The 922,746-nt window shown below is 49.7% G+C and carries 725 protein-coding genes, 1 tRNA gene, 8 pseudogenes and 3 riboswitches (2 of these 737 cut by a window edge); of the genes and pseudogenes, 390 read left to right on the forward strand and 344 right to left on the reverse strand.

What is annotated here, in order from left to right:
* Both LX98_RS02455 and LX98_RS02460 read left to right on the forward strand, forming a co-directional pair.
* Window positions 1-544: the 3' portion of an oxygen-binding di-iron domain-containing protein gene (locus tag LX98_RS02455; RefSeq protein WP_496427386.1), read on the forward strand. Its footprint begins 185 nt before the window's first position; 544 of the gene's 729 nt are visible here — the last part of the coding sequence; its start codon lies beyond the left edge, outside the window; the stop codon is at window positions 542-544.
* Window positions 545-612: 68 nt separating this feature from the next.
* Window positions 613-1,311, forward strand: coding sequence for an HNH endonuclease (locus LX98_RS02460; RefSeq protein WP_312644056.1), 699 nt, complete (start codon window positions 613-615; stop codon window positions 1,309-1,311).
* Window positions 1,312-1,576: 265 nt separating this feature from the next.
* On the opposite strand, the gene LX98_RS02465 is transcribed toward LX98_RS02460, so the two are convergent.
* Window positions 1,577-1,939: a hypothetical protein gene (locus tag LX98_RS02465; protein WP_447963178.1), complete on the reverse strand. Its 363-nt coding sequence runs from the start codon at window positions 1,937-1,939 to the stop codon at window positions 1,577-1,579.
* Between the two features lie 321 nt (window positions 1,940-2,260).
* Between LX98_RS02465 and LX98_RS02470 the strand changes: the two genes are divergently transcribed.
* Together LX98_RS02470 and LX98_RS02475 are read left to right on the forward strand one after the other, a co-directional pair.
* Window positions 2,261-2,599, forward strand: a complete 339-nt coding sequence (locus LX98_RS02470; RefSeq protein WP_496427387.1) for a tRNA-binding protein — start codon at window positions 2,261-2,263, stop codon at window positions 2,597-2,599.
* Between the two features lie 303 nt (window positions 2,600-2,902).
* Complete coding sequence (locus tag LX98_RS02475; RefSeq protein ID WP_496427388.1) at window positions 2,903-3,454, forward strand: DUF4890 domain-containing protein; 552 nt, start codon at window positions 2,903-2,905, stop codon at window positions 3,452-3,454.
* A 213-nt stretch (window positions 3,455-3,667) separates the two neighbouring features.
* Here LX98_RS02475 and LX98_RS02480 read toward each other — a convergent pair whose 3' ends face one another.
* Window positions 3,668-4,090: a DUF6335 family protein gene (locus LX98_RS02480; RefSeq protein WP_496427389.1), complete on the reverse strand. Its 423-nt coding sequence runs from the start codon at window positions 4,088-4,090 to the stop codon at window positions 3,668-3,670.
* Between the two features lie 511 nt (window positions 4,091-4,601).
* On the opposite strand from LX98_RS02480, the gene LX98_RS02485 reads away from it, so the two are divergent.
* The gene (locus LX98_RS02485; protein WP_496427390.1) at window positions 4,602-5,156 is read left to right on the forward strand and encodes a Slp family lipoprotein; all 555 of its coding nucleotides are present in this window, start codon (window positions 4,602-4,604) and stop codon (window positions 5,154-5,156) included.
* A 156-nt stretch (window positions 5,157-5,312) separates the two neighbouring features.
* Here LX98_RS02485 and LX98_RS02490 read toward each other — a convergent pair whose 3' ends face one another.
* The 6 genes from LX98_RS02490 to LX98_RS02515 form a co-directional block, all read right to left on the reverse strand.
* On the reverse strand, window positions 5,313-5,846 hold the full coding sequence (locus LX98_RS02490; RefSeq protein WP_496427391.1) for a L,D-transpeptidase family protein: 534 nt from the start codon (window positions 5,844-5,846) through the stop codon (window positions 5,313-5,315).
* 285 nt (window positions 5,847-6,131) lie between these two features.
* Window positions 6,132-6,626 carry a hypothetical protein gene (locus tag LX98_RS02495; RefSeq protein ID WP_496427392.1) on the reverse strand — a complete coding sequence of 165 codons (495 nt, stop codon included), beginning with the start codon at window positions 6,624-6,626 and terminating at the stop codon, window positions 6,132-6,134.
* 203 nt (window positions 6,627-6,829) lie between these two features.
* Window positions 6,830-9,643 carry an excinuclease ABC subunit UvrA gene (gene uvrA / locus LX98_RS02500; protein WP_496427393.1) on the reverse strand — a complete coding sequence of 938 codons (2,814 nt, stop codon included), beginning with the start codon at window positions 9,641-9,643 and terminating at the stop codon, window positions 6,830-6,832.
* 147 nt (window positions 9,644-9,790) lie between these two features.
* Complete coding sequence (gene crcB / locus LX98_RS02505) at window positions 9,791-10,180, reverse strand: fluoride efflux transporter CrcB (RefSeq protein WP_312644037.1); 390 nt, start codon at window positions 10,178-10,180, stop codon at window positions 9,791-9,793.
* Between the two features lie 95 nt (window positions 10,181-10,275).
* Window positions 10,276-11,109 (reverse strand): ROK family protein, encoded by an 834-nt coding sequence (locus LX98_RS02510; RefSeq protein ID WP_496427394.1) that lies wholly within the window; start codon window positions 11,107-11,109, stop codon window positions 10,276-10,278.
* 44 nt (window positions 11,110-11,153) lie between these two features.
* On the reverse strand, window positions 11,154-11,750 hold the full coding sequence (locus LX98_RS02515) for a nucleoside deaminase (protein ID WP_496427395.1): 597 nt from the start codon (window positions 11,748-11,750) through the stop codon (window positions 11,154-11,156).
* Between the two features lie 547 nt (window positions 11,751-12,297).
* Here LX98_RS02515 and LX98_RS02520 point away from each other — a divergent pair.
* Window positions 12,298-13,107, forward strand: a complete 810-nt coding sequence (locus tag LX98_RS02520; RefSeq protein WP_496427396.1) for an SDR family oxidoreductase — start codon at window positions 12,298-12,300, stop codon at window positions 13,105-13,107.
* Window positions 13,108-13,127: 20 nt separating this feature from the next.
* On the opposite strand, the gene LX98_RS02525 is transcribed toward LX98_RS02520, so the two are convergent.
* From LX98_RS02525 to LX98_RS02565, 9 genes are all read right to left on the reverse strand, one after another.
* Window positions 13,128-14,063: a TraB/GumN family protein gene (locus LX98_RS02525; protein WP_496427397.1), complete on the reverse strand. Its 936-nt coding sequence runs from the start codon at window positions 14,061-14,063 to the stop codon at window positions 13,128-13,130.
* 351 nt (window positions 14,064-14,414) lie between these two features.
* Window positions 14,415-14,834 carry a DUF6941 family protein gene (locus tag LX98_RS02530; protein ID WP_496427398.1) on the reverse strand — a complete coding sequence of 140 codons (420 nt, stop codon included), beginning with the start codon at window positions 14,832-14,834 and terminating at the stop codon, window positions 14,415-14,417.
* A 79-nt stretch (window positions 14,835-14,913) separates the two neighbouring features.
* Window positions 14,914-15,252 carry a DUF3147 domain-containing protein gene (locus LX98_RS02535; protein ID WP_496427399.1) on the reverse strand — a complete coding sequence of 113 codons (339 nt, stop codon included), beginning with the start codon at window positions 15,250-15,252 and terminating at the stop codon, window positions 14,914-14,916.
* Between the two features lie 24 nt (window positions 15,253-15,276).
* Entirely contained in the window at window positions 15,277-16,287 is a 1,011-nt protein-coding gene (locus tag LX98_RS02540; RefSeq protein ID WP_496427400.1) for a ribonuclease Z, read from the reverse strand.
* Window positions 16,284-16,979: a hypothetical protein gene (locus LX98_RS02545; protein ID WP_496427401.1), complete on the reverse strand. Its 696-nt coding sequence runs from the start codon at window positions 16,977-16,979 to the stop codon at window positions 16,284-16,286. The genes LX98_RS02540 and LX98_RS02545 overlap by 4 nt, the downstream gene beginning before the upstream one ends.
* Before the next feature lie 64 nt (window positions 16,980-17,043).
* Window positions 17,044-18,264, reverse strand: coding sequence for an ABC transporter permease (locus LX98_RS02550; RefSeq protein WP_496427402.1), 1,221 nt, complete (start codon window positions 18,262-18,264; stop codon window positions 17,044-17,046).
* A gap of 4 nt (window positions 18,265-18,268) precedes the next feature.
* Window positions 18,269-18,970, reverse strand: coding sequence for an ATP-binding cassette domain-containing protein (locus tag LX98_RS02555; protein ID WP_496427403.1), 702 nt, complete (start codon window positions 18,968-18,970; stop codon window positions 18,269-18,271).
* 20 nt (window positions 18,971-18,990) lie between these two features.
* Window positions 18,991-20,130, reverse strand: coding sequence for a permuted SH3 domain-containing protein (locus LX98_RS02560; RefSeq protein ID WP_496427404.1), 1,140 nt, complete (start codon window positions 20,128-20,130; stop codon window positions 18,991-18,993).
* 300 nt (window positions 20,131-20,430) lie between these two features.
* Window positions 20,431-22,026: a TolC family protein gene (locus LX98_RS02565; protein ID WP_496427405.1), complete on the reverse strand. Its 1,596-nt coding sequence runs from the start codon at window positions 22,024-22,026 to the stop codon at window positions 20,431-20,433.
* Between the two features lie 425 nt (window positions 22,027-22,451).
* On the opposite strand from LX98_RS02565, the gene LX98_RS02570 reads away from it, so the two are divergent.
* The gene (locus LX98_RS02570; protein ID WP_496427406.1) at window positions 22,452-23,219 is read left to right on the forward strand and encodes a hypothetical protein; all 768 of its coding nucleotides are present in this window, start codon (window positions 22,452-22,454) and stop codon (window positions 23,217-23,219) included.
* Window positions 23,220-23,230: 11 nt separating this feature from the next.
* On the opposite strand, the gene LX98_RS02575 is transcribed toward LX98_RS02570, so the two are convergent.
* The 10 genes from LX98_RS02575 to thiS form a co-directional block, all read right to left on the reverse strand.
* Window positions 23,231-23,788: a TIGR00730 family Rossman fold protein gene (locus LX98_RS02575; protein WP_496427407.1), complete on the reverse strand. Its 558-nt coding sequence runs from the start codon at window positions 23,786-23,788 to the stop codon at window positions 23,231-23,233.
* 117 nt (window positions 23,789-23,905) lie between these two features.
* On the reverse strand, window positions 23,906-24,817 hold the full coding sequence (locus LX98_RS02580) for a peptidoglycan DD-metalloendopeptidase family protein (RefSeq protein ID WP_496427408.1): 912 nt from the start codon (window positions 24,815-24,817) through the stop codon (window positions 23,906-23,908).
* Window positions 24,814-26,190, reverse strand: coding sequence for a proteasome accessory factor PafA2 family protein (locus LX98_RS02585; protein ID WP_496427409.1), 1,377 nt, complete (start codon window positions 26,188-26,190; stop codon window positions 24,814-24,816). Before LX98_RS02585 ends, LX98_RS02580 begins: the two co-directional genes overlap by 4 nt.
* A 281-nt stretch (window positions 26,191-26,471) precedes the next feature.
* Window positions 26,472-27,155 carry a proteasome subunit alpha gene (gene prcA / locus LX98_RS02590; RefSeq protein ID WP_496427410.1) on the reverse strand — a complete coding sequence of 228 codons (684 nt, stop codon included), beginning with the start codon at window positions 27,153-27,155 and terminating at the stop codon, window positions 26,472-26,474.
* Window positions 27,156-27,158: 3 nt separating this feature from the next.
* Window positions 27,159-27,851 carry a proteasome subunit beta gene (gene prcB / locus LX98_RS02595; protein ID WP_496427411.1) on the reverse strand — a complete coding sequence of 231 codons (693 nt, stop codon included), beginning with the start codon at window positions 27,849-27,851 and terminating at the stop codon, window positions 27,159-27,161.
* 192 nt (window positions 27,852-28,043) lie between these two features.
* On the reverse strand, window positions 28,044-29,522 hold the full coding sequence (dop, locus tag LX98_RS02600; RefSeq protein ID WP_496427412.1) for a depupylase/deamidase Dop: 1,479 nt from the start codon (window positions 29,520-29,522) through the stop codon (window positions 28,044-28,046).
* A gap of 30 nt (window positions 29,523-29,552) precedes the next feature.
* On the reverse strand, window positions 29,553-31,235 hold the full coding sequence (gene arc, locus LX98_RS02605; protein WP_496427413.1) for a proteasome ATPase: 1,683 nt from the start codon (window positions 31,233-31,235) through the stop codon (window positions 29,553-29,555).
* A gap of 196 nt (window positions 31,236-31,431) precedes the next feature.
* A complete protein-coding gene (gene thiE, locus LX98_RS02610; RefSeq protein WP_496427414.1) occupies window positions 31,432-32,058 on the reverse strand; it encodes a thiamine phosphate synthase in 627 nt (208 codons plus the stop codon).
* 12 nt (window positions 32,059-32,070) lie between these two features.
* On the reverse strand, window positions 32,071-32,844 hold the full coding sequence (locus LX98_RS02615; protein ID WP_496427415.1) for a thiazole synthase: 774 nt from the start codon (window positions 32,842-32,844) through the stop codon (window positions 32,071-32,073).
* 19 nt (window positions 32,845-32,863) lie between these two features.
* Window positions 32,864-33,073, reverse strand: coding sequence for a sulfur carrier protein ThiS (gene thiS, locus LX98_RS02620; protein ID WP_496427416.1), 210 nt, complete (start codon window positions 33,071-33,073; stop codon window positions 32,864-32,866).
* Between the two features lie 209 nt (window positions 33,074-33,282).
* On the opposite strand from thiS, the gene LX98_RS02625 reads away from it, so the two are divergent.
* Window positions 33,283-33,795, forward strand: a complete 513-nt coding sequence (locus LX98_RS02625; RefSeq protein WP_496427417.1) for a histidinol-phosphatase — start codon at window positions 33,283-33,285, stop codon at window positions 33,793-33,795.
* Between the two features lie 120 nt (window positions 33,796-33,915).
* Window positions 33,916-34,152, forward strand: coding sequence for an Lrp/AsnC family transcriptional regulator (locus LX98_RS02630; protein ID WP_312643985.1), 237 nt, complete (start codon window positions 33,916-33,918; stop codon window positions 34,150-34,152).
* A 24-nt stretch (window positions 34,153-34,176) separates the two neighbouring features.
* Here LX98_RS02630 and LX98_RS02635 read toward each other — a convergent pair whose 3' ends face one another.
* From LX98_RS02635 to ffh, 11 genes are all read right to left on the reverse strand, one after another.
* The gene (locus LX98_RS02635) at window positions 34,177-35,490 is read right to left on the reverse strand and encodes a S41 family peptidase (RefSeq protein ID WP_496427418.1); all 1,314 of its coding nucleotides are present in this window, start codon (window positions 35,488-35,490) and stop codon (window positions 34,177-34,179) included.
* A 27-nt stretch (window positions 35,491-35,517) separates the two neighbouring features.
* The gene (locus LX98_RS02640) at window positions 35,518-36,714 is read right to left on the reverse strand and encodes a peptidoglycan DD-metalloendopeptidase family protein (RefSeq protein ID WP_496427419.1); all 1,197 of its coding nucleotides are present in this window, start codon (window positions 36,712-36,714) and stop codon (window positions 35,518-35,520) included.
* A complete protein-coding gene (locus tag LX98_RS02645; protein WP_496427420.1) occupies window positions 36,711-37,610 on the reverse strand; it encodes a permease-like cell division protein FtsX in 900 nt (299 codons plus the stop codon). Before LX98_RS02645 ends, LX98_RS02640 begins: the two co-directional genes overlap by 4 nt.
* Window positions 37,607-38,275 (reverse strand): cell division ATP-binding protein FtsE, encoded by a 669-nt coding sequence (gene ftsE, locus LX98_RS02650; RefSeq protein WP_312643977.1) that lies wholly within the window; start codon window positions 38,273-38,275, stop codon window positions 37,607-37,609. Before ftsE ends, LX98_RS02645 begins: the two co-directional genes overlap by 4 nt.
* A gap of 141 nt (window positions 38,276-38,416) precedes the next feature.
* Window positions 38,417-38,803, reverse strand: coding sequence for a YraN family protein (locus LX98_RS02655; protein ID WP_496427421.1), 387 nt, complete (start codon window positions 38,801-38,803; stop codon window positions 38,417-38,419).
* Window positions 38,800-39,453: a ribonuclease HII gene (gene rnhB / locus LX98_RS02660; RefSeq protein WP_496427422.1), complete on the reverse strand. Its 654-nt coding sequence runs from the start codon at window positions 39,451-39,453 to the stop codon at window positions 38,800-38,802. The genes LX98_RS02655 and rnhB overlap by 4 nt, the downstream gene beginning before the upstream one ends.
* 25 nt (window positions 39,454-39,478) lie before the next feature.
* Window positions 39,479-39,937 (reverse strand): 50S ribosomal protein L19, encoded by a 459-nt coding sequence (gene rplS, locus LX98_RS02665; RefSeq protein WP_496427423.1) that lies wholly within the window; start codon window positions 39,935-39,937, stop codon window positions 39,479-39,481.
* A gap of 15 nt (window positions 39,938-39,952) precedes the next feature.
* Window positions 39,953-40,717, reverse strand: coding sequence for a tRNA (guanosine(37)-N1)-methyltransferase TrmD (trmD, locus tag LX98_RS02670; RefSeq protein WP_496427424.1), 765 nt, complete (start codon window positions 40,715-40,717; stop codon window positions 39,953-39,955).
* Entirely contained in the window at window positions 40,707-41,249 is a 543-nt protein-coding gene (gene rimM / locus LX98_RS02675) for a ribosome maturation factor RimM (RefSeq protein ID WP_496427425.1), read from the reverse strand. The genes trmD and rimM overlap by 11 nt, the downstream gene beginning before the upstream one ends.
* A gap of 80 nt (window positions 41,250-41,329) precedes the next feature.
* Window positions 41,330-41,608 carry a 30S ribosomal protein S16 gene (gene rpsP, locus LX98_RS02680; RefSeq protein WP_496427426.1) on the reverse strand — a complete coding sequence of 93 codons (279 nt, stop codon included), beginning with the start codon at window positions 41,606-41,608 and terminating at the stop codon, window positions 41,330-41,332.
* A gap of 59 nt (window positions 41,609-41,667) precedes the next feature.
* Window positions 41,668-43,056: a signal recognition particle protein gene (ffh, locus tag LX98_RS02685; RefSeq protein WP_496427427.1), complete on the reverse strand. Its 1,389-nt coding sequence runs from the start codon at window positions 43,054-43,056 to the stop codon at window positions 41,668-41,670.
* A 162-nt stretch (window positions 43,057-43,218) separates the two neighbouring features.
* Here ffh and LX98_RS02690 point away from each other — a divergent pair, with 162 nt between their 5' ends.
* Entirely contained in the window at window positions 43,219-43,455 is a 237-nt protein-coding gene (locus tag LX98_RS02690; protein WP_496427428.1) for a hypothetical protein, read from the forward strand.
* A 113-nt stretch (window positions 43,456-43,568) separates the two neighbouring features.
* On the opposite strand, the gene LX98_RS02695 is transcribed toward LX98_RS02690, so the two are convergent.
* From LX98_RS02695 to LX98_RS02710, 4 genes are all read right to left on the reverse strand, one after another.
* A complete protein-coding gene (locus LX98_RS02695; RefSeq protein WP_496427429.1) occupies window positions 43,569-44,501 on the reverse strand; it encodes a hypothetical protein in 933 nt (310 codons plus the stop codon).
* Window positions 44,502-44,517: 16 nt separating this feature from the next.
* Complete coding sequence (locus LX98_RS02700) at window positions 44,518-47,079, reverse strand: tetratricopeptide repeat protein (protein WP_496427430.1); 2,562 nt, start codon at window positions 47,077-47,079, stop codon at window positions 44,518-44,520.
* Between the two features lie 133 nt (window positions 47,080-47,212).
* Entirely contained in the window at window positions 47,213-49,810 is a 2,598-nt protein-coding gene (locus LX98_RS02705) for a tetratricopeptide repeat protein (RefSeq protein ID WP_496427431.1), read from the reverse strand.
* A 127-nt stretch (window positions 49,811-49,937) separates the two neighbouring features.
* Window positions 49,938-52,724, reverse strand: coding sequence for a tetratricopeptide repeat protein (locus tag LX98_RS02710; RefSeq protein ID WP_496427432.1), 2,787 nt, complete (start codon window positions 52,722-52,724; stop codon window positions 49,938-49,940).
* Between the two features lie 157 nt (window positions 52,725-52,881).
* On the opposite strand from LX98_RS02710, the gene LX98_RS02715 reads away from it, so the two are divergent.
* From LX98_RS02715 to LX98_RS02730, 4 genes are all read left to right on the forward strand, one after another.
* Window positions 52,882-55,845, forward strand: coding sequence for a DUF748 domain-containing protein (locus LX98_RS02715; RefSeq protein WP_496427433.1), 2,964 nt, complete (start codon window positions 52,882-52,884; stop codon window positions 55,843-55,845).
* Between the two features lie 78 nt (window positions 55,846-55,923).
* The gene (locus LX98_RS02720) at window positions 55,924-56,715 is read left to right on the forward strand and encodes a DUF1295 domain-containing protein (RefSeq protein WP_496427434.1); all 792 of its coding nucleotides are present in this window, start codon (window positions 55,924-55,926) and stop codon (window positions 56,713-56,715) included.
* A 22-nt stretch (window positions 56,716-56,737) separates the two neighbouring features.
* Window positions 56,738-57,157, forward strand: a complete 420-nt coding sequence (locus tag LX98_RS02725) for a hypothetical protein (protein WP_496427435.1) — start codon at window positions 56,738-56,740, stop codon at window positions 57,155-57,157.
* Window positions 57,158-57,163: 6 nt separating this feature from the next.
* Window positions 57,164-57,583 (forward strand): hypothetical protein, encoded by a 420-nt coding sequence (locus LX98_RS02730; RefSeq protein ID WP_496427436.1) that lies wholly within the window; start codon window positions 57,164-57,166, stop codon window positions 57,581-57,583.
* Between the two features lie 112 nt (window positions 57,584-57,695).
* Here LX98_RS02730 and LX98_RS02735 read toward each other — a convergent pair whose 3' ends face one another.
* From LX98_RS02735 to LX98_RS02745, 3 genes are all read right to left on the reverse strand, one after another.
* Complete coding sequence (locus LX98_RS02735; protein WP_496427437.1) at window positions 57,696-58,970, reverse strand: AmpG family muropeptide MFS transporter; 1,275 nt, start codon at window positions 58,968-58,970, stop codon at window positions 57,696-57,698.
* An 86-nt stretch (window positions 58,971-59,056) separates the two neighbouring features.
* Window positions 59,057-59,617, reverse strand: a complete 561-nt coding sequence (locus tag LX98_RS02740; protein WP_312643951.1) for a YqgE/AlgH family protein — start codon at window positions 59,615-59,617, stop codon at window positions 59,057-59,059.
* A 229-nt stretch (window positions 59,618-59,846) separates the two neighbouring features.
* The gene (locus LX98_RS02745) at window positions 59,847-60,119 is read right to left on the reverse strand and encodes a Fe(2+)-trafficking protein (RefSeq protein ID WP_312643949.1); all 273 of its coding nucleotides are present in this window, start codon (window positions 60,117-60,119) and stop codon (window positions 59,847-59,849) included.
* Between the two features lie 246 nt (window positions 60,120-60,365).
* On the opposite strand from LX98_RS02745, the gene LX98_RS02750 reads away from it, so the two are divergent.
* Entirely contained in the window at window positions 60,366-61,301 is a 936-nt protein-coding gene (locus LX98_RS02750; RefSeq protein WP_496427438.1) for a Ppx/GppA phosphatase family protein, read from the forward strand.
* Between the two features lie 17 nt (window positions 61,302-61,318).
* Here the strand turns inward: LX98_RS02750 and LX98_RS02755 are convergent, their stop codons facing one another.
* Together LX98_RS02755 and LX98_RS02760 are read right to left on the reverse strand one after the other, a co-directional pair.
* On the reverse strand, window positions 61,319-62,836 hold the full coding sequence (locus LX98_RS02755) for a methyltransferase domain-containing protein (RefSeq protein WP_496427439.1): 1,518 nt from the start codon (window positions 62,834-62,836) through the stop codon (window positions 61,319-61,321).
* 590 nt (window positions 62,837-63,426) lie between these two features.
* A complete protein-coding gene (locus LX98_RS02760) occupies window positions 63,427-64,113 on the reverse strand; it encodes a methyltransferase domain-containing protein (protein WP_496427440.1) in 687 nt (228 codons plus the stop codon).
* Window positions 64,114-64,258: 145 nt separating this feature from the next.
* On the opposite strand from LX98_RS02760, the gene LX98_RS02765 reads away from it, so the two are divergent.
* The 6 genes from LX98_RS02765 to LX98_RS02790 all read left to right on the forward strand — a co-directional run bounded on the left by LX98_RS02765 (window position 64,259) and on the right by LX98_RS02790 (window position 72,076).
* Window positions 64,259-64,738 (forward strand): hypothetical protein, encoded by a 480-nt coding sequence (locus tag LX98_RS02765; RefSeq protein WP_496427441.1) that lies wholly within the window; start codon window positions 64,259-64,261, stop codon window positions 64,736-64,738.
* 198 nt (window positions 64,739-64,936) lie between these two features.
* Complete coding sequence (locus LX98_RS02770; RefSeq protein ID WP_496427442.1) at window positions 64,937-65,773, forward strand: endonuclease/exonuclease/phosphatase family protein; 837 nt, start codon at window positions 64,937-64,939, stop codon at window positions 65,771-65,773.
* 226 nt (window positions 65,774-65,999) lie between these two features.
* Window positions 66,000-66,578: a sigma-70 family RNA polymerase sigma factor gene (locus LX98_RS02775; RefSeq protein WP_496427443.1), complete on the forward strand. Its 579-nt coding sequence runs from the start codon at window positions 66,000-66,002 to the stop codon at window positions 66,576-66,578.
* Entirely contained in the window at window positions 66,578-67,981 is a 1,404-nt protein-coding gene (locus tag LX98_RS02780; RefSeq protein WP_496427444.1) for a hypothetical protein, read from the forward strand. The genes LX98_RS02775 and LX98_RS02780 overlap by 1 nt, the downstream gene beginning before the upstream one ends.
* Window positions 67,982-68,386: 405 nt before the next feature.
* Window positions 68,387-70,867: a VIT domain-containing protein gene (locus tag LX98_RS02785; RefSeq protein WP_496427445.1), complete on the forward strand. Its 2,481-nt coding sequence runs from the start codon at window positions 68,387-68,389 to the stop codon at window positions 70,865-70,867.
* Window positions 70,868-71,278: 411 nt separating this feature from the next.
* Window positions 71,279-72,076, forward strand: a complete 798-nt coding sequence (locus LX98_RS02790; RefSeq protein ID WP_496427446.1) for a hypothetical protein — start codon at window positions 71,279-71,281, stop codon at window positions 72,074-72,076.
* A gap of 53 nt (window positions 72,077-72,129) precedes the next feature.
* Here LX98_RS02790 and LX98_RS02795 read toward each other — a convergent pair whose 3' ends face one another.
* The 8 genes from LX98_RS02795 to ccmC all read right to left on the reverse strand — a co-directional run bounded on the left by LX98_RS02795 (window position 72,130) and on the right by ccmC (window position 77,953).
* The gene (locus LX98_RS02795; protein WP_496427447.1) at window positions 72,130-72,285 is read right to left on the reverse strand and encodes a hypothetical protein; all 156 of its coding nucleotides are present in this window, start codon (window positions 72,283-72,285) and stop codon (window positions 72,130-72,132) included.
* 62 nt (window positions 72,286-72,347) lie between these two features.
* Entirely contained in the window at window positions 72,348-73,271 is a 924-nt protein-coding gene (locus LX98_RS02800; protein ID WP_496427448.1) for a tetratricopeptide repeat protein, read from the reverse strand.
* Between the two features lie 16 nt (window positions 73,272-73,287).
* Window positions 73,288-73,752 carry a cytochrome c-type biogenesis protein gene (locus LX98_RS02805; protein WP_312643892.1) on the reverse strand — a complete coding sequence of 155 codons (465 nt, stop codon included), beginning with the start codon at window positions 73,750-73,752 and terminating at the stop codon, window positions 73,288-73,290.
* The gene (locus tag LX98_RS02810; RefSeq protein WP_496427449.1) at window positions 73,752-74,315 is read right to left on the reverse strand and encodes a redoxin domain-containing protein; all 564 of its coding nucleotides are present in this window, start codon (window positions 74,313-74,315) and stop codon (window positions 73,752-73,754) included. The genes LX98_RS02805 and LX98_RS02810 overlap by 1 nt, the downstream gene beginning before the upstream one ends.
* Entirely contained in the window at window positions 74,312-76,261 is a 1,950-nt protein-coding gene (locus LX98_RS02815) for a heme lyase CcmF/NrfE family subunit (RefSeq protein ID WP_496427450.1), read from the reverse strand. The genes LX98_RS02810 and LX98_RS02815 overlap by 4 nt, the downstream gene beginning before the upstream one ends.
* Window positions 76,262-76,279: 18 nt before the next feature.
* Complete coding sequence (ccmE, locus tag LX98_RS02820) at window positions 76,280-76,735, reverse strand: cytochrome c maturation protein CcmE (RefSeq protein WP_312741128.1); 456 nt, start codon at window positions 76,733-76,735, stop codon at window positions 76,280-76,282.
* Window positions 76,719-77,231, reverse strand: a complete 513-nt coding sequence (locus tag LX98_RS02825) for a cytochrome c maturation protein CcmE domain-containing protein (protein WP_496427451.1) — start codon at window positions 77,229-77,231, stop codon at window positions 76,719-76,721. Before LX98_RS02825 ends, ccmE begins: the two co-directional genes overlap by 17 nt.
* Window positions 77,228-77,953: a heme ABC transporter permease CcmC gene (ccmC, locus tag LX98_RS02830; protein WP_496427452.1), complete on the reverse strand. Its 726-nt coding sequence runs from the start codon at window positions 77,951-77,953 to the stop codon at window positions 77,228-77,230. The genes LX98_RS02825 and ccmC overlap by 4 nt, the downstream gene beginning before the upstream one ends.
* Window positions 77,954-78,647: 694 nt before the next feature.
* Between ccmC and LX98_RS02835 the strand changes: the two genes are divergently transcribed.
* On the forward strand, window positions 78,648-80,132 hold the full coding sequence (locus LX98_RS02835) for a hypothetical protein (protein ID WP_496427453.1): 1,485 nt from the start codon (window positions 78,648-78,650) through the stop codon (window positions 80,130-80,132).
* Between the two features lie 560 nt (window positions 80,133-80,692).
* Here LX98_RS02835 and LX98_RS02840 read toward each other — a convergent pair.
* The gene (locus LX98_RS02840; protein ID WP_496427454.1) at window positions 80,693-81,370 is read right to left on the reverse strand and encodes a heme exporter protein CcmB; all 678 of its coding nucleotides are present in this window, start codon (window positions 81,368-81,370) and stop codon (window positions 80,693-80,695) included.
* On the reverse strand, window positions 81,357-82,031 hold the full coding sequence (gene ccmA / locus LX98_RS02845) for a heme ABC exporter ATP-binding protein CcmA (RefSeq protein ID WP_496427455.1): 675 nt from the start codon (window positions 82,029-82,031) through the stop codon (window positions 81,357-81,359). The genes LX98_RS02840 and ccmA overlap by 14 nt, the downstream gene beginning before the upstream one ends.
* 423 nt (window positions 82,032-82,454) lie before the next feature.
* Here ccmA and LX98_RS02850 point away from each other — a divergent pair, with 423 nt between their 5' ends.
* The 3 genes from LX98_RS02850 to galE all read left to right on the forward strand — a co-directional run bounded on the left by LX98_RS02850 (window position 82,455) and on the right by galE (window position 85,315).
* Window positions 82,455-83,075, forward strand: coding sequence for a redoxin domain-containing protein (locus tag LX98_RS02850; protein WP_496427456.1), 621 nt, complete (start codon window positions 82,455-82,457; stop codon window positions 83,073-83,075).
* Window positions 83,076-83,082: 7 nt separating this feature from the next.
* Window positions 83,083-83,832, forward strand: a complete 750-nt coding sequence (locus LX98_RS02855) for a cytochrome c biogenesis CcdA family protein (RefSeq protein ID WP_312643863.1) — start codon at window positions 83,083-83,085, stop codon at window positions 83,830-83,832.
* A 463-nt stretch (window positions 83,833-84,295) separates the two neighbouring features.
* A complete protein-coding gene (gene galE, locus LX98_RS02860; RefSeq protein WP_496427457.1) occupies window positions 84,296-85,315 on the forward strand; it encodes a UDP-glucose 4-epimerase GalE in 1,020 nt (339 codons plus the stop codon).
* Between the two features lie 387 nt (window positions 85,316-85,702).
* Here the strand turns inward: galE and LX98_RS02865 are convergent, their stop codons facing one another.
* Window positions 85,703-86,641, reverse strand: coding sequence for an outer membrane protein assembly factor BamD (locus LX98_RS02865; RefSeq protein ID WP_496427458.1), 939 nt, complete (start codon window positions 86,639-86,641; stop codon window positions 85,703-85,705).
* Window positions 86,642-87,002: 361 nt separating this feature from the next.
* Here LX98_RS02865 and LX98_RS02870 point away from each other — a divergent pair, with 361 nt between their 5' ends.
* From LX98_RS02870 to smc, 3 genes are all read left to right on the forward strand, one after another.
* A complete protein-coding gene (locus tag LX98_RS02870; protein WP_496427459.1) occupies window positions 87,003-87,995 on the forward strand; it encodes a beta-ketoacyl-ACP synthase 3 in 993 nt (330 codons plus the stop codon).
* Between the two features lie 148 nt (window positions 87,996-88,143).
* Window positions 88,144-89,082 carry a 4-hydroxy-3-methylbut-2-enyl diphosphate reductase gene (ispH, locus tag LX98_RS02875; RefSeq protein WP_312643855.1) on the forward strand — a complete coding sequence of 313 codons (939 nt, stop codon included), beginning with the start codon at window positions 88,144-88,146 and terminating at the stop codon, window positions 89,080-89,082.
* A 322-nt stretch (window positions 89,083-89,404) separates the two neighbouring features.
* Complete coding sequence (smc, locus tag LX98_RS02880) at window positions 89,405-93,091, forward strand: chromosome segregation protein SMC (RefSeq protein WP_496427460.1); 3,687 nt, start codon at window positions 89,405-89,407, stop codon at window positions 93,089-93,091.
* Window positions 93,092-93,194: 103 nt separating this feature from the next.
* On the opposite strand, the gene LX98_RS02885 is transcribed toward smc, so the two are convergent.
* A complete protein-coding gene (locus LX98_RS02885) occupies window positions 93,195-93,542 on the reverse strand; it encodes a 4Fe-4S dicluster domain-containing protein (RefSeq protein WP_312643850.1) in 348 nt (115 codons plus the stop codon).
* Between the two features lie 525 nt (window positions 93,543-94,067).
* Between LX98_RS02885 and LX98_RS02890 the strand changes: the two genes are divergently transcribed.
* The 3 genes from LX98_RS02890 (at window position 94,068) to LX98_RS02900 (ending at window position 96,506) form a co-directional block, all read left to right on the forward strand.
* Complete coding sequence (locus LX98_RS02890; protein ID WP_496427461.1) at window positions 94,068-94,991, forward strand: EamA family transporter; 924 nt, start codon at window positions 94,068-94,070, stop codon at window positions 94,989-94,991.
* 37 nt (window positions 94,992-95,028) lie between these two features.
* The gene (locus LX98_RS02895) at window positions 95,029-95,421 is read left to right on the forward strand and encodes a nuclear transport factor 2 family protein (protein WP_496427462.1); all 393 of its coding nucleotides are present in this window, start codon (window positions 95,029-95,031) and stop codon (window positions 95,419-95,421) included.
* Between the two features lie 608 nt (window positions 95,422-96,029).
* Window positions 96,030-96,506 carry a hypothetical protein gene (locus tag LX98_RS02900; RefSeq protein ID WP_496427463.1) on the forward strand — a complete coding sequence of 159 codons (477 nt, stop codon included), beginning with the start codon at window positions 96,030-96,032 and terminating at the stop codon, window positions 96,504-96,506.
* 47 nt (window positions 96,507-96,553) lie between these two features.
* Here LX98_RS02900 and ygfZ read toward each other — a convergent pair whose 3' ends face one another.
* The 8 genes from ygfZ to rffA all read right to left on the reverse strand — a co-directional run bounded on the left by ygfZ (window position 96,554) and on the right by rffA (window position 105,112).
* Window positions 96,554-97,648 (reverse strand): CAF17-like 4Fe-4S cluster assembly/insertion protein YgfZ, encoded by a 1,095-nt coding sequence (ygfZ, locus tag LX98_RS02905; RefSeq protein WP_496427464.1) that lies wholly within the window; start codon window positions 97,646-97,648, stop codon window positions 96,554-96,556.
* A complete protein-coding gene (locus LX98_RS02910) occupies window positions 97,645-98,028 on the reverse strand; it encodes a histidine kinase (RefSeq protein ID WP_312643837.1) in 384 nt (127 codons plus the stop codon). The genes ygfZ and LX98_RS02910 overlap by 4 nt, the downstream gene beginning before the upstream one ends.
* A 22-nt stretch (window positions 98,029-98,050) precedes the next feature.
* The gene (locus LX98_RS02915) at window positions 98,051-98,566 is read right to left on the reverse strand and encodes a tetratricopeptide repeat protein (protein WP_312643834.1); all 516 of its coding nucleotides are present in this window, start codon (window positions 98,564-98,566) and stop codon (window positions 98,051-98,053) included.
* Between the two features lie 52 nt (window positions 98,567-98,618).
* Window positions 98,619-99,419 (reverse strand): sulfide-dependent adenosine diphosphate thiazole synthase, encoded by an 801-nt coding sequence (locus LX98_RS02920; RefSeq protein WP_312643832.1) that lies wholly within the window; start codon window positions 99,417-99,419, stop codon window positions 98,619-98,621.
* 122 nt (window positions 99,420-99,541) lie between these two features.
* Window positions 99,542-101,476: a phosphomethylpyrimidine synthase ThiC gene (thiC, locus tag LX98_RS02925; protein ID WP_496427465.1), complete on the reverse strand. Its 1,935-nt coding sequence runs from the start codon at window positions 101,474-101,476 to the stop codon at window positions 99,542-99,544.
* 104 nt (window positions 101,477-101,580) lie between these two features.
* Window positions 101,581-101,683, reverse strand: a riboswitch (TPP riboswitch).
* A gap of 105 nt (window positions 101,684-101,788) precedes the next feature.
* A complete protein-coding gene (locus tag LX98_RS02930; protein WP_496427466.1) occupies window positions 101,789-103,003 on the reverse strand; it encodes a glycosyltransferase in 1,215 nt (404 codons plus the stop codon).
* 98 nt (window positions 103,004-103,101) lie between these two features.
* Window positions 103,102-103,839: a GNAT family N-acetyltransferase gene (locus tag LX98_RS02935; protein WP_496427467.1), complete on the reverse strand. Its 738-nt coding sequence runs from the start codon at window positions 103,837-103,839 to the stop codon at window positions 103,102-103,104.
* 76 nt (window positions 103,840-103,915) lie between these two features.
* Window positions 103,916-105,112, reverse strand: a complete 1,197-nt coding sequence (rffA, locus tag LX98_RS02940) for a dTDP-4-amino-4,6-dideoxygalactose transaminase (protein WP_496427468.1) — start codon at window positions 105,110-105,112, stop codon at window positions 103,916-103,918.
* 1,538 nt (window positions 105,113-106,650) lie between these two features.
* Between rffA and nadA the strand changes: the two genes are divergently transcribed.
* From nadA to LX98_RS02960, 4 genes are all read left to right on the forward strand, one after another.
* Window positions 106,651-107,748, forward strand: coding sequence for a quinolinate synthase NadA (nadA, locus tag LX98_RS02945; RefSeq protein ID WP_496427469.1), 1,098 nt, complete (start codon window positions 106,651-106,653; stop codon window positions 107,746-107,748).
* A gap of 175 nt (window positions 107,749-107,923) precedes the next feature.
* Complete coding sequence (gene ileS / locus LX98_RS02950) at window positions 107,924-110,782, forward strand: isoleucine--tRNA ligase (RefSeq protein WP_496427470.1); 2,859 nt, start codon at window positions 107,924-107,926, stop codon at window positions 110,780-110,782.
* Window positions 110,779-111,300, forward strand: coding sequence for a signal peptidase II (gene lspA / locus LX98_RS02955; RefSeq protein ID WP_496427471.1), 522 nt, complete (start codon window positions 110,779-110,781; stop codon window positions 111,298-111,300). The genes ileS and lspA overlap by 4 nt, the downstream gene beginning before the upstream one ends.
* Before the next feature lie 92 nt (window positions 111,301-111,392).
* The gene (locus LX98_RS02960; protein ID WP_496427472.1) at window positions 111,393-111,893 is read left to right on the forward strand and encodes a DUF2141 domain-containing protein; all 501 of its coding nucleotides are present in this window, start codon (window positions 111,393-111,395) and stop codon (window positions 111,891-111,893) included.
* 406 nt (window positions 111,894-112,299) lie between these two features.
* Here LX98_RS02960 and LX98_RS02965 read toward each other — a convergent pair whose 3' ends face one another.
* A complete protein-coding gene (locus tag LX98_RS02965) occupies window positions 112,300-113,520 on the reverse strand; it encodes a glycosyltransferase (RefSeq protein WP_496430556.1) in 1,221 nt (406 codons plus the stop codon).
* A gap of 91 nt (window positions 113,521-113,611) precedes the next feature.
* Window positions 113,612-114,616 carry a glycosyltransferase gene (locus LX98_RS02970; protein ID WP_496427473.1) on the reverse strand — a complete coding sequence of 335 codons (1,005 nt, stop codon included), beginning with the start codon at window positions 114,614-114,616 and terminating at the stop codon, window positions 113,612-113,614.
* Between the two features lie 389 nt (window positions 114,617-115,005).
* Between LX98_RS02970 and LX98_RS02975 the strand changes: the two genes are divergently transcribed.
* Window positions 115,006-115,707 carry a hypothetical protein gene (locus LX98_RS02975; protein ID WP_496427474.1) on the forward strand — a complete coding sequence of 234 codons (702 nt, stop codon included), beginning with the start codon at window positions 115,006-115,008 and terminating at the stop codon, window positions 115,705-115,707.
* 37 nt (window positions 115,708-115,744) lie between these two features.
* Here LX98_RS02975 and LX98_RS02980 read toward each other — a convergent pair whose 3' ends face one another.
* A complete protein-coding gene (locus tag LX98_RS02980) occupies window positions 115,745-116,458 on the reverse strand; it encodes a 2OG-Fe(II) oxygenase (RefSeq protein WP_496427475.1) in 714 nt (237 codons plus the stop codon).
* A 28-nt stretch (window positions 116,459-116,486) separates the two neighbouring features.
* Window positions 116,487-117,302 carry a 2,3-bisphosphoglycerate-dependent phosphoglycerate mutase gene (locus tag LX98_RS02985; protein ID WP_496427476.1) on the reverse strand — a complete coding sequence of 272 codons (816 nt, stop codon included), beginning with the start codon at window positions 117,300-117,302 and terminating at the stop codon, window positions 116,487-116,489.
* A gap of 253 nt (window positions 117,303-117,555) precedes the next feature.
* On the opposite strand from LX98_RS02985, the gene LX98_RS02990 reads away from it, so the two are divergent.
* Both LX98_RS02990 and LX98_RS02995 read left to right on the forward strand, forming a co-directional pair.
* Window positions 117,556-118,494, forward strand: coding sequence for a phytanoyl-CoA dioxygenase family protein (locus LX98_RS02990; RefSeq protein WP_496427477.1), 939 nt, complete (start codon window positions 117,556-117,558; stop codon window positions 118,492-118,494).
* 400 nt (window positions 118,495-118,894) lie between these two features.
* A complete protein-coding gene (locus LX98_RS02995) occupies window positions 118,895-119,512 on the forward strand; it encodes a methyltransferase domain-containing protein (RefSeq protein WP_496427478.1) in 618 nt (205 codons plus the stop codon).
* A gap of 86 nt (window positions 119,513-119,598) precedes the next feature.
* Here the strand turns inward: LX98_RS02995 and LX98_RS03000 are convergent, their stop codons facing one another.
* The 12 genes from LX98_RS03000 to LX98_RS03055 all read right to left on the reverse strand — a co-directional run bounded on the left by LX98_RS03000 (window position 119,599) and on the right by LX98_RS03055 (window position 133,971).
* Complete coding sequence (locus LX98_RS03000) at window positions 119,599-120,621, reverse strand: methyltransferase domain-containing protein (protein WP_496427479.1); 1,023 nt, start codon at window positions 120,619-120,621, stop codon at window positions 119,599-119,601.
* 167 nt (window positions 120,622-120,788) lie between these two features.
* On the reverse strand, window positions 120,789-121,496 hold the full coding sequence (locus LX98_RS03005) for a cytidylyltransferase domain-containing protein (protein WP_496427480.1): 708 nt from the start codon (window positions 121,494-121,496) through the stop codon (window positions 120,789-120,791).
* A 113-nt stretch (window positions 121,497-121,609) separates the two neighbouring features.
* Window positions 121,610-122,302, reverse strand: coding sequence for an HAD hydrolase-like protein (locus LX98_RS03010; RefSeq protein ID WP_496427481.1), 693 nt, complete (start codon window positions 122,300-122,302; stop codon window positions 121,610-121,612).
* Window positions 122,299-123,882, reverse strand: a complete 1,584-nt coding sequence (locus LX98_RS03015) for a D-lyxose/D-mannose family sugar isomerase (protein ID WP_496427482.1) — start codon at window positions 123,880-123,882, stop codon at window positions 122,299-122,301. The genes LX98_RS03010 and LX98_RS03015 overlap by 4 nt, the downstream gene beginning before the upstream one ends.
* Window positions 123,883-123,906: 24 nt before the next feature.
* The gene (locus tag LX98_RS03020; RefSeq protein ID WP_496427483.1) at window positions 123,907-124,998 is read right to left on the reverse strand and encodes a Gfo/Idh/MocA family oxidoreductase; all 1,092 of its coding nucleotides are present in this window, start codon (window positions 124,996-124,998) and stop codon (window positions 123,907-123,909) included.
* A 94-nt stretch (window positions 124,999-125,092) separates the two neighbouring features.
* A complete protein-coding gene (locus LX98_RS03025; protein ID WP_496427484.1) occupies window positions 125,093-126,484 on the reverse strand; it encodes a surface carbohydrate biosynthesis protein in 1,392 nt (463 codons plus the stop codon).
* A gap of 63 nt (window positions 126,485-126,547) precedes the next feature.
* A complete protein-coding gene (locus LX98_RS03030; RefSeq protein WP_496427485.1) occupies window positions 126,548-128,926 on the reverse strand; it encodes an ELM1/GtrOC1 family putative glycosyltransferase in 2,379 nt (792 codons plus the stop codon).
* Window positions 128,927-129,045: 119 nt separating this feature from the next.
* On the reverse strand, window positions 129,046-130,275 hold the full coding sequence (gene spt / locus LX98_RS03035) for a serine palmitoyltransferase (RefSeq protein WP_496427486.1): 1,230 nt from the start codon (window positions 130,273-130,275) through the stop codon (window positions 129,046-129,048).
* Window positions 130,276-130,277: 2 nt separating this feature from the next.
* On the reverse strand, window positions 130,278-130,523 hold the full coding sequence (locus LX98_RS03040; RefSeq protein ID WP_496427487.1) for a phosphopantetheine-binding protein: 246 nt from the start codon (window positions 130,521-130,523) through the stop codon (window positions 130,278-130,280).
* Between the two features lie 39 nt (window positions 130,524-130,562).
* Window positions 130,563-131,507 carry an NAD-dependent epimerase/dehydratase family protein gene (locus LX98_RS03045; RefSeq protein ID WP_496427488.1) on the reverse strand — a complete coding sequence of 315 codons (945 nt, stop codon included), beginning with the start codon at window positions 131,505-131,507 and terminating at the stop codon, window positions 130,563-130,565.
* A 36-nt stretch (window positions 131,508-131,543) separates the two neighbouring features.
* On the reverse strand, window positions 131,544-133,310 hold the full coding sequence (locus tag LX98_RS03050) for a fatty acyl-AMP ligase (RefSeq protein ID WP_496427489.1): 1,767 nt from the start codon (window positions 133,308-133,310) through the stop codon (window positions 131,544-131,546).
* Between the two features lie 217 nt (window positions 133,311-133,527).
* A complete protein-coding gene (locus tag LX98_RS03055; protein ID WP_496427490.1) occupies window positions 133,528-133,971 on the reverse strand; it encodes an HIT domain-containing protein in 444 nt (147 codons plus the stop codon).
* A 392-nt stretch (window positions 133,972-134,363) separates the two neighbouring features.
* On the opposite strand from LX98_RS03055, the gene LX98_RS03060 reads away from it, so the two are divergent.
* The 3 genes from LX98_RS03060 to LX98_RS03070 all read left to right on the forward strand — a co-directional run bounded on the left by LX98_RS03060 (window position 134,364) and on the right by LX98_RS03070 (window position 137,159).
* The gene (locus tag LX98_RS03060; protein WP_496427491.1) at window positions 134,364-135,098 is read left to right on the forward strand and encodes a sterol desaturase family protein; all 735 of its coding nucleotides are present in this window, start codon (window positions 134,364-134,366) and stop codon (window positions 135,096-135,098) included.
* Window positions 135,099-135,197: 99 nt separating this feature from the next.
* Window positions 135,198-136,322, forward strand: a complete 1,125-nt coding sequence (locus tag LX98_RS03065) for a GNAT family N-acetyltransferase (RefSeq protein WP_496427492.1) — start codon at window positions 135,198-135,200, stop codon at window positions 136,320-136,322.
* Between the two features lie 27 nt (window positions 136,323-136,349).
* Complete coding sequence (locus LX98_RS03070; RefSeq protein WP_496427493.1) at window positions 136,350-137,159, forward strand: NTP transferase domain-containing protein; 810 nt, start codon at window positions 136,350-136,352, stop codon at window positions 137,157-137,159.
* A gap of 98 nt (window positions 137,160-137,257) precedes the next feature.
* Here LX98_RS03070 and LX98_RS03075 read toward each other — a convergent pair whose 3' ends face one another.
* A complete protein-coding gene (locus tag LX98_RS03075; protein WP_496427494.1) occupies window positions 137,258-137,977 on the reverse strand; it encodes an NTP transferase domain-containing protein in 720 nt (239 codons plus the stop codon).
* Window positions 137,978-138,010: 33 nt separating this feature from the next.
* Between LX98_RS03075 and lptF the strand changes: the two genes are divergently transcribed.
* The 6 genes from lptF (at window position 138,011) to LX98_RS03105 (ending at window position 144,620) form a co-directional block, all read left to right on the forward strand.
* Window positions 138,011-139,096, forward strand: coding sequence for an LPS export ABC transporter permease LptF (gene lptF / locus LX98_RS03080; protein WP_496427495.1), 1,086 nt, complete (start codon window positions 138,011-138,013; stop codon window positions 139,094-139,096).
* A gap of 96 nt (window positions 139,097-139,192) precedes the next feature.
* Window positions 139,193-140,263, forward strand: a complete 1,071-nt coding sequence (gene lptG, locus LX98_RS03085) for an LPS export ABC transporter permease LptG (protein WP_496427496.1) — start codon at window positions 139,193-139,195, stop codon at window positions 140,261-140,263.
* A gap of 290 nt (window positions 140,264-140,553) precedes the next feature.
* The gene (locus LX98_RS03090; protein ID WP_496427497.1) at window positions 140,554-141,759 is read left to right on the forward strand and encodes a CDP-alcohol phosphatidyltransferase family protein; all 1,206 of its coding nucleotides are present in this window, start codon (window positions 140,554-140,556) and stop codon (window positions 141,757-141,759) included.
* 107 nt (window positions 141,760-141,866) lie between these two features.
* A complete protein-coding gene (locus LX98_RS03095) occupies window positions 141,867-142,832 on the forward strand; it encodes a diacylglycerol kinase family protein (RefSeq protein WP_496427498.1) in 966 nt (321 codons plus the stop codon).
* A 5-nt stretch (window positions 142,833-142,837) separates the two neighbouring features.
* The gene (locus LX98_RS03100) at window positions 142,838-143,791 is read left to right on the forward strand and encodes a hypothetical protein (RefSeq protein ID WP_496427499.1); all 954 of its coding nucleotides are present in this window, start codon (window positions 142,838-142,840) and stop codon (window positions 143,789-143,791) included.
* A gap of 244 nt (window positions 143,792-144,035) precedes the next feature.
* On the forward strand, window positions 144,036-144,620 hold the full coding sequence (locus LX98_RS03105; protein ID WP_496427500.1) for a hypothetical protein: 585 nt from the start codon (window positions 144,036-144,038) through the stop codon (window positions 144,618-144,620).
* A gap of 534 nt (window positions 144,621-145,154) precedes the next feature.
* On the opposite strand, the gene LX98_RS03110 is transcribed toward LX98_RS03105, so the two are convergent.
* On the reverse strand, window positions 145,155-146,159 hold the full coding sequence (locus tag LX98_RS03110) for a polyprenyl synthetase family protein (protein ID WP_312643727.1): 1,005 nt from the start codon (window positions 146,157-146,159) through the stop codon (window positions 145,155-145,157).
* Window positions 146,160-146,470: 311 nt separating this feature from the next.
* Between LX98_RS03110 and gltB the strand changes: the two genes are divergently transcribed.
* The 3 genes from gltB (at window position 146,471) to LX98_RS03125 (ending at window position 154,236) form a co-directional block, all read left to right on the forward strand.
* Window positions 146,471-151,042 (forward strand): glutamate synthase large subunit, encoded by a 4,572-nt coding sequence (gltB, locus tag LX98_RS03115; protein WP_496427501.1) that lies wholly within the window; start codon window positions 146,471-146,473, stop codon window positions 151,040-151,042.
* Window positions 151,035-152,465, forward strand: coding sequence for a glutamate synthase small subunit (locus LX98_RS03120; protein ID WP_496427502.1), 1,431 nt, complete (start codon window positions 151,035-151,037; stop codon window positions 152,463-152,465). Before gltB ends, LX98_RS03120 begins: the two co-directional genes overlap by 8 nt.
* A gap of 271 nt (window positions 152,466-152,736) precedes the next feature.
* A complete protein-coding gene (locus LX98_RS03125) occupies window positions 152,737-154,236 on the forward strand; it encodes a multinuclear nonheme iron-dependent oxidase (RefSeq protein ID WP_496427503.1) in 1,500 nt (499 codons plus the stop codon).
* Window positions 154,237-154,339: 103 nt separating this feature from the next.
* On the opposite strand, the gene LX98_RS03130 is transcribed toward LX98_RS03125, so the two are convergent.
* Complete coding sequence (locus LX98_RS03130) at window positions 154,340-154,981, reverse strand: hypothetical protein (protein ID WP_496427504.1); 642 nt, start codon at window positions 154,979-154,981, stop codon at window positions 154,340-154,342.
* A 24-nt stretch (window positions 154,982-155,005) separates the two neighbouring features.
* Here LX98_RS03130 and LX98_RS03135 point away from each other — a divergent pair, with 24 nt between their 5' ends.
* From LX98_RS03135 to LX98_RS03145, 3 genes are all read left to right on the forward strand, one after another.
* The gene (locus tag LX98_RS03135; protein ID WP_496427505.1) at window positions 155,006-155,227 is read left to right on the forward strand and encodes a hypothetical protein; all 222 of its coding nucleotides are present in this window, start codon (window positions 155,006-155,008) and stop codon (window positions 155,225-155,227) included.
* Window positions 155,228-155,440: 213 nt separating this feature from the next.
* Window positions 155,441-156,079, forward strand: a complete 639-nt coding sequence (locus LX98_RS03140; protein WP_496427506.1) for an MBL fold metallo-hydrolase — start codon at window positions 155,441-155,443, stop codon at window positions 156,077-156,079.
* Between the two features lie 639 nt (window positions 156,080-156,718).
* Entirely contained in the window at window positions 156,719-157,216 is a 498-nt protein-coding gene (locus LX98_RS03145) for a hypothetical protein (protein WP_312643714.1), read from the forward strand.
* Between the two features lie 84 nt (window positions 157,217-157,300).
* Here the strand turns inward: LX98_RS03145 and LX98_RS03150 are convergent, their stop codons facing one another.
* Window positions 157,301-157,633 carry a hypothetical protein gene (locus tag LX98_RS03150; RefSeq protein ID WP_496427507.1) on the reverse strand — a complete coding sequence of 111 codons (333 nt, stop codon included), beginning with the start codon at window positions 157,631-157,633 and terminating at the stop codon, window positions 157,301-157,303.
* A gap of 215 nt (window positions 157,634-157,848) precedes the next feature.
* Here LX98_RS03150 and LX98_RS03155 point away from each other — a divergent pair, with 215 nt between their 5' ends.
* The 34 genes from LX98_RS03155 (at window position 157,849) to LX98_RS03320 (ending at window position 202,107) form a co-directional block, all read left to right on the forward strand.
* Window positions 157,849-158,346: a DUF192 domain-containing protein gene (locus LX98_RS03155; RefSeq protein ID WP_496427508.1), complete on the forward strand. Its 498-nt coding sequence runs from the start codon at window positions 157,849-157,851 to the stop codon at window positions 158,344-158,346.
* Between the two features lie 13 nt (window positions 158,347-158,359).
* On the forward strand, window positions 158,360-158,752 hold the full coding sequence (locus LX98_RS03160) for a Rieske 2Fe-2S domain-containing protein (RefSeq protein ID WP_496427509.1): 393 nt from the start codon (window positions 158,360-158,362) through the stop codon (window positions 158,750-158,752).
* A gap of 48 nt (window positions 158,753-158,800) precedes the next feature.
* Window positions 158,801-159,115 carry a protease inhibitor I42 family protein gene (locus LX98_RS03165; protein ID WP_496427510.1) on the forward strand — a complete coding sequence of 105 codons (315 nt, stop codon included), beginning with the start codon at window positions 158,801-158,803 and terminating at the stop codon, window positions 159,113-159,115.
* A 13-nt stretch (window positions 159,116-159,128) separates the two neighbouring features.
* Window positions 159,129-159,983, forward strand: a complete 855-nt coding sequence (dat, locus tag LX98_RS03170) for a D-amino-acid transaminase (RefSeq protein ID WP_496427511.1) — start codon at window positions 159,129-159,131, stop codon at window positions 159,981-159,983.
* 276 nt (window positions 159,984-160,259) lie between these two features.
* Window positions 160,260-165,137: a hypothetical protein gene (locus tag LX98_RS03175; protein ID WP_496427512.1), complete on the forward strand. Its 4,878-nt coding sequence runs from the start codon at window positions 160,260-160,262 to the stop codon at window positions 165,135-165,137.
* A 492-nt stretch (window positions 165,138-165,629) separates the two neighbouring features.
* Window positions 165,630-166,571, forward strand: coding sequence for an SUMF1/EgtB/PvdO family nonheme iron enzyme (locus LX98_RS03180; RefSeq protein ID WP_496427513.1), 942 nt, complete (start codon window positions 165,630-165,632; stop codon window positions 166,569-166,571).
* A 355-nt stretch (window positions 166,572-166,926) separates the two neighbouring features.
* Entirely contained in the window at window positions 166,927-167,844 is a 918-nt protein-coding gene (locus tag LX98_RS03185; RefSeq protein ID WP_496427514.1) for a carboxypeptidase regulatory-like domain-containing protein, read from the forward strand.
* A gap of 15 nt (window positions 167,845-167,859) precedes the next feature.
* Window positions 167,860-168,780, forward strand: coding sequence for a carboxypeptidase regulatory-like domain-containing protein (locus LX98_RS03190; protein ID WP_496427515.1), 921 nt, complete (start codon window positions 167,860-167,862; stop codon window positions 168,778-168,780).
* 167 nt (window positions 168,781-168,947) lie between these two features.
* The gene (locus LX98_RS03195; protein WP_496427516.1) at window positions 168,948-169,451 is read left to right on the forward strand and encodes a hypothetical protein; all 504 of its coding nucleotides are present in this window, start codon (window positions 168,948-168,950) and stop codon (window positions 169,449-169,451) included.
* 49 nt (window positions 169,452-169,500) lie between these two features.
* Complete coding sequence (locus LX98_RS03200) at window positions 169,501-170,835, forward strand: HEAT repeat domain-containing protein (RefSeq protein WP_496427517.1); 1,335 nt, start codon at window positions 169,501-169,503, stop codon at window positions 170,833-170,835.
* Window positions 170,836-170,906: 71 nt separating this feature from the next.
* The gene (locus LX98_RS03205) at window positions 170,907-172,916 is read left to right on the forward strand and encodes a DUF255 domain-containing protein (RefSeq protein ID WP_496427518.1); all 2,010 of its coding nucleotides are present in this window, start codon (window positions 170,907-170,909) and stop codon (window positions 172,914-172,916) included.
* Between the two features lie 294 nt (window positions 172,917-173,210).
* Window positions 173,211-174,005: a carboxypeptidase-like regulatory domain-containing protein gene (locus LX98_RS03210; protein ID WP_496427519.1), complete on the forward strand. Its 795-nt coding sequence runs from the start codon at window positions 173,211-173,213 to the stop codon at window positions 174,003-174,005.
* 186 nt (window positions 174,006-174,191) lie between these two features.
* Window positions 174,192-175,169 (forward strand): methyltransferase, encoded by a 978-nt coding sequence (locus LX98_RS03215; RefSeq protein WP_496427520.1) that lies wholly within the window; start codon window positions 174,192-174,194, stop codon window positions 175,167-175,169.
* Between the two features lie 22 nt (window positions 175,170-175,191).
* Window positions 175,192-175,917, forward strand: coding sequence for a DUF420 domain-containing protein (locus LX98_RS03220; protein ID WP_496427521.1), 726 nt, complete (start codon window positions 175,192-175,194; stop codon window positions 175,915-175,917).
* A gap of 7 nt (window positions 175,918-175,924) precedes the next feature.
* Window positions 175,925-176,404: a PCP reductase family protein gene (locus LX98_RS03225; RefSeq protein ID WP_496427522.1), complete on the forward strand. Its 480-nt coding sequence runs from the start codon at window positions 175,925-175,927 to the stop codon at window positions 176,402-176,404.
* A gap of 66 nt (window positions 176,405-176,470) precedes the next feature.
* On the forward strand, window positions 176,471-177,544 hold the full coding sequence (locus LX98_RS03230) for a hypothetical protein (protein ID WP_496427523.1): 1,074 nt from the start codon (window positions 176,471-176,473) through the stop codon (window positions 177,542-177,544).
* 1 nt (window position 177,545) lies between these two features.
* The gene (locus LX98_RS03235; RefSeq protein WP_496427524.1) at window positions 177,546-179,417 is read left to right on the forward strand and encodes a cytochrome ubiquinol oxidase subunit I; all 1,872 of its coding nucleotides are present in this window, start codon (window positions 177,546-177,548) and stop codon (window positions 179,415-179,417) included.
* Window positions 179,417-180,151: a DUF3047 domain-containing protein gene (locus LX98_RS03240; RefSeq protein WP_496427525.1), complete on the forward strand. Its 735-nt coding sequence runs from the start codon at window positions 179,417-179,419 to the stop codon at window positions 180,149-180,151. The genes LX98_RS03235 and LX98_RS03240 overlap by 1 nt, the downstream gene beginning before the upstream one ends.
* Window positions 180,152-180,160: 9 nt before the next feature.
* Window positions 180,161-180,532 carry a hypothetical protein gene (locus LX98_RS03245; RefSeq protein WP_496427526.1) on the forward strand — a complete coding sequence of 124 codons (372 nt, stop codon included), beginning with the start codon at window positions 180,161-180,163 and terminating at the stop codon, window positions 180,530-180,532.
* Between the two features lie 48 nt (window positions 180,533-180,580).
* Window positions 180,581-181,498, forward strand: a complete 918-nt coding sequence (locus tag LX98_RS03250) for an SUMF1/EgtB/PvdO family nonheme iron enzyme (RefSeq protein WP_496427527.1) — start codon at window positions 180,581-180,583, stop codon at window positions 181,496-181,498.
* Window positions 181,499-181,583: 85 nt separating this feature from the next.
* Window positions 181,584-182,468: an SUMF1/EgtB/PvdO family nonheme iron enzyme gene (locus LX98_RS03255; protein ID WP_496427528.1), complete on the forward strand. Its 885-nt coding sequence runs from the start codon at window positions 181,584-181,586 to the stop codon at window positions 182,466-182,468.
* Between the two features lie 723 nt (window positions 182,469-183,191).
* On the forward strand, window positions 183,192-185,162 hold the full coding sequence (locus tag LX98_RS03260) for a cytochrome ubiquinol oxidase subunit I (protein WP_496427529.1): 1,971 nt from the start codon (window positions 183,192-183,194) through the stop codon (window positions 185,160-185,162).
* Window positions 185,163-185,229: 67 nt separating this feature from the next.
* Window positions 185,230-186,543, forward strand: coding sequence for a nitric oxide reductase (locus LX98_RS03265; protein WP_496427530.1), 1,314 nt, complete (start codon window positions 185,230-185,232; stop codon window positions 186,541-186,543).
* Between the two features lie 45 nt (window positions 186,544-186,588).
* Complete coding sequence (locus LX98_RS03270; protein WP_496427531.1) at window positions 186,589-187,557, forward strand: c-type cytochrome; 969 nt, start codon at window positions 186,589-186,591, stop codon at window positions 187,555-187,557.
* Window positions 187,558-187,618: 61 nt separating this feature from the next.
* A complete protein-coding gene (locus tag LX98_RS03275) occupies window positions 187,619-189,442 on the forward strand; it encodes a c-type cytochrome (protein ID WP_496427532.1) in 1,824 nt (607 codons plus the stop codon).
* A 66-nt stretch (window positions 189,443-189,508) separates the two neighbouring features.
* Window positions 189,509-190,129: an NTP transferase domain-containing protein gene (gene mobA / locus LX98_RS03280; protein WP_496427533.1), complete on the forward strand. Its 621-nt coding sequence runs from the start codon at window positions 189,509-189,511 to the stop codon at window positions 190,127-190,129.
* 4 nt (window positions 190,130-190,133) lie between these two features.
* On the forward strand, window positions 190,134-191,213 hold the full coding sequence (locus LX98_RS03285) for a glycosyltransferase family 9 protein (protein WP_496427534.1): 1,080 nt from the start codon (window positions 190,134-190,136) through the stop codon (window positions 191,211-191,213).
* A gap of 68 nt (window positions 191,214-191,281) precedes the next feature.
* Window positions 191,282-193,063, forward strand: a complete 1,782-nt coding sequence (gene argS, locus LX98_RS03290; protein WP_496427535.1) for an arginine--tRNA ligase — start codon at window positions 191,282-191,284, stop codon at window positions 193,061-193,063.
* Window positions 193,064-193,094: 31 nt separating this feature from the next.
* Window positions 193,095-194,270: a tRNA guanosine(34) transglycosylase Tgt gene (tgt, locus tag LX98_RS03295; protein ID WP_496427536.1), complete on the forward strand. Its 1,176-nt coding sequence runs from the start codon at window positions 193,095-193,097 to the stop codon at window positions 194,268-194,270.
* Between the two features lie 41 nt (window positions 194,271-194,311).
* The gene (gene yajC / locus LX98_RS03300) at window positions 194,312-194,635 is read left to right on the forward strand and encodes a preprotein translocase subunit YajC (protein ID WP_312643635.1); all 324 of its coding nucleotides are present in this window, start codon (window positions 194,312-194,314) and stop codon (window positions 194,633-194,635) included.
* A 19-nt stretch (window positions 194,636-194,654) separates the two neighbouring features.
* The gene (gene secD / locus LX98_RS03305; RefSeq protein ID WP_496427537.1) at window positions 194,655-196,289 is read left to right on the forward strand and encodes a protein translocase subunit SecD; all 1,635 of its coding nucleotides are present in this window, start codon (window positions 194,655-194,657) and stop codon (window positions 196,287-196,289) included.
* A gap of 152 nt (window positions 196,290-196,441) precedes the next feature.
* On the forward strand, window positions 196,442-197,362 hold the full coding sequence (gene secF, locus LX98_RS03310; protein ID WP_496427538.1) for a protein translocase subunit SecF: 921 nt from the start codon (window positions 196,442-196,444) through the stop codon (window positions 197,360-197,362).
* Between the two features lie 102 nt (window positions 197,363-197,464).
* The gene (locus LX98_RS03315; RefSeq protein WP_496427539.1) at window positions 197,465-200,650 is read left to right on the forward strand and encodes a PAS domain S-box protein; all 3,186 of its coding nucleotides are present in this window, start codon (window positions 197,465-197,467) and stop codon (window positions 200,648-200,650) included.
* Window positions 200,647-202,107, forward strand: a complete 1,461-nt coding sequence (locus LX98_RS03320; RefSeq protein WP_496427540.1) for a sigma 54-interacting transcriptional regulator — start codon at window positions 200,647-200,649, stop codon at window positions 202,105-202,107. Before LX98_RS03315 ends, LX98_RS03320 begins: the two co-directional genes overlap by 4 nt.
* Window positions 202,108-202,179: 72 nt before the next feature.
* Here the strand turns inward: LX98_RS03320 and LX98_RS03325 are convergent, their stop codons facing one another.
* Window positions 202,180-203,274 carry a WD40 repeat domain-containing protein gene (locus LX98_RS03325; RefSeq protein ID WP_496427541.1) on the reverse strand — a complete coding sequence of 365 codons (1,095 nt, stop codon included), beginning with the start codon at window positions 203,272-203,274 and terminating at the stop codon, window positions 202,180-202,182.
* 254 nt (window positions 203,275-203,528) lie between these two features.
* Between LX98_RS03325 and LX98_RS03330 the strand changes: the two genes are divergently transcribed.
* The 14 genes and pseudogenes from LX98_RS03330 (at window position 203,529) to LX98_RS03395 (ending at window position 217,700) form a co-directional block, all read left to right on the forward strand.
* A complete protein-coding gene (locus LX98_RS03330; RefSeq protein WP_496427542.1) occupies window positions 203,529-204,527 on the forward strand; it encodes a hypothetical protein in 999 nt (332 codons plus the stop codon).
* A gap of 124 nt (window positions 204,528-204,651) precedes the next feature.
* On the forward strand, window positions 204,652-205,206 hold the full coding sequence (locus LX98_RS03335) for a 4Fe-4S binding protein (protein ID WP_496430557.1): 555 nt from the start codon (window positions 204,652-204,654) through the stop codon (window positions 205,204-205,206).
* Window positions 205,207-205,542: 336 nt separating this feature from the next.
* Window positions 205,543-206,514, forward strand: coding sequence for a molecular chaperone TorD family protein (locus LX98_RS03340; protein WP_496427543.1), 972 nt, complete (start codon window positions 205,543-205,545; stop codon window positions 206,512-206,514).
* A 117-nt stretch (window positions 206,515-206,631) separates the two neighbouring features.
* Window positions 206,632-207,588 (forward strand): ethylbenzene dehydrogenase-related protein, encoded by a 957-nt coding sequence (locus tag LX98_RS03345; protein ID WP_312643612.1) that lies wholly within the window; start codon window positions 206,632-206,634, stop codon window positions 207,586-207,588.
* A 247-nt stretch (window positions 207,589-207,835) separates the two neighbouring features.
* Window positions 207,836-209,608 carry a radical SAM protein gene (locus LX98_RS03350; protein WP_496427544.1) on the forward strand — a complete coding sequence of 591 codons (1,773 nt, stop codon included), beginning with the start codon at window positions 207,836-207,838 and terminating at the stop codon, window positions 209,606-209,608.
* 73 nt (window positions 209,609-209,681) lie between these two features.
* Window positions 209,682-210,794, forward strand: a complete 1,113-nt coding sequence (locus tag LX98_RS03355) for a hypothetical protein (protein WP_496427545.1) — start codon at window positions 209,682-209,684, stop codon at window positions 210,792-210,794.
* 14 nt (window positions 210,795-210,808) lie between these two features.
* Window positions 210,809-211,624 (forward strand): tetratricopeptide repeat protein, encoded by an 816-nt coding sequence (locus LX98_RS03360; RefSeq protein WP_496427546.1) that lies wholly within the window; start codon window positions 210,809-210,811, stop codon window positions 211,622-211,624.
* 22 nt (window positions 211,625-211,646) lie between these two features.
* Window positions 211,647-211,970 (forward strand): twin-arginine translocase TatA/TatE family subunit, encoded by a 324-nt coding sequence (gene tatA / locus LX98_RS03365; protein WP_496427547.1) that lies wholly within the window; start codon window positions 211,647-211,649, stop codon window positions 211,968-211,970.
* An 89-nt stretch (window positions 211,971-212,059) separates the two neighbouring features.
* Window positions 212,060-213,313 (forward strand): NHL repeat-containing protein, encoded by a 1,254-nt coding sequence (locus tag LX98_RS03370; RefSeq protein WP_496427548.1) that lies wholly within the window; start codon window positions 212,060-212,062, stop codon window positions 213,311-213,313.
* Window positions 213,314-213,694: 381 nt separating this feature from the next.
* The gene (locus LX98_RS03375) at window positions 213,695-214,573 is read left to right on the forward strand and encodes an ethylbenzene dehydrogenase-related protein (protein WP_496427549.1); all 879 of its coding nucleotides are present in this window, start codon (window positions 213,695-213,697) and stop codon (window positions 214,571-214,573) included.
* 77 nt (window positions 214,574-214,650) lie between these two features.
* The gene (locus LX98_RS03380) at window positions 214,651-215,043 is read left to right on the forward strand and encodes a hypothetical protein (RefSeq protein WP_496427550.1); all 393 of its coding nucleotides are present in this window, start codon (window positions 214,651-214,653) and stop codon (window positions 215,041-215,043) included.
* A gap of 57 nt (window positions 215,044-215,100) precedes the next feature.
* Window positions 215,101-216,390 (forward strand): multiheme c-type cytochrome, encoded by a 1,290-nt coding sequence (locus LX98_RS03385; protein WP_496427551.1) that lies wholly within the window; start codon window positions 215,101-215,103, stop codon window positions 216,388-216,390.
* Between the two features lie 50 nt (window positions 216,391-216,440).
* A pseudogene (locus LX98_RS03390) lies at window positions 216,441-216,848 on the forward strand (multiheme c-type cytochrome); the annotation flags it as partial.
* A 30-nt stretch (window positions 216,849-216,878) separates the two neighbouring features.
* Window positions 216,879-217,700, forward strand: coding sequence for a hypothetical protein (locus LX98_RS03395; RefSeq protein ID WP_496430640.1), 822 nt, complete (start codon window positions 216,879-216,881; stop codon window positions 217,698-217,700).
* A gap of 25 nt (window positions 217,701-217,725) precedes the next feature.
* Here LX98_RS03395 and ilvD read toward each other — a convergent pair whose 3' ends face one another.
* Together ilvD and LX98_RS03405 are read right to left on the reverse strand one after the other, a co-directional pair.
* Entirely contained in the window at window positions 217,726-219,399 is a 1,674-nt protein-coding gene (gene ilvD / locus LX98_RS03400; protein WP_496427552.1) for a dihydroxy-acid dehydratase, read from the reverse strand.
* 582 nt (window positions 219,400-219,981) lie between these two features.
* Window positions 219,982-220,587 carry a methyltransferase gene (locus LX98_RS03405; RefSeq protein WP_496427553.1) on the reverse strand — a complete coding sequence of 202 codons (606 nt, stop codon included), beginning with the start codon at window positions 220,585-220,587 and terminating at the stop codon, window positions 219,982-219,984.
* A 407-nt stretch (window positions 220,588-220,994) separates the two neighbouring features.
* Between LX98_RS03405 and LX98_RS03410 the strand changes: the two genes are divergently transcribed.
* Window positions 220,995-221,615, forward strand: coding sequence for a hypothetical protein (locus tag LX98_RS03410; RefSeq protein WP_496427554.1), 621 nt, complete (start codon window positions 220,995-220,997; stop codon window positions 221,613-221,615).
* Between the two features lie 11 nt (window positions 221,616-221,626).
* Here the strand turns inward: LX98_RS03410 and LX98_RS03415 are convergent, their stop codons facing one another.
* The 3 genes from LX98_RS03415 to LX98_RS03425 are packed head-to-tail and all read right to left on the reverse strand — an operon-like array spanning window position 221,627 to window position 223,347.
* Entirely contained in the window at window positions 221,627-222,238 is a 612-nt protein-coding gene (locus tag LX98_RS03415) for a Gfo/Idh/MocA family oxidoreductase (RefSeq protein ID WP_496427555.1), read from the reverse strand.
* The gene (locus LX98_RS03420) at window positions 222,235-222,594 is read right to left on the reverse strand and encodes a Gfo/Idh/MocA family oxidoreductase (protein ID WP_496427556.1); all 360 of its coding nucleotides are present in this window, start codon (window positions 222,592-222,594) and stop codon (window positions 222,235-222,237) included. Before LX98_RS03420 ends, LX98_RS03415 begins: the two co-directional genes overlap by 4 nt.
* Before the next feature lie 57 nt (window positions 222,595-222,651).
* On the reverse strand, window positions 222,652-223,347 hold the full coding sequence (locus LX98_RS03425; RefSeq protein ID WP_496427557.1) for a hypothetical protein: 696 nt from the start codon (window positions 223,345-223,347) through the stop codon (window positions 222,652-222,654).
* Window positions 223,348-223,889: 542 nt separating this feature from the next.
* Here LX98_RS03425 and LX98_RS03430 point away from each other — a divergent pair.
* From LX98_RS03430 to LX98_RS03455, 6 genes are all read left to right on the forward strand, one after another.
* On the forward strand, window positions 223,890-224,753 hold the full coding sequence (locus LX98_RS03430) for a KpsF/GutQ family sugar-phosphate isomerase (protein ID WP_496430558.1): 864 nt from the start codon (window positions 223,890-223,892) through the stop codon (window positions 224,751-224,753).
* A gap of 235 nt (window positions 224,754-224,988) precedes the next feature.
* Window positions 224,989-226,290 carry an O-antigen ligase family protein gene (locus LX98_RS03435; RefSeq protein WP_496427558.1) on the forward strand — a complete coding sequence of 434 codons (1,302 nt, stop codon included), beginning with the start codon at window positions 224,989-224,991 and terminating at the stop codon, window positions 226,288-226,290.
* Between the two features lie 533 nt (window positions 226,291-226,823).
* A complete protein-coding gene (locus LX98_RS03440) occupies window positions 226,824-227,495 on the forward strand; it encodes a transposase family protein (protein WP_496427559.1) in 672 nt (223 codons plus the stop codon).
* A complete protein-coding gene (locus LX98_RS03445) occupies window positions 227,492-227,953 on the forward strand; it encodes a hypothetical protein (RefSeq protein WP_496427560.1) in 462 nt (153 codons plus the stop codon). Before LX98_RS03440 ends, LX98_RS03445 begins: the two co-directional genes overlap by 4 nt.
* A 910-nt stretch (window positions 227,954-228,863) precedes the next feature.
* The gene (locus LX98_RS03450) at window positions 228,864-230,513 is read left to right on the forward strand and encodes an FG-GAP-like repeat-containing protein (RefSeq protein WP_496427561.1); all 1,650 of its coding nucleotides are present in this window, start codon (window positions 228,864-228,866) and stop codon (window positions 230,511-230,513) included.
* A gap of 1,341 nt (window positions 230,514-231,854) precedes the next feature.
* The gene (locus tag LX98_RS03455) at window positions 231,855-234,113 is read left to right on the forward strand and encodes an FG-GAP-like repeat-containing protein (protein ID WP_496427562.1); all 2,259 of its coding nucleotides are present in this window, start codon (window positions 231,855-231,857) and stop codon (window positions 234,111-234,113) included.
* A 327-nt stretch (window positions 234,114-234,440) separates the two neighbouring features.
* Here LX98_RS03455 and LX98_RS03460 read toward each other — a convergent pair.
* The 3 genes from LX98_RS03460 to LX98_RS03470 form a co-directional block, all read right to left on the reverse strand.
* Window positions 234,441-235,557 (reverse strand): IS3 family transposase gene (locus tag LX98_RS03460; protein WP_496427563.1). Its coding sequence is split into 2 segments (ribosomal slippage): window positions 234,441-235,229 and window positions 235,231-235,557, totalling 1,116 coding nucleotides; the frame shifts between segments, so codons are not numbered across the junction.
* 169 nt (window positions 235,558-235,726) lie between these two features.
* A complete protein-coding gene (locus tag LX98_RS03465; RefSeq protein ID WP_496427564.1) occupies window positions 235,727-239,965 on the reverse strand; it encodes a PKD domain-containing protein in 4,239 nt (1,412 codons plus the stop codon).
* 70 nt (window positions 239,966-240,035) lie between these two features.
* Window positions 240,036-241,040, reverse strand: coding sequence for a tetratricopeptide repeat protein (locus tag LX98_RS03470; protein ID WP_496427565.1), 1,005 nt, complete (start codon window positions 241,038-241,040; stop codon window positions 240,036-240,038).
* A gap of 1,403 nt (window positions 241,041-242,443) precedes the next feature.
* Between LX98_RS03470 and LX98_RS03475 the strand changes: the two genes are divergently transcribed.
* The 40 genes and pseudogenes from LX98_RS03475 (at window position 242,444) to LX98_RS03670 (ending at window position 299,652) form a co-directional block, all read left to right on the forward strand.
* Window positions 242,444-242,944, forward strand: a complete 501-nt coding sequence (locus LX98_RS03475) for a transcription termination/antitermination NusG family protein (protein ID WP_496427566.1) — start codon at window positions 242,444-242,446, stop codon at window positions 242,942-242,944.
* A gap of 749 nt (window positions 242,945-243,693) precedes the next feature.
* Window positions 243,694-244,899: an L-2-hydroxyglutarate dehydrogenase gene (gene lhgD / locus LX98_RS03480; protein ID WP_496427567.1), complete on the forward strand. Its 1,206-nt coding sequence runs from the start codon at window positions 243,694-243,696 to the stop codon at window positions 244,897-244,899.
* Window positions 244,900-245,124: 225 nt separating this feature from the next.
* Window positions 245,125-245,901 carry a glucose-1-phosphate cytidylyltransferase gene (gene rfbF, locus LX98_RS03485; RefSeq protein WP_496427568.1) on the forward strand — a complete coding sequence of 259 codons (777 nt, stop codon included), beginning with the start codon at window positions 245,125-245,127 and terminating at the stop codon, window positions 245,899-245,901.
* 144 nt (window positions 245,902-246,045) lie between these two features.
* Window positions 246,046-247,113, forward strand: coding sequence for an NAD-dependent epimerase/dehydratase family protein (locus LX98_RS03490; protein WP_496427569.1), 1,068 nt, complete (start codon window positions 246,046-246,048; stop codon window positions 247,111-247,113).
* A gap of 131 nt (window positions 247,114-247,244) precedes the next feature.
* On the forward strand, window positions 247,245-248,480 hold the full coding sequence (locus LX98_RS03495) for a methyltransferase domain-containing protein (RefSeq protein ID WP_496427570.1): 1,236 nt from the start codon (window positions 247,245-247,247) through the stop codon (window positions 248,478-248,480).
* A complete protein-coding gene (gene rfbC, locus LX98_RS03500; protein WP_496427571.1) occupies window positions 248,477-249,016 on the forward strand; it encodes a dTDP-4-dehydrorhamnose 3,5-epimerase in 540 nt (179 codons plus the stop codon). The genes LX98_RS03495 and rfbC overlap by 4 nt, the downstream gene beginning before the upstream one ends.
* Before the next feature lie 23 nt (window positions 249,017-249,039).
* A complete protein-coding gene (locus tag LX98_RS03505) occupies window positions 249,040-250,338 on the forward strand; it encodes a DUF4910 domain-containing protein (RefSeq protein WP_496427572.1) in 1,299 nt (432 codons plus the stop codon).
* 23 nt (window positions 250,339-250,361) lie between these two features.
* The gene (locus LX98_RS03510) at window positions 250,362-251,207 is read left to right on the forward strand and encodes a sugar phosphate nucleotidyltransferase (protein WP_496427573.1); all 846 of its coding nucleotides are present in this window, start codon (window positions 250,362-250,364) and stop codon (window positions 251,205-251,207) included.
* 364 nt (window positions 251,208-251,571) lie between these two features.
* A complete protein-coding gene (locus LX98_RS03515; protein WP_496427574.1) occupies window positions 251,572-252,519 on the forward strand; it encodes an NAD-dependent epimerase/dehydratase family protein in 948 nt (315 codons plus the stop codon).
* 109 nt (window positions 252,520-252,628) lie between these two features.
* The gene (locus tag LX98_RS03520; RefSeq protein ID WP_496427575.1) at window positions 252,629-253,804 is read left to right on the forward strand and encodes a glycosyltransferase family protein; all 1,176 of its coding nucleotides are present in this window, start codon (window positions 252,629-252,631) and stop codon (window positions 253,802-253,804) included.
* 1,201 nt (window positions 253,805-255,005) lie between these two features.
* On the forward strand, window positions 255,006-255,599 hold the full coding sequence (locus tag LX98_RS03525) for a methyltransferase domain-containing protein (RefSeq protein WP_496427576.1): 594 nt from the start codon (window positions 255,006-255,008) through the stop codon (window positions 255,597-255,599).
* Window positions 255,600-255,946: 347 nt separating this feature from the next.
* Window positions 255,947-256,822: a glucosamine inositolphosphorylceramide transferase family protein gene (locus tag LX98_RS03530; protein WP_496427577.1), complete on the forward strand. Its 876-nt coding sequence runs from the start codon at window positions 255,947-255,949 to the stop codon at window positions 256,820-256,822.
* A 121-nt stretch (window positions 256,823-256,943) separates the two neighbouring features.
* Entirely contained in the window at window positions 256,944-257,804 is an 861-nt protein-coding gene (locus LX98_RS03535) for an ABC transporter permease (protein WP_496427578.1), read from the forward strand.
* Between the two features lie 29 nt (window positions 257,805-257,833).
* A complete protein-coding gene (locus LX98_RS03540) occupies window positions 257,834-259,183 on the forward strand; it encodes an ABC transporter ATP-binding protein (RefSeq protein ID WP_312643521.1) in 1,350 nt (449 codons plus the stop codon).
* 157 nt (window positions 259,184-259,340) lie between these two features.
* Window positions 259,341-260,564 (forward strand): phosphotransferase, encoded by a 1,224-nt coding sequence (locus tag LX98_RS03545; RefSeq protein ID WP_496427579.1) that lies wholly within the window; start codon window positions 259,341-259,343, stop codon window positions 260,562-260,564.
* A gap of 86 nt (window positions 260,565-260,650) precedes the next feature.
* Complete coding sequence (locus LX98_RS03550) at window positions 260,651-261,277, forward strand: asparagine synthetase B family protein (RefSeq protein ID WP_496427580.1); 627 nt, start codon at window positions 260,651-260,653, stop codon at window positions 261,275-261,277.
* Window positions 261,278-261,376: 99 nt separating this feature from the next.
* On the forward strand, window positions 261,377-262,492 hold the full coding sequence (locus LX98_RS03555; RefSeq protein WP_496427581.1) for an asparagine synthase-related protein: 1,116 nt from the start codon (window positions 261,377-261,379) through the stop codon (window positions 262,490-262,492).
* Window positions 262,493-262,786: 294 nt separating this feature from the next.
* A complete protein-coding gene (locus tag LX98_RS03560; protein WP_496427582.1) occupies window positions 262,787-263,785 on the forward strand; it encodes a glycosyltransferase in 999 nt (332 codons plus the stop codon).
* Between the two features lie 31 nt (window positions 263,786-263,816).
* Entirely contained in the window at window positions 263,817-265,496 is a 1,680-nt protein-coding gene (locus LX98_RS03565; protein WP_496427583.1) for a hypothetical protein, read from the forward strand.
* Window positions 265,497-265,810: 314 nt separating this feature from the next.
* Window positions 265,811-267,040: a glycosyltransferase gene (locus tag LX98_RS03570; protein WP_496427584.1), complete on the forward strand. Its 1,230-nt coding sequence runs from the start codon at window positions 265,811-265,813 to the stop codon at window positions 267,038-267,040.
* A gap of 30 nt (window positions 267,041-267,070) precedes the next feature.
* Window positions 267,071-268,339 (forward strand): glycosyltransferase, encoded by a 1,269-nt coding sequence (locus LX98_RS03575; protein WP_496427585.1) that lies wholly within the window; start codon window positions 267,071-267,073, stop codon window positions 268,337-268,339.
* Between the two features lie 381 nt (window positions 268,340-268,720).
* Window positions 268,721-270,625 carry an asparagine synthase (glutamine-hydrolyzing) gene (asnB, locus tag LX98_RS03580; protein WP_496427586.1) on the forward strand — a complete coding sequence of 635 codons (1,905 nt, stop codon included), beginning with the start codon at window positions 268,721-268,723 and terminating at the stop codon, window positions 270,623-270,625.
* A gap of 487 nt (window positions 270,626-271,112) precedes the next feature.
* Entirely contained in the window at window positions 271,113-272,606 is a 1,494-nt protein-coding gene (locus tag LX98_RS03585) for an O-antigen ligase family protein (protein ID WP_496427587.1), read from the forward strand.
* 907 nt (window positions 272,607-273,513) lie between these two features.
* Window positions 273,514-274,710, forward strand: a complete 1,197-nt coding sequence (locus tag LX98_RS03590) for a glycosyltransferase (protein WP_496427588.1) — start codon at window positions 273,514-273,516, stop codon at window positions 274,708-274,710.
* Between the two features lie 1,238 nt (window positions 274,711-275,948).
* Window positions 275,949-277,079: a glycosyltransferase gene (locus LX98_RS03595; protein WP_496427589.1), complete on the forward strand. Its 1,131-nt coding sequence runs from the start codon at window positions 275,949-275,951 to the stop codon at window positions 277,077-277,079.
* A gap of 582 nt (window positions 277,080-277,661) precedes the next feature.
* Window positions 277,662-279,899: a right-handed parallel beta-helix repeat-containing protein gene (locus LX98_RS03600; RefSeq protein ID WP_496427590.1), complete on the forward strand. Its 2,238-nt coding sequence runs from the start codon at window positions 277,662-277,664 to the stop codon at window positions 279,897-279,899.
* A 916-nt stretch (window positions 279,900-280,815) separates the two neighbouring features.
* Complete coding sequence (locus LX98_RS03605) at window positions 280,816-281,757, forward strand: methyltransferase domain-containing protein (protein ID WP_496427591.1); 942 nt, start codon at window positions 280,816-280,818, stop codon at window positions 281,755-281,757.
* Window positions 281,758-282,696: 939 nt separating this feature from the next.
* On the forward strand, window positions 282,697-283,992 hold the full coding sequence (locus LX98_RS03610; protein WP_496427592.1) for a right-handed parallel beta-helix repeat-containing protein: 1,296 nt from the start codon (window positions 282,697-282,699) through the stop codon (window positions 283,990-283,992).
* A 155-nt stretch (window positions 283,993-284,147) separates the two neighbouring features.
* Window positions 284,148-284,309: a transposase gene (locus LX98_RS03615; RefSeq protein ID WP_496430559.1), complete on the forward strand. Its 162-nt coding sequence runs from the start codon at window positions 284,148-284,150 to the stop codon at window positions 284,307-284,309.
* Window positions 284,310-285,001: 692 nt separating this feature from the next.
* Window positions 285,002-286,015: a glycosyltransferase gene (locus LX98_RS03620; protein ID WP_496427593.1), complete on the forward strand. Its 1,014-nt coding sequence runs from the start codon at window positions 285,002-285,004 to the stop codon at window positions 286,013-286,015.
* Between the two features lie 55 nt (window positions 286,016-286,070).
* A complete protein-coding gene (locus LX98_RS03625) occupies window positions 286,071-287,282 on the forward strand; it encodes a glycosyltransferase (RefSeq protein ID WP_496427594.1) in 1,212 nt (403 codons plus the stop codon).
* A 37-nt stretch (window positions 287,283-287,319) separates the two neighbouring features.
* Window positions 287,320-288,358: pseudogene (gene wecB, locus LX98_RS03630) on the forward strand (non-hydrolyzing UDP-N-acetylglucosamine 2-epimerase).
* Window positions 288,359-288,870: 512 nt separating this feature from the next.
* Complete coding sequence (locus LX98_RS03635; protein WP_496427595.1) at window positions 288,871-289,581, forward strand: methyltransferase domain-containing protein; 711 nt, start codon at window positions 288,871-288,873, stop codon at window positions 289,579-289,581.
* Window positions 289,582-289,734: 153 nt separating this feature from the next.
* Window positions 289,735-290,892, forward strand: a complete 1,158-nt coding sequence (locus tag LX98_RS03640; protein WP_496427596.1) for an aminotransferase class I/II-fold pyridoxal phosphate-dependent enzyme — start codon at window positions 289,735-289,737, stop codon at window positions 290,890-290,892.
* Between the two features lie 169 nt (window positions 290,893-291,061).
* Complete coding sequence (locus LX98_RS03645) at window positions 291,062-293,596, forward strand: polysaccharide biosynthesis protein (protein ID WP_496427597.1); 2,535 nt, start codon at window positions 291,062-291,064, stop codon at window positions 293,594-293,596.
* A 486-nt stretch (window positions 293,597-294,082) separates the two neighbouring features.
* Complete coding sequence (locus LX98_RS03650; protein ID WP_496427598.1) at window positions 294,083-294,715, forward strand: polysaccharide biosynthesis/export family protein; 633 nt, start codon at window positions 294,083-294,085, stop codon at window positions 294,713-294,715.
* A 340-nt stretch (window positions 294,716-295,055) separates the two neighbouring features.
* Window positions 295,056-296,003 (forward strand): polysaccharide biosynthesis/export family protein, encoded by a 948-nt coding sequence (locus LX98_RS03655; protein ID WP_496427599.1) that lies wholly within the window; start codon window positions 295,056-295,058, stop codon window positions 296,001-296,003.
* 3 nt (window positions 296,004-296,006) lie between these two features.
* On the forward strand, window positions 296,007-297,485 hold the full coding sequence (locus tag LX98_RS03660; protein WP_496427600.1) for a Wzz/FepE/Etk N-terminal domain-containing protein: 1,479 nt from the start codon (window positions 296,007-296,009) through the stop codon (window positions 297,483-297,485).
* 16 nt (window positions 297,486-297,501) lie between these two features.
* Window positions 297,502-298,866, forward strand: coding sequence for an AAA family ATPase (locus LX98_RS03665; RefSeq protein ID WP_496427601.1), 1,365 nt, complete (start codon window positions 297,502-297,504; stop codon window positions 298,864-298,866).
* A gap of 9 nt (window positions 298,867-298,875) precedes the next feature.
* Window positions 298,876-299,652 carry a P-loop NTPase family protein gene (locus LX98_RS03670; protein WP_496427602.1) on the forward strand — a complete coding sequence of 259 codons (777 nt, stop codon included), beginning with the start codon at window positions 298,876-298,878 and terminating at the stop codon, window positions 299,650-299,652.
* 744 nt (window positions 299,653-300,396) lie between these two features.
* Here the strand turns inward: LX98_RS03670 and LX98_RS03675 are convergent.
* The 5 genes from LX98_RS03675 to LX98_RS03695 all read right to left on the reverse strand — a co-directional run bounded on the left by LX98_RS03675 (window position 300,397) and on the right by LX98_RS03695 (window position 307,022).
* Window positions 300,397-301,071: a glutathione peroxidase gene (locus LX98_RS03675; RefSeq protein WP_496427603.1), complete on the reverse strand. Its 675-nt coding sequence runs from the start codon at window positions 301,069-301,071 to the stop codon at window positions 300,397-300,399.
* A gap of 701 nt (window positions 301,072-301,772) precedes the next feature.
* Window positions 301,773-302,108 carry a thioredoxin domain-containing protein gene (locus tag LX98_RS03680; protein WP_496427604.1) on the reverse strand — a complete coding sequence of 112 codons (336 nt, stop codon included), beginning with the start codon at window positions 302,106-302,108 and terminating at the stop codon, window positions 301,773-301,775.
* Between the two features lie 290 nt (window positions 302,109-302,398).
* Window positions 302,399-304,030: an ATP-binding cassette domain-containing protein gene (locus tag LX98_RS03685; protein ID WP_496427605.1), complete on the reverse strand. Its 1,632-nt coding sequence runs from the start codon at window positions 304,028-304,030 to the stop codon at window positions 302,399-302,401.
* Between the two features lie 51 nt (window positions 304,031-304,081).
* Window positions 304,082-305,524, reverse strand: coding sequence for a TolC family protein (locus tag LX98_RS03690; RefSeq protein WP_496427606.1), 1,443 nt, complete (start codon window positions 305,522-305,524; stop codon window positions 304,082-304,084).
* Between the two features lie 58 nt (window positions 305,525-305,582).
* A complete protein-coding gene (locus LX98_RS03695; protein WP_496427607.1) occupies window positions 305,583-307,022 on the reverse strand; it encodes an HlyD family secretion protein in 1,440 nt (479 codons plus the stop codon).
* 244 nt (window positions 307,023-307,266) lie between these two features.
* On the opposite strand from LX98_RS03695, the gene nhaR reads away from it, so the two are divergent.
* Window positions 307,267-308,181, forward strand: coding sequence for a transcriptional activator NhaR (nhaR, locus tag LX98_RS03700; protein WP_496427608.1), 915 nt, complete (start codon window positions 307,267-307,269; stop codon window positions 308,179-308,181).
* Between the two features lie 115 nt (window positions 308,182-308,296).
* Here the strand turns inward: nhaR and LX98_RS03705 are convergent, their stop codons facing one another.
* The 15 genes from LX98_RS03705 to LX98_RS03775 form a co-directional block, all read right to left on the reverse strand.
* Window positions 308,297-308,719, reverse strand: a complete 423-nt coding sequence (locus tag LX98_RS03705) for a hypothetical protein (RefSeq protein WP_312643448.1) — start codon at window positions 308,717-308,719, stop codon at window positions 308,297-308,299.
* 168 nt (window positions 308,720-308,887) lie between these two features.
* On the reverse strand, window positions 308,888-309,766 hold the full coding sequence (locus LX98_RS03710; RefSeq protein ID WP_496427609.1) for a hypothetical protein: 879 nt from the start codon (window positions 309,764-309,766) through the stop codon (window positions 308,888-308,890).
* 144 nt (window positions 309,767-309,910) lie between these two features.
* Window positions 309,911-310,381 (reverse strand): hypothetical protein, encoded by a 471-nt coding sequence (locus tag LX98_RS03715; protein ID WP_496427610.1) that lies wholly within the window; start codon window positions 310,379-310,381, stop codon window positions 309,911-309,913.
* A gap of 256 nt (window positions 310,382-310,637) precedes the next feature.
* Window positions 310,638-312,329: a cryptochrome/photolyase family protein gene (locus tag LX98_RS03720; RefSeq protein WP_496427611.1), complete on the reverse strand. Its 1,692-nt coding sequence runs from the start codon at window positions 312,327-312,329 to the stop codon at window positions 310,638-310,640.
* Between the two features lie 102 nt (window positions 312,330-312,431).
* Window positions 312,432-312,866 (reverse strand): DCC1-like thiol-disulfide oxidoreductase family protein, encoded by a 435-nt coding sequence (locus LX98_RS03725; RefSeq protein ID WP_496427612.1) that lies wholly within the window; start codon window positions 312,864-312,866, stop codon window positions 312,432-312,434.
* The gene (locus LX98_RS03730; protein WP_496427613.1) at window positions 312,859-313,881 is read right to left on the reverse strand and encodes a cytochrome d ubiquinol oxidase subunit II; all 1,023 of its coding nucleotides are present in this window, start codon (window positions 313,879-313,881) and stop codon (window positions 312,859-312,861) included. Before LX98_RS03730 ends, LX98_RS03725 begins: the two co-directional genes overlap by 8 nt.
* On the reverse strand, window positions 313,881-315,218 hold the full coding sequence (locus LX98_RS03735; protein ID WP_496427614.1) for a cytochrome ubiquinol oxidase subunit I: 1,338 nt from the start codon (window positions 315,216-315,218) through the stop codon (window positions 313,881-313,883). Before LX98_RS03735 ends, LX98_RS03730 begins: the two co-directional genes overlap by 1 nt.
* A 190-nt stretch (window positions 315,219-315,408) precedes the next feature.
* On the reverse strand, window positions 315,409-316,698 hold the full coding sequence (locus LX98_RS03740; RefSeq protein WP_496427615.1) for a class I SAM-dependent methyltransferase: 1,290 nt from the start codon (window positions 316,696-316,698) through the stop codon (window positions 315,409-315,411).
* Window positions 316,695-317,492, reverse strand: coding sequence for a DUF1365 family protein (locus tag LX98_RS03745; RefSeq protein WP_496430560.1), 798 nt, complete (start codon window positions 317,490-317,492; stop codon window positions 316,695-316,697). The genes LX98_RS03740 and LX98_RS03745 overlap by 4 nt, the downstream gene beginning before the upstream one ends.
* Window positions 317,443-318,735 carry an FAD-dependent oxidoreductase gene (locus tag LX98_RS03750; protein WP_496427616.1) on the reverse strand — a complete coding sequence of 431 codons (1,293 nt, stop codon included), beginning with the start codon at window positions 318,733-318,735 and terminating at the stop codon, window positions 317,443-317,445. The genes LX98_RS03745 and LX98_RS03750 overlap by 50 nt, the downstream gene beginning before the upstream one ends.
* Window positions 318,736-318,906: 171 nt before the next feature.
* Window positions 318,907-319,443, reverse strand: a complete 537-nt coding sequence (locus tag LX98_RS03755) for a lipocalin family protein (protein ID WP_496427617.1) — start codon at window positions 319,441-319,443, stop codon at window positions 318,907-318,909.
* A gap of 11 nt (window positions 319,444-319,454) precedes the next feature.
* The gene (locus LX98_RS03760) at window positions 319,455-320,126 is read right to left on the reverse strand and encodes a DUF6134 family protein (RefSeq protein WP_496427618.1); all 672 of its coding nucleotides are present in this window, start codon (window positions 320,124-320,126) and stop codon (window positions 319,455-319,457) included.
* Window positions 320,126-320,929 carry a DUF1295 domain-containing protein gene (locus LX98_RS03765; protein ID WP_496427619.1) on the reverse strand — a complete coding sequence of 268 codons (804 nt, stop codon included), beginning with the start codon at window positions 320,927-320,929 and terminating at the stop codon, window positions 320,126-320,128. Before LX98_RS03765 ends, LX98_RS03760 begins: the two co-directional genes overlap by 1 nt.
* Entirely contained in the window at window positions 320,926-321,465 is a 540-nt protein-coding gene (locus tag LX98_RS03770; RefSeq protein ID WP_496427620.1) for a DUF2878 family protein, read from the reverse strand. Before LX98_RS03770 ends, LX98_RS03765 begins: the two co-directional genes overlap by 4 nt.
* A gap of 8 nt (window positions 321,466-321,473) precedes the next feature.
* Window positions 321,474-322,532: a class I SAM-dependent methyltransferase gene (locus LX98_RS03775; protein ID WP_496427621.1), complete on the reverse strand. Its 1,059-nt coding sequence runs from the start codon at window positions 322,530-322,532 to the stop codon at window positions 321,474-321,476.
* A 1,015-nt stretch (window positions 322,533-323,547) separates the two neighbouring features.
* On the opposite strand from LX98_RS03775, the gene LX98_RS03780 reads away from it, so the two are divergent.
* Both LX98_RS03780 and LX98_RS03785 read left to right on the forward strand, forming a co-directional pair.
* Window positions 323,548-326,406, forward strand: a complete 2,859-nt coding sequence (locus LX98_RS03780; RefSeq protein WP_496427622.1) for a cbb3-type cytochrome c oxidase subunit I — start codon at window positions 323,548-323,550, stop codon at window positions 326,404-326,406.
* Between the two features lie 415 nt (window positions 326,407-326,821).
* Window positions 326,822-327,178, forward strand: coding sequence for a c-type cytochrome (locus LX98_RS03785; RefSeq protein ID WP_496427623.1), 357 nt, complete (start codon window positions 326,822-326,824; stop codon window positions 327,176-327,178).
* 1,576 nt (window positions 327,179-328,754) lie between these two features.
* Here LX98_RS03785 and LX98_RS03790 read toward each other — a convergent pair.
* The 5 genes from LX98_RS03790 to LX98_RS03810 form a co-directional block, all read right to left on the reverse strand.
* Window positions 328,755-330,185 carry an FAD-binding domain-containing protein gene (locus LX98_RS03790; RefSeq protein ID WP_496427624.1) on the reverse strand — a complete coding sequence of 477 codons (1,431 nt, stop codon included), beginning with the start codon at window positions 330,183-330,185 and terminating at the stop codon, window positions 328,755-328,757.
* Between the two features lie 167 nt (window positions 330,186-330,352).
* On the reverse strand, window positions 330,353-331,045 hold the full coding sequence (locus LX98_RS03795; RefSeq protein ID WP_496427625.1) for a hypothetical protein: 693 nt from the start codon (window positions 331,043-331,045) through the stop codon (window positions 330,353-330,355).
* 55 nt (window positions 331,046-331,100) lie between these two features.
* Window positions 331,101-331,241, reverse strand: a complete 141-nt coding sequence (locus tag LX98_RS03800; RefSeq protein ID WP_496427626.1) for a hypothetical protein — start codon at window positions 331,239-331,241, stop codon at window positions 331,101-331,103.
* A gap of 35 nt (window positions 331,242-331,276) precedes the next feature.
* Window positions 331,277-332,551, reverse strand: a complete 1,275-nt coding sequence (locus tag LX98_RS03805; protein ID WP_496427627.1) for a multiheme c-type cytochrome — start codon at window positions 332,549-332,551, stop codon at window positions 331,277-331,279.
* The gene (locus LX98_RS03810) at window positions 332,548-333,855 is read right to left on the reverse strand and encodes a multiheme c-type cytochrome (RefSeq protein WP_496427628.1); all 1,308 of its coding nucleotides are present in this window, start codon (window positions 333,853-333,855) and stop codon (window positions 332,548-332,550) included. The genes LX98_RS03805 and LX98_RS03810 overlap by 4 nt, the downstream gene beginning before the upstream one ends.
* Window positions 333,856-334,441: 586 nt before the next feature.
* On the opposite strand from LX98_RS03810, the gene LX98_RS03815 reads away from it, so the two are divergent.
* The gene (locus LX98_RS03815) at window positions 334,442-334,912 is read left to right on the forward strand and encodes a c-type cytochrome (protein ID WP_496427629.1); all 471 of its coding nucleotides are present in this window, start codon (window positions 334,442-334,444) and stop codon (window positions 334,910-334,912) included.
* A gap of 496 nt (window positions 334,913-335,408) precedes the next feature.
* Here the strand turns inward: LX98_RS03815 and LX98_RS03820 are convergent, their stop codons facing one another.
* From LX98_RS03820 to LX98_RS03915, 20 genes are all read right to left on the reverse strand, one after another.
* A complete protein-coding gene (locus tag LX98_RS03820; protein ID WP_496427630.1) occupies window positions 335,409-335,924 on the reverse strand; it encodes a DUF427 domain-containing protein in 516 nt (171 codons plus the stop codon).
* Between the two features lie 593 nt (window positions 335,925-336,517).
* On the reverse strand, window positions 336,518-337,405 hold the full coding sequence (locus LX98_RS03825; protein WP_496427631.1) for a phosphate-starvation-inducible PsiE family protein: 888 nt from the start codon (window positions 337,403-337,405) through the stop codon (window positions 336,518-336,520).
* 269 nt (window positions 337,406-337,674) lie between these two features.
* Entirely contained in the window at window positions 337,675-338,559 is an 885-nt protein-coding gene (locus LX98_RS03830) for a phosphate-starvation-inducible PsiE family protein (protein WP_496427632.1), read from the reverse strand.
* 176 nt (window positions 338,560-338,735) lie between these two features.
* Window positions 338,736-341,024 carry a PEP/pyruvate-binding domain-containing protein gene (locus LX98_RS03835; protein WP_496427633.1) on the reverse strand — a complete coding sequence of 763 codons (2,289 nt, stop codon included), beginning with the start codon at window positions 341,022-341,024 and terminating at the stop codon, window positions 338,736-338,738.
* Complete coding sequence (locus LX98_RS03840; RefSeq protein ID WP_496427634.1) at window positions 340,997-341,515, reverse strand: pyridoxamine 5'-phosphate oxidase family protein; 519 nt, start codon at window positions 341,513-341,515, stop codon at window positions 340,997-340,999. Before LX98_RS03840 ends, LX98_RS03835 begins: the two co-directional genes overlap by 28 nt.
* 632 nt (window positions 341,516-342,147) lie before the next feature.
* Entirely contained in the window at window positions 342,148-343,104 is a 957-nt protein-coding gene (locus LX98_RS03845) for an ethylbenzene dehydrogenase-related protein (protein WP_496427635.1), read from the reverse strand.
* 89 nt (window positions 343,105-343,193) lie between these two features.
* A complete protein-coding gene (locus LX98_RS03850; protein WP_496427636.1) occupies window positions 343,194-343,832 on the reverse strand; it encodes a globin in 639 nt (212 codons plus the stop codon).
* A 225-nt stretch (window positions 343,833-344,057) separates the two neighbouring features.
* Window positions 344,058-345,305, reverse strand: coding sequence for an FAD-dependent oxidoreductase (locus LX98_RS03855; RefSeq protein WP_496427637.1), 1,248 nt, complete (start codon window positions 345,303-345,305; stop codon window positions 344,058-344,060).
* Between the two features lie 68 nt (window positions 345,306-345,373).
* Window positions 345,374-345,649, reverse strand: a complete 276-nt coding sequence (locus tag LX98_RS03860) for a VOC family protein (RefSeq protein WP_496427638.1) — start codon at window positions 345,647-345,649, stop codon at window positions 345,374-345,376.
* A 135-nt stretch (window positions 345,650-345,784) separates the two neighbouring features.
* On the reverse strand, window positions 345,785-346,294 hold the full coding sequence (locus LX98_RS03865; protein WP_496427639.1) for a CbiX/SirB N-terminal domain-containing protein: 510 nt from the start codon (window positions 346,292-346,294) through the stop codon (window positions 345,785-345,787).
* Window positions 346,295-346,306: 12 nt separating this feature from the next.
* Window positions 346,307-347,278, reverse strand: a complete 972-nt coding sequence (locus LX98_RS03870) for a MerR family transcriptional regulator (protein ID WP_496427640.1) — start codon at window positions 347,276-347,278, stop codon at window positions 346,307-346,309.
* Window positions 347,271-348,305: a DUF1722 domain-containing protein gene (locus LX98_RS03875; RefSeq protein WP_496427641.1), complete on the reverse strand. Its 1,035-nt coding sequence runs from the start codon at window positions 348,303-348,305 to the stop codon at window positions 347,271-347,273. Before LX98_RS03875 ends, LX98_RS03870 begins: the two co-directional genes overlap by 8 nt.
* A 199-nt stretch (window positions 348,306-348,504) precedes the next feature.
* Window positions 348,505-348,993, reverse strand: a complete 489-nt coding sequence (locus tag LX98_RS03880; protein ID WP_496427642.1) for a PDZ domain-containing protein — start codon at window positions 348,991-348,993, stop codon at window positions 348,505-348,507.
* Window positions 348,994-349,004: 11 nt separating this feature from the next.
* Complete coding sequence (locus tag LX98_RS03885; protein WP_496427643.1) at window positions 349,005-349,490, reverse strand: DUF4149 domain-containing protein; 486 nt, start codon at window positions 349,488-349,490, stop codon at window positions 349,005-349,007.
* An 11-nt stretch (window positions 349,491-349,501) separates the two neighbouring features.
* Window positions 349,502-350,083, reverse strand: coding sequence for a redoxin family protein (locus tag LX98_RS03890; protein ID WP_496427644.1), 582 nt, complete (start codon window positions 350,081-350,083; stop codon window positions 349,502-349,504).
* Between the two features lie 45 nt (window positions 350,084-350,128).
* The gene (locus tag LX98_RS03895) at window positions 350,129-351,046 is read right to left on the reverse strand and encodes a TIGR01777 family oxidoreductase (protein WP_496427645.1); all 918 of its coding nucleotides are present in this window, start codon (window positions 351,044-351,046) and stop codon (window positions 350,129-350,131) included.
* Between the two features lie 335 nt (window positions 351,047-351,381).
* Entirely contained in the window at window positions 351,382-352,185 is an 804-nt protein-coding gene (locus LX98_RS03900) for an SUMF1/EgtB/PvdO family nonheme iron enzyme (RefSeq protein WP_496427646.1), read from the reverse strand.
* Complete coding sequence (locus LX98_RS03905; RefSeq protein ID WP_496427647.1) at window positions 352,185-352,544, reverse strand: hypothetical protein; 360 nt, start codon at window positions 352,542-352,544, stop codon at window positions 352,185-352,187. The genes LX98_RS03900 and LX98_RS03905 overlap by 1 nt, the downstream gene beginning before the upstream one ends.
* Before the next feature lie 310 nt (window positions 352,545-352,854).
* Entirely contained in the window at window positions 352,855-353,910 is a 1,056-nt protein-coding gene (locus LX98_RS03910) for an SUMF1/EgtB/PvdO family nonheme iron enzyme (protein WP_496427648.1), read from the reverse strand.
* A 154-nt stretch (window positions 353,911-354,064) separates the two neighbouring features.
* Entirely contained in the window at window positions 354,065-354,613 is a 549-nt protein-coding gene (locus LX98_RS03915; protein WP_496427649.1) for a c-type cytochrome, read from the reverse strand.
* Window positions 354,614-355,191: 578 nt separating this feature from the next.
* Here LX98_RS03915 and LX98_RS03920 point away from each other — a divergent pair.
* The 6 genes from LX98_RS03920 to LX98_RS03945 all read left to right on the forward strand — a co-directional run bounded on the left by LX98_RS03920 (window position 355,192) and on the right by LX98_RS03945 (window position 362,408).
* Window positions 355,192-356,091: a MerR family transcriptional regulator gene (locus LX98_RS03920; protein ID WP_496427650.1), complete on the forward strand. Its 900-nt coding sequence runs from the start codon at window positions 355,192-355,194 to the stop codon at window positions 356,089-356,091.
* A gap of 374 nt (window positions 356,092-356,465) precedes the next feature.
* On the forward strand, window positions 356,466-356,945 hold the full coding sequence (locus tag LX98_RS03925) for a cupredoxin domain-containing protein (protein ID WP_496427651.1): 480 nt from the start codon (window positions 356,466-356,468) through the stop codon (window positions 356,943-356,945).
* Between the two features lie 493 nt (window positions 356,946-357,438).
* A complete protein-coding gene (locus LX98_RS03930) occupies window positions 357,439-358,329 on the forward strand; it encodes a formate/nitrite transporter family protein (protein WP_496427652.1) in 891 nt (296 codons plus the stop codon).
* A gap of 52 nt (window positions 358,330-358,381) precedes the next feature.
* The gene (locus LX98_RS03935; protein WP_496427653.1) at window positions 358,382-359,998 is read left to right on the forward strand and encodes a ferredoxin-like domain-containing protein; all 1,617 of its coding nucleotides are present in this window, start codon (window positions 358,382-358,384) and stop codon (window positions 359,996-359,998) included.
* 101 nt (window positions 359,999-360,099) lie between these two features.
* Complete coding sequence (locus LX98_RS03940) at window positions 360,100-360,618, forward strand: TIGR03546 family protein (RefSeq protein ID WP_496427654.1); 519 nt, start codon at window positions 360,100-360,102, stop codon at window positions 360,616-360,618.
* On the forward strand, window positions 360,618-362,408 hold the full coding sequence (locus LX98_RS03945; RefSeq protein WP_496427655.1) for a TIGR03545 family protein: 1,791 nt from the start codon (window positions 360,618-360,620) through the stop codon (window positions 362,406-362,408). The genes LX98_RS03940 and LX98_RS03945 overlap by 1 nt, the downstream gene beginning before the upstream one ends.
* 30 nt (window positions 362,409-362,438) lie before the next feature.
* Here the strand turns inward: LX98_RS03945 and sthA are convergent, their stop codons facing one another.
* Together sthA and LX98_RS03955 are read right to left on the reverse strand one after the other, a co-directional pair.
* The gene (gene sthA, locus LX98_RS03950; RefSeq protein ID WP_496427656.1) at window positions 362,439-363,857 is read right to left on the reverse strand and encodes a Si-specific NAD(P)(+) transhydrogenase; all 1,419 of its coding nucleotides are present in this window, start codon (window positions 363,855-363,857) and stop codon (window positions 362,439-362,441) included.
* A gap of 290 nt (window positions 363,858-364,147) precedes the next feature.
* Entirely contained in the window at window positions 364,148-365,113 is a 966-nt protein-coding gene (locus tag LX98_RS03955) for a metallophosphoesterase (RefSeq protein WP_496427657.1), read from the reverse strand.
* Between the two features lie 41 nt (window positions 365,114-365,154).
* Between LX98_RS03955 and LX98_RS03960 the strand changes: the two genes are divergently transcribed.
* Entirely contained in the window at window positions 365,155-365,556 is a 402-nt protein-coding gene (locus LX98_RS03960; RefSeq protein WP_496427658.1) for a hypothetical protein, read from the forward strand.
* 270 nt (window positions 365,557-365,826) lie between these two features.
* Here the strand turns inward: LX98_RS03960 and LX98_RS03965 are convergent, their stop codons facing one another.
* Both LX98_RS03965 and dnaE read right to left on the reverse strand, forming a co-directional pair.
* A complete protein-coding gene (locus LX98_RS03965) occupies window positions 365,827-366,822 on the reverse strand; it encodes an acetyl-CoA carboxylase carboxyltransferase subunit alpha (protein WP_496427659.1) in 996 nt (331 codons plus the stop codon).
* A gap of 19 nt (window positions 366,823-366,841) precedes the next feature.
* The gene (gene dnaE, locus LX98_RS03970; RefSeq protein ID WP_496427660.1) at window positions 366,842-370,306 is read right to left on the reverse strand and encodes a DNA polymerase III subunit alpha; all 3,465 of its coding nucleotides are present in this window, start codon (window positions 370,304-370,306) and stop codon (window positions 366,842-366,844) included.
* 495 nt (window positions 370,307-370,801) lie between these two features.
* Between dnaE and LX98_RS03975 the strand changes: the two genes are divergently transcribed.
* Window positions 370,802-371,122 carry a heavy metal-binding domain-containing protein gene (locus LX98_RS03975; RefSeq protein WP_312643349.1) on the forward strand — a complete coding sequence of 107 codons (321 nt, stop codon included), beginning with the start codon at window positions 370,802-370,804 and terminating at the stop codon, window positions 371,120-371,122.
* A 223-nt stretch (window positions 371,123-371,345) separates the two neighbouring features.
* Window positions 371,346-371,819, forward strand: a complete 474-nt coding sequence (gene bfr, locus LX98_RS03980) for a bacterioferritin (protein WP_496427661.1) — start codon at window positions 371,346-371,348, stop codon at window positions 371,817-371,819.
* Window positions 371,820-371,977: 158 nt separating this feature from the next.
* Here the strand turns inward: bfr and LX98_RS03985 are convergent, their stop codons facing one another.
* The 7 genes from LX98_RS03985 to LX98_RS04015 all read right to left on the reverse strand — a co-directional run bounded on the left by LX98_RS03985 (window position 371,978) and on the right by LX98_RS04015 (window position 380,048).
* The gene (locus tag LX98_RS03985) at window positions 371,978-374,044 is read right to left on the reverse strand and encodes a TonB-dependent receptor domain-containing protein (RefSeq protein WP_496427662.1); all 2,067 of its coding nucleotides are present in this window, start codon (window positions 374,042-374,044) and stop codon (window positions 371,978-371,980) included.
* A 195-nt stretch (window positions 374,045-374,239) separates the two neighbouring features.
* Complete coding sequence (gene nikR, locus LX98_RS03990) at window positions 374,240-374,656, reverse strand: nickel-responsive transcriptional regulator NikR (protein WP_312740652.1); 417 nt, start codon at window positions 374,654-374,656, stop codon at window positions 374,240-374,242.
* A gap of 188 nt (window positions 374,657-374,844) precedes the next feature.
* Complete coding sequence (locus LX98_RS03995; protein ID WP_496427663.1) at window positions 374,845-375,594, reverse strand: sulfite exporter TauE/SafE family protein; 750 nt, start codon at window positions 375,592-375,594, stop codon at window positions 374,845-374,847.
* Window positions 375,595-375,872: 278 nt separating this feature from the next.
* The gene (locus tag LX98_RS04000) at window positions 375,873-376,400 is read right to left on the reverse strand and encodes a hydrogenase maturation protease (RefSeq protein ID WP_496427664.1); all 528 of its coding nucleotides are present in this window, start codon (window positions 376,398-376,400) and stop codon (window positions 375,873-375,875) included.
* Window positions 376,401-376,493: 93 nt separating this feature from the next.
* On the reverse strand, window positions 376,494-378,323 hold the full coding sequence (locus LX98_RS04005) for a glycoside hydrolase family 15 protein (protein WP_496427665.1): 1,830 nt from the start codon (window positions 378,321-378,323) through the stop codon (window positions 376,494-376,496).
* 135 nt (window positions 378,324-378,458) lie between these two features.
* Window positions 378,459-378,932, reverse strand: a complete 474-nt coding sequence (locus LX98_RS04010; protein WP_496427666.1) for a YHS domain-containing (seleno)protein — start codon at window positions 378,930-378,932, stop codon at window positions 378,459-378,461.
* A 12-nt stretch (window positions 378,933-378,944) separates the two neighbouring features.
* Window positions 378,945-380,048, reverse strand: coding sequence for an alcohol dehydrogenase catalytic domain-containing protein (locus LX98_RS04015; RefSeq protein WP_496427667.1), 1,104 nt, complete (start codon window positions 380,046-380,048; stop codon window positions 378,945-378,947).
* A 179-nt stretch (window positions 380,049-380,227) separates the two neighbouring features.
* Here LX98_RS04015 and LX98_RS04020 point away from each other — a divergent pair, with 179 nt between their 5' ends.
* Entirely contained in the window at window positions 380,228-381,055 is an 828-nt protein-coding gene (locus tag LX98_RS04020; RefSeq protein ID WP_496427668.1) for a protein kinase family protein, read from the forward strand.
* 118 nt (window positions 381,056-381,173) lie between these two features.
* Here LX98_RS04020 and LX98_RS04025 read toward each other — a convergent pair whose 3' ends face one another.
* Window positions 381,174-381,695 carry a gluconokinase, GntK/IdnK-type gene (locus tag LX98_RS04025; protein WP_496427669.1) on the reverse strand — a complete coding sequence of 174 codons (522 nt, stop codon included), beginning with the start codon at window positions 381,693-381,695 and terminating at the stop codon, window positions 381,174-381,176.
* Window positions 381,696-381,704: 9 nt separating this feature from the next.
* On the reverse strand, window positions 381,705-382,244 hold the full coding sequence (locus LX98_RS04030; RefSeq protein ID WP_496427670.1) for a ferritin-like domain-containing protein: 540 nt from the start codon (window positions 382,242-382,244) through the stop codon (window positions 381,705-381,707).
* Window positions 382,245-382,656: 412 nt separating this feature from the next.
* Here LX98_RS04030 and LX98_RS04035 point away from each other — a divergent pair, with 412 nt between their 5' ends.
* Window positions 382,657-383,796 carry an alcohol dehydrogenase catalytic domain-containing protein gene (locus LX98_RS04035; protein WP_496427671.1) on the forward strand — a complete coding sequence of 380 codons (1,140 nt, stop codon included), beginning with the start codon at window positions 382,657-382,659 and terminating at the stop codon, window positions 383,794-383,796.
* Between the two features lie 179 nt (window positions 383,797-383,975).
* Here LX98_RS04035 and LX98_RS04040 read toward each other — a convergent pair whose 3' ends face one another.
* The 19 genes from LX98_RS04040 to LX98_RS04130 all read right to left on the reverse strand — a co-directional run bounded on the left by LX98_RS04040 (window position 383,976) and on the right by LX98_RS04130 (window position 412,364).
* Window positions 383,976-384,527, reverse strand: coding sequence for an inorganic diphosphatase (locus tag LX98_RS04040; RefSeq protein ID WP_312643327.1), 552 nt, complete (start codon window positions 384,525-384,527; stop codon window positions 383,976-383,978).
* 570 nt (window positions 384,528-385,097) lie between these two features.
* Window positions 385,098-385,586 (reverse strand): pyridoxamine 5'-phosphate oxidase family protein, encoded by a 489-nt coding sequence (locus LX98_RS04045; protein ID WP_496427672.1) that lies wholly within the window; start codon window positions 385,584-385,586, stop codon window positions 385,098-385,100.
* Window positions 385,587-385,935: 349 nt separating this feature from the next.
* Complete coding sequence (locus tag LX98_RS04050; RefSeq protein ID WP_496427673.1) at window positions 385,936-386,340, reverse strand: hypothetical protein; 405 nt, start codon at window positions 386,338-386,340, stop codon at window positions 385,936-385,938.
* A gap of 134 nt (window positions 386,341-386,474) precedes the next feature.
* A complete protein-coding gene (locus LX98_RS04055; protein ID WP_496427674.1) occupies window positions 386,475-389,681 on the reverse strand; it encodes a PAS domain S-box protein in 3,207 nt (1,068 codons plus the stop codon).
* A 289-nt stretch (window positions 389,682-389,970) separates the two neighbouring features.
* Window positions 389,971-391,668, reverse strand: a complete 1,698-nt coding sequence (locus tag LX98_RS04060; RefSeq protein ID WP_496427675.1) for a PAS domain S-box protein — start codon at window positions 391,666-391,668, stop codon at window positions 389,971-389,973.
* A gap of 758 nt (window positions 391,669-392,426) precedes the next feature.
* Window positions 392,427-394,943 carry an ATP-binding protein gene (locus LX98_RS04065; protein ID WP_496427676.1) on the reverse strand — a complete coding sequence of 839 codons (2,517 nt, stop codon included), beginning with the start codon at window positions 394,941-394,943 and terminating at the stop codon, window positions 392,427-392,429.
* A gap of 717 nt (window positions 394,944-395,660) precedes the next feature.
* Entirely contained in the window at window positions 395,661-397,742 is a 2,082-nt protein-coding gene (locus LX98_RS04070; RefSeq protein ID WP_496427677.1) for an amylo-alpha-1,6-glucosidase, read from the reverse strand.
* 3 nt (window positions 397,743-397,745) lie between these two features.
* Window positions 397,746-400,415 (reverse strand): MGH1-like glycoside hydrolase domain-containing protein, encoded by a 2,670-nt coding sequence (locus tag LX98_RS04075; RefSeq protein ID WP_496427678.1) that lies wholly within the window; start codon window positions 400,413-400,415, stop codon window positions 397,746-397,748.
* A gap of 33 nt (window positions 400,416-400,448) precedes the next feature.
* The gene (locus tag LX98_RS04080; RefSeq protein ID WP_496427679.1) at window positions 400,449-401,477 is read right to left on the reverse strand and encodes a VOC family protein; all 1,029 of its coding nucleotides are present in this window, start codon (window positions 401,475-401,477) and stop codon (window positions 400,449-400,451) included.
* Window positions 401,474-403,024: a GMC oxidoreductase gene (locus LX98_RS04085; protein WP_496427680.1), complete on the reverse strand. Its 1,551-nt coding sequence runs from the start codon at window positions 403,022-403,024 to the stop codon at window positions 401,474-401,476. The genes LX98_RS04080 and LX98_RS04085 overlap by 4 nt, the downstream gene beginning before the upstream one ends.
* A 24-nt stretch (window positions 403,025-403,048) precedes the next feature.
* Window positions 403,049-403,846, reverse strand: a complete 798-nt coding sequence (locus LX98_RS04090) for a VTT domain-containing protein (RefSeq protein ID WP_496427681.1) — start codon at window positions 403,844-403,846, stop codon at window positions 403,049-403,051.
* A gap of 895 nt (window positions 403,847-404,741) precedes the next feature.
* Window positions 404,742-405,248: a DUF417 family protein gene (locus LX98_RS04095; RefSeq protein ID WP_496427682.1), complete on the reverse strand. Its 507-nt coding sequence runs from the start codon at window positions 405,246-405,248 to the stop codon at window positions 404,742-404,744.
* 230 nt (window positions 405,249-405,478) lie between these two features.
* Complete coding sequence (locus LX98_RS04100; RefSeq protein WP_496427683.1) at window positions 405,479-406,540, reverse strand: SMP-30/gluconolactonase/LRE family protein; 1,062 nt, start codon at window positions 406,538-406,540, stop codon at window positions 405,479-405,481.
* Window positions 406,541-406,558: 18 nt separating this feature from the next.
* Entirely contained in the window at window positions 406,559-408,196 is a 1,638-nt protein-coding gene (locus LX98_RS04105; protein WP_496427684.1) for an SMP-30/gluconolactonase/LRE family protein, read from the reverse strand.
* A gap of 33 nt (window positions 408,197-408,229) precedes the next feature.
* Window positions 408,230-409,135 (reverse strand): heme-binding protein, encoded by a 906-nt coding sequence (locus LX98_RS04110; protein ID WP_496427685.1) that lies wholly within the window; start codon window positions 409,133-409,135, stop codon window positions 408,230-408,232.
* Between the two features lie 104 nt (window positions 409,136-409,239).
* Window positions 409,240-409,716 (reverse strand): heme-binding protein, encoded by a 477-nt coding sequence (locus tag LX98_RS04115; RefSeq protein ID WP_496427686.1) that lies wholly within the window; start codon window positions 409,714-409,716, stop codon window positions 409,240-409,242.
* 31 nt (window positions 409,717-409,747) lie between these two features.
* The gene (locus tag LX98_RS04120; protein WP_496427687.1) at window positions 409,748-410,188 is read right to left on the reverse strand and encodes a hypothetical protein; all 441 of its coding nucleotides are present in this window, start codon (window positions 410,186-410,188) and stop codon (window positions 409,748-409,750) included.
* A gap of 284 nt (window positions 410,189-410,472) precedes the next feature.
* Window positions 410,473-411,666, reverse strand: a complete 1,194-nt coding sequence (locus LX98_RS04125) for a hypothetical protein (protein ID WP_496427688.1) — start codon at window positions 411,664-411,666, stop codon at window positions 410,473-410,475.
* 41 nt (window positions 411,667-411,707) lie between these two features.
* Window positions 411,708-412,364: an alternative oxidase gene (locus tag LX98_RS04130; protein ID WP_496427689.1), complete on the reverse strand. Its 657-nt coding sequence runs from the start codon at window positions 412,362-412,364 to the stop codon at window positions 411,708-411,710.
* A gap of 303 nt (window positions 412,365-412,667) precedes the next feature.
* Here LX98_RS04130 and LX98_RS04135 point away from each other — a divergent pair, with 303 nt between their 5' ends.
* The 3 genes from LX98_RS04135 (at window position 412,668) to LX98_RS04145 (ending at window position 416,843) form a co-directional block, all read left to right on the forward strand.
* Window positions 412,668-415,541 carry a sigma 54-interacting transcriptional regulator gene (locus tag LX98_RS04135; RefSeq protein ID WP_496427690.1) on the forward strand — a complete coding sequence of 958 codons (2,874 nt, stop codon included), beginning with the start codon at window positions 412,668-412,670 and terminating at the stop codon, window positions 415,539-415,541.
* Window positions 415,542-415,752: 211 nt separating this feature from the next.
* Window positions 415,753-416,016, forward strand: coding sequence for a hypothetical protein (locus tag LX98_RS04140; protein ID WP_496427691.1), 264 nt, complete (start codon window positions 415,753-415,755; stop codon window positions 416,014-416,016).
* 17 nt (window positions 416,017-416,033) lie between these two features.
* Window positions 416,034-416,843 (forward strand): sigma-70 family RNA polymerase sigma factor, encoded by an 810-nt coding sequence (locus tag LX98_RS04145; protein WP_496427692.1) that lies wholly within the window; start codon window positions 416,034-416,036, stop codon window positions 416,841-416,843.
* 160 nt (window positions 416,844-417,003) lie between these two features.
* Here the strand turns inward: LX98_RS04145 and LX98_RS04150 are convergent, their stop codons facing one another.
* Window positions 417,004-418,341, reverse strand: a complete 1,338-nt coding sequence (locus tag LX98_RS04150) for a M20/M25/M40 family metallo-hydrolase (RefSeq protein WP_496427693.1) — start codon at window positions 418,339-418,341, stop codon at window positions 417,004-417,006.
* A 496-nt stretch (window positions 418,342-418,837) separates the two neighbouring features.
* Here LX98_RS04150 and LX98_RS04155 point away from each other — a divergent pair, with 496 nt between their 5' ends.
* From LX98_RS04155 to LX98_RS04165, 3 genes are all read left to right on the forward strand, one after another.
* Complete coding sequence (locus tag LX98_RS04155; RefSeq protein WP_496427694.1) at window positions 418,838-419,194, forward strand: hypothetical protein; 357 nt, start codon at window positions 418,838-418,840, stop codon at window positions 419,192-419,194.
* 77 nt (window positions 419,195-419,271) lie between these two features.
* Window positions 419,272-420,582: a BamA/TamA family outer membrane protein gene (locus tag LX98_RS04160; protein WP_496427695.1), complete on the forward strand. Its 1,311-nt coding sequence runs from the start codon at window positions 419,272-419,274 to the stop codon at window positions 420,580-420,582.
* A gap of 389 nt (window positions 420,583-420,971) precedes the next feature.
* A complete protein-coding gene (locus tag LX98_RS04165) occupies window positions 420,972-422,186 on the forward strand; it encodes a hypothetical protein (RefSeq protein ID WP_496427696.1) in 1,215 nt (404 codons plus the stop codon).
* 195 nt (window positions 422,187-422,381) lie between these two features.
* Here LX98_RS04165 and LX98_RS04170 read toward each other — a convergent pair whose 3' ends face one another.
* The 3 genes from LX98_RS04170 to LX98_RS04180 are packed head-to-tail and all read right to left on the reverse strand — an operon-like array spanning window position 422,382 to window position 423,751.
* The gene (locus LX98_RS04170) at window positions 422,382-422,615 is read right to left on the reverse strand and encodes a hypothetical protein (RefSeq protein WP_496427697.1); all 234 of its coding nucleotides are present in this window, start codon (window positions 422,613-422,615) and stop codon (window positions 422,382-422,384) included.
* Between the two features lie 43 nt (window positions 422,616-422,658).
* Window positions 422,659-422,889 (reverse strand): hypothetical protein, encoded by a 231-nt coding sequence (locus tag LX98_RS04175; protein ID WP_496427698.1) that lies wholly within the window; start codon window positions 422,887-422,889, stop codon window positions 422,659-422,661.
* A gap of 40 nt (window positions 422,890-422,929) precedes the next feature.
* On the reverse strand, window positions 422,930-423,751 hold the full coding sequence (locus tag LX98_RS04180; RefSeq protein WP_496427699.1) for an aquaporin: 822 nt from the start codon (window positions 423,749-423,751) through the stop codon (window positions 422,930-422,932).
* A gap of 220 nt (window positions 423,752-423,971) precedes the next feature.
* Here LX98_RS04180 and LX98_RS04185 point away from each other — a divergent pair, with 220 nt between their 5' ends.
* Window positions 423,972-424,874, forward strand: a complete 903-nt coding sequence (locus LX98_RS04185; RefSeq protein ID WP_496427700.1) for an NAD(P)-binding domain-containing protein — start codon at window positions 423,972-423,974, stop codon at window positions 424,872-424,874.
* 366 nt (window positions 424,875-425,240) lie between these two features.
* Here LX98_RS04185 and LX98_RS04190 read toward each other — a convergent pair whose 3' ends face one another.
* Window positions 425,241-425,684 carry a hypothetical protein gene (locus LX98_RS04190; protein WP_496427701.1) on the reverse strand — a complete coding sequence of 148 codons (444 nt, stop codon included), beginning with the start codon at window positions 425,682-425,684 and terminating at the stop codon, window positions 425,241-425,243.
* A gap of 275 nt (window positions 425,685-425,959) precedes the next feature.
* On the opposite strand from LX98_RS04190, the gene LX98_RS04195 reads away from it, so the two are divergent.
* The 10 genes from LX98_RS04195 to LX98_RS04240 all read left to right on the forward strand — a co-directional run bounded on the left by LX98_RS04195 (window position 425,960) and on the right by LX98_RS04240 (window position 435,722).
* Window positions 425,960-426,559 carry a Slp family lipoprotein gene (locus LX98_RS04195; RefSeq protein WP_496427702.1) on the forward strand — a complete coding sequence of 200 codons (600 nt, stop codon included), beginning with the start codon at window positions 425,960-425,962 and terminating at the stop codon, window positions 426,557-426,559.
* Between the two features lie 199 nt (window positions 426,560-426,758).
* Complete coding sequence (locus tag LX98_RS04200) at window positions 426,759-427,085, forward strand: hypothetical protein (protein ID WP_496427703.1); 327 nt, start codon at window positions 426,759-426,761, stop codon at window positions 427,083-427,085.
* A 553-nt stretch (window positions 427,086-427,638) separates the two neighbouring features.
* Complete coding sequence (locus tag LX98_RS04205) at window positions 427,639-428,403, forward strand: chlorite dismutase family protein (protein WP_496427704.1); 765 nt, start codon at window positions 427,639-427,641, stop codon at window positions 428,401-428,403.
* 147 nt (window positions 428,404-428,550) lie between these two features.
* On the forward strand, window positions 428,551-428,853 hold the full coding sequence (locus LX98_RS04210) for a hypothetical protein (protein WP_496427705.1): 303 nt from the start codon (window positions 428,551-428,553) through the stop codon (window positions 428,851-428,853).
* A 393-nt stretch (window positions 428,854-429,246) separates the two neighbouring features.
* The gene (locus LX98_RS04215; protein ID WP_496427706.1) at window positions 429,247-430,407 is read left to right on the forward strand and encodes a DUF1207 domain-containing protein; all 1,161 of its coding nucleotides are present in this window, start codon (window positions 429,247-429,249) and stop codon (window positions 430,405-430,407) included.
* A gap of 323 nt (window positions 430,408-430,730) precedes the next feature.
* Window positions 430,731-431,723, forward strand: coding sequence for a pyruvate dehydrogenase (acetyl-transferring) E1 component subunit alpha (pdhA, locus tag LX98_RS04220; RefSeq protein ID WP_496427707.1), 993 nt, complete (start codon window positions 430,731-430,733; stop codon window positions 431,721-431,723).
* Between the two features lie 98 nt (window positions 431,724-431,821).
* Window positions 431,822-432,790, forward strand: a complete 969-nt coding sequence (locus LX98_RS04225; RefSeq protein WP_496427708.1) for a pyruvate dehydrogenase complex E1 component subunit beta — start codon at window positions 431,822-431,824, stop codon at window positions 432,788-432,790.
* 90 nt (window positions 432,791-432,880) lie between these two features.
* Window positions 432,881-434,182, forward strand: coding sequence for a 2-oxo acid dehydrogenase subunit E2 (locus LX98_RS04230; protein WP_496427709.1), 1,302 nt, complete (start codon window positions 432,881-432,883; stop codon window positions 434,180-434,182).
* 206 nt (window positions 434,183-434,388) lie between these two features.
* On the forward strand, window positions 434,389-435,078 hold the full coding sequence (locus tag LX98_RS04235) for an ankyrin repeat domain-containing protein (protein ID WP_496427710.1): 690 nt from the start codon (window positions 434,389-434,391) through the stop codon (window positions 435,076-435,078).
* Window positions 435,079-435,227: 149 nt separating this feature from the next.
* Window positions 435,228-435,722, forward strand: coding sequence for a heme-binding protein (locus LX98_RS04240; protein ID WP_496430561.1), 495 nt, complete (start codon window positions 435,228-435,230; stop codon window positions 435,720-435,722).
* Between the two features lie 30 nt (window positions 435,723-435,752).
* On the opposite strand, the gene LX98_RS04245 is transcribed toward LX98_RS04240, so the two are convergent.
* Together LX98_RS04245 and LX98_RS04250 are read right to left on the reverse strand one after the other, a co-directional pair.
* Window positions 435,753-440,567: a response regulator gene (locus LX98_RS04245; protein WP_496427711.1), complete on the reverse strand. Its 4,815-nt coding sequence runs from the start codon at window positions 440,565-440,567 to the stop codon at window positions 435,753-435,755.
* A 1,228-nt stretch (window positions 440,568-441,795) separates the two neighbouring features.
* Window positions 441,796-442,806: a TIGR04086 family membrane protein gene (locus LX98_RS04250; protein ID WP_496427712.1), complete on the reverse strand. Its 1,011-nt coding sequence runs from the start codon at window positions 442,804-442,806 to the stop codon at window positions 441,796-441,798.
* Between the two features lie 378 nt (window positions 442,807-443,184).
* On the opposite strand from LX98_RS04250, the gene LX98_RS04255 reads away from it, so the two are divergent.
* From LX98_RS04255 to wecB (LX98_RS04330), 16 genes are all read left to right on the forward strand, one after another.
* The gene (locus LX98_RS04255; protein WP_496430562.1) at window positions 443,185-443,631 is read left to right on the forward strand and encodes a VOC family protein; all 447 of its coding nucleotides are present in this window, start codon (window positions 443,185-443,187) and stop codon (window positions 443,629-443,631) included.
* Between the two features lie 441 nt (window positions 443,632-444,072).
* Window positions 444,073-445,095, forward strand: coding sequence for a methyltransferase (locus LX98_RS04260; RefSeq protein WP_496427713.1), 1,023 nt, complete (start codon window positions 444,073-444,075; stop codon window positions 445,093-445,095).
* A 57-nt stretch (window positions 445,096-445,152) separates the two neighbouring features.
* On the forward strand, window positions 445,153-445,575 hold the full coding sequence (locus LX98_RS04265; RefSeq protein ID WP_496427714.1) for a VOC family protein: 423 nt from the start codon (window positions 445,153-445,155) through the stop codon (window positions 445,573-445,575).
* A 66-nt stretch (window positions 445,576-445,641) separates the two neighbouring features.
* Window positions 445,642-447,693 (forward strand): sigma 54-interacting transcriptional regulator, encoded by a 2,052-nt coding sequence (locus LX98_RS04270; RefSeq protein WP_496427715.1) that lies wholly within the window; start codon window positions 445,642-445,644, stop codon window positions 447,691-447,693.
* A gap of 29 nt (window positions 447,694-447,722) precedes the next feature.
* Complete coding sequence (locus LX98_RS04275) at window positions 447,723-448,163, forward strand: VOC family protein (RefSeq protein ID WP_496427716.1); 441 nt, start codon at window positions 447,723-447,725, stop codon at window positions 448,161-448,163.
* A gap of 350 nt (window positions 448,164-448,513) precedes the next feature.
* Window positions 448,514-449,086 carry a DsrE family protein gene (locus tag LX98_RS04280; RefSeq protein WP_496427717.1) on the forward strand — a complete coding sequence of 191 codons (573 nt, stop codon included), beginning with the start codon at window positions 448,514-448,516 and terminating at the stop codon, window positions 449,084-449,086.
* A 392-nt stretch (window positions 449,087-449,478) separates the two neighbouring features.
* Window positions 449,479-449,973 carry a DoxX family membrane protein gene (locus LX98_RS04285; protein WP_496427718.1) on the forward strand — a complete coding sequence of 165 codons (495 nt, stop codon included), beginning with the start codon at window positions 449,479-449,481 and terminating at the stop codon, window positions 449,971-449,973.
* Window positions 449,974-450,099: 126 nt separating this feature from the next.
* Window positions 450,100-450,645 carry a hypothetical protein gene (locus tag LX98_RS04290; protein ID WP_496427719.1) on the forward strand — a complete coding sequence of 182 codons (546 nt, stop codon included), beginning with the start codon at window positions 450,100-450,102 and terminating at the stop codon, window positions 450,643-450,645.
* Between the two features lie 119 nt (window positions 450,646-450,764).
* Window positions 450,765-451,448 (forward strand): SDR family NAD(P)-dependent oxidoreductase, encoded by a 684-nt coding sequence (locus tag LX98_RS04295; protein ID WP_496427720.1) that lies wholly within the window; start codon window positions 450,765-450,767, stop codon window positions 451,446-451,448.
* Between the two features lie 84 nt (window positions 451,449-451,532).
* A complete protein-coding gene (locus tag LX98_RS04300) occupies window positions 451,533-451,880 on the forward strand; it encodes a SnoaL-like domain-containing protein (protein ID WP_496427721.1) in 348 nt (115 codons plus the stop codon).
* 202 nt (window positions 451,881-452,082) lie between these two features.
* Entirely contained in the window at window positions 452,083-452,382 is a 300-nt protein-coding gene (locus tag LX98_RS04305) for a hypothetical protein (protein WP_496427722.1), read from the forward strand.
* A gap of 24 nt (window positions 452,383-452,406) precedes the next feature.
* Window positions 452,407-453,270 carry a pirin family protein gene (locus LX98_RS04310; protein WP_496430563.1) on the forward strand — a complete coding sequence of 288 codons (864 nt, stop codon included), beginning with the start codon at window positions 452,407-452,409 and terminating at the stop codon, window positions 453,268-453,270.
* 228 nt (window positions 453,271-453,498) lie between these two features.
* The gene (locus tag LX98_RS04315; RefSeq protein WP_496427723.1) at window positions 453,499-454,755 is read left to right on the forward strand and encodes an efflux RND transporter periplasmic adaptor subunit; all 1,257 of its coding nucleotides are present in this window, start codon (window positions 453,499-453,501) and stop codon (window positions 454,753-454,755) included.
* Window positions 454,752-457,922, forward strand: a complete 3,171-nt coding sequence (locus tag LX98_RS04320; protein ID WP_496427724.1) for a multidrug efflux RND transporter permease subunit — start codon at window positions 454,752-454,754, stop codon at window positions 457,920-457,922. Before LX98_RS04315 ends, LX98_RS04320 begins: the two co-directional genes overlap by 4 nt.
* A 1-nt stretch (window position 457,923) precedes the next feature.
* Window positions 457,924-459,354: an efflux transporter outer membrane subunit gene (locus LX98_RS04325; RefSeq protein ID WP_496427725.1), complete on the forward strand. Its 1,431-nt coding sequence runs from the start codon at window positions 457,924-457,926 to the stop codon at window positions 459,352-459,354.
* 374 nt (window positions 459,355-459,728) lie between these two features.
* Complete coding sequence (gene wecB, locus LX98_RS04330; protein ID WP_496430564.1) at window positions 459,729-460,829, forward strand: non-hydrolyzing UDP-N-acetylglucosamine 2-epimerase; 1,101 nt, start codon at window positions 459,729-459,731, stop codon at window positions 460,827-460,829.
* 555 nt (window positions 460,830-461,384) lie between these two features.
* On the opposite strand, the gene LX98_RS04335 is transcribed toward wecB (LX98_RS04330), so the two are convergent.
* Entirely contained in the window at window positions 461,385-461,714 is a 330-nt protein-coding gene (locus tag LX98_RS04335) for a type II toxin-antitoxin system PemK/MazF family toxin (protein WP_496427726.1), read from the reverse strand.
* Window positions 461,711-461,929 carry an antitoxin MazE-like protein gene (locus LX98_RS04340; RefSeq protein ID WP_496427727.1) on the reverse strand — a complete coding sequence of 73 codons (219 nt, stop codon included), beginning with the start codon at window positions 461,927-461,929 and terminating at the stop codon, window positions 461,711-461,713. Before LX98_RS04340 ends, LX98_RS04335 begins: the two co-directional genes overlap by 4 nt.
* 1,395 nt (window positions 461,930-463,324) lie before the next feature.
* On the opposite strand from LX98_RS04340, the gene LX98_RS04345 reads away from it, so the two are divergent.
* From LX98_RS04345 to LX98_RS04390, 10 genes are all read left to right on the forward strand, one after another.
* The gene (locus LX98_RS04345) at window positions 463,325-464,959 is read left to right on the forward strand and encodes a glycosyltransferase family 4 protein (RefSeq protein WP_496427728.1); all 1,635 of its coding nucleotides are present in this window, start codon (window positions 463,325-463,327) and stop codon (window positions 464,957-464,959) included.
* A gap of 579 nt (window positions 464,960-465,538) precedes the next feature.
* The gene (gene wecB / locus LX98_RS04350; RefSeq protein WP_496427729.1) at window positions 465,539-466,630 is read left to right on the forward strand and encodes a non-hydrolyzing UDP-N-acetylglucosamine 2-epimerase; all 1,092 of its coding nucleotides are present in this window, start codon (window positions 465,539-465,541) and stop codon (window positions 466,628-466,630) included.
* A gap of 273 nt (window positions 466,631-466,903) precedes the next feature.
* Entirely contained in the window at window positions 466,904-468,355 is a 1,452-nt protein-coding gene (locus tag LX98_RS04355; RefSeq protein WP_496427730.1) for an oligosaccharide flippase family protein, read from the forward strand.
* A 13-nt stretch (window positions 468,356-468,368) separates the two neighbouring features.
* On the forward strand, window positions 468,369-469,409 hold the full coding sequence (locus LX98_RS04360) for a glycosyltransferase (protein WP_496427731.1): 1,041 nt from the start codon (window positions 468,369-468,371) through the stop codon (window positions 469,407-469,409).
* A 156-nt stretch (window positions 469,410-469,565) separates the two neighbouring features.
* A complete protein-coding gene (locus tag LX98_RS04365; protein ID WP_496427732.1) occupies window positions 469,566-471,020 on the forward strand; it encodes an O-antigen ligase family protein in 1,455 nt (484 codons plus the stop codon).
* A gap of 39 nt (window positions 471,021-471,059) precedes the next feature.
* Window positions 471,060-472,277 carry a glycosyltransferase gene (locus tag LX98_RS04370; RefSeq protein ID WP_496427733.1) on the forward strand — a complete coding sequence of 406 codons (1,218 nt, stop codon included), beginning with the start codon at window positions 471,060-471,062 and terminating at the stop codon, window positions 472,275-472,277.
* A gap of 91 nt (window positions 472,278-472,368) precedes the next feature.
* The gene (locus tag LX98_RS04375) at window positions 472,369-473,412 is read left to right on the forward strand and encodes a glycosyltransferase (protein WP_496427734.1); all 1,044 of its coding nucleotides are present in this window, start codon (window positions 472,369-472,371) and stop codon (window positions 473,410-473,412) included.
* Window positions 473,413-473,416: 4 nt separating this feature from the next.
* Window positions 473,417-475,660, forward strand: coding sequence for a glycoside hydrolase domain-containing protein (locus LX98_RS04380; protein ID WP_496427735.1), 2,244 nt, complete (start codon window positions 473,417-473,419; stop codon window positions 475,658-475,660).
* A gap of 107 nt (window positions 475,661-475,767) precedes the next feature.
* A complete protein-coding gene (locus LX98_RS04385) occupies window positions 475,768-477,501 on the forward strand; it encodes a heparinase II/III domain-containing protein (RefSeq protein ID WP_496427736.1) in 1,734 nt (577 codons plus the stop codon).
* 9 nt (window positions 477,502-477,510) lie between these two features.
* Window positions 477,511-478,731 (forward strand): glycosyltransferase, encoded by a 1,221-nt coding sequence (locus tag LX98_RS04390; RefSeq protein WP_496427737.1) that lies wholly within the window; start codon window positions 477,511-477,513, stop codon window positions 478,729-478,731.
* 59 nt (window positions 478,732-478,790) lie between these two features.
* Here LX98_RS04390 and LX98_RS04395 read toward each other — a convergent pair whose 3' ends face one another.
* From LX98_RS04395 to LX98_RS04405, 3 genes are all read right to left on the reverse strand, one after another.
* Entirely contained in the window at window positions 478,791-479,504 is a 714-nt protein-coding gene (locus LX98_RS04395) for a hypothetical protein (protein ID WP_496427738.1), read from the reverse strand.
* A gap of 8 nt (window positions 479,505-479,512) precedes the next feature.
* On the reverse strand, window positions 479,513-480,100 hold the full coding sequence (locus LX98_RS04400) for a phosphoribosyltransferase family protein (protein WP_496427739.1): 588 nt from the start codon (window positions 480,098-480,100) through the stop codon (window positions 479,513-479,515).
* Window positions 480,101-480,332: 232 nt separating this feature from the next.
* On the reverse strand, window positions 480,333-480,494 hold the full coding sequence (locus LX98_RS04405) for a hypothetical protein (RefSeq protein WP_496427740.1): 162 nt from the start codon (window positions 480,492-480,494) through the stop codon (window positions 480,333-480,335).
* 430 nt (window positions 480,495-480,924) lie between these two features.
* On the opposite strand from LX98_RS04405, the gene LX98_RS04410 reads away from it, so the two are divergent.
* Both LX98_RS04410 and LX98_RS04415 read left to right on the forward strand, forming a co-directional pair.
* Window positions 480,925-481,434 (forward strand): hypothetical protein, encoded by a 510-nt coding sequence (locus tag LX98_RS04410; protein ID WP_496427741.1) that lies wholly within the window; start codon window positions 480,925-480,927, stop codon window positions 481,432-481,434.
* Window positions 481,435-481,717: 283 nt separating this feature from the next.
* A complete protein-coding gene (locus LX98_RS04415; RefSeq protein ID WP_496427742.1) occupies window positions 481,718-484,096 on the forward strand; it encodes a tetratricopeptide repeat protein in 2,379 nt (792 codons plus the stop codon).
* 112 nt (window positions 484,097-484,208) lie between these two features.
* Here LX98_RS04415 and LX98_RS04420 read toward each other — a convergent pair whose 3' ends face one another.
* From LX98_RS04420 to LX98_RS04430, 3 genes are all read right to left on the reverse strand, one after another.
* Entirely contained in the window at window positions 484,209-485,690 is a 1,482-nt protein-coding gene (locus tag LX98_RS04420) for a GNVR domain-containing protein (protein WP_496427743.1), read from the reverse strand.
* An 82-nt stretch (window positions 485,691-485,772) separates the two neighbouring features.
* Complete coding sequence (locus LX98_RS04425) at window positions 485,773-486,519, reverse strand: CpsD/CapB family tyrosine-protein kinase (protein ID WP_496427744.1); 747 nt, start codon at window positions 486,517-486,519, stop codon at window positions 485,773-485,775.
* Window positions 486,520-486,580: 61 nt separating this feature from the next.
* A complete protein-coding gene (locus LX98_RS04430; RefSeq protein WP_496427745.1) occupies window positions 486,581-488,848 on the reverse strand; it encodes an AAA family ATPase in 2,268 nt (755 codons plus the stop codon).
* 1,049 nt (window positions 488,849-489,897) lie between these two features.
* On the opposite strand from LX98_RS04430, the gene LX98_RS04435 reads away from it, so the two are divergent.
* Window positions 489,898-493,407: a PAS domain S-box protein gene (locus tag LX98_RS04435; protein ID WP_496427746.1), complete on the forward strand. Its 3,510-nt coding sequence runs from the start codon at window positions 489,898-489,900 to the stop codon at window positions 493,405-493,407.
* Between the two features lie 79 nt (window positions 493,408-493,486).
* Entirely contained in the window at window positions 493,487-494,281 is a 795-nt protein-coding gene (locus LX98_RS04440; RefSeq protein WP_496427747.1) for a transporter, read from the forward strand.
* Between the two features lie 76 nt (window positions 494,282-494,357).
* Here LX98_RS04440 and LX98_RS04445 read toward each other — a convergent pair whose 3' ends face one another.
* Window positions 494,358-495,119 carry a tetratricopeptide repeat protein gene (locus LX98_RS04445; protein WP_496427748.1) on the reverse strand — a complete coding sequence of 254 codons (762 nt, stop codon included), beginning with the start codon at window positions 495,117-495,119 and terminating at the stop codon, window positions 494,358-494,360.
* A 362-nt stretch (window positions 495,120-495,481) separates the two neighbouring features.
* Here LX98_RS04445 and kaiC point away from each other — a divergent pair, with 362 nt between their 5' ends.
* The 4 genes from kaiC (at window position 495,482) to LX98_RS04465 (ending at window position 499,928) form a co-directional block, all read left to right on the forward strand.
* Complete coding sequence (kaiC, locus tag LX98_RS04450) at window positions 495,482-496,930, forward strand: circadian clock protein KaiC (RefSeq protein ID WP_496427749.1); 1,449 nt, start codon at window positions 495,482-495,484, stop codon at window positions 496,928-496,930.
* A gap of 153 nt (window positions 496,931-497,083) precedes the next feature.
* The gene (locus LX98_RS04455) at window positions 497,084-497,452 is read left to right on the forward strand and encodes a circadian clock KaiB family protein (RefSeq protein WP_496427750.1); all 369 of its coding nucleotides are present in this window, start codon (window positions 497,084-497,086) and stop codon (window positions 497,450-497,452) included.
* Complete coding sequence (locus LX98_RS04460) at window positions 497,449-497,793, forward strand: circadian clock KaiB family protein (protein WP_496427751.1); 345 nt, start codon at window positions 497,449-497,451, stop codon at window positions 497,791-497,793. Before LX98_RS04455 ends, LX98_RS04460 begins: the two co-directional genes overlap by 4 nt.
* 23 nt (window positions 497,794-497,816) lie before the next feature.
* Window positions 497,817-499,928 carry a response regulator gene (locus tag LX98_RS04465; protein ID WP_496427752.1) on the forward strand — a complete coding sequence of 704 codons (2,112 nt, stop codon included), beginning with the start codon at window positions 497,817-497,819 and terminating at the stop codon, window positions 499,926-499,928.
* Here the strand turns inward: LX98_RS04465 and LX98_RS04470 are convergent.
* Window positions 499,925-500,218, reverse strand: a pseudogene (locus LX98_RS04470) (glutaminase); the annotation flags it as partial. The gene LX98_RS04465 and the pseudogene LX98_RS04470 sit on opposite strands and share 4 nt — an antisense overlap.
* Before the next feature lie 330 nt (window positions 500,219-500,548).
* Window positions 500,549-500,965 carry a DUF5069 domain-containing protein gene (locus tag LX98_RS04475; RefSeq protein ID WP_496427753.1) on the reverse strand — a complete coding sequence of 139 codons (417 nt, stop codon included), beginning with the start codon at window positions 500,963-500,965 and terminating at the stop codon, window positions 500,549-500,551.
* Between the two features lie 443 nt (window positions 500,966-501,408).
* Between LX98_RS04475 and LX98_RS04480 the strand changes: the two genes are divergently transcribed.
* Entirely contained in the window at window positions 501,409-501,549 is a 141-nt protein-coding gene (locus LX98_RS04480; protein WP_496427754.1) for a hypothetical protein, read from the forward strand.
* 73 nt (window positions 501,550-501,622) lie between these two features.
* Window positions 501,623-502,066, forward strand: a complete 444-nt coding sequence (locus LX98_RS04485; protein WP_496427755.1) for a CBS domain-containing protein — start codon at window positions 501,623-501,625, stop codon at window positions 502,064-502,066.
* Window positions 502,067-502,088: 22 nt separating this feature from the next.
* On the opposite strand, the gene LX98_RS04490 is transcribed toward LX98_RS04485, so the two are convergent.
* The 5 genes and pseudogenes from LX98_RS04490 to LX98_RS04510 form a co-directional block, all read right to left on the reverse strand.
* Complete coding sequence (locus tag LX98_RS04490) at window positions 502,089-505,151, reverse strand: PAS domain S-box protein (RefSeq protein ID WP_496427756.1); 3,063 nt, start codon at window positions 505,149-505,151, stop codon at window positions 502,089-502,091.
* A 15-nt stretch (window positions 505,152-505,166) separates the two neighbouring features.
* Complete coding sequence (locus LX98_RS04495; protein WP_496427757.1) at window positions 505,167-505,628, reverse strand: response regulator; 462 nt, start codon at window positions 505,626-505,628, stop codon at window positions 505,167-505,169.
* A complete protein-coding gene (locus LX98_RS04500) occupies window positions 505,615-507,195 on the reverse strand; it encodes an ATP-binding protein (RefSeq protein WP_496427758.1) in 1,581 nt (526 codons plus the stop codon). The genes LX98_RS04495 and LX98_RS04500 overlap by 14 nt, the downstream gene beginning before the upstream one ends.
* Before the next feature lie 870 nt (window positions 507,196-508,065).
* Window positions 508,066-508,413 carry a DUF488 family protein, N3 subclade gene (locus tag LX98_RS04505; protein WP_496430565.1) on the reverse strand — a complete coding sequence of 116 codons (348 nt, stop codon included), beginning with the start codon at window positions 508,411-508,413 and terminating at the stop codon, window positions 508,066-508,068.
* Between the two features lie 69 nt (window positions 508,414-508,482).
* Window positions 508,483-509,061: pseudogene (locus LX98_RS04510) on the reverse strand (DNA-3-methyladenine glycosylase I); the annotation flags it as partial.
* Window positions 509,062-509,286: 225 nt separating this feature from the next.
* On the opposite strand from LX98_RS04510, the gene LX98_RS04515 reads away from it, so the two are divergent.
* On the forward strand, window positions 509,287-509,799 hold the full coding sequence (locus LX98_RS04515; RefSeq protein ID WP_496427759.1) for a hypothetical protein: 513 nt from the start codon (window positions 509,287-509,289) through the stop codon (window positions 509,797-509,799).
* A gap of 244 nt (window positions 509,800-510,043) precedes the next feature.
* On the opposite strand, the gene LX98_RS04520 is transcribed toward LX98_RS04515, so the two are convergent.
* The 3 genes from LX98_RS04520 to LX98_RS04530 all read right to left on the reverse strand — a co-directional run bounded on the left by LX98_RS04520 (window position 510,044) and on the right by LX98_RS04530 (window position 514,497).
* Window positions 510,044-510,409, reverse strand: coding sequence for a cupin domain-containing protein (locus LX98_RS04520; protein ID WP_312643102.1), 366 nt, complete (start codon window positions 510,407-510,409; stop codon window positions 510,044-510,046).
* A gap of 801 nt (window positions 510,410-511,210) precedes the next feature.
* Entirely contained in the window at window positions 511,211-513,808 is a 2,598-nt protein-coding gene (locus tag LX98_RS04525; RefSeq protein WP_496427760.1) for an Ig-like domain-containing protein, read from the reverse strand.
* Window positions 513,809-513,875: 67 nt separating this feature from the next.
* Window positions 513,876-513,957, reverse strand: a riboswitch (cyclic di-GMP riboswitch).
* A 390-nt stretch (window positions 513,958-514,347) separates the two neighbouring features.
* On the reverse strand, window positions 514,348-514,497 hold the full coding sequence (locus LX98_RS04530) for a hypothetical protein (RefSeq protein WP_496427761.1): 150 nt from the start codon (window positions 514,495-514,497) through the stop codon (window positions 514,348-514,350).
* Between the two features lie 268 nt (window positions 514,498-514,765).
* On the opposite strand from LX98_RS04530, the gene LX98_RS04535 reads away from it, so the two are divergent.
* From LX98_RS04535 to LX98_RS04545, 3 genes are all read left to right on the forward strand, one after another.
* Window positions 514,766-514,939, forward strand: coding sequence for a hypothetical protein (locus LX98_RS04535; RefSeq protein WP_496427762.1), 174 nt, complete (start codon window positions 514,766-514,768; stop codon window positions 514,937-514,939).
* Between the two features lie 33 nt (window positions 514,940-514,972).
* Entirely contained in the window at window positions 514,973-515,077 is a 105-nt protein-coding gene (locus tag LX98_RS04540; RefSeq protein ID WP_496430566.1) for an IS3 family transposase, read from the forward strand.
* Between the two features lie 168 nt (window positions 515,078-515,245).
* On the forward strand, window positions 515,246-515,602 hold the full coding sequence (locus LX98_RS04545) for an integrase core domain-containing protein (RefSeq protein WP_496430567.1): 357 nt from the start codon (window positions 515,246-515,248) through the stop codon (window positions 515,600-515,602).
* 164 nt (window positions 515,603-515,766) lie between these two features.
* Here the strand turns inward: LX98_RS04545 and LX98_RS04550 are convergent, their stop codons facing one another.
* Together LX98_RS04550 and LX98_RS04555 are read right to left on the reverse strand one after the other, a co-directional pair.
* Window positions 515,767-517,008, reverse strand: coding sequence for an FG-GAP-like repeat-containing protein (locus LX98_RS04550; protein WP_496427763.1), 1,242 nt, complete (start codon window positions 517,006-517,008; stop codon window positions 515,767-515,769).
* A gap of 362 nt (window positions 517,009-517,370) precedes the next feature.
* Window positions 517,371-517,517: a hypothetical protein gene (locus LX98_RS04555; protein WP_496427764.1), complete on the reverse strand. Its 147-nt coding sequence runs from the start codon at window positions 517,515-517,517 to the stop codon at window positions 517,371-517,373.
* A gap of 502 nt (window positions 517,518-518,019) precedes the next feature.
* On the opposite strand from LX98_RS04555, the gene LX98_RS04560 reads away from it, so the two are divergent.
* Genes LX98_RS04560 through LX98_RS04570 form a run of 3 tightly spaced genes read left to right on the forward strand, consistent with a single transcriptional unit; the run spans window position 518,020 to window position 521,295 of the window.
* Complete coding sequence (locus LX98_RS04560; protein ID WP_496427765.1) at window positions 518,020-519,126, forward strand: saccharopine dehydrogenase C-terminal domain-containing protein; 1,107 nt, start codon at window positions 518,020-518,022, stop codon at window positions 519,124-519,126.
* A 36-nt stretch (window positions 519,127-519,162) separates the two neighbouring features.
* Window positions 519,163-520,683, forward strand: coding sequence for an L-piperidine-6-carboxylate dehydrogenase (gene amaB, locus LX98_RS04565; protein WP_496430568.1), 1,521 nt, complete (start codon window positions 519,163-519,165; stop codon window positions 520,681-520,683).
* A gap of 15 nt (window positions 520,684-520,698) precedes the next feature.
* On the forward strand, window positions 520,699-521,295 hold the full coding sequence (locus LX98_RS04570) for a VOC family protein (RefSeq protein WP_496427766.1): 597 nt from the start codon (window positions 520,699-520,701) through the stop codon (window positions 521,293-521,295).
* A gap of 34 nt (window positions 521,296-521,329) precedes the next feature.
* Here the strand turns inward: LX98_RS04570 and LX98_RS04575 are convergent, their stop codons facing one another.
* The 5 genes from LX98_RS04575 to LX98_RS04595 all read right to left on the reverse strand — a co-directional run bounded on the left by LX98_RS04575 (window position 521,330) and on the right by LX98_RS04595 (window position 526,227).
* Complete coding sequence (locus LX98_RS04575) at window positions 521,330-521,719, reverse strand: hypothetical protein (RefSeq protein WP_496427767.1); 390 nt, start codon at window positions 521,717-521,719, stop codon at window positions 521,330-521,332.
* Between the two features lie 12 nt (window positions 521,720-521,731).
* A complete protein-coding gene (locus LX98_RS04580) occupies window positions 521,732-522,589 on the reverse strand; it encodes a hypothetical protein (protein WP_496427768.1) in 858 nt (285 codons plus the stop codon).
* Window positions 522,590-523,065: 476 nt separating this feature from the next.
* Window positions 523,066-524,298: a tetratricopeptide repeat protein gene (locus LX98_RS04585; RefSeq protein ID WP_496427769.1), complete on the reverse strand. Its 1,233-nt coding sequence runs from the start codon at window positions 524,296-524,298 to the stop codon at window positions 523,066-523,068.
* Between the two features lie 318 nt (window positions 524,299-524,616).
* On the reverse strand, window positions 524,617-525,636 hold the full coding sequence (locus tag LX98_RS04590) for a PA0069 family radical SAM protein (RefSeq protein ID WP_496427770.1): 1,020 nt from the start codon (window positions 525,634-525,636) through the stop codon (window positions 524,617-524,619).
* A 423-nt stretch (window positions 525,637-526,059) separates the two neighbouring features.
* Complete coding sequence (locus LX98_RS04595) at window positions 526,060-526,227, reverse strand: integrase core domain-containing protein (protein WP_496427771.1); 168 nt, start codon at window positions 526,225-526,227, stop codon at window positions 526,060-526,062.
* Window positions 526,228-527,497: 1,270 nt separating this feature from the next.
* Between LX98_RS04595 and xrtA the strand changes: the two genes are divergently transcribed.
* Window positions 527,498-529,114: an exosortase A gene (xrtA, locus tag LX98_RS04600; protein ID WP_496427772.1), complete on the forward strand. Its 1,617-nt coding sequence runs from the start codon at window positions 527,498-527,500 to the stop codon at window positions 529,112-529,114.
* A gap of 427 nt (window positions 529,115-529,541) precedes the next feature.
* On the opposite strand, the gene LX98_RS04605 is transcribed toward xrtA, so the two are convergent.
* Complete coding sequence (locus tag LX98_RS04605) at window positions 529,542-530,117, reverse strand: PEP-CTERM sorting domain-containing protein (protein ID WP_496427773.1); 576 nt, start codon at window positions 530,115-530,117, stop codon at window positions 529,542-529,544.
* 451 nt (window positions 530,118-530,568) lie between these two features.
* Between LX98_RS04605 and LX98_RS04610 the strand changes: the two genes are divergently transcribed.
* From LX98_RS04610 to LX98_RS04665, 12 genes and pseudogenes are all read left to right on the forward strand, one after another.
* Window positions 530,569-530,715, forward strand: a complete 147-nt coding sequence (locus LX98_RS04610) for a hypothetical protein (protein WP_496427774.1) — start codon at window positions 530,569-530,571, stop codon at window positions 530,713-530,715.
* A gap of 141 nt (window positions 530,716-530,856) precedes the next feature.
* Window positions 530,857-531,252 carry a hypothetical protein gene (locus LX98_RS04615; RefSeq protein WP_496427775.1) on the forward strand — a complete coding sequence of 132 codons (396 nt, stop codon included), beginning with the start codon at window positions 530,857-530,859 and terminating at the stop codon, window positions 531,250-531,252.
* A gap of 807 nt (window positions 531,253-532,059) precedes the next feature.
* The gene (locus LX98_RS04620) at window positions 532,060-534,354 is read left to right on the forward strand and encodes a tetratricopeptide repeat protein (protein WP_496427776.1); all 2,295 of its coding nucleotides are present in this window, start codon (window positions 532,060-532,062) and stop codon (window positions 534,352-534,354) included.
* Between the two features lie 1,097 nt (window positions 534,355-535,451).
* Window positions 535,452-535,528: transfer RNA gene (locus tag LX98_RS04625), tRNA-Arg, on the forward strand.
* A gap of 694 nt (window positions 535,529-536,222) precedes the next feature.
* Complete coding sequence (locus LX98_RS04630) at window positions 536,223-536,930, forward strand: polysaccharide biosynthesis/export family protein (RefSeq protein ID WP_496427777.1); 708 nt, start codon at window positions 536,223-536,225, stop codon at window positions 536,928-536,930.
* A 147-nt stretch (window positions 536,931-537,077) separates the two neighbouring features.
* A complete protein-coding gene (locus LX98_RS04635) occupies window positions 537,078-537,686 on the forward strand; it encodes a polysaccharide biosynthesis/export family protein (protein WP_496427778.1) in 609 nt (202 codons plus the stop codon).
* 85 nt (window positions 537,687-537,771) lie between these two features.
* Entirely contained in the window at window positions 537,772-540,174 is a 2,403-nt protein-coding gene (locus LX98_RS04640; protein WP_496427779.1) for an AAA family ATPase, read from the forward strand.
* Between the two features lie 328 nt (window positions 540,175-540,502).
* Complete coding sequence (locus LX98_RS04645) at window positions 540,503-541,525, forward strand: TIGR03013 family XrtA/PEP-CTERM system glycosyltransferase (RefSeq protein WP_496427780.1); 1,023 nt, start codon at window positions 540,503-540,505, stop codon at window positions 541,523-541,525.
* 42 nt (window positions 541,526-541,567) lie between these two features.
* Window positions 541,568-542,392, forward strand: a complete 825-nt coding sequence (locus tag LX98_RS04650; RefSeq protein ID WP_496427781.1) for an XrtA system polysaccharide deacetylase — start codon at window positions 541,568-541,570, stop codon at window positions 542,390-542,392.
* Window positions 542,393-543,103: 711 nt separating this feature from the next.
* Window positions 543,104-544,429, forward strand: a complete 1,326-nt coding sequence (locus tag LX98_RS04655) for a hypothetical protein (RefSeq protein ID WP_496427782.1) — start codon at window positions 543,104-543,106, stop codon at window positions 544,427-544,429.
* Between the two features lie 189 nt (window positions 544,430-544,618).
* Window positions 544,619-544,765: pseudogene (locus LX98_RS04660) on the forward strand (hypothetical protein); the annotation flags it as partial.
* Between the two features lie 781 nt (window positions 544,766-545,546).
* Window positions 545,547-549,251: a LamG-like jellyroll fold domain-containing protein gene (locus tag LX98_RS04665; protein WP_496427783.1), complete on the forward strand. Its 3,705-nt coding sequence runs from the start codon at window positions 545,547-545,549 to the stop codon at window positions 549,249-549,251.
* A gap of 396 nt (window positions 549,252-549,647) precedes the next feature.
* On the opposite strand, the gene LX98_RS04670 is transcribed toward LX98_RS04665, so the two are convergent.
* Window positions 549,648-549,878 carry a hypothetical protein gene (locus LX98_RS04670; protein WP_496427784.1) on the reverse strand — a complete coding sequence of 77 codons (231 nt, stop codon included), beginning with the start codon at window positions 549,876-549,878 and terminating at the stop codon, window positions 549,648-549,650.
* A gap of 368 nt (window positions 549,879-550,246) precedes the next feature.
* Between LX98_RS04670 and LX98_RS04675 the strand changes: the two genes are divergently transcribed.
* Both LX98_RS04675 and LX98_RS04680 read left to right on the forward strand, forming a co-directional pair.
* A complete protein-coding gene (locus LX98_RS04675; RefSeq protein ID WP_496427785.1) occupies window positions 550,247-550,423 on the forward strand; it encodes a hypothetical protein in 177 nt (58 codons plus the stop codon).
* A gap of 737 nt (window positions 550,424-551,160) precedes the next feature.
* On the forward strand, window positions 551,161-556,878 hold the full coding sequence (locus LX98_RS04680) for a golvesin C-terminal-like domain-containing protein (protein WP_496427786.1): 5,718 nt from the start codon (window positions 551,161-551,163) through the stop codon (window positions 556,876-556,878).
* Between the two features lie 406 nt (window positions 556,879-557,284).
* Here the strand turns inward: LX98_RS04680 and LX98_RS04685 are convergent, their stop codons facing one another.
* Window positions 557,285-558,643 carry a VanZ family protein gene (locus tag LX98_RS04685; RefSeq protein ID WP_496427787.1) on the reverse strand — a complete coding sequence of 453 codons (1,359 nt, stop codon included), beginning with the start codon at window positions 558,641-558,643 and terminating at the stop codon, window positions 557,285-557,287.
* Window positions 558,644-559,003: 360 nt separating this feature from the next.
* Window positions 559,004-559,207 carry a hypothetical protein gene (locus LX98_RS04690; RefSeq protein ID WP_496427788.1) on the reverse strand — a complete coding sequence of 68 codons (204 nt, stop codon included), beginning with the start codon at window positions 559,205-559,207 and terminating at the stop codon, window positions 559,004-559,006.
* Window positions 559,208-560,492: 1,285 nt separating this feature from the next.
* Here LX98_RS04690 and LX98_RS04695 point away from each other — a divergent pair.
* From LX98_RS04695 to LX98_RS04740, 10 genes are all read left to right on the forward strand, one after another.
* Entirely contained in the window at window positions 560,493-562,061 is a 1,569-nt protein-coding gene (locus tag LX98_RS04695; protein WP_496427789.1) for an oligosaccharide flippase family protein, read from the forward strand.
* Between the two features lie 118 nt (window positions 562,062-562,179).
* Window positions 562,180-562,932, forward strand: a complete 753-nt coding sequence (locus LX98_RS04700) for a methyltransferase domain-containing protein (protein WP_496427790.1) — start codon at window positions 562,180-562,182, stop codon at window positions 562,930-562,932.
* Window positions 562,933-562,946: 14 nt separating this feature from the next.
* Complete coding sequence (locus tag LX98_RS04705; protein ID WP_496427791.1) at window positions 562,947-564,347, forward strand: polysaccharide pyruvyl transferase family protein; 1,401 nt, start codon at window positions 562,947-562,949, stop codon at window positions 564,345-564,347.
* A gap of 1,049 nt (window positions 564,348-565,396) precedes the next feature.
* Complete coding sequence (locus LX98_RS04710) at window positions 565,397-565,756, forward strand: hypothetical protein (RefSeq protein WP_496427792.1); 360 nt, start codon at window positions 565,397-565,399, stop codon at window positions 565,754-565,756.
* Between the two features lie 27 nt (window positions 565,757-565,783).
* Window positions 565,784-566,563 (forward strand): sugar phosphate nucleotidyltransferase, encoded by a 780-nt coding sequence (locus tag LX98_RS04715; RefSeq protein WP_496427793.1) that lies wholly within the window; start codon window positions 565,784-565,786, stop codon window positions 566,561-566,563.
* A 40-nt stretch (window positions 566,564-566,603) separates the two neighbouring features.
* Window positions 566,604-567,257 (forward strand): PIG-L family deacetylase, encoded by a 654-nt coding sequence (locus tag LX98_RS04720; protein ID WP_496430569.1) that lies wholly within the window; start codon window positions 566,604-566,606, stop codon window positions 567,255-567,257.
* Window positions 567,258-567,321: 64 nt separating this feature from the next.
* Window positions 567,322-568,356 carry an NAD-dependent epimerase/dehydratase family protein gene (locus tag LX98_RS04725; RefSeq protein WP_496427794.1) on the forward strand — a complete coding sequence of 345 codons (1,035 nt, stop codon included), beginning with the start codon at window positions 567,322-567,324 and terminating at the stop codon, window positions 568,354-568,356.
* Window positions 568,357-568,543: 187 nt separating this feature from the next.
* On the forward strand, window positions 568,544-569,881 hold the full coding sequence (locus LX98_RS04730) for a DUF4910 domain-containing protein (RefSeq protein ID WP_496427795.1): 1,338 nt from the start codon (window positions 568,544-568,546) through the stop codon (window positions 569,879-569,881).
* A 106-nt stretch (window positions 569,882-569,987) separates the two neighbouring features.
* Window positions 569,988-571,295 carry a methyltransferase domain-containing protein gene (locus tag LX98_RS04735; RefSeq protein ID WP_496427796.1) on the forward strand — a complete coding sequence of 436 codons (1,308 nt, stop codon included), beginning with the start codon at window positions 569,988-569,990 and terminating at the stop codon, window positions 571,293-571,295.
* Window positions 571,296-571,838: 543 nt separating this feature from the next.
* A complete protein-coding gene (locus tag LX98_RS04740) occupies window positions 571,839-572,762 on the forward strand; it encodes a glycosyltransferase (RefSeq protein WP_496427797.1) in 924 nt (307 codons plus the stop codon).
* Window positions 572,763-572,908: 146 nt separating this feature from the next.
* Here the strand turns inward: LX98_RS04740 and LX98_RS04745 are convergent, their stop codons facing one another.
* Window positions 572,909-573,919, reverse strand: a complete 1,011-nt coding sequence (locus tag LX98_RS04745) for a methyltransferase domain-containing protein (RefSeq protein ID WP_496427798.1) — start codon at window positions 573,917-573,919, stop codon at window positions 572,909-572,911.
* A 730-nt stretch (window positions 573,920-574,649) separates the two neighbouring features.
* Between LX98_RS04745 and LX98_RS04750 the strand changes: the two are divergent.
* Window positions 574,650-574,909, forward strand: a pseudogene (locus tag LX98_RS04750) (transposase); the annotation flags it as partial.
* A 343-nt stretch (window positions 574,910-575,252) separates the two neighbouring features.
* Here LX98_RS04750 and LX98_RS04755 read toward each other — a convergent pair.
* Complete coding sequence (locus LX98_RS04755) at window positions 575,253-576,605, reverse strand: hypothetical protein (protein ID WP_496427799.1); 1,353 nt, start codon at window positions 576,603-576,605, stop codon at window positions 575,253-575,255.
* Between the two features lie 20 nt (window positions 576,606-576,625).
* Complete coding sequence (locus LX98_RS04760) at window positions 576,626-577,573, reverse strand: hypothetical protein (protein WP_496427800.1); 948 nt, start codon at window positions 577,571-577,573, stop codon at window positions 576,626-576,628.
* Between the two features lie 1,327 nt (window positions 577,574-578,900).
* On the opposite strand from LX98_RS04760, the gene LX98_RS04765 reads away from it, so the two are divergent.
* The gene (locus LX98_RS04765) at window positions 578,901-580,115 is read left to right on the forward strand and encodes a right-handed parallel beta-helix repeat-containing protein (protein ID WP_496427801.1); all 1,215 of its coding nucleotides are present in this window, start codon (window positions 578,901-578,903) and stop codon (window positions 580,113-580,115) included.
* Window positions 580,116-580,444: 329 nt separating this feature from the next.
* On the opposite strand, the gene LX98_RS04770 is transcribed toward LX98_RS04765, so the two are convergent.
* Together LX98_RS04770 and LX98_RS04775 are read right to left on the reverse strand one after the other, a co-directional pair.
* Window positions 580,445-580,762, reverse strand: coding sequence for a hypothetical protein (locus LX98_RS04770; RefSeq protein ID WP_496427802.1), 318 nt, complete (start codon window positions 580,760-580,762; stop codon window positions 580,445-580,447).
* A gap of 385 nt (window positions 580,763-581,147) precedes the next feature.
* Window positions 581,148-581,405, reverse strand: a complete 258-nt coding sequence (locus LX98_RS04775; protein WP_496427803.1) for a hypothetical protein — start codon at window positions 581,403-581,405, stop codon at window positions 581,148-581,150.
* A 695-nt stretch (window positions 581,406-582,100) separates the two neighbouring features.
* On the opposite strand from LX98_RS04775, the gene LX98_RS04780 reads away from it, so the two are divergent.
* From LX98_RS04780 to LX98_RS04860, 17 genes are all read left to right on the forward strand, one after another.
* Window positions 582,101-583,129, forward strand: a complete 1,029-nt coding sequence (locus LX98_RS04780; RefSeq protein ID WP_496427804.1) for a FemAB family XrtA/PEP-CTERM system-associated protein — start codon at window positions 582,101-582,103, stop codon at window positions 583,127-583,129.
* A 107-nt stretch (window positions 583,130-583,236) separates the two neighbouring features.
* Entirely contained in the window at window positions 583,237-584,427 is a 1,191-nt protein-coding gene (locus LX98_RS04785; RefSeq protein WP_496427805.1) for a TIGR03087 family PEP-CTERM/XrtA system glycosyltransferase, read from the forward strand.
* Between the two features lie 78 nt (window positions 584,428-584,505).
* A complete protein-coding gene (locus LX98_RS04790; RefSeq protein ID WP_496427806.1) occupies window positions 584,506-585,696 on the forward strand; it encodes a TIGR03088 family PEP-CTERM/XrtA system glycosyltransferase in 1,191 nt (396 codons plus the stop codon).
* A 142-nt stretch (window positions 585,697-585,838) separates the two neighbouring features.
* On the forward strand, window positions 585,839-587,734 hold the full coding sequence (asnB, locus tag LX98_RS04795) for an asparagine synthase (glutamine-hydrolyzing) (RefSeq protein ID WP_496427807.1): 1,896 nt from the start codon (window positions 585,839-585,841) through the stop codon (window positions 587,732-587,734).
* A 3-nt stretch (window positions 587,735-587,737) separates the two neighbouring features.
* The gene (locus LX98_RS04800) at window positions 587,738-588,952 is read left to right on the forward strand and encodes a glycosyltransferase (RefSeq protein ID WP_496427808.1); all 1,215 of its coding nucleotides are present in this window, start codon (window positions 587,738-587,740) and stop codon (window positions 588,950-588,952) included.
* 200 nt (window positions 588,953-589,152) lie between these two features.
* On the forward strand, window positions 589,153-589,344 hold the full coding sequence (locus tag LX98_RS04805; RefSeq protein WP_496430570.1) for a transposase: 192 nt from the start codon (window positions 589,153-589,155) through the stop codon (window positions 589,342-589,344).
* A gap of 391 nt (window positions 589,345-589,735) precedes the next feature.
* Window positions 589,736-590,902, forward strand: coding sequence for a glycosyltransferase (locus tag LX98_RS04810; protein ID WP_496427809.1), 1,167 nt, complete (start codon window positions 589,736-589,738; stop codon window positions 590,900-590,902).
* Window positions 590,903-591,890: 988 nt separating this feature from the next.
* Window positions 591,891-593,774, forward strand: coding sequence for an asparagine synthase-related protein (locus LX98_RS04815; protein WP_496427810.1), 1,884 nt, complete (start codon window positions 591,891-591,893; stop codon window positions 593,772-593,774).
* Between the two features lie 123 nt (window positions 593,775-593,897).
* Window positions 593,898-594,938 carry a polysaccharide deacetylase family protein gene (locus LX98_RS04820; RefSeq protein ID WP_496427811.1) on the forward strand — a complete coding sequence of 347 codons (1,041 nt, stop codon included), beginning with the start codon at window positions 593,898-593,900 and terminating at the stop codon, window positions 594,936-594,938.
* Between the two features lie 33 nt (window positions 594,939-594,971).
* Window positions 594,972-595,994 carry a GNAT family N-acetyltransferase gene (locus LX98_RS04825; protein ID WP_496427812.1) on the forward strand — a complete coding sequence of 341 codons (1,023 nt, stop codon included), beginning with the start codon at window positions 594,972-594,974 and terminating at the stop codon, window positions 595,992-595,994.
* A gap of 15 nt (window positions 595,995-596,009) precedes the next feature.
* Complete coding sequence (locus LX98_RS04830; protein ID WP_496427813.1) at window positions 596,010-597,059, forward strand: hypothetical protein; 1,050 nt, start codon at window positions 596,010-596,012, stop codon at window positions 597,057-597,059.
* Window positions 597,060-597,094: 35 nt separating this feature from the next.
* Complete coding sequence (locus LX98_RS04835) at window positions 597,095-597,376, forward strand: phosphopantetheine-binding protein (protein WP_496427814.1); 282 nt, start codon at window positions 597,095-597,097, stop codon at window positions 597,374-597,376.
* Between the two features lie 273 nt (window positions 597,377-597,649).
* A complete protein-coding gene (locus tag LX98_RS04840; protein WP_496427815.1) occupies window positions 597,650-599,233 on the forward strand; it encodes an acyl-CoA ligase (AMP-forming), exosortase A system-associated in 1,584 nt (527 codons plus the stop codon).
* Window positions 599,226-600,530, forward strand: a complete 1,305-nt coding sequence (locus LX98_RS04845) for a type III PLP-dependent enzyme (RefSeq protein ID WP_496427816.1) — start codon at window positions 599,226-599,228, stop codon at window positions 600,528-600,530. The genes LX98_RS04840 and LX98_RS04845 overlap by 8 nt, the downstream gene beginning before the upstream one ends.
* Before the next feature lie 53 nt (window positions 600,531-600,583).
* Complete coding sequence (locus LX98_RS04850; protein WP_496427817.1) at window positions 600,584-601,201, forward strand: tetratricopeptide repeat protein; 618 nt, start codon at window positions 600,584-600,586, stop codon at window positions 601,199-601,201.
* 376 nt (window positions 601,202-601,577) lie between these two features.
* Complete coding sequence (locus tag LX98_RS04855; RefSeq protein ID WP_496427818.1) at window positions 601,578-602,411, forward strand: hypothetical protein; 834 nt, start codon at window positions 601,578-601,580, stop codon at window positions 602,409-602,411.
* 631 nt (window positions 602,412-603,042) lie between these two features.
* Window positions 603,043-604,104 carry a GNAT family N-acetyltransferase gene (locus LX98_RS04860; RefSeq protein WP_496427819.1) on the forward strand — a complete coding sequence of 354 codons (1,062 nt, stop codon included), beginning with the start codon at window positions 603,043-603,045 and terminating at the stop codon, window positions 604,102-604,104.
* A gap of 446 nt (window positions 604,105-604,550) precedes the next feature.
* Here the strand turns inward: LX98_RS04860 and LX98_RS04865 are convergent, their stop codons facing one another.
* Window positions 604,551-604,940, reverse strand: a complete 390-nt coding sequence (locus LX98_RS04865) for a hypothetical protein (protein WP_496427820.1) — start codon at window positions 604,938-604,940, stop codon at window positions 604,551-604,553.
* An 823-nt stretch (window positions 604,941-605,763) separates the two neighbouring features.
* On the opposite strand from LX98_RS04865, the gene LX98_RS04870 reads away from it, so the two are divergent.
* The 7 genes and pseudogenes from LX98_RS04870 to LX98_RS04900 all read left to right on the forward strand — a co-directional run bounded on the left by LX98_RS04870 (window position 605,764) and on the right by LX98_RS04900 (window position 612,011).
* The gene (locus tag LX98_RS04870) at window positions 605,764-605,952 is read left to right on the forward strand and encodes a hypothetical protein (protein ID WP_496427821.1); all 189 of its coding nucleotides are present in this window, start codon (window positions 605,764-605,766) and stop codon (window positions 605,950-605,952) included.
* Between the two features lie 142 nt (window positions 605,953-606,094).
* Window positions 606,095-607,258, forward strand: coding sequence for a DegT/DnrJ/EryC1/StrS family aminotransferase (locus tag LX98_RS04875; protein ID WP_496427822.1), 1,164 nt, complete (start codon window positions 606,095-606,097; stop codon window positions 607,256-607,258).
* A 245-nt stretch (window positions 607,259-607,503) separates the two neighbouring features.
* A complete protein-coding gene (locus LX98_RS04880; RefSeq protein WP_496427823.1) occupies window positions 607,504-608,832 on the forward strand; it encodes a putative O-glycosylation ligase, exosortase A system-associated in 1,329 nt (442 codons plus the stop codon).
* Between the two features lie 104 nt (window positions 608,833-608,936).
* Window positions 608,937-610,178: a glycosyltransferase gene (locus tag LX98_RS04885; RefSeq protein ID WP_496427824.1), complete on the forward strand. Its 1,242-nt coding sequence runs from the start codon at window positions 608,937-608,939 to the stop codon at window positions 610,176-610,178.
* A gap of 73 nt (window positions 610,179-610,251) precedes the next feature.
* On the forward strand, window positions 610,252-610,602 hold the full coding sequence (locus LX98_RS04890; RefSeq protein ID WP_496427825.1) for a hypothetical protein: 351 nt from the start codon (window positions 610,252-610,254) through the stop codon (window positions 610,600-610,602).
* A gap of 24 nt (window positions 610,603-610,626) precedes the next feature.
* Window positions 610,627-610,878 (forward strand): hypothetical protein, encoded by a 252-nt coding sequence (locus LX98_RS04895; protein WP_496427826.1) that lies wholly within the window; start codon window positions 610,627-610,629, stop codon window positions 610,876-610,878.
* A 327-nt stretch (window positions 610,879-611,205) separates the two neighbouring features.
* Window positions 611,206-612,011 (forward strand): annotated as a pseudogene (locus LX98_RS04900) (integrase core domain-containing protein).
* A 208-nt stretch (window positions 612,012-612,219) separates the two neighbouring features.
* On the opposite strand, the gene LX98_RS04905 reads toward LX98_RS04900, so the two are convergent.
* Both LX98_RS04905 and LX98_RS04910 read right to left on the reverse strand, forming a co-directional pair.
* Entirely contained in the window at window positions 612,220-613,323 is a 1,104-nt protein-coding gene (locus LX98_RS04905; RefSeq protein ID WP_496427827.1) for a hypothetical protein, read from the reverse strand.
* An 824-nt stretch (window positions 613,324-614,147) separates the two neighbouring features.
* The gene (locus LX98_RS04910; RefSeq protein ID WP_496427828.1) at window positions 614,148-617,168 is read right to left on the reverse strand and encodes an Ig-like domain-containing protein; all 3,021 of its coding nucleotides are present in this window, start codon (window positions 617,166-617,168) and stop codon (window positions 614,148-614,150) included.
* 831 nt (window positions 617,169-617,999) lie between these two features.
* On the opposite strand from LX98_RS04910, the gene LX98_RS04915 reads away from it, so the two are divergent.
* The 5 genes from LX98_RS04915 to prsR all read left to right on the forward strand — a co-directional run bounded on the left by LX98_RS04915 (window position 618,000) and on the right by prsR (window position 626,058).
* Complete coding sequence (locus LX98_RS04915) at window positions 618,000-619,484, forward strand: ATP-binding protein (RefSeq protein WP_496427829.1); 1,485 nt, start codon at window positions 618,000-618,002, stop codon at window positions 619,482-619,484.
* Window positions 619,481-620,308, forward strand: a complete 828-nt coding sequence (locus LX98_RS04920; protein ID WP_496427830.1) for a hypothetical protein — start codon at window positions 619,481-619,483, stop codon at window positions 620,306-620,308. Before LX98_RS04915 ends, LX98_RS04920 begins: the two co-directional genes overlap by 4 nt.
* A 10-nt stretch (window positions 620,309-620,318) precedes the next feature.
* On the forward strand, window positions 620,319-621,719 hold the full coding sequence (locus LX98_RS04925; protein WP_442430331.1) for a sigma-54-dependent transcriptional regulator: 1,401 nt from the start codon (window positions 620,319-620,321) through the stop codon (window positions 621,717-621,719).
* A gap of 767 nt (window positions 621,720-622,486) precedes the next feature.
* Window positions 622,487-624,676 (forward strand): ATP-binding protein, encoded by a 2,190-nt coding sequence (locus LX98_RS04930; RefSeq protein WP_496427831.1) that lies wholly within the window; start codon window positions 622,487-622,489, stop codon window positions 624,674-624,676.
* A 2-nt stretch (window positions 624,677-624,678) separates the two neighbouring features.
* Window positions 624,679-626,058, forward strand: a complete 1,380-nt coding sequence (gene prsR, locus LX98_RS04935) for a PEP-CTERM-box response regulator transcription factor (protein ID WP_496427832.1) — start codon at window positions 624,679-624,681, stop codon at window positions 626,056-626,058.
* Between the two features lie 53 nt (window positions 626,059-626,111).
* Here the strand turns inward: prsR and argJ are convergent, their stop codons facing one another.
* The 11 genes from argJ to uppS all read right to left on the reverse strand — a co-directional run bounded on the left by argJ (window position 626,112) and on the right by uppS (window position 636,871).
* Complete coding sequence (gene argJ, locus LX98_RS04940) at window positions 626,112-627,320, reverse strand: bifunctional glutamate N-acetyltransferase/amino-acid acetyltransferase ArgJ (protein WP_496427833.1); 1,209 nt, start codon at window positions 627,318-627,320, stop codon at window positions 626,112-626,114.
* A 43-nt stretch (window positions 627,321-627,363) separates the two neighbouring features.
* Window positions 627,364-628,440, reverse strand: coding sequence for an N-acetyl-gamma-glutamyl-phosphate reductase (gene argC / locus LX98_RS04945; RefSeq protein WP_496427834.1), 1,077 nt, complete (start codon window positions 628,438-628,440; stop codon window positions 627,364-627,366).
* 200 nt (window positions 628,441-628,640) lie between these two features.
* The gene (gene rpsI / locus LX98_RS04950) at window positions 628,641-629,033 is read right to left on the reverse strand and encodes a 30S ribosomal protein S9 (protein ID WP_312642975.1); all 393 of its coding nucleotides are present in this window, start codon (window positions 629,031-629,033) and stop codon (window positions 628,641-628,643) included.
* Between the two features lie 45 nt (window positions 629,034-629,078).
* Window positions 629,079-629,507: a 50S ribosomal protein L13 gene (gene rplM, locus LX98_RS04955; protein WP_496427835.1), complete on the reverse strand. Its 429-nt coding sequence runs from the start codon at window positions 629,505-629,507 to the stop codon at window positions 629,079-629,081.
* Window positions 629,508-629,544: 37 nt separating this feature from the next.
* Window positions 629,545-630,015 carry a bifunctional nuclease family protein gene (locus tag LX98_RS04960; protein ID WP_312642971.1) on the reverse strand — a complete coding sequence of 157 codons (471 nt, stop codon included), beginning with the start codon at window positions 630,013-630,015 and terminating at the stop codon, window positions 629,545-629,547.
* A gap of 55 nt (window positions 630,016-630,070) precedes the next feature.
* Window positions 630,071-630,526 (reverse strand): bifunctional nuclease domain-containing protein, encoded by a 456-nt coding sequence (locus LX98_RS04965; protein ID WP_496427836.1) that lies wholly within the window; start codon window positions 630,524-630,526, stop codon window positions 630,071-630,073.
* Window positions 630,527-630,766: 240 nt separating this feature from the next.
* Window positions 630,767-632,488 carry a proline--tRNA ligase gene (locus LX98_RS04970; RefSeq protein ID WP_496427837.1) on the reverse strand — a complete coding sequence of 574 codons (1,722 nt, stop codon included), beginning with the start codon at window positions 632,486-632,488 and terminating at the stop codon, window positions 630,767-630,769.
* A 95-nt stretch (window positions 632,489-632,583) separates the two neighbouring features.
* A complete protein-coding gene (gene rseP, locus LX98_RS04975) occupies window positions 632,584-633,975 on the reverse strand; it encodes an RIP metalloprotease RseP (protein WP_496427838.1) in 1,392 nt (463 codons plus the stop codon).
* Window positions 633,976-633,992: 17 nt separating this feature from the next.
* On the reverse strand, window positions 633,993-635,162 hold the full coding sequence (locus tag LX98_RS04980) for a 1-deoxy-D-xylulose-5-phosphate reductoisomerase (RefSeq protein ID WP_496427839.1): 1,170 nt from the start codon (window positions 635,160-635,162) through the stop codon (window positions 633,993-633,995).
* 36 nt (window positions 635,163-635,198) lie between these two features.
* Complete coding sequence (locus LX98_RS04985; protein WP_496427840.1) at window positions 635,199-636,005, reverse strand: phosphatidate cytidylyltransferase; 807 nt, start codon at window positions 636,003-636,005, stop codon at window positions 635,199-635,201.
* An 80-nt stretch (window positions 636,006-636,085) separates the two neighbouring features.
* Window positions 636,086-636,871, reverse strand: a complete 786-nt coding sequence (gene uppS / locus LX98_RS04990) for an undecaprenyl pyrophosphate synthase (protein ID WP_496427841.1) — start codon at window positions 636,869-636,871, stop codon at window positions 636,086-636,088.
* A 227-nt stretch (window positions 636,872-637,098) separates the two neighbouring features.
* On the opposite strand from uppS, the gene tldD reads away from it, so the two are divergent.
* The 4 genes from tldD (at window position 637,099) to LX98_RS05010 (ending at window position 641,289) form a co-directional block, all read left to right on the forward strand.
* Window positions 637,099-638,526: a metalloprotease TldD gene (gene tldD, locus LX98_RS04995; protein ID WP_496427842.1), complete on the forward strand. Its 1,428-nt coding sequence runs from the start codon at window positions 637,099-637,101 to the stop codon at window positions 638,524-638,526.
* A gap of 37 nt (window positions 638,527-638,563) precedes the next feature.
* Window positions 638,564-639,934 (forward strand): metallopeptidase TldD-related protein, encoded by a 1,371-nt coding sequence (locus tag LX98_RS05000; RefSeq protein ID WP_496427843.1) that lies wholly within the window; start codon window positions 638,564-638,566, stop codon window positions 639,932-639,934.
* A 92-nt stretch (window positions 639,935-640,026) separates the two neighbouring features.
* Complete coding sequence (locus tag LX98_RS05005) at window positions 640,027-640,527, forward strand: hypothetical protein (RefSeq protein WP_496427844.1); 501 nt, start codon at window positions 640,027-640,029, stop codon at window positions 640,525-640,527.
* Between the two features lie 33 nt (window positions 640,528-640,560).
* On the forward strand, window positions 640,561-641,289 hold the full coding sequence (locus LX98_RS05010; RefSeq protein ID WP_496427845.1) for a 1-acyl-sn-glycerol-3-phosphate acyltransferase: 729 nt from the start codon (window positions 640,561-640,563) through the stop codon (window positions 641,287-641,289).
* A gap of 828 nt (window positions 641,290-642,117) precedes the next feature.
* Here the strand turns inward: LX98_RS05010 and LX98_RS05015 are convergent.
* From LX98_RS05015 to LX98_RS05045, 7 genes are all read right to left on the reverse strand, one after another.
* Entirely contained in the window at window positions 642,118-642,750 is a 633-nt protein-coding gene (locus LX98_RS05015; protein WP_496427846.1) for a hypothetical protein, read from the reverse strand.
* A 260-nt stretch (window positions 642,751-643,010) separates the two neighbouring features.
* A complete protein-coding gene (locus tag LX98_RS05020) occupies window positions 643,011-643,490 on the reverse strand; it encodes a hypothetical protein (RefSeq protein ID WP_496427847.1) in 480 nt (159 codons plus the stop codon).
* A gap of 275 nt (window positions 643,491-643,765) precedes the next feature.
* Window positions 643,766-644,254 (reverse strand): hypothetical protein, encoded by a 489-nt coding sequence (locus tag LX98_RS05025; RefSeq protein ID WP_496427848.1) that lies wholly within the window; start codon window positions 644,252-644,254, stop codon window positions 643,766-643,768.
* A 665-nt stretch (window positions 644,255-644,919) separates the two neighbouring features.
* On the reverse strand, window positions 644,920-645,579 hold the full coding sequence (locus tag LX98_RS05030; RefSeq protein ID WP_496427849.1) for a uracil-DNA glycosylase family protein: 660 nt from the start codon (window positions 645,577-645,579) through the stop codon (window positions 644,920-644,922).
* Between the two features lie 34 nt (window positions 645,580-645,613).
* The gene (locus LX98_RS05035; protein ID WP_496427850.1) at window positions 645,614-646,954 is read right to left on the reverse strand and encodes an FAD-dependent oxidoreductase; all 1,341 of its coding nucleotides are present in this window, start codon (window positions 646,952-646,954) and stop codon (window positions 645,614-645,616) included.
* Between the two features lie 44 nt (window positions 646,955-646,998).
* Window positions 646,999-647,889 (reverse strand): presqualene diphosphate synthase HpnD, encoded by an 891-nt coding sequence (gene hpnD, locus LX98_RS05040; RefSeq protein ID WP_496427851.1) that lies wholly within the window; start codon window positions 647,887-647,889, stop codon window positions 646,999-647,001.
* 440 nt (window positions 647,890-648,329) lie between these two features.
* A complete protein-coding gene (locus LX98_RS05045; RefSeq protein WP_496427852.1) occupies window positions 648,330-648,872 on the reverse strand; it encodes an SH3 domain-containing protein in 543 nt (180 codons plus the stop codon).
* 344 nt (window positions 648,873-649,216) lie between these two features.
* Between LX98_RS05045 and LX98_RS05050 the strand changes: the two genes are divergently transcribed.
* Both LX98_RS05050 and LX98_RS05055 read left to right on the forward strand, forming a co-directional pair.
* Entirely contained in the window at window positions 649,217-649,630 is a 414-nt protein-coding gene (locus LX98_RS05050) for a secondary thiamine-phosphate synthase enzyme YjbQ (RefSeq protein WP_496427853.1), read from the forward strand.
* Window positions 649,631-649,731: 101 nt separating this feature from the next.
* Complete coding sequence (locus LX98_RS05055; RefSeq protein ID WP_496427854.1) at window positions 649,732-650,754, forward strand: hypothetical protein; 1,023 nt, start codon at window positions 649,732-649,734, stop codon at window positions 650,752-650,754.
* Here the strand turns inward: LX98_RS05055 and LX98_RS05060 are convergent.
* Window positions 650,751-651,647 (reverse strand): PHP domain-containing protein, encoded by an 897-nt coding sequence (locus tag LX98_RS05060; protein WP_496427855.1) that lies wholly within the window; start codon window positions 651,645-651,647, stop codon window positions 650,751-650,753. The genes LX98_RS05055 and LX98_RS05060 overlap by 4 nt on opposite strands.
* Before the next feature lie 12 nt (window positions 651,648-651,659).
* Window positions 651,660-652,571, reverse strand: coding sequence for a dihydroneopterin aldolase (gene folB / locus LX98_RS05065; RefSeq protein WP_496427856.1), 912 nt, complete (start codon window positions 652,569-652,571; stop codon window positions 651,660-651,662).
* Between the two features lie 118 nt (window positions 652,572-652,689).
* Between folB and LX98_RS05070 the strand changes: the two genes are divergently transcribed.
* Complete coding sequence (locus LX98_RS05070; RefSeq protein WP_496427857.1) at window positions 652,690-653,148, forward strand: cupredoxin domain-containing protein; 459 nt, start codon at window positions 652,690-652,692, stop codon at window positions 653,146-653,148.
* A gap of 178 nt (window positions 653,149-653,326) precedes the next feature.
* Here the strand turns inward: LX98_RS05070 and LX98_RS05075 are convergent, their stop codons facing one another.
* A complete protein-coding gene (locus LX98_RS05075) occupies window positions 653,327-653,647 on the reverse strand; it encodes a hypothetical protein (protein ID WP_496427858.1) in 321 nt (106 codons plus the stop codon).
* Window positions 653,648-653,908: 261 nt separating this feature from the next.
* On the opposite strand from LX98_RS05075, the gene LX98_RS05080 reads away from it, so the two are divergent.
* From LX98_RS05080 to LX98_RS05110, 7 genes are all read left to right on the forward strand, one after another.
* Window positions 653,909-654,826, forward strand: coding sequence for a glycine--tRNA ligase subunit alpha (locus LX98_RS05080; RefSeq protein ID WP_496427859.1), 918 nt, complete (start codon window positions 653,909-653,911; stop codon window positions 654,824-654,826).
* A 37-nt stretch (window positions 654,827-654,863) separates the two neighbouring features.
* The gene (gene glyS, locus LX98_RS05085) at window positions 654,864-657,053 is read left to right on the forward strand and encodes a glycine--tRNA ligase subunit beta (protein ID WP_496427860.1); all 2,190 of its coding nucleotides are present in this window, start codon (window positions 654,864-654,866) and stop codon (window positions 657,051-657,053) included.
* Window positions 657,054-657,122: 69 nt separating this feature from the next.
* On the forward strand, window positions 657,123-657,608 hold the full coding sequence (locus LX98_RS05090; RefSeq protein WP_496427861.1) for a hypothetical protein: 486 nt from the start codon (window positions 657,123-657,125) through the stop codon (window positions 657,606-657,608).
* 221 nt (window positions 657,609-657,829) lie between these two features.
* Window positions 657,830-660,931 carry a pyruvate, phosphate dikinase gene (gene ppdK, locus LX98_RS05095; RefSeq protein ID WP_496427862.1) on the forward strand — a complete coding sequence of 1,034 codons (3,102 nt, stop codon included), beginning with the start codon at window positions 657,830-657,832 and terminating at the stop codon, window positions 660,929-660,931.
* A 26-nt stretch (window positions 660,932-660,957) separates the two neighbouring features.
* Window positions 660,958-662,058, forward strand: a complete 1,101-nt coding sequence (ribD, locus tag LX98_RS05100; protein WP_496427863.1) for a bifunctional diaminohydroxyphosphoribosylaminopyrimidine deaminase/5-amino-6-(5-phosphoribosylamino)uracil reductase RibD — start codon at window positions 660,958-660,960, stop codon at window positions 662,056-662,058.
* Between the two features lie 107 nt (window positions 662,059-662,165).
* Window positions 662,166-662,960, forward strand: a complete 795-nt coding sequence (locus LX98_RS05105) for an EcsC family protein (protein WP_496427864.1) — start codon at window positions 662,166-662,168, stop codon at window positions 662,958-662,960.
* 597 nt (window positions 662,961-663,557) lie between these two features.
* On the forward strand, window positions 663,558-664,883 hold the full coding sequence (locus LX98_RS05110) for a carboxylesterase family protein (protein WP_496427865.1): 1,326 nt from the start codon (window positions 663,558-663,560) through the stop codon (window positions 664,881-664,883).
* Between the two features lie 42 nt (window positions 664,884-664,925).
* On the opposite strand, the gene LX98_RS05115 is transcribed toward LX98_RS05110, so the two are convergent.
* From LX98_RS05115 to LX98_RS05125, 3 genes are all read right to left on the reverse strand, one after another.
* Window positions 664,926-665,852 (reverse strand): hypothetical protein, encoded by a 927-nt coding sequence (locus LX98_RS05115; protein WP_496427866.1) that lies wholly within the window; start codon window positions 665,850-665,852, stop codon window positions 664,926-664,928.
* Between the two features lie 596 nt (window positions 665,853-666,448).
* Window positions 666,449-669,877, reverse strand: a complete 3,429-nt coding sequence (locus LX98_RS05120) for a TM0106 family RecB-like putative nuclease (RefSeq protein WP_496427867.1) — start codon at window positions 669,875-669,877, stop codon at window positions 666,449-666,451.
* Between the two features lie 411 nt (window positions 669,878-670,288).
* Window positions 670,289-670,831 carry a hypothetical protein gene (locus LX98_RS05125; RefSeq protein ID WP_496427868.1) on the reverse strand — a complete coding sequence of 181 codons (543 nt, stop codon included), beginning with the start codon at window positions 670,829-670,831 and terminating at the stop codon, window positions 670,289-670,291.
* Window positions 670,832-671,162: 331 nt separating this feature from the next.
* Between LX98_RS05125 and LX98_RS05130 the strand changes: the two genes are divergently transcribed.
* A complete protein-coding gene (locus tag LX98_RS05130; RefSeq protein ID WP_496427869.1) occupies window positions 671,163-671,462 on the forward strand; it encodes a hypothetical protein in 300 nt (99 codons plus the stop codon).
* Window positions 671,463-671,762: 300 nt separating this feature from the next.
* Here LX98_RS05130 and LX98_RS05135 read toward each other — a convergent pair whose 3' ends face one another.
* The gene (locus LX98_RS05135; protein ID WP_496427870.1) at window positions 671,763-672,638 is read right to left on the reverse strand and encodes a M48 family metalloprotease; all 876 of its coding nucleotides are present in this window, start codon (window positions 672,636-672,638) and stop codon (window positions 671,763-671,765) included.
* A gap of 396 nt (window positions 672,639-673,034) precedes the next feature.
* Window positions 673,035-673,721: a class I SAM-dependent methyltransferase gene (locus tag LX98_RS05140; RefSeq protein WP_496427871.1), complete on the reverse strand. Its 687-nt coding sequence runs from the start codon at window positions 673,719-673,721 to the stop codon at window positions 673,035-673,037.
* Between the two features lie 364 nt (window positions 673,722-674,085).
* Between LX98_RS05140 and LX98_RS05145 the strand changes: the two genes are divergently transcribed.
* Complete coding sequence (locus tag LX98_RS05145) at window positions 674,086-674,781, forward strand: arginine N-succinyltransferase (RefSeq protein ID WP_496427872.1); 696 nt, start codon at window positions 674,086-674,088, stop codon at window positions 674,779-674,781.
* Window positions 674,782-675,172: 391 nt separating this feature from the next.
* On the opposite strand, the gene LX98_RS05150 is transcribed toward LX98_RS05145, so the two are convergent.
* The 5 genes from LX98_RS05150 to LX98_RS05170 all read right to left on the reverse strand — a co-directional run bounded on the left by LX98_RS05150 (window position 675,173) and on the right by LX98_RS05170 (window position 679,845).
* Window positions 675,173-675,772 carry a hypothetical protein gene (locus LX98_RS05150; RefSeq protein WP_496427873.1) on the reverse strand — a complete coding sequence of 200 codons (600 nt, stop codon included), beginning with the start codon at window positions 675,770-675,772 and terminating at the stop codon, window positions 675,173-675,175.
* A gap of 74 nt (window positions 675,773-675,846) precedes the next feature.
* Window positions 675,847-676,473 carry a L,D-transpeptidase family protein gene (locus LX98_RS05155; protein WP_496427874.1) on the reverse strand — a complete coding sequence of 209 codons (627 nt, stop codon included), beginning with the start codon at window positions 676,471-676,473 and terminating at the stop codon, window positions 675,847-675,849.
* Window positions 676,474-676,486: 13 nt separating this feature from the next.
* Window positions 676,487-677,698: a L,D-transpeptidase family protein gene (locus LX98_RS05160; RefSeq protein WP_496427875.1), complete on the reverse strand. Its 1,212-nt coding sequence runs from the start codon at window positions 677,696-677,698 to the stop codon at window positions 676,487-676,489.
* Between the two features lie 14 nt (window positions 677,699-677,712).
* On the reverse strand, window positions 677,713-678,378 hold the full coding sequence (locus LX98_RS05165; RefSeq protein WP_496427876.1) for a hypothetical protein: 666 nt from the start codon (window positions 678,376-678,378) through the stop codon (window positions 677,713-677,715).
* Between the two features lie 687 nt (window positions 678,379-679,065).
* On the reverse strand, window positions 679,066-679,845 hold the full coding sequence (locus LX98_RS05170) for a YkgJ family cysteine cluster protein (protein WP_496427877.1): 780 nt from the start codon (window positions 679,843-679,845) through the stop codon (window positions 679,066-679,068).
* Window positions 679,846-680,292: 447 nt separating this feature from the next.
* On the opposite strand from LX98_RS05170, the gene LX98_RS05175 reads away from it, so the two are divergent.
* Complete coding sequence (locus LX98_RS05175) at window positions 680,293-681,744, forward strand: amino acid permease (RefSeq protein WP_496427878.1); 1,452 nt, start codon at window positions 680,293-680,295, stop codon at window positions 681,742-681,744.
* A 3-nt stretch (window positions 681,745-681,747) separates the two neighbouring features.
* Here LX98_RS05175 and LX98_RS05180 read toward each other — a convergent pair whose 3' ends face one another.
* A complete protein-coding gene (locus LX98_RS05180) occupies window positions 681,748-682,314 on the reverse strand; it encodes a TIGR00645 family protein (RefSeq protein WP_312642872.1) in 567 nt (188 codons plus the stop codon).
* A gap of 455 nt (window positions 682,315-682,769) precedes the next feature.
* Complete coding sequence (locus LX98_RS05185; RefSeq protein ID WP_496427879.1) at window positions 682,770-684,737, reverse strand: S8 family serine peptidase; 1,968 nt, start codon at window positions 684,735-684,737, stop codon at window positions 682,770-682,772.
* Between LX98_RS05185 and LX98_RS05190 the strand changes: the two genes are divergently transcribed.
* Window positions 684,736-685,344, forward strand: coding sequence for a hypothetical protein (locus LX98_RS05190; RefSeq protein WP_496427880.1), 609 nt, complete (start codon window positions 684,736-684,738; stop codon window positions 685,342-685,344). The genes LX98_RS05185 and LX98_RS05190 overlap by 2 nt on opposite strands.
* On the opposite strand, the gene LX98_RS05195 is transcribed toward LX98_RS05190, so the two are convergent.
* The 4 genes from LX98_RS05195 to LX98_RS05210 form a co-directional block, all read right to left on the reverse strand.
* Complete coding sequence (locus LX98_RS05195; protein ID WP_496427881.1) at window positions 685,341-686,573, reverse strand: L,D-transpeptidase family protein; 1,233 nt, start codon at window positions 686,571-686,573, stop codon at window positions 685,341-685,343. The genes LX98_RS05190 and LX98_RS05195 overlap by 4 nt on opposite strands.
* Before the next feature lie 3 nt (window positions 686,574-686,576).
* Window positions 686,577-687,194 carry a hypothetical protein gene (locus tag LX98_RS05200; RefSeq protein WP_496427882.1) on the reverse strand — a complete coding sequence of 206 codons (618 nt, stop codon included), beginning with the start codon at window positions 687,192-687,194 and terminating at the stop codon, window positions 686,577-686,579.
* A gap of 656 nt (window positions 687,195-687,850) precedes the next feature.
* Window positions 687,851-691,051, reverse strand: coding sequence for a transglycosylase domain-containing protein (locus tag LX98_RS05205; RefSeq protein ID WP_496427883.1), 3,201 nt, complete (start codon window positions 691,049-691,051; stop codon window positions 687,851-687,853).
* Window positions 691,052-691,679: 628 nt separating this feature from the next.
* Window positions 691,680-691,991: a hypothetical protein gene (locus LX98_RS05210; RefSeq protein ID WP_496427884.1), complete on the reverse strand. Its 312-nt coding sequence runs from the start codon at window positions 691,989-691,991 to the stop codon at window positions 691,680-691,682.
* Between the two features lie 791 nt (window positions 691,992-692,782).
* On the opposite strand from LX98_RS05210, the gene LX98_RS05215 reads away from it, so the two are divergent.
* Complete coding sequence (locus LX98_RS05215) at window positions 692,783-693,550, forward strand: iron-containing redox enzyme family protein (protein ID WP_496427885.1); 768 nt, start codon at window positions 692,783-692,785, stop codon at window positions 693,548-693,550.
* A 124-nt stretch (window positions 693,551-693,674) separates the two neighbouring features.
* Window positions 693,675-694,088, forward strand: a complete 414-nt coding sequence (locus LX98_RS05220) for a CBS domain-containing protein (RefSeq protein ID WP_496427886.1) — start codon at window positions 693,675-693,677, stop codon at window positions 694,086-694,088.
* A gap of 73 nt (window positions 694,089-694,161) precedes the next feature.
* On the opposite strand, the gene LX98_RS05225 is transcribed toward LX98_RS05220, so the two are convergent.
* The 6 genes from LX98_RS05225 to LX98_RS05250 form a co-directional block, all read right to left on the reverse strand.
* Complete coding sequence (locus tag LX98_RS05225; RefSeq protein WP_496427887.1) at window positions 694,162-695,238, reverse strand: mechanosensitive ion channel domain-containing protein; 1,077 nt, start codon at window positions 695,236-695,238, stop codon at window positions 694,162-694,164.
* A 180-nt stretch (window positions 695,239-695,418) separates the two neighbouring features.
* The gene (locus LX98_RS05230) at window positions 695,419-695,877 is read right to left on the reverse strand and encodes a response regulator (protein WP_496427888.1); all 459 of its coding nucleotides are present in this window, start codon (window positions 695,875-695,877) and stop codon (window positions 695,419-695,421) included.
* Between the two features lie 365 nt (window positions 695,878-696,242).
* A complete protein-coding gene (locus tag LX98_RS05235) occupies window positions 696,243-697,028 on the reverse strand; it encodes a methyltransferase domain-containing protein (protein WP_496427889.1) in 786 nt (261 codons plus the stop codon).
* Window positions 697,025-698,302 (reverse strand): aminoacetone oxidase family FAD-binding enzyme, encoded by a 1,278-nt coding sequence (locus tag LX98_RS05240; protein WP_496427890.1) that lies wholly within the window; start codon window positions 698,300-698,302, stop codon window positions 697,025-697,027. The genes LX98_RS05235 and LX98_RS05240 overlap by 4 nt, the downstream gene beginning before the upstream one ends.
* A 26-nt stretch (window positions 698,303-698,328) precedes the next feature.
* A complete protein-coding gene (locus LX98_RS05245) occupies window positions 698,329-699,063 on the reverse strand; it encodes a methyltransferase domain-containing protein (RefSeq protein WP_496427891.1) in 735 nt (244 codons plus the stop codon).
* A 91-nt stretch (window positions 699,064-699,154) separates the two neighbouring features.
* Window positions 699,155-699,508, reverse strand: coding sequence for a TraR/DksA C4-type zinc finger protein (locus tag LX98_RS05250; RefSeq protein WP_496427892.1), 354 nt, complete (start codon window positions 699,506-699,508; stop codon window positions 699,155-699,157).
* Window positions 699,509-699,607: 99 nt separating this feature from the next.
* On the opposite strand from LX98_RS05250, the pseudogene LX98_RS05255 reads away from it, so the two are divergent.
* Window positions 699,608-700,321 (forward strand): annotated as a pseudogene (locus LX98_RS05255) (carbonic anhydrase).
* A 270-nt stretch (window positions 700,322-700,591) separates the two neighbouring features.
* Here LX98_RS05255 and LX98_RS05260 read toward each other — a convergent pair.
* From LX98_RS05260 to LX98_RS05270, 3 genes are all read right to left on the reverse strand, one after another.
* On the reverse strand, window positions 700,592-701,023 hold the full coding sequence (locus LX98_RS05260; protein WP_496427893.1) for a hypothetical protein: 432 nt from the start codon (window positions 701,021-701,023) through the stop codon (window positions 700,592-700,594).
* A 398-nt stretch (window positions 701,024-701,421) separates the two neighbouring features.
* Window positions 701,422-701,625 carry a hypothetical protein gene (locus tag LX98_RS05265; RefSeq protein ID WP_496427894.1) on the reverse strand — a complete coding sequence of 68 codons (204 nt, stop codon included), beginning with the start codon at window positions 701,623-701,625 and terminating at the stop codon, window positions 701,422-701,424.
* Window positions 701,626-701,687: 62 nt separating this feature from the next.
* Entirely contained in the window at window positions 701,688-702,380 is a 693-nt protein-coding gene (locus LX98_RS05270) for an SDR family NAD(P)-dependent oxidoreductase (RefSeq protein ID WP_496427895.1), read from the reverse strand.
* A gap of 154 nt (window positions 702,381-702,534) precedes the next feature.
* On the opposite strand from LX98_RS05270, the gene LX98_RS05275 reads away from it, so the two are divergent.
* From LX98_RS05275 to LX98_RS05305, 7 genes are all read left to right on the forward strand, one after another.
* The gene (locus tag LX98_RS05275) at window positions 702,535-703,023 is read left to right on the forward strand and encodes a TIR domain-containing protein (protein WP_496427896.1); all 489 of its coding nucleotides are present in this window, start codon (window positions 702,535-702,537) and stop codon (window positions 703,021-703,023) included.
* Window positions 703,024-703,097: 74 nt separating this feature from the next.
* Window positions 703,098-704,384, forward strand: a complete 1,287-nt coding sequence (locus LX98_RS05280) for a DUF2130 domain-containing protein (protein ID WP_496427897.1) — start codon at window positions 703,098-703,100, stop codon at window positions 704,382-704,384.
* A 507-nt stretch (window positions 704,385-704,891) separates the two neighbouring features.
* The gene (locus LX98_RS05285) at window positions 704,892-705,356 is read left to right on the forward strand and encodes a c-type cytochrome (RefSeq protein WP_496427898.1); all 465 of its coding nucleotides are present in this window, start codon (window positions 704,892-704,894) and stop codon (window positions 705,354-705,356) included.
* Window positions 705,357-705,446: 90 nt separating this feature from the next.
* Window positions 705,447-706,043, forward strand: a complete 597-nt coding sequence (locus LX98_RS05290) for a superoxide dismutase family protein (protein WP_496427899.1) — start codon at window positions 705,447-705,449, stop codon at window positions 706,041-706,043.
* A 102-nt stretch (window positions 706,044-706,145) separates the two neighbouring features.
* Complete coding sequence (locus tag LX98_RS05295; protein ID WP_496427900.1) at window positions 706,146-706,664, forward strand: c-type cytochrome; 519 nt, start codon at window positions 706,146-706,148, stop codon at window positions 706,662-706,664.
* Between the two features lie 92 nt (window positions 706,665-706,756).
* Entirely contained in the window at window positions 706,757-706,915 is a 159-nt protein-coding gene (locus LX98_RS05300) for a hypothetical protein (protein WP_496427901.1), read from the forward strand.
* 146 nt (window positions 706,916-707,061) lie between these two features.
* A complete protein-coding gene (locus LX98_RS05305; protein ID WP_496427902.1) occupies window positions 707,062-707,790 on the forward strand; it encodes a ZIP family metal transporter in 729 nt (242 codons plus the stop codon).
* A gap of 253 nt (window positions 707,791-708,043) precedes the next feature.
* On the opposite strand, the gene LX98_RS05310 is transcribed toward LX98_RS05305, so the two are convergent.
* Both LX98_RS05310 and LX98_RS05315 read right to left on the reverse strand, forming a co-directional pair.
* On the reverse strand, window positions 708,044-708,451 hold the full coding sequence (locus tag LX98_RS05310; RefSeq protein WP_496427903.1) for a cupredoxin domain-containing protein: 408 nt from the start codon (window positions 708,449-708,451) through the stop codon (window positions 708,044-708,046).
* A gap of 203 nt (window positions 708,452-708,654) precedes the next feature.
* Window positions 708,655-710,388, reverse strand: a complete 1,734-nt coding sequence (locus tag LX98_RS05315; RefSeq protein WP_496427904.1) for a hypothetical protein — start codon at window positions 710,386-710,388, stop codon at window positions 708,655-708,657.
* Window positions 710,389-710,593: 205 nt separating this feature from the next.
* Window positions 710,594-710,683, reverse strand: a riboswitch (cyclic di-GMP riboswitch).
* A 502-nt stretch (window positions 710,684-711,185) separates the two neighbouring features.
* Between LX98_RS05315 and LX98_RS05320 the strand changes: the two genes are divergently transcribed.
* A complete protein-coding gene (locus tag LX98_RS05320; protein ID WP_496427905.1) occupies window positions 711,186-711,851 on the forward strand; it encodes a glycerophosphodiester phosphodiesterase family protein in 666 nt (221 codons plus the stop codon).
* Between the two features lie 44 nt (window positions 711,852-711,895).
* Here LX98_RS05320 and LX98_RS05325 read toward each other — a convergent pair whose 3' ends face one another.
* Complete coding sequence (locus LX98_RS05325) at window positions 711,896-712,705, reverse strand: dioxygenase family protein (RefSeq protein ID WP_496427906.1); 810 nt, start codon at window positions 712,703-712,705, stop codon at window positions 711,896-711,898.
* A 305-nt stretch (window positions 712,706-713,010) separates the two neighbouring features.
* Here LX98_RS05325 and LX98_RS05330 point away from each other — a divergent pair, with 305 nt between their 5' ends.
* Window positions 713,011-713,451 (forward strand): HIT domain-containing protein, encoded by a 441-nt coding sequence (locus LX98_RS05330; protein WP_496427907.1) that lies wholly within the window; start codon window positions 713,011-713,013, stop codon window positions 713,449-713,451.
* Between the two features lie 56 nt (window positions 713,452-713,507).
* Here LX98_RS05330 and LX98_RS05335 read toward each other — a convergent pair whose 3' ends face one another.
* The 7 genes from LX98_RS05335 to LX98_RS05365 all read right to left on the reverse strand — a co-directional run bounded on the left by LX98_RS05335 (window position 713,508) and on the right by LX98_RS05365 (window position 721,390).
* Window positions 713,508-713,879 carry a hypothetical protein gene (locus tag LX98_RS05335; protein ID WP_496427908.1) on the reverse strand — a complete coding sequence of 124 codons (372 nt, stop codon included), beginning with the start codon at window positions 713,877-713,879 and terminating at the stop codon, window positions 713,508-713,510.
* Window positions 713,880-714,291: 412 nt separating this feature from the next.
* Complete coding sequence (locus LX98_RS05340) at window positions 714,292-714,738, reverse strand: Spy/CpxP family protein refolding chaperone (protein ID WP_496427909.1); 447 nt, start codon at window positions 714,736-714,738, stop codon at window positions 714,292-714,294.
* A gap of 105 nt (window positions 714,739-714,843) precedes the next feature.
* On the reverse strand, window positions 714,844-715,371 hold the full coding sequence (locus LX98_RS05345; protein WP_496427910.1) for an ankyrin repeat domain-containing protein: 528 nt from the start codon (window positions 715,369-715,371) through the stop codon (window positions 714,844-714,846).
* Window positions 715,372-715,431: 60 nt separating this feature from the next.
* Window positions 715,432-716,802 (reverse strand): BamA/TamA family outer membrane protein, encoded by a 1,371-nt coding sequence (locus LX98_RS05350; RefSeq protein ID WP_496427911.1) that lies wholly within the window; start codon window positions 716,800-716,802, stop codon window positions 715,432-715,434.
* A 33-nt stretch (window positions 716,803-716,835) separates the two neighbouring features.
* Window positions 716,836-719,109, reverse strand: coding sequence for a sulfatase-like hydrolase/transferase (locus LX98_RS05355; protein ID WP_496427912.1), 2,274 nt, complete (start codon window positions 719,107-719,109; stop codon window positions 716,836-716,838).
* 1,186 nt (window positions 719,110-720,295) lie between these two features.
* Window positions 720,296-720,682 (reverse strand): SET domain-containing protein-lysine N-methyltransferase, encoded by a 387-nt coding sequence (locus LX98_RS05360; RefSeq protein ID WP_496427913.1) that lies wholly within the window; start codon window positions 720,680-720,682, stop codon window positions 720,296-720,298.
* A 273-nt stretch (window positions 720,683-720,955) separates the two neighbouring features.
* A complete protein-coding gene (locus tag LX98_RS05365) occupies window positions 720,956-721,390 on the reverse strand; it encodes a hypothetical protein (RefSeq protein WP_496427914.1) in 435 nt (144 codons plus the stop codon).
* 179 nt (window positions 721,391-721,569) lie between these two features.
* Here LX98_RS05365 and LX98_RS05370 point away from each other — a divergent pair, with 179 nt between their 5' ends.
* Window positions 721,570-722,541, forward strand: a complete 972-nt coding sequence (locus LX98_RS05370) for a DUF2891 family protein (protein WP_496427915.1) — start codon at window positions 721,570-721,572, stop codon at window positions 722,539-722,541.
* Between the two features lie 36 nt (window positions 722,542-722,577).
* On the opposite strand, the gene LX98_RS05375 is transcribed toward LX98_RS05370, so the two are convergent.
* The 4 genes from LX98_RS05375 to LX98_RS05390 all read right to left on the reverse strand — a co-directional run bounded on the left by LX98_RS05375 (window position 722,578) and on the right by LX98_RS05390 (window position 727,537).
* Window positions 722,578-723,462 (reverse strand): heterodisulfide reductase-related iron-sulfur binding cluster, encoded by an 885-nt coding sequence (locus LX98_RS05375; protein WP_496427916.1) that lies wholly within the window; start codon window positions 723,460-723,462, stop codon window positions 722,578-722,580.
* Window positions 723,463-723,544: 82 nt separating this feature from the next.
* Complete coding sequence (locus LX98_RS05380; protein ID WP_496427917.1) at window positions 723,545-724,504, reverse strand: succinate dehydrogenase iron-sulfur subunit; 960 nt, start codon at window positions 724,502-724,504, stop codon at window positions 723,545-723,547.
* 115 nt (window positions 724,505-724,619) lie between these two features.
* Complete coding sequence (locus LX98_RS05385; RefSeq protein ID WP_496427918.1) at window positions 724,620-726,335, reverse strand: FAD-binding protein; 1,716 nt, start codon at window positions 726,333-726,335, stop codon at window positions 724,620-724,622.
* Between the two features lie 62 nt (window positions 726,336-726,397).
* Window positions 726,398-727,537, reverse strand: coding sequence for a citrate synthase (locus LX98_RS05390; protein ID WP_496427919.1), 1,140 nt, complete (start codon window positions 727,535-727,537; stop codon window positions 726,398-726,400).
* Between the two features lie 208 nt (window positions 727,538-727,745).
* Between LX98_RS05390 and LX98_RS05395 the strand changes: the two genes are divergently transcribed.
* The 3 genes from LX98_RS05395 (at window position 727,746) to LX98_RS05405 (ending at window position 729,449) form a co-directional block, all read left to right on the forward strand.
* The gene (locus LX98_RS05395; protein WP_496427920.1) at window positions 727,746-728,237 is read left to right on the forward strand and encodes a DUF4890 domain-containing protein; all 492 of its coding nucleotides are present in this window, start codon (window positions 727,746-727,748) and stop codon (window positions 728,235-728,237) included.
* A gap of 462 nt (window positions 728,238-728,699) precedes the next feature.
* On the forward strand, window positions 728,700-729,044 hold the full coding sequence (locus tag LX98_RS05400; protein WP_496427921.1) for a hypothetical protein: 345 nt from the start codon (window positions 728,700-728,702) through the stop codon (window positions 729,042-729,044).
* 237 nt (window positions 729,045-729,281) lie between these two features.
* The gene (locus LX98_RS05405; RefSeq protein WP_496427922.1) at window positions 729,282-729,449 is read left to right on the forward strand and encodes a hypothetical protein; all 168 of its coding nucleotides are present in this window, start codon (window positions 729,282-729,284) and stop codon (window positions 729,447-729,449) included.
* A gap of 57 nt (window positions 729,450-729,506) precedes the next feature.
* Here LX98_RS05405 and lipA read toward each other — a convergent pair whose 3' ends face one another.
* The 6 genes from lipA to LX98_RS05435 all read right to left on the reverse strand — a co-directional run bounded on the left by lipA (window position 729,507) and on the right by LX98_RS05435 (window position 752,000).
* Window positions 729,507-730,421, reverse strand: a complete 915-nt coding sequence (gene lipA / locus LX98_RS05410; protein WP_496427923.1) for a lipoyl synthase — start codon at window positions 730,419-730,421, stop codon at window positions 729,507-729,509.
* A gap of 215 nt (window positions 730,422-730,636) precedes the next feature.
* Window positions 730,637-731,869, reverse strand: a complete 1,233-nt coding sequence (locus LX98_RS05415) for an HDOD domain-containing protein (protein WP_496427924.1) — start codon at window positions 731,867-731,869, stop codon at window positions 730,637-730,639.
* 526 nt (window positions 731,870-732,395) lie between these two features.
* Window positions 732,396-734,207: an EAL domain-containing protein gene (locus LX98_RS05420; RefSeq protein WP_496427925.1), complete on the reverse strand. Its 1,812-nt coding sequence runs from the start codon at window positions 734,205-734,207 to the stop codon at window positions 732,396-732,398.
* Window positions 734,208-734,439: 232 nt separating this feature from the next.
* Window positions 734,440-736,980: an ATP-binding protein gene (locus LX98_RS05425; protein ID WP_496427926.1), complete on the reverse strand. Its 2,541-nt coding sequence runs from the start codon at window positions 736,978-736,980 to the stop codon at window positions 734,440-734,442.
* Window positions 736,977-743,348, reverse strand: a complete 6,372-nt coding sequence (locus tag LX98_RS05430; protein WP_496427927.1) for a DUF4347 domain-containing protein — start codon at window positions 743,346-743,348, stop codon at window positions 736,977-736,979. The genes LX98_RS05425 and LX98_RS05430 overlap by 4 nt, the downstream gene beginning before the upstream one ends.
* A 582-nt stretch (window positions 743,349-743,930) precedes the next feature.
* Window positions 743,931-752,000, reverse strand: coding sequence for a DUF2341 domain-containing protein (locus LX98_RS05435; protein WP_496427928.1), 8,070 nt, complete (start codon window positions 751,998-752,000; stop codon window positions 743,931-743,933).
* A gap of 779 nt (window positions 752,001-752,779) precedes the next feature.
* Here LX98_RS05435 and LX98_RS05440 point away from each other — a divergent pair.
* The 4 genes from LX98_RS05440 to LX98_RS05455 are packed head-to-tail and all read left to right on the forward strand — an operon-like array spanning window position 752,780 to window position 759,117.
* Window positions 752,780-754,639 (forward strand): TolC family protein, encoded by a 1,860-nt coding sequence (locus LX98_RS05440; protein ID WP_496427929.1) that lies wholly within the window; start codon window positions 752,780-752,782, stop codon window positions 754,637-754,639.
* On the forward strand, window positions 754,636-755,493 hold the full coding sequence (locus LX98_RS05445; RefSeq protein WP_496427930.1) for an efflux RND transporter periplasmic adaptor subunit: 858 nt from the start codon (window positions 754,636-754,638) through the stop codon (window positions 755,491-755,493). The genes LX98_RS05440 and LX98_RS05445 overlap by 4 nt, the downstream gene beginning before the upstream one ends.
* Window positions 755,494-755,541: 48 nt before the next feature.
* A complete protein-coding gene (locus LX98_RS05450) occupies window positions 755,542-756,987 on the forward strand; it encodes an efflux RND transporter periplasmic adaptor subunit (RefSeq protein WP_496427931.1) in 1,446 nt (481 codons plus the stop codon).
* Complete coding sequence (locus tag LX98_RS05455; protein WP_496427932.1) at window positions 756,988-759,117, forward strand: site-2 protease family protein; 2,130 nt, start codon at window positions 756,988-756,990, stop codon at window positions 759,115-759,117.
* A 60-nt stretch (window positions 759,118-759,177) separates the two neighbouring features.
* Here the strand turns inward: LX98_RS05455 and LX98_RS05460 are convergent, their stop codons facing one another.
* Together LX98_RS05460 and LX98_RS05465 are read right to left on the reverse strand one after the other, a co-directional pair.
* Window positions 759,178-759,576 (reverse strand): PIN domain-containing protein, encoded by a 399-nt coding sequence (locus LX98_RS05460; protein ID WP_496427933.1) that lies wholly within the window; start codon window positions 759,574-759,576, stop codon window positions 759,178-759,180.
* Window positions 759,573-759,812, reverse strand: a complete 240-nt coding sequence (locus tag LX98_RS05465; protein ID WP_496427934.1) for an AbrB/MazE/SpoVT family DNA-binding domain-containing protein — start codon at window positions 759,810-759,812, stop codon at window positions 759,573-759,575. Before LX98_RS05465 ends, LX98_RS05460 begins: the two co-directional genes overlap by 4 nt.
* A gap of 325 nt (window positions 759,813-760,137) precedes the next feature.
* Here LX98_RS05465 and LX98_RS05470 point away from each other — a divergent pair, with 325 nt between their 5' ends.
* A complete protein-coding gene (locus tag LX98_RS05470; protein WP_496427935.1) occupies window positions 760,138-764,841 on the forward strand; it encodes a DUF4347 domain-containing protein in 4,704 nt (1,567 codons plus the stop codon).
* Between the two features lie 148 nt (window positions 764,842-764,989).
* On the opposite strand, the gene LX98_RS05475 is transcribed toward LX98_RS05470, so the two are convergent.
* Window positions 764,990-765,904, reverse strand: coding sequence for an AAA family ATPase (locus tag LX98_RS05475; protein WP_496427936.1), 915 nt, complete (start codon window positions 765,902-765,904; stop codon window positions 764,990-764,992).
* 516 nt (window positions 765,905-766,420) lie between these two features.
* Between LX98_RS05475 and LX98_RS05480 the strand changes: the two genes are divergently transcribed.
* From LX98_RS05480 to LX98_RS05490, 3 genes are all read left to right on the forward strand, one after another.
* Entirely contained in the window at window positions 766,421-777,469 is an 11,049-nt protein-coding gene (locus tag LX98_RS05480) for a DUF4347 domain-containing protein (protein ID WP_496427937.1), read from the forward strand.
* Between the two features lie 986 nt (window positions 777,470-778,455).
* Window positions 778,456-779,790 carry a cadherin domain-containing protein gene (locus tag LX98_RS05485; RefSeq protein ID WP_496430571.1) on the forward strand — a complete coding sequence of 445 codons (1,335 nt, stop codon included), beginning with the start codon at window positions 778,456-778,458 and terminating at the stop codon, window positions 779,788-779,790.
* On the forward strand, window positions 779,787-781,301 hold the full coding sequence (locus LX98_RS05490) for a diguanylate cyclase (protein ID WP_496427938.1): 1,515 nt from the start codon (window positions 779,787-779,789) through the stop codon (window positions 781,299-781,301). The genes LX98_RS05485 and LX98_RS05490 overlap by 4 nt, the downstream gene beginning before the upstream one ends.
* A gap of 247 nt (window positions 781,302-781,548) precedes the next feature.
* Here the strand turns inward: LX98_RS05490 and LX98_RS05495 are convergent, their stop codons facing one another.
* From LX98_RS05495 to LX98_RS05510, 4 genes are all read right to left on the reverse strand, one after another.
* On the reverse strand, window positions 781,549-782,268 hold the full coding sequence (locus LX98_RS05495; RefSeq protein WP_496427939.1) for a TIGR04255 family protein: 720 nt from the start codon (window positions 782,266-782,268) through the stop codon (window positions 781,549-781,551).
* An 85-nt stretch (window positions 782,269-782,353) separates the two neighbouring features.
* Entirely contained in the window at window positions 782,354-783,220 is an 867-nt protein-coding gene (locus LX98_RS05500; protein WP_496427940.1) for an HDOD domain-containing protein, read from the reverse strand.
* A gap of 238 nt (window positions 783,221-783,458) precedes the next feature.
* Window positions 783,459-784,856: a DUF3422 family protein gene (locus tag LX98_RS05505; RefSeq protein WP_496427941.1), complete on the reverse strand. Its 1,398-nt coding sequence runs from the start codon at window positions 784,854-784,856 to the stop codon at window positions 783,459-783,461.
* A gap of 177 nt (window positions 784,857-785,033) precedes the next feature.
* Window positions 785,034-785,972 carry an alpha/beta fold hydrolase gene (locus LX98_RS05510; RefSeq protein ID WP_496427942.1) on the reverse strand — a complete coding sequence of 313 codons (939 nt, stop codon included), beginning with the start codon at window positions 785,970-785,972 and terminating at the stop codon, window positions 785,034-785,036.
* Window positions 785,973-786,065: 93 nt separating this feature from the next.
* Here LX98_RS05510 and LX98_RS05515 point away from each other — a divergent pair, with 93 nt between their 5' ends.
* Both LX98_RS05515 and LX98_RS05520 read left to right on the forward strand, forming a co-directional pair.
* Window positions 786,066-786,191, forward strand: a complete 126-nt coding sequence (locus tag LX98_RS05515; RefSeq protein ID WP_496427943.1) for a hypothetical protein — start codon at window positions 786,066-786,068, stop codon at window positions 786,189-786,191.
* Between the two features lie 115 nt (window positions 786,192-786,306).
* Entirely contained in the window at window positions 786,307-786,849 is a 543-nt protein-coding gene (locus LX98_RS05520) for a c-type cytochrome (protein ID WP_496427944.1), read from the forward strand.
* Between the two features lie 148 nt (window positions 786,850-786,997).
* On the opposite strand, the gene LX98_RS05525 is transcribed toward LX98_RS05520, so the two are convergent.
* Both LX98_RS05525 and LX98_RS05530 read right to left on the reverse strand, forming a co-directional pair.
* Entirely contained in the window at window positions 786,998-787,528 is a 531-nt protein-coding gene (locus tag LX98_RS05525) for an outer membrane beta-barrel protein (RefSeq protein ID WP_312642718.1), read from the reverse strand.
* A 290-nt stretch (window positions 787,529-787,818) separates the two neighbouring features.
* A complete protein-coding gene (locus LX98_RS05530; protein WP_496427945.1) occupies window positions 787,819-788,085 on the reverse strand; it encodes a hypothetical protein in 267 nt (88 codons plus the stop codon).
* A 446-nt stretch (window positions 788,086-788,531) separates the two neighbouring features.
* Here LX98_RS05530 and LX98_RS05535 point away from each other — a divergent pair, with 446 nt between their 5' ends.
* Complete coding sequence (locus LX98_RS05535; protein ID WP_496427946.1) at window positions 788,532-789,209, forward strand: hypothetical protein; 678 nt, start codon at window positions 788,532-788,534, stop codon at window positions 789,207-789,209.
* A gap of 738 nt (window positions 789,210-789,947) precedes the next feature.
* Entirely contained in the window at window positions 789,948-791,636 is a 1,689-nt protein-coding gene (locus tag LX98_RS05540; RefSeq protein ID WP_496427947.1) for a glutamine--tRNA ligase/YqeY domain fusion protein, read from the forward strand.
* Window positions 791,637-791,655: 19 nt separating this feature from the next.
* Here the strand turns inward: LX98_RS05540 and LX98_RS05545 are convergent, their stop codons facing one another.
* On the reverse strand, window positions 791,656-792,282 hold the full coding sequence (locus tag LX98_RS05545) for a pseudouridine synthase (RefSeq protein WP_496427948.1): 627 nt from the start codon (window positions 792,280-792,282) through the stop codon (window positions 791,656-791,658).
* Window positions 792,283-793,181: 899 nt separating this feature from the next.
* On the opposite strand from LX98_RS05545, the gene LX98_RS05550 reads away from it, so the two are divergent.
* The 4 genes from LX98_RS05550 (at window position 793,182) to LX98_RS05565 (ending at window position 798,875) form a co-directional block, all read left to right on the forward strand.
* On the forward strand, window positions 793,182-793,922 hold the full coding sequence (locus LX98_RS05550) for a hypothetical protein (protein WP_496427949.1): 741 nt from the start codon (window positions 793,182-793,184) through the stop codon (window positions 793,920-793,922).
* A gap of 110 nt (window positions 793,923-794,032) precedes the next feature.
* Window positions 794,033-796,615: a BREX system ATP-binding domain-containing protein gene (locus tag LX98_RS05555; protein ID WP_496427950.1), complete on the forward strand. Its 2,583-nt coding sequence runs from the start codon at window positions 794,033-794,035 to the stop codon at window positions 796,613-796,615.
* Window positions 796,616-796,897: 282 nt separating this feature from the next.
* Entirely contained in the window at window positions 796,898-798,157 is a 1,260-nt protein-coding gene (locus LX98_RS05560; RefSeq protein WP_496427951.1) for a hypothetical protein, read from the forward strand.
* 313 nt (window positions 798,158-798,470) lie between these two features.
* The gene (locus LX98_RS05565) at window positions 798,471-798,875 is read left to right on the forward strand and encodes a response regulator (protein WP_496427952.1); all 405 of its coding nucleotides are present in this window, start codon (window positions 798,471-798,473) and stop codon (window positions 798,873-798,875) included.
* 55 nt (window positions 798,876-798,930) lie between these two features.
* Here LX98_RS05565 and LX98_RS05570 read toward each other — a convergent pair whose 3' ends face one another.
* On the reverse strand, window positions 798,931-799,398 hold the full coding sequence (locus tag LX98_RS05570) for a helix-turn-helix domain-containing protein (RefSeq protein WP_496427953.1): 468 nt from the start codon (window positions 799,396-799,398) through the stop codon (window positions 798,931-798,933).
* A gap of 96 nt (window positions 799,399-799,494) precedes the next feature.
* Here LX98_RS05570 and LX98_RS05575 point away from each other — a divergent pair, with 96 nt between their 5' ends.
* Window positions 799,495-800,010 (forward strand): methylated-DNA--[protein]-cysteine S-methyltransferase, encoded by a 516-nt coding sequence (locus LX98_RS05575; protein ID WP_496427954.1) that lies wholly within the window; start codon window positions 799,495-799,497, stop codon window positions 800,008-800,010.
* A 244-nt stretch (window positions 800,011-800,254) separates the two neighbouring features.
* On the opposite strand, the gene LX98_RS05580 is transcribed toward LX98_RS05575, so the two are convergent.
* A complete protein-coding gene (locus LX98_RS05580; protein WP_496427955.1) occupies window positions 800,255-800,824 on the reverse strand; it encodes an NUDIX domain-containing protein in 570 nt (189 codons plus the stop codon).
* A gap of 315 nt (window positions 800,825-801,139) precedes the next feature.
* Here LX98_RS05580 and ettA point away from each other — a divergent pair, with 315 nt between their 5' ends.
* The 4 genes from ettA to LX98_RS05600 all read left to right on the forward strand — a co-directional run bounded on the left by ettA (window position 801,140) and on the right by LX98_RS05600 (window position 803,984).
* The gene (gene ettA / locus LX98_RS05585) at window positions 801,140-802,825 is read left to right on the forward strand and encodes an energy-dependent translational throttle protein EttA (protein ID WP_496427956.1); all 1,686 of its coding nucleotides are present in this window, start codon (window positions 801,140-801,142) and stop codon (window positions 802,823-802,825) included.
* Window positions 802,826-802,835: 10 nt separating this feature from the next.
* Window positions 802,836-803,108 (forward strand): hypothetical protein, encoded by a 273-nt coding sequence (locus LX98_RS05590; protein WP_496427957.1) that lies wholly within the window; start codon window positions 802,836-802,838, stop codon window positions 803,106-803,108.
* Window positions 803,101-803,553, forward strand: coding sequence for a hypothetical protein (locus LX98_RS05595; protein ID WP_496427958.1), 453 nt, complete (start codon window positions 803,101-803,103; stop codon window positions 803,551-803,553). The genes LX98_RS05590 and LX98_RS05595 overlap by 8 nt, the downstream gene beginning before the upstream one ends.
* Window positions 803,554-803,639: 86 nt before the next feature.
* Window positions 803,640-803,984 (forward strand): hypothetical protein, encoded by a 345-nt coding sequence (locus LX98_RS05600; protein ID WP_496427959.1) that lies wholly within the window; start codon window positions 803,640-803,642, stop codon window positions 803,982-803,984.
* Window positions 803,985-804,370: 386 nt separating this feature from the next.
* Here the strand turns inward: LX98_RS05600 and LX98_RS05605 are convergent, their stop codons facing one another.
* The gene (locus LX98_RS05605; protein WP_496427960.1) at window positions 804,371-805,006 is read right to left on the reverse strand and encodes a redoxin domain-containing protein; all 636 of its coding nucleotides are present in this window, start codon (window positions 805,004-805,006) and stop codon (window positions 804,371-804,373) included.
* Between the two features lie 251 nt (window positions 805,007-805,257).
* On the opposite strand from LX98_RS05605, the gene purE reads away from it, so the two are divergent.
* Window positions 805,258-805,746 carry a 5-(carboxyamino)imidazole ribonucleotide mutase gene (gene purE, locus LX98_RS05610; RefSeq protein ID WP_496427961.1) on the forward strand — a complete coding sequence of 163 codons (489 nt, stop codon included), beginning with the start codon at window positions 805,258-805,260 and terminating at the stop codon, window positions 805,744-805,746.
* A gap of 178 nt (window positions 805,747-805,924) precedes the next feature.
* Here purE and LX98_RS05615 read toward each other — a convergent pair whose 3' ends face one another.
* Both LX98_RS05615 and LX98_RS05620 read right to left on the reverse strand, forming a co-directional pair.
* Window positions 805,925-806,170: a DUF1653 domain-containing protein gene (locus LX98_RS05615; protein WP_496427962.1), complete on the reverse strand. Its 246-nt coding sequence runs from the start codon at window positions 806,168-806,170 to the stop codon at window positions 805,925-805,927.
* A gap of 119 nt (window positions 806,171-806,289) precedes the next feature.
* Window positions 806,290-806,910 carry a TrmH family RNA methyltransferase gene (locus LX98_RS05620; protein WP_496427963.1) on the reverse strand — a complete coding sequence of 207 codons (621 nt, stop codon included), beginning with the start codon at window positions 806,908-806,910 and terminating at the stop codon, window positions 806,290-806,292.
* A 371-nt stretch (window positions 806,911-807,281) separates the two neighbouring features.
* On the opposite strand from LX98_RS05620, the gene LX98_RS05625 reads away from it, so the two are divergent.
* Entirely contained in the window at window positions 807,282-808,430 is a 1,149-nt protein-coding gene (locus LX98_RS05625; RefSeq protein ID WP_496427964.1) for a diguanylate cyclase, read from the forward strand.
* 35 nt (window positions 808,431-808,465) lie between these two features.
* Here LX98_RS05625 and LX98_RS05630 read toward each other — a convergent pair whose 3' ends face one another.
* Together LX98_RS05630 and LX98_RS05635 are read right to left on the reverse strand one after the other, a co-directional pair.
* Window positions 808,466-809,452, reverse strand: a complete 987-nt coding sequence (locus LX98_RS05630; RefSeq protein WP_496427965.1) for an HDOD domain-containing protein — start codon at window positions 809,450-809,452, stop codon at window positions 808,466-808,468.
* A 187-nt stretch (window positions 809,453-809,639) separates the two neighbouring features.
* Window positions 809,640-811,598: a TonB-dependent receptor domain-containing protein gene (locus LX98_RS05635; protein WP_496427966.1), complete on the reverse strand. Its 1,959-nt coding sequence runs from the start codon at window positions 811,596-811,598 to the stop codon at window positions 809,640-809,642.
* 122 nt (window positions 811,599-811,720) lie between these two features.
* Between LX98_RS05635 and LX98_RS05640 the strand changes: the two genes are divergently transcribed.
* A complete protein-coding gene (locus tag LX98_RS05640) occupies window positions 811,721-813,067 on the forward strand; it encodes a POT-type proton-dependent oligopeptide transporter (RefSeq protein ID WP_496427967.1) in 1,347 nt (448 codons plus the stop codon).
* Between the two features lie 236 nt (window positions 813,068-813,303).
* On the opposite strand, the gene LX98_RS05645 is transcribed toward LX98_RS05640, so the two are convergent.
* The 5 genes from LX98_RS05645 to LX98_RS05665 form a co-directional block, all read right to left on the reverse strand.
* On the reverse strand, window positions 813,304-814,077 hold the full coding sequence (locus tag LX98_RS05645; RefSeq protein ID WP_496427968.1) for a DUF6445 family protein: 774 nt from the start codon (window positions 814,075-814,077) through the stop codon (window positions 813,304-813,306).
* Window positions 814,078-815,075: 998 nt separating this feature from the next.
* Entirely contained in the window at window positions 815,076-815,420 is a 345-nt protein-coding gene (locus LX98_RS05650; RefSeq protein ID WP_496427969.1) for a hypothetical protein, read from the reverse strand.
* A gap of 331 nt (window positions 815,421-815,751) precedes the next feature.
* Window positions 815,752-816,699, reverse strand: coding sequence for a UDP-3-O-acyl-N-acetylglucosamine deacetylase (gene lpxC, locus LX98_RS05655; RefSeq protein WP_496427970.1), 948 nt, complete (start codon window positions 816,697-816,699; stop codon window positions 815,752-815,754).
* 715 nt (window positions 816,700-817,414) lie between these two features.
* Complete coding sequence (locus LX98_RS05660) at window positions 817,415-818,560, reverse strand: sigma-70 family RNA polymerase sigma factor (RefSeq protein ID WP_496427971.1); 1,146 nt, start codon at window positions 818,558-818,560, stop codon at window positions 817,415-817,417.
* 407 nt (window positions 818,561-818,967) lie between these two features.
* Entirely contained in the window at window positions 818,968-819,657 is a 690-nt protein-coding gene (locus LX98_RS05665; RefSeq protein ID WP_312748546.1) for a potassium channel family protein, read from the reverse strand.
* A 361-nt stretch (window positions 819,658-820,018) separates the two neighbouring features.
* On the opposite strand from LX98_RS05665, the gene LX98_RS05670 reads away from it, so the two are divergent.
* The 3 genes from LX98_RS05670 to LX98_RS05680 are packed head-to-tail and all read left to right on the forward strand — an operon-like array spanning window position 820,019 to window position 822,205.
* The gene (locus LX98_RS05670) at window positions 820,019-820,918 is read left to right on the forward strand and encodes a tRNA (adenine-N1)-methyltransferase (protein ID WP_496427972.1); all 900 of its coding nucleotides are present in this window, start codon (window positions 820,019-820,021) and stop codon (window positions 820,916-820,918) included.
* Window positions 820,919-820,952: 34 nt separating this feature from the next.
* A complete protein-coding gene (locus LX98_RS05675) occupies window positions 820,953-821,327 on the forward strand; it encodes a response regulator (protein WP_496427973.1) in 375 nt (124 codons plus the stop codon).
* Window positions 821,327-822,205 carry an HD domain-containing phosphohydrolase gene (locus tag LX98_RS05680; protein ID WP_496427974.1) on the forward strand — a complete coding sequence of 293 codons (879 nt, stop codon included), beginning with the start codon at window positions 821,327-821,329 and terminating at the stop codon, window positions 822,203-822,205. Before LX98_RS05675 ends, LX98_RS05680 begins: the two co-directional genes overlap by 1 nt.
* 26 nt (window positions 822,206-822,231) lie before the next feature.
* Here the strand turns inward: LX98_RS05680 and LX98_RS05685 are convergent, their stop codons facing one another.
* On the reverse strand, window positions 822,232-822,651 hold the full coding sequence (locus LX98_RS05685; RefSeq protein WP_496427975.1) for a rhodanese-like domain-containing protein: 420 nt from the start codon (window positions 822,649-822,651) through the stop codon (window positions 822,232-822,234).
* 305 nt (window positions 822,652-822,956) lie between these two features.
* Window positions 822,957-823,532 (reverse strand): orotate phosphoribosyltransferase, encoded by a 576-nt coding sequence (gene pyrE, locus LX98_RS05690; protein WP_496427976.1) that lies wholly within the window; start codon window positions 823,530-823,532, stop codon window positions 822,957-822,959.
* A 216-nt stretch (window positions 823,533-823,748) separates the two neighbouring features.
* On the opposite strand from pyrE, the gene LX98_RS05695 reads away from it, so the two are divergent.
* Window positions 823,749-824,606 carry a hypothetical protein gene (locus LX98_RS05695; protein WP_496427977.1) on the forward strand — a complete coding sequence of 286 codons (858 nt, stop codon included), beginning with the start codon at window positions 823,749-823,751 and terminating at the stop codon, window positions 824,604-824,606.
* A gap of 117 nt (window positions 824,607-824,723) precedes the next feature.
* On the opposite strand, the gene LX98_RS05700 is transcribed toward LX98_RS05695, so the two are convergent.
* Both LX98_RS05700 and LX98_RS05705 read right to left on the reverse strand, forming a co-directional pair.
* Window positions 824,724-825,155, reverse strand: a complete 432-nt coding sequence (locus LX98_RS05700; RefSeq protein ID WP_496427978.1) for a YMGG-like glycine zipper-containing protein — start codon at window positions 825,153-825,155, stop codon at window positions 824,724-824,726.
* 32 nt (window positions 825,156-825,187) lie between these two features.
* Window positions 825,188-825,982, reverse strand: a complete 795-nt coding sequence (locus LX98_RS05705; protein ID WP_496427979.1) for an SDR family NAD(P)-dependent oxidoreductase — start codon at window positions 825,980-825,982, stop codon at window positions 825,188-825,190.
* 246 nt (window positions 825,983-826,228) lie between these two features.
* On the opposite strand from LX98_RS05705, the gene LX98_RS05710 reads away from it, so the two are divergent.
* From LX98_RS05710 to LX98_RS05735, 6 genes are all read left to right on the forward strand, one after another.
* Complete coding sequence (locus LX98_RS05710) at window positions 826,229-827,122, forward strand: hypothetical protein (protein ID WP_496427980.1); 894 nt, start codon at window positions 826,229-826,231, stop codon at window positions 827,120-827,122.
* Window positions 827,123-827,202: 80 nt separating this feature from the next.
* A complete protein-coding gene (locus LX98_RS05715) occupies window positions 827,203-829,479 on the forward strand; it encodes a BREX system ATP-binding domain-containing protein (protein ID WP_496427981.1) in 2,277 nt (758 codons plus the stop codon).
* A gap of 179 nt (window positions 829,480-829,658) precedes the next feature.
* On the forward strand, window positions 829,659-831,983 hold the full coding sequence (locus LX98_RS05720) for a BREX system ATP-binding domain-containing protein (RefSeq protein WP_496427982.1): 2,325 nt from the start codon (window positions 829,659-829,661) through the stop codon (window positions 831,981-831,983).
* A 365-nt stretch (window positions 831,984-832,348) separates the two neighbouring features.
* Window positions 832,349-834,091, forward strand: a complete 1,743-nt coding sequence (locus LX98_RS05725) for an ATP-binding protein (protein WP_496427983.1) — start codon at window positions 832,349-832,351, stop codon at window positions 834,089-834,091.
* A 20-nt stretch (window positions 834,092-834,111) separates the two neighbouring features.
* The gene (locus LX98_RS05730; RefSeq protein WP_312642615.1) at window positions 834,112-834,558 is read left to right on the forward strand and encodes a response regulator; all 447 of its coding nucleotides are present in this window, start codon (window positions 834,112-834,114) and stop codon (window positions 834,556-834,558) included.
* A gap of 379 nt (window positions 834,559-834,937) precedes the next feature.
* The gene (locus LX98_RS05735) at window positions 834,938-835,330 is read left to right on the forward strand and encodes a hypothetical protein (RefSeq protein ID WP_496427984.1); all 393 of its coding nucleotides are present in this window, start codon (window positions 834,938-834,940) and stop codon (window positions 835,328-835,330) included.
* Window positions 835,331-835,413: 83 nt separating this feature from the next.
* On the opposite strand, the gene LX98_RS05740 is transcribed toward LX98_RS05735, so the two are convergent.
* From LX98_RS05740 to LX98_RS05750, 3 genes are all read right to left on the reverse strand, one after another.
* Window positions 835,414-835,977: a hypothetical protein gene (locus tag LX98_RS05740; protein WP_496427985.1), complete on the reverse strand. Its 564-nt coding sequence runs from the start codon at window positions 835,975-835,977 to the stop codon at window positions 835,414-835,416.
* A 482-nt stretch (window positions 835,978-836,459) separates the two neighbouring features.
* Window positions 836,460-837,443, reverse strand: a complete 984-nt coding sequence (locus LX98_RS05745) for a hypothetical protein (protein ID WP_496427986.1) — start codon at window positions 837,441-837,443, stop codon at window positions 836,460-836,462.
* Window positions 837,444-837,469: 26 nt separating this feature from the next.
* Complete coding sequence (locus LX98_RS05750) at window positions 837,470-838,276, reverse strand: hypothetical protein (RefSeq protein ID WP_496427987.1); 807 nt, start codon at window positions 838,274-838,276, stop codon at window positions 837,470-837,472.
* A 915-nt stretch (window positions 838,277-839,191) separates the two neighbouring features.
* On the opposite strand from LX98_RS05750, the gene LX98_RS05755 reads away from it, so the two are divergent.
* Complete coding sequence (locus LX98_RS05755) at window positions 839,192-840,253, forward strand: hypothetical protein (protein ID WP_496427988.1); 1,062 nt, start codon at window positions 839,192-839,194, stop codon at window positions 840,251-840,253.
* 257 nt (window positions 840,254-840,510) lie between these two features.
* Here the strand turns inward: LX98_RS05755 and hrpB are convergent, their stop codons facing one another.
* Complete coding sequence (gene hrpB, locus LX98_RS05760; protein ID WP_496427989.1) at window positions 840,511-843,033, reverse strand: ATP-dependent helicase HrpB; 2,523 nt, start codon at window positions 843,031-843,033, stop codon at window positions 840,511-840,513.
* Between the two features lie 220 nt (window positions 843,034-843,253).
* Here hrpB and LX98_RS05765 point away from each other — a divergent pair, with 220 nt between their 5' ends.
* Complete coding sequence (locus LX98_RS05765; protein WP_496427990.1) at window positions 843,254-844,324, forward strand: cytochrome c peroxidase; 1,071 nt, start codon at window positions 843,254-843,256, stop codon at window positions 844,322-844,324.
* Window positions 844,325-844,350: 26 nt separating this feature from the next.
* Complete coding sequence (locus tag LX98_RS05770) at window positions 844,351-844,584, forward strand: hypothetical protein (RefSeq protein ID WP_496427991.1); 234 nt, start codon at window positions 844,351-844,353, stop codon at window positions 844,582-844,584.
* Between the two features lie 185 nt (window positions 844,585-844,769).
* Here the strand turns inward: LX98_RS05770 and dapF are convergent, their stop codons facing one another.
* Both dapF and typA read right to left on the reverse strand, forming a co-directional pair.
* The gene (gene dapF / locus LX98_RS05775) at window positions 844,770-845,639 is read right to left on the reverse strand and encodes a diaminopimelate epimerase (RefSeq protein WP_496427992.1); all 870 of its coding nucleotides are present in this window, start codon (window positions 845,637-845,639) and stop codon (window positions 844,770-844,772) included.
* Between the two features lie 454 nt (window positions 845,640-846,093).
* Window positions 846,094-847,932, reverse strand: a complete 1,839-nt coding sequence (typA, locus tag LX98_RS05780) for a translational GTPase TypA (protein WP_496427993.1) — start codon at window positions 847,930-847,932, stop codon at window positions 846,094-846,096.
* Between the two features lie 301 nt (window positions 847,933-848,233).
* Between typA and LX98_RS05785 the strand changes: the two genes are divergently transcribed.
* Entirely contained in the window at window positions 848,234-849,823 is a 1,590-nt protein-coding gene (locus LX98_RS05785; RefSeq protein WP_496427994.1) for a radical SAM protein, read from the forward strand.
* 302 nt (window positions 849,824-850,125) lie between these two features.
* Here the strand turns inward: LX98_RS05785 and LX98_RS05790 are convergent, their stop codons facing one another.
* The 5 genes from LX98_RS05790 to LX98_RS05810 all read right to left on the reverse strand — a co-directional run bounded on the left by LX98_RS05790 (window position 850,126) and on the right by LX98_RS05810 (window position 855,144).
* A complete protein-coding gene (locus LX98_RS05790) occupies window positions 850,126-850,722 on the reverse strand; it encodes a class GN sortase (protein ID WP_496427995.1) in 597 nt (198 codons plus the stop codon).
* Window positions 850,692-852,809 (reverse strand): marine proteobacterial sortase target protein, encoded by a 2,118-nt coding sequence (locus LX98_RS05795; RefSeq protein WP_496427996.1) that lies wholly within the window; start codon window positions 852,807-852,809, stop codon window positions 850,692-850,694. Before LX98_RS05795 ends, LX98_RS05790 begins: the two co-directional genes overlap by 31 nt.
* 100 nt (window positions 852,810-852,909) lie before the next feature.
* On the reverse strand, window positions 852,910-853,779 hold the full coding sequence (locus LX98_RS05800) for an OmpA family protein (protein ID WP_496427997.1): 870 nt from the start codon (window positions 853,777-853,779) through the stop codon (window positions 852,910-852,912).
* A gap of 395 nt (window positions 853,780-854,174) precedes the next feature.
* Entirely contained in the window at window positions 854,175-854,372 is a 198-nt protein-coding gene (locus LX98_RS05805) for a hypothetical protein (RefSeq protein ID WP_496427998.1), read from the reverse strand.
* Window positions 854,373-854,880: 508 nt separating this feature from the next.
* Window positions 854,881-855,144 carry a CopG family antitoxin gene (locus tag LX98_RS05810; RefSeq protein ID WP_496427999.1) on the reverse strand — a complete coding sequence of 88 codons (264 nt, stop codon included), beginning with the start codon at window positions 855,142-855,144 and terminating at the stop codon, window positions 854,881-854,883.
* Between the two features lie 286 nt (window positions 855,145-855,430).
* On the opposite strand from LX98_RS05810, the gene LX98_RS05815 reads away from it, so the two are divergent.
* The 6 genes from LX98_RS05815 (at window position 855,431) to LX98_RS05840 (ending at window position 862,165) form a co-directional block, all read left to right on the forward strand.
* The gene (locus LX98_RS05815; RefSeq protein ID WP_496428000.1) at window positions 855,431-855,712 is read left to right on the forward strand and encodes a type II toxin-antitoxin system Phd/YefM family antitoxin; all 282 of its coding nucleotides are present in this window, start codon (window positions 855,431-855,433) and stop codon (window positions 855,710-855,712) included.
* Window positions 855,713-856,012, forward strand: coding sequence for a type II toxin-antitoxin system RelE/ParE family toxin (locus tag LX98_RS05820; protein ID WP_496428001.1), 300 nt, complete (start codon window positions 855,713-855,715; stop codon window positions 856,010-856,012).
* A gap of 488 nt (window positions 856,013-856,500) precedes the next feature.
* The gene (locus LX98_RS05825) at window positions 856,501-858,366 is read left to right on the forward strand and encodes a tetratricopeptide repeat protein (protein ID WP_496428002.1); all 1,866 of its coding nucleotides are present in this window, start codon (window positions 856,501-856,503) and stop codon (window positions 858,364-858,366) included.
* Between the two features lie 378 nt (window positions 858,367-858,744).
* Window positions 858,745-859,290, forward strand: a complete 546-nt coding sequence (locus tag LX98_RS05830) for a pyridoxamine 5'-phosphate oxidase family protein (protein WP_496428003.1) — start codon at window positions 858,745-858,747, stop codon at window positions 859,288-859,290.
* Between the two features lie 57 nt (window positions 859,291-859,347).
* Complete coding sequence (locus LX98_RS05835) at window positions 859,348-859,863, forward strand: gamma-glutamylcyclotransferase (RefSeq protein ID WP_496428004.1); 516 nt, start codon at window positions 859,348-859,350, stop codon at window positions 859,861-859,863.
* A 1,168-nt stretch (window positions 859,864-861,031) separates the two neighbouring features.
* On the forward strand, window positions 861,032-862,165 hold the full coding sequence (locus LX98_RS05840) for an alcohol dehydrogenase catalytic domain-containing protein (RefSeq protein ID WP_496428005.1): 1,134 nt from the start codon (window positions 861,032-861,034) through the stop codon (window positions 862,163-862,165).
* A 152-nt stretch (window positions 862,166-862,317) separates the two neighbouring features.
* On the opposite strand, the gene LX98_RS05845 is transcribed toward LX98_RS05840, so the two are convergent.
* Both LX98_RS05845 and LX98_RS05850 read right to left on the reverse strand, forming a co-directional pair.
* Window positions 862,318-862,539: a hypothetical protein gene (locus LX98_RS05845; RefSeq protein WP_496428006.1), complete on the reverse strand. Its 222-nt coding sequence runs from the start codon at window positions 862,537-862,539 to the stop codon at window positions 862,318-862,320.
* Window positions 862,540-863,028: 489 nt separating this feature from the next.
* Window positions 863,029-865,530: a vitamin K epoxide reductase family protein gene (locus LX98_RS05850; RefSeq protein ID WP_496428007.1), complete on the reverse strand. Its 2,502-nt coding sequence runs from the start codon at window positions 865,528-865,530 to the stop codon at window positions 863,029-863,031.
* Window positions 865,531-866,036: 506 nt separating this feature from the next.
* On the opposite strand from LX98_RS05850, the gene LX98_RS05855 reads away from it, so the two are divergent.
* From LX98_RS05855 to LX98_RS05895, 9 genes are all read left to right on the forward strand, one after another.
* A complete protein-coding gene (locus LX98_RS05855) occupies window positions 866,037-866,993 on the forward strand; it encodes an aspartate racemase/maleate isomerase family protein (protein ID WP_496428008.1) in 957 nt (318 codons plus the stop codon).
* A gap of 603 nt (window positions 866,994-867,596) precedes the next feature.
* Complete coding sequence (locus LX98_RS05860) at window positions 867,597-868,880, forward strand: FAD-binding protein (protein WP_496430572.1); 1,284 nt, start codon at window positions 867,597-867,599, stop codon at window positions 868,878-868,880.
* Window positions 868,881-868,950: 70 nt separating this feature from the next.
* On the forward strand, window positions 868,951-869,301 hold the full coding sequence (locus LX98_RS05865) for a TfoX/Sxy family protein (protein ID WP_496428009.1): 351 nt from the start codon (window positions 868,951-868,953) through the stop codon (window positions 869,299-869,301).
* Window positions 869,302-869,308: 7 nt separating this feature from the next.
* Complete coding sequence (locus LX98_RS05870; protein ID WP_496428010.1) at window positions 869,309-869,908, forward strand: dihydrofolate reductase family protein; 600 nt, start codon at window positions 869,309-869,311, stop codon at window positions 869,906-869,908.
* Between the two features lie 96 nt (window positions 869,909-870,004).
* Window positions 870,005-870,223, forward strand: coding sequence for a tautomerase family protein (locus LX98_RS05875; RefSeq protein WP_312642546.1), 219 nt, complete (start codon window positions 870,005-870,007; stop codon window positions 870,221-870,223).
* A 29-nt stretch (window positions 870,224-870,252) separates the two neighbouring features.
* Window positions 870,253-871,110: a GNAT family N-acetyltransferase gene (locus LX98_RS05880; protein ID WP_496428011.1), complete on the forward strand. Its 858-nt coding sequence runs from the start codon at window positions 870,253-870,255 to the stop codon at window positions 871,108-871,110.
* Window positions 871,111-871,394: 284 nt separating this feature from the next.
* Window positions 871,395-872,360: a VTT domain-containing protein gene (locus LX98_RS05885; protein ID WP_496428012.1), complete on the forward strand. Its 966-nt coding sequence runs from the start codon at window positions 871,395-871,397 to the stop codon at window positions 872,358-872,360.
* A gap of 276 nt (window positions 872,361-872,636) precedes the next feature.
* Window positions 872,637-873,116 carry a YpsA SLOG family protein gene (locus LX98_RS05890; RefSeq protein ID WP_496428013.1) on the forward strand — a complete coding sequence of 160 codons (480 nt, stop codon included), beginning with the start codon at window positions 872,637-872,639 and terminating at the stop codon, window positions 873,114-873,116.
* Window positions 873,117-873,583: 467 nt separating this feature from the next.
* Window positions 873,584-874,018, forward strand: coding sequence for a YMGG-like glycine zipper-containing protein (locus tag LX98_RS05895; RefSeq protein WP_496428014.1), 435 nt, complete (start codon window positions 873,584-873,586; stop codon window positions 874,016-874,018).
* 251 nt (window positions 874,019-874,269) lie between these two features.
* Here LX98_RS05895 and LX98_RS05900 read toward each other — a convergent pair whose 3' ends face one another.
* The 5 genes from LX98_RS05900 to LX98_RS05920 form a co-directional block, all read right to left on the reverse strand.
* A complete protein-coding gene (locus tag LX98_RS05900; protein ID WP_496428015.1) occupies window positions 874,270-874,887 on the reverse strand; it encodes a hypothetical protein in 618 nt (205 codons plus the stop codon).
* Window positions 874,888-874,905: 18 nt separating this feature from the next.
* Window positions 874,906-875,343, reverse strand: coding sequence for a hypothetical protein (locus LX98_RS05905; RefSeq protein WP_496428016.1), 438 nt, complete (start codon window positions 875,341-875,343; stop codon window positions 874,906-874,908).
* Between the two features lie 10 nt (window positions 875,344-875,353).
* On the reverse strand, window positions 875,354-875,935 hold the full coding sequence (locus LX98_RS05910; RefSeq protein ID WP_496428017.1) for a hypothetical protein: 582 nt from the start codon (window positions 875,933-875,935) through the stop codon (window positions 875,354-875,356).
* Window positions 875,936-875,945: 10 nt separating this feature from the next.
* Entirely contained in the window at window positions 875,946-876,338 is a 393-nt protein-coding gene (gene bamE, locus LX98_RS05915) for an outer membrane protein assembly factor BamE domain-containing protein (protein WP_496428018.1), read from the reverse strand.
* Between the two features lie 170 nt (window positions 876,339-876,508).
* Window positions 876,509-878,170 (reverse strand): FumA C-terminus/TtdB family hydratase beta subunit, encoded by a 1,662-nt coding sequence (locus LX98_RS05920; protein WP_496428019.1) that lies wholly within the window; start codon window positions 878,168-878,170, stop codon window positions 876,509-876,511.
* A gap of 358 nt (window positions 878,171-878,528) precedes the next feature.
* Here LX98_RS05920 and glgA point away from each other — a divergent pair, with 358 nt between their 5' ends.
* On the forward strand, window positions 878,529-879,737 hold the full coding sequence (gene glgA, locus LX98_RS05925; protein WP_496428020.1) for a glycogen synthase: 1,209 nt from the start codon (window positions 878,529-878,531) through the stop codon (window positions 879,735-879,737).
* Between the two features lie 129 nt (window positions 879,738-879,866).
* On the opposite strand, the gene LX98_RS05930 is transcribed toward glgA, so the two are convergent.
* Window positions 879,867-880,100, reverse strand: a complete 234-nt coding sequence (locus LX98_RS05930) for a hypothetical protein (protein WP_496428021.1) — start codon at window positions 880,098-880,100, stop codon at window positions 879,867-879,869.
* Between the two features lie 130 nt (window positions 880,101-880,230).
* On the opposite strand from LX98_RS05930, the gene LX98_RS05935 reads away from it, so the two are divergent.
* Complete coding sequence (locus LX98_RS05935; protein ID WP_496428022.1) at window positions 880,231-880,491, forward strand: hypothetical protein; 261 nt, start codon at window positions 880,231-880,233, stop codon at window positions 880,489-880,491.
* A 14-nt stretch (window positions 880,492-880,505) separates the two neighbouring features.
* On the opposite strand, the gene LX98_RS05940 is transcribed toward LX98_RS05935, so the two are convergent.
* From LX98_RS05940 to LX98_RS05960, 5 genes are all read right to left on the reverse strand, one after another.
* The gene (locus LX98_RS05940) at window positions 880,506-880,769 is read right to left on the reverse strand and encodes a hypothetical protein (RefSeq protein ID WP_496428023.1); all 264 of its coding nucleotides are present in this window, start codon (window positions 880,767-880,769) and stop codon (window positions 880,506-880,508) included.
* A 229-nt stretch (window positions 880,770-880,998) separates the two neighbouring features.
* On the reverse strand, window positions 880,999-881,694 hold the full coding sequence (locus tag LX98_RS05945; protein ID WP_496428024.1) for a TIGR04283 family arsenosugar biosynthesis glycosyltransferase: 696 nt from the start codon (window positions 881,692-881,694) through the stop codon (window positions 880,999-881,001).
* A 22-nt stretch (window positions 881,695-881,716) separates the two neighbouring features.
* Complete coding sequence (locus LX98_RS05950; RefSeq protein WP_496428025.1) at window positions 881,717-882,400, reverse strand: hypothetical protein; 684 nt, start codon at window positions 882,398-882,400, stop codon at window positions 881,717-881,719.
* A 201-nt stretch (window positions 882,401-882,601) separates the two neighbouring features.
* Window positions 882,602-883,417, reverse strand: a complete 816-nt coding sequence (locus LX98_RS05955; protein ID WP_496428026.1) for a DUF547 domain-containing protein — start codon at window positions 883,415-883,417, stop codon at window positions 882,602-882,604.
* Between the two features lie 21 nt (window positions 883,418-883,438).
* A complete protein-coding gene (locus LX98_RS05960) occupies window positions 883,439-884,389 on the reverse strand; it encodes a molybdopterin-dependent oxidoreductase (protein WP_496428027.1) in 951 nt (316 codons plus the stop codon).
* Window positions 884,390-884,719: 330 nt separating this feature from the next.
* Between LX98_RS05960 and corA the strand changes: the two genes are divergently transcribed.
* Window positions 884,720-885,784, forward strand: a complete 1,065-nt coding sequence (gene corA / locus LX98_RS05965; RefSeq protein ID WP_496428028.1) for a magnesium/cobalt transporter CorA — start codon at window positions 884,720-884,722, stop codon at window positions 885,782-885,784.
* An 18-nt stretch (window positions 885,785-885,802) separates the two neighbouring features.
* Here the strand turns inward: corA and LX98_RS05970 are convergent, their stop codons facing one another.
* Entirely contained in the window at window positions 885,803-886,132 is a 330-nt protein-coding gene (locus tag LX98_RS05970) for a DMT family transporter (protein WP_312642494.1), read from the reverse strand.
* A gap of 261 nt (window positions 886,133-886,393) precedes the next feature.
* On the opposite strand from LX98_RS05970, the gene LX98_RS05975 reads away from it, so the two are divergent.
* The 5 genes from LX98_RS05975 to LX98_RS05995 all read left to right on the forward strand — a co-directional run bounded on the left by LX98_RS05975 (window position 886,394) and on the right by LX98_RS05995 (window position 891,102).
* Window positions 886,394-888,055 carry a tetratricopeptide repeat protein gene (locus LX98_RS05975; protein WP_496428029.1) on the forward strand — a complete coding sequence of 554 codons (1,662 nt, stop codon included), beginning with the start codon at window positions 886,394-886,396 and terminating at the stop codon, window positions 888,053-888,055.
* A 466-nt stretch (window positions 888,056-888,521) separates the two neighbouring features.
* The gene (locus LX98_RS05980; protein ID WP_496428030.1) at window positions 888,522-889,163 is read left to right on the forward strand and encodes a LuxR C-terminal-related transcriptional regulator; all 642 of its coding nucleotides are present in this window, start codon (window positions 888,522-888,524) and stop codon (window positions 889,161-889,163) included.
* A gap of 303 nt (window positions 889,164-889,466) precedes the next feature.
* A complete protein-coding gene (locus LX98_RS05985) occupies window positions 889,467-890,081 on the forward strand; it encodes a sigma-70 family RNA polymerase sigma factor (protein WP_496428031.1) in 615 nt (204 codons plus the stop codon).
* Between the two features lie 17 nt (window positions 890,082-890,098).
* On the forward strand, window positions 890,099-890,398 hold the full coding sequence (locus LX98_RS05990; protein ID WP_496428032.1) for an anti-sigma factor family protein: 300 nt from the start codon (window positions 890,099-890,101) through the stop codon (window positions 890,396-890,398).
* A 128-nt stretch (window positions 890,399-890,526) separates the two neighbouring features.
* On the forward strand, window positions 890,527-891,102 hold the full coding sequence (locus LX98_RS05995) for a redoxin domain-containing protein (RefSeq protein WP_496428033.1): 576 nt from the start codon (window positions 890,527-890,529) through the stop codon (window positions 891,100-891,102).
* A gap of 116 nt (window positions 891,103-891,218) precedes the next feature.
* Here LX98_RS05995 and LX98_RS06000 read toward each other — a convergent pair whose 3' ends face one another.
* The 6 genes from LX98_RS06000 to LX98_RS06025 form a co-directional block, all read right to left on the reverse strand.
* Window positions 891,219-891,992, reverse strand: coding sequence for a DUF3047 domain-containing protein (locus LX98_RS06000; protein WP_496428034.1), 774 nt, complete (start codon window positions 891,990-891,992; stop codon window positions 891,219-891,221).
* 116 nt (window positions 891,993-892,108) lie between these two features.
* Entirely contained in the window at window positions 892,109-893,659 is a 1,551-nt protein-coding gene (locus tag LX98_RS06005; RefSeq protein WP_496428035.1) for an FAD-containing oxidoreductase, read from the reverse strand.
* Window positions 893,660-893,700: 41 nt separating this feature from the next.
* Entirely contained in the window at window positions 893,701-894,456 is a 756-nt protein-coding gene (locus tag LX98_RS06010) for a VTT domain-containing protein (RefSeq protein WP_496428036.1), read from the reverse strand.
* Window positions 894,457-894,647: 191 nt separating this feature from the next.
* The gene (locus tag LX98_RS06015) at window positions 894,648-896,033 is read right to left on the reverse strand and encodes an FAD-dependent oxidoreductase (protein WP_496428037.1); all 1,386 of its coding nucleotides are present in this window, start codon (window positions 896,031-896,033) and stop codon (window positions 894,648-894,650) included.
* Between the two features lie 544 nt (window positions 896,034-896,577).
* Window positions 896,578-898,527, reverse strand: coding sequence for a response regulator (locus LX98_RS06020; protein ID WP_496428038.1), 1,950 nt, complete (start codon window positions 898,525-898,527; stop codon window positions 896,578-896,580).
* Between the two features lie 686 nt (window positions 898,528-899,213).
* The gene (locus LX98_RS06025) at window positions 899,214-900,896 is read right to left on the reverse strand and encodes an EAL domain-containing protein (RefSeq protein ID WP_496428039.1); all 1,683 of its coding nucleotides are present in this window, start codon (window positions 900,894-900,896) and stop codon (window positions 899,214-899,216) included.
* Window positions 900,897-901,511: 615 nt separating this feature from the next.
* On the opposite strand from LX98_RS06025, the gene rpoD reads away from it, so the two are divergent.
* The 15 genes from rpoD (at window position 901,512) to thiE (LX98_RS06100) (ending at window position 918,085) form a co-directional block, all read left to right on the forward strand.
* Window positions 901,512-903,335: an RNA polymerase sigma factor RpoD gene (gene rpoD / locus LX98_RS06030; protein ID WP_496428040.1), complete on the forward strand. Its 1,824-nt coding sequence runs from the start codon at window positions 901,512-901,514 to the stop codon at window positions 903,333-903,335.
* Window positions 903,336-903,474: 139 nt separating this feature from the next.
* The gene (locus LX98_RS06035) at window positions 903,475-904,149 is read left to right on the forward strand and encodes a response regulator transcription factor (protein WP_312642465.1); all 675 of its coding nucleotides are present in this window, start codon (window positions 903,475-903,477) and stop codon (window positions 904,147-904,149) included.
* Window positions 904,146-905,600, forward strand: coding sequence for a heavy metal sensor histidine kinase (locus tag LX98_RS06040; RefSeq protein WP_496428041.1), 1,455 nt, complete (start codon window positions 904,146-904,148; stop codon window positions 905,598-905,600). Before LX98_RS06035 ends, LX98_RS06040 begins: the two co-directional genes overlap by 4 nt.
* 249 nt (window positions 905,601-905,849) lie before the next feature.
* Entirely contained in the window at window positions 905,850-907,100 is a 1,251-nt protein-coding gene (locus LX98_RS06045; protein WP_496428042.1) for a sigma-70 family RNA polymerase sigma factor, read from the forward strand.
* Window positions 907,101-907,267: 167 nt separating this feature from the next.
* Window positions 907,268-907,459 carry a hypothetical protein gene (locus tag LX98_RS06050; protein ID WP_496428043.1) on the forward strand — a complete coding sequence of 64 codons (192 nt, stop codon included), beginning with the start codon at window positions 907,268-907,270 and terminating at the stop codon, window positions 907,457-907,459.
* Window positions 907,422-907,853 (forward strand): alternative ribosome rescue aminoacyl-tRNA hydrolase ArfB, encoded by a 432-nt coding sequence (gene arfB, locus LX98_RS06055; RefSeq protein WP_496428044.1) that lies wholly within the window; start codon window positions 907,422-907,424, stop codon window positions 907,851-907,853. The genes LX98_RS06050 and arfB overlap by 38 nt, the downstream gene beginning before the upstream one ends.
* Window positions 907,854-907,885: 32 nt before the next feature.
* Complete coding sequence (locus tag LX98_RS06060) at window positions 907,886-909,967, forward strand: prolyl oligopeptidase family serine peptidase (RefSeq protein ID WP_496428045.1); 2,082 nt, start codon at window positions 907,886-907,888, stop codon at window positions 909,965-909,967.
* A 184-nt stretch (window positions 909,968-910,151) separates the two neighbouring features.
* The gene (locus LX98_RS06065) at window positions 910,152-910,868 is read left to right on the forward strand and encodes an FAD-binding oxidoreductase (RefSeq protein ID WP_496428046.1); all 717 of its coding nucleotides are present in this window, start codon (window positions 910,152-910,154) and stop codon (window positions 910,866-910,868) included.
* Window positions 910,869-911,017: 149 nt separating this feature from the next.
* On the forward strand, window positions 911,018-912,190 hold the full coding sequence (hemW, locus tag LX98_RS06070; protein ID WP_496428047.1) for a radical SAM family heme chaperone HemW: 1,173 nt from the start codon (window positions 911,018-911,020) through the stop codon (window positions 912,188-912,190).
* A 607-nt stretch (window positions 912,191-912,797) separates the two neighbouring features.
* A complete protein-coding gene (locus tag LX98_RS06075) occupies window positions 912,798-914,285 on the forward strand; it encodes a DUF2779 domain-containing protein (protein WP_496428048.1) in 1,488 nt (495 codons plus the stop codon).
* A 149-nt stretch (window positions 914,286-914,434) separates the two neighbouring features.
* Entirely contained in the window at window positions 914,435-914,887 is a 453-nt protein-coding gene (gene aroQ / locus LX98_RS06080; protein WP_496428049.1) for a type II 3-dehydroquinate dehydratase, read from the forward strand.
* Window positions 914,888-914,926: 39 nt separating this feature from the next.
* Window positions 914,927-915,487 carry an elongation factor P gene (efp, locus tag LX98_RS06085; protein ID WP_496428050.1) on the forward strand — a complete coding sequence of 187 codons (561 nt, stop codon included), beginning with the start codon at window positions 914,927-914,929 and terminating at the stop codon, window positions 915,485-915,487.
* A gap of 42 nt (window positions 915,488-915,529) precedes the next feature.
* Complete coding sequence (gene accB / locus LX98_RS06090; protein ID WP_496428051.1) at window positions 915,530-915,994, forward strand: acetyl-CoA carboxylase biotin carboxyl carrier protein; 465 nt, start codon at window positions 915,530-915,532, stop codon at window positions 915,992-915,994.
* A 91-nt stretch (window positions 915,995-916,085) separates the two neighbouring features.
* Entirely contained in the window at window positions 916,086-917,435 is a 1,350-nt protein-coding gene (gene accC / locus LX98_RS06095) for an acetyl-CoA carboxylase biotin carboxylase subunit (protein WP_496428052.1), read from the forward strand.
* The gene (thiE, locus tag LX98_RS06100) at window positions 917,432-918,085 is read left to right on the forward strand and encodes a thiamine phosphate synthase (RefSeq protein WP_496428053.1); all 654 of its coding nucleotides are present in this window, start codon (window positions 917,432-917,434) and stop codon (window positions 918,083-918,085) included. The genes accC and thiE (LX98_RS06100) overlap by 4 nt, the downstream gene beginning before the upstream one ends.
* Here thiE (LX98_RS06100) and bioD read toward each other — a convergent pair.
* Together bioD and LX98_RS06110 are read right to left on the reverse strand one after the other, a co-directional pair.
* Window positions 918,072-918,812 carry a dethiobiotin synthase gene (bioD, locus tag LX98_RS06105; protein WP_496428054.1) on the reverse strand — a complete coding sequence of 247 codons (741 nt, stop codon included), beginning with the start codon at window positions 918,810-918,812 and terminating at the stop codon, window positions 918,072-918,074. The two genes, thiE (LX98_RS06100) and bioD, sit on opposite strands and share 14 nt — an antisense overlap.
* A 30-nt stretch (window positions 918,813-918,842) precedes the next feature.
* Window positions 918,843-919,604 (reverse strand): SDR family NAD(P)-dependent oxidoreductase, encoded by a 762-nt coding sequence (locus LX98_RS06110; protein ID WP_496428055.1) that lies wholly within the window; start codon window positions 919,602-919,604, stop codon window positions 918,843-918,845.
* A gap of 282 nt (window positions 919,605-919,886) precedes the next feature.
* On the opposite strand from LX98_RS06110, the gene LX98_RS06115 reads away from it, so the two are divergent.
* The gene (locus LX98_RS06115; RefSeq protein ID WP_496428056.1) at window positions 919,887-920,801 is read left to right on the forward strand and encodes a hypothetical protein; all 915 of its coding nucleotides are present in this window, start codon (window positions 919,887-919,889) and stop codon (window positions 920,799-920,801) included.
* On the opposite strand, the gene LX98_RS06120 is transcribed toward LX98_RS06115, so the two are convergent.
* Window positions 920,694-922,746, reverse strand: the 3' portion of a protein-coding gene (locus tag LX98_RS06120; RefSeq protein WP_496428057.1) for a proline dehydrogenase family protein. It continues 938 nt past the right edge of the window; 2,053 of the gene's 2,991 nt are visible here — the last part of the coding sequence; the start codon falls outside the window, past its right edge; its stop codon occupies window positions 920,694-920,696. The two genes, LX98_RS06115 and LX98_RS06120, sit on opposite strands and share 108 nt — an antisense overlap.

Consider the following 922,746-nt stretch of genomic DNA (forward strand, 5'->3'; position numbering starts at 1 on the left):
AGCGGTGGCGAGCGTGTTGCCGGTTGGAAAGCTTCGATATATCTCGTTTTCCCATGTGGAAGCCGACGAATGTGGGTCACTCAACGAATGGCTGGCCGCTGCCCCCCAGGCTGTGCCGTTGTGCGGGACAGTTGCGGCCATGGTCTCGATTAATGATCTTGCCGATCGGGCGCCTCGCGCTCTAGCGGATGGAGAGCGGCTCACTTTGGGCAAACACTCCGTGCGTTGGTTCGACACCCCGCATTTGCCTCATGCCTGGGAATGCGGCTTACTGATGGAAGAGCGGACGTCAACGTTGTTCTGCGGCGATCTGTTCACGCAGGGAGGAGCTGACCATTCTCCTGTTACGGAGTCGGACATTCTGGGGCCCAGCGAATCCTTTCGTCTCGAAATGGATTATTTCTCCCATACAAAGAACGATGGTGTGCTCCTGGAGAAGCTTGCCTCGACCAATCCAACCACACTCGCGTGCATGCACGGGAGTGCATGGCGTGGGGACGGGGCACACCTACTTCGCGCGCTGGGCGATGCGCTATCGGCCTGAATAATGCCATACCGGGCAGGACTTTCAGGTTCACGATAATACATTGTTATGCATAAGAAGGGACCAGGGTGAGAGGAAACATCATCGCCTATATTGAAATGTGCCAGAAGGAAGGCATCAGTTTACAGAAGGGGATGAATTTTCGATTAAAGGGAAAGCATTCAGTAATTCTCATGTCGGTTCGTCCCAATGCTCCGTATAGGGATGTCGTGTTGGAGGATGGGGCTGTACTGGTCTATGAAGGGCATGATGAGCCAAAGAAAAACGGCGGTGTCGATCCAAAGAACCTGGACCAACCAGAGCGAAGGCAAAATAACTCCCTGACTGAAAATGGGAAATTTCACAAAGCTGCGCAAGCTTTTAAGCTAGGGGAGAAAGGCCCTGACATTGTTCGCGTGTACGAGAAAATTAAGGCGGGAATTTGGTCAGATAATGGCTATTTTCACCTTGTGGATTCGTGGATCGAGCACGATGGAAAAAGAAATGTGTTTAAGTTCAAGTTGGTCGCGATCGAAGACATTGAAGATGAATCGTTGGCGGAGGATCCGGTCACGAGACTTGTAGAGCGTAGTCGTATTATTCCAACAAGCGTGAAGTTGGAGGTATGGGCACGTGATAGCGGCCGTTGCGTATCCTGCGGAGCGACTGATGAACTTCATTTCGATCATATTGTTCCGTATTCTAAGGGCGGTACTTCCTTAAAAGTCGAGAATATCCAACTTTTATGTGCACGCCACAATATTGAGAAGAGGGCGAAGATTCAATGAATACACCCTGCAATTCTTAAGAGGTAGGCTGCTTAGCCTTCTCTGCTTTGCTCCAGGGCCATACGTTGTGAATTTAATTTTAACGTTTGGCGGCGGGAGTAGGGCTGCCGAAGCGCAGAGTCGGCCTAAGCCGAGGTGTGCAGACTCATGACTCAATGGCCCTTTAACAGTATTATCATCGAATGAGATTGAGGGAAAGCAAGGGCCAATCCGACATGGAAGCCGCCCGGCCTGTTTACCTTAGAATCAAGGTCCATTCAGTACTCTACTTAAATTTGATGGCGGTTCCTCTGACCGTAGTACAGGTAAAAGTATAGACGTTGTATATGGGAATGAAACCATACAGGCTGCTTTCTGCTGAGACGTTGAGCAAGGCATCCCCGCCTGTGGCTTCTAAGGCCTTATCCACCGCTTTAGCCATGTCCGATTGGCCAAATGGAATAATGGCCAAAATGAAATGACGGCAAGCTTGCCCTTCAGTTGGTCCTAACTCCTCATAGCCCTGGCTGTTTTTCAAAAGCGAGGCTGGGTCGGCTGAGCTTTTGGTCACAATTCCCAAATTCCCCGTGGTACTGCACCCCACCAACATACATGTTAGTAACAGAACCAAACGCCAGATTTTGGACATGTTATTCTCCTTAAGCTATGGTTAGGTTAAATCACATTGCTGAAAGTCGGCATAAGCTCTTGCAATCTTAAGCCAAATATTTGAACTTTCCTTGGGGAAATGAACCGGCCTTGGATATAGATGCTTTTGAGAAGATGGTCTAACCTCCACCTTGGAAATCATAGCTGAGGACCAATCAGGGTAAGAGGATTTGGAGAGAAGATGTTTTATATTATCTCCAGGAGGTAAGGGAAAGGTAGAAAATAAAAGTGAGAAAGGGCTTCGGGAGAAGGGTGCTATTCTTATGAGAAAAACTGAGATGAGTTAATTTAGGGGGCTGAGGTGCAGACTATTTCATGGAATGATTTCATAAAAGTCGAACTCCGTGTCGGGCGCATTGTCAGTGCGGTGCGGTTCCCGGAAGCCAAAAAGCCTGCCTACATTTTGCAAGTTGATTTCGGGAAAAACATCGGCATGAAGAAGTCGAGTGCTCAGATCACGGATCTTTACAAGCCGGAAGAATTAGTGGGAAAGCTGGTTGTCGCTGTTGTGAATTTTCCAGGCAAGCAAATCGGTCCGTTGATGTCGGAATGCCTGGTCACCGGATTTCATACTGAGAACGGGGAGGTGGCGTTGTGTGTTCCGGACAAATCGGTTCCTCTAGGCACAAAGTTGTTGTAGTTTTTCTGCTGCTGAATTATTTGCTAATAGAACCATGCCTTACAACACGTTTCACCTACTTCGGAATATTTAAAATATCGTGAGGTCTCCGTGGGATGGGTGGGAAGGTGGTTGGAGATGATGAAATACATGCTGACACCAAAATCATTCAGTCTGTTGGTTACATTGACCCGGCCTGTTTCACTTTTAGTCACTGAGATCCCCAAAATCCAGGGTTCTTGCCAGGTGTGAGAGGTATACTGCTCTTTGATAATGGACACAAACAAATGAAATGGCCAACCGCTTTAACCAAAGGAGACGACTATGGCGTTCATACCTACATTAAACAATCTATTTCGGCATGATCCTGGAAGAAAAGGTCTCCTTATTCTCCTTTCTATGGTTTTTGCATTAAGCGGCTGTGCGCATGATGGAAAAAGTTCTACCGAGGGAAAACGTTCTCATGAATCCTATACGCACGAATCCGAATCTCCGCATGCAACTCAAAATTATATGGATCATCATCATTTTTCCAGCTCAATGGAAGAAGAATTAAAGCTGAGCGAGGAACAAAAAGAGGCCTTTCACCGGCTTCAACTTGATTACGATAAAATGGTCGTCAAAAAAACCGCTGATGTTCGAACGGCGGAAGTCGATCTTGCGACCCTGCTCGGGAAGGATGAGCCAGACCGTCAGGCGATTGAAGAGCAGGTCAAAACCATTGGAGCCATTAAAGAAGATATGATGATGGCGCGCATTGACTCCCTGCTGGAATTGAGAGGAGTATTGACTAAGGATCAATACGGAAAATTTAGAGAGATCCTTCATCAACGCATGAGTCAAGTTGAGGGACATTCCCCCCATGGTGGTATGTAGCACGCACGTCTGGATTAATTAGGAAGTGTTTTGAAATTGTGGAATGAGATGAAAGCCCCGCCGTGAATGTTTGACCTGAAGGCTTTTCACCTGGGGCTATGATAGGGATGGGTGAGGATGGTCAATCTCACCCACCCATCACGAACCCACTGATGTCCGGGTTGTTTAAGGCTCCTTTCTACTGAACCTTACTACTGGCTGAGCTGAAGAAGGTTATTGATATCTTTTGATGCGTTCCGAATAATCTTCAGAGGATGCAGGATCGAGTTCCCATCGGTGGGTATCCCGTTCATACACTTTTTCTCCTGCAAGTTCCTCAGAATTTTCAAAGGTAAGACCCACCGCCTCGCCCAATTCATCCACGGTATCTTGATCCGGAGTAGGATTGGAGCCCCCTACGGTTTCATCGCCGGAACTCCCCGCGTCCATGGTTGCGTCAAAATCTTCACCGAAAATTCTGGCCTGTTTTAGACGGCTGTTTCCACGAGTAAGGAATACCTCCGATTCCTGCTGAGCCCCTGTCTCGATAAAGTCCTCTTGGATAGCCTCTTCAGCAGAATCCTGATCTTCAATATACCGCCGAATCATCGTATCCGCATCCCGCCGTGATGAATTCGTATTTTTCTTCTTAGCCATGGATCCTCCTCATCTTGGATAAGCAGCAAATAGATATGAAATTTAAAAAAGGTTGAGATTTTTACTGTATCCCATGGCTCATGAGTTTCAAACTGGAGAAAACCCTGGGGAATGTTCAGGCGGGGGAAGACTGTTAAGAGTTCCATTGATGATAGGTTTATAGCCTAGCCTGGGGGGATTGTTTGAAAAGGGGTAATGGGCGAGTTCACTTTCGATATGCCTTTGTTCGATTTCTTCATCGGGCCGATTATTCGGCGACCATCCAATCCACTGTATTCACAATACAATTTTGGAGAATGCCCAAAATTTTTGAAACTGATGACTAATTTCCCAAACACTTTCCGTTCCGTAATTGACCCCCTTACCCAAGGGTTTTTGGCAGGATTCAAAACCGAGCGATTACGTTAATATTAAGAAATATCCAGATTGTATTAAAAATCACACGAAAGTTTGGCCCTCATTTTTTTCGACCTTGTTCTCGTATTAATTTCGCGAAGGAGAAACCGCTGTCATGAAAAAGTCAACCATCCCATCCATACTGTTTCTTTCGCTTATGTTTGCTGGATGTTCTCAATACCAGGTGATCCCCGAGAGCTTGGAAAATCAAGTCAACCACACCCTCGACTTTAAGCAGATACGAGAGAACCCTGATAATCATAAAGGAGAGTTAATGGTTGTCGGAGGAGAAGTGCTTTCGGTCAATCGGAAGCAGGATGCGACCAGAATTGAAATTCTTCAGCTCCCACTGAACGATGATTATACGCCAGCGAATCAACGCACCAAAACTCAAGGTCGATTCATCGCATTATCAAAGGGGAAGGATCCATTAGATCCAGCGGTGCTTGAAAAAGGCAGAGCCATATCCATTGTCGGTGAGATTATAGGCCGTGAAACCATCCAAGTTGGTGAAGATACAAGAGAGGTTCCCATCTTTGGCATCAAAGATTTGACCATATGGGACGAGGCACTTTATTGGGGTCGCGGATATTCCGGATTTGGTTGGGGCCGGGGTTATCCTACGGATTTTTATACCGGATATCGTCCGCTCGCATATCCGTATTACTGATTGTTCATCGGGCGTAAGACTGCAAACTACAATAAAAGGAGGGGGTCATGGAGATTTGCCCGTTTTCATTTCACTCTTGAGCAGGTCTTCATTTGTTGGATCAAATCTTAAGTTGTAAACGACACCGAGCGGAAGAGAATCGAACACTGGAATTATTCAAATAATGATGATCGGGGTGCCCAATTGGACTGCTTTAAACACAATTTGAAGATCGTCAGAATGCAGTTGAATGCATCCGTGGGTGACATCCTGGCCTAATAAGTTCGAGTACAAGGCTCCATGAATGAAATATCCATTGCCAAAACCCAACGCATATTGCCCGAGCACTCCCGGCTGTAATCGATCAGCCATCTCTTCAGGGACGGGATCGCCTTGTTCGATAAAGGCCCAATCCGGACGAATCCACACCGGTTTTTCTAATTTGCTCTGAATGCTAAATGTCCCCTTGGGAGTTTCGAACGTCCACGTTCTTTCTGGATTTCTGGGATCCGCTAACGTGTTCCCGCTGCCGGTTGAGGCCAGGGCCTCATGCACAATCCGATCGCCTTCTTTTACCAAAAGCCGATGTCGGGAAATATCCACAAGGATGGATATTTTCGCTTGGGTGGATGCGGGCTTTTGATTCGGTGAGCGGTTGGAGTGTGTTTGGGAGGGTGGGGATTCAACTTCTTGAAAAAGGGTCTGGGGCATGTGTGCCGGCTTATCGTAGGGAGGACCTTCTTGGGAAGGACTCTGAGAAGTCTGGAGGAAGGGTATGGATAACGGGATGGATTGGACAGAATTCAGGAAAGGTGACGCGAGGACAACGAGCAAGGGAAGCATCAAGACTCCCGAAGCTACCGCCGCGCAGAAAACTATAGCCCCGGTTGTTTTGAGAGTTTCAAAAGTCTTGCGGGGACAATGAAGATCTCGGTTGTCGGGAGCCATGATCGGACAACACCACCAGAGACCAAATTAAACATAAAAGCCGTCAAGCTATCGTGAATTTTCGTTAACCGTACTGATGGCCTGCTCAATGTGCTCATACACGGCCGAAGCTTTTTCCTTGGCTTGTTGGGCCTGAGTTTGGGCCATTTCGAAATTCTGTTCATCAAAATGAGTTTGACCGGTTCGAAGAAGGGTTCGAGCTGAATCCAGGTCCCGCTCCAAAGCGGATAATGCCAGGTCCGATTCCTTGCCCATGGGAGCTCGACGAAGGAGTTGTTCAGCTTTTCCTATGGCAAAGTTCGCGTGGTCCAATTCTTCCTGGGCTGGTTGGCGGAAAGGTTCCGGTGTTGTGGCAGGCAGAGAAACATTTCCTTGCTCGCTCGTGGTTGATGGAGCCTGCGCATCTATTGGCGCAATTGCTGATGTTGCCGGTGCCGGCTTGTCCTGGGTAGTCGGTGAGGCTTTTTCGTCGGAATCAGAGCATCCTTGGATGCTGACGACTATGAAAACAAAGAGACAGAAAACGAGAGCTTTCTTTCTCACGGAGGACGATTCTTGAAAAGAAAGAAGCATAAGAGTAAGCGCGCGTTGAATCAAACATTTATCTATTCTAATACTATAAAGGAAATACTAGTTTGGAGAAAGCTGGTAAAAACCCTGGCCTAACTTATCCAAGAAAACCCGGATGATTGAAACAAGGACGTGAAGCTGCCTTTTGAAATATTATCTTCATAAGGTGCTAAGTTTTAAAGCAGAGTCTTCAGATATTTTCCCGTGATGGAGTTGGGGTTAGCTGCGATGTCTTCCGGCGGACCTTGGGCGACAATGTGGCCACCGGAATCGCCTCCGCCGGGGCCGAGGTCCATGACCCAATCCGCGCATTTGATGACGTCCAGGTGATGCTCGACTATCAGGACCGTATTGCCTTCCTCCACCAGTTGATTCAAGACGGTTAACAGGCGCGTGATATCTTCAAGGTGCAGTCCTCTGGTGGGTTCGTCCAGGATGTAGAGGGCACCTTTGTATTCTGAGTTCGCGGCTGATCGTTTCGGGGTGTTGGTCAATTCCCTGGCGATTTTCAGCCGTTGGGTTTCCCCTCCGGATAGAGTCGTGGCCGGTTGTCCCAGTGTGAGATAGCCAAGTCCAAGCTGTTGAAGTACGCGCAATCCTTTGAGGACTTTGGGACATGAGGTGGCGAAGAAGGCTACCGCTTGATCGACGGTGAGGTTCAACACATCATGAATGGAATGCCCTTTGACTTGGACTTGTAGGATCTTGTCTTTGAACCGTTTGCCTTCACAGTCTGCGCAGGGCACGTAGAGGTCCGCCAGAAAATACATTTCCAGCTTTTCGTACCCGTTTCCCTGGCAACGAGCGCATCGGCCCTTGCCGGTGTTAAATGAGAAATGCGCGGGGGTGAGCCTGTGTGCCCGCGCTTCAGGGGACTGCGCGAATAAGGCCCGGATTTCATCATAGGCTTTAATGTAGGTAATGGGATTAGAACGCGGGGTTTTGCCGATGGGTTCCTGGTCAATAAGGCAGATGGTTCGAAGGTGTTCCGGCCCTATCATGCTGGCTAGCTCGGGTTGCGGAGGAGTGTCTACCTTGAAAAAGCGTGCCAGGGCTGCATAGATAGTGGCTTCTACCAGTGTGCTTTTTCCCGATCCGGAAGGACCCGTGATACAGACCAGCGTGCCGAGGGGAATGTTCACCGTGAGATTTTTCAGATTTTGTTCGTTCACTCCTGTGAACTGAAGCGCTTTTCCATTTCCTGTTCGGCGTTTGGATGGTAAAGGAATGGTTCGTTCCCCACGCAAATATTGTGCGGTGAGCGATTGGGGATGCTTAAGAAAGGATTGGTAAGGGGCCGCGCAGATGACCTCTCCGCCTTGATTGCCTGAGTGAGGTCCCAGTTCGACGATGTAATCGGCCTGTTGAATAATCTGCGGATCATGTTCCACCACAATGACCGTGTTTCCCCGCTCCGCCAACTCCCGCAAAATCATGCCCATGGCCTCGGTGTCCCGTGCATGGAGGCCGATCGTCGGTTCATCCAAGACATATTGTGTTCCCATGAGCTGACTGCCCAGCTGTGTCGCCAGATGAATACGCTGAGCTTCGCCTCCGGATAACGTCCGCATTTCCCTGTTGAGTGTGAGATAGTCCAAACCCACGCGGAGAAGAAATGACAGTTTCGTTTGCAAGGCCATCAACAGATCCTTGGCGATCGCCTCCTCAAATTTTCTTAGCGGCAAGGTTTGAAGCCATCGTTGAAGATCCGAGAGGGGCCATCCGCATACCTCGTGAATGTGGCATTCATAGACCTTGACCATGAGGGATTCCGGTCGTAAGCGGGTTCCCTGACAGGTTGTGCAAGGCGAGGGACTGCGATACCGGCTTAAGAAGACCCGGACATGCATTTTGTAGCGTTTGCCTTCTAGATATGTAAAGAAATCATCGATGCCCTCGAGCTTTCCTTCTCCCTTCCAAATCAGGTCCTGTTCTGCTTGGGTGAGCTGGTTGTAGGGTGTGGTCGGGTTGAGGTTTTTCTTCTTGAAGGCTTTGAGCATTTCTTTCTGCCACCACACATTTGATGGTTTGGTCCATGGTTCGATCGCGCCGTCCTGTAAGGATTTGTCGGGGTCGGGAATCAGTAACCGTTCGTCGTAGCGCAAGATGTTGCCGAACCCTTTGCATTCGGGACAGGCGCCAAGTGGATGATTAAACGAAAAGGACACGGGGCGTGGCGTCGGGAACGTCCTGCCGCATCCCGGACACGACAAATGGGAGCTATAGCCAATGGATTCGTTATCCCCGATGATGACGCTCGCGCGGCCTTCACTTTCGCGAAACGCCGATTCCAAGGCTTCAACCAATCGGCTGCGCGATTCCATGTCCAACGTCAGGCGATCAACGACGACCAACAATTCCGATGGCAGCGGTGAGGGGAAGGCATCGGTATTGAGGTTGAACAGTTGTTGGTCGATGACGACACGAATGAAGCCTTGCTTGAGAAGTGCCGTTTTCATGAACTCCAGTGCGTCAGGATGGGGGGCGGGTTTGGGAAAACAGACGAGGGCACGTTCTTTGGGAAAACGATTCAGTACATCTTGCGCGACCGTGGTGGGGTGGTGGGCGATGGCTTCCACCTTGCAGTCGGGACAGGTCAAACGTCCGATTTTGGAGAACAGCAACCGGAGATAATCTGAAATTTCGCTGGTGGTGCCGACGGTGGAGCGTGAAGTTCGAATCGGATTTTTTTGTTCCAAGGCAATTGAGGGACGGATATTGGTGAGCCGGTCCACATCAGGCCGTTTCACGCGGTCCAGAAACATGCGCGTATAGGATGAGAGCGATTCCACATAACGCCACTGGCCTTCCGCAAACAGGGTGTCGAAGGCCAAAGAGGATTTCCCGGATCCTGACACACCGGTGACGACGGTGACGGCGTTGTGCGGGATACGGAGAGAAATATTTTTAAGGTTATTTTGCCGCGCGCCTTCGATGATCAGATCGGAATGGGGGGGGCTGGAAGGTGCAACCGGTTTTTTTGAGGACATATTCAGGGATGCTGCCCATTTGGATAGTGAAATTGACGAATATTGGTTGTACCGTGTTCACCCCCTTCCCGCCAAGTGGCTTCAAGAGTAAGGAATCCATTCTCCAATGTAATTAATGAATTGAAATGAGGAAGAAAGGCCTTGGGCTTACAGGCGGCCTAATGTATCACCTAGCCAGACAGCAGCTAAACCCACGAAGACATGGATGATGATATTGGCGGAGGCTTTGAGCATGGCCCCGTCTTTCAGGAGTGCCAGGGATTCGAACCCGAAAGTCGAGTAGGTCGTGAATCCCCCCAGAACGCCAATAAACAGAAAAATTCTGGTGTCCGTTCCTAGGATATTCCGGGACTCGGCCCACCCATGGAGTAACCCGATTAGAAAACAGCCGAGTATGTTCACGGCCAACGTGCCAATGGGGAAGGCAAGAGCCGGGCTAAGGCGGTTAAAGAAGCCGGAGATCACGAATCGGCCTACCGACCCTAAAAACCCGCCCAGACCTACCCAGAGAAGTTGAGGTAACCCGTAAGGAATCATGGTGGCGTATGCCGGTTAGGCGATTTCCCTCAGGATGAAGGTAAAGCCCAAGGTAGCGTGGAGCGAGCTGAGTGGTGGAAAAGCGTGTATGGGAGTCAATTCTTTTTCTTCCGGAGAGTTTTTGATGACTTTTTTCGAGGAGCCTGTTTTCGTGCGGCTCCTTTCCCAGGGACCTTAGGCTTAGATGGAATGACCACATTGGGATCGGCCCAGAGGGCTATTCCCCCGAGGAGCCCGGCTGTATTTGAGACGATTGTGGCATGAGATGGCAGTGGAATGGTGACCTTTTTGCCGTTGCCTCCGCCAATGTAGAGATGGTCGAAATTAATCACTCGATCTAATATGTCAATCGCTTTGGCCAACCGGAGATTCCATCTCTTTTTTCCCACATTTTTCAGTGCGCTGGCACCCAATTGCACTTCGTATGTCTCTTGTTTTCGAAAGGGGTGGTGAGCAATTTCCAAATTTGGCACGAGGTGCCCATTAATAAATAATGCGGTTCCAAATCCGGTCCCCAGGGTAATGACCATTTCGACCCCCTGGCCTTTGATTGCTCCATAGCCCTGCACATCCGCATCATTCGCTGCCCGAACCGGCTTGTTAAGTTGTCGTTCCAGTTCTCCCACGAGATCGGTTCCAGGCCAGGATGCGTCCAGGTTGGGGGCTGTTTTCACCCGTCCCTGATGAATGACGCCCGGAAAACCCACTGATACTCGATCAAACCGGCCCAGAGTTTTGGCGATATCCGAAATAAGGGGGACAATGGCCTTTGGCGTGGCCGGTTTTGGTGTGACCATTCGTACCCGTTCAGACAGAGGTTGACCGGACTGATTGAGGAGGAGGCCCTTGATGCCGGATCCGCCAATATCAATGGCGAGGGTAATGGTCGATGCGTGCGAAGCATTTGATGTGTTCTGTGCAGGAGTCATCAACGTTTCTCCTTGAAATTGGGAAAGTGAAATAGGGCCCTCATCTACCCTTTCCGGCCGTTATACACCTCTCCGCCGTTTTGGACATATTGGTGGAGGACAGACGCGGCCCTGCTTCGCGCAATATCCGTGGTCACGGCAATCCCCCTCAGCTCAAGTTCCAAAATCCAATTGGCAGGTTTGGGGCCCTCGTCAAAACCAACTGCTTCGGCGTCGCTTCCTCTGGCGCCACAGACGATTTGCCGAACGCCGGACCAGGAAATCGCTCCCAGGCACATACTGCACGGCTCGCAACTGGTTACCAACTCGTGGGTGGGAAATCCGATTGCTCCTAAATTATGAGAGCCCACGATTTGCTGTGCCATCAGCATCGCAACGACTTCAGCATGAGCAATGGAACTTCTCAACGAAAGGACGAGATTCACTCCTGGCGCGACCAGTTCTTGAGTGTCCAAGCGGAAAACCCCGGCTCCAAATGGTCCCCCGGTTCCATTTTGAATGTTGAGTTGCGCCAGCTTAATGACCAGGTCCATACGGGAATCCTGAGTCGGGTAGGTTTCCGGTTGTTGGACAAGAAAATCGGCGACCCAGGCTGGTAACTCAAGGCAATGTGGTTGAAACCGGGTAGAAGGGATGCTCATATCAGGGAGTCAGGGGTTTGAGTCGCAGAAGGTGTGAAAAACGGGTATCTGAAAAAACAAACCGAGGGGCTTGTCCCGTAAAAGGGAGCCCCTCGGATTATGTGGCAAACACCACAAAATGTGAACCTCATGTTCAATGTGGCCCATCAGTAGGCTAATGACGCGTTTCTCGTTATGGGTTTGGCCGAATCTTCCAGATGTGAAGGTTGAAGATCCCTCTTTCGACTCATTATCATCAAGCTCAGTGCTATTCCCGCTGGCAGATGCCCTTAGGCGTGCTTGTGTTTGAGTAGGGATATGATTCGGCGAAAACGAGAAGGCCCGTCAGGAGACTGAGGCGGGTTTCGCCGCCGATGGGCCTACATGATCCGGTGGAGTAAGGTCGTCCATTTGAGACCCCCTTTCCTCTTTACGGTTTGAAAGGAGATGCACGCTCATTCTCTCCTTCCTTTCATAATCGTCTTTCATGAGCGCAGATGTAATGCTACGCTCGTTAAAAAAATCTGTCAATAGGGCCCATTCCATTTCGATTCCTGAGGAAGGGACGATGAGTGAATTTACCAACCAGGTGATTCTCATTACCGGGGCGTCATCGGGTATTGGAAAAGCGCTCGCCTGTGCGTTGGCGCCGCAGGCTCCCCGGCTGGTGCTTGTCGCGAGAGATCGGTCACGTTTGCAGGAGGTGGCCCTCACCTGTGAAAGCCTGGGAGCGTCTGCACTGGTCATTCCGACGGACGTGACGGATCCCCATGCCTGTTCCGCAATGATTCAACAGGTGGTGACCGGGTATTCCCGGATTGATGTGTTGGTGAATAATGCCGGGATATCCATGTGGTCGACGGTGGAGGATGCTCACGATGTGGAACTGTATCAACGCGTGATGGCGGTGAATTTTTTCGGCAGCGTGTACTGTACAAAATTGGCGTTGCCGTTCTTGAAGGCCACGCAAGGCAGGATTGTTGCCATCTCCAGCGTTGCCAGTTTGACGGGAGTGCCTGCTCATTCAGCCTATAGTGCCAGTAAGCATGCCATGAACGGATTTTTTGAGTCGTTGCGTATTGAGTTGGCAGGGACGGGAGTCACTGTAACCATTGTGGCCCCCGATTTTGTGCAATCCGAAATTCATAAACGAAGTATCGGGCCTCATGGACAACCTTTCGGGCGAGTTCTTGAAGGACATGCCAGATTCTTAACCGCGAAGAAATGTGCGGATATGATCATCAAGGGGATGGCCCGGCGGGAGCGACTGGTGTTTACGTCCTGGAGAGGACAGTGGGGTCGGTGGATGAAATTGATGAGCCCGCAGATGATTGATTGGATGGCCCGAAAGGGCATGGCCGATGCTGATCGGCCGTAATGGGACACTCCTTTGCCGTTCTAGGGCATGACATAAGACACTCGTTCGATCTGGTGGCCTTTTTCTTTCAGCAGGGCGAGTAATCCATCTTTTCCCGCGAGGTGAGCCGCACCCACAATGATCAAGACGTTTTTCTCCTCTTGTAAGAACGATTCGATTTGGGGAATCCAGTTCTGGTTTCGTTGGACGAGCAGTTTTTTGTAGAACAGCGGGTAGGTTTTGAATGACTCCACCAATTGTTCCAATCCGTCGAGATTTCCCTGGTGCCAGTCTTTCACCATATGTAAAAACGCTTGCTCTCGTTCCTTTGAACCGGTGGCAGCGAGTGATTCCTGCAGAAGAGCATCTTGGATGTTGAACGGAAGAGTATCGAACACATTCAATTGGTCTTGAATGGTTTCCAGCCCGCCGGTTGGTTTTCCCGCATCCTTGGCCATGCGATAGAAATAGTTTTCAATTCCTAATTCAGGCCGGAAATCTATTGAGGAATCAAACCGTCCGCTTAACGTGAGATAGAGCACCCAGGGTTTGTATTGTTGGAAATCCTGAATGTTCCCTCCTAAGCCTTGAATCTTCTGTTTGACAAGCCCATAAGTTTTTGGAGAGAGCACCGTTTCCAGGGTTTTACCCTTTGGGAGGGTGTACTGTTTTTCGTGTTTAGAAAATGAGTCGGGAGAAAATAATATTTCCGGATCAATTTCAAAGACGACTTTTTGTGAATTGTAATAGGCATAGGAGAAGGATCTGGTGAGAGGATAGTATTCTTCGGCCAACACGTGGATCGATCCCAAAATATAGACGGTATTCGTATCAGATTGGATTTTGTAAATCAGGCTATTGTTGTACCCATCCCCGACCACCTGGCCTTGGGCTGTCCCGGTTCCCAACACAAAGAGGATCAGGATGAACAAACAGCCTAGGCGTAGTTTACCCTGTTGGTGGTGCGATGCAGTCATTGCAAATCTCCCTATTTGAAATGGTAATTTAGTCCTGTTTTATGGTGAAAAAAGAATTTCCCCTGTTGTCTGACATCTTAATTGGGTTCTTGGAGCCGTTGGTCGTCTCTTACCGGGTAGTTCATCGGTGACTAGAGGGAAAAGGTAAAATGGGGAGACCGGGGAGGGAGGTCTAGATTGCTGGAAGGTGTGTCTGCTTCTTGTCAGATTCAGGCGGAAAGGGCATGTTTTTCTCCGGTCGATTTGTTGATATCGATCAAGTTGTCCGGATTGTGGAATGAGCCCTGTCGGGTTTTTGCCTCCCCGCTCCCTGCAAAGGGGGAGTCGATAGACGAGAAAGCTAATATGAACTCAGGACTGTGGTGAGGGAGAAGATGCTTGTTGGATAACCTGGAAATCTTTTTGGGTGATGAAATGACCATCGGCATACAGACGAAATTCATACCGTCCGGGCCCTGGAAACACGAGATACGGAATGTTGACCCCAAAGTCATGTGTCGTTAAGCGGTTGGAAATATCAATCGGTGGGAGGGAACCTTTGCCGACGATCTGGTCTTGATCAAGATATACCAGTTGGATTTCGAATGCGTACCGGCCTTCCGCATCGGTGAGGGAAAAATAGACACCGACTTGTGGATGCTGGCAGGGAAATGTTTTGGCCCAGAGATGTGTGAAGGCCCCAATGATACTCTTTTTGCCTGTCAGGCTATCAATGATAATGGTGTCACACACTAAAAATGCGTGAATAATCGGTTTAATGAATTCCGCCATATTCTTTGTTCTCAATGCCTGACCAAATGTTTTTCACAATCTCTATATCGTGATCGGGTCGTTTGTGCGTTGTTCTGTACTAATCAATAAACAGTCGGGTCAGCCCCACTCCCGCCACATATAGGGCGATCGCCAACCCATATGCCGGCCAAAAGCCTAACTTGGGGACAAACGCAATCATCGCTCCCACATAGACAAACCATGGGGGAGAAAGCCAAATCATGTGTTTGGCAAATGAAATGGTCGGAGCCGATCCGGCATTGATGAAGATGAGGATAAAGGTCACTCCACTGATGACCGGCAGAGTGCTGGCCAAGGCAGCCAGGAACCCTCTCCCATGACTTCCGAGATACGTGGAGACACTCACTAATGTTCCGCCCAGGACAAAATACAATCCATATCTGACCCATTCCGGCATCGTCCCTCCTCATGTCATGTATGATTACGACTCATGAAAGGCTTCCATGGCCTCCTGGTGAAGTTTGTCCCCCTGTCCGGTATACCTGGGAGAAAAATGAAAGACGACCAATTGTTCCACACCGGCTTTTCGTCCTAGCGTTCCTGCCTGGCGGGCCGTGAGGTGATAACGATTGGCAGCTTTGTCCCGGTCGGCATCTAAAAAGGGTGCCTCGCAAAATAGCGTTGTGGTTCCTTGGCATAACTGAATGATCCGTTGTTCATTGTCGGTATCATATCGGCAATCAACGACATAAGCGATTTTTTGCCCCTTGGTGATGGTTGTAAATTCTCGCTTTATGGTGCCTACATCAAATATGCGTTCCTCTTTCCGATGCTCAACATAAATTGTGGCGGAAAAGATGTGTGAATCCGGGGCGCCATCTAATATCAATTGCTTGACTTCCTTGAGCCAGGAACCCACTGGAAGGCCTGCCTCTTGGAGTCGGGCCTTCTTAATATTGATGTGAAAGGGTTCTTCCAGCGAAAAGGCCAGGGAAGGGATCCGATGGTTGAGTGCGACGGCTTTCACGAGAAGAGCCGGTTCTTGAAGAACCGGAAAAATGTGGGAATGATCTCCTGGGATTAAGGTTTCCCAGTTACAGGCGAATGCGTTCTTCGCATGAAAATGCGCGGGTTGAATGTGGGTGGGGTGATATTCTCTGGCCTCGATGGTGAGCGGATATCCATCAACCAGATTCCAGGTATACCCACGAAGTTTGCCCTGAATATTTTCAATAAGGCCCGGTGGACCATGCAATCGAAGATTCTTGCCACGACCCAGGGCCACACGAATGAGCCGATCAAACCCGATAAAGTGATCCATATGCGTATGAGAGATGAAAATATCCTGTGCTCGTAAAAGCTGGGTTGGACTCAAAGGCACATTATCCCCTAGGTCAAAAAGCAGAGCACGCCGGCTCCACCGTATATCGACATAGAGGCCGGGGTCTCCAAAGGGATGATTCACCAGATGAGGAGAGAACGAGGGTGTCATGACAATATTCCCCGTATGATGAGATAGAGAAGAATCACTTCCACGGCATGAGCGGCTATGACCGTATAGAGGTTGTGCATTCGCATCCATAGCCATCCCCACACGAGGCCATCCCATACGGCAATCCAATGTAAATCACGAAATGTCGACACCATGAAGGGGTCAAATGAAAACGTCAGGGCTGATAGGGATAAGGGGAGAAAGGCCTGGAGGCGAATCCTGGTGGTCGAGGGGTGATCGGGTTGACGCACATGTTGAAACCATACCAGTAATCGGCCCAGCAGAAATCCGCGGAAATTCAATTCCACTGCCATAGCAATCAGAATAATGAACCATGGCATCATGATCCAAAACGGAACCTGGGCATGAGGGGTCTGAGAGAGAAAATTGATGTCCACTCCCAAAGCAGGCATGACGTACAAGATGACCCCGGTATTCAGTATTCCCAGCGTGAGGCCAACCGCAGTCCCTCGGGTAACCCCTGTCTGTATGTTGGTGAATCCTAGCCCAAGTTTGTGCCGGAGATCTCCATTTTTATAGACCCAGGCGCTTAAGGCGGCATAAGCCATCAGTTGTGGAACGAACTGGACGGCCGTGTGAAGTTGCCAGTTTGCGGGTAAGAGGTAAAACCCGATAGTGGTGAAGATCGGGAGGAAGGCTAACCCTGCGGCTCGTTCTTTCTGAGGTATCACAGTTGGACAATGGTCATGGACGGTGTGGCCGGTTCCGGGTAAAAAAGGAGTGCACTCTTGAAACTTATTGATAGCGCAAGGCCTCGGCGGGCTCCAGTTTCGAAGCTTTCACGGCAGGAAAGAGACCGAATCCCACTCCGACGACGACCGCAAAGGCAAACGCAATGGCGATGGCGGTCGGCTGAACCACTGCTCCCCAATCCCCTCCACCCGGCATGGCCCGAGCGACTACATCCCCAATGCCATAGGCTGCGAGAATGCCCACAAGAATGCCAATGGATCCGCCAATCACGCTAATGGTCGTGGACTCAATGAGGAATTGCAACAGAATATCCTGCCGCCTGGCCCCGATGGCTTTTCGTAGCCCAATCTCCCTGGTTCGTTCGGTGACGGTCACAAGCATGATGTTCATGATGCCGATGCCGCCGACGAGGAGGGCAATCACCGCAATGCCTCCAAGAACCAGCCGGAAGGTCAAAAGCGTTTGGTCCACCGCACTCAGAAATTCTCCCTGATTCCGGATATGAATGTCGTCTACCCCTTCGTGACGTTGAACCAGAAATTGATGCAGTGCCTGGGAGATTTCATCCATGCGCTGCCGGTCAGGTACATGAATGATCATTGATCGGATTTTGTCGGATCCTTGGAAAAACCGCAGGCCCGTGCTGATAGGAATGATCACCATTTCGTCGTAATCGTGCCCGTAAATTTCCCCCTTGGGCTCCATGATGCCCTTTACCGTAAATCGTTGATCGCCGATTTTTACGCCCTCTCCGATGGCGGGTTGGGATCCGAACAAAACTTCGGCTATGGTATGCCCTAATACCACGGAACGGTTCCATTCCTTGACGTCGATGGATGAGACAAATCGTCCAGATTCGGGGCGAAAGTTTCGGATCTGGCTATATTCGGGAGAGGTGCCGGTGATTCGTCCGCTGTAGTCACGATCCCCCGCTTTTAATTGACCATCCAGCTCAATAATGGGAGCAACAACCAGATCCGGAAAACGTGTTTGAATAGCCAGAGCGTCGTCATAGCGGAGTTCCGTATTTCTCCCCGCAAAGAGCTGTCGTTCTTCAACGGTCAACCGCTTTTTCCAGACAAACAGCAAATTGGTGCCCATGCGCTCAAGCGAATTCACCAGCCAGACTTGTCCGCCTTCCACTATGGCAATCATGGTAATGACCGCGGCGACGCCAATAATGACTCCCAACATGGTAAGCCCCGAACGAAGCGCGTTCCCTGAGAGATTTTTGAGCGCGTCCAGGAAAATTGAACGTAACATAATCCTATCCCGGCACCGTGAGGGGTTGATGCATGTATTCATCAGCCACGACCCTGCCATCTGCCAGGGTGATGCGGCGTTCAGCCTGCTGTGCGATGAGCGGATCATGGGTAATCATCACGATGGTTTGTCCATGACGATGCAGTTGTTCAAAGAGCGCAAGAATGTCTTTGCCTGATTGACTATCCAGGTTTCCCGTGGGTTCGTCCGCCAGGAGAAGCGCTGGACTGTTGGCTAACGCACGCGCGATCGCCACGCGTTGCTGTTGGCCTCCCGATAACTGATTGCTGTAATGGCGAAGGCGGTCTTGCAGGCCGACCTTGGTCAATAATGTCTGTGCAGTGTCGTGTTGGACTGTTCGTGAGGCGCCCGCATACATCAAAGGAAGTTGAACATTTTCCAAGGCGGTCTTCCGCGGAAGTAAATGGAAGGTTTGAAAGATAAACCCGATTTTTTTGTTACGGATGCCGGTTAAGCGGGAGTCGGGAAGGGTGTTGACCAAATCCCCATCCAGCCAATATTCGCCATTCGTCGGGCGACTTAAACAGCCAATAATATCCAGGAGGGTGGTTTTGCCGCTTCCGGACTGTCCGATAATGGCCACAAATTCTCCCTTATTTATCTTGAGAGTGATATCAATTAAGGCCGGCACCTCGACATGCCCCGCTTGGTAGATTTTAGAGATGTGATTGAGTTCAATTAACATGCCCAAATCCACTTCCGGCGTTATCGACGGGCCTCTTCGGCTTTATAGGATGGGACGACGACCTGATCGTGTTCCTGAAGACCTTGAGTGATGATGGCCTGCGTATCAGTCCGGAAGGCGACACGGACCTTCCGGGTCTGGGGTTGTCCTTCCACGAGCACGTCCACCACATCATCCCCTTTGTTGACACGTAAGACTTCAAGCGGAACGGTGAGAACATTCTCCAGCCTTTTTGTCTCAATATCGATGTTTGCCGTCAGCATCGGTTTTAAATCGGAGTGGGTATTTTTTATGGCGATAGAGACTTCATACGTCACCAGATTGTTTTCTTTGACCCCCTGGGCGGCAATGGCCATCACCCGGCCCGTAAAAATTTTTTCCGGTAAGGCGTCCAGCCGAATGTCCACCGACTGGCCAACCGAAACTCTTGGAATATTGACCTCATTGATTTTTGCTTTAACCACCATGTGGGACAGATCGGCAATGCGCATGAGAATTGTTCCGCCCCCGAATGTGGCGGTTCCGGATGTAATGATTTCTCCGGTATGGACAAGAACTTCCAGGATGGTACCTTGGGAGGGTGACCGGACCTGAAATTCTTCAGGGCGGGTTTTTGAGGCAGACCCATCACGGTATCGTTCATACAGTTCCTTGTTGCCGCCTAAGGCCAATAATAGTTGTCGCTCGGCCAACTCCAGACGAACCAGGGATTGTTGATAGTCCCGATGCGAAAGTTCCAACTCTTTTTGAGGGATAAACCCTTTTTTGAAGAGGGATTCGGCACGGATCCATTCCCGATGCGCGGTGTCCACGTTTAAACGTTCCTCCGAGATACCTGCCCTGAGCTGGGCCACCTGGCGGGCCTGGCTGGATTCCTGTCGTATAATCGCTAAGACCTGATCCTTTTGAACCTCTTGCCCCGCACTCACAAACAATTGAGCGACTTCGCCGGAAAATTGAGATTTAATTTCGATGGTTTGAGAAGGCATGATCGTACCGGTCTCCGACACCTTCGTTTGAAGCGAGGTTCGGACAACTTCGACCACGTCGTGACGTGCGGTTTCAGGAGAAGGTTGACCAGTCGACCGGGAATAATACACCCAACCACCCACCGCTCCCGCAAGTATGATGATGATCAAAATCCAAGATGTTTTATTCATATCTCTACTTGTATGGTAACAAGTCTAGCAAAGGCCTGGGAAATAGAAAGACAGGAAAGGGATAAATTGCGGGGTGAGAGGGTTGTCCCCTTTGCGCACGGAGGTATGATTTCATTCAGACAAACCGCCGTGAAAAGGAGAGGTAGGTAACAGGGACCCCTTTGCTCGAAGCTTACTCCGCTTTAGGAAGGAAGGCCGGCATGATCATTTTGGTAAGGCCTCACGAAATGAGAATGGTGTGGTCTTTACCTGAGCCTGAGATATTCTAGGGTGGGGAAAAATCCTCACGGGGATTTTTCATTACTGAATTTTAATGTTGTAATGATCGAGTGTAGAGGCGGTGACGAGGCGAAGACGTGATAATGATTGGTTGTAGTCCAGAATGGCTCGTAATTCCCTACCTCGAGCTATTCGAAGATCCCTTTGAAATTCTAAAACTAATCGAGTGGTGCTGAGCCCGAGATTGAGGCGTTCCTGCTCCGCGTTGAGTTGCCTTTCGGACAATTGGCGAGCCGTTTGATTCGTTCTGGTGCGCTTGAAGCTCGTCTGTACCTGACGGATGGCTTCTTTGACATCCAGGATAATTTGTTGGCGAACGCGTAGGAGAGAGACCTGGCTTTGTTGAGTTTCCAGAATCCGGCGTTGATATTGACTCTGCGCTGAACGATTTCCTATGGGGTAACTGAGGACGAGTCCTCCTCCCATGTTATAAAAGTCCGTGCTGCCTAAACGATCCCAGTCATCCCGGGGGTTTTTCCCCAGTCCGCTAAGACCGAGACTTCCCTGAAACGAGAGGTCGGGTAGAAGCTGATTCTTGGCAAAGCGGGTATTGACGTTGGACGTGTCAATGTTCTTTTTGGCTTGAAGAATGTCCGGACGATGCTCGAATGCTACCTCCAGGTTTTCTTTGAGCGGGGTTTCCTGAAGATGTTGAATGGGTGGGTCGAGCGGGACAAGGGGTGTGGATTGGGTCAGTTTGAATTCCGATTTACTGAGGAGTAATCGGAGTTGGTCTTCCTGATCCAGAACGGTTTTTTGGGCCAGCAAAATTTGTTCGACCTGGTTGGCTACCCCTGCCTGAGCCTGGAGGGCCTCTACATCGGCCATCACCCCGGCTTTAACCTTTGCGCGGTTGCTGGCCAGTAATTCTTCTGCGGCCTGTAAGGTCGCGCGAGCGACTTTCAGGTTCTCCCGGGCAAAAACGAGTTCCCAATACGCTTGCTCGACCTGGGCGATCACCGACAGGATCTGGTTAAGGAGAGTCAGTTGTTCCACATCAGCTGCGTTTTGTGCGAGCGTGATTTGAATGTTATTGATCGAGGGTCCGAAGTTACGAAGAAGTGGTTGCGTCAGATTAAAGAGTACATTGCTTGAATAGGCCGGGTTGAAAAGAAAGCTGGTTGATCCGGCTACGGAATTCCGTCTTGTATCGTAGGTCAGATCGTACGATCCGCCGGTCAGCAACTTTTGATTCAATCCCAGGCTGAAGTTTGTTTCATTTTGATCAAAGGTGTCCGGAATCGAACCCAGCGACACCCCTTCAAGGCCGAATATGGGCCTATTGAGTGGAACGACTGTCCGGTCGTACCGTCCGCCGAGCTCAACCGTGGGGTCAAATTGTGCCTGTTGAAAGACAATGTCGGTGAGTAGAATATCTCTGGTGTGTCGGCTCACTTGAATGTCCAGATTATGTTCTAATGCTTCCATGACGGCTTCCTGCAGCGTCAGCGTGATGACGGATTCAGATGGCAAGAGTTCCTGAAAGGACCATTCTTCCGTTTCAACGGGTCTGGGGGAACTGGCCTCACTAATCTGTGGCCCCACGAGTTGGTTAAGGATTATCACGGCCAAGAGAGCCGGTCGAGTCACAGATTGGAATATCGTGGTATAGCGCATATCTATTTATTTGATTCAGATTTTCAGGAGACCAACGCTGAGTTAAACCTATCAAAGCTCGATTTTTTCTGCAATTTTTTCTAGAAAATGGTTAGACGGATAGGGTGGCATTTGTGTTTTCGTGGGTCACCTGGATCTTATCCGCGGTTTTGTGAAAAGGGGGAAAGGCTCATGAATTTTTCCTGTCAGAACTATAGTGTATCGTGAGGTTGGCGGACGGGCGATGGTGCCCTGATGGTGGCTTGCCTTGACACCCAAAAAGGGGTTGTGGACTTCCGGTGAGAATGCGTATCATCCTAGGCGCTATGGGTTTTCTGTCTATTTAATATTCATGTCTTTTTGGGGTAGGGATAATTATGAAACACGAGGAGTTGGGTTTGCTTGAGAAGCATTTTCTGTCTGGCCGAATGTCTTGGCAAAAGGTTATGGGCACACAAAGGTTATGTGGTTCTGGAGGACTGGTGTTGGTGACGGCCTTGAGTTTTCTTGTGGTGGGGGCTTCCATGGGATTTTCGGAAGAGGGACCTCAGGAACTTCCCAAGCCGTTTCATAAAACCACTCCCCCTCTTTTTCAAGAATGGAATTTTGATCAATCGTCACTGAGTGGCTTGCCAAAGGGCTTTACGCAAGCTTTTGGTGGATCTTCAGGAAAAGGGGAATGGTCAGTTAAAGAAGATAGCACCGCTCCCAGCCCCCCCTATCTGGTAGAGCAACGATTACAGTGTGGTGAGGATTGGTGCTACCATCTATTGATCGCAGAAGACGCTGTCGTTGAATATGTGGATCTTTCAGTCCGCTTAAAGCTTAATTTGGGAACACCGACCGGGAAAGCCGGGTTGGCATATGGGATCCAAGATGACAAGAATTTCTTTGCCACCGTTGTCGAACCCAGAACAAACGAGGTTGTGGCGTATGTCGTCAAGGATGGGCAACCAACCGAATTAGGAAGAGAGTCCTTGATCCTTCGATCGGCTGATTGGCACTCTCTCCGGGTTCAACGAAATACCATTATCAGTAAGGAATATACCGAAATCTCTTTTGATAACCACCTGGCCCTTGATGTCTACGATCAATCATTTAGAAAGGGTAAATTGGGACTGGTTGTCATGGGAGATGGCGGGTTTTCGTTTGATAATCTTCGTGCGATGGAATTGATGACCAATCGTCCCCTTTCCAGACCGTCGGCTTATTAAGCCGGTTGCTGTTAGCGAACGTCAGGCTCAAGTCGGTCTAGGATGAGGGGCAGCAGATTTTCAGGAGTGGTGGCTTCAAGGAGTAACGCCCGGTTTGTCTGGGTGAGGAACCCTTGATGGACTTGATGGTCGAAAAATCTCAACAGACCATCAAAAAACCCAAAGCAATTCAGCAGGCCACAGGGCTTGTGGTGAAGTTTTAACTGCGCCCAGGTTACCATTTCACAGCATTCTTCCAATGTTCCAAATCCACCGGGTAACGTGATGAATCCGGCTGATAGATCTGCCATGAGTGTTTTTCGTTCATGCATGGTGTTCACAATATGCGTAGTTGTGAGTTCCTGATGTAGGAGTTCCTTTTCTGCCAGGTGCTTGGGAATAACTCCGATGACGGTCCCGCCTTCCTCCAGTACAGTTGATGCCAGCACCCCCATCAGTCCGATATTTCCCCCACCATAGACCAAGCCCATTCCTTGTTGGATGAGGGCATGACCCATCCGCTGAGCCATGTTGGTAAAGCCTGGGTCGTTCCCCAGACTAGAGCCGCAGAACACACAAATATATCGCATGGGACGGGGTGTTTACTTTCCGGTAGTCGAAATGAATCTGATGTCTGCGAGAAAAAAAGACCGTTTAGGTTGAGTCAGGAGAAGCGGAGAAATACCCAAAATGCCGGAGTCCTTACATTAATTTGCTATGGGGAGAGCGGTCAATGCGTATGGATTGATTCGGGAGCCATTTAAGTGTATGCCCCAATGGAGATGCGGGCCAGTGGCTCTTCCTGTGGCTCCGACTTTGCCTAACGCTTCTCCTTTCTGAATTGTTTGGCCAGAAGTCACATCGATCTCTGAGAGGTGAAAGTACATGGAAAATAGGCCTACCCCATGATCCAGGACCACACCCTTTCCGGAGAAGAAGTGATCGACAGTTTTCACGACGATACCCTTGTTAATGGCTTGAACCGGAGTACCCTTTGGCGCCGCGATATCTTCTCCTGAGTGGGGTTTTCTGGTCTGACCATTAATCACTCGACGACTGCCAAAAACTCCAGTGACTTTCCCATTCACAGGCTCAAGAAAGGGACCGTCCCATAAAGGACGTTCGCCAACGTGGTGAAAGGCCTCTGCCAATTCTCTTTTTTCTTGTTGGACGCGCTTTAAGGTTTTGGCGTCAAGGTCCACTGTATTCTTCGGCAGCGTCAGGTGTTGGACGGAATAGTCTTCTTTGATGATTTGGACGGTGTAGCTGAGATGGTCTGATCCGGAGTCGGAACTGACCGTGATACTCAACTCCTGCATTCCCGGTGGATCGTCCATATCGATTCCCACCATACCTGCAAAGTGGGTATCACCATGTGGGAAGAAGGGAATCTTCCGCTTGAGAAATAGGCCACTCACTTTGGCCTTAGGTTGAGATATCGGCACGTCAATCCAGAGGACTTGGCCCTGTTTTCCGCTGAGATGGCCATTGGCACCCGGCCGGTTCCGTTCCGCACTCGGAACGATCTGAATAGGGAAAATGCTGGCGAGCAGCAGGGAAACGACAAACAAGACCTTCCATGAAGCTGGAGGATGGCGTGGGGACAATGAGCTTTTCATGGGAAGAGCCGATTATGAGGAACCTGGCTGAGCAATTCTTCGACGCGTCGGTTAAAAGGACAAAAGGGGTCCATGCACAAAATGGTTTCTTCCCAGTACCCGTTCAGCTTGAGATAGGTCCAATCCACAGTATATGACCGATTTTTTGCACGGGCAAATCTGATGAAATCTCCTCGCACCTTTGCTCGGGTGGTTTGCGGAGGAACCGTTTTAGCCTGTTCAATTGCGTCCTCATCAATCATTTTTCGAATGTGATTACGTTCTGCCAGGAGATGAAACAGGCTTCGTTGTCGGTTAATGTCATGATATTGCAAATCCATCATGCCTAATCGGGGGTCATCCCATCCACAAGATTTTTTGGCCATGTAATTTTCGAGAATCCATTGCTTGGTGATCCAGTCGATTTCGCGGACGAGTGCCATGGGGGAGATATTCAGCATCTTCAACACGCGACCCCATTCATAATGCACCTCTGCCATGACTTTGTTGGGAGGCTGCAACGCCAAATATTCACCCGCCCGTTCCCAGAAGGTCTGTTGAATTTCCAATGCGGTCAGGTTGCTCCCATCTTCAAGCTTGACGGTTTTTTTCAGAGTGGGATCCCGAGAGATGTCACGAATCGCCTTAACAGGTTCTTCTAGTTCAATATGTGGAACTGTGAATCCGTCTTCGATCATTGAGAGGACGATCATGGCTGTCCCTACCTTTAAGTAGGTGGAAAACTCCGACATATTGGAATCGCCAAGAATGATATGAAGCCGACGGTATTTTTCGGCATCAGCATGAGGTTCATCGCGCGTGTTGATAATGCTTCGGGACGACGTCGTAGAGGAAGAAGTTTTTTCATGGATATGTTGCGCTCGTTGGGAGATGAAATATTGAGACTTCCCCGATACTTTCAGTATTTTTCCGGCTCCCGAAAAAATTTGACGAGTGACGAAAAAGGGGATGAGTTGTTCGCTGACTTTCCAAAAATCCACATCCCGACGCATGAGGAAATTTTCATGGCAGCCATACGTATTGCCGAGGGAATCCGTGTTGTTCTTGAAAATGAAAATCTCGCCCGACAGTCCTTCCTCGCGCAAGCGCTCTTCGGCAATGGGCAGACAACTTTCCAGGATCCTCTCACCGGCTTTGTCGTGGATGATCAAATCAAGCAGGTCGTCGCATTCGGGCGTGGAATATTCTGGGTGGCAGCCCGTGTCCTGGTAGAACCGCGCCCCATTGGTGAGAAAGGCATTGGATGGCCAGCTATTGGGAATAAGTCCCTCAAAAATGTACCCGAGTATTTTTTCAATGGGAAGGTAGACCCGTCCATTCGGCGAAAAAGTCAGGCCGTATTCACTCTCAAGGCCAACAATGCGTTTCATCATCCCCGGCCCCTCCATCTCCTGAGGCTTTGTAAGGGCATATTATTCCAAGTCCGGCATCGGACTCCATGTTTTAAGGATCTGACCGCCAATTGACAATAATCCTCCTCGAGTGGTCCGGTCTCCTTAAGCAGGCCTTCTTGGGTGTTCCTGTCTTTCATTTTCAGGGTTTTGAAAATGGATCATACGCGAGAGTATGGGCATTATTTCAATGAATCTTATACTCAGAATACACCCAGATCAGGTAATGATCAACTGAGTACGAGGGAGGAACAAACGAGGGGTTATGCGAGAATTTGGGTAGCTTCGAGGATCGGGACTCGCCGAAATCTTCTACCTATTCGAGTTCGGTCCAAGACTGCGACTTCCAAACCTTCTAGATTTGCTCGAGGATCCGTGCCCTGTTCAAAGGCATGTTGACAGAGCGTTAAGGCTTCTTTGAGAGATGGGCAAGTATGCGGTATTTCTTTTCTGAGGAGGGTTAAGATGGTTTCAGATCGTCCTCCAATGGCGGTGAATTTTCGTTCATCCACTATACTCCCATCAAAAGAGATGCGGTATAACTCATTGCGCTCCGGTGTCTCACCGACCTGAGCCAACAGTAGTTCCACTTCGTAAGGTTTCATTTCCTGGCTAAAGAGCGTGCCGAGAATTTGTGAATAGCCATTTGCCAGTGATCGTGCGGTCACATCTTCGCGGCTATACATCATGCCTTTGACGTCTGCATGTTGAATACCGGCTTTTCGGAGATTCTCGAATTCACTGTATCTCCCCGCCCCGGAAAATGCGATGCTGTCATAGATCTCAGAAATTTTAAACAGGGAGGCGCTGGGGTTATCGGCGACAAACAGCACGCCATCTGAATATTCCATGGCGATGATCGACCGGCCTTTAGCGATGCCTTTTTTGGCATATTCCGCCCTGTCCTGCATCATTTGTTCGGGTGAAACGTAATAGGGCAGGGCCACGGTTTATGTCTCCTGTTTCTCGCTCACCAATGCCTCGCACATGGTAGCCAATTGGGTGTCATCCACATCCCGGACCCCCAGGGAATCAACTAATTTGACGGTCGGGAAGATTCGTCGGACCAGGTCGGGTCCTCCGGTTCCGACATCTTCATCTGCGGCATTGAGGAGAGCGCGAAGGGCCACTTTGACCGCCGCGTCTTCTGGTAAGTTTTTCCGGAAATATTCTTTGAGGGTCGATCGAGCATCTTTCCCGCCCGAGCCGACTGCGTGAAAATCCGTGTCCTCGTAACGTCCTCCCGTTATGTCATACTTGAAGAGTCGACCAATCTCTCGTTTGTGATCATAACCGACAAACAGGGGAATGACCACGAGTCCATGTAAGACCATGGGAAAATTGGCCTTTACCATATGCCCAAGCCTATTGGCTTTCCCTTCGCAGGTTAAGGGTTGTCCGTCAAGCTTTTCATAATGTTCCAGTTCGATGCGAAAAAGTTTTGCCATTTCCACGCATGGTCCTGCAGCTCCTGCAATAGCCATGGCAGAAAAACCATCGGTTTGAAACACCTTTTCCATTCGATTCGCGGCGATTTGAAATCCTTCGGTGGCGCGACGGTCTCCCGCGATGAGGACGCCGTTATCATAGGTAAAGGCGAGAACCGTGGTGCCGTGTGGCCAGGGAAGATGTCTGGTAGACATCAACGAAGCGTCTGTTTGGCCTTGCTGGGGAAGTGAGTTTTCCCACCTAGCCATGGGGAGTAGGTCGGGTCGTTGGGAGGTGAGGTATTGGTAGAAACTGGAACACGGGTCAGCTGAGAAGTTTGGAAGGGAGACGTTTTCAGAATTCATGCGACCTCAATGTTACCTGACCGACTGGGTTCCCTGTTTCATTCAGGACTTCACGAGTCGGGATAATAACTGATCCACGGAGGTAATGTCCCTAAACAATTCCTGGGTGAGCTGTTGGGTGCCTCGATAAGGATCCATCAGTGGAATACGCTTAATAGTAGAATTTCCGGCATGAAGGAGGACGGAAGTCCAACTCATGCCGTATACCTGGCCTGGCAGGTGTTTTAAACATTGTCCCCTGAAAAATGCCCGTGTGAAAGCCGGTGCAGACTGGCGAGCACGTTCGATTTCCAGCTCGAGTGTCAAACGTTCAATTTGTCCCGTCCGCTCCAGGGTATAGTACAGTCCTTTGTCCGGTCGCACGTCGTGATACTGTAGATCCATCATGGCCACCCTGGGATCATTCCAGGAACAGTGTTTGCGATCCATGTAGGACTGAATCAAGGCATGCTTGGCGACCCAATCGACTTCTCGCCGAAGCTCGAAAGGATCACGCTCCAAGGTATCCAAGGTGGATTCCCAGCGGACAAGCACCTCCTTGGTGATAGGGGAGACCTCTCTGGTTCGATAAAAGTCATGGGCTGATTGCAGGAAGGCCCGCTGAATAGCGATAGCGGTGGTGTGTTGGCCATTGTTTAGCGGAAGCGAATTTTTCACCGTCAGATCTCGTGATACTGCCTTGATGGCCCTGACCGGATCGGTCAATTCAATATGTGGGAGAGGCCCTTGCTGCTCCAACATTTCCATGATAATGGCCGTCGTGCCGACCTTTAAGAAGGTTGATACCTCGGACATATTGGCATCACCCACGATGACGTGAAGGCGTCGGTTGTCGGCTTGATGGGCATGGGGTTCATCTCGAGTATTGATGATGGGACGGTTCACCATGGTATTGAGATCAAGCAGACATTCAAAAAAATCCGCCCGCTGTGAGATTTGATAGTGAATAGGATCTGTGCCGTTCTCCGCTCCGACTTTCCCTGCGCCACAAAAAATGGGACGTGAAACAAAGAAAGGGAGTAGAACGTTGGCTACCCGCTCGAATGGAATCCGGCGGGACAAAATGTAATTTTCGTGGTATCCGAAGCTGTTTCCTTTTCCGTCTGAATTGTTGCGGTAAACCAGAAAATTCTGTTCTCCGATACTGTGGTTCAGTCGGGCCAAGCACTCAGCCACAATGTGGTCCCCGGCACGTTCATAGGCCACCACTTCCCGGGGGTTGCTGCATTCGGGAGTGGAGTATTCCGGGTGAGCTCCATCGACGTAGAGGCGACCGGCATTCGGCAATACTTTATTGAGTTGACGATTATAGGTGGCACTTGGTCGTTCGGGTTCGCCTTCGACCGGAAAACCACGCGCATCCCAAAAGGGATTTTCATTTTCGTAATCCCATAGAGCCGTGGGAGCGGGGAGATGGGGACAGTGACTGATTAATCGAAGGGAATTCGCTACGGGATCAGGGTGATCTGGTGAGCGAGAAATAATCCCGAATTCAGTTTCCGTTCCAAGAATTCGCAGCAAGGAGGCCTCATGAAAAGCAGCTAGATATGATTAAAAATAATGACCAACGCTGATGGTTTCTATTTCTCGTGGCTCTGAATCCTCATCGGTGGTTAAGGTGCGCACATGAACGATTTTTTCGCCTTTTTTCCCTGCTATTTTTGCCCAATCATCGGGGTGAGTGGTATTTGGTAAATCTTCCTGTTCCTTGAATTCTTCTCGAATGCCCCGCAGAAAGTCCTCCGATTTGAGACCTTTGGCGTCGCCGGAGATTGCACGTTTGATGGCCAATTTTTTCGCTCGGGAGACCACACTTTCGATTAATGCGCCACTGGCAAAATCTTTGAAGTACACGGTTTCTTTTTCACCATTGGCGTAGGTGACTTCAAGAAATTGATTTTCCTCCGTCAACGCATACATTGCCTCGACCGTGGTGTCGATAAGATGATTGATATACGTTGATCGATCTGAGCCATGTTGGGTCAATTCAGATTCCGCAAGGGGTAAGTCTGAGTGGAGGTATTTCCCAAGGATATCCTTTGCACTCTGTTTATCAGGTCTGGGAATCTTAATTTTGATATCCAAACGTCCCGGCCTCAAAACTGCCGGGTCAATGAGGTCTTGCCGGTTACTGGCACCGATGACGATAACGTCTCGAAGACTTTCTACTCCATCAATCTCAGATAAAAATTGGGGTACGATGGTCGATTCCATGTCCGAGGAAATTCCTGTCCCTCTTGTTCGGAATAACGCATCCATTTCATCAAAAAAGACGATGACCGGATTGCCGTGTGACGCCTTTTCTTTGGCTTTCGCAAACACTTCTCGAATTTGACGTTCGGATTCACCGACATATTTGTTCAATAATTCGGGTCCCTTGATGTGGAGGAAGTAACTGCGAACGTCCTTGCCTTTGAGGTGACCGAGTTTTTTCGCGATGGAGTTTGCGACAGCTTTGGCAATCAAGGTTTTTCCGCATCCCGGGGGTCCATACAACAGAAGACCTTTTGGGGGTGATAAGCGGTGTTCAGCAAATAGCTCAGGGTAGAGAAAAGGCAATTCAACGGCGTCCTTTACCTGCTCCAGTTCTTTGGTTAACCCCCCGATTTGGTCATACTGAATATCCGGAACTTCCTCGATGACGAGTTCCTCCATTTCACTTTTGGGAAGTTTTTCGATGAGGTAGCCGGATCGTGGTTCAAAGAGGAGGTGGTCGCCGACACTCAAAGTCTGGTGTTTCAACGAATCCGAGATTTCAACCACTCGCTCGTCGTCCAGGCGAAGGCTGACCACGGCTCGCCCATCGTCCAGCAGGTGTTTGAGATGGGCGATTTCGCCTTGCGGATCATACCCTCGCGATTCAATCACGTTCAGGCCTTCGTTCAAAATAACCTCTTGGCCTTTTTTTAGGGATTCTGACGGAATAGATGGATGAAGGTTGACCCGTAGCTTTCTGCCGCCAAGTGAGACATTCACGGTCCCGTCTGTATTGGTGTTGTAGAAGACGGCAAACGTTGATGGAGGCGCAGTGAGTTTGTCGACTTCCTTTCGAAGCGCTTCGATTTGTGCTTTGGCTTCCTGCAACGTAGAAACTAACTGCTCGTTTTTCTGCTGAGAAAGGTGCAGCTTCTGACGAGATTCATGCAGCTGCCGCATTTCGAGTTCCATGGACTCAAGCTCGGTTCGTAACTTTTCAATTTCACGAATATGATCGTCTGTTTTTCGAATACCCATAATTAGATCCTACCTGATTCAAGGTTTCAACGAAACCGAAGGGCACATCTCACTCTCAAAACATTTCCCTACCTGTCAGTAGATTAAGTGGTAAAAGGGAAATCCGCACGTTCCTTCTCTGAAAAGATCTTACCACCCAAAAAAAATTAGGGTCAACCAAACACCCGCATTGTGACGGCTAAAATAAGTTGACAATTCAGGACAATCGTGCCAACAGTTCACGGGTGGTGTCTGGAACGGCGGACGATTGAAGAATTGAGGAAATGACGGCCACACCGTAAGCCCCTGCTGATAAGACGTCAGGAATTCTGATAGGGGTGATTCCTCCGATGGCATAGATGGGCAAGTGGAGGAATCGGCTGGTTTTCTGAAGAATCTGTATTCCTAAAGGTGGTCCATACGCTCGCTTTGAAGGCGTATCAAAAATGGGACCCAGCACAATGAAGTCGGCGCCTTCCCCTTCCGCCACTCGGGCTTCTTCAACGGAATGCGTTGAGACGCCGATGAGGTGTCCCGTCCCTAACAGGCGACGGGCCACGGAAACGGGAAGACTATCTGTCCGAAGATGTACGCCGTCGGCTCCCAGGGCAAGGACCAAGTCGATACGATCATTCAATAAAATGGTTCCCTGGTGGTGCTTGATGAGAGGGCCGAGCTGCTGACAGAGGGAAGTCAATTCTCGAGTCGTGAGATCTTTTTCCCGGATTTGTACCATCCGGACACCGGCGTCTACCGCTTCGGTTATCACGGAAGAGAGGGGACGATGAAGGGTTTGATGGCGGTCGGTCAGAAGGTAGAGTCTGGGAAGAATGCGCGAGGACATTCCGAATAGGGGTTACAACATTCCCTCGATAGGGCTACTGGCAGTCGCATATAACTTCCTGGGAATTCTCCCAGCCTTGTATGCCAAGCGTCCGGCGTCAACGGCATACCGCATGGCCATGGCCATCATCAACGGATCCTTGGCTCCGGCAATAGCCGTGTTCATTAATACGGCATCAGCTCCGTATTCCATGGCCAGGGCTGCGTCAGAAGCGGTTCCAACTCCGGCGTCGACGATGACCGGTACATTGACCGTTTCCATGATGATTTTGAGATTATACGGATTACGGATCCCAAGCCCAGAACCGATCGGTGCGGCGAGTGGCATGACGGCAGGACAGCCAATATCGACTAATTTTTTGGCGACAATAGGGTCGTCATTCGTATATGGCAATACGACAAAACCTTCGGCAATCAAAATTTTTGCGGCTTCAATGAGTCCTGCTGTATCAGGAAATAGTGTGCGTTCATCTCCAATGACTTCCAATTTCACCAAATCTGAAACGCCCGCAGCGCGGGCCAGTCGGGAATAACGAACGGCATCTTCGACGGTATAACATCCGGCTGTGTTGGGTAAAATGGTGTATTTCTTCGGGTCGAGATAGTCCAGTAAATTTTCTGATTTGTTATCGGTAATATTGACGCGGCGAACTGCAACCGTCACCACATCGGCCCCGGAAGCCTCAATCGCTTTTCGGGTTTCCTCAAAGTTTTGGTATTTTCCTGTTCCAACCCAGAGTCGAGAGTGGAATGTTCGACCGGCAATGATTAACGGATCCTGATTCATCTCTTCCCCTTCAATTTCCTCATGTGGGAGAGCCGCCTCCAATAAAGCTTAAAATTTCAACCTTGTCCCCATCGTGGAGATTCCAGTTGAGGAATTCTCCGCGGTCCAAAATTTTAAGGTTGATTTCTACTGCGACTTGTTCGGAACGGAGGTGAAGCGTTTCTAGAAGCTGTGCGACCGTCAAAGGTTCCTCGGCCTCGCGGTACTCTCCATTCACGACTATTTTCATGCGTATAGATAAGAACGCAATGGCCAGTGTATTCCGGCCATGCAGGATTTCATCCTACGGGACTTGAGAAATTCTTGTCAATGAAATGCCCTGGAGTGAGAAAGGATAGAAATGGTGCTGTTGAGCCAACGAAGGCGTATCATGATGACCTGGTTTTATCGATCACATCTGACATAAAATGATCCTGGCACACAGTGGATCCTTGAGATGTGAGTAAACAAGCTTGTCCCGCTGAGGCGATCGTCATGGAGAAAAACATCAACCAGGATCTTATAGCTTTGTTCGCCTCGATGGCAGGTTTGTTGGCATCCAGAGGTGAAAATCCCTACAAGGTCAAAGCCTATCGCCGGGCTGCTGATTCACTGAAGAGTCTCCAAGAGGATGTGACAGAGTTGGCAAATCGTGGCGAACTCCAAGCGATTCCCGGCATCGGCAAGGAATTATCTCTAAAAATTCGGGAATTTCTCTCTACGGGCCGTATCCGCGCATATGAAGAATTGAAAACTCCTCTCCCTGATACAGTCCTGGAATGGGTGGAGTTACCAGGATTTTCAGAACCGATTGTCCACGATCTAGTTTTTCGATTGGGTATTACAACTTGGGAAGATCTGGAAGCCTTGGCCCAATCGCATTTACTGCAGACCCTTCCAGGTCTGGGGAATCGGGGTGAGGAAATCTTAACGGCGATTCAAGCAAGGCGAGCAGCTTGTCAGGAGCCATAAATTTAGGTAAGTGGAAGACGTTTCTCCCATGGTTTCCCACGGGCGCAATCCCCATCGCCATGAAACAGGAAAAGGGTATGGAAACATATCAGACATTCACCTCAGCAGGATGGTTAGGTAATGGCAATTTCGGCATTTGTTTTGATTGACACGACAGGCAATCACACCAAGAGTGCCTATAAAACTCTTACACGCATTCAAGGTGTGAAATCTGTCTATCCCGTGACAGGTCCGTTTGATTTAATTGCCCATGTGGAAGCGGAAACATTAGAGGAGCTGAACGACCTCATTATGGTTCGTCTTCGAGGTATTGATGGCGTCATTAAAACGAATACGGCAATTGTTCTCGACTTCTAAGTTCAGTGTTTTATGCCGGCCGCGTTACGCGGCCGGCTTCAACTGTTTAAAGACTTTCCATGATTTCAACATTTCTACTGCCTTGAGTAATTGAAGGTCCTCGGGGGGAATGGGTTGGGGCTGGTCCTTGTCCTGGGGATCCGATGGGGCTGGAGGTTTGGCAGGAGAAGGTACAGGGGAACCCACAGTGCTCTCGTCTTTTTTCCCTTCGGAAGATTCCTGTTTCGCCACCTGAACGGGTTTCGGATCAATGACGATGTCGGGTTGCACCCCAATTGAATGAATTGACTTGCCGTTTGGCGTAAAGTATTTCGCCGTGGTCAGACGAAGGCCTGACCCATCGGAGAGGGGGAGAATGGTTTGCACAGACCCCTTTCCAAACGTTGTGGTGCCAATAACGACGGCTTTCCCCCAATCCTGCATGGCTGCAGCCACGATTTCTGAAGCGCTGGCAGAACCGTGGTTGACCAACACAATCATAGGATATTGATAGTTCTTACTACTTGCCCGTGCGCGATATTCATCCTTTTTGCCATTGCGTCCTTGTATCGAGACCACGAGCCGGCCGGATTCTAGGAATTGTTCGGAGACTCCTACGGCAGCCGTCAACAGCCCACCGGGATTATTTCGAAGATCCAGAATTAAACCCTGAATGTTTTTGGAAGCTAATTTTTCCAATTCCCCTGAGAGATCGTCGACTGTCGCCTCTTGAAATTGGTTCAACCGAACATATCCTAGGTTGCCCTCCAGAAGCTTGGAACGAACGCTTTGAATTTTAATGATATCGCGTTTGAGGGTAAAGATCAGTGGTTTTTCCAGTCCCTCACGCTCTATGGTCAATTCCACAGAAGTTCCTCGTGCCCCGCGCATGTGCTGAACGGCCTCCATGAGGGTGAGATCTTTTGTTGGTTTGTCGTCAACTTTGATAATAGTGTCACCGGGCTGGATGCCGGCTTCAAAGGCCGGAGTATCCTCAATAGGAGAGATCACGGTCAGGCGATTGTTTTTTACGCCGATTTGAATGCCAAGTCCTCCGAATTCTCCCTTCGTTTCAACTTGCATTTCTTTGAACATATCAGGAGTCATAAAAGAAGAATGGGGGTCAAGTCCCGCCAGCATGCCTCGGAGCGCACCCTGGACAAGATCTTTGGTTTGCGTTTCTTCCACATAATTCTTTTTGACTTGCGAAAGCACTTCAGCGAAGATTTGCAATTCCTCGTAAGGTTCGCTGGCATACCCCGCCCGGTCTCCTCCTTTTCCGATGACAATCCCCACCAAAAGGATGGCGGTTAAGGTCAAACCAGAAATCACTACCGTCGACAATCGTTCATGTGACATGAGGTGTTCCTTCTTCCAGTTGTTCAATTAAGGCTGTTTTACCAGCCATTTCAGGGGATCGATGGGGGTGGTGCCTTTACGTAATTCAAAATAAAGAGTGTCTTCCTGGGTGACGCCTGTTTCGCCTGTTTCACCAATGACTTGCCCGTTTTTGACAGATTGGCCTTCAGCCACTAAGAGCTTTGAGGCATGGGCGTAGAGAGAATAAAAGCCATTGGTATGGTCGACGATGACGACCAGGCCGTATCCCTTAAGCCAGTCGGCATAGACGACGTTTCCCGATGAGACTGCCCGAATCGGACTCCCTTCCTTCGCGCTGATTTCTATGCCCTTTTTTGTCACAAATGTATCAAAAGTGGGATGTTTTTGCCGACCAAAATTCGAAACCACTTTTCCTTCAACGGGCCAGAGGAGAGATCCAAGGGATGGGAGCGCTCCAGGGGGTTGGCGCATTCGGGATTGAGCCAATTTGAAACGTTGGTCCAATTCTTTGAGAAGGCTATCCACCTGTTCAGCTGATCGTTGAAGATCTTCCACCATCCGTGCATGTGCGTCCTTTTCTTTGGAGAGACTGACCAGGACAGAGCGTTTTTGACGTTTGAGCCCTGAGACTTTTTTGATGGTCTGTTGTGTTTCTCCCTGGAAGCGAAGGAGATCCTCGCGGGCCGCCGTCTGTTGTTCCTTGAGCTGTTGGAGATTCGAAAGGTCTTCTTGAAACTGTCGGACAAGCTGATGTTCCCGTTGGGCAACCCATGAAAGATAATCCATACGGTGTGCAGCCTCGGTGAATGATTCAGCTGCGAAGAGAGTTTTCAAATAACCTGTGCGTCCCTCCATGTATAATAACCGAAGTCTGGCGGAAATGGAGGATTGCCGGGTTTGAACGTCCTGCTCAACTTCCCCAATCTTTGTGCTCAGATTCGCCAATTCCTCGTCTGTTACTTTGATCTGGTCATTAATGCGATTGCGTTCTTTCTTTTGCTCATAGAGCTGGCGATCCAATTTATCAATTGTTTTCAAAACCGACCCATGCTTCTTCTCGATCCGTTTGGTTTCTTTTTGAGTTTCGGCAATTTCCTGGTTGAGCTTTTCCAACCGCAGACGCTCCTGACTGATTTCATCTTTGATGGTGGATGGGTCAGCGCTCCAACCGGCTTGGACAAAGATGAGGAGCAGTCCGATTGGGAGCACTCCTGTGTGGAAAAATAGGTTAACTCGCGTCATAGACGAAATCGCAACGAGCCATAAATGGTAGTCAGTGTTCCCAGGCACCCCAAGAGGATGCCTCCTGCTATCAAAATGAGTGATAGGGGTAGGGGGAAAAACTCTAATGCGGAGGAAAATCCCCCGAACACGCTCATGCCTTGGGTTTTATGCGTGAAAAGTTCAAATCCCCCACGTAAGAATCCTAAGGCCATACCGCCCCCGGCAGCCCCTAGGATGGCTCCCTCAATGAGATACGGAATGCTAATAAAGAGACTCGTCGCCCCGATTAACCGTAAAATTTCTATTTCCTGCTGTCTGGTATGAAATGCCAGTTGCACGGTAACCGCAATGATGGTGACGGAGGCTAGGGCCAAAATGCTCCCAACGACTAATGCGCCGAACTCCATATAGGCGATGATAAGGGTGAGGCGCTCGATCCAATCTCGATTATACCGAACCCGATCAATATCGGGATGATGTTTGAGACGGTTGACCAGGTTGGCAATCATATCGGTGGTTGGAGTCTTAGCGGCCATGGTCAATACCAATGATGCGGGAAACGGGCTTTCGCCAAGACCGTCCAGGAGATAGACTTCCTCGGGAAATTGTTCTTTAAATTCGGTTAACGCGTCTTCCTTCGAAATAAAGGTGAGGGAGTCCACCGCTGGATCGGCCTTAAGGCCCTGTTGTAAATCACGAAGTTTGCCGGATTCAATGCCATCCTTGGGATATACGATGATTTGAATAGTGTGTTGAACCTGACCCAATAGATTATGCACGTTATGATAAAGAAGGAGAAAGATACCAAAGCTGGTCAGGGTGAACGCGGTGATGAGAATACCAATCAGCGTACTGGTCTGATGCGTACGGAGGCTGGTATAGGCTTCACGGATAAAATACCAGAGCCGTTTCACGTATACGCTCCTTGATCAGACACGAGATGTCCGCAATCCAGCCTGAGGATTCTTCCATTCAATTGCTCAACAACTTGTCGATTGTGGGTTGCCATCATGACGGTTGTTCCCCGGGTATTGATGGCTTTAAATAATGCCGCAATTTCGGTAGTCAGTTGGGGGTCTAAATTTCCCGTTGGTTCGTCGGCTAAAAGGATGATGGGACTGTTCACAATCGCTCTGGCGATACACACACGTTGCTGCTCTCCAGCGGACAACACAGAGGCAATAGTGCTGAGTTTATGGTCCATGCCAACTGCGCGAAGGGCTTCCAAGACCTTCCGCCGCGATTCGAACGATGACAACCCACGAATAATGAGTGGGAGGGCCACGTTCTCGGAGACCGTCCGCTGCGGGAGCAGTTTGAAGTCCTGAAGTACATACCCCATGGTTCTTCGATGATAGGGGACATCGGATCCTCCGAGTCTGGCGATATTGCGGTTTTGGACGAGGATTTGACCTTCATCAGGGTGTTCTGCCCCAAAAATAAGCTTGAGTAGAGTGGTTTTGCCGGCTCCGCTTGGTCCTGTGAGTAACACACATTCGCCTTTTTCGATTCGTAGGGAAATATCTGAAAGCGCAAGGCAACCATCGTAGTATTTGGTGACGTGAAATAATTGAATCATGCTATCTTATGGCCTGGACCTTTAAATGGCTTATTGTCTAGATAAAACGGAACCATGGTTCCTGGGTGCGAGTACCCAGGAAGAGCTGCCGACTGTTCACCTTCGGACATTGGACCTCATGCAGAGGCCAACCTCTTTAATTTACCATTGCCAGTCGGAGCTGGAAACCTCAAAAGCCTGTTCCAGGTGAGTTAATTTCGGAGAACCCTCGGTGGTTCCCGCGACCAGGATAACATCAAACCGGCAAACTTGGTTGCTGAGGCCCTGTTGAGAAAGGTAATAGGACGCCAATTTTATAATTTGGCGTTTTTTGCGCGCATCGATGGCATAGGGAGCGCCGCCGAATTGATCGGTGCGTCGTCCTTTGACCTCAATAAACACCAGCGTATCATGGTGTTGCGCAATGAGATCCAATTCTCCACCTCCTACCCGCAGATTCCGCTCAAGAATCCGATAGCCCTTTTTCCGGAGCCATTCTTCTGCAAATTCCTCCGCTGATCGCCCAAACTGGTGAGAAGGCGTGGTCATGCGAGCGAGGGGACATTCAGGCAGGCTTGGACAGGTCCGAAGCTTCGTCGATGCCCGGGACAAGGGCCGAACTGCTGTAAACGTCTGAGATGTTCCGGTGTGGGATATCCTTTATGGAGGTGAAATTGATACTGAGGAAACCGTTCGTGATAGGAGATCATCATGCGATCTCGTGCTACTTTGGCCAGAATAGATGCGGCGGCAATAGACCGTGAAAGTTGGTCGCCTTTGATAACCGGTCGTTGAGGGACAGAAACCCTAGGGAGGCGCAAAGCATCAAGAAGGAGATAATCGGGTGGCGTAGCCAGGTAGCTAAGAGCCCGACAACCGGCCAATCGTGTGGCGCCCAGGATGTTGAGTTCGTCAATCTCCTGCTCTGATGCCAGTCCAACGGCCCAATCCAGGGCCCGGGTGGTAATGGCCTCATATAAGACGTCACGTTGCTGTTCAGTCAGGAGTTTGGAGTCGTCGAGAAGGACCGGTGACCACCGACGTGGAAGAATCACGATCGCGGCGACCACCGGCCCGGCCAAAGGACCGCGGCCAGCCTCATCCAGGCCTGCAATGCGCCGGTATCCAAGGGCTCGGGCCGCTTGTTCAAAATAATCTGTCGGGCCCGTACCCATCCATGAGGGAGAGTCGGTGTGCAATGAAAGGTGAGCCCTTTCTCCTGCGTTATTCCGCTACTTCCGTTGGTTCCGATTCACCGGTTTCAGGGACCTCGACTGCCGCCGCAGCATTTTTCACCGTTTTTGGTGTACGCGAAAACTCCCGTTCTGAAATTTTAGCAGCTTTGCCTTTTTTGTCTCGAAGGTAATACAACTTCGCCCGCCGCACTTGACCTTTTCTGATGACTTCGATGCCTGCCAGATTAGGAGAATGAAGGGGGAAAATTCGCTCGACTCCGACTCCAAAGGAAATTTTACGAACGGTAAAATTCTCGCATACCTTACGGCCTTTTCGAGCGATCACGAGTCCTTCAAACACCTGAATGCGTTCTTTGGCCTCTTCCTTCTTTTTCCCGTATTGTCGTTCTTCGACCACGCGCACTTTAACTCTGACGGTGTCACCTATTTCAAAAAACGGCACGGTTCCCTGTGCCAACGATTGCTCTAAACGCTCCAACAGATTCATGAGAGTCTCCCTCCTTCAAGGTCTCGTCGTACGACCGGACGTCGAGGTATAGTTGTGTTCAATCTCTTCCAATAACTCACGATCTTCACTGCTCCAAGTATGATGATTTAACAGATCCGGCCGTTTCAGCAGCGTCTGGCGCAAGGATTCTTTTCGACGCCAACGGCGAATGGCTTCATGGTTGCCGGACATTAAAATGTCGGGAACCGACATGCCTCGAATTTCAACGGGTTTCGTGAAATGAGGATAGTCTAACAGCGATTCCACAAACGACTCTCGTTGAGCAGAATGTGGATCCCCTAATACTCCGGGTATGAGACGCATGGCCGCATCGATCATCACGAGTGCCGCCAATTCACCACCGGTCAGCACATAATCCCCAAGGGAGAATTCTTCAACCCGCAAATGTGTTCGGACCCGTTCGTCAATTCCCTCATAGTGCCCACAAATAAATAACAAAGGGCGAGTATCCTGGCTCAGGTCATTCGCAAGTCCATGGGAAAACCGGATGCCCTGTGGAGAGGGGATGATGATGCGTATTTCATTGAGGTCCGGTGTTATCCGGTCAATGGCTTGAAAAATCGGTTCGGCCTTCATGACCATCCCGCCGCCACCTCCGTACGGCGTATCATCCGCCGTCCGATGTGGATCATGAGTATAGTCTCGAATGTTGTGGACATTGAGTGTGAGCAGGCCCTTATCCTGGGCGCGTTTCATGATACTCTGTGAGCTCACAGAGTGAATCAACTCCGGAAATAATGTCAAAATGTCACAACGCATACGTGGTATCCCACCATTCACGTGAGGTTAACCGCAAAACCTTATGGGGGAGGTCTACCATGGCAATGGTTCGCCGACTGGCAGGGACCAGAATTTCACGATCCTCATTTCGAATCACAAACACATGATGTTGGGGATATTCGAGCACTTCTTCTAATGTTCCTACGGGTTGTCCTTCGGCATCTTCAACCCTGAGCCCGATTAATTCAAACTGATAAAACGTATCAGTGTCCCTGGGAAGGTTCTGGTTCTCTGGAATCTTGATCCAGGCCCCTCGGTACAAGGCAGCGGTTTCCGGTGTCGAAAATGCTGAAAGTCCTAAAATCACCCCCTGGTTGATCTGCCGAACCGAGGTCACCAGGGTTTCAAGAATCCTTCCATCTGGAAGGGCCAGTGTCACCGTCTCTAATCCCTCAAACCGCCCGGGAACATCCGACAGCGATTCAATACGTACCTCCCCATGGACGCCGAAAGGCTTGAGAATCCGGCCAATGGTTACCAAGGAAGACCGGGATGGCTCAGGAGCATCCATAATTTAGCCATGAGTACGGTGGCATTCCAAAATGCAGGATAAACAGGGCAACCCTCTTCCATTACCCTGACATGCCGAGATTATTTGGCTGGGGCTTGTTTGGACTCCCGAAAGGCCTTCAAGATACCGGTTTGTCGTAATAACCCCCTGACCGAATCAGTGGGCTGAGCCCCATTTTGAAGCCAATTCAACACCCGATCTTCTTTAAACGACGCCTTATCGCTTCCCTTGAGGGGGTCATAGGTCCCAATGACCTCAAGGAACCGACCATCCCGCGGCATGCGGGAATCGGCTGCCACTACTCGATAAAATGGCCGTTTATGCCGGCCCACACGTGTAAGTCGCAAATGTACTGCCACTGGCAATCTCCTCTATCGTGAATATGAATGAATGAAAAAGCTCAAGGAGACTTCGTTTTTTACCGGGCATGGATAGCCCGGCGGATCAGCTTCCCGCGCTTTTTTCCTTTTCCCATCCCCATTTGCCCTCCGACCAGGGACTTCATCATGCGTCGGGCATCCAAAAATTGCTTGATGAGCCGGTTGACCTCTGGAACGGATGTTCCGCTACCTTTGGCCACCCTCTTTTTCCGATTCCCATTTAAAATCGTATGATCCCGCCTTTCGCGCGGGGTCATCGAATCGATAATCGCCACGACCCGTTTCATTTCTTTTTCGGGTACCTGAGCATTCCCGCCGCCGCCGGAATCCATCATCGTTTTAATCTTTTGCCCACCCGGGAGCATGTCTAAAATCTGATCGAACGACCCTAACTTATTCACCTGTTTGATTTGATCACGAAAATCTTCCAACGTCAGGGTATTACTCGAAACCTTTTTTTGCAATGCGACCGCTTGTTCCTCCGAAAAGTTCTCCTGGGCTTTCTCAATCAAGGTCAGCACATCACCCATACCGAGAATACGGGAGGCCATCCGGTCTGGATAAAAGGGCTCTAACGCATCCAGCTTTTCCCCGATTCCTAGAAATTTAATGGGTTTGCCTGTCGCCGCACGGATCGAGAGCACCGCTCCGCCACGGGCATCGCCCTCGACCTTCGTTAAAATGACGCCTGTGAGACCGAGGGCCTGGTTGAAACGTTCGGCCACAGCAACCGCTTCCTGGCCGGTCATGGAGTCGGCGATTAGCAAAACCTCCTGTGGCTTAACCCCCGTTTGGATATCGACTAATTCCTGCATCAATTCTTCATCGATTTGCAGTCGACCGCCGGTATCTAAGAGCACCACATCGTAGCCGTGATCACGCCCGCGAGTGACTCCATCCCGACAGGTTTGAACGGCCTGGGCGCCAGGTTGCCCCTCGTTCGTCCCACGATGGACCGTAATATCAAGGTCAGTTCCGAGTGAGGTCAGCTGATCTCCTGCGGCAGGGCGACGGGGATCGGCTGCGACCAACAGGACCCGCTTGCCTTCAGTTTTAAAATAATGAGCGAGTTTCCCGGTGGTGGTGGTCTTGCCTGAGCCTTGCAATCCGACCATCATGATGACGGTAGGGGGTTGAGAAGAGAGATGAAGGGCGCTTTGTTCATGGCCGAGAAGGTCCCGCAGCTCCTCCCAGACAACTTTCACCACTTGATGGGCGGGTGTGAGACTTTTCAGAACTTCCTGCCCGACGGCCTTTATACGAACCTTTTCAATGAAGTCTTTAACTATTTTGAAGTTGACGTCGGCTTCCAACAGCGCCAGGCGCACCTCTTTCAAGGCATCGGTAATATTCTCTTCAGTCAGAACGGCCTGGCCGCGTAACTGCTTGAAAACTTTTTCGATTTTCTCTGTCAGCGTGGTAAACATGGTAACGGGTCCAATGGAGAAAACACCATTTTAAGCAAACCCAAGACAATAGGGAAGAAACCTATCTTCTGTCAAGAAAAATGAGGTCTGGGAAATATAGTCATTGCCGGGTTTCGACCGGCAGCCGAGGTCCTTTTGTTTCGGCAAAAGGACCCAAAACCAATGACGCCCCGTCCGGCCTTATCCGATGAGACGAACGCAGCTCTCGGGAGGGCGGGCCAACTCGCTGTGCTCAAACAGGGCCCGCCCGTTGATGGGAGCGTTCGCCTCTGGGGCCGGGCGGCAGGCGTCGGACAAGGGGAGCAAGAGAGACGACAGGGAATTCCATATGACAAGGTAACCAATATTGACTTGACTCAAAGACAGGAATGCTTGGGAGATTATTTGGAAGCACTATGAATGTTGTCGGCGGGTAATCGACCATAGACAGCACATGTTGGCGGGCGGTGCCCGCCCTACCATTTAGAGGTTTACTCCTGTAGAGACGACTCGGTGAGGCGTCTTGGAGTATTTTAGAATTCAGGAGGAAGCCCGGATTGCAGGCTCACCGGGGCAAAGCTTTCGGCTAGGGGAGCGGCGTATTGGTCGTCGGTCCCGGCGGATTTAATGCCCCATTCCTTAGGTTTCACAAATTGTGTTCGATCCACCAGCACCGCATCGTCGGTAGTTCCCGGCAACAGCTTGGCCGTTTTCACCGCAAAGGCTACATAGCGGTCGCCAGAGACGGTCAGTTCATTGCCCGCAGTCTTTTTATAAGCCACGCTTCCCTCAACCTCCACCGGTAGGTTCGCGGCGGCTCCCACTTTGAGAGAAGGCGCCACGTCTTGGCCCTCCTCGGCCACGACCGTAAGCGACTTGGCCCGAAACACTTCATACGCCACATAAGTGGTGAGGCCCCGCTTGGCCCATTCCCGCACTTTGGTGCGAAACAGTTGGGAATCTCTTCGCGTCAAAAATTTCTCCAGACTGGCCACCTTCATCTTGCGGACCTTGGCATCAGGCATGTCAATCTTCACGGTGTCGGTCAGGCCCACATTCACTCCGGGAGAAAGCCGGAACACACTCACCAGAAATTCCAGTGCGGTCTTGGCGGAGAGAGTTGTCTGGCTATTGAAGCGGCGCAATACCGCATCTACCTCGTCCTTGGCCGAGCCGCCGAAGGTGCCGTAATCATGGTCGGGATCGGCCTCGCGGTCGACATAGTCCATGATATGATCGCCCAGAAAGGCTTCCTTCCCGCGGGTGAGAATAAGCGTGCCGGGTTGCACGTCGGTCCTGAGAACAGCCAAACGCGTCAAGCCTGATTGTGCAAAGTAGCGGTTGATCTCATCTTCCGGATCGCAGGAAAGCAAGCTAAAGGATACCACTATCAGCAACCCACCAAGAAGAAAATTCAGACGGAACCCTCTGGATTGAGATGAAGACGGAAACATCGTGAACGACATACGCACTCCTTCTGAATTAAGGGGATGTTTTTGCGGAAGATTGCGCTTCAATGGATTGCAGGGCCTGTTGCAGTTTGCGAATAACCGCATCTTCGTCAGAGGCCTGACCGCTGGTTTTCAGGAATTCCTGATAATTTCCGAACACGATGGCTACATTGGGATGGTCCGGTCCGAGTGTCCTTAAAAAAATCCAATAACTACTTTGGTAGAGGGGCTCGGCCTCGGCGTACTTCCCTTGGGCCTGATACAGCTCGGCCAGATTGTTGAGGTCGCTGGCGACATTCGGATGAGTGGGCCCAAGGGCGGCTTCATCAATCCGAAGGGTGCGCTGGTAGAGGGGCTCGGCCTCGGCGTACTTTCCTTGCGCCTGATAGAGGGCCGCCAAATTGTTGAGGTTCAAGGCTACGTGGGGATGGTCCGCCCCCAGGGCCTGTTCGTTAATGCGGAGGGCATTCTGGAGGAGGGGCTCCGCCTGGGCGTACTTCCCTTGGGCCTGATAGAGGCCCGCCAGGTTGTTGAGGCGAATCGCCACCGAAGGATGATTCGGCCCCAAGGCGGCTTCATTAATCTGGAGGGCGCGCTGGTAGAGGGGCTCCGCCTCGGCGTACTTCCCTTGGGTTTTATACAAGAGCGCCAGGTTGTTGAGGTCGCTGGCGACATCCGGATGAGTGGGCCCAAGGGCGGCTTCATTAATCCGAAGGGCGCGCTGGTAGAGGGGCTCCGCCTCGGCGTACTTCCCTTGGGTGCGATACAGCTCCGCCAGGTTGTTGAGGCTTTGAGCCACATCGGGATGATTCGGTCCAAGCGTCGCTTCTCGAATCCGGAGGGCGCGCTGGTAGAGGGGCTCCGCCTCGGCGTACTTCCCTTGGGTTTTATACAAGAGCGCCAGGTTGTTGAGGTTCAAGGCTACGTGGGGATGGTCCGCCCCCAGGGCCTGTTCGTTAATGCGGAGGGCATTCTGGAGGAGGGGCTCCGCCTGGGCGTACTTCCCTTGGGTTCGATACAGCTCCGCCAGGTTGTTGAGGCTGACTGCGAGATCGGGGTGGTGGGGATCAAGATTTTTTTCTCGTAGTTGGAGGGCTTGGATGAAATAGGACTCCGTTTCGGAGTATTTCCCGGCCCGTAAGCCACCCAGTCCTATTTCATTGATGATGTCTGGGGCCGTCGGCGAATGAATGTCGGCGCTTTTCTGATACCACGTGAAGGCCTCGGTAAATTTTCCGTCATAGGTTTCCATGCGAGCGCGTGCGAGATACAAGTCGTAGCGTTTGTCCCGTTCCGCTTGCTTGGCGGCCTCCGCTTTCTGTTGTTGTGTGAGCGCTTCTTGTCGGCTGTTTTCTTCGGCCTGTTCTTTTTTCTGTGACTGTTCCTGGGCTTTGGCAAAGAGGACGCGGGCATCCTTCATGCGATTGTCCGCAGTGGCGTGGAGGAACTGAGCGTAAAAATCTTCGGGTGCCGGGTCCAACCCCTTGGCCAGGGCTTCGGCTTCTTTGGGCAACTCGGGTTTCTCTTTGGGGTTGGGTCCCAGCGTTTGGAGGTGAGCAGCCAGAATGGCATTCATCTCTTTGGTGGTGAGATTGGCCCGGTAGCTGCTGCGCCAGACACGGACCTGCTCCCGTTGATAGGCCAGGAAGCCCTCGGAATGATTGGTGAGCATGTTGGGGGTCATGGGTTGCGAGAGGGCCTTGCGGTCATACAGGGCTCGTAATTGGCGGATGGTGTATTGTTTGAGTTCTTCCCACCGGAGGATGCCGTCCCCGTCCCCGTCGGCTTGCGCCCAGTCGGCTCCCATACCTTGGAGCAAGGCATAGGTGAAGGCGCTCATCTTGGGATACGCGGGATAGTCCAGGCTGAAGGATTCCTGAATGCCGCCACTGGAGGTAAGAATGGTCGTGTGTGGGCCCAGGTCCCCCAGGGTCAAACCTTGGGACACTGTGCCCGTGCCGCTGTAGCAGGCATCCAGGATCAGAACCAGGTTGCCTTCAAACCCTTTCCCCGTGGTGGTGTGGCGCGCTTGCACGATCAGGTCTGAAAATTTCACGCCCTGTCCGTCTCCCACTTTCACTTGTCCTGCGGTCTGCAGCCACAAGTCTTTGGGGCCCACCGCGCCATGCCCCGTGTAATAGACCACAAGCGAGGCCTCTTCTTCTTTCCGGCGGGCTTCATCGATGACGGCCATGATGGCGCTGGCCGTGGCCTGAGGACCGGTCAGGATGGGGTGCGCGGGATCCAGGGGCTGGTACCCCAGTGTGGTAAGGCTGTCCACAATGCGACTGCCGTCCACCTGAGCAAAGGTCAGGTCGGTCTCGGGCACATCGGTTTGATTGACGGCAATCACCAGAAAGTATTTTTTGTGTTTACTCCAATAGCGAAGCGGGCCGTCGGCGTCTTCGGGCGGGAGCGTGCTGAGTTTGACCAACGGATCGGAAAGCGTCGAACCGAGTGCGGCGTGGCCGGTGGTTGTGGAGAAACTGATTGAGAAACACCCAAGAATCACAACGAGGACTGTGACGGTGGACAGAGCCTTCCGGAGTTTCCGGGGAAGGATGAACGATGGGTTGAGCAGGGTTCTTTTCATATGGCCCAGGCATCCTCACAGGGCCACTATTACGAAAGTGAGCAATAATTGCAAACACTGCCTCAGTGTTCCCTTAGGATAGCTTGGGATAAACATTCTGGGGGACATCCGCTTTTGGCGAAGTCCAGCCATTTTAAGGAGCTGAAGAAAATACGGGAGAGGCTTGGGAGTCCTGGGCCTTTTGCAGTTTGCGAGTAACTGCATCTTTGTCAGAGGCCTGTCCGCTGGTTTTCAGGAGATCCTGGTAATTTTCGAACACCGTGGCTACATTGGGATGGTCCGATCCGAGTGTCCTTAAAAAAATCCAATAACTTCTTTGGTAGAGAAGCTCGGCCTCGTCGTACTTCCCTTGGATGCGATACAGTTCTGCCAGGTTGTTGAGGCGAATCGCCACCGAAGGATGGTCCGGTCCCAGGGCGGTTTCCGTAATCCGGAGGGCGCGCTGATAGAGGGGCTCGGCCTCGGCGTACTTCCCTTGGGTGCGATACAGTTCTGCCAGGTTGTTGAGGCTGATCCCGAGATGGGGGTGATTGATGTTGAGGGCAGCTTCATTAATCCGGAGGGCGCGCTGATAGAGGGGCTCGGCCTCGGCGTACTTCCCTTGGGCCTGATAGAGGCCCGCCAGGTTGTTGAGGCTTTGAGCCACATCGGGATGATTCGGTCCAAGCGTCGCTTCTCGAATCCGGAGGGCGCGCTGGTAGAGGGGCTCCGCCTGGGCGTACTTCCCTTGGGTTTTATACAAGAGCGCCAGGTTGTTGAGGTTCAAAGCTACGTCGGGATGGTCCGTCCCCAGGGCCTGTTCGTTAATGCGGAGGGCGCGCTGGTAGAGGGGCTCCGCCTGGGCGTACTTCCCTTGGGTGCGATACAGCTCCGCCAGGTTGTTGAGGCTGACTGCGAGATCGGGATGATTCGGTCCAAGCGTCGCTTCTCGAATCCGGAGGGCATTCTGGAGGAGGGGCTCCGCCTGGGCGTACTTCCCTTGGGTGCGATACAGCTCCGCCAGGTTGTTGAGGCTGACTGCGAGATCGGGATGATTCGGTCCAAGCGTCGCTTCTCGAATCCGGAGGGCATTCTGGAGGAGGGGCTCGGCCTCGGCGTACTTCCCTTGGGCCTGATACAGGCCCGCCAGGTTGTTGAGGCTCATTCCAATGTCCGGATGTTTTGGATCCAGATCTTGTTCACGTTGTTGTAGGGCTTGTTGTAGATAGGGTTCCGCTTGGGGATATTTTCCGGCCCGAAGGCCCGCCAGCCCGATTTCGTTGATGAGGTCCGGGGCTTCCGGCGGCCTAAGGTCGGCGGTTTTTTGATACCAGGTGAAGGCCTCCGTGAATTTGCCGTCGTAGGTTTCCATGCGTGCCCTGTCCAGATACAGGTCGTAGCGTTTGTCCCGTTCGATTTGCTTGGCGGCTTCCGCTTCCTGTTGTTGTTTGAGCGCTTCTTGTCGGCTGTTTTCTTCGACCTGTTCTTGTTGCTGTGACTGTTCCTCGGCTTTGGCAAAGAGGACCCGGGCATCCTTCATGCGTTTGTCTGCAGTGGCTTGAAGGAACTGAGCATAAAAATCTTGAGGGTCCGGGTCCAGCCCTTTGGCCAGGGCTTTGGCTGCTTGGGGCAACTCGGGTTTTTCTTTGGGATTGGCCCCCAATGTTTGGAGATTAGCCCCTAGGGCTTTACTGACTTCTTTCGTTTGCAGGGCGGTGCGGTAGGGGCTTGTCCTAACCCTAACTTGGTCTCGCCGATAGGCCAACATGTCGGTTTTTTGGTTGCCTACCCAGGAGGGATCCATGTGCCCATCTATCAATTTTTTCTCAGACCATGAGCGAAGTTGGTTGCTGACATAAATGCGCATTTCCTCAAAACGAAGAATTCCGTCGTGATCGTGATCGGCCTTGACCCAATCTGATCCCATCCCTTGCAAAATGGCATAGGTAAATGCACTCATCCGAGGAAGGGGGGGGTTGAGAGGGAGGGAGGTTTGATTTTGCGAACTCGATGTAAAAATGGTGGTCTCTTTACCTAATTCTTCCAGGGTGAGACCCTTGGAAAGGGTTCCGGCTCCACTCGAGCAAGCGTCAATGATGACATAGAGCTGCCCTTCAAATGCCGATTCGCCGTCCTTTTGTCGTATCTGGTGGATGAGTTGGGAAAGAGGGATCCCTTGTCCCTCTTTATATGCGGCCTGTCCAAAGGTTTGCAGCCAAAGATCCCTCCCGCCTCTGATTCCGTGCCCAGTAAAATACACTAATATAATGTCTTCCTGGTCTACGGGCTGGGCATGAGCCTTTGTTAAGGCCTCAAGGATATAGCTGCCCGTGGCTTTTTCTCCTGACAGAATAGGGTGCTGAGGATCTAAAGGTTGGTACCCTTGGGCCGTCAGCGTTTGTTGAATCTCCTTCGCATCGACAAGCGTGAAGGGCAGATCTATATTGGGAGATTTTTCTTTGTCAGTTGTTCCTTTCGATTCAGATTTCTTTGTTTTCTCAACGGCCACAATGAGAAAGAATTTCTGCTTTTTGTGCCAATATTGGTAAGCGCCGTCCTTCTCTTCAGTAAGAAGCGTGCCGAGTTTGATAAGCGGTTCCGGCAGAGTCGGATCGAGCGCGGCGTAGCCAGTGGTTGTGGAGAAACTGATTGAGAAATAACCAAGAATCACAAAGAGGGCTGTGACGGTGGACAGGGTATTCCGGGGTTTCCGGGGAAGGTTGAACGATGGGTTGAGCAGGGTTCTTTTCATATGGCCCGGGCTTCCTGATAGGGCCACTATTACGAAAGTGAGCAATAATTGCAAACCTGCTTCAATGTTCCCTTAGAATAGCTTGGGAAAAATTCTGAGGGACATTGGGTTGGGTAAGCCCAGCTTCCTAAGGAGCTGGAGAAGATACGGGAGATGCTTGGGAGTCCTGGGCCTGTTGCAGTTTGCGAATAACCGTTTCCTTGTCATATGGCTGTCCGCTGGTTTTCAGGAGATCCTGGTAATTTTCGAACACCGTGGCCACATTTGGATGGTCGGGTCCGAGTCCGTTTGAGGAAATCCAATAACTGCGTTGGTAGAGGGGCTCGGCCTCGTCGTATTTTCTTTGAGCTTTGTACAGTTCCGCCAGGTTGTTGAGGCCAATAGCTACGTCAGGGTGCGTAGATCCCAAGGCGCCTTCAGTGATGTTGAGGGAGCGCTGTGTGAGGGGCCCGGCCAAGGCGTGCTTGCTTTGGGCTGTATAGAGAAGAGCCAGGTTGTTGAGACTCCTGGCGAAATTAGGATGATTGGGTCCAAGAGACACCTCTTCAATTTGGAGGGCCCGCAAGTAGAGGGGTTCGGCTTCGGTATACTTTTCTTGGGTGCGAAATAGTTCCGCCAGGTTGTTGAGGCTAGTGGCGATATTAGGATGATTGAGGCCAAGAGTCACCTCTTCAATTCGGAGGGCCCGTAGGTGTAGGGATTCGGCTTCGGTGTATTTTTCTTGGGCACGATAAACTTCCGCCAGGTTATTGAGATCCCGTGCCACATCGGGATGATTCGGTCCCAAGGCCGCTTCATCAATCTGGATGGCCCGCTGATAGAGGGCCTCGGCCTCGGCGTACTTCCCTTGGGTGTAATACAGGGCCGCCATGTTGTTAAGGGTGACTGCAACTTGGGGATGGTCGGCTCCGAGGGCCGTTTCCGCAATCTGGAAGGCTCGCTGATAGAGGGGCTCGGCGTCGGTGTACCTGCTTTGCGTACGATACAGCTCCGCCAGATTGTTAAGGTTCAAGGCCACTTGTGGATGATTCGCTCCTAGCACCAGTTTGTTAATGTGGAGGGCACGCTGGTAGAGGAGTTCGGCGTCGGCGTGCTTCCCTTGCGTCCGATACAATTCCGCTAGGTTATTGAGATCCCGTGCCACATCGGGATGATTCGGTCCCAAGGCCGCTTCGTCAATCCGGAGGGCGCGCTGATAGAGGGGCTCGGCTTCGGCATACTTCCCTTGGGTGTAATACAGGACCGCCATATTGTTAAGGGTGACTGCAACTTGGGGATGGTCGGCTCCGAGGGCTGTTTCCGAAATCCTGAGGGCGTTCTGCAAGAGGGGCTCGGCGTCAGTGTACCTGCCTTGCGTGCGATACAGTTCCGCCAGGTTGTTGAGGCTGCCAGCCAAATCGGGATGCGTTGGATCTAAGTCTTGTTCGCGAAGCTGAAGGGCTTGGAGAAGGTGAGGCTCCGCCTCGGCGTATTTTCCTGCCCGGACGCCGGCTAGGCCTATTTCGTTGAGGAGTTCAGGGGCCGTCGGCGAACGAATAACGGACGCTTTCTGATACCAGGTGAAGGCCTCAGTAAATTTTCCGGCATAGATTTCCATGCGGGCGCGTGAGATATAGAGTACATGCCGCTTATTTCGTTCATGGTTTTCAGTTTTTTGAATGTGTTCCTCGGCTTCGGCGAAGAATTTTCTGGCTTGTGCCATGTTCCCCTCTGCCGTTGCTTGCAGGCCTTTGAGGTAGAAGTCACCGGGTTCTGGTGCTAACCCTCTTGCAAGTATTTTGGCCTTTTTGGGCAAAGCGGGTATTTTTTGGGGATTGCCTTCGAGGGATTGCAGGGGAGCCGCTTCGGCTTTGATGACTTCTTCTGTTTGCAGGGCTTTGCGATATGGGGTGTTCCACGCTCGAACCTGGTCTCTTCGATAAGCCAGAAATTTTTCCTGGTTCGGGTTAAATAATTCCGGCTCCATGAAGGCTTCAATTTTGCCTTCCTTCCACAGTTGCTTTAATAGATTTTTTGCAAAGATATGTATTTCCGGGTAACGCAGCATGCCATCGCCGTCCCAATCCGCTTCCGCCCATTGGGGACCTATGGCTTGCAAGAAGCTATAGGTAAAGGCGCTCATGTGCGGGAGATCCGGTCCCTGCAAGGGATAGGAAACTTGCTTTTTGGTACTGGCTGAAAAAATTGTCGTCTTGCGTCCCATTTCGCCCAAGGTCAGTGATTGGGAGAGAACCCCCTGACCGCTAAAGCATGTATCTATGATGATGACCAATTCCCCTTCAAAGGCAGGCTTGCCTTCTTTGAAGCGGGTTCGGGTGACGAGTTCCGCGAGGGCGATCCCTTGCCCTTCCCCCAGTTCCTCCTGACCAAAGGTTTGCAGCCAGAGATCTTTGGTGCCGACCGAGCCATGGCCGGTGAAATAGATGACGATGATATCGTTATCATATTTTTCTTGGTAACTCGTTTTGACAGATTTAATGATTGCGCTCCGCGTGGCCTCTTGCCCGGTCAAAATCGGATGGTCAGGGTCGAGAGGTTGATAGCCGAGTCCGGTGAGCGCGTCGGCGATTTCGGTCGCGTCGGCTTGGGTAAAGGGTAAGTCCGAGTTCGGGAGGCCGGTTTCATTAACGGCGACCACGAGGAAATATTTCTGCCGGTCTTTCCAGGATTGAAACGGTCCGTCTTCCTCTTCAGTCTTTAGCGAGCCTTGATTGACCAGAGGCTCGGGATAGGATTTCTCAAAAGATGTCTGAACGCATCCGGTGTGTATTCCTAAACAGTTTAAGGCAATTATCCCTGCACACATAAGCCGGGTGGAATAATTGGAATTTGCTTGTGTGGGTGGTAGATAAATCCCAGGATGGTGACCGGCCAACGATTGGTTTTGAAGGGTTGATTGGTAATAAAACTGCATCACCTAAAAACCATCGCAAAACCATGAATTGATTGCAAGCACTTCTCACGGGTGTTTTGGGGGTCCCTTGGGGATGAGTCGTTATGATAGAGTGAAAGTGTTTTTTGTGTTGTCTGCAGGCGGTGACTTTCTTTTCCCTACAATCTTATAAATTTTTATGACCAAAACTTTAAAAATATTCTTGTTCGTGCTGTTCGGCTTGATGGTTTTGTACACGGTGGTTGGGTTTTTGGTGATTCCCTGGGCGATTACCACGAAGGTTCCTCCCAGGCTTTCGGAGCAATTGGGTCGGCCGGTGACTATGCAGGAAGCCGGGTTCAATCCATTTTTGTTTACACTACAGATAAACGGGTTTGGTGTTCAGGAATCGGATGGCTCACCTATGGTGGGGTTTGAGGAACTGTTCATTAATTTCGATCCTGCCGCTTCGCTGGTGAACCGAGCCTACACGTTTGCGGAAATTCGGGTGGAGCTGCCGTATGGATTGGCATGGGTTCGCGCCGACGGGTCCTTGAATCTGGCGGCATTAGGCCTTTCCTCCGAATCTCAGGATGTCCCTCCCGAGGCTCGATCTGAGGAAAACTCATCATCAGAATCCGCAGAATTGCCGGCGATTCTAATCGAACAACTTTCCATTCAACAGGGAATGTTGGAATTTCGGGATTCTTCCCGCCCGACTCCATTTGTGGCGCATTTCGTGCCAATCAATCTCACGCTGGAACAGTTTAGTACCCAAAAAGGTCAGGCCAATTCCTATGTGCTCTCAGCTGAACGCGGTGCAGGTGAGAAAATTACCTGGGAAGGGACGGTCACTCTGGAACCCTTTCAGTCCGAAGGGCGCTTGGTTTTTGAAGATTACCAATTGCCCGGACTATGGACCTATGCTCAGGATCTGGTTCGATTTGAGATTCCTCAAGGACAGATAACGATGAAAGGACATTATCGATTGTCTACGACCGATCAGGGGGTGGATGTCGTGGTCGATGGAGGGACCCTGACGATTCATGATTTACAGATTCAGGAGAAAGGGACCCTCTCCCCCGTGATCACGATTCCCCTTTTTGAAGTCAACGGCGTCTCGGTTGATGTGGCCAAGCAGGACGTTCGAATTCCTTCGATACAGTCTCGTGACGCTCAATTTACCGGGTGGGTCGGGAAGGATGGTGTGGTCAATTATCAGACGTTGTTTTCACCTGTGGCATTAGAAAATCAGACAGTTCCTGAACCGGAATCTTCCCCGGCCAATCCGTGGAATATGGTCATTGAGGATCTTGCCTTGGATAACTTCACGATTGATTTCGAGGACCGCCAGCCTGAAGATCCTGTCAAACTGCTATTGGACACCATTCATTTTCACACCTCGGACGTGTCATTGGATTTGGATCGCTCTCTTCCTCTCGATCTCTCGTTTCAGTTCAATCAAACCGGACAGGCTAATTTGCAAGGGGTGTTGAAGATAGATCCCCTGTCCATTGAACTTGACCTGTCATTAAAGAACATTGCCCTTCAGCCGTTTCAACCGTACATAGCTCCCTTTGTTCAATTTGATATCGAGGATGGCGCGCTCTCGCTGCAAGGAAGCACACACTATCAGGCGGAAACGACGACTCAACCAATGGGGACCTTTAAAGGAGGAATGGGGATATCCCATTTGGCCCTTGGTGATCCCATGCAGGACACCTCTTTTTTGACATGGGAGGGGTTTGAGCTGAAGGCTTTGGATCTTCAGATTGAACCAACCATAGTAAATCTTCAAAAAATCGACCTGATTAACCCCGCACTCGCCTTGTTGATTGATGAGGAAGGAAGGTTGAATCTTAAACGATTGTTTTCACCGCCTGGATCCGTATCTCAAGAAGAAACGGCATCAGACGAAACGCTATTAGAGGCCGAATCTCCCGGATCGTCTCCGACTCCGGTCAAAATCGAGTCGGTGTCTCTCACCAATCTTCTGGCTCGTTTCACCGATCAATCGGTCTCTCCGAATGTCGTTACAAAAATTGATGGTTTGAGCGGTACGATTAAGGACCTCTCTTCGGATCAATTAGCCAAAGCTGATGTGGCGTTACAAGGGACGGTAGATAAATACGCCCCATTCAAGATTGCCGGGCAAATTAATCCTTTGAGTGAAGATGCCTATACGGATGTGACCCTCACGTTCAACAATCTTGATCTCCCCACCGTCTCTCCTTATTCGGCCCATTATGTCGGGTATCCCATCACGAAGGGGAAGCTGTCGTTGGATCTTGAGTATAAAGTTTCTGAAAAGACTCTCGTTGGTGAAAATAAGGTGTTGATTGACCAGTTGAGCCTGGGTGAGAAAATCGAAAGTCCGGATGCGACGTCGTTGCCGATTCCTCTTGCCGTGGCTTTACTGAAAGACCGCAAAGGACAGATCGATATTGATTTGCCGGTTCGCGGGAATTTGGACGATCCGGATTTTAGTTATGGAGGGGTGATCTGGAATGCCGTGGGAAATCTTCTGACGAAAGTTGCGACATCTCCTTTTGCCATGGTCGGAGGATTGGTGGGTGGCAGCGGTGATGATCTGCAATATGTGGCCTTTCCTGCGGGTAAGGCCCAGTTGTCTCCTCCTGAACAAGAAAAGCTGCATACGCTTGGTCAAGCGCTGGGCGATCGTCCTGCCTTGCGACTGGATATCGCCGGGGCTGCCGATCCCCAGGTCGATCGCCCGGGTTTGGCCGTGGAGGAATTGCGGAAACAACTGCAACAGCGAAAATTCGTCCAGGGCTCCTCTTCCGCGAGGGAGGGGATATCTTTAGATCAGATTGAACTAAGTCCGGAGGAGGAAGGGCGCTTGCTCGCAGAAGTGTATGCCGAGCAATTTGGAGTGCAACCCAATACTCTGGCTTCTCCTTCGGGAGGGAAAGCTCCGGACAATCCTTCACCTGAGCAGATGAAATCCAAATTGCTTGAATCGATCAAGGTGGAGGATGAGCAGCTTCGTCTCCTGGCTCAGCAACGTGCTCAAGGCATTCGAGAATTTCTCCTCCAGGAAGGAAAGGTATCCGGTGACCGAGTATTCCTCCTCGAACCAAACCTAAGTCCCGTCACGGAAGAGCAAACCGTCCGGACTCCTTTGGCCTTATCCGCGAATTGAGTCCCTTTCCAAAGATCTCCATGGTCGTGGTGTTAATCGTGTGTTTTCTGATTTAAGGTGAATCCGCTTTCCTGGCATATGCTCACTTTTCCGCATGTGTCTCAGATTGTAGGTCTCCTCCTGGTGCTCTTCGTTGCCTTGTGGCTTGTACATTTGCGAGTGGGCCATGCCTCCTTCGCCGATGTAGGATTTTGTTTGGGATTTGGCCTTGTCGTTATTGTTTGTGGAATAGAGGGCGAGGGCAGCCCTTGGCGACGGGTTCTTATTGGGGCGATGGGCAGTGCGTATGCCTGCCGGTTGGGCTGGCACCTGTGGAAGAATCGCATTTGGGGAAAGTCGGAGGACCCCCGGTATAAAACCCTTCGGGCAGTGTTAGGCAAATGGGAAGCGGTCGGAATCTTCGGGTACTTCATGCTGCAAGTTCCTGTTTGTCTGTTCTTTGGATTTCTCCTGTGCTGGATTATGGGCCATTCTGAATCGGCGGTAAGAGGCTGGGATCTTCTGGGCCTCGGGATCTTTTTGGTAGCCTTCTTTGGAGAGGCTCTTGCGGATATTCAACTTGAACGATTCCGATCCGATCCGACTAGCCAGGGCAAGGTCTTACAGACGGGGTTGTGGCGGTATTCCCGTCATCCTAATTATTTTTTTGAAATCCTACAGTGGTGTGCCTATATTCCGTTGGCAGTTGGATTGCCGGGGGCATGGTTGGCGATCGTGTGGCCTTTACTCATGATGTCGTCGCTCTTATGGGTGACGGGAGTGCCCCTGGCCGAGGCTCAGGCTATGAACAGCCGAGGGGAAGCCTATCGCATTTATCAACGCACCACCAATAAATTGTTTCCCTGGCTGCCTCAACGGCACAGCTCATAAAGTCATAAAGAGGAGGAGAACTATGTTGCGGAATTCTCAAGCCGCCTTCAGCCATCATTGGAGAAATCCAAGCGGACTCTTACTTTTAGCCGGCCTTCTGGTGTTGTTGAGCCTGGTGAATGGTTGTGCATTTGTCCGGGGAGAAGTGGGTGAGCCTTTTCCGGAGGATCGGATTGAGACGATTGAGAAAGGCATAACAAATCGCCAGGAAGTGGCCCAACAATTTGGGGCCCCCGATGAGATTGTCCAGGCAAACGGCTATGAGATCTTTCACTACCGCCGATTTGACAGCAAGTTGGGATGGTTGTTGTTTCTGTCCCGTCTTAATATTGGCAGTGATCATCTCTGGGTATTTTTTAATTCCCAAGGGTTAGTGGATGACGTGGTGTTTGGCAATCGGACCAGGAATGTGGAATTCCAAATCTGGCCGTTTGGGGAGTAGGGCAAGATGGTCTTGGTCTTTAGAAAAACCGGTATCCTTGGCCTCCTGTTGGTTCTTTTCCTGGCCGGCTGTGACTTTCGTCGCGTGGTGGTCAATGATCCATTCGTTGCCGACTCTCTCGAAGAGTTGGTGCCAGGGAAAAGCACGATTCAGGATGTGGCCAGCAAATTAGGCGCTCCTGATGAGATTGAGGAAGGGGCCGGCGGGATGGTCTTTCGTTACCGATATGGAGATAGCAAGACGATGCGGATAAATTTCGGATGGATTCTTCGTGTATTGTTGCCCGTCTCTCCATCCATGAATCTGGGAAGAGGTGAAGGGGTCACCTATATTTTACATGTGGCGTTGCGACCGGATTTAACCTTTGATCATTCAGTCATTCAGCCCCCACCCGATTCCCCCCATTTCTGGTTTTGGCCGTTTTAACTGCCTTAAAGTGCATGGTAACTATTAGGGAATGTTTCAACTTCATTTGAAAATAAGTGGATGTAGTCGTCCAGGCTTGTCTCAACTCCATCTTTGCCGGCTCAACAAGGTCCTATTGCCTGGTGAGGGATTGGTGGTTTTCTCCCAAGCGGCGGAGATAGGGAATGAGGAATAAGCCGGGTAGGGCAATTACGGTACACAGAAGAAAAAACCCTTCCCATCCCAACCAGGTGGCCAGGACTCCGGTTGTGGAGCCGGCAAAGACCCGTGGAATGCCCATGAAGCTGGTCAACAGGGCATATTGTGTGGCAGTAAACCGCTTGTTGGTGAGACTGGCCATAAAGGCCACGAACGCGGTTTGTCCTAGTCCACTGGAAATGGTTTCAAAGGCAATGACGGCCGTCAGGGTCGGGAGGTGATTGCCGGTATAGGCCAGAATGACAAATCCCGCCGTTGAAATCATTTGGAGGAAACCCAGAATAAACAGGGATGGCACAATCCCCAGGCGGTAGACCACCAGCCCACCAATCAATCCTCCCGCCATCAAGGCAATCATGCCAAAAACCTTGACGATCATCGCATAGTCGGTTTTTGAGACGCCGAGATCCACCATAAATGGAGAAAGCATTTCTGACGCCATACTATCGCCGACCTTATACAGCAGGATGAACAACAGCATCATGAGAGCGCCCGGACGGGAAAAAAATTCCAGAAACGGACCCGTGATGGCTTCCTGCCATGATGCGGGTGGTGGTGCGGGAATGGTGGGTTCCGGTGCAAACCATGTCGTGAGAATGCCAATAATCATCATGGCGCCCATGATGAAATAGACAGCATTCCAGGAAAGACTCTCCTGATCTGCCAGAAATAAGGCTAACGCTCCAGCGACCAACATTCCTAAGCGATAGCCATAAATAAACATGGAAGATCCAATGCCGAGTTCCTCGTCAGAGAGGGATTCACGGCGATAGGCATCCAGGACGATGTCCTGGCTGGCACTAAAAAACGCCACAAGGACACACAAGACCGCGAGGGTTGATAAATGAATTGCCGGTTGAGTCAACGCGAGTGAGGCGATGGTGATCATCAAAGCTATCTGAGTGCCCAGCATCCATCCTCGTCGTCTTCCCAGAGCAGAAGACACGAGACGGTCCATAACTGGAGCCCAGAGAAATTTGAGCGTGTAGGGGAGGCCGACTAATCCGAAAAATCCAATGGTGGTTAAATCGAGCCCTTCTTCCCGCATCCAGAATTTGAGGGTCGAGCCAATGAGTAGGAGAGGAAGGCCGGAAGAAAAGCCGGTCAAAAGCATGACCAGCATTTTGGGACTGACAAGAAGAACCCAGAAATTTTTGAGCCAATGACCTGGCTCGGTCTGCGTGGTCATACACCAGACCTTATCAAAGAAATGGGCTTAGGTCTTGTTGAAGCCGGAGGTGTAGGGATGCGGATGCAGTCGGGCCAGAGAGGCAGTCAGTTTAAATTTGGATCAACGGGCATATGCGCATACATTGTATAGTGATCTCCGAAGGTTCGGATGACCTCGCCCCATAAGACCTGAGAATCCTCCTCGAAGACGAGGTGAGGTTGGGCAGGCATGGTGAGCCATGACCCGCTTTCCATTTCCGTCTCCAATTGTCCGGGTCCCCAGCCTGAATAGCCCATATAGGCCCGAAACGATTCGTGCTCACCGGGAACTTCAAGAATGCGCTCCAGCGTCTCCATATTCCCGCCGAGATACACGCCGTCAAGCACCGCGTGGGTATCTTCAATTTCCTCATTCAAACGGTACAGGACGAGCAAGCTGTTTTTCTGAACCGGCCCCCCGGAATAGACCCGATGTTCCTGCCCTTCGAGCACTGGAACTTGAGGCAGCACCTCGGCAATATTCATCTCGGTCGGACGATTCACGACCACGCCCAGGGCCCCTTCCGGTCCATGCTCGCAGAGCAGCACGACCGTTTGACGGAAATTGGGATCGCGCAACGCCGGAGTGGCGATAAGGAAAACTCCCTTGCCTAATGGTGTGTCCATAAACCCATCCTAACGTGCCATAGGGAATCCATCAAGAGGGGCAATTCCCGGGAGAAGATCATACATGGTTGAAAGGGTACCATCGGAAAACTGGCTCACTCCCAACTCTCGTCAAACGAGGGTGTACGGTGAATCTCTTCTAACTCCGCCTTAAAAAATTGGAGGAGCCCAAATAAGAAAAGAGCCTCAATCCGAACCCTTTGAAAATTTGATAGGAAATTTTGATTGATTAATGGCGGTAATCTTTAAATTCGCCCGTGGTGTCATCTAATTTCAAAAAAGTCCGCATCTGTGTTTTAAGGGTTTGTCGGGCATTTTCATCCCCTAAATTCAACTGATACTCGTTTATAACCATGGTCTTCGTTCCGCCCGGGCCGGCCCATTCATTCCAGCAGGTTTGACAGACTTTCTGTTTGATTTCTTCTTCCAGTTTCCCCATAAAAAGATTGTCCGTGATCGGGTCCGCGTCTTTATCGCATTTTCGGCAATGAATTTGCGCCATGCTTTTCTCCTTTTGTAATTGTCAGGCCCAAAGTTTATGGGTATTAATATGCAGCAGAATTATAAATCCTAACACAGAAATCTTGGGTGGGAAAAGAAGTACAGAAAGGATTTCAACGTCCTGGTCTTTTTGAGTGCATTTCAGGTATGGATGTCGACCTCACCTTTCGGTTCCTTACAAATTGGAACTTGGAAGACCGTGAGGGGGAAATTGTGGGGCCTATCTCAAGATCGGAAAAGCGACAGCATGTTACTCGCAGGAATCGATATTGGCACCTTGACCTGCCGCTTGTTGGTGGCAGAAGTAAATCCCCCAGGGGAAATGACAGTGGTTGGTGGGGATCGGCAGATCCTACGGCTCGGGGAAGGGGTAGATCAATACAAACGGTTATCACAGGCCGCAATGGATCGCGTTGTGTCCACCCTAAAAGATTGGAAAAAAAAGACCGCGAAGTATCCGCTCGACGGGGTGGTAGTCGTGGCGACCAGCGCCGTGCGTGAATCGGTAAACCGCCAGGACTTTCTCGCCCTTGTCACTCAAGAAACCGGATGGGAAGTGGAGGTCTTAACGGGAGAAGAAGAAGCCCGGCGAACCTTGTTGGGTATTCGTTTTGGCCTTCCACCCGCCATTGCGAATTTTTTGGGATTGGATATTGGCGGCGGCAGTACCGAATGTATCCTGGCTCATTCTGGAATGGCTCCGGCCGTCATTTCGTTGGATCTGGGAGTGGTGCGCTTATTAGAGCGGGTGCTTCGTCTGGATCCACCCACAACCCAGGAGATTTCCCAGGCTGAAGCCTGTATTGATGAGGAATTGGCCAAGGTGTCAAAAGCCTTCGGGACTCTTTCAGGCATACCGCTGGTCGGGACGGCAGGGTCCGTCACCACACTCGCCGCGATGTCTCAAGGATTGCCGAGATATGAGTCGGCACGTGTCCACAATTATGAGTTAACGTTGTCGACCATCAAAGGGCTGGAGCAGGATCTCATCACCAAAACCGGACCGCAGCGTTTGGCCATGCCAGGCCTTGAGCCCGGGCGGGAATATGTCATCGTGGCAGGCACGGTGATTCTACGAAGGATTATGGAAATCTTTCGCTTTGATGCATGCCTGGTGAGCGATTATGGCCTTCGCGAAGGAATCCTGGTGGATAAAGCCAGAAAGTTGAAAATGGTGAAATAAGAAGGGTGGGATGGGTCCTATCGCTGAGTGTACCAGCGGAAACCGCCGGATTCTTTGAAGGCCGGTTGTTGCCCGATACTCATGCCGCCGGGCTTTTCGACCAATAAGACTTTGAAATCCCACAGACCGAACCATGCCGGATCCAGGACGTTATGGTAGTGCAGGCCGGTGAGTTTGGGTAAAAGAGCACCCAGCGCCGTGCCCAATTCTTTTTCGGTATAGGCGCGAACGGAGAAGGGCTTCTCCAACTCACGGCAAAATCGCCGTAGAGTATAGGCCGCTCCGGTGCATAAGACATTAATGTCCCGTTTCATGCCCAGTAATTGTGGCAGGGTGCAATACTGCTCGCGGAAGCCCAGCCATTTGGCGGCATGACGGAGATGACTGAATTGCACTTCATATTCGGTGTGCCCAGGCAATCTGACGGGAGAGGGCCAATCATCTTCGATCCCGAATTCGACCAGGATGGCACGTCCGCCCGGCTTCAGCACGCGCCAGACTTCCTGTAAAAATTGAATGGCGCCGTAATTGAAAATTACTTCGTCGGGAAAGGGGGGCATGAGTGGAAGGCGCATGCGCCGGATAAGGTCCAGGGCTTCCTCATGCAAAGGATTCTCGCCTCGATACGTAAGGAGTTCGTCCCCGGAAAATTGGATTGGCGTCATGTCGGCGAGATTTTCATTGTCGATCAATAGATCAACGGAACGGTCCGCCAGAGGCATTCGTTCCGCATTGGCTTGAATGGCCGATGCCGTCCACCCTGCTTGTCGCGCCAGCGACGTTTGGGATTCCAGAAACGGGCCGGTCAGATCCAGAAAGGTGTACTGGATGTCTTTCCGCTCCTCCGCTGAGAGTTCTCCTGCCAGTTCTTTTGAGACATACCCGAGGCCGGCGCCCACTTCCACAATGCGTTTGGGCTTGGGGGAGAGCCAGCCCATTTGCCGCAGGGTTTTGCCGAGCAGTCGCCCATAGGTCAGCCCGTTCATGGCTTCGCAGGGTTCGCGAAATAAATGAGAGACCGTCGTTTCGATGATTTCAAAATGGCCGTGGGGCCCTTGAATGCCCTGAACGTGAAATTTGGACAGGTGATCTTCGGTTTCAGCTTGGACGTTTTGATGCCACCCTTCCCGCACCTTTTGCAGCAACAAATCCCATTTCGCCTCTGCGCTGTGTCCGCTGGGGGGTTCGGTTCCAAAATAGGCTAACGAAAACCGCGGTTGGGCCCACCGTTCTAAATGCCAGCGACCATTCTGTTGGGTCGGGCTGCAGACCCATTTCCCATACTGATTGAGCAGGGCGCCAATAGTCATACGACCATCCATCGCGCCGAGCAGGGCTGCGCCCAGGCGATTGAGCCGAACCAGGGGTAATTCTTCATCAAGCGGGGCCACCCACCATTCATCCGGTGCATGCTGATAAATCACAATATCGGGCATGCGCCATGCCCGTTGACTGAGGATGTCCCCCTCCAAGACCTGAGGGGTGATTCCTGCCCAGGTATCGGTGGTGGGTTGAGAGGCGGTGGTTTGGGTCATGGGTTTCTATTCGTTATATGGAAGTCCAAACGCCAAAAGAAGTTGCAAGGGTACCCCAATGATCCAAAAGGCCGCAACCATGGATCATTCCGAATTTATGGTTCTTGCCTTACAGCTTGCCGATGTGTATCGGATATCCATCTTGAGGATTGCTAGTAAATAAGCGCAGGCAGGTGAACGCCTCGCAGGTGTGTCCACAACTCGCGTGTCAACGTAATGTTCTGTGTTGCCGGGTTTCGCCCCGGCAGGCGAGGTTTTGCCTGATGCGTCTCGAAGAGCGCGACCTTTGTTGTGGAGGCAAACGGCCCCAAAACCATTGACGCCCCGTCTGGCCCCATGAGAGGGGAGGGACGCCAGCCTGCGGAGGGCGGACCAACTCACGGAGCCTGCCCTGAGGTTGCTCGAAGGGCTCAAACAAGGCCCGCCAACGAATGAGAGGGTCCCTCCCTTGAGCCGGACGGCAGGCGTCGGACCATGGGAGAGAATCTTTCAAGGACACACAGAAAAGAGGGAAGAACCCTCTATTCTGTATGATCCGCAACCATTTCTTTCCTTGTCAGGAGGAGGGAGAGAAACCAAAGTCCTGGCACTTATTGCTGTGTGCCCTGTAGGGGTTTTTGTGCCAGGATGCTGGCAAAGGCTGCATCTCCAGTATCGACTTCTTGATAACGCAACACCCGCAAGCCAGGGAGCAACGTCAATAATTCGTTCCGCTCCAAGAGGAAGGTCCTGTTAAATTGTGGGCGGTATTGCAAATGATCAACCGTATAGGTTTCGATCAGAACCACCCCGCCGGGCTTGAGGGCAGCAGTAATTTTTGGGAAGAGATCGCGCTGCAGGAAATAGGTGCAGATAATCACATCGTAGGAATTGGGGGGAATGGTGTATTGTTCCAGGTCGGCGACGACGGTGGTCAGTTTCACGCCTTTCTCGGCAGCGAGGGCTCGGGCTTTTTTGAAACCCGCCTCTGAAATATCGACCCCGGTGACCTGAAAGCCTTTTGTGGCTAAAAAGACCCCGTTGCGTCCTTCACCCATGGCCAGGTCAAGGGCAGCCCCCTGGGGTAGAAGATCGACCTGGTCCGTTAAAAACGGGATGGGGTCACGTCCGAATAGATAGTTCTCGGTTTCATATTTCTTATTCCATCGCTCCTTGTCTGCTTCGGCTCCCCACGAGGAGTCAATGGCCATGAATCCAGCAAGTGCGAATGGACCCAAAAGCCCCAGGACGAATATTAGGGAAATATTTGGGAATAGCTGAAAGCGAATTTTCATCATTTGACCTCCACAGCAGTTGAGAGAATCGTAGCCGATTCCAGTCAGGGGACGAAAGAATCCAGCACGTTTCTTGGTGGTCTTTCCCTGTTTCAGTGGGTATTATGGCACCGTTTGGGAGATGAATGGAAATTGTAGGAGAAAACATATGCCTGCCTATGTTGTCACGTGGATTCATTTGTTGGCCGCCATCACCTTCATTGGCGGATGGATGTTTGTTCAGCTCGTCGTTAGGCCAAGTTTGACCGAAGGTAAGGCTAGGGTACCGTCGATGGAAGCTCTTGAAATGGTCAAAAAAGTTGGCCAACGGTTTAAAATGGTGGGGTGGGTGAGTCTTATGGCGCTGGTCTTTACCGGAGCGTCTCAATTATTGGATGAAAGCGGGTCAGCACGCATTGAAACCAGTTGGGGCTTGATCATGATGCTCAAGCTTTTTGTCTTTGCGATTGTAGGAGGATTAATTTTCGTCCACGATCTTATTCTTGATCCCTATGGTGTCTCCGCAAAGAGCAAAAAGAATGAGACGGAGCCACTCCTGTTTTCCGGAAAAGTGGTATGGGTCCAACGAGCCATCTTAAGTCTGAGCCTGGCCGTCTTGTTCATTGCGGCCTATTTGACGTCTATTTGACGCGAGAAATTTTCCCTTCTTGCCAGCCGGTTTCTGCCAATAAGCCTCTTTGCTGAGAAACCCAACCTTATACACTGAAGGGATCGTGAGAGTGTTTTAGTCCCCCTAAAGCAATCTTTTTCTTTTTCCAAGCCTATGGTACAACCTTGGGAAAGGTAAAGATTTCATGACCTATCACACGTCACCAAGGAGGAGGAGATGGCCAAAGCATTCTCCGTTGCGTCTTGGAATGTGGAGCATTTCGGGGCGATGCACAAAAATAAGGGGAAGCCGAAAAAACCGATAGGCCCCATTATCGAGTTTTTAGCCCAACAACATGCCGATGTGGTTGCGGTGTACGAAGTCGTGGGCTCGACGGTATATGACGCCATCGTGACGGTGATGCCAAATTACCAGTTTCATATTACGGAGGGGCCTCAAGCACAGGAAATTTTGATAGGTGTGAAGCGAACCTTCTCGAGTTTTTATACTCAACGGCTGGAATTTAAATCGGGGGTATCCGTTCTGCGGCCTGGTTCCTTGCTCACGATTCAAGTGGATGGGAAAGCCTATCCCCTTTTGTTTTTGCATTTAAAAAGTCTAACGGAACCTCGAGGGTTTGGCTTGCGGGACGATCAGACCGAACGGGCGCTCAAATTGCGAAAAGTCCTGGATAAGGCATCGTGCAGTGAGGGCCAGGCGAATTATATTTTTCTGGGGGATCTCAACACGATGGGGATGAATCTGACGTTTAGCACGAAGGATGTCAGTGCAGACGAGGAAGTCCAACGTCTGCAGAAACGGGTGAAAAACCGGAAGATGCAGGTACTCGACAAGTCCTATCCGGAGACCTACTGGCCGGGTTCGAAGTCCTCTTACTCCCCGGGCAACCTTGATCATGTTGTAGCGGCGGACCATTTGCAGTTTAAGGCCTTTGGAGCAGCCCATATCGATATTCGCGGATGGCCGCAAGAAACGACTCCTGAGAAACGAGATGCGTGGACCAGGAAATATTCCGACCACGCGCTTCTGTATTTCGAAGTCCAGAAAGTGTAGAGCCTTCTGCCCTTATCATCTTCCGGGTTTTCCGCTGGTTGCCTGATGGCTCGTGTGTGCTCTCTTCCAAGTTCCTCTCCGCCATTCCCATCCAGTGGTACCATATCCAGAAGCTTCACGAATCATGGGAATGCCACATTCCAGGATCAACCGTATGACTTCCGGAGAGTTACCCTGTGCCCGAAAATCCTTGTGCAAAATAAGCCCGGAGGTTGAATGTTGGTGATTGACGGGAAAAGGCCATAACCCGGCTATGGCCCGGGATCAGATCATTTGCCAACTCCGTGAAAGGATTGTGGCCTTTGCGACATCTCGTGGATCAAGGGAGGTGGCTGAAGATTTGGCTCAGGAGGTTCTTCTGGTCTTGCACGAGAAATATCCTCACGTCACGGAATTACCCGAGCTGGTTCCTCTGACCTTTCAAATTCTCAGGTATAAAATGCTGGATCTCCATCGAAAAAACCTCCGACGGGGCGAATATCATCAGGAATCCATTGATGATCGGCCGCTTGCAGATTCTGGAGATGATCCCGCCATGCAAGCCGAGCAGAAAGAGCGGGTGGGTCAATTGATTGAGGCGCTTCAGCAATTGGGTGAGCGTTGCAGGGAATTATTCCGGCTGAAACTTCAAGGCCATACCTTTCCTGAGATTCAACAGATATTCGGTGAGCGATCCATCAACACCATTTATACCTGGGACTCCCGCTGTCGAAAACAACTACTGGCTTTCATGGGAGGACGTTGGGGGACCACTATCCCTCAGGCTGGTGAAGACATAAAGAAAACCGTGGAGAAGGATCTATAATGGCCACATCCTGGGAACATCTGCTTGGCGGCTATGCCACTAATACGCTGACCGACGAGGAAAAGCGCCAATTATATGATGCAGCCCTCAACGATCAAGCCCTCTTTGATGCCTTGGCCGATGAAGAAGCCTTGAAAGTCATGCTCGCCGATCCTGAGGCCCGCCGGCGCATACTGGCCAGTCTAGAAGCAACAGAGTGTTCCGGTGATGTTTCGGATGAGAAAGTAAAATGGGTGAACTGGTTTAAGGAGCACACGTCACTTGCCTGGGCGGGGAGCATTGCTGCCGTGGGTCTGGCCCTCATCTTTGGCTGGCAAATGGAAAAAGAATGGGGGCCGGTGGTCAGTCAGGAGCAGCAAGCCGCGAAATCCTCATCAAGAGAGGAACTCGCATTTCGGACACAGAAACTTTCTGAGGAACGTACGACCTCGTTACAGAAGGAGGCCTTGGAGAACAAACCAGCTCAGACGGAGGCAATTGAGGGGGAACGTCAAGTTAGGGCCAAAACGGAAAGCGACGCGAGAGAAAGCGGTCTAGCCATGAGGCGCCAAAGAGCACATGAACAAGTGGCTCAATCCCCACCAGCACCTTCAGCATTGATCCAGCCTAAGGACGGGCGCTCCCTCCAGCCCTTTTCGGTTCCTGAGGCTTCTGAAGTACCGATGGCGGATAAGGTTTCAAAAGCCACAGCCCCTGGCAGAATAGCCGACCAAACTATGGATGAGGCAACCCAATTACCTCCAAGCGCCCAGGAACTGTTTTATGCGGCAAGTGGATCCTTAGTCGATGAAGTGATTGGCGAGAAAAGCGATATCGATAGGGACGACCAGGCCCTTCGCGGGGCCCTTTCCAAAACCATGAAACCCTCTTCTAAAAAGAAGCCGATGTCCTTTCCTTTGGAGCGAGATTTGGCAGGAGGTGCAGCAATTTCTACTGCCAGAGGGATCCGATACAGCTTTGTCCAACAGACGAAAGAGGGCAAAGATGCGGAGGTGGAAATACGGCAGGTAACGGGGAATTGGGCGGAAATTCGATTGGCTGTGGAATCGAACGTTTCCGGGTATCTCTATGTGCTGGCGCCTTTGGGAAATGGCAGATGGCAGAATCTGGTGCCCATGGAATCCGACAAGGGGAGGCAATCTGAAGTAGGGATTGAGGTGAAATCATTCCACCGAGTGGAATTTTCCCTTGGGCAATTGACGGTTAATTCAAACAAATCCTTTGCTCCTTCTCTAACCGTTTTGCTTTCATCTACGCCACTTAAGGACCTGAGCCAATGGCTGGAAAGTGAAGTTGATATGTCGGCATATCAAATTGAGCGGGCAGAGGGTGCGGTGTTTGTCGTAGAGCCAAGCCAAATGAGGAAAGAAATCTTTCAGATTGAGATTCCATTAGGAAATTAAGACCGTTGAGGAAAATTCAAATACCTCTTTGGTTTTTGCGGAAAGTTCATCCAAGTTTATAGGTGAGGTGTTTAAGGGAAAAGGAATGTGCTGTCCATTTTCCTTTTTTGGCTTATTGACAGGATAGCGACTCTCTTCTGATGAAGGATCGATCAAATAATTTTACCTCATAGGTTGATTTAACACTTTCTATGAGAATTCCAACGCTGCGCTTAAAACCTGCCGTATAGATGCCCCAAGAATTCTCGCCAATCATATTGAGAAATGCTATTCGTTTGGGATTAGAAGGATTCATTTTAGGATCTCCTAAAGTTCAATTGTTAATTTGATCTGAAAGGATTTTAAAAGTCCTGCCATACCCTCCTGTGAAGCGGCATGGGGCCGCTGCACAAAAGGAGGTAGAACATGAACGTCGCACATGGCAGCAAACGATGGTGGAGCTTGGTGGTTGGAGGAGGGCTGGCCGGGTTGTTGGCTCTTGTGGGAGCGGGATTTTTCGGTGCGGGAACACATCCTGTCTCTACTGCCTATGCCGGTACCCATCCCAATGAAGGGTGGGTGAATGGAGATCAATCCGGAAGTCTGATCGGGCTGGATCCGGAAGGGAAATTCACCCAAGCTTTTCCCCTCAAGCATACGGATGTGTCCATACAGGTCAGCGGGCCACTCGCCCGGGCTCAGGTGACCCAGCAGTTCGAAAATCCCTATCCCGATAAGATTGAAGCTGTCTACACCTTTCCCCTCCCACAGCATGCGGCGGTGGATGCGATGACGCTTACGGTTGGAGACCGGGTGGTGAAAGGGACGATAAAAAGGCGAGAAGAGGCGAGAGCCATTTATGAAGCGGCTAAACGGCGAGGCAATGTGGCAGGGCTTTTGGATCAGGAACGCCCAAATATTTTCACACAGTCGGTCGCGAATATTCTGCCGGGGGAGAAGATTATGGTGACGATCAGTTACGTGGAGACACTGTCCTATGACGATGGAATCTATTCGGTGGTGTTTCCGATGGTGGTTGGTCCCCGCTACATTCCAGGACAACCCACAGTCCAGGTCCCATCGTTCGGAGAGGGGTGGGCCTATGACACCGATCAAGTCCCGGATGCCTCCCATATTATGCCGCCTGTTGTGAAGCCAGGGACTCGGTCAGGACATGACCTGTCGGTGTCCGTCACGATTGACGCTGGTGTACCCATTCAACAGGTCCAATCCAAAACGCATGACATTGTTGTGAAAAGATCCCAGACTTCTCAGGCAGAAGTTCACCTCAAACAGGAAGCGACTATTCCCAACAAAGATTTTTTCCTGACCTATGCTGTGGCGGGGAATGATATTCACGATGCGATCCTGACGCATCGAATCGGAGAAGATGGGTTTTTTACCTTGCTTCTCCAGCCGCCTGATCGGGTGAAGACCGAGGAGGTCACGCCCAAAGAACTGGTCTTTGTCCTGGATACATCCGGATCGATGTCGGGTTTCCCAATTGAGAAGGCCAAAGAAACCATGCGCCGGGCCATTGACGGATTGAACCCGCGCGATACGTTTAATCTTATTACCTTTGCAGGTGATACCCATATTCTGTTTCCCGAACCTGTTCCCGCAACACCGGCGAATGTCGAAAAGACCCAGGCGTTTCTGGCCTCACGGTCCGGTGGGGGTGGAACGGAAATGATGAAGGCCATTCGTGCGGCGCTGGAACCCTCCGATTCGCAAGAACATGTTCGCATTGTGTGTTTCATGACCGATGGCTATATCGGCAATGATATGGCCATTCTGGGCGAAGTGCAGAAACACCCTAACGCCCGAATCTTTTCTTTCGGGATTGGCAGCAGCGTTAATCGGTTTTTATTGGACAAGATGGCCGAGGAGGGTCGTGGTGAGGTGGAGTATGTGGGCTTGAAAGATGACGGCTCGGCTGCGGCCCGGCGTTTTCATGAGCGGGTCCAACATCCTTTACTCACTGATCTGACGGTGGATTGGGATGGGCTGGATGTGTCGGATATCTATCCAAAGCGACTCCCTGATTTGTTTAGCGCGAAACCGGTGGTGCTGACAGGCCGGTATACGACACCGGGCAAGGGCACGATACGGTTGCGTGGCAATGTGGCAGGGCGTTCAGTTGTGCGGAATATTCCCGTCGATCTCCCAGGTTTTGCTCCGGAGCATGATGTGTTGGCTTCTTTGTGGGCGCGGACCAGAATTGCGGAGCTGATGGCGAAGGATTACACCGGGATTCAACAAGGAAGTCCCCGGACGGCGGTGCGGGAGGCCATTACGCAATTGGGGTTGGATTATCGACTGATGACCCAGTTCACCTCATTTGTGGCGGTGGAAGAGTTGATCATCACGGAAGGTGGACAACCTCGTCGTATAGAAGTGCCGGTGGAACTGCCGGAAGGCGTGAGCTACGAAGGCATTTTTGGAAGCAGTAACGAAAATGCAGGGAGTTTTCGGCAACACCCGATGCAACCGGCCGCGAAAATGAGGCGATCTTTTCTGGGAGGAAAGGTTGCCCGGGAATCCGTGGCCTCCAGCCCCCAGGCTTTGGTGGATCGCGTTGAACTGGAAAAGGATGATTCTCGTCGAGGAGACTCCTCCGGCAAGATGGATTCCACACTCCAATCGTTGGTGGAACATGTGGAGACGAAGTCCACCTTATCCCAAAACGTGGCGCAACATGTGACCGAGGGGAAGGTATTACTTCAAGTCTGGTTGACGGATACCAATCCTGAGACCGTGGAGAAGTTGAAAGAAATCGGCTTCGAATTGGTGGCTCAACCCAGGACGGGAGGTTTAATTATTGGAAAGCTGGCTTTTGAAAAGTTAACAGCGCTGGCCGAATTGTCCATGGTGCGGTATATCACGGTGCAACGCGCAGGAACGTAAAACCGAGGTGGTTAGAATCAGGCGGCTCGGGTATTACATCCGAGCCGCCTTTTTTTTGCGCCATTCCTGCATGTTCTTAAAAAAATCCATCTTTTCTACTCTGCTGAGTGAGTAAAATGGACACCCGCCACAAAAGACTATGGGACTGAAAGCCGATGTTTTTAAAGTCTCCTGAAAATCTCACAACTGGCTTGGGCTAAAGCGCATTCTTATTGTGGACATTGCGTCATTTTTCTATTCAATAAAGGCGGTTGATGCTCCCAGGTCTGATGGCAAAGAACACTTTGCCGACAAGTGAAAGCATAATAGTAACCGTTTGAGTGCCTTTTTCGTGTGATAACTATGACCGAATTATCTCAGAGGATTCCTCTGAAAAAAATTCCCGTCCTGGCGACGATTCGAGAAGCCCTCATGGTTTCATGGCAGCATCGGGCTATATTATTCCGTTGGATAATTGGGTGTACCTTATTCGCCGGCGCCTTTTGTTACCTGCAAGAGTACCTTGTTGTAGAGTACGTTTGGGCCAATACGGACTGGAATTCTTTATCAGGTAGAATTTCATTTTTTATTTTATCTGCATTTCCCACCCTAATGGTTTCTGCCATGTTTTCTGTTTTTTGCCATCGTTTAGTTTTAGCAAACGGGGAGGGGAACTCCTCGAGTCGGATTGAATTTGGTAAACGAGAGTGGCGATTTTTCTGCTGGAATTTAACTCTGTGTTTGGCCGCAATTTTCATTGGCCTTCTTGCAATAATAGTCCGTTACCTTTCTCTGGAAATGTTGGAGAATTTAAAAGGGAATTATGGGGGCCTGGTGTTGATAAAAACATTCTTGGATAACTATTCATTGGATATTTTGTTCTATGGAGGATTTTCCTATCTTCTTGCACCCTATTGTCTGGTTCTTCCAGCAACTGCAGTCGATCTTAAGCCATCTTTGGCATGGTCATCGAAACAAACTAGGGGGAATGAATTGAGACTGGCACTATTATTTGGAGGCCTGCCGTTAATTTTCGGATTTTTATACTGCCCCCCCTCGCTATTGACTTGGTTGGAAATTGGTCAAATGTTGATTGTGAAGCATGTGTTCAGGCCATTTCTTGTGTATTTGGTTACTCCGATCATCGTAATCGTGTTATCCATCGCGTTTCGTGAACTTACCAATTGGACTCCATATTCCTCCCATTCCGAAAAAGCCCCTATAGCTTAAAGCCCCTTTGCGTTTTTGCCCTGTTGTCAGGAACACATTGGTTTCAAAGGCATCTACCAAACGGTGCGGACGGCATATTGGGTAATGAGTGGATCGGGGGTCAAGATGGTGAGTTCATGTTGGATAGCTTGGCAAATGAGCATGCGGTCAACTGGGTCTTTATGAAGAGCCGGAAGTTTGGGCAGGTGTCCGGTTGCGGCTTCTTCCAACGCGAGTGTGCTCTTGCCATGCCGCTCCCCATTTTTCTCACGTTTATTAAAATCAGAAACAGCTAAAACGGTTCCTGGCCGGCGCGGAGTTTGATGAGGGCGTCTTTGACAAACTCGGTGTCCTTGGTGCCGGGCTCCATGTTTTGTGCGGCGAGGGTCCAGGCGGCATCGGTTTCCTGACGGCGATTCAAATACCACAAAGCCAAACCCCGATACCAATTGACGGCGGGTTGATTGGGTAGGTCGGCCAGTACCATGTCAAAATGTGCGAGAGCCTGTTTAAATATTTCCGGATCGTCAATTTGACGCGTTTCGATCTGGATCACTCCTAGATTGAAGTGGGCTTCATGCTGTTTCGGGTCCAGCTCTAAGGCTTTTTCCCAGGCCTTTTTGGCTTCAGGCATTCGATTTAAAGCCATGTAGGATCGTCCGGCCATGATCTGGCCCTGCAGGTCATCTGGATTGTCTTTAAGGCGTTTTTCCAGTTTGGCGACCATCTCCATCGGATTCGGGCCTCCGCCCATTTGGGCTTCGACGGCCATCAATTTTTGTGCAGCCTTGAACTGAAGCGCGCCGTAAATGCCGATGGAGGCAAGTAAGACCACCAAGCCAGAGGCGATGGTTGGAACCCAATTAATTCGTTTCGAGGTTGCCGGTTGGTGTTCGGTGGTTTCGTCGTGAACTGTGTCCTTAAAGGTGTCCAGCCGGTCTAATAGGCTGAGTAGACGGCGTTCGTCAGTGGCCTTCAACCGTTCATAGTCGGGCGGGTCCATCCTCCCCTGTGAGAGTTCCAAGTCGAGGTCCTGTAGAGAACGGACCACGGTTTCTCGTTCGATTTGAAGGTCAAGAAGTTCCTGAGCTCGGTCATCGTCCAGGCCAAAGGAAACGGGTGAAGGATCCCGCCGCCAAAACGGAAGGGTCAGGGAGACAAGCACGATTCCCAGGATGACCACAAACGGAATCACGAAAATGGCGAGCGTCGACATAGGGGATTGAGACTATTCAGGACTTGAGTTCACGCTCGATACGTTTTCGAGCCTGATCGTCCAATGGCGGTTCAGGTTGGCTGGGCGGAGTGGGTGTATCACGCACCCAGTGAGTCACTTCCTTGTAGAGAAAAAATCCCCCGATGACCAGCAGGAGAAACGGAGCCACCCAGATGAGCCAATTGACGCCATGCTTTGGGGGTTCCATGAGAATATAGTCACCATAACGGCTGAGGAAATAGGCGCGAATCTCTTCTGTGCTGTGCCCCAGGGCGATCCGATCACGAATCACGCCCCGCATCTGTTGGGCCAATGGAGCGCCCGACTCCCAAATATTCTCCGTTTGGCAGACCGTGCAGCGGAGCGTTTTGGCAATTTCCCGTACCTGGATGTCGACGTCCGTCTCGTCCTGCACGGCAGCGAACAGCGGAAGAGGAATCGTTAAGAGAGCCGCAAGGCACCAGGTAAGTCGGATGGACATTAGGACGTCGTGGTCGTGGTCGGCTGAGCATCGAGCAACGGGGCAATGACTTTTTGTGTGATGTTGGTATACACCTCACCGGTTATCGGGCCGACCCATTTATGGCGGATTTTTCCGTGTTGATCAATCACAAAGGTTTCGGGTACCCCATAGACCCCGTAATCAATGGCCAATTGTCCTTTGAGGTCACGGACATGGGAGAACGTTGAGCCGTATTCCTGTAAATACTTTTGGGCATCAGGCAGTTCGTCCTGATAATTCACGCCCAGCATCACGAAGTCGGGATTATCTTTAAAGAGTTGATGAAGCTGTAAGATACTTTTGTGCTCCACCTTGCATTCATAGCACCATGAGGCCCAGAAATTGAGTAGGACCACTTTTCCCTTGAACTGCTCCAAAGAGATTGTCTGTCCTGTTTCCACATCCGGTCCTTCAAAGTTGGGTGCATCGGTCTCAATAAGAACAGTGGGGATGTGTCGTGGATCTCCCCAGAGACCCTGATAAAACAGGGCGAACAATCCTATAAGGCAGAGGATGAGGGTCAATTGCCAGCCTTTGTTCATTCTTCTTTCTTTCGCGGGCGGAGAATATTCAAAATCACGCCGAGGCCCATGATGACACCGCCTCCCCATACCCACAGAACCAGCGGATTGAGCACGCCACGCGCGACGGCCACACCGTCCTCAGACACCTCCGGCATGGTCAGAAAGACGTGCCCCATGTTGGTGGCATAAATGGCCGATTCAGTGGTAGGCGTTTGGGTGGCCGAATAGATTCGCTTTTGGGGCCGGAGCTCCGTGATCAAATCCTCTCCCTTAAAGACTTGAAAGACCCCTTCCTGCGCATTCCAATTCCCGCCGGCCACTTCATGAATTTTTGCCAGTTTCATGCGATAGTCCCCGATCGCGAATTCGTCTCCCACGCGCATTGAGACGACTTTTTCCGTTTGATACACGGTGGAGGCGATGATGCCGACGACTAAGACGAGAACTCCGATATGGGTGAGCATGCTGGCATAGCGTCGTTGGTTGGCGGTAAAGGCTGCCAGACTTCCCTGAAAGATATTACTCCCGTTCCGCTGTGCATACAGTTGCGAAATTTTCCCAAAGTCCAGGACGATCGCCATGCCGGCGAAGGTCACCACATACCCTCCTGCCAGGGCATAGAGGTTATGAATACCGGTCACAAATAGCAGGACGACAATGACCGCTCCTGCGAGAAGTGGTGTGGAGAAACTTTTTTTCAGGCTCGCCACCGAGGCTTTCCGCCATGGGATATAGGGCCCGATACCCATGAGAAATAACAGGCCAAGGGCAATGGGCATAAACACCGCATTGTAATAGGGGGGCCCGACGGTTACCTTGGCGTCCTGCAACGTTTCAAGGATTAATGGATAGAGGGTGCCCAGAAAGACCGTGGCGGCAGCCACCAGAAAGAATAAGTTATTGAAGAGGAAGATTGATTCACGGGAAACCAGCGAATCCATTTCGACCTGCGATTTTAATTTATTGGATCTCAGAATTAACGCGCCGAAGGCAATTCCGATGACCGTACCGACAAATATAAGAATATATAGACCGCGCTCGGGGTCCGTGGCAAAGGAATGGACGGACGTGAGCACGCCGCTTCGCACGAGAAAGGTCCCGATCAGGGACAAAGAAAAAGTAACGATGATGAGGAATAAATTCCAGACTTTGAACATTTTCCGCTTTTCCTGCACCAGAACCGAATGCAGGTAGGCAGTGCCCACCAGCCAGGGCATAAACGAGGCGTTTTCGACGGGATCCCAGCCCCAATACCCACCCCAGCCCAATTCGTAGTAGGCCCAGTAGCCGCCGAGCAGAATGCCGGTCGTCAGGCACATCCAGGCAAACATGCTCCATCGCTGAGTCACCTTGATCCACTCTTCTCCCAATCGCCCGGAAAATAAGGCCGCCATGGCAAAGGAAAATGGAATGGAAAATCCCACATAGCCCATATAGAGCATGGGGGGGTGCATGACCATCGCCGGGTCTTGCAGCAACGGATTCAGGTCTTTGCCATCGAGGGGAACGGGTAGGAGCCGTTCAAACGGACTGGAGAGAAAAACAATTAAACATAAAAATCCGAAGATGATGGCCGATTCCACGCCAATCAAATACGGCATGATGGCGGGCTGGGTGCGCCAATGCAGCCAGACGGCCAGGGTGCTGAAGACGGAAAGAATGAAGACCCAGAGTAAAAGCGAGCCTTCATGCCCGCCCCATACAGCCGCGACAGTATAGAAAAACGGGAGTTTCGAATTGGAATTGTTGGCGACATAGAGAACCGAGAAGTCCCGTATGATAAAGGCATAGACCAAGGAGAGCATGCCAACGCCCAGCAGAACGAAGATGAGGGTGATGGCCATGCGCCCGGAGCGGGCCCAATCGGGGTTGCGGGTTTGGAGGGCCAATACGGCGCTGGCCATGCCAAAGACTGACAGCACCAGGGCAACAATGGTCGAAAAATGTCCAATTTCAATAATCATAGAGAATGGCGAACAGGGTTAGGGCGAGAGGGTTTTCATGAAATCTTTTTTGGGAAGTTCCACACCCGCTCGTTTGAGTTCCATGGGCATGTAGTCCTCGGAATGTTTGGCCATGATCATCGTGGAATGAAAAGTCCGGCCGTCCCGCCATTGGCCTTCCACCACCGCCCCTTGTCCCTCCTTAAACAGGTCCGGGGGAATACCCTGAAACGCGACAGGAATAGTGGCGGCACCATCTGTGAGCTCAAAGGTCAGACCTACCGGCTCGGGTTGGGTTTTAAGGCTACCTTTAACCACCATACCACCCACGCGAACTTTTTTGCTGTAGGCTTCGGCGGTAAAGGCTTTTACCTCAGAGGGAGTCACGAAGTACACAATATTTTCCCCGAAATTCCCAAACGCGAGATACCCGAGCGAACCGGCAACCAGGAGTATGCTGACAATAATGGCGATTTTTTTATTCTTTGTACCCAAGGGAGTCCGCCTCTGGTTCGTAAAGTTTGGATTCCTTGATCTCTTTAAATAAAACCATGACTCTTTGGCTCATGGCAAATACCATCCACCCCAAAGCCATGACGGAAATCAGGTAGGCGGCGGCCACAAATCCAAAATTGTTAATCAACGCGGTGTCCTGCGCCCGAAAAACCTGTGCCTGGCTGTCCCAGCGCCCGATGAGAACCAGGGTTTTCAATTCGCGAATGTTTTCAAGGGGAGGACCTTGGTATTCCACTGCAAGACTGGTTTCCCCATCCACAAATTCAAATGTGGCCTGCCCATGTTCCACGTCACCCTGCAAGGTACCACTTTTGACCATCCCTTGTATCCTGACCGGTTGGGTAACCGGAGGACTGCTCAAGAGCGTTCCCATGGACAATGTGGATAAGTGTTGCTGGTAGTGCTGATAGGTCAGGATGGCGAGAAGGAGGGTTACCCCTAGAATCAACGCCCAGCGTGTATATAACCCGGTCATGGAGTCGTCTGGGAAAAATGGGTCTGACTGAGAAATCGACCTTTTTTGGCGTGCAATAAATCAGTCAAGTACAAAATTTGAGTGCGGACCATTACCATATAGGCAAACAATAACCAACAGCCGATGCTCATTAACGTCAGGGGGACCAGAATGTCTTCTGAAATGCTGACTCCTCTGGTGGAGAACGACATGGGTTGGTGAAGTGTTCTCCACCATTCCACCGAAAATTTTATGATGGGCAGATCGATGCCTCCGACAATAGCCAGAATTGCCGCATAGCGGCCGCCCTGAACCCGGTCATCCACGAGGCGCCGAAGCATGATGTACCCCCCTAAAATCAGGAGGAGCACCGTAAACGAGACGAGACGTGGGTCCCAGGTCCACCAGGTGTTCCATGTGGGTTTTGCCCAGATCGAACCGGTGATGAGGGCAAGTGAGGTAAAGAGGGCACAAATGCTCGCCGAGGCCTGGCACATATTATCCACAAGCGGATCCCGTTTCCACAAATACCAGATGCTCCCGAAAAATAGGACGGAATAGGCCAACGTGCTTGTGTGAGCCAGGGGCACATGCACATACATGATCCGGACCAGTTCCCCTTGATAATAATCAGGCGGTGAGGCGAGCAAGCCGATATACAAGCCTAAAAAGATGCAGAGAGCGGCCCCTCCGCCAAACCATCCTTTATAGCGTTGGATCTGTCGGATAATGCGATTGATCATGTTGGACATTGTAAAACGGATAACCCGACGGAGGGAAGGGCTAACTCCTTCAAATACTGTTGGTAAGAGTTTAGGGTCATTAAAACAAACAATGAAGTTCCAGCAAGTGTTGCATGACAATGAATCAGATGGTCTCTCTTCATCATTATTTCTGGATATTAGCTTCGCCCTATGGTAGGTAATGTCCTCATTCTGCGGACTGCGGCAGGTACGGGGCCAAGATGAGGATGAATAAAGCCCATGTCAATAAATAAGTCGATTGGTGGACTCGGCCTCCACCAACTCAACGTTGACTATGGGTGATATATCCATGAAGCCTAAATCTGTATGACCATCGAATCATCAGCATATCTTTTCAATCGGGCCGGAGCCATGAGGAGATGCGAGCCGCCGTGCCATTGTGCGACATAAAAATTGCTGTTTTTTAATTTTTTGCTCTTAACTTTCACACTTTCAACTAATAACCAAACGCTGGGTAAAGCCAGGGCAAAGTAAGGATCCAGCAAGAGAGAAGGACGCCATGCGAGACCTTATGAAAATCTGGTTGATGGGATTTTGTGTTTTTCTCATCACGGGAGCCGTCGGTGCAGAGGGGGCTTCCCCCGCGAAGCGGTGCACAGGGTGGGAGGAAGGGAAGGGGCATTGTAAGAGAAAGGGAGCCTCCTGCGACAAACATGGGTCGGAAGCACGCACCTTGTGTGAGGCAGGCAATATTATTCAAGTCTCTGACATTGTTGAGAGCGCGGCGCTTGATCTGCTGCGCCGCGATTACCTGCTGCTTCCGATCGGGGAGAACCCTTCCGAGCATTTTCCGGCACATGTAGTGATCGCACCACAAGACCTCGACGACCCGGGGACGATTGCCTTGCTAAGAGAGGCTCACCAGGTCGGCAAGACCGTGGCCATCGTCGGTGCGACCCAAGTCGAAGCCCGAACCTTCCACCGCCTGCTGCGCCCAGGGCAGGAGGTCAATTGCGCCCCACAACAGGGGCAAACACAGATTCCGCTCTATGGATTACAACAGTCCGTCACCAGAGTCCCCGAACAAAACTCCACTTATTGTTTGGGGAACTTGGACAGGCACCGCGGCAATCGCAAGGCGAACCGGCGCTGGTTGAAGGATCGGTTTGCGTCCACGCCACCGCAACCTCGTGAGGGCGATGTCAGCGAGACAAGCGACCCGACCACGTTCTTGACGGACCTTGCCACTGCGACGCACTGCAGCTTTAAATTCCCCGACAATGGCGCGGGGACCGCCGAGGTGGACTACTACGTCTATGGAATGCGCAACTTCTCCGATACCGGCTGTAGTTCCTGCAGTTCTGTCGGTGCAGACTACTACCTCGTGCAGGAAGACATAACGTTTGAGCCCACTTCAGGGAACTGGTTCAGTACTGTCTCTGCTAATCTGTCCGACGCATCGGGTGAGTTGATCGATACGAATATTTCCGGTCTCTTATTCACAGACCCGCAAACGGTGACGACAGTCGAGACCTCCTACACCAACGATTCGAGCACCACGGTAAGCGGATCAGTGGGGGTGAATTCGGATGGCCCCAACGTTACAGCGGGTGGCTCCGTAACATCTGGCCAATCAACGACCTATAGCATGCCCGCAACGACGATCAACAACGCTTCCGATCCGAAATCATTAAATGTTGACTGGAATTTTACTCCACAAACGCCAATTCCGAACACTGAATACGTGTACTCGCCGACTTGGACGTGGTATGTACCCCAAAATGCTTATCCCAACGGCGGGACGGGCAACGGACAAGTCGCCTTCACATCATTCCCCAGTATCGTGCAGTCACTCTCGGCTGGGATTTTCATCGACCAGACGATTTGGGAGGGGCAGTGCAATATCCCCTATCCGTTCTCAGCATGGACGGTCTCGCCGCCACAGCTGACGAACCTCAATCCGCCTACGACCCAGAAGGATGGAGGTCAGTTCACGATCACCGGGGAGTTTCTGTATCCCGGCAGCGTGACGGCTGTGCTCATTGGCGGGCAGCCGATCAACCTCGGCACTAATGTCGACTTGGTCAATGACACCACCATCAATGTCACAGTCGGCAATTTAAACCTGTCGCCGGGCACCTACCCAATCCAGGTCAACACGCAGTTCAATGGTGAAAACCGCTTCTCCAACCAGCTGGAGCTGCAATTGAAGAATTGACAACTTCTGTCACCACCGTTGGCCGAGCTACATAGCGGCCGTGAGCCACGAGGATCGCATGATGCGAGCATATATAGTAGGATTAATTTCTTCAGGAAGGATGTTCCCTTCGGCGAGAATCCGTTTGAATCCTTTGTCAGAAAAAAAAATTGGAATGTAGGATCGCGGGCTGAATAGTTAGTGACTGAAGCGTTTCGTTGAGTCCCTTTCGGCTGATCGGCTTCAGCCTGCCTCCGCCTCCCACTTTGACAAAGTGAATAGACAGGTTGGCCGACTCTCGCCTCGTGTTTTGGCCTCTGCAACAATCTTTCCGCCCCGTTGAGTTGGTCCATTATCTCAGACTGATCGGAGACCTCGTTACGGCCATCGTACTGGTCTGCGAGGAGAGGTTCCCTGGTGCCACAGGTGTTGTCAATGATTGTGATGCCGGGGGCCTGGAGGGCGCAGGGATTGATTGGGGGTTCCGGTGAACTGCTGAGCGGGAATATTTCGGTCCAAAATGGTATGCAGGCCGGCTGGAAGCGGAAGCAAGATTGTGCTGATGAAGGGGTTATGGACCCTTACGAATCTAATATGAATTCAAAGAGCCAGAATGAGACGACGGTGAAAATAATGTCAAAGATGATCAGGAGTTGAATCCATTGGGAGTAAAAAGAAAATGGATCGCCACTTAAGGCTCCGCGTGTGGCTTCTACGGCGGCGATCATGACCGGAACGGCCAGGGGAAGGAGCAGGACGGGGAGCATGACTTCCCGGGCTCGAATCTGCACGGTTAAGGCTGAAAAGAGCGTGCCGACAGCCGATAATCCCAAGGTGGCCAGAAAAAATATGATCAAAAGGATTCCGACGGCGTCAATGACATCCAGATTAAAGAATAAGACGAACAAGGGGAACAAGAGGATTTCGACTGAGAACATAAAGAGGAAATTGGCCGCGACTTTTCCGAGATAAATGGCGCCCTTGGGAGCGGGGCACATTTGCAGGGACTCCAGACAATCGTTTTGCAATTCCGAGGTAAAGGATTTCCCTAAGCCGATAATGCCCGTAAAGGTAAAGGCGACCCAGATGATTCCCGCAATCAGTTGGCGTGCCGCATCCTGGTCCATGGAAAAGCTGAAGCTAAACACCAGAATGACAATAAGGGCAAAGAACAACATGGACGACATGGTTTCCCGTGTCCGCCATTCACTGATCAGATCCTTCCAGACGACCCAGCGAATTGTTTTAAAAAATGGCATCGGTGGTGAGTTGCTCGGAGGAGAGAAGTTGAAGGTGTCCGCCTTTGAGAATCCCGCCCCGTGTCGCGATTTGGGTGGCCTTGTCACGGTCATGGGTGGTCATAAACACGGTGCCGTCACGATCCAGCGTTTCCTGAATGAGCTGGTTGGTGATCGCCACCCCGTCATGATCCAGGGCGTTGTAGGGCTCGTCGAGTAGAAGGAGTTGTGGCTGAGCCAGAATGGTTTTTGCGAAATCCAGTCGCTTTTTCATCCCGGCCGAAAATTGACGTATTTTGAGGTCGGCAAAGGCTCCGATACCTGTTCGATCCAGTGCCCGTTTGATGTGAGGTGGAGATGGGGTTTGCCCGCGCAGGCCCAGGGCAAATTGGAGATTTTCGGTAGCACTAAGTTCATCATATAAATGGGATCCGTGGGCGATCAGCATGATAATTTCTCGAACGGTATCCTTCTGTGCCACGCCATCCTGGCCAAAAATGGTAAACTGACCATGAGATGGCGCTTGGAGAGTGGCTAAAATACGGAGCAATGTCGTTTTTCCTGCCCCGTTGGGGCCAAATAAGGCAAAGCACTCTCCCGGATGAATGTCAAAAGACAGATCCTCAAAAATACGATAAAAACCGTAGGCTTTGGAAAGATTGCTGACCTGAATGGCGATCATGTCATGGTAAGAGACTTGGAAAAGTTAGCCTTGCAGTCTACGAAATGTATTGGAGGTTGTCTAGGAATGTAACAAGATGATGGAAACAGTCGCTAGGGATAGGCTTGTATCGTTCACAGTTCCCCGAGTCTCGCAGGCTAGGTAGTTTCATGCACGGCTACGTAAGGATTTGCCGGTTAGAATGAACATCATATTTGGCTTTCCCGTTTTTGTGGAGACCTAGTAATATGTATGGATCTACTCAAAAATATGGATTTGGCCGGCACCTGATCCAATAAAATCCAAATGACCCTGGGGGGTCGACTCGTATGAAATGAATTGCGTTGACGATAAAATTTATCGGGTCTTATGATGAAGGTTGAAGGAGTTTGCCGCTATAGTGCATTGGGCGATGTTTGAATAGTTTTGTGGGGAGGCAGTGAATTGAAAACCATACGTGGGTTGCTGGCCGCATGCCATTACCTCTCGAAGTCTGGACTCTTTTTGGGAGGGATGGGGATTTTTTGTCTTCTTTTAGGCTGCGATTCCGGCTATTCCGAAAGTTCTTTTGCCGATGCGCCATCTTCTCATTCTGTAGCCTCCCGTCCTTCCAAGGGATCCCCCGCTCCGGATTTTCGCTTGATGGACATGAAAGGAAAGGCTGTTTCGCTTTCCGATTTTAAGGGAAAAGTGGTGTTGCTGAATTTTTGGGCGACCTGGTGTGGGCCGTGCCGGATTGAAATGCCCGCAATGGAGGCCTTGTACCGAAGTATGCGATCCAAAGGGTTGGAAATTGTGGCGGTCTCCGTTGACCAACAGGGCACGGCCGTGACAAGGCCTTTTCAGGAGGCGATGGGCTTGAGCTTTCCTATTTTGCATGATCAGGATTATGAGGTAGGGTTGACCTATGGCGCACGTACGCTCCCTATGACCTTTGCGATTGATCGTCAAGGCATCATCCGACAGGTGGTCTTCGGATCCCGTGATTGGAACAGCCCTGAAGCTCGCAGGGGAATTGCCGAGGTACTTCAAGAGCCGATTCCAGAGTCTTCCCAAAGGATGTAAGAACAATATGATCGATTCGATCAGCCAGGTGTCTTTGCTTGCGGCGTTTAGTGCCGGACTGCTGTCTTTTGTTTCTCCATGCGTCCTCCCCCTCGTCCCTTCCTACCTATCCTATATCACCGGACTCTCGGTGGAAAATCTCGCGAAAGTTGAAGAGCGAGAGCGATTTAAGTCCGCGATTATCCTCAATGCTCTGTTGTTTATTGCCGGGTTTTCCACGGTCTTCATCGCGTTTGGGGCATCGGCCAGCCTGATGGGGCAATTGTTGTATGACTATCAAGACGTAATTCGGAAAGTCGGAGGTGTCCTGATTATTATTTTCGGGCTATATTTGCTCGGGATTTTGAAATTAAGTTTTTTTATGACCGAACGACGCTTGATGCATTTTGAGACGCGTCCCGTCGGCTACCTGGGTTCCTTTCTGATCGGGACCGCATTTGCCGCCGGCTGGACACCTTGCGTAGGACCGGTGTTGGGGGCCATTCTGGCCTATGCCAGTACGACAGAGTCGATGTCCAGCGGAGTAATGCTCCTATCGGCCTATTCGTTAGGGTTGGGTCTCCCGTTTTTTCTGACGGCATTTGGGATGGATACGTTTTTAAGCTACTTCAAAAATCTTCGGTCCTATTTAGGCGGGGTGTCGTTTATTAGCGGCGGGCTGTTAGTGGCGGTCGGCGTCATGATTTATGCGGATTCTCTGACACTCATCACCAGTTTTCTTGAACGTAACGGTATTGGTTGGTACATCGGCCAATAAAAAGGCCTGCCCGACCTGGCCTATTTTTCTTTTTCTTCTTTCCTTGTCTTCCCCACGCGCTTATATAGTTTCCAGAATGATGGTGGGCTTAAGCGGATGTAGGGGTATATTGGAGCATCCAATATTTACGAAGTAGCGACGGTCTTCTCTTGGTTATGGAGTGGTCGGGGCCGTGGGAAAGAATTGGTCAGAGGATTGATGAACGGCTCTTGTTTTTCTTTGAGCCGCCGGCTCTCAGTCCCATGTATTGATGTTCCTCAATTCACCTCTATTGCTTACCGATCTATTCTTGACGCACATTTCTTCTCAGTGTAGGGTCCCACCACATTTTTTGAGACTCTATAATACGGAATCGTTGGTTTGTCATCATTGATGTGTCTCAGCCTCCTTCACGTACTGTGCGAAGGAAAAACCTGAAAAGAAAACGCAGCGGGCTATCTCAATTTCAACGGGAGCGTTCTCAATGATTTTGGTAACCGGCGGTGCCGGCTATATCGGGTCACATACGTGCGTTGAACTCCTGCAGGCGGGCTGTGATGTGACGGTCTTTGACAACTTCTCTAATAGCCATCCTGAGTCGTTGGCGCGGGTGCAGCGTATTACAGGAAAATCTCTTCGTTTGATACGCGGGGACTGCCGTGATCGCGCCGCAGTAGTGGCGGCTCTCCGCGAAAGCGGGGCCACCGCAGTCATCCACTTTGCCGGTCTCAAGGCGGTGGGAGAATCGGTTCAGCAACCATTGGCCTATTATGACAACAATGTGGTTGGGTCTCTGCGCCTGTTGGAGGCTATGGGGGAGTGCGGCGTGAAACAGATGGTATTCAGCTCTTCTGCCACGGTATATGGCGATCCGCAACGCCTTCCGCTCACCGAGGACCACCCCCTATCTGCGACCAATCCCTATGGTCGAACGAAACTGATGGTGGAGGAGATCTTGCGCGACGCACATCGCAGCGATCCCTCCTGGCGGATGGGCATCTTGCGATACTTTAATCCTGTTGGGGCGCATGATAGTGGCCTGATTGGTGAAGATCCTCAGGGGATACCCAACAATTTGTTACCCTTTGTGGCGCAGGTTGCAGTGGGACGGCGGGAATATTTGAACGTATGGGGTGCCGATTATCCTACTCCCGATGGGACTGGAGTGCGGGATTATATCCATGTAGTTGATTTGGCACTGGGGCATCTCAAAGCACTAGAGGCATTGGCTCGACTGGATGTTCAAAAAGAATGCTTAACGGTAAACCTTGGTACGGGCAACGGGTACAGTGTTTTGGAGATCGTGCGGGAATTTGAAACCGCGAGCGGCAAGCCGATTCCCTACAAGATCGCACCACGCCGCCCCGGTGACATTGCTTCTTGCTATGCTGATCCGAATCAAGCTTCCACACTGTTGGGTTGGCGAGCTGAACGCGGACTCAGTGAGATGTGCGTGGATGCCTGGCGATGGCAACGTGACAACCCTCAGGGCTATGCTGTCTGATTCATCCACAGCGATCTGCAGTTCTCTGTCAGACGGGCCGCTGAGAGTCTAGTGCCCGAGGGTTCTGGTAATTGGTGCATGAACGGGCTTACCATACCACTTTCCCCAACTCAATCGCATTGCATGATCAAGCCAGAGAAGATTCGGTTCCGTGAAGCCCCGCGATGTTCGCGTGGGAGCCGCTATTGGGGAATTCATTCCGAAAAGCGGTCAGGAGTCTGCTCGATAAATATTTTTGGAACGTGACGTCCTTCGTGTCCATCACAGAGGAATTAAGCCTTATGGGACAGGTACTTGGGGAGGAAAACGGAAAATTTGGCCGGTAAGGGAAATTAGCCTTTATACGACTACTCAAGAACAGGGTTCAGCTAAATAAGAAAATAGGGGTTAACACCATTCGCCGGTTTTACATGATTTCTCGCTACTCGATACCTGCATGGGTGGTGTTGTGGCCGAGGAGGATGGTGAATCACACCACGTGCCAATTGTACAAGCTGTCTTGGAGAGAGGCGGGTCCGAAGCTGTGGGGACGCTTAGCATGGCCGGCTTCACTGTCGGGGAGGTAGCTGCTGCTGAGGTTAACAATGAGGATTCCGGGGTATGGGATATTGTTCTTGCAAGGAGTTGATTGTCAGGACGCTGGCCTATTACCGTGGGATTGGGGGTGTTGTGCTCCTTCGCCGAGGGATCGGCGGGAAGGGAGGCTAGAAGAGTAGGATTCTTTTTTTCCAGCTTTGCCAAGAGTTTTTTGCCGTCTGAGTGATAGGGGTTGTTGGGGTGTTCGTTGACCAGGGTAAGTAACCATTCCTGGGACCATTCTTCGATACCCAGGTTTTGGTAGGTTTTTGCCAGATGGAACATGGCATCCCCAGCAGTTTCTAATTCAGGAAATTCCTTGATGATCTTTTCGAATCGATGGGCAGCAGCGAGATAAGAACCTCGTTTGAGGTAGAAATGCCCAACCATCAAATGCCGTTGTGCTAATTGTTCTTTACAAATCAGAATGGTCTGCTTCGCTTCCGCTTCATAGCGGCTTGCCGGAAATTCTTGAAGAAGTTTCTCGAAGCTTTGAATCGATTCCTCCAAGGGCTCTGGGTCACGATCGACTGTCCGGTATTGTTTGAAATGGCTGACCCCAATTTTGTATTGGGCATAAGGGGCTAATATGTGATTTCGATGAAGGTCAAGAAAATGTTTGTATTCCACGATGGATTCCGCATAGGATTCCTTGTCAAAAAAAGATTCGGCACGTTTCATGATTACGTTCGGGTCGTAACTCATTTCTACCGAATCGCCGACGAAGATTTGTTCGTCCGTTGAAGACATTTCTTTTTTCGATGTGGTGTCGGTGTGCTCCGTAGGTTTGGGTGTTGAGGAGCATCCGGCGATTAGGATTAGAGAAGTGAGGAAGGGAAGAATAAGAGATCGAAAATTGACCGGAAATTTCACAGGTAAGTCACTCCAGGCAGTGTTGTGATCATATAGGTTTCGTGAAAGTCGGTATAGAGGTGTGAAACAGTCCATTATCTATACAAGATTCGGACCAATGAAAGAAAGTCTTTAATGTTGCGCCTGTGTTAATTTTTTCATTACAAATTGTCTCTCTTTTACCACAATATTTGGTAGATATGAAAAATTTGCCACAGTCAATGTGCTGCTAATTCAAGGGATAGGCTATGAGAATGATATGATTGCGAACCTTTCTCGAATCGTCGGAACGGGCTCTTTTCTTCCTGGTCGTCGGGTAGATAATCAGGAGGTGGCCGATCTTTTAGGAATTGAGCCGTCGTATATTTTCCGAGTTTCAGGTATCCGGACCAGGTTCTGGGCGGATTCGCAGGAGGAATGCTCCTTTTTGGCGGAACAGGCGACGCGAAGGGCATTGGATCAGGCTGGTTTGGTCCCGGAGGATCTTGACGCTATTCTGGTTTCTTCCACCTCTCCGGAGATGATCTTTCCCTCCACGGCCTGTTTGCTTCAAGCCCGGCTGGGTATCAGGGGCATCCCGGCATTTGACCTCTCAGCCTCTTGCTCAGGGTTTCTCTATGGCCTTTCTATGGCAGATTGTTTTATCCAGGCCGGGCAATTTCGAAGATGTCTCGTCGTGGCTTCGGAAATCAAATCTCGGTCCTTGGATGTCAAAGATCTGAGTACAACCATTTTATTTGGTGATGGGGCCGGTGCGGCTATTGTCGAGAGATCGTCAAATTCCGACATGGGCGTCGTCAGCATTCGACTTCACGCCGACGGGGCGTATCATGATCTGGTCAAAATTGCCGGAGGTGGTTCCCGTCAGCCTTTGTCTCAAGATGTCCTTGATGCCAGTGGGCATACCTTGCGAATACGGGGTTCGCGGGTGTTTCGCATTGCAATCAGGCGCTTAGGCCAGGCGGTCAGCGACCATTTGGCGCAGGAGAAATGGGACGTGTCGCAGCTCGACCAGGTCATTTTCCATCAAGCGAATGGGCGTATGCTTACCCAGTTTTGTGAAAATATCGGAGTCCCTCCCGAGCGATGCCTTTCGATGATCGAGCAAGTCGGAAATACCTCTTCCGCTTCCTTGCCGATGGCGTTAGATCATGCGAACCGAAATCAGAGACTGAAAAGGGGCGATCGGGTCATGTTGGGAGCCTTTGGGGGAGGGCTTACTTGGGGCACGGCTTTGGTTCGGTGGGGGTAACCTCGCCCTCTTCGCCTTGTAGCCGTCTTATCAGAGAAATCGGTTTAGGCATTGTGTTGACGATCTCTGGCAATTTGGCCTATCGTGCGCAAAAGGCATGAGTGGAATAGATAATTGAGCTAGATAAATATTTATTAAGGAGGGTGCATTGAAAATCTTCCTGGCCAATCCGAGAGGGTTCTGTGCGGGAGTGGATCGAGCGATTGAAATCGTCGATTTGTCCTTAAAGACGTATGGGGCACCAATTTATGTTCGGCATGAAATCGTTCATAGTCGTCATGTGGTCGAGTCCCTTCGTGGAAAGGGCGCTATTTTTGTGGAAGAACTGAATGAGGTTCCTGATGGCGCCATTGTCATTTTCAGTGCACATGGCGTGGCAAAAGAGGTGTGGGAAGAATCCAGACGACGAAATTTGAAAGTGATTGATGCCACATGTCCCCTGGTCATCAAGGTCCATAACGAAGTGAACAGGGATTATTCCAACGAATACGAGCTGATCCTGATTGGTCACGCGGGGCACCCTGAGGTTGTCGGAACTCTTGGACAGGTGCCTGATAAATTCCATTTAGTTTCCTCTGTAGAGGACGTGGATTCGTTAGAAGTTGAAAATCCCCTTCATCTGTCATATGTCACACAAACCACGTTGAGTGTGGATGAATGTCGGGATATTGTTGCTGCCTTGCATCGTCGGTTCCCGGGTATTAAAGGGCCACATCAGGAAGATATTTGTTATGCCACACAAAATCGGCAAAATGCTGTCAAAGAGCTGTCCCGTTTTGTTGATGTCATTCTGGTAATCGGGTCTCCCAATAGCTCCAATTCCAACCGATTGAGAGAATTGGGCGAGCGTTGTGGAATCCCTTCATACCTCATTGATTCTTATCAGGATATTCAGACTCAATGGCTGGAAGGTGTGAACGCAATCGGCATTGCGGCAGGGGCCTCGGCTCCAGAAGTGTTGGTGGCTCAGGTCATTAAGTTTTTGAAAGAGCATGGAGCGACATCAGTAGAGGAGTTGACCGTGGTGGAAGAGAATGTTGAATTTCTTCTTCCTAAAGAATTACTGATGGCCAAAGTTCCGCGATAAGTTCCCATGGATTTCCGCTTTCCTGGAGGAGCGCAAGCGAATCTTTTCCGAATATATCCTTCCTCATTATCTTTCCCAGTATTTTAAAGCAGTCAGACCTGTTTGTTTCGGGAATCCTCCTGGATGGAAGATGTCCCGTAAAACGGCTCCCTGGCTTTGTCCTGTTGACAGGAGCCGTAGTTTTGGCATTATGTCAAGATATTGAATAGGCCGATAGTCAGACCCACCGCATTTTGTGGAATACTTTGATTTTTCTTTCTTCTTATGGTACTGATTCGAACCAAATTACTGCCCTGGCATCCACTCCATTCTGAGAGGAAATATGTTTCTTCGTACTCTAGTCGTCAATGGGTTCAAATCTTTTGCTGAGGCAAAAATAGATTTTCCGAACGGGATAACTGCCGTCGTCGGTCCCAATGGGACAGGGAAAAGTAATATCGTGGATGCCATTTTGTGGGCAATGGGTGAGCAAAGCGTGAAAAGTTTGCGAAGCGAGCGCATGGAAGACGTAATTTTTAATGGGACTGAGCAACGCAAACCCATGGGAATGGTCGAGGCTTCGCTCATTTTTTCCGAGGTGACGCCCCGTGAGTTGGAGCCTGTCTCTGCCATTCTGGAAGGGCTTGATCAGCCAACGGATGTGATGATCACCCGTCGGCTCTACCGCGAGGGAGACAGTGAATATTATTTTAATAAGATTCCCTGCCGCCTCAAGGATATTCGAGGATTTCTCTGGAATGCCCGAGCGGGAGCCAGAGGACAGTCCGTTATTGAACAGGGCAATATTGAACAGTTGCTTAATGCCTCCCCACAGGAACGGCGTGAATTTATTGAGGGCACGGCAGGAATTATTCGATATAAAAAACAAAAGGCCGAGGCGTTACGAAAATTACAAAGTACGGAAAATAATCTTTTGCGGGTTCGGGATATTCTTGGAGAAGTCCGGGGTCAGCTTCGGACGCTCAATCGTCAGGCGAAACAAGCAGAGGAGTATCAGGCCTTTCTCCGTGAAGCCCGCGAGCTTGAGGTGCAGTTATTGACTCATGACTTTCGCCGGTTTTTTCAAGACCAGTGTCAGTTTGAACATGAGTTACAAGAATCTGAAAGCCAAGAACTATCCTGTTTGGCGGAAGAGGCCCGACTTGTGGCCGAACACCAAACCGTGCAGTTAGAGCTGACGTCTGCTAGCGAAACTCTCAAGGAAGCGCAGGACCGGTTTCGAGAGATTGAGCAGCAACTGTCCCATGCGTTTACGGCGATTCAGATTGAACGCAATCGGCTTGATCAATATGAACAGCAACATGAACAGGTCATGGAGGAGCGAGCACGGTTGAATGGGGAGGGCCAGGAGGCCACGGGTTCGTTGGAAGCCTTGAGAGAGCGCCTGGCCCAAATTCGGTGCGAGATGGAAATCCTTACTGTCACTGTGGAAGAAGGAGAGGGGGGTATAGCCGAACTGGCCGTTCGCCGTCGGGAAACTGCGGAGAAGGTCGACAAGGGTCGGGAAACCATTCTGGCCTTGGCTGTTGAAAAAACGAATCAGGAAAACCGCTTGCGAAGTATTGCTGAAGGACAGAGTTCGATGGCCAGACGGATCGAACGTCTGACCGTGGAATATTCTCAATCGCAGAACGATCAAACCAATCTTCAAGCTGAAAGCGAAGCCCTTCGCCAGGAATGCTCATCGCTCGAAAGTCAGCTTGACGCGCTCCGGAACAATCAGGACCGCTTAGAGGTTAACCTGCAAAGTCAGCGAGAAACCAGGGAAGAGCTTGATGAAAAAATTCTCGACCTCCAAACCCAAGCCGCTGGCGCTGAATCAGAATTACGTGCGATTCAAAGTGTTTTTCGTGAAGAAATCGGGTATGGCCATCATGGTGAGGGTGATGAAGCCTCCATTCGCGTTGCGTGTTCGTCCATTCAAGAGGCGTTGGCCGAACGGATGGAAGTGCCTGAGGATGTTGAGAAAGCCATAGAAGCCGTTCTAGGCGAGCGGCTGCAGGCGTGGATTGTCCAATCGTCCCAAGAGGCAGAAATGTCTATTGCGCAATTTAAACAACATGAATGGGGGAGAGGCAGCTTTATCCCTTTGAATATTCCGCGACAGGGTCCAAAGGGACCAGCCGATTGGTGGAATGTCATTCAGCACGACCCGGAAGTGCGGGGCTTGGCTATAAATTTTGTTCAGGTTCCGGACGAGTTAAAGCCTGTGATCGAAGCCTTGCTGGGGAATACGGTCATTGTTAAATCATTGTCTGGAGCGTTAAATCTCATGACCGAACATTCATGGTTTCAGGGAAACGGCCCGCTTTTAGTGGCTTTGGGCGGAGAACTTGTATCTCCCTCTGGGATCATCAGTGGCGGGTCTGGTGGCGAAGCTGGTGGATTATTACGTCGCCGGCGAGAAATTCTCACATTGGAAGAAAAGTTGAACACTCTTACCGTGGGGTTGGAGGAAGCCAAAGCGAACCGGAAGTCGCTTTTACAGGAAATTGAGGACGTATCGCGACAACTTGAAGAAGCCACGTTGTCCATTCGTGAGATGGAATTTCACATGTTGACCATTCAAAAAGAGGCTTCTTCCAAAGAGAAGGCTCTTCCCGATCTCCTACGTCGGTTAGATGCACTTCAGCAGGATCGATTAGCGGAAGAGGAGGAATGGGGACAGCTGCAAGTTGAAGAAGTAGAGGTCCAGACCCGGCTTGAGCATCTCAATCAGACACGAACCCATGAGGATGAGGCGCTTCGTCAACTGTTGGATGCTCTTAATACATTAGACCAAGAGCGACAGGACATGTTGCAAAGTCTCAATGACACACGAATGAATTTTCAGGCTTTGAAGTCCCAATGGGATTATGAACAGGCTAATGTTGAACGAATTGAACGGGAAGAAGAGCATCGGAATACCCGAATTCGACAAATTGATGGACAATTGGAGCATCTCTTTCTGCAAAGTCGAAAGAGTCAGGAAGAACGCCTCACGAATGAGAGTTTAGTTGAAGAATTAGACATCCAGAAAGAGGCCATTGCGGGAACATTATTGGAGCTTCAGAACCGTCATGCAGGATGTATGGAGGAAGTTAAACGATTGGATGGTCTGATCGGAAAGGCTCGAGAAACATTGAGCCACATCTTTAAGTCTCGTGTGCCGATCGAGGGACGTTTAGCGGAAGTTCGGGCGAAGTTTCGTGCTGTGGAAGAAACGCTGACCATGACATACGAAATTTCGACGGATGACCTCAAAAATCCCCTCAAAAATCCTCCTGATGCCGGACAGATCGCGGGAGGTCTGGAAGGGAGTGAACAGGCTTCTGATGAACAAACCGGCCAGTGGAGAGAGCAATTACAGGGTATCAGGAAAAAATTAGAGCGTATCGGTCCAATTAATTTGGCTGCAATTGAGGAGCATGCTCAATTAGAAGAACGCTATCAATTTTTATTGGCGCAAGAAGAAGATTTAGCCGGTTCAATTCAATCCCTTCAGGAAATTATCCAGCGGTTGAATCAAACGACCAATAAGCTGTTTGCGGAGACCTTTAAAGAACTTCAAGTGAAATTTAGCGAAGTCTTTTCAGCCTTGTTCGCTGGAGGACGCGCTGAATTGATTTTAGTCGAAGATACTCAGGAGGGACAGGAATCAGAAGAGCCCAATCTTGAGCCAGGTGTGGAAATCGTCGCCCAACCCCCAGGGAAGCGCTTAAAAAATCTCAACATGCTTTCCGGAGGGGAAAAGACCATGACGGTCATGGCCCTTCTCTTTGCGAGCTTTCTCATTCGACCTTCTCCATTTTGTGTGTTGGATGAGGTGGATGCGCCGTTAGATGAGACGAACGTGGTCAGGTTTGGGCAGTTTTTGCGACAAATGGCGGATCGATCTCAATTTATTGTGATCACGCACAATAAACGAACCATGGAGACTGCCAACTCACTTTTTGGTGTGACAATGGAGGATCCTGGCGTTTCGAAATTGATTGCTGTTCGCCTCCATGAATTAGAAGAGGTAAGCTGAGATCACACAGTGGGGCTCCATCAATAGTTGGAGTCCAAAAGAAAAGCCCCTTCCTTGGAAAATCGGAAGGGGCTTTTTTACAGAGCCAGGTTTTTCTGGTTGGTTAATTTCGAACGCCGGCCCAAACTTTCGCTGGATCGATTTCTTTGTCAGGATTCAGCTGTTTGGCCTTATCCAGGAGCGTATCCGTTGTCTCAGGGATTTCTGGATCAGGTATGCAGCAATCGTCGACAGGACAAACAGCCGCACATTGAGGCTCATCAAAATGCCCGACGCACTCTGTGCAGCGCTCATAGGTGATCACGTACACCGTGTCCCCTTCACCCTGACCTTCACCGACCTTATTGCCCTTTTCCTCCGCGGCACTGCGTGTCTCAAAAATTGCCTCGTTGGGACATTCCGGGAGACAGGCACCACAATTAATGCACTCTTCTGTGATTAGCAACGACATAATTCCTCCTTAGGGGACAGATAAACCGTCATGTCAATTGTAGGAAGCCAACGCCTACGATTCTTATTGAAATTCGCCTTGGCATGAGGGCTGGTACACTATCAACTCTTTGGCGATTTTAACGGTGTAAATTTCTTTGCGTCAACCGGACAGAAGACCTATCAGATAAGCCATTCGGACCGGCGGGTAAATGAGGGATATTCAGAAACTTTTCTAAGAAATTGTTGGACCCCGTAACCATATAAATCAAGCATATATTTATACATTTGCTGGAAGACTGTCATATAGTCTGAGCTTGACGAACCTAGGGGCTATTGTTATAGCAGCGAGGCCTCATCATAGCTGACGGAGAGGGCACATCGCATTTCTAGGAGTTATCTTTGAGTGATGGAGAGCGAAAGATTTTGTATGTGCGGATGCGCTCTTGGTAGGCTCATCACAGAGTACGTGCAAGAGAGGGGCTGTCTTGCCTGACAGTCCGATTGGGGTTCCAGCCCCTTCCGTGTTTTTCTCACTAACCTCCCCATGAAAAACGCTAGCACGGGATCCTCAGCGTTTTCCGCCTACGCTGCTCTCACGACTGCTGCAGTGGTCTGGGGAGGGTCGGTCGTTGCACAAAAAGTCGCTTTAGGTCCTTTCTCGCCCGTAGAGGCGTCTGTGTTTAGAGGGTTGGGAGCCTTACTCATCCTTATTCCTCTTTGGCTTTGGAGGGAAGGGGTCGTTCCTTTTTCACGAAAAGATTGGCGAAACTTTTTTTTCCTAGGAATCGGGGTTCTTGGCAATCATCTGTTCGTTCTCTTTGGCTTGCAATTTATTGGGGCAGGGGCTGCTGGCATCATTATAGGTTCAAGCCCGGCCATTACCGCATTCTTGTCTTCGCTCATCCTTAAGGATATTCCCCTGCGTGTGATTTGGCTTGGCTGTCTCGTCTCGTTTTTAGGAGTATTGAGTATTTCCGGGCGCGAGGCGGTGGATGGATTGGGTTCCAATCCTTTACTCGGAGGGAGTCTGGTGGTATGTGCGTTAGTCAGTTGGGCCTTATATACCATTGGCTGTCGAAAAACCATGGAACGGTTTTCTCCGCTGACTGTGACGTGGACGACTCTTCTACTCTCTTTGATCTTTGAAATCCCTTTGTTGAGCATAAATCACAAAGTCCTGGTTACAGGGGTAGAGTCGGTTCCGGTATCTGGCTGGCTGGCACTTCTTTACGTTATGGTGTTTGCTACCGCATTGGGTCAACAGGCCTGGTTGCTTGGCGTCAAAGGAATCGGTCCTTCCAGAGCAGGAATTTTTGGGAATCTTATTCCGGTTTCTGCGCTGTGTTTTTCGGTGATGATTTTGGGGGAACCGGTTGGCATGAGAGAAATAAGTGGGATAGGATTGATTCTGATTGGGGTCTGGTTGGTTGATCGACAATCCTGTGCCGTGTTAGTGAAGGTCCCCTGATTAGGAAATGGGCGAAAATGAAGAAAGAGAGCGCACAATGCTGAAGGAACGGATTGAGGAAGTGACGCAGATGAATGAGGCGTTTTACCGTGGGTTTGAACAGCTGGATGTTGCGCTGATGGATTCTATTTGGGCTCATCAAGAGTATGTAACCTGCATTCATCCAGGATGGAGTATCCGGGTCGGGTGGCCGGCGGTTCGGGATTCCTGGGTGGTTATATTCAATAATACGTTTTCAATGAAATTTGAATTGACGGAAGTACAGGTTCAAGTTGCCGCCGATGTTGCCTGGGTCATTTGTACGGAAAATATCACCAGTCGGGTGGGAGAAAACGAACAGAATAGCCAGGTGGTATCGACCAATTTATTCGAGCGGATCGGAGACGAGTGGAAGATCATCCATCACCACGGATCGCCGCTCATGGAATAAGGTTTAATCGTCCATGGGGTACTTGGCGACGCGGGGCATTCTTTCTGTTGCTTGGGTAGCAGGAGAGATTTCCTCACTTATGGGATCGAAAAAGAGGCGTGAGGGCGGGATGATGATTCAATGCGTGTGAAGGCCAAGAGAGAACTGATCAAGAGGCAGATGTACTGAATGTCGTTTTAGCCCATTCTTCAACAATTACGTCTCGTTCTTCCATGTTCAAAGCGCAATATTTTTTAAACATACCCAGTCCGCCTTTTTTCCGGCGCCATACAACGAATTGTAAAAAGTGTTCCTTGCATAAGGATTGGGTTCCGGCAGGGGCGTAGAGGGGTTCAGTGCATCCCCCGATCAGACATGTATCAGCATCCATAAGCTGGTTCTCCTTAAAGGTTCATACGGCGACATTTTCCATTCGAAGTATGCCCAACTGGGAGCGGAGAAGGCAATCAATTCACGCCATGAAAAAAATAATTATAGGTGAATGCCATTAATAGAGGGGTTAGGTTCCCTTGCTTTCTCTGTCAAATGGCGGGTATCGTAGGCACCCTGTTATAGCCAAACCAATTCGACATAATTTAATAGTGTCGTGGAAGAAAGGAGCGTATTCTGTGTTGACTGCTACAGATGTATTTGAACAAACGAGGGAAATGGCTTTGCGTGCTACCAGCCAGGAAGAGCGGGCTCTTCAAATCGATTATCCGGCTCTGAGCACGAAGATCGAACAGGCATTGACAGGTCGGAAGGTTACTCTTCTGTATGTCAATGAATTTTTGCCGGAAGGCTATGAAGATCAAGGGCGTTTTAACGTCATGGTTATGACCTCTGGCCAGGTTCTTTTCGATATGGTTATCGGGGATTCGTACTTTCGGTATGACGTGTTTTCTTGCTGTGATTTGGATAAAATTCAATTGATTGATGGGACTTGGGATAATAAGGAAAAACGCACGGAAGAATCATTTCTTAGTCTACGATTGATGCATGGTGATGAGTCGCATATTCTTCTTGCGCTTAATGACGCACAACGTCCCGCACTATTGTCTTTTGCGGAAAAAATCTCTCATGGCCGACACCCGGAAAAAGCCTGATGCCAATCAGAGTCCGGAAGAATTCTTTGTAAAAATCTTGGAGCTGCTTACGAGACCGTAAACGGTAAGGCGCAGACAGAGGCTGGGAAGCGCTGGTCTCTGATCTCGATTTCCAGTTTTGTCTGGGGTTGGGTAAAATCTCGTAATGGGAATCCAAGGGCGATCGGTTTTTTGACAAGAGGGGAGTGGGTGGAACTGGACACCCATCCCACTTCCCGAGTCCCACTAAAAAGTTTCGCCCCAGGTTCAGGAAGTTGTGGGATTTCCGCTTCAAGAACTAAGCCGACCATTCGCCGCTTCACCGACCCGTACGTATCCATTCTGGCGACGACTTCCTGCCCGGGATAACATCCCTTCGATAAACTAAAGGCAATTCCCTCAAGGTTGGCTTCTGGGGGAACGATTTTTTCATTTAAGTCAGGCCCAAGGCGAGCCAATCCACCCTCAATCCTGGATGTTTCAAGTGCTTCCCTTCCTACTGGGAGCAGGCCTAGCTCCTTTCCGGTATTCAAGAGATGAGACCAGAGCGAAGGAATGGCTGCGACCGGTATAAACATTTCGTAGTCTTGTCCCCCTGTTTCTTCCGTGCGAGCAAGAAATCCTTGTGTATCACCTAATGTGAAGGTGATGGTATCCAAGACCTGGAGCGATCCCACTTCCAAATTTAAGGCTTGTTTAAGAATTTCCGGACCATTCGGCCCGGTAACAAGGAGAAGTCCCCAACTTTCCAGGCCATTGTGAAGCTTGGCTTTGGTCCCAAAGAGCAGAAATTTTCGAAGGGCTTGATAGGTGAGGTCTCCCACCTCTCCAACATCTTCAATGATCAGGGATTCGGGTTGCCGGAACACCCGAAAATAGGAGAGCATTTTCCCTTTATGGTTCATAAAGGCAGAGTACCGGCCCTGCCCGGATTTGAGAGGAAGAATATCATTGCTGATGAGACTTTGAAGCCAAGTGGTCCTGTCATCTCCCGTGACCATGATTTTCCCCCGTGAGGAGAGGTCGGCGAGCCCGGCTCGCCGATGAATGGACTCATACTCTAGGAGAGCTTTACTGTAATGCAAAGGGACTTCCCACTCACCACAAGCTTGAAACGTGGCTCCCAGGGCTTCATGTTGCTTATGAAGAGGAAGTGTTTTCATGATGTAGCTGCCGCCATGGTTTCCTCAAACAGCGCGAGTGTCCGCGCAGAAAACTCATTGCGCGAGACGATTTTTTGAATTCCCAGGTCTTTGGCCAGTTTCCATGTTTGAACCTCTTCATGATTGGCAAAGGCCAGAATGGGCAATGAGTGTGTTTGAGGAAGGGTTCGTAAAGATTTCACAATATCGGAGGCATTAAGACGGTCATCATTCATGTTAATAATGATGCCCATTGGTTGGCTGGCAAGAGCTTTCGTTTGCCAGTCATCTCCTGTGCGGAGACGTTCCAATTTGTAGCCTTGAGGTAAAAAGGCATCGCGTATTTTGGTGTAGAAGAAAATATCACTCACGGCTACAAGAATCGTTTTGGTGTCTGGCATTTGGTAAGGCCTTTACATGGTACTAGTTCATGAGAGTTAAAATGCGCATGAGCGCTTGTTTGGCTGTTTTGTATTCGGGATTAAGAGCCAGAGACTTTTTGTAGGAATCGACAGCTTGGTCCCATGCCCCTTGTCGTTCGTACACCCGGCCGAGATTCATATGAGGAAAGGAGGGATTTTCATATCGTTTGGCCTTCATCGCTTTTTCAAGCCACGGAATGGCCTCTTCCAACTGGTTGAGCTCAATAAGGTAGGCACCGATATCATTGTAAGGATTTCCGAACTCGGGGTCCTGGCGAATAGCCATTTGGCATTCTTCAATGGCTTCCTGCAATTGACCCATGAAACTATAGGCCCATCCTAGAAATGTGTGTGCTTCGGCGGTCGGAAAGAGGTCGATGGATTGTTTGTAGAGATCCACCGCTTCTTCCAGTTGTCCCTTCATTTGGAGCTCATAGGCCTGCTGGAAAAGGTTCCAGGCTGCCACCTTATCCTCTTCGTTGCCCTCACCCTGGTCGAGAAAATCTTGAATATCCATAAGAAATTGTGTTGCGCACCGTCCTTTTTGTGGTTCTCAGGAAAAGAGGTGGTTACTCGCCTTTGAGCTTGTGTTGAACTAATTCAGCTGCGCGTCGGCCGGAAAGCAACATCGACCCAAACGCCGGTCCCATGCGTGGACTGCCATCAACTGCAGCAACGGCCAAGCCGGTCACAAAGCAATTTGGATAGATCTCACGGGTGTTTTCTACCACTAATGCTTCAGAACGCGCTACCCACATGGCCCCGTTTCCAGGAACTTTCTGATATAAATTACGTTGGTGGAGGAGATTAACCACGACGGCGTCATGACCGGTAGCATCAACCACAATTTGACTTTCAAGGGCAATGGGATCTACATGAATGGTATCATGTCCCGCCATTTCCACAGTGGAATTATTGACAACGACACCTTCGATTCGATGATCTTGCCGAAGAATGAGATCGACGACTTTGGTGAGATTCATAATCTTCACGCCGGCTTCGTAAGCGGCGGAAATGAGCCGACTGGTCACATGAGGAGGATCAACCATGGTCATGCCCGGGCAGTCTTTAATCGGTTTAAAGGGTATGCCCAATTCTTCAAGAATCCGATCCGCCGGTTCGCAAATCGTGGCCTTATTCATGAGAAATCCACCGGACCAGAAGCCGCCACCAAGAGCCAGTGATTGTTCGATGAGCAGAGTCCGGAAGCCGATCGCGGCGAGATCGCGGGCACAGAGGAGTCCGGATGGACCTCCACCGACAATAATGATATCGCTTTCAATCAGTGAATCGAACTCTTTGTAATACTCCCGGGCAATGTGACGGGTAATGTCCCGTTCTCGTAACGGAGCGATGTTAATAGGATTCATAGGGGAGCTCCAGGTAATATTTCGTTTTTATCCAATCATACAATGCCAATTTCGTTTTGGCCCTTGTCTCTGTTCAAATTCCTGCTGGTTTTCTGCAGGTTCCGTCTTTGACCCTTCCCGCTTTATCGATATAAGTCTCCACCGGTTTTTCGGAACTCTTCTGATTTTTCCTGCATGCCTTGTTTCAGTGCGGCATCATCTGCCAATTGTTTTTCGGCAGCATACTCTCGCACGTCCTGGGTAATTTTCATAGAACAAAAATGCGGGCCACACATGGAGCAGAAATGGGCCAGTTTAGCCCCCTGAGCGGGGAGTGTGGCATCATGGAAATCCTTTGCCGTTTCCGGGTCAAGCGATAAATTGAATTGATCCTGCCATCGAAATTCAAATCGTGCCTGGGAGAGGGCATTGTCCCGGTGTTGAGCCCCCGGGTGGCCTTTAGCCAGATCTGCGGCATGTGCCGCTATTTTGTAGGCCATCACTCCGGCTTTCACGTCTTCCTTGTCAGGAAGCCCTAGATGTTCTTTGGGGGTGACGTAACACAGCATCGCGCACCCATACCAGCCGATCATGGCTGCGCCGATTGCGGATGTGATGTGGTCGTAGCCTGGGGCAATATCAGTGGTTAGCGGACCCAGGGTATAGAATGGGGCTTCGTCACAGGCAGCCAATTGCTTGTCCATGTTTTCCTTGATGAGTTGCATGGGGACGTGTCCCGGGCCTTCAATCATGACTTGGACGTCATGTTTCCAGGCGATTTTCGTGAGTTCTCCCAGCGTTTCCAGTTCGGCAAATTGAGCCGCATCGTTGGCGTCCGCCAGTGAACCCGGTCGCAATCCGTCTCCTAGGCTAAATGACACATCATAACTTTTCATGATCTCGCAAATTTCTTCAAAATGCGTATAGGTAAAGTTTTCCTGATGGTGAGCCAGGCACCACTTAGCATGGATGGATCCGCCGCGTGAGACGATGCCGGTCATGCGAGAGGCCGTCAATGGGACATAGGCCAGGCGAACACCGGCATGAATAGTGAAATAATCCACGCCTTGCTCGGCCTGTTCTACGAGAGTATCTCGAAAGATTTCCCAGGTCAGGTCCTCAGGTTTCCCCCCCACTTTTTCTAATGCCTGGTAAATGGGTACGGTCCCTATGGGCACGGGAGAATTTCGTATGATCCATTCACGGGTTTCGTGGATGTTTTTTCCTGTGGAGAGGTCCATGACGGTGTCTCCTCCCCATCGGATGGACCAAATCAATTTTTCGACTTCTTCTTCAATAGAGGACGTAACGGCAGAATTTCCAATATTGGCGTTGATTTTTACCAAAAAATTGCGCCCGATAATCATAGGCTCAATTTCTGGATGATTGATATTGGCAGGAATAATGGCCCGTCCTCGAGCTACTTCATCACGAACAAACTCCGGTGTGATGTAGGAGGGAGTAGACGCGCCCCAATTCTGTCCAGGATGTTGAGCCACCCCGAAGGTCTGACCTGTCCCGTTTTGGGCGGATAGGTTTTCCTCACGTGCCTGGTTCTCCCGAATAGCAATAAATTCCATTTCCGGTGTGACGATTCCCTTCCGGGCATAATGCAATTGCGTGACATTCATGCCTGATTTTGCCCGAAGGGGCGGGCGTTGCAAATGGAACCGGATGGCCTGTAAAGCAGGATCGTTTGCACGAATTCGTCCATACCGTGAACTGACCTCTTTCAAGGGTTCGACGTCCTGACGTTCGGCAATCCAATCCTTTCTGACGGGATGAAGGCCCTTGCGCACATCAATCTGAATCCCCGGATCGGTGTAGGGTCCAGAGGTATCATAGACAATGACAGGCGGGTTCTGAACTTCGGTGTCATCGTGCACGCTCCGACTGCTCGTTTGATGAATTTCTCGCATGGGGACCCGTACATCCGGTCTCGAGCCGGTTCGATAGATTTTTTGTGACCCGGGAAACGGTTGAATCGATAGGGAAGAAAGAGGAATGCGGGGCTCCTCCGAAACGACGTGTAATGATGGTGTCGAGGGACTAGATGTGGTGGTTTGGGCTGGTGTCATGCAAACCCTCTCTTTCTGGGTTTAGGGAATTGGTCCAGGAAGCTTATTCCAAAATACAAAAAGCCGCCCCTTTTTTAGCTAAAGAGTGCGGCTGCTTGTGCGGGCTTTCGTGGCTCCTGCTTCCCTACGCTGGTATTATCCAGGTCAGGTCGTGAGGGTCGTCCCCCTTATTGGGACTCTCAGCGTGTCGCACCCCTAGCAAATTCATAGTAAGTCCCGTGCTAATTGTTTGTCAAACAGTGCCAGGCTCCCATTTATATAGTTTGTTAAAAGTTCCTTAACAAAAGCCATTTTCTTAATGGTAGGTGTATGTCAACCTCCATTCCTAAGGTACTTATACACTGTAATTATATCCTCGATTCCCAATCGAATGTCCAAATTGGCCTGACAAAATTCTATGCCACGACCACCAAGTTCTCTTCCATGATCAGGCAGTGTCAGGATCTGAGCTACAGCCGCTGATAAACCAGCAACACTTTTATTGGGTACTAAAATTCCATGACCAACCTTTTTTAGAAGCTCCGTTTCACAGCCTGTATCAAATCCCACGATAGGTATTCCCATAGCCATGGCGTTATAGGTCGAAAGATTAGTTTCCTCAAAAACCATGGTACGAAGGTACACTGTAGCCGCTGCGTAATAGGGCAGAAGGTCTTCTTGATAGCCAACGAGACGTACGTGGTCATAAATACTTAATTTTTTTGCGCGGGCCTCGAGTTCTGAGAGCTGATTTCCATCACCAACTAAAAGCCAATGAAGCTTGGGAAATTGTCGTAAAAGGTCAGGAAGGGCTTCCAAAGCATATGCGTGTCCTTTGGATGAGTCCAATCGCCCGACAGAAAGAGCAATTAAAGCATCTGATGGCAAATGATATTTTTCTTTAATTGCCTGATGGAAATGTTGCCGTTGATGTCGAATCTTATTTATTTCTTCAAGATCAAGAAGCCCGCGAAGAGGAACGATTTTGGAATCGGGAATGCCTATTGAGAGCAACTCATCCCGGCAGCGGGAGGCAGCCGTGAAGAAACAATCGAACAAAGCATGAAATCTGGCGAAAAGCTTTGGCACCCAGGCTTTACCATCGTCTACCATTTGGGAAAAGAGGGATGGAACCAGATGAACCACCGGGCGTCGAAATATTATTTTTAAAGGCAGCCCAATGGTTAAAACATAATTCGTGTGCAAATTGATAATGTCAGGCCGAAACCAGAATAAGGCTTTACCAACATGCCACAACGCATTCATGTACCGTAGGAGAAACCATGTCGTATCCCAGCGATCTAAGATTTTCAGGATACGCCGTTTGGGAACTTGGGCATAGGCGCCTTTTTCTCGCATAAGATCTGCATAGATCCATTTCCCTTTGTTCGGTGAAAAGGAAATGACCATGTGCTTGACCTTATCTGATGGGGTTAACCGGACAATATCCCAGAGCAATCTTGTTGTCCCATATCCGGTTATTCTATCAATCAGATGGAGGACCCGTATCGGCGCTTTATCCTCGATCACTTCAGTTACTTTTTCCATGCCAGGCTGCTTGTTTATTTCTGAGTGTCGTAATCCTTGAATGCCTCGATTTCTAAGGATGTACGCTCTTTGGCAATGTCGATCCAGGGAGGACCCACCTACTGTGGGATCCAAAAATGATAATAATTCTGAAGAGATTCCGGTAGGTAGCCGGACCTTTCATAAAATTTACAGGCTTGCACATTGTCTTTCTGCGTAATCGCCTCCGAAATTTTGATACCATTGGATAACAGCCATTCATGGAGTCTCTTAATCAACAATGAGCCGATTCCTTGACCTTGGACTTTTTTTTGAACCCCCATCAGGCCAATTTTTCCCATACCATTTTTTGCAGACCCGGTAACCATCCCGAGATATTCCTCTTTATTTCTGGAATCCGGCACGACAAACACCACATCAGCAAGTTCATGTAAAGTGCTTCGATTGATCCAAATATGGTACAGGCTTGCAAACTTGTCCCTGGGAATACATGGATCTATAAAGAATCTGGAATGGCCACCTCCGATTAATGCTAGATTCACTAGCTGCTCATTGGCGGGCAAGAGAGGGTATTCAATTGCTTGAACCGTAGTGCTCGGCAACTTAACCCCACCCACGGTGGAGTCGGAACTTAGCTTCCGACGATAGGTGATCTTTCTATCTACAAGGGAACCTGAAAAACTTTGAAGGAGAGGCAAAGGGATCATCCGATTCGGGGACGTGGCCCAGTAAATCAAGCGATAGCCATTTTCTTTGGCATAAATCAGAATGCTCATGAGTTCTGAGTCGGTTAATTCTGGGGTAATAATCTGCCCTACCAAAATCTCAAAATGTTGAGAGTCCCAGGGTAGTGGCATAAGAAATGTGAAAAGATTATCCCTGATTTTTTATTCTCACTTCGTGCAATCGGTTTACTCCTTAACCCTCTCGGCACTAATTGACGAATCGGAGTGCCGGTGGTTCTTCTCGTTTTAGCTTTATATTTTCTTTCACGATTTCTACCCCTTCGGTAATACATTTTACGATGTATTCCTGCTCCACTTCAGTCATTTCGTAATAAAAAGGCAAACGCAAAAGTTGCCCGCTTAATTGCTCTGTGATTGGAAAGTCGCCCTCAGCATATCCGAACTTTTTCCCCATGGGCGAAGTGTGGAGTGGAACAAAATGAAAAACTGCCAAAATATTCTGTTGTCTTAGGTACCCCATGAGGGCATCTCTGGTTTCCATGTCTGGCAGAAGGATATAAAACATATGATAATTGGTTTTGCAATCTTCGGGTATGGTAGGAAGACTGAGTAGTCCTTGAATTTCAAGGGGTCTCAACATTAGCCGGTACTGTTTGTAAATAGCCTTTCTTCGCTCCGCTATTGAGTCCAACATCTCCAATTGGGCATAGAGGAATGCACAGACGATTTCACTTGGCACATAGGACGATCCAATATCCACCCATGTATACTTATCAACTTCTCCACGAAAAAAATCGCTCCGGTTGGTTCCCTTGTCTCGAATGATCTCCGCTCGCCTAATCATTCCCGGATCGTTGATACACAGAGCCCCTCCTTCTCCGCAAATATAATTTTTGGTCTCATGGAAACTATAGGTACCAAGATGTCCAATAGTTCCGAGGGGCCGTTCGTTATAATATGCGCCTACTCCTTGTGCCGCATCTTCTATGACGAAAAGATCATGCTTGTTTGCAATCGCCATAATGCGGCCCATTTCGCATCCGATCCCGGCATAATGAACAGGGATAATGGCCTTTGTTTTAGAGGTAATGGCTTCTTCAATCCGATTTTCATCCAGATTCAGCGTGTCAGGTCTGATATCCACAAATACAGGCCTGGCGCCCAATCGAACAATCGAATTGGCAGTCGAGACAAAGGTATAGGATGGGAGAATGACCTCATCACCGGCCCCCAGCTTACAAAGCATTGCGGCCATTTCCAAAGCGGCCGTGCAGGAAGGGGTCATGAGCACTTTGGGAATTCTGAACCGTTTTTCAAACAATTCCGAACATTTTTTAGTGAAATACCCATCACCAGCCAGATTTCCAAACGTCACGGCTTGCGCAATATAATAAAGCTCTTTTCCCGCAATGAACGGTTTATTAAATGGTATGATATTTTTCATCTTTCCCTCTCCATTTAGTGACTGTCTCTTTCTATCCTTCCACGTTTGAGATCTCTTGACTGAGCTGAGAATTTCGTACCTCACACGGTTGTGAAAAAATTCCGGAGGCGATTAGTTTTGACGGTGGAAGTTCCAAATGCGCTGTTGAACTTTAACTCTTTTGCCTTTGCACCTCTTTGAATTACCAAAAGGCCATACTTTGCTGAAATTGCATGGATTCGGCAAAGGTTGGTTGCCCTCACTGGGAATTTTTGGCACTCCTATCCAGTCAGCCAAACTCTTGCCCCTGTATTCTGAGCCCAGCTTTTGTCGCCGGTCTAATTAGTTTTTCATAGCAGGATATCCAATTTTTTACGGCTGAAGTCTATAGAACTTCGAGAATCCTGGCTGCCTGATTTTTGAAAGTGTAAACGTCTGAGGTTCTTTGTATGAACGGGGCGATGCCGATTTTTTTTAAAGGGAATATCTGCATCTCCGGTCCGTGAACGTTAACCCAATTATGGAATGTAATGATGCCAGGTTCTTCCGGAACAACACGGTCCAACTGCTTACTTTATCTGAATTTTTTAACCGATTTCTCCTTATACCTAAAGCAACTTCCCAATTTGCTGAGGAAGGTGCATGCTTTATTATTGAAGTTTAGCCGAAAGGCATACTAATGGGAATTCCCAATTTTTCTCCACCATCTTGCAGCATTGCTAGAGCCATCAACCTTGTGGAGAGACGAAGCCACCGGACTGTTAGGGATAGCGGCCGATATCACCCTCGGTAGACCCTATTAGTTTATTGGCCGATCCAAACAGGAATTTCTCATTCAACAAAAAAGGTTTCTATTTGGGTTTCCAAAGGTCCTTATTAATGAAGAAATGATGGAAATAGAGGCTGTAAAAATAAGTCGGGCGGAGACATGCCTGATATACTGGATAAAAGGGCCCTCAGTTGACGTTAAATTTGGCATCAACCTTGTAGGGAGACGGTTCAGATGGGAGAATGTACGACTACTTTGTCATGGTGCTATTCCGGCATCCAAGCTAAAAGGTAAGCTAGGAGGACCACACATTCTCGGGATTTCTCCGATCGGCGACCCAAAGGGGATCTTTTAAAACACTCTCTCAGGGATAGCAAAAAGTGGTAAGTGAGAGCCGTAGGCACCGGGATCAATACCACGACAACCATGCTCAAAATGTTGGTTCAATGGCAAAGCTGTCCCTCAAGGAGAGGATGAGAGCCTATGTATGTATGCATGGCACCCGAAGGGCGCTTAAAACAAGTTGTAGGAGATCACTTACCGATTTAATGATCTTAAACCAACCCAGAAGGTCGATTTTGGTCACTGCATGTTCATATGTAGATCGCCAAGAGGTGGATTATTGGGAGAGCTCAAAATAGTAGTTATTTAAAGAGAATTCCTTTCTTAGGCACCTACAGATTTGTTAAACTTAAGTTTCATTTATTGATTTCCTAAAAATGGTGGTTATCATCGAACAGATAGCCATCTTCCAATCGATTAAATTTTGAAAGCGTATTTGGAAATATTTATGCCTACAATTACCGAATTCCCTATCACTGATTATCAAACTCTTCCGGATCAGGAGTTGTTTGATCGCATTGTGGAAGCAAAGGCTAAGTTAGGTCGGAAAGTACTGGTATTGGGGCACAATTACCAGCGGGACGATGTGATTGTGCATGCCGATTTCCGAGGCGATTCTCTTCTTCTTGCCAAGTATGCGGCCGAGCACCCTGAGCATCCTTACGTAGTGTTTTGTGGGGTGCATTTTATGGCTGAAACAGCCGACATTTTGAGTCGTTCCAATCAAACCGTCATTCTGCCTGACATGGCTGCAGGCTGTTCTATGGCGGATATGGCATCCATGGAACAGGTGGATGATTGCTGGGATCGGCTCGGACGGTTTTTGCCGGTGGAAGAGACCGTAACCCCAATCGTGTATGTGAATTCCGCTGCTGCGCTCAAAGCCTTTTGCGGGGAACATGGCGGTGTGACTTGTACCTCCTCCAATGCCAAAGCGATTATGAATTGGGCCTGGGAACGGAGAGAAAAGATTCTCTTTTTTCCTGATGAGCATTTAGGGCGGAACACCGCGAATGCCATGGGGTTTCCACGCGAAGAGATGATTGTGTGGGATCCCTTCCAACCCAACGGCGGACATATCCGGGAAACAATCCAGAAGGCTCGTCTGATTCTCTGGAAGGGACACTGTAGTGTGCACCAGATGTTCCAAGCGGCTCACGTGGCCTATTTCCGGAAGCAGTATCCTGCCGTTCAGGTTATTGTGCACCCTGAATGTCATGAGGATGTGGTCAATCAGGCAGACCTGGTGGGATCGACGGAGTTTATTATTCGGACGGTGACCCAGGCCGATCCGGGAACAATTTGGGCCGTGGGAACTGAGCTGAATTTGGTGAATCGGTTGAAACATGATCAAACCGATAAGCAAATCTATTTCCTTTCCCCAATGGTATGTCGGTGTTCGACCATGTACAGAATTGATGGACCTCATTTATGTTGGGCCATGGAAAATCTCGTGCAGGGCCATGTGGTTAATCACATACAAGTTCCCGACGAGGAGAAAGTGTTTGCCAAGCTGGCTTTGGACCGCATGATGGATCTGAGCTGATTGCCTTCCTTTTGTGGTTTCTTCTTCCCTTAATTTGTGGCTCTTTCAACTCAATAATATGGTCCTCGCTTATGGCTGTGTGGCGGCGAGATGCCTGAAGGGCATTGTTTGACGGGTTTGAGGGGCATGGCTAGAATGGCCTTGAGTTTATCCCACTATTCTTGAGAATTTCCCCATGGACTACAAAGCGACATTGAACCTTCCCCGGACTGAGTTTCCGATGAAGGCCAACCTGCCCCAAAAAGAACCGGAGCGATTAGCGCGGTGGGAGCAAGAGCGGGTGTACGACCGTATTCAGGAGGCCAGAAATGGCAGTCCCCGTTATATCCTTCATGATGGCCCTCCCTATGCCAATGGCCATATTCATATCGGGCATGGGCTGAATAAAATCCTCAAAGATATCATTATTAAATCGAAAACCATGGCGGGTTTCCAGGCTCCCTATATTCCTGGATGGGATTGTCACGGGTTGCCGATTGAACATCAGGTGACCAAGCAACTTGGACCCAAGAAAAAAGACCTGAGTGCGGTAGAACTCCGGAAACTCTGCCGAGAATATGCGGAAAAATTTGTTGAGATCCAACGAGACGAATTTCGCCGGTTGGGAGTATTCGGGGATTGGGAGCATCCGTATCTGACCATGGATCATGCCTATGAGGCAGCGATTGTGCGAGAGTTCGGGAAGTTTGTGGAAAAAGGGCGGGTCTATAAAGGGTTGAAGCCGGTCTTATGGTGTCCCGTGGATCAAACTGCGCTGGCTGAAGCCGAAGTGGAATACGAGGATCATCTCTCACCTTCGGTGTATGTGAAATTTCCCTTTACCGTCTCGCCAACTGAAATGGGTTCCAACCAACGATTGGATCTGCCAACAGTCAAAACGTTGAAAGCCGTTTCGGCTGTTATCTGGACGACGACCCCTTGGACCCTTCCCGCGAATCAAGCCATTTGCCTGCATCCCGATTTTGACTATGCCGTTCTTCAAGCCGGTGAAGAGGCTTTTATCGTGGCTCTTGGATTGGAAGACGCATTTGCCAAGGCCTGTAACATCGAGAAATTTGAGGTGTTGGGTAAAAAGAAAGGAAAAGATTTTGAGGGGTGGACGTGTCATCCTCCATTTGCCAAGAAAGAGGTCCCCATCCTCAATGGAAATTTTGTCACTTTGGAGCAAGGAACGGGGTGTGTCCACATTGCTCCCGGACATGGGATGGATGATTATCTTGTAGTTTTGAAATATAACAAATCCCCTTATGTCGAAATACTTCCAGATCGGAAGCCTTTAGAGATATTGGTGCCGGTCAATGATGCTGGACGGTTTACGGAGGAATTCCCTGAGTTTGCCGGCCAACCCGTTTTGGAGGCGAATTCTGGGATTGTAGAAGTCTTAAAGACCAAAGGATTGTTGGTTGGCGAAAAAAAGCTCGAGCATTCTTATCCACATTGTTGGCGCTGTAAGCAACCGGTCATCTTTCGGGCTACCCACCAATGGTTTGTATCCATGGAGGTAGCCGATCTTCGTCGGAAAGCCTTGAAAGAAATTGATAAAGTTCAATGGATTCCTGAGCGGGGGCGAGATCGTATTTATGGCATGATTGTGAACCGTCCGGATTGGTGCTTATCCCGGCAACGCATGTGGGGGACCCCCATTCCCGCGTTTTCGTGCGAAAGTTGTTCGACCCCGCTTGCTGATCATAATGTGATTGAGCATATCAGTGTTCAAATGCAGGAGAGTGGAGCCGACATTTGGTTTAGTCGATCCGCCGAGGAATTACTTCCGCAGGGAACTACATGTGTGCAATGCGGCCATGGGTCGTTTAAAAAAGAACATGATATTTTAGATGTCTGGTTTGAATCGGGCGTGAGTCATGCGGCCGTGTTGAGGCCTCGGGGCGAAGGCTGGTACCCCGCGGACTTATATCTTGAAGGTTCCGATCAACATCGGGGGTGGTTCCACAGTTCGCTCTTGACGTCCGTGACCACGGATGAGCAAGCGCCCTATCGGGCCGTGCTCACGCATGGGTTTGTTTTGGATGGGGAAGGCAAAAAAATGTCGAAATCGGCAGGCAATGTCGTGACTCCACAAGAAATCATCAAAGAGTCTGGTGCGGAAATTCTGCGACTATGGGTGGCCTCGCAGGATTATCAGGAAGATTTGCGTATCTCAAAAGAGATTTTAAAACAATTGACGGATGCGTATCGTAAGGTGCGCAATACCTGCCGGTTTCTCTTGAGTAACCTGTATGATTTTGAGCCTGGCGTTCATTCGGTCCCACATGCTGATTTACCGGATCTGGATCAATGGGCTCTCTGGCGGCTCGGGCAACTGATCGACAACGTGAAAAAAGGATATGGACAATTTCAATTTCGACAGGTTGTGCATGAGTGGGATTATTTTTGTTCCACGGATATGAGTGCGACCTACTTGGATATCTTGAAAGACCGGTTATATACCTTTCCAGCGAACTCGCCGCTTCGGCGTGGGTCTCAAACGGTCTTGTATGAAATTGTGTCAGCCTTAGCCAAGCTCATGGCGCCTATCCTGAGCTTTACGGCTGAAGAAATCTGGCAGGTCCTTCCGGAATCCACGAAAGAAGGATCTAAACCTGTGAGTGTGCATTTGGCCGATTTTCCGGAATCCCCCACAGTCTTTCAAGATCCCCAGCTCCATAAGACGTGGACCTACTTGTTTCAAGTCCGGGATAAGGTGCAGTCCGCCTTAGAAAAGTCGAGACGGGACAAGGTGATTGGTTCTTCCCTGGATGCCGCCGTGATCCTGCATGCGACCGAACCAAATTGTACGTTGCTCAAACAATATCTCACCGATTTGCCGGCGTTGTTTATTGTCTCGTGCGTGAAGGTGAAAGGGGTTGCGACCCTGCCTGGAGCCGAATTGGTAGAGGCGAGTCTTGGGTTGGCGATTGAGGTCGTCAAAGCCGAAGGGTCCAAATGTGATCGATGTTGGAATATTCGCCAGGATGTGGGGTCACAGGCCCAACATCCAACTCTCTGTGGGCGATGCGTGGAGGCGTTGGGGTGAGCGGGGGCCTTCACCGGTTTGTGTTGTTGGGCCTCGTCGTGGCGTCCATCGTAAGCCTTGATCAGGTCACCAAGTATTATATTGCCACTTCGATGTATCTTCACGAATCCATCCCCATTATTCCGGGATATTTTTCTTTGACCTACATCAGAAACCCTGGCGCCGCATTTGGGATCATGGGCACAACCAGCAGTGGGTTTAGGCTCATTTTCTTTTTCCTGACCTCCCTATTTGCCATGGGATTATTAATCACCATCTTCTTGCGGCTGGAACCCCACGATTGGTGGGGGCAATTGACTATTGCGTCTATTTTTGGTGGTGCGATTGGGAATTTTATCGATCGCCTGCAATATGGAGAAGTCATCGATTTTTTAGATTTCTATATCAATGGCTACCATTGGCCCGCTTTCAATGTGGCCGATTCGGCGATTAGCGTGGGAGTGTGCTCTCTTCTCCTCCTGTTTGCCTTTGAAAAACGGAAACCCAACTTGACCCCTCAGGAAAATCCTCCTCTCTAATCTTTCGGATTATCTTCAGTTGCGGACCACGTGTGTACCCGCCTATTTTGCTCTCATCATATGATGTTCATGTGTGAGTATGGAAGATGAAGATGTTTTCGAGCAGAGCCTATTCGCGACCAAATGGGGTTGGTCTGTATCTTTTTTGTATAGTGTTGTTGCTCAATGTTTCAGTAAGTTTCGGTGCAGAGTTTCAGCTACCGGTTAATACCTGCCCCTCTGAAGGGAAGCCCATCCACATTCATGTGCATGGAATCAAAAACGCTGCAGGATCCCTTAAGGCAGTCCTGTATGGACCTGATCCAGAAAGTTTTTTAGTCAAGGGAGCCAAGGCTGATAAGAAACGGGAACCTGCCCTAAAAGGTTCTATGACCCTGTGTTTGGCCGCACCGGTGGAAGGAAAATACGCTGTAGTCGTCTATCATGATGAAAACGACAATCATAAATTCGACCGGAATTTTATCGGTTTACCTACCGAAGGTTTTGGTGTGTCGAACAATCCCTCGTTATTTTTAGCCGCTCCGAATTTTGAAGAATCCTCGTTCGAGGTGAATGGGGAAGTGACCCATGTAGATGTCGACATGAAATATTAGTCCCATTTCATCACCGATAGCTGGGCATGTAAACTCGTACAGCCACATGGATTGTTGCTTTAGGGATAGACAGGTAAACGGGAGATGTGGTCACAGGGTCTTCGACGTCAATTGATTATTTGCCGGTTGGTTATTTTGCCTATTTGGTGGAGGCTTCAAGGGGATAAACTTCTTGGCCATGATAATGCTCTCTCACGGCATAGAAGCGTCGTGAAATAGGTTTCCGGCAACCATATTGATTTGCTATGAGGAGCGGGGCTCGCTATGACGATAAGCCTTACTCCTCATCATTCCCCATTTTTTAAGCGGGGGATTCGAGACCGTCACGACGATAGTCCCTATCGAAAACCTTTCCGCACAGGTCTTTTTGATATCTTGCCACTCGTAACGGCCATTTAAAGGGAGATTAGGTCGCCGACATAAGCTGGAGATATTCTTCCGCAATCCTGCCCACCTCGAACTCCCTTGCGCGGGCACGCAAGTGCTCCCGGCCAAGTGGACGGTCAAGGACCTCAAGAATAGCTTCGGCCAGAGCTTTGTCATCGCCTACCGGTACCAATGGTCCAAAGGTCCCCTTTTGGAGAATCTCGGAAGGACCGCTCGGGCAGTCAGTACTCACAACTGGACATCCGCAGGCCAACGCCTCGGCCAGGACATTACCGAAGCCTTCCCAGGCCGAGGAGAGCACAAATACCGAAGCTCTAGCCATAAAGGCGAAGGGATTGTCGACAAATCCTGGCATAGAAATATCATGGGTGAGGCCCAAAATTTCAGCCAGCTCTTCAAGCTCATTCCGCATTCTTCCCTCCCCGAGTATGACCAACCGGGTTGGACGTACCGATCGGACTCGCCCAAAGGCCTTTATGAGGCAGGCAAAGTCCTTTTGCGGCACAAGTCGTCCCACCCCCAAGATGACCGGCAAAGTGTCGGTTGCAAACCATGGATGGTCAACCTGAAGGAGTGCTTTTTCTTGTACCTGGGTGAGGGCCACCGGATTGTAAATCGTCGTAATACGATCACGATGGATTCCCGTTAACGAGGATACATCTTCGGCGACGCCATCCGACACGGTCAGGATTTCATCTGCCCATGGGTACACGCGTCGTAGAAGAGGAGCAATGAAACGCCAACGCCATGCCTTTTTGCTTTGGATAATCGGTGATAGACTGGTATGCTCGCTGATAACTACACGGGTCGATCCACCAGCAAGACATTTAGCCCACAAGGCTGTGAGATTCGCAGGAGTTTTTGCCGTGAGCATCGTATCTGGTTTCTCACGTCGTAAATATTCAACCAGATCCGGGAGATACCTGATAGTTTTTGGAGGATGAGACGATAGCAAAATCGGGAGAAGCATTGACCATAAAGCCCCAAAATCAGATGACACGGCATGGAAGCATCCCCGCCATTTTGTCCCCCCCTTGAGCCCGATGATTTTAACCTTCGGTGAAATGCTATCCAGGTAAGGCCCTGAGACCTGACACAAGATCAGGTCCACTCTGTGGTTGCGATAGGCAAAGGCTTCTAAGAGATAAAGCATGGTCCTTGCGACACCGCCCCCGGCTAGAGATGGTAAAAATATCGCAAGATGTTTACGGTTTGGCGGTTCACCTTCTACCTTTATCAATTGACTCGGGAGTGGGGCGAAATCCGAGGAATTCGTCTTCATCAGATGATTAAAGGTCGCTTGAGACTCAATTAAATAGATGCTGGGATGATCAGGTGAGAACGTGTTCTCGTATCGTATTGCCGAAGCTTTTGCGCAGGGGGGAGTGAAAATAATATTTCAGGGCTTTCCACCCCATGCCGTTCCAGGCCGCCCAACAGGTCCGTATCCACTTTTCGCTGACCGCTTGTGCAATTGCATGCTGCGAATACCGGTGTGTCTGCAAATTGGCTTCTTGAAGTTTCAATAACCAATTTTCCGCCCATTGGAGATAATCGTAATCCGGCGTGAATTGGGATTTTCGCATGCGAGACAACGTTAAATGGGGACCGAGATCCTCGTCTGTGAAAGGCACCCCCAAGACGTTGAGTTGATGGCGGATGATTGCCCGCTTTTTCTCATCACCCAACTCCACTGTTTGACTGGTAATTTGATCTGCGTGTATGCGGCCGTAGACCAGGCATTCAGGGAGGTTGCCGAGTTTATATTTTTGGGCCAGTCTCACGTGGAGGTCATAATCCTGACAGCGTGGGTAGTCATTTCGATATCCATATTCCCGCAAAATTTTAGTTCGAGCCATTATCGATCGGTTACTCAGGGAACATCGAAACAACAGTTGAATGTCGACGTCCTCGGGTAAAATGGGCTGCCGCTTGATCCGTTTTAATGGCCGACCTTGTTCGTCCATCATGCGGCACCAGCTTCCTATTTGGGCAAAATCATGATGGGCATCCAGAAAGTTGACCTGTTTCTCCAGTCGTGTTGGAAACGCCCGATCGTCGCTATCTAACATGGCGATAAATTCACCACGAGCCTGTTCAATGCCTTTATTTCGGGTCTTGGGAATCCCGAGATTGTGTTCATTCTGGATGATGCGCACACGAGGATCCTGATATGAACGCATGATTTCAATGGTACGGTCTTTCGAACCATCATCTATGAGGAGTATTTCGAAATTGGTAAACGTTTGTGCCAAAATACTTTCAATGGCGTCTCCAATATATTTTTCGCGGTTATAAGCCGGGATAAATACGGTAACTTTTGGGTTGTCAAGCATCGTCGTCTGACCGGAATGTTTCAGTTATACCAAAGGAGTTCTCAATTCATGCGCTATTGGAGCTAAAACCGGATAAGATATTGACTCTTTTTTAAAAAAAGTTCATAACACATCTCCTGAAAGATCACGTGCCGATACGGTAATCGGAGCTACCCAGGCAGGCGGCAGTAACGCATTCTTCTCTAGGGGTCTCAAATCATATCCGATGTATCCCCTGTTTTCCAAATTTTTGGTTTTTTGACACCACTAGTTTAACCCAGACACTCTTCAACACGATGTCTTTTCAATTACAGGTCAAACAACGATCGCCCTTTTTCTTAAAGCGAGCCCGATATTTTTTATCTCGACTTTTTGGTGTTCGCTTGCAAAAGGACAAAAGTCTACATTTTGTGACAATCAACGGGCAGCAATTTAAGCGACTGGTTTTTTGTGATTCTTCCCTGGCTGTTGAAATTGAGCGTAATCTCGAGTGCTTCCGTGGGGACGGGATCTTCCCGAACATTGTGATTCGTTATGAGCGGGAAATCTGGGTGGAGTTTGTTCAAGGGCGTCTCATCAAAGAGGTTGATGACTCACTCGTTGAAAAAGTGGCCATATTTTATGGTCGTTTATACTCTGAAGCTCCCCGGTTGGTGGAAACGAATGCGACCATGTTCCCTGATCGCCTGGATCGGGATCTGCATTTTCTCAATCAGATTGGGATCCTTTCGAATGGATTGTTGGGGGAGATCAGAAAATCCGTGGATGTCCTGCAGCCCACACATTGTTGGATCGGGTTTGATTATACCGACCCCGTCAAGAAAAATTTTGTCCTCCATCCCAAATCTCATTTGCTTTGTGCCGTCGATGTGGAAGGCCTCGTCAGCGAGCATCTCATAGGCATGGGTGCTGCCAAAGCCCTGGTGCGATGGCTGAATCCCTTTAAGAACGAGTTTCTCCGATTGTTGGCGACTAAGGGCGCGCCGGATATTCAAGCCTATTATGGATTTATCGAATTGTGTTTTCTCGCCCAGTGGACGAAACGGGCATTTTTTGAAAGAGATTGGAAAGCCATAAAGCCCGACTATTTCGAAGGGTATCGGGGACCGTAGGACTATCGGCAATGAGCGTTAAAACGTAGGGAGAAAATCAGTACCCCTTAGGGCTTTTACCAAAGACCCGCTGGATTCGGTCCACCAGCGAGAGCCGATTGATGACGACAATGAACACCTTTCGCATGTGCCCTTCCGGGCATTGAACGGGGCGGACCCCATGCCAGGATTTATCCAATCGTTGAAATAATAGACTGAAATTCCCAATGGCTGTTGAAGCCAACGATTGTGGGAAATCTTCAAAGCTGGGAGCGCTTTTTCGGCTAAATTTCCCTTGATCGTCGAGAATAACGGTCTCCCCACCCCAGGCGGGGTCCCAATCCTCTTTTGTGTTAAAGTAGAAAATGTGGGATCCAAGTTTATGTTTGGCATCACAATGTGGAGAAACAGAGCATCCATTGGGGGTATAGTGCCAATGGAAATTCAATTCAAGGGACTTGACCCCAAATAATCGTTTTAAAAAATTCGAATAGGGTTTTCCCTGAAGCTCGGCTAGAAATTGATTCCAATGAGGAGAGAGAGGTAAGCCCGGGCGATACTCTAATGTGTAGCGATCATGGCTTTGTTGGCCATGAGCCCGTTTGACCCCAAAACGCTTTTGAAACATGGAGACATTCGGAAGGGTCTCAACCAGGCCTTGATAACCTGCCTCCGTCAGGAGATCCGCGGGATTCATCCACGGATAGGGCTTGGCTTCCTGAAAGGATTGGGCTGAAATAGCTTCTAGGGCGGAAAAGTTTAGATACGTCATAACCACAAATAATCAATCAATATTGAACTTAGGGGAGGCAGTATTTCAACAACCTTTGGGTGCAATCCTTCAACTTTGGCTTCCACCGCATATAGGAGTAACTGATAAGATTGCCTTTGGCATCAAATTTACAGACCAAGGGTTCTCCGGTTCTTATCGTGATTTGTTTAATACTGGCTTCATCGAGATGAAGAAGGAATTGTAGCAAACTTCGGATACTGTTGTTGTGGGCAACCAGCAGAATCCTTTTTCCCTCTTTGAGCAGAGGAGCAATGTTTTCCTCCCAGCAAGGAATTAGCCGGCGTTGGGTGTCCTGGAGGCTTTCTGTCAAAGGAAGGTCCTGAGGATTCAAATCTGCATATAAGGGATCCAGGCCGGGAAATCGAGAATCCTGAGGAGAGAGGGAAGGTGGAACCGCAAAAAAGTGTCGCTGCCATATCAGAATTTGTTTCGCACCAAACTGTGTTGATGCTTCCCACCAGGTCATTCCTTGGAGAGCGCCGTAATGACGTTCATTCAGTCGCCAACTTTTCTGCACCGGGACAGAGGTTAAATCCATGTTCTTCAGTACAATGGTTGCCGTTTCATGCGCTCGGCTTAAAACCGATGAGAAACACAGGTCAAACATCATTCTTTTCCCCTTAAGAATATGGGCTGCCCGCTGAGCTTCATTCACTCCTTTTTGGCTTAACCCGATATCGGTCCAGCCTGTAAACCGTTTTTCGCGGTTCCATAGGCTTTCCCCATGGCGTAATAGAACGAGCGTTCCCATTTCGTTAGCAGAAGTTTGTTCCTTGATGTTTCTGACAGGTAATCGCTTCGCAGGATTAAAAGCGAAAAGCATTGAATATAATCGTCGGATGCAATCCTAAGAATACCATAGGTTTTCTCGAGAATGAATAAGGATTTTCAAAGTGGGGCATTCTGATTCACGGAAAGCTCAATGTGAATGATTGACAGAAAGCGTATTTTCAGGAATCATGAATCGCTTTACCTCGATGCCCATGGGCAAGGATCGTTCATTGGCATCCATGGAAGATGAATGAAGCCTAAGCTATATAGCCAAATTCTCCATTTTTTCGCACGGGATCATATCTATGGCTCTATCTTCTGAAAATTCGGAACTGGTCAAGCAGCCGATTCGTCAGAATCGGCTTTATAAGGTCCTGCATAAAAATCTGAGAGTTCCCCCGTGGGTGGTTCGACCATTTTACCGCGCGCTGAAAATCACCGGGAGCCCCACTCAATATCGTTTGAGAAACCGATTGGCCAGAGAAATTATTGCGATCACTAAGCCCTGGATGACCATACCAGACAGAGCCGGATACCGGCTTTTTGGGCCTGACGATATTGAAGGAACCGATGGCATTGTCAGGTATTGTGAAACAGTGTATCAGCATTCACGAGCGGCTTTTCCCGCGGAATATTTTCAAAAACATCCTCATAAGAAATTTCTGTTTCCTATTCTTGAAGGTGCCGAATTCTGCCGCCATCCGGAATTGCTCAGGTTTATGGTGTCCCGCCCAATTCTTGATGCCGCAGCCGCTTATTTGGGAACGGTCCCGAAGTTGACCGGAGCCAGGCTCTGTTGGTCGCCGGAAAATGAAACGGTCCGATCCAGCCAGCTCTTTCATTTTGATTATGAAGATCTCAGGCAGGTCAAAGTATTTATTAATATCCTTGAGACAAAGGAGGACCAGGGGCCGCTGACGTTTCTTCCCGCCGATATATCCCATCAGGTGCAGAGAGCCATCGGGCGTGTGCTTGGTCGTGTGAAGGACGAACGAATTTATGAGGGAGGGGGAAGAAATCATGAGGTGAAGTTGATCGGACCGCCAGGCTCAGGTGTGTTCCTGGACACGTCCCGCTGTCTTCACTATGGAAGCCGGTGTAACCGACGAGATCGCGTGGTTCTGATCATCCAATTTCTCAATTGCTATTCCGCGTTCCGACCAACGGCTTCGTTCACTGTTCCCTCTGATCTTCCAGGATTTAAGCCGGACCTTGTTCAGAAGCTGGCCTTAGGGATCCATTAATCAAGTCAGCTTCCTCATGGATTATACGTTTGTGGGATAGCAATATCGTAAGGATGATAGATCTCATTTTAGAATAACGAAGGGGCTAGGACTGATGGCTCAATCAATACAATTGAATTTTCGTGTATCACGTGAGGAAATTTACTCCGCGTTTGAACCATTCGTTCATCGACATTTTCGCAGTAGCGATATTCGTTGGAAGCGTAGAGTGTTTCGATCTTGGCGGAAAAAATTTCTTGAATTTTGGCAACACAAAATTTTCAAGCGTTTGGCCACCTCCTTTGGGGGGCGGCAGTATAAAGTTAAAAACACATACGAAAACTTTTGGGGTTCCACCGAGACTGGCGCGCACCTGAGCACGAAAGGCAAGACTACTCCGTGTTTGTGGGGAGAGGATAGAATGTTAGCCAGAGGAATCGGGACAAAACGGGTACACCTTCTCTTGTTAAAACATGCTCTTGAGGCCGTGCAACCCGAAAGCGTTCTTGAGGTTGGGAGTGGCTATGGCATTAATCTGTTTGTTCTTTCCGGATATTTTCCTGCAATACAATTCTCTGGTTTGGAATTAACCAGGCAAGGGGCCTTAGCAGCAAAAAAGATCGGAAAGATGTCTTGTCTTTCTCAGGATATCGTCGATTTTGCCCCTGATCAAATTATAGACGTGAATGCGAATAGGCGCATCAATTTTTATCAGGGAAGTGCCAAGGATTTGCCTTTTGCGGATAAAAGTTTTGATGTGGTCTATACCGTGCTGGCCTTAGAAGCCATGGAGGAAATTCGCCATCAGGCTCTTCAGGAATTGGCCAGGGTCGCCAGGAAATATGTCATCATGATCGAACCTTTTTCTGATTTCAATGAGAAAGGCATTCGGTACCTCTATCATACCAGCCACCAATATTTTCGTGGAAGAGTTGACGAATTGCGCCAGGATGGTCTCGAGCCCCATCTTGTGTATTCTGACATTCCCCACAAAATTCGCCTATGGCCTGCAATGGTCATTGCCAGACCAATATCATAATTCCACGATCTTGAAGCCGATTGACTGTCTTGCTGAAAGATCGTGGTGTTCCTGATTGAGTTTTCCTGTTAGCAGGACTATGCGTGTTATGTTGATGCAATCCGTCGACGGATTCGGCGTAGAAGTTTATGGGTTTTTCGTTTTCCTAAGAAACCGATCTGTCGAAGTGTCCATGTCTGCTTGAGCCACCACAATCGCCATCTGATTATTCCTAAGGATGAATGATACTGAATGCTCTGAGGCGGCATCCCGGGAAGAATTTGAGTCTCAGGCTTTCGTGCTACCGCCCGGATGTGATGGAAATCGCTTGTCCGGCAGTTGTCAATCGTGCATTCAATTAATACAAAGCCGGCTGCCTTGAGATATTGGGCTGTGGTCTGTGCGGTGAGATGATATTGATGGACGGGACCAGACTGAAACACCGATCTTGTTTTGTATCGGGCTGGCCTCAGCGCATCCTTTTCGTCAAGAAAGAGATAGCCACCTGGCGTGAGTATGCTGAAAATTTTTTCCAGGAGCATGCGGGGGGACAGAACGTGGGCCAGGACATGATGAGTCAGGACATTAACCGCATCGAAGGGTCCTTGAAAGGGAATTGGTAACTGGGAGAACTGGGAAAATGGCAAAGGAAAGATCTCGGATAATCCGCGTCGCTTGCTAGCGTACCATCTATTTTTTTCAAACGGCTCTACGCAGAATACTTTCGCTCCCCCGTCCCGGAGCCGTGCCGAGAGTGCACCGGTTTGGCATCTCAGATCGAGAATCCGTTTGTCTTTAACCTGAATGAAACGGTTAATAATGTTCAAACCCCACTCGGCGACGGCATCCTGTTTTTGAATGTCATCTTCATCTTCGATTCCTTCACCAGGCCTACTGCGGCTACCGGGGTCGTTGGCAAAGCTACTTTCATAGAATTTGTCCAAATCCTTCTGTTCAATTTGGGGAAAAGCGTACATCAGTTGACAGTCGATGCATATGACAATGCGGCAATTCAGTTTCGATGGTTCTGCAACAACACACGCTTCTGTCGAACGGCAGAGATCACAGTTTCCCTCTACGACACGATCCCGGTTCATTACCTGAAAGGGTTGGTCTAGAAAATTACTCAAGACACCTTTCCTTGCCTAAAGAGGAAAAGTGGAATTTTGAGGAAATGATTGAGTTGGTCTGTTCGGGGCTGGACATAAGTGATATGCATTGCAATGAAGCAATTCGACCTGCGAGATGACCCCTGATTCACAGATGGTTCATCCGCATCTTGATTTGCATTCAGATCTTATGCCTGTTTTTGGGCATAAATGTATTCCGCCAATTCTAAATCCCACATGGTATCGATACTGACCAGATACTCATCGAGGAGGAGCGCTCCAGTCCGTTTACCCATGATGCTCCTTCCTTCCAGAAGACAGTTTCGTGTCATGACATATGCCACCCCGTTCCGGTGATAAACCGGGGTAAGTTGTTGCCGGGCAATGATTTGGCTCCCGTCGTGGTCATAATAGTCGATCCTGCCGGAGTCCAGGGTCAGTTGTTTGAGAGGGTGTGACTTAGAATCAGTTTCGGACAGCGTCCACACGGCGTCCCACTGTCCATTCACCAGCATCTCAATGGCATGGATGACATGCTCTGGTCGACGAAGAGGAGAAGTCGGCTGGAGCATGATCACAATGTCATACCGCACAGCATCCAGGCGCTCCATTTCTTCTAATGCATGGATCAAAACCGGCGCGTCCGATATTCGGTCACCTGAGAGGTCCGGAGGCCGGAAGAAAGGGGCGTCCAGGCCAGATTGTTTCGCACACTCGGCAATTTCAGGATGATCGGTCGAGACCACAGCTCGGTCGATGATGGGGATTTCTTTCACCAACTGGCCAACTCTGGCAACTAACGGGATTCCAAGAAATGGAGTCAGATTCTTGAGCGGAATTCCTTTGCTGCCGCCCCTGGCTGGACATACAGCCAGAATGCGTTGAGTACCTATCATGTGGTCTTTTTAGCGATACACGCCGTTGGTGATATAGTTATCGGTTTTGTGGAAATCATAACTTCCTGTTACAAAAGTGTAAAGAATCTCCAATAAAGGCGGCGTTTAGATGCTTAATGGTTTGGGTCAAGGGCATTTCGATTCTCCTGAAGATTTTCCACGATTGCTCTGAGTTCAGCCAGGTTTGTCATATGGAGTGGTGGTATCTGTGTGAATCGGCTGTTACCATCCAGAATGATTCCGGCAAAGTGGCAGCCAAATTCAGCTGCAGCCTTCCAGTCATCATCACTGTCTCCGACAAAAAGTATTTCCTCTGGTTTTGCCTGAGTTTGCTCTTGGATGTGCAGCAAATTTTCGAGTTTAGTTGCAGGGGCTCCATATATTCCCGAGAAATAGTGGGTTAGGTTTCGTAGGGTCACAAGACGATTGAGGGCTTTGGCCGGCGTTCTTGAGTTGAGGTATAGAGGAATTTTTTTATTCAACAGCCATGAGAGTATTCCTGAGGCCCCAGGGACTTCCGGACATCCGACAACGGCCGCTTCGCAGGTGGTTGTGTAAGTCTCGGCCCATTGTAAACCGCGGACCTCCGTGCCTGTGTGAGGCGGAATGAGCCCTTTCGCCATGAATTCCCGGGCAAGTTCACGGGTGATTCCGTAACGATCCTTATGAGAGCACCGTTGAAGAACTTCGGTAACGGTGGATCCGCTGGGATCATAATTCTCGACAATCTTATAAAAGGATTGAACCTTCACCTGGTTGGAATCAACCAGCGTTCCGTCAAAATCGAAGGTGACGCAAGTAATCATTGCGCATGAGGATCGGGCAATGGCGCTTCGGGAGCCTTCTCCGCTGCTGACTGCTGGGCGATTTGAAAACGTCCCCAATGATCAACCATTGTTTTCCGCTCAGATCGTTGCAGCTTATTGATTCGTTTGTCGGCATAGAAGGAATCGTTGTTATAGTGGGTGGTGGATACTTCTTCAAAGACAACCCCGGTGTCTGTCCAAAAGGAATGCCATACTCCGGGTAGGATGAGAATGGTTTCACCGGGATGCAAAATGCGGGGATATCCGTCGATATTCACGTGGAGGATGCCAAAAAGTATTTGAAATGTTTCCTCCTTCCTCGCATGATAATGTGAGGGGTGTCGCTGTCCCGGCAATTGAATGACGAGTTTTTTGCAATATTCCCGGTTAATGCATTCGATAAGGACCGCGCCCGTTTGTCGGAAATTTTCAAGGCCGTAGTGGTGCGAATATTCGACTTTAAACTCACTGCCTAATTGAATGTTGGCTTCGTTGAGTAAAGCTTTGACTTCGTGAATCGCCTGTTTAAGAGTCACGAGACCTTGATTGAGGGTGATCTCGACAGCATCTCGCATGACCGGTTGGTCCGGCGTTATGTCCTGGACGGCCGTATAGCCTTCTTTCCATGCTCCGCTTTCCATCTGCCCTTCGACGTAGGGCATGGCAAAATATACAAGATCCCGTGTGAGTTCCCGGCCTTTTTTAATGGATCGTTTGGCAAAGACCCCCCGACGAAGGCCGTCCAACGAGGACTGTTCTACTTCGGAGGCCGGTGGACGGGTTTTGGGGCCACACAATACTTTTGCCCGATGATAGGCTTCCAGCCAGGTGTCCACTTGTTGTGAGGTGGACGAGTAGGCATTCAATTTGATGGATTCGGTTTCCAGTCCAATGTGCCGTTCGAAAAGTCTGGCTCCAAGAGCGACCGCAATTTGAACAGGGACGGTATCACCGGGGTTTTCATGCGTGGACCAGCCGATAGGAATATTGGGATACCGGTTGCGCAACATCTGTATTTGATTCAAGTTCATCAACGGGTCAGGAGTTGGATACACCGACACGCAGTGCATTAACGCGAATTGCACGGCCCGATGTTGGAAGAAACTCACCACATTATCGATGTCCTCCAGTGTCAGGCCACCGGTTGAGCACACGACCGGCGGCCCGGCGCCGGCAATTTCCTCAAGAAGCGGCCAATCCTTGGCGGAACAACTGGCGACCTTCAATACATTAAAGCCCATGTCGACGGCAATATTGACAGACTCTTCATCGAAGGGGGTGCACATGGCTAGGAGCCCTTGGGCCCATACTTCATTGAGCAATGTTTGGAATTGGGTCTGGTCCAATCGGGTGGATTGAAATCGTTGGATGTATTTGAGCTCGCTGTTTGACTGATGATCTGTATGAATGAAGGTGTCGAGTTGGCGGAATTGGAATTTAATCGCTGCCCGGACTTGGTGCCGTTTGATCACCTCAGCCGTTGATTGGATGATTCCCAGCCCGTGTTCCACACTTCCCTGGTGGTTATTGGCCAGGTCCAATATGAATAAATCATGGAAATTGAAATCTTGGTCTATCATGCTTTTCCCCTTCCTCTGGCAGTTCTACAGCAATTCTAGTGCCTCTGGTGTATAGCCTTTCCGGTAATCGATTCGCACAGTGCGTTTCTTGGCTGACGAGAGATGCGCGGCGGCGACCACCAGCATGGTTTCCAGGCCTCGCTCCAATGAGAGGACGGAATCTTTTGTCTTGCCTGTCATCACGTCCTCGATGTGCTGTAATTCCCAGATGAAATCATCGGGTCGCGTTTTTTGAATGGTTCCGAATTGGGTGTCATTGCCACCGGTTTTCCAATCGACTCTATCGACCCCTGGTTGGTGCCCGATGGTGAGTTCCGCGAAACCGTCCTTTCCTTGAATCCTTGCCCACTTTCTGGAAGGGGAGGTAATGACGTCTTGCACCACCCTTCCGAGTAAACCCCCTTCAGTCCTCAGGCTAAGCAGGCACAATTTATCGTACTCCACCATATCTGTCTGGACATAATCCAGTGTCGCGGATACTTCGGTGATGCGGCCTTTTCCCAGGCCCCCACTCAAAAATTGCCATAGGTTGATTGCATGGGAATGTTCCCCGCTGGCACCTCCACCTCGTTTCCAAAAACCTAAATAACTGTCCTGTGGACCCTGTAACCATGGATGAGCCGCGAAGATGCCGCCCCAATGTTCACGAAATTCCACATCGATGGTTTCAATGGTGGATAATTGGCGACCGGCTTGAAGTGTTTCCTGCGCGGCCTTTCCCACGACGTGGTCATATCCCACAAATGCGAATGTGCCAGATTCGACCACCATCTTCTGTAATGCTTGGGCCTGTTCCAAGTTCGGGGGGCAGAGAGGTTTTTCCACAAGAATGGCTTTGGGTTTTTCCTCAAGAGCCCCAAGTGCCAGGGAGAGGTGGGAGTCTGGAGGGGTCCCAACAACCACGAGATCAAATCCTCCTCTCGGGGCGTCTTTGACCAGGGAAAGCTTGATGGCCTCGTCCCATTTTCCATAACGAGTCGGATAAATGGTCTGTTTGGTTCGATCCAATGCCGCTTGGTCCACATCGCAAATCGTGACGTTCCAACCTAGGGAACGGGATGCATGAGCCAAATGGTTGCCGATAGACCCGGCTCCAAAAATTTTTACGTTATACATGTATCCTCCTTAGAGTATTCACCGGATTCGGTATATGGATGCCCATGCATGCTCAGCATGATTGCGGTTATAGGCATTCTTCATGATGAGGTAGTTAGTTGCGAAATATTTCAAAAATATTGTCGTGCAAGGGCCTGACCTGTGTGTGGTGAAATCTTCCTAACGCGTGTTGCAAGCGCCCAATGCGTTCTTCGATATGGGCCAGGTTGATTTCAGGGAAAATATGGTTCAAATAATTGTAGCGTTGTGATCGGTTTTGATCCCCCATGCGAAATTGAGCATTGAACCGGCGTCGTAATTTTCTTGCGAGGGCCTGAGATTTTGCGGCGAATACCGTTCTCCATTTCTGGGTCGAAGGTGAACAGGTGGCGTCGAATGTTTCTAGAGTACTCACGATGTTTTCTGAGGCAAAAGGCCCTTGGAGGGCCGAAAGATATTGTTCAATTAACCGGGTTTTGGCTTCAGAGCCATTTTCTTGTGGAGACTGATCACCTGAAAGGGTTGTTTTGATGAGTTCAATTAATTCCCGGGAGGAGGTTGCCCGGCGGCTCACGGCATTCGGAAGTTGTTTGTCAAAACGGTCGGAGATGATCGGCTGATAGGAAAAAACGGGACGTTTCAGGACATACCCTTCCAAGCCGGTGGTGCAACTATTATGAATGATGGCATCAGCTGCCAATAGCCAGGGAATGACATGCCCCTCTATAAGCACCTGGACATTTGCATAACCGTTTGCGGCCTGCTTCCATGTCTCGTGATTTTCAGAGGGGTGGGGACGGATCAAGATGGTATGAGTGGGAAAGGCTGCGGCCATTTGGCCTACCATTTTCTGAAAGTACTGGAATAGCGCCAGACGGTGCCGGGCCATTCCAAGATCAAATTCGTCCACGTCCGATGGTGAAACCGTCGCCCGTTCAAGCGCCTCCTTTTCAGCACCCTTGTTGGGCCTAAAGTGGTTCAATTTACCAAAATTGGTATTGATCAGGATGATCTTCCCAAATTTTTTATGGATTGTTTCGACTTGCGGGTCCCAATATTGGCGCATTTCCGGCCGTAGTAAGTCTACCCGGGAATTTCCGGTTATATGCACAGGCATTCCATTGTATTCGGGCTGTGATTTCCAGATCCTGGCATTTTCTGGTCCCCATGCTAAATAGAGATTTGGCCGGGAAAATTCTGTCGGGCCCAATTTTTCTTTCACATACACTTCTGGCGAACAATACACAATGGCTTCCTCGTCCGTTCCTACCAACGAGTGCCCCAATTGGGCCAAAAGGGAGAAGACGATGGCATTCCGGTTATGAAGATTGGTGGGCAGGTAGATGGATTTGGGTAAAGCGGCCAGATTGAGTTGAATTTCGTGTTTTTCCCCTATAATGACGGTGAATCCACGCTCTGCGGCGAAGCAGGAAAGCAGGACTTTGGCGTCAAATTCCCTATTAAAGATTTCAACGGGAATGGTCAGACGGCGTCGCGATTTTGTCATTTCATAAATATCCGAGCACGTTTCGGAGGGTTTTTGCTCCGGTTGTGCTGATGGTGACTTTAGTTATAGGTGATCAAAGATTCCAAGAGTGGCTTTGACTTTTCGGGCGACCGTTTCCGTTTCCTTTAATTGTGGGCGTGTTCCGTTTGTAATGGGTTCACCGAACGGCCGGGCTATCCCATTCTTAATAAGGGAATCATGCAGCATGGTGAGATTTCGACGTGGTTGCACCAAACCCGCACGAATCAATCGAGCGCAAAGCCGTTCTAAACCCTGCTGTGGACGAGCCGTTCCCCTTTTATTCAAGGGCTGGGATTGGGCTCGTTGAATAATCTTTTCACTGAGCCGTACTTTCCACGTTGGGGAATTTTCCAGAAGTGGGACAATATAAACCGGCTTGCCCAGAGAAGCCGCCTCAGCCAACATGGATTCGCTTTCACCCGTGACGATAATGACATCGGCACCGGCCAAATAGGCGAAATAAGGGTTATCAGGCTGGTTCGGCTTCCATTTATGCACAACATGGTCAGGGAGTAATGTTGACTCAAGAGCGTGAATCAGGTCTTTTCCCGTTCTGGGAGACGTGACGGCAAAAATTTTTCCATGGCATTTTTGCGCCAGGTGTTTGAGTTGGCCTCCAATCGTGCGAGCCATATCGGGGGTAAATTTGAACCGTGCAGTGGCACCTCCCACGACGAAGACGATGCGAGGATGGGGAGCGTTGTCGAAAAGATTTGGCCATCGCTGCTTCACCCTATCCAAACTGTCCTGGGTTAATTCGTTCAAGGGGGCCACCGTCTCGATGCGGTGTGGATGTGGAGGGAAGCCGTAATAGGACGGAGTAATGACCACATCAAATAAGTCAGCGGAACACCCTCCTTTTCGCCCCAATTGAATGATGCGTGTTTTCCCCTGGCTTTGTTCACGAATCCATCTGGCAATTGGTGCCGGTCGCCATCCGGTAGAAATCACGAGGTCTGGCCATGGGGGGCAGAGAGGGGAAGAGTGAACTCTATCTATGCCTATCAAATTTGGAGGGAATAATCCCCATACGAGTTTTTGGATTTTATGCCATCCATAGAATCGCAACTGTTTAATTTCATAAGGCCACCCCAACGACTTCGCGAGTACTTCTGATTGAGTGGTATGTCCAACTTTGCCGTCTGAGAGTATCCAGGTTCGTGGGGGAGAACCGATCCAATGGCCTCCGCAGCGGATAAATCTTTGATGAATTCCCTTAGGTGTTTTTGTGTTGAACACAATCTTCCAGTGAATAGCCGGATAGCGGGCGCCAATTGATTCAAGGTGACTCATCCACCGGTTAATATTTTGTTTCAAGCGGGCGTGAGGAGTTTCAGCTTCATAGGATTGATCGGGGTTAGTGATTTCTATGGCCATATAGACCATGCCATGTGCACGGTTAAACATTTCTTCGATAACCCACGGGATATCTTCATCTGGGATGAGATGAAGCCCCCCGGGTGACAGGACCAGGTCGAATTGTCGGGAAGCCAGAGGGCCAGAGTTTTCCTGACAAAGATCCATTGTGGTCATGGTTAATACGGAAAGGTCTGTGGCCCGAAGGTGTTCGGGAACACTTTCGATCAGTTGCCCAAAATGACAATACAGAAGCGACTTGGCTTGGAGGGTGCACATTGCTTCCTGAAGTTCGTGTATGGTCGCGACATCCTGGAAAGGAGATGGTTTTGCCGGGGAAATATTCCCGAGCTCTCTTGTCTGTTTAGCAAATTCTGTAAAGAGGGAGGAGGGATGTTTTCGAGAAAATACAAGGAATCCTCTTTGATTGGCACTGTGCTCCAAATCAAACCAAACATCGCCCTCAAGACTTTTCTGGTATACAAATTCCTGAGGAAAAGGCTGCCAAGGTTGCGTATGGAGAGCCGTATAATGGAGGACTTTAGATTGTCCGGGCCGATATTCTTCATCACGGGCATTCCATTCGGGTTCCAATGGACCCCAGAGGTTGGGTACTTCCAAGGCGCGCTGCACCAGCGCGTTTTTTTTCTCGAATTTTGCCGCCTCAAGGGACCAGATGGCAGCCATTTTTTGGCAATCCATGACCATCACCGAAGTATCATTCGGTGCAATGGAGAGAAAGCCATGATCGTTCAAATCGTGGTCGAATAATGTTCCAGGATCAGCCAGGTAGATTTGATCGACATCGTTGTAAATCGCTCGCCCTGCCTGGCCCGCAAATGCCGGGATCGCAAAACGATAATTTGTAAATCCCGTGAGCCATTTTCGTCGGTCAAATCCCTTTAATTCCTTCATGAGATAAATTTCGTATACTCGAGCCGGATCCCGAACCTGTTCAATCGACCAGATGAGTATGCGTTCGGCTCGGCCTTGGGCCGATTCGCTTCCAACGAAAATTCGAACGGGAGTTTTTCCAGAGGAAGCTATGCCTTCTCTACCCTCCAAGATGATTTTTTCGGGTATTACCCTGATGCCGTTGGGTCTAGAGCGGTGACGTGACATTGGACATTTTGGGAATGATCAGGATTGTTGTGTCGATAGGTAATCGAAACGCTAGCATTTTTTTAATTGAGGGTTGCATCTGGTTGTAAGTCAGCAGGGCTGATGTGGGTGTCAGTTTCATGAGACAAATCAGCAAATGCCGAAATAATTTTTTCAATTTGTTTGTGTGTATGAGCGGCGCTCACACTGCATCGCAAGAGACATTCGCCATTTGGAGTGGCAGGAGGAATCATGAGGTTGACATAAATCCCATTTTCCAAGAGTTGTTGCCACATGGCGAGAGCCAATTCTTTATTGGGGACCATTGCGGCAATAATAGGTCCTACCTCTGCCCCAAGCTTGTACCCACTCTTCGTCAACCCCTCATACAAATTCCGAGAATTGGCCCACAGATGCTGACGGAGTTCTGGGTGAGTCTGGATGATGCGGATGGTTGCTCGTGTCGAAGCAACAACTGAGGGGCATGGGGAAGCGGTGAAAATATAGGGTCGACTGGTGTATCGGATTAATTCGAATTCGGGATGGAAGCTTACGCCGAACCCCCCCGTCGAGCCCAGGCTTTTGCTGAATGTCCCGACAATACAATCGACGTCCTGTTCGACTCCTGTTTCTTCGGCTAAGCCACGGCCATGTTGTCCGAGTACCCCCAACGAATGCGCTTCATCAACGATCAGAGTGGCCCCATATTTTTTCTTCACTTCAACGATTTCAGTCAACGGAGCTCGATCTCCCAGCATGCTATAAATGCCTTCAACGACAATTAAGGTCCGATAACTTCGGTCCCCCAATCGGCGGAGCCGTTTCTCCAAATCTGCCACGTCGTTATGTTTAAACCGGATAACCTCTGCGCCTCCAAGTCGGCATCCATCATAAATGCTGGCATGGGAGTCCCCATCTATCAAAATAGTGTCCCCTGGGCCTGCAAGAGCAGAAAGCACTCCAAGATTGGCCTGGTAGCCTGTGGAAAAGACAATCGCATAGGGCGCACCATAGAAATCCGCGATGGCGTTTTCCAGCGCCTTGTGGCTTGCAAAAGATCCATTGGCCATCCTCGATCCGGTGGTGCCTGTTCCTTCCTGGGCAAGCGCCTGTTGGCCGGCTAGTATGGAGTCGGGATGAAAGGTCAATCCTAAGTAATTATTGGTACCAACCAGGATAGTCTTGCAACCGTTGATAATGGCTTCTGTCGGAGAAATGATTTTTTCGACGGTGACGTGAAAGGGGTTCACCCCACTTTTGAGTAACTCGTTTCTGGCTTCTTGAATGGGAAGAAATTTGTCAAATAGTGACATGATTACCCTTTCAGCAACTTCTCAATCTCTTCACCAAGGTCCTTGACTGTTCGGATATTGGGAAGATTGTTCAGAGGGATGGAAATATCAAAGTGATCTTCAATTTTTAAAAGGACTTGCATGACTTGTAAGGAATCCAATCCCAGTTCTGCGACCAGCTCGGTTGATTCTTTTAACCGAAATCCCTGTTTGGTAAAAGGCTTGAGAGTGTCGAACAGTTGGGGAAGGATGTCGGAATAACTCAGCATATAATAGCCTTTTTAATGGATGAAGAGAACAAACCCGTGCTAATTCCTGTGGAATGGCATGAGCCTATCCGATGTGAACAACCGACGCAAGCCTTCTTTGAGGCTGATTTGCGGCGTCCAGCCAAGGGTCTGCGTCGCGTGAGAACTATTACAGACCCAATTTTGGTGGAGAAGTTCAGCAACCTTCCCTCGGGTGAAAAGGGGAGTATATCCAAAGAGGCGGGAACTTATTTCATTAATTGTCCCTCCCATCTGTAACAGGCTTGGTGGAATACGCAAGCACAGGCGGAGGCGAGGGTTGGAAAGACGAAAAATATCTCCCCAGGAATATCCCCCAGGGAAGCCATCATCAATCTCAAAGGTCTGAAAGGGTGGGTCTCCGTTTTTTAGCCAATGAAGAATAGCGTTGGCGAGATCCTCGACATGAATTAAGGAGAATTTGGCTTGGGAGGGCCCGAGTTGAACCCCAATCCCTTTGCGTAACAAGGTAAAGAGAGGGAGTAGCGCACGGTCCTTCGGTCCATAGACGGCAGGTGGACGAAAAATACTCCACTTCAGTAAACCCGCCTCACGGTTTAAAACAGATTCACCTTCATACTTACTCCATGCATATGGTGAGAGTGATGGCTCACGAGCGGCGAGAGATGAGAGAAGAACAAAATGTGGAAGAGAGGACTGTGCAAGGCAGGCTTGAATTAGGTTAGAGACTCCCATCACGTTGGTCGGAAAGAAGTCTTCTCGACTCACACCGCGAATCGCTCCTGCACAGTGAATGACACCAACCGAGTCTTTGACTAGGGTTAACAGGCTGGCAGGATCTCCCAATTGGCCTTGGACCGGTGTGATTCCCACGTCCTCGAGCTGTTGAGCCTGGCGGGGAGAGCGCGCGAGTCCACGCACATGCCATCCGCCCATCCTTAAATGTTGTGCGATGACTCCCCCAATGAAACCGGAAGCCCCGGTTAGGGCAACGGTATTGCGCATAGACCGTGGAGGACGTCTGAGGAAAGGTGCCTGGTTTTAGGCAGACCTAGCGGTGGTAGACAAGTGTGTAGTTACCTCTTCCCACTGAATGCGGGTGAGGAAGTCCGCTTTGGCACGAGATCGAGAGAGTTTTCCAGATGACGTCCGTGGAAGTGTCCTTGGTGGGATGAGTTCAATGTAACATGGAATAGACAACTCTTTGTGCACTAAGGAACGTAGGCGTTGAACCAAGTCTTCTCGTTTTTTGTTATCCATTTCGCGACATTGAACCACCATGATCGCGATCTCATGGCCGTCTGGTGTGGAAACGGAAAAAGCGGATGAATCACCTGGTCGTACTTCCGCCTGTTGCTCTGCCATGAATTCTAAGTCCTGAGGCCAGATATTTCGGCCATTAATGATAATCATATCTTTGGAACGACCAATAATGACGAGGCTGTTTTCGACCCAATAGCCGATGTCGCCCGTATTGAGCCAGCCATCGGTGGAAAGAACCTCCTGGGTCAAGATGGGATCATTGAAGTATCCCGTCATGGTGCTTGCCCCACGAACAAAAATAATTCCACTTTCTCGTTCATTAACGACCTCTCCCGTCATATTTCGAATTTCGACTTCATATCCGGGGAGAGGAACTCCGCAATTGACAAATTTGCTGCATCGAGCCTGCTCCTCATCAGTCGAGAATGGAACAAAGGGCATGGCTAGTCTGTTATTGGAAAGCTGATTTGCGTCAACTCTGTCGACCTCGAGGCCTTTGTTCAAGGGAGCAAAGCTAATTGCCAAAGAGCATTCAGCCATCCCATAGCAGGCCAGAAATGCTTCTGGTTTAAACCCGCTGGTCTTCAGAGTTTTGGCAAAACGTGAGAGACTATCGGCACGAATGGTTTCTGCTCCGGCACCGGCAATTCGCCAAGAGCTGAGATCATAGTGTTCATTAAAATCTTCGCCCAGTCTTCGCACGCAGAGCTCGTATCCAAAAGAGGGGCTGAATGAAATTGTCGCCCGACTCTTCGTCATTAAATCCAGCCACTGACGCGGTCGCATGGCAAAATCGCGTGTGCTCAGATAATCAACTGAAAGCTGGGAAGCGATTGGACCAAGAACGAATCCGACCAATCCCATATCATGGTAGAAGGGAAGCCAGGAGACGCAACGATCGCCAGGTTGAACCTGTAAGCCATGCTGAATGATTCCGGAGAGATTGGTCATCACGGCCGCTTGGGTGACCTCGACCCCTCTGGGCCAACGGGTGCTGCCGGAAGTGTATTGAATATAGGCTAATTCTTGAGGCTCAAGTGGGCTGAGGGGACCTTGAACTTCTTCTAGTGAGGCAAATGTTTCGGGCCCTCCAATGAGGACCAGGTTCAACCCGGTTGCTGCTTCCTCCAAAAATGGCAAGAAGCCTTCAGGTGCCATGGCGATAGAGGCTTGGCAGCTATCGAGGAGCCGTCTAAGTTGGGTGACGTATGCCTGATGCCCCCCTAAGTGCAATGAAATCGGGAGAGGAACTGGAATCAGTCCCGCATACTGACAGGCAAAAAAGAATCGAATGAAATCTGGGGTGGTATCAGCAATGAGAGCTACCCGAGCCCCTCGTGATAATTCCAATCCGTTCAATCTTCTAGCAAGATTTTGCGCCTGTTGTTTCAGATCGGCATATGTCAGGACGTGGGTGAGTTTGCCCCTCCCTGAATAAAAATTACAGCCGGTTTCTCCTGCAGCCGCATAGTCAAGGGCCTCTGAAAGGGTGGAGAAATTCCCATGTTTTAGTCTGAGTTGGTGATGAGTTGGTGTAGCGTTCATTCTATCTCAAGGATTAAAGGCAGCATTATTCCCAATTGTTTGCTAAAAAGCATTTAACTAAGTAAGCAATTGCAATGCCATTATTTTTTGTTGGTTAATTGCTAAGAACGAAGGAAAAGTGAAAACAAATTTTTCTATTCACATTAAGTTGTAGTAAAAAAACCGCAAATTGAGTCTATTTTGCAACACACTTTATAAGGTTTTTAAGTATTTACAACTAGACGTTGAACTCGTGAATCCAGCTATTTTTGAGATGACTTAAAATGTTTTGATATACCTCTTCCGATATGTCATTCGCATTTTTAAGAAGTGGTGGCCCAGGCCATCCGTGGTCAAGGAATTGCTGTTGAGAAAATAATCGAGGTGTGTCATATCGGGGAATGACATGAAAATGAACCTCTGGGTCAACCATCATCAACATGAGGTAATTTATTTTGCTATAGGCAAATGTGCGTGAGACACTCGCCTCAATCTCACTTATGATCTTTGGCAGTTCTGTAAATGCCTCCGCACTAATTTGGGAAAATGCGGTAGCTTCCTCTCGACAAATTAAGACCAGTGAGCCAAGGGTTACCTGTTGGGGGCGTAAGAGCACAACCCAATGGGAAAACTCTTTGAGGCAGGCGTTTGGATACCCAAATTTTTTCATCGTGGTGTTCATGAGCACGCCCTTATACCCAAAGAGTTATCCTTGTGTCTATGAGGCAATGGAGCCCTCCTCGTTCCCATAGGCCTATGTTGTCATCCTGTGCGTCACGTCGAAATATAGCACAGCTTTTGTGTCAGAACGGGGTTTCAACATTATCATGTGGCAAGGTTAGGCATTGAATCCAAAGAGGAGTGAGTCAGGTGTTTGTGCATTGCTGAGGGAAATTAAGGATTTTGTCCATGATTTCTGCAGGCTTCCAATTGGAGGTATGGTTTTAGAATTGGGTATTCTTGTGGGTTCTTCTGAAGGTTTCTATAATCGGTGTATGGGAAATTCCCTGGCGAGTTTGGTGAGGGTGGATTGATGGCAATGGACAAATGCAGATAAGGGATGGAGGCTCTAGGGTGTTAACCAGTCAATGGTATCGTGAAAAATATCTCCTTGATCGCATGACGTTTCGCGATCTGATGTGGGCGTACGTCCTATACCCAAGTATTCAAATATATGCGGTGTTATTGGCTTGTAGTCTTATCGGGGCCTTCGTGCTTTTCCCTTATTTCCCTGTCTCGCCATTGCGTGTGGCAGGAAGTATCGTGGGGACTCTGGTGGCTTACCCATTCGTGGAATATGCTGTACATCGGTTTATTTTACATGGGCGATATCTCTATCGGTCGCCATGGACGGCAGCTTTGTGGAAACGGATTCACTATGATCATCACCAAGATCCCAATGATTTGCAGGTGTTGTTTGGAGCAGGTTCAACCACCCTGCCGACGATTGTTGTGGCCACCTTCCCCATCGGAATGAGTCTTGGGGGCTGGGTAGGGGCTGCTCTTTCTTTTGCGACAGGATTGGCGTGTTTTATGGTGTATGAACTCTGCCATTGCATGCAGCATTTACGTGTGAGTCCCAAGAATAGATTTTTACGGCGGGTCAAGCGACACCATTTACTGCATCATTTTCATAATGAAAAAGGAAACTTTGGCATCACGAGTCTGTTCTGTGATCGGATATTCGGAAGTGAGTATGGGAATGCCGAAGACGTTCCGTTCAGTCAGACTGTTTCCAACCTGGGATATGCGGATCAGGAACGATCCCACTATCCCTGGGTGGCCCAACTATCCGAACAGAAGCCATAAGAGACGCATGGCCATTCCGAATAGTGACCCTCATTTCGGCTCACGAATCCAGTTTCCCTGGACTCGAGTGGTGTTCCAAGATGGGTGGGGAAAGGCGTTTTGATTCGTGTTGAACCGGTCGCCGACCGGGCCGCCTTCAAAGAATTTATTCGTCTTCCCTGGAAATTGTACGACTCAGATCCTCATTGGATTCCTCCTTTATGGCTTGAGCGGCTTCATACTTTTTCCCCGAAAAATCCGTATTTTCAGCATGCTCGTTGGCAATGTTGGCTAGCCTATCGCGGGCAGGAACCTGTTGGGCGAATCTGTGCTCAGATCGACGACCTGCATCTCGGCAAATATCAGGATCAGACGGGGTTTTTTGGCTTGCTTGAAGCAGAGGAGGAGGACAGTGTCTTTCAGGCGCTGTTCCAGACTGCCGAAACCTGGCTTCAGACTCATGGAATGACGAATGTTCGGGGGCCGTTTAATTTGTCCATCAATCAGGAATGTGGTTTGTTGGTCGATGGATTCGATTCGCCGCCCATGATTATGATGGGCCATGCCAGACCTTACTACGCGCAATTGGTTGAACGAAATGCCTATGAAAAGGCCCAAGACCTTCTAGCCTATCGGATTGGAATACATTTTAATTTTCCCCCGGGAGTGTCCCTGTTTCTCAAAAAGGCGAAAACCTCGATGCGCATTCGTCCGTTACGGCGAAAGCATCTGAAAGAGGATTTGGCGATTATCAAGGATATTTTCGAAGAGGCCTGGTCAGACAATTGGGGGTTTCTTCCATTTACCGATGCTGAATTTGCCGAGATCGGCCAGCAGCTTAAGCTTTTGGTCGAAGATGATTTTGTGCAGATCGCTGAAATCGATGGAGAGCCGACGGCGATGTTGGTTGCCTTTCCCAATATTCATGAGGTCATTCGAGATCTCAATGGGCAGTTGTTCCCATGGGGGTGGCTAAAAATCTTATGGCGATTGAAAGCTACCTATCCGCGGTCGGCTCGGGTTGCCTTAATGGGAGTGCGTAAACGATTCCAATCCAGTCCCATCGGGGCGGCGATGGCCTATGGGTTGATTGAAGCTGTGAGAGAAGCTGGCCTTCGTAAAAATATCCAGCAGATCGAAACTTCCTGGATTTTGGAAGGGAACAAACGCATGCGTCACATCCTGGAATCACTCGGAGCCGAACCATACAAGACCTATAGAATTTATGAGAAGCATCTTCAATGATCGCAGATATCTGTTTCATGAGGACATATGGGACTTGAACACCAATCTGTCACGGCTCTGGTATTAGCTGGTGCCAGAACCGGTCGAGACCCAGTGGCCCGGATGGCAGGGGTAGCCAATAAGGTTCTGGCGCAGGTTGGTGGGGAACCTATGATCTCCCGTGTATTAGAGACCTTAGCCCAATCGGACGGAGTGGGAAAAAGAATTTTATGCGGGCCTTCCTGGGAAACGGTCCAAGATAATTCGTTTTTACGGAAATTGATTGCGTCAGGAGCGGTCCAGTGGGTGGAACCTGCACAGGGTCCGAGTCTCAGCGTTGCGAGGTTTCTCAATGATCATCCTCAGGAATTCCCTGTCCTGGTCACGACGGCGGACCATGCCCTGTTAACACCAGAAATGGTTAATTATTTTCTGCGTGAAGCCCAGGATAAGCAGATGGATGTGGCCGTAGGTCTGGTGCCGTATTCCCTGGTTGTGGCGTCCTATCCCCAATCCAAGCGAACGGTTACTCGACTGACGGGCGGAGGGTTCTGTGGATGCAATTTATTTGTTCTCTGTACACCAAAGGCTAAGCGAATGGTGGAGTTTTGGAGCCGGATTGAGCGTGAGCGCAAGCATCCCCTTCGCCTGATTCGAACGCTCGGGGGGCCGGCTTTGGTCCGCTATGTGCTTGGTTGGTTATCCCTTGCGGAAGCCCTGAGACGGCTGGGGCAAAAGCTCGATCTTCATGTGCAAGAAGTGCTGCTTCCGTTTCCTGAAGCGGCCATCGATGTGGATACTCCTGAAGATCTTTCCTTAGCGGAAGAAATCTTGGCGAAACGACAAGAAACCTTCTAGGAGGGAATGGTTGTATGGTACATCGCAGGTGTTGGCAGATCCGAATTTCGCAACAATCAGCTAGCGTGAGCAACCAATGAAAGGGATTTTCGTGATTGCTAATCTTTGAATAAACGTTCCGCTTGTTCTAAATCAGAAGGATTGTCGATCTCAGCCCACTTCAACCCTTTGATGCAAAAGGTCGACACATGACCTTGTTGGGCTAATTCGTCGATGAGTGATAAATACCATTGCTTGAGCGCCTCCGGTTTGCGAATTCGTTGGTCTAACGTGGAAAGAAAGATTTTAGGTCCATTGCCCTGAAATCGTATCATGCCGATGGACTCTCCGTTCACCTGTTCGATGGGCAGGGTTTTGCCAATTCGATCCAATTGTGAGCCACGTACGATGACTTTCATGTCGTCAGCATCGTAGCGAATTTTCTCATCGGTCACTAAGGTGATGGAAGTAGAGGGAGCCTGCAACAGACCATCAAGAACGGCTGCTTCAAATAGGGTATCCCCATTTATTAAAAGGAAATCCTGACTCATGTCGTCCCGAGCCGCCCAACAGCTCATCAAATTATCTGCCATTGCAAAAAATGGATTATAGATGGTGCGGACAGAGCCAGAGGCAATTTCGTCGGTTAAAAGAGCTTCAACCTTTTCAGCTCCAAATCCGACCACAATGTGAATGGAATCGATTCCCGCGCGAAGGAGTGCTTGGATTTGCCGTTTCACAATGGGTAGGCCATTGACAGGAACGGTACATTTGGGTTTATCGGCCGTGTGCGGGAGTAACCGTTTTCCCTGGCCAGCACTTAATATTACGGCTTTCATCGTTGCAGGTCTCCTAAGTATGAGATATTCCATGTGCACCGTTGGGCTGAGGGTCGTGTGATGTTAGTCAAATATTTAATTCGCGAAGTCCTGAAGCCATCAGCCGTAGTCTGTGGACTTTTAGTGGCGTTATTTGCCGGATATAGTTGGGTCACATTTTTAGCCAAAGCCGTCAATGCCCTGTTGCCGGCAAATATGATTCTCACGTTAATTGCGTTAAAAGTGGGAATCGCGCTTGAAGTCCTCATTCCCATTTCGTTGTATTTCGGCGTTATTTTGGGGTTTGGCCGATTATATACCGACTCTGAAATGAAAGCCTTTATGGCGTGTGGTGTTAATCCATATCGGATCCTCCTTACGGTTTTTTCCCTTTCCTGTTTGGTGGCTGTCCTTGTCAGCATCTTTTCTTTATATCTGCGTCCATTGGCCTATGAAGAAATTTATCGATTAAAAGATGAAGGAGAGGCTGGATTTCGTTTGAGCAATTTGGATGCCGGGCATTTTTATGAACGACGTAATGGATCCTTGGTTTTTTTCGCAGAGGAAATTGATGAACGTCACCAAAAATTAAGTGAGGTGTTTGTTCAAAGTGAACATAGAGAGACGTTGCAAGTCTTTTCAGCAAAGACAGCTCAAGAGCAACTTGATCCCCAAAGTGGCATCTCGATTCCTGTTCTCTTTGATGGGTTCGAATATAAACTGACAAGGGAGGGGGAGATCAAGCACATTTCTAGTTTTTCACGGATGGCGATTTATCCTCGGGAGCTTGTGGCGGAGTATAAACGCAAGGCCGAATCCACCAAAAATTTACTAAAATCTGATTCTCGCAAGGATATCACAGAACTGCAATGGAGGTTTTTAGCCCCTTTTTCGGCTATTCTCATGGGGCTGCTGGGAGTGCCGTTGAGTCGCGCTTCACCGAGGCAGGGCAAATACGCCAAAATTTTCACAGCGACGGTAATTTTTTCAGTCTATTACTTTACGGGGCTGATGGTGAGAAATCTTGTTGAACAGGGCATACTCCCCATTATTCCGGGACTTTGGTGGATTGTTATTGTCTTTGGAGCCTTATTGGCATATTGGTTGGCGCCCTCGCGATTCACCCGAGGCATGTCCTAAAAAATCCCGGTTTCATACTCTCTCACGATTCTCAGACTTTTTGAACAGAGGCAGTAAGTAGGAAATGGCGTATCTGGCGGGTTTTACGATAATTTCATGAAAATTCTCAATCGGTATCTGGCGGTCAGTTTACTGAAAGGGTATTTTCCTGTGCTGGCCATATTTTTGGCGGTCTTCAGTTTAATCGTATTTGTTGAAGAGCTGGATGACGTGGGTAAGGGGCGCTATACCTTTTGGAGCGCTGGTGAGTTTTTATTGCTGACCCTGCCAACCCGGTTGGTGTTTCTCGCCCCGTTTGTGGCGTTGTTAGGGAGTATTATGGCCTTAGGGAGCCTTGCCAATGGCCGGGAGCTCATCGCGATGCAGGCCGCTGGAGTTTCTCCCTACCAAATTGCCGGGGCAGTGATGAAGGTTGGAGCATGTTTTATTTTACTCGTGGGCTTTCTTGAAGAGGTTGTCAATCCCCCCCTGGACCAGGAGGCCTATTTTAAGCGATCAATGGCATTGTCGGATTCTGGGGCATATAAGGGAAAGCAGGGCTTTTGGTTTCGTGAGGGAAGACGCTTTATCAGGATTCATCAGATTCGCTACGGAGAGAGTCCCCAAGGCCTTGATATTTTTGAATTTAATGATGCCGGACAATTAGATTTCTATATGCATGCTCAAGAGGCAGAAATTGTCAATTCTCAGAAATGGATTCTGAGAAATATCAAAAAGCAGGTCATTCACGGATATAGTGTTTCCCAGGAGCAGATAGAGAGTCTGGAATGGGACTCTCCGCTTAAACAGAATGAAGTCCGGTTATTGACTCTTCCTTCTTCCACATTGGCCCCTTCCGAGCTTTACCAATACATGAAAATCTTAAAACGAAAAAAACAAAATTTTCTGAGATATGAGTTAAGCTTTTGGGACAAAATTTTTATGCCCTTGAATACCGGGCTTATGATCTTGGTGGCCATCCCGTTTGTTTTCGGTCCCTTGCGAATGTCTGCAGCGGGAAAGAGGGTATTTATTGGATCCCTGGTCGGTCTGGGGTATTATTTGATGATGGAAATTTCTAAGCATGTTGGGATTCTGTTCGGAGCCTCTCCTCTATTAACCACGGCCGCTCCCTTCCTCCTGTTGTCTCTTGTCACTTTTGTGTTGTGGCGGCGTTATCTCAATTGAAAAGTAGTGGAAAGTAGGCATAGAGATCGTGCATGATCAACGGCTATTTCGTTCGCTATGGGTGTCTGGTAATGGTCGATGTTATGTATAGGTATTTCTTTGATGAGGTATAGGCAAGTTGCATACGAATTCAGGCATATGCAAGTGGGATTTGTTGAAATGAATGCCGATTGCAGCCATAGACGGGATTATGGTCGCAATCATATTTGAAACGGTCAGTTAATAGGATGGGAAAATCGGTCGACTGTATTATTGATTAATGTATAAGGGGAATAAGGCGTGGTAGTTCAATGACTGTGTCTGCATATATTATCAAGGATCCGAATATCCGTTTGTGGAATTTGACCTCTCGTATCCGGTATCAACGCATGTTAAGTCGATTGGGGGTTGGGAATTTTCTCAATAATCTCAACGACCTTCCATCCGATCATTCGCTTCTGATTATGAGAGGGGACTATTTATTTGATGCGCGAATATTCTCCTTTCTCTTAAAGCAACCCAATGTTGTTCTGGAAGTTGAGGCCCAAACCGGATTATGCCCGGTTGTGGCTCATGTGGATTCCTCCTTGGCTGTCGCAACGTGTGATGGGATTCAACAAGAACACACACGAGATGTTGCAAACCTACAATCTGTGACATTGCAGGATCTTTCGATTTCCTTTTCCAACGAATTGCGAAAAACTGATCATCCCTATGTGTTCCCCATTCGCGAAAATAACCGTGTGGCTTTGGAAGAACATTTATTTACGGGATCGTATAAAGGCGTCACTGATCTGGTGACGAAGTTTCTTTGGCCCGTTCCGGCCAAATGGGCCACCCGGCTTTGTGCGCTTTGGGGGATTTCGCCTAATCAGGTAACGTCGCTGAGCTTATTACTTGTTATTGCAGCAGGCGTGTTGTTCACTTTTGGGCAGTTTTTCTGGGGACTTGTCCTGGGCTGGATCATGACGTTTCTCGATACGGTGGACGGAAAACTAGCGCGAGTAACGGTGACCTCCAGTAAATGGGGGAATATTTTTGATCATGGCATTGATTTAATTCACCCTCCACTTTGGTATTTAGCTTGGGGAGTGGGTCTCACCGCATTTGCCCCTTTGCTCTCCTGGTTGACGGTGGAAACCACCATTGCAATCATTTTGATCGGATATGTGTTGGGACGCATGGTTGAAGGAATTTTTCAATGGTGGTTGGGGGGATTTGTCATCTTTTGTTGGAAACCCCTGGATTCCTATTTCAGGCTTGTCACGGCCCGGCGTAATCCTAATCTTATCCTCTTAACAGCCAGTCTTCTTTTTGGACGTCCTGATTTGGGCTTGGAGGCTGTGGCCATTTGGACGGTGGGCTCAACCCTGATTCTAATCGCGAGACTTCTTATGGCGGGTTGGGGGAAAGCCAGGATGGGTGGCCTCACTTCCTGGTTGGCTGAGATCGATCCAGTCAATCGAAATTCCCTGGCGGTGAGAATGTTTACTAATCCTCCGGTCACGATCAAATGATCTTTCATGTGGACTTTACAGATCTTTACGTCTTGCCCCTATTCCCCAATGTCAATAATTCCTATTTCATCCTTGCCGTCGCTTGAGGTCGGTTGGACTGGTCTACGATGCATGTGGGGATCCTTCATAATTCGTTGAGTGGTCGTAATAGGCGGAAGCCGGACCTTTTTCAAGAAATTTACACCAAATACCCAGAAGTGCAGCGGGCTGAGGTCAACACGCCTGCAGATATCCTAGAATCGCTGAAGATGTTTGCTGACCGTCAGGTGAATTGTGTGGTCGTCAATGGAGGGGATGGGACCATTCAAGCCACCCTGGGAGCTTTGTTTCATTATCGTCCTTTTGCTGTCATGCCCCGGTTGGCTGTGTTGCCCTCAGGGACGGCTAATCTGATTGCGGGGGATGTGGGTTTAGGGAAATTTGAGCCAAACACGCTTGACCAATTGTTAGTACAGGCCGAAGCCATGACTCCGAGATTATCGTTTGAAACACGACCGGTTCTTCGTATTCGATTTCCAGAAAACCGCGAGCCCCTGCATGGAATGTTTTTCGGGGCCGGAGCCATTTATCATGGGACCCAACTAGGCCTCGAAACCAAACAGTCGATAGGCCGGTTAGGGGAATGGGGGGCAGGGTTGATTCTGTTGAAATTTTTATTGGCGTTGGCCACCGGGTCCCGAAAAGGATTGAATCCGATCACGGTGGGTGTGGCAACTGGAGAATCAGCACCTCTCCAGCATGAGTATTTAGTCTTGCTGGTCACCACCTTGAATCGCTTATTTTTAGGGATGAAGCCGTTTTGGGGCAAGCAATCCTGGCCTTTACACTATACGAGTCTTCGAGTGCCGTACCGCTATTTGTGGCGTGTCTTACCAACCTTGTTTCGTGGAACGACGCATCCTTTAGCAACGACAGAACATGGCTATGACAGTGAAAACCTCTCAGAGCTTCGCTTGGTGTTTAACAGTGGATTTGTCTTGGATGGCGAAGTGTACGCCTCTTCCATGCCTGAAGAGCCTCTAACCCTGGATTCTCCCGGCGAGCTGTCATTTGTCAGGCTGAAGACCGAATAACTGTTATGGACGGTTCTCTATCAGTCCTCGAAATCGTTAGCCAACCGAGCACTCGACCCATTCCTGCGTCCATTCAAGCAGCGGGAAATTTTCTGGCTACAAAATACGGGCAGGCGGTTCAAGGAATCTTATTGTATGGCTCGTGCTTGCGGGCGGGAACGGATCAGGACGGATTAGTGGATTGTTATGTCATTGTGGATCAGTATGCCTCGGTCTACCCGTCTATTTGGTTAGCCCTCCTCAATCGTTGGCTCCCACCGAATGTGTTCTATGGAGAAGTGAACCTGGAAGGGCGAATCGTTCGTATGAAATATGCCGTGCTCTCGTTAGAGGATTTCGAGCGAAGTGTGACTCCAAAGTGGTTTCATTCATACTTTTGGGGGCGCTTCGCGCAGCCGACGGCTGTGATGGCATGTCCGAACCAAGCGATGAGTCAACGAATTATCTTAGCGCTGGGCAGGGCGGTCTTAACCTTTTTGGGGAACGTGATTCCGCGAATGCCACAAAAATTTTCTGCCAAGGATGCATGGAGTATTGGTTTGACCCTCAGTTATGGCGCCGAATTGCGTGCCGAATCAAAAGGGCGAATTGTAACATTGTGGGACAGTAACCACGCTTATTATGAACAAGTCGCCCATGCGACCTTTTTAGGAAATTTCCCAAAGATCAAGGTCATTCAGCGGGATGACATAACTATGTATGAGATGGAACATTCCAGGTGGGAATATATCAAGAATCGCATAGCCTGGGCTGTTCGAAAAGTTCAGGGGAAGGTGTTATCTGTTTTGCGGCTTATGAAAGCCGCCTTTACGTTCCAAGGGGGGGCGGACTACCTTATCTGGAAAATCGAACGGCATTCCGGAGTGAAAATTGAATTGACCCCCGCTCAGCGGCGACATCCCATTTGGGCCGGGCTCACGACATTCTGGCGTCTTTATCGCCAAGGTGCCTTCAGGTAGCTTGCGTATTTAATTTCCGATCAATATCTTAAAATGCCGGGTCTCGGCCCGGCAGCCGAGCCACTTTTGTTTCGACAAAAGTAGCCAAAACCATGTTGGCCGTGGTGTGGCCCTTCGGGTCCCCTGCGCGGTTCGCCGACTCCGGCGGCGCGCAAACTCGCTGCGCTCAAACACTGCGCGCCTTTTCTCCGGTGTCGGTTGCACTGCTCGGCCACACCACGAGGCCAGGGGAGACTGTGAGATAATGTCCCTTACTTATGGCGGGCCAACTCGCTCCGCTCAGACAAGTCCCACCGATTTTTTGACCGTCCACCCATGGGGCCGGACGGCAGGCGTGACATCTGAAATGATGAAACGATGTCTCGCATGTACGATTGTAATCGCTTTGCACTTCCCAGCGATTTCGTGGGCCAAAACGTACCCGGAAATCACCCTCGATAAGTTATTGACATCATCACAGCAGTTGGCCCTGGGTATCACCAAGTTAACCCCCGAAGAGAAGGAGGCGCTACGTCTAGCTCTAATCCAGACCTTCCGCAACGGGTTCGATTTCGGCAAGGCTGAGGGCGCCAAGGAAACTGTTAAGCAAGCGCCGCCGAGCCGAGCAGTCCCCAATGTAATCAAAAGCCAGATCGATGGAGATTTCGAGGGTTGGGAAGGAGAGACGATCGTTAAGCTGTTAAACGAACAAATCTGGCAGCAGACGGAATATTGGTATCATTATCACTATAGCTTCATGCCCTCGGTCCTAATCTACAATCAGGGTGGGTCTTATAAGATGAAAGTTGAAGGCATAGATAAGGCCGTTGGAGTCGTACAACTTAGGTAAGCCCGATCCGTTAGGTGATAGATCAAATGACTATGAACTAACACACCAAGCCAAAAATATTACCGAATACCCCATTCTGTTATATGGATTGGTAGTTGAGATCCTTCCTGTCCATTTTTTGAGCCAAAACTGGAACTCGCAATTTGCTCCGCGCCTTCGGAAAAGCGCCTGTCAGCCACTTCATTCATGGTGTGGTGTTCATTTGTTTACGACGCCTGCTGTCCGACCAGGGGGACGGGCGTTCTTCTTTCTTGGCGGGCCTTGTCTGAGCGCAGCGAGTTGGACCGCCCTTCTTTATCCCGCGACCGTCCTATTCTGATGAGGTCGGACTGGGCGTCAATGGTTTTGGCCACTTTTGCCGAAACAAAAGTGGCTCGACCGCGGGGGCGAAACCCGGCATCCTCAAAAATCGCTCGGACATGGTCATTATGATAAACGAGTGAGACGTGTTTTTTAAAACAACGTTGTGTGATATTTAAAAGCTAAATACGATGGATTTCCACTAAAAACCAGCAGGAATGTCAGGGGGTGATGCTATTGGTCGCGGTTGACCATGTAGCAGGCGGTGATAGAGAGAGAGCGTTTGGCCATGCAGGCGGGGAACGGTTCAAGGTCGAGGGCCGCGGCTTCTACGTATTCTCGCGCTCGAGCAGTGGAATAGGACAGAGAACCTTGTTTCTGCATTAATTGGATGATTTTCGTGACGTCCTCATCCTCTATGGCATGTGCTAAGATCTTTTCAGTGATCCATTGGTTGTCTTGAGGGGAACAAGTCTGGAGAAGGTGAAGTAGGGGAATGGTAATCATACCCTGGCGAATATCCTGACCAAGGGCTTTGCCGAGCTTTGCACGATCTGCGGAATAATCCAAGCGATCATCAGCCAATTGGAATGCCATTCCAAGATGGTAGCCAAACCGATAGAGGGCGGCTTGTTCTTCTATCGAGGCACCTCCCACGATCGCCCCGACCTTACAGGAGGCAGCGACCAGGGCAGCAGTTTTATATTCAACAATTTTGAGATAGGCGGCCTCCGAGAGGTGGGGTTGACTGTTGGCGCAGAGTTGAAGGACTTCCCCTTCTGCCATCTTTCGGCAAGCATCCGCTAAGGCTTCGTTGATACCATGGTTGTGAAAGGTGGCAATTAGGGCCATGGCCTGGGAATATAAATAATCCCCCACCAGAATACTGGCTTGATTGCCCCAGATTTTTCTCGCAGTGGGTTGTCCCCGTCTAAGATCGGCTTCGTCTAACACATCGTCATGTAGCAACGTGGCCGTATGGATAAATTCGACGAGACTGCCCAGCAACAAAAAATCTTTTTGAAGAAATCCACAGAGGCGGGCACAGAGAATCAGGAGCAGGGGGCGGATGCGTTTTCCTCCGCTGGCAAAGATATGCCCAGCGACGGTATTGATGAGGGGGGCATGCGATTCCAGGTGTGTGGTAATTTGGCTTTCAACCTCAATGAGGTCCGGCCGAAAGGCTTCCCACACATCCTCCATGGACTCCAGGTCTCTAAGGGCTGGTTCCTGATGCATGGCGGCGATACTAGGGGCTAGCCTGTGGATTGTCAAGCTGAACCATAGCTTGGAAATCAATCAGCATTTTTTGAAAACCCGCATGCATGTGAGGGAAATATTGCGTACCGGAAAATGGATCGTCTTGACAGATTTTTTGACCATCCATTAATCTTGTCGTTTACAATTTTGTTTTAGACTTCCCTTTTCTTCCGTCGCTCTCCGGGACCACACAACGACACCATGGCCCATAGAGACTCTATTAAGGGGTAGCGTGCCTTAATCTCCTTTTTGATGATGGCCAACAACATTATAGGTGAAACGTGAAACAGGTGACTAATCAACCAGTGTGGAATCTCCCTGGATTGCCTTCAGTTCAAGGCCTCTACCATCCCGGAAATGAGCATGATGGCTGTGGAATCGGGTTTGTGGCCCATATGAAGGGGCAAAAATCACATGACATCATAGAGAAGGGTCTGGAAGTCAATAAAAATCTCACTCATCGGGGAGCACAAGGGTGTGACCCATGTACCGGTGATGGAGCAGGAATTCTCTCTCAGATACCCCACGAGTTTTTTCATCGGGTTGCCGCCGAAACGGGCGTCGACCTTCCTGTAGCCGGAGCCTATGGGGTCGGCATGGTATTTTTGCCGCAGGATGCCAGGACCAGGCAACAGTGCGAAGCCATCTTTGAAACGATCGTACGTGAAGAGGGGCAGCATTTTTTGGGGTGGCGGGATGTGCCGGCCAAAGAGGATCAAATCGGGGATCAAGCCCGACAAACGATGCCCGTCATTCGACAGTTTTTTGTGGCACGTGAATTACTGAATCCCATGCAGTTTGAACGCAAACTGTATGTCATTCGTAAACGAATAACCCGTGCCATTCGCGAATCAGCTCTCCCCGGGAAGGAATGGGTCTATATCTCCAGTTTGTCCGGAAACACGATTGTCTATAAGGGGATGCTGTTGCCGGAACAAGTTGCACTGTTTTATCCCGATCTTGCGGATCCCACATTTACGTCGGCGTTGGCACTGGTGCATTCTCGTTTTAGTACCAACACGTTTCCGACCTGGGCCTTAGCCCATCCCTACCGCTACTCCGTCCATAACGGCGAAATTAATACTTTGAAAGGGAATGTCAATTGGATGCGGGCCCGACAGGGAAGGCTTGCCTCTGATCTGTTCGGGGATGATCTCAAAAAGTTATTTCCCATCATTGATGATTCCACGCAAAGCGATTCGGCCTGTTTGGATAACGCCATAGAATTTTTGGTAATGGCTGGCCGGTCCTTGCCCCATGCCATGATGATGCTGATTCCGGAACCGTGGGTGGGAAATCCGCAAATGGATTTTGACCGCCGAGGGTTTTATGAATATCACGCGGCGGTGATGGAACCGTGGGATGGACCCGCGGCGGTGTGCTTTACGGATGGAAAGCTCGTGGGTGCCACCTTGGATCGGAATGGTCTGCGTCCCTGTCGTTATCAAATCACCAAGGATGATGTCGTGGTGTTGGCTTCGGAGGCGGGAGTGCTTCCGGCGGATCCGAAGACCATTCGCATGAAGGGACGTCTGCAACCGGGTCGCATGTTTGTTGTGGATACCGTCCAAGGACGTATTCTCGACGACGAGGAAATTAAAGCCGATATCACCAAACGGAAGCCCTATCGACAATGGTTAACGCAATATCGGGTATCCTTAGATGAACTGCCTGAGCCACTCAATGTGCCGCAACCCGATCACCCGACGCTGCGCCAACGTCAACAAGCTTTCGGGTTCACCGTGGAAGAGTTGAAAATGGTGTTGATTCCAATGGCAGTCACCGGGGAAGAGCCTATTTCTTCAATGGGAACGGATACCCCTTTAGCCGTGTTGTCCGAACGGCCGCAACTTCTTTTTAAATACTTCAAACAATTGTTTGCGCAAGTGACGAATCCTCCTATCGACCCGATCCGTGAGCATCTGGTGATGTCTCTTGTCACCAACATCGGGCCAAAACCGAATGTCATTGCAGAGATTCCAGAGGCATGCCGAAGAATCAAATTGCAGCAACCGATCCTTAGCAATGTTGATCTGCAAAAGATTCGCATGATTGGGGATCCTCACTTTAAAAGTAAGACACTGTCCTTGCTTTTTAAAGTTGCGGAAGGACCTGAGGGCATGGCGGCCGCTCTTGATCAATTATGCCAGCAAGCCTCGAAAGCCATTAAGGATGGCGAAAAGTTTCTCATTTTGAGCGATAGAGGTGTCAATGCCGAGTGGGCGCCCATACCTAGTCTACTAGGTGTTTCGGCTGTGCATCATCATCTGGTTCGAGAAGAAACCCGGACGGAGGTCGGGCTGATTCTGGAAACAGGTGAACCGCGTGATGTGCATCATTTCGCCTGTCTTATCGGTTATGGAGCCGGGGCCATCAATCCTTATTTGGTGTTTGAGTCCCTTGTGGATATGGAACGGGAGGGGTATTTTCCTGAAAGCGTGGATGCGGCAACGGCCGAATCAAAGTTCATTAAGGCGGTCAATAAAGGATTACTGAAGATATTCTCGAAGATGGGAATTTCCACAGTCCAGTCCTATTGTGGAGCTCAAATTTTTGAGGCCATTGGCCTGAATAGCGAACTGATTGATCGGTTCTTTACCGGAACGGCTTCACGGATCGAAGGAATTGGTCTCAGTGAGGTGGGGGAAGAGACCTTGCGCCGACATGCGCTGGCTTATCGTCCGGTCCCGATGCGGCACCTGGATTTTGGTGGCGAGATTCATTACCGGATTCAGGGAGAGCACCATAATTGGAATCCTGAAACCATTTACAAACTTCAGCATGCCTCGCGTGCGAATGATGCCAAAGCCTATGCGGATTTTTCAACCCTGGTGAATAAAGAGGATCAACGACGCTCCAATCTTCGCGGACTGTTTGAGTTTAACTGGGCGGGCGAACCGGTCGCTCTTGAAGACGTGGAGCCTGCCAGCGAAATTGTGAAGCGATTTACTACCGGAGCCATGTCGTTTGGGGCAATCAGCAAAGAAGCGCATGAGACTTTGGCCATTGCCATGAATCGCATAGGCGCCAAAAGCAACACCGGCGAAGGTGGTGAGGATCCGGAGCGATTTACACCTCTGCCAAACGGCGATTCCAAGAATTCTTATATTAAGCAAGTGGCATCGGGTCGTTTTGGGGTAACGGCGCATTACCTGGTGAATGCCAAGGAGTTGCAAATTAAAATGGCCCAGGGTGCCAAGCCCGGCGAGGGCGGGCAATTGCCGGGGCACAAAGTCGATGAATTTATTGCCAAACTTCGTTATTCCACGCCGGGAGTGCAACTGATCTCTCCCCCACCCCATCATGATATTTATTCTATCGAAGATCTGAAACAACTCATTTTCGACCTTAAAAATTCCAATCCTGAAGCCGCGATTTCCGTAAAACTCGTGGCAGAGGTCGGAGTTGGAACCGTGGCTGCAGGCGTGGCAAAGGCTCATGCCGATAAGGTTCTCATAAGTGGAGATTCCGGAGGAACGGGGGCGTCTCCCTTATCGTCCATTAAGTACGCGGGAGTCCCCTGGGAATTAGGTCTGGCGGAAACCCATCAGACGCTCGTGCTCAATAATCTGCGTGGACGAATTCGAGTGGAAACCGACGGCCAAATGAAAACTGGGCGTGATGTGGTCATTGCAACCCTTTTGGGAGCGGAAGAGTTCGGTTTTTCCACAGCCCCCCTCATTGTTGAAGGATGCATCATGATGAGGAAATGCCACCTCAATACCTGTCCGGTAGGAGTGGCTACCCAAGATGAGGAGTTACGAAAACAATTTACGGGAAAACCAGAACATGTTGTGAACTTCTTTATGTTTGTGGCAGAAGAGATCCGTTCCCTGATGTCAAAACTCGGATTCAGGACCATGCGCGAGATGATCGGACGGGTGGACAAGCTCAAAGTGCAAAAAGCTGTGGATCATTGGAAAGCCAAAGGATTGGATTTATCTCCGTTATTGGTGAAGCCGAATGTCGGACCTGAAGTGGCCACCTCCTGTGTGCAAGCACAAGATCACGGTCTGAAAGAAATTTTAGATAATCAATTGGTAGAATTATGTCAATCTGCCATTGACCGGGGTGACCCTGTTTCGCTGGATCTGCCCATACGAAATGTGAACCGGACCACTGGTACTGTTCTGTCAAGCCACATTGCACGCCGGTATGGGCCGGAAGGGCTTCCTCCCGACACGATTCGGATTAAATTTACCGGATCGGCCGGACAATCCTTTGGAGCATTTTTGTCGAAGGGTATTACGCTGACTCTGGAAGGTGAGTCGAATGACTATTTGGGAAAGGGTCTCTCTGGAGGAACAATTATTGTCGTTCCCCCGAAAGGAGTGACGTATTTGCCGGAAGACACGATATTGATTGGGAACACGTCCTTATATGGGGCGACCGGTGGTGAAGGATATTTTTATGGCATTGCGGGAGAACGGTTTGCTGTTCGGAATAGTGGCGCACGGGCTGTTATCGATGGAACCGGGGATCATGGGTGTGAATATATGACCGGGGGAGTGGTGGTGGTTCTGGGTAAGACGGGACGAAATTTTGCAGCAGGGATGTCCGGAGGGGACGCTTATGTCTTAGATGAGGATGGACAATTCCCTGCACGTTGCAATATGGGCATGGTGGAATTAGAGCCTGTCGTGTCATCCGAAGACCAACAGACCCTTCGTGCGATGATTGAAGCCCATTTTCGCCACACCCAAAGTGTCAATGCCAAGCGGGTGCTGGAATCGTGGGATATGATGTTGCCGAAATTTGTCAAAGTCATGCCGAGTGATTACAAGCGAGTGCTGCAGGAACGGAAAACGGCTTTGGCCAAAGAGCATGCTCAACGGAAACGTGAGGCGGTGAGCCGTGGCTGATCCTCGTGGGTTTTTGAAATATAAACGGGAAGGACCTCAACGACGGCCGGTTGCGGAGCGGGTTCTAGATTGGAAGGAATTGTATGACCCATTTCCGGACGAAAAGTTAAAAGTTCAAGGGGCCCGCTGTATGGACTGTGGTGTGCCATTTTGCCAAAGTCCCGCCGGTTGTCCTGTGGAAAATTTGATCCCGGAATGGAATGATCTCGTGCATCGAGGTCGATGGAAAGATGCCCTTAAAGCGCTTCATGCGACCAATAACTTTCCTGAGTTCACCGGGCGCCTATGTCCGGCTCCATGCGAATCGGCATGTGTGTTAGGCATTAATAGCGATCCGGTCTCCATTCGTGTCATTGAATGGAATATTATTGATAAAGGATTTGAGGAAGGTTGGGTCGAACCGGTGTTACCGGTTGGTTCTTCCGGGAAGCGCGTTGCGATTGTCGGGTCGGGTCCAGCAGGATTGGCCGCGGCACAACAATTAGCCCGGACGGGGCATGAAGTGACAGTTTTGGAGAAGGCTGATCGGATTGGAGGCTTGCTTCGCTATGGAATCCCGGATTTCAAAATGGAGAAGTGGGTATTAGACCGGCGTTTGGAGCAAATGCGAAAGGAGGGTGTGACGTTTCAGACTGGCGTGTGTGTGGGTGTGGACGCCACCGTTCAGGACCTCCGTCATGAATATGATGCCGTGTTACTTGCAATGGGAGCTGAGCAACCGAGAGAATTGCCGGTTCCAGGGAGAGACCTTAAAGGCGTTCATCTCGCCATGGACTATCTGACCCAGCAGAATAAGCGAGTGGCCGGGGATACCGTTCCTGGGGAGCACATATCGGCTCAGGGCAAACGGGTGGTCATTATTGGTGGTGGTGATACCGGCTCAGATTGTCTGGGAACGGCTCATCGTCAAGGGTGCCTGGAAGCCCATCAATTCGAGTTACTACCCCAACCGCCACCGACTCGGGCTGTGTCGACACCATGGCCCTTATGGCCGATGCAATTACGAACGTCTCATGCCCACGAGGAAGGGTGTGATCGTGAATGGAGTATTGCCACCACAAAATTTTCAGGGGAAAACGGACATCTGACTAGTTTGCATGCGACCCGTGTGAATTTTGAGAATGGGAAGGTGCTTCCTGTGCCGGGGTCCGAGATCAAGATAAATGTGGACCTGGTCTTGTTGGCGATGGGGTTTATCGGGCCGGTGAAGAACGGCCTACTGGATTCTTTTGGGCTTCAATATGATCCCCGAGGGAATGTAGTCGTTGATGAACACTTCATGACTAGTGTGGATGGGGTGTTTGCCACCGGAGACACCAAGCGGGGTGCATCACTGATTGTCTGGGCAATTGCAGAAGGAAGAAAGTCTGCGGCCGGCATTCACCAGTATCTCCAAGCCGGACAATCCTTTCGAGCGTCCTAATTTCATTTCCTTCCTGGATGTGTTGCGCCTTCGTCGGATCTTAGAGCCCTTGTGAAATGTAAGTGAAGGGTGTGAGCCTTCTGCCACCGACAATAAAGAAATAGTAGTGAACCATGGCAGCCTCAGCGAGTTCGCCACGCGGCTGTGATCACGCCTCCTTCCTGTACCTCTTCGTTCTTGTAATTTTGAGCTTGTCGGACAGGCATTGTTTGAATGTCCTTCTCGGAATTTATTCCTTCCTGCTTTTTAAGTCGCTGAAATGAGAAAACGTTTGAATTATTCAACAGACCCATCACGTCGAGAGGCTATACATGAAGAGTTTCTTCGGCGTGCAGGCAGGATTCCATTTCTGGGATTTGGCTTATCGGTCGATGTGTATTCTCCTGATGTCTTTGACTTATATCAGGAACTTCGACGTGAACAAATCGCCATGGGTTATCTTGAAATTTTCCATGCGGCTTCTGAAGCTTTGGAGATGGTTCGAGCTCGGCTTCCTGACACTCCTTTTGCTTACCATGCCGAAGGGGTATGGGTCACGCAACCTGATTGGGACACCGCATACAATTCTCAAGAGCGATTAAAAGCTATCGCCTGCAATCTTCGAGTGTTACAGGCTCATTGGGTCAATCAAGAATGTGCGGCCAAAGAAATAGCCGGTTATTCATTTGGGACCTATTTGCCCCCTGTCTTTACCAGAGCGTCTGCTGACATTACCGCTTACCAGGCGTGGAACGTTCAGTTGCAGCTTGATGAATGTGCTTGGGGGCCACGGGCTAACTCGCCATTGCTGCTTTTGGAGAGCCCACCATTAACCTATTTTTTGATGGGTGAAATGCCGTATGCAGAATTTTTCTCGAACATTACCGGTAAAGCCCCCTGTGGGTTGGTCTTGGATCTAGGGCATGTTTGGACGGTCTATCGATATTCGGGCGCTTGGCGGAACCAGTGCCTGGAATCATTTTTCGAAGATTTTCTTAAGAAGTTTCCCCTGGAGAGAGTGATCCAAATTCATATAGCAGGTCTGGATTGCCATCCGCATATAACGACACAAATGGGGTCGGGATCATTTGAGAATCCTCCGGATTGGATTGACGCTCATGAAGCTCCCATTCAGGACGAATTACTTATGCTCTTGGCTCGGGTGATAAGGGAACCTCGTCTACTCAATCTGAAAGGCATCGCCTTAGAAGTCGATAACAAGCAAATACCGCTCATTTGTCGGGAAATGAAAACGGTATTGAAGATGATGGAGCCCTTTGTGCATGTGCCTGCCCGGGTGCCTTCGCCTGCCACAGATCTTCAGAAGGCAGCAACCTGTCCAGTAGAAAACGTCGAGCCTTCTCGGGAAACTCGTGATGTATTAACCCGCCAATACAGAGAATACATGGCATTGGTCAGTGGAGTCCTGAGTGGCCGGCTGGATGTTTCTAGCCAATGGGATGCTGAAATGAAGAAGGGGCTTCATGTGTATGCGACTCAGTATTTACCATATGAGATTCTCTCATGGGGTGGAGATGTGAGGGTAATGTTTCCCAATGCGTGTGCCGTTTTGGATCAATATGGGATTTCCTTGAAACGATTTGTTGAATTTTGGTTTGCCCATCCTCGAACATCTGAATCCGAATATGATTTTTTCCTGCTCAAAATAAATGTATTTGTGAAATTCATTGGTCAGGTGCTTCCTGGGGCGAGTTCACTTGTCAAACAGGAAGCCGAGTTTCTTGCCCAGGGCTATCTCCTCGCGTCTCAGGGGCCATCGACGAACCCATAACTGTACCCGGCAAAATTGGTTCTGTTTTTCAGTGACCTGGTCGATAGAAGGAGTTTGGGCAGATTGGTTGATGCTGGATCGAGGGCTTCTGCTTGCCAGGAAACTAAAAGTTCTTGGCCTGGGCTGCCGCTCCGGTAGACAGGGCTTGATGGATTTCTTGAATGAGGCGCAATTCGATGTCGGTGATTTCAGATTGCTGGGCTGAGAACATCTGCCCGTTTTTGGAAAGTTTTTCAAATTCGGCACGGACCCAGATAGTGGTATGATCGGAAGGTCCTTTCTCAATCGAGAGGAGGTATTGGTTGCGAAAACCTGATAGTTCCAGCGAGGGAGGAAGAGACGTTTTGCGATCAGTAATATAGACGGCCTTTTGATCTGTTTGCATGCTGGCAAGTATTGAATAGCCATTTTTTGTGAGTGCGCCTTCTATGATTTCTGAAGCCGAGGAAAAGGGAAACGGCAACTCCTGACTTTGACCACCAATTTGATGAAGGGTCAGTGTTTTCCTCATCTGGTCCCGTTGGCTCCTGAGCCATTTGTTTTCTCCTTCCAACTTTCGGTGTTCTTGTTCCAGGGTTTTAATCCTGGCTCCATCTTTTTTGGGGCTATTCGCCAATTCAGCCATTTGAGCCTGTGCGTCTCGAAGTTGTTCCTGGTGGGTTACTTCTGCATCTCGTAGCTGAGATTCATATGATTCTGCGGTTTTTCTAGATTCTTGATTCAGCAAATCGATTTGTTGCTGCATTACTTTGTTTCCCTCCTGGAGGGAATGAATAACCGACTCCAGTTTGTTGGCCTGCTTTTTGAGCTGGATATTTTCTTCTTCAAGCCCGGAGTTATTTTGGGGACAACCAGTCAGCATAAAGATGAGCATCCCTGCGCCAATGAAGAGGGCTTTGCTTGTTGGGCAGGGGAGAATATCTGGCCTCTGCTGGGATGTTGGGCAGCGCTGGAATGCTTGAGTTTTCACCGGCTCAGCATATCCGTGTAGGGAAGATTGTGTGGTGGTTGGATCAAATGGGTACCTTTTATTAGGTATTTTAGGCTTAAACTGTTCTTATTTCAAACTTCCATATTGAGGAGTATTTTAAAGAAGGGGAATTGTCTCTAATTCCCTAATGGGAAATGGTGTAAATCTGCACTAGAGTAGGTGTTCATTCAAGTTTAATCCACTGCCTTATCATTGTCGCTTAAGGAGATCGCGATGAATCAGCTCATTCGGATAACTTTCCCCGTCCCTCCACTTTCATGTAATTGTTCGATTATCGGTGACAAAGAAACTAAGCAGGCCATTGTGGTGGACCCAGGAGGAAATCCTGAGCGCATACTCAGGGAAATTGATGCCCTGGGGTTCACCGTCACCTCCGTTTTGCATACGCATGCTCATTTCGACCATTTCTTAGCCTCCGGTCATATTAAGCAAGCGACGGGGGCACCTCTGTGTTTGCATTCCCAGGATCAAGATCTTTGGAACATGCTGGAAATTCAATGCCGAATGTTCAGCATCCCCTATGTGCCTGCCCCTCCGCCGGACCGCTGGATGAAAGATGAATCAGAGGTGTGCGTGGGTTCCTATTCAGGAACCGTAATCCATACTCCTGGCCATACTCCTGGGTCGGTATGTTTTTTCTTTGAAAGCCAAAATCTGGTGTTTTCCGGGGACACCTTGTTTCGTGGTGGAATTGGCAGAACCGACCTGTGGGGTGGAGATGGCCAGGTAATAGAGCGATCGATTCGAGAACGCTTGTACACCCTCAAAGAAAGTACACTCGTAATACCCGGACATGGGCCTGAATCGTCCATTGGATGGGAGCGGGAACATAATATGTTTGTGAATGGATAATCAGGGCCGATTTCACGGGGGTTTGTCGCAGGAGAAAGTCAAGGAGACGCTATTCATCCCTTTGTATTGTTGATGCTTCTTTTTGGACTAACTTGTGGAGTGGGCATTCATCCATGTTGGGCTATTGCCTGTAAGGTGAATGGAGAAATTGGAGAATCGGTTTCAGCCCTGTTTGTGCTGTAGCCTGGAAATTGCCGCCATCTGTTTTTGATGTAATTGAAATTATCTTTCGTTTCCATAATTCCCATGGTTCGAAAAATGTATCACAAGTGCACCCAAAGTCATGGGCCGGATCTGGGTGAGGACAAAAAGTCAATTGAGATGAAGAGGAAAATTGTCTAAAAAAGTATCTCCGGTCTCAAACACTCAGGCACGATAGAAGAAAAGACTTATAATCACAGGGAAATTATTTAAAAATGGTTGAGTAATCTTTGATTTTCTTCTGAAGTATTATAGAAAGCACTTTTTAGTTTTTATCCGCCAAGATTCGCAATGATAAAAACCTTCTTGCGTCGAAGAATGCCATATGCTATAACCAACCCTCTTGTTGAAACTTAAACCATATAAAAAATATGAAAATTGGCTTGCGTTCTTAGGTAAAACCTTCATTATCAACAGCTTCTCATGAGGAGGTAGGCGATGCACAGAGTGCTTCTATCCGTCCTTTTAAGTGCGGTTTTCGTTGCGGTCGGTAGTTCAGGCGCATTTGCGTTACAGTCCGGTGGTGTGGAAATTGGTGACCTTGAAACGGGGTCAGTCGTGGGCCAGCCGTTTACAAAATTGGATGTTGATCTTGAGTTTAATGCCATGGAAATTGGTGGAAAGAAAGTTTGGTATCCCGCGACATCCATCTTGAGTCTTGTGGCCTCTGCGACAGGTGGGAGAGCAGGAAGACCTATATTGTTCAAAGTGACCAACAATATGGACAAAGAACATGGTTTTGAGCTTTCCGCTGATTCAGCTTTTGCCGCTCCAACGTCGATGCATATTAAGCTTGTTTTGGCTCCTGGGGAAACCAAATATATCGGTATTCCTATGAGTGATCTCACCTATGTGACCTCGAACAATTTATTGAACTACAAGTGTCAATTACATGCAGCCCACCTGGGTGGACAGTTATTGATTCTGACCAAGTAGATATTGTTAGACGTAATTTTGTATGAAAAAGCCCCATCCTATTTCAGAGGATGGGGCTTTTTTATACCTGAAATCGGGTACTAACTACACTTCCTCGTCACTCTGACAATCCACGTTAGCGTTTAACGGAATTTTCTGAGCCGCAAGCAGTTCTCCTTCGACAACCAATAATAAAAACCGACTCTCCGTCGGTTCATCCTCCGGTAAATTTCTGACACTAGTGTTGAGATCGACAATCATTTCTTCCGGAGACTCGGTTGTGGTGTTATTAATCACCCAGAAGTAATGGCTGCCCTTGGGGTAGAGGTTAGAGACAAACCGGTCGATGGCCGTAGAAACCGATGGGTAGGCGGAGGTGCTGGTAGAGGAAAAGAAAACTAGAGAAAGCGTGAGCAATAAATTTGGGAGGTAGCGCATACGAGGCCTCCATGGTATGAGGTAAAATTTTTCCTTGGGGGAGATGGTGCGAAGGCTCTTTGCCATCCTTCATCTTGGCTGAAATCATAGCAACTTACATGATATCTTATCGTGGGTGTGTTATTTGAGCAAATCGCGAAATAATAAAAATGCGCTGCTGAAGGCCCAGAGCTTGAGGCAAAGGTTTATAGAAAAATAAGGATATATTTAGAACAATGTTATCTTTTCTACAAGGTAAAGGGGTCCCCAGTAAAAAGCGAATTCTCTTTCTTCTGGTAATGGCGTTGTTCCTCATTTCCGGTGCTTTATTGTTTAATGCTCCGGAACAGACGCAAGTCATCAATATAAATTTTCCCAGCGGTGGGGTGTTGAAAGCGGAGGTTGCTGATACACCGGAAAAACTTTTATTCGGATTAGCGTTTAGAAATGTTCTTCCTCCCGGTGAGGGAATGATTTATATTTTTGAAAATTCCGGTCTCCATCGGGTCTGGACAAAAGAGTTTCAATTTCCTGTTGATGTGATTTGGGTTGATGAAAGTAAGGTTGTCGTGCATATAGTTGAAAGGGCTCTTCCTTGCAATGAAAGGCAATGCCCCTGGTATGGGCCCCCGCCTCAAGATGCACGCTATATTGTGGAAGCCAATGCTGGGTTTGTGGACCAAGCCAAAGTTCAAATAGGAGCACAGGTCACCTTTACATTACTTGTCTCTTAGAGAAGAACCGGCTATGAATGATTCAGATTTTGAGAATGGTATGGACTGCAGGGTATATGAACCGCTGAGTCCAAAAGAGGGATTTGTTTATATTGGGAAGCTGGAGGATATTCCAAAAGGAAAGGGGCGTGTATTCAAAGTCGACGGGAAAAGGGTGGCTGTTTTTCGCGTTGACGATCGTTGCTTTGCTATTAATGATATCTGCCCGCATCAAGGAGCCTCTTTGGGGAAGGGCCGATTGAAGGGCTTTCTGGTTTCTTGTCCGTGGCATCATCAGCAATTTGACATTCGGTCTGGATTTGGTCCAGATGGCGGAGGCTATTGTGTGGTCAACTATGATGTAGTGATTGATAAGGGAAATGTGTTTGTTTGTTTAAAAAAACGTGATTGGCTAACAGGAGAATAGTGGACTTAACAGACGGGACATGACCGAAGTGTTAGTCAAGGTGAGAGCATGAATATAGATCAAATTCAGGCGAAAGCAATTCAGGTTTTCCAATCGGACACATTTATGGTGCATTTATGGGAAGATCGGACCCGTGGGGAACAATGGGTGCCAAGTTATGACCCCAAAGTGCTGGGATTAATGGGAGATGAGTTTCTTCGAACGGTCAGTAATAATGCGGTAGATTCCGGTCGGCGATCATTTGAATTTCGGGCGTTGGAACCCGGAACACATCATTTGGAGTTTAGCAAAAGGATGGCATGGAAGTTTACCGCAGAAGATCGACGGATTTTTAAGGTCACCGTCTCCCCTCTGTCTTCCTGAATGAAGTTAGGGCATGCCGGATATTGGGTATTTCAATGGGCACTTTTCTCAATTGGAAGAGATTAAAATCTCTCCGGATGATCGTGGATTCTTATTTGGGGATGGCATCTATGAAGTGATTCGTGCCTATCATGGGGTTCCTGCATTTTGGAATGAGCATTACAATAGGCTGGTTAGGAGTGCCCGAGAAACCCAGATCCAATTTTCTTTAGAACCACACCAATTTCTGAGCCTCCTTCTTTCCGGTCTTCAGCAGAGTGAATATCAGGAAGGAAAAATCTATATTCAGGTAACCAGAGGTGTCGCTCCGCGTGAGCATACTTTCCCTTTATATGGAAAACCTACCGTCTTTTTGGCATTTCGCCAAATGGTTGGATTGCCGACTGAAGTCTTCCAGCAGGGGGTAAGTGTTATTACCCTACCTGATACTCGATGGCACCGCTGTGATATTAAAAGCCTTAATTTGCTTCCGAATGTTCTGGCCAAGCAACAGGCCCGTGAGGCCAAGGCCTTTGAGGGGATTTTTGTGAGAGACGGACAGGTAACTGAGGGGGCTACGAGTAATGTCTTTGTGGTGAAAAATGGCGTGCTTATTACTCCAGAAAGGAATCATTTAGTCCTGGCTGGTGTGACACAGCAACAGGTGGCGACGTTAGCTCAAGCAAAAGGCTTGGACGTCCAATTTCGACCAATTCCTATTTCAGAGTTCTTGCTATCTGATGAAGTCTTTCTCGTGGGCACAACAATTGAGGTTTTACCTGTTATTCAGGTGAATGACCAACCCATACAGGATGGAAAGCCAGGTCCCATTTCCACTGATCTTCAGAAGGAGTTTTCCTCGTATGTTGCAGGGCTCACCCTGTCGTAACTTTTTAAAATTGATAATTTAAAAGGCTGGCGTGAATTATTAGCTGTTAATCGGTGAGAAACTGCCTATTTCCCACCTCCATTCCGAGGTTGCCATTTTTTATAGTAGTGGTGATAAATGCAATGAAATCAAACTCAAATCTTTCAGACTTGACAGCCTCAATCGATTGGATTACCTTTTGCGCTTCCCAACATTTTCATGGAATATTATTGACTGTTTGATTGGTAGAATAAGTCTCTGGTTTGTCAGTTTATTTTATCTTAAGGAGGCCGGTCCATGTTTCACATGAAATCTAGGAAAGCGATCACCACACTTTCCATTGGATTGTTAGTCGGGGGGTCCAGTTTTTTGTCAGGGGGAATCCTCCTGGCTGAAGAAAATCAGGACAAAGTTATTCATAGCACGGGGATGGTTCATCAAGAGTCACCTGAATGGGCGGAGCGCTTGAAGGGCCAGACCATCATGGAAGACACCAAGGAAGGCCGACCGAATCGAGCGGCCATGGTAGAACGCCAACATGATCGGATTATGCTGAGAATGGAAAACGAGTCTGGCGCTCAACATGGTAGTGACCATACGGCTACCGGTTTTTACAACACGATGACCAATATGCACCAATATGGGGCCGGAGGTCAGGATTTACTGTTGGCCTCAGATCGTAATGTGGAACCTGTAGCAGCGAGTGGCGGAAATTGTCCTGCAACTGCACCGGTCAGGGAATATGATATTTCCGCCATCAATGCCGAAATTACTCTCAATCAATGGCTTGATTACTATCCTGGCTATATGTATGTGCTGACCGAAAATATCGATAAGGTGCGGGAAGAGGAAGCCAAGAATGCTGAAGCGAGAGAGGTGGAAGGCCATGGTGACCCTGGCGCGGTCACGAACGGTCTTCAGGATCAGTGGATCCAACCACTGGTGATCAGGGGGAATCAAGGGGATTGTGTGAAATTCACCCTCCGAAACCAACTTGAGTTTGGTGAAGAGGCCAGTCTTCACATACATGGGTCGAATATGGTTATCAGCAAGACTGGTCAGCCTGCTACGACAACCAATCGCGACACGGTAGCTGAAGAAGGGCAAGTCGTAGAGATGGAATGGTACATTCATCCGGACACCCAGGAGGGTGGTCGCCAATTTCATACATTTAGTAATGATCGGGAATTGACGGTCATGGGTCTTATGGGGACATTCGTGGTTGAACCGCATGGTTCCGAATATTTAAATCCGTTGGGAGACGGAGACCCGACCCCTATGGCCAGTGGGTGGCAAGCCATAATCAAAAATGGAACGGGACCCGATTTTCGTGAGTTCGTGTTGATTTATCATGAGGTGGGTGACGAAGCGTTTCGTCCGGTAAACAAACATGGTGATTTTTTACCACAACGGGACCCCCTCACCGATGCGTATCGGCCAGGAGCTCGAGCTCTTAACTATCGGAGTGAGCCATTCGGCATCAACAACATGCATGTGCAGCACGAATATTTCGGGTTTGAAGACGAATCTATGGGATATAGTTCCTACACCTTTGGTGATGCCCCAACGACGATTCCTCGATCCTATCTTGGGGATCCTGCCAAGTTCAGGTTGGTTCACGGAGGGTCCGAGGTATTCCATTCCCACCATCCACATGGCGGGACGATCCGATGGCCAAGAAGCCCACGGGCGATCGATCAAATGCCGATGTGGCATGCCGCGAAAAATGGTCCGGTTAAATATCCGGTTATCAGAACCAAAACTGACCGGGTTGATGTAGAAGTGATCGGGCCATCAGAAGCGTTGGATTTGGAGACGGAATGTGGGTCCGGCTTATGCCAACAACTGGCGGGTGACTTCCTGTTTCACTGCCATGTCGCTCATCATTACGTAGCAGGAATGTGGGGATATTGGCGGGTATATAATACCCTGCAGACAGACGACAACCGTACGGATGTCATGCCAAACCTCAGGGAGTTGCCTGATAGAAAAGGTCGATTGCAGGTGGGTGTCACTTCCGATCAATTGATTGGTAAAACCGTCGATTGGTTTGGGAAAACATTCAACATTGTGGAAAAAGGAAAGAGTAATTGGAAGTCAAACCCAGCGGTCATCAATATTAAAGAATGGGTGGAAATTCAGTTGCCGACCCAAGGGAAACCCGGTCATAAAGATGACGAAAAGGGCCAAATTATTTCTTATGATGCGACGGTATTGGATTGGGCCTGGGATGGCAATAAAGCCATGTCTGAGAAAGAGAGCACAATCGAGAATCCAAAATACCATTCGCCCACCCCGGGAAAACGGCGCCCAATTCTGTTTGAGCCAAGGACGGGGAAGGTATCATGGCCGCATTTGACTCCACATTTTGGTAAACGGGTCATGTTCCCACCAAACCACAATCCGGCTCCATGGTTGGAAATGATTCATCAGGATGAAAATGGTCTACGAACCTCTGAGCCTGCCAAGCCGGGAGAAAATGGCCGGTGGAGTTTGTGTCCGGAAAATGCCGGACGAAAATATTACAACATTCATTTCATCAATACTCCCATTGAAATGGCCGGGGCCCAGGGAAAGGAAGCTCCTGTTATTGATCCTTACGGGTTGATTTATGTCCTCCATGAAGAGGAAGAGGAAGTACGAAAAAATAACGACAAAAAATTACCGTTGGTGTTTCGTGCCAACATTTATGATTGTATTGACTATACGTTGACCAGCGAATGGCTGGATGACGACTTTACAAATTTCCAATCCTCTAAAATTAACATTCATCCTCATTTTCTCCAATTCGACAACCAGGCATCGGATGGAGTGATTACCGGATTTTCCTACGAACAGTCGGTCCGTCCGTTTACCATGCTGGAGAAAAAGACCAAAAAAGGCTTGCCCGTGCCCATGAATACCGTCTTGAAGGGCAAGGCAAAAAAGGGTGAGTCGAGCATTAAGGTTAAAAACGCAGCGCAATACCATGTCAATACCGAATTGCTAGTCGGTGCCGATAATGTCAAAGGCAACGAGATCCGTCGCATCAAATCTATCAAAGGAGATACCATTTCCTTTGTTCGGCCCCTGCAGCATGATCATCCCGCAGGGGATATCGTGACCGTTGAGTTTGTTCGATCACGACTTTGGGCGGATGCTGACGTGGGAACGGTGTTCTGGCATGACCATGCATTCGGGGCCACCACGTGGCCTCATGGTGGATTCGGCACATTAGTGGTGGAACCGGTGGGATCGACCTATCATGATCCTAAGACCGGAAAACAAGTCAGGAGTGGTCCTATCGCCGATATCCATACGGTGGAACCGGTCGGCTACGGTGTGGATAACAGCTTCCGGGAAATGGTTATCCAAGTGCATGATACGGTTCCCCATACGGTCAACATAGTGACCGCGGGTAATCCGCCTGGGCAGCCGGTCGAGGTAGCCTTAGAGGCGGGGAAAACGGTGTCATTTATGATGCCGGAGAAAATTCTCATGACTCCAATGCCCTTCCTCAACGGAGGGACGCATACGACGGGAAGCGGCCTCAATTTCAGGGCAGAACCCATTGCCCAACGTTTGGCCGTGAATTCCGATGCTTCAAAAATTTTCAGTAGCACTGAACATGGTGATCCCGACACGCCGTTGTTACGGGCGTACCTGGGAGATACCGTGGTATTCCGTCTTTTGCACACCCTCATGAATGAAACGATGACCTGGACAATTTCAGGCCACACGTTTTTAAGTGAGCGATATGCGGGGGATGCCAATAGGAAAAATTCCATGCATATTGGTATTGCCGAGCGATATGATTTAGTCGTTCCAAAGGCAGGCGGTCCTCGTCTGCAGCCTGGAGACTATATCCATTTTAATGGACGGTCTTCAAAATTCTCAGAGGGGGCATGGGGAATCTTACGAGTGTTGGAAAAAGAGACTTCGGATCTGAAACCGCTCCCGGCAGGGTATTCAGGTCGAAATGAGATTCCAAAGCCTCTTCCTGTTTGTCCTGAAGAGGCTCCGGTGAAGTCATTTAACGTGGTCGCGATGGACTTCCCAGGGATGAGTTTTAATCCTAGTGCTGAAGAATCAATTGAGATCGACTTTGAGAGGACCATCGATCTGAGAAATCCTGAGGGAAAAATCTACGTCCTTGAGGATGAAGTCACTAAAGTGGCCGGGGACTACCACCCCATGCCATTGACAATTCGTGCCAACGTGGGTGATTGCATCAAAGTGAATCTCAAAAATAAAATGAAGGAGAGCCGGGCTTCGTTCTCCGCCATTTCCTTGGCCTTTAATCCTCAAGATTCATTGGGGGCCAACGTCGGAAATAACAAAGGGGATCAAACCATAGCTCCAGGTGAATCAAAGACGTATACCTATTATGCTGATCCTTTTAACGGAGAGATTTCATCTCTGGTATGGGACTGGGGAAATGTGATGTTAAACCCGCGAAACGGCCTGTTCGGTGCGGTCATCATCGGGCCGAAAGGGTCACAATACCGTGATCCAAAGACCGGGGCCGACATTTCCTTGAAAAATAGCTGGGAAGCGGATGTGATTGTTGATAAGACCATTCCTGGTCAAGAACACCGCCGGAATTACCGTGATGTGGCTTTACTCTTTCAAGATGAAGACAACATCATCGGTACTAGCTTTATGCCGTATGTCCAAAATGTCGCCGGCCTCACCGGTGTCAATTATCGTTCCGAACCCTATCTTCACAGAGAAGAGGCTGGTTGTACGCTTGGACGCATGTTCCAGCCTTGTGAGGTAGATAATCCACAAGATCCGGTTACTCCGATTATCCACGCACATGCCGGGGATCCTGTGAGGATCCATGTGTTCGGTGCCAGTAGCGAGCAAAACGGGATGTTTAGTGTGGAAAAGCATGAATGGCCGATTGAACCCTTCATGCCGGGAGCCGACGAAATCAGTGTGGTCGAATTCGCTGGTTCGGAAACGATCGATGTGTTTATTCCGTCTGCCGGAGGGCGTGATATGCTTGCCGCAGATTATGTCTGGAATAATCAGCGCCTACCTTACTCCCAATCGGGTCAGTGGGGTTATTTAAGGGTCCTACCTAAAAATGACCAACGGATCCTGCCTCTAGAAGGGGGTGCGACTGATGTGAAGCAAGCCTCGATCGACGTGGTGGAGACTGGCCGGGTGTTGCCGGTGTCAGCCAAATAGCCACTTTCACCATTAAGGTTTTACGAATGGGGGATTCGCAAGAATCCCCCATTTTTTTTCTTTAGGTTTATGAAAACGGACGTCTTCGATTTTCTAAAGCCAGTCAACTCAAAGTTCAATTTTGAGGAAATTTGAAAATGGCAACAGATCAATTGTTATAATATTCATGTAGGAAGACTTTCTCGTATAGAGAATAGTCGGATAAGCCATCTTACTTATCCTTTTTTGAATTCTACTGACTACGGACTAAAAGGATTCAGGCAATGAGTCAAGGCGGATTAGGGTGGTTGTCACAGACGCCTTGACCTCACTGAAAGGTGAAGCTACGATTTGGTCCATTAAACGACCATACTGAAACACAAATATTGGGGTTCCCAGCAAATGCCTTCTTCCAGAACGACACAAAGAGATTAGTGCTTGTCGTTGGGATGGTGAATTCTCCAATTTTTCCATCAGTGGCGTCTTAGTCGTCGGATTAATTTGGAGGGGTCTATGCGTGAAAGACAAAGCAGGAAGTATCTTGTGGTATTGGGCTTGATGGTAGTCGGGTTTAGCCTCATGTCCGGGATGATGGCGTGGGCACTGGACGTGTCTGACATACGGCCGGAGTGGACGGAGGAAGGCAAAAGGTTGGCTTTGCAGCGGACGGAATGGCCTACCAAAGAAAAGAGAGTGGTGATTCCAGCCGGTTGGTTTACGATGGGAAGTAATAAGAAAATTGATAGGAAGGCCTACCGGCCTGAGATGCCTCAACGCCAGGTGTATCTGGATGCTTTTGAGATAGATGCCTATGAAGTAACCGCCTTGGAGTATTTGCGTTTTGTTGTGGACACGGGCCGTCCGCCATTGCCGGATTGGAAATTTGACGGGGGAAACTTTCAGGAGAGTATGGCCCATCATCCCGTGATGCATGTCACCTGGTATGAAGCTGATGCCTATTGCCGGTGGGCCGGCAAGCGGCTCCCTACGGAAGCAGAATGGGAAAAAGCGGCCAGGGGAACGGATGGACGAATTTATCCGTGGGGAAATACGCCGGCAGGTCTGACGCGAGCCAATTTTGGGAGATCGGGCATATCCGGCCCGGTCCGTGATCGTCCCGAGCGGTTGCTTCTTTATCCACCTATTATTTCTGTTGACAAGTATGAAATCGGTATCAGTCCCTATAACGTATTCCAGATGGCAGGGAATGTCGCAGAATGGGTAAACGATTGGTACGATCCTGCCTATTATCAGACGGCTCCGGACCGGAATCCTCAAGGCCCGTCTACCGGTGAACATCGGGTATTTCGTGGAGGTGGGTGGATGGACAGTACTCCGACCGTACGAACCGCCCAACGCAATGGAACCGCTCCTGAGACACAGGCCAACTGGCTTGGCTTTCGGTGTGCTGCTGGATTGAAAGACGACCTTACCCATTCGATCCCAACTCCTTGAAGGTAGGAAGTGGATGTCTGAGCTGGTTTTTATTCCCTCTCACAAAATTATTTATTCTTGTAAACCCTTTTCTCCCGGACAGAGTGCACGGTACGAGTTTCAAAGGGGTTGAGTTGTCAAAGGCTTAGAGTTGAAGTTCCGATGACCAAAATGTGGTAGGGTGACACGAGAAGAGTGGTTTTATACAAAAAGAATTCTCCATACTCTTTTGCGTTGTTTGGATAAATTTTTTAAAGGGTTGAGTGTGTCGTAGCATGTGATTCCCGGTGTTTCCCGCTCATAGTATTTGGGGAAGCAGGCAGATATCATACATCGCTATTTATTGGTTGGCCGTGATAGGAAGGAGGAAATTGGAATGATGATGAGGGTCATGGTGATCGTGATGTTCCTGATGAATGTGTCATCCATGGGGTTGGCCTATCAGGAGAGCCCGGTCAGCAATGGAGGGGCAATTCAAGGCCATGTTCGCATTCATGGGGAACGCCCAAGACCGATGGCGTTTAATCTCGTCACGATCCCGGATGCCGTATATTGTGGAAGAATTTCTACCGGAACTGGGTGGCGGATTGTTGAGGATTTTATTATTGGGCCTCAAGGGTCGCTTAAGGATGCGGTAGTGATGGTGAAAGGGGTAGAAAAAGGCAAACCATTTTCTTTGCCAAAGGTTGAGGTTGAAGCCATTGATTGTGATTTTTTACCATTTGTCAATGTGTTAAAGGACCAGGATGAAATAACCGTGATCAATATGGATCCGGTAGAACATGATATTCAGGGATATGAAACGGCCAGAGAACGAGGGGCCAGGGTCTTGTTTAATCGTCCATTGCCCATGAACCCCTTTCATGATGTGGTTGGTATGTTTGGAAAAAACGTCCATACCCATCTGCCCGGAAAACCGATGATTGAAAAAATTCATTTGCGAAAAGGACGGGATGTTTTTGTCATGCAATGTGGTTTTCATCCCTATATGTTTTCATGGGGATTAGTGGTGGATAATCCCTATTATTCGATTTCCAAGGAGGATGGAGCCTACGAAATTCGCGATATACCCCCAGGAGAATATCAAGTGACGGTCTGGCACCCTGGTATGAAAACCTATTTGGAAAAAACTGTTCGTGTGGAATCGGAAAAAACGCTGACATTGGATTTTCAATATGAGTCTCCCCAAGGGCGGAGAAGCGTGCATGAAATGCAGGAGAATCCACATTTTGGAATGGAAATGCTTGGAGAGGGCGTTGAGATTATTCCGTCGTTACGACGGCAAGTTCCCTGAGGACATGAGGTGATCATGAATACAAATCGAGTGGTAGAAATTGCCGTCATAGGTCTCCTCTGGTTAACCAGTTCGACCGCTTTCGCTTATGAAGTTATCGACGTAACGGACGGGGCCACCATTGTCGGTACTGTGACCCTTAAGGGCATTCCGCCTTCTCCTAAAGCGTATAACCTGGTGACGTTCCCTGATCCACAGTATTGCGGCCGCATTTCTGATGGTCAGGGCTGGCGGCTACTTAAGGATTTCGTGGTGAATGATGACAGTCAACTTCAAGGGGTCGTGATGGTGGTTGAAGGCGTTAGTGCCGGGAAACCTTTTTCCCTTTCTATTCCGAAGGTGGAAGCCCGGGATTGTCAATTTCTGCCCTTTACGACGGTAGTGCGTAATCAGCATGGGATTGAAGTGGTGAATATGGATCCGGTCATGCATGATATTCAAGCCTATGAGACGTCGTTGAGCCAAGGGACACGGGTATTATTTAATTCTCCTCTGTCCTTTAATCCTCGGCATCAACGTGAGAATATCCATGCGACGCATGAGCATCTGCCGGGGCAATCTTTGGTTCATCAATTTCAACTGAGCAAAGGACGAAAAACATTTGTGATGCAGTGCGGGTTCCACGCCTACATGGAAAGCTGGGCGATTGCGGTGGATAATCCCTATTATAACTTTACTAACGATAAGGGAGAGTATGTCATTTCTTCACTCCCGCCTGGAAGTTATCGCATTCGGGCCTGGCATCCAAGTGTCAAACACGAGGAAATTCATGAATTTTCCGTGGAACCAAACCAAACCCTGCGGAAGGATTTTTCCTTAGAATCTCCCGTGGGTCGATGGACGGCGCATACCATCCGGACGCCCCCGAGATTTACCCCCGCTGCCTTGGGCCACCCTGTTTTGATAGAGCCTCTGGTTGAACACCAAAGGCCATGAAATGGGTAGACTTTTCCCTCCTTCTCTCCCGAGCTTGTGACAAAAAGTTTGCAGGGTTCGTTGTTTGTGCCATTTTCGGAACGGTGGCTGGGTTCCCGTCAGCCTGGGGCTTTGCCGGCTCTTCCAATTTTCCCCACAGTGGTCCCACGGAGTTTTCGGCGAGACTGATGTGGAAAACCGGAGGACATGGCGCCAATGCCCAGTTGTTTGTGAAAAATGATCGGTATCGTATTGAACCGGCAGGAGGAATACGAACAGAGATAGGCTATGCGAGTGTCCTCATAATTCGATTGGATGAACAAAAAACCTGGTATGTGTTTTCGCAACGCCGAATGATTGTGAGCGTTCCCTTAACTTTGGATTATTTGTTACCATTTTCTGTCAAGTTGCAAGGAGAGACGAGTCGAACGGTTATTGGGGAATCCGTGGTAGGCGATCAACTGGCCCTGCTCTATGATGTGGAGGTCAAGGATCGGTTTGGTCAACTGGAACGATTTTTCGAATGGGTGGATCCTCAGCGGGAGATTCTCTTGAAGCTCTTAAGTCAGGATCGGGATTGGTTTGTGGAATATCATCATGTGGTGCTTTCTTCGCAACCAGATTATTACTTTGAAGCGCCTTTGGGCTATCGAATTATTGAGGCTCAGGAAGCCCCGATTCCGAAAGGGTAGAAATATGATATGGCTAGGAGATGGGAGTGAACAATAAAGGATGAATCGTATGAATGTTGTGCTCGTTCTCAGTGTTCTGTGGGCTCTTTCAGGGTCGGTGTTGGCGGAAGAGACACATGATTCAACCCTCATTCAAGCCCAAAAAGCCTACGATCAGGGTCAATTTCAACAGGTCGTTGACCTTGTTAAGCCTTTACACAAAGAGAGCGCTCCCCTCTTGAACGCTTCTCGTCTATATATCCTAGCATTAGCGCGCTTGGGAAAGACTCCCGAAGCCATTGAGGCCTATGAGAAAGGCATTGCCGGGACAAAAGGGGAAGATGAACCGTTCTTACGCCAGCTTGCCATTGCCAGTATATTGCCTGTCCGTTCCGATATGCGGGAACAAATGCGGGGCGCTGCCTATACGGCGTTGAAGGAAATCGAATCTGATCAGGCCGTGGAATATTTAGAAAAAGGCTTAACCGATGAAACCGGCATAATTAGAGCATTGGTGGCAGAAGCCTTAGGGCAAAGAAAAGCGGGGCAGCGTTCCAAGGTGTTTCGTCAAGCATTGAAGGACGAAGCCGGTTTGGTGCGGGCCACCGTTTTAATTGGGCTAGGACAATCCGGCGACAGGAGTCTTGAGCCCCTCATTAGGCCATCATTGAACGATGAGCAGCATCTTGTCCAAATTGCTGCAGCAAGAGCATTATATGAGGTCGGTCACAAGGAATACTGGGGTCGTTTGGAGCAAGGTGCGACCAGCGAAGAAGGGTATGAACGGGGCGCGGCTATCCGTGCATTTGGTGAGTTAGGGGATCGCCGTGCGATACCGATCTTGGAAAAAACTATTTCCGATTCTCAACCGTCTATCCGTGCTGCGGCCATTGCATCCTTGGGAAAATTGCATGCTCCTGATTCTTTGCCGACACTGAAGGCAGTTTTGTTTGATCGTATTCCTGCGGTGCGGAGTGTGGCAGCTTTTAGCATGGGGTTTTACGAACAACATCAAGTGTTAACCCCGTTAACCAGGGCGTTGGCCGATTCGAATTCCGGTGTGCAAGCGGCGGCCGTGGCGTCATTGCTACGTTCAGGAGCGCCTTATTCAGTGGTGAAGGATACCGTTCAGCATCTCCTCAATGACCAAAATCCGGCCGTTCGGTCGGGTGCGGTCAAGGCGCTTGGAAATGGAAAAGGTCCGAACGTTCTCAATGTTCTTATATTGGCTCTCAATGATCCATTGCCTCGTCCCAGGATTGGGGCCTCCCGCGCATTGGGTCGTATTGGCGATCGTACGATCCTCCCGACTTTAAAGCGCCTCCTGGGAGATGCTGATGAAGCGGTGCGGGTGACTGCCGCTGCCGCCATTGTGAGGATTTTGGATAAGGAGATCGGTCTTTAACCGGTTTGTTTGCGGCCCTAAGAGAGGTCTTCCTGAAGATGGACAGGTATGACCGGATAAAGGGTGTGAACATGTTTCCCCAATTTTTGCAGTTAATTAGGCACTGCTCCCCTCTCGACCAATTCTGGCGCACGATCATCAAGTTCGCATTTGTCCCGGTAACTGGGGGTATGAATCCCTTATGCCATATCCGTGGGAGTTGCAGATTGTTGATCGTCGCTGGGCTCAGCGTTGCGTGTCTCGTCAGTCCCTTACATGCTGAAGGACGGCCTCATGGTGAATCTGTCGTCCATCCAATTGTTCAATGGCATGAATGGGGAAATGAAGCATTCGGACGTGCTCAATCCGAAGATAAATTAATTATTTTGGATCTCTCCGCTGTATGGTGTCATGCCTGCCATGTGATGGATCAGACGACTTATGCCAACCCTCATATCGTACAGCTGCTCAACACCAAATTTATTCCTGTTCGGGTCGATACGGATCAGCGTCCCGATTTAGATGCTCGTTACCGAGCGGGAGGATGGCCGACGACCAATGTCCTCTTGCCAACCGGAGAAATTCTTTTTCAAACGAATGCCTTGGGTTCTGAGGAAATGGAAGCCATGCTTCTTGAGGTGCAATCTATTTATGTCACCGACAAGGCGGTGTTGCTCAAGGAAGCCTCTCAATTATGGGAGCGGGTACAAGAGAAGGTGGAAGCCGGTCCTTCCAAAGCGAATGTGCTTCAGGCTGCCATGGTCAAACAAAGTGTGGAGATGATGAGAGCCCAATTTGACCCAGTCAATGGAGGGTTTGGGGACGCCCCAAAATTCTTTGAACCCGAAGCCATCCAGATGGTTTTGGCCCATGGCTTCTTTGAGGATGATCCAGGGTTGCTCAAGATAGGATTGGATACCTTAAAAAAGCAAGTGGGCTTACTTGATCCCGTTTGGGGTGGGTTTTATCGCTATGCTGAACAAGCAGATTGGAGCCAACCGCATTTTGAAAAGATGTTGTCGATTCAAGCTCTGAATCTTCGCAATTATGTTGAGGCCTTCCAACTCACCGGAGATCCTCAGTTTAAACGCATAGCCTTGGCCATTATTGAATATGTTTCGCGGTTTTTAACCGATCCGCAAACGGGGTTGTTGTACGAAAGTCAGGACGCCGACGTCAGAGGAACTGATGGGATATTGTCCATGTCTGGAGCCGAGTACTATTCTCTCAATGAGAGCAAACGATTGGCCATCGGTATCCCGTATGTGGACCAACGAGTTTTCACAGGGAGTAATGCACTGATGGCATGGGCCTATTTGCATGCTTCTGTGGTCCTGGAACAGGATGAGATTGGGGATTTGGCTCTTCAGATCTTGAGCCGGTTATTTCAGAAGCGTTTTGACGTGAATAAGGGGATCGCTCATGGCGAGCCTGGAGACGGCCCCAACCTTTACGGTTTATTATCGGATCACATCTTCTTTGGCCAAGCGTTACTTGAGGCCTTTAGAGTGACAGGGCAGTCTCAATTTTTGCAAAATGCTGAATCCCTTGCCGAAGTAAGTCGCCGGTTATTGCAAGATCCCGCGAATGGAGGATTTTTTGATCATCCACAGATGCCAGGTACATTTGGTCTTCTGAAGTTCCCAACCAAACCGGAGAAGGAGAATTTCCAAGCCGTCCTCTGGTACCTTGATCTTTTTCATTTGACGGAGAACCACACGTATCGCTCCATTGCTGAGAGCACGTTGCAGGCCACGGTCATGTCGCGGCAACCCCTTCCCCTCGCATTGTCCGGTTTGGCTATCGATCAGTGGTTTCGGATTCCTCTTCATATTGCGGTAGTGGGAGATTTTGACGATGCCAGGACCAAAATTCTAATAATGGAAGGCCGGCGTATGTTTTGCCCTGGAAAAATTGTGAAAAGGTTTGATCCCAAGGAGGGGCAGCCGAAATGGGGTGAAATTATTTTTCCCTATGACGAACGACCCGTAGCGTTTGTCTGTACTGACCGGATGTGTTCGGCTCCGGTTTATCATGTAGAGGATATGAAAAAGAGTGTGGCTGACATGATGGTCATCCTCAGGGCCGCTGTTCAAAAATGAGCGATGCTGCCTAATTACCAGTCTGTAAATTTATAGGGGATTATTGAGTCTTTCAAACCTTTTCATTTTTCCGCGAACTAAAAGGCCTAAGGTTTAGCACAAAGGACCTAGTTCTTGTTGGGTTTCTTGACACGTTTTTTTTATTCCTGATATATACGGAAGTGGGTGCTGTCGGACGATCCATTTCAAGATCAGCTTTTTTATACCTGGCCGGGGTAAAAGGGGTTGATCTCATCAAGTATAGGTTGTTTTCCCACGTCAACTCAATTTTATTCTTAACTAGGAGGAAGAATCATGAGGAACCGTCAGTCTTTAACTATGTCTTTTTTAGTGGGCTGCATTCTTATTGCTGCCCCATTAGTCGCCCAGGCGGGTGGAACTATTAAAGGGAAAGTCACGTTTGCAGGAGAAGTTCCCCCACCGAAAGAATTTGCCTTCTCAAAATTTCCCAATGTGGAGTTTTGCAAAAAAAATGAGAGCAAAAGCGCGGATGGTGAGACTCGATTGCTGAAGGAAGTGGAAGTGGATGGAAGCAAGGGTTTAAAAAATGCGGTGGTGGCGGTTACTGATATTAAAGACAAAGCATTTTTAGACAAAGCCGACAAGGAGGCCCCGCAAGTGGTGGAGGCTGAATTGTGTGCGTTTAAACCATATACTGGTGTGGCCGTAAGTAAAGGGCTGTTTAAGGTAGTCAATAATGATGCTGATCCCAGCGACCCTAAATCGGCAGAAGGTGTGTTGCATAACCCGCATAGCTTCGATCAACTAGGTGCCAAGTCCAGCACCGAGTTCAATATCGGTCTGGCCAAAAAAGGTGATTCTTTAGAAAAAAACGTCAAATTGAAAATGTCCAAAAAGGGGTCTGTGTTGCGGTTGCAATGTGACCAACACGAATTTATGCAAGGCTGGTATTTGCCGGTGACCAATGCGCATTATGGCGTGGCTGGTGCCGACGGAACCTTTGAAATCAAGGACGTGCCTGCCGGCAAGCACAAAGTCAAGGCCTGGCATCCTGTTGCCGGGGAAGTGGAAGCCGATGTGGATGTGAAGGACGGGGGAACTGTCGAAGCCAATTTCGAGATTAAATAAGTCTCTTTCGATTGAGGCAGAGCATTTCTTCAAGGGCAACTAGCCATGAGCTAGTTGCCCTTGTTTTTTGTGGAGAAGGTTAGACTATTTTTTCCGATTGTTCAGCATTTGACCTCGCAAAATGACCCCGTTAAGATCGACATCGAAAATGATTTTTCATGTTGCCAGTTGAGCTTGAGGCCCCATGTGATTCGTGAATCATCTCTCGCAGATATTTTCCAGATAGGATACTACTGGGAAACCAAAATTCTTCTCACCGCTGTTAAGCTTGATCTCTTTACCGCCCTGAAGGGACAGTCGCTCACGGTCAATGAGGTCGCCGATTCCCTGAAGCTCAACCCACGGGCCTTGGAGTTGGTCATGAACGCACTGGTTGCAATGCGTGTGTTAACGAAGGATGAGAAGCTGTATGCCAATACCCCTGTGGCTGAAAGACATTTGGTGCAATCAAGCTCAGAGTATGTGGGTCATTTATTACTGTTGCATGACGCTGAGTGGAGTCATTGGGGGCAGTTGGAACAGACCGTAAAAACCGGACGGTCACCCGTAACGCAACATGTCTTTGAAACGAATCCGGAACTGGGAGCTCATGTGCTCACGGTCTTGGATCGAATCGGGCAGGGAAGTGGTCAGGGATTGGCGAAAAGTGTCCCCATTCATGGAACGGTACGGATGTTAGATATTGGTGGTGGGGCCGGAACCAATGCCATTGCCTTTTGCCTGGAACATCCCGGATTGTCCGCCACGGTTTTTGATCTTCCGCAAACCTTGAAGGTGACCAAAGACCATGTAGATCGTGCGGGATTAGGTCATCGTATCCACTTGCAAGGCGGCAACTTTCATGTCGATGCATTTCAGGGGTCGTATGATCTTGCCCTCATGTCGGATATTCTGCATTATCAGGATGGCAGCACCAATGCGGCATTGGTGAAGAAAGTATTTGCCTGTTTGACAGAGGGGGGGCGACTGATCATTAAAGATCGGTTCTTGGATCCTGCTAAAACGAGCCCTGCTTGGACGACAGCCTTTGCTGTTCATATTTTAGTGAACACAGAATGTGGCGAATGTTTTACGATTCAAGACAGTCGCCAATGGATGGAGCAAGCCGGCTTTCGAATTGTTGAAGAGTTAGAACCGCGTGCCATGATTCAAGGCACGAAATAACAGAAGGGCATGGCACGAAATTATGGATGAAATGGCGGTATGGCTGAGAGAACCGGGATTTTTCGGCACCCATGCCACGGTTGGAGCGGATGTGAGCCAACTCATGGCGACGTTCTTTACGATATTGTTTATTGTCGGATGGATTCAGGCGAGACAGCATAAAAATGATCGTCACCATTGGCTGATGTTCGGTGGGATGATTGCCATGCTCGCCTTCTTTATCAGTTATTATTTGTTTCGCAGTCTTGGGGTCCTGGCTTTTGAGGGCAAGGAAGGCTTTGGCGGACCTCAATGGTTATACGATCAAGTGTTTGTGCCTGTCTTGACGCTTCATATTCTCCTGGTCGTGATTGGCCTCGTGATGGCCATTTATATGATGGTGTTGGGGTTCCGGGCACAGACTTTCGTGGAAGGGAAGCGGATCTTGAAGGATGCGATATTAAAGACTTCCGGGAGACGTATCGTGATGATCCTGGGAGGGGTGACCACCATTGTCCTCCTATTTTTCCTTTCACGGGTAATGACCTCTGGATTTTCCATGGGGAAATTCAGTGTGTATCTTGGTCTTATTCTTCTCATTGCATTGGTGTTTGGAATTGAAATATCTATCCAGCGGATTTGGCCCAATGGGGCCAGACGGCATCGAGTGCTTGGACGATTTACCATGGTGATTTACTGTGTGTTGTTCGTAACCGGAACGTTCACCTACACGATGCTCTATATTCTCTATCCGGGAAAAATTGGGTAGGCCGTTCATGCAATGTGGTTGTGACTATTCTTTACGAATTGTGGAGGTTGACGAGTTACCGTCTGATTCTGTGTTTGCGAAATTTCATTGCGATCGGTGTGGATTTTCCCTTGGAGCAGAAGGGAATGCTAAAGAATTGGATCCGGCCGTTTCCCACGTCGTATGGACCGACGAGGCCTTATACCAAATGAGCCGACTTCCACCCTATTTAGTGTCTCTGGTATGTGAGGAGGTGGAGGAGTTTGTCTCTAGCAGGGAACAAAGAATCGTGACGGTTGCGCGTGTTGGGTCGGCGCGCAATAAGGGGATGGTAGAGTGGACTCCGGACGCGGAGCGTCGTATCAATAATGTTCCCACAGGAATTCGGGCAATGGCGAGAATTGAGTTGGAGCGAACCGCTCTGGATCGCGGGATGCCTGCGGTTACGGTTGCACTCATGGAAGAGGTGAAAGCCCGTTATTTTGGTATGGCGGCAGGGCGCGCATGAAACGCCTTGTGAGCGAATTAGCGCAAACGATCAATCTCTGGAAATTTCTTCAAAGCGAGTAACGATATGTTGCATCGACTTTCCCTTCGTGTCCTTCCGCAATTGAATGCCTTAGTAACGGACCAACCCGTTCGCAAGCGGAAGCGTTTGGTGATGCTGGCTCCCGGCTTAGTGGCTTTTGGGATCTATCACCTTCTCAAGCCTGTCTTGCCGCTTTCCGATCCATTGGTGCTTCTGGCATTCACCGGGTGTATTTGTATGCTTACCGCCATCTGGTCCTATCGACAGGGACGTGGAGTCTCTCTCATGGAATCCTGGCGCGAAGACGGGGCGCAGCAGTGGGCATGGTTGGTGGGATGGATTGGTTTGGTCTATGGAATCCAATTATCCCTCTTGGTTTTGTCGATTCTTCAAGTATTTGTGGCCTATGATTTTCTGCTCCATCCGGAAGGTCCGGCCATGATGGCAACCATCATTTCATGTACATCCGTGACCCGGGATGCCTTTGAAATTGGTCATGTGCAACGGATGAGGCAACAAGGGGTTGTCGTCCCAACCTTTCCGGACGGAGAGGCGTTACGAAAATGGATTCCGCAGGAGATAGGAAGTATTGTGAAATGGGGAGCGTTGGCAACCATGATAGGGATAGCCGGTTCATGGCTCCTATTCACCGTGGGGCCGATTGAACTGCAACCCATCCTTCAATCACTGTTCGTTCCCGTTATGATCGCCTCCATCGGAATGAAGACGTTTTTCAGTGGGGAATCGTTATATGCTCAAAATACACAGGGAGGAAGGCCACGAACCTGGCTGTCATCTCTTTGGTTTTGGATGTGGCCGAATCTGACATTTTCAGCGACATATTTTCTGGTTCTCATGGGAATGGCCGCCTTTGTATTGCGGGTAGAACAGATTTCTCAAGGAGGATTTATGGGGATAGCCGCCTGTACCGCCATGTTGATGGCGCTGTATACCCTCTTTCTGGGCTGGCGCAAATCCTATGAAGAACAGCTCGTCGGCATTCCTGAATCCATACAACGGTGTCCCTTTGTGATGGGGATACTCCAAAATGCTAAATCCTCTGAAACTCTTACTTCCATCCCTGACGTCAAAGTGGGGCACGGCAATCTGGTGAATTAAATTGAAGACAATTTTCAAAACATTGGTGGGTGTGCTGCTTTTCTTTTTGCTTCAGGCGGGGTTGGCATTTGGCCTGGATAATCAGGCCTTGCCTTCGACTGAAGGGCAGACAAGCCAGGATATTTTCTACCAAACTCCAGGGTCTATTTCCAGTCCGTCCGTCGCGGAAAGTCCTCAGGGCTATTCCTCCTATCCTTTGGTGGATAACCGGTTGGTCGTGTGGTTTGTGACTCAGCAACACACATATTTCGGAGGCTTTGTCTTATCTATTCCTTTGTTTGCCTTGTTATTGGAATTTTTAGGAATCACACGAAAACAACAGGCCTCCCAGCAGAAATTGGATGGATTGGCCCATGATATTTTGCGGGTGGCGCTACTGTCGCTTTCTATTACGGCCTTGTTAGGCTCTCTTATGCTGGTAACCTTTGTGACTCTTTACCCGGGGTTTATGAGTTACATGGGGGGAACGTTTAAGCCGGTTATGCCGGTATATGCCATGGTGTTTGTGAGTGAAGCCTTCCTCTTGGCCCTCTACTATTACACATGGAACTTCCTCAAAACCCCGGCGCTGAAGTGGGTGCATATGACTCTTGGTGTACTCTCAAATGCAACCGGAGTCATTTTGTTGTTGTTAGCGAATTCTTGGGCTTCGTTTATGATGGCCCCGGCCGGGGTTGATGCCCAAGGCCATTTTTTGGGGAATGTGTGGCATCTCCTGCACTCTCCATTATGGAATCCACTGAATACGCACCGTTTTTTGGCGGATATTATGTCAGGTGGCGCAGTGGTTGTCGCCTATGCGACCTACCGGTTTTTCATGTCCAAAACCGCGGAGGACCGGGCATATTACGATTGGGTTGGACATGTTTTTCTTGTAGTAGTGGTGTGTGCGCTTCTCCCCATGCCGCTTGCCGGCTACTGGTTGATGAGGGCCGTCTTTGAGTTCAGGCAAACGATGGGCATGGCAATGATGGGAGGCATGTTGTCGTGGCTGTTTGTCCTCCAAGCGATTATGGTTGGGGTCTTGTTTTTAGGAATTAACTATTACATCTGGCAATCCCTGGCGCGCCTTCAAGGTGGTGAGCGCTTTCATCCCCACTTTAAGGTGATCCTTTTTGCGCTGATGGTGTGTTTCCTCGTGTGGTTTACGCCGCATACCATTGCCATGAGTGGGAGCGAGATGAAAGCGATGGGCGCGGCCCAGCACCCGGTCATTGGTCAATTCGGTGTGATGTCCGCGAAGAATGGTGCGGTTAATGTCATGATCTGTTTAACCGCATTGAGTTACATTTTGTATCGGCGAGCTAATCGTGTGATGACAGTCAAGTGGGCATCAAAGGGAAATATTTTCTTATTGATGTTATTTCTCATGGGGATTGCCAATATTGTGTGGTTGGCCATTTACGGATTCTATATTCCGGCAAATGTTCGGGTGGGTCTCTCATCGCCTCAAGGGATGACGACCGCTACTGTGGTAGTTGGAGGGATATTATTGAATCGATTAATGTTGCGGGGCGCCCATATAAATGGGCCTGTGCATTGGGGACGAATTACCCCGCGTGGGATTGTGGCGCTGTTTGTGGTCGCTGCCGCGTTTACCTGGGTAATGGGGTTGATGGGGTACATCAGGTCTGTGGGCCGATTGGGGTGGCATATTTCTGAATTAATGCCCGATCGATCCTCGTGGGCATTTACGCCTTCCCTGGGATTTGCTGCGAAAATGGTCACTCTCAATATGATTGTTTTTTGGTCGTCAGTCTTTTTCGTGTTTTGGCTTAGCCGATGGGATCAGCGAGTGGTAGAACGGCGAACGGCTGAATTTGAAAGGCCTTCTCCGGTGATTCAGGTCATTTCAGAAGAGGAATCCGCGTAATGAGAATCTGTTCTTGGCAACACAATAGTTTAGAAGGAGTGAAACGGAGCCGGGTAAGCGCGGCTTGTTTGACATGGTTGGTCGTGGGCCTTCTGATAAATGGAAGTAGTGCCGGGAGGGCCCAAGAGGTTCCGGGTTCAGGACCTTCCGGTAGTTCGATGGTGTTGGAGGATTTTCAGCATCCTGATGCTAAAGGCTTTCCTCAAGGATGGGAAGCGCAGCGGAGTACGGTCACAGCCCATGAGACCTATACGATTCAAGAAGAGGGTGGAACTTTTTTTCTTTCTGCGAAAAACGCCAACCAACGGGTGTATACCAAGCATATGACGTGGGATCCGAAGCAACACCCTATTCTGACCTGGCGTTGGAGAATACAGAGTGTTCCCGATGACGCCGATTTCCTGGCCGCGATCTACCCGTCCTTGGATGTCGACTTAATGTTTATTCCCGTGAACACGAAATATGTGTGGAGTGCTACACTTCCGGTGGGGTCAGTCAAAGAGGGTGGCATGTTTAGCTCCACAGAAATTGTCATTCGTAGTGGGACTGAATCTCTGGGGAAGTGGGTTGAGGAGCGGGTTAATGTGTATGAAGATTTTCTGAAGATTCATGACCATGAACCGGCCCCACATGCCTGGGGTATTTCCTTGTTAGGGGGGCCGGGAGTGGAGGTGGATTTTGGTTCTATTCGGGTTCAATCTGAATCATCCAACGGTGATTTTGGGCGGGAATGAAAAGTGAAAGTGACTCCATCGAAAATATTTGATGTCCTCTTGGGTATCCTGGGATTAGGGACCGTGGGCCTGTTGATCGGGATTTTTATGGGAGAGGAATGGCTCCCTGTCGCGCTAGCAGTTGGATCCCTTCTTGGCGCCGGGGTAGGCTTAGTAGGCGGCCGGGGATTTTTTTTGAGCATTTTTATCGGGACCATTTTAGGCGGACTGTTGGCCTTAGGATTGAGTGGAACTGAGGCCGTGACCGTTGGGGCCGCGTCAGGGGCGGCGATGGGTGGATTTTTGGGGATTTGGATTTCGATGCTAATTGAAACCTGGCAACAACGAAATCAGAATCTTCCTGAATCGAACGTTAAGCATCATGGGCCTTTACAACCCTAATCAAACTGAAATTGTGCTGATTATGTCGAAGCGAGAGGCAAAATTGTAATGGAAAATCAACGGGTCCTCATGGGGGCCATTCTTTTTGTGTTCGGCTCTTTTATCATGATGATCGTGATGTTGATTGTTATGACCTATAAAGGGAAAAAAGATTTGGATGAGTTGTCGGCCGGTCAATCGGCCAATGTCCGTGTATTGCAGCCAATGCCCACCCAAGACTTCTCTATGTATAAAACGCTCGTGGGGGATGATAATCGTGAAATGGTAGAAATTCCTGAAGGACCATTTACCATGGGCATTGGCGATGGGGACCCCGATGAAGGGCCACCCCATCCGGTCTACCTCCAAACGTTTTACATCGACCTTAAAGAAGTCACGCAGGCAGATTATGAGCGGTATACCAAGATGACGAAACGGGACAAGCCTAAGGTGCCGGTCTTTGAAGATGATGTCGCCAAATTGATCGGGCCCGATTATCCGGTGGTGGCGGTTAGCTGGAACGACGCCTTTGGGTATTGTCGATGGGCTGGCAAGCGGTTGCCGACAGAAGCGGAGTGGGAAAAAGCGGCCAGGGGAGAAGGAAAACGCCGTTATCCCTGGGGTGATAAGTTTGACTATCAGTTTGCCAATGTGGATGGGGAGGAGGATGGCTTTAAGTTTTTAGCTCCCGTGGGGTCTTATGAAGTAGGGAGAAGCCCATTTGGACTCTATGATGTGACCGGCAATGTGGCTGAGTGGGTCATGGATAGTTATGCTCCAGACTATTATCAGCAGGCTCCGTATCGGGACCCCCCCGGCCCAAAGGACGAAGACGAGAATAAAGTCATTCGTGGAGGTTCTTGGCGTGAATCTCGTATAGGCGCCAGGGTGACCAAGCGTTTTGCAGCGAAAATGTGGAGAAACGATGCCAGTGTTGGATTTCGGTGCGCAAAGAATCCTCCGACTGAGACTCCTCAAGCCTCATAAACGATAATCAAACTCCTCGTCGGCGAGACCAATCGCCCATAGTTTCTCGGAATAGGCAACCTTGACGGACCAGAAATAGGGGAACATGGACGGTCGATTTAAACTTATTTTTTTGATTGCGGTGTTATTTATGACCGGGTTGCCGGTGTTGGGAATATTGAGGGGAACCGATGCTCCTCCAAATCCCCCGGATCGCGATCTTCAATCTCAGCCTTCTTCAGCTTCGGAGACATCCTCTGAGGCACCAAGGGATGTGGCGCTTTCTGGTCGGGCAGATGAAGATGAGATGGTTAAAATTCCTACTGGGGAATTCATTCTTGGGAGTGATCAAGGCGGATTTAATGAAAAGCCTGCGCACGTCGCTCATCTCGATGCATATTGGATTGATCGGTACGAGGTGACCTACCAGCGGTATATGGAATTTGTTGAAGCTACCGGACATCGGCAGCCTGGTCCGCCTTCCCGCTATGCCGAAAAGCTCGGTTTGCTGCGAGGCCCTCATCAGCCGATTACCTATGTGTCATGGAGTGATGCGAATGACTATTGTCAATGGAGAGGCAAGCGTCTTCCTACTGAACAGGAATGGGAAAAGGCTATGCGAGGGACAGATGGTCGCACCTGGCCGTGGGGTGAGGGTCTCAGGGGCCATCCTGCCAATTTTGCAGGAGAGGCAGATGGTTATGTTGTGTCGGCTCCGGTTGGGGCTTTTCCTCTTGATCAGAGTGTCTTTGGAGTGTATGACGGCGCAGGAAATGTTATGGAATGGACGGACAATTGGTATGTCGAGGATCTCTACCTTCAAGAAAATGCTGTTACGCCGACGAGTAATCGGTCTCCTTCTACCTACAAGACAATGAGAGGTAGTGGCTATACGAGCCAAGGAGTCGATATCCGGATAACCAATAGAAGTTTTATGGTTCCTGACTTCCGGGACGAGACCATTGGGTTCAGGTGTGCGCGTTCAGATTAGGACCAAAAACCGTCAATGTTTTGTGTGGAGCTAAACTGAAAAAAATTAAAGAAAATCAAAATAGTAGAGGATGAGAAACACAGCAAGGAGAATATTGACAACCATTCCGGCCAAAACTATAATGTCGAACACTTTTGCATTTGAACGCATGAGTAATCCCTCGTTTTACGTGATCAATAAATGTTTGAATAGCACGAAAAATGTTTGAATAGCACGAAAAATCATAATGTGTCAATGAAGTTTATTAGGTGAAATTGTTTAATTTTTGAATGCGAATTAAGCAGAGGGAGGAATTAAGATGGGGGATTCGACGGCTGTCATAAGGGAGTCAACGGAGTTAGAAACCAAAATAGGTAAGGCTATTTTTTATCTGACATGCGCGGTAAGTTTGTGGTTCTTTTATTGGTTTGCCGGTATTCAGTGTCCCTGTTAAAAGATCATGACTTCCAAAAGGTGGTCAATCATTTAATTCTTTTAGACCCAAGGAGGAGCGCATGCAGACAGCTCTGTATGTCATAGTTTCATTGGTCATTTGTTTTGTATATTTCCAGGCATTGGATTATGTCTTGATGGATGCCCAGGGACTCGACTATTTCTACATGTTCCGGTAATTGAAAAATCTTCTGAGGTTGGAGCTTAAAATTAAGATTTGGCACGTTTATTAGGTTTATTAGGTAATTTTGATGGGTTTAACTCAACACGTTTTCACAAGGAGGTAGGTCAATGGGTCGCCTGTTCAATCAAATGACCCGGGGGAAGAAAAAGTTGTTTGCCGTATCGGCCTTAATGGTGATGGGATGTCTGCTGTTGTTGCCGATTGTCCTGTCAGTCACCGCCGTGGCAGGTGGGGGTGGTGCACCGGCTGGTGGTCCTCCTGCGGATGTCGTTGCTGCGCAAAAGGCAGCGGGTGAGGAGGGCGAGGAAGAAAAGGTGGAAATGGGTCGGGACGTTTATTACAAAACCGAAGGTCCAGCCATTGGCATGCCTGCACCGGTAACGGAAGACAATGAAACATTTTACCCTCGGTATAACTTTGAGAGTCGTGTCCTTCTTTGGGTGGCCAACCAGCAGCATCTTTATTATGGAAGTTTTGTGTTGGCGGTACCAATCTTTTGCATGTGTATCGAATTTGCCGGGATGGTCAGTAAAGATAAAGCCATGGCCAAAAAATATGATCAATTGGCTTATGATTTCATCAAGATCAGCCTAACGGCATATTCCTTAACCGCCATTCTTGGTGGGATTCTGATCTTTACCTTCCTCACGCTCTATCCGGCCTTCTTTGGATATTTATCCAGTATTTTCCGGCCGGTCATGCACATCTATGCCTTAACGTTCGTGGCGGAAAGTGCAACCCTCTACATTTATTATTACGGTTGGGACAAGATGCGGGAAGGTGTCTTGAAATGGGTTCATCTCAGCATGTCCGTCATCCTGAATGTGATTGGGACAGTGTTAATGTTCCTTGCCAATTCGTGGATTGCATTTATGATGTCACCGGCTGGAGTAGATGAGCAAGGACGTTATCTTGGAAATATCTGGCACGTGATTCATACGGCGCTGTGGAATCCTTTGAATGTTCATAGAATTCTCGGGAACATGGCCTTTGGTGGTGGTGTGGTGGCAGCCTATGCAGCTTACCGTTTCCTTTCTTCAAAAACAGATGAAGAGCGGGCTCATTACGATTGGATGGGCTACATCGCAATGAGTTTAGGTGTAGCATTTCTCATCCCATTGCCCTTTGCGGGTTATTGGTTGATGCGTGAGGTATATGCCTACCGTCAACAAATGGGAATTACCTTGATGGGTGGGTTGTTGGCTTGGTTGTTTATTATTCAAGCCACCATGATCGGAATCCTGTTCCTGACCACGAATTATTACTTGTGGCAAGCCCTCGGACGGATGACCGGTGGTGAACGATTCCAGAAGTATATTAAGTATCTCGTGTTTATTTTAGTTGTTGGTCTTTTGGTTTTCATTACGCCACATACGATCGTCATGACCCCGGCCGAATTGAAAGCTATGGGTGGTCAACAACATCCGGTTCTGGGTAATTATGGTGTCATGTCGGCAAAAAATGGGGGCATTAACGCCATTATTATGACGACCGTTTTAAGCTTTATATGGTACCAGCGAGGGAACAGGGTCCCAACGGTTAGCTGGGCCAAATTTGGCAATATTTTTATGGGATGTTTTTTCATCATAGCCCAGCTAAACAATGTTTGGTTGGCTTGTTATGGGTATTTCATTCCTGCCAACGTGCGAATTGGATTGTCGGTGCCTCAGGTGGCCGGAACATTGTCATGTTTGCTGTTAATGACGCCACTGAATCTTGCAATGTTAAAAAATGGAAGACAGTTGGGACCAATTAGATGGGGTCAAATTCCCCCGCGTTCCCAATATGCCATCATCATGTTGGCCACAGCGTTCACATGGATGATGGGATTGATGGGCTATATCCGTTCTTCAGTGAGATTGTTCTGGCACGTCAACGAGGTCATGCGGGATAACTCTCCATGGGCCTATACCCATACGATCGGGTTTGCGGCCAACGTTATTTCGTTTAACGTGTTATTTTTCTGGATCAGTATTATGTTTGTCTTTTGGTTGGGAACCCTTGGTGCGAAAAAAGTACCGGTTCCTTCGCCGGCAGGGCAGCCAGTTCCATCTCCTCAGTCTGCAACTGGTCATTGAACGAAAAATACAATTACAAACAATCGTGGGGCTGCAATAGGCAGCCCCCAAGCTGGAGGATTGCACTGTGGTTGAGTTATTGGAACGGGCCATAGAAATGGGTTGGCCAGTATTGCTGATGCTGGTTGGATTGTTGCTATATTTCCAGGCGACAATATCTGATCCTGTAAAAAAGAAACGGGCGAGTTTCCAGACGATAGTTGGAATTTTCTGTGCATTTTTGGCGTTTATCGCCATCTCAAATTACGTAGATAATTTTGAAGGGAACAGCGGTTTATTGCCGGTTTCTCTGGTCATGATTACCATCATGACTTTCGTTATGGGGCTTTACTTTCCCAACATCAGTGCACTGATGAAAATTGGAGGCTTCATGTTCTTTGTGGCAGCCGCTCTCTCCGGATATGGAAATTGGCTGCCTCAGGTCGAAGGAGGATTTCCTCCTCCTGTTGTCAAGCTGGACTTCCAAAGTATGTCAGCACAGCAACTGGGTGATGAAGGGGAAAAAATTATTTTCGGTGGAATTGGACAAAGTAAAACGCAAGGGGCCATTGGCAAAGGCCAATGCCCATTGTGCCATGGATTTCAAAAAGGCTTTTTGAGTGAGCGTGCCCCGAATCTCTATGGAATTCCCGATACGGCCCCTGAGAGATTAAAAGAACCGAATTATCACATGAATAATCCTGAGGCACGTACCACTGAACAAAAGGAAGCTTTTCCAGGGTCAGGAACGGCAACGAATGCTCAAGAATATATCGCCGAGTCCCATGCATGTCCAAGCTGTTTTGTGGTGACTGGTTTTGGTGTGAAGGGGTCGAACGACACGGTAAGCCCCATGCCCAAGATTCACAAGCCACCGATATCATTGACTTTGGGGGAATTGGCCGCGGTCGATACCTGGATTTACACTCGGGAAGGGAAAGAACCTCCGGCATATGATGAAATCGTCGCATCATATGAAAAATTTATTCCGGAAGCAGATCGCCCCGCGGCAGGTGGAGAAGAAGAAGCTGGGGCTGGTGGTGGAAACCTTTTGGCTGACGGAAGCGAGCCATACGACAAGCTCTTTATGAAAGCCGGTTGTCCTGCCTGCCATACCATCCCAGGAATTGAAGGTGCCACGGGAAAAGTCGGTCCTCTCCTCATGGAGGGGTCGAATGCCCCAAATCGTCTTAAAGATCCAGGTTATCAGGGTAAAGCCAAATCACCCAAGGAGTACATTACTGAATCGATATTAAACCCAAGTGCCTATGTCGTGAAGGATTTTCCGGACAATCAAATGCCAAAGGATTTTGGCGTAAGATTGACAGGCGGGGCTCTCAGTAAAATGGTTGATTATTTGGCACAATTAAAAGAAGGCCAACCTTTACCTCCAAAAGAATAAGGAATATTAATTTAGGGGACAACCCTTTATAAGGAGTAAGGAAGAATGACGTGGCTTAAACTAGTTGAAGGCTACATGCCGATGCAGATGATTTCAGAGTTGGCGGTCTGCATCCTTGTATTTTCTATTATTAACTATTCTCTTAAAAGAGCAGGCATGGGTTTGCCCAAGTTTTGGGCAGGTATCTTTGTCTGGTGTTTTGTGAATTTGTTCTATCTCAAGTATCGAATCTATCCGCCCATTCCCTTTAGTGTGAGGGCCATTTATGGGACGGTTTCAGCTTGCGGTATTTTTATGTGGGTGTCGGGTTCACAGCAGGAGTGGGAGGAGTTTAAGCGTCCTATCATAAATGTTTTGGACGCCAAAACTGGAATGACTAAGTTCATTCGAACAGCCTTATTGATTTTGCTACCAATCGGGCTTTGGGGTTTTGCCTACAATTCTTTCCTTCCCAGCTTTGATGAACCCATTGAATTGAGAACCGTGCATCCAGCCCCACCGGCGACAACTAAAGTGCACGGAAAAACGTATGTATTGCAAACTGCCTCGAATCCCTATCGAATTAATCCAGAGGGGAAATACGATCAGGCATACAGTAACGCTCATATCGTAAGTCAGGATATGGGACGTTTAATGAAGGATGTGAAAAATCCGGAAGATAATCCCTGGGATCCCAATGCTAAAGGTTATATTAAACATGTTCGGGAAGGGGGAGAGATTTTTTTCCAAAATTGCCATTTCTGTCATGGGGATAATTTGAACGGTCGCGGCCTCTGGGCGTTTGCCTTTAATCCAATTCCTGCCAATTTTACCGATGCAGGAACTATCGCACAGCTCCAAGAAACTTTTGTTTTTTGGCGAGTGGCTAAAGGAGGAATTGGGCTTCCTGGTGAAGGTTTCCCATGGGCATCCGTGATGCCACCGTGGGAACAGCATTTGACCGTTGATGAAATTTGGAAAGTCATCATGTTTGAATACTGGCACACCGGGTATTACCCGCGGACTTGGGAATAAGGGGGACGCGGACATGAACGAAATTCAAATCGATACTGGACACTTTGAAAAGAGGATGGTCATGAACGAAACGACTACAGCCGGATATGGTAGGCGTGGCCTAGGAGCCTGGCTTCTTAGTTGGGGTCTCCTTATTGGTGGACTAGGCTTTGCTACCACGTCCCATGCGGAAATGGCAGAAGGATTTGCCGAGGGGAGTCGCCCTGCTCCGCCATCTGCCGAACAAGTTGAAGCAGGGAAGCGAGTGTATTTCACAAAGTGCGTTTGGTGCCATGGGGTTAATGGGTCTGGAGACGGGCCGGGAGCGGACCGACTTTGGCCCAGACCACGTAATTTTAATTCAGGGACCTTTAAAATCCGTCATACGGCCAGCGGGGAATTGCCCCTCATTGACGTAGATTTATTTCAAACTTTGACACATGGATTGCCTGGATCCGCTATGCCCTCCTGGGAAGGTATTTTGACTGAGGACCAACGCCGGGATGTCTTAGCCTTTGTCACCACCGAATTGGTCAAGGACCGGAGTTGGCAAGATACCGAATTTGAAGAATTCCATGTATTGCAATTGGAAAAAATTGAACCAGTTCCTCCTACGGCGGAATCGGTGAAGCGTGGATCAGAACTTGTGAAAGAAATGAAGTGTATTGAATGTCATGGCTTGGAGGGTCGCGGAGATGGGAATGCGTTCAACCTCAAGGATGACTGGGGATTTTCCATACAACCTGCCGACTGGCATAAGTGTTGGAATTTCAGAGGCAGCCGACAGGATGCCTACAATGTGAAGAATATTTTTAGAACTTTTTCTACAGGGGTGAGTGGAACGCCCATGCCTTCGTTCGCCGATAATACAACCGTTGAAGATCGGTGGCACATAGCCAATTATGTAAACCATCTCTGTGAACGGGATAAGGATGTTGATATTGCCGGTGGCAATGTGACCGATGAAATCGCGGCTGAATTAGTTGCAGCCAAACCTAGGGGAATTGATCCTTTAACGGATAAGCCAAAAGTTGATTTCGTCGTTCCTTCAAAGTTCGTCGAAGGAGACTTGCCTGCTGACGAGCACGACGAACGGTGGAACCTGGTTGATCGACGGATTGTGGCAATGGGTGGACAGATCACTCATAAGCCACGAAACTTTGTAACCAGAATTGACGATGTCTGGGTTCAGTCCCTTTACAATGAAACTCATATTTCGTTTATGTTCAGATGGGATGATCGTACAAAGAGTGTGCAGCAAGATGAGGTGGACTGGGAACCCTATGAAGTAAATCTTGGTGATTATGGGATTGAAGAGCAGCCACCTGGAGGATCAAAGTTTGCTGATGATCCTGAACATCCTGAATCCATTGCTGCGAAACAAACGGAATATCAGGTGTATAATGATGGGCTTGCCTTCCAGTTTCCTATTAAGTGGCAGGAATTGCCCGCTCCACGAAAACCAAGATATTTCTGGGGAGATGAGGGATTTCCCGTGGACATCACTAAATGGACGGCTGATGGCGAACTTAAAGCTTATCAAGGTACGGGGTGGGATGTAGATTTTGATGATCGTGACGATTTCACCGAGCAACTAAAAACGGTGAAAGCCGAGTGGAACAATGGAAGATGGACAGTTATCGTCACCCGACCACTCAAAGGTGACTACGAAGAAGATGCCTACATTGAATTGGGAAAATATATCCCTATTAATTTCTTCGTGTGGGATGGTCACAATGGGGACGTAGGACGAAAGATGGCAGTTTCCGCTTTCTATTATCTGGTGTTAGAGCCACCAATTGAAAAGGAAACATATATTTACCCAACGCTAGCCGCCATTGGGTTGGTCCTTGTGGAAGGATGGATTTTGACTCGGCGGGCCAATAGGCGCAAGGGTAAAGTCTAACCATGTTGTAAACATCGGAATTCTCCGAAAAAAAATGAAGGGGGTGGGCAACCACCCCCTTTTTTTATGACCAATATAAAAAAAATTACAAACACTTCCGCTGTTGTTCTAGCTGGCGGGAAAAGTCGGAGGATGGGAAAGGATAAACGAACTCTCGAATGGGATGGAACTACATTTCTTGATAAAGTTTGTTTCACCATAGGGAAATTATTTGATGAGATAATACTGGTGACCGCAATAGAAGATTACCCTTGCGGACATCTTCCTGTTCGTTTAGTGACTGACGCGATTCCTGATAAAGGCTCATTAGGTGGAATGTGTACGGGAATCAAGGAATCCTCTAATTCTTCCGTATTTGTTGTGGCTTGCGATATGCCATTTTTAAATCCTTTCGTTATTTCAAGGCTTTGTGCTCAGCCTGAAAGTGATGTGGTAATGCCCAAGCTTTCGACAGGATTTCAGCCTCTACACGCACGATATTCCAAACGATGTTCCCTCATAATGGAGAAAATGATTCAAGAGGGGAATCTCCGAATTCAAAGTCTGATTCAAGACCCATCTCTCTTCGTTCAAATTGTGGAGGAACCTCTATTCGCTGACATTGATCCACATGGGTATTCATTTTTAAATATCAATACACCCGCTGATTATGAATTTGCCCGAAAAGCTGCTTCTCGTCTGAAATAATGGTATGGCTCTTCCCCCTTCCAATTTAATGATTGTCCATCCTGGGGCATTAGGGGATGGGTTGTTGGCCTTGCCCGCTATTCGAATTTTGAAGTCTACCTTTCCTGGGCACCGTCTGATTTGGTTTGGTCATAAGGAATTAGGTGATGTGCTCGTGAAGGCGCAGGAAGTTCATCAGTCCTATTCTTTTGATAGGCTGGAGTTTTTGACATATCGAGGAACTAGTGATTCCCCTCAGGCAAATTTCCTGTCGATTCTGCGCCGTTGCGATAGGGCCATATGTTGGTTAGAGGACACAGATGGTATTTGGCGAAGTTGGTTGAAGACTGTGGGAATTCAAGATGGTATTTTTCGATCACCTCATGACAGAACACTGCTTAACCAACATATGGTTGATCGGTATGTGGAGATACTCCAACCGTGGGTTCAGACGACACAGTTCCTGCGTGACAAAGAAATAAACAGGAGTCTTACAGGTCCTCTTGTTTTGCCCCTATCACACTCGCGGAGACTTCCATATTCCAACAAGAAGCCACTTATCCTTCTCCATGCTGGAAGTGGCAGTCGATACAAATGCGCCTCTCCGGTATTATGGGCGAGCATTGTCAAAGGCCTGATGATGGCGCAACCGAAAATGAACATTTGTCTTGTAGGAGGACCTGCAGATAATGACTCGCTTAGAAATGTGCAAGGCTTACTGACTCATCTTGAATATACCATTCTGAAAGGAATGGATCTGATTCAGATTGGGCAATATTTACAACATGCCAAATTGTTTATCGGGCACGATTCCGGTTTGTCGCATTTAGCTGCAAGTTTTGGCGTGCCTTCAGTGTTGTTGTTTGGTCCCACTGATCCGGAAAAATGGGCGCCGCGGGGAACTCATGTAGCCGTAGTACGAAAATCCTGTCATTGCCTAGGGAAGGCGGCCATTGCGCGTTGTACAGATATGCCGTGTCTTTCTTTTTCACAAAGGGAGGTCCTCGCAAAGGTTGAAGACGTGTTAAGTGGAATGAAGGCGTCCGTGGAATTCGCGAGTTTCGAGTGTCTTGATGAAGCGTCCACTGTGCCTTGCCTTGGCTAGAATGCTGTGTTACATTCGCCGCGGTTATTAAAAACCCCATATATTCTGCGTAGATAGGATATTTCACCGTGGAGAAATTTCTCCAAAACCAAGTCATTGAGGCCATCGCGGTTATCCTAGACAAGGTCAGGGAATCTGGCGAATTTAGTCTGGACACGATTCCAACCATTGCCGTGGAACCTCCGAAGCGACCGGAATGGGGAGATTTTTCGTCTAGTGTCGCGATGACATTGGCCTCACAAGTTCGACAATCGCCTCTGAAAGTAGCCGAACTGTTGGCGACAGGTCTTCGGGCCCAGTTTTCAGATGTATTCGTCCGCGTTACCGTTGCCCCTCCAGGATTTTTAAATTTGACTCTCCATCCCCTCAAGTGGATCCAGGTTCTACGGATGATTCAGGACAAGGGACCGTTGTATGGGACCAGCAACATCGGAAAAGGGAAACGTATTCTCCTGGAGTTCGTGAGTGCAAATCCGACTGGGCCGTTGCATGTCGGACATGGACGAGGTGCGGCATTGGGGCAGGCCATGGCCAGGTTATTGGCATTTGTCGGATTTATGGTATCCCGTGAATATTATATTAACGATGCCGGTCGTCAGTTACAGTTGTTGGGACGGTCCGTCTATGCCCGCTATCGAGAGCATTGGGGAAACCCGTCATCCTTTCCCGAGGATGGCTATCATGGAGACTATATAAAAATTGTGGCTGAGTCTGTGGCGAAGACCCATGGGCAAACATTAATGGATGGCTCATCGGATGATGCCGAAATGCTCTGTGCTCAATTGGCCGGTCAGATGCTTTTGGATCGAATTAAAGAAGATTTGGCTTCATTTGGTGTTGAATTTGATTCCTGGTTTAGTGAGACATCCCTGCATACGGCAGGCCTTATCCAACAGTCATTGGACGAACTTCGGCAAAAGAAGCTGCTTATAGAAGAGGATGGTGCCTGGTGGTTTCGTTCATCTCAGTTTGGGGATGAAAAGAATCGTGTGGCTCAAAAACAGGATGGGAGCTATACCTACTTAGCGGCCGATATGGCTTACCATCGACAAAAATTAGATCGTGGCTTTGATACGTTAATAAATATTTGGGGTGCGGACCATCATGGGTATATTCCAAGGATGGAAGCGACGGTTCAAGCGTTTGGCTTTGCCAAGGAGTCCTTGCGAATCGTCCTGGTACAAATGGTGAGCCTGCGGCGTGGTGGTCAAAAAATTGAGATGTCAAAGCGAGCCGGTGAATTTGTGACCCTGCGTGAGGTGATTGATGAGGTTGGTCCAGATGCCGCCAAATTCTTTTTCCTGATGAGGAAGGCCGATACGCATTTGGATTTCGATCTGGAGTTAGCCAAACAACAGTCTTCCGACAATCCCGTCTATTATGTTCAGTATGCGCATGCGCGATTGGCCAGTCTCTTTCGAGTGGCGCAGGAACGCCAAGTACCCCTTCCGACTGTCCAGGATGTCGATCAGGCCTTGTTGATCCAGGATGAAGAGTTAGGGCTGATTAAAACGTTGGCACAGTATCCTTTTGTGGTTGAAAACAGTGCGATGGCGTTGGAGCCTCATCGGGTCACGTTTTATCTCCAAGAGCTTGCGGCCCAATTGCATGCCTACTATAACAAAAATCGGGTCCTTCCTTCATTGGATCCTGAGAGGAACACCGGGGATACGGGAGACAACATTAAATTAGGGGCAAGTGAGCATCCTACAACGTTGAGTCAAGAGCGCATCTACGAAAGTATTTCGCCGGACTTGACCGCTGCTCGCTTAGCCCTGCTCCGGCAAGTCCAGACGGTCATTGGTAATGGGCTGGCCATCCTGGGAATTTCCGCGCCGGAGAAAATGTAATGTGCATGAAGGTTAAGCATACGCAGAGATAATGTCTAAAGAACCATCCACTTCACAATCAGGTCCCAATCGTTTTCATATTCAGCATACGTTGCCTTCTGGTCGTGCGAGGGTTGGACGACTTTTAACCTCCCATGGTGAGATCGATACTCCGGCCTTTATGCCGGTTGGCTCACAGGGGACGGTCAAAGGACTGGATCCGAATGAAGTCCGCGAATGCGGGTTTCATATGGTGTTGGCGAATGCCTATCATCTATTCTTGCGACCTGGGCATGAACTCATTGAATCTCTGGGAGGGCTTCATGCTTTCATGCAATGGCCAGGAGCGATTTTGACCGATAGTGGTGGCTACCAGATGGTGAGCCTGGCTGATCTTTGTGAGGTGACCGAGGAGGGGGTTGGCTTCCGTTCTCATATCGACGGTGCGTGGCATTTACTCTCACCGGAAAAAAGTATGGCCATCCAGGTCGCACTTGGCTCCGATATTATGATGGTTCTGGACCATTGTCCGACTTTTCCTTGTACCGAACAGCAAGCACGTGAGGCTGTGCAGCGAACGACCAGGTGGGCTCAGCGATGCGCTGCGGTACCGAAGAAAGAGCATCAGTGGTTGTTTGGGATTGTTCAGGGCGGAATCTTTGTCCAATTGAGGCAAGAGTCGACTCAGGAGTTGGTCAATTTGAATATGGATGGCTATGCCTTGGGTGGATTATCCTTGGGAGAAGAAAAAGCCGCCATGTTGGCGATGATCGAGACGGTGATTGACCAGCTTCCACCCGGTCGTCCCCGCTACTTAATGGGAGTTGGACTTCCTGAAGATATTGTGGAAGGGGTGGCTCGGGGGTTGGATTTATTTGATTGCGTTATTCCGACCAGGCATGGGCGCACCGGTTGGCTGTTTACCTCGACAGGGAAGGTGTTGATTAAACAGGCTCGCTATGCCCGTGATTCCAATCCCATTGATGGCGAATGTGGGTGTCCGGTCTGCCAACGGTTTTCCAGAGCCTATTTGCGGCACTTATTTTTATCGCATGAAATGTTAGGCGTACGTCTGAATACGATCCATAATCTTTGGTACTATGGCTCGCTCATGAAGGGGCTACGACAAGCCATTAGCGCAAATCAGTTTGACGACTACCGGAAAGATTTTTACCGCCGACGCGAGTGTGACACGAGTGAAACGCTCATTCAGGAAGTATCGACCTGATTGAATGGGTTGGCCACAGACACATTTTAATTGAGGTACTTATGAACCTAGATTCCTATGCTTGGGCTCAAGCCGGGGGAGCCGGTCCCGATTCCTCCGCCGGCTTATTATCGCTCATTCCTTTTCTTCTGATTTTTGTGGTGTTTTATTTTTTGCTAATTTTGCCGCAACAACGTCGGCAAAAAAAACAACGGGAATTGTTGGATAGCTTAAAAAAAGGCGATAAGGTCATTACGTCTTCGGGAATATGGGGAACCGTGACCAATTTGGATAAGGAAACGGCTACCCTGCAAGTCGCGGATAATACAAAAATTCGGTTGCAACGCGATCATATCGCGAGCATCCGTACGTCGAATGAATCATGATGGATCAAGGGGTAGATGAATGAAAAAGCTTCGTGGGAGGTTGTTTCTCCTTTTTGTGGTCACGGTGGTGTCCGTCATCCTGGCCCTGCCTTCGTTTCCAGGGCTGTTCCAGTCTTTGCCTGATGGGGTCAAGCGGGTATTAAGTCACCGTGGGCTTTCGTTGGGTCTCGATCTTCAGGGAGGCATTCACCTGGTTTTGGAAGTCGAAGAGGAACGAGCGGTCGAGATTGCCGTTGATCGAATTCGTAAGGCTGTTGAGGATCTGCTGAAGGACAAGGCGATCGTGGTGGAGGGTGTTCGTCGTGAGGGGTCGAAGATGATTGTCATCTCCCTTCAACAAGAAGCCGACGGTGAGAAAGTCCGAACGCTGCTCGATGAGGCTTTCCCGAACTTTGAGTCTCAAAATCCGTCAGGAACGCGTTTGGTATACGAACTCCGCTCTACCGAGGTGGATCGAATCAAAACCTCAGCCATCAATCAGGCCCTTGAAACCCTCAGAAACCGGATTGATGAATTTGGGGTTGCCGAACCTCTTATCCAACGTTTGGGGCTCAACCAAATTGCGATTCAATTGCCCGGGGTCAAGGACCCTCAACGGGCTAAAGATCTCATTCAAGAAACGGCTCTTTTAGAATTTAAATTGTTGGAGGAGTCCAAGGCCGCATTGGATTTACCGCCTCAAGTCGAAAAAGGCCAAGAGGATACGGTGAGGAAGACCTTAGAAGGTAAAATTCCTGATGGGGCAGAAATTCTCTTTGAAACGGCGATCTCGGAACCGGATGGTCGGGCGTATAGTATTCCCTATCTTGTGAAAAAAGATGCCGTTCTCACCGGAGATGTGTTGCAGGATGCCCGCGTGACGATTGGGGATTTCAATGAGCCGATTGTCAGTATTACCTTTGACAGCAAGGGGGCACGAGAATTTGATGAGCTCACCGCTGCCAACATCGGGAAACGGATGGCGGTGGTCCTGGATGGGAAGGTGTATTCGGCGCCCGTTATTCGAGATCGCATTAGCGGCGGCCGGGCGATCATTGAAGGCACCTTTACCACTGCAGAAGCGAATGATCTGGCTGTGGTACTCCGGGCTGGTGCGTTACCGGCACCGTTGAAAACCTTGCAGGATTTAACCGTTGGACCTTCTCTGGGACAGGATTCAATTGAGAAGGGGTTAAGAACAACGATTATTGCCGGGACGCTGGTCCTGATTTTTATGATTGTGTACTACCGGCTCTCCGGTCTCATCGCCAATATGGCTGTGTTTCTCAATTTAATCTGTTTGCTGGGAGCTTTATCAGGGCTTAATGCCACCTTAACTTTACCAGGCATTGCCGGAATTATTTTGACCATTGGAATGGGAGTCGATTCCAACGTGTTGATATTTGAGCGAATTCGAGAGGAGCTTCGGCAGGGCCGTCCCGTTCGTTTAGCCGTAGATAGTGGCTATAATAAGGCCTTTTTGACGATCGTAGATTCCCATGTGACGACCCTGATTACGGGGTTGGCGCTGTTTTTATTTGGAACGGGACCTATTAAAGGGTTTGCAGTAACCTTGTGTTTGGGAATTGCTATTAACTTGTTTACGGCGTTGGTGGGAACGAAGGTGGTGTTTGATTTCCTGAACCGACGAAAGTTGGACTCGCTCAGCATCTAAGGGGTCGCCTTGTTTGAGGCGTGTTTGGTCGAACCTTGCTTGTTGAGGGGTGGCAAGGCGCGGCATTTTCCAATACGAGGATCGATTGAGAAGGGGCGTTATCACAAGCTCATAGACAGGGGATATTCTTTGGGGAGGAGAAATTTTTGGTCATGATGGAAATTCTTGGGAAAACCGATATTGATTTTATGGGAAAGCGGAACATTGCTTTCGCGGCATCGGGCATTCTGGCTTCTCTGGGATTGGTGGCCGTCATCGGAATTCTGTTTGGATGGGCAAACCTGGGAATCGATTTTGCCGGGGGGACGGCGGTTCAGCTTAAATTTGATAAACCACTCCTGATTGCTGAGGCCAGGAAAGCCTTGGATGCGCATGGATTGGGTTCCGCTGAACTTCAGGAGTTTCCCCAGGACCAGAAGCTCTTGATTCGTGTAAAAACCGAAACCACGATCGAAGAAGGAATCAGTGAGAATATCATTCAAGCTTTTCAAGCTGAATTTCCTGATCACGGATTTGTAGTGGATTCCAGTACTTCAATAGGACCCACAATTGGAAAGAAACTGCAAGAAGATGCCTTGATTGCGGTCATCCTTTCCCTGGCAGGCATTATCCTCTATGTCGCTGTTCGTTTTGAGTTTCGTTTTGGCGTGGCTGCAGCCATTGCCACATTTCATGACGTTCTGGCGGTATTGGGGATTTATTTTCTGTTGAATACAGAAATTACGCTTCTGGTGGTGACGGCGCTATTGACCCTGGCAGGGTATTCTTTGACCGATACCGTCATCGTGTTTGACCGGATTCGGGAAAATCTTCGTCAGAGGAGACGGGAAACGACGACGACGATTATTAATAACGGAATCAATCAGGTCTTAAGCAGAACATTAATTACGACATTGACGGTTGTTCTGGTCTTGGTGCCCCTGACCATATGGGGAGGGGAAGTCTTACATGATTTTTCGTTGGCCTTACTCTTGGGGGTCATGGTTGGGACCTATTCCTCAATTTTTGTTGCGAGTCCACTCCTCTTACTGTGGCCTGGTGCAGAGGGAAAGCTACTAAGCCGAGGTAAATAGTCGTCCTTGTTACCGTTTCTTGACATCAAGGAAAAAGGAGTACCAAAATGTAGAAAATCATAGGAGTTAGACATTCTTTATGGATCTTGCGATGTTACCAAAGTGAAACGCTTTGGGTTTCCCCTCCAACTTAAGGGCAAGACGATTCTGGCGATGGTGCTGGTTGGTCTTCTGCCCCTTATTCTTTCTCTCCTCCTCACATATTTTGAAGAAAAACGTGCACTAAGGGAGGCCGCCGGTATCACCATGAAGGGGATTGCGGTGGAAGTGGCTCGTAAAGTCGAGACCCAGATTGTTCGTGGAATTAATGAGGCGCAACAGTTGGCCACAATTCCCTTTATTCGAAGTGCCATCATGAATTCGAACCGGAGTTATGCTGATAAAAATCCAGACGAAATTCAGGCTCTAATTCAGCAGTGGCAGGAAAGTTGGCGGGCCCAATCCAAAAAGGATGAGTTCCCAGTTTTTCTGAACAAATATGCTACCGACTACCTGATTCAATGGCATGCGATTCGAAAATCGGATTATCTCGCGATTGTTGTCGTTGATACGCAGGGGGCATTGGTGTTGAGCTCGTTTCCACAAGTCAATTTTTTCCATGGAAACAGTCTCTGGTGGGAGGCCGTGGTTCAACATCATGATGCCCAGGCGTTTGTGAGCGATTTGTCATTTGATCCAGGGTTTGGGACTCATGTCCTGAATGTTGGCGTCCCGATTTGGGATGATCATCGACAAAACGTAGTGGGAGCTATCAGTATTCTTCTGAGAAGGGATTCGTTATTTCGGTCGATTTCTGAAGTGGCCGCCGGGAAAACCGGTCATGCCATGTTAACCGCATCCGATGGAATGCCGATTCTCTGTCCCGCCTTTTCTTTGGAAGAGCACGTGATGCCGCCGAATGTGGTCAGTGCGTTTCAACAAGGCGGAGTTGGGTGGTTGGTTGCCGATCCGGATTCCCATGGTATGCCGAATGCCATTGTTGGCTATGCTCCTCTTCATTTAGGGATGCCACTAGCTCCAGAAAGTTTTGGTGGGAAGTCCTGGCATATGTTGACCAGTCAAGATTCTGCCGAGACGTATGCACCACTGGATCAATTATTAAGTAAGGTTATCTTCTATGGAATCTCTGTTTTTGTCATCTTGTGGGGGGCGGGAGTCGTGGTGGCTGGCCGGATCGTGAAGCCCATACAAGCCCTATCGCAGGGAGTTGAGCAATTTGGAAGTGGGAATTTATCGGAAAAGATTGTGATCCGTACCGGTGATGAAATCGAACGCTTGGCGGATACATTCAATGCCATGGCGGACAATCTACAGCATTCCTTTTCTGAGTTGAATCAGAAAGTGGATGAAATTGGGCGATTGGAGCAGAAATATCGTGATCTCATTGAAAATGCTCCGGAAATGATTCATCAATTAGATCCCGCAGGGCGGTTCGTCCATGTAAATACGACTGAGTTGCAAAAGCTGGGATATTCGCTTGTCGACATGCTTGAGATGTCGCTCTGGGATATTGTCCCGGCGGAACAACAAGAGGGGGTGCGGGCCTATGTCCAAGGGCTGGCCTTGGGTGGGGCGCGCTCTATAGAAACTGTTTTTCGGACGCAATCACGTGAAGTGATGGATGTGGAAATTCATTCAACAACGCTGATGGATCCAGGGACCCATTCGGTGGTGTATTCGAGGGGATTTGTGAGGGATATCACTGCCCGAAAGGCTCTGGAGCGTGAAGTTGAGCGATATACCACCCAATTGGAAGGGATTGTCGCCGAACGAACTCAACAACTGTCTGATTCAGAGGCGGGCTATAAAGCGTTATTTAATTTAGCTGCCGATTCAATCTTTGTGGTTGATTCGGAAGGCCGAATCTTGGATGTCAATGCGCGTGAACGGGAAATTCTAGGGTATGTCCCTTCTGATTTAGAAGGCGCGTACTTCGTGAAGCTCGTTCCTCCGGCATTCCAGATGATCAGTCAGAATCTGTTGGAACGAGTCAGTGGTGAGGAGTCAAAGGTGCCCACGACGGAGATTGAGGTTTATGACCGACAAGGCATCATGAAGTCCATGGAGATGGACCTGGTTCGCATTGATATGGGTGGAAGAGCCTCAATCATGGTGCAGTTGCGAGATATTACCGAGCATAAAAAGCTTGAAGCTGAACTGCAACGATACAATGAAGTCCTGGAAGAGAAAGTCTCTGAGCGTACGCGGGAAATTGAGCAAGCCAAGTTGTACATTGAAAGTTTATTGGAAAATGCGAATGACGTGATTTATACCTTGGACGTTGATTTACGGTTTACTTATGTCAATGGAAAAGTTGATGCATGGGGATATCGAAAAGAAGACTTGATTGGTAAACCGTATCTCTCGTTACTCTCCAAGCGGTATCGTGGACGGTATTTGAAAGAAACATTGGATCTTGGGACAAAGCAAGTCTACGAAGTAGAGGTGGTCAGTCGAGAGGGAGAGTTGCGGTCGGTTCTGGTGAGTGTGGCCCCGCTTCTCAATGATGAAGGCGTTTACACAGGTGTATTGGGTATTGCCAGGGATATTACGGAACGGAAGCATTTGGAACGCCAGGTGCAGAATTCTGAGCGTTTAGCCTCCATTGGTAAGCTGGCCGCCGGGGTCGCACATGAAATTAACAATCCGTTAGGGGGAATTTTAAATTGTTTATATAATATTCGAAAGGGAACGTTGACGCCTGAGCGATCCCAGGAATATTTGCATTTTATGGAGGATGGATTGCGACGCGTTCAACGCATCGTTCGGCAGCTTCTGGATTTTTCCCAGCAACGGGAACCGGAATTAGCCATGACAGATCTTCATCAAATTTTAGACCGAGTTCTGGTATTGACCGAGCATGTATTCCTGGGCAAACATGCCTCTCTGAGTAAGGACTATGATGAGACACTGCCGATGGTGATGGTCGATTCGCATATGATTGAGCAGGTGATTATGAACTTAGTCCTGAATGCGGTCCAGGCACTCAAAGAGGGGGGCAAAGTGACATTGCGTACCCGAAAGCAGGAAGAAGGATATGAAATTGAAGTGGAGGATACTGGGTGCGGAATACCTCAAGAGATCCGACCTCATATTTTTGATCCCTTTTTTACGACGAAAGGGACCGGAGAGGGGACCGGGTTGGGATTGTCGGTGAGTTTGGGAATTGTGCAGCGGCACGCAGGTGAAATGTTGGTTGACAGTGAAGAAGGAAGAGGCACTCGTTTTACCATTCGCTTGCCCTTGGTTCGATCTCGTGCGGGCATTCCTGTAAAGGTAGGCACATGACTCACGGTTCCGTTTTGATAATTGATGATGAGCCCTTGATGCGAGTCTCTATGGTGGATGCGCTGAAAGCTATCGGCTATGTGGTACAGGAAGCCAGTTCTGGGTTGGAGGGACTCGAGCGGTTGCGGACTTCACGGTTTAATTTGGTCATCACTGATTTGCGATTGCCTGGTGTGGATGGACTGCATATCGTCAAGCAGTGCCGGGAGCAGTGCCCTGGCACGGAAGTCATTGTCATTACGGCACATGGTTCCGTTGACACGGCTGTTGATGCGATGAAAAGCGGTGCCTACGACTACATCACGAAACCCTTTTCTATGGATGAATTGTTGTTGAGTGTGCAGCGGGTGTGTGCGGTGGTGGCTCTTCGTGAAGAGAATCGGGTGCTACGGGATGCCTTGGAAAAGAAATTTAGTTTCCAAGGGATTGTGGGAAAAAATGAGCGGATGCGACAAGTGCTGGAGAAAGTCAAGTTAGTCTCGGCCACTGACGCGACTGTTTTAGTGGTAGGGGAAAGTGGAACGGGAAAGGAATTGATTGCCAATGCCATCCATACCAATAGCGCTCGCCGAAATCATGCCTTGGTCAAAGTCAGTTGTGCCGCGCTTCCGGAAACGCTGTTGGAGGCTGAACTGTTTGGGCATGAAAAAGGGGCGTTTACGGGAGCTCTCCGGCAACGGCAGGGGCGGTTCGAACTTGCTCATCAGGGAACGCTTTTTTTGGATGAAATCGGTGAAATTTCTCCGTTGGTCCAGATTAAATTGCTTCGTGTCCTACAGGAACGGCAATTTGAACGCGTTGGGGGAAATGACACGATTGAGGTGGATGTGCGATTAGTGTGTGCAACGCAGAAGGATTTGCGGAAAGAAGTTGAACAAGGACGATTCCGGGAAGATCTTTATTATCGGTTGAATGTGGTGCCAGTTCAGCTTCCCCCTCTTCGAGAACGTCGAGAAGATATTTTCATGATCGCCCAGCATTTTTTGGAGACGATGTCAGATCGAAATCACCAAGAACCCAAAGCCTTGTCACGGCAAGCTCGCGAGGTGTTATTGCAGTATTCCTTTCCGGGGAATGTCCGCGAATTGGAAAATACTATTGAACGGGCGTTAGCATTGGCACAACACACTCAAGAAATCCAGGTTTGGGATCTCTGCGGACAGAGTCGATGTCCATATGCGGGAGGGGAACCGCAAAAAGGATGCGGGTTTTGCGGGAATCAAGAAGGCAGGAGAGGCGTGAAAAATGGGGCGATGGAAACATTGGCCGAAGCGCGGGAGCATTTTGAACGGGGTCATATTCTAGAAATACTCAATCGAACAGGGTGGAGTCGGATGACGGCCTCGAAGGTTTTAGGATTATCGAGAAAAGGGCTTTGGGAAAAATGTAAACGGTATGGAATTGTGCGGGCATGCGACGACACGGACTCTGAGAAGGGCGATGAGAATGAGGGTTGAAAGGGCAGCCCTTTAAGGAAGAGAGAGCTGCCCTGAGTTTTCTAAACTAAGGATTTCAGTGACGGGAATAAATTATTCCCCACCCTCCCAGAGGGTGATGATGCGGTCATTGCCAGCTGTGGCGAGGTATTTCCCATCAGAAGAAAGAGCAATTCCCCTGACAGGTCCTTTGTGTGATCGAAGTGTTCGGAATTGACGGCCGGTTTGGATGTCCCACATTTTGACGGTCCCATCATCGCTGGCGCTGATAAGCACCTGGCCATCTTGGGTCACAAGAAGATTTCTGACCCATTCAGAGTGCCCTTTCAGCGTGCGGCGTTCCTCCATGGTCGGCATGTCCCAGAATTTAATCGTACAGTCACGACTACCTGAGATCATGGTGCCCCCGTCAGGGGTAAAGGTGAGAGCCCCAATCCAATATTCCATGGGTTTTTGAAATCCACCTTGATCATCTACGTAAAAACCACGATTTTCGGTCTCTTCGTCATCGGCCTCATCTCTCCAATGGCCGTTGTGAACAATTTTTTCTTCCCCGCTTGGCAAAACCTCATAGAGCTTAATTTTCCCGATATCGGTGCCAGCCACTAGGTGAATGCCGTCAGGTGAAAATGCTGTGCAGACACTCCAATTATGGTCGTATTGATCTTTACCAAGGAGCGTCATGAGTTCGGTGCCTGTGGTCACTTCCCAAATTTTAATGTCTTTATTCTGTCCCGCCCTCGCGAGCATGAGCCCGTCTGGTGAGAAGGAAATACTGCATACGGCATGGTCGTAACGAGTAAAGAGTAACCGGAGGGATTCTCCCGTTTGAGGATTCCACAGCCGAATGGTCCTGTCCTCACTTGCGGAAGCGATAATTTGCCCATCAGGGCTATACTTAACTTCTCGAACGACATGTGTGTGCCCTCGTAGGGAACGAAGAAGGCGGCCGGTCTCAATATCCCAAATTCGGATAAAACGATCATTCCCTCCGCTTGCTAATGTCAGGCCATCAGGGGAAAAGGCGACAGCCCATATCTCTTGTGTATGACCACGGAATGACTTCAGTTCCTTGATACCGCCTTTCCAATAGGCTAATGAATCGATGAGTGGCGGAGGTTGTGAATCAGGACTAGGGATGAACCCGGGGTTAGAACTCAGTGTGTCTGGGCTTGTTGGCTGGGTCATGGAATTCCTCGCTTCGGAAACAGATTGACATCAAAGGGATCGGGTAAAAGGAGTCAGGAATGGATGAATGGGATTCTCTTGCCAAAAGGGAAAACGCATTCCTATAATTCAACTGGTTATGATACTAAACGGCGCTTTTCGAGGGAGTCAAGGTAGCTACCTCCCAAATTATTGTGAATTTATTTTTACGGTGATCATCATTCAAGAAACAAAACTTGTCTTGTGGTGATCTTGCGGTAAACGGAGGTTTGCTCATGGAAATTCGTTTTCAACCCGCCCTCCTTCAGGAGGTGATTGATTCGTTTGCTGAAAAAACTGAGCGTGAAGGGGACCCGACTTACTTTAATGAATTTCATGAGTTTGCCGATCCCATTTACGAGAAATTTTCCCTTGATGACCGTGATCCGGAGTTCAAGCGCCTTTATCAACATTTATTCGCTAAATGGGGGTTTGCCGAAATTCTTCGTGATGCTTTTGATGACTTCCCGGTTTTGCGAGATAAAACGGGGATTGTGTTGGTCCGCGGCGTATTGAAAGAAGATCAGGAAGGGGTTGATGTTCTTCGAAAGTGGGGAGTGGTCGAAGAAAAACTCGCTCGCCAATTTGAAGAGGCCGGGAAAAAAGGGGTGGGGATTAAATTGATCCCTAGGCGGTTTTATGATCCAGCCATTACCCGTTACCTACGACATGAGTTAACGCATATTTCTGACATGTTAGATGAGGCTTTTGGGTACGATCCTGACACAAAAGTCGGATTGAACCCTGGGGAAGAACATTTGATTTTAAATCGTTACCGTGTGCTGTGGAACCTTCATGTTGATAGCCGAATTGCCCGAACAGGCAAAGAACCGATGTTTTCCAAGGAATATCGGTTTCGGGAGTTCCGTTCCTGGTATCGAAAAATTCCTCCAGGTCAGGTGGAATCCGTGTTTGAAGGCATTTGGCAGACGGATTATCTTACTCACGCCGAATTAGTGGAGATGGCCTCGGATACGATACGAGTAATTGAGAGAGCCATTGAGGTTGAGGATAGTGAGATTCCGGATGTCCCAACGAAACCCATGCTACTTCCAGGGTTTCCGTGTCCTCTTTGTCGATTCCCAACTTATACCTGGGTAGAAAACATGGATGAGACGCTCGAAGGTTTTGTCTTAGATTTTATTCGCGAAAATCACCCAGGATGGGATGTGGAATATGGAGCCTGTGACAGATGCGTGGAGGTGTATAAGCTGCGGGCCTCCGGAGTGGTATAAATTCGAAAAACACCTTTCCTCATGTGCCATTGGTTTTATTGGTTTATAGACTATTGAAAGCGTCGTAATGTCGGACTCCCATCTGCCAAACCAGCCTTCGTCCAATCCGTCGTTAGGTCGAAGAATGTTTCTTCGACAGTCGGCCATTTCCATAGGCGCCACAGTTCATGAATTCGTAAAACATCGTGATGCTCCTTCCCCGATAAAAAAGGAGGAGCCTGTTCCTGAGAAAACGGGGTGGCTCCGTCCCCCAGGGGCTGTTGATGAGGAGTTGTTTTTGGAGCGCTGCACGGGATGCGCCGATTGCGTCGAGGTCTGTCCTCACGATGCAATTCAAGTATTAGTGAGCAATGATACTCCCGTGATCTATCCAGGAGAAACTCCATGCAAATTATGTGAAGATCTTCCCTGTATCGGGGCGTGTACAACGGAGGCCCTTTTGCCCGTTGTGGATCGTTTTCAGGTAAATATGGGAGTGGCGAAAGTTTTGGCAAAAATGTGTACGGCAGGAACTGGCTGCAATGCATGTGTGTCTAAATGTCCTACGGAGGCACTTTCGATGGATTTTGGCTCCTATCACATTCGTGTAGATGATTCGGTATGCGTGGGTTGTGGCATATGCCAATATATCTGTGGAACGGTAAATGACCGTAGCGCAATTCGGATTGTTTCTAGGTAAGGAACGTATGGTATTTTGGGATTAATGGTATTAAGAGCTTGAATGACCTGGAGAAGAAAAGTGTGAATATGGACCCTTTAGCTGGGAGGTATGAAAAATGGACGGAGGCATAAAAGGGAGTCATTTTGTGTGGATTTTCTAGGATAGAATTAGGGGATTCCAATTGCTGGAAAATTCTGGAAACTATGGGGCTATCAGGGATAATGAAGTCTTGACTTCATAGGGCTGTTGTCCTATTATCTGATCCCTTTTTCATGAATCCTTAATGGCCCTGACAATGATCCTAATTGAAGCAAATACTTGTGAAATGAAAAAATTTTAAAAGTTAGGTGAAATATGACATCAGGCGTTAAAGAGGGGAAAAAAGCAGGGAAAAACGGAATGCCAGTTTCCGGAAATGAAAAGGCCGTCAAGATTTCTCCAAAAGATGCGCCAGCTGTTGATCGGGCGCTTTGTCGAAGCAAACTTTATCTGTTGGTTTCCTGGGGGTATCTCTACCCAGAAGACGAGGAGTTTCTGGATTATCTTCAGAGTGGGGAATTCGTTGAGGATGGAAAGTCGGCATTAGAGGGGTTGAAAAAAGAGCTACAAAATATAGGGGGCGATGAAGCGCAAGAGCGTCTTGATGCATTGATGGGTAATTTTGATGCCATTGAATCTTGGATATCTTCAGAAGGCGAAAACTGGAGTCTCCAAGACTTACGTGATGAGCATCGCCGGGTGTTTAGCAATGTCATCGCATTAGATTGTCCGCCATACGAGACATTATTTGGAAATGACCATGTTTTCGGGCAGTCCTACGTGATGGGAGACATTGCCGGTTTTTATAGTGCTTTTGGCCTTCAGCTTTCTCCGGATATTCATGAACGCCTGGATCATTTGAGTGTAGAGTTGGAATTTATGCATTATCTGGCGTACAAAGAATCATATGCCATTCTTCATGATGGAGCAGAAAAACTTAAAACCGTCATTGAAGCGGAGAAAAAATTTGTTAAAGAGCATATTGGTCGATGGGTTCCTTTGTTTTCAGGAATGTTAAATAGAAAAGCCGATTACGGTTTTTATAAGATTTTGGCTGATTTTACCTCTCATTGGATTGCTTTCGATATTGCGTTTTTAGGGGTAACACCTCAGCCTTATTCAGAAACGGATTATCGTCCTGCCTCATACAATAACCCCGAAGGCCAAAGCTTTGAATGTGGAGCTCAAGATCAAGGAAATGAGCTAAGCCTTCTGATGAGTGAAGTGGGAGCAGATGCATTTTTGGATAAGGAAAGTGGAACAACAGGCCAATCAGGAAATGCTTAGTGAGAAAATGAGTTAAGTCATTTTTTGAAAATTTGTTTTAGTGGCGACAGGTTTGAGGAGACAGGTAGTTAGCAGTCTTTTCGGTTTTAATCTTTTATCAAAGGAGGATGCGTCATTATGAGATTGGTGCAGACGCGTAACAAACGACTGGTGTTTGGCGTTCTTCTGTCTGTCCTGGTGGTGTGTGTAGGTTTGACCATGGGGCAGATTCCGCTGGCCGTCTCGCAGCCGGTAACGATTCCGGTTGGCAAAATTACTGGCCCAATCCCTATGGATGCGGCGAATCCTGTGTGGGAATCCGTGCCCGGTATCGTTGCCCCATTAAGTGGGCAGACGATAACGACCCCAATGCACCCGAACATTTCAGTGAAAACTGTGATGATCAAAATGGCAACAAATGGCGAAGAAATCGGCGTTTGGGCTAACTGGGGTGATCAAACCTTAAACAACACCACCATTGGTCCTCAGGATTTCAGGGATCAAGTGGCGGTACAATTCCCTGTGCAATCCGCAGGCGCGCCTCCATTCCAATGTATGGGACAGTCTGGTGGGACAGTCAACATATGGCGTTGGAATGCCGAATGGCAAAAGGATCTTGGAGCTGGCGTGGCCGGTATGTGGGATGTGGACAATCAATATCCCTCCATAGCATGGGATTATTACTATGAAGAGCCAGCCGGTGGTGTGACCTATCCTGACCGTATTGGTCGGAGCTTAGGGCCGTTTAACCCCGGTATTTGGTCTGGTAACATTATGTCCGATCCTAACCTGCGGCTGGGATCCGTCGAAGATTTGAATGCCAACGGATTTAGCACGTTGACGACCCAAGCGTCCCAAGACGTGGTTGGAAATGGATTATGGGAGCCGTATGGATCACTGAAGGGTGGGTGCTGCAGCGGTCCGACCTGGAGAGTGGTCATGAAGCGGAGTCTCAAAACCCAAGACCCCAATGATGTTCAATTCGCGGCAGGAGCGAGCTTCCCGGTAGCTTTTGCGGTCTGGGATGGTTCAAACGTAGAACGAAACGGGATGAAAGGGATTTCGACTTGGTTTACGGCTCAAATGCCAAACTAAGTTCATTCCTTTTCTGAATCAGGTCCTTATTCATATAGGACGTAGCTGAGCTTGAAAACCTCCGGTAATGGACTCCAGTAATGGGGGAAGTTGCCGGAGGTTTTTTTTATAAGGACTTATTTTTGAAATGTTTATGCAACAAGACAAGAAAAAGCTAATTGTTGCATTGAAGAGAATGGGACGTGTATAAATTTAGAATAGGCAAATTCTGCGTTTCTTATTTTCCCCATTACCTGGGAGCCGCATTGTGAAAATTTCACTTTTATTCCCTCCTAGTTGGCATCCCTCTCAGCCCTATTTGAGTATTCCCTGTCTATCGGCCTTTCTTGAAAAATCCGGTGTTCCAGTTCATCAGCAACGTGATTTAAATATAGAGTTGCTTGATAGGGTGTTAACTAAAGGATTTGGGTTAGATATTTATCCACGGTTAGTTGATTTGGTGAAAAAATTGGAAACATCGGTTTCTGGAGATACCGGCTATGGGAGTAAAGAGCATTACGCTCGTGTTGTTGAATCACTTGACCGTTTTCCCTATCTCATAGATGAAATCGAACCCGTTAAAGCATCATTGCGTGGGGAAGAGTTTTACGACATTGAGCGTTACCGAGAATGTCTCTTTTTAATTGATCGGTGGTTGGAGGTAGTATCTTCTTTATATTTTCCGACCAGGATGACGGTGGTAGACAACCAATTTGCGTATTCAATCTATTCTTCGCGAGAAATTCTTCAAGCGATACACGATGAAAACCAAAATCCGTATCTTGAGCTTTATCGAAAATTTTTCCTTCCTGCTTTTGGACAAGATATTCCAAACTTTGTTGGAGTCTCCATTACCGCTACCTCACAGATTATCCCTGGTTTAACTCTGTGTAAATTAATTAAGGAAATTCACCCGGAGGTTCATGTCACCGTCGGGGGTAGTATTTTTACAAGGCTGGTAGACAATCTCAGACGGTGTGATCGGTTATTTCAATTGACGGATGATTTCATTGTGTTTGAAGGTGAGACGGCCCTTTTGGAACTGATAAGTCAGCTGGACGGGAAAAAAGATTTTACGAAAGTGCCGAATCTTATCTGGCGGCAAGATGGAAAAATAATTGTGAATCAACCCTTTTATTCTGAAAACCTTGCGGACCACCCAGCCCCAAATTATGACGGGTTTCCCTTGGGTGATTATTTAGCCCCGCATACGGTGTTGCCAGTACAATTTTCTAGAGGTTGTTATTACAAGGATTGTGCTTTTTGTGCCCTGACTTTGGATCATCAGAACTTTCGGCAAAAGGATCCGATAAAAGTTGTGGATGAATTGGAAGCGTTGTCCCATAAATATGAAACACCGTATTTTTTCTTTACGGATGAATGCCTGGCTCTTTCGCCAACCAAGCGATTGTGTAAGGAGCTCATTCATCGAAAATTGGGTTTACAGTGGACGGCTGAGTTGCGATTTGAAAAGAATTTATCTCGTGAGCTACTCACCTCTATGCGTGAGGCAGGATGTCAGAAAATTGTCTTTGGTTTGGAAACCTATAATGCCCGATTGATGGATTTTATGGTGAAGGGGATTACCCAAGAAAATGTTGATCGGATCTGTTCCGATTGTGTCGATCTTGGAATTGCGGTGCATTGCTATGTGATTGTAGGGTTTCCGACGGAAACAGAAGAAGAATCATTGGAAACATTGAATTTTATTGTCAATAATACGAAGCTGCATTCCTCCTATGGGTTTTCCTGTCAACCGTGCTTGTTTGATTTAGAAAAGGAAGCCCCGATTATGAGCGATCCAGGGGGATACGGGATTCAACGAATTATGCGACCGGCCTCGGAAGATTTGAGTTTAGGGTTTTTTTATGAAGTAAAATCGGGGATGACTCCAGAGCAGGCTGAAAAAGTATATCAATATGTGTATGAAAAGATTAGTGAAGTTGTATGTGAATTACCCTTTAACTACTCCATGGCGGATGGGTTGTTATATATCACCCGGCATAATAAAGAGTTTGAGGTGGAGCCCTCTAGGGTGTAGATAATAAGATATCCTGGATGAAAATCTAGCCATTTTATTACGCATGCGCTTCAATATCATCTGAAGTTCAAAAATGATTTCTACTACTGAAAAGAAACAGGAAAGAATCGACGGCCCAGGGCTTCTTTTTGAGTGGGGTCTCAAGAGTTTGCTGTTTGCAGCCTTTTTTGAATTGGTGCTGTATCGACTGGTTTCACGTTTGGGTATGCACCTTGGCAAATTAGCCGAAAAATATGAAGCGGTCAGAATCGGATTTCGCACACTCTCTTCATTAGGGTTTGTCCTGTTGAATATGACGGCCATTCTGGTTTTTCTGATTTTGGGTATTTTGCTGGTTCAAAAATTACGGACAAAGCTGTGGGTGGGAGAGTGGGATAAGGTTGTTATTCCACTGGCGGCTTTATTGGTAGCATGTACGGTGGGTTATTTATTCTTTCCTCCAGTCATGGTTGGGACAATTGTTTATAATATTTTGGCGTTTGGGTTGATCGTTTTTCTGGTTTTGGAATATTGGACCACTCACCGGGTGTTGAGTCAACGGCTTATGGTGGGTAGTTTCTTCTTGGGTATTAGCGGATGGCTGTATTATCAGACGATGTCAACGACTTATGGATGGCTCAATATTTTTGATGCCCCTCCGCTGGTGCATGAAGGGAATAGGCTCGGGGAAGCACTAATGGTTCTTTCAAGCATCCTGGTATTTTGGGCCTATGGCACCACTTCCATTATTACCAAAAACAAGCAGCAACGCCGGTGGGGATTAACTTTGGTTATTAGCGGGGGCAGTGCTTTTGTAGCCTTACTGTTCATGGATTTTTTCCTTTCTCTTTGGAATCCTGAAGTGGCGAAAGAAGTCAGGAAGGCTGGAGAGGGGATAGGCTGGATTTTTCAAATGGGAATGGGCTATACCTTTTATCTCCCTTTTGCATTTTATGTGTTGGGCTTTACCTGCTGGGCGTATACCGTGATTAAGTTGGTGTTGATCGGTCGATTAGCAGGATATGGGCTAGGTCTCATGTTTATGGCAGGCTATGCGCTCCAATTATCACATTTGACCTTGATGGTAGTGCTTGGGTTAATGTTGCTAAATATTGATAAAAAAGGAACTTTAGGGAAACTTCGTAAGAAAACCCAAGAGGGGATAGTCTATCAACCAATTCGCCCCGTATACGGGCAAACACAGTAGTTAGGACACATGAAATGGAAGAACAAGGTGCTGGAAGCCAAACAATGGATCCGCAGTCGGGGGAGACGACCACAGAAGATCGCCCCTTAACGGTTGATGAGGAAATTGCTGAGATTGAAAAGCTCCTGAGTGAGGAGCCGGACGACTTTCAAGCGCGGTGTCGCTTGGGTGAACTTTATTTCAATAAAGGACGGATGGATGAAGCCCTGGCGGAAGTAAAGAAATCCATTGAGATGGCAGAGGGCCTTAGGATTGAAATGGATCGGTCTCTGGCCATGTACTATTCGAATCTTGGAACGATCTATGGAACGAAAGGGATGTTGGAGGAGGCCACGGCTCAATTTAAACGAGCGCTGGAACTAAACCCCTATGATGTTCTGGCACTCTTTAATGTCGGCCGACTCTATAATGACAAAAATGCATTCCTGGAAGCCAAAGAGTATTTCGAACGTCTGATCGAAATTTCACCTGAAGATCCGATTGCCTGGTATAATTTGGCTGGAGTCTATGAAAAATTGGATGATCCCAATGTCTCCGACTTTAATACGATAGACATGGCTATGCAGGCTTATATGAAAGTCCTGCAGTTTGATCCAAGTCATCTTGAGTCGAGTTTTAAGCTCATGGAAATTGCCCTAAATCTGAAGAAACCTGATATGGCAGTGAAGATTATGGAAGATGCCGTTGAAAATAATCAGGATGAACCATTGGCCTATTATAATCTGATTAACACCTATGAAAAGTGTAAGATGTTTGAGCAGGCGGAAGAAACCAGAAATCGTCTCAAGGATCGATTTAACAAGCGTTCGCGTGAAACGGTAAAAAAGTGATACCCCAACAAGGAGAGGTACCATGTTTGGAAGCTTAGGATTTACAGAATTAATTCTCATCCTCATGATTGTGCTAATCATTTTTGGGGCGGGAAAATTACCGCAATTGGGCGAAGGGGTCGGAAAAGCGATTAAAGGGTTCAAGAAATCTGTTCAAGAGGCAGAAGCGTATGACCTAGACCCCCAAGCACAGGCGGAAAATACGGCATCCGCCAACCAGGGTAATGCTCAACCGCAAATTTCACAGCCTATGAATACCGCCCCGTTAGAAACGGGTTCCTCATTGCCGCCGGCAGCAGTCCAGCCGGCTCAACAGGAACAGGTTCCTGCGTCCTCTAAGGCCTAATTCTGTTTTAGGGGCAAGGGGTCAAAAGCTTCTCCGTAGTGTTGATTGGACAGGATTTTTTGAAATGAACGTTGAAGGGTGAATTATCTATGAGTATCGAGACCGCGTTAGAAATCGGGGTGATTGAAACCTTCGCCGGCAATGGAAAATCTCGCAGTACGGGTGATGGCAAGCGAGCGGTGAAATCGGGAATTCCGCTGCCTAATCATATTACGGTTGATCGGGATGGTCGATTTTTCTACATTGCCGAATCCGGTTCTGACCGAATCAGGCGAGTGGATATGGAAACAGGCCTTCTGCATAACTTTGCGGGGACCGGTGAGACATGTTACAGCGGCGATTACGGACCTTGTGGGGAAGCCGGGCTTTACCTTCCATTAGATGTCTTGTGTGATTCTCACAATCATATTTATGTCTGTGATTCAGGCAGCAATCGAATTCGGAAAATTGACGGGGATACAGGAATTATTACGACCATCGTCGGGACGGGGCAGTGGGGATATAATGGGGATGGGCCAGCCTTGGAGTGCAATTTAACTTATCCGGCAGCCATAGCAATCGACGATCAGGATCATCTTTACATTGCAGACACTCAAGCCCATCGCATTCGGCATTATAATCCTCAGACAGGAATGCTTACGACCATTGCCGGGTGTTGGACGGCAGAAGATGATGAGCGCGTGAGCCCTCTGACCGCTCAAAATCTAATTGTTCTTTCTGGCGATGCGATTGGGATAGATTTTAGCAACGATGAAGGGTTACTGCGTCCGCGTTGTTCAGATGGGCTAGATTTGTCGTTATATCTTGACGATGGCAAGCCGGCTTTGGAATGCAAGTTGTATGACGTGGTCGATATCGATTTGGACAAACATGGGGACCTTTATATCACTGATAAGGGAACAAACCGCATCCGAAAGCTAGATCGGAAAACGGGCATGATGTCCACCGTGGCTGGCATCTGTCGGTATGGATTTGACGGCGATGGAAAGTTAGCGGTGAAATCCATGCTTAATGTCCCGGAGGGCGCTGTGGTGGACTCAGAGGGCAATGTGTATATTTCCGATTCCATGAATCACCGGGTTCGAAAAGTTGATTGCCAGACCGGTATCATTACTACCATCGCGGGGAATGGCGATAGTGGCTACGATGACAAAAATATGGGTGGGTGCGGTGCTGCGCGCTTTGTGGCAAAAGAAGACGCTGGAATGTTGAAACATGGTGATGGCCTTATTGCCATTGAGGCGATTGTGAACACTCCAGCTGGCCTGACCTTGGACTCACAGGGGTATTTGTACATTTGTGAACGGAATGAAAATAAAATTCGTCGGGTGAAACTACGATAATGAGGCTAATCTGATTTTTCAATAGAGATTGGCTGTATCCGGTGCAGCTACTCCTGTCCCAGTGAGATTAATAATTGCTGCCACACTTATTGTTTCTAAGCTATATCATTTGTTTCGCTTCGCTCCTCATTTCCTGTTGTTGGGACTCCGTCCTTTCTCGGTGCTCATTCTTGGTCAAAAAACCTGGAAGTGTCGTTACGGGTTGTTTTATGCCCCGCTCTGCCTTCAAGATGGGATAGGGCTGTAGTTTGAAAATCATGCATTCAAATAGATAATGATCATGAATATGTTCGCGAGCATCTATGTAATAATGAACTGATTTTTCTCATTCTTGAAATATCATTGGTACTGAATCTTTAAAAATTCCAAGGAAACCGAGGATTGAGCACAATTCACGCCAAAAAACGGATTATTTTGTTTGTGGTTTTTGCGTTGGTGGTTTTATTCGGATTGACTTGGTACCAAGTCCCCCTTGTCAGTTCTCAGGGCATGGTTGTTCTTGCGCATTTTTCAAAAGGGGAAGTGCCCTCTCATCCTTCCGATTCAGCGTGGGAGACCGTGGCTCCTCTCCCTGTCCCCCTTAGTGGCCAAATCATTACCAGACCGGTATGGCCCGAGCCAAGTGCGAGAGCCCTCTCTATCCGATCAATTCATAACGGAAAAGACATTGCATTTTTGCTGGAATGGCAGGATGCCACAATTAATGAATCGTTGACGCCCGGGGTCTTCAGGGATGGGGTTGCCGTGGCTCTACCTTTGGGAGATGCACCGGCCTTTTTTTGCATGGGCCAACTTGATCATTATGTGAATATTTGGCATTGGAAAGCGGATTGGCAAAGCGACGTGGATCGGCGTGCCGAGCGAGCCAAAGAATCGAAGCGTGGGGAATCAGGTCCTCGCCGCTTTGAAGTGATCCCGCGTCGGCCCTCATCGGTCGAGGACCTTGTGGGAGGAGGGTTTAGTACCCTAACTAGCAAAGAACAGCAGGGACGAATTCAAGGACAAGCGGAGTGGAAAAATGGCCTATGGCGAGTGGTCATGAAACGGCCTTTGACGTCTATGGGAGACGATTTGGACAATGAAGCGATGCTGGTTCCCGGGCGAATGCAAGCCATAGCCTTTGCCGTTTGGAATGGAGAAAATAAGGAGCGGAATGGGCAAAAATCTGTGGCCTCCTGGATGCAATTACTTATTGATCCTGTTCAGGCCTCATCTCAACTTGGGGCAGGAGGGATTGAATCCACGCCTAGCTCATCATGAGGATCCTAATAATGAAGAGGATGAGATCTACAGGCGGAATGCAAATGTTCTTAATATGTTGGTGCCTGTGGTTTGGTATGATGGTTCTTCAAGGAGAAGCATTTGGACAACCGCCAAGTGAGAATATGACCAAAGAACAAGCCCTGATTTTAGCCGAAAAATTTGGCATCGATGTGGGGGAAGTAGATGAGGAGGTCAAGAAAATTCTTGGATTGACCAAAGCTGAAGGGGTTGTAGTGTATGCCGTCATAGGAGGGTCTCCCGCTGAATTGTCAGGCATAAAGGTAAAGGCGATCATTAAGGAAGTGGATAAATATGAAATTCAAACCCTTGTAGATTTGGGAACAGCCTTGGAGCAGACCTTGCCCACAAAGAATTTTACTGTTGCCACTTATGAACCTGCGGATCCCGATAATCAAGGGGTTACCGGCGGGCTTAATTTCCATTTTGTACGAATTCTTCAGGATTAAGTTACCTGGATGGAGAATCTGTTTAGAAAAAATTTTCGGTTTTTGGAAATAATACCCATGTACAACCGATGGATTTTAACGATTATGTTAGGGATTTTTTGTTTATCCGGCGTCGGGTTTGGTCAGCAGCCAAGCACGGTTATTGGTGAAGCAGAAGAATCCTGGATTAAGGAAATTGAGCAAACTTTTATCCCTTCCGAACAATGCAAACAATGCCATGACCGGCATTATGAAGAGTGGAAGGGGATGCGCGAGCAGACCATGGATTTAAAGACATTTGGCCGCGTGGATGGAGCTCTTCTTCATGGTACGGCTTTCACCTCTCCGGTGTTCAAAACCGTTTTAGGCCTGTGGCTTCACACGGATCCGGATCAGGAGCAACGTACTCGCTGTCTTTCTTGTCATGCTCCAGCGGTGACCGTGTTCCCTCAGCACACTGATCGAATTATTGATCAAGTGATGAAAGGGGGTAAACGGGTCAAAATAGAAGGCATCGGTTGTAGTGCCTGCCACCTCATTACTGGCATTCAAGAAAATGCCTATGGGCACCCCACTTTTAAAATTACGTCTGGGGAGACTCTTTACGGACCCTACGCAGAACCAGAGGAAAATCTTGTGCATCCATCTGGGCAGGTGGATATTTATCGAGGGGCCCATTATTGTGCATCCTGCCATTTTGATAAGGTAAGGGATGTCACTCGGCCCGATATTCCAGGGGAAATTTTGAAAGGCACCATTTGTCAGGATTGTCATATGGAGCGTTCTACGGGGAGTTCAACCTCTCAACGTGGAGCTCTCACTAGGCCAATCGGGCGGCATTGGTTCCAAGGTATTGTGATTCCCGGGATTATGCTGAGTAATAGAAATTTACAGGCCGAATGGTTTTCGAGGGTGGATATTGAGGTTAAAAAGGTTCAGGGGCAGGTTGAGGGTGAAGTCCTGGTGCGAAATGGTGCCTTGCCTCATACTTTTCCGGGTGGCGATCCAGTGTTAAAACAATTTTATGTCACGATAACTCTGAAAAATTCAGATGGACAGGTTATCGATCAATATCAGGAACGGTTTGGCCGAACATTTGAAGAACTGCTTCGTGGTCCGATCCCCCGACCATTTGTCAATGGAGGCACAACCAGACATATCCCATTTAGGTTGAAATATCCCAAAGATTCAGAGGCTGCCCTCATTGAGGCCTCAGTCAGTTATTCGCTCATTCCTGAGCCCTCGAAGGCTCTTGCCACGAAATTCCTTGAAAGTCTGGCTACCGATAAAGAACGGGAAGCTGCAAAACGCATTATTCATGATTATTCTTCCCCGCGTCTCCTCACGTTTCGCACCATGAATTTATAGGCAGCAGAAACGTCCAGATTTTTGTTGAATAACATAAGAAGGATTGTCTGATGAGGAAAAGCTACAAAAAGAGTGCCCGCAGGAGTACAGGTGTGAGGGGTGGCGTATTTTTGCTAGTTTTGGGATGTTTTCTGCTGGCGGCGCCTCTTCTTGGCTCGGTTGCAGGTGAATCGTCTCCAACCAAAAAACCATTAGAAAAATCATTTCCCAATTCCGAAAAATGTAAACGCTGCCACCTTAGGGTCTTCGAAGAATGGGAAGCTTCAGCTCAATCGCGTTCTATTGTAACCGCCCCTTTCCGAGTAACCTTGGACCAATTTCTGGCTTCAACCGATAAAAAAGATCATGCAATGTGTTTTCGCTGTCATGCACCACACATTCTTGAGTATGCCGACCACTTGCCTCGTTTCATTAAGGAAGTGCAATCAAAGGATCCACAGATGGATGGAGTTGGATGCCCTCAATGCCATCTTATTCAGGATGTGGACATGAATTCCCATCCACCAACGCCAACATTTCAATTGGGAACGACGATTTTTGGAGGATATGATAAAGCCGCTGAGAATCTGGCACATCAATCCCAGAAGCTGGATCTCTATCGAGAGTCAAAATTCTGCGTGACCTGTCATGATTCACTCCCAAAGATCTCAGGCTCTGCCAAGGACCTCCCTGGTTGGCTTGGAGCTTGGGAAAAAACCAAATCTGAAACCAATGGGAAGCCTTGTCAATTTTGTCATATGCCAGAGGCTGTTGATGAATCTGCTAATGGGGAGAGGGTCAGGAAGGTCGCCAATCACAGTTTCCCTGGGAGATTCGGAAAAGTCCGCGCGGAAGCTGTCACCTTGGACTTTACCACTGAAACCACTCCCGAAACTTCACAAGTGCAGGTCAGTATTCAGAGCCTGGTTCCGCATAATTTGCCGTTGCCTCATCCCGGGTGGTCTCGGGTCGTCGTTGATCTTTCTATTTTTGGGAAAAATCTCAAAAAGGTTTACAACGAACAACGTTTTTATGAGCGGACGTTTGGAAACGCGGAGGGAAAAGAGACGGTCTTTGATTTTGAGGCAAAAAAGGTATTACGCGACACCCTTCTTAAACCTGAAGAGATGCGGGTAGAAGTTTTTACATTTCCCACACCACAAGATGCGCCATCAATGGATGTAGTGGTGACTCTCACTTATGCTCCTGTACACGGTCCAGAGGATTTTCTTAAAAAGGTTGAACAAGAAGCGGCACTTGGGCAGAAGGACAAGGCATTTCAATCGGTCCAAATTGCCCAAAAGAAGTCGAATGTTCCTCTTAAAAAATAATGACTGCTCCCTGGAGGGTGATCCGCTAAGAAGTTACGGCTCCCAGGGATGCGGAGGAAACCATCCTGGCATATTTGGCCATGACGCCTGTTGTATACCGTGGTGCCGGTGGAGTCCATTTTGCCAAACGGGCTTGAATGTCTTGCTCTGAAAGTTCTACATCCAAACGTCTCGCAGTAATGTCGATATGAATCAGGTCTCCGTTTTGGACCGCCGCAATCGGTCCCCCTTTTGCGGCTTCAGGGGCGACGTGCCCAGCCATGAAACCATACGTGGCTCCTGAAAACCGTCCGTCCGTCAAAAGGGCGACGGATTCGCCTAATCCTGCCCCAACAATAGCACTCGTCACCCCTAACATCTCTCGCATCCCTGGTCCGCCTTGTGGCCCTTCATAGCGAATAACTACCACATCTCCGTCCACGATTTTTCCTTGTTGGACTGCCTGAAACGCATCTTCTTCGCAGTCGAAGACTTTGGCCGGGCCATGGTGTGCTAATTTGGCATGACCAGCCACTTTGACAACACAGCCTTCTGGGGCAAGGTTGCCTTTCAGAATCACAAGTCCTCCCGTTGGTTTAATTGGATGGGAAGGGGGAAAAAGAACTGTTTGCCCTGAAGTTTCCTTGGCTGTGGCAGCTTCTTCAGCTAAGGTTCGTCCGGTGACGGTGATTTGGTCTCCATGGAGATGGCCAGATTCCAATAGCCATTTTGCCACCAAGGGTGTGCCTCCTGCTTGATAGAGGTCGGCTGCCATGAACTGACCTCCTGGCTTCAGATCAGCCAGGAGCGGGACTTGGCGATTGATGGTATCAAAATCGTCAATATTTAATGGGAGCGACATTTCATGGGCCAGGGCTAAAAGATGGAGGACGCCATTGGTGGATCCACCGGTAGTGGCGATTGCCGCGATGGCGTTTTCCAATGCGGGGCGAGTAATAATATCCCGTGGGCGAAGATCGTTTTTCAGGAGATTGATCAGAATTTTTCCGCATTCCTTGGCCACTTGGTGCTTTCTGGGGTCGAGGGCTGGCACGCCATTGAATCCCAATGGGGAAATTCCTAAAAACTCAAACGCAATTGACATGGTATTCGCCGTAAATTGACCACCGCAGGCGCCGGCTCCCGGGCAGGCTCGTCGTTCTAATTCAATCAGCTCCTCCGTCGTCATTTTCCCTTTGGCGTGTGATCCGACGGCCTCAAAAACGTCCTGGATCGATACCGGTTTTCCATGGAATTCTCCAGGCATAATGGAGCCTCCATAGAGCATGATTGATGGAAGATTCAGGCGGGCCAGCGCCATCACGCATCCTGGAATGGTTTTGTCACAACCCGACAAGGCAATGACTCCGTCAAACAGATGTCCGCGAACCACCAATTCGATGGAATCCGCCACCACTTCTCGGCTAATCAAAGAGGCTTTCATCCCCTCCGTCCCCATGCTGATACCGTCTGAGACCACGATTGTGTTGAATTCGATGGGGGTCCCTCCCGCCTCACGAATCCCCTGTTTCACACTCGCCGCCAGATCGCGGAGATGATAATTACAAGGGGTGATTTCCGACCAGGTATTGGCGATCGCGATGAGGGGCCTGGTAAAGTCGTCGTCGGTCAAGCCTACAGCCCTGAGCATCGCACGAGCGGGGGCACGGTCCGGTCCCTCAGTCAGGGGGAGGCTATTTTTCTTCAAGGTTTTTGACATGAAACAGTGCTCCTTCGATCATAACCGTTGATGAATGGAATATAGGATCAGTCGATAATTCGTTTCCTGAATGTCTCATAATGCTAGGAAAATGGTCAATGTTGGTGGGACAAAAGATTGTTCGTGCAGCCCTGGTAAGGATGATTTTCCGAGGAATCAGCAGGAGAAGAGCAATGGATGCGCAGGGGGAAGACGCCACACAGTCTTGTCCACCGACATAGCAAGGATGGCGGTATGCTGCTGAGATTTCTAGCAGGCCAGGTTACAAGATGTTATAGATGAGAGGTATTGCTGGAGCCGAAGCCTCCCCCCGGCTCCTGCGGATGGGGGTGTACACAATATAAGCCAATATGGATTGGTAAAATGATAGGTGTCTCCATGACGGCAGGACTCTATAAGCTGCCGTAATCCGGGCTGCTTCATCCAATTTGGGAGGGGGGTTGAATCCATGACGACTTGTTGGAGGTATTGTTCCAATAGTCGATCATCCCGGATTGAAAGGCTATGGGTGCAGGCTATTTCTCGAATAGCGATAAAAGCTTTTAATTTTTCTAAAACAGCAACTACCGACTCTGCAGAAAGTTAGGGCACTGGAGCGTGAGGGGAACATTCTTGAAAGAAAGTCTGATGCAGTTGTGAGAAAAAAGCCTCTTGCTTGGCAAGCACAATACATGCGGTTCCTCGAAATGGGTGCAGAGCACCGATAAGTCGGGACAAGGAAGTAGGGAGAGAGAGATGATCCAGGCAGGAGAAGGATTGAATCGCCCATGCCACATCGTAAGAACCTGGAGCCAGGAACTTTCCAGCATTGTCCCATGTGGTTTGCCAGGCATGCCTGGGGAGAAATGGTCGGCGTAGAGACTGGCTGCAGGTGGAGAGGCAATAGTGGGAAGGGTCCAAATAATCATAATGAAGGCGTATTGTTGACGGAAGCCATGCCTGCAACATTTTCGGAAATCGGCCGGGTCCACATCCAATGTCCAGTATTTGATAGGCTGCGTTCTGGTCCGGAAATAGCGAATCCCAATTCACGGCATCCAGGAATTTGGTGTAATCGTTTTCCACAATTGAAAACCAGGCTTCGGGGTGTAAGATGCCCTTTTGGTAATAACGACGTGATCGGGGAAGGTTCGAGTTCATGGGTCGTTTAATGAAATGCAGTTGAGGGGTGCACAGAGGGTTGCTCATGATTATGATACTGAGCGAGGATAAGAAAGCAAAAATGGTACCGACTATCATTTGGAGAAATGAGTTAAGAAGACAATGGAATTTTATCGAAATTATCTGTTAGGAAAGTGAAGGTCTTTTTCCTGAAGCAAAAAATTTCCCCAAAACACAGGAAGAATCTGCCGGTTGCCTATGGGACTCATCATACCGGTCCTTTGACCATACATCGGTTTTGCTGAAAACATAAAAACCGAATGGAAGTGGTTTATAGAACCAAAGAACCACTGAAAGTTATGAATCTGACGACCTGCCAGGGGGAAACCCTTAAATCCTCGTGGTTCTTCTTGACTCTATGCATAGGAGCGACTGTCCTGTTCCTGTGGGAGGTTGGTCTAAGTAGAAGTGAGGGAGGTTTGGAGAATGAGTCATTGTCAGAAGTTGAAAAACTGAAGTCAATTCAGAAGGAGAAGATAAACGTTCGCTTAGCCTATACGTATAAACCGTGGGTGCCGGATCATTTATTTCCTGCTGACCGCGAGGTTGCCTCGTCTCCCCAGCCTTCGCCAGATTTTCCTTCAAAGCGAACTGGTTCGGCGCTGGTTGGTTCTGTCATGGCCCTCTTAGCCACGTTTGAAAGTGCGAATGTTCTTCCGCCGGAGGGGACCTCCCAGGCCAATCAACTGATTCATGGCCTTATTCAATTTCAGTCGGCCATAATGAAATCCCAATCCTCGGAGTTGAGCGAATATATCTCAGCCGCGGTTGAACAGCGTTTTGCAAGGGAAAGTGCAGGGCTTTTACAGTCAATTCATCAGAGTGGTTTGACATCCAAAATATTAGAGGCCCTCGTGAGCTATAACCACAAAATACCAATGTGGGAGAAGCCAGCTCTTACTGAAATCTTTCAACGCTTTAATATCTCACGGCAGGATTGGGAATTGATTGAGAAAATCTTCGGCGAAGCGGACGTAACCTATCGTAGGAAAGGATCATCCATCCATGATGCCTATGAGCTGTGGAGAGCACAAATGCCTGGAGGTCGGCCATGAAGATACAGGGATTAATTGAGGAAAACGGATTTCCCAGTCTGTGCCGAACGGTAACACGCGTCGGCAATTTCGACTGCTCGTAACCCATCTTCTGCGGTAACCGGCATTGGGCCTCTGGTTCGAATTGCCCGACAAAAGTCTCGAAGCACTTCAATCAACGTTGCACTTGGGGGGCAAGGATAGTCTAATATCTCATTTCTTCCGGAAATTTTTCGAACGATGTTGGTCGTCCAATCGGCTAAGATTTGTCCTTTTGACGCCATAATTTCTGCGCGGGTGACTCGTCCCTGAGTGACGCGTGAGATATCAAGATAACAGGGAAGTCCTCTTTGCGTAACCAGTTTAATGAAAGCCCGATTTTCGGGGTCATGGGCCGTAGGTCGACTAATGTCAGCCGAGACCGAATGGATCTCATCCTGAGTGAGGACACGGACCAGATCCAGCAAGTGAATCCCAAACTCCATGAGGGCCCCATAATTGTTCCATGATGTGTTTTTTTCAGGCAACCCTTGGCCGCATTCGAATCGCATGGTGCAAACAAGATAATGCCATTGGCCTAATGATGAGGCGATGGCTTGCAATTGGCGGATTGCTGGCTCATACCGCAGAGTCTGGGCAGTCATAACAGGGATTTTAGCTTTGGTGGCGGCTTCAACGATTTGGCGGCCTTGGAGCTGGTTAAGGGCGAGGGGTTTTTCAGAAGAACCGCTTTGCCATGTTGAATGGCTTCTAAGGCAATGGGAAGATTGAGTGAGGGAGGGGTCACGATCAAAACGGCCTGAATAGCCGAATCGGCTAAAAGATCCTGATAGTTCGGGTAAAAGCGGAGGGAGTATTCGGTGGCAAGTCGAATGGCTTCTTCCATGTTTCTTCGGCTGATGGCAATCAATTTTCCTCCCGTCTCGACGGAGAGCAAATGGTGAAGATAACGGTAGCCGTGTCGTCCTACGCCAATCAATCCAAGGTGAATCGGTTTCATAACAACCCTGGTTCTTTCCCTTATCCCGCAGAAGCGATAATAAAAAAGAAGTGTTCCTCATCCAACGTGTATAAAACATACCGGATCGCCTACCAGGGCTGTTGGGTAGGTTCGATCCTCAACTTGATATGGAATGCCATGAGAGTGGCACCAGTGTTCAACCCAGGGCATTTCTTCCACCGAAGTCGTGAGCAATCCTGGCATGGTAAGTTTGGCCATGCAATTGGCAAATAAGCGAATTCCTGTTTCCCGTTCGTGTGAAAAGGCCGATACGTCAAATAACAGAGGGTCCGCACGGCCGTATGAAAAAAGGACTGACAGATTGGGGAATTCTTCCGGGTCATTCAGAACGCTGACAATCCAAAGATGATCAACCTTGCCTTTCGCAGTCTCTGCCGACCCGCAGTAAAAATGGATTCCATTTTCGCCCCCGGCTTGGTTGAGAATATCCACCTCTGCTTGCCGAAGATTATAGGGGCATATCGTTCGATTTAATTCCAGTCGTTCCATGAGCAAAACCGGAATTTCTGGGACTCCTGCTCCCACATATAAACTTCGCCCCATAGGCGGCAAACGGGTGCGGAGGGCTTTCGCAATGGCGATCCCCAGTTTCTTGCAAGGGCCTCGGCGGTCCTCCCAAAAGGCGTCTCCACCTTCGTCACAATAAACCGGGCCAAGCCCATCGTAGTCCAACACATTATACATTCTGGAAATTTCTTGAGTCGTGGCAGATGATAATTTTTGAGTTTTCATCCTCTGTGTGGGCCTTTCAATATGTCTCGGTTTCCTTCTTTGTACCAGGATCGGCGAAGGAGATAATAGCCCTTACAGAAAGGGGCGGTGGCATGATCCAAGCCGGGAATGTGAGCCCTGTCTCAACTTGACCCAAATTACGATTTTGTGTATTGATACACTTGAACAGGCTTAGACGCTCTTCCATGGAAAAAGGCCTTTTCCCAAAAAGGGGCAAGAGTTCCTCCTATCACCGATTCCATTCCTTTCTATTGTGCGTTAATAGGAAAACTCTTTGTTGGGGTTCTCCAGTATAGCGAAGGTGCTCCTCGGTTGCGGGACGAAGCCCGCGCCTTTTCTAGGATAGAGTCAATGTCAGCTGTTTATCTAATGATAGTTTCACCTTGAAACGTTTTTTTCGAAATAGCCGATTTTACTAGAGATCAACAGATCAGATTCTTATGGATATTCTTCAGGAACTTCGTCGGGTGATCAGACTGGAAGGTCAAGCCATTGCGCACCTTGAGGAGAGCATCGGTCTTCCTTTCGAGGAGGCAGTCAAGATGTTGCAAGCCTGTCAGGGAAAAGTGATTCTCACAGGGGTGGGGAAATCCGGCCTGATAGCGAATAAAATTTCGGCTACGATGGTGTCCACCGGCACACCTGCGGTGTATTTACATGGCTCCGAGGGGCTGCATGGGGATATTGGGATTGTGGCGAAAGAAGATATAGTGATTGCGGTAGGAAAATCAGGCGAAAGCGAAGAATTGCTGGTACTGCTTCCAATTATTCGAAAAATTGGTGCACGAATGATTGCCATTACGGCGCAGGCAAACTCCACTTTGGCACGAGGGAGCGATCTTGTTCTTGTGACGCCCATACAAGAAGAAGCTTGTCCGCTCAATCTGGCACCAACATGCAGCACCACTGCAGCCTTGGTCTTAGGAGATGCGTTGGCCATGGCTTTGATGAAATTGCGAAACTTTCAACCAACCGACTATGCCATGTTTCACCCTGGTGGGCAGTTAGGAAAGCGACTGCTTTTGAACGTTGGGGATCTGATGCGAACCGGGGAAGCCAATGCGGTTATTCGCCTTTCTCACACGATTCAATTCATGTTGTGTGAAATGACGAGTAAACGTGCTGGCGCCGTGTCCGTCCTTGATGAGGAAGATCGTTTATTGGGATTGATCACTGACTTTGATATTCGCCGGGTGTTGGAGGGGGGACAGAACCTTTTCGCTCTCACAATTGGAGCGGTCATGAATCCAAAGCCCAGTTGGGTATATCAAGATGAAAAAGCCGTCAAAGTTCTTCAATTTATGGAGAAACGGGAAAAGCCCATTTCCGTGCTGCCCGTCCTTGATCGACAGGAAAAAGTCGTCGGCATGATACATATTCATGATCTGATTTCCCGTGGCCTTTAACAAAGACTCGTAATAGATGAGAAGAGTCTTGAATCTGATTCGAGGGGGGAAGGTCGTTTCAGATGGGTAGGGTACGGCGTGATAGTAAGCATTCCTGTAAGTTCCGATTTCATGATGCTCTGCGTGTAGGGGAAGAGAGTGTCAAGCATTTTTGCCCACACATGGACGGCTAATGATAATTAGTTTGAAAACATTTCTAGGGCGAGATCTACCTTGTCTCAAATGATCTGATCCAATGAGTACCGACTTGGACGTGGGACAGGTTGGCAGCACCTCCTCTTCGAGGACTTTCTCCCGTTCTGATCTGTGGCCTGCCCTTGGGTGGGGGCTATGTATAGTTATTCTTTTGGGGTTTTCTCCCCGACTGTTCCATATTCAAGAATATTTCTTTTTCCCTCTTCTGGGTATGGCAATGCTCCTTTGTGTATTGGAGCGAAAGCCCCTCTGGATTCATACCCCGCTCCTTGTCCCGTTTATCTGTTTTGTGGGATGGGTGGCCTTTACGATTCCTTTTTCAATTGATCCTTGGGTCAGTCTGAAGGAATGGCAAAAAATTGTAGCACAGTTGGCGGTGTTCTATGGCACCTGTGTGATTGTGCAGGAACAACGAAATGAATATTTTCTAAGAAAGGCTCTCCCCGTCTTACTGGTGGGGGCGATTGCCTGTTACTCCTATTCCCTTCTTGATTTTTGGGACCGGGGAGGGAATCTTTTGGATCGCACGATTCGTGCGGGTTTTCCAAAAGCAGGCGGCGCAGATTTTACCTGGCTGAGTACCAATGTGTTGATGGTTTTCCCTCTGTTCATCACGGGATTCTTGGCAGTGACCAGTTCCTGGAAACGGGTGCTGTTAGGTTGTGGCATGTTTCTCTCTTTCTTGGCCCTAGTGCTTTCCTATAGTCGTGGTGTCTGGTTAGCCTGTCTGACGCAATTAATTGTTGGAGGATTTCTTGTCCATAAACGGCACACTTTTCGCTTGCTGATGATAGGAATGGTCTTATTCCTTTTGGTTGGAGTGGTCCTTGGTCAATTGGGATTACATCGAGAAACCTTTAATCCCTGGACTATTAAGGCTCGGTTAGCAGTATGGAATCTTAGTGCTGCAGATATTCTGGACCATCCAATCGTAGGTGTGGGTTATGGCGTGCCTATTTTAGAAAAGCGCCATGGGCAAAATATCGTCGAGTTGGAAGCTGTGAATCTCGGAATTCCCGATATTCCCGAAAAACCGCATAACTGGTATCTCATGGTGGTGACAGGGGCTGGGTTACCAGGATTGGTCTTGTTTCTTTGGTTGCTCGCCAAAGTGGGAGTTACCATCTATGAGGACTGGACAAAAGCTATGAATTCCTCACATCGGTGGTTACAGATGGGAGTATTTCTTATGGTTCTTGGATTTTCGATCCGTATTTTTTTCGAGGACAGCTTCGGCGGAAGCCATTCCTATCTGTTTTGGATACTTGTCGGGACGAGTGTAGTTCTTTCGAACTCACAAGTGGGGGGAAAATGCAACCAGTCAGGGCATAGAAGTGGCTAGCCAAGGTTTTAAGATAAGTTGGCGAATGTCAGGTGCTCTAAACCATGCAATTGTTTTACGTAATCAACAATCGGCTAAAGTTCTTCTTCCCCTGAGGCGCTTCCGGATTTTCATGGACGGTTTCAAAAAAAGGGATCTACCCTGGTTTAGAATATTCCGATGGAGAAATGCCATGCCTAAATAGTTGGTTGGATCTGGTGATATAGTCTTTCAATAAAGAGTATATCAAAATTTTTGATATAGTGTTCTTTGTCTGCAACCAAGCCGCCACCCACTGATGGAATTCCGGAAATTTCATCAAAAAATACCGCATGAGACGGATGTGGTTTTTGCCATTCTCTCGCTCAAGGTTCTCAATCCACGCCTAACTTTTTTCTTATCCATGAGTTAACTAAACAAATAAGAATAGCCTTTCGTTCGGGGAACCACCGCATTAGGGGTCACATGACAATAGATCGTTTCCACAGAAACGGACAAGACATCGTTGACAGTTGGGAAGACAAAGATTTTCGATATACAGTCTGCTTCCTTTCATGAAGGAGAGAGGAAGCATAGAAGTCAAAAAAGTCTTTGGGCTGATCCAGGAACGGCAACACTGCGTCGAGTTGTGGTTGCAGGAACAGTCTGTCAGATGGATTGCCCGCCAGCTGCCACGGAGTCGCCAATGGGTGCACAAATGGATGGGTTGCAATCCGAGAGGGGGGAAGACCTGGTTTTTGGAGCAAAGGAAACGTTCCCACCAACTTCCTCGACGCGGGAGGCCGACCTTCGAGCGGTTGGTGCTTCGTGGCCATACCAGGCTCAGAAGTCGGAGGAATCCGCTGGACTTCAATGGGGCCGAAGTTATTGCCAACGGGTTGCTCTCCTTGGACATCCGCTCCCTGCCTTCGATTCGCACGATTCATCGGATTCTGGTTCGACACCACCGCGTGATCCGCAAACGGCGGGACCGATCTTACAAGGGCCCGCCGTTGCCGTGTCCCTTGGCGCACCGACAGAACGACGTCCATCAGATCGACTTTAATGTTGGCCATTACCTGTCCTCCCAGCGTCCGGTGGTCATTCTGAACCGGAAGGATGTGGCCACAGGCCTGGTCGATGGTACGGTGGAGCCCGACCGTCGGGTGCAGCGGGTCCTGGCTTTTCTGGTCAGAGATTGGGAGCACCATGGAGCGCCTCGATTTTTGCAATGGATAACGATATGAGCCTGACGGGCGATCACATGCATCCTCGCAGCTTAGGTCAGGTGATTCGGTTGTGCATTGCCTGTGGAGTGGTTCCCGTCTTTACCTTCGAGCGACGCCCGGCCACCAACGCTCTCGTCGAGCGCTCCAACGGCCTGGGAAGGAAGAGTCTGGAAGCATCGGTTTCCGGGACGCTGAGGCAACTGCAAAGGCGTTCCCTGACTTTCCAGGACGCCTACAACACCCAACTCAAGCAACGCCTGAACCGTCAGGGATCTCCGGCTATTGTCAACGCCGATTTGCGATTTCTGTCACTAGATCTTCGGTTGGGGCATCCTCTGCCCCTTTATCGATGGCAGATCTGGTTTATCCGGAGAGTAAATGAACAGGGCCATATCCAGATCCTTAATGACCCGATACGCCCCCCCTGCGGTACGCCCGGGAATTTGTTCGAATGGCTATTCGAACGGGGCTCCTGACGCTCTCCGTATAGTGGAGACCGTCGGAGAGTCAGAGATTCACACGGATCAATCATCGATCTTCCCAACTCCGTGAAAACGCCAGAACGCCTCAGCTGTAAACTGGTGCGACCAATGTCTGTCAACGATGTCTTGTCATGTGGTGCAAGAAATTTATATGTCAACGAGGTGTTGTCGCTTGTCGATTAGGAAATTAGGGAATGAATAAGAGAATAAGGAATAAAAATTGGAGTTATCCGAAAGTATTTAAGGAGAAAATTCGGAAAGGATTTGAAATTCCCCAAATAGTTGAATAAACAACAATTCGAATCGAAGCACTGGGTATTGAAAATTTTCGTGTTGTCGAAAAACTTATCTATGTTAGGAACCTATTACATCCCTTGCTGGAAGATGTTTTACCTTTCTTTAGGCCTAAAACCACCGGGCACCCAATTCTGTCGTAGTCGTTTACTATTTTCAAAAACAGCTAGTTTTCTAACTTCGCCATCGTTTCATTGAGCTCACGGAACGCACTGAGAAAAAAAGGAATGTACAGAGAAAATCGTGGTACCCAGAAATGTGGCAGTTGTTTTGCTGTACTAAGCCGGAAGAATGATACTCATCGTTTTTCAAGCAGGTAACCAGGATTGACCATCCAGGAAAATCGACTAAATTTCTATAGAGAGACAAAGGAGGTGGTGACAAGAAAAACAAGTGGAGCGTTTTATGAAATCGGATATTTGAGATCTTACTCCCCCAACATTTCTATAAGATCGAGAGGGAAAATGTGCTATAGCATGAGGTCATTTGTATATTCTTTAGGTGTGTTCTAACAATTGTCCGGGAATGATCTTTTGTGAAAATATGTCGAAATGAACAGATTCAATTTAGAATCTGGTCTAATTCCTGGAGAGAAAAGAAAGGCGGATTTATGAAAAGGAATACGTGTCGAAAATCATGGTGGGTAGCAGGGTCACTAGCGACTGCTGTGTTGGCTATGGGAACGGGGTCTATTGCCGCTGCGGCAGGTTTTACGGCCTACAATGACCTTGCCTGGGGCACTGGACAGCTCGAAACGAATATCACAAAGATCACCTCCCCCAACGGAGGCTCAGGCTTACCCAGCACTGGTCTACTGAAGGATTTCACCACGGGCCTCGATACCGGTGTGACCCTGACTGTGACGGGGGGACAATTTCTCGGTGCTGCCCAGGCCACTCAAGGGGCAAACCCGACTACTGGAGATGCCTTCTCGATCTTTGATGGCAAGATCAGCGGGCAGGGTGTACTTTCCTACAATGATCCTGGTGTGAACGATCCGCTCGTATTGACCTTTAGCGGGCTTAATCCGAATAGGACGTATGATCTGGCCTTTTTTGCTCATCGAAATGCGAACGGTTGGGATCGGGCCTCCCTCGTAACAATTTCCGGAACAGCTGCGCGAATGAATACGAGTTCTGTCGCCTCCGACAATCCCAGTGAGGTTGGTGGTGTGATTTATTCAGGGTCGGGAGATAACTCAACTCGGCTACCGGCGGACAACGATAATGGCTATGTAGCGCGGTGGAGCGAGGTGAATTCCGGCGGCGATGGTATTGTGGTGCTGACCATCAGTTGGGACGGAACCGCTGGCAATGAATTCCTCGGTAAATATGGCAGCGCGGTCCGGCTGATTGAATCTTCATCTAGTTCTGTGCGGCATGATTTAGATGGGGATGGCAAAGCCGACCTTGTCTGGCGGCATACGAATGGCAGTGCCGCGGTATGGTTGCTAAATGGAAAGGAAGTGCCTTTCTCCCTGGATTCACTGGGCGGTGTGGCCTCAGCGTGGCAGGTTGCGGGGGTGGGTGATACCGATGCGGATGGCAAGGCGGATATCATCTGGCGCAACACCACGAGTGGCGCAGTGGCTGTGTGGCTGATGAACGGGTCGACCAGAATGGACGTTGGCTTTCCCGGCACTGCCTCGACAGCTTGGACAATCGAGGGAGTCGGGGACTTGAATGGTGACAACAAGGTTGACCTTGTCTGGCGGCATACGAATGGTAGTGCTGCGGTGTGGTTGCTGAATGGAAAAGAAGTGCCCTTCTCCCTGGATTCATTGGGGGGTGTGGCCTCAGCATGGCAGGTTGCGGGGGTGGGCGATACCGATGCGGATGGCAAGGCGGATATCATCTGGCGCAACACCACCAGTGGCGCAGTGGCTCTGTGGCTGATGAACGGGTCGACCAGGACGGACGTTGGCTTTCCCGGCACTGCTTCGACAGCTTGGACAATCAAGGGAGTCGGGGATTTGAATGGTGATAACAAGGCCGACCTTGTCTGGCGGCATACGAATGGCAGTGCTGCGGTGTGGTTGCTGAATGGAAAAGAAGTGCCCTTCTCCCTGGATTCATTGGGCGGTGTGGCCTCAGCATGGCAAATCAGGCAAGTCGACGATACGGATGGGGATGGCAAGGCGGATATTATCTGGCGCAATACCTCGAGCGGCGCAGTGGCCGTGTGGCTGATGAACGGGGCGACCAGGACGGACGTTGGCTTTATCGGCAGCGCGTCGACGGCTTGGGAAATTCAAGATTAGCTTGAATCCCCTTATTAAAGAGAAAGCTGCTTTATGTGACCCCCGTTTCTGGTAGGAAACGGGGGTCACGTCAAACTGGGGTACCAAGCTTTATTAAACTCTTCCGTAGGTCCATGAAGTTGAGAATCGCATATGAGACTTGGGGGTAATGAGGTGGAATTGATACCTCTCCCGGCATTGCACCCACTTGCTTGTTGCCAATTAATGGAGAAAGCACTAAAAGCCTTCACGTTTGGTAGGAAAAGGGGAGGAAGGGCTTTTAATTTTACATACATTATCATGGAGGCCTCTTCAAGATGGTCCTCTTAAATTTAGGGCCTTTTTCCCATTGGACAGGACTGTCCTACCTTGCAGATGTGTTACGTGGGTAAGGATTTTGGTGTCTAAAAAAGTTTTATGAGTTTTCGATACCAGCATAGCCCAAGAAACATCAACGAATTAGAGTATAAGAACTGAAACTCACAAGAAATCTTCTTTCCATTTCTTTGAAGGTGTTGTTTTCAGGATGCCAGAAAGCTCTACTTTCGCCTGTCCAGATTTTTGGGAGGCTTACAGCACCAGACTTTGTTTTGAGAATGTTCATATATGGCTCAAACCCCAACTTTTGTTCGTAAAAGCTTAAGTGAAATAGAAGGTTGAAAGATTCGGAAAGGCCCGTGTAAGTCAAAATTGACTGCGGTCTTTCTTGAAGCAACGGATGGACTGGTTGGATGTGTGGGATAATTACCATATGGTCTATTGACCGATCCCCGAATCTTGAGAAGTGTCAGGGACCAGAATTAAAGTTTAAAGGCTCTATAGCTATTATAAAGTTCCAAGAAAAATTGTTTTGTCTAAAATGTCTGTCGGTTCTAAAGAATCTATGAATTTTAAATATAAATATAAGATTCAAACTATATTGATCATTTTTCTCCCAACCTAATTACCTATCGGATATTCGCCTGGCACGGGATATGCTTGGTTAATTTTGATAGTCTTAATGCGTTATTTTTATACTAATAATTAATTGTGTATACGCATAGCTAGATTATGAACAAAGTTTTGAAAATCTGCCTTTATTTGGATTCACTCAGTCGTTCTCTTTCACGCCTTGATGCAAATGCATATTCCCGTACCTCTAATTAATGAAAAAAGCCCAATTCTGTGGGTTGGGAAAATCAGATGCCCAATAATGGCATGGGTGTCTTGGATTCGCTATTTGAATGAAACTCCAGTTCTGTTGCCAGGAGAGTTTCTCGACTCACGAGGAGCCTCAATAATTAGAAAGGTTTCCTTTTCACTTTTTTCTAGTTGATCAGGAGGGTGGTCTATTTCCCCACCTTCATTCGGGATTATAAATACATGAAGAAAATTGGTGTCGTGAGCCTGGCCTGTCTGCTATTCCTGCTGGTGGCCTCTGTGGTGCCAGCCGTCGCCGCTGTTGTGCGGCAACCTTACCTGCAACTTGTCACCCCCACCTCCATCACGATTGTCTGGCGGACCGATCTGAATTCAGCGGACAATAGCCAGGTAAAATACGGCACGGTGTCTGGCTCCCTGACCCAAACGGCCACCGGCACGGCGGTCACCCGGTCAGGGCTCAATGTCAAGGATCACATTGTTACCATTACGGGCCTGACGGGTGCCACAAAATATTTCTATAACGTCGGCACCGCGCCAAATGTCGTACAGGCGGGTGGCACGACCAATCACTTTTTTGTCACGGCACCCCCCGTCGGGTCGGCTACGCCTATTCGAGCATGGGTGCTGGGCGACTCAGGCGATGCCGGGGTCAATCAACGGAATGTGCGGGATGCGATGTTGATCGAGACTACGACAAATCCCCCCGATATTATTCTGCACATGGGAGACATCGCGTATGAAAACGGCACCGACGCGGAATTCACCACCAAGCATTTTGCGGTCTATCAAGATATTCTCCGCCAAACGCCCCTCTGGCCCACTCTTGGCAATCACGAATCGCCATCGGTCAATACTTCGCTCGGCATTGGCCCCTACTACGAAGCCCATGTCCTGCCGAGCAGCGGCCAAGCGGGGGGGGTGGCCTCTGGCACCGAGGCCTACTATGCCTTTGATTACGCCAATGTGCATTTTATTGTCCTGGATTCGATGGACAGTAGTCGGGCCCCGGGGTCGCCGATGGTGACCTGGTTACAAAACGATCTGGCTTCGACGGGGCAGGAGTGGGTAATCGCCTTCTGGCATCATCCGCCTTATTCAAAAGGCCACGACTCGGATAATGCCAATGACTCTGGAGGGCGCCTGGTCGACATGCGGGAGACGATTCTCCCCATTCTGGAGGCTGGCGGAGTCGATTTGGTCCTTGCGGGACATTCGCATGCTTATGAACGATCCTATTTGATTGACGGCGCCTATGGCTATGGTACGGCACCCAACTTCGCCACACCATCATTCAGTACGCTTCAAGCTGATGGCCATATTCTAGATGCGGGAAATGGGAATCCTTCTGGGACGGGAGCGTATCAAAAAAGTGCCGGGGGTGTTTCGCACGAGGGAACGGTGTATGTGGTCGCAGGTCATGGGGGTAAAAGCATTGAAGCCACTGGATCCCATCCGGTCATGACAGTAGTTGACCTGGCCTATGGGTCGGTACTTTTGGACATTGCGGGTAGCAGCCTCACGTTTCGGAATTTGCGGGCAGGGGGCGGGATCACCGACACTGTGGGCATCGTCAAAAATTCCAGTGGTACCATTGCCGCACAGGATTTTAATATCGACGGCAAATCGGATCTTGTTTGGCGGAATACCAGTACGGGTGCCTCGGCAGTGTGGCTTATGAACGGTGTTAATATTGCCTCTACCGGGTTTCCAGGCGGGGCGTCTTTATCCTGGCAAATCGCCGGAGGGGGCGATCTTAATGGCGATGGGAAGTCCGACCTGGTCTGGAGAAATACGAGCAGTGGTGCAGTATCAGTGTGGTTCATGAACGGGGCAACCATCACGTCGACGGGGTTCCCATCTGGGGCGCCTTTAGCATGGCAGATCGTGGGCGTAGGGGATCTCAATGGCGATGGGAAGGCCGATCTTGTCTGGAGAAATACGAGCAGTGGTGCAGTGGCAGTGTGGATCATGAATGGGACGACCATCACCTCGAGCGGTTTTCCAGGGAGTGTACCGTTGGATTGGGTAATTAAGCAGGTAGGCGATCTCAATGGCGATGGGAAGGCCGACCTCGTTTGGCGTAAAAACAGCACAGGGGCCGTGGCAGTGTGGCTGATGAATGGGGCGACTATTTCGTCAACGGGTTTCCCATCAGGCGGATCCTTAGCCTGGCAGATTGCGGGCGTGGGAGATATGAATGGGAATGGCACGGATGACATTGTTTGGCGGCATGCGAGCTCAGGCGCGGTGGCAGTGTGGTTCATGAACGGTGCGACAATCACCTCGAGCGGCTTTCCAGGTAGTGTCTCGTTAAATTGGGTTATTCGACAGATAGGCGATCTCAATGGGGATGGGAAGGCCGACCTCGTCTGGCATAATACGGGTAGTGGCACAGTAGCGGTATGGTTAATGAATGGGGCGACCATAACATCAACGGGCTATCCCGCTACTACGTCTCTGGATTGGCAAATTCAATAAGCAGAGGTAAATAGGGAGAATTCTCTCCAGCGGCTCCCATTAGAAGCATGAGTGGAATTCCCTCCATGTCTTAAAAATATTCAAGTTGTCTGAACAACAATCGTTGTTTTCATAAAGAATCCTCTTAAATTCTCATGGTTTGCTCTAATCAATTAATGGTTGATGGCTATACCTGAGTTGTTCCCCGCTGCAGAACAATAGACTATTAGAAAAAATAACCCCCCCCCAAAAACTCCTCTTTTAATAAATGGTGACCACCTTGGTTACCCATATAGACGGAGTGTCTGTCGTCCACGAGATGGGCATATGCTGTTGTAAGCTTCCCCGTCAAGCGGACAGTTCATAAGTAGAGTTTTCGGGCGTTAATTTCTGATAATGATACGGGGCAGCTCCCTGTAAAGCCTTGTGGGGCCGGTGTTCATTGTAGATGGTCCGCCAACCGGCTGTGATCTCCCGCACTTCTTCCAAACTCCGAAACAGATAGAGATTGAGCACCTCATTCCGATAGGTACGATTAAATCGCTCGATAAATGCATTCTGCGTCGGGCAACCTGGTTGAATGTGATCGATCAACACCCGATTCGCCTTTCCCCATTCCTGGAGTGGCTGAGCGATGAATTCTGGGCCGTTATCCACGCGAATCATGTGGGGCAACTCGCGTTCTGCCTTTAAGCGGTCAAGGACCCGAGTGACTCGCTCAGCCCGTAGCGAGGTATCAATCTCAATGGCTAACGCTTCCCGATTGAAGTCATCAATGAGGTTCAAGGTGCGAAATCGGGCACCATGGTATAACGCATCATTCATAAATTCGGAGGACCACACTTCGTTTGCACCCTCGGGTACAAAGACTGGCAGGGAGGGCCGTGTCGGGAGGCGGCGTTTGGTGCGCCGAGGGTGGTTCAGCCCTAACTGGCGATAAACTCGGTAAATCCGTTTATGGTTCCAACGCTGGCCCAACATTCGTAACCAAGTAATGTATTTCCAGGCACCCCATCGCGGATGGGCTTCAACCAATTCATTGAGCGCCTCAATCACCTCGGCATCACGCACCTGCCAATCAACTGGATATTGGTAGTAGGCTGACCGGGCGAACCCGACAGCGGCACAACTCCGACTTCACCGAGACCCCGTGGGTGTCATGCATCATCTTAATCGCCGCCCGTTTGCCGGACGGCGTTAAAGCTTTTTTTTCGATCAAATCCTTCAGCGCCCGATTCTCTAAGGCGAGATCCGCATACATCCGCTTGAGTTTCCCCAGTTCGCCTTCGACTTCCTTGAGTCGCTTGAGATCCGACGCCTCCAGCCCGCCGTACTTCGCCTTCCAGTTATCATAGGTCGCGTCGCAGATCCCGTGTTCCCGACACAGATCTTTGACTTTGATGCCGCCGTCGCCTTGTTTCAAAATCGCGATAATTTGGGTTTCGCTGAATCGAGACGTTTTCATGAGAACCTCCTGGTAAATGATGCCAGAAAGCTCTACTTTTGGTCTGTCCTCGATATGGAGAAGCTTACACTGTCACATTAATGGTTGCAGGAGTTGGGTCAGGCTGCCCCAAGGCAAGGGGTAATGATCCCATTCCTTGGTATTGTTGTGGGGCTTGGAAACGATCTGTTTACGGAGATGTGTTCTGGGATTGGACGATGACGGAATACATACTCAAATTATTTCCGACATTGCCACCGCTGACATTACCCCCGAGGGTAATGGTCCCTGCGGGAAAGGTTCGCACAAACAGGCTGAGAGTCGTATCCGAAGTCACGAGATTTGCGCCGGTGTCGGTAAAGGTGTTCAACCACGAAGGTTTTTGGATAATACGATCCCCATGGGCGACAAAAACGGATACGGGTTGATTGACCGTAAAGTTGAGGAAAGTCGGAGTGGTCGCCGCTTTATCATTGTTGGCAGTTCGGATGTACGTGGCACCCTGTACGCTGGCAGGAACCGTGGTAAACGTATAGGCGCGGTCAATATAGACCGTGCCCCCGGCTTGGAGGCCGGAAGCGGGCACAACATACGCTTGCCCGCTGGCCACGGTTAGGTTTGAAATGGTTAAAGAGGAGGGGGGTGGTGTGCCAGACACTGTCACTTGAACGGTTGCGGGGGTGGGGTCGGTCAATCCCAGGGCATCCGTCACCGTATAGGTCACCGTAAACACTCCGGCGGTTGTAAAGGTTATGGCGCCGGGGTCTTCTACCGTGCGATCAGCAATCCCGGAGCCAGTTCCAAAGGTCCACCGATGGGTAAGGGGTAGGTTCGATTCAGGATCAGTGCCCGTTCCAGTAAAAGTGACGGTCTGGCCCACCTGAATGGTCTGCCCCCCACTGGGGGTATTGATGACCCCATTCGGGGCTTGGTTAACCGGTCCTCCTCCGCCCTGGGGTTGGACAATGACCGAATACATGCTGCCTCCGCCACCGGCATTGCCCCCGAGGGTTATAGTCCCGGCCGGAAATGACCGCGCAAACAGGCGGAGGGTTGTATCCGAGGTCACCAGATTCGTGCCGGTATCCGTAAAGGTGCTCAACCACGACGGCTTAGGGGTGAGACGTACGTCATGGGCAACCGACACGGAGACGGGTTGATTAACCGTAAAGCTGAGGAAAGTAGCAGTGGTCGCCGCTTTATCATTGTTGGCGGTTCGGATATACGTGGCACCCTGTACGCTGGCAGGAACCGTGGTAAACGTATAGGCGCGGTCAATATAGACCGTGCCCCCGGATTGGAGGCCGGAAGCGGGCACAACATACGCTTGCCCGCTGGCCACGGTCAGGTTCGAAATGGTTAAGGCGGAGGGGGGCGGTGTGCCAGATACCGTCACTTGAACCGTCGCGGGGGTGGGGTCGGTCAATCCCAGGGCATCCGTCACCGTATAGGTCACCGTAAACACCCCGGCGGTTGTAAAGGTTATGGCGCCGGGGTCTTCTACCGTGCGATCAGCAATTCCAGAGCCAGCTCCAAAGGTCCACCGATGAGTAAGGGGTAAGTTCGGTTCAGGATCAGTGCCCGTTCCAGTAAAGGTGACCGTCTGGCCCACCTGGATGGTCTGCGCCCCACCAGGGGTGTTGATGACCCCATTCGGGGCTTGGTTAACCGGTCCTCCTCCGTCGCTGGACTCCATCAGCCGGATTGCACTGCCATACTTCCCCGTGTATTGGCTGGCGCTGATTCCATCAAAGCTAATGGTAAGCACGACCTCTCCATCGCTGCCTGGCTCAATATTGCTAAATCGCGCCACGTATCCCTTGTCATTGTCCGCCGGTAGACGAGTGGAAGTATCTGACGGCCCGGAGAAGATCACCCCGCCGACCTCACTGGGATTATCGCTTGCGACCGAACTTGTGTTGGTAAACGCGTCCTGCCCGGAAAGAGTTACGAGAGAGGCCCGATCCCAACCGTAAAAATCTCGATGAGCAAGGAAGGACAACTCGTAGGTCTTACTAGGATTGAGCCCACTAAAGGTCAACTGGAGCGAGTTGGTGATTTGATTGACGTAGGAGATAACGCCAAGAGTACTGACTTTTCCATTAAAGATGGTGAAAGCGTCTCCCATGGTAGGGTTTGCACCCAGAGTGGCTTGACCACTACCTATAAATTCGCCGCCCGTCACGGTTAGGGTCACACCGGTATTGAGGCCGGTGGTGAAATCTTTAAGTATGCCGCTGCTGGGTAAGCCTGAATTCCCGACGGGAGAGGTGATTTTTGTGATATTCTCTTCGAGCTGGCCGGTGCCCCAGGCGAGGTCATTGTAGGCGGTAAAGCCTGTTCCTTGTGTCTGGACCGTCACTTGAACGGTTGCGGGGGTGGGGTCGGTCAATCCCAGGGCATCCGTCACCGTATAGGTCACCGTAAACACTCCGGCGGTTGTAAAGGTTATGGCGCCGGGGTCTTCTACCGTGCGATCAGCAATCCCGGAGCCAGTTCCAAAGGTCCACCGATGGGTAAGGGGTAGGTTCGATTCAGGATCAGTGCCCGTTCCAGTAAAAGTGACGGTCTGGCCCACCTGAATGGTCTGCCCCCCACTGGGGGTATTGATGACCCCATTCGGGGCTTGGTTAACCGGTCCTCCTCCGCCCTGGGGTTGGACAATGACCGAATACATGCTGCCTCCGCCACCGGCATTGCCCCCGAGGGTTATAGTCCCGGCCGGAAATGACCGCGCAAACAGGCGGAGGGTTGTATCCGAGGTCACCAGATTCGTGCCGGTATCCGTAAAGGTGCTCAACCACGACGGCTTAGGGGTGAGACGTACGTCATGGGCAACCGACACGGAGACGGGTTGATTAACCGTAAAGCTGAGGAAAGTAGCAGTGGTCGCCGCTTTATCATTGTTGGCGGTTCGGATATACGTGGCACCCTGTACGCTGGCAGGAACCGTGGTAAACGTATAGGCGCGGTCAATATAGACCGTGCCCCCGGATTGGAGGCCGGAAGCGGGCACAACATACGCTTGCCCGCTGGCCACGGTCAGGTTCGAAATGGTTAAGGCGGAGGGGGGCGGCAGACTTTTCTGAATTGCTACGGTGTCGGAGATGGCGCCTCCTGCCCGCAAATTCCGAAACGTGAGGCTGCTGCCCGTAATGTCCAAAAGTACCGACCCATAGGCCAGGTCAAGCACCGCCATAACGGGATGCACTGGATGGTTGGAATCAAGACCATGGCCGCCGTGGCCGGCGACGACATACACCGTCCCGTCGTGCGAAACACCCCCGGCACTTTTTTGATACGCCCCCGTGCCAAAGGGCTGGCCATTTCCGGCATCTAGAATATGGCCATCAGCTTGAAGCGTACTGAATGATGGTGTGGCGAAGTTGGGCGCTGTGCCGTAGCCATAGGCGCCGTCAATCAAATAAGATCGTTCATAAGCATGCGAATGTCCCGCAAGGACTAAATCGACTCCTCCAGCCTCCAGAATGGGGAGAATCGTCTCCCGCATGTCGATCAGACGTCCCCCGGAGTCATTGGCATTGTCCGAGTCGTGGCCTTTTGAATAAGGCGGATGATGCCAGAAGGCGATCACCCACTCTTGCCCCGTCGAAGCCAGATCGTTTTGTAACCAGGTCACCATCGGCGAGCCTGGGGCCCGGCTACTGTCCATGGAATCCAGCACAATAAAATGCACATTGGCGTAATCAAAGGCATAGTAGGCCTCGGTGCCAGAGGCCACCCCCCCCGCTTGACCGCTGCTCGGCAGGACATGGGCTTCGTAGTAGGGCCCAATGCCCAATGAGGTCGTGACCGACAGGGCCTCATGATTACCTAACGTCGGCCAAAGGGGCGTCTGGCGGAGAATATCTTGATAAACCGCAAAATGCTTGGTGGTAAATTCGGCGTCGGTACCGCTTTCATACGCGATGTCTCCCATGTGCAGGATTAGATTAGGAGCAGGAGGATTCAGTGCGGTTTCGGTCAGCATCGCATCCCGTACATTCCGTTGATTGACCCCGCCGTCGCCGCCGTCGCCCAGCACCCATGCTCGAATAGGCGTAGTGGACCCAACGTGGGGTGCCGTGACAAAAAAGTGATTGGTCGTGCCACCCCCTTGTATCCCGTCATTCGCAGTGCCGATGTTATAGAAATATTTTGTGGCAGCCGTCAGGCCCGTAATGGTAACAATGTGATCTTTGACATTGAGCCCGGACCGGGTAACCGCCGTGCCGGTGGCCGTTTGGGTCAGGGAGCCAGACACCGTGCCGTATTTTACCTGGCTATTGTCCGCTGAACTCAGGTCGGTCCGCCAGACAATCGTGATGGAGGTGGGGGTGACAAGTTGCAGGTAAGGTTGCCGCACAATAGCGGCGGCGGCTGGCACCACAGAGGCCGCCAGCAGAAGTAGAGCACAGCCAAGTGCCACTCTAAACCACTCTGATTTTTTTTTATATTCCAAGTGTTAAATTTTGGGTGTGGGAGTTGTTGTCGAGAGACTATCGGCTCTCTAATGTTTTTAAAAGGTCATCGGCCTCGGCAAAATGCGGAGTCTTTTGAATAGCCACACGGAGGTCATTTTTGGCATCTTCAATTCGACCCATAGCTTGATAAACTTGAGCGCGGGCAAGTAATTGCATGGCTGTCTGGCGTTTTCCCAGTACCCGATTGGCTTCAGCTAATGCCTGTTCATTGGCGAGTTTGGCCTCGTCTGGGCGACCCATATGATCTAGGATTTCTGCCCGTTTGAGGTGCCAGGATGTTTTTACTGAGGAGCGACCTATTTCTTCGTCTACCAAGGCGAGCGCTTCACTGTATTGTTTTTGAACCATTCGTACACGAATGAGGCCTTTTTTTAGTAAGATGGCATCTCCCAGCTTGGCAAGACCATCCTGATAGCCTGCCGCTGCGTCCTCAAGCTTTCCCAGGGATTCCTGGAGTTTCCCCCGAACAAGGTATAGCTCAATTGTAGGTTGCATCTGAATGGCTGAGGTAAAGTCGGTAATCGCCAGTTCAGTTTGACCATTTCGTGCATGAATGCTCGCGCGTTCGGCCAAGGCAAAGACTCGTTTCGGGTCCGACTCTTCCTGAAGAAAATAATCTAAGGCGCTTTCGGCTTCCTTGTCACGGCCCAAGGCAGAGAGAGTCAGTGCGCGTTGTAAGACAACAGTACGGTTCTCGCGGTTCAGCAGCCAGGCCCGTTCTAAATCAAGCAAGGATTCGACGTATTTCCCATTGGACCGATAGACTTGTCCACGACGAACCAGCAGATCTAAATTATCTGGATCCTTGACCAATTTCTCGGTGATTTCTTGAATTTCCGAATCAAGCCCGCCATGTGAAGTGGCCAACTGGACAAAACCAAAGCATACAATTGCCAGTGCCAAACAGACCATTGCCCCGACGCAAGATCTCTGTGGAGGCCTAAGTGTCTGACCTATTTTTTCCGCACCAGAATTAATTCTTTCCTGTTTTTTATTGGTAACTGGGCTCATCTTGTTCATCTGTGGACCTCCTACTAAGTGGATCGCTCCATCTTGTGCTTCTTCAGAGTTGGAACCGTTTGGTAATTCGGTAGGGTCGGGGATTAACTTTTCATGGATTTGACGAGTCTCTCTCCAAGAATGATAACCTCTTGGACTAAGGCAATCATCTTGTTGTGAATAGCTTATTATAAATTGTAAAGGAATCCAAGCTTAGGAAGTAATACTTTTCTGAAATAAGTAATTCATGCGCAATGCCTCTTTTGCCCTATTAGGTCAGCTTCTGTTTGGAAGGAGGGGTGGGTTAACCGTCGCACTTGACCCAGTAGTTAGGCCATTAGCCAAAGCAGTTGTTCGTATCCGGAGGAGAAGGCCTGACTTAATCGGCACTGTATATCTACTTGTAGGGCAATTGGTATGGGTTAAAACCTATAAATCATCTCAGTTCCATTGAGGTCGTGACCCAGGGATAGGCCATCTTTGTATCGAGCTCGTCAGTGAAGGGTTTCTGCCTCCGGTTTGAAATTTGACGCTGAAGGCCCCTTTCTTGGTTTGTCGATTCCCACAACAGTACCAGGTGCATCAGCAATCGAGTCGTGGAACTGAAAACCTACGAATTGTGATCACAAAATCACGGCCCTGACAAACCAATAACAACTATGCTTGTGTTGCTCGAAGGATCCTGGGTTACTTTTGGATCCCGTTGCGCTACACCTCGATAGTCAATGCCGGCAGAGAGGCCTCTCTGATTTCTTAACACAAAAACAACCTCCACCGACCATGTTCCCTCTTTATTTTTTATTATGCCAAGAGCAGAAATGTAAAGCGTTATCCTGCAGGGCGAGCCAGCCACCGGACACTGCTCAAATTCCAGGTAGAGGGGGTAGCCGGCGGCATCCATATTCCCCTAGACATAACGTGTTGTGATAGAAGATTTAGTGCCACGTTCAAAAGCAAGAACACATAGTACATTTTTTGTCTCCTCTAAACCATTATTAGTCTGACGTGGGAAAGGCTGAGAGCAGCTGGTAGCCGAATGATTGCCGGAAAATCCTGAAAGGAAACCCACAAGGAGAGCGCACATGTTTTATTCATCGTTTCTTCTGAACAAATACCGGTATGATTTTGCCACAGGTCAAAATCCGCAGTCTGTGTCGCTCGAGGACATATACCGACGGGGTGCAGAAATTGGAGGTCTCACGTTCTCCGAATTTGTCCGCCTCAACCAGCGAAAGCCGAAACAATTCAGATGTCTGGGCGATTGTAGTTGGAGAAAAATACTGCCAATGAAGTCCAAGGACTAATGGGGGATGACAAATACATTCCGTGTTGTTTCTTTGTATGTCAAAGAAAAAAGGTTTGGAGTAAGACGTTGAGTTAGTTGAATTTTCTGATATGATCTGATGGAAGGAACAAAAGATAAAATGTCTGACTCGCAGTGGTATCTCATTCATAGTAAAGTCCGTCAGGAAGACGTGGCGGAGTTGAATCTACGATTGCTGGGTGTTGAAACCTTCTGCCCACGTTTACGGCAATCGAAATCGACTCGAAGTAAAGCTAAATGTGAAGGAGAGGTATTATTCCCAGGGTATTTCTTTATAAGAGTTAACATGAAGACCGGATATCGGAAAGTGACTTATGCTCATGGGGTCCTGAGGGTGGTCAAGTTTGGCGCGGAACCAGCAGTAGTCGAAGATGAAATCATTGACTCAATTAGGGAGAGAGTTCACAATGGATCTTTTCTTCCATCCTCTTCAGCTTTCCTGGAACCTGGGCAGATTGTCCATATTCATGAAGAGCCTTTTCATGGCTTTGAGGCAATTTTTGATCAGGAACTTAATGGGACGCAACGAGTCGCACTTCTTATGAAAACCGTGGCATTCCAAGTTCGTATGGTCCTAAATCGCAATTGTATAGCGTTGTAGTGAGAATTGCATTGGCCAGGTGGTCGTTACGGGGATAAAGGCGTCGAAAAAGGACTAATAAGCACATTTACCCAACCGTTTCCAAGGCTACGTAAATTTTTCTTTATTTTTCTTTTTCACTTCATGCTTGAAGAATTACGCAAGTATAATAGCCTAAGTTGTCTTGAATCTATTTAAAAACTCTTATGGAACAATCAGCCATGTCAGAGCATGATTCATTGGGAAGTTTGCTTAGATTAGATTTACCTGGGTCATGTTTTTTTATTGAACTATCATTTGTTTATCTCTTTGCGGGCTAAGTCATTTCGGTATTTGTTGGAGCGGGAAAATTTGAACCCAAAATGATTAACTCAGTTAGCTGGGCATGGCGGCAGCCTGTCTAAATTGGTATAGGAATTGGATTGCCATACCTCAAGGCAAACTGTAATGTCGTTGTTTACTTTGGATAAATTTGATCAAAACTGACATGATTTTAGAATTGTATTCCGAGGTCCGGTCTTTCTTTAAGAAAACTGAAAAATCCCCGGAATTTAGAAAAACTGAAAGAGAGAGATTGCCGAAAATCCCACTGACTTTTTCCTGTTTTCCCCCTGCCTAACATTAAGATGACCCATTATATAATTCATTCTTTTATATTGGCCCCGGCTCAAGGTGTATCGAAATTCTTCTCGTCATAGACATCATTCAAAAATTCAATTCTGTCAGGGTTCGAGCTTAACAACCCTTCTCGAATTTGCTGTAGGTAAAAAATGGCAATCTCAGACTTTCTGGTCATTGGTGGCGGAATCATTGGCATTAATATAGCCCGACAACTGAAACGGCAGTTTTCCGATGCGACTGTGACGATTATTGAAAAGGAAAACCACTGTGGCGCTCACGCCAGCGGTCGGAATAGTGGGGTGTTGCATGCTGGTTTCTATTATTCGCCTGAAAGCCTGAAAGCCAAATTTACACGTCTTGGAAATAAACGGCTGACGGAATATTGTGAATCTAAGCAGATACCGATGAATAGGTGTGGAAAGCTCGTTGTTGCCAAAGATTGTAGCGAACACCCAGCTCTTGACGAACTTCTCAGGCGAGGAAAAGTAAACGACATTGATCTGCAAGCCATTACTGAGGAGGAAGCCAAAGCTATTGAGCCCCGTGTGAAAACCTGCCAGCGAGCCCTATTCTCTCCAACAACATCAACGGTGGACCCGACTAAAGTTTTGCAATCAATGACTAGCGATGCCATTCATGAAGGGGTAGAAGTTCGTTGCGGGGTTCAGTATCTCAAGAAAACCCGTGAGGGAATTTTTACGTCAGCCGGTGACTTCAAGGTCGGGTATCTCATTAATGCGGCCGGTCTGTATGCAGACAAAATTGCAAAGAATTTTGGGTTTTCTGAGAATTATCAAATTCTGCCATTTAAAGGACTCTACCTCTACTCGAATGAGCCACAAGGAGCCATCCGAACAAACATTTATCCAGTCCCAGATTTGCGGAATCCGTTTCTCGGAGTCCATGTCACTGTCACCTCGGAGGGCAAAGCTAAGATTGGACCAACGGCGATTCCTGCTTTTTGGCGGGAACAATATTCCGGATTTGAGAACTTTAGCGTTCAAGAGTGTATGGATCTCACATTAAGGCAAATGCATCTGATAGGATTTTCTAATTTTGACTTTAAAAAACTGGCTTTTCAAGAGTTGAGGAAATACTCCCGCAGCCATCTGGTCACTTTGGTTTCTGCTTTGATCGATGGGGTGCGGCCAGAGCAGTATACCTCCTGGGGAAGACCAGGTATAAGAGCACAACTGGTTAATATGAAGGAGAAGAGCCTCCAAATGGATTTTGTCCTTGAAGGCGATAACAAATCCATGCATATCCTAAATGCGGTCTCTCCTGGATTTACATGCTCTATCCCTTTTTCAGAATATGTTTGTGAAAGGATTCAATCGTCCTTGAAAACTGCCTGAGGGCAACTATATATAATTGATGCAGAAAACCCATGCCGAAGGGAAAGGGAATGTGTGGGATTTGTTTGATTGCCTTATCTCTGATGGCAGCTAAAGATTGAGGTCGTCACATACCGGCATGCCTAGCTTTGGCTTTGTCTGTTGGCCTTTGTTCTATTGGCGCATATGTGTTTTCTCAAACTGGGATATTAAAATTGAGAAGCAAAAATGTAAAGGGACAGAATTATGAAAGTTGTTATTCTAGCTGGTGGATTGGGAACCCGATTTTCTGAGGAAACGACTTTAAGACCAAAGCCCATGATAGAAATCGGAGGGAAACCGATTCTTTGGCATATCATGAAAGTCTATGCGGCATATAATGTCACTGAGTTCATCGTGGCATTAGGGTATAAACCCGAGGTCATCAAGGAGTATTTCTTGAACTTCTATGCTATCAATAATGATCTCACGATTGATTTAGCGAATGGAAAAACTACGATTCATGACGGAAAACAACCAAACTGGAAAATCCATCTTGTTGATACCGGAATGCATACGCAAACCGGAGGAAGGCTCAAGCGCCTTAAAAAGTGGTTGGGTGATGATGAAACATTTTTGTTCACCTATGGCGATGGTGTGGCGGACATCAATATTGAATCTTTAATTAAATTTCATCATTCCCATGGAAAATTGGCAACCGTAACCACCGTACGTTCACCTGCCCGGTTTGGGCGTATCGGGTTTGAAGGAGACAGGATTTGTAACTTTTACGAAAAACCTGAATCAGGGGAAGGGTGGATAAACGGAGGTTTTTTTGTGCTTAATGGTAAGGCAATTGATTACATCCGTGATGATGAAACATCCTGGGAGAAAGCGCCGTTGGAAGCTCTGACCAAAGATGGGCAAATGATGGGATACCGACATTATGGGTTTTGGTCGTGTATGGATACATTGAAAGAAAAAAACTATTTGGAAGAACTCTGGGATACACAAAATGCACCATGGAAAATATGGGCCGATTAGATGGGAGGTCTGCTGCTGCTCAGGACTATGAGATTTTGACGATTGTAGAATACTTTTTTACCCTTCCTTTCAAGGTCCTTCAACGATGATTTTCGTTGGGAGGCTGGGGCAGGCTGTATTTTTGAACCACATTAGGGAGGTCTCGTGAAGATATTAATTACAGGTAACTTGGGCTATGTCGGCCCGGCGGTTATTCAGCGTTTGAGGGAGCGTTTTTCGGGTGCAACGCTGACTGGCTTGGATATGGGATTTTTTGCACATTGTCTCACTGCCCCACAGATGGTTAGTAGGGCACAGGTCGATATTCAGTACTTCGCCGATGTTCGCAATCCTCCTGATGAAGTGCTTCAAGACGTTGATGCGATTGTCTATTTGGCGGCGATTTCGAATGATCCCATGGGAGCCTTATTTGAAGATGTGACAGCAAATGTGAACCACCATGCGGCCTATGCCCTCGCTGTGAAAGCCAAAGGTCGTGGTGTGAAGTCGTTTATTTTTGCATCGTCTTGCAGCGTCTATGGTTTTGCCGAAGGTGCCAGGGATGAAGATTCGCCCTTAAATCCGCTCACGGCTTACGCCAAATCAAAGTTAGGTGCGGAGAAAGATCTTAGCCGATTAGCTGATGAGGGGTTTGTTGTAACATGTCTTCGGTTTGCAACCGCATGTGGAATGAGTGAGCGGCTTCGGCTGGATTTGGTGCTAAATGACTTTGTTGCGAGTGCCTTGGTCAATGGTGAAATTATCATCTTGAGTGATGGAACTCCCTGGCGGCCGCTTATTCATATTAAGGATATGGCGAAAGCTATTGAATGGGGCATTCGAAGAAAGACCCAGGATGGCGGTGAGGCTCTTTCTATCAATGTCGGGAGCAATAAATGGAATTACCAGGTCAGACAGTTGGCCGACGCGGTGGCTCAGGTGATTCCGGGAACTTCCATTTCTATTAATGAAGGGGCTCAGCCTGATCGAAGATCCTATCAAGTGAGCTTTGATCGATTTATGAAGTTGGCGCCAGAATTTCAGCCTTCCATTGATTTGCAAACAGCAATAGTCGAATTGAAAGATGGCATGAAAGCGATTAACTTTCATGATAAAGATTTTCGGAATTCACAATTAATTCGATTGAATCTCCTCAAGCAGCTGAAGACAGCGCAGTTGATTACGGAAAATCTTGATTGGGTTACTGGAAAGGCAGATCCCATTCTGGCCTAAAAAGTTTCCTCCCTCTTAATGAGAAGAATGAACAGTCGTTTGATCAATCTATCCTGTGACGTCTAAAAGGAATTTTCCTTCAGGCGACCGTACTGGATTTGACTATTCGTTTAAATGAAAGAGGTCTTGCTGTGAAGAAAAGCGTATGCCGGTTTTGCGACACTCCATTGGAAGTGACCTTTTTGGATCTTGGGATGTCACCACTCGCCAATAGCAATTTAACCGATTCCCAACTGAATGCTGTAGAGATGTTTCTTCCTTTGCATGTCTATGTTTGTAAAACCTGTCTGTTGGTCCAACTTGAGGAATGTTCCAGTCCGGATGCGATCTTTTCAGATTATGACTATTTTTCTAGCTTTTCCGATTCCTGGCTTAGACATGCCCAAAAATATTCAGAGCAAGTGATTAAAAGATTTGATTTGAATGCAAGCAGCCAGGTGATTGAAATAGCCAGTAATGACGGGTACCTTTTGAAGAATTTTTATAGCCAGGGGATTCCAGTTTTGGGGATCGAACCTGCCCGAAATGTGGCAGAAGTTGCGAGAGAGAAGAGTATTGCTACCATTGTCGAGTTTTTTGGAGAAAAACTGGCTTATGATCTTACAAGCAAAGGGATGCAAGCCGATTTGCTCATTGGAAATAATGTGTTAGCGCATGTTCCAGCTTTGAATGATTTCGTGCGAGGTCTGAAAGTGTTGTTGAAGCCCACTGGGGTCATCACCTTGGAATTTCCTCATCTGATGCGACTAATGGCTGACACCCAATTCGATACGATCTATCATGAACATTTTTCCTATTTTTCTTTTTTTACGGTTCAAAAGATTTTTGCCAGACATGGGTTGCAAGTCTTTGATGTGGAAGAATTATCTACTCATGGAGGGTCCCTTAGAATTTACTGTTGTCATGAAGAAGATTTAACTAAATCCATTCAACCCCATGTCGGGGAGCTTCAGTATCGTGAAGAACAAGAGGGTTTTGCCCAGTTAGAGCATTATTTGTCGTTTTCGGGTCGTGTGATTTATGTCAAACGACAACTTCTGTTATTTCTAATTTCCACAAAGGAAGCAGGGAAAACCATAGCTGGGTATGGGGCTCCCGCAAAAGGAAATACCCTGTTGAATTATTGTGGGATACGAACGGACTTTCTTGATTTTACTGTTGATCGGAGTCCTCACAAGCAGGGTAAATTTCTGCCGGGAACACACATTCCCATCCTCTCTCCCGATGCCATAAAATTACATAAGCCGGATTATCTTCTTATTTTACCTTGGAATATTAAAGATGAAGTCATGGAGCAAATGGCGCACATCCGGGAATGGGGAGGCAAATTTGTGGTCCCTATACCCCAATTAGAGGTTCTTTCATGAATTTTATCGAAACGTCACTGAAGGGAGCCTTCCTGATTGATCCAGAAAAGATTGAAGACCCGAGAGGATTCTTCGCGCGAACTTGGTGCCAGCGGGATTTTGAGCGACATGGTATCTCCTTTCAACCCGTCCAATGTAATATGTCTCACAATAAATATAAAGGGATCCTTCGAGGAATGCATTATCAATCTGCCCCTCATCAGGAAGCTAAGCTTGTCTGGTGTATCAATGGTGCGATTCATGATGTGATCATTGACCTGCGTCCATTGTCTCCAACGTTCATGCAACATCTATCCGTCGTTCTCAGTGGAGAAAACCGTCGAATATTGTTCATTCCAGAGGGATTTGCTAATGGATTTCAGACTTTACAAAACGAGTCTGACGTTTTTTACCAGATGTCTGAGTTTTACACTCCTGAATTTGCCAAAGGTGTGAGGTGGAATGATCCTGCTTTTGGAATTCAATGGCCGACGGATGAACGTCTCATATCCGATCGAGATCAAAGTTTCCCGGACTTTACCCTCCAAAATGTTTGAAACCCGAAGAATTGCAAGGGCATATGACTGACAAAACTGCAATCCAGATAGGGAAGGAGATGCATCGGCTCATTGCCGATCTGTATCCCATTTGTCGGAGTATTACCGGCGATGGTGTTCGAGAAACGCTTCATTTCATCGGAAAGCATATTCCTGTTGAGAGCCATGAAGTTCCAAGCGGGACCAAGGTGTTTGATTGGATTGTACCTAAAGAGTGGAATATCCAAGATGCCTATATAAAGAACGCCAGGGGAGAGCGGGTTGTCGATTTTCAAAAATCAAACTTGCATGTTGTCAGCTATAGCCAGCCGGTTCACGCCACAATGACTCTCGAGGAGTTAACGCCTCATTTGCATTCTTTGCCTGGTGACCCTGAAAGGATTCCCTACCGTACGTCCTATTACAAGGAAAGTTGGGGATTCTGTCTGAGTCACCAACAATTGAAGGGACTGACAGAAAAGGAATATGAGGTGTGCATCGATTCAACAATAACAGAGGGGCATTTAACTTACGGCGAATATTATATAAAAGGAGAATTAGAACAAGAAATCTTAATTTCCTGTCATATTTGTCATCCATCTTTATGCAATGACAACCTCTCAGGAATTGCTCTTGCGACGTTTCTTGCCAAAGCTTTATCTTCGACATCATTGCGGTATTCTTATCGTTTTCTTTTTATCCCTGGAACGATTGGGTCTATCACTTGGCTCGCACTGCATCAAGAGCACATATCCAAAATCAAGGCAGGCATAGTTGTAACCGGAGTGGGGGATTCTGGGCCGGTGACCTACAAGAAAAGTCGACAAGGAAATGCTGAGATTGACCGGGCGTTCAATCATATTCTCAAAACGTCTGGGCAGGCGCATACAATTATCGATTTTTTCCCCTATGGGTATGATGAAAGGCAATACTGTTCTCCTGGTTTTAATTTGCCTGTTGGCTGTTTCATGAGAACGCCTCATGGAGAATATTCTGAATATCACACGTCTGGGGACAATCTAACGTTTGTCCAACCGGAATATCTTAACGCATCATTGACATGTTGTTTAGAGGTCTTGACCCTTCTTGAACGAAACAGAACCTATCTCAGTCAAAACCTTCAATGTGAACCGCAACTAGGGAAAAGGGGACTGTATCGGGCAATTGGAGGTGAGTCCGAAGGAGCCAAACGAGAAATGGCAATGTTGTGGATGCTTAATTTATCAGATGGTCATTACTCCGTTTTAGAAATCGCGGAACGGTCAAAGATGCCTTTTCGGATTATCTCTGAGGCAGCAGGAATTCTCGCTGATCATGGGTTGTTGAAAGAAATTGTTGACTAATTCATTTTGGAAATGACGAGCCTATGATGGATTCTTTGATGGGAGTTGCTGCAAAGCCTTTCCAGAGAGAGGTCGTTGGGTTGATGCCAGCTGGCGGAAAAGCCGAAAGAATTGCCCCGTTGCCTTGCAGTAAAGAGTTGTTCCCACTTGGGTTTCAACTCATGAAGGGAATTTCTCAGCCTCGACCAAAGGCTGTTGGGCATTATTTATTGGAAAAGTTTCAATTAGCAGGAATTGCAAAAACGTTTATTATTCTTCGGAAGGGCAAATGGGATATTCCTGCTTATTTTGGTCATGGGGAATTTGTAAACATGCATCTCGGGTATTTGATCATGGGAGAGGCCTTGGGACCGCCATTTACCTTAGACCAAGCTTATCCATTTGTTCATGATAAGTTGGTCGCATTTGGATTTCCAGATATTATGATCAGCTCGGAAAATGTGTTTAGTCCATTACTCAAGCAGCAAGAACGCACGCAAGCCGATGTGGTCCTGGCCGTTTTCCCGGCACATAAGCCCCAGCTTATGGATATGGTGGAGATGGATGAAAACGGGAAAATTCATGCAATGTTTTTGAAGCCGGATAGAACTGACTTGGAGCTCTGTTGGTTAGGCGGAGTGTGGACGCCGGCGTTTACTCAGTTTATGCATGATTACCTACAGGACTTTCGAAGAAAAAATGATTCCAAAACTGCAAAAGGCGACAAACTAGAAGGAGAGGATCTGACAGTCGGAGCCGTGATACAAGCGGCAATCAATAAGGGGTTGCAGACGTATGGCGTTGTGTTCCCGGATGGGAAATATATTGATATTGGTACGGCAGATAACCTGATGAAATCTGTAGAAAAGTTTGGGTGCCAGCTGCTCTAACTTTTCTCGTATTCCTTATCTCTGAATGGAAATTATCCTCTCTTCCTCATCCTATTGTCTTGAATGGTACATTCAAAGAACTAAATGGAATTTTTCATTATCTCACCTCCTGCAGATTTACTTTATCTAATCCCATAGATTCCTTTAGGCAGCCGAATCATGATGGCCAGTACATTTTCAGGATTAAAGACAAAGGATTGTGTGTTGGGCACTTGAAGGGAGTTTTTCTGGAATAATGCTGAGTGATTGCTTTCTCGTGGCCGTTGAGTATTCCTTCCGAACTAAACGACTTCACTTCGGTGATCGACTTTTTAAGAATCTCTCATAATCCTAGTGCACAAAGGCCAAAGGGGCGCTCTCCACAATGCCGACTATAAATTCCTTGTCAGATGTCAAAGTCTTGATCACTGGTGCAAGCGGGTTTTTGGGGACCCATTTGTTTCAGCGATTATGCCCGATTAGTGGGGAAGTCCATGCGACTTCCCGTACTCAACGCCCAAATCTCAAGGGTGGACCTCTTTGGTGGCAAACGAATTTGGAGGATCTCGGAGCGGTACGCCGTCTGCTCAATAACATCAAACCCAATATTATTTTCCATATGTCGGGGTTGGCTTCCGCTATTCAATCTGTGGAATTGGTCTTGCCGACATTCCACAGTCTGCTCACAAGCACCGTAAATCTGCTCACGGTTGCGACCGAAACTGGTTGTCAGCGTGTCGTATTGGCCGGGTCCCTGAATGAGCCACAATCCAAGGATTCCGAGATAATTCCGAGTTCGCCGTATGCGGCGGCTAAATGGGCGGGTAGTGCCTATGGACGTATGTTCCATGCACTCTATGGGACTCCTTTAGTGATTGTCCGAACATTTATGACCTATGGCCCAGGACAAGATTCCCGGAAGCTCATTCCCTCTGTTGTGCTCTCTCTCCTGAAAGAGGAATCTCCAAAGCTTTCTAGTGGGCAATGGAACGCTGACTGGATTTTTATTGATGATGTCATCGACGGATTTCTTGCTGCAGCCCAGATTCCACAAATTGAGGGAAACACTCTTGATTTAGGTATGGGAACGCTCGTGACTGTTCGTGAATTGGTGGAAAAATTGGTCAAGATTGTGGGGTGTAATGTAGAACCATTATTTGGGGTATTGCCCGATCGTGTCTTGGAACCAGCACGAAAAGCGCAGATAGGAACTACCTATGAAAAACTTGCCTGGAAGCCCAAGGTTTCCCTTGAATCCGGACTTCGCCAAACAGTGGAATGGTATAAAGCGGAACACCTTGGAATTACGAGTAGTAAAGCTACAGGCCAATAGACATCCGATATGGAACAATGAGTCGAGCATTCTTTTCTAACGGGTTTTGCATGTTTCAAATTCCAGAAATAGGTGAAGGCCAATGTTAGGAAGGAATGCAAGCAAGAGTATGGCTATTTTTCAGAAGTTCTATGGAAAAATTAATAAAATTTTTCTCATGACCCCTTCCCCCACAGAACAGGTCGTTTCTCTTATGCCAAAGGGAACTCTCCGGGGGAACGTACTTCTCTCCTATAGAATTGAACGATTTCTAATCGAACCGGGGCAACCAAATCCTTACTATCATTATAGCTGCCAATTGTCCGTTGTGATGGCAAGAATTTTTGTTGATCTCGGTTTTGCTGTTGATATTATTGCTAATACGAATCGGACATTTTTACCTGAAAAGGATTATACCTTTTTTATCGATACCCGGATGAATTTTGAAAGAATCGCATCTCTACTGAATAAGGAGTGTGTGAAAATATTGCATGCGACCACTGCTCATCCCTATTTTAATAATTATGCCGAAACAAAACGCTTAATGGCTATGCAAGAACGAAGGCAGGTGACCTTGCGTTCCAGAAGATTCATGGACCCAAAGTACGCCATGGCCATTGAGTTTGCTGATTGTGTGGTCGTCCATTGTGCATTTGGTATGACAAATTTCAAATATGCGAATAAGCCAATGTATCTGGTTCCGAATGCGGTTCCCTATCGGTATCCCTGGTCTGAATCCAAGGATTTTGAAGCCTGTCGCTTCCGATTTTTGTGGTTGGGGAGTGAGGGAATGGTGCACAAAGGTCTTGATTTGGTCTTAGAAGCATTCGCAGGGATGCCAGAATATCATTTGACAGTTTGTGGACCGGTTGCGAGAGAAAAGGATTTTGAACAGGCCTATTTTCTCGAATTGTATCGCACCCCCAATATTCATACACACGGATGGATTGATGTTGAATCCACTGAATTTACGGAGTTGGCCAATCGCTGTCTCGGCCTAGTATATCCATCCTGTTCTGAAACGAATGCTGGCTCCGTATTAACGTGTTTGCATGCGGGCCTTATTCCTATTATCAGTTACGAATCTGGTGTGGATTTGGGAAAAGACGCAGGTATTGTGCTGGATGATTGTTCAGTTGAAGCTATCCAGAATGCTGTGCGGCAAATGGCAACCGCTTCAACCCAAGAACTCAAACAGAGGTCCCGTAATGCCTGGGAGTTTGCCAGAGCGAATCACACGATGGAAAATTTCCAAAATCAATACAGGAAAATAGTAGAAAAAATCATGACAGATTATCAAAAGTAATTAAGGGGTTTCGGTCTTAGTTAAATGGCTGGAAGCTTCTGGAGGGTGTGTTTCTGTCGCCGGGTGGAAGAGTCTTCGTTCATGATGGCCGGATTTATCGGTCATCCAGGATGCCGAACCACGTAATGGCATTCAGGTCTACGCCTTTGAAATAAAAAAATATCGAAAATCACCTATGAGGAAAAAACGTTTCAGAAATGCCTGTCGTCGCAGTGTCGGGAGAAGGATAGAATGCGTATGGCATGCACCAGGTTGATCGCATTCCCTAAGTGGGCAAGGAGTGGTAACGGTTGATGAAAGATGCGGATCTAACTCCATCCCTCTTAAGACACCTTCGGCAAAATAAAAGGTGGTTTGATAATTGTGTAACAAACAGGAGCTTGGTGGTTAATTTAGAAAGTACAGCTTTTAGGCAGTAAATAAAGGAGCGTGGTTTTGTGGTGGTTCCCAAACTTTGAGCGAAGGTAATCTATATAGGCTGCACTTCGGATATTATCAAAATGAATTTTTCAGAATAAAATGAACAAGAGCAAGAATGGAAAAGATTATAAACCTGCAGGCGATATGAAAAATTTCCTTTAAGCGGGATTCCCTGCCTGTTGAAGAACAAGAGGCCCGAGGACTTGTCCGGAGGATTGAGTTGCAGTCGAATCGTATCAGAAAACCCTTTCGCCGAATTGTTTCTTGCCGATTTTGATGCTCTGAGGTGGAACTTATCGTCGTGTTGTTCCGGCAGACTTTTGGCCCGTACCGAGTCCAACCTCACCTGTTCGAATGAAGTGAGGAGATTGGGGAATGCCGCAAGGATACTTCAAGAATGACTCAAAGAAGAGGATTTTTATGGTACTCTGCGCAGGATGTGGTATGATCCGTTTCGCGAGAGTCCTAGGCCTACCCTTCCTTCGGCCAATTGACGTGAAGATGATAAGCGAAGCGCCGGAAACTATTGTCCATACCTGTCAGCCTGGATGATCCACGAACGGGCTGTAGGCGTAAATTGCAAATGTATTTACTGAAAAAGCTGCGAGAAAGGATTCCTCCCGAACACTGGAAACGACTCCGACGCCTCTCCCGCCCAGCAATGGACTTCTGGGAAAATCTGCGGGAAAGAATTCCCTCCGACCGTCGGAAAAAGTGGTCTCAACGCCTTCGCCGTCTTTCCCGCCCAGCATGGTTGGGCACACTTCGACGAACCAGGCCTTTGAGCAGTCATTTCGGCCTTGATCGGGGCACGCCGGTTGATCGCTATTACATCGAGCAATTTCTTGAGGAGCATCAACATGATATTCATGGGTATGTACTTGAGGTTAAAGACAGCCGTTACATTGATCGATATGGGACTGCTGTCGACCGGCGTGAAATACTTGACATTGATCCAGCAAATCCAAGAGCCTCGATCATTGCAGATCTTTCAGCAGCTGATTCAATTCCATCAAATACCTTTGATTGTTTTATCCTTACCCAGACGCTTATGTACATATATGATGTGCATTCGGCTGTTTCGCACGCCCACCGCATCCTACGTCCAGGCGGCGTGCTTCTTGTCACTGTGCCGGTAGTGAGCAGATACTGCACGCCAAAGGCTGATTACTGGCGATTCACGCTCCCTGGTTGTTCGGCGCTATTTGGTGAGGTATTTGGTCAAAATAATATAATGGTCCGGTCCCATGGAAATGTTCTGGCCGCCATAGCTTTTTTGACTGGAATGGCCTATGAAGAATTATCAAACCGGGAACTTGATGTAAGCGATGATTACATTCCACTGATCATCACGGTTCGGGCGGTTAAAAAATAGAGGTGGCGAATAATAATCAGATAAGAATTTGAAGCGAATGCTAAAGGTTCTCCTATACAGGGTCGGCTAATCAATCAATCCTGAAGAAGTTGCCGCTGATTGCTAATATTCCAAATTTTTAAAGCCTATTTCCCATGGAAAATCCATTTCACATCCTGAACTTTTCGCACTTAATAAAAAATATTTGACCCGCTAATGGTGAAGAAATGGATGCCGTTTTACCTATTGTATTGATTGCCATATTTATCATAGGCGTCATATATGGCATAGCCTTTCAGAAATATCATTTCTTCCCTTTTAACTTTCTTAAAAAAGCAAAGAAGTATTTATGTAAAAGTGAGCCCAAGGTGCCCTATGGTCCCTGGTCGATTGGAATTTATGTGGGGGGATCTCCATTCGAATTATATGAACCGGACCACATTTCTAATCCTGTGCTGACTGGAAAGGTCGTGACGGATATGGATGCCACATATCTTGCCGATCCCTTTATGGTCGTCGAGGACAGTCAGTTTTTTATGTTTTTCGAAGTGTGGAATCGAGCCACTGCTCAGGGAGATATTGCCTATGCCGAAAGCCAAGATGGGGAGAAATGGGAATACAAGAAAACTATTATTCACGAACCGTTCCACTTGTCGTATCCTTACGTCTTTCGATGGGAAGAACAGTATTATTTAATTCCCGAGAGCCACGAGGATCTCTCCATTAGATTGTACCGGGCCAGTTCATTTCCTGCTGAATGGCAATTCGTCAAACGTATTTTTCATGGAGAACATTATGTGGATCCCTCTATTTTCCGATATAACAATGCCTGGTGGTTGTTTTATTCAAACCCTTTAAATGACGCCTTAAACTTGTACTTTTCGGACGAGTTGACGGGGAATTGGAAGCCTCATCCGATGAATCCGGTCGTGAAATTAAACAAGCATATTTCCAGACCGGGTGGGAGGGTCTTGGTTTATGATGGACATCCATACAGATTTGCCCAAGATACAGAGCCACGATATGGGATTCAGGTATTTGCGTTTGAAATAGTAGAATTGTCTAAAACAGCCTATAAAGAAAAAATCGTGTCGGAAAAGGCTGTCGTCATGCCGTCAGGAGAAGGATGGAATGCGTATGGCATGCATCATGTCGACCCCCATTTTTCAAATGGGAAGTGGATTGCAGCGGTTGATGGAAAATGCTGGCCTAGTAGCAGGATGCCTGGTGCGTTTCCCGCTTAAAAGAAGTAAAAGGGAAGATATTTGGGCATCAGGAAGGACAACATGGGTAAGAGATCATTTTGCTTACTCGGTTGTTCTGTTTCATTGTATGGCGAAGAAAAAAGATTAAGGAGCGTTATTTATGAATAAAATCATGAGCCATGAATATGGGGAAACTTCAAAAGGAGATTCTTTAACCGTCATTCAACCAACCTCCGGTTGGCAGATTATTGACTTTAAAGAGCTAAAGGAGTTTCGAGATCTGTTTTACTTTCTTGTATGGCGTGACATTAAATCCATATATGCCCAAACCATTTTGGGATTTCTATGGGCCATACTCAATCCCCTTATACAGATTGTTATTTTCACCATTATTTTCGGGAAAGTGGCCAAGATACCGACTGATGGAGTTCCGTATGTTCTCTTTTCCAGCATCGCGATTATTCCTTGGGCCTATATCTCACAGGCAATTTCGCAGTCTAGTCAAAGCCTGATTCAGGGATCGAATATCTTAGGGAAGATTTATTTTCCTCGATTAATGTTTCCCATTACTCCTGTTCTGTCTAAGCTGGTTGATTTCGGAATATCCATGGTAATTATATTGGGTATCATGCTGTATTACCGTGTTTCTCCCACATGGAATCTCTTGTTATTCCCCGTTGTTTTTCTTCTCATGATCTCCATACCATTGGGTATAGGGACATGGTTATCCTCTCTGGCCATTCGGTTTCGTGATGTCAAACAGGTGATGCCGTTCATTATTCAAATGCTGATGTACACTGCCCCTATCGTCTATTCGGCATCTTCTATATCAGAAGGATATCGTTTGATCTATTCTCTGAATCCCATCGTTGGAGTCATAGAGGGGTTTAGGGCCTGTTTTCTTGGGACTCCAATCCCCTGGGTATATATTTTGCCTGGAATACTGACTGCTGCCATTTTGGTGATAAGTGGAATGTTGTATTTTAAACGGATGGAGCGAATTTTTGTAGATGTTATTTAAGTGGAAGACCGATTCTTAGGGAACGCACAATGAAAAATGATTTAGCTTTAAAAGTGGAAAATATCAGTAAGTGTTACCGTATTGGCTTAAAGGAAACTATGCATGATAGCCTTGGGGTATCAATCTATCATTTCCTGAAAAGCCCTCTTCAAAACTACCGAAATTATCGCGGACTTTACCAATTTGATAATAAAAGTCCGGAACTTATTGGAAATCAACCCGATGTTATTTGGGCAGTGCGAGATATTTCCTTTGAGGTGAAAGAGGGGGAAGTAGTGGGCATTATCGGGGGCAATGGGGCCGGAAAGTCCACACTCCTTAAAATCCTTTCTAAAATTACCGTTCCAACAAGCGGACGTGCTACGGTTCGTGGAAGGATTTCTTGCCTTCTAGAAGTAGGAACCGGGTTTCATCCTGAACTCACTGGGCGAGAAAACGTATTTCTGAACGGGACAATTCTTGGTATGAGGAAAAAAGAAATTGACCGCAAATTTGACGAAATTGTAGATTTTTCAGGAGTAGAAAAATTTATCGACACTCCCGTAAAACGTTACTCAAGTGGGATGAAGGTGAGATTGGCCTTTGCCGTTGCTGCTCATCTGGAGCCGGATATTTTGATTGTGGATGAGGTTCTGGCAGTGGGTGACGCGGCCTTTCAAAAGAAATGTCTCGACAAAATGCAAGATGTCGGCCAGCATGGCCGGACAGTGCTTTTTGTTTCGCACAACATGGCGGCAGTCAGTCGATTGTGTGAAAGGGCCATTTTATTGAATGGGGGGAGATTCCAATTTGATGGGCCGACTCATGAGGTGTTGAGCCGTTACTTGAATTCCGAAACAGGTGCCCGGGCCGAATACAAATGGGTTGATTTGGGAGATGCCCCTGGGGATGATGTCGTTCGATTATGCGCGGTTAGGGTAAGAGGGAATGATGGATATGTGTCGGACACTTTAGATATCAGTCAACCTATTCGAATTGAGATCGAGTACCAAGTTCTTCAGCCCGGATATGAATTCCGAGTTTATTATCATGTCTTTCATGAGGAGGGAGTTGAAGCCTTTGTATCCATCGATAATGATCCTGCCTGGTTAAAGAAGCATCGCAAGGTCGGGCGCTACGTGAGTACCTCCGTGATCCCTGGAAATTTGCTTGCAGAGGGAAGATATTTCATTGGACCTTCTATAGGTACCAAATGTCCGGAAGTTAAACGATTGGGAGTGCAGGATGCCGTAGTATTTCATGTCATTGAAAAAGACATGAGTGAGAATGGGGCTCGCGGTGATTCCCATGGACATCTTCCGGGGGTGGTCAGGCCTCTTTTAAAGTGGGAAACGCAATTTATTCCAAAAGAAGCACACGCAGAAAAGACCGAAGTGTAGACTGAGTTATATTGCATTTCACTTTTCTCCAGAGGATTCGCCCTTTTTTTTCAATATTTCACTACGTAACTTGCCCTTCAACTCATTCCAGATAATACTGGAATTTATAGCATTTCAAGCCTGAATCACAGCATGTTGATATGGCTGAAGCACCCCCTTGATTTTACCGATCTCAAATAAAAAAGATTCGGATAACGAAGAGATGAGTTCTCATCGGTCAGTAGTCTTTCAATATTTAAAGCTGCCGGCTGAGAAGAAACGATTTGTTTGTTTGCAGCAAAGCATTCTTGTTTTTGCTTGGATGTTGTTTTTCATAAAAGATTCATTAACACCTATTGTAAGGTTTGACTCAAAGACTTCTCGTGGCAGGTTGTTTGTACAGCAGTTGCAAAGTTATCTAGGATTGGTGAAAAGAAATATCAGATGTCTTAGTCATTTTTTAGGTTATAAGTTCCAAGTGTTTAGCAGACAAGAGGTTGTTGAATTGCCGTGCTATGGTCAAATATGTGTGCGGATCCATAAGGGTTACAAAATATTCGATTTTCATAGAGGGGTGGCGATCAAAGTATTCGATCGCCATGTAAACTCTGCCGCTATTCGCGATGAAATTGACATATTGAAGGTGGTGTCCCGTATCGAATTTGCTTCTTCCATAAAAAAGTGGAGTATTGAGGGAAGATGGTATGAAGAAGAATATGTAAATGGATCTTTGGATTCCTCTTATAAGCCTTTGGATTCAGAAGCGTTAATAGAAAAGTTTTCCAACGAGATTCTTCAGCATTTGACAAGTTTAACGCTGTTTCAGAAGCCAATATCCAAAAATTGTGTGGAATATGCTCTTGATATGACCAAGGCAATAAGCTCCAAAATTGTGGCAGGACGGGCGTCCACTGGAAAAGAGTATCAAATGATTTCATCATTTATTAATTCCGTTGTTAATCGAACCCAGACGGAAAAAGACTATCCAATATTTTTGGTGTTTGCCCATGGAGATTTCGTTCCAGCCAATATGCTCAATACCCAATATGGAATGAAAATTATTGATTGGGAAGGTGCTGGATATCGTAGTGCATTATTTGATTTCTATAGTTATTTTTTCTATCGACCAGCTTGTAGGGAAGTGCCAGTGACCGCATTGGTTTCGGAAATACATACAGCATTGCCGATGTTCATTTCAGGGTTAACCGAAAACGCCCCGGAGGTTTCAGATAGCCTAAAGACTTGTGGAAAAGTCTATCGATGGATTTTTTATCTTGAGATGATCTGTAGATTAGTAGATCGTGAAATGACAGATAAAAATTTGAATATGATGCATTATATCCAAGAATATATTAAGGCTTTCAACCTTTACGAAGAATTGTGTGCCAGTGAGAACGAATGACATTCCAAAAATTTAAGGCAATTAATTTTATGGCATCGCCAACATTCATTTTAAAATTCTTCTTCCTGGACAGAATGAGATAATCCATGTGTGGGATAGCTGGAGAATTACGATTTAATCAGGCGGCGGGGCCAGAAGCCGATTGGGAAAAGATCAGTGCTTTGATGGCACGTCGGGGACCCAATGACCAAGGAATCTGGACCGATCATAGGACGTGTACATTGGTCTTTCGCCGTTTGTCTATCATTGATTTAAGTATGAATGCCCATCAACCTATGACGGCTCGAAACGGGCGCTACGCACTCGTCTTCAATGGGGAAATTTATAATTTTCATGAATTACGAAAGGAATTAGAAGGCCGTGGAGTACGATTCCGGTCAACAAGTGACAGCGAAGTAGTGCTGTATGCACTAATGGAATGGGGAACAACTGCCTTAGAACGTTTTAATGGGATGTTTGCCTTGGGATTTTTTGATTCGGTGGAAAAGCAATTGCTGTTGGCTCGGGATCATGCTGGGATGAAACCGCTATATTATTTAAAGAAGTCTGAAGGAATGGCCTTTGCGTCACAATATAATCAAATTTTGGCACATCCCTTGAGCCATAATCTTGAGGTCTCACCGGAAGCACTTGGTCTCTATTTGCGTTTGGCCTATATTCCTGCGCCTTTTGCCCTGATGCAGGATTCCAATATGCTTGAGCCTGGTTCCTAGGTCAAATTTACGGCCGATGGACAGGTAGAAAAGGGACAATACTTTACATTTCCGGAATACAATTCTCCGAAATTGAAAGGCCAGGAGGCTCTGGAAGCGGTGGATTCGGCGATCACCGCGGCTGTGAAACGACATCTGATCAGTGATGTACCTGTCGGAGCATTCCTTTCCGGTGGTATTGACTCACCGTTGGTCGTAGCAAAAATGAGGGAGGTTAGTGGAGCACAGATTGAAGTCTTTACAATCGGAACCGGTGAAAAAGCCACGGATGAGACACAGGATGCCATGGCCTATGCGAAGGAGTTTGAGGTTAAACATAGGATTGAATGTATGGATCCTGCCAAAGCACTTGATTTCTTGGATGATGTGATCGAAAGCTGTGGAGAGCCGTTTGGAGATTATTCCATATTCCCCACCATGATGGTATCCCGCCTGGCCAGTCAAAATTACAAGGTCATGCTTTCCGGTGATGGCGGTGATGAATTGTTTTGGGGCTATACGGGCCGATTTGGTTCCTTGGTGAAGAATGCAGGTGATTTTCGGTACCCATTCTGGTGGCGTTGGGTATGGCGGGGAGTGAAGAAAGTTCTCCAATATGGAAATTATAATCATCTTAATCAACGCTCTCTCGGAAGCTATCATCGTCTCATGCTCACCCATCTTTCTGAAAAATGGTTGAACCAAATTTTTCCTTCATTGCCAGTTTGGCCAACTGCCTATAAAGCCTTTGAATATCATAGTTGCAATCCGGATGGTGCAGCACAATATTCCCGAATTGCCGAATTTGAATGTCATTTGCCCTATGTGTTGATGAAAGTGGATCGGGCAAGCATGTTTCATTCATTAGAAGTTCGGGTGCCGCTCCTGGATAAGGAAGTTATTGAAATAGCGGCACAAACCGACTGGCACCAGTGCCTTGATGTGGAGCAAAAAATTGGGAAGATAGTTTTACGTCAGGTCTTATCCAAATATACGAAACAACAGACTCAAGGAAAGCGGGGTTTTGAGGTGCCTATGGGAGCATGGTTACGTACTTCTCTACGGGAAATGGTTGAGGAAAGTCTACTAAAACGAGATGAAATGTTGGGGTTGGAAGTAAACAAGAAAGCTCTTCGACGGCTGTATGATCTTCACCTCAATGGTCGGAGCGATCTATCATGGGCGCTATGGCCTCTGTTCAGCTTATCGCTATGGATGAATAAACATTATCAGTAGCCAAAAAACCCAGAAAAGAAAAGTCTAATAATCGAACGGCATAATTGGCTGATGCTATCATTCTGAGCCATCGACAAAGGAATCGAGCCAGCGTATGAAAGGAGTGTCATCCTGAGTGGAACGAATGGTCTGGCGGAGCCGTGAGATCACAATGGAGGCACAATGCAACCAGCATTTTATCCTTATTGTCAGGAAAATAAATTTCATGCTTTTTCCCATAAGGCATAAGAGCGACACTTTTGCAAGTAAGTCTGTCAAGCGAGTCTTCTCTGAAAACATTTGAAGAGGTCCAATATGATCCATCAGGAAATGCCACTAGTCACGATTGCTATTCCGACATACAATCGAGCCGGCACATACCTGAAGCACACTCTGCAAAGCGCGGTAGACCAATCTTATAAAAATTTAGAAATTATCGTTTCCGATAATTGCTCGACTGATCATACCGAAAGAGTGGTGAACGAATTCAATGATCCTCGGATTCGATATGTAAAGCACAGTCAAAATATCGGGCATTACAATAATTTTAAATTTTGTATAGAACAAGCTCGGGGGGATTATTTTTTACTGTTACAGGATGATGACCTTATTGATGAGGATTTTGTTGATGCGTGCTTGAAAACGGTCAACTATTCATTTATGGATGTTGGAGTTATTCGAACAGGAACTCGCTATATTGGCCCAGAGGGACAATGGTTAGGGGAGTGGCCCAATAACGTTGGTGGACTTTCAACGGAAGAATTTCTTTTGGCTTATTTATCCTTTGAGACGGGTATTTATCTCTGCAGTACCTTATTAAATACCAAAAGGTTAAGAGAGATCGGTGGCATGCATTCAAAACATAATTTACTCTTAGATGTCATGGCGATAGCCAAATTATCCTCACGGTTTGGCCGAAAGGATATTCAAGAAAGTAAGGCAAGTAATCGGAAGCATCCCAATGAATTAACCTTATCTGTAAAATGTAAAGAATGGTGTGAAGAGTCATTCCTATTGGTAGATACGATGTGTCAGTTGGTTTCTGAAAAAAGTATGGTGCAAAAAATAAGAAAGACCGGGAAAAATTACATCTTCAGACATAATTATAATTTGGTAAAAAAAGAGAAGTTCATGAGTTCACGGTTAAATGCCTTGTTCCTGATTTTCAGGAAATGCGGGTATCTGTTTTCTTTAAGCCGATTCTTAAAATATGCCCTCCTTGATGAATGGAAAGCGGGTAAAAGGAAAACGAAACGCCTGATAGGCTCTTTGGGTATGAAGCGTAGCGGTCGGACCAACATTGCTGGTTCTTAGCTACCGAGTCCCCATTTGAGCAAGGAGTACCATGGATTCACACAGTAAAGTTTATCCAACGGATATATTTTTTGGGAAAGAAAAAGAGGAGCGGATTTTCGCTTCTAACGGTTTTGAGCGAGTTGAATATGCATTTGATGAGTTTTGCTCCCAATTGGTGGATGTTCATGTGAAGCAGGGTGTGAGGATACATAGCCTTCGTGTCTGTGTAGAGGAGGGGCCTACGCACATAAAATTTTCAAGTGCAGCCTCGGTTTTGAAAGTTTTTCACGGGAATGAATTTGGAATGCTCTTAACCGTTCAATATGAAAAAAGAATATATACGGTTTGGCTACCTGCGGCTTGTGCGAAATTTCATTTCGACCAATCCCAACGTATTTCAGCCCCTGAGAACTCGTTCCTTCCCTGCCATTGGGAAGTGGATTCAGGTATTCAACTGCATTTGTTCCTTGTAGGAACGCCGGGAGAACGCGCCATTGTCCCGTTTATGATTATCGAAGATGCTTCCGAGGAGTTTGTCGGGGAAATCACATCGTTAAATTCCGTTGAACGACGTGTGTATCGAAAAACAGATTGGTTTTATGCCAGCAAACCCTCAGATATCTGGACGTATCTGGTCAACGGAAGTCTCTATGATCCTCGTGGGCACAAAGACCTTAAGAAACGATTCAAATGTCAGCAATGTGCATTCGCCTGGTGGAGTTATTTTGGGTTTTTATATCAGGAAACCGGCAAAAAATTGTATGACATCATCCAAAATGTCATTGCGTATTCGGTTGTTCTAGACCTGTCGCCAAAAGGGGAGTGGGGGCATGGTTTTTGGACCGATGAAATTGAAACGCATGCCCGATTCCATCTGGACGGTATTCATTTACTCATTTCGCAGCATGAAAAAACGGGCGAGTCTTTATGGATAGAAGCCGCAGAACGCGGAATGACTTTTGTGTCCGAGCATCTGATGGAACAGCTCGATGACGGGAGTCTTTGGTTTTTACACGATACGAATGAACACATGGACAAACATACACATTTTCACTCTGTCCTTTTTGGGAAATCTCCTGGTAATTCGCTTTGTCTCAATACGCATGTGCAGGCATTGACAGTAGTGAATCGCCTTAGCCATGTGATTCCACAAAAAACACGTTATGCTGAATGGTCCGAAAAGGGATTGCGTGCGCTACAAAGAGTGTTAGAGCATCAACCCGCAGAGGCACTGTATAAAATTTTTATAGTGATGTGGATGAAATCACGAAAAAAGCCTCGATCTAAGGTTGAAGTCGTGGCACATGCCGTTAAAGTAAGAAGCATACGAAAGGTTTTTTGGGCTCTGCGACGGCAGTATCCCCGGCTTGTTTATCCTGGCGGATGGATTGATCGGGATTTAACCATCAGTTGTTTTTCTGAAGAATATCAAATTACCAATCTTAAAGATTTCCTCACCTTGTATCAGCAAATGCCACTTTCGTGGTTACTTCCTTACATAAAAAACAATTTTTATTTTCTCAGGACATTTCTTCTCCAATTCGGTCTGGCCAATGCTCTTGAGTCCAGTCCCTATTACATCGAATTTATGGATGTCCTGTATATGTATGATAAATATATTGAGAAAATAGATCATGAAGAAATACAGCGTGCGAAAGAAGCTATTTGTCGCCAAACGGGCGGGTATTCGGTTGATTATTATGCCTCAGAACTTGTGCGGGGGAAATAGGAAGGGTAAACGGAAAATATATATACATAAACCGGTCTCCCCTTAGGCAAACATGAAAACTCCTATAGGGATCTACTGGATATTTTTTCTTTCGGGCATTCTGGAGTTTCATTCAGAATGTTGAACAGGTGAATGGAAATGTTCTATCAGATAATCCAAAAAGAAAATGTCCTTTCGTTGGTGCAAGATGCTCGAAGAAGATCGCGTGAGCGTTGAGACGATACTGTACTCGATTGCCCATATCCACAAAATGTTTATGAATCCTGCAGGTGTCTTTTGAAAGATGTAAGTGTAAAAATGGTAGAGGATGAAGAATGAAAGTTGCGTTTATCGTGAGTCAGTTTCCCTCTGCTACTGAAACATTTGTCCAAAGCCAAATTGTAGGAATAATCGAAGCTGGACTTGAGGTAAACATTTTTGCCGGAAAAGCAAGGGATGACCTCCCGAGTCCAGAAAACCTCAAAAAATATATGTTGAGGGAGCGGACGAGGTATCAAGTTGTACCAAAAAATATAGTTCGACGATTCGCCAAGGGATTGTATCTTATTCTTAAATATATCCTAAAATATCCCGCTCCAATACTGAGATCCTTAAATGTTTTTCAATATGGAAGGGCCGCTTCATCATTAACACTTCTGTATAAAATTATTCCCTTTTTAGGAAAGGGACCTTATGACATTATTCATTGTCAATTTGGCACGGATGGTCTGCAAGGATTATATATTAAACAGGTGGCTGCCCCAACGGCCAAAGTGGTGACTTCTTTTCGAGGATTTGATGCCTCCAAAATGGTCTATGAATGCCCCGATTTGTATAAAACCTTATTTAAGGAAGGGGACCTCTTTTTACCGGTGAGCCAATCTCTGAAAAATCTCATTGTCCAACAAGGATGTGATGAGAGAAAGATTGTCGTTTTGCCCTCTGGTATAAATTGCCAAAATCTCACATGCTCCGCCAAGAAAGTTCTCCAGGATGAACCGATACATGTAATAACCATTGCCCGGTTGATTGAGAAAAAGGGGATTACCTATGCGATTGAAGCAATCGATAAGATAGTCAAATCGGGAAAATCCATCCGCTATTCCATAATCGGAGAGGGCGAATTACGAGTGAACCTGGAGCAATTGATACAGGAGCGAGATCTCAAGGAGCATGTGCAGCTACTAGGGTGGAAAAGCCATGAGGAAGTCATTCGATTATTGCAAGATGCACACATACTGATTGCTCCAAGTGTGACGGCCAAAGACGGTGATCAGGAAGGCATTCCCAATGCGATTAAAGAGGCCATGGCCCTGGGATTGCCGGTTATTGCCACTCAGCATAGCGGCATTCCAGAACTCGTGGAAGATGGTGTGTCAGGTTATCTGGTACAGGAGCGAGATGCGGATGCCCTGGCCGATCGATTGTCCTACCTGTTTGACCATTCTGAAAAATGGGCGGATATGGGAAGAGCCGGGCGTGCCCGGGTGGAAACGGACTATGACATAAAGACTCTAAACGATCGGTTGGTAGGATTATATGGACAATTGTGTGCAAAAACGTGATATTTGCCAATGAGTAAAAAGGATAGAACGATGCCTCCCCAAAAACCCAAAGTCTTGTTTCTTGCGTATTATTTTCCCCCGCTCAATGCCGGTGCATGTGTCCGAACCTGGAATATTGCCAAGTATCTTTCCAGGTTAGGTTGGGATGTCACCGTGGTAACACCCGATCCTCATCTGTGGCGATTAGGGGACAAGAGTGAAATTGAGGAGATAAAGGTTGAACTTAATAAAGAAGGAATTAAGTGTAAACATACCGGGCATGACTGGCGGTTTCTTTCACCTGGGTGCCTAAAATTCGGGAATACCGGAATCAAATGGTTTTTGGGAGGGGTAGGTCGACGGATCGCAAGCAAGTGGAGAATTGAACGGGAAATTGGCTGGATCAAAGAAGCCAAGCGGACATGCTCAACACTAGGTAAAGAGGATGTAGACATCATTCTTGCGAGTGGTTCGCCTTTTTGCTCATTTCGATTGGCGAAATGGCTATCAGATAAACTCAACCGACCCTATGTGCTTGATTACCGTGATCCTTGGACCGGCAATCCTCACGCAAAGTATCCGAAACCTCAGAAAACTATTAATGAAGAGAAAGAGCTGCTTCATAGTAGCGCTGCTGTGACCATTGTTTCCCCCTCCTGGGCATTGGATTTAACCCGACGATATGGTCTAAAGGAAAAAATTCACGTCATTTCGAATGGCTTTGATCCGGATGAAATGAGTCAAGTGCAGCCTACTCAGTTTCCACATTTCGCGATAGTGTATACTGGGGATTTCTATCCGCCCAAACGGGTGATTACGCCGTTCATGGAAGCTCTAAAGCATTTAAAGGAATTAAGAGGTAAAGAAAAGGGAAAATGGTGTCTGTATTATTATGGTCAGATGGGAGAGCATGTCAGAGAAGAAGCCGAGCGATTCGGGATGATTGATGAGGTGAAGCTTCAGGGGAAGGTCCACCGCAATGTTGCGCTATCCGCTGTTGCTGGTGCCGACATATCTATTGTAATTACCTCCATCCCTGACGACGTCACGATTGCCGATAAAGGAATGATTACATGCAAAGTCTTTGAATCCTTAGGGTTGAGGACTCCGATTCTGCTTATTTGTCCATTGGGAAGTGATGTCGCCATATTAGAACAGTGTAAAGGGGTACGCGCGTTCCAAAAAAATAATATCGTTGGTATGGCTTCCTATCTCAATGAAAGAATAGAAAGTCAAGGAGAGAGAATTGAAGGAGAAGATCCCTATTCATGGGTCAATTTAAGTAAGCAGTTGAATGACATTCTTCTCAAAAATCTTTAGGTGGGTAGGCGGTTTCTTTTTGTGTTCATTTTCTAGGCTAAGAATACTTCTGGAAAGGCGCACTTCCAACCACGCATTCCTAATGTCAAAACAATCCGGTTGTTCCCTAACTTTAGGGCAAGTGAGCGTGGTGAAAACACTCTTCACCCAATTTGCCCCCTTTTATGGCGGATGAGGATGGACAACCCCTGTCCGCCAACCGATTATGGGCTCCCCAAATGGCCGTCCCCAAGCGACGAAATACCTGCAAGAAAGATGATGATGATTTTTGGGTAGACGTAATCTCTGACAGAGCAAGACTTAACCGTTACAACGATGTCGGCTTGTGGACGAAACCAAGGCTGATTATCCATCTCGAGTGCGGGGAGGAATGATTATTTTATGTGTGGTATTGCCGGGTGGTTGGGACATCTCACTGACAGTGAGTCTTACGCAGCACGGTTAGCCAAGGTTCTGCATCACCGGGGTCCGGATGCACATGGCATTCAGATCTGGCCTGAGGCAACTCTCATTCATACACGGTTAAGTATTATTGATTTGTCTCCCGGTGGTGCGCAACCCATGGCGAACGAAGATGGTACCATCTGGGTAGTTTTTAACGGGGAAATCTACAACCATCGGGAACTTCGACGGGATCTTGAAGCTTGCGGACATATTTTTAAAGGGCGCTCGGACACTGAGGTCATTGTTCATCTTTATGAGGAAAAAGGTTTAGCATTCCTGGATAGATTGCGTGGCATGTTTGCCATAGCGATTTATAATACACACACTGATACCCTTCTTCTGGCCAGAGACCGATTCGGTATCAAGCCACTGTTTTATGCCCCAGGGGCCAACCGGCTTGCGTTCGCCAGCGAAATCAGAGCTCTCCGTGAATTGCCTGGAATCAACGTTCAGCCGGATAGGCAGGCGATTTCCGATTTTGCTGCCTTATTCTACATCCCTGCACCTGAGACATTTTTTGTCGGAATTCGCGCTCTTCAGCCGGGAGAAGTTTTGGTCGCCCGGTTGGATACCCATAGAATTTCTTGGGATATCCAAAACTATCATCAATGGTCCATTGCTCCCAATTTAGAATTGTCTTTAGAGCAGGCTAAGACACAAGCTGATTCTTTAATTGGGAGGGCTGTCCGACAGCAGTTGGAAAGCGATGTTCCGCTTGGTTCCCTTCTCAGCGGGGGGATCGATTCCTCTTTGGTAAGTGTTGCGGCGCAGGAGGCTCTCAATGGAAGGCTTCAGACCTTTAACGCGCAATTTTCAGAGGAGGAGTATGATGAGACGTGGGCAGCGGTGGCAGTAGGGAAGCACATTGGAAGCCATCACCGGACGCTTAAAGTTGGAAACAGCAAAGGCACCTGGGAACATATAACTGATCTTCTTCTTCATGCCGGACAGCCTTTTGCCGATACCTCAATTTTTGCAGCCAATGCGGTTTCCAGGCTTATGCGTCAATATGTGACCGTTGCCCTTTCTGGAGACGGGGGGGACGAAGGTTTCGGGGGCTATGACCATTATTGGAGAATTGGGGAAATCATTCGATATCAAAGTTTCCCGATATTTCTGTGGCGGACAGCGGGAGCCATTTCGCTTCCACTAGCTCACCTTGGGATTTTGCGTAATTCACTTCCAGATAGGATTCGAGATTTTACTGGCGCTGACGATACAATGATTTTGCAGACCTTGGTTTCTTGGATACGAGAAGAAGAACATAAAAATCTTTGCCTGGATACTAATCTACTTCCCGTCCGTCGCCTGTTTGAACCACAGTGGGAGCATCATTTGGCGGGTAAGGTTTCCCGGTTGGAACGTCTGTCCGCGCATGCGACTGAAGTTGACGTTCGTCTACGATTGCCGAACGACTATCTTTTTAAGGTAGATACGGCAAGCATGAAAGAAAGCCTAGAAGTGCGGGTTCCCTTATTAGATGAAGAGCTGTTTGCCCTTGGTCTTTCCCTTCCACATCGGCTAAAAGCGAGCGGACGAATATGTAAAAAGGTTTTGCGAGGAGTGGCCGACGGTAAACTACCTAAAACAGTTGCTAGAAAGCCAAAAGCTGGATTTGGAATTCCCATGGATACCTGGGTAGATGGGGAATTTAAATCGCGATTGTTAGAGGTTCTGCTCGGTACTTCCAGTCGTCTTCCCGAATTCTTCCGACCTGAAACGTACCGCCCGGTAATAGAGGCATTTTGTACCGGAAAGCCCCACCCTACAATTTCTCGGGCAGGTTTGTACCAACGGGCCATAATGCTACTGGCCGTTCAAATAGCCCTTTCCGATCGGTAAGGCGGGTCTCTCGCTGTGGGCAAATGGTACAGATGGTAAGGAAGGCAAGGAGCCTTTCGAATTTGGGGGATCGAGAGCGGAAAAGCGACTGAGCGAGATCAGGATTTGGGGATTTTGCTGGAACTATGGGCAAAAAGTTTGTGAAATATGGACGGTCTTGGTACTTGTGCAGTCTATTTATCTTAAGTCCGAAAAATCCCTAGTGGTCGGACACCTTTTGCGCCGCCCTACTTGTCTTCGCTCTTTCACTCTCTCTAGGGTTCATAAAATTTCTCCAGATTTCTTATGAAAAGGCTGCCTTTCGTCGACAGGATGGGTTCGGGTAGAAAAGTGATTGAAAACCAGGACGGTCGGTCATCTGTTTCCAACCAACTTTCCAATTGGCATTCTCAATTGGAAGGCATGTACATGCTAATCACTTTCAAAATTTTCTTACGATTTGAGTATTTGTGGGTTCCGAGAGCTTCAGGAGTTCAATGGATGTTGTATGCCTAAGCAAAATCCTGGTTTTTCATCCTCAATGCAAAAGCCGAAAAGTTCGGCTTTCCTGAAAGAGACTGAATTTAAGGCCAAAGAAAACCGGGGCCAACTGATTTGGCCTATCCTCATAAAGGTAATGATTTGCGTTTTCCCCGCTATGGGTTTGGTGGGGCTTGGAAAATTATTTGCTGGAGGAAAAATTTTCTTCGTTTTTTTGTTAATGTTCCTTGCGCATTATGCAGTGTCTGGAAAACCGTTAAGTATTTTTGCCTTGTCCATAGCGGTTCTTCCCGTTTTGGCGTTTTTGCGTGATGGTTTGTTTTATAACTCGGTATTAGCCATTTTAGGGATGGGGCTAGTTCTTAGGATTTTTATAAGTCCTCCAAAATTTTTTCAATTATGGAGAAATCTCCCGTTGCGGTGGCTTCTAATTTTTGGGGTGTTGTATGGGGGTGGGGCTTTTTTTCTGACGGGAGAATATTTCTCTGGCCTTAGAGTTTTGGAGCTAGGCTTCAGTGCAGGAACAGTGTGTCTCCTTGCTGAGCAACGAAGATACCTGTCCACGGCACTCGTTGGTGCAGGCATCTCCCTGTTTGCTATTGGTTTGGCCTTATTGGGATATGGGGCACCACGCTTGGTGCAGGCTGAAATTGAAGGCGTCATCTTCGGAAATCCTATCAACTTTGGTATACCTGCGGCGTTTATCCTGCTTTATTCAATTGTGGACGACGGGAAATGGCTTTTTTTGCACACATCTGCAATTTCCCGCCGGCTAGTTGGAGGAACGGCCTTTATTTTTTTGCTCCTCTCAACATCCCGAGGTAGTTGGGCTGTTGCCTGTGTGGGTGTACTCGTCATGCTACTGTTTTCTAAAGTCCGAATGAAAATGAGAATATTGATGTCTTTGATGATCATGGGTGTTTTCTTACTCAGCCTCCTTTTAACAGAGAAGGGAGCATCCATAAGCGAATGGTTTGATCTGGCTACGAGCAGCGATAGAAGTCTGGTGCAAAAAACGACGGGACGTTTTGATATGTGGATTCTATTTCCGAAAGTCCTGCAAGATTCGCCAATTTGGGGCTTTGGCCCTGGCTCAGGGAAGAAAGTTTATGCGACCTATTCCATCTCTGATCCTGATGTACATTTTAAGCCCGGTGTGGAATTGGCCTGGCATTCATTGTATCTCCATATAGGGGTTGAGACGGGGCTTATCGGCCTTATACTATTGACGGTTTTCCTTGCCACCCTATTGAGCAAAGGACTCGTCCATAGACGTGTGACAGGTGAGGTAGGCCCGCTGATGGGCCTACTGTGCTTTATGACAATTGGTCTTTCTGTTTCTGCACTTGACCCATTGTCTGGACTTTTCTTGGGGCTCGCCTTGCTTGGTAATACGCGGACAACAAAGGTACGATTGCAAAAAGGCTTGAGAACCCCGACACATCGTCTGAAAATGAATATCCCCTCAAGCTTCTCGGACAATAGGGGTGTTATACCCTGATTTTAGAAATGCATCAGAAATGTGGATAAGAATGTATGGGGTTGTGTCTCAATGGAATAGAAGACGGACAGAATCTCATTCACAGTTCCTGCGGGGATGAAGTACCTGGTAGGCAGAGAAAATATAGCTTAGGATCTTCGAATCAAGATATCTGTTTTTATGCCTGTTTATGAGGTATGATTAAAACTTTGCTTTCGTGAAGCGAGAATTGAAGCAGGTGTGGCGGGTGCAGGATTTACAAAATAGCGGGAGCGTTCGTAGCCACCAAGATCCCTCCGCGAAAGAGGATATCCATGCTGTCGGAAGCCAATCTTTCTATTTTCGCGAGTCTAGCTCCAGGTTTCTCTCACTGCCAACCTCGCCCGGTAGTAAGGAGTGCTGTTGAGTCACTTAAACAGACGAGGAATTTGGATGAAAGAAATGATTTATGCCATCCGCGGTGAAAGTGAAGGGGCAACGGGAATTCACAGATTTGGGAGGTCTGGCGGGGGCCAACCTAAATGGTGGAGTGTAGGAAGCATTCCGGGAAGCTCCTTATTTATTGGTTGTGTCCTAGGTTCTGATGCGGCAAGTTTGGCAGAAGTCTCGGAAGGGTAGCGGATTGAAATCCTTTAGCCTGGATCGTCTCCTAACCCATGAATGCCAGATCAGCGGTGGGGATTCTTTTTTTTCTCACAGGAAGACCGTATAATTTTGCTTGGGTTTTCCAATCACATGCCAAACCAGTGTCGCAGTCACCTTATTTAAAAGGCAGTTCGTATCATGGGTGGTGTTGATGGAGGGCAAAGAAGAATTTTTAATTAATTTATGCCATTGTAATGAAGTCTTTGCGTGATAATTGTGCTGTATCCTTTGTGGAGTGGTGTAATGGTTCGATTGTTAAGGGTTATTTAAGGGAATATTAAATATGGCATTACGAGATACAATTTCGAAATTGGTAATCATTACGAACGTAATGCATTATGAAGTTGGGGGGCAGTTCTATGCGTCCGGTCCCTATACACGTGAGATTCAGCCTTGGGCGGAGCTTTTCGAAAAAGTGTTGATTGCAGCCCCATTTCGGAAAGGCCCTCCTCCAAGCCATTGTCTACCATTTACCAGTCCTAATATTTCGGTTTTTGAACAAAAAGAGGCTGGCGGGCGGACCTTTAAAGATAAGATTTTTCTTCTTGCGAGTCTTCCGGGACACGTGGTGAGTCTGATAGGGGCGATGCAAGAAGGAAATGTAATTCAGGTTCGTTGTCCCTGCAATCTTGGATTACTTGGGGCTTTTCTAGCTCCATTGTTCTCCAGATATTTGATCGCCAATTATGCTGGACAGTGGGATGGGTTTGCGGGGGAACCCTTTTCTTACCGTTTACAGCGGTTTCTCCTAAAATCGTGGTGGTGGCGCAACGGCTTAGTAACGGTTTATGGGGAATGGCCCAATCAGCCAAGGCAGATTATTCCCTTTTTTACTTCCACCATGACAGCTAAGCAAGTACAGAGTGGGACGGAGGCAGCGAGTCATAAGCGCCTGACGCTTCCATTGCAAATTCTGTTTGTCGGAAGACTGGTTCCGGCCAAGGGCATTGATGTTCTTCTACAAGCTGCCAATATTTTGCTCAAGCAGAGTATCCCCTTTAAAATTTCGATTGTTGGTGATGGACATGATCGCGAGCGTCTTTCCAGAATGGTAAAAAAGCTGGAATTAGTGGAGCATGTCCAATTTGTTGGCGCACTGCCCTACGATGAAGTGCTGAGATGGTATGAAAAATCCCACGTTTTGGTTTTAGCTTCTAAATCTGAAGGCATGCCAAAGGTACTATTGGAAGCGATGTGCTATGGGGTGGTTTGCGTAGCAACTGAAATAGGACTTATACCGTGGATGCTTAAGAATAGAGGCTTTGTTTTTCCAAATGGTGACGTATCGGCCTTGGCAGCCCAACTGCTTAATATTGGGGAAGATCCTACGACGTTTCAACGCCTTTCAAAGGCGTCCAACGAATGGGCACGAAACTCAAATTATTCTATTGAAGGAGTCCAAGAAGCTTATAAACGGATATTATGGGAGCGTTGGAATTATACCTTTGGTAAAAAGGAGTATAAGGGGCATTTGAAATGAAGGTTATCTTCCCGTATACATCTCAAACGCGCCTTATTAGGTTATGAGGGGGTGTCACATGATACATATTGATAACCCTCCAGCTGACGGTCGGGCTATCGGGACCATGGCTAAACTTGGCAGGAAACCACTTGATTAGCTTGGGGAGGAATGGCAAAACAAGGTGGAGACAAAAGATTGTTTTAGGTTGTTTTGAAGCAACGCCATTTGGGGAGGGAGCTTCAGGCAAGTGACGATGGATTTGGAGATTAGTGCCGCGGCATTGGGGTCTAAGTGTCAGGTTGGGTCGGGGGCCAAAGTGTTTCCTGCCCTAGAACTCTATTTGATCAAGACCTCGTCCGCTTGAAAAATTAAGTTTGGTCACCCGTGAAAGGAACCTTTTTAAAAGAAATGGAAGTGTTAATTGTCATGCCCACTCGATAAAGGATGCCATGATTCAACGTAATCGCCACATGTTTTCTCTGCCAATCATAGGCTCAAATCCCAGTTGTTGTCCCGAATGGCCCTTATGTCCGGCAATGCCCCTTTGAGCTGTCGTGGGCGAAAATGCCAACGCCTGACCACCCTAATTCTACCCATCATAGTGAGAGTGACGATTTATGTGGGAGTCCGAAGGTCTCGCAGGTATTTCGGCGGCAAAGCGAGTGTGACGAGCACCATACTATCGCCCGGTTGATGTGACGAGAAAGTTTGTGCTGAATTTTTCAAAGAATCTCGGAAAACGGCGAAGCTCAATATTCGTCCGGCTGGGGATCAGGAATTATTTAGTTTGTGATTTTTAAACCCTGTTCTGAATGGCAAATGGAGGTCAGCCCTACCATCCATTCCACATGAGAAAAGCGACCCCATCATCCTGCGTCAGACGGGAACCCACTTTCCATCGTAGGAAGTTTAAGTGTTTTTCAAAATGAAGGGGTTTGTGAATAGCAGAAGAGGTGTGGGAAATGTCTACGACAATTTAGCCGCAGAAGGTCCTTTTGGGTAAGCGGATCCATCGGAGCGGATATCGAGCCTGAGCTGATGTCTTTGCCGATTTCGAGGGTTTTTATACCCGCTTGCCGGCTCACTCCTTTCCTCAGTGAGTAGCTCTTTCGTTAATGTCGAGCTGCATGGAATCACAGAAAGTCTTCTTTAGTCCGTCCATGAAAACAGGAGAAGATCACTTCGAAAACATATGGGTAACTAGGCATGACTGTAAAATTAGAATATCAATGTCCTTGTGGCAATAGGTCTCAGTAATGCAAAAAGCCTGTGGTGTGTTACACCTTACGGATACTCTCGTGGCTGGAGGTAAAGAGCGGGTAGTGGTCAACCTGGTGAATCATCTCCCAAGAGAATGGTATCAGCCATTATTATGTACAACACGGCTTGATGGTCCCCTGTCGAAAGAATTAGCCAGCGATGTTATCACGCTTCACTTGGAGCGTCGGTATCTGTTCGATGTAAAAGCACTTAGTCTCCTAGTTTTATTCATTCGAAAATATAATATCCAGATTCTTCATTCGCATGGGCCATCTGTATTCGTGGCGACGATCGCAGCCTTTTTCCCCCCTTTTCCTGCAGTGGTGTGGCATATTCATGATGGAGGGATGACAAGTGCGGCTCGCCCTTCATTGGCCTATAGATGGATGGCAAGGCGTGCAAAAGGAATCATTACCGTTAGCCAAGCTTTGGCCGACTGGGTGTGCCAAGCCTCACTTATGTCTACAGATCGGGTAAGCTATATTCCCAACTTTATCGGAACGTATGATGGAATTCGACCAAATACAACTCTTCCCGGGCAAAAAGGTTCTAGAATAGTTTGTCTGGCCAATCTTCTCCCAGTGAAGGATCACGCAACTCTCCTGCGCGCTATGGCCCAGGTCATTCAGTTGAACCCGAAAGCTCATTTGGTTCTGATCGGCTCTACTGACGATAAAGATTGTCTCAGCTCCATTGAGAAGGAAATTGCAATCGCCGGATTGACTCCATATGTTTCGATACTTGGATATCGAAGGGATGTGTTGAGCATACTCAGAACATGTGATATTGGTGTCCTCAGTTCAAAGGCGGAAGGTTTTCCGATGGCGCTTCTTGAGTATGGTATCGCTGGACTTTCAACCGTGGCCACCAAGGTAGGGCAATGTCCGGAGGTTCTCGATTATGGGCGGGCGGGTATTCTAGTGCCACCAGGTTCGCCAGCTCAGTTGGCTCAGGCATTGATGGAACTGTTGCGATCACCTGAGAGGCGACATAACCTGGGAAAACAATTAAATTTTCATGTTCAAGAAACGTATAACCAACAACGTATTCTTGGAAAGTTCTGCCAATTTTACAGAATGATATTGAGCGGCTCAGAAAATGCCGTTTCTTCTCCCGAAAGTCGTTAATGCTATTCCGGGTTTTTATAAAAGGAATGTGATCAAATCTTTCCCTATTACGCTCTTTCACTCCGCCTAATGTCCCTTTATTTTTGCATTATTCCGGTTTAGAAACCTTTCGCAAAACATCTGCCCGCCCCAGTTATCGCCCAATTTCGTATCGCGGGACCCATTGCCAAACCCAAAGTCGACTGTTCCGCACAGTTCTGACAATCCCATTAGTTGGATGAAATGCAGTATAGGCGGTGAACTTTTCACAGATTAGTTGTCATTTTCTCCTGCTCAGATCTCGTCCCAAGTGCCTACTAGGCATTATTTTCCGTAGGGGAATTCGGCGGGCTTTTCATTCAGGTGAAGGCTATCCCCTACAACCATTACCCGTGAAAAATTGGATAAAAAGTTGGTTAAAATATTTTTTTTGTATATTTACAAAGGATATTAACATTTTATTCCGAAAGGAAATTTTTTAGGAATACATATTGCTGACTCCTGATTCGGTTCTGTTATGTGGCTAGCAATGTCTGGATCGGTATTCTTGCCATTATTCAGTGGCAAGCCAATCGGTCTCTTTTTTTGTTCAGGAGGGCAGAAATGAGTACTTTATGCAATCGATGGTTTATGAAGCTTTGCCTTGTTGGTGTTTTGGTCATGAGTGGCCATATAGGCGAAGCCATGGCGACAGATTATTATGTGGCTGCAAGCAATGGAAATGATGGGAACCGTGGCACACTGCAGGAACCCTTTCGAACTTTGGAAAGAGGAGTCAGCGTTTTAATCCCAGGCGATAAATTGTTTGTGCGAGGTGGGACGTATCTAGGGACCCATCAGCTTGCAAATATTCCAAGTGGCAATTCTTGGGACCAACCCATTTCGATTAAAAGATATGCAAATGAAAAGGTTGTGATTACGGCGGAGATTTTCCATTCTGTCATGTATTTTATCAATGGGAACCACCACATTATCGTTGACGGGATCGTTTTTGATGCCAAGGGTGGCTCGAGTGGAATTCAATTTGGATCTCAAAGTCACCATATACGAATTCTCAATAGTGAAATCATGAATTCTACTCAACAGGGAATTCTTGCGACACAGCCATCCCATGATCTAGAGTTTATTGGTTTAAAAATCCACAATAATGGAACACACCCAGGCCAAGATCATGGGATTTACCTCGCAGGTTCAAACCATCTTATAGAAGGTTGTGATATCTATAGTAATGCTGCGATGGGAATACAGATATACAGCGATAGTTATCCGGCCGAAAATATTGTTGTGAGAAACAATAAAGTCTACAACAATGGTATTTTAGGTACAACGGGAGATGGAATTGGAATTTATAGGGGAAAGGATCATGTAATTTACAATAATCTTGTTTGGGGAAATACTATGGGCATAGTGGTATGGGGTGGAGTATCAAATGCCAAAGTTTTTAACAATACGGTGCATGCTAATTCCGTTTACGGAATATGGGTAGCAGTAAATAGTCAAAACGCCCTTATTAAGAACAATATAGCCAGTTTAAACGGGGGGAATGGGATAATAATTACTCAGGGGAGTGGAAATGCTCAAATTTTTAATAATCTGGTTGCAGCAACAAATTCAAGTACCGGATTGAAAAATTGGGAGGGGAGCGCAAACCTTAAAGGGAATTTGGCCGGATCAATTAATGACATAAAATATGCTAATCACCAAAATCGCGATTTCCACATTCAATCAGGAAGTCTTGCGATTGCCGCGGGTGTGGTTCTTTCCGAAGTCAAATATGATCATGCTTACTCTTCAAGGAACCAAGGTTCTGCATATGATATTGGTGCTTATTCTTTCAATGGGGCACCGCCGCCGGCCAATTCCACCCCGCCACCGTCCACTAGTACCCCGCCACCGCCCACTAGTACCCCGCCACCGTCCTCACCTCCCACCTCCTCCTCCCTCAGTATTTCGAACTTGACGGTTGCCAGTGGGCAAACCTATGTAGTGGCCGCCTCCGGTCTCCAAGCCGGGGGTACGGTATATCGTGACCGTACCTATACTTTTAAAACGGTGCCCTCCATTGTGCAGGGAGCCAGATATATCCAAACGGCCAATAATGATAAAACGGCGACCAGTGCCACCTTTCTCCGGTTTACGGTCAATCAACCGGTCTCGGTGTATGTCGCCCATGGCGATCGTATTACACCGAAACCTTCGTGGCTGAGCGCCTTTACGGATACCGGGACCAATCTGGTGACCTCGGATGCGACCTTCAGTCTATTTGTGCGGACCTTTCCTGCCGGGACGATTACCCTCGGGGGTAATGTCAGCAGTGCCAATGCCGGAAATAGTTTGAGCATGTATTCCGTCATCGTCAAACCTCAGAGCGGGACAGGTACTACGCCACCACCACCTCCTCCTCCCTCCTCCTCCTTTAGTATTTCGAACCTGACGGCTGCTAGTGGGCAATCCTATGTGGTGTCCGCCTCCGGCCTCCAAGTCGGGGGCACGGTGTATCGGGACCGGACCTATACTTTTACGACGGTCCCCTCCATTGTGCAGGGAGCCAGATATATCCAAACGGCCAACAATGATAAAACGGCGACCAGTGCCACCTTTCTCCGGTTTACGGTCAATCAACCGGTATCAGTGTATGTTGCGCATGGCGATCGTATTACACCGAAACCCTCGTGGCTGAACGCCTTTACGGATACCGGCGTAAATCTGGTGACCTCGGATACAACCCTCAGCCTGTTTGTGCGGACCTTTCCTGCCGGGACGATTACCCTCGGGGGTAATGTCAGCAGTGCCAATGCCGGAAATAGTTTGAGCATGTATTCCGTCATCATTAAACAGTAGGAGGCGGCAGTACACTGTCTAAACTGATCTTACCTGAGGCCTCCTGTGCTCGTTAAACAGGAGTTTCCGGCAAGGCACCTCTCCCGTCGAGAGAGAGGTGCCTTGCCGGCATTCGGCCTAAAAAATATTTTGACTTAGACCTCGATTCTGGCGTGACCCTCGTCTGGTAAGCAATGGCAGCCCAGACCCATGTCCACATGATCTGGAGACTCCCTGGACCGCTTGGCCCTATTCCCAAAGCACACTTGCAGTGGGAGCTGAAATAGCTATTTCACGATGTGCAACTGACCAAATCCTTCTGTGGGGGCTGTTGCGATAGGTAGCCAGGCTCATAGTCAGCCTGACCTGTTCTCCCCAATCCATCAGGTGGGAAAAACTCAATCAGGTTAACCAGGTATTACGGCAGTAAGAATTCAAAGAGCCGATATGGAATCCCACCGTAGTGGGGTTTTCTTGTTTGATTATTGAGTTTTTTTGTTTCTTCTATGGTATTGTTTTGATTGTTGTGCTCAAATAAATTGTAAATCTCCACAGCTTCTCTCGGTATATATGATATGGCTCTGGGTTTGTCCATTGCTCACGTTGTTCAAAAAAGTTGAAAGACCAACTCGCATCTGAGAACCATCCGAAAAAATTCTGACAAACTAGAGTAACGAACATTTGATTAGGATTTTTCGGCCGGAAAATTTTGTCGACAAACATCCTTTCCCCTTGACTGAAGTCTGCATGGTCATCAAAGATTGACTGTTTCATGACATGAAACAATATGCTGCAGGCTTGGATTAAGTTTAGCCCAGCTTTCGATGAGGCCAATCTAGATGATGCTGGCTCAGAATCATACCCTCTTTAGACGCCCCTTATATTCCGAAGAAATAGTTGACATTAATCTATCCCAAGTTCAGTAATTAAAATTTTTATGAAAAACTTTTGGAAGTTATCCCCCATTCTTAAAGGAAGTTTAACTTGGGTGCCCCAATTGAATGCGTTACGGATACAACGTGCCTCCACGGGAGGCTCTACTTCTCCGCGATACTGTTATTCCGTTTGGCTCAGGCATTTAGTTTCACTTAGTAAGTTAGGTTTCAAAGTAAAAGGTTCCTGTATAGGTGAACTGGGACCTGGGGATAGTATAGGGACTGGATTAGCTGGCTTACTTTCTGGGGCGGTTCAATATGTAGGCCTGGATATTTTCCCCTTTTCAAAGAAGGCAAACCTAAATAGGATCTTTGATGATTTGGTGGAGCTGTACTCTCGGAGGGAATCAATTCCTGACCAAAGTGAATTTCCAGGCGTTTTGCCCCCATTGGATTCTTATCATTTTCCAGACCGACTGATTGACTGGGCAAACTTCAATGAAAAGGTTGAAAGGATTCGCGCTGAGCTAAGGAAGGATGAGCTTGGCGGTCAATATGTCATGTATCGAGCTCCTTGGATGTCATCAGGAGTAATCAGGGAATCGAGTCTTGATCTCATCCTTTCACAGGCAGTATTCGAACATATTGATCCTCTTAGGGAAACTTACAAGGCAATGTATTTATGGCTTAAACCTGGGGGGGTTGCAAGTAATATAATCGATTTTGGTTCTCATGGGCTGGCCCCATTCTGGAATGGCCATTTGGCGTATTCTGATTGGGAATGGAGATTGGTTAAGGGGAAACGGGAATTTCTTTTGAATCGAGAACCATTGAGTGTTCATCTGGCTTATGCGAAGGAAGCTGGATTTGAGGTGTTACACGTTCAGCGCTACCATGATGAATCTGGACTAAAGGTCAGTGACTTTGCGCCTCGGTTTCAAAACTTCGATGCAGAGGATTCAAAAACTCGTAGTGCCTTAGTTGTGTTGCAAAAAGCTTTCTAACAAATTATATTTATGGTCACGTCAGACTGGTTTCCGCTTAAGAGTTAGCTACGGCCAGTTTGTAACAAGTCTGTTATTCCTAGATTGAGGAAAAACCTTACCTAGCTTTGGTCAAAATTTCGAGGCACTACACTGTCCTTGTTGAAGGGGTTTTTGGGAATAGAGTGATGAAGAAAGGCTGGAGAAAAGATTGGAGTGAGGCATCCAGTTTGAGTCGGATTGCTAAGGAAATTCAGATCTGTGTTGCCCATCGAAACTCTTGGGATACAAAGTGTTGATCTATTTGAAAAGCTCTTAACTTTCCGGCGAATCATATATGGGGCAGTCAGTGAGATACGGGGGACCGAATAATATGAGGTTGAGCAGAAAGATAAGTGTCTTGCCGGACTTGATATCTTGGAAAATGCAATGATTCTGGTCAAGTGACTATCCGATTATGGAAATTCGCCTTCCTTCTGCACTCTTCTGGTGAATGCAGACAATCCGCTTTCACCTCTTCTGTGTTTCCTTCGGTATCTGAGTTAACTCATTGAATCTGAGCAGATGTCCCATCATCATAATGAAGGCAATTACCACCATAGGTTTCTTACAACTAGGCGTAGCCAGTTTCGGAAAACCGGAGTGCGCGTTCTTGGTCATTAAGAGGATCGAAGATCAATCGGTTGACGGCTAGTCTGGAGTTTCCTCCCTTGCTATGCTTTTGCCAGAGGTAACCTGTTGGGTTGCTTCTATGTCTTAGCATCCTATGTTTTTTATAGAAAATCTAAACCATTTATAATTCCTCAAAAATAGGAATTGTTGAGTTTGAGGAGTATGTCATACAATTTAATCTAACGGGTAGATCCCCAGAAGTTCGTAACTAAAGTTTTGATACATTCTGTCGAACCTTCACAAGGGAGAAGAGGAATGATCACTAACTTTGGAATCTGGAGGAGAGAAATGAAGCATTGGAATACTGATCACAGAGGCATGAAGGTTTTTCTCTTCTATGCTTTGGTTTTAACTGGGATTTTTGGCCTTGGAGGAATAAAAGAAGCTATTGCCAAAGAATATTTTGTGGCGGCTGGCAATGGAAACGATGGAAATAAGGGTACTCAAGAGGCGCCATATCTTACGCTCGAGAAGGGAGTGAGTGTTCTTCTCCCGGGCGACACTCTCTATGTGAGAGGCGGTATATACCAGAGAAGCAAGGATTTGTGGGAACCGCCGAATGGGCTTTCCTGGGAAAACCCAGTTGCCATTAAGGTATATCAGAAAGAAAAAGTAATCATTACCCCAAAGCCAGGGAAAACCGTATTTGAATTTAAAAATAATAGTCAGTTTATCATTATGGATGGATTCGTTGTTGATGGGACTAATGGCCATGATGGCATCCGATTGGGTAAGGACAGCCATCATATTCGCATTACACATAGTGAAATAAAAAATGCGCCTCATCAAGGCATTCAAGTGAGTAATGGGACTTTTCATGAATTACTTGAATTGAGCATTCATCACAATGGGATAACATCAAATACTCCCGGCCAGTCTCATGGTATTTATATGCCAGGCAATAATAATCTTATTGAAGGGTGTGATGTTTTTGAAAATGGCGCTTGGGGGATTCATATCTACGGTCTTAACAATTATACGAGTAATAATACTGTGAGAAATAATCGAGTTTTTAATAATAACAGGGCAAACGGGGGAGGCCCAGGGATAGGAGTTCATCATGGAACTAACAATTTAGTTTACAATAATCTTGTTTGGGGGAATAAGGACGGAATAATTGTCGATTACGGGCCGTCTAATTCAAAGATTTATAACAATACAATTTATATGAATGATGGCTATGAGCTATGGCTGGGTGAGAGCAGTAGGGATTCAATTGTGAAGAATAATATTCTTTTCAAAACGAACCAAAATGCAGCCTTGATGATTGTGAAGGGGAGTGGGGCATCTACTATTCAAAATAATCTTATTATTGCGCCAAACCCTATTGCCAATTCGGAGACTAAGGTCATTTTTAGTGGAAATTTAGTTGGGAATAATTACAAGCATGGATTTGTAAATCCCAGTAACCACGACTTCCATCTCACTACAGAAAGTTCTGCCATAAGGAAAGGTCTTGTGACTGCTGAAGTCAAAACTGATTTTGACGGGATACCAAGAAGCCTCCCCGTTGATATTGGGGCTTATAGCTTTGGTTCATCATTAGCGCCACCGACTAATCTTTCAATAATTTCAAATAAATAGCTTAGTCACTATACCGCTCCCTGTTTTTACCTCCAGTCTTAGAACTGTGGATCTTGTGGCTGTAGAGGAGAGTGACGTCTCCCCCAAAAAGGACAGCACTTCAAAACCAAAGTAAGTTGAGGGCTTCAGTGGTTCAACCCGACTAAGAGGGACCACTGAAGCGCTCAAAATTCTCGGAGGAACAGATCATCTATGCCCTTCGCCAAAATGAAGCCAGCACACCGGTAAGCGATGTCTGTGGGCACCTGGGCGTGGCGGAGGCCCAGTTCTATGTGTGGAAGAATAGTACTGCTTACCTCGAAAGCTGGGGCAGCTGAGCGCTGGAGTATGGATTTCCTTCGTGATACTCTCGCGGATGGACGTCCATCTGGGATTCTCATGGTGGTCGATAACTGGAGTCGGTAAATTCCTGTTCTCGAGGTAGGTTTTCGGATGTGGGCCGAGACGGTTGGCCAATCGCCTTATCGTGCATTGGGTGAAGAAAAACGACCGTGCTCCCTCACCGTCGTTCACGGCACGGAATTCCAAACGCGGGAACTGGAAGATTCGGCATATCGTTCTGGGGGACCAGCTCGACCTTATTCTACCCAGCAAAAATTTTGAAAACGCTCTTATTTAATCATTTTATGAACGCTTGCGAGGAGAGTGCTCCACCTCAATCAGTTTCTGTCCTTCAAATTCAGTCCAATCTAAGTCGAAAGGTGGCGGCAAGATTATAATCAGCGCCACCCCCCATGGCTCACTTTGGCACCCCGAATGAGTTTCTTGGACAACGTCAGGGGATTGAGATGGCTGAAGAAGCAGTCTGCTCATGGGTTAGAACTGTCTCGGAAGGTGGCCAACTTCATATTGCGGACAACTATACTTAATAATTGTCACGGGGGAGACGTCAAATCTCGCCAAGACCGGGTGGCCTGGCACGAAAGAATTTCATTATATGATGCCTTACATTCTGGGCAAATCCGTGTATTCAAAAAAGATGATTCTCTAAAAGAATAATAAAAATGTAATGTGTATAAATGAACCAAAAAAATTACGTGTTCTTGCTGTAACAAACCTATATCCTTCTCAAAAAAATCCGGCTTCTGGTACTTTTGTGGAGCAACAAATTAAAGGGTTGAGACAGATTGGTGTTGAAGTTGACGTCCTCCTCGTGAATCGTGACGAGGGAGGTATGAAGGAATACTTGGGTCTGAGAAATCGGCTTAGTAATAGTTGTGAAAAATTTGGCCCCGATATCGTTCATGCCATGTATGGGGGGGTCATGGCCGAGGTGACGACTCGTGTCGTTCGGGATAGGCCTACAGTTGTTTCATTTTGTGGTTCTGATCTACTTGGAGAACTTTTGTCTGGGTCTTTGAGGAAGATAGTTTCTGGGGTCGGGGTATGGGCTTCTTGGAGGGCTGCAAGACGGGCCACTGGGGTCGTAGTCAAATCCAGGAATCTCTTGGAATCCTTACCCAAAAATATGAATCTATCCAAGGTTAGATTAATTCCTAATGGCATCGATCTTGCGCGCTTTAGGCCCATTGATCAAGAAACATGCCGAAAGCAGCTTGGCTGGAATAACAAACATTTTCATGTGCTCTTTCCGACTAACCTAGGGGATCCTCGTAAGCGGTTCAGTTTGGCAAAATCTGCTGTGGAGACTCTAAATAAATCATCAAGAAATGTTGCCGAAATACATCAACTTCGCGGCGTGTCCCATGACATGGTTCCCATATGGCTCAATGCCAGTGATGTTGTGCTTCTTACTTCCCTGCATGAAGGATCTCCCAACATTATCAAGGAGGCGCTCGCTTGCAATATACCTGTTGTTTCGGTGGATGTAGGCGATGTCAAAGAGCGTATTCACAAAATAGAAGGGTGTTATATTGCTTTGCCAGATCCTGGTGCCCTGGCGGAGAAACTGCATTGGGTTCAAGTTGGCAAGCAAAGAGTATCAGCACGAAGTAGCATGCAGGACCTTTCCCTGGAGAATGTTGCTACTCGTCTAAGGAATCTTTACGAAGAGCTATTATAAGATCATTGAAATAGAAGCCTTATATTATTATGCAGTATTTTGGAATGAATGTATTGTGCATTTAATCATACTAACCCAATACTTCCCACCTGAAATTGGAGCACCACAGGCGCGACTTTCAGAGTTATGTCGTCATTTTGTCCAGCACGGTCATTCTGTCACGGTGTTGACAGGCATGCCTAATTATCCCCAAGGAAAAATTCTCGACGGATACGGTGGAGTTATTCGACGCGAAACTTCTGGGGGGATAGATATTATTCGGACTTTCATTTATCCGACACAAAAAGCTAACTTTATCTATAGATTAACAAACTATTTTTCATTTGCCCTGTCGTCAGCTTTCTTGGGTTCTTTTGTTCTTCCCCAAGCTGATTATTTGTTTGTCGAAAGCCCCCCACTTTTTTTAGGGTTGTCCGGATTTTGGTTAAGCAGGTTGAAGCGGACGCGAATGATTTTTAATGTTTCAGACCTCTGGCCTGAATCGGCAGTGGAGTTAGGAGTTTTGGATAAGAATAGTTTTGCCTATCAATTAAGCGCACGACTGGAAAAGTTTTGCTATCAGCAAGCATGGCTGATAACGGGCCAATCCAAGAGTATCATGGGGGACATTCGGACCCGCTTTCCTGATCGTCCCACTTTTCATCTTTCCAATGGGGTCGATACCAAAGTGTTTCATCCTGACAGAAAGACCCAAGAAGCCTCGGAAATAATAGGGCAGGGGAAAAACTGTATAGTGTTATATGCCGGGTTACATGGCCTGGCTCAAGGCTTGGAACAAGCACTGGCTGCGGCAGAACTGCTTCGGAAAGAGGACGATTTGAAGTTTGTACTTATTGGCAGCGGCCCCACGAAAAACTCCTTGGTTGAGCAGGCCAGGCAGGATAATTTAACTAACGTATGTTTTATGGAATCCCGGCCAGCTCGGGAGATTCCCGCGTTGGTTGCCGCCGCTGATATTGTATTAGTTCCACTAAAGATGTACATCACTGGAGCGGTCCCCTCCAAGTTATACGAAGCTATGGCTAGCGGACGTCCAGTGATATTGGTTGCGGGTGGAGAAGCAGCCGAAATAGTGCGCGACCATCAAACCGGAATGGTGGTAGAGCCGGGTGATGTCGCCAGCCTGGTACAGGCCATCCGGACTCTGTTTACCCAGCCCGACCTTCGTAAGACCCTAGGAGAGAATGGCCGTCGAGTGGCTGAACAATATTTCGATCGGACCACCATTGCCGGGCGCTTCATTGACCATTTGGAAACTTGCTTATGATGAAGACTTGTACCGTGGTAGGGCCCGTTCCAATTTTATGAAAATGGCCCCGGTTATTCTCGAACTCAATCGGCGTGGGTTGCGGCAGTTTTGTGTGCATACGGGGCAACATTAAGATGCGCAAATGTCGACGATGTTTTTTGATGAATTGGGTATGCCCAAACCGGATGCTTTTTTGGGAGTAGGATCTTGTTCGCATGCAGAACAGACAGCCCCTATTATGGTATCTTTGGAGAAATTCTGCCTGGAGCAGAATCCCACTCTGGTTGTCGTTGCTGGTGATGTTAATTCGACACTTGCCTGTGCGCTCGTTGCCGCCAAACTACGCATTCCAGTTGCACATGTGGAATCGGGCTTGCGCTAGTTTGACTGTTCCATGCCCGAGGAAATTAATAGGATCGTGACCGATCACCTTTCATCCATACTTTTTACGACGGAACCAAGTGGAAACGTTAACTTACTCAAGGAAGGGATTTTCCTCAAGTCAGATTCACTTTGCTGGAAATACAATGATTGATAGTCTGATGGCCCATCTTGATAAGCCCCTGGCTGGGAAACCCTGGCAGCGATTTCATCTGGAACCCGATTCCTATGGTTTAGTTACCTTGCATCGGCCTGCCAATGTCGATGACCTTCCCACTCTTACCGAGATTGGCTTGGCCCTGCAGAAAGTTTCTTCCGATCTGCTCTTGTGTTTCCTGTGCACCCCCGGACTCGTGACAGACTTAAGCAAGCCTTACCTGATTGGCCTGCTATTACAATCATCGAACCATTGGGTTATTTGGATTTTTTGGCCTTAATGGCCAAGGCCCGGTTAGTTCTTTCTGCTTCAGGCGGAATCCAGGAAGAAACCAGATTTTGGGAGTGCCTTGTGTCACGAACGCCCCAATACCGAGCGTTCTATTACCATAGAGTCGGGAACTAATCGGCTGGCAGGAGTTACCAGGGAAGGTATTATCGGGGCTGCCAGAGATGCTCTCTCTCAAAAATCTTTACACGCCATATCACCAACGCTTTGGGATGGAAGGGCGGCCGGTCGGATTGTTGATGTGTTAGAAAAAGAACTGGGAGGATAGCTAGCCGACCAGTTTTGGCAAGTTTTGCATTCTAAAAAAGGATAATTCCTAAACTTAATGCGAAGCGACAGAAAGATATTTGTTTTCTCTAATTCAGACCAGTCATTCGTGGCGTCGGTGGGCTTGCTGATTTCTTAACTTGTTTTCTGTAGAATTTCCTCTTTTTGTGATATTCTGGCGGATTGAAAGCGGCGCTTCTCTATACGGGATTGGAAATGGCATAGTTTTACTTTCTACTTTGTACCCTGACATTTAGTGAGAACCTCTAGGCCATTGAATCGCTCTCGACAAACTTCTATCACCCTGCGTTTTGCAATTGTTATTTCTGAAGCACATTAAAATGTAAAATAGACGGGGTGGTGCGGTGAGCAAGACTATTTAATTTTGCCTGGACAATGTCGTGATAAACTTCCTAACGAACACATGCAAATCTCGATCTCTCCTCAATCATTAGATGTCCGTAAGAAGTTCATTTTTAGGGGCAGTCCCGAACTTGGGATTTAGGTGGTGCTATGGATGATCCATTCCCTGCGTCCGAAAAAGTTGAAGAAGCTCGGATTCAAGCCGTTTATGCCAAGCGGACAGAGAATACTTTTTATTCGTGGTTTAATCCAAGCTATGTTTTCATGGTGCAGGAACAAGAACGGCGAATGCTGGTTGCTCTGGAGCAACATGGGTTTGCCTGTTTAGAAAACATAAAAATTCTTGAAATTGGCTGTGGAAGAGGATATTGGCTTAGAGAGTTTATCAAATGGGGCGCCAAGCCCCAAAATATTACAGGGATAGATCTTCTTTCAGATCGCGTAGAAGTAGCCAGGAGGCTCTGCCCTGAAGGAGTAGAAATTGAATGTGGGAGTGCGGGGAAGCTTGGTTTTAGGAACGGGTCGTTTGACCTCGTTCTCCAGTCTACGGTTTTTTCCTCCGTACTCGATCCCTCTTTGAGACAACAAATTGCCCTGGAAATGCTCCGCGTTTTAAACGAAAATGGTGCTATTCTTTGGTATGACTTTCATGTGAATAATCCCAGAAATCCTGATGTTCAGGGTATAAACAAACGGAAAATCAAGCAGTTGTTTTCGGGCTGTCGGATTGAACTTCGACGCATCACTCTGGCTCCCCCTCTTGCTCGGTTGCTTGCGCCCTATTCCTTGTTGGCTTGTTACCTTCTCGAACGCTTTAAAGTATTCAATACTCATTATATCGGAGTTATTCGTAAGGTATAGGCATGCCTGTAATGAAAGATGCTGTGGATGGGGACGAGTTTCATCAATAATAGTGCTGAAGGCAACCAGTAGAAACCCATCTCTCTTCACTTTTAGAGCAATTGATTTAAAACTTTGCCCTATTTTCTTATTCATCGATCGAGGTAGGACAGCATGAACCAATTTTTACCCTTTCATGTTCCTGATATTGGGGAGGAAGAAATTCAGTCGGTGGTCGAGACTCTTGGTTCAGGGTGGTTAACCACAGGTTCAAAGACCAAGCAGTTTGAGGCGGAGTTTGCGCAGCGGGTAGAGGCTCGACATGCTGTGGCCCTGAATTCCTGTACGGCTGCTTTGCATCTTGCCCTCGAAGCCGTTGGCGTGACCGAAGGCGACGAGGTCATTGTGCCCACCATGACCTTTGCCGCCACCGCAGAGGTGGTGCATTACCTCAAAGCGAAACCCGTGTTGGTGGACTGCCAGGCTGATACCTTAAATGTTGATGTAGGCCAGATTGAAAAAGCGATCTCGCCGAGAACAAAAGCGATCATACCTGTTCATTATGCCGGTCAGCCCTGTGAAATGGATCGCATTCTGGAGATTGCCAGAGTTCATCATCTGAAGGTTATTGAGGATGCTGCCCACGCTCTTCCGACCCGTTATCGTGGAAGGATGGTCGGGTCGTTGGGAGATATTACGTGCTTTTCTTTTTATTCAACCAAGACGATCACGACTGGTGAAGGGGGGATGGCCACGACCGAAAATGCCGAATGGGCAGATCGCATGCGAATTTTAAGTCTGCACGGCATCTCGCGGGATGCCGTGAATCGATATACCCCTGAGGGCACCTGGTATTACGAGATTTGCTATCCTGGGTATAAGTATAATCTGACGGATATCGCGGCAGCACTAGGAATTCCCCAGCTACACAAATGCGACCGCTTTGGAACGATCCGCCAGCGTTACGCCACCCTCTATAATGAAGGTTTTAAGGATATTCCAGAAATTACGGTACCCCATGTGGCCGAAGATGTGGAGCATGCCTGGCATCTCTATGTCATTCAGTTGGACCTGGGACGGTTGCGGGTCGGACGGAACGAAATGATCGATCTTCTGAAGAAACAGGGCATCGGAACCAGTGTGCATTTTATCCCCTTGCATCTTCACCCCTATTATAGGGATAATTACGGGTATCTCCCCAATGATTTCCCTGTGGCTAGTTCCGTATTTGAACGCATTATATCTCTCCCCATTTACCCTAAAATGACAGAAGTCGATGTCAAAAACGTCATTGAGGTGGTCGCAACGCTTATCAAAGCGCACAGGCGATAAGTGTTCGAGACATTGAGACTCAGATTCTTGAAGCTTTCTAGTGGATACATGATATGTTCCCCCCCTCCTTATGGTGGTAGCTCTCCTTTTCCATCTAATTGGAAAATGACAGAGATCACAATTCACATTCCAGCGAAGTGGTTGCAATGTTCATTCAGGAGTATCGGTGATGACTAAGCGTGTTGTTGACACTCTTGGTGCGTTTTTAGGGTTAGTGGTGTGTACCCCCCTCTTTGTCGTGCTCGCCCTCCTTATTAAAATGGATTCCCGAGGGCCTGTCTTATTTCGACAGGTGCGCGTGGGTCGTGGGTTTCGGCCATTTTGTCTGTACAAGTTTCGTACGATGGCATCGGACGCCTCAAAAAAGGGAGGGGAGCTAACCATAGGCGAAGATCCTCGTGTGACCCGTATCGGACGATTTTTGCGCCAGTTGAAACTTGACGAGCTGCCGCAACTGTTCAATGTATTAATAGGGGACATGAGTCTGGTCGGCCCACGTCCTGAGGTGGCCTACTACGTCGAAAAGTTCAAAGAGGACTATCACGATGTTTTGACGGTCCGGCCTGGTTTAACGGATCTGGCTTCTCTGAAGTACATTGATGAACAAAGTATGCTCGGAAAGGTCGAGAAACCCGAAGATGAGTATACGAATACGATCCTGCCGGAAAAAATCCGATTAGCAAAATTGTATATCGAGCATGCCTCTTTAGCTTTTGACCTTGCCGTCATTGCCCAGACGTTATTGCAACTGCTGGGCTTGCGGAGCGTCATTCTAAAGGTCACCGATCGTGACAATCATGATGAGGTGGCTTTCCTTGAAGGATCTGTAATATTCCAGTTTATTACCAAATATCGGCGACCCATTATTATTACGTTGGATCTGGCACTGATTGTTTTAGCCTATTATCTGGCGTTCTGGTTGAGGTTTGACGGCCACCTTCCTCCAGACGCCACGCAACTTTTGCTCAAGACTTTGCCAGGGCTGCTTGTGATTCGTGGGATTGCCTTTATGATCTTTCGCCTCAATGAAGGGCTGTGGCGGTATATTAGCATATGGGATTTAAAGAAAATTATGGGTGGAGTATTGGCTGGAACCATAGTGTTCTATGGCCTCGTCAATTGGGGGCTCGGTCTCGCCGGCTATCCCCGGTCCATCTTTATCATCGATAGTATCCTGTTGATCGGGTTTCTTTGTGGGATCCGGCTTGCGGTCCGAATCTTTCGGGAGCGGAAAGTCTTAAGAAAGACGAAACGAGTCCTCATTATTGGAGCTGGCGATGCGGGGGAAAACATCGTTCGGGAGATGCAATCACATTCCACTTCCTCCTATACGCCCATTGGATTTGTGGACGATGATGTCTCCAAAGTGAGCAAACGCATCCATGGCATCAAAGTCCTGGGAACACGCCAGGATCTGTCACGTATTCTTCACACGCACAAACCTGAGGAAGTGTTAGTAGCCCTGCCTGGGACAAACTCAGCCGTTCTTCGAGATATTACCGCACTGCTGGCCCCCTTTAACGTGCGCATCAAAACCCTCCCGAACTTGGGCGATATCCTGGAAGGCAAAGTCACAATCAGTCAAATCCGGGATCTCGCAATTGAAGACCTGCTTCAGCGTCCCCCCGTGGGGTTGGATCCACAGCCAGTGCGCAATTTAATTGATGGGAAGCGGGTTTTGGTGACCGGGGCTGGCGGATCTATTGGTTCGGAACTCTGCCGCCAAATTGTCGCGCTTGCTCCCAAGTCCCTCATCCTATACGAACGGCACGAGAATAGCTTATATGCGATCTCGGGGGAGCTGGGCGATCAGGGTAATTCCGGTGTGGTTCATGAAGTGCTGGGAGATATAACGGATGTTCCCCGTCTCCACGAGATATTTAAGACGTACCGTCCGGAGATAATTTTCCATGCGGCGGCTCACAAGCATGTTCCGTTAATGGAGGTGAACCCGGGGGAGGCGTTCAAGAATAATATCCTGGGGACCCGTTTAGTGGCCGAAGCGGCCGCTCACTTCGGTGCCGAGCATTTTGTGTTGATTTCGACAGATAAGGCTGTGAATCCTTCCAGTGTTATGGGAGCGACCAAGCGGGTAGCGGAATTGGTTGTCCAGGCCATGGCGAGTCAGAGTCAGACTCGATTTCTGACCGTTCGCTTTGGCAATGTCTTGGGAAGTAATGGCAGTGTTGTCCCCCGCTTCCAAAAACAGATTAAGGCCGGCGGACCAGTCACGGTCACGCATCCGGAGGTGCGCCGTTACTTTATGCTGATTCCAGAAGCAGTGATCTTAGTTTTGCAGGCTGCAGCCCTTGGCGAGCAAGGGGCGATTTATGTCCTGGAAATGGGTGGACAAATTAAACTGGTGGATCTCGCGCGTAACCTCATTCGACTCTCTGGTCATGTGCCGGAGAAAAATATTCCTATCCAGTTTATCGGTCTTCGCCCCGGGGAAAAACTCGAAGAAGAATTGGTTGGAGAATGTGAGCAAGCTATGCCTTCATCAATTGATAAAATCCTCCGGATTCAATCGGGACAATCTCTTGATCCGGCATTCCTGAGCAATATTCTGAGCAAGCTGGAGGATGTGCAGATATTGGGTCATTCTCCCTCCGTGATTGAGCTTCTTCAGCAGTTGGTGCCGACCTTCCATCGTCCTGAAATTTTGGAAATGGCAGCGATGAGTGAGGAATATCAAATTCATTGATGAGGGGGCCAGCTAGATCCTGAAAGTCTACAAGATGGTGGATAACGGCATGTAAGTCCGATTCTGCTTGAAAACTGAAAAAGGGGCTAAAGTTAGGGTTAATCTAAATTTACAGACTAATACTTCCGAGAGGGGACTGAGGTTCAATTCTTATTGGCCTTGATAGAAATTCGTTTTATGAGGTAACATTTATGGTTCGGATGAATAAATCTATGGATAAATGTACCTAAGCTAACAAGGGTACATCGAGGGTTCACCGTTATTCATGTGAGATGCATAAGCATATGAAAAATATTATATTTTTGATGATGCGAGAAATTCTTATTTTAACTATTCCTCTATCAGGATGTTTTCTGGTGCATTTAAGTGAACGTGAGAGTATCTACAGAGGATTTGTTACCAATGAAGGAATATAAGAGGATGAGAATTTTAATTGTTTTGGCGACATTTATTCTTCTGTGTGGGTGTAATTCAGGATGGAAGGGAATGAAAACCGTTGATGCTTCAAGTTTGGAACCCAATGGTTACCCTGCTCTTTCTGGAAAAAATTCTAATGTTGAACGTCCATCTAAGGTTCATGGGAAAGAGCCTGAGCAAATTAGCATTGATGATCCGCGTTATATCATCCAACCAGGCGACCAATTAAGCGTAAAATTCTTTTTTAATCCGGAGTTAAACGAAGAAGATTTAGTTGTGCGGCCTGATGGACATATTTCCCTGCAATTGGTTCATGAGGTTAAGGCCGCAGATCTCACCCCAGCGCAACTCAAAGGCGTTTTGGAGAAAAAATATGCTGGGCAACTAAAAAATCCAGAGATTGCCGTCATTGTTCGTTCGATTCGGGAGCCTTATAGAATCTATGTCGATGGAGAAGTCAAGACACCGGGGGAATATGAAATGGTCGGGTCCCTAAGCGTATTGCAAGCAATTGCGCGCGCCGGGGGCATGAAGGAAGACACGGCGAAGAAAAGCGACGTAAAAGTCATACGAGAGGATCAAGATGGTCAGAGGTTTGTCATTAATGTGGATTTAGATGGGGCCCTCAATGGAGGTGATCTGAGCCAGGATATTCGACTGCTTCCGTCTGATATGGTCTATGTGCCCAGGTCATTTTGGTAAGTCAATATACTTGCAAGTGTAAGAGTGTAAGAATGCTAGCTGCTTTTCCAGGCTCAGCCCTTTTCTATAATTAATAATGAGTTTATAGCATTTAAAGAGATTTGCTTTGAAAAGGGATGAAAGGAATACCGTGAATATTATAAAGACTCAATTAGCTTTTCGACCTTTCTACAGACATAGTCTAATTTTGACAATCTCATTGTCTGTTTTACTTGTAATCATCGTGTTTGGGGGTACCCTGGCTTTCCAGGGTTCCTCTTATGCGAACCCTGGACCAGTGAACGGAACTGCTTCGAGTCCGGCAGATGTTGAAAATTCCGACAATCAGGTGTTTTCGATTATGAAGCAACAACTTCGTTCTTACCAGCAAAGCCTGGAAGAATCCGAGGGACGTCTTCAAGATTTTCAACGGAAGCATGGAATAATTTTAATTGAGACGCAAATGAATCATCTTCTTCAACAGCGTAAATCTTTGGACGACTCATTAAAACAGGCCGAAAATCAAGTAAAGGGCTTTCAAGAGAAGCTTGCCTGGATTCAGGATCAGATAAGCCAGATTCCTGAACAGATTCCTCTTTCAAGTTCGGCTTCAGAACAAGGGGTGGTTGGTGGGGCCAAGAATAATTTATTGAGCCTTCAATTAAAAGAACAGGAATTATTAAACAAATACACCGAGAATAACCCCCATATTCAATCCATTCGAAAAGAAATGGATTTGATTAATCAGTTCATAAAGGAACAGGAATCTCAAGTGGCACGTAGTGTCTCCACTGGTAAGAATCCGCTCTATCTTGAGATGGAAATGCAATTATTTCACACTCAAGCCGACCTCGTTTCGGCTGAAGCCCAAAGTGGGGTGATCAAACAACAGATTGCTGAAGTGGACAAGGAACTGAATAGGTTGAGAAATTTGGGTCCGGAACTTGATGAACTTCGGCGCCAAGTCACAGCAGATGAGAAAAATTACATAAATTACCTCACCAAAGTAGGTAAAACCCCACCACAAGATTATCAAATTCAGGTCGGAGATCAGCTCGATATTAAATTCTTTTTTAATCCTGAACTCAATGAAACAGTTTTAGTCCGACCTGATGGACGGATTGCCTTGCAGTTGGTTGGTGAAATTACTGTTGTTGGACATACGGTAGAACAAATTCGAGCGATATTAATAAAAACGTATTCCGGGCAACTCAAAAATCCCGAAGTAGCCGTCCTTCTCCGCTCAACAAATGTGCCTGGAGAAGATTCAGGCACAACAGCAGCAGAAGGGAATTTCGTAGGGAAATAACATATGGAACCTGAAGTTTATGCAGCGGATGAGGGTTTGCCTTACCCCTTGGGAAGTTTACGAGATATCCTGACCGCTCTCTTTAAGCATAAAAATAAGGTAATCACTATTTTCCTGTTGGTTTTTGGGATTGTCGCGGGGTATGTCTTTACGTTGGTCCCTCTCTATGAGGCTAAAACGAGTTTGCTTTTGAAGGTTGGGAGGGAACATGTATTCCGTCCTGAAGTAGGGAAAGAAGGTCAATTTGTAAAATATAATGAGGAGGCTGCTCTTCAATCAGAAATGGAGATAATTTCTAGTAGAGACCTCATAAGACGGGTCGTGAGTACTTTGGGTGTTGAAAAAGTGTATCCGGAATTTTTAGATCCTTCATTGGAGATTCAAGACCCTTTAGAGAAGGGTGTTTCAACTTTTATGAAAAATCTGTTACCCACCCCGGTCAAGGGTTCGAGCGTGCTTGAAATATCATATTTAAATCCCCGACCCAAGGTAGCAGCCGAAGCACTCAATCTCCTTGTTGACTTATTGAAAGAGAAGCATCTTCAAGTGTTTAGCGATCCGAAGGCTTCGTTTTTAACGAAGCAATTACATACCTACCAGGAGAAATTGGAACAGGCGGAAGCAAATCTTCAGGCGTTTAAGCATAGGCATGATCTTTCTTCCCCTCTTGTCGAACAACAACGCCGGCTCCTGGATCAGCGGGCCACCCTGGATAGTGAATACAAAACAACTAAGAATAAGCTGCAAGGATTGGTAGGTAAAATCGCTTCCCTGGAAACTCAGATGAAAACTATTCTCGATAATATTTCTGTGTCAACGGTGGAAGAAGGGGGTAATCTGGAAAAGGCCAAGGCGGAATTGTTTGCTCTGAAACGGGAAGAACAAAAGCTCCTAGCAAAGTACACCGAAACTAGTTTTCCTGTTTTGAACCTTCGAAAAGAAATTGACCAGGTAGAACAGTTTATTCTTGCCGAACAGAAAAACGAGCGCGCTAATACCATAGCAAGTGGAAAGAAAGCGATGTACAGCGAGCTTGAAAAGGAGAGGCTGGGAGCTGTGTCTGAGTCAACGACCCTTCAGGCAAGCAGTCAGGTGATTGCTCTTCAGATCGAGGATCTTGACAAAAAAATCCAGAGGCTTGATGAATTAAATAAAGAACTGATTGTCCTTGAGCGGCAGAGAGCAGCAGATGAGCAAAATTACAATTTATATCTTACTCGAGTAGAAGAGGCGAATGTATCTGAGGAAATGGACCGGCTCAAAATGGCCAACATTAGTGTAATCCAACGCGCTGAGGTCCCCGGGGGGCCAGCGGGACGTTCCCCAATATTGCTTGTCACTTTGGGAGCTATTTTGGGGATAATGGCTGGAACTGGATTTGGACTTCTCCTAGAGTACTTCCAAGGGGCCTATACTCGCCCGGAACAAGCAGCTAACGATTTAAACCTCCCTCTCCTGGCTACTTTCGGGCAAAAGCTGTAAACAGAAATTTATCATTATGTATCTAGCGTTTTACGGTCTCAAAAAAGAACCATTTCATACTACTCCTGACCCAAATTTCCTTTATCTGAGCCCCAGCCATAAGGAAGCGATGGGGGCGATTATCTATGGAATTGAGAGAAGAAAAGGTTTTGTCGCCATTTATGGCGAAGTCGGCGTAGGAAAAACGACGATTATTCGTGCGTACCTTGAAAAGACGAGTGACCGAAAACAGAAAACAGTCTACATTCTTAATCCAGTTTTATCATTTCATGGGCTTCTGACCGATATATTTCGAAGCCTTGACCTTGTTCCATCTCATGATGATTCGGCCGAGATGGTCAATCAACTGCAGGAAGCATTGATTCAGGAATACCGGTCGGACAGCACGGTTGTGCTGGTCATTGACGAAGCTCAAAATATGCCGGTTAAAACCTTGGAGCAGTTACGGCTGCTCTCTAATTTGGAAACATCCACAGACAAGCTTATCCAAATAGTTTTAATCGGGCAGCCAGAATTAACAGCATTACTCAATCATCCTACCTTGAAGTCCTTGAACCAACGCATTGCCCTTCGTGCAACGATACAACCGCTGCAACCGAAAGAGAGCCAGGCCTATATTGAACATCGGGTTGCACTGTCTTCATCCACTGGAGCGCCTCTATTTACGCAAGGAGCCATGAAGCTGATTATTCGCGAGGCTCAGGGCATTCCACGTAGGATTAATATTCTTTGCGATAACGCCCTGATCACTGGATATGGCAGACAACAAAAACCGGTTTCTGTAAGCGAGGTCCGGGAAATCCTTGCTGACATGGATGGCTCTCGTTCAACTTATCTTGTGAAGTGGGCGGTCGGTGTTGCCGTGGTCATACTTTTGGCAATTGGGGCTTTTTTATTAAGCCCGATCTTCCTTCCTGGAAATGTTGGAGTATCCCAAATAGACCTGAGCGAACGTGACAGCCAGAATGCGAGGGCGACCTCCTCCGAAAAAATGACTCAGGAAAGCATAAATCAACTTGAAGAGCAGTCGATTCCTATGGCCTCTTCGGTCTCTCAAATAGAAGGTCCTATTTCTCGTGCGGAAAAAAGTGGGGTGGGTTCCGGCCAAACGAAAAAACCCGCCGAAAAGGTAATAGAAACCGCCAGGTCTGATGGTAGAATCAGGGCTCACACCGAAGTAGCTTCTAAGCCAAGCCAGGGTTCACCAATTACCAGGGCGGTCAAAGAGGGAGATAATTTGAGTCAAATTGCCAATGAAGCCTATGGGTCCTCGAGCCGGCAATATGTGGAATGGCTCCGTCGGCATAACCCACAAATTAGCGATCCCGACATCATTCTTCCAGGTCAAAAAATTGTGTTACCTGAGTACGTGAAAGAATAAGACAATATTATGAGTAAAATTTACGATGCTCTGCAGATTGCCTATGGAGAAAAGCTGGCTGCCGGCAATGAGTTAAAAAAGGAGCCAATAGAAGTTCCTTCTGTGTCGATCCCTTCTCCTTCTTTGTTGCAGGTTAGAAATACCACGTCTTTTCCAAGGCTTTATAATGAATCCGAATTGATGGTCATGGCACAAAATATTGCCGCACTGCTTCCAAGCCCCGATAAAAACGTCATTCAGTTCATCGGGTCAAGAAGGGGAGAAGGCACCTCCACCCTTGTCAGGGAATTTGCTCTGGTTTCCTCTCAGCACAGTAATAAGCCTGTTCTTCTTGTCGAAGCAGATCTTATGCAGCCTTGTCAGTATCAGGCATTCGGGATCGAGGCTAAATCTCCTCTGGATCATGTATTAAAAGATGGGAAAGCTCTTGATGGTGTCGTTTCTCAGGTTGAACAATCGAATCTTTTTCTAGCTACATTATCTTCTAAAGTTCAGTCAGCTCTCACAACACGCACTTTCTACAATCCCACTGATATGTGGAAAATTGTTCGTGAACAGTTTTCCCTCATACTCATAGATTCTTCTCCGGCCAATGTCACGGCAGATAGCCTGGCCCTTTGTGAGACCGTTGATGGGATTGTGCTGGTGGTCGAAGCCGAACAAACCCGTTCGGCTGTCGCAAAGAAAGTCAGAGATCAGATTCTTATGCAGGAAGGAAATCTTCTTGGCATGGTATTTACGAAAAGGCATTTATACATCCCAGAATCTCTTTATAAATTCATCTAGATTTTTCTTTTTTCTAATTCTGCTTTTTTTTCCTCAATCGTGTGATCACCTATAACTTCTTCCATTGTTTCATTTGAGAATCACATCTTCAGTAGGATCTGTCCAATTCGGACGTCTTCCCTTTCCAATATTTCAAAATTCTGTCATTGGTCTTGGAGTGCCTTCCCAACTATAAAATGATCATGTTGGAATAGGTGCACTTTCTTGAAATAGCCTAACCTATCTTTTAGGGGGCGGAAGACCGAAGCACATCACGCCGGAGGAAAATGTAACTTCCAAAGAGTAGGCTAACTAGAATCATAGTTGTCCGGGTGGAATGGAATCCTTCGATTACTTGGGTCGTCAACTCACTGAGGCAGCCGAGACCAAGATAGAGTAAGTAACCCCAGAATGCCCATAAGTTTTTTTTAATAAAACCATAGCCCAATACCCAATGGATAAAGGGGTGCTGGAATTTTACAAATTCTCCTGCCCATCCGCTGAATGTAGTTCCGAAAATCTTGAGTGCGTAGTGAGGGTAGCTGGCTATCCACACTAAATCCAAGGTGCCTGCCAGGACTAAAAGCATCCCAAACACTTGTATATCCCGTCCCTGGCTCAGGAAAGATCGGAACGGATGTTTCTGAACAATCATCTCCCAAAAAAGAGTCAAATCAAGGAATAGTGCTTACAAATAGGAATACACTTTTGTTCAGAAATGATTGGTTCTATGAGTCGCAATATTATTAAGAAACCATCTTAGATTCAGGAAGATTGTAAGGTGTTTTCTATATCGTTCACGATTTCTGACGACAGTGGCTTCTGTCGAGGATCATACCGGGCAATGACAGTTCCTTTCCGGTTAATAAGGAATTTTTGAAAATTCCATGTGATCTCACCTTTAAAATTTGTTTCTTCGGTGAGATAGCGATAGAGAGGGTGCTTCTGTCCTCCAATCACCGTGATTTTACTAAACAAGGGGAATTCCAAGGAATATTTTGTATAGCAAAATTCCGCGATTTCCTTGTTGTCTCCTGGTTCCTGTTTACCAAAGTCATTTGCGGGAAAGGCTAAAATCGTAAATCCCTGATCACGATATCGTTCATATAACGTTTGCAGTCCGGCATATTGCGGCGTATTCCCACAAAAGCTTGCCGTATTCACGATCATGATGACCTGTCCTTTGAACTCGTTGAGTGAGCGAGGTTTATTCTCAATATCTTCCATGATGAAGTCGTATATCTGTGATGCCGGCTTATTCTTTGTGATGTCAATTGTTGATGATGGTTGATTTGAAGGAAGTACTTGAGGCGGAGGTTCATTGGCAACGGCTTCCCCTATTGAGGTGGAATAGTCTTGGCCACATCCGCCAAAGGTTACCAGACCACACAAGCTGGCTAATAGTGCATAACGCGGAGCAAATGGATTGGAGTATGGCATGTTAGATCCTCCTCAATTGATCGACAATCAGTCCTTCTCTGACTCCAGTGTAATCCTCAATTTCAGGTCAAGGCAATTGGCCCGGATGAAAATGGCAGCAGTGTCGTCGTCTGTTCGGACTTTTTCCTAATAAACACGCACAGGGTTCGCGGGAAAGCCGAAGACATCGGTGCTTGAAATTATAATCGGAGATAGGTTTAAACAGAGATTTTTTCACGTTTTCAATAGCCATGAGCATTGTCGATCGAGTGGACTTTGTAATCGTGAGACTTGTCGGGACGGGGAAATACATTCGTCGGAGTCCGTTCAGCATTGTTAAATCGTCCATGATCGGCATTGGGAGAGCAAAAAATCCCCTCACCAGACTGCGTCTTTGGGATCTCACATCCATAAAAACCATTCGAATCAATGACCATTCGGAAACAAGTTTTTCCTAATCGGTCGAAAAAACGATTTTGAATTTTTTGGTCATCGAGCATTTGAGTCCGTTTCCCCCTGGCATGCCAATTTATTTCAGGAACCAATGCTTCTGTATGGTTTAGTATTTTCATTTTATCGGTTTAGTCCCTCCGGCGTGAAAGAAAAAGGATGAAACCTTAGACGATCGGCTGTGAAGAGAGGCTATGGAATAAGGTGGAGGCATGTAAAGTGAAGGAAGGCCTTATAGTCCTGTAAGAATTCGTGCAGATTTCAATTAATCTTTAGCCTGGGTGTGAATCTTCAAGCCAAGGAAAGATTTGCTCGAGGATCAGGTCTTTCTGGCCGATTCCACCAATGAATTGCTTGAATTCCCCATTCACAAAAAGGGCTAAGGTAGGAAGAGATTGAATCTCCAATTCGCCGGGAATGAGGAAATTCTCCTGAACGTTCATTGCGAGAATGAGAAGGCGTTTCCCACATTCTTTCTGGATGTGCTCCAATTCTTTGGTCAGAGCGCGGCAATGTCCACAGCCTGGTTGCCAAAATTCCACCAAAACCGGCACGGTCGACCTTTCGATAATTCCATCAAATTCCCGGTCTTCAACGTTTGCAATCATCTCTTTCAACTATGCTGATTCTTGAGCCTGACAGAATTGAAATCCTTACATCATGCGTCGCCCCTGCAATAGAGTGACGGTATAATGTTTTGTTGGAAACTGCCCCCGAATCGATACACGAACCTTCCACTACCCGGTGTTTTCAAATAATCAACCCGCAATCCCATTTTGCTTACTTGAACGGGGGCCCTTAACCTGCCGGACGGCTGCCGATACATAAAAGTCAGCTTCTCTGGTAATCATCTGACTGAACGAGTTGGGTTGCTTAAGATTTACCTACGAACCACTTGTTACTCCAACACAATACTGTGTTGTACGAAACTTTTTATTGTGCGATCGGTTGTAACGATAACAACTGTCCAGGGATATTTCGTGTCGCAAATCGCGTTCAGAATAGATTCTCTCCGGGAAGAAAAAATTTCATGAAGACCCCCATCAACAATTACCAGTTTCGGACGGGCGATCAGGGCCCGGGCCAATAAGATTTGAATCGTTTGACTTGGAGAAAAGTTTTTGCCGCCGTATTGAACCATGCCTTGTAATCCGTCAGGAATGTGTTCAATTTCCTCCTGTAAGCCCACCAAATCCAATACCCACAACAAATCTTCTGTGGCCAGATTTTTTCGTCTCAGGGTGACGTTTTCCATCAGGGTGGCCTCAAAGAGGGTCATATGTCGACTCAAGACGAGCCCGCGAGCTCCATTGACCTCGTCGGGGTGAAGATCACGGACATCGATGCCATTGTACCGGATGGATCCTTGCGGTGGATGATCCAATCCGGCCAGCAGTCTAGACACCGTCAGCCGTTGGGATTCCGTGACACAGACAATGGCCCACTTTTCACTCGGGGCAAGGTCCATGTTGAGTTCCAGCGTGGGTGGCCATGGCGGAGGAAGGCCCCGAACATGGGAGAGGGAAAGCGCCAACCCTTGTGGAGAACCGGTGGCCGGCAGTTGGACAAATTGAGTTGTTGGTCTTTGATCCTTGGGGAGAGAAAAAATATGATGAATTTCGGTCAAGGCAGTTAAAAAATAAAAGATGACATACGTCCGTTTAATTACCGATTCCAGATTTAACAGGAGGGTGGCAATAATGACTTCCGCAGCGACGAGTTGACCGAGCGTCAGTTGCCCCTTGCTCATCAACCAGCCTGCTGTGCCCAACAGGCCGGTGTGCAGAATCACCTGAAGGAGCAGGGATCCGATGTATTGTCGAACAAGAATGCGAAAACGCGATTGTCTTGTATTGACATAGGTGTGGGCCAGGGAATCGGCTTTTTGCAGAATAAGGTCGCGGCTCAGGCTGGATTTAAAATGGCTGAGGTTGTCGGCAATCTCCTGAAACCAATGGTAGGTGTCATATTTTGCCTCGGACATGTGTAGGGTAGCCCGGAGTCCTCCGTGCCCCAATATGCCAATGACGCCCACTGCGAGCAAGAGGAGAAGATCAAAGAAAAGAAAATACGGGTGATACAAGGCGAGCAAGGTCATGCCGATGAGTCCTCCGACTGCCACATTGGTAAGATCCACCAATAACGCCGCAACGGCTCGCTGCATAAAGATAATTTCAAAAAACCGGCTGGCGTATTCACTACGAAATTGGGTTTCCTGAATCGACGGAAAGGTTCGCGCAAAGGCCAGAGTGAATCGGACAAAGATACGACGTTCAAGGAGATCCGTGGCGAAAAATTGAAGGGCTTTGAAAACCCCGACAAATAAAAGAATACCGGCCATGATACTGACCAGGGTGACCACCATGATCGGTTGTATGGCGAAGGCGAAGGTATTCACCAGCTCTTGGACCGTGAGAGGAATAATCAGGGAAAAGAGGCCCACGGCCAAAGCATACATGATGATCGTGAGCAGGACCTGGCGTTCCTGTCTGAAAAAGGTAGCCACATGGTGAAGCACTTCCTGATTCATGGACCGTCCAGAATGGGTGGAGCCGTTGCGCATCGCGTGTCTTTGACGTCCTCAGGTCACAGGTTGCGTCCATTCGCCGATAGCCCAAGAATAAAAAGCTTTGGCTTGTTGATATTCGGCCTGTGCCTGAATGTGAATGATTTGGGCCTCGACCACATTTCGTTCCCGAAGATTGACAAACAATAAATTCGTGGCACCCATTTGAAAACGTTTTCGTTCACCCTTCACCAGGGAACGGGCATAGGCGAGGGATTGAGATGCCGCCTCTATGCGCTCTTTGGCCCGGTCCAGGGCAGAGCGGGCGTTGTCGATATCCAGGGCTACCTGCTGCACCCGATACCGTTGCAGCCACACTAATCGTTCAGCCTTGGCCTCTAATTGAAGCTTTTGGCCGGTGGCGTCCTGTTGAAGAAAAGGAAAACTCAATTGCACGCCAAATCGGTACCCCAGCCCCAGCACAAACTCTCCGGGTTTGCGTGTGGGTTCGGCTTCCGCACGAAGATCAGGGAGCAAGTTGTTTTTGGCCACGCCAAGATCAATGTGGTTACGTGCGGCTTCAAGGGACACTTGAAGAATTTCGGGTCGGCGCTGTTGGGCCAGCTCGGTCTCGGGTTCTCCGCTTGCCTCCTGGCTTGACGCATTGTGGGTCGGGAATTCAGGGATCGAATACCGATCGAAGGAGAGAAGGGCATTATTGTTCCAGGTGAACAGGGACAGTTTGAACTGTTCCTGTTCGGCTTCCCGTTTGGACTTAATGAGGTTTTCCAATCGACGTTGGACTTCCTGGTGGGCTTCAGTGACGTCAAATTCCGCGACCGCCCCTGCTGCAGCCTGACGGGTGAGTTGCTGCAAACGTTCCTTGGCCACGTCCAAGGCTTCCTCCTGCAGTACCACAATCTTCCCTGACCCGACCCATTTCCAAAATTGCGTAGCCGCACCCAAATACAGGTCCTGACGTGTTTGTTGAATGTTCAGGGTCGCTTCCTGTTCAGCGAGTTTGGATTTTTCCAATTCGCCCCGTTCGGGGTTGGTTCCCAAGCCTCGAAGGAGAGGCAACACGATGCCGAGGAGAGGTTGATTCGTGCGTTGAACTCCAAGGTCGGCCACCTCCACGTCTCCAATACCGGTGCGCCAGCCTGCAAACCCTTGAACTCCCCAGGGATGGCGGGCCTGGATCAGCGTGTCGTTAAACCCCACACTCTTGGTCTGCCCGTCTTTCACGAGCCGTTCCAATTCCCAATCATTGACCAAGGTCGGTTCAAATGCTCCCATGGCTTTTAATAATTTGCCTTGCGCTTCCAGTTTTTCCGTCCGGCTTCCATGCAAAAGGGGATGTTGGGTTTCCACGAGTGTCAGCACGGTTTCCAGATGTAGCGATCGGGATTGCTGGATTGGCATAGGAGTGGCGTCCGGTCCCGGGGCAGCCCGGAGAAGAGGCGCAAGCAGTTCTAAAATCCCTAAGAGGCCTAACAAAATTACCTGTGGTCTTGCCATGGGTGGTCCTCCCTTGTGAATGCCGAGAGTGAATGGTTTGGGATCTACCAAATAGAAGTTATTTCCCGGGCCTTCCTGCCTTGGGCAGAATGGACTGGGGTAAAGCTATGCCATGTTCCTGGTAGTCAGCCGGGAAAAGGTTCACGCGGCGCCAAATTTCATACCAGAGAGGCACCCGGTTCAACAGGACCCAACCCATTACTTGGGTGCCTTGCCGGACTTGATTTTGCGGCGGCCAAGGTGAGCCTGCCGGGTCTGGAACCACCCAAAACCGGAAGCGACCTTGTGCGTCCGATGTCTGATCCACGACACGAATGCGGCCATCGAACGTGCCCGCCATCAATTCAGGCCAGGATGGTAAGGGAATGGCTGGTATGCCCTGAAACATCAGAAGCACGGTTCGATCCTGTTTGAGCAGTGGGGCATCCAGGGCGTCCGCCCACATCTCCACGGCACGAGTGGCGGTGGTTGGAACGATCGTGACCAACGGATCGCCAGGATGTACAATTTCACCAGGGCCCACTCGGGCCATTCGCACTACCGTCCCATCCATGGGGGCAGTAATACGGCTGGCTGCCCGTCGTTGGACGGCGTTGGACTGCGTCAAGGCCAGGTCGGCCAGTTCCTTCGAGGCGTTGGCGGCCTCGCCCAGCGCCGCAGCCCGTTGTGACCGGGTGTCAAGAATTCGTTGGACCAGCTCTGCTTCAATTTGAGTCCGCCCATGCGAGAGGGCCTGTCGTGATTGGCCCACTTCCTGAAGAGCCGCCTCACTGGCTCTGAGTTCGGCTTGAGCGGCCGCTCCTGCTTGAATGGCCAGCTCGAGATCCCGCCGGGAGAGGAGGCCTTCGGCTTCTAACACCTGCGAGCGCTGTAAGTTCAGTTGAGCCGTCTGGACTGATACTTTTGCGGCCGCCAGGCGTTGTTCGACACTTTGAATCCGCCGGGCGGCTTCCTGCACCCGGGAGTCGGCCGAGCGAGTAGCCGCGTCACTCAGCTTTTTCATTTCCTCGATTTGTTTCTCCAATAGCTGGGACCGGGATAACGCCGCCTCACGTCTCTCCTCCAGTGCCTTCATAGATTCGTCCAGGCGTGACAACAGATCGGGGGCCAGAAATTTGGGATCGACATCGGCAAGTTCAAGCAGAAGATCACCTGTTTTCACCATAATGCCTTCGTTGATTTTCCAGGTCATGATGCGCCCTTCTATGGGAGCATGAACTTCCTGCGGTCGTTCGGCAGGGGAATAGGCCGATAGTTGGCCCTGGGCGGTTATCGTTTGGGTCCATGGAACGAAGACAAGAATGAGAGTGAACAGAAGAAAAAAACCGATGGCGAGACGGGTCGCGGTGTACAATTTCGTCGGGATTTTCACCGCCGCCCATGACTCATACTGTGGCTGACGACCCGTGACTTGTAGCGGAGAAAGGCTTTGGCGAGAAACGAGTTGAGAGCCGGATGGTTTGGTGGGAATAGGAGGGAGGTCCATAAGTTCAGGCATCGAGAGTTTGGGGGTTGGTCGCTTTTTCCAAGATGTCAGCCCATCTCATCATTGAAAGGGGGTCGTATACGATGGTTGCGTGGTGAGACCTGTTCCTCTGTTTCTGAATTTTAAGTCTTCCTGGCTTTTAAGCCAAGTACAATAGATGCGCGTTTATCAATCAGAGTATTACCATTATTCATGAACATAGACAAATTCATGATTTGTCATTGAATCATTTAAAAATTAGATGTATGCTTCCGGCATGGAATGGTTGAATTACCATCATCTGCTGTATTTCTGGGTTATCGCTCGTGAAGGCAGTATCAAACGAGCATGCGAAGAGTTGAACCTCTCTCAACCGGCGCTGAGCGCTCAGCTACGGGCCTTGGAAGATACCTTGGGGGAAAAGCTGTTTCATCGCGTGGGGCGAAGCTTGGTTCTAACCGATGTCGGACAGATGGCCTATCGTTATTCCCAGGAAATTTTTTCCCTGGGACAAGAATTTACCAATCTCATTAAAGGCCGACCAAGCCAGCGTCCGGTGAAATTGGTGGTGGGCATTGCCGAGGTCGTTCCCAAGATGGTGGTGTATAAACTGTTGAAATCCGCCTTTGCCGTATCGGATTCTGTGCAAATTATCTGTTGGGAGGGTCGATTGGAACGGTTATTGGGAGAATTAGCGTTGCATACTCTGGATATTGTTCTCGCGGATACGGCCATTCCTTCTACCGTCAGAATACTGGGACATAGCCATCTACTCGGGGAATCCGGTGTATCGTTGTTTGCTACCACAAAAATCGCAGCCAAGTATCGGAAAAATTTCCCCACATCCCTCGATGGAGCACCCTTCCTGCTGCCTACCGGTAATGCCATGCTTCGTCGGGGAATGGATGAGTGGTTTTCCGCAAAAGGGATCACTCCCAGGGTGGTGGGGGAGTTTGAAGATGGCGCGACCATGAAGGCATTCGGTCAGGCAGGAAAAGGAATTTTCCCCGGCTCAACCGTGGTAGATAAAGAAATCAGCCGCCAATACCTTGTTAAAAAAGTCGGAGACGTGCCTGACGTCCGTGAACAATTCTATGCTCTTTCCGTCGAACGACGTCTGAAACATCCGGGTGTATTGGCTATCGTAGACTCGGCTCAAAAAACCATTTTTCGGGATTCCAAATCATCGTGAAAACCGGGTCTTTGAACTTTCTCCTTTCTGAAAATTTTTAGTGCCCTTGCGACGGTGCTTGAACCCGTCCCGATTTCTGCCGGTGGGCTTTCTCACTCATATCCGCATTGTCGGCTCAGGACCTTTCAGGGTTCTTTCTGTCAGGGTTTTTTAAGGCCAACAGGCGCTGGCCTTCTGCCCGGTGCATGACTGCCATTTCACGGAGGTCCCGAGCCGCTTTCCAGCGTGAGGAGGCTACATGCATGAGGCTGGTCCGTTGAAACCCTTTGGGATCCATATGCGGTTTGAGCATCAGAGATGTGGCCCGCTGTTCTATGCGGACAGCATCCATTTGAAGTTCATCGGCTTGTTGATCATAAATTTGTGCCATTTCCAGGAGATCGTCTCCCGTCCAGGGTTTCGGGTCTTCTGTGTCCGTGGCTGCCATTACATGCCCCACCGGTGACAACAGGGAGGATTGCTGTCCCTCACCAGCTGAAAACATCATGATGCCAATTCCCCCTAACACGCCTACTAACACATACGCAAAAACCTTCATTGTGATCCCTCCTTGTTGGGTTGTTTCTCGTGTAGATATGACAAATTTTAAAAAATAGACGGGAAGAGGTCAAAGTCAGATTCAGTTGTTGGGAACATCTCACTACCGCCGTGGGAGGGAATATTCCCCCCACAGCGGGTTTTCTCCATTCTTCATGCGTTCAAAAGTCTAGGATTCCGCCCCTGGCTGAGAGGGTCTGCTGGATGGAATAGAGCCGCCAATTCCATCCGGCCACTTTTGGGCTAACTTCATGGCTGCCTGGTCCAAAGCTTCATCCATGGCGACGATTCTCAACGTTTCAAGCGCCTTCTCCTCTTGAGGATAAATCGGGCTCGTCATGGCGGATCCTCTGACTCTGGGATACCGACTCGATGCCAGTGGAACATCCAGTTGGTCCAGCATCGCATGGGAGGTGCCTTGCGACTGGAGTAAAAGTTTCCCTGAATTCACGTCCAAGAACCCTAATTCTACTGTGCCGTGGTTTTCCGTTTGATGACCGTTTAACGTCCCAACTTCGGGAAGAACATCGAACTGAGCCGGACCTCTGACCTCATTGCTTGAGGGCAAAACTACTAAAACCATTTCAATCGGGTGATTTCCTCCCATGCCCTGAATCAGCGAAGCCTTGTCCCCGGCTGGAATATCTTCCACGCGAATAACTTCCTGCATAGTGACCGGCATGAGGCTTTGCACTTTTTGTTTTACTCTGGCCGCAAACTGAGTCCAGGAATCCTCGGTGAAGGGCAAGGGCCCTTGGGAAGAATCACTATTGGCGACGATGGCCAGTCCGACTGGTAGCCGGCCCTGAGCGTGAGCTGAAAATTTTTCCTGAATGACTTTAGACGATTGAGGTTCACTTTGATAGTGATTCGGAAGTCGAAGAGGCGGAGAAGTGCTACACCCGCTGATGACATAAAATAGAGTCATCAGCACTGTGAAGTAGAGAAGAAAAATCAATCCTGCCATTATTTTTTGAAAACGGTACTTCGCCTTATTAATTGGGAAAGCCAATGTGTCGCTTGGGGGCATGGGGTGACTATTTATCATGGGGAGTCTCCTCTCACCATAAGTGCGGTTTAACAATGTGAATGATCTATAAGTGGTGAATCCTTAAATGGCTTGCGTATCACCGGTGGACTGCATTAACAGGGAAGGGCGGGATTGGTACATTCCCCCTTTCATCTGCCTTGATCATGAGGCCAGGGTCCAATCTGTGTCTATGTGATCATGGCCATCATTTCGGGCCAATGTCCAATCGGGTTCTTTTTCATTTGTGTCCTGGGAGTCATTGTTTGCGAGAGTCCAGTCTATTTTTACCTCCAGGACTCCATCGTTGCCAGCTAATCTCCAATCTAGATCCTCTTCCGTGCCTATTCTTCCAATGGCCAGGGTCCATGCGGTCTCATCGTCCATAGAAGCGAAAGAAATGAAGCGTTCCTCGAGACCTCTACTGCCTGAAAAAAGCAATACAAACATTCCCGCCACCGTCAATGCGAGTATCCAACGATAGCGATTGATTTTGTTAGATTTGCTGATCATTGCATGGCCTCCTTTGTGCCTGGACGGGGTTATGGCACCCGGTTGTCTATTATTGTTTTTCATTTCTGTATTTAATCGTAGATTATTTAAGATAAACAAATACATAAATATTTGCGTAATCATAATAATTCTGGATGTCAGAAAGTTTACGTTTTCTTTTTGATGAGGGAATCATGTCTTGGGGGGTAGGAAGGCCAGATTCATGCGCCGGTTTTATTGAAATCTAAGGCCTTTAAATCTGATGGTTCAAAACCTGGAGGGCTTTGTATGTTGATGGCCAGGGGGCCATGCAAAGCCAGGCATATTAAATTATCTTCTTGGCTACTAATGAGAAATACACTCGGAAAGAAAAATAGAGGGAGGCAGTTGGTCTCCGTAATTAGGAACGCTTTTTGGGGAATTTTGGAGTTGCCTCAGGATGGAACAGATGTCCGGGAGTCAAGAATGTGTTTTTTTCAAAAACGCGGTGCACAATCGTAAAAATATTCCGGTCTTTCCGACTCTTTTCCTGTCCTCGTTTCTGCAAATTTCGAAGAGGCAGCATGAGGCGGGGATTTCCTTGCAATTGCTTTTTATGGCGGTCAAGAAAGGCCCAATACAAATTGGTAATGGGGCAATTCGTTTTGGGGTTGAAGGCGCATCCGGTGCAGAAATCACTCATGCGATGGATGTAGGCCGCTCCCGAAATATACGGTTTGGTGGTCATGATCGGGCCTGTTCCGAAGGTTCCCATAGCCAGGACATTCGGTTCGACGACCCAATCAAAGGCATCAATATAGGCCACCCAGAACCAATCGGTCAGTTCACGAGGAGACACATCGAGCAGGGTGGCAATATTCGCAAGGATCATGAGCCTGGTAATGTGGTGGGAATAGCCATGTTCCCAGACCTGACCGATAACGTGATCAAGACAATGTAGGCCGCTCGCTGTTCCCCAAAAGGCAGAGGGCAAAGGGTTCATGGCTCCCAAGAATGACGGAGTCGCTCCTCCATCCAGATCGGGGACATTCCTGGAAGATTTCCATTTTTGTGTGCCCCATTTTTTATAACCGGCATCACCGGGTACGTCGGCTTTGGGGGAGTGATTCCGGAAACCATCGGTTGCTTGATGGACATGCCGGACAAATTCACGCCAGCCTAGAACCTGCCGGATAAAACCTTCCTTGGAAGCCAACGGGAGCTTCAAGGCTTCGACGTCTTTGATAACCCTCACCGGCAGCAAACGGTGAATGTTGAGGAGAGCCGCCATGCGGGTATGAAAGAGCGTTTGTTCTTTTTCAGCCATGGCATCTTCATAGGGTCCGAAATGTGGGAGACAAAGTGTTTTGGCCCAGTGCCATTGCCGGAGGGCATCTTTTTTCGTCCCCGGAAGAAATTCCGGATGAACCGTGCCCGGGTGGTCGGCAAATCGGGATTCAACGAGTTTGACCACCTCCGTCTTGATAGGATCGGGTGGAAAGCGGAGTTCCTTCGGGGGGGGCGGGCTTCCTTTCCAGGGCTTACGATTTTCGGTATCGAAACTATATTTTCCGCCTAAAGGGTTTGTTCCTTTCATCAGGATGCCGGTTTGTTTTCGAACGTAACGATAAAATTTGTCCATTCGCCATGGCGGCTTCTCCCCCGCGCCCTCCACGAAATTTTTTTGATAGGTTAACCATCCCTCATGAGGAATAAAGGCGACCAAACCCCTTTTGACGAGCGGATCAAGATCCTGTCTGACTTCCAGTTCGGCAGGTTCCATGACCCGCAAAGTGCCTAATTTCTGAATGAGGGGTTTTAGCGTTTCTCGCAAGGGTTCAGAGGTCATTTGGTAGCGAAAGGCCACACCCCGCTTCGCCTGTTCGAGTGCGAAGTGACGCAGATTGAGAAGATGAAAGGCGATTTTTTGCTTGTGGTAGGGCCTTCTTTTCAGTTTCCAATGAGACTCGATGAACACCACACCAAGACCATGAGGGTCTTCCCGGCTCAAGGGGCCTATGTCATCGGAGAGTTGGTCCTCTAAAACGAGAATCCAGCTCCGCGGTCCTTCTCTGCTTGCATAGCCGTTCAGGGTTCTAAAAAATTCATCCATTCTTCGTCATACCATCCCGGGTTCAGGACTGAAACAGGGCTCACGCGATCTCTGCATGAGCCAACCACATGAATGCCATTGCAATCCGCTCGAGGAACCCGGTCAGGCGCGGCCGGTCAGGCGTAACCGGTTTTTGGCAAACCAGTCATACGCGCGAACCAGAAGTTTGTTGATCGTGGGCCGCCGGGCCAATCTTGCGAGAGTGCGCAATCCAATGGCTTCCCACATTTCCCTGAACACCTCGACCCCGGTAATGAGCGTTCCATCCGCCCACCGGGCATGAATGACTTGGCCCAAATCACATGAACTTAATCCGTGTTCTGCCGGAAGATAGGATGAAGCCGCAAAATCAATGAATTCGAGATGATTCTTCCGGTTGAATATTTTCATGAGATCGATCTCACGACGACAAATTGGACAATCGCCATCAAAATACACGGTCAATGGATAGGGTTTGGTTCCCCTGGGATGGGGCGTGACATCCCGGGGCACATCGGGGGATGTTTGGCAATATCCCGTACAGGATTTTTTATTCATGGTGCCCCTTATGCCGGAACAAAGTGCTCCCTTTAAAAATACGAAACAGATAAAACAGCGAAGGGAACAGGAATAGTATGCCAACCAATAGGGCACCTGCGATGAATTGAAGGGTGACCCCGGGAGCTGAGGTATTGAAGACCGTCAGATTGGGGGGGATCAAATACGGGAATTGTGCCATGCCCCATGTCCAAATGGTTAGGGTGACTTGCAGGATGGCGCAGGTCCGGGCCCACCAGTAGCGCTGTGTCAGGAGTAGAAGGATAGCTGCAATCGTCAAACTGCCGACGCCGAGTTGAATGAACACTCCCCACAGGCTGGTCGTCAGCTCACCCCAGAGTCGCGGCGCCCCAGACCTTCCCAGGTACAACACGGCCTCTTCCAGTAAGCCAGCCAGGAGGGCTGCAGTAATCGCCCGTTTCCGGAAGATCTTCTGCAATGTGGCATCGCGGGTTTCCACAAGAAGATAGGTGGCGGCCAGATAAGAAAACAGCAGGAGAGTCAATAATCCCATGCCTAACGGAAAAGGTTGCAGCCAGGGAGCAATGTACCCTTCGAAAAAGGTTGCAGGGTTAACGGGAAAGTGGCCTGAGGTAATGGCGCCAATGATAATGCCCAGGAGGAGAGGGCTGATGAGACTGGAAATGGCAAACAGTTGATCCCACCTGAGGTGAATGTCATCATCTTTAATGTCATAGTGACGAAAGGCAAACGCTGACCCGCGAAGGACGATGCCGATGACCAGGATGGTCAGAGGAATGTGAAGCGTGGTGGAAATATGCACATAGGCCCGCGGAAAAGCGGTGAAGACGATCGTCACGATCAGAATCAACCAGACATGATTGGCCTCCCAGATCGGTCCGATAGCTTCCCCGATCAGCTGGTGTTGCGCCCGCCTTGTGGGACCTCTGGCCAGGAGATGCCAGACCCCGGCTCCAAAGTCTGCCCCGCCCAGCAGGGCGTAAAACGTCAGGGCGATCAGTAAGACGTTGGCAAGAACGATTTCCAGTTCCATCAGACCGGTTGCGCCTCCTCCCGCGGGGGTGTCATCTCAAACTGATCGGGAGTGGCTGAGACATGGCGCCACATCAACCAGATCACGATACAGGCCAGGAATACATACAGGGCGCCAAAAATCATCAGGGGAATGATCAATCCCGGCATGGGTGTGACGGCGTCTGCGGTTTTCAGATATCCCACAATGACCCAGGGTTGCCGGCCCACTTCCGTCGCCACCCAACCGGCTTCGATTGCCAAAAAGCCTAATGGTGTTGCCAACACCATCGCTTGGAGGAATCGCCGGCTTTGAAAGAGCGTGTTCTTCCTGTACAGAAGCCAGAGGCCCCAGAAAGCCAGGCCCATCATCAAAAACCCTATGAACACCATGAGTTGAAATGCCGTCCTGGTTATTCCGATGGGCGGCCAGTTTTCCTTGGGGAAATCCTTGAGACCAATCACCTGGCCATTAGGATCGGACGTGACCAGCAGGCTCAAGGCATAGGGGATTTCCAGCACATAGTCGAACATTTCTCTTTCTGAATCCCAAACCCCGCCTATGCGAAACGGGGCGCCCTGTTGCGTCTCGACCTGGGCTTCAAAGGCCGCTAATTTTATGGGTTGGAATTCTGCCACCCGTTTGGCGAGGAAATCTCCGCTGAGCGGTTGAAGAATGGCGCTGATTCCACCGATGACCAATGCGATTTTCAAAGCCGATTGATGAAACGCATTACCGGGGTGGCGGAGAAGCAGAAACGCATGAATGCCCGCCACGGCAAAACCGGTAGCCGCAAAGGCGGCAAGGATCATGTGGGGAGCCTGTAATAATCCCGAGGGATTGAAGAGGGCCGCCACGGGATCGATGTTAGCCAAAATTTCGCCATGCATCATAAACCCTCTGGGGGTATTCATCCACCCATTTGCCATGACGACAACGACGCCGGACGTAATCCCACTCAGCGCCACAACGCCTCCCGCTGCAAGGTGTGCGAACGGGCTCACCTTTTGCCATCCATAGAGATAGATCCCGAGAAATATGGCTTCCGTAAAAAATGCAAACCCTTCTATGGCAAAGGCCGGTCCGATAATGGGACCGGCCCATTCCATAAACCGGGGCCAGAGTAGGCCCAATTGGAACGACAACACGGTGCCCGTGACGGCTCCAATGGCAAAAAAAATGGCCGTGCCTTTGGCCCAACGTTTGGCAATGATCAGGTACACGGCTTTACCTGTTTTCAGCCAACGCCATTCGGCCACCACCATTAAAAGAGGCATGGCCATGCCCACAACCGCAAAAATGATATGAAACCCCAGCGACATAGCCATTAGGGACCTGGCGGCGATTAAATCACTCATATGAGGATCGTTTTCTCCTGGGAGTTGAATGCCCGATTGACTTGATATTGTGGACCCCTGGCTTGGACCTGAATATTCTCATCAAGGGTTCCTTCTGCCAGGCAAACCAATATGTGTCCCGTCAGGGACTGAGTGGAAGATCCTCATACGATGTCCGTCCACAGTGTCATCCCTTAGGCCTGTGACTCATTCAGGCACCTGCAAAGCAAGGAATCGGAGCTCGCCTGTTGCCGGGTTTGGTCAGCAGCATCTGAACGTCACTGATGACGCGCTCCGTAAATCCTCCCTCGCAATAACAAAAATAGAATTCCCACATACGAAAAAATTCTTCGGAGTAGCCCAGCCTGAGGATCTGTTGCCGGTTTCGATAGAGATTCTCGCGCCAGGCATGTAGCGTCGTGACATAATGAGGTCCAATATCTTCAAGATGAAAAAGTCGCAGATCACTGGCTCGTGCGATAGACCCGCTCATGGCGGTGATGGAGGGAATACAGCTTCCCGGAAAAATGTACCGTTGGATGAAATCCACCGATCGTTTGGCGGCTTCGTATCGCTGATCGGCGATTGTGATGGCCTGCAACAACATCATCCCTTCAGATTTCAGAAGCCGACTGCATGCTCCAAAATAGGAATCGAAATACTGGTATCCTACCGCCTCGATCATTTCTAAGGAAGCCAGTTTGTCGTATTCCCCGGTGAGGTCCCGATAATCCATGCACAGCACCGTGATGCGGTCATCCAGGCCGGCTGCAGCCACCCGCTCACAGGCAAGATCGTATTGCTGTTGTGATATAGTCGTGGTGGTCACCTGACAGCCATAGCGGGTGGCTGCATGCAGGGCAAACCCGCCCCACCCGGTTCCGATCTCGAGGAGGTGGTCTGTGGATTTCAGCTCCAGCTTGCGACAAATGTGGTCCAACCGTGCTACCTGGCCCTCATGAAGCGTCATGGTTGAATCGGTGAATATGGCGCTGGAGTACATCAGGCTTTCATCCAGAAATAGGGCAAAGAAGTCATTGCCGACATCATAGTGGGCTGAAATGTTCCGTCGGCTCCCTTTAGCGGTGTTCCGGTTCAGTCGATGGAGGAATTTCTGGATAGGCATGGTTAACCAGGCCCACCGGCCATCCATGCCGTCCAGAAGTTCTCGATTGCATAAGAAAATGCGTATCAGGGCCGGGAGATCATCAACCTGCCAATATCCTGCCATGAAGGCCTCTCCGGCCCCGATGGATCCACCAAACGCCGTATCAGTATAGAATCGGGGATTGGTGACTGTGACCGTGACTTTCAGATGGCATTGCGGCGTGACCCGGCCGAACCGGAGATCAGTGTTCCCATCATTTAGGATAATTTCCCCGTTGGTTATCCGGCTGAGTCGGCTGAGTAGGGCGCGCCTGGCGAAAGCCTCCAGAAATCTGGGCTTGGGAGTGGTGCCCGCCGATATGGTGGACGGGATTGATAGGGGTTTCGAAGTCATAGGCTGTCCGCCGACCTGGCTTTTCCTTCTGGGACTTGCGCAATTTTTGAGGGGTGAGTAAACATTGGTACGCGTTTAAGAAAGAGTTTCAGTGCCTGCCAATAAATAGCGCCGAAGACCTTGATGGGCATGAGCGGATAGCCGGCCAAGTCGCGGGCGCAGCTCATCCCGTTGATCGGTTCGCGTTCCAGTATTAGTGTCGCGTCAAAAATACTCCGACTGTCTTGGAAATTTTTCATATGCACCCCAAGACGTGGACCGGGGATTCCGAATGTCCAATTGTATAGAATATCCATGGGCATAAAGGGCGACACATGAAACGCCTTCCCAAAACGGAAGCGTAAATGTTCGGTCTGTGAAAGACTGGAACGTCTTGGAAGGACATAAGCATGGCGTTCGTTCCATGGGGTGTTGGTGATCTCCGCTACAATCGTCTCCAGATATTGATCCCGGGCATCGAAGCAGTAATAAAAGCTGACAGGGTTGAACGAAAACCCGAAATGTCGCAGATGCGTGAGCACCCGGATAGGCCCCTCCTGGGTGTGTCCTGTTTCCCGCCGGATGTGATCCCGGACAGCCCTCTTCAGAGGGATTTCCGGATCTCCCAGATAATCTTTTCGTCGAAACCTGACCGGTGCAGGGCCCTTCGTTGACCAGAGCCAACGGTCTTCGAAGACGTGGTCGAGCTCTTCGAGATCAAGATACGCATAGAACACTGGATAATTAAACGAATGGGCTTTCGGTTCAAACCGCCGATGCCGTATTCGTCCGTGGTAAAGGCAACTCTGCATGATGCGTGGTCCTTTTGAAATGTTCCAACGCGTTCAGGGCACTCGCGACTCCGTCCTCGTGGAATCCGTATCTCCAGTAGGCTCCGCAAAAATAGGTCCGGTTCGGGCCGTTGATCTCCGCCTGCCGCTGTTGCGCACGGACACTGGGAATGGAAAAAATCGGGTGAGCATAGTTCATGCGCTTCAGAATTTTGGCGGGGGAGATGTCCCGGCTGTTATTCAGGGTGACGCAAAATTGAACGGGGGCGCGAAGGCCCTGCAAAATATTCAGATTGTAGGTCACTGCAACCCGATTTTGTGTGTGAACCGGAATATGGTAGTTCCAGGCAGCCCAGGCTCGTCGACGTGTGGGAAGCATTCCCGCATCGGTGTGCAGGATCGCCTCATTGTTTTGTGTGGTCATCGGACCTAATACCTGCTCCTCCGGATCCGTGGCATCGCTCAACAATCGAAGGGCCTGATCTCCATGCGTGGCAATGAACACGGCGTCGAATCGCTCGGGGGAGCCATGCAACCCTGTCACGGTCACATAGTCCCGGTTTCGTTTGATGCTCTCTACCGGGGCATTGGTTCGGATCCGATCGCGAAAGGAAGCGGTCAGTTTGTTGACGTAAGCCTGGGAGCCTCCGCGAATGACATACCACGTCGGACGATCCTTGACGCTTAACATTCCGTGGTTATGAAAAAACCGGATAAAGAACTGCGCGGGCATGGCCCACATCTGTACAGGGTCTGCCGACCAGATGGCCGCTCCCATGGGGATCAAATACCAATCAAGAAATTCTCTCCCGTAACCGGCCTGTTTCAGATAGTGTCCTAATGTCGTGTTCATATCCGGATTTGCGAGGCACTGGGGAGCCTCACGATTGAAACGAAGAATGTCCCTGATCATTCTGTAGAAAGATGGCCGGAGCAAATTCCGCCGTTGAGCAAACAGGGTACTCAAGCTCGTGCCGTTGTATTCCAGTCCTGAACGATCACATTTGACGCTGAAGCCCATCGAGGAGGCTTGAGCTGGAACATCCAGTTCCTTGAGCAGCCGGGTGAAGCAGGGATAGGTTTGGTGATTAAAGACCATGAACCCGCTATCTAGGTGGTACCGTTGGTTTTTCCACTCGATTTCATGAGTGTGGGAATGTCCTCCCACATAATCATTGGCTTCAAAGACCGTGATTCGGTGGTCACGCTGGAGATAATAGGCCGCCACATTTCCCGCGATACCCGTTCCGATGATGGCGATGTTCATCGCGGGCCCCTCCGGATTTTCCTGTCCGACACAGTAATGGCCCTCCCGTAGCGGGTTGCTCCCGACGGACCTGGATAAACCTTAGGCCGCGGACAGGGTCGTTGAAACAGCCGACTGGTTTTTGCCATGTCATGGTTGAGTGTCATGCTTTCGTTTTCCTCTTCATTTTCATCAATGCTGCCTGTCTTCCCACCGTTGTGGAACCCGTCGAATTTTTGAGAGGTCATAACCCTGAGCAGCAATAATTTTTAAAAGATGCTGGTAATCATCCTCGGGCAATGAGGGTGTGCGGGCCATGATCCAGACGTAATCACGTTTGAGGCGGCCGATGATGGTCTGACTGTAATCCGGATTGACAAACACGATTCGGTAATCGGCCTTAAACGGCCAGAGAAGTTGCATGTCCCACACGGCATTGGATTCCTGATCCACAACAAATCCTGTCGGTCGATACACCTTCCTTTCACCCTCGAATCCGCCTTTGCGAAAGGTAAAGGTGGTGGCGATGCTTCCATCGTCATTGAGTCGATAGGACTCCACTGCGTTGAACGCCTCCGTCTCAATGAACGTCGGAATGTTCGCGATCACATACCAATCTCCCATGAAGTGCTCAAGATTGACCTGACTGGCGGTCTGAATGGGCGGCGGGCTGCTGCACCCTAACAGACTTCCGAGCAGCCCACAGGCTATCAATGATGAGGTGTGCATTTTCTTACCCCCTACTGAAGTTCATAGCGCAACTTTTTGCCATCTTTAGTGGTCGAGTGGAGTCCGACCCATTCGTCGTCCATGGTGTACCAGAGATCAATGGTGAATTTGTCACTTAGGATACGGTGATGGTGAGTGGGGGTGGGCACTCCACCTACCGGGAATGTTTCTTTTGCCACAGTCTGAATCACTACCGGCTGTAGTTCGCCTGTCTGGGAATTGAGCAGGCGACTGCTCTGAAACCAGGCTGGGTTCCAGTAGGCAAAGGTTTTGATACAACCCTCCAGGGTTTGCTCTCCATTATGGGTTTGTAACCGCAACTTTCCGCCCTTGGAGGTCCCCTCCACAAAAAATGATTCACCATTGTCATTGGTCTTGGCCCGAATCTCTTTGAGGCATTCCCCTTCCCATACTTCAGCATTGGAGTGCCGGTAAGTATAAAACGTGATGAAAAAATACTTCACATCGAACTCGGCCTCCACGTTGATCTGAGTGCGCGTCCCCGTCGTGGACGCCACAAAGCGCTGAAACCCGATTTCATCATCCTCCAGAAAGACCTTGAAGGCATAAGTCTTTTGGTTGGTGGTCTGGGTGGATCTGGCCAGTTCCATGGAGAAAAGAAAAAATGTCATAAGTGTTAACAAAAGCGAAGAACCTCCGATGATGCGGAACGTACCAATCATCAGATCTTCTCCCGATGATCGGCGACTGTGTTTGTTTTTTTTTGAGGTCCTGGAATGAAGGTGTTGGTGCTCGCGATGTATTCACGATAGGCGGGTCGTCTATCCACAATGGTTTCTTCGAGCATCGTCACACCGGAAAATTTCAGCAATAAAAAAGTTAACAGGATAGGTGAAAGAATCGACCACCAAGCGCCGGTAGGGATCACGAATAGAAAAAATCCCCACCAGATCACACATTCCCCGAAGTAGTTGGGGTGACGGGTGTAACGCCACAACCCGTGATTCATCACCTTGCCCCGATTCACGGGATTCATCTTGAAACGAGCAAGCTGCCAATCGCCCACCGATTCAAAAAACATCCCGATCATCCAGAGGGTCACGGCCAGAATATCAAAGATGCTGTATTCAAATGGCACGGTTAACGCGACCCACAAGGGCATGGAAATGATCCAGGCCAAAAAGGCTTGAAACACAAAAATGATCCCGAGGCTTTTCAGCGCGAAGTTTGGCTCATACTTGCGACGAATTGCTTGATACCGGGAGTCTTCGGGTTCGCCCCAGTTTCTCCAGGTGATGTACACCGTCAGTCGGAGAGCCCACAGGAGCACGAGGGTGAGCACCAGCGAGGAACGATTCCAGTAGGGCTCCACGCTGATTGAATAGATAAAGGCAGACGCGAAAATCATGACTGCCCACATGCTGTCCACGATACTGACGTCCCGCTTGGCGAGGCTGACCAGCCAGGTGAGTACCGCCAGGACCAGAGTTGCGGCCAGTCCGTACAGGTAGATAGAGAAGGTCATATGGTGTTTTCCCTTAGTCTTGGTGCAAAGCCGTCAAATCGGGTGGACAGTGCCATCAGGATTGGCGTGATGATGGCCCAGCCAATAACCAGGGCGGTCAACGCAGCGTTTTGATTGCCAAACTCGAGTGCTCCCAACTGGTGTCCTCCATAATAGGCCAATGGTCCCCCAATGCTTCCGGCAAGTGCAGCTATCAACCAGCGTCCCCTCAACCAGCGAAGTGAGACGTTCAATAAGGTCGCGAAGAGTCCCCACATGAGCACGATCCAGTATGGAGCGGTGTGCGGGATGAGGATGCCGGAGGAGTAGTGCAGCCAATTGAGCCACACGAGCATGCTGTCCCACACGGCCCCAATACCGACAGCAAATAAGACCAGTTTAAATTCCGCTTTAGGTAAGGGCGCCCGGAACAGGTGAATGCCCACGATGGCTAAGGCAATCAGTGCACCGATCCAGGGGCGCTGCGTGGCGCCACTGAGCACGCAGGAAAACCACCCGATCTGAAACAGAATTATATTGATGAGCATTCTGGTCATAACAACATTTATGAAGTCGTAGCTGAGTTTACAAAAAGATAATGGCTGACCCACCATTCCTGCCCCTCCCGATGGCCGAATAATTCAGCGCAGGCCATGAAAAACACCCGCCAGCGGACCCACCAGAGGCGCGCATGGGGTTTCCCATAGGTTTGGACGAATAACGGCCACAATGTTTCTTGCTGTAAGTCCATGTTCTCCAGCCAGGCATTGGCCGTCCGTTGATAATGCGTGCCGTCCCACCGCCAGCGACTGACAAGTCTGAGCGGACTCTGGATCGCCAGAGGCAGATCATCGCTTGGCATTATGCCTCCGCTGAAAAAATGCTCACTCATCCAGTCACTCTCGTCCCGCACTTCAAATGTGTACGGAACGGCTCGATGCACAAAGATATGCATGAAGAAACGACCGGCAGGCTTGAGCCAATGATGAATGCGATGAAAAAGTTGAGGCCAATTCCGCATGTGCTCAAACATTTCCACTGACACCACTCGATCGAATTGAGCATGTTCAAGATTCAATTCATTCATGTCGCATGTGAGCACGCGAATATTGCGCAATCCTCGTTCTTGTGCCTGAGAGTCGATATACGTTTTTTGTGAATGGGAGTTCGAGACCGCCGTAATATGGCTCTGCGGATAGTGAACCGCCATCCAGAGCGACAAAGATCCCCATCCACAGCCCAAATCAAGAATGGATTGGCCGTCATGAAGATCTGCATGCGCACTTGTCTCCAGGAGAGCCGACTCTTCGGCTTCATAGAGAGAAGCTTCCCCAGGAGGCCAGAACCCACTGCTATATTTCAGATGAGGCCCCAACACCCGACGAAAGAATTCCGGTGGAATCTCATAATGTTGAGTGTTGGCTTTGTCAGGATGTATTGCGATGTCGGAACGGGACATATTTGAAATAAACGCCGTTTCTAACGACGCCGACTCTTCCCCGTTTTTGCAGGAAATTTCTTTTAATCGTTGGCGCAATAGGCGCCGTATGCCACCGCGAATTAGAAGATCCGGTAGCCAATCACGATTAGTAAATGAAAGTGCTAGTTTCATTGCGAGGGACATAATAAAACTTTTACCCCCTGTGCGGGTTTTGTATTCACCTGAAACTCGATCAGGCCGCAGTCAATTGTGGCTCCGAGTTGTCATCGATGCCAGATTGTTGAAATCTCGACGTGAAGGCGATGAGAAGCCAGAAAATGATAAAAGCCGTAATGCCCTGCGTCTTATACATTCCAGTTGATATTGCCAATTTCCCCATGCCTTATTTTCCGTCGTTTTTAGATGCTTTAAACCTTTGCTTAACTGAACTTAAAAATTTTATGGAGATATTTTTTTGGGCCTTTTCCCCTTCCATTTTCATTGTATGCAACCGGCTTCCCTGCATCCACATAAAGTTTGACAAACGTTAGACGTGGTAACCAAAATAATGTAAATTCATTTCATGACCCTTACAGTATTCATGAATAATGTGCTGAAATAGTTATGGAATTTGCACCTTGAGCTTCATGTACTCCTGACGCTCCTACCTTAGTCCTGGCAACGAGGATTTGGTACTGATTCTTTTCGTGGCTCTTTCCTGGCATGGGTCAATCGCACTTAGCCCGATGCGGTCCTGTTGCATGAAAAATTCCCTGATCCTCCGCTTCAGGTCAATCATTGCCCCCAAGGGGCCGCATTCTGTGTTAGGGTCCGCCGGATAAATCTGCAACTTAAGGTGAAAAGGGCTTAGCCGCTCGTGGTTCCTTTCCCGCTCTTACCTTCGTCTTTTGGACGTAGAAGAAAGTTTTGGCGATTCCTATTGTTCTTTGTTCAGGTGAATAGTAGGAGTGGATTTACCCGCAAAATCGTTGATACCGAAGGGCAGGATTCTGGAATTTGTGAAAGAGAGAAAGCAGGGGGTCTGGGTTGCATTCCTTTTAAGGCATGGCGATCCTTTGAGAGAATTGGTATTTTATCCACGCTTCGATTCCCATCCGGCAGTCTCAGAAATCTAATGAGGGTTTCTTGCAATCTACTCAGTTGAAGGCTCTGCATGTTCAATACAGCCGGTCTGTAGTGTGAAATTGGGGGCTTCTTCATGCATCAAGACTCGCTAGTAAACCGTTCTTTGGTCAAGGCCTGGTGTAATTGGGCTTTTGTGTGGTTTGCTCTCTTCCCCCTGGTGGGAGTAACGGTTGCTATCAAGTTCCATAATCCTGAATTTTTAGCGAACATCTCGTGGCTGAGTTTCGGCCGGGTACGCCCAGTCCATGTGAATGGGGTTATTTTTGGGGCATTTTCGACGACTTTTCTCGGCTTAATCTATTATTTTGTTCCCCGGTTATGCGGAGTTCGCATGTACAAGGAGAGCTGGGGATGGTTGGTTTTGGGCCTTTGGAATGCTTTCCTGATTGCCGGCTCGGTGTCGCTTCTCATGGGGTACAATCTCGGCCTGGAGGTTGGGGAATACGAATGGCCGCTAAATATTCTGCGGTTTACCGCCCTCTTCCTCATCACCATCCAAGTATTCGGGACCATTTATCGCCGGACCGAGCCTCGGTTCTATGTTGCACTGTGGTACACGATCGCGGCCCTGACCTGGACCTTGTTTAATCTCGTCCTCGGAAACGTCTTTCTCCCATATGGCCAAATTACGGGCGTCAACAGCGCCGCCATGCATGGTCTGTATATTCACTATGTGGTCGGACTCTGGATGACTCCAGCCGGCCTCGCCATGATTTATTACTTTCTTCCCCTCAGCGCAAACAGTCCATTGTTTAGCCATAAATTGTCACTTCTGGGATTTTGGGCTCTGGCCCTGGTGTATCCCTTCGTAGGGACCCACCATTACATTTACAGCCCCATCCCCCATTGGACGCAGACCATTGCCATCGCCACCGGAATGCTCCTGATCATCCCGGTGCTCTCGGTCACCGTGAACTTTTGGGGGACCATGAAGGGTCGGTGGAAGGAGGTTCTTGGTCGGGGAGGCGGGGAAAATTACGCGGTGAAGTTTCTCATGCTTGGCGCGTTCTATTATTTACTCGGGACGACACAGGGCTCAGTGGAAGGTTTGCGCCGTGTCCAGGCGGTGACCCACTTCAATGATTTTGTTATTGCCCACTCTCACCTCACGGCCTTTGGGGCCATGGCTCTGTGGGGAATAGGATCGCTGTATTATATTTGGCCCCATCTTGTTGGTCGAAGACTCTGGAGCGACAAACTGGGCAGTTGGCATTTATGGCTTGGAATCGTGGGTTTCGTCGTTATGGCCTTCGGGCTTACCGCACAGGGCCTGATTCAAGGTTTTATGCTCGCCAACGGAACCAATTTTGTCGATGCCATGAATCAGATGAAACCATGGTGGATCTCCCGGACAGTGGGCGGTATCACGATGAGTTTTCCGACCTTTCTCATGATCTGGAATTTTTACAAGACGGCAAAGGAGGGTGTGCCGATTGAGCAGGGTGAATCTGAAGCCAAGGCAACCGAAGCCATTCCGATGCGACCGCTCCACAAGCCGAATTGGCTGGAAACCCCATCCACCGTTTTCCTCACGGCGGGAATCGGTTTCTTTTCTTTTGCCGTGATCATTCAGGGGATTCTTCCCATGAGGATGTCGGAAACCCGTGAGACCAGCGTCACCGATGAAGTCACGGAACAACGCATTCAAGTCTCGGATTATACCCCATTAGAACTTCAGGGCCGGCAGGTGTATACCCAGGAAGGGTGTTGGTATTGCCACTCCCAATACATTAGACCGGTCAGCGGCGAGTCGGACAGGTGGGGGCCCGTAGCCCAGGCCGGCGAATATGCTTATGATCGGCCACACCTTTTCAGCACCCGAAGGATAGGCCCCGATCTCTCTAGGGTTGGCAGAAAGTACGGGGACGACTGGCACGTGGCTCATCTCTGGGATCCTCGAATCGTTGTAGCTGATTCAATCATGCCGGCTTACACGTGGTTGTTTGAATCACCTGAGGATGGCACTCCAAAAATGAACGAAAAAGGTCAGGCCCTTGTCGCATACCTTCAGAGGCTGGGAACGTCAATTGGGGACTGGCGAGAAGGCTTTTCCTCGACTCAGGCGGGGGGAAGTTATCCGGCCAAGGTGACACCCCAGGCCAGAAAGGATTTGTTGGAATTAGGGGCATATGTCTACGAACGGAGGTGCACGGGATGCCATGGGGTGGAGGGGGATGGAAATGGTCCTGCAGCCGAATTTTTGAATCCCAAGCCCAGGAATTTTACCTCAGGTGTTTTCAAATTTAAATCTACGCCCGGGGTAGAAACGCTCCCTACTGATGCAGACCTCTTCGCCACTCTCACGCACGGCCTGTGGGGGACATCAATGCCTTCCTGGTACATGATATCGGAGCGTGAACGGTTAGCGGTCATTCAATTCATCAAAACATTTTCAGATCGCTGGGAGAAAGCTGAAATCCCGCAACCCGTCTCGGTGCCGGCTGAACCGGTGGTCACAGAATCATCACTGGTCCAGGGAAAATCACTTTTCCTCCAGCATTGCATGATTTGTCATGGAAACGAAGGAAAAGGCAACGGACCACTGTCCGGCTTACTCAAGAGTTTCTGGGAGCAACCCATCAGACCGGCCAATTTGACCCTTCCTGCCGGTGCCCCGGAAGGAGTTAAAATGGGGCATGGGAGCCAGCATATTTACAAGACGTTAATGGTCGGAATTGGCGGAGGGCCCATGCCGGCTTACCAAGACCTACTGACATCTGCTGAAATTTGGAATATCGTCCATTATGTTCAGTCTTTACGTGTCGAGGCACATGAAAGTGAATTGGTGACGGCAGGTGTAAATATTGGAAACATGGAGGAGGCCCGAAGAAAGATGTGGGCCACTTTATTGAATTCGGGGAACCTCCATGCTGTTGATCCTCCAGTGGTGCGAACAAAGCCGCGCATTTCTGAAGACAATCAGAAGCCATAGCGAGTTGAAAAGTTCAGGGACATGGAGGACAAACCGAAAATGAGAGACGATCTCCGGAGGCAGGAACGTGATTCGCCGAATCTCACAGAGAAACATCTTGGTGGTGAACCAGACGGTGAAAGCTACGCGTATAAGCATTCCGGCATTCGGGAAAGACATGGTACAATCCCTATATGGCTTGTTCTTGTCGCTATTTTGCTCGTGTGCTGGGGTGTTTTTTATACAGTCCAAAATTGGAATCTCCCCTCGACAATGTATTGAATGGGTGCTTGGATCGTTTACAAAGCTATTGAAACGTTGGGTGGGGAATATAGGAAGAACCGCCCATCCGTTCTCTACCGTGAGTGGACCACTCGTATTTGAACTTCAGATTGAAGCGTCAATGACCATTCATTCGATGCTGAGGAGAATTAGCATGAAACACAAAAACACGTTCATTGTCTTACTCATGAGTTTGGGGCTTAGCCTGACATTTTTCAACAGTGCAGTGCAGAGTGCGACCGGGGACAGTGAAAAAGGGAAACAGGTATTTCAGCAATTCTGCCAGGTGTGTCACGGGGCACAGGGCAAGGGCGATGGACCTGTGGGGATGGCTCTTAAGCCGCCTCCAGCAAATTTGTCCAGTGATAAGGTGCAGAACAAAACAGACGACGAACTGATGAATGTCCTAATTAAAGGGAAACCTGGCACAGCAATGCCGGCCTGGGAAAAGGATCTCTCATCGCAGCAAATGACCGATGTCATTGCCTACATAAGAAGTTTAGGCAAATGATTCAGTGGGAGGGGCCTGGCCTTCCTCAAACTCCAGGGAGATCTCAATTTGGGCAGACTCTCGAATAAATTGAACAGTGTGGAAAGGACGCACTCACGGTATCCGACAATTCGCGCCAAAGGTTGAGGCGGGAAATGTCGGCTCTACCCTGATTACTCTCATGACATTTGAATTCCCAATGACCTCAGACGGATGTCCATAATTCATCACATCTCTTTTTCCCATCGCTGAGAGTCGAGTTGGTGTTAGGATCATTCCCTACTGGTCGATGGATTTACGGATTTTCCTACCGCATTAAACCACTTTTTCAGTAGATCGTACCCCGCGATTTTTTTTACTCCTTTGAGTTTACGGAGCAACATAGAAATTTTACCGACTGAAGTTTGAAAATTGAAACGAGCCCTAATAAAGATCAGGAGGTTTGTGGTAATCCTGGGACTGTGCTGGTCAGTAGAGGTTCCCCGTTGGGTGGGCTTCGGGTTTAATATACACCGAATGAAACGCTGCCCCTCCAGACAGTGCTGACCATGAAGACGGGTATGACGGGTCGAGGTTATCCCGAAACGGTTGAAGTTTCCCAAAATGATTATTTAATTCGGTAACAAGAAAATTAAGGGGACTAACTCATTGTTTGAGGACAACAGATATTCATCTGATGTCCTCTTTTGTCGGCCTTTAGGATCTGTGGTCTTTTTCGGCCTTCTTCAGATCTGAATCATCAAGGTATTTAAAAACGAAATACAAAAGGATCCCGGCTAAAAGTCCCATTGCGTAAAGACCATACATGGCGTCCTCCTTTGGTTTTTTTTAAGCGAAAGAACAAGTGCTCCGTCCATCATTTTTCAAAACAAACCTTTTTGAAAGTTATTTAAGCTTTGTCCATGGTTTATCTAAGCATTTGAGGGTCAACTGGTCAAAGGAAACCGGTTGAAACCTTAGACGGCATCTTCATGAAATCTCTGACTATCTTGGTGCCATCTTTATGAGGCCCGGAAGGATAAACAATCAGGGGAAAATAGTCCCGAGGAGGATCAGTTTATATTTTTGAGGAGAAGAAAAATTCAAGGAACGTTTGTTCAAATGAAAGGTTCTGGGGAGGAATCTGTCAGGGAAACAAATGCAAACGTATTTCACCCAGATCTGTTAGTCCCCTTCATAACTAATGCGGGCTGAGAAGCTGCTGGTTTCCATGTCTTGCGCCAGATTATCTGGCTCTGATTCGACTAAATGTTCCTCCTCGCCTATGCTCCGGGGTTGGTGGAACGACCGGAAAATTATGAATGAGGGACGAGAATCATATCCGGGCCAGAAAAAATCGTGTGTGAACTGCGCTTAGTGTCATGGTAGGAACGGAAAACCGGTGTGAGGTTCAGTCAAAGATTTCCGAAACGGCAGCACCATGAACGCAACCTCAGCCTCCTTCTTTCTGGGCGGATTGCCGAGGAGTGCTCTACAGCCCCATCGGAGTAATTAAGCATAAGCGCTCGCCAGATGGAATCTAAAAGGTTATCAGAGAGCCCTCGAACCATTGCACTCTGGTCCTATGTTGAACGCGTTGGAGGGAACATGTGGATCATTAGGCCAATTCCGAAAATGCTGCCAACGCTCGCTTCCGGGAATCGCTGAGGTTGACGATCGGCAGTGGATAACCTTCTCCAAGTTGCACATCCGCCTCCACCAACACTTTTTCAGGCGCTTCCCATGGATTATGGAGGTATTTGTCTGGCATCTTTTTTAACTCGGGAATAAACCGTCGAACATACTCGCCATTTTGATCAAACTTTTTTCCCTGCGTGACGGGGTTGAAAATTCTAAAATACGGTGCGGCATCGGCTCCACAGCCTGCGATCCATTGCCAGCCGGCACTGTTGTTGGCAAGATCGGCATCAACCAAGGTATCCCAGAACCAATCCTCCCCTAGATGCCAGTGCAACAGAAGGTTTTTGACCAGAAACGATCCGACAATCATGCGCACGCGGTTATGCATATAACCCGTTTCCCACAGCTCCCGCATGCCGGCATCCACGATGGGGTATCCGGTTTGGCCTTGTTGCCATCTTTTCAGAGATTTTTGGTCCTTCCGCCAGGGAAATTTATTGAATTTTTTTTGGAGATTTTTTCGGGGGAGGTCGGGGAAATGGAAGAGCAGACTGTGGGAAAACTCCCGCCATCCTAGCTCACTCAGAAAGGTTTCCCCGTCTTTCCGCCATCCTTCCGTGCCCATGTGTTGTTTGGCGGCATACCACACCTCATTCGGTGAGATTTCTCCGTAATGCAGATGCGGCGATAATCGGGAGACATTATTTCCAGAAGGATAGTTCCGGCCTTCTTTGTACTGTTTGAGGCCGTTTTTGAGAAATGCTTTCAGTCGGGCCTGTGCCCCGGCTTCCCCGGGCTTCCAATGTTTCACAAGTTTTTTGTGCCAGGGAATAGTTGGCAGCAGGTCTAAATTTTCCAGTTCTACACCTTTGTGTGTGGAAAGCCATAAATCTTTTGGGGCTTTTAGAGGTTGTCGGGGTTCATTACCCTTTCCTAGACATCCCTTTTGATAAAAGGGAGTGAACACCTTATACGGAGTGCCGTCGCTTTTGAGCGCTGTTTGGGGTTCAAAAAGAAGAGCCCCGTTAAAGGTGTGCACCTTGATTCCTTTGGTCTGCAATGTCTCTTCAATGTGGGCATCGCTGGTGATTCGCCAGGGCTCGTAACACCGATTCCAATAAATCGCTTCTGCTCCTACCCCTTTGATGACGTCCACCAGTATGTTTTGTGCCGATCCTGCCTTGAAGCAAAGTTTGCCCTCCAAGGCTTCGTTCAGTGCGTTGAGACTTTCATGTAACCACCAACGGCTGGCCCCCCCTAACTTCCACTCTCCGCTATTTTCCTCATCCAGTATAAATAACGGGAGAATAGGATGCCCTGTTTGATGGGCGGCCAACAGTGCCGGGTTGTCCTTGATGCGTAAATCCTGCCGAAACCAGACGACGACAGGGGAGGTGGATGTTGTCATGCCTTATGCCTTGGCGAAGCCCTGAACATTCGTAACCCTGATTCCAGGCCCCCTGTCATGTTTTTCTTCATGCCAACTGTTTGTATCGGACCATGAATGGCTTAATTGACCGATCAAGCATTTTCATTTTTTATGAGGGCTGGGAATTTTTTATTTCAGGTGCCAGGTTACTCCTTTGCCGTCTGATAATCAAAAAGCGGTTCAAATACGAAGCCTTCCGGCGTAACTTCTATCAGAACAATAATGATGTCATTCGGAACTTGGTAGTTCAGAACGGGCTTGATGTTTGAGAAAGAAGTTTGGGATGCAAAGGCTTTTTTGAGGCGCTTTCTGGATAAACTGATGGCGTGTGGATTGCCGCTGAGGCCATAATGCAAGACATGCTCCTGTTCTCCTATCTTCATCTGTGAACTCTGATAGGCAATGTCCAAGTCTCCAGCCATCTGCACATGGATCACGCTTTCATAATTATTCGTTTTTTCAAATGTGAATTTCCAATGACCTAAGGCAGGGCGGAACCGGCCATTTTGATGGGATTCCACCACCATGGGAACGACCTGTATTTCTACAGTCGAACCGCCCTTCGTAACGGTGAAAACGCCATCTGGTGAATGTAGTTCCCTGAGGACCATACTACTCTCCTGGCTCCCCGGGCCTGGCTTGATCGAATGATCAGCTGTTATTCCTCCCACGTAAATCGATTCTCCGGCGTAGACTGAACCTTGGGCGGTGGTGAGATCCCTGACTGTGTCGAGTATGACGGAGTTCTTGCTGACTGGCTTTGCCAGTGGGAAAGGCACGCCAGCAAACAAGACAACGTAGAGGGATGAAAGAACCAGAAAAATTTTTCTCATCAACATACCTGAGGGTTCTTGTTTTGTCTGGTAAGGTGAGGAAGTGGATTATTCCAATAGCTTAAATTTCCACCTGGTTGTTTTTTTCTTTGGGCGAATCGTCTGAGGAGTGATAAGAAGGCCTTTGAGCTTTCAGAAACACGACAAATCCAACAAGACCTACAATGACCAGCAACACCCCGAACAGTTCGAGATTTTCCATGATGGTCTCCTTTGGTGAAAATTTATTCGATGCATTTATGATGAGATCGGGACGTTTGCCCTTTCTTCTTTAATAAGGACCTTCTGAAAGGAACGATCTTTTCGTCCAAGGGTCGCTTCGTCTTCGATGGCTTTCAAGAAATCATCCGAACCATGCACTGGCGCATAACTCATGGTGACGATGACGTCCATCGAGGGGGCATCCGCCGGAGTCGGAAAGCTGAATTTCTCCACCCGTTTTTCTTCAGGCTTCAATGACGTATCCTTCAAGATTTTGACGCCCTCAAAATCAAACACGGTTTGGGCACCCTCTGGATCGATATATATGCGCTCATAAAAACGTTGCTCACCATACACTTTGTTGAGATTTTTCCCAAGAATGGTCAGGTCGAGCACGATGCGAGACCAACCAGGGTGGGGCAAGGGCAGATTGTGAGGGACCAGGCTGTGGATGGTCACTTCCACTTGGGACACCTGCCCCTTAACATGGGTCGTGAACTGCAATTCAACTGCATTGGCCCTCACTTTTCCAAACCGTCCCGGAAAGCTATGATTTGCGATTCGCCTGGATGGTTCCCCTGTGGCCGATTCACCAAATGCCTCCGGCATATGACAAGACTGGCAAGTTTTCCCATTCTGTTCAGCCTTGGTCTCTTGCCAGGATCCCAACCAGTCCGAATGTGTGATGGCACCGTTGTGAGAAGGAAGAGATTGGTGACAAGTCACGCAATATTGAGACTGCGTATACAGTTCAAGCTTCTGTGAATCATGAGCGAGGTTGTGTTGGGGATTGTCATAACCCCCAAAAAGCGTCTTACCCAACGAGAAAATGGGATGAGGGGGACGGGTGCTGGAATCGACCTCGCTAATCAGGTGGCATTGCGAACAGCCGACTCCGTCAATCTGCGGATCTTTCGATTTGACCTCCTCAACGAAATCCTGAAACAGGTGCCCGTATTTCAAAATATGAGGAGCATGGCACTGAAAACACATCTTTTGCTGGTCCGTTGTCGCTCTTTGAAGATAACGGTCCAGGGTGACTCGAAAGGGCGCAGTTTCAATAGATCGGGATTGTGCGGAGGACTCCCATTCTTCAAAGGCACGTAAATGGCATCGCTGGCATTTATTTGACGGCGGAAAGGCTTTTTCCAGTGGCTTATCCGGAACGCTGGAATTATTGCCTGCCAGAGCCTCTCGCAAGATTATCTGGTTAAATGAAGCCATGACATTGATCATCAAGATTCCAAAGATAACCATGACACCCAAAAAGAGCGCCAGGTTCTTTTTACAGATGAGGAAAAGTCGGTTCATGATTTTTTCAAAAGATGAGGAATGGTTTCCAAGGCTTTCGTGCGAAATGTCAGGAGACGGGGAGTCGTATATTGGTCGATAATTTGTAAAGCCTCATTTCGCTGCTTTTCTCCAGACAAGGTCGCTAAATAGCGGCTCTGTAATTCTTTTCCGGGTTTCGGCATAAGAGCATAGCTAATTGTGGCCTCGATGAACGCCGGAGTGGTTTCTTCCGGGACTGCAATATTGAAGGGAATATGGCGGGTGATACCGCTGTTGACCAAGGGTTGTGGTATTGGTCCTCTTAATAATTCTTCAAATGAGCGCCCGAATATTTTGTCCTCTTCACCAATGATAGCTCCTGTTTGATCCTTTACCATAACTTTGACAATGAATTGCTTGAGAACAGGGTCCCCCCCGGGGAACATGTGTATCAAGCTGCCATTGGGTACATGCAGAATACCCTGAACCGAGAAAGTGGTCTGTGTGATCTCGATATTGAGGCGTGATGTCCATTCTGCCTGCACGTTGCGATTACTCAACATGATTCCCGGCGCCACAACTCCCTGAAACCAGTGGCGAGCCAGGGATCTGGAATGCGTCCCCCCCTTGTCGGTGGAACTGCCATAAGATTGTTCCATGTGACAATTTTGGCAAACCAGGTCCTTCAGAATGGGTCCGTTCAGATGTGGTTGGGTAACATCCTTGACCTTGCTGAAGTGACAGGAGGTACAGAAATTCGCTCCTTTATAGATCTCCGCCTTTTGTGATTGATGGGCCAGGTTATCCTCTGGATCACCGTACGGGCCGAAAAATGTGGATCCAGGAACGAGTTGAAATGCCGGAAAATCATCATTCTTTTCCCCTGAGGCCTGGATGAGATGGCAGGACGCACATCCAATGCCTTCCACTTTGACGTGTTTCGGTCCTCTCTGGACTTGGTCAATAATGCGATCTGCATATTGTGGGAAGACGGTGACGGCTGGGACATGGCAAGCCAGGCATTTTGTTCGTTGTTCAAGAGTGGGATGAGTCTGAAGCCACAAACCAAGCACAGTCCTGAAGACTGGAGACTTCAGGGCTGCGCCATGAAGCAGAGCCCCATCCATCCGTCCAAACGAATGAAGATCCTCACTACGTTCCCTCATGCCTTTCCATTCTTCAAAATGCCGGTCATGGCACTGCTTGCACTGTGTTGAGGGGATAAAGATCTTCTCAATTTCATCGAGCCAGATGAGATCCTCTTGCGATCCTCCCTTATCCTGTGACCAGACTGGGCTGGGAACAAACTCCGCAGCCAACAGCGATAGACTCAAAACAACCATGAAGACCAAGTGGATCTTGGTGGGTCTCCTAAGCATCAATACAGACATTACCCTGACCCGGATAGTCTGTGAGCGGGATTGGTCGGCAGCATCCTTTGACGTATTCTTTTGCTGGCATTCCATCATTCTTTATCATATCGTGCACTTCCGGAGCTCAAACAATCAAAATACTCAATCCTTCGACAGATAACTGCGGTGGGTTCATTTCCATATTTGGGGGGTACAGACTTTCGTCAGACATTCCGCCCATCAGTACTGGGGTGTAGTCCATAGTTTTTAAGTAAATTCCGCTTTTTATCCGCAAACCGGTCAAAGGTTTCGTGGTCCAACTCTAGACGTCAATTTGATGGAAAATAACACTCTTTTTCGAGCCCAGCATTGCTGTGTGTGGCGAAAGTCAGCAACGCGAAAAACAGAGACTTGAGATCTCAAGTTAGAAAAAATTATCCAACATTGGACAAACATTTAGTTTCCACCATCCCACAAATGTTAATGTTTCGGAAGACCTGTAGGAATTGTATCCAGTGATCAAATGTCTTCCAAAAAGAATACGGGAGCGGAAACCATAAGGCACATCCGTACTCACATGCCTTCTACTGATAGGACTCTGAGAGGATTAATTATTTTACTCGTAGGGTGGTTTGGCGGGTGCAACCTCCCGGAGCCACCTCAGACCGCTGAGTCTATCCCGTCTGTCTACGCAGATTTACACATGCCGGATAGTTGGTGGACCGACAAAGCGATTATTGATGATGGTCGTCAATTGTACCTGGGGTTGAATAAATCGAATGTCAACTGCGCACAATGCCATGGTAAAAACGGCAAACCCGTGATAACCGCAGCTGTGAGCTTCCGCGATGTGGATAAAATGAAAAGTTATTCGGACTCCCAAATGCTGTGGCGAATTTCCGAGGGAGTGCCCTACAGCACCATGGGAGCCATTAAGGATAAGCTCTCTCAAGATGAAATTTGGAAGGTCATCGCGTTTGTGAGCACATTGGGAATGAATGGTCGGCAATATGATCCCACTACGAAAAGCTGGGTTCCATCCGGGTGAATCAGCCATGAAGTTCAGGCCAGCACCGAGAGGTAAGGTCCTTCATATTCCTTTATCCGCATAATTCGTGTAAATCAAAAAGCAGGGAAAATAAATGAAACCCAATATTGGCATCAAGGAAAGCGTGCTGGAAAATCTATTGGAAATTGACTGGCTCGGTTTTCTGATTCCTGCATGCGATATTAAAAGACTCATCATTCGCATTGGAATGTGACCAGTCCCATGTTTCAAATCCTTCGCTGGATGTTCGAAACCTCCTATAACGAAATGGCGTGTTCGTTGATCTCATCGCGGAGCGCATTTGTGCTCTCGGGCTGCCTGCCCTGTGAATTATGCCGAAGTTGGAAAGGTTAGCCGCGGTGCGTCCACGAGGCCGTTTTGGAATTCGATTAGGCGGTAACCGTTATCTTCTGTCCGGTTTTGAGATAGGAAGTCTTTCTCTCCCCGGTTGTGTGGCCTGGTACACCTTTAGGATATTTCAATGGTCCCATATGACTTACCAGAATTCAGTACCCGGCTCGCCTTTAAATGGACCGAGGATTTTTGAGGTGATCCACCCACCATATAATTCACCCGTCTGTATTTTGACCTTTTGCTTTCCCACATAGCAGGCATCCACTTTTCCGGGAAAAAATGCCAAATAATTGGCAATATTCTTATACTTTTCCCCGGGATTAGGGTAACTCCATGCTGCATCTATCGCCATTCGTTTCCCGATTTGTATTGACCAATATCGTGCCATTCCCTTCCATTCGCATACGGTTTGTCTTGCGCTCAGTATCAGGTAGGCGATTCGGACATCAGTGGGTGGGAAATAATATGCCGGAGGGCTTCCGGTTTCGAGAAGCCGATAGGCCTGAGTTGTTTCAGCCAGAACCAGTCCACCAAACTCAACTCTAATTTGTTGATGAACACGCTGTAGTCTGGGTGGACGAGGGTAGCTCCAAACAGACTCTTGCCCGCGCTTCGGAATCTGCATTTTCGGGTTTTGTTCAAAGATGAGTTTTTGCATTGTATTGTCCTAAGGTATGTCTCTTTTTAATTGGCGGCTAATGCCCTACTCCCATGTTACCATTTTCTAGAGGAGTCCTTTCTTTTATTTAACTAAATCACCCGCGAACTCTCCAAGGAGATCCTCAAAAACCCTAGACAATTCTGCAAGACCCATGTGTTGACGGAGAGTCCTGTCGAATGAAATAACCAGCCGCCTCTAGAACGGGATGGTGGGTGAATCAGGACCTGGCGGCCATGAATAACGGAAAGTTGGTGGAAAACCGGTTTGTGGGAAAATTCATGCAACCTCTCGGTACATCGGAATTGGACTTGGAAAAAGTATAAAAGATATCTGGCCTATAGCGGGAGGTGGGCGCGACAGGGCAACCCGATTACAGGAGGTGACGGGATCATAGTTGGTCGAGAATTACATGGGCGCAAAGACTGGAAGAGCTGGAATACAAGAATGTCCGACGACTGAGTAAATTGTAGCCACTTCTCGCGGGGATATAGGACCGTGAAAACGTATTTGCAAAAAGAGCCTTAATTTCGGGTATGACGCAAGACAGGGCAAGTCTTTCGTCAATGAAAGGAGCAGATAAATTACATTTTTTATTTCAGATTGTCGGACTCACTCCAGGTGAGCCGTCTTTCGATGAGCCAGTAGGTGATGCCTAAAGCCAATACGACCGCAGCAGTCCCAAAAATATAGGGCGGGGTTATTTCTTTAAAATCGAATATGATCACCTTTCTGGTGATGGCCATCAAAGCGGTCGCCAACACTAATTTGATGTGAATGACGTCTTGGCGAATATAGAGCGTAATGTTAATGAAAATTGCTATGGCAATGATTGGGGCTAACGATGAACTAAATATTGGAACAATATCCCGAATGCTGAACGTGGTAAAGGTGGGGGCCACTAGCTGTTGATAGAGGATATATACGACATCAACCACGCCCCAGAGAATGGTAAAGACCATGAGTACGGCCAGAACTTTTACGGCTCCGCGAATAGTGTGATGAAGAATTTTCATAAACCGATCTTCTTCATCCAGGGAGAGTTCTTCCTGGCCGATTTTTCTGATTCGCTCCTTCCGGAAATGATCCATCAAGGAATCGACCAGACTCACCTGACTGCCCAAAAATGTCGTATTGAAATTCCTTTCCTCAAAATCCTCGAGTCCTTTGACCGCCTCAAAGTCCTCGCCGGAGACCCGTTTAAAGCCCATGCTCCAGTCGGCATATTCATGTTGGTCGATGGGCTTTTTCTTGACAATCTGAAAATTGGTATGCCGCGGATCGCGTTTGATGGTTTTGACTAATTCATCAACCACGCCCTCTTCACCTTCCAAGATTTGAATAAAGGTTTTATTGCCATAGAGCAACATTCCGGTGATGCCTAAGCGGGCATTATTTTCTCGGGCCGTTTTCAGAATGTCTTCTAAGTCACCCTGAGACATGGCTCGTGTGGCCGAACTCAAATAGGTGATTTGGATCATGGGCTCAATTTCCTTCCGACTACTCTCTGAAGGTTAAGGCGGACGTCGCAAGCTGTCATTGGCACCTAGCGTAGTGGCTTGGTCATTACCCGTTTTCGGAGAAAGGCCTCCTTGAGAGTGTGTCTAAGTCTTCGCGGGTTTTCATGCTCTCCCTGTTCGGACATTTTCGCGTGGTTCAGATGTGTCCACGATTTCAGGGATAGACCACGACAACGCAAGACGAGCGAAGCTCGAAATTCAAAACACCACCTCCGTAAGGTCGTGGGTACCTATTGATTTTCTGACTCACCGGTGGGCAACGGTCTGTCTATCAGCCAGTAGGTGATGCCTAAAGCCAACACCACGGTCGCCGTGCCGAAGATATAAAGTGGGGTGATTTTGGAAAAGTCAAATATTATGACCTTTCGGGCAATCGCCATCAGAGCGGTGGCCACCACTAATTTGACGTGAATAACATCTTTTCGAATATAGAGGGTAATGTTAATGAAAATCTCTATTGCGATGAGCACTGCCATAAAGGCACCGAAGGTGGTGACAATATCCCGAATGCTGAACGTGGTAAAGGTGGGGGCCACTAGCTGTTGATAGAGGATATATACGACATCAACCACGCCCCAGAGAATGGTAAAGACCATGAGTACGGCCAGAACTTTTACGGCTCCGCGAATAGTGTGATGAAGAATTTTCATAAACCGATCTTCTTCATCCAGGGAGAGTTCTTCCTGGCCGATTTTTCTGATTCGCTCCTTCCGGAAATGATCCATCAAGGAGTCGACCAGACTCGCATGACTGCCCAAAAATGTCGTATTGAAATTCTTCTCCTCAAAATCCTCGAGTCCTTTGACCGCCTCAAAGTCCTCGCCGGAGACCCGTTTAAAGCCCATGCTCCAGTCGGCATATTCATGTTGGTCGATGGGCTTTTTCTTGACAATCTGAAAATTGGTATGTCGCGGATCGCGTTTGATGGTTTTGACTAATTCATCAACCACGCCCTCTTCACCTTCCAAGATTTGAATAAAGGTTTTATTGCCATAGAGCAACATTCCGGTGATGCCTAAGCGGGCATTATTTTCTCGGGCCGTTTTCAGAATGTCTTCTAAGTCACCCTGAGACATGGCTCGTGTGGCCGAACTCAAATAGGTGATTTGGATCATGGTTTGAATCCCCCTTATATTTTGGCTAAAAAAACCTCATAGAGCTCACAATACAGATCAATTGACCGTTCAAAATTTCACTTGAGGATCTTCAGGAAATTTAGTAGAAAATAGGCTTCACTATCCCCAAGCCTTGGCCGTTTATTTTCTTCACAATTATTGAATTGGGATGCCAATCAGATTGGGTACGGTTGTTCGGAAAAGGCCTGGTCCTCCAGTTCGAAATCCGGATCTCCAATCGTCACAATTCCAAGGTGACCATCCACCATCAATTGATCCCCATGGCAAATGACTTTTGTCGCATGGGAAATGCCATTCACACATGGAATGCCAAGTTCACGCGCAATAATGGCACCGTGAATCAACATGCCCCCACGTTGCTCCACAACGGCTGAGGCGAGAAGAACCAGATGGGTCATGGTCGGTTGGATCGACTCACACACCAGAATGTCGCCTCGTTGAAAATTGCGAAACTCTTCGATGCCGTTCACGACACATGCCGGTCCCTCTGCCAGGCCGGGAGAAGCCGGTTGTCCTATGAGCTGACGGGGTTTTTCGTTGGTGTCCGAGGTTTGATGCAAGGCTTCTGATTCATCTTCGTCAACGTGAATGGGATCGTGTTGGTGATCTCGAAGTAGTTGGCAAATAAGGGGTGCAGTTGTTTCACTTGGATTTTTTCCGGTCAGTCGCCCGGCTGGGCGTAAACGGGTAGCTCCAAGATGCAACGCTCGAAGGAACTGGCTTTCAATGCGTCCCAAAAGAATATTGTCATCATCACGGAGGCGCCAGCTGAGTTGGCCGATGGCGATGACCTCCCGGGCTTCATCCTCGCGCGTCATTCCTACAGCCTCTATCAAACGCTGTTGAATGGCCATGGAGTTGGTCTTTCCATTTTGCTCCCTTTGCGCTGGTTTTGTTGTGGCGAAAGTCTCGACCTGGCATATCAAATTGAACAACGAGTCCGGCCGATCCACCAGACGTTCACCATTATAGGAGGTGTCCATAAAGGTCGAGAGAAAGCGATCGAAATCCCTCAGAAAATCAGGCCCACCTTGGATATTCATAATTTGTTGCTTCAGAGCTTCCCAGTTTTCTGATGACTTGTCCGATACGGATATCGCACTTTCCTTGAGTTTTCTTTTGAGGAGGGGAATATTTTGGACCTGTTGTGCAATGTGTTCAAGAGCGGCATTGCGTCGGGAAGCGAGAAAATCCTGTCCCCTGAGGAGCAGCATGAATTCATAGGGGTCCCGGGGCTGAAGGGCATCATTGTAATAGGCCCCCAAATAGCGTACCCCATGGGCAAGAGGAATAAAGTCTTTCTTATAAATTTCCCTCCAGGATGTGAGGGTAGAAAGTCTTTCCTCCATACATTCCGCAAGATGGCTGTCATCCAGTATTTCAATGTTCTGGGTGGCCAATTGAGCTCCAAGGCGTTCAAGTTCAGGAATTAATGTTTTGGAAACTTTTTCTGCCAGTTGACGAAGTTGTGGGAGTTTCGGGCGAAGGGTCAGATACCAGCCACGGTCATCTGATTGGATGACAGACAGACCGGATGTAATGGGACGGGCCTGGAGGACTGACAGTATGCCACCTTGTTCCGCCCATTCCATATCGGGAGGCCATCCGAACAATTCCTCCACTTGTCCAAGACGTGTATGGAGTACTTGTAGATCATGATCATTCAAGAGGGCCGAGTCATGTTGTTCGCTATTCCGGACCCCCGCTTTCCACTCGACGACTTCCCCGGAGCTCCGGTTGAGTATCCACCGGTCAGGTTCCAAGAGTCCGTCAACCAAATTCGAGCATGGGCCCGGGACCGCTTCCACAATTTCCCTATCCAGAGCCTGGTTTCGAGGATCACGCCCAAAGGCGACGCCGGAGTTTTCAGCAGGAACCATTTCCTGAACGATGACGGCCATGAGACTGTGGCGTGGGTCGAGGAGTAATTCCTTGCGATACAGCAAGGCCGCATCCGACCAGAGGGAGGCCCAAACCGCCTGCACGGCTCGAATCACCGATTCCTTGCCTTGAACATTCACGACCGATTCATGAAGCCCGGCAAAGGAACGTTGAGCCGAGTCCTCCCCAGGAGCCGAAGATCTCACGGCAAGGGGATGTTGCGAATTTAGCCAGGATAGAGCCTCATAGACGGCTTGCACAAGCTCAAGCGGAGGGGGAGTTCTCAAAAAGGCTGATCGGATTCGCAAGGCCGAGTCCCAGATTTCTTCCCAGCGCATCTTGTCCAAGGGTTTCCGTCCCAACTCCATTTGAATGACATTCGGCAGGTCTGACCGAGAAAGAACGTGTTGATAGGCAAACACGGTAAGGCAAAAACCCGATGGAACCTGGACACCTGCAGAGATCATCCTTGTGAGAGCAGCCGCCTTTCCTCCAACCACATTCACATCATGACCAGCCGTCTCGCCAAGGGAAACTATCCAGGTATTTTTTGGGGAATCCACTGTCGGACCTCCTGAAATCGTTCGACATGAAAATACCTCACGATTTCAATGCAAAAGAGTGCCACGGTTGGTGCGCGAACGAAGCCGGAAAGATACCCATGGCGTGCTGTCAATAAACGCGACCAGAATTCGAAGTCCATGCTTTCTTCAACACGTTTGGCCTGTCCTGTTGCAGTGACGGCTTCCACATTCATCATATTGTCGGGATGCTGGCACCGATTGTCGATCAGAAGGGCGACCCGATTGCTTTGACTCAGGAGTTTAAATTTCCTGGTGGTGATAGGGGTGGCAAAGACCGCGGTGGCCAAATCTTCTGTCATCGAAAAAGCCACTAAAGAACCATATGGATGCTGTTCCCCCTGTGTGCATAACACCGCGAAGGGCTGAGACTCCATCAGCCGCCTAATTCGAAGAGAAAGAGACTCTCCAGGTTCTTTGGACGAAGGGTTTTCGCCATCATATTCAAAACCGAGCGCAGGTTCTTCGATCACGTTAGTTCCCTCTTTGTATTTTGATATTATTGAAAGAGATATTTTCCAGAATGTGAGACCTGTTTTTCTGTTCAAATCTCAGCCATTAACGGAATACTTATTTGTGTTGCTGTGGCATGATGCTGATTGATCATGGGTTTGCCGGAAAAATCTTTTTCTTAAAAAAACGAGGTAGGGCTGGAACCTTTCTCTCAGCGCTTAAACGGGCATGACTATTTTGGCTGAGATCCAATTAAGGAGATGGGCAAAGCCAAGTTTGTTTAAATGATAGGTATACTATCATTATTAAAAAAAAACAATTTCCACAACATGAAAATTAAAAAAACACGACTGAGATGAAGGATAGCCTGACGGTGGGGGAGTCCCGACCCTTCATTCCGCGGCTAGGGGACAGGGCTATTTCAAGTCCGAATAAATCACTGAAGAGGCCTGACATACTTGATGAATGTTGGGAGACAGCATGTTCATCTGGTTCTCTGAAGTTTCTGAAAGTGAAAGTATCCGGCGAAAATGCCAGGTTAGCCTCCACGCCAAAGACCCATCAATTTCGAACGGACAACATATGAGGCAAGCCCCCGGCTTTAGCCGGGGGCCCAGGGTAAACTGATCATCCTCCTAGAAAAAACCTTTGACTAATTCGGCATTTGAGCGGTAAACCAGGTCGAAATCCCTTTCATCCCATTACGCTCTACATTCGAGCCGTCCCATACGGCAAAGGCCACCGGAAAGCTTGAGCCGGATTTAAACTGGACATCACTGGGATCATCAGTCGTCAAGGATCGTTTCATCACGACCCGCCACGTTGGTCCATTGCAGCACCCTCCCTTGAGGGCACCATACGGTTCCCACAATCCGTTGCCCAGCACATTTTGTGTCGCCTGGGTGGTGAGAGTGCTAAAGCCATTGGCGTTCAGATCTTCTACTGAACTGATCCGAAGTGCCGGGTCTGACATGATGTTTCCTGACCAGATACCCTCATTAAACGGGCCGGAGCTTCGTCCGGTCCGATTCGTATACGTGACTCCTCCTGACGGCTCCTCATAATAGTAGTCCCAGGCGATTGCGGGGTATTGTTGATCCACGTCCCACATGCCGGCCACTCCCGCGCCAAGGTCTTTTTGCCATTCAGCATTCCATCGCCAAATATTCACGGTTCCCCCCGATTGACCCATGCATTGAAATGGAGGAGCTCCGGCATCCTGAACCGGAAACTGGATGGCCATTTGATCTCGAAAATCTTGAGGTCCAATGGTGGTGTTGTTGAGGGTCTGGTCACCCCAGTTTGCCCATACACCAATGTCCTTGCCGTTGGTCGCCATCTTTACCATGACAGTCTTCACCGAGATGTTAGGATGCATGGGGGTGGTGATGGTCTGGCCACTTAATGGCACCACCACTCCTGGGACGGATTCCCAAATTGGATTGGCCGCATCCATGGCGATGTCTCCTGTGATGGAAGCAATCGGAATCGTCACCGGTTGGCTGACCGCCAGTGGGATGTCGACCATGGCGAAAATGGCCCCTATCGCCAGAATTCCAAAAACGAGCAGGATTGAAGTCATTGGGCGTTGATGCGTTGGATTTTTCATATTTCTCCTTTACGCTGAACGATCATTTCTCAATGTTTCCGATGGTTGGACGTATTGTTTTGGAACCTTGTTATCACACCGGTGGCAAATCAGCACCAGGCTTTTTTAAGTCTTGGTTTCCTCGATAGCTTGACTTCTGCCAGCCGATAACGACTCCAAAGCCCGATGGAGGCGATGCCGCCTGCCAAAATCATGAAGGTCCCCAAAAAAAATGTAAACGGTTGAGTCATGCGATGATTCCTCCTTTTGAAGAATGGAAAAGGCAATGAAATGTTAGTAAGTGACAAGGATGCAGGTTGTTGTCCCCACAAGTTGACGCTCACTTGGTGAATGATTTTTCTCCAGGCGGATTCCATCGCAGGGCTCCAGGCATCTTCCGCTAACTCGGAGAAAATGTCCAAATATGTTTCCGCCATCTTAAGCAGTTGTTGAGGTTCGAGGTGGTTCATCTTTGTAGAAAGCAGGTCTGTCCATTGGTCTTTGATGGATGAATGAATTTCTCCGGATGAGCGAATCTCCCTGATAATCGTATCGAGGATCTGGACGATTCGCCTACTGAATGGTTGTAGTCCCAATGATAGGAGAGAACTTGTAACCTCAGAATGATCCCGCAACAGGCGATGAAAAAGCTTATCGGCAAAAGCATCCTCAGCGTCCTTAATCCATCCTAGACCACATTCCAGAATATGAATGTCCGTATCTGAAAATTTGGGGGTAATTTGATCCATGTCAACGCCTTTCCGTAGGGTCTCTGAATGTTGCTCCACTAACAGTGTACACCCTGGGATCTGAAGGAGGCTAAAGGAGGCCGGAAGGAAATGGAAAACCTTAGACAAGCCGACCGTTCAATCTCTGTGTGTGCGTGTCTGAAGGCAGACTGTCTCAATGACCACAATCAAAATTGGAATTTTGTCGGGTGAGAGAATTCTTGAAAACGGGGAGGATGCCGGATATCAGGTCTCCAGCCATTTGCGAATATCCTCCGCCGCACGGCGACCGGAAAAGAGGGCCCCATCAATAGTCCCGGTGGCACAAAAATCCCCACACACGAAGACTCCATCCTGAACATGTGCCTGACGGAATAACGGATTAGGAAATGGTGGGACTTGGACGGGTTGAGCGGATGTGATGTGATAGGCTCGAATTGGCTGCCAGTCTTCGACTTGTGAACCAAACCATTCACGCAATTGTTGGCGAACCCCGAGGGCAAGGTCTTCCTTGGAAGGATCCGCATGGTTTAACACTGAAACGGAGATTAATTGCTTATTGGTCGTGGAATAGGTCGGGGCAATTTGAGTGAGGACACAGAGATTATTGATTGGACCGACCCCTTCTCCGTTTAATAAAAGATGTGGTCCTGAATAGGGCGGCTCTGGGGCGTCATAGTAGAAACAGGTCACGTGGCGATAGGGGGATGATTTGAGACCGGGAACAAGTCTCGTTGCGGCTGGTCCGTCGGTGGCCACGACAACAGCGCGAGCGGATAGGGCTTCCCCGGATTCCAAGGTCACTGATGTTTTCCGAATGAATGCAACCCTGGCTCGAGTTTGAATCCGTCCTGCCGGAAGACGGGATACCAATTGTCGGGGAATGGCTCCCATCCCCCAGGCGGGAAGTGATATGTCTCCAGACGCAAACATCCTGAAGGCAAATTCTGCCATACGACTGGAAGTCTGTAATTCCGGATCCAAAAATACGCCACCAAGGAAGGGCCGAAAAAATCGTTCGATCATGGAGGAAGAAAATCCGAAATCTTTGAGATGTTGGAGTGTTGAAGTTTCGGGCCTTTGAAACAGATCGTTCAAGGTTCCAGTACCTGCCCGGTGGCGGAATGTGGCCACCCGGATTTTGTCTGAAAGGGTTCCGATAGGGGTGAAAAGCGCTTGAATGCTCTGAAAGGGATGTCGGAAGGGATCCGGCATTCGATGCCATTCTTCAAGACACCGAATTACCGCACCAGGGAAAAAATGTTGGAGCTCGAGGGCAGGATACTCCAATAAGCGTCTGGCCTCAGGGTAAGCAGTAGAAAAGACCTGGAAGCCACGGTCCAGAAGGCAGCCATCGACGTGATCTGTCCGAATCCGCCCCCCTGCCTCTTCGGATGCCTCCAGAAGTAAAAAATCGATTCCATAATCCCCTAAGGTTTTTGCGCAGGAAAGTCCGGCAAGGCCGGCTCCGATAATGAGCACATCAGCATTCATAGAAGATATATCTTTGTGTAAGCTAAGGAAAAAAAAAGATATGGCTGTTGTGTCGAAAGATGTGCAATTTATGACTCTTCTAACACCTCAATCGAATTGCCGAAGGCATCGGTGATGTAGACCGAATTGAGTCCGTCCCGATGGGTGACGAGATCTCCAAATTTGTTGGCATCCGGACGACTGAGCGCAAAATGTGAAGGATGTTCCTGAGGGAGGACCAGGGCAAGCTTGGTATTGGCGAAGGCCAAAAGCGCCCAGGACTCATCGATATAATCCACGCAACAATTGAAGCGGGAGGTATACCATTCGACCGCTTCGGCCACGTTCGGGACTGGAATTGCCACATGATGGATCGAATCCAGTTTTGGAGGTCTGGACGAGGAATTTGGCTTTTTGGTCAAGGTGTTTTGCCCTTTGGGCGCCATGCGCTTTAGGTTACCTCTCTTCACGGGTGTTTAAGGAAGGGTAAAAATTAAACCCTATGAAAATTGTTGGATGTGCTCTATCAGCATTTTTGAGACCTTTTCCAGGTTAAACGGCCAGGCATAGATGAGAGTAATCGTTGGGTGTTTCTTGCGAAGTTCTTCCAGTTCTTCGGGGATTTCACTTTCGGAATGCGATCCTCCCGGAGTAAACATGGTCGAAACCACGGTAATCGTCTGTGCTCCCTGGTGAATGAGGGATTCAACCGCTTCAGCGAGTGTCGGTCCGCAGAACTCGTTATACGCCAGGCCGAACAACGAACCATTTAAGAGTGGCTTCATGGCGGTCCCAAGGGATTCGAGTCCAGCCTGGTAAGGATCCGTTTCAGGAGTCCGGGGCCATGTGCGAACTTTGATGTCCAATTCTAACTCTTCCGGCGACATGGGACTGCCTGTTGCCCTTCGCTGGGCTTCAAGGCGTTTAAGTTTTGTGATGAGATCAGACGGATATCCTTTGGGAATGCCTCCGTGTCCGACAAGAAGAATGGCTTTTTTGACTTCTGACATGTTGTGAACTCCCTATGATTGCCAAGAAATGAATGATGATGATGGGTGGAAAGTCCTGGCGCTTTCACCCATGCCAGTTCGTAGTTGCAAAGTTTTGACATCATGGACTTGCGTGAAATATGCAATGTTGTGGGTACGAAGAAGAGGCGCATACGGTTTAAACCCCGGTCCGCCCACCATCACCGCACACGATGGCCGAAATAGTCGAGAGATCTTTCGCAGCCAGGATCGTACTATTTTCTCTCCTGGTTCAAGATTGCAGGAAAGAAGAATCAACTGTGTTTTTTTTCGCCGCAGGGCCATTTCCAACATCTCAAATGCCACATTGGGCCCGAGATAGATGCTGTGCCATCCAAGACCTCGCAGAAGAACCGCCGCAGTCAGTGGAGCAATTTCGTGAAAGTCTCCAGGCACACAGGCGATTAAGGCGTGAGGTCCACCCAGAGGTGGTTCTTCGCGTAGAACGTTTACAAGGTGTTGACGCACCAACCGGCTCACGCTTTGTTCCCCTCTCAGACTTATCCCACCTTGATGCCATAGGTCGCCAATCAGGCGCAAGACCGGAAAAATAATGCCATCCAAGGCTTTCTCAAGCCCCAATTGATTGATCCATTTCTCAATCATGGTGGTAATGGCCCGTACATCCTGGTGCCGGGCCAACCGAATCATGTCCTGGGTGTCATTCCAATAGAGAGAGGCTATTCCCGAGAGATTGAGAGGGACATGATTCATCGATTGTCGGAGTTCGTGCTCACCGGCTTGCGCCAATTGCCCAATGGATTCACCATGATCCAATTGTGATTTCAGATAAAGGAGAAATTGAATGTCATCTTCGGTAAAGAGTCGATAGCCGTTAGGGCCTCGCTGGGGATGGACTAAATGGTAGCGTTCTTCCCATTTCCGGATCACGTGGGTGCTGAGTCCAGTAGTACTGGCCACAGATTTAATCCGATAGGTCTGGGAATCCTTTGGACTGTTAGACATGGTTACGCAACATGAGTTCTTTGGGGTGCGGGTTGAGATAGACCTGGTCAACTAAATAGGGTACAGCCAGGATGCGCACATAATGTTTAATGAGCGTGAGCGGCACGGCCAGGGGGGTGAGATGCCGGTGGTAATCCTGAATGGTTTCCTGCAACTCGGCCCGTTCAACCGGGCTCAGTTGGTTTTTAAAGTGGCCCGCCAGATGCTGGAGGACATTGACATGTTTTCGCACTGTGGCCTTGCTTTTCAGCGCGTCCATAAAGAGCGGGCCATAGTGATTGGCCAGGTCACCGGGTGTGTATTGGCCAGCCTTCGCGATGAGTTGTCCAAGGTCCTGATAATGCGAACGGCTGTGGGTGAGCAATAAATATTTGTGACGGGTATGGAATTGGACAATGGCACCACGGCTGATCCGATGCTGTTGAAGGAGGATTTTCCACCTCCGATAACAGAAAATGCGCTCGATAAAATTTTCTCGAAGGGGCGCATCGCTTAAGCGTCCTTCCTCCTCCACAGGGAGTAGGGGAAACGCTTGTTGAAAGGCGGCTGAAAAAATACCGGTTCCCTGTTTTGAAGGTTGCCCTTTCTCGGTATAAACCTTGACCCGATAGACTCCGCAACTGGGGGAACTTTTTTTAAAAATATATCCATCCAAATCACTTTCCTGTAACTCCTGAACCCGGCGCTGACTAAAGGCGTGCAGGGTAGCGGTGTGATCAATGTGGGAGCGGATGGTCAGGAGTTGTGGGGCATCGGGATTGCCGGCCAAATGCATGGCCTCTCGAGGGGTGCCTAGTCCCGCTTCTACTTCGGGACAGACCGGAAGCCATTCGACAAACGGGGCCAGCACATCTGTGAGGAAGGCATCCCGTTTGTGTCCGCCATCGTATCGAACCGTGTCGCCGAGCAGACATTGGCTGATGCCCAATCGCGGCTTATGTTCTGATAGGGACTCAGGCAAATTTTTGTCAAGTTGAGTCGTTTTGTTGTGAGGCTTGAGATCGATGTCGATTAATCGTGTGGTCATATGGATATGTAATCCCTCTCCTAAGGGGTGATGGATCCGCGTGACCCGTGTTGCAGATATCTCAATTCTTCTCCGGCGTTGAATACCCGTTCATACACCATCAGCCTCCCAAGCCGCCCCAATACTTTTCAGCTTGATCAACACTTCGGATTCGGTGACCCAGAGGGATGGATTGCTGTCCTGGACACTTTTAATCCGCTTACATGGCTTGAGGAGTTTGCTCCATTAAGACCGATTCGCTGATTCGAACCAGACTGACGGTGCGTTCACCTTGGGGACCTGTGAGCCCCAGTCTTACGCTGCTTCCTATTTCTCCACGGATGAGCCCAACCGCTTCCTGATAGGTTTTCCCGGCTAGGGGGACCCCGTCGACGGTCAGAATTTCTTCCCCATGATTCAGTCCGGCCCGTGCGGCGGGCCCGGACGGATGTACGGCGCGAATGATCAATCGAGCGGGTTCGCCAATTCGACCGGCTGTGATATGCAAGGCAAGTCCCACAATCCCCGAGGGAGGGGGTGTGTTGGGGCCTGGAGGACTGGCATGAGGATTCGTGGGAGCCGCTGAATCAATAGAGCGGACATCCTCACCCAAGGCCAATGGTGTGCATACTATCGCTGAAAGGAGCACGGCTCCTAAAATTTTGAGGCACCGATTTGGATAGGTATTGAAGGGTAAGCGTATCAGCATAGAAATCTCCCTTATGGCAGTGTAGATGACAGACCGGAAAAACCGAGGACACACAAACCCATGAGAAGGACAAGAGAATTTAATTGCACGGAACGCCGATGGAGGCCATCTCTTTGTCGTTGAAGGAGAGGTGTGGAAATCCCTTTGAGTTGTTTGGCTTTGAGCTGATCACTGAGTTCATTAATCTGGGCAATCAGAGGAGTTCGGCAATACTGCTCGATCGCCAGTATTCCCAACCACAACGTAGCGGGGACAAGTACCACGGGTCCGAATCCATGGAAAAAGCCCAGGGCGAGGCTGGTGAACCATCCAACGGCGGCACTGAGCATTCCCAATCCGTAGTAGGGAGGAAACAGACTTCGCACGACTCGTGCAAAGGCATCGGCATCCAGCGTCCGGGAAAGCACAGGTGCTGTGACGAAGGAAAGAAAGACAATTTTCCCCACCAACACTGCGCTGGCCAACAAATTAAAAAAAATGAGAATGTGTTCAGTCATCGCGTCACCTCTTAAGAAACATTGGCGAGCAGATTTTTGGACACCTGCAAGGCCTGGTCAAAATCAGGCAGCTGTCCCATGGGTACCATTTCAACATATCGAATAATGCCTTGATAATCCAGCACCAGGACGGCGCGATGAAGAATGCCGATTTGTTCGAGGAGCAGGCCGGAGCTGGTCCCGAAATGATAATCAGGGGCATCAGATAGAAAGGTCATATTGTGAATGTTTGTTTCGGTGGAGAACGTCTGCTGGTCCTCATACGTATTCGTGCTCAATGTGACAAAGGTCATCATTTGATCCAGCCCGCCATTGCGTTCACTAAACCGGTGTGTTTGTTCATCACATACCGGAGTATTCAATTGGGGAACAATGCTGATCAAGGTGACGTGACCCTTCAAGATATTAAGGTTCACGGTCCTTCCATCTTTTCCGAGGACGTTGACAGAGGGAACGGGCTGTCCTTTTGTGATGGTAATCGGCTTTTCCATGGCGGAGGGAGAAGCTGAGATGGTTATCATCCAGAGGGTTAGAAGGCACAGGAAAGCCATAAAAAATGCCCGTCTTGCCGGTGTGGTGAATTGCTGTTTCATGATGTGCATCCTTATCCCATGATTGGCCAACCAGTTAGCCGTAGGTCATGTATGGGCCATGAGTGATTGAAGTGCCATCTGAAGGGTGGGATAGGAATATGAAAATCCACCTTCCAGCGCTTTCTTCGGATGAGCCTTCTGCCCGGTCGTCAGCACGGTGGACATTTCTCCCAGTGCGATGCGTAAGACGAATTGTGGAACGGGGAATACCGATGGCCGATGCATGGCTTTTCCCAGGGCTGCACAAAACTGTTGCATTGTGACCGTTTCGGGGGCCACGCCGTTGACCGGGCTGCACACAGAACGGTTTTCACTCAGCCAGACGATCAATCGCGAAAGATCCTGCCGGTGAATCCAGGCGACATACTGACTGCCCGGTAAGACCGGTCCGCCGAGAAACAGCTTAAACGGAAACATCATTTTGGGCAGGGCTCCTCCGTCCATTCCCAACACCATGCCGAACCGGACGGCCAGGACTCTGATACCCATCGCTTCGCCCTTGAGAGCTTCGCCTTCCCACTCCCGGCAAAGTTTGGCAAGAAACCCATGTCCGCTTCCGGAGGCTTCGTCCACGAGGGTGTCTCCGGTATCTCCGTAATATCCCACTCCTGAAGCGGTTATAAAGGTATGAGGCTTGTTGGACCAGGACTGAATGGCCTGCAGCAGGGTCCGGGTTGGTTGCACGCGGCTATCGGTGAGTTCTTGTTTTCGTTTGTCGGTCCAGCGGGAATCCGCAATGGATGCCCCTGATAAGTTGACCACCACATCGGCGCCCTCGCACTCTCGAGCCCATGGACCTTGAGAGGAGCCATCCCATTGGACCAGGTGACCGAGGTCACCGGACGAGGGACTGCGATTCCCTCTTTGTCGGGATAAGATGAAAACGTCGTGCCCTTTCTCAATCAACAGCTGTGAGAGTTGTTGTCCGACAAATCCTGTTCCCCCCGCAATGACAAATTTCATAACCACTCCTTTCGGGAATCTTCCTTCATCCCGCCCTTCAAGTTGAAAATGAAGAAGTTCCAGCGACATGCATTCCCAACCGGAATGCGCCGGATTTGGGTAAATTCCGGATGGTTAAGAGGATCAAAAATGTGAGGAGAGATAATCCATGGTTTCATGAGCAGCGTGTCCTTGAGTTTTACACCTCATATGAACCGGGATGGGGGCCAAGGTAGGGAGATGGCCTTATGCCGAAACACTCGTGGATAAGTTATTAGATTTTATGCATGGTGGGCCTTCAAATTTCCGGTCAATCTTTCTCCGCAATACAGAGAGATTCATATCATGGCCCAGCTTTAATGAGCCTCAGGTGATTTAATATCCCTGGCACATCGGAAGCCCACTCCATGAGTTTTCAGGGCAAACCCTCCCTTCCCCCTGGCCGCCGTCCTGATATCGGACTCCAAACTATGCCAGGAGCCACCCCGAACGACTTTCAGAATTCCTGAATTCGGACCCTTGGGATTTCGATCTGGGGAATCTTTGTAGTAGTCCTCGGCGTACCAATCCTTTACCCACTCCCTGACATTCCCGGCCATGTTTTGCACGCCATATGGTGATGCCCCGCCTGGAAGAGTCCCGATCAATTGAAGCGCATTGCCGTCATCCCATTCCCGATCATAGTTCGCGAGGTTTTTCGTGGGAGGGGAGTTTCCCCATGGAAAGATCCGCCCATCAATCCCCCGGGCTGCCTTTTCCCATTCAGCTTCGGTTGGAAGACGTTTCCCTAACCATATGCAGTAATCCTCAGCGTCATTCCAGTTCACTTGAACGACCGGCAAATGATCGATCCCCTCTTCCTGGCTTAGAGAGACCTCTCCATACACGTTCAACGGTTCCCTATGTCCGGTTGCCACCAAAAACTCTGTATATTGATGATTGGTGACCTCGTACTTGTCTATGAAAAATTCATCCAGATAAATTTCCCTTTGCGGGAATTCGTCCAATCGACCAGATTCCGGAAGGCTTCCGCGGAGAAAGGGACCCTTAGGAATCTTGATCATCGGTGCGTAATCCCATTGTTCTTCGAGATGAAGTGCCCATGAGGGTTGTGCCAACCCTATGGACAAGAGGAATACCATTATTGACAGCAGGAACATTATTCTTTCTCCAATTGACTTTTTCGTTGGATCTCAGTACTCAATTGTTGGATTTGTTTCGTTAAATTTCTCACCTCTTCTATGTTGCCCTCATGTTGCGCCATCATGGCTTTCCGCAAAAGGTCGCGACCTTTCATCAGGTCTGCCTCCGCGGCAGTTTGAATTTCCGGAGAAGCCAGAGTCCCTCCCAGGGCGGCTTTGTGAAAGGCATCCCATGCATTATCCATGGAATGGCCAGCATCATGGATAAGATGTTGGGCTTCGTCGAGGCTATCCTGAGTTGGCCGGATTGGCTCGGCTGCCGCGGGGACAGAGAATAGGCCTAGCAGTAAGATTGCGATTGGTAACAGGTGTTTCATGACAACCTCTTATTAAGAATTTTCTTCTGAATCTTCTTTCCCGCCACTCCATTTCAGGATTTTATCGGATAGGGTGCGACTACGTTGAATTCCTCAGACGTATTTTGGGTAAGCTTCGGATTCTGGTCTCCACTCGGGGACACCCCATTCGCACTGTCTCCTGGTTTCTTACTGAAGAGGAATGACCGAGAAGCTGGGTTCTCGTTGAACTACTTGATTGTGCTTGCCAGCATAAGACGGCTCGCAGAGAGTGATGGGTGACGAGGCAGATCTTGATGATGCTGCCTCGTCAGAATCTTATCCGAAATGCTTACATCATCTTTTTGATGACATCTCGGGTGGCCTTATACTCTGCATTTTCCGGATCCTCCTTGAGGGCTTTCTCTATTGCATCAAGCGCGTCTTTCCACTTTTCTTCTCCCATGCTGATCAGAGCATGCATGAAGTGATATTGCACGTATTGCTCCGGTTCTTTGGTGGCTGTCTTGGCACACCGGAATCCCAGGCCCACACCGTAACTGTTGTTCATGGGTTGATTCCAAAACCGATGCGTGGTGGTAATACTTGTGACGGGGGCATTCCAAGACCCACCGCGGATCACTCTCTTTTCACCGGTCGTGAGCCGGTCAACATAGAGACCGGTTCCCCCGAGCCATACCGGTTTTTCCGGACCGGTCGTGTTCATGGTGAATGGACCCTTTTCATAAAACCGGGGATCATACCAATCATAAACCCACTCGAATGCATTCCCGGCCATATGATGAAGTCCATAGGGGCTGGCTGCTTCAGGGAGAGAGTCGACCGGCATGGTGGAAGGTTGATTCCTTCCGAAGTTGGCGAGCTTGGGGTCGAGCTGGTCTCCCCATGGATACTTGAGTCCCTGCGGCCCGCGTGCGGCATTTTCCCATTCGGCCTCGGTTGGCAGACGTCCCCCCTTCCATTCGCAGAAGGCCGTTGCATCATTATAATTGACTCCGACTACTGGCTGATTAGGCTTGTTGAGACGAGGGTCGTCCCAGTAGGCGGGCGCAGGATGATTTGTGGCCTTCATGAATTCTTTATACTCGGCATTGGACACTTCGTATTTATCGATCATGTAGGAGCCCAACTCAACCTGGTGTGCAGGACCTTCATCATGAAAAGCTTCGGCGGACCAGGGTTTTAACTTTCCACCCTTGGCAGAGGTCGGCATGACCTTATCGATTCCCATAATGAATTTTCCGGATGGAATGTGGACCATCTCATTGGCCAGCACAGAACCGAATGACAGAAGAACGGCCGGAACGATCAGGGCGGATGCGAACAATTGAGTTCTAAGCCGATTGGCGACTTTGCTTTTTTCAGCGAGTGAGTTTTTGAACATCATCACTTCATACCTCCCAGGTGGATCATAAGATTAATAATGAATTTTAAATGTGACACTCCGTCGCATTAACCGCCGGCCCGGCCTGTTGCAAAACACACAGACATCTTTACCTCCTTCTCTCTGAGTTCTCTTGCATATAGGTCGATGCTCCGTATCATTGTGATTTTTCCTGGCTATCATCAGGTTTCTGCGTGGCTTCCGGGTCCTCCCATCTGTCGGTTGCAGGATTATAGACCTGCCCCCTCAATGCAAAGTTCCGTTGGTAGGCAATAATTTTCCAGATCTCCTGATCAGATAATTTTTTGGACCAGCTCTCCATCGAGGTCATGGGAATTCCCTCCTCGATGCGCCAAAACCAGTAGGAATCGGAAAACCTACTGACTCTCCTGGCATCAGTTAGGTCGGGCGCCCCTTTTTTTGTGGGTTTCCCATCCCTGCCGTGACATTTCGCACAATTCACGAAGGGTTTCGTTACACCCTGATATAGAAGACGACCTTCCGACAAAACCACTGGGTCGTTCCACCATCCCTCTGGCATGTGCTTGTCGGCGAATTCAAGCGGAACGTCTAAGGTTGGTCGAGAAGAAGTGCCTCCTTGACCGCAACCTATTATAAGGAAAACGGCTAGGTAAGTGAAATAAAAAAAATGGTTTCGCTGCATCATAAAGCCTGTGGATAAATTTTTGGTGAGAAAAAAGTTCATGGCCGCCCTGTCGTAATTGTTCCGTATGCCTGTAAAAATTGTTTCGAATGATGGAAAAGTTATTAATATGGAGATTTTTACCCGTGAAAGAATAGATCATGAAAGATTGAATACATGTCTCTGTTACTCAATTCATCCTTTTGTAATGGCCTGCAGATTAGGAAATTGGCGCCTCTTCTTGGGTTGCGGTTGTGGCAGGGTCTTCGAAAATCGGTGCTTCATAATTACCGGGTCGATCACATCACCACATTGTAGACACTTAGCGACAGGAATTTGAAAATCAGAGGTTCCTTCCTCTGGGGAAACGCAGAACGTGCTGACTAGGAGCCCCCCGCATCTAGAGCATGTCGGTGATTTACCAGGGTGGGCAACAGACCTGCCACTTGAGCCAGTGTTCTGAAGTTGGGTTTGGATATACATTTTAGCTCCTCCGTTGAATAATCATCACCTATAGGAATGACCGACAATTAATGTTTGTCTATAGTATGATGAAAGTTTTATCACTTAGTATAATGTTTGTCAATTGTTTTTTATTTAGGTATTTGACATACATTAGACAATAAATGTAATTTATTAGTATGACAATGTATAGAATTCAAAGATTCTCAAAGCTTACGGGAATTTCGACACATGTCATTCGCGCTTGGGAAAAACGCTATGGATTAGTAGATCCTACTAGGGGAGCGAATCGCTATCGGCTCTACAATGATGAAGATGTCCGACTATTCAGGTATCTGAAATCACAAGTCGATCAGGGTATGAGTATTGGGCAACTGGCGGAATCCGGTCGGGAAACACTCCTAGGGTTGGCCCAGCAGGACTGGGTGAAATACTCGATTGAGACGCCACACTCCGAGGGCCTAATCTCCGAATTGATTCAGGCGATCCAGGAGGGCAATCGGCCCGCCTTTCAGCGAAAATTGAATGGCGCATTGGCTGTCATCCCGTTTGAGGAAGCGCTGCACCGCTTCCTGCTTCCACTACAGGAAAGGGTGGGCCAGCTTTGGCATGACGGCGTGATGGGAGTCGCCCAAGAGCACTTCGTCTCAAACCAAGTCAAGCAAAAAATCTTTTCAGCCCTAAATCAATTTCAATTATCAGAGGGAGATCCGCATGTGGTTGTGGCCTGTCCGGCCCAGGAGTGGCACGAAATATCGGCCTTGACGGCAGCCTACCTGTGTGCGGTGCGTGGATGTCGCGTACATTATTTAGGGGCCAATCTTCCTATTCCCGAACTGGCAAAATTTTGTGAACAATTCCGCCCATCTTATGTTCTCCTTTCCCTGACGGTCGATCGTACCCTGACAGAGGCCAAAATGATCGTCAAGGAATTAGCCTCACTCATTAAACCCCTTGCACCGATCGGCGTAGGCGGACAATTTGCGCAAGCCCAATCTTCTCTTTTTTTGGATGAAAAGATCACGGTCTTTCCAGACATGCAATCCCTTGATGCCTTTGTACGCTCTCTTCCTCACTAAAGGGTTTTTCTCCTCTCCATTAAAGGCCATTTGATGGCTTTTTCCGTGATGCCATTTCCTTACTGATCTTTCGTATTTCTCTCTCTCCATCTCTCGCTGGACATATTTTGGTTTGTCAGCCTGTGCATTCATCATGGCCATGTAGGTCAAAGTGATTTTTCTTCTCAATTTAAACGAGTTTTCCTGCCCGAGATTCCAGAGGGAATTTACCTATTAGTTTAATGTTGTCTAATGTTTTGTTAAACATTGTTTGATGTTGTGAAATGTTTATCTGTACTGTGAGTTAAGAAGGGAAGGTTAAGAGGGAATGCATTTTGAGAAATCGGTTCCCCCACCTTTCAAAATTTTATAACTCACTACCCACTGGAGGCCTTATGAAGAATTTCAATTTTAACCATTCAAAGTTTTTACTTATGGGAACCCTCGTTCTCGCCATGGCGTTTCCGGTCCTGGCGGCAGTAGGGCCGACCACGACCATCGTGATGAAGGATAATGGTTATCACATAACCTCTGAAAGCCCATCCGGCACCTTGACCCCTGGTTTCACCATGGACGCCGGAATGACCAACACCATTACCTTGAAGAACGAAGACATGACACCCCACGAATTCGTATCCAAGTCGTTCAAGCACATGGATGTGGAGATGTCTGGGGAAGCCGATGAGGTTAAGGACGGAGCCGCTAGCGGTTGGAAGATAATGCCGGGGAAAACCGTGGTACTCAAAGTCACACCCAAAGTGGGGGAAAACTTTGGTGGGAGTTGGGATGTGTTCTACTGCCCCATTCACGGAAAGGGGAACATGAGGGGGGAAGTGGTTGTCGCAGATTCCAGGACTGGAACCGGTGCCTTTTAACCCTCGACCGTTAGGTTAATGACAATGGGGGGCCCTGGATCTAGGCGATCTAGGACCCCCTTCGTATTGATTGAGTCAACAGCGACTGAAGATTATGAAATTGTGAACAGCACGTTTGACTTCAGTCACTTTGTCTGATAAAAAATACTCTATAGTTAAGTAACGATGACGTTACTTTTGCTGAAAATGAAATATTGGACTATGGACGTCCGATTCCTCTCAAGGGGATTGGGCGTTTTTTTTTAAAGTCGAATGCGAAACAAAGGGGTGATGGGTCGAGGAAACTGATATTTTAAATTGACCATCTTCCCAAACAAACGGTTTAGCAACTAGGTAAGAAACAAAATTCATACTCCATCATTCGAGGAGCGAACGGTGGGGAAGGTGGCAAAGGCGCCACTGCCCGGGTAAGGCGGAAGAATTCGACCTTAGGCCAGGCAGTTGGCGCTTTTTTTTTGTTGGATAACTGAACAACCTGGTTAAGGAGAACGTCATGCATACGGTGGATGTCGAACGGATGATAAAACTGGCAGAGAAGAAAGTGGAGTACCGCCGAAGCAATCCCATCGGATACCTCGTCTTATCCGCCCTGGCCGGCATTTATCTCGGGTTTGGAATTTGTTTGATTTTTAGTGTTGGAGCACCCTTTTGGGCCGGGGGATCGGCCGGGTTGAAACTCGTAATGGGGGTGTCTTTTGGCATTGCGCTCACCCTCGTCATTTTTGCGGGATCGGAGCTATTTACCGGAAACAATATGGTGTGTGCACTTGGTGCTCTGGCGAAAGCCATCACCATGAAAGAGGTCGGGCTGATTTTTTTCTGGTCGTTTGTGGGCAATCTCGCCGGATCATTGGGTTTGGCCTGGTTGGTCGCACAATCCGGCGCGGTGGGGAAGGCGCCGCAAAGCGATCTCCTGCTGAACGTCGCATCGCTCAAAATGAATCTCCCGATGGGGGAACTGTTTATTCGCGGGATACTGTGCAATTGGCTCGTGTGTTTGGCTGTGTGGACGGCGGCACGCACGACCAATGATGCCGCAAAGATCATGCTGATTTTTTGGTGCCTCTTCGCGTTCATCGGAAGCGGGTTTGAACACAGCATTGCGAATCAATCGCTACTGGGAATTGCGTTATTTCTTCCACATGGTCCGGATGTTTCCTGGGCAGGGTTTTTCTGGAATCAAATGTGGGTGGTATCGGGAAATATCGTCGGTGGGGTCGTGTTTATGGGAGGTGCCTATTGGATCATCAGTCCTGTGCGTGGGTGGATCAAGACAACAGAAAGGGTCGTGGAAGAAGTGGCATCTGAATCGCCACGGCCGATCCATCTTCCACCGGAGGGGAAATTATTGTCTCAGCCCCTCGCAGTTAGTCGGAGAAATTAGGAAATACCATGGATTGTAGACGGAATCGAGAAAGGAACGGGAAGGGATTCTGATGAATAAGATTGAAGTGCTCAAGGGGGAAAAAGACGGCTTGGACATCAAAGAGGATATTGCCCGATATGCGGAATTAGGGTGGGAGGCGATTCCGGATGAAGATATTCAACGGTTGAAATGGTATGGATTATTTTTGCGAAATCCCACACCGGGATACTTCATGATTCGCGTGCGGATTCCAGGAGGAAGAACCACTTCTGTCCAGATGCGCACATTGGCGCACCTCGCAACCACGTTTGGAAATGGCGTGCTGGATCTGACAACCCGGCAGCAGTTTCAGTTACGGCATATGAAGATTGAGCATGTACCGGAAGTGTTTCGTCAAATGGAAGCGGCGGGCTTGTGCTCCTTGCAAACCGGCATGGATAACGTCCGCAACATCATGACGTGTCCCGTGGCCGGGTTGACGGCGCAGGAACAACTGGACGCCACGGATCTGGTGAATCGGCTTACGGAAGAACTGGTAGGGCATCGGGCCTATTCAAATCTTCCCCGAAAATTTAACATGGCGATTACCGGCTGCCTCGACAATTGCTTACATCTTGAAACACAAGATCTGGCTCTGGTGCCCGCGACGGTCGAGGGGGAGGGCAGCGCGATCACCGGATTTAACTTGTTGGCCGGAGGCAAACTTGGATCCGGCGGGTACCGCATTGCCACCCCACTCGACGTGTTCGTGACTCCCCGGGAAGTCGTGGCGGTGACCGGAGCCATCCTTCGCGTCTTTCGAAATCATGGATGCCGGGACTCCCGCACCACTGCCAGACTGGCTTTTTTGTTGGATGACTGGGGCGAAGAACGGTTTCGGATGGAAGTTCAGCGGGAAGTGGGATGGGAGTTGTCACGAGCGGGGACCGATGTACGGAAGTCGTCAGTCAACGATCATATGGGTGTCTATCGGCAAAAGCAGTCAGGCTTGAACTATGTGGGTCTCAAAATTCCCGTCGGCCGTATTCAGGCGGATGATTTACACGGAATAGCCGGTCTGGCCGACATCTACGGCACGGGAGAACTCCGCCTGGCAGCCAATCAAGCGGTCATCATGCCCAATGTTTCGGACCGCGTGTTGGGAGATTTGACGGAGGAGCCTTTGTTACAACGCTTTGTTTACAATCCCACCCCGGTACAAAAGGGCCTGGTCAGTTGCGTGGGGAGCGACTACTGTAATCTCGCCGTGATCGAATCTAAAAGTCGCGCCGTGGAAACCGCCAAACGAATTGAAACAATGATCGGCACGGAGATGAAGCCCATCACCATGCACTGGTCGGGATGTCCGGCAGGCTGCGGCAATCATCTCGTCGCCGATGTCGGTCTGTTAGGGAAAAAGATTAAAGTCAAAGGTCAGGTGGTCGAAGCCGTGGATATTTTTGTCGGTGGCCGTTCCGGCCCCGATCCCAAGCCTGCCATCAAGTTATTGGAGGATGTCCCGTGCGATACCCTGGCGGAGGTCTTAAGCGGAATTCTTCCGTACCACTCGCGCGAGAAAATGCATCGGACAAAGGCAAAAACCATAAGTAAGCGCAGCGCATCTCGGCGGGCCATTGATCCGGAAAAGACCACAAGCGGAAGGAACGAAACCGCGGCTACGTTACTGACCTCACCAAGTATGAATTAAGCTCCAACCTGTTTGGAAATTTCTGCCATCTATTAGGTAGACGTAGCACGGTTTCAAAGCTATTCTGATATTATGTCCATATTAAATGCCTTTTAAAGGACATGATTAAGCTCCTTGCCAAACTTCTCCGCGTTCTAAATTCAGAAACCGATCCAGGGCAAATTTCTTTGGGATTGTGTTTTGCGATGATCGTAGGGCTTACCCCACTTGTGAGCTTGCACAATCTCTTTGTGGTCCTGCTGGTATTTGTTCTGCGTGTGAATTTATCGGCTTTCCTGTTGGGGCTGGCGCTATTTACAGGGATTGCCTATCTGCTTGATTCACTTTTTCACCTGCTCGGGCTGGCCGTTCTGACCGCCCCGTCCCTCGCAGATCTTTGGACCTCACTCTATCAATCGGTGTGGTGGCGACTGGAGCATTTCAATAATTCTATTGTGATGGGCAGCCTGGTGTTTTCCGTGGCTTTGTTTGTCCCTGTTCTTCTGCTTTCGAACCTCCTGATTCGGCGCTATCGCCAACATGTCATGGTTTGGGTCCAAAAAAGCAGGATTATGCAAATGTTTAAAGCCAGCAAGTTGTATCGGACCTATGAAACCCTTTCGTCCTGGAGGCCGGGCTGATGACGAAATGGATTCGGTGGTGGGGGCTTGGGGCATTTGTGGTGTTTGGGGCCATTGTGGGTTGTGTGTGGATATTTTTTGTGGATGAGTGGGTGAAAGGAGCAATTGAAAGTGCGGGGACCAAAGCAATGGGAGCCAAGGTGGAGGTAGATGCGGCCGATCTCAGCCTGTTTCCGGCAGGACTTTCCTTGACGGGACTGCAAGTGGCCAATCCCAAGTTGCCCATGACGAATGCGGTGGAAGTGGCCAGGGTGACGATGAGTCTAGACGGACTGAACCTGCTTCGGAGAAAAGTCATTGTTGAGGAAATGACTGTGGAAGGTGTTCGATTGGATACTCCCAGAACCACTTCCGGCGCCGTTCAGCCCCTCTCAGATGTGTCTCCTGAAGAAGAGTCCGGAATGTTTTCTCTTGCTCTTCCGGCTTTAGAAGTGCCTGACGTGAAAAATATTTTAGAGAAAGAAGATCTGGAAACCATCCGGTTGATTGAAGCGCTGAAGTTGGATCTGCAGCGGGAACAAGAGGCGTGGGAATCACGACTCAAGAAATTACCGGGAAAAGCTCAGCTCGCCCAATATGAAGAACGCGTAAAAAATTTAAAAAAAGCGGGGAAGGGGGGATTGGAGGGCTTGCTGGGAGGAGTTGGCGAAGTGCAAGCGTTGAAGCAGGATATTGAACAGGAAATTGAATCTCTCACAGGCGCCAAAAAGGAATTTGAAAATACTGTGGCGTTGTTACGTACCCGGTTGAAGCAGATTCAAACCGCACCACAACGGGATATTCAACACCTTAAGGCTAAATATAATTTGTCTCCGCAAGGATTGGCCAATATGAGCCAAACGTTATTAGGGCCTCAGATTGGATCGTGGGTTCACCAGGGGGCGTTTTGGTATGGGCGAGCGAAGCCGCTTCTGGAAGGAGCAAGGACAGTGGATGGGGAGGACGGTCCTCAGGTGCACAAGCCTTTGCGGGGGAAGGGCTTGGATGTGCATTTCAAGGAAGCGCATCCGCTCCCGGACTTTCTGATTCGTTTGACGAAGGTATCAATCGATTTAGACTTAGGGGAGTTGGCAGGGACTGTTCACAATATCACCACCGATCAACCGACGTTGGGGCAACCCACGACATTCGCCTTTTCCGGGGACCGGTTAAAAGGGGTCCAGTCTGTTGCATTGGAAGGGGCTCTCAACCACGTGGAGCCCGCCGATTCCAAGGATCAGTTTACGGTGCAGGCGAAAGGGTATGAACTCACCAATCTCGCATTGTCCAAAGATGCCAAATGGCCGGTTACCCTGACGAGCGGGATGAGCGACATCAATGTGAACACGGAACTCAAGGGCAGGGCCTTGACCGTTCATGGCGCCGGGAATCTTCGTGGCCTTCACCTGTCCGCAGGAAGGGAGGATGATCCCAATCCTTTGACCAAAGCGCTCAGCTCTGCCGTGACTGGTATTTCCCAATTGTCTATTCAGGCCGATGTGACGGGGACATTGGAGCAACCTGATGTCACGATCTCCTCCGACCTGGATCGAATTCTTCGGGATGCGGCTGGCAAGATGGTGAATGAATTGGCTGCGAAGTTTGGTTCTGAGCTTCAGACGGCCATCTCGGCAAAGATTGCAGAACCGATGCAACAACTCAAGAATGATTTATCCGGGTTTGAACGAATTGCCGGTGAGTTGACGGAGCGGGTCACGCAGCATAATGAAGTGCTCAACGGACTTCTTGAAAAAAGTCTTCCTAAGAAAGGTCTAAAGGATCTTCCCGGCGGATTCAAACTTCCGTTTTAACTGTGATTGAACTGTGACCTCAAATGTGTATTATATTTCACAAAGCTTGTTGTAAGCGTCCAAGGCTGCAACTTTGTAGCATTCCGCTAGCGTCGGATAATTGAAGACTGTCGTGAGGAAGTATTCGAGTCCTCGTTCGGTATGCATGATGGCCTGTCCGATATGAATCAGCTCGGTAGCTCCAGTTCCGATCACATGCACACCCAATAGCCGGTGATCCTTTCGATGAAATAACAATTTCAACATGCCGTTTGGATCTCCCATGATGGTGCCCCTTGCGATCTCGCGGTAACGGGCGACTCCCACCTCATACGGGACTTTTTCGAGCGTCAGTTGCTCCTCTGTGGCTCCCACCATAGAAATTTCCGGAATGGCATAAATACCAACAGGAAACAGGCTCCTCATCGGTGTGACTTCCATATTGAAGGCATAGCAAGCCGCTAAACGGCCTTGCTCGGAAGATGTGGCCGCCAGGCTTGGAAAGCCGATGACATCGCCCGCGGCCAGAATATGCGGGACAGACGTGCGATATTGCGAATCGACTTGCAGACGGCCACGGGCATCCACGGTCAATCCGGCCCTCTCAAGTTGGAGTGCCGATGTGGCTCCCGTTCGTCCGACGGAATAGAGGACCAGGCCCGAGACCAGTCGTTTCCCGGAGGCCAAATGAATCACGACTTTTGAGGATGGTGTCCTTGCGATTTCTAATTTTTCGACAGTTTCACCCAGGCGAAAAGTAACCTGGTGGTTTCGCATCTGATAAATGAGTTCATCGACAATTTCCCCATCCAGAAATTCCAACGGTCGGATTCGGGAATCCACAAGGGTGACTTCGACGCCAAGTGCGCCTAACATTGAGGCATATTCAATGCCGATGATTCCGGCTCCAACCACGGTCATGGTGCGTGGAAGCTGTTCCAGATGAATGATGCTATCACTATCGAGGATATATTGGCCGTCAACGGCAATGTTGGGTGGAGGCGTTGGCATGGTTCCCACGGCAATCAGAATGTGGGCGCTCGACATGGTTTGTGAATGTTGGTCGGTGTGAACCAACAGGGTGTGGGGATCCACAAAGGAGGCTTCTCCTTGTAAGAATTCCACATCGTTTCTTCGTAATTGATCGTTGATCACCTCACCTTCGATGCGAATGACTTCTGCCACGCGAGTGGTCAGTTGCTCGGCCGTGGGTCGTGTTTTCGCGGTTTCCGGTATACGACCCCAATGTTGTTGGGGTCCGGTAAAGGACAAGACGGCTTCCCGAAAGGTTTTACTGGGAATGGTTCCGGTCTCTAAACAGGAACCGCCGACGGCACGCTTCTTTTCAATAACCGCCACGCGTTTTCCTACTTTGGCTGCTTGAATGGCTGCCCGTTGTCCAGCCGGTCCGCTACCGATACAAATCAGGTCGTATTGAAATGGTGAGGGTGTCGTGATTTGGGGACTCATGATGAAAGAACGAAGGAAGATGCCACAACAGATGATCGCTCAGAGCATAGCGTGGCAAAAGAGAGAAGTACAGGTCAAGCGTATCTGGAATCTGAGGCCGCATGATTGCTGCTGGAGCTAATAAGACTGTGTGATGAGTCTGTCTGCACGTATATGCATTGATGGTCGGCGGGAATCTGATTTTAAAGGGGAAATAATCTTTGGAGAGTGTATGGGCTGTCCATGTTGATCTGTACTGACTCTTTCCGCCATGTCGAGGAGTTTTCGTGTAAGTTGGGGACAGGCGACGCTCAAGGTTTAGGGGCTCGTGTGAGCGTATGGATGATAATTTCCGGAAAGCAGAACAGCCGGATGGGAAACAGGGAGGTGCCGACTCCTCGAGAGGTGTACCCGCGCATGGATTGATATTCCCATGGGCCTGCCTTGTAGGCCCTGGGGCAGCGGCAATGGGTAATGATGGGTTTGCTTCCTGGAAGGCAGATTTGTCCTCCGTGTGAGTGGCCGCAGAGGTACAGATCCATTCCGGCAGTCGAGGCCTCAGGAATAATCTCCGGGGAATGCACTAAGAGAATTCGGACGGCGTCGGTGGGCGCGAGGCGTATGGCTTTATCCAGGTCGCCCGTTTCGTAATAATGGACATCATCTAATCCGAGGAGCCAAATCGCATCCGATCCCTTTTCCAGGGATTGCGCTTCATTGAGTAGCATGCGGATACCGCACCGCTCAAGTCCGGGCACCATTTCCAGCCAGTCGTGATTCCCTAATATGCCCGTGACGCCATAGGGAGCCTGGATCGTGCTGACCAATGACTCCATAAGTGTCAGTGTTTTGTCATAATGGCCATACGTGAGAAAGCGAAAATCGCCGGTCATGACGCACAGGTCGTATCGCAAGGTAGACAGAGCTGTTTGAAGCGCCTGGCCTTTATCGATCATCCCTTCGATGTGAAGATCTGACAAATGCAGAATTCGAAATCCATCAAAGGATTCGGGCAGATGAGGAATCGGGACGATGTGCTCGACAATTCGATATTGGGAGGTATTCTTGACGGCCAGCGGCCAAAGGCCCGTCGATTTTAAGAGTGTTTTGATGAGCCAGGCAATGGCTGGAAATTCCTCCATGTGAATGTGGAGGTGATAACCTTTTAACAGGAGGGCCGAATAGTGGGCCTGCATTTCCATGCGCTGGCCTGCATGATCAGGCCCGATACGGTCCACTAATTTGGCAAAGGCTTCCTGGTCGTGGTGGTGGGTCATGTGCTTGTCAGCCAAGTGGGATCAGAGGTAGCATGGTTATTATGCAACGATTAGATCTCATTAATCCTGAGTTGCCCGATATCCAATTTGTCCTCATGGTATTGGCATTATGTACGTCAGATCTCGAAACGATGAATGCCCCATATTCTGTGAGAGAGACGGTCTTCAATCGGTGTTGGGCATTAATGCATGAAAGCCCTCCGCCTGTGAAGACGCAAGAGCGGGTCCTGGATTTGACTCTTAGTGATGAAATCACTCTGGAGGCATTGGTCCATGTGATCCGCCAGACCTTCGAGGAGCATGGTTTTGTTGAATTGACCTGGGATCATCCACCAAGTGAACCGACTCGCGAATCGACTCCGGAAGCCCGTCCTTTGGTCGAGCGGTTAGAACAGTGGGAACCTCCTCCGGACAATTTGAATCCTCCAGCATCTTCAAACTAATTCTCTATCCTTACAAGCGAAGATTGGCCGGTTCTCCGCTTTGATGGATGGAGATCCTTTCTGCTCAGCGAAAAATCATCCTTTGGGCCCTGGGGCGCAATAAATAATGGCAGTTGCCTGAGGAACAAAATTAATGGAACTGCGAAAGGTGGACCTCGTGATACCTAATGGGGGGGAATGAACAACCGGCTGAAGAAGGGGCAAACAACTCAAAAGAAAATTATCCTGTGTGTCTTGGTCGCGAAAACCCGTTTACGGACTTTTTGCAGGTCATGAGTTGACCATTTTCACCTGTTTAGGTGTGGTCTGAGAAGAACCATAGGTACCCAGACTCCGGAATTTAGTCTCTCGCTGTTTTCGGAGTGCGGCGGGCGACAATTTCTGTAACTGCAGGAAATGGGTGTCGAGTGCCTGGGAGACCCGGTCGGCCATGAGTTTCGGATCGCGATGGGCTCCTCCCATGGGTTCAGGTATAACCTCTTCGATGACATTAAGTTTGAGTAACTCCGGTCCTGTCATTCGTAAGGCCGTTGCGGCATCGGAGGATTTTGTGGCGTCTCCCCACAAAATGGCGGCGCAGCCTTCTGGGGAAATGACAGAATAAATGGCATGTTCGAGCATCAGAACCCGATCTGCTACACCTAAGGCCAACGCGCCACCACTGCCGCCTTCTCCTGTGACCACGGCAAGAATCGGCACTTGCAATCTGGACATTTCAAGTAAATTTCTGGCAATGGCCTCGGCTTGGCCGCGCTGCTCCGCATCGACGCCGGGGTATGCTCCTGGAGTATCGATAAAGGTTATGATTGGTCGATTGAAGCGTTCCGCTAATTTCATAAGACGCAGGGCTTTTCGATAGCCCTCTGGTTTGGCCATACCAAAATTTCGGCGCATGCGTTCTTTTAAGGTCTTTCCTTTTTCATGACCGATGGCCATGATGGAGCGACCCTTCCATGTGGCAAACCCTCCAATGATCGCCCGATCGTCGCCGAACAGGCGATCACCGTGGAGTTCCATAAAACCAATCGTCATGTGCTCCAGGTAATCAGAAATCGAAGGGCGCTGGGGGTGCCTGGCGATTTGGCTATGTTGCCATGCGGAAAGATTGGCATAGATCTCACGTTCAAGGTTTGCCAGTTGTTCGGTCGATTTGATGATGGCCTCCTGAACCGAGACCTTTTTGGATTTGGATTTCACTAACTTGGCGATGCGTTCTTCAAGTTCCTTCAGGGGTTTTTCAAAGTCCAGGTATTCACGCACGGACAAGCTCCTTGGTAGAGGGAAATTATTGGAAGGTGACCGTGGATGTGCCGAGGAGATGTTCCACTTCTTCTAAAAACTCCGGGGACGGAGAGATGCCGATGTCCGATAAACCTGACATGCTGGCCTTCAGATTCGGATGCAAGTGAAACGCCAACGAAATAGGAGTCGGACCGCGGTGACGTTCGAATATATCCTTTAAGTCTAGCAGATTGTGGGGGGAAACGTCCTGTTCGTGGACTTTGAGGGTCACATGCTTCACCGTTTCATTTTCTAATTGAGAGAGCGACTCGACTTTGGTGGCTTTGATACGGGCGCCATTATCCATCAGATCCACGGTTCCGGTAATCCGAACCACCGATTCCGGCCCCAATAATTCCTCGTGTTGCTTATAGGTCTCAGGGAAAATGATCGCTTCAACGGTTCCGTGCAAGTCTTCCAATTGGGCATAGGCCATCCTGTGCCCTTTTTTGGTTGTCGTAATTTTAAGGCTGGAAATGACCCCGCAGACTTTGACCTCTCGACCGTCGCCGACGTCGCGAATGGTCTGGGTGGAGCAGGTAGAAAAATGAGTGATCCCAACGCTGTGGCGGTTGAGAGGATGCGCGGTGATATAAAAGCCGGTCAGCTCTCGTTCATATTTGAGTAAGTCATTCTGAGACCACTCGGGAATCTGTGGAATGACAAAACCAAAAGCTTCCTGCTTGGGGGCTGCCGGCTCCGGGGCCAGTATTTCAAACAGACTGGTTTGCCCTTCCCGTTTGTTGCGTTGGATCGTCGAGGCATGGTCCAAGGCTTCATCCAGGACCTTAAACATGCTGGCGCGCGTGAAACCCATGGAATCAAAGGCTCCGACCTTGATGAGTCCTTCCAGCACCCGTTTGTTGACCTTTTGCGAATCAATGCGGCAACAAAAATCAATAAAGGAGGAAAACGGGCCTTCCTTGTCTCGTGATTCTAAAATCACGTCCACGGCGTTTCCGCCGACGTTCTTGATCGCCACCAACCCAAACCGGATACCCTCAGGCACGACACTGAAGTTTTTTAAGCTCTGGTTGGCATCTGGGGGCAGAATGTGTACCCCCAATTCACGGCATTCGGTAAAATAGCCAACCATTTTGTCGGTATTTCCCATTTCAGATGTCAGCAGGGCGGCCATAAATTCCGTGGGGAAATGGGCTTTCAGGTAAGCCGTTTGGTATGTCACGACCGCATAGGCAGCGGAGTGAGACTTATTAAATCCGTAGCCTGCGAAAAAGGCCATTTGGTCAAATAATTTTTCGGAGAGTTTTTCCGGAATTCCCTTCCCTTTGGCGCCCGAGACAAACAATTCCTTTTGTTTGGCCATTTCCTCATGTTTTTTCTTGCCCATCGCACGGCGGAGTAAGTCCGCTTGCCCCAATGAAAACCCTGCCAACTGGTTGGCGACGGCCATGACCTGTTCCTGATAGACGATTACTCCATAGGTTTCTTTGAGAATGGGTTCCAATTGCGGAGGGTCATAGACAATTTGGGAGGCGTCGCGTTTTCGCTTAATGAAATCGTCCACCATGCCGCTTTCTAAGGGGCCGGGACGATAGAGCGCGAGGATGGCGATCAAATCTTCAAAGGTTTCCGGCTTGATTTTAACCAACAGGTTTCGCATGCCGGAACTTTCCAGTTGGAAAATTCCTGAAGTTTTTCCAGAGCTGAGCAGCTCAAACGTCTGGAGATCATTCAAGGGCAGATTGTTGATGTCCAATGGCGGCTCATCAGGATGTTGAGCATTGACCATCCGAACTGCGTCATGAATCATCGTCAAAGTTTTGAGCCCCAGAAAATCGAATTTCACCAAACCGACTTTTTCCAGATCGGTCATCGTGTATTGGGTCACGATTTCGTCGTTGCTTGTTTTGTAGAGAGGCACATGATCCATGAGGGGTTTTTGCGAAATGACCACTCCCGCCGCATGAGTCGAGGCATGTCGCGCCAGGCCTTCCAGGGCCATGGCCGTGTCCATGAGTTCCTTCATGTTGGCATCTTGATCGACAAGTTCCTGCAGGCGTGATTCCTGTTTCAGGGCATCCTGGAGGGTGATGTTGAGTTGGGTGGGTACCAACTTCGCGACACGGTCAACTTCGGCATAGGGAAAGTCCATCACTCTCCCCACATCCCGGATGGCGGCTTTGGCACCGAGTGTGCCAAAGGTAATGATCTGGCATACATGCGCCTCTCCGTATTTCTCAATGACATAGTTGATCACTTCGCCACGGCGGTCCATGCAAAAGTCCATGTCGATATCCGGCATGGTGACACGTTCGGGGTTGAGAAAGCGTTCAAAAAGCAGGTTGTAGGTGAGGGGATCCAGGTCCGTAATTCTCAGGGCGTAAGCCACAAGGCTTCCGGCGGCCGATCCTCGCCCAGGGCCGACCGGAATGTTGCGGGATCTGGCAAAATTGATGATATCCCACACAACCAAAAAATAACCGGCATACCCCATGGCGTTCAGGACACCCAGTTCGGTGTGGAGTCGCTGTTGGTAGGCCTCGGATGGAATGCCCGTTGGGCGTTCTCGTAACCGGCTTCGAAGACCTTCTTCCGCAAGGTGCTGAAGGTAGGAGTTATGAGTCTGGCCTTCAGGAACATGATAGTCCGGCAAATAGGAGGTTCCGAACTCCAATTGAAGATCGCACTGTTCGGCCACCTGGGTGGTATTCAAGACCGCCCGGTTAAATTCGGCAAATTCCGCGATCATTTCCTCAGTGGATTTCACATATAACTGATCGGTATCAAACTTCATCCGGTTGGGATCTTTGAGCGTTTTTCCCGTTTGAAGACACAACATGATTTCATGCGGACGCGCATCCCGTTTATTGAGATAATGGCAATCGTTGGTGCCGACCAGCGGAATGCCCAGCTTTTCATGAATCTCCAGTAACCCTCGATTTGCAATAAGTTGATGGTCCAAGCCGTTAGCCTGGACTTCCAGGTAATAGCGGTCCTTTCCAAAGATTGACCGGTACTCATCTGCCACCCGGAGCGCCCCCGCCATATCCTGTTGGTTAATGAGCTGTGGCACCTCTCCGCTCAAACAGCCTGACAGGGCGATGAGACCTTCCTGATGTTCCTGTAATAATTCCTTGTCCATGCGAGGCTTGTAATAAAAGCCTTCAAGATAGGCCTTGCTGGAGAGTTTAATGAGGTTGTGATAGCCGACTTGATTCGTGGCAAGAAGAATCAGATGAAAATATTCGTTATGCGCAAGGTGTCCTGCACGCTGCGTGCGGTGGCCTGGAGCCATATAGGCTTCACACCCGATAATCGGCTTGACATCATGAGCTTTGGCTTTTTGATAAAAGTCAATGGCGCCAAAAAGATTGCCATGGTCAGTCATGGCGACGGCGGGCATACCAAAATTCTTCACCTGTTGAAACAGGGGTGTCAGTTGGTTGGCCCCGTCGAGGAGACTATACTGTGTGTGAAGATGAAGATGAACGAATTGTGCTGGCACTCATATGGTCCTTCCGTAAAAATTCTAATGAGCACCTCGAATGAAGTCAAATGAAATCACAATGTGAAAAACCAGGCGGGGTACGGTTTCTGAATTTTTCATAAATTGCAAGAATATATTGGACAAATCATAAGGAGATTTGAAATAAAAGTAATCCAGAAAAAATGGGCACAAGTTTGTGGATAAAGCGTTAGGATCCGATGGAAAGCCAAGGGAGAGAATGCGTTAAGCAGATTGCTTATTTGATGGGCATAGTAGTGACGGATGAAACTCCTACCACGGGTTGGGTCACAAAGATGTTCAGGAAAAGATCCGGATTTCAGAGATGAAATTTTTCTTCCTGTATTGATTCGCGACTCTTTGTCACGCTCCCATAACTGACATGTACGAATTGTTTGTGGAAAAATTACGATGGGAACACCCACGTTAAATATCATGGACATCAATCGATAGAGTATTTGAAGCATTGCTAATCAGGTAAAGGAGGGAGAGGACATGATTCTGACAACTACGCCCAATGTTGAAGGCCATCGGATTAAAGAATATTTAGGTGTAGTGGCAGGCGAAGCAATTTTGGGCACGAATTTTTTTAGGGACTTTTTTGCCAATATTCGTGATATTGTTGGGGGCCGATCAGGGGCCTACGAAAAGGAATTGCGACGCGCGCGTGAAATCGCCTTTCAGGAAATTCAGGAAGAAGCCTTAAGGGTGGGAGCCAATGCCATTGTTGGAATTGATTTGGATTACGAAGTGATGGGAGAAACCGGAAGCATGCTCATGGTGAGTGTAAGCGGAACTGCCGTGAGGGTCGAATAAGTGATGGGTGACGGAAGAGGAACTGTATATTCTCCATGCTCGGGAATAATTGAACTTGAAAATGTAGATCAACGAGGTTGAGAAAGGAATTCAATATTAATTAATTTTCCCTAAATAAAAACATTGACCAGGCCGAAGCCGGACCGATAAAATAATCAAAGTAATTGAAGCAGAACAAGCAATTTCTCACGTCTGAGACAATTTTTAAAAAAGGAGAACTTCCATGAAGGCAAAAAAGGGTGTGATCGATTTTCTCAATAAAATTTTGACGAATGAACTCACTGCGATTAATCAATATTTTCTGCATGGCGAAATGTGTGGACATTGGGGATATGAACAATTGCATAATGAAATTAGGAAACATTCGATTGATGAAATGAAGCATGCAGAAGAACTGATTGAGCATATCCTGTATTTGGACGGTGTTCCCAATCTGCAGAAATTGGGTACGCTGAAAATTGGAGAAACGGTTCCTGAGCAATTTAAATCAGATTTGGCTCTTGAACACGAAGCGGTGGTCCTTCTCACCGAGGCGATTACCCATTGTGCCAGCGTCGGTGATTACACCACCCGACACAAATTAGAAGGTATTGTCAAGAGTGAAGAGGAGCATATCGATTGGATCGAAACGCAAATGGAAACCATTAAGCAGGTGGGAGTAGAGAATTATCTGGCTCAACACATGCACGAAAAATAAGCGTTTCTATTTCTCCAGATAAACAGGGCTTTCCGGGATTGCCGATAATTCCTGGAAAGCCCTTTTTCATGGGATCATTGATGACGGGGTTTATAGTGGAGAAGTCTGCTCTGGGCTGTCTGATGCAGGCCTTGTGAATGCGGTCGTTTTCCTGTCTGTTATGTCGACCAGAACCACGTCAGCCCACCCATGAACATCCGTGGAGTGCCGGGGACAAAGTGAATATCCGCAATACCTCCGGCGGGTTCTCCGGGAAGACGGGACTCATAATAAAACTGGGCCTGACGCCAATCGGTATCGGTCAAATTGCGGATGCTAAAAAATGCCTCCAGGCGTCCGGTTGGTGGCGCAAGAGGGATTTTGTAGCGAAGAACCAGATCGAAAATCGTAAATGGTTCCAGTTTCACGCTGTCATCTTCCGTGCCGGCACGGCTTCCCACCGTCAACATTTGCAACGTTCCCGATAGTCCAATCGGGAGGCGGGCTGTGACTGATGAAAATGCAGTGAACTGCGGGGCCAAAGGGACGGTATCCCCCGTTTTCCGGAACTCCGCATGCGTATACGTAATATCTCCTCGAATGGTGAGCCAATCCAGCGGGGTGATGCGAGAGCTGAATTCTGTTCCCAGGCGACGCGTCTTTCCTCGCGGTTCCGTGGTCCCTTCATCCCCCACGAATACCAGTTCAGATCCGAGATCCAAGAGCCAAAATGTGGCTAGAAATTCGGACCAGTTCCACGGGCGGCTCCTGATACCGATTTCATAGCCAATAGCTCGAGTTAAGCTGTTAGTCGACGGATTTTCCACGGCATCACGCGCATCGTTGCTGTGAAACCCGGTTCCAACATTTAGGAAAAATTCCGTCTGATACCAGGGACCAAAAACGAGATTGGCTTTTCCGCTGGCGATGGCATTCGAGGCTGTCCCGTTTGGTCGTTCCGAGCAGTCTGCCCCGCAACGATCTTTCACATTATACGTGAAGACATCAACGCGGCCGCCTCCCACAAAGCGCATCCAGGGAAGGACTTGAAGGTCCAACTTCAGATAGGGAGAATAGGAGGCCTCGAATATGTCTGATTCCTGTGTGATCGCCAGGGACGAACGTTTCTGTTGCGTGCCCAAACGCACCTGGATTTGATCAAAGCGTGTCTGAAGTCCGGCCGTCATGATGCCCGCATAATTGAGCAGGTGAAAAATCTGGCGATAACCGACATCGCTTCCGGTCAACCAACGTCGGTCGGTCTGTTCAATGCCGTCACCATTTACCGGATCATTTAGAAAAAACGTGAAGTTGCTAAACAGGGATAAATAATAATATTGAGCCCACAAATTGGCGAATACCGTCCCACCGCCGGGTAGATCGTAATGATAATCCAATCGACCGGTGCTCCGAACCGATTTGCCGCCTTCTGAAGGATCAAGGGAACCAAAGCGGTCCACGCCCCCGGACCTCACGTCCCGCAAAGGAATCTGGCCTGACCCGTTCCATCGTCCATAATATTGGGAAAGCGTCACACTGAGTTGGGATGTGGCTGAGGGATCAAATGTCAGTTTCGCCAGGCCATTGTATCGGGTATTGCGATTAACAAAATCATAGGGGCCGTCGGTGTAATAAAATTCTCCCGCAAAAAGGGTGCGGAATCTCTCGTGAGTGGGAGAGGTCATGAACAGATGCCGTTGGGTATTAAAATTCCCTCCGGCGGATTGGACCATGGTTTGGGGAACCGACTCACGGGTGACATAATTGGCGGCGCCGGCCGTGGCAAAGTCCCCATACTCCACATGGTAGGGGCCTTTTTTGACAGTAATTTCCTCAATGGTTTCCGGGATAATGAAATTCAAGTCCCCGTATCCTTGCCCATGCGCATGGCTGCGCATGTTGATTGGCATGCCATCCACGTGAAGGGCCAGATCTGTACCATGATCGGCGTCAAAGCCGCGCAGAAGAAACTGATCAGCCTTCCCGGCGCCGCCTGAATGTTCCAAGGAAATAAGCCCGGGAGCCAACCGTAATAAATCTGCAGGCCGGCCTTGGGGTTGAAGCAGGATATCCTCATTGAGAATGATTCGATTGGAAGAAGCCGCAATAGGGCGTTCTCCAACGACCTGCACCTCTTCTAAAACCGTGACCTCCTCCTGGTCATGGCCTGATGCCGAACCGGCCCACAAGAGGCAGAAGAGAACGCAGGCCGGGGAACATACCGCCAGCGCGTGAAGGTGCCGCATACCCATGGAATTGGTAAAGAAGAGACGAGCGTGGAGGCGAAGGAGAAACCTGTTAGTAACACGAAAAATAAATTAGTAGCACGACTTTTAGCAAGGTCCGCGCATATTGTCAATCCAAAGTCGTGCGGCAAGGGGCATGGGGAGGGGAGGAAGCCATGCGGTGTGACAGAAATGTCTTGAGAGGAGGAATGAGCCTTATTTCACGGCTTTTCCCGTGGTCGTCATCGTGAGTTGTCCATGCTTGACTCCTTTGGTTTTAATCAACAGATTGGCTAAATCAACAAGGGCTGAACTTCGCCCTCTGACCACAATGACTTCCAGGCAGTGGTCGTGATCCAAATGCACATGCAGATTCGAAATGATTTGCTTTCCGTATTCGTGCTGATGGTGAGTTAATTGTTGCAGCACATCTGATTGATGATGGTCATACACAAGGGTAATGGTGCCGACAGTCTCTTTATTTCCCCCCCATTCTTCCCCCACAAGCTGATTGCGGATGAGGTCTCGAATCGCCTCAGAGCGATTCTGGTATCCTTTCCGGTTGATGTGTTGATCAAAAGCGGCAAGGAGTGTTTCTTCAAGAGAAACTCCAAAGCGGACCAATTGGCTCATTGTCCTATTCCTTCCAGTCAGATTTTGGATGCCTCCTATCCTATGGTCTTTTCTGTCAAAAGACAATTGATGGGCTAGACGAGAAGACCGGTTCGAACATGATAACTACCGGCCGGTCTAGAAATCCGAGGAGAGCATGAATTCGCGTTGACGAAGGCGGGGTGAGTGAAGGCTTGAGATAAGACTCGTTAATGCCAGAGTGAGGAGCCTGAGGAAAATGCCATCGCAATCCCCAGTATGGTGGTCATCACGGCCACGCCAGCCTGAAGCCCGTTATGGAGCCATGTCAGGGATCGGGCTGAGTACCAGAAAGGAATAGCCATGATCACGGACAGGAGGCCCATGCCGAGTATCGATCCTAACCCGAAAAGAAGGATATACATGATGGCTTGGCTCATGGACAGGGTGGCGTTCAGAGTCAAGAGGATCAGCGCGGCTGATCCGGCCATGCCGTGCATCAGGCCGATCAGCAACGCACGATAGGGAAAACCATGAGCATGATCATGGGACGTATTGTCAGGGTGTGTGGGTTCGGTATGCGCATGGGCATGAAAGTGAGGGGGGCGGTCCGGATGTTGGTGAACATGAAAATGAATCCGGTTTTTTAGTAGTCGTCGGACCACGTCGAGTCCCAGACCTATCAACATCAAACCCACCATGAGTTCCAAACCTGCAGCGAATCGTTCGGGAATGATGCTGCCCAACAACAAAACCAACGAACTGAAGATCAACAACGTCAGTGTATGCCCCAATCCCCAGACCATCCCCTGTTTGACGGTTTGCGCGATCGATCCACTTCGGGTGGCTAAAGAGGCTACAGCCGCAGCATGGTCGGCTTCACAAGCATGGCGCATACCCATTAAAAATCCTAATCCAAGAATACTGAGCATCATAATCCTTTGTGATCCGGGCAAGACGGTCGGTGTTGGTGAATCCATGCGTGCTCGACTGCTACGGCTTCTCCCGTTAGAGCGGAAAGCTTGATGGCGCGAACCATGGCGTTTCCCATGTTGATACAGCGTAGAGAATGATCCATGTCAAATGACAGGCCAAGGGGGAAGACTTTTTGCGGAGATTGTTTAATGGGTTCCGTGTCAATCATTATGGGACGCCAAAGGTTTGGAGAATTGAATGGGTTCTGACGCGAAAATCTCGAAAAAGTTCCAAACATTGCAAAAGCCTCATGAAGAACACTAGGCAGTGTATAACATATTTCTCACAGCAAGCCGAGTAAGACCGGTTTGAGAGTTGGTGATTGCTGAGTCGGCACAGGTGTGTGTGATGATTCGTGAATACCTGAGGTGATTATGGCGCAAGTCTTTTCAACCGAAGCGGCGACACTCGGGCTCAGATTTGCTCCAAAGGTGGTATCTAACACTTTAATGTTGAAGACGGTGATATCTTGAGGAAACGCATCTTGAAAGATGATCCGTCCGGCATGGACGGCATGATCCCAACGAAAATTATGCGGATTGAAGTTGCGTGGAGGCCGTTTTGTCAAGTCCCGGCCGGAGAGGTGAAAAATAGTGCCCGGTTCAGAGTCGCTGGGGCAGGCATCGATAATAGTCAGATTGGCCGCCCCTTGATCCTGAAGCAGCACATCGGTCCCGTTGGTGCCTTCCTCAATAATCTGAAGATCGGATTGAGGATGTCTGAAAAAATCTGACTGGAGTCGGTGAGCCACAACGACTCCTATCCCGTCATCCTTTCGATAGAGATTCCCGCATCCAATGATCGCATGCATTCGGGAAGTGTAGGAGCATGTTGAGGTGTTCGGCAATGGCAATCCGGATTTTACAGGGAGAGTCCGGAGAGTCGGAAAGTGAGGGGCTCTGGGTTACTTACCTAACGCCCGATCCAGATTGAAGGCGGCGCTGATAAGGGCGAGATGCGTAAAGGCCTGCGGGAAATTGCCGAGCGCCTCACCGTGATGGCCTGTTTCTTCGGCATAAAGCCCCAGGTGATTGGCATATCCGAGCATTTGCTCAAACACAAGCCGGGCTTCTTCTAAGCGATTGCGATCCGCCTGTCCTGCGCGGGTCATGGCTTCTACGAGCCAAAACGTACAAAGATTGAACGTGCCTTCCTCTCCGTCCAGTCCGTCCTGAATTTCGGATAAATTATACCGATAGACCAGTCCGTTGGAGACCAGACCTCCTTGTTCCGGCTTCCGGTTGATGGCATCCAGGGTTTTAAGCATTCGGGGATCGGTAGGGGAGACAAAAAATACCAGAGGCATCACCAGATTCGCGGCATCCAACGAAGTGCTCTCATATCGCTGAACAAAGGCTTGTCGTTCTGAATCCCATCCCTTGGACATGATCTCTTCGTAGATTTTATCACGGGTCTTCAGCCAACGTTCGCGGTCGGCCGGGAAGGACCGTTTTTCGGCCAGGCGCAGCCCACGGTCCACGGCCACCCAACACATCAATTTGGAATAGACAAAATGTTGCTGGCCCCCGCGCATCTCCCATATGCCCTCGTCGGTGCGCTGCCAGTTGTCGCAGACCCAATTGATCATGCGCCGAAGGTGTTTCCACAGATCGTACGAAATCGGAGTGCCGTATTTATTGTAGAGATACACGGAGTCCATTAATTCCCCGTAAATATCGAGTTGGAGTTGGTTGTAGGCGCCATTGCCCACTCGGACCGGTCGTGAGCCCCGATAGCCCTCGAGATGCGCCAATGTTTCTTCGGTGAGTTGGTGGCGCCCGTTAATCCCATACATAAGTTGTAAGGATCCGTCAGAATTCAATTCATGACAGCGGGCTTCCAGCCACTGCATGAAGGCCGAAGCTTCTTCAGTAAATCCGATACGCAATAATCCATACAAGGTGAAGGCGGCGTCCCGGATCCAGGTATAGCGATAATCCCAATTCCGAACCCCGCCGATCTCTTCAGGAAGACTGCAGGTTGGAGCGGCGATAATCGCCCCGGTTGGCTGGAACGTCAACAATTTAAGAACCAGCGCAGAGCGGTGGACCATTTCCCGCCAGCGACCGGTGTATGTGCATTTCGACAGCCATCGACGCCAATAGTCGACCGTGTGCTTAAATAATTCTTCCGCTTGTGTTTCTGGACAGGAGGTGCTCTGAGTATGGCCGGATTCGACCTCTTGAAGACAAAAATCGATTTCCTCCCCTTCTTGAAGGGTGAATTCGGTGAAGATCCCGTCGCCATCCTGTATCAGTGGAATCGTGGATCCAAGTCGAAGTGTCAGGCGGGAGGATTGGAAGCGAGCTCCATCTTTGGTGATCGTGAGTGTATGGGTATCTCGACCATAGTTGAATGCCGGACGGCATTCGAGACGAAAGGTCATCGATTTTCTAATGGCTTGCACGCGGCGGATCAACCCGTCCCGGGTGCAGTCGGACGTGCGAACTCCGACGGGCATAAAATCGATCACCCGCCCCACTCCTGCCGGAGTATGAAACCGGGTCACAAGGACATTGGTATCAGGCCAATAATATTGTTTGGATTTGACCCCGTCGGGAACGGGAGCGATTTTAAACCTGCCACCCTTGGCATCATCCAGAATCGCGCAGAACACACTGGGAGAGTCGAAATAAGGAAAGCAGAACCAATCGATGGATCCATTCATGCCGACCAGGGCGGTCGTCTGCATGTTTCCGATCAGGCCGTAATTTTCGATGGGCTGATAGGGCATTGTTGAAAACGAGTCAATCTCTTGATACGAAAGAGTCGGGTTGCTGAACGTCTCTTTCGTTTACCTTATCAAAAAATACAGGATATGTCCGAAAAAAAAAAGAGCCGAAGGTCCCCCTGTACCAAATGCGCGTATTTATTGATGTACCTTAGGTTGTCGTGAGACCTCAGGCCAATTGTGATTGGCCTGCCTGATGTATCCAGGTATGTCTTTTCGCCAACTATTAAGCACGGATGGACTGTAATTCAGGTACAGTTTCCCATCGACAATCGTGAACGATGCAGGGTCAATAGCGGCTTTGTACCCTTTCGCCACTCCAAAGGCGCAGAATCCGGCATATTGAGGCGCAAATCGTTCCGGCTGTGTGGTAAATGTGTCGCGGTTGTGCATCGTCGAAAAATAAAATGTCGAGCCCAAATAGTCCGCGGAAAATCGGGAAGAGCCTTTGACGGGGTGTTGTTCAGTGAAATAGGCGACCAGATCGTAGCCTTTGAGCGCGACACCGTTCTGCTCATAGAATTGACCGGCGCGACCGGGAGTCATCCAAGCCAACACTATTAAGGCAATCAGGCTCAGACTTGTCGGTACTCGGCGTCGATAAGGCATCATGGATATATCTCCTTATTCGTTTGCCACGTTCACAAACACTTTAATGGCGCTTTTTTCCTCAGTAAGCAGGCGCATCATTTCCTCATAGCGGGTTAAACCGTCAACGGGATGAGTCAGGAGTTTGGCTAACCAGCCAGGATACTCCAGTTCGGCCCGCGCCAGATCATACACACCGCTTTCAAAATATTCCCGGTTGGCATTGACCGTTCCGACCATCACTTTGTTCCCCAACACAAAACCCAGGTTAATCATATCAGCGGGAACCTGTAAGTTTCGTCCGCCGCCTGTCACGCTGGATAAGATCAGGACCCCGTTTTTCCCCAGATGTTCCATGGCTTCAAACACCATGGGCGCATAGCCGGTCGCTTCAAACATAATATCGAACGGGCCAAATTGATTCGCCGCGCCAGAAAGCGTGATCTCCTGATTGGAAACATAGCGCACACCGATTTCTTCCAAAAGTTCCGAGTTCCGATACGGCGGGTGAGTCCGACCAATGCTGGTCACCTGTAATCCTCGCATGCGCAGGGACAGGGCGGCCAAGAGGCCGATAGTTCCGGCCCCCAACACCGCAGCCTTCCGTGGCCTCCATATTTTGAGTCGGCGCTGGCTTTCATACGCTTGAATGATGCCCTTTTCAATGACGGAGGTCGGCTCCAACAGCACACCCACATGCTTGAGGCCCTGGGGGACTCGCACCAGATAATCCGGATGTTCAACGATGTGCTCGGTCAGATAGCCATGGCGTAAGTTGATCCCGCGTTCGAAATACACATCATCCGTGGTCATGTCGTATTGACCAATTTGATCATAAAAGCTATGCCCTGGCCGTCTCACGGTCGGCACCACATAATCGCCCGGCGTAAATTCAATGACCTCCTTTCCCACTTCCATGACCTGTCCAAAACATTCATGCCCTGTGATAAGGAAATCATCCCCTGGAGGCGCTTGCCCATACTCGGCAGCATTAATTTCCTTATCGGTACCGTCCACGCCCACCCGAAGGACCTGGATCAGCACACCACGGTCATTGGGGATATCCCGAAGATGTGGGGACCTGACATCCCGCAAATGAATTGAGTTGGGCGTACCGGGAAGCACAGCAATGGCTTTCATAATCTCACTCCAAGACAAACGAAAAGAGGTGAATGGTGAGTGCGAGCGCTTGCACGGGGGAACATGCCCTATGGTCCGATGGGGGCCAAAATTGTTTCACAAAATTAGGACCAGCGGGCGAAATTTTTATTCAGATGGTGTACCATGGGATCCGGTTGAGCAGAGGCGCAGACCATACCATGCGTATCACACGATCTTATCCCCCAGTCGTGGAAATTGATGGAGCCGAGTACGGCTATGAACGGATATTGAAGGACGATTTTTTCTCCGTGAATGTTCTGTATCGGAATCAGAAAGGCGAACGATATGTCCTTAAGCTCAGCGACTTTCGTTTTGTGCTGGGCTGGCTGTTTCGCCCCCTGACGGGTTGGATATCCAGGCGGGAATATCGCATCTATCAGATGGTGTCTGATCTCCCGGGCATTCCAGCCTTAGGACCGCGATATGGGAAACGAGGATATTTTCATCGGTTTATTGAAGGGCACACGCTTTATGAAATAGAAAGACGCATCCAGGAACAATTCAACGTGGTGGTGGGAGATCCAGCGATGGCTACGTATGTCACATCGCTGGCTCCTGATTTTTTCGATCAATTACGGGGCATTCTTCAGGCGGTTCACCGGCGTCGCATTTTCTATGCGGACTTGAATAAACGGGGGAATATCATTTGTTCTACAGAGGGAAAGCCCTTTCTCATTGATTTTCAAATTTGCCTTCCTGTTCCGGTTCGGCAGGGTTGGGTAGGCGCGTTGACAGAGAAGATTTTTCAACGCTTGATCCGGGAGGATCTCTATCATCTGTACAAACACAAACACACGTTCCAACCGCAGAGATTATCCGAGAAGGAAAAGCAGTTGGCGAAACGATCGGATTTAAATAGGCGATACCACCGCTATCTCTGGCGGCCCTACATTGCGCTGAAACGAATGATCTATCCGCATGGGAGCAATGAAACCATCTGGTATAAGTGGAAGAAGGAAAGGGACCAATCCCCCAGGATGCCCTGATTTTCTGATCGATGTGAGGTAAGGGTGTTCTCCCTCATGCCTCATTATGAAATCTTCTCTCTCCGGGAACAATCTCCAAATCATGGGCAGCTGTTCGTATTATGACATCCCAGATCTGTTATGCGGGTTGTAAATGCAGCATTCTTTTAATTTGTTCCACAATCACCTCTGGCGCTTGAGAAACGTCGATGAAGGGGACATCGTGAGGTTCCTCAAGCGCAGTGAACTGACTGGCTAATAGGTCGGCTTTCATAAAGTGGCCGGTTCGTGACCGCAGGCGGGGGTGGATTAACGCGTAATTACCTCGCAAATATACCAATGAGACTTGAGGGTGCCCCTCAATGATCAACTTTCGGTAGGTCTGTTTTAAAGCGGAACAGGTAATGACGGCGCGCTGTGATTTGCTTATCAGATCGTGAACCAGTTGATGGATAGCAAAAAGCCATGGAATCCGGTCTTCATCACTTAACGGAACTCCACTCAGCACTTTGGACACATTCCGCACTGAATGGAAATCATCGCCCTCGTAAAACGACCAACCGAGATTCCTGGCCAGGAGTTGACCAATGGTGGTTTTTCCTGAACCCGAGACACCCATAAGGATGACGATCCATATGTCCCGGTTCTTTGCTTCTCTCATAGCGAATCGTTAGGAGCCCATTTCCTCCAGAAGTGAGACAAGGTCATCAGCATGCTCTTCCTCGACAGCCAAAATACCCTCCAACATTCGGCGGGATGTCGAATCGTTGGTGCCTAGATAGTTGATTACTTCCCGATAGCTATCAATGGCAACGCGCTCCGCCACCAGGTCTTCCTTGATCATGTCGACCAGGGAAGTGCCTTCTACATATTCGGAATGACTGCGCATCAGCATTCCTTCAGGGGAGAGATTCGGTTCGCCGCCCAGTTGGACGATCCGCTCCGCCAGTTGATCAGCATGGCCTTGCTCTTCATTGGCATGTTGGAGAAATTCCGCCGCCACGCTCTGAGCATGAATGCCTGACGCCATATAATAGTGCCGCTTATATCGGAGGACACAAACAATCTCAGTTGCCAGGGCTTCGTTGAGTATCTTTATCACCGTGTCCCGGTCAGCCGCATAACCAGGCGTCACCGCGCCTTTTTCCATGTGTTCTCTTGCGCGTTTGCGTAAGGTTTGTACATCCGTGAGAAATGGTTGATCCTTCATTCATGCCTCCCAACATTGTAACTTGTCTTTATAAACAGTATTTCAGCTCATGAAACGTCATCAGGCTAGTTCCCTGCGGCGCGTGCCCGGACGGCCTTTATATTAATTATTTTCTCAGTCCTGTCTGTCGGAGGACAATGACCAAAATATTCATTTTAATCTGTATTTTATCTAAGAAGCGGAAACTTTCAGTGAGAACGCACAGGGAGGTGAGAGTCTCTTAAGAATGGGACAGCCAGGGTTTCTCCCAGTGGCATATGCTTACATTTTCCTATCTAATAGATTTTTAATCTATTCTGACCAACGTTATGTTGTAGACTGCCGGGTAATTGTGGTCCACAAACGGACCCTCGCTTTGGGTTTAACAATGAATGTTGGATGTTTCACCTATAACCATAGGAGGAACGATGCCATGAAAGCGCTTGTTTATAACGGACCTCATGATGTCAGTGTGGAAGAAGTGCCTGACGCCAAAATCGAGCGACCAACGGATGTGTTGGTGAAAATGACTACGACCAATATCTGCGATTCCGATTTACATATGTATGAAGGACGAATGCCAATTGAGCCGGGCACAATATTCGGTCACGAGAATCTTGGCGAGGTGATCGAGGTGGGCCCTCATATTTCACAGGTGCAGGTTGGCGACCGTGTCTGCCTGCCCTTCAATATAAGTTGCGGATTTTGTAAAAACTGCGAGAGCGGGTTGACCGCCTTCTGTCTGACGGTCAACCCAGGAACAGCCGGTGGAGCCTACGGTTGTGGGGGAATGGGTCCTTATCCAGGTGGCCAGGCGGAGTACCTCCGTGTGCCATACGGTGATTTTAACTGTTTGCGTTTGCCTGAGGATGCGCAGGAGAAAGAAGCCGATTACGTGATGCTGTCAGACATCTTTCCGACCGGTTATCATGCGACTGAGATGGCCGGTGTCCAGCCGGGCGATTCGGTCGTCATTTATGGCGCGGGACCGGTGGGGCTCCTGGCAGCTTACTCGGCCATCCTCAAAAGTGCCAGTAAGGTCATGATTGTGGACCGTCACCCCGATGGATTACGACTGGCAGAGAAAATCGGTGCTATTCCCATCGATGACTCGAGAGTTTCCCCGGTTGATCAGATTCTGGACCTGACTGCCGGCGAGGGCGCGGATTCAGGTTGCGAATGCCTGGGACACCATGCGCACGATCCCCAAAGCCACGAACAGGCCGATATCACGATGAATCATCTTGTACAATCGGTGCGCCCGACAGGCCGAATAGGTGTGGTGGGCGGGTTCCAACCTGAGGATCCGAAGTCGTCGGAAGCATTGGCTCAGAAAAGACAGCCGGCATTCGACTGGAGTCTTTTCTTGTCCAAGGGGCAGCGGATAGGAACCGGTCAGGCCAACGTCAAGGCCTATAATAGGCGATTATGCAATCTTATTGAGGTGGGTAAAGCCAAGCCCTCGTTCCTCGTCACTCACGAGTTGCCACTTCGAGATGGACCGAACGCCTATCGGCATATCGATGCGCGGGAAAATGGCTGGGTCAAGGTCCTGCTCAAGCCTGCAGCATGAGAGTGTGAAACTGGTAGGTTATTCATCATGAGCAATCGGTTGACTTTTGTGTGTGATGTGGAACGAAATTTTCGGATCAATCCTGATTGATTATCCCACCGCATTAGCCGAAGGCCGGGAAGGTCCATTTCAACCTCACCCAGACCGTCGGACTTAAGGCAATCTGGCAACTCTGTACCTCAAAACAAATCTTTATACATCGCGAGACTCTGATTCAGAATGTTTTGAGCTACTTTTTTCTCTAAAAACTCCTCCACCACCACCGCTTTATGTTCAAGAGTCTTGTACTCTTCAAAGAAATGCCGCATTTCGGAAATAAAATGTTGGGGTAATTCGGAAATATCCTTAATGTGGCTGACACTGGGATCGCCTGCCGCTACTGCGATGAGTTTGTCATCCGCTTCTCCGTTATCAAGCATGCGCATGACTCCAATGACTTTGGCCGGCACGATACACATCGGGACCACATCAATTTGTGAAATCACAAGAATATCCAAGGGGTCTTTATCTTCACAGTACGTTTGCGGAATGAATCCGTAATTGGCAGGGTAATACACGGAAGAGTATAACACTCTGTCCAGTATCAGCAGGCCACTCTCTTTATCTAATTCATATTTTGCTCTCGTGCCTTTGGGAATCTCAATGATTCCATTCACGAACTCGGGTAATTTGTCTCCGGGACTGGCATGATGCCAGGGATTAAAATACTCACTTTTGGCAAATTTAGTCATCGTGTGTTTCCTGATAAGAAGTGAGAGGTGAACGTGATTATTTTTCTAAATACGCGTTGCAATTCTTCTGGTTTCCAACGAATGTCGCGTCAGTTGGTCCCGAACATGGGATCCGGTTTCCGGCTGTTTCTCCGTCTCGGTTTTTCCCTGTACCACAACCTTTTCGTTGAGTGGGGCTTGCCAGCTATCCGGGACTTCGCATCGTTCTTCGCATGGGCGTTCCCGGATACCAATTCAAGCATCTCACTTCGTGTGATTTCCGTTCGCGTGGGAGCACACAGGGAGGAAAGTCACACGTATTCGAAATGTACGGATTACCGTCCGATGGAGTCCGCTAACCTTGTGAGGGGGAGGATCCAGGAGGAGCCGTGGCGCTAGCCAGAGGACCAAAGCCCGGGCTACAAAGCCCGAGGTTGCACCATGACGATCTTGTCTGTGATGGAGAGTTCCCTGAACAGTTATCGGAAAGATGTCTTCAGTCCTTGGCAAGAATAGCGAACCCTCACTCTTCTGTAAAGTACAGAGAAACGTTTAAGGCTGAAATGGAGGCCGGCCAATTGATTAATCTTACTATCCAGTGCGGGAATGTTCGAAGACCGACAGATTGTCTCCGGTCAGTGTGTACGCTTTGCCGAACCCCATCACAAACTGCCCGCTCTTCGTGTGCAGTTGAAACAGAACAAAGTCCGGCAGCTGCCGTAACAGGCCGGCCATCTTGCCATGCCGTTCCTGATAGTCGTCCAGCACAGGCTCGTATTCGGGACGATCGGGCAGGATAGGCGTGGCTTCACACACGTAATGAACCCTCGTCCTGGCGAAAATCTGTGGCGTCGACTGTTCATCGGCAATGATCATGATGGCGACCGTCCCGTTGGCCAGCAGGTGACGGGTATGTGCTGCCAGTTGACTGACAAAGATGTAAAAGGTGCTAGGAGCCCGGTGCAAATAGGGCGTATAGCTGCAGTGGGGAATGCCCTCCGCCCCGACTGTGGAGAGTTGGAGACTCTGCATACCGTCTATGAGACTGGCGCAGACCTTAGTCGGCTGCTCATCGTTCATGGGATGTCACGACCTTCATTGATAGAGTTTCAGTTGGAGAGTGGAGAAGTGAATGATGACACGCCCGCATCTCCCTGATATCAAATTCTATGGCAAATGCGAATACAGAGAAAAATTCAATTAATTGTCTGCCTCATTGATAAGGGTTGAGAACCGTTCTGCTCTGGTATTCCCGTGTTTCGATAGTACGGGAACGGCCGAACCATGCTTCAATTGTGTGTCGTTGGGAAAACGGATTGACCTCGTTATGGATAGGGTACCATCATGACCGCCCATTCCTTTGAGCATGTCGGCCGTAGTAAATAAATTTTTTGAAAGGGAAAATCTTGTCTAAAATTAAGGGGAAGCCTCAGTACCCCCGCCCGGTGCTCCCGCCCTTCATGCTGCCCAGTGGAAGGGCATCGTAGCGTGCCTTCAGATCGGGATGCTCATTGAGATACCCCTGCACCGCCGCATCATTGGCAAAGACCTCAGGGCTGCGCTGGCGATATTCCTCGATCGTCAAATCATGTTTTGCCAATAACGCACTGAGTTTTGTATTGATATCCGCGCCCATTTCCTTCATAGCTTCCGGTGACGGCCGCTGCCCCTCTCCGTATCCTTTGCCACCCTTAAAGTAGTTCGTCATCATCTCGCCGATCTCAATACGGGCCTTCACATATTTCTCCACTTCGGCCGGTTCTGTGGCAAACCCGGTTCCCGCGAAGAGCACAACACCCAAAGAAATGCCGATCATCATGCGTAGCAGATTCATAGTCATGGTCCTTTCAGAATGTGATTAAATGATTCACAAAGTATATTCCAATATTCCATCATAGCATTCCAACAAACCGCGTGCAGTCTGAGCGCAACTCGGGTCGCTCTATCAATCATCCGCATGCCACAGGTTCATGGCCGTGACGTCATGACGGTTGTAATCATTTGATATAAATCGGCGACAGCAGCTTCTTTTGGCATGAGGGCGACAGCTCCGGCCTTGAGCATTGCACGTTGATTTTCTCCACCGGCATTGACAGATAATCCGATAATACTAATATCCGGATGGTGCGCTTTTATCCGGGATGTGGCTTCAATGCCATTCAGTTTTGGCATATTGACATCCATGATCACCAGGGTAGGTTTTAGGCGTTCTACCAAATCGATGGCTTCCTCGCCGTTCCCGGCTTCCCCTACCAGTTCCAGATCTTCATGGCTCTCCAACATATTCCTTAATCCCTCCCGCACCATTACATGGTCATCGACGATCAGAATGCGAATTTGGTTTTTTGTCCTGATCTTTGGGAGATCGCCTGACTCCGGTAGAGATTGATCGACCAGGGGTTGATCGATGTACTGCCCGTCCGTATCCTGTTGTGGTGTAGAAACCTTTTCCAACGTTAACGCGATAGGTACAATGAGGCGGGCCGTAGTTCCGTGATGAGGTAGGGATTCAATTTCGAATGTTCCTCCGAGGGTAATCATGCGTTCGCGAATGGAGAACAGGCCAAATTTTATCGCCTGGTCCGTGAATGGCTGGGTGGCCGTTCCCGTGGGGGGATGAAACCCCTTACCCTCATCGCGCACGGAAATACGTAACACCCCCTCCTCTTTGCTAAGTGTGAGTGTGGCACGGTCCGTGTCGGCATGTTTTATCACGTTGAGAAACAGTTCGCGGATCGATTGGTACAACAAAATCGACTGTTCCTCCGGGACCTTCCAGTCTTGAATGCCCTCACAGGTCATTTCCACTTTCAGCCCATGATGGATCATTTGACTGGCCAACCATTGCAAGGCGGCCAGCAATCCAAATTCAAATAAGACCGAAGGGCTTAATTCCGCGACGAGCGTTCTGGTGTAGGTGAGGGCTTGATCGAGGACGTCTTCGGTTTCTTTGACCAGACCGGAGCTCTCAGCGTCCAGGCCAAGGGCGGGTCTGATCTGGCCCAGTTTCAAGCGGCACACCACTAATAGTTGGCTGAGGTAATCATGAAGTTCCGTCGCAATACGGTGCCGTTCCCGTTGTTCGGTCAAATTAAGGGCGGCCGCTAATTCCCGTAATAGTTTTTGAGAATTGACAAGCTCCTCAGTTCGATCATTGACCTGTTTCGCCAGTTCCAGCGTAAAAAGTTGCCGGTCCTTCTCGGCTCGTTGCAGATCTGTGATATCCAGAACTTCGATAACGTTACCGATCCGTTCCCCTTGTTTGAAAATCTGCCTGGTGTTGCAGCGTACAGGATAAAAATGGCCATCTTTATGGATAAAGACGTCTTCATGATTGGTCAGAGTCTCTCTAAAAGGAGATAGCCCGGCCAGGGGACATTCTTTTATTGGAAATGGTGAACCATTTGGACGGGTATGGTGAACCATCTCATGCAAAACCCGGCCAATCAGCTCTTCAGGTTTGAACCCCATCACGATTTCCGTGGATGGATTGGCAAAGGTCACTCGTCCGGCGGTATCAATCATAAGCAGGCTGGTTGAGGTATTATCGGTGATGGTTTTGTTGAGAGCCAATTGTTCATGAAGCGCGATGGTCGATTGGCGAATGGTTTCCCTATCCCGTTGGCGTTCGGTGATATCTGTCATGGTCACCAATGTCGACTCCTCGTCTTCCTTCCCCATCGGATCGAGCCTGATTGTGAGTGGGATGGTCCTCCCGTCTTTACCACGCCCACGAAACTCAGGCTCGGGTTCCATGGATTCGACGTAGGGAATCAATACGGAGTCAAAACGCTCGCCGGCCTGCTGAACTCGAAATTGCGCCGGAATAAGCCCTTCTAATGGCTTTCCAATTAACTCTTCTCGGGGATAACCGAACCATTCCTCTATTCGTGAATTGGCAAAAAGAATGGTTCCCTTCTGGTTCACAACCAGCATGCCATTCGGGGAGGCTTCAAATATAAGGCGCCGTTGGTCTTCAAGGGATTTCTGTTGGCTGATATCCCGCCAGATCGAGCGGCTGGAGATTATTTGTCCCGACGCATCACGCACGGCCGTGGTATTCAGGCTGACATCAATCGTTTTTCTTTCACGAGTTCGCAATTGCAATTCGGCATTGTGCTCGACTCCATATTGGCGGAAGTGTTCAAAGGATTTCCGGGCGTTTGGGAGGGAGGCCTTGGTATACCGCTCGAAAACGGATCTGCCGATGATCTCCTCGCGGGAAAACCCGGTTTTTTCCAGAAGGGTTCGATTGCATTCAACAACGCGCTCTGTTTCGGCATCAACGGAGCAAAACATATCCGGGGCATTCTCGTACAAGTCGCGAAGGAGGGCTTCACTTTTTTTTAAGGCTTGTGCGAGCCGGTGAGTGGTGCGTAATTCCTGCAACTCTGCATGGAGCTGTGATCCGAGTTCGAATCGTGTGGTGTCCTTCATTCTCTGCAAGAGAGGTTCGACCAGTGCTTGTTGCTCTCGAAGGAGATTTTCTATGTCCTCTTCAAAAACCAGTTGAGGAGTCTGATCGATGACGGCATCATCCCCGGGGGAAGGCTGTTCACTCGCCATCGGTATCATGGCACCATACGATGCATGAACTTCCGTCCAAAAATGCGCGGTCCGCACAAAGGCGAGGAAAAGCAGAAGCCATTCGAATTGCGGAGATCCCAAAAGTCGCCGGAGTGCAGCGCACCATGCGGTGGAGCGCCCGGGTTCCAGAAAAATCATCGCACAGGCGATGCGCAGGTGTCGCTCCACCATCGAATCGTTAGCCGGCGAGACCTTGAGGGGAGTACCCATGGTTCCAAGGGCGGACAGAATGTCGGAAAGTTGTTCGCCCTCAGGAAACGGCTCGCTGAGCAAGGTGATGACTTCCTCAGGCGTAAGAGGAGGACAGGTTGGGTCGCCGGCGATGTTTCCTCGTCCCAACAAAAATGCGGCATGTCGTGTGACACAATACCGGACCCCGCAGAAGCGGGAAAGGTAGGTGAAGAGCTTTTCCTTAAAGCTTGAGGGAAGAGGGCTTTCAAGATAGGCGAATTTTGCCAGATCGAAAAGGCCTCGGGCGACGATCGGCTCAGAGCTGGCCAACCGGAAAAAGGACGGACAGACTCCCATAAATTGGCGGATTTCTTCCCAAAGAGTTTCTAAACCGGTATCCCGGGTATTAGGGCTCAACTTTAATTCCTAATTTTCGTGAAATGGTATCGGGCGCCTTCTAGTCCGATTATACAGGGCTTGGAGGGGATTGGACAAAGCCAAGCTGCCACATCCATCACATCCGAATTCATGCCAGGGTCCTCATCTTCAAAATTGTGGAGATCGAATTGGATCGATAAGGGGCTGGTGTCATTAAAATTTTAGGGGACGCACTCGCAGCCCGGGTCAGCAAAAATGGGAATCAAATTTTTTTAGCCCATTTTACACAGGGATTTTATTCGGACCTTTGATGCAGGGGTGTGATTGATCAGAGAGTAGCTCTGAGGGAGGAGTAGGTGCTTGGTGAGCCGTCAGGTGGGTCCTGATGTAGTATTGAACGCTTTTCTCCCTTCAGTGATAAGGGTAACAGGAGGCTGGCCAGGGTCCCTTGTGTAGGTTGTGACTCAATTGCGAATGATCCCCCAAGACTGATCATGCGTTCGCGTATGGAGAATAGTCCGAATTTCATCCTTTGTTCCGTGAAAGGGGCAGCTGTTCCTTTGGTCGGATGAAAGCCCTTCCCTTCATCCCCCACGGTAATGCGTAACACTTCTTCCTCCTTGCCAAGTGTGAGAGTGGCGCGGTTGGTACCGGCATGTTTTATGACATTGAAAAACAGTTCACGGGTGGATTGATACAATAAAATCGCCTTATCTTCAGGCACCTTCAGGTCCTGAATGCCCTCACAGTTCATTGTCACGTTCAGTCCATGGTGGATCATTTGACCGGCCAACCATTTCAAAGCCGCCAGCAATCCGAATTCAAACAACACCGAGGGGCTTAACTCCGCGACGAGCGTTCTGGTGTAGGTGAGGGCTTGATCGAGGATATCTTCGGTTTCTTTGATAAGACCGAGCTCCTGAGTTTCAGGTTTAAGGACTAGCATGGCCTGGCTCAGCTTCAAGTGGCACACCACTAACAGTTGGCTGAGATAATCATGAAGTTCCATGGCAATGCGTTGCCGTTCGCGTTGTTCGGTCAAATTGAGTTCGGCCGCCACCTCCCGTAACCGTTTTTGGAAAGTGACGAGCTCTTTTGTCCGATCATGCACCTGTCGCACCAGTTCAAGCGTGAAGAGTTGCCGGTCTTTCTCGGCACGTAGGAGGTCCGTAATATCCAGAATTTCCAGGACGATGCCCACTCTCGACTCTTGTTTGAAAATCTGCCTGGCGTTGCATCGCACAGGATAAAAATGCCCATCTTTATGAATAAACACGTCTTCATAATTCCGCAGGACATGGTTTAACGGAAGAATTCCGATAATAGGACACTCTCCCATGGAAAAGGGGGTCCCGTCTTGGTGAGTATGGTGAACCACTTGATGCAAGACCTTGCCGATCAGCTCGTCAGGGGTATACCCCATCACGACTTCCGTGGCTGGATTGGCAAATGTCACTCGTCCGAAGGTATCAAGCATGAGAAGGCTGGTTGAGGCATTGTCCGTAATCGTTTTGTTGAGGTCCAATTGATCATGAAGTGCCGCGGTCGACCGGCGAATCGTTTCCCTGTCCCGTTTGCGTTCGGTGATATTTGTCATCGTCACCAAAGTCGCTCCATCGTTTTCCTTCCCCATCGATTCGAGGCTGATTTGGAGGGGAATGGTTTTCCCGTTTTTCCCACGTCCCTGAAACTCAGGTTCGTGTTTGATGGACTCGCGGTGTGGTGTCAATACGAAGTCTACACGCTTGTCGGTGTGGTGGACTCGAAATTGTCCGGGAATAAGACATGCCAAGGGTTTACCGATTAACTCCTTGCGCGGATAACCGAACCAATCCACTATTCGTGAATTGATGAAAAGAATATCTCCCCGGGCATTCCCGATCAGAATAAAGGATTCATCGCATTGCCGCTTGAGCTGTTTGGGGTTCACCTGATGGACGATCTTGGTAGGACTTATGTGTGAAGAAGCCGAGAGAAAGAGATGCACATGACCGTCCAATATTCCTTTGGTATCTTTGAACTGCATCCCTATTCCTTTTTGAAAATATGCGGCCATAGTGTGTACCCTTCCGATAAGGAACGCTCGGGGTTCCTGAGACTGGGTAGTGGTTTTTGGGCATTGAAGGGCGTCAATTCTAGCAAGAAGACATGCAGAATTCTGGTCAAAATTGCTCACTTTCAAATAAATGAATCCGAAAAACGGCTGATAACCCCCAATCCCGGATCAGAGGGATGGGAGAGCCTAATCTGTGAGCACGACATAAAAAAGGAAACCCTTCAGGCGCAACACGCCATTGTGCGCAATAAAGCCGCCGGATCCCGATAAACTGAAGAAGGAGAAATGCAAAGGGCGAAAAAGGACAGGGCTAATCAATGCCGGGGATGACGAAGGTTGATTACTTGGTAATGGTGAGTGATCAAGGTAAACCCCTATGTCCTGAGCGACCATACCATCCTTGGGGTACCGAGAGGATCTCGCTGAGCTATGGAATCTTCAATCTGGGCTCAGATTCTTCGGTATGGCCTCAGAATGACAACTCTAAATGGAGACAAGATCACCTTATTGTTTGGGAGTGTGTTTTGCTGTTCTATGCTTGTTGGTGGACGCGTGAATGAGATGCCAAGAGCGGAGGACTTCGGCGACGGTCCAGGCTTGGGTGATGCAGCCATGTCGAGCGAACGGCGGTTGGGCGTCAAGAATTTCTCTCAACGTTTAACTGCGGTTCCATTGTCAAACATTTCCGGGTTTCGCTGGCCATATTTCTTAATCGTCAGATCATATGGTTAGGTGATCAATTCAATCACTTGATAGACGGACAGAGGCCTTTGGATGCCTTTCAATGCGAGTTCCCCGATCGGTTCGGCCGAGATCAGATTTCCGAGAAGGAAGGCGATCTGTTCCGGGACAAGGATTTGGCCGTGCTGGGCCTCGTTGCAGAGTCTGGATGCCAGATTGGTGACGGGGCCGATCGCGGCATAGTCCGTTCGTCCTTCAAATCCGATCGCACCGATCGTTGCATATCCGGTCGCAATACCGATGCCTACTCCGAGGGGAATGCCGCGTTTCTTCCATTGCTCTTCTAACGAAAGGACTTCTTGTCGCATGGCGATTGCCATGCGCACCGCTTGTTCGGCGTGATTGGGACAGGGCTGCGGGTCGTTAAAATAGACCATGATGCCGTCGCCGGCAAATCGCTCAAGCGTTCCGCCATATTCGGAGATCAGGTAACCCATCGCCGCCTGGTACTCACGGAGGACGGCCATTACCTCTTCGGGAGCCACCGTTTCAGTAAAGGGTGTGAATCCTCGAAGATCGATAAAGAGCACGGTGATTTTGCTGCGATGCCCTTTCAGGAAATCCTCGTGGTCGCCCGACATGATCATGTCGGCCAGGTTTTGGGGTAAGAACCTGGCTAATTTTTCTTTCTGTAATTGTACGAGTTCCCGTTCTTGTGCGCGTGCTCGAATCAGGTTGCCGACGCGAGCCAGGAGTTCCGGTTCGTCGAAGGGTTTGGACAGATAATCGTCGGCTCCTGCTTCCAGACTTTCAATACGTGCTTCGGTCCCAGCGCGGGCTGTTAAGAAAATCACGGGGGTCGATCGAAGAGTCTTATCGCTTCGAACGGCTTTCAAAAGGTCCTGTCCGCTCATTTTCGGCATCATGACATCCGTCAGGATCAATGCCGGGCGCAAGTGTTGAGCTTTCTCCAGGGCTTCCGCTCCGTCCCTGGCTACCACGATGTGATATTGTCTGTGCAATATTTTTTTGACGTACCCGCGCATATCGGCATTGTCATCGACCACCAACACCAATGGGGCGTCCTTTTTTTCAGCGGGGGAAAGGAAAGACTCATCGTCTTTCTGTTCGTCTTCGGCTGGTCTGGGAAGAACGTCCGGGTCCTCCTCGTCGTCTTGAATGGCAAGCATCTGGTCAGCAGGCACGTTCCCGCGAGGCAACGTGATGGTAAATACGGAACCACGGCCGGGGTCGCTTTCCACCGCAATTGTTCCCCCATGCAGCATGACGATTTCCTTCACCAAGGCCAATCCGATCCCGCTGCCTTCATACCGCCTCGTGGCACTGCTTTCCACTTGAGTGAATCGGTCGAAGATTCGCCCTAATTGATCGGGTGGAATGCCGATGCCGTTGTCTTCAACCTCCAGTTCGATGGAATGTTCCTTGGAGGAGAGACGAATCCACACCTGGCCCTCATGGGGATCGCTGAACTTGAAGGCGTTGGAGAGCAGGTTATACAGAACCTTTTTCATTTGGAGTGGATCGGCCTCCAAGGCCACCGGTTGCATCAGGCCTTTCACATGGATGCGACGAGTCGGGCTGGAATCGAAGTTCATAACCACACTGCTCACGAGCGCAGCGAAATCCATACACCGTTTGTTCGGAGCGGTGCGACCGCTGTCGAATTTAGCCAGGTCCAGCAACTCATTGATGAGAAACAGAAGCCTGGAGGCATTCCGTAAGCCGGTCTGGACCACATCTTTGGCTTCTGCTCTGAGTGTAAATTTCAAGAGAGTCTTAAATGCACCCACCGCCAGAGTGAGCGGCGTGCGAATTTCATGGCTGATATTGGCAAAGAACTCACTTTTCAACCGATCCAGTTCGAGAAGTTTTTGGTTGGATGTCTCCAATTCAACCCTTGCCTTTCGCTCGAAGAGCCGTGCTTGAAATTCGGCCCGTTGCAGTCGCTCGTAGAGGGAAACCGAGAAAAGTAAGGCGACGCAGGTCCATACGAGGAAAAATGAGTTCTCAATGGCTGCATCGATATCAGCCGTCACAGAAGGATTGAGAAGATTCAGCCCATAATACGACACAAGCGTGCCCGCTTGAGCGATCAGATGACTTGGCCAGGACACGGGCACAATGACCGCTGCCGCCAGGAACACGAGATTGAGCCCGTTGTAATACTGGGCCGTGAATCCGCCAAGCACGACGGTCATCTGGACGATGCACAGATTGCCAATTAATACCCAAAGGATTAAGAACATATGTGGCGGGATTGCAGCAGGTTGGTATCTCACCAGCAGAAAACAACCGAGGAGCCCTAACTCCAAAATCGTGCGTATGTCGAGAATTGCATCGAGATGCTCTCGATGGAGGAGGACGTCGGCTACAATAAACGCCGGATTGGCGACCAATCCCAAAAGATAGAGAACGGTGAGACGTTCCCAGGCAAAGCGGGTACACCAATTTGTGTACGATTCAGTTTCATGGAGCTGCGAACTGTCTTCCTTGTTTGTGACGAGTCTTAAGAAAAAACTGCGTAACGTGGAGATGAGGGTCATCGTGAACCTCGGAATGATCTGGATAGTTTTGACAGTCTATCCATTGACTACTGCTCTGCTCGTACAAGGCATGCGCGGTTCGCCCATACGTTTCGGTTCAAAAAAAAGGTCACTCGATCGGGAAGGAAGGGCCATAACTATTCCACACAACCGTATGAATGTAGGGAATGTTTATTGTCGTGACGTCTGAAGTCTTCCTTTTTCTGCTATCTGAATATGGAGGTGTGGCCCATGCGAGCATGAGTGGACGCCCCATTCGCTCGACCGGCGAGGAAGGAAGGCATTTGGAACGCCTGGTTTCTGGCCGCCAAGGGCCGGTCCGGGTGGTTGGGAGGAATGAGATTATCTTGTGGTTACGAAGAGGCTTCTGAACAAAGCCATTGCGGGCGTGTTGGAAATCGAACGCGATTGTATTGGCGGCTGGCCGTCTTTCTTGCACCTGGCCCGCCACGATCCAGTGAAATGAGACCGTCACCATGACAGTGCCTCCCGCCAGTTGTGTTAAAGACTATAGACAAAAGATCCATTATCTTCAAATTCTTTAAGTCCCTCTTTGTTGGGGAACATTGGAGGATGGATGTGGGAGAGAAAACAATCGTTGCAAGGGGCATCTACAGAAAATGAAAGGATCCCTTTGAGTCGATTACATCTTCAGGCTGGGCACAGATTCTTCGGCCTGGCCTCAGAATGACAGATCTCAATTGAGACCAGGGCACTTTATTTTTGGGGAGTGTGTTTTTCTGTCCCAGGCTTGTTGGTGGACGGGTGAATGAGATGCCAGGCGCGGAGGATTTCAGCCACGGTCCAGGCTTGGGCGATGCAGCCACGGGGAGCGAACGGGGGTTGGCCGTCAAAGATTTCTCCCAGCGTTCCCAGTCCGTAATCGTTGAGATGATGAGCCATCGGTGCAAGATACGATCGAGCAGCTTCTGGATTGCGATAGACCCGAAAGTGTGCCAGCACAAAAGGACCGAGTAGCCAGCCCCAGACGGTGCCTTGGTGATAGGCGCCGTCTCGTTGCCGCGGATCTCTTTCATACTGTCCCACATATTGGGGATCTTCCTGTCCCAGGCTGCGTAACCCATACGATGTGTAGAGATGTCGGGCGCAATAATCCACGACAGCATGTTGCTGTTTGTAGGTGAGCGGACTGTTTGGCAGGGACACGGCGAACAATTGATTGGGGCGTGGGGCCGGGTCATGGCCATGCGGTCCGTCCAGCACGTCATAACATCGGTGTAATCGTTCGTCCCAGAACCGTTGAAAGGATGTGTGGATGGCCTTGGCTGTTTGTAGAAATTCCTCGTGCGGCTCTTTCATGGTTCTGGCCAATTGGCCCAAGGTGAGCCAGGCTTGGTACCACAGCGCATTGATCTCGACCGGCTTGCCCATCCGCGGAGTCACAACCCAGTCTCCGACCTTGGCATCCATCCAGGTGAGCTGTACGCCCGGCTCTCCGGCATGAAGTAAGTGATCAGCGGGATCCATACCGATTCCAAACCTGGTGCCCTTGCGGTACCACGCCAGCATTTCGACAAGCACGGAAAAGATCGTTTTGAGAAAGGCGCGATCATCGGTGGCGTCCACATATTGGCGGACGGCTTCAATGTACCAGAGCGTCGCATCAACGGTGTTGTATTCCGGTTCTTCCCCTGCGTCGGGGAATCGGTTGGGCAGCATACCTTGGTCGGCATATTGCGCAAATGTGGAAAGAATGCTGCGAGCGATGTCAAAGCGTTTGGTGGTCAGAGTCAGTCCAGGCAGGCTGATCATGGTGTCTCTTCCCCAATCCCCAAACCAGTGATAGCCGGCGATGATTGTATGGCCGGTATCGTTGGCCGAGAGGGGACGAGAGGCGATGAACTGGTCGGCGGCCAGTGTGAGCTGTTGGATCCAGGCCGGCCCATTGGGGGGTGGGTGTTTTCTCGTTGATTCCGATTTGAGCAATGCCACTTCATGGCATCGGCGTGATTCGAAACACGAAGCAGCGGGTCTGGACGGCTTAAGACGGGTGCTGGCCATCCAGGTGATCTGTTCGCCTGGTTTCAATTCGAGGCTCCACGTGCCGATGTGCAGATGATGCTCCCGATCGGGAAGTCCCCGTTCGCGTTCGAGTGACAGATGGTAATTGTGAAACCAGGTACTGACGCTCTCTACCAACCCTTCCGATCCAGAGAGAAAAAACGGAGAACCTCCTGCGGGGAAAATCTGTAGTCCATGGGGTATGGCCGTGATGGAGAATTCCGGCAGGGCATCCAGCGTCGTCCCGTGATAATCCCGATGATTGATAAAGGCGCGCAGATTGAGCCGGACCGGAAGGGTTCCCCGGATCAAGGTATATCGGACATACGTGGTATTCTCCCCCGGCTCCATCCAAATTCGTTTTTCCAATTGTGCGTCGGCGATGGCAAACGTCCAGATCGGCGTCGTGCCTTCCAAACGGAACCGCTCCAGATATAAAAAACCGGTGGGCGCAATGGTGCCGCTATCCCAATGATTCGTCGAAAGTTGTACGGTCTGCTCCCGGTATTTCACGGTCTCTTCCAGCTTGCTGACTAATAAGGTCCGCCCGAGTGGTGGCTTGAGGGCGGCAACCAATAGTCCGTGATAACGGCGGGTGAGAGAGCCGGCTACCGTGCCGGAGGCGAACCCTCCAATTCCGTTGGTGACGAGCCATTCCCGGCGTTCCGCCATCCAGATATCTCCACAAATCTCCCTTCCGAAATCCACAACCCGAGGCCAAACCGGAGTCGTCGCGGATGGGGCGGTCAGACCGGGAGCGGAATTCGAAAAAGACATATCTTATTCTCCTGATTGTTCCAACAGTTTGGTGACAAGTCCGGTCCAGCCCGTTTGGTGGCTTGCACCTAATCCCGCTCCGTTGTCCCCGTGAAAATATTCATGGAATAACAGGTAATCCCGCCAATGCGGATCCTGCTGAAACAGGGCGACTCCCCCGAAGACCGGTCGGTGGCCCGAACGATCACGAAGGAAGAGACGATTAAGGCGACGGGAAATTTCCGCTGCGACTTGCCACAGTGTCTGTTGCGATCCTGATCCGGTCGGGCATTCCACGGTGAGATGATCGCCAAAGAAATGATGGAATTTTTGTAACGATTCGATCAGCAGAAAATTCACCGGAAACCAAATCGGTCCTCTCCAATTGGAGTTGCCGCCGAATAAGCCGGTCCTGGATTCTGCCGGTTCATAATCCACGCGATGTTCATGTCCATTCACATGGTGCACATAGGGATGGTCTTGATGGTATTTGGATAAGGCTCGAATACCATACGTAGAGAGAAATTCCTCTTCATCCAACATGTACTTCATGACGCGGGGGAGTTGCTCCTGATCCACTATCGAGAGCATCCGGCGAACACTCCCATCCGGCAGGCTGGTTGAACAGACATGACGCCGGAATTCCGGGCGGTTTTCGATAAACCACAACAGGCGCCGTTTAAAGCCCGGCAGGGCATCCACCACCTCCGGTTCCAACGTCTCAACGGCAAAGAGCGGGATCAATCCCACCATGGACCGGACCTTCATTTGTTGAGAATGGCCGTCCGGGAAATGCAACATGTCATAATAAAATCCGTCGGTCTCATCCCATAGGGAGGCTTCGTGATTGCCTTCGCCGATGTGATTGATGGCGTGCGAGATGTAGACAAAATGTTCAAAGAACTTGCTGGCCACATCGCCGTAGGCGGGGTCGTGTCGTGCCAATTCCAGGGCAATGGCCAGCATATTCAGGCAGTACATGCCCATCCAACTGGTGCCGTCGGATTGATCGATATATCCACCGGTGGGAAGCGGCGCGGACCGGTCGAAGAGGCCGATATTATCCAGTCCGAGGAATCCTCCCTGAAAAATGTTTCGACCATCGGCATCCTTCCGGTTCACCCACCAGGTAAAGTTCAGCAGGAGTTTATGGAATATCTTGGCCAACCATACCCGGTCGGCTTTGCCCCTGATGCGTTTTTCAATTTTATACACCCGCCAGGTGGCCCAGGCGTGGACGGGCGGATTCACGTCGCCGAACGCCCACTCATACGCCGGAATTTGACCGTTGGGATGCATGTACCATTCTCTGACCAATAACCGGAGTTGATCTTTTGCGAAGTCCGGGTCCACCAGGGCTAATGGCACGCAATGGAAGGCGAGGTCCCATGCGGCATACCAGGGGTATTCCCATTTATCCGGCATGGAAATGATGTCTTTATTATAAAGGTGCGTCCAATCCGCGTTCCGGCCATTCTCTCGTCCGGCGGGTGGCGGCGGCCCTGCGGGGTCTCCCGCCAGCCAGGTGCGCACGTCAAAATGAAAAAACTGTTTGCTCCACAGCATACCGGCAAACGCCTGACGCTGAACGTTTTGTGCATCCTTGGATTTAGCTGTCCCGAGGCGTTTGGCAAAGAACGCGTCCGCTTCTTGTTGCCGCGTGGGAAAGATGGTCTCAAACTCATCCTCCAACTGGCCTTCGGTCGGAGGTAGATTGGTCAATCGAAGCCGGTAGGTGACGCTTTGCCCCGCTGCAATCAGCGAATGATAATGCACAGCCCCTTTTGTTCCGACCTGTTCCGGATTCACCGTTCCCTGTGTGCCGGCGACGATATAGTCATTGATCCCGTCTTTGACATAGGGGCCGGCGTTGGGAAGTCCATAGAGCCGTTGCGTGTTGGTGTCATTTTCTGTAAAGAGCATGTCCGGAGTGCCTTCGCATAACAGCCACCGCGACCCGTATTGTTCATGGTTCAGGTGGATGACCTGGGCATCGCCAAGATCCTCATCTCGATTGAGTGCGGGTCGTGCAGCATGTGGGTCCCAGGACCAGGTATTCCGGAACCAGATGGTCGGCAGCACATGGAGTTCTGCGGAATCCGGCCCGCGGTTGTGAGCGGTAATCCGGATGAGGATGTCCTCGTGTGTGGCTTTGGCATACTCGATAAACACGTCGAAGTACCGGTTGTCGTCAAAGATTCCGGTGTCCATCAACTCATATTCCCAATCCTGTTTGCCGCGCCTCCGGTTTTCTTCAAGCAACCGGGCATAGGGAAATGCCTGTTGGGGGTATTTATACAAAAACTTCATGTAGGAATGCGTAGGGGTAGAGTCCAGGTAAAAGTAATATTCTTTGACGTCCTCCCCATGATTGCCTTCGTTCCCGGTTAATCCATACAACCGTTCTTTCAGAATGGGATCGTTTCCATTCCAGAGAGCCAAGGCAAAGCAAATTTGCTGGTGGCGGTCGCAGATGCCGCCGATGCCATCTTCTCCCCAACGATAGGCGCGTGACCGGGCATGATCGTGAGGGAAATATTCCCAGGCTGTGCCGTTCGGACTGTAATCTTCGCGGACCGTGCCCCATTGGCGTTCACTCAGGTAGGGCCCCCACCGTTTCCAATGCACCGTTCGCTTTTTAGATTCTTCTAAGCGTTCTTCTTCTTTTGTCAGATGAGGTGTGGCTTTGGACATAGACAAGGCTCCCTATGTTGTAGGCTGTATAGTTTATCGTTGGACGATTTGCAGGACATGGCCGGTCGGGTCGCGGACGACGAGAGCTATGCTAAATCCTAACGTGTGAGAAGGAATAACGATAGGCCCCCCTGACAAAAACGGGGCCCGCACGGTGTGGAGCTGGTGGGTCAGGGAAGACAATCGGGTCGTGACCAACCGCGTGTGCCAATGGAAGAGATCGTTGGCGCGTTCGGATTCCGGCATCGGTCGTCCGTCGGTGGGGCTCACATATTCTAAGAATTCAATGCCCGGTCCCTCTGCCGCGCGAAGAGCGGTAATGCGGAGCCGGGCGCCAAAGACCTGGTTGAGGTGTTCCTGTTCTGTTCCGTAATTTTCACTTTCCCCAACCACGCGTAGGCCTAGTGTGTCACGAAAAAACGCTAAACTGGTCTGGGTATCTTTAACGACGATGGCCGTATGGTCGATTCCCAAAAACAGCTTGTCGGTTGGTGTGTGCCATTTTGTCTGGCCTTTGCCCTTGGGAAATTGAAGTATTTCTAGAACATGCCCGTCCGGGTCCTGGAAATAGAATGCCTGAATGCCACCGGCATGAGGATTCCAATCCGGCAGCAGTTGGGGACCGGTGGACACATGGCGGATCTGATGCCGACGCAACTGTTGATAAGCCTTGTCCATGTCTTGGACGATAATGGCCACATGCTGAAACCACTGGTCATGGCTTCGTGAATCGACAGGAATGGGTTTTCCTTTCGGAGTCAAATATTCGGTCAGTTCCAGAAACTCCTCTCCCAGCTTCAGGCGAACCACACGCATGCGGAGACCAAAAAGGCCTTCGAGCCGTTCGTATTCCGGGCCCCAGACTTCCACATCGGAGATAGGCTCGAAAGTCAGGACCTTTGTGTAAAATTCTACTGAGCGGTCCATCTCATCGACCGTGATGCCCACCGAGTCTACTGCTGTAATGGTAGGTATTGAAACCTCGGCCCAGACGAAGACCGTGTTGTGCCACAACAACAGGCATAGAACGAGGGCACGTGGCAATTGAATCACGCGCATCATGACTTTAAGCGCTCTTTTAAATGGTCGCCGACTCTTAGCGCATTGGCGATAATCGTGAGCGAGGGATTGACCGCGGTGCTGGAGGCAAAAAAGCTGGCATCCACAACATAAAGATTATCCAGGTCATGGGCCCGGCAGTTGATATCCAGCGCCGAAGTCTTTGGGTCATGACCGAAGCGAATGGTGCCGCATTGATGAGCGGTGCCCGCGATGGGGATTTTTTTGCCAAGGTAGAGATGTGAAGGAAGGAGACGTTCTTCGCATCCAATCCTGTTGAGCATCCCTTTCAGTGTGGCGGCCAATCGTCGATGTCCTTCCAGATTATTGGCCGTGTAATGCAGGTGGAGTTTGCCTTCCCGGTCCACTTCGACACGATTGTCGGGATCGGGAAGATCTTCGGACGTCATCCAAAAATCCAACGAATGTTTGGCCATGACATCCAGGGCTAACCCTGGAGCGAACCCCGGCGCGCCCGATTTGAGCATGTCCAGATCCTGTTTTCCCACCATGGAAATATGGCCCATGGGAAAATGCCAATCCGGAGAACCGAAATAAAAATCGTTCAAGCCAATGGTCTTTTGGAATTGCGTGGGATTGGGTCGCTTGGAGATGGCCAGCATGACGGAGTTGTTGTGGCACATATAATGGCGCCCCACCACACCGGAAGAATTGGCCAGTCCGTGGGGATGTAGGGAATTGGCTGATCGCAACAGCAGCGCTGCCGAGTTAATGGCGCCGCACGCCACGACCACGATATCCGAGGAAAATGTTCGAATCGCCTCGCCGCACTTGGCGTGAATGAACGTGACTGCTCTGCCTGAAGCGTTGGTATCGAGTTTGGTCACCTCAGCTTGAGTCAGCAATGTGACATTGGGATATTGAAGAGCAGGATCCACGCAAACGACCTGGGCATCGGCTTTGGCATTCATCACGCACGGGAAGCCGTCACAGGTATTACAGCGGATGCACCGGCTCTGAGCGGGATGGCCTTCGTCCAACATGACCCCAACCGGCAAATGAAAGGGGCGGTACCCCATGCGCTGCCAGTCTTCGTGCAATTCCTGAATTCGGGCTTCGTGGCGCAGGGCCGGGTACCGATAGTCGGCACTGGCTGGCGGGTCGGTGGGATCTTCTCCATGTCGGCCATGGACGTGGTATAGGTGTTCAGCCTCAGTGTAATAGGGTTCCAAATCCTGATAGCGGTAGGGCCAGGCGGGGGAAACACCGCCATGATGTTTGACTTCGCCGAAATCCTCCTGCCGGAAGCGGAGAAGCGCGGCTCCATAGACCTTGGTGTTTCCTCCCACATAATAATGAATGCCGGGATGGAAGGGGTTTCCCTGTTTGTCTTTCCACGTCACCTTGGCTTTATATTTATTGTCCACGAAGACGGCGCGGGAATTCCAATTGTCCTTTTCACGCGGGAGATAATCCCCTCGCTCCAGCAGAAGAATTTTTTTCCCTGTGGGTGCCAGGCGATAGGCCAGCGTGCCTCCGCCGGCTCCGGTTCCGATAATGATGACATCATAATGAGTGGAATGGGACATGGGTGCCTCGTCGTGGAGATGTCGTTAGGATTGTGTGGGTACGGGTTTGGTACGTTCAAGCATGGAAGGCCAGAATACTTTTTCGAAACAGGACGCCCCCACTTGGAATCGGCTGTCCTGCAAAATACAGAAATGACAGAACAGTGTAACCAGCGCCAGGAACGCCAGGCCGGCCAAGGGCACTACCAGAGAAGAAGAGTCCAGATCAAATAATGCGGAAACATGTGGCAACCGGCTTCCTATATAGGACAATACAAATGTGCAGGGGAGAATGCCGATCATGGTTGCGCCCAGGAATGTATGAAATTTCATGGGAGTGAGACCGGCCAGCAAATTGAGTAGGGTAAAGGGGACAAATGGGAGTAAACGAAGCACCAGGAGAGTGATGAACGCATGGGCCTGCACTGTTTCCTGAAAGGCCGGGACGCGCGCTCCAATTTTGTCCAGGACCAGGTCTTGAAACAGATATCGTGTTCCCAGGAAAGCCAGAGCGGCTCCTGCTGAAGCCCCCAGCAGCACATACAGGGTACCCGGAACTGTTCCGAAGAGATATCCGGCGGCAAAGGTAAGTACCAGGCCTCCGGGAACCGAAAGTGCCTTGAGGAGGGAAAACAGACCGATATATAAGAAGACGGCCAAGGCATAATGATGATTGATAAAGAACAGGACCCGTGCGTGATGCTTCTCCAGTGTGTCGGGTGAGAGAACTGGAAGGATATCGAAATAGAGAATGAATCCCATGAACAGGGCGATCATTGATCCAACGGTCCACTTCAGAGTTCGGGAAGGGTAGATTCTGTCGGTGAAGGAGAACCGGATCATGAACGTGTCCTTAATGGTCTTCTCGTGATTAATGAAGGTGCCTGTTCTCCCCTTTGTCCGATGGGTGGTGAGAATATTACAAAGGGACATGTCCGGATTTTTTTGGAAATGGATATCTATAGGCTTACCAAATAATTTCAACTCGTTCCGCCACACAATTTCACTAACTGCAATGATAGGGCGGACGCGAGGCTGAGGAGGGCAGACCAACTCGCGGAGTTTAGCCTGAGTCTTGCCGAAGGGCCCGGACAAGGCCTGCCTGGCTGTGAGAGCGTTCGACCATGGGGCCAGTCAGCAGGCGTCGGTCAGGAGAAAGTGGAGAATTTCGGGGATTTGGATTCTCTCCATGGCCTTTCACGATTTAGCGTGAGGTTGTTGCCAACGTTGATCGTTCGGTCAGCGACGATGGTGGCCCATCCCGACAAGAATGCTATGGAAATTATTTGGTATGACTATAGCGCCAAAACACAATGGCGAATGTCTAAGGAGGAGGGTGGAGAAAAATAGGAAATATTTATGTCGGGGAGCACAGGAAGGTGGCGGAATCCTTCCTGCGCTCCTGCGGTCTAGGCGGCGGTCTGTGAGGGGGTACGGATGACATGGGCGGTTGGCTAAGGCGTCCAATGGTGGGACTGTTGAATATTGTAAAAATTGGGCGTAGCCGCTTTCAGCCTTCGTAGCTATTTCGGCGAAGGAGGCCCGGCCAAGGCAGGGAACGCATCGCCTGTCCCATCCTGAAAGGTGGCTCACTTGTTTCCAACACTCCCATTGTAAATGTTCACACAGATTCGGTTTGGTATGCCATTCGTATGCGGTCACGGAATGGTTGCACCGATCGCAGGTTATCGTGACGACGTTCCTCTCAAGCGAATGGTTCGGTTGAAATATGAAGCCATCATTTGAATCGGTTCTTCATGGCCTCCAGCGAATCACCACATGTCCATATGGCTGCTCCCAGGAGGGCCAAATCTTTCAAGAGAAATTGTCCAGGGGCTACGGACAAGGCCGGAAATCCACCGAGACTGGCTTCCCACACCGGCGGCGTGGATATCATGAAACTCAATGTGCCGAGAAACAAGACTGCGCCTAATGCGCTGCCGATTGCGGAAACCCTCGGTGAAATTTCTCTGGCGGCAATCATCAAGCCGATGGTGATTTCCAACACGCCTAACCCATTCGAAAATGCTTGGATACTGAAGAGATCATAGAGCCAACTCATAAACGGGCTGTTGGCCACCAAGGGTTGAATGGCCTGGGCTTCATAGGCCGTAAACTTCATGGCGCCGATCCAAAGAAATACGACAACGAGGCCGAATCGTGTGAGAAAGGTGCCCACACTTGAAACCGCATGAGCGGTATCGACTTTTTCAGCCATTCTGGTTGTGGCAGTTATGGTGGTCATGAGGTGTTCCTCCTTGTGGTGAGCCCGGTCTGGGCCGGGCAAGGTTCGGTCTGGGTTGTAGAGCCTCAGTGAAGTCGAAACCTCAAAGATGTTTGTCGACATTCGTTTATGTATGTTTCATCGCCCCTATTGGTCCGAGAACCGAAAATTTTGTTACGGGACTGGAGCCAAACCATAAAAAGGCCATAGTTGTTGAGACAGAATTGTGAACGGGTGATGGGTGGGAATCTTCATTGAAGTGGTTCTTGAAATGTTGCCCCACGAGTCATGGTTTGCAAACGGAAGATAGCGGAACCTCCTGTGATAAAGAGAACGCTGCCGTTTTCTCCCCAATTCAGATTGGACGTGGGCATGCCGGTTTCGACCATCCCCAATAAGATGCCGTCAGGGGCAAAGATGTTGATCCCTCCGGGGCGGGCCCCCCATACATTGCCGTCTCGATCGACTTTGACGCCATCAGGCCCGAAGTACGGATCTTTTCGCCAGGGTGTGGCATCGGCGAAAATCCGGCCATTCGTTATGGTTCCATCATGCAGGACATCATAGACAAGCCACGCAGCTCGCTTCGGATTCACATCGGTCACATACAATCTTTTTTCATCGGGAGAGAAGGCCAGGCCGTTTGGAGCTATGACATCATGTATGAGCAGGTCCAGTTTGCCCTGTGGAGTCAGACGGTACACACCTTGAAAGGATAATTCTTTTGAGGGGTCGTGAAATTGCTTGGGCAGTCCGAAGGGGGGATCGGTGAAATACAAGTCACCATTGGATCTGTAGACGAGATCATTCGGACTGTTCAGGCGTCGGCCCTGGTAGCGATCCGCCAGTATGATGAATTGTCCATCATGTTCCAATCGGGCGATGCGCCGGTCTCCATGCTGGCACAGAACCAATCGGCCCCTGGAATCCCATTTCAGGCCGTTTGAGCCAGGTTCTTTTCCGGTGAATGGTGCGGTTCCAGAATATCCGCTGGGGTGCAAAAAGCGGCTGATGCCTTTTCCTGCTTTCCAGGCGAAGACAGAGTTGTCAGGAATGTCAGAGAATAGCAGCATCTGGTCTTTCGCATTCCAGAGCGGACCTTCCACCCATGTGAAACCCTCAGCCAGCTTTTCGACCACACTATCAGGAGAAATCAGGCGGTCGAACCTTGGGTCCAGTTTGACGAGTTGGACCCTTGGCGAACCCGGGTGGCCCGGTGATTCACCTGAAAGGGCCATTGCCGGTGTCCAGAAATTCCACAACGCTGAGAGCCACACGACGACAAGAAAGAGTCCTCTGTGTTTGCCATTCATGATCTCACCTGTGTATTTTTACAATCCGGCTCCCGGGATATTCAGGCGGATGCGATAAATACTAGTTTGCGCCGTGATATACAATGTTCGCCGGTCGTCATCACCCCAAGCCATGTTGTGAGGATCATCCGGAGCCTTGATCGTGCCGAGATGCTTGCCTTCGGGCGATATGATCCACAATCCGCCTGGTCCCGTCGCATAGACATTTCCCTGTTGATCGACTTTTAATCCATCCAAGGCGTCTTCCCCTGGGGCATTAGTCATATCGAAGAACACTTGCCCGTTGGCTAATGTGCCATCCGACTGCACCTCATACCGCATAATGACTTTTTTCTTGGGATCCCAATTGTCCACATAGAGGTAATTCTCATCTGGTGAAAATGCGAGCCCGTTGGGTCCAGTCAAATCCGTGGCCAATAATTGCATGTTTCCCTCATGCCAGCGGAACACGCCACTATAGGGCAGTTCCTTCCGTGGATCGTCGAAGACCCGGGGAAGACCAAAAGGAGGATCGGTGAAATAGAGAGAGCCGTCCGATTTGTAAACTAGGTCATTGGGGCTATTGAGTCGCTTGTCTTCATACCGGTCAGCCAGGATAGTGATATTCCCATGTGGTTCGACCCGGACGATACGCCGGTTCCCATGTTGATTGATCGTCAGCCGTCCTTGTTGGTCGAGGGCAAGGCCATTTGAACCGGGTTGATGGTAATCACCCATGTTCATACCCGAATACCCGCTTTTGACCCGGAATACCGAGACCGTTCCTTCGGCTGTCATGCGGTAGATGGTATTGTCGTTGGGATCGCTGAACAGGAGGTAACCATCGGCCTTCTCTGATTTTGGAACCCATACGGGGCCTTCGGTAAATGAAAATCCTGAGGCCAGTTTTTCCAATTTCCTGTCCGGAGGCACAATGGCATCCAGGTCCGGATCCCTTCGTTCCACCTGTCCGACGAACTCTTTGCTCTGTTCAATTCGGGAGGGGTGATAAAAATCCAATGTCGCAGATCGAACCCAAATGAAGTTCCCAGGCGGATTGGATAAGGGCCCGTTGGCTCCAAACACCGCCAACTGGATGGTCTGACCGGGTTGTACATTGCGGGAAAGCACCACCCGGTTGGGCGCGTTGAAACCCTGTATGAGGTGTTCTCCGGTATGTCCGAGGACCAAAGGCAGTTTGCCGTCAACCCAGACTTCGGCGTAGTCGTCAATCACAATTTCAAAGACAGCTGTCGATCCGGCGGTGTTAAAGGCTCCGATCTGCTCGGGAATAGTGAGATGGAGCCGATACCAATTGAAGCATAATTTTCCTGTGGCCCGTCTGGTTTCCAAACCGGGGGCGGGGATGGATTGCCAGGCAGAATCGTCAAACTCTTTGGTCCCGGCATGGGGCAAAAGATCATGGGTGCGGTTTGGAGGGCCGCTTGGAGCTAAGTCTTGCCCGGGACTTTGGTGTTCCACCTCGACAATTGAGGTATCGTGGTAGCGCCATTGACCATGAATCAACCGGACTCCTTCTTCTGTCATCAGATCGATCACCGCATCGGGCCGTGTGTTGAGGACCGATGAGTGCGCCGACCCGGTGGAAAAGTTCCAGCTCAAATCGAATACTCCAAATGTGGCCAACAGGAGGACGATTTTTAAACAACGTGACATGACTATTCTACCTATCCGGAACAGGGTTTTCATTTACCGGACTTTCACCACGTAATAATTGAAGGGGGCCTGAACGTCCTGAAACCAATGGGGAACGCCATTGGGGATAATGATGACGTCACCGGGTACCAGATGACGGGTCTCTCCTCCCTCAATGGCCGAGCCTCGGGATTCATGGGGAGCAATAGTCTTCGCATCAACGGCTTGACCTCCGGTCACCAGTGTTGCCCTACCTTGAAGCACGTAGACGATATCGGTGTCTAAATCATGGATCTCCGCCATTCCCGGTTTTACCCGGTGACTCGCATGAACCATATAATTCCTGGCCGCATGCATCATGTTCTCCTCTTCACCGACCAGAACTGCCCCTTTGGAAAACGCCTCACCAACTTCCCGACTGCCAATAAATGTGACGGCCTGTAAGTGGGACGATGATGTCATGGGGGTGTTCATCCCATCCAAGGCCTCCGCCCCGGCTATAGCTAATTCTTCATCTTGTTGAGCGCTGGCGGCGCCACTCACCCCAATCGCCCCTACAACCGTTCCCTCCCATTGAATCGGCACGCCTCCTTGCAGGGGTGTGAAGTCGTTGAGCGCCACCATGGTCGTTCGACCTTTGTTGATCACGTCCTCAAAGGCCTTGGTGGGCTTTTTGAACAATGCCGCCGTGCGTGCCTTTCCAATGGCAATATTGGAAGAGGCGGCAAAGGTGCCGTCCAATCGCTCTAATGCCAGGAGGTTGCCGCCGTCATCGACAATGGCAATCGATCCTCCCGGAGCATTCATGCTTTTCGCGGCCGCGACTGCACCGGCAATGACTTTGTGAGCGCCTTCTAAGGTAAGGGAGCGTCTATCCGATACCTGGGCCAGGGTGATGGGTAAACCGACGAAGATAAGTCCAAAGGCCAAGCCGATTGACGTGGGAATGAATCGGTTCATACTGTTTCTCCTTGTTGATGACATCATGCAATTCCCGATCAAGAATCACCGTTCGGGTCTTGGCTTGCCAAAATCCGAAGGGTGAATCCTGGCTGGTTATGGACTCACGGTGTGGCCAAAGCCTGGGCTCCCACCATGGCAATATCTTCGTCCTGTTGCGGGGTTTCGCCGCTCACCCCGATTGCCCCGATCACCTGGTGGTCGACAATGATGGGGACTCCGCCTTGAAGCGCGGTCACGCCTGGAAGGCCAAGGGCGGCGACCCTTCCGTTCCGAATTTGATCTTCAAACACCTTACTGGGTCGCCGGAAAATGGCAGCGGTCCTGGCCTTGCCGATGCCCACGTCCACACTGGCCACCTGGGTATCGTCCAGGCGTTCCAACAGAAGAAGGTAACCGCCTTCATCAACCACGGCGATGACCACTCGCGCTCCCTTTGTCCGGGCATCGGCTTCCGCAGCAGCCGCCACTTTTTTGGCGGCCTGCAACGACAGCGCTTTTTTCTCAAGCAATTGCGCGTGTACGGTTGTGGTAATCAATGCCATGCCAATTCCAATCAGTAATGCTTTTGAGGGTGTCATCGGTATGATCTCCTTAGTCAATTAAAACCCCTCAGCCAGGATGGAAGAAGTCGTCGTTGCCCATCGCCATGGGTTGGGAAAAGGAGGCCTCGCCCAGGAGCGCTTCGGCGTAAGAACACCAGATCTGCACCTTGACAATGTCCTTGATGTAGGATGGAACGGCAATGGATTTGTTTTGCTTGTCACCTTTGATGACCAGGCGATTCAACAAATGGGTGTTGCCCTGAGAATCAACCACTTGCCAATGCGGGGCAGGCGTATCGGGAATTTTGAAATCTTCCGACCAGGTCAGCTTGTTGGTCTTGCCTTCCTTGGACAAGGTGGCAGTGCCCTTATTGGCCTTGACTCCTTCAAATTTGTTGGTGGAGACCGTCATGGCCGAAAACCCTTGCGAGGCACTGACAAGAAAAAGTCCGAGTACCGACAAGGCAATGGCACGACGAATGGAAAACCGATTGGGAAATCTGTTCATGGAAGGCCCTCCTCTATGGGTTGGTGAATGAAAGATGAATCGTCTTTTGGAAGCATTCATCTCATGTGTCGCCCCTTAGTCTGAATTGGCTATCTTCCGTTTCACCCCATCATGTACACGCCATCTTTTCGACCATTCATCCCGGTGCGGTGATTGATGAGGAGGTCGGAAAATATCTGGTTCTTGTGCGCGAGTCACAGAAACATGGCCATTGCCGTGCACAAATTAACCGGTCGATACAGGCAAGCCGTGCGTTTTTGGAAATGGGCCACTGTTTGGGCGAACTATTCGCCCTTCGGGATGGTGATCAACGGTGTGTTGGTGTTGGACACATCGGTGACGGTCATTTGAAAGAGGTTGGTCAACACACTAAAGGCTTCCTGGTTCCAACTGTACACCATGCCTTGAGTGATCGGGACACGCTGAAGGGAATAATAGCGTCCTTCCAAATCCACAAAGAAATCGGCATTGGTCGGGGCTTCCTCCGTTTCGGTAATTTCCAAGGTGCGAGCCGGATTTCGTCCGACCGGACCAGTTCGAGGGTCAGGATCCACCGAAAACTCGGGTTCCTCCGCGATCCCTCTCGCTAGAAATCCTACTATGGCATTGAAGCTCCGCAGAAGAATCTTGCCTTGAAAAGGATAGTCGCCCCCCGGAAAACCTGGTTTGATATCCACAAAGATCCAGTCGCGCGGGTCCAGCTCAATGGTCTCATTCAAGCGGCGTCGGTCTTCCCCGCTCAGATCCCTGGGGTTGTAATTGGTGATCACGAGGCGTGCGCGAATTTTCCGCGAGAGCACGGATTCTCCTGACCCGGGAGAAGAGGCCCAGCGGTAGCCTTTGTCCAAGGCTGCCACGACCTCTACCGGCGTCATGGCCCGATCCAGGGATACCGGATAGTCTTCTTCATACATTAACGGTTGAATAAAAATGTGTCCGGATTGGTTGAGCGCAGCCATGTGAAGAAGCCGTTGGCGGAATTCCCGGTATCCGTCTGGCTGGGAGGGATTGTTTAACAGGATGGAGGAGTGCCCGCTTTGTTCAACCAGCATTCCGCGGGCCATCAACCGGAGAAGCATATTGATGTCCAAACCTTGATGGACCAGAAACTCGAATTGAGATTCATCCAGCGGTCGGAGTATGCGTTTGGTAAATTCTTCACCGGAAATCGGGATGATGGTGACCGTGGGATTTTCAGCCACGCTGGTACTGAATCCCACCTCCACGGGAGCGTCTTCGGGAGATAGTCCTATTCGCCCAAGGATTCCGGTTTCGACTCGAAAATCAAAGGTGGCCGCGACGCTGGACACGGTTGTGAAATGAATCGGGTGGTACTGACGCGCGCGGGCGATGTTGAGCAGAAGCAGTTCGGCTTCTACCCGGTTCACGGTCCGGTCGTATTCCAACACGGCCTTATGAAGCGCAATCGGGGATAAACACCCCGATAGACTGATGCAGCAGGCACAGATTGTGACCAACGAGCAAGAGCGATTCATGGCCGGGATTGGGTGAGCTTTCTTCAGGCGAAGCGGGCCTGGTCAATTTTTTGTCTACTGTCCTCTTTGTGCATGCGCTCATCGAAACCAATTTGGCGGAGAACATCGCCCACGGTGTTGAAGTTTCCATATTCTTCTTTAAAACAGCTGTGAAACGGTTCCTGATCGAATTCCGGATGTTCCTGCACAAACTTCATGTACTCCCGTTCGGCATGGTCTTCAAATTCCATATTGAGTCGATAGCTCAGTGAGGGTTGGATGACATACAGCAGCCAACTGATGTGGTAATACAGGAAGGCGATGACTTGCGGGATGAAACGGTCTCGAAAAAATCCTTCATGGATTCCCTGGCGGTGGGTCCATTCCTCCAGAATAAGCAAGTGCCATTGTTCATTATCCTGCTGGTGGCGACTCTCCCGAATGCGGTCGAATATTCGGCTGGCAAAATCCGCCTGGTGAGCGGAATGTGTCATCGCAATGTAGGCTACATGTTCCCAGGCTTGATAGGGAACTCTGGCGATCAATTCCAAAATTTTGAATTTATTCCACGTCCGAGGGCGGCCATACAACAGGTCCATACTCACAAACAGAAATTTGGCGAGAATTCCGTATGGGATTGGAGGAGCAGTCAAGGTATTGAGTTGTTCTTTTCGTAATTGGTCAGCGGATAACAGTGGCATACGATGATCCCTTGGGTTGAGTGGAGAGATGTATCGAGATCTCCTTGGTCCGCCCATTAGTATGAAAACCCCGTGGTTGTATTACAGACCGGATTTCACGGCGAGGGGATGGAGAGGAAAAGGGCGGATGACCGGGATTGACACCTTTGGTCATTGAAAAAAGTAAAATGAAGGGCTATTCCTTTTCTTTTAAGAGTTAGGGGATAATAGTCCGGTTGAAAGTGTAAAGGAGGAAATCGTTTTCCCCTGTATTTCTTTATCCATTCATTTTTCGCCATTTGTTTTCATCTAAAGGAGGGTGCTATGGCCAATGCACTCACCACCTCTACTGCTCCTTCTTCTGACCCTATTCCTTCCGCCGATGATCACACTCTTCGAACGATCGTTCAGGGAGTGGAGACGCAAACCGGGGAACGATTTTTCGAATCTCTCGTGGAACAGTTGGCGAAATCGTTAGGGGTACGATATGCCTACCTGTCCGAATTGCGCCTTGCCGACGGATGTTTTCAGTCCAAGGCTGGGTGGTCCCCCAACGGCTTTCTTCCCCAATTTCCGGTTCCATTGGGAGGGCCGTGTGAGGCCGTCCTCCATCGCCAGGTGATTCACCACGAAGCAGATGTGGCTGAAACGTATCCCACCGTTCAAGTCATCAAGGACTGGGGGGTCGTCAGTTATTGCGGGGTTCCCCTTATTGATTCCTCCGGAAATGTGGCCGGTCATCTGGCGGTGCTAGACGATAAACCAATGCCCAATGGGGAGTATACCGCTTCCATTATGCGTATTTTCGCCGCTCGGGCGCTGGCGGAAATTGAACGGGTTCAGTTGGACCAAGCCCTCAGGAAAAGTGATTTAATCCTGCGTCTCGTCGATGAGGGAACCGCGGCAACCTCCGGCGGGGAATTTTTCCAGGCACTGACTCGAAACCTGGCAAAGGCGTTGGGTGTCCGGTACACCTTTGTAGGAGAACTCACCGAGGATAAAAGCCGGGTGAGAACCTTGGCTTTTTGGGAGGGTGAGGCCTTTATGGAAAACTTTGAATATGATTTGACGGGGACTCCTTGTGAAAAAGTTATTCGGGGTGAAATTTGTCATTTCGACAAGGGGGTACAAACCCTCTTTCCCGGAGATCAAGCGCTGGTGCAATTACAGGCCGAGGGGTATCTGGCCATTCCCCTCGTGGCTCAGGATGGAACCGTGCTGGGTCATTTGGCGGCTCTGGATGTCAAACCGATGTCAGCCAGTCCGCAGGACTACTCTATTTTTAAAATTTTTGGGGCTCGAGCAGCGACTGAATTATCACGTCTGCGTTTGGAAGAAAGTGTTCATCAGGGGGAAGTAATTCTGAGAAAGATTGTGGAAGGAACGGCTTCGACCATCGGAGACCAGTTCTTTCAATCCTTAGTCCAGAATTTGGCCAGTGCCTTGAACGTGCGTTTTGCCTTCGTCTCAGAAATGTTGCCCGACAACATTAAAGTACGAACTCTGGCCTTTTGGACCGGTGAGGGATTTCTGCCCAATTTTGAATATGATCTGGAGCATAGCCCCTGCAAGCAGGTCCTGGCCGGGGAGATCTGTCATTATCCCGAGCATGTGCAGCAACTGTTTCCTCACGAGGAGGGGTTGGTCGAACTGGGAGCAGAAAGTTATTTGGCCATTCCCTTACTCAATCAGTCTGGTGTCGTACTTGGGCATTTAGCGGCCTTGGACGTGCGTCCCATGCCGATGGATGCCCGCTTGCTCCCCCTCTTTCGAATTTTCGGTGCGCGGGCAGGTGCGGAACTGGAGCGCCAAAAGATTCATGCCCGCCTTGCGGAAAACGAGGAGCGCCTTCGCGACTTGTTTGACGAGGCGCCGATTGCCTATGTGCATGAAGGACTGGATACCCGGTTTATTCGTGCCAACCGGGCGGCGATGAGAAGTCTGGGCATCAAGCCGGAAGACGTCCCCCATACATACGGAAAATCTTTCATCCCCGACACACCTGAGGCCCAGCGCCGTTTGCATGAGGCGTTTGCGTCCGTCGGGGACGGCACCGAATCCAGCGGAGTCATTCTCGAATTGGCCCGAAAGGACAATGGCAAGCCACTGTGGATTCAGTGGTGGTCAAAGCCGGATCCCAGCGGGACCTACACCCGCACAATGTTCCTGGATATTACGGATCGTATACTGATGGAACAGGAGAAAGCCCGGCTTGAAGCTCAGAATACCTATCTCCGGGAGGAAATCCAGAGCGTCCACAATTTTGAGGAGTTGATCGGGGAGTCACAGGCCCTCAAGGCCGTCTTACGAAATGTGGAGCGTGTGGCGCCCACCGATTCGACGGTTCTGATTACCGGAGAAACGGGAACCGGCAAGGAACTGATGGCGCGGGCCATTCACAACCTGAGTCCTCGGAAGTCCAAGCCGCTGGTCAAGGTAAATTGTGCCGCCATTCCTGCCGGCTTGATCGAAAGCGAACTGTTCGGGCATGAGAAGGGGGCCTTTACCGGAGCCTTAAGCCGAAAGATTGGCCGGTTTGAATTAGCCGATGGGGGCACCATCTTTCTGGATGAAATCGGGGAAATTCCCCTGGATGTGCAATCCAAACTGTTGCGGGTCCTTCAAGAAGGGGAATTCGAGCGGGTGGGTGGGACAAAAACCAATCAGGTCCATGTCCGCGTGATTGCCGCGACCAATCGAGATTTAGCTCAGGAAACCCGGGCAGGGAGATTTCGTCCGGACTTGTTTTACCGGTTGAATGTGTTTCCCCTTGCCCTTCCCTCTCTTCGAGATCGGAAAGACGATATTTCCCTGTTAGCCGAATACTTTGTGCAAAAGTATGCCTCCCGCATGGGAAAAAAAATTGTCAGTATCCCCGCCGCCTTCCATAAGACGCTCGTCCAATACCCATGGCCGGGGAATATTCGGGAGTTGGAGCATGTCATCGAGAGGGCCGTGATTCTCACGGAAGGAGAGAGCCTGCAATCCATCACGATTGGTTACCAACCTGTGGGAGGAATTGCGGAAGATGGGGGGGTATTGACCTTGGAGGAGTGTGAGCGTCGGCACATCGAACAGGTGCTGGAGCAAGTTGCCTGGAAGATCAGCGGATCGGGGGGTGCAGCGGAGCTTTTGGGACTTCGGCCTACGACGTTGGAAGCTCGAATGAAAAAACTGGGACTGACAAGGAAGAAATAGGAATTTTTCCCAATATGTTGTGAGGCTCCCAATATATTGGGAATGGGAAAGGCAAGAAATCAGCAAAGAGTTTAACCGATAAATTAATAAAATTTCTTTAAAGCTGGCCACTTAGTTCATATTTAAGTGGCCGGCTTTTTTTTGGCCTGGAGGTTGCTGTAGAGCATTGATCATGAGGACGTTAAACCAAATCGAAAAAAAGGATGTACAGATGATTCGAATTACCCTGATGGATACCACAGTAGGAACCACCACGGTGAAAGTTGAAGGACGAATCGTTTCAGATTGGGTCAGTGTGGTGGAAACCGAATGCCAAAACCTTCTTACGCAAGGAAAGACCGTTTCCCTGGATTTATCCGAAGTCGCCTTTGTCGGAGCCGAGGGGATCAACATGATTCGACGGATGCTTGACAGGGGCTGTGTCTTATCGAGCTGTCCACTATTTATTCACCATGTCTTATGTACCCAAACTTAAACATTGAGGAGACTGTCATGAATACTGCCATGGTTGATTATTTCGACGTGTTATCCCTAGAACACCATTCGGGTGGTCGTTCCCGACATTCAAAAATTGCTGTCCTGGATGGCGGGCAATTGGATGCCTCAGAAACCCTGACGGACGCAAAGGCCGGAAGCGCTGAGGCTATTCTGGTAGAGGCCATCAGGCGGGGAGAGGAACATGCCTTCTCTGAACTCGTCGAGCGGTTTCATTCACCTTTGCTCCGCGTGGCCATGACGTTTGTTCATTGCGAGGCCGTTGCTGAAGAAGTGGTCCAAGATACGTGGCTGGCAGTTCTTGAAGGCATTCACCGGTTTGAAGGACGCTCATCGCTGAAAACCTGGATATTCCGAATTCTCATCAACCGGGCTAAAACCCAGGGAGTGAGGGAAAGTCGATACGTAGAGTTTCCGGTAAAAATGATTGGGAGCGAACAAAAAGGGGTGGAGGTTTGTGAAGATTTCTTCGCCCTTGGGGCAGAAGGGTGGCCTGCGCCTTGTCTAAATATGATCTCATCTCAGTCGGACGTTCCAGCAGATCAACAGATCATGAACAAGGAACTGGTGCAGCGGATTGCCGGAGCGATCCACATGCTTCCGGCCATGCAACGAAAGGTCATTCTGCTCCGGGACGTTGAAGGCTTTGAATCGGAGGAGGTCTGCCGGATGTTGGGATTGTCCGATACCAATCAGCGGGTGTTATTACACCGTGCGCGAACCAAAGTTCGCCAAGCCTTGGGACCATATCTGGAGCCGCAGGAACCGGAACCTCTTCATCCATGGCCGCTCAAACAATGTGCTTGATCGATGTACGGGTAAGGTTCAATGGATTGGAAGCCGATTGACTCACGCCGCGAATTTGAGTTTTGGATTGTATCGAATGTTTTGTCAGGTCATGAAGGCCAGTATAGGGCGAACTGACCGGCAGAGGGGACATCAAAAAATTGGAAAGAAAACCCACCGGTTAGCGGGCTGCAACTTCAACCAGGGTCTCGTAATAAATTCGGATTCCGGTCTCGAATTGATCGACAGGGATTCGCTCAGCGTCACCATGGATGGAAGTGGCGAGTTCGGTGCTGAGTACCAAAGGAAGGATGCCATAGCATTTGGCCCCGCGCAGACGAAACATCCTCGAATCGGTTCCGTACGGAATAATCATCGGTACGATGGTCGCGTCGGGATGGTGCCGTGTGATGGCGCTGGACAGCGCACGAAACATCCCGGTGTCATGCGGCGTGACGACCGATTGGGTTGCGGGATGAATGACTTCAACCTCGATCTCATTGCCGAGTCGGGACTTCACCTCCGCCAGAAAGGCTTCGGCATCCATGCCAGGCAGCAAACGAGCATCGAGAGTCGCGACGGCCAGCGAGGGAATCACATTCGCCTTGGGGGGATCGCCCACACCGGACCGAAGCGAAGTAAGCGAGACCGTCGTTTGCCGGAGGGCGTTCGTGAACTGGTTTGGCTCAAGCTTGCCGAGCTTGGTTACGAGTGCGTCAAGGACAGGATTGGGAACCGTCGGAAACGGCTTACTGAAGAGCCGATTGAGCGCATGCATCAACTTGTCATTCGGATTGTGATCATGCGGTTGTGAGCCATGTCCGGCAATACCTTGGGCCGTCACACGGAGCCAGAGCGCCCGCTTCTCCGCCACGGAAATGCCGAAGACCAACTTCCCGTTCACCAAAATCTGGCGACTGCCGAATCCCCCCTCATCCAGAACATACTCGGGATCGAGTTCGGCGTAGTGGTGGTCGAGCAGATAGCGGGTCCCCATCGTCCCACCGATCTCTTCGTCGTTCACCGCCATCAAAATAATATCGCGGTCGATAGGAATCTTATGCCGCGCCAGGGTCAGAAAGGCGTAGAGTTGCAGCACACCGGTGCCTTTCATGTCGATCGCGCCCCGACCCCAGATATGGCCGTCTTTGAGTTCGCCGCTAAAAGGATCGACGCCATTCCAGCGGCTCGCATCGGCAGGCACCACATCCATATGGTGGAGCAGCAGAATAGGCTTGGCCTTGCCCGTGCCCTTGAGACGGGCGTAAAGATTGATCTTTCCCGGTGCGGCCAGATACCGCGTGACGGTGATCCCCTCTTTCTCAAGAATCTTCTGAAGAAAGTCGGCAGCCTCGGTGACATCACCCGGCGGGTTAGTCGTGTTGAACCGAAGATAGTGCTGCAAGGTATTCACGGCCTCGCCGACGGTCGTCTTCCAGTCAACATCCTGTCCCATTGACGGCGTGGCGGGCAGCAGCAGGAACAACAGGCAAAGAGTTCTCAGGCACAACAGTTTCATTATGTTTAATCCTGGAAGTTTACGTTCATGACTTGCATGCCCAGAAGTGTATACCATCGGGGACGACCAAAGGATACGCTTTTTAATTAGCACCTCAAAAACTCTGAAAGATTTGCTCACCTTCGGCCCGGATTAAGCCGAAAAACTAATTGGAAAAGCTACGAGTGAGGCGTCGCCGAAGAACTCCTCCGTTTACAAAGTTTGAGCCCCCTTTCGGCCAAAAGCCGACCTTAGAGTACTAAGCGTATCGGGGTAAAAATGTGCGTTGAGCTGCCTATCTAGACTATTTCATAATCTCAATTTACATCAGATTAATTTGCAACGGGATTGTGCAACCTAAAACCTGTTGTTTCAATTGGAAGCCAAATTTGTTTGCAGAAAGGTTCATTTTTGCAACCCATTCATTTCACAGTAACCCGCCTTGGTGGCACTACACATTATCAATTGGTAATCACGAGCATTGTTCAAACTCCTTAGGTCCACTATACTGTGGATTATGTATTTTCGAAAATATCTTCATAATGGGCTGTTCATCATTTGGCTTGCGCTCCTACTCTGTGTATGGACCACCGCCGATCTGGTGGTCGACCTTGTGTTTGAAGAACAGGAGGTGACAACTAACACCCATGAGACTGGAGAGGACCCGGACGGTGCGGCTGAACATCTCCTCATGCCGTCGGAACGTGCAGGCGTTGTAGCCCAGAATACTGACGCAGCACCTCAGCCGCCAGACCTCCAGGTTTTTTTCGTCGCGGTCCCTGTGTTGGGATTAACGGCTCCGAGAGCCCATCCTCCGCCTCATCCCCCTCCACGTGACAGGCCCGTTTCTTTTTCAATTCCTCTTCGCATTTAAACTCATCCAGTACCTCCAAGTTCTCGCTCGTCCAATTGGTCGATGCGCTCAACTTTGTTTTCTTAAGGAGGTCTAAGATGAGACATCTCTACGTCCGTTTCAAAAGTTTACCAAGCCTTGTTCAGTGGTTCTTAGCCTCGTGTTCCGTGCTGGCGTTCAATGGTGTGGCACTGAATCATTGCGCTCTGGCTGCAACCGACAGAGTCGAGGACGAACTTTTCCGGATCGATGAGGTGGCCATTGAAGGAATCATTCATACCAAACCAGAAGTGATTATCCGGTTGCTCTCTCGGCCCATACCCGGCGAGTTTTCCCGAGCCGAGATTGAAGAGTTTGAGCGACGGGTGCGGAATCTCAGCCTCTTTGATCTAGTACGAGTAACACACGAGGGTCAAATTGTGCGGGTTGAGGTTCACGAAAAGATTACCCTTTCCCCAATCCTGGCCTTCACCAGCGGGAGCGACCTAAAAGATTTGACGGCCACGGTCGGGTTGGTGGAATACAACTTGTGGGGCACAGCCACGCAACTCGGGGGGCAGTTCCAATACAGTCAACGGGGCCCCAACATCGACGTATGGCTTTCGCAACATCCCTTCGAACCCGATCGGTGGGCCCAAGAGGTCAAAGGTTCCTACCGAGCGAACGAAATCCGGTTTTCGGAATCGGATGCCAAATGGACCCGCAACCGCATCGGGGGTGAGTTTGAACTCATAGGGCCCTACCGATATAGCTCACCCTTACGGTATGAAGTGGTCACGAAATTTTACCGCGAAGTGATCAAAGACGAAAAAAGAGTATCAGAAAAATCCCCAGACGGGAATTTTATTGGGGTGATCCCCGAGCTGATCTGGGACCAGTATCATTGGAATGATCTGATGCCAAAGGGATACCGACTTATTCTCGAGCTTCAGCTTGGATATTTTTTCGGGGGAAACGAACCACGTCATGAAGCGATATTACACTATCTACAGGGAATTCCGATGGGTACCCGTACCGTCTTGATGATCAATGGTGTGGCGGAAGCGGTCAACAACAGTAAAAATCCCAATCACAGCCTATTAATCGGAAGCATTGCCGGCGTTCGGGGGCTTGATGACAATCTCTTTCGCAACCGGGCTCAGGCCTACACCAACCTGGAACTCCGGCATGCCATTCCCCTGGCACCCCGCTGGGCGTTACAAGGCGTCCTGTTCTCGGATTTCGGTACCTTTCAGTCGTTTACCGACGAGGGGAAACTTCGCGATTGGCAAAAAGCTGTGAACGTGGGATCGGGGATACGCGTCGTGCCAACATTTCTTGCCAATACGCTCTTGCGAGTCGATGTAGCCCATCTTTTCTTGCCAAGAGCGAATTGGCTGGTTCAATTCGGCATCACCCAATATTTCTGATATTTTTGGGGGCTCTTACACAGGAAGGTTGTACCCACTCCTTTAGGCGTCCGAGTTCCGGTATGACGCGCATTTTTGCGAAAGGTACACCAAGGGGTGGCTAGGATCTCCTATTGGAAAGTCATGTGAGTCGCAGAACTCTCACTACTCCCAACTGAACCTCTTAATGTAACCCAGTTAAAAAGGAAGATTTGGGAACGGTCAATTGACTATCTGGAGGTGTCCTCCCAACAATAGGCAATTCGCGTTGAAAATTCTTTCCATTCTTTTTGATTAAGGAACTCACTATGTTGCAAAAAATTCAAAAGAGACGCCAAGCACTAATCGCAAATCATTCATCATATTCATTTTTCCAACACCGTCACTTCAGGCGGCACAAGGGTTTTTTGTTGGCTTTGATCTTGGGGGCCGGCCTGGTTTTTCATACTTTTTTGTTACCTATCCCGGCTTTTTCTCAATCGGAAGAGAATTACCCTGAGGGTGATCAGGAATATTTTAAAGCCCTTTTAGAACTCGAAAAAGACGAGGAGTATAAAAAGTTTCTGATGGATAGTGTTTCGTACGCGGGTGGGAAGAAAGTGGAGTATATGGATTTTAAAGGTGTAAGACCTACGGTCGATGGAGAAGGAGCCGCACAGGCTGATACGGGGACGGATGCCGCTCATGTCAGAAAACACACATATGAAGCCATGCGTAACATGGATTGGTTCAGGAAAAACAATTATCAAAATTTCATCCGAAACGTGGGTCAGAATATTTACCCGTTAATCATTGCGAGTGACTATGAACCGGGAAAAGAGGGGGTGGGCAGTACCTATTACCTGTATAGAAGAGACCGTCCCGTCGAGTCGGTCACGCCGACTTCCGTTAGGTATGAGATGGAAAAGATCCTTGCGCACATCCCAATGGGAGTCTTTATCTTGATTTCTCCCTATTTTGACAATGTGGCCAATAGACCCGAGGGATGGGAAGAACCTTTGATTGAATATAAAAAACATGTTGAAAACATCAAAGAACATTTAGGCAAAAGTGATATTGGTCAAGCTACCTCGATGAGAGCCATGAAGATGTTAGACATGGTGAACAATTATTTGCAGAACTGTATCGAAAGTGGTTCCGGTGATGAACAGTCTTATCGTGCATTTGCTCATAACAACATCCCTTATGTTGCGGAGGCCATGAAAGCCGCCGTGGAATTGCAGGTACAAGCGGGGTTAAGCGCCATGAGCCAATGGAAAAAAGAGTTAGGCCCGAAAGAGTGGGACAAACTCCATGTGTTAATTCCCGTTGTGTGGCCCGTGGCCGTCGGCAATCCACGACGGCAGATTTTTGAACATCTCATGACTCCTGAGCGGGCTAAAACCAACATCTTTGAGGTTCATGCAAGTTCGCACGATGAGGCCCGAACGACCTTAGGCAGAATAAAAGGTGATTCGGTGATGGCCAACCTCACCTTTGACAAGAATACCCGCTTTGGTATGGACAGTTACTTGCGTTTATCCTCACCCACAGATCTCGTTCAGGGGGCCACTAAAGAAGAATTAAAGAAGTACCCTAAAACACAAGAAACTATTCTCCCTCTGAAAACACCCCACAGCAATTAGGAGAAGAGGTTTCGTTCAAATCACGATTTCTGGTCAGGGATTCGGGGTCAGATTCCGGGGCAAGTCGTGCAATACGATAATTTCATTTTGAAGGCCCCCACAACTGGTCATGTACTTTTGGAGGCCAATAATGAAAACAGCCGCCAGGAAGACAGTCCCTGGCGGCTGGTACTCTTTGATTGGCTGAGAGATGTATTACCCGGCAATCCAATGCCAGAATTCGACGTACCAGGGGGTGCCGACGTCTTCCACGATCTCCTGGACCACAAACAGCATTCGGTGCCCCTCTGAATCACCAACGTCCATCCGTCTGGCCTGCCCTTCGCTAGCCACCAGGATGAAATTGCCTCTGGAAATAGTGGGAGCCACATCGCATACATTTAATGGTTGGTTGTTTGTTGCGGGATCTTCGGGAAGTTGTGTAAGCAACCAAATTGTTTCGCTTGATTTGTGGTTATGGGCTGAAGCTTGTCTATTTACACAATTCCAATCCCGTCGGCTTCTTTATAGTACCGACGGGTCTAACAGGATAGGCCATGGTGGATGCCATCTGATGAATCGGGTCCACCCCCAAACGCAGTTCTTCCATCAATGTGGAGCAAGACGGGCAAGGCCAGTGATAGACATCAAAGGGTATCCGGGCATCCCGGATGGATTGAATGAGTGCAGCATGAAGGATGGGTTCGCCGCACACGCATGTCATATGAGCCTCCCTTTTTGGAAAATAGTTATATGAGGGGAATTCAGGCTGTTGTTTGAAAAGACGGGGCCTTTTTCGCAGGGGTCTCATGGTATCCGCAATGGAAGATGCACCGTTTTGAATTGTGATGATGGAGTTTGGCGCACCAGACACGGTGCGCCCCTGGGATATGCACATAGGCTTCTGCTGCCAGAAGCATCCCCAAGATGGGAGCTGTCAGATAAATCCAAAAACTCGTCCACAGCCAGGCCGGCAGGGCGGATGCCAGACTTCGGGCAGGATTCATGCTCATGCCCGAGAATGGAGCCTCGATGGTGATATAGGTCGCAACGAGAATGCCGGCGAAGATTCCCGTGTATCGAGAAAGCCGAGGATGATTGCTCGAAATCAATACGACCATCATCAGACCGAATGAAATGCACAATTCTGCCAAAAAGGCCAGGCCTTCACCGGTAGACCCGGGGAGTGTGGCCACATAATTGACCGATGGGTCTAATAGGGAATTCCCGGCTATCGCGGAAACAAACAGAATTCCCAACACACCTCCCAGACATTGAAACAGAATATAAAAGACCGCATCCCACGTCTGAATTTTTCCTAATCGAAAAAACGTCAGCGTGACAGATGGATTGAGGTGTGCTCCCGATTGTTTGCCCCAGGGTGAATAGATGATGAGAATGGCCGTCAGGCCCATGGCCAGTCCCATAAAGAATCGGCGAACGGTCGCGTCCGGAAGGCTTTGTCGAAAGGGAGAGGCCGGGTGCTCCAGAAAGATAGCAAAGGTTGCGGCTGCGACCATAAAGAGTCCCAGTCCTGCTGCCTCCATGAAATATTCCGGCCAATGGTGTTTCAGAGATTCGCGCATACGGGTGAAGGGACCATCTTTAGCCTGGTAGTCGAAAACTTGTAGTCGAATATGAAGTTGAGGTGTTACAACACCTTCGGTACAGTAGCGATACCCAGGGTGAGGGTCGTAGATGGAAGAATTTTTGTGAATAAGGAGAAAGAGAAACAGAGTGAGGATTTTGCACATTAAGCAAATATGGGTCGGAAGTTGTGATCCGGAGAAATGAAAGGGATGGACCATGAATAAGAAGGCAGAACGAATAGGATTTGTGGGAGTCGGACTGATGGGAGCCAATATGGCGCTGCGACTGGACGAGGTGGGGTATCAGGTGGTGTCGGTGTTCGATACCAACCTTAAAAAAGCTGAATCGGTCGCGCGGCAATTTCAGGGCGAAGTCGCGCCGACTTTGGCCCGGGTGGCAGAATTATCCGACATTGTTCTGACCGTCGTCACTGACGACAACGCGATGCGTGAAATTTTTTCTGAGAAGAATCCGGACAGTCTGCTGAATCAGGCCAAGGGCCGGTTGTTTGTGAATTGTGCCACGTTGTCTCCTCAGGTTCATCTTGAAATCGAAGAGCAAGTTGAAGCTCGTGGCGGGCAGACTCTGGAAGCTTGCATGGCCAGTAGTATTGATCAGGCACGTGCGGGGACATTGTATTTGATGTGTGGCGGAAAACAGGAGGTTTTTGAACGGGCCAAGCCTCTCTTAGAAGATCTCAGTGTCAATGTACGATACATTGGATTGGCGGGGCAGGCATCAAAGATGAAGGCCTTGGTCAATATGGTGATGAATATCAATACGGCTGGATTGGCGGAAGGCTTGGGCCTTGGCGCGGCATTGGGATTGGATTTGGGAATGGTACGTGAGGTATTCAGCCAAACCGGAGCGGCATCACGGGTCTTGGAAACCGATGGAGCCGACATGCAAAATCGTGATCACGAATGCTATTTCTCTGTGGCCCATGCGGCCAAAGATTCCGGTATTGCCTATGGGTTGGCCGAATCGGTAGGACTAACCCTGCCTCTGGCAAAAACGACGTTGGAACAATATCAGCGTTTGGTGAAGCTGGGGAAAGGCGAGTTGGATAAATCCGGCATTGCGGAACTGACCTTTAAAGACCGCTGTTCGCAGTACTAGTGTCACACCCGTTTTCTCTTCTTCCCTCGGATTCATGAGGCCCTTATCATCCTGACCCATTCGGCAAAGCTCAGGGCTAGATCCATCAAAGGATCCCGGGGAGCAGTAGCATCTTCCACTTTGGCACAGATTCTTTGCCGGGGGCTCAGAATGACAAATTACTTTGAAACGACCGGAGTGAAACGAAGAGTCTGGTTGAGCCGTGGCATCGTCAACCAAAGCCCGGATCCATCGCCGTGGTCTCACGATGGAAGAATGGTCGGTTGACCGCTATTGCCGTCACACACGGTCTACCCGCTGACTGAATGATGAAAACCAATATTGGTCATTGATTCCTCCATTCAATGGTTGTAGGTCAACGGTTTGTTAGCCGAGTAGTGATTTGCCATATTCCTGGGCTTGTTGGACCAATTCCTCAACTGTTTTTATGGCTTTCCCCACATTTTTCCCTACCGTTTTTCCCGCTTGCTTCGCTGCGCTGCGCACGGTGCTTTTAGCCTTTCGAGTATTCTTGTTGACGGCTTTTGTGGCCGAGGCCACTTTCTTCGCGCCCGCCTTTTTTAATTGGCCCGCGGTTTTCTTTGCACGCGAGGAAACGTTGGCGGATCGCTTTGTGGCCGTTTTCCTGGCTTTGGAGATGGTGCTTTTTGCTTGTTTGGTTGCGGTCTTGGCCTTTTTGACTCCTGTTTTGGCCGCAGTCTTGGCTTGCTTGGCCACGGTCGCTGATTTTTTCTTTGCCGCTGACTTAACTTGAGAGGCCTTCTTGGATGCTTTTCTCGCCGTGCTCTTTACCGCTTTTTTTACAGCCATCGTCTGCTCCTTGTGTGTAGGTAAAGGTCATTAATTGGATAGTGATAGGTGAAATGTAACCTGGAATAAAGGAAATCACAAGTCAAAGAACCACCTGTGCATGGGTTGATGGCGATTCGTGGATGGAACATATGTGTTCGTTGAATGCTGGTTGGCATCTAAATGAATAGACTTGAACGTTCATCAATCCGGCAAACATGGAATCCTTACCCTTCTTTTCTCTTCAAAGGCAGGGGAGAGGGCGTATAATAGAATGAGGGGTGAAAAAGGGATCTATGAAAATTAGGATATGGAGTGTTCATCTGGTGGTTCTGTTGGTTGGCCTGAGTGGGTGCGCGACATTTTCCTCCTCCCCGTTTTCTACAAATCAGGAAGCCCGGGTGACGGCTGGCGGGTCGTTTGCCAACATGGTTCAAGATCCCTCTGCGCATATCGGACAGATTCTCAAGGTGGGTGGAGTTGTGCTGTCTGCGAAACGTCTCGTAGACCGGACCGAAGTGATGGTGCTTCAGATCCCATTAGACAGCGATTCGGTTCCCAAATGGGATCGGACCAAGTCTCAAGGCCGTTTCATTGCCACTCAGCAGCCTTTTCTTGATCCGGCCACGCTTCCTGAGGGCACTCGCGTAACCATCATAGGAGAAGTCACCGGGCAAGCCTCCGTGCGAGTGGATGAAGAAGAAAAAGTCTATCCCGTTTTTGCCATTCAGGCCTTGAAGGTATGGCCGATGATTCCACGAAACACGTATGGTTATGGTCCCTATTGGGGGCCGTATCCTTACTGGGGCCGGAATTGGGGATGGTATTGGCCCTACTCTCCGTATACCTTTGGGTATGCCCGACGCAATTTTGGTGGACGCGGGAGTTGGCGGTGAACGTTTTCCGAAATGATGCAGATTGACTCTTTTGTATAAAAGGGTCAAGGTATGATTTGTCCTTATCAAAACATTGGGATCAGAAAGGAGAGTATCTGACTGCCAGGGTTTCCCATAGTTACACAATTTCCATCTCATGCGTAATAATGGGGACATCTTTGCTCTTCTACTTTTTTACATTCTTCTCAGGGAGGTTTTTATGACCTGGATATTATCAGGAGTATTTTCTGTATTGTGTGTCGTTGGTGTATCAGGATTGTCCATGGCGGGTACGGCCGATGTTACACAGAATCAAGCAGAGGAGAGAAACCAGGCAGTCAATGAACCTCAGGAGAGAGAGATGAAAAATATGGAGGAGGCGGCCGAGAACGTCACAGAAACGCAAAAGGAGCGAGCAATTGAGGCCCAACGTGCCACCCAACAAGAAGCCGGGGGAATCGTGGATCAACTCAGAGAAGGGGCAAAGGGGGAAGTTAATCAACGGAGTAATGATATCAATTCAACAATAGACAATTTGGGGAAATAAGGACAGAAGTATAATCGGACCATCTTCCGTTTAGAGAAATATTAAAGTTATCCAGAGGTATTGAGGCCTGTCGAGGGTGTTTCTCTCGGCAGGCCGTTTTTTTTCGTGTAACGACTGGAAGAGATTGTAGACAATCATCCATGTTCTTGCGTTTGATGGGGGTTTTCCCAAAAATGGTCTCCGCGAGTGGGCCATAGTCATTCAGTCACAAAGGGAATAATCGTGAGAGTCCCGACTGTTCTGAAAGTCATGGTATGGATAGGCCAATGGCCGCTTTACCGCCACGGAGCAGACCCTCCGCAGACACGACCGTACCAGCCTTTTTTTTGTGGTTTTCCTTACCTTTTTCTGCTGTGGCCTTTCTCCACATCTCAACATTTCTTAAAAGATTATTTCTTCCCTCGTGCCCGTTCTAAAGTCGACCCGCGTGCGTGGTGATTCCCGTTCAAAAATTCCTAACGGGATTTTAGGGAGATTCATCCGGTCATCCGCAACCCGAACGCTTGCCATTGCCATGTTTAAAAATAAGACTCAGGTAAGAAGGAGTGAAAATATGCCTGTATTACTATCCCTGTTGTTCTTCGCGGGCGTGCATTTTGGTTTGTCTAGTTTAAGCTGGGCCGCCGATGCCCCTGTGTTTGGGACCTTTGCCCTTTATGAGGTGGATAAAAATTGGCGGGATTTGCCGATGGAGGAAAGGCAGAAAGGCGGGGAGGAGGCCAAAGCTCTGTTGGAGACATTCAAAAGTCAGGTGACCGTGGACGGATATTGGACCTATGGATTGACGACAGAATCCCATTTTTTGCTTCGGCTGCATTCCGCTGAACTCAAAGCCAACCAGCAATTACTGACCCAACTTCGGAGTACCGGCTTTGGCCGGCATTTGGATTTGGAGTACACGATCAGTGGGGTGACCAAAGGGCTGAATTATGCTCCGGATTTTCCTGATTTGCTTCAACAACTGAAAGGGGCGAAATACGAGGGTGATCCATCTACCTATGCGATTATGATCCCCATTCGGAAAAATGCCGAATGGTGGAACCTGTCCAAAGAGGATCGTGTGGCGCTGATGAAAGAACACACCATTCCCACGGTTGCCTATTTAAAAACGGTGAAGCGGAAATTGTACCATTCCACCGGAATTTCGGATGTGGACTTTCTCACCATATTTGAAACCAATAATCTGGTGGATTTCAATGACCTGGTTATTGCGTTGCGGATGGTTCGTGAAGATATCTTCAATGTTCAGCTCGGAGAGCCGACGATCATCGGCACATTGAAAAGCTGGAATGATATTGTCGACCTTCTTGTGAAATAACCGGATAACGGCCTGGTGATGGGCCCGTCATCCTTGAGGCAACCACCCTTGGCATCAGAGGTGAAAGGATTTGACCATGCCAACATTCTTCCCACGGTTTCACATCTTCATCATTCAACCTGTGTGTTTGTTCAAGGAGGTGCTCCTATGAAACGCGTATTTCTGATGTTCGCAGGTGTCGTGTTTCTGTTTGGGATCGGTTCCGTATCGTTTGCAGCCGGGATGGGAGACGAAATGACAGGCAAGACCGAAACGATGAAAGAAGAGGGCATGAAAACGGCTGATGACGCCATGGGAGACATGAAGGGAAAAGGCGAAGAGATGTCATCCGACGCCAAAGGCAGGGAGATGCCTGGTGATATAGAAGCCCAGGGGAAAAAGAAAATGGGAAAAATGAAAAAGAAACCCATGAAAGAGGATCCGATGAAAAAAGAACCGATGAAAAAGTAATCCTCGTTCCTTTTACGCATTTCTAAGAAGGCCGGCTGTGGACTGACTCTGCAGCCGGCCTTCTTGTTGGAACACAAATAGGAACACGATCGTCATTGTTGAATTAATAATCAGTACGTTGCGTGTGAGACCCCATGAATTTTTTATTTGACAATGTCCAAATTAGGCCGCTTACCCTGACGTTTTGTCTGTCCAACCAAAGCCATTCGTCATGCTATTTTTTGAACAGGGGCTCGTCCTGATTGACCAGCCGTCGCCCCTAGCCTGACCACTCAAGAAAAGAAAGTGGTCTGTGATGCCAGTTATAAAAACTTCCCGGTGTCCCCTGAATGTTGAGTATTTCTTCGCGAGGCTCTTATCCCTTTCATCTTTCGGTAAGGAGCGCAAATCTCAATGACCCAGCCAGTTGCTTCTCTCGCCCTCGACTCGACCGTTACCTCAACGACCCATACCGTATTGCGGAAATGGATAAACGTGATCGTGTTCCTGCTCTGTGTTCATTTTGGCTGGATGCCTAACGCCCTCGCGGTCGAAGATTCCTACATCGCCGGGTATGCCGCCGCTGTTCTTCAACATGAGTTCAATGCAACCAATGCTTCCTTAATCGTCAATGACGGCGTCGTGACCGTTTATGCCGTTTCGCTCGGGACTCTGGATCGAACGAAGGTCCAGACCGCGCTGGAAAACATTCCAGGTGTCAAACGAGTAGAAGTTATAGAGGGCAATGTCGACTCCGTGACCACCCCAACTCCTCCATCGGATGCGATCACGCAAGAAATTCCCAAGCCCGAGTCCAAATTTCTTCCGAATGGTCTTCTCTTCGATCCGCTTCATGCCGACCCACGTTGGCCGCACTTCTCCGTGGCTTACCGGCACATTTCAAAAGGTACTGAACCGAGCAAAACCGGTTCGGCAAATTTTGGAGAAACGTTCGCGATCTACCGGAATGCTGCCCCATTCGACGGACAATGGGAAATTGCGTTCCAGGGCGGAGTCTTCAGCGTGTTCGATTTGGACGCGTCGTCCAAAGACCTCGTCAATGCCGATTATACTGCCGGCCTTCTTGCCAGTTATCGAACCGGTTCACTTTCGGGCTTCCTTCGCATCCATCATCAAAGTTCACATCTTGGTGATGAATTCATTCTCAATAACCAACCGAACAGAATTAATTTGTCCTTTGAAGAAATTGATGTGAAGTTGTCCTATGAACTGCTCGAATGGTTCCGGGTGTATGGCGGCGGCGGGATACTCATGAATCGAGACCCCAAAGGGTTAGGACGCGGCTCAAGCCAATTCGGGGCCGAATTAACGAGCCCTTGGACGTTCTTGAGCGGCAAGATTCGTCCGGTGGCGTATGGAGATTTTCAGATTAATGAGAGAAGCAATTGGATCATCAACCGTTCATTGATGGCAGGGCTTCAATTCGAAAATGCCCGCATCGGCGATCGCAAACTTCAACTCTTAATGGAGTATTATAAGGGTGCTTCACCCAACGGCCAATTTTATACTCAGCGAACTGAGTGGATCGGAATCGGCCTTCATTTGTATTACTGACCCCAACCTATCGCGGCTTAGAAGTCATTGGAGAAGAAAAAGAAAGCCCCTTCTTACCTCGCTGTGGGAAATTTCCACACGCCCGAAAACATGTGAAATTTGTTTCCTGGATTGTTCTGACAATTCCAAACGAGGTCGTGTTGAGAAGGAGTCCAGGACTGATCCTTTTTTGCATGGGAGTCAAAAGGGAAGGTGAAAAATAATTTCGGGAAAGACTTTAAAAATTGTATCGGCATGCGATCTCTTGCTACAGTTCTTTTAATATTTCAAAGACAGCATTAGAGAAATAAGGACACGCAACATCGAACAAGCCTGATATTTATATGGCGAAGAGTACAGTGAAACACGATTCGAACGCGAACGATTTTCTGACATTGTATCGGGATATGCTGCTCATCCGACGCTTTGAGGAGAAGTCGGCGGAGATGTACGCCTTAGCGAAAATTGCCGGCTTCCTGCATTTATACATCGGTCAAGAAGCGGTCGCCGTGGGATGTATGCATGCGATTCGCCCGGATGACTATGTGATTGCCTCCTATCGTGATCACGGGCATTGTCTGGCCAAGGGTTCGGATCCTAAAAAAGTGATGGCTGAATTGTTTGGAAAGGCCACCGGCTTGTGCAAAGGCAAAGGTGGATCGATGCATCTCATCGATGTCGAACGTCATTTTATGGGCGGGTATGCCATCGTCGGTGGGCATTTACCGCTTGCAGTCGGGTTGGCGTTTGCCTCACGGTATCGGAAGGAAGACCGGGTGGTTCTCTGCTTTTTTGGTGATGGAGCGGTTCCCAGCGGACATACGCATGAAGCCTTCAATCTGGCTGCGTTATGGAAGTTGCCTGTGATCTTTATTTGCGAAAACAACCGGTACGGGATGGGAACGCCCGTTGAACGCGAGATGCTCCTGTATAAAGACATTGCCGAACGGGCCAGGGCGCATGGCATTGACGCGGAACAGGTGGATGGGATGGATGTGCTGGCAGTGAAGGAATTGACTGAGCGTGTGGTGAAAAAGTTGCGAAAGGACCCTCAACCCTACTTTATTGAGGCGTCGACCTATCGATTTATGGGCCATTCAATGTCCGATCCCGCTCACGGTCATTATCGAACGAAGGAAGAAGTGGGAGAAGCACGTAAGCAGGATCCGTTGATTTTTCTCAAGACCCGGATCCTTCAGGAGGGCCTGGCTACGGAGGCCGACTTTAAGCAGATGGATAAAGACGTGATTAAGACGGTGACCGAATCTGTGAAGTTTGCCGATGAAAGCCAGTTTCCTGAGGCCGGCGCGCTGCATGAAGATGTTTTAATCGAGTGAAAATTGTGCTCTGACAAAGGCTAAGCTGGAAGTATGGGGCTGGTATCTCCTTCATCAATGCAACACGATGATCAACCATTCTTGAATGATGACGAACCATGTTGATTTCCTATAGGGAAGCCTTGAATCAGGCGATGCGTGAGGAAATGAAACGGGATTCTCGCGTCTTTTTAATTGGGGAAGAGGTCGGGTATTACCAGGGGGCCTTTAAAGTGAGCAAAGGCTTTGTGGAGGAATTTGGGGTTGAGCGGGTATTAGATACTCCGATTACCGAAGCCGGATTCACCGGGTTGGCCATTGGCGCGGCGATGGCCGGCTTGCGTCCCATTGTGGAATTGATGACCTTTAATTTCGGCATTCTTGCCCTTGACCAAATTGTCAATAATGCGGCGAAAATTCGCTATATGTCCGGAGGCCAGTTGTCGGCTCCCATGGTGATTCGCGGGCCGGGGAGTGCGGCCCATCAATTGGCCGCCCAGCATTCGCAAAGTCTTGAAGCCTGGTTCTGCCATGTTCCCGGACTGAAAGTGATCGCCCCGGCGACGCCCTCCGATGCGAAAGGTTTATTGAAAAGCGCCATTCGTGATGAGAACCCGGTTATTTTTATCGAAGCCCAACTTCTCTACGGTACGAAAGGCGAGGTGGCTGAGGAGGATTACACCCTTCCGATCGGCAAAGCCGCTGTGACGCGAGCAGGAAGCGATGTGACCATTGTGGCCTATTCAAAGATGGCCTTACTGGCGCTTGAGGCCGCGGAAGCCTTATCAAAGGAAGGCATCAATGCCGAAGTCATCGACCTGAGGTCATTAAAACCCTTGGATACCGAAACCATCCTGGAATCTGTCACGAAAACCGGGCGCGTCGTTATTGTTGAAGAGGGATGGGAGTTCTGCGGGTTGGGCGCTCAGATTGCGGAGACCATCTATTCAAAAGGATTTGATTTATTAGATGGGCCTATTGTCAGGGTCGCCGGAGAAGAAGTCCCCATGCCCTACACTCGGCCACTTGAAGATCTGGCCATTCCAGATCAGGCTCGGGTCATATCGGCGGTCAAAGAGATCCTTTAACATGCAACCTATTTTTGTCATGACTGTTTCTCAAACATTATTCGCCACAGAGTCTTTCAAAGGATTTTTCTGTCATAACAGGAGAGGCTTATGATTACGCGCGTCGTCATGCCCAAGCTCACGGACACGATGGAGGAAGGAGTGGTGGTGGCTTGGAAAAAGCATGAAGGGGATGCTGTCGACTCGGGAGACATTCTGGCAGAAATTGAAACGGACAAAGCCGTCCTTGATCTGGAATCCTTTGGGTCCGGTGTCCTGAAAAAAGTATTAGTGCCCGAAGGGGAAACTGTTAAAGCCGGGAAGCTCATTGCCGTGATCGGAGAAGAGGACGATGACATTGAGGCCACGTTGGCTGAGACTTCTGAGGACCAGGCTGTAGCACCTGAACCTCAGAAAGATTCTGCTCCTTCTCGAAAGGAAAAGCCTTCTCCTCCTTCGCCGGCACCATCCATCCCGGCCAAAGGAGAAAAATCCGGCAGTGCGAAGACAGAAGCCCAGGCAACGAAGGCAAAGACGAGCCCGGAGGCCAAGATCAAAGTGTCGCCTCGAGCCAAGGCATTGGCGAAAGAACAGGGGATTGATTTGTCAACAATCAAAGGGAGCGGTCCTGAAGGCCGGATCGTTGAAGCCGATATTCAAGGACAGATGGATACTCCCGGGATTACTGAGGGGGAAAACAAGGACGTTCCCCTGAGCCAAATGCGCAAGGCGATCGCTCGAGTGACCACGTCAAGTAAGGCCCCTGTCCCTCATTTTTACCTCACCACCGAAGTGGCCATGGATCAGGCCGAGCGACTTCGGAAGCAGATGGAGGAAGTGAATAAATCCCCCTTGAGTTTGACGGTCTTGTTCGTTCGTGCGGCTGCCCTGGCTTTGGCCCGTCATCCTGAAATTAATGTTTCATTCATGGGGGAAACCTTACGACGGCATGCCACGATTGATATCGGGATTGCGGTGGCCCTGGAGGAGGGACTCATTACTCCTGTGATACGGGATTGCGCCGGAAAAAACATTCTGCAAGTCGCTGAAGAGATTCGTGATCTGTTTGTCCGGTCCAAAGGCCAACAGCTCACTCCGGAAGAATATGCCGGGGCCACGTTCTCTATCTCTAATCTTGGGATGTATGAGGTGGACAATTTCATTGCGGTCTTGATGCCGCCCCAAGCGGCTTCTTTGGCCATTGGCGCGGTGAATATTGTTCCTGTCGCAAGAGGCCAGGCCATAAAATTATCCCGCCGAATGAAAGTTACGCTCTCCTGCGATCATCGAGCACTTGATGGTGCGCAAGGGGCACGGTTTCTCCAGTCATTTAAACGGGCGCTGGAAAAGCCCTTGGAGCTTTTTCTTCCGTTGAAAACCCCATCAACGCATCACAAGCAAGCTGGCCAATAATTGGTGGGCCGGTATTTGGAAGTTTCAATGAAGGAGCCATTGGTTGCCATCCGTCAGTGAGCCGACAGTTGTGCCGTGTTGAAAGTTCCTCCATTCTCCTTCTCTCTCCTTTTTTTTCCCGACTCAGGCCTTGTTGTTCCTCGTCCCCTATGCTGACTTAAGGATTAGTGAAGCGAAACGCGATGGGAAGTCAGGATTGATCGCAGATGACAGGCCTGAAAACAATAGGACTCCCCGTGATGACCGCTCTTCTGCTAGTGGTTGGCGGACCGGACTTTGTCATGCCTGAAGAGTCAAGTCGAGGGCTGGATGGAGCGCTGCTTAAGGCAGCGGAACGAAATGATGCAGCCATGATCCGGCAATTGTTGCAAAACGGGGCCAGCATTCATGCTCAAGATGAAAAGGGACAAACGGCGTTACTCCTGGCCGTTGATCGGAACCATGTTGAAAGCACCAAGGTGTTGATTGAGGCTGGAGCGGATGTGAATGCGCAGGATCGTCAACTGGACAGTCCATTGCTCTTAGCCGGAGCGAGAGGATACCTTGAGATTTTAAAGTTGCTATTAGAGGCCAAACCCGATTTTGCAATTTATAACCGGTTTGGGGGAACGGCCTTGATTCCGGCCTGTGAACGCGGACATGTTGAGGTCGTCAAGGAATTATTGCAAACCGATGTGGATATCAATCATGTGAGCCGATTGGGTTGGACCGCGTTGTTGGAAGCCATTATCCTGAGTGACGGGGGTTCCAGGCATCAGGAGATTGTACAAATGCTTATTAAGGCGGGTGCCGATATGAACCTGCCGGATGGGGATGGCATCAGCCCGCTGCAACATGCCCGGACCAAAGGTTTCACGCGAATCGTCAATATCCTGGAATCGGCGGGAGCCCGCTAGGGGTGTGGGATATATTGACAACGTTGCAGGCTGAACAAGACAATCGTCAGGTCAGCACATAAATGATTTCATGTCTATCAAAGGAGCGTTTCATGATCGGCAAAAAAAATCTGCAAATTAAATCGGGAAAAGGTTGGTATCTATCTGGAATGGTTACCCTCAGTCTAAGCGGACTGTTCATCGCGGGCGTGTCGGCGGCCGAGCTGCCGCGTGAGGCGGTGCTGCCACTCTCCCTGGCCACGAAGGCTGCAAGTGCGGCGGTGGAGCAATGCACAAAAGATGGATATCAGGTGAGTGCCGCGGTCGTCGATCGGGCCGGGGTGGTGAGGGCGTTATTACGGGAAGATGGAGCCGGCCCGCATACGGTGGATAGCAGTCGCAAGAAGGCCTACACCTCGGCCAGTCTAAAAAGGCCCACGGCAGAATTGGGCGAGTTGATTGCCAAAATGCCGGCGGTTCAAGGGTTACGGGATATGAACGAGAATATACTTATTTTGGGCGGTGGGCTTCCCATAAAATTTGGCGGAGAAGTCGTAGGAGGAATTGGTGTTGGCGGCGCTCCTGGCGGTCATCTGGATGCCGCATGTGCCCAGGCGGGACTGGAAATTATCGGTGCATCCGGGCAAGACCAAAAAGAGAAGTAAGTTGAATGTTCAGTTTTCTACAGGCCTGGATCACATGACTCGTTCAGGAGCCGACTGACTGTTGCTCATAGCTTCCTGAATAGAACCGTACAGTTGGTTCACGGCCGCCTCTTTGGGAATCAAAAGGAAGGCGCCCGCCTGCTTCATCGCCTCCTGATTTGCGTCGCCGGTATGCATGGAAAGGCCGATCACGATCAAATCCGGGTAAGCGACTTTGAGGTGTTTCGTCGCTTCTATGCCGTTCATTCCCGGCATGTTGATGTCCATGACGACCACATGAGGGATTAGGCGATTGGCTGCTTGTAACGCTTCAAGCCCATTGGCGGCTTCGCCGACCACTTCCACATCCTCATACCCCTCCAATACGGAGCGCAGGCCCTGACGGACCATCGCATGATCATCAACCAGCAACACGCGGATACATGGAAGAGGGGGGCTCACCGGTGAGGGATATTTTGAACGGAATACAGGCTGATCATGGACCGTGAGGGCTTGCGCCGCTTTTTCTTCTCTCACCTCTGAGTGGTTTCCTTTGGCGCCCGACTTCGGCAGCATCAGTATGGCCGTGGTTCCACGTCCCGGGGATGAATCAATACGCAAACTGCCTCCTAAAGAAAGCATCCGTTCTCGGATACTGAAAAGCCCGAATTTGGTGGATGGAATATTATCGACGTCCGCAGCGGTCTCAATAGCGTCAGGATTAAAGCCAATGCCGTTATCTTGCACGATAATTTGTAATCGTGTCTCCTCTTGAACGAGCTGTACCGTTACCTCCCTGGTACCTGCATATTTTGATGTATTGATCAGGAGTTCACGAACCGATTGAAAGAGCAGAATGCGCTGGTCATCAGGCAGCACCAGATCGAGAGGTTCCGGCAGGCGTACATGAACCGTCAAATTGCGTTTTTTCATGTCCTCGGCCAACCATTTCAATCCTTCGGGCAATCCATGATCCCGCAACACCGGCGGGCTTAAGTCGGCAACTAGAGTGCCGGTATACGTCAACGCCTCAGATAAGATGTCGTCGACCTGTTGCATCACTTCCGCCGCGGTGGATAAAGACGGTCTTGCTTGCTTTCCCTGCCCGAGTTTTAATTTCCCCAAAACCAGGAGCTGCTGCAGATGATCGTGCAGCTCTGTCGCCAGCCGTTTACGCTCCCGCTGCTCGGCCAGATTGAGTTCGGTGGCCAGACTGCGCAGGCGTTCTTGTGACTGGATCAGGTCCTTGGTCCGTTCCTCGACCAAGTGTTCCAATTGATGGGTAAATTTCTGCAACCGCGCCTCGCTCTGGCGTAGCGCATCTTGGACATCGCGCAAATCCGTAATGTCGGTGTGGGTGCCGAACCAGCGGATTATTTTTCCGGCCGCATCGCGGATAGGGAGAGCGTGGGAAAGAAACCAATGATAATAACCATCTTTGCCGCGCAATGGAAATGTATCCTCCCACGGCTCGCCGGTATTCCAAGACCTTCTGATCCCCTCGACAACCCGTTCCACATGATCGGGGTGGGGGACTTTCTTCCATCCCCACCCTTGCATCTCTGTGAGTGTGGTCCCGGTATAATCGAACCATCGCTGATTGAACCAGAAGATCAAACCCTTTTCGTCGGCCATCCAGGCGAGCTGGCTCATGTTGTCGGCCAGAGTGCGGAAACGTTCTTCGCTTATCAGCAGTGCCTGCTCGGCATGTTTGCGACCCGTGACATCAATTGCGGCGCCGAACCATTCAATAATCTCTCCTTGGGCATTGAGAATCGGAATGGCGCGTGAAAATGTCCAGCCGAGTGTACCATCGGTGCGGATGACCCGATGCTCGAGTTCAAAGAAGCTTTTTGTCCGGATGGCCCTGTTGATCGTGTCCAGTACATATGCCTGATCGTCGGGATGGATATATTTCTCGAGCCACATTCGGCTCGGCTCCAATGTGTCAGCGACAAATTCCCGGCCTTCACAATGCCGCAGTTCTCTCCAGTCAGGACTCATGCGATATATGACATCGGAGGTGGCGCTGGTGAAGGCACGAAAGCGCTCCTCACTTTCGCGTAACGCCTGTTCGGCCTGTTTGCCTTCGGTAATATCCTGCACCACCGTAATAGCCCCGACCACATTTCCGGTGAAATCCCGAAATGGCACGGCGGACACCAGGTGATGGTGCTCCATGCCCTGCTGGTCGGTGTAGATGAATTCCATCCCGGGATCGATGCTCTCGCCGCGCAACGCACGGGCACCCGGCCACTGGTCCATTGGCACCGGCTGCTTTTGCCCCTGGAGGCTACGCCAGCGCGTAAGGGTGCCTTGGTCCGGGGGCGGGAGAACTTCTGAGGCAATATTTCTCATTTGGGAGTTTCTGATCATGAACTGTCCATCAGTATTGATGACACCGACCCCAACCGGGAGTTGTTCAATAATCGCCGTCAGTTGAGATTGGCTTTCGCGCAATTTTACTTCCGCCATGCGTCGGAGGCGGGCCAGCTTGACATGCGATTCGACGCGCGCCAGCAGTTCACGGGCACTGAAGGGCTTGATCAGATAGTCGTCCGCCCCTGCCTGCATTCCCTCAATACGGGCTTCTTCACCGGCGCGGGCTGAAAGGAGAATGATGGGAATATCCGCGGTTGCCGCATGGGAACGCAATTCCCTCAGTAAACCGTACCCATCCAATCCAGGCATCATAATATCGGTGAGCACCAAATCCGGCGGTTGTCTTTTGGCGATCTCCAATGCCTCTTCTCCATTGGTGACCGCTTCGATGTCAAACCCAGCCTGACTGAGCAGGCGACTGACGTACTCCCGCATGTCTGCATTGTCATCTGCTACAAGAATGCGCCCCCCTGTTTCTACGCCGTGCAGCGCAACAGGCGCACATGTGCTGGATGGGAGTGCGCGTTGGCTCATGGCTGGTGAAATGACTGTTTCACCGGGTTCACTTGCGAGAATATGTCCAGGCAGCCACCGTAATGCCTCTTCGACATAGGCTTCACCCCGCACAGCGGTAGACGTCAGCGCGCGCGCCGCCTCGATGCGGTCGGCGGGCAGGTGGGCCTTTCCCCGCGGGATAGAAATTGAAAAATGACTGCCGCGGCCGATGTGGCTTCCCACACGCACGACTCCGCCGTGCAGCTTGACTAGTTCCTGCACTAATGCCAAGCCAATGCCGGAGCCTTCGTGTGAGCGGCCACGGGAGCCATGGATGCGGTGAAACCGGTCAAAGATACGGGGCAATTCCTCGGGCGGAATGCCTGTGCCCGTGTCGTTGACTTCCAATATTACATAACGGTCTGGATCAAGCTCTTCCGAATCTTGATCCTCTGATGACTTTACGTCTTCCTCCACCCTGCGAGTGTTTCCCTTGCACTCATGGCCCATTTTCAGGCTCACCTCGATCTCGCCCTCGAAGGTGAATTTGAAGGCATTGCTCAGCAGGTTCAGCACGATTTTTTCCCACATATCATGATCGACGAATATCGGTTCAGGAAGGGGAGGACAATTCACGATCAACCGCAGGCCGGCACGCTCAACGGCTGAGCGGAAGACGCTGGCAAGATCTGTCGTCAGTGCCGCAAGATCGGTCGGTTCATAGTTGGCCTGGATGCGTCCCGCCTCGATGCGTGAGAAGTCCAGCAGAGTGTTGACCAATTTGAGCAGCCGGAGGCTGTTTCGATGGGCAATGTTGACCGCGTTGGCAGCTTCCGAGGGAAGAACGCCATGCACATTCCCCAGGGCATCTTCCAGCGGGCCCAGCATCAACGTCAGGGGCGTGCGAAATTCATGGCTGACGTTGGAGAAGAATGCGGTCTTGGCGCGGTCGAGTTCCGCCAGCGCCTCGGCGCGTTTACGTTCCTCCTCATACGAACGTGCCTTGTTCAAGGCGTTAGCCACGGCCTCGGCCAGAAGGTCAAAAAATGTGCAGTATGGCGCATCGAGGGGGCGTCGCGAACTGACCCCGGCAATAAGAAAACCAAAGGGCTGGGCCAAGCCTGACAGCTTGATCCGCAGCACGACGGCTGTATCAGGGGTTTCTTCATACGCCCCGCATGGTACATCTCCAAACAACTGTCTCAATCCGTTCACAACCATGCTTTGAGTTTCCAGTCCGTTCTGGAGTGGCCAGACCATTTTTTCCGATGAATCGAAGCTGATGATTGGCGGAGTGACGGGTAATCCGGCTTCGACACCCGTGCAATGGGCCAACCGGGCTCCTTTGCCGTCTTCCTCCAACCGGTAGAGGATCGCAAAGGGGACATCGAGTTCGGCGGCTGCGATTGAGTCGCCGATCACGCTCAGGGCCTCGTCGATTGAAGTCGTTTTCCCGCTACGTTCGGCCAGTTCGCGTAGGACCTGGAGCCGTCGTTCGGACAGTGTGTGCTGTGTGAGCTCCGTGACCGGGTGAAAGAGGCCGCCAATGCCGCCGGACTCATCGCGGATCGGACTGAAGGAGAAGGTAAAAAAGGTTTCTTCGAGGAAGCCCAGACGATCAAGAAACATGCGCTGGTTAACCAGGTAGGCGGTTTTGCCGTTGGCGGCGCTTTCAAACGCTTCGCCAATCGCCGGCCATGCCGAATACCAGCATTCTTTAAAATCCTGGCCCATTGAATGGGGATGCTTATCACCGCAAATCGGCCAATAGCCGTCATTGTAGATCTGGGTGCGTTGCGATCCCCAGGCAATACTGATAGGAAAGTTTGACGCGAGCGCAAGACTGACAGTCGTGCGCAGACTTTGGGGCCAGGAATCGATTGGACCCAACGGGGTTTTGGACCAGTCCTTCGCGCGGACGACCTTTCCCATCTCGCCGCCGCCGGTGAGCCACTCGCCATCAGCCTGTTTTTTCCCGGGATTACTCATGGCTCGTGACGCAGATGATGGTTACGCACGGCTGAAGTCCCGGCCGCTGTATATTTGAGAGACGTACGATTCTTGGCAGGCAGGTCGGTGAGCGATCCACATAGTCCAGCCGCTAGTTATGTCGTCATCTGATGGCCTACTGGTCCAAAAGATAATAGGTCATTGAGAGTTGGGCTTCCGTTGAAGCCGAATGCCCTGGTCTCTCAGTTCAGTTCCATGGCTGAAGCACTGGTTCAATAAAAAAACATCCGACGTCGATTAACACCCTCGCATTTCCGGTCATGGACATCACGGCATCGGCTAAAGAACCGACAGGCACTATATCAAAAGAGGGCTGCATGCTCAAAAAAGTGTTTCGCTGATTTTGGTCGGGGAGGCCCCGGAATTTTTTTTGAACCATCGATCTGAAGACCCTCTTTCTCCCTCCCCCGAAAAGCTCGTTGATCAGGTTACGCCGCATCAAATTCTGTAGGTACAGACGAATTTCACATTGCAAGGGGGAAATTATCCAGTTCAGCATGGGCGTTGCCCTATTTAGCCCTAATAGGTCGCTGTAGCCGATCATCACCAGCTCTTTCCTAACCCGCAACCGTGGAAAAAGATAAACGGCCACCGGTCCACACACGAGAACCGTGCCACCAGGCAATAGAGACAAGAGAGCGCTCAATGGACCAAGAAACGCAGGAAAGGGTCTGTCGAAAGCTACCTAAGCCAGCCCGCATGGAGCCAAGGGGGTATCGGAGTTGGTAGAGTTTCAGGTGGTCATTTGGATGCCGCAAGGGGGCAGACAGGGCTGCAGAGAATCGGTGCTGTGTCCGACGTGCAAAAGGAAAAATAAGACAGGATTACCTGTCAGATCCCAAGAAGAAAGGTATTGTCGATCAAGGATGCTCTTGAGAAAAAAACTCCTCTCTCAATCATATCGGTTAAAAACGGTTATCGGCACCTCTAAGTTGAGCACGGAAAAACTATACGGTCAGCCGGAGGACAGATATCCTCCGGCATCTCGTCGCTCATCCTTCCGCACTTTATCGTAGTAAGATCCTCAGGAAAGCGTCTGAAGTATTTCTCTTGTCCTAAAAATCAAGAGACTTTGTAATTCGGTCTTCTCCAACGGGATCCAAACCGTGGAATCGGTTCAATGGGGCCCTCAGACCTTCCTCATCTCCACACAAGATGCATCGCCATTCAACGTCTGTGGATTGGCTGAGGATGGTCTTTATTTTTCTTATAATCGTGTAGTGGGACCTGGTTCCACGAGATCCTTTGGGGCACCGACCATTCCACCTATTCCTGCTGCAGACGCTCCAAAAACCAAGGCAATAAATGTCCAAATGGACGCCTGGGACACGGCTTTAGCCGTGGCGTTGGCGGCCTCAAGAGCCTGTTCCTTAGCTTGACCCTTGAGCTCGTTGTACTTTGTTGTGGCGGTCTCGTAGGTACTCACCCAACTATTTACCGTCTGTTCTGCTTCCTGCTGACTCATGTTCGTTCGCGCAACCAACACGTTGGTAAGGGCATCCTTGTCGATTTCCGAAGCGGCGTTCTTTCCCCTTCTAATCGTCCGTTCAAGTTGGGATATCAACTCCTCATCAGTTTGGTGCGGGTTGGCTGCTGTTGTTTGAACCGATTCCTTTATATTCTCAGAAGAATTTTTTGCCCTGTTCTCAAGGGCCTGAGGTTGCAGCTTCTCTTTTCCCGTTTGGCGAAGGAGTAGCTGTGCTTCTTGTTGTATGTCCTTCCACGTCATGTCGGCATCTTCGAGTTGCTTTGTGGCGAGGCCGGTTAGATTAGGAGCGACTGCCGCCATGCCTTGACCTGTGGCGGCAAGAGCATCGCCCATGACTCCAAAACTGCCGGTGAGAATACTACCGGCCGCACTGGTGAGAAAATATATGGCCACGAGAGTTGCCGCCCCCCAGGTAATAAACCCGTGTAGCAATCCATCGGTTTCTTGCGGCATGCCTGCAAGGCGCCCCGCGACCCAGCCTCCGGCAAAGAGGGCAATTATGCTGACAACGACCCACCAGATGGCCGCCCCGAGACTGAAGGATGATGCGGACGGCGTCTCTCCGTTCAAGGGGTCAATGGTACTTGCACCTATTCCGATACCAAAAAGGCTCAGTGTGAGTTGAACCACCAGAACGACAATGATTCCCGCAAAAATTGCGGCCCATGAGATTCGCCTTATCGCCGCGGGGCGATATTCTCTCGGGTCTTGTGTTGGGATTGTAGCCATAAGATTCTCCTTCGTAAAAATTTTAATTTGTTTTAGGTGTCATTTTACGATAGAGGATACGGAGGGGACTGAATACATACAAATTGTGTTAGCCACGCTGGAAGTTGTCGGGGTTTAGAGCACTTGTGGTGCGGGATTAAAAGGAACATAAGAATATTACGCATGTTGACTATTCGTCAGGTGGCGATATACCGCCACTGTTGTTGTCACCGATTATCTTCTCTCACACAAAACCGGATGGTTTTCCTAAAGAAAACAAAGGAAATCAAATGTCGAAAGACTGGCAAGGTAAGGAATGTTTTTTGCGAAGACCATGCATGAGGGAAAGACAGATATCTTGTGAAGAGTATGTTGGGAGAGAAGGGAGGGAACCCTGTGATGAAAGCTCAATATTTAGGACATGTGGTGTTTTACGTCAAAGATCTCGAACAGTCTTTGATATTCTATCGTGATGTGGTGGGGTTTCAGGAAGTCGGAAAGATTTTCGCAGGGAAAGCGGCGGCGCTTTCTTCCGGCCGGACTCATCATGAACTGTTGTTAATTGAAGTCGGCGATGTTCCGGGACCGCCTTCAGGAAGGAGGCGTGGCCTCTATCACATTGGTATTAAAGTCGGGGAGAGTCTGGATGAACTTCGAGCTGCCAAGCAGGATCTTGATCGGGCCGGTATCACGATTGGAGGGATGAGTGATCACACGGTCAGCCAAAGCCTCTATCTGCATGATCCCGATGGGAACGAAGTGGAACTCTATGTCGATGCGCCGGAGGTGGATTGGAAGCATGACCCGACATTGGTGCTGGCGCCGATAAAACCTCTGGTGTTGTAATCTTTTCCCAGTTGTTGTTCGTCGTCGTACGGAAGGGTGCATTTAGCTCTGGAACCCAGGGCAATTTGAGGGAGCATGGCAAATCCCACGCATTTATTATAGGAGAGCTCTTAAGCAAATCGTGCGGGTTGTTTGAGCAACGGGAATTTCCGAGGAATCCCCCTCCTTTGTAAGGCTTTGTTACGAAGAGGAACAAAGACAAGGGGAGGTAGAAAGGCCAGATGCCCTTGCCTAAATGGCTTTTGGCACTTAAATTGGCACAGGGCTGAATCTCTACCCCACCTTTCATTCCTCTTCGGAATGAAACCCCTTACAAAGGGGAGGAATGTGCAGACACTTAAACGCCTGTAAACGTGATCTCAAGCGTTGTCAGATATGTTAAATCACACTTTACCTGCAAGACCCTTATTAAGAAGATAGTTTCAAAGATAGGAGCATATCATGGCAACAACTAAACCCACTGAAGGCCCTTCACCTCAATTATTTTTTCAAACCGTCAATGGGCATATGCGCCCGGCAGCCCTGAAATCCGCCATCGAGCTGGAACTGTTTTCAGCCATCGCCGAAGGCCATCGCACCCCAAAAGCCTTAGCTCACCGATGTGGAGGTTCTGAACGAGGGCTGAGAATGTTGGGAGATTATCTGACAGTGGGAGGGTTTCTGACCAAACAGGGGGAAGAATTTCAGTTGACTCCTGATTCCGAATTATTTTTAACGAAGACGTCGCCTGCCTTTTTAGGGCCGACTCTGAATTTTCTGTTGTCATCTCCTCTCGTGGAAGGATTCAAACAGCTCACTGCTGCCGTACGAAAAGGGGGAACAGTGGTCGGAGAGAAAGGAACCCTGGCGCCGGAACATCCGGAATGGGTGACCTTTGCCCGTTCCATGGTGCCATTGATGAAAGGTCCGGCGGAGTGGGTTGCTTCCTGGGTGAAAGAGAATGCGCCCGATACCCGCAAGGTCCTGGATGTGGCAGCCGGTCATGGAGTGTTCGGCATCGAAATCGGTCGCAAATTATCAGAGGCTGACATTACCGCTCAGGACTGGCCCAATGTATTGACGGTTGCCAGAGAGAATGCTCACGCAGCCGGGATTGCCAAGCGTTTCCAGGAATTGCCGGGGAGTGCTTTTGATGTGGAATTTGAGAAAGACTATGACGTGATCCTTCTCACGAATTTTTTACACCATTTCGATGTTGCTACTTGTGACACCTTTTTGAATAAGGTTTATGGCTCGCTCAAGGCCGGGGGATTTGTCATTACGGTGGAATTTATTCCTAATGAAGATCGCATTTCTCCGGGGCCGATGGCGGAGTTCTGCTTGATTATGTTGGCCACCACTCCCGCCGGGGATGCCTATGTCTTCAGTGAATATGACCGTATGTTCCGCCATGCCGGTTTTGGCGAAAGCCACATGCAGGATATTCCGGCATCCAATGAACGGGTCATCATTACAAAAAAGTAATGGGCCTATTGTATCTTTCAAAAATTTTGCCATCCCATAATAGAAGGAGAAACTCAAATGCCGGTACAAGTCTATGGAGTGAATCATGTAGTGATTGAAGTTGACGATGCGCAGAAAGCCGTCGAGTTTTATGCGGATGTCTTCAATCTTGAGATGCTACGAGGCGGTGAGGGGGCTGCCTGGTGCAAAATGGGTGAGCATCAGTTTTTGGCAATCTTCGAAGTTAAAACCCTTCAACCGGATCGCACCAAGCATTTCGGCATTATGGTCCGGGATGCCGCCCAGGTGAAGGAAGTTCGGGAAAAAATCACCAAAAAATACGGACTGGAGGTCCATCCGGATTTTCGATGTGATTTCCGGGATCCCTGGGGTAATCGGATCCAGGTCGGAGATCTGCATGATGAATCGTTGGTCTGGCTCCTTCCCTACCGTGAGGTCCAGGATATCGGGATCACATTTGCCTCGCCTTCTAAAGTTTGACGAACTGAGGCACAAAGGGGAAGATCGCTTTGTTTTGTTAGGGGAAATCGGCGATACTGTACCCCTATGGATAAACGTACTCAGCCGGTTTTGGGAGATCAATCGTCGCGCTATCAAGCCCTGCTCGAGGTCTCCGAGGCGATCGCGGTTCACCGGGATCTCACCAACCTGATACAGGACCTGGCTCATCGCCTTCCCGGTATCGTTCCCCTTAATTTCATCGGGCTGGCCCTCCATCGGCCCGAGCGGAACACTATTCAGGATTATATTATTCAGGCCAATATTCCTGCGGATATTCAGGGCGGGAAAGAGTGGGCTTTGGATGCCCATCCGAGTGGCTGGGTGTGGCAGGCTCAGCAGCCATTGATTATTTCCGACCTGACTCAGGATTCCCGGTTTCCAATGGTGCTTCCCTTAATGCTTGAAGACGGCGTGCAGTCGTTATGTACCGTCCCGCTGACCACAGCCGTACGCCGTCTGGGATCACTCGACTTCGCGAGTGTTGAAAAGGACACCTATAAGGAGTCGGAGTTGACGTTTCTGCTGCAGGTCGCCAGGCAAGTGGCGGTTGCGGTGGACAATGTCCTGCATCAAAAGGAACTGTGCCGCGAGCGGGATCGTCTGCAGGTTTTGTTGGAGGTGAACAATGCCATCGTGTCGAAGCTGGAACTTGGGGATTTGTTTTCGACCACGGTCACGTCCTTGCGACGGGTGATTCCGCATGAAGCCACCAGCTTATATTTCTATAATCCCGATGCGAAGGACTTCCATCGACAGGTGCTGAATTTCCCTTCAGGGAAAGGCTTGTTGGGGGGAAGCCATTCCATTGCGCTTGATGACACGCCGGCCGGAGAAGCATTTCGATCACGAAAAACGGTGTGTTGGGATGAAGCCGATCTGCAGCAATTTCATTCCGTCACCGCCCGACAGTTGATCGCAGAGGGTGTGAAATTCGGATGCTGTGTGCCACTCATGCTGCCCGATCGGGTCTTGGGGACGTTGAATGTCGGGAGCACCCGTCCTTCAGCCTTTTCCACGGCGGATGCCGACCTGCTGACGCAGGTCGCCGGACAAGTGGCGATTGCCCTAGATAATGCTCTTGTCTATCGGGAAATTACCGAATTAAAAGAAAAGTTGGAAAAGGAGAATGTCTATCTCCGGGATGAAATTCGGACAGAAGCCAACTTCGAGGACATTGTCGGGGAGAGTCGTGGAATAAAGCATGTCCTCCAACAACTTGGTATTGTGGCTCCGACCGATTCGACCGTGCTGATTTTGGGTGAGACGGGTACAGGCAAGGAACTCATTGCCCGAGCTCTCCACCAACTCAGCACGCGAAAAGACCAGGCCTTTGTGAAAATTAACTGTGCGGCCATTCCTACGGGTCTGTTGGAAAGCGAACTGTTCGGTCACGAGAAGGGTGCCTTTACAGGAGCCATTTCTCAAAAAGTGGGTCGCTTTGAACTTGCCCATCGCGGAACCATTTTTTTGGACGAAATCGGGGAAGTGCCATTAGAGTTGCAATCCAAGATGCTTCGGGTGCTTCAGGAACAGGAGTTTGAACGATTGGGTGGGACGCGCACGATCCGTGTGGATGTTCGACTGGTCGCGGCCACCAACCGCGATTTAATGCAGATGGTGGAAGCCGGAGAGTTTCGCAGTGACTTGTATTACCGGTTGAATGTCTTTCCCATCACGGTTCCACCCCTTCGCGAACGGCAGGAGGATATCCCGATTCTCGTTCGGTATTTTGCCCAGCGGTATGCCACCAAAATGAAAAAGCCCATTGAGAGAATTCCCGCCAAGGCGATGGAACGTCTGGCAGGCTATCCCTGGCCGGGGAATATTCGCGAACTGGAAAATCTGATTGAGCGCGCGGTGATTCTTTCCCAGGGGTCCGAGCTGGCTGTGCCATTATTGGACCTCAAAGCCAGCCTTCAGCGGTCGACCCAGCCCATAACAACATTAGAAGGAGCCGAACGGGATCACATCCTCCGTGCTCTGCAGGAAACCAAATGGGTGATCGGCGGGCCTTCAGGCACGGCGACACGCCTGGGCATGAAGCGCACCACATTGATCTCTAAAATGAAAAAACTTGGTATCTCCCGCCCGTCCTAATGGGGTGTAGCCAACCGTGGAGAATGTCTATGCAAGGATTTCTGGATCACATTGTTTTGAACATCGAAGATGATGAAACCATAGTCGATTTCTACACAAGAATTCTGATGCTACCGGCAGAGCGCCTCGAAGACTATCGTTCCGGACACGCACCGTTTCCTTCCGTTCGCATCAATCAGGATACCGTGATCGATTTATTTCCCAAGAAATTATGGGAGCAAAAAATTTCAGCAGGGAAAGGCTTCAGCAACCTGAACCACTTTTGCCTTTCACTCACCAAAAAAGATTGGGAGGACTTACATGGTCGACTTCGTGAACAAAAGATTGCTATCAGCGAAGGGCCTGTTCAACGGTGGGGGGCCCGGGGAACCGGGACCTCGATCTATTTTTCCGATCCTGAGGGAAATACCATCGAGGCCAGATTTTACTCCGAGGATGATCATGACAAGAAATGTTTATTGGGGTCATGATGATGCTGTTGGTGCCCTAATCCGGTATTGCTCTTCTTCACATTCACGCCTTGCCGGTTCGATAACACCTGCCTTTTTCACAACTCAGCGCTTCTTATTATTTGTTTTTTTCTCAGTTACGATTCGAAATTTCGTTAATCGGGTTTCGACCATCTAAACCATTCCCTCATTTCGTGTGTAGCAGAACTTTGGTTTGAACCTGCCGCATGTCTTCTCCTTTAGTCGGATTTTCGCCCATCACTCAAGGGTTTTAGATAGTTTTGACGACAGCATGCAGTGGTATGGTGGGAATGTTAAAGGCCAACATTCCACGATGAATACCAACACTTCATTCACAAAGGAAATATTCTATGAAAATTATTCTCCTGAGCATCTTAGCATTGGTGGTGGCCACCCCCGTTTTTGCCGATCCTATCGGAAATCCCGAATATAAACATCCTGTCATTAAAGACCATGGGGGAATCGTGGCATTACCCGACGCCGCGCTTCCTCCACAGAAGAACTCAAAAGTGATCATTGACCTTACCTCCGATGAAAGATCGGGTGGTGTGCTCCAGGGATTCGATCGGGCGGCATTGATCCTCAATCAATATACCCAAGCATCTGCAGGGATCGAACATGGTTTCAAAATGGCTGTCATCCTGCACGGGGCAGCCACCAAGGCGGCTCTGACGCACGAAGCCTATGCCAAACATGCCAATTCTTACGTGAAAGATTTGGGGAAAACGCAGAATCCGGATCTGGCATTAATTCGAGAGTTAAAAAAAGCAGGGGTTGATATTTACGTCTGCGGACAAGCGGCGGCCCACCACGGGTATGCCACGAGCGACATCGCTCCGGATGTAAAGATTGCGGTGTCTGCCGCAACAGTGAACATCAATTTGCAAATGGACAATTACGCATACATTTCATTCAAGAAATGAACTCCGGAATCGTACCCGCCCTTTTCGGCAGATCGTCATGGCAAGCAGCGGACAAATCCTCATCAGTGTACAGCGGCTGGGTTTGTTACTTCTTGTATCAATGTTGAAAATGGATCGTGCCGGGCGTACATCCACCATTTTGTCCTTGCCGTCTTGACGTTCCCTCGACACGAGTCGATATATCGTCATTTTTTGTTTCGACACACATCTGCTGAGTCACCAGAGCCTCCCTTAAAAAACGCATTCATTCAATAAGTTATGTGAGTATTTTTTCATCCGGCAAGTTGGAACGGCTCTTGCCATATGTAAAGGGTAAGAGTTCAACAAAGCTTTGGTGAGAATACACAACGATAAAACAATCACATTTATTCATTCACAAAGGAGAGCAAGCCATGAAAACATTATTTCAAACAGAAGAGCGGTGGGCGCCGGTTATCTTGAGAGTGATGCTGGCCTTGGTCATTTTTCCTCACGGCGCTCAGAAGCTACTGGGATGGTATGGAGGAAACGGGTTTGAGGGCACGATGGGATTCTTTACGGAACAAATGGGGTTGCCATGGCTGATTGCCTTTCTGGTCATCATGGGAGAATCGGTTGGCGCCCTTGCACTGGCAGCCGGATTCATGACGCGGTTCACAGCCGTGAGTTTGGGCATCATCATGCTAGGTGCAATTGCGACGGTGCACTGGTCAAACGGGTTTTTTATGAACTGGTTTGGTCAACAGGCCGGTGAAGGATTTGAGTATCACCTCCTCGTCATTGGCATGGGTCTTTCGTTAATGGTGACAGGCGGCGGGAAATGGTCGGTCGATCAGGTGATTGGAAGATGGCTTGCACGGCAGGAATCAACCCACGCTGATGGGACTCGTCGAACTGCGGCAGCCTGAGTGGTATAGGACTAATCATACTCATAAGAAATGAATAATTTTACGGAAAGGAGTCAAGACATGAAAATTGGAAAACTCCATCAGGATAGAAGCAGGAATCTCTCATTAACCATAAAGGAGGAAGTGATGAACCGTACAATGAATTTCCACATGATTGTGTTATCAGCAGTGATGGGCATGTTTCTTCTCATGTCCGGTATTGGGCACGCGGACTCTAAGGGGGTCAGTCATGGCCACAAGCAGGTCACTGGAGTCGTGACAACGGAGAAAGGCGCTATTCTCACCGTCAAAACGCCCACGGGCGCCTATTCTCTGACCGAAAATGCTTCTCATCGGCATGGCCACGCGGTCCCCAAGGTGGGAGATGAAGTGACCTTGGTGCTGGATGAGAACAACGCGGTCATAGAGGCGCATCCCAAAGGCGAGGAAGGCATCCATCAGTTCTACACGGGGAAGTTGGTGTACATGGGGAAAATGAATAAAGAAATTAAATTGCAGACATCTGATGGAGAAAAGGTCTTTCCCCTTACTCGGCTGGAAATCAAAACCAAGCCCATTGAGGAGGGCGCCATGGTCACGGTTGAAGTGAATGAAGGCGGCACGGTGATCGACCTTCATCGTGCTTCGCATGACGAAAAAAACATTCATGCCAAAGGGAAAACCCGCGGGTAACGAGTCGAATGTTAGTATGAGGTGGCTCGATCTCTTGCCGGGTGGTGAGGATCGGGCCCGCCTTTTGAGACGGGGAATCGTGGGATGAGAAAATGGCAAAGAGACAACGAAGGAGCCGAATGATGATATCCCTGAATGGAAAAGTTGTCATGATCACAGGGGCCTTGGGTGGCTTGGGTCAGACGGTGACCGAGAAGTTCTCCCAAGCGGGTGCCAAGGTGGTGGTGGTGGGTCGGGAACTTCCCGAGAAGCTTCCGGAAGGGCTGCTGGGCATTTCAGCGGATGTCACCGATGAGGCTGAGGTTCAGCGACTGATGAAGGAGGCCGTACAAAAAACTACACGCATTGATTGTTTGATTAATCTAGTTGGGGGGGTTGCCATGGGTGGCCTTGCGGAGACGGAAGTATCCCTGTGGTCCAGAATGGTATCCCTTAATTTGACGTCGGCATTTTTGCTGTCGAGGGAGGCGACTCGCGTTATGTCAAAGCAAGGTTCTGGTCGGATCATTCATATGGCCGCTCAGGCCGCTGTTGATCCATTTCCTGGAGCCGGGGCGTACATTGTCTCTAAGTCCGGCCTTCTTGCGCTGATCAAAGTGCTGGCTCTTGAGTTAGCTGGTTCAGGGGTGAAGGTGAACGGAGTGCTGCCTTCCACTATTGATACCCCGGCCAATCGAGAAAGCATGGCTGACGCCGATCCCAACGAATGGGTAAAGCCCGAAGCCATTGCCGCGCTTCTTGTGTTTCTCGCCTCTGATGAGGCTGAGGCTCTGAATGGGGCACTCATTCCTATCGGGTCATGATAGGAATGATGTTGGATGAATTGGTCGATGTTTCAGTTCGAGGTGTGAAGGGTAAATTTTTATTCATTGAAAGGAGAAATTCTTATGAGTACTCAACAACAGGTTCAAGCCGTGATCGATGGGGTTTTGGCCGGGAAACTTTTGGAGACATTTGACAAGTATTACGCCGACAACGTCGTGATGAGCGAAAACCTAAAGGACGAGCGCGTCGGCAAAGCGGCTAATCGAGAATATGAACAAAAGTTTTTAGATAATGTTCAGGAATTTCATGGGGCAAAGACTGGACGGGTCATCGTTGACGGGGATCATGCTGCGGTGGAATGGACGTTTGACCTGACCTTCAAAGGCGGAAATCGGGTGAAGATGCAGCAGGTGGCCGTGCAAACCTGGAAGGATGGAAAAATCATTCGGGAAGATTTTTATCACGGATGACAAGAGGCGTGTCACGGAAGAGGAAGGCATATTATTCCCTTTTTGGGTTGCAATATTTGAAACGGACATTAGCGAGTTAGGCGAATAGCACAATCCGTTTTCTTCCACATTGGTCACCACAGGTTGTTCGGCCCCGAAGGACTGTGGTGGCCCATGGGAATCAGGGTTCCTGTTCTCAACGGTTTTGATAAGGAATGAGGTCATGCTCCGAGTTACCGCTCACGTAGAAGACACAACGATCACCCTGCAGTTGGAAGGCCGGCTTGCCGGACCTACCGTTATTGAAGCCGAACGGTGTTGGCAGGTGACATGCGCTGAGAATCCGGGTCGATCACGTCGACTGGATCTGCGAGGAGTGACGTATTTGGATCAGGAAGGGAAAGCATTTTTGAAACGGGTCTTTCAGCAGGGCGCGAGTTTCCTCTCTTCCGGTTGTCTGACCCGGTCCTACGTTGAGGAAATCACTCGTTCTTCAAAAAAAGAAGTCGAGGGAACGTGCTGAAGAAAGGAGTCCACGATGGCGCAATTGAAATCAGTCACAGGAATCTACAAACCCGGGTCCGCTCATATGGTGGGGGATGGCTTTCCGGTACGAAATATCTTTCCAAGCCAAAATCTGACCGAAGAAATCAGTCCCTTTCTGCTCCTGGATTATGCGGGTCCGGCATCGTTCCCTCCGACGAATCAACGGCGGGGGGGCGGGGAGCATCCTCATCGTGGGTTTGAGACCGTGACCATCGTCTATCAGGGAAAAGTCGCGCATCGGGATTCGGCGGGAAACGGAGGAACCATCGGACCGGGTGATGTGCAATGGATGACGGCGGCTTCTGGAGTGGTGCATGAAGAGCTTCATGAACAAGCCTGGGCCAGGGAGGGCGGCACGCTCCAAATGATTCAACTTTGGGTCAATCTTCCCCAGTCATTAAAGATGGGCGCACCCCGCTACCAGACCGTGCTCAATGAGGACATTCCGCAATCCAATCTGGGTGGGCCAGGCGGTGTGATCCGGGTGATCGCGGGGGAATATGAGGGCCTCAAAGGGCCGGCCAGGACGTTCACGCCCGTGCACCTGTATGATCTGAGTTTGCTCGCCGGACACCGGGCTGAGTTACGTCTTCCGGTTGGATATAATACCGGCCTGTTCGTCCTTAGCGGGAAGTTGGTCCTAAATGGATCGGACAAAGTCGGGGAGGCCGAAATGGCCCTTTGTGACCCGCAGGGGACGCAGGTGGATCTTGAGGCCACGGAGGAGGCAAGGGTGTTGGTGCTAAGTGGAGAACCCATTCTGGAACCGGTCGCCCGCATGGGCCCTTTTGTCATGAACACTGATGAAGAACTCGTGCAGGCTGTGAACGATTATCGTGCGGGAAGGATGGGGCGACTTGAGTAAGCCGGCATTCGAGCTCCTTGATTGAAGGAACGCGTCGAAAATTTTGTTCGGCCGTAATAATAGGGGTGAACTTACGTCTACACATTTAAAGAAGCCGATGCCCTGCAATGAAGATGAAGGAAAGACAACCCTTATGGATGAGCCAATCATTCAGAGACCAGCACAATTTGAAAATTCCGGCATGAATGCCGTGAATGGAATTAACCGGAATTGGTAGGAACCAACCAGATGAATGCAGCCCTACTCAGGTCCGTTTCAGCTCACTTTGGTAATGGGAACGCTGTGATTCGGAGGAGTGTCGGATTATTCCTGATTGTTCTTGCGGGATGTGGACAGGGAGCGACCTCACCCCCAGATCCTCCACCGCCAATGGTGGAAGTGGTGACGGTGACCACCCAGGATCTGCCCGATGAACCCGAATTCATCGGACAAACCGAGGCCTTTCGCCCGGTGGAGATCCGGTCCCAGGTGACGGGCATCATTAAGAAAGTGTTTTTCACCGAAGGCAGGAATGTTAAGCAAGGTGACCGGCTGTATCTCATCGACCCCGTGCCCTTTAAAGCGGCTTATCTGAGTGCCAAAGCCAGGGTGACACAAGCGCAGGCTCGACTGGTACAAGCGAGGCAGGATTTCGCTCGCGTGGAACCTCTTTTGGAAGAACAAGCGGTCAGTCAAAAGGACGTGGACGATGCCGTGGCGGAAGGATTAGCCGCCAAAGCCGCTTTGGAAGCGGCGCAGGGCGATCTGGTCAAGTCCAGGTTTGACCTGAGTAACACCCTGATCGTCGCTCCGATCGGGGGACGTATTTCAAAAAGTCGATTTTATGAAGGACGTCTGGTGTCTGCCCAGACAGATCTGCTGACCACCATCGATCAGTTGGATCCCATGTATGTGAATGTATCGGTTCCGGAAACCTATTTGTTGCGACGACGGCGTGAACTGGCGGCCAACAGAGTCCAAAGGCCCGATCTCTTTCAATTACGCGGAGTCATGACGTTCGCAGATGGCAGTGTCTATCCCCATGAAGGTAAGTTGGATTTTGCCGATGTGGCCATCCGGTCGGAGACGGGGACCTTGCAGGGACGTTTTGCCTTTCCCAATCCTGAGGCCGATCTTTCTCCCGGTAAATCCTATTTGTATCCCGGACAATTCGTCCGCATCCGGTTGAAAGGATATATCCGGACCGATGCGATTTTGATTCCTCAGCGTGCGGTGCAACAGGGGCCTAAAGGCACGTTTGTGAATGTGATCGGATCCGACGATAAAGTCGAAGTGCGTGAAGTGGATGCCACCGGTTGGCGTGGGGGCGAGTGGCTCATTGAAGAAGGCCTTCAGCCGGGAGAGCGGATCGTCGTCGAAGGATTTCATCGAATCCAACCGGGAGTGCAAGTCAATCCCGTGCCGTTCCGGAATGGAGAGGTCACATCGGAAAGCCCAAGCCATGAGAATCCGACCCCTTCTGAAACCGCACAGGAGAACTCATGAGTTCTCATTTTTTTATCGACCGACCGATCTTTGCCACGGTCATTTCCATTGTGATCGTGGTCGTGGGATTGGTGTCTCTTCAGATTCTTCCCATTGCGCAGTTTCCGCAAATTACCCCTCCCGTGGTTCAGATCGAGGCGGATTATCCCGGTGCCAGTGCGGAAGTCGTGGCCGAAGCCGTGGCCCGGCCGATTGAGGTGCAACTTCCCGGGATCGATAATCTTCTGTACTACGATTCTTCCAGCACCAACGACGGCCATATGACCATCCGATTGACCTTTGAGATCGGGACCGATATCGATATCGCGCAAGTGCAAACTCAAAACCGTCAACGCCTGGCGGAGCCACAGCTTCCGCCGGAGGTTGTCCGGCAGGGTATCACGGTCAAAAAAGTCTCTCCGGATATGCTGGCGGTGGTAGCGCTCAGTTCCAGTGACCCTCGTCAGGATACCGTCTTCCTCTCAAATTTCGCGATCCTCCGCATCGTGGACAACATCAAACGGCTTCCCGGCGTGGGGGATGCGTTGATCTTTGGAGGACAGAACTATTCCATGCGTCTCATTTTAGACCCCATTCGCATGGCGCAAATGGATGTGACGCCCACCGACATTGCGACTGTTGTTCGTGAGCAAAACCGGGATTTCCCGGCCGGCCGGATCGGGCGTGAGCCTGCCCCCAGTGGTACTGAGATGACCATTCCCGTGATCACCCAAGGCCGAATGAGCGAGGCCAAAGAATTCGAAGACATGATTGTCCGGGCTTATCCGGATGGCTCCATGGTGCGTCTGGGCGAAGTGGCCACAGTCGAACTCGGCGCGCAGTCCTACGACCTCGAGGGACGGTGGAATGGCAAACCGAATGTCTTCCTGCTGACATTTCTTTCCCCGGGAGCCAATGCCCTTGAAACCATGAAACGCATCAAGGACGAGATGAACAGCCTCACGAAAATTTTTCCGGCTGGAGTTTCATACGACATCCCGTACGATACGACCCGATTCATTGAGGTTAGCATTCAACAAGTGGTGAAGACCCTGGGCGAAGCATTGATCCTGGTTATTCTGGTGGTCTACCTCTTCCTTCAAAGCTGGCGTGCGACATTAATTCCGGCCGTGGCCGTTCCCGTTTCATTGATCGGCACCTTTGCGGGCATGGTCAGCCTGGGATTTTCGATTAATACCTTGACCCTGTTCGGCATGGTGCTGTCCATCGGGATTGTGGTGGATGATGCCATTGTGGTGGTGGAAAACGTGGCCAGGCACATTCAGAACGGACACCCGCCCAAGGAAGCCGCGAAGCTGGCCATGACGGAGGTGACCGGACCGGTCATTGCGCTCGTCGTGGTACTGGCGGCGGTCTTTCTGCCGGTGGCGTTTCTGGGGGGGATTACCGGAGAACTCTATCAGCAATTTGCCATCACCATTACGCTGTCCGTGGTCCTGTCCGGGATCGTGGCCCTGACGTTGAGCCCGGCTCTTTGTGCGTTGATTCTCAAGCCGAAGCAGGACGGGGAGAACCGGTTTTGGAAGAAATTTAATGACGGATTCGATTGGGTGCAGAATCGATATGTGGGGACGGTGAGCACGATTCTTAAGCATGCCGTGCTGTCCCTTGCCATCTTTGGCGTCTTGCTTGTTGTCAGCGGCGGGTTGTTTAAGGCCCTTCCATCCAGTTTTCTACCTGAAGAGGATCAGGGATACTTTATTTCGATCATTCAATTGCCGGATGGCGCCTCCAAACAACGCACGATTGAAGTCCTCAAGCAGGTGGAAAGCTATTTTCTTTCAGTGCCCGAGGTTCATTCAACTGATGCCCTTGTCGGGCAGAACTTTGTCTTTAACACCCGCGGGGCGAATCAAGCCACCATGTTTGTGCCCCTGCACCATTGGGATGATCGCACTCGACCGGACCAACATGTCAAAGCCCTGATTGGCAAAGCCTTTCAGAAATTTGCGGAGATTCCCGAAGCGTTAATCCTGGCCTTTAATGCACCTTCTATTCGCGGGTTGGGGGCCACCGGCGGATTCTCATTACAATTACAGGATCCCAGCGGTGGAGATTTCAAACAATTTGCCGCCATCACGCAACAATTTGTGAACAAGGCCCAACAAGATCCGGCCATTGGTGCGATCGGCACAAGTTTTCGCGTGTCGGCCCCGCGACTGTATGCCCGGGTGGATCGGGAACGAGCCAAAGCCCTTGGCGTCCCCATTTCCGAGGTATTCGATACGATGCAAGCGTACTTTGGGAATTTGTACATCAACGACTTCATCAAGTTCGGACGGGTGTATCGCGTGCAGACCGAAGCGTTGCCGGAGTTCCGGTCGAGTCCGGATGATATCTCGAAAATTTATGTGCGTGCCCGAAATGCCAAGGGGTCCACGATGATTCCGCTTGATACGGTGGTCAGTACGGAATTTACGAGCGGGCCGGATACGGTGACCCATTTCAACGGATTTAATACCGCCTCGGTGTTGGGTGCCGCGGCTCCCGGATATAGTTCAGGGGCCGCCCTTGATGCGTTGGAACGACTGGCTCAGGAGATTCTGATCCCACAAGGGTATGATATCGATTGGAGCGGGATTTCTTATCAGGAACGGCAGACCGGAACGGAGTCCATCTTTGCCTTTGCCTTTGGCCTTTTGATGGTGTTTCTGGTGCTTGCCGCGCTGTATGAAAGTTGGTCGGTGCCCTTTGCGGTGATTCTTGCCGTGCCGTTCGGCCTCTTCGGGGCCCTCTCCGCCGTGTGGATGCGGGGCTTGAGCAATGATATCTACTTTCAAATCGGCTTAGTGACCTTAATCGGCCTTGCGGCACGAAACGCGATTCTCATTGTTGAATTTGCGAATCATCGCTACGAGGGAGGGATGCCGTTGGTGGAGGCAGCCTTGGAAGCCGTCCGTCTTCGATTCCGACCGATCATTATGACTTCGATGGCATTTATTTTTGGCGTGGTGCCCCTGGTGATTGCGTCCGGCGCGGGCGCGGCCAGTCGCCAATCTATCGGGACAGGCGTCTTCGGCGGAATGTTGGCGGCGACACTATTAGCGATCTTTTTTGTGCCGTTGTTCTTTGTGCTGATCAGGAAGCTCGCTCACCGAATGCGGAGGAGGTCTGCGTCCTCTCCCGCTGAGGATCTGACCGAGTCCGTCTTGGATGGAGAACCGTAACATGCGTTCTGTCTGTGGCCTCTTTTTGTCGTCCGTGTTGCTGATTTCCTGCGCCATGGGACCGGACTACTCACGGCCTGATATTGAAACGGCCGACCAGTTTCGCATGTCCGAAAGCGAGGGGGAATCGATCGCCAATCTTCCCTGGTGGGAATTACTGCACGACGAGGAATTGCAAAAACTCATTCGTGTGGCGTTGGAGGAAAATAAAAATCTTCAGGAAGCCGCCGCCAGTGTCGAGGAATTTCAAGCTCGAGTGTTCATTGAACGAATGGATTTTGCGCCTCAATTAAGTACGCAACTCAATGCTCCGGTCTTAGGGAAGTTCGGCGGTTTTGCCAGACCGGGATTTCCGAGCAACTTTAGTTATTTTGGTATCGGGAATCTGAATTGGGAGATTGATATCTGGGGCCGGATTCGTCGGTCAAATGAGGCGGCGTTTGGCGATCTGCTTGCCCGTGAAGAAAATCGACGGGCTGTCATCCTTCAGTTGGTCAGTGGAGTGGCGGCGGCGTATTTGGATCTGTTGCAGTTCGACATGCAATTGGATATTGCCAAACGCACGCTTGATTCCTGGGAAGAATCGGTGAAAATTGCCCGTGCGCGATTACGACAGGGAATCACTTCCAAACTCGATGCCGACCAATTCGAGTCGGAACGGGCCAATGCGGCGGCCCGGGTCGCTCAATTCGAGCGGCAAATGGTACAGAAGGAAAACGAACTGAGTGTGTTTCTTGGCCGGAACCCCTCCAGGATTCCACGAGGCCGGATTCTCACCGAGCAGGTTTTTCCGCCAACGGTCCCGCCCGGCCTGCCTTCGGAATTGCTCCAGCGCCGCCCGGATATCATGCAAGCCGAACACGAACTGGCCGCGGCCACGGCCCGCATTGGTGTCGCCAAAGCGGAACGGTTTCCCAAGTTCTCGATTACGGGTATTCTTGGCGCCGCGGATCCTCAACTATCAAGTTTGGTGACCGGCACCGGTCAATTTGGACAAGCCGGCCTGGGACTCACCGGCCCCTTGTTCAATGCGCAAATTCTGGGATTTCAACAAGAGGCCGCAGTGGCTCAGGCGAAACAGGCGTTGGCGCACTACGAGCAGACCATTCTTGTGGCATTCAAAGAAGTGGAGGATGCCCTGGTGGCGGTGCGCACGGCCGATTCTCAACGGATAGCCCAGCAGGAACAGGTGACGGCTCTCCGGTCGGCCTTGCATCTGGCCGACCTTCGTTATAAAGGCGGCCTGACCAGTTATGTTGATGTGCTTATCGCTAAACGAGACTTGTTCGTGTCCGAACTCGAACTCACGTCCACCCATCGGCTGCATTTGGTGTCGATGGTGCAACTCTATAAAGCATTGGGTGGAGGATGGTCTCCGGAATCTTCTGATGAAACCATCGCCATTTCCAGTTCATTAAAGCAAGCGCCATAACTGAGAATGTTGAAGTCCCAGGATCGTATTTGTTGGGCGTTAGATGTATAATGCGTGGCCAGGGGGTTTTCCAGGAAGTCATCGACCTTTCTAAAACAACGACGAAGGATCTGTTCCCAGGCTCTAATTGCTAGGACTCATCGAGAATCTTCGCGGAACCTCGCTTGCGTGGGTCGATGGGAGAAGATTTCATTAAAGGGTTACACACTTCCACGCGAATTGATCACAAAAGTGAGAAAACGTAAGAAGACAGAATTGCTCTGCATAGCTTATATGACTTGTAGACCTCCTCTCCTTCCACACCAAACAATCTTTCATGACTGAGCGAGGCAGCCACATCATATGGGGTGCCTGTTTTTTCTCTTGATTCCATGATGAAACGAATCGACCTGATCGCCGGAGCGAGGCCCAATTTCATGAAAATTGCGCCCATCATCGACGCCCTAAAAGCGGCCGAAATGCGGGGAGGGGTCTTACGCTTCCGCCTGATCCATACCGGCCAGCACTATGATCGGACCATGTCAGGGAGTTTCTTCGAGGAACTCGGTATCCCGGATCCTGATATCAATTTGGAAGTGGGGTCTGGCACACAGGCTGAGCAAACGGCAGCGATCATGGTCAATTATGAAAAGGTGTTACTTAAGGAAAAAAGCGACCTGTGCTTAGTGGTTGGGGATGTGACCTCGACCATGGCTTGCTCCATTGTCGCCCGCAAGCTCGGGGTGCCGGTGGCGCATGTTGAAGGCGGGATCCGCTCGGGCGACTGGACTATGCCGGAGGAGATCAATCGGGTTGTGACCGACTCTCTCACCAACTGGTTTTTTACCACGAGCGAGACGGCTAACAACAATCTTCGCCGATCCGGCATCACAGACGACCGCATATTCTTTGTGGGCAATACGATGATTGACACTCTACTCAAACAGATGCCGCGCTTTCGTCCACCGGACTGTTGGAAATCGCTAAAGCTTGAGTCAGGCAACTATTTTGTGGTGACCCTGCATCGACCAGCGAATGTCGATGGGGATCAACAGTTGTTATGCCTTCTGCATGCCATTGCCGACGGCGCATGCGGGGTACCTGTGGTGTTCCCTGTTCATCCTCGTACGGCGAAGAGTCTGCGTGAACTCGATACCCAGATGCCGCAACTGCACTACATCGACCCACTGGGCTATTTGGAATTCAATTATCTGGTGAAACATGCTCGTGGGGTGATTACCGATTCCGGAGGTATTACCGAGGAAACCACCGTTTTGGGCGTGCCGTGCTTGACGTTGCGTGACAATACGGAACGTCCAGAGACCATTACGATTGGAACCAACGAACTCATTGGGACTGATCCAAACAAGCTGCCGCCGGCGCTGGCACGATTGTTAGCGGGCCAATGGAAAAAAGGGGCCATCCCCCCAAAATGGGATGGCAAGACGGCCCTACGAATCGTCGAGCATTTAGAGCAAGTGCTTAAAAAATCATAATTCATCAAACGAGACTTGTTCGTTTCCAAACTCGAGTTCACGCCCACTCATCGTCTGCATTCGTTGTCGATTGTACAACTCAATAAATCGTTGGGGGGAGAATGGTCCCCGGATCCTCCGGACAGACCATCGCAATCCCCGGCTCAGCATCCTAAGCTAGATATGACAGCTGAAGAAGGTGAACATCCAGGGCTGGATCGATAATCCGACAGTCTGTGGCATGAATACGTGGCCAACTCTAACCTTCATGAATACTAAAGGCATTCCAAATAATTTCCGAAATTTTCCTTGTTGTGTGGGGCACCATCTTTGACTGAGGTGGACGCGCTTTCCGTCTTCGTAGCTGCTTCGCCGAAGGCATTTAAATTCCCGCTGATGCCCAACTCTCTTGTCATCCTGAGCGCAGCGAAGGATCTGTGTCCAGGGTAACGAGACTATCGCTCGGGCAGATCCTTCGGGTTCCTGTCCTGAGCGTTGCCGAATGGAGCAGGATGACAGTAGTCTTTTCGCGATGGAGATTCCGTTTTGCACACCCGTCGAAACGCGACGCTCCTGTTAGGATGCTAACCCGATAAATAACGCTAAACTGCGATTGAGGCGAATCAGGGTTGCATCGTTGACGTGCCTAAGGTGCTGAGCAATGCGTTCCTGTCGTAAAGCCACGGTTTTGTCTATCAAGATTTGTGAGGCTATCTTGAGACCGGTTTCTTCTTTTGGTTGGACAATAATCCGAAACAACAGGGCATCGAGTCGATCGCTTGTGATTAAACAGACCAAGATACTGGCATGGGTCTCATTAAAAATATCCGATTGAATAATAACGGCGGGGCGAGGCTTTTCGTGGTCTTCTGGTGTTGATACGATAACAAGATGGCCGTGTTTCATTGGGGTGGGGACATGTCGGCGACGATTTCAATGAAATCAAGAGTCTTCTTTTCAGACTCGTGTAGGCTGACCAAGAGAGATTGGCGACGGGCTTCCTTGGCGAAATTCGCTGATCCTGTGTCAGGCACCCAAATCTGAATAGGGCGTAATCCTGCAGCCCTGAGCCGACGCCGGTAATCCTGTATTTTTTTGTTGGTGGGAGTATGAGAAGCCATGCCTATTCTCTCCTGGAATGTGGCACCATGGTAACATGTTGCCATGAGATATGTGAGCACTCAAGTGTAGTGGTCTCATAAATTTGGACACCGGTTAAGGCTGTAAACTGAGGCCAAAAAGGGGAAATGCGCAATGAGCCGAATCTGGGTCACCTCATCCAATAAATAAACCCGCCGCTGGCGGCTTTTTTCAATAGCCCCACGATCGATGTCGATCAACCGTATGCTGGTGACAAAATCTCAACATGATGCTCGCTGTGTCTATATGCCTCGATTAACGGTTTCGATACCGGCCACTTAATCGATCCATTCGCCTGTCGGATGACGTCCCCTATGGTATGCCATATCCTCTAACCGGGAATTGTTTTCAGAGACGATTTTAATGGATTGTTGTAGGGGGAAGCCTGCGCAGCTTAAAGCTCCCCTACGATGGTCAAAAAACATTGAAAACGCTAGACATATGTCTGAAATTAATCGAGTGAAATTGATAACTACGTAGTAACACTGTTATATTAATAATACATATTACTTCAGATTTTAAATTAGTTTTTTCTAAAATTCATACCTAAATACTTGTTATTAATATAAATTTATTTGCACGATTTTTTGTTACCTATTCGGTATATATTTTGCTTTATTTGGAATGTTATTAGCTGTTCCTTTTAATAAATAGTTGCTATGCACGATTCGATTTGTGTATGTTTATCAGCTGTTGCACTTAATAATTTTATCTTACGAATTTATAATAATATAATTATTTTCATAAGTGCTATGGGTTCGGTATTAATTTCACCTCAATTCTTTTATCTTCCTCAATTCATTTCCGCCTTTTCCATTTCAAATCCTTGTAGAACTGGTGATGTGTTACCCGATATTGCGTCGTAATACTCGGGGCAGGTAAATCGGTCGGTTTCAAAATTTGTTTTTCAATGAGTGCAGGGCATTCTACTGTTTGGCTTTTCGTCGAGATTTTTCTGCATCTCTAAAAAGGTCGCGAGCAAACCGTCATGAGGGAAAGCGAATGATCTCTTTGAACAGGAAATTCGTTCGGATTCACCTGCTGAATCAATAGGGCTGTTACGGAATCCGGATCATTTTTATCAATTGCTCGGGATAAACTCAGGTTGAAACTTTTGGTGTAACTTTTGCGTTTGAATTGAGTGTTTAGCTCATTCGTCTTCAGAGAAAACCTATAACTTCTGCTTGCTCCCCCGGCAAGTGTTTACAAATTTGTTCTTGTCGAAAGGTATCATTGTTGATCTGACAAGGACCTTTCATTGGTTATCGGGGCTGGAGTGAAAAATTTTTTCGAAAATTCGATCCCAGTTCTCGGACGCACAGCGTTATTTTTTAATCATAAATTGCCCTTATTTATCTCATCTGTTTGAGGCGTGAATGACAGGGATCCTGTTCTATGCATTTTTACTCTCTATTTTGATTGGCACCCTCTTGACCCCATGTCTCATGCTTGGTGCAACCAGAATGGGAATACTCGATCAGCCGGATCTGCGAAAAGTTCATAAAGAACCAATCGCCAGAGTTGGGGGCATTGCCTTTGCGTTAGGTGCGTTGGTTGCCATTGGCTATTGGGCACCTCACCATCAGGTGGTGCTTGGCACGTTGGCGGGTGCCCTCATCATCGTTTGTATGGGGAGTCTGGACGACTTTTTCGATTTGCCGGTTCGTTACAAATTTATGGGGCAGGTGTTGGCGGCTGGAGTAGTTGCCCTATCCACCGGAATTTCATGGCAACCACTTTCGTCCCTATTTGGCGTGGATCTGCCCTCCTGGGCATCCATTGCCTTGACGATATTCCTTCTGGTTACGATGACGAATGCCATGAATCTCTCGGATGGACTGGATGGATTGGCGGGCGGCCTATCCTTTGCCAGCTTCGCACTGGTTGCTTATTTGGCCTACCAAATCAATGACAGTTTAGTCCTGTATCTTACGCTTCCGGTCATGGGTGGGTTACTGGGGTTTTTAAGATTTAATACCTATCCTGCACGAGTTTTTATGGGAGACGGGGGTAGTCAGTTTCTGGGATTTGTATTGGGTGTGTCGGCGTTGCTTTTGACGCAGTCTGATCGCTCTCCGATCAGCTCCTGGTTAGTGATGTTTATCTTTGCTGTCCCGTTGATGGATTTGGTCGCAGTAACCATGCAACGACTGCTTTCAGGGGGATCTCCATTTAAGGCTGATCGGCAACACGTTCATCATAAGTTGTTATCGCTCGGTTTTTCACATCATCAGGTCGTTCTCATTCTCTATGGCTTGCAACTAATGTTGGTTATGATGGCTTATGGAGCCCGCTGGAGTAATGATGAGTTCCTAATGGGAATGTATCTTCTCATGCTGGCCGGGTTTGGTGGGTTTTATTATGGTGTGGGATCCGGTCGATTGCACCCAAATACTTCTCGAAAATGGAGTAAGGCGTTAGTGTACTGGCGAAATTGGGTCGATTCGAACCATTGGCTTTCCCAATGGTGCCTATATGGTCTGTTGGTCGGCATGATGGGATTTTTTCTGCTGGGGGTGCTTTCTTCTTTTTCCATACCTACGGAGATTTCGTATCTTGCTTTGGGACTTGTCGGGTTGGTGTTGGTTGGTATGCTGGGGAATGAGAAATCGATTCTTCTCACTACCAGGATGGCACTCTATCTGGGATCCACGTTCGTTCTGTATTGGGTCGAAGATGTCCTATCAGAAGCGGCATCGCCCCTAGCGGGACTGTTTCAGGGATTTTTTATTCTGCTGATCATCGGGTTGTTGTTAGCGATTTATTTGGACAAAGATAAACGGTTTCAGCCTAACCCCATGGATTATTTATTACTTTTCCTGGCATTAATGTTACCAGGAGTGCTGAAGTTTCAAATTGGAGCAGTGCATGTAGGCGAGATGATGGCTAAACTCATTGTTCTCTTCTTTGTCTGTGAGGTCTTGCTGCAGGCATATTCGTCCAAGATGCGCCATTTGAGATACGTCTCAGGGGTGGTCTTGCTGAATCTAGCAATCCGTGTTTTTTGGTAAAGAGGAAACCGGACTCATAAAAATCGGCCCGTCTTTATCAGGCAGTGGATGAACAATGAATGACCGGTGCATGCTTCGATCACTCCATTCTGATCCAACCGCGAATCTGTGCCTAGGATGAAGATTCCATAACACACACCATCCATTCTGTTCTTTGTCGTATGAAAACTGACTGGTTTAGTCGTGAACGGCTGATTCAGATGCTTTAAATTTTTATCCACATTGAGATTTTCGTTGGAAGAGGGACGCGGTTTGGGTAAGGGCGCATGCTCATTTGAGAGGTAAGACATTATCCTTGCGAGGCTAAGAAAGAGAAATAGTGACAAATACAGAGCTCCCCGGCATCGACTGAAACCAATTTCAGATGTTGATGGGGGTTGATGTGGTTGCTTCTCATGCGCAAAATGAGATGAAACCATTTCCCGGCTCATAAAATTCTCCGAGCCTGTTAATCATTACTTTTTTCGAAACGTGGACATCCGTCCCCGTCTCACATTGAAAAACCCCACATGATCGCGGGCTTTTTCGAAGGGGAGCAGTTCCTCATGCAAGCTTTTTTATTCATTTTCAGGTAAACCCATGAAAAGAATTGATCTGATTGCCGGAGCCAGGCCGAATTTCATGAAGATTGCTCCAATCATCGACGCCCTGAAGGCGGCGGAGGGGCAGGGTGGACCGTTACGGTTTCGACTGATCCATACAGGACAGCACTATGACCGGGCTATGTCCGGAAGCTTCTTTCAGGATCTCGGAATCCCCGAGCCAGACATAAATTTGGAAGTAGGGTCAGGCACGCAGGCTGAGCAAACCTCCGCCATTATGGTTGCGTATGAAAGGCTGCTGTTAAAGGACAAAAGCGACCTGACTCTCGTTGTAGGGGATGTGACATCGACTATGGCCTGCTCCATCGTGGCCCGTAAGCTGGAGGTTCCGGTGGCGCATGTTGAAGGAGGCATCCGCTCGGGCGACTGGGCCATGCCGGAGGAGATCAATCGAGTCGTCACCGACTCCATCACCAACTGGTTTTTCACTACGAGCGAGACGGCTAACGACAATCTACGCCAGTCCGGCGTTTCGGACTCCCGCATCTTCTTTGTGGGCAATACGATGATCGATACCTTATTCAAGCAGCTTCCGAACTTGCGTCCACCCTCCTGTTGGGAAGCACTCGGGCTTGAGGCGCAGCATTACTTTGTCGTCACCTTGCATCGACCGGCGAATGTCGACGGGGATCAGCAATTGTTGCGGCTTCTGCATGCTATTTCCGAGAGCACACACGGGCTTCCTGTGGTGTTTCCCGTGCACCCCCGCACCGCCAAGAATCTTCGCGATCTCGACAGCCGGACCCCACAACTCAACTATATCGATCCGCTAGGCTATCTGGAATTTAACTACCTGGTGAAACATGCTCGTGGGGTAATTACCGATTCCGGAGGCATTACCGAGGAGACCACGGTACTAGGGGTGCCGTGCTTGACCCTGCGTGACAATACGGAGCGTCCTGAGACCATTACGATTGGAACCAATGAACTTATTGGTACCGATCCGAACAAGCTCCCTCCGGCGCTTGCACGATTGATGGAGGGCAAGTGGAAAAAAGGCGCTATTCCTCCGAAATGGGACGGTAAGGCGGCAGAACGAATCGTTGAGCACTTGGAACGATTGCTGTAAAAAATATAAAGCCTCTGCGCTGACCTCAATTCGCTGCCTTACAGTGGCAGGCATGGAGAGGCTATTGTCCATTTCCTGGACAAGGTCAAAGAGGACAAAATACTATGAATATGGTCCAATTGTTTCATGGAGTCGACCTTTCCGGTAGACCAACATCTTTCGGAAGACACTGAAAATTAATTTGAAGGTTTCTGGCACGGGTCTTTTGTGGGAGGCAGGGGGCATGCCGATCACATATTCATCGCTCCCGTAACAAGTCTGCAAGTGTAATCCATGGCAAAAACTGCTCTCCAATACTTGTCCGGAGTTTTCTGGGTCGGTTCAGGAAACCTTCTGGGGATGGTGGCTGCGCTCATGACCATGGTCATGGCGGCACGTCTAACGACTAAAGAGGAGTTGGGGGTATATTTTTTGGTTATGATGGTGTCCCACTTTGCGGCGATCGCCGGAGATTTTGGACTGCGAAACACTGCGACAAAAATGCTCTCTTCAAGTAAACCTTCTGATGTAATCGAAACGGCCAGATTTTTTGTGACTATTGCATTCATCTCGTCTATGATGACCGCACTTGTGGTCATGGTCGCACTTCCTTTTCTCGAAACCCTTTGGCCATATCCTGAGTTTAGGAAGTATGCTTGGTTGGGGGTTCCACTCGCATTCCTTGCAATTAACTTTCAAATGGTGAACTCTCTGCTTGTCGGGGCAGGTAAGTTTCGGGAATTATCGGCTTTGGGAGTCGGGACAGAAATTTTGAGGGCGGTCTTTTCTGTGTCGGCATTGCTTTACGGGTTTGGCGTGGCCGGGCTTTTGTGGGGGATGATCCTAGCCCGTGTGTTCGGAATAGGCCTCGCCTGGCGACTGCTTCCCGAGCAGTTTGGTCTCGTGCTTCGACATCCGGCAGCGATGGAAATAATCAAATTCGGAGGGTGGATGTACGGGTGTTCGTTACTATCGGTGGTTATGGTGAAGGCCTCTGACACGATCCTGGTGACATACCTGGGTACGGCCACACTGGCGATTTTTTCGACATCCATGCAATTGCCGAGCGCATTGCTGCGCCTATTTGACTCGATTAGGCCGGTTCTTTTGGGGTATGCCTCCTCAAGGGAGAGTACCGGGACGGACCTCCTGGTCGAATCGATTCGTATCGGCGCCGGGTTACTTGCCGTGGCAGCCACGGTTCTTATTGGAATTGCCGATCCGCTGATGACCATTCTCTTTTCAAGCGCCTATAGTGGTGGCGTAAACATCATGCAAGCGTTGTGTGCCTGGACCGCTCTTTCAATCGTCAATTATTACTTTTCAATAAATTTAGTGGGAACCGGTCACCCGCAGAAGGCGTTTGTGTTGATCATTCCGCAAGTGATCATCAGCATCGGCACAGCACTGTGGCTTGTTCCGACATTCCAAGGTCTGGGGGCCGCGATGGCGTTAATTATCACGTCCCTGCTTGGGAACTTTATTGGGGCTTGGGTGGCGGCCGGAAGAAATGGCGCAATGTTCCTCTCACTTAATGCGTCTCATCTCAGAGCGGCTATCCCTTTATTATCGCTCCTTATCGGAGTCAGCATGATCGATTACTCGGGAGGACTGATGATGGGTATGGTGGGTGGAACATTAGCCTTTCTCGTCTTGCTCCGGGCTGTCACCTATCAAGATGTACGGCAGTTGTGTTGTATCTTTGCCGATCGACTCGATGTCGGCGCCAGGAGCGGGAAATCATAGGAAAAGGTCTCCAATGAAAGTGTTGTTTCTCACATACCCGCGAATCGGACTAAATAGGGGCGGACTGCAAATTCAGATTGAGGAAACAGCGAAGGGATTGGAGGAACGTGGGGTCGAAGTGATCTTCTACGATCCCTGGCGCAATCAGATTCCTGATGTGGATATATGCCATGTGTTCAGTATTGACGGCTCGGTGGTTTCTCACGTCCAACGTTCGATGGCAACCGGTAAACCGGTAATCGTCTCTTCCGTACTCAACCTATTTCATCTGCACCCGTCATTGATGCGGATGAAAGTCTTATCGTCGGCGTTCATTCCAGGCATGTATTCTGACCTCAAACGGGCAAATCTGATGCTCCATGCGGCCTCGAGGGTCATCGCCTTAAATGAAAATGAACGCAAGCTCTTATCCACGGTTTTTTCTCTCCCCTCTGAGCGAATTGCTACCATTCCCAATGGACTCAAGTCATCTTTTGCAACAGCTGACCCATTGCTGTTTGCGGAAAAATATGGCGTAAAGGATTTTGTGCTCAACGTGGCGTCCATTGAAGAGCGGAAGAATCAACTCACCCTGATTTGTGCTATGAAACGTATGCCGTATCCCCTGGTCATCATAGGTAACATTCGTTCAGAACAGGAGGAATATATTTCCCGTTGCCGTGCACAAGCCAATAAGCAGGTGATTTTTACCGGAAGTCTGGCCCATGATGATCCGATTCTGGCGTCGGCCTATCGTGCAGCTAAGCTTTTTGTGCTTCCCAGCTTCTCCGAGGTCATGCCGTTAACCCTGTATGAAGCGGCTGTTGCCGGTTGCCGGGTCATTGCCTCGAAAAATGTTCCGGTGGCAAGTCCTTTACAACACTTAATTTCTGTATTCGATCCCCATTCTCCGGAAGGTCTCGCTTCACTCATCACAACAGAGATGGAAAAGCCCCGTAGTGAGGAACTGCAATCCGTTGCGCGGGACATGCCTTCATGGCAACAGGTATGCGAACAAATTCATGAGAGTTATAAGACCGCGATCTTTCATTCACGTGGGGACAGCACAAGGTAGTCGTTATCAGGTCGGAATTTCCACCTGGTAGATACGGAAGAGTGTTGAGGCAAGAAAGAAGTTCCAGATGTTTGATCTATTCTGTCGAATAGATTCTGTATTTTGTCTGAGACAGACGTTAGTTTATGAAAAATTGAGAGCAGGCAATTGCACGACATGCTAACTATGGAATTTTCCCACGAAAGTCAGCCTTGGCATAAGGATAAGGTTTTAGCAACGTTGGATGGGGGCATCTATTCAGGTTTTGCTTGGCTGGACATGGCAATGCTGCTGGCGTTGTGGGGACTGGTTTTCGTGTGCTCGGTCCTGAGTCTTGGAGTTGTCGCACCTGCGGCATTTTTGGCATTGACCACGATCCTAATCTTTCGAAATCCCAGTAACGGGCTGCTCATCTTGCTGCTCATCTTTTACGCTCCAGCGGTGACGGTGGGTGTTCCGAATGTTTTTTCCGTTGTGGTGGCATTGACTCTGGGATTAAACGTGGTCTTGTATCCCGCTTCCCTTGGGCGGCTTCTGCACCGTTCGAGCCAGGTTCTTTTCGCTGCCGGGGCCTTCGTCTTATTCGGGGCGGTGCAAACAGTTTTCTCGGAAAACATGACCTTGGCTCTACCGTACTACTTGAAGTATGTCGAAGGTGTTGTCTTACTCGTGATTCTGATCTTGACGGTAAAAACGCCCGTTGATCTTGGCAGAATACTGATGTGGTGGGCGATCGTGGCCGGACTGGCCACGATTCTTAAGGCTATTCATATCATGCTTGGAGACCAGACGGTGCTCTATCGCATGATGGAAGCCAGGCATATTCATGATCAGTTCGGTCTTGAAGACCGCATCAATATTCTCCATGGTGGTGAGAGCGGAAGGCGATTCGTATTGCCCGGTGAAGAGCCGAATTATACCAGCACGGGTCTGGTCTTTCCCCTGGCGCTCGCGCTGGCCTTTCACAGTGCAAGTGCGGGGGTACGAAAGCTATTTTGGACCTTCGTTGCGTGCATGACGGCGATTGGATGTGTGGGCACATACAGCCGAAGCGGTTTCCTCGCGACTACTCTCGTGGTGGGGCTTTATCTCTTGCGTGGAAACCTTGTAAAGGGAATCATTCCAGTTGGCGTTTTCGCCGGAGCCCTCGCCATGGCCGTCATGTTCATTCCGGCCCTGAATAAGCGCATTTTTGGTATTGGGGATGCCGTCAACGAGGGCGCAACCGGACGATTTACATTATGGAAACAGGCACTGGAAATGTGGTTTGATTCCCCGATTTTCGGGAATGGCATGTCGGCTTTTTATGATCGGTATCATGTTGCCGTTCATAATAGCTATTTACAGGTTCTTGTCGAAACGGGAGTGGTGGGATTTGCGCTATTTCTCGGTGTTATTGTCGTTGCCATTTTTGCCGGCAGAAAACTACGGATGGGAAGTGCGATAGGCGGCGAATCAAATGATATTCATCTAAGTCGCATCGCTCTCTCCGGAGTACTTGGCTTCTGTTTCATGATTGCAACGGTCACGTATCAGGATGTAAAACTTTTTTGGTTGGCCTTGGGAGTGTATGCCGCCATTTCACTTGTAGGGCAAGGTTCAAAGTCTGTCGGGTATGCACCGGGGCCTTGACAAATGGCCGTATTAACCCCTCAATCAGTTTGGTAACGAATGAATAGGTCAGACAAGAATGTCCTGTTTTTTGTCCCAGAATGGCCAGCGCTTGATAGCGCGATCTTGCATGCGCAGGTTCTCTCGGTCGCATCGTTTTTGAATCAGGAAGGCTATTCGTGTCGTTTTGCAGGTGCTGAAATTACACCATCGCGCGCGCAGGAGGCTGTTGCAGTGATCGCCGCGCAATATCATGTACGGGCTGATGTGCTCCCTGTTCTTTTGCCGCATGCCGGTGCTTGGGGTTACTGGCACTCCTGCTGGCAGGTCTATGCCTCCATGCGCTCGGAACTCGCAGGTGCCGGTATTACCCATGTCTATGCACGGTCGTTTATCGGGTCGATGTGGGCCCGAAGGTTGGCGCGAAAGCTCGATGCCATATCGATCTTTGATGTCCGGGGACTGGTTGGGTTGGAGAAACAACTCACGAGTGGCTCAACGATGAAATCCCGGTTCATTTCCCATCTCGAGTTGCAGCAAGGCCGCCGAGCTGATCGCCTCACTACGGTATCAGAGAACCTCAAAGAATATCTGGAAGATAAGATCGGCCGTCACGATGTGACCGTGATCCCGTCATGTTTTAACGAAGCCAGATTTTTCTTTGACTCGAACGCTCGGAGTGAGATTCGCCAGTCGCTCCATCTCAATCAGAATGATATTCTGTTGTGTTACTCAGGCGGAATGAGTGCCTGGCAAAGAATTGGTGACATCATATCCCTTTTGAAGAGGGTTTGTTCGGCTGATAATAGGTGTAAAGCACTGTTTTTAACCACAAGCCAAGCGGAAGTGACTGGCCAACTTCAGACGGTCCAGTTCCCGGCGGGTCAGTCTTTTGTTCGGGGATGTGTCCATCAAGACGTCCACCGGTATTTGTCAGCAGCCGACATTGGTATCATTTTGCGGCACGACACTCCCGTCAATAATGTGGCGAGCCCGGTGAAGGTAGGCGAATACTTAGCCTGTGGGCTTCCGGTCATCCTCACACGCGGTATTGGTGATTACAGTGATATGCTTCCAGCAGCCGGTGTAGGAATGCTTTTGGATGAGAAAACCGATATTGCCGATCAAGTCCTCCAATTCATCCATCAAAACAATTTTGGAAGTCTGAGAGACAAGGCCATTCGTTTCGCTAAAAACAGACTCACCATGTCGGCGAATCTTAATCAGTATCGCCTGCTCTATGGTGGAAGCCCGGCGAACAGGGTTTGGAAATGTTAAGCTGCCTCATAGGAGGTGTTGCTGCAAAATCCCGTAAAGGCATCCATCCGGCCTTCCCCTACTGTCTATCCTTGGTAACCAAACGTACGTGATGAAAATTCTTCTTGTCGGACCTTTGCCGCCACCGCTGGGAGGTGCGACGGTTCTATTTGGTCAGCTCGTCGGCGAATTAGGTAAGCGGGAAGATCTGGTGGTTGAGGTCATCAATACGACGCGGATTGAACGCACAACAATGAAAAACCTTATTCACGCGTTGCGAAATCTTTCGGCACTGTTGCGGCGGATCCGTAAGGTTGATGTTGTCGGATTCCATGCATCGATTCTTGGTGCTGCGCTCTTCGGTCCTCTCCTTGCGGTAGTCTGTTGCCTTTTCCGGCGGCCCTGGATTTTCAGAGGCTTTGGCGGATTTTATCCTGATTGGTACCTTCAAGCTTCAGCGCCTGCCCGTTGGATTTTTCGTCATACGGTGCTGGCGGCGGACATTGTCTTATTTGAAACGCATCGTTCCGTTAAATTCTTCAGCGCTATCTCTTCACAACCGGTGTACTGGTACTCCAATAGTCGTGTCTTGGCATCCGCGTTGCCCCCGATCAAAGAAATGAATGAACGAGGGGCACGTCATTTTGTGTACCTCGGCCATGTAAGCGAAATGAAGGGTGTGGATAATCTGATTCAGGCATCAAAGGCAGTCAAGAATGTGACAGTCGACGTGTACGGCCCCTTAACTGGGAATGTCGGTGAGACCGACTTTGCCGAGAGTGGAGCGAAATATTGTGGAGTAGTCTTACCTGAAGAGGTTCCAACGGTACTGGGCGGCTATGACGTTCTTGTCCTTCCCAGCCGCATTCCGACTGAGGGGTACCCAGGCGTGATTCTGGAAGCTTTTACTGTTGGAATGCCGGTCATTGCTTCCCGCATTGGTGCGATAGCGGAAATCGTGGACGAACGAAACGGGATCCTCATTGAACCGGGCCAGATTTCTCAACTTGTCGTGGCAATGGAAATGCTCCGTGACAATCCGAAGCAGTTAACTTCCCTACGACGCGGCGCGCGGGAAGCCGCAAAGGCTTTTTCGTCCGGAAAATGGACCGAGGAGTTTGTCCATCATTGTCACAAACTTTATTCGGGAGGGTGAACCCATGCGGTATGCAACTTTGTCCGTGAATAATGAAGGAAAAATTTACACGATGGACTGCAGACAATTTGCGGATGACGTGAAGCCTGGCCAATCTGAAAGAATGACATTTCAGGGAAGTCGGCTCCATATCCTGTCTCTGTACATGGTGATGAGTATCATGGTGTTGAGCGGTATTACGGACAACGCCGTGGCAGGCGTGCTGACTGTCATGGAATTTGGGCAGAAACCTAACTACTCCCTTTCTACAGATGAAGGCGACATCGGTCAGCTTACCGACGGGAGAATCACATCATTTCCCATGTGGGAGAGAAAAGAGGCCGTGGGATGGTCCGCACGCGCGCCAGTCACCATACGACTTCGTCTTGATGATGGAAGTTCGGTGCAGTCCCCCAAAGCCGGCATGTTGCGGGTGCATACCGTGAAAGGTTTGTATGCAGGTGTAGATGTGCCAAGGCAAGTTGATGTATATGCGCCAGACCGCCAGAACAATCTCCAACTGGTCGGGTCGCTGGCTTCGGATTCAGCGAAGCTACAAGACAAGGAAGTGCATTGGCTAGATATCGACATCAGTGCAGCCACCGGCGCCTTAGTTATGGTCGTGCATGCCACTGGCCAATTTTTGTTTATGGACGAGATCGAGTGGCGTCCTTCTGGTCTTGGGCGAATGCCCGCACAGACATCTATCGTCCCGAATGTCGAAACTGCCCTGAAAGAAAGTACGCATCGAACTAGTCAAGCCCTTTTAAGGATCCTAGAAGCGGAATCCAGGAAAATGGCTGTGCCTTTGGACCGCTGGGCGATGCATGCATGGGTCCAGGACCCCTGGGCAGAGATCGAGCCCGCTGACGCGAGAGAACGCATAAACGATCCGCTGTCTGAGCTTGATATACGAGGGTACGCGGGGGAACGTGAGTCTGCATGCCTTGGGATTGTGGTAGGGGAGGCGGTCGTCACAAGCGGTCTGCGCGTTACGATCGATGGTCTTCCAGCCGGATCTGTGAAAATATTTGAGGTGAAACTGGTTGTGGCGGCCAATGGACAACGTGTCTATGACCCGCTTGTCCCGTTGAACGACCTGGGGCAATTGACCGTCCAGCCTGGCATACCTAGCTATATTTGGCTGGATGTGAATTTGACGGCACTTGGCCCCGGCACTCATCGCTTCGAACTTCGCTTTGAAAGTAGCAGTAGTGTTATCTCGGTGCCCGGCAGCGCAACCGTCACGGCCACTGATGTCACCCCCATTAGACCTTTACGCGCGATCAATTGGGCGTACCCTTCAGATATGCCAATCTTCCATAATCCCGAAGCTGCTGTCCGTGATCTGGTGGATCACGGTATCAATGTTTTCGTGACGCAGCCGGAAGAAATTCCTGGCTTTGCCCTCGATGGCACCTGGGAAGATAGAGAGGGAGGTCAATTTGTAAATAATGTGGAGCTGGCCAAACAACATGGGATGTTACTCCTTTATATGGGTTGGGATGCAGGAAGGAATCCCCTCGGGTTTTCAAAAACCAAACAGACGATTGATCCTGCTGCGAAAAAGCGGCTGCTTGCATGGGTTGGAAAAGTATTTGCCTATCTCTCTGCCAAAGGACTGCCTCCAGACCGATGGGCCTTTTATCCCACCGATGAGCCGAACCGCACGGGTCTACAATTGGTGAAGGTTTTTGCTGAAACAGTTAAAAGGTGGAATTCGTCTATACAGATTTACGCGAATCCCATTGTACAACGAAGTTCGCCTATCGAGATGTCCGATCTCCGGAATTTGGACCCACTGGTAGACTTCTGGCAACCTCAAATACCAGCCCTCCATGGTCCTTTGGGTGAATTTTATAAGGGGCTCCGCAAGGAATGGTGGCTTATTAGTAGCCCAAAGTCACCAGCGAAGCTTAATTCACCGTTGCATGAATATCGAATGCTTGGATGGTGGGCATGGCACTATGGGGCAAAGGGCGTGGGGTTCTGGTCATATAGTGATACGACGGGAAGCTCAGCCTGGCTTGATATTGATGGGTACCGCTCAGACTTTGCCGTGGTCTATGAGTCGGAAGATGGCATTGTCAGCAGCCGTCGCTGGGAGGCCTTCCGAGAGGGCCTCGAAGACTATAGACTACTCGCTGCGCAAAGCCAGCGCGTTCAAAAATCTTTGGGCACTATAAACCCGGAAACACTCGAGAGCTGGCAATCTGCTGATCTTGAGGCGGTCCGCCGAACTCTTTTGGGTGTTTCCTCTCAACCGTAGCGGTCCAAGACTATTTCTATGCTACGTGTTGCGCACATCTTCAAGATCAGCGGACCCTTTCGGGGACCGTGCATGTTTTTAAACTTTTGACCTGACTGATATTCCTCATGAACCGTATCTTGCTGTATGCCAGGACTCTGGCCTATCTGAAGATTTCTCAACTTGCCTATCTCTTCCTCCGTCGGGTTGTTCCACAGATTTCCTTTCAGCACGCCCGAAAGCAGATTGTGAGGCGACCGAACATTGCCATTAAGACGAGTCCTTCCGTCTTACAATCGTCTGGAGAAGATTACCGTTTCGTTTTTCTTAATCAAGGCGTGAAGTTTAATGAGGACCAGATGGATTGGGTGTGCCGGGACCGATCAAAACTCTGGCGCTACAACCTGCATTATTTCGATTATCTCCAAGATCCTCATCGTTCCGTGGAAAGCCGGTGCCACGTCATTTCGGATTGGATTGAACAGAATCCATCTGGAACGCCGGATGCCTGGGAACCCTATGCGGCATCATTGCGGATTGTAAATTGGGTGAAGTTCTTTCTTTCACTGGCACATGATTCCATTGATAACCGGGAAGAAGGCAAGGGGACAATGCAAGAGCCTTCCTCTGGAGTACTTAAGGCCGAATGGCTGAAGAGTTTGTACCAGCAGGCGCTATGGCTGGAACGAAGTATTGAATACCACTTTCTGGCCAACCATTATCTGAAAAATGGTGTTGCCCTTTTTTTTGCCGGAATGTTTTTTGAAGGTCGAGATGCCGAACGGTGGTTGCAGAAGGGTTTAAGGATTTTGCGCGAGGAAATCGACGAACAGTTTCTGGCGGATGGCGGGCACTTCGAGCGAAGCCCTATGTACCATTCGATTAGCGTCATGGATTACGTAGATGTCTTAAATCTGATGATGTCTTCCAGACAAGCCATGGTCTTTCCCGAAATGGATCATGTGAGGGAGAAGACGGTGCAGGCTCTAAAATTTTTACATGACATTTGTCTCCCTGATGGAGACATCCCATTGTATAACGATTCCGCATTCAAGATTGCCTTGTCTCCGTCACGAATTTTTGAGTACGCCAGGGAGGTCATGGGGTACCATGTGCCGGCACCTACAGCAGGTCTTTTCTCTTGTGCCAAATCTGACAGCGGATATTTTGTCATACGCAAAGGAGGAGATATGATGGTCATCGATTGCGGGTCAATCGGGCCTGACTATAATCCTGCCCACGCTCATTGCGATACATTGAGTTATGAATTGTCCCTCAACGGTCGCCGCATTATTGTGGACAGCGGCGTGTTTGACTATGAGCCCAGCCCCCAACGCGCCTATGCCCGCAGTACGAAGGCACATAATACTGTGGTTGTGGACGGGCAGGAGCAATCCGAAGTTTGGGGAGTGTTTCGCGTGGCCCGGCGGGCCAATCCGTTGTTTGCGCATTTAACACATTCGGGCGATGGGCACGTGAAATTTAAAGGTGCCCATAATGGATACGCCCGGCTTCCCGGGAAGGTGATTCACCAACGGTCAATTGAGTTCGATGGTTCCTCGTCCTGGAAGGTTACTGATGAAGTTCAAGGGGGAGGGACACACCAAATAGACAGCTATGTTCATTTACATTCTGAGTGCCAGGCCACTCAGATTGGTCAGACAGTCAGAATATCTGACAAGGACGGCATTGCACTCCTTTGCATTGAGAACCTTGGGTCAGGCGATATGAAGGTCGAACAGGGATGGTTCTTCCCTGAATTTGGTGTGGCGTGCAACCAGAGTGTAATTGTCTTGACCCGTACCGGGCCATTGCCCCTGTCACTTACCTACCGAATCACCAAGACCTCCGCATCTGTCTAAGGCCACCCCGTGCAGATTCTGTTTTTGTCACATTATTTCCCGCCAGAGGTCAATGCTCCAGCCTCACGCACTTTTGAGCACTGCCGGCAGTGGGTGAATGATGGTCATTCGGTTACGGTCGTGACCTGCGCACCCAACCATCCACGCGGCATTGTCTATGAGGGGTATCGCAACAAACTCTTTCACCGTGAAAACCGGAATGGCATTCAGGTGATTCGGCTATGGACCTATGTGACGGCCAACGAAGGGTTTCTGAAACGGACGCTCAACTATCTGTCCTATATGGTTGCGTCTGTGCTTGTCGCCCCGTTTCTCTCACGGTGTGATGTGGTCCTTAGCACTTCTCCGCAATTTTTCAATGGGCTCGCAGGCTATCTGGTCAGCCGCCTCAAGCGTGCCCCCTGGATCCTTGAGATTCGTGACCTCTGGCCTGAGTCTATCGTGGCGGTCGGAGCGATCACCAATCGACCAGTGATTCGGTTTTTAGAAGCTCTGGAGTTGTTTGCCTATCGCCATGCTCACCACATCGTGGCCGTCACTGATGCCTTTAGGTCGCATATATGCATGAAAGGTATCCTCCCTGAAAAGGTGACGGTCATTAAAAACGGGGTGGATTTCACCTTGTATAAGACCAGCGCAGCCCGCACTCGCTTGGCACATGAATTAGGACTTGAGGGAAAGTTCGTAGCCTCGTATTTTGGGACCCATGGAATGGCCCACCACCTTGAAACGATCCTGGAGGCTGCCAAAGACCTGAGCGAGTGGAAGGATATTGTGTTTCTTCTTGTCGGCGACGGCGCCGACCGGCGTCGGCTTGTGGCCATGCGGGATGGGATGAAATTGTCCAATGTCGTGATGCTCGATCAGCAGCCGAAGGATAAGATGCCGGAAATCTGGTCTCTTTCGCATGTTAGTCTTGTCCTGCTCAAAAAATCCCCCATTTTTAAAACGGTAATTCCTTCTAAGATTTTCGAGAGTATGGCCATGGAGCGGCCGGTCATTCTTGGCGTGGAAGGGGAGAGCGCTGAACTTGTCATCTCAGCGGGAGGGGGGATCTGCATTGAACCGGAAAGTTCATCAGAATTAGCCAGCCAAGTATTGAAACTGTCTCGCGATCCGGCTATGTGCCACGTGCTCGGGGCGAGTGGCAGACGCTATGTGCTGGAGCATTTCGACCGCCGGGTCTTGGCGCGGCGATTTGCTGATCTCATGGAACGTGTCTGTCGATAAACTTCGTGTGTCCTATGAATGGGGCGGCGGAATGTTTTCCATCCCTCATGGAAGAAATACTAGGATCGAAAAGTCGTAGGCAGGCATTGCGAGATGGAGCGGCGAAGGGTACGGGCAAATTTTCGTGTCAACGCAAAATAATCCCAGCGGTTCAAAGCAATCACGGTGCTCTGTGCAAGAAGCGCTTGGTTTTCCACCACACGTTCTTTAAGGTGGATGTGTTGCGTGGTCTTTAGAGACATGTCCTTGCTCCACCTTTCGAATACTCGAAGTGCTTCTAACAAGTCAAATGTAATCAGATGAACGTGCCCATTCGAATTGGTCATTCGAAAGGGGGCTAACAGAGTCAACCCTACTCCTTCATTTGACATGTCCGACAGAATTTCCATGCGGTCATCTATCACGGCAATGTCTTCCGGGCCATACCCGAGCTCATCTTTGATGCGCGGTAAAATCAAACTCTTTCTTAATCCTTTTAGTAAGGTCTGTGTGGTTTGTTTGTATTTAATTGCGCAATCCCAAAGTTCCTGTGCGGCATAGAACCGAACATTTTTTGTTGCATCGATCTTCAGCAATTTCAGTATTTGTTCCGCTTCGGTTTTGTGTCGATGGGTTAGTATCGCAATTGTCGCACCGCTATTAATTAGACATTCGCCGGTATCCATGCCATGAAGTGGAGAAAGCGCAGCGTCGTTTCGGCCGTTCGTTCCAATGCTTGTGACGAGAACGCCATCAAGATCAACCAATAATAACTTCTTGTTCGGTCTTAGCAACACATGCCTCATGCATGAGGTTGGACGAGCCAGCTTTCATAGTCCTGCCGGTATGGGCTATTTCTCGACCAAGGGAAATGTTGGACTCTCCGTCCGATAAATACGTCTGGTCGTATTTCTTCCTTATGCGTGATATCGGGGTGATTCGACCAGGCGAGAACTGCAGTTTTGATCGAACTTGCTCCAGCCGTGCTGAGTATGTCCTTTGCTGAGATGAGGGTTTGACCTGTTTCGATAGCATCGTCAATAAGTAAAATGTTCTTTTTGTAAACGTTTGGAGTCAGTTGAGGTGAAAACGGGGCTAAGGATGAATATCGATTCATGGCATATTTAAGCGGAAAATTGAGGATGGGAACTTGATACCATGCCGACGTGAAGGTCACTAACCCTGGAATCATTGAAAACTTCTCTTTGATCAGGCTTCCTTTTCTTTGAATTCGTATCGTTTCCATGGGGATGTCAAGGGTTAATGCGATCACCTTCGCCATTAAAAATCCGCCACAGGCAATTCCGATGATCAGCTCGGGTCGGTCCGGAAATGTTGAAACCCGACGTGCAACCGTCCGGCTGAGGGCAATAGCCTCATTCAACGTCATAAATAATTTTTCCTGCGTACGAGCGAATTTTTCTGAAATTTCTGAGTCGTTCACGATGATATCGATTTTGGTAGGTTTTAATCGATAGGGGAGTCATTTTCAGATCTGTGGAGTCGAAAGATAGTGTGTTTTAATATCTCCTGTCCAATTTTTAATAGGTTGGACAAGTTTCGGTTATCTGGCACCTCCTTTTTACGTAAAAAGTACTACGTGTTAGTAACCATTTTAGCCATCATGAATTGATTAGGGGGTGACTGCCATAGATCAAAGGGTGTTTCGCCCCCCATTGGCGATGGCTGAAAGTCGGTCGCCGAGTGGCCGCATCGATGGGGGTCGTCTCCGACGCCCGTATAATCCGCACGATCTGTTCTTTAAGGAATCGCTTCTTCTCCATGTCGGTCCTCCTCAGGTTGCGGAAAACCGAACCTCGCGCTGGTTCACATTTCTGGGGCATTCCAGTTTTCTTGACATAAACCTCTATCCACTTTATTATTTTGCTATCTGTTCCGTTTTCAATGTTGCGTTTCTTTTCTTTGTCCTGTGGTTTTAGTTTCATACTTCTATTATTCAGTCAATAGTTTCGGTTTTCAACTCCCCCCATCACTCGTAAAAATATTGGTTCTAGTGTCTCTGCTTTTTTAAGCTACGCTGCACAGCATTTTAAAGTATATGTGTGGTGAGCTCTAATTTTTAAGGAACAAGCCTATATGATACGGGATTGGAGAATAATTTTATTTCTGAATTTCGTTTTGTTTCTGTGGCTGCCCGTGCACGCAGCACTAGCGATGGTCGTAACGGACCTAAGCGGAGTGCTTAATAATAATGTGAATGAATTTGCTTCAGGAGATCAGGTGACCACCTTTGCCTTACACCTTTCGTCTTCATCTGACAATGATTTTGGATTTGAGAGGGAATTGCCTGGGTCACTTACTTTCAATTCCATTGTTTCAAGTAAAAATGTCCCTGATCCCGGTAATTTTGGTGTAAGTGCGGGAATTTGGTCGTTTAGTGATGATGTGGTGAACATTGGGTTAAAGCAGAATCTCAGTGCTGGAAGTATTTTTTTAATATCAGAAGGTCTTGGTACGCTGGAATTTCTTCAACAGGTTTCTGGAATTGATGTGAATTTCCCAGGGATCACGCCATATTTCAATACATTACAAATTGCAAGGAATATCCCATTCTTAGATTTTGGTCAGCCCGTTCTCCATTCAGGTAGCCACTTGGATGGTCTTGCTGTGGCTCCTGTTCACATCCCCCCGGTAGCTTTGTTGGTTGGCTCCGGGATCATCGGGCTGATTGTGATCGCACGGAGAAGCCTGTTTGTCCGATAATGTCTCAGCTTGGTAGTTTTTAAGGTATCCCTTAGGAAATCCCTTGTTCTCAACTGACAGGGGTATTGTGTTATCCGCATTTTTTCTTGCTAATTCCACGCGGGATTGCCTGCCCAGCATTTATCAGTTGCCTTTTTCATTCTATTGGCCGGTTGGGTCATGTGCCGGAGGGGGCCTGATTGTTTTTAGCTCCACACGTCTCGAGTTAACCACACTTATGAAACAGCCACCCTCAAAGTTTTTCATGGCCTCTTGTTGATCCATGAATGAATCCAGTAAGGGTATGCCAATTTCTCTGACCAAATGGGGCAATCTTTTTCTGTCTGTCATCATTCTGTGTGGATGTGGAAGTGCGGAAGAGCGGAAAGCTTCTTTCGTGACCAAGGCTAAGAAGTTCATTCAAGAGGAAAATTTTCCAAAAGCCAGGGGGGCTTTGCGAAATGCCCTCAAGATTGATCCCAAGGACCCTCAGGTGTATTTCCTGTCTGGGCAAGTTTCGGAGAAAGAGGCCAATTGGCCAAAAGCCTTTCGTCAGTATGCGAGGGGCGTCGAATTAGATCCCACTCACCAGGCGGCTGTGGGACGATTGGCGCGATTTTATTTAGCCGCGAAAGACATCAAGGCATTGCAGGGCTTATCCGATTCCATATTGGCCCGTGATCCTCATGATGTCTTTGGACATACTCTTCAAGTCTGTGTGTGGTTTCTCCGCGGAGAGCACTCCAGGGCCCTTACAAAAGCGGATTCTCTTCTTGAGCAACTTCCCACTGATTCCAACATTCTGTTGATGCTCGCCGCTATTTTTTCTGCTAATCGTGAATTGGACAAGGCTCAATCGGTTCTCCAGTTGGGGTTGAATGTCCACCCCGATCATGTCGATCTCCTGAATTATCTGGCGACAATCTCGATCGGGATGAAGGCTTTTGACAAGGCGGAAGCTATCTATCTCCAATTGCTTGCCAAAGAACCGCGTGGGTATGCACATCGCGATAAGCTGGCTGGGCTTTATCGGCACCTGGGGAAGCCCGACAAAGTCTTGGCCATTTTGCGTGAAGGGGTGGCGCTGGATCCGAACGATGAGCGGCGTTGGAAGAGTTTGGTTATGTTTGCTGATAGTTCACAGCGGGAAGCTTTGCTGGAAGAGTCGCTTCAAGTCTTACCTCACTCGTTCACCCTCCGGTTTCTTTTAGGAGCGCATTTTGAGCATATTCAAGAATTTCAAAAGGCCCGTAAGATGTACGAAGCGATTGTTCTTGAAGCGGAGACGAGTGAGCAGGGCATAAAGGCGGAAGTTGAACTGGCTAAGATTGATGTTGTTGAGGAGAACCCAAAAGCAGCCCAGATCCGCTTGGCAAGCGTGTTGGAAGAAAACCCCGGTCAATTTGATGCGTTGCTTCTGAAAGGGGAATTAAGCGTAGCGCAAAATGAGGGCAGCCCGGCCGTCGGAACATTTCGAATTGTCTTAAGAGATGAGCCTAATAGTAGGGATATTCAGAGGGTAATGGGCCAGGCGCATATGTTGGCCCAAGAGTTTGAGATGAATCAGGGAAACTTGGAAAAAACTGTGTCGCTCAATTCCCGACAGCTTGACGTCTTTTCAGCGTTGGCCCGCCTCTCTGGTCGACAGGGCCATTTAGAAAAGGCTCAACAATATCTGGAATCCATTCTTCAAGTGGTTCCCACTCATTCTGAAGCCGCATGGTCGCTTTTCCAGATAAAATTGGCTCAACGTCAATGGGCAGAGGGAGATGGTATGATTGCCCGTTTCGAGGAATCCGTCTGGTCTGGCTATCAGGTGGACCTAGCAAAAGGAATTCTCGCTTCGGGACTTCAACAATGGGACCTCGCCGTGCAAGCTTTTAGTCGGGCTCAACAAACCAACCTTCATGCGATGCCTCCTTTGGCAGCGTTAATCCATGCGTATCTTGAGCAACGACAGCCAGAGCGCGCACGGGATTATCTACAGAAGCTAGTGGGAAGCCATTCTGACCATCCATTTGCATGGGGGCTATTAGGTGCCGTGTTCGTTCAATTGCATGATAGGCCGTCTGCCCTCTCTGCCTATCGGAAGCAAATGGAGGGAAATCCCATGTGGGTTGAGCCCTGGAAAGATTGGGCCATGGTAAGTTGGTCTCTGGGCAGAAAAATAGAAGCGATTGATATGTTGAATGAAGCGTTAACCATTCATGTCCAATCTCCCATTCTGTTGAAGGCGTTAGCCTCCTTCTATCAAGCCAATGGTCAAATTGACCTGGCGATTCGGCAATACGAATTGGTGTTGAATCATTCCCCCAATGATGTCCTGGCAGCAAATAATTTAGCCTTCTTATTGGCAGAAGAAAAGGGGGATGTCCGAAGTTTGGCATATGCGGTTGATCTGACCCGGAACTTTGAAGCCAGAACGCAGAACCCGTTTCTGCTTGATACATTGGCCTGGGTGTATTTCAAAATTGGGCTCAATGAGGAGGCGACCAGGGTGTTAACAAAAGCATTAAGTAAGGCACCCGATCATGGATTACTTAACTATCATTTGGGAATGGTGGCACTCAAAGCTGGTGATCGAATTATGGCTAAACAGTATCTTGAAAAAGCGATGAATCGGTCATCGGAATTGGAGCATACGGAAACTGTCCGTCAGGTGTTGGCGGACATAAACTCATAAGTTAGTTGAACTTCTTAAAAGTAAGGCCCCTTGTGTTTTTTTTTGAGAGATACCGAAACGATGATGGTGTCAAGCCTGCAGAATGTTGTCCTCGCCTGGGCTTACGCTGGATTTAGCTTCTATATCTAATACTGGTGAGGACAGGGATTCCCTGCTCAAGTGAAGCCTGTTCTGGCCTTGTGTACCCCCCTTTGAAAAATTCTGCTACGAAGGCCCAGGCCGTTCCACTCAGCATCCCCAACAAAATTCCAAAACACAATATAAAAGACTTATTGGGTTTGATGGGTTGGATGGGAATAGAAGCCGTCTGAATGACGCTTACATTGGCCATCTGTCTGTTGTCCATTTCTGTGGAAACATGGGCCATTTCAAATTTTTCAACATACATCCGCAAATTTTCTTGATCTTTGTGAACCTCACGTTGAAGGGCATCAAACTGTTTCTCCAATGCATTCAAGTGGACAATTTGAGTGTCGACCTCTTTTATTTGTCCCAAGATAACTTCTTGCTTGGTATTGAGAGAGCTTACTTCAGATTCGGTTTTAAGAAGAGCAAGCTGAAGATCCTGATAGACAGGGTTTCTTCCCCGGGTGACTTGATCTTTTAGCTGATCTTCTTGGTCTTGGATCGAAGCCTGAATAAGTGCTATTTCTTCACGAATGTCAGTAATTATTCGACTGCTCTCCTGATATTTTCCCAGGAGTTGCTGCTCCTTTCGCTTGAGAGCCAAGTACTCATTTCGTGTTTCTGCGATTCGTTGATGAAGCTGTTCGTTGACAGTCATGATGGGAATGTATTCGGCAATATCTTTTAATTGGTCCCTTATAGAAAAAATCTTTGAGCCTAATCCCCTTACTTCATCTTCATTAGATTTCAATCTGCTGTCTAAATTTTGTCGTTGTTCAAGTAACAGAGTCCTCTGGTCTAATAGGGAGGAAATTCTATTCTCTCTCTTAAAATCTTGTAAAATGGTTTCTGACTGTTCCAACTTTTCACGAAATGTTTCAACTTGATCTTCCAAGAAAGAGGCCTGAGGATTGCTGAAAATAGCAAGGTGTTTTTCTTTCCAGAATTCACCAAGTAAGTTTACCGCTCTGGCAGCTATCTCTGGAATGGCGTGTTCAAAATTCACGAGTATGACATTCGATTTCCCGGACCTGGTTACAGAGAGATTTCCTGAGAAATTTATTAATGCAGCTTCAAGAGGCGAAATGGTTAATTCATCCTTTTCAAGGATTTCTGGATATAAGTTTTTCACCTCAATTGCCTCCACAACCTTTTGGCTGAGATCTCGGCTTGTCAATATGGTAATTTCGGGATCAATAAGCGTCTCAAGATCAAACACCATTTTGGGGTTTTGATCTCCTACCTCTGCGCTGTACATATGCTCCCTGCCGACTTTCACCATAAGACTTGACTCTGCTCGATAAATCGGCGTCATCTTCATCGCAATAATCAAAGAAATAATCGTAAAAAATACGAAGATGGCGATGATCTCACGTCGATGCTTGAAAAGGATTGTGAGGATATCTCGAATACTGAAATAATCAATCTCGTGGTTATGGCGTGAGGATTGGGAGGGATTTGTACTCATAATTAATGTATCGGTATTGGAAGGGGGGGGACCCTCGTTTTATCTGTAGTCTCGATCCAAGTTCTTCCCCTAAATTATGGGATTATAATTTCGAATAGATCCAGTTTGGGATGTAATAACGCTGTTTATTGAAGACCATGCCAAGAAGATTTCCACCACTGTGTGTAATCCGATCTCTGAGATTTGATATGACTTGTGACCGGGTTTTTTCTGCCTCTACCACCATTACTACCCCATCAGCGGCTGCACACAACTCCAAGCCCTCATCAGAAATATCGATCGGTGCGGTATCGATGATAATCATGTCAAACTGTTTTCGTATATGGGTCCATAAATCTTGCTTGCCTGTTGTGACTTCATGATGAACGGTTTCTGAGCCATCTCCGGACAGCAAGGCGAGGAATAAACGGGAATGGAGAACAGGCGTGATGGCCTGATCTAAATCTCCCCCATTACGCATAATATATTGCAAAGATGTTTTGGGAGGAACTCCAAAGAATTGATGTTGGGTTATTTTTTGAGAATCTCCATCCACCAGCAACACGGACTTTCCCTGTGTTTCAACCAGGACTCTTCCGAACTCCTGAACAATGGTGGAGACCCCTTCCTGGTTCCTGCTACTGATAAATTGAATAATGTTGTGGTGAGAATCAGGAAGAAGGCCGGCAAGGCGTTGTTCCAGTTGCACCATCTCTCGCCTCATTTTGAGAGGAGGTAAATTGGAAACGACGACCGGTTGCGAACGTGGGCGTTCTTCTATCGGATGGATCTTGATGACTTCAAGTTGATTTTCGTAGGCCTGTTGCAAGGCCTCGTATACTTTACTCATTTGGGGATTCTCATAAAGAAATATTCAAGGTTTTGGTACTTTGGCAAAATTAATTCACGGTCTATTCAGATGGATTGGCTTGAGATGCCGGGTTTGTCTGCGTTTTCACATCTTTACGAATTTTAGGAAAGGCAATGTCCTGCCCCGGGAAAATTTTCTTGGGATTCCGAATTTTTGGGTTGTACTCCAGGACACGTTGAACATAGCTCGGATGAGACGATCCATATATTACTTTGACCAATTTTTCTAAGGTATCCCCCTCTTGTACGGTGGCCACCGCATAGGGGGAATCGCGTTTGGCCTCAACCTTGTTTTCAATCGGTTTGGTTTGCGTGGAAGAGCGGGCAAAGATTTTTTTCGAAGAGGGTAATTCCTTATTCTTAACCGACACCAAATGCTCGTCAGCCTGAGCCACTTTTTTTTGGCCCTCAACGCTTTGTAAAGGCGGAAATATAATCTTTTGCCCCGGATACATTCTTCGCACGCTTGCAATATGCCGATTATGTTCAAGAACGAATTGAACGGTAGATGGACTAGCCGACCCATACACATCATGCAATAATTTTGCCATTGTGTCACCTTTTTCCACGATCCTGGTAACAGGTGAAGATGAGGCAACCACTTCTGGCTTACTTGGACTTTCCTGCAATGCTAAACGTGTTGGAGGGACAGGGACAGAGGGAGAATCATCTTGGCTAGGTGGTCTCATTCGTTCTTCAGCGGTTCCTGTGGGTTGTCCTGCATGCTCGCTGAGGTTTTCAGGACTCATTCGAACCAGATTGTCCTCACTGACATTCTCAGATGTTGTCTTTGTTTCATCCTGCAGTACCGGATCTTCTAACATACTATTTGCTTCAGCGGTCGCTATCCCTTCTTCCTGAATGAAGAGCTCAGGCAGTTCTTGTTGGGCCGACTGTATAGATGGTGTTTTCGTTTCATCCTGACCAAGCCTCGCTTCAGTTTCCGGACTGTCTGCTTCAGCCTTCGCTAGAAGGTCTTCCTGCGAGGGGAGATCGAAATGTTCTTGTTGAAGGGGAAGGATTCCAGGCGATACTGTTTCTGAGGTTGAGGGTACATCTCGCTCATCTGAAACTGGAGGTGCCTCAAGCTGGAAGTTATCCGGCGGCATACCGGCAAGCAGGGGGTCTTGCTGGTTGTCAGGGTCGATAGGTCTTTCGACATAGGGTAGAGTCGTGGTTGATTCGGAATTCGAGCCGGCCCGGTTCTTTAAATTCGCAAAGACTTCAGATACTGATTGCGTTAGGAACGCCTGTGCTCTTTCGGTCAGGGTCGGACCAGTTTGAGGAGGGGGTGGAATATATTCCCCTACACTGCCAAGGTCTTGATCCGGCACAAGGTTTTGTTTCGGATTCTCCTTATCTGTAACCGGTAGTCCAATCTTATTTATTGAAGGGATATCCGGAAATTTTGATTCAGTCAGAGGCAGGAGCGCGACCAGTCCAAGGACAAGGATGAGAGCCAAGCCAATCAGCGGGACTAATTTCCAGAGTGAGTGGGCGGGTCGGCCGGTCAGATCACCGATCACCTCTTTGGCAATTTTTGCTGTCACCAAGGCTGTGTTGTACCCAAAGGCGGTGACCAGGGCATTATCACAGAGAATATTCAGGCGCCGGGGAATCCCCTTGGCTTCCTGCACAATGAGGGCTAAGGCTGAGTTTGTAAAGATTTTTTTCCCTTCTCCGCCGGCCTTGTCCAACCGATGCCGGATATATTCAAAACTTTCCGGCTTGGAGAGGGGTTGGAGGATGGCTCGCACGGCGATACGTTGCCTTAACTGCCGGAGTTCATATTGATCCAGAAGGCCATCTAATTCCGGTTGACCCAACAGCACGATTTGAATGAGTTTGTCTTTGGGGGTTTCCAGATTTGACAACATCCGCAGATGTTCTAAGGTGTCCACCGGCATATTTTGCGCTTCGTCAATCAAGAGCACCACGATCCGGCCTTCTCGATATTTTTCTATGAGGACGAAATGCAGTTGTTCCAACACTTCGGCATCGTCCCCCTCAATAGGGGAGTGTCCCAGTTCACGCAGCAGGGTCTTGAGTAAGTTGGTAAATGACAGGTTAGGATTGAGGAGATATACCGTTTCCTGATTGGCCTGATGATGTTGATTCAGAAACGATCGGAGAATCGTCGTTTTTCCCAGACCAACTTGGCCGGTGACGGCGATAAACCCTTTTTTTTCCTTGATTCCATAGATCAGCGAACCCAACGCCTGTTTGTGGCCGGGACTGAGATATAGAAAATCCGGATCCGGGGTGGTATTAAATGGTTTGGTCCGTAACCCGAAAAAATTAAAATACATCGCGTATTCCTACTTATACGTTTCTGATCATCGCTCGCTTAAAAATGGAAACCTAAATTTCTGCAACTTTCCTGTCTTTCGGTTACCTAACCTCGGCTTCATATTTAGTGAACAAGGCCACACAGGTGACAGTTACGAAAATTTAGGAAAGGGAGCAACAACTTTTTTTGTTGCTTTCGTTCGAAATGCCCTTAATTTAGGGGAACATCGTCAATTGATGTAGAGGCGTTTGATTCTCTCAGTCCACAATCAAACCGATGTCCACATGGCTTTCCAAAATGAGTTAGGACACTGCAATTGGGGGAAAGAACGAAGATTCGAGCTTCGCAAACTTCTTCGCATGCACCGCACTTAAGGATGAAATAATTTTGAGAGGTTTAGTCTATCCAGATACGCCATTTTGGGTAAAAAAGGTATGATCACGAGGATAAAAAAACATTAATAATATGTACTGTATGAATAATTAACGATTATAACGAAAAATATCAATATATAGCTAGTGATTTCCTATAAGGAGACAACTCTAATCTTAATAACCAAGTCACCTTCTCTCAAGGGAAGAATCGGTCCCCCCAAGGACTTTAGGGTGGCAGGCCATGGTGCTCGTTCCTGAGAAAATCATGGCGACCAAGGCGCATGGTTTTCCCATCTCTCCATCGCTGGCTTGCGACGAGTGTTCATTCCTTCCCCTTTATTTTTATAGATGGTTATCTATATGGTAGCGTTCATTTGACCGATTCCAGGCTCCTGGATACCACTACCCAAATGTATATATAGATGTATTCTGGTAGCTCTGTCCCATTGTTGCTTTGAGGATGATGATTCAAGGGTTTTTGATAGTTTTTCTTTCATAGGAAAACTGAAACAATGAAACTACATTGTTATGGAGGGTGTTCTTTGATCCTGGTTCAGGACAAAGGTGTGGTGTGCCTACATGCTAATGCTCGAAACTAAGAAGCTTCAAAACGATGATTGACTGACCTAAATATTAAGACCTGGGGTCCATAGGGATTCGACTGAATAGTATTTTTAACCGAAATTGGACCAGGATGGGAAATTCAAAAATACCTCCCGAAGAGGCTAAATGGGCAGCGGAAGTCAGGTCTACCGATCCGACTATGGGTCAGATTGGACCTGAGCCCCAGCAAAACGGCGGGGGTGATTTTGAAGAACGATTACTTTGTGAAGTCCTGGATCAAACGAGAGACGCCCTGATCGTTTGTGATAGATCAGGAACCATCATTCGTACCAGCTCCGCCGTCAAACATTACTACGCTCCAAGTCTGTGCTTGAACAGGCCTTTTGATGAAATTTTTCAACTTTCTTATTCCACCGGGAGACAGCAGGCTTCAGACCTCTCTGTTACAAATCTCAGTGGAAAATTCTTGACGCAGGTTTTAAACGGAGAGACCCTTTGCGGTAAAAAGGTATTCCTCGAAAAACAGGATGGAACGTTTGCCCAGGTCATGTTCGATGCCCGCCCCATACGAATCGAAACCCTGGGGATTCTTGGCGCGATCGTGACATTGAAGGATAGCGATGTTCAGAATCGTGCCGAACGCATATTGCAAAGTCACAATGAGGTGCTGGAGCAAATTATCAATGGTAATTCTCTGCAGGAGATTCTGGACAATCTCTGCCTGGAAATTGAGCGGCATTGTGGTTCAGATACGCTGGCATCCATACTTCTGCTAAATGAGGAAGGCTGTAATTTGCACCATGGTGCAGGTCCCTCCCTCCCTGAAGCGTATCGGCAAGGGATTGATGGTGTGGCTATAGGTCCGGAAGTCGGAGCCTGTGGTGCCGCCGCCTACCTGAAGGAACCGGTCATCATCCCCGACATCACCACACATCCGAATTGGGTCCCATTTAAGGATTTGGCGGAGCGCCATGGATTACGGGCATGCTGGTCAATGCCCATAATGGCCAGCGATGGTCGTGTGCTTGGCACTTTCGCCCTGTATTATACGGTTCTCCGTTCACCGACGGGTGAGGAAAAAGAATATGTGGAATTTCTTGCGCATTCGGCTTCCATTGCCATTGAAAAAGTTGAAGGTCAGGAACGGCTTCGACAACAGACACATGCCTTGGAGGTGGTGAACCGCATTGGCAGTATATTGGCCGCGGAGTTGAATTTAGAAAAACTGCTCCAGTCTGTCACGGATGAGTGCCGTGAATTAACGGGAGGGGAATTCGCGGCGTTTTTCTACAATGTGATAAATGAAAAAGGAGAATCGTTTGTCCTGTATACGATTTCCGGGGTTCCTCGCGAAGCCTTTGAACAATTCCCGATGCCCAGAAATACACCGATTTTCGCGCCGACTTTTTCCGGGGAGGCCGTCGTCCGAATTGCTGATGTGAAGGACGATCCTCGTTATGGACAGATGGCTCCCTATCACGGCATGCCTCCGGGTCATCTTCCCGTCAGAAGCTATCTTGCGGTGCCGGTGGTTTCCCGGTCGGGGGAAGTTCTTGGGGGATTATTTTTCGGCCATTCACAGCCCAATGTGTTTACCAAAATGGCCGAAACCATGGTGGTTGGGATTGCCTCGCAAGCTGCCATTTCCATTGATAATGCGCGCTTATACCAATCCGCTCAGAAAGAAATCGAACAGCGAAAACGCAGCACGGAAAATTTGAAACGACTCGCCTCAATTGTTGAATCATCTCAGGATGCCATTTATAGCATCAATACGGACGGAATAATTAGCAGTTGGAACAAGGGAGCGGAGCGCATGTACGGGTACATGGCCTCCGAAATGCTTGGTCAGTCTCTATCCCGTCTCCTCCTTCCTGAGGCTAAACAGGAAGCCTCTTGGCTATTGGATATCCTGAGATCCAAAAATGGGGAATCTAAACGGGTATTCCTTAGAATGAAAAAGGATGGTTCGGTCTTTTCTGTTTCATTAACCATTTCTCCTATTGTTGACGTGGATGGAGTGCTGATCGGACATTCTCTCATTGACAGAGATATTTCCGAACAACAACGAATTGGTGCCGCGCTGGAGGCTAGTGAAGGCCGTCTCCAGGCTATCTGGGAGAATTCGCCAACGGTGAAGTTTGTAAAAGATCTCGATGGGAAGTATCAATTGGTGAATAAACGGTTTGAAACGATTTTTCATTTATCCAGGGAAGCCATTATTGGAAAAACAGATCAGGATCTGCTGAATCCCCATTTAGCCAGCCAGATTATTGCCAACGATCAGAAAGTTCTTCAATCCGGAACACCGCAAGAATTTGAAGAGCAGGTGCAACTTCCTGATGGAATTCAGACGTACCTTTCGGTGAAGTTTCCTTTATTCGACGCAGCAGGAACGCCCTATGCCATTTGTGGAATAGCCACCGATATTACGGCGAGAAAACAGGCAGAACGAGCCCTGCAAGAATTAAACGATTCCTTGGAGCAACGGGTGTCTGATCGGACTCGTGATCTGTTGGTCTATCAGGAGAATCTGCGAGCCATGACGTCCGAGTTGGTGGTAACGGAACAACGGGAACGGCGACGCTTGTCCACCGAACTGCATGATTATCTGGCGCAATTGCTTGTGGTCTGTCGGATGAAACTGGCTCAGGCCATCAATGAATGGAGCATGACTGCCTTAAAGACCAATTTGGAAGAAATCGATCAAATCCTTTCAGACTCGCTTTCCTACACCCGTACCCTGATTGCCGAGCTGAGTCCCAGCATTCTCTACGAACTCGGGCTCGTTCCCGCTCTGAAATGGTTGGGTCAGCAGATGGAGCGCCATGATCTGCGTGTACAGGTACAGCATGGAGACCAAGCCATAGAGCTTTCAGAGGATCAGGCTATTTTTGTGTTTCAGGCCGTTCGCGAATTGCTCTTTAATATCATCAAGCACTCTGGTGTGAGCGAGGCTATTGTTTCCCTCAAGAGGACCGCATCCCAGGAACTTCACGTAAAGGTTCAGGATGCTGGAAAGGGGTTTCACCCATCGCCGATTTCAACAGATTATTCCAAGCCTGGAAGATTTGGGCTGTTTAGTATTAGAGAACGAACGGAAGCCCTGGGCGGCCGTTTTTACATCGAATCCGCACCAGGGAAGGGAACTCAGGCGACCCTCGTGGTTCCGCTTCAGCCGGTCTCGCCAACGGTTGTGTCGAACTCAGATTCCAAAGACATTCAAAAACCGCTCGATCCAATCGCGCAAGGGGGATCAAGGAAAAAAGCTGTACGAATTCTCCTGGTGGATGATCATGCCATGATTCGTGAAGGAATCCGAACCCTGTTGGAACACCATGAAGATTTTGTCATCGTGGGAGAAGCAAAAAATGGAGAAGAAGCTATAGAGAAAACCCAACTGGTTCTTCCCGATATTGTGGTTATGGATGTCAACATGCCAAAGATCAATGGCATCGAGGCGACGAAGTGGCTTACCCAAGAACATCCTTCAATCAGGGTCATCGGATTGTCGGTTCATGAGGACAAGCAGATCGAAAAAATGCTGCTCGAAGCCGGCGCCGCCATGTACGTGACCAAAGGGAGCGTCGCCAGCCAACTGGTCGAGGCCATCCGACAAGTCGTGAATCAAATTGCCTAATTCTATGCGCGTATCCTGTTTTTCCAACATCAACCGAATTGGACGATCGCTCCCTGGAGTCTTAGGATGGTCACTGTGTGTGATCCTGCTTGGACAGTCCTGGTGTTATGGGCAGGACAATGGAGGCGAACCGACTCCCTCCCGTCCGTGGATCATGGGGCAGGCCGGCTCGTTTTCGGGACCGATTGCGACGGATCGGCCGACATTCAGCCTGAGTCCTGCCACCATCCCAAAGGGACGCATTCAAATCGAAACCGGATATACCTTTTCTTTTGAAAAGGCATCTCCCGATGTCAGAACCCACAACTTCCCTGAGACCCTTGTTCGCATTGGATTGACCGAGATTGTGGAGTTTCGCGTGGAATGGCCAACCCTGACTTACATTGACAATGGCCAGGATGTGAATGGGTTCAATGACCTTGCCCTGGGATTTAAAGTTCAGGCCCTTCAGCAACAGGGGTTTAGACCACGGTTGAGTTTCGTCGGCCGACTGTCGATTCCCACGGGTGATAAGGATTTTTCCTCGGATCGGGTGGACCCGCTATTCCGGACGATTTTGACGTATGTGTTGAATGAAAGGGTGGGGTTATTCGGGACGGTGAATATCGGCAGTCCTACTTCTCAGGGCACGCGGTTTGTGCAGGTTTCTTCGTCCCTGGGACTTAGCGCAGCCATTCGGGATCGACTAACCGGGTTTGTGGAATATTTCGGATTGTATCCCAGAGATGTGGCGAGTGGGAGCGCAAATTTTCTTCAAACGGGAGTGCTCTATCATCTGACAGACAATCTTCAACTGGATGTGCGCGTCGGAGGGGGCCTGACTCATGGAAGCGATGATTTTTTGACGGGGGCGGGAATCTCGTGGAGATTTTAGCCTTATTGGAAAAGAAGGCGGAGGACGTCGTTCCTTCACCTGACATTATGGTTGAGCTCGGGAACGAAGGAGACCTCTATTCCCTTCTGAAGAGAAGGTGTAAAATTTTTGCGGTCTCAAGGACGAGTCGATCCTGGTTGTGTTTAAAGGCATCCACCAGCTCCAGGCGGGAGTGGGCCTCTGAATAATCCGGGCGCAAGCCAATGGCCTGGTGAAGAGCCTTGATGGCATCCGTGGGTTGACCTTGTGCCATGTAGGTCAGACCTAAATCGGAGAAGGCCTCTGCATCGTAGGGATTCAATCTTGTAGCTGTGCTGAATGCCTGCTGAGCCTCGTAAAATTTTTGTTGTGCCAATCGTGACCGACCCAGCCAGAATTCAGTCTGACCATTCCCGCTCCCTAATTGTGCGGCTCTATCAAGCGCTACTTCGGCCTGTTTCCATTCGTGTTGATCAAGATAAACGGCTCCCAAACCCTGAAACGCACCGGCGAGATCGGGATCAAGTTGAATCGCGGCCCGATATTCCTCGATGGCGCCGTTCGGATCTCCCTGCTGGTTGAGTATTTCCGCCAATTTGAGATGAGTAGCGGGGGAATTGACCTGGAATGCGGGTTCCGCCCGAAGCAATTCACGCCTCCTCCGAAGACCGGCTTCCACGCATTCGTTCGTGACCGGTGCGTGGGCCGTGCAGGTCTCGGACGAAGGTTGATCGGCAGGGACGCCCTGGAGGATTTCCGGATGAATGGAAGGTGGAGGACCGACAAACCCTATCGCTAGAAAAAGCAGGAGGATGGGTTGGCAACAGTTGGACGCCCGAGAAGGTGAACGAGTATCCATGTGCCAAATCACTAGGGGATGAAGGGCAAAAGTTCTTTGACATGAGACGGACGGTATAGAGGGAATGGGGCAGAATTGATCGGAAGATTCGACAAAGTAACCGGGCTTCGGTTTGTTCCGTCCATTCTTCTATGTCCATATCAACTGATATGGTGTCTTCCAAACTCCTAAAGTGACGGATAAAAGTGACTGCCTAACCCTGAAAGGGATTTGAGATGTGTTCACAAATTGATGTGTTTAGGGAAATCACCTACCACCCGTTGCTCTTGGAATCTTGAAGTTTGTCGCCAATCGGTATTATTTCTAAAGGGATTGTGTTAAATTTTGGCGTCATTTTTTACTTTCACAGGAAATTGTAAATTATGCCCAGGAAAAAATCATCAAGTAAACCGGTTCATTCAGAGTTTCCTAAAGCGCCAACCGGCATTCAAGGCTTGGATGACATCACGGCGGGCGGGCTTCCCAGGGGACGAACCACCCTGGTCTGCGGAAGCCCTGGCTGTGGAAAGACACTTCTGGGAATGGAATTTCTTGTTCGTGGCGCTGTCCAAATGGGCGAACCCGGTGTGATGTTGGCATTTGAGGAAACGGCGGAAGAATTGACCCAAAACGTCCGGTCCCTGGGGTTTGATCTGAATGGCTTAATTAAGGATAACAAATTAATTTTGGATACCATTCCCATTGAGGCCACAGAATTTGAAGAGAATGGAGAATACGATCTCGAAGGATTGTTTGTACGGCTGGGTGAGTCCATCGACGCCATCGGTGCCAAACGGATTGTGTTGGACACCATCGAAGTCCTCTTCGGCGGGTTATCCAATCAGGGGATTATCCGGTCGGAGTTGCGGCGTCTATTTCAATGGCTGAAAGAGAGAAATATGACCTCCATCGTCACCGGCGAACGGGGAGAGGGGGCCTTAACCCGTCAAGGGCTCGAGGAATATGTCTCCGACTGCGTCATTCTGCTGGATCATCGAGTGAACGACCAGATGTCCACCCGCCGGTTGCGGGTGGTCAAATACCGTGGAAGTATGCATGGCACCAATGAATTTCCTTTTCTCATTGGACAACATGGCTTGTCCGTATTGCCCATCACGTCCTTAGTCCTTGAACACAAAGTTTCAAACGACAAAATATCGACCGGCGTTCCCCGGTTGAATGAGATGTTCGGGGGAGAGGGTGTGTATCGGGGTTCGACGATTCTGGTGACAGGAGGAGTCGGGACGGGGAAAACGAGCTTGGCCTCGCATTTTGTTGATGCCGCCTGTCGGGGGGGAGAGAAATCCCTGTATTTTGCCTTTGAAGAATCCAGTCCTCAGATTATCCGGAACATGAAATCGATCGGGCTCTCATTGGAGAAATGGGTGAACAAGGGCTTGTTGCATATTGAAGCCTCCCGTCCAACCCTATACGGATTGGAATCCCATCTGGTGAATTTTTACAATGCGGTACACACTCATCACCCGACGTTGGTGATCATGGATCCGATTAATGATTTTTTATCCATTGGTTCAACTCGCGAGGTCAAGGCGTTATTTTTACGGATGGTGGATTTTCTGAAATCCCAACAAATCACCCTGGTTTGCACGGGCCTCAGCGCCCCTTCGGAACCTGCTCAGGAGACGGAGATCGGGGTTTCCTCCCTGGCCGACACCTGGATTCTCCTGTCAAACCGGGAATTTGATGGTGAACACCAGCGGCATCTGTATATTTTGAAATCCCGCGGTATGTCGCATTCTCATCAGGTTCGGGGATATACGATGAGTCATCGTGGCTGGCATCTCAAACAGGTGTCTGGAGATAACCGGTAGGACCATGAATCTGGCCGGTTCACCATGCCCATTAAACCATGTGGGCGGGCAAAATCCGTTTGCACAGCAACAAGAGACAGCAGGAAGAATATTTTGAAGAAATTGTGGTGTGTCAACCTGATGAATAGCTGAATCGAGAAGGGTCTCCCAACTATGAGGAATACCAAACAAGGCACAACAAAACCCCAGGGTCATGGTGCAAAGAATTCTCCCTACCACTTAACCCTCTATGTTGCGGGACATTCTCCAAAATCGCGTCTGGCCATGAGTAATTTACAACAATTGTGCGACACCCATCTGTCCTCAAAGTATACGGTGGAAATTGTGGACCTTCTCCGGGAGCCCAAGAGGGCCAGGCTTGACCAGATTTTGGCCATTCCGACATTGGTCAAAAAATTGCCGCCTCCCTTAAAAAAAATCATCGGGGATTTATCGAACACAGAAAAAGTGTTGGTGGGGCTCGATCTGTCTGACGAGTCAGGTGAAGTGATTATGTCAAGCGCCATGGAGCCACCATCATGACTCCTCGCAGGCCATCAACCACCGGGAAGGTCGTACCTGACGGGGAAGAGGCCGGAATTCGTCTTCGGCTGTATGTAACCGGCGCGACCAGCCTGTCGCTCCGTGCCATGGCCAATATCAAATCCATTTGCCGGGACTATCTTGAAGACCTGAATCCTGATCTACAAATTATCGACTTGTATCGCAATCCTTCTTCCGCCCGGGCCAACCAAATCTTTGCCGCTCCCACCCTCATCAAAGAATTCCCTCTTCCCAGTTGCCGGATCATCGGGGATCTTTCAAAAAAGGACCGTGTGCTAAGTTCTCTGGGATTGTCACAGTCTCCTCCTCTGATCTCGTAAGGATAGATAATCGGGAAATATCCATGCCTTCCAAACGTAAACTGTCTCTGGCCAAATACGTTCCTTCAGGTAAGGAGGAAATATTACAGCAACGGTTGAAGGAAGCGGAAGACACGCTCCAGGCAATCCGTGAAGGAGGGGTGGATGCCCTCATCGTCGAAACGGGGGAGGGGGATCAGGTTTTTACCCTCAAGAGCGCCGACTATCCGTACCGACTCATCATCGATAATATGATTCAAGGGGCGGTGATTTTTGATGATGGCGGGATTATTTTTTATGCGAACGCCACATTTGCCGGAATGGTCAATCACTCCCATCAGGAGCTGTTCGGCTATTCGCTCGACTCATTTATTGTTGAAGAAGATCGGGAGTTTTTTAATACTCTGTCTTCTTCCCATTCCCACTCCGCCGGGGGAACGGGGACTATTCGTTTGGTGCCCAAAGATCGACATGATCTTGCCGTGTTTGTCGGTCTTATCTCCATTAAGATTGATAACCAGTATTTGCATTGTGCGATTTTGACCGACCTGACGGAACAGAAAAAATACGACCGGGCCCTGGTGGAGGAAAAATTTTCCAGAATGATTCTGGAACAAACGGGTGAAGCGGTGGTTGTGTGTGAACCGTCCGGCCGAATTATTCGCAGTAGTCGTGCGACCGATAGACTCGTTCAGCAATCCACACTCCATACTTGGTTTCATGAGAAATTCCAATTTATGTCCTCTATCACCGGAATGCCTGCCTGCGGAAGTGAGCCATGGAATGAAGGGAGGAATGTGATCGAGGACGTGATTGGAGGAAGGACGCTCCATGGGGTGGAAGTGACGTTGCACGTTGCCAACAGAACCGTGCCGTTGCTCCTCAGTGGCCGACCCCTGCTGGATGAAGACGAGAATACGATCGGGGCCATCATTACGATGGTGGATATTACCGAGCAAAAAAAGGCTGAACAGGCTTTGAAGCATTTAAACGATTCCCTTGAACAACGTATCGTGGAACGCACGCGTGACTTGCTGAGTTATCAAAAACATCTCCGGGAGATGACGTCGGAGCTTGTCGTGACGGAACAGCGGGAACGTCGACGTCTGGCCAATGAACTTCACGATTATCTTGCCCAATTAATCGTTGTCTGTCGCATGAAACTTGCCCAACTGAATCGGGCAGGGTGGGCTCCAGAATTGAAAACGAACATCGAGGACATCGATAAAATCCTGACGGATTCCCTTGAGTACACCAGGACCCTCATTGCGGAGCTCAGTCCCAGTATTTTGTATGAATTGGGGATTGTGCCTGCCCTGTTCTGGCTTGGAGGGCAATTTGAACGACATGATCTTCATGTGGATGTCCAGGAGGAAGATAAGGATATTTCACTCCCGGAAGATCATGCCATATTTGTGTTTCAGGCTGTACGGGAACTTCTCTTCAATATCCTGAAGCATGCCGACACGAAACACGCCACGATTGCACTCAAGAAGACCGCACCTCACGGACTGCAAGTGAAGGTGGAGGATGCCGGAAGAGGATTCCAGTTCTCAAGCGAATCGCATGATCTTGCCAGGCCCGGAAAATTCGGACTTTTCAGTATCCGTGAGCGTGTCGAAGCCTTGGGGGGGGACATTCAGATCGAGTCAAAACCGGGGGAGGGGACCTGCATCACACTTCATGTTCCTTATGATTCTCTCACTCCATCAGAAATTTCTGATTGCCGGTCGGGTCCCTTGACCTTCATGGGATCTCAGTCTTCCACCACGACACGGGAGAAGGGAATCCGAATTCTCCTCGTCGACGATCATGCCCTTGTGAGGCAAGGCATGCGGGGATTATTGGAGGTTCAACCGGATTTTCTTGTTGTGGGAGAGGCACAAAATGGTCTCGAAGCCATTGAAAACACACGAACGCTTCACCCGGATATTATAGTGATGGACGTGAATATGCCAAAGATGAATGGCATTGAGGCGACCCGAAACATTGTGCGGGAATTCCCCTCGATGCCTATTATCGGCCTGTCTGTCCAGGAAGATAAACACGTACAAGGACTCATGCTGGAAGCGGGAGCTACCCTGTATTTGACCAAAAATGGCATTGCCAGCCAACTCGTCGAGGGCATTCGTCGTCTGGTTCTTCGTTCCTCTTAGTCTCCTAAACGAATGCCGGGCATCGGCTTCATCCGCCCGTACAAACTGCCATCATCACGAATCAGAAAATAGAAAACCACGATTGTGGCGGTAAATGTTTCGAGTTCGTATGGAACTGCGAATGAATTGCCCTTTTCGTTGAGTCCGGGAGACCATACGGCAACCGTTGGCCGGTTTGAGATCTTCCCGAAAATTTCCCCACCCACGCCATCTTTTCCCGGCAACCCGACATTGAAGGCAGACTTTCCCGCCGTATCATAAGTCCTGCAGGTCAGCCTAAGGGTCTTCCCTCTCTTAGCTTGACTCTAGGTGAGGACCTGCTGATTGGTCCAAAAACCATGCCCATTATTGGGTAAAAAGAGAAAGCCTTTGAAATGCTTTGAGTTGAGATGGGCTCTAATGTCTGTCCTAGCTGGGACTTTTCCCCCAAGGGTGTGGGTAGTCATTCCAAAACTTTGAGGGGGACACCGACGCCAGTTGGGGGGATCTAGGTGTGACGGCTCCGCATGGTAACAGGTGCAGAATTTTTTGATGAATGTCATCCAAAATGGTGTGATCGTTCATGCAGGTGATCCATGAGTTTTGGGTGTGGTGCCATAACACCCAGGCAGGGAGCGGAATTACGGGGCTTCATCCTGTTCGATCATGTCAAAAAGACTGTTCACGGGTTCTTTGATGGATTTGGGATAGACAAACCATTTTATGAGATGGCGCACAAAGGAGACAGGATAGCCTGGAGTGCCTAGCTTGGGGGCAAAGTCATTCCAAGTCGAAATAGTTGAGGAATGTACCCCCGGCTGACTGAGGAACCACCGTTCCAGGTCTTGGTCCGAATGAGTTTCTATGACGGCATTGCGAAATTGACGAAAAGACAGCCTGAAGTGTCGAAGGAAATAGCCGTCAATTCCAATTGGACTGCCCAAAGACAAGCGGTAGAGGAGCGGAAAGTTCCCCTCTTGAGAAGCCCGCACTTTATCCGCCATACGGGCGAGCCAACAACAACCCGCTAACGTCTCTTGTGGGCGACGAAGTTTCATTCTGAGTTGAGTGAAAGGACACGTAGGAAATCTTACCTCATTTTCGTCGGGGAGGGATATTCTCGTGGACCATGTCATCCGGGATCTTCAAGAATTTACCGGAATGCTCAGAAACATGCCAGAGGTTTTTCTCATGGTTCTGGTCGTGGCCTTTTTCCTCAGGGAACTTTCCCTTTCATTCTGCCCCTGTTTCCCCAAAATGAGGCGCTTTACTTTTATTCAAAAAAAGCGCATGGTAGAAAAATACCAAAAAAATCGAGGTCGTCATGGGGTAAATCGTTCATTCTTCACCCGATCGAAAGTGATCCATACCAAGGCCTTCCGGGATGCATATGTCCGGAAGGCCTTCGTGTTTTTATTATGGGGAAAACATGAACAATTTTAAGGACTAACATTGAATTCTTTGAGTGAAGGGTGGTCGAGGAACGGAAGGAGGTGAGACCATGCGAAAAGAGTTTCCGGGCTGGATGATGATGAAACTGTGGTTATTCAGCCCCCGTTTGGCTGCTTGGGGGGAAGGAATGGTTGAAGGTCTTATTTTTAGCCTCATGGCCTTGGGAATGTGGAGAGTGGTGTTGGATTGAAGGATCTGTGGTGCCTGGTTGTTCTTTCAACACAGACGCTCACCCGATTTCCCTGTCGAAGGAGGAATGGATTATGCGACGCGTTGATTACATTGTCGGGGCTCGTGACTTTAAGGGACTGATTGCCGAGCAATTCATGCAAGATGCCGTGTATGCCTATCATCCTGATGATTCAGCAGAAACATTGGCGCAGACGATGACCGAGGAGGGTTTTGGGAGTGTGCCGATTGTCGACCGTGACCAGCATTTGCTTGGGATTGTCAGCGAATTCGATCTTCTCCATGCAATTAAGGAGGAGCGGTCTTTGGCAGGCGTCCCGGCGAGTGACTTGATGACTCCTGCCCCGGTGACAGTAAAACGGGAGACGCCGGCTATGGAGATTATTGATCGATTGGAAGGGAGACATTTGATCCGAATGCCGGTGGTGGATGAGGAGGGAAAACTCCTTGGTGTCGTCGCAAGACGGGATATCCTTCTCGGGTATCTGAACGCGACACGACAGACAAAAGTGTTTTAGAAGTGAAGCCTGAGGTTATTAGTTATACCCTAGGAATTTCGGGTTTGGAATGTGACAGGATGTGGGTCAGCGTTTGGCTCAGTTGATCCAATAAGATGGGCTTATAGAGGAATGCGGTAATCCCCTGTTCCAAAGAATTGTCCTTGTCAATCGTATGACTGAACCCCGTACAAAGGATGATTGGCATATCGGGGCGTACTTTGAGGATTTCTCGAGACAACTGGTCTCCTCCAAGTCTGGGCATTGTTTGATCGGTGATGAGACAGTCGAATCCGTGGGGTTTCATGCGAAATTCTTCAAGGGCTTCCAAGGGATTCGTCCGGACCGTGACGGTATAGCCCAGATGCTCCAGAAATTCTTTCAAGACTTCGGTAATTGATATTTCATCATCCACAATCAGCACGTGTCCATATCCGGGACTGATGTTGGAAGACTTTGAATGAAGGGAGGAGTCGGTGGGGACCTGGTACTCGGGGATGGCGATGAGAAAGGTGGTTCCGTCCTTTTTGGAAGATTTTACCGAAATGTGTCCTCGGAGATTTTCTACAATGCCATGTACCACGGACAATCCCATTCCGGTTCCTTCTCCCACGGGTTTGGTGGTGAAGAACGGGTCGAAAATTTTTGGAAGGATATGGTCGGGAATCCCAGGACCGGAGTCACTGACGACGATCTGCACATACCTTCCGGGAATCAGTGTCGGTGGGAATTGAAAGTCGCCTTTTTCAATGATGATGGCATGAAGGTCGATGGTCAGGGTTCCGCCATGCGGGCGAAGGGCATGTTCCGCATTCGAACAGAGGTTCATGATGATTCGATGAATTTGAACGGGGTCGGCAAATACCATATTCATGTTGTGATGAATTCCAAAATGCAACTCAATGTTTGAGGGAAAGGTGGCCCGGAGAAGAGCAAGCGATTCTTCGATAACCGGGCCCAGATCGACCGGGCGAGGATGGTGTTCGGTTTGCCGGCTGAAGGTGAGGATTTGCTGGATGAGATCCCGCCCGCGTTTCCCCGCGATTCCGATTTGCTCAAAATATTTGTATGCGGGATCGCCTTTCGGGTGTTTCCATGTCCCCATTTCTGCCCATCCGAGAATCGCCATCAGGATATTATTGAAATCGTGGGCGATTCCCCCTGCCAGGGTTCCGATTGATTCCATTTTTTGTGTCTGTCTCACATGCTGTTCCAGACGTTTTTGCTCGGTGAGATCTCTCCATATGGCGGTCACGCCTGAAATCGAGCCGTCCGACTCTACATAGGGATTCAGCCTCACCTCCATGAAACGCACGTTTTCTTCAGGAAAGGTCACATGCTGATGAAAGCAGACGACTCGCCCTTTTCGACAGTCATCTAAATGGCTTTGGAGCTGAGATTCAAATAGTTCCGTCCCTACAAAATCCCGAATGTGACGACCGGTAATTTCCCGCGCAGGAAGATTGAAATATTCACAAAATCCATGATTCACGGCTTGCAGGCAATTCTTCTCATCTAAAAAGCAGAGAAAGTCGGAACTGGTTGACACAATTTGTTCATACCGACGGAGCGCTTTGGTTGCGTGATACCGCTGGGTGATATCCCGCGCAACGGCATAGATGGTTTTTTCCTGAAGCTGGGGAGTGGCGCGCCATTCCAGCCAAAGGTAATTGCCACGGATATCACGGATGCGGTTCTGGAAATCCACCACATCTTTCTCTTCAGCGAGTTGATGGAAGGCTGCCTGGGTGGATATCCGGTCATCCGGATGAGTGAAAAAGATCAATGGTTGGGATAGCAGTTCTTCCTGGGTGTATCCAAGAAGTTTTTCGAAGGCAGGATTGGTTTTTTTCAGATACCCGTCAATGCCGATACTACACATGAGATCCAGGGAGAGGAAAAAAATGTGATCCCGTTGAATTTCCGCCTTGAATTGGCCGGTGACATCAATTGATACTCCTCCCAGTATCGGTGGACGGTCATGTTGGAGAATAGGAAATTTGCAGGTCAAATACTGATGGAGGCCGTCATTGAGTGGAATGTCCTCGATGATTTCCAGGGATTGACCATGAGAGAGCACCCAGTCATCATCGTATTGGAGCTTTGCCGCCGTGTCGGGAGGTAAGACGTCGTGAACGGTTTTGCCTATCCAGTTTTTGAGATCAATGTTGAACACCTGTTCAAATTCCGGATTCAGATATGTTAAACGATACTGTTCGTCTTTCATATAGGCCAAACCCGGAAGATGGGCCATGAACTGTGCAAAGCGTTCCTCGCTGGCCTGAAGGGCTTCTGACATCGTGGTGCGGTCGGTAATATCTTCAGCCAGCCGGGTGATCCGATACGGATGTCCCCCTTGATTGTGATTGATGAGGCCGCGTTCACGGATCCAGCGTGTCGACCCGTCTAATTTCACGATTCGATAAATTTCGTTATATTCTCCGCTGATATTCAATTTCAAATAGGCGTTCCCGATACGGTCCCGATCTTCGGGATGAAGGGCTTCAAGCCAGTCCAACGGGTTGTGAGCGAGCTGAAGAGCCGGGCGGTCCCAAATCCGTTCATAGGTCGGGCTGACATACAATAATCTTCTTGGTTCTTGAAAGTCGGTCAGCCAGAAAATCCCCTGAAAGTGCTCCATGAATTGGTGAAACCGTTCCTGGGCTTCTTTGAGTGACAATTCCAATAACTCATTTTTAATTTTCAAGCGATGATGCTGGATGACTTCCGTCACTAGCGCCGGCAATAAGTCCAAGTAGTCGCTCTCGGACGCTTTGACCAAATAGTCATTCACTCCGGCTTTGAAGGCTTCAATGGCAATCTGTTCGGATCCATTGCCTGTTAAGAGAATAAACGGAGATACGCATTTCATCTGCCGCAGGGTGCGAAACAGCGTGAGGCCATCCATGCCTGGGAGCTTGAAGTCGGCGATGATGACGTCAAATTTTGAAGGAGCGTGTTCCAGATGGCGAATGGCTTCCTCCGCACTTTCACATTCAAGAAGGGTATGCACGTCCTTCTTCAGGGAACGGCGGATCGCGATTCGTTCATGGGAATTGTCTTCGATGAGGAGAGCTGATAATCCGGATTCCTGGACTGGGGACATGGGCTACCCGTTCGTTTAGGCTGTTAATGGCTTGGCATAGGGTTCCACGCAACTCCAGAACGTCCGCAGGGATTTTAGGAGATTGGCGAAGTTGGCGTACCCGACCGGTTTTTTGAGGAACGCCGTACAACCATATTCATATCCTTTGTTCCGGTCGGTTTCGAGGGTTGAATTCGTGAGAATGATGACCGGTAGAAATCGGAACTGATCGTTCGCCCGAATCGTTTTGAGAACCTGATGGCCATCCAGCTTTGGAAGTTTGAGGTCCAGAAGGATGAGGTCAGGATCAGGAAAGATGTTCGATTCCAGATACTTTCCTTGATGAAACAGGTATTCCAGACATTCTTCGCCATCCGACACGATATGCAGATGATTCCCAAAGCCGAATTGTTCCCAGGCACGTTTGGTGGCCAGGACATCGTGGGGATTATCTTCCGCCATTAAAATCGTTAAATTCCTGGTTTCATGCATCATCATAATTTTCTCCAATCGGTACCGTAAATGAAAAAAGGCTGCCTTTGCCCAATTCGGACTTCACGCGGATTTCTCCGCCAAGTCTGCTCACCGCATTTTTGACAATAGCCAAGCCGATGCCGGTCCCCTCATATTCCCGGGTCGTATGCAATCGTTCAAAGACCTGGAAAATTTTATCCTGGTAGGGTTCAGAGATCCCAATGCCATTGTCCTCGACGGTGAAGGTGATCACGCCATGAGGTTCCTGCCTCCAATTCATGTTCAGAACTTTTGGGGAGGAGTGGTTGAATTTGACTCCATTGGCAAGGAGGTTCTGGAAAATCTGTTTCAGCAGATGTTCATGGCCAAGGACTGTTGGCCATTCAGCTGGTTGCTGGATTTTCACGTCTTCGTCGAAATTCAGCAGGAAAAGCGTTTTGGCAATGATGTTCCCGACATGACAGACCTGCGGAACAGAATCTTTGATATTTAAACGGGAAAGTTCAAGGAGATCGGAGACGAGCTCTTCTGCCTCGCATACGGCGGTGGTAATGCCATTCAAGTACTCGGTTTGTTCGGAGGAAACCGTTGTGGACAAGTCTTCCAGCAGAAAATCCGCATAATTATGAATTGCTCTCAAGGGTGTTCGTAAATCGTGTGAAACGGCATAGTTATAGGCCTCCAGTTCCTGATTCTGGTTGGCTAGTTGTTGATTGAGGCGTTTGAGCTCGGCTTCGTGTTGTTTTCTGGCTGAAATGTCCACGATTGAACTGAGGACCATGAACCCGTCCGGTGTGTTGATGGGGTTTAGGCCGATTTCTACGGGGAACTCAGTCCCGTCTTTGCGGCGGGCAAATAGGTCCCGTCCGGCGCCCATGGCCCGGCTACTTGGATGATGGAAAAAGTCAGCCCGATGTTGGAAATGTTCCTTCTGATATCGATGCGGGACGAGCATATCGATAGAGTGATCCACTAATTCATGTTGTGCGTACCCAAAGAGGGTTTCGATTAATTTATTGGCAAAGATGACCTTGCCGAGATGATCCACAATCAACATCCCGCTCGGGAAGGCATCAACCAGCACACGAAGCCGACGTTCCTTGTCTTCCAAATTATTTTTGGTCAGTTTCAAATCCTCGAGGAGAACAGACATCGTTTGGTTTTGCTCTTTGAGTTCCTTCGTCTGCAAGCCATATTTCATTTCGAGATCTTCTTTGACCGTCTGGAGTGCCTGTCGGGAAGAGATATTTTTCAAGGTCATATATCCAGTTACCAAAACACAAAGAGTCGATAGGGAGCGATTAATAACGGCTGTTTCATATCCTAGCCTTGAAATAGAGCCCCAATAGCCGAGAATAATTAAAAACATTGCGCCGATTATCGCGATTCTTGTAGTCCAGAGATGGTTGAGGGGGAAAGTGGCCACGACAACCAGAATGTACAGACTACCCATTCCGACCCCTAGCGGGGTCAGGCAATCCGCCACGAAGATCCCCAATGCCAGTCCCACAATGAGAGCCTTCTGAAGATGTGGCTGTGGCATTCCGGCTGTGACGGTGGGAATCCCCATGGTCAGAGATTTAAATGACATGTTATTGACTCGCTTTTTCCATTGGTCCATACAATGAATGAGTCATAACAGGAAGCCCGGGATGATTCGATGCACGGGGGAAATTGATTTCAGGGGATCGCCTTATCCGGACTGCCGGAGCTGGATCTGATGGCAGCCTGAACCCTCCGAACATCATCACTGGAGGTAGTTTATGGCGCAGAAACTGGACGAAACGGTTCATGCTCGGCGCACCACAGGGCCATAATGTGGAGTCCTCACGCAGGACTCGTTTTGGTCAAAAGATGAACACCACCATCCTTCGACCTTTGGTTAATGATGACTTAAGGAAATGACGAATGCGCACCTGAGAAAAATGATTGTTCTATCAAGCCGATTTTTGAGAAGAAGGTTGAATTTGCCGGTACATTGGCAAACCCTCGATCTTAATGCTCCTTTCCATGAGCAATGGGATCGAACTTATGACATCTCTCGACATGATAAAAATAAGGCAGGATGAATGGGAATTAAGAATAATTTAAATAATGCGAAATAGTAACGATTTTTTTTATTATTCGCAAGGAACATGCATTCAATACAAGAAGGCAAACTTGCTAAAAGATTTCTTATGGGAGAAGGGCGAGTGAAGGAAAAGCCTGCCAGGATCGAAAGGGGGATTCTCCCGGCAGGGATTGAATCTCACAATGGTTTAACAATATTTGAACGAAGGCCGTGTTGGACCAGAGACGCGTATCTCCGACGTCATGCCCCATGGCATTGCCACGGGTTTAACTTCTTGGTAAGAGACGTTGACTAAACCGGCCACACAGTCGACTCCGTATCCTGTGAGATCCTTCTGAGGAACCGCCTTCATGTGGTTTGGTTCAAAAGCCATGGAAGGATACAAGCCCCTCATCTAAAGTGACGGGAGAGATAGGCTTTCAGGGCGACCGCATTATTGAATTTCTCGTTCTTGGCCCCAAAAAGAATAGTTACCGGGCTATATCGGACTCGTCGCCAAAGGTCCTCAACGGCGTTGATATTCTGATCAAGCTCAATGAAATACCGTGTCTGAAATTCTTGCCAGCGGGCCGGGTCATGCCGGAACCAGCTACGCAGTCTTGTTGACGGGGCAAGATCTTTTTGCCACAGATTGACGTGAGCCGCTTCTTTTGAAAGTCCACGTGGCCACAGCCGATCAATGAGAATCCGACATCCGTCATCTGGGGCAGGGGCGTCGTATACTCGTTTGATCCTGATGGTCGAGGGGGCTGCTGCTCGGGAATGGCCCGTTCCTTGAAAATTCGTCTGCGCCGAATGTTTTGAGGGATGTCGAAAGCAATCCGTTGTATGGTCATTGACCAATCCGGCCGCTTGCATGTGAGCGTAGATCACGGTACTCCCCACAAATTTAAAACCACGCTTCTTGAGATCTTTAGAAAGAGCATCGCTTTCAGGGGTTGTGGCCGGGACTTGAGACATGGTGTTCCAATAATTCAGCTTGGGTGCCCCCCCGACAAATTCCCATATATAGTGATCAAAGGTGCCGAACTCCTCCTGCACCTTCAGGAAGGCTCGGGCATTGGTAATGGCGGATTCAATTTTAAGGCGATTTCGGATGATCCCGGTATCTTGAAGGAGTGCCGTCTTTTTTCTGTTATCAAATTTGGCCACTTTCAAGGGATCGAATCCGGCAAACGCCCGGCGGTACCCTTCCCGGCGTAACAGGATCGTCGACCAGGACAGCCCCGCCTGCGCACCTTCCAATGTCAGCATTTCAAAATGGCGGTGGTCTGTGTGGACAGGAATTCCCCATTCTTCATCATGATAGGAAATGAAGTGGGGTTTCGTTCCCACCCATCCACAACGGATGGGTTCTTGAGCCGGTAAGTGTGGGGTGCGTCCCATGGAAAATTTCTTGCTCTCTCGGAAGACTGGTGCGCCTGAACCTTTTCTATTAGCTATAAGTTGAAAGAAATGTGAGCATGTGGTGTGTGGGAAAGGCTACGAATTTCTGCCCATCCTGTCAACGAATATGAGGGATCACATAGATTAGGACTGGGAGGTTGTCCGTTGTCGGATTTTGGAATGCCATGATACAATAACATTGTATCTTCACAGAGGAGGGGAATCATGCATCCATTGATTTTACAACGACTGACAAGGTCTTTTCGATCAAGAGGGTGGGTCCCATCCGTCTGCATGTGGGGAATCGGGTTGTGGGTGGTGATGAGTGGTTCGCACGTCATCGCTCAAGCACCCAATGTTCCCTGGGAATGCTCCGAATACTCCGGTGAGGCTCAAACTCGATGTATGCATGTGTTGCTGGAGCTTCAACAAAATCGCATTGCCAGGATAGAAGCACAACTCAATGCCCAGGAGAGGACTGTGCAAGACCTCAAAAAGAAGGTGGACCGTCAGGAATCGTTCGCCTCTCGTGACGCTCGGGTTTATAAAAAAGCTCCACGATACTCACGGCCTCCCTATGTCCCCCCCTATGCCTATGCGCCGTTGCGGCCATTCGGAATCTATCTTCAGCCTCCCTGGACCGCTTCACAATATTATGGGTTTGGTTCGGGATATTGGGGACAGCCAGGCCTGTCATTTAATTTCCGATATGGCAGAGGCCATAGGCATAGACATTAATCGGTCTCGACATTTCCATTTTGTGTCTAGGGCTTGTGTTGTTTCAGAGGGGGTGAGTTTTCGATCAATCCCTTATTCACCAAACTGTCCCTTCTGCACATGGCGAGTGGTGGCACTTCCCAATCCACATTATGGAGTAACGCGTCCCCTTTTGCTCTTGCATTATTGGATTTGGGATTATCCAGTCCAACTCCTTCTGATGCGTCGACTTAATGAAACCGAGCCGGTGTGAATCGGCAAAGATTCACGAGGGATCGCGATGCACGGTCTCCGGGGAAAAGGCCTGGGTACACACCGCGATATACTCAGCTCCCTCAGGGCCAGGGGTGCTGTATCGGACCCATTCATTGCGATAGGCGATGACCGCCTGACCGGCATTCACCTCAATCACCCCTTCTTTGGTTTCCACCCGTAATTGACCGGACAGGACGAGCGTATATTCATCGAATTCCGGTGTCTGGCCGGGCTCTTCCCATCCGGAAGGACTTTGCATTCGCGCAATGCTGATCTGGTCTGTGCCGCTATTGACCCGTCCGATAAATTCATCGATGAGTTTGGGTTTATTCCCTGCAGGTTTAATTCTTGTGGGTTGCTCGATCAGTTTAGCCATACTGTTTGATTGACCTCCTGTTCGTGAATTGAAGGGCGCATCGACAGGGGACTTTCCCTCGTCAAAATTTTTCCCAGGTTTAATGGCCTGCCATTGGCCTCATTTTTGTTGCACGCTTGACTGATTGATATCGTACTTGCCATAAATTTGCCATATGTCCAACGAAACTTCTGTACCCTGGACGAACCAATATAATGATAGGTCGCCCGGGATGGAGAAAACAATGTGAAGTCGTTGGATTTCTATATCAAAAGATGAAATCGCAAAATCGCTAAACACTCAATATTTCATCTCAAGAAAAACTTTTGAAATCATTTTACAGGTCAAAACAAAACAGTCCAACTAGTGCCCAATTTAGAATAGCCTCGGAAACCATCTGGCAGCAAGAAAGAGGTGGGTTCAAGTTCGAAGTGCCACGCCTTCTGTAGGATACTCTGTGGCTATGAGGAAATGGTGTGGTATCCTGATAAAACCTTAACTTTGTCTGTCAAAATTAATCTATACGCTATTTAGTTCACAAACAAAGTGTAGTCGATTGTGCCGAGACCTTCCGAGGAATTCTGGGAGCCACCTCCCATCAAACTATGATGGCGGTAAGGCCAATGCCGGACTAGTTGTCGAATGTGTTTTTGCGTATCATTGGAAGCTATATTAGGACCAAGGGGTATGTTGGGTATTCGTGTTCTGCGCGAGGGAGCGGCACGAATGATTATTCCCGGCAGGGGCTTTCTACTAACAGCCTGGCGGGATGGCCCATGAGACCATCCCAGTTCGGCCTTCTTGTGTTTTTAACCTCCGTGTCTACCGAATTTCCCAGTCAGGGGAAGCAGCACCGTAAAAGCCTACGGAACTCCTGGTCAGGCCGTCCATCAACCACACGGCCACCGCGCCGCTCGTTTTATTGCGCCAGATGATATCCGCCTGCCCGTCCGCATTTACATCGTTTACTTGCACAATCTGCCACGTTAAGGCTACACCGCTCAGTGAGCCGGTGGAGGAGGGAGGTGCCGTTCCATTCATCAACCATACGGCGGTGCTGCCATTTGTGTGCCGCCAAATAAGATCTGTTTTGCCGTCACCGTTTAGATCCCCGACTCCGTGAATGTTCCAAAGCGTCGACGCGGTGCCGGGAAAGCCTGTGGAGGCTATGCTCACTCCGTCCATCAACCACACGGCCACCGCCCCGCTCGTTTCATTGCGCCAGATGATATCCGCGTGGTCATCCGCATTCACATCCCCCACTCCCGCGATCTGCCAGGTTAAGGCCACACCGCCCAGTGAGCCGGTGGAGGAGGGAGGCGCCGTCCCATTCATCAACCATACCGCGGTGCTGCCATTCGTGTGGCGCCAAATAAGGTCTGCCTTGCCGTCACCGTTTAGATCCCCGACTCCGTGAATGTCCCAATCCGTCGATGCGGAGCCGGGAAAGCCTGTGGAGGCTATGTTCACGCCGTCCATCAACCACACTGCCACCGCGCCGCTCGTGCTATTATGCCAGACGACATCCGCTTTGCCGTCTCCATTTAGATCCCCCACTCCCTTCAGGGCCCATTCCATAGTTAACTGGCCCAGAAAGCCCGAGTCGGCAACGCTTGTGCCATTGAGCAGCCACCCAGCCACGTGCCCGGTTTTTGTATTCCGCCAGACCAGGTCGGCCTTACCGTCCCCATTCAGATCGTGATGTTGGGGTGAGGGTGGTGTGCTGGTATTGCTCACGATGACCGTGACGGAGGCGGCGGTTTTCGTATTGCCCGCGGCATCGCGGGCGATCGCCGTGAGAGCGTAGGAGCCATCTCGGACGGTGGTAGTATCCCAGCTGGTGCTGTAAGGATTGGTCATATCTTCAGCACCAAGATTGGCGCCCTGGAGCCGGAATTGGACGCCGGTCACGCCGACATTATCGCTGGCGCTGGCGGTGACCGTCACCGTGCCGGAGACGGTGCCCGCACTGGGGGCCGTCAACGTGACCGTCGGGGCGGTCGTATCTGCGGGCGGTGTGCTGGTATTGCTCACCGTGACCGTGACGGAGGCGGCGGTTTTTGTATTGCCCGCCGCATCGCGGGCGATCGCCGTGAGAGTATAGGAGCCATTCGGCACGGTGGTGGTATTCCAGCTGGTGCTATAGGGATTGGTCGTATCTTCGGCGCCTAGGTTGGCGCCCTGGAGCCGGAATTGGACGCCGGTCACGCCGACATTATCGCTGGCGCTGGCGGTGACCGTCACCGTGCCGGAGACGGTGCCCGCATTGGGGGCCGTCAACGTGACCGTCGGGGGCGTGGTATCGGGTGACGCCGGGGTGATCATCACATAATTCAGGATGGTATGTGTAGAAGAAGTCCGAGTCAATTGCAGACTCAATTGCCCATCCGAGACGGTGATGGGATGGTTCGTGATGGTAATGAATTGATTACTGGCAGTCGTCTGGTTGTTAATGGCCGTGATGCCTTCGATCGTAATATGATGTGGGCCTTGCTCATAACTGGGATCGCCGCTGGCTAGCGAAACGAGATAGTCGCCATTTGGGAGATCGTATTTCCAGGTCACACTGGTGCCGGAGTCAAAATGAATGAATGTGTCGAGCCGTTGATCGGTGTGGGCATCCCGCTCGCGGGTGTTGACGAAGGTGGTCCAGCCGTAGCCACGGCTGCTGGTGTAGACACTGCCGTCATCTTTTTGATAGCCACTGGGGACGGATGAGCTGGACGGTTGAAAATTGACGAAGAGGGACGAACCGGAAGGCGGTGGTGGGCTGGTATTGTTCACGGTGACCGTGACGGAGGCGGCGGTTTTTGTATTGCCCGCCGCATCGCGGGCGATCGCCGTGAGAGTATAGGAGCCATTTGGAACGGTGGTAGTATTCCAGCTGGTGCTGTAAGGATTGGTCGTATCTTCGGTGCCGAGATTGGCGCCCTGGAGCCGGAATTGGACGCCGGTCACGCCGACATTATCGCTGGCGCTGGCGGTGACCGTCACCGTACCGGAAACGGTGCCCGCACTGGGGGCCGTCAGCGTGACCGTCGGGGCGGTCGTATCTGGGGGCGGGGTATTTGTGGGTAGAGTAATTGTTGCTTCTGTGGACGGGGTACTTTCATTTCCTGCTGTATCAAATGCTGTTGCAATAAATCCATAGGTTGTGCCCCCACTGAGCCCGGAAACGGTTGTGGAGGGGGAGGATGGATTATTGGGAAATCCTGAAAATATGGGTTGTCCAAAACCTTGAGAAGGTAACGTCCGTTTGTAAATTTTATATCCTGCTAAATCCGATTCGGTATTTGCATTCCAGGTCAGTTGGACAGAGGAGGCCGAATACGCGGGGCTAACAGACAAGCCGAAGAGGAGAAGCATAAGGTGTGCCGTATGCGCGATTACAAAACCCAAGGTGGTGGTTGGTCGGATCATACTCTACTCCTTGTCGTGTTTGGACCGAAGTCCGCATTTTCTCCTCCCCCTATGGATTAGATCTTCCTTCGGTAGCCGGACAATCAGGCGTTACTACCTGACTCCTGGCATTGCGGCCCTACTTCACAGTAGGTGTGCCTTTTCGGGAAGAGGATTGTTTTAACTATGAATGATCAATGTCTGTTTCCCTTCTTTTTTTCCGCACCTCTAAACGGTCTGCCGGACATTTCGGAGAAGTAAAGAAAAACTTTAGCGAAGATGGCGATGCCATTGGGCATTACCGTATTACGGCAAACACGATAAACTAAAGTAATCGAATAGAAGGATCATAGACATTATGAAAAATTTGAATTCTTTCATTTGATATTTACATCCTTATCATTCGAAAAAATATTGATGTCATTGGGCCCTCTGTGAATTGAAAACCGAGTGAATCTGCCAGTTAAAGTTTGACGATATTAACTCTTTTCTATAATTGGGAAGATGCTGGAAATGAAAATGACGTGGAGTTTAGATAAGAAAACCGGATCGGCTGGTCTTTAGCGTTTTGAGAAATACCCGCCTGCTGCGAAATATGTTGGTTCAATCAATACTTCAATGATGAAGGTTTCCTGTGCCTGGCGGGGGCTCTCTGCCGAAATCAAGAAGAATTGAATCATTTGACGGAAGATGAACTCCTGATTATTCATGCATAGTCCAGGAAGAACCAATTGAACGGTGGACAGCAAAGCGACGAGCTGTCCTTGTCTTGCGGATCCTGAAAGGGGAAACCTCGATGGCGGAAGCCGCCAGGCAGCATGACCTGACGGGCAGGGACGTAGGAGACTGGCAGGAGCAGTTCCTTCGTGCCGCGGAAAATGGCTGGCGTCGTCGCCCCAAGGACGAAGAGGCACTGTAAGAAGAGCAGATCAAAAAACTGAAACAAAAGATCGGAGAGTTAGTGGTCGAGAATGACGTGTGACTGGAGGCCTTGACACCATACCCTGTAAGGCGGGAGATGTCCGACGCGAGAGCGCCGCGAGTACGGACATCTTGGAACGAACCGCCTGTCGTCTTCTCCAAGTCAGCCAATCGGCCCGGCATCGGCTGACCAACGGGAAGCGAGCTCGCGCGACGCTCTCTGAGAAATGAGTCGCTCAGCTGGAGCCACTCATTCAGGCGTATCTGACGTACGGGTATCGTCGCCTGTGGGCTTTGTTACGCTTTCGAGATGGGCAGATCCATAATCGCAAGGCCGTGTATCGGGCATTACGCCTCAAACGCTGGTGAGTACATCAACGCACCACCATTTCACGGCATCGAGTGCCGTGCCGTTTGAGTCGAACGACAGAGAGTAATGGTCGCTGGGCCATGGATGTGACACATATCCCCTGTCGGCAGGAGGGTTGGGGGCGGTGACAACGGGTTAATCTTTCAGAGCCGCCTCTTTCGACAAGCCTGTCGAGACTATCGCTAGGGTCAGGAGTCTTTACCCCGTATACGCCCCAACAGAATGGGCTCATTGAACGGTATTTTCGAAGTCTCAAGGAGGAGTGCGTTTGGCAACATCAATTGGCTAGCTTTGAAAAATCCCATCAACGGATCAATGGATGGATCCGATGGTACAACGAGGAGCGACCCATCAAGCGTTACAATATCGGAGCCCTCGTCAATATCGGCAGAAGCACGTCTTACAGGGGGCTTGATTTCGGGGGAACACAACAGGATGTCGATGATATTGGAGAAAATTTTTTCCTGTTTAGAGAGGGGCTTATTCCTTATGGAGAATCGGATAGGGGGTTTTGTTGTTGGTAAACGAAGTTGACGTGAGGTTTAGTCCGTTCGACAGTTTTCTTTCCTTTGCCAGTTGGAGTCGACGACCTATCCCCTTTTTAGTACTTATTCTGAAGAATCCATTCGCTGCGATAGTTTACAAGCCCAATCCAGATAAGCGTTTTTGTATTTTTCTACAATCCTGCTTACTGAATTTTCCAGTCTGTGGAAGCGGCACCCGGGAAGCCGGTCGAGGTGATGGTCACTCCGTTCATTAGCCATACCGCCACTGCGCCATTGGTGTTGTTGCGCCAGATGACGTCGGCCTTCCCATCTCCATTCACATCGTGCGCTCCCGCGATCTGCCAAGCTACCGACACTGCCCCCGGGAATCCGGGAACGGCAATCGTCGTTCCATTCATGATCCATATGGAGGTGTTGCCGTCTGTGATGTTGTGCCAGAGGAGATCAGCTTTGCCATCGCCATTGACATCCCCAACACCCTGAATGGTCCAAGTCGTGGGCGCGCTGCCGGGAAAGCCAGTGGAGGAGATGGTCAAACCGTTCATCAGCCACACGGCCACCGTGCCGCTGGTGCCATGACGCCAAAGGACATCCGCTTTGCCATCCCCATTCACATCGCCTATTCCCGCGATCTGCCACTCTAAAGGGACACCTGCAGGGAACCCCGTTGCAACAATCGCCGTCCCATTCATGAGCCAAATGGCGGTGTTGCCATCAGTGGTGTTGCGCCAGACCAGATCGGCTTTCCCATCGCCGTTGACATCCCCAACACCCTGAATGGCCCAAGCCGTCGACGTGCTGCCGGGAAAGCCGGTGGAGGTGATGGTCAAGCCGTTCATCAGCCATACGGCCACTGCCCCGCTGGTGTCATTGCGCCAGATGAAGTCGGCCTTTTCGTCCCCATTCAGATCGTCCACTCCACTTAAGGCCCATTCAATGGGCAGCGGCCCTAGAAAGGCCGAGGCTGTGACGCTCGCGCTATTGAGCAGCCAAACTGCCACCTGGCCGTTTTTCGTGTTGTGCCAGACTAGGTCGGCCTTGCCGTCCCCATTCAGGTCCTGATTCTTGGAAGGATTGGGATTCGTATTATGCGTCGGAAGGGCTATCGCTACTTCCTTCGCGGGATCACTAATATTTCCTGATCGGTCATACGCGGTGACCGTAAAATAATACCTGATCCCCTCCGGCAGGTTCTGAAATGTGAATGATGGGGTGAGTCCGGCATTTTCCCTGGTGTTGTAAGACCTTGGGGATGTGCCCATATGCACATAATATCCCATCAGGTCTGTTTCTGAATTTGCATCCCAATTTAGTTGAATGGAGGAAGCTGAGAAAGCGGGGCTAGCAAGCAATCCGAGGAGAAAAAAGAAAAGTCCAATCGTATGCCTGGTTGCAAAGCTCAAGAAGGGTATTTTTCGGGGCATACTCTATTCCCTCTGACTTTCGGACTGCGGTTAAAATCTTCTGCATAAGGCTTACCCCCTCCTTGGGTGGCCGATGAAATCAGATGTGTACCTGACTACTGGACCTGACGGATTATATTATAATAAGCGGGCCTTTTTTGAAAAGTGGATCTTATCAAGTGATAGGTTTTCACTAATGATCCCTCTGACATTCTTATCCTCACATCTAAATGTGGACTGTCAATTGATTCAGAGAAGTAAGGAAATAACAGGGGACTATTGATTTTAGTCAATCTATGGGTCCCGAAAAAAGTGAATAATATGATAGGGAATTTTATAGGAAGGTCATTCTAAGAGAATATAGGGTAAAACATGTAGTTGCCTTATAATAAAGTGAAATCTCCGCATTCGCGGAGTTCATTCGGGTCCAGTCCTTTAACAGTCCCCTGTGAGCCAACCGGCATACATGCCGGAGTATCGATCTTCCCATGCGAGGTTAAAAGTCGTCCAACTGGACTTGTAGCCTCCAAAGTCTAAGGCGGGTGCCCATACTAGACATCAGGCAGCAAAGCCTGTCTGCATTATATTCCTTATTTTTACAATCATCCTTTTTCCCGCCTCATCATAAGACTCATTCTTCGTGCTTTCCTGGGAATGATCGAAATTGTGAAAGAGAGGGTAGCCCCTGAAGTCTGTCGTTGCCCTCACAAAGGTTTGAACGGCTGTGATGTGCATCCCTTCTTGTGCGTGTCGGAGTCTGCCTCCGTGGAAAACCAATACGGGCAGACATGGTCGGACCACACGATGACGGTGGAATTCATCGGACTGTGTTTTTTTGTTTGAAATGTGATGGCACTATCTTGGGTTGAGTGAGGTGTCAATGTCATATTGGGCTAACCACATGTTCCAGCTTTTTTCCTGAATCACAGATTATGGAGACAAAAATTTTTTAAACACCCTCAGGCTACTACCATGACTGCCAAAAAGGAGTAAAATAGAAAAAAGGCAAGATTTTCTGAGAAAGGAATGTCTATGGGTAAAATGTGTATTCTTGGTGGAGGCAAAATCGGATCGCTGATTGCCACGTTACTGGTGGAGTGTGGAGACTTTGAAGTGGTGCTGGGAGATGTCGATCCGGAAGTGGTTGCCAGGCTGAAACAGGATATCGGCCATGACCATTTTCAGGTGTCATCTGTCGATGTCCAGGATGCCAAAGCCCTGGGTCGGTTTATCGATTCGGTCGGACCGGAAGGCATTATTTCCTGTCTTCCGTATTTTTGCAACCAGGCGGTCGGAGAGCAAGCTCGCGCGTGTGGGGCGCATTATTTTGATTTAACCGAGGATGTGGAAGTTACAAGGAAGATTCGTGAGGTCAGTGAGGGAGCGTCCTCGGCATTTGTACCGCAATGCGGGTTGGCGCCGGGATTTATCAGCATTGTCGCGCATGAACTCATGACCCGGTTTGATACCGTGGATATGGTGAAAATGCGGGTTGGGGCGTTGCCGGTGAATCCCAGCAATGTGTTGAAATATTCGCTGACGTGGTCGACGGATGGCTTGATTAATGAATACGGCAATACGTGCTATGGCATTGAGAATAGCCAGGAAGTGCCGTTGCTGCCTCTGGAAGGATACGAAACCATTTCGATCGATGGCCTGCTATACGAGGCCTTTAATACCTCGGGTGGGCTGGGGACATTGGCGGATACGTATGCGGGCGAGGTCCGGACAATGAATTATAAGACCCTGCGCTATCCCGGCCATTGTGAAAAAATTCATCTGTTGATGAATGACCTCAAACTCAATGATGACCGGGAGACTTTGAAGCGTATTTTGGAAAAGGCCGTGCCGAAGACCTTGCAGGATGTGGTCCTGATCTATACCTCGGTGACGGGTCTTCGAAAAGGAGAGCTTTATGAAGAAAATTTTGTACAGAAAATCTATCCACAGATGATTGCCGGTAAATTGTGGTCTGCGATTCAGGTGACGACGGCAGCCGGGATGTGCAGTGTAGTCGACCTGGTCTTTAGGCGTCCCGGGGCGTATCGGGGATTTGTGACCCAAGAGACGTTTGATCTGCCCTCAATCCTGGATAACCGGTTCGGGCAGTATTTTCAACCGGATGATTCGTGTTCGTGATGAGCCGATGGTGTGTCAAAAAAAATGGAGCGCGTGATGGATGTCTTCCATGAACTGGGGTTAAAAGAGGTAAATGCCGGTGCGTGTTCCGGCCAGGGGCGTTGGATGACGACGACCACCGAGGGTCTCCTGGATTCGGTGAATCCCGCGACGGGACAGGTTCTGGCTCAAGTGAACCGGTGCTCCGGGGCGGACTACGACACCCTCGTTCAGGAATCGCAATGGGCATATCGAGAGTGGCGGCAAGTTCCCGCTCCGAAGCGCGGGGAGGTGGTGCGGTTGATCGGCGACGCCCTGCGCGCGAAAAAAGATGCGCTAGGGTCCCTGGTGTCGATGGAAGTAGGAAAGATTAAGGCTGAGGGTGACGGGGAAGTGCAGGAGATGATCGATATGGCGGATTTTGCGGTAGGGCAATCCCGCATGCTGTATGGCTTGTCGATGCACTCCGAACGGCCACAACACCGGATGTATGAACAGTGGCATCCACTCGGCGTGGTGGGGGTGATCACGGCCTTCAATTTTCCCGTTGCCGTATGGGCGTGGAATGCCTTCCTGGCCGCGATCGCCGGCGATACGGTGGTGTGGAAACCTTCCCCCAAGGCCGCCCTCTGTGCTTTAGCCGTTCAGCATATCTGTAACCAGGTAATGGAGGAACAGGATGCACCGGGGATTTTTTCCGTGTTCATTACGGACCAGGTTGAATTGGCGCAGACGATGGTGGCTGATGAACGCTTGCCATTGATTTCGTTTACCGGTTCGGTGCCCGTGGGGAAAAAGGTTGCGAAAGTCGTGGGCCAGCGATTGGGGCGTAGCCTGTTGGAGCTTAGCGGGAACAATGCCGTGATTGTCGATGAGACGGCTGACTTGGATCTGGCCATACCTGCCATTGTCTTTGGGGCGGTGGGCACTGCCGGGCAACGATGCACGACGACCCGCCGGTTGTTTGTGCAGGAGACACGGTATAAGGAGGTCGTGGAACGTCTGCTTCGGGCCTATCAGCAGGTCCGGGTGGGTAATCCGTTGAACGAAGGGGTGTTAATGGGGCCGCTGATCGATGAGCGGGCTTTGGAGGAATATCGTATTGCACTCGAGGAAGTGGTGCAGGATGGTGGACAGATTCTCTATGGCGGGGGTGTGATCGAGGGTCCCGGGTTTTTTGTCGAGCCGACGATCGTACGTGCTGAAAATCAGTGGAAGGTGGTGCAGCGGGAGACGTTTGCGCCGATTTTATATGTCATGCCGTATGTCACATTGGACAACGCGATTGCCCTCCAAAATCAGGTGCCGCAAGGGTTGTCTTCTTCATTGTTTACCTTGCATGTGCGCCATGCCGAACAGTTTTTGTCTGGGCAAGGGAGCGACTGTGGGATTGCGAATGTGAATATCGGCACATCAGGGGCGGAGATTGGAGGCGCCTTTGGTGGAGAGAAAGAAACAGGCGGGGGGCGAGAGGCCGGTTCTGATGCCTGGAAAGCGTATATGCGTCGGCAAACCAATACGATTAATTGGGGGGCGGAACTGCCGCTGGCGCAAGGAATCACATTTTCTGTGGAGTAACCAGGGAGGAGAGTGATGAATCAGCGTTCCGAACTCGAACAGGTGATTACGCGATACATTCACGAATATGCTGCCAAAAACCATGCGGCCGCGATTGTCAAAGATGCGTTGGAGGAGATTGGCATCGGACTGTTCCCGGTTGTGGATCATATCACCGTGCGCACGTCGTCGATTGATCCACGGGCCGAGGAATTTCTGTTAATGGGGTATGCCTATTCTGAAACGTTGGAGTATGACGATTGGTGGGCCAAGGTCTACCGGGCACCCGGATGTCCCGCCTTATTTGTTGATCAGGCGTATACGGATGAACGGGGAAAGACGAGTATTATTCCCGGATGGGTCAAGCAATTCGGGGATCGCACGCTGCATCATATTGCCGTGCGTGTGGCGGAGATTGAAACCGGTATGGAACGGTTGACCGCCAAAGGGGTGAAGTTTGCGGGACAGATTGTGGGGGAACGGGGAGGAGATCTTCGGCAGATTTTTACCGTGCCCGAGCACGTGAACGGTCACGCGTTTTCAGTCTTAGAATTGGCTGAGCGTCATCGGGGGTTTCAAGGATTTTCTCCGCCGCAAGCCAATAGTCTCATGCAATCGACTGTGGCCCGATGACGGCTGCATAAGGGGACGGGAAAGACCGGGCGACCTACACGTCAGCGGCTTCCAGGACGAGTTTGGCGTTTTTGGCAATGGCGCCTGGGTCTTTAGCCACGATTGCTGCAGCAAGGCCGACCGTGGCGGTAGCGACTTTGATCACTTCACCGACCTTTTCTAATTTTTTAATCGCCCGCTTGGCTTTGCCTATCGAACTTTTAATGCTTTGGGCATTGATCTCTGATTCTTCCAAAGCCAACCCCACGGCTTTCGTGGTCATGTCCGAAGAGGAGTTCAAAAGCGACCATTCCTCGTCTTCCAAGTCACGCCGTTGTGTCGGGGTCAGATTATTCCAATTGGCAAACCGGTAATTTCCGAGGTTAATGCCGAGATCACGGAATTGTTTGGATAATTCAAAGGCGTCTTCAGCGCTCAAGGCCATCACAGTCCTCGCTTACAGTTTTTTAATGGTTTCCAGTAATGACCGAAGGTCTTTGACGGATTTCCCAACCTGTTGTAGGACCTCTTTCTTTGTCAAATTCTGACGTTGATCAAAAAGTCGTTGGTGCCCATCAGAAATTTGGTCCAAGACTTTCCCGTATATTTGGACGGCTTCAGATCGTTCGTGGACCTGGGACATTCTGAGGTCTTTCCATTCGGCTAACGCGGCTTTCCCTGCGGGATCTTGGGATTCCATGGTCAGAGTCATGTAATAATTTTGGATGGCGGCTTCTTCCGTTTGGAGATCTCCGCCAAATCCGTCTGACACGATGCGGTGTAAGGATTCGAGTACCTGTTGAATAGGCGTGTTGGCTTGTTCGATAAGATTCTGAAGTTGATCTTGTCGCCATCGTTTCACCGCCACGGTGGTCACGATGCCGGCTATTTTTTTAAACGCTTCTGCCTCTTGTGGACTGGCGGATGCATGAGATTCCAAGACAGTCGAGAGTTGCGCCAGTTCTTCGGTGTTATCAACCACTTCATCAGCCGCGAGACGCCCCAGGGATTTCATGTATGTCTCAATAATTGATTGGCGGAGGAGTAAAGACGTTTTTTGTGTGGCACGGTCCTGCGCCATAGCATCAAGATTGGCATGGCGGCTTGGGGGTTGATAGCGTTTTTGCCGATTCGGAAAATCCAGGTATTCATCCACCAGGGTCGTATACTGAGCCGACTCTGCCGAAAGATTTGCGAAATCTTGAATCGGTTTGAGGTTCGTCGAACAGCCTTGTGTGAAGGCGACCAAAACCATGGCACTGAGAACGATTTTGAGAGAGCCCAAGAAGGAGAGGTCAGCGTGACGTGTTATCATTCGGCCTGTAGTCAATTCCATCCGGAGAAGAAGCTCCATGATGTTGTCGGGGATGTCATCGTTGAGGTGCAACCTTAGGGGATTGTCAAAAAAGTGTCAAGAGAAATTCACGTTCCTCATCAGAATGAAAATCAGATCAAAAAAATGATGACGGCATGAAAGCTTAGGAGATGACAATCTTACCAGGTATCGACTCGGATGCTTTGGAAAAATGGGACCCTACATGTCATGTGAACAGTAGCAAGGGCGTGGGGATGATGCACAGCATTCACCTTAATTCGCCTATTTGCAGGGTACGCTTTTAGAGGAAAGTGTTTGGTGCCTCACACATGGAGGTTCACCTACATATTTAGATAACCCCAGATGCCCTGAGAGGGGGGAAACATAGGGGCGGAATATCGTGGAGGCGGCCTGAGACAGGATCAGAGGCCGCTGCGTGTGAAGGTCCGTGCGTCGGATGTATCCAGGATAGCGTCCTACCCCGGAGAAGATGTCAGTGTAGGATTATTTTTTTCGTGAATGGAATTGGCCCTCGTTTCCTGCGTGACGGCGTCCTCGGTTCGACCTATTTTTCGCAATAGGGTGGCGTAATTTCTAAGCGCTCGTTCAACCCGAAAATGATCTTTCCCCATGGTCTGTTCCGTGAGAGTGATAGTCCGTTGAAACAAGGGATCGGCTTTATCATATTGTCCTGTGGTGACATACAGTAACGCTAAATTATTGAGAGGGCCGCTCAAGCTTGAATGTTCGGGCCCTTCTGCCTGTTCAATAATGGCAATGGCGCGTTGGATTAAGGGGATGGCTTGCTCAGGTTGGTCCTGTAGTCTGTGGATTTCTCCCAATTGATTGAGGATGATGGCAACCCGGGGATGGTCCTTGCCAAACCCCTCTTCGCTAATCGTCAGCATTCGTTCCAACACAGGCGTCGCTTGTGAAAATTGCTTAGCCGTACTATAGAGAAGCGCCAGATTGTTCAAGCTGCCGAGGAGATGGGGATTGGTGGGGCCAATTTGTTTCTCTTTGATGGCTAGAGCCCGGAGTAATAACGCCTCTGCCTGGTCATACTGTTCCTGGGCTCGATGGAGGAGCGCGAGATTATTGAGTGGTTCAATGAGTTCAGGCGCTTCCGGTCCTGTGGTTCTTTCCCGGCTGTCGAGAACGCGCTTCAGATAGGGTTCCGCCTGGGCATAGTGGGCTTGCCGGACAAACAGTGCTGCGAGATTTTCCAGGTCACGTATAACCTCGGGATTATCAGGACCTAAAGCCTGTTCCCGAACGGTTAAGGCTCGTTCGAATGAGGCTTGAGCCTGGTCGAACTTCTGTTGAGTGACATATAACGCGCCAAGATTACTGAGGCTTGCTGCTAACTCGGCTGTCTGAGGATTTGGCCCTTCTTCATGAATGGCCACAGCTTTCAAAAGGAGGGTTTCAGCCTGTTCGGGCTCCCCTTTCGCATTGTGCAGAATCGCCAGATTGGTGATGGACTGGGTGAGGCGAGGGTCCTGGCCTTCGAACTGTTCGGCCAGTTCAAGCGCAGCTTTCAGTTCCTGTTCAGCTTCCGGGAACTTTCCCTGTTCCATCATGGCTGTGCCTTGTTCGGTGTGGAGCTGCCAGGGTGTTTTGTCTTCGCTGCACCCCATGAGGATTATGATGAACAGGGTTAGGGGCAGGTACCACAAGATATGTGAGGGCCGTAAAGAAAGAATCATGAGATAGGGTGTGTCCTTTGGTTCTGAATGAGCAAGGAGAATGGTCAGAGGTGGATTGTACTGAAGGACTCATGGTCTTGCCAAACGGCGTGTTCCCGGTTGGAGTTATGATGGAGGAGCCTCTAACGGAGAGTCTGCATAAAAATTGAAATAGTATTCCTATTTAGACCCACATGCGGGTGATCTAAAGCCATTTGAAAAGATTCAAGAGTATTCAAAAAGGTTCATCCAGCAAGGCCGCAGCTCTTTGGTTTGGCGGAACGTACGGAGGAGTAAAGGAGCCAGGCCAAGGGGTAAGAAGGCCGCTGGTGGCCTTTTTCAAAACTCCCACAGAGAGAGTTGTGTGGGTCCTGGCCGTCGAAAAGTAGAAGGAATGGGTGTATCGGGATTGTCTTGAAAACCATGTTTCCTTGAGGAGGTGTCGAATAGTTGCTCGATGACATTCCATGTTTTCCCCTCCCCAACATGGCGTTTGAAAAACGTTCGATCCCCAACTTGTCCTCCTCGAACTACTTTGAGGTGGGCGAGGATTCTCTGGATTCGATCGGGAAAATGATGCGTCATCCGTTCAATAAATACCTGTTCCACGTTATCGTTGAGACGCAACAGAATATAGGCAGCATGTTTGGCTCCGGCATCGCGCGCTCGCGATAAAATCTGTGGAATGTCGTGTTCATTTAATCCCGGAATGACGGGGGCAATCGAGACCGCGGTTGAAATGCCGGCTTTGGACAACTGTTCTAAGGTCTCAAACCGTTTCGTAATTGAGGGGGCTTGCGGTTCAACCTTTCGGGCGATGTCATCTGAGGCAAAGGGGATACTCAAAAAGACGCGCACCCATGCTTTGTCACGCAGTTCTTGCAACACATCAATGTCTCGCACGATGAGGGCGGATTTGGAGATGAGTCCAACCGGATTATTAAATTCTGCACAGACTTGTAGACAGGATCGGGTCAGTTTGTAGGTGGCTTCCAAGGGTTGATAGGGATCGGTATTACCGGAAAAAACAATCAATTCCCCTTGCCAGGATCGCTTGAGCAATGATTCCTGAAGCTTAGCAGGAGCATTGACCTTGACGACCAGTTTGGATTCGAAGTCCGTTCCAGATCCAAACCCCCAGTATTCGTGGGTGGGGCGAGCATAGCAGTAGGCGCAGGCATGAAAGCACCCACGATAGGGATTCAGGCTCCATCGAAAGGGGAGGTCGGGGCTGGTATTGTGGCTGAGGATGGTCTTCACCGTTTCTTCGTAGATGTCCGGGGTCACGGGTGCAGGCGGCTCCAGGCGCTCGCGAACTTCCGGAGAAAAGGGATTTTGGGGATTGGAGATCGGTTTCATGTCAGGCTAGAGAATAGGCTGCGTCCTCGGGTTCTCGATAGTTAAAAAGGTATCCATTCACGTCTGCTGTATACGACTTGGATATTTCGGAATGTATAAGGTCTGCCAGGATTGTAAATGAATGCAACTGTTTCTGCACATTTAACTCGTGGCCCCCTAGCCTAATCGGTCAGTTGGGTAAAGCTATGGAGTTTTAGTCATTTTGGAAAGAAATTAAAAATGCTTGATGCGTCACGGAACCTCTATTCCTACTTTAAAACTCTTCTTTTTTAGCTGCCCCTGACCTGCCCCCTTTCTTTGGTCATTCGGCATGTTTGATTTTCTGAGTGATGCTGCCTCCGTGGTTGTCACAGAAGCTGGCTTTACTCCGACCTTTCCGTTACTCTGCCTGATAATCGTCGCCTAAAAGCCATTTGTGTGCGATCAATTTTCCCCTGCCTGGCTTGAAAAGTCTGCTCGACCATCAAAAGATTCCCATCGAAACTTAGCATTAAAGCTTTCGTTGCTCCCATTCTGCCACGGTTCCCCTTGTGTGATACGCTTCGGAGTGAGGCTCTGCTCCTCAAAAAACGGGAGCAATGCCTCAGCCACCAACTCTGGGCCATTTTCACTGCGAATATACTGTGAGCATCCCTACTGCGCGATTAACCGTGGGAGGGACGCGAGGATCCCCTCATGTGAGAAGGAGCTGGCCTCACTCAATGGCCAGACACCACCGCGTCTTCTCATCCGTCACGGTCAGACAGCAAAAATGCGTGGTCGTCCCGAGTCACATTGTGGACAAAATCCCAGGTTCACACCGCGTTTTTGACTTGGCCGTCGGCTGCAGCGTCATCCCTGTTTTGATTTTCTTCCGTGCTTCCGATTCGGCACCTGTACTCCGCACGGGCGCCAGATTTGGTGGAGGAAAACCTAACCTATCAGGTGGTCCAAGTTTCCGGGGGACACTCCACCCCTTCACCAGTCTACCTTTTCCACAGAACATAATCCCAATTCCCAACGAACGCCTGAGTTTTACTTTTCAGGAGGAAGAGGAAAACGTTTGAGGCTTACAGTAAATGACCAGGATTCCAGTCATGCGAAGGCGGATCTGGTGAGACAGATGATCTGGTTATCAAAGCACATCCCTAGAGGCATATAAAACTGGGAATAGTAACCTGGTGCTTACTTCTTGACTTCAATGGGGCTCCGGAGATTTCATTGGGAAGTGAAACGCAAGTGTGAATAGACCATGTTTCCAATACAGAAACGTGGGCAAAGATATTTTTAGGAAAACGTCGAATTTAATCGTCATTACGCCCATTTTTGGTAGCGGTATAATGATCGGAATCTCGATTGGGCTCCTCGCCCCCGTGAAGGTATTCAACTGCGGCCTGTTTAAAGCCGATGTATTTTCATGGGGATCAAACGTTCTGTTGATGTAAACTGATAATCAGGGCCTTATCTTGATTGTAAGACGACCATTTCCCCCCAAATCTCCGGAGTTCAGGGGAATTATCTAATGAACCGTCAGCTAGAAGTGAAACATCAAAATTAACGGCGAGATTAACCGCATCTTCGCTTGGGCTGTTCGTTCAGGCGATGTGGTCGCATACTTTCCCGAAACCTCCAGGAGGTTGTTATTTGACTCAGCCCTTCAGGGGGTGAATTGGAACCTGACGGTGGTGAGCACACCAAACCAACCCTTAGTTTTTTGCGCCTCTCCTTTTGACCTGGATGAGCATCATTACCCATTGTAAGGGGCTTAAGTGGCTTGGGAATCAAGTGGAATAACCCACCCATATCCCGTAGAATAATTTTACGCATCACCAACAAAATCTTCCTCGTCCACACATCGTCCGGAATTCGTAGGAGGGTTCGGATGCAGACCGAGAGCACTCCCCATTCTTCTTTGTCTTCCCTTCGTTTTCTCTCTTCCGAGTGGGCCAAGGTCCTTGGCCTTCTCCTAATAGCGTGGGCCGCGCTGCTGGGCCTCTATTTCCCAACGGCCTTTTCCCTAGTCAAAACCTGGTCTGGCTCGGATACGTATGGCCATGGATTTTTGATTTTTCCCATAAGTGTGTATCTTGTATGGCGGGAGCGGCATCGTCTGGCTACTCTGGTGCCCAGGGCGAACCCGTGTGCGCTATTGTTGCTCGGCGGGTCCGCTGGGGTTTGGCTCCTGGGTCGTGTGACATCGGTGATAGTCGTCCAACAATTAGCGTGGGTTACTATGGTCGCCTGCATGGTGTGGGCCCTGGCTGGCAATAAGGTTACTAAGGTATTGCTCTTCCCTTTGGCGTTTCTTTTCTTGGCTGTCCCTGTCGGAGCGGATCTGGTTTCGCCCCTGCAAGACTTTACTGCCTTCTTTGCTGTCAATGCGCTTCAACTATCGGGGATTCCGGTCTTCTGGGAAGGGCGCTACTTTATGACCCCTTCAGGCAGCTGGCACGTGGCCGAAGCCTGTGCGGGAATACGGTCTCTTATTTCCGGCGCCACGCTGGGGGTGTTTTTTGCGGGCGTTGTTTACCGGAGTTGGATGAGGCGCGTGGTATTTGTTCTGGCTGCCATTCTGGTCCTCATTCTGGCCAATGGGATGCGCGCATATGGCATTGCGCTTTTTGGGTATCTCGTGGATCACGAACTGGCAGCGGGAGTGGACCATCTTCTGGGTGGCTGGGCGTTTTTTATTGTGGTCATGTTTCTGCTCTTTGGGGTGGGCTTGGCGATACATAAACCTGAGCCTTCCCTCTTCGAGGAGAGGGTGAGTGCGTCATCCGTCGGGGAGGCGGACCTTTCCTCACAAGGCGGAGAATGGTTTCGTCGGGGCACCCAGAGGAGATCTTTTGTCCAGATGGCTATGGTAGCGGGGTGTGGTGTGGGCGTGGTAGCCTTGGCGCCTCTTTGGGCGATGGCATTATCCTCTTCTCCTCCGACCTCGTTGGGTCCTTCTCCCTTCTCCCTGGCGGTCTCCTCCCCTTGGCATGCTCTGTCCGACTATGCCGGCAATTGGACTCCACACTTTGAGGGTGCCGACACCATCCTCAACAGGAGTTACACCGATGGGCACCGGGAGGTGCATCTGTTCCTGGCAGTGTATACACAGCAGCAGCAGGGGAGTGAATTGGTCAGTGAGACCAATACCCTTATTGATAAGAACCGCTGGAAGCTGGTATCCGAGAATCGCAGAGAAACCCTTGTGGAGAATTACCCTCTAACAGTGAGGGAGAGTCATATTCGGTCCGGGATGGCGCCTCGTCTGGTGTGGAGTTGGTATTGGTTAGGTGATCAAATGACCTCCAATGCCTACATGGCCAAACTCCTGCAAGCCACAGCATATTTTTTGGGAGAGGCGAGGGGAGGGGCCGTCATCGCGATCGCCGCCGATTACGGCTATTCCTCGTCGGAAGCCGTGAACGTTTTAGAAGACTTTCTCCAACACACGTCCTTCCTTCAAGCCACGAACTCTGCCCTAAAAAAGTCAGCCTTCCGGGACTAGATTTAAGGGCCAATTTATCGGGAAAATTGGTAAATAGGTTGGGTGGATCAGTGTGCGGAAAAACGTGGCGAGGACTGCGAGTTTTCCGGGAGTACGAAAAAGTGGTAGAGGGGTTTCAGTTTGTCGATGGCCTTGAAGTGCAACTGAGTGATTCAGTCGCTGTGTGAGTAACGGCTCGGACACCTATGTGAAAATAGCGCTTCTCTCAGTCATTTGTTCTGAATTCATTGTCCTAGCTCTCACACTTAACAAGAGCCAAGGGTAGGAAATATTGTGAGGTTTTTTGTACCAGGGTGTGTATTTTTTTCATAAAAACAATATAGTTTCTCATGGACAAAAACAGCGTTTTTCCAAACTTCACATCAACAAAAAAGCCTGACACCATATGGAGCCAGGCTTTTAGAAAAATCTATGAGTTTCTCTTTGATCAGGCTTTGTTACCTTTTCGAAATCGCAAAGCCCCCAGTGCAACTAGCCCTGAGCCTAGTAGAAGGACGCTGGCGGGTTCGGGAAGACTAGCAGCAGTGCCCGACCCGTCTCGTACAGCAAATTTGTCATACGTGTAAGTTTTGCCAAAAAATTGATAAGAGGCAGAGTACTTGTAAGTTTCCGCTATTAAGCCAACCGAGTAAGGCCCTGGTTGATTCAGCAAAGGACTATAGTCCGTAAAAGTCAGTGATCGGCCCGTTCCAAAGTCAGTGAAAATTAACGATAAAGCGGAAAAATTGAATATCAAGCTGGATGAGAGAGGGCTGTATGTAAAGTTGCTTATTGGGTTTCCAATCGGATCCACCCCGCCTGATGTCATAAACGTCCACGTTGTTGGAACTATATAATTAAATGGTCCAGCATCGGAATCTATCTCCATAGATCCCGTCAGTAAGCCGCCACCACTAAGAGTGCCGGAAATGTCATACGGCATGGGAACTGCGTGTGCCTGCCCAAACGTACCAAACAAAAAGGCCACACCTAACAACATTGTAAGTAAGATTTTGGGGTTCATGCATTTCCCTCCACGTTTAATAGAACATTTAACCTTTCTTGAAATTTCCAATGGCAGCTTACGTCTCTTGATGTTAGATAAACTCCAGGTCATTGAAATATAGCCAACCGCTAGAAGCAATACCTCCAACGAGGTATCCAGTTAATTTCATAAATGTTTTATCTGTCAGATTACGCCTTCTTTAGATGTAGTCTTTTTAATAAAATATATCCAACCGCTAGAAGCAATACCTCCGACGAGGTATCCAGTTAATTTCATAAATGTTTTATCTGTCAGATTACGCCTTCTTTAGATGTAGTCTTTTTAATAAAATATATCCAATCGCTAGAAGCAATACCTCCAAAGTGGTATCCAGAAAACCGTACCTAATTATACCTCCAGGACAGACTCCCCATCCCCAAGCCCTTATTCCAGAGCACCAACGCATTCAGCTCTTCGAGCAGGAGTTGAAATGTCTGGAAATGGAAAGATAGTTTTTAAAAGCGGCCACCTTCTTGCCCTAGGACATGTTGCTCTTTATGCCCTAATCGATCAGTTGCAGTTGGACTATCCCATCATCATGCTGGGTGCAGTGTTGGCCTTCGGACGAAGTAGTTAGCCTGGCAGGATCGCCCCGTTCGGACCCAACAAGTTTCTTTGTGGGTGAAATCGCACGCGGTGAACAATGCAGTTGAGGCCCAGCGGGTTCACCTATAATCTCGAGGGCGTTGGGAGTGAGTCGGAGGGGGTCCGCAAGCTAATGCAGTCTAGCCAGTTGCGGAGTAAACCACTAGGCACACTGAAATTCCGGCTTGCCCAGAATGAACTCGAGGCCGCTCCCAATCAACTCAATCGGGCTTTCCATCCTCTGGCCTGGAGATATTCCTTGTGCTCATTCCATGCCGTTGGGTATACCTCTCGGTCGTACCGGATCTGTATGCCCGTCGTATGGTGGGTTGGATTGTGTCCCAACGCCGGACGCCGGGTAGAAGGTCTTGGCACCCAGACGAGCGGTGCAAACTCGTCAACCCCGAGGGCGGGCTACGCTTCAAATGTGACAAAGGAGTGGAGTCACGAAGTCGGGCCTATCGACACCATTTGGCGAGAGGGCAAATTGGCAACGCATGAGCCGGAAAGCCATTTGTTGGGACATTGACCCGATTGCACGGTTGTTCCGAAGCCTCAAGACTAAATGGATTTATTCAGGGGAATATGAGATCTTTCAGGAGGGTAGCCAGGATATGGGTGCATATTTCATTGGCTATTACAATCAGGAGCGGCTGCACATCAACAATTACCTCATCCTTAAAGATGCCGGAGTAGCTCTGAAAACTACCTGATCCGGTGGAAAAAAACTTGACCACTACAGAAGCGGAACCAATAAAGTTGAGTTAGATTTTTAGAAAACCTCGCTTTTTTGAGGGCGGGAGCTTCGCTCTCAGAATATGGCTACAGCTTTCAGCTGGTGAAAGGCCCAGTTTTTTTGCCGAATGGTCTCACCTCTTGAGCATTCAATCCTATTCTCTTTCGCTCTGGTCCCACTCCTTTGGCACCCACCTTTCCGGACTTTCAACGTATTCCCAAATTTTTTGCAGCATGTCATTTTATCATTGTGGTGTGAAAGAAGATCTCGGCTCTGTGAGCAACAAACTCCAAAATTCATGTAATTCAAATTGGCGAGCAAGCTTGTGCAAAATGCCCACGGTCTATCATCCTTTGTTTGTAGGCTTAAGAGTTCATTTTCTTCAATCAGGACCTGTCAAAAGGATTTTTGTCCATTCTAAATGTTTAGATTCTATTAGATTTGAGGTCCTTAAAACTTTCGAAGCCAAGTACAGAGCAACTCTAAGAAAAATGATTTCGCTTAGAATTACAATGGTTTACCTAATTAATTTTGTCTGATACGTCTAATTATAGAGGGGAAATGCTGAAGAATGGGAAACGACTTTACGATAGGGTATGTATGACACATAAACCTATCATGGTAGTTTTGTGCTGTTTGGTTCTTCCATTTTTGCTCGTCAGTTTAGCCAATTGTACCAAATTATCGGACGAGGAAAAAAAGGCTAGACACCAGGAACGGGGAAAAGCCTATTTTGAGGAGCAAAAATATCAAGAAGCCCTCATCGAATGGAAAAATGTCGTCCAACTCGATCCGAAGGATGCTAAGGCCTATCATCAATTAGCTCTGATTCACCTCAAATTGGGTGGGATGCCCGATCTTCAGTCGGCGTTCGGGGAACTTACCAAAGCCGTCGAGTTGGATCCATCTATTCAGGATGCCCAACTTAAACTCGGTGAATTGTATCTGCTTTCCCAACAGCCCCAAAAGGCGAAAGGACATGCGGAAGTCGTGTTGATTTCCTCTCCACACGATCCTAAAGGCCATCTGTTACGTGGCCGTAGCTTGATTATGGAAAAGAATTTCGAGAAGGGCATTGAAGAACTTAAAAAATCTTTGGAGCTTGGTCCCGACAATGAGCAGGTATACGTCGATCTGGCGCGTGCTTATCTGATCCTTGAAAAACCTGAAGAAGCTGAGGACATTCTGGACCAAGGTTTAATAAAGAAGGCAAATTCGCCCACGCTTATTTTGGCCAAGGGCGAATTCTACTCGCTGCAAGGAAGAAATTCTGAAGCGGAAGCCCTTTTTCAGGAAGTTCTGGTGTTAGATCCAGAGAATTATGATTACTACGCGAAACTTGCTGGTTATTATCAAGCTAATCAAAAATGGAAGGAAGCGGAAGAGGTCTATCAACGGCTCGCCACACGAAAACCCACGAGTGAAATACCCCAAATTATGTTGGGTGAATTTTATACGTTTATGGGGGATGGTGCCAAAGCGTCAGCGCATTTTCAAAAGGGAGTGGAGTTGAACCCCAAATCTGATCCAGCTAGAAATTCTCTGATCAATTTCTACCTGGATAACCGGCAATGGGATGATGCTGAAAAACTTATGAAGCCACTGTTAGAAGCCAGATCAAGGAACATTGCGACTAAGATTTTTGAAGCGCGACTCATACTGGGGCGTGGAAACGTGGATGAAGCCATTCTCTTATTTCAAGCAATTATTAAAGATGAGCCCAACCAGGCAATGGCCCATCAGTATTTGGGATCAGCGTTTGCGCAAAAAAATGAAACGGTCCAAGCGATTCAAGAATTCACAGAAGCCAAGAAATTAGCTCCACAGGATCGAGAGGTGCGAAAGGCCTTGGCTGTGGCCCGTATGGCTGAGCGATCATACAAGATGGCCATTGAGGAAGCACAAATGGCCATTCGTCTCAATCCTCGTGATGTCCAAGCCGTCCATATCCTGGGACAGGCCTACTTTGGTGAAAAAGACTTTTCAGCGGCGAAAAAAGTGTATCAAGTGATCATTGACCAAATCCCTCAAGACGCGATCGCCCATTTTCAATTAGGCCTCATTGACCAACAGGATAAGAAATTTAAAGAAGCCATCGACCATTTTGAGGAAGCCCTTAGACACAATCCCGATTTTGTGCAAGCTTTGAGTCACATAGCCAATGTCCGAATGTCGATGGGAGAAGCACCGCAAGCTAGAAAACGGGTCCAACAGCAAATTGAACGCTCTCCTAAAAACCCGTATTTTTATAATATATTAGGACGCATCTGGATGCAGGAAAAGCAGACCGGTCAAGCGGAGAAGGCGTTTAAACAAGCGCTTGATTTGAACGATCAGTTGCAAGATTCTTATCTGAACTTGGCAGAATTATACCATCGAACGAATCGTATTGATGAGGCGGTCATGGAATATGAACGTCTGTTGGACAAAAACCCCAAGGTGGCTTTTGCCCATATGTTCCTGGGGATCATGTCTGAACAACGCAATGAAGTCGAGAAGGCTCAATGGTATTATCGGAAGACGTTGGAGGTTTCACCCAAATTTGCGCCGGCGGCTAATAATTTGGCGTGGCTGATGGCAGAATATGGTGGCAATTTAGATGAGGCGTTAGCACATGCAGAAGATGCCCTCGCTCAGCAAGGCGATAACCCGTATATTGCGGATACCTTGGGCTGGATCTATTATAAAAAAAATGCCCATTTTAAGGCGGTTTCCCACTTAACGGAAGCGGTTGAAAAACTGCCGCAAAACCCGGTGGTTCGGTATCATTTAGGCATGGCCCTGTTTAAAAAGGGGGAGACAGGTAATGCCAAAAAGACGTTAGAGTTTGCTTTGAAGATGAGTCCAACTTTTCCAGGATCGGAGGAAGCCAGGAAAACCCTGGAGAGCTTGTAAATTGGCATTAGAGTTGTGATGCGAACCTTTTGTGCCCTTTTCTTTTTAAAAAGAAAAGGGCACACTTTGTTTTAGCAGGATCTTAAATTTTTTTTCGCGGAGTATTCTTATCTGGCTCTCCTAAGTGTCCAGTTGTATGCAAGGAGAATGTGTCTTGGTTCATGATTCTACACAGGTCCACGGTTTTGCCTAAGGGGTCTGGAGGCGATTAGATTGTTTTCCTAGCGAGAGCATGGATTTTGAAATGCGTGAGGTGTTTTAAGAATCCTCCGGTTCCCCCCATTGGCTTCATTGCATTTGATGTCGTCGATACCCGGTGCTCAATGATAATGAAATAACAAGTTGCCTTTTGAAATTAGGGGGATGTGTTCAGCCTTTAACCAATTAATAATAGACTTACTGTTTTGAAACATAAATTACATTTGCTGAATGGGAAGGATTGGAATAAATGGCCCTAAATGGCGAGAATGCCTGTTCCGAAGAGAGAGAGGGCCTGGTGCTCAGTGAAGGGGAATGGAACAAATTGTAAGATCCTTCTGGTCCCTTAAAATCAGTTTTGCCCTTGGGGCCTGACATGGGATTTTGCTTTGGGAAAGATCAAATCTGACATACAAAATTAGTTTGGCCTTCAATGGGGATTTATCCCATTATCAGAAAAAACACCACCAAATGTAATTCACTATTGGTGCCTCTGACCACCAATATTCGACAATATCTAGGGAATTTGTATAAGTTAGGACTTGGAGTCTATTAACTATTTATGTTCTTTTGTATAATTTGGCGAAGCGCTGGCTCTTGCGATGGTTCTATTGGTAAGCGTTCAAGATTGCTTCAGATAATTTGGTGTTCAGAACTTTTGGTTTTATGATCTGAGGCTTTGAACAATGCCGAACCTTAGAAGTTTGGGTTGGATACTGGGACTGTCGGAAGAGCTGTGGTCATAAATTACAAAACGAGCATTACGCCCAATTATTTAATTCTTTACAGCAACCTCAATAGATGGATTGGATTAAGTCAACGGGTAAACTAAACACCGGAATAGCGCTTTCCAATTTCCTTTACTGGGAAAAATCTGTACCATGTTCAAACTAAAGGCTGCCCCCGTAGCTCAGTCGGATAGAGCAGCGGTTTCCTAAACCGCGGGCCGCACGTTCAATTCGTGTCGGGGGCACCAAATTTTTTATAATTTCCAAAATAGTTCCGCCGTAAATCTCTTCAGTCCCTTCATGCCTTGTCTTTCCTACGTTCTCCCTTTCATTGTTGTCCCTTTTAGGGTCTGATCTATAACTACAAAAAAAGTTCAATTCTACAGGATAAGTTGTGGGTCCTCTTGTGCGTAGGAAAAATCCAGCACCATTTTTATGCTTATGGGCCTTCATGGCTCCCGAACTTTTTTGAGAATGTCTCACCTCTTTTGTTTGCAATTATGTTTGTGAAGAACACAATTACCAAATTTTTGACTAGTATTGTTAACTTTCAGGCTCCTCCCACCGATTGTATAGTGTATTGAGAGGTTTCTGATGCGGGCTTACCAGGCTGATAAGTTGAGAAGTGATCAAAATGCGATGAATTCGAACGATCGCCGGAAAGTTTTGCTCAGTGCAATCATGGTGATGAGGCGGTCAAAGAATATTGAACCTATATGGGTCAAAAGTGCCAGCGCGGCTTCTTTCATAAACCACCCACGTAGTAATACCAGTCATTTTGGGGGGTATAACTTTTTACAACCGAATTGCTATCGTTGATTGGTTTAGCCTTTCGCTAAAGTAAAACTTCTTTTCTTTGGCGTATCAGTTGTTAACGAAATCGCTCAAGAAATTTTTCCATCAAGTCTGTGAGGGGATCTTTTACGGGGAATGAGGTGCGTTATGATTCGGATTGCGTATCGGAGGAATAGCCAGGTCGTTTTCCTGGTGGCTAGTTTGATCAGCATGGGTTTTACAGGGTTGACTTTTGCTGATTCCAATATGGGTGACATATCCCAAGAGGTAAATCGAGCAGAAATTCGTGCTGAGAAAAGAGCGTTGATTGTTACAGATCAGTATATTATTGGCCCAGAGGATACTCTGGAGGTCAGTGTATGGCGCACTCCCGAATTGTCGCGCGAAATTGTGGTTCGGCCGGACGGACGAATTTCACTCCCGCTTATTGGAGAAGTGATGGCCGTGGGAAGTACGACGGCGGAGCTTCGTGATGAAATTACTGAGAAACTGAAAGTTTACAAAGAAAATCCTACGGTGGCCATTATTGTGAAAGCTATTAAGAGCTATTTCTTTACTGTCCAAGGTGCTATTGGAGGAGGCGGAAGTGCTGAGGGCAAAAGCGGGGGCGGGGGCGGAAAAATTCCTCTCTTGAGCCATACCACCCTTGTTCAAGCTATTGGTCTAGCCGGTGGGTTAAGTTCGGATGCGGTCAGGAGTCGAATCACGATTTTTCGATTAGGAATTAATGGTGAGGCACCGAAAAAAATTGTCGTAAATTATGAAGATATTATTTTGAGGGATGCGGAAAATATTGAAATCAAACCCGGTGATACCATCGTGGTTCCCTCACAAACCCAGATATTCCTACCCTAGCGTCCATGGAGTCAAATATCTTTAGAAACTTGAGCAGAGAAAAGGAAGAGGAGAATAGCAGACATGTTTATTTGCTCGTTTCCTTTCATTCCTTAGACTTTCACCGATAGAGATATTCAAAAAGGAATATCAGCCGTTTGGAGATCCATGAAATATTGTTACGCACAGGTCATAGTCCAAGCCTTGCTTGTAGTTAATATTATCGCGGGGCTTGGATGTTTCAAGCCTGACGTCATTATCCCACCTGGTCATCCGGCGGAAGGTTTTGTACTGGGGCCGGAGGATGTCATTGAAGTGGTGGTATGGAAAACCCCGGAATTATCGAGGCGAGTCGTCATCCGTCCGGACGGAAAAATTTCGTTGGCTTTAATCGGGGATGTGGTAGCGAGCGGGTTGACCGCTGATCAATTAGCACAAAAAATTTTGGAAAAATACAAGGCGTTTAAAGAAAACCCTTCGGTGTCCGTTAATGTGATTGAGGTTAATAGTTACTATGTGTTTATTGTTGGAGAAGTGGTAAAGCCGGGGAAGTTGCCATTGAAATCTTATACGACGGTTCTTCAGGCGATTTCACTGGCCGGGGGATTTAGCCAATTTGCCTCCCGAAATAACATTCTCGTTATCCGAAATGTTGAAGATGAGGAGGGCAAAATCAAAGAAATACGTATACCTCTTCGATATTCCGACCTTATTTCGGAAGATGGGGGTATCTATAACCTCACCCTGAAGTCCGGTGATACCGTCATTGTTCCGTAATCAGGATCCCGCCCAAAAATCGGAGGGACTACGTAGATCCTGAAAATTTTACACAATTTATCAATAAAAGGAATTCCTAGGCTCCATGGCTGGTACCCCCGCAGCGCATACAAACACCGATCCCGCACTTGCGATCCAACAATATCTAAAGGAATTTTTGGACTTGGGTGTGCGGCGAAAGTGGATGATTCTCGGTTTTGTGTTATTGGGTCTTACCGTTGGTGGAATTCTGGCCTGGCTAAAGGTGGAATTATACCGATCGGAGACGGTAATTCTCATTGAACAACAAAAAATACCTGAAAAATATGTACCATCAGTTGTCGGAGGTAGTACAGCAGAACGAGTGTCCACGATGACACAGCTAGTCCTAAGCCGGACCAATCTTCAAAAGGTCGTCGACGAGTTTCATCTATATCCTAAGGCTATTAAGGACAAAGGTTATGAGGATGTGGTTGCAGGTTTACGAAAAAACATTCAGATTCAAACCAAGGGTGGGGGAGAAGTCGAGGCCTTTACGATATCATTTGCGCACTCTGATCCGATGGTGGCTATGAAGGTCACGGCCAAGTTGGCTTCCCAGTATATCGATGAAAATATCAAAATTCGGGAACAGTTTATCGAAGGGGCCATGGAATTTTTGGATCAAGAACTTATGATAGCGAAAGCAGGCTTAGATCAAAAGGAAAAAGAATTGTCGGAATATAAACTGAAGTATCTAGGCGAATTGCCAGGGCAACTGGATGTTAACCTGAGGACGCTCGACCGGTTGCAACTCGAAAAAATTCAGGTGCAGGAATCCATAAATACCCTTAATCCTCGGTTGGATCTATTGCAAAGATCCATTCATGATTATGAGGCAATGGGAGGGACTTTTATGAGATTTGAAAATGTCCCATTGAATGTTGGAGATGCGCCCTCCCCGGATCCATTGGAAAAGCGTATTGAAGAATTGAAAAAAGAATTGACTAATATGTTGGGTGAATACACGGCTGAATATCCCGATGTGATTTCTCTTAAAACCCAAATTAAAAATTTAGAAAAAAAAGAAGCTAAGCGAAGGGCAGAAGAATCCAATCTAAAAGAATCTCTTGTTCAGAAAAATGAATCCCTAGACTTTGAAAATGACAAGCCTGACTTTGATCCATATTTAAACGAATTGAAAAGTACCCATGAAGAATTAAAGTTTCAACTGGGCACTCTTCGTGGTCGTTTGAAAAAAATTTCTGAGGATATGAATATCTATGAGAGGCGGATTGAAGGAACTCCGCATCATGAACAAGAATTGCTCGCACTAGAACGGGATTACGACAATATGCAGAAGCATTATCAACGCCTGCATGAAAATCGGATTAACGCTAAAATTTCTGAAAATCTCGACAAACGGCAAAAGGGAGAACGATTTCGCATCCTGGATCCTGCCCATTTGCCCACCAAGCCAGAGGGATTCCCACGGGAATTAATAGCCATTGGTGGGGTTGGCGTGGGGGCTGGTTTGGGTTTTGGCCTCGCTTTCCTTCTGGATGTGTTATGGCCGACTTTTCGCCGATCCGAAGATGCGGAGGTGTTGTTAGGATTGCCAACTCTGGCTACCATCCCTAGCTTCACAGTGGCCTACGGAAAACCGCTGAAGATGGTTGCAAGGGAGCCGGTGTTCAAGATCGGAGCCAATGGCAAACATATGGCATTCTCTCAATATACCGATTCTTTAATGAAATCCAAAGGTTCCAATGATGTTGGAGCAGAAGGTGCTGGTCAATTCTCGGGATTCTACAGGAAAATTTCTTCGGAAGCGTTTTCACCTCAGTTGAATTTGGTAACAAAATGGAGACCTCAATCTATTGTGGCCGAGCAGTACCGGATCGCTGCGACCCGGCTGGACCTTTTGGATACCAGCATGTCCCACCAGGTCGTGCTGATTACTAGCGCCATGCAGGGAGAGGGAAAAACTTCCACATCCGCAAATATTGGCTACACGCTGGCTCGTGATTTGGATGAACCGACTTTGGTGATTGATTGTGATTTTAAATGCCCGAATCTCACCAATATTTTAGGGCTTAGTCCAGAGCCGGGCCTTGCAGAATATTTTGCTGGGGTTGAACCCCTAGAGGCTTGCCTTCAACGCATGCCGGATATGCCCCTGTGGTGCCTGTCAGTGGGTAATGCCAGTCGCTATCCGGTTCCCTTTTCCAAGTTGCAAAATATCTCCACGATCTTGGAGCAGATGAAATCACGCTATCGGTTTATTATTCTTGATGGCCCTCCCGTATTACCATTGGCGGATGTCAATATATTAAGCGAATTGGCTCATATTGTGCTGATGGTCGTTCGATCCGGAGTCACACCCAAAGACGCTGTGCAGAAAGCCCTCGAGATGGTTCATAAAACAAGGAATATGAGGCTGGTAATGACTGATGCATGGACCCAGGGGGTGCCTTACTATGTACGGAAAATTTACCCCACGTCTTACTCGTTGGACAGTAAGAGTTAGAGGAATTTTTGGGGAGGAAACTTTCATGCTTGTGAGTCAAGAAGACACAGAGATGGGATAGGGGTATTGATTCAATTTTTACCGCGAAAACTTTGGTTTTAGTGTTCTTTAAATGGCGAAATGCCTGAGTTCCTATTACCGAATAAAGTTTCACTCAATAAGATACATACAGGATTTGTTTTACAATTTCCATTGTTGATTACGTTTCGTTTTTTCTAAGACTTCGGATCAAGCAAGGAGGCGGATCCAATGACCGGTCAAGGATGGACAAAATATTTTGATTGTTTCGGCAATAAATACGGTTTGCCTTGCACCCTCGGGGTCTCTTATGGGAAGTCCATGGAAATTATTTCCTCATCTTGCCCCAAACCGGTGGATCAAAAAGCGTGTCCTCATTATAGGAGACGGGCATCTGGCCCAAGACCTGGCACGAGTTTTGGTGTTCGACCGGTCTTATCGGTATGACGTCAAAGGGTTTCTGTCAAATAATCCTGCACTTTTAGGAACTTCAATGGTCAATCCCAAAGTGATTGGGACGATCAATGAGTTGTTTGCACTTTCCGAAAAACACCAAATAGAGATGGTTGCAGTTTGTGTAGAAGATCGTCGGGGGACTTTGCCCCTGGATTCCCTCTTGGATGTGAAGTCCATGGGTCTGGAGGTGATTGATGGGCACCGCCTATATGAGACCGAGTGTGGACGCCTGTCAATCGACGAGCTCAAGCCGAGCTTTCTTATTTTCTCCTCAGGATTCAGGCGAAAACCGATCATTATGTTTCTTAAGCGCCTTGGGGATATAGCAGGTTCGCTCCTTGGCCTCGTAGTGTTAGCCCCTCTGATTGTCCTAATAGCCTTATTGGTAAAATCAGACTCCCCCGGGCCGATCTTCTATCGGCAGACACGGGTAGGGCAGCATGGGTATCCCTATACATTATTAAAATTTCGTTCGATGCGAGCTGATGCCGAAGCCGAAGGTATCCAGTGGGCGGCCCTGGGAGATGCGCGTGTAACGAAAACGGGAGCCTGGCTTCGAAAGCTTCGCTTGGATGAATTACCCCAATTACTTAACGTCCTGAAAGGGAATATGAGCCTGGTAGGCCCTCGACCCGAACGTCCGCACTTTGTTCAGGAACTACGAAAATCTATTCCATATTATGACCTTCGACACACGGTTCGTCCAGGAATATCTGGTTGGGCGCAGACCTGTTTCCACTATGCCGGGTCTCTGGAAGATTCGCATGTCAAATTGCAATACGATCTTTACTATGTCAAAAATCTTTCCTTATGGTTGGACCTACGAATCCTTGTCCGCACAATTAGGGTCGTCTTCAAGGGCGAGGGTGCACGTTAAGGCCAAAGGATTTGAACGTAAATTGAAAGATGAGCATTTGCCATGATCCACGGATTGAGCTTCGACATTGAAGAACATTTTCAGGTGGCCGCCTTTGATTGTGTGGCAAGACGACGGCATTGGGAAAGCCATGAAAGCCGGGTTGAACGCAACACCCACCTTATCCTTGATCTTCTGGAGGAGCGGAAGATTCATGCCACGATGTTTGTGCTGGGATGGGTGGCGGAACGACATAAAGGTCTAATCAGGCGCATCGTGGAAGCGGGGCATGAATTAGCCTCACATGGGTATGCGCATGAGCTCATTACAGGGCAAACGCCTCAGGTATTTCGGGAAGATATCCGGCGGGCCAAACATATTTTGGAAGATATCGGAGGTAGGCCTATTTTGGGTTACCGAGCTCCGACTTTTTCTATTACCAGGGAATCAGAATGGGCTTTGTCGATTCTAGTAGAGGAAGGGTATCACTATGATTCCAGTATTATGGCGTTCGTCCATGATTACTATGGAATTCCCGGAGCCATCTCCACCATCCATACCATCTCCACCGACTCTGGACCCATTTGGGAGGTGCCACCTTCGATCTGTAAATGGGCCGGGATGACGTTTCCAGTTGCCGGAGGGGGATATTTTCGTCTATTTCCGTATCGGCTCCTCAAGCCATTCTTGCAGCGAATCGAGTCCCAGGGGCATCCTCTCATTATGTACCTTCATCCGTGGGAGCTGGATCCTTTTCAACCCCGTATGAAGGGTACGATGCTTTCTGAGTTTCGTCATTATTTAAATCTAGGAAAGGTTCAAAGCCGCCTCACTCAACTGTTGCAAGATTTTTCATTCGGACCGTATCGCAATCTCCTCACCCATTAAATGGTAGATCGTGTCTGTCGGTACTCCCCGCATTATCTATTTCGATTCTCATTATACCTCCTGAAATGATCTCCAATTTTAAGTCCTCTGGCAAGTCTATTCGCAGAGCTAGCTGCAAGAATCTGAGCCACTGCAGGTGCGGGTACGGACCTTAAATTTTGAGATGGTTATGCTCAGAACGAAAATAAGCTTTCTAGAGGGCAATGTTATTAGGGCGTTGGAAGCGACGTACATGTCTCGCTGGGGGTTACCTTATCCATGTGGCTGGGTAAGGGTTTTTGACTATCCGCCCATCAGAATTGACGGTTCAGATTGATATAGCCTACGAGTTGTCTGTCTAAAGGGCCAGTTCAACCTTTAGGAAAATCACCGTGGTGCTATTACAAGATTGTTGTCCTTAGTTCATGATTTCAGAGCAAAACAGCAATAGGTCTATTTTGTGGTCGTCAAGATTTTTCAGCTTGTGGCTGAATTTTTTAATTTTATGACCGATAGAGTACCTTATGGAGGATTTTTCCCAAAGCCTCTTTGTTTTTTAATTTGAGGGCGACATTTTTTGACTTAAATTTTTTAAGCCTATCCATGGGATCCTGATGCCAGCATTTTGACAGGGTCTGCGGTGATCTTTGTTTTCACGGGGTAACTTGCGTGGGCGGTTTTTGCTTGCAGGTCTAGGATTGTAGCCAGATGAAGGGGGATGTAATTTAGTGTATGGTTAATCGAGGTATACTACGTCTGGTTATTTTCGTCGTATTCTGGGTGATGGCTCACCCTCCGAGTCTCGTCTCAGCTGCCCTTACTCTGGAATCCTCCTTTAACGTCACTCAACAGTATACGGACAATCTTTTTTACGCTGATAAGGACAGAGAGGATGATTTTGGAACCTATTCGGGACCCAATCTTGAGCTTAAATATGCCAACCCTGACATTGTGATTGGCGGGACGTATTTCGGCCGGTTCGTTGCATATGTCAACAACCCTGACCAAAATCGGTATATCCAAAACGCCAATCTTATCTTGGAGCTCCCGTTTTTAACCAAACAGTATAAGAACTTAACAGTGAAAATCGATGAAGACATGAATTTCACCCCTCAATTAGATGCCTTCTCTTTGTCTGGGGCGCAGGATGCCTTCACCACGCCTGGAGTGCGAGCTGGGACTGGGGGGGTCTCCGAGGTCTCCTCTACTTCTTCACAAGGTGTTGGTGGGACGCAGGGGGTGTATACGAGCCGTGCGAGTTCGTTCTTGAATCGGGCCGGTGTTACGCTAGGGTATACCTGGTCACCTCGCATGACTCCCACTCTGGCGTACAACAACCAATATCGCCATTTTTTTTCAAATCAATTTCAAGATTCCATGATACACATGGGATCATTTTCTCTGCCTTATGAGTTGACGAATGCCACGATCGGTGCTTTATATGCCTATCGGCAAACAGAATTTATTGGTAAATCCACCGAAAACACCTCTGCGGATCAAATTATTGGCCACAATGTACAACTGCAAATTTCCTATAGTTTTACTTCTTCGTTGAGCGGGTCTATCCGTGGTGGAATGGCGTTTACCAAACAAAAAAAAGCTGAAGAATTTAATGAGGGAGGTTCTACGACCGACCTTTCCAATAAGTGGCAGACCAATCCCATTGGCGGAGCGACGCTGACAAAAACATATCGAAATGGGAGCATTTCCCTTGATGCTTCTTCAACCATTGGGAGTGGCGGAGGATTAGCCTCTCAAGCGACCCAAACGCGGATCCTTACGGGAAGTATTCAACATGCTCTGACTTTAAAGATGAATACCTTTGCGTCTGTTGGGTACGCGCAGAATAAGTCGGTCGGTGATGGAGATGCCTTGGACACAAAGACGTATCGGATCCAATCTGGAGTTGGGTATGGTTTTTTGCCATGGCTTTTCGGCAATCTGATCTATTCCCACATCGACCAACGTTCAAAGGGCTCCGCGGCTGGTAATGTAAAAGTCAACGAGATATATTTTGGATTCACTGCCGTTGCGGATCCCTGGGTTTTGATAAGATAAAGAAGGGAAGAGGGATGGTTTTTTTCATATACTTGGAATATCTTTTCTTGGTTGTTTTTGATCCACGAATAATACACGCCCAAAGGGCACGGATCCTCCACTCTGATCCTGCAGACAATTAATGGGTTACGCTGAAACATGGGACAGATAATTAACTGCTAGGATAATGCCGTTACGGAGAGTTTCTTTCACGCACTGAAAGTCGAATTTGTCCATCGCGAAAAGTACATCACTCGACGGGAATCCCAATTCCGCATCTTTACAATCCATCGAAAAATATTTCAATCGGCAGAGAATTCATTCTGCGATGGGACATCAAATCCCGATGATATTTGAGGTGATAGCTTAACTTCCTTTCCGATGTTGTGGGGGGAAGATTACTATCGCCTAAATTAGGTCAGCCCTTAAATTTCTCCTAAAAATGATATTCCCCTTTAGTAAACCAAGAAAATTTTTTGTTGATTGTTTAGGTAGAAAGCACTGTATTATAATGCATTCACTATATTTAGAAATCCTACATCGGTATCTGGACTTTCCATAAAACAACCCCCAACATTAGCGAAATGGCAAAGAACTCTCCCCCTTTACCCCCTTTCAATAGTCCAATTCTCCCAACTTCCACAGAACTTGAATTCGTCCCAAAAACCGCAGGAACATAAACTTACAAGAACCCCCCGAGCATTCAAGCAAGAGGATATAGCAAGGAGGCAACATAAAGATTCTCTCCTTTCTTCTACCCTCTGCTAGGGGCCTATGGATGGGGCAGACTCAGGAGATTTCCCTACCTGGGGAAACCATGATTTAAAAAGTTCTTTCGTTGTGCCTGTAAAGGATAGAAACCATAAGAATATTGGACATTTTCTTAGAAGTGATTTTTCGACAATAGGTTTTCCTTTCTGACGCAATGAATTTACTTGTCATATTGAACAGGCTGTGGGGAATCGAAATTCTTCCTGCAGGTTGTTTTATACAGCTGAAGAAATTCTTGATTTTACCGACACCACTGAAGTTTCGGAGAGGTGACTTAATAGGTAACCGCCGACCCCAGACCCCTGAGATAGAACACAAAAGTTCTCAAATCCATTTGGATGATGGTGAGTAACAATGGAGGAAACCAATGTCTCAAGAATGTGGAAAATTTAAAGGTGATATGTTTTTTATAACCCTGATCGGCCTGTGGGGCAGCCTTTTTTTGACGACTCCACAATTAGGCTTAGGGACGGCTTTGGGAGACACCACTATGGGTCTCGACTTTCCAGGAAGTGCTGCTGTACCCAACTCAACGACCATGCGCTTTAAATTTACCAATCCCCAGAATAACGGTCTTCCGATTTACGGGTCCGGAGGGAATGGCCTTACGTACATCTGGCGTGCTTACCCCAGACAACAGTCCGGATACTACACGGCGTTTTTCTGGGGAAACGATGATGGGCGGGGCGATCTCAGCACGTTCTTGTGGACAAGTAATGGGGGCGCCGATTCGTATTACGGCGCTCACCCATACCCGCTAAATCCGCCAAACGGCAATACCCACAATTGGGAAATTTCCGTGGAACAGGCTGATTATACAAACGGTGCCGTGGTATATAACCGCTGGTATACCCAAGCCCTTCGCGTCTGGGCAGATGCGAACGGCAACAAGCACCATGAGTTCTATTGGGACCTCCCGAATACCGATTCCAGTCATGTGGTGAATCGTACCTCACCACCCGATTGGGGTAACGTCAATCCTCCTGCTCCAGCACTCACCTGGGGCGATGCGCCGTGGGCACCTGGTAACGAGATATGGAACGGTATCCTGCGTGGCATACAAGTCTACTCCGGTCTCTTGACCACGAGCGAGATGTTGAGCGAAGCCAATGCCCCCCTTTCCACGGCAGCTGGCGCCAACACTATTTGGTATCTCAACATGAACCCGACACCGACGGATATCTCAGATAAGAGCGGGAAGGGGCATCACCCATCATGGGTGGGCAGTGCACGTCCAACGCTCTATTCTGATACTAGTTCACCCGACACTACCCCTCCGACGATTTCTAATATTGTCAGCAGCAGCCTAGAAACGACCGCGACCATCACATGGACAACAAACGAGCCTGCGGACAGCCAGATTGACTATGGTCTAAACAGTACATTGGGAACATTCTCAGTGTTGGATACGACCCTGACGACCAATCATTCCGTGACACTGACAGGGCTGCAAGACGGCACCACGTACTTCTATCGAGTGCGCTCGCGAGATGGCTCGAACAATCTTACCGTCAGTGCTGAGCAGACCGTGGCCACACAAGTATCGGGTACAATCCCACCGACTGTTTCAATGCCACCGCTGGCCCATTGGACATTTGATGAAGGTACCGGCGTGACGGCATTCGACAGCTCAGCAAATGGCCACAACGGCATAGTAGATGGGGCTGCATGGACGACTTCCGGAAAACTCAATGGCGGTCTCAAGTTTGATGGTAACAACGATTTCGTCGATGTAGGAACATGGGACGTATCGGGAAGTGCAATAACCCTCGCCATGTGGTTTAAAGCCGATAATTTCGGGAATTCCGACGCGCGCCTTTTGACGAAATCCACCAACACCGCAGAGCAGGACCACTACTTTATGCTCAGTACGATTCAAAGCGGCGGGATGAAACTACGTTTTCGATTGAAGACCGATGGTACCACCCATACTCTTGTTGCAAATTCTGGCACATTGACTGTCGGCGAATGGATACATGCAGTTGCGGTGTATGACGGCAGCCAAATGCGGCTCTATAAAGACGGCGTCGAGGTAGGAAGCAGAAGTAAGACGGGAGCATTGAGTACAGATAATACGGTGAAAATTCGCATCGGTCAGAACCCCAATGGCTACGGTTCATTTGACGGACTCATGGATGACGTTCGCGTCTACAATCGTGCGCTGACGCCAGCTGAAATTCAGCAGCTCGCTGCGGGAGTGCCGGACACGACGCCGCCGATTATTTCCAGTCTTGCCAGCAGCAGTACAGAAATGACCGCGACCATCACCTGGACTACAAATGAAGCTGCGGACAGCCAGATTGACTATGGTCTTAATAGCACCTTGGGAACCCTCTCAGTGCTGGATACGACCCTGACGACCAATCACGTCGTGACCCTGGCGGGGCTGCAAGCCGGCACCACGTACTTCTATCGAGTGCGCTCGCGGGACGCCTCGGGCAATCTTACCGTCAGTGCTGAGCAGACCGTGGCCACATCCGACACGACGCCGCCCGACACCACGCCCCCGACGGTCACGCTGACGGCCCCCAGCGGGGGCACCGTCTCCGGCACGGTGACGGTCACCGCCAGCGCCAACGATAATGTCGGCGTCGCGGGCGTCCAATTCCGGCTCCAGGGCGCCAACCTCGGCACCGAAGATACGACCAATCCTTACAGCATCAGCTGGAATACTACCACCGTTCCAAATGGCTCCTATGTTCTCACGGCGATCGCCCGCGATGCGGCGGGCAATACAAAAACCGCCGCCTCCGTCACGGTCACCGTGGACAATACCACCCCACCACCGCCTTCCGGTTCGTCCCTCTTCGTCAATTTTCAACCGTCCAGCTCGTCCGTCCCCAGTGGCTATCAAAAAGATGACGGCAGTGTCTACACCAGCAGCCGTGGCTACGGCTGGACCACTTTCGTCAACATCCGCGAGCGGGATGCCCACACCGATCAACGGCTCGACACATTCATTCATTTTGACTCCGGCACCAGTGTGACCTGGAAATACGATCTCCCAAATGGCGACTATCTCGTTTCGCTAGCCAGCGGCGATCCCAGTTATGAGCAAGGCCCACATCATATTACGATCGAAGGCATCACGGTCATTAACAACCAGACGACTGCCAGCAATCAATTCATTACCATCACGAACCATCCCATCACCGTCTCGGATGGGCAATTGAGTCTGCAATTGACTCGGACTTCTTCTACACATACCATCTTGAATTATGTGATGATCACCCCGGCGTCACCCGATACCACGCCCCCGACGGTCACGTTGACGGCCCCCAATGCGGGCACCGTCTCCGGCACGGTGACGGTCAGCGCCAGCGCCAGCGATAATGTCGGCGTGACCGGCGTCCAATTCCGGCTCCAGGGCGCCAACCTCGGCACCGAAGATACGACCAATCCTTACAGCACCAGCTGGAATACTACCACCGTGCCGAATGGCTCCTATACTCTCACGGCGATCGCCCGCGATGCCGCGGGCAATACAAAAACCGCCGCCTCCGTCACGGTCACCGTGAGCAATACCGACACACCGCCACCCCCAAGCGCAGGAACCCCCGTTATAGCATGGACAGCGGCCGATCAAAATCCTAGTGGCAGTTGGAGAAATTCCACTTGGGCAAATCGGAGTTTTCGGGTCCTACTTGATGGGAGTGCTATCACCACAAACGGAACGACGGTCCAACTGACTTTACGGGGTCGGCCTTCGGGTAATTACACCGTGCAGCGGGCCTCTTTGGTGCAGCGAGAGGGAAATACGCTCAATGGCGTGGATGGGACCAATCGCCAAGTCACCTTCGGTGGCACGTGGGAGGCAGGAGTCACCGTGCCAGCCGGGGGGACTGTCACCAGTGACCCCATCCCATTTGACCTGATCGCGGGGCAGGATGTATTTCTGACGTACTGGGTCTCGTCAGGGAATCCGACGGTCTATCGGTCTGGAGGAGCCAACACATCAGCCTGGACGATAAATGGAACGGACCAGAGTTCGACGATTGACTGGGAAAGTCTGGCGATTACAGCAACTCGGTCTTATCTCTATATTGCGGAGAGCTTGGGGGTGATCAACTAACAGCTATTCAAAAATATAAATATTACATGTTCCTAGCCCCTTGAGTAACCTACGAAATCCTCCTGCCCCCTCTTTCAAAGTGTCAGGGGGATTTACCGGTCCGGTGTTTCCACGGAATTCTCTATCGGCATACTGCGGGTTTGTTTTTTCATGTCCCTAAAGAGTTTGTCTCTTAAATCGTCTGATCGAGCGTTCTGGGGGTTGTCAAGTCAACTGTGTGTCGCCCCAATCCGCGGGTGGTTTGGTCAACAGAGGCCGTGTGGCGTCACCCACGTGTTTTTCACCCTCGCTCCGTCCCTTCGGTCAGACTGCTCCCTTCATGTTTCCTCCTTCCCTGTGCTCACCCCTACCTCAGTTTACCTCTGAGCGGTTTCCGCACAGCGCGTCCGAATCTCCTCACACAGGCGCCACCGACATTACTGTACTTTGAGAATGGCCGCGCTGGTATGCCGGACCACTTTCCCCGCTATCTGATACAGCAGTCAGCCCACGGTTCCGACTTGGCACCGCTTCCAGACCATGGGGAAAGGCCAACATCTTGAACAGCACAAACAGGTTGTAGGCCAACACGCTAATGCGAAAGAACACGGCATTGGCTGCGAAGGTCCCACATGGTAGTCGCTCCATCCCAAAGCCAATCTTTAGTTCTTTAGATGCGATTCTTTTTGCCATGCAATGCGCGGTTTCGGCGAGGTGCCTATGGCTTTAGGGCTGGCCACTGAGTGTCAGGGATAGCAACAATGGCGTCCTGCACGACTGTATCCTGCACGCCCTCCAATGGCAAAGGTTACCGTGTGTTTCTCACACAAGTTGAACATTTCCGTTTGGTATGCCGCACTAGCCGCCTGCACATGAGCAATTCCCTTATCTTTGTGCATCTGCCCCGCACAGGCCTTGGTGAATTCCAGATTGCGGGAGGCTGGGGACTCATTGTCTTGTGTAAGCTTAACTGTGTAACTGGCAATTATGACCGTTTCATTCAAGAAGGAGGACTGATGATCAGAGCCAAAACCCCAAACAAAATGGATGTGCTGTTTGATGAGCTGTTGGAAGAATGTGCCTCACCCGAAGACATATTCGTCAAACATGAGTTAGTGAAACAACTGACGGAGCGACTCATGGAAGGTGCGCGGCAGTGGGCGCTTGATAAACTCACCCATGGCCAGGGCTAAATTCAACAGTTTTGGGCCTTGTGGCTAGCTTGTCAGAAGCGCCCATGATGCGGATTCGGATCAGCGGCAGTGCTATGTGGGGGGCGGGTGGAAGGGTTACCATCTGGCCAAATGGCGCGGCCCAATTGATATTTTTTTAGAGGTAGCTCGATGACCTATGTGAGCGAATACTTTTGGCTCTCCCTGGCATAATTGGCTGGGTCGGCTGAAGGCGATTAGTGGGAGAGGATTCTGCCCATTGCGACCACCCAGCCTTCTTGATGGCACTCAATAACGCATATCTTCGTAGCGAGGACTTCCTGAACCCCAATCAGGTCTTGCGAAGGAAACCGCATGACTTCACTCGTTTGATACTAGGACCGTTATGTCCGGTAGCGCGGGAAGGTGCTGAGTGTGAAATCCTCTGTGTCCTGTCATGATCCATGTTTACCTTTGGCTTTTAGCAAATGAGCAGTATTTAAAAACAAAATTGGGGCTTCAAACCACAAATTTGGTGAATGATCCATATGGTCCTCCGAAAACCCTAAATTCCGTATGATTTTTCCATTCTTTTCTGCCAAGGCAAAAGGCCTTTTTAATCCCCATTCCCGGCTGATCGCCCACCCTATGGGTTATTTCTAATAATAGGAATTGGCTGTACAGTCCGCACAGAGGATCCATAAAACTTAACCAATGATTAGACCGTAACCTATCTGTCAAGGAACTTTCTTTAACAACATGGCAGGAGTCTGGCAACTATGAACTGTACGATGCGCGTGATTTTTTCTGTTTTTCTCTTATTTTTTTTCACATTAGGCGGGTCGTATATTCTTGGGCTCAATCAAGCTTTGGCCGACGGACTTCCGGTCGTGGACATCAAGGCGTGGGCGCATGATGCGGAACTCACGTTGCCGTCAAACCAGACAAGGCTGCAGGTTGCGGCTTCCCAGGCCCATCACGGTCTGAATCCGTTGACGTATCGGTGGATTAAGGTCAGTGGCCCACCTTTAGGAGAGGTAACCTTCCTGCCTAATGGTAATGAGGATGCGGACATCACGACTGCCACGTTCCGAGGCAACGTTGCCGGTATTTATACGCTGCGAGTGATCGTTTCCGATGGCCTACAGAAGGAGTCGATCTCCGAGGTTGAGGTTTCGATTAATCCGAAGCGATCAGATGCCAGATCGGGAAATGCCAAGGTCAGGGTGGAGCGCCATGGTGGGCGGAAGGTCATGACCAGGGTCGATAGAGTAATTGTACGCTTCGAGATAGATACAAATGATAAGAAGGGATCGCTACCATTGTCTGCGGCTTCACTGGCAGTCATGGATTCGCTTGGGGCCAAGTTGTCGAAGACCTGGCTAGAAGGACGTTTCGGTTTTGTTGAGCTGGCGCCCGGAGTGAATTATCAAGTCGCCTTGGACAGATTACAGGCTTTGCCTGAGATCCGATATGCCGTCGCCGACCAGTCCATAAAGCTCGACCAATATGTGCCGAACGATTCACAGTTTGACACCCAGTGGGGACTCAAAAACACGGGGGGGGTCGACATCCGTGCTACATTTGCTTGGGACCAAACAACTGGCAACGCCCATAGTCTTGTGGCGGTGATGGATACAGGAATTGACTATACACATCCGGACTTGTATTTAGCGATTGCTATCAACAATGGCGAGATTCCCACCTCGTTGCTAGGCCAACTCATCGATACTAACTCAAATGGGTTGATCGATTTCTACGATCTCAATTCGCGTGATGCGAATGGTGACATCATTCTCGATGAATCCGGTGTAAAGTTTAATCAGGCCCTTGTATCTGACCACAACGGAAACGGTTACATCGACGCGGGCGATTTGCAGGTTCCAACGTGGAGTGACCAGATTGATGGCGATGGTAATGGATACGTGGATGACCTCTCCGGCTGGAACATCCTAAGCGATAGCGACGATCCGATGGATACACATGGGCACGGCACCCATGTCACCGGCATTATCGCCGGGCGAGGAGACAATGGAATTGGAATCGCAGGAGTAAACTGGCGAACCCAAATTCTGCCTGTGCGGTTTCATGACGGTGGCGGTGGGTCGGTCTCAGATGCGATTCAGGCCATAGAATATGCTGTGTTGTTGAATCCAGACGTGATTAACGCAAGTTGGGGGACAGTCATCGATAACCCGGCGCTGAAAGAAGCGGTCCAGTGGGCAGGAAATAACGGTGTGGTATTCGTCGCGGCAGCTGGCAATGGGTCGAACAACATAGGTGACCCGGCTTTCGCCTACTATCCGGCGGCTTATAATGACCTGACCAATCTCATTAGCGTCGCTTCGGTGGATCCCAGCGGCAGCCTGTCTTCGTTTTCAAACTACGGCTTAAATGCGGTCGACCTTGCCGCCCCGGGAGCAAGTATTCTAAGTACAGGGCTTGGCGGAAGCTATGTTCTTTGGAGCGGGACATCCATGGGAGTGGCTCATGTCTCTGGCACAGTTTCGCTTCTGGCTGGACTTTTCCCAGATCAATCGCCTGACTGGCTTGTCAACCGAGTGCTATCAACCGTTAAAACGCTTCCAGACCTCGAGTTCAAGACACGCACCGGCGGTATGGTAGACGCCTTTTCGGCGGTGAACACGCCGAGCCTCGCAGGCCCTCGAATTGTTATAGCAAGCCCAATTGGCGATGTTTTGGGGCCGACCGATCGAGTCTTTCTCACTTTTGATAGTGCCATGTTGGCTCAGACATTCACAACAGACGACATTGAAATCCTCGGACCTTTAGGTTCTATTACCCCCACGGCCGTGAATAAGATCACGGACTTCATATTCGAGGTAGTGTTCCCGTTGCAAGCTACAGTCGGTCCTTACACCTTGCATGTAGGCCCAGAAATTCAGGACAACCTAGGTCGATCTATGGATCAGGACAGGGACGGTAGTATCGGGGAGAGCCTTCATGATCGTTTTACTGTGGTTTTTCGCTTGTTACCACCTCCAACCGCATTGATCCTTGACGATGGGGAGGCGGGGTACAGTGCCAGTGCGGGATGGACCACGTACACCGGGGTCGGGACGCAAGGGGACTTTGCGTATAAGGCGGTCGGCAACGGGACGGAAACGGCCACATGGACGCTGAGCGGGCTGCTCCCCGGGCAATACCAAGTGGCGGTGACCTGGCAGGCGTACACCAATCGAGCCATAGATGCGCGCTATACGGTACTGGACGGGGCCACGGCGTTGGGAACGGTGAGTGTTGATCAGCGTCAGAACCCGGTTGGCTTGGTCGAGAACGGGGTGTTGTGGCAGGACGTCGGAGTGTATGAACTGACAGGTGACACCTTGGTGGTGCGACTGAGTGACCTGGCCGGTCCGGCTGGGAGTTACGTCATTGCCGATGCTGTGCGCGTGGAGCGCGTAGGGGAGGGGCCAGTGGGCCCGGAGGTTCAGGTGCGGGTGAGTGGAGTGGAGGTGCCCGACGGCACGGGATCGGTAAGCTTTGGCAGTACGGTGGTCGGCACACCGGTGTCGCGGACGATTACGGTAAGCAACGTGGGCACGGTCGATCTCGAGTTGGGCACGATCACGTTACCCACCGGGTATAGCCTGGTCACGGGCTTTGGAACGACGCTGGTGGGTCCCGGTCAGACGACGAACTTTGTGGTGCAGTTGGATGCGGTTGTGGTGGGCACGTATGGGGGAGTGCTCAGCTTCGGCTCCAACGATGCGGACGAGAATCCCTTCGATTTCAGCGTGTCTGGAACCGTAACGGGGGGAACGGTGCAAGTCCCGGAGATTCAGGTGCGGGTGGGTGGTGGGGAGGTGCCCGACGGCACGGGGTCGGTGGGCTTTGGCAGCACGGTGGTCGGCACACCGGTGTCGCAGACGATTACGGTAAGCAACGTGGGCACGGTCGATCTCGAGTTGGGCACGATCACGTTACCCACCGGGTATAGCCTGGTCACGGGCTTTGGAACGACGCTGGTGGGTCCCGGTCAGACGACGAACTTTGTGGTGCAGTTGGATGCGGTTGTGGTGGGCACGTATGGGGGAGTGCTCAGCTTCGGCTCCAACGATGCGGACGAGAATCCCTTCGATTTCAGCGTGTCTGGAACCGTAACGGGGGGAACGGTGCCCCTCGTTTTAATCCTTGACGATGGGGAGGCGGGGTACAGTGCCAGTGCGGGATGGACCACGTACACCGGGGTCGGGACGCAAGGGGACTTTGCGTATAAGGCGGTTGGCAGCGGGACGAAAACGGCCACATGGACGCTGAGCGGGCTACTCCCCGGGCAATACCAAGTGGCGGTGACCTGGCAGGCGTACACCAATCGAGCCATAGATGCGCGCTATACGGTACTGGACGGGGCCACGGCGTTGGGAACGGTGAGTGTTGATCAGCGTCAGAACCCGGTTGGCTTGGTCGAGAACGGGGTGTTGTGGCAGGACGTCGGAGTGTATGAACTGACAGGTGACACCTTGGTGGTGCGACTGAGTGACCTGGCCGGTCCGGCTGGGAGTTACGTCATTGCCGATGCTGTGCGCGTGGAGCGCGTAGGGGAGGGGCCAGTGGGCCCGGAGGTTCAGGTGCGGGTGAGTGGAGTGGAGGTGCCCGACGGCACGGGATCGGTAAGCTTTGGCAGTACGGTGGTCGGCACACCGGTGTCGCGGACGATTACGGTAAGCAACGTGGGCACGGTCGATCTCGAGTTGGGCACGATCACGTTACCCACCGGGTATAGCCTGGTCACGGGCTTTGGAACGACGCTGGTGGGTCCCGGTCAGACGACGAACTTTGTGGTGCAGTTGGATGCGGTTGTGGTGGGCACGTATGGGGGAGTGCTCAGCTTCGGCTCCAACGATGCGGACGAGAATCCCTTCGATTTCAGCGTGTCTGGAACCGTAACGGGGGGAACGGTGCAAGTCCCGGAGATTCAGGTGCGGGTGGGTGGTGGGGAGGTGCCCGACGGCACGGGATCGGTAGGCTTTGGCAGTACGGTGGTCGGCACACCGGTGTCGCAGACGATTACGGTAAGCAACGTGGGCACGGTCGATCTCGAGTTGGGCACGATCACGTTACCCACCGGGTATAGCCTGGTCACGGGCTTTGGAACGACGCTGGTGGGTCCCGGTCAGACGACGAACTTTGTGGTGCAGTTGGATGCGGTTGTGGTGGGCACGTATGGGGGAGTGCTCAGCTTCGGCTCCAACGATGCGGACGAGAATCCCTTCGATTTCAGCGTGTCTGGAACCGTAACGGGGGGAACGGTGCCCCTCGTTTTAATCCTTGACGATGGGGAGGCGGGGTACAGTGCCAGTGCGGGATGGACCACGTACACCGGGGTCGGGACGCAAGGGGACTTTGCGTATAAGGCGGTTGGCAGCGGGACGAAAACGGCCACATGGACGCTGAGCGGGCTACTCCCCGGGCAATACCAAGTGGCGGTGACCTGGCAGGCGTACACCAATCGAGCCATAGATGCGCGCTATACGGTACTGGACGGGGCCACGGCGTTGGGAACGGTGAGTGTTGATCAGCGTCAGAACCCGGTTGGCTTGGTCGAGAACGGGGTGTTGTGGCAGGACGTCGGAGTGTATGAACTGACAGGTGACACCTTGGTGGTGCGACTGAGTGACCTGGCCGGTCCGGCTGGGAGTTACGTCATTGCCGATGCTGTGCGCGTGGAGCGCGTAGGGGAGGGGCCAGTGGGCCCGGAGATTCAGGTGCGGGTGGGTGGTGGGGAGGTGCCCGACGGCACGGGGTCGGTGGGCTTTGGCAGTACGGTGGTCGGCACACCGGTGTCGCAGACGATTACGGTAAGCAACGTGGGCACGGTCGATCTCGAGTTGGGCACGATCACGTTACCCACCGGGTATAGCCTGGTCACGGGCTTTGGAACGACGCTGGTGGGTCCCGGTCAGACGACGAACTTTGTGGTGCAGTTGGATGCGGTTGTGGTGGGCACGTATGGGGGAGTGCTCAGCTTCGGCTCCAACGATGCGGACGAGAATCCCTTCGATTTCAGCGTGTCTGGAACCGTAACGGGGGGAACGGTGCCCCTCGTTTTAATCCTTGACGATGGGGAGGCGGGGTACAGTGCCAGTGCGGGATGGACCACGTACACCGGGGTCGGGACGCAAGGGGACTTTGCGTATAAGGCGGTTGGCAGCGGGACGAAAACGGCCACATGGACGCTGAGCGGGCTACTCCCCGGGCAATACCAAGTGGCGGTGACCTGGCAGGCGTACACCAATCGAGCCATAGATGCGCGCTATACGGTACTGGACGGGGCCACGGCGTTGGGAACGGTGAGTGTTGATCAGCGTCAGAACCCGGTTGGCTTGGTCGAGAACGGGGTGTTGTGGCAGGACGTCGGAGTGTATGAACTGACAGGTGACACCTTGGTGGTGCGACTGAGTGACCTGGCCGGTCCGGCTGGGAGTTACGTCATTGCCGATGCTGTGCGCGTGGAGCGCATTGGGGAGATGTAGGCCTATCCTTCGTAAACCGCGTGGCGGGTCATATGGTCAAGACGCAGGACACCAGTAACTGACGCGCCTGTCGGGCGCCCAATTTGCATCGATCTTTGGTGCGTATCGTTCGATTTCCCTGTAGGCCATCGGCCCACAGGGACCAATTGGGGGCGCTGGTTTGGAATTTTCAGCGGTACCGGGTATGGCTATTTGATGCTCCTTAATTTTGATGCAGGCCGAAGGGCAGGTTTGCAAACACACTTATTGAATCAACCAGGCACTAGCCCTTCAGGTACGGACCAAGCATGGCAACATGTCCTTCTTCTAGATATATCAGACAGGGAGAGGGAAGGTTGGTAACTGTCTCGATGTCAAGCATGGTGAGTCAGACGGACAAATTCAAGGGGGATCCTGTCCACGAGAATTATGGTGTTGATACATCCCGTTTGTGTATAGCCGAGGCTACGCAAAGCCCACCGCCTACACCCAGTAACAAATTCCAGTTTTCGAAATCAGGAAGCGCGGAAAGCCCCCCCATCGCTGCAATGGAAAAAGCACCGCAAAAACCGCCAACCCCAGCAAGAATCCACCAAAATGGACGATTTGATGTCGAACCGATCACACTTAGAAACAAGGTAGCAGTGAATGCGCCGGCGAGAATTGCCATCAAGGGAGCATCGTAATCAAATAGCGTCGTTCCAATCTTTCTTTTGGCAGCGATATTCAGTCGGCCAACGAGTTTTCCGTCGAGGTATACTTTCGATATCTTACCGTCATACGTCGCTGCTACAAATAGTGTTTTTCCTATTTTCAGCACTTCAGGAGTTCGTAAAGCAGGATCGAACCCGTTCGGGCCAGTGGCCGGGGTCCGCAGTCGGAAAACCATTCGACCTCCTTCCTGTCCCAGCGTAAAGTTCCTATTGTATTGATCTCTTGAAAAAGTAACGATACGGGCAGAGTCGAATTGTTCAAGACTATTGGTTTGAACCCACGCTACAAGCGTCATTGTCCCCCTCTTCACCAGAGCATCAAAAATCTGTTTTTCCTGATCTGGTTGAAGGATAGGTGTACCACGTTCCTGCTCAATAATCCTTGGTGGGATGAGCGCGAAAATCGGCTTGATCCCCACGCTTGGCTTCACTAAACGGCCTGACTCGGAAAAAACAGCGCTGAGAGTCAACAGTTGGGTTCGGCTTAAAGCCTGATCGAAAAGTCCAAGCGCATAAACGGTCCCGCTCCAAGGTCGGTCGCGAGTCAGTTCATCGTTGATTGCAATCCGATATGACGGATCCCAATTTGAAAAATCCGTGTCAAGCCCAGGTTGGGAAATAACAACAGAACATATAAACATTCCCGTGGCACTGCTGACTAGAAGCAATGCTCGAACGGTCGCTGGCCGTGGCGGGGATATATTGAGCGACTGATAAATGCTAGCTAGATACCAACCAGCAATTCCTCCCAAAATATTTGCAGTCATATCTATCACACTGGGATGGCGGCTTGGATAAATCAGCTGGATGATTTCCACGAAGCAGGTGAGTATAGCAATTGTGACGATTGCGAAAGGCAGTCGTTTTCCTCGTAGGGCTACTCCGATCGGGATGTAAAGGAGTAAGTTATTGAGCACGTCCATGAAGTCCGGACGCCAAGACACAAAGTTGATCGAAGGAGAGCGGAAATCGACCGGTATGGCTGTTGCGCCGATGATCAGTGCTACGGCAATGGGAAGCAGGCTAATATTGCTCGCGCCAATAGGGCTATTGTCAGATTTTGTACCTCTCATCAGAAATTGACCAGCCTGGAGTTTTACTATCTTTATCTTACGTTGAATAGGAGGCTATAAAAAAATGGTTTCCTCTAAAAATGGGAAGGGAATTGTGAGGATTTTAGACCAATCATCCGGATTCTTGTCCTCAATTCTCATTACATTCAGGTTTGTAGGTAAACCCCTTTAACTTCAGCCGGGGAAAACCCATAAAGATGACTTAAGTGAGGCATGTAGCGTGGATCCTGGTGGAAAAAGAAAGCTCTTTTAGCAAGAGCATGGGCCCTTAGAATAGCTGGTGCTTTTCTACCCTTCAGAAAAAGGCATCTAGAATAACCTTCCTCGTAATCTTGATGTGTGAGTTGAATGTTGAATGGTTTAATTTGACGGGCCACACTGCAATGCTTGCAGGGTAATCTCATCTTCAGACCCAAACAGATTCCCCAATAGAGTCACGTGGAGAACAAAAATGGATGCATGATAGGCTTTGCTCAGATCGGCGATGGTTTTGGAAAGACGTTCATAGACCATGTCGGACGGTATCAGGAATATCTTGTAATAGGGATCCGAGTGATCTTTCATTGATTTCTCAAGACTTCAACACCCTTCAGCTTCTTCAAGCAGTTTCCTTTATTCGCTTTCAGCCCATCTTAGGTTGAATGGAAGAATTCAAAACTAGTGTCACAGCTGCATCATCATCTTTATCCTAGGGAAAAGCATTGTCAAAAAAATGCCATATTGTAATCAATATCACTAGTTTTTGGTCAAAAATCAAATAGATTCAATTGGTTGTCAAACAGCTTATCCTCACTTCTGGTATTTCCGTCCAGAAAGGCTGTGTTTAAAAGGGATTTTCACTGAGCAAATCTGTAGTAGTTCTTTGAGTGAGGCCTTAAGGGTGGACCGCTTCTTGACGATAGACACAGGGACATAGACCGAGACGGCGGTCCAGGTTTGTACTTTCTAGGCGTTTTTCTGGCGTGACTGAGATTTTTTTACTCCGCAGATACTGGTCGATCCATTTGATAAACAACTTAATGTGCCACCGCACCTGGTACCGGGCACGGATAGATGGCAGCGGTCAGATCAACAAGGTTGGTTAGTGAGATGAGCGTCTTGCAAGACTCGAGATCTTGATCCGATACGGGGAGATGAATGGGGTACTTCTGTTGTGTGTAGAACCCGGGCAACACCATGGTCTGATCATTGTCACCTATTCTTCATCGCTGAGGGCTGAAATAGATGCTGCGACAATCGGGATTTGACTTGGGATAGGTAACAAAAAAGGCCTAGGTAAGATGAAGGTTGAACAGTTGTCCAGGCGCCCATAGCCCATGAAGTAAATTACTCCAGGTTTAAGGATCCGTAGATCGGGGCATGCCCCCTGTTCGAAAAGCTCAGGCCAGGGGCTTCTGTTTTGTATAGGATCTGGGCTTGCTTGTTCAGGCATCGGGCGAGGTTAAGGCAGATGGGGGTAGTCTCCGTGTCGACAAAACCACAACGTGCTAAAAAAAGTAATTCATATGCTTAAGCGGCTCGGAGCTCATTCAGCCAGACACTCCAGACACTATAGTGAACAAATATATATTTTCCTTTTTTGGGGAAGGTAGGTATCCGCAAAAATGACACCTCAATGGTATTCGCTATTCTACGAAATGAAATCATTCAAAAACATCTTTCTCATAAAAATTTCCTACGTGTTTATTAACGACATCCAGGAAAAATGATCTACTAAATGTTTTTCACAATGTTTCTTCTGAAAAATTTTGTTTATGTTTTTTAAACTCGGAGAATATCATAGAAATGGTTTCTTTTCTTCCCAGGCAAAAAGGTCTTTAAAAATCATATTCCCCAGTAAACATTTTCTGTGAGTCAATCAGAAATCAACGCCATGGGCATACGTGTTGGAGGCAAAATAAGCCGCATCAGAAACGTACTAGCGAATTGGGGCGGCTACATTTTCGCAGTCGGCGTTAACTTTGTTCTCTCTCCGTTCATCGTCCACAGCTTGGGGGATGAATCCTACGGTATTTGGGTGCTTCTGGGCTCGATCGTTGGATACCTCGGATTACTCGATCTCGGCGTTCGCGGGGCGGTTACGCGCTACATCGCCAAATTTCACGCTCAGGAGAGTCATCTGGAGGCAACACGGGTCGCCTCCTCGGCCCTGGTCGTATTCGTCCTGGTGGGGTTCGTTGCCATCGCCGTTGCCGGGGTCTTGGCCATCGTCATCGACCGGGTCTTTCAAATTCCACCAGAACTCGTCGCCGTCGCCCGTGTAGTCTTAATCCTGGGCGGCGTCAACATGGCGATTTCGATGATCAGCGGAGTTTATGGTGGCGTTGTAGCTGGACTCCAGCGCTTCGACATCGCCAATCTTTTCGAAATCGCAATCGGCGTAGTTCGCGTGATATTGGTCGTCCTCGCGCTGAAGACGGGCTACGGGCTGATTGCGTTGGCATTGATACAGCTGGGCGTGTCCGGGCTGCGGGGATTCGCGAGCTTTGTGCTCAGTCGTCGATTGTATCCACAGCTCAGCATTGGCTTTAAGGAGTGCCATCGCTCTCACGTGACGATGATTTTTTCGTTCAGCGTTTCAGTGCTCCTTTTGCAGGCCTCCGGGACGATTATCCTGTTTACCGACTCGATCGTTATCGGTTCATTCCTGCCCCTTAGTATGGTGACGTTGTTTGCAATCGCGTCCAACCTGACCGAGTATGCACGAGCGCCAGTCAGTGGCATCTCACAGACCCTGACGCCATCAGCAAGTGCGCTCGAGGCCGAAAACGAAGGAGACGAGTTGGAGCGCATCCTACTCGTCAGCGCTCGCATTGCGACGCTGATAGTATTGCCGATTGTTGTGACCTTCATCTTTCGAGGCGGGTCTTTCATTGGCTTGTGGATGGGCGAAGAGTATGCGAAGCCCTCTGGGGAAATTCTTTGGATATTGAGTTTGGCTCTCTGGTTCGCGATCGGATATCAGGTCGTAGTGGCCACTATGATGGGTATTTCAAAACATGCCGGGCTCGTCCCCGCATTTATTATTGAAGCGGTATGCAACATTGGCCTTAGTCTGTACTGGCTTCAATCGTATGGTATTGTCGGCGTGGCATGGGGAACAACGGCACCGCGGTTGGTGGCATCCATCATATTTGCGCCGTGGTACGTAAATCGAGTGTTGGGGACATCGATTCCCAAGTTCTGGCTTACCGTGTGGATTCGACCAGCGGTGGCGATCACCCCATTTGCGCTTGCGACCTGGCAAATCGAGCAGATCTGGCCAGCCGATAACCTGATTCTCTACTTCGCTCAGGTGGCAGCCGTCTTGCCGCTAGCGGCGCTCGGAGCTTGGGCCGTAAGCCTGACGCCCTCGGAAAGAAATCGCCTCGCCCCCCCTGGATTTTTGAGGGAAATAGTGAGCAAAAGCTCCGACTGACCTGTCTTGGCTCTCCTGTCCTATCGCCTTCAGAAACGACGACGGAGCGACGAGAAGTACTGAGATAGATGGGGGCGGGAAAAGATTTTGAAGTCCGCTCATCGAAAGGAGAAGTGTTATGGATAATATTGCAAAGGGTGGAGCAAATCCGTCGGTTGAGGCGCAACAAGCATACTGGGACGACCGGTGGGGGAAGCAGGAAACGCCCAACGAATGGCAGAAAAGGCGATCCCAAGTAATCATCAAGATGCTCAAGGGACTCCGGCTCGATCATCCGAGAATTCTCGATGTCGGCTGTGCAACCGGCTGGATGACCAAAATGCTCTCCGAGTTCGGTACGGCAGAGGGTGTCGACCTTTCCGAAGCGGCGATCGAGGCAGCCAAGAAGGACTTCCCCGGAATCAAGTATACTGCGGGCGATCTCTACGAAATCGAGCTGACTAGCGAGCCTGTCGATTTGGTCGTCTGCCAGGAGGTGATCCCCCATGTCAGCGATCAAGCTCTGCTAATGAAGCGGATCATGGATGTCATCAAGCCTGGTGGGTATTTGATTATTACTGCCGCGAATCGTTTCGTAATGGAGCGCATGAGAGATTCCGATGGCGTGGGCGTTGGAGGTGAGGACCCGGAGGATCACATTAAGAAATGGCTCGACATGAAAGAGCTAAAGGGTATCATTGAGCCATACTTCAATGTCCTTGACTCCACGTCGGTAATACCTATGGGCAACCGCGGTTGGCTGCGGATCATCAACTCGCCCAAACTCGCGAGGGCACTGAGTTGGTTCATCACACCGGCCCGCCTGGACGAGTTGAAGGAGCAGATGGGGTTCGGCTACTCGATTATCGTGTTAGGACAAAAGAAGTCGTGACGGAGGATGGTGCCGTGTCAACTGCAAGATCTCTAGGCCAGGTTTCCTCGTCGCGCCCTAAGCGGGTTGGAATCATGGGGCACGTGGGCAATGAAAATCTCGGAGACGAGTCGATTATTGCCGCGGTAATACAAAACATTCGCGATCGTTGGCCTGACGCAGAGATATGTGGTCTCACGATCACGCCGGTCGACACACAAAAGAGGCACGGGATTCCATCCTTTCCGATTCGCCGCGGGGCGGTCCCAATGCTTCCAGCCTCGCCCAGTACAGACTTTGCCGGATCTCCAGTAGCAGCGGCGACCGAGGCGTCATCGGGGTCGGCAGTGGTGGCCCAAGCACCGAATTCATCATTGCTTCAGGGCGTGAAGGAATTTGTGAAAACAATTCCAATCTTGTCCTCGCTGATGCGTGGTGCCATGGTGGCGTTGAAAATAATTCCCACGATCGCCAAAGAATTTGGATTCCTGCGCGAAAGCCGCCAACGCATTGAGGGCCTCGATCTGCTGATCATCGCCGGTTCCCACCAGCTGAATGATTTCGTGGGTGGCCCGTGGGCCTTCCCCTATACCGTTCTCAAGTGGACGCTTCTCGCGCGTAATACTGGAGCAAAAGTGGTTTTCCTGAGTCTGGGAGCGGGTCCAATTGAAACATGGCTCGGTCGGCGCTTCCTTCGGCATGCACTGCAACAGGCCAGCTATCGCTCCTATCGGGATGTGACCTCAAAGCGTTGGGTGGACACCCTCCAGGGATTCGATGCTGACCAGATCGTTCCCGATCTGGCCTTCAGTCTCCGATCCTCGATCCGCTCCAAAGAGTCCGATCCCAGTGACCGACTGCCTGTGGTTGGAATCAACTTACTGCCCTTCTACGGCGATTATTGGTTCGACAGCGACGCGGCAAAGTATCAGTCCTATGTCGCGAAGTTGGCCAGGTTCGCGGATTGGCTCGTAGAGCGTGATTGTGAAGTGCACTTCATACCGACTCAACTCAAGGTCGACCCCGAAGTGGCCACCCACGTAATCAATCAGATGAAGACCAAGGGCAAAGCGGAGTATGACCAACTCATCGTAGAACCAACTTTTCAGAGCTTGGACGATTTACTGAGCGCATTGGCAGAGCTGGACATCGTAGTCGCCACGCGTTATCACGGAATTCTGCTCTCCCTAGCGCTTCAGAAACCCGTTTTAGCGATTGCCTATCACGATAAGTCGCGAGATTTGATGAAATGGCTTGGCCAGGGCGACTACGTGATTGAGGGAGAGACCTTCGGAGTTGACGAACTGACCGACCGCTTCATAGCCTTGGAGGTGCATTCCGCCTCCATTACAAACTCGCTTCGAGAGCAGATGCCTAAATTCAATTCCGCGGTTCAGGCCCAATACGACACAGTTTTCAACCTGATAGACGGATAGACGGAGATCAGCGCGTTGCGAGAGCGAATCGCTCCGTGTCGTTCCACCAGCCCCCATCAATCAAATTGGACCCGAATCGCTTCGGATTTAAACCCGGACGCTTCCCGATTGTGACAGCGTAATCACTATGTAGATGTAGTCTGTGGAATACAGGTGCCCACGCATTTTCAGCGCCAAGCGTCGCTTTTCAACGGAGTTGATTAAGGCTTGTCAAATAGCCTGCATGTCCGCCCCATCCTTACGCCAAGCTTGCAAAGTAAAGTCCTTCCCACCTGCCGACCAGAAAAATGTCTGCAGCTTGTCATCGATCCGATCGGCACCATTATTAATATTGCAATGATTTCGACGATGAGAAGCCAGGCCAAGATCTCGTTCATGATTTACAGGGATATCATAAACGCTTTACGGCTACTTAAGTTTTTCAATTAGCTGATCAAGACGGAGAACAAGAAAATTTTTCTGACCCTTGATAACTTGATAGTCCACCATTCCAGGCTTGGCAAGAAATGGTCAACCAAAAAATCATACACAGAAAATTGCAGTCTTTCTTCTCCGAAAAAAATCAGACGAATATCTGACAAAGTGATTTTAAGTTGATGTGCATTCCAAACACCCTGTGAGGGAAACTCCCCCACACTTAAGGGAAACGATCAAGTGCACACGCGTTTGTAAACAAATACTTAAACCATCCGAAAATTGCTTATGCCCCATTGGGGGAATACATCTAATTCCCTAGTTAAATTATGATGCACTTAGAATTCAGCTAATTGCTTCGGGTTCCAGTCTGCCGTGGAGTTTTCACAGTTCGTCTGGAGGCGCCTGAAGTTCACTGCTTTTTATTATAGTTTCACCCATCCCCATTTTTCTTTGCAACGTTCAGGAGGACATGGCCGATATGTTCAACTCCTGCTGGGTTTTCGTCGAGAAGGCTCCGATCTACCTACTCGTCCAACACTTTTGGCGAGAGATCCTCGACATTGTGTTAAAAGCTGGATGCGGTGACGAGCGGTCCTTACAGACCCTGCCAAACGACTCCATCAAGGTGGGTAATGAACGCCTCGCATAACCCATCTATCTGCACGAAGAAACAAGAGTACATTGTTTTCCTGGTGTGGGGTAAGCTCGAGCATCTGGCGTTTAGGAAATCCGTTTTCGCGACAGTCTTGACCCGTCGCGAACTGCAGCAGGTTTTAGACCGGGAAAAGGCGGTTCTCAATATTTCTCGTGTCACTCGCAACCAGGGTGACGCCATCTTCAAGTTCTACCACACGCTAAAACTAGGGACGATTTACAGGATCATCTGGAGGGATCTGTGTCTGCTACGGATGTTCAGCCGTCCTTTCCGGCCATTGTTTAAGTCGATGCCCCCGTTTGCCGATAAAAATTTTTGTCCCGTTCTTCAGCTTTAAAATGAAAATCAATTGGAGAGACATTTGATGAAAGTTGTTCTGTTTTGTGGTGGCCAGGGGATGCGGATGCGGGACTATTCCTCCACGTTGCCTAAACCCATGATTGAAATAGGAAGCAGGCCAATTCTATGGCATGTTATGAAGTATTACGCTTATTTTGGCCACAAGGACTTTATTCTGTGCCTTGGCTACAAAGGGGAGAGTATCAAAGCGTACTTTCAGAACTATGACGAGTGTCTGTCGAATGATTTCGTTATGTATAACGGAGGCCAGACGCTACACCTTTACAATAATGACATTCACGACTGGAGCATTACCTTCGCCGATACAGGAATCTACTCGAACATTGGGCAACGCTTAATGGCTGTAAGAAAATATCTTGGGGACGACGATATTTTTCTCGCCAACTACAGCGATGGCCTGACTAATCTACCGCTGCCAGAGTTAGTAGACTTCTTGAAAAACAGTGACAAGGTTGGCTGCTTCGTTAGCGTAAGGCCAAATCTCAATTACCATTTCATTACTACCACACCAGAAGGCGTGGTCACGACGATTAAAAATGTTAAATTTACAGATCATCGTATCAACGGCGGATTCTTTGCCTTCAAAAAAGAAATATTCGACTATATTCACGATGGTGAGGAATTAGTACAGGAACCCTTCCAGCGACTCATCAAGCAAAACAAGCTTCTCGCTTACACATACGACGGTTTTTGGAAGGCCATGGATACCTTCGCGGACAAGAGAGAATTCAATAACTTAGTGGACGCCGGCGATACGCCTTGGCAACTATGGAACAAGGCCTAGTTAGGTTTATAGCTATAAGTATTGGAGTCCCATGTTGCAAATGACCTGCGCAAAGGAGCCAGGTGCGAGGCTAAAGGTCTTGTGCCTTGGGGCTCATAGTGATGACATCGAAATTGGATGCGGCGGAACGATACTCCAGTTGATCAGAGAGTACCGGAACATAGAGTTTTTTTGGGTTATTTTTGGTGCCAACGATAACGAGAGGCGACAAGAAGCGGTCCACAGTGCGGAATTGTTGCTGGAAAAAGTAGAAAACAAAACCATCGTGGTGAAGGCATTCGAAGATACTTGTTTTCCGTTCGCAGGCAAGGATATCAAAAACTTTTTTCAAGAGATCAAAGCATCCTTCCAGCCGGACCTCATTTTCACGCATTATCGCCATGACTTGCATCAGGATCATCGTATCGTATCCGAGTTTACTTGGAATACCTTCAGGGACCACTTGATACTGGAGTATGAAATCCCCAAGTACGATGGGGATGTCGGCACGCCAAATTTTTTCTCCCCAATCGACGATTCAACCGCCAAGAAAAAAATATGCCATCTCCTTACGAACTTTAAAACACAACATTCCAAGCCTTGGTTTACTGTGGAAACCTTTCAGGCATTACTGTGTTTGCGGGGGTTAGAATCTGGCGGACAGGAAAGGTACGCTGAGGCGTTCTATTTTCGAAAACTGCTTTGCCAATGGTAACGCGACATCAATCAATATTTGTGGTGTCAGCGTAGTAGGCAATGCTCTATCAGGAGGAACAAGCATGAGAGTAATGGTCACTGGCCATAAAGGATTTATCGGGACGGTGATGGTGCCGATGTTAAGGTCTGCTGGGCATGAGGTGGTTGGCCTCGATAGTGATCTCTATCGAAACAGCACGTACGGTAGTGATCCAGCCCCCGTTCCAGAGATTATCAAAGACATACGTGATGTCGAGAAGGAAGACCTTCAAGATCTGGACGCCGTTGTTCATCTCGCGGCATTATCCAATGACTTGCTTGGCGATATCGATCCTCAAATGACTTACGACATAAACCACCTCGCGAGTGTTCGTCTGGCTGAGATGGCTAAAGAGGTCGGTATTTCCCGATATGTTTTCGCTTCTTCTTGCAGTAGCTACGGAGCTGCGGGAGATAAAATTCTTAACGAATCTGCAGAATTTAATCCAGTAACGCCCTATGCAATCTCAAAAGTCCGAGTCGAACAGGATGTCAAGCAACTCGCGGATTCCGATTTCAGTCCGACGTTCATGCGTAATGGGACGGCTTATGGAGTTTCACCACGAATCCGCTTTGATGTCGTACTAAATAATCTTTTGGCCTGGGCGTATACCACAGGTAAAGTACATCTCAAAAGCGATGGAACTCCCTGGCGCCCTATTGTGCACATCGAAGATATCTCGCGTGCAGTTCTGGCTGCCTTATCGGCACCGCGCGAGTTAATTCATAACGAGGCTTTTAATGTCGGCTTAAATGCGGAAAACTATCAAATTAAGCAGCTCGCAGAAATAGTGCTAAATACGATTCCTGAATGTCAATTAGGGTTTGCGGCGGATGCTGGAGGTGACAAGCGGAATTATCGTGTAGATTTTTCAAAGTATAACATTACATTCCCGGATCATCCGTTGCAATGGAATGCACGAAGCGGTGCGGAACATATCTATCAGTCTTTTCGGAATATAGGCCTCAATGCTGACGATTATGAAGGCCCCAAATACAAAAGGATTTCTCAGCTCAAACATCTACTTGAGACTGGTCAGTTAGATGACACCATGCGATGGAGAGTAAAACCAACATGATTCCCCTGTGGCACCAGCAAATGGTTGCCTTGCTTATATCACTTTAGCGGAAATGTGGATCGGAGGCCTTGGTGGACAATTGCTTTAGTGCCATTTTAGATAAAATGCCTTTGTGTGTGTTATTGGCCAATCTTGCGGCTCACCTGACCGAAGTCTCTCTTTACAAATCTGAAATGGCATTCCAACGATGAACCCCCGACCGTCAGACAAACTTCTCGAGGGCGGACGCGGTGAGCAGATGCACGCGCTGATGCGCGAGTTGTATCCACTGCATCGTAGCCAAACAGGGACTGGTGTGCGGCAGTCACTCCAGCTGTTACAGAGCATTGTGCCGGTGGAAGTACATGAAGTCGATTCGGGAACTCCCGTTTTCGGGTGGACTGTGCCTAACGAGTGGACAATTCGAGACGCCTGGATTAGTAACGCACAAGGCAAACGTTTGGTCGATTATCAACTTAGTAATTTGCACGTGGTGGCATACAGTCAGGGAATTCGAGAAACGATGACTTTCGCTAACCTGCAACCTTATTTACACTCGCTGCCGGAGCACCCCGACTGGATTCCATACCGCACGAAGTATTTTCAAGAAGGCTGGGGATTTTGCTTGAGCGACTCTCAACTTGATCAATTCCGTCAGGCAGGTCCGGACGCCGAGTATGAGGTGTGTATCGACGCTGATCTGCGGCCCGGGTCGCTTACTTATGGCGAACTGTTTCTTCCGGGCGAAATAGACGAGCAGGTGCTTGTCTCGACGCACACCTGCCATCCATCGCTGGCCAACGACAATCTGTCGGGCATCGTAGTGGCGGCATTTTTGGCGGCCCAGCTGCAACAGGCTCCGCAGCGGCTGTCATATCGATTCCTATTTCTGCCAGGGACGATCGGTCCGATCACTTGGCTAGCGATGAATCGGGAGACAATCCCGAACATCCACCATGGGTTGGTGCTTGCCTGTCTGGGCGATGCGGGCCCAATGACGTATAAGCGGAGCCGGCAGGGCAAGGCCGCTATCGATCAGGCGGTCGAACTGGTGTTACGCGACCGATGTGCTCCGTACCAGATTCGCGATTTTTCACCGACTGGCTTCGATGAGCGACAATATTGTTCGCCCGGTTACAATCTACCAGTCGGTCGGTTGACGCGAACACCCGAGGGGGAATTCGCCGAATATCACAGCTCGAGTGACAATCTAGAGCTTGTTCGGCCAGAATACCTGGCCAACTCGCTTGATTGTTGCATGGAGATTTTCGCGGCTTTAGACGCGAACATCGTTTATCAAAACAGACACCCTTGGTGTGAGCCGCGATTGGGCTCGGCCGGTTTGTACGACACGTACGGTAGCGACAATCCCAAAAGAGCGATAATGCAGGAGGCGGCGCAATGGATATTGAGTTTTTCCGATCAAAACCATTCGTTGCTTGATATTGCCCAACGAAGCGGTCTCCCGCTGGCTGAGATGCGCGAGGCGGCTGAGAAACTGGTAGCCTGCAAATTGATCCTCCCATGCGACAAGTCTCAAGTCTGACGCGAACCACGAGATTATCCCGGTTTGCCAGGGGCAATGGTTGCCTGCAAAAAAATCAACAACAAAAAAAGCTTTTATCTAAGGAATTTAAGTAAGGAATCTATCCATGGCTGAATTAACAACATCTTGCATAGAGAACTCTGGAGTGCCGGCCTCGGGACGGCTGCCCAAAATTGGAAAGGCTAAGGGGGACTGCATCTTCTGCGGCCACGCGCTGCGCTATACACTTGTCGATTTGGGTCTGTCTCCGCTCTGCGAGAACTGGCTCTCCGAGCAAGATCTTCACAAACCTGAGACTTTTTATCCGCTACACGCGTTTGTGTGCGAAAAGTGTTTTCTAGTACAGGTTGAAGAATACGTGCATGGCGAAGACATATTCGGGGGCGACTATGGCTACTTTTCTTCGTTTTCAACATCGTGGCTTGAGCACGCGGCGCGGTATGTAGAGATGATTACTAAACGGTTGAATCTGGACGGCTCGAGTCTGGTGGTGGAGTTGGCTTCTAACGATGGCTATTTGCTGAAAAATTTTGTGGCCCGGGGAATTCCAAACCTGGGGATCGAGCCGGCCGCCAATTGTGCTGCCGAGGCGACCAAGTTGGGCGTGAATTGTCTAGTGAAGTTTTTCGGTGTCGAAACCGCCCAAGAGCTGAGAGGTCAAGGGCGGCGGGCCAGTCTATTGATCGCCAACAACGTGTTGGCGCATGTGCCAGATCTAAATGATTTTGTCGCGGGCATGAAGATCTTGCTAGCCGATGATGGGGTGTTGACCGTAGAGTTTCCGCATCTGATACGACAGATGGCAGAGAACCAGTTCGACACGATTTATCAAGAGCATTACTGCTACTACTCGCTGTATTCTGTGGAGCAGGTCTTCGCGGCACACGGCATCATACTGTTTGATGTAGAAACCTTGCCGACACATGGCGGATCGCTGAGAATCTATGGGCGACATATCGATAATGAAGCGCGGGCAGTGACCGAAGCCTATCGCCGGACGATGGAGGCGGAGTTAGAGGCCGGAATCAACGATCTGGTATTCTACGCAGGATTTTCCGATAGGGTAGCGGAGACCAAGCGAAAACTGTTGCATTTTTTGGTGGAGGCAAAACGGCAGGGCAAAACGGTTGTTGGTTACGGCGCCCCGGGCAAAGCGTCGACGCTCTTGAATTACTGCGGCGTGCGGACCGACATGATCGATTATCTGGTCGATCGTAATCCATACAAACATGGTCGTTACATGCCGGGTGTGAGGATACCGATTCATACACCAGAGCACATCGATCACACGCGGCCCGACTACATTTTGATCCTGCCCTGGAATCTGAAAGATGAGATCAGTGAGCAATTGGCTTACACACGAAAGTGGGGAGCGCAGTTTGTGGTTCCGATACCAGAAGTAAAAGTTTTTTGAGCTCTGGTTTTGGTTGTCGCTACTTCAGGCGGTTTGGAACTCTTGACCTTTGTCATATGCTAGTTTCTGTCTCCTGATCTCACATTTCGTTAACGGCCTGAACAGTGCCCATATTATAATGGCTAGCGGTCAGAACCAAGATTACAACTAATCGTTGACTCCCATGGGTGGCTAGTTTGGAAACATGGGTTTAGCCCAATCGGTTTCCTAGGCTAAACAGATAAATCCTGACGAGGCCATTGAGGGTCGGAAGGATTTGAGAATTCTCGATTTCGCTTGGGATGAGGACGGGCAAGTAAAGGTCCGCTTTAGGAGCCAAATCGAGGAAGAAGTAAGACTTGGCGGCATGATCGCACGAGACCGCAAAACCTGCTGCTGTCATTCTGACCGGAGCTTGGCGAAGCTCGGTCCATAAATTCGGTATGCTCCTAATTGACTGTATAGAAACTTGATCAATGGGCATTTGCGAGGCAGCTACAGCTTGAATTCGGTCCTATCTTCATTCAGAAACACCAAATCGAAGTGATGCATTAAGATTTCCTTATGACGATTTCTGAACCAGTAATAACGGTGGGCATGCCAGTCTATAATGGCGAACGCTACATTGAAGAAGCGATTCGGTCGATACTAGGGCAAACTTTCGAGGATTTCGTCTTAATTATCTCGGATAACGCTTCTACGGATAGGACCGAGGAAATCTGCCGCGACTTTACCTTGGAAGACAAACGCATTACGTACTTACGCAATCAGGAAAATATGGGTGCTAGCAACAATTACAACCGACTTTTCCGGCTAGCTCGAAGCAAATATTTTCGATGGTTCAATGCAGATGATCTATGTGCACCTGAGTTGCATGAGAAATGTGTTGCTGTATTAGAAGATAATCCAGATGCAGTTCTCTGCTACGGAAAAACATGTCTGATCGATCAAGATGGTAACTATTCTAATGATTATGATGACAATCTCAACCTGCAACAGTCAACGGCCTTTGAGAGGCTCTCGAGGTTTTTTGAGGCGGTCGGTCAAACGAATGTCATATACGGGCTCATGCGCACATCGGCCGTCGCACACACCTCGCTAATGGGAAACGGCAGTTACCCTGCTGCAGATACAAATTTCATGGCAGAACTGACACTCTATGGCAAATTTATTGAGATTCCAGAGCAGCTGTTTTACCGACGAATGCATTTTGAGGCAAGCAGTTCTGAACGAGGGGATGAAAGTAAACAGCAACTTTTTTGGACAGGCAATAGCCGGTCGAAGTTTACAATGCCGACTTGGAAAAAGAATATCGCAATTGTTAAGGCTGTCCACTCTTCGCCCCTGGGTATGTGGGATAAATGGAGGGTGCAACATTACAATCTACGCCGCTTGGTAAGCTCTCGACATGACTTGATAAAAGACCTCGCAGGTTTATTGCAAAATATTTTTCAGAAAAAAGACCGAGCTGGCACTTTGCCGAATTGAAATGTTGACACACTATGTGTGTTGTGAAGGCCGTCGTTTACTTAGATTATACTATGAGCAAGGGAGATAGTTTCTTCAGAGATTGAACCAGAAGGAATTGTCCTTCGAGTGGCATCAATCAAGACAGTTGGTTATTCCACGCCTCGCTAGTTAATCGACCAGCGCCAGGAGTTCGGATCACTTATGTCTTCAATGTTCATATCGAACTCGATAGACTGGCCTTTTTGCAAATTTCTTGATTCTACTCTGAGTAATCGCCCCGCCCAACTCGTATTTAAGCCCAGAGGGTGCGTCGAAAAGGATATATCATCGTCAAAATTAACAGTGAAATAAACAGCATATCCATCTAATCGACCATCTATGTTGATAGTATGACGAAGTCTGATTCTTTTAGGTACTTCATTTGGCTCAATTTTCTCCAGATCACATGTGAACCCGCTACCACCTTCACTCAGCAATTTCTCGATCTGATAATGATTTATACCGCGGTAGTAGTAACTATCTCGCACCATATTGCGGCATTTTTCTTTAACACAAGAAAAGTCGACACCAAAAATATCTCTCTGTTCCCAAATGAAAGGTGTTTGAAACTCGTCTTTGATCATTACAGGTACGAAGTACAGATCACATTTGCTTGGAAGTATCTTTCCTCCAGGTTTTAGGAATCGATCACGCAAATCTGTAACATTCTTGATCATGTTTTCTTCGAAAAGAAAGTCGCCTATTTGTTCATGAATGATGACGTCGACTTTCTCATCGAGTGTAAAATCTCGACTATTCATGTTCACGAACTCTATATTTCGGATATTGTTGTGTTGTGCAATAAGCTTAGCGACATCCATAATGCTTGAATGATCGAGAGCATATATCTTCTTCGGAATATTACTGGCAGCGATAAAAGAGAGAATTCCTGTCCCAGTACCCAAGTCAATAACCACATCATCTTGCTTGACGTACTTAGTTAATGCTTGGTGATAGGGTTCGAGACGAACCCTATCAGACAACATGCGATCATGCTCTTGAATATTCGCGAACATATCAGCGTTTGCTTCGTCATACTGCATGCGTTCGTAAAAGTTCATGAAAGCTTTACTTGATTTAAGCTGCCTTATAATAAAACCCATAGGTTTAAATATTATCGATTCAATAGTGCTCATCAAATCACTCTTTTGAATGCCTGTTTCGTGTTGTGTTGTTGTATCTTGTCATGGTTTACTTTTTGTGTATACAAAATGCCCTGGGTAACTTTTCTTTATTGCTGACACCAGTGGAACAAATTTCCCCTGAATATCCTATCCCCTTTTTGTGGCATTGTCCTAAATTTAATGATGGCACTCATATCCTGATTATCGTTTCTTCACCAGTAGTATACATTCCCCGGTGACGTTATTCGGTGATTTGTGATAGCGCTCATGGGTGCATTGCTCCATTCAGTATTGCTTTTCCCAGTTCCAACGGAAAGTAATAGTACTCGTGCTTAACCACGTTTTTCATTGACCGGTGAAAGCGTTTGATTTTGCCTTGTGTCATCAGATAATTCGGCAAATCTTTTGTGTGTTCGTTCTGCTGTTTCTGTGGCAAATGTTTTAGCTACGCTTGAGGCGTAGTGGGGGGCGTTATCCGATAACAGTTGTGGTTTCTGGTACACAGGGGGCTTGTCCAGGCCCGTAGCATCGAGTGCGTCCTTGAGCATGTCGGTGACGTCACTGTGCGCTAGCGTTGTGGTTAATCGCCTGGTGATGCTGTAACGGGAATCATTGTCTATTACCGTGGATAGAAAGTACCTATCCCCGTTCACCCTGTGGAAATAGGTGAAAAGAGTTTTGACGTGGTCTAATAGATTGATACCACCTAGTTAAGGGATAATCCACTTGGAGGTGATCAATGTTGAACACACGAAAGAAATATTCTAAAGAATTCAAACTGGATGCCGTGAGTCTCCTCGCCCATCAGGGCTCTAGCTGCGCTGAGGCAGTCCGAAGCCTGAGTATTCATGCCTCTCTGCAGGGGCGATGGGTCAAAGAGGCTTAAGCTGGAGAAGGCAGGTCTTTCGAGGCATTGGTCGATTGACAGGCGAACAGGAAGAACTTCGTCGGCTCAAAGTCGAAAATATGCGGCTGAAGATGGAGAAAGAAATCTTAAAAAAAGCGGCCTTGAGTTCGACCCGTCATTGCAATATTGATTTGTAGTGTCTCCACTGGTGTCTGAAACGCCCCCGTTTTATGGGGACGCTGATTCACCCGTAAGGCCATCCTGTCTATGTCCGCTTGTGCGTACCTCGCCAAATCCGTTCCCTTGCGAAAATACTGCCGAAGCAACCGGTTGGTATTTTCATTCGTGTCCCGTGGCGAGGGGCTGTGGAAATCGCAAATATAGTCTTTCCCTGTTAGACATTTTTCCCGCCAGTCATTGCGAAGGCCTAGTTCGACGAACACTTGGATAATGCAACTTTTGCCTCCGCCCGAAATAATCAGCCGATTGCGAAGGGAATCAAAAAGTCCGCACATCCAGCCCACTGGGTGCGGCTGGGGGAGTGGTGTCTGTAGGTTGAGGTATTTGCCCGGTTATTTGCTGAGCCACTTCGTTCAAATAGACTTCTATATGAGCGTAACCGCTGGAATGAATTTGTCGGGAGTCTTGGGCGTTGCTCGGATTCAGTCCGTGAGAGGATTCCCATCCATCGGGAATACCGTCCCCGTCGGCGTCTGGAAGCGGGGCAGGCCCCGTGTTGGTATTCAACGGGTCATTCAATTTGCCAAGGGTGCCGGTGCCTGTCTTGGCCTCATTGATGGTGCGGGTTGTCATGGCGTCCCGGGGCCAGGAGCCGACCCAGGTGAACACATCGTCATAGGCCTGAAGAGCGGAGGTCGTGGTGATTGAAGGAAAGGCATGGGGCTGTGTGAGATAGGTAGGATTTGAGTAGACGGACATAATGGACTGACCCGGGTACAAGTTGTCGCTCAGGTAGATGGTTCCATCCAACCCAAACATCATGGAGTTCGCGGGGGTGTTGGGCCCGCTCTTGGCGTAGTTACCGATCAGGTTCCAGTTAATCCCTTCGGCAGGGGGAAGCTCCTGACGATAAATTTGCTGAAACGCGCAGTTGTAGAAAATGTTGTTGCGGATGTCGAGATTGGCGCCACCCGCTGGCACAGACCCTCCGCCAGCCCAATGGATATTGGCGCCGCAGCGGTTAAAGTGGTGCGCACTGAAGTTGTGGTGAAACGTAATGTTGTTGGTTGGCCGGTACGCAATGAGGACGCCGTAATTTTGGCTGTTGGCTCCACTCATGCTGTTCAGAATTGTCGACCATTGCACGGTAAAATCGTGACTGGCGTCGATGTCGAATGTTTCGTCCGCCGCACCCGAAAAGTCGGAATGATCGATAACCAGATTGTACACGGGATTAAAGGCGATGGTGTCTTCTGCCTGCGCGCGCATACGAATGAACCGGATGATTACGTCATGAACATTGGTTTTATAGTTTCCAATGGACCCATTAATGAAAGTGATGCCGCCGGGGCTACTCTGTCCCAAGACCGTCACGTTACTATGGGCCTCTGTCAACTCGATGGGGCCGCCTAAGTCAATCACACCCGAAACCCGAAAAACGATTATTCTCGGTCCGGTGGTCAACATGGCCTGCCGAAAAGAGCCGGGACCGGAAGAATTACGGTTGGTCACCACTAGGACTGGGCCTCCTCGCCCGCCTGGGGTTTGCGTGCCAAAGCCTTCTGCTCCAGGAAAAGACGGCAAAGCGTGGACGGATTCACCATTAAGAAAAGAAAGAGAAGCCGCAAAAAAAAGCAGACGAGCAACCATTGATCCATTTATTTTTCCCATGATAGAAGGTTCTCCTATTCTTATTGTAATTGAATCTGAAGACCTGTTGGTGGAGCCGGAGGGGTAGTGTCGGGTGAACTAGTATCAGAATAGAGCGCAGGACGCATACTGCCCACCCATGATGGGTGGTGGCCCTTCCCGCTCTTATCTGAAATATCCGTCGGTGTCGGGTTCATGTTGAGATACCAAATAGTGTTGGCGCCAGCTGCCGTGGAAAGGGGGGCATTGGCTTCGCTCAACATCTCGCTCGTGGTCAAGAGACCAGAGTAGACTTGTATGCCACGCAGGATACCGTTCCACACCTCGTTGCCAGGTTGCCACGGCGCATCGCCCCACGTAAGCGCTGGAGCAGGAGGATTGACGTTACCCCAATCGGGTGGTGAGGTACGATTCACCACATGATTGGAGTCGGTATTCGGGAGGTCCCAATAGAACTCATGGTGTTTTCTGCCTGTCGAATCTGCCCAGACGCGGAGCGCCTGGGTATGCCAGCGGTTATACACCACGGCACCGTTTGTATAATCAGCCTGTTCCACGGAAACTTCCCAATTGTGTGTATTGCCGTTTGGTGGATTTTGGGGGTATGGGTGAGCCCCATAATACGAATCGGCTCCCCCATTACTTGTCCACAAGAACGTGCTGAGATCGCCCCGCCCATCATCGTTTCCCCAGAAAAACGCCGTATAGTACCCGGATTGTTGTCTTGGGTAGGCACGCCAGATGTAGGTAAGGCCATTCCCTCCGGGCCCGTAAATAGGGAGACCGTTATTTTGGGGATTGGTAAACTTGAAGCGCATGGTCGTTGAGTTGGGTACAGCAGCACTCCCTGGGAAGTCGAGACCCGTACTGGTCTCTCCCAAAGCCGTCCCTAAGCCTATTTGTGTGGTCGTTAAAAAAAGGCTGCACCATAGACCGATAAAAATTATAAAAACTGTATAATCTTTAAATTTTTCACACTTTTGGCACATGGTTTTCCTCCCTTTGGTAATTATCATATGGCTTGGGGAGATTCTGTTTTTTCTCTGAATAGAGGTCTTTCGGGGGTCGTAAGTCATCTCTCCGTAACTTCTTTGATGTCGGTGAAATAAAGAATTTCTTTAGCTGGATAAAAAATCCGCCGCAATCTGCGTGGGAATTTTCAGTAGAGACCGACCGTTTAACATGACAAATGGGGTCATTCTGTCGAATTAAGGGAAAGGTTTTGTGGAAACACTGCTTCTAAGAAGAAAAACCAATGTTCTTGTTGGTTTCGAAACTCTACAGGATTAACGGGAAGAAACTTTTTTATAGGGTTTTCTAATTGGAAAAATCTCCTGAGATGTCCTTTTAGACTACTGCAGAAGGTACTAGAAAGAAGAACGCCTTCATTTTGTCCCTTGCCTCATTGTCATAATCCTGATGCTTGCCTTGCCGACGGGGCAAAGGATACTTATAAGGTTTTGGGGACGATTTACTGTTTTGCAGGACAAAGGATATAGGATTTTATGTCAAGCAAGATTTGGGCCATTGTGAAGGCAGGGAAAAGAGGGGATCATTCGGAACTTATGATTTTGGTCTTAGAGCTTTAGGATATATGGAGGATTAATCTTGGTTGGGTTTTTTTTCATCGAAAACGCCCCTCGGTAATGCATCGCACTTTTACCTCCCGATTCTCGTGGTTTTTTGTGAAGCCGGGTTTCGCTTTGGCAAGTGGGGGGGATTACCAAAAGGACTCAAAAAATCCTGCCTGGACTTATTCGATGGGCGCGTTTTTGGCTAGGAAAAGAGGGGCCAATTCTCTCCGTTCAGACAATGTCCGCAATCTTTTTAAGCGTTTGCTCCTCGGGCAAGATAACAGGCCTCGGACCGTGGAAGAAGAAAATTTCCATGCCGCACTTGAAATGGACAGGGAATCTTATTTTTTAACCTGACAAGGCTCTATTGAGAAAAACCCATTTATTGCCGATGATACTCAAAAGAGGAGCGTTCTTCCTAAATTTTGTAAGTTGGGTTAAAAAACATCATAAATTATTGGTGTAGGAATTCTAAATAAACTGCATGATTTATAATACAGTGTTTGTACGTAAAAGGCCAAATGAGAAATTTCGGTTCTGTCGGAACTAAGTCGAAATTAACTTGAGATGTTACCCTAGGCCGAATGTCTACGAAAACGATGCAAGTCCACTCGCTAGCTGCGGAGGAAAAAGGACGGTTAAAATTCCTAATATTTGACGCCCTACCATGAGATTCATTTTCCCAAAAATCAGGTACCTTACGGTCCTTGTTGTATTTATAGCTGCGACTAGCTGGGCGGAAGTGAAGGAAATCTTCCCCGGCAATAGTTTTAAGGGAGCATTTGAGTCGCTCGGTCCAGGCGATACGCTAATTGTGCACGAAGGCACGTACTCGGAATCCGGAGCACGTATCCGGATCAGCGCCAAAGGCACCCAATCGCAGCCGATTATTGTCAAAGGCGCTGACGGTGAAGCGCGACCTTTGATCACGCGGCCCGCGAGCTCGACGCCGCAGAACACAATCAACATTGAGGGAGCTACCTATGTGACTATCCGGCACCTCGAGATTACCGGTAACGGTGATGGGATTAATCTGAAGGGAGGACCGCATCACATCACTATTGAAGACAGCGAGATCCACGACATCGACGTGGGTATCAACTTCCGCAGCTCGATGGATTCTATCTTTGTTCGCCGCAACCATATCTACAATACCTCTGGCACCGCTGAGGGTATGTATGTTGGCTGCAACAACGCCAGCTGCGCGGTCTCAAACTCTATCATTGAACAAAACTGGATACACGATACGCGCGGGAGCCAAGGGGACGGTATTGAGATAAAATACGGCTCCTGGGGCAACATCCTTCGAGACAATGTCATACACGACGCAAACTATCCATGCATCTTGGCATACGGCGTTACGGATGCCAACATAGATCGCCCAAACATCATAGAGGGCAATGTGGTGTGGAATTGCGGGCAAGGCATCGTTGTCATAGCCGATGCCATCGTTCGCAACAACATCGATATAGGTACCCTTGAAACCCAGAGCCATGAACAAGTTCCGGTTATGCGAAACGTGACCATCGTAAACAACACTGTGATGGGAAGTATGCCTCTGCGAGGCTGGGGAGGCGGCAACATTCCGGCCAGTCTTAGCGTCGCCAACAACGTGCTTTACGGAGGTTCGATTACCAATCAACCCAGCGCAGCCACATTTTCTTCCAACCTCCAATATAGTTTCGGCGCGAGCAGTATATTCGTGGACCCGGACAACCGGGACTTTTGGCCAGCCCCTGGCTCGCCATTGATTGGCGCCGCTGACGCAGCCCATATTCCGAGCAACGACTTCAATGGGACGAGTCGCCAAGGTCCGTTCGACATAGGTGCCTATGAGACCGAAAGCCTCACGAGCAACCCGGGCTGGCCCATTCAGGACAGCTTCAAAGATAGCGGCAGTGAGGAGGATGTAACCCCGCCTTTGTCTCCCACCGGGCTAAACATCATGGCATTATAGGGTTTTTGGCTCTGTCGAAAATAGCTTGATGTGTTACCTTGAGGCTATTAGTGGAAGAGCCTATCATGGCAGGCATTTCCTCTAAAGGCATTTTCAGTAAGACATGATCCTGCAAAGCATATGTTGGTACCTCGCATGCTCCCTCAATTACCGGGCCGTCAAAGAATTGATGCAAGAACGTGGCTTCTCCAGGGCATTAATCGACTCTAGGCAATTAGTGGTTTTGAAGGAGCCAAGCATCCCTAAACGATGTAGGGTTAGCATACGGCGCCCTGCAAGCCTTTGCTGCCATCAGTTATCACTAAGGGTCCTTCAACGAGGTTCAATCCCTAGGCACAAACCGACTGGAGATACCGGGTCAAGACCTGTTCGTTTTCTGGGCCCGGTTCTTCAAATCCCAGAATGTCTTTGTCGCCAGCTATCCTAATGCCCACGGCCCCCACCATCGTCATTTCCGCAAATTGCATCCCATCAAGAAGCATGGTCGCGATATTCAATGGGCGCAGATCCCGGTCTTGAAGAGCCTGCAACTGCTTCGCGCTGGCTTGGGTACAGGCGCGCAAAACTGTGAAACTGGATAACCCAATTGCTCCTGGGACCGCCGCCGCGGCGACCTTATAATTACGGCAGGAAATGCCATACAGCACACGCTTTTGGAGCCGGCCATCTAATTTGTCGGCTCTTCCGATACCGGTCCAGATACTCTAAGGAAATTTCCCCACCCGTCTTATGGTGAACACGCGGAAGGAAAAGCGGATGCCGTTGCCCCGCCAATTGGACGCTACCAGGATTGCTCCCATGGCCGCCGCCAGGGGAGTTGGAGGCTGGTCGGTCTTCCTTTTTCTAGGCAAATTGGTGAGCGAGCTCCTTGCTGGTTTGACTTCCTCCGGTATGTCCTTTTCCGCATGATTCTGATGAATGCGAGTGGCGTTTGGTCGGTCAACGCCCTGTGAGGGCGACTCTCATTGAATTCCTACCGTCCCCGGTCCAACTGCCCCGGTCCATCCTCCAGGGATAGCACCCACTGCGTATTCAAGCTTTCTCGCCGTAAGGTGCGGTGGGTTTGGCCGGGCGAGAGAAATCGAGCTGGACTCGATGCTGATAGGCCCACAGATCCACCATCCGACTCGTACATTCGCTCCCGTTGGCACAACAGAGTTTCTGGAGAGCCTCTCGTTCCTTCAGATGGAGATTGCGGACGGCTAGGACGTCGTCCCTGCGTAAGCTCGTGCCTGCGTGAATCGGTAACCATTCTGGGGTGTAGACATCCCGCACGGGCAGTACCCGCAAGCGCTGTCCATTCGCGAATGGCTCGGCACGTGCAGATGCATGAGGTCTAGGGGGAGGAAGGCACTAATACCTTCGACTTTCGTTTCCACATCAAACATCTCATACTACTCTGAGCGAAGGATCTACACGGGTCCAAACCAGCGGGTCTTTTACCTTCGCTTTTTTGTTTCCGTAGTGTTACTCGTCACGGACTCTTTCCTGTTGTTGGGAAAGATGGGGCTTTTTCGTCGAATGCTTTTCCACCGCAGAGGGGCCGCTTAAATTTCAACCAGCCTACCTACTTACCTACACCTCATTCGTAGAAACTCTTTCATACTCTTAGACACACGAATAAAAAAATTTGAGCCATTTATCCGGATTTGTAAATAATAACCACTACCTGTAAGGAAGTTCATGGGTCCCCAAATCATCACATTTTTTACCTAGGGGTCATGTAGCCATACATAAGGGTTCACCCCCCTGCGGGATAATCCAAGCTAGTCGCGCCAAGATTCGGAGCAGATTGTGTCGATCGAGCAAACGCAAACGTAGCCAAAGTCTAGGCTGAGGATTATCCAAATGAAGATCGAACCAGGATATTGGATTTCGTCCTCTACACAGACATTGGATTCCAATTGTTTTTAATTTTTCTTGGTTGCTGACCGACAAAACAAAATGGACCACAATTAAATCAGTCATCATACCTTGGATGAGTTATGAAAATTCGTGCCCTGTCACATGAAGAGTATAAGCAATGGGATGATTACGTTCTTACAACCCATCAGGGCTCGTTGTTTCATATGATTGCGTGGAAAAAAGTTCTGGAGAAAACCTTTGCGTATAGGTCTGTTTTTTTAGCCGCATATGATGCGGGAGAAATCTGTGGAATATTGCCGTTGTTTGTTGTTCCGAAACCCTTGAAAGGCCATGTGATGGTGTCGGTTCCCTTTGGGGTCTATGGGGGAGTTGCGTCGGAAAATCCCGAGGTGACTAAAAAACTTTTGAATGTTGCCAAAGAGCTGGCGGTAGAAAAAATGGCGGATTCTCTCGAGTTTCGTCAAATGGAAAAAATTGATGAGGCACTTCCGACTAAAGATCTGTATTTCACCTTTATTCGAGAGATCTTTGACGGCGAAGAAAAAAACATGTCAGCCATTCCCAGGAAACAACGACGGATGATTCGGCAGGGTATTAGCCATGGCTTGCAATCAAAGGTGGGAGGGGCTGAACTACTCAAAGACTTTTATTTTGTGTATTCCTCGAGTTTAAGGAATTTGGGAACCCCGGCCTTTCCTTTTATCTACTTTAAGCATTTGTTTCAAGAATTAGGAGAACAATGCAAAATTCTCACTGTCAGTTATGAAGACAAAATTGTGGCGGCCGTCATGACCTTTTTCTATCAAGACCGCGTGATGCCCTATTATGGGGGAGGGCTTTCGGAGTATCAGCGGTACGCTATTTACGATTTTATGTATTGGGAGCTCATGCGTTTTGGATGGGAGCATGGGTATAAGGTCTTTGATTTTGGTCGAAGCAAGCAGGAGACTGGACCATTCCATTTTAAACGTCATTGGGGATTTGAACCACAGGCTCTGCCCTATCAATACTTTTTGCCGAAAGGGGGACCAATTCCTAACGTCAATCCCTCAAATCCCAAGCTCCAGCCATTTATTGCATTGTGGAAGCGTCTGCCCTTACCTATAGCCAATCAGTTGGGGCCCTTTCTTATCAAGTATCTTCCCTGAGTGGTCGAATCAGATACAATAAGGAGAACAAGGTTCAAAGAGTTGTTTGCGTATAAACTTCATATCCTGGGCCTTTGTGGTAGGTGTTGTCTTCCTTTTCTTCAAAGATGAATATTTTATATCTGTGTCACAGGATTCCGTATCCTCCTGATAAGGGCGACAAAATACGATCCTATCATCACATTAAATATTTATCGCAACATCATGCCATATATTTAGCCTGTTTAATTGATGATCCTGAGGATTGGCGGTATGTTGATCCCTTGCGTTCCATGTGTCGTACGGTCGAGGTGGTTGGCCGGAAAGGGTTTCAGGAGTGGTGGAGAATCGGAAAGGCGTTACTTGTTGGTCAGCCGCTGTCCCTTGGGGCGTTTTTCGTTTCTGCTCTACAGGAGAAAGTCAATGTTATTTTAGAGCGGGAGTCCATTGATCGCATCGTAATTTTTTCTTCTCCTATGGCTGAGTATGTGAAGCATGTGTTCTCGATACCCAAGATCATAGATTTTGTCGACATGGATTCTGAGAAGTGGAGGGCCTATGCCCAAATAAAACCATTTCCACTTTCTTTGCTGTATAGGATCGAAGCGGATCGTTTGGGGCAGTATGAATTGGAGATGGCAACTACATGTCAACAATCTCTCGTCATTTCACAAGAGGAAACTCATGTACTTCGGGAACGGTCAAAGCAGAGAGTTCGACCGAAGGTTATTCCCAATGGTGTGGACTCTGAGTATTTTTCCCTCGCCTCTGATGTACAACGAAACAAATCGATAATTGTCTTCACCGCAGCCATGGATTATTTCCCAAATATCGATGGAGCCATATATTTTTGTCAGAAAATTCTTCCACGAATTCATCAAGCCATTCCCCACGTACAGTTTCTTATTGTTGGCCGGAATCCGGTGGTTGCTCTGCGACGAATGGCGGAACGAATACCACAGGTTCAGGTGACCGGTACCGTGCCGGATGTTCGTCCGTATCTGTCGAAGGCCATGGTGGCGGTGGCCCCGTTGCGAATTGCCAGAGGAGTCCAGAATAAAATTCTCGAAGCCATGGCAATGGAATTGCCCGTGGTTGGTACGACTTCTGCTTTTCAGGGTTTGGCTGTGGCCACCGCGCATGGGATGCATGTAGCTGACGACCCCGGTGAATTTGCGGATGCGGTTGTGAGGCTTTTAGATAATCCTGAACGTGCCAGAGTTTGTGGGCTTTCAGCAAGGCAGTTCGTGACATCGCATTACGATTGGTCCAATATCCTTCAAGAATTTGAACAGATAATTGAAGGAGTGACGGTATGAAGATACATTCCCAACCAGAAAAAGTGGCTAATTTTCTGGATCCCCCGATTGGGCTGTCAACATTAGATTGATAGGCGTATGAGCTCGTCGTCCTCCCCTCCATTAGTCATGCATGTTATCTACCGTTTGGCGATGGGAGGCCTGGAAAACGGATTAGTCAATCTCATTAATCATATGCCGTCCGGGCGTTACCGGCATGCCATTGTATGCTTGACTGATTTTACGGATTTTCGAGAACGGATTTGTTCCCCGGAGGTTCCTGTGCTAGCTCTCCATAAACAACCTGGAATGGATTGGTCAGCCTATGGGAAGTTGTGGACCATCATTCGTGACATGAAACCGATGATTGTGCATACACGAAATTTACCAACTCTTGAAATGGCGGCCATTGCGGTTTTGGCACGCGTGCCGAATCGAATTCATGGGGAACATGGGCGCGATCTTCACGATGCCTATGGAACGAGCAAGAAATTTCTGATCTTTCGGAAAATTCTGGATATCGCGATTCATCATTATGTGGCTGTGAGTCGAGATCTTGAGCAATGGCTTCAGAATATGGTGACGATTGTCCCCAGTAAAGTGAGTCAAATTTATAACGGAGTTGATACCGAAATTTTCCATTCCAATACGCGGAATGGACGGGAAATACTCCCAGAGGGGTTTGCCAGTTCGGATGAGGTGGTGATTGGAACCGTGGGGCGATTGGAACATGTGAAAGATCAAGCCACGTTGATTCGGGGTATAACCTCTCTCGTAAAAATGGACCCGACAATAGTCGATAAGGTCCGTGTCGTCATCGTTGGCGACGGGTGCCTAAGGCAGGAACTTGAACAATTGGTTCGCGACTCTCACTTAACCGATATGGTATGGATGGCTGGTGCGCGAACCGATATTCCTCGTCTGTTACAGAGCATGGATGTATTTATCTTGCCTTCTGAAGCTGAAGGTATCTCTAACACCATTTTGGAAGCGATGGCCACTGGACTTCCGGTTATTGCCACACGGGTTGGTGGAAATTCGGAGCTGGTAGTGGAGGGCAAAACTGGCTGGCTTGTTCCTCCAAAAAATCCTCAAGCTTTGGGCTTGGCATTATTGGCCTATCTTCAAGACCGAAGGACGATGCGGAACCATGGGTTCGCAGGGAGGAAGCGAGTCGAAAAAGAATTTTCAATGCAGGCCATGGTGGGAAACTACCTTCAGGTGTATGACGGGTTAATGGGAAAATCACATTCTTTTCCGTTTTCCCAACCGAAGGTAGTGTCGGTGTAGGGTTAAAAAGGAGTCCGTGGAAAAGAGCACGACGTATTCAGCCAATTCGTCAGGCTTGAGGAGGTGGACATCCAGAAAAGCAAGCTCCGACTCCTTAATAAGTTGAATCCCATTGAGGTTTAAACCGGGGGAACGGGTCGCTATGTGCGGGATTTGTGGATTGTTCAATGTTGGATCGGGAGAATCTGTTTCTGCCTCCATCCTGAAAGATATGGCGGATACCCTTGTGCATCGGGGCCCGGACGATGAAGGGTTCTTTTTCGATGGGCCCGTGGGCCTGGCACATCGGCGTCTTTCTATTATTGATGTGAAAGGCGGGCACCAACCCCTTTGCAATGAGGATCAATCTATTTGGGTAGTCTTTAACGGTGAAATTTATAACTTTCGTGAACTGAGAGATTATTTGGAGAAGAAAGGGCATGTTTTTAAGACTCGCTCTGATACTGAAGTCATTGTGCATCTCTATGAAGAGCAAGGGGAGGCGTGTTTTGGGTCGTTACGGGGCATGTTTGCTTTGGCCATTTGGGATCGTCCAAACCGATCGGTGATTTTGGCCAGAGATCGTGTTGGGAAAAAGCCGCTTTATTATAGTTTTGACGGGGCTCAATTGGCATTTGGCTCCGAGATGAAGGCCTTATTGGCTATCCCTGGTATAAACAAGGAACTCGACCTTGAGGCCTTATGTGATTATTTTTCCTTGCTTTATGTGCCTGCCCCAAAATCCATTTTCAGGTCTTTCCGGAAGGTGCGGCCAGGACATTTTGTGGTTGTCTCTCCGAAAGGTCTTCGCGAGAGCGAATACTGGGATATCGATTTTTCCCAGCCAGAGGAGCGGTCCGAGGCTCAATGGTGTGATGAGATCGTGGAGGTTCTTCGGGAGGCTGTTCAACTCAGATTAATTAGCGAGGTGCCCTTGGGTGCCTTTTTGTCAGGGGGGATTGATTCATCCTCCGTCGTGGCCTTGATGTCGCAGATTTCTGGGGGAGGGGTAATCACCACGTCAATTGGATTTCAAGAAAAAGAATTTAATGAAGTTGAGTATGCCCGAGAGGTGGCCCAGCAATACCATACTCGGCATTATGAGGAAAGGGTTAACCCCGATGCGGTGGGTATCTCTGAAAAATTAGCCTGGTATTACGATGAGCCGTTTGCAGATTCCTCAGCGGTTCCTACTTATTATGTTTCCAAGCTGGCTCGGGAGCATGTGACTGTTGCGTTATCAGGTGATGGGGGAGATGAATTTTTTTGCGGATATCGGCGGTATATGTTTGACCATCGAGAGGAGCAAATACGTGGGTTCCTTCCTTCTAGCATGCGGACCTTGCTTTTTGGAACGTTGGCATCCTTATATCCCAAAGCCGATTGGGCACCAAGGGTATTTCGTGGCAAGGCCACCTTTCAAAATTTAGCTCGGTCTCATATTGAGGGATATTTTCGATCAGTTTCGGCAGTTTCACCAGAAATTAAACAGACCTTGTTGCATCCGGATATCTGGAAAGAGTTGGGTGGCTATGACACAGCCAACGTGTTTCGAAACTACTATGACAAGGCCGGTGGCGCCAATCCCATGGCACGTATTCAATATGTGGATGTGAAGACCTATTTGACCGATGATATTTTAGTAAAGGTGGATCGAGCGAGTATGGCCAATTCATTAGAGGTGCGCGCGCCCATGCTGGATGGGAAATTTATGGAACTTGCAGCTCGGATTCCCACGTCATTGAAATTAAAAGGAACCAGTGGGAAGGATATTTTAAAGAAGGCGTTCTCTCCTTTTCTTTCCCATAACATTCTGTATCGAAAAAAAATGGGATTTGCGGTTCCGTTGGAACGATGGTTTCGAGTGGAGTTGAAGGACATGGCTTACAGTATGTTATTTGATGGCCCTGGGGACCCCATCTTGAATGGTCCTACCATTTCCAAGCTCTGGAATGATCATCAATCCGGCTTGCATAATCGGGCGACTGAATTATGGACCTTATTGATGTTCCGTATGTGGCAAAAACAATTTGGTTCCTCGGTGAATGTGGTGCGGTAATTAATGATGAAAATCCTTGTCTTTACCAGCTTATTTCCTAATAACCAATTTCCCAATCATGGAGTTTTCATTCATCAACGACTGAAACATAGTATGGCCCGGCACGGGTGGAGTGTGAAGGTGGTGGCGCCGGTTCCGTATTATCCACCAGGGTTAGGGGGATGGCGTGCCACGTATCGAAAGGTCGCCAGCCATGAAGTGCGTGAAGGCATGGAAGTGTGGCATCCCCGTTATGTCATGATCCCTAAGATCGGGATGATCTTGCAAGGATTGTTGTTGTTTGTATCGGTTTGTTGGAAGGTACGGGCACTTCAACGTTCATTTCCCTTCGCGCTTATCGATGCCCATTATGTGTATCCGGATGGGTTTGCGGCTGCTCTGTTAAGCTTAATCACTCGTGTCCCGGTTGTGGTATCGGCTAGGGGGACAGATGTGAATCTGTTTAAAGACCTCCCGATTATTCGCCAACTTATAACCTGGACCCTTCGAAAGGCTAATGCGGTCATTGTGGTCTCAGAGGCCCTCCGGCAAATATCTATTAAGTTGGGTGTCGATGAAAAGAAAATTCGTGTTATTCCCAATGGAGTGGATCCGGAAAAGTTTTTCTTCATCCCTCAAGCGGAGGCGAGAAAGAAAATCGGTTTCATCAGAGAGGGCCAGTCATTGGTTTTATCGGTGTGTCATTTGAATGTAAACAAAGGCCTTGATGTTTTATTGCACGCTCTCGCTCTCTTAAGTAAAAAGTCTTCGACCCTCCTTTGGTCCCTCTATGTTGTTGGTGAGGGGGTAGAGCGTGAGCGTTTGGAATATCTTGTGCAATCTTTAAATTTGAGCGAACGTGTTAGGTTTTGCGGAGAGGTGCCTCACGAGCAGCTGGTCTGGTTTTATAATGCCGCGGATGTTTGTTGTTTGCTGAGTGAGCGGGAAGGATGGCCTAATGTGATTATGGAATCGTTAGCCTGTGGTACTCCCGTGTTGGCCACTTCGGTAGGAGGTATTCCGGAAATTGTTAAGTCTCCCAAGGTGGGAACGCTGGTGGTACGAAAACCGGAGCACGTGGCCAAGGCTCTGAAGACCAGTCTGGAGCGTAATTGGTCCCAATCAGAAATTTTGGATTATGCCCAGCAATTCCGATGGTGTCAGACCGCTGATGCGGTCAAGGAGGTTTTTCAGTCTGTGTTACCTCTCAAAGCTAGTGCGGAAGACCACGGGGCGTGAGCCCATGGGTGAAAGCGCTCCCCGCCGAAGGCGGGGAACTCCCTGCCACATGAGGGGTTTTTGCTGGCACTAGAGCATGAAAGTTCGCCTCAGTGCTCATGGCGCCTCTCAGCACCAATATCATGTGGTGTGGAGAACTAAATATCCTCGACGTATTTGGGGGGGTAATCCCGCTCTTTGTCTAGGAGCCTTTATCTCAGATTCAGCACTATCCCCCCGTAGTAGAGCTACAACGATGGAGTGTGCAACTCGATCACATTCATGTCGTGCTGGTGATTCCTCCGAAAGATGCGGTTTCGAGTTTCGTGGGCATGATGAATGCGAATTTGAGTCGGCAACTTCGGCTCCGGTATCACGAGTTGAAGCGGACATACTGGGGAACGGTGTTATGATATCCCGGGTTCTTCTCTGCGATCGTTGGGTTAAATAAGGCGGGGATACGGCAGTAGGTGGATCAACAAGGACAAGTGGACAAAGGGCAGATTAAATATCCCCGTGGCAAGACCACGGGGTATTCAAAAAATATATGATTGGTTATGAGACACCACGGTTTCTCAAGCACTTCCCTTTATTTGAAAATCCCGCGGGGAATAGAGTTGATTCAACTCAAGTTTGGATTTTAAGGGCCACGTGGCGTAAGCCCTTGAGTATCTACCGAAGAGCCATTTTTAGAGTTCCGTGGGCTTAAAAATGAGGTCTGCTTGGTTGGGTGTGTCGCGGTGACATGATTCAAATAGGAGAATAGGCTAAGTCTTGTGAAGGTAAGCCTAGGATACTAGTTGTATGGAAATTCTTTATCACCATCGGACTCAATTGGGAGATGCTCAGGGAGTCCATGTCCATGAAATAATTAAGGCCTTTCGTGAATTAGGTCACCAGGTTCGAGTGGTGGGATTGGTGAATTATCAAAGTCTCAATTCGAAGTCTGCGGGAACTGGATTATGGAGTTTGTTGCGGAAGAAGGTCCCACATTTTGTCTATGATCTCATGAGTTTGGGATACAATGTTTTAGGGGTATTCATGCTTGCTCGTTCCGTAATCCATGAAAGACCTGATTTTATTTATGAACGATATGCTCTTAACAATTTCTCGGGAGTAGTTGTCAGCCGACTCTGGAAAATTCCCATTATAGTAGAGGTCAATGCCCCTTTGTATGTGGAACAGGCCGAACTCGGCCAGCTAGCCATCAAGTGGGTTGCCAGAATTCTTGAGAATTGGATTTGCTCGCATGCAACTCAAGCCTTGGCTGTATCGGGTGTTTTGAAAGAAATTTTGGTTAGTCAAGGTGTGCCTCCTCGCAAAATTACGGTTATGCCCAATGGTATTGATTTTGTGAATTTCAATCCGGATGTTTCTGGAGTGGAGGTACGCAGGCAATACGGCCTGAAAGATAGTGTCGTCATTGGTTTCGTGGGCTGGTTCCGTCCATGGCATGGGGTGGAAATGCTTCTGGATATTCTTCAGGACCTTCTTTCTGCTAATAAAAATGTTAAGTTTTTAATGATTGGAGATGGGCCAATTTATGACGAGCTAGTGCAGAAGGCAAAAGGCCTTGGCATTTGGGATGCTGTCCGATTTACAGGGTCTTTACCTCATGAAAAAATCCCTTCCCATATTGCGGCAATGGATATTGCTGTTCAACCTAGAGCACCTCGTTACGCTTGTCCAATGAAAGTTTTGGAATATATGGGAATGGGTAAATGTATTGTTGCACCCTTCCAGCCCAATATTTGCGAAGTTCTTGAAGACAAAATTACAGGATTTCTTTTTTTACCAGAGGACAAAAATAATCTCAGACAGGTCATGCTTACGCTTATAAATAACAAGAAGTTGCGGGATGAAACGGGAATGCGAGCTTTTTCTGCTGTTCAATCAAGGAAGCTTTCCTGGAAAGGCAATGCAGAAAAAGTGATCATTTTGGTCTCGCAGGGAAAAGAGAATCGCTCTTAAGGTTCGGCAATTCCTTCTTATTAAAGCTCATCAATCCAGGAGTACCTTTTCATTATTTCTCTTGTGGACATTGTCTTTGCCGGGTTTTTAAGAGGATTTTGGGGATGCCATACATGGGTTGTAATTAATGTGTGGGCCCGTCAAACAACCATACACAGAGATTTTAAACCATATTCTCTGTTGTTCTGCCAACGTGCTAAGACCATTTTCATGGCTCATCGGGGAATAGAACCTTTCCCTGCTTACGGGAGCATTGCTCTCAAAGCTTCGAAAATCTGCAAACTTCACATCCATTAAATATTGGCTATAGTTGGAATTAGTTATTGTTCCAGCCAAGAACGAGTTTATATTCGTCTAATGTCGACCGATATCTTTTTGAGGTATGTGCTCCTTTATTGAATTTTGATCTTGTTGGAATTTTACTGATAATTCCCCCTCGATCTCGTCTGGAGCAACATGTGTTGAAAAAGACCCTAGACTATCGGTTTTTCCAGTATTTGGAATAGCCCAAGTACCAATAATGTGGTGACTAGCAATTTAAAGTATCTCCCGGAAATTTCTCTGAGGATGAGCTATATCGGAAGAAAGGCAAAGGCGCAATTATAAAATCTCCATGGCGATGAAGCTTCATTGTGCTGTGAGGTTTGAAGTCCTGATAGGGATTTACGGTCTGACCCAGAACTTCTTGAAAAATCCTCGGTCTTTGATTCGAGATGGAATTTTCCCTGAACATATTTTTAACTATGGGGCGATCAATCAGTAGATCGACGAACCTCAAAGGGAGTCAAGAACAGTATGAGGGCATATCTTGGCTGATATTATTGGGGTTGGGCTTGAAGGTTTTCCTGATGATGATGTAACAGGAGTTTCATTGTATGATTATTTTTCTAGGTAAATTGTTTTTGGTCAATGAAGGAATTTCCTGCACATTGGGCTCTGGAATTTATGAATTACGTAATGGTCATGAACGGTTTTGAGGGAAAATGAAATGGGTGGTATTTGTGGAATCGTGCAAGACAGTCCATACGGGCGAATTGATCCCAAGCTCCTTTCTCCTATGATCGTTCAATTGCACAAGACGCACCAATGCTCTAGTTCGGTCGAAAGCTGGGGGACGATGTGTTTGGGTGTGTGCCACACTCCGACTTTTTTAGCCGGCACAGCTACGATCAGGGTTCATGGTGAAACAGTTGGACTGGGACTCTATGGGAATGTCTATAACTTGAAAGAACTTGGCGCCAACGATAAAACCACTGATCCTTTCGACTGGCTGCTCCATCTCTATCTTCATGATGGGATGTCATTCTTATCCCGTCTTCGTGGTGATTTTGTCATCGTGGTATGGGATGGAAGGGAGCAAATCTTTTGCTTGGCTACTGATCGATTTCGAGTTCATTCCTTACTGTATTCTCAACAGGGATCGCACCTTGTTTTTGCGTCTTGTATGCAGGCGTTACGGGCTTGCCCTTTGCCCCTAGAGTGGACGATTAATTCTGAAGCAATAATTGACATGACCTGTAACTCAGTGGTTCCCACGCCCAAATCGATTTTTCGGGAAGTTCGAAAAATACCACCAGGGCATGTGTTGCGGTATCAGGGTGGAAAAGTCACATTAGAACGATACTGGGATATGAATTATCTGACATCAGATCTAAGCCCGCAGGAAATACTTATCGAGAAATTACATTCTTGTTTTCAGGATGCGGTTAACTGTCGGTTGGGGGATGAACTTCATGAGAATCACATTGGCTCATTTCTGAGTGGTGGCATTGATAGCAGCACGATTACTGGCATTTTGGCACAAAACTGTTCTTGGCCAATTAAGAGCTTTTCCATTGGTTTTGATGTTCCTGGATACAATGAAATCAATTATGCACGGATGGCGGCTCAAGCGTTTAAGGTGGAGCATTACGAGTATTTTGTTTCACCCGCAAATACGTATGATGCCATTCCTCTATTACTTGAGTCTTTCGATGAGCCCTTTGGAAATGCCTCTGCAGTTCCCACCTATTTCTGTGCAAAGCTAGCCAAGGAGCATGGGGTTGATATTTTGTTTGCTGGTGATGGAGGTGATGAGCTATTTGCGGGAAATGAACGGTATGCGACCCAACGTGTTTTTGATTACTATAAAAAAATCCCTTCTTGGTTTCGAGAGCATGTATTACAGCCGACAGTTTTTTCCTTGGCGAACTATCTGAAGGTTGGCCTTTTTCACAAGGGAAAAAAATATATCGAGCGAGCTAATATGCCATATCCTCTACGACTTTCTTCTTGGGGCCTTCTAGAGGTGATCCCCATGACCGATATCTTCAATGATGACCTGGTAAAGAACTTAGCCCACCAGTACAACCCCGATGAAATTTTATATGATCACTATCGCCGGGCATTGGCTGAGGATGAATTAGATCGGCAACTCTATGTGGATCTCAAGGTCGCCATTGGAGATAATGATATACTGAAAGTTACCAGGATGGGGCAGGCTGCCGGCGTCAATGTGCGTTTCCCATTTTTAGATAGTCGGCTAGCGGAATTTGCCGCAACGGTGCCAGCCAGTCTCAAAATGCGAGGGCTCAAGCTTCGGACCTTCTTTAAGCAAGCATATGCTCCCCTCTTGCCCCAGGCCATACAAGGAAAAGTCAAACATGGTTTTGGTCTTCCTATACCCGTATGGCTTCGAACAGACAAACGTCTAAACCAGATGATGCGAGATGCGGTTCTTGGTCCGGAACTAGCCCAACGTGGGTTCTTCCAAAAAAAAATGCTTGAATATTTTGTCGACCAACATCAATCCGACCAGACCTCGTTTTTTGGAACAGTGCTTTGGAATATTATGATGCTCGAACTTTGGATGCGACGTTATAGTCAATCGTAAAAATCTGGTCTTCGTTGTTCGATAAGTCCGATGGCCTGTGCAGTCATTTCTATAAAACGTTCCTTCAAAAAGTTTTCAAAGCCCAGAATAGGAAGAAGCAACTGTATGGGGTGGAAGCAAAAAATGCTAATCGTATTCTTCAGAATCCTGGATGGATTGAAGCTATTCAAACCGATGATGGATTTTGTGGGACGATGGGCTCCCGTATACGGCCAAAAAGGTCGATGTGTTTGGCCGTATATTAAACGGAGGCGAAATGCCAATGTTCATTTACTTGCCTACCATCGGGTGAGTGATGCATGTGATTCCATGTTGCCACCGATGCCTATTAAGATGTTTGAAACACAAATGACATATTTGGCTACCTACTGTAATGTCCTGAATTTGGATGAAGCGGTTGAGCGTATCAAGGCACAGGATGTCCCAGATAATGCGGTGGTGGTCACTTTCGATGATGGGTACGCCGATAATTATATCCATGCCTTTCCCATTCTGAAAAGACTGTCCATCCCAGCTACCATATTTTTGCCAACGGATGTTATTGGGACGGGGAGGGTTCTCTGGCATGATCAAGTTTTTTCCGCCCTGTCTAAAAGCAAGGTCCCATTGATAGAGGGTTTCCCTGAAAACGGGTCTCGGTTTCCTTTAAGGACCTTGCAAGATAAGCGACGGGCACAAGATTCTATCTCGTTATATTTTCGTTCTTTAGATGTTCCTCGAAGATGCCACGAGATTAAGCGTCTATTTGGGCTCCTTGCCTTTTCTATGAATTTAGGATCTTCAAGGGTGTATTTAGATTGGTCTGAGGTGAAAGCTATGCAAAGTCATGGTATTGGATTTGGTTCCCATTCGGTGACCCATCCCATACTTTCCTTTTTATCCGAAACGGAGGCACGGGAAGAGATTTTGGAATCAAAAAGGTTGATGGAAAAAATGTTAGGGATTCGAGTGAAGTCTTTTGCGTACCCCAGTGGAAGAAGACAAGATTTTTCAGAAGCCACAAAGGATCTCTTACGGGAAAGCGGTTATGAATGTGCGGTTTCCATGATTCATGGAACGAACTTTGTCGGAACTGATCTGTTTGAAATGAGAAGAACGCAGTATCAGGATGACAATCTTCACATGTTTGGGGCGAGATTGACCTATTATAAATGTACCTCCTGATAGTTATGATAATTCTGTAAGGCAAAGAAACAAATGGGTTGGTCTTTTAAGCTCGCTTCGGAAGCTTTTCCTTACTATCAAGAAATGTGGGATGACCTTAACCGTGCTCACGGGAATCATCTGTTGTTGGATTCAATGTTTCTTGGACCCCTTTTGCGACATTTTGGAAATTCCCATACCCTGCTAGGCGTCTGTAATGATAAAAAGAATCCAGGCATGGTTCTTATTGAAAAGACCAAATTAGGATTCTGGCAAACGTTTCAACCTTCCCAGGCACCGCTAGGTCCCCTTGTATTGGGAAATCACGAAGCTGTCTTAGATCAGATTGAAAGGCTTCTTCTTGACCTTCCAGGATTTGCCTTGGCTTTTTCTGTAACTCAGCAAGACTCAGATTCTACCCCATTCAATGTTCAGGAGAATGGAAAGGTAAGGGTATTAAATTATATCACCACGTCAAAAATAACATTGGAAGGGATGTTCGAAGAATATTGGAAAAGGAGAGGGAAAAATCTGAGGCAGAATCTTGCCAAACAGCGGCGTCGCCTTGAAGAAGCAGGAATCGAAATGAATTTGCTGGTAACCCGTGACTCAAGGAGAGTTGCCGAGTGTTTGCGTGAATATGGACGATTAGAAGAAGCTGGGTGGAAAGGAATTTCAGGGACTGCTGTGGGAGCGAAAAGTCCACAAGGTCGATTTTATCAGGAGGTTTTTGAAAATTTTTGTCAAAGGGATGAAGGCATTATATATCAATTGGCCCTGAATGGAAGGATAGTAGCCAGTGATTTGTGCCTTGAAAGAGGAAAAGTCATGATCGTGTTAAAAACTACTTACGATGAGACTCTTGAGAAGTTCTCGCCAAGCTTTTTGATGAGATATGAAATTATCAAGACACTTTTTGAGGAAGGACACATAACAGTTCTTGAATTTTATGGCCGCGTTCAGGATTGGCATCGGAAATGGACTGATGAAATGCGACCTATGTTTCATGTTGACTTTTATAGGAACAGCTGGGTTCCTCGGGTTCGGTTGATTATCAAATTAATCCACATTAATTAAAGTTAAAGGACATTCTTGGATCTTTCTGTTCGAACAGCTGATCTGGAAGTGGATAAGCCTGCCATTATTGAGACGCTTTATCACTATCTCACTCCTGCTTCTAATAATGAACGGTTTGAGTGGCTTTATACAAAAAATCCTTCCGGTCCGGCCTTAACTTGGCTGGGGTTCGATGAAGCCAATGGAACTGTTTTTGGAGTGGCGAGTGCGTTTCCCCGACGAGTGTTCATCAATGGAAAAATCAAAGACGGCTGGGTGCTTGGGGATTTTTGTGTTCACGAAAAATATCGTAGCCTTGGGCCTGCCATCCAACTCCAACGTGCGTGTCTCGCTGGCATTGACTCTGACCGATCCGGAATGTGGTACGACTTTCCAAGTTCGAGTATGATGGCCATATATCAGCGTCTTCGCGTCCCATTCTTTCAAAACTCTGTTCTTCGCTTAGCCAAACCTATTCGGGTCGATCGGAAAGTTCGTGCCTATCTTAAGGTACCTCTTCTTGTTTCCGGGGCGACGTCTATCGCAAATTTCATTCTAAAACAAATGCATAGGGCAGAATCCCTTAAGCGGAAGGATGTCACGATCGAGGTCCAGTCAGACGAATGTGGTGAGGAGTTTACTCAGCTGTCTTCTGAAATTGGCCAAAAACATGAAGTATGTTTGGAGAGATCAGGTAGCTATCTGAACTGGCGTTATGTTCGAAATCCACTTTGCCGATATGAACTAATAACAGCAAGGAGAGGTCCATCGCTGAGGGCTTATGCGGTGTATCGTTGTACGGAAGAGGATGTGACCGTTGTCGATATATTTGGATATGAAGATGTCACAGTCATTCAATCACTCCTTGACTATATAACTGAACGCAGTCGAGATAAGGGCATGATGACACTGTCTATTCCGCTTCTTGGAAATCATCCTTGGCGCTCCCTTTTCCAGCAGTTGGGGTTTCAAGTTCGTGAAGCCAGTCCGTTTGTGGTTCAGATATTAACAGGGGGGGCTGATGGCGTTTGCAATTCAGATGCTGAGGGAAAGTGGTTTGTGGTTGAGGGTGACCGTGATGGTTGATAAGGCGGACAATGCTATTTGGGAAGGCAGAGGACATGTTGAATAATGCCGTTGAAGAACGTGTAAGAGAAATTATTCTTGAACGAGTCCCAAAATCTAGGAAGGAAGGGTTAAGCAGCACTGATCAACTTTTGAGTGGTGGCCTCTTGGACTCCTTGGGGATTTTGGATGTCGTGACGATTTTGGAACAAACATTTGACCTCACCGTGGATGATGAAGAGTTGGTTCCAGAACATTTTGAATCAATCGAAAGTATTTCTGCCTTCATAAATAAAAAGCGTGGTGCTGCAGAGTCAGGTGCGAGCAAAGGCATGTGAAAGACAGGAGCCTTTCCGAGAATATTGATCCGCACGAGGTTGTGCGGACTTGGTTCATATTGTCCAATGGTTTAAGGCGAACCATGGGATTCTTTCACGAAAAGGGTTGGAGAATCTGAATAAAATTGGCGCAATCGTGGTCGGTCAGCATATTTTTGAACGGGTGCCTGGGCCAAAGCTTATTCAAAGATCTTTTCGAACTATCACCACATTACTTGGTTCTCTCTTGTCTTGAAATTTTATTAGTTGGGTGTCAATAGAATGTGAGGGAACATGGATTTTCTAATTAGTCATTTACTTCATACACGCGCACGATGTATTCCGGATAAAGAAGCGTTAGTGTGTGGGGATGAGCGATTGAACTATGCCGAAGTGGCGGGAAAGGCTTCAAGGCTGGCTGGTGGTTTGCCCAAGGTGGGTGTGCAACGGGGAGACCGGGTTGGTGTATGGCTCCAGCCGTCAGTTCCTCAAGTGATTTCATTTTTCGGGATTGCTCAAAGAGGTGGAGTGTTTGTCCCAATCCACCACCAATTGGTGCCTGACCAAGTTGTACATATCGCCAATGATTGTGGGATGAAAGCGCTGATAATGGATCCAGAAAAATTTGCCATACTGTACGATGTGATACAGGATTTTCGGTATCTTGAACTCGTTATCCTTGTTGGAAACGGATGCTCGGCAAAATCCCAGCTTCGCTTGATAAACTTTGACGAGTTGTGCACCAGTTCAAGAGATGAGGCAGGTCATTATGAAGGGACTGACCGGGACTTGGCAGCGATTATGTATACATCCGGTTCCACAGGAAAACCAAAGGGAGTGATGTTGAGCCACGCCAATGTTGTGGCCGGAAGCTCAATCGTGTCTGATTATCTTTCAATTAAACAAACTGACCGTATTTTGGCTGTTCTTCCATTTAGTTTTGATGCTGGATTGAACCAGTTGATGACGGCGTTTCAGCAGGGTGCCACACTGGTCTTAATGAATTTTGTGTTTGCCAAGGAGATTGTGCGGAAACTGATCACAGAGCACATTACTGGTCTGGCAGGAGTTCCCACGCTATGGAATCTTCTCACGCAGCCCAAGTCCACTTTACACAGCCAAGTTCTTCCACATCTCCGTTATATCACCAATACTGGTGGGGCTATGCCACAGAAAGTGTTGGCCATGCTTCGCCAGGTCCTTCCTGGAACAAAAATTTTCCTGATGTATGGACTCACAGAAGCGTTTAGATCGACGTATCTTCCACCTGAAGAGCTGGATGTTCGTCCCACCTCCATGGGAAAAGCCATACCTAATACTGAAATTCTGGTGCTCAACGAGCAAGGAGTGCACTGTCAGGTTGGGGAAATCGGGGAACTTGTTCATAGAGGACCCACCATTTCTATGGGATACTGGGGGCAACCAGAGCTCACAGCCCAAATCTTACGTCCTAATCCCCTGCTTCCGCCAGAACTCGGTGGCCGTGAACTCGTTTGTTATTCTGGAGACTTGGTAAAAACGGATGAAGAGGGATTCCTATATTTTATTGGCCGCCGGGATTCAATGATTAAATCCTCCGGGTATCGTATTAGCAGGACGGAAGTTGAGGAGGTGCTTCACCACATTGAAGGGGTACAGGAAGCGGCCGTTATCGGGATTCCTGATGAGTTTCTAGGCCAGGCTATCAAAGCTTTTGTTGTTGGAAAAGATGGGGGACATGTAGATCCCTCTGATTTGATCACTATTTGTCGGGAACGCCTGCCAGGATATATGGTGCCTAGAACGATTGAAATCGTCGCCACATTGCCTAAGACTCCTCATGGAAAAATCGATTATCCATTCTTACAAAACAAATTGGGGCAGCCAATTAATGGATAATCTCTTCAATCAGATTTTGCAAAATTTTTCCATTGCAGGAGGAGAATTAGAAATTGGTGGAGTTTCAAGCTCGTTGCTTGCCACAGATTTTGGGACACCATTTTTTGCGTATGATAGGGAAATTCTTGAGAGCAAATGGAAGCTCTTGCGGAGGACCTTTCCTCCAGAGTTTGGAATTTATTACTCAGTGAAGGCCAATCCAACACGCGCATTCATTCAGTTCTTTCTTGCGAAGGGTTGTGGGTTAGAAATTGCTTCCTCAGGGGAGTTTTTCCAGGCAATTGATGCTGGCTGTTCACCCTTGGATATTCTTTTTGCGGGACCAGGCAAAAGCGTATCCGATTTGGAGTTAGTCTTAAGCAAAAATATTGGAGAGATCCATGCAGAATCTTTCGTGGAAATTGAACGCATTGGAGATATCAGCAAGAAGCTTGGCGTGACGGCCAAGGTTGCCATCAGAGTTAATCTCAATCAGCAAGCTCAAGGCGGTGCTATGAGAATGGGTGGGAAGCCGACCCAGTTCGGAATTGATGAAGAATTGTTAGACCGTGCCCTCGAAACAATAGTGAATACTCCCCATGTTGAATTTCAAGGAATCCATTTATTTTCGGGCACACAGATTCTTGACCATATGGTATTGCTCAACCAATACAGAAAGGGGCTAGAGCTTGCCAGGTCAATTTCCAGCCAACTGCAATGCCCACTACAGACGGTTGATTTTGGCGGTGGCTTAGGGATTCCCTATTTCGCGAATGATAATGCTTTGGATATGGGAGCGTTACAATATGGACTTTTGGATCTTATGGCTCAAGTTAGATCAGATGAAAATTTTGAGGGAACTCGTTTTCTGATCGAGCCCGGCCGTTATTTGGTGGGAGATGCGGGAGTGTATATTGCCAGGGTTATTGACATAAAGGTCTCACGCAACAAAACATTTGTCGTAATTGATGGTGGAATGAATCATCATTTGGCTGCTTCGGGCAACTTAGGCCAAGTCATCAAAAGAAATTTTCCCATTGCAGTCCTGACTAAATTTAATCAACCAGCAGAAGAGGTCGTGAATATTGTCGGTCCCTTATGTACTCCTTTAGACACGATTGCTAGAGATATTCGTATTCCGGTTCCACAATTAGGAGATTTGATCGGGGTATTCCAGTCTGGAGCCTATGGCCGGACTTCAAGTCCAATGAGCTTTTTAAGCCATTGTTCACCACCAGAAGTCCTCATTGAAAATGGGACTCCCCGCCTGATACGTCGGCGAGGAACCATTGATGATTTATTTATTGATATGCAGTGATATTAGAAATTGAGTGCATTTAAATTCTGGTTGTAGGGGGCGTCCACTTCAACATGTTACCTAGAACACGCTTTAAGCTTCTTCTGGTATTTGGTTTTACCGCATTTAGTATGATTTTCTCCGCAAATAATTCATATTCAGACAATTGGGAGATAAATGATTTTGAAAGAAAGATTAAATTAAAAATTCTGCCTGAGTATTGTGCGTATATGCAGGGAGGTTCACGGGCTGGAAGTCCCAATGCTCATAGGTATAAGGAATATCTTGGAGAAGGTTGGAGGCATACCCATCACTATTGCTGGGGACTTGATAAAATGCTTCTAGCTACCCTTAACATCGCTGTTGAAAATCAGTATAAATATTATCTTGGTAGCGCACTAACAGAATTTGATTATGTTTTGAAACGTGTATCCGATAGTTTTATTTTAAAGCCCGAAATTCTTTCAAGGAGGGGTATGGCATTGTCTTCGCTTGAAAGAGATGCTGAAGCCACTCATGCTTTTTTCTCTGCAATTCAACTAAAGCCAGATTATGTATTTTCATACATTGAATTAAGCAAGTTATATTCGAAAAATGGAAAAATGGAAGAAGCACGGGAAGTACTTAATCGTGCTCTAAAACATTCCCCTAATTCTCCACGTCTTAAGGAAGCTCTCGCGAAACTTGAGTAAAAAATTATAGAACTCTGTAATATGAATATGGAACCCCTGCAATTTTGGTGGAGTGGTTGGGATCTGACGTGATGCCTGACAATGGAGACTCGTGTTGAGATGGAGTCGCGTGGCTCTTTGGCGTCAATGGGAAATCCAGAGCAGAGCTATCAGGGGGTAGACTGTATACGAGGTTTTCAGGTATTTCAAAAAAGCGGCTTCATTTCTCGTTTTCAGATCTCCCCTCAGGAAATAAGTATGCAGATATGCGGTCTTTTAGCCCGATATTCCCGGTGCTGTGGATTTCTGCCTCTGCAGGAACACTAATATGGACTTTCCCTTTCGTGAAGATATTTCTTGTTTTGATATTCCCCTTCTTAGCGACGGAGGAGCGTAAATGTCTGGAAGTCTTTCACATCTGATGAATAGAATTGCAGAAGAACCTCCTTTTCGAATTTTGTCTCAGAAATTTGTGAAATACTTTTTTGTCTCACTTCGACAAAAAGCTAGATGGGAGGCGGTGGAGCGTCCTAATTATTTAAGTGGCCTTTTGAAAGCTGCAGATCAAGCCTTGTCCCAAAACATAAAGGAAATTGTGGCCATTGAATTTGGAGTAGCTGCAGGAGGGGGACTTTTATGCTTGGAGAAGTATGCTGGGCAAATTGAACAGGATATTGGGATTAAGGTGCGTCTATTTGGTTTTGATTCTGGGTCAGGTCTCCCTTTCCTTCTTCCGGACTTTCGGGACCACCCGGATCAATGGCGAGCTTGTGATTATCCCATGGATGAAAAAAAATTGAGGAATCGTCTTAGTGAAGGAACTGATTTGATACTTGGAAATGTTAAAGAAACCGTTCCAAAATTCTTAGCCAAAAACACTATTCCCATCGGTTTTGTTTCGTTTGATTTGGATTTGTATTCTTCAACTGTGGACGCAATGAAAATCCTTTCTGTAAATCCCCATAGGAACCTTGACAGGGTTATTCTTTATTTTGATGACACTGATTTCTTTTTTAATCATAAATTTGCAGGAGAGTTGCTAGCAATTTCGGAGTTTAATGATGCTAATGAAAATATTAAAATTGACAGATGGCGTGGTATTCACCGAGACCAAGTCTTTAAGGATCGTTTATGGCTGAACCGAATGTATATTGCTCATCATTTGGATGCAATTTCAAATATTCAATTGCAACGGAGTCCATCCTTGAAGGCTAGCGCAAGCCTTAATTGATTGCCATTCTGAAATCAATCGCAATCTGTGTGGAGTGGTTGGGATCTGACGTGATGCCTGACAATGGAGACCCGTGTTGAGATGGAGTCGCGTGGCTCTTTAACGTCAATGGGAAATCTAGAGCAGAGCTATCAGGGGGGTAAACTGTATACGAGGTTTTCAGGTATTTCAAAAAAGCGGCTTCATTTCTCGTTATCAGATCTCCGGTTAGGAAATAAGTATGCAGATATGCGGTCTTTTAGCCAGAGATTCCCGGTGCCGTGGTTCCCTACCTTTCCAGGAATAACATAAAACGGGTTTATTGAAATCACTCCACCAATATTGTGATTGAACCGATTATGTATGTGTGTTAAGGCTACTCGAAATTTAAAGGCGTTCCCTCCACGAAACACATGTTCGGGTTTGTGGATATGTTCCCATTAGTAACAAATATTCCTATCTTGGAAAAAGCACTTTGAGAAGTAGCGTGGAGATTATAGCGGACCAAGTTATTTGATGTGCGCAAATTTAATTCTGATTACCCAAGTTAGAATTGCTGTGCAATCTGTCATCAGTCCTGTGGACCTAAAAGAACTCGCAAAGTTAGTGCTTAGGTTGAATCAAAGGTATGATATCGCATAGGAATCGAGCCATGGATTGGAGTTTTTGCGCATACATTAGTGCCCACAAAGATGCTCTGGACAGTTGGCAAAAGCTCAATTTTCAAGTAACGGGAAACGGTCCGGCTCTTGACCACAGATTTCTTGGTCCGCTTACGAATTATTTCGGAAACGGATCCGAATTACTTGGCATTTGCTCGGATAAAGGTGAGTGTATTGCAGCCGCCTTGGTCAGGCCCTTGCATTTTGGTATCTGGACTATGTTCGTTCCGGGACAAGCCTGCCTGAGTCCATTCCTTATTTCTCCTGGAATAAACACGAAAGAGGTGATGTCCAGTTTGATGAGGGCATTGCCTGGATTTTGCTGGTTGTTAAAAATCCCAAAGGTTGACCCACGCTTACAGCCATTTGATGAGCTAGTGGAGCTTGGCACCACCGATGTTGATCCCTACGGTACGACCTATTCGATTGACTTAAGGCAGGACTTTGACGATTATTGGGCCAGCCGGTCTAAAAATTTGCGCCGACAGTTACGAAAGGCAATGGAATCCATCGCTGCGGAGGATGTCCAAATAAGTGTTGAGTTCAATACTGACTGGGAAACTATCAGCGACGCCATTGTTTTGCATGGCCAACTTGAAAGCCTAGGTTGGAAAGGGGCGGCTGGAACAGCGATACACGGAAATAATCAACAAGGGGAATTCTATGAGCAACTTTTAAAGAAATTTTCGGCCACAGGAGATGCGATTACTGCTCAGCTATATTTGGATAAGCAGCCCGCAGCGTCGCTTATTTGTGTCGGCGGGAACCGTACAGTCATTGTACTGAAAACGACTTATAAACAGGAAATGTCAAAACTGAGTCCTGGACGTTTGTTGGATTATTTCTTCCTAAAGAATTACTGCGGTAGCGGAAAATACAAAATTGCGGAGATGTACACCAAGGCGTCTCCAGCTGATCTCGGTTGGGCGACAAATTGTCGGGAATGGTATGATATCAATGTGTATCGCAGCGAAATAATCAAAATGACCATCGATTTTGCAAAAAACGTAAAGCTATTCGCAAAAAAAATTGCCCAAAAGAATCCCACCTGATCCAGTTTGAACACTCTTGGGAATTAAAAAATGGTTAGCCTTGCCGGTTCCGAATGGGTCCTAATGGGCCTCATTATCAGTTCAGCGATGTTGGTTTGATAGGTCAATACGAATGAATCTGGATGATCCAACAGTTAAATCCTGTAGTGCTCCCCTGAAATCAGGCCACCCGTGAGCCTTATTGGCGCCCACACCGGTGAGGTCTTTGATATTGTCACGCTTGATGCGGGCGCCCCTCGCTATACCAGTGGATCCATCTTTTGATTCTCCTCCGTTTGAAACTTCGAAACAAGCGTTCAATCAAGCCATTCTGTTCTGGTGTATAGGGTCTGTGGCAAACCGCGTAAGGCAGGCGGCTTCCATGGCCCCCTCGGCTTCTTTGGTCCGTCCCCGCCACGCGAATTCGTAGCCAAGGAGTTCTCGATCATGGCAATCAATCACGGCGGTTAAATGCCCCCAGCCGTCCCGGCCGCAGGGAAGGTGCGTCCCATCCATCGCCGACCGCTGATTACTTTGGAATGTTCGGCTGCGCAGACGCTGCGCCCGCGGGCGGGGCGTCCGAGGCCGGTGATGGACCAACCATCATTTGATCCGTAAGGCCCGATACATCGCTTTCCGATTGACCACGAAACCCTCCGGTACCGCACCCGCGCCCACAGACGACGATACCCATAGGTTGGATGCTGGGAAATGAGCTGTTGCCGTTTTTCCGCTAAATCCTCCGCGAGTTTGAGCGATGTGGCCCGCGTGGCACCTACCCGATGCAAGGCCGATCGTGCCACACGTAAGACTCGACAGGCATGGTGCTCCGAGATGTCCGGGACCTGCACCCTCACGCGTCGGACATCTCTCGCCCCAAAGGGTAGGGCTTCAACGCCTCCCGTAAGACATCATGTTCTACCAACAGGTCCCCAATCTTCTGTTTGAGTTTCTTTACTCGATGTCTGCAATGCTGGAGCAACTTCGTCAGAGAAAGAACGGTGATCGAGGTCCAGATGCGGTGAACCGAGAGGATAATAAGATATAGTTCGCGTCAAGTGAAAAAAGTTAATTCTCTCAAAGCCAGATGGACTCGGGAATGGCACACCATGGAGTTCCATGCGGTATTTTTTCAAAATCTGCTGAGGGACTGACGATGAAAGGACTCTAACTATGCCCGAACGCACGGCGTTCTGAAAGCCGACGCACCGAGCCGATGTGGACTGCTATTGTGGGATACAGCTACGTCGCCGACTTATACATGACCATGCTGGGGGAGCACTTTGCGCTCCGGTTCACTGGAGGTTACAACAATCAGGCCGAGGGGCTCTCGGCGTTTACAAAATTCCACGGTGCTAGGCTTTAAGAGCTTTCAAGAAATCCTCGGTTGCCCCTCCGTCGAAACAGTCCTCGATCTCGCCAATCCACGCAGCCGCTTTCACTTGAAAAAGGCGTATTGGAGTCAGGCAAACATGTCTACTCTGAAAAGCCGGTTGGGGTGGACACCATAAAAGCACTGAACTGGTAGCGCTCGCCAAGAAGTGCGGTCTCGACACTGCGAATGCTACTGGCAGCATGCTGAGTGAAACGGCGCAAGTGATGTGCAAGCCGCAGAGAGTTGGTGTAGTCGGTCAAGTTCGATTCTTCTACGTAGCCTCCGGGGAGGGTATGGTCCACCGTATGAATCCGACACGTTGGACGACCGCATTCGGCGCACACTATGATAAGATTCAACTGCCATCCCGACATCTTCAAGACCTCCCCCTTAAGGCTGCTATCTTTTATACCGACAAACACATTGGTGGAATATTTCAACACAGATCCGCTCGCAATGTTCTCTTGGTGAAACATTCCACGAAAACGTCTTGAATGGCTTAAAATTCTCCGTGGATGCTGCCGGCCATAATAAAAGGATATTTTTCGTTCCGGAGGATCACAAAATCCGTCATCTTTTGGGTCATTCTGGGAAAAGCCTCGGAACTAGCGGGTCGAAAAGCGGCCTATAAAAAATATGGATTATCTTTTTCCAAATGACCCTATTTTGCCTTGGAGCACACTTTTTTCCCTTCCCAAGCAAACCATACTGCCATCCCCCATTCCTACTCATCCAACCTCTTATTGGTTTTTAGCAAGAAATGCTCTCTATCAAGGTCTTAAGGCACTTCGACTAAAACCTGGGGATGAGGTACTTGTTCCTGCCTACCACTGTAATACGCTCGTTGAGCCCATCATTCAATTTGGCTTAAAGGTTGTTTTTTACAATATACGTCGAGATTGTCAAGCCGATGTCGCACACCTGAAATCACAAATTCATACGAAAACCAAAGCCATTGTCATGATTCATTATTTCGGATTTCCCCAGGCTGTGGCACCATATTTAAACCTGACCAAGCACCATGGCCTCTATTTAATAGAGGATTGCGCCCATGTCCTTGTCGGTGAAGATGACGGAATTCCTTTGGGAAGTACCGGCGATATCAGTATTTTTAGTTGGAGAAAATTTCTTCCTATCAAAGACGGCGGCATGCTTGTGATTAACAATTCCAACATTACGGCAGATCTCCTAGAGGAAAACAGTAATAATTTTACCCAAGCTAAAGTGGCCATCAATCTTCTCGAACAATTATTGGCCGACCATGTTCCTAGTTTTCAAAAACTGATTGTCCGTGCGTTTAACATGTTATCTTCAGCGTATAAAGCTATCATCAGATTGGGAGAATCTTCGCCCCAATACTTACCTGCCAGTTACGACAGCCCATCTTTTCAGATCGGATCTGTAAACCAAGGCATGTCGGTAATCTCTAAATACCTCTTAAAACGGATAAATCTAACTTCAATAATAGAAAAGCGGCATTTCAATGCCGCCTACTTGCTTGACACAATCACGAAAGGAGCGCTTCCAGGAGTAATTCCATTTTTCAAGGAAATCCCACTTGGAATGTGTCCATGGGTCGTTCCAGTTTTGGTACCAGGTCGGACAGATTTTCATATTCTCCTTCGCTCAAGAGGGGTGCCCGCTTTTACATGGGGTGGTGTCATACACCCGTCTTTAAATCTTCATAATTACCCTGACGGAAAATTTCTTTATGATAACCTGATCCTTCTCCCCATCCACCAAGGTATGAATGAAAAGGATATGAATTGCATGATCACCACTATGAAAAGCCTTTTGTGAGGCTTTCGCTGAAATTCCTGCAATGATGTTACCCATACACGTTACGGGTGCATTGCTCCCCCGATCGCTTAACGTTTCTAGCTATGACAATGTTCAAACCGAGCAAAGATCCCCGTGGCAAGACCATGGGGTCTTCAGAGGAGAAAATATTTGCAAATCTTCCTAACCCCCTTTCCCAGAGGGCGAGCTACGCGGCAACCCCTTAACAGGCCAAGGTGAATAGCAAGCTTAAGGATCAATGAGAAATGAGGGATATCATCCTGATTGCGATTGTCATCTCTTGTGCCCTCTTAGCCCTTCGTCGTCCTACCTTTGGAATTCTTGCATTCATATGTGTATCACTTCTGAATCCCAATAGTATGACTTGGGGATTCGCCCGTTTTTTCCCTTCAGCACAGTATATTGCCATAGGGACATTTTTAGGCATTATATTTTGGAATGAGTCCAAGAAACTTCCGATATCTTCAGAAACTGTGCTGTTATTTGCCTTATGGGGAATCTTTGGAATTTCGACTGTTTTTGCGATTTACCCCGATGCATCCTTAGAAAAACTCATCTATATATCAAAAATTCTGTTGATGGTGTTTTTGTCCACTATCCTCATTAATTCAGAGCACCGGCTCCGCTTACTGCTTAAGGTTATAGCGCTTTCCCTGGGATTTTATGGCCTAAAGAGTGGCTTCTGGGCGGTAGCCAGCGGTGGACAATTCATGGTTTGGGGGCCAGAAGAAAGCTTTCTCTATTCAAACAATGCTATAGGTCTGGCCTTGTCCCTCAACGTTCCAATTTTGTTTTACCTTGCCAAGACAGAGACGAATATTTGGCTTCGCAGGCTGATGATGGTCATGATGGTGTTTTCCTATCCTGCCATCATATGCACGTTCTCTCGCGGAGCGTGGTTAACTCTGGCCGCTATGACTGGCCTAATGGCACTCTATTCCGAACGCAAAGCACTCACAGTGAGCGGTGGAGGCATTTTGGTTGTTGTTGTGATTGGGTTATTCGCGACGGGACTCATGTCAGCACCCGAAAGAGTGGAAGGACGATTTGATGAGCTTGTGGGATGGGAAAACGAAGGGTCTGCTGTAAGCCGATTTTGGAACTGGGAATTTTGTCAGCGGGTTGGACTCGCCCGGCCCTTTGGTGGAGGGTTCAATTTCTACGAACCCGAACTCTACCCCATTTACTTCCCAGAGTTTGTAGAAAAGTATGGAAAAGACAAAGTATGGTCTTGCCATAGCATGTGGTACACCATCCTCGGTGAGCATGGAGTCATCGGGTTCATTCTTTGGATCCTCTTGTTTCTTTCATGTTTCATCAGTCTTCGAAGACTCCGACGTTGGGGGAACGTCAACACGTGGGTAATCCCCTATGTGAATATCGTACAGTTTGGCCTTATCGCCTATATGATTGCCGGAACGTTTTTAGACACGGCGTATTTCGATCTATTCTATCAGTTGGTGGGTATCATTATCATTATGAAAAGCATCAAGGCGCGTTCGGCTATCACCCAATACCCCATCGTTGTTTCATCCTCTATTAACCATCAAAATCCCTCCCTACAAGGAAAATAGAAATCTTGATTATTTTTGAACTCTTTTCAGTAAATACAATTTATCCGCCACTTGTTCTCGGTTAACCTCTACGGGAAAACCTTATAATATTTATTGAGGTAAGTTTGAAAAAGCTCTTAATGATCGCATTTCATTATCCACCTTCTTTTGGAAGTAGTGGTATCCAAAGAACCCTTACTTTTTCTCGGGAACTTCTTAACCATAATTGGCAACCATTAATTTTAACGGCCCATACACGAGCACACCCTCGCACCTTGACCTCAAGTTTGGGTGAGATTCCTCAAGCTGTTCCTGTTTTTAGGGCTTTTGCTTTGGATTCATCTCGACATCTGGCGTTTCGCGGTTCGTATTGTAAGTGGCTGGCAATCCCTGATCGATGGGTAAGTTGGTGGCTTGGCGGTGTGTATGTAGGATTGCGGATCATACGCAAATATCAGCCGGATGTTATCTGGTCAACCTACCCTATCGCCACAGCTCATCTGATCGGCATGACATTATCTTATCTCTGTCGAATTCCTTGGATTGCAGACTTCCGAGATTCCATGACGGAAGACAACTATCCCGCTGACCCTACCATACGAAAGGCATGCCAATTCATAGAACGCATGACGATTAAACGCTGCCATTCGGCTGTTTTCACAACTCCAGGGACACGTCGAATGTACGCAGAACGTTTTCCATCAGTACCTTCCAATAAATTGGTGATTACTGGTAATGGGTATGATGAAGAAACTTTCCACGCAATTGAAAAAACATTTGTTCCCCCCAACCGTTCCAAGACACCTCTGGTTCTCGTCCATAGCGGGCTACTTTACCCATCTGAACGAAATCCGCTTCCCTTTTTTTCCTCTTTGGCTGATCTTAAGCAAAGGCAAATAATTTCCCAATCGAATTTAAAGATTATCTTACGGGCCAGTGGTAATGAGGAGTTTTATCGTTCCCATGTGCAGAACATTGGAATTGATGATATTGTACTATTTGAATGCGCCGTATCCTACCAGGATGCTCTCCATGAAATGTTGCATTGTGATGGATTGTTGTTATTTCAAGGATCAAGCTGCAATCATCAAATTCCAGCCAAACTTTATGAATACCTTCGAGCTGGTCGCCCCATATTTGCTCTAACCGACCCGAGAGGAGATACCGCAAAAGTGTTGACCGACGCTGGCATCGGAACGATCGTCTCCTTAGATTTCAAGGAAGAAATTATGCAAGGACTTGTGGAATTTCTCTCCCTGATTAGCGAAGGTCACGCCCCAATTCCAAATAAAACTGAAGTCATCAAACATTCTCGGCAAGCCAGGACTGCGGAGTTAGCCAAACTTCTGGATTCGATTGCTGAATAAGGTTTACACACGGCGATCTTGAGTTCAATGGATCAACGCTACACCATGTCCAAACTTTTTGCCATGGAGGGTGTTGCGTAGGGCCCAATTAGGCCCTCCTGAACTGTCAACGGCGCAGAAAGCCACGGTTGGGGAAGAATGGAAAGAAGGCCAGTCCCTTAGCGCATCGGTGGGAATCGGGACAAGCCTGCGGGGTCTGTCCACCGGGGCGTCTCCGGTCATGGGAGAATTTTTCGGTGCCCCGACGCCGATCTCGTTGGGCATGGCGGGGCGAAAGGAAAGATCCCGAGGCCTGATCGCTCATTATTCACTCCCGCACATCGCGGCCTCTCTCGGAAGACCGCCCTTCACCGTGAGTCGCGAAGTGGCTCGACATGGTGGGCCTCAGGGCTATCGAGCGACACTGACTGATGTATCAGCCTGACAGCAGGGGGCGTCGGCCCAAACGATGTCGCCTCGCTGCTCAGCCCCGTCTGCGACCGCTGGTGGCCGACAAGCTGGCTGGGAATTGGTCGCTCGAAAAAATTGCCGGATGGTGGAAGCGCAAATTGCCAGCGGACACCCACATGTGGATTGCTTACGCAACGATTTATCGCCGTTACTACATTCAAACCCGCGGAGTTTTCAAGAAAGAACGGATTCGGCATGTGCGACACGTCGCACAATGCGACGCGCCAAGCCTGCGAGTACAGATGGGTAGGTCCGGGGACAGATTATTGACGGTATTTCGATCAGGGCGCGGCCAGCGGCCATTAATAATCTGGCCATTCTAAGGCACTGGGAAGGGGATTGACTGTTGAGGTGGAACAACACCCATATGGCCACCCCCAATCTTCGATGCCCACGCAAGCTTCCGTCAAACTATGAAACCATTTGACATCGAGACATTCCGCCAAAACGTGCTGTAAGCTTCCCGAATCGAGGACAGGTAAGAAGCAGAGCTTTCTGGCCCAATGCCGCCAGGATGTTCTCATGAAACGCACACACTTCAGTGAAACGCAGATTATGGGGATCCAGCAATAAGCCGATGCGGGGGATCAAGGTCAACGAGCTCTGTCGGACGCGTGGGATCAGTGAGGCGACACAATACGATTGGAAGGCTAATATGGTGGACTCGAAGCCTCTGACCTGAAATGCATTAAAGAGATGGAGGGCGATCTCTTAAAGCTCAAGCGGCTGTATGCCGATTTGGGCCATAGAGAATCGAGCCAATAAGGATATCTCCTCGAAACAAAGCTCTAACGCCGGCGGAGGAACGGGGGGCGTCCACGCCTTAGCCTAGCCGTGGAATCACAAGCAGATTTCCTGGTCTATCAGCTATTGGGGCTCAATCAGTCGCGCGGGACGAAATGCCGGCTGCCGAGGCGGCCCTCCCTCTCGGTCTTTATGCCCGAGGGCCCCAACGAAGTGTGGGCGGCCGATTTCATGAACGATGCCCGGCACCACGCCACGCGGTTTCAAACCTTCAAAATCATTGATGACTTGAATCGGGAGACCTTAGCCACTGAAATTGGTACCTCCCTTCGGGCCGAGCGGGTCATTCTGGTCCTCGACCCGTTGAGGGAATCACGAGAGTTACCGCATAGGATTCGGGTGGATAACGGTTCAGAGTTCCTCGCGCAGGGCCTGTAAGATCGGGGCGGGGCCAATCGCGTGCTGATCTATCACATTCAACCCGGACGCCTCGCCCAGAACGCTTTTATCGAGCGGTTTAATCGCACCTATCGGAAGGTAGTCCTCAATCTTTATTCGTTTCGAAGTTTGGAAGACGTTCGGGAGATAAGGGCCCGGTGGGTGAGAGTCTACAATGAACACCGACCCCATGACACATGACAGGGACAGCCCTGTGACTCTATCCGAAATCACCGATGGGAAACTCCGCTTGACGGGGAAGCTTACATTGGGAGGACATATTCCCCCAAGTTATCTTTAAAGATTTTTGAGAAACTTTGCCCTTTGGTATGCAATTTTTACTCAACATTTGGTGAAGAATCTAATTTCTTTACCACCAAATCCTTTTCGCTGGCTTTGTACTGGTAATTCACTGCACAGTCAAATTTAAATTTTGTGGAGCGGCTGGTGGTATAGTGTCTCCCCCTCCCCCTCCCCCTCCCCCTCCACCCCCAGAGGAGTGTTTGTACAGGTACACAGCGGAATTGCTGAAGTCATAATGTATAAACATAATGACTCCATAAGTGGCTATTGAGGCTTCGATAGTTCCCCAAGCGGGGTTGCCGGAAGGGTAGGTGACTCCAAGGGTAGTCCATTGATCGTTTACGACGTTATAGGCATACATTTTTCTATCCGACTTCAATACAATGTAATCACCACTGACTGGGTCTACCGATACTCGACTTTCATTGGTTCCCACTCCCAACCCAACTGGAGCATCTCTCATCCTTGTGATGGAACCCCCAGAATCCATTTTGTGAATCGTTCTGTCATTTTGGCCTCCGCCAAAAATGACAACCTTATGTACGGGATTGTATTCAATAAACGTATGGTAGGACCCCATTGGAAGGGCATTACTTCTTTTGGTCCATGACCCGGTGCCGAGGTGACGGGTCCATACTCCAATGTGAGAATCGACATACACCAAACTGTTCATTTCTGGAAAAAATTCGAGCCCACCGGTAATTTGAAAATTGGATTCTGGTAAGGCGAACTGTGACCATTTTCCGCTAGATGGGCTGAATTTATGAATAGTGGAGTTGTTAAATGGTCTGTGAAAAAAATCACCAGTGGTTGTGTTGACAGCATTGTGATCATAACCGTGAAGGATACCATTTGGTATAGGAGTTGGAACCGTGGCCCAGGAGTTAGTGGAATCCGCGTATCGCACATAGGTGGTAATGCTATTATCGTGCGACGCCCCAATAAAATGAACTGTCTTATAATTGGGGTCCCACTCTGCGCTGTCGCTAAACATAGTGATAAAATTTGAAGGCCCACCAGGCGCCAAAATAGCCCCGTTGCTGAATCCATTCGTTTGTAAAGTTTTAAAGGTACCGGGTTGCATGGAATTGGCCAGGTCCCCTAATACTGTACCTGATGCGAGCGTGGGATTGAAGGAATTGATGCCTAGGGTAATTAGGCTAGATAGCACAAACAGCACCGCTTGCCGTGATTGGAAAAGGCGCATCATTATTTTATTTTCCTCCATTGGTAATCAATTTCACATGGATTTGAGAAATTTTGTGTTCTACTCTAAAACAGATGACTTTCGGAGACCGAATGCTAAATTTCAAGTCACCTCTCCGTAACTTCTGTGTTGTCGGTAAAATAAAGAATTTCTTTAGCTGGGTAAATCATTCCATAGCAACCTGATAGGGGATTTCGAGGAAACACAGAATTTTGAACTCCTTGCTACCCTTTAAAAAATGGGAAACTTGATGGACCCTCCACAGGGAGCTATGGGGCGTCGCAAGGTAAAAAATTGGTTTCAAATTCCATTAGTCAATCACTTCCAAGCGCTCGGCAATTATTATTTGAACCGAGTTCCTGTTATCCAAAGATTTTCTCTCAGATGTATGGTCCGTTCCCTCTATCTTCCATACTGGACTGCCCCCTCAAGACCGAAGGACCGTTCCCTTACTCGAGAGCATCCTGTAGGTCACCTGCTCTCCAGCGATCAGGTCAAATGGTATGGAGTCAGGTGTAACTGTCCTCTCGGCTGACACTGTGACTTCCGGATTCCAGGTCCCACCGAATGTGAATTAGCGATTGGCACATTCGAGCTATTGAGGGTATTCCTCCCTCGCCCCATTGATAGAGATCCACTGGACGATGTCATTCCCTGCAGTCGGGCCATTTAAGGTCAGTTGGACCGTCGTTCCGTTTATGGGTATGGTACTTTTATCTAGTAGGCTCAGAAAACTCCGATAATCCCTACTGGAGTTCAAACTGCCACTAGGATTTTAATCGGTGGTCCTCCAGTCTACAGCGGGTGTTCCTCCTCCTTCATAAATATTACTGTGGGTTAGAAGATTTGATTTGGATATAGTTGAGCTTGGCATTGCTAGTGCTAGGGCCAAGGGTAATGGTCAAGGTACCATCAGCAATGGTGATGGGCACATCGGTGACGGTCAGAAAAGTATTTGGGGTGGAGGTGTCGAGATTGTCTATGACCACCTTCCCCTCGACAGTGATGCGTTGGGGGTCTAGGGCATAATCGGGATCGCCACTAACCAAGGAGATGAAGTAGTCCCCATTCGGCATATCATAGCGCCAGGTATTCGCCTGGCCCGGCTTTAATTGGATAAAAGTATCCAGGCGTTGGTCGCTGTTGGTATTGCGCTCGCGCATGGTATTGCCGCCATTGGCCCAGCCATAGCCACGACTGCTGGTATAGACACTTCCGTCATCTTTCTGATAGCCAGAAGGCACCGTGGCGGCGGCCGGTTGGAAGTTGACTTGAATATTTGCAGCTGATGGGGGCGGAGGCGTGCTGGTATTGCTCACCGTGACGGTGCGGGGGGCGGCGGTGGTCGTATTGCCTGCGGCATCGCGGGCGATGGCTGTGAGGGTGTAGGAGCCATTGGGCACAGTGGTGGTGTTCCAGCTGGTGCTGTAGGGATTGGTCGTATCTTCGACCCCGAGGTTGGCGCCCTGGAGGCGGAATTGGACGCCGGTCACGCCGACATTATCGCTGGCGCTGGCGTTGACCGATACTGTGCCGGAGACGGTGCCCGCGCTGGGGGCCGTCAGTGTGACCGTCGGTGGCGTGGTGTCTGCCGGCGGCGTACTGGTATTGCTCACGGTGACCGTGACGGAGGCGGCGGTTTTCGTATTGCCTGCGGCATCGCGGGCGATAGCCGTGAGAGTGTAGGAGCCATTGGACACGGTCGTGGTATTCCAACTGGTGCTGTAAGGATTAGTCGTATCTTCGACCCCGAGGTTGGCGCCCTGGAGACGGAATTGGACGCCGGTCACGCCGACATTATCACTGGCGGTGGCACTGACCGTCACCGTCCCGGAGATGCTGCCTGCACTGGGGGCTGTCAGGGTGATCGTCGGGGGAGTGGTGTCCGCGGAGGTGCCGCCATCTGGTTTGACGATGACGGAATACATACTGTTCCCAGTGCCGGCATTGCCCCCGAGGGTAATGGTGCCGGCCGGGAAGGACCGCACAAACAGCTGGAGGGTCGTATCAGACGTCACCAGATTCGTGCCGGTATCCGTAAAGGTGTTCAACCACGACGGTTTCGGGGTGATGCGCACGTCATGGGCGACATACACGGCCACGGGTAGATTGACCGTAAAGCTGAGGAAGGTCGCATTGGTGGCCGCTTTATCATTGTTAGCGGTTCGGATATATGCGGCTCCCTGTACACTGGTAGGGACCGTGGTAAAGGTAAAGGTTCGGTCGATATACACTGTGCCTCCGGCTTGAAGGCCAGAGGTGGGCACAACATACGTTTGCCCACTGGCCACCGTCAGATTGGAAATGCTGAGAGCTGGGGAGGGTGGTGGTGTGCTGGTATTGCTCACGGTGACGGTGACAGATGTGGCGGTTTTCGTATTGCCTGCGGCATCGCGGGCGATAGCCGTGAGGGTGTAGGAGCCATTGGGCACAGTGGTGGTGTTCCAACTGGTGCTGTAGGGATTGGTCGTATCTTCCGCGCCAAGGTTGGCGCCCTGGAGGCGGAATTGGACGCCGGTCACGCCGACATTATCGCTGGCGCTGGCGTTGACCGATACTGTGCCGGAGACGGTGCCCGCACTGGGGGCCGTGAGTGTGACCGTCGGTGGCGTGGTGTCTGCCGGCGGCGTACTGGTATTGCTCACGGTGACCGTGACGGAGGCGGCGGTTTTCGTATTGCCTGCGGCATCGCGTGCGATAGCCGTGAGAGTGTAGGAGCCATTGGGCACAGTGGTGGTATTCCAGCTGGTGCTATAGGGACTGGTCGTATCTTCCGCGCCAAGGTTGGCGCCCTGGAGGCGGAATTGGACGCCGGTCACGCCGACATTATCGCTGGCGGTGGCGCTAACTGTGACGGTGCCGGAAACGGTGCCTGCGCTGGGGGCCGTGAGCGTAACCGTGGGTGCGGTGGTGTCCGCTGAGGCGCCGCCATCTGGTTTGACGATAACCGAGTACATGCTGCAACATCCACCGCTAGCATTGCCCCCGAGGGTAACGGTCCCGGCGGGGAAGGATCGCGCAAACAGGCTGAATGTCGCATCCGAGGTCACCAGATTCGTGCCGGTATCCGTAAAAGTGTTCAACCACGAGGGTTTCGTTGTAATACGATCACCATGGGCGACATAGACGGTTACGGGTTGATTGACCGTAAAGCTGAGGAAGGCGGCATTAGTCGCCGCTTTGTCATTGTTGGCGGTTTGGATATACCTGGCTCCCTGTACGAGAGTAGGGACGGTCGTATAGGTATAGGAGCGGTCAATATAGACCGTGTTTCCGGCTTGAAGACCGGAGGAGGGTACCACATAGGGTTTTCCACTGGCGACGGTCAGATTTGAAATGTTCAGTGATGAAGGCGGCGGTGGCGGTCCTGTGGCTATGGAAATTTGTTTTTCTGTAGATGGGGAACTTTCATTTCCGGAGGTATCAAAAGCGGTTGCAATAAATCCATAGGTTTTTCCCTCAGAAAGTCCCGTTATGGTCGTTGAGGGTGAGGACGGATTACTGGGCATACCTGAAAATGTGGGTTGTCCAAAATCTTGAGAGGGTAGCGTCCTTTTGTAAACTTTGTATCCTGCTAAGTCCGATTCGGTGTTTTTGTTCCAGGTCACCGAAACGTTAGCCGAAAAAACCGGAGAGGCAGGTATGACAGTTATCAATGCAAACAAGAGAATGTAAAATGAAATTTTTTGGGAGTTAAAGGAAGTTAAGCCCTTGATGGATTTGGTAAAAGCCTGTACGACACTTTTGGGAAACCGTTGAAAGGATTGCTCTATTTGAAAAATCGGGTTTCTAAGATTTTTTGTAAGGAGGCTTTTTTTAAATAAAGGGCAGGTGCTTCGGTATTTCATTATTCATCTCCTGTTTTTGGTAGACTTTTTCCATTTCATAAAAACAGTGCAGGATACCCCTCAGCTTGCTGGGGGGGGGAGCTTCACGTTTAAAAATTATTGTTCTCTCGATTTAGTCTTTCCTCTTGCACATGCATATTTTTAAATCGTTCCCTCAAACGTCGTTTCGATCTGAGTAAGGAACGATAGCTGTCCTTGTCCTCAAAATTCTCCCAGGAGGAGAAAGGCAAGCCGAATCATTTAATCCAGGAATAAAATCTAAACGTCCAAGTACTACCTAAGAAAAATTGGAAGATGTTTTTAATTCAGGGGGAGGAGGATGAAAAATTATGACGATGGATAAATTTTGGGGGGAGAAATAGAGAGACACGAAATTAGTAGTTGAAGTAATTTTCACGATGATAAACATGCCCACGTGAAATTTTCACCAGACAGATGAAAAATTTAAGAAGTGGGCTTTTGATGGAATTTGAAGATCTTTCCAATGATTAAGTTAGCTACGGTGGCTTATGCAATATGGGGACCAGTGAGGCCATGGTCTAAATATTTGTTTGTTTATAAACAAAAAAATTGTTGGTTGGGTATATAGAAATTCCATGAAATAATGGAATTCTGGTGTAGGATTACTCAATCTCATGTAGGAAATACAATTCAGCATTGCTACGTAGCTAACTTTTATGTGAAAGTTCCCTGGTGATGCTAAGGAAGGATATCTTTCAATTTTCAGGGGGAAGAAAATAAGCGGGTTGTTATAAGGAAAATTCTTCACTCCAGGTTGGAGCCCACAGCTATTTTTCTTTTAAAGGTTCTATTAATTTGGATGTGTAAAAAATGTTGACACGTCTATCTATATTTTGGCGATTAACCCTTGGGTACCTGACAATCCTTGCGTTGGTGGTTGGCGTGAATTTATATATTCTCCATCAATTTCGTGCCTTAACGGAATTAGGCGCCGAGTTAGCGACCCATCACTTTCCAGCTGTGGAAACGGCTAAGCGACTCATTACCAGTCTGTATGCGCAATTAAAAAGTGACAAGCAATATTTGGTACTTCGGGATACCACCCTTCTGAAAGATTTTCTTCAGGAGGCTGAAAACTTTCGCAAAACCTTAAAAGCTCTCCAAGATCAGGAAAATCCCGGCAGTACGCTGGAAGCACTTGCAAAAACAAAAGAACTTCATGAAGAATTTCATACCTTATTTTTGAGTGTTGGCGTTGAACAAGCCGACCGTTCTCCTCAGGCTATCGCCAGCTATGAGCAAAATCGGGATACATTGATTACCGCCATAACCCAATCGATCAACGCCTATATCACTGCACAGGAAGCCAGTGTCGGCGCGATTCTCAAGGATTCCCATCTTCGTTCGGTGCAAGCCCAGGAAATTACGAAACAGCTTCTGGTGATGGCGTTGGTTCTAGGTCTTGGCTTGGCCGGGATCGCCAGCTATAGTATCCTTCGGCCCCTTCGACGAGTCAAAGCTCAAATCCGCAGAATTGGACAAGGTCAATTTGGAGGGACGATCTCCCTTTCTGTCCCTCAGGAGTTACGTGAACTGGTTGGCCAGGTAAATTGGATGGGTGAAAAACTACAAAAGTTAGATGAGATGAAGTCGGAATTCCTGGCAAATATTTCCCATGAGTTACGGACCCCGTTAACGTCTATTCGTGAGGGCTCACAGCTTCTGTTGGATGGAATTCCTGGAACGCTGACGAAAGACCAACGAGAAACCCTGACCATTATTTCTGAGAGTAGTCAACGGCTTAATCACTTAATCGGGAATCTCTTGGATTTATCCCGGATGGAGGCCGACATGGTCTCCTATAATTTTAGTCCCACCGACTTAAATCGTTTGGTTGTCCGGTCGACAGAAAAAGTCAAATTTCTCGCAGAACGAAAAAATATTCATCTGACTCTCGATTTGTTTCAGAACAAGGTAAGGTTCTATGATCTGGATGGGCCAAGGATGGAACAAGTGTTGGAAAACCTTTTATCGAATGCGATTAAATTTAGTCCTGAAGGAACGACGGTGTTGATTCGATCAAGGCCGGATAGTGCCGGAGAAGGATTGCAATTTTCAGTGTCTGATACGGGACCGGGAATTCCCGAAGCTGATTTGCCTCATATTTTTGAACGATTTTACCAGGGGAAAACCCAAGAAGGCCGTGTGTATGTGGGGAGTGGAATCGGACTGGCTTTGGCGAAGCGGGTGGTCGAAGCCCATGGTGGAAAAATTTGGGCTGAAAGTATTCTGGGGACCGGGACTGCATTGCATTTTACCATTCCCAAACGAAAACATACGGGGAATGTCCATTGACACGCAAAAAATCTGAGTCGTTGATCCTGGTGTTTTTTTTGTCCGTAGAGGTCCTGAGTCTTCTTGAATGGGGTGGGTCTACCCTCACCGATGGGAATCGGTCTGCCATGGCTCAATCTGTTCCAAGCGGATTCTATACAGTGTCCTCGGTGTTAACTCCTGACCCTGAAGATGTTCCATTTTTTCGGGCCATTGCAGATGATCAGGAAAAGAAGCTGAGTACTTGTAAAAGTGAAGATGAATGCCGTGCGGTTCATTTTCTTCGTGGAGTCGTCGCATTATATGAAAATAGGGAATTAGCGGCGCTGCATTTTCGAAAAGTGGTGGCCTCCAACCCCAATAGCGCATTGGCGGGTGAGAGCCGATTTTGGTTATGGTTATTGGACGTATTGAATGCTCCAGGAGGAGGGATCGCTTCCGAGAGCTTAACTAAACGATTGGTTCGTGAAATAGTGAATAAGGAATTACTGGTCCATGAATTAAGTCGTCAATTGGAAACTGATTCGGTCGACGCACTGAAACAAGAACTGACAAACCGGGAAAAGGCTGTCGACGAATTGAATCAGGCCCTCTCGAATCTTTCCAAACAGACAGAACAATTAAAAAAGGAGCAGGCGCTCCGCCAAGATGTGCAGCAGGAACTGAAGTCCAGTGAGAGAAAAGTTCAAGAACTGACGAATCAATTAGAGGCTTTAAGACGTATCGATCAGGAAATTCGCGAGAAGGCCCCACCGACCCGCCCGTCTGAAAAAATGGCCCCAACCCCCAAACTCGAAAGAGCCGAGGAGAAAGAATTTCCAAATGAAGGTGAAGGAAAAAAATAGAGGAATTGTGATGGCTGATGAACGAATTCTTGTTGTTGATGACGATCCAAGTTTACTGACCCTCCTGAAAATGCGCCTGCATTCCATGGGGTTTGTGGTGACGGCGTGTGGCTCCGGGGGGGATGCGTTGAGCCGCGTTCAAGAAGATCCCTATGATTTTGCCATTTTGGATCTTCGATTGCCGGATGCTGATGGCTTGGATTTAATGGAAGAATTGCATCAACATCAAACAAATCTTCCGATCCTGATTTTAACGGCCCATGGCTGTATTCCGAATGCGGTGGAAGCCATGAAAAAGGGCGCGTATGGGTATTTAACCAAACCGTTTGATGACAAAGAGTTACTGGAGAGTATTGATAAAGCCCTCACGACCAAACGAATGAGTCAGGAGATTCATCGACTACAATTGCTTGTGAACGAATTATATGGGCTTGAAAATGTCGTGGCCCGGAGTGCAGAAATGCATACGGTGTTGAAGCAGGTAGCGCAAGTGGCGAAGACCGATACCACCGTCTGTATTTCCGGAGAAACCGGAACCGGGAAAGAAGTTATTGCACGCGTGCTTCATTGTAATAGCCCTCGAGCTTCGAAACCGTTTATGGCTGTCAATTGTGCTGCTATTCCAGAAACCTTGTTCGAAAGTGAGTTGTTCGGGCATATGAAGGGTTCCTTTACCGGGGCCCATCAAAATAAACGAGGATTAATCCAAAGTGCTGATAAAGGAACATTGTTTTTAGATGAAATTGGTGAAATGCCCCTGTCATTACAGGGGAAACTCTTGCGGGCCATTCAAAATCGAGAGGTGGTGCCCGTCGGAGGGCAAGTGCCCGTGAAGGTGGATGTGAGAATTCTGGCCGCAACCAATAAAGATTTAGAGTTAGCGGTTCGGGAAGGACGATTTCGGGAAGATCTGTATTATCGGATTCACGTCGTGCCATTGTGGATTCCTCCGCTTCGGCAACGACGAGAGGATATTCCTTCTCTCGCCCAGTTTTTTCTCAAACGGAGCATAGAGCATCACGGTAAAATCGTGAAAGGATTTTCTCCGGAAGCCATGCAGGCCTTAATTACGTATCCTTGGCCCGGGAATGTTCGAGAACTTGAGAATATGATTGAACGCGCGGTTGTCATGTCTCCTCAAGACATTATTACGGCAGAATTCCTTGCACTTTCTCCACAAGAACAAAGCAAGCCAGGTGGCCTTCAGCCATTAACTGATGCGAAAGAGGCATTTGAGAAGGAGTACCTTCAAGATTTGCTGAAAGCCACACAAGGAAACATCTCTAAGGCGGCACAAATTGCCGGGCGCTATCGGGCAGATTTTTATAAACTCCTCAAAAAATATGGACTGCATCCCTCCGATAGACAGGAAGATGCGTCTCCTTCAAACGGCCAACCAGGACTCCAATAATTTTGGTACAGCTGTCAAGAGGCTTATTTCTCAGCATGGGGGTCGGAAAGGCGCCCGATTCGCTTCATTTTAAAAACGGCAGTTAAGTAGTCTCACCTCGTTCATACCTCGAAAATCTCGGCAGGAATGGGCTGGAAAGGCCCATATATATTTGGTATGTCATCCCAGCAATTCTGCCACCTCGTTCCTGTCGGATAGCCACATGTTCCCATTTCTGCATGATTTAATTTATTGGTTGAAACGGGACGGCTGTGTCCTATAGATGGAGCAGCTAACAATACTCTTCTTCATCAGCATCGAACCCTAGCTTTCCTTTTCCAGCGAGAAGCGAGGTCGATTTGAGAAGCCGAGCCCTACAGTCCCCCGCCTCATTTTCCGAAAAAACTACTACAGTTTCATTCTGATTAATACCCTGTGAGGCAGGCTAGGGTGGTGCTCCATCTTGAACTCTTTCTCCATGATAAAGGTGTTATAGCAATCTGTTGGGAGAAATCCCTTCATCTATTAAACCAAGCTTTAATAGCTTCGACTGAATCCTCATGAGCCTGGCCAGAAAAGATAATCTTACCTTGATACGCTAAGGGCTTGATGGCCAGCGTTGATAGTCGGATGCCTCTTTCATAAACCCAGGTGCGCCCGAATGCTTAAAACATGTGTTATGCGACATGCCTCTATCAATCAGAACAATGACAAGACTGTGTCCTTTGGTAGCAGCGAGCAATGAACGTGTGTCTGTTTCAAACTCTCAATAGGTATTAAGGGTCAGTATGAGTGTGTGGGTTATTCCATCTATTCTCACGGCAGGAGTCTCCCTGTTTTTGGCCACGATCATATTTGTGAAGAGAAAAGATGGGGCACATTTTTCCCCTTTATTCTTGCTGATGGCCGTTATGATTTTGATCCATGGATTGAATGGGATACAAGAAGTGTTTCCAGGCCATCTCATTATCTTCAAAAAACTTATTCTCATTGGTGAGGTCCTTCTGCCGGTCTTGATCGGCTTTGTCGGTTTTTCATTATTGCATGAATTTTCTGCGAATTCTGTGGCATTGGGCAGAGGATGGTGGGAGATTATTGCCTGTGGAGCTGCTCTTGTAGCAATGGTGATCGTGGGTACTCCAGATGGGTTCATGCAGGTCAATCCTGAGGGGGAAATTGTGTTCAGACGACCAGAGGGATTGGCGATTTGGGGGTTTATCGTATTGGCCTCCTGTGTGGGAATATTTCAGCTGGAACGTATCCTTCAGTCTTTTCCAGATCCTCTACGATATCGATTGAAATACGTGCTGATTGGATTGGGAGGTTTGGCATGCATTTCCATCGCGCAGGCCTTTCATTTGGTCATGGTCTCGGTGTGGCGACCGGAAGATGTGTGGGCAGGGGGGCTTGCATCGTTTAGTTCTCTGGTTGTTATGGCACTGGGCTTGAGGAGATGGCGAGGACCGCAGGTGATCCAGAAGATTCAAATCAGTCACCAGGCATTATATGCTTCCCTGGTCGTGGTGTGTGTTAGTGGGTATTTCGTTCTTGTAGCCATGGTGACCTTAGTGGTGCAACATACCAATTGGGAGGTCAAGGAATCACTGGGAATGGTTCTCATGTTTCTTGCCGTTATGGGATTGGTGGTCACCATGCTTTCCAGGCGTGTTCGTGTCGAATTTCTGCAAGTCGTTTCTCGTCATTTTTTTAAGTCGAAATATGATTATCGAGAGAAATGGTTAGAGGTCACTGAGACGTTTTCGGCCTGTCAGGATGTCTCTGAACTTTTGAACCGATACCTTGAGTGGCTCAGTGGAACATTTGGAACGTCTCGGGTCACAATTTGGAAACTTTTTGATGTTGATGGACGGTATCATCAAATACGGAAGGAACGGCGTCGAAGGAAATTGACGGAAAATGATCGGTCACCGAATGTGTCAGAGCCGATTCCGATTCCTGAAACTCACCCTCTTATTCACCAACTGAAAGGACAGCAAGAACCCTTGTTGGTGCAAGTGGGTCAGCGGGCGGCTGAGGATTGGAGGGAATTTCTTGATGTCACTCACGCTCATGTGTGTGTGCCCTTAGTGACGGAGCAAGGCAGACTGCTTGGGTTTTGTACGCTAAGTCAGGAATCGGTGCGTGACGGATACGATCAAGACGATTTGGATTTACTGCGGGCCATTGCGCACCATGTGACGATGCTGCTCATTCAATTTGAGTTAGTGGAAGAGCGTAGTTCATCCGCTAAATGGGAAGCCGTGCATCGGTTCTCGGCTTTTTATTTACATGATTTAAAGAATTTGGCGTCGAGTTTATCTATGGTGGCTCAGAATGCGGCCCAATACGGGAGTAACATTGAATTTCAGGCATCGGCCATGCAGACCGTTAAAAATACGTCTCAACGAATTATCGATTTAATGGGAGAATTATCTCGTCAGGCGAACGAACCGAATTTGAGTGAGGGAGTCCCGAAAGAGCCGGTGGATGTGAACCTGTTGATCAAGGATATTCTCGCGGCCGTCAATGGCCCTGGATGCCAACCAAATTTTTCCCCGGGGCTAGAGGTTCCGGTGCTTCAGCTCAAAAGGGAGGCAATCAAACAGGTGTTGTTAAATCTCATTCTTAATGCGCGCCAGGCGATTGAGGGGCAAGGCACGATTGATATTTCCACCGCCTATGATGGCAAGCAGGCGATCGTTGAATTGGTCGATACAGGGGGTGGAATGTCCGTGGCCCAGCTTGAAAATATTTTTCAGCCATTCAAAAGCTCCAAAAAGAATGGGTTGGGTGTAGGACTGTTTCAATGTAAGCGAATCGTAGAGGACCATCATGGCGTCATTCACATTGAGAGCCAGGAAGGGCGAGGCACAACAGTAATGATTACATTTCCCGTACAAAGTGCCGATAACGCAAGTACTAAAGTGTTTGGTGTGTCTCAAGTCGGGGTAGAATATGACTCAAGAAAAAACCAGTGACCATGAAGTCTGATCCGCTTGCTGAACATTCACATCTTCCTTCACTTCTTCTGGTTGATGACCGGCAGGAAATTCTTGAACAGATGAAGTGGGGATTAAAGTCCTCCTATATGATCTATGAAGCAGATCATCGCGCCGCAGCTGTCGATATTCTTCAACGGGAAAAGATTTCACTGGTCACCTTAGATTTAGGTTTGCCACCTGATGCCGGTGGGGTGACGGAGGGATTGTCTGCCTTGGAACAATTGCTTGCGGTAAATCCTTTGGTGAAGGTAGTCGTCATCACGGGAAATCAAGATCGTACGAATGCGCTCAAGGCTATTCAAATTGGCGCATATGATTTTATGGAAAAGCCGGTAGACTTGGAAGTGTTAAAAGTTGTTCTGCAGCGGGCCGGGTATTTGGCCTGCCTGGAAAAAGAAAACCAAAAACTTCTGGATCGTGAGGCGAAACGGGGATTTCCTGAAATTATCGGGAGCAGCCCGGTCATGGTTAAAGTCTTCGATACCATCCGGCGAGTGGCCGGTTCGGATATTTCTATTTTGATCGTCGGAGAAAGCGGGACAGGAAAGGAGTTGGTGGCTCGGGCGATTCATCAGCAAAGTCACAGAAAGGATGGCCCGTTTATCGCGATTAATTGTGGGGCTATTCCCGAAACGTTGCTAGAAAGTGAGTTGTTTGGACATGAGAAAGGGGCGTTTACCGGAGCCCATCTCCAGCGTCCAGGTCGAATTGAGTCGGCCCAGGGCGGGACGCTTTTTCTAGATGAGATTGGTGAGATTTCTCCTGCATTACAAGTCAAGTTACTTCGGGTTTTACAAGAACGAAGTATCGAGCGGGTAGGCGGACGCGTAGAAATTCCAGTTGACACAAGGGTTCTGGCAGCCACCAATATGGATCTTCAACTGGCAATGAAAGATGGCCGCTTCCGGGAAGATCTGTATTATCGATTGAATACCGTGACCATTACGGCTCCTCCCTTACGGGAGCGGGGTGGCGATATCGTGATGTTGGGCAAATCGCTGCTTCAGCGTTATTCAGAAGAAGCGAAAAAGAAGATTTCCGGATTTACGCGGGAAGCTCTGATGTCTCTCGAGCAATATCATTGGCCCGGGAACATTCGAGAATTAGAAAACAGGATTCGTCGCGCCGTGACGCTAACCGACAACCCAAGGATTGCTCCGGAAGATTTAGATTTAGCCCCTCCCGATGAGAGTCAAGTTGGCCTTACCCTGAAAGTAGCCAGAGACACGGTAGAGAAGCGAGTGATTGAGCAAACGCTGGCCAAGACAGGTGGAAATATTACGAAGGCTGCGACCATCCTTGGTGTGAGTCGACCGACCCTCCATGATTTAATTTCCCGCCACCACATAAAAAAATAACTATCCCTCGGCAATAGGCCATTTCCAATTTCCTGATTGAACAGAGAAAAAAGTTAGGATCGATAGGATGCGTTGATTTTCACGTAATCGTAGGTCAGATCCGTGGTCCAGATCTTGGATGATCCTTGACCCATTCCGAGTGAAATAAAGATCGTCAGGAAGGGCTTCTTCATTTCCTGTTTAATTCGGCGCTCCACCTGAGGTCCCAGCCCTTTTCCATTTTTGACAATGGGAATCTTATTGAATCCAATGAGAAGTTTCTCCGCTTTAACAGGGACACCGGCCCGTCCTAATGCGGCCACAATTCTCCCCCAGTTGGGATCCGTACCAAATATAGCGGTTTTGACTAAAGGGGAGGTGGCGAGAGTATTGGCAAATTGTTTGGCGGCCCGGTCACTGGAAGCCTGAGTGATCTGGATTTCAATGATTTTGGTGGCACCTTCGCCATCCCGAACAATTTCCATGGCCAGATGGTGACAGACCTGAAATAAGAGTGCTTCAAATTTGCCATGTGCCGTCGTTCCTGTTTTGATGGGTAAGTTTCCGGCTTCCCCGTTGGCCAGACATAATGCCGTGTCATTGGTGCTGGTTTCCCCATCAACAGAAATACAGTTAAATGTTTGGTTGGTGACGGCGCGAAAGGTAGTTTGTAGTGTTTTTTGGTCAATGGCTGCGTCTGTTGTGACATAGGCCAACATGGTCGCCATGTCAGGGTGGATCATTCCTGAACCTTTGGCGATTCCCCCTATGGTCACTATTTTTCCGCCAATTCGGTCTTGAACCGCGATTTCCTTAGGACAGGTGTCTGTCGTCATGATCGCCTTAGCAGCTTCCTGGTGACCAGCCTTGCGTAGACGTGAAATCAAAACGGGAATGCCGTTTCGCACTGCCGGCATCGGTAGCGGGACCCCAATGACACCAGTGGATCCGACAAATACATGGTGAAGGGGAATTGTAAGTTGGTCGGCAACTCTCCGACCCATCTCCCTGGCATGAATTAATCCTTCCGGTCCGGTAAATGCGTTAGCATTCCCACTATTAACAATAAATGCTTGACCCGTGCCTCTCTTAAGATTAAGCCGGTCGAGAATCACGGGAGCGGCCGGGAGCCTGTTGGAGGTGAACACCCCGGCAATAGGTCCAGGCTTCTCTGACACAATCAAGGTCAGATCAAGCTGCTTGGTCTTTTTAATTCCTGAATGAATCCCTGCGGCAAGGAATCCCTTTGGGGCAGTGATCCCGCCTTTTATGCGTTGAGACATGAAAACATCCCCTTCTCGTCAGGAGAAACTGGTGAACAATGGTCTAGGGAAAGAGGCCTGGCGCGGTCAATCCGAGTGTCTCGGGAAGTCCTAACATAAGATTCATACATTGAATCGCTTGTCCGGCTGCGCCTTTTACGAGATTGTCCAGCGAACCTGTGGTGATGAGATACCCGGTTCGAGGATCATAGGTGCAACTGAGGTCACAAAAATTTGATCCTCGCAGATTTTTCGGATTTACCCCCTCGGAACTGGGAAAGAGTCGAATAAAATATTCGTCCTGGTACCGACTGTTGTAAGCTGCATCCAGATGGGTTTGTTCAATGCCAGGTTTCAATTTGGCATAGGCGGTGCTCAGAATGCCTCGGTTAATCGGTATTAAGTGAGGTGTAAAAATTATAGATGGACTGGGGAGAGCTGTTTTTGTAGATGAGGCGGGAATCAGTCGTGCCAACTCCTGTTCGATTTCAGGCACATGGCGATGTTTGCCGATTTTATAGGCATGAATAGCTTCATGCGATTCAGGAAAGTGAGTGCCCAGTGCAGGTGTGCGACCGGCTCCTGAAATTCCCGACTTTGCGTCAATGATAATCGAGTTGTACTCAATGAGGTCTTGGGCCACAAAGGGCGCGAGTTGCAAAATGGCGACGGTGGGATAACACCCGGCAACGGCGACAAGGTTGGTTTTGGCGATAGCCGCGCGATTGAGTTCTGGTAGTCCATACACCGCATTTTTAAGCAGGCCAGGGAAAATGTGTGGGGTTTGATACCATTGCTCATATACCAACGGATCTTGAAGACGATAATCGGCACTCAAGTCAATGACATGTTTCCCCTGTGAGAGAAAATCGGCTACTGGCTGCAAGGATTGCGTATGAGGAAGGGCGAGAAAAACCACATCGACTTCCTTGGCGATCGAGTCGATATTCAACGAAGACAATGAACAGTCATAAATCTTCGTAAGATGAGGAAGCAAGGAAGCGACAGCGCGGCCCTCAGATTTTTCAGACGCCACCACACGGGTCAGTGTGACCTGAGGGTGGAGGGTGAGTAATCGAAGTAATTCACCACCTGTATAGCCACTAGCTCCAATTACAGCAACGCGAATTTTTCTATCCATGGTCTTTTTTCAAGAAAGGTGATTGAGGGGGGAGCAGGGTTGAGCAGGCTACCTGTTGGGAAATGATTTTTCTTTGTGCCAATTGATTATTTGTGAACAGTAAGATTGGAGTGGCAACGGCATCAGACAGAAGTCGGATTAAAAAAAGGGGAGGCTGGAAGGCCTCCCCCATAATTCTGCGTGAATGGTGAACCGGCCAATTATCGTTTGGAGTATTGGAACCTGGCTCTGGCGCCTTTTTGCCCGTACTTTTTCCGTTCTTTCACCCTGCTATCTCTGGTGAGCAATCCATTTTTTTTCAGGGGATCCCGTAGCGAAGGATTATAGAGGGCCAATGCCTTGGCAATCGCATGGCGAAGGGCTCCCGCCTGACCTGAGACGCCTCCCCCTGTCAGCGTGGCCTTAACATTAAATTGCCCGCCCGTTTTGGTGACCTCGAATGGCGTTTGTATCTGGATTTGATGCGTCAATCGTGGAAAATATGAATCGACTGATCGTGCGTTGATGAGAATATCGCCTTGCCCTGGTTCTACCCATGCTCGCGCAATCGCGTTTTTCCTTTTTCCGGTTGCATATTGAATGGTATCGACCATGTGAGAATAAGTCTCCTTTTTTCGTTGGAACAGTTACTAATGAATTTAAAGATTCAAAGGCGTTGGGCTTTGCGCTCGATGCAGATGCTCGGCACCAGGGTAAATTTTGAGCTTTTTGGCCATTTGTTTCCCCAACGTACATTTTGGAAGCATCCCACGAATGGCTTTGGTAAGCACTTCGGTTGGTTTCTTTGCATGAAGATGCTCTGCGGTAATGGCTTTGATGCCCCCAGGGTAGCCGGTGTGATGATAATAGATCTTTGAGCGGAATTTATTGCTGGTGAATTGAATTTCACTGGAATTTATGATGACGACATGATCGCCCGTATCGACATTCGGCGTGAACGTCGGCTTATGCTTTCCACGAAGGATAGAGGCAACCTTCGCGGCCAAGCGTCCAACGGTTTTCCCTTTAGCATCGACTAAGAACCATTGCCGTTCAACTTCCAGCGGTTTAGCTTGATAAGATCGCATGAGTGTCTGAGTTCCTTTCCTCTACTTAATTACATGTCTAGATATCGGTTTGTTCTAATCCCTTTTGATCGAGCTTGGAAAGCCAGGTATCCAGATCTTCACCACCGCGACGTTCCAGCACCTCAGGAGTAACATAAATGGGACATTGACATCGGAGAGCTAGGGCAATCGCATCACTCGGCCTTGAATCGATGGATTTTTCCAAGTCATCTTTGGACAAAAACAGCGTCGAAAAATACGTATTATTTTTGACTTCCGTGATGACGACTTTGTTAAGGGTAAAACCAAGGTGCGAGGCAAAACTGCAAATTAGGTCATGGCTCATGGGGCGTGGTGGGATGACGTTCTCCAAGGCCAATCGAATTGAAGTTCCTTCGGCGGTTCCGACCCATATGGGAAGAACCTCTGAATTCTTTTCATCCCGTAAGACCACGATTTGCGTGTCGGTATTCGGATCAACCAGAACCCCATGGACCTTTAACGGAATTAATGTGTTTATTTCAGTCATCACCCGCACACTCACTATCAATCGTCAATATTTTAGATGGCCACATGAGCATCAGCTAGACGTCTGATTTCCCAAAATCCTCAGGTTTGAGGTTTTCCAGCCATCGTTCCAATTCTTCCGAGTTTTGTTTATGGAGCCCTTCCCCTGAAGCAAAAATAGGAGCATCCGTGCGAAGGGCCACGGCAATCGCGTCACTTGGCCGAGAGTCAACGGTGAACTCGGAATCTCCAAAAAGGAGATGGATTTTGGCGAAGTACGTATTGTCTTTCAGATCTGTAATGACCGTACTGATGACCTTAGCATCCATATTATCAAGTACCGTTTTCATGAGATCATGGGTCATCGGCCTTGGAGGAGCTATCCGCTCTAAGGCAAAACTAATCGCGCTGGCTTCGGCCTTCCCAACCCAGATTGGGAGCATATCAGAATTTTGTTCATCTCTCAGGATGACAATATAGGCATTGTTATAGGGGTCAAATAAAAGACCCCTCACGTTCATTTGATTCAACATACGCTATGCCAGTCATAGATAAGGGATTTGTATCTTACTTGAAAATCAAACCTTGAAAAGTAGCATTCGATGATAGGTATTGTCAATGAAAATAAGGGCTTGTCTATCTCCTGATGCTCTGGATTGGGATCTCGTCATTGGTCGTCCTTAAGATAGAAAGCATTTTGGTTTCAGAAAACTATACCATGCACGAGTGGCCATCGGTAACCAACCTGCTTTTGATCTGTTTTCCTTATTGTATCAGGTCTGAAATACGAGTTTTGCTCTGACCGTGGCAGTTATCCACTCACATGCCTCCCCACGGGCAATGTGATGCTTTTCGCCCGTTTTACGGTCTTTAATTTCAATGGTGTTCTGTGCCAATCCCTTATCCCCAAGAATAATATGGAAAGGAATGCCGAGCAAATCTGCATCGTTAAACTTAACTCCACCCCGTTCCTCACGGTCGTCAAGTAATACCTCTATCCCGTTTTGTGAAAGGTCCTGATAGAGCTGCTCGGAAGCTTGACGTACATTCTCTGATGCGGTGACCGAAAGAATGTGGACCTGAAATGGGGCAATGGGCATGGGCCAACAGATGCCTTTGTCGTCATGGTTTTGTTCAATGGCTGCTGCTGCTGCTCTGCTGACACCAATGCCATAGCATCCCATTACAGCGGGAAGGGTCTGACCTTGAGCATCCAGGTAGGTTGCCCCCATTTTTTCACTATATTTGGTCCCTAGCATAAAGATATGTCCCACTTCGATTCCTCTGGCTGTTTGGAGCGAGCTGCCTCCGCGTGGGGAAGGGTCACCGGCCTGGGCTTGGCGAAAATCTCCTATGCTCTCAATGACAACATCCCGGTCAATATTGACATGAATGAGGTGGACGTCCGGTTCGTTTCCACCCACAATGAAGTTGTTTAAAACGGCCACGGCCTGGTCAGCCAGAATTCGAATTTTCTGAAGACCGATTGGGCCGACAAAGCCGACTGGGGCCGTTGTGAAGCGGAGGACCATCTCTGGGGTCGCCAATGATAATTCATGAATACCAAGATGTCGTTGAATTTTAATTTCGTTCGCTTGATGGTCCCCTCGGATCAGGACTGCGGTTATCTCATTCGTGCCAGTCTGATACAGAAGGGTTTTCACCAGGCGGGAAGGAGGCACATTGAGTAAGGCGCACACCTCTTCAACTGATTTTGCATTGGGTGTGGAGACCTTTTCCAGCGGTAGTGCGGCCTCAGGTTCCCCGATGGTGGGTGGGGCAATTTCGGCCCGTTCGACATTGGCTGCATATTGCGTGTCCGGATCAAAAACGATGAGTTCTTCGCCGGTATTGGCTAGGACCATGAATTCGTGAGAAGAGATGCCACCGATTAAGCCGGTATCGGCCTCCACTGGACGAAATTCGAGGCCCATGCGAGAAAAAATGCGGCAATAGGCGTCGTACATGTCCTGGTACGTATGTTTGGCTCCTTCCACATCCTGGTCAAAGCTATACGCATCTTTCATGATGAATTCACGCCCTCGCATGATGCCAAACCGGGGTCGGATTTCATCGCGAAATTTCGTTTGGATTTGATACAGCGTGACGGGCAATTGACGATAAGAACTGACCTCTCGACGGAATAAATCGGTGACCACTTCTTCGTGAGTGGGGCCCAGGCAGAAATCCCGATCATGGCGATCATGTAATCGGAATAGTTCCTTTCCGTAGAAATCCCAGCGATCTGTTTCTTTCCAAAGCTCGGCCGAGGATAGAATCGGCAGTAACAGTTCTTGCGCTCCTATCCGGTTCATCTCTTCGCGAACAATGGTCTCAATTTTCCGAATGACTCTCAATCCTAGTGGAAGGTAGGAATAAATACCGGCGGCGACTTTTCGGATCATGCCCGCGCGAAGCATCAGTCGGTGGCTGACCACTTCGGCTTCCCCGGGATCCTGTCGCATCGTGGGAATTAATGTTTGTGATACACGCATGAAGACACCTGGTTATATGGTTGAGGACAGACTGAGTCGCAGGGGAGTATTCACATGGATAGCAACAGGCAACGAGGCGTTCAACTGGGTGGAAATTATTGGAGTAGGCGACTAATGTCATTCCAGGTCGCGTAGGCCATCAGGAAGACCAATAAGACCAGTCCAATTTGTTGAGCCATTTCTCTCGACCGGTCTCCTAACGGGCGACCTAAAATGCCTTCGCAGGCAAAAAAGAAGAGATGCCCTCCATCAAGAATGGGAATGGGTAACAAATTCAAAATCCCCAAATTAATACTTAAGATCGCAATAAGCCATACGACGCTGGCAAGGCCCTGTTGGGCTTGTTCGCCTGACACACTGGCAATCATCAGCGGGCCACCGAGATGCTTTGAAGAAATTTCTCCCGTCAAGAGTTTGTATAAACCAATAACGGTGAGTTCGCACCATTTCCATGTGGCCTTGAGTCCATCCCAGGGGGCGAGCAATAGAGAGGTGCTTTTGAGCACGGTACCCGCACCGGCTAGTTTAATCCCAATGCGCCCAACAGACTTGGTTTCCCCATCGGAAGAGGTAACGGTTTGGCCTTCAGGGGTGATGCGAAGAGAGACAATCTGTCCTCCGCGATCGACCTGAACTGCTAAAGGGGTTTCAGGGTGTTGGCGAACGATTTCGGTCATCTGAGACCAGGTGACAATCGGGGTGTCATTAATTTGGATAATTCGGTCATCTTGTTGAAGACCCGCGGCCATGGCAGGGGTGTCCGGCATGACTCCCCCGACAAGCGGAGCATGATCCTCAATGCCTAAGGTGTATTGAGGTTCGTCCGGGCGATCAGGCACCACTTGAACCGTTGGAGTAATGATCAGCGTTTTGACGGTATCCCCACGAATGACATCCAGTGTGACAGGCCGCCCATGGGCCTTACCAACCTGTTGGTATAGTTCACCCAGAGTCGAGATGTCTTCTTCATTGGCCCGGATTACCCGATCGCCGATATGTAATCCGGCAGTTTCGGCTGGCGAGTTGGGGGTGATAGCTTCAATGACCGGTGTGATGTTGTCGATGCTGGGCACAAACAGGGGTGACCCCAACGCCAGCATTCCCGTAAAGATCAGGTAACTGAGAATAAAGTTGAATCCGGGGCCAGCCGCCACAATCAACGTTTTGTGGGGAAGCGACTGGTGAATGAAGGATTCACGTTGTTCAGCAGTTGAAACAGCCTCTGAAGCTTCCTCACCATATAATTTGACATATCCTCCAAGGGGAATCGCTGCCAAAAGATATTCTGTATCACCAATCTTGCGACCAATGAGTTTTGGTCCAAAACCGATGGAAAATTTGAGGACCCTGACGCCCACCCATCGAGCGGCTAGATAATGGCCGTATTCGTGAAAGGTTACAAGGACTCCCAGTACGACCAGGAACCACCATAACTTTTGCCCAAATAAAAAGATGGAATCTGGAGAAAATGACAGGAGGTTATTCATGGGTGTTTATCGCGGGTTCATATTGGTGAAGTGGAACAGGCTTTCATCATTTCTGTGGCTGTGCGTCGGGCCCATTGATCTACCTCCAAGGCATCTTCAATGGATGTGACGGGAGTCGCGGCATAGGCATTCATTGTTTCCTGAATCACTCTGGGAATATCCAAAAAGGCAATTTGTTCCTTAAGGAAAGCATCAACGGCGATTTCATTTGCCGCGTTTAATGTGGGTGAAAGCCCGTCCGCTCCTGCCAGTGCGTCATAGGCTAACTGGAGACAGGGGAATTTTTTCGAATCAGTTGGGTAGAACGTAAATTTCCCAATTTTTCCTAAATCCAAGAGTGGAGGATTCAAAGGAATGCGTTCCGGGTATTTGAGAGCATAGGAAATTGGTGTTCGCATGTCCGGGTGCCCTAACTGCGCGATGACTGAGCCATCACAATATTCTACCAAAGAGTGGATAATACTTTCTCGGTGAATGACGACATCAATTTGATCGTGAGGGATATCAAAGAGCCATCGGGCTTCAATCACCTCCAGGCCTTTATTCATCAAGGTGGCGGAGTCGGTGGTGATTTTAGCACCCATTTTCCAATTCGGATGTTGCATCGCTTGTTCGGGGGTCACGTGTTCCAGGTCATTGATAGGCCAATCCCAAAATGGCCCGCCGGAGGCGGTTAACACGATCCGGCGAATATCTATCTTTCGGTGGCCTTCCATCGATTGGAAAATGGCGCTATGTTCACTATCGATGGGAAAAATGGTGACGCCATGCTTGTGGGCCTCCAGTTGCATCAAACGGCCCGCCATGACCATCGGCTCTTTATTGGCAAGTGCAACCTGCCGGCCTGCTTGAATGGCTGTCAAGGTTGGCTTGAGTCCTGCTCCACCGACGATCGCAGAAATCACTAAGTCACTTTTCGATGCACGGGCGACGGCGCAGAGCCCCTGCTCTCCGTCCAAAATTTCCGTGGACGTGCGACCCACCCGTGCACGCAATCGATTGGCAGCATCCCGGCAGGAGAGCGCAACCACTTCTGGCTTGAAGATGCGCATCTGTTCCTCAAGGGCCTGATCATTTGACCCGGCGGCCAACCCGACTACTTGAAACTCTTCAGGGAATCTGGAGATCACATCTAATGTACTGTTCCCAATCGATCCGGTAGATCCTAAGATGACGATGTGTTTCACCAGATTCTCTCCCTATGGTTGTGAATGGTCTGGGTATTAGGATGAGCCAGCGAATAGGGCATAGTAGTAAAAGGCCGGGCCGGTAAAGAGCAGACTGTCCACACGATCCAACACTCCCCCATGCCCTGGAATGATTGTGCCTGAATCCTTGATACTCACGCTACGTTTGATCGCGGATTCTGCAAGATCACCAAGTGCTCCGATTATGGCCATACCCATGCCGAGAATAGCGCATTCCCCCAACGAGAAAAAGGGGAGAAACCAAAAGTGGCTGATAATGGCTCCCAGCACAGAAAAAAGTATCCCTCCGATCAAGCCTTCAATCGTTTTTTTAGGACTCAGTGCTGGCGCCAGGGCATGTCGTCCAAAAGATAAGCCTACGACAAATCCACCGGTATCAGCTAACCATGTGATCGCTAAGACGAAAAAGATTAAGGCGATTCCATCGGGCAGTTGCCGGAGGAGTATAAAATGTCCGAGCAGGACCACGACATAAAGTATTCCAAAGGGATAGGCCGCCCATAAAGGGAGCCATTGCCTCATGGCAGTCGGGGATCTAAAAAACCCCGTTAAAACAACCATAACGATTAACAAGAGCCAGAGGTTCAAGGCTTGGGAGGAGCCGGTGTACATGGCCACAAGAAGCATGACGGCAGCAAGGCAGGAGGCAACCTTGGGAACAAGTGGGCCGGTTGGTCCGAAGTAGAGGGTGAGAAATTCCCATAATGCGAGGAGAGAAGCTGTGCCAATCAGGAGAGAAAGCAGCCAAGGTGGAGAATAGCGTATTCCCGCATAGAGCAAAGGAATAAATACAATGGCTGAGTACAGTCGACGGGGATCCATTGTTTATAGGAGTAAAAGGGGCAGTGCGTCAGATAAGCTAGAAGAAGGGTGCCGGGTATGCAGAAAAGTCACAGATGGTTTTATGGCGAAACAGTTTGAGTGATTCGACCAAAACGACGCTCCCGTTTTTGATAATCGAGTAAGGCGAGAAGAGTCTCAATACGACGGAAATCAGGCCACAGGGTTTTGGTGAAATAGAGTTCGGTGTAAGCAATTTGCCAGGGAAGGAAATTGCTGATTCGCGCCTCTCCAGAAGTGCGGATGAGCAAATCTGGATCCGGTAGACCCCATGTGCTGAGATATTGTTCAAACAAGGACTCATCAATTTGGTCTGGTGTGAGCGATCCCATCTGAACCTCGATTGCAACTTTCCGTACCGCATCGACAATTTCGGTTCGTCCCCCATAACTGAGGGCGACTGCCAGCGTGCGCTGAGTCAAATGGCGGGTTTCCTCTGCAACCTCCAAGGCCAGCGAACGGACGGAAGGGGGCAGTTGTTCCAGTCGTCCGATTGGCAGAAATCGTACCTGGCGCTCCTGAAACCGTTGGCGTTCTTGATGCAGGTACTGCTCAAGTAAACCCATGAGGAGTCGAATTTCGGAATGAGGCCGTTTCCAATTTTCCTGAGAAAATGCATAGATGGTGATATAAGGAATTGTGAGTTCATGCCCAATTTCCAGAACCTCTTGAAGTGCCCGGAGACCTTCTTTATGACCGGCAATTCGAGGCAACCCGCGTTGAGCGGCCCATCGTCCATTGCCATCCATGATGATTGCGATATGTCGTGGAAGGGATGTGAGGTCAAGTTGATCCAGCAATTCGCCTTCAGCAACTTGTCTTGCTTCCACCGCCTGAAATTCATCCATGGAATTGTGCTGAACCCGATCGTATGGGTAAGAACCGCGTTGGAATTCTAATGAAAGATTTTAGGAACTAGGCAAAATTTTACAACAAATTCAGTCTAATAATGAAAGCGATTCTTGTCAAATGATCGACGAGACGATCTTTACTGAAAATTGCGCCCACATGGGAGATGGGCTATACTCAATTTTTGTTTTGTTCTTTTTACGTACTTCGTTGTAATTGATGTCCTATGGTACCCAGCCTTTCAGATTTCGCCCTCCAAGAAAAGGATGTCCTCCAGGCCTTAAATAAGGCCACCGCTCGGGGAGTGGATTACGTGGACATGTATGTCGAGTCTTGCGTGACCGATTCCGTTTCGATGGAGGAAAGCCTTGTTAAGCGCGCAGTCAAAAGTATTTCTCAGGGGGCGGGTGTTCGTGCGGTGGCGGGAGAACGAACCGGGTTTGCCTATTCAGATGATCTATCTGTCCGAGACCTGGAAATTGCTGCTGATACCGCACGGTATATTGCCGATTCTCCCCAAGGGAACAACCCCATAGCCGTCACTCATCGTTCTCAGCCTTCCCAGAATCTCTACCCGTTGGCTCAGCCGCTTACCGATATTTCAACAGAAACCCGAGTGGATCTACTCAATAAAATTGACGTGGAAGCCAGACGATATGACCCGCGAATTACCAAGGTCATGGCCTCTTTTAATACGGAACAGAAAATATTCTTAGTCATCAACTCCCAAGGACAACTGGTGGGAGATGTGCAGCCTCTTTCTCGCCTTCAGATTACCTGTATTGCCGAAGATGGGGCCAATCGCCAGATTGGGTCTTTTGGAGGAGGGGGACGAGTCGGATTTGCCTTCTATCTGGAACAGAACCGCGCGATGGAGTTTGCCCGAGAAGCTGCTCGTCAGGCGATTGTGAATCTAGGCGCGGTCGAAGCTCCTGCCGGCACCATGCCGGTTGTGTTAGGTGGGGGATGGCCGGGCATTCTGCTTCACGAAGCTATCGGACATGGGTTGGAAGCGGATTTTAATCGTCGCAAAACGTCAGCCTTTAGTGATTTAGTGGGAAAAACCGTCGCGTCCGAACTATGCACAATTGTGGATGACGGGACGCTCCCATTTCGGCGTGGTTCGATGAACATTGATGATGAGGGTACGCCGACGTCACGAACCATGTTAATCGAAAAAGGTGTTTTGCGCGGCTATATCACGGACCGACTCAATGCCCGTTTGATGGGCATCCCGTTAACAGGAAATGGAAGACGGGAAGATTTCCGGAGTATTATTCTTCCACGTATGACCAATACCTTTATGTTAGCAGGAGAATCCGATCCGCAGGATATCATTCGGTCGGTAGAAAACGGGTTGTATGCCGTGTCGTTTGGGGGAGGTCAGGTTGATATCACCAGTGGAAAATTTGTCTTTTCAGCCAGCGAAGCCTATCTCATCGAAGATGGGAAGGTGACCAAACCGGTCAAGGGAGCGACGTTGATTGGGAACGGTCCTGATGTGCTCAAGAAAGTTTCGATGGTTGGACATGATATGAAATTAGATGAAGGAATCGGGACCTGTGGAAAAGATGGTCAATCGGTTCCGGTCGGCGTGGGACTTCCTACCATTAAAATCAATGAAATGATCGTCGGTGGCACGGCGATGGGCTGATGGATAACCCTCCTGTTTTGTTTCTTTCCATTTAATAATGTCAAATCTTCCCACCACACATGGTGACCGTTTCCCGGAGTTGGCCGCCACCGTTCTTAAGCGAGCCAAGGCTTTAGGGGCGACGGAGGCGGATCTACTTGTGGCGGAAGGCGATTCCGTCTCGGTGCAGGTGCGGATGTCGGAGGTGGATCGGCTCTCCAAGGCCCGTGAGAAGGTTTTGGGGATTCGGGTGTTTTTTGGCAAGCGTTCAGCCAGTGCTTCTACATCGGATTTTTCCAAAGCCTCGTTGGATCGTTTAGTCAGTGACACATGCAGTTTGGCCAGAGCTGTGGTTGAAGATGAGACTTCAGGACTGCCAGCGCCGGATCAAATGGTGGTCGATATTCCCAACATGGATATGAAAGATGATCGGCAATTGGCAGTTGATGAGGAAATAGACCTGGCCAAGCGAACTGAACAATCCGCGTTTTCCGCAGATCCCCGCATCACCAATTCTGAAGGGGCCGAGTGTTCGGCTGGCTATGGATCGATTTTGTTAGCGAATTCCCATGGGTTCGTTGGATCGTACGCCAGTTCTTCCTACTCACTCTCCATGTCGCCCATCGCATTGGACAGCCAAAATGGCGGTATGCAGCGGGACTATTGGTACTCCGTGAAGCGGAAATTCCATGAATTGGATAGCCCGGAATCGATCGGACAGGAGGCCGCTCGCCGAACCGTGAGGCGGCTAGGCAGTCGGGCCATTACGACACAAGAGGTTCCCGTGATCTTCGATCCGGAAACGGCCAAAGGCCTCCTCGGGCATATTTCCTCAGCGGTATCCGGGTACTCCTTGTATAAGGGGGCCTCATTTCTGTTGGGACAACTTGGAAAAACTATTGCTTCAGATTTGGTGACAGTGGTTGATGATGGTCGATTAGCCGGAGGGCTGGGATCTCGGCCATTCGATGGGGAAGGGTTGCCCACGAGAAAAACTTTAGTGATCGATCGAGGCGTGCTGTCGAGTTATCTGTTAGACACGTATTCAGGACGAAAATTGGGGATGGCATCCACGGGCAATGCATCAAGATCGGTGGGCGAAAATCCGACAGTGGGTGCCACGAATTTATTTCTCTCGCCAGGCTCCTATTCACCAGATGAAATTCTCAAGTCAATGAAGCGAGGGTTGTACGTCACGGATCTGATTGGATTTGGTGTCAACCTTGTCACGGGAGACTATTCAAGGGGGGCGGTGGGGTTTTGGGTTGAAAATGGAGAGCTGACCCATCCGGTGGAAGAGGTCACCATTGCCGGGAATTTACAACAGATCCTGAAGGATATTGAAATGGTCGGGAATGATTTAGAATTTCGGGGCCGGGTGGCCAGTCCTACGGTTAAAATTCGCAAGATGATGGTTGCCGGTCATTAGTGGTACAGGACAAGAACTCTTTCAAGAGCTCATCGATTACCTCTCTATTATATGAATTCAAAAAAGCGGCCCAAGGGCCATAAGGAGTCAGGATGCCACTGGAAAAAGAGGATGGGGCAAAAGTTCTCCAGTTGATCACTTCCCGCTACAATGCACGGGAATGGAGAAAAAAAATTGAAAAGACTTTAAGTTTGCCCCCATCAGGGTTGAAAGATGAAGATCAACGCAAAGCGTTTCTGTATCTTAAGGTCGGGCTACAAGCCTACAAATCCCGCCGGGCCGATCCACCTTCTTGGATTGTGGGCGGATTTGCCACCAAGGAAGTGATTGACCGGGCATTGTTTAAGCCCACGGTCATTGATCCGAGTTTTACCAAAGATCAGGTGAAAGAATTTTTTGGAGAAGATCCCGGTTCGGAAGTCAATGAGGCCTGGTGGGAAGACATGCTCGTCAATTGGTTTGAAGAACCAGAAGAAGAGGTCGAAGACGACACGGAGGACGGATCATCTGAGGAATCAGAACTATCTGCTGAAGCCGAGGATGATTCCGACTCTAAAGAAAATCCATCTCACGCTAAAAAAACCACCATCTAAGTTATTCTCAGTCAGGCTTCTCTCAGGTCTCTTGTGCCTATTTTCAAAAGTAATGGCATAGAGGGACCTAATTCTCATCCGACTCACCTGCCTTTTCCCTCTTCATCGTTGACCGTTCCAGCGACACAGCCGGGCTTCGTCTATCCTTCCTTGCATCGATTAAACTCCTGGGTCTGTCGACTCATGTATGGTGTGGCGGTGATGAAGCCATTCCCGATTCCAACAGACGGACCGGCGTTGATTGTCTGTGACCATACGTCAATGGGAGATCCATTGGTGTTATTGGCCACCGCAGGGCGTCCCATTCGATTCTTAATGGCGAATGAGATCTATGCCAAGTCGCATATCCGTTGGGTGTTTCGGGCGTTTCGTTGTATTCCGGTACAACGAGGCAGGCGGGATATCCGTGCCATTCGCACGATGTTAGAGGGTTTGGCCGCGCAGGAGGTGATCGGCCTTTTCCCGGAAGGCGGATTGGATTGGCGGCATCGTTTAGATGCGGGGCATTTGGGTGTGGGCTATCTGGCGATTAAGTCCGGTGCGCCTGTCATCCCGGCGTCTATTGTCTGGGACGGACCCCATTCGGTGACGTCGATGGTCAAGACGCTCTTGGTTCCCAGTAAGGCCAGGATTCGGTATGGGAAATTCCTGCAATTCCCTCAAGAGGTTCGTCCAAGGAAGGACTCCCTTCAATTGTGCACGAAGGAAATTATGAAGCAGATTGAAGCGTTGAGGGAAAGTCTGCTGTCGGGTGCCTCCTGAAGCCTAGCTGCTCTGCCGTTCTTGGTAGGGTGGGCATCCATCAAATTTCCGTGATATCCGCACTTGAAATCGGGTATCCATCATTTATGTCCACACCTAATGTTGACGTTTTGCCGGGTTTCGGCCCGGCAGCCGAGCTACTTTTGTTTCGGCAAAAGTAGCCAAAACCAATAACGCCCCGTCCGGCCTCATTGGATTGGGCGGATGCAGCGAAGAGGGCGGGCCAACTCGCCAGGCTCAGACAAGGCCCGCCAAGAAAAAAAGCATCCTCCCATAGGGCCGAACGGCAGGCGTCGAATAAGGCAAAGAGGGAAGGGTTAAGTGAATTTTCCAATACCACGTTCCAAAGCCGCACGAGCAGCTTTTGTGTTGGCGCGATTTGTCTTAGAAGATCAGAGCATCATTGGATTCCCGTGGCCTTGTGGCGAGGCCAAGTCGTGCAGCCAGGTTCGGAGGAAGGCGCGCATTGTTTGCGCGCCGCCGAAGTCGGCAAACGACGCAGGGCACCCGAAGGGCCACGCCACGGCCACCATGGTTTTGGGACCTTTTCCCGAAAGAAAAGGACCTCGGCTGCCGGGACGAACCCCGGTATAAAAAGATATCAAGAATGCGCCGGTTCATTTTTTTGGAAATAAGTCATCCTTCCCCAGGGAAGCAGGCATGAGAGCCGATCTGGCTGGACCAGCTCAGATGGTCTCGACTGGAAAGATGTATGATTGCAAGACCCCGCCCCCAGGCTGCATTCTGTGCCTCCTAACGAAATAAATCACCCGCGCGTTCTTCGCGTTGGTTGGATTTTCTTGTTAGGCGACGGTGCGGCAAGGACTTTCATTTATTTGACGATTTCTTGGCAAGCCGTTCAGCAAACCACTGGTAGTGTTTGCTATTCTGAGCAGGTACGTTCTTAATGGCAGCCCGCAACAAGCGCAGCTCTTCTTCCCGTTCATTCCGTTTTGAGTAAATGATAGCGAGCCGGCGATAAGTAAATGGTGTATCGACCCCGGCATCGAGAAGGCGTTTATACTCTACAATCGCTTCGTCAATTCTCTCTCCTTTTTCTAAGGACTGCCCGGAAATGTTGCCCTCGGCAGCCTCCCGATACTGAGCTTGGCTAAATTCCCGCTCCAGATCTGCGATTGACTGCTCGACCTGTGGAAGCTGGGTGAGATTGATAAATGAATGATCTTTGGATAGACGCTTCAATTCACTGAGCCGCTGCTTTGCTACGTCTAATCGAGAAATCTTTGTGTTAGCGTTCTTTGATTCGTTTGGAATTTTCAAAGATTCCTTAATCACGTCCACAAGGCGGTGCGCGGATTCAATTATTGATTGGTGATAAGCATCACCTTCTGGGGTTTTAGCAGGTTGGGAAGGGAGGCCACCCTGTCGTTTCGAACTGCGCATCCATCCCGCCGCAGCCGCCACGGCCAAGCCGATTAACAAGATCACTAATACTTCCATCTTTTCTTTCCCTTGTGCCTAACCGAGTCCGCGGCTGAGTGGCGGGCTGGAGGCCCGTCGATTCGAGCCGCGCGTTCGGCTGCAGCAGGCGGCTGGAAGTGCGACCAGCCGTGGACTCGGTTCAGTCGACCGCTCATCAATTCCCCTCCATCCCACATCGAGTAGCCACGGTCCTCTTCAACCCCGTCCGCACCCCGTCCGCCGCCTGCGGTCGGTCTGAATCGGCTTGTTGGGCGGCCTCTCTTCGCTCGTGTGCCGCCTCATCGGTTCTCAGGAAGCGCCTGCTCCATCTGCTCAGCCTCTGCATACATTCGCTCTAGTGTTTGCTCCACAAGTTCGATGATCTCATCGAGGTTCTTTAATTCCTCTAGCGGGTCGATACCACTTCTCACCTGCGACCCGAGCTTTTTGCCTGCAACTTCACGAACGGAGAGAATCGCTTGCCGGAGGGTGAGGTCAGAGTGTGCGTGAATCTGCTTTCTCGCACTTACGAGCCTAGAGTGCAGATGCAAGTGCTTGGCTGGCACACATTCCCTGCCCAAGCAGTGTGTCCTTTTCGCATCGCCGCGTGATGCCGTGTAAGGCCTCGCGTACGCGACGAGCGCATACCTGAAAGCGGCAGCCTCAACGCCGCCAATCTCTTCGCGCCCCTTGATCGCTTTCAGCACGCGCCAAGCATCGTTGAGGTCCTCTATGGAGTGTGTGAAGTGGACGTACTTTTCTTCATCGATTGTCATCATGGCTGGTCCGCCCAACCGAGTCCGCGGCTGAGTGGCGGGCCGGAAGGCCTTCGAGTCGAGCTGCGCGTTCGGGTGCCGCAGGCAGTTGAAACGCATGACCAGACACGGACTCCGTTCAGCCGACCACGCACCATGTGCCTTCTCGCCCACATTGAGCAGTCATCGTCCCCGTCAGCATCCCGTCTGCCGCCTTGCCGTCGGCTGAACGCCCGGATAACCTCCAAGGGCCGCGGTAATCCGTTTGTTGGGTAGACCTTGTCAGGTTCATCCGATTGTTAGGCGGCATCATTTGGGATCCAGTCGATCACACGAATGTTCGGATCCGCGCCCCCATCAGTTTGGCACTCGACCAACGCACCAAACAAGTAGCCGAGCTCCGATCGGAATCCGTCCAGGCGTCTCCGATCGCAGCCACTACCAAGTGGATTGCTGGTCTTCTTGAGCTCCAGTACCAGCAGGTTTGGGCCAGCTGGCCCACGCCGATGAACGATGATGTCCGGGAGAACGATGGCTCGCTTGTTGCGGTCGAATCTCTTGGCGCATCCTTCTAGATTCGCCAGCCGCTTTGGGTCGTCGCTCTCACCGAGACGATTGTATTCAACGTCGACCATGTATTTCGCATCCCTGAATACCGCCTGCAGATGGAATGCTAGGCGCGCAGATATTGCCTCTTCTCGAAGGTCATGCTGAAGAAGATACAGATCCACATTCATAAAGGCCGCCAGCGCCTCATCGACTCGCCTTTTCACTTCATGTATTTCCATAGCGTTTTAATGCCCGCCTAACAATGTGTAGGTGGATCCGCATAAGAGCCGGTTCTGTGTATTCCTGTCCGTCTAACACGCCAACCAATTTACAGAAAAAATTCCATGTTTGTCGCCGTTTCAATGAGTTTCACCTCAGGGTCTATTTATCGCGGAATGTTATGCGTAAACGCATAACATGCTCTCGTATATTTACCTCAACTTCAAACCTCTGGCCTGTATTCCCAACCAATAACTCCCCTGACCATTTCAAGTAAGGAGATATTTTAATAATCGTCGAGATATGTCAAGGAAATATTCGTGTCTCTTCAAGATTATTCGTTGCCGAAAGAAAACGCTCAGATCCACCCGTCTCTTTTTAAGCACGAGGCTGGGCACAGATTCTTCGCCTGTGGCTCAGAATGACAGAGTAGTTGAGAATTCAGACGCCTGCCGCCCGGCCCCATGATCGGACGCTCTTTTTCTTGACGGGCTTGTGTGAGCGCCGCGAGTTAGCCCGTCTCCGCCCTTCGCGTCTGATCAATCTGATGAGGCCGGGCGGGGCGTCAATGGTTTTGGGTCCTTTTGCCTCGACAACAAAGGTCGCGCTCTTCGAGACGCATCAGGCAAAACCTCGGCTGCTTGGCCGAACCCCAGCATCTGCTAGTAAATTGATTAAATGGTTTCTAGAACAGGCTCATTTGTGTAGGAGGCTCGGCTGAGGTCTCTTCTTTGGAGGAGGCTTTGGAGGAGGGAAGGGTTGGCGGTGACGCGGTTTCCGGAAGCGTGGGAGTTTTGCTCATTTCTTCCAGAACCGTCTTGAGTTTTTGAAAATCTTCCTTGAGAGGAATTCGCAGGTTTCCCTGGTGGAGTGCGGCTGCCGGATGAAGCAGTGGGAACACGATGAAGTTGGGCATTCGGATGACCTGGCCACGTACTTTGGTGATACCGACTTTTCTTTCCAATAACGTTTGTGTGGCAAAGTTTCCTAAAGTGCAAACCAATTTAGGTTTGATGAGTTCGATTTGTTGAAGCAGAAACGGTTTGCATGTCTCGATTTCCTCTGGAAGAGGATCTCGATTGTTGGGTGGCCGGCATTTAATGACGTTGGCAATAAAAATATCCCCCCGACTGAGCCCGATAGATTCCAGTAACTCGTTGAGTAATTTTCCTGCCGCCCCGACAAAAGGCTCTCCCTGGCGATCTTCATAAAAGCCCGGGGCTTCTCCGACAAACATGATGTCAGCCTGAGGATGCCCTGTCCCAAACACCACCTGCGTGCGTCCTGAAGACAATCCGCACCGTTGGCAGTCGTGAAGGGATGATCTGAGTTCATGAAGATCCATTGAGGGGGGATCTTAGGTTTGACGGTTTAGGATGTCAATGTGAAGAAGCCTGGACCCATTCAGTCACAGCTCTGGCACAGGCATAGGCACTCAGGACTGTGCTTTCCAGAGAAGGAGGGAGTGGGGTGGCCGTCCAGGGCCCGGCAAGAAAGAGATTGGGAATGGGTGTGTTGGACAGAGGACGAAAGGTGCGGAAGCCAGTCAGGCAAGGATTATACCGGTAAACGGATGCCGTGTCTGTTGACTCACAAGGTGACAATGACTGCTTAGGGGATATGTTGAATATCTTATTGAAATGAGGCCAGACGGTTTCTCTCAACCAGTCGCCGGGGTGTAACGACGATGGGGAAGATGAGAGGTTGATGCCCGTAACCAACGTCGTTGGACCATCCGTGTATGGAACGGCTTGGCTGGTAACCCAATCAAATACACCGGTATTAAGGATAAGCCGGGTAGGAAGAAGTGTGTCATTAAGGGTCAATCGGACAAGTGTTCCTGATGATTCCTGCAGTTGAGCCAAATGGGAAAAACACGAAAAACGAGCCGGGGCTCTTTCCGGCAGGAGTCGAAGAAGCTCTGGAGGGGAAAGGGTCGAGACGTAGATGTCGGCGTTGAGGCGTTCGCCTTTAGCCAGGCCAATGGCTTGAATCCGTTCGGTGTCGGCATGGATGGCGGTGGTTGCGTTTGAGGGATAAAACGTGACCCCTTTTTCTATTAAGACATGTCTGAGTTTTTGTTGAAGATGGCTCTGCATGTCAGGTGAAGCTAAGAATGTTTCTGGTCCATGAGATTTGGATAACCAGAATCGAGAAAGTACCTCCAGGAAATACCCGAGTGATGCCTGGGTCATATCACATCCTAAAAACAATCGACAGAATGGATTCCAGATACGTTGTCGTGCGAGAGCCGATTGTTGAGCGGAAATCAGCCAGGATTCAACAGTAAGCATATCAGGGTGGTGATCTGGTGAACGGGGTTCTTCCCATTTTTTTTCTAAAAAATTAATCAAGTGCCAGCGATCTGACCAGGGAAGAGCCCGAAAGCCGGCGAGTCGGATCATGGGGTGAAGAGTCGCAATGCCCTTCGCGTTGGAGAGGGTGACTGTTTGACCTTCGGATGTCCCAAACTCCAGGTTGACCGGTTGAATGCATTGGGCTGCCTGCCCGAAGGCCAGTTCCTGAAAAAGTCCCCATGTGGCATGGTAATACCGTGGAAGAATAAGTGGGGAGGGCTGCGTCGTGAGGCGTTGAAGGGATGGGGAATGATCCGGTTCTATCGATTTTGCCAAATAGGGGGATGATGGTGCCGAAGAGACAGGGTGGTCGTCCTCGAGAATGGTGATCCGGAATCCGTAAGGAATGAGCCGATATGCCACGAGTAATCCTGGCAGATTTCCGCTCAGTATCAGAATGTGGTGTGTCACACTGATGGGGCAATGTTATGGGAAAGATAAGACCGAATCCAAATATGAGCGGCAATCCCGAGTCGTTGGAGGGGGGCGACTCGAACCCGTGGGCCGAACACCTGGTAGTGCGGGTCTTCGAGTTGTTTGAGGATGCGGCTGTAGACTCCACGCATGATTTCTGAAACCACCAGCGATTTTTGATCGGAGGGGGGGAGGGATTGGAGAATTTCTTGAGCTTGGCGGTAATAGGTGCGAGCTCTTTCGCATTCAAATTTCAGAAGTTCAACCAGCGCCGGCGACCTTTGTTGTTGCAGAAGAGCATTTTCCGAATAACCAAAACGCTGTAAGTCTTCGAGCGGAAGATAGATGCGGTTCTGCTCGGCATCCCCCTTGAGATCACGAAGAATATTCGTTAATTGAAATGCTAATCCCAAGTTGACCGCATAGTCCTCCGCCGCAGGGGATTTGGTTTGGAAAATCTTGAGGCAAATCAGTCCAACCACTGAAGCGACCCTGTAGCAGTATTGATACAAATCGGCAAACGTCGCAAACCGATTGGAAGTCAGATCCATTTCTACACCAGAAATTAATTCTTGAAGGAGAGTTTCCGGGATGTCAAAGGTCTGCAAGTGGGCGGCGAGGCTCGTTGTGACCGGTTGGGTCGGATGGCCATGATAGGTGGCCGTCAACTCTTGTCGCCATTTGCGGACTTCTTCGATGGGATGGCTTCCCGGGGCCGGTTCATCAACGGCGCTATCCACCATTTTGCAAAAGGCATAGATGGTGTACATGGCTTCACGCCGTTGCTGTGGCAGGAACAAAAAAGAGTAGTAGAAGTTGCTGCCACTTTCTTTTGTATATTTGGTGCAGAACGTCTGTGCTTCGATAGGAGTCATGGGCTTCATGGAGTATTTTCCAAAGGCGGTGGTCAGGCAATAATCATCAACCGAGGGGACAAATGAATAACTGGATGACGGCGATTTTTCTATCCCAAAACAAGGAGTGTGGGATTAAGCCGCCAACGGCGTCTTCGCTCCTTACCGCGTTAGAAGGAGATGTTGAGGACTCCCTTATTTTTTCGCATAGCACTTGGTGACCCATAGGTGGGGCACCGGGCTCCATAATGACAACGATCTCACTGGCGAAGACACCACCGTGAGCAAGAGTCCAGGGTAGCAAGGATTGCGAAGCTCTTCAATGCATGTTGAGCGGGTAATGTCCAGGATGCTGTGGAAGGTTTTGCAGTTGACACAACAGAACACCGGATGATTCTCGATAACCCAATTCCTGATCCTTTAAGTGACGCAAGGCGACCAACACATTGAAAAATTTGGAGGGTTCCTTCTTATTGGGTGGAACCCTTTTCTGTATTTTGGGTCTGTGACTTGAGTTTTTCGGAAGAGATCCAACCTGTTTTTCCCGTGGGCGTTCGAACCTGGTAGACCCATCCGGTTGACTGATAGGCTCCATCCAGAATCGTGAGTGTTTCTCCCGGTTTCACGATGGGACCGGGCATGGTGTTGGCAGGATCACCCATCAGCAGGGACCTTCCGAGAGTTCCTGTCAGCGACACTTCCTGATTCTCGTGAAACGTTGGAGGTGTGATGCCAGTCTGGCCTTGATTCCTGGTGCTGGCAGCCGTATCGGTGGTGGTCCCTTGAGGCATAAAGGTATTTGAGTTGAGAGCCCAATAGGCCACTCCAACAATCAACAAAAGAAGTACAATCCAGAGAAGCGGTTTCCTTGAAGGAGGCTTGGATTGGTTGAGATCGTCCTCTTCCAATCCTTCGTCAAACTCCAAATCTTTGTCAGGGTCCTGGGCAAAGAGAACGTTCCATCGAGAAGGTTGTTCTGGGGAGAACACCGCACCGATTGTCGAGGTCATCATGCCTATCTCCTTTTTGTCGTGAGGTCTGCAAGCAGTGTCAGTGCCGGATTGGCGTGGTATGAAATTGCCAAATCAGCAGGTCGTGTACGAAGAAATACCCATTCATAAAGTTTATTAACATCACTTCTATTTCCTGTCAAATCTTCCCAGCATATTGATGAGGGAATATGATCACTTCTTATGGCGAACAGAGTGGCGAACAGAGCGCAGAGGATGAAACGATCCAGTCCATTCCGAGGATAAAATGATTCGAGTGGCCCGTTGTCCCTGGCCATGAGGATTGATATCAGGATCAGCCTTATGGAAAATACACCTCGGATGCAATCTGTGGTTGGGGAGGGAACATGAAATCGTATCGGGAAGAACTTTGGTTTCAGACCAAAGAACGCAGGGAGTATCGGAATATTACCTCTCAGGTGGAACGTGTGGTACAACAAAGTGGGATTCAAGAGGGATTTGTTCTGGTGAATGCCATGCATATCACTGCGAGTGTCTATATTAATGATGACGAAGCCGGGTTGTTGCAGGATTATGAACAGTTCCTTGAGCGCCTTGTGCCGGAGACGGGAACCTACCGGCACAATCTAACCGGGGAGGACAATGGTGACGCTCATATCAAGCGTCAAATCATGGGCAGGGAAGTTGTTGTGGCTATCACCAAGGGACGATTGGACTTTGGTCCATGGGAACAAATTTTTTACGCAGAATTTGATGGGAGACGTCGCAAGCGGGTGTTGGTGAAGATCATTGGAGAGTAGTGAGTTGGCAAACGGGTTGCAGTCATGTGAAAATACTTTGGAATTTTTGATGATCGGCTTTCTCAGAAAATTTTTACCTTCGCCTGGAATCGTGAACACCCATGAATGCAATGTCTAGTTGGTATCGTCCTGATCCCCTCACCCGGGATTTGATTCACCTCATTAATGCCCGGCGGCATGAACATGGGGATCCCAGTTTGGCCATTGAAGTGTTGCAGGCCTTATTAGATCAGGATCGTGAGCATGAGGTTCTCACCGTTCTTGCAGCCTTAGATGAAAGTATGGCGGAGTGGTTGTTTGATTTGCTGGCGGAAGCGGCCAGCTCCTGTCTAATGGAGGATGAGAGCGAAGACAGCGAAATGTATGGGATTCTTGCCTCGTTTGAATTATCACTCCAAGCCAATTTGGAGTATCCTTTGAAATTGAAAATTGATCCTGTGGAAACGGCGGATTTGTTGCGGAAGCATCTGCATGTCCCGCCAGGGGCGGTGATTACGGTCGAACCGAGGCTTCTCACCGATTCCACATTGGAATTTTTAAGCTTGCAGAAAATTCACGACCATATTTCCAACCTCGCTGAAGGACAGCCACGTCAGACGATTGCGGCGAGACTTCATCCACCCGTTGAAGCCACCGCATTTTTATTTTTTGAAATTCTTGGCGTTCCTGATACGACGTTGCCGGAAGCCCTTTCCGAAGACGATTGTCAGGCTATTATGGATCATCTGGTGAGTCAATGCCCCGAAGTCGCCAAGGCGCCGCAACTCCTGGAGGCTCCTAATTACGCGGCCTATGCCTTGTATGATGCACAAAACGCCGTTCGGCTTCACCGATTGGCTGATGAAACCGCTGCCGTGTGGCATGACCTGGAAGGCCCAATTCGAAGCCGAACCGTGGTGCATCTGCATACCCAGTGCGGGAATGGCGTATATATGCCTGTGTGGACCGATCTGTTTGATCCGGATCTTCCTGAAGACCATGGACCGATTTGGACATCGCCGGATGTGTGGGTATTTACGGCAGATTTGCCAATTGAATGGCCGGGGGAATTGTTAACCAATCGCCTGCTGGCTGAGGGCTGCACGCGTTTTGAAAATCACATTGTGGAAGCCACTGACAATTAGATATCGTCCTGGGGCGGTCTTGGAAGCTCGTTCATTTTTAGGGGATCTGACCGGCCAGCCGCCTGACGTAAGTGATCGATCAACTTGGGAGGAACCCGTAGCGAACCGCGCCCCGTTCCGACCGAAATCTCAGGCTTGAAGGCGCCGTGAAAATCACTGCCTCCCGTCATGAGTAAATCGAATTTGCGGGCTAAGTTGAGATTGATTGAAATTTGGCGAGCGGAAAACGTTCCATAAAAGACTTCAAGCCCTCGTAATCCCTGCTCAACCAACGTCCGGCATGAGTCCGTCGTCTTATCGGCACCTAATCCCTCCCAATAGGGGTGAGCAAGTATTGGGATGCCGCCGGCCTCAGTAATCCACGTCATGATTTCAGCCGCCTCGGGGACAACTCGCCGAACATAAGCGGCGCCTCTGACTCCCAGGAATCGGTCGAAAGCTTCTTTCATCCCCTTTACGTACCCCTTTTCAATTAACATTTGCGCGATATGTGGGCGACCCGTGGTTCCGCCTCCGGCAACATGTTCCACTTCAGCGAAAGAAATCTCCACTTTGAGGGTGTGGAGACGGTCAAGGATGTGGTGAAGGCGATCAACACGTGTCGCGCGAAGCTGCTCGAGTCTGGATTGAAATTGAGGATCAGCGAGATCAATGAAATAGCCGAGCATATGTGTTTCCCGCCCCTGAAACTCTGTACTTAATTCAATACCGGGTATGATTTCAATCGGGAGATGATGAGCGGCGTCCATGGCTTCCGGGAGCCCCTCAGTGGTGTCATGGTCGGTAATGGCCAGGATATTCACGCCTTGTTGATGAGCAAGTTCCACCAGTGCGGTGGGCGAAACACTCCCATCCGAGAAATGGGTGTGAGTATGCAGGTCGATACGGCTCATAAGATTTGCGCTTTATGGTTTGCGTGCCAAAATGCGTGCGGTAAACGCCCGTGCTGAAGAGCTTTCATGATCCCCTTCGTCGTAATGGAGAATTCTGAGCCCTTGAAAAAGTGTGAGTAATTCGTTGGTTTCCAGGCAGAACTCTTTTCGGCGCGGGTGTTGCCGATGAATATGGTTGTCCAGAAGGAACGTTTCATACATGATGACGCCGCCGGATTTCAGGGCGTTAACCAGTTGAGGAAAGAGCGGCCGGTACAAGTAGAAGAAGACGATAATCACATCATACGCGGCTGTGCCCAAGTCCGGGGGATATTGCGGATTCGCTTCTAAGTCTATGCATTCCGTCGTTATCGAGGGTAGGTCCGCTTCTTGGGCTTGCTCCTGAAGCTCATGGAGCGCGTCGGCATCACGATCGATGCCATGAACCGAAAACCCGTTGGAAGCCAAATACATGGCATGACGACCTCGTCCCGTTGCCACATCCAATACCGGTCCGTGAGGAAGTCGGGAGATTTGGTCTACTAGAAATGGAGAAAGATGTTTGAGATCAGTGGAGGCGATTGGTTTGCGCGATCGAATCAATTGGACCCCGACAGACCCCTCAATGCTCTTCAACGGAGGGCGGATTTTTCTAACCCATATTTTGAGACGGGTAATGGGAAATTCATGAAGCAAGGCTTGGCAGATTCTCTCCGCCAATGTTTCAATCAGCGAAAAGGCCTGCCCTTCCCCAATGTCTAGAATTCGTTGCGTGATTGTTCCGTAATCGACCGTATCGGAAATTTGATCACTTTGAAAGGCCGATTGATTGGGGCATCGGAAGGTAAGATCGACCAGAAGAGGTTGAGGTTGCTCTCTTTCCGTCTCCGTCACCCCGCATCGTGCGGACAACTGGATTCCTTTGAGGACGATAGATGAGGACATGGGCCATTATGTCAGAACTTCCTTGTCTTGTGCATGTGATTTTTAACAGGAGGCGATTCGGAATCTGGATCGTGTTCCGGAATAGAGGGATTGGATGGGCTTCATTCGGGAGGTGTTGATGAAATTCGGGAAATGGATCTCCCGCCCGCGGTGGATTCGCCGCAAGACCCATCCGAGATTGGGGTGGATCATCGGTGTCCTCTCTTGCCTCGTGCTGCAGGGTTCCTGTGAATGGGGTGGTTCATCCACTATCATTGTGACGGCTGAAGAGTTTCGATTTAATCCTACCAGGATTGAATGGGTAGCCGACCAGCCTCTTCGTCTTCTGATTCGGAATCAGGGACGGGAACGACATGTGTTTCATAGCCGGGAATTGTTCGGGCCGGAGGCTGGCGTCCTATGGCATCAGCCAATGGTGGCGCTTCAAGAAGCCAATGCCGTTGTCCTTGAGCCTGGTCAATCGATTGAATTGTCTTTCACCGCGTCTGCCGGTCTATATCCCTTTCGCTGTTGGATAAAAGGACACACCGGCATGGAGGGAACGATTTTCGTCAAAGATCTTTCCTCAAAAATATGAATGCTTTATCGAGGAAATCACAAAAAAATCGTCAGACAACCGCAATGCCTTGGATTTTTTATTGGCTTAGGTCGAAAAGACCTGAGGGACTTCGATTGTCTAGCGAAATTTAGAAATGCGAATGGAGACAACTGACAGAATGCTTGCTGGTGTTAGTCAGTCACCAGCAAGCGATATTTTATTTTCCTGGGACAGCGTCAATGGAGGTTCTGGACTTGGCGTCACGTTCGCAACTCATCGTGGCGAGCATTTTCTGGCCAGCAGTCGCATCACTCGGAATTCGGGAAAGACATGCTTCAAGCGTGTCGCCTTGCGTGCCAGTGGAGACTCGAGTCGGTCCTGTCGTTACGGCTTTGGCTTCAGCCTTTGACGATGGTGAAGCTGGAGAAGCTGCCGAGCCACTTGCACCAGTTGCGCCGCCATTCATCTCAGCGCAGCCCATGGTCAAGGTTGCGAGGCCGAAGGAAGCATAGAGGAACATTGTAGAAAATGGTTTCATTGGTCGAACCCCTCCTCAATGGATAAACAAGTCGCGAAATATACTTGAGACTTCAGAAAAAAACAAGGTGCGGACGTCAAAATCTTCTTTCCTGATCTCTTTCGCGTATGGAGTTGTCCAATCTGATTATCTTGACTGGTATAGGGTTTATTGCTACGGTAAAATTTTTCTCTCTAGGTATAGAGAACGAACGGAATTATTCATGACATACCTCATTGCTCGGCTGTTCCAGGGTCAACCTAGGGGCCAAGGTCAAGTGTTGTGACCTTTCAAGATATTATTCTCTCCCTTCATCAGTTTTGGAAATCCCACCACTGCATTTTGACTCAGCCGTATGACACTGAAAAAGGGGCTGGGACGTTTAATCCGGCGACATTTCTTCGCGCGATCGGCCCTGAGCCTTGGCGCGCGGCATATATTGAACCCTGTCGAAGACCAACCGATGGACGATATGGAGATAATCCAAATCGTCTTCAGCACTATTTCCAATATCAGGTGGTGTTGAAACCGGCTCCTGCGGATTCGCAGGATCTGTATCTTCAAAGTCTTGCCCATTTGGGGTTAGATCCCTATCAACACGATATTCAATTTCTTCAGGATGACTGGGAGTCTCCTACCTTAGGGGCTTGGGGGTTGGGCTGGGAGGTCCGATTGGATGGAATGGAGATCACGCAATTTACCTACTTTCAGGAGATCGGGGGGTTGGAGCTAGATCCGGTGACGGTGGAGTTAACCTACGGGTTGGAACGCATTGCCATGTATTTACAGCAGGTCGATAACGTATATGACCTGATGTGGACAGAAGACGTTCGATACGGCGAACTCTATCATGAGTCGGAAGTTCAGTTTTCCGTCTATAACTTTGAAGCGGCGGATGTGGATTTGATTCAGACCAGCTTTGATCGCTACGAAAAGGAATGCCAACAGTTACTGGAGCATCCACGGGAACTGGTGTTACCGGCCTACGACTGCTGTATGAAATGTTCCCACCTCTTCAACTTGTTGGATGCGAGGGGGGCGATCAGTGTGGCCCAACGGACAGGCTATATCGGCCGGGTCCGAAATCTTGCCAGGAAATGTGCCCAAGCCTATCTTGGGCAACGGGAGCAGATGGGCTTCCCACTCTTACACCACGCGGCGGCTTCCGCCCGTCCTCATAGAAAACAAAAGATTATTTGAATCGATGCCCCGATGCGGGGTTATGGCAAATACGCGTATGGCACCATCAAGAGCACCCCGCAAAAATGTAAAGGCTAAGTCGGTCTCAAAATCTCAGCCCAAGACCGTACCTTTTCTGTTAGAAATTGGGACGGAGGAATTGCCGTCGGCTGTTCTTCCGCAGGCATTGGAAGACCTGGCAAATCTTGGGCAACGGCTCTTTGCGGACAGTCGGTTAAAGTATGAGTCCTTGAGGACCGTTGGTACACCCCGGCGTTTAGCCTTGCTGGCCAAAGGGGTGGAACCTCAGCAAGCTTCCCTGACTCAAAACATATTGGGCCCGCCGGTCTCTGCAGCCTTCGATGCTTCGGGACAGCCCACAAAGGCGGCATGGGGGTTTGCCAAATCCCAAGGAGTGCCTGTTGACCAGCTTCGTATTCAAGAAACCCCAAAAGGGGCCTATATGGCGGTCGAAACGCACCAACGAGGGCAGTCGGCCAAACGGGTGATCACGGAGGCGCTTCCGCAGATCTTAAGTAAATTGGCCTTCCCGAAGGCGATGCGCTGGAATGCCTCGCGGGCAAAATTCGGTCGGCCGATTCGCTGGGTGGTTGCCCTATTAGGGAATCAATCGCTCACCGTAGAATTTGCCGGAATTCAAGCCAGCGCCATGACAAGAGGACATCGATTTTATCGGGCGAAAGGCAAAAAACGGGGGCAGACGTTTCCACTCACCACCGCCAACGATTATATCGAGACCATGAAGCGACTGGGAGTGCTGGTGGATCCGGAAGAGCGTCGGCGTCTCATTACGCAAGAAGTTTCTCTGTTGGCTAAATCTGCTAAGGGCCAGGTTGACCCCATGTACCGGGATGAGCTGATTGAAGCAGCCGTCTTTGGCGTGGAATACCCGCACACCATTCTCGGAACGTTTCAGAAGGAGTTTTTAGCGGTTCCCAAGCCGGTCCTGATCTCATCGATGAAAGAGCATCAAGGGTTTTTCTCGCTGATGACAAAGGATGGCGCGCTCCTCCCAAAATTTATTGCGGTGACGAATATGCCTTGGGGAAATACCCCGCTCATGACCAAGGGGAATGAACGAGTCCTGGCAGCTCGCCTGAGTGACGCTCAACATTTTTTTAAAGAGGATTCGAAACGCCCACTGCATGAGCGAGTGCCGGCTTTAGAAGGCGTCCTCTTTCATCACAAGCTGGGAACCGTGCGTCAAAAAGTGGATCGGGTGGGTCATTTGATCGGATGGATGGCTGAGCAGATTGGGCGAAAAGATCTGGACGAGGTGTGTCGGCGCGCCGCTCTTCTGTCCAAGGCGGATTTGACGACCGGAATGGTTGGAGAGTTTCCGACCCTGCAAGGGGTGATGGGAGAAGAATATGCCAGACACGATGGCGAATCTGCAGAGGTCTGTCGCGCACTTGGCGAACAGTATTTTCCCCGATTTCCAGAAGATCAGTTGCCGACTGAACTACCTGGTGTCCTCCTCGCGGTGGCCGATCGGTGTGATTCCATCGTGGCATTTTTTGCGGCCGGAATGTCCCCCTCCGGCTCTGAAGATCCGTTGGGGTTACGTCGAGCCGCGTATGGGTTGGTGCGAATATTTGCGGAAACGCCACTCCGGCTGGATATCACCTCCGTGGTGAATCGGGCGTTGCAGATCTTGGATGGACAAGGCGGGCGGGTGCGTGGCACCCCTCAGACCGGGGCAGAAGTAGTGGCCTTTATTTTCGACCGGCTTCGATTTTATGGCAGGCAACATCTGGGATTACGGGAAGATGTCATGGAAGCGGTCATCCGGGTTCCTCGTGCGATGGACTGTGACATGGGTGATCTGGTCGCACGCATGCAGGCCTTGGAGGCCATGGTGCCTCAGCCGGATTTTGATCCGCTGATGATCGGATTTAAGCGGGCTCACCGAATTGTTGAAAAAGAACAATGGACCAACGCGCAGGCCCTGCCTGAACAGTTTGTGCATGAATCGGAGCGTCGGCTGTTTCAGGCCTTGGGGGTCATACAACAACAAGTTCGTAGTTCAGTAAATGACCGGAATTACGGAAAGGCTCTTCATGCGTTGTTGGAACTCAAGGGCCCCATTGATGAGTTCTTCGGAGCCGTGATGGTCAATGATTCAGACCCACAGACACGGGCCAATCGCCTTTCCCTGTTAAAGGCAACGGATGACCTGTTTCTCACGGTAGCCGATTTGTCCTGTCTGCAATCGGCAAGTGGATAACAGTCGTTAATCGAAGAAGATTCCTGGCCGCCCCTGTGCAAGCGAGACGGTCATGAGAAGGAACATCCGATGGGGGATGGGACGGACCGTGTAGAGAGCCCCGAGATTTCAAGACGGTTGAAGCGCTTTACTCTGGTCGTCACGGTGGCCCTTATTATCGGCTGCAATGCCTTAATCCTGGCAGGTCTTTGGGTGAGCGGAGTTAATTTGGAAAGAATTTTCTCAACATCGGAACTCTATGATCCCGTGAATGGGCATTGTGTCCAGGTCACCTGGGTAAAGGTTGTGGGCGCAGATGGGTTAGTGAAGGTCTGCTCCGAATGGCTTGATTTTTCTGATATCTCGGGTGAAACCCATCTGTTGCCGGAAGGAAAAACTCTCGCGATGGGGCCGGATGGGAACCTATACGTCTCCGGGAACCCAGCCGAGAATTACCGATTGATTGCGCTCATGATTTTTGCCATAGTTGTCATAATTTCCGGCATGTGGATCAAGCAGATGCTGATAGCCAAATATCAGGACCGTCTTCAATCTGTAAATCATCATTCAACCTGAATGCTCGTGTATCCTACCTTTGTTCTGACAGCCAGCTCATATATTTATTTTCATACACCACGCCTGTCTCAGGCATCTTTGAGAAAAAAGACGGTTGCCCGTGAGGGTCTCCCTTCATCGGGGAGAATGGTTGGGAGAAGAATGTCAGACATTCAGTCTCCTCCTGTGACGACGTCTTTTTTTTCGAATGGCCGATGGGTCGGGTAAAGGAGAGCGAAGAAATGCGGCACAAAAAATATGTCTATTTCTTTGGCGGCGGCAAAGCCGAAGGATCCGGCAACATGAAGGAACTCTTAGGAGGGAAAGGGTCGGGATTGGCTGAAATGACCAACCTGAAAATTTCTGTTCCTTCCGGGTTCACGATTACCACTGAAGCCTGTGTGGAATACTTTCATGCCAAAAAACGTTTCCCCGCGGGGATGTGGGATCAGGCGCTGAATGGCCTGCGGCAGGTCGAAAAAACTATGAAGGCCAGGCTCGGCGATCCGGACAATCCGTTGCTGGTGTCGGTACGGTCAGGGGCACGAGCGTCGATGCCCGGTATGATGGATACGGTATTGAATCTCGGCCTCAACCAACAGACGGTTCAGGGTTTGGGCAAAAAAACCGGCAATCACCGGTTTGCCGTTGATGCCTACCGGCGGTTCATCACGATGTTTGGCAGCGTGGTGATGGGCATTCCCCGCGAGCGCTTTGAACACACTCTGGAGGCGATGAAACAAGCACAAGGAGTCAAGCACGATACCGATTTGACTGAAGACGCCTTGGCGCAGTTAGTGGTGCAATATCAGGAATTGGTCAAAACCGAAACCGCGCGAGATTTTCCGCAAGATCCATTCGAACAACTTCGGATGGCGGTGGATGCGGTGTTTGATTCCTGGTTTGGGGATCGTGCTGTCACATATCGCCGGCTCTACGATATTCCCGATGAATGGGGAACGGCCGTCAATGTCCAGTCGATGGTGTTCGGCAACATGGGCGATACCAGTGGGACAGGGGTGGCCTTTACCCGAAATCCTGCGAACGGGGTCCCGGTCTTTTTTGGCGAGTGTCTGTTGAATGCCCAGGGCGAAGATGTCGTGGCTGGTATTCGAACTCCCCTGCCGGTCGTCGCGTTACAAGACACGTTGCCGGAGGCGTATAAGGATCTCATCAAGACCCAGCGTACCCTGGAAAAACATTATCGGGACATGCTCGATCTGGAATTCACGATCCAAGAGGGAAAATTATATATGCTGCAAACCCGGATTGGAAAACGGACGGGTATTGCTGCGGTTCGGATTGCCGTAGATATGGTTCGGCAGGGGCTCATCGACCGGAGAGAAGCCGTGAAGCGGGTTGCCCCGGAACAACTTTCCCAATATCTGTACCCCATTTTCGAAAGCAGTGATGAGGCGAAATTTCAGTCAGTCGGTAAAGGGCTCCCAGCGGGTCCGGGAGCTGCGGCCGGCCGTATTGCTCTCACCCCGGATCAAGCTGTGGCCATGAAAGCCAAGGGGGAACGGACCATCCTGGTTCGTCATGAAACAAGTCCTGATGATATTCATGGGATGCATGCAGCGGAAGGATTTCTGACGGCCAAGGGCGGGATGACCTCGCATGCGGCGGTGGTGGCCCGTCAAATGGGAAAAGTCTGTATAGCCGGCTGTGATGCCGTGGAAGTTTTATCGAACGGAAAGGTGCAATTTGGATCCATGATTCTGTCTGAAGGAGATTTTCTCTCCTTGAACGGGTTTACCGGACAGGTTTATGCGGGAGACATTCCCGTGGTGGATTCTGAAGTGATCCAAGTCATTCAGGGAAGAATGGATCAGAAAGATTCTGAAAAGTATCAGTATTTCTCGACGATTTTGAAATGGGCCGATGCGTTCAGAGTGCTGAAGATTCGATCCAATGCGGACATTCCCGAACAAGCGCACATCGCACGAGGGTTTGGGGCCGAAGGGATCGGGCTCTGCCGGACCGAACATATGTTTTTTGCCGAAGACCGCGTACCCATCATGCAGCAAATGATCCTGGCATCCTCCAGAGAAGAGCGGGAGTTGTATTTAGAGCAGCTGTTACCACTTCAACGCCAGGACTTTATTGGACTCTATCGGGAAATGAAGGGATTTCCGGTCACGATTCGGTTACTCGATCCACCCCTCCATGAATTTTTGCCCAAACGCGAACATCTCCTGGTTGAAATCGCAAAGTTGGAAGTGACCAATGGAGATCCTCAAGTCATTCAGGAGAAACAACGAATACTGGATCGAGTCGAAGAGTTGCATGAGTATAATCCCATGCTGGGTCTTCGTGGATGCCGGCTTGGGATAACCATGCCGGAAATTACACGCATGCAGGTTCAAGCAATTTTTGAAGCAGCCTGTGAAGTCGCGCGCGAGGGGAAGAAGATCGTGCCGGAGATTATGATCCCGTTGGTGGGGATGCCGTCAGAGATGAAAGCTCAAAAGGAACTGATTCAAGAAGTGGCGGAAAAGACCATGGCCGAATATGGCATGAAGCTGACTTACTTGATCGGCACCATGATTGAGCTGCCTCGCGCGGTGGTGACGGCTGGGCGAATCGCCGAACATGCTGAATTCTTTTCCTTTGGAACCAATGATCTGACGCAAACGACGTTCGGGTTTTCCCGTGATGACGCAGGACCCTATATCGGGTTTTACCTGGATCGCCAGGATCGGTGTCCGGTCTGCCAACGAACCAACGTGGATTGGAAAAAAATGGTGTGCCGGATGTGTAAGGCCACGATCGAAAAAAAAGCCGAAAATATTTTGGACGCCGATCCCTTTGCCGTGTTGGATCAAGAAGGGGTTGGAGCTCTCATGAAATGGGCGATTCAGGAGGGGCGGAAGACTCGGCCGTTAATTAAACTTGGAATCTGCGGAGAGCATGGGGGTGAACCAAGTTCCGTGGCCTTTTGTCATGAATTAGGCCTGAATTACGTGAGCTGTTCGCCTTATCGTGTCGCCATCGCACGGCTCGCTGCGGCTCAAGCCGCCGTGGCGGTGCTCGAACGTGAGGAGACTCAACGACAGCCTCGCTCAAGGTCGAGTAACAGCGGTAAACCCCGAACGGTGGCGGCCAAATCCGGTCTCACCAAAACGGCTAAAAAGGCACCCTCCACAAAAACAACCGGAAAAAAAGTCACGAGCAGGAAAGTCGTGGCCGGGAAGAAACCAGCCGCAAAGAAGCCGGCAGCGAAGAGCGCAGTGAAGAAGAAAGCCGTGACGAAGGCAAGGAGTAAAAAGAGTCCATCCAAGAAAATGGCTTCTTCGTCTCCTCCCCGTAAAAAACGCACTACGGCTGCTAAACGGCGGTGACGTCCGTCCCATCAGATGACACCTACATGAAGCGAGCCCTTTCCCTCGCCGCCAAGGGGAAAGGGCGTACAAGTCCCAATCCCATGGTAGGGGCGGTGATTGTCAAAAATGGGCAGATCGTGGGAGAAGCCTATCACCGTAAGTCCGGCGAACCTCATGCAGAAATTTTAGCGCTCCATCAAGCGGGCCCTCGAGCGCGAGGGGCTGTTCTCTATGTGACGTTAGAACCCTGTTGTCACACCAACAAGCGCACGCCCCCCTGTGTCCCACTCCTCATTCATTCCGGTTTAGCCCGAATATGCGTGGCGATGGTCGATCCCAATCCACAGGTCAATGGGCGCGGGCTTCAACAACTCCAGCAAGCCCATGTTCCGGTATCGGTTGGGGTGTTAGAGCAGGCTGCACGGCATTTGAATAAGGTCTATGCCTATTGGATCACGACGGGACGCCCGTTGGTGACTCTCAAAGGGGCAATGACATTGGATGGAAAAATCGCGACGGCCACCGGTGAGTCACGGTGGATCACAGGGGAACCTGCACGTCAGGATGTCCATCGTTTGCGTAACCAGATGGATGCCATTCTGGTTGGCGTCGGAACGGTCATTGCCGACGATCCTGAATTGTCGGCCAGAGGAACAACGATGACAAACAGACGTGTGGGCCGGCAACCGGTAAGAGTCGTCCTTGATAGCCGATTGCGCATTCCTTTCAATGCCAAGGTTTTGCAATGGGTGGGTGAGCAGCCCACCATTTTGTGCACGACCACACAGGCTCCACACCAAAAAATCGCACTCTTGAGAAAACGGGGCATTCAGGTGTGGGTGTTGCCCGGGCAAGGCGGACGAGTTTCCTTGAAGGCCTGTCTATCCCGTTTAGGAAAAGAGGGTCTCACCTCGGTGCTCATCGAGGGAGGAAGTAGGGTGAATGCTGCTGCGTTTCAACAGGGACTGGTGAATCAGGTAAGATTGTATATGACTCCCATGCTGCTTGGGGGGCACGATGCCATCGGCCTCATCGGCGGGCAGTCGCCGAAAAAGCTTGATCGGGCCTGGCCACTAGCTGATTGCCAACTGAAAAAGATCGGGAAGGATTGGCTCATCACGGGAAAAATTGAGTCACGACAGTGAGGCTCTGCTGAGTCATCGACAACAGGCAGGTTGACGGTGTCTGGTATCCATTAACATATTACTACTCCAATTGTGTACTGCACATATAAACCGGGGAGATCGCGCTCATGACCACTCTCAATCAACTCGACGGGCAGGATTTAGCATTAGCAGTAGATCTCTTAGAAAACCCCAGCTTTGCCGCCAAAGTCACGAATCTCATCGGAGGGCCGGTTGAAAGGGCCATCACCATGCTGCCCGATGGATTTTCCAACAAGCTCCTGACGACCACGCAAAAGGCTCTGAATAAAGCGTTAGATCTGGCCGTTTCCAGTATAGACGAACGGTATCGAGGTGAACCTGCCAATGGGGCTCACCGGGTATTGACGACCGTCAGTGGTGCAATCGGGGGAGCGATGGGGCTCATGGCTTTGAGCGTCGAATTGCCGATCTCTACGACGCTGATGTTGCGGTCTATCGCTGATATCGCGAGAAGTGAGGGAGAACCGATTATGGAGGCTGGGAGCAAGCTGGCCTGCTTGGAGGTCTTTGCCATGGGGGGCACCAGTCAAGCGGATGACGGGGCGGAAACGGGGTACTTTGCGGTGAGGGCCGCGTTGGCGGGTGCAATGACCGAAGCGGGCAAGTATTTGCTCGAACGTGGTTTGACGAGTTCAGGCGCCCCGGCTTTGGTCCGGTTTCTGTCTGAAATTGCCTCACGGTACAGTATTCAAGTATCAGAAAAAGCTGCCGCTCAGGCGATCCCGTTGTTAGGGGCCGCAGGGGGAGCCACCATCAATTTGCTGTTTATGGATCATTTTCAAAATATGGCACGTGGCCATTTTATCGTGCGGCGGTTGGAGCGTACTCATGGTAAAGAGGCCGTGCAAGAGGCCTATCGAAAATTTGCCGCCAGGAATTAAATTCGTCGTGTTCTGGTGTGTCATCCCCGCCGGGCGCTCGCAGGTGTCCATCTGAATGCATTCAGGGAGAAAGCTTTGGGGAAATTTTTGAGGGGGCAATCCGTGAAAACAACGAGGTCATTTGGTTTGTTCCTGCCGGGGGATCTTTCTACTTACTCCTTGCATTCAAGAATCACAAAATAAATTCGGGCGAGTTGGCCAGTGCTGGACCGGCACCAACGGACGTGAGAAGTCTATGGCGAAGAAAAGCCGGTCAAGCGTTTAAAAAAATTGATAAACTGGCAACGGCCATGGAAACGCAGAATGATCTCCTCGCGCGTACTGATTTGGCTCTAGTGTCCTGGATCCCACGCTGAACAGCAGACAAGATCCCGGCGAAAAAAACTATCTGAGTTCAGCGATTACTCCACTTCCTCTATCTTCTACGAAAATCCCGCATAATATTGATTCTATTCTCGTTTGAAGCTTTCAGGAATTTTTATCGTTCGCATGTGGCACTGAGGCCATAGGAATGTGCGGTAAAATATGAGAAGATTAAGTACTGAACCCTCAGTGATTCGAAAGGCTTCATTGGCAAAATTGTTAGGATAACATCGTATGAAAATTTTTATTATTCTGCTTTCATGCTTAATGGTGGCCCTGGTGGCTCTTCCCATTTTGGCTCATACTTTTCCCGAAATTGAAAAGAGCGAGGCCTTAGAGCTTTCGGGCAGGAGTCTGTCCTCATTGGTGCAAGAATATGTAGAGGAAGACTCTCCGGAAAAAGCCAACGAGCTGTTAGCTGACATTCAACATATGCCTGAGGCCAATGTTGAATCCATTTCAAAAATTCTTCAGCAGCCGACCCCGCATGAGGCTCAACCGGTCGGGGCCCAACCCCGTCGGTCTATTCGGGTGAGAGGAGTGGATGCTGAGTACGCCTTGTATGTTCCTCCCTCCTATTCACCTGAACAGCCGATGGCACTCATACTGTGTTTGCATGGGGCAGGGTTCACGGGTGAAGCCTACCTGGATCGCTGGATTCCACGTCTGGGTGAAAAATATATTTTGGCCTGTCCTTCGGTGACCATGGGGTCATGGTGGACCAGATACGGCGAAGATCTGGCGTTAAAGGTCTTAAATGAAGTTCAGAAGGACTACCATATCGATCCGGATCGGATTTTTCTCACCGGCATGTCTAATGGCGGTATTGGAACCTGGATTATCGGGATGCATCATGCGGATCGTCTTGCGGGTATCGCGCCGATGGCCAGTGGTATTGATGATGTCCTGTTTCCCTTCGTTGAAAATTTAGCTCACACGCCCGTCTATGTTATTCACGGCGCAGCGGATCAGATTATGCCTGTGCAGTTGAGTCGCGATTTGGTGAAAGAGATGGAGCGCCGCGGCATTCCCTATCAGTACCAGGAACATAACTGGACGCATCCCCATGCGGGAGGGCATTTCTTTCCCAAGCAAGCCTTGCCCGAATTGATGACGTGGTTCGATGCTCAACAACGAGAGCCATTGCCACGGACCGTCTCGTTGGTTCGTGATGCAACCCACCTTATACCTTTCTCGTGGGTGCGGATTGATATGACGGATCAGATTGCCGCCTTTACCGAAAACCTGATTGACAGCCGAGATGAGTTTATTACGGGAGGGGTGTATGCCAAATTACACGCTCAGGTTACATCGCCCAACAAGATCGTGGTAAGCACCAATCGTATTCGCCGCTATACCCTGTTTTTGAATCAAGATTTGGTAGATTTTTCAAAACCAATCATCGTGGAAACGAATGGGGGGAAATCTTTTGAAGAAATCGTCGAGCCTCGCATCGAAACGCTTCTACAGGAAGTACGACACCGCTCTGACACCCACACCCTCTTTCCTGTCAAACTCACCATAGATGTGCCTTCTCCTGATATCCTGAATGAGAAGTAGTGGCCTTACAGGATCAGCCTGGTTGGTCGATTTTTCCTGCTGTCAACTAGAATGATGACCCGATTTGCTTGAGGAGTGGAGCAGGCCCTGTTTTATGATAGCTCCCAACCACATGCCTAACAGGAGAAGGATACCCAGGTAACTACCCGTATCACGGAACCAACTGGAATGTTCGTGAAATGCAAGAACATCCAGTTGGGTGGGCGTGATAAAACGTCCACGAATCGAAACGATAGCTGAGTGATCCAGTAGTTCTTGAGTGCTTCTGATTTCTTCACCATTGAATAGGCCAATCATATCGCCTCCCGGAGTTTTCACATAGGATGGTCGATCCAATTCCAGAGGACGCCCCGGACGAGCCTCCATTTCTTCAAGTGTTCGGACGAAATGGTTATTAGCCTTTCGAGGTCCTTCTAAAAGGACGAAAGGCAGGGCGAAATACAGGATGAGTAACGACGTCGATACCGTCACTTTGTAAGGTGACAAGGGCGAGATTGGGAGAGGCTGTGATATCCCCTTTCGCCATTGCCATCCTATATAGAGTAAGCCTCCTCCGGTCATAATATAGGTTGGAAGACTTTCCGGCCAGAATAACCCCACATTCCATAAGTCCCATGACAGAGGGGCAAAGAAATGAACGCCATTGGCCCATTTTGTTTGAAGGCCATCAAGCACGAGATGAAGCAGGACGTTTAGGCCGAGAATCATGAATACGGCTTTAGGCGTTTTTGAAAGGAAGGCCAAGGCTCCGCATAACACCAACGTGACGAATAAGGATGCTTGAGCGATACAGTAGAGTCGAATGGTATAAGGGTCGCCTCCCGGCATGATTCCCAGCACAACTCTTTGAAAGATCCATGGGATGTCCGGAAGCAAGCAACCCAGGCACACTAGTTTAGGGTCGATTCCCGGTTTAACGGCCTGATTCAGAAAGCCTTGCACGCCGATGTGGGCTAGGGTGTTGGGCACGTCTTCCTCTCAACAAAAATTAGGTGTTGTATCGGCAAAATGTGGGACCACCATAATCGTCACCGCTGTTCATTCTCCATAAGAGAATTTTTTAGGATTAAACAGAATTTATAGCTCCGGACTTATAGCTTTACAATGTATATTGGGAAGCCATTTTGGGGTTTGCCAGGAAAAAGCGCCGGCCAATGCCTGCGTCGCATTTGTCCACCCAAATTTCGTGTCAACGTGATTTTCCGTGTTGCCGGGTTTCGCCCCGAATGGCGGGGTTTTGCCTGATGCGTCTCGAATTTAGCGCGACCATTGTTGTGGAGGCAAAAGGGCCTAAAACCATTGACGTCCCGGCCGGCCTCATTAGGAGAGGAGGGAGGCCACCCTTGGGAGGGTGGACCAACTCGCTCCGCTCAAACAAGGCCCGCCAGCCTATGAGAGCGTCCCTCTCCTGAGCCAGCTGGCAGGCGTCGGTCCAGGGAAGCCGAACTTTTCAGGAACTTACATGGAAGAGACATGAACCATATATTTTGTATAGTTCGTTTCTAAGGCCAGAAAGTTTTTAGGCGCAGGCCTATCCTTTGCTCTGCCTAACCTCCCGACTAAATTCATGTGGAGGTGGTTGCATCGGTCAATTTGCAAAATAGGTTGATGAGTTTCATGTCGTCCAGGGAGCCGGGAGGAGTGCCGGCGATTCGGGGATCACCAACCACGATGACCAGGCATTGTGCCCGGGAGATGGCGACATTCACCCGGTTGCGGTCAAGGATAAAGGCCAGACCGCGTGAACCGTATTCACCATAACTGGAGCAGAGTGAGAGGATGCAGACAGGGGCTTCCTGTCCTTGAAATTTGTCAACGCTTCCGACGCGTGCGCCGTCGGGCAGGGCGACCTGAAGCGCGCGGACTTGTGCGTTGTAGGGGGCGATGAAAAGAAAGTCCTTCAATGCCAGTGGTCTGGTGACGCCGTCCTTGTTGGTGTAGAGACGTCCTTGGAGTGCGTGGTAAATCTCCGTGACCCGTTCAATCTCTTCGTCACTCTGTTGGATATTGCCATCGTGCTCCACGCCGCTGAAGAGGATCCCGCTTTCGCAATCGATGAGGCTGTTGGCGCCAGGCGGGACCACGATCGTCTGCCGGGCGCAGTCGGAATGTGACTGAAGGCGACCCTCATACATGCTCTCCGAAATGAATCGGCAGACGAATGGGTGCATACGCCGGGATTCGCCGAGGAAAAGCCCGTAGTCCGGGGGTATCACGGCATGCATGATAGGAGAATCGGGTTGGCTGGCTTCCAGATCTTTCAGCGCGTATTGGAGGGCCGAAAGACCCGCATCGCCGGGATGGGAGCCTTGCACCGGCTGTTCAAGTTGCATCTGATCACCCAGGAGAACAAGGTTCTTCGCGCATCGAGCCATCGCGATGGCGTTGGCGAGGGCAACCTGTCCGGCTTCATCGATAAACAAGAAATCGAGTGCATCTTCCCACTCAGGTCTGGTAAAGAGCCAAGCCGTTCCACCGACAAGGCCACCAGTATAGGCCTGGTGCGCGGTGTTGGTGTCCTTGATGTATTGCAAGCGGGGGTTACGGGTAAAGAATGAATCTTCGGCGTCACCTCCGACTTTTATGCCCTGGAGCTGAGAACCACGCTCTTGAGCGGCGTCGCCACAGGCGGTGAGAAGATTCATCACGGCCTTGTGGCTGTTGGATGCGACACCGATTTTTTTGCCGGAAGCGAGAAGCGACGTGATGACGTGTGAAGCGGTGAACGTCTTGCCGGTTCCGGGAGGCCCTTGTATGACCAGGCATCCACCGCCCATCGATCCCGCCACCCGTTTGGCGGCTTCGGTTGGAGACTCACCGTTCTGTTGCAGCGGTGTGACGGGCGGTATTCGGTTCAACAAGGCGGCCACGGGGGCATTGAGGTTGTGTGAGAGGTGTCTGGTCACCACTTCCGTCAGCGCAAGCTGAATGGCCGTTGCCGAGACATGCTCGTCCGGAAGCAGTGAACCCTGCGAGGGGAACGCGCCTAAAAATTTTTCGTTCAGAGCTTTCTTGCCGATCTTAAGGCTCAGACTGCCCGTGGATATATCCAGCTCCAAAAGTGTGAATTTCGCATTCAGGTTATAGGTGAACATCACTTTGGACTTATCACCGGCGGTCAATTTGCATTCCTGAGAGGGGTCGAAACGGTATTCTTGTACCAGTGAAAGTTTTTCGGGTATGGGAGGTCCCACGGCGCAGATCCCCTGGAGGCAGGCCGGGTCATCCCGGAGTTCTTCGGGTGTCGCGGTGGCACGGTCAAACATTCTCCACCACATGGGCTTTTCTTCACGGCGATGAAAGTCGACCACATCGGCAAGAATCAGGGAAATGGCATCTCCTTGCGTGCGAAGCCGTGCAGCGGTCTCCAATCGCGTCACGACCTCCGGTGGCAATTCTTGGGGCGCCGACGGAGCGTTTTCCGAATCCAGGGGGACCGCAGTGATCTGATGTTCGACCACCACTTTCCGTAACCATTGCAGCAACTCTGCCGTGGATGTGCAATCGTCCTCGTTGTAGTCGCGGATATCTTTCAGGATGGGGCTGTGTTTCCAATCAGCCGGCTGTTGACTTTCGATCCACCTGGCGTATTGCACAATTGAGTCAGCCGCAGTGGCAACCTCGGTGGCGCGTTTGGGTCGGTAGAGGCGCTCGACCGTCTTGAGGGAATAGCTATTCTCCCCGAGGCGCAGGCCGTGACGGACAATCTGAAAAAGATCAACGAATACCTTGTTCCGGAGCAGCGCATCCACCTCGTCTTGACGGGTATCATGACGGGTACTCAATCGCCGCACCGCGCTGACCTCATAGGGCGCGTAGTGGTAGATGTGCATGCCGGGGTTACGCTGCCATCGATTGAAGACCCAGTCCACAAATCCCTCGAAGGCGACCTGTTCGTCCTCCCGGTTGTGTGCCCACCAGTCCATGAACTCAAATGAATCCGGCTGCTCGTTTCGCGTGCAGACGCCAAACAGATATTCCAGTCCGCCGGTAACAAGCGGGTACCCCTCCATATCGAAGAAGACATCCGCCGGATGATCGGGCGGAAGAGCGGCCAAGCCCACGGGTTCGCCATTCGCACCAATGGGAGATAGGACCTCATAGCGCGGCGGGGCATCAGGATTCACGATCCGGTCTGCCCTGGTCTGGCACTGCAGGCGCGCCTGTGCGACGAGCTTTTCCAGTGAGTCGGCAGCCAGTTTGCGAATGGACCTGCCTGACGCCTCGGAGAGATCGGCTACTGTGGCGATCCCACCCTTCTTCAGCTTTTTAATCTGGCCCACAGTGATTCCCGCCACTTGCACAAGATGGTCCGTATCCTGAAAGAAATTTTCTGCATGGGAAGTCCATCGGCCGTGATCGGCTCGCGGTAGAGGCTCCGGGCGATCCGTGATTTTCCCGGTGAAGCCTTTCTGCATAGTCAGGAAATTCGCCGTGATGCGACGGTAGTAGTGAATGAAGTCCTCGATGCGAAACTCAACCTTGTCCTTGGTGCCGAGGATGAGTCCGAACTTTTCGGGCATCGTGGCCCCGGTGACAGCGGCGAGTAGCTCCGAATAGCAACAAAGTTGAATCGCATAATAGGGCTTGGGCGAGCGGGCCAGTTTCGTGTCCCACACCTGATACCGTTCGGTTTCATCGAGTAGAAGGAAATCAGCGAACCCCGCGAACGGCTCATGTTCCAAAAAGGCCTGATAAATAACGGGGACGTTTGCGTTGATTGCGGAGATGGTCGTTGTCCGGGCAACGCTAGGATCGGTCCTTGGAATCTCAATCAGGTTGGCACCGGAAGCTTCGAATTCATCGAGCACCGCGCGTTCGTGTTGTGCGCCTGTCTGTGCTATGAGTTGTCCGTCCTCGGTTTCCTCATCAGGGGTGACCGCGCCGGGATTCTCCAAGGCGTATCGGTCCATCCAGGATGCGAACGGTGAGGCCAGATAGCAGATGAGATCGCTCGGCGAAAACACCAATTGGCCTGATAGGTCTTTCTTCATATCCGTAGATCAGATTCAGTCTGAGAGTTACGGTAATTTTTTAAGAAAACTCCAATGCTAACTGGATTCGCCGCTAAGGTTTGTGAATCAGGGTTTGGTAGATTTCAGCAAACCCATCGATATAGAAACGAATGGAAGGGGAATTTTTTAGAACTAGTAAAATTTCCAATCGAACGCTCATCCAGGAAATTTGACAACCTGGTGCAGACTTTCAAGTGTTTCGTTACCTAAGTTCCTCGTCCCGTTATTTCATTGAAAAATGGACAAGGTGCGCGCTTCTTTTTCAAGGGCGGGAAGAATTTTCTCTACTCCTTGTGCCATTGCCTTTAGTACACGGATTAGTGGATTACCCATTAAAATTTCAATCTTTCCAAAGGTGACAAAAGTTTGAATTTCCCTATTGTAGGTGTATTAGGTTCCGCGTTGAACTTCTGCAAGAATCATTTCGTTAAGTTGAGGGTCCCATTGCGGAGGGAAGTATTGGGTGACCATTCCCGCGAAGCGAGATTGATGGTTGGTACCTCCACCTGTTGCGATAGGTATGGGGACCACGATCTCGTGCTTCTGGCGGTTGCATAGTTTGTTTAGTGACCATAGGAGATCGTTGCCGTTTTTGTATGGCTTTATAGCTGCTAGGAGGTCGAATACCGATTGGGGAGGATCGCGCGATGAAGTTTTGCGACGACTTTCTACTTTTGCTGGGGTATCACCAAACGGGAAGTGGGATTTCTTGCCGTTCGTGCCATTGGCGATGCCAATAGCATAACAGGCCTGATCAAGGGAGGATCTGAGAATGTTCAGTGTGTCAAATGTGATACCCGCTAGCGGTTCCGGCAAGGGCTTTTTCAGTCTAATCTTATGTAAGTCGTACTCGCTTCCAGGGACCTGTTCCACAATTAGCTTAAAGGGCTTTGGTTTGTGAAAGGCATCAAGCTCGCATTCCAAAGATCCCATGTGACGTCGTGCATGTGCGAGGCTATATCTGGAGTTAGAGACGGGATCGGACATGTTGATCGACAAAATTTAGAAGACTTTATATTATGAGATTTAATGTGCCGTGTGTCACGGAATCTAAATACAACTCCTTATGATGTCAACCATTTTCCTTATTCCAGAGTTTTATTAAAAGAAGGAGAAAATCTTTTTACGACTCTGCAACTGAAACTGGAATTGAACTCAGTTTGAGCTTGATGGAAAGGCATTATTGGCTTACGCTTGATGGAATGGAAAGCATTCAATCTTCCCCTTATCTCCTACTCTCAAAATTTTATCGGCCTATACGGGGTTGAATACTTTTGAGGCGATTCTTCAAGTCCCCCGGGCCAGGCGGTTGCGTTGGCTGAAAATTCTCTTTAACGATCAACTCGACCTCAAGCCCTGGCAGAATCACCCTGAGGGTCAGGACGCCTTTCATAAGGCTTGCCAATGGTTCACCACGTACAGAAGTTTGATTCAATCCGTGTTGCCTCGGGTGTCGCTCCCTCTCTATAACGGAAAAATTGATCAACGAGGCTATTGGACGTTTGCGGAGGCTCTTCAATTTTTCCCCCTAGGTCCTTCTCCACCTAAAAGTATTTCTGAATAATTTCCAACAAGTTTGAGCCCATGATTTTATTACCTGAGGATGATTTACCTGTTAGAGTTTTGCCGGGTTTCGGCCCGGCAGCCGAGCTACTTTTGGGCGGGCAAAAGTAGCCAAAACCCGTGACGCCCTCCCTGGGCAGATCGGAGAGTGCTGACGCGAACTTGGGGATGGCAGCCCAACTCGCTGCGCTCAGACACGGGCTGCCGGTGAATGAGAGCGTCCGCCTAAGGCCAGGGAGCAGGCGTCGTGCCGAAAAAAGGGGTGAGGCGTAAAAATTTTGAATATTTTGATAGAAGATTTCTACGAGGAGGGGGAGGATTGGCTGCAATGTTGCTCGCGAAGAGCCAGGGCTTCGGGCATCCATTCTTGAAATTGTTTGATGCGGGTCCCATGGCTGGGATGGGTGGACATGAATTCGGTCGGCTGTTTGCCTTTGCTGACTTCTCCCATGCGCTCCCAGAGTCGTGGAGCTTCCGTGGGATCGAAACAGGCCCGAGCGACAAATAGCAGACCCATGTAATCGGCCTCCGACTCATGGTCGCGGGAAAAGGGGAGGAGCACGCCATATTGTGCGCCGACTCCTAATGCGCCCATGACCATTCTCTGTGTGTCGTAATCCATATCGCCGACGGCCACCGTGGCGGCGATGGTGCCCATCTGGACTAATTTTTGATGGGCCATGCGCTCGGCACCATGCCGCGCGATGGCATGGGCGATTTCATGGCCCATGACAACGGCTAATCCGTTTTGGTTTTCCGCAACTGGAATGAGTCCGGTATACACGGCTGTTTTTCCGCCTGGTAAGGCAAAGGCATTGGCCTGTTGAGAGTCAATCACATTAAATTCCCATTCGAATCCGGGATCGACATCGGCTGCCGCGGTTGCCAGACGGCGGCCGATGGTCCGGACCAGATCTACGACCTGTCCTTCCGGAATGACTTGGGACTGGCTGAGGATTTCTTGGTAGGACTGGAGTCCCAAGGCCATTTCCTGCTCATGGGTCATGTCCACCAATTGGGAACGGCCGGTCAACGGCACGGTTTCCTGGTTCGAGACGAAAAAATACAGTCCGTATATCGCGAATAAGACGAGCGGGATGACCCGCATTTTCCAACTCATCCGGCCGCGAGTTCGTCCGCCTATTCCCCTACTTCTCCCAAATATTCCGGGTCGCATTTATATTCTCTCCGCACCCACCGCCAAGAGTATTAATAAGAAATTATTGCAGTATACTTTATGGAAAGGGAAGCTTCCTAATCTCCGATTCATGATAAACCAGGCCAGGCTTTACCGGTCTCTCATGATATTGGAGCCTATCGGATTGAGGATGGTTGGCTAGGGGTCAGATGTCTGTCTTGCGATGTGTCTTAAGGAAATCTTTGAGGAGTTGCCCGGCGAGAAAACCGGATTTCTAGGTGGGTTAAAACGTGAACTAGAGGGACAACCATTTCACCCCACGGTACAGATGCTTTCCAAGGTGGGATATGAGTTGTAGGGACACTGCTCCAATTATGAAACTTTGTTCATGTACATGAACAAAGTTTGGCCTCATGATCGGAGCACGTGCGAATCTCAGGAAGAAATTTCCCGTATCGCATAACTGAGATGCCGATGATGTTCGATCGTTAAATAAATCATTTCCCAATTGTATTTGATGCAAAATTCATTCACCGCCTCAACAACTCCGTATCTGCGATTGGACATCCAGGCCCCTGTCACATAATCGTGACCCGCAATGATGCCACCTTTTTTAACTTTTTTTCGACAAATCTCTAATTCTTTTGCTGTGGTTTCGTAGCTGTGATCCGTATCAATATACACCCAATCAAAAATTCCATCATCCTTCTTTTCCAGTTCTGAAATTGAGATTCCCTGACAAATAAGCACTTGTCCTGATTGAATCTCTTTATGAAACCGTTCTTCGATGACTTTCTTGACTTGGTAGGGTGCACTACCCCAGGCATCAATTAAATGCAACTGTTTTGGTTGGACGATGGAAAGAATTTTTTCAGAATAATCTCCGCGCGAAACGCCAATTTCCGCTGCGATCGAATGCTTAGGCAACACATCAAGGAGGGCAGCCTTATTGGTTAAAATCTTTAAGTTTTTTATATGTTCCTTCGTTAAATCTATTTTGGGCAGCTTTTCCTCTAGTTTTTTGGCGCTTTCCTGCTCATGCTGCCTCACGATCTGTATGACAAGCCGGTAGGCTTTTTTTCTAATTGTTAGGGGTAAAATCTTAGATAGTTCCAGCAACATTTCTTCAGTGCCTTTCCTTGGGATCTTTGTGGGGAGTCCTCAGTCGTATGTTTTGTTAATGAGGACGGAACGAAAATACAATGATCGTTAAAAATTGTATGAACAGATTGGATTTCTTGTTCACTTGCTCATTCCCATAGCTTGCTACGGGGTTATCACGTGAGGATGTGAGATGGACCTTACACTGAACATCTCGTCACCTTCCTGTGGCTACGGGGATTTTATCGTATTTGTAAATGCATGGGGGAAAGGAAATGGTAAAAACGATTCTATGATAATTAGATCCTCATGGCAAATGCAATCTTTCGGGTTTTAATCGGCTAACGTTGTGGCTCACTGTCACTTTGGAAAGGGAGAAAATGGTATGAATACTGAGACATCCCAGGTTGTGGGTTCACGGCGAAAGTTTAGTGGGAAACAGGTTTTTGTTTTTATCGGGCTTGCGGTGTTGGCCACAACGTTGGCGGTCGTGTGGTGGATGAACCAGTACGTGTATGCCACGATGTTTCAGCCGACCCGATTGGATGAGTTGGAACAGCAGGTCCTGAATGCCAAAATTACTCACATGCTTCAGACCGCCGATGCCTCTTCTTCATCTGGATCCAAACCTTCCTCTTCCACAACAGACCTTCCTCTTGAGCCAGTGCCGTATGCTGAAATAGATGGAAATCGAGAGATTCAGTTAACCGAGCGGGAGGTGAATGCCTTGATTGCCACCGATTCGTATATGGCCAGACATGTGGCTGTTGATATGGCGGACAACCTCGTCAGTGTCCAACTGGTGGTCCCGATTAATCACGAGATGCCCATTGTGGGTGGAAAAATGTTGAAACTCAATTTTGGACTGGAGCTCAGTTATACGAATGGGAAGCCGGTGGTGGCGATGCGGGGTATTAGTCTCGGTGGCATTCCACTTCCGAGTGCCTGGTGGGGAGATATTAAAAATACCAATTTGGTGGAAGAATTTGGTGGCTCAGGCGGATTTTGGGATCAATTTTCCAAGGGGGTGAAGGATATGAAAATTCAGGATGGTCAATTGTATGTGATGTTGAAAGAGTAACCATCCTTATCGCCAGTGGAAGCCTGTACATTCGCTTGAAACTTGCTTGATTTTCAAACATCTCAGAAACGTAGCCTCTCTCCCTTCGACTTTCGTGTCGCTCCAAACGAAAGGATTTTTCCACCCGGTGCTGTTGATCTCTAGCGGTTTGGATTGAGGTGCTCCCTATCGGTTTGAAATTCCCGTTCTCCGGTTGCTGCATTTTTGTGGTTCCGTCTCCCTTGTGGTCTTGTATGCCACCTTCAATCTTTCGGATAGTATTCCTTTCATCCTGTCCCATGCCCAGGGCAGTTGGTAGATTCCGAGCTTTCATGTTTCTGGCGATACAGTTGGCGAACCTCCAAGTCCTGGTAGGAGAGGAACCTTTGGTCGCTGAATGAGAGAAGGGGATTTATTGGTCTGCGGGAGTTCCCGGAATCACCAGGCACGTCATAGGCGGGATGGCGGCCCAATACAAGGCTTGCGCTTCGGCAGGATCAAGTGAGAGCACCAGGTATTGATGTGACCCTCCCCAGGTCGCCATTCTGGCTGTAACCCGTCGCCCCCAGCCGGCTATTTGATGCTCCAGGTTTGCCCAAAAGGAGGGGAGGTGAGGGGGTTGGACTAGAATGGTCAGGGATTCTTGAAAGGTGAGCTCATAGCGAGTGGGCATGTTGCTGACGGTTAACGGAGTGATGGGATCTTCCGGCGGAGATTTCTGAGATACATCTGATGGAGGAGAAATGGGCAGGGGGGAGACCGATGGGTCTTTCGTCTGGAGGTGCAGGACGGTTGAGTGGGTGAGAGGGGCTCCGATCCACGCGGCGCCGGCCAGAGGAAATGTCCGCAGGGGGATGCCACGGGCTTTGAGCAAGACGATGTTCTTGTCGGTATCGACGATGAAATAGAGAGATTTGGTTTTTGCCATTTGCCGCTCTTGTTCAACGCGAGGAGAAGAGGGTTTTTGTTGAGCCCCGCTTTGGGAAGAACAGGCTTCTCCCAGGATAAGCATGAGGAGAAGCATCCACACCAAATAGGAGCTGGTCGTTTGGAGTGGCCAGTGGATGAGAAAAGACTTGAGGGGATTCAATAGATGATCAGGGTGGTGCCAAGGGGCACGTGGTGAAAGACATATTCAAGGGGTTCATCTCCAAGTCTGATACAGCCATGGGTGACGTTGGTGCCCAGCATTCGCGTATACAGCGTGCCATGGATGAAATAGCCATTGCCGAAACCAAGGGCATAGTCTCCCAGCACGCCCGTTTCAATCCGGTCTTGGGGTTTGGTCGGAATGGGCTGCCCTTCTTCAATGAAGGCCCAATCGGGTTTGTTCCAGGCGGGATTTTTAATTTTACTGGAAATCGTAAACACTCCACGCGGAGTATCGAACACCCATCCGTTGCCGGGATTGCGAGGATCTTGCAACCGTGCCCCGCTGCCGGTTGATGCCACGGCACTGTAGAGGATTCGATTGCCCTTTCGAAGGGATACCCGATTTTGAGCCGTATCGACCACGAGGTAGAGGCCCTTGGGTGCCGTGGCAAGGAGACCGGGAGCGGAAGGATAAAACGGGATGTGTTCTTCCTGGGGTTGGATCGTCACAGGAACCACGGTTGGGGTGCGTTTGGGAGGGTGAGGAGGAGAAGCTCCAAGTGCCGTTGTCAGGACGATGAGCAGGCTCAGCAAAAGCGTCTGGCGTGAGTGGGGGGGCATGAAGGGTGTCATTTTATTCTGGGCGGGTGAAAGAGGCGGCAAGCGTGCGGGGTTTGTGCCACCGTTCATTCCGTTCCTGAATATGGACTTCCAGCTGGTGTAAGGAGGTCACGACGTCATTGACCTGGTTCAGTGCCCCTACGATGGTGACAGGCGTTCCGACGTTTACCCGCTCGAATACGTCATCCATCGCGGAATTTTTCAAAGCAATGCACCCGCTGGTGGTTTCTTCGTTATTGGGATCTTCACCATGAATTTCAATTAGGCCGCCGATTGACCGGTTCTGGGGCACCAGGCCCTTGGCTTTGGCCTCGTGGAATCGTTGTTGGTGGGCTATTGTGGGATAGTCCAAGAGTAACGCTTTATAATAAATAGTCCCCGATCCCTCTTTTTTGTGCATCACGCGAAATTGTCCTTCCGGTGTGGCGCCATCCCCCTCGTAGAGCTTGTCGGCCAATCCTGAAAATCCCACCCGTGCCGGATAATCCGCAACGACCCGGCCGTGTTGGTAGACGAGGAGGCGACGGGGGGCCTTGAGGACAATGACGGCTGTGCCGGCGGATCGATGTATGGTCTGCGTGACCCATTCCTCCCAGCGGGCAATTTGGGCCTCGTTTGTATAGCGGTTCATTTGTGTGACGACATGGGCTTCCACGCGGCGAAGATGTTCAATTGCCTGCTCTCCGGCCGACCTGGCCTGCATGTATTGTCCCTGCTCCAATCTCACCACACTTTCTCGAAGCAATACCTCTGCCTGGGACAGTGCCAGCATGTCGTCTTCGAGATCGAATACATGAGAAAGCTCTCGCAACCGTGTGAGCTGCGCCTGTTCAGGCTGAAGGAGCTCCTCGACCTCCAGGCGCAGTGCGGTGATTTTTTGTCGAGAGGCTTCAATCAACAGAGAGCCTTCTTCCACCAGTTGTTGATAAGTCTGGCTGAACTGTTCAGCGTCGCCGGTTGTCCACCAGTGATTGGCCTCTGTCCGCCATTGGGAACGGAGTTCGAGCACGTGTGTATGGAATTGTTGATATCGATCAGGAAACAATGTCTCTGCGCCGATGACCCATGCCTGTCGGTCCAGCTCTTCGACCAGTAAAGGAAAAGTGTCGGGATAGTCCGTGTGTCCCCACCAGGCAAACGTCAACGCTGGAAGCAGGACCAGCACGAGCGTTATCATCCAGCGCCGACGCCAGGCCGACTGAAACCTGGTGAACGGAGTGGTCATAGTGTTCTCCATCATCAGACGTGTTGCTTTGCGGCAAGCTGTTTGACAGAGATAATCTGTGCTTGAATTCGAGTGGCAAAAAATTCTACGGAATGGGAGGTGGTCATCACGTCGATGAAGTGTTCTTGTGCCATAATGGATTCGATTTCAGCGAGGAGGGTTTCCGTGTCCTGAAAGGCTTGTAGAAGTTGGTCCAACTCCCCGTGATCAGGGGTGGGAGCGGAAACGTCTGCCAGGAGCGCACGAACGTCTTGAAGATGCTGTTTGGCAAAGGCGAGAGCCACCTCAGCATTGGCTTTGGACTCCTTCTTATTGGCGATGGCTTCGATTTTTGCCTGCGTGGCGTTGTTGAAGACTTCCGACAGCATGGTGATGACAGGATCATAATTACGAAAAAGCGGCAGCCGATCTCCCTGTCGATCCAGTTGTTGTTGTACCTGTCGAAATGCCGTTTCCGCTTCAGTGAATCTCTCAATTGCGTAATGTTCGGCTTCTGATATTTTCGCGTCTTCAAGAGCTTGGGTGGCTGCGTTCAATTGGGAGATAGGTGGTTCTGCGCAACCGGTCAGGAGCAGCCAGGTCAGGAAAAACACATGTCTGCCCCAGGGAAAGTCAACGGTTCGAGGCATGTGTCCGTTGAGGGATTTCCAGCCGGCGTTGATTTGGATTCTTTCAGTCACGATGATCGGGATATCCTTATCAGTCCGGAAGGTCGTTTTTCTTAAAGAGGAAGAGGGGCCGAACCATTCCGGCCCCTCTTGTTGTTCGCCCGAATCAAAACCTGGACAGGTGGGGCCTTTTCCTTGATGGTAAAAGGTCGTGAATTGCAGGTATCGGGTATCGTCCGGATACCTATTTGCCTAGTGGCTTTTTGGCCGGATTTTGTTGTGGCTTAGCAGGGCTAGGGGCGGCAGTCGGTTTCCCGATTGGCATACCCTTTTTGGGGTCTTTTTGATTTGATTGGTTCACAGGAGCACCTCCTTTAAAGGTTAGGTAAGCCGTCATGGCTTACTACTCTTGGATATATCAGCAAAGGTAATGCCAGATTTTGATCTGCTGGACAGGAGGAATTCCTGCATTTTTTTCAGTTAAGGCGGTGAAATTTCTTGTAAGAACATCATGCGCAGAGACATCCTGTCCAATGAAAGAAATCTTGTCCATTTTTCCTGAAAATTCTGGTTCAGGTTTGGAGTGTCTCCGTAGCATAATTTTCCGGCGTTTCGATGGAGGTCCGGGATTGGTTTCTATCTTAAAGGCAGAGGGTTGATCCCGCTTCCACCTTTCTGTTCCCGGTGCTGGTTGATGCCAGGTAGACCTGCCCGTAGGACCTTTGATTCGTGTATGAAACAGGAGGGAATTTGTGCCTATTAGGGGGATTGGCGTTGTAAATATTGCGCTGCGGCATCCAAGGCCCGGCTCAGCAGGTCAGGTCCGGCCCAGGTTCGGGTGGTCTCGCTTTTATGGACTGTCGCCCAGTCCAGTGCAAAGGGGAGGGGAATGAGACGAACCGGGCCCTGGTAACAATCCGTCCAAAGTTTGCTCAGAACCGTCCCGATTCGAAACGGGGAAGGAATCAGCTGGATGGGGTTTCGTATCAAGTCTTGGCAAAGTTCGGCAGGGGAAGTGACCAGCAATTCCCGGCAGGCGGACGGCCGCTGTTCATAGATTGAGCAAATTTCATCTTCCAGAAATGGACAAGGCATTCGAAGCGCATAGTATGCGCGATTAAGAGGCTCCAGTTCTTCGTCGGTGCCTTGATCTTCGGAAAAGGCCAATCGTTGCAACCCATCCTCCAGGCTCGCTTCACGCAAGGTCTTTTGAGCCGCCTGAAATCGCTTAAGCAATCGCTCTTTTTTGGGTGGAGGGAGTGCCTCAACAATCGACAGGAGCGCAATGGCCTCCGGAGGGGAAACGGGAATCATCATGCGGCAGCAGGCGGCACAGCCTTTTTGACAGGAAATGGTGGCACCGGTTTGAGTGGTGTTGTCGATGGCCAGCTGGTGAGCTTGTTCTCCGAGGGATCGCATGAGGGGGAGGATGTCGGTAATGGGAATGAATCCGGTCGGTACCGAAACCGACGCGGTCAGATCTCCGGCAGGGGTTTGAATATCCAGATTGTACGATTCGTGAGGTCCGGAGGTATTCATGGGAAAATCTTATGAAGGAATAATCAACTAAACAGATTACGTTAATAGACGTCATTGCCCGGCCGTGACTGCCCTGGAGGTGAGCCGGAGATTGAATTGTAGAAGAAACCCTATTTGGAGGAAAGGCTGATGGCTTGGGTTCACCCGATATGCCGGGGGAGGGCATCATTTTTTGCATGACGCCATTCCAAGAGAATCATGGGCCTTACAAGATACCCAGGCTTTTTCCTTGAGAGTTTCAATTCTTGAGGAAGAAAGAATTCATATACAAGTCCTTCTGTTTCCAATGGGCTTCTTGTATCCAGGGGGCTGACACCAGGCACATTTATAGCATAGTCGGGTCGTGGTTAGGGATTGAAAATCTCATTTTTCTTACCCGGTTCTTCCCTTAAGGCATAAAAACCGCATCGTGGCAAGAAAAGTCGAACCACAACGATGCTTGAACGTATGATGGATCGTTCAGTATTTCGGACAGTATTTCGGACGAAACGTTTACTGAGCCACCTGCGCTCCGAGGATTCCCATGAATTAGGGTTAAAACGGGATCTGACTGTGTGGCATTTAGTCGCGCTTGGGATTGGCGCCATTATTGGGACCGGAGTGTTTGTCTTAATAGGAACGGCCACGGTCGGCAATTCCCATCGACCGGGTGCGGGGCCCGGCATCATCCTGTCCTTTTTGTGTTCGGGAATGGTCTGCGCGCTGGCAGCGCTCTGTTATGCGGAATTTGCCTCTATGATTCCAGTGGCCGGCAGCGCGTATTCCTACACCTATGCCACGTTGGGAGAATTGATTGCCTGGTTAGTGGGGTGGAATCTGATTTTGGAATATGGCGTGGCGAGTGCGGCTGTGGCCATTGGCTGGTCCGGGTATTTTGTCAATGTTCTCAAGTTGGTGGGCATTGAACTGCCGGATCTGCTGGCTCATGCTCCAGAAGCAGGCCGCAGTGGCCTGATCAATCTTCCGGCCGTGCTCGTGTCTCTTGTGATGATGGGACTACTCTTATTGGGAACCAAGCGAAGTGCACAGATCACCGGTGTGATTGTGGTCGTGAAACTTTTGGTCATTCTTTTCTTTCTGGCTGTTGGAGCAGGAGGGGTGAACGCCGAGAATTGGACTCCCTTTCTTCCTAATGGGCTATCCGGCGTCGCAGCAGCCGCAGCCATTGTGTTTTTTGCGTATGTGGGTTTCGATGCGGTCTCGACGGCGGCCGAAGAAGCTCGAAACCCCCAGCAGGACATTCCTCGGGCTATCTTGATATCCTTGGGATTCTGTACGCTTATTTATGTCTCCGTGGCAGCCGTTCTGACGGGGTTAGTCCCTGTAACATCCATTGATGTTCATGCACCTGTGGCAGACGCTCTCAGCCGAGCAGGATACCGGTGGGGCGGAGCCCTGGTTGCCGTTGGGGCTTTGGCCGGGATTACCGGCGTATTACTTGTCATGATGCTCGGGCAAATCCGGATCTTCTTTGCGATGTCTCGAGATGGTCTCCTCAGTCCTTGCCTGGCCACGATTCATTCTAGGTATCAGACTCCGTCCCTGTCCACCATCCTGACCGGATCAGGGGTCGCGCTTCTCGCTGGGTTTATCCCCATCGGAGAAGCCGCTGATATGACGAATATTGGAACCCTTTTTGCGTTTTGTCTTGTCTGTCTTGGCGTGCTGTGGCTCCGTGTCACCCAACCCGAGCATCCACGGGCGTTCCGGCTTCCCTGGATGCCATGGATCCCCGTGTTGGGAACACTCTCGTGTTTTGGGCTTATGCTCTTTCTCCCCTCACTTACCTGGATTCGTTTTGGGGCGTGGACATGTATCGGACTCCTGGTCTACGCCTTCTATGGCCATCGTCACAGCCGGTTGGCCGCCACTCATAAAAATATTTCAAGATTCACATAGCGGTTAATGGTTCTTCGCTTTGGTCATGATTTTATCGGTCCAGGCTAACAACACGGCTGAGCCTAAAAAGGTCAGATGAATGATGATTTGCCATTGAATGTGTTCAATTGGCACATTGGCAATGTTGACGAAGGCTTTAAGTAAATGAATGCTGGAAATGCCAATCAACGAGGCTGCTAGTTTCACTTTGATCGTGCCCGGGTCAATATGGCTGAGCCAATCCGGTCGATCAGGATGACTCTCCAGACTTATTTTACTGACAAATGTCGCATATCCTCCGATGACGACCATGGTGAGCAGATTGGCCACCATGGTGATATCCACCAGGGTGAGGATTCCTAACATAAACACGGTTTCGGTGAGGGTGCCAATTTCATGTACCATGTGCCACAGTTCGGTCAGAAATTTCCAGGCATAGAGCACTTCAGCGAGGATCAATCCACCATATAAGGGTGCTTGTATCCACCGGCTGGCAAAAATGCCCATTTCGAATACGTGTTCGATCCAATGGGGAATGTCTGCCGGTGTGGAACCGATAGGAGAATCCGGTGAAGTCGGGGATTGGGCCATAAAAACCTCCTTTGAAAAAATGTTGAATCAACGCTTAAAGCTCTCCAGTCTTTCTGGGAACATGACCGTGGTAGGAACGCATGCGAACAATGCTCTTTAAACGTTCTAAGAGTGATCGTTGGCGTAGAATTTGATGTGAGAAAAAAGGAAGGCACATCATTCCAAGTTGATCAAATACTGTTGGTAGGAAAGAAATTTTATGAGTGAGGAGGAATGATCAAGATTGATACGGAAGGTGGGTGAGCACGAAATTGAAGCAAAGGGATGAAATTCTTTTCTTGAATGTGGTGGTCAGTCTGGCAAATATACTGGGAGCGCTTAAATCAGATCAAGTTTTCCAAAATAGTCCCCGGTGAGGAGTCCTACTTTCATGTCAGATGGCATCGGTCACCTTCATATCAGACGGTGGCCGATGCATGGATACACTCTTCCACACGCCATGCCGGTCAACTTCCTTAGAAAACCAGCGTCACCGAGAACTGTAAGATGCGCCCGGTATCAAGTTTCTCTTTATCCTGAACCGTCAGTGACCATTTTCCCTTTGGATTTTTGCCGACGAATGCCAGGAGGTCCGGTGTCGTGGTGACATCATAGGTGGTGTGGATATTGTCTGTGCCGCCACCAATCCGATTATGGAGCAAAATGGACGATACTCCTGTTGAATTGGGGGGTACCACCTTAATGATCAAATCACCGATATACGAATGCTCAATATCCACTCCAATTTTGACGGAGGTGAGCGGGGTGGTCTCGGCCACTTGAACCGAGAGTCGTGAAGTTTGAAGATCGCGAATGGGAATGATGGCCGTGGAGGTATGAACGGTGGTGGGAGTGGGAATGGCCGGTGCAGCCAATTCTAGCGCGCGTTTGGCATTGATCCGTCCATACCCATATAAAATGCTATGGCCGTTGGTGTCATATTTTCCAGCGCTTGGATCAATTTGATCACACGAGCGTTTGAGCAGATCTTTGACTTCATCCCATCGCAGGGAGGGGTTGCGAGCGAGAATGAGGGCGGCCACCCCTGCGACACCGGGACATGCGCTTGATGTGCCGCCAAAATCGTTGACATAATTGCCTGCCGCATCGCCTCGACTGACCTGTCCGGGATTATATCCTGCTGATGCTGAGCGATCGGTGGTCCAGATTCCCGGGATGGGGAGAATGGTATCGTTGCTGGGAAAGGTACACCAAATGGCCTTGCCGAAATCGCTATAGGCACTCCTTTTCCCTTTGGCATGGCAGGCGGCCACGGCAATCACTTTTTCATAACTGGCATAACCATCGTTATCGACACTTTCATTGCCGTTTCCGGCGGCCCAGGTGATCACACACCCTTTTCCGTTGCGTCCATTCGCGACGGTCCAATCAATAGCAAGGCGGGTGGAATCCGGCAGGGGAACGACCGTGTGGTGGAGCGGGTCGCGTGGATCCCACCAGGCGCCATCCTCCGGCCCCCAGCTACAGGAAATGACATCTGCGCCATGTTGGGCGGCCCAGATAAATGCATCGGCCTCGGCCTGTGAGCCTAACGGAGATACATAACGGATGGCCATCAATCGGGCTTTGGGAGCCACCCCGGAGGCACCATGAAAACCATTGCCGGTGGCGACGCCTGCACAGGCGGTTCCATGATTATCCCGGCTGCCGGGTCGAGGATCGTCAGTGGCGCGTGTGACGTCGCGAGGAGCGATAAGTTTTCCTGAACCGGCAAACTCTTCGTGGTCAAGATCCATGCCGTCATCAATGATTGCGACAGTGATATTTTCTCCCTCACTGAGTGCCCAGGCCGCCTCCACGTTGGCATGGGCATCATAGACCGTTCCATCAATCGTGGTCTTTTTCAGGTGCCATTGTTGTGGGAACGCTGTGCGCCATCCCATTTGTCTGACAAGTTCAGGGTGACAGAGCTCCACATGTTTATGCCGCAAGAGACTTTCGGCTATGGCAAACACTTCCTGCCCTATACCCTCGGGCGCTTCGATAAAGAAGGTATTGCGAGCATATTCCAACACCCGTTTAATTCCGAGTCCGGAGGCTTTTAAGATTTTTCGACAAGTGGATTCGGCCAGGTCATCATCAAATTTGGCAAAAAGATTTTCGGTGTACAGAACAGGTTGTTTTGACTGAGGATCGACCAGGACCCGTCCCGCAAATTGTACGTCTTTTACGGATTGTATGGTAGTGCGGATGGCTCCTCGCACGCTTGCGCGTCGAACGGTTTGAGGATAACGAAAGATTTCCACTCCTGCATGGTGAAACCGGTGCAGGGGCTCAAGAATGTCCAGTGCCTGCCGAGCTCGCGTTGACTGAGCGGCGGCTTCCAATGGTCGACGACTCTCCGTTCGCACCACCACGAGCTCTTCATCGGTTTTCAGTTTGAACGCTTTCCCGTTTTGTCCTCCATAACGATATGACAGCATGGGTGTTCTCCTTCGGTTTGACTACATAATGATGCGTGGACTTGCTTCGCATTCCTTCGTAGAATGGCTGATGGCTGTGAACGATCCGTTTTCTCACTTTCCTCTAAGGATGAAGGTAGAAGCCCAAGCCTTGTCCCGTGTCTATGTTCGTGAACCTGACTGCTTTGCGGTCCATGGGCCCGTGCCTTCGGCTTTGGCCACTTCGGTGTTGTACGCTTTTGATGATCCGGTCATCAACGTGTGCCGAGGTGAGGTCCCGGCCTTGTCGGGGCTACCTTCCGACCTGATAGTGACACCGGTCTATCGCCTTGAGCCTAATGGTCCGCAAGGAGTGCCGACCGGCAATGTGTTTATTCGTTTCCGGCCACAGGTTTCCGTCGAGGGTCGGCAAAAAGACATAGAAGCGTGCGGCTTCTCCATTCGTGAATCACTTTCCTATGCACCTCATGCCGCATGGCTTCAGAGCCAGGATGGAAATATTGCCACGGCGCTTAAAGGTATTGCAAAGTTGCGTGATCTAATTGATGTGGAACTGGTAGAACCGCAAATGTTGATGAGGCGGGTGCAGCGGTCATCCGACGGTCCCTCGTCGAAGGCACCACTTTAAAGGATTCCCTTGGAATGATCGTATCGGTGTCGAACGGCAAGGGAATCTCTAGAAAGAGCGATTCGTTGGCGGGCATGGTTGGTAATGTCGCCAAGCGCTTTTACCACCCAATTGTCCGGTTGTAGAGCTCCGACGATTGTCACCGGAGTCCCCTCTTCAGCAAGATGAAAGACGGCATCCATATCTGCATTATGGAGGGCGACGCAGCCATTCGTTGTGCTGTTGCCATCAGGTTGTTGGCCATGAATTTCAATGAGGCCTCCGATGCCGCGGTGTGCCGCTAAGCCTCCCTTGTTCTTGGCTTCCTGGAAGCGTTGACGATGGGCATTGGTTGGATAATTGAGTAAGAGGGCCTTATGGAATTTGGTGGATCCCGGTCCTTTTTTTTGCAGGATTCGAAACTGTCCCTCCGGTGTCGCGCCATCCCCTTCCTGCAACTTGTCCTGAAGTCCTGAAAAGCCGAGATCAATAGAAAAACGGCGCAACGGTTTTCCATTCCGATAGACTACAAGGTGGCGGGAGGCTTTAATGACCACGATAGCTGTGCCACCTGTCCTTGAAGACCAATCCAGGGTGTTGGTGACCCAATGAGTCCACTTGGCAAGTTGTGAGACGGTCCCATACCGTTCCATTTGGGAAATGGCATGAGCCTCGACGGGTACAAGAGATTCTCTTGCCTGTCTGAGGAGAATATGAGCTTGCTTGTCGCTGTCTTGTGCGAGTCGAGAGGCTGCCTGATTGAGTAACCCCTCCGTTACCGATAGGGTCCGTAGATTTCGTCGAACATCAAATATACCGGTTAATGCACGTAGACGGGCGACTTGGCGACGTTCCGACTCCAGGGCGGTTGCCAGTTGCTGGTGTCGGGTGAATTTTTGGTGTGTGGAGGTCTTAAGAAGGGTCGAGCCCTCTTGCAGCAGGTTGTGGTAGGTTGCTTGAAGTGTATAGGTGTCGGTGGTTGGCCACCAACGTGCTTGTTCTCTCCGCCATTGCGTTCGAAGATCGATGATGTCCTGGTGAAATGCGCGATATCGTTCCGGGAAATAGGCTTCCGCGCCGTGGCTCCAAGCCTGGCGATCAAGCGATTCAAGTTGAGGTGGGAAGATTTCGGGGAGGCGATCTGACTTCCACCAGGCAACAATCAGGAATGAAAGCATGATGAGAGCTCCAGCCGCCAGCCAAACTGCTGGTCGTTTGGCTGGTTGTCGGCCAGAGCTCCACCCTCGCATGTGTTAGGCTTTCTTGTGTTTTCCTGTCTTCTGAATGGCCTGCGCGACCTGTTCATTCACGCGAGCTGCCAAGGCTTGAACTGATTCGGCTTTAGCCTTGACTCCAATATAGTCTTCCATGGCCATAATGGCGTCAATTTCAGCAAATGTGGTTTCTGCGGCTTGTAGGTCGCCACGTAAGGCTTGCAGATCGGCCTGGGTTCCCTTACCTGTAGGTGCTTGGGCCAACTGATTTTTGGCTTCCTCTAATGAGGTTTTGGCTAACACCACGGCTCCTTCCGCTTCGGTTTTAAACAATTGCCTGTTGGCGATGGCTTCGGTTTTGGCTTTTTCGGCATCCGCTACAACCTTCGCTAAGAGGGCATTTGCGGCATCATAGTTGCGCGTCATGACAAATGTATCGTCTTGCGCTGCGATTTCTTCCTGGGCTTTTTGATATTCGTCCTCCGCAACGCGTAAGGATTCAGAGGCATATTTCTCCGCACCGGCTTGCTTGGCAGTCTGAAGGGCTTGCAAGGCCGAGTCAGTCCCTTGAATGGGTTTTTCGGCGCAGGCCATAAGCAGGGTGCCGAATAGCAATACGAGAGTACCCGTTTTCAATGATTGAATCACGTTTCCCATGTTTGTCAGTTTCCTCCTTTATGATGGAGAGAGAAGATTTCCTCCCCGTTGGTTATGGTTGTACGAGCCTGGCCCACGATTGGTGAAAGGAGCGAATTCCCTGCCCTCGTGTACGAATTCCACTGACTTGTCTGGAAAGTACAGCGTTGGTGTATCCGCGGAATGTTTGGGTAAGACATTCAGATACGAGAGGCGGGCGTTCTTTTGTTCCCCTCCGGTTTCCTGAGCGGCTTTTTCATCAAGTAAAGATTTAATGAGCAAAGAAGATGCCAAAGAAAGGTGATCACAAAAGGCGGGGATGATAAGTATGAACAGCTAAAAGATCTATTTTTGCATGCAAAATCAGGAAAAAGGCTGAATCATGTGTGAGAACCCATGGACATCATGTCTGAGAACAGAAACTTTGTCCGTGAATTTCTTTATAGAAGGCAGTAAACGAAGCACCAAATAATTTCCAGGGCTCACAAAAGCTTTGTGATCGGTTTGATGTTGGTTGAGGGAGAGGTCCAACGTACCGAAGAAGCGGCCCGTTGGACTCACATTCAGGGCAAGTCCTGTTCAAACGCAGATCTCGTGCAAAATTTCAAGGGAGTAATGAAAAGAGAGGTTTGGGCAGGTATGAAGTTCAGCCTAAAAACAAGTGACGGCCAGAATGATCAACTTCGTGGTTGAAAGGGTTGGGGGTACTTGGCTTCTAAGGAGTATGGCCTGACATACGCGTGGAGATGCGGTGCAAATAAACGAAAGATGCGGACGGGTAAACTGCTTGTGAAGCTGAAGTCACCAGATTGCGGACCTGATACCTGGGCGGTAATGGTTCCAAAAAAACGGTTGTCAATGAGAAACACAAATGTGGCTGTTCGGGCGATGGGGCGGGATTCAATTAATCGATAGCCTCGCTCATACACTTTTTGACGATGATCTCCGGTTCCGGTTTTCCCACCGATCGAGATGGTCATACCCTCTGAGGGCGGCAAGGCGCCTTTCGCGCCGATCGCTGTTCCATGCTCCACCACTTCGATAAGTTCCTGACGGAGAATTTGAGCGACCAGCGGGTTCAAAATTTGTTCCTGATCTGGTTCTTGAGGTGCGACAAGTGTTTCAAACGGGGTTCCTTCCGCAAAGTGCAATTGTCGAATTGTCACCGTGGGGATTTTTCTTCCCTCGTTGACCAGAATACCCATGAGTTCCGTCAAAGCCGCCGGGCGGTCGGCGGAGCTGCCAATAGCGGTCGCTAACGACGGGACTAATGTTGCAAAGGGATATCCGACCCGTTTCCAGGCTTTGTGGATTTCCATGAATGCCTCTTGTTCCAGAATAAGTCGAATCCGACTATCCTGTGCGGCTTTACGATGAGTCTTAAATAACCAGGCGTATACCTCCAACAACTCCTGCTCACTGGCGTTGGTGAGTTCGGATTTGCCGGAATTGGGGTGTTGCCGGAGGAATGCAACCGTCCACAATTCCAGTGGATGGATGCGGGCCACATAGCCTCGATCAGCAAGGCTGAGCACGCGGGGATCAGTCTGTGTAAAAAGCCGGTCGGCTTGCTCGGGGGAGAGCTTGATGGTGGGAAATGTCTTTTGCAGAGATGCGGTGAAGGTCCGGACATCCTTCTCAGGTTCGATTGAGCGCAGGAGGACAGCCAGTCGGAGCGGTGTGAGCCGAGTCTGGGAAAGGACCAGCTGCCAGGCTTCTTCCGGTGGAAGTCCTTTGTATTTGTCGTAGAAACGATAGAGAAAGATTCGACCTTCCTGTTGGGCGAATTTTTGTAAATATTGCCGGCGTATGGGATTGAGAGGGTCTTTGAGGACCATCGCGGTCGATCCGGGTATGGCGAAAGTGTGATACTGGACGAGATCCCGCATTAAGCGGATAAAGACTAAATTCACTGAGTGATGAAAAGCTTCACGGACAGTAAACACTTTCCCGTTATCGGCTCTGTTGAAATTGGCAAAGGTGTGAAGCCCGCCCCCAGTCCAAAACCGTTCGGTTGGACTCGCTGAATACTGTCGATCGAGGGCGGCTTTTAATATTCCGGAGAGGGATTGATCTGAAGAAGTTTGCAGATAGGTTATTGCCCATCGGCTCAGTGGGTCCAGGGATTGCCGGTTGAGCTCCAAGAGTTTTTGAGGGGACTGCCCTGCATACGCGTGATGGAGGCGTTCAATGGCTTCCAGATATGTGACCAATGTACGAAGTTTGGCCGTTGAGCCCAGATCCATTTTTGAGCCCTGATTCATATCCAATGGTTGATTGAGGGTGTCTGTTTGAACTCGAAGGAGATTGCCGTGGGGGGTTCGCTCATACAGAGTCAGGCTATAAATGATATCCGCCGGATTTCCTTGAGCAAGCATATGAGGTTGAGTCAGTTGGGAGTCTGTCACAAAGGCGGGATCTGCCAGTTGTTGTAGGAGGGTGGTCGCTCGCAATTGGAGATCGCGGTCCAGGGTAGTTTCCACGGTGGCGTCCAGATGGTCCAAGGCATATAGACTTGGAAGCCCTAATAAAGTTTGTAAATGGGCGCGTATGAAATTTGGTGCTTTTTGATCTTGAAAGGAGGTGTTGCTTGAATTTGTTGATGATACTGGCGCAAAGACCAAGGGATAAATAAGGGCGAGGTCTCGCAAAGCAGGGGAAATAATACCGGCGTTTGTTAGGAGGCGAAGGTAGGTATTGGTTTTCTCGTTCAGGGCATCAATGTGTGTAAGGTAAAAGGAGGGTCGCCTGAGAGCCAGGAGGAGGCTGACTCCTTTTTTGTAGGTGGCTGCAGCCAAGGCCATTTTTTCCAGAGATGCCGGGTCAGCACCAGCCAGAATCTGATCAAACCGGTTGAGGTCCATGTGAAACCAGGCCGATAGACCATCACCGAAGCCATGGACCTCCCCGGCACCAGGATACGCACCGAGCGGGAATGAATTCATATAATCCAGGACCAAATGTTTTTGAGCCTCTTGCGTGCGAACGTCGTCGTGATAAATCCGGAGACTGGCGGCCGTTACCTGTTTGGCTTTTTCCAGCAGGGAGGAGGTTTGTCCTCCGGGAGAATGCCGGAATTTCTCCAATTGCGTGGCCAAAGTGCTTCCCCCGGGAACGTTCTGGTCGTTTTTCACCAATTGAATGCCTTGCGTGAGGAATGCTTGCCCTAACCGGTCCCATTCCACGGCCGGATTGGCATAGGGACAGCAGGGATCAAGTAATTCTCGATTTTCAATGAAAAGGAGGGTTTGAACCAACAAGGGGGGAATTGCTTCAAAATTAGGAAATACTCGCTTCGGGTCTGCATGGTGAAACAGGTCCTGACCATGACTATCCACAATGTGTAACCCGCCCTGGGCCTTTACCCGGTAGATGGGAGGGAAACCCAGATTGGAGATGGTTGTGAGTTCAGTCGATGGATGGGCTTGCGCCTGAATGACGAATCCTTTCTTTTGGAGCTTGGAGAGCATATCGGGGAGTCGGGTATACCCGCGCCGTTCGTCCAAGGGGCCTGCAGATGGAAACACTGTGAGTGGGGAGGGCCCCGGTTTTACTTGGGATGTTAGTTGAGCGGAGATTGCATGAAATAGATGGGATTGAAGCCAGGAAGTGTTCAGTTCAAATATCGCCCAGCCCAAAAAAGTCAATGTGGCCAGGAAGACAATATGCGTGGTTTGGTAGGGGGGGCGAAGGCTTTGAAGGAGGCGACCAAGGTTTCGCCATTTCTCGATTTGCTGGGAATTACCGGGTGTGGTTTCAGCGCCCACCCAGGAGTCGGCAGGAGGAAAGGTCAGGGCCTTTCTTGATTGGAGAAGAGATACCAGAAAAGTCGCTGTTTTACGGAAAGGTCCGGTCTGTATGTGTAAGAGCATGGACATGTGATAACGGAACGTAACCCATCCTAGCCAAGTGTTTCGAAATACATTTGTGCAAAAAATGTACGAATGCTTTATGAATTTCATATGCTGCCGGTATGGCCAAGTGCGATGACAAAGCAGGTTCCTTTGATTGAAAAAGTGAATTGGCGAGCTAAGTTAGTAAACCTACATCTGGGTGAACTTGGTAAATTGTGCGCCAGGATGTTTCCGGTTGTTGGTGGACGTGCTTTCCAATCAGGACAAGTTGTCCAGGTTAAATGCTGAATGGTGGACAAAAGGCTGTAGGTTGAGAAAAAGGGAGACGGTGCGTTGGGAAAGAGGAAGTCACCGGTAGTTAGTGCAGAACAGGGCGATAGGTGAATACCCAATCTGTGTTTGCACAATGCGAGTTCTCCCGATTGAGTTGGAGGTTTTTGGTTCTCTTGCTTATGGGAAAATATGCGCATAGGGGTTTCGAGCGACCTCATCATGTCGTCAGGGGGGAGAAAGAGGGCAATAACTTGTTTGAGGGGCTGTGTGAGGATGGCTGAAAATTTGCCTATGGTGCTTTGGGAGGAACCTGAGGAAGAAACAGAGATGACCCACGGAAATTCCGTGGGTCAACCGATGAACTTTGAACGGGGAAATATTATCCGACGAGTTCGGCTACTGGTTTTTGAAAAGATCGGTGATTGTTTTTTCGCTGTTTAATCCATCTGCCGGTAGTAGAAGGAGTTGGCTCCGAGTTCGGCTGAGTAACGTGTGCCGGCTGCCTTTTACCAGTAAGAGTATCCTCCACCTGTTGGAGTTCCTTGAGATGGGAGTGGTGTTGTTCCAATTCCCACGCAACCGCTTTTGAGAGTTGCGCCACCTGTCTGCGTAATTGGTTCATGGCGTGCTCATGTTGTAATAATTCGCTTTTGCGAGCCAGGCTTATGTACCGGCTATCCACATACATCATTGGTTGATCCCTCCGTGTGTTGACTGTTAATACTTCAATGCATTAATCCGATTGCCCGTTACTTTATTGGGCAAAAGCAAACCTGTTGCCACATTCCGTTTTCCTCAGGATTTGACACCTAAAGCCTTGATGATTCAATGAATTTCCATCACTAATTATCCATCTGGTGTATGCTCGATTCCTGAAATGGCTGAGTACGGTCACTGTTTTTTACCATCAGCAGAGACGGATTCATTTATTGTTAAGCATCAACATAAGCTTGAGTACATCTGAGGTGAAGCACCAAGAACGTGAAAAAATTTTTCGACGAATACTGGATTTACGGCCCTTTCTATTTTTATGCAGATTGGCATATTTTGTAGAATGCCTTACATTGATTGTTGCCTGGCAAAATTTTTCCGATCTTGTTTCTTTTTATGCTATTTTTATTATGTTGGGGCTTTGATTCCCTACATCCAGAAAGAGAAAGGATGGGGGTGATGACACTGGATATGATACGGTTTGAGTTGTAATTATTTGTTTTTGATATGGTAGAGATGCTCGTGCTTTCTAGGGGTTTCTTTAATTTCTTCTTTAAGTTGCGTATTCAACTCATTCTGCTATTCTGAATGGTTGGACAAGATCTTCATTCGAGCCAAAAATCATTCTTCAACGGCTGAATTTGTGTTTGTCAATCCCGCAAAAATTAAAGACTCCAGAAAATCGATTGAAATCCGAATGGTTATTAAGTTGAAAGGTATCTGAGCATTGAGAGATTGGTAATTCACCGAATCATTAGCAAGAAATACAGGATGTCTATCAAGAAACTATCTTCAGCGCAATTTCGTCTGAAATTGCTGAATCTCATGACTCAGAAACATCATTGGGCCTGGCCTCAATTCGTTGGGCCAACCATCTCCAAAGCGCAACTCAAAATTCATTATCAACAAGAGTACGCTGTCTATGTCCGGGACTTCCCCGTTTTTCTGGCGCGTATTCACGGGCAAAATCCTCCGTTAGAAGTCCGAAAAATGTTAGCCGAAAATATTTATGAGGAAGATACCGGGATGCTGTCATTGGGGACTTCACATCCTGAACTCTTTATGAGAATGATGGAGGGGTTAGGGTGTCGCTCACGCGAATTTGAGAATATTCGGTTATTGCCTGCTACCCAGCGCTATCGGTCCTGGTTGGACCGAATTTCTAATAGTTCTGATTGGGTCTTAAGCGCCGCCGTTTTGACGATTTTTGTCGAAGGCAGCGTCAATGATCGTCATGAACTCCTCCATCCGGTTCAATCCAAAGCTCCCCAGCATATTCAGGAAAAGATTACACATCATCCCCTGGTTCAGCATCAGGGAGTCTCGCACCAAGCCATGGATCTTATCCGAGCGCATCAAATGGTTGAGACGGGTCATCGTCATGATGCCTATGCGATGGTGATCCACTATGCCGGCTCTCGTTCCCACCAAGATAAAATTCTGGCCGCGGTTAAAAAAACTCTTCACCTTTGGCTTCGCTATCGTGATGGAGTGGCTCGTGCTTGTGGATTAAAGAAAAACGAGAGTGAAGTCCGCTGATACGACGACGCTTCACGTGTTATGGGTAAAGTTTAAAAGAAAACGGAAACGTTTTTAATCTGGATCTTTTTTGGCATTTCCTCCACAATAGACTTTTTTCATTCAGAAGCAGGAGGGAAAGAACATGGCCACCATTGGGCAATTCATGACACGGAATCTGAGTTTTGTGACTGAAGATGCCAGCATCCAGGAAGCCGCTACACATATGCATAACCAGCGGATTGGTTCCTTGTTGGTTAAGCAGGAATCTGAATTTTCCGGAATTGTGACGGAAACGGATGTCGTGCGCGCGGTAGCTGAACACCCTGGCCAAGTTGAACGCTTGAAGGTGAAGGAGCTGATGTCCAGCCCGATCATAACCGTGGACAGGAATATGTCCGTCCATTATGCCCGGGATCTCATGGCCGATCGGAAAATTCGTCACTTGGCCGTCACCGGAGAAAATGGAGACATTGTCGGTATTATATCGGTGCGAGACCTTTTGGCCTACTTTAAGACAGTAGCGAAAAACCTTAAAACATCTGAAGAGGATAGGTGAGCTCGATCATCCCTAATCAGAGAAGTATGAGACCTCTGAAATGATTACTGGTGATGAGGCATTTCTGGTGAACTTACTCAATTTTTGCTGCTTCGGCTTGTTGAATCTGGAGGGAGAGACGCTCTTCTTCCTGTCGAATGCGCGTTATCCGTTGTGCAATCCAGGGGCCGATGTGTTCTTTTTTTGATTTGGCTTGACCTTCCAAAACAGTAATTTCCTCTCGAATCGCATCACGCTGCTCTTTTAGCGCCTCTATCTGTGCCATGGCGTCGGCTTTGTCAAAAATCAGTGATTCAGGATTACTCTCCACAGCTTTTTCTTCGACATGCGGCAATTCTGAGGATTGGGGCGGCAAGACTCGAATGCCATCCTCTAACCTGCGTTGATTCATGACGACGGGGGAAACAATTTCAATTCCGGCAGTATGCAGCGTGGTGAGCATCTTTGCACGAAGGTTTGACCTTGCACTGAGTAGTTGTTTGACCTCACTTAAGAATCCGGAGACTCGATAGGTCACGGAATAATCTCCGAGCTCCATAATGTGGACAAACGGATCCTTGAGCTTGGCCGCGAGAGCGGCTTCCGCTAATAGGTTTTCAATAGTTTGGTGGGAAATATCATAGCCTAAAGAAACCGTGGCGGAGACAATCGTGCCCGAGGAACGAAGTACGGTTATCGGGTGAGAAACCAAAAATAAATTGGGAAGAGTCGTGAGGTCGCGTTCTTCTGTTTGAATTTCCGTGTGAAACAATCCCCGTTCTGTGACCCGCCCGAATTGATTTTCCACGCGAAGGAAATCACCTAACCGAAAGCTTTGCATGCCTCGCAACATGAAACCCGCCAAGGCATTCGAGACAAAGGTTGTGGAAGAGAGGGTAATCACCGCGGTGATCAGCAGCGCCAATAGCTGAAAAAGTTCTTTGTGAGTTTCTTTGTCGACAGGAAGGGCCAGGAGAATGAGAACAATCCCAACTCCCACCAGTAGTAACATCCCCACACGGGCTGAAAATCGGTCTTCCTCCTTCAAGCCGCCATTTCGGCGAAAGAAGAACCAATGGGCCACCCATAACCCTGTACTGACCAGTGCGAGGACCAATAAAATTGGAAGAAAGATTGGCAGGGTATCAAAGAAATGATCAAGGAAGGTCATAATGTTAAGAATAAGAATACCACATTATGCCCGAATTCGCGGGAAGGATAAAGCTAAAATGGTAAAAGAATGATAGGAAGAGGCAACGCAACAAGCGGCCTCTTCGAATTCCCGGATTCGCTTGGAGGAGCGAGTGAAAGGCTTTTCCTCCAGACCATCCAAAATAATGCAAGAACAACCTCAAGCAAACCAGTTGAGCTGTCGGGAGGCTATGGCATCGGCCACAGCGGTGTGTAATTTTTTTCGATCGACCGGCTTGACCAGATAATCGGTTATTCCTTGTTTCATGAGCTGTGTGGCCAAATCGATATCGGGAAACCCGGTTAGGACGATCAACGGCACGCTGGGATATTCCCGTTGAAAATATTTTATGGCTTCTAGGCCATTGATATTGGGCATCCGAATATCGGTTATAATGACATCAATAACCACTGGATGCTCTCCTTCGTTAAGGATGCGGATGGCTTGGGCGCCGTCTTCCGCGTCCACCACGTAGTAGCCGTCTTTTTCCAAGGACATTCGAACGACTTTGCAAATGGCGATTTCATCATCAATGACCAGGACTCCGCCCCGATAGCTCTGGCCGGAGAACATGCCCGCGGTTCGTTGAGTCGTGTCTGATACGTAATTCGTGTTCATGGCGAATCCTCCTTGAAGTCTCGTATGCAGTGAAATAGTCTCTCTGCCCAAAGAAACCTCTGAATCCATCTGTATGGTATGAAGCATTCATGTCCATTATTATTTTGCAATCAGTGTGCCTTGATGGGCTGATAAGGTTATATGGCCCTCTTTTGGAAAACAGTCCTGGAAATAAATAGGAAAAATGGAAAGAGTGCTTGGAGCGTTTATAACCAGGAAAAAAGGGACAGTCATTGAAGATGTCTACAGAGTATTCACCTGGGCACCCATCGTAGACATTGATCTTCTGGAGCAGACAGAGAAGCCGGAGAAAATGCCTGCGAGTCCATTGTACGCGTGTGAATGAGTCTGCCGTGTGTGGGGGATTAGATGATGGGCTTCCGAGCGATCACGGAGGTGGTGGAATGGTACAACGCCCAATGGGTGGAGTCCTGTGAGAGCCTGACATATTCCTGAATGTCTTTGGGTGAGCATAAGCCGGTCTTTGAATATTCCTGTTCGAGTACCATCGCCGATTCCGCCATCACCTTAGCCATTGACGAATTTCCAGGACAGAGATGCATGAGGGATTGAACTCTGACGATATGGTAACCTGCCTCTTGCAGATTGTGCGGAAGCCGGAGGGCATAGGCCGGATCTAATCCGAGATTGATGAACATCTGACAAATGGCTCGGTTCACCCTGCCTTGGGGTGTCTCTTGCTCCGGGTCCGGCAATGTCGCCGAGGTGAAGTCCGGTTCTTCGAAGAGGGCCCAGCCTCCCGGATTGAGGAGAGAATACATTTTTTCCAACATGGCCCTCTCTTCTTGATTATGAATCAGGACATACCGGCCATGAAGGAGATCAAAGGATTGTTCTAAGGGGACATCAAGAAAAGAGCCTTGATAAATCTGAATAGGGGGAGAATCATCCTTGTGAAGATACGCGATTTTCTTGTCGACACCCACAGCCCGTCCCGTCGGCCCCACACGACTTCCCAGCCAACGCAAGATGGAGCCTGCCCCTGCGCCTAACTCCAGACAGTGCCAACCCGGTTGAATCCCCGTTTCTTCCAATAGCCTGATGGTAACCGGATCATTCGCAGCTTCGACCAATTGTAATCGTTGAAATTCCCGCTCTTCAGATTTGTTGTCGAAAAGATACTGATTCATCGCTGTCCCTCTGCTGCTGCTGGTCGTTTCATGATATCCACGGCCGCATGGCATCCGGCCAGATACCCTGTTGCCCAGGCCCATTGAAAGTTAAATCCGCCGATGCGGCCATCGCAGTCCAACATTTCTCCAATCACATAGAGCCCAGGCATGTGCCGAGAACCCATGGAATGGGCAGATATTTCTTCCAGGGGGACACCCCCGGCCGTGACTTCGGCAAAGTTCCATCCTCGTGATCCGATGATGGGAAGATCAAGATTGGTGAGTGTCCGGACCAGATTGCGGCGAGCTTCTTTGGACAAGAGGTTAATTGGAGTGTCAGAAAGTCCAGGTTCTTGGATGCCGGCCAGCGTGTTAGCTACACGCGTGGGTAACCGCTCGGCTAACAGTGTGGGAACAAGTTTTCGCCCGGGGAGGGAGGCGGCCTGCATGAGCCATTTCTCCACATCCTGGTTGGTGAGGTGAGGAAAGCAATGGAGATGAAGGCGGACAGCTTCTTCTTTTGCGGCTGCGCGAACCCAAACCCGGCTGGCATCCAAGACCACCGGCCCACTGACGCCGAAATGTGTCCACAACAAGCTGCCGGTGCGTCGATCGAAGTTTTTTCCCGCAATGGTAGTGGTGAGTGTTACGTCATGAGAAATACCCGAAAGGGTGGCATGGAAAAACGAAGGCTCAAGGAGCAAAGGCACCAAGGCAGGATAGGTGGCGGTGACGGTATGCCCCAACTGTTGCGCCAACCCCCAACCTGATCCATCGGATCCGGTTTTGGGGAGAGACCGGCCGCCAGTTGCGAGAATGACCCGTTTGGCCCGAAGCGTTCCCTGGGAATGTCGGATCAAGAATTCCTTTCCCTCTCTGGTCAGATCTTGAACGAAATGTTGAGTTAAAAGAGCAACGCCCAGTGCTTCGCATCGTCTGAGGAGCCCATCAAGGATTGTTCGGGCTTTGTTGCTCACGGGAAACAGTTTGCCCGTGGATTCGATTGTTAACGGGATCCCCAAAGAACTAAACCATCGAACGGTGGCCTGTTCGTCGAAGCGTCGAAGGATCCGGTCAATCAGTTTTCTGTTCCCGTGAAAGTCGGAAGCGGTGACCCGTTGGTTGGTGACATTGCAGCGTCCACCCCCAGACACCAGGATCTTGGCCCCGATAGTTTTCGCACTGTCCAGAAGGGCAATAGAGAGATTCGGGTTTGTTTCCGCCGCAAAGATTCCGGCTGCCAGCCCGGCTGCTCCTGCGCCGATGATGGCGATGTCGATGTCGGAAGGCATAGGCAACATCTGGAGCGAGTGAAGATCTATCTGGGTTGGGAGTCCGACCGTTTACGAAACAAGACGACATTCTTTTTCAAGTAGATGATTTCCGCTCCCCATCGCGAGCTCAGCCATTCCCAGGTCCCGTGTGAAAAAAAGCAGACATGCGTGGGGTCTTTAATGTAATACCAATTGAGAAACGGTCGATCGGATGGCGCCAGTTGGGTCATGATTCCCAAGATGCCATCAATCTTCAGTCGGGCCCATAACTGGCCCAATTCCAGTCCGGGATGGTGAAGATGCTCGGCCACTTCCGTGGCTGTGATGAAATCATAGGTCTTTTTTAGGAGAGTAGGATTGTACGCATAAAAGGGGTCATAAATCGACAGGGTATGTCCGGATTCTTGAAGCATGAGAGAGAGGGTCGGACCGGGACCAGAGCCAAAATCCAATCCGGAACTATGAGGTCTCAGGCGATTGTGGAGTGGTTCGGCTAATTGGTTTAAAAACTGTCGATAGCCCGGGTCGTCAGAACGGTTTTCATGGTGGTCGTAGTGATCCTTTTCCTGTTCGAGTGATATGTAATAGACGGGTGGAACGAAAATGAGCCGACAGTGCCCGCAGGAGAAGTATGACCGGCACCGGTCGTTTCCCACTAATGTGGATTCCGGTTTGAAACACAGCGGGCAGGCAGGAGAAATGGCGATAAGTTCCCCGCGTGAGGATTCAGAATGAACAAGGAGTGGGATGATAAAAAATGGCTCTCCAGGCTTGGTCAACCGTCTTAGTATGAGATTTCTTCATGGCAGGTTTCCACCTTCGTTTGTGGATTCTGGTGGGAGACGGGTCGGTGAGCAGGAACTGTGACACTTATAAGTTTCTTCCATCGGCACAAGCGATACAGAGGGGGGCGGTGGGATCCACGTCTAATCGTTTTCTGGAAATTTCTTCCCCGCACCTCACACACCAGCCGAATTTGCCGTTTTCAAGACGTTGGAGGGCTGATTCGATCCGCTGCAATTGAATGTGCCGGCGTTGTTGGGCGGCTTGAGCCATCGCTTGTTGTTGGAGCGCATCCATTCGTGAGACGCGCCCGACTGTGGTTTGGTCCAGTTCCACTGGTTGGGCTGCTTCCTGCCCGGTGGAGGATACGGCCAACAATTCTCTCTGGAGGGTTAGGAGCGTTGTACGAAAATGGTCGTAATCAGGCGTTGGCTGTGTCATGAGGGCAAAAGAAAAAAGGACGATGTCTCTCTTGTCGTATAAAATAAATACCTGGGAATAAGCAATGAACAGCCTTGGGTTTGGTCGATGGTCAATTCAATGTACCCCAGCCAGACCGTGAAAGGCCAATGGTCGACAAAAGAAAATAAGAGGAATCATTTAGCAGGGAGAGCAAATGGAAAAATTATTGAAAGGGTGATCACGTTTCAGGAAGAGGTGTTTTTAAAAAGCAAAGAGCGCTGTACGAGGTTGTCCGCCCACCAAAAGCCAAGGGCCGTATTGGTGACCTGCTCAGATTCACGGATCGATCCTACCCTGCTCCCCCAAACGGAACCGGGAGGTTTGTTTATTAATCGAAATGCGGGGAATTTAATTCCGACGTCTGGGGCGGCCATGGGGGGAAGCACTGCCACTCTTGACTATGGGATCTCCCTCCTGGAAGTAAAAGATATTATCGTTTGTGGACATATGGATTGCGGTGCGATAGCAGCCTTGTAGCATCAGGAAAAACTTCAGGAGCTTCCTGCTGTCAAATCGTGGCTGCAACATGTTGAGACCACAATGCGAATTATGAAAGATCTATACACGCATTTACAGGAAGACAAGTTTTTTGCCGCTACCATATGGGAAATTGTGTTGGTTCAACTCCATCATCTTAAGACGAATCCGGCGGTTGCAACAGGATTGCGTCGGGGAAATTTGCGCCTGCATGGATGGGTCTATTCCATCGGGACGGGTGACGTGTGGGTGTACGACTGGGAGAACAACTGTTTCATGGAACCCAGAGAAAAGATGGGGCCAACCATTATTTGATCCGGTTTAAAATCGTTCACCATCTCCTGCCTCGTGGGGGCGGAATTTTGGAGGTAAGAGGATGGGGTTTTGACCAGATGGCGATTCCTGAAGTACAGGGCATGGGTATGCGCTATCAATGGATCTCGAATTGAGGCGTGTATTTTTGGCTATTTCTTTTAAGTAGACTGCCCGAATTTAGCAATGGTGTGAGCCATTACCAATTCGGGCTGCCCAGATAGATGTGACGAAAAGTCTTGAGAAACTTACTCGATAGTCAGCATCCACAGATTATTTTGGCCACCGTTTCCATTCCTTACTTTGTGAATCAAACCACCATTGGGGGCCACTTAAATAGATTCGTTTATGGCATTCTAGGGTTTCCTGGTGATTGTTTGGCCATTCCCTCCATTCCTTACTTTGTGAATCAAACCACCAGTCCGGTCCATCAGTGTTCAGATTCTGATGTTCGTCGAGAGACCACTGTGGTTTTTGTGAGGGCCATTCTCTCCATTCCTTACTTTCTGAATCAAACCACCAGTCCGGTTGCTGAAGATATAACATCTTATGCCCCTCTAGGGTGATTCTCCCTTCACTGTCCCACAGATTGGCATGCTGTTGACAAAAATCATTGGTTTTCACTTTGTCTTGAGCCAACCCATATGTGGCGAAAGTGCTACTGAATAGAAGAAACATGGCTGTAATAATTCCATATCGTTTCATTGGCAGACTCCTTACGTTAAGCACGCGGGTAAATTAATTAAAAAATACTGTCAATTCACGCCCTTCTACCTTTTCTTGGGAGTTGGTGGAAAGGCTATCCAGAGCGGCCATTTTCCGGAATATTTAAAAGAGACGATGAATTAATTGAATGGTAATGAACGAATGGGTCCGGACAGTAGGGATAATTTTGTTAGAAGAACCCGGATTATGTCCAAAGGATAAGTCTTGGTCCCATAACACGTCTTGAGGAAAGGCCTTCTGGTCGTGTGGAGGATTGACGGGATTGGAGTGGGGGAGCAAGTGGAGAAATTAAACGACGTAATTCCGATCACAAAGTATGTCTCTCTTGAGAAGCGGCAAAAATTATCCTTTGTTCGCGATCATACGGGTAGAGGATTTTACACACGCATCAGGGTGTTTTGATCAGTATGGTGAAGCACCTCAGGGCATCCTGGAATCTGTAATTTCGTATCTTGCTTATAGCTGAACTTCCAGGTTTCGTGAATGGTGACTGATAATTCATATCGCACCGTTTTCGCAGCCTGATCCAGATAGGGATTGGAGAGAATTCCATGCACACCGTTTCCCGCGTCAGCGGCCATGTGAAACTCTTTTGTGTCAGGCTCCGAATTGTGTCAAATCTTGCCAGTTGTTTAACCCGTTTTTAGGACCACCATATTCGAATTGACTGCATCCAACGGATACCTCGAATGGCGAGACCTGCGGATTTGGGAACGCTCAGTTGCAAGGGTTTTGTTTCCAAGCATCGTAGGACATGGGCCGCGGCCCGATCGGCGGTCATCATCAGTGGCTTCCAGGACGCCCTGGGCAGCTTCGTATCCACAAACCCAAAGCGAATATTGGTGACGTACACGCCATGCGATCGGAGCTTTAATCCCATGGAGACTAAATAATTACTAAAGCCGGCCTTCGATGCCGTATAGGAAGGGGCGTCGGCGTTGTAAAAATCATCGGCGAGACTTGATAGGCCGATAAAGTGCCCCTGTCTTCGCTCAAGCCAGCCTGGGGCGAGGGCGGCCAGGGTTCGCACCATCGACGTGAAATTCACGTCAACGACGCGGGCTTCCTGTGAGAGGTCAGGAAATGTCAATCGCGAACCAATGGCCGCGCAAAATATGCAGGCGTCAAAATGCCCTTCTTGGGCAAGAAGAGTTTGTAGAACCTGCGGATACTCGGGAGTGGCGATATCCTGTACGATATGCCGTGGGCCATCCGGACCAAGTGGACTGGGACTTCTCGAAAGTCCGACGACATGTTCACCACGAGCGAAAAGCGCATTGGTTACTGCTGCTCCGATTCCATCAGAATTGCCGATTAGGAGAATCTTCCGTGTCATTCAAGGGCCAACTGAGATGGTGGGTAAAGCTACAATCCTGGCATGAAAAAGTCTGTAAGTGAAGAGGGAGCAATCAGAAGGACCCTGACCTGTACATTGTGGCATGTGTTGGCTAGGATGGTTCGACAGATCGTCCGCCCCTGCTTACACGAGTATGAAAAAGAACATCACCGTGTTTGTGTCCTATGCCCGCGCCAATCGTGATTTGGCGACTCGATTTTTAAAAAAATTTAAAGAGCAGGCCGCGCCCTCCAAACAGTATCACTATACCTTCTGGCGGGATAGCGATATCCTGGTAGGCGAAAAATGGCACGAAGAAATTCAACACGCCTTGGGAGAGTGCGACGTGGGATTGGTCCTGATCAGCCCTGCGTTGCTCGGGTCCCAATATATTCAGGATCACGAACTTCCCAAGTTTGTGAAGAGTGGAGGTCAATCCGTTATTCCGGTCATGTTGCAACCAATCGATTTGGAACGGCATGATCTGAAAGGTTTACTCCAGACGCAAATCTTTCGGCTGGATCGCCCACGTTTCGCCTCCCCGAAAGCCTACGGGGAATGTTCGGGTTCTCATCGTGATCAATTTGCGCTGGAATTGTTTCGGCAGGTCGAGGCCCGTTTGGATAAAATCCTGGCCAAATAATCCTTAGGAGTATTCAGGTCCTATCCCGACGGAAGATATTTCTATTATTCAATTGAAGAGCAAAAAGAAATTCTATGACTGAACCCACGATCATCTGCCCACAGTGCAAAACGGAAATTAAACTGACTGAGTCGCTCGCTGCGCCTCTTCTCGAAGCCACCAAGCGAGACTTCGAGCAACGACTTGCTCAAAAAGATGCTGATGCCGTCAAACGGGATGTGGCCTTGCGTGAGCGCGAAGCCTCGCTTGCCAAATCTCAGGAGCGGTTCGAAGAGCAGGTGGCTGACAAACTAAAACTCGAACGCAGCAAAATTGTGGCGGAAGAAGCGAGAAAGGCCAGGCTGGCGCTCTCCAATGATCTCGACCAGAAATCTAAAGAAATACGTGAGATTCAAGAAATACTTAAACAAAAGGATGAAAAGCTTGCGGAAGCACAAAAAGTTCAAGCCGATCTGCTCCGTAAGCAACGGGAACTGGATGACGCCAAACGCGAATTGGATCTCACTATAGAAAAGCGCGTCCAGGAGGGACTTACTGTCACCCGGGATCAGGCCAAAAAAGAAGCCGAAGAAGGGCTCAAATTTAAAGTCATGGAGAAAGAGCAGACCATTGCTTCCATGCAAAAACAAATTGAAGAACTCAAGCGTCGTGCTGAACAGGGGTCTCAACAACTTCAGGGCGAAGTCCAGGAGCTCGAACTCGAAGCCATGCTCACCTCGAAATTCCCCCTGGATCAGATTTCACCTGTGGCCAAAGGCGAGCATGGCGGCGATGTACTGCACCGGGTTGCCAGCTCATTCGGCCAAGCCTGCGGAACCATCTTGTGGGAATCGAAGCGAACCAAGAACTGGAGTGATGTCTGGCTCATCAAGTTACGTGAGGATCAGCGGCAGGCCAAAGCTGAAATTGCGATCATCGTCAGTCAGGCTCTACCCAAAGAAGTGGACACATTCGAATTCATCGACGGCGTCTGGGTCACTCATCCCAAAGTTGCCCTTCCCCTGGCTATTGCCATGCGTAATACGCTCATGGAGGTGGCTTGCGCCCGGCAGGCCTCGGAAGGACAGCAAACCAAAATGGAAATGGTCTATCAGTATTTAATGGGTCCGCGCTTCCGGCAACGGGTTCAAGCGATCGTCGAAGGGTTCTCCTCGATGAAGGAGGATCTTGATAGAGAGCGGAAAGTCATTATGAAGCAATGGGCTAAACGTGAAGAGCAAATCGATCGGGTGATGATGGCGACCGTGGGCATGTACGGGGACCTGCAAGGCATCGCCGGGAAAACGTTGCAGGAAATTGAAGGGCTGGAACTCCAAGCCTTAGATGCGCCCAAGGACGAATCCGACGGAAAATTGTTGTAAGAACTTCCGTCTCTGCTTCCTTCAACATCAGCAAAGGCTTGGTCTTAGCATGATCAAGCCCGTATCGACTCGTTCTCCGTGGTCTTACAGCTAGATACCACAATTATCCTCAGTCATTCTGCTATCCATCAACATTTCTCACCCTTCCATCAACACAGGGCTCCTGCCTTCTCTGGTTTTGCTTTCGTTTCTAGGGGACTAGGCCTTCCTGTAATAGGTTCGGCCTGTAAAGCCAAATCGCATCCTTAAAAAAAAGAACATGGCTGAATGGATGGAAGAGGTTCCGTTTCAGTTTCATGCGGATTGTGGCCTCACACCACACGACACTGGTTTGGGGAAATTTGTCCGTCTGCGTACTCTAAGGAGTGAGGCAAACTGCCTCACTTCCATGATTGAAAACTGAAAACAGTAGAAAAACCCCACTTTAACATTGGCACGTAATTTGGAATAACCTTCGGAGACAGGGTAAGAGCCGAGTCTATATCACCAACCAAGGAGACAGTTCTGATGGAAATATTAAGGCAAAAGATGCAATTGAGAGTCTGGATCATCCTTGCCACGGTTTCTTTCGCCTGTGCCTCGGCTTGGGCGGGCAGTGCCGGAGATCTTCAACCACGAGTCCCATCCGATCGTATGGAGCAGGCCCTTTCCTTTACGAATCCCTTCACCCTCACCGAGGAATTTATTGCGAGCGGTAAAACACTCTATGAAGGCAAGGGCTGGTGTGCCTTTTGCCATGGATGGGAGGGGACGGGGGCACCGACCGCGGGTCGAACCTTTCCTCCTGATATCAAAATGCCAACCAATTTTGCGGATGCGGCCTGGCAGGCAGCCAGAAGTGATGGGGAGCTGTTCTGGATTCTGATTCATGGGAGTCATGGAACCGATATGGTGGCGTACATGCCGCAGTATATTACGGACAAGGAGGCCTGGCAGATCATCGCCTATCTCCGTACTTTCAGAGGAACATAATGGTTGCCATCTATGTTCCTAAGAACACACGCAGTGGTGTGAAAGGAGTTCATCTCTAATTTTTATATATTCTCATAGAGGAGGGACATCATGCGGGAACAACAATTCAGAACAAGTCAGATGGTCGGGTTTGCGGCTCTTATGTTGTCGGTAGTCGGGGGATGTAGTCATTACGGAGACCACGAAATATCCAAGACGGCCAAGGCGACCATTCAAGGATGCACGGATCCGGCCATTACGGGAACCGCCACTCTCAAAGAATTTGAATCTGAAGAAGGCATCAAAAAACTCTATGTCCAGATGGAGGTCAAGGGATTAAAGGATGGGAAGCATGCGGTTCATATTCATGAGGTTGCCAGTTGTCAGCCGTGTGGGGCTGCGAAAGGTCATCATGATCCCGGGCCCTTTGGCAAGTCCACACCTGACGCGCCGGACTTCAATCATCCCTTCCACATGGGGGATTTGGTCAATATCACGGTAGTCAACGGGGTAGGGAAACTGCATGCAGTAACCACCCGGGTTGCGTTATCGGATGGCCGGTTAAGCGTGTTTGATGAAGATGGCAGTTCATTCATCATCCACACCAATGAAGATCTCTATTGCGATCAGGATAGCGAACTCAATCCTGGATGTGCCGGTGGGGCTCGTGATGCCTGTGGAATTATTGAGCCGGTAACCTCGATGTAAGTAGAACGTCTTTGGCGTGACGCCTAGTTCAAGGAAATGAAGTGGTCATATCCCATAATGTGGCTGCAAGCATTCAATGAAGGGAATACACAAGGAGGAGTGATGAGACAGATATTTCAGTGGGCAAGTGGACTTATCTTGGCGCTGGCGGTGGGTGGATCGCCGCTGTTGGCACAACAACACGGGCATCAGCAGATGATGATGCCCCGCGTCCCTGCAGACAAGCTGGATGAAGCCCGAGCCTTGCAGAGCCCGTTGCCGTCCTCCCCGGAAATCGTCGAAAAAGGCCAGGCAATCTATGAGGGCAAGGGCACGTGCGTCAATTGTCATGGGGTGAGTGGACGCGGCGATGGCCCAGGGGCTTCGACTCTCAACCCGCCGCCTCGGGTGTTCCGGTCACATGGGTTTTGGAGACATCGGTCTGAAGGAGAGATTTTTTGGGTGATTAAATACGGATCACCGGGAACCGGGATGATTCCCTTTGGTGGGATGTTATCGGATGAAGAGATTTGGACCGTGATGCAATATGAGGAAAGTTTTTCCGGAGGATCACATGGGGGAGGGAGAGGTCCTCAGGGAGGCGGACGGCACCAGGGCCGGGGCATGATGATGAATCGCTAATAGACAGAAAGTGTATGCCGTCACACAACCATAACAGGGCTACTTTGACAAAAGAGGAACTGGGTTTCGAAAACACCATGAGGCCATGCAGCGTGAGCAGGGTGCCACCTTCCCGGCCGGAATACCATGAGTTGGCGATGGCCCATCATCAGGCTGCGGAAGCGCTGGGCGCAGTGATCCCGACCAAAGACCTCAAGCAGATCCTCCCTCATCTCGAGCAGACCATCCATGCTTGCGTGAAATGCCATTAAGTCTTTCATTTGCAGGATTAATGCAAATTTGTGCAATAATTATTGTTTCTCTTCCTGGTAACGACTAGAATTCTTACCTGAATTTGTCATGCCTGCTGGGTATAGCAGGTATCTTTTCACAACCATCCCAGAAGTGACCCGACTTCATGACGAATACTCATTACGGTTATGCCATTCTGGCCAGTTTCCTCGCGGCCGGAGTCACCACCTCAGGCCTTTATGTCATTCGTCGGTTTGGAACATGGGGACAATACAATGCCACGTATTTTTCCTGTTTCGCAGCAGGTGTGCTGATTTCGGTAGCCTTTCTCCATATCATTCCTCATGCCTTCCACATGAACGACCAGGCGCCCGTGTATTTGCTGGCGGGCTATTTGGCCTTTCATTTAATCAACCGGTTCATTCATGCCTATGTCTGCGATAGCACTCCCGACACAGCCATTGGACTGATTCCTTTGCTCGGTATCGGCCTGCATTCGACATTGGATGGAGTCGTGTATGCCATCACGTTTAGCGTCAGCGTCTTAACCGGAACGTTAGCGGGGATTGGTATGGTCTTGCATGAGTTTCCTGAAGGGATCGTCACCTATGTGCTTTTACTTCGTAGCGGGTTCAGTCCAAAAAAGTCATGGCTGTTGGCCTTTCTGGCTGCGGCTCTGACCACACCGATTGGAACATTGTTGGCCATCCCCATAATCCATCAGATCAATGAGACCGTCCTGGGCGCGATGTTGGCGGTTTCAGCCGGGGCGTTTGTGTATGTGGGAGCCACGCATCTTCTGCCCTTAGCCGAGCGGGAAGATCGTCCCTACAGTCTGGCAGCCATGGGCGGCGGTGTTGTGGTCGCCCTCGGTATTATCCTTACTCACGGCTAATTCCAGAAAAACCAACTAATTTTTATAGTTGCTAACCGAGGGGGTGACACATTGGTCCGAACACGGTCAAAGGAGAATCGCAGCCGTGGAAAAAATTCAAAGCATGATTTGCAATTGAAAAACTTCAATTGGGTGTGAGAAATGGAGATACCTATGAACCCACAAAGACCTTTCTAACGACTAACCCTAGCCATGCCCATAGGTTCATTCTCAATCTTACCCACGTGACAACCGTATTCAGGAAAACGCCGGATCAGGTCCTTCTTGGGCTAGGGGACTCTAGCACCACTAGAGTTCCTCGCATGATGGGATGAAATAAACAGTGGTAGGGATAATAACCTGGAGGTAAATGCTTGACCGTGAAGGTTCGATTGGGTCCAATAGGTCCGGAATCAAAGTCACATTGTCCACCGCTTTTACACCCATCGTGGGTAATGGAATGAATATCGGCCGTTGGATTTTCCCAAGAAATAAGGGTGCCAGCGGCAAGTTCAACAAATTTTGGGGAATAATACGGGGAGAAAGTGTTCAGGGTAATCCGAAATGTAGGAGTCGCCGCTGACGTAAAAGGCACAATCAAAGCAATGCCCATCATTAAAAAAATGACCGTTCCTCCAATATGTAATGGCTTAAACACACAAGACATTTTTCCCACAATCATTTTTCTGTTGCTCCCATACGTTGTTGCCGGAATTTATAGTTCGCCTTCTCGTTGTTTTCGTCCTTGATTACTCTAGATCATCTCAGAGACCAAAGCTTAGACCTCACGATTCATTATACACCCGGAAAGCACAGCGATGGGAGAGGGCTACGAGTCTCTTTTATCTGCCTGCCCCTCACGAGAAAGAGTTCACTATAATTTTTTTAGACGTGCACATCCACAAAAACACCCGTTGAGCCCAGTTTGGCATTAAGGTCTTTTGCCGTTTGGGCCGCTACAGCAAGTAGGTTATCGACAAGTCCCTTTTTATTGGATGATGAACGGCCAAATAGGAGATCATTAGCCAACGACGGATTTCGTTCTAGCTTGGACACCAGAAACTCTCTGGAGAATCCAGACAACGACAACTCAAGCACGTGTTTGGCGCCTTTTCCAAAGTTGAAATTAATCCCGGCCTGACTTTTAAAACGTGGTCCTTCCGAATGAAAGGAATCGGAGACCGCGGTTTTAAGATTTGATTGAATATTGGCGAAGGATGGTCCAAGTACTTTTTTATCTTTTTGAATTTGAAAAATGGTGTTGATGGAATTGGCGACCTTTTGAAGGGTGTCCGCAATTTCTTTGGCTTGAAAAGGGGAAAGCCCTTGTCGGGATTTAATGAAAGCTGTGGTTCCCACGGTTGGATCATAGGTATCTTCAGAAATGCCAACCGCGGCAAAAAACCCTGTGCCGTTGCTGTTGACCTCCAGGGATTGGTTCGGGGAAGTGAGGATGATCCGCTGCCCAGATGCATTCAATGTAGCGGTGACGCCTGCGGCAGAGGTGGTGATCCTGGTCAGCACATCCTCTAAAGAATCTGAAAGCACATCGATTGAAATCGCGACACCATTGAGTAAGATCGACCCTGTTTGCACCGAGGAAAACTGGGAGAGGGTCCCTAACGGTTTTTCTTCGTCCGGTATTTCATCTTGTCCCTGAACCGAGGAAGATCCGGTGAGTTTGGTTGCAGCCAGAAATCCCGACGTATCACTTCCCAGCGCAATGGTCGGGGAGGCTCCTAGGGTGTTGTGAGTCAGGACGACCGTCTCGTTGTCACTGTCAAACGTGGCCGTTACTCCGGCGGCCGACTGATTGATCCGGGTTAGCACCATGTTGATGGTGTCGTCGGCAAAAACATCAATGGTCGTCCCGTTCACCTGAAATGAGCCGGCAGAGACCCCAAACCCTTCTTCCAGGTTGGGATTGTCGTTTCTCGTTCCATTAAAAGGTTTGTCGGGGTTAACCGCACTTCCCACCGAATTCGAGACGGCTACCGTAAATGTATCATTTTGAGTGAGGGATCCTGATCCCAGGCTCAGCACCAGCCCATTTTGCAACGTGTAGGGATCATCGGGTTGGTAGAGAGTCAGGCTAATGGTTTCCACCAACTGCGCTTGGCTATTGCGTACCTCAAGGCCTAGGACGGGAGAAACTCCTACAATGCCCCCATTGGTGACCTGAAACGTTAAAGTATCGTTGCCATTATCGCCATCATAAACACCACTGAGAGTAGCCGTACTGGTTGAACTTCCGGTAAATGTGGGGCCAAAGGGAGAAAAAGAGGTCGGGGTGGTATTCACTTCTTCCGTCGATTGGCGGATTGTTGCGGTGGCAGGCGTGGATCCCAACCCCAGGTCGGCGGAAGAACTTGTGGTGGCTGCCTGCGCTTGTTCGCCGCCTACTCGTGCCCGGTGGAATAACGGAAAGGGATTCTTAAAGGAGTTTAAAGCTTTTTTCAAAGAGAGAACGTGTTGTCGAAGTAAGCGAAGTTCGTCCTCGGTTTCGGTCGCAGCGACAGAGGGAGGTGGCGCTTGTGAAATGGCATGCGTTCGAATAGACGCATGCGCCAAAGAAATAGGAGAAAACCCAGTTGCGAAAATATCATTGCTGACTTGCACGAACCGCTCCCTTTAATAATCGTGCTCCACCGGCCGAATGTCCCGGGTGAATGAGAAGACAACCGTGAATATTCCTTGGCGCAAAGCCCTGGATTCATTTGAGAAAGCCAAAAGGACAGGATGGCTCGACAGGCGGGCCAAGAACGCTGACTACGGGCAGAAGAAAAGAAATATGGCAGATTCTACCATGCGTTTTCTCGAACCTTTCGGCAATCCCGCTGCCATAAGGCATTTCGCCCCTTAGGCCGGTAACTTTGTACCCTCATCTTTTCAGACGAGGTTGCCTATGTAAATTTTCTGGTACCTTTATCGGCATGATTTAAAAACCCTTTCCAAATCATCACAGATCCTAATTCAAGTTCGTTTAAGTCAAGGTTAGGCTAAGGATTCGCCAGAAAGTTCGGTATACACTTGGTGGAGGTTTTTGCATTTTTTTTACCGAATTTCTCAGTTGTCGGTGCGGAGAAATCTATTAAGATGAAAGGTCTGACTCGCGGCGAAACTGGAAAAAGCGCCTCGCCAGTCCTTTACTGTCCAAGTTATGAAACGATTTTCAACAGTAGCTGGTAATGTCATTACAAACTGATAAAGATGGTCAAACTAAGAAAGTAGATAGGAGGTAGGTATGGATCGTACCAGTAACGGAATGTTGAAAAGGTGGCATGGTAAACTTGGTGGGGACAGCGTCAATTTCAGCGTGGGCACTTTTATGGTCATAGCTCGGCACGATGCGGGATACAGTTCCTTCAACACCTCCAAATAATCCGCTTATGACCCACGAAAGGGATCACATCCGAATGCCTCTTCGGATCGGACATCGGGGTGCGGCGGGCCATGCACCTGAGAATACGCTGGCTGCTCTGGAGCTCGCAATCAAATTTGGTGTCGATATGGTCGAGTTTGATGTCCGGCGATCGGCAGATGGAGCCCTGGCGCTCCTTCATGATGATTCGGTTGACCGGATGACAAACGGGGAGGGAAAAATTGAGGAATTATCGCTAAGCGTACTTCGGGAATTGGAGGTGGGAGGGGTCGAGAGGGTTCCTCTCCTTGAAGAAGCTCTCGCCTGTCTCAGTGGAAGGGCCGGTGCCATGATTGAGCTGAAGGTGAGGGGAATCGCCGCGGATGTTTGTGCGAAAGTGGAGGCGACCGACTTTCATGGGACAGTGATTTATGCCTCGTTTTTTCATGAAGAACTGTTGACCGTGAGGAGATTGATGGAAAATGCTTTCACGTTGGCGCTAATCGAGGTCGCGCCCATACATTCCACGGCCTTTTCTATCGAAGCTCAAGCAACTCATGCTGGATTGGCGTTGAATATTGTGACGCCTGGGCTTGTGCAGGCGCTTCAGGCGAAAGATATCAAAGTGTTTGTCTATACGATTGACGAGCCTGATGATATTGCACGGATGAAGCGACTGGGGGTCGATGGAATTATTTCTAACTTCCCCGAACGGATCTAGCCGGTCTTGCGCTCAAAAGCCTTTTCAGAAAAACCCTGTTTCTCCTAGTTTGGCACCAAAAAATCGTAGTGACCGATCAAGCCATCTGATATCTCTCCCGATGCGTCCGGTGCATAGTCCACGATGACCCTCTCTAAATCGATTGTTGTGAGTCCCGCATCCAGAATGACCACATCCATTGGCAGTAATTTCTGGTTCAGTTCATTGTTGGGGATTTGGTCGCCCCGGAAATAGAGCTGTGTGACCAGTTTTGGATGCTCTGGAGGGAACAGTTGAAAGTGCAGGTGGGAAGGGCGGTACAGTCCGGCTTCCAGGTCAATGGGGTAAAAGCCGGGAACAATGGTTTTGAACCAATAGTCTCCCTGCTCATTGGTGACCGCTCGTCCCCAGTATTGAAAATACGCATCGTAGTTCCGGTGAATGATCTTTCCGGTCGTGGGATGGGGAAATTTCAACATACTGTCATCCTTTTTGTGGTTGTATCGGCCGGAGGCTGAGGCACTCCACATGATGATCACAGTGCGAGGTATCGCCTTTCCGGTTTTTGCGCTCAGGACTTTTCCTCTCAGATAAATGACCTGTCCCTTGGCTTTTCCCCTGCGACCTTTGACAAACGTGAGATCCTGATCGTTCGCCTGACTTATGGGAATGCCGATCCCGTGGTTTTCGCGAATGGCATCTATTGGGTCTCCCTCGTCGGGGAAAAATGGTCCCAGGGATTGACGTGGAGTTGGTTCCTTGAGTATTTCTGCAAGGCTGGAGGAGCTAATGAGGCCTCCAGCTAACAAGCCGAAGATGCCCATACCCCGCTTTAACAGGGTTCTTCTGGACAAGTTATGAGGTTCTATTGTCATAGGGATTCCTTCTTCAAATTTGGAAGTGCAAGACTATGGTAACCGTAAGGCTGATGGCGGACGGGTGACAACTCTGGACAGTGGATAAACCGTTCGCTTCTTCGGTCATTTTTTCATATATTCTCCGTACTTTCAAATACCGGATGCAGGATGTAGCCTTTCAAGATGAAGTGAATGTGCGGTATGTTGTCCCGGAATAACAGAAGGTGTCATGGGCCCAATCGGCTTCGTCTCTTCTGTGTGGTGTCCCTGAAATCTTTACTCTCTATTGGTGAATTCTTGATCCCCTCGTTTTTTCTGTTGCCGTGACTGAGCCATCTTGTAAAATATGTGTTGGAGCATGGCCGTTCAAGGATCATTTTCTTGTCGATTGTGGTCTGACCAGAGCGTTTGTGTTTGAGGACCAGTTTTTTTCGGGCTGGACCGTATTGGTGTTGAAAGACCATGCTTCCGAACTGTTTGATTTATCCGGAGTTGCGCGCCGCATGTTGATGGAGGAAGTCACCCACGTGGCGCAGATACTGACACAGGTTTTTGACGCGAAGAAGATCAACTATGAACTGCTCGGGAATCAGGTGCCTCACATCCACTGGCATCTGATTCCAAGGCTCAAGACCGATCCCGATCCATTGAAACCGGTGTGGTGTGTGCCGCATGAGCCTGTCCGGCTTTCCGCTGAACAGCTGTCCGAACGGGTCCACCTTCTTCGATCCGCTTTGCGCATCGATCCCAATCAACCCCTCTAGTCTGCTCAGCCTAGCGAGCGTGAATTTCAGCTCACCTCGTGGCGCTTTCCGTGTTGTTACCCTGTTGTCCTTCCATCCTCATTCGCTTCGAAATCTTCGTTTGGAGTAGAAGAGGAAGAGGCGGATTCCGGCTCCAGTGAATCGATGAGAAATCGCGGTGGCGCCGGGGGACTCGTTTCGAGCTGTGTATATTGACAGGGAGGAATGTCATCCTTTAGCCGCCTCAGAAGCGTGGGAACTTTCATCTTGGGAGGAACATCACACAACCAGACGTGCATGCCGGTTTCCAATTCGTCAAAGTGTCGTTTTAAAGTAAATCCTGGTTTTTCCATGAAATAGGCAGAAAGAAACCCTGTGATGCCCTGTACCACCCAGGGATGCTCTTTCACATATCGATAACTGACCCGAATCTCTACCACCTCAAGCATGTCTTGATCTCCCTGTGTAGTCGAATAAACCCTATTTGGAAAGTTATACCCTAACAATAATGGCGTCTATTGTGAAATTGAGAAGAGCCATTGGGAATTTTTTGTTTCTGTCTTGCCAGACATGCTTGGCCTTCTACCCCTCCGTAACCCTCATGCCTGATTTTTTTTCGGACATCCCGGTTGATTTCTGTCTCTCTATTTGAGCCCGTGACGTCACGGATGGATAGTCGTGGAAATACCAGCCCGGTAAGCCTTGCAAACCACGGTGGGGTCGTTGAAAGAAGAGACAGATTATGGCCTGAGATTACTTTTGCAGGGGAGGATAGGAAGCAGGAGTATGCTGAAAGGTTAGGGAAGAGGGACGGATATGCACGGGTTAGTGGATAGATCCGTCCCCCACTCTTGATTAAGCTTAATCGTGCTTTTCGCCCTTGCCGTGCTTGCCTTTTTTGTCACGATCTTTGCCATGCTTTTCTTTGTATTCCTTCATCTTTGCTTCCCGTTCTTCTTGCATTTCCTTCCATTTCGCTTGTTGTTCCGGCGTCAGTTCGGCCTCAATTTTTGCCATGGCCTGTTTGCGCATCTCTTTCATTTGTTGGTGAAGACCCTCCATCTTCTGGTGTTTTTCCTCAATGATGGGGAGGATTTTGTCCTGTTGTTCCTGTGTGAGCGACAGCTTCTGCGTGAGTTTCTCCAGCATGGATTTTGGATCATGCCCGTAACCATGCCCGTCTCCATCTGCCCAGGCTGCTCCGGCACCAAACATCAATGCGCTGCTGAACAATCCGGCGATCATCAGTCGGCACAGCCATGGTCGTTGACCGGCTTGGGTGATCTGGTGTTCGAGTGAATGTTTCATACATACCTCCTAGATTAAGAAATGATACACAGGGTGAACGGTTATGGGAAAACTATCCAGTATATCAGAACCGAAAGAAGCTGTGTGGTGGGTTTCCAAGAATGATTAACAGACGTGTTGAGACGATGCGGTCATGAGGGCGTCATTCGTCACGGAATCCACCGTGATGCAGGGCAGGGGATGGCGGCTTGCTACCGTTTGCCATTCAGCTTGTTTCAATAGGGGAACGATTGCCGTATATCCCAACTCCTCCGCCATGACCCACGGACTTTCCAAAAACCAGGTAGATGGCTCAGCGACCGCGCCTTTTTCAAGAAGAAGGCGAATGATTTGCATGTTGCCTTTAAATGCTGCGGCATGCAGGGGAGTCCACCCTGTCACATCCTTCGCGTTGACGTCAGCTCCCCTTTCAATAAGTGCGCCGACTGTGTCCACATGACCGAATGCGGCCGCAACCATTAGGGCGTGGGTCCTGACAATGGGAAAGGTGGTGTTGACATCGGTTCCATCCTTGAGGAGAGCCAACACTTTTTCCGTGTCGCCGTTGGTGGCGGCGTTAAAATACGACAAGGCGCATCCCGAAAGAATCAAGGCCATGACCAGGTAGGCAAGACGATAGACGTACCTGTTCATGAGGGGTCCTTTGGCTGGATGTCTTTTCATCCCCAATCACTCAAGAGAACCTTGACCACCTTAAAAGGGATAATCCAATCCGGCATACACATTGACTCCATCCTTCCCATACGCCACATCAACCCGACCCACGATATGGGGGCGGGCTAGGAACCGGAATCCTATCCCAGGATTGACCTGAGGGTGGAGGATGGTGTTGCTGCTAAAATTGGATCCTACACGACCAATATCGATGAATGGCGCGACTTGAAAGTCCAGGAGATATCCGAAAATTTTTTGTTGTCGAATCAGCACCCGTTCTTCCAGATTAATTACCAGGGCGGTGGAGTCGATGAATCGGCTTCTTCCGAAGGCTCGAAGGGAATCCTCTCCTCCCAAGGTTGGGCGTTCATAGAAGGGCGGTGTTCCCCCCTTAACAGTGTCTGCATACAAATGGGATACAAAAACCAGACGGTTATGGAAATGTGGGACAAGATGGCGGGCATCAATGGTGGTTCGCCACCAGTCCGTCACAGGTTGTTGTTTGAAATTCTGATTCCATTCGACGGACACGTTCAAATAGGTTCCCTGCGTGGAGATTAATTGGCGGTCCCTTGTGTCATAACGAAATGTCAGTTTATGTCCCAGAATATCTGCTCCGCCAATGCCGTTAGTGTTTGGAAAATCCTCTTGAATGTCGGGCAGCGTATTGATGATTCCGTCGTCGACGCGTACCTGGTGGTACCGCTCGCTCCACATAAGGGCAATATCCTGAGCTAAATGGATCCCGGCAGTGAGATCCACTAGTATTTCCTTTGACGTATAAGAGGTTTCATCGGATTCATTGGTTTGGCTCCCGATGCCAAAAAATCGCCGGAAGGGATTTTTAAACCAGGAGGCCCGGCCCGCCAGGATATACCGCCCCCCTCCTGCCCCAACATTTTTGTAAGACAGATCGATATCACGCTGAACTTTAGTGGAGTAGGACAGGATCGCACTGTATTGCGTGGTATCAGAAGGATATCCATAGTAGTTCAAGGTCAATGTTTCACCGATATACTTATTATGCAAATATTGGGGAGCAATAATGTCTTCTAAATGGCCATTCGCATTTGATCGGAGCATCGGGACGAGGAAACCGTAATAGGCCCCTTCATTGCGGCTGTAGGCGAAAGCCGGGACGGGAAACACCGTAAATTCTCCCTTGGTCGGAAGAGACCTGATCGCTTCCTCTTTGGCTTTTTCCTGTTTTGCTTCCCCTCTCTGTCCTTCCGTACCCTGTACTGGAAAATCCGGGTCGTATTTGAATCGTTCCTGCCGCTTCTGAGAGGCCCGGTCAGGATCAGGAGCGTTTTGCCCCAGGGAGGTTTCTGGGAAAATACCCGCTCCGCACATCACAAAAGTCACGAAGGTAACGATCTTGTTGAAAGACCCGGAAAATTGTCGGCGCATGGTTCATGGTTTTCGGATGAGTGGTCATGATGTTCATTCATAGTGGAGAGAATGGGTTTCATCAGGAGTCAAATCAGGGATGCGAAATGGAGATACGGCATGCAAGGTTCCGGGTGGAGTGAATGGTAAGTCGAATTCCCCCCACGTCCAGATCCGATTGTGTTCGATGAGAGTATTGGCGGTGAGGTAGAGACCGATCATGGAACGATAAGCGTGCGCCGCATCTATATCATCAAGGGAGGGGTGCGTGACAGGTGTCTGCAGATCCAGATCGGTATGGTTGAGCAATCCGGTATCAAACGCATACCACCAGATTCCTTGAGCATCGGCAATTCCTACCGCATCATCATACATATTGCTGAGATACGCCAGATTATCCGACGCACAGTTCCTGATGAGTTGGCAAGTCAAATCTCTTCCCATAAAAGGGGTGCGGTTCGGGGTCAGACCAGTGAGCGACAATATCGTCGGTGCGATATCTACCTGACTGCCGACGGTTGTCACGGTATGGGGCACGATCTGGAGTTGTGTTCTGAGCGCCTCATCCATCCAGATGAATAGAGGGGTCGAAAAATGTCCTGCCACCCGTTCGCCTTCCGTGAAGCCTACCGATTCATGTCGGCCGTGGTCTCCCAGGACGAAGAGTATGGTGTTGGTCAACAGCCCGTCACGTTTGAGACGGGTAAATACCTGCGAAAATTCAAGATCAAAATTTCGAAGAGCTGCCAGATAGGGATCAGGCTGATCTTTCAATGCCCGAACTTCAGGGTACCGCAAGGGAATCGTAAAAGGATGATGAGTCCCGGTTGTGAGGGCAGCAAGGAAATAGGGGTCTGGCTGCTGCTGCAATTCGGTGACTCGTTGGTACAGGACATCAAGCAATGCGCCGTCCGTGAGGCCAATGCCCATTCGCTCCGCCTCCGCGGGAAAGTCCTGACCACCGGAGATCTGCTCGATTCCATTTCTGGCTAAAAATGTACGTGAACCCGGAATATCGCTATCGATGCCCATCATCATTTCTGTCCGGTACCCGGCCTTCTGGAGCACAGAGGGAAAGCAAAGATACTCATGCGTGTTGCGAGTCTTGATGACGGCGGTTCCTTGCCTCGGAAATACTGAGCATAGGGTGGCCAGGAGGCCTCTGGTGGTTTGCACCCCATTGCTGAAAAAATGTTCAAAATACACACTGTCTTGCCGCAGGGAATCAAGAAATGGAGTGAGAGCGATTCTTGAGGGAAGGTTCGTTCCCTCCTGTGCCGGATTAGAAAGGGATAGAATCTTTCCAAGAAAACGTCGATCCAGGCCTTCAACCAACAGTACGAGGATATTCACTCGTGAGGGAAGCATGAATGGCGGGATGGTGGATTGTTCTTTGATCAGAGGATATTGAAGGGATGGCCATCGTGCCGATGGAGCGAGAATCTGATGGGTGACGGTTAATGCCTTGTTCGCACTCATGGGTCGGGAAAGCTGCGCCGGTGCCCACATCCCTTGGGATCGGATGTACTCTTGAAGCGGGCGTGAGGCAGAGAGGATTGGATTTTGAGCTAAGTTATGATAGGCCGTACTTTCAATTTGCAGGGTAAAAGCCTCTGGAAGCAAGGGACTCCATGCGGCCGCTCCAAGGGCAAATGGAACGGCAAACAGGACTGCCCGGAACTGAAAGTGAGTGGTGTGTGCGTAGGCGAATATCGAATGAGACCAGAGGCGATTCGTTCCCCAGACTCCTGTCAGGATGATCAAAGCGAGAAGGACGAAATATGGGATGAGATACCTGAGCCAATTCCCGGCTTCAGCCAATTCCGCGATGGTTTGGTTGGAGCCCTGAGATTCCGTATAGTGGCGACTGGCTTGGAAGGCTTCATCCACGTATTCAAAGAATGGGAAATTCAGGTGATGGTGAAACAAACGATAGTATGAAATGTCCACCATGGCGCTTATCAAGAACAGTGCAGCTAATAGTACGAGAGCCCACTGAAGTGTCCGTCGATAGACGGAAATCAAACATCTCGAGCCGGGAGGTCTTTCCAGAAACACGCTTACGGGTATGCCAGCTAGGGAGAGAATCATAGCCAGAAGAATTCCCGCACTGGCTGTCACGCCGTCACTGAGGCCCCCCACGAGAAGAGTTTTGCCCAAGAGACTGATGGTCGGTGGTTCTCTTACTATAACGAGAGGAAGAAGAAACCACCGTTCGGCTTGTTGGATGCCGATAAGAATTACCCCCCACCAGCACAACAGATACGAAAACGACCGGGGATGCCTGAAAAGCCGGAAAAGGGCAGGTGGGATAAGAAAACGATTCATAATTCCTGTTTCGAAAGAGTGCCGCATCATACGGGCTGAGTAGTCCGGGACGTTCGTGCGGGCGGATTCTTGGGGACAACTGTCTTCCAACTCCCATCCGTTTAGGCCTGCAAAAATGGCCGGTGTATAGTCGGCGCATTTTTGTTCGGCATTATAAATTTAGAATAAATGGTGTCGTTTGCTGGTCCATTTCGGATCAGGAGCATGACGAAGTATTCAGCATGGATTCGCTTTTTGGGGTTACCTTTCTTTCTCCAAAGCAAGCGCCAGATACATATCCGCCTTGGACGGAACAGATTCTCGCCGGAATAAATGGTGTGTATGGCTCTGCATCCTCCGGCATGGCTTGTTCTCTCAGCGGACTCTTGATGGCCTCCCGCATGTGGGAACTCCAATGTGGATCTCATCCAGAAAGCCCACATGCTGATTCCAGTATGATCAAAAGACCGGGTCTAGTCTGTTCAATATTGCTCATAATCAGCCCAGGCCAAAAAGTTCAAAAGCGGGGAATGTCGTGCGAGTCCCACCGATGGCTATAAGTGGTCTCAATTAGGAAAGATCCCACCACAACAGACGAATGTAGAAAATGAAAAAGTTTTGTATGAAAATGAAAAATTTTTGACGAAGGTTAAGATGTCTTCAGGATTGCGGCTGTCCGAGGAGAAAGCGCTGACTCTTTACTGTACAGGGTTGTGGGGAAAAAAGATGAAAGGTCCTCGAGAATCTACGCTGATTATGCAGCGGTGAGGCGTCATGGAGCCATGCTCGGCTTAACGAAGGCTGGGAAGGGCGTCAAGAAGGATTTGGGCTTTCTGATGATTGTGTTGCCAGGATTCCGATGCAGGAGATCGAGGAGATTCATCTATTATGTGACGCAGTTCTTCCCGTGCAGCACGATGGTTCTGCCTTTTGATAGAGGTTTTAGCCAAATCCAGTCTCGCTCGTATGTAATCGGGGCGGAGGCCATGACGCCTTCGATTTGTGCAGAACTTCCCAGGTTCGCCGCGGATAAATAATGGGCTTCCGCATTGTCTTTTTCTCTTTCAAGGGTTCGTCGGGCCAGACGTGCACCCTCATCAAATGCTTATGGATTGCGAAAAGCTCCATCCCAAAGATCTTGGGCTGCACAGCACTGGCCGAGGCGACCCAGTCGGCACGTATATGAAATAAAAGCGTATCAGCTTTTCTAAAGAAATTTTCGACATTGTAGGCTTCCACAGGTACAGGGCAGTTTCCCGTTATGGTGTGAGTCGCCATAGTCGAGCGTGAGTTCGGTCCCGGCCTTGATCGGGTGTAAGGCATAAAACTCTGCCCGTTCACCTATTATGCGCATAAAGGTATTGGGTCTGCAGGAATGGTTGATAAATCGGAATCCTGTTATCTCTTCTGCCCCATCGATCGACTTTCCATTATTCACTTCGACAATGGCAATCCACTTTTGTATTTTCGCGCGCCTTCGTCCTTCTCTTTGCGAAATGCGTTCCCCTTCATACTCTCCAATTTTTTGTCTGTGTCGCAATGGCACTTTGGTGAATAGGCCGCGACCCTCAATGACACTGGGCTTGACTTCCATCGGAACGGGCCATCTGGTTTTGCGGGCCGAAGTTCGATTAGTTGGAGGCATTCGAAGAGGAGAGTAAGAAGCAATACGTTGCTTATTTATAGTGAATCGGATTTTAGAGAACTGTACAAAATGGGAAGTTGACGAGACAAGGATGAAGGAGAGATGGAGGGAAAGGAGATGGCACGTGTTTTCCGGCGAAGTTCATTCACTCGATCGGACGAACCGGAAGGAGGCCTGATCATTCTCGAAAACAGCGGCGAGTGCACAGGGGATGTCTCAAAGTTAATCACCGCCCAGGAAAGCATCCTCGTCATGTTCCGGCATGAGATCCTCTTCTTCTTCGATGCCTAATCCGCCCTGAAACGATTCCCGGATGGCGACCACGTGTTGATGTGAGGGAGTGCCTTCAATTTGCTTCCCGAATCGATCGAGGAACCGATCGCAGAGGTCCAGCCCAAGTTGAAAATATCGGGGCAGGGGGCCTTCGGTGACTTGCTGCCAGGTAATGTAAATGAGGAACTCCTGCAGGTATCGAGCCTGTGGAAGCTGTGCGCCCAATTCCTGAAGGGTATCAAATGCGCGCTTGGCTTGTGGCCCTTGATCGGTGGAAAATAATGCTTCCGTTTCTAAAATGTCCGATTCAAGATCCCCAAGTTCCCCTTGTTCCTCAGCTTGTTGAAGAGCTTGCAGTGCAGCGATGGCTGGATCAAAATTCATGGGAAATGCCTTTGTCTGAATATGAGATATCCGAACCTCGAGGGAGTGTAGCAGATCTCTGACAAGTTTGCGTATCCAAAATCGGGCAAGTCACAAACGACATCTTTATAGGAGCAAGACTTTCTATCCGGAGCGTAATGGCGTCCGGTAGGGTGCCATTTGATGAGGGAAGGAGCTCAATGGTGGATGCACAACCCGGTCAACACTATCAGTCGTGGGAGGCGTTCTGCGGAGCCCGGCTGGAGTATGTGAGGGCATTGGCTGAGACAGTGGAACAGAGTTTTCTCCGGCGGGACACGACTCATCCGAGTTTCTGTGGGTGTATCGATTGGCATTCCAGTGTTCATGGCGCCTACGCGTTATTAACGGCTTCGCGGCTGACGAGTGAACCCCGGTGGGTCAGGGTTGTGGATGCTGCACTGGCACCTGATTGCCTGGAAGGCGAGTTAGCTGCGCTCAAACGAGGCGAATTGGATCATGAGTTGCCCTATGGTTTTGCATGGCTTCTCAAGCTTGCGCAGGAGCGTGAACAAGGCTGTGGGAAAAATGAGCTCCAACCGTTGGCCACGGAGATCGCATTGCGTGTGGGACGCTGGCTCTTTTCCTTGTCGAATGAGGATCTTGCGAAACATGCGCAACGTCGCGAATACGGAAATCTTTCCTGGCCGCTGGTGAATCTCTGGCATTGGGGAAAATGGAAGCAGGATTCTGATTTGCTGAAAGAGCTGGCAAATTTTACGCGGATTCGCCTGTTGCCGCTAAATCAGGAATGTCCTCCTTCCCTTGACCAGGTTACGGATGAATTTTTTCCAGCGGCGCTCCAGCGATGCCGGGCACTGCTCACGATCCTTCCACCTGAAGACTCTGGGAAATGGCTGGCATCCCATACCCAGGAAATCGGACGACTCGCTCCTCTGAGCACTTTCCCCACGGTTCATTCAGCAGGCCTGAACTTCAGCCGGAGCTGGGGCCTGTGGACCGTGTATCAGCATACGAAGGATCCGGTCTTCCGCGATCTGTACGTGAACCATATTGCGACACATATGCACATGCCCCAGTATTGGCGGGATGATTACCGAAAGCACGGACATTGGGTGCCCCAATTCGGTATTTATGCGATTGCGTTAAGTTTCGATGAGGTGCCGTTCTAACACTGCAGACCTCTCTTATTATCAGGAAAACTGTGATTATCCGCCGACACCAATTTTGGCCAGAGCCGATTCAGGAGAAATAAGGTTTCGTTGTAATCCGAGGCTCTTGGCATCCAACCCCATGGCAAGGCCTAGTAGTTGCGGAAGATGGAGAATCGGGAGATCGATAGAAGTCTGTTCCTGGTTGGCGGCTTTGGACTGCATGCCGTCGAGGTTGAGATGGCAGAGCGGACAGGGGGTAACCATAATATCGGCTCCGTGTGATTTTGCATCCCGCGTATGCGTGGCGACCATCGTGAGCGAGTTTTTTTCATTAATGGTCAAAATGGGAAACCCGCAACATCGGGTTTTCCCAGGAAAGTCCACCACCTCCGCTCCTAATATTTGGATGATCCGTTCAAGGGACTTTCCCCGATCAGGATGCCGGTCGAATTCCAGCGCATTGGTCGGCCGTTGAATATAGCACCCATAAAACGGCGCGGCACGAAGCCCCGATAAGGGACGGGTAATGTGGCGTCGCAAAGTTTCCTCCCCCACGTCTTCCAGGAGAATCCACAAAAAATGTTTGATCGTGGTGGTTCCCCGATAGGTTAATCCTTCGTCTCGGAGGAAGTCGTTAATTTCCTGAAGATAATGTGGTTGAGTCGTGAGACGATGGTTGGCTTGGCTCATCACCCCTTGGCAGGTACTACAGATGGTCATGATGGGGAGGCCTTGTTGTTCGGCCAGCGCAAAGGTGCGGGCATTCAGCGCATCGCCAAGCCGCAGGTCTTTTTCCTGCAACACACCCGCACCGGTACAAGAGGCGGTCGTCATTTCCGCAAGTTCGATTCCCAATTTGGGATAGACCTGCATGACGGATTGGTACAATTCCGGGCAGGCACCCTTTGAAACGCAACCGGGGAAAAAGGCATATTTCATCGCTGTCCTCCTTGCGTTTTTCTCGCGATATCAGGGAGGAAAGGTTTGTTCCCAGAACGACATAAGATGGTTTTGGCAGATGTCATCGTTTAATCCTGACCTCTTTAAAGAGCCGTTGGATATGGTGGATTCCAGGAATCGGCCGGTGAAGGGGACCCGAGAGGGGGACTTTGCCTTTGAAGACCGATTGAACAACCATGGGGATCATACCGAGTAATCGGCCAATATTTTTAAGGCCGAAGGTTCTGATCGCCAGCATGGGTTCGTCAAGAATCCCTTTGTGTTTGATGATGTCCGAAAAGACCTCGGCATGTCGGGAGCCACAGGTGGCAGGAACTTTTTCTGCCAGACCTTTTGCCCGCAACGCCATGATTCGGTCCATTGGGCCTACCCCTTTGGGGCAGACCTGAATACATTCCATGCATCGGGTACAATCCCACATACCCCCCGCCTGATTAAGGGAATTCAGTCGTTGGGAAGTAGCCGCATCCCGCGGGTCGGCGACAAACCGATAGGCTTTCGCCAGGGCAGCAGGCCCGACGAACGTCTTATCGACATCCAACACCGTGCAGTCGGAGACGCAGGCGCCACACATGATACAGCTCATGACTCCGGAGAGGTGGCTCATGGACTCCGGGGAGGCAGTGTATTCAGCGGTGGGAGGCGGCCCTTCCGGTTGGAGCCACGGCTGAATCTGTCGAATCTTTGACCAGAACGGCGCCATATCCGTGACCAGATCTTTAATGACCGGCATGTTATTCATGGGTTCAACCTGGATCGTCCCTCCTTCCGAGGCGACCGAGATCATCTTGGTTTTGCAGGCCAGTGTGGCGTGCCCGTTGATGCGCATGCCGCAGGACCCGCAAATGGCTCCGCGGCAGGAACAACGAAGTGTTAAGGAATCATCGATGGTTTCCCGGATTTTAATGAGTCCATCGAGGACACTGTCGGAAGGATCAATATCCAGATCATATTCCTGATAGTACGAGGAGGGACGATCGTGTTCCGGATTAAATCGGCGTATGCGAAGAGTGGTGTGCATCAGTGGGGATGATTCCTCGGCTTATGTGTACAGTATACCTCCTTTAAGCCGTTACCGGGTGGCTTGGCAACTCTAAGACGGTTCCGAAAAGACCATAATGGGGCATTTGACTTCATTAATAGACGCGAATTTGAGGTTGCCATTGGGTGATTCGCACCGGTAGATAGTCGACGTGTGGAGGAGCCTCGGGTCTATGATACAACAACACATGTTTGAGCCAGTGTTCGTCGTCCCGATCAAGATAATCCGTCCGGAAATGTGCCCCACGGCTTTCCTGTCTGGTGAGCGCGCCCACAATGATGGCTTCCGCACAGTCCAACATAAACCCCAGTTCCAGTGCCGCGATCAATCCGGTATTAAACACCTGCCCTTTATCCTGGATGGTGAGGTCGGGCCAACGTGCTTTTAATTGAGTGATTTGGTGGAGGGCGGTCTCCATGCCTTCCTCTTCACGAAAGACCGACACATGACGGTTCATGGTGGTGCCCATCTCCAGGCGCATTGCAGCCGCGCGTTCTCCCGGTCCTTTCCGTGACACGATGCCGGCCACCAGGTGTTTGTCTGCGTCCATCGCGCTGTCTGGAATGGTGGGAGAAGGGATCGTGCTGGCATACTCTGCGGCACATGTTCCAGCCCGCCGACCAAATACCACGGTGTCCAATAGTGAGTTCGCGCCCAGCCTGTTGCCGCCATGCAAGCTCACGCAAGCAGTTTCTCCCGCAGCGAAGAGGCCTGGCACGCCGGCCCATTGGCCCTGGACATCCCAACATCGGCCTTCGGTATCGGTTTTGATGCCCCCCATTTGGTAGTGCATGCCCGGTCGAATGGGTAACGGCTCTTCGGCCAAATCAATATTGGCAAACGTTTTGGCTTCGGCATAGATCTGTCCGAGACGATCCTGAAGAAAAGCCCTTCCCAAGTGACGGCAGTCAAGCAAGACGCAGCCTTTGATGCCACGTCCTTCATTAATTTCAATTTGTTCCGCACGGGAGACGACATCACGCGAAGCCAGCTCAAGCATGTTGGGCGCATAGCGTTCCATAAAGCGCTCCCCCTTGCTGTTGAGAAGGTAGGCCCCTTCTCCTCTGGCGGCTTCTGTTATCAACAGGCCCTTCCCCTTCAGCGTCGTCGGGTGATATTGCACCATTTCCATATCCATTAATGGAGCCCCGGCCCGGTAGGCCACAGCCATGCCATCACCCGTACAAATCAAGGCATTGGTACTGGGTTCGTACACCCGGCCTAAGCCGCCTGTGGCCATGATCACGGCTTTGGCTCGAAATAGCGCAAATGTTCCTGTACGAATTTCAAAGGCCACCACCCCGGCACACCGTCCCTGGTCGTCTTTCACCAGGGAAGTCGCAAACCATTCTTCATAGACGGGAATTTTTGCCTGCAAAGTTTGTTCATACAGCACGTGAAGCAGCGCCTGCCCGGTAAAGTCGGACACAAAAAAAGTTCGTGCCCGTTTTTGTCCACCGAATCGGCGCGTCCCGAGGTGGCCTTCCTCGTTTCGGTTAAAGATAACCCCCATATGCTCCAAGGCGATAATATCCTGGCCGGCTTCTTGAGCGAGGACCTCAACGGCGTCCTGGTCGCCTAGATAATCACTGCCTTTTACCGTTTCAAAGGCATGGTCTTCCCAGTGGTCTCCCCGGTCGGTCAGGGCCGCGTTAATGCCGCCTTGCGCGGCATTGGAATGACTGCGTACAGGATGGACTTTCGTCATGATGGCCACGGAAGCCCCTTGGGTATGCGCGGCAATAGCCGCCCGCATTCCCGCCAGCCCGGCACCAATGATGAGCACATCATAAGAATAGGGGGCGTTCATTATCCTCAACCAAAAGCACAAAAATTCTCACAGCGATGACGCCGGCCGGGTTTGTGACCTGATTAACGGGTTTCACGCGTTTCCACTGATTGATAAGAACGATGGCGGGGGCCCTCATAAATCTGGTCAGGCCGGAACAAGTGATTATCCTGATATTGTTCAAAACAGTGCGCTAACCACCCTGCCACCCTGGCCATCGCAAAGACCGGAGTGAATAAATCAGTATCGATGCCCATTCGATGGTAAATAATCCCGGAGTAAAAATCCACGTTGGGCCGTATACCTTTTGGTCCCACACGTTTTTCCATTTCCTGCTCAACCGCCCTGGCCAGAGTGAATAAGGAATTGCCATCCGGTCGGGTATCCAATTCTTGGGCGAATTCTTGTAACACAGTGGCGCGTGGGTCTTTGACCTTATAAATCCGATGCCCGAACCCCATAATTTTTTCCTTTAATGAAAACTTCTGATCCAGGTATGCAGGAATAGCCTCAACGGTTCCTATATCCTCCAGCATGTGAATGACCGCCTCATTGGCGCCGCCATGTAATGGGCCTTCTAGGGTGCCAATGGCGGAGGCGATTACCGTAAACGGATCGGCCAGTGTAGAAGCCGTCACCAGTCCGCTAAATGTCGAGGCGTTCATGGTGTGTTCGGCATGGAGAATCAAACAGATATCAAACATCCTGGCAATGTCGGGAGCAGGAACTTTCTCGGTGAGCATGTACAAAAAGTTTTCGGCGAAGGAAAGGTCGTCACGCGGTTGGATTTGCTCATCACCATGACGCAGGCGGGCAAACGCCGCGACGATGGTGGGGAGTTTGGCGATGAGCCGGACAGCGGTCCAATACCGGGTGGCATCATCCCGGACATCCGGCACCGGATAAAACATGCCCAGGGCGGCCACTGCCGCTTGAAGGGCATCCATCGGGTGTCCATGCTCCGGGAGGCATTTTAGGAGATCGGTGATGCGATATTTGATCCGGCGATGGTGAGTAAGGTCCTCGTGAAACCGGGAGAGTTCTGCTTGGGTTGGAAGCCGGTTGAATAATAATAAAAACGCCGTTTCGGTGAAGGAGCTTCGGGTTGCAAGTTCCTCAATCGGGATTCCGCGGTATTCTAGAATCCCCTGAATTCCATCGACATAACTGATTGTTGATTTCGCAGCAGGAACCCCCGCTAGGCCTGGCAAAAAATCTTCCATGTCACCTTCTCTTTCTCCTAGAGGTCATCTCCGATAATGGCTTATGATCCCAGTATACCTTGCTTATGATCTTCCCCCCAACTTTCCTTATGAATTTGGTATAGTTAATTTGGGAAAATAAAATGAAATCAGGTGTTGACTGCGAAAGAGACATTAATCATTGGTTTCGGAAGCATGTAATTTTACTGTCAAGGAAGGGGATTTGAGTATGCAGGGTTTTAAATTCTTCATGGTCGTCGTAGGGATGGTGACACTTGTCATGGGGGGAACAGAATCCTTGGTAAAAGCCGACGGGAGTGCTCATCATGCGGGAATGGGATATGGCGAAAGTGATCATGAAGGAATGGAGCATCATGGTGGTCTTTCTCCATTAGACATGAAAGAAGAATTGGGTCTTTCTGAGGATCAGGTGACCCGGCTCCGCCCGCTTGAATTGGACTATCGGAAGACCATGATTCAGAATAGGGCCGATTTACGGGTGGCCATGGTGGATTTGGGGATGTTCACGGATTCGAAGAAAACGGACATGGCTGCGATTGCCGGCAAGGTCGATGAAATTAGCCTGTTGCGAAAAAAGATGATGATGTATCGTGTGGAGGTCCTTCTGCAAGTCAAAGAGGTGTTGTCTCCTGAGCAGTATGAGCAATTCCGATTACAGTTGCGTTCACAAATGGAGGGTAAGGCCCATCATGGAGGGTAAAAACAAGAAGGGGAGGAATACCAAGCCGAGTACCCAGATAAATCTTCATGGTGGTGGGATAGACAAGAACCACCCCTGATCATAAAAAGTTCCTCTTGAGATGATTTCTTTCGTTTTTTTGTGGACCTGACAGGACGTCGTGAGGTTTGGGCGCATCACGCGTCCAGATCAAGCCATCCTTCATAAGGGCCCCTTCTTCATCAACAGGAGGAGGGGCTCGTCGTGTTTCATGTATCTGCCCATCTGCATTTATCTCCCTACAGGGTTACTGGTGAAGTTGTAGGGGATTGCCTGCACATCCTCATGTGAATCCTGTTGCGGTTTTCCACAGGAGGAATCTAACCACTTGATGTTGTTCATGAAAAAAAATACGTCATGGTAGGGAATGAGCCTTGCAATATCTATTTAATGAAACACGATAAGGTCCTCAGTCGCATGTATTTGTCGTGGAGGGAGGTTGAAATGAAACCATTAACTAAACTTTGTATCTTGATGTTGGTGATGGGTGGTTTCCAGGGTGTTCTCTCGGGGCTTGCCATGGAGGGAGAACAAATGTCTCAAGTACCTCAAGTTCGGCAGCAATTACAGACGAATTCGCCGACTTCGACTTCACGGTATGTCAATGTGGAAGGGACCCTTCAGGCTATTCAGGGAGACCTGTTTATCATTGAAGGGGCGTCAGCCGAAAAACAGATTAAAATCCAGGTGGGGAAAGATACCGCCTTTCCCAATGGGCAAAAAGAACTCGGGCAACCCGTAAATGCCCTGGTCTCCGCCCAGGATGGACATGCGTTGATCATTCGATAACAGGAAGGGCAGAAATCCGTCGCCTGAAACTGTAAAATAAAATTTTATGGGAAGAAGGTATGGCGGAAGGAGATAAAAGGAAGAAACCACGATGTCATGAATGCGGGAAGGATGGACATTTCAGAATTGTTCACTTTGTCACTTGGGGGAGATACGGTGTGTGATTCGGAGTGTTCGTCCTTCCGCTAATATTAATCAATTTAGGTGCATACTAGCAAATTATTGGAGAGAAGGCCAATGATGAAATGTGAAACCTGCTGTCAAGAGTATACGCAATTTGATTTCGTCACTCTGCGAAACCTCTGCGAACATGTGTATTTGGATTCCCTCGCCCAAAAGCAGAACTCCTCTTATTCCAAGTCAGACAAGCCTGTTTCCCGATTAGATCTTCACCAACCGGTCTGACCAAGGGTTTGCGGCCCCGCTGATCAGGTGGCTTGGGACATACAGAGGGATTGAGTTTCAGGTAACAGTTTGTCTGTGAGTTTGCTCTTCTGCATGGTAAGAACTCCTGACGAGGGGTCCGGACTCTACGTGCTGAAAACCTAATGCCGTTCCCTCCTGTTTGAATTCTTCAAATTCCTCCGGACTATAGTATCGAGAAACCGGTGCATGCTGAAGAGTCGGCTGAAGGTATTGGCCGATGGTGAGAATGTCACAATCCACTTTTCGAAGATCCTGCATCACCTGCCGAATTTCTTCATTGGATTCCCCTAATCCTGCCATTAGCCCGGATTTGGTTCGCCCTCCCATGGTTTTAGCCCAATCAAGAACCTGAAGCGAGCGTTGATATTTTCCCTGTGGACGGATGGAAGGGAAGAGGCGAGGGACGCTTTCAATGTTATGGTTCAAAATATCCGGCTTGGCCTGCATGACTATTTCCAGATCAGTCTGATGCCCCTGAAAGTCCGGGATCAAGACTTCGACGGTGCATGCGGGATTTTCATGTCGGATTCGTTGAATAGTCTCGGCAAACAGTGCAGCTCCTCCATCGGGGAGATCGTCTCGATTGACCGATGTCACCACCGCATGCCGCAGTTTAAGGAGCTTGACGGCATCTGCCACGCGCTGAGGCTCTTCTTGGTCGACTGCGGACGGGCGTCCAGTGGTCACCGAGCAGTAATGACAACGCCTGGTACAAATATCTCCAAGGATAAGGAACGTTGCCGTCCGATTATTCCAACATTCCCATATATTCGGACATCGTGCCTCTTCACAAATAGTATGCAGGCGGTGCGTATTCATCAGTTGACGGATTTCCTGGTAGTGGGGACCCGGCCGGAAACGGACTTTAAACCAGGAAGGGAGGTTTCTCCTGCGTGAGGTCTTTCCGGAAGAAGAGACGGGAGTGATTTCTGAAGTAGGAATAAATGTCATATATGTCTTCGATTGTATAGGGACCTGACAAGGTGTTTTGAAATGGCATCGAGGGAACCAAGCACCTCATACCCATGGCCTATTCTAACACGTGAATATAGGGATGCCTATTTTCTCGAAAAGATCTGCCCGAGCCTCAAGGAGCGAGGGGATTCTAGTAAGCGATGAGGGCTGCAGGTGGCGAATGTGAGCCTATGGGCGGTTTTATCAGCCTGTCATGCGGGCTCATCAATCATAGGAGAGAAGTGGTTGGCCCAATCAATGGCTTTCACATAGAAATCCCGAATCGTGCCAGGAGAGAGTTGGAGTGTTTTGAGTTGCAACCATTCCCCCTTTTCGTAGGCTTTCACGTTACTCAACGCGGCTCCCATTGTTCCCTTCTCAAGTATTAAGGCTTCAAGAATATCCTCCGGGAGCGGAAGGTTCCCCACAAGTTTTTCCATAGAAGATCCGTACAGGGCTTCTAAGACCGACAGAAGGCCCATGGTGAAATACTTTTCTGGAGAATCGGCGCCGAGCTGCTGTCCTAAGCTCTCACACATTTTTGCTCGCACCAAGGCAATCACCAGCATTTCCATCGGCCGGTTCTTTCCAATGGCCATTACAATGAGGGAGGCCCAAGTGCGTATCCGGTCGAGGCCTACCATACAGGCAGCTTGCTCAATGGATTCCACCCGCCTGGGAAGTCCGACGGAAGCCGAATTCACGTATCGAAGAATCTTGTAACTCAACGACAGATCATTTCGGATACACTCGACCAGATTTTCAAAGGAGATATTCGGATCCTGAATTTTTCCTAATAATTCCAGGAGGGCTACACGATTCGCGGGGATTTTGTGCCCGCGAATAATATCAGGGCGATAAAAAAAGAATCCTTGAAAATAGAAAATGCCAAGTTGTTTGCAGGTCTCAAAGGTCTCCCGTGTCTCCACTTTTTCGGCGAGGAGGCGTGCACGGTAATTCCGGAGCTGGTGGGTCTCATGTTGTAATTGTTCAGAGCTTTTACCTAAGACATCGATTTTTACGATATCAGCCAATTCCAGAAACGGTCGAAAGCGATTATGGAAGACAAAATCATCCAGAGCAATGGTATAGCCCTGCTGAGAGAGGGAGGTCATGGCCTCAATGACTTCTTGGGTGGGTTCCACCGTCTCCAATATCTCCAAGACTACGCGGTGTTTCGGGAGCGCCTCACAATGTCTGTCTAATAAAAATTGTTTGGGAATATTCAAAAAGGCCAAGTGGGTTCCCACCACATGTTCCAGACCAATATCGAGGTAGGTATTTAAGAGGACCTGGGCCGTGGCAAGTGCTTCATCATGGATGTTCGCGGAGTCGGATTCACAATCTCGATACAGCACCTCATAGCCAATGGTCTTCAGATTCGGGCCTAAAATGGGCTGGCGACCGACGAAGATATTTCCATAGTTGGCAACGCCGGTGTTCATGACTACGGGCGAAGATTAGCGGTGTTATTTTGTCTAGAGGGAAGGGGCATGCCCATGCCTGTGGTGAGACCGATTATTCTCATCTGAGATTTCCACTCTGGTAGTGGTTTCCTTTCATTATTGTCGGTCGTTCACAGGCATGAATTAAGAAATCAATAAAATGCACTGAAGTCAGCAAAAGGAAAGGAAGTCGTTGGCCGGGATCTGGAAATTCCCGTTTGTCATGCACGCCGTCCAGCTATCCGAGGACTTCCCGATTGACTCGGTCGTTGTACTTGTTAGACGGTCCAGCCAGTTTTATAGAGTATTCACAAACACCAATCGGGTAGGGAAATCATGAGAGGAGTAAAAATCTGCCTGCGTTCAGGGATTTCCTTGGCCTCCTTAGGGTGGTAAATGGGGGGGCGAATTAGGGGAAAGACGGCTCAACCGGATGACAGGCCATGGCATCTGAGCGAACGGAACTCGATGCCCAGCGAACATTCGAGATTTCCGGCGAAAGAGTCTATGCCTTCCCTGAAAGGCATTAGGGGTGGAGCAGGGTAGCCAGGGCCTCAACCCTGATCGGTCGGCTGAAGAAATAACCTTGGTATTGGTCGCAATTCAGAGTGTTGAGAAGATCAAGTTGCTCCTGATTCTCTACCCCTTCGGCAACAACCGTCAGAGAAAATTCATGCGCCAAATAAATCATGGCAGAGACCAAGGCTCGGGCTTCAGGGTTATGGGTAATATCGGTTAAAAAGGAGCGGTCGATCTTCAATTCATGAATGGGGAAACGTTTCAAATAGCTGAGAGAGGAGTAGCCTGTTCCGAAGTCATCCATAGAAATTTTTGGTCCCAAGGCCATCAAATGGTTCAAGGTCTCCACGGCCTGCTCGGCATTTCCCATTAAGAGGCTTTCCGTCAGTTCGAGTGTTAAGTACTTTGCATCGATCCCCGTGCTCTGTAGGGTCTTCCTCACCAACTGCACCAGATAGCCGTCATTAAATTGTTTTGCCGACACATTGACCGCCACCTGAAGCCGCATCCCCTGAGCCTGCCATCGTGCTAATTGCGCGCACGCTTCTTTGAGCACCCATTCACCCAGAGAGATGATCAGGCCGGTCTCTTCGGCTAAGGGAATGAATTGATCCGGAAAGATGAGCGTGCCGTCCGGTTTCTGCCATCGAACCAGCGCTTCGACCCCGATAATGTGACCGCTCTTCACCTCAACCTTCGGCTGATAGTACAACAGCAGTTGGTCTCCCTCGATAGCATGGCGCAAGTCTGCTTCCATTCGCAGGCGCTCCAGGCTTTGAGAATTCAGTTCGCTCGAATAAAAATTGAAGCCTCCCTTTCCATGCAAGTTGGCCTGGGTGCTCGCACCAACAGCGCATTGGATGAGGGCGGTCACATCTGTGGCATCCGCAGGAAAACTCGCAATACCGATACTTGGGGAAATGTAGACCTCGGTCCCATTGGCATTAAATGGAGATTCCATGACCTTGAGAATACGAGAAGCTAACTTTGTCGCATGTTCGGCATGGGCCATTGTCGGGCATAATAAAGAGAATTCATCCCCGTCCACGCGAAACAGGCTATCCAGCTCAGTCGAATCGGGTATTCCTCGCCCAAATACATCTGATCGGCGCATGCAGGAACTCATCCGCTCCGCGATCTGTGAGATGAGCTGATCCGAGATTTCCGGCCCGAAGGTCGTGGAGAGGCGCTTAAACTGGTTGAGAGTAATATGGAGCAGAACCAGGTTGTCATGATGGCGTTCCGCTCGCTGGATAAACCAAGCCAATCGGTCAAGAAACAAACTCCGGTTCGGCAATTTCGTCAAGGCATCATAGTAGGCAAGTTGGTTCTGATAGGCTCGGGCGGCGAGAGTGTTGCGAACCCGAAGCTTCAATTCACTGGGATCGACCGGCTTGGCGAGAAAATCTGTGGCACCCCGGTCAAGAGCCTGGAGTTTGGTCTCCGCGTCGGAGGAAGAGGTCAGGATAATGACAGGAAGATGTTTCAGTTTGGGATGGTCCCTCACTAGCTGCAGGATTTCGAATCCCGGGACGTTCGGCATCATCAGATCAAGCAACAGAATATCCGGTCGATACTCTTCAATCTGTTGCATGGCCCGAGAGGAATCCTCCACCAGCACAAAGTTCTGATAACCGGCATCCTCCAGATAGGCCCGCATGATCTCCATGGTCGTTTCCTCATCGTCGACCATCATAATCGTGGCCTGAGTCAGAGAGGTTTCATCGCATCCCAATTCATTCAGGACGGGTTTCGCCAGGAGCACCCCGTCGTTATTTTGTGATTGGTATGCTCTCTGGTTTGTCTGCTCTGCTTCCATGTTTCGATCACTTCAAACGCTTAATAAGGCAGGTATCTCCGGCCTCAGGGCAAGGGTGTTCTTTTTCTATGGAAACTTTTCGGTCTTCCAAAAGGGAAAATAAAGTGTAAAAAGCGAAAAATCCGAAAAAATGGTGGCCGACTAAATAGAGACATCCTGAGGACACCTGGCATTTATTGAGCTGGAAGGTCAGCCGGGGCAGCCCCCGACGTGGGAAGGGTCTGCCGAGGCTCTACCCGACAGACTTGGATGCAGAGGGCACTCCCATTGCCACGGGCTCTGGAGTGCCTTGAGCTCCATGAGCTATTCGCGTCGCCAGAAGGTGAATGCGGTGAAGGTGCTGTTCGATGATTGCCAGATCGGCTGCCTTGGCCGCGGCCTCAAGCTCAGCAGCCGGCTTGTTCAGCATATCGAACCCCACAGTCCCACCCGCACCCTTCAGCCAATGGGCCAGCTTGGCCAGGGTCTCCATATCCCGATTCGAATAGGCGGCATCCATTGCCTGCAGTTGTTCGCCCAGGCGACCCACAAAACGGGCAATTACGTTGGCAAATTTCGGGTTGGCTGACCCTAGCTTGGAAACGATGGGTGAGGAATCCTCAATCTGTGAGGCTTGATGGTGCGAGGACTCCGGGAGGACAGATTGTCTGGATGATTCACCGACTGGTTGACCATGGAGGAATTGAGCCAATTTAGCGAGGAACCGGTCGATGTCGATAGGTTTGGTGAGATAGTCGGAAAACCCGGCATTAAATAACTCTTGCTCGAAGCCTTTCATGGCGTTGGCGGTGAGCGAAATGATGGGGATCTGCAGGCCTCTGTCGCGTAACGTGCGAGTGGCAGTGAGCCCGTCCATCTCAGGCATCTGCATGTCCATGAGAATGATGTCATATTCGCCGGCCATAGCCATTTCCACTCCTGTCAGACCATTTCCCGCTTCGTCGATGCTCAGACCATAACCCTCCAGGACCACCTTTACGAATTCGCGGTTTTCCGGGCCATCGTCTACGACCAGGATCCTGGCCGATGGAAAGACCCAGTTGGTGTGTTCCTGCATCCTGCTCGATTCGTCGATCGATAAGGCCTGCTCGGGTGTGACCCAGGCCACCTCCACCGCACTGCCGGCATCCAGTGTGATCTTGAATACACTGCCGACTCCCGGCTGACTTTCCACTGTAATATCCCCACCCAGGGCGCGTGCGAACTTGCGGCTGATAGCTAATCCAAGGCCGGTTCCTCCAAACTTTCGGGTCACCGACGCATCGGCCTGGACAAAATCTTCAAAAATTCGCTGAGTGGCCTCCACATTCATTCCAATCCCGGTATCTGCGACATCGATATGAAATTGGATCAGCTCTCCGGCAACCTGCTTGGCGTGCGCGGTCACCGTGACCGCGCCGCGCTCAGTGAATTTCACCGCGTTCCCCACGAGGTTGGTGATGATCTGGCGAATCCGGCCCGGATCGCCGATTATGGTCTCCGGGACGTCATCAGGTATCTTGAGTTCAAGTTCGATGCCCTTCTCGTGTGCCCTCACACCCAGGACTCTGACGACATCCATGATCACGAGATAGGGATTGAATCGTACCCGTTCGATCTCCAGACGCCCGGACTCGACCTTCGAGAGATCCAGAATATCGTTAATGAGGTCAAGCAAATGTTTCCCACTGGAATGGATGATCTCGAGGTGTTTACGGGTTTCAACCGAGTCACGCCCGTAACCCCGTTTAATCAGTTCTGTGAAACCCAGTATGGCATTCATCGGTGTGCGGATCTCATGACTCATATTGGCCAGGAAAGCGCTTTTGGCCTGATTGGCCGCAACGGCCTCTTCTTTGGACTTCAGTAACTCGATTTCCGCTTCTTCCAATTGCGTGACGTCGTCAAAGCTGACCAGGACCCCCACATTTTTCGCGCCGCTGCCAAGGATAGGGGAGCAGTTAATCATAAACGTCAGCCGTGTGCCGTCGGGCAGAGTCAATCGGACGCGTTCGTTCTTTTGAGCCTCTCCCGAATTCAATGCGATATGCCAGGGGTGTGTCCCCGGTCCCAACGGATGGCCTTCGATGTCCGACCACGGAAACGCTCCGACCGCCTGACCCAAGAGCGCCTCAGGCGTCTTGGTTAACAACGTGGCGAAGGCCCGATTGGCCAGCATGATTTGCCCTTTGTTATCGAGCACCAGGAGCCCTTCTGCCATCGTATCCAGAGCGGATCGCACACGCTCAGGAACAGCCTGTGAAGGATCGAGTTGCTTCAACATTTTTCCCAAATACAGATAAAAGCCGATGAAACACATCAGAGCCACGAACAGCAGAAGTTGTGTCTGTTGCCCGGTGATAAACCCTATCCAGCCGTCGTCACTTAACGGTGTGAATCGAAGTTCGACTTGACCCCATTTGTCTTCCCCTTCCCAGATCGCGACCGTCACCTGGGTATTAGAAGAATAGTCCGAATTGTCGTCCCGCCAATGGTTCTCATGGTCACCTATCGTGACAAGCCAATCATCCGCTTCAGTTCGCAATCCGGCAGACAACAGGTCTGGGTTACGGTCCACGACCAACTGCAAAATCCCCTCCAGGCGATCGACATCATCCTGGGTAATCAGGATCGTGCTATTGGCAGCAATGGACTCGGCCAAGGCCGCACGTCCCTGGCGAACCGCTCCGGTTCGATCCGGCATCAAGCCAAACAAACTCGCTGTCAGTAACACACTGATAAGGAGACTGACCTGGCCGAAGGCCAGACGAGATTTTGTCGAAAGAATGTTCATCCCTTATTCCAATTGAACCAACGGGATCGAAGAGCCTTAGCGGGGGCCCCGGTCTTCTTCTCACCTATCTCGGCAGATATGGTGGGTTTCTCAAACAGGGATTCTACTGAATCGCCGTCCACGCCTTTCTTCCCCCGTTGTCGTTTCTTCTTCCCCGCGGCATCGAGCACCAACAGGGGGTTCACAAACTGCCAGGCCGGTACCGATGAAAGCAGGGCCGTCAATAGCACCCCACTACGCAGGAGCCAGACGACATAACCGATCGACAACCCGGTGGAGACCGCAATGCTGGAGGCCAAATAGGTTTGTTCGGTGGCGGCCACCTCCTGAACATCGTCGCGAACGCGATCCAGGTCCTGAAGGAATCCTGATCGGTGCAGCAATGACCGGATTTCCTCCTTGAAGGCTGTGATATCAAGGGGCTTCTTGAGCACACTCCACATATCACTCACTATCCCCACAAGGCCCGTGCGTTCTCCATCCTCTTGCTTAGCCGGCAATTCCTGTCGTCCCTGCGTATTCTCCATCACCGAATTTTTGGTACCAGTGATTGTGGAGCCCTGGCCGCCGTCAGGGATATTCCCTGGTGAGCCGGGATCAAGACTGCCCCCATTGCCCGGCGCCTGGTCCTCCGAAGTGTCTTCACCGGCATCTCTCGGGGAAGGATCTGATGAAGGCGAAGGATCCGACGGCGGTGGAATGAAAATTTGCGGCGGAACATTGGCTTGGGTAACCGTGACGGCAATGGCCTGCGTATCGACGGCAGTGCCGTCGGAGGCCTGGACGATCACGTCATAGATGTTGTCGCCACCCGCATCGCCCGGGGTTCGGAAATCAGGGGCCGTGATGAAAGTGAGGACCCCGGTGGTCGGGTCGATGCTAAACAGCGCCGCATCGGCACCCCCAACGATGCTATAGATCGGTGTCGCGCCTTCGGCATCGATGGCATCGACATCGGTGACGCCGGTGGTGCCGGTGATGACCGAAATATTGGCGGTGGCACCGCCCCCATTTGAAGTAATGATCGGCGCATCGTTGACCGGAATGACGGTCAAGCTCACCGTGACGGTGTTCGAGATAGCACCGGCTAGATCACGGATCGTATACGTGAAGCTATCCGTGAGGGTTTCCGAGCCATCATGCGTGTAATCCACTGTTCCATTGGCATTTACCCTCGTGATGGTGCCGTTCGTCGGACCGGAGACAATAGTGATACTGGTCAGATCGAGGCCGTCATCGAGATCGAGATCATTCCCGGCCAGATTCAGGGTAGTGGATGAGCCCTCGTTTACAACAAGGCTGTCGGGAAAGGCGATTGGAGGATTATTAACGGTGGTGATGTTCACGGTGATGGATCCGGTATCGTTGAGCGCGCCACCGGTGCCCTGGCTGCCCGTGTTACCATCAAAGAAGGTGTAATCGATCTGTATGTTAGCTGGTGGGTTACTGCTGTTATTGGCATAGGAGATCTGCTGCAATGCACTGTTGACCAACATCGTGGTAGCGTTGTTATTGAAGGTAAGCACCAATGTGCCACCGCTGTTGGTGGTAACGGTGCCGATGGTAGTCACGCCTACCATCAGGTTGCCGCTTTCCACCATTGGAAGAAGCGTGCCGCTGCCATTGAACACGTCATCGGCGTTTGCGCCACTATTGCGGGCCAGAGTGAGCGTGGCTCCGTTGTAGTTATTGGCGGCATCCAGTTCGGTATCGGCGATCGTGGCATTGTTGTCGAGCACCACCGCCGCACCGCCTTCGATAAAGGTGGGCGTATTGTCCAAGCCACTAAATGCGGGCGGATCGTTGACGGGATTGACGTTGATCGTCGTACGGGCTGCCGCACTGTCTGCCGTGCCGTCATTGACATACACGTCGATTAATCGGTCCCCATCGGTGGGAGCGTTCGTATCCGTGTGCTGGTACTGAATCGCCTTGATCAACGTTTCCGTCTCGACCTCTGTAAACGTCCCGCCGCCTTGTTTGGTTATCGTGACAGTGGCTGTTCCGGCCCCGGTGGCAATCATGACATGATAGTTCCCGCCGGTGGTGTCCTGTCCGGCCACGGCGGTCGCCAGAGTAAAGGTGTTTCCGTCGAGCACGAGTGTCTCGGCATTGCCGTCCAGCAGACCGCTCACGCCCAGTTTCACATAGGCGAATGTGGTGCTATCCGGATCCAACAGATCCGTATCACTATCGGCGATGCCGATCGGACTGGCGCCTTCAGTAAAGGTGAGAGCATAGTCGTTGACTGTGGCGCCGGAACTGTCGTCGGCGTCCAGATCTATTGATGGAAGATCATTGTTAGGAATAATGGTGACGGTAATGGCGCCTGTATCGCTCCGGGCACCGCCGGTGCCTTGTCCGCCTGTATTGCCGTCGTTGACCGTATAGTCGATCTGGACATTGGCGGGAGGAGTATCGCTGCTGTTGGAATAAGTGATCTGCTGCAAGGCGCTGTTGACCAAGGCCGTGGTGGCATTACCGTTGAAGGTCAAAACCAGCGTGCCCCCGCTGTTGGTGGTGACAGTGCCGATGGTCGTGGCGCCGACTCGTAATATGCCTCCTTGTACCAAAGGATTAAGTGTGCCGCTGTTGCTAAACACATCATCGGCATTGGCGCCGCCATTGCGAACCAGTGTCAGCGTGGCTCCGTTATAATTATTGGCAGCATCCAATTCAGGATCGGTAATGGTCGCGTTGTTGTCGAGCACCACGGCTGCCCCGTCTTCCGTATAAGTAGGGCTATTGTCCAACCCACCGAATGCCGGAGGGTCGTTAAGGGGTTGGCCATTGATCGAAAAGGTAATATTCGTTGATGTAAACGTCCCATCGCTCAAGGTGAATTGAAAGGTGGTCGCACTGGATTCGTCATCATCGGTAAATCTGAAGGTAACGCGGTTGTTGTCGATGTCGTCCTGTGTGAAAGTCCCTCCCAGCCCGAGTGGACTTCCGTTTAGCCGAACTTCACCGGTTCCGCCGGGCAATTGTGTGAGCGTGTAGACGAGTTGAGTCGAAGTGTTGTCCACATCCGTCGCTGACAGAAAGGCGTTCGTAATCGTTCTGGTAGACTCCTCCGGAACCGTCAGAGGATTGTTGGTTGTGAGAACCGGAGGATCGTTGACGGGATCCACGTTAATAGTCGTGCGAGCTGCCGCACTGTCGGTGGTGCCATCGTTGACTCGCACCTCGATCAGCCGGTCCCCATCGGTAGGGTTTGAGGTATCTGTGTGCTGATATTGAATCGCTTTAATCAACGTTTCCGCCTCGACTTCACTAAATGTTCCGCCGCTCTGTTTGATGATCGTGACGATTGCCGTGCCGGCGCCTGTCGACACGCGAACATGGTAATTTCCGCCGCTGGTGTCCTGGCCGGGCGCGTCGGTAGCTAAAGCGAACGTGTCGCCGTCGAGTATCAGGACTTCACTGTTCCCGTCCAACAGACCACTGACGGACAAGGTCACATAGGAGAAGGTGGTGCTGTCCACGTCCGCCAAATTCGTATCGGAATCAGCAATCGCCGTGGGACCGTTGCCCTCGGTAAATGTAAACATATAGTCGTTACCCGTGGCCCCGCTGCTATCGTTCGCATCCAGATCTAATGTCGGCGAAGTCGTGGCCCCGTACTGCCGTGCGAAAATGTCGGTTTGAGCCCCGTCGCTGCCCGTCCACACGGCCACGAAGTTGTCGCGGTCAAGCATGGCCACGGAGGCACGGTCCTGCACATTGGCAGTGGTTTGGTTGATCAGGAACTCGAACCCGATTTTTTGCCCGCTGGCGTTAAACTTCTGGCCGAAAACACCGGCCGCGTCATTCTGCCCAAGCTGACTGCCGGCTCCTTCCCACACGACGATGAATTCACCAATATTATCCATGGTGATCGAGGGGCTGGTCTGCGTGCCAAGGATGGACGTATTGGCGAGTCGTGGGAGAAAGAGAGGGTTTCCAGTGGCGTCAAACTGCCGGACATACACATCTACATTCAAGACCGTGGCCCGATAGGCCACGGTGAACCGGCCATCGCCGCTCATTTCGACCGCGGCACCTCCGGCATTTGATTGAAGTGCAATGTCCACCTGGCCGCTGGTTTGTGAAACACCCGCGTTGTTGTAGAGCTGAAAGAACACGTCTGACCCGTTATCCCACACGACGACAAAGTTTCCCGAATCGTCAATCCCCACAGACGGATCCTTAGCGGCTGCGGCGGTGTTTACAATGATATCACTGCCGACTAACCCTCCCCCAAAGCTGCCCTGTCGCACGAAGATGCCTTCGTTGCCCCCACCATCGCCTTCCCAGGCGATCACGAAATCCCCGGTACCGTTCATGTTCACGGACGGGTTTTGCTGAGTGTTGGCAGTGCCGGTGTTGACCAACACGTCTCCAGCGTCGACGGCGGTGCCATTGGCCAGAAAGCGGCGCATGAACACATCGTCCCCTTGAGTCCAGGTGACGACGAAATTCCCGCTGTCGTCTACGGCAACATCTGTCCAATTGTTGGTCCCACCACCGATATTGACTTGAAATTGTGCGACCTTCTGGTTGCCGCTGGCGTCTAAGACTTTGGCATACACTTTGTCGTTGGACGTGCCGTTCGTCCACACCACCACGTAATCGCCGTTGGGTGCGATATCGACGGCGCGCTCGGCCCCGCGTAGCGGGCCGCTTGTCATTTCGTTGTCTCCTGAAGGAGCGTTGACCATGAATTCACTCTTGGAGACAAAGGCGGAGGACTTATATTCGTACGCGCCGATGTCCGGTGCGGCATCACGGGTCAATCCCCGCTGATCGACGGCAGGTGCACCGGATGTCGTGCCCGAGTTAAGGGCAGGACTGCCGGCCAGCAACGCGTGGGTATCTGTGGGGCCGCCGTTAGGAAGTAGAGCCCCGAGCATGGGATCGACGCCATCCAACGGATCTCCCAATCCCGCCGTGCCGTCGCTATCAATATTATTTCCACCCGAGATTAACGTGCCAAAGCTGTTGGGTGATCCTGGATTATGGAGAATGGAATTGGTGATCGTGATTTCCAGGCCATCCTTATCATATACGCCACCGCCAACAGGTGCCGTATTAAACGCGATCGTGGAATTCATAATCGTGATTGGATTTTCTGTATATATTCCGCCCCCTTCGTTGGTCGCGGTGTTGCCGCTGATCGTGACGTTGGTCAGGGTGCCCCCATCGGCCCCGTGAAAATAGATTCCCGCGCCTTTATTGGCCTGGTTATTGTCAATGAGGACTCGGTTAAGATTCAGCGTGCCATGCACGTGAAAGGCGCCGCCGTCGCCACCTATACCGTCGTTATTCGTCAATCGGGCGTCGCTGAGATTCAGGATGCTGGAGCCATCAACCAAGACTCCCGCTCCACCACTTTCCCGGCCGTTTTGAATAGTCAGGCCGCTCATTGTTACTGTAATGCTGCCCTTAGTTTCAAACACCCGTTCATTCGCGTTGCCATCGATGATGGTGGTATCCGCGCCCGCTCCGGTGATGATCACACTGTCATCAATATCCAGCTTTCCTGTGGTTAAGACATACGTGCCGGTCGGAATAATAATCGTGTCAGTTCCGGGTGCGGCATTGGCGTCGATGATGGCCTGACGCAGTGACCCTGCTCCGGCGTCATTCGTATTGGTGACGGTAAAGGTGGCGAGGACACCCTCCCAGGCTTCTTGGGTGGCTTCGCCAATGACGACCGACGTTTCAATAAACCCGATTGCCACTTCCAATTCCCAGTTGGCATATTCGCTGACGTGCCCGGTCCGGTCCGTGCTCGCGGCAATATCAGCGCCTGTCAGTTCGGCTAGGGTTTGGATCGCAGAGAAGCCGGCCTGACCGCGTCCAAAGGTACAGCCATAGATCAACAGATCGGCATCGGCAGACAGACTCTGCCCGATCTGACTCAACAGCGCCGCATAATGATTGCTGATCGAATCATTGGTGAGAAAGGCCGTGCCTAAATGCAGTTCCGCTTCGGTGCCTTCTCCAATGAGATGAATGGCATCCACAGCACTCTGACCCTTGAGTACCTGGGCAATTTGTTCAAGTCCGTCCCGCCCCGCATCCAGAAGAATGACTTCTGCGCTAGGATGGATACCGTTCATCAGGGTCTGGTAATCCTCAACCCGCGTATCAATGAAGACAATTTCCCGACGACCGGAAGGAGTGGGTGCGGCAAGTGAAAAGCTGTCGGCCCAATCGGCCTCACGGTCAGCGGCCATGACGGCATCGGAATTGGTCTCTGCATGACCATCGGTACCCGGCATCGTTTGATTTTGAGCGGTCTGATCTTGGGCCACTTCTGCCCCCGTGGAAAGGGCGGCTCCATCAAAGAGAATTCTTGGTTCGAGAGCTAATAGTGTTTTCATGCCCTTGGCCGCCTCCACCCCGTGTGCGTGGTCGCCAAGATGTGTGGTTCCAAATCCATGGGTCTTTGTGATCCTTGTTCAATTGAAAAGTTCAACGTCGTTTGGTCGTTGGATTGACGTTTTACGGTAAGAACGGCAAATTTTGCCTGGCTCATCCTGTCTCCCTATTTGTTCTCTGTTCCCCAAAAAAGAGATGAAGACTTTCCCTTTCTTTTCGGCCATTTATATGATTACTGGACGTCATCAGGAAAAATTTTCCCATTCCCCTATTTTTCCTCATTCAAGAATTGGAGGACTCCGGAGAAAACGAGAGGGCAGATTGAGCGAGCTGAATCGGGTTTGTGATTTTCAACCGACGGCTTGGAGGAGCCTTTTTGACTCAACGTGTCAAAAATGGAGGGAGTTGCCCTTGAAATATCGTGGGGGGGTTCAGTTCAGATTTGGTGACATGGGTAGATGGTCATGAAAGTTATTGGAGGTTGTTCAACTTCCGGATAGAAACCTCATGAAAAAAAGAATTCACTAGGTAACCTGGAAGACGGCAAACCTAAAAAACTTAGGCAAGATTTTTCGAAAAGATGTTTATGGTCTGTTTCGCTGGAACCACCGGGCTCGAGGATGCCTGGCGCGATCCACGGTCTTCTCCTCAACTATCCCGGTAGACGCCGCTGATTTCTCAAACAGGAACTCAACCGAATCGTCTTTCACATCCTTCTGACCCTTTTGACGCTTCTTCCTTGCAGCCGAATCGAGCACCAACAGCGGATTCACAAACTGCCAGGCAGGTACGGAGGAGAGCAGGGCGGTCAACAGCACCCCACTGCGAAGGAGCCAGACGACATAACCGATCGACAGCCCGGTGGACACCGCAATGCTGGAGGCCACATAGGTTTTTTCGGTGGCCGAGAATTCCTGAACCTCCTCGCGGACGCGATCCAGGTCTTGAAGGAATCCTGATCGGTGCAGCAATGACCGGATTTCACTCTTCAGAGCTGTGATGTCAAAGGGCTTCTGGAGAAACCCCATTATGTCACTCATCATCTCTACGGTACCGGTCCGTTCTCCAATTTTTGGCTTAGCGGACAAATCGTGTTGTCCCGGAGTATTAGCCGTATCTGCCTCTCTGGCACCAGTGGTTGTGAAACCCTGGCCGCCGTGAGTGATTTGTCCGGGCGAGCTGGAATCAATACTGCCCCCATTGCCCGGTGACTGATTCTCCATGGTGTCGTCGCCGGATTCTCTCGGCGGGGGATCCGGTGTGGGTGTAGGAGAGGACGCCGGAGGCGGGGTAAATAGGGTTGGTGGGACGTTAGTTACGGTGATGGCAATGGCCTGTGTATCGACGGCGGTACCGTCGGAGGCCTGGACGATCACGTCATAGACATTGTCTGCTCCCACATCGCCCGGGGTTTGGAAGTCGGGCGCTGTGCTGAAAGTGAGGACACCGGTCGAGGGGTCGATTCGAAAGAGCGCCGCATCGGCTCCACCAATAATGCTATAGGTCAGAAGATCCCCGTCGGCATCGCTGGCATTCACATCGGTCACCACCGTGCTCCCCTCAAGAACGGTCACATTAGCGGTGGCGCCCCCGCCATTCGAGGTGATGATGGGGGGATCGCCAACGGGATTGATCGTGATAGCGGCGCGGGCCTGGGCCGTGCTGAACCCTGACGTTCCTCCAGGGGGTGTTGTATCGCCAATTGCCCCGTTGCTCCCATTGACCTGATCCCATGCGCGAAAGGTAATCCCGGATAAGACCGTCCCAAAATAGTCAGGATTCGGCTGAAAATAGACACGGGTTGCCCCATCTGCGGCTAACAGACGCGCCGCGTTGGGATTGACCCCGCTTAGCGACAACCAGTTCACCCCGTTATCCGTACTGTAGAACCACGCGCCATTCATTTCGTCGACCTGAGTCACGGCCATCCCGGTTAGTGCGCCGGGATCCGGATCGGTGACGTTGTCGTGTCCGCCGGGTATCGTGTCCAAATCCACGAGGCTTGAAACCAGCGTACCGACGGCTCCCACCGGCGGACCGTTATCTTCGGTTCCCGGATTCAGCGCCACCGGCACGTTTCTGAGTATCGGCGAATTATTGATCGGCGTCACATTCAGGCTCACAGTCACGGTGTTGGACGTCGCTCCGCTCTGATCCCGGATCGTGTACGTGAAACTGTCGCTGAGGGTTTCGGAGCCATTGTGGGTGTACACCACGGTCCCATCGGGATTAATGCTGGCGATGGTACCGTTGGTAGGCCCGGCGACAATGGTGATACTCGTCAGGTCCAAGCCGTCATCGACATCGAGATCATTGCCGGCAAGGTTCAAGGTGTTCGTGGAGCCCTCGTTGACGGTAAAGCTATCGGCCAGAGCGACGGGTGGCATATTCAGCAGATTCACCACCAGGCTCACGGTGACGGTGTTCGAGGTGGCGGCGGCCAGATCATTGATGGTGTAGGTAAAACTGTCCGTGACCGTGGCCGACCCATTGTGTGTGTACGTCACCGTCCCATCGGGATTGATGCTATCGATGGTGCCGTTAGTAGGCCCGGAGACAATGGTGATGCTGGTCAGATCGAGGCCGTCATCCACATCGGTATCATTTCCGGCCAGGTTCAGGATCGCGGTCGAGCCTTGAGTGACGGTAAAGCCATCGGCCACGGCCACGGGAGGAATGTTCGTTGCATTGATGGTGACGGTGATCGAGCCGGTATCGTTGAGCGCGCCGCCGCTACCCTGGCTGCCCGCATTACCATCGTTGATCGTGAAGTCGATCTGGACGGTGGCGGGGGGCGCGCCGTTGCTATTGGCATAGGTGATTTGCTGCAGGGTGCTATTGACCCGGGCGGTCGTGGCATTCCCATTGAAGGTCAAGATGAGTGTCCCATTGCTGTTGGTGGTGACCGTCCCGATGGTGGTGCCGCCGACTACCAGGTTCCCGCTTTCGACCAGGGGAAGGAGTGTGCCGCTGCCGTTAAAGAGGTCATCAGCATTGGCCCCGCCGTTGCGAACCAAAGTCAGTGTGGCACCATTGTAATTATTGGCGGCATCCAGTTCGGGGTCGGCGATGGTGGCATTGTTGTCGAGCACCACCGCCGGGCCACCTTGCACGAAGGTGGGGGTTTGGTCCAGACCGGTGAAAGACGGAGGGTCGTTGATGGGGGCCACGACAATATTTGCCGTATCCATGGCCGTGAATGAGCCGCCACCCGTGTTGCCCAGATCATCGACCATCAGGGTCAACAGATCCGTCCCGGCAAAATCAGGGTCAGGCTGGTATCTGAGCGTGCCCAAGGCATTATTAAGATCAGTAACTGTTCCGGTCACGGTCATCGTTGCGCTATCGTTGGTGCCGCTGACGAACGTGAGACCTGTTGTCGTCACCAGTCTCAAGAGACCGTCGTTCACCGACAAGGTGACGGACAAGTTATTGGTTCCGGCATCGCTGTCTGCAACGCTCACGCCTGCCATGAGTCTATACGCATCATCTTCGTTCACGCCGAAGGATGCGGCGATGATCGTCGCCGTCGGTGGGTCGTTGACGGGATTGACGTTGATCGTCGTTCGCGCGGCGGCACTGTCGGCAGTGCCGTCGTTGACGATGACGTCGATGAGCCGATTGCCGTCGGTGGGCGCATTTGTATCGGTATGCTGATATTCTACGGCCTGGATCAGGGTTTCGGTTTCCACCTCGCTGAAGTTCCCGCCGCCTTGTTTGGTGATGGTCAGGGTGGCGGTTCCGGCACCGGTGGCGAGCACTACGTGATAGTTTCCGCCGGTAGTGTTCTGACCGGCCACCGCGGTTGCCAACGCAAAGGTGTCGCCATCGAGTAGGAGAGTCTCGGCATTGCCGTCCAGCAGGCCGCTCACGGCCAGTTTCACATACGTGAACGTGGTGCTGTCCGGGTCGACTAAATCCGTGTCGCTGTCGGCAATCCCGATGGGGCCGCTGCCCTCGGCGAACGTGACCGCATAGTCGTTGCCGGTCGCGCCGGAGCTGTCGTTGGCATCCAGATCTATAGTTGAGGGATCATTGGTAGGAGTAATGGTGACCGTGATGGACCCCGTATCGTTCAGCGCGCCGCCGCTACCCTGGCCCCCGGAGTTGCCATCGTTGATCGTGAAGTCGATCTGGACCGTGGCGGGGGGCGCGCCGCTGCTATTGGCATAGGTGATTTGCTGCAGGGTGCTATTGACGCGGGCCGTGGTGGCATTCCCATTGAAGGTCAAGACGAGGGTCCCGCCACTGTTGGTGGTGACCGTCCCGATGGTGGTGCCGCCGACGACCAGGCTGCCGCTTTCCGTCAAGGCATTCAGGGTGCCGGTGTGGGCAAACACATCGTCGCCGTTGGCGCCGCCGTTGCGGATCAACGTGAGCGTGGCGCCGCTATAGTTATTGGCGGCATCCAGTTCCGGATCGGCAATGGTGGCATTGTTGTCGAGCACCACCGCCGCGCCACCTTCGGTGAAGGTCGGCGTATTATCCAGACCGTTGAATACCGGCTGGTCGTTCGCGGGAGTGATCGTGATGGAAAACACCCCGGTCGCAGGTGTGGCACCGCCCTCACCGCCGTCAGCCAGGGAGAAGCTGAAAGAGTCGGTCGTGGTCTCACTGCCGTTGTGGTCGTAGGTCACACGATTGGTATCGATGTCGTCCTGTGTGAACGTGTCGTTCAGGCCCAGTGGCGTGCCGGAGAGTCGTAGGGTGCCGTTGGTCGTGACGGCGGTCACCGTATAGGTCAGACCGGTGCCGGCATCATCAGGATCGCCTTCGTTGAGCATCGCCGTGGTGATGATATTGCCCGAGGAGGCTTCACTCACCGTGGTTCCCGTGTTGGTGGCAACAAGGGGAGGATCGTTCACGGGAGTGACGTTAATCGTGACCACGACCGTATTCCCGTCGGCGGTGCCATCGTTCACTTTATAAGTAAATGTGTCGACGCCGGTGAAATTTGCCACCGGCGTGTAGGAGAAAGAACCATCCGCATTGAAGGTGAAGGATTGGGCGTTGGCGGGATCGGCGCTTACCTGGATGGCCGTCAACGGATCACCATCTGCGTCGGTGTCATTGGCCAGCACACCGCCTGGACCTTCCCCCGTGCCGAACGTGACGTAGGCACCGTTCATCGAGAGATATTGTGCCTTGATCCAATCGGCGGAACGAATTGCAGTTTCAATCCGCGTTTCGTCCAGTATCCCCTGGAACGTGCGGTCCGTTGAACCGGATCGATTGCCGATCGCCAGATCAAGCCCCGCATCGGAATTGGCTGTTCCGCTCGGTGTGCTCGATTCCGTAAGTCCAAGGGCCACGCCGTTCACATAGATCGTCGGATCGTTTGCGGCCGAACTGCTATCATAGGCCACCGTGACATGTTGCCATGAGCCTAACGAGATTGAATTGATGGATGACCGCCACCGTCCCGTGTTGCCCGAAAATCCGAGTTCAAAGATCAGTCGATTGCCGGTATTTTCAACCTGGAGCGCCCAACCGCTTGTGACGGCGACGGCATTACCCTTATCCAATATCCGGCCAAAGCCTCCCTCGCCCCAGCCGCTGGGGTTAATCCAAGCGGACACCGTGGCTCCACCCGTAAAGAGGTTGTCAATGCCGGCTCCGGACGAAATGTCAATCCGGTCATCGACGCCATCGAACGATTGTCCGTCACCAATGGTGCCGGTGATGTCCAGAGAGCCATTGTTGATACCATTGTGGGCGTTGCCGGTTGAGTCCATGAAATCATTGTGAAGATGTGAGAGGGCCTCGAAGTTATTGGACCACACACCCGCCGCGTTTTGGTTGTCGGTGGCACCGGCGTTGTCGTAATACATCCAAATGTAATCGGTGCCGGACGACGCATCGATTTGCGGCACTTTGACCCAGACATAGGATGTGCCCGACTCATTCCAACTTTCAATTTCGTAGGCCAACTCGGTGCCATCGGGATCGACAAACCGGAGATCTTCCCCGGCGTTCTGCACCCTGGTGTAATCAATGTTCCCGGCATTCAGGGTGACCAGCACCGGAAAATCCGTTAAGTTTTCGGCCTGAGCGGTGTTGTTGAATGTCAACTTCTGTCTGCTGAGCCACGCCTCGTTAAACCAGATCGGCTCAGTCGTCAGCGAAGTGTCTTCATCGATCGTGTAGCTGTCGGGTGTGGCTGCCGGAGTTGTGTTGCCAGTGGCGGTGACATTCAAACTGAATTCGGATGTGTTGCCGCCGGGATCCGTGGCCGTGGCCGTAATGAATTCGTTTGCCACGACTCCGACACCAATCAGGACCTCGCTGATGGTCGCATTGCCGCTTCCATCGGTGTTCACGCTGGCCGAGCCAAGATACCGCTCGGCCTCGCCGTATCCGCTCCCATCTTCTATGGTCGATGCGTAAAAATCGATATTGAAAGACGTGCCGGCCGTGCTGTTCAACGTGCCGGTCACGGTCAAATCTGTGCCGCTGACGATAGCGGTGGAGAGGACGGGAAAATTCTGGAAATTGTTTTCATTGCTGTCACCGTCGCCCGGGTCATTGGACGTCACGCTATCGTCATTCAGGTCAATGCCCAAACCGGTGTTGGAGTGAATCTGGTTTCCACGAATGGTAATGCGATCGGTCCCATTATCCGTTAGGCCGACACCGCTACCCGCGTTAAAGGCGATTACGTTACCTTCACCTGCCAGTATGCCGCCGATGAAGTTGTCTGTGGCATTGTTCCTGGCAAGAATCCCGTTTCCACTATTCCCCAAAGCCCCGATCCCATTGGCCGCAGTGCCGATCAGATTTGCTAAAATCTGATTGTTGTTCGCACCGTTTTCGATCAAGATCCCATGGGCGTTATTACCTGAGATCACATTGTCCCGAATGGTGCTCGTGCTGGCCGCGCCAATCGGACCACCACCATCCCCTTGATCGCTGATATGCACACCATTTAGAACGTTACCCAATTCCGCCATCCCCGTGATGTCGGCCCCGATAAAGTTGTTTTGGACGAGAGTGCCGGTAGCATTCGTCCCGAAGATCACCACACCGGCCGCCGTGTTTCCCGAGACCACGTTTCGGGCAGCCGTCACAACGCCACCGATAGTATTGCCGGGGGCATTTTCAACGATGATTCCGTCCAGATTGCCCAGGGCACCGGTGCCGTCGGCATTGGTACCTATCAAGTTGCCCTGCACGACATTGCCGGTCGACGTACTGTCTTGAATTTCAAGGCCTGTATCAGTATTACCGGAAATGACGTTGCCCGCCCCTGGTGCGGTACCCCCGATGGTGTTGCTGCTGGCCCCCGAAGCGATCCAGATCCCGTTATAGGTATTCCCTATAGGCCCTGTTCCGCCCGCATTGGTGCCGATGTAGCTTCCTGCGACGGTGTTGTTGGTCGAAGAAACTCCAACAATTCGGATGCCGTGGATGTTATTTCCCGAAATCAGATTGCGAGCACTGGCAGTCGTGCCGCCGATTACGTTGCTTGCGGCATTGTCGATGCGGATACCGTCCAGACCGTTGCCCCGATCCAATGTCCCCGTCGCATCCGTGCCGATGAAGTTGCCTTCAATTGTATTGTTGTTAACACCAGCGATTCGAATCCCGTCGCTCGAAAATCGATTCATCACCAGTCCGCGAATCGTGCTGCCACCGCTGCCGGCGCCAAGAGTGAGTCCATTCGTACTACCCGCGCTTGTGCCATTGAGTTCAATCTGCAACACCGCGTCATTCCCGATCGACAACGTATTGACCGAGGAACCGGTCTGTGTGTAACCGTCAATCGTGACCACACCGGTAATGGTTGGTAAGGCCGAGGTCGGACTGATGGTATGCACGCCCGCACCGGCAATGTTGAAGTGGATGTTGTCGGAACCGGCATTGGCATTGGCATCGATGATGGCTTGTCTGAATGATCCTGCGCCTGCATTATTCGTGTTGGTCACCGTATAGGTGGCCAACACGCCTTCCCAGGCCTCTTGGGTCGTTTGCCCGATGACCACCGACGTTTCAATAAACCCGGTGGAGACTTCCAATTGCCAATTGGCAAATTCGCTCACGTGTCCGGTGCGGTCCGTGCTTGCGGCAATATCAGCCCCTGTCAATTCGGCCAAGGTTTGCATCGCGGATAGGCCGGCCTGACCACGTCCAAAGTTACAGCCATAGATCAGGAGATCCGCGTCGGCAGACAAACTCTGCCCAATCTGACTGAACAGCGCCGCATAGTGACCCCTGATCGAATCATTGGTGAGAAAGGCCGCGCCCAAATGCAATTCCGCCTCGGTGCCTTCCCCAATGAGATGGATGGCCTCAATGTCCGTGCGTCCGGCCAAGACTGCGGCAATTTGTTCTACACCATCGTGCGTCGAATCCAAAAGAATAACCGTCGCGGCAGAATCGATCACTTCTATGAGGGTCTGGTAATCCTCAACCCTCGTATCGATGAAGACAATTTCCCGACGACCGGATGGAGTGGGGGCGGCAAATGAGAAGCTCTCGGCCCAACCCGTTTCAAGGTCGGCGTCAATGACGGCATCGGAATCGGTGTCTGCATGGCCATCGGTACCCGGTATAGTTTGATTTTGAGCGGTCTGATCTTGAGCCACTTCTGCCCCCGTGGAAAGGGCGGCTCCATCAAAGAGTATCCTGGGTTCAAGCGCTAACAGAGTCTTCATTTCAATGCAATTCCAATTGCCGGTGGGTGCTGGCGCAGACGTTTCGTGTTGCAAGTATTCGTTCTGCTTGTGGTGGTTCCCCTAATATCACGCGCCTCCTCTGATGTCGCAATTCTTCTTGTCGTCTTTCACCATCAGACATAATTACAACCGATATTCCATGGCACATCTGACATCTTGTTGCCTCTTTTGAAACATACCCCTGGCCCGAGATTTCGCCGTCTCCTTATTCGGTCATTGGTTTGGCTTTCTGTATGAAAAATGGAAAATTTTGCCTATAGACATTTCTTCCGGTCGGGGATGTAAGGGATGTTCAGCAGGAAGGAGCGCGATTGTTCAAATGGGGTTTTGTACTTGGTTAACAACAAATTGGATGGGATCTGCTTCATAAGAATAGTGAAAAACAAGACTTGAGGGGAAAATGAGGTAAACATGTAATTTTTTTTGGGAGTGGGATGGCCTTCTATAGATGATGATATAGGAAGTTGGGAGAAATTGTTGTGTATTGTTTCACCATTTTACAGAAATCTAATAACCAAAAAATTCCCGCTATTTAATCTTGACAAAAGAAAAACCGAGAAACAGAACTGGAATGCCCCAAAGGGGTAGTTCCGATATCTATCGTGAAAAAAAATGGTCAAAAGGCCGATAGGGGAAGACGGACTTGAGTTGCGGAAGATTTGACATGCGGATCTGCGGAGTCATGCGGGTGGTAACGTTCCGCAAACAAGTGCTGGGGGCCATGAGATCGGTGCACCAATAAATTGTAGCGACTGATCGTGCATTTTTTAACTATGGGGTTTCACATTCAAAAAAGTCTGATCGGTGTGGTGGTGATGGGATTCGTCCTGCTGGAATCCGGCTGTGCCGTTATGCCCACTCCACTCACTCAGGAAGAAATTCAACAGCGGGTCCAGGAGGACCTGGCACAACTCACGCAATATCAAGAACCCGTGGCTCGTCCCATTACGCTCTTTGAAGCGATGGCGCGGGCGTTGAAATATAATCTGGAAACGCGGGTGCAGGGGTTAAAGGAAATGGTCACGCATCGTCAGCTGGATCTGGCGCATTACGATATGCTGCCAAAAGTGGTGGCTGATGCAGCCTATAATGGACGCAGCAACTTCGCGGGAGCGAGCAGCCGGTCGTTAGAAACAGGGCAACAATCTCTCGTGTCCTCCACGTCTTCTGACAAGAATATTTTCACGGCCAATTTAGCCCTAAGCTGGGATGTGCTGGATTTCGGACTGTCTTATGTCCGGGCGGAACAGGCGGCCAACGACGTGCTTATTGCCGAAGAGGATAAACGTCGCATTGCCAATCGGGTTATTCAGGATGTCCGTGCAGCCTTTTGGAAGGCCGTGGGAGCAGAACGGGCGTTGGGTCGCCTGGCGTTTCTTCAAGATTGGGTGACGCAAGCGCTGGGTGAAGTTCATCTGATCCGGGAGCGGGCCTTGGCCGATCCACTCACTTCACTACAATATGAACGAGAACTCCTGAGCGCGCAACGGGAAATTCAACAGCTGTATCAGGAATTATCGCTTTCCAGAATTCACCTGGCCGAACTCATGAATCTGGATCCCGGTGAGCCCTATGAACTGGCGGTGCCGGACCATCCACCCCTCGTGTCGAAGGTCTCTGAGAAGCTGGAAGATTTGGAATACCGGGCACTCATGAATCGTCCGGAACTGCGAAAGGTCGACTACCAAAAACGCATTAACGCCAAAGAAACCAAAGCCGCCATCCTGGAATTGCTCCCCAACCTTAATGTGTATATGGGAGGCAATTACGATAGCAACAATTTTCTGTTTCATAATAATTGGCTGAATTACGGTGCCAAAGTCAGCTGGAATCTGTTGAATGTGTTCCGGCATCCTGTCCGCTTGCAGGTCATTGACGCCCAGGAGAAGGTGTTGGACATGCAAAGCCTGGCGTTGACGATGGCTCTGATGAGTCAAGTCCATGTGTCGGTGGCGCAATATCATGCGGCCATGAAGGATGCGGCCACGGGGAAGCGCTATCTCGAGACTCAAATGGCCATTGCCGAACAGGTCCAACGTGCCTGGTCCTTGAACCGGCTCAGTGAGCACCTGGTCATCCGGGAAAAAATGCAAGGTCTGGTAGCTGAATTACGGTATGAATCGGCACTGGCCAAATTGGAAATGGCCTATGCCAATGTGTTAGCCGCGATTGGAGAAGATCCTTTCCCCACGGATATCACGGGAGACGGTGTCGAAGAATTGGCCGTGGCCTTGCAAGAACGTTGGGAATGGCTGGAACGCCCCGAGGTCCTTGCGCAGGTTCATCCAACTGACGCTCAAACTCAAGCGCCAACCACTCAATCGCAAGGCTCCGAGCTTCAACCCCAAGATACGGTCGGGCAATCCCAAGAGGCTGACGCGCTATTCCAAGAACCTGAAGCCCAACTTCAAGAGACTGGCGTGCAATCTCAAGAGCCTGAGGCCCAATCTCAAGAGCCTGAGGCCCAATCTCAAGAGACTGTCGCGCAATCTCAAGAGCCTGAGGTCCACCACCAAGAGACTGGCGGGCAACCTCAAGAGCCTGAGGCCCAATCTCAAGAGACTATGGCGCAATCCCAAGAGACAACCACTCAACCCCAAGAGAGAGTTAATCCATGATACATCGACACCCTATCACTATTCTGTGTTTGGTCCTGAGTCTGATCATGCTGCCTTCAGGCGTCAGTCTGGCAAAAGGTGGAGGACGCAGTAGTATGCCCTCATCGGATCTTCAGACGATTCGGGGCATCGTGAAACCTGTCGTTGAAGCGGTGCTGGCCAGTGAAATCCAGGCGTTAGTGAAGCGGATGCCGTTTCGAGACGGAGATGCATTTAAAATGGGAGATATCCTCGTTGAATTTGAATGTGCCAAATACCGGGCGGAATTATCGGCCGCCCAAGCGGATTTGGATGCAAGGCAAAAGACCGTCATCAATAACGAGGAGCTGGCCGCTCTTCACGGGATTGGCCGGTTGGAAGTGGACATTTCGCTGGCCGAATTAAAAAAGGCTCAGGCGGTTCTCACCAGAGCACAAGTAATTGTTCAAGGTTGCCGGATTCCTGCCCCTTTTGCCGGACATGTGGTCAAAACGTTGGTCCACCCCTATGAAAGTGTGAATCCGTACGATGATCTGGTGAGTATTGTCAGTAATCAGGATCTGGATATTGAATTGATTCTCCCGTCGTCTTCGCTACGGTATATCGCCAAGAACAGTCCGTTTTCATTTAGTATCGATGAGACGCAAAAGGACTATTCGGCGGAAGTGGTGGAAATTGGTCCTCGTGTTGATCCTGTGAGTCAAACTATTCGTGTCTTTGGCCGATTTCACAAACATCCCACAGGTGTCTTAGCCGGTATGAGTGGAAGCGCGAAATTTCCGGAAGGCACGTTTCCCACTCAATCAACATTTTCGCCAAGCACGAAGCCTGCAGCCTCACCGACGTCCACAAGTAAACAGACTGCCAAACATTAACTCCTTCCCGGATCGACCTCTCTGTTGATCCAAAGGAGGGAAACGAGCGTGGTGCAACCAGCAACCCAGACAGAGTCCCCTTCGCGAGGGACCGGGAAGGACTTTAGGCCCTCCTCCGGTCTGGCCGGCGGCCCTTCTATCGCGTCAAAGATCAAAACGGAAAAAGATTCCAGTATTTTTCTGGCGCTTCTTCAACTGGAAAGTCAGGTTCGCAAGGCTCAAACGGTAAAAGAACTCTGTTTTCTTCTGGCCAATGAGACCAGACGTCTCGTGGACTTTCGACAAGCCTGTATTTTTTCAATCACGCCGAAGGGGCGGATGCGGGGCATGGTGGAAGCGGTGTCCAGTGTGGCCGTGGTTGACCGGAATGCGCCGATGATCACTTGGATCGAACGCGTCATTTCCGAATTATGGGAACAAGGCAGCCTCAAAGATCCCGGTCCTCTCTCCTCCACTCATTGTTCGACAGAACTCCAACGTGATTGGAAGTCCTTTGCATTTCCGCATGTCCTCTGGTGTCCATTAATTCGCGCGGATCAGCAGGTGATTGGTGGCCTGTGGTTGACCAGGGAGATACCCTGGCAAGACGGGGAAGTGCAACTGATCCGGCGGTTTGCCGAAACGGTGGCTCATGCCTGGCAAGCACTCGGGGGCACGAAACGGAGAGTGAAAAACTGGAAGGTTCTCAAGAACTGGCTATGGGGAGTGCTGGTGGTCGTGATGGCGGCCATGTGGCTGCCCGTGCGATTGTCCACGCTGGCTCCGGTGGAAGTGGTGCCGCGGGATCCGTCGGTGGTGACAGCCCCATTGGATGGGGTGCTGGGGGAAATCCTTGTCCATCCGAATACCCTGGTTCAGACGGGGCAAACCCTCTTTCGTTATGAGGACACCACATTCCGGAATCAATTTGAAGTGGCGGAAAAGAATCTGTCCGTTACCTGGATGGAGTATCGCAAAGTGTCGCAGGGTGCGTTTGTCGACCATGACACCGGTGCGGGCATGCCCGTGCAAGCCTCGGAAGTCCGGCTGAAAGAAGCCGAACGGGATTACGCCTGGGACATGTTACAGCAGGTAGAGGTCAAGGCTCCCCGGGCGGGTATTGTGATTTTCACGGATAAATCCGAATGGATCGGCAAGCCGGTGGTGGTGGGCGAACGCATTATGGAAGTGGCCGATCCCCAGGAGTTTGAATTGAAAATTGATCTACCGGTGGAGGACGCTATCGTATTACGGGAAGGCGCCGAGGTTGAGGTGTTTTTGAATGCCAATCCCTTACGAGCCATACCTGCCAAATTAATTCATGCCAGTTACCATGCGAGTATTCTCCCGACCAATGTCCTGGCTTATCGGGTGGAAGCGGAGTTCATGGATCCGCCTGAAGATATTCGAATCGGCTGGCAAGGCACCGCCAAAATCTATGGGGAACCGGTCACCCTCTTTTTCCATCTCTTCCGGCGCCCCCTTGGGGTTCTTCGACAAACGTTAGGTTTCTAAATGGGTCAGCCAAAGCCTCAAGAAGACGTTTCCCTTCCACCCTTGCGCGAAGATCTTCAGATCCTGCCCGGTACCCCCACGCCTGATGGTGTCCCCACCTGGACGATCGTAGACACGGTTCGAAATCAATTTTTCCAAATTGAATGGTCCGCGTTCCAACTGCTTTCACATTGGCAGGCGGGAACGGCCGAGGGACTGGTGGATCTGGTGACCCGAACCACCTCGGCCAAGGTCTCAACCGAGAATGTGATGGAGTTGGTCCAGTTTCTCTATCGGAACAATTTAACCCGGGATTCCTTAGCCGGTGGAAGTCAGGGGTTCTTAGGACAGGCCGAACAGGCGAAACAACATTGGCTGCTGAGAGTGCTCCACAACTATTTATTTTTCAGAATTCCCCTATGTAATCCCGACAAATTCTTACGAAGAACGCTTCCGTTCGTCATCCCGCTGTTTAGTCGCTGGGCGTTATGGTGTGTGGTCATTCTGGGTGTGATCGGGTGTATGGGAGTCGTGCGGCAGTGGGAATCGTTTGCCAATGTCTTTTTATACTTTTTTACGTTTCAAGGGATGACCGGTTATATCATCGGGTTGGTGGCCATTAAGATATTGCATGAACTGGGGCATGCCTATACCGCCGTTCGATACGGGTGCCGGGTCCCCACGATGGGCCTCGGATTCCTCATTATGGTGCCTGTCCTCTATACCGACACGACCGATTCCTGGCGGCTCACGGTCCGGAAGCAACGCGCGGCCATTGCGGCTGCGGGAATGATGGTGGAACTTAGTGTGGCGATGCTCGCAACCTTTTTGTGGAACTTCTGTCCTGAGGGCATTGTCAAAAGCATGCTCTTTGTGTTGGCAACCACCAGTTGGGTGACGGGGCTGCTGATCAATTTGAATCCGCTGCTCCGGTTTGACGGCTACTATGTCCTATCCGATTGGCTGGGTGTCCCGAATTTACAATCGCGGGCCTTCGGGTTTGGTCGTTGGAAATTACGGGAATGGTTGTTTGCCTGGGGAGATGCTCCTCCGGAACACATGCCCCCGCAACGGCAATCGGTGCTGATCGCCTATGCATGGGCGGTGTGGGTCTACCGGGCCGTCGTATTTGTCGGTATTGCGGTCCTGGTGTATTACTTTTTTTTCAAGGTTTTGGGCGTCATCCTCTTTCTCGTGGAAATAGGCTGGTTTCTGGCATGGCCCGTCTATGAGGAACTGCAGGTCTGGTGGACACGCCGGGCGGCCGTGGCCAAATCCTGGCGAGGACGGGGAATCGGAGTCGCACTAATGGGGTGTTTGCTGATGAGCGTGATGCCCTTGGATACGACAGTGGAGATTCCCGCGATTCTTGAGGCTCCGGAACGCACGACTCTGTTTCCACCGGCTCCGGCAATGGTGGTGGAGGTGTTGGTTGAGGAGGGAGATCGGGTTGAACACGGTCAAACGCTTTTGATGTTACAGTCGCCACAGGTGGAACATCAGATTGACATTATTAGACATCGCATTGCGGCGTTAGAATTGCGCGCGGAACGGGAAGTCGCTTATCAGGATGACCGGGATGATCATCTGGTCATTTGGGAGATGCTGGTGGGCGAACGAAAGGCGCTGGCCGGCCTGGTCACGCTCCGGGAGCAGTTGATCTTGCGTGCTCCGTTCTCCGGCGTGGTCACGGATCTGGCCTCGTCACTCCAACCAGGGCTGTGGGTGAATACCGATATGGCGATGGCCCATGTGATTGGTGAACATCCATCCGTGATGCTGGCCCTCGCCACGGAAAAAGAAAAAGCCCGGCTCTCGGTGGGGAATGAAGGATGGTTTTATCCGGACGACCCTACGCGACCTGCCCGACAGGGTCAGCTTCGGGACCTTCGTTATGTGGACGAATCGGAAATGGCCTTGCCGTATTTAGCCTCCACCTATTCCGGTGGTGTGCCCGTGCGCCAGGATGCGCGGGGCAAATTGATTCCCGAGCATTCCGTGTACCGGGTGGAACTGGATGTGACGGACAGGGATCCATCCTGGAATCAGGTTGTGCGAGGGGTGGTCCATGTGAAGGGCAATGGGCAAAGTGTGATGGGGCATCTCTGGGCACGGGCGGCCTCCATCCTCATTCGGGAAAGCGGCGCCTGATTGTTAGAAGGAAAAGTGGGGTTGGGGGAGATGCGCTCATTTTCGCGACCTTTTTTTTTGCTACTGCAACAAGGAAAATCCTGGAGACTTCCCGGCCTCACGATCAAACGTCACAGTAGTGGTGCAATCATGACCACGATTAATTCGGCTTAATAAGTGTTCGGAAAAATCAGTACGGCGCTTTCGGTAATCGTCCAAGGCTTGCCAGACCACCTGAGAATCTTCCACCCGTAATTGAGCGACACTCAGTACCTGTTCGATGGTCTTCACCATCGTCTCCTTTGATTGTTGGTAACAGCCCTCCAGAACCCAAAGCGTTTCACACAACACCAAGTGAATTAAAAATCCGGGATTTTCCTGAGAGCATTGCTTTTCAATAAATTGTGTCGCGGCTTTGGATTGGGCGGGATCGTCCTGGAGGAGATAGCGGACGAGCACATTCGTATCGAGGCCCCTCATGGTCGGTCCCCTCGCTGTTTAATGGCAGCCCGCATAGCTTTGAGAGTGACTGGTTGTTTTGGCTTGGGAATCAGACCTTTTAAGATTGTGACATTTGAGGTAACCGGCCAAACGGTAATCCGCCCATCAGTCCCCACAAGAAATTCCACCCGATCCCCGGGTTGTAACTTTAATTGTTCTCGGATCTCCTTTGGGAGGGTAATTTGCCCTTTACTGGTCAAGGTGGCAACAGGCATGACATCCTCCTTTCAATTACATGAAATCCTTATTATAGAGTAAGGGAGCATGTCAATTTTAGGTGTGTGAGGTAGGTTCCTTTATCTTCCCGACATCTGAAAATTTCCTTCCTTCGACATCACGTCCAACTCCATTCCGTAGCTGCAAGAAAACGACAGCAATATTCCCTAATCCGCATCAAGAGTCTTCCCCCAAGGTCCGACAATGGATATGGAGACCCTCCATCCCGTTGATCGATGACCTGTGGGATACCACGGCATTTCGATCGATTTGTGTCCCGAGATTATTCGTATTCAGATTTGTTTTATGATTGAAGATCGTCACATGAAACACCTGCACTGTACGCCCGCAACACTTGGAGCCGGGAAGGACGCCAAGGTGATGAAACCCGGCGCCCGAAAGAAGCGGAAGCTCCGTCCATCCCCAGGAACTCCCACGCCCCGATTGACCGGAACCTTTATTGCCTTAGAGCCGCGGATCCTGTTTGATGGAGCGGCTCTCGCCACCGGAGCGGAAGTGGTTCAAGACCCCACCGCGCAAGATCAACCGGGCGTTCCCGCAGTCAATGGTGAAACCAGCGCGGATTCCAACACTAAGGATTCTTCCGACAATGACGCTCTCTGGTCGTCTGGGCTTTTCCTCGCTCCCTCTTCCGACCGCCAAGAAATCGTCTTTATCGATACCCGTATCGAAAATTACCAGACGCTCATGGACGGGATCGATCCGGCCGCGGAAGTTATTCTTCTGGATGCGAGACGGGACGGAATCGAACAAATTGCGGAAGCGCTGGAGGGCCGGAGCGATATCGATGCTGTCCACCTCATCGGGGAAGGCACCGAGGCGGAATTGCATTTGGGCACGGCCTTTCTCACCAATGATTCCATACACGGGCAATATGCCGAACTGTTTGAGCAAATCGGGAAGAGTCTATCTGCGGACGCGGATCTCTTGATCTACGGCTGCAATTTTGGTCGTGGAGTAAGCGGCCTCTCCGCCATTCAAACGTTAGCGGGCCTTACCGGAGCCGATATCGCGGCAAGCATGGACCGAACCGGGCACGTCAGCGAATATGCCAACTGGGAATTAGAAATCTCTACCGGGTTCATTGAGTCGTCCATCGTGATCGGCCAGGCCACGCAAAACGCCTGGGAAGGGGTGTTGGCGACGTATACGGTGACCAACACCAATGATTCGGGCGCCGGCTCATTCAGACAAGCCATCACTGATGCGAATGCTAATGCCGGAGCCGACAGTATCGCCTTTGCCATTCCTACGGGGGATGCCGGGTATGATGCAGGCCGTGGCGTATTTACGATCAATGTCATGTCGCTGCTGCCGGCAATTACCGACGCGTTGACGATCGACGGCAGCACGCAGGCTCTGAACATCGGCAACACCAATGCCGGGCTGCTCGGTGCCGGTGGCACCGTCGGCGTCGATGCTCTGGTGCTGGCGCAGGTCGAGCGACCGGAGATTGAGATTGTTGACGGCGCCGGCATTACCACGGGCTTGGCGGTTAACGCTAGCAACGTGACGATTCGCGGCGTGGCGATCTACGGCTTCGGCAGCACCTCGAGCAACGGCAACATCACCATCGGCAGCACCGCGGCCAATGCGTTGATCGAAAACAACATCATTGGCTCGGATGCGAGCAGTTTCAGTGCGCCGGCGCCGGGGGCCAAGACCGAAGGCTCCAATATCTACTCGGCCGGTGGAGACAACGGCATCATCCGCAACAACCTGATCGGCTTCGCGACCGAATCGGGCATCAATCTACTCGGCGGCTCCAACAACTGGCTGATCACGGGTAATGAATTACGCGGCAACGCCTTCGGCAGCAGCAACATGCGCGCCGACGCGATTGCCACCAATAGCAACAGCCTGGCGCAGACGGTCCGGGGCAACTTGATTGTTGCCAATGCAGGGCCGGCGTTGGACCTCATCACCGCCACCGGATCGCTGGTCGAGAACAACACGGTCAGCAACAATGGCAGCGCAAGCAATGAGTCCGCGGGCATTCGCGCCCGTTCGTCTAATCTGACGATCAGCAAGAACATCAGCAGCGGCAACGCCGGCGCCGGCGTGATGATCCGCTCCGGTTCCTCAACGAGCAATCTCATCACGCAGAACTCGATTTACGGCAACGGCACGGGTCCAGGGGGGGGAATTGGTATCGATCTCCTGACGGCGGGCGACCCGGGCGACCTGGGAACGGCTCCCTTCGTGACCCCCAATGATGCCGGCGACGCCGACACCGGCGGCAACAATCTGATGAACTTTCCCGTGATCTACAGCGTGCAGGTTTCGGGTACGACGGTCACGGTCACTGGTGAGGCCGGGGCGGGTTCGACCGTCGAGTTCTTCAAAGCGGCCCCGAGCGCGAGCGGCTACGGGGAAGGGGAGACTTACCTGGACACCGGCATCGTGAACGGATCGACGCCGGGTAGTATAGACCCTGCCGCGCGTCAGTTCAGCTTCAGCTTCTCGACCAGCCTGCTGGTCGCCGGTGACCGCTTGACGGCCACAGCCACCGATGTGTCAAACAATACCTCTGAGTTCTCCGCCAACGTCGTGGCCAACCATGTACCGATCGCAGCAGATGATCGCTCGGGACTCACGTTCGATGGAGTTGATGACTTCGTACGAGTGGTCAATGATGCGAGTCTGGAAATGACGAATATGATGTCGATGGAGGCGTGGTTCCGGCCAACAAGTTTCCCAGCCAGTAGTAGTGCGCTCATTATCAATAAGGAAGGGGAATATGAAGTGGCCCTGTTTCCTGACGGAAGCATTCGTTGGGGCTTTGCCAATTCGGACCCTGGATGGAGTTGGTATGACACGGGCTATGTGGTGTCCCTCAATGAATGGACGCATGTGGCCATTACCTATAACAGTGGCACTGTGGTTACCTATGTCAATGGATCACCCGTCGACACCTACAACGGTTCCGGGTCCATTGGCGATGCTCACCCCACACTCGACGATCTTCGTATCGGTGGTCGTTCGAACAATCCATCGGGTCAGTATTTCGAGGGATCCATTGGTGAGGTTCGAATTTGGAACGTCGCGAGGACCGGGATGGAGATTGCCACCAACTATGATCAGTGGCTCACGGGTGCGGAAACGGGGTTGGTCGGTAACTGGCGGTTGACAGAAGGCTCGGGAGCCGTGGCGATAGATATCTCAACCTCAAGCAACAATGGCACGTTGGGTGGAGGCACGCCCTCTCAGGAGCCCACATGGGTCGGCTATGCCACAAATGGAGACGCACCTCTCAATATCCCGGTGGCAGGTGTGCTCACCAATGATGTCGATGTCGACAGTGATCCACTTGTGGTAAGTGAGGTCAACAATAATGCCGCAAATGTCGGAAATCCCGTTCTCCTTGCGTCGGGGGCGTTGGTCACGCTCAACGCTGATGGCAGTTTCAACTACGATCCCAATGGACAGTTCGACAATTTGGTGAGTGGGCAGCAAACGGTTGACCAATTCGCCTATACCATCGACGACGGCAACGGGGGCACAGATACAGGGACGGTCTATGTCACCATTAATGGTACCAATGACGCGCCGGTGCTGACCCCGGCGGGCCCCACGTTCACTACCATTACGGAGGATGAAAACACCAATAGCGGCAACCTCATCTCCAGTATTGTCAGTGCCACAATCAGTGATGTGGATAGCGGCGCCGTGGAAGGCATCGCCATCACGAGCCTCACCAGTGGCTACGGCAGGTGGGAGTACAACATGGGGAGCGGCTGGACGGCGGTGGGAGCGGTCAGTGAGATGACGGCGTTGCTCTTGCGCGCCACCGACAGTTTGCGGTTTGTGCCGGATGGGCTGAATGCTGACAGTGCGACAGTCACCTACCGGGCCTGGGATCAGACCAGTGGCAGTGCGGGCACGAAGGTGAATGCTTCCACCAATGGCGGGACCACCGCTTTTAGTACCGCCACCGACACGGCGACCATCACGGTGACGGCGGCCAATGATGCGCCGGTGGTTACCAGTAATGGGGGCGGGACGACAGCGGTCATCAACATGGGTGAAAATACCACTGCCGTGACGACAGTGACGGCAACTGATGCGGATAGGCCGGCGGACACGTTGACCTATAGCATCACCGGCGGGGCTGATGCGGCCCTATTCAGCCTGGATCCCATCAGCGGGGTGTTGACGTTTCTGGTTCCCCCCGACTTTGAGACACCCGCTGACGCCGATGCGAATAATGTCTATGAGGTCACCGTCCACGTGAGTGACGGCAATGGGGGAGCGGATACACAAATGATTCGTATCACCGTCACAGATACGCTAGAAGGAGTTCTTCCCCTTCCCCTACAGCCTCTACCTCAGCCATATCCCATCCCCACGCCTGACCCTGCGCCCCAGCCAACTTCGGACCCGTCTTCTGATATCGATAATTCGACAACGGTGACGCCTTCTCACGAGGTTCCGGGTTCCTTTGGTGGTCAGGCCTCGCCGGGGCGGGATCTTTCCCGTGGGCCCAGCCCTCAGCCGGTCCGGGATTGGAGCAGGGTTTTGGATGTCGCTCCGTTCCTGCGCCCTGCCGCGTTTGGGACCACCTCAGAACAAATTGGGTCGTATGCTACGGCCCCTGTGCTACTTTCACACATTGAACTGGGCCAGGAATTTTTTCAACAGTTAAACGCGTTTTCCGATGATTTAAAAGAGGCCACGCAGCAAGCCATTGATGAGCGGTCTTTTTTTATCAAAATGATGGAATACACGGGGCTTGGGGTATCGGGAGTCCTTGTGGCGTGGCTGGTAAGAAGTGGCACGCTGTTGGCGAGCGTGTTAGCTTCCCTCCCGGCTTGGCGCAATTTTGACCCTATTGCGATATTGGATATGGATAAACAGGGTCGGGAGAGTTGGACAAAAAAGATGAAAGAAGCCTCACAAAAGGAGGCCGGAGAGCATCAAGGATTAGACCAGATGTTGGACCCGGAAGTTGGTACATCTTCTACGCCTTCCGTTTCTCCCCGCATACGACCGTCAAGAAACGACTGACGCCCACCTGTTGGATGAGTCCGGGGTGGGTTTCTCTTACCCGAGTATTTCCTTAAGTTGTGTTGCGCGAGGATGGGCGATATGACAACAGGGGGCGGTTGTGTGACGTCCTCTTTTCCAGAACTTTCTTTAGAAAGGGGAGAAGAGGTTACCAGACACCACGGTCTCGACGGTTGCCTTTCCGGCGGTCCCGGCCTCGTCGGTCTCGTTTGGGCTCCGGACCGTCTTCGGAAAAGTAGCCGAGCAGGTGTTCGCTCAGTTTGACAAACTGCATGGCAAGGACGCTTTCGGGGTTGAAGCAGACGATCGGCAATTTTTTAATGCCGGCGGTATAACATAACTCCGAGGCCGTGGGGATGACGACCGGGATTTCATAGCCGATTTCTTCCTGGATACCCTGAATCCCGTCAGCTAATGGAATACCCGAGCGATTCACGAGGGTGACAAAAACGGGAGTTTCGCAGTGGCTACGGATAAACGCTAATTGGTTTTTCGCTAAATTCATACCAATGGCATCGCTCTCCATCACGAGATCCAGGACCTGACATTGACCGAGAAAACACATGGATGGAAAAGAGGGTTCCAACGGAAAATCAAGTATCAGATAGTCTGCGAGTCCTTTGAGTTCCCGGAATAAAACAGTCAGGAATTCCGTGGAGACTTGAGCCCCCACTTCTTGATCCCAGGTGGATACACAGAGAACTTGCAGTCCTGTCGAATGTTGCATGAGCAGTTGGCTCACAACCGCTTCATTTATGTCTGTTAACGTTGTCGATGTATGGCGCAAAGGCGATTGGTGTGCCATGTGAAGAAGCCGCGTGGCAGTTCCCAAATGAGGGCTCAGCTCGACATAGATGACGCGGTGGCCTCCATGAACAAGGGTCATGGCGACATTGAGTGCTACCGTGGTCGTTCCGACTCCTCCCTTGGCACCGGAAAAGCCGATCACATGGCAGGGTGATGTTGGCTCGCTTGTATCGGCCGTATCGACGCCAGCCGGCTGTATTATAGTTTCCTGTCCTTTCAATCGCTGAAACGCTTGTACGGTTTTTTGAATCTCCATCCCCATTTCCTTCTCTATGGTAGGTTTCGGATTGTCCTTGGTTTGTCACCCGGTCAAAGTGTCCGTAGTGGCTTGGTGTTGTGGTGAGAAGTCTGAACCTATTCCCCGGTGATGTGAGGTGTGCCTTTGTATCGGAAAAAGCGTCAATGCTCTTAAGGAGAAAAGCATACAATGGCAAGCCGGTTCCTCATGCATCCCTGAGAGGCTGAAGAGACTGATCGATATCCGGAATGACGTGGTATTCGACACCCTTTCCTGTAACCCAACTTGCAATATATTTTCGATACGTGACAGAACCTCAACTAACAGTCAGTAACCGGAAAATAACCCCCTAAAACCATTCTTAATCCGCATCAAGAGTCTTTCTCCAAGGTCCGACAAGGGATCTAGGAATTTCCTCCATTTTGAGGGGACGACTCTGTTAATCGATGACCTATGGGATATCAAGGCTTTTTCAACAATTTGTGACCTGAGACTACTTGTCATCCGATTTCTATCATGATTGAAGATCGTCACATGAAGCACTTACGCTGCAAGCCCGCGACGCTTGAAGCCCGGAAAGACGCCAAGGTGGTGAAACCTGGCGCCCGAAAGAAGCGGAAGCTCCGTCCATCCCAAGAACCTCCCACGAACCGATTGACCGGAACCTGTCTCGCTTTAGAGCCGCGGATCCTCTTCGATGGAGCCGCCCTTGCCACGGGAGCGGAAGTCGTTCAAGACACCACCACGCAAGATCAACCGGGTGCTCCCGATGTCAAGAGTGAGACCAGTACCGATTTCACCACCACCGATTCTTCCAAGAGTGACGGCATCTGGTCCTCTGGTCTTTCCCTCTCAACCCCATCTGATCGGAAAGAAATTGTCTTCATCGATACACGTGTTGAAAATTACCAGACGCTTATGGACGGGATCGATCCGGCCGCGGAAGTTATTCTTCTGGATGCGAGACGGGACGGGATCGAACAAATTGCGGAAGCCCTCAAGAACCGGAGCGATATCGATGCCATTCATCTCATCGGAGAAGGTAACGAAGCAGAGATGCATCTGGGGACGGCCTTTGTCACCCTTGATTCGATCCACGGCCAATATGCGGAGCTGTTCATGCAATTCGGAGACAGCTTGTCGGCCAACGCCGACCTTTTAATTTACGGTTGTAATTTTGGAAAAGGGACAGACGGGTTGCTCGCCATCCAGTCCTTGGCCGATCTTACGGGAGCGGATATTGCGGCCAGCACAGACAGAACCGGACACATCAGCGAATATGCCAACTGGAATCTGGAAGTCTCCACGGGGTTTATCGAAACTTCCGTCGTCGTCGATCAGTCCACCCAAGCGGCGTGGGAGGGGGTGTTGGCCACCTATACGGTGACCAACATCAATGATTCCGGTGCCGGATCGTTACGACAGGCCATTTTAGATGCTAATGGCAATGCAGGGAGTGACACTATTACCTTTAGTATTGCCGGTGCGGGGCCACACGTCATCACACTCAGCTCTGAACTGGATCCCATCTCTGGTCCCGTGCTTATTGATGGTTGGAGTGAACCAGATTTTACCGGGAACCCAGTTGTTCGAGTAGACGGGTCCTCGATCGGTGGGCCGAACAGGGATGGCCTCGTGTTTACCGGGACCAGCGACAATAGCACGGTCCGGGGATTGATGATCACCGGATTTTCCAGGGATGGGATTCTTATTCAGTCGGGTGCTGACAATATCACCGTGGTGGGCAACTGGATCGGCACGACCGGGACCGGATCGACCGGTGTGGGAAATGGCGACGACGGCATAGAAATCGCCGGTTCCAACGCGATCATCGGTGGTACAGGCGCGAATGACCGTAACGTCATTACAAACAATGGTGACGAAGGCATACAAATTATTGGATCTGGAGTAACCGGGCATCTGATTCAAGGGAATTACATCGGGGTCGATCCGGACGGATCGACCGGCGGCGGCAATACCGATGTGGGTATCGCTATCATTACCGGTTCCGGCAATACGATAGGTGGCACGAGCGCGGCGGCGCGGAATGTCATCTCGAAAAACTTCGAAGGCATCGAGATCAACACGTCGAACAACATCGTGCAGGGGAACTATATTGGTACGGATGTCACTGGCACGCTCAACCGGGGAAACCGTTCCAGCGACGGGGTCGAGATTCAAGGCAGTTCCACCGGCAATCTCATCGGCGGGACGGCAGCCGGGGCGGGCAACCTCATCGCCTACAACGCGACCAACGGCGTGGATGTGGTGAATGGCACAAGCCATAGGGTTCTTGGGAATCAGATTCATTCCAACACCCTGCTGGGTATCAATCTCGGCACGGCCGGCGTGACTGCAAACGATGCAGGTGACCCTGACTCCGGGGCCAACAATTTACAGAACTTCCCGGTAGTCACGTCGGCAAATTCAAACGCCAGCGGCACGACGATCGTCGGCACGCTCAACACGAATGCGAGTCTGAACTATCGGATCGAATTCTTTGCGAGCCGACCATCTATTGCGGATAGTCCCAACGGAGAAGGGGAGCGGTATCTGGGCTTCACAACCGTCACCACCGATGGTTCAGGCAATGCGAGTTTCAACTTGACCTTGAATGGCGTCTGGATCAACGCCGGGGATCGCGTCACGGCGACAGCCACCCGTGATCTCGGCGGCGGCAACTACGGCGATACGTCCGAATTCGCCGCCAACGTCACCGCAACTTCGACCGGCATCGTCGTCGTCGACACGACGAGCGATGTCAGTGACGGCACCACGACGTCTATCACTAACCTGGGCAACGCGCGCGGCGGCGATGGCCGCATCTCACTGCGGGAAGCCATTGCGGCAACCAATGCGACAGGCGGGACCGATACCATCGTCTTCAACATCACCGCTGCTCTGACGGGGGGTGCACATACCATTAACGTCCTTTCGGCTCTGCCATCAATCACGGAGGCCGTCATCATTGATGGGACCACCGAGCCGGACTTTGGGACGACACCCATTATTGAGATTGATGGAACTAGCGCCGGCGTTGGGGTGAATGGGTTGACAATTAGTGGAACGGGGGGCGGATCGACTCTCCGTGGGCTTGTCATTCAAAATTTTCATCAGAACGGTATCCTCCTCCAAGGGGGGAATAACCTGATTGCGGGAAACTACCTTGGTCTCGATGCCGACGGTACGACGACGGCGGGAAACAATACGTCGGGTACGGGTATTCAAGGCGGTATCCGGATTGAATCAGCCAATAATACCATCGGTGGTCTTGTTGCCGCTGATCGCAATGTCATATCCGGAAACATATTCAGCGGAATTGCACTTGCAGGCGCCGGTGCGACGGGGAATCAAATCCGGGGAAACTATATCGGGACCGACGCTGGGGGGACACTTGATCGTGGGAATACCCAGGAAGGAATTGAAATCGACAATGCCGCCGGGAATACCATCGGAGGTTCTGCCGCCGGCGCTCGGAACGTGATTTCAGGCAATGACAGCGATGGGATCGAAATCGACAATGGCGATAACAACATCATACAAGGAAACTATATCGGGACAGACTATACGGGGACACTTGATCTTGGGAATGTCCGTGATGGCATTGATATTAATGAAGATACGGGGGACGGGTCTACAGGAAATTTAATCGGTGGGACAGGTGCGAACGAAGGGAATTTGATTTTCGGGAATGATCTGCATGGGATTGAAGTACGCGATGCCCCTACCATTAACAATGCCATTCTGGGAAACCGGATTTATGGGAACACTCTCCGGGGAATCAATCTCGAGGGAGGTACTGAAGACGGTTTCGGTGTCACCGCCAACGACGCAAGTGATGGAGATACGGGATCCAATGACCTCCAAAATTTTCCCGTACTCACTCAGGTGACCTCCAATGGTTCTCAGGTTCATATCGTTGGAACGATTAATTCGATCGCCAACAGCTATTTCCGTGTCGAATTCTTTAAAAGCACCGCCGCTGACCCAAGCGGCTACGGCGAGGGGCAGACATACTTAGGCTTTACCAATGTAAGTACGGATGGTTCCGGTAATGGCACGATTAATACGTTATTAACGGTCTCAGTTGCCTCGGGCGAATTTGTCAGTGCCACGGCGACCAAAACTGACGCGACATTCACGACCTTTACGGACACGTCGGAATTTTCCGCCAATGTTGTGGCGAATGGGGGAACCTTTCAAGAAGGGGTCGGGGATTATACGGGAAATGAAGATACCGAAATCCAAGAAGGGGATCCGACCAACTCTTTTGGAAATAACGTAAGCATCAATATTGATCTGGACAACGGTTCCGGAGAGACCCAGGGCCTGATCCAGTTTAATAACATTTTCGGAACAGGACCCGGTCAAATTCCCTTCGGGTCCACTATTACATCCGCGTCATTAACGGTCTATGTCACGAACCAGAGCTCTGGCGGGGCCCAAATTACCTTGCATCAAATGTTGCAGTCCTGGACTGAAGCATCGGCCTGGGATGATTTCCCCCCTCCAACCGGTGACGGAATCCAGGCGAACGATATTGAAGCCAGTAGCACGCCTGACAGTACACTGGGTTCACCGACCACCAGCAACGATTTTGTGACGTTTACCGGATTGGCCAGCAGGCTACAAAGTTGGTCGGACGGGGGAACTAATAACGGGTGGGTAATTCTCACCGACAATACCGATGGATGGGATTTTTCGACGTCAGAGAACGGAACCGTTAGTCAACGGCCACAATTATTTGTCGAATATTCGGCAAATACGGCCCCGACTTTGGACGATACAAAGAGTCCTGCACTCTCGGCTGAAAATGAGGATGCGGGAGCTCCTTCCGGTGCGGTTGGTACGCTAGTTTCCGACCTAGTGGATTTTGCCTCACCCGCCGGACAGGTGGACAACGTGACCGATCCCGATTCAGGGGCTCTCCTGGGTATCGCCGTGACAGCGGCTGACACGACCAACGGGTCATGGTTCTACTCCCTCAACAACGGGTCGAGCTGGAATGCCCTAGGGGCAGTGAGTGACACGAACGCCCGTCTGCTCACGGCCGATCCTGCTAACACGCGACTTTATTTCCAACCCAATGCCGACTACAACGGTACCATCGCGAGTGCCATTACCTTCCGTGCCTGGGATCGAACCAGCGGAACCAACGGATCTTTGGCAGATGCCTCTGTCAACGGGGCAACGACCGCGTTTTCAACCGCGACCGACACAGCCAGTCTGACGATCAATGCGGTCAATGATGCGCCGGTGCTGACGCCGGCCAGTCCGTCCCTGACGACGATCACCGAAGATGACACGAGTAACAGCGGCGACCTGGTGTCGGCCATCGTGGGCGCCTCGATAACCGATGTGGACACGGGGGCGGTGGAGGGCATTGCCATTACGGGGCTCACCTCGGGCAACGGCACGTGGGAGTACGACATCGGGGGCGGCTGGACGGCGGTGGGGGCGGTCAGTGATGCCAGTGCGCTCTTGCTGCGCGCGACCGACAGCTTGCGGTTTGTGCCGGACGGGCTCAATGCCGACAGTGCGACGGTGACCTACCGGGCGTGGGATCAGACGAGCGGGACGGAAGGGACGAAGGTGGATGCCTCGACCAACGGCGGCACGACGGCTTTCTCGACGGCGACGGATACGGCCTCAATCACGGTGACGGCGGTCAATGATGCGCCGGTGATCATTAGCAATGGAGGCGGACCGACGGCAGCCCTCACGAGGAGTGAAAATATTACGGCAGTCACAACGGTGATATCGACGGATGTTGATGTACCGGCCGATACGTTGCAATACACCATCATCGGAGGGGCGGACGGGAGTCTGTTCTCTATTGGAAGTGGCACCGGTGTCCTAGCCTTTAATACCCCTCCGAACTTTGAGGCCCCAGGCGATTCCGACACAGACAATGTTTATGAAGTGACCGTGCAGGTCAGTGACGGGAACGGCGGATTCGACACGCAAGCGATCTCCGTTACCGTGGTCGATAACGTCGGCACATTGACAGTCGATACGACCTCCGATACGGCCGACGGGGATACCTCCTCGATCGCAGCCTTGCTGGCGGATAAGGGGTTTGATGGGTTTATTTCTCTGAGGGAAGCGATCTTGGCGACCAATAATACGGGAAATGACGGCACAGAAGACCAAATCAATTTCAATATTGCGGGGGCCGGTCCGCATACGATCAGTCCCTCATCAGCTTTACCCACGCTTACAGATGTCGTGGTGATTGACGGGTACACTCAGGCAGGTTCCTCGGTCAATACGTTGTCCATTGGGAATGACGCGGTTTTGCTAATTGAACTCAATGGCACCAGTGCGGGTAGTGCAAATGGACTTACACTTGGATCTGGGAGCGGGGGCAGTTCGATCAAGGGTTTGATCATCAATCGCTTCAACCTCAGCGGCATTCAACTCAGTGGTGCCAACAATGTCGTGGTGGGCAATTGGATCGGTTTGGATAATACCGGGACAGTTGATCAGGGGAACGCCTTCGATGGCATTACGATCACCGGGAATAATAATACCATTGGCAGTGCTGCCGCTGCGGACCGCAACGTTATCTCCGGCAACAATGACGAGGGTGTTGATGTTGATCCTGGCATTTCCGGGACAGTCATTCAGGGAAACTATATCGGCACCAATATTGCCGGCATTGCGGCTGTCGGCAATGGACAAGTCAGTGTGGGGGACTGGGGAGGAATCATTGTAGACGGGAGTAACAACACGATTGGAGGCTCAAATGCGGGAGAGGGAAACCTCATCTCCGGCAATAATCAATGGGGTGTGTGGATTATCGGGACGGGAAATCGTGTGCTGGGCAACAAAATCGGTACCGATGCCGCGGGAACCGCCGCCTTGGGAAACGTCGGCGATGGCATTCTGATATTCACCGCGGGTAACCAGGTTGGGGGTGTGAATGCCGGGGAAGGCAATCTGATCGCACATAACACCAATAATGGTGTGAACGTCAACGGAGGGACGAACAATAGTATCCTTGGTAACCAGATTCATTCAAATACCGGTTTGGGCATTGAGTTAGGAAGTATCGGAGTTACTGCTAACGATGCGGGTGATGCCGACGCAGGTGCTAATGACCTGCAGAATTTTCCGGTGCTGGCCACCGCCGATGTGGATTCACCCACCCAGGTGACCATTGACGGGACATTTAATAGCACGGCTAGCACTTCGTTCAGGATTGAGTTTTTCAAAAACACCATTGCGACCGGCGAAGATGCGTCGAGTCATGGGGAAGGAGAAACCTACCTCGGTTTTACGACTGTCACCACGGATGGCAGCGGGAATGGGAGTTTTAATCTGACACTGAATGCAGCTGTTTCTGCCGGAGAATTCGTGACGGCCACCGCCACAGAAGATCTAGGGGGCGGCAACTATGGGTCAACCTCCGAATTTTCCCTGAATGAAACAGCAGTGGCAGAAAATGATGCGCCGGTGTTGACGCCGGCCAGTCCGTCCCTGACGACGATCACCGAAGATGACACGAGTAACAGCGGCGACCTGATCTCGGCCATCGTGGGCGCCTCGATTACCGATGTGGACACGGGGGCGGTGGAGGGCATTGCCATTACGGGGCTCACCTCGGGCAACGGCACGTGGGAGTACGACATCGGGGGCGGCTGGACGGCGGTGGGGGTGGTCAGTGATGCCAGTGCGCTCTTACTGCGCGCGACCGACAGCTTACGGTTTGTGCCGGACGGGCTCAATGCCGACAGTGCGACGGTGACCTACCGGGCGTGGGATCAGACGAGCGGGACGGAAGGGACGAAGGTGGATGCCTCGACCAATGGCGGGACGACGGCCTTCTCGACGGCGACGGATACGGCGACGATCACGGTGACGGCGGTCAATGATGCGCCGGTGTTGACGCCGGCCAGTCCGTCCCTGACGACGATCACCGAAGATGACACGAGTAACAGCGGCGACCTGATCTCGGCCATCGTGGGCGCCTCGATTACCGATGTGGACACGGGGGCGGTGGAGGGCATTGCCATTACGGGGCTCACCTCGGGCAACGGCACGTGGGAGTACGACATCGGGGGCGGCTGGACGGCGGTGGGGGTGGTCAGTGATGCCAGTGCGCTCTTACTGCGCGCGACCGACAGCTTACGGTTTGTGCCGGATGGGCTCAATGCCGACAGTGCGACGGTGACCTACCGGGCGTGGGATCAGACGAGCGGGACGGAAGGGACGAAGGTGGATGCCTCGACCAATGGCGGGACGACGGCCTTCTCGACGGCGACGGATACGGCGACGATCACGGTGACGGCGGTCAATGATGCGCCGGTGTTGACGCCGGCCAGTCCGTCCCTGACGACGATCACCGAAGATGACACGAGTAACAGCGGCGACCTGATCTCGGCCATCGTGGGCGCCTCGATTACCGATGTGGACACGGGGGCGGTGGAGGGCATTGCCATTACGGGGCTCACCTCGGGCAACGGCACGTGGGAGTACGACATCGGGGGCGGCTGGACGGCGGTGGGGGTGGTCAGTGATGCCAGTGCGCTCTTACTGCGCGCGACCGACAGCTTACGGTTTGTGCCGGACGGGCTCAATGCCGACAGTGCGACGGTGACCTACCGGGCGTGGGATCAGACGAGCGGGACGGAAGGGACGAAGGTGGATGCCTCGACCAATGGCGGGACGACGGCCTTTAGCACCGCCACCGACACGGCCTCAATCACGGTGACGGCGGTCAATGATGCGCCGGTGTTGACGCCGGCCAGTCCGTCCCTGACGACGATCACCGAAGATGACACGAGTAACAGCGGCGACCTGATCTCGGCCATCGTGGGCGCCTCGATTACCGATGTGGACACGGGGGCGGTGGAGGGCATTGCCATTACGGGGCTCACCTCGGGCAACGGCACGTGGGAGTACGACATCGGGGGCGGCTGGACGGCGGTGGGGGTGGTCAGTGATGCCAGTGCGCTCTTACTGCGCGCGACCGACAGCTTGCGGTTTGTGCCGGACGGGCTCAATGCCGACAGTGCGACGGTGACCTACCGGGCGTGGGATCAGACGAGCGGGACGGAAGGGACGAAGGTGGATGCCTCGACCAATGGCGGGACGACGGCCTTCTCGACGGCGACGGATACGGCGACGATCACGGTGACGGCGGTCAATGATGCGCCGGTGTTGACGCCGGCCAGTCCGTCCCTGACGACGATCACCGAAGATGACACGAGTAACAGCGGCGACCTGATCTCGGCCATCGTGGGCGCCTCGATTACCGATGTGGACACGGGGGCGGTGGAGGGCATTGCCATTACGGGGCTCACCTCGGGCAACGGCACGTGGGAGTACGACATCGGGGGCGGCTGGACGGCGGTGGGGGTGGTCAGTGATGCCAGTGCGCTCTTACTGCGCGCGACCGACAGCTTACGGTTTGTGCCGGACGGCTTGAATGCCGACAGTGCGACGGTGACCTACCGGGCGTGGGATCAGACGAGCGGGACGGAAGGGACGAAGGTGGATGCCTCGACCAATGGCGGGACGACGGCCTTCTCGACGGCGACGGATACGGCGACGATCACGGTGACGGCGGTCAATGATGCGCCGGTGTTGACGCCGGCCAGTCCGTCCCTGACGACGATCACCGAAGATGACACGAGTAACAGCGGCGACCTGATCTCGGCCATCGTGGGCGCCTCGATTACCGATGTGGACACGGGGGCGGTGGAGGGCATTGCCATTACGGGGCTCACCTCGGGCAACGGCACGTGGGAGTACGACATCGGGGGCGGCTGGACGGCGGTGGGGGTGGTCAGTGATGCCAGTGCGCTCTTACTGCGCGCGACCGACAGCTTGCGGTTTGTGCCGGACGGGCTCAATGCCGACAGTGCGACGGTGACCTACCGGGCGTGGGATCAGACGAGCGGGACGGAAGGGACGAAGGTGGATGCCTCGACCAATGGCGGGACGACGGCCTTCTCGACGGCGACGGATACGGCGACGATCACGGTGACGGCGGTCAATGATGCGCCGGTGTTGACGCCGGCCAGTCCGTCCCTGACGACGATCACCGAAGATGACACGAGTAACAGCGGCGACCTGATCTCGGCCATCGTGGGCGCCTCGATTACCGATGTGGACACGGGGGCGGTGGAGGGCATTGCCATTACGGGGCTCACCTCGGGCAACGGCACGTGGGAGTACGACATCGGGGGCGGCTGGACGGCGGTGGGGGTGGTCAGTGATGCCAGTGCGCTCTTACTGCGCGCGACCGACAGCTTACGGTTTGTGCCGGACGGGCTCAATGCCGACAGTGCGACGGTGACCTACCGGGCGTGGGATCAGACGAGCGGGACGGAAGGGACGAAGGTGGATGCCTCGACCAATGGCGGGACGACGGCCTTTAGCACCGCCACCGACACGGCCTCAATCACGGTGACGGCGGTCAATGATGCGCCGGTGTTGACGCCGGCCAGTCCGTCCCTGACGACGATCACCGAAGATGACACGAGTAACAGCGGCGACCTGATCTCGGCCATCGTGGGCGCCTCGATTACCGATGTGGACACGGGGGCGGTGGAGGGCATTGCCATTACGGGGCTCACCTCGGGCAACGGCACGTGGGAGTACGACATCGGGGGCGGCTGGACGGCGGTGGGGGTGGTCAGTGATGCCAGTGCGCTCTTACTGCGCGCGACCGACAGCTTACGGTTTGTGCCGGATGGGCTCAATGCCGACAGTGCGACGGTGACCTACCGGGCGTGGGATCAGACGAGCGGGACGGAAGGCACGAAGGTGGATGCCTCGACCAATGGCGGGACGACGGCCTTTAGCACCGCCACCGACACGGCCTCAATCACGGTGACGGCGGTCAATGATGCGCCGGTGTTGACGCCGGCCAGTCCGTCCCTGACGACGATCACCGAAGATGACACGAGTAACAGCGGCGACCTGATCTCGGCCATCGTGGGCGCCTCGATTACCGATGTGGACACGGGGGCGGTGGAGGGCATTGCCATTACGGGGCTCACCTCGGGCAACGGCACGTGGGAGTACGACATCGGGGGCGGCTGGACGGCGGTGGGGGTGGTCAGTGATGCCAGTGCGCTCTTACTGCGCGCGACCGACAGCTTACGGTTTGTGCCGGACGGGCTCAATGCCGACAGTGCGACGGTGACCTACCGGGCGTGGGATCAGACGAGCGGGACGGAAGGGACGAAGGTGGATGCCTCGACCAATGGCGGGACGACGGCCTTTAGCACCGCCACCGACACGGCCTCAATCACGGTGACGGCGGTCAATGATGCGCCGGTGTTGACGCCGGCCAGTCCGTCCCTGACGACGATCACCGAAGATGACACGAGTAACAGCGGCGACCTGATCTCGGCCATCGTGGGCGCCTCGATTACCGATGTGGACACGGGGGCGGTGGAGGGCATTGCCATTACGGGGCTCACCTCGGGCAACGGCACGTGGGAGTACGACATCGGGGGCGGCTGGACGGCGGTGGGGTGGTCAGTGATGCCAGTGCGCTCTTACTGCGCGCGACCGACAGCTTACGGTTTGTGCCGGATGGGCTCAATGCCGACAGTGCGACGGTGACCTACCGGGCGTGGGATCAGACGAGCGGGACGGAAGGGACGAAGGTGGATGCCTCGACCAATGGCGGGACGACGGCCTTTAGCACCGCCACCGACACGGCCTCAATCACGGTGACGGCGGTCAATGATGCGCCGGTGTTGACGCCGGCCAGTCCGTCCCTGACGACGATCACCGAAGATGACACGAGTAACAGCGGCGACCTGATCTCGGCCATCGTGGGCGCCTCGATTACCGATGTGGACACGGGGGCGGTGGAGGGCATTGCCATTACGGGGCTCACCTCGGGCAACGGCACGTGGGAGTACGACATCGGGGGCGGCTGGACGGCGGTGGGGGTGGTCAGTGATGCCAGTGCGCTCTTACTGCGCGCGACCGACAGCTTACGGTTTGTGCCGGATGGGCTCAATGCCGACAGTGCGACGGTGACCTACCGGGCGTGGGATCAGACGAGCGGGACGGAAGGGACGAAGGTGGATGCCTCGACCAATGGCGGGACGACGGCCTTTAGCACCGCCACCGACACGGCCTCAATCACGGTGACGGCGGTCAATGATGCGCCGGTGTTGACGCCGGCCAGTCCGTCCCTGACGACGATCACCGAAGATGACACGAGTAACAGCGGCGACCTGATCTCGGCCATCGTGGGCGCCTCGATTACCGATGTGGACACGGGGGCGGTGGAGGGCATTGCCATTACGGGGCTCACCTCGGGCAACGGCACGTGGGAGTACGACATCGGGGGCGGCTGGACGGCGGTGGGGGTGGTCAGTGATGCCAGTGCGCTCTTACTGCGCGCGACCGACAGCTTGCGGTTTGTGCCGGACGGGCTCAATGCCGACAGTGCGACGGTGACCTACCGGGCGTGGGATCAGACGAGCGGGACGGAAGGGACGAAGGTGGATGCCTCGACCAATGGCGGGACGACGGCCTTTAGCACCGCCACCGACACGGCCTCAATCACGGTGACGGCGGTCAATGATGCGCCGGTGATTACCAGTAATGGGGGAGGGCCGACCGCGGCCGTCAATGCCCCAGAAAACCAAACGGCCGTGACGACGGTGACGGCGACCGATGTGGATGTGCCGGCGGACACCTTGACCTATAGCATCATCGGTGGGGCGGATGCAGCACTGTTCAGCCTGGATCCCAACAGCGGGGTGTTGAGGTTCCTTGTCGCCCCCGACTTTGATGCCCCGACCGATGCGGGCACCAACAACGTCTATGACGTGGTGGTACAGGTGAGTGACGGCAACGGGGGTGTAGATACGCAAGCGATTGCCGTCACGGTGACGGATGCCAACGATGCGCCGGTCATCACGAGTAATGGGGCAGGGCCGACCGCGGCGGTCAATGTATCAGAAAACCAGACGATCGTGACGACCGTGACGGCCACGGATGTAGATATGCCGGCAAATACGTTGACCTATACGATTTTTGGCGGGGCGGATGCGGCGTTATTCAGCATTGATCCGGCCAGCGGGGTGTTGACCTTCACCGTGCCCCCGGACTTTGAGACGCCCACTGATGCCGATGCGAATAATATCTATGAGGTCGTGGTACAGGTGAGCGATGGTAACGGCGGAGTGGATTCTCAACTGATTCAAGTGACCGTCACAGATATCCAGGAAGGCATGCCCCAAACGCCCACGCCGCAGCCAGGTCCCACGCCCACGCCTGCACCAAGCCCTCGTCCAACTCCGGAGTCGCCGCTTGATACCAATACTTCGCCCCCAGGAACACCCCCAATCGGGTTTCCGAATTCATTCGGTAGTCAATCTCCAGCGGGGCGGGATCTTACCCGTAATCCTGATCTTCAGTCAGTTTCTGACTGGAATAGGGTCCTGGAGGTCGCCCCATTTCTGCGTCCAGGCGTTTTTGGAACCACCTCAGACCAAATGCGTGCATATGCTCCGGCCCCGGTGCTGCTTTCAAGCATTGAGCTGAGCCAGGAATTCCTTCAGCAGTTGAACTCTTTTGCCGATGATTTGAAAGAGAGCACCCAACAAACCATTGACGAACGCTCTTTTTTCATCAAGATGATGGAATACACGGGGCTGGGCGTATCGGGAATTCTTCTGGCGTGGCTGGTGAGAAGTGGCACGCTCTTGGCGAGCGTGTTGGCGACGCTCCCGGCCTGGCGGAACTTTGACCCTATTGCAATTTTGGATATGGATCAAAAGAGTCGGGAAATCTTGACAAAGAAAATGCGGGAGGCCGCAGCAAAGGAGACCCGGGAGCATCACGGATTAGATCGGATGTTGGACAAAAATAGTGATCAATCGGTTCGACCTTCCTCCAAGTTCTCCTCCGGATCCTCATGAAACGACTGACACCCATTTTTTGGATGAGTCTGGGTCTGGTATCCCTTACCCTGAGTATCCTCTTAATCAGTGACCTGATGGTGGGCCTCATTCCGGACCAAGCTGCCCAAATCTTTACCTACCGGCAAAAGTTTAGCGAAGCGATGGCTGTCCAGTATTCCATCCTGGCGCAGAGGGGTGACAATCAGGGCCTCCAGCAGGCTTTGGATCTCTTGGTTGAACGGAATGGGGATATCCAATCAGTGGCTTTGGTCTTGGAAAGTGGGGAGATTATGGCCATGGCCGGGCCCCATCATGCTCTCTGGACCCAACCATCAGGAGACCACTCTACGCCTGAACACATTCAGATTCCCATTTTTAACGGGGAACAGCATTGGGGAACCTTACAACTCCGGTTTCCTTCTCTGGATACGAGTATTTGGACCCGTGTCCTTGATAATGCCTGGGTGCGATTTCTTGCGCTGGTCATGGCTTACGGGTTTGTGGGCTATTTTCTGTATATGAAGCGAACGTTGCGGCAACTTGATCCCAGTTCAGTGGTGCCCATGCGGGTGCAAGCCGCGTTTGATGTGTTGGCAGAGGGTGTGGTGTTCCTGGATGGTGAGGACCGTATTGTGTTGGCCAATCGGGCCTTTAGCCTCATTGTCGACGCGTCTCCTCACGACCTGATCGGAAAAACACTGGATAGTTTTGAATGGACGTCATCCGACATGGGTGACCCGCTGAACATCTACCCCTGGAAGACAGCTCGACAGGGAAAATGCTTGAAATTGGATGTGCCCCTGGTTTGGGAGAGGATGGGGAAAACCGTGAAGAAGTTTCGAGTCAATTGCACTCCCATCTTGGGTCAACGCAAGCAGGTCCGAGGCATTTTAGTGTCTTTCAATGATGTGACGGTATTGGAAGGCACGATTCGGGAGTTAGAGTTGTCAAAAACCGAATTAGAGAAACTGGCTCACCGGGATCCCTTGACGGGTTGTTGCAACCGGCGAGCGTTATTCGAGGCGTTTGAAGAACTATGGGAGAGGGCTCAACATGATGGGAGCGATTTGGTCTGTATTATGGCGGATATCGACCATTTCAAATCGTATAACGATCGGTTTGGCCATGCGGTGGGGGATCAAGTGATTCAACTCGTGGCGAAATTGTTATCAACAGCTTTGCGTCCCTTGGATATTATTGGTCGGTATGGGGGAGAGGAATTTTGCATTCTCCTGCCTGGTCAGACTTGCGTTGAGGGCATGTTAGTGGCCGAACGGTTACGGGAAACCATTGAACTTTCGGCCAGTACGGCTATTCGCACGACGTCCGGACAGAAAATTACGATGAGTTTTGGTGTGTCAGCCGCCACGTTAGGAGCTTCTGATTATTTGGAATTGGTGGCCCAAGCCGACAAAGCCTTGTATGCGGCCAAAGATAATGGGCGGAATCGGGTGGAACAGTGGACGGTTGATGAAGCGGTCGCAGCGTCAGCTCAAGATGAGAAATTGATGAGTCACTCAGTATCCTAGCGGGAGTTGGGGAGGGAGTCGCCTCCCAAACAGGGAGTGCTAACCAAGGCCGCCAGCGGCGTTCTCGCCACTTGGTCGTGCTCGTATACTCCTCCGTATGCTGTATTAATCCAAGCGGCTACGGTCTTGCTGGACAAGCCTTTTTGGATCACTCCCTTATGTGAAGTCGCGCACTGATGGGATTAAGCAGTTCGTGCGACGTGTGGTTTATTTTCTTTGAGCGTGTTCAGCAGATGGGCGTCTTCTTTCAGGAGATCTGCGGTTTCATGGCCTGATGCAACAAATCGGTGATCCATAATTTGAAGAATCGTTGGGCGGCTTGGTGATATTCTGTCAGTTTTCCTGCGATCTCTGTCATCGCAAATTGTCCATTCACAAAGAAATCATGATCGATGAGATACCCAATTTCTTGTACAGGTTGCGCGATCGGAACGAGTCCATGTCGCACGCACACCAGGTCGTCTCCACCATTCAGTCCCATCACCACTTCACTGTGTGTGGCTTTCATGGCTCCGGCCACCTCGGCCCAGGCGAGATCCCCTGTCCACTTGTTCGGTAGCAGTTGATTCCAATCTTTGTTCGTAAGGCCCAGGGCGGACTTCCGGATGATATTTCTGAAACGTAACCCGATACGGGAGAGATACGGTGGGGGATATTCGTTCTCCACTGCGTTCGTCGCCAACCGGATGTGCGTCTGAAAGGCGTCCCAGCCTTCATAATGTCTGGCGATCACCGCAAGAGATCCCGGGCTTAAGACCAGTTGCCAGCGCTGATCGGCACTGAGGAAATTATAGGATGCTTTATTCTGTGTCAGAGAGAAATTTGGAAAAAGATTTTTGACTCTTCCTTGAAAATTGACCGGCGGAGCGGAGGATATTTGTAAATTTTGTGGGAAGGTTATTTGGAAGGTGACATCGAGTAACGGAGGCTTTTGGTACATGACGGACGAGTGCCTTTTTGTGGTCATAGGACTCAGCCTTTTTTTTGTTGAGGGTGCATTCCCGTGTCCGGATTTTCCGTTGAACCCGTTGACACTCAGGTCTCTCGTGTCATTATGAGGCTCCAACGGGTTGGCGTGCTTCTTCCATGAGGGTTAACATACCGGAAAGCTGTTTGCCTGCTTCCAGCATGCATTCCTGGAGGCCTTCCTCATCCAGCCCTGTTAATTTCCACGATTCAGGAGCCACGAGATTTTGCCATCGGGCATGTCCCTTGGGTGATTGGAATCCTTCCGTGAGGGCGCCGGCCATATTGAGCAGCGCCGCTTCAAATCCGTGCTCGCTGGTCCCGGATGGATTGTTCTGATATCGAATAGCGATCCCGAAATTTTTTGGCAGTTGCCATTCCTCAATGAGTGTCTGACCCACTTCGGTATAATCGAATCCCAACAACTGTTGTTCCAATATATGGACGGGAGAGCCATCTTTGGCCGACTCTCGTAACACCTGCTCAGACGGTTCGGGAAGTTGCTCATAGAGGAGGAGATGTCCAATATCTCTCAACAGGCCCTCTACAAACATTCGTTCACTATCCACCAGAAAACATTTTCTTGCTAATTCCCGTGCGACCAGCCCACTAAAGAAGCTGTTGGACCAATAGACACTCATACTCATTACGTGTTGATTGAGGCCTGAGAAGGTTTTGGTGACCGAGATGGCGAGCGTCAAATCATGGAGCGGTTGCATACCAAGGATTCCGACAGCCCGCGAAATGGTCTCGACTTTGCGAGGCATGGCATAAAATGCGCTATTCACTAATTTGAGGACGGCGACGGACATGCCGGGATCAATGCTGATCGCCCTGGACAGATCCGCCATGGTGGATTCTGGATTATCGATGACCTTTTTGACTTGTAGATAGACTTCCGGCAGGGTAAAGAGCTTTGTGCAATTTTTTACCAATTCCTCGGCTGTTAGCATGGTGATCCCTTCTGGTGCAGCTCTGGTGTTCAATGTCCTGAACGTCGACCTTTTCTTATAATTCTCGGATATTTCCCTGAGGTACTTAAAATGAATCGTTTTTCCCTTTTGGGGTTGGCTGTGGGACCCTGGGCAGGGCTAAACGTTTGGTTTTTGAAAAATTTGGAGAGAGCCTGTCCCTGGTTCGGATCAGGCTGCGGTCAGACAAGTGCAGGAACGAGGAAAGTGGGAGGAACGATTAGGCACCATCGGGAGTATGAGACGTGGAGGCAGGAGGCGTTGCTGTAATTTTTTTTTGGATGCGGTTTCTTCCCCATGTAATGATGGCAAATGAGAGACCTAGAGCGATGGGCACGAAGATTCCAGAGGCCAATGCATACTTGTCGAGCCAACCGATTTCGTGCAGGGCCTTAAAGAGGTAGTTGGCTAGGCCACTCAGGTAATAGGCAATCACGATCACGGAGAGGCCTTCCACGGTATGTTGCAAAACGACTTGGCTTTTGGTGGTCTTGTCCAAGCTGGCCAGGAGATTCACATTTTGATCTTGTTGCGCCAAATTTTGCTCTTGTAAGAGTAGCTCCACCTTGGTGCGCAAGACGGCAATGGTGCCTTCAAAGTCCTGCTCTAAGGCCTGAACACGTGAGAGCAATTGCTGGTATCCATCGGCTACTCCTGTAATTTTCCATTGAAAATAATCGATGAGCGTTCGACCGTAGGGCAGCGGTTGCTCTTGGAGTGCCAGGGTATTACTGTGCACAATTCGATCATAGGGGACCGAAGCCGAAAGGCGATAACGCAGCGAAGCGGTCAACCGTCCCACTTCAAGAAAGTCATGGGTTAACCCTTCCAGCCATTGTTGAAGCGTGCTATGCGTGGCTCGGTTCAGTTCTTTCGTAATAAGGGTCCGTTGATAGAGATGCCGCTGTTCGAAAATTTGAACCTGATCGACCGACCGGGAAAAGGCTGGATAGGGCAGTAAAATCAGATGAGTATAATTTTCAAGAGTCGTTAAAATTGTCATGAGTCTGGCGAGTTTTTGCCGAAGCAAAGCAGGATCAGGAGCCCAAATGAGATATCGTTCCCGATCATGTTCGTCTGGAGTAAAGCTGGTGGCCACGCAGATGTCCTCACCCAGAACCTGGCTGGCATACAATTGTGGTCCGGGGAGAAGGGTTCTTAATTCCTCCTGGTCGTAAGTACGCGCAGGAATGACCAAGAGATCCAATGCGTTGACTTGGATGCCCAACGGAGAAAAGGGAAAGACATATTCGGAAAAACCCAACGGTCCGAATCCCAATGGCTGGTTTGCGTTAGAGGGAATATGCCAAACCTGATAACTGTAATATTCAGTGTGAGCCTCCCAAATGACAATCAGTTTGTCCCCATTCGTGCCTTTCTTTACTCCGAATCCAACTTTGTCTTCCATGACGGCGTGGGCGGAATCGATCTCTAGGCAGGTCAGAAGCTGTTGAAACTCTTTGCGACTTTGGGGACGTTCAACTGCCGGGTTCGCCATACGATAGGCTGTGTGATGCACATGGGCGGGAACATCCAACCAGCCTTCCAAATATTTTTCTTGCGCCTTATGCATTTGGCGAAGAATACCTTTTCCTGGGGATCCGGGTTTTAATTTCATGGATGCGTGAAGACTTGTGGTGGGAATCGTGCCGGAAAGGATTGGCTCTGCATTTGAACAGAGTTCTACCTCACCTGAGAGGTCTCAGGCAAGTGGAGAATAGGCGTGAAGGCGATGAGTGTTGGAAGGGGGGTTTGAATGGCGTTCAAAGGGAATGAGTCCAGGAACCGATCGTGGTCATGCTGAGTTGAGTTGAGCATGAATCCAGTCGCATAGACGATTTTCAGCCCAAAAAGGATCCTCATACTTATGGTGCCGTTGAAAAAACCCGCAATGGCCCCCATGAGCAGGCGCCTCAAGCTGGATGAAGGGATTAGCGTCGAGAGCAGGGTCGGCAAACATATTGTAGGGGATAAACGGGTCGTCTTGGGCCGTAATGACGAGGGTCGGGATGGTGATTAAGGGCAGCGTGTTTCGAGCGGCGCTTTGTTCGTAATAATCTTCGGCCCCTCGATACCCTCCGTCTGGAGCGGTATAGATTTCATCAAATTCCCACATGGTCCGTATATGAGAGAGGTGTGAGAGATCCCACCGACCTGGAAAGAGGCGGGCTTTTTTGCGTAATTTTCCTGTTAAGCTTTTTAGGAAATATTGATGATAAAGCCAATTGGAAGGATGTTGCAGGGCGCGTACGCAGGCTGCGGGCTGGATGTTGGGACAGACGGCTGCGACTCCGCGAAGAGAGGGAAGGGTGGTTCCATGCTCGCCAGCTAATTTGAGAGCAAGATTCCCTCCCATGGAATACCCGATGAGCCACACCGCGGTGCAGCGATCCTCTTCGGTAATTTCTTGGATAATCCTGGCGTAATCCTGGCTGAGCCCATTGTGATAGAGGGTGGGTGTCAGGTGTTCGGATCCGCCACAATTGCGTTGATTGATGCGAATGCAATTCCATCCCGTATCCCAACATTTCATGGCCAGACCCCGCATATAGTGGGATTCGGTGCACCCTTCGAGGCCATGAACCATCAGGATGGTGGGATGTTGTGAGGGGCAGGGTTGCCAATGACATTTTGTGAGTAGGCCCACCTCGGGAGAGACTTGAAAGATACGGTCTTGTGTGGGCAGTTCCGATGGGAAACGACCACGTGGCCACCAGCGGGGGAAAAGGGTCATGCGGTGCGGGCCATTTAACCACGGGTGTGGAATAAATGGTTGGGACGGCCACAAACAATGATTAACCATGTGTGAGCGGAGTGAGGCTTTACGATGAAGGCTTTTCGATTGTCTCTTATTCGGGATACCAAAACTCCTGTAGGTAAGACAAGTCAGGATAAGAGCATTAGACAGGGAGTGGCCGATCGGGTGGGTGTGATCACCTTGCACGGGAAATGATTATTTGACAGGGCACGGGAACTTTCGGTAGACCACCTCAGGTTTTTATTAATTGTTGGCTCATCTAGTTTGGCCATATTCCGTCAATCTTTACCGTAGGATCGTGAAAGTGTCTATGAAAAAACCGAGGTCTTCACAATTTTCAGGAAGCCGGGAAACCTTTCTCATTTTTATTGTGGTGGCTTGCGGGATTATGGCGACCATTTCAGTGAATCTGTTCAATCAATCGTCGTCGGATCCTAGCGAAGCCCGCGTGGGGGAATCCACCAGTCCGAAACAACCAGATTCCTCTTCCGCCAAAGTCCCGTCTGTGGAGCTGACCGATGTGCCACTGGCCACGGGCACCGAGCCGCTGGAAAAGTTGTTTGTGCAATCCGGCTGTGCGGTGTGCCATACCATCCCAGGTATTGCTCCTGCTCTGGGGCGGGAGGGTCCTCCATTAGTTCTGGGGACGAATGGACCCCTTCGATTGGCGGACCCTCAATATCACGGGACGGCGACAACAGTTCGTGAATATGTCCAGGAATCGATTTTGAATCCAGGCGCGTACGTGGTGCCCGGATACTCCGATCGGGTGATGCCCCGATGGTATGGGAAGCGACTTAATGCGATGGCGTTGGATCGAATGGCCGAGTATTTAGAAAACGTGAAGGAGTAAAAGCTCTCTGGCAGCTTCACACAATGGGAACGCATTCTTCATTTATTTTTGGTGTCGGCTCTCCCAATCCTTTCGAGCACGTCGTTCCCATGGTAATGGTCATCCAACGGTACGACCGCCTGCCATCGTGAAGGGTGAGGTGAGGATATTAGGGTTGAAACCGAAAGCCGAATAACATTCCGATGTTGAAATTGTCGCTACTTTTCCGATTATTCAGATCAATATCTTGGAAAGTAAATATGAGGGTACTTGACAGATCGACGGTCCGATTGATCTTGAAGGCTGCGGTAGCCCCAAAAGGAAAGCTATAACTGACATCGCTGTCATCACGACGGCCGTGTTCCAAATCTGCATAGACAAAGCCAATTCCGCCAAAAGGAATAATGGTGACAGCACCGACGGGAATGTGATACCGACCGATTCCGGCGAAGGTGACTTGAGTGAGGTCGCCACCGGGAGAAAACAAGAGTTGCGGGCCAACAGAGACCTGTGAGTTGAGAAAATAGTCTCCCTGGAAACTGAGCGTAAACACGGTGTCGTCGGTGGTATCTGACAAAAAACCGATATCCGTTCCAAACGCCCACTTGTCGTCTGCCCGTGCGAAAGGATTGCCCACTGAGAGCACAAAAAGGAGGGCTAAGACGGCCAAGATCGTTTTTATCCACTTATCGATCATCATGTCTCGTTTTCCTCTTGGTTCAATAGGTTGTGTGAGCGATGGGACTTACACTTCCCTTCTGTCGAAATTACTCACTGTTCTTTAGTGCTGGTCCTGCCGTTTTACCTTAGCCTTGTTTTCACAACCCGCTTTTTCCCTTGGTTCTGTGGTATGCCCTCGGCCCCCTGAAGGCCAGAGAACAAAAGGAAGATGAGATTTATTGCCCATCTCCTCCCGGCGGTTGCCATCACGAATTAGAACATTTGAGAGGGTGTTTTGCCCCTCAGAGACGTGAGGTCAGGAAACTTTTTTTAATGTTTCGCGGTATCCTCTGCCATTTTCTCGGTACTTTCCATTGCCTCGTCGAGGGCTTCTCCTGTTTTTTCGGCTGCGTCGTCCATGGCTTCCCCTGTGCTTTCCATAGCGTTATCGACGGATTCGGTTGTATTTTCTGCCGCTTGATCAATGGTCTTCCCAGCTTTTTCGGCAGGCCCTTCCGTTTCTCCGCACCCTGAAAGAGAAGCCATCAGTCCGAGCGCACAAACGAGACTCAGCCCTAATAGGGATAATCGATTCATAGCAGAAACCTCCTGTTAAAGTTGGGAAACACCTTGCTGTCCATCCTTTTGGTCCATCGTTCCAGAGGGGTCTTGGAGTCTGGAGAAGGGGTTGAATGGGATATGAGGACCAATTCATGCGTGAATGAACTTAATCTATTGTACTCTAATTTGAAGAAAGATCAATGATTAAGTAGGTAATTTTTTTACGTGAATGTCTTCTGACCATGACCTGATTGAAACCGGAAAAGCCGGGGATGGCTCAGGACAGCGGGCGTTTTGGATGAGGTCTTCTGGGAATCTGGCTATTGTGGTGCCGGTCGAATAGGACGGCATAGGACACGGTTCATGGGGAGGGGGTGCCCTATGTATATAGTGTCTTAACTTTTTTGAATACTTGTCGATAAGACTAATACGACTCATTGGATAATTAGTAGAAAATAACAATTTTTTCGGTTGAGGTTGTTATGGCAAAACCGGTTGGAAAGCTTCGAAAAATAAATTTGAGTGAAGTGTGGGGAAATGAGGCCGACGGGTTTGCTTCATGGCTTCAGCAGGAGGAAATTTTAGACATACTGGGAGAGACGATCGAGCGCCCCCTCAAGCCGGCTGGCAGTGACATTCCTCTTAGTATTTTGGCCGGAGGCGTTCTCGCCAAAGATGCGAAGACCGGGAGTTACGTGATTGTGTTGGGTCATTTGGAGGGCATTGACCCCGACGCGCTGGGTAAACTGATTATGTATGCTGCGGGCCTGGATGCCAAGACGGTGGTGTGTGTGGCCCAGGGTATTTCTGCGGAGATTCGCCAAACCCTGGATTGGCTGAATGGCGTTTCCCGTGATGAATTGACATTCTATGGCGCAGAACTTGAGTTATGGCGCATTGATGATTCCGTCCCTGCTCCCAACTTTCACCTTGTTTGCCAGCCCAACCTGTGGGCCAGGCAATTAAAAAAGGGTCAGGACGAGGGTGGGGAATCGAAAGCTACAAAGGTATCTGAATTCGCTGAATTGAATGCGAACCATGAAGAAGGCTCGAAAGGGCCAAAAGAGAAGGGCGCAGCCCAACAGGGAAAACCCCCTGCAGCGGGCAAGGATGGAGTCTCTGTGCGACAGAATTTTGTGTATACCAAAACTTTCTCCTAAAATCCGGTTGCGGTCCATCTGCTGTCGGCCGTTTTTTTAATGGCTCCAATTCCCCGTAGCATGCTTCGGGGTTACCCTATGTGAGCTGTTAACCATTGGTCCGTTGAATATCCCGTCCGCTTGCGCGGGGATCATTTATTCCACCTCATCTCCAATACATGCAACACGGAATAGTTCTTCTGAAGGGCGTTGAAGTGCTTTTCACTCCCTGGCATACCTTCCGTGCCCCAAGCCAAGGTTCTTGTTTCGCATCTACCATGTGAATCGATTAATTCCTGGGGCGGTGGCTTGCCAACCTGTCTCCGGAGGCCGGATTGATTTTGTCCCTGCACCATAACAGGGGATTCCTCATGCTTTCCGGAGAACCGAACCAGGAGAAGATTGCAGTTTGGATCCTCATTTTCTCTCTAGCTGTCATGCTTGTTAATCTTGAGCGTCGTGACGCGTATGCCTTCTCTGCGTGGATCCGCTTTGACGGGGGTGGTAACCCTCAATGATCGAATATTGTCTTGCTCGTGTTGAGAGTTGGCGCGACTCATGGTAGCGTGGGGGCAACTGTACTCTCCACGCCTGGCGAATAACCCACAGGTCGTTTGGAAAAGTTGTTTGGAAAGGCCGTCCCCGGACCTTTTCGGACATTCTCTATGCCTAGAAACCGGAATCACTTCCGGAGTCTTGTTTTTGAAGCTGCGAGTCGCTGAAAATATTTGCTTTTAATTTTCTGAAAGCTTGTTCATTATGTCATCACCAGACCAACATGCTTCCATCGACTTTATCAGAGCCAGGGTTATTGCAGATCTGGAAAACCAGACTATTGGCAAGAGAGTGCACACCCGTTTTCCCCCTGAACCTAATGGGCATTTACATATTGGTCATGCGAAATCCATCTGTTTGAATTTTGGCATTGCCGGGGAATTCGGTGGGCTGTGTAATCTTCGTTTCGATGATACGAATCCGACCAAGGAGAACATGGAATATGTCTCTTCAATTCAGGAAGATGTCCGGTGGTTGGGTTTTGATTGGGATGATCGCCTCTTTTTTGCCTCAGACTATTTTGAGCAGTTGTACCAATTTGCGGTGCGACTGATACAAACCGGCCATGCCTATGTCGATAGTTTAACGGCCGAGGAGATCAGGGTGTTTCGAGGGACGCTGACTGAGCCAGGGAAGGATAGTCCGTACCGGAATCGTTCCATTGAAGAAAATTTGGCCTTATTTGCCCGGATGCGGTCCGGAGAATTTGAGGACGGGGTTCATGTGTTGCGTGCCAAAATTGATATGGCCTCGCCTAATATTAATCTGAGAGATCCTGCCTTGTATCGTATCCGACATGCCACGCACTATCGGACCGGTGATGACTGGTGCCTCTATCCAACCTATGACTTTGCGCATCCTCTTTCGGATTCGTTGGAGGGCATTACGCATTCGTTGTGTACGCTGGAGTTTGAGGATCATCGTCCCTTATATGATTGGTTGCTCCTGGTGTGTGAGGTCTCGTGTCATCCCCAGCAAATTGAATTCGCCCGTTTGAATCTCGGGCATACGGTGATGAGTAAACGCAAGCTTCACCAGTTGGTGGAAGAGAAGCATGTGGACGGGTGGGGGGATCCCCGGTTGCCCACCTTGAAAGGGCTTCGGCGTCGGGGTTACACGCCTGAAGCGATTCGAAATTTTTGTGAGCGGGTAGGGGTGGCGAAACGTGACAGTGTGATTGAAATGGCCTTGTTGGAGCATGCTATTCGAGAAGATTTGAACCGGTCGGCGCCGCGGGTGATGGCGGTATTGCATCCTCTGAAAGTCATTATTGAAAATTATCCGGTTGGGCAGGTTGAAATCTTAGAGGCGATCAATAATCCTGAGGATCCAACCCAGGGCACACGGGAAATCCCTTTTTCCCGTGAGCTGTATATTGAACAGGATGATTTTCGGGAAGATCCACCTAAAAAGTTTTTTCGCTTATCTCCAGGGCAGGAAGTACGTCTTCGCTATGCCTATATCATTCGCTGTGTCGGTGTCGAGAACGATCCCGAAACCGGGGCAGTGACGGCTCTACGATGTACCTACGATCCTGAGACGAAAAGTGGCGGGAGTCAATCAAGTCGAAAGGTAAAAGGGACTCTCCACTGGGTTTCTGCTCAGCATGCCCTTTTGGCCGAAGTGAGACTGTATGAGGCCTTGTTGACTCAACCGAATCCCGGTTCGGGGGGTGACGCTCAGGACCTGCACCATCTGCTCAATCCACATTCCTTGACCGTGTTGTCAGATTGCCAGGTCGAACCCGGTCTCAGGGGGGCGCCATCAGGTAGTCGGTTTCAGTTTGAGCGGCAGGGGTATTTTTGTCTTGATTCGGATTCTACTCAGGATCGTTTGGTCTTTAACCGGACGGTCCCTCTTCGAGATACATGGGCGAAAATTGATAAGAAGTGAGAGTTCTTTCACCCCAGATTCAACCCCGATGTATTGGTAGTTTGAAAATAGCCAACAACTGCGTCTCCTCGTCGGGAGTCGAAAATCTCCATGTCCCTACCGGGATATCCAAGGGCCAAGGGCCGATTTGTACCCGTTTGAGATCGAGAACCTTGAGCGGCGTTTGAAATTTGGGATCTTTCAGGGCATGAAAGATTCGACGGAGATGCCGGTTTTTCCCCTCCTGTAAGACGACCTCTAGCTGTGTTTTGGGTCCGACTTCTCTTTTTTTTGTAATCCTGTGTACTTTTAATATTCCGATAGAAGTGGAAACTCCCTGTAGCACGCGGGATAAGTCATCGTCTGAAATTCTTCCCCGGATCTCAACCTCATAGGTCTTTTCGCATTTTCCTGGCGCGGTGAGCCGGTCAACCAATGTTCCATCTTGAGTGAAAAGCAGGAGGCCACGGGAGTCTTTGTCTAAGCGGCCGATTGGTACCCAGCCTTCCTGCAATAAGAAAGGCGGCAGGATATGATAGACCGTTTTTCTCTCCCTCTCATCTTTTCGAGTCACCAGATATCCTTTGGGCTTATGGAACAGGATGACGCTGGTACGCTCCCGTCGAGAAGTTCCTGCTCCAGGGCCCAATCCCTTGAAGTCAGGCATGGTTGTTTTTTTGTTGAATAGACAGTGGCGGAGGAATTCGAGATCTCTGGTGGTTCTTGTCGCAGGACACACAAATTCTGCCTCCTTCTTTCCCAAATGGTTGGGTCTTTGAGAAAAATGTCATCACTAATTGAGTCCGGTACGCTGATCCACTCCCAATGGATCCGATGAGGGTGTGCCAACCAACTGGGCTCTGTATTTTATATGTTTTTTCTACTGTCCGGTTCAATGGAGTCGTGATTTGCTCAAAGCCTTGGCTGGTCCGTGAATATGAATTCTAAAGAGTGTTTTGGAATGGAAAACGCCGCCTGAGGCGTCTTTCAAGAGAAATTTTTCTATAATCCATTGTTTTTTAATGAAAAAATGTGCAAATTGCCGAGAAGAAAGTCTTGCCCATTGTATTGTAGAATTTTTGGAGTTATTTTCTTTAAAGAAAGGGTATGTTTTTTTAGGCATCGAGTAAAGACCTGTAAAAACCCTGCCGATACAGAGAGTAGAGGCAGGAATGAAGAACCGCTATCCTGGGGGTCTTCGACATGTTAGGGAAAATTTGTTTTGTCTTGGCCATGGTTGCTTTAGCTTGTTGTGTGACGGTGCTCTCCTGGTTTGGATGGGTCCACGGAGTGTCTTGGTCAAGGCGCAAAACCTGTTCTCCTCATCATGAGTAAAGATCACCCAGCTCATCTCCCGACACCTGCCTCGTTTGTTCGTATTGTAGTTTGAGAACCCATTCTTTTTTTGACCGTGTTAGCAGTATTCCTGAGTCCTTGCGGTTTTGAGGTCGGTTGCTGGAATGTCGCGTAAGCCGGGATTGACTGTCTTTGGCTCTCTTCGGACCCGGCACCTACCTCATATCCCGCGATCTACCTTGAATACTCCCGAACAGGAGGTCCGGCGCTATGTCGAGCAGTAAACGACCGCCCAAGGAACTACAGCGGCATCCACTAGTGGTAGGGACCGTTCCCAACTGGAAACGTGAGGATACTTATCCGTGTGCCCAGAGTTTAAACGATACCTTTTGGCGGTGGGAGTTTCTCCGGCGTCGTTCAGATTACCGGAAGGATTGGGAACAACACTACCTGCAAACATACGATTTTGATCTGTCTTGTGCCAAAGATCCTCAGTATCCCACTCGATATCGCAAAAAAGTTTTTACGCCGGATCATCCGGCATTTAAAGCTCGCATGCCGAATTCATTAGAAAAATACCATCTCAGTGGCCTTCCGAATCCCTCCATTGCCAAACCCTGGATGCTGTCATTTGATTCGAATTACGGTCGGATCTATTTCGGACAGGGACCGGATTGGCTGGGGGGAGGTGAAGAGGTCACCTTGTGTTTGTCGGAATGGCGAATGGCGGCCGTGTTTGATCTGAAAAAGCCGTTGTCGGGGCAAATTGAAAAAGTCAAAGCAGATCTTATGGAATGGCAAAAACATCAAGTCGGTCGAAATCTCGAACGGCGAAAATGTCGTGACGAATGGCCGATGTATCTCCGCGTGCTGGATGCCGTGGATCTCGGCGTGCCGTTTCATGAAATTGGGCGAACGTTGTTTCATCTACCCGATGATGACATATGCGAAGCGCGAGCCAATCAATTGTATAAACGTGCCTGTCAAATCAGTGTACATTTTCCTGTGTAAGAGGTGCAGGGTACGGGAGCCCGGCAGAGTGTGGGCAGGGTCAACGAATCGGGTGTGGAGTGAGAGAAGTCTGAAAATTTGAGGATGAACATGGGGGAAGGAACCGTACGATGAGCAAATTAATTGAGGCCTTAAATCGCTTACAGTCCGTGAGAACAGAAGAAGGTCTTCCTCCCTCACTTTCTTTGCTCTCTGACTCATGTCCGGACAAGCCGGAATCTGGGCAACCACATCGGCCGGATACGAAACCATCGCCCAAGAACAAGATTCACTCCGAGGAGGGGCCCCGATTTAATCTGGCTCTAGGCGAATGGCTGGGCATTCTACACCATGAATATCTTGGGAGTTTTGTCCGCGAGGGGGGTGGAGCGGTCAAATTTGCTGTGTTTCCTGGTGAAGACGGATTGAAAACCTGCCAACAAGAATTAGAGGGACTGGCCAAACGTGAAGGATATGTCTTGGCAAAAGTCGACGCGCGATTCACGAAAGCCCACATGATCGAGCGGCTGTTTCAGAAAATTGCCAAACAAATAGATTGGGATGAACTCGCTTATCGGTTTCTCCAAAGGTTACTCGAAGAGCATGGGCACCAAATTCCTTCAGACCGACAGGAATTCTCGTTGCGGCAGGTTGCGATGGTGAATGAACGGAAGGAGCCGATGCTCCGCCGGGATATCCAAACATGGATGGAAAAAGCGATTGAAGGCGATTCGGGCTTGTGCCGTGAATTTCGCATGGCGATGATCCGGCTGTGTATGGCTCAGCTGGATGCCGGCGATTCCGATCGTGTCTTGGCCTCAGCGGTGAAAGAATGGTTGTGTGGAGACCTTCGACTGGTGAGTGGAGTCAAAAAGGCGCTGATCTATCAAAAAATTTCGCGTCATAATGCACGGTACATGTTGTCTTCTTTGACTCGCTGGCTTCGATTAACGGGACAGGGAGGCCTCATTCTCTCACTCGATATCTCTCGGTATCTTATGAAAAAGGATGGCTTGCCCAATGATGGCTCACTGTCATTTTCGCCTTCAGCCACCATAGATTTGTATGAATTGCTTCGTCAATTTATTGATTCGGCTGATGAGATGGAAGGCTTGCTGATGGTGGTCATGGCTCCACAGGAGTTCCTGACCGATTCCCGCCGTGGTGTGGATCGGTACGAGGCTTTAAAATTGCGAGTGTGGAATGATGTTCGTCCGAAACACCGTCAGAATCCATTGGCCTCGTTGGTCCGAATTCAGGATCATCATCAGCAGGTTTCTGAAGAAGAACATGCTGCCACCGCTACGCCGAGGAGAATGGTGCCGGATGGAGAAGCCCGTCGTGTCATTGAAGGTCTTCGGGCGGGGGTTCCGAACCGGCATGTGGTAACGACGCTTGGATGTCTTCAGCCAGAGGCGGAGGGACGTTTTCGGCGGTTATTAGAAGCCACACAGCAAAATATTACTGCGGGTCCGTGCCCGCGTGGTATGGTGATCGAGGGCGCGTTTGGCAGTGGGAAATCGCATATCCTGGAGTATCTCCAAAACCTGGCGCTGGATGCCAATTTCATCTGCAGCAGGATTGTGATCAGTAAGGAAACGCCTCTGTATCATCCTGTCCGTTTGTATTATTCTGCAATCGAAGCTGCAGTGATTCCTGACAAACGAGGGGAAGTGTTTGCGGAAATTGCGGGTCAATGTGATGTCTGGGCACCGCGCTATAAGGATCTGGTGACATGGGTGAATAATCCGGAAAGTCAGATTGATGCCAGGTTTGCCGCTACGTTGATGCTGTATGAACGATTAAGCTCGGATATGGAGTTGGGCCACCGAATGACTCGATTTTGGACGGGAGACCCCATCGGGGTAGGGGATTTAAAAAAGTATCTGCAAGAAGCCGGATTTGGAGAGCGGTATGCGTTTGGAAAAATATCGGCTGCAGAATTGGCGCTTCAGCGCTTTCAGTTTGCTGCTCGTCTGATGCAAGCCGCGGGATATGCCGGATGGATTTTGCTGATCGATGAAGCCGAACTAATTGGCCGATATTCGGTGAATCAGCGCGCGAAATCCTATGCTGAAGTGGCACGCCTCATGAATTTAGATGGCGGTCCTACTCTGCCAGGATTGGGTGCTGTACTGGCCTTAACCAATGATTTTCGGGAAGAAGTCTTAGAGAAAAAAGGTGACAAGGTCAAACTGTTGGAGAAACTTCGAGCGAAGCATTCGGAAGCCGAGCGAATACTCGCCGACAAAGCGGAGAAAGGCATGGGCTTATTGGAGACCCAACGTATTCCTCTTGGACAGCCACCGAACGATATTATCCAAGAATCCTATCAAACGATCCGATCGCTTCATCTGAAGGGGCATGGGTGGCATATGTGGGAAAATGCGGCCAATGATCCGGCCCAAATTATTCCAGGAACCAGTATGCGGAAATATGTGAAAAGTTGGGTGACACATTGGGATGCACTTCGTTTCTATCCCGGAGAAGCGTGTGAAATAGAAGCTTCGACATGGAAGCCGTCTTGTGTGGACCAGGAAGACGCCCAGGAAGCCAACGCGGAAGGGGAGAAACAGGAGAAAAGCCATGGGGGGCGTTTTGCGGTGGAAGCCGATTCGACCATGGCGGGAGAATCTGAAGACCAGGAATTTGTTGCCCCCGGGACTCCACACACCTCCGACTCCTTCACGAATGGCCCTAAAACGACTTTCTAACTCAGGTTCCGACCTTTTGGCGGAACACCTCGCGTTCATGATAAGGTAGGCTCATCACGAAAGGGCGGTTCCCTTTCGTGCAAGACGCCCTACTTTACTTTCCCCTGATATGTAGCCGCATCCATTTGCCAATGAACCTGTTTTCCTTTTTGCCTCCTCTCAGGCTTCCTGTCCATTTTGGACAGTGTGAATATGGGTTCCCCTTGATCCGCTTGTCGTTTCGTGACTGCTAACACGCAGGCCCTACCTGCCCCTCCATCTCCGTTCCTCACGATTTTCCGCATGTGGTGGCCCTTGGCCGCGAGTTGGATGCTCATGGGTTTGGAGTTTCCACTGGTCACGGCCACGGTATCTCGCCTGCCCGATCCTGAGATCCATTTAGCCGCCTATGGTGGGGTGGTTTTTCCTCTCTCATTGTTGATCGAGGCACCGGTCATTATGATTCTGGTTGCGTCTACCGCCTTATGTAAGGATTGGTTGGCCTACCGGCTTATTCGAAATTTCATTGTGGTTTTGGGAAGTCTTTTAACTGTCGTTCATGTCGTCGTGGCGTTTACGCCGGTGTACGGGATGATCGTACAAGACGTGTTAGGTGTTCCTGATGTTATTGTGGAACCGGCCAGAATCGGTCTCCAATGCATGACGCCATGGACGCTCTCGATTGCGGTGAGAAGGTTTTTTCAGGGAGTGGTGATTCGGGCAGGACAGACGCGCCTGATTGGGCTGGGAACCTTGGTCCGTTTATTCATAAGCAGTTCGGTCTTATTCTGCGGATTAGTTCTACAGAGTTTTCCAGGGATTGTCGTGGCGACGGTCGCGATGTCTTCTGGGGCAATGGTCGAGGCTGGCTTTATTCTGTTATTCGTGCGTCCGATCCTCACCAATCTTCGAATGAGTCCTGTGCATCCATCGCCTCTCACACTGACTCAATTACGCGTGTTTTATTGGCCTCTCGCATTTACTCCACTCATTTCGCTTGGGAATTTACCGATTGTCAGTGCGGCCGTCAGTCGGATGCCAGACGCTATAGAGTCCTTGGCTGTCTGGCCGGTATTAGGTGGGCTCTCGTTTGTGTTTCGGAGTGGAGGATTGGCGATGCAGGAGGTGGTTGTCGCCCTGTATGACCGACCGCATTTTCTCGGCCCTCTGAAAAAATTTGTGACGATGGTTTCAATCAGTACGAGCGGAATCCTTTTTATGATTGCTGCCACTCCTCTCTCCACTCTCTGGTTTGAATGGGGCGCGGCTCTGACTCCTGAGCTGACCGTGTTGGCCTCCACAGCGCTCTGGTTCATGGTAATTTTTCCCGCTTTGAGTCCATGGGAAAGTTTTTTTCAAGGTCAGTTTGTTCATCGTGGGATGACTTCTGTTATTACTCAAGCCGTGTGTTTGTATCTGTTGGGAAGTTCCATCTTTTTACTGGCAGGAGTTCTTTATGGACAGGTGACCGGATTGTATGTGGGTTTGGCCGCGATGCTGAGCGGCTTAGGATTTCAACTTTTCTGGCTATGGAGGAACAGTCGCAGAATTGATGTCCACTGACACAAATTTTAAGGATTTTTCGTGGGTTGCTCGGATGGCTCCAGGACAATCCGGTGGTTTTGAGGTTCATTAGGGGTACTATGGAGAAAACGGTGAATGATGATACCTGCATATTGCATGTTTCCTCCTTCATGTCGGTCGCTTAACCATTTCTGAGATAAGGGCATAAGTATTTGATTTTTAATGATAAATTTCTTGAAAGACAATTTTAATTGGGAAGGAACATAAATTGCTCGTTACTGAGTGGCGATGAAATTTTGCCCTTTTCACTGGTGACGAGCATTTTTATAAGTGAATAACTTTTGGTTAACACATGAATAGAATTTTGGTGATTGATGATGATATCCAGGTGAGGGAGTCCGTTTCTCTTTCTTTGGAAACAGCCGGGTATATGGTTATGGCGGCAAAGTCCTGCCAGGAGGGGCTCCAAAATCATGAAAGTTTTCAAGCGTCCTTGATTATTATGGATGTGTTGGCGATGGAAGAGAGAGAAAACGAACCCACTGCACCTGTTTTTGAACAATCTTCTAGTATTCCGATGATCACTCTGACGGGAAATATTCCTGCATCTTGTGAACCGATGAAGGGCCCTCACCAAATATTCCAGCCGATCTGCACCCTGCAAAAACCCTTTACTGTTGATGAGCTTCTCCAAACCGTGCAAAGGGCCTTGGTCAGTTACGTGAGTTCTTCTCCCGTTCCTGTCCCATTTTCATAACAACCAATTCTTTCTTTAGGTTCAACTCAACCTTTACGTAAGAGGGTTTGGGTGGTTAATCGTTGGGAGGTTCGAAGTGTCCTGGAGGTCTCGACCCCCAGGGGACAGTGGTGGGACGCACCTGCTTGAAAAGGCTTTGGAGGTTAACCTGAGCGGCGCGAATTAATTTAGGATCACCGTGGTGCAGCAGGCTCGTGAGCAAGACAAAAAGGTCTTGGTAATCACGGCTGGTTTGGATAATTCGTTGAAATAGGGGATCGGGAGAAGAGGTGCTCGGAAGTTCAGGATTATCTTCGTCAGGTTCATTCCATAATCGCAGAAGGGTTCGGGGATCATGATGGAGCCAGGACTCAGGCACATTCAAAGATTCGGCAATTAACGCCATCGTGGACAACGGGGGGTCCCAGTTGCCCTTTTGGAAATCCTGTAATTTCGTCAGGGCCACGCCCGTTTGTTGACTAAGGTCGGCCAGAGAAAGTCCTCTGGTTTGACACCACTGAGTTAAATGTTGCTGAATGGACATGGTTCGATCATAGGAAAATGTTCCTCAGCCTGTCCATCTCCAATTTCGGCCGCACCCTAGACGGTTTCACCTGCGATAATCGCGAGGGTCAGGATAATGAAGCCACCATTGCCCCAAAAAGCCTCCAAGGATTCCGGGGTTTTTTACTGGATTAATCCAAGTCCGGTTGGCCGCCTTCTCTTGGTGGGAAACTCAGATGGGTTGCAGGGCCTTCAGTTTCAAGATGGAGCCCACCCTCTGGACATCCAGCCGACATGGACACCGTCGCGTGAGCCGTTTTACGCGGTGCTTGAGCAACTGGAGGAATACTTTGATGGCTTCCGGACACGGTTTCAGATCACATTGAACCTTCAAGGGACCCCCTTTCAACGTCATGTCTGGAAGGCACTTCAACGTATTCCCTATGGCCGAACGGTGTCGTATGGGGAAATTGCTCAACAGGTTGGCAGCCCGAAGGCCTCACGAGCTGTGGGAGCCGCCAATGGCCAAAACCCTGTCTCTATTATCGTGCCGTGCCATCGGGTGATCGGATCTAACGGAAAACTGGTTGGCTACGGAGGTGGGCTCCCCATCAAAACCGCCCTATTAGCATTGGAACAGTCGAGGCAGTAACCTCCTGTCCTTTTCGCACGTCCCCTCTGCCCTCGTTGACCTCAAGGCTGGAACAAAAAATTTACTGTATAGCCACCCTTTGTCAGGCTATTTGTCCGATCGATTATTGGATATGCCGCTGCGAAAGCGGGCATTACAGAAAAGCAGTGCGACCTTACTGGCGATCAATCAGGGCAAAGTAATTCTCACCACTTTCCATTTCGGCTATTCATTTTGATTAGAGCACGTCCTCGTCGGTCGACGATTAGGATGAATAAAAGGACGGAGGCTTTTGGATGGGGACGACGGAAGAATGGGTTTGAGAGGTGGAGGTTTGGATATCTTTGACGTATCGAGTTAACGATTCATGGATGACGGGGAAGGCCAGATATTTCCAGGGGATGTCGGCTAGGGAAATCAGTTGGACATCCAGGCTTTCCGGACCCGGTTTAAAGTTCAGGTTTTGTAGATGGGCCCGGTAGACCACATAGACTTGAGAAACATGTGGAAGGCTAAATATACCGAATAAACTATGAATGGTGATTTCCGCGTGCGCTTCTTCAAGGGTTTCCCGGGTTGCAGCCTCTTCGGTGCTCTCGCCTAATTCCATGAATCCGGCCGGGAAGGTCCAGAGCCCTAAACGAGGTTCGATGGCCCGTCGGCATAGGAGAATTTTGTCTTCCCATTCAGGGATACTGCCCGCCACGATCTTGGGGTTTTCATAGTGGATGGTATGGCAGGACGGACAGACGGCTCTGAGAAGAGATTCACCCGAAGGAATTTTTTCTTCAACGACGCTTCCACACTGAGCACAGTATTTGATGTTGTTGGGCAAGGTGGTAGATCTGAATTTAGATGGACAAGATGTTGCGCGAGATACTTGAGCGTGTTTCACAATCTGAAGGACCTGGGTCCTGTGGGCTTTTCTTTATCATACTCTGTCTCGCCTGTAATTCAATGGCGTGTTTCCATGACGGTTCCTTTTCTTTATGGGCAGCATATCCCAGTCACATTTTGTAAGGAAAGGGGGCCCATTGGCCGCCCTGCATTGTGAATCTTCGTATGCCTTTGGTAAGGTTGGCATCTGCATGTGCTTTCTTGCAACCCTGACAAATCTTGGATCGTGTGAGAACTGATTGGAGCGAACGGTATGAGTACGAATGATCGACAAATTATATTTTCTTTGGTGGGTGTGGGTCGCATCCATCCCCCGAAAAAGCAGGTCTTGAAAGATATCTATCTCTCATTTTTTTACGGGGCAAAAATCGGGGTTTTGGGATTGAATGGATCGGGAAAGAGTACCCTTCTCAGAATTATTGCCGGCGTGGATACCAACTATATCGGGAAAATTACCTTCTCAAAGGGGTATTCCATAGGACTCTTTGAACAGGAGCCGTATTTGGAGCCAGGGAAAACGGTGAAAGAAGTCGTTGAAGAAGGGCGGGCCGAGCTTGCCAAATTGCTCCGAGATTACGAAGAGATCAGTCAGGCCTTTTCGGGAGATGTGAGTCCTGAAGAGATGGAAAAGTTGCTCGAACGGCAGGGCAGACTGCAAGAGCAAATCGAAGCGGTCAACGGGTGGGAATTGGAGCATCAGTTGGAAATCGCCATGGATGCCCTCCGCTGTCCACCACCGGATACCAGGGTCGACCACTTGTCCGGTGGCGAACGCCGGAGGGTGGCTCTGTGCCGGTTGCTGATCCAGGAACCCGACATCTTGCTGCTTGACGAGCCCACAAACCATTTAGATGCGGAAACGGTGGGATGGTTGGAGCAACACCTTCAGGAATATAAGGGCACCGTGATTGCGGTGACTCATGACCGGTATTTTCTGGACAATGTGGCTGGTTGGATTCTGGAGTTGGACCGTGGGCAAGGGATTCCCTTTCAGGGCAACTATTCTTCCTGGTTGGAGCAGAAGCAGGCGAGACTGGCGCAGGAAGAAAAATCGGAGTCGAAACGACAAAAAACGTTGGAACGGGAACTGGATTGGATTCGTATGTCTCCTAAAGGCCGCCAGGCTAAGGGGAAAGCCCGCGTAACGAAATATGAACAATTGGTGAGTGAGGAGCAGAGTCAACAAACTGACGATTTGGAGATTTATATTCCTTCCGGCCCGCGTCTTGGCGATGTCGTGGTGGAAGCCATCAATCTCTCGAAGAGCTATGGGGATTCCCTTCTGTTTGAAAATCTCTCTTTTTCTCTACCCAAAGGGGGTATCGTCGGTGTGGTTGGTCCAAACGGGGCGGGAAAGTCCACCCTGTTTAAAATTATTGCCGGGTTGGTTAAGCCGGATACCGGCACTCTGACTTTGGGTGAAACGGTTACATTGGGCTATGTAGATCAGAATCGCGAGATTGATGGTAATTTAAACGTCTGGGAATGTATTACTGATGGAAAAGAAACTGTTACATTAGGAAAGATGGAAGTGAACTCGCGTGGGTATGTGTCCCGGTTTAATTTTTCCGGATCTGATCAACAAAAAATGGTAAAGGATTTGTCAGGGGGAGAACGCAACCGGGTTCATTTGGCCCGCACGTTAAAAGAGGGTGCGAATCTGTTATTGCTGGATGAGCCGACGAACGATCTGGATGTCAATACTCTGCGGGCTTTAGAGGAGGGATTGAATCATTTCGGAGGATGTGCGGTGATCAGCAGTCATGACCGATGGTTTCTGGATCGTGTGGCCACCCATATATTAGCCTTTGAAGGGAACAGCCAGGTAAGTTGGTATGAAGGCAATTACAGTGAATATGAGGCTAATCGAAAAAAGCGATTAGGGAAGGCTGCAGAACGTCCCCATCAAATTCGTTACAGAAAACTGACCAAATCCTGATGGAATAAGGATGGCAAGAGAACCTGTCAATATTCCTTCTTCCTCAGAAAAGTCTCCTCCTGTTTCACCATCGACCGGGAGACGTCGTTCCGTTATGATTGCCAGAGTCATTGGGATTCTGTGTGTCGCGATAGGATTTATACTGGGTATTCATGGATTAGACCATCCTGGCTCTCCCATGCTTCCGACCGCTTTAGGGATGATTGCGACGGGCTTAGTCGCACAAGTGTTTGCATTAGTGAAGGCCTGTTTTGCGGGTTCACAAGGCAAGGGGGATGACTGATTCATCCGGTAGTGCGATGCCTCATCGTCTTGTTGTGAGCCAATTGAATCCCTGGGTAGTCCTTATGCTCTGTCTCGCACTCGCAGCCTGTTCTCACTGGCGTGACAGCTATTTCGACCATGGCGTGGGGGTGTTAACGCAGTCGGATATCAAAGAGAAGCTGGGAAAACCTCATATAGTTAAAGATCCATTGCTTTCGGACAAGACTACTTGGACGTACAGGTTTGCCATGTCCGAAAGTGAATTGGATCCGTCCGGAGTCAAAGCCTTGGGTAAGCAGGCTGGAAGCCTGATGGGTGGGGCTCCAGGGGGCCCACGTGAAAAAGTATTTTGCTTTATGTATGTTTTGACCTTTGACAAAGAGGGGATCTTGCGCCATTGGGAGCGGGAGCTCTGCCAAATTCCCCAACCTCCCGATCCGTTTCAACGCGGACTTTCCGGCTAGGCATGGTTCATTTCACAGAAGTCAGCAATTGATCCTCACGATGGTGATAGAAATTTTCACACAAGAGAATTGATGAAATTAACCCTATGAGTGTGCATAAAAGCGGAGCGTTTCTTCAGCAATGTTTCTCGGTACATCCGCTTTGTCTGAATGTTAAGCTGGTTTCTCCTCCGCAAATTGTCGGGGTGCTGTGTACAAATTGTCAGATGCGCCATCGTTTAACCCTTCCGCAGGCCCTCGTGTCCACGGAGTCGGGTACCGAAATCGCGAGTCAGGAACTACTTCGGCTTCAAGGATGTGTTCAGAATCATCCTCATGATGTCCGGGTCAGCTTGGTCCATATCGAACAGTCTGCGGTAGAATTCAAATGTGGCTCCTGTCATCATACCTATGAGTTGGATGTAGCCCTGTTTGAGACCCATCAATCTTGACTGATATTTTCCTGCAATTCGTTCTTGTCCTTTTTCAACTGCTCTCTTGAATGCCCACAGGTGTTTCTCGATTTTCAATCGTCTTCTGAGGAGGGTTGAACGGAAGCGAGTCCTGAGGGGGATATTTCACTTGTCTGTCCGCGGTCTCACCCGTGCAGAACTTGAGTGCATTTGTTCTTCCGACTTTGTGTGGTCCTTGAACACTTGCGATTCTGAGGTACCCCCCTGTAATCCGTGCAAAAGTCGTGATGAAGGTGTATAGGGCTAGAAGGCATGTGAGAACCTGACTACTTCAGCAATTGGGAGGGGGATGGGGAGAGGAAGATTGATGTGGTCCCAGGCAGCGCCACATGTGTATGGCGCTGCCTCAACATTTTTCAGAAGCTCTAACGGTTGGGTTGCGGGGTAAAGCGCAGATAAGGTTTTACTGCACGATGACCTTTCGGGAACAGTGCGGGGATTTCTGCATCCGTTACGGCTGGTGTGATAATACAGTCCTCTCCGTCTTTCCAGTTTGCCGGTGTGGCAACTTTATGTTTGGCCGTTAATTGCAGTGAGTCAATTACACGAAGAATTTCATTGAAATTCCTGCCAGTTGATGCGGGATAGGTGAGGGTTAATTTGACCTTTTTATCCGGCCCGATCACAAACACCGAGCGAACGGTCATATTATCGAGGGCATTGGGATGAATCATATCATAGAGGGTCGCGACCTTTTTTTCGGGGTCCGCAATAATGGGATAACTCACCGTGCAGTGTTGAGTTTCATTAATGTCTTTGATCCAACCTTTATGGGAGTCGAGCGGATCCACGCTGATAGCCAACACTTTTACATTTCGCTTTTTAAACTCTTCCGTCATGTTCGCCATGGTTCCCAATTCCGTGGTGCACACGGGGGTAAAATCCTTCGGATGAGAAAAGAGTATGCCCCATCCGTCACCAAGCCATTCATGGAAATTCACGGTACCTTGCGTCGTTTCTGCTGTAAAATTCGGTGCTTCATCTCCTAGACGAATTGCCATAATTTTTCTCTCCCCTTATGAATGAGGTGAATAATATATCTCTCCGGTATATAAAATCCCGCGAGAAAATTTTTTAGCTCCTAAGGAAAATTCCTACAGGAAAACAGAGGAAATTCAGTGTAAGACAGTTCCTGTTATGTGGTCAACTTGGGTCAAGATGCGCTATCGTAAGCCCGTTTAAGGAACCATGGACTTTTCGCCCATCCCTCGTCATCTACGAATAAATAAGGTAAGAAGGAGTACAAGAGGTTATGGCTGAGTCATCATTTCGGGTTGCAATTCTCATGGGCAGCAAATCGGATTGGGATACTATGCGGTTGGCCGGTGAAACGCTTACTAAGCTGGATATAAGTCATGAGAATCGGGTTTTTTCTGCGCATAGGGCTCCAGATGCCTTGGGGGATTATATTCGTGATGCGGAAGCTGGTGGAGTGCAGGTGTTTATTGCCGGGGCTGGAGGGGCGGCCCATTTAGCCGGGGCAATTGCGGCCAAAACCCAATTGCCGGTGTTGGGTGTCCCCCTGCAATTAAAGGCTCTGCAAGGCCTCGATTCCCTCCTGTCCATTGTGCAAATGCCCAAAGGTATTCCTGTAGGAACCTTGGCGATAGGGGGCGCTGGAGCGGTGAATGCGGCCTTGTTGGCTGCTGCGATTTTAGCCTTGGCCGATGCTTCTCTCTCCAAACGGTTGAATGCCTATCGGGAAGAACAAACGCGTGCTGTGTTGGCAGAACAGTTGTGAGTATCGATGGAGAATTAGGCAGGTAGTTTTTGCAATAGGGTGCATAAGGGGTATGGTGTTTGATGCTGAGAATTTACAGGAGCCTCCCGAACTGGAATTATAGATGAGGTGTCTGGTCTAGCTGGCAATCAATATGGAAAGACACCCTGTCTGATCAGACGAATTCCGGTTACACTCCTCAGGGTTTGATGGTCGTGGGGTCTGTTCCGGCGTTGGCACCGTCGATCCATTCAAATCTAAAGACGAGTTTTCCCTCTATTTCAATTTTTTCTCTAAACATCTTTTCCGGTCTGACCCAAAGGCCGAATTCGCCATAGAGTGCCCGGTAGACCACGAGATCTTCTTCTGTTTCGGAATGTTTGGCGACGCCAATAACCTGGTACTCTTTCCCTTTATAGTGACGATATCTGCCTGGTTGAATCATCGTAAGACCCTGATCCTGAAGCGGCTGTGGTGTGTGCATAAGATGTGCGGGTGTTGCGTTGTTTGCATGGTGCTACCACTATTTATCGAGTGCCTCATAGTCGGTTGGATCGCAGTTGGTTAGAACTGTGAGTGGTGTTGGCGATACGCATAGAGGGCGATGCTGCCTGCGACTGTCGCATTTAATGGGATCGATGGATGGATTTGAGGAATACACAGGCGTTCCAAAAACTGAAAGGGTGGAACACCTACGCCTTCTTCGCCAATAAGTAATCGAACATGTTTAGACCATTGTACCGTGGACATATTCGTCCCGTGCAAATCTAATGCGGTAATCCATTGCAAGGTTTCCGGGGTATCCAGGTCGGTGATGGAGCCTGCCCATTCCAAGGACTGGACAAACACCGCACCGCTACTGGCACGAATGACCTTCGGGTGGAAGGGGTGTACGGCCTCCTGAAGCAACACGACCGTTTGCACGTCAAAGGCCCGACAGCACCGGAGTAGGGCTCCAAGATTCCCAGGGTCTCCAATCGGGCACAGGACTTCCAATCCATTGGGGGCCTGGCTGAGATCTTTTTGCGACATTTCGGGGACACCGCAGACCAGGAGCGGTTCTTTCGTCCCAAACACGTCCAATTCCTGAAACAGGGAATGTGATAAATCATACTGGAGGGCCTGAGAAGGGAGGTCATCTCTGGAGGTCCACAATGGGGGAAGTAAGATTTCGTGGACCGTCACTCCAGAATGCGTCCCGATTTCCTTCCGGAGTTTATTCCCGGAAACGAGGCAGAGGTGATGACGTTTAACCCCATGAGAGTCAAGTAACGATACCCATCGTTTGAAATGGGAATTTTGTCTGCTGGAGATCGTGTATCGTTGATTCACGAGAATTCAGAAACAATACGCGTGAACGATGAAATGGAATATCAAGGTAGTCATTGAGACATGGTGTTTTGGAGCTCTTGGCGGAGAGCATAACAAAAAGTGACTCAAGAGACATAGAGGAAGTGCCGATAACGGAATCAAACCGTTACCCCACTCTCCCCATGCATTCGCTGGATGGTCACCGACACAGGCAGAGGCAGAAGTGAATTGAAGAGGAGGAAGGAATGTTAGGATCTTGGTCCATTGGGAAAAAAGATCACTCTAATGAGAATAGGGCCAAAAAAGAGCCGGTCGCCAACGGATCTCGGGCCACAGAGATTTCCGAAGAGTCCGACAAGGCCTTAGAATCCTTAGCCAGGGTTTTGCGATGTCTCGGCCGTCATGCATTTGAACTCGATCAACTGTCGGAAGAGGATATAGAAAAAGAGTTTGAACGGTGGGCGAGACATGTGTTGGTGGGCACTCAGATTGATGCCGACGATTCAAAACAACCCGAGGCCAGCCCACGGCGTGATTGGGGAGCGCTCACGCAATTTGTTAATGGACATCGTCAACAGGAAAAATCCTATGTGACACGAAATCTCCAAGATATGCGAACTGTTCTTTGCGAATTTACCAATATCATGGGGCGTGCGTTTGTCGAGGATCAGGAAACCGATCAAAAAGTGACCAATCATCTCGTTCAATTGCGCACGGCAACCGAGGACGGTTCCTTTCACGATGTGAAGCAGGCCTTATTGGCTGTGGTTGAAGGCATCAGTGCTCTCGTGGATGAACGAAAAGAACGCCAGCAGCAACGATTGGAAAATCTCGGAGAAAAATTACGCCTTGTTGAGGAGGAACTGGGAGGCGCGCGAAAGCAAATGACACTGGATGCTCTGACCCAGCTGTATAATCGTGGAGCATTGGATTTTCAATTAGAACGAACGGCCAGTATGAGTTTTTTCTCTGGGACGTCGGCCTGCATTTTAATGGTTGATATCGATCATTTTAAGCTTGTGAACGATACCTATGGCCATCCGGCTGGGGATGTGGTGCTACAGCAGGTGGCGAAACGTCTGGTATCGACTTTTCCCAGAAAAACTGATTTTATTGCCAGATATGGAGGGGAGGAATTTTGTGTCCTGCTTCAGGGAGCCGATGGGGAACTGAGTCAACGACTGGGTGAGCGGTTGCTGGATGCCGTTAGAGGAGAGGGATTTTCTTACCAAGATATCACCATTCCGGTCACGGCATCGATCGGGTTGGCGGAGTTACTTCCTGGTGAAACCGTGCTTTCCTGGCTTGAACGTGCAGATCGTGCGTTGTATCGGGCAAAAGACAATGGTCGGAACCAACTGTGTCTGGCGACTGAGAATGACGGGGTGGGGTAGAACGGCTCAGTCAGAGTGGCGGGAGTTGGCCCTGGTTAGTTGAATAATTGGGGATCAGTGGAGTTCAGCTGTTGTAAGGCAATTTGATGGATGTGGGCAATGTCTTCGAAGTTCCCAATCCGGCTGTGAAAAAAACTGGCAATTTGTGGAATTCCCGTCATCATGTGCCCAAGAATCGGTTCCCAATCTTCCGGTTGCACCGATAAGCGACCCTGACTATTTTTACGGACTGAGGCAATGGCCCCTTCGGTATCGGGATTAATCCAGATGTCCGCGATGATACCGGAGAGTGCAACGGTATCCACCAGAGATTGAAAGTCCGGCGGAGTCTCAAATAATTCAGGAGTATGACTATAGAGAATGGCCACCTGAAATTCCTCAGGAAGTTGCCAATGTTGGGCCAACCAGGCTCCTACCTGTGAATGATCAACTCCCAAATTTTCAAGTTCATACTGGTGTAAATTGGCATGATTGTCCTGACTGTAATCCTGGAGTGAGGCAATTTCCCCTGAAGCCACCTCGTTTAATGCTAATAGTCCGATGTCCTGAAGCAGAGCCCCAAGAAACATGAGCTCTACATCAGAAAAGGCGAAGTGTGTTCCAATGGCACGAGCTGCGACACTGGCCAGAATGGATCGCCGCCAAAATTTTACATGGTCAATCCCGGATGTTGAGACCTCTTTCATGTCTTTAATTAAACGATAAAAACAAAAAGATAGAGCCAGATTGGCGATCGTTGAAAATCCAAGCAATGTCACGGCCTGTCCGATGCTGGTCACTTTGTGCCGAGACCCGCCGTAATACCCCGAATTCGCCATAAATAAAATTTGAGCCGCCATCCCTGGATCCTGGCTTATGATCGTGGCTAACTCGGAGGCATTGGTTTCCTCATTTTGGCACATCTTAAGAATGGTCGAGGCCAAGGGAGACAGAATAGGCAAGGATTTACAGCTTTTAATTCTGGCAAAAATTGTGGAACGCTCTTCGTCCTGAACCGGATTTAATGGAAGTATGAGCTGCATGTAAGATTCCTACTGAAATGTAAGGTAGGAGGCGATGTTTATCACATCTTCGCCTGCCTCTTTTCAACGTCATTTCCTCTTTCGGTCAAAACACGACCTGGCTTAAGCAGGTTTCTGCGATAGATTCATGGAGAAAAACTGGTTGATGATGTAACCAATGCCTTTTTTGGAGAAATATTTTCTGACCTTACAATTCTGGCCGGTATTCCAATCCTAAACGAAAGGTCAAGGGCGGAGCCGGGAATCCGGCAAATTGTTCATATGAGGAGTTGGTGACATTTTCGAGGGCTGCATAGCAACTCCATTCAGTAAAGGGATGGTAATTGACCGTGATGTCTGCCTTGGCAAATCCTCCTACTCGTGTGGTTTGGGTTGGAACTTGAAAATCAAAACTGGAACTGACCCATGTGACTTGACTTTTGACATTGAGGGTCGAAGATAGCTTCATCGTAACCCCAAGCCATCCGCGCCATTTTGGGCGGTTTCTTAGTTGAGCTCCCGTTTCCGTCACTCGAGTGGTGAGGCGGGTGAGACTAGACTGGAAAGAAACCGCAGGGATTGGCGTGAGGGACAGGGAAATATTCCAACCATGAGTTTTTGCCTCATCAATATTGGCCAGGCGAATAATTCCTTGATTGAGAAGGTCAGGATCGAGGTCAATAAGGTTCCTGAACCGGTTGTGAAAGTATTCTATCGTTGCGGTAAATCTTTCATCGAATGTGTGATAGTCTAGGCCGAGATCCCACCCGACGCTGGTTTCGGGTTGTAAGGAAGGGTTCCCAATTAAGGGGTCTCCTAAACTGGATAAGCTGGGCAATTTAAACCCCCTTCCATAGCCACCACGAATCTGGATTGAGTCCAACAGTTGATATTTTGCTCCAATTCTGGGGCTAATCTCCGGCTGGAACCCTTGTGAAATATCGGCTCGAACACCGGAATTCAGGGTCAGTTTTTGCCACCAGACGGACGTTAGTTCCGCAAAGGCTCCTCCGAGTGTCCGCCGGATGGCAAAGTCATCTGGCTGGTCAGAGGAGCCTCCGAAGGAACTCAGGTCTTGAGTCCCGTTCCGTCTTCCGCGTTCATGAGTCAGCTGTTCACCAAGTGAAAACTTCCATTGGGGGCTGATCGTCCATGTTGTCGTCATGCGTGTTTGAAAACGGGTATAAAGAGTTTCAAAGTCAGCCGGAGGCAGGGCATAGGTGGTTGGAGTCGCAAGAATTCCCGGGTTTGACACGTCTTGAAGTCTTCGGGTCACACTCAGAAATACCTGATGCTGCCAACCCGAAGGAATGTGAAATGAGGCTGACAAACCGGTCAGAAATTCTTGGGTCTTTCGTCGTTCGGTTTCCCGGAGCAAAGCCAGTTTCGGCCCACCACTGCCTTCCGGAAAACTCCGGACCGTTGAATCTGTATATTGCCCGTTTAGTTGAATGTCGAAATTGGGATCTGTCTGAATGGAAAAATTCCATCCAGCCGAGTCCATCAAAAATGAATCTTTCTCGATTTGCTCTCCATTTTGGGTATGGGACAGCGTCAGATTGGCGGACAATGGTCCCAGTGATCCTCCGGTTTGGGCAAGCCCTTTGAGATAATCGTATCGGCCTCCTTCGCCCAGGAGGCGAAAGGAGGGAGCCGTGGTAGCTGATTTGGTAATGAAATTGATTGCGCCCGCCATGGCTTCAGAACCATAAAATGCCGAGAGGGGTCCCCGAACAATTTCTACGCGCTCGATCCGATCAATAGGAATAGTGGAAAGATCAACTGATCCGCCTCGCTGGTTGGTTGAGTCATTCATGGGGACCCCATCCAGCATAATTAAGGTGAAGTTGGGATCGGCACCTCGGAGATACACTGAGCTGGTTCCACTTCTCCCGCTCATCTCATCGGTATGGAGTCCTGGGACTTGCTGGAGGATGGTGGTCACCCGATTGGGCTGAAGGGGGGCAATCTGTTCAGCATTGAGGGTCGTAATGCTTTGAGTTGATTGGTGGGGTTGGGTGGGTTGGGCGGAACCTGTGACAATCATCGTATCAAGAGTCTGAACCGATGATTCCTCGGACTGCACCGGCGCGGGAAGCCATATTCTTATAACGGAAAGACTGACCAGGAGGATTATGCCTGGGAATAGCGGGAATGGGGTCGGCATTATACAATGACATTCCGGTGGGGACGGAGGTTGGCTTGTCGGACTGACACAGCCGTTCTCACCGGATAGGATCTATACGAATTTTCATTGGTTGTCCACTTCTTACAGATGAAAGTTGGTTCATGAAAAAACATGAATTTCGAACAGAGCCAATGACCACGGCTTCCATGCCATCGGGAGTCCTGCATCTGGTTGTCAATGAAGGCGCTGAGCGATTTAGTTACTATGGGATGCGTTCCATTCTGGTGGTATTTATGACGGGGATGTTGCTGAATACACAGGGAAGCTTGGATCCCATGGGCGAGGCAGAAGCGAAAAGTTATTTCCATCTGTTTGCCTCGGGAGTGTACTTTTTCCCTTTTTTGGGGGCCTTCTTGGCCGATGCCTTTTGGGGAAAATATAAAACCATCATTCTCCTTTCTCTGGTGTATTGTGGCGGCCATGTCGTTTTGGCTTTAGATCACACCCGGTTCGGCCTGCTTGTTGGATTGACTTTAATCGCGATCGGCTCCGGGGGAATTAAACCCTGTGTCTCAGCTAATTTAGGGGACCAGTTTGGTTTGGCCAATGGACATCTTTTAACCAAGGCCTTTGCCTGGTTTTACTTTGCCATTAACGTGGGGGCATTTGGGTCTGTGATGCTCACCCCTTGGCTATTGAAGCATTTTGGTCCTGGCCTGGCATTTGGGGTGCCTGGCATTTTGATGTTTGTGGCGACCATCATTTTTTGGTCCGGCCGGAACCACTATGCGCATATTCCTCCCGACCGCTCAGGTGTACTTCAAGCGCTTTCTCATCCACAGACATGGCGAGCGATTGGGAAGTTGGCGGGTATTTATGTGTTTGTCGCATTTTTTTGGTCCCTCTATGACCAAACCTCCTCAGCGTGGGTTCTTCAAGCTCAACATATGGATCGGGTCTGGATGGGTGTTGAATGGCTGCCTTCGCAAATTCAAGCAGTGAATCCGGTCTTGATCATGCTGTTTATTCCTTTGTTTACCTATGTGGTCTATCCGGTTTTGAATAGAATGGTTCGACTCACATCATTGCGAAAAATGGCTATGGGATTTTTTTTGGCGGTTGGGGCGTTTCTGATTTCAGCCTATATTGAGCAACAAATTGAGTCGGGGATGGAACCGGCGATTGCCTGGCAGTTATTGGCCTTCGTGGTGATTACGGCGGCGGAGGTCATGGTGTCAATTACCTGTCTCGAATTTTCCTATACACAGGCTCCACTCAAACTCAAATCGCTCCTGATGGGTTTATTTTTGCTTTCCGTGTCTTTGGGGAACGGATTTACCGCTTTTGTAAATTATTGGATTCAGAATTCAGATGGGACTGTTGCGTTGATCGGCCCGGACTACTATTGGTTTTTTGCAGGCATCATGTTTCTTGTTGCCTGTCTATTTCTTCTGGTGATGAAAGGTTACGAGGAAAAAGCGTACTTGCAGGGAACAGGACCGGGATGATCTGAGCAGAGCATCAAGGGCCTGGATCTATGCACATCCGGACAATCGCATTATTCCTTTGTTCCCTTTGTTTGAAATGAATATTCTCTCCTTTTCTGTAAACCAGAAGTGGACAAAGAATCCTTATGATGTTCTGATTTTTGTTCAAGCCTGGATGAGGAGGAGTAGGAAATCGAATAAAAACGATAGTAGTATAGGAGGTAGGGAAAGCGGGGCGGGACGGAGGTATTAAAGTATCAGAGCATTTTTTCTTTTTGACTGAGATACAGAATTTGGTTTACCCGAAAGGCCTGGTTGTAGTGGCCGGATTGAATATACTGAGAATGAAAACATCGTCCATCAAACATCATCAATCTGTTTGGACGCATCTCGATAAGTTTCAGTAATTCCCAATATTCATTTCCATTGTTGATATACCTATTGTCTCGACAAGCGAAGAGTGGATTGAAAATCATGCTATTTTGGAAGTTTTCATATCCTTCCGGGCTGGTGAAAAATTCGTCGCTGAGTTCCAGTTGGTTCGCAAGTTGTCGGATTGTCCCGTCGGGTATGGGTGGTACGCGTTCGAGTCCTGTCGGTCGGTGGCGATATAAGCCGGTTCCACCCGTGCATGAATCTGCAGGATTCAAATAGACCATGGCAGTGATATCCTGATCGATGTGAGGTTGCCTTTGCCCAACGTTTAGCGCGTAGTTGTCAGTTTTGATACCTTGAAAGACGACTGGTTGGGGAGAAAAAAATGTGAAGAGAGGGCATCCCCAAAGTGTGCTGAGAGATTCCACAAGTTCCCGGTGCTCATAATTGAGGCGGGCTCGGACTCCCGGAAAATTTCCCACGATTTCGAAGCGGTCGGTATAGGGGAGGCTTAACGCGACTTTCAGAATTTCATCAGGGTATTGATAGAAATTATCTACAATCACGACCTGATGGTGGCCTATTCCAACGCGCTGAATTGATACCGTTTGGTGGGGGTTGAGGGCGAGAAGATCCGAGCGAATGTGATTGGACATGGAGTCCCTATTGGTATTCGGCTAGGATAACGTTGAAAAACGGGCCTATAGTGAACCTTGTTTCAGGAGGAGTCAAGGGCTTTTGATGAAATTTTCCTGGAGAGAGGAACGATTACCATACGAGGTTAGCAACGCCTTGAAAGGAGTCCTGAGGCATGGGAGCTTTATTTGGAAAAGTATGAAAGCAGATGTAAATGATCTTTCCTTGGTCATTTTCAGACCGAGTCCATGACTCCTCATTGACCCATAGCATTATGAGATCGGTTGAAGTCATGGATGCCATGAAGAGTGCTCTTGGAATGTGATGAATTGAATTACACACGGTTAAGCCTAGAAGGTAGGCTGGAAAGGACAGCAGTGAGGAGGCTGTCATCCAGGAATTAGTTCAGTATTGTTGGGGGGCACTGTATGGGGGGCATACCCGGTAAAGGACAAGTGTAGTCCCCGCCTTACGATCGCTTTTCTTAATGGTGCCTTGCTCGCTCCACTCTATAACCCGAATTTAGTATGGGGTAAATTAAGTCATGGGGTCGGCTTGGCCGAGCTGGAAGTGGTCGGCGTGATGCCTCAATTATGAGGCTAAGATCATAACCATGTTGGCGATGGTAATACGGGTTAACTTGGCTCGGGCATGCTCCTTTGGATATATCCCAAAGGAGTGGACACTTTTTCAGATAAAAGGAAACCGAAATTCATGAGTTAGCATTACGTGACATTCTGGTAAAAACGCAATGCTTTCAATTGGGAAATTCACTAATTTTTTGTATCAGGAAGTCCTGACTGGAGGTGAGGTAATACTTTTTTAACCGATTGTTGTTGCCACCTGGATTATGGAGAGCCAATTATCGCCTTGAAATCATTTATTGTTTGGTCCTTGTCATAATTGAGAGGAGAGGTAAACCGAAAAGAAACACATGATTGCCTCCATTCGAGGTCTGCGAAGAATTATCACAATGTTTGATAATTTATTGTTAGTGATCGCGAAGGAAACTCAACTATTAATAGGAATTTTCAGAAAGTGTGTCAAGAAACAATGGGGCATAGATCCGACCCTCGACAGTTAAAGTTCCCCGCTCTCGAAATCCATGGTAGGTAAGGGTGATTTCGGTCTCTGGTCCGCGCCAGGTGTACTGTTGGTTTAACCCTCGGATCGTGGATCCATACGGGTCGTTTGTTTTTCCAAACTCATTTCTCAGGTACTGGAGGATGGCTTTGTGGATAGCTTCCCCCTGGTAATGAAAGAGGGCCCGTGCATACTTTCCATCTAAGGTATAAAGTTTGACGGATTCCAACTCAGTAGATCCAAGCAGGGGAGCCCCGCGTTTAATCGTATAGATACGCAATGAATCTATGGAATCGATTTCTTTCAGGTCTGTGCGATCTTGGAGAGAATGGCCCCAGAGGCTGCCGAAGAATCCTTTGGGATCATTTTCTATTGGTGTTGCGCTTAAGACGGGAGTCCACGGGAAAAGGCAGACGCAAATGATGAAAAGGAATTTAAGCCTGCTTGTTCTATAAGGGCGGACAAATGTTTGGAGTCTCATGGTTAAGCCAGACGCTACCACGCGTAGGGGATGAAGACAATGGAAAAAAGAATATCTTCCTTTTTATTGATAGGCAGATAACAAACGCAATGTTAGTTGAGGGCACAAAGTGAGAAAAGAAAGAGAGGCGTTAGAATGCATGAAAGGCAGGTTGGAGTTCAGGGAGGTGAATCGTTGGATTGGAGGAGAACTGTCCGTTCAAGATGCCATCCTTTCCAGATTCTCCCGCGTTTAACATGATCCACTTGTCAGGGTTATGCATGATGGCTTGGACCAATTGAGTATGGAGTGCGTGTCCGGCGCATTTTGCGAAGAAATGACCAATAACGGGGATTCCTAATAATGATAAATCGCCAATAAGATCGAGCACTTTATGTCGAACACATTCGTCCGAGAACCGTAAGGTATCATCATTGACCAATCCCGTTTCACCAAAGACGACCGTATTGTGTAGTGAACCACCGAGCCCCAATCCTCGCGACCATAAAAACTCCACCTCTTTTCGAAAAGCGAATGTACGGGCTCCGGCAATATTTTTCCCATAATCCTGTGGTGTGCAAAAATGGTGATATTCTTGTTGTTGTATGAGGGGATGAGGAAAATCAATGAAATACGTTATTTGTGGGAGGGACGAGGGAAGAACACTGATTGAACGGTGCCCATCTTCCACGGTAATTGGTTGAATAATTTTAAGGTATTTGCGGGGTTCTTCCTGGGTGAGAACCCCGCTTTGGTAAACCATATCGACGAATGGAGTGGCACTGCCATCTGCTGCAGGGATTTCACTGCCAAGCAATTCCACGTAGGCATTATCGATTTCCAGGCCAGCTAGTGCACTTAACACATGTTCAACCGTCTGTATGTCAAAATCACCCACCTGAAGTGTGGTGCAATGATCGGTTTGTCCTAAAAAGGCGATGCTGGCTGGGCATGACTGGATTTGATCAGCTACATGCTTCACAAAGACCACCCCGGTGTTAACCGGAGCTGGATGAATGGCAATTGAGGCAGGGTTACCAGAATGGAGACCAATGCCAGATAAGAATGATGATGTTTCGAGTGTTTGTTGATGACGCATAAGTTCCTGGGAATCTTTAGTATTTAATTATGCAAAATTTGTACTACGCGATGATTTAGAGAAGGGCGGTGTTTGTAGTAAAAATTAGGCCTTTCTGTTTTTGAGTGTTGCAGAAACCAAACAAATGTATACTTTTTTCACTAATTGATTACTAAGGATTGGTCAGTGGGGAAGGATTGGCTGCGGTGGTGGATGATTTACTGGATTAGAAGTGGATTCTTGCGAGTTTGTCAAAAAATTTTGAAGGAAGCGACGCGATTCAGGTGCATCAACTAAAGTCGTACAATGAGTATGAGCTAATTGTTGAATGATTCCTCGATGCTTTTTATGTAAGCCAGAGGCTAAGAAAATTTCCTGAAAGACAGTCCATTTTTTTGACCCATCCTGTAATAGTCCCCGGGAAAATTCTTCAGGTCTTGTTCTGAGCGTATTGGAAAAATGTTGAAGCGCTTTTTCAATACTATGGTATGGCGGGGCCAGATTCAGATAGGTGTAGAATTCTTCAAGATGGCCTCTGAATTCTTGTCGAAGTCTGAAAATAGGGTCTGATGGCAACAAGTGCGATGGTCTTTATTCATGAATGAAACAAGCACCGAATAGCCCTATGTTAAGGCGGTAATTGGCTGATTGACAAGTCCTTGCTCAGAAAAGGCAAATCCACCTAAAAGAAATGGTTGAATGCAAAAGGTGATGAGGGAATGCACGCAGCAATTTTCTACTTAATGGAATATAGCATATCCTTCATAGCAGGCTCCTTTAATTTTTGAAGGGCTTTGGCTTCAATTTGGCGGACACGTTCCCGGGTAACCGACATACTTTGCCCGACTTCTTCAAGTGTCCAGGGTTCGTCTTGGCCAATGCCAAAACGCAGGCGGATCACCATTTGTTCCCTTGGAGTCAGCGAATCCAAAATCCGTTCGACTTGTTGGTTCGTCTCCTGGCGTGAGACAGGTCCATCGGGCGTCAAAGTTCCCATATCGGGAATGAAGTCTGTGAGAAAGGTTTCTCCATCCCCAACCGGAGTTTCTAACGATATAGGATCCTGAAAGGCTTGAATGGTGTCATGAACTTTTTCCACACTCAATTTGAGCGCCTCTCCAATGTCATCCAACTGAACTGGGCGGGCATACTGTTGTGTCAACCGTTTGGAGGTACGAGCAATCTTATTAGAGATTTCATTTAAATGGACGGGGACACGAATGGTTCTAGATTGGTCGGCGAGTGATCGCGTAATCCCTTGTCGAATCCACCATGTGGCATAGGTGCTGAACTTAAACCCTTTGCGATATTGAAATCGTTCTGCCGCCTTCATAAGCCCGATATTCCCCTCTTGGACTAAGTCCAAAAAGGCCAATCCATGACCCGTATATCGTTTCGCAATGTCTACAACCAGGCGAAGATTTCGCTGAACAAGTTCGGATTTCGCTTTTTCTAGTTGAAATTTCGATTTTTGAAGTTGTTGGCAGAGCTCTTGAATAGATGAGGACACGGAGGGATACATTTGGCCTAAGGCCAACAGAACAGATTTCAATTTTTCAATGGCGGGAGCCGAAAAACCACTTAAGGCAAATGTTTCCTTGAGTAAAGCAATCGTTTCTTCTCTCTCTGGTCCTTTTTTTAATGGCTGTGTGAGGTGAAGGCTTTGTTTGATAATGACCCTGATTGTTCTGGACGCTTGGTCAATCTCCTTCGCCAATTCGATCTCGGAGTCTTTATTGAGAAGGGGGCGGCTGCCAAATGATCGGAAATATAATGATTCGAGAGCTGGCCCGAATCCTCTGATTGAAGGTTTGACTCCCTCAGTCTTTATGGTAGCGAGTTCGGTTTCTGTGGGCTCATCCAAAACAGTTTGGTATTCCATGATAGTTTCCCCTGTGGGTTCAGGTTTCCGATAGCCGATAGTTCAACATCCATGTGAATCTTAAATAATGCTACAAAAGCAAAAACCAAGCCAATGACATGTTTCAGCCCTTATCCACAATGGGAAGGAACTTAATACCATTTTTTGAAAGGCTGAATTTCCTCTATTACGATGGTATAAAGTGAAGCTCTCATTTCATCAAATGAATAACAGTATGAAAACTAACGATAAAACTGCTCTCTGTGTAATTTCTCCTATCTTTTGGAATGATAGGATAGCTATTGAAGAAATCGGTAGCCCGTCGCATTCCCTGGATAGTGCGAAAGGGGAAAAAACGCACAATTTATAGGAGAGAGGTGGTGAGGAACAGAAAAGTGCAGAGGTAATTGACGGAACTGTTATATTTCTTACACGTTATTGCAAAAACGGTCCAAATCTTCCTCTCGGCCAATCATGACCAAGACATCTCCTTTTTCAATGACGTCATCGGGTTTTGGTGTGAAATTAAATATTTCTTCTTTCATCATACGCCCCTTGACCATTCTGGTAACTTGTTTTTTTATCCCAATCACATTCAAGTTATGCTTTCCGCGTAACTTAACGTCCTCAAGACTTAATCCGGACAAACTCTCTGAGACGGACACTTCTTCCACACTAAAGCCTGGGGCCAATTCTAAGTATTCAAGTACGCTCGGTGAGACCAGCCTGTGGGCGAGACGGATAGCCGCATCTCGTTCAGGGTAGATGACCTCATCGACCCCTAAGTTCATTAATATTTTCCCCTGGATTGGGGCCACGGCTTTCGCCACAATGGATTTTACTCCCATTTCCTTGAGTGTTTGAACAATAAGAATACTGGCTTCAATGTTTTCACCGATACTGACGACTGCGACATCGACGTTTTGAGCACTGACTGCTTTTAACGCGCGTTCATCAGTCGCATCGCATTGGACGGCAAATGTCGCAATGTCACTAATCGCCTGGATTTTTTCCTCATCCTTATCGATGGCAAGTACTTCGCATCCTTTCGTGACCAATCCTTGCGCCACGCTATAGCCGAAGCGCCCAAGCCCAATAACTGTAAAAAGGCGTTTCATGGTAGATTGGCAACGACCATTGTTTTCATCATGCGACTATTTTTGCATCAAGAGTAGCCGAGAGTCCTGTGGTTAAGGAAAATCTTCTGATCGGTTCCAGAGCCGGTGTTTGGTTTTTTGTATATTGAGAACATTCGCACAAGTGCCACTTGGAAAATTAAAGGATCTAAAAAAAATTGGAGAATTTGGTGGCGATAGGTATGTAGATACTGGAGTTACTTAATCATACGTCTGAATAGAGAGGGTGTCAAGAATGATCCCATTGAAATGTCGTTTGGTTGCCGAGTTGGTTCACTTAAGAAGGCTCCACCATTATGGTGGGTATCAAAGCGGAGAAACGCCTTGCTAGAATGCTTGCCTTATGAAAACATTTCAATCGGGAGAACGAGTTCATTTAATCGACAGGAAAGAACGGCCGTATGCGGTCACACTTAAAGCAGGAGAAATCTTTCAGCATAGTGGAGATCGGATTAGTCATGATGACATTATTGGAAAACCGGATGGGACAGTGGTCCAGTTTTCCAATGGAAAGTTAATGGTAGCCGTTCATCCTACGTTAGCTGAGTATACCTTGAAAATGCCTCGAGGAGCTCAGGTGATTTATCCTAAGGATTTAGCCGTTATTCCAATGTGGGCGGATATTTATCCAGGAGCCAGAGTCTTTGAGGCTGGGGTGGGCTCTGGCGCATTAACGATGGCTCTTTTGCGTGCGGTGGGGGATCGTGGGTGTGTGGTGAGCTATGAAATGCGAGAGGATTTTGCGGCCACGGCCACGAAAAACATTGAACGGTTCATGGGAAAAGTACCTAACCATTTCCTTCAGATTCGTAATGCATACGAAGGTATCGAGATTGGGGAAGGGGCGTCTTCCTGGATGTTTGATCGAGTGGTGTTGGATCTTCCAGAGCCATGGCGAGTGGTTCCGCATGCGGCAAGGGCATTACGGTCCGGGGGTCTGTATTTGAGTTATGTCCCGACGGTGCCGCAGGTGATGCAAACGGTACAGGCTTTGGAACAAAGCCGAGTATTTACCATGGTTCAAAATTTCGAAACGTTGTTGCGGACGTGGAATATTAAAGGCCGGAGTGTTCGACCCGATCACCGAATGGTTGCCCATTCCGGTTTTATTACCGTGGCCAGAAAAGTCGAAAATAATATTTGGAATTCTGAGCAATACAACGCTATTGAACCTGCGTCTCAACAAGACGATGATGTCATCAAGGAGGATGAATATGTCGGTGATGGATTAGATATTCCCTGAGCCCTTTCGGGCCAACCAGCAGGAAATGTTCACCATGGTGGGTCCCGTGAAAACGATCCTCATTGCCGATGATGAGGAAGATCTTAGGCTCCTGGTCCAGGTTACTCTTGAAGACCCCTCGTATCGGATTCTCACTGCTAGAGATGGTTGTGCGGCGGTGGATGCCGTTTGCACCCACATTCCCGACCTATTGATTCTTGATTGGATGATGCCGGGTCTAAATGGGTGTGAGGTGGTACGAAAGCTTCGCCTACACTCCGACACGGCTAGAATTCCAATTGTCATGTTAACGGCGAAAGACGGGCTTGATGCACGTAAGCAGATAGCTTCTCTTGATCTTGCGGGGTATTTGGTCAAACCATTTAGCCCATTAGAATTGATTCAAAAGGTTCGGGAAGTACTTGCCTGATGAATGAGGATAAACCCAAGGAGGAAGATGGGGTTTCTCCTTCATCATTTATGCCGTATACAAAGAACGAAGCTTCCCAAGTATCTGCCACAGGGGAACTCCAGGCGGCCCGCTCGCAACTCATGGCCTATGCCAAAGATCTCAAGCAGATGTTGGAGCAGGAAGGTCAGAAAACTCACCTGCTTAAAAAAGCTCATGCCCAAATGCTTGCTTACGCCCGAGACCTCAAGCTCTCCTTGGAGGCAGAGCAACGGAAAAATTGTGAATTGGAACAGGCTTATGCCGACACTATTCTTCGCTTAGCCCGTGCGTCACGCTATAAAGACGAGGAAACAGGGGCACATATTGAACGGTTGAGCCATTACTCGCAAGCGCTTGCTTTGGCTATTGGCTGGGATCAGCCACGCGCTCGTTGTTTATTTGCCGTTGCGCCCATGCATGATGTGGGGAAAATAGGGGTTCCAGATGCCGTTCTTGGAAAGCATGGCCCGTTGACGGAAGAAGAATGGCAATCAATTAAGCAGCATCCTCTTTTGGGAGCGAGTTTATTGGATGGCTCGGCGTCTCCCTTGCTAGAGATGGCCAAGGAAGTCGCGCTGACTCACCATGAACGTTGGGACGGAAGTGGATATCCTCGAGGGCTGAAGGGAACACAGATTCCCATCACAGGCCGAATTGTGATGCTGTGCGATCTTTACGATGCCCTACGAAGCCAAAGGCCATACAAACCAGCGTTTACCCATGAGAAGACATGCGACATCATTTTAAACGGGAACGACAGAACAAAGCCGACACATTTTGATCCACACCTTTTGGAGGCTTTCCGGGAGATGCATCAGGACTTTAACGGCATCTATTCTACCGTAGCCGAAATCTAACATTCTTTTCCGCAGGCTGTTCTCGATTACTTGGGGTGTTCGATAGGATACCCCGCTTCGGTCCAGGCATTCATACTTCCTTTCACATTATAAACATGCTGATACCCTAATCCCATTAAGGTTTCAGCAGCAATATTGCTGCGGTGTCCAGATTGGCAGTACACCACGATGTGCTGATCCAGTTGCGCATTGAGCTCTTGGTGGCGTCCTTCCATTTCACGAAAATCAATATTGAAATCCGTTCCGGGAATGAAGCCACCCATATGCTCGTCTGGACTCCGAACGTCGACGAGCACAAACCCTTTTTGTTTGGGTTGGGATGCCTTTTCAAGTCCGGCTTTGAGTTGCTGAACCGTTAAAAGGTAGGGCTCAGCAATCACCATAGTGGGATTCCACCATCCAAGAAAAAGAAGAGCGATTGTCAATGAAAAAGAAATGCGTTTCATGGTTGTCCTCCGTAGTATTGGGAATGACTTTCTTGCTTGAGGAAGTTAAGGCAGATGGCATTGTCCTCTCTGAATAGGAATTGCCAGACAATCGTTGAGTAATTGTTTTAAAATTGTATGGTTGGTCAGAAGGGACGGTCAAGTGAGTCATCCGAAATAGGGGAAGTGCCGACGAGGTTGTGAAGTGGAACTGGTCATTATTGATCAATTTGGACTGGAGAATTTTTGAAAAATAGGTTGCCCATTTTTTGAGGCCGGAAGAACCGATTAAGGTTTTGACCCGTGGTGGGAAATATTCCGAGGATTTACCGGACGGAGGGAGGCGTTTGTTTTAAATCTTCCAGGGTGAGAAGAGGGAGCAGCTGAATGCCCATGTGAGCCAGATTGCTTTTTCCTTCATCTTCAGATCGATCCACCACCACTAACCCATGCGTCACAATTAAGCCCTGGGCGCGGGCTGCCTCGGCGGCCTTTATCAGGGATCCGCCTGTTGTTAAAACATCGTCAACCACTAAAGCTGTTTCCCCGGAATGAATAGTGCCTTCAATTAATTTGCCTAATCCATGATCCTTAGGTTGTTTGCGCACGACAAACGTTCGCCATTCCCGCTGTGGATCGGCCCTATAACCATAATCAGAAATGCCGGTGGCGAGGGGAATCGCTCCGATTTCCAGTCCGCCAATGAGTGTAAAATCTAAGGATTTAAGCAGGTGATAGGATAATTGAGCCACAAGGTGACGTGAGTGCGGATGTGCCAATACAATACGACAGTCAACATAATAGGGGCTGTTTTTTCCTGAGGCGAGCCGGAAGCCCTCTTGTTGGTTCCATTTAAAGGCTTCCAGCTGATGGAAAGCCTGAATGAGGGCATTTTTGGGCATAGGAAGTTTAGAAGAGCGTTACGGTTGAGACATAAGCGATTTCCTTCTACCATTACGCTTCGAGATCTGCAACAAGGCGCGGAAAAAAATAAGGTGTTAAAAAGCAGAAAGTTTGTGTGGAGTGGGAATGCACCGGTGTGGTGGAAATCTTGTCTTTCCTTTGAGCGTGGGGAAGTCCAAGGCCAAAAGGAAACTCAGCGTGAAGGAGCGTATTGAATGTTTAAAGTGAAAAAACGTCCATTGAAAAAAGAGAAACCCCCGGTTCTCTATAATATTCTAGAAAACTATACGGATTATGATCCCCCTGGAAATGTAATGGTGTGCGGAATGACGGAACCGGAAAATTTGGAGATGCATGCACGAGTCCTGTCGGAAAGTTATGATATTCCTCTTGAAGCTATAACAGGCGTGCTTCAAGACGGGGGGATCTATCTCTATCCGCATGAAGGTACGCTTGTCACCAAAGGCGCATTCGTCTGTCGCGTTGATCCTCTTGGTAAAAATCCGAAACACACGTGGGTCATGGATCTTGAGCAATATGCGGCAGCCGAGCGCATGCGTCAAAGTTATGGTGTAACGTTGGAAGAAGGCATGGAGCGGGTTTTTTATCGAGGCCTTCCTCAGGAATTACAGGATCGGTTGCGGCAAAAAAACTTAGGGATCGATTTGACAAAAGGTGACTCAGGGAACGCGTGTAGTGGAGACATTCAATATATTGATTTCCGAAAAGATTGGTCTCCCCATTTTAAGCGAAAATGTGTCATGCCAGATGGACGATTGATCGAGACCAGCGGGCTCCATGATTTTGCGGAACTGCATGGGATCAGCTTAGAGGAGACCCGTGCGTTGTTTGATCACGGGGGGACTCTTGCGCTGAAAGATGGTGGAGGCCTTGCGTGTCAGATCATCAATGGCCAGCCATCCGTGGCCCGCTTTAACTCACGGCAATTCAGTAAAGCTAAAGCTCTCGCCAAGGAAAAAGATCTTCATATGTTGGACGCCTTAAGTGAAGTGGCTTATCAAGATCCCGTGTTGATGCGAGCGCTTCGACGTGCAGAAAGCCCTTCATCCTAATGTTCCTTGATGTTCCTGTGGTGCACGTTCCGATACTGGATTTGCTCAAGGTGATAACCACCAGGGATAGTGTCTCGAGGTGTCCTCCCGCCATTTCCTTCATGTTCCTTCCCTGATCTATTCCCAACCAATCGAATCGTACCCTCGTTCCGAAAGACATCGGTTGACGAACGCCTGGTGGGCGGGGGTGGGTTGCGAAGCCTGAAATAAGCCACGGATAAAGCCCACGGTCGCACCTGTCGCGGCACCTATGGCTGCTCCGATACCCGCTCCTCCTCGAAGGGCGCCACTGACTGCCCCGACCGCACCGCCTGCTCCCGCCCCAACGGCAGTATTCCCGGCCACCGTCGAGGCCTCGTGTTCTGGGACATAATCTTCTGCAAGCTGTTGGCATTCCTCAATGTCCTGTTCAGCTCGATCGGGGCCAACTTGATGAAGATGGTCGTTGGGATAAAGGATTGGGCGAGGGCCGGAGCACCCAAAGGCCAGGATACAGACACTACAGATGCTAAGAGAGACAATAAAGGACTGAAAATGGGAATGGGGCATGCTGCGCTCCTTTAATATGGGAAATCGTGTGTTTAATGAGAGAGGGTGTTTGGTGGTCGAACAAATCTGGCGCTTAAACGCCCGAACCACTTTTTAGGAAGGAATCGAGTTATCCAGTGAGTTGCGAATCCTTGCCACCCAATAGTTACGAGGGTCTGTCGGGACCTTAGGGCGTTTAACGATTTTTGGACGACATCGTGGGGAGTGTGAGGGGAAGAAATATGACGGGGAGAATGCCCCGCTGTCCGGTGAAAATCGGTTTCGGTATAGCCGGGACAACACACCTGGACGGTCACTCCACTTTCCCTGGTCTCCAGCGCCACGGCTTCAGAGAAAGATATGATAAAGGCTTTGGTGGCCGCGTATTCTGCCATATAGGGAATTGGGAAAAATCCTGCCACGGAAGCTACATTGATAATTGCACCCTGCCGTCTATTCATCATATCTGGAAGAAAAAGTCTGGTGCTTTCTGTGGTTACATGAACATGAACTTGTAACATGTCTTGGATGGTTGGGAGAGGCATGTTTGCAAACAAGCCGTACAGGCCAAAGCCTGCATTGTTGACGAGCAACGACACATGAAGCCGATATGATTGAGCCAAACTGTAAAGGGTTTCAGCCGCATGAGGACTGGCCAAATCCAGGGTTTCCGTCCAGACTTGGACAGAAAAGGCCTCTTGAATTTCTTTAGACAATTGATTTAGACGGGTTTGATCGCGGGCAACCAAAAGGAGGTCATAGCCTTGACCTGCTAGGGCTTTTGCATATTCCGCTCCAATCCCCCGTGAGGCTCCTGTGATGATAGCAAATGGTGAGGTGTTTTCCATAAGTCCGGTTTGAAGAATGATTTAACCATAGAAGGCTCTCTTCTGGCGGGTCAACTATAGGGAAAACAAGGAACGCTTACCATTACAAAAAACCGTGTGTGTTTAATGAGCCACCCTCCTAAAAAATGCCAGAAATTATTAAGAATTTTCCGGTATGTGCCGAATGAAACAGGTATGCGCCGATCAATCGGTTCTTGAAAGCCGATTGCCTGAATTCACCACAAACCAGAGGACTCGATAACCGACATGAGTGCCGAAGGAATTGATAATACGTTAAAAGCCTGTGGGTCGAGTTCGGCAACTGGTGTGCTTGAGTTGCCGGATGCCTCTCCACCTTCAATGGCTGCAACGAAAAACGTTAATTTGGAGCAGGCCTTGGCTGATATTGAAGAGCAAGCCGGGGGATTAGTAAAAACCACGAAGCAGGTGATGGCGTCATTTAAAAAAATTAAAGATGCAGCGAAAGTGGGTGATTTGGTCAATCTGCGAAAATTACTGGAGGAAGGCAAGGCGGTGACGCTGAGCCTGGGGTGTGACTTTGTGAAAACCCAGGAACGCCTGAATTTTGATGAAGCTGGATATTTGGAGGGCAAAGCGTTTCGCCAGGAACTTCTTACCACTGCCCAGCAGATGGGTGTCAATCTCTATGAGCACGATGGCTATTTGTTTTCCTATCCAGTCTTATTACGGATTCTTCATAAAGAACGTGCGGTCGCCATTGATCGAATGCGGGAAAACCGGCTTCGTCCTTCGGTCTTGGTCAAACGATTAAAGGAAGTTCAGAATAAGCCCCTTCGATTTAAGCCGCAAACGTTTTTAGAGATGGTCTTTACGGCCTATTCCATTGTGGTGGCGGGTCGAGGGAAGCACCTCATTGGCAAAGGAACGGTGATTCCACTGTTGGAATTGTATCAACTATTGACGCTCCTTCCGTGGCAGGCCAATGAATATACCAGACAGGAATTTGGCCGGGATGTTTATTTATTGGATAAAAGTGGAACCATTTCCACCAAAAACAATCATCGGGCAAACTTTCATGCCAGTACCGGCGTGCGGGATGCCAACAAAACGTTAACCGTGATTGCGCAAGGGGGACGGGAGAAAACCTATTATGGAATCTCCTTTGTCCAGTCGGGATAAACCGGTCAGCACCGTATTTAAGTTTCCCTAGGGTGAACCGAGAAGACGAATGAGATTAACAGGATATTGAGGGAAAATTTATGTCTCCACAGGAATGGTTAAACGTTCTCAAATCTGCCTATCTTCAGGGGTTTATTCGTCGTGGAGGATCGGCCGTCAAATTTGCGGTCGTGGAGGAGGCTCAGAACGCGAAAGCTGTGAGCGTGGGGGTGGGGGCGCTATCACGGGAGGAAGGCTTTGTCACGATTCACGCGGATTCTCATTGTACAAAGGTTCAACTGATTGATCTCTTGTTTAAGGAAATGGCCAGACAAGTTGATTGGGATGCCTTGGCGTTCGAGTTTGTCAAAAAACTCTTTCGGGAGCATCAATGGAAGATCCCTGAAAGGCGGGAGGAATGTTGCTGGTCTTCTCTGGCCTCTCTCAATAGTTGCGATGAAGCCACGATGCACCGAGAAGTGAACGCATGGTTGGAAGGGAGCTTGTTTCAGGATTTTCACATGAGTCGGGAATTTCGACTGGCCATGATCCAGTTGTGTTTGGCTCAGTTGGAATTGCCGGATAGTCCCGCTAAAGAGTCGGAAGCAATTAAGGCCTGGCTTCGGGGTGAGCTGAAACACATGGCTACCCTCAAAAAAATATTGATTTTTGAAAAGGTCACCCGCAGTAATGCGCGTGACCTCATAGTCTCCTTAGCCCATTGGACCCGCCTGTTGGGGAAACCCGGTATGGTCTTGACCATCGATATTTCTGCCTTTACAGGCCGCAAAGAAGCCGGTGCGACCTCCCTTAATTATTCGCCCTCTGCGGTTATGGATGCCTATGAGATGCTGAGACAATTCATTGATGGCAGCGATGAAATCGAAGGGTTATTAGTTGTGGTCGTTACCTCGCAAGCGTTTCTCTCGGATCAACGGTTGGGTCTGAATCGGTATGAAGCCCTAAAGCTTCGAATTTGGGATGATGTCCGGGATAAAACGCGTCAAAATCCATTTGCACCGATGGTCAGACTGACCGACCACACCGCAGTCTTTCCCGGGAGTAGTCTCCTGGCCAGAGTGGGTAACCGAAAAGAAGATGTGCAGCATCAACGGGTGATTGAATCCTTGAGGGCAGGTGTCCCAAGCCCGGGAGTGGTCCAAGCGCTGGGATGTCCACAGCCGATGGTCAAGTCCAAATTTCAACAGATGTTGCAGGACGCTCAGGCCAGCATTCATAAGGGTTGGACCACAAAAGGGATGTTGATTGAAGGAGGATTTGGTACGGGAAAATCACATTTGCTGGAATCCTTGAGACGTATGGCATTGGAATCCAGATTTGTATGTAGCAAGGTGGTAATCAGTAAGGAAACGCCTCTGTATAGTCCCGCATTGATGTTTCGATCTGCCATTGAGTCTGCTGATATTCCCGAAAAACGAGGAGATGCCTTGGCCGAGGTGGCAGCGGGTTTAAATTTCAAGAGTCCTCAATACGCAAATTTTTATGAATGGGTGCATCGTCAGGGTGGAGAAATTGATGGACGTTTTGCGGCCTCGGTGTTTCTGTACGAACGCATGGTGAATGACCCGGAGTTACGTCACCGGATCATTCGATTTTGGGCCGGGGATCCGTTGACCGATGCTGAAATCAAGCGATTACTCAAATCCTGTGATGCGAGTGTTTCCTATCGATTTGAACGAGTCTCCCCCATGGAGATGGCGTTGCAACGATTTAAATTTGTTTCACGGCTTATGATTGCGGCGGGATATTCTGGCTGGATTTTACTGATCGACGAGGCAGAAATTATTGGCCGGTATTCCTTTAAGCAACGAGCCCAGTCCTATGCGGAATTAGCCAGATGGCTTGGTCGACTGGAAGCCTCCAGCTTTGCCGATCTCGGCTATAAATCCGGATTGGCGGCGGTGATGGCGCTCACGGATGATTTTCAAAGTGCGATTCTTGATGAAAAGGGTGATCGGGAAAAAGTGCCAGAAAAACTGCGAGAATCAGGATCGGAAACCGATTTGGTGCTGTCCCGCCAAGCAGAACAGGGCATGCGGCTCATTGAATGCGAACGCATACCCTTGGTCGGTCCCTATGACCAGCTTGTAGAAGAAATCTATCATAAAATTCGTTCCATTCATGGTGCCGCGTATGGGTGGGAACCACCTCAGGTCCCAACGATTGAGCGATTATCCAGCACCCGGATGCGTGAATATGTCAAAGGCTGGATTACCGAATGGGATTTGACGCGTCTTGATCCAACACAAAAAATTGACATTGAATTAACGGAAATTCGACAAGATTACTCGGAAGATTCTGAATTAGAAGGGGATGAGGAATGCCGGCTTCACCCGGCACTCTCCGAGTCGAACTAGTTTGGGTCTTGACCACGATGTCTGTCATCAGAAAATTCGCACAAAAGAATCACCAGATTCAAATCAATTTTTCAAAGACGGGGCAACACGTTTATCAGCATAGGTCTCTGCCTTTTCGTCAGCTTGTAAGACCTATCTGTGTATGCATGTGACTTTCTAACCTGTGAAGGATACGAGCAATGGAGTTACGACCTCAAGAATGGTTTCAGACGCTTCGCCAAGAATACCTTCAACGATTTATTGGGCAAGGAGGTTCATCGGTCAAGTTCGTGGTGACAGATTCTGACCCGGATCGAGTCGACATCCAAAACCAATTGGCTACCTTGGCTCAGCAGGAGGGGTATGCGTGCATCTCAGTTGATGCCAAAGACACCAAAATTCATATGATGGATAAGTTTTTCCATCAGATTGCTCGCCGCATTCCATGGGATGATCTGGCCTCACAATTTGTTCGTCGACTCCTTCAAGAAAATGGGTACCAGATCCCGAACAACAAGGAAGAGTTTTGCATGACTGGCGTCGCCCGAATGAATGAACGGGCGGAACCGTTACTGCGACGGGATTTAAATAGTTGGTTAGAGCGGGCTATCTATCGAGATACGCAGATGTGCCAGGAATTTCGGATGGCCATGATCCGATTGTGTTTGGGGCAATTGGATTCTGGCTCAGAAGTCCCCTTTATGACCGAACCGGTCAAGTCATGGCTGGGCGGGGAGATTCGTCAGATTTCAGCTCTCAAAGAAGCCCTAATTTTTCAAAAAATTAATCGGACCAATGCTCGGTATATGTTTGTTTCGTTATGCCGTTGGTTACGGTTAGTTGGGAAAACAGGGTTAGTCGTGTCCCTGGACCTGAGTCGATGTTTGCTCAGTAAGAAGCCGGATTCGCCGGAAGGTTTGTATTATGGCATTTCCACGACGTTAGATGCCTACGAAATGCTTCGCCAGTTTATTGATGGAACAGATGAATTGGAAAGTTTCCTGTTGGTGGTCCAGGTGCCGCAAGAATTTTTGACAGATGAACGGAGGGGACTCAACCGATACGAAGCGTTGAAATTACGTATTTGGGACGAAGTCCGTGACCGCCAATACCAAAACCCATTAGGGGCATTGATTCGTCTTGGATCTCAACAGGCCGGGGAAACCCACGATACCGGAAAAAAGGACTACACTGATCGGCCGGCGATGGCCAATGGTGATGTTGGCCATCAACGCGCCATGGAAGCTTTGCGATCCGGAGTGCCGAATCGTGATGTGGTGCAGGTACTGGGAAGTCACCAACCGGACCTGGAAGGTAAGTTCAGACGGCTGCTTCAACAGATGGAGGCAAACGTTCCTCATGCCACGCCTACCAAGGGTATCGTCATTGAAGGAGGGTTTGGGAGTGGGAAATCCCATCTGCTTCACGCGTTGCAACAGGTGGCGCTGGAGAAGAATTTTGTCTGCAGTCCCATTGTGATCAGTAAAGAGACACCCTTGTATAATGGTGTCCCCCTCTTTCGTGCAGCCATCAACAATGCCATTGTTCCCGGTAAACATGGTGATGCTCTCACCGAAATAGCCGGTGAACTGAATTTCCAAAGCCCGCACTTTGCCGATCTGTTTGATTGGGTGCATCGGAAGGACCAAGGATGTGATTCCCGTTTTGCTGCCAGCCTGTATCTCTATGAGCGGATGATTAATGATCCTGAGCTGAGTCATCGCATGATCCGGTATTGGGCGGGAGATCCGTTGAGTAATAGCCAACTCAATAAATATCTCCAGGGGTGTCCGCCGGAAAACCCCTATGTGTTCAATAAAATTTCCAGTCAGGATTTGGCCTTACAACGGTTTCGATTTGTCTCACGCTTGATGGTGGCGGCTGGCTATAAAGGGTGGATCTTGCTTATTGATGAGGCGGAAATCATCGGGCGATATTCTTTTAAACAGCGGACCAAGTCCTATAGGGAGGTGGCACGGTGGATGGGGGTGTTGGCCGAAGATACCTGTCCGGCTATTGGGGCCATTGTCGCCCTGACTGATGATTTCCAAAGCGTGATCTTGGAAGAAAAGCAGGATTCCCAGAAAATCGAGCAGATGTGTCAGGAGGAATCGACGGATGAAGTTCATATGCAAGCATTACAGGCGATCCAGGGTATCCGGCTCATCGAACAGGAGGGCGAACCATTAATTCGTCCCTATGAATCAATGGTGGATTCCTTATATGAGCGGCTTCGGTCTCTGCATGGATCGGCCTATAGTTGGACACCGCCACCCGTTTCAGCTGTAGAGAAATTATCCAGTACCCGGATGCGCGAGTATGTACGTGGATGGATTACGGAATGGGACTTGCGACGACTGTACCCTGAAGCTCAATTAGACATTGAAATTCTGGATGTGCGGCAAACGTATGACGAGGATCAGGAACTGGAACCCACGCCGGCGGATGACATTGACTCTGAAAAGATAGCAGAGCCGGAAGAAAGTTTGATGGCTGTTGCCTTACAAAATCAAGCTCCTGTGTGAGTGAGCATACCAGGTGGGAGCAATCAGTCGTATGGCGCAAAGGCCATACTCCTGCCGAGGAATAAAGGGCTTATGTTTGTCTCTGCTGTGCTTCCCTCCTTTCTCTTCTTAGGGGTCCGCCAATATATTTGACCGGATGGGTACCCATCATCTTCTGAATAGTGGGAGCTCACTGGGAGTCGGATTCAGGCGTAATCCCTTCGAAAAAAATCGCAAGCCAAAGTCCTTAGAGCCATGGGGATGAGGGAGGCCTCTCATGGGGGGGTTGCTCAATTTTGTTGGTAAGGATCCGATAGCGTAAGTCAGAGGACCGCCCTCGAAGAGGGAGGGGATTGAAAAACCTGCATTGAGAATAGGAAAGACCATTGTCGGTATCTGAGTTGACGCCTCGTAAAGAATTGCCGTTGTCGGTTTTGGGACTCTGGCGAACCTGTCTGAACAGAATTCTGGGAGCCATGGAGCTCCTACATCGGCATACGATTTTGGTGTTAACCGTGCTTTTTGGGCTCTGTCTCATCGTGATTTATTTCCATATTTCCCAATTGAAAACCCAAATGGTGACGGCCATGGCCTTTCGGGGATCCGAGATTTACACCAGAGCGCTGAAAGAGATGCGGATATGGTACACCGTCGAGATTGTTCAACGCCTTCATAGCCAGGGAATTAAAGCCTCGACAGGGTATCGGGACCATCAAGGCGAAATTCCTCTCCCTGCGACTCTCAGTCGGGACCTGGGTAATCGATTGGTTGCTGGGCGAAAAGGCGAACGATTGGCATTACTGAGCCCCTACCCGTTTTATCCTGAAAAGAAATCAGGAAAATTCAGTGATGGCTTCCAGGAAGAGGCGTGGGAATTTTTCATGCAACATCCTGATACGGATGAGCCATTTTATCGGTTTGAACAAGTCGATGGGCATGAATCCCTCCGTTTCGTGAAGCCCGATCGGATGCAGAAGGAATGTGTGGAGTGTCATAACAGTCATCCGGACAGTCCAAAGCGTGATTGGCAGATCGGGCAGGTGGGCGGCTTGTTGGAGGTTGTGTATCCCGTTGATTCGTTGGAGACGATCATGGGTATGAGTTGGCAAGGGACCTATGGGTTGCTGGGGATGTTGGTCGTCATTTGGATGGGGGGATTCGGGTTAGTGGTGGTAAAGCTCGGCCGGGTGGCCAGTGAATTGGAAGAGCAGGTTCGTGATCGAACCGGCGCACTGCAAAGTGCCAACACACATTTAGAATTGGAAATTCATGATCGACTATTGGCCGAAGATACCCTTCGGAAGGCGAAAGATAATCTGGAAAAGCGAGTCCAGGAGCGAACGGGGAAGTTGGCTGCCTCAAATGCCGAACTCATTCGGGAAGTGGCTGAGCGGAAGCGGGCCGAGGAGGACATACGCAAACTCAATTCCCAGTTGGTCCAGCGCTCGGCCCAACTCGAGGCGAGCAATAAGGAGCTTGAGGCGTTTAGTTATTCGGTCTCCCATGATTTACGCGCGCCCTTGCGGGGGATCGATGGGTTTAGCCAGGCCGTATTGGAAGATTACGATGAAAAACTTGATGAGTCAGGACGAAATTATTTGCGGAGGGTGCGGACGGCCAGTCAACGAATGTCCAAGCTTATCGATGCCATGCTCAATCTGGCCCGGTTGACACGAGCCGAAATCCATACCCAGACCTTTGATTTGAGTGCCCTAACCCGGGCTGTTCTCGAAGATTTTCAAAAGATGGAACCGGACCGGCAGGTCGAATGTATTGTGGCCAATAATGTATTCGCCACCGCTGACCCGCAATTGCTTCGGGCCGTTTTAGAAAATTTGATCGGGAACGCGTGGAAGTTTACCCAGCAACAAGCCCATCCCCGTATCGAATTCGGTTATGGCCAATACAAAGGGCAGGCCGCCTACTTTGTCTCCGACAATGGGGCAGGTTTTGATATGACTTATGCGCATAAACTCTTCGGCGCGTTCCAACGGCTTCATGCCTATACAGAATTTCCTGGAGTGGGCGTAGGGCTGGCGACGGTGCATCGTATTATTCAACGGCATGGTGGGCAAATTTGGGCAGAAGGAGTGGTGGGCAAAGGGGCGACCTTTCATTTTACGTTGTAACGCAACCGGAGGAGGAGAAGATGATGACCAACAAAGTAATTCTGTTAGTAGAAGATCATCCTGATGATGAAGAGTTGACGATGCGGGCGCTCAAGAAAAACAATATAAAAAATGAAGTTGTGGTGGCCCGGGATGGCGTGGAAGCGTTGGAATATTTATTTGGAACCGGAGCGCATGCCGGTCGTGATTTAAGCCAGATGCCTCAAATTATCTTGCTGGACCTCAAGCTCCCTAAAATTGATGGGCTGGAAGTGCTTCGACGGTTACGAGCTGATGAACGGACGAAGTATCTCCCGGTGGTTGTGCTCACATCGTCCAAGGAAGAGCAGGACATTGTGAAAAGCTATCAACTTGGAGCCAATAGTTATGTTCGCAAGCCAGTGGACTTTCAAGAGTTTTCTCAAGCGGTTCAAAATCTGGGGCTGTATTGGCTCATTTTAAATGAATCGGCGCCGGAAAGGGTGTGATTCGGTCAGGTAAAAATAAATACCCACCTCAGTTGGGGGGCATGTGTCTGCCTCGGGTAGATCCGTGGAATATTCCGGCATTGCCTGGTCTTGTTCATTGACCAATCTCGCCATGGTTGTTGAGTATTTCGGCTCTCTTTCTCTCTGTCAAAGGTTCCAACAGGTGTCAATATTTCAGTGAGTTCAAACAGGAAAGATATGCCCGTCCACCGCATATCCTGCCTATCTTCCTGAGCCCCGCCTTCTGGTCCTTGGATCCCCTGTCTTTTGTTTCCACATGCTTTTCTCGTCTCTATCTTATCCGGTGTGTTACCAGGCATATCCCTTGCTCAGTGTAAGAGTACCTGAACTACCGACCATTCTTTTCAAGGAGGGGGCCATGAGACGAATGCTGACATGGGATATTCCCGAATCCGTCACGTCACATGAACATGCGTGGAATCCAAAACGAAAATATACGGCTGAAAGTATTGGTCTGGAGACCCAGCGGGGGTCAAGAAGCAGTGCGGCCGGGGCGATCTATTGTGCCAAATGTGGTAGTGAGGTGAAGGTTTTTGTTTCTCCCAGACGAAATCCCCATTCCAGTAAATTAGGACGGGCTGTCTCGTTGAAGGATCATGATCTGTGCCGGCGGTGTTGGCGGAAGTTGATGCATGAACAACGGAAGACGGGGGTGGTGACCCTGCCCATTTCCTTCTTTGCAAAAGAGGAAAATCTCCGGCCTCGCCTGTTGATACCCAAAATGGCTTCCGTACCCAAGCAAGCGTCCTAACCCTTCTCAGGCAGGGAGGGTGAGGAATAGGGGTAAATGGCTCAACCATCAGTGCTAGGTCGGATATGGTCTATCCGTGTGCATTATTTGGAGGAAATGGTCGCGCTTTGACTCTCTTGAATAAATGCTTTCGCAAGGGCAGTATTTTGATACACGACCTTTAATTCCAGATTTCCGAATGGGCGGCGCACGACCTTCAGTAACACCTGTCCATCTTCAAAACCTGCATTCAGCTCGTCGAGTTGTCCAGAAAGAAACGATTGCTTGGTCGCTTCAGTAAGGTCCTGCGTGAGGTCATAACTCGCTCCAAGAATGATCTGTAATTGCTGGTACCACTCATCTCGATATAGCCCCATATCGATGGTAATCTTTGCCAGTTTCCCGGCTAGTTCCGTGTTATCTGAGGCCTCATCGGGTAAATAGGTCAGTTCAATATATCGATTTTTATCGGTAAGTTCATAGAGACATTCCTTAGAGCTATTGCAGGCTGGTAAGGCGGTTACCTCTTGTTCCGTCATGCCAAACTTTAAATCCCGGAAGCCATCAATTCCGGGCTCTGCCAATCCCAGCCCACCCGATAGGACAATTGAAACGCTGGTGAGGAGCGCACAGGTTCGTATGCTTAGGATGCCGAAAAGTAATTTCATGACATGATTCCTTACTTGTGAAGCTAGAGAAATGAAGAAAAAAATAACTATCCAGGTGATGTCGACTGTTTTGCATGAGTCAATCACCATAGCAAACCTTTCCTGAAAAAGGCGATGATGCACTGCAGGCAACCTAACAAATGAGGCCATACCAGGAGTTGGGATACTCAGAAAAGAAATTGTTGAGGGGGGCTTGTGAAATTATTTTGGAAATGTGACGGTATCGAATTCATTGGGAGCATTGAGGCTTTCTTAGATAGGTTCTCTCAATCGACAGTGCAGGGAAAACCTCTTGTCGAGAGTTTGGCACTGCTCATGCTTTTCCTCCTTGCGGAATTCGGAATGCTCAGGCCGGATCAGCGGGGCCAGGCTGAGTAAGCGATGGTCCTGCCCGCCATGGAGCCTATTCCCAGTGAAGCTACAGGTGAAAGAAATCACGAATTTTCACTGGCAGGGTCTTGCTGGGCCTGCCTCAAGTTGTGTTAGGGAGTTTCTTGGTGAACCTGGAGAAGTGGCCCCATCCAGTAACGCATCGGTCGATCCCCTTCCGCTGCCTTATGAGGAAGATGGGCCACATACCAAAAGACCACATTGGTCTCTTGGACGCTTTCATCACTTTTAAATTCCAAATCTCCACGTGCACCGAATGGCCAGCCGGCATCTTCATCACGGTAAAATTTTCGAATCGAGACATCACGATCTGAAAACTTCTTCGATTCCCCATCAAATGGACCTGGAATAACCCAGACACCCTGCCCGCTGGGGTAATCGCGCACAAACCAAACGCGATCCTGGCTGTTGGTGCCGGGCTTCTTGTCATCCTCCTCTACCAAATATTTTTCCCACCCCGGTCCCCAACCGTTGTCCTTTACAGAATTCCTGTTCAGGACAAAGACCTGATCCTGATCGGATCCGCCGATATCAAAGTCCAGCCGCCAGTAGGCATGGTGTTCATGGTCGGTATTACAAGAGAGATTCCAGCTCTGAACGCTTGGATACAGGCGACCGTCTTCGCTCAGATACCAGGCCTGATACAGATGGTATTGACCAATTTTGGCATACACACCTAATTCCAACCACTTGACGCCTTGGATGGTATGTTCGGCCTGACAGAGCTTTTTCCCATCGCAGTTAGGATTTTTTTTGAGGCGCTGTGGGCTGATCCTGTCCTCGAATGGTCCGCATCGGCCACTGGATCGCCCTAGGCCAAACCAACTGAAGGGATGCCAAGCCGGCCACTCCCGAACATACTTGACCCTGATCACCGGCAAATCCGCTTTACCTAAAATCTGGTTGCCTTGATAGGACACATTGCGCAGCCCCAAGCCAGCGGCATCTTTCATCTCAAGGTGTAAGGCCCACGGACCCCAGGTAAATGGTTTGGATTCCCAGTCGGCCAAAGCGGGGCTGACAATCAAAGCACTGGTCAAAGCGACACCCGCGAGTAAATATCGATATGATGCCATGCGACGTGCTCCTTGTTTGGGAATAGTCATTGGGGTCCTGCCTCCTTGCCTGCGTCTAAGACGGTCTGAGAAGTGAGGTCAACTCGTGCAAAGTAGAGGGCCAAGCTCTCCGGCGTTTCAGAAAATGTGACCCAAAATACCCGGTCTCCGAACCCCGCTTCGTCGCTCACCCAGAAATACCGGTATTCTTCAGGGGAAGTCAGAATGGCATGTCCGTGCAGATGCTGAACTTCCTGTGCAATTCGTTGATCTACTCTGGCCAGCTCAATGGCTGTGGTGATTTCTTCTTCACCTTCTTCGGGCTGGTAGCCTTCACGCGGATCCTGCTGGACAGAAGACATTCGGTCATTTTCCAGGCACACATGCAGGGCCACATTGTGGGTGTAACTGTAGTAGGTTAACCGATATGCGGAGGCATCGGAAGCCGATGCCCGTTCGGTCGTTCGAGAGTTAGCCGTGTCGTCTCCCTGCAGGGTAACCAGGCATTGGTCGGCAGGGACTTCCTCGGTATTAATAAAGGCAAAACGATCGCCCAATTGGGTCTTCACGTCCGGATCCCGTTCTGCTGTGGCACGTAAGGCAGGCTGGTTGGATTCGACAATGATAATTTCCGGTCCCGGACCGGATAAGGTCGTGTGGGACATGGAATCGACGGGGCGTCGTGGACCTCCTTCCGCTGGCATTTCCAATGGTAATTCAATCAGAGGAGGGGGATGGAAGGGCAGGGGTTTTTGGGGGATCTTTGTGAGTTCCACGCTGGAGCATCCCAGAAAAAAACTGCCCAGGACCCAACCCGCCGTCACCAGAATATGAGAAGTGAATTTTGAATGCATAAGGCCGGCTCCTTAGGTCGAAAATGAAAAGGCCTATAGATGGAATGATTTATCAAGCATACCTTAAAAATTCTCCATAAGAATAGCAAGAGAGTCTGGATGTTCCCCCTAACGATGGAAAGGGAAATGTTCGAAATTGTGAAGTAGTGTGTCCATGGGCATAATATGTGGTGAAAAGTTTTCCTCGTACGAAGGACTGCAAGGAAAACGTGAAATGAGCATACCAATGAACTGGTATGTGTGATGCGCGTTTTTCTAAATAGATTTTTAAGGATTTGCGCAGACAGTCCAGGCCAACGAGTTTCAGAACTTGGATAGTTTACCAAAAAAATAAGTGGTCCCTGAAGAACATACATGGCTATCTTTGAATGAAGTTGTACCTAGGATCCTACGGAATGCCGGCTCACAGGAGAGTCTTTGCGGGCATGGAGGAGGCACCGGTGGGAGGGCTTCAAAACATAGGAAGAGAAGTTGGCCTTTTGGATCAATGTTGATAATGTTATAGCTGGTAGAATCGTGTTGAATCATGATCGTTCAAAAGCATCATTAATGGCCACGTGATTGTTGGCTTTGCTGGGGACAGTGATTGTAAGCACCATGCTTTCCGGATCCCGGGTCTTCGCCAAAGGCAACTTTTGGGTATTTACCTCACGAACAATCACGCTATCATCATTAGATCACGTTACCGAAATTCTGTAATGTCGGTAGGCTAAAACTATTTTTTGTATTAACCAAAAACCAAGAAAAGATTCGACAATGACATCTCGTCTGACTCATCCTACCTTCCTATGGTTCTCTCTGATTCTCTTAACCTTTTTAGGCTTTTTTCTCGTCGACGTCGGATTGTATTTTTTGATACCTCCCCAATGGGTCCAGTTTGCTCCAGATTACCGGTCCCACCCCAAGGACCCGCGTTTGAGCGGACTGAGGGGGGGGCCACGTTATTATTATCAGGCCGACCCTCTTCTTGGTTTTGATATTACCCCTCTTGCTAGGGGAACCCAGCCGATACCGGACGGGGTGGAATTTGAAATATTTGCCAATGAACTTGGGTGTTTCGATAGAAACAGTCTGGAGGATTTCTCTACTAGCAAAGAAGGCTATGTTTATTTCGCTGGGGACTCATTTACTTGGGGTTTTGGCCGTTACGAAGACAAATTTGCGACAGTCTGGGAAAATAACACCGGAATGTTAACAGCCAAATGTGGAGTGGGCCATACAGGGACAATACACCAATTTGGTAAATTCAAAAAGATTATTGAAACAATTGGGCGTCAGCCGACTATCGTGTTTGTTGGTTTTTTTGCTAATGATATTATCAATGATTTCACCTTTCCACATTCGATAGTCGTCGATGGTTTTCTCATCGATACGGTTTATGAAATGGGAAAGGAGCAGATCATTCGTATACCCGATGAAGATCGGGTTCGTGAGATTTCCCCGAAAATTAGGGCAATTGATGAACATACTTTTCAAGACCCCGAAGAATCAAAATCCTTATGGAGGAAAACAAAGAGTTTTTTGTTACGGCATTCATTGTTGACGAATATTTCAAATGCCCTATTCAAAAAAATGCTTCTGGCAACAGGAATTCGTTCTCCCGACAAACCAAAAAAAAGAAGTATTTATAGGTTGTTTGAGGATTCAGAAGTTTTGACCCAATTTTCTCTTTCCCCTTTTGCGGAGAAAACCAAAAAAGCGATTACGGTTTGGGGCGAAGATGCGAAATTGAAAGGATATCACTTGATTTTTTTATTAATCCCACCAAGAAGTGATTTCAATAATGCCGAGATCTTTAATCAGGTGAAAGAATTTCTTCGTGGCCAAAAGATCGACTTTATTGACTTCGCTCCCATCTTTAAAGAAAGGGGTTGGAGAAGAGAAGATCTCTACTGGCAAATTGACCAACATTTGAATGACGAGGGAAATCGCAGAATGGGCCTGGAGCTCTCACGGCTGAATAATGGAAAGATGTAGTTGCCTATCGGGAAAATTGTCATTGTCACGTCTTTGGAAAAACCATTGGCATCTGGATGAGTAAGCATAACCCTGCCCGGAAGTAATGACTGAATATGTTCTATTCTTGGGGAGCCACCCCTCTTCGCTGGAACACAAGTTGTTGATGCCCCCAAAACTCGAAGGACATGGCTGGATCGTTTTGGATGAATCCATGCTCACCCTCTATATGGAGTTAGATGAAGATCCAGACGGCTTAAATCACAGGCCCTTTTGAATTATTGCTTTTTAATGCCGCGAGTGGGAGGGGCCTGAAGAGGGTCATCGGGCCAGAAGTGTTTGGGGTAGCGGCCCTTCATTTCCTTTCTCACTTGCGTGTAACCGGTTTTCCAAAAACTTGTGAGGTCCTGGGTGACCTGAACGGGGCGTCTGGCCGGAGAGAGCAGATGAATGAGGACAGGGATCCTCCCGTTGACCAGGCGGGGCGTGTCGCATTGTCCGAATAATTCCTGAAGACGGACAGCCAGAACGGGAATCTCTCCTGAGAGATAATCCAAGGGAATGTGCGATCCTGTCGGCACAGTGAGATGGGTGGGCGCCAGCGTGTCGAGTGTGCGCCGTTGTTCAGGAGAAAGGAGCGCCTGAAGCGGCCAGGCAAGATCGACCCGTTTCAGCTGGTTGATGCTGGAGAGATTGATGAGAAAAGGCCCAAGCCACTGGTCCAATCTCTCAAGGAGTGTGTCGTCCGAGACATCCGGCCAAGCGGATCCCGGTTCCGTGGCCCGGCGCAGGAATTGGACGCGCGCCTGCCAGTTTCTGAGTGTGGGGTTCCAGGGCAAACAGGAGAGGCCTGTGTTTCGAAGGCCGTCGAGGAGCGCGGTCAACACCAAGTCAGGATCCGGATGCGGAAGGCGGCTTTCCTCCAGAATGAGTTCTCCGAGTCGTCGTTGCCGGATGGATCTGACCGCTTGCGCCGAGCCATCCCACATCACAGAATCCGTTGACTGTATGAAATCCCCGCAGTGAGAGATCAGATCTTCGACTGAAATCGGGGCAGCCATATAGATGAGTGCCGTTGCCGGGGCACCGTTAAGGTCTGCGATCACGAGCCATTCTTCATGTTCTAACGGATCCGGGTGATGGAATCTTGCACTTCGCCCATTGGCCAACCGGTATCGTCTGGCCTCATCTGATTGTCGTTGTGCAATCCGGTCGGGGTAGGCCAGCGCCAGGAGTACACCCATCTGATCAATCTGTTGTTTGGGAACATGGCGAGGAACGGTGATGTGCAGTGTCCGTTGCCACGACTGAGAGACCTGCCGAATGCGTTGGATGGTTCCCTTATCCGGAGCCCCGCTGTTTCTCTGAACATGGGCCCCGCCATAGAGCATATCAAATCGGGTGCGAAGATCGGCATGTTCTCGTGCGATTGATCCTTTGAACAGGTTTCGTTCGCTTAGGGCTGCGGCAAGATCGCACGCCAAGGCTCCCGTCCCCAGCGTCTTTCCCTTCAGGACCATATGCGCGAGTCGCGGGTGCATGGGGAGGTCGGCCATCGCCCGGCCATGATCGGTGATGTGGCCATGGGTATCACATGCGCCAAGGGAGTGAAGGAGCTGTCGTGCCTGGGCGATGGCGCCGGAAGGAGGAGGGTCAAGCCAGAGTAATTCCTGGTGATCGTGATTTCCCCATTGAGACAACTCCAACACGAGCGAGGTGAGATCCGCATCAAGAATTTCCGGTGTGGTTCGGGGGGTGAGGGTACGCTGCTCGGCCTCAGACCAGAACCGAATACACAGGCCGGGTTCCAGCCGTCCCGCCCGCCCGCGACGTTGTTCTGCCGATTGTTGGGAAACCGTGAGGGTAGCCAACCGGCTCATACCACTGCGTGAATCAAAACGTGGTACGCGCATGAGCCCGGTATCGATGACGAGACGAATACCTTCGATGGTGAGACTGGATTCGGCAATATTAGTGGATAGGACCACTTTGCGCCATCCGGCAGGCGGTGGAAGAATAGCCTGGTCCTGGGCCTGAGCGGATAGATCCCCATAGAGCGGAGCGATGCGCGTATGTGGGCCAAGAGGAAGGTCTGCCAGGAGTCGTTCCACTTGGCGGATTTCTCCCGCACCTGGAAGAAACACCAGGAGGTTGCCCTGTTCGGTCTTCAGCAGATGATGAATGGTGTGGGCCACCTGCATGGCAAAATTTTTCCCATCCGGCTTTCCGACGTAGCGGGTTTCGACGGGAAACATCCTGCCCTCGCAGGTGATCACTGGAGCCTGTCTCAATTGTTGCGAAATGGCCGCACTGTCAAGTGTGGCCGACATGATCAACAGCCGAAGGTCCTCTCGAAATACCTTCTGGGATTCCAGACATAGGGCCAGACCCAGATCGGCTTGCAGGCTGCGTTCATGGAATTCATCAAAGATGATCAGGCCATAGTTCTGTAATGAAGGATCGTGTTGAAGTATTCTTGTGAGAATGCCTTCGGTTACCACTTCCAGTTTTGTGTTCGGGCTGATTTTGGTATCCAACCGTGTTCGATATCCAACGGTGGTGCCAACGGTTTCCCCCAGAAGATCGGACATACGGCGCGCGGCCGCACGCGCGGCCAACCGTCGTGGCTCCAGCATAATGATGGTTTTTGGAATCAACCACGGTTCTTGGAGAAGGGCCAGCGGGATCTGGGTCGTTTTCCCGGCACCCGGCTGAGCGGTGAGAAGGACGATTGGGTGTTGCCTGAGGGTCTGCTGTAGTTGTGGAACTACCGCATCAATGGGATACGTGTGTGTCTTCATGCAAAATAAATGTGAGGTGGAATGGCGAATCAGAGGTTCTTAGCAAGGCCCCCATGTTGGATAGGAACTTACCTGAAAAAATCAGGTAGGAGCATCTCTCTTTAGTATAGATGAAGCAATTGTCTTTTTATTTTGCTGACATTCAGGGTACACTAAAGTTTTGGATAATGGGTTTTGGTCCTCGGGAACGGCATCAAACTGATCAGGAGGGAAAGACGGAATGAAACCAGCATTCAAAAGGGAACTGACCACAGTACTTTGCACAATCCTGGTAGGACTGAGTCTCACTTCCACTGGAATAGGGAGTGAAACGAGTCCTGGTTCAGAAGTGGAAGTGATCACGGTGGATGGTCATACGGTTCCCGACATTGGTCCATTGCCGACTGTTGTTCCACAGCCTCCCGGCAACCTCAATTACGCGGCAAAACTTTCTCTTGGAAAACGGCTGTATTTTGATGGACGGTTATCCAAAAACAATGCCATCTCTTGTGCGTTTTGTCATAACCCTGTTGCGGGATTTGCTGATCCCAACCAAACCTCGGTGGGCGTTGGAGGGCTGCGGGGCGGCCGGCAATCGCCTACAGTATACAACACCGCCTTTAATCCCTTCCAATTTTGGGATGGTCGAGCCGGCTCTTTGGAAGAACAGGCCATCGGTCCTATTCATAATCCCGTTGAAATGGCTGAGACCCATGAACGTGTCGTTCCCAAAATTGCAAAGATAAAGGGCTATCAGGAAGAGTTTCAGAAAGTATTCGGAACCGGAGTGAGTTTGCAGGGAATCGCCGAAGCGATAGCTGCCTATGAACGGACCATCATCTCCACCAATTCGGTCTTCGATAAGTTTATCGTAGGTGACCAACAAGCGATGGGAGAAGATGCCCAACGTGGAATGGCCCTATTTAAAGGAAAAGGCCGGTGCATCCTCTGTCACAACGGTTCCAATTTTACGGATAATCGGTTTCACAACCTCGGCGTGCCGCAAGTGGGACCGATGGAAGAAGATTTGGGGCGGTATTATGTGACTCTTCGAGAGCGCGATAAGGGAGCATTCAAAACTCCAACTCTTCGAAGCATTATGGAATCTGCCCCGTATATGCATGACGGGGCTTTTAAAACATTAGAGGAGGTGATCGACTTTTTTGATAAAGGCGGGAATGCAAATCCTCAGTTGAGTCCGTTGATGAAACCACTGGGATTGGCGCCGCAAGAGAAAGCCGATCTAATTGCGTTTCTGAAAGCATTGACCGGCGAACCGATTCCGTTTGAGTTTCCAAAGTTACCAGAGTAACCCCGCCTATAGAGGAGAGCAGGTGAATGCGCGTTTCCGGGTTGATATCGCGATGGGCTGTATCATGTTGTCGGAGGGAACTGGTGTTTGCGGATGACCCCACAGGCAAAGCAGAGCAGGGGAAAAGTGGGTATGGGACCTATGTCTATTGCCTGAATGGCCACACGGGGCAAAAGGTAGGGGAGATGGGTCCGGTGGAAGATAGTCTCAGGTTTAGGCCCGCTGTCCTCGCCTCGGAGACGGTGCAGAAAAAATCGTAGAAAAAATTGGTAATGATTTTCGAGATGGAAAGTCTGGGACCTGAATGCCCTTCTGGAAAAAAGATTTCATTGTAGGGGCATAAACGGAATGTCTTGGTCTTTCTGTGAGAGTTGGGGAGATCATCCCAGCAGGATGAAGAATCAAATTCAAAAGCGAGCCGAGGAGTGGAGAATTGATATCTATTTTAACGCAGGCCGTCTATGAAGGCTTGACTGATCTCCCCTCTGGCGACCTCGGTGACGGGCCCTTTCATTGTGATGTTGTACTGAGGATCAACGGTAATATCCAATGTTCCTCCAGGCGCCTTTACACACACGGGGCTTTTCACTAATCCTAACCGTACTCCGGCACAAGCCGCCGCACAGGCGGAGGAGCCCGAGGCCTGTGTTTCTCCCGCACCCCGTTCCCAGATCAAAATAGAAATGGTCCGAGGCCCGGTTGGAACGGCCAGTTGGACATTAGTTCGTTTGGGAAAAATGATATGGTTTTCCAGTTCCGGCCCGATTTCAAGAAGGTCCTGGCGGGTCCATTGTTCTTCCTGTTTCTTATACACCACGCAATGCGGGTTTCCGACACTGACCCCGGTAAACCGGAGAGACTGGCCTGCGGCTTTAACCGGCTGTTGAATTAATTCAGGCACCCGTAATGTGCAGGGGAGAGAAATGGGTTGAAACGAGGCTCGTCCCATATCGACTGTGGCCCCATTCACGTATCCATGGCCGTTAAGTTCCAAATGGATCTCAACCAATCCGCCCTTGGTTTCTACAGTAAAGTGTTTTTTCCTCGTATGCTTGGTGTGGTACAGATAGCAGCCGAAAATCCGCAGTCCATTACCGGATTTCTCGGCTTCACTCCCGTCCGGGTTGTATATGCGCAGTCCAAAGTCCGCTTTTTTCGAAGGCCCGAGCGCTAGAATGCCGTCACTTCCCACTCCCCAATGCCGGTCACAGAGAGCCCGGATGGTTCGCGGTGTTAATTTAAAAGACATTTTGGCTGGGTCGAGAGCAATATAGTCATTGCCCAGGCCATGTCCTTTGAAGAAATTGTTGTTCATGCCTGCTCCACAATGGTATGGACTGCTATCGGGCGATAGGCCTTGCCGGCAAGGCTTTTTCCCGGCTGGACGGTAGGCCTGAATTATACGTAAAAATGATGAAAGAGGAAAGTGCTGAAGAAGGGAAAACGCCTAAGAGGTCAAAATCTTATGGCAACTAGGGCGGAGAGTTGCCTGATAGCCATTTGGACCGGTTAATTTGGGAATAAGAGGGAGGTCACCAGAGTGATTTTCCAGTCTATTGTGAGCCATTTTTCCGAAGGATTATTGGGAAAGGCCTGAGAGGAAAATGCCATTGACGAATTCTGTTCAGAGGATATTTGTGCAAGGCGAACAGTAATTTTTTTCACAAGGCATGTGGGTTGATCAGGAGAGAATGGCCATGGGCCTCGCCGTCTCGGTTAGGTGATGGCAAGGCCCAAAAATCAACTTAAAAATTGGAAGAAGGCAAGAGTCATTGAGCCTTCTTGGACAGGTTGCGAGCGGAGCGGCGCTCGTTGTCGGTGAGGTAGCGTTTTCGCAGCCGCACATTTTTGGGAGTCACTTCGACCAGTTCATCATCTTCAATGAATTCCAAGGCGAATTCCAGGGTCATTTCCCGTGGCGGAATGAGGTGAATGGCTTCATCGGTTCCAGAGGCCCGAATATTGGTAAGTTTTTTCTCGCGAATGGCATTCACCACCAGGTCATTGCCTTTGTTGTTGACCCCGACCAGCATGCCCTCATAAATGTCGTCCCCAGGATGGAGGAAAATTTCTCCACGATCTTGAAGTCCCCAGAGGCCATAGGCTACGGCTTGTCCAGGACCATGAGAAATGAGGACGCCAGCCGAACGATGAGGAATCTCTCCTTTAAAGGGTTGGTATTCATGGAAAATTTGTGACATGACACCGCTGCCCCTGGTCATCCTCAATAATTCACTGCGAAATCCCAAAAGGGCACGTGACGCAATGTGGAATTCCATGCGGACGGTCCCGACCGCACTGATCCGCAGGTCTTTCATTTCAGCCTTGCGGCCGCCGAGCGCTTCGATGACCGCACCCTGATAACCGGGATCCACCTCAATGACCACAAGTTCGACGGGTTCCAGAATTTCGCCATCCATTTCTTTGTAAATGACCTTCGGTGGGGATACTTCTAATTCAAAACCTTCCCGACGCATGGTTTCGATTAAAATGGACAGATGAAGTTCGCCGCGTCCTGAGACCGTAAATCGCTCGCCACCATCGGCCTCTTCTACTTTAATGCCCACATTCATCATGGCTTCGTGAGCCAGGCGTTCACGAATGTGTCGTGAGGTGAGAAAGCGCCCTCCATCTTTTCCAGCTAAAGGGCTGGTATTATGAGAGAAGTTCATGGAAATCGTCGGTTCATCAACGTTGACGGTCGGTAAGGCTGTCGGGTTTTGAGGAGAGGCTAAGGTTTCTCCCACCCGAACGTCCTGATGGCCGGCCAGGGAAATAATGTCTCCGGCTTGAGCGTAATCGGTTTCGATCCGGGTGAGCCCCTGATAGGCCAACAGTTTGGTGACCTTGCCGCGGGAAATGGTGCCATCCCGTTTAACGGCCACGATCTGATTGCCGACTTCAATCATCCCATGGACAATCCGTCCCACTGCCACACGACCGATGTAGGAGTCATATTCCAACATCGTCACGAGCATTTGAAACGGTTGCTCCGGATCAGCCACGGGAGGCAGGACCCGATGAATGATCGTGTCTAATAAGGGTTTCATGTCAACCGCGGGATCACTCATGTCCAGCGTGGACTTTCCTTCTTTTCCGGATGCATACACAATGGGAAAATCCAACTGTTCGTCGGTTGCGTTCAGTTCACAAAACAAATCAAAGGTTTGATTCACGATTTCTTCCGGACGGGCACTGGGGCGGTCGATTTTGTTAATCACGACGATGGGTTTCAGATGCAGTTCCAACGATTTTTTCAGGACGAACTTGGTTTGAGGCATCGGACCATCAAAGGCATCCACGAGCAAGAGCACGCCGTCCACCATGCGTAGAATTCGCTCGACTTCACTCCCAAAGTCGGCATGGCCAGGCGTATCGACGAGATTGATGCGGGTATCTTTATAGAGGAGGGAAGCATTTTTCGAAAAAATGGTAATGCCACGCTCTTTTTCCAATGGATTCGAATCCATAATGACGGCTTCGCCTTCTTTGAATACATGCGCGCCGGTTTGCCTGAGCAGGGCATCTACTAACGTTGTTTTGCCATGATCGACGTGAGCGATGATGGCGACATTGCGAAGGTCTTTTCGGCGTTTTTGATTCGGCATGACAGTCGGTTCCTTTGTTGGGCACAACCAGACGAAGCACGAACGACATTGTTCTATGCTGAGGTTGCGTATCGAGGCCGGTCTGAGGAGATTTGGGCTACGGCACCGGCCAGAACAGCCGGAGAATGGCTTGGATCCTGCAAGACGGTCGATTCTTTCAAAACCGTACAGGAAGATCGGTCTTAATGCAACTGGTTGTCCTTGACCTCATCCAGGATTTCCTCTACGGTAAGTCAGCTTCAGGAGATTCCCCTTTCCCCTCCAGCAGGATTTTCTGTTCTCCCACCTTAGGAGGTTGTCTATGCGCCCACGTCGGGTGACGATATTGGATCTGGTCACCAAAGGTCCCACCAATTCTCTCTATGCCAGAGTGATGAATCAAAATCTGGCGAGCATCATGCCGCAGGTCGTCGGGGTGTGGTGTGAAGAATTGGGTCATCAAGTGCGTTTTGTGTGTTACACCGGGCGCGAAGATCTCCAACAGGAATTATTGGACGAAACCGATATTGTGTTCATCGGGGCCTTTACCCGATCGGCGCTGACAGCCTATGCCATCAGTCAGATGTTTCGAACTCGCGGGGCCGTGACGGTTTTGGGCGGGCCTCATGCGCGGAGCTATCCGCAGGATGCGGCCAAATATTTCGACTATGTAGTGGGCTTTACCGACAAGACTCTCATTCAGGATATACTGGCGGATTGTGCGCAGCATCGTCCTCTGGGAGTTCAGCTCGCAGCAGCCCGGCAACCGACCGCATTGCCTGGAGCGAAGGAGCGGTGGAAATTTATTGAGCCGACCATCGCCAAGGCGCCCACGTCATTTAAAGTGGTGCCGATGATCGGCAGCATGGGGTGCCCGTATACCTGCGGGTTTTGTGTGGACGCCAATGTCGACTATCAGCCTTTGTCGTTTGATCAGATCAGCGAGGATCTCAAATTTCTGCGGACAAAGGTGAAGCGACCGATTGTGGCCTGGCACGACCCGAATTTCGGCGTGCGGTTTCAGGAATATATGAATGCCATTGAAACGGCGATTCCACCCGATAGTATCGACTTCATTGCAGAAAGTACCCTGTCGCTCCTGGCCGAACCCCACCTGAAACGATTAAAGCAAAATGGATTCAAGGCAATTTTGCCGGGGATTGAGTCGTGGTATGACATGGGCGATAAATCCCGGACCGGGCGCCATAGAGGACAAGAAAAAGTGAAGCAGGTGGCCGATCATATCAATTTGATACTCCGCTATATCCCTTATGTTCAGGTGAATTTTGTGTTGGGCCTGGATTCCGACCAGGGTCCTGAACCGTTTGACCTCACCAAACAATTTTTAGATTTGGCTCCCGGAGCCTTTCCCGCCTTTTCCCTGCTGACGGCATTTGGCCAGGCAGCCCCCTTTAATCGGGAATTGCAACGGGACGGACGGGTGCTGCCCTTTCCTTTTCATTTTCTGGATAACAACCATGCGATGAATGTGCGTCCCAAACATTATGCCTGGCCGGAATTTTATGATCATGTCGTGGATCTGTCCCGGCATGCCTTTTCCTGGCCGATGATTGCCAGGCGGATAATGCTGAATCGTGGCTGGATTCCCACATGGTTTAATTTCATCCGGTCGGTGTCGAGTGAAGGGTTCGGCCGGATTAAATACCATACGAAGATCCGGGGATTACTGGATACGAATGTGTCGGTCCGCAACTTTCTGGAAGGGGAAACATTGGAATTGCCGAAGTTTTACGCGAGAAAAATTCGTGGAAAACTCGGCCCATTATACGATCTGCTTCCGGAAGGGGCCACGATGCATGATCATCATGCGTACCTCAATTCCTATCAGGAACCGGTTCCTCCTCTTGTCCCCTTAACCCCACTCTCCAAGGTAGGAAGTGCGGCCGTGTAAGAACGAGGCATGACCGTTGTTTCGAGTCCTCTGTTTCCGTTTTTTTGCGTATATCGGTTTTTCCCATTTTCATCTCCTTGCAAATCCATGAAGCGACCATCCTAACGCTTTAACATTCTCTGTTCATATAATATCTTGATACGATGGTGATCCCGGAACTGACAACAAAGGTGCGGCGGTCAAGGTGCCGCCGCCACTTATTGTTCTCAGCGTCCTGCTTCTGGCCTATGCTCTCAACTACCTGCATCTCCTGCTAAGAGAATTACCCACCTATTCTCCTACACGACTGTTATTCTCCACCGCTAGAATTTTTCTGCTCTCACCACATACCTGAGCGGCCCGCCAGGGACGATCGCATCAAAGGGATAACAGGTCGTCAAGATCAATGCGTCTGAATCCGCATGATTGGCAAGGCGGGTGTGCCGGCTATCCACTATCATGAGTTCCTGAACGAAATAGGACGTTCGATTCCCTGTCGGCCCTTCCACATCGATGAGATCGTCTTTCTGAAGATATTGTAAGAACTGAAAATGCGTATCGCGATGTCCGCTTATCATGATGGCACCGGGTTCATCCGCCTGCACTCTTCCGGAAAGTTGCCCAGGCCCGAAGGCTAACGATCGTCCGCTGGCATCGGCCAGGATAATCTGGTCGATGCCGTGTCGCGGAACGAGTAATCGCCCAACAGGCCAGGTATCCGCCCAGGGCCAGGGTTTGACAGGTTGTTGTGTGTTAAGTGTCTGTGCCCACGCCTGTTGCAAGAGCCATTGGGCGGCAATGGCCTTCATGGGAATCCACAGCCCCTGTCCGATCAACCAGCCTCCCAGGACCAACAACACGCACGCCAACACCCGACCCGTATGGGGTGTCACATCCGTGCGGATGGTTGTCGCGTCCATACCCATACCATCCAAATCATGAAAATTCCTACCAGAAAATAGAGCGCGGACGGTGTGGCGGTTTGCGGCCAACCATAGATTGCCTCGTACTGCATACCATGCGGAAGGTTGGCTTTCATGGCATGGGAGTGGAGCGGGCGATGTTCAGGACGAGCAGGGGTGGTTTCTACGGCCACCAGACTCGTGTAACGACTCACCAAATGATGTCGAAGGGCGACATCGATGACGGCCTGTCGGAGTTCGGTTTGCTGTTCGGATTGATCAGGTGGGGGCGATGAAGCCTGGTGATCCATGAGTTGGGATATTTTTTGTCTGGCCCAATGGACCGCAATGCCCGACCGGGAAAGCCCGGCCGCCAACGGCAGTACTTTTTTCCATGGAACGGTTCCGTGCGTGCCGGAAAATGTCAGATGGGTGGGAGGGGTTGTTGTTCGAAATGCTGCCATCAGCGGTTCCCCTGCATACACATCCGGCAGTGGAGCCGGAAGGAGATCCCATGCTGCATCGGTGGAACCTTCCAGCGCAAGATTGAGAAATGCGGGTTGTTCGAGTTTGACAAACAGGCGATGCATCGTCTCTTGCACCTCTTGCGCGGTGCCGATGTAGGTAAAAGTGCCCCGGCCGTGTTGAGCGGCCTTTCGCATGAAATGTCCGTTGGGCGCGGAGCCGATGCCGACGGTAAACAAGCGGGTCTGGCCGAGGAGACGGTGAAGGGTCGCAAAGAATTCCTCTTCATTGCCGATCAGCCCGTCCGTGATAAAGATTACTTGCCTGAGAGAGGTCTGTTCTTCTTTTTGATGGGACAATGCTTGAACCACAGCCGGAAGCATTTCCGTCCCGCCCTCAGCTTGAAGGCTGTTCACATACGAACGCGCGCGTTGAATTGCGCGGGTGTCAGCCGGCACGGTTAGTGGAAATAAGTTTTTCGTGATGGAATTGAACTGAATGATGTTGAATCGGTCCTTGGGAGTCAGCCGGGACACGGCCAGTTTCAGTGCGGCTTTGGCTTGCACGAGCGATGCGCCGGCCATGGAACCCGAGGTGTCGATCACAAAGATGACTTCACGCGGTATGTCACCCGGCCCGGCTTCGTTAATTTGCGGCGGTAGGAAAAACACCAGACCGTAGGTCTCGCCGTCCTGTTCTTCCAGAAACAGTTGGGTTTGGGCTTCATGCGAAGCTTGCGGAGTCCAGGCCAATTCGAAATCGCGATCGGCAAACGTGGATGGGTCGGCCAAGGTAATATGTAGGCGTCCGTTGGAATGGGTTTCAACCCGAATGGGGTGAGTGGGGGACTCCACGCGATCAAGTAAAAAGCCGGGTGCCAGATCGATCTGCAAGGTGAGGGAATTGATGGGATCTTTCCCGGGATGTTGTACCGGCGGCGTGATCCGTGACGCATCGGGAACCTGATCGGTATTGACGGCCCATCCCACGCCGGTCATATGGGATTGCGCTTCGACCATAGATAGGGGAGTGCCGGGAATATAGCGTGGCCCGACCACCATCGGAAACCGGAGAGAAAACCGGCCCTGGTCGTACCGGACAGAATCCTGATATTCAATCTCCACGATGATGGGTTCACCCGGCGCAAGATTTGCGACGGACGCGGTAAACACATTGGGGCGTTCCTGCTCCAGCAGACTGGCGCGCTGTCCCTTGCGCTTGGCCTGTTCAAATGTTTTCTTGGCTTCGGCCCGTTCTTGAATGATCCCTTCAATCACCCGCTCGCCGATCCGCATGCGCAGGTGATCGACGGCCGCCTGCTCGGGTAACGGAAAGACATAGATGCCCTCGGCCCATTCGGCGCTGGGATTGTGAAAGGTTTGCGAGACGGTGGTGCGGACGATCAGCCCGCTGATGGTCGTGGTGACATGGGTGGAGACGTTGGGGGCGGGGAGAATGGGTCCTCCCGACACGGGGCGAATCGACAAGCCATGTGGTATGTCCGGTCCGGCCTGTTGAGAGGGTGCTGTGACGTCAAGTTCCAGTGGTTGAGCGGACACGGGAGGAAGGCCCAGGCAATCCACCACACTGCCGGTGAGCCAAAATGCAAGAGGCAGAAGAAGTTGCTTCCAGAAATTCATACCGGCTCCTTTATCGTCATGAAAGGTGATGGCTAAAACTGTCCGACAGGGCGGGCCCGGGCCGACCCACAGCAGGGTGAGCCAACCCGGGGTGCGAGTCTTAGGGAAGGGATTCGACAGTGAGGAGTGGATCGGAAGAGACCGATTCCACTTGAACTTCCTCCTGGAAGGAGACTTCAGTGTCCGAAGAGACGATGGGTGATTCGTCAGTGGTCAGACCCAGTTCTTCACCGGCCGGGCTGTCCGTGTCGGCGGGAGCCAATGACAGTTGGAGATCTTTTCCTTCTGATGGTGAAGCAGGAAGTAACGTCACATGTGCCCGCCGGTTTTGTTCAAAACATTCCGGCGTTTCTTCCTGACAGATCGATCCGTCTTTTCCCAACGTGTCCACCTGGACGTCATCCTCAGCCACGCCAAGAGACATTAAAAAGGTTTTAACGGACTGCGCTCGCTTGAGCCCCAAGGCACGGTTGTAGGCATCCGAGCCTTTAGCGTCGGTATGTCCCACGATGCGGAGGGTGCCGCTCCATCCCTCCGGCCTGTTCTCCATTCGGGTTTTGAGGCTGTCCTTTGCCTCATCGGACAAGGTCGACTCGTTAAACGCAAAATAGACATCCGTCTCTGCCATCGGCTGGTTTTCACCCGGCCCGGTGGCAGGGATGATCGTATTGTTTACCGGCTCTTCAGCTAAGGCCTGGCTCAATGCCAGGGGTTCTTCAGAAGCGGGTTGCCCTTCGGAAGAGGTAAACGCACTCGCCATTTGCGCCTTATCCATTCCCTGAGAAGCGGTCGCAGGCAGGGGTGTTTCCTCGGAATACATCAAGAGGCCGCCTATCCCCAAGACCAGGATGAGTAAGCCGGAAGCGAGGTAGATAATTTCCTTGGTATCCGATGGACCGGCTTCGGTCGCAGGGGTTGGGGGCTCCGTGTGATGTTGGGATGTAGTTGGCTGAGAAATTTTCACGTTCATGGCTGTCTCCTTGTGAAGTCGTTAAGTTGTCGTTGGCATTTCCGGTCGTCTTGTTTTGCGAACTCATTTAAAATTCCGCCCTTTAGTACCTGTGAATGTTCACCTCCTTTCCGGTTGCAAATGCGATTGTTGAAACCGTCCTATCGCAAGGGGCTTGCCATGACGACGAATTGGAAAAGTTATTGAAAAACAGTGGTTTATGCGTGGCGTGGGGTTGGTCGGTTTGCGGGGATTGCGGGGACCACTGAGTGGATGCGGGGATATCCCCGCATCGTCGGCCAAGAAGAATCAACCGGAAGCTTCAACCCTTGGTCATAGCTACGGTCTTAAGAGGGCAATCTTTTCTTTGCAGATTCCCCGCCTTTGTAAGGCGGGGTTAGGGGAGGTAGAGTCTTTTAATTATTTTTCTCTTTGTTCGTCAGCCTTGCAGTTTCGGAAGGTTTGCCGGGTTTCGCCCCGGCGGTCGACCCACTTTTGTTCCGGCAAAAGTTGGCAAAACCATTGACGCCCCGTCTGGCCTCATGCAGGGGACGGACGCCAGTCTTAGGAGGGCGGACCAACTCGCTCCGCTCAAACAAGGCCCGCCAACTCATGAGAGCGTCCTACCGTGGCCAGCCGGCAGGCGTCGGACCAGGGGGGAAAACCTCAATTGTTAAATTTTCGTCATAACGGAAGAGTTGGGGTCGGCGTGATGTTCTGTGTTGCCGGGTTTCGCCCCGGCAGCCGACCCACTTTTGTTTCGGCAAAAGTGGGCAAAACCATTGACGCCCCGCCCTCATCAGATTGATCCGACGCGAAGGGGGAAGAGGCGGGCTAACTCGCGGGGCTCACACAAGCCCGCCAAGAAGAAGAGCGTCCGATCATGCGGACGGGCGGCAGGCGTCGGAGAAGGGGGGAAACCTCAATCGTTAACTCATCTGTTTACCTGCAGGGTTGGAGTCGGCTTGATGCTCCATGTTGCCGTGGTTCGTCCAGGCGGACGAAGTCCTTTTCTTTCGGCAAATGGGCGTGCAGAAGTCAGCAGAGGGTGTAGTAGGTGGTGAAAACGAGCCGGATTCGGTCTGGAGACCTCACCCCACCGAAAAACCGAGCGGACCGTTGTTAGCGAGTTTTAACATCTTCCGACAGCCAGGTTTTGATAAGGGATTGGTAGGGCACATCGCGCTTGTTCGCCTCAATTTTTATACGATCCAGCAGTCCCTCGGGAAGCCGGAGCGAAATGGTTTTTGTTGACAGCTTCAGATTTGGGAAAGAGGCAGTCTGAGCCTTATCCCAGTCTATATACTCACTGGAGTCATGACTTTCCCAGAACGCACGTTCTTCAGTTTCGCTTTTAAACTCAGGAATTTTTTTTCGATTGTTCATATTTGGTCCTCTCTTGGCGGTGCATGTCACGCGCTGAAATGATCCGCATTAACATACCGGCAGTACTCGATCGTACAGTAAAGGTCAGGTGAAGCTGACGCTTGTTGTCGGTTGTCCCTAGCGCATGATAGCGCGGGCGGCGGTTAAGAAAAAGAGTGGTGTGGAATCGAGGGAACTTTTCGTGGTCTTTAAGTCTTGTTTGGGTTTTTTTCAGGCCTTCTACCTTGTCATCGGGGCAGGCCTCTGCTAATCTACATACAAGTGCCATACATATGGAGGAATCATTATGAGCGTCAACAATCTGTTGCGAAAAGCCAAACCTGTCAATGTGCGGGAAGCACAAGCTCAATTGTCGAAGTTGATTAAGTCAAAGTCTCCCTCCATGGTGCTCTCGCATGGCAAACCGGTATCGTTCCTCGTGCCCTATGAAGATATGCTTGATCTTGTCGAAACGCTCGACGAACTAAAGGACAAAAAAATTCTTGGGGAAATCGAGCAAGCCCGGAAAGACTATGCGCAGGGGAAAGCCGTACCTGCCGAGCGCCTCTTTAAAAATATGGGCGTCTAGATGGCCTATGAAGTCGTCTTTCCCAGTGAACGGGTGGAGCGCCTCTTTCAAAAAGTCTTAGAAAAAATTCCTGCCGACTACCAAATAACCATCATCGCCGCCATTCGATCTCTCGGGACCAACCCCCGTCCCCAGGGTAAACGCACAAAGAAGTTAACGGGAGAGCTGATTGTGTCACGGTTTGTGGCTGAGTATCGGCTGCGGGTAGGTCCGTATCGGATCTTGTATGATATCGACGACCAACACAAAAAAGTCGTCCTCCTCAAGCTCGCCAAGCGCGATGAACAAACCTACAACTGACATCCAACCACTAAATGCAATGCGGGGTTTCGTCCCGCGCGACGAGCCACTTTTGTTTCGGCAAAAGTGGCCAAAACCATTGACGCCCCGCCCGCCTGCATCGGATTGATCGTACGCGAGCGAGGGGGAGACGGGCTAACTCGCGGGGCTCACACAAGCCCGCCAAGAAGAAGAGCGTCCGATCATGGGGACGGGCGGCAGGCGTCGGAGTTCTCAACTGAATTGTCATTTTGAGCCACCGGCGAAGAATCTGTGCCCAGCCCGACGATTGTCTTTGTGCTTGAAAAGGGACGGGGTGGACTTGAGCGTTTTGATTCGGCCTCGAATAATTTCCGATTAAACACAAATCTTTCCTTGACTTATCTCGGCGATTAATAAATTATTTCCTGGCTTGGAGTTTCGTTGTGATTTCGGGCATTGAAAGCGATCCGCCGTGTAATCTTAAACGTCAAAGGGAGAGGCATTCTAAAGAAAAAACCCAGGATGACATGAAAGAGCCTAAAAGAATTATATCTGTTTTTATTGCCTCTCTCGGCGATCTTGCTGAAGAGCGAACACTATTTCGAGATGCCATTAATCAGCTAAATGTTGGATTCGGTGATGGTGCCAATGTTCTATTCGAGCCGCTTGGTTGGGAGGACACTTTGGCAACAACCGGGCGCCGAAATCAAAGTGTGATTAATGAGGAGATTGATAAGTGTGATGTGTTCATATTGGCATTGTACCGACGCTGGGGACAGGAAGCGCCTGATGTCAAACCGTATTCGTCATATACTGAAGAAGAGTTCCATCGAGCATTAGAACGTTGGCGAAAAGAAGAAAAACCGGAGATATTTGTGTTTTTTAAGCGCGTGGATGCTGCTTCGGAAGCAGACCCTGGTACTCAATTAACAAAGGTGCTGGAATTCAGACGCCAACTAGAGCAGACGAGACAAGTTTTGTATCACTACTTTGATAGTGGGCAGTCTTTTATTAATGAGATTGATCGCCATCTTCGTGCCTATGCAAAAGGCCAACTGCCTAAAGCTGACAAAGTACGGGATGCTGTTGTGTTGCCTTTATTGGCAATGGCGGAAGTAGAAAAGGCCAAAGAAGAGGCGAACCAACAAATTAAAGAAGCGGAATTGGCAAAATCAAAAGTCGAAGAAGCCCAATTGAAAGTCGCAGCAATGCAGTTACAGACAGCTCAAGATGCCGCAAAATTAGCAAAAGAAGGAATGATTGAATTCGCACGTCAGAAATTTTCAGGGCTTGTTTCCGAGTCGTCCGATATCAGAATTTTGTATCTTGGATATGAATTTTTCCATCGCACGGGGGATTGGGACTCTGCTTTAGAAGTCTTGAAAAAATGGTTGACTCTAAGTGGCACCGATAAGAAATCCACTGATACTTCCGCTGCCTACGGGAATCTGGGAAACCTGTATCGGACGCGCGGGGAGCTTGACCACGCGGAAGAGATGTATGGCAAGGCGTTGGCCATCGAAGAGGCCCTCGGCCGCAAAGAGGGCATGGCCACTCAATACGGGAATCTGGGAGTCCTGTATCATATGCGTGGGGAGTTTGACCGTGCGGAAGAGATGCACGGTAAGGCGTTGGCCATCAATGAGGCCCTCGGCCGCAAAAAGGGCATGGCCACTCAATATGGAAATCTGGGAATCCTGTATCGGACGCGTGGGGAGTTTGACCGTGCGGAAGAGATGTATGGCAAGTCGTTGGCCATTGAAGAGGCCCTCGGCCGCAAAGAGGGCATGGCTACTGACTACGGGAATCTGGGAAACCTGTATCGGACGCGTGGGGAGCTTGACCGTGCGGAAGAGATGTACGGCAAGGCGTTGGCCATCGATGAGGCCCTCGGCCGCAAAGAGGGCATGGCCAGTCACTACGGGAATCTGGGAGTCCTGTATCAGACGCGTGGGGAGCTTGATCGTGCGGAAGAGATGTACGGCAAGGCGTTGGCCATCGATGAGGCCCTCGGCCGTAAAGAGGGCATGGCCAATCAATACGGGAATCTGGGAATCCTGTATCAGACGCGTGGGGAGCTTGACCGTGCGGAAGAGATGTACGGCAAGGCGTTGGCTATCAATGAGGCCCTCGGCCGCAAAGAGGGCATGGCCAATCAATATGGGAATCTGGGAAACCTGTATCGGACGCGTGGGAAACTTTACCGCGCGGAAGAGATGTACCAAAAGTCCTTATTTATATTTAAAGAGCTTCGGTCTCCTCATTTAGCAGGTGTTACTGGTTCGTTATTAGATTTGCAGAGCAAAATTTCAAAGGAAACTCCTGAGGCCCGCGCTGTTCGCATAAAGAAACCCAAAAAGGCCCCAAGTCAGAAGCTCAAGACACATAAGTGAGATAGAACGCTACAATTCTTCGATCATTACGAAAGCTATTCCACTCTTCCCTTAACCGACGCCTGCCGTTCGGCCCTATGATTGGACGCTCTTATTCTTGACGGGCTTGTCTGAGCCTCGCGAGTTAGCCCGTCTCCCCCTTCTTCGCGACCGATCAATCCAATGAGGCCGAACGGGGCGTCAATGGTTTTGACTACTTTGGCCGAAACCAAAGTAGTTCGGCTGCCGGGCCGAAACCCGGCATCAAATTCAAAATTTTACAGTCGGGGCAATTATCGTTAGGCTACGATACAGAAAACGTTAAGTCTTTGTGCCCTCTTTAGGTATTATCTGATAATGGGCTGTGTCGTGAGGAATTAAAATCAATGGAGCGGTATCGTGGCTGTTCAATTTCCAGAGCTGAGTGATGAGTTAAGCCAATTTATTGGTGAACAAAAGATATTTTTTGTGGCCACGGCTGCGCCGGATGGAAGAATCAATCTCTCACCGAAGGGCCAGGATTCCCTTCGTGTCCTCAACCCTCACGAGATTCTCTGGATGAACTTGACCGGCAGCGGGAACGAGACGGCAGCCCATCTGGCCGAATTCAACCGAATAACCATGATGTGGTGTGCCTTTGAAGGGCCGCCCCGAATCCTTCGCGTTTATGGGACGGCCCAGGTTTTTCATCCGAGGGATGCTCGTTGGGCGGAGTTTTCGATTCAATTGCCTTCCACAACCGGAACACGGCAGTACGTGTTGGTGTCTATCGATCGTGTGCAAACTTCCTGCGGTCATGCTGTGCCATTCATGAACTACGTTGAAGACCGTCATGTCCTTTCGACGTGGGCGGAGAAAAAGGGCGAGAAAGGGATCTCGGAGTATTGGCAAAAAAAGAACCAGCTCAGTATCGACGGGAAGCCGACAGGGATTCTTGGATTGTAGTGCGGACTAGAAGACCGCTTGCTTCTAATTAATTAAGAATGAATGATGAGTGAGGATTTGCTTTATTATTTGGCCTATGGTTCGAACCTTCACCCTGTCCGGTTGCGGGAACGCGTGCCGTCTGCCGAATTGCTTGATGTGGTTGAGTTGAAGCACTACCGACTGTCTTTTCAGAAAAGGGGTCAGGATGGGTCGAGTAAGTGCAACCTGGCCCGCACGGGAGAAGAATCGGATGGAGTGTATGGGGCCATTTATCAAATAGACTCAGCCCATAAACCTATCCTCGACCGTTTCGAGGGGAATGGTTATCATGATGGCCAACTCACGGTAAAATTCAATGGCAAAGAGTGCTCCTGTCATACATACCTGGCTCAGCCATCTTACATTCAAAATAGTCTGAAGCCCTTTCATTGGTATAAGGAACTGATTGTCCTGGGCGCCAAACATTTACAGTTTCCCATTGCCTATATTCGTTCCATCGAATCGATCGAATCGGTTGAAGATCCGGACGAGGAAAGACAGATCCAGCATCAAAGGTTAATCGAGCGAATTCAACAATACTCCAGCTCGTAACCCCAGGACATCGACGCCTTCCGCCCGTGCCCACGATCGGACGCTTTTCTTCTTGACGGGCTTGTTCGAGCCACGCGAGTTAGCCCGTCTCCCCCTTCTTCGCGTCCGAGCACTCTGATGAGGCCGGGCGGGGCGTTAATGGGTTTGAGTCCTTTGCCCTCCACCACAAAGGTGGCGCCCTTTGGGACGCGCCAAGCAATAGCTCGGCTGCCGGGCCGAAACCCGGCAACACAAAACATTACGCTTACACTAAGACGACAGCTATGACCAAAAATCGGTCATGGTCGCTATTCCAACTCATTGTTTGCCGGTGTCTTGTGTGAAGAGGGAAAAACTCTACCTCCCCTCACCCCGCCTTACAAAGGCGGGGAATCTGCAAAAAAAAGAATTGCCCTCTTAAGACCGTAGCTGTGACCAAGGGTTAATGTCTGAGGTTAGGCCCATGGTCCGACGTCTGTCACCCGTCCCTGTGATCGGACGCTCTTCTTCTTGACGGGTTTGTCTGAGCCCCGCGAGTTAGCCCGTCTCCCTCCTTCGCGTCCGGTCAATCTCATGAGGCGGGTGGGGCGTCAATGGCTTTGACTACTTTGGTCGAAACCAAAGTAGTTCGGCTGCCGGGCCGAAACCCGGCATCTAACTCACACCTTCAAAATCATATAATCCGTTCAATTCTTGCATGCTCTATACCGAAGTTTGTCTAGAAGCGGGTTCTGTATTTAGCAATAATCTGAACACTCTTCTGTTTTTGGAAGAAATTGAAGTAAACACTTGCGGTCAAGTCTTGCAATAGCAGAGTGGATGGTACGCTTTGGGATGGGTGAGTGAAGCCAAAAGCGGATTGTGTGATTGCAAAGGCGTTCGCCGAACAGTTCACCCTGCTCGTTGACTAACTCTGGTGGTTGATGCGGTTTTGTTCGTCTTCGGTTTCTGTAGGCGACACAACTACTAAAGCATCTGCAACTGATGGAAGAATATTTGGTAAAGCAGAATATGTATATTTTCCAGATTTAGAAGATTAAAAAGTTTAATTCAGAAAGCCCGGTGGGAGCATACGCACCTTAGTCCAAGGTGATAAAGTTAAATGAGGTACCTTTAGCATTGAAGTTTTTATGACGCAACGTCGGATTAATTTCACTTTTTACCCAATCATATAATTAGGAGCACTATTATGAAAGTGTATGGCTACGGCACGAAATCGTCCGATGTAGAGCTAGCCCCGGTAACATTCGAACGAAATGATGCGCGAGAGGGCGAAGTTGAATTTAAAGTTTTATATTGCGGTGTTTGTCATTCTGATTTGCACCAGATGAAAAACGATTGGGATAATACACTATATCCGTGCGTACCAGGCCATGAAATTTTAGGAGTGGTGACGGGCGTTGGTGCGGGCGTCACTAAATTTGAAAAAGGCGATCTCATTGGTGTTGGCTGTATGGTCAATAGCTGTCAAGAATGCGACCCTTGCCAAAGAGACGCGGAAAATTATTGCCAAGGCCCTATAAGCTGCACACTCACTTATAACGGCCCCAAAGATCCGGATGGTACAAATTCTTACGGGGGCTATACAACCAGCATGGTTGTGCGCGAGGAATTTGGCCTTACGATCCCTGATAATTTGGATCCCAAATACGTCGGCCCTATTATGTGTGCCGGAATTACCGTTTATTCTCCGATGATTCATTGGAATTTGGAAGCAGGCCAAACCCTTGGCGTGGCCGGGATTGGTGGATTAGGCAATATGGCCATTAAACTTGGTAAAGCTCTTGGCGCTGAAGTTGTCGCTTTCACCCGAAGTGAAGATAAAAGAGACGAAATATTAAAGATGGGTGCGGATAAAGTTGTCATCTCAAAAGATGAAGACGAGATGAAAGAAGCTGCGCAAAGCCTTAATCTTCTCATTAACACAATCCCAGTGCCGCACGATATTGCCCCGTATATTGATCTTATGAAGACGGATTCAACAATTGTTATTGTTGGTAATATGATCAAGTTCCCGGAGTTTTCACCGGGCCCTATGGTTTTCAATCGCATACAGCTGGCAGGGTCACTTATCGGCGGTATAAAAGAGACCCAAGAGGTTCTGGAGTTATGTGCAAAGCATGACATTAAACCAAGCATTAAAATGATTCGAATGGACGAAATCAATTATGTTATGAAAACATTAGAAAATGGAAATGATGCAGACTTTAGGCATGTCATTGATATGGAGTCTCTGCATAGTAAAATAAAAGACATTAAGGATTCTGCAACTGAGCTCGATCGACCCACACGCGGTGATTTTGTAAATCGCAAATCAGCATAGCTTATAATCGAAGAGAAGTTAGAAACTATGGAACAGCCCCAAGAAAAATTAGTGGATATTCCGATCTAGGATAAATGAGTGAAGCCTAAAGCGAATTTTTTGCTTGCAGGACCTGAGGTGCTTCGAGGATTCCGCCGTTTTCTGACCGATGCCTACCGTTCGGCCCCCTGATCGGATGCTCTTGTTCCTGACGGGCTTGTTCGAGCCCCGCGAGTTAGCCCGTCTTCCCCTTCTTCGCGTCCGAGCACTCTGATGAGGCCGGACGGGGCGTGAATGGGTTTGAGTCCTTTGCCCTCCACCACAAAGGTGGCGCCCTTTGGGACGCGCCAAGCAATAGCTCGGCTGCCGGGCCAAAACCCGGCAACACAAAACATCACAGTTACACTAAGACGACAGCTATGACCAAAAATCGGTCATGGTTGCTATTCCAGCTCATTGTTTGCCGGTGTCTTGTGTGAAGGGGGAAAAACTCTACCTCCCCTAACCCCGCCTTACAAAGGCGGGGAATCTGCAAAAAAAAGAATTGCCCTCTTAAGACCGTAGCTGTGACCAAGGGTTAATGGCTGAGGTTAGGCCCATGGTCGACGCCTGCCTCCCGAGCCTATGATCGGACGCTCTTATTCTTGACGGGCTTGTCCGAGCGCAGCGAGTTAGCTCGGCTCCCCTTACTTCGCGTCCGAGCAATCCAATCTGAGGAAATTATTAGACACCAATCTATTGGTGTACGAAGAGCAGGCCATCAGGAAGTTATAGATAATTGGGCACAGGCCGGGTGCCAATTTCTTCACAGCTTGCTCCCCAAATCTTAATTGGAGTAAAGACAAAATCCTTGGTCCTCCGCAATTCGTTGATTTATCGTCTCCTCAACGGATAAATCGCTGCCAGCCGGCATATCGATCCTCTACCGGGCCGCAGCGAAAACTCAAGACCATAAGCGCAAGTCCACTGACGACACTGGTCCAGGGCCAGGCTGACGTGCCGCCTGCCACAAGCCACGGCGCGAGTATGAGCCACACGCCGCAAAGCACGTTAAAATAGCGCACCAAGCGCGCCGGTTCGGCGAATGCTACCACGGCCAGGGTCACGACCAGCGCGCCAACGATGTGCGTACTGTCCGCCGCCGCACCGCTCAGTCCGAGCACCGAAGGCATGGCCATGAGCCACATGCCCGCGAGCGCGCTTAGCAATAGGTTCCATGGTGCGGAGAACACTTCAATGCCGTGGATGACTTCCTTGAGAGATGAGCGTCCTTGTGTGGACGCTGGTTCTTCCTCCGCGTGGCCTTCCCCGAGCCACAAGGCCCGCCACACGCTTCCACCTTCGTTTCGCGTGCGGAGAAGAAATTGACTGGTGGCAATCACTTCATCTAAAGCCGGCGGTACCATCAGGAGCATCACGACCGCCGCCACCAGACAAAGCGTACACCAGGCGCCAATGCCGACCGGCTGGAGAATCACGAGCACAATGCTGGTCACGCCCGGCGGAATAATAAACAATCCGAACAGCAACACCATCCACGGCATCGTACGCCAGCGCCGACGTCCCCCAATCAATCCGGCGAGGGCGTCCAACAGGTACGAGAGTGCGCCTAGTCCCGCATCCGACACAGGAAACATTTTTGAGATATCCGAGGTGAGCACTTGCCTTGTGCCATTACCAAAAATGGGATCCCACGGATGGGGGATATGCCCGAGTTGAAACGCCGCCAAATAACGCGAGAGAAAAAACCCGACCATCGCCAGAAACACGATTCCCAATCGTTGCTCCCACCCGGAAGGATTATAACTCCAGCCCGGGGGAATACCTGAGCCGGACCATTCCCTCCAGGAATCTTTTTTTCTCTCATCTGAAGAAGGCAAGAGATGGGGAGCCAAGGTGGTCGGATCATTCATCCGTCCCGTCAGGCCTTTCCCTGTTCTTGAGTTGAGGGTGGGGGGAGAAAGCCCGAGCCGGGGAATGATTACGGAAAAGGCTATTATGAGGGCGCCGGTGATCAAGTCGTTATTGTAAACTGCGGCGTTCGGCGCCCAAAACAGTAGCGGGGCGCTCATCACCCAAAGTCCGACCGCACACCCCGCCCAGGCGGCCCACGCATGGCGAAAGGCGAATGAGCTGAAGAGAATCACTGCCGCTCCACTTGCCAGATCGCTCCAGAGTAGCGCGGGTTTTACCATGCCGAGGGCGGGCGCAGAACCAATCAGCCACAGGCCGAGAAACATGTTTGCCACATGCGGCCACGTCGGCCGATCCGGGGAAGGTTTGTTCGCCTTCAGCTTATTTTCCTTATACCAGCCGGCCGGGTCGGCCTTCAGCGCAGCGGTCATCTTGGGTAACGTCTCGCGCAGGGAATTTTGCGGCTTCCACCCCAGAAGCGTACGGGCACGCCCGATATCGAGCGCGTAATGGTCATCTGCCAAATCGATCATCCATGGCTTGATGAACGGGCCTGGGCCTGGTAACAAGCCCTGAAGCCAGGCCCCGATCTTCGCGACCGACCTGGGAATGCGATAGGTCTTCCAGTCCTCGTTGTGTAGCTGACGGCTGATGGCCCGCTGGAGTTCGTCGTAGCTTAGGGTTTCCGGCTCGCCGATGAGCAGCGTGGTAACGGCCGGAAGTGACTTGCGACGTTCGACGACGAGCACCAGGGCCTCGATGAGGTCGTCAAGATGCACGAAGGATTGTCCGTGCGTGATGTCGCCGGGAAACACATGGGCGACCATCTTTCTCTCATAGATTCGCTTGATCTGATGTGAGATAGGGATCGAATGGCAGCGGTCGTCATACACACCGGCGATACGCAGGAAGACCACTGGCACGTCGCCTCGTTCCCGCAAAATGAGTTGCTCTGTCTTGACCTTTGACTTCGGGTAATCCCATTTCGGTCCGAGGGGGGAATCTTCATTGATGGATTGACCGGGTTCGCATGGTGCATGCACAAGCATCGTGCTGGAAAATATAAACTGTTCGATTTCGAAGTCACGCAACCCACGCAACAGCCGCTCGGTGCCCCGTACGGTGACCTGTTCATAGAGGGGACTGGGATTTCCGGAGAAACTGTAGTAGGCGGCCAGATGAATGACCGAGGCGATGTGTGTGCAGCCTAGCCGACGCACTCTGTCAAGCGCGGCGCTCACGCTGGTATCCGAACTAAGGTCGCAGTCGATGATGTGCTCGGTGCTAGGCGGAGGATGGGGCGGGCCTTCCCGATCAAAGCCCATTTCCCAGTAGCTCTCCCCCACGCGATCAATGAAGGAACTGCCGATCAGACCGCTGCTGCCGGTGATGATGAGAGTGTTGGACGGCGTTTTCACCTCGTCAGCTCCTTCTCTCACGTCACCGAACAGAATTTCTTTGCCCGAATGCATCTTATCAATCGTTCCACATTCTTACGTCAGAGTAATTAATTAACTCTTCCAATTTTTAGGACAGGATGAAGGGATTGGGTACTGGCAAAAACCCTTAAAATTCATTTTAGTTGGCAAGGAGGCGAGACGGTACGCTTTTTTTCCCATTGTCCGACGCCTGCCGTCCGGCCCCATGATCGGGCGCTCTTGTACTTGACGGGCTTGTTTGAGCCTCGCGAGTTAGCCCGTCTCCCTGCTTCGCGACCGATCAATCCAATGAGGCCGGACGGGGCCTCCATGGTTTTGGGTCCTTTTGCCTTCACAACAAAGGTTGCGCTCCTCGAGACGCATCAGGCAATACCTCGGCTGCCGGGCCGACACCCGGCATCTCCAGTGAGCCCCGAACAGAGCGGAAACTATTGGACAACAATAAAGGGTTTTTGCCGAGAACGGATCCTACCTTGTATTCTAAAGCCCATGAGAGGTTGTCTATTGTGGACTTTTATATATAAGTGAAGGATGACCCTATGACTGATCAACCGAGACCACATCCTCGCGGCGAACAGACTCTCATTGGAAAACTGTCCGGGAAAACAATCACCATCCCCGACGTGAATGTCCCCCCGATGCCCGCTTTGGCGCCTCCCGGGGTCATTCACAATGGTACGAAAGCCGGGAACTTCGACGAGATCGACTCGTCCATCGGATATCCCGATGTGCGGAGTTTCAAAAGAAAGTTCGGGCTGATTATTCCCGCCACCAATACCAGCATGGAGCACGAACTGTGGAGCATCATCTTTAAGAACCAGGGACCGGACGGACTACGCGGGGTCGGTCTTCATACGGCCACCGTCATGACGCCGAAGCCGAGATTGGAAACCGAAGAAGATTTGCGGGCGTATAAGAAACAGTTTCTGGGCGGCCTGAGAGCAGCGGTGGATGTGGCGTCGTTGGCGGAGCCACAATATATGATCATGGGCATGAGCCTGGAGCATATCCTTGGAGGCATTGAAGCCATTCGAGGCCCGATGGAGGAGATTGAAGAATACTCCGGCCTGTCCTGGGGCACCTGGCATGATGCCGTTCACGCGGCTTTGAAGAAATATTCAGCGAAGCGGATCGGCATCCTGACGCCGTTCGACAAGAAAGGGAATGAGTCTGCGACACAGATGTTCGAAGATCTGGGATACGAGGTCGTATCAAGCGTGGGGTTCTCCTGCGCGAACGCACTGCATATCGCGCATGTTCCGGACCCGGCCAAGGAAAAGGCCATTCTGGAATTGTTGGCGACTGAGGAACATGCATTGGATGCCGTCGTCCAGTGTGGAACGAACATGAGCTTGATCAATGTGACGGAGAAATTGGAACCGGTGCTAGGGATTCCCATCCTGGGGATCAACGCGGTGACTTTCTGGTACGCGCTACGGGAAAACGGGTTCGAAGGGCCCTTGGCGGGTGGGGGAAGAACGTTGCAAGAGTTCTAATCCGGTCCTTCAGCCGCATGACAATTCCCTGCAGCCGACGAGCAATCTGTGTGTTTGTGCCAGTTCAGTTGGAAAGGAAGTGCCTCCGGTCCGCCCCTCAGCCACGGATTCTATGAGTTCTATAAAAAAGTTATATCGACAATAGCATGGATGAAAATCGTGGCTGATCGTTCTTAATTTCCCCTCCTTTGTAAGGAGGGGCGGAGGGGAGGTAGCGTCTTCTCCTGGAAGTGGTGGCGGAAAACATCAATGCTTCTAGATATATCAGAGACTCTACCCCACCTAGCCTCCCCTTACAAAGGGGAGGAATCACGAGATAGCACCCTTTAGCAAAAAGTTCAGAGGGTAATGGGTGCATCCAGAAAACTCGGAGGAACCATAAAAAATTACACGGGACAACCCTTAGGAGCGAGTTATTTGAAAAGCTCCAGGATGTGTCCACCCCCCACATTATGAATGCTGCCTGTCGGCCTTCGAAGAGGTTAGGATGTCAGGATGGATGTGAAAGCGCTGCAGAGCCGTATTGAGGGCAAAGTGACGGTGCCAACCGACGCCGGGTACGAAGATCTCAGGCGCTCGCTCATTTGGAATCAGCTGACGCCGATGCGCTATCCGCAGGTGGTCGTGCAGGTGGCGAATGAGGAAGATGTTGTCGAGGCGGTCCGGTTTGCCCGCAGGCAGAACATGAAAATTGCCGTGCGTGGCGGGGGACATAGTTGGGTGGGGTTCCCGCTGTGCAACGGGAGCCTGTTGATTGATCTTGGACGTCTTAACCGGGTTTCGATTGATCATCAGACTCGCACGGCGGCGCTTCAGCCGGCGGTCACGGGACAGGCACTCAACCAACAATTGGCTCCGCACGGGCTGGCCTTCCCTGTCGGGCATTGCGCGACGGTTCCCATGAGCGGCTATTTGCTGAATGGCGGGCTGGGCTGGAACTGGAACACATGGGGGCCGGCTTGCTTTAGTGTCGAGGCCGCCAATGTCGTGCTGGCTGATGGCAGTCTCGTCGTTGCCAATAAGGAACAACATGCCGACCTGCTCTGGGCGATCCGCGGGGCGGGGCCTGGCTTCTTTGGCGTCGTCACACAATATCTTCTCAAGTTGTATCCGTTGCCGCGTGCCATCACGACCAGCACGTATTATTACCCGTTGGAACGCATTGAAGAAATCGGCGCATGGGCAGCGGGTATTGCCGGGCAGTTGCCGCGAAAAGTAGAGCTGACGATTTTCTGCGCGCAGGCGCCACCCGTTTTTGTCGAGCGGTGTCGGGCCAGCAACGGCTTTATGTGTATTCTGAGCGCGACCGGGTTCTTCGACACACCCGATGAAGCCGCCGCCACACTGAGTCTTTTGGAGGCCTGCCCCGTTTTATCCGAATGCCTGGGAAAGGACGTGAACCAGCCCGCCACAATGGACGCCTTGCTCGACATGGGCGGCAGGTTCTGGCCGGAGCTGCATCGCTGCCTGGCCGATACGGTTTGGTCAAACTCCCCACCGGAGCAACAACTGGCGGCTGTGCGCGATGCCTTTCTGCAGGCGTCGTCACCGGAGTCTCTCGCGCTATGCGCATTTTCCACCGGAGTGAACGGCAGTGCGGCTTTGCGACCCGACGCGGCCTTCTCGATGACAGCCTCCACCTTACTACTGAACTATGCCATCTGGGAGCGGCCGGCGGATGACGATGTGAATGCCGACTGGCATCGAGCGACTCTCGCTTCGCTGGACCGGTTTGCCGTGGGACATTACGTGGGGGAGTCGGACATTGTCGAGAATCCGAGGCGTGCGGAACGGTCATTCGCACCTGCGATCTGGCAACGGCTTCAGACCCTCCGACGTACCTACGACCCTGATGGTTTTTTTCAAAGTCACGACAGAGGAGGCTGACCACTAGGGTTCTGTCGTAGTATCATCTCCCTGCCACTGAGTTGAGGTACAGGCTTATCCACCCATTCATATGAGCGAATACATTACATTTCTTGAAGAGGTGTTCGAACAGTTCGGCCCGATTCATCCGCGACGGATGTTCGGCGGCTATGGCTTGTTCCACAAAGGATTGATGTTCGGGCTGGTTGCGGATGAGGTGTTGTATCTGAAAGCCGACGAAACCTTGGCCCCATTTTTTGAAGAACGGGAATTAGACCAGTTTCAATATGAAAAACACGGCAAGACATTTAAGATGTCGTACTTTATGGCTCCGGAGGAGATTTTTGAGGATCCTGCGGAGGCGAAAGGGTGGGCTCTTCGATCGTATGAGGCGGCCGTGCGCGCAAAAAAGCCGGTAAAAAAAGTAAAGAAGAGAAACTGATTGTCATATGGACATCAGGACCGATAGAGCGGGAGAGATGATCGGCACGGTCTATATTGCCACAAGCGTCGATGGATTTATTGCCCGTGAGGATGGGGGGATCGACTGGCTCCCGGGGGTGGGAGAGGCAGGGACGGAGGATTACGGATATCACGAATTTAGTGATTCCGTTGATGCCATTGTTATGGGGCGACACTCATATGAGATGGTATTATCCTTCGGTGCCTGGCCGTATGGGGGAAAGCCCGTGGTGGTTCTCAGCAGTGGAACGGTAGCTATTGGCAAGGATATCGCAAGAACGGTGGAGTCCATGCATGCACCACCGCATGAGGTGGTGCAACGGCTGGCCGGACGTGGATGGAGGCACCTCTATATTGACGGGGGCAAGACCGTTCAGGGATTCCTTCGCGAAAATCTGATTCACCGGCTGATCATTACGACAGTTCCGATTCTTCTCGGGGCGGGCATTCCCCTGTTCGGGCGGCTTTCTCACGAGATCCACTTGCAGCATCTTGAGACACGCCCATTTGCGAATGGATTGGTGCAGAGCCACTATAAAGTACGACGGCATGTCGCCGAACAGGAGACTTTTTCCGGGTGTGGTTGAAGTCAGCCACTTGGTCCATGAGCAATGAAGACTTTTGTTGTCTGCCAAGGTGTGTAACATGTCATTCAAATATCTGACTTACACTAAGGACGTCTTATGCCATATGTGAATATTCAAGTAACGAAGGGTGTGTCCAGAGAGCAGAAGGCGGAATTGGTGAAAGACGTCACGGATTCCCTGGTTCGCGTGTTGCGAAAAAATCCCGACCACATCCATGTGGTGATTCAAGAGATCAATGAGGAAGACTGGGGATTTTCCGGTCTGCTGACTGATGAATGGAAACAACAACAGGGCCGGTCGTCCTCGAGCGCATGACGACTGACCATTCGGGGGTAATGAGAGCTATGAATCTTAAATTACGAAATGGTGGTCCTGCAGATGCTGAAACGTGCGGCTCGATCTGCTTCGACGCGTTTACGGCTATTGCCAGACAGCATAATTTTCCTCCTGATTTTCCCGCCCCTGAGGTAGCCGTTCAATTATTTTCTCACCTGTTCTCGCGTCCTGATATCCATTCCGTTGTGGCCGAAATGGACGGGCGCGTCATTGGGAGCAATTTCCTCTGGGAGAATACTGTCATTGCCGGGGTCGGTCCGATCACCGTGGACCCGGCGGTCCAAAATGGAGCTGTGGGTAGACGTTTGATGGAGCATGTGTTGGAACGGGCGGGGGAGATTCGTTTTGCCGGCGTCCGGCTGGTGCAAGCGGCGTATCATAATCGCTCACTGTCTCTCTATACCAAGCTGGGTTTCAACGCCCGTGAACCGCTTTCGACAATTCAAGGACCGGTTCTTGGAATCGGGATCCCCGGCCATGCCGTCCGTCCGGCGGTCGAAGGGGATGTGGCGAATTGCAATCGGCTGTGTATTCAGGTCCATGGCCATGATCGGAAATCCGAGCTGCTGGACGCCATCAAACAACAGACCGCCACCGTGGTCGAATGCGAGGGCCGCATTACCGGTTATGCCACCGGGGTTGGTTTTTTCGGCCATGCGGTCGCCGAGGACAATGAAGATCTGAAGGCGCTCATCGGGGCGGCTCCCGCTTTTCCCGGACCGGGCTTCCTGCTCCCCACGCGCAATAGTGAGTTGCTTCGCTGGTGTTTGGAGAAAGGGCTGCGCGTGGTCCAGCCGATGACCCTGATGAGTATGGGGCTGTATAACGAACCAGACGGGGCCTTTCTGCCTTCTGTGGTGTATTAAAGGGGCTGTTGAAAAAAGCCGCCAGCGGCGTTCTCGCCATTTTCCCGTGCTCACGTACTGGAAGTACGCTCTGCGCGCAAAACAAAAGTTGTGCCCTTCGGGACACGGCAGGCAATTTGCGGGCTTGCTGGACGAACTTTTTTGAACCGCCCCGAGGCCTCTAATATGCAACGTGCCTGGGGGTCAATATGCACGTGGAAATTAGTATTATTCAACACTCCCTTAAACCGCATATTGCCCCCCTGAGGTAACCTAAACATGCTTTCTGTCGTGTCGGAGTCAATGTGAACGAAATCAGCCTATTCGTCTCCCAGTATGGCGGAATCGTGCTGTTTGCCATCGTCTTCGCCGAGCAGGTCGGCCTTCCGATTCCGGCAGTCCCGGTCTTGTTGGCGGCCGGTGCCCTGGCGGGTGCCGGGCAGATGGATCTCGGTGTCGCCATTGTTCTTTCTCTCGTCGCCTGTCTGGCCGGGGATGTAGTGTGGTACGAGGTGGGCCGGCGTCGAGGCCGGCAGGCCCTCAGCCTTCTCTGCCGCATTTCCTTGGAACCTGATTTTTGCGTGCGGCGGACCGAGAATTTTTTTACCCGTCACGGGATCCGTGCGCTGGTTCTCGCCAAGTTCCTGCCGGGCTTGAGCACCCTGGCGCCGGCGATGGCCGGTCTTTTTGGAATTAGGTTCACTCGTTTCCTGGGCTATGACGGACTGGGTGCCGGGCTCTGGGCTCTGACATTCGTGTTGCCGGGGTATGTTTTCAGCAGCGAGATCGAAGCCCTTGCCGCGCAACATTCCCGCGCGGGCATGTATTTCCTGGTGGCACTGGGTATCGGCCTCGTGGGCTATATCGCCTTCAAGTTTGCCCACCGGCAATGGGTGTTGCGCGAGTTGCGAATGGCCCGCATGACCGTGGATGAGCTGAAAGGGATGATGGACAACGGCCAGGAGGTCTTTGTGTTGGACCTGCGCGGTCCGTTGGATCACGAAGCGGACCCCTACACTATTCCAGGAGCTCTCCGCATGACCGCGGATGAATTAGAACAGCGGCATGGCGATATCCCGCGACAGAGTGACGTTATTTTATTTTGTGCCTGCCCGAACGAGGCAACGGCTGCCATGATGGCGTTAATGTTGCGGAGGCGGGGCATCAGGAAAGTACGCCCCCTGGCTGGCGGCCTCGACGCCTGGCGCGAACGGAACTTTCCACTTGAAGCCACATCGGCCCCCGCCGGCACTGATCTTGTTGCCGGGTGAGTCTGGTTGTTCTGATGATTCGGACGTATGAAGGAGAGAAGGCTTCAGCGGGATGAATGGTTCTCTTTTTCCATTAGTGCACCGCCATGAATGATGTGGACTAGAGGAAAACGATAGAGCCGTCCCTGACTTTACCACTATGCTGTTGCCTAGCTGCCCTCGAACGGGGAACCGGCCGACTGCATCGAGATCCGCCATCCTCTGGAGCAGACGTTCTCTTTGAATTGACGGGTTTTGTATATCTGCTCAACCGCAAACGCAGAACATTCCATTGATATGGTTCATCGAATTATCTCGGGCGGACAAACGGGTGTTGACCGGGCAGCCCTTGATTTCGCGCAGCAATTTGGAATCGAGTGCGGCGGGTGGGTTCCGAAAGGGCGCATGGCGGAGGACGGCGTCATTCCCGCACGGTATCCGAACCTTGTCGAGACAGGATCCGAAGATCCGAACATACGGACGGAGTATAATGTGCGGGACTCCGACGCCACGATACTGATTACCCGTGGGGCACCGACCGGAGGATCGGCATTTACATTCAAAGTCGCCATGCGTCTGGGGAAACCTGTTTTTCATGTGGATCTTATTCGAGAATTGATGGACCAGGTCGTGCCACAGGTCTGCAGGTGGTTGCAAGATCTTCACCCGGCCGTCTTGAATGTTGCCGGCCCCAGAGCGAGTGAAGATCATGACATCAATGATCTCACCAAAGTGCTTTTGGAAAAAGCTATTCTCCCAGGGAACAGAAATCGCTAAGGGGGCACGGGCTTTATCTTGTGAATTGCGCGGATGACGGTCGGTGCCCGGGTTTCTCGGAATGCCTTTCATTTCCCTTAATTCGCCGATCCGGATGAGGCCGGGAGTTTTCCGGGTGGTCAGTCCGGCGTAAAAGTTCTTGCCTTCGTGATGGGTGACGAACCCATCTTCACCTTTTCCTTTCAAACGTCCTCCGTCCTTCAGTGCCTCCGGCTCATGTGGGTTAAATTGTATTTGGAACAGTTTAGGAACATATTTGTGTTTCATCCTGTGAGAATGGGATAACCCGAGAAAGAAGATGGCCTACTTATGGAGAGGGGGAAAGGGCCTTTATCGCTGATATATGAGTAAAATTTTGCAAATACTTGCCTATGGCATGGACTTTGTACTGTCATAGGATTATACCGCTCTAGAGATTGTGAGAAAAATTTTAAACTTTACGACAAAAAGATAGAGGAGAGAAAAATATGAACAGTCAGCGGACTTACTTCACCTGGTCTTTTGCACTTCTGACTGTCGTCATGATGTTCCTGGTGGGATGCTCGAGTCAAAGGCCTGGGGTCCATCCGAATGCGCATTTCCAGGAAGTGGGTGAAGAACAGGCGGAGAAGGACATTGTGGCATGCGAAAAACTCGCCGATGACCACGTTTCTCAATCCAATGCCGGAGAACACGTTGCCGGGCAAACGGCCATTGGGGCAGCCATCGGGGCTGCCGGTGGTGCAGTGATAGGGCTCCTAACGGGTGATGCAGGAATTGGAGCAGCTTTTGGCGCTGCCGCTGGAGCGGCACAGGGTCTGGTACGAGGGCTTTTGGGAGCAGCCAGTTCCGAACCAAACCCCGCCTATCAAAATTTTGTGGACCGATGTCTCAAGGAGGCAGGATATGAACCAACCGGCTAAGCTTGACCAGCTAGAAGCCTTTGAAATGGTACCGTATACCTGCCGCATTCAATGTTTCAGCACTATGTGACGCGCTTGAGGTCTTTAACGCACCTGCGTCATTAATCCTGTGTCCATGAATCCGGCAACCGCCATCTAAAATAGCACTGAATAGATGTGCTTCACACTATTGGGCAATTAATAGGGGATTAGGAGAGTCGTGCCTGGTTCAAGGGGGACCCCTGGGTCGTGTTAGTTGTTGAGACGATTGGTTAGGGGGAGTTGGGTTGGATCTGCGGGTGTTCCTGTGCCAACTTGGTCTCTAAAAACAGGGCTTGTTCCAGTGACCGGAAAAATTTCTGATAGGGTTCGGGATCCTCGACCGCCCGCAAATAAAACTGGGCGCTTGCCCGCACGACTAATTGTTTTTCGTTTCGGGGCCGGACGGTGACCGTGAGTCGAACCACATCATTGCGGTGCCAGAACGGTGCCCATGAGAGATAGGCTTTACTGAACACGAGAAGACTTTGGTCGTCGTAGAGGTGGTAGAGAGGGTCATAGCCATATTCGGGTCGTTCAAGCGGCGCAAAATATTTGCCGGACACAATCCCGAGTTCTTCATCAAGAACCTCCAACTGAAAATTCAGATCCTGCATGGTGGACAGGATGGCTCTGAGTATGGTTCGACGATCGGTCATATCGAATATCCGGCTTTGGGCCGCTCGCAATTTGACCTGACTGGCCTCAGACATCCAGATCTGTTCCTTCGCATCCCACTGATTTTCATGTCGCGACTCATAGGGGGAAATGCAGCCCCCAAGAAGCAGTCCCACACTGATGAGGCAACCGATCGGTAGGGCATTTGTAAGATGTTTCAGATGGCAATGCATTGGGATATCTGCTCTTGACTATTCTTTGGAAATAAACAGCGAGCGCTCCAAGGTCGCGAAAAAGTTCTGGTAGACTTTTGGATCCTCAATCGGTTTGTTGTTGTAGATGGCATTCGCCCGGATCATCATGTGTCCTTCGGTCTGGGGTCGCACGGTGACCGTTATCCCCAGGACATCAGTATAATTGGGTTCCGCAAAACGGGCTGCAGTGACGAGTCCCATGGGTTCGTTGGCGCGCTCGATGATGAACCCAAGATCCTGCAGGGCGGCAACCACCCCGCGCATGGCTTGGGAAGGATTCGTGACCTCAAATGAACGTGATTGATAGCTGCGCAGTTTCATTTGCGCCGCGGTTGGAGCTAATAAATCCGGCCCGGGTTGTGGCGGTGCACATGCCTGAAGTAACCAGCCCCCGCTTAAAAGGAGTGCAATCCAGACAGCTTGCGTGTGTGCCATACGTCCTCGCTTAAATGGTGAACGCTTCCAAAAAGACGGCTTTGGAGAGCTTGAAGAAAAATTGCTGGTAAATCAGCGGATCCCGGATCATCTCCATTTTTTGTTCTCCCGGAGGAATATACTGCCGATCGGCTTGTCCGTCTCCCTGCCACACCACCCGGTAGAACATGATTCGCACCTCATGTTTTGTGCCCTCCTGGTTAATAGGACGGGCGATCAGGACGGCCGCGATTTTTTGATGGAGATCTACCGGCATCCTAAAGTTCCCTAAGGACAGGAGCCCCATAAAAAACCGGTTGAGGTCTTGCCCATATTCCCGGGCGCTTCGTTCTTTGGTGGCGCGCAGAAATCCCATTTGCCGAACGCTTTCCTCGATTTGAAGCCCCAGATCCTGCAGGACGGCAGCCGACGCGGACAGGAGTTCATGTTCATTGGACGTTTCAAAGACACGAATTTGCATCGCCCGGTTTTTCGGACTTTCAGGCGACAATTGCAGGAGCTCTGCGGGTTGGGTCGGCGTGGTACAACCGTTGCTAAGGGTCAGAAGAGCAAGAAGTGTCCCACCTGCCGCCCATTTCAACGGTTTTGGCATGGCGGGGCGTTCAGAATTGCGTCGAGTTGTAGGCAAAGTCCCGCACCTTTTTCTCTTCGTCATACTTGATGATAATGGTGAGGGTTCGTTGGCGGGATGAGCTGGAACTGTCTTTAGAATTTGCGCCCAGAATGATGAGGGTCCCGTAGGAGGATGAACTTGTGTTCACCCGATCCGTGGAGACCTTATCGTAAATCCACACTTCCCGCCGTTTGTCATCTGTCGTCACAATATTGGGAGATCCCAAAATTTCGGCCACCTGTGCGGCACTCATTCCCGTTTTGATTTCTCCCTGGACTTTCCCGACCGTCAGACGCTCATCGGGGATTTCCGCCTTGTTGCCTCCACAACCCGATAATCCCAGTGCGAGGCACATCCCTATGATGATTGGCATGGTTGTCATGTGTGTGCTCCTTTTTCAATATTAGTCATATCTTTGCAAGAACAATTCTTCCAACATGCCGAGCATGCCTTGAAACATTCTATAGGAAGACTTCTGCCTTTTCGATCTCTAGAACTTACGGTTCTGATGAAGTCCGAACCCGCATCATCCTCCTGTTGATAGATTGTCCTCTATTTTTTCACCTTGTCGTCTGGCTGAACCAAAGCCGGAGGACGTTGAGAAACCAAATCGGCATAAAAGTCCTTGCCCTCGTGGTTGATGACGATGAAGGCGGGGAAGTCTTCCACTTCAATTCTCCACACCGCTTCCATCCCGAGATCTTCAAATTCCAGAACCTCCACTTTTTTAATGCTATGCTCGGCCAGCCGTGCGGCGGGGCCGCCGATGGATCCCAGATAAAACCCCCCATGCTTTCCGCAAGCCTCACGCACTTGTTTGGAGCGATTGCCTTTCGCCAGCATCACCATGCTGCCGCCAGCTTCTTGAAACTGATCCACATATGAATCCATGCGTCCGGCCGTGGTGGGGCCGAACGATCCCGATGCATGGCCTTGGGGTTTTTTGGCCGGTCCGGCGTAATAGACTACATGATCTTTCAGATATTGGGGCAATCCTTTTCCAGCATCTAATTGTTCCTTGAGGCGGGCATGCGCGATATCCCGTGCAACGACGATGGGACCGGTGAGGGAAAGACGTGTGGCCACCGGATGCTTGCGAAGCTCTGCCAGAATGTCTGCCATGGGTCGGTTGAGGTTAATTTTCACCACATGGCCATCCAGATCTTCGTCTGTCACCTCGGGGAGGTATTTCGCAGGGTTGGTTTCAAGTTGTTCCAGAAAAACCCCCTCCTTGGTGATTTTTCCGAGGACTTGTCGATCGGCTGAACAGGAGACACCCAATCCGACCGGGCAGGAGGCCCCGTGTCGTGGCAAACGGATGACTCGTACGTCGTGGGCGAAGTATTTTCCGCCGAATTGAGCGCCGATGCCGGTTTCGGCGCAGAGTTGAAGAATCTGCTTTTCCAGGTCGAGGTCACGAAAGGCACGCCCCTGCGTGTTGCCTGAGGTAGGCAGATCATCCAGGTAATGACAACTGGCCAGTTTCACGGTCTTCAATGTGAATTCGGCTGATAGGCCACCCACAACAAAGGCCAGATGATAGGGTGGGCAGGCCGAGGTGCCCAGGGTACGAATTTTTTCCGCCACAAACGCGAGCATGGATTTGGGATTTAAGAGGGCTTTGGTCTCTTGATAGAGAAAGGTTTTGTTTGCGGAACCACCGCCTTTGGCAATGAATAAAAAATGATATTCCGATCCCGGTTTGGCGTAGAGGTCAATTTGTGCTGGAAGATTCGTACCGGTATTTTTTTCGGTGAACATGTCGAGTGGCGCCATCTGAGAATACCGCAGGTTGCGCGTATCGTAGGCTTCGAAGATGCCGCGGGAGAGAGCTTCTGCATCATCGCCGGTGGTGAGAACCTGTTGCCCTTTATACCCCATGGCGATGGCCGTTCCAGTATCCTGGCAGCCTGGCAGCACGCGGGCGGAGGCAATGTTGGCGTTTTTGAGTAGTTCTAACGCGACAAACCGGTCATTGTCGGATGCCTCGGGGTCTTTCAGGATTTTGGCTAACTGCCCGAGGTGGCTTGGTCGCAACAAGTGGGCAATGTCATCCATGGCTTCTCTCGCCAGAAGTGTGAGGGCCTCGGTTTGGACCTTGAGGAGTTCCTGGCCGTCACAGGTCGTGGTGGAAACATAGTCCGACGTGAGTTTTCGATAGCTGGTGGTATCTGCTTGATGTTCAAATATTTCCTGGTACTGGAATTCGCCCATGTTTCTCATTCCCCTTTTCGCCTATAACCTTAAAGATCTGATGGTTGGTCCAAATTGCTGTCCGGTCTGTTTGGCAACCTCGTGTTCATTTGAATCTCAATTGTGCGTTTTCTTTCATTGAAACTTCAAGTGAGTCTCGAGTTTTTGGTCTTTCGGACCTTAGAAGTCCCCTCCGCGATTGTAAAAGGAACCTGTAAGGGTGACAGCCTTCATTCCTCCCGGTAGCGCGTTGCCTGGATCAGGTGCTTCTATTTTCTCCGTACGTTTTTTTTGATAAGGAAGGTGACTTCGTATGAATTTTCTTTTAATGTAGCAGGCTGCTGGAAGTCTTCACGATCATAATGGAGTGCCGTTGCCCATGAAAGTCTTGATGTTCACCAATGAATTTCCCCCGTACACTTATGGAGGCGCCGGGGCGCACGTGGAGTATTTGAGTCGGGAATTATCACATCTTCTTCCCATCGAAGTCCGCTGTTTTGGTGACCAACGCCTGGATCAAGGCAACCTGAAGGTACATGGGATTCCCTTAGGAGACACTCCGTTTACAGCCCCCAAGCCCTTGCATTCGGTCCTTGGCGCGGTGCAGCGCTGCTGGCAAATGAATGCCGAGGGATTGGGGGCGGACCTGATTCATTGCCATACTTGGTATACCCATTTGGGCGGTATTATGGCCAAGCTCAATTACGGTATTCCGCTGGTCATCACGACGCATTCATTGGAGCCCCTCCGGCCATGGAAACGAGAGCAGTTAGCCGGCGGGTATGATTTTTCTCTATGGGTAGAGAAAACTGCCCTGGAGATGGCTGATGCCATTATCGCCGTTTCCGACGGAACCAAGAAAGACATTCTCAAGTTGTTTCAGGTTCCTGAAGAACGGATTCATGTCATTCATAACGGGATCGACCTTCAGGAATTTCGGAAAGTCCAAAGCCAGGAGGTGTTAACCCGATATGGGATTCCTGCAGGACAACCCTATGTGTTGTTTGTAGGGAGAATGACCCGGCAGAAGGGTATTACCTATTTGATTCAGGCTCTCTCCTATTTGGATGAGGAGTTTCCCGTGGTGTTGTGCGCCAGCTCTCCTGATACACCGGCCATGGCCGCGGAAATGAAAGAGGCGCTTGACCAGATTTCGGCCCATCGAAAGCATATTTATTGGATACCGGATATCCTCGACAAACCGAGTCTCATTGAATTGTATTCTCATGCCGGGGTTTTTTGTTGTCCGTCTATTTATGAACCATTCGGGATCATCAATTTAGAGGCCATGGCTTGTGAGGTGCCTGTTGTGGCTTCTGCCGTCGGCGGCATTCCTGAGGTTGTTGTGGAGGATGAGACGGGATTTTTAGTGCCGGTTGACCAATTGGAAGAAGCTCCATTTAGTCCGAAAGATCCTGAGCGGTTTGCACAGGACTTGGCCGATCGGTTGAATCAACTCATGCGAGATCCTGAATTGCGGGAGCCCATGGGGCAAGCCGGGAGACGACGGGCGGAGGAATTTTTTGGCTGGGACAAAATTGCTAAACGTACGAAGGCGTTGTACGAAACCGTTCTTGGGGAGAGCTAGGGTGCGGGACTGGGAGAGGGACCCATGTGGAGGGGCATATGAACCGGTGCCTAGTGTCGGAAGTTGAGCAGGGAGCCCAGGCGAATGGACATTCCACGTGCAGGTGTGAAGGGCGTGAACCCGGGTCTTTTACCCGGGATCGTGGCCGGTTTGAAACATGGCCTCAAGTCGCTGTACTTCCTCTTTGCGGCGGTGACGCTCCTCCACCAGCATGGAAATGACGGAATTCCAAAAGGAGACTTCAGCCTGTGACCCCTCGCTTAACCGTTGGTCTCGCCATTCCGTCGCAAAGCGGGTATACACTCGAATTTCGCAATCGTTAAAACTTCTGAGCGATTCAAGCAGTTCGTCTTCAGCATGCATAAGTCAACTGGCCTTCCTGAAGTTGGAGATGTACATAATGATTGTTGGTCACAGCGAGCATGAAATTGTGTATCGGCGGTTCTTTGCGTGTTCCTTAGTGTGAGGAGAATTCTTGGGAGGAAATTTCTCGATGAAACACATGTCATCCATTATGAGCGCCTGCTATCGGTGGATCGGGATTGGTGTATTGTGTGTCATGGTTTGGGGTTGTGGGGAAGATCCTCGACAATTATTTGAGACGGCTCAGTTCGAGGAGCAACAGCATAATCGCGCCCATGCTCAAGAATTATACGAACAGATTATTCAGCAACATCCTGAGAGTGAATTTGCCGAAAAATCCCGGAAGCGATTAGAGGCTTGGAAGACAGAGAATCCGGAAGAGAGAACGTGATGGGTGTGAATCGTTCAGGAGTGGTGTTCCGGATCCACGCCGGTTCGATACATATATTCTAATCGCTTAATATCCTGGTCCCGCCGCAATCGTTCATCGATGCACAGGTTCACGACGGCATTCCAAAAGCCTGCTTCGGCCATGGCGCCGGCTTCCATCCGTTGATCGCGGAATTCGCTGGAGAAACAGGTATAGCGCTGCAAATCACTGTCGTCGAATTCCCGAAGAAAGTTCGGTAAATCTTCCGTATGAGGCATGGGTTCGTGGCGATGGCTCATGATGGAATCTCTTATGAAAAACATATCGGTGCGGGCCCCCTGAACTCTTGAGGTTTTGGGGAGAATTTCTTCAGGAACCTTTCGGGGTTTCTGCCGTCGAAGCATGCTACCCAGGGGAGTACGTGTTCATTGTGTACAATTCCTGAGCGTTAATTTCTGCGCGAAGAAGATTCCTCGTCTCCATTACAACATTATGGAAATCCCACAAAGTGAGACAAGCCGACGGGGTTTACCGGACGTCCCGGAAAAAAGCAGGAGAAAATGTGGGCAGCCCAAATTCCACATGCAGGATAATCATGAGGACGCGAAAAAAACTTCGCCATATTCCCATTTTGACGAATTTCCGGGAATCGGTGATGACCGTCAGAGGCAGAAGTCTGGGAGTTGTTTTCGTCAGAAGGGTCTGTCCAAACACGACATCTTCCAGAACGGCCTGCATGGGGAATCCTCCTAATTGCGTGAACAGGCCTTGTCTCACGAATAAGGCCTGATCCCCATAGACGATATGTGAATGTGTGCATCGGAGATTATCCAACCAGGAAATCATTCGTAACCGCCAATCCTTTCCAGAGAAGCGATGGCGGAATCCTCCCGCCTGAGAGGAAGGGTCGGAAACAAGATGGTGTAATTGCTGGAAGGCGCCGCGAGGGAGTTGAGTGTCTGCATGGAGAAACAGGAGCCAATCATCGGCCGAGGCCTGCTGCTGGATCACCATTCGGGCGCCTGCATTCATTTGTGATGCGCGCCCTTTGGGGGCCATACACCAAGAAATTTGTGGATCCTGGGGAAGGATTTCAAGAGTGCGGTCGGTACTTCCTCCATCCACTACGATGACCCGGTAGGGTGTGGATTGCGACAACACGGACTTGATGGTGTGCGGGAGGGCCTTCTCCTCGTTGTAGGTGGGAATAATGACCCAAATCATAACACTCTTCTGTGCGCGCTGTTTACCGGGCCACGTAAAGACCATTCGGTAGGAAGGGGCTACCCTGAGGATGCTCTCGTAACCATTCTGGAAGGCCGCCTTGAAAGTCCTTCCAATATTCGTGAGGATCTTCTTGAATGCAATAGAAGGAGTCCTGTGCCGAAAACAGAAGGGATTTTCCCAATTCCAAATATGCAGGGGCTAATTCCCTCAGGTGGTCAGTGGATGTGTGACCGTCGTCCAACATTCTCTGCAATGTCCGAAGTCCAAAACCATGATGGGCCTCTTCCTGTTGGAGGAGTATTTGGCGTAATTTTCGAAATGGGGCGCCTCGTTTGAGAAGACCCGTTTCCAGTCTTTGTAAAATGGCTTGGCCTAACCCCTCTAGAATAATTTGTTCCGCCAGAAGAGATTCCGCAAGGTCCTCACGTGTCAGGGCGGACATGATGAGCCGGCGGTACTGATTCATCTGGTGAGAAATGACAAGAGACTGCCGACCCCGTGGCGCCAGACATCGGATGGCCCACTGAAAGACCACCGCGTGTCGCCCCTCCTGCTTGGCCTGACCGGCGAGAAACCGTTGCAGACCTGGTTCCCTCACCAAGGTGGCCTGGGTTTTCGCGCAATCGTGGGCCAATTGTTCGCCCAGGACCATAAATTGGAGTAATTGCGCCAGGTGGACATGCTCGCCGGATTTCACCAGCATACCGACATTTTCTCCAAACTTTTGCGCCCTGCAATATTTAGCCGGGCATGAGGGCTCTGTTTAGCGCTGTCTCCTTTCATCAGAAAACGCGTCTTCACTTAGGCAGTCTCCGTGGAGTATTGGATGTTATAAGCCCACCAACAAAATTTCATGGGAATAGAAGGACAAGGATGGAACGGGATGGGAATGGACCCAATACTTTTATGAAGGGGAAAGAGGAGGGATTCCATTGAGGCTCCAGTCATAGTCAAGAAATTCAATGGTATACGAGTTCTGGCGGATTTCGTTCGCGAGATCCGGATCTGTTACAAATTGTGCAACATAGCCCAGCAGTGACCCTGAATGATTGATGAAATCCTCCGAAAACCAATCGAAGATTTTGGATAGATAGGCGATGCGGCGTTGTCGGTCGAAGCGGTTGCGTGTGGGATCGTTTATAAACTGTTGGGCACTTGCCGTGAGTTGTTGATCAAGGGATTCGGGAGTGTAGGCTGCCGATTGAAGGTTTGGACAGGATTGTGAGGCACAGACAATAGCAAAATGTATTCGGGGTTCCTTGAAGTCGGGAATCAAAAGGTGCTGTTCCAGGTCATACAAATTCAACAATTCCCCTCCCACCTGGTATGTCCGGTCGATAAAAAAGGTGTATCGTCCGGTCAGCGAGGTTGGAGCATACCCATCAATGATGCCTTTGATGGCAAAAGCATTATAGGCATTAATCCAAAAGGCCAGACGATGGTTGGGAGTCGGAAGTTGCTGGGGGGCGATATGTTGAAGGAGATGAAGGTAACCAGTGAAGTGTGCATCGTGAGCGAATTGGGGATAGTCCACAATGCCGTTCTTCACATGAGCCATGAGTGCTTGATGAAAGTTTTCATGGCTAAAAGCCTCCGGAGAAATGGGATGAGAAGGAGTAAACGTATGGGGAATAGTCGAGCAGCCTATGGAAAGGACGAAGGAGATGATAAAAATGAAGGGCGCTCTCCCCGGGCTTGAAAATCGCGTGAACCATTCCATAATGTTGGCAGGGCCCTGTTCTTAGATAATTGAAACGATGACTTCTTGCAAGCCCGAGGCTCCGTCGGGAAATGGCGGATGTTCTTGCGCCGTTTGCTGTTCCCCTGATCCATCAGTCGCTCGAGCCACAATATGGAAGTCACCAGGTCTTTGTGGTTCCCATGGATAACTCCACATGACCCATGAGTAGGGAGAAAGTGACGCGGCCAGGATTGCGGCCGACCAGGATTCCCCTCCGTCGGTGCTGATGTCCACCCGACGAATCCCCCGGGATCCCGCAAAAGCAAAGCCCTGTATGGTGAATGGTTTTTGGGCGGGCAAGGTATCTCCGGTTTGCGGATCCGTAATCCAGGACTTGGTTTTGACGATGGCCTCATCCGACCAGTCTTTACGTTGATAATAGCCTTTGTAATCCGAGGACACCAGCTCGATTCCCGTGAGCCATTGGACATGCTTCATGCCGTAATGCCCAGGTACGATCATTCTGGCGGGAAATCCATGTCCCAAGGGCAGGGGCACCCCGTTCATGCGATAGGCAACCATGATGTCATCCATCATGGCCCGATCGATGGTGAGGCTGTCGGAGTATCCATCGGCGGCATGAAAGACCACGTCTTGGGTGTGCGATGTGACCCTGGCCTTGTCTAAGAGTGCCTTGAGCCGGACTCCCTGCCATTCAGCCGTGCTGATCGCTTCTCCCGCGACCCCATTGCCGACACATTCCAATGTGACGATTTCTGTGATCGTCGGTTGGGAGAGCAGATCCCGGTAGGTAAGGGTAAACGGGGACATGACCGTTCCTCGAATTGTCAGCGCCCATCGATCAGCAGGGACAAAGGGAGGAGTACGGTAAGACGTGATATAAAATTCATCGTTTGGGGTGATAGGACTCGTGGTTCGTTTGGTGGAACCGAACAGTTGGCTCCACATGCCCGCCCTGGCCGGTTGATTTGCCAAGAATAAGGGAGCCATAACCAAGGTCCCGGTTAATTGCAGGAACCGTCGGCGGGACATCCATGTATGGTCGAAGGTTCGCATGTTGGAGATATGGTCTCTTTTTAAATGAAGACGTTACAGTGAAGTCGTGCCGAAAAGATGTTCGAGGTTGATCAATCTGGTCTGAACATTGAGCAGGATCGGGTGGTGTGTTCAAGGCTTAATGTAGCTGTTTTCTTGAAGGGAAGGCCGATTCCGTTGTTTCCCCTGATCGCTCTTTTTATGCAAACCGATCATGGTCTGTGAGACAATGGGATCCGGTTCATGCCTGACGTTTTTTGATAGAGATTTTCGAAGGAGCAGACGATGAAAGGGCATCGAAAAAAACGATCCAGTAAATCGGGGCTGCCGCCCGGGACACCCGTGCATATTGGTGAACAGAAGCTCGAGAAGATGTCCCTGACGGCGTTGACCTATTCCGAGCACACATTCCACGAAATTCACACTCATCGGGTAGAAGAGGTCGTGCCCTTGGCAGGCATCGTGGAACAGGTCTGGATCACCGTCCAGGGCATCCATCATATCGAAGGGCTTCAGCGATTGGGTGCGGCATTCGGACTGCATCCTTTGGTGATGGAAGATATCGTCAATACCCATCAGCGACCCAAAATTGAAGACTATGGCGAGTATCTGTTTTTGGTGATGAAGGCCGTGTCAAGGAAAGATCCCGCTCAGTCACTGATGGTGGAACAGGTCAGCCTGATTGCGGGAAAGAATTTTGTGTTGTGTTTCCTTGAAGGTAACGATGACCCTTTTGTCGATCTCCGTGGACGTCTGCGCAATGAGAAAGGCCGTTTAAGAAAAATGGGGTGTGATTATCTCACCTATGCCCATCTTGACACGATCGTGGATCAATACTTTCCGCTGTTGGAACAATTAGGAGAAGATATCGAACAACTTGAAGAAGAAATTATTGCTCATGCCGATCGGGGGACGTTGAGAACGTTGCATGGGTTTAAACAGGAGATGATTCTCCTTCGGCGAGCGATTTGGCCGCTTCGGGATGTGCTGAGTCATTTGGAACGAGGGGACTCAACGCTGATTCATTCATCCACGCATATTTATCTTCGGGATGTGTACGATCACACCATTCAGTTGATTGAGACCACGGAAACTTATCGCGATATGCTGGGGGGCATGATGGATATCTATCTCACGAGTTTAAGTAATAAGCTGAATGAAACCATGAAAGTGCTGACCGTAATTGCGACGATTTTTATTCCATTGACGTTTATCGTAGGGATCTATGGGATGAACTTTGAAGTGATGCCAGAATTGGAATGGCCCTGGGGCTATCCGCTTGTGATGAGCCTCATGCTCGTTCTCGCGATCGGCATGCTATGGGCTTTTAGAAAGAAGCATTGGATTTAAGGGGTGGGGGCGGGCGTCCTATACCCGAACGGTTTGGGAAAAGACATGAATGACAATCACGCCCGCGATGATCAACCCCATTCCAATGACTGCCGGCGTATCTGGAATTTCCCGAAAGGCGACTGCGCCGACGAGCGCCAGGAGAACGATGCCAACACCTGACCAAATGGCATAAGCGATGCCGACCGTCATGCTTCTCAACACGAGGCTTAACAAAAAAAATGCCGCGAAATATCCAATGACGACTAACAGGCTTGGGCCTAATTTGGTGAAACCCTCGGCTGCTTTGAGTGAACTGGTTGCAATCACTTCTGCCACAATAGCCAAAAACAAATACAAATAGGTCATCCTCACAATCCTTTCGATGTCGGCAAGAGGCTCTTGTTCGTCAACCGACCTAGCCGGCCAAAAATTTACTAGCTGGGTAGGGTAACGAAAATACTGTTGAAACACTATATGGGACAAACCCTAGAGGGTAGTCAAACAGAAACGAGAAGAGGAGTCCGAATCACCCGAAAAAACATGTTGCCCATAAAATGTCAATTGCGATAAGAAGATCTATAATACGCATCCCTGATACGGGGTTTGTCGAGGAGGAGGAGTAATAATATGGAAACTCATATGTATTCAAAGGTGTTCACGATCCTGGGTTTTGTCGCTCTGTCTGGAATGGGCATGCCCTTCCCGAATCAAGGCTTGGCAGAGTCTGTCCCACTTCAAGAGGGATTAGGAAGCCATCATTTTCCAATCTCCTCCAATGGAGCGATGGTGCAAAGGTATTTCGATCAAGGTCTCATTCTGTCCTTTGGCTTTAATCATGCCGAAGCAGCCAGGTCTTTCAGAGAATCTCAAAAGCGCGATCCCGACTGCGCCATGTGTTATTGGGGTGAGGCGTTGGTACTCGGTCCGAATATTAATGCGCCGATGGATCCTTCTGTCGTTCCCCAGGCCTTCGCAGCCATGGAGAAGGCGGTCGCGCTGAAGGATCAGGCCACGGAAAAAGAGGCCGCGCTCATTCGGGCGCTGGCGACGCGCTACTCCAAAAAGGTGATGGCCGATCGTTCCCCACTCGACGTGGCTTATGCCGAGGGGATGCGGACTGTCGCACAGCAGTTTCCCGAAGACCCGACCATTGGCGCGTTATTAGCTGAAGCGCTGATGGACCTGCATCCCTGGGATTTTTGGAGTAGGGGAGGAGAACCTAAACCCTGGACCCTGGAAATTGTCTCGACGCTGGAGTCCGTGTTAGACCAATCCGCCAGCCATCCGTTGGCCAATCATCTCTATATTCATATCATGGAAGCCTCATCCCATCCTGAGAAGGCTCTTCCCAGTGCTGAACGATTGCCAGCCCTTGTCCCTGGCTCAGGACATCTTGTCCATATGCCCGCTCATATCTATATTCGAGTCGGGCGGTATCGAGATGCGGTGTTGGCCAATCAACATGCTGTTAAAGTTGATGCGCACTATTTGAACCATGCTCATGAGGAAAGTCTGTATACGGCGGCCTATGTTCCTCACAATTCACATTTCCTCTGGGCTGCGGCGATTAAGCTCGGGCAACAGCAGCTGGCGATGCAGGCGGCTCTTGAGACTGCGGCGTCCGTCAAGCCTGAGATGATGCGCGCTCCCGGCATCGCCGGCACCATTCAACATTTTTGGATTATTCCCCTCTATACCAAAATTGCATTCGGGCAATGGTCAAACATTCTCGCTGCGCCCGCGCCTCCAGTGGATTTACGGTATCCCACGGCTATTTGGCATTATGCACGGGGGATAGCATTGGTGCGTCAAGGGAAACTGGATGCCGCCCAACAGGAATCCATGAAACTCGGGGAGATTGCCCGTGACCCTGCGGTGGCTAAACTGACGATTCTTGATCTGAATAATATCTCCGATATCCTGGGCATTGCAGAGGCTGTTCTGGGAGGAGAAATTGCGGCGGCTCACGGAAATTATGAGGAGGCGGTTCGGCAGTTGCAGCGGGCAGTCGAACTTGAAGACGGGTTGAATTATACGGAACCGAAGGACTGGTATCTTCCATCGCGCCAGGTGTTAGGTGCGGTGCTTTTGGAGGCCGGAAATGCTGTCGAAGCTGAGCGCATATTTCGAGAAGATCTCCAGGATCATCCTCAAAACGGGTGGGCGCTTTTTGGATTGAGAGAGAGTTTACGCGCCCAGGGAAAAACCGATGAGGCGGAAAGCGTCCTTCAGTCGTTTCGCCAGGTATGGAGCGATGCGGATGTGGTCTTGACCTCTGCCCGGTTTTAAGTCCTTCAGCAGGGGGCCGCGGTTAGCGTCGTTTGGACTCTGTCCCCTTTTCCGAGTTTCCGTTATGTATTGTTGTTAGTATGTGTACCCACCCCTGATTTTGGTTATGCGGAAGAGGGGTGGTGACCTGCACTGGCTGTGTGAGCCGGTGGGAGATTTTTCCGAATCGGAATCCGGCTTGAAAAAGATTGTTCATTGGGAGACTCGTGTTTTCCTTCTTGCATCATGGGGCATAGGCAAGAAAGGCTTCGATCTTCATGGCTCCACTGCGTTGTGCCGCATCGTGGAAGTTTTCTTTATCCTCCCCCTCTGTTTATTTAAGTTTCTTCTATCACACTCCGAAAACAGTTCAATAAGATCATTCGTAGCGGTAGCGGGGCATCAAGCACCGTAAGTTGTTGCTCCCTTGCAGGCTGTTGGTAGGGGATTTTTACATCGCTACATAACCTGGTCCACGGAGTACACCTTGAGTCGACGATCTATCGGCATTCCTTGTACGACTGTTCCAAAATCCACCCAGGGTAATGGTCTGTCCCGGCTCCAGGAAATTGCCGACCGACGATCAATACCCGGGGTATTGCTTTTTTCGGGATCCGGACACGTGCTGTTTATGAATGCCGAGGCAGAAACGTTAAGCCGCCAGATCATGGGAGACGCGTATGATGCCGAGGCGCGAGGTATGTGGCCTGCGGATGTCTTGGAGTTATGTGAATCCCTTCGGACACTATTAGACAATCCCGAGAACCAGTTGGTTGAGGGCCAGCATGAATTGAGACGAGTGACAGGTGATGTGAAATCGCCCGTATTACTGAGGGGTTTTCCTCTAGCGGCCCATACAGAAAAAGATGAAGCCTGTATGCTCATCATCATGGAAAAAATCGGACGTGAACGGCGGGTGGTGTCTAACCAGGCCAAGGAGCAGTATCGTTTGACCAGTCGGGAAGTAGAAATTGTGAAATATATCAGTGAGGGATGGACCAATAAGGAAATTGCTCGACACCTGGAGATTAGTGAACATACGGTAAAAGAACATGTTCGCCATCTTCTCAAGAAAACGAAAACCACTACCCGAACGGGCATTCTTGCCCAAATCTTTCAGGATACCTAACGCATCCAGGCGTCCGACCGGCTGCCCCTTCTCTCTTTTTCCCTTCGACCTTGCCATCATGCAATAATCCGTTTGACTGTCAATCTGCAGTGCCTGCCTATTTTTTTATAGGTTCCTCTTGTCTGCTTAGAAGGATGGATCTTCCGGACGGGATTTCTTTTGAGGAAACCCTTGATTGTGGCTGTCAGGCTAAGGATAATCCTCAGGTCTCCGTTTGGCGTCGCTTCAAATTTTCAGAGGTTGCTCATTTCTCCCTCTCCTCACACTGTGCTCGATAAGCTCAAACTTGATGAGCCAGGGTTGGTGCGAGCTCTTCAAGCCGGTGATGATCAGGTGTTTGCAGCCGTAATGGATTGGTATTCAGGTTCGTTATTGCGGTTAGCCATGTCCTATGTTCCAAGCCGGGCTGTTGCCGAAGAAGTCGTGCAGGAAACCTGGATGGGGGTATTTGAAGGCATTCACCGGTTTGAGAGCCGGTCATCTTTTAAAACCTGGCTTTTCCGGATTTTGACGAATCGGGCCAAAACACGAGGGATACGAGAGAGTCGCTATGAGCCGTCCGGGTTGAGCGCTTCTTCTCCGGATGCCGATGAGGGGCCTTCCTTGGAGGCTTCGCTTTTCGTGGCAGAAGGTTCCAGAATGGGTCATTGGAAAGATCCACCTCATAACTGGGAACCGGATACACCGGAACGGGTATTACTGTCAAAGGAATGTCGAGCAGCTATTGAAACCGCGATTGAAAACTTGCCGGCTATGCAGCGGCAGGTGATGACCTTGCGCGATATGGAGGGTGTCAGCTCTGAAGAAGTCTGTAACATCCTTGAGATCAGTGAGACCAATCAACGGGTGCTGTTACACCGGGCGCGCACCAGGGTGCGCCGGGAGCTTAATCCCTATGTTCAGGGAAAGACCATCTAAGGACAATGAATACAAATTTGAAACACAAACTTATGCGATATATGGTGGGAAATTTTTCCTGCCAGGAAATCGCCCAACTCATTACCGATTACCTGGATGGGTCGCTGACTCTTATGGAGCGAATTCGATTTCAAATGCATTTGGGTCTGTGCTTTGCCTGCCGTAATTATTTACGTCAAATGAAATTCACCATTGCGACTCTACGCCAATTGCCTCCTGAACCCGTCCCCCAACATGTGAAAGAGGAGCTTCTTGAGCGGTTTCGAGCCTGGAAGCAGCGTTCCCCTCAGTCTTCCGTCAACTCTGAAACCGATTAAACCCTTGCAGTGATGACCCGTGGCTCCCTTCTCTCTATCCACCCGATGTGGTAAACCGGACTTCAATTTTTCTGACTGTACTCGTTCACACGAACCCATCTGTCTTGATTAACCTAAAGGAGTGAACCATGGCCTTGAAAGATTCGACGATGCTTCCGTTGGGGACGCCCTTGCCTCATTTTGAACTACCGGATGTTCGGACAGGGCATATGGTGTCCCATGAAAGTTTCGTGGGGAACCAGGCCATTCTGGTGATGTGTATTTGTCGACATTGCCCTTATGTCGTTCATGTGCAGGAGGAATTGGCCAAACTCGGTCGTGATTATCAACAGAGAAATGTTGGCATTGTGGCGATCAGTAGTAATGATGTGAAACGGTATCCTCAGGATTCTCCCACAAGACTGAAGGAAATGGCGGAGGAATTGGATTTTCATTTTCCCTATTGTTATGACGAATCTCAGGAGGTGGCGAAGGCTTTGACAGCGGCCTGTACACCGGATTTTTTTGTGTTTAATGAAGAACGCAAACTGGTGTATCGGGGACAATTGGATGACAGCCGGCCGGGAAACGGGAAGCCCGTGACCGGGCGCGATTTACGAATGGCCCTGGACGCCGTTCTGGATAAAAAACCTGTTGCCGTGGTGCAAAAGCCTAGTGCAGGCTGCAGTATTAAATGGAAGGTTGGAAATGAACCGGATTATTGATACACAATATGTGAGGAGGGATTGTTGATGCCTGAGCAGGAGAGTGCAACGATTTCCTTAAGTGGGTCGATTCAGGAATGTTTTCTCTCCTAATGTCTTCTCCCCCTCTTTTTTTCTCATTCCTTTCCGGATTTTTTAAACACAATATCTCCGTAATAGGCGACGGCCGACTCTTTGGTGTTATCCGTGTCGGTCATGATGGCGACTCCTGAGATGTTTGGGGGATCTTCTCCGAATGCTTTTTTGTAATCTTCATAAATATTGCGCTCCTCGGTTATCCATTGGTTCAATTTGGCACTTCCGCTTTGGGTGACGAACATGTAGACCCGGTCCGTATAAGGATTGGGAACCATCGTGCCGATGGGGCTTTTGCTTTCCCAAATATAATTGATGGCTCCAATGGGGGGATATTGGCCATAAATCAATTTGATGGTTTCAAATTTCGCCTTTTCAAAAAACCCGACCTGACTGCTGTCATACTGGAATGTAATGTAGAGCCGTGCCGGATAATCATCTCCTGATTTTTGAGCGACATCCCCTTTCTGTAAAATATTTTCGACTTTCCATCGCCACGCAATGACCGGATATTCCTTTGGGTCGATCGAGATTTCCCGTGTCAGGCCGGAGGATGATTGACGACTGATGGCCTTGACCACCACCTGCTGTTCGTCTTTGACCAGGTCGTATTGAGTATGTTCTGGAATTTTTTCAAAAATCAGCGGTTTCCATCCTTGAGGAAATGGTTCGCCCGGTGTAGCAATGGAGAAGTTGCCGACGACGACTTGATCGGGACTTGCGGCGATGACCGCATTTGAATGGGTCAGGCTTAAGAGTCCGAAGACGACTGTGAGGACAGAGAAGAATGCGGGTCGAGGTGTGATACGTGTCATGTCTGATTTCCGATACAGCCTGAGTGTGTTTAAATCATTTTTTGGCCGACTCCGTTCGCCCTGAGCCGTTCAAAGACCACAACATACTAGGGTTAGGTGCTTGATGGGATATAACCTTATCGGGTCCATGCAAAGAGTTTGCGGAGAAACTGTTTTTTTCCTTCCGTCAGGGTGGTTTTTCGCCAGGCGTTCGCCGACTTTTTGACAACTTCCGCTTGGGTCGGGTAGGGGTGAATGGTGCCGGCGATGGTGTTGAGTCCCAGGCCTCCCTTCATGGCCAGAGTGTATTCACTAATCATATCGCCCGCATGGGCCGCTACGATGGTGGCTCCGACTATTGTATCGGTCCCTTTTTTTACATGCACTCTGGCAAAGCCTTGATCTTCTCCATCGAGAATAGCCCGATCGACTTCGTTGAGGTGAAATGTGAAGGTGTCGATCGGAATGTTTTTGTCTTTCGCATCCTTTTCATACAGACCGACATGGGCAATTTCCGGCTGGGTATAGGTTGCCCAGGGAATCACCAGGTGTTCCGTGCTGCCATAGCCGAGGCCGAACGGATGAGGAAACAAGGCGTTCTGAATGACAATTTGCGCTTGCGCATCGGCCGTATGCGTGAACTTAAACGGAGAGCAGATATCTCCTGCGGCAAATATTTTGGAATTGCTGGTTTGAAGCCGGTGGTTGACCTTCACGCCGGTTTTGTCGTATTCGACCCCGACCCTCTCCAGCTCCAACCCTTCGATGTTCGGACTGCGGCCGACTCCAACCAGAATGTCATCAACTGGAATGTCATAATGTGTGCCATGCGAGTCCACCACGAGGTGTTTGGCGCCGTTCGCTGAGTGAATGTTCAAGTCTTTTCCGCAACAGAGCAGTTGCACGCCGTCCCGCAACATCGATTGCTCCACAATGTCGGCAGCGTCGCGATCTTCATTGGGGAGAATGCCGTGCATGGCTTCCACTAAAAACACCTGGCTGCCGAATCGGGCAAAAGATTGGGCCAGCTCGCAGCCAATGGGGCCGGCACCGATCACTCCCAGTCTCTCAGGAAGTTCCGTCAGGGAAAAGATGGTTTCGTTGGTAAGATACGATGTGTTGGCCAAGCCTGGAATTGGTGGTGCGGTGGCGCGGGCACCCGTGCAGATGACCGCTTTGGCAAATTGTAATGTTGTTCCCTCCACATCGATTGTGCTGGAGGCGGTGAACCTGCCGTTTCCAATAAAGACATCCACTCCAAGTTTGGTATAGCGATGAGCTGAGTCGACATGACTGATCCGGGCACGCAGTTTACGCATGCGGGCCATGGCTGCACCGAAATCCTGTTTGATCTCACCGGAAATATGCACACCGAATTGTTCGGCCTCTCTGACGGCGTGCCAGGCTTTGGCCGCCCGTATGACGCCTTTGGAGGGCACACATCCCACATTTAAGCAATCTCCTCCCATCAGATGTCGTTCGATCAACGCCACCTTGGCTCCGAGGGCTGACGCAATCGCGGCGGTGACCAATCCGGCGGTGCCGGCCCCGATGATGACGAGGTTATATCGTCCGGACGGCGTGGGATTGCGCCATTGTGGCGGATGCACATTGTTGACCAACTCCTGGTTATGGTGGTCCTGGGGAAGGACTAAACCGCTATGGGCTGGTGATTGTGGGGAGTTCATCTAAGGCCTCTAGTTTGGTAAAGGGTTCAGTTATTTACAATTTAGGATTGATGATTCCACTGAGTCTTCTTCCATTTCTGATAAGCCACCGGCATGAGGGCTAACAAGCCCAGGAGCGTAAAGGCGAGTAAGACCGGTGGGCTGGCAATTTCGCTCAAGGAATTGATTGTGCCCAATTGGCGGCCCGCAAAGGCAAAAACAAAACTGCCGGGAATAATGCCAATGGACGTCGCCAGGACATACGTGCCGAGGTTGACCCGGGTGAGGCCGGAGACCAGGTTCACGAGAAAAAATGGAAAGGCCGGAATGAGTCGAAGCGTCATGAGGTAATTAAACGCATTGTTGGCAAATCCTTCTTGGATGGTCCCGAGCCGGTCGCCAAATTTGCGCTCCACCCAATCATGGAGCAGATAGCGGGCGGCCAAAAAGGCGAGCGTGGCTCCGGCGGTGGCTCCGATATTGACGAATAGCGTTCCCATCAGGCTTCCAAATAGGAAGCCCCCCGTCAACGTGAGGATGGCTCCGCCGGGAAGTGAGAAGGCTGTCTGGAGGATATAGATGAGAATAAATACCGCGGCTGCGATTTCATAATGTGAGGCGGTATAGGCTAATAGGGTGTCTCGATTGGCCTTTAAGGCATCCAGTGAGAGGTAGTGGCCCAGATCAAAATAGAAAAACGCACCGATGCCTGCCAGCAGAATACTTCCTATGAGAACCTTTCCCATCAATGGATTGGGCGAGTCGGTTGGGGTGGCGGACGGATGGGACATGTGAGGCTCCATTATGCGGGTTTTCATGGCAATTCTCCAGTTGTAGACCTTACGCCAGATTATCAAGCGGCGTCTTCGGCGATATTGAGCTGTAGTCCTGATTTGGTGATTTTTGTTACGAGGAAATTTTGAAAGGCAAAGGGGGCAGTTCTGTTCTGATTTGGCAACCGTTTGATTTATCCTCGACACAGGGGCGATCGTGAATGTGCAAAGCCATTCTACATGGGCGGTAACTTTCCAATCAGTTCCTCAGCAGGATAGGTAAGAATCTCAGCGAGAGTGGGATGGTAATGAGGTATGCGGAAAAGATCGTGGACTGTGCCACGAAAATACATGATGGCAATCAGTTCATGGATGAGTTCAGAGGCTTCGGGTCCGACAATATGGCCACCGAGAATCTCACCAGAATGAGGATCACAGAGCACTTTTACGTGGCCGTACGTTTCTCCCAGGCAGAGAGACTTGCCATGGTCGTTAAAGGGGTAAGAAGCGACAAGATGGGGGAGTTGACGGTCCAGGCATTCCCGTTCGGACAGTCCCACGCTGGCCAACTGGGGATCGGTAAAGACGACCTGGGTTTTGAGGCGGGAATCAAAATATTTAGGAGGGAGATTGGGATGAACGGCGTTCCATCCGGCGATTTCGCCCTCTTCGATGGCAATATGGACGATTTCATACCCGCCGTTGACATCTCCCACGGCAAAAATATGTGGTTGGGATGTTCTCATGTCCTTGTTGACGAAAATAGCATTTGTTTGATGGGCAACCTGAGCCGCTTCCAAATTGAGTCGGTCGATATTTGGGCGGCGGCCGAGAGCCTGGAGGATTGTCGTGGCGCTGACTTGCTGTGATTGGCCTTTATGCAGAAAGTGGACGGTCTTCATTCCGCCGGAAGACTTGATATGTTGGAGGCGTGTATTGGTGTAGACGGTCATTCCTTCAGCCCGAAGGTGTGCTTCAACTGGCTCAACCAGATCTTCGTCCGAGTCCGAAAGAATGTGGCCGCTTCGTTGAATCAGCGTGACGGTAACGCCAATCCGAGAAAAAAATTGAGCCAGTTCCAACGCGACCGGCCCTCCTCCCAAGACGATCATGGATTCGGGCATGGTATCGAGCTCTAATACCTCATCGCTTGTGAGGTATCCGGCTTCTTCTAGGCCTGGGATGGGGATGTGCGAGATCACAGACCCTGTCGCGATGATGTAGGCATTCGCGGATAGCCGATGCGGGCCGGCTTGGATGGTCGTCGGCGAAACAAAATGTGCATGTTCCTGGTAGAGGGCAAATCGAGGGTGTTGGAGTGCTTGAATGCGATCTTCAGCAAATTCCTTGATTAACCGGTTTTTTCGCTCAATAATGGCTGCGAGGCTCACTTGGAGATTTGATGAGTGAAGCCCGAATTCCGGAGCTCGGCGGATGAGCGCCGCGAGATCGGAGGAGCGGAGAATGGCTTTGGTGGGCATGCATCCTCGTAAGATGCAGAGGCCACCCAACGGACCCTGATCGACAATGCCGACATCGGCTCCTTCCGCTTGAGCAGTGCGAGCGGCCGCATAGCCTGCCGAACCCCCTCCAATAACGATGAGGTCATGAGAATGGGTCATGTGGTAGCCTTGTTCTGATAGATGAATTGAGCAAATTCACATGGTCGAATTTCGAATAGGAGTTTGTAGCATGAACGGTTTCCAGGACGAAAGGCAGTTGTCGGACGGCCTGTGATCCGTGTCCTTCGGTATTGACTAGCTTTATTAATTGGCTGTGTAGCGATCTCCGTTTCTCTGGCTTCCCTACGAATTAGATCATCCCATGGCATTCATTTGAATTTGACGGGCATTGATCCGTATTAGTCTGGATATTGAATGGAAGCCGTTGAGTCGATTGACAAAGCCTTGTAGATTGATCCAAATTTTTTTTAGGCGGCAGTTTTATGCCCCATGAGCGCTGCACCTGACGAATCACCATGAGGAAGAGACTCGACAATTTCGACAGGCAGGGGAGGTGGATTCTCAGATTACGACAATGGTCAATTCTATCTTATATTGGAAACATCTGGAATTGTCCTCGCCGCTTGGACGCCACCTAAGCGGAGGCTGTCGTTTTCAGCAGTCATGCGAGCTGGAAGATGGTGGAGCATGGAGGTAGGCCTTCCTACAGACCAGGTTTATTGGAGGACGTCATTTGTTTCTGCCTGATCTCTTCGACTTTGGCAATGAGTGTTTCCACTTGATAGGGTTTTTGAATGAACGCTGCCATGTCCGGGTTGAGAAATCTTTTCATCGCTTCTTCCTCGGAATATCCACTGGACAAGATAACCGGAATGGTTGCATTCAGCCCTTGAATGTGTTCGAGGAATTGTTGACCGTCCATATTGGGCATAGTGAGATCTAAGAGCACGACCATAATTTCGTGTTGGTGTTGCTCGAAGACCTGAATGCCGATTTGTCCATCAGAGGCGACTAATGTTTGCAATCCCATTTCTTCAAAGATCATCGAACAGGCCACCCGAACGTCTTCTTCGTCATCAACCACCAACACCATAGGTTTTCTTGGCAGTGAGGCTTCCTGAGTGGGAATTGAGAAGACCGGTCCTTTTTTTGTTGAAGGATTTGGCGTGGTGGCGGGAAACAGTAAGGTAAATTCTGTACCGACATCTGGTTGACTTCGGACGGCAATGGTGGCGGCATGGGCTTGAGCGAGTCCAAGAAGGGCTGCGAGTCCAAGCCCTCGTCCAGGAAGTTTGGTCGAAAAAAACGGGTCAAAGATTTTTGGGATTGTCTCCGAGGCCATTCCGCACCCAGTGTCCTGAATGGTCAGGGCAACACTTCGGTTATCCGGGAGCTCTCCGATCACATACCAACTCTGAAAATTCTCAATCGTAGGCTCCCATTCGAATGTACGGATGGTGATGACTCCATCTCCTTCTCCATAGGCTTCTGATGCGTTTATCACTATATTCATGATGATTTGGCGCAATTGAGCTTGATCGGCTCGAATGGGAGGAAGGGAGGGGGCAAGATCGTATTCGAACGTTAGTCGTTTTGAAAGGGTTGCCCGGAGGAAAGGGGTCATGTCCTCAAGGAGTTTTGGAAGATTGATGACTTGAAAGTTTAGGCGGGTCTGTCCGGCAAAGGCCAACATTTGATTGGCCAATTCCCCACCCCGAAGACCGGCTTTTTCAATGAAGTCCAAGTGTTCCCGAGCTGGAGCGTCAGGAGGAAGAGCCCGAAGAGCGAGACCGGAGCGGGCTACAATAGTCATCAGGAGATTGTTGAAATCATGAGCGATTCCTCCCGCAAGCACTCCCAGACTTTCCAGTTTTTGTGAATATTGGCGTTCAATTTCATGACGGCGTCGTTCGTCTTCGGCCCTTCGCTGTTCGGTCACATCCCTGAGTGAGGCCAAATAGGCGGGTTCTTCGTCCCACTCAATAGGAACAACTCGCATTTCTACCGGAGTCGGTTGTCCGGATTCGCCCATGATGCCTATTTCCGTCGTCTGGTTTGCGGAGATCGGGAAACCAAAGGGGGATCCGGTGAGTTGTTCGGATGTTCGTTGGAAGAGCTGCTCTGCTGCAGGATTGGAAGAACGGATCAGTCCGTCATGTCCCACAACAAGGATTCCATCGCTGGATGATTGCAATATGATGCTGGCTTGACGTTCAAGAGAGCGTATGCGAGGTATGGTGATGACCTGCTCGATCGCTTGCGCTATATGATGCCAGAGGAATCTTTCCGTTAAGGTGTTTTTGTTGAAATACTCTTGTGCGCCCAGTCGAATAGCCTGAGCTGCAATTTCGTCGTTTCCGTATCCGGTGAGAAAAATGATGGGAGTTTTCGACTGTGGGTGCGGTCCCCGTACTTTCTCCAGGAATTCTAATCCGGTCATATCCGGCAATTGGTCATCCAAAAGCAGACAGTGAGGCGGGGAAATCCTGCAGGCTTCCCATGCCTGGGTTCCTGTTTCCATTTCTTGAATGTCGAGGCGAAAGGAGGCTGTGCGCCGGATCCATCGAGTATAGGTGGATCGGTCACTTGGGCTATCATCGACGATAAAAATTCGGAGAGTGGTGAGTTGAGGTTTTTCAACACGACTTGGCATGGTTGACGGCGATCCCATGAATGAAAACGAAGCAATTGAGATTGAGAGGGAATGCAAAGATGCATTCGTCAATCATTAGCACGGCTCTCCATCACCGCAGGATTATTCAGTTGGTATTCTTTGCCCGGTTTTGAGTGGACGCCTAATGTAACCGGTATTTTTTTAACGTTACCATGGCACTAATTGGGTAATCGTTTTCAAAAGGTTTCACAATATAACCGTTGGCCACTTCCTAATTCTAGGCTTCAAAAACGCATTCGTCCGGTGAGATGGGCAGCATGGGGACGAAAATCATCCGCAGCGGAGCCATTCCGACAGGGTGTTTGACGATTTTTATCACAATGGTGAGTCCGGGACCATCCCCGGATCCGAATGTATTATGGCCGTGCAATCACTCAAATATTCGCAATAAGTTTGCTGATGGGTCTGAGTAATACTGATGTAATGATCCCAATAAGGATTGCCCCGGTCACGAAAAGAATTGAATGCACCGTACCGACGCCGAACGGTACCATGAGTATGAGAGGGCCTAGACCACTCTTCCCGTTGGCACTCAATTAGGACCGATAGGAAAATCTGCAAGAAACAATAGTATTCAGAACCAAATTGATAGACAACAACGGAAAATCAGAGAAAGGATGACCGAGGTTTTAAGGATAGAGAGAGAAGATGTGAGCCAACTGTTTTTATGACATGTGCACCATGTGCTGGGTACTTTCATTGGCGGGGAGTGGCGGCGCAATCCAATACCCTTGCATCGCATCGCATCCAAATTCTTCCAGGAAATCGACTTGTTCTTGTGATTCCACTCCTTCGGCAATGACTTGTAGCCCCAGGGCTTTGGCTAAAGAAATGACGGCAATGACGATGGCGGCATCGTTAGTACTATGTGGGAGATTTTGAATGAGGCTTTGGTCAAGTTTGATGCCGTCTATGGGAAATGACTTCAGGTATCGAAGCGAAGCATACCCTGCTCCAAAATCATCAATGTACAGGTGGATGCCCATCGCCTTGAGTTCACGGAGCGTCTGGATTGTTTCTTCTGTTTCATGAATCAGAAACGTCTCCGTCAGTTCCAGTTTGAGATTTTCCGGATCTAGATGTGAATGTTTGAGGATATCTTGCATGAGTGCAGGGAGATTTCCCTGATGAATTTGTCTGGCTGAGAGGTTTACGGCGACATGAGGAGCCGGAAATCCCTGCTTTTCCCAGTATTTGGCTTGCTTGCTGGCTGTACGTAAAACCCACTCACCTATGGGAATGATCATGCCATTTTCCTCGGCTTGAGGAATGAACTGATTCGGTCTAATGAGGCCTTGGTAGGGGTGATGCCAGCGCAATAAAGCTTCCATGCCAATGACTTGCTTGGTGCAAAGATTCATTTGTGGTTGATAGTGGAGGAGAAATTCTTCTTTGGCCAAAGCTCGACTGAGTTCCATCTCAAGTGTGGAGCCATCGAGGCCAGCTGTTTTCATGCCGGCGGTGTAAAATTGGTGGGTATTTCCTCCCTGGGCTTTGGCTCGATACATTGCGGCATCGGCATGAGATAAAAGTTCCTGGGGATTGGCGCTATCCCAAGGGTAGATGGTGATCCCGAGGCTTCCGGTCACATGCAGTTGGTGCTGCTTGATGATGACGGGTTGAGCCAGGAGGTGAAGAATACGTTGTGCAACAGAGGCCACGTCCTCGATCGACACAATTTGTTCCAGAAGGACGGCAAATTCATCTCCTCCTAATCGGACACCTGTGTCAATTTCCCTGATACATTTTTTGATGCGTGCGGCCACGGTTTTGAGTAAGGAATCCCCACAGTCATGGCCGAGCGTGTCATTGATGTCTTTAAAATGGTCCAGATCCAAAAACATCAGAGCGATTGCCGTGTCGTTCCGATGACAGCGAGCCACCGCACAATTTAATCGTTCATAAAAAAGACCTCGATTTGCGAGTCCTGTCAGATGGTCGTAATGAGCCAACTGGGTAATGCGTTGGGTGGCTCTCTGGCGTTCCATGGCATAGCGAACGGCCCGGCAGAGAGTCGAGCTGCTGGTCTGGCCTTTGATTAAATAGTCCTGGACTCCACTTTTCACGGCTTGAATCGCCAGGTCTTCTTCCTCCACGCCGCTTAAAATCAGAATCGGGGCATCCGGGCAAAACTGCAGGAATTGAGGAATGGATTCAAATGATTTGCCGTCCGGAAGATGCGAGTCCAGAATAATGGCTTGAAACTGATGTTGTTGAATGAGGTCGAGAGCGTCATTGAGAGAACGGCTATGCTTCAAGGTAAATTGGTTTTGGAGTCCTTCTTTCAGCATATTTTTGATAACCAACGCTTCTTTTGGGTTATCTTCAACCAACAAAAGTGAAATCATGATTGCGGCGTTCTCCCCATTTAAGCTCGTTCCTGTGTTTAGAGACTTTTTAGATTCGAGAAGAGGGTCCTAAGTTATCTTGTCGGACATAGCAGTATTTTCTTGATAGTTTCTGTGAATTTTGTCCTTTTTAGTGAGCTAGTACCATCATTCGATTGCCTGATCGAAATGTTAAAATAAACTCATAAAAACAAACGCTTAGTCATGATTGTAGGGTACATATTTCGATGAATTTTTCGGATAAGACAATAAGTAACATATACTAGGTTATTGTATTGTTCACTTAGAAAATTTAACTTTACTTTATAGTCAAAATTTTTATATAGTGTCCTCAAATTGCGCCTTGTATTTTTACCTTCGATTTTGTGTAACAATAGGTCTTTTTCCTGGTTTCGCCTCAAAGAGGATATGACGTACTTAGTCTATAGACTAGAGGTGCGATTTCTCTCTAAATACTTATAAAAAGATAGCTCGCCATTCTGCATTCTTATGTGGTCCATTGAGAAGAAATACGAGAGGAGCGATAGGTTCATCCTATTGAGAGGAATATCCATTGGTTCGGTACTAAAAGTGATATGATTGGGTTAAGCTATTAATTTTGAAGGAGCTATGTTAATGGGGAAGACAGCGTCATTGCCGGAGGTGATTCAGCGATTAATTGAGATTGGCAAGCCAAAAGGGCATGTCACCATAAAAGACCTAACGCACATTCTCCCTGCCGATCAGATTACTTCTGATCAATTACATACGATTTTAAGTGAGTTGCACGAAGTCAATCTTCAAGTGATTGATCCTTCAAAGCGGACAGCCTCACAGTTAGCAGCTTTAAAAAAGAACGCGGGGCAAGAGGATTCAGATGATTCCGATGAGGAAACCGATTCTTCCCTGGATATTGATTTGACCCCAGGTGAACCTACCCGTATCGATGATCCGGTCAGATTATATTTGAAGGAAATGGGACGGGTGCCATTGCTCACCCGTGAAGGCGAAATTGAACTTGCGAAGCACATTGAAGAAGGCAAGCGTGAGTTGGCATGTGCCGTCTATGGTATGCCGCTAAATATCCATTACCTGGAATCACTTCATGACCAATTAAAACTTGAGGAGATCCGTGTTCGAGATATTGTGCTTCTACAGGAGACCCTGGAGGATGAGGAAGTTGAAGAAGAGGCCATCGCCAGCGAACAGGAGGATGAGGAGCTCCGATTCCGAACGCTAGAGAGTCTGGCAACGGTTCGAAAGCTTGGGCGTGGGTTGCTTTCCCTTTACACCCAAAATCGGGACGGGCAAACAACGAAAAATACAAAGGCTCAACTTGAGAAGCGCCGGATTGGTTTGGCCGATCAATTTGTGGATCAAATCGAAGCCCTTAATCTGCATCAGCGGGTTAAAGATCAAATGTTGAGACGTGTTAAAGACATTGGTCAGGAAATTCGATCAGTTGAAATGATGACTGCCCGTCATACGAAAAGGCTCGGGCTTGCTGGGCAGGACGGTATTCAGGTGATTGGGAAAAAAACGCGTGCTACCACCAAGGGAAGTTCCCTGAGGCGCAAACAACAATTAACGCCGGAAGAAATTGAAAAATTAAAACAAGAAGTTGAAGCGGGAAAAGCCACCCTTTTGCGCCTTCAGAATGAGGTGCTGGGTATGCCGATGGAAGAATTTACGGCTGCTCTGACTATTCTGGAGACCGCTGAAGAAAAGGTGAAGCGAGGGAAGGCCCAATTGATTGAGGCCAATTTGCGATTGGTCGTCAGTATTGCCCGAAAATATACGAATCGAGGATTGCAGTTTATCGATTTGATCCAAGAAGGCAATATTGGATTAATGCGGGCTGTCGATAAGTTTGAGTATCAGCGTGGATATAAATTTAGCACCTACGCGACGTGGTGGATCCGACAGGGTGTAACACGTGCCATTGCTGATCAGGCCCGTACCATCCGTATTCCGGTACATATGATTGAGGCCAATACTAAATTAGCACGGACGGCAAGGCAGTTGGTGCAACAATTAGGACGTGAACCTACCCCAGAGGAAATTGCCGAACGGATGGGCTTAACTCCTGAAAAGGTCCGCATGATGTTGGATATTTCCAAGGGAACCATTTCTCTTGAAACGCCGATCGGGGAAAAAGAGGATAGCCAATTAGGGGATTTGATTGAAGATAAAAATGCAGTCTCTCCCATGGATGCGGCAAACCGGTATGATCTGCAACGTCAGATTGCGAATGCCTTGGGCGTGCTGACCCCTCGTGAAGAGACTGTGATCCGAAAGCGGTTTGGGATTGGTGATAGTACGGACCATACGTTGGAAGAAATTGGCCAGGATTTTGACGTGACTCGTGAGCGGATTCGCCAGATTGAGGCCAAAGCTCTAAAGAAGCTTCGTCACCCGAGTTGCAGTCACAAACTTCGGAGTTTGGTGGATCATCTCTAATTTGAGTATATTTTAAATGGATAAGGCCCCGTCATGGATATGACGGGGCCTTTTTTTTTGCGATATTCTTTATTCTCTCTTCACTCATTATGTGTTCCCCTTCTCGGTCCGGGTATGTAGATGGTATGCTTTTTCTAAGATGCGAATTTTAGTCGTGGAAGATGAACCAAAGGTGGCTTCCTTTATCCGGCGTGCGCTGGAGGAAGAAAGTTATGCGGTCGATGTATGCGCAGATGGACCAGGAGGGTTGGATTGGGCTCAGGCCGTCAATTATGACTTGATTGTTTTGGATTTAATGTTGCCGGGATTGCCTGGATTAGAAGTGCTTAAACGTGCGCGGGCTGCAGGTGTCAAAGCTCCGGTACTTATTTTAACGGCTCGTTCAGAAGTGGACCAACGGGTTAAGGGGCTGGATGCGGGGGCTGACGATTATTTAACGAAACCCTTTGCAATCGAAGAATTGCTCGCCAGAGCTCGGGCGCTTCTTCGTCGAGCTGGAGGGGCACCAACCGGAATTCTTCAGGTGGATGATGTGATATTAAATCCTGTTACTCGAGAGGTGACTCGTGCCGGCCAGCGACTTGAGTTCACAACGAAAGAATATGCGCTCTTAGAGTATTTAATGCGAAATGCGGGGCGGGTGTTAACGCGGTCCATGATTACGGAACATGTGTGGGACTTGGATTTTGATACGTTTACTAATGTGATTGATGTGTATATTAGCTACTTGCGAAACAAAATCGATAAAGGACGAGAACGAAGTTTAATTCAAACGGTTAGGGGGAGCGGATATATGATGAGGTCGGACGGGTGAAAACGACCTCGATTCGAGTTCGATTAACTTTATGGTATGGATCTGCATTAGCTCTAATTCTGGTTCTTTTTGCCGTGGCTTTATATTTGGTGATGTCCCGCGCACTTCGGGAACAGGTGGATGCCTCGTTGGATGAGGCTGCCGCTGTAGCGATTCGAACGCTGGGAGAACATCGGTTTGGCCCGTTCTTGATTTTTGAAGATTTATCTCAGGACTTTCCCGAAATTGCGCTTTTGGATAAATTTTTTCAAATTTTTGGGCCGGCGGGGCAAGTGACGATTCAGTCGGCTAATATTCAAAGCCGAGAGATTCCATTGAGTCAGACATCGTTCCGTGCCTCTCTCGATGGAAAATCAACGTTTGAATCCGTCCAATTTGAAAAAGGGGTCCCACTGCGATTGCTGTCGGTTCCTATTCGTCAAGATGATCAATTGGTGAATATTTTACGTGTGGGGACATCTCTTTATCCTACAGAACGAATGTTGCATCGGCTCTTAGCCGGTCTCTATATCGCCTCTCCTTTGGCCTTACTTGTGTCTTTGGTCGGAGGGTGGTTTTTGGCAGGACGGGCGTTGCGTCCGGTTCATGCTATTACGCAAGCGGCCCAACGGATCGCGGCCGGGGATTGGACCCAACGAATTCAAACTCCCCATTCCAACGATGAAATCGGACAATTAGCCTCGACCTTTAATGACATGATTGGACGTTTGGAAGTGTCGTTCCGCCAAATCCGGCAGTTCAGCGCGGATGCATCACATGAACTTCGAACACCCTTAACCATTACAAAAGGAGAGACTGAGCTGGCGTTGCGGCGACCGCGGCAAGCAGAAGATTATCGGGCGGTGTTGGAGAGTAATTTGGAGGAGATTGACCGCATGAGCCGTATTGTGGATGAGCTCTTATTTCTATCACGAGCCGATCTTGGAGAAATTAAGCTCAAGATGTTTCCAGTTCAGTTGGACGATTTAGTGCGAGAAATCCAGCAGCAGGCCTTGGTATTGGGCCAGGAACGGAATATTCACACGGTGCTCGAAGCCATTGAGCCCGTCGTTGTCCAGGGAGACGATCTGCGTTTGCGGGAATTACTTTTAAATCTGGTTGACAACGCCGTGAAATATTCTCAAGAAGGACAAACGGTGGAGCTCTCTTTGCTTGTTGCCGGAAACCAGGGAAAGCTCGTTGTTCGAGACCACGGTATTGGTCTTGCCCCTGAGGATCATGGCAGAATTTTTGATCGGTTCTACCGGACGGATGAAGCGCGTGCTCATGCGGCAAAAGGGACAGGTCTGGGTTTGGCGATTTGTAAGTGGATTGTGGAAGTTCATCATGGAACCATTGAGGTACAAAGTGTCGTTCATGGTGGTTCCTGTTTTACGGTTTTCCTGCCTTTGGCTCCCTCCCCGGCGAAAGTGAAAGACACAAACACTTCTCGCTCTATTAAAACTTTTTAATTTTCCCCTAATTTCTCTTTCATCTCTGGGTGGTACATTTCCCCTGTAATGAGCAATCTTAAGGAAGGCGACTGACCCTTGACCAGGCATGACGGAAAGTGAAATTTCTGTTGCCAAAGATTGAGTTCTTGATTGCGTTAAATGGCAAAGTCTGGATTCTTTCGCATTCTGGTTGATCTGTCCAGACAAATTCATGTACCGGCCAAGTCTTGTTGGCTCTAACCCTGTAATGTTCGGAGGGGGGAATTCATGATCACACTTCAAACGGCTTCACAATTCACGAAAACACAGAAAAATCAGACCTCGTCTTTGCATAAGGGCCGATCTAAAAAACGGACTCCAGTAAGGTATCGAAATTCCATAAAACAGATGGATATGGATCAAGATCAGGAGCAGAGCTCTAAATCCATTGCTGAACCGGGATCGGTAAATTTAGAATCCATGTATTTTCGGGGGTTTCGTTCGCGCCCACTTCTGAAGGCTCAGGAGGAATTAGCGCTCGCCACTCAACTGTATCAGGGAACGGCCGATCTTCGCTCATTGTTACAGCAGGCTCTAGAGCTTTCCGAAGGGCTGAGTCCACAGCCTGAGGTTAAGTCGCTTCAAGAGGAATTGATGAAATTTAATGAGCTCAATGGGTATTCAGCTCCTGTGGTGGAAAACATCCTGGAGTGTTTGTCTAACCTCGAGTCTCTCTCAGCGCTGAATGGCAAGGCAGGCCAAAAGCTTAGTCGGCAGTTTGGTGAAATTCGTCGTTCGATTGATGAAGTCCGGGGAGATATCGAAGAACCTAAAGATGCCTTAGTGCAACGGAATCTTCGTCTGGTCGTAGATGTCGCGAAACGATACTTAGGGCGAGGGATGAATTTTCTAGACCTTGTGCAAGAAGGGAATATTGGACTGATGAAAGCGGCAGAACGCTTTGATTACACCCGTGGGTTTAAATTCAGTACGTACGCCACCTGGTGGATTCGCCAGGGTATTTCGCGAGCGGTTGCCGATCAAAGCCGGACCATTCGTGTGCCGGTTCATACGAATGAGGCATCCACCAAAATCGCCAAAACTGCGCAACGTCTCGCGCAGCAACTTAATCGAGAACCTACCTTTGAAGAAATTGGACAACATCTAGAGATGACCGGCGATAGGGTGAAAGAAACGATTGAAGCGTTTCAGGAGCCGATATCTCTAGATGCTCCTTCCGTTGATGGAGAGACTGAATTAGGAGAATTAATTCCTGATCTGGCGTGCCAATCTCCGGACGAAGAAGTGTCCCGTAAATCAAATGCCCAATGGTTGAATCAGATTTTTCAGGTTTTGACTGCTCGCGAGCAACAAGTCATTCGGTTGCGCTTTGGTATTGGAGTAGATGAAGCTTGGACTTTAGAACAGGTAGGGCGGTCCATGTCCGTGACTCGTGAACGGATTCGTCAAATCGAGGTTGTGGCATTAAAAAAGCTTAAAGAGTCCCATGTCAAGGCCATGTTGGCTGAAATTCAGTGAGTGTGTTTGGTTGCGAAATTCAAATTGTACAGGATAAAGTAGCATGGTAACAGATTGACGTAGAGGTTCAAAAAGTGGAAGATTTTGAAAGGCAGGAATCCTAAGGTTCCTGCTTTTCTTTTTGCGAATGAGGCTTTCTCTTTATGGGTTCTCGGGAGTACTAAGGTATGCCATCATTTCGCGGGAAAATATTCAAGGCAGGGAAGATTGAGAGCGTTGGGCTTATCGAGCGGTATCGGCAGGGAGCCTTGGTGGTGTGGGAATATTCCCTGACCGAGACACAAGGGCAGAAAAACAGATTCGTTGTTGACCGGAACCAGTATGCCAATTGTGATCAATTCCCATCTTTGCATTCCTGATTCTGATGTGCGATTTTCGGCTGCCCGAAGTACAGGTCCTGGTGGTCAACATGTCAATAAGGTGAATAGTCGGGTCATTTTAGAGTTTGATGTCAAGCATACTACCGTTCTGAGTTCCTATCAAAAACGAAGAATTGCCGAAATGGTTGGACAACGAATGAATCAAGAAGGGGTTCTGAGGCTGCAGGCTCAACGGCATCGCACCCAGTCGGCCAATCGGGCTGATTTATTGGAAAAGTTTGTGAAAATTCTGCAAGACGCCTTGCGTCCTGAAAAACCCCGGGTAGCAACCCGAGTGCCGCACCGAGTGCGTGAGAAGCGTTTGGAAGAGAAAAAAAATCGTACTCGCGTGAAGCGGGTACGACAAAACCCCAAAAATTATGACGAAACGTAACAATTTGAAAATTATGACGATCGGGGAAATTCATGGCGATGCGTCCCTCCCAGTCCAGGCCCTTGATGCCCACTCCACCCTGTGCTAAACGGGTCCCACACCGGCTAGAACATCACGGTCACGTCCGAACCGACGAGTATTATTGGCTGAGAGATCGTGAGAACCCTGAAGTTTTGGCCTATTTACAGGCTGAAAATGAGTATGCCGCCACCTTGAGGAGCCATATCCGAGATTTAGAGCAGACCCTATTTGAAGAAATTTGTGACCGCATTCAACCAACGGATTTATCTGTTCCGTTTCGGCTTGGAGATTTTTGGTATTACATTCGATATGAAGAGGGAAAGGAATATGCCCTCTACTGCCGGAAAGAGAAATCCTTAACGAATCCCGAATCCATCATGGTCGATGGCAACGAATTGGCTCGGGGGCATGATTATTTTTCTTTGGGGAATTGGGCGGTAAGTCCTGGCCAAGATATTCTGGCCTATGCCATTGATACTCAAGGGCGGCGTATATTTACTATCGGATTTAAAAATCTGACAACGGGCGAGACAATTGATGAATGCATTTCTTCGGTGACTGGGAATATGGAGTGGGGAAATGACAATTGTACACTTCTTTATTCCAGGCAGGATCCTGAAACGTTGCGATCAAACCAGATCCTTCGTCATCGTTTGGGGACGAATCCGGCGCTGGATACGTTGGTCTATGAAGAAACAGATGAGACCTTTTCGGTTTCTATCGAAAAAACAAAATCCAAACGGTATCTGATGATCGGATCGCATCAGTCCATCACGAATGAGTACCGGTATGTGAATGCGGATCATCCGGAAAGCGATTTTCACATATTCCAGGCACGGAAACGCGGACATGAATACGATGTGGATCATCTTGGCGATCATTTTTTTATTCGAACCAATGATGAGGCCCAAAATTTTCGTTTGATGCGGACTGAAACTAATGAGACGAACCTCACGCAGTGGCAAGAAGTTATTCCTCACCGCCCGGACGTATTTTTGGAAGGATTCGAGCTGTTTGAAAATTTCCTGGTGCTAGAAGAACGAAGACAGGGCCTCATCCACCTTCGAATGATTCGGACCACGGATGGCTCTGAGCATGAACTGGATTTTGGAGAGCCTGCTTACCTGGCAACCTTGGGAGATAATTTAGAAGCCGGTACTTCCTATCTACGGTATGGATATACCTCGATGACCACCCCCATGACCATCTATGATTATCACATGGAAACCCGGGAAAAAATTCTTCTCAAACAAGAGCCGGTCCTCGGGAATTTTCACATCAGCCACTACCAGACCGAACGTCTTTTTGCTTCAGCGTCAGATGGTATCTCCATTCCTATATCCCTGGTCTATCGAAAAGGTTTTGCCCCGAATGGCACGCATCCCCTGTTATTGTATGGCTATGGTTCTTATGGTGCGAGCATGGATGCAAGCTTTAGCTCCCCCCGCCTCAGTTTGCTGGATCGTGGCTTTGTCTATGCGCTAGCCCACATTCGAGGTGGGGAGGAGCTAGGCCGACAATGGTATGAAAACGGTAAGCTCTTATACAAGAAAAATACTTTCACGGATTTTATCGCCTGTGCCGAATATCTTATTCAGCAAGAGTACGCCGCACCTCAGAAATTATTCGCTCTAGGTGGAAGCGCTGGTGGTTTGTTGATGGGGGCGATTATAAATATGCGGCCTGAATTGTTTCATGGTGTGGTGGCCCAGGTTCCTTTTGTAGATGTAGTGACCACGATGTTAGATCCCAATATCCCACTGACGACCGGAGAATATGATGAATGGGGGGATCCCAACCAGCAACAGTTTTATGATTACATGCTTTCCTATTCGCCTTACGATAATCTTCAACCCCGGTCGTACCCTCACCTGTTGGTGACTTCAGGTTTGCACGACTCACAAGTACAATTTTGGGAGCCGACAAAATGGGTTGCGAAACTGCGTGCTTTGAAGACCGATCAACAACGCCTTTTGCTCAGAACTAATATGGATGCAGGTCATAGCGGAGTCTCAGGCCGGTTTAAACGTTATGAGGAAACCGCGATGATCTATGCATTTTTATTGGATCTCGCCGGTGCCGTTGATCTGTGAGGTCTCCACCGCTTTTCAGGAATCTCATTAACCAGCACATTCTCCTGAAGCCCCAGACAGCATTTTCCCAAGTGAGACAAAACGACCGTCAGGAGCATCCCCGTGTTGATTTCTCTGCCCTGATGGAGAAACCCTCGATGCTAGGCTCTTGCCAGATCACGCAAGATTCTCTACATTCCTAGGCATGACCCCCAGACGATTCCGGGCCAAGGTTCTTCGCGTTCGGCATTTGACTCAGGATGTTCGAGAATTGATCTTGGAGTTAGTGGATAGCCCGACCTTGGAATTTCTCCCGGGCCAATCAATTGCTGTGACCATCCCTACTGGAGCGTCGGGCCTCTCATACCTGAGATACTATTCGCTGGCTTCACTTCCCAGTTCCTCTCACCAGCTCGTACTACTCTTTAATGCCGGAGAAAAAGGAAAGGGCGCGACGTTTGCGTTGGAGCACTCGGTTGGCGAAGAACTTGACTGTTCCGGTCCTTTTGGTTCATTTCACCTTCATGAGGATCCTGAACGAGATCTGTTATTTATTGGGACGGGAACCGGCATTGCGCCGTTATGGTCTATGCTGTCCAGTCTTTTTGAGCAATCTTGTCCTCAGTCCATGACCTTACTATGGGGACTTCGGAGTGAGTCGGATATCTACTATTTGGACGAGTTGCAAAAGTGGGCCGATTGCTATAAAAATTTTTCCTTTATTCTGACTCTGTCTCAGCCTGGTCATCATTGGAGGGGAAAAAAGGGACGCGTAACGCACCTGCTCCAGGAGTTTCCGAATGTGGATCATCTGGCGGCGTATGTCTGTGGCAATCGAAAAATGGTTGCGGAGGTCACCAGCCTTCTTCAGTGCAAGGGGATGTGTCCTGTCTATCGAGAACGCCATCATGACGGAAAATAGGTGTTGGTTGCCAATTGCCATATTTGTTCCTTCACCTTTCCGGGTTGGTGCTTGCGATTCTTCTTGATGCCCGTCCTTCATATTTTAGGCGATGGTTTTCGGGTGGAATTGGTTGAACGATAGATGGGGTCCAAGATGAGATGAGTGTTATGGAACAGAAAAGTGAGCGCTTAGGGAAACCCGATGGGCTTGCGGACGATCTTGGTATTTATCTGCACGTTCCTTTTTGTAAGAAACGATGTCATTTTTGTGCCTTTTATCTTGTCCTCCATGACCAGCAACGGGTGGAACAATTTCTACAGGCCATTGAACGAGAAATCGCGCTGTATGCGAGCCAACCCGGAATGCGTGAGCGAACCGTGTCTACAATGTATATCGGGGGGGGGACTCCCACAGTCTTACGTGCTGGACAGTTGGGAACAATTTTTTCCAGCATCAAATCCTGGTTTTCACTCTCGGAACAGTGTGAAATTACCGTCGAAGCGACACCGGAATCTCTCACGGATCAGTATGCCGATTTTCTTCAGCAGGCAGGCGTGACCCGTGTGAGTATAGGAGTCCAATCCTTTGATCAACAGGAACGGACGATGTTGGGACTTTCAGGAACCATGGAGGAAGCCATATCCGGCGTACAGATAGCAAAACAGGCCGGATTCGCCAATATTAACCTTGACCTCATCTACGGGATCCCGGGCCAAACAGTGCTGTCATGGGAAATGACCCTGAACAAGGCTCTGGAGCTGGATCCTTCTCATTTGTCCTTGTATGCGCTTTCACTTGAAAAAGGGACTCGATTTTACACGGAATTCCGGCGCGGGCTATTTGAAGTGATGGACCCGGATCATGAGACGTGTTTTCTGCAGCAGGCTGAAATCCAATTGGAGCCGCTGCAGTTGTCTCAATATGAACTTTCAAATTGGGCGAAGCCAGGGAGTGCCTGTCAACATAATCTTCGGTATTGGAGGGGATTGGAATATTTGGGATTAGGCCCAAGTGCCCAATCGTATGTTTCAGAAAGCCGCTATGGCAATGTGCCCAGTATCGAACAGTATTCGAAGCGCCTAAGGGTCGGGCAATTGCCCATTTCCAAAAGAGAACGGTTGTCACGGGCTCAACAAGACAAAGAACGTATTGTGTTCGGATTGCGTCTGCTTGAGGGTGTGCCAATTGATTGGATTCAACAGGCATCTCAAGACGAAATATGGGCAACATCTTTTGAAGCATTGGTGAAAGAGGATTATCTTTTTCAGACGGACACAGGTGTGCAATTAACGCAAAAGGGACGGCGATTCGCTGATACGGTTGGCATGCGGCTAATGTAAAACGTAGTGGAAGTTGAATCGAAAACTTGAACTGAGCACTCGAGGTTCTTGAGCAAAAGTGCCTGCTATTAAGGCGTTTTGCTGAGAGGGGCGTAGATGGCGGATTTGGCCGGGTTATAAACAGCTTTATGCAGAGATCTTCCACAGCTTTTGTGGATAAAATATCTTCTTGAATTTAGTAAATTGCAATGAATTGAACGTTTTTTTGTATGTAAAGTCATTTGCAATTTGTGGCGAGAATAATATAAAGATGATGAAAAATAAGCAGTTATGCGATTGCATAGTGAAATGAAATACCATAGATCACTTTAGAAGTATTGTATATTGGGGTTCATTACATGATGTTTTTCCACAGGATATGGGGATAAAGATAATCTGGTCGGATTCCATCTGTGAAATGTCCCTGAAAGAATAGAAAATAAGGCATGTTGCATGGGATGAAAAAATTGAGCAGTATGATCTCACCAATGATAACGAATCCTGGATGGGAGCAAAAAATGCTTAAAAATGACGTTTTAGAATAGAATATGCGGCATTATTCTGGTGAGCCGTCATTAATCCCATGAACCCAATTCCTCCTATCCCCCTCATGTCCGGACCAGAGAATTTGAACCGATCTGTTTCAACACATCGTTTATCCAAAAGTCGCTTTTTGGCGGGCTTGCAATGTGCCAAGCGGTTGTATTTGGAAATCCATTCGCCAGAATTAGCCACACCGCCTACACCGGATCGCCGGGCCATCATGGATATGGGCACCGATGTTGGGGTCGTGGCCCGTCAATGTTTTCCTCATGGTGTTCTGGTTGAACACACACACCGTCAAATTCCTGCAGCGCTCCTTCGCACCAGTGAGCTCGTGAAGGATGTAGGCATCCCGTCCCTCTTTGAAGGAGCGTTTGTCTGGCAAGGAATTTTGGTTCGGGTTGACATTTTAGAACGAATCGATGCCACGCGCTGGCGCTTGATTGAAGTGAAGGCGACATCGAAGGTAAAAGCCACGCATCTAGACGATCTGGCCATTCAAGCTGCAGTGCTGGAAGGCGCGGGCATTGAAGTCAGCGGGTGTTTTTTGATGCATCTGAATACTCAGTATTCATTTCTTGGCGGAGACCTGAATTTAGAAGAAATGTTTGTTTTGGAAAATAAGACCGAGGAAGTGGAAGCACGTCGGCCATTGATTCAGGCACAGCTTGAAGATATGTGGATGACATTGGAACAGCCGACGCCACCCCCCGTTGTCCCTGATAGCCATTGCCATCAGCCCTATGAATGCCCCTTTTGGAACCATTGTACGAAAGAGAAGTCTCAGCGTTGGGTGTTTCATCTCCCTGGCAGCTCGAAATTGCAAACCCTCCTGCTGGAGGAGGGGATTGAAACCATTGATGAGATTCCCGACCATATTCAGTTGTCTGCAACGCAGCAACGAGTGAAGGATAATGTGGAATGGATCTCACCTCTGCTTCGGCCTCGGCTGCAATCGGTCAGGTTTCCGGTTCATCATTTGGATTTTGAGACGTTTATGCCGGCCATCCCGGCCTTTCCCCATACTCGTCCGTATCGTCCGATTCCCTTTCAATGGTCTAACCATATTGAATATCCTGATGGCACAATTGTCCATCATCATTACCTCTGCACAGATGGCCGGGACCCTCGCGAAGAAGTGGCCCTGAGTCTGTTGGAAAGTGTAGGAGATGCCGGGACCATTTGTGTCTATTCGGAGTATGAACGATTTCTGCTTTTTGCACTGGGTGATGTGCTGCCTCAGCTGAAGCCCGTCCTTTCCAAGGTGGTTCGCCGGTTGTGGGATCTTCTTTCGGTCATCCAGGAACATTATTATCATCCTGACTTTCACGGATCCTACTCCATTAAAACCGTCCTGCCAGCTTTGGTCCCTGCCTTGGCTTACAATGATTTAACTATTCAAAATGGGGCGGTGGCTGCGGTCATGTACCAGAAAATGGTCTTTCATGAAACGGATTTAATGGAGCGTGCTCATATTGCCCAAGCCTTACATGAATATTGTGGCCGGGACACATGGGCAATGGTTGAGCTGAGACGGGTCCTTCTCGATCGTGCAGGAGGTCGGTTAACCTAAGAAAGTGCCTCAAATTTCGTTGACCCATTCGTCCGTCGCTGCTAGAATTTCACGCATTCCGTCTTTCCCAGACTCCACCAGTCCAACGATGTCTGTGTCCTGGATATTCTGAATCCTCGCCAACGCCATTTATTTATGGAAAATACCTAATGAAAATTTTGGTATTACATGGGCCTAATCTGAATTTACTTGGAACTCGCGAGCCGACCCTCTATGGAACCATCACCTTGGATGAGGTGAATGCGTCACTGGAAAAATTGGGAAGGGACCTAGGTGTCTCGGTCGAGAGCCGTCAGTCCAATCTGGAAGGGGAATTGGTCACCTGGATCCAGGAGGCCAACGCACAATTTGAGGGGTTGGTGTTTAATCCTGCTGCCTATACCCATACCAGTATTGCCCTGCGAGATGCTGTTGTGGGCGTGGGAATTCCTATGGTCGAAGTGCATCTATCGAATATCCATCGCCGGGAAAGTTTTCGTCGGCGGTCCTACCTTGCCCCGGTTTCGCTTGGGCAAATCTCGGGATTTGGACCACAAAGTTATCTGCTTGGACTGAGGGCGTTGGTTGATGCGCTTCAGCGGACTATCCCAGCACACCGTTAACATTTCTGTTCACGTTTCTTGTATGAGGAGTTTGATGCCGTGATTACGACTGCAGATTTTCGAAATGGGGCTCGCTTGGAGCTTGATGGGCAACCCTATTATATTGTGGAATTTCAACATGTAAAACCCGGTAAAGGCGGAGCCTTTGTTCGAACAAAATTGAAAGGCTATAAAACTGGGAATGTTATTGATCGTACATTTCGTTCCGGAGAAAAATTCGACGAACCCAATCTTGAGGAATGCGACATGCAATTTCTCTATAACGCCGGGGAAGAATATGCGTTTATGGACATTAGTAGTTTTGAGCAGTTTACCTATCATAAAAACCAATTGGGCGAAAACGTCGATTTGCTCAAAGAAAATACCGTCGTCAAAATTTTATTGTATCATGATGAGCCGATCGCGGTAGAGTTGCCCGTGTTTATGGAGTTAAAAGTGGTGGAAACCGATCCCGGTATACGAGGAGATACGGCATCCGGCGGGACTAAGTTGGCGACTGTCGAGACCGGGGCCTCGGTAAAAGTTCCTCTCTATCTGGAATCCGGAGAAGTGATAAAAATTGATACGAGGACGCGCACCTATGTAGAACGGGCTCGGTAATCCGGGAATCCTGTCCTGCAGATATACACAAAATAGGAGATTATGGCTGATTCATCCAGAAGAGAAATCGAAGACCTTGTCGAAGTGTTAAACCGGTACCACCTGACCGAGTTGGAATTCGAAAAAAAAGGTGTGCGAATACGCATTAGGCGGGATCATGTGCCGGCTGCTTCCCAACCGGTAGACGTATCAAGGACCGTAGAGGCTGGTTCTTCCCAGGACCAGCCGGTTCCTCTCCTCTCCTCCGAAACCGCACATTTCTTGACTGTGACCTCGCCCATTGTGGGAACCTTTTATCGTTCCCCCTCTCCTGATACGGATCCCTATGTCGAAGAAGGTGATATCGTCAAAAAAGGGCAGGTGCTCTGCATTGTCGAAGCCATGAAACTGATGAATGAAATTGAGGCAGAAACCGATGGGAAAGTGGTAAAAATTCTCGTGGAAAGTACGACTCCCGTTGAGTTCGGCCAACCACTTTATTTAATTGATCCATTGTCCGGGTCTTGATCTCTGGTTCTTTCGGAAGGGAAATGCGAAAAGTCGGTTGCTCCTGAGGAATAAGATGTTTCCCTCGGGTCTTTTTATTTAAGGATACGACGTGTTTAAAAAAATATTGATTGCCAATCGTGGAGAAATTGCCCTGCGGGTGAATCGAGCGTGCCGGGAGTTGGGCATTCGCACCGTTGCGATTCATTCCGACGTCGATGCTCAATCACTCCATGTCCGTTATGCAGACGAGCATGTGTGCGTTGGACCTGCCGAAGGCGGACTGAGCTATCGGAATATCCCGAATGTGTTAAGTGCCGCCGAAATTACGGGAGTAGATGCGATTCACCCAGGGTACGGATTTTTAGCTGAAAATGCGCATTTTGCAGAAGTTTGCGAATCGATTGGGATTACATTTATTGGGCCCACCTCTGAGCATATTGCCTTACTTAGCGATAAATCAAAAGCCCGGGCCCACATGAAGAAGCGGGGGATCCCTGTATTGCCCGGGAGCGATGGTGAAATTGACGATTCCAAAACCTGCGTCGCTATTGCCAAAAAGCTTGGGTTTCCGGTCATTGTGAAAGCCTCAGCCGGTGGCGGAGGGCGTGGCATGCGGGTCGTCTGGCATGAAGAAGAGTTGACCCAGGCGATCGAATCCGCTCAATTAGAAGCGCAAACAGCATTTGGTCACGGGGGCGTGTATCTCGAGCGTTTTTTTGAAGATCCCCGACACATCGAATTCCAGATTATGGCGGATAACCATGGGCATGTTGTGCATTTTCATGAACGAGATTGTTCCATACAGCGGCGCTATCAAAAGGTGTTGGAGGAATCCCCCTCTCCAGCGTTGGACGACACGTTACGACGAAAAATGGGACAGGTTGCTGTCGAAGCCATCAAATCCGTGAAATATCGAAACGCCGGAACTGTTGAGTTTCTCATGGATCAAAGTGGAAAGTTTTATTTCATGGAAGTCAATACGCGGATTCAAGTTGAGCATCCGGTCACCGAAATGGTGACGGGAGTTGACCTGATTAAGGAGCAAATTCGCATTGCCGCTGGGGAGGAACTGTCCTACCGACAAAAAGATATTCAATTGACCGGACATGCCATCGAATGCCGAATCAATGCCGAATGTCCGGACCGATTTACCCCTAGCCCCGGACCCATCACAAAATTTTGTCCCCCAGGTGGACCAGGAATACGCGTCGATACGGCCATGGATACAACCGGTATTGTCCATCCCTATTATGACTCAATGATTGCGAAGCTTATTGCTTTTGGGCGAGATCGAAATGAAGCCATAGCTCGGACCAGACGCGCGTTGGATGAATTTGTAATTGACGGAATTAAAACCAGCATTCCTCTCCATCGACGGATTCTTGATCACCCTGATTTCCAGAAGGGTCCAGTGTCGACTCGATTTTTGGACCGGCTTGTTGCTTTACAGTCCCGATGACTCCAGTCCATACTCCGCGCATTTTTCCTCCTGATATTTTTTCACGATTCTATCTCATTGTGGATGACCACTGGTCCTCGCGATGTTCATTGCTGGAGGTCCTTCAACAGGCTGGCGAAGCTGGAGTTAAGCTGGTGCAATATCGCAATAAAAGCGGATCGATGAAACAGGCCTATGAAGCGGCCCTTGCCCTTCGAGGGATGGCGGCAGAAAGGGGCATGACGTTTATTGTGAATGATCGATGTGATTTGGCGTTAGCTCTCGAGGCCGATGGTGTACATCTCGGTCAGGGCGACCTTCCCCTGCATCTTGCGCGGAAAGTCGTCGGACCGAAAATGTTGATTGGGGTTTCGACACACACTCCTGAACAGGTGCGATTGGCCACGGCGGAAGGTGCCGATTATTTAGGGTTTGGCCCTATTTTTCCCACGAGAACCAAAGCGAATCATGAGGCGGTCGTTGGTATTCAAGGGCTGGCTGGTGTTCGAAGCCTGACCGCTCTTCCCATCATTGCCATTGGTGGGATTGTTCCCGGTTCCGTTCCGGCACTCCAAGGCGCGGGGGCCAATGGCGTGGCGGTGGCTTCGGCCATCCTCGATGCGGCTGATCGGCCAAGGGTGCTGGCCCAGTTTATGGCTACGTTTCAATAATATGCCTGGCCAACCGTTGAATTTCAGGATGTCCGGCTAAGTTTTCCACTCCCGTTCGCCAATCCCTCTGCATGGTTTTTTGAAATTCCAAGGGGCCAAATACAGGCACTTCCGACCATTCTTGAATCAGGCGAATCGTGGAGGTTCGCTGCTGAGCAAAATTTTCGGTTTGAGTTGTAGACAGGGGATCATTCAGGACGATTCCACACGGCTTAATCCCGGCACCCTTCAATGCTTCCAAAGTCAGGAGCATATGGTTCACGCTGCCCAGGCTTGTCCGGCCAACTACGAGAGCGGGAAGATTCAGGGTCGCGATCAGGTCTCGTATGGTGTGTGTTGGTGAGAGTGGAGTAAGTAATCCTCCAGCCCCTTCCACGAGACACACGGGGTGTTGTTGCCTGAGGAGATGAAAGGCGGTGGCAATTCGCGCGAGATCAATAGTTGTTCCAGTCTCGCGTGCGCAAGCTAACGGTGCAATGGGTTGAGGAAAGGCATAGAGACAGATTGACGCGAAGGGAGGAGGAGGGGAGAGTAGACTTTGAAGCCGGACTGTGTCGGAAGTTTCTGCCTGTTGGGGATCGATACCGGTCTCGACAGGCTTCATGACACCCACTTGATACCCTTGTTTATTCAACCCCAGAACCAGAGCCGCGGTGATCGTTGTTTTGCCGACCCCGGTGTCGGTCGCGGTTATGAATATGGCGAGATGGTCAGGGTGAGTGCTCATGGTTAGGGAGAGGTTGACGAATGGAAAGGATCACCAAGTCCGGCTGTCCAGATTCCATATTTGTCCAGACGTATCAGGCGATAGGGCCATGTGATAGATAGACGTGGCCACATATTGTAGAGAAGGAGTTCTGTGGAGCGTGTGGTTGTGGAGTTCCATGCCCGCATGCCATCCCGGTTTTGATACGGGTGAGAGGTGCCAGCCCGGGAAGACCATATTCACTCGAATATTGAAGGGCCCCCACTCCTTTGCCGCTGTGTGCATCAATCCAACCAGTCCTGCCTTAGACGCCGCGTAGGCGGCTTGTCCTGCTACTCCGTGTTCACCGGAAAGAGAGCCTACCAAAATGACGGACCCGTTATTTTGTTGTTCAAAGAGGGGGGCCATGGCTTTAAGTACGGTATAGGCACCGGTCAGGTTGGTATGAAGAATCCGGTCCCAGTCCTCAGGGGAGGTTTTGACTAGGAGCTTCGAAAGGCCCATCCCCACGGCCCACACCATGACATTCAGAGAATGATGGGACTGTATGAACTCCTGCAGAATAGCCTGAATTTGTGAGCTGTTGGTGACGTCGGCTTGATACAGATAACTTTCCCCTCCGGCCTTCGTGATCACGGCGGCGGTTTCTTTTGCGACAGTTTGATGTTGATGGTAATGAAGACCTACTCTCCAACCCTGGCGTCCGAACACCGTCGCAATGGCTCCACCGATGATTCCGGATCCTCCAAACACCATGACGTTCGAACGGGTGTTCACCTTGCCCACAGGTGTTTGGCGATAAGGTTCGTTCATATCTGGGCGCCCCCACGTGTCACTCCCATCACATCATACATAAGGTGAAGAAGCGAGATGAGGGGGGTGGTATTTGACTGACTTGGTGTCGTCCTGCATTGATTGCCATTCGGTCTCCTTGTTTTCTAGTACTGCATAGGAAAGAAAAATTGTCAATCCTTGAATAGTCTGTCAAGCAAAATTGCAGGGTTTTCACCTTGAATGCGGTCTGAATCGGTTGATCTTGGTTGGTGTCTTGCCGGTTTTAATGATCCTATGGTAGGTTCACATCACTTTCTGCCTATGAAAAATTCATTTACATCGCGTGGAATTCTGTCCACAGCTGGAACCTTGGTTTTCCTTGGCTTTTCCCTGGTGTTCCTCCCAGGCACGGTCTATTCTGCTGATTCTACGAAAATTGTAATAGATAACAGTCATGAGTATTTTCCTGATCAAGTAGGGAATGAATGGGTGTATCAGGGCACGATGATCGAAGGGGGCATGGTCCAGATTAAAAATGAGAATTCCCGGTTTACGAATGTTTCAAAAGTGATAGGGACAGAAGTCCTCGAAGGAGTGAAGGTCACCGTTTTCAACGATACCAATCCTGGGAATCAAGGGCCGTCGGATAGTTATTATTTCCGGGATATTGCAGGGATCCGGTATTATGGGTCGAAACCCGGCACGACGTTGGAGCGCCAACTGGTGCCCTATCAAATCGTTCGATTCCCCTTAGAGGTACCCAGCTCTTTTGAGCAATTTCACCGGACCGGGTTGGATTTTGGCATGGATGTGGATCGTGATGGAGAAAAAGAAACCGTGGATATTGTGGCAAATGTGTCTGTTCAGGGGCAGGATACCGTGGTCGTACCGGCTGGCACATATCAGGATGCCATTCGTCTTGAAGCTAAAATGATCATGAAGGTGCACTTGTCTGAGAGCGGGGAGTCCATTCAAGGAACGGATACGATGACGGCCTGGTTTGCTCGAGGAGTGGGATTGCTCAAATACATTGAACGCCAAACCATTCCTTCCATTCGTAGTCAGAATGAACGCATGGTCGAAGTAATTGAGGAATTAGAAAAGGTGACCGTGGCATCTGATGTCGCCTTATTGAGTCGGAGCGAAGCCACGGCGAAGCGTGTTTTCCGTAATCACCTTTTCCACCATGAATTGCTCAAGATACCCGCTTCCTCCGGCCTTCCGGCCGATTCCTGATAATCGATGACCTCCAAAGGGTTGCCTGCTCACTAATGATCCGGTAATCGGTCGGTTGATATACAAATTCCCCACATCAAATGTGTCACGAGCCAGTTGAATATTGGCAGGACTGCGTGAGTATATCCCTCCAGTCAGGGCATAGGGGGAATCATTGGCTAATTCCAATGCTTCCGAAATTGTGGAAACTTTCATGACAACCATCACCGGGCCGAATATTTCTTCCTGAACGACTGGGTGGGAAGGTGGCAGATTTGCCAGTATCACCGGCCCTTGAAAATACCCAGGTCCCTCAAGCTGCCGATCAAGAATGCAGGTACCGTCCGTTTTCCCAAGTTGCACAAAGTGCCGAACTCGTTCCAGTGCCCTTCGGTCAATAAGCGGTCCCATACGGTTTCCAGGGTGTTCCGGTGAACCAATCGGAATGCTTGAAGCCGCCTGTTTGAGCCGTTCAAGAAATTGGGGGTACACGTCCTTTAGGATAAGAATTCTAGAGCAGGCCGAGCATTTTTGTCCTTGGTAGCCTGTTGCACTGGCTAACGCTCCAACCACGGCTTCATCCAGATCGGCCGTTTCATCAACAATGATGGCATTTTTTCCGCCCATTTCGGCAATGACATGTTTGATATGTCGTTGCCCAGCCGACACGTGACTGGCCTCTTGAATAATATTCAATCCCACCGTTTGTGATCCTGTAAAGGCGATGAGGTGTATCTTGGGGTGTTTGACAAGGGCCTGTCCCACCTCCGGTCCACCGGGCAGAAACTGCAAGGCGCCTTCAGGTAACCCTGCTTCCATGAGCAGCATGAAGAGGTGGTACCCCATCATCGGTGAACGCTCGGATGGTTTAAATAGGACAAGATTTCCAGTGACTAAGGCCGCCGAAACAAGACCGGTGGGGATGGCTAACGAAAAATTCCACGGCGAAATCACCACGGCCAACCCTCGTGGTTGGAAAATCCGTTGATTGTGTTCCCCTGGCTCTGTTCCTAGCCGCTCCGGAGTGCCCAGACGAATCATTTCCCGTCCATAAAATTCCAGGAAATCGATGGCTTCAGCGACGTCCGCATCCGCTTCCCGCCACGGCTTACCTGTTTCCAATATTTCCCACGCGGCTAATTCAGGCTTACGTTGTCGCATCAGCTCGGCAGCATGAAATAGAATTTGCGCACGGGTGTGCGAAGGGACTTTTGCCCATGTGCTCATATGGGCGTAAGCGCGCTGGACAATGGAATCAATTTGTTCAGGAGACAGAGTTGGAAATTTGGCAATGATTTGGTCAGGAAAACTGGGATTAGTCGAGATCAGTTCTGGCCCAAGCCAAGGCATCGGGGTCGGAAGCGGATAGGAATGGATTTGTCCCAGGAGAGGGGCGATGTGTGCGAGGCCGAGAGAGAAATCCCGCTGTCTGTTCTGTTGAGAAAAATCCGAATGCGGTTCGTTGGCGAATCTGTCAGAATTGTCTCCATCACGTAATGTGGCTTCCGACTGACTTTCCAGAGACATCGCCTCCTCCCCATTCCTGTTCCCGTTCGAGGGTGACACTAGCAGATGATCAAGTGACTCGGCAGTTTCATATTGCCGTCGAATAAAACTTTCATTGGAGGTATTTTCCAATAAGCGACGCACGAGATAGGCCATACCCGGAAGGAGTTCCCCAATGGGGGCATAGACCCTAAGCCGAAATCCTTGTTCCACCACGGCATCACGTAGCGGCTCAGCCATGCCATACAACATCTGATATTCAAACGTTCCCGGCGGGAGACGAAGTGAGTCTCCCATCGCCCGGACCACGGCTAATGTTCGAATATTGTGGGAGCCAAAAGCCGGGCGAATGAAGTCTCGATGGGCCAGAATCCGGTGAGCAAGGTATTCGTAGTTTGCATCGGTGTCCGTTTTCTTTAGATAAACCGGGATGGGCCAGCCTTGTTGTTGATAGCGAATA

It is taken from the genome of Nitrospira marina (assembly GCF_059568365.1).

Coding starts and splice junctions, on each gene's coding strand:
- LX98_RS02465 (WP_447963178.1), bottom strand. CDS start 1,939: ATGTCCAAAATCTGGCGTTTGGTTCTGTTACTAACATGTATGTTGGTG.
- LX98_RS02475 (WP_496427388.1), top strand. CDS start 2,903: ATGGCGTTCATACCTACATTAAACAATCTATTTCGGCATGATCCTGGA.
- LX98_RS02480 (WP_496427389.1), bottom strand. CDS start 4,090: ATGGCTAAGAAGAAAAATACGAATTCATCACGGCGGGATGCGGATACG.
- LX98_RS02485 (WP_496427390.1), top strand. CDS start 4,602: ATGAAAAAGTCAACCATCCCATCCATACTGTTTCTTTCGCTTATGTTT.
- LX98_RS02490 (WP_496427391.1), bottom strand. CDS start 5,846: ATGCCCCAGACCCTTTTTCAAGAAGTTGAATCCCCACCCTCCCAAACA.
- uvrA (WP_496427393.1), bottom strand. CDS start 9,643: ATGTCCTCAAAAAAACCGGTTGCACCTTCCAGCCCCCCCCATTCCGAT.
- crcB (WP_312644037.1), bottom strand. CDS start 10,180: ATGATTCCTTACGGGTTACCTCAACTTCTCTGGGTAGGTCTGGGCGGG.
- LX98_RS02510 (WP_496427394.1), bottom strand. CDS start 11,109: ATGACTCCTGCACAGAACACATCAAATGCTTCGCACGCATCGACCATT.
- LX98_RS02515 (WP_496427395.1), bottom strand. CDS start 11,750: ATGAGCATCCCTTCTACCCGGTTTCAACCACATTGCCTTGAGTTACCA.
- LX98_RS02520 (WP_496427396.1), top strand. CDS start 12,298: ATGAGTGAATTTACCAACCAGGTGATTCTCATTACCGGGGCGTCATCG.
- LX98_RS02525 (WP_496427397.1), bottom strand. CDS start 14,063: ATGACTGCATCGCACCACCAACAGGGTAAACTACGCCTAGGCTGTTTG.
- LX98_RS02530 (WP_496427398.1), bottom strand. CDS start 14,834: ATGGCGGAATTCATTAAACCGATTATTCACGCATTTTTAGTGTGTGAC.
- LX98_RS02535 (WP_496427399.1), bottom strand. CDS start 15,252: ATGCCGGAATGGGTCAGATATGGATTGTATTTTGTCCTGGGCGGAACA.
- LX98_RS02540 (WP_496427400.1), bottom strand. CDS start 16,287: ATGACACCCTCGTTCTCTCCTCATCTGGTGAATCATCCCTTTGGAGAC.
- LX98_RS02550 (WP_496427402.1), bottom strand. CDS start 18,264: ATGTTACGTTCAATTTTCCTGGACGCGCTCAAAAATCTCTCAGGGAAC.
- LX98_RS02555 (WP_496427403.1), bottom strand. CDS start 18,970: ATGTTAATTGAACTCAATCACATCTCTAAAATCTACCAAGCGGGGCAT.
- LX98_RS02560 (WP_496427404.1), bottom strand. CDS start 20,130: ATGAATAAAACATCTTGGATTTTGATCATCATCATACTTGCGGGAGCG.
- LX98_RS02565 (WP_496427405.1), bottom strand. CDS start 22,026: ATGCGCTATACCACGATATTCCAATCTGTGACTCGACCGGCTCTCTTG.
- LX98_RS02570 (WP_496427406.1), top strand. CDS start 22,452: ATGGGCACACAAAGGTTATGTGGTTCTGGAGGACTGGTGTTGGTGACG.
- LX98_RS02575 (WP_496427407.1), bottom strand. CDS start 23,788: ATGCGATATATTTGTGTGTTCTGCGGCTCTAGTCTGGGGAACGACCCA.
- LX98_RS02580 (WP_496427408.1), bottom strand. CDS start 24,817: ATGAAAAGCTCATTGTCCCCACGCCATCCTCCAGCTTCATGGAAGGTC.
- LX98_RS02585 (WP_496427409.1), bottom strand. CDS start 26,190: ATGATGAAACGCATTGTTGGCCTTGAGAGTGAATACGGCCTGACTTTT.
- prcB (WP_496427411.1), bottom strand. CDS start 27,851: ATGTCTACCAGACATCTTCCCTGGCCACACGGCACCACGGTTCTCGCC.
- arc (WP_496427413.1), bottom strand. CDS start 31,235: ATGGGTATTCGAAAAACAGACGATCATATTCGTGAAATTGAAAAGTTA.
- thiE (WP_496427414.1), bottom strand. CDS start 32,058: ATGTCCTCGCGCATTCTTCCCAGACTCTACCTTCTGACCGACCGCCAT.
- LX98_RS02615 (WP_496427415.1), bottom strand. CDS start 32,844: ATGAATCAGGATCCGTTAATCATTGCCGGTCGAACATTCCACTCTCGA.
- thiS (WP_496427416.1), bottom strand. CDS start 33,073: ATGAAAATAGTCGTGAATGGAGAGTACCGCGAGGCCGAGGAACCTTTG.
- LX98_RS02630 (WP_312643985.1), top strand. CDS start 33,916: ATGGCAATTTCGGCATTTGTTTTGATTGACACGACAGGCAATCACACC.
- LX98_RS02635 (WP_496427418.1), bottom strand. CDS start 35,490: ATGTCACATGAACGATTGTCGACGGTAGTGATTTCTGGTTTGACCTTA.
- LX98_RS02640 (WP_496427419.1), bottom strand. CDS start 36,714: ATGACGCGAGTTAACCTATTTTTCCACACAGGAGTGCTCCCAATCGGA.
- ftsE (WP_312643977.1), bottom strand. CDS start 38,275: ATGATTCAATTATTTCACGTCACCAAATACTACGATGGTTGCCTTGCG.
- LX98_RS02655 (WP_496427421.1), bottom strand. CDS start 38,803: ATGACCACGCCTTCTCACCAGTTTGGGCGATCAGCGGAGGAATTTGCA.
- rplS (WP_496427423.1), bottom strand. CDS start 39,937: ATGAATCTGTTGGAGCGTTTAGAGCAATCGTTGGCACAGGGAACCGTG.
- trmD (WP_496427424.1), bottom strand. CDS start 40,717: ATGCGTTGTGACATTTTGACATTATTTCCGGAGTTGATTCACTCTGTG.
- rimM (WP_496427425.1), bottom strand. CDS start 41,249: ATGGATGCTCCTGAGCCATCCCGGTCTTCCTTGGTAACCATTGGCCGG.
- ffh (WP_496427427.1), bottom strand. CDS start 43,056: ATGTTTACCACGCTGACAGAGAAAATCGAAAAAGTTTTCAAGCAGTTA.
- LX98_RS02690 (WP_496427428.1), top strand. CDS start 43,219: ATGACGCCCCGTCCGGCCTTATCCGATGAGACGAACGCAGCTCTCGGG.
- LX98_RS02695 (WP_496427429.1), bottom strand. CDS start 44,501: ATGTCGTTCACGATGTTTCCGTCTTCATCTCAATCCAGAGGGTTCCGT.
- LX98_RS02700 (WP_496427430.1), bottom strand. CDS start 47,079: ATGAAAAGAACCCTGCTCAACCCATCGTTCATCCTTCCCCGGAAACTC.
- LX98_RS02705 (WP_496427431.1), bottom strand. CDS start 49,810: ATGAAAAGAACCCTGCTCAACCCATCGTTCAACCTTCCCCGGAAACCC.
- LX98_RS02710 (WP_496427432.1), bottom strand. CDS start 52,724: ATGCAGTTTTATTACCAATCAACCCTTCAAAACCAATCGTTGGCCGGT.
- LX98_RS02715 (WP_496427433.1), top strand. CDS start 52,882: ATGACCAAAACTTTAAAAATATTCTTGTTCGTGCTGTTCGGCTTGATG.
- LX98_RS02720 (WP_496427434.1), top strand. CDS start 55,924: ATGCTCACTTTTCCGCATGTGTCTCAGATTGTAGGTCTCCTCCTGGTG.
- LX98_RS02725 (WP_496427435.1), top strand. CDS start 56,738: ATGTTGCGGAATTCTCAAGCCGCCTTCAGCCATCATTGGAGAAATCCA.
- LX98_RS02730 (WP_496427436.1), top strand. CDS start 57,164: ATGGTCTTGGTCTTTAGAAAAACCGGTATCCTTGGCCTCCTGTTGGTT.
- LX98_RS02735 (WP_496427437.1), bottom strand. CDS start 58,970: ATGACCACGCAGACCGAGCCAGGTCATTGGCTCAAAAATTTCTGGGTT.
- LX98_RS02740 (WP_312643951.1), bottom strand. CDS start 59,617: ATGGACACACCATTAGGCAAGGGAGTTTTCCTTATCGCCACTCCGGCG.
- LX98_RS02745 (WP_312643949.1), bottom strand. CDS start 60,119: ATGGCGCAAATTCATTGCCGAAAATGCGATAAAGACGCGGACCCGATC.
- LX98_RS02750 (WP_496427438.1), top strand. CDS start 60,366: ATGTTACTCGCAGGAATCGATATTGGCACCTTGACCTGCCGCTTGTTG.
- LX98_RS02755 (WP_496427439.1), bottom strand. CDS start 62,836: ATGACCCAAACCACCGCCTCTCAACCCACCACCGATACCTGGGCAGGA.
- LX98_RS02760 (WP_496427440.1), bottom strand. CDS start 64,113: ATGATGAAAATTCGCTTTCAGCTATTCCCAAATATTTCCCTAATATTC.
- LX98_RS02765 (WP_496427441.1), top strand. CDS start 64,259: ATGCCTGCCTATGTTGTCACGTGGATTCATTTGTTGGCCGCCATCACC.
- LX98_RS02770 (WP_496427442.1), top strand. CDS start 64,937: ATGGCCAAAGCATTCTCCGTTGCGTCTTGGAATGTGGAGCATTTCGGG.
- LX98_RS02780 (WP_496427444.1), top strand. CDS start 66,578: ATGGCCACATCCTGGGAACATCTGCTTGGCGGCTATGCCACTAATACG.
- LX98_RS02785 (WP_496427445.1), top strand. CDS start 68,387: ATGAACGTCGCACATGGCAGCAAACGATGGTGGAGCTTGGTGGTTGGA.
- LX98_RS02790 (WP_496427446.1), top strand. CDS start 71,279: ATGGTTTCATGGCAGCATCGGGCTATATTATTCCGTTGGATAATTGGG.
- LX98_RS02800 (WP_496427448.1), bottom strand. CDS start 73,271: ATGTCGACGCTCGCCATTTTCGTGATTCCGTTTGTGGTCATCCTGGGA.
- LX98_RS02805 (WP_312643892.1), bottom strand. CDS start 73,752: ATGTCCATCCGACTTACCTGGTGCCTTGCGGCTCTCTTAACGATTCCT.
- LX98_RS02810 (WP_496427449.1), bottom strand. CDS start 74,315: ATGAACAAAGGCTGGCAATTGACCCTCATCCTCTGCCTTATAGGATTG.
- LX98_RS02815 (WP_496427450.1), bottom strand. CDS start 76,261: ATGATTATTGAAATTGGACATTTTTCGACCATTGTTGCCCTGGTGCTG.
- LX98_RS02825 (WP_496427451.1), bottom strand. CDS start 77,231: ATGACCGGGTTATATACACGCTGGGCGTTGATTCTAGGGGTAACCCTC.
- ccmC (WP_496427452.1), bottom strand. CDS start 77,953: ATGATCAATCGCATTATCCGACAGATCCAACGCTATAAAGGATGGTTT.
- LX98_RS02840 (WP_496427454.1), bottom strand. CDS start 81,370: ATGCCATTTTTTAAAACAATTCGCTGGGTCGTCTGGAAGGATCTGATC.
- ccmA (WP_496427455.1), bottom strand. CDS start 82,031: ATGATCGCCATTCAGGTCAGCAATCTTTCCAAAGCCTACGGTTTTTAT.
- LX98_RS02855 (WP_312643863.1), top strand. CDS start 83,083: ATGATCGATTCGATCAGCCAGGTGTCTTTGCTTGCGGCGTTTAGTGCC.
- galE (WP_496427457.1), top strand. CDS start 84,296: ATGATTTTGGTAACCGGCGGTGCCGGCTATATCGGGTCACATACGTGC.
- LX98_RS02865 (WP_496427458.1), bottom strand. CDS start 86,641: ATGTCTTCAACGGACGAACAAATCTTCGTCGGCGATTCGGTAGAAATG.
- LX98_RS02870 (WP_496427459.1), top strand. CDS start 87,003: ATGATTGCGAACCTTTCTCGAATCGTCGGAACGGGCTCTTTTCTTCCT.
- smc (WP_496427460.1), top strand. CDS start 89,405: ATGTTTCTTCGTACTCTAGTCGTCAATGGGTTCAAATCTTTTGCTGAG.
- LX98_RS02885 (WP_312643850.1), bottom strand. CDS start 93,542: ATGTCGTTGCTAATCACAGAAGAGTGCATTAATTGTGGTGCCTGTCTC.
- LX98_RS02890 (WP_496427461.1), top strand. CDS start 94,068: ATGAAAAACGCTAGCACGGGATCCTCAGCGTTTTCCGCCTACGCTGCT.
- LX98_RS02895 (WP_496427462.1), top strand. CDS start 95,029: ATGCTGAAGGAACGGATTGAGGAAGTGACGCAGATGAATGAGGCGTTT.
- ygfZ (WP_496427464.1), bottom strand. CDS start 97,648: ATGAAAACACTTCCTCTTCATAAGCAACATGAAGCCCTGGGAGCCACG.
- LX98_RS02910 (WP_312643837.1), bottom strand. CDS start 98,028: ATGCCAGACACCAAAACGATTCTTGTAGCCGTGAGTGATATTTTCTTC.
- LX98_RS02915 (WP_312643834.1), bottom strand. CDS start 98,566: ATGGATATTCAAGATTTTCTCGACCAGGGTGAGGGCAACGAAGAGGAT.
- LX98_RS02920 (WP_312643832.1), bottom strand. CDS start 99,419: ATGAATCCTATTAACATCGCTCCGTTACGAGAACGGGACATTACCCGT.
- thiC (WP_496427465.1), bottom strand. CDS start 101,476: ATGACACCAGCCCAAACCACCACATCTAGTCCCTCGACACCATCATTA.
- LX98_RS02930 (WP_496427466.1), bottom strand. CDS start 103,003: ATGGAAAAAGTAACTGAAGTGATCGAGGATAAAGCGCCGATACGGGTC.
- LX98_RS02935 (WP_496427467.1), bottom strand. CDS start 103,839: ATGCCACTACCCTGGGACTCTCAACATTTTGAGATTTTGGTAGGGCAG.
- rffA (WP_496427468.1), bottom strand. CDS start 105,112: ATGAAAAATATCATACCATTTAATAAACCGTTCATTGCGGGAAAAGAG.
- nadA (WP_496427469.1), top strand. CDS start 106,651: ATGCCTACAATTACCGAATTCCCTATCACTGATTATCAAACTCTTCCG.
- ileS (WP_496427470.1), top strand. CDS start 107,924: ATGGACTACAAAGCGACATTGAACCTTCCCCGGACTGAGTTTCCGATG.
- LX98_RS02960 (WP_496427472.1), top strand. CDS start 111,393: ATGTTTTCGAGCAGAGCCTATTCGCGACCAAATGGGGTTGGTCTGTAT.
- LX98_RS02970 (WP_496427473.1), bottom strand. CDS start 114,616: ATGCTTGACAACCCAAAAGTTACCGTATTTATCCCGGCTTATAACCGC.
- LX98_RS02980 (WP_496427475.1), bottom strand. CDS start 116,458: ATGACGTATCTAAACTTTTCCGCCCTAGAAGCTATTTCAGCCCAATCC.
- LX98_RS02985 (WP_496427476.1), bottom strand. CDS start 117,302: ATGCTTTTCGCTTTTAATCCTGCGAAGCGATTACCTGTCAGAAACATC.
- LX98_RS02990 (WP_496427477.1), top strand. CDS start 117,556: ATGGCTCTATCTTCTGAAAATTCGGAACTGGTCAAGCAGCCGATTCGT.
- LX98_RS02995 (WP_496427478.1), top strand. CDS start 118,895: ATGTTAGCCAGAGGAATCGGGACAAAACGGGTACACCTTCTCTTGTTA.
- LX98_RS03005 (WP_496427480.1), bottom strand. CDS start 121,496: ATGATAGGTACTCAACGCATTCTGGCTGTATGTCCAGCCAGGGGCGGC.
- LX98_RS03010 (WP_496427481.1), bottom strand. CDS start 122,302: ATGATTACTTGCGTCACCTTCGATTTTGACGGAACGCTGGTTGATTCC.
- LX98_RS03015 (WP_496427482.1), bottom strand. CDS start 123,882: ATGATAGACCAAGATTTCAATTTCCATGATTTATTCATATTGGACCTG.
- LX98_RS03020 (WP_496427483.1), bottom strand. CDS start 124,998: ATGTATAACGTAAAAATTTTTGGAGCCGGGTCTATCGGCAACCATTTG.
- LX98_RS03025 (WP_496427484.1), bottom strand. CDS start 126,484: ATGACAAAATCGCGACGCCGTCTGACCATTCCCGTTGAAATCTTTAAT.
- spt (WP_496427486.1), bottom strand. CDS start 130,275: ATGTCACTATTTGACAAATTTCTTCCCATTCAAGAAGCCAGAAACGAG.
- LX98_RS03040 (WP_496427487.1), bottom strand. CDS start 130,523: ATGCTGAGTTATTCCGACATCCTTCCCCAACTGTTCGACACTCTCAAG.
- LX98_RS03045 (WP_496427488.1), bottom strand. CDS start 131,507: ATGCGCAATACCGTTGCCCTAACCGGGGCTTCCGGTTTCATTGGGGGA.
- LX98_RS03050 (WP_496427489.1), bottom strand. CDS start 133,310: ATGAACGCTACACCAACTCATCACCAACTCAGACTAAAACATGGGAAT.
- LX98_RS03055 (WP_496427490.1), bottom strand. CDS start 133,971: ATGAACACCACGATGAAAAAATTTGGGTATCCAAACGCCTGCCTCAAA.
- LX98_RS03070 (WP_496427493.1), top strand. CDS start 136,350: ATGGGACTTGAACACCAATCTGTCACGGCTCTGGTATTAGCTGGTGCC.
- LX98_RS03075 (WP_496427494.1), bottom strand. CDS start 137,977: ATGAAAGCCGTAATATTAAGTGCTGGCCAGGGAAAACGGTTACTCCCG.
- lptG (WP_496427496.1), top strand. CDS start 139,193: ATGAAAATTCTCAATCGGTATCTGGCGGTCAGTTTACTGAAAGGGTAT.
- LX98_RS03090 (WP_496427497.1), top strand. CDS start 140,554: ATGACTGTGTCTGCATATATTATCAAGGATCCGAATATCCGTTTGTGG.
- LX98_RS03095 (WP_496427498.1), top strand. CDS start 141,867: ATGCATGTGGGGATCCTTCATAATTCGTTGAGTGGTCGTAATAGGCGG.
- LX98_RS03100 (WP_496427499.1), top strand. CDS start 142,838: ATGGACGGTTCTCTATCAGTCCTCGAAATCGTTAGCCAACCGAGCACT.
- LX98_RS03105 (WP_496427500.1), top strand. CDS start 144,036: ATGTCCCTTACTTATGGCGGGCCAACTCGCTCCGCTCAGACAAGTCCC.
- LX98_RS03110 (WP_312643727.1), bottom strand. CDS start 146,159: ATGCATCAGGAACCAGCCCTTAGAGACCTGGAGTCCATGGAGGATGTG.
- LX98_RS03130 (WP_496427504.1), bottom strand. CDS start 154,981: ATGCAGCAACAAATCGATTTGCTGAATCAAGAATCTAGAAAAACCGCA.
- LX98_RS03135 (WP_496427505.1), top strand. CDS start 155,006: ATGAATAACCGACTCCAGTTTGTTGGCCTGCTTTTTGAGCTGGATATT.
- LX98_RS03140 (WP_496427506.1), top strand. CDS start 155,441: ATGAATCAGCTCATTCGGATAACTTTCCCCGTCCCTCCACTTTCATGT.
- LX98_RS03145 (WP_312643714.1), top strand. CDS start 156,719: ATGCACAGAGTGCTTCTATCCGTCCTTTTAAGTGCGGTTTTCGTTGCG.
- LX98_RS03150 (WP_496427507.1), bottom strand. CDS start 157,633: ATGCGCTACCTCCCAAATTTATTGCTCACGCTTTCTCTAGTTTTCTTT.
- LX98_RS03155 (WP_496427508.1), top strand. CDS start 157,849: ATGTTATCTTTTCTACAAGGTAAAGGGGTCCCCAGTAAAAAGCGAATT.
- LX98_RS03160 (WP_496427509.1), top strand. CDS start 158,360: ATGAATGATTCAGATTTTGAGAATGGTATGGACTGCAGGGTATATGAA.
- LX98_RS03165 (WP_496427510.1), top strand. CDS start 158,801: ATGAATATAGATCAAATTCAGGCGAAAGCAATTCAGGTTTTCCAATCG.
- dat (WP_496427511.1), top strand. CDS start 159,129: ATGCCGGATATTGGGTATTTCAATGGGCACTTTTCTCAATTGGAAGAG.
- LX98_RS03175 (WP_496427512.1), top strand. CDS start 160,260: ATGTTTCACATGAAATCTAGGAAAGCGATCACCACACTTTCCATTGGA.
- LX98_RS03180 (WP_496427513.1), top strand. CDS start 165,630: ATGCGTGAAAGACAAAGCAGGAAGTATCTTGTGGTATTGGGCTTGATG.
- LX98_RS03185 (WP_496427514.1), top strand. CDS start 166,927: ATGATGATGAGGGTCATGGTGATCGTGATGTTCCTGATGAATGTGTCA.
- LX98_RS03190 (WP_496427515.1), top strand. CDS start 167,860: ATGAATACAAATCGAGTGGTAGAAATTGCCGTCATAGGTCTCCTCTGG.
- LX98_RS03195 (WP_496427516.1), top strand. CDS start 168,948: ATGTGGAAAACCGGAGGACATGGCGCCAATGCCCAGTTGTTTGTGAAA.
- LX98_RS03200 (WP_496427517.1), top strand. CDS start 169,501: ATGAATGTTGTGCTCGTTCTCAGTGTTCTGTGGGCTCTTTCAGGGTCG.
- LX98_RS03205 (WP_496427518.1), top strand. CDS start 170,907: ATGTTTCCCCAATTTTTGCAGTTAATTAGGCACTGCTCCCCTCTCGAC.
- LX98_RS03210 (WP_496427519.1), top strand. CDS start 173,211: ATGAGGAACCGTCAGTCTTTAACTATGTCTTTTTTAGTGGGCTGCATT.
- LX98_RS03220 (WP_496427521.1), top strand. CDS start 175,192: ATGGATGAAATGGCGGTATGGCTGAGAGAACCGGGATTTTTCGGCACC.
- LX98_RS03225 (WP_496427522.1), top strand. CDS start 175,925: ATGCAATGTGGTTGTGACTATTCTTTACGAATTGTGGAGGTTGACGAG.
- LX98_RS03230 (WP_496427523.1), top strand. CDS start 176,471: ATGTTGCATCGACTTTCCCTTCGTGTCCTTCCGCAATTGAATGCCTTA.
- LX98_RS03240 (WP_496427525.1), top strand. CDS start 179,417: ATGAGAATCTGTTCTTGGCAACACAATAGTTTAGAAGGAGTGAAACGG.
- LX98_RS03250 (WP_496427527.1), top strand. CDS start 180,581: ATGGAAAATCAACGGGTCCTCATGGGGGCCATTCTTTTTGTGTTCGGC.
- LX98_RS03255 (WP_496427528.1), top strand. CDS start 181,584: ATGGACGGTCGATTTAAACTTATTTTTTTGATTGCGGTGTTATTTATG.
- LX98_RS03260 (WP_496427529.1), top strand. CDS start 183,192: ATGGGTCGCCTGTTCAATCAAATGACCCGGGGGAAGAAAAAGTTGTTT.
- LX98_RS03270 (WP_496427531.1), top strand. CDS start 186,589: ATGACGTGGCTTAAACTAGTTGAAGGCTACATGCCGATGCAGATGATT.
- LX98_RS03275 (WP_496427532.1), top strand. CDS start 187,619: ATGAACGAAACGACTACAGCCGGATATGGTAGGCGTGGCCTAGGAGCC.
- mobA (WP_496427533.1), top strand. CDS start 189,509: ATGACCAATATAAAAAAAATTACAAACACTTCCGCTGTTGTTCTAGCT.
- LX98_RS03285 (WP_496427534.1), top strand. CDS start 190,134: ATGGCTCTTCCCCCTTCCAATTTAATGATTGTCCATCCTGGGGCATTA.
- tgt (WP_496427536.1), top strand. CDS start 193,095: ATGTCTAAAGAACCATCCACTTCACAATCAGGTCCCAATCGTTTTCAT.
- yajC (WP_312643635.1), top strand. CDS start 194,312: ATGAACCTAGATTCCTATGCTTGGGCTCAAGCCGGGGGAGCCGGTCCC.
- secD (WP_496427537.1), top strand. CDS start 194,655: ATGAAAAAGCTTCGTGGGAGGTTGTTTCTCCTTTTTGTGGTCACGGTG.
- secF (WP_496427538.1), top strand. CDS start 196,442: ATGATGGAAATTCTTGGGAAAACCGATATTGATTTTATGGGAAAGCGG.
- LX98_RS03320 (WP_496427540.1), top strand. CDS start 200,647: ATGACTCACGGTTCCGTTTTGATAATTGATGATGAGCCCTTGATGCGA.
- LX98_RS03325 (WP_496427541.1), bottom strand. CDS start 203,274: ATGACCCAGCCAACAAGCCCAGACACACTGAGTTCTAACCCCGGGTTC.
- LX98_RS03330 (WP_496427542.1), top strand. CDS start 203,529: ATGGAAATTCGTTTTCAACCCGCCCTCCTTCAGGAGGTGATTGATTCG.
- LX98_RS03335 (WP_496430557.1), top strand. CDS start 204,652: ATGTTTCTTCGACAGTCGGCCATTTCCATAGGCGCCACAGTTCATGAA.
- LX98_RS03340 (WP_496427543.1), top strand. CDS start 205,543: ATGACATCAGGCGTTAAAGAGGGGAAAAAAGCAGGGAAAAACGGAATG.
- LX98_RS03345 (WP_312643612.1), top strand. CDS start 206,632: ATGAGATTGGTGCAGACGCGTAACAAACGACTGGTGTTTGGCGTTCTT.
- LX98_RS03355 (WP_496427545.1), top strand. CDS start 209,682: ATGATTTCTACTACTGAAAAGAAACAGGAAAGAATCGACGGCCCAGGG.
- LX98_RS03360 (WP_496427546.1), top strand. CDS start 210,809: ATGGAAGAACAAGGTGCTGGAAGCCAAACAATGGATCCGCAGTCGGGG.
- tatA (WP_496427547.1), top strand. CDS start 211,647: ATGTTTGGAAGCTTAGGATTTACAGAATTAATTCTCATCCTCATGATT.
- LX98_RS03370 (WP_496427548.1), top strand. CDS start 212,060: ATGAGTATCGAGACCGCGTTAGAAATCGGGGTGATTGAAACCTTCGCC.
- LX98_RS03380 (WP_496427550.1), top strand. CDS start 214,651: ATGATGGTTCTTCAAGGAGAAGCATTTGGACAACCGCCAAGTGAGAAT.
- LX98_RS03385 (WP_496427551.1), top strand. CDS start 215,101: ATGTACAACCGATGGATTTTAACGATTATGTTAGGGATTTTTTGTTTA.
- LX98_RS03395 (WP_496430640.1), top strand. CDS start 216,879: ATGAATTCCCATCCACCAACGCCAACATTTCAATTGGGAACGACGATT.
- ilvD (WP_496427552.1), bottom strand. CDS start 219,399: ATGTCAAAAACCTTGAAGAAAAATAGCCTCCCCCTGACTGAGGGACCG.
- LX98_RS03405 (WP_496427553.1), bottom strand. CDS start 220,587: ATGAGCAACCCTCTGTGCACCCCTCAACTGCATTTCATTAAACGACCC.
- LX98_RS03415 (WP_496427555.1), bottom strand. CDS start 222,238: ATGACTGCCCAGACTCTGCGGTATGAGCCAGCAATCCGCCAATTGCAA.
- LX98_RS03420 (WP_496427556.1), bottom strand. CDS start 222,594: ATGAAACCGATTCACCTTGGATTGATTGGCGTAGGACGACACGGCTAC.
- LX98_RS03425 (WP_496427557.1), bottom strand. CDS start 223,347: ATGAAAACTCAAAAATTATCATCTGCCACGACTCAAGAAATTTCCAGA.
- LX98_RS03430 (WP_496430558.1), top strand. CDS start 223,890: ATGTTGCAAGCCTGTCAGGGAAAAGTGATTCTCACAGGGGTGGGGAAA.
- LX98_RS03435 (WP_496427558.1), top strand. CDS start 224,989: ATGAGTACCGACTTGGACGTGGGACAGGTTGGCAGCACCTCCTCTTCG.
- LX98_RS03440 (WP_496427559.1), top strand. CDS start 226,824: ATGAAGGAGAGAGGAAGCATAGAAGTCAAAAAAGTCTTTGGGCTGATC.
- LX98_RS03445 (WP_496427560.1), top strand. CDS start 227,492: ATGAGCCTGACGGGCGATCACATGCATCCTCGCAGCTTAGGTCAGGTG.
- LX98_RS03450 (WP_496427561.1), top strand. CDS start 228,864: ATGAAAAGGAATACGTGTCGAAAATCATGGTGGGTAGCAGGGTCACTA.
- LX98_RS03455 (WP_496427562.1), top strand. CDS start 231,855: ATGAAGAAAATTGGTGTCGTGAGCCTGGCCTGTCTGCTATTCCTGCTG.
- LX98_RS03470 (WP_496427565.1), bottom strand. CDS start 241,040: ATGAACAAGATGAGCCCAGTTACCAATAAAAAACAGGAAAGAATTAAT.
- LX98_RS03475 (WP_496427566.1), top strand. CDS start 242,444: ATGTCTGACTCGCAGTGGTATCTCATTCATAGTAAAGTCCGTCAGGAA.
- lhgD (WP_496427567.1), top strand. CDS start 243,694: ATGGCAATCTCAGACTTTCTGGTCATTGGTGGCGGAATCATTGGCATT.
- rfbF (WP_496427568.1), top strand. CDS start 245,125: ATGAAAGTTGTTATTCTAGCTGGTGGATTGGGAACCCGATTTTCTGAG.
- rfbC (WP_496427571.1), top strand. CDS start 248,477: ATGAATTTTATCGAAACGTCACTGAAGGGAGCCTTCCTGATTGATCCA.
- LX98_RS03505 (WP_496427572.1), top strand. CDS start 249,040: ATGACTGACAAAACTGCAATCCAGATAGGGAAGGAGATGCATCGGCTC.
- LX98_RS03510 (WP_496427573.1), top strand. CDS start 250,362: ATGATGGATTCTTTGATGGGAGTTGCTGCAAAGCCTTTCCAGAGAGAG.
- LX98_RS03515 (WP_496427574.1), top strand. CDS start 251,572: ATGCCGACTATAAATTCCTTGTCAGATGTCAAAGTCTTGATCACTGGT.
- LX98_RS03520 (WP_496427575.1), top strand. CDS start 252,629: ATGGCTATTTTTCAGAAGTTCTATGGAAAAATTAATAAAATTTTTCTC.
- LX98_RS03535 (WP_496427578.1), top strand. CDS start 256,944: ATGAATAAAATCATGAGCCATGAATATGGGGAAACTTCAAAAGGAGAT.
- LX98_RS03540 (WP_312643521.1), top strand. CDS start 257,834: ATGAAAAATGATTTAGCTTTAAAAGTGGAAAATATCAGTAAGTGTTAC.
- LX98_RS03550 (WP_496427580.1), top strand. CDS start 260,651: ATGTGTGGGATAGCTGGAGAATTACGATTTAATCAGGCGGCGGGGCCA.
- LX98_RS03560 (WP_496427582.1), top strand. CDS start 262,787: ATGATCCATCAGGAAATGCCACTAGTCACGATTGCTATTCCGACATAC.
- LX98_RS03565 (WP_496427583.1), top strand. CDS start 263,817: ATGGATTCACACAGTAAAGTTTATCCAACGGATATATTTTTTGGGAAA.
- LX98_RS03570 (WP_496427584.1), top strand. CDS start 265,811: ATGAAAGTTGCGTTTATCGTGAGTCAGTTTCCCTCTGCTACTGAAACA.
- LX98_RS03575 (WP_496427585.1), top strand. CDS start 267,071: ATGCCTCCCCAAAAACCCAAAGTCTTGTTTCTTGCGTATTATTTTCCC.
- asnB (WP_496427586.1), top strand. CDS start 268,721: ATGTGTGGTATTGCCGGGTGGTTGGGACATCTCACTGACAGTGAGTCT.
- LX98_RS03585 (WP_496427587.1), top strand. CDS start 271,113: ATGCCTAAGCAAAATCCTGGTTTTTCATCCTCAATGCAAAAGCCGAAA.
- LX98_RS03590 (WP_496427588.1), top strand. CDS start 273,514: ATGGCATTACGAGATACAATTTCGAAATTGGTAATCATTACGAACGTA.
- LX98_RS03595 (WP_496427589.1), top strand. CDS start 275,949: ATGCAAAAAGCCTGTGGTGTGTTACACCTTACGGATACTCTCGTGGCT.
- LX98_RS03600 (WP_496427590.1), top strand. CDS start 277,662: ATGAGTACTTTATGCAATCGATGGTTTATGAAGCTTTGCCTTGTTGGT.
- LX98_RS03605 (WP_496427591.1), top strand. CDS start 280,816: ATGAAAAACTTTTGGAAGTTATCCCCCATTCTTAAAGGAAGTTTAACT.
- LX98_RS03610 (WP_496427592.1), top strand. CDS start 282,697: ATGAAGCATTGGAATACTGATCACAGAGGCATGAAGGTTTTTCTCTTC.
- LX98_RS03620 (WP_496427593.1), top strand. CDS start 285,002: ATGTGTATAAATGAACCAAAAAAATTACGTGTTCTTGCTGTAACAAAC.
- LX98_RS03635 (WP_496427595.1), top strand. CDS start 288,871: ATGGATGATCCATTCCCTGCGTCCGAAAAAGTTGAAGAAGCTCGGATT.
- LX98_RS03640 (WP_496427596.1), top strand. CDS start 289,735: ATGAACCAATTTTTACCCTTTCATGTTCCTGATATTGGGGAGGAAGAA.
- LX98_RS03645 (WP_496427597.1), top strand. CDS start 291,062: ATGACTAAGCGTGTTGTTGACACTCTTGGTGCGTTTTTAGGGTTAGTG.
- LX98_RS03650 (WP_496427598.1), top strand. CDS start 294,083: ATGAAAACCGTTGATGCTTCAAGTTTGGAACCCAATGGTTACCCTGCT.
- LX98_RS03655 (WP_496427599.1), top strand. CDS start 295,056: ATGAAGCAACAACTTCGTTCTTACCAGCAAAGCCTGGAAGAATCCGAG.
- LX98_RS03660 (WP_496427600.1), top strand. CDS start 296,007: ATGGAACCTGAAGTTTATGCAGCGGATGAGGGTTTGCCTTACCCCTTG.
- LX98_RS03665 (WP_496427601.1), top strand. CDS start 297,502: ATGTATCTAGCGTTTTACGGTCTCAAAAAAGAACCATTTCATACTACT.
- LX98_RS03670 (WP_496427602.1), top strand. CDS start 298,876: ATGAGTAAAATTTACGATGCTCTGCAGATTGCCTATGGAGAAAAGCTG.
- LX98_RS03675 (WP_496427603.1), bottom strand. CDS start 301,071: ATGCCATACTCCAATCCATTTGCTCCGCGTTATGCACTATTAGCCAGC.
- LX98_RS03680 (WP_496427604.1), bottom strand. CDS start 302,108: ATGATTGCAAACGTTGAAGACCGGGAATTTGATGGAATTATCGAAAGG.
- LX98_RS03685 (WP_496427605.1), bottom strand. CDS start 304,030: ATGAATCAGGAAGTGCTTCACCATGTGGCTACCTTTTTCAGACAGGAA.
- LX98_RS03690 (WP_496427606.1), bottom strand. CDS start 305,524: ATGGCAAGACCACAGGTAATTTTGTTAGGCCTCTTAGGGATTTTAGAA.
- LX98_RS03695 (WP_496427607.1), bottom strand. CDS start 307,022: ATGCCTGAACTTATGGACCTCCCTCCTATTCCCACCAAACCATCCGGC.
- nhaR (WP_496427608.1), top strand. CDS start 307,267: ATGGAATGGTTGAATTACCATCATCTGCTGTATTTCTGGGTTATCGCT.
- LX98_RS03705 (WP_312643448.1), bottom strand. CDS start 308,719: ATGAAGGTTTTTGCGTATGTGTTAGTAGGCGTGTTAGGGGGAATTGGC.
- LX98_RS03710 (WP_496427609.1), bottom strand. CDS start 309,766: ATGATAAATAGTCACCCCATGCCCCCAAGCGACACATTGGCTTTCCCA.
- LX98_RS03715 (WP_496427610.1), bottom strand. CDS start 310,381: ATGATTACGCAAATATTTATGTATTTGTTTATCTTAAATAATCTACGA.
- LX98_RS03720 (WP_496427611.1), bottom strand. CDS start 312,329: ATGGATGAATTTTTTAGAACCCTGAACGGCTATGCAAGCAGAGAAGGA.
- LX98_RS03725 (WP_496427612.1), bottom strand. CDS start 312,866: ATGAATAAAAAATCCTGTACGGGATATTGCCAAACATCCCCCGATGTG.
- LX98_RS03730 (WP_496427613.1), bottom strand. CDS start 313,881: ATGGAACTGGAAATCGTTCTTGCCAACGTCTTACTGATCGCCCTGACG.
- LX98_RS03735 (WP_496427614.1), bottom strand. CDS start 315,218: ATGAGTGATTTAATCGCCGCCAGGTCCCTAATGGCTATGTCGCTGGGG.
- LX98_RS03740 (WP_496427615.1), bottom strand. CDS start 316,698: ATGACTTCGAAACCCCTATCAATCCCGTCCACCATATCGGCGGGCACC.
- LX98_RS03750 (WP_496427616.1), bottom strand. CDS start 318,735: ATGAACATCGCCATCATCGGAACGGGTATCGCGGGAAATGTGGCGGCC.
- LX98_RS03755 (WP_496427617.1), bottom strand. CDS start 319,443: ATGCACACCTCATCATTGATAGCCTGTGGGCTGCTCGGAAGTCTGTTA.
- LX98_RS03760 (WP_496427618.1), bottom strand. CDS start 320,126: ATGATTGGTACGTTCCGCATCATCGGAGGTTCTTCGCTTTTGTTAACA.
- LX98_RS03765 (WP_496427619.1), bottom strand. CDS start 320,929: ATGACCTTCTCTATCTACCTGTACGGACTGGCCGCAACTCTGGTCCTG.
- LX98_RS03770 (WP_496427620.1), bottom strand. CDS start 321,465: ATGACCAGAATGCTCATCAATATAATTCTGTTTCAGATCGGGTGGTTT.
- LX98_RS03775 (WP_496427621.1), bottom strand. CDS start 322,532: ATGTCCCTCGCAATGAAACTAGCACTTTCATTTACTAATCGTGATTGG.
- LX98_RS03780 (WP_496427622.1), top strand. CDS start 323,548: ATGCATCAAGACTCGCTAGTAAACCGTTCTTTGGTCAAGGCCTGGTGT.
- LX98_RS03785 (WP_496427623.1), top strand. CDS start 326,822: ATGAAACACAAAAACACGTTCATTGTCTTACTCATGAGTTTGGGGCTT.
- LX98_RS03790 (WP_496427624.1), bottom strand. CDS start 330,185: ATGACAACATCCACCTCCCCTGTCGTCGTCTGGTTTCGGCAGGATTTA.
- LX98_RS03795 (WP_496427625.1), bottom strand. CDS start 331,045: ATGTTGATGAGAAAAATTTTTCTGGTTCTTTCATCCCTCTACGTTGTC.
- LX98_RS03800 (WP_496427626.1), bottom strand. CDS start 331,241: ATGGAAAATCTCGAACTGTTCGGGGTGTTGCTGGTCATTGTAGGTCTT.
- LX98_RS03805 (WP_496427627.1), bottom strand. CDS start 332,551: ATGAACCGACTTTTCCTCATCTGTAAAAAGAACCTGGCGCTCTTTTTG.
- LX98_RS03810 (WP_496427628.1), bottom strand. CDS start 333,855: ATGGTTGTTTTGAGTCTATCGCTGTTGGCTGCGGAGTTTGTTCCCAGC.
- LX98_RS03815 (WP_496427629.1), top strand. CDS start 334,442: ATGCCTTCTACTGATAGGACTCTGAGAGGATTAATTATTTTACTCGTA.
- LX98_RS03820 (WP_496427630.1), bottom strand. CDS start 335,924: ATGCAAAAACTCATCTTTGAACAAAACCCGAAAATGCAGATTCCGAAG.
- LX98_RS03825 (WP_496427631.1), bottom strand. CDS start 337,405: ATGATCCAAATCACCTATTTGAGTTCGGCCACACGAGCCATGTCTCAG.
- LX98_RS03830 (WP_496427632.1), bottom strand. CDS start 338,559: ATGATCCAAATCACCTATTTGAGTTCGGCCACACGAGCCATGTCTCAG.
- LX98_RS03845 (WP_496427635.1), bottom strand. CDS start 343,104: ATGAAAAATCCAACGCATCAACGCCCAATGACTTCAATCCTGCTCGTT.
- LX98_RS03850 (WP_496427636.1), bottom strand. CDS start 343,832: ATGGATCAAATTACCCCCAAATTTTCAGATACGGACATTCATATTCTG.
- LX98_RS03855 (WP_496427637.1), bottom strand. CDS start 345,305: ATGAATGCTGATGTGCTCATTATCGGAGCCGGCCTTGCCGGACTTTCC.
- LX98_RS03865 (WP_496427639.1), bottom strand. CDS start 346,294: ATGTCAGAAGTCAAAAAAGCCATTCTTCTTGTCGGACACGGAGGCATT.
- LX98_RS03870 (WP_496427640.1), bottom strand. CDS start 347,278: ATGTCTAACAGTCCAAAGGATTCCCAGACCTATCGGATTAAATCTGTG.
- LX98_RS03875 (WP_496427641.1), bottom strand. CDS start 348,305: ATGACCACACGATTAATCGACATCGATCTCAAGCCTCACAACAAAACG.
- LX98_RS03880 (WP_496427642.1), bottom strand. CDS start 348,993: ATGCTGATACGCTTACCCTTCAATACCTATCCAAATCGGTGCCTCAAA.
- LX98_RS03885 (WP_496427643.1), bottom strand. CDS start 349,490: ATGACTGAACACATTCTCATTTTTTTTAATTTGTTGGCCAGCGCAGTG.
- LX98_RS03890 (WP_496427644.1), bottom strand. CDS start 350,083: ATGAAACAGCAATTCACCACACCGGCAAGACGGGCATTTTTTATGGCT.
- LX98_RS03895 (WP_496427645.1), bottom strand. CDS start 351,046: ATGAAATTTGTCATTGCGGGGGGAACAGGATTTGTCGGACAACAACTC.
- LX98_RS03900 (WP_496427646.1), bottom strand. CDS start 352,185: ATGTTCCTGCTGTCAATAATGGTATTCCTCTTGTCCATAGGGTTGGCA.
- LX98_RS03905 (WP_496427647.1), bottom strand. CDS start 352,544: ATGAAACACCTGTTACCAATCGCAATCTTACTGCTAGGCCTATTCTCT.
- LX98_RS03910 (WP_496427648.1), bottom strand. CDS start 353,910: ATGATGTTCAAAAACTCACTCGCTGAAAAAAGCAAAGTCGCCAATCGG.
- LX98_RS03915 (WP_496427649.1), bottom strand. CDS start 354,613: ATGAACTTTTTTCTCACCAAAAATTTATCCACAGGCTTTATGATGCAG.
- LX98_RS03920 (WP_496427650.1), top strand. CDS start 355,192: ATGACAATGTATAGAATTCAAAGATTCTCAAAGCTTACGGGAATTTCG.
- LX98_RS03925 (WP_496427651.1), top strand. CDS start 356,466: ATGAAGAATTTCAATTTTAACCATTCAAAGTTTTTACTTATGGGAACC.
- LX98_RS03930 (WP_496427652.1), top strand. CDS start 357,439: ATGCATACGGTGGATGTCGAACGGATGATAAAACTGGCAGAGAAGAAA.
- LX98_RS03935 (WP_496427653.1), top strand. CDS start 358,382: ATGAATAAGATTGAAGTGCTCAAGGGGGAAAAAGACGGCTTGGACATC.
- LX98_RS03940 (WP_496427654.1), top strand. CDS start 360,100: ATGATTAAGCTCCTTGCCAAACTTCTCCGCGTTCTAAATTCAGAAACC.
- LX98_RS03945 (WP_496427655.1), top strand. CDS start 360,618: ATGACGAAATGGATTCGGTGGTGGGGGCTTGGGGCATTTGTGGTGTTT.
- sthA (WP_496427656.1), bottom strand. CDS start 363,857: ATGAGTCCCCAAATCACGACACCCTCACCATTTCAATACGACCTGATT.
- LX98_RS03955 (WP_496427657.1), bottom strand. CDS start 365,113: ATGACCCACCACCACGACCAGGAAGCCTTTGCCAAATTAGTGGACCGT.
- LX98_RS03960 (WP_496427658.1), top strand. CDS start 365,155: ATGCAACGATTAGATCTCATTAATCCTGAGTTGCCCGATATCCAATTT.
- LX98_RS03975 (WP_312643349.1), top strand. CDS start 370,802: ATGATTCTGACAACTACGCCCAATGTTGAAGGCCATCGGATTAAAGAA.
- bfr (WP_496427661.1), top strand. CDS start 371,346: ATGAAGGCAAAAAAGGGTGTGATCGATTTTCTCAATAAAATTTTGACG.
- LX98_RS03985 (WP_496427662.1), bottom strand. CDS start 374,044: ATGCGGCACCTTCACGCGCTGGCGGTATGTTCCCCGGCCTGCGTTCTC.
- nikR (WP_312740652.1), bottom strand. CDS start 374,656: ATGAGCCAATTGGTCCGCTTTGGAGTTTCTCTTGAAGAAACACTCCTT.
- LX98_RS03995 (WP_496427663.1), bottom strand. CDS start 375,594: ATGGATTCACCAACACCGACCGTCTTGCCCGGATCACAAAGGATTATG.
- LX98_RS04000 (WP_496427664.1), bottom strand. CDS start 376,400: ATGCATGCGATCATTGGATGCGGGAATCTCTATCGAAAGGATGACGGG.
- LX98_RS04005 (WP_496427665.1), bottom strand. CDS start 378,323: ATGCCCTATCAGCCCATCGAAAATTACGGCCTGATCGGAAACATGCAG.
- LX98_RS04010 (WP_496427666.1), bottom strand. CDS start 378,932: ATGATGCCTTATCGACGCCGAGTACCGACAAGTCTGAGCCTGATTGCC.
- LX98_RS04015 (WP_496427667.1), bottom strand. CDS start 380,048: ATGAAAGCCATTGCTGTGCTTCCCGGTACGCCCAACTCAATTCATTTG.
- LX98_RS04020 (WP_496427668.1), top strand. CDS start 380,228: ATGCGTATCACACGATCTTATCCCCCAGTCGTGGAAATTGATGGAGCC.
- LX98_RS04025 (WP_496427669.1), bottom strand. CDS start 381,695: ATGAGAGAAGCAAAGAACCGGGACATATGGATCGTCATCCTTATGGGT.
- LX98_RS04030 (WP_496427670.1), bottom strand. CDS start 382,244: ATGAAGGATCAACCATTTCTCACGGATGTACAAACCTTACGCAAACGC.
- LX98_RS04035 (WP_496427671.1), top strand. CDS start 382,657: ATGAAAGCGCTTGTTTATAACGGACCTCATGATGTCAGTGTGGAAGAA.
- LX98_RS04040 (WP_312643327.1), bottom strand. CDS start 384,527: ATGACTAAATTTGCCAAAAGTGAGTATTTTAATCCCTGGCATCATGCC.
- LX98_RS04045 (WP_496427672.1), bottom strand. CDS start 385,586: ATGAACGATGAGCAGCCGACTAAGGTCTGCGCCAGTCTCATAGACGGT.
- LX98_RS04050 (WP_496427673.1), bottom strand. CDS start 386,340: ATGAATCTGCTACGCATGATGATCGGCATTTCTTTGGGTGTTGTGCTC.
- LX98_RS04060 (WP_496427675.1), bottom strand. CDS start 391,668: ATGCAGTTCAAAGATACCAAAGGAATATTGGACGGTCATGTGCATCTC.
- LX98_RS04065 (WP_496427676.1), bottom strand. CDS start 394,943: ATGACCCTCATCTCCACGTTACGCAGTTTTTTCTTAAGACTCGTCACA.
- LX98_RS04070 (WP_496427677.1), bottom strand. CDS start 397,742: ATGTCTTTTTCGAATTCCGCTCCCGGTCTGACCGCCCCATCCGCGACG.
- LX98_RS04075 (WP_496427678.1), bottom strand. CDS start 400,415: ATGTCCAAAGCCACACCTCATCTGACAAAAGAAGAAGAACGCTTAGAA.
- LX98_RS04080 (WP_496427679.1), bottom strand. CDS start 401,477: ATGATGCGCGTGATTCAATTGCCACGTGCCCTCGTTCTATGCCTGTTG.
- LX98_RS04085 (WP_496427680.1), bottom strand. CDS start 403,024: ATGTCCCATTCCACTCATTATGATGTCATCATTATCGGAACCGGAGCC.
- LX98_RS04090 (WP_496427681.1), bottom strand. CDS start 403,846: ATGATCCGGTTCTCCTTCACCGACAGAATCTACCCTTCCCGAACTCTG.
- LX98_RS04095 (WP_496427682.1), bottom strand. CDS start 405,248: ATGACCACCATAACTGCCACAACCAGAATGGCTGAAAAAGTCGATACC.
- LX98_RS04100 (WP_496427683.1), bottom strand. CDS start 406,540: ATGAATGGCAAACACAGAGGACTCTTTCTTGTCGTCGTGTGGCTCTCA.
- LX98_RS04105 (WP_496427684.1), bottom strand. CDS start 408,196: ATGTCACGTTGTTTAAAAATCGTCCTCCTGTTGGCCACATTTGGAGTA.
- LX98_RS04110 (WP_496427685.1), bottom strand. CDS start 409,135: ATGAACCGATTCATTCCCACGTCAATCGGCTTGGCCTTTGGACTTATC.
- LX98_RS04115 (WP_496427686.1), bottom strand. CDS start 409,716: ATGACACCCTCAAAAGCATTACTGATTGGAATTGGCATGGCATTGATT.
- LX98_RS04120 (WP_496427687.1), bottom strand. CDS start 410,188: ATGAACAGATTTCCCAATCGGTTTTCCATTCGTCGTGCCATTGCCTTG.
- LX98_RS04130 (WP_496427689.1), bottom strand. CDS start 412,364: ATGCCACTGTTATCCGCTGACCAATTACGAAAAGAACAACTCAATACC.
- LX98_RS04135 (WP_496427690.1), top strand. CDS start 412,668: ATGGCCAATGCACTCACCACCTCTACTGCTCCTTCTTCTGACCCTATT.
- LX98_RS04140 (WP_496427691.1), top strand. CDS start 415,753: ATGATTCGAATTACCCTGATGGATACCACAGTAGGAACCACCACGGTG.
- LX98_RS04145 (WP_496427692.1), top strand. CDS start 416,034: ATGAATACTGCCATGGTTGATTATTTCGACGTGTTATCCCTAGAACAC.
- LX98_RS04150 (WP_496427693.1), bottom strand. CDS start 418,341: ATGAAACTGTTGTGCCTGAGAACTCTTTGCCTGTTGTTCCTGCTGCTG.
- LX98_RS04155 (WP_496427694.1), top strand. CDS start 418,838: ATGTATTTTCGAAAATATCTTCATAATGGGCTGTTCATCATTTGGCTT.
- LX98_RS04160 (WP_496427695.1), top strand. CDS start 419,272: ATGAGACATCTCTACGTCCGTTTCAAAAGTTTACCAAGCCTTGTTCAG.
- LX98_RS04175 (WP_496427698.1), bottom strand. CDS start 422,889: ATGACATGCGTGTGCGGCGAACCCATCCTTCATGCTGCACTCATTCAA.
- LX98_RS04180 (WP_496427699.1), bottom strand. CDS start 423,751: ATGCGCGAATCTCTGAAACACCATTGGCCGGAATATTTCATGGAGGCA.
- LX98_RS04185 (WP_496427700.1), top strand. CDS start 423,972: ATGAATAAGAAGGCAGAACGAATAGGATTTGTGGGAGTCGGACTGATG.
- LX98_RS04190 (WP_496427701.1), bottom strand. CDS start 425,684: ATGGCTGTAAAAAAAGCGGTAAAGAGCACGGCGAGAAAAGCATCCAAG.
- LX98_RS04195 (WP_496427702.1), top strand. CDS start 425,960: ATGAAAATTAGGATATGGAGTGTTCATCTGGTGGTTCTGTTGGTTGGC.
- LX98_RS04200 (WP_496427703.1), top strand. CDS start 426,759: ATGACCTGGATATTATCAGGAGTATTTTCTGTATTGTGTGTCGTTGGT.
- LX98_RS04205 (WP_496427704.1), top strand. CDS start 427,639: ATGCCTGTATTACTATCCCTGTTGTTCTTCGCGGGCGTGCATTTTGGT.
- LX98_RS04210 (WP_496427705.1), top strand. CDS start 428,551: ATGAAACGCGTATTTCTGATGTTCGCAGGTGTCGTGTTTCTGTTTGGG.
- LX98_RS04215 (WP_496427706.1), top strand. CDS start 429,247: ATGACCCAGCCAGTTGCTTCTCTCGCCCTCGACTCGACCGTTACCTCA.
- pdhA (WP_496427707.1), top strand. CDS start 430,731: ATGGCGAAGAGTACAGTGAAACACGATTCGAACGCGAACGATTTTCTG.
- LX98_RS04225 (WP_496427708.1), top strand. CDS start 431,822: ATGTTGATTTCCTATAGGGAAGCCTTGAATCAGGCGATGCGTGAGGAA.
- LX98_RS04230 (WP_496427709.1), top strand. CDS start 432,881: ATGATTACGCGCGTCGTCATGCCCAAGCTCACGGACACGATGGAGGAA.
- LX98_RS04235 (WP_496427710.1), top strand. CDS start 434,389: ATGACAGGCCTGAAAACAATAGGACTCCCCGTGATGACCGCTCTTCTG.
- LX98_RS04240 (WP_496430561.1), top strand. CDS start 435,228: ATGGTTACCCTCAGTCTAAGCGGACTGTTCATCGCGGGCGTGTCGGCG.
- LX98_RS04245 (WP_496427711.1), bottom strand. CDS start 440,567: ATGAGTAATCCCGGGAAAAAACAGGCTGATGGCGAGTGGCTCACCGGC.
- LX98_RS04250 (WP_496427712.1), bottom strand. CDS start 442,806: ATGGCTACAATCCCAACACAAGACCCGAGAGAATATCGCCCCGCGGCG.
- LX98_RS04255 (WP_496430562.1), top strand. CDS start 443,185: ATGAAAGCTCAATATTTAGGACATGTGGTGTTTTACGTCAAAGATCTC.
- LX98_RS04260 (WP_496427713.1), top strand. CDS start 444,073: ATGGCAACAACTAAACCCACTGAAGGCCCTTCACCTCAATTATTTTTT.
- LX98_RS04265 (WP_496427714.1), top strand. CDS start 445,153: ATGCCGGTACAAGTCTATGGAGTGAATCATGTAGTGATTGAAGTTGAC.
- LX98_RS04270 (WP_496427715.1), top strand. CDS start 445,642: ATGGATAAACGTACTCAGCCGGTTTTGGGAGATCAATCGTCGCGCTAT.
- LX98_RS04275 (WP_496427716.1), top strand. CDS start 447,723: ATGCAAGGATTTCTGGATCACATTGTTTTGAACATCGAAGATGATGAA.
- LX98_RS04280 (WP_496427717.1), top strand. CDS start 448,514: ATGAAAATTATTCTCCTGAGCATCTTAGCATTGGTGGTGGCCACCCCC.
- LX98_RS04285 (WP_496427718.1), top strand. CDS start 449,479: ATGAAAACATTATTTCAAACAGAAGAGCGGTGGGCGCCGGTTATCTTG.
- LX98_RS04290 (WP_496427719.1), top strand. CDS start 450,100: ATGAACCGTACAATGAATTTCCACATGATTGTGTTATCAGCAGTGATG.
- LX98_RS04295 (WP_496427720.1), top strand. CDS start 450,765: ATGATGATATCCCTGAATGGAAAAGTTGTCATGATCACAGGGGCCTTG.
- LX98_RS04300 (WP_496427721.1), top strand. CDS start 451,533: ATGAGTACTCAACAACAGGTTCAAGCCGTGATCGATGGGGTTTTGGCC.
- LX98_RS04305 (WP_496427722.1), top strand. CDS start 452,083: ATGCTCCGAGTTACCGCTCACGTAGAAGACACAACGATCACCCTGCAG.
- LX98_RS04315 (WP_496427723.1), top strand. CDS start 453,499: ATGAATGCAGCCCTACTCAGGTCCGTTTCAGCTCACTTTGGTAATGGG.
- LX98_RS04320 (WP_496427724.1), top strand. CDS start 454,752: ATGAGTTCTCATTTTTTTATCGACCGACCGATCTTTGCCACGGTCATT.
- LX98_RS04325 (WP_496427725.1), top strand. CDS start 457,924: ATGCGTTCTGTCTGTGGCCTCTTTTTGTCGTCCGTGTTGCTGATTTCC.
- wecB (WP_496430564.1), top strand. CDS start 459,729: ATGAAACGAATCGACCTGATCGCCGGAGCGAGGCCCAATTTCATGAAA.
- LX98_RS04335 (WP_496427726.1), bottom strand. CDS start 461,714: ATGAAACACGGCCATCTTGTTATCGTATCAACACCAGAAGACCACGAA.
- LX98_RS04340 (WP_496427727.1), bottom strand. CDS start 461,929: ATGGCTTCTCATACTCCCACCAACAAAAAAATACAGGATTACCGGCGT.
- LX98_RS04345 (WP_496427728.1), top strand. CDS start 463,325: ATGACAGGGATCCTGTTCTATGCATTTTTACTCTCTATTTTGATTGGC.
- wecB (WP_496427729.1), top strand. CDS start 465,539: ATGAAAAGAATTGATCTGATTGCCGGAGCCAGGCCGAATTTCATGAAG.
- LX98_RS04355 (WP_496427730.1), top strand. CDS start 466,904: ATGGCAAAAACTGCTCTCCAATACTTGTCCGGAGTTTTCTGGGTCGGT.
- LX98_RS04360 (WP_496427731.1), top strand. CDS start 468,369: ATGAAAGTGTTGTTTCTCACATACCCGCGAATCGGACTAAATAGGGGC.
- LX98_RS04365 (WP_496427732.1), top strand. CDS start 469,566: ATGCTAACTATGGAATTTTCCCACGAAAGTCAGCCTTGGCATAAGGAT.
- LX98_RS04370 (WP_496427733.1), top strand. CDS start 471,060: ATGAATAGGTCAGACAAGAATGTCCTGTTTTTTGTCCCAGAATGGCCA.
- LX98_RS04375 (WP_496427734.1), top strand. CDS start 472,369: ATGAAAATTCTTCTTGTCGGACCTTTGCCGCCACCGCTGGGAGGTGCG.
- LX98_RS04380 (WP_496427735.1), top strand. CDS start 473,417: ATGCGGTATGCAACTTTGTCCGTGAATAATGAAGGAAAAATTTACACG.
- LX98_RS04385 (WP_496427736.1), top strand. CDS start 475,768: ATGAACCGTATCTTGCTGTATGCCAGGACTCTGGCCTATCTGAAGATT.
- LX98_RS04400 (WP_496427739.1), bottom strand. CDS start 480,100: ATGACGTTGAATGAGGCTATTGCCCTCAGCCGGACGGTTGCACGTCGG.
- LX98_RS04405 (WP_496427740.1), bottom strand. CDS start 480,494: ATGGAGAAGAAGCGATTCCTTAAAGAACAGATCGTGCGGATTATACGG.
- LX98_RS04415 (WP_496427742.1), top strand. CDS start 481,718: ATGCCAATTTCTCTGACCAAATGGGGCAATCTTTTTCTGTCTGTCATC.
- LX98_RS04420 (WP_496427743.1), bottom strand. CDS start 485,690: ATGAGTACAAATCCCTCCCAATCCTCACGCCATAACCACGAGATTGAT.
- LX98_RS04425 (WP_496427744.1), bottom strand. CDS start 486,519: ATGAGTAAAGTATACGAGGCCTTGCAACAGGCCTACGAAAATCAACTT.
- LX98_RS04430 (WP_496427745.1), bottom strand. CDS start 488,848: ATGTATTTTAATTTTTTCGGGTTACGGACCAAACCATTTAATACCACC.
- LX98_RS04435 (WP_496427746.1), top strand. CDS start 489,898: ATGGGAAATTCAAAAATACCTCCCGAAGAGGCTAAATGGGCAGCGGAA.
- LX98_RS04445 (WP_496427748.1), bottom strand. CDS start 495,119: ATGGATACTCGTTCACCTTCTCGGGCGTCCAACTGTTGCCAACCCATC.
- kaiC (WP_496427749.1), top strand. CDS start 495,482: ATGCCCAGGAAAAAATCATCAAGTAAACCGGTTCATTCAGAGTTTCCT.
- LX98_RS04455 (WP_496427750.1), top strand. CDS start 497,084: ATGAGGAATACCAAACAAGGCACAACAAAACCCCAGGGTCATGGTGCA.
- LX98_RS04460 (WP_496427751.1), top strand. CDS start 497,449: ATGACTCCTCGCAGGCCATCAACCACCGGGAAGGTCGTACCTGACGGG.
- LX98_RS04465 (WP_496427752.1), top strand. CDS start 497,817: ATGCCTTCCAAACGTAAACTGTCTCTGGCCAAATACGTTCCTTCAGGT.
- LX98_RS04475 (WP_496427753.1), bottom strand. CDS start 500,965: ATGAAACTTCGTCGCCCACAAGAGACGTTAGCGGGTTGTTGTTGGCTC.
- LX98_RS04480 (WP_496427754.1), top strand. CDS start 501,409: ATGCGAAAAGAGTTTCCGGGCTGGATGATGATGAAACTGTGGTTATTC.
- LX98_RS04485 (WP_496427755.1), top strand. CDS start 501,623: ATGCGACGCGTTGATTACATTGTCGGGGCTCGTGACTTTAAGGGACTG.
- LX98_RS04490 (WP_496427756.1), bottom strand. CDS start 505,151: ATGTCCCCAGTCCAGGAATCCGGATTATCAGCTCTCCTCATCGAAGAC.
- LX98_RS04495 (WP_496427757.1), bottom strand. CDS start 505,628: ATGATGATGCATGAAACCAGGAATTTAACGATTTTAATGGCGGAAGAT.
- LX98_RS04500 (WP_496427758.1), bottom strand. CDS start 507,195: ATGTCATTTAAATCTCTGACCATGGGGATTCCCACCGTCACAGCCGGA.
- LX98_RS04515 (WP_496427759.1), top strand. CDS start 509,287: ATGCATCCATTGATTTTACAACGACTGACAAGGTCTTTTCGATCAAGA.
- LX98_RS04520 (WP_312643102.1), bottom strand. CDS start 510,409: ATGGCTAAACTGATCGAGCAACCCACAAGAATTAAACCTGCAGGGAAT.
- LX98_RS04525 (WP_496427760.1), bottom strand. CDS start 513,808: ATGATCCGACCAACCACCACCTTGGGTTTTGTAATCGCGCATACGGCA.
- LX98_RS04530 (WP_496427761.1), bottom strand. CDS start 514,497: ATGAATAATCAGGAGTTCATCTTCCGTCAAATGATTCAATTCTTCTTG.
- LX98_RS04550 (WP_496427763.1), bottom strand. CDS start 517,008: ATGCCCCGAAAAATACCCTTCTTGAGCTTTGCAACCAGGCATACGATT.
- LX98_RS04560 (WP_496427765.1), top strand. CDS start 518,020: ATGGGTAAAATGTGTATTCTTGGTGGAGGCAAAATCGGATCGCTGATT.
- amaB (WP_496430568.1), top strand. CDS start 519,163: ATGGATGTCTTCCATGAACTGGGGTTAAAAGAGGTAAATGCCGGTGCG.
- LX98_RS04570 (WP_496427766.1), top strand. CDS start 520,699: ATGAATCAGCGTTCCGAACTCGAACAGGTGATTACGCGATACATTCAC.
- LX98_RS04575 (WP_496427767.1), bottom strand. CDS start 521,719: ATGGCCTTGAGCGCTGAAGACGCCTTTGAATTATCCAAACAATTCCGT.
- LX98_RS04580 (WP_496427768.1), bottom strand. CDS start 522,589: ATGATAACACGTCACGCTGACCTCTCCTTCTTGGGCTCTCTCAAAATC.
- LX98_RS04585 (WP_496427769.1), bottom strand. CDS start 524,298: ATGATTCTTTCTTTACGGCCCTCACATATCTTGTGGTACCTGCCCCTA.
- LX98_RS04590 (WP_496427770.1), bottom strand. CDS start 525,636: ATGAAACCGATCTCCAATCCCCAAAATCCCTTTTCTCCGGAAGTTCGC.
- xrtA (WP_496427772.1), top strand. CDS start 527,498: ATGCAGACCGAGAGCACTCCCCATTCTTCTTTGTCTTCCCTTCGTTTT.
- LX98_RS04605 (WP_496427773.1), bottom strand. CDS start 530,117: ATGAACCCCAAAATCTTACTTACAATGTTGTTAGGTGTGGCCTTTTTG.
- LX98_RS04610 (WP_496427774.1), top strand. CDS start 530,569: ATGTCTGGAAATGGAAAGATAGTTTTTAAAAGCGGCCACCTTCTTGCC.
- LX98_RS04615 (WP_496427775.1), top strand. CDS start 530,857: ATGCAGTCTAGCCAGTTGCGGAGTAAACCACTAGGCACACTGAAATTC.
- LX98_RS04620 (WP_496427776.1), top strand. CDS start 532,060: ATGACACATAAACCTATCATGGTAGTTTTGTGCTGTTTGGTTCTTCCA.
- LX98_RS04630 (WP_496427777.1), top strand. CDS start 536,223: ATGATTCGGATTGCGTATCGGAGGAATAGCCAGGTCGTTTTCCTGGTG.
- LX98_RS04635 (WP_496427778.1), top strand. CDS start 537,078: ATGAAATATTGTTACGCACAGGTCATAGTCCAAGCCTTGCTTGTAGTT.
- LX98_RS04640 (WP_496427779.1), top strand. CDS start 537,772: ATGGCTGGTACCCCCGCAGCGCATACAAACACCGATCCCGCACTTGCG.
- LX98_RS04645 (WP_496427780.1), top strand. CDS start 540,503: ATGGGAAGTCCATGGAAATTATTTCCTCATCTTGCCCCAAACCGGTGG.
- LX98_RS04650 (WP_496427781.1), top strand. CDS start 541,568: ATGATCCACGGATTGAGCTTCGACATTGAAGAACATTTTCAGGTGGCC.
- LX98_RS04655 (WP_496427782.1), top strand. CDS start 543,104: ATGGTTAATCGAGGTATACTACGTCTGGTTATTTTCGTCGTATTCTGG.
- LX98_RS04665 (WP_496427783.1), top strand. CDS start 545,547: ATGTCTCAAGAATGTGGAAAATTTAAAGGTGATATGTTTTTTATAACC.
- LX98_RS04670 (WP_496427784.1), bottom strand. CDS start 549,878: ATGGAGCGACTACCATGTGGGACCTTCGCAGCCAATGCCGTGTTCTTT.
- LX98_RS04675 (WP_496427785.1), top strand. CDS start 550,247: ATGATCAGAGCCAAAACCCCAAACAAAATGGATGTGCTGTTTGATGAG.
- LX98_RS04680 (WP_496427786.1), top strand. CDS start 551,161: ATGAACTGTACGATGCGCGTGATTTTTTCTGTTTTTCTCTTATTTTTT.
- LX98_RS04685 (WP_496427787.1), bottom strand. CDS start 558,643: ATGAGAGGTACAAAATCTGACAATAGCCCTATTGGCGCGAGCAATATT.
- LX98_RS04690 (WP_496427788.1), bottom strand. CDS start 559,207: ATGAAAGATCACTCGGATCCCTATTACAAGATATTCCTGATACCGTCC.
- LX98_RS04700 (WP_496427790.1), top strand. CDS start 562,180: ATGGATAATATTGCAAAGGGTGGAGCAAATCCGTCGGTTGAGGCGCAA.
- LX98_RS04710 (WP_496427792.1), top strand. CDS start 565,397: ATGAACGCCTCGCATAACCCATCTATCTGCACGAAGAAACAAGAGTAC.
- LX98_RS04715 (WP_496427793.1), top strand. CDS start 565,784: ATGAAAGTTGTTCTGTTTTGTGGTGGCCAGGGGATGCGGATGCGGGAC.
- LX98_RS04720 (WP_496430569.1), top strand. CDS start 566,604: ATGACCTGCGCAAAGGAGCCAGGTGCGAGGCTAAAGGTCTTGTGCCTT.
- LX98_RS04725 (WP_496427794.1), top strand. CDS start 567,322: ATGAGAGTAATGGTCACTGGCCATAAAGGATTTATCGGGACGGTGATG.
- LX98_RS04730 (WP_496427795.1), top strand. CDS start 568,544: ATGAACCCCCGACCGTCAGACAAACTTCTCGAGGGCGGACGCGGTGAG.
- LX98_RS04735 (WP_496427796.1), top strand. CDS start 569,988: ATGGCTGAATTAACAACATCTTGCATAGAGAACTCTGGAGTGCCGGCC.
- LX98_RS04740 (WP_496427797.1), top strand. CDS start 571,839: ATGACGATTTCTGAACCAGTAATAACGGTGGGCATGCCAGTCTATAAT.
- LX98_RS04745 (WP_496427798.1), bottom strand. CDS start 573,919: ATGAGCACTATTGAATCGATAATATTTAAACCTATGGGTTTTATTATA.
- LX98_RS04755 (WP_496427799.1), bottom strand. CDS start 576,605: ATGGGAAAAATAAATGGATCAATGGTTGCTCGTCTGCTTTTTTTTGCG.
- LX98_RS04760 (WP_496427800.1), bottom strand. CDS start 577,573: ATGTGCCAAAAGTGTGAAAAATTTAAAGATTATACAGTTTTTATAATT.
- LX98_RS04780 (WP_496427804.1), top strand. CDS start 582,101: ATGAAAATTCGTGCCCTGTCACATGAAGAGTATAAGCAATGGGATGAT.
- LX98_RS04785 (WP_496427805.1), top strand. CDS start 583,237: ATGAATATTTTATATCTGTGTCACAGGATTCCGTATCCTCCTGATAAG.
- LX98_RS04790 (WP_496427806.1), top strand. CDS start 584,506: ATGAGCTCGTCGTCCTCCCCTCCATTAGTCATGCATGTTATCTACCGT.
- asnB (WP_496427807.1), top strand. CDS start 585,839: ATGTGCGGGATTTGTGGATTGTTCAATGTTGGATCGGGAGAATCTGTT.
- LX98_RS04800 (WP_496427808.1), top strand. CDS start 587,738: ATGATGAAAATCCTTGTCTTTACCAGCTTATTTCCTAATAACCAATTT.
- LX98_RS04810 (WP_496427809.1), top strand. CDS start 589,736: ATGGAAATTCTTTATCACCATCGGACTCAATTGGGAGATGCTCAGGGA.
- LX98_RS04815 (WP_496427810.1), top strand. CDS start 591,891: ATGGGTGGTATTTGTGGAATCGTGCAAGACAGTCCATACGGGCGAATT.
- LX98_RS04820 (WP_496427811.1), top strand. CDS start 593,898: ATGCTAATCGTATTCTTCAGAATCCTGGATGGATTGAAGCTATTCAAA.
- LX98_RS04825 (WP_496427812.1), top strand. CDS start 594,972: ATGGGTTGGTCTTTTAAGCTCGCTTCGGAAGCTTTTCCTTACTATCAA.
- LX98_RS04835 (WP_496427814.1), top strand. CDS start 597,095: ATGTTGAATAATGCCGTTGAAGAACGTGTAAGAGAAATTATTCTTGAA.
- LX98_RS04840 (WP_496427815.1), top strand. CDS start 597,650: ATGGATTTTCTAATTAGTCATTTACTTCATACACGCGCACGATGTATT.
- LX98_RS04845 (WP_496427816.1), top strand. CDS start 599,226: ATGGATAATCTCTTCAATCAGATTTTGCAAAATTTTTCCATTGCAGGA.
- LX98_RS04850 (WP_496427817.1), top strand. CDS start 600,584: ATGTTACCTAGAACACGCTTTAAGCTTCTTCTGGTATTTGGTTTTACC.
- LX98_RS04855 (WP_496427818.1), top strand. CDS start 601,578: ATGTCTGGAAGTCTTTCACATCTGATGAATAGAATTGCAGAAGAACCT.
- LX98_RS04860 (WP_496427819.1), top strand. CDS start 603,043: ATGGATTGGAGTTTTTGCGCATACATTAGTGCCCACAAAGATGCTCTG.
- LX98_RS04870 (WP_496427821.1), top strand. CDS start 605,764: ATGAATCCGACACGTTGGACGACCGCATTCGGCGCACACTATGATAAG.
- LX98_RS04875 (WP_496427822.1), top strand. CDS start 606,095: ATGGATTATCTTTTTCCAAATGACCCTATTTTGCCTTGGAGCACACTT.
- LX98_RS04880 (WP_496427823.1), top strand. CDS start 607,504: ATGAGGGATATCATCCTGATTGCGATTGTCATCTCTTGTGCCCTCTTA.
- LX98_RS04895 (WP_496427826.1), top strand. CDS start 610,627: ATGTCGCCTCGCTGCTCAGCCCCGTCTGCGACCGCTGGTGGCCGACAA.
- LX98_RS04905 (WP_496427827.1), bottom strand. CDS start 613,323: ATGATGCGCCTTTTCCAATCACGGCAAGCGGTGCTGTTTGTGCTATCT.
- LX98_RS04910 (WP_496427828.1), bottom strand. CDS start 617,168: ATGAAATACCGAAGCACCTGCCCTTTATTTAAAAAAAGCCTCCTTACA.
- LX98_RS04915 (WP_496427829.1), top strand. CDS start 618,000: ATGTTGACACGTCTATCTATATTTTGGCGATTAACCCTTGGGTACCTG.
- LX98_RS04925 (WP_442430331.1), top strand. CDS start 620,319: ATGGCTGATGAACGAATTCTTGTTGTTGATGACGATCCAAGTTTACTG.
- LX98_RS04930 (WP_496427831.1), top strand. CDS start 622,487: ATGAGTGTGTGGGTTATTCCATCTATTCTCACGGCAGGAGTCTCCCTG.
- prsR (WP_496427832.1), top strand. CDS start 624,679: ATGAAGTCTGATCCGCTTGCTGAACATTCACATCTTCCTTCACTTCTT.
- argJ (WP_496427833.1), bottom strand. CDS start 627,320: ATGTCTCAACGCATAAAAGGCGGGATCACTGCCCCAAAGGGATTCCTT.
- argC (WP_496427834.1), bottom strand. CDS start 628,440: ATGGATAGAAAAATTCGCGTTGCTGTAATTGGAGCTAGTGGCTATACA.
- rpsI (WP_312642975.1), bottom strand. CDS start 629,033: ATGGTCGATACCATTCAATATGCAACCGGAAAAAGGAAAAACGCGATT.
- rplM (WP_496427835.1), bottom strand. CDS start 629,507: ATGCGATCTTATCAAGCTAAACCGCTGGAAGTTGAACGGCAATGGTTC.
- LX98_RS04960 (WP_312642971.1), bottom strand. CDS start 630,015: ATGACTGAAATAAACACATTAATTCCGTTAAAGGTCCATGGGGTTCTG.
- LX98_RS04965 (WP_496427836.1), bottom strand. CDS start 630,526: ATGTTGAATCAAATGAACGTGAGGGGTCTTTTATTTGACCCCTATAAC.
- LX98_RS04970 (WP_496427837.1), bottom strand. CDS start 632,488: ATGCGTGTATCACAAACATTAATTCCCACGATGCGACAGGATCCCGGG.
- rseP (WP_496427838.1), bottom strand. CDS start 633,975: ATGAATAACCTCCTGTCATTTTCTCCAGATTCCATCTTTTTATTTGGG.
- LX98_RS04985 (WP_496427840.1), bottom strand. CDS start 636,005: ATGGATCCCCGTCGACTGTACTCAGCCATTGTATTTATTCCTTTGCTC.
- uppS (WP_496427841.1), bottom strand. CDS start 636,871: ATGGATGAATTTCAGGCGGTGGAAGCAAGACAAGTTGCTGAAGGCGAA.
- tldD (WP_496427842.1), top strand. CDS start 637,099: ATGGTACCCAGCCTTTCAGATTTCGCCCTCCAAGAAAAGGATGTCCTC.
- LX98_RS05000 (WP_496427843.1), top strand. CDS start 638,564: ATGTCAAATCTTCCCACCACACATGGTGACCGTTTCCCGGAGTTGGCC.
- LX98_RS05005 (WP_496427844.1), top strand. CDS start 640,027: ATGCCACTGGAAAAAGAGGATGGGGCAAAAGTTCTCCAGTTGATCACT.
- LX98_RS05015 (WP_496427846.1), bottom strand. CDS start 642,750: ATGGAAGTATTAGTGATCTTGTTAATCGGCTTGGCCGTGGCGGCTGCG.
- LX98_RS05020 (WP_496427847.1), bottom strand. CDS start 643,490: ATGATGACAATCGATGAAGAAAAGTACGTCCACTTCACACACTCCATA.
- LX98_RS05025 (WP_496427848.1), bottom strand. CDS start 644,254: ATGGAAATACATGAAGTGAAAAGGCGAGTCGATGAGGCGCTGGCGGCC.
- LX98_RS05030 (WP_496427849.1), bottom strand. CDS start 645,579: ATGGATCTTCATGAACTCAGATCATCCCTTCACGACTGCCAACGGTGC.
- hpnD (WP_496427851.1), bottom strand. CDS start 647,889: ATGAAGCCCATGACTCCTATCGAAGCACAGACGTTCTGCACCAAATAT.
- LX98_RS05045 (WP_496427852.1), bottom strand. CDS start 648,872: ATGATGACCTCGACAATCGGTGCGGTGTTCTCCCCAGAACAACCTTCT.
- LX98_RS05050 (WP_496427853.1), top strand. CDS start 649,217: ATGAAATCGTATCGGGAAGAACTTTGGTTTCAGACCAAAGAACGCAGG.
- LX98_RS05055 (WP_496427854.1), top strand. CDS start 649,732: ATGAATGCAATGTCTAGTTGGTATCGTCCTGATCCCCTCACCCGGGAT.
- LX98_RS05060 (WP_496427855.1), bottom strand. CDS start 651,647: ATGAGCCGTATCGACCTGCATACTCACACCCATTTCTCGGATGGGAGT.
- folB (WP_496427856.1), bottom strand. CDS start 652,571: ATGTCCTCATCTATCGTCCTCAAAGGAATCCAGTTGTCCGCACGATGC.
- LX98_RS05070 (WP_496427857.1), top strand. CDS start 652,690: ATGAAATTCGGGAAATGGATCTCCCGCCCGCGGTGGATTCGCCGCAAG.
- LX98_RS05075 (WP_496427858.1), bottom strand. CDS start 653,647: ATGAAACCATTTTCTACAATGTTCCTCTATGCTTCCTTCGGCCTCGCA.
- glyS (WP_496427860.1), top strand. CDS start 654,864: ATGGCACCATCAAGAGCACCCCGCAAAAATGTAAAGGCTAAGTCGGTC.
- LX98_RS05090 (WP_496427861.1), top strand. CDS start 657,123: ATGGGGGATGGGACGGACCGTGTAGAGAGCCCCGAGATTTCAAGACGG.
- ppdK (WP_496427862.1), top strand. CDS start 657,830: ATGCGGCACAAAAAATATGTCTATTTCTTTGGCGGCGGCAAAGCCGAA.
- ribD (WP_496427863.1), top strand. CDS start 660,958: ATGAAGCGAGCCCTTTCCCTCGCCGCCAAGGGGAAAGGGCGTACAAGT.
- LX98_RS05105 (WP_496427864.1), top strand. CDS start 662,166: ATGACCACTCTCAATCAACTCGACGGGCAGGATTTAGCATTAGCAGTA.
- LX98_RS05110 (WP_496427865.1), top strand. CDS start 663,558: ATGAAAATTTTTATTATTCTGCTTTCATGCTTAATGGTGGCCCTGGTG.
- LX98_RS05120 (WP_496427867.1), bottom strand. CDS start 669,877: ATGAAGAAAGACCTATCAGGCCAATTGGTGTTTTCGCCGAGCGATCTC.
- LX98_RS05125 (WP_496427868.1), bottom strand. CDS start 670,831: ATGGGATCTTTGGAATGCGAGCTTGATGCCTTTCACAAACCAAAGCCC.
- LX98_RS05135 (WP_496427870.1), bottom strand. CDS start 672,638: ATGCGACCCGGAATATTTGGGAGAAGTAGGGGAATAGGCGGACGAACT.
- LX98_RS05140 (WP_496427871.1), bottom strand. CDS start 673,721: ATGTTGCTGGAACTATCTAAGATTTTACCCCTAACAATTAGAAAAAAA.
- LX98_RS05145 (WP_496427872.1), top strand. CDS start 674,086: ATGAATACTGAGACATCCCAGGTTGTGGGTTCACGGCGAAAGTTTAGT.
- LX98_RS05150 (WP_496427873.1), bottom strand. CDS start 675,772: ATGCTTATCCTGGGAGAAGCCTGTTCTTCCCAAAGCGGGGCTCAACAA.
- LX98_RS05155 (WP_496427874.1), bottom strand. CDS start 676,473: ATGCCCCCCCACTCACGCCAGACGCTTTTGCTGAGCCTGCTCATCGTC.
- LX98_RS05160 (WP_496427875.1), bottom strand. CDS start 677,698: ATGACCACTCCGTTCACCAGGTTTCAGTCGGCCTGGCGTCGGCGCTGG.
- LX98_RS05170 (WP_496427877.1), bottom strand. CDS start 679,845: ATGAATACCTCCGGACCTCACGAATCGTACAATCTGGATATTCAAACC.
- LX98_RS05175 (WP_496427878.1), top strand. CDS start 680,293: ATGATGGATCGTTCAGTATTTCGGACAGTATTTCGGACGAAACGTTTA.
- LX98_RS05180 (WP_312642872.1), bottom strand. CDS start 682,314: ATGGCCCAATCCCCGACTTCACCGGATTCTCCTATCGGTTCCACACCG.
- LX98_RS05190 (WP_496427880.1), top strand. CDS start 684,736: ATGGGTGTTCTCCTTCGGTTTGACTACATAATGATGCGTGGACTTGCT.
- LX98_RS05185 (WP_496427879.1), bottom strand. CDS start 684,737: ATGCTGTCATATCGTTATGGAGGACAAAACGGGAAAGCGTTCAAACTG.
- LX98_RS05195 (WP_496427881.1), bottom strand. CDS start 686,573: ATGCGAGGGTGGAGCTCTGGCCGACAACCAGCCAAACGACCAGCAGTT.
- LX98_RS05200 (WP_496427882.1), bottom strand. CDS start 687,194: ATGGGAAACGTGATTCAATCATTGAAAACGGGTACTCTCGTATTGCTA.
- LX98_RS05205 (WP_496427883.1), bottom strand. CDS start 691,051: ATGTCCATGCTCTTACACATACAGACCGGACCTTTCCGTAAAACAGCG.
- LX98_RS05210 (WP_496427884.1), bottom strand. CDS start 691,991: ATGATGTATGTGGATAGCCGGTACATAAGCCTGGCTCGCAAAAGCGAA.
- LX98_RS05215 (WP_496427885.1), top strand. CDS start 692,783: ATGTCTATCAAGAAACTATCTTCAGCGCAATTTCGTCTGAAATTGCTG.
- LX98_RS05220 (WP_496427886.1), top strand. CDS start 693,675: ATGGCCACCATTGGGCAATTCATGACACGGAATCTGAGTTTTGTGACT.
- LX98_RS05225 (WP_496427887.1), bottom strand. CDS start 695,238: ATGACCTTCCTTGATCATTTCTTTGATACCCTGCCAATCTTTCTTCCA.
- LX98_RS05230 (WP_496427888.1), bottom strand. CDS start 695,877: ATGAACACGAATTACGTATCAGACACGACTCAACGAACCGCGGGCATG.
- LX98_RS05235 (WP_496427889.1), bottom strand. CDS start 697,028: ATGAATCAGTATCTTTTCGACAACAAATCTGAAGAGCGGGAATTTCAA.
- LX98_RS05240 (WP_496427890.1), bottom strand. CDS start 698,302: ATGCCTTCCGACATCGACATCGCCATCATCGGCGCAGGAGCAGCCGGG.
- LX98_RS05250 (WP_496427892.1), bottom strand. CDS start 699,508: ATGACACAGCCAACGCCTGATTACGACCATTTTCGTACAACGCTCCTA.
- LX98_RS05260 (WP_496427893.1), bottom strand. CDS start 701,023: ATGAAACGATATGGAATTATTACAGCCATGTTTCTTCTATTCAGTAGC.
- LX98_RS05265 (WP_496427894.1), bottom strand. CDS start 701,625: ATGGCCGCTGACGCGGGAAACGGTGTGCATGGAATTCTCTCCAATCCC.
- LX98_RS05270 (WP_496427895.1), bottom strand. CDS start 702,380: ATGACACGGAAGATTCTCCTAATCGGCAATTCTGATGGAATCGGAGCA.
- LX98_RS05275 (WP_496427896.1), top strand. CDS start 702,535: ATGAAAAAGAACATCACCGTGTTTGTGTCCTATGCCCGCGCCAATCGT.
- LX98_RS05280 (WP_496427897.1), top strand. CDS start 703,098: ATGACTGAACCCACGATCATCTGCCCACAGTGCAAAACGGAAATTAAA.
- LX98_RS05285 (WP_496427898.1), top strand. CDS start 704,892: ATGGAAATATTAAGGCAAAAGATGCAATTGAGAGTCTGGATCATCCTT.
- LX98_RS05290 (WP_496427899.1), top strand. CDS start 705,447: ATGCGGGAACAACAATTCAGAACAAGTCAGATGGTCGGGTTTGCGGCT.
- LX98_RS05295 (WP_496427900.1), top strand. CDS start 706,146: ATGAGACAGATATTTCAGTGGGCAAGTGGACTTATCTTGGCGCTGGCG.
- LX98_RS05305 (WP_496427902.1), top strand. CDS start 707,062: ATGACGAATACTCATTACGGTTATGCCATTCTGGCCAGTTTCCTCGCG.
- LX98_RS05310 (WP_496427903.1), bottom strand. CDS start 708,451: ATGATTGTGGGAAAAATGTCTTGTGTGTTTAAGCCATTACATATTGGA.
- LX98_RS05320 (WP_496427905.1), top strand. CDS start 711,186: ATGCCTCTTCGGATCGGACATCGGGGTGCGGCGGGCCATGCACCTGAG.
- LX98_RS05325 (WP_496427906.1), bottom strand. CDS start 712,705: ATGACAATAGAACCTCATAACTTGTCCAGAAGAACCCTGTTAAAGCGG.
- LX98_RS05335 (WP_496427908.1), bottom strand. CDS start 713,879: ATGCTTGAGGTGGTAGAGATTCGGGTCAGTTATCGATATGTGAAAGAG.
- LX98_RS05340 (WP_496427909.1), bottom strand. CDS start 714,738: ATGAAACATTCACTCGAACACCAGATCACCCAAGCCGGTCAACGACCA.
- LX98_RS05345 (WP_496427910.1), bottom strand. CDS start 715,371: ATGAACAGGTACGTCTATCGTCTTGCCTACCTGGTCATGGCCTTGATT.
- LX98_RS05350 (WP_496427911.1), bottom strand. CDS start 716,802: ATGCGCCGACAATTTTCCGGGTCTTTCAACAAGATCGTTACCTTCGTG.
- LX98_RS05355 (WP_496427912.1), bottom strand. CDS start 719,109: ATGAATCGTTTTCTTATCCCACCTGCCCTTTTCCGGCTTTTCAGGCAT.
- LX98_RS05360 (WP_496427913.1), bottom strand. CDS start 720,682: ATGGAAGTCAAGCCCAGTGTCATTGAGGGTCGCGGCCTATTCACCAAA.
- LX98_RS05365 (WP_496427914.1), bottom strand. CDS start 721,390: ATGAATTTTGATCCAGCCATCGCTGCACTGCAAGCTCTTCAACAAGCT.
- LX98_RS05370 (WP_496427915.1), top strand. CDS start 721,570: ATGGTGGATGCACAACCCGGTCAACACTATCAGTCGTGGGAGGCGTTC.
- LX98_RS05375 (WP_496427916.1), bottom strand. CDS start 723,462: ATGAAATATGCCTTTTTCCCCGGTTGCGTTTCAAAGGGTGCCTGCCCG.
- LX98_RS05380 (WP_496427917.1), bottom strand. CDS start 724,504: ATGCACACCACTCTTCGCATACGCCGATTTAATCCGGAACACGATCGT.
- LX98_RS05385 (WP_496427918.1), bottom strand. CDS start 726,335: ATGAACGCCCCCTATTCTTATGATGTGCTCATCATTGGTGCCGGGCTG.
- LX98_RS05390 (WP_496427919.1), bottom strand. CDS start 727,537: ATGGAAGATTTTTTGCCAGGCCTAGCGGGGGTTCCTGCTGCGAAATCA.
- LX98_RS05395 (WP_496427920.1), top strand. CDS start 727,746: ATGCAGGGTTTTAAATTCTTCATGGTCGTCGTAGGGATGGTGACACTT.
- LX98_RS05400 (WP_496427921.1), top strand. CDS start 728,700: ATGAAACCATTAACTAAACTTTGTATCTTGATGTTGGTGATGGGTGGT.
- LX98_RS05405 (WP_496427922.1), top strand. CDS start 729,282: ATGATGAAATGTGAAACCTGCTGTCAAGAGTATACGCAATTTGATTTC.
- lipA (WP_496427923.1), bottom strand. CDS start 730,421: ATGACATTTATTCCTACTTCAGAAATCACTCCCGTCTCTTCTTCCGGA.
- LX98_RS05415 (WP_496427924.1), bottom strand. CDS start 731,869: ATGAACACCGGCGTTGCCAACTATGGAAATATCTTCGTCGGTCGCCAG.
- LX98_RS05420 (WP_496427925.1), bottom strand. CDS start 734,207: ATGGAAGCAGAGCAGACAAACCAGAGAGCATACCAATCACAAAATAAC.
- LX98_RS05425 (WP_496427926.1), bottom strand. CDS start 736,980: ATGAACATTCTTTCGACAAAATCTCGTCTGGCCTTCGGCCAGGTCAGT.
- LX98_RS05430 (WP_496427927.1), bottom strand. CDS start 743,348: ATGAAAACACTATTAGCTCTCGAACCAAGAATTCTCTTTGATGGAGCC.
- LX98_RS05435 (WP_496427928.1), bottom strand. CDS start 752,000: ATGAAGACTCTGTTAGCGCTTGAACCCAGGATACTCTTTGATGGAGCC.
- LX98_RS05445 (WP_496427930.1), top strand. CDS start 754,636: ATGATACATCGACACCCTATCACTATTCTGTGTTTGGTCCTGAGTCTG.
- LX98_RS05455 (WP_496427932.1), top strand. CDS start 756,988: ATGGGTCAGCCAAAGCCTCAAGAAGACGTTTCCCTTCCACCCTTGCGC.
- LX98_RS05460 (WP_496427933.1), bottom strand. CDS start 759,576: ATGAGGGGCCTCGATACGAATGTGCTCGTCCGCTATCTCCTCCAGGAC.
- LX98_RS05465 (WP_496427934.1), bottom strand. CDS start 759,812: ATGCCTGTTGCCACCTTGACCAGTAAAGGGCAAATTACCCTCCCAAAG.
- LX98_RS05470 (WP_496427935.1), top strand. CDS start 760,138: ATGAAACACCTGCACTGTACGCCCGCAACACTTGGAGCCGGGAAGGAC.
- LX98_RS05475 (WP_496427936.1), bottom strand. CDS start 765,904: ATGGAGATTCAAAAAACCGTACAAGCGTTTCAGCGATTGAAAGGACAG.
- LX98_RS05480 (WP_496427937.1), top strand. CDS start 766,421: ATGAAGCACTTACGCTGCAAGCCCGCGACGCTTGAAGCCCGGAAAGAC.
- LX98_RS05490 (WP_496427938.1), top strand. CDS start 779,787: ATGAAACGACTGACACCCATTTTTTGGATGAGTCTGGGTCTGGTATCC.
- LX98_RS05495 (WP_496427939.1), bottom strand. CDS start 782,268: ATGACCACAAAAAGGCACTCGTCCGTCATGTACCAAAAGCCTCCGTTA.
- LX98_RS05500 (WP_496427940.1), bottom strand. CDS start 783,220: ATGCTAACAGCCGAGGAATTGGTAAAAAATTGCACAAAGCTCTTTACC.
- LX98_RS05505 (WP_496427941.1), bottom strand. CDS start 784,856: ATGAAATTAAAACCCGGATCCCCAGGAAAAGGTATTCTTCGCCAAATG.
- LX98_RS05510 (WP_496427942.1), bottom strand. CDS start 785,972: ATGACCCTTTTCCCCCGCTGGTGGCCACGTGGTCGTTTCCCATCGGAA.
- LX98_RS05515 (WP_496427943.1), top strand. CDS start 786,066: ATGAAGGCTTTTCGATTGTCTCTTATTCGGGATACCAAAACTCCTGTA.
- LX98_RS05520 (WP_496427944.1), top strand. CDS start 786,307: ATGAAAAAACCGAGGTCTTCACAATTTTCAGGAAGCCGGGAAACCTTT.
- LX98_RS05525 (WP_312642718.1), bottom strand. CDS start 787,528: ATGATGATCGATAAGTGGATAAAAACGATCTTGGCCGTCTTAGCCCTC.
- LX98_RS05530 (WP_496427945.1), bottom strand. CDS start 788,085: ATGAATCGATTATCCCTATTAGGGCTGAGTCTCGTTTGTGCGCTCGGA.
- LX98_RS05535 (WP_496427946.1), top strand. CDS start 788,532: ATGGCAAAACCGGTTGGAAAGCTTCGAAAAATAAATTTGAGTGAAGTG.
- LX98_RS05540 (WP_496427947.1), top strand. CDS start 789,948: ATGTCATCACCAGACCAACATGCTTCCATCGACTTTATCAGAGCCAGG.
- LX98_RS05545 (WP_496427948.1), bottom strand. CDS start 792,282: ATGCCTGACTTCAAGGGATTGGGCCCTGGAGCAGGAACTTCTCGACGG.
- LX98_RS05550 (WP_496427949.1), top strand. CDS start 793,182: ATGTCGAGCAGTAAACGACCGCCCAAGGAACTACAGCGGCATCCACTA.
- LX98_RS05555 (WP_496427950.1), top strand. CDS start 794,033: ATGAGCAAATTAATTGAGGCCTTAAATCGCTTACAGTCCGTGAGAACA.
- LX98_RS05560 (WP_496427951.1), top strand. CDS start 796,898: ATGTGGTGGCCCTTGGCCGCGAGTTGGATGCTCATGGGTTTGGAGTTT.
- LX98_RS05565 (WP_496427952.1), top strand. CDS start 798,471: ATGAATAGAATTTTGGTGATTGATGATGATATCCAGGTGAGGGAGTCC.
- LX98_RS05570 (WP_496427953.1), bottom strand. CDS start 799,398: ATGTCCATTCAGCAACATTTAACTCAGTGGTGTCAAACCAGAGGACTT.
- LX98_RS05575 (WP_496427954.1), top strand. CDS start 799,495: ATGAAGCCACCATTGCCCCAAAAAGCCTCCAAGGATTCCGGGGTTTTT.
- ettA (WP_496427956.1), top strand. CDS start 801,140: ATGAGTACGAATGATCGACAAATTATATTTTCTTTGGTGGGTGTGGGT.
- LX98_RS05590 (WP_496427957.1), top strand. CDS start 802,836: ATGGCAAGAGAACCTGTCAATATTCCTTCTTCCTCAGAAAAGTCTCCT.
- LX98_RS05595 (WP_496427958.1), top strand. CDS start 803,101: ATGACTGATTCATCCGGTAGTGCGATGCCTCATCGTCTTGTTGTGAGC.
- LX98_RS05600 (WP_496427959.1), top strand. CDS start 803,640: ATGAGTGTGCATAAAAGCGGAGCGTTTCTTCAGCAATGTTTCTCGGTA.
- LX98_RS05605 (WP_496427960.1), bottom strand. CDS start 805,006: ATGGCAATTCGTCTAGGAGATGAAGCACCGAATTTTACAGCAGAAACG.
- purE (WP_496427961.1), top strand. CDS start 805,258: ATGGCTGAGTCATCATTTCGGGTTGCAATTCTCATGGGCAGCAAATCG.
- LX98_RS05615 (WP_496427962.1), bottom strand. CDS start 806,170: ATGATTCAACCAGGCAGATATCGTCACTATAAAGGGAAAGAGTACCAG.
- LX98_RS05625 (WP_496427964.1), top strand. CDS start 807,282: ATGTTAGGATCTTGGTCCATTGGGAAAAAAGATCACTCTAATGAGAAT.
- LX98_RS05630 (WP_496427965.1), bottom strand. CDS start 809,452: ATGCAGCTCATACTTCCATTAAATCCGGTTCAGGACGAAGAGCGTTCC.
- LX98_RS05635 (WP_496427966.1), bottom strand. CDS start 811,598: ATGCCGACCCCATTCCCGCTATTCCCAGGCATAATCCTCCTGGTCAGT.
- LX98_RS05640 (WP_496427967.1), top strand. CDS start 811,721: ATGAAAAAACATGAATTTCGAACAGAGCCAATGACCACGGCTTCCATG.
- LX98_RS05645 (WP_496427968.1), bottom strand. CDS start 814,077: ATGTCCAATCACATTCGCTCGGATCTTCTCGCCCTCAACCCCCACCAA.
- lpxC (WP_496427970.1), bottom strand. CDS start 816,699: ATGCGTCATCAACAAACACTCGAAACATCATCATTCTTATCTGGCATT.
- LX98_RS05660 (WP_496427971.1), bottom strand. CDS start 818,560: ATGGAATACCAAACTGTTTTGGATGAGCCCACAGAAACCGAACTCGCT.
- LX98_RS05665 (WP_312748546.1), bottom strand. CDS start 819,657: ATGAAACGCCTTTTTACAGTTATTGGGCTTGGGCGCTTCGGCTATAGC.
- LX98_RS05670 (WP_496427972.1), top strand. CDS start 820,019: ATGAAAACATTTCAATCGGGAGAACGAGTTCATTTAATCGACAGGAAA.
- LX98_RS05675 (WP_496427973.1), top strand. CDS start 820,953: ATGGTGGGTCCCGTGAAAACGATCCTCATTGCCGATGATGAGGAAGAT.
- LX98_RS05680 (WP_496427974.1), top strand. CDS start 821,327: ATGAATGAGGATAAACCCAAGGAGGAAGATGGGGTTTCTCCTTCATCA.
- LX98_RS05685 (WP_496427975.1), bottom strand. CDS start 822,651: ATGAAACGCATTTCTTTTTCATTGACAATCGCTCTTCTTTTTCTTGGA.
- pyrE (WP_496427976.1), bottom strand. CDS start 823,532: ATGCCCAAAAATGCCCTCATTCAGGCTTTCCATCAGCTGGAAGCCTTT.
- LX98_RS05695 (WP_496427977.1), top strand. CDS start 823,749: ATGTTTAAAGTGAAAAAACGTCCATTGAAAAAAGAGAAACCCCCGGTT.
- LX98_RS05700 (WP_496427978.1), bottom strand. CDS start 825,155: ATGCCCCATTCCCATTTTCAGTCCTTTATTGTCTCTCTTAGCATCTGT.
- LX98_RS05705 (WP_496427979.1), bottom strand. CDS start 825,982: ATGGAAAACACCTCACCATTTGCTATCATCACAGGAGCCTCACGGGGG.
- LX98_RS05710 (WP_496427980.1), top strand. CDS start 826,229: ATGAGTGCCGAAGGAATTGATAATACGTTAAAAGCCTGTGGGTCGAGT.
- LX98_RS05715 (WP_496427981.1), top strand. CDS start 827,203: ATGTCTCCACAGGAATGGTTAAACGTTCTCAAATCTGCCTATCTTCAG.
- LX98_RS05720 (WP_496427982.1), top strand. CDS start 829,659: ATGGAGTTACGACCTCAAGAATGGTTTCAGACGCTTCGCCAAGAATAC.
- LX98_RS05730 (WP_312642615.1), top strand. CDS start 834,112: ATGATGACCAACAAAGTAATTCTGTTAGTAGAAGATCATCCTGATGAT.
- LX98_RS05735 (WP_496427984.1), top strand. CDS start 834,938: ATGAGACGAATGCTGACATGGGATATTCCCGAATCCGTCACGTCACAT.
- LX98_RS05740 (WP_496427985.1), bottom strand. CDS start 835,977: ATGAAATTACTTTTCGGCATCCTAAGCATACGAACCTGTGCGCTCCTC.
- LX98_RS05745 (WP_496427986.1), bottom strand. CDS start 837,443: ATGGCATCATATCGATATTTACTCGCGGGTGTCGCTTTGACCAGTGCT.
- LX98_RS05750 (WP_496427987.1), bottom strand. CDS start 838,276: ATGCATTCAAAATTCACTTCTCATATTCTGGTGACGGCGGGTTGGGTC.
- hrpB (WP_496427989.1), bottom strand. CDS start 843,033: ATGAAGACACACACGTATCCCATTGATGCGGTAGTTCCACAACTACAG.
- LX98_RS05765 (WP_496427990.1), top strand. CDS start 843,254: ATGAAACCAGCATTCAAAAGGGAACTGACCACAGTACTTTGCACAATC.
- LX98_RS05770 (WP_496427991.1), top strand. CDS start 844,351: ATGCGCGTTTCCGGGTTGATATCGCGATGGGCTGTATCATGTTGTCGG.
- dapF (WP_496427992.1), bottom strand. CDS start 845,639: ATGAACAACAATTTCTTCAAAGGACATGGCCTGGGCAATGACTATATT.
- typA (WP_496427993.1), bottom strand. CDS start 847,932: ATGCCGAATCAAAAACGCCGAAAAGACCTTCGCAATGTCGCCATCATC.
- LX98_RS05785 (WP_496427994.1), top strand. CDS start 848,234: ATGCGCCCACGTCGGGTGACGATATTGGATCTGGTCACCAAAGGTCCC.
- LX98_RS05790 (WP_496427995.1), bottom strand. CDS start 850,722: ATGGACGCGACAACCATCCGCACGGATGTGACACCCCATACGGGTCGG.
- LX98_RS05795 (WP_496427996.1), bottom strand. CDS start 852,809: ATGAATTTCTGGAAGCAACTTCTTCTGCCTCTTGCATTTTGGCTCACC.
- LX98_RS05800 (WP_496427997.1), bottom strand. CDS start 853,779: ATGAACGTGAAAATTTCTCAGCCAACTACATCCCAACATCACACGGAG.
- LX98_RS05805 (WP_496427998.1), bottom strand. CDS start 854,372: ATGAGTTGGCGGGCCTTGTTTGAGCGGAGCGAGTTGGTCCGCCCTCCT.
- LX98_RS05810 (WP_496427999.1), bottom strand. CDS start 855,144: ATGAACAATCGAAAAAAAATTCCTGAGTTTAAAAGCGAAACTGAAGAA.
- LX98_RS05815 (WP_496428000.1), top strand. CDS start 855,431: ATGAGCGTCAACAATCTGTTGCGAAAAGCCAAACCTGTCAATGTGCGG.
- LX98_RS05820 (WP_496428001.1), top strand. CDS start 855,713: ATGGCCTATGAAGTCGTCTTTCCCAGTGAACGGGTGGAGCGCCTCTTT.
- LX98_RS05825 (WP_496428002.1), top strand. CDS start 856,501: ATGAAAGAGCCTAAAAGAATTATATCTGTTTTTATTGCCTCTCTCGGC.
- LX98_RS05840 (WP_496428005.1), top strand. CDS start 861,032: ATGAAAGTGTATGGCTACGGCACGAAATCGTCCGATGTAGAGCTAGCC.
- LX98_RS05845 (WP_496428006.1), bottom strand. CDS start 862,539: ATGTTTTGTGTTGCCGGGTTTTGGCCCGGCAGCCGAGCTATTGCTTGG.
- LX98_RS05850 (WP_496428007.1), bottom strand. CDS start 865,530: ATGCATTCGGGCAAAGAAATTCTGTTCGGTGACGTGAGAGAAGGAGCT.
- LX98_RS05855 (WP_496428008.1), top strand. CDS start 866,037: ATGACTGATCAACCGAGACCACATCCTCGCGGCGAACAGACTCTCATT.
- LX98_RS05860 (WP_496430572.1), top strand. CDS start 867,597: ATGCGCTATCCGCAGGTGGTCGTGCAGGTGGCGAATGAGGAAGATGTT.
- LX98_RS05865 (WP_496428009.1), top strand. CDS start 868,951: ATGAGCGAATACATTACATTTCTTGAAGAGGTGTTCGAACAGTTCGGC.
- LX98_RS05870 (WP_496428010.1), top strand. CDS start 869,309: ATGGACATCAGGACCGATAGAGCGGGAGAGATGATCGGCACGGTCTAT.
- LX98_RS05875 (WP_312642546.1), top strand. CDS start 870,005: ATGCCATATGTGAATATTCAAGTAACGAAGGGTGTGTCCAGAGAGCAG.
- LX98_RS05880 (WP_496428011.1), top strand. CDS start 870,253: ATGAATCTTAAATTACGAAATGGTGGTCCTGCAGATGCTGAAACGTGC.
- LX98_RS05890 (WP_496428013.1), top strand. CDS start 872,637: ATGGTTCATCGAATTATCTCGGGCGGACAAACGGGTGTTGACCGGGCA.
- LX98_RS05895 (WP_496428014.1), top strand. CDS start 873,584: ATGAACAGTCAGCGGACTTACTTCACCTGGTCTTTTGCACTTCTGACT.
- LX98_RS05900 (WP_496428015.1), bottom strand. CDS start 874,887: ATGCATTGCCATCTGAAACATCTTACAAATGCCCTACCGATCGGTTGC.
- LX98_RS05905 (WP_496428016.1), bottom strand. CDS start 875,343: ATGGCACACACGCAAGCTGTCTGGATTGCACTCCTTTTAAGCGGGGGC.
- LX98_RS05910 (WP_496428017.1), bottom strand. CDS start 875,935: ATGCCAAAACCGTTGAAATGGGCGGCAGGTGGGACACTTCTTGCTCTT.
- bamE (WP_496428018.1), bottom strand. CDS start 876,338: ATGACAACCATGCCAATCATCATAGGGATGTGCCTCGCACTGGGATTA.
- LX98_RS05920 (WP_496428019.1), bottom strand. CDS start 878,170: ATGGGCGAATTCCAGTACCAGGAAATATTTGAACATCAAGCAGATACC.
- glgA (WP_496428020.1), top strand. CDS start 878,529: ATGAAAGTCTTGATGTTCACCAATGAATTTCCCCCGTACACTTATGGA.
- LX98_RS05930 (WP_496428021.1), bottom strand. CDS start 880,100: ATGCATGCTGAAGACGAACTGCTTGAATCGCTCAGAAGTTTTAACGAT.
- LX98_RS05935 (WP_496428022.1), top strand. CDS start 880,231: ATGAAACACATGTCATCCATTATGAGCGCCTGCTATCGGTGGATCGGG.
- LX98_RS05940 (WP_496428023.1), bottom strand. CDS start 880,769: ATGAGCCATCGCCACGAACCCATGCCTCATACGGAAGATTTACCGAAC.
- LX98_RS05945 (WP_496428024.1), bottom strand. CDS start 881,694: ATGATTTGGGTCATTATTCCCACCTACAACGAGGAGAAGGCCCTCCCG.
- LX98_RS05950 (WP_496428025.1), bottom strand. CDS start 882,400: ATGCTGGTGAAATCCGGCGAGCATGTCCACCTGGCGCAATTACTCCAA.
- LX98_RS05955 (WP_496428026.1), bottom strand. CDS start 883,417: ATGGAATGGTTCACGCGATTTTCAAGCCCGGGGAGAGCGCCCTTCATT.
- LX98_RS05960 (WP_496428027.1), bottom strand. CDS start 884,389: ATGGCTCCCTTATTCTTGGCAAATCAACCGGCCAGGGCGGGCATGTGG.
- corA (WP_496428028.1), top strand. CDS start 884,720: ATGAAAGGGCATCGAAAAAAACGATCCAGTAAATCGGGGCTGCCGCCC.
- LX98_RS05970 (WP_312642494.1), bottom strand. CDS start 886,132: ATGACCTATTTGTATTTGTTTTTGGCTATTGTGGCAGAAGTGATTGCA.
- LX98_RS05975 (WP_496428029.1), top strand. CDS start 886,394: ATGGAAACTCATATGTATTCAAAGGTGTTCACGATCCTGGGTTTTGTC.
- LX98_RS05995 (WP_496428033.1), top strand. CDS start 890,527: ATGGCCTTGAAAGATTCGACGATGCTTCCGTTGGGGACGCCCTTGCCT.
- LX98_RS06000 (WP_496428034.1), bottom strand. CDS start 891,992: ATGACACGTATCACACCTCGACCCGCATTCTTCTCTGTCCTCACAGTC.
- LX98_RS06005 (WP_496428035.1), bottom strand. CDS start 893,659: ATGAACTCCCCACAATCACCAGCCCATAGCGGTTTAGTCCTTCCCCAG.
- LX98_RS06010 (WP_496428036.1), bottom strand. CDS start 894,456: ATGAAAACCCGCATAATGGAGCCTCACATGTCCCATCCGTCCGCCACC.
- LX98_RS06015 (WP_496428037.1), bottom strand. CDS start 896,033: ATGACCCATTCTCATGACCTCATCGTTATTGGAGGGGGTTCGGCAGGC.
- LX98_RS06020 (WP_496428038.1), bottom strand. CDS start 898,527: ATGCCAAGTCGTGTTGAAAAACCTCAACTCACCACTCTCCGAATTTTT.
- LX98_RS06025 (WP_496428039.1), bottom strand. CDS start 900,896: ATGATTTCACTTTTGTTGGTTGAAGATAACCCAAAAGAAGCGTTGGTT.
- rpoD (WP_496428040.1), top strand. CDS start 901,512: ATGGGGAAGACAGCGTCATTGCCGGAGGTGATTCAGCGATTAATTGAG.
- LX98_RS06035 (WP_312642465.1), top strand. CDS start 903,475: ATGCGAATTTTAGTCGTGGAAGATGAACCAAAGGTGGCTTCCTTTATC.
- LX98_RS06045 (WP_496428042.1), top strand. CDS start 905,850: ATGATCACACTTCAAACGGCTTCACAATTCACGAAAACACAGAAAAAT.
- LX98_RS06050 (WP_496428043.1), top strand. CDS start 907,268: ATGCCATCATTTCGCGGGAAAATATTCAAGGCAGGGAAGATTGAGAGC.
- arfB (WP_496428044.1), top strand. CDS start 907,422: ATGCCAATTGTGATCAATTCCCATCTTTGCATTCCTGATTCTGATGTG.
- LX98_RS06060 (WP_496428045.1), top strand. CDS start 907,886: ATGGCGATGCGTCCCTCCCAGTCCAGGCCCTTGATGCCCACTCCACCC.
- LX98_RS06065 (WP_496428046.1), top strand. CDS start 910,152: ATGACCCCCAGACGATTCCGGGCCAAGGTTCTTCGCGTTCGGCATTTG.
- hemW (WP_496428047.1), top strand. CDS start 911,018: ATGGAACAGAAAAGTGAGCGCTTAGGGAAACCCGATGGGCTTGCGGAC.
- aroQ (WP_496428049.1), top strand. CDS start 914,435: ATGAAAATTTTGGTATTACATGGGCCTAATCTGAATTTACTTGGAACT.
- accB (WP_496428051.1), top strand. CDS start 915,530: ATGGCTGATTCATCCAGAAGAGAAATCGAAGACCTTGTCGAAGTGTTA.
- thiE (WP_496428053.1), top strand. CDS start 917,432: ATGACTCCAGTCCATACTCCGCGCATTTTTCCTCCTGATATTTTTTCA.
- bioD (WP_496428054.1), bottom strand. CDS start 918,812: ATGAGCACTCACCCTGACCATCTCGCCATATTCATAACCGCGACCGAC.
- LX98_RS06110 (WP_496428055.1), bottom strand. CDS start 919,604: ATGAACGAACCTTATCGCCAAACACCTGTGGGCAAGGTGAACACCCGT.
- LX98_RS06115 (WP_496428056.1), top strand. CDS start 919,887: ATGAAAAATTCATTTACATCGCGTGGAATTCTGTCCACAGCTGGAACC.